This is a genomic window from Halomonas sp. BMC6, assembly GCF_964204995.1.
In the GTDB taxonomy this organism is placed as follows: Bacteria; Pseudomonadota; Gammaproteobacteria; order Pseudomonadales; family Halomonadaceae; genus Vreelandella.
The window spans coordinates 2,506,349-3,415,078 of the sequence record NZ_CAXNSH010000001.1 but is presented as its reverse complement, the minus strand read 5'-3'; the positions used below and the strand labels follow the sequence as shown (position 1 = coordinate 3,415,078).

Sequence of the window (908,730 nt, the reverse complement as noted above, 5' to 3'; positions counted from 1 at the left end):
GGCCCAGGCCGCCGAGCAGGTCGACGCCGACATCTACATCAACGTCCAGGGCGATGAGCCGCTGGCCGACCCGGCGGATATCCTCAAGGTGCGCGACGCAAAGCTGGCGCATATGGACGCCATCATCAACGGCGTCAGCTGGGTAGGCGACAACGAAGACCCCCACAGCGTTAATATCCCCAAGGTGATCACCAACGAGCGCGACGAGCTGGTCTACATGTCGCGGGTCGCCCTGCCGGGCTTCAAGGACGCCAAGTGTGCCCCCAAGCGCTACAAGAAGCAGGTCTGCATCTACGCTTTTACCCGCGAGGAGCTCGCCGCCTTTCGCGCTTTCGGCCGCAAGAGCGAACTGGAGCACGCCGAGGATATCGAGATCCTGCGCTTCCTGGAGCTGGGCAAGACCATCTGTATGGTGGAAACCCAGCCCGGCAGCCTGGCAGTGGATGTGCCCGAGGATGTGGCCAAAGTGGAAGCCGCGCTTCGCCAAGCCGGTCAGGTGCCGGCATGAAGCATCCGGTCACTGATTACATTACCCTGGTTTTCGACTGCGATGGTGTCGTCCTCGACTCCAACAAGGTCAAGACAGAGGCTTTCTACCAAGCGACCTTGCCCTACGGGGAAGCCGCCGCCCAAGCCATGGTTGACTACCACGTCGCTAATGGTGGGGTGTCGCGCTACAAGAAGTTTGCTTATTTCCTGGAAAAGATCGCACCTGACATCGTACCTAATGAAGCCGAGCAGCAGGGCCCCGGCCTGGAGGCACTGCTGCAGGCTTATGCCAGTTATGTGCGTGAAGGGCTCTTGAGTTGTGAGGTGGCCCCGGGGCTGGAGGCGCTGCGCGAGCAGACCCCCAGCGCCCGCTGGTTGATCGTTTCCGGCGGCGACCAGGCCGAGTTACGCGATGTGTTTGCCCAACGCGGCATTGCAGAGTGGTTCGACGGCGGCATTTTCGGCAGCCCTGATCCCAAGGACGAGATCCTGGCCCGGGAGTTGGCCGCTGGCAACATTCAGCAGTCGGCGCTGTTCTTGGGGGACAGCAAGTACGACTACCAAGCCGCCAGTGCCGCCGGGCTGGACTTCGTGTTTCTGAGCGGTTGGAGCGAGGTGGCGGATTGGGAGGCTTGGGTCTCAGCGAATGGGTTGATTCATGTGAGCAGCGTACAGGCACTGGTGGATAACTGTTCCCTAGATGGTCGAGGGCTGCATTGAAAGAACTGTTTGCCAAACGCCTTTACCAACACCTCAACGCCAAGCAGCTGGGCTTCACCTGCTACCGCATTCGCCGGCGCTGGTCGCTTTCCTTACCGATAACGTCACTTCCTGAGCTGGACACGCAGGTCAGGGGCTTTGCTCAACCCTATCCTTGGCAAATCTGGTGCTTGTGGGCGCTCGAAGAGCGCCTTTATGCCCTGAGTGGGGCAGCCACCTTCCTGGAAGATCAAGCGGCTCGTGATCGCTGCATCGAGGATCTCGAAGCGCTGGCCCAGTGGTCGCGCTATACGGTAGCCAACAAGCTGGATCTTCCCTATGGCCATGCGGTGCAGCTGATGGCCATGGCACTGCGCGATTGGACCTGGCTGCCGGAGGCGACCCAGCAGGCGCTGCGGCGTGCCCTTCAGCTTGCCGTAGAGGAGGGCATGCCCTTGGTCCCACCTGCGGTACAGGCGCTGGCCAGGGCAGAGGAACTGCTGGCCAAGCCGTCACCCCACCAGCACCTGCACAACATCCCCCTGATTGCGCAGGCGGCCCTAGCCACTGCCGCCGAGATGACTGATCATCCTGAGCGTGAGCGGCTCTCTTCACGCTTCCTGCATCTCTTTCAGGCGCGTTTAGCGCTCTACCACCAAGGGCTGACTGAGGGGATCTCCTACGACGGCTACCTCTACAATTTTGCCTTGGGCTGGCTGAGCACCCAGTCCAGCGCTGTGATCGAGAGCATCGTCCATCATCCGGCGATGATAGACCTGGAGGACCAGGCCCGCGGGCTGGCGTGCCCGGGCCAGATTGCCCAGTCGGCCGAGATCGGTGACGTAGAGCCGCTGGAGATGCCGTTTGTGTGGTCGGCTCTGGCGCGGCTGCAGCATTGGGCATTCAGTGACTCCCGTGAAAACCTGCTGGACGCGGTGCCCGCAGAATGGCTGCGGGCCGATGCGCTCTGGGTTCGCGCTCAGCAAACTAATCAGCAGGCGGCTCGGGAAGATACCACACCACCGGAAATGCCTCGCGATAGCCTGCCAGGCAGCGCCCTTGAGGTGCCGGTTGTCCAGCAAAGTACCGCGGCGGTCACGCTGGCCACCGGGCTGGGTGCAGACGATCTGAGCGTGGTGATGTCGCTGTGCCGCTCGCCGATGAACCATATCCAGGCGGATAGCGGCACCCTTTTGATTGGGCAGGCTGGCCATTGGTGGATCACCGACCCCGGCTATCAGCAGTATCTCAAGACCTCAGAGCGGGACTTTACCCTGGGGCCTGAGGCACACAACACGCCAGTGATCAACGGCCATGGCCAGGCCCATAAGGCCGGTAAGCTGCTCTATTCAGGTGCGTGTCAACTTACGTCAAAGGCTGAGGGTGCCTATGCGGTGGTTGATCTAACCGCCTGCTACCCCATGGACGCTCAGGCGGAAACCATCACCCGCACGCTGTGGCGGCTGGGACGTGACCATGTCGTGGTCTGCGATACGGTAGTGTCTGCGCCGGATTCAACCGTGGCCTACCACTGGCACGGCGATGCGGACGCCTATTGGGGCGAGCAAGCAGGTGTGGTGTCGCTCTACCTGCCATCGAGTCAACGCACCCTGTGGGTTCAATCGGGCCTGCAGCCCCTGAGCCTGGCCCAGCAGGTTCGTCTGCGGGGCTCCCGTGGGCAGTGTACCTTGCAGGTTTCACAGCCTGCTTCTGTCACCCACCACTGGTGGAGCTTCAGCTTTGCTGATACCCCGCCCGCGCTTCAGGCATCCGGGAGAGAAGCGACGCTCGGCGACATACGCCTGAGCCTGGCAGATCTGCTGCCCAAGAAGCTGCCACCATCAGGACTTGTAGTCTCCGTTCATCGCGACTATCTGCAGGTGGCACTGTGCCGAGGAGATGAGTTCCTCTCACCGCCTTTGGAAAATAGCTGGGACTTGAGCCTGAGTATTAATGGCAAGGTAGCCCACACACTAAGCTCTTTAGGCCGCCAGTGGCAGTTGCCTATCCCTGCAATCACGGCGGAAGACATCGTTATAGTGACGGCAAGGCCGCTGCACTCTGAGACAGCCGCAGCAGACATCATTGAGCACTCTCTGACCGCGAGTGAGAAGACCGCTATCTGCAGTGTGCCGCTGAGGGTGTACGGCGAGGTGGACGCCGACCAGGTCACCGGGCGCTGTGCTTTGATGCCAGGTGTGATGGAAGGGGCGGTAGAGTACGCCTTCTACCTGCTGGTTGAGGGCCAGAAGACCCAGGTGCGCTGGTACGAGGGCTCTCCTACTCACACCTTTACCCTGACCCCGGAAGAGGCGGGTAGGCCTGTACAGATACGCGGCTTCGTGCGTGCAGCCGAAGCGCCCAAGCAGAAGCACTCTGCCACCAGTCTTTCCTTGAATACCGACCCATTGCCGGAGCCCACGCCTGCTATGCCCGAAACCAATAATGAGAACACCGTGGAAACCCTTTCGAATGAGCTGAAAGCGCTGGAGAAGACGCTGCTACAAGCGAGCAAGGATAGTGCGGGGAAGGTCACCAAGGACCTGATTCTTGTCCAGAACCGCCTCTACGCCCAGCTGGAAAGCCTCTCCTGGCTGCAGCGCCGGCTGATGATCAAGGGCCAGCTGCCTCCGCTGCGGGGATGGGCGACCTCACCTGACGTCCTATTGCGCCTACATGCGCACATCATGGCTACCCGTCCTCGGGTGATCGTGGAGTTCGGTAGCGGGGCCTCCACGCTGGTGATTGCTGATGCACTGCGCCAGAACGGCGTAGGCAAGCTGATCTCCATCGAGCATAGTGACCACTACGGTGCCCAGACCTTGGGTACGTTGCAGGCCGAAGCCTTGGAAGGCTGGGTTGATCTGAGGATCGGAGACCTGGAAACCTGGGAAGGCGATCACCTGAATCCCGAGGATGCCGAGAAGCCGCCGCGTTGGTACCCGGTCTCGCTGCTGGAAGGCGTCGAGAACGTTGATTTGCTGTGGGTGGATGGCCCGCCCGGAGCCACTTGCCTGTTTAGCCGTTATCCCGCGTTGCCTCTACTGGCCGAAAAGCTCTCACCGAATCCCGAGGTGTGGATGGATGACACCATCCGCCAGGAAGAGAAGGATATCTGCGAGCGCTGGGCCAAAGACCATGGCTTTGAGCTGGAATACTACCCGCTGGAGAAGGGCCTGGGCCGCTTGACCCGGCCTGGTGCGCCGAAAGTGGCGCCGATGCCGAAAACGGTGGTGTCGGAGAGAGCTGAAGATGCTCATCCCGAACGCGCCCTGGGCTTGGACTTTTCCCTGCCCGACGAGTCGGGCATGTCGCCTTCTGGTTGAGTAGCTTATATTCCGTTTCCCACTGATCAAGCTGAGGGGTGAAGACTCAGCGTTGCTTGAGGGCATCCACCAGGAAGGTGGGCGTGGCACTCTCGAACCAGTAGGGCCCGAACTCGCAGGGAAAACGTATGAAAAACCGCTCTACGACGGGCTTCGTAGCGCTTTACCAGTAGGAGCTAATGTGATCATCTAACGGCTTTTGCTCATGGATGACCTCATGCTGACACCATCGCTTATGCACCATTTATCGATCGTTCCCGACTTCCGCCAGGCTTGGAAAGTGCAGCATCAGCTGTCGGATATCCTGTTCCTGACGGTCTGTGCGGTGATCTGTGGTGCCGAGGGTTGGGACGAAATCGAGGACTTTGGCCACGCGAAGCTCGATTTTCTCCGTCAGTACGGCGATTTTGAGGCTGGTGTGCCCAGCCATGACACCTTGGCTAGGGTCATGGCCTTGGTGAATGCCGAGCAGCTGCAAAGTGCATTCGCCGAGTGGATGAAGGCCTGTCACGATGTGACGGAGGGCGCGGTAGTGGCCATCGATGGCAAGACGCTGCGTGGGTCGTACTGCCGGGGGAGGGGCAAAGGTGCGATACACATGGTCAGTGCCTTCAGTGCGGCGAATGGCGTGGTGCTGGGCCAGGTCAAGACGGCGGAGAAGTCCAACGAGATCACGGCGATTCCCGAGCTACTCAAGCTGCTGAATCTGCAAGGTTGCCTGGTAACAATCGATGCCATGGGCTGCCAGAAGAAGATCGCCACGCAGGTCCTGCAGAAGGGCGCCGATTACCTACTCTCGGTGAAGGGCAACCAGCCGGCCTTGGCTGACGCCTTCGAGGCTGCGTTTCCCATGGCCAAGGTGGTCAACTTTGAAGGGGATGCGTACGTCACGGACGAGAAGAGCCGTGGCCGGCAAGAGACCCGATACCATATTGTCAGCGAGGTTACTGAAGAATTTCAGGAGCTTAGCTATGAATGGGCAGGCCTGAAAACGGTGGGCGTGGTAATGAGTTTCCGCCAGGAAGGTGACGAGGTGCCAGAAGCCCCGATGATCCGCTACTACATCAGCTCTGCCGATCTGAGCGCCAAGAAGCTCGCCGAAGCGGCTCGCCAGCATTGGTTCGTGGAGAATAAACTCCACTGGTCTCTGGACGTGGCGCTCCGCGAGGACGTCTGCAAAATTCACCGTGGTCAGGCTGCTGAAAACCTCGCCAGGGTTCGGCATATCGCCTTGAATTATTTGAAAGGGGAGACCCGTTTCAAAGGCGGAATCCGGCGGAAACAGAAGAAAGCCGCGCTGGATGAGACCTACCTGGCGGACATTCTCGCGGTATGAAATTTTTCATGCGTTTTCCCTGGGGTGAAGAGTCGGTCGCCATGGGTCTGTGACCAGTGCGGTGCGTCAGGTTCTGCCCAGAGCGCGTTCTGGAAGCTCGGCGACCCCTACCTACCACGGAGCGTACCAGCGAGAAGGGGTAGGCTTGCCAGAGCAACGGAGTATGGTCTGCCAGCGACGATGATTGAAGGTAAGCTTGAGTAGCTGGAAAAAGTACTTCTGCAGGCAGCAAAAGATAATTCAGCTAAAAGCACCAAAGATTTATTAATTGTGCAGAATCGTCTTTATGCTCAATTAGAAAGTCTCTCTTGGTTACAGCAGCGTTTGTCAATCAAAGGCCAGCTGCCACCTTTGCGCGGCTGGGCTACCTCTCCCGATGTCCTGCTTCGTTTGCACACCCATATTATGCAGACGAAGCCCAGTGTAATCGTAGAGTTCGGTAGTGGCGCTTCTACATTGGTAATAGCCGATGCCCTGTCTCAAAACGGCAGTGGTAAGCTGTATTCAATAGAGCATAGCGATTATTACGGAGCTCAAACCATGGCGACGTTAGAGGCGGAGCAGCTTCAGCGCTTTGTAGATATGCGTATCGCTGCGATAGAACCTTGGGAAAAAGAGCATCTTAACTCAATAGATGCGGAAAAACCTTCTCAATGGTATCCGCTGGCGTTGTTGGATAATATTTCTGATATTGATTTGCTCTGGGTGGATGGCCCGCCGGGGGCAACCTGTTTATATAGTCGTTACCCTGCCTTGCCTGCTTTAGCAGATAAGCTGCTGCCTCATGCGGAAGTGTGGATGGATGATACTACTCGCCAAGAAGAGAAAGATATTTGCGAGCGTTGGGCCAAAGACCATCACTTTGAACTTGAGTATCATCCATTAGAAAAAGGGTTAGGACGCTTAACGCGCCCTGGAGTTGAGAGGCCAGTAACGGCTACTGTTAAGAATGCATTTGTAAGAACTGATGACCACCCTGAGCGAGCTATCGGCCTAGATTTCTCCCTCCCCGAAATTCGCAACAAAGGATGAATTAATTCCGCTTAATGATTTATAGTCATGAACTGGGTAGTGGCATGGCTTGTGCAAAGGCATGCTGTTTTCTTTTGCTTGTGTAGGAACTGTTTAAATGTGCGGGATTGTAGGCGCAGTAAGCGCAAAGGATAGCATCGCTTTTCTATTACAAGGGCTCTCGACGCTGGAGTATCGCGGTTACGATTCCGCTGGTTTGGCAGTCATCAATCATGGCTTACAGCGGGCGCGTGCCAAAGGGCGCGTGGCGGAATTGGCTGCCCGTGTGGAACAGCAGGCACTCAGCGGTACTATCGGCATTGCCCACACCCGTTGGGCAACCCATGGGGTGCCCGCAGAGCGTAATGCCCACCCGCATATCTCGGCAGGCTTGGCCGTGGTGCACAACGGCATTATCGAAAACTACGAAGCCTTACGTGATCAGCTGCAGGCCTTGGGTTATGTGTTTACGTCAGATACTGACACCGAAACCATTGCCCACCTTATTCAGGCATGCTTTAAAGGTGAAATTGGCGAACCCGCTGAAAGCCTCTTTTCTGCTGTGCAGTGCGCGGTTAAGCATTTAAAAGGCGCGTTTGCGCTAGCGGTCGTCAGCGAAGAAGAGCCTGATGGTCTAGTCGTCGCCCGTGAAGGTTCGCCCCTTATGTTGGGTATTGCCGAAGATGGCCATTACGCCGCATCGGATGCCTCTGCGCTGCTGTCGGTCACGCAGCAAATGATGTATTTGGAAAATGGCGATGTTGCCCGCTTAACCCGTGATGCGGTAGTGGTGGTCGATGCCGTTGGCCAACCCGTTAAGCGCGATGTCGTCACCTCTCACCTTTCTGCCAATGCGGTCGAGCTGGGTGAGTTCAACCACTACATGCAAAAAGAGATGTTTGAGCAGCCCCAAGCGCTAGGCAATACGCTGGAAATGCTCAGCTGGGCAGGGCAGCTGCACCCCGGTATTTTTGGAGCCGATGCCCAGGGAGTGTTTGAGCAAGTTGATTCTGTCTTGATCCTGGCGTGCGGCACCTCCAGCTATGCGGGCATGACGGCTAAATACTGGATAGAACAAGTGGCGGGTATTCCCTGCAATGTAGAAATTGCCAGCGAATACCGCTACCGCGTGAGTGTGCCCAACCCGAACCAGCTGGTGGTGGTTATATCTCAATCTGGTGAAACCGCAGATACCCTAGCGGCGTTACAGCACGCCAAAGCCCTGGGCCACCCCCATACGCTGGCGATTTGTAACGTGCCGGAATCTGCCATTGTGCGTGAAACCGCGCTGCGCTTTATTACCCGAGCAGGGCCAGAAATTGGCGTAGCCTCTACTAAGGCGTTTACCACGCAGCTGGCGGCGCTATTTTTGCTTACCCTGCTGCTGGCAAAAGGCAAGCAGCGGTTATTGGAGGCAGATGAAAAGGCTTACCTAGAAGAACTGCGCCACCTGCCCATTGCGGTCGAAAAGGTATTGGCGCTAGAACCTAGTATTAAGGCGTGGTCGCAGCAGTTTGCGAATAAGCACCATGCGCTGTTTTTAGGCCGTGGCCGACACTTCCCAGTTGCCTTGGAAGGTGCGTTGAAGCTGAAAGAGATCTCCTATATTCATGCAGAAGCCTACCCAGCAGGCGAGCTGAAACACGGCCCGCTAGCGCTAGTCGATGCCGAAATGCCGGTAGTGGTGGTGGCCCCCAACGATGAAATGCTGGAAAAGCTAAAAGCCAACATGCAGGAAGTGAGCGCCCGCGGTGGTCAGCTGTATGTGTTTGCGGATGGTGATAGCACAGTGAAGCCATCCGAAGGAGTGAATGTACTGGCAATGCCGGAGCATTACGGTTTGCTTTCGCCCGTGCTGCACGTGGTAGCGCTACAGCTACTCTCTTATCACGTGGCGCTGGTAAAAGGCACCGATGTGGATAAACCGCGCAATTTGGCCAAGAGCGTCACGGTGGAGTAAGTGGTGTAGCGTTATCGGGGGCGGCCCATCGCCGCCCTCCCAACGCTTCACTATTTCCCACTCACCACTCACCACTCACCACTCACCACTCACCACTCACCACTCACCATCCACCTTCCTCTATTCAGGTTTTGACATCATGCGACACTATTTTGGTACTGACGGCGTTCGCGGCCGCGTGGGTGAATTCCCGATGACACCGGCTTTTGCCATGAAGCTTGGCTGGGCGGCCGGTAAGGTATTGGGTGCTGAGGGCGTCAAAGAAGTTCTTATCGGGAAAGATACCCGTGCCAGCGGTTATATGTTGGAGTCTGCTCTAGAAGCGGGTTTTTCAGCAGCGGGTGTGAATATTGCGTTGGTAGGCCCGCTGCCTACGCCTGCGGTGGCGTACCTCACCTCTACGTTTCGGGCCGATGCGGGCGTGGTGATCAGTGCGTCTCATAACCCGTTTTACGATAACGGCATTAAAATTTTCGGCCAGGGCGGCTTTAAGCTGACCGATGTTCAAGAGCAAGAAATTGAGGCCATGCTGCATGTTGCCTTGGAAGGCGGTATGGAGTGCGTGGAATCGGAAGCGTTAGGCAAAGCCCGCCGTATTGATGATGCCGCAGGCCGCTATATCGAGTACTGCAAAGCCGTGTTGCCCAGCGCGTTAAGCTTGAAAGGCCTTAAGATCGTGGTCGATTGCGCGAACGGTGCAGGCTACAAAGTGGCTCCCGCCGTGTACAAAGAGTTAGGCGCAGAGGTGATCAGTATTCACGACCAGCCTAACGGTGTGAACATCAACGCAGAGTGTGGCGCAACCTCGATGCGTAACCTGTGTGGGGCGGTGCTGGCTCATGAAGCGGATTTAGGCATTGCACTGGATGGCGATGCCGACCGCCTGATGATGGTTGACCATACCGGCACCGTGGTAGATGGTGATGAGCTGTTATTCCTGTTAGCCAAAGATGCCAAACAGGCGGGTTACACGGGCGGCGTAGTGGGCACACAAATGAGTAATTTAGGGCTAGAGCAGGCCCTAAACGCCTTAGATATCCCGTTTGTACGTGCCAAAGTAGGCGACCGCTACGTGATGGAGCAGCTAAAAGCCACCGGTTGGCGCTTAGGGGGAGAAGGCTCTGGACACCTGCTCAGCCTGGACCATGCTTCCACTGGCGATGCCGTTATTGCTTCGCTGCGCGTGCTTACCTCGTTACTCAATCAAAGTAATACGCTGTTTATGGCGAAGCAGGGCATGCATAAGCTGCCACAGGTATTGGTTAACGTACGCTTTAAGGCTAGTAAACACGACCCGCTGGAAAGCCCTGTTGTACAGCAGGCCGTAAAAGAAGCTGAGGAAACGCTGGGAGCGAAAGGGCGTGTGTTGCTGCGCAAGTCAGGCACCGAGCCGTTAATTCGCGTGATGGTAGAAGCGAGTGATGCTTCCTTGGCCGATGAATGTGCACGGCATATTGCGAATGCGTTGCCACAGGCATAACGCCTTCAACAAAAGCATACGCATAAAACACAAGGGTAAAACAATAAACGCCTCGGCTCGTTCTGAGGCGCTCGATTTATTATATTGCTATTTTAGACGTTAGTCGTACCCTATGTGTGAGCGCGTGCTGTTTTGAACCTTGTCTATGAGCATGATGACCACAGAGAGCCTGATCGACCCTATGAATTTTCAAAAAGGAAATGAGTTATATCGGCAGGGAGCCTTTGAGCAGGCGGCTTCCTTTTACGTGAAAGCGCTGAATCGTTACAGCGGCTTCAAGCCTATTTACGTGAATTTAGCTCTTTCTCTTCGCAAGATCGACAATAAGAAGGTGCTTGATCAATTACTGCGCGATGCCCTGGAAATCGTTCGCCCTGGGGAAGTGGATAACGACATTGCGCTGGTCAAGAAATCCCGCTTAGTGAACGGTAAGTGGTATTTGGTAGAGCATGAGGTGTGGGTGCCGAAAAAGGTAGACCCGATTCTGCACTACCTAGCAGTAGGCTGGCGGTTAGGTTTGAACCCCTGCAAGCGCTTTGATAACGACTTCTATCTCGAAAGCCACAGCACCCAAATGCAGCCGAATGAAGTACCGCTGCTGCACTACCTTTACAAGGGCAAGGAAAACGGAAACGAGATAAAAAGCAGTGAAGCAAATACCACTTCTCACTTTGGTATTCAGGTTTGGAATGGGCATTCTGTAACTGCTATACGTGAACTTGAAAATATATATAACGATACAAGTGCAAGCAGCAAAACACGTTGGTTAGCAATGTGGCACTGTGCCCGTTGGCACTATTTTTGTGGTGAGTTCAGCCAAGCGTTAGAGCTAGCTGAGTCAATGCAAAGAGTCGTGAACACGCCAAATTTAGATAAAGAGACGGTCTACCTGACCTATTTTTGCTTATTAACCCTGGGCCGCCCGGAAGAGGCCTATGCGGCGTTAAAGCCTTTTGTAGAACGCCACCCGAACGATGCCGATGCCCATTTTGCTCTTGCTAACGCCTTAAATGATGATGCCCGGCGCATTGAGCTGATTAATCAGGCCTTCGCCATTCATGGGTTTAGCGGCATTCGCCGTAAAGATAAAACCCAGCCGCTTTCCATTGGTAATGTGGTGGGCTTGCCTGCGCCCAAAGTGAAGGGTGCGAAAAAAGTGTCGATCATCATGCCGATTTATAGCGCGGGTGAGCAGGTGCGTATCGCCATTGAGTCTTTGCTAGCGCAAACCTACGATAACATCGAAATTATCGCGGTGGATGACTGCTCTCCCGACCACACCTTCGATGTGCTGAAAGCCCTCGCAAAAGAAGACCCCCGCGTAAAAGCTGTGCAGCCGCCGCACAATGGCGGGGCGTATGCCGCGCGTAATTACGGCCTCACATTTGCCACGGGAGAGCTGTTCACCACCCATGACAGCGATGACTGGTCGCATCCGCAAAAAATTGCGACTCAGGTAGCGTATCTAGAGAAGCACCCCAAGGTCATGGGCTGCTCCGCCCATTGGATTCGTGCGCAGGATAACCTGGCGTTTACGCAAAACTGGCGCCCCAATAACTGCCTAACACACTGGAGCCAGTCCTCCTTCATGTTCCGTAAGGAAGTGTTAGACATCGTAGGCGAGTGGGACCACGTGCGTATTGGCGGCGACACTGAATACATCTGGCGTATGCAAGCGCAGTTCGGTAAAAAATCATTCGCTAAAATTTACTCGGATACGCCGCTGGCATTTGCGTTGGATGAAGAGTCGTCACTCACGCGTACGAAGGCAACGCATGTACGTACAGTCTACTTTGGCTTGCGCCATATCTACCGTGAAATTTGTGCTTGGTGGCATGCCTCGCAAAAGCATCTGAACGTACAGGATGCGAAAACCAAGCGGGCCTTCCCCGCACCACGCAGCATGTTCGAGCGCTCCGATGAGCCTCTCACGTTTAATACCGTGATTGCAGGCGATTTCTCTCGTTTAGAGGATTGCCAGAAAGCGGCTGAATTTATCGGCAAGCACCCCAAGCAGAAGGTGGCGCTGTTCCATTGGCCTAGCTTCCACAAGGCACCGGAAGCCCTATGCAACCTCTACTTCGAGCTGCTGAAACAGGGTAAAGTAGAGCCCGTTGTGATGGGCCAAACGGTTGATGCCAACCACTATAAAACTGCCGATAAAGCCCTAACCGAGTACCCGCTAGACGGTTACCCTGACTTTATGGGCTTGAAAAATTGGGGAGCTCTGTGAGTAAACGCCAGCAGGATGTGAGCGCTTTGTTAGAAGCGCTTACCCAAGCAGAAGAAAAGGTACAGCGAGAAAAGGCACAAAAACGCGCCATTGCCAATCAGGTTGTGGCCGCCACCCAGAAATTACCTGCTGATGAGCGCCAAGCTGTACTGGAGCAAGTATCGGCACTGTTAAGTGCCGATGAATTAACGGAAAAATTTACCCGCTTGCTGAGTCAGCATAAGGTGCCCCTCACCAATGTGGCCTCTTTTCAACAGCTGTTGGTGCAGGCCACACGGCGTCGCCAGTTGTTTAATTTTCAACCCGAATGGAAGCTGAACAACAAACGCTACGCTTACCAGTTTATTGATGAGCTAGGCGTAAAGCGGCCCGAAACGTTTGCCTTCAACCAGCCGCTGGCCAGCATTGAGCCTAAACCAGCCACGGTGCTTAAGCCTGAAAATGGCTCATCTAGCCACGGCGTCTTTATTTTTGATGAGCAGGGTGGGGCGTTTGAAGTACGCACCGGAGAAACACTGCCCACCGTCAGTGATGCCATGGCCAAGGCAAACAGCATGGTAGAGCAGGGCACCATCAAAAAAGATTCTTGGCTGCTTGAAGAATTTATTGGTGATTTTGAAGGTGGCAAGCCACTGCCCCCGGTAGACCTCAAGTTTTACTGCTTCTTCGGAGAAGTAGGGTTTGTATTAGAAGTTGAACGCGCCAATGAAACCCGTTACTGCGAATGGTTACCCGATGGCCGCTTGGCAGAAACAGGGCGCTATGAAGGCAGAAGTTTTGTCGGTAGTGGATTCACCAATGAGCAGTTGGAAATTGCTAAGCGAGTCAGCCAAGCGATCCCCACGCCGTTTATGCGTATCGACTTTATCAAAAGTAAAAACGCTTTTTCCTTTGGTGAGTTTACTCCCCGCCCTGGCCAGTTTTCCTCTTTTAATCAAGAGTTTGATCGGTACCTTGGGGAGTGCTACCTGAGTGCAGAGGCGAAAGTTCTTGCACATTTAAGTTCAAAATAACGCCTTTGGGTGCGCTAATGAATCGTGAATGCTTTGATGTTGTAGAAGAAGAAATTGCCAATATTCGTGAGTCGTTCAAGAAAATTGACACCCAAATTAAGAAAGTTGTGCGTACCGGGGATTCTTCTGCATTGCGAGATCTTAGGGCTAAGGCATCAGAGTACTCTTTAGTACCTCCTGTATCCCACTCGTTTTCGACTGTTTTTGTTAACTCTTTCTCGAAGTCATTTAAATTTCAGAGAATGATAAACAGTAGCCTAATGGCTTCTACGGTGAGTAGCCGAAATGCGATCAATAGTAAATCAGGTGGCAAAGCTTTCTGTACGTCGTTAGGTGTAAGCGTTCCTGATACATATTTAACGAATATTCCAACGCAAGAGTTGGCACATGTGAATTACTCTTGTTTTGGCGACAGCTTTGTCGTTAAGCCTGTCTTTGGAGCGCAGTCTAAGAATGTCTTCGGTATTGCGCTACAAAATGACGGTAGTGTGCTGGAAGTGTTTAAACAAAAAAAATATAAAAATTTTAACGATGCTATCAGGGCTGTCGCTGAAACGGCGAGCCGTGGCATGAAATGGGAAGTAGAGCAGCTGGTGCTGAATCGCCAGGGGCAGTGCTCTCATGATGTCAAATTCTACACATTTTATGGTAAAGTGGTGATTGTGCTTCAAATCGCTCGTTGGGGGAAAAAGAGGGAAGACGTCTTTTTCGATAGAGCGGGCAATATTATCGAGGCGAGAATAGAAAATAGCTATGAGCAGGGGAGTGAGGTGGCGTCTCCTTTGTTTTCGCAACATGATATTGAGCAGGTTGAGGCGTTGAGCCTTCAGATACCTTTCCCATTTAGTAGGATTGATTTTTTAGCAGGCAAAGATAAATTATATTTTGGTGAGTTTACATTTAATGCAGGCGGTGCGGCCGGTTTCGTTGATGAGTGGGATCGGGTATTGGGTGAAGAGTTTCAGTCCGCGCAAAACAGGCTCATGAAAGATTTGCTGGATGGCAAAAAATTCGATGCCTACAAACAAATCGCAATGTAACGAGTATTGGAGCAGTAAGTGAATATACTGTTTGTGGGTGGAAGTAATTTAGTAATTCGTGATGGCCTATCAACGCTAATTCCTCAGTGCCTGAGTGCTTCAGGCGTTGAAGTGCAAAACGTTTTTAATATTGCAGTAGGTGCAACAGGTAGCTTATTCGGTTTGGAAAACTTGTCTATGTTTGGTAAAAAAAACATCGACCTTGTTTTTGTAGAGTATGGCATTAACGACCTTCCTTTGCATTCAAATGATAAGCGCCTATGGGAATATTCTTTTTCAGCATTACTGAATAAAGTTAGTGAGAAGTACCCAAACGCGATGCTTGTCACTATTTTACTGGGCCGCCGCAGGGAAAGGTTCTGGGAAAAACAAGCTAAAATGCATGAAAGAATGTCAGCTATTACTCAACGGTATGGTGGGTTAGTAGTCGATATTGATAGCTTGCTTAAGCGTAAGTCACAGAGCATCGCTGCATTAGATGATTTTTATTTAGATGACAGTCATTATCAGTCCCCTTATGTGACAAGATATATCTCAGAAACGGTTGTTTCTGAGTTTCTGGTTGCTAAAGAGCTTGGTTTTTTCAACGATAAAAAAGTATTGCTAGATAATGACTTGCCGCGCTTGGGGCTGTCATCAGTTTCTGGCGAGATAAAGTGTTACGAGAATTCTCGCTTTATGCAAAAAACAACCGTGCTGAAAAAAAATGAGCCTGTTGTGTTGAGCGTGCCTGGAGTGCCAGTAGGTATATCGTTTATTTCAGAGTTCGACTCCTGCTCACTTCTGATTGAAGCCGGTGGAAAAAAGAAAATCATCAACACTAAGCGTAAAAAAGCATCGCTAGGCCGTTTTAGCTTTATTTTAAAACAAACGCCGCTTTACAGTTTTTTTGAAAGTGAGCTTGGTTTTAGCGATATGACTGAAGTGAAACTTACTGCAGTGGATACAAATAGTGCGGGATGGGATGCTTCTATTATGCAAAATACTTATGGTATGGAGCCTGCAGAACCCGAAAGTAACAGTAAAATATTCATCTCGCATATTTCATCTTGCTTTGTTAAGAAGGCATCGTAATGAGTTGGGCTATTAAACGTATTGGTGAGGAGCGTTCATTTGACCGCTGGGGGAAACCTGTAGAGTTTACCTCATTAGCGAGCTTTGAAGACTCAAACGTATCAGCATCAGGTATCTATTCAATTTTTGAACAAGGTGCCCTGATTGATTTGAATGTTGAAGTTTGTGTTGGCAAGCCCCTAGTAGTCTTCTTTAATGGTGCGCAAAAAAGAGACACAGGCATAAAACTACCTATTTTTTCAGGGTTAAGCGTCGCTCCGAAAGGTAAGGTAAGCCGTCTTTCTATTAATGACCCCTGTTTGTATATGGCAGACGACATTAATATGGCTTGGTATGTGGGAAGTAAGTATTTCTCTTTACAGAATTCTATTGTGCCAAGAATTATTGATAAAGTGATTGCTTTGACACAAGCGTCTAGCGTTATTTTTATCGGTGGCTCTGCGGGTGGAATGGCTAGCTTGTATTACGCCAGAAAGTTTCCTGGTGCATTTTGTATTACCTCTAATCCTCAAACCAACATTCTTGATTACTACAAGCCTCATGTGAATCGCTTTTTATCTAATTGTCTGGGGGTCGAGAGTGCCGCGTTAGTGAAGGAGAATCCGCGTTTGGTTGGTGAGGCGGTGATGAATATCCGTACTTACTATGGCGGTAGAGTTAAAAATCCCACTATCTACCTTCAGAATATTCAAGACGAGCACCATGTGGTAAGGCATTTCACGCCTTTCATTAAATCATTAAAAATGAAAGTGCCAGAAGAAGTTGGCTCTAAGCAGATGAATAATAGACTGCTGGTTCATTTAGGAGATTGGGGCAAAGGCCATAAAAGCGCTCCGCGCGAATTTTGGGCCAATATGCTCAATAACGTAGTGGAAAATGAGGGCCACTGGGACACGCTCTTCAAAGAGAAGCGTGCCAGTGAGCTATTGCAATAAACTTGTTTGCATTGGTATCTGGGCAAACAGTCGATGAATAAGCTTTGGATAACCCTAGCGACCTTGCTTTGTTTGTTATTACTGGCATGGCAGCCTTGGGAGTCAACACCAAGCCCCGATGCTACTGAGCGCTTCGAGAGCAATACTCTTTCTCCCGTGGGCCAGGCAATCGTGGATCACTCCCTGACTCATTTAGTGCCGGGTGGGGGTATAGAAGGAAGTACTGCCTTGCAGGTCGATTATCAAGGATACGAGCGAGGTAGCCGCCGTGTGGTGGTGTCGCCACGTATTGAACCGGCTTTGCAGTACGAACTCTCTTTCTGGGTAGAATTCTGCGACGGTTTTGATTTTGCTCGTGGCGGTAAGCTCCACGGGCTAGGGCCAGCTAACCCAGTGGCGGGGGGCAATACCATTACTCCGGAAGGGTGGAGCGCGCGTTTGATGTTCCGTGGTGATGGTGGCTTGCAAACGTATATTTATCATCAAGATATGGCAGGCCGCTATGGCGACACCCAGCGCGCTGAAGGTTTTGTATTTGAGCCAGGGCGTTACTATCAAGTGCGTATGCAGGTGGTTCTAAATACGCCAGCCTCTGCCAGTAATGGAAGCGTAACGGTTTGGGTAGATGACCATCGTTTGATCGAGCATGCTGGGTTACGTTTTCGCGACCGTGAAAGTGATGCCAGTCACATACAGCGACTCTTATTCAGTACGTTCCATGGCGGTAGTAGCCCTGAATGGGCCCCACGCCGTAGCAATGGTAGCTACAAAACGGATTGCGCGTTATTTGACGATATAAGCGTCGTTGCTCACCCGCCTGATGTACCTCAGCCATAGGTTTGCTAGATATTTTCTGTGCTGTGGGTTGAGCGGCTCCCCCAAGGTGTGCTACAACTTAGGTCTAGGTAGAAATTATAATTAACCGGCTAATAGTTGCTTAAACAATATAGTTGTTCTAATAAAGCCGGTTTAATAAAAAAGAAAACCACGCCACTCTGTCTAAGCTGTTTAAAGACGGTTGGCGTGGTGCTGTATGAATGGTTTGTCATCACCCTCCATCATCGTGCTTTAAATGGTTTTTCCAGAGTGGCGTGCCCTAGATGTACTCAGCAGGCACGTTGACAAGGAGAGAACCAATGAAAAAGCATGCATTTGTAATGATTCGTTATAGCGTGTTGTCTGAGAATAATGCCGCCTGGGTCATTGGGCGCGATAACGAATTTGAAAAATATAAACAAGAGCTTTTTTCAGATGCGCGTATGTCGTTGCATGAAGAGCTCTTTTTTAATGTCACGCTGCCGTCTTTACAGAAAATGTCTGCTGATAAGACCACGGTGCTGGTGTTTACATCAGAGGCGCTTCCCGAAAAAAATATGCAGCGGTTGCTGCTAGCCCAGCAGAAATGCCCCAATATGGATGTTGTTCCTCTTTCCAGCCAGGGGGGAGTGATCCATAAAATGCAGCAGCACTTGCTGGAAAAATTACATACCTTTGGTGAGGAGGTATGCTACGCGACGGTACGTCTGGATGACGATGACGCGTTAGCCGATGACTTTGAAACCGAGCTGTATAAGTACATTGAGCCCCAGTTTGCTGGGCATGCTATTTCATTTGCACGTGGTTACGAGGGTGTTTACGAACAAGGGGCGTATTCAACATTTACAGAGCGGCACAGCCCTAAAATAGCCATGGGGTTGTCGTTGATACAGGTCTACCGCCCAGTCCAGCCGCCTAGCATTTTGTCTGTTTACAGCCTGGGTAATCATACGAAGGTAGATGAAAAGCACCCGCTCATTGTGAACCCTTTAGCGCCGATGTATGTGCGAACGGTGCATCCAGGTAGCGATGTGTTTGCCAAGCGCTTTGAAAAAAAATTGAAGAAATCGCGTTTGGATACTCCCTCCAGTCACGATGAAGTGGCCTCCCGTTTTTGCTTCTTGCGCGATAACGTCCCGCTGGCGCTTGAAACATTACCTCATCTGAATTTTCTTGGGGATGGTTTTTCTGCTTCATGCCTTGTGACTCACCATAAGAGTGTTCTGCTCTATTCTCACAGCAGTGAGCAAATTCATCATTGTGATCCTGATAAAGTCCTCTTAGATGCCGATGATGAGCTGGTCTGCTTTGATAAAGAGCAGCAGGTGCTGATGCTAAGTGAGACCGGAAAGCAGCTTTTTTTAAATAGTCGTAATACGTTTTCAACCAATGACTCTTATGGCTGCAAGGCGCTCTCTTTTAAGCGTAATGGAAGAGGTCTTGCGATTGCACTCAACGGCGGTGGCCGTTACCTCTCGGCGGAACGAAATGGGGAGGTTAGTTTTAAGCGGCAATGTAAAGCGTGGGAAGTGTTTTATTTAAATTAGTGGCCGCTGATGATGAGTGCTTTTTTGAAGTACTTCTTTTAACAGTGCTGGGCAGGCCTGATGCTCTTGGTGCCATGCTTGGGCATGGCAGTGGTTAATCGAGTGCTAAATAACACAAAGTCGGTTGATGTAGAGGGTCGCCATTAAATTGTGCCGTGGTAATGAATTCAAGGGCGCGTATTTTGATAGAATCGCGCCACCCCGTCGCCATAGGCGATGAACGATGCAACGATAAACGATGCAACAGAGCTTGGTGGAGAACGTTAAGGATGAAAATTGCAGTTGCTGGTACGGGCTATGTTGGCCTTTCTAACGCGATGCTGTTGGCCCAGCACCATGAGGTCGTCGCGGTCGATATCGTGCCTGAGAAGGTGAACATGCTGAATAACCGCGTAGCTCCGATTGAGGATGCGGAGATTTCAGCGTTTTTAGCCCGTGAAGACCTGCATTTTACGGCAACCCTGGATGCTGAAACGGCGTATCAAGACGCTGCGTTTGTGATTATTGCCACGCCGACAGATTACGATCCGGAAACCAACTACTTCAATACCAACAGCGTTGAGGCTGTTATTCAGCAGGTAATGCAGGTCAACCCTGACGCGGTGATGGTGATTAAGTCGACGGTTCCCGTGGGTTACACCACGGAAGCCGCTGAGCGATTTAATACGCAAAATTTACTGTTTTCACCTGAATTTTTGCGTGAAGGCAAGGCATTGCACGATAACCTCTACCCCTCGCGTATTATTGTAGGTGAGCGCTCTGAGCGTGCCGCCACGTTTGCCGAGCTATTGAAGCAGGGCGCAATTAAGCAAGACGTTGAGGTGCTGCTGACCAACAGTACCGAAGCAGAAGCCATTAAGCTGTTTGCGAATACCTACCTGGCGATGCGTGTGGCGTACTTTAATGAGCTGGATACCTATGCGGAAAGCCATGGGTTGGATGCCAAGCAGATTATTGAAGGGGTTGGCTTAGACCCACGTATTGGCAAACATTACAACAACCCTAGCTTTGGCTATGGCGGCTACTGCTTGCCGAAAGACACCAAGCAGCTTCTCGCGAACTATCAAGATGTGCCTAACAATATGATTCAGGCCATCGTGGACGCTAACCGCACTCGCAAAGATTTCATTGCGGAGTCGGTGTTGCGCCGAAACCCGGAAGTGGTCGGTGTCTATCGCCTGATTATGAAAACGGGTTCCGATAACTTCCGCGCCAGTGCTATGCAGGGGGTAATGAAGCGCTTGAAGGCGAAAGGCATCGAGGTGGTGGTGTATGAGCCTGCGCTGGATAAAGAGAAGTTCTTTGGATCAGTCGTCATGGTAGATTTTGATGCCTTCAAGCAAAAAGCGGATGTGATCCTCGCCAACCGCATGGTGGAAGAGCTGCATGATGTTGCTGAAAAAGTCTATACCCGTGATTTATTCGGTAGCGATTGAAGTAGGCAGATGGTTTAACGAATAGAAGCCGTGTTGGGCGCAGAACGGATTGTGATATAGTGCGCTTAGGTTCCGGTTTTTACTCATGAAAGCTGCTGCCCTGTTTCGTTTTGGTTGGGCCGTCAAGCCTTGGTTTGGCGGCCTTTTCTATGGGGTAAGCGGTCGTTCTTTTGGTAATAGTAGGTGGCTATGCACTCTTTTCTGGCGAAGTGGTGGAGCAAGTTGGGGCGTCGTCAGACGACTTCAGACGCTACGTTGGCCAAAAGGCACGATACGCATGAAAATGGCGCGGCTGATTTTGATACGGCGTGGTATCTCTCGGCATACCCGGATGTCGCGGCCGCGGGCATCGACCCCTGGGAGCATTATCAGCACCATGGTAAAGCCGAAGGGCGGCTGCCTTATCGTAACCGTGCGCTCGCCTGGGATCATGCGCTTTGGCGAGGTGCCAGCAGTGTAGTACTCCCCCGTTTGGTCAGTGTGTTAAGCGCTGATAATGTGAATATACCAGAGCAGCACACGGCGCGTTGGGCGCTGGCCCGCTGGTATGCGTGGCAAGGCCATTGGGACGCTGTGGTTGATAGCCTGATGCCGGCTGGGCAGTTGATCGAACTGAACCAGCCCGGCCCCGCGCTCTTGGTGATTGATGCATGCTGCCGCGAACCTAACACTCAGCGGTTATCGCAGATGGCCCCACAAGCATTGGCTTTTTTAGAGGCCAATTTTCCTCACGCGGCAGATACCGCCCTGGCACGTAGCAATGTGCTTCGTTTGACGCCTGGCCCGCAGTCGCAGCCTTTAGCGGTGTTGAATGCGCTGTTTCACACTCATGATCTTGCGCCGCTTGCGTTACGAATGCCTGAACAGCCATTGGGGCTCGATAACTTAGCGGCTCCCCTGCCAGCTGCGGCAGCGGCTTCAGGGCCGCTTATTAGTGTTGTGGTGCCGCTGTATAATGCGGAGCTGACCATTGCGACGGCGCTGCGTAGCCTATTTGCCCAGCAAGAGGTGCGCCTAGAAATCATTGTGGTGGATGATGCCAGCCAAGACGGCAGTGTGGGTGTGGTAGAGGCGTTACAGCAGGAAGCGCCTGAGCATGTGCAGCTATTGGTGGTTAGGCATTTCCATAATCAGGGTGCTTACGCGGCGCGTAATACCGGCATGGCTGCCGCAAGCGGCGAGTTCTTGACCACTCACGATAGTGATGATTGGTCCCATCCGCAGAAATTGCAGCATCAAGTTCATGCATTGATAGCCCAACCAGAGGCTGCAGCCTGCCTATCTCACTGGGTGCGCGTAACGCCTGCGTTGCATTTCCATCGCTGGCGATTGGATGAGTATGGGTGGGTCTATCCCAATATGTCGTCGCTCATGCTGCGCCGAACAACGTTCGATGCGCTAGGTTATTGGGATTTGGTCAGCGTTAATGCGGATACCGAGTGGCGTTTACGAGTGGAAGCGAGGTTTGGGGCAGGAAGTGTCCTGGAAGTGTTGCCTGGTGTACCGCTGGCCTTTGGATTGGCGGATGAGGGGTCGTTAAGCCAGCACGCCAACTCTCATTTGGCCAGCCAGTTTTCAGGAGCCCGGTTTCGGTATGTCCAGATGGCGCGCGCTTGGCATTCGGCGGCCTCAGAAGCCACTGAGCTGTACATGCCTCGTGTCCCGGAGCATCGCCTTTTTTGCGCTCCTTTAGCCATGTTGCGTGAGGATGCCCCGCGTAATGAGCGCCCTACCGATTTTGAGCGTGTGTGCGAGTCAACGCTGTTCGACCCGGGTTGGTACTTAACGCGGTATATCGATCTACAACAAACGCCTGTTGAGCCACTGCTTCATTACTGGGAAAGCGGCGCGGTGGAAGGGCGCGACCCAGGGCCTAATTTTTCTAGTTCTGGCTACCGAAGGCGTTACTCTGAGGTAGTTGCCTCAACAGAAAATCCTTTGGCACATTTTCTGCGCGAGGGGCATATAAAGGGATATGCACCACTACCGATATGGGAAGGCAAAAGGGTATTTGTCCAGCGCCCTACGGTCATGCTGTGCGCGCATCAGGCAGGTGTCACCCACTATGGCGCTGAACGCAGCTTGTTAGATGTATTAGAAGCTTTCAGCAAGTTGCGCTGGAATGTTGTGGTGACACTGCCTGAAGCTAATAATGAGGCCTACGAGCAGGCTATTATGCAGCATTGCTGTGCGCTGGCTGTTCTCCCCTACGGTTGGTGGCAAGTGGGTAAGCCGCCGGTAGAGACGACTGTTAGCCATTTTGAGGCGTTGATTCATCGCTACTCTGTGAAAGCGGTGCATGGTAATACCAGTGTGCTGCATGAACCTTATGTGGCCGCCAAAAGAGCGGGTATTCCTGCTTTGGTGCACGTACGTGAGTTGCCAAAGCACGATGAGGCACTGTGCGAATTATTAGGGGCTACCCCCGAAGAAGTGGTGTCCCATGTGCATGCTCAGGCAGAGGTCATCTTGGCGAACTCTCAGTGTGTAGCCAAAGCGTTTGCGCTTCCCTCTACGGTGCCTGTGTGCGTGGTGCCTAATACGATTCATATGCCGCCTTTATTGGCGTTGCCTCCCGTTCAGTTTGCGCCGGGTGAGCGGGTCGGTAATGTGCGTGTCGGTATGCTCAGTAGTAACGTGGCTAAAAAGGGAATAGACGATTTGGAGGCCATGGCGGGGCACCTTCAGTCGTTGGCTCCGTTTGCTATTGTGGTGCTCTACGGTGCTCGTTCTCCTGAAGTAGAAGCGCTCCTTCGTCGGCAGGCGCAGGGGCGTGCTCCGGCGAATATTCATTTCGCAGGTTATGTTGAGCGGCCGGAGCAGGCGCTCGCTGAGCTGGATATTGTGGTGAACCTCTCGCGCTTTCAAGAGTCTTTTGGGCGTACTGTATTGGAAGCGATGGCGGCGGGTAGACCTGTCGTCGCCTACCGTTGGGGGGCGCTTGAGGAGTTGATTGTCGAGGGGGAAACCGGCCATTTAGTGGCTTATGGAGAGCCATTTGCGGCCGCTCAACAGGTGGCGAAATTAGCCATGGCACCTGCCCAATGTCGGCGTTTTGGCAAAGCCGCCCAGCGACGCGCAGAAACGTATTTTAGCTCAGTGGAGCTGATGGCCGCGCTGGCAAGGGCTTATCGACTAACGGGCGTATCCGCTTTAACGGCGGACACATAACATCGATATCACGCCAGATAGAGGTCTATTTGAAGCTTGCAATTGCGGCCATCGTCAAAAATGAGCGAGATAGCCTACCTGAGTGGATCGCCTTCCACTTGGCGATAGGGGCTAGCCATTTCTTGATCGCCGATAATACCAGTGATGATGGCTCTTATGCGTGGCTTGAGGCGTTAGAAAAAGCAGGCATTGTGACGCTGATCTCGGTGCCTACTGAAGATAAGCCACCTCAGTTATCGGCTTACCAGCAGTTGCTCGCTAAGTGTCCCCAGTTGATTGATCTTATTGCATTTATTGATGCAGATGAGTTTCTATTACCTACAGATGGTGGGCTGGTAGAGTGGTTGGGTGAGTGTTTCGCTGACCCTGAGGTAGGGGGGATGGGGTTAAATTGGGCATGCTTTGGTTCTAATGGTGCGAAATTTCGTGAAGATGGTTTAGTGATCGAGCGTTTCACACAGCGTGCTGAGCGTGGCTTTGGCCCAAACCATCATATTAAGAGCATCGTGCGTCCTGATTACGTCGATCGTTTTCTTAATCCTCATATTGCTCGTTTGCAGCAAGGCCATTATATCAACAGTCAGGGGCAGCCCTTGGTGGAGCGTCGTGCTCCTGGTGGGGCTGTACGCGTTGGCCTAAGCGAGCAGGTTTGTTGGGAAGGCGCACGTATTAATCATTACCTGGTGAAGTCGGTAGAAGAATTTGTTTTAGGCAAAGCGCGGCGCGGTAGTGCCGCCACGCCTAACTATCAGAAGCAGCGCGACTACTTTATGCGCCATGACCGCAACGATACTGCGTGTCATATGGCCGCTGAACTCGCGCCTAAGGTTAAACAGAAAATGAAATGGTTGCAGGAGCTAACCGACAAGCAGCCGGCCGTGCCTGAACGGGCGGCCGAGCGATCTGCGGGGCACGATTTAACACGCTGGTTAAAGCGCCGGGTGAAGGAGTGGGCTTCCACTACATCAAACAGCGATCAAGCACCTATCGAACGTTGGTCGTTAGATTACCCTTCTGAACAGCGTGGTTCGCGGTTTCTGCCCTCTGGAAGGGTCGTGCAGGGCTGGTTGCTATTGCCGGAAAGCCTCGCTGAAATGCAGTCTCAAGTGCGTATTATTGCCCAGTGGCTGCCTACCTATGAACTATGTTACCCGCTAGATATTGATCGTCCGGATGTCATTAAGAATGTGTTGTCGGTATCGCCGGAGCAGCACCCTCAGCGCACCTGTGGTTTCCGTTTTACTGTGCCTCCTAAGCTGGGTGCCTTTCGTTTATGGTTAGCGTTAGATGATCAACGCTGGCTCCTGCAAGATGTGAATGTCGATACTCAGGACGTAGAGGGCTCACAGCCGCTCAAGGTGTTGGAAGGTAAGCAAGGCTGGCTGTTTCTAGATAATGATACCAATGGTAGCGTGGATCAGTTCACTGGCCGAATGCACCTGACACCTGAAGGTGTTGAAGGGTGGCGTCAGTACTTAAGCCAGCTTGTCGTGACGGCAGAAAGCCAGCCGTGGGCGCTGTTAGTGGCTCCTTCCAAAGAGAGTGTGATGGGGGCGCTGTACCATCCGTTTCAGGAGGGCGCTTCTGGGCCGATGCATCAGGTGTTGGCTTTAGAAGCCGCTAAGGAAGTGGTGTACCCCGTTTCAGAGCTTAAAGCACTAGGCGACGGCGCTTTTATTCCCACAGATACCCATTGGACGCATAAAGGTGCTTTATTCGCATCGCTTGCGCTAGCCGAACGTTTGGGGATGGACAAGACAGCATGCGAAGCGGTATTCGCCAAAGATCGCTATAAAGTGAGGGCCATGGGGGGCGACCTGGGCAATAAGCTGACGCCCAAACAGGTATCTGAAGTAGAGGTGCTGAGTTCGTTCACCCATACCCGTTATAAAACCTATGACAACGGACTACCTAATTTTGGAAGGTTGCTGGTTATGGAGTACCCGGATGCATTGAACCCAGGAACGTGCCTCTTGTTTGGCTCTTCTTCCAGCTACTCCATGTTCAACTATCTCACCAGAATCTTTCGTCGCGTGGTGTTTGCTCACAGTGCTGGCAATGTTGACCCTGCACTGGTGACTGCGGTTTCCCCTGACTATTTAGCCGCACAAACGAATGCTCGTTTTGTGGTGCAAGTGCCCACGGTAGCTTATAGCTTGGACGAAATGATACGCCACAAGGGCTCGCAGTTGGATGAGAAGGCGTTTGAAGGCGTGCTTGAAAAGCGTATCATCGCCACTGATGAGTATCTTCAGGCAGTTGGCGTGCTTCAGTGGGACCACACTGCACGTGCGCTATTTTCATAAATGTTGCCTTGTCAATGAATTAGCTTGAGGTGGTAATGAGGCAGCATATTGTTCGTTTAAAAGAGTGTATGGCGGCAGTTGGCCGCTTTATTAACATGCCGCCCATTTGGCGTCGTCGGCCGGTGTTACACGCAATAGCACCACCTGCAGTAAAGGCGGTTAGCAGCGAACATGCCACTGAGGGTCGTGATGCCGCTGAGCAGGAAGTCCAAGCACTGGAGACCCCAGCGCACGAGACCACCCAGTGCCGAGCCGTGGGTAACCGCCCCTGGCCAGGCTGGAATATGATTGAGCTTGATGGGTTAGAAGGTGATGCGCACGGTGCCGCTACTTTAACGCTCTGCACGCGCCGTCGTACCGTTGAGTACTCGGTCTCACTACGGCCTGGTAAAACCACGAAACGTATTATTTGGGTGCCTGTTGGCGTTCGCGATATCACGCTCTCCTTTAGTGCTTCTACTGAAGCGCTGAGCGCCGCGACCGTGCAGTGGGTATGGTTGACGCCTTGGTTTGCACATAACCGCTTGGCGCGTCGTTTGATTAATAATCATCCCGACTACAAGGGGCTGCGTACCCGCAAGGTGATTAGGCAGTTGCATGTGGCGTCGGTGGCAAAAGGCTGCTGGTGGCGTACAGTGGCACTTGCAGATTATGACCAGACGCACGCCAAACAGCATATTAACGACGATTATGCTCGCTGGATTGAAACGACCGAATGTGAAACCAGTTGTGATGCTCAGCAGCTGATTGCTGACTTGCATTATGCGCCTCTATTTTCTTTGGTGATGCCGGTTACGTTTGACGATTTTCAACGTGGGGAGAAGTACTTTGTTGCCACCATTGACTCGTTAAAAGCGCAAAGTTACTTTTTTTGGGAAGTCATTATTGTACTTTCCGCAGATATTTCGGATGAACAGCGACGCACGTTGGAGCGTTATATTCCTTCGTCTAGCCGTGTCAGCATGATTCGTAGTTATCACCGCACGTATGCCAAATTAGATCATCAGGGGTTCATCCAGACGCATGGCGATGGCGTGATGCGTATTAGTGTTGGCGACCAGCTCGCCAAAGAAGCACTTAGCCAGTTAGCCAATGCGTGGAACGACTATCCAGACGCACAGCTTTTTTATGGCGATGAAGATGTTATTAGTAGCGATGGTGTGCGTTCTAAACCGTCGTTCAAGCCTGATTGGAACCCAGACCTGTTATTGTCGACCAACTATATTGGCCGTTTGGCACTGTATAAGCGCCGGTTGCTATGGCAGCTAGAGGCAGAGCAGGCTGATTTACTGTCACATTTAACGAATCGTGCGGCCGTCGATTATGCGCTGGCGCTGACGTTTTTAATGTGGAAGAGCACTCATGGTACTCCTAGCTCTGTCCACCATCTGCCGAAGATGTTGTACCATCGCAACGCGTTGTTTAGCTATGAATTATCTCAGAAAGATGCAGTCTTCTTGGTTGGCAGTGTCTTGAAACAGCACGTAGCAAGTGCGCAAGCGGTGGTGCATCCAGGACTAACCGAGCATTCTGTACGTATTGAGTGGCCGATTCCTAACCCTGCACCGTTGGTGAGTTTGTTAGTACCTACTCGTAACGGTGTGGATATTTTACGCCCTTGCGTGGATGCTATTTTAGAGCGCACCGCATATACCCATTTTGAGCTATTGATATTAGATAACCAAAGTGATTGCCCTGAAACGCTGGCTTATATGCGTGAGGTAGAGCAGCGTGACCTGCGGGTGCGTATACTGCATTGGGATTACCCTTTCAATTATTCAGCGATTAATAACTTTGGTGCAGCTAACGCCCATGGCAGTATTATTGGTTTGGTGAATAATGATATCGAGCCAGTGAATGAGCACTGGTTGACGGAGATGGTTGGCCAAGTGTGCCGTTCGGAGATTGGCTGTGTGGGGGCAAAGCTTTACTATCCTAATGGGATGTTGCAGCATGGCGGTGTCATCCTTGGGTTAGGCGATGTGGCAGGCCATGCGCATCGCTTTTTCCCTCGTGAAAGCGATGGCTACACAGGTCGCTTGAAAGTCGTTCAAAATTTGTCAGCAGTGACGGCCGCTTGTTTGTTACTGCGTAGGCATGTGTTTAATAATGTTGATGGTTTGAATGAGAAAGACCTTACCGTTGCTTATAATGATGTGGATTTATGTTTGAAAGTGCGGGAAGCCGGGTACCGTAATTTATGGACACCCTTCGCGGAGCTTTACCATCATGAGTCTATTTCACGCGGCGCTGATGACACGCCCACTAAGCGCGCACGTTGGTTAAGTGAAGTTGCTTATATGCGCCGTGTTTGGGGCAAACAGTTAGACAGTGATCCTGCTTATAATCCTAATTTAACGCTGGTGCATGAAGATTTTTCACTCCGCTAACGCCTCCCTTGCGCAAGGTGCTATCGACAACGTTAATGAGACAGGCGTGCGAGGGTGGTGCGCGACCTCTTCATGCGTTTGTATCTCTGTTAATGGCAGCGAGTTTTTTAACGCGTTTTGTTGGCGTGAGAGGCCGGATGTTCAGACTTCCTTGGGTATTGATACCACAGTTGGGTTTAACGCCCCTTTACGCCTACTGCCGGGAGATATTGTTGAAGTTACGTCTGGCGGTCAGCCGTTGCCGGGTAGCCCACAGCGTGTAGGTGCGAATGCTTGGTTGGCGGCACCGTCCAATCATCATACTGCCTTTGCGCCTCTAGCCAGCTTGCTGGAACGCACGGGGGCTAGTCACTTTAAACCTTTCTTCAAGCGTAACGCTGAGTTAACCGCCGTTGCCGTGCGCGGCGATGATTTCCCGGATACCTTGGTTAAACTGGCAGCCACCCCGGCACATATTCAAGATGTGTCGGCCTTTTATGAGCAAGTGATTACGCCATTGGGGTTGCCAGCTCCCGAACTATTACCGCCCTCTAGTACATGGGGGCTCGAGCCTTGTTTGTCGTATGAGTATATCGATGGGGTATCGGTTTCTGGTGCGGTGCTATTGAGTGAATCGGTGCGTCGGCAGGTCATTGATGTATTGGGCCAATTGCATAGCCACTCCATTCCCACTCTACGCCGTGTTAATCAACAGCAGGCTTATCTGGTTGACCTGCAGCGTCTAGTGCTACGGCAGGCGTTGTTGACCTACGATGTTCGCCATGTCCTTTTTATGCTTAAGCTGAGAAGGTGCGTAAAACACCTACCTTGTGTGCTTTCGCATGGTGATCTTCACGCTGGTAACGTGATTGTCACCGAAAAAAGCGACACGGTATGCGTTAGCGAGAAACATGGCAGTGCGAAAGTTCGTAAGCACGCTGTGCTCATTGATTGGGATCGCTGGGGTATGCTCCCTATAGGCTATGACGAAGCTTGTTTTTTAAGAGGGCTGCCGTTTGCACAGGCCCTCAGTTACCTGCCTCACCATGTTGACCTCCGCTTGGGCTTTGCCGTGTTTAGTTATTGGCTTGGTTTAGTTGAGCATGTGAAGTTTCGGTTTACAGAAAGAGCGAAAGAAATAGCACGCTATGTTGAAGGTTCCCTGTGAAGCGCCCTGGCAATTGGCTTGTTCTGAGTGATGGTGCGAAGCCCACAGAAGATATTTATTTTTTAGAGTCGGCGGCCTATTCCCTGCGACAGCAGTGCGTATATATCGAACGTGTTATCGCCTCTCGTTTCTTTGCCGCAGCCCGGTGGAAGGGGAGCGATTTATTACATCGTTACGCCGGAGCAAATCTGTTGCTCTGCCGGTCGTTGCCCCCTAGCTGGCTACGCTGGCTGGCGCGCCATCGCCATGTTTTTGGTTATGTGGTGTATTTGATTGATGACGATATTGCGGCCGCCGCTGACGATACCACGCTGCCTGCGGCGTACCGCCAGCGTATGGCGGACATCGCTAAACGGCAGCCCGCCTTGCTAGCTCTGTGCGATGAGGTAGTGGCCTGTAGCGATGTGTTGGCTGCGCGTTTTTCGTCTGTGCATCAGCATGTATCCGTTTTAACGCCGCCGTTAATTGCTCCTTTGCCGGGGCTTGAGCATTTCGATGAGCCGCCTTCGGTGTCATCCCCCTGGCAGGTCGGTTTTCATGGCACCCGCGCGCATTTGCAGGATCTATTGCACATTACCCCGGCGCTCTGGGCGTTGCTTAACGTACGCCAGGATATTCAGTGTGAGGTAATGCTGGGTAAGCATACGCCTTCGGCACTGGCATCATTGCCTAATACATCAACGCCAGACCCATTGCCCTGGCAGGCTTTTCGCAATTATCAGGCGAACCGGCGGGTGCATATTGGTTTGGCACCGTTATTGCAAACTCCCTTTAACGAGGGGAAGTCGTTTATTAAGTTTTTAGACATCGCGGCAATGGGCGGCGTGGGTGTCTACTCGAATCGTTACCCTTACACAAAGGTGGTGCGCCACGGTGAAAATGGCTTGCTGGTGGGGGATACTCCCGGTGAGTGGCGGGCCGCCCTGCAGCAATTGCTTAATAATCCTGAGGCGACTGCTAACATGGCACAACAGGCAGCGGCCGATGCGCTGCGCGTAGGTGCTCTTCATCACGCGGTTGATTTTTGGCAGGCGCGTCAGCGTTAAGCTTCAGACTTTTGATTTTAAGGGAGTAAATAGAATGGATGCCATTATTCAGGCTTTTTTTGATCAAACTCCAGATGCCAATGTGGCAAAAGAGCGGGTTGCGTTTGGCACCTCGGGCCACCGTGGCCGTGCCACCGAGCGCACATTTAACGAAGCGCACATTATTGCCATCACCCAGGCGGTAGTGGATTACCGCCAAGAAGAAGACTACCAAGGCCCGCTGTTTCTAGGCTTGGATACCCATGCGCTTTCACGCCCCGCCTGGGAGTGCGCGCTGCGAGTGCTAGCCGCCAATAAAGTGCCGGTGATGATCGAAATGGGCCATGGCTATACGGCCACGCCTTTGGTTAGCCACGCGATTTTGCAGCACAACGCGCAGCAGCGTCAGGCAATGCCTGCCATGAAAGCGGACGGCTTGATTATTACGCCTAGCCATAACCCGCCAGAAGATGGCGGTATTAAGTACAACCTCCACCACGGCGGCCCCGCCGATACAGAAGCCACCCAATGGATTGAGCTACGCGCCAATGCGTACTTGCTGCGTCAGCTAAGCGATATTGCGTTAGTGCCGTTGGAAGAGGCGCTTGTCCACGCCCAAGAGTATGACTTCACCGCGCACTATGTAGCGCAGTTGGGTAGCGTGGTGGACATGGCGGCGATTCAAAAAGCCAACTTAACGCTGGGCGTAGACCCCATGGGCGGCACGGCGCTGCCCGTGTGGCAGGCGATTGGTGAGCATTTCGGCCTGAACCTGGAAGTCGTGAACACAACCATTGATGCCAGCTTCAACTTTATGCCGCCCGATCACGACGGCAAGATCCGCATGGATTGCTCCAGCGCGGATGCCATGGCGAACCTGCTAAAAATCAAAGACCGCTTCGATATCGCTTTTGGCAACGACCCGGACGCCGACCGCCACGGCATTGTGGATGCTAACGGGTTGATGAACCCGAACCATTTCTTAGCGGTGTGCGTGGACTATTTAATTAGCCACCGCCCGCAGTGGAGCGATTCACTGAAAATCGGTAAAACGCTCGTCTCGTCTTCGATGATCGACCGCGTTGTGGCCTCGCACAACCGTGAGTTGTTTGAAGTGCCGGTTGGTTTCAAGTGGTTCGTGGATGGCCTGCACGAAGGCTGGCTCGCTTTCGGCGGCGAGGAGAGCGCTGGCGCGAGCCTACTCACCCAAGCAGGCGAAGCGTGGTCCACCGATAAAGACGGCATCGCGCTGTGCTTGCTAGCCGCTGAGATGATGGCCGTTACCGGCAAAACGCCCAGTGAGTATTACCAAACCCTCACCGAACGCTTTGGCGAGCCTTTCTACAAACGTGTTGATACCGCCTGCAGCGCGGAAGAGAAAGCCGCGTTCAAAAACCTCACCGCCGATAGCATCACCGACACCACCTTGGCCGGAGACCCCATCACCGCCGTGTTGGTCAAAGCGCCGGGTAACCAAGCCGCCATTGGTGGTTTGAAAGTCACCACTGAAAACGGCTGGTTCGCCGCCCGCCCCAGCGGCACAGAATCGCTCTACAAAGTGTACGCCGAAAGCTTCAAAGGCCCGCAGCATTTGGATGAGTTGATCGAAAGTGCCACCGCTCTTTTATCAGGCGTATTGAAAGGGTAGTGATGACTCACATAGAAATGATTGACTCTGCCTTTATGGCGGTCGTTGTCATATGCTTGTCAGTATTGATGATCAATATTGAAGTTAGGCGAGCTGGCGTAACGTTTGCATAGTAGATTGAGGTTACGTCGCCTGTTGCTATATCAAGGAAGACTCATGGAAATATCTTCATCAGCGTTGCATCAGCGGGTTTACACGCCCATTAACGCCTTAGCGGCACATGCAGAACATTTGCAAGCGCAATCCCTCAGCGATTTGTTGGAGAATAGCGATGCCGCTCAGCAACGGGCGGCGTCGTTGGCGTACACATTTGGCTCACTGCATATCGACTTTAGTAAACAGCGCCTTACACAGGAAACGCTCTCTTTACTGGTCGCGTGGGCCCAGAGCTGTGGCCTTGAAACGAAACGCCAGGCACTCTTTGCAGGTGCGGAAGTGAACGCTTCTGAGCAGCGCCCGGCATTGCATATGGCCGCTCGTTGGCCAACTAACAAAACAGCGCCCGATGGGATGGAAACCGCAGCGGCTTTTTGCCAGCAGCAGCGTACTAAAATGGCGAGCTTGGTGCAGCGGGTTCACCTAGGCGAATGGTTTGGAGCGACTGGGCAAGCCATCACTGATGTTGTGCATATTGGTGTGGGGGGCTCTGATTTAGGCCCCAAGTTGGTGAGTGAGGCACTGGCTGATCGCCCTAGCCGTGTCAAAGTGGGCGTGCACTATGTCTCGACCATGGATGGGTCGCAGTTACTGCCCTTAATGGAAACATTGAACCCTGCCACAACGCTGCTTGTGCTGGCGTCGAAATCTTTCACGACGGCCGATACGCAGTTCAATGTGCGTTCGGCACTGCTGTGGCTCAGCGATGCGCTTGAAGTGGAAGAGGAGACCATCCGCCGTTATCAACTGCTGGGTGTGTCATCTAAACCCGATAAAATGACTGAGTTTGGTATTCCCCTGGCGCATCAGTTGGAGTTCAAAGAGTGGATTGGCGGCCGATTTTCGCTGTGGTCTCCGATTGGCGTGAGTGTTGCCATGCAGCTTGGGATAGAGCATTTTGATGCTCTGTTGGAAGGGGCACATGCGATGGATCAACATTTCATGGCCGCGCCACTGGAAGCAAACTTACCTACGCTAACGGCCCTTGTAGGGGCTTGGAATAGCCAGTTTTTAAATATCCCTACTCACGCCGTGTTGCCTTACGATGGTCGTCTTAAAAGCTTGGCTGCTTACTTACAGCAGTTAGAGATGGAGTCGAACGGGAAAAGTGTTGGTTTAGATGGCCGCTCAATCAATCATGCGACTTGCCCTATTTTATGGGGCGATGTAGGGCCTAACGCGCAGCATGCGTTTTATCAGTTGCTTCATCAGGGCGGGCATACCGTCAGTGCAGATTTTGTGGCGGTGGCAGACCGTGCGGTTAGCGCTTTCGAGCACGTTAATACGGCGTTAAACGACCAAGAGGCGCTGACGCTGGCGAACTGTTTGGCGCAGTCACAGCTATTTGCGTTAGGAGACGATGCGATACCTCCCGCGTTACGTGGTTATATGGCACAGGGGTATCGAGGCAATCAGCCTAACTCCGTTATACTACTCAAATCTTTAGATGCTTGGTCGATAGGCGCGCTATTGGCGCTATATGAGCATAAGGTGTTTGTTCTATCAGTATTATGGAACATCAACCCTTTTGACCAACCTGGCGTGGAACTCGGTAAGCAATTAGCCAATAGCTTATACCTAACCCTGGCGGGCCAGCCGATTGACCATCAGAATGTAGAAGATCCCGGTACTGCTCAGCTGCTGCGTAAAGTGAGTGAGTGGCGTCAGCAATGTAACGAAAAAGGAAGTAGTCAATGACTCAAGTACGCAAAGCGATTATTCCGGTAGCGGGTTTTGGTACGCGCCTGCTGCCTATCAGTAAGGCGATTCCTAAAGAGATGGTGCCGGTGGTGGATCGTCCTTTGATACAGCATGTGGTGGAGGAAGCGCTTGCGGCGGGTATCAACGAAATCATTTTGGTGACTCGCGCGGGCAAATCAGCGATTGAAGACCACTTCGATGCGCATTTTGAACTCGAGCATTCGCTTGCTAGCAAGGGTAAAGATGCATTGCTGGAAACTCTTTCGGCTATTTCCCCTAAAAAGCTGAAAGTTACCAGCGTGCGTCAACCCAACGCTAAAGGGCTGGGTCATGCTATTTTCTGTGCCGCGCACCTGCTAGATCAAGATGAGCCCTTTGCGGTGATCTTGCCAGATGTCTTGGTCAAGCCGCAGGTAGGCAGCAATGCGTGTGATTTGGGCAGCATGGTCGAGCGCTGGAAAGCCTCTGATGCGTCACAAATCATGGTGGAAGCGGTCCCGCAAGAAGACGTTTACCGTTACGGCATTGTGGATTGCGACGAGCCAGCGGCGGGTGAGAGTGCCACCATGCGCGGCGTGGTAGAAAAACCCAAGCCTGAAGACGCGCCGTCGCGCCTTTCGGTGATTGGCCGCTACGTATTGCCATACCGCATCATGGAGCTGCTACGCGACCAGCCGCCGGGCGCGGGCAACGAAATTCAGCTGACTGATGCCATCGACCGCTTGATGCAGGAAGGGCAAACTGTGCAGGCGTTCCGTATGCACGGCCGCACCTTCGATTGCGGGCACATCGAAGGTTGGCTGCAAGCCAACACCACGCTCGCCCGTGAAGCGGGTTACGACGTTTAATTGCTTGTTAAATGCTAAGTATTTAATGTTAAGCGTTTGAAAACCGTCCTATATGGGCGGTTTTTTATTTTATGGAGGGGCTATGCAGGCATTACTTGAACAGGTTTTGGCCATCGCCAAGCAGGCCGATCGTGCCATTATGGCCGTGTATGGCCGTGAGTTTGATATCACGGTAAAAGTGGATAACAGCCCGCTGACAGAAGCTGATCAGGCAGCTCATAAAGTAATACTGCATGGATTGCAGGCACTGCCACTCCATTACCCGATCCTATCCGAAGAAGACGTAGAAGGCTTTTCAGGTGTTGGTCAAGATGGCCGTTATTGGCTGGTGGACCCGTTGGACGGCACCAAAGAGTTCATCAAGCGCAACGATGAATTCACAGTGAATATTGCGCTGATTGAGCACGGAGAGCCCATTCTTGGCGTCGTCACTGCGCCTGCGTTGGGAACGGCTTATATCGCCGCAGAAGACGTTGGCGCTTTCAGCATCGACGCTCAAGATCAACGCCATGCGATTCAAGTGGCGGGTAAACCCTCACCAGGAGCTGTATGGCGTGTGCTGGGTAGCCGATCCCATTCAAACCCTGCTTTATCAGCTTGGCTGGATAAGCTGGGCGCCTACGATATCCAGCCCCTGGGTAGCTCGCTAAAAAGCTGCCTGATTGCCGAAGGCAAAGCCGACGTGTACCCGCGTTTAGGTCCCACCAGCCTCTGGGACACCGCAGCCGCCCATGCGGTAGTGCGTTACGCTGGAGGACGAGTAGAAACGTTAGAAGGGCAGCCGCTTAGCTACGCAAACCCTTTCAGAACTCTGAATCCTCCCTTTGTAGTATGGGGAAATTGTTAGTTATGCCATAGGTCTTAATTTTACTGAGGGCCTTGGCAAGTCGATATAGCTATGTTTAAGCGCTTATATACCTTTACCACGGCGGCGCCAATGCTGAGTAGCCATGCTGGCGTAGGGTAAGGGACAATATGGCATGACATTCCCTCATATGATGGGAGCCTTATTGATCCAAGGAGCAGACGTGTGAGCATTGAGCAGTTTGGCGTTTATGTGTTGACCATGAGAGACGAGACAAGGATTGCCTCTATCGAGCGCCAAATGTCTCAGTTGGGTATGTCGTTTCAGTACATTGATGCCACGGTCCTGGAGAAAAGCGAGCATGCCGATCTGCCCATCGATAGCGATGCGATTCAAGGGCGATACGGCCGGATGCTCACGAAAGGCGAGGTGAGCTGCTTTGTAAGCCATCGAAGAATCTGGCAGCAAGTGGTGGATGCCGGGAAGCCTTGCGTCATTTTTGAGGACGATGCGCTTATCGAACGAGAACTCCCAGCATTTTTAGATCGTTTGTCAGACACGAATGCCCCGTTCGATGTGGTGTTGTTAGGCCACTCTAAAAAAGATCACCGCCGGAAAACGCTGTATCACTTTTTTGAACCCTTAAAGCGTTGGAGTCCAATAGGGGCCTTTAAGCTCGGGCGCGGCTTCAAAACGTGGCCCTCTGGTGCGGTGGGGTACGTTGTGACACCTGCTGGGGCAACTAGATTGTTAGAGGCCTCTACCACGATCCGCTGTGTGTTGGATGACTGGCCGCACTTTGAAAGTAAGGGCGTTAAGGTACAGGAAGTGAGGCCGTTATTGGTGTGGGAAGATTTCATCAATATCGAAAGTTCGTTAGAGGGAGACCGCCAAACACCTTCGCGTCGTAAGATCTTTTTCATGGCGCGCGTACTGCGAGGATGCCTTCGCCACCTTCAATCTAGGAAGGACGATTGATGATGCCCTTTCGTCGTTCATTAGAAAGACTGCTGCCCTTTATGACGGCGGCAACGCCCGGTGGTTTTCGTATTTTTGTACTGGGTGTGGCTGGTTTCTTTTTAGTCCCTGACAGCGTGGTGTTTTTTTCCACTCAGTACACCTTGGCAGCCTTTTTTGTCATGGTGTCGGGGGTGGGGTTTTCCACTATTTTGATGAAGCGTATGGCCGAGGATGAGCGCTTGGCGATACTGCTGCGGTACGCGGCATCGTGTGTGGTGGTAGGCGGGGGAGTGTCGGCCTTTGCGTTACTGGTGGCGTCTCTGGCCGTTCCTGTCCCGCATTGGCTAGACGTATTTACACTGATCCTTATGACGTCGGTATATCAGGTTTTTCGTAATTATTTAGTCTTTAAGCGCCAATTTTGGAGGCTGTTTTTTTACGATGGCGTCATTGGGTGCCTGTTTATCGCCATGATGCTGCTGATGTTCTTTATTGAAGGGCCGCTCCATGCAGATCAGTTGTTGAACGTATTATCGATCTCATACGCGTTGGCCTTCGTCATGTTTGTGGGTGTATTGGTTTTCAAAGAGGGCAACACTCGTGTCTCTGGTGACACGCTGTTCATCGCGCCCAGCGATTTAGTGTCGAGTTTGGTGGTTGGTTTTTCCAACGCGGCGAGTAGTGGCGTCGGTTTCATTTTGCCCTCGCTGTTTATCGCGCTCGGTGGAAACGATGTCGCCATTGTGGCATCGCTGTGTGCGGCGGTCTTCAGTGCCATGTCGGCTTTACCGAGAGGGTTGATCAACAATCGTGCCGCTGCGCTTTCTAGAATGGTCATGGCGCGTGATTATGCGCGTTCGGTCGTGGTGCCGCTTCGTCAAAAAATCCATGCCTTGGTCGCCGCTTTGGTGCCTGCGCTGTCGCTGACGATCATCGCGTATTTTTATCTTTTTGGCGCGGTCAACGATATTGGCTTGGTGCTATTTTTCGTTGCAGCGTTTGCATTTAACGTGGCGACCGGGCAGCTCGGTGTGATCGAGTCAGTACTGATTAATTTTTGCGGCTATGAGCGCTTATCACTGGCATTCAATATGGTGGTTTTTTTACTGGTATTGCTCGTGTTCGGCATCGTGCGATTAATGCCGCAAGCCCAGGAGTGGGTGTTCATTATTTATGCAGTGCCTGTGGTACTCGGCGTGATCAACATCTTACGGCTGTTTTGGTATCGAAAGATGGTGCTCCGCTATTTTGCATCCACCCGTTAGCAATGCCGAAGGTGGCGCTGGGAGTTGATGATTCACGGCGGCTTGGTCAGGCGGCTAGCACTGCCCCCGCGGGAGCCTACGCCGCGCTAAAATGCTGCCCACTCACCACTCACCACTCACCACTCACCACTCACCACTCACCGTTTCTCCAAACTCTCTACGGAAAGCTCAACGTGTTGCGGCCGTTGGAGGACGTTCAGCAACACGATGGCGCGCTCTTCACCCTTACAGCGGGTGAAGATGGCTTCTAGGTCTTTGAAGGGGCCGTCGGTGATGGTGACTTTTTCTCCGGCAGTGAAGTAGCTGTGGCTACCTTCTTGGCGGTGGGGTTGGGCGCGTAAGGTCTCTACAAGCGCGTCGGGCACGGCGATGGGGGTGTTGCCGAAGGTGAGTAGGCGCAGTACGCCCCGGGTAGAGCGAATGGGACGCCAGTTGCTGACGACCTGGTCTAATCGAATAAACAGGTAATAGGGGAACAGCGGCTCGGTGACGGTGGTGAGCTTCCCTTGGCGTTTGCGTTTTACATCCAACACTGGATGAAACACCTCGTAACCTTGGTTCGAAAGATGCTCCGCCGCGCGAAAGGATTCGCTCCCTTTGCACTGAATGACGTACCAGTGGGCAGTGCTGGTCTCGGTTGCTTCTACTACCATTGACTACCTTTCCTATTGCCCGGTGGCTCCCTAGGTTAACGTACCACCTTCCAGGCGGCTATCGCCGCCCTCGCGGGTGCCTCTTTCGCTCGATGCTCTCGCTCTTTCGTTACGCCGCGCTACGGTGTTACCACTCACCACTCACCACTCACCACTCACCCGTCACATCCCTTTCGCCATCAACTTTTCAAGCACGTCCAACGTCTCGTCGATGTGTGCTTGGGTGTGTTCGCAGGAGAGGAAGAAGCGCAGGCGGGCGCTTTTTTCCGGTACGGCGGGGTACAGAATGGGCTGAACGTTGATGTCTTGCTCCAGCAGCGCGTTGGAGAGGTGCGCGGCCAGGGGCGAGCTGCCGACGATGATGGGCACCACGGCGGAGCCGATGCTGTGGCCTGTGTCCATGCCACGGGCTTGGGCTTGCTCTAAGAAGTAGCGGGAGATTTCCTGCAGTTTGGCGACGCGCTCGGGTTCCTGGGGCATGAGCTCCAGCACTTTGAGCGAGGGGGCGGCCACTTGCGCGGGCATGCCGACGCTGTACAGAAAGCCCGGTGCGAAGTAGCGCAGCGTTTCCACTAACGCCGTGTTGCCAGCAATGTAGCCGCCGCAGCCAGAAAGCGTTTTACTCATGGTGCCCATCCAGATATCGACATCGGTGGGGTCAATGGCAAAATGTTCCCGCAGGCCGAGGCCGGTTTCTCCCATCACGCCGAAAGAGTGGGCTTCATCGACCATTAGCCAGGCTTGATGGCGCTGTTTGAGGGCGATAAAACGCGGCAGATCGGGGATGTCGCCGTCCATGCTGTAGAGCCCTTCGATCACTATCAACACACGCTCGAACTGGTGGCGGTGTTGGGTGAGCAGTGCTTCCAGGGCGTCCGGATCGTTATGGCTAAACGACATGCGCTTGGCACCAGAGAGCTGTGCGCCCACCAACGAGCTGTTGTGAATATACTCGTCGTGCAGAATGAGATCTTTTGGGCCGAGCAGATAGCCAAGGGTAGACACATTGGTTGCGTGGCCGCTGACGAACGCGACGGCATCCTCTACGGCGTAGGCCTTGGCAATAGCACGCTCTAGCTCACCATGAATAGGGCGCTCCCCTGAGACCACACGGCTGGCTGAGACAGAGGTGCCATAGTGGGCGGCTGCATCACTGGCGGCTTGAACAACACGCGGGTCTCCGGAGTAGCCCAGGTAGTTGTAGCTGGCGAAGTTAATGCAGGTGCGGCCATCCATCACGCTGGTCGCCCCGGCAAGGCCGTCGTGTACCTTGAAGAAGGGCACTTTCAGGCCAAGCTGTTTAGCGCCTTCGCGCAGCAGCATGAGCTGTTGATAGCCCGGGTGGGCATCAAAGCGTGTAAAGCGCTCAGGAATAGAACGGGCTGCCCCCGCGCCTTGGGCGCTGGGGGCAGAGGGACTGGCGGCTCTGGCGGTGGGGCGCTTGCGCGCTTGCTCCAGAAGTTGGCGTTTTAACTCAGAACGCTTGGCGGTCATGGTGTCTCGGTCGCAGGGGATGATGCTGGCTCACTATTAAGGCCATCCGCACCGTGGCGGGCGGCCAGAGAGGCTAACGCATCTTGTGGCGACTCTTCAACATCCTCATCGTGCTGGTGCAGTTTTTGAATCAACACGCCCGCGAGCTTATCAAGCGTAGACGCTTCGCTGAGCACCATCACCGGTACCTGAACGCCTAGACGGTTCTCGATCGCGGTCATCAGCTCGACCCCCATGAGCGAGTCGAAGCCCATGTCATAAACCGAGCGGTTCACGTCGATCTTCTCTTCGTCGATCAGCAGAATGCTGGCAAGCTCGGCGCGCAGCAGTTCGGTAATCGTGCTGTGCAGTTCTTCTGGCGAGAGATCCGCCAGCAGCGCGCTGATATCGTCATCGCTATCCAGGCTGCCGTCGTCGTCGCTGGCGCGGGCAATCTCATCGAAGCGCGGCGCGCTGGAGGTGGGCAGGAAACGCGCAAGGGCTCCCCACTCCAGTTCCAGTACGCCCAGGCTTGGCCCGGGCGTCAGCAGCATTTGCTCGAGCACATTGAGCGCATCGTCGGAGCGCAGTGCCGATCCGCCCAGGCGCTCTTGCAGTGCGTCACGGGTGCGGGTGTTACGCGCCAAGAAACCAACGTCGTCAATCGCGCCCCAGCGTACGCAGGTAGCTGGTAGGCCTTGCGAACGGCGGCGAGCCGCAAATGCTTCGAGCCAATGGTTAGCGGCCACATAGTTGGCTTGGCCTGGGTTACCAAACAGCGTGGTCGCCGATGAATAGAGCACGAAGAAGTCGAGGGCTTCGTTGGCTGTCAGCGCTTCCAGGTGTTTGGCGCCGTCGATCTTCGGTGAGAGCACTTTTTGAATGCGCTCGGCATCCAGGTTGCGAATCAGACCGTCGTCGATCACCGTGGCGGCATGCACGATGCCACGCAGCGGGTTTAGCTCGCTTTTCGCACGTTCCAGCACCTTGGCCAGCGCATCGCGGTTGGTGATGTCGCAAGCCGCTGCCAGCACTTTCACGCCTTGGGCTTCGAAGGCTGCCACGGCCGCTTGGGCTTCATCGCTGGCCGGGCCGCTGCGGCTGAGTAGAATCAGCTCCCGCGCGCCTTTATCTACCAGCCATTGCGCAGTTTTCAGACCAAACCCGCCCAGGCCGCCGGTCACCAAGTAACTGGCATCGCTGGGTAATGCCATGCGGGCGGTGCCTAGCTGCTCTTGGCGTGGCGGGGCAATGGGCTGTTCGTAAGTCACCACCACCTTGCCGATCTGGCGCGCCTGCTGCATGTAGCGGAAGGCATCGATGACTTGGCTGTGGCTAAAGGCGGTAAACGGTAGCGGGCTGAGCGTGCCGTCGTTGAACAGCGCCATCATTTCGCCGAACAGACGCTGGGTGAGGGCGGGCTGCACCTTCATGAGCTGGTCGGAATCGATCCCGAAGTAGCTCAGGTTGTTGCGGAACGGGCGCAGGCCGATATGGGTGTTTTCATAGAAGTCGCGCTTGCCTAGCTCCAGGAAACGACCGAACGGGCGCAGAGCGCGCAGGTTCTGGTTGATGGCTTCACCGGCCAGGGAGTTAAGGACGATATCAACGCCTTCACCCTGGGTATCTTCGAGGATCTCTTCCGCGAAGGTAAGCGAGCGGGAGTCGTAAAGGCGCTCTTCGCCCATCAGGCGTAGGAAGTCGCGCTTCTCTTCCGACCCCACCGTGGCGTAAATCTCAGCCCCCATCCACTGGGCGATTTGCAGCGCGGCAATACCTACACCGCCTGCTGCGCCGTGAATCAGCACTTTTTCGCCGGGTTCTAGGCGAGCCAGATGCTTCAGCGCGTAGTACACGGTAAAGAACGTGGTCGGAATGGTGGCCGCAGCGGCGTAGCTCACGCTGTCGGGCAGCGGAGCCACGGCGTGCTGGCTAGCCACCAGGCGGTCGCTGAAGCTGGCGGGGCCAAAGCCCACAACGCCTTGGCCGGGTGTCAGGTGGTGCACGTTACTGCCCACGGCAACGACTTCGCCGGAGAACTCAAGACCTAGAGTAGGGCCAGCAAAGCCGTTCTCAATCGCTTCATCTGAGAGCAGGCCCAGGGTGTACATCACATCGCGGAAGTTGAGGCCGGTTGCTTTGACGCGCACTTCGACGTCATCCGCGCCTAGCTCCGGTAGCTGGCGCGGCCGCCACTGTAGCTGGCGCAGTTGGCCGGGCAGGGTAAAGCCCAGCGTCATGGCTTGGCGTGGCGCTTCGCTGTCGGCGGTTTGCGGATGCGGCGCAGGCAGCGTTCGTAGGCGCGTGGCGAAGCGGGTGCCTTCCTGGGTAATCACCAGCTCGTTTTCGCTATCCGGTTCAGCGATAGAGGCTGCCGCGATGGCTAACGCGGCGGCGCTGGGGGTATCCGGCAGGTCAATGAGGGTGACGCTGTGGCCCACGGCTTCGTTGGCCAGCGAACGGCCAAAGCCCCATAGTGCGGCGTCATCGGCACGTTGATAGCCTTGAGTGGCTAGCCATAGCGTCACGGCACTGCCTTGCGCTTCCAGGCCGCTGGCTTCTAGCGCCAATGACCACTGCTGCGCGCCAAAGCAGCGTTGGGTTTGGGCTGTCGTGGCCGTGCTACCCAGTTCACGCAGGTCAAGCACGTTCAATGCCGCAGGTGTTTCGGGCAGGTCGGCAAGCGCTTCGTTGAGTAGCGTTTGCGGCGCTGCATCGCTGATGCGAAGCCATACGCTGTGGCCTGCATGGCTACTCAGCTGTTCGGCCAACGCTGCCGCGAGCGCTTCTTGCTGAGCGTTGGCCACCAGCAGCGTTTGGGTGCTGGATGCCTGAACGTTGGCATCGTTGTGCTCTGTTTGTTGCGCGTGCAGCAGGTAAGCGCCGCTCTCTTCTAACTCGATAGGCGCGGAGACGCTCAGTCCCTGGCTGCTCAACCACTCGATGAGTGTGCTTTGTTCCAGCGCGGCTTGATCAATGCCCGGCGTTGCCAGCAGATCGTCCAGCCAGCGGCTTGGATGAAGACCAATCACCATGATCTGCGCGCCTGAGGCCAGTTGAGCGGGCAGGGCGTCGATCAGCTGGCGTGTGCGCTCAGGCTGGGTGACATCCGCACTTACAAAGGCAAGCTGCGCTTTTTGCGCGGCTGCCAATGCCGGTAGCGCTTCGTCTAACGGCTGAATATCCATTAGCGGGTAGCGCTCTTGCAGCTGTTCCGCTTGGTGGCGCGCCGTGTCGCTGGTGGTGAGCGCGCGGTAGCGATAGCGGTCGCTCACCCCTGGCTCGCCGTGGGCAAGCTGCTCTAGCAGGCGCTGGCCTAGCGCGGGCGCACAGGGGCCTGCTTCCAGCAGATTGAGACGTTGTCCATCCGGTAGGGTGGCCAGCGAGGCGTCCATCAGCGCGCCTAGCTCGCGCGCCAGTACTTGCCAGCCATTTTCACCGATCAGTACCCGGTTGATGCCAGCCAAGTGCTCGGAAGTAATGCCCAGGCTTTCCAGCGTATCGCTGCCGTTGAGCAGCGGTTCACGGTGCAGGCCCAAACGGCCCACAGCGTGAATGGGCGCGAAGTAGTCGGGGTAATCCTGTACCAGTAGCTGCCAAATGGTTTCTGGTGCCAATGACGCTTCGTCATCTTGAACGGGGCTGGTGCCCTGTTGTGCAAAGGCTTCGCTCAGGCTATCCAGCAGCGGCGCGACTTCTTGCGCATAGCGCTGGCCGGTGCTGGCGGTATAGGCATCGCTTAACCCCATCAAGCGCGTTAAGGCGTCCGCAGGCAGCGGCAGCGCGGCGGCTTGCAACGGGGCAGGGGTGAGCTCTACATCCAGGTAGCTGAAGTGCTGGTGGTGCGCTCGGTTCAGGCGAATGGCCTTGAAGCGTGTCTGGCTTAGCACGGCGACGGCGCGGCCTTGGGCATCAAATAACTCAAAATCGGCCGTGAAGGAGTGCGGGGCACGTTTGCCCATCACCGCACGGGCCAGCACTGGCGCGCCTGTCTCGGCATTAACCTGAATACGACCCACGCGCACCGGTACAAAGGCGAGCTGGGCGGCAAATTCACTGTGCTGTGCCAGCAGCGGAATAAACATCTGGAAGGCGCTATCCAGAATGCCGGGATGCACATGCAGCGTATCTAACTGTTCAGCCACCGCCTCGGAGAGTTTGATTTCACCAATGACGCTATCGCCCTCAATCCAGCCGCGTTGAATGGCTTGGAACGCAGGGCCATAGTGCAGGCCGATACGTTCGGCCATGTGCAGGTGCTCATCCAGGGTGTAGTCGGCGTCTCGCTGAGGCAGCGCTGGCGCTTGGCGATTGAGCAGGAAGCCACGGCTTTCGCGCATGCGGCGCGCCACGGCATTGAGCTGCCACTCGCTTCCCGTGGCGGGCTCGCGGGAGAGAATCTCCAGGCAACCATCATCGGGGTCTAGGGTAAGGCGCATGGTGCGGCCGTTAGGGCCGTCCAGCAGCAGCGGGGCGCGAATTTCCAGCTCTTCGATATCCAGAACTGGCGTCTCTTTCTGCTGCAGCGCGGCGGCAAGCGCGAGTTCTACAAACCCGGCGCCGGGGAAGACCGCGCCTTCACCTACCACGTGGTCGGCAAGCCAGGGCTGCCGCTTGGTGTCTAGCTGGCTTTCCCAGGTGTGCTCTTGCTGCGCTAATGGGTAACCCAGCAGTGGGTGCTGGTAATAGCGTGATAGCAGGCCTTGGCCGTCGTTGGTGCCTTGAACCCATAGGTGAGTGCGCTGCCATGAGTAGCGGGGCAGCAGGACGCGCTGGCCCTCTACCGGGAAGAAGCGCTGGCTGTTGACGCTTAATCCGCTGAGTAGCAGCTGGCTGAGCGTGCGGTTCAAGCCGTCTAACCCAGGCTTGTGGCGCTCAATGGTGCCGAACACTAGGCCGCTGCGCTCTTGCTGGCGCAGCGATTCGTTTAGGTAGCGGCGCAAGATCGGGTGCGCGCCGACTTCGACGAAGACGTTGTAGCCTTGCTCAATCAATGCGGTGGCGGCGCTATCGAACAGCACTGGCTCGCGAATATTGAGCCACCAGTAGTGGGCATCCAGTTTCGTGACTTCACTGAGCGCGCCTGTCACCGTAGAGAAATAGGGGATCTGTGTGGCTTGGGGCTTGATGTCCGCAAGAGCATCAACCACGCCTGCCTGGATGCTATCCATGGCGGGGCTATGGAAGGCGTAATCCAGCGGCAGCCGCTTGGCAAAGGTGCCCTCGGCGCTCAGCGCTGCCTCTAGCTCGCTGAGCTGGTCTCGGTCGCCTGCCAGGGTAATGCCTTTGGGGCTATTAATACCTGCTAGGCTTACGCGGTCAAATGCTGGTTTGGCAAGCCAAGGGGCGATCTCTTCAGCGCTCATCGCCACTGCGGTCATCTCACCCAAGCCACGGGTTTTGCCTTGGAAATCGCTGCGGTAATAGATGACTTTGACCGCATCTTCCAGGCTGAGCGCGCCGGAGGCCCAAGCGGCGGCAACTTCGCCCACGCTGTGACCAAATACGGCAGCAGGGGTAATGCCTTGGGCTTTTAACCACTCGGTGAGCGCCACTTGCAGAGCAAACAGCGCAGGCTGGGCGATTTCGGTGCGTACGAAGCGGCTCTCTTCACCTTCTAGCTGGTTACGGCCTGCTAATTCGTCACGCAGTGAAAAGCTGCCGTAGCGCTGGAACAGGGCATCGACGCGGTCAATGGCAGCAGTAAAGTCGGCGTCGGTATCCAACAGGTCGTGGCCCATGGTTTCCCACTGGCAGCCGTTACCGTCATAAACGAACACCGGGCCCCTGGCGTTGGCGAGGCGCTCCAGCGTCATGACCTGGCTGGCTTCGCCTTCAGCAAACTGACGCAGTGCCGTGGCTGCTTCTTCTGCACTGCTGGCGAAGCAGAGTGCGCCGTGGCTGTGCTGCTCACGGTGATGGAACAGCGTATGGGCGATATCGTAAAACCCTTGGCCAGCTTCCTGGAGGTGCTTAGACAGCGCAAGGGCGTTTTCCGTTAGCGCTGCTTCGCTACGGGCGCTTAAACGAATGGGCAGCGGGGTATCCGGTGTTTGGCGAGGCGCTGCGGTTTTTTCCGGTGCGCTTTCCAAAATCACGTGGGCGTTAGCACCACCAAAGCCAAACGAGTTAATGCCAATCACCAAGCGGCCTTCGGGTTTTAGCGGCTGGGCTTTAGTGACCACGCTTAAATTCCACTCATCGAATTTGATGCGTGGGTTCAGCTTACGAATGCCGATGGTCGCGGGGACTTCACGGTGCTGTAGGCTGTACAGTGCTTTCGCAAGCCCGGCGACGCCTGAGGCGGTTTCCAGGTGGCCTACGTTACTCTTCACCGAGCCGATCAGCAGCGGCGTTTGGCGATGTTTGCCAATCGCTTCGCCAATGGCGCGGGTTTCAATCGGGTCGCCTACGGCGGTACCGGTGCCGTGGGCCTCTAAGTAATCGATTTCATCCGGAGAAATGCCCGCTTGTTCATAGGCGCGGCGCATTAGATCCGTTTGGGCGCTGGGGTTCGGCACCGTCAGGCCTGATTTATGGCCATCGGTGTTGACCGCTGAGCCCGCGACCACGGCCAGAATGTTATCGCCATCTGCGACGGCTAGGTCGTAGTCCTTGAGCAGGAATAGGCCAGCCCCTTCAGAGCGCACGTAGCCGTTGCCCGCTTCATCGAACACTTGGCAGCGGCCGGTGGGCGAGAGCATGCTGGCTTTAGAGAAAATGATAAAGCCGTAGGGATGCAAGTGCAGGCTGATACCGCCCGCCAGTGCCATGGTCGTTTCACCGCTGCGAATGGATTGGCAAGCCTGGTGAAACGCCACCATGGAGGACGAGCACGCGGTGTCCAGCGACATGCTGGGGCCATGCAAGTCAAACACATAAGAAAGGCGGTTGGAGGCGATGCTCGAGGTGTTGCCCGTGGCGGTCGAAGCATCAATAGCCGACATGTCATCGGCTAAACGGTAAGAGTAGTCAAGACTGGCGACGCCCAGGAAAACGCCGCACTGGCTGCCACGCAGAGTGCTGGGCACAATGCCGGCGCTTTCCATGGTTTCCCAGGCGAGCTCCAGCAGCATGCGCTGCTGCGGATCCATATTGGCCGCTTCGCGTGGGGAAATACCGAAAAACTCTGCGTCGAACCCGCTGATATCGCCCAGGCTACCCGCAGCAAAGGTAACGCTGGTGCCTGGATGGCGTTTATCAGGGTGCCAAAAGGCATCATGGCTCCAGCGATCTGGGGCCACTTGGGTGACGAGGTCTTTTTCGGCTTGCAGGTCTTGCCAGAACGTTTCAGGGGTGGTGCCGGGGAAACGATGGGCGGCGCCGATGATGGCCACACGTTTAGTCATTCTTGCTCCTGAGGTTCTGGTTCTGCCTTGATCACATCGTTACTTATATCGCGTCCAAACACTTGTTTAAATAGCCGGACGCCAAGTTCGTTGGCTGCTATTCCCTGCGGCGGTTGCTCGGCAGGTATTTGGTCAGGCGGTGTTGGTTGCGTTGACCATATCATGTATGGGGTGCTGCCCGTAGGGGGCATGAAGTACCCATACGCATCGGGCAGTATAGGGATGTGGTCGCCATACCAGCCCAGTATTCCAGGCCTCGTGCTCTCGTTTAGCGCTGTTTTAACGCTTGCCAGCATTTGATCAGCTTCACCTAAATGGTGCAAGTAAACGGCGAGCTCCCGCAGATGGCCTGGAAGCGGCCACGCGGCGTTCGGCAGCGTGTCGGCCAAACGTGCCTGTTGGGGCGCTTCCAGATGCAGCGGGCCGTGGTTTTCCATGGTGATCACAAAAATAAATAGCGGCCTATTATCGTCATCTTTCAGCAGGCGTCCAACCTTTCGTGCCACCGCTCGGTCGCCTATGTACTGCCCGTGCTTATCGCTGCTGCTAAACGCGCTGATATCGATAAAGGTATCAAAGCCTAGCTGCGGAATGACCTTATCGCGCATGTAAAAGGTAGCGGGGTAAGGGTGCACGCAAATAGTGCGGTAATCCTGCGCGCGAAAAGCGCTCGCCACGCTGGGCAGCGGGTGGCGGCTTAGCGTGCGGTAGGGGTTGAATTGTCGTGGGCCCCAATCGTTGGGTGTCAGGCCTGTTAGCACCGCGCACTCGGTGCGTACGGTATTGGCGCCCCAAGCAGGTACGCTCAACTCACCCTTTTCGACGGCCTCGGTAAAGGTGATATCGAAGTGTTGTAGTAGCGAAGGGGCGACCTCTGGGCACCAGGGGCGCGGATCGAAAAATGATTCGCTCTGAACCAAAACCACATTGGGTAGCGTGGCGCTGTCCTGGGGGGCGGCCGCCGCCTGCTGGCTGGCAGCGGTGTAGGGCGATGTCGAGGGATCAGGTGGTGACGAACGCATTAACGCTACACCGTAGGCCCAAAGGCTAGCATGTAGCCCAACACGGTGAAGGTCATCCACGGGTTGGAGGGAAACGGCTGCCAGTGAGCGTAACCCAATCCCCAGCAGCAGTGCGCCCAGCCCAATGAGTAATACGGTGCTTTGCAAAAAGAGCGCAGCGTCCCATTGGCTAATCAGCGATGATTCCAAATAGAGGAAGCTGCCTATGGCGATGGCCCCCACGCTGCTGGCAGCGATGGCGAGGCCAATGCCAAAAAAGGGAACATAAAGGCGTGGGTGCAGAATGGCGTCCCAAAAGTACTCAAAGTCGTGGCAAATAAACGGCTCGTTGAGCGTTTTGGACTTGGTATTGCTCGATTGAATCACTACCAGTTGTAGTGAAAGCACAAAGACCACGGCAAACCAGGGGCGCTGAAGTAGCAGCGTGAACATCCCAAACAGCAGTAACCAGCTGCCTAAGTGGATGGTGTTCGCGGCGATGGAGCGCTTCCAGAGGGGAGTAGGCCTTGGAGATAGCAGCGCTTCAAACGCTAAGCTGCCCAATAGCCCCACCAATAATGGCAGGCTAAGCGACACTAATAGGCTGGAGAGCATCTTACTGGCCCCCTACATGATCAAAACCCAGCCGTTTGATGAGCCACTGCGACACGCCCGCTGGCAAGACGGCCAGCCACCAAGTGCCAAAATTCAACGGAAAGGGAAAGCTAACCCGTGCACGGTTGGCACCGATACCGCGAGCAATCACTTTTGCAGCGCGCTCTGGCGGCCACTCCCAGGGTTTAGGGCCGGGCATGGCATTGCACATGGGGGAGGTAACGTAGCCGGGCATGATCACCGTCACCCCGATACCGCAGGGGGCGAGCAAGCCCCGCAAGGCTTCGCCATACGCCTTAATGCCTGCTTTGCTGGCGCTGTACGTGGGCGTGCTGGGTAGCCCATGCCAACCAGCCAGTGAGCTAATAAAGACCAGCTGTCCACTACCTCGTTCGCGCATGGCAGGCACCAAGTGGTGCGCCATGGCAATGGGGGTGGTGAGGTTGATATCCAGCAGGGCTTGAACGTCTGTCCAGGGCTCGAGCTCACCCAACTGCTCGGGATGTGTGTTCTTGCCCGCGTTAGCGATGACGATATCCGGCAGCTGCTCGGCGCTGAGCGTCGTCAGCCACTGTGCAAGTTCATTCTCATCGGTGAGGTTGATGGAGGAGAGCGTCACTTGCGCACCTTTCTCTTGGCAGGCGCTGGCCACCTGTTCCAGTGCCGCGGTGTTACGGCCATGGAGAATGAGATGCGTCTGTGGGGAGGCATACTCCTTGGCGAGCGCTCCGCCGATGGCCCCCGTCGCGCCGGTGATTAGCACGCAGCGTGAGCGACCTATCTTTGCCTGGGTTGCGTCAAGACTCAAAGCAGCTTCTCCAGCGGTGATGGGCAGGCTTCTAATATATGGGCGGCGTTATTGACCGCGAGATCGATGCTCGGTTGACAGTAAAAACCGCCGTTGACCTGAACCGCGTGCATGACGGTGTTCCGAAAATAGCCAAATAGCGCTGCGCTGGGTGGCGGTGGCTGATGCCAAAACGTTTCGAGCGAGCCTTCGTAAGTGAGGCCTGCCAAGTTGTAGATCGGATCGCTTAGCGCAAAGGTAGGGCACGATGCTTCCAGCGATACGATACCCACGGTGCTGTTGACGGTCACCGTACCGACCGCATGTTTAATGAGTGCATTGAGATCGCCTGACTCCAAATACACGATGCGACCATTTAGGCCATAAACGTCTGAGAGCCGATTGATGATTTGCGGATAATTCACCAGCCCCATATCTAACGGATGATTCTTGATACATAACATGGCATCGCTGGGTGCATGTTCGGCAAACGATCCCATCACGTGCTCCATGACCTCTTCCATATTGGCGTAGGGGGAGTGATCACGAATTTGCGCATCGGTATTGAGCTGAAGGGGCAGCATGAAATAGGGCTTGCCACTTTCGATCAGCGTTTTGATGCGCACTGCATCGCGTTTTTTCCACTGTTTGAGCAGCGTAAAACGCCTGATATAGCCGGCATACTCCACCGGCGCAGTAATGGGAGCATGATTGCGATAGTGAGGCGCCACCAGCGGGTTGGCGAGCCCGGCTAGGTGGTAAGCGACATCATGCAGCGCGCGAATTTTGAAGGATGACCGAAAGCGCACGGGAGGAGGCAGTTCGGGGAGTGCCTTACCCGTTTCGAAAAACCATTGGGGATCGCGAGGCAATAGCGAGTGTCCATTGACGCCTTCGCGCTCCAGCGTTATCCAAAAAGGGCGAAAATAGCCCTCCTCGAACACGTGGGTACGAATGCCAGCAGCAGGCGCTTGATCGACTGCAGGACGATGAATGGGGCGACGGTCGCCAAAAACGATTTGATCGGTAATGCCATAACGTTGCCACAGAGACGTCATGTAAGCAGGCAGTTCGCTCAAGGGGCCGCGAAAAAGATGGTGATGACTATGGGTGCGCTGCCAGTACGCAATGTCTCCCGCGTTGAAGTGAACTTTCACGACGCGGTGGCCGTCGTCGGTCAGGCGACGAGCCAAGCGCTGATAAAAGGGCGAGCAAACGCCTTGTAGGAATAAGAATGCGCGCTTTTGCTTCAACTCAATGGCTTCCAATCAATAAGTTACGATAGCAGCGATAAAGGCGCTGCTTCCATGTAAGGTGAGGTTTTTGTGCACTCGATTGTTGTAACTTTGCCCGCTCCAATAGGCTGACGACGGTCTCGGCATTACAGAGCTGGCCAGAGGCGGGGTCGACGTAACTTGGATACAGCAATAGCGTGCCAGCAACCAAGGCATCCAAGGTGAGTGTACGGTTACGCCTTGGGCAGTGCATGGCATCATGCGTCAATCCCCAGCCCGCATAAAACGGCAAACCGTAGGTAGTGACTCGACGATGTCGAAGCAGCGCCTCGAAGCCGGTCAGAGAACTCATGGTATGCACGGCGTCTACGCGCTCTAACAGCGCGGTGATATCGATGTGACTGGCGTCCAAATCATACAGACGTTTAGCGTCGGTATCGAGTTTGCCAACGCGCGCGCCGCTCATCACATCCGGATGCGCTTTGTAGATGATGAAAGCGTTGGGCTCGGCTTCTCGAACGACTTTGAGTAGCGCGCTATTGGTGCTGATGTCTGGTGAGCCGGTGGCGATAGAGGCATCGCTCTCTACTTGGCCGGGTACCAGAATGATCGTTTGGTTGTCGGGAAGGACGACGTCAGACGCTCCTGGCACATTGTATTTCGAGAGCTTCAAAGCAACGAGGCGTTGGCGCAACTCGGCCGCTCTGGCGAGTAAATCATCGCTGAAGGCGCTCTCGTTGAGCAGCGTTTCGAGTTCGCTTGGCTGGCTGGGATCGTAATAAATGCCGGATTGATCCACGACGAGTGAGAGCGGCTGAGTGAGATCGACACCCAGCCCAACCGAACGGATAAAGCCGTCTTCCATGCGCCATATGTGCGGAAGGAGTTCGCGGTGCCGTGTTTTAAAGGCGTCGTCGATACGGCTTGACCACACCAACAACCGTTGAGAGTTGACGGCGTGCTGGGGAAGTGCCTTTTGATAGCGAACGTGAGCTGCTGGCCCTAGAAAATCGCCGATGAAGCGGCGTTTCCATGAAGAGAAACCGCAGGCCAGCCAGGTGCCTCTAAGTCGCTCTTGCTGGCGTTTTTGGTCAGCAATAAGGTGAATAGTCTCTTCCAGCGTGGATGGCTGGCGCGTATAGGGGTTAACGTAGCGGCAGTAGCGTAAATAGGCGGCTGCAAAGACTTCAGCGAGCGTGCGAGAGCGCTGGCGACGGGGGCAGTGCAGCCGATCCTGGGTGAGGCCCCAACCCGCATAAAACGGTAAACCAAAGCAGTGGACACGCTTGCCCGCCATCAATGCTTCGAAGCCAAGCTGGCTGGTGACCACGTAGACATCGTCTACTTGATCGAAGAGAGCCCACGGGTTGATGTCTTCGCTGAGCACTTGGCAGCGAGGGTGGTGAAGGGCACTCGTGAGATGGCCACGTTTTTTCCCCGCGATCACGTCGGGATGGATTTTGACCAGTATCTTCCCATGGGGGTGGCGGGCCAGCGCTTGGTCCAGCATGTCTGAAAAGCTGGCGGCGCTGGCGTTGCCATACTCGATGGAGGCGTCACCAGCCGTTTGGTCTACGACGAGAACGGTCGCGTCGTTAACGGCCAAAGGGCGATCTGGAGCGTGGTTGTATTTTGATAAGCGGTAGCGCCTTAATAGCGCCATGCAATGCTCGGCCCGTAATACTTCTTCGGCAGAGAACTCGTTGGCGGAAAGCCACTGCTCTAAATCACTGGGCCGGGAGGCATCATAATAAATGCCGCTGTAATCCACGATCATACTGTGAGGTTGATAACCCGCAACGCCGAGCCCCAATGAGCGCAAAAAGCCATCTTCTAGCGCCACATAAGGAAGGTGGTGTCGCTGAGCGTAGCGTCTGGCCCGGCGGCTGGTAGGCTTGAGTCCCCAGCCAATGACGGCACTCGGTGGAGGGCTGAACGGACGAATCCGGGTAACGTCGTCAAACTCTCTCAAAAATTCGGCGAGCGCAGTGATGCTACCAATGCCTTTAGAGATATAACCCGCCGTACGTTTTGCCATGGAGTGTGCCGAAGTGATGTGTCGGGTGGTTTGCTGGATAGGCGGCGAACATACGTGAAATAAGCGTGGTTATCAATTCGCACACTCTTGGCTTATCGTTCGGAAGCTTGCGTTACGTGATGAAACAGTTTAGAAAAAAATTATCTAAGTTGACTTATATCAACGCGCACTTTTCACTTGTTTTTGGTAAGTTATTTTTCGAACCATGATTGAGGCTGAAACTGAGGGCTCAATTTAAGGAAAGTTAACGAAATAGGGAACTCTGGTGCGCCTAGCCCCCCTGATTCATCGACTGATTACATTTCGTTCTATAAAAAGCCGGCTGTTGCTGGGACTTTCTTGTGCTCTAGCCATCTTGGCGGGGGCCGTGCTGGGCATGGCGTGGCAGGTGGGTAAAACCATGGTACACGAGACCAACATCGCCCACCTACGCTATCAAGCCAACCTGCTGTCTGATGAAATCACCCAACAGATCAATCAACGTATCAATGCCCTTGAGCGCCTCAACGGTGCTATTGGGCTGTCAGATGATCCAACGTGGTTGAGTTACGAACTGCAGAAGAACGACTCGCTGCTCGCTTGGTTCGAGGGGTTGGTCATTGGTGACGAAAACGGGGTCATCGTCAGTGACTGGCCGAGTGTTACCGGGCGGGTGGGTTTGGAAACCGGCGAGTTGGAATATTTCAAGATGGTGCGCGGCATTCGTCGCCCCTATGTGAGTGAGCCTTTCGTCGGCCGAGCCAGTGGCATGCCTCTAGTACTCATCAGCATTCCTCGTTTAGATGATAGTGGTCGTTTTGCTGGTTTTATCGGCGGTATTGTCAGTTTAGAAAGCAGTGGGCTCTTTAATCGACTGAGTACTATCCGGTTGGGTGAAAATGGGTATGCTGCCGTTGCCACAGCGTCGGGCAAAATCCTCTATCACCCCGATAAAGATCTGGTAAATGCAGACCTTAGCAGTGAGCAACTCAACCCGCTGTTGGAGCTGGCGCTTGCGGGATGGAAAGGGGAGGGGGTGACGGAGCTGGCGAATGGTAACGTGAGCCTGCAAGCGTATGCCCAGGTATGGCCAGCAGATTGGGTGGTCGGCCTGTTTTTGCCCGCTGACCAAGCACAATTACCGCTCTCCGGGTTCATTTATAAGCTGCTGGGTATATGGTTTGCTCTAGCACTCATCATGATGCCGCTATTGTGGTGGCTGTTGGCGCGGATTCTCAAGCCATTGGATCATCTTGAGGCGCAAATCGGTGAGGTGGGAATGGGGCAGCGTACCAGTCTTGACCTAGCCACCAGCATGCATGAATTGCAGCAAGTGGCGGTGACGTTCAACCGAGTCGAGCACGAGCGTCAGCAGTTAGTTGGCCATTTGCAAGAGCGTCAGGCGTTTTTGGATTCCGTATTGAATGCCACGCCCCAAGGGATGTTTGTTGCCAATTTTGGCGGCAAGATCACTTACATGAATCCGTCGCTCTTAGAGATGTTGGACATTCCCCCCGATACGCCCATGGAAACATGGATGGAGCAGGTTCACCCTGATGATAGACAGGGTGCCAGGGATATGTGGGTGCACAGCTTGAAAACCGGCAGCGATTTCGTTCGCCAGCTGCGGTTCATACGCAGCGATCAGGAAACGCTATGGCTAGACATTCACGCCCGTGTGGTCATGCTCTCGAAAGGCGGTCATTCGTTGGGCTTGGTGGGGGTCGTTAAAGATATCACTGAGCGCCGCCAACAGGAGGCGTTGCAGCGCTGGGAGGCGGAGCACGACCCGCTGACGGGGCTGCTCAACCGACGTGGGTTCGATCGCCGTTTGGAGGAGGCGTTTGCCGACTTCCAGAAGACCAGCACCCCCTCTGCGCTGCTGCTGTTCGACTTGGATCACTTCAAACCCATCAACGATGAGGGTGGTCATGCCTTGGGGGATGAAATGCTTCGCCGGATCGCCCAAATCGTGGCGTGGGAGGTGCGCCGAAGTGACCACGTGGCACGCCAGGGGGGAGACGAGTTTGGGGTGCTGCTGCCTAGCTGCACGTTGAGTCAAGCCGAGCGTATTGCGGAGTCTCTGCGTCAGGCGGTAAGCGAGGTGTCCGTTACCCATGAGGGTAAAGAGTACACCGTGACCCTGAGTATCGGCGTGACGACCTTCGACGAGAACGACGAGACGGTCGAAATGGCGCTTTCCCGTGCGGATGCCGCCAGTTATGAAGCCAAAGGGCAGGGGCGCGATGGGGTCATCGTGAAGCTACCGGATCAGTTCGATCCCATGGCGCTCTTCGATTAAGGCGCGCTTCGATCAAAAGGTATCGAGAAAGCCGTCGCGTTGCCACTCGGTCAGCCACTGAGGCAGCTTGTCGGCGGGCATGGGGCGTGCAATACCGTATCCTTGAGCCAAATAACACCCCAATGACAGCAGCGCTTTGGCGTGCTCCAACGTCTCGACACCCTCTGCTAGCACGGGGCGTGAAAACTTCTTCGCCAAGAAGACGATGCTCTCCACGATCGCACGGTCATCCTCGCTATCCAGCATGTCGCGAACGAAGTCACGGTCGACCTTGATCAACTGCACCGGTAGGCGGCGGAAGTAAGCCAGCGACGAGTAACCGGTACCGAAATCATCCAGCGCGACATCGATGCCCAGTCGTTGGCAGTTTTCGAGTACGTGCAGCGCCGCTTGCATATCATCCAGCGTGGCAGATTCTAGAATCTCGATGGCCAATCGTTGGGTGGGAACATCGGCATATCGTGCCAAGAGCTGTTCCAACTGCGGTAAGAAGCCCTGATGCAGCAAGTGCTGTGGGCTGATATTCACACTGACTTGAAGCGTGATACCGGCACGCTCCCACTGTTGAAGCTGCTTTAGGACAGCTTCGATGACCCATTCGCCTAACCGAAACTCAAGTTCGCTACCTTCGATGAGGGGGAGAAACTCCCCTGGCGCACAAAGTCCTCGCTTGGGGTGCTGCCAGCGGATTAGCGCTTCGGCCCCCACGACCTCCTTCGTCTGCAAATCGACCTGAGGCTGGTAGAAAAGTTGGAACTCCTCGTTGCTCAGCCCGTGTTGAATGGCAGTACGCTCTTGCTGACGTAGCCGAGTTAGGTGCTCTTCATCGGTACTGTAGCGCACACACTGCGATACACCGTGGGTTTTGGCTTGATACAGCGCTTGGCATGCATGGCGAAAAAGCGTGTCCGAGTCTACTTCGTCTTCTGGGTAGCATGTCATGCCAATACACGTGGTGAGCTTCAACGTATGGCCGTGTATTTGCATGGGCTCCTGAATGGCGTGGTGCAGCGCTGAAGGGCTAAGCTGCTGGGTGGGGGCCGCCACCACGAACTCGTCGCCGCTAAGCCGCGCGGCAATGCCCTGTTGATGTAGCGGAGCGACCAAGGCCGCCAAACGTTCGGCGATACGCTTCAAAATACGATTGCCGACGGCGTAGCCAAACAAATCATTGAGGCGTTTGAAATCATCGATATTCAGCACATAAACCGTCAGAGGCTCGCGTTGCCGAGTCAGCGCCTCTAATTGCGTGCGCGCCAGACGCTGATTAGGAAGGCCTGTCAACTCATCGATGTTGGCGGCTTTATACAGCGCCTCTTCATGACGCTTGGTGTCAGTAATGTCGGACTGAATGGCGATGAAACCGCCACCGGACTGTTCGCCTGCGGGTAACGGGTTGCAGCTGATATGCACCCAGTAGGGCGTGCCGTCTTTGCGGTAGTTCAGCAGCTCCTCTTCAAAACGTTGGCGATATCGCAACGCATGAGCAATGCGGCGCACGGTAGCGCTATCGGTGGCGCTTCCCTGAACGAGTTTTCCCGGTTTTTTGCCAATGGCTTCGTCGAACGTGTAGCCGCTGAGCCGCGTAAAGCCGTCGTTGATCCACTCGATGTTGCCCTGTGCGTCGGTGATCACCACTCCATTACTGGTGTTTTTCGCCACCATCGACAGCCGAGCAATGGCCTGCTGGTCTTGGCGCTGCTGGCGGTGGTTGCGAAGGTTATTGATAAACTGCCCGATACTTCCCAGCAGTGGTGCCAAGAACTCCACCAAGGTGTCATCATAACCGTTAGGGCGATTGGCGAGGCCGATCATCCCAATGCAGTGGCCGTTAAAGTGAATCGGCACGCCCAAAAACGCGTTGAGTGGCGGATGCCCGGCCGGCAGACCGCCACGGCGAGAATCCATAGCGGGGGCATTAGAAATGACGACCGTCTCATGGCGCATTATATGACCAAACAGGGTGTCGAGATTGCTGAATACCATGCCGTTAGGGGCATTTTGATCATAAAACTGTTTGGAAGCTTGATCCCAAGTGATGTCGGTGATCGCATGCGCGACGAGATAGGGTGCTTGCGTGTCGTCGTAGAGAACTTCGCCAATGAAGCCATACTCGCTGCTGGTGAGGGCCAGCAGGTCTTCCAGCAGTGGGTTGAGCGCCTTGGCATCGCCCTGGCCGTCGATGAAGCTCGCTTGCGCGCGCATGATGGCTTGCTCTAACGCCTGCTGGCGCAACAGCTGGGTTTCGATCTGCTTGCGTGGCGTGACGTCCAGCATCGTACCGATGAGCTGCACCACACGGTCACTCACCACCAGCGGGTTGCCGGTAATTCTGACCCAGCGCGGTTCACCGCTGACGGTCGTCAGTTGAAACGTATCGTTAAACGCCACGCGGTGCTCGATGGCCGTGTCGATGGCGGTCATGAGCCGCTGGCGGTCTTCAGGCGTGTAAGCCTCCATGCGTTGCTCGAACGTGCGAGCATCGCGTTTGCCTACGTCGTAAAGCTCATTGACGACATCGTTCCAGTGGGTGGCACGGCTGGGTACGTCCATCTCCCATAGGCCAATCGCCGCATTACTGATGGCGTGGTAGGCCCGCTGAGACAGGTAGTGTTCGAATTGCAGCACCGTGCTACTGGCCAGCTGCTGAAGCAGCTCTTTCTGGCTATTCGAGAGCTGGCGCGGCTGTTTGTCCATCACGCACAGCGTACCGATCACGCTGCCATTATCGGCCACCAGAGGCACGCCAGCATAAAACACGATATGCGGCGGCAAGGCCACCAGCGGAAGCTCTCTCAGGGACGCGTGTTCACGGGCATCTGGCACTTCATAGAGGGTCCGCTCTTCGATCGCGGTACCGCAGAAGGAGCGCTCTCTGAGCATGCTCTCGGCGGGTTTGCCTACGCCGCTCTTGATCCAGACATGGGTGTCATCGACCAGCGTGATTAGTGCGATGGGCATATCGCAGTAGGCCGCCGCCAGTTGAGTAATACGGTCGAAGTGGTCATCCGCCGAAAGGTCGCCCAAGGTATAGCGCTTGAGCGTGAGAAGGCGCTGCTCTTCTTTTTCATGGCTGACTGGCGGAACCATAAGTGACCTATAAGTGACGGTGCGCGTTTTTGCTTACTTTCCCTTATGGTTGCGTGGCTGTCTAGCGAGTCGACAAATCTTAGTCAACGGTAGAGTATAAGAGGATGCTTATTCGACTGAGAGCGCTTTCGTGGACCTACTCGAACTCTTTACTCGCACCCTAGATGTCACCCTACCTGTCTTTGCCATGGTGTTCATAGGGATCGCTCTGAAACGCCTGGGTTGGATCGATAGCGCGTTCATTTCGACGGCGTCGTCTCTGGTGTTCAAAGCCACGCTACCAACGCTGATCTTTCTCAGTCTCGTCAACGCTGACTTGAGCGTTGCCCTGGATGTGCCGTTACTGCTCTTTTTTGCCTTCGCCACGCTGGGCCAGTTTTTGCTGAGCTGGGGCTGGGCGCATCTGCGTGTGCCTCGAGAGGATCGGGGCGTGTACGTACAAGGGGCGTTTCGCGGGAACTGCGGGATCGTGGGGTTGGCGTTGGCGGCGGGCATGTACGGCAACTATGGGTTGTCCGCTGGCAGCTTGCTGTTGGGCGTGGTGATCGTGATGTACAACGCCCTGTCCGTCATCGCCCTAGCGGCGTACCAACCTGGCCAAGCGACCGACTGGCGCAGCCTGCTGGGCCACATCATCAAAAACCCATTGATTCTATCAGTGGTGGCTGCATTACCGTTCACCGCGTTGTCCATCCCGCTACCCAGTTGGGTGATGACGTCGGGCAACTACTTCGCCTCGCTGACGTTACCGCTCGCCCTCATTTGCATCGGCGCGACGCTCTCGGTGTCGAGTATGCGACAGGGTAGCCACGTGGCATTGAGTGCCAGCAGTCTCAAAATGGTGATACTTCCAGCGCTTTCCACGGCGGCCGCTTGGCTGATGGGATTCTCAGGCAGCCAGTTGGGGTTGCTGTTTCTTTTCTTCGCCAGCCCTACAGCGGCCGCCAGTTTCGTGATGGTCAAAGCGATCAATGGCAACGTCGCGTTGGCTGCCAACATCATCGCCATGACCACGCTCATGGCCAGCGTCACCGTGACCCTAGGCATCTTCGCTCTGCGTTTGCTGGGTTGGATATAGCCCACCATGGCTTTTCCAAGCCCCTGGTTGGCCGAGGCGAATCAAAACGCTATACTATGCGCCCCGTCAGTCCCTGTAGCTCAGTAGGATAGAGCAGCCGCCTCCTAAGCGGCAGGTCGCAGGTTCGACTCCTGCCAGGGACGCCAAACACCCTAGTTGTCGCTCTGAATTTTTCTCTCCGGTCTTTTCCCTAGCGCGGCGCGCCCAGCGTCTGCACCCAATAATGCGTAAACCGCGCGTCGGCATTGTCCGCGTGGGCCATACCCATCTCTGTAAAATCATCGTTCATTAAATTACGGCAGTGGCCGGGGCTGTTGATCCAGCTTTCGATAGCCGCGTCGGCGGTGGTGTGGCCAGCGGCGATATTTTCGCCGACGGTGCGCCAGGCGTAGCTTTGTTGGGTGGCGCGTTCGCCTACGCTGTTGCCGTCTTGGCCGGTGTGGCTGAAGTAGTCTTTAGCAGCCATATCGTCGGCGTGGGCTTGCGCGGCGGCGGTGAGCGGGCAGCTCCAGGTGAGGGGGCTGGCGGCGTTGAAAGATTGTTCGCCGCATTGGCGAGCTTGGTTTCTGGCCTCGTTAACACGTGCCAGCATCTGTTGCTGCTGTTCGGTAGGGGCGCAGGCGGTGGAAGTGGCGTCTGTGTCGCTTGCTGCCCATGTAAACGGGGTGTCTATCCCAACCATCACCGTAAGCGCGGTAGATAAAAGCGCCCGCAACAGCGGGCGCTTTGTGAGTGGCTTATCCACCGAATTTCTCATTTTCGCCCAAGTCGGGCGTGGCGTCTTTTTTGAGATTGGCTTTGGCAATCTCGTAAAGCTGGAACGTTTTGCTCTCTTTGGCTTTCCAGTGTTCGCCCATTTCTACTTTCACTTCCAGCAGGGCGACATCCGGGTCGTCTTTGCCTTCCGTGAACCAAGCAGCCACAAAGGGGTTCCAGTATTTGTCGATCAGCTCGCGGTTGTCGATCACGTTGGCTTTGCCGGATAACGAGACATACACCCCGTCTTCTTGATCCGAAAAGCTCAGGCACACATCGTGGTCGCTTTGGGTCTCTAGCACTTTCTCAGCACTGCGACGAGTAAAGAACCAGAGCGTGCCGTCGTATTCGTCTTGTACCAGATGCATTGGGCGGGCGCGGGGCGTGTCGCGGTCCAGCGTGACCAGCATGCCGACTTTGATATCCTTGATCATCTTCCAGATTTTTTGCTTATGCTCTGGGCTAGACATGGTGTCACTCTCCTTATGAATGGCTAGCGGTCTTTTGCCAAGCGTCAATGCTTATGCAAAAGCTAACAGGATTTGGGGGATGCTGTACAAATCCTATCATCAGCCTAGCTGCCATCAGGAAAATCAGCAAATCGGTTCTCCCGGTAGCTCGATATAGAACTCGCCACCGCCGCCTTGCGCATCTCGATAGTTCACTTCGCCGCCCAGCTGATGGGCAATCTCTCGGGTAATGGCAAGGCCCAAGCCGGTGCCGGGCAGTTTTCGCGTATCGCTGCCGTCGGCTTGAGAGAAGCGCTTGAAGAGGTGAGGTTGAAACGCAGGGTCGACGCCTGGGCCGTAATCGCGAACGGAAATGACCGCTTTGCCACTCTGGAAAGCCACCGAGATGTCGACGGACTCGCCCTTCGGCGTGAATTTCACGGCGTTGGACATCAAGTTGGTCAGCGCTTGAATCAACCGTGGGCCATCGACGTTAACCATCACGTCTGGCCACGGTGCCGTGGCGTGAATACGGACACCATGCTGCTCTCCATAGCCTGCCATGGACTCGACCGCCTCTGCCACCAGCGGCGTGAGCGGCTGCGCTGACAAGTTCATCGGCATTTTGCCCGCCACCAATTTTTCCATGTCCAGCAGATCGTTGATCAGTGTGGCAAGCCGCTGTACGTTTCGTTGGGCGGTTTCCAAAAGCGCATTGGCGGGGGCGGGAAGCACGCCTACGGCACCGCCTGCCATCAGGCCCAGTGACCCATTGATCGATGTGAGTGGCGTACGTAGTTCATGGCTCACGGTGGCGATGAATTGGTTTTTCATTTTATCCAACCGGCGACGCTCGGTAATGTCTTCGATGAGTGACCAGATCACTGGGCGTCCGTCGGGGTCGTGGCTCAGCATGCCCTGCAAGCGCACCGGGTAGCGGGTGCCATCCTTGCGGATGTACTCTTTTTCGAAGGGCCCATAACGGCCGTTGGTTTTGAGGCTCACCAAGGCCTCTTCTTCAACGGCTTGATACTCCTGTGGGGTTAGGTCCCAGTAACTGAGGTTGACGAACTCCTCTCGGGTGTAGCCGGAGGGCAGGGTCAGAGCGTCGTTGAGGTCGATGAACTGTCCGGTCTCGAAATCGTTGAGGGCAATGCCGATAGGGGCAAACTCAAAGAGGCCTCTTAGGCGGCTCTCGTTGCGCTCCATGGCTTTGCGGGCTTGCTCCTGTTCATGGATGTCGTGCAGGTAGCCATGCCATAACACGCTGCCATCCGCGAGCCGTTCTGGGCGGGCCTGACCGGTCGTCCAGCGGTAGCTCCCTTGCGCATTTCTGACGCGATAGGTCGCGTGCCAGTCGTCGAGCGTGCTGGCCGAGTGCTGAATGGTGGCGGCTACGGGAGCGAGGTCGTCGGGATGAAGGCGGTCGAACGCCGGGGTCGCGTCTTGGGCGGCTTGCTTGGGCGTTAGTCCATAGAGCGTTTGAATTTGCGGCGAGCTGAACGGGAACGTGGCTCGGCCGTCTGGAAACTGCCGGTATTGATAAATCACCCCAGGTAGCTGGGCCATCAGCTTGGTGATACGTTCGTTGCTCAAACTGTTGGTCAGCGTATCGGCCAGCCAGCGTGCCAGCAGGCGCAAGAAGAGCCTTTCGCTCTCGTCGAAGTCGGTGGCTCTTGGGGAGGCCGAGGAGAAGTTGAGCGTTCCAAAAACCTGCCCCTCCACGTCGATCACCAGTGAGGCATAGGCACCCAGCGGGAACGCCTGGTAGCAGGGATGGGCGTGGAAGTCGCTCTTGGGTACGTTGGCAACGAAGAGCTCTTTTCCGTGCCCGGTAAAGAGCAGGTGGCACCAGGTGCTTCCTAAATCGAAGCGCTCTCCGGCATCGAGGGGAAAAGAGGAGGTGGCGTCTACCCAACGGGCGGTGTAAACGTCGCCCTCGATCTGGCTGAGAATGGCCAGATCCAGGCCGAGGTAGTGGCGCGTCTTGTACAGCGCGTACTGAATTTTATCATCGAGCGTGTCGAGGGCGTTGAAGGCGATATCGTTGAGCAGCAGCAGCGCATCGTGGTGTTTGCGAAGCTGGGCGCGCGCATCGTGTTCGCGGGTAATGTCGACGATGAAGCCTTCCATGATGACAGGGTGCAGAGGGTCTCCTGTCACCCAGTTGCCGCGCTCTTCGACCCAGCGCCATTGGCCATCACGGTGGCGTATGCGGTACTCGACGTGCCAGCCTTCGTTGGCAACGCGTGCTGCTTCGATGGCGTCACCGACGCTCGTGGCATCGTCGGGGTGAATGATGTCGGCGTAGCTAAGGCTCGCGTTATTGATCAGCGCTTCTGCCGAGTGGCCGCTGACGCGGTCGATTTGGCCACTGATGTAGAGCATCGTCCAGTTGTCATCCGGCAAGCAGCGGTAGGTCACACCGGGCATGTTGCTCAACAGCGAAGCAAATTCGTCTCGGCTGGCTTGAAGGGCCTGCTGCGCCTCGACTTCGTGGGTAATGTCGGTGTGCGTGCCGTACATCAGCAGCGGCTGACCATCTGGGGTCCAGTCGAAAACTTGGCCACGGTCATGCACCCATACCCAGTGCCCCTGTTTGTGGCGCATTCGCGCTTTGCAGCTATAGCTCTCTGTCTCTCCACGGAAGTGGGCGTTGAGCAGCGCCCCGGAGTGGGCAAGGTCGTCGGGGTGCGCTAGGTCTAGCCATGTATCGATCGTGGTTGGGCGCAGCTCATCGAGGGTGTAGCCCACGATCTGCGCCCAGCGCTCGTTGAAGAGGGTCTCCCCGGTCTGTACGTTCCACTGCCAGGTGCCGACGCGAGTACCTTCGATCACAAGCCGTGCGCGGCGTTCGCTCTCTTGCAGCGCTTGGGCCAGCGCCGCGCGTGAGGCGTGGTTGCCAATGTCGCTTTTGAGCAGCTCTTCTACCATGGCGCCCATGTCACGCAGCAGGGCGATTTGATCTTGGTCCAGTGAGCGTGGAGTGTCGTCGATCAGGCATAGCGTGCCTACCCGTTGGCCCGAGGGCGTGTGCAGAGGCATCCCGGCATAAAAGCGAATGAACGGTTCGGCCGTGACCATGGGATGGTCGATGAAGCGGGCATCTTTTAGGGCATCTTCGACGATGAGATAGTCGCTCTCCAGAATGGCGTGGCTGCAAAAGGAGCGCTCAAGCGGCGCCTCGTTAGCGTCTAACAGGCCCTGGCACGATTTGAACAGTAGGCGATCTTGATGGATCAATGAAACGAGCGCGGTAGAGACGCTAAACACCCGTTGTGCGAGGCGTGTAATACGATCGAAGCGGGGGTCGTTCTCGTAGTTGAGCAAGTGGCGCTCATTCCACTCAGAGGAATGGGCAACACGGTTGTCTGAGCCCTGGGGTGTTGTCATGGCGTGACCATCGTCAGGTGACCTACTGAAAGTGTGCAAGGCGCACGTAGCACTCGCCGTTATCGCTAAACTTATAACGAGCCGTTAGGCGTTTACCACAGCATAATGGCTTATTGCGAAGGGGTGTAGAGAGAGACGTCGTGCAGGCTTCGTTTCATCTGTGAAAAATTGTGGAGCGCCGCCGGTCGCGACGTATTTGTCACAAAGCTGGCTGAGGAGCATAACGAATGAAATATATCGTCGTGATAATCGCATTGGGGTTAGGCGGCTGTGCTGGTGCGTCGGGGGTCAATATACAAACGGCGGCCGCCGAGTATTGCGAAAGCGTCGGGGGCGAGCGAATGACACGCGAAAGCGCTTTGGGAACGGGACGTTACTGTCGACTGCCGGATGGCCGTGTCGAAAACGAGTGGCATTTATATCGAACAGAGCATTTAGAGAACGATTGATGCCATAACTAGATGAGCGTTTCAAACGCATTAAACGTGCCATCAACGCACATTTGAGCGTATAAGATGAATGAATAAAAAGTAGGGTAGGCTGGCATAGCGTCAATAGGGGATCTGATGGGCATTTTCAACGTCATGTGGCGCGTTTGCGGCGTAGGGGTAATGGCCGCCTTTTTGCTGTTGCTGACTCTACCGTTGGCGCACGCCAGCGCGCCTGCGCCGTTAACCGATTGGGAGTACCGCTGGGGTGATGCGCCCCTGGACGCCGAGGCGCCATGGCAGCCCATTGCCTTTCCCTCTAACCCGCCAGGGCGAAACGGGCAACAGGCCGTATGGTTCAAGACGGTCGTGCCCACCGGGGAGTGGCGTGATCCCGTTCTGCACATTACCAGTATCAATTTGGTGGGGCAGGTTTACCTGGATGGCACGCTGATTTATGAGCACGGCGATATGGCGAATCCTCGCTTCATCGGCTGGCCGTGGCATCTGGTGGCATTGCCTGAGGGGGCGGCGGGTAAAACCCTGGCGCTGCGCATTCACTCGGATTACACCAGCATCGGTCTTTGGGGCGATGTGGAGGTCACGGACCGTATCGATGCGCTACAGGGAATGCTCCAGGCGTCGGTGCAGGATCTTGCGGTCAGCGCCTTTAGCCTGCTGTTAGCGACCCTGGCGGCGATTTTTGCCATGATCGGCCCCGAGCGCCGGGGATTTTTCGCCATCGCGCTGTTTGCCTTCTCGTCAGGGTTGATGCTGCTGGCAGAGACGCCTGTTCGGCAACTATTGGCCGATGCCCCGCTTATCTGGGACATCCTCAGAGCTGCCAGCTACTTTACTCTGCCCATTGCGATGGGATTGCTGCTGAGCCATTGGTTGGATGGCGCGCCTAAACGCTGGATGGCACGTTTATGGCAGCTCCATTTGGCCTACCTTGTGGTGTCGATTGGGCTAGTCGCGCTCGGGGCTATCAGCTTGGCGCTCACGTTCCCTGTGTTCGATGTGCTGTTGCTGGTAACGCTACCCACCATGCTGTTGCTGGCGCTGTTGCGAGTGAGGCGACTGAACTTAGAGCAGCGGCTGTTTGTGGTGAGTTTTTTGCTATTTGCGCCGCTGTTACTGGCCGATATGCTGGTGGCACATGAGCTGATTCCTCGGCGTGATGTTCCTTTAAGCTACGGTGCGCTAGGCTTTTCGCTTGCTATTGTGGCTATTTCACTCTGGCACTATCGCCATACCCAGCGGCAGTTAGCGGCCGCCAATCTCACCTTAGAAGCCCAGGTAATGGCGCGCACCGCAGAGCTGGATAACCTGGTGCATCAACTCAAAGGGTTGTCGCTTCAGGATGCGCTGACGGGGCTGAATAATCGCCGTCATTTTGACACGCTACTGAATCAGGAAATGGCGCTTGCACAGCGAAAGGGCAGCCCGCTCTCTTTGTTGATGATCGATATTGACCATTTTAAACGCGTGAACGACAGCTTTGGTCATGATGCGGGAGATGCGGTGTTAATCGATGTAGCGACGTTGTTAACGCAGCATTTTCGAGGAACGGATGTGGTGTGCCGTTTAGGTGGCGAAGAGTTTGTGGTGCTGCTGCCGGGCATTGGTCATTTGGAGGCAAAAGCGCGTGCTGAAAAGCTGCTGGCAGCGCTTCGTGGTAAAGCACTCACATACCATCAGCAATCGCTTGGGTATATTACGCTGTCCTGCGGTATTGCGACGTACCCCTCCCATACGATGGATCCTAAAAGACTCCTGCGCTTGGCCGATACGGCGTTGTACAAAGCCAAGAACAACGGACGCGACCGCTGTGAAGTATGGGAAGGGGCAACGTCTGCCAGCGAGCGGTAGTCGGCTTTGCTACAGGGGCTCATTCCATATCGTTTGCCACGCCCAACCATCTTTCTGCACATAGGCGGCGAGCAATCGCTGCTGTCGTTCCGCTAGCTGCTGGCGTATCGCGTGTGGGGAAGTCGCGATACCGGGCAGGCGGTGGTAAGCCTCTAAGGAGGGAAGCTCGGGGGGCGTGGGTACGGCATCGATGAAGGCGCTATCCAGCGTGGCAAGAAAATTCTCTAACGTGACGATGCCCATATTGAGCTGCTGTCGCGTCGCGTGGCCGATAGTAGGACAGGCGATCTGGGCGATGGATAGCGCTTGGTACAGGCGTGCAAGCGCTACGGGCAGCGATTTTTGGCTTCTGGGGTCGTGGTAATAGTGCAAGATAGGGTAGGCCAGATGCTGCTGCCCTAAGCGGCTGATGGCCTGCTGGAGAGGCTGAAGCTGTTGCCCCAAACTCGTATACGTCCCGTTATCGTGGGTGGCGCTGAGGATGTCTAAAGGGCTTTCTCCCAGCGCATGGATGGTGAGCGCGACATGGCGTTTCTCCGTCACGTTGGCAATGATGCTCAGCATGTAGGTAATGGTGAGCGTAAAGAGAAAGAAGCCGTTGGCCGCTGCGAGCGGCGGGGTCATTCGCCAGCCATCACTTCCAGGCACGAAGTCGCCGTAGCCGAGGGTGGTCAGCGTATAGCCCGCGTAGTACAGGCGCTCGATTCCATTGGCGGAGGCTTTCGTCGTTGCGTTCACCACGGCGTCTTCGGCACTGCAAAACAGCAGCCACCAGCCAGCCAGGGCAAGCAGTAGCCAAATGGTGATCAACCCTACGGTTAGCCAGGGGCCTGCGGCTGACAGTAGCCGGTGGCAGCGATGACGCTGATGGATCGCCAGTAGCACGGCCCATACGCTGCTGATGGAGCGGTTGGTCATCGGCCCAGAGTGGGAGGCAGACAGGGTAGTTTTGATGGCATCGTAATTGGCGAGGGCAATGAGCAGGATGCCGATCACGCCGAGCCATGGATTGCCGATCATTGTTGCTCCTTAGGTCGATGAGTCGTAGGGAGTCACACTAACCACTACCTCATAGATACGCCAATCATAGTGGTTCAGCATGGCCTCTGCCGAGGCGATGCGCTCGATTAATCGATGCGAATCGCGGGGAGTAATGAAGGCTTCGCCGCTAAATACGTGGCCCTCTTCCCGGAGACGAACGGCGGCATCGGCGACCCAGTCGACCTGTTTGAGCTCGGCTTCGAGTATCTCGGCTAACGCTTCAGGTTGGGCTTTCGAGGTAAACCGTGGGCGACGATCCAATAAATCACCCACGGCCTCTTTCAGGTTCACCACGCCGTCCTTGGTCACGTCGATAGCGATGAGCGCTGCCGCCAGCGCATCTGCCCACCAGATACCGGCACCAATCCCAATGATGCCAATGATCGCCGCCAAGCCGGTCATCCAGTCCGCTTTGCTCATTTTTCCGTCGACGTAGACGGTTTTCTCATGGACTTTTACGGCGGCTTTGGTCTGGAGGTGGCCAATCACCATCGGAGGAATCACGCTGTAGACGAGTGCGCCGATCATGAGCCAGCCCATCCAAAACGTTTGGCCGAATAGCGTGGTGGCACCGACCGATGGATGCTCCTGGCTGATCAGCTTCATGATCGAATCCAGCAGTAGCAGGCTACCCATCAAGCTCAGCGCCGTGGCGGCGCATAAAAACGCAATCACCGTCGCGCGCTGGTAGCCGTAAGGAAACGTGTCGTTAGGCGGGCGGTTGCGAAAGTGCATAGCCACTAAAAAAGCCACGGGTGGAATGAGCGAGAGAATGTCTTCGATCCAGGCCGCTTTCATGGCCTGGCTGCTGCCTAACACCAGCCCTAGTACTAGCACGATGGATGCGCGAAACCCTAAATTCCACCACTCAAGCGTGATGAGATAATCGAGCTGACGCTGCTTCTCTGGGGGCATGCGGTAGGGCTTGCGGATTTTCATTCAGCGGCCTCGAAGCGTTGTAGCTGCGCATGCAGGGAGTGGCTATCGTTCAGATGGCGTTGTAGGGCCAGCATGAGCGCGTTTTCCCCTTTGGGCAGTGCCATGACATGGTGCTCGCTTGCGAGCCGGTGAGTGGTGGGGCGAAAGCCGTGGGCGTCCAGCCACCAATGAGGGGCAGCCACCCAGCCGGGGGCGTCATGTAAACGCGAGGTGATGACCGGCGTCGCGTCCAGTGCGCGAATGGGCTGCATGACGCGATTGAGGCGCGGCACGGCGACCTTTTGCCCCGCCACGGACGTCTTTTCGAGCGTGTTGGCTTGCGTGCCGCGTGTGGCCATGCCGATGACATGGTGCGTGGTGTAATACGGGCGCGTCGTGGCCGCTAACTGACCGAGGCGGGTATTGCTGGTGAGGCCCCCGGCGACGATATCGAGCTGGTGATGTTGGAGTGCCTGCAACAGCTCGTTCTCACTGCCCCAATGCCACTCGATGGTAGCGTCGAGGCTTTCTGCAAAACGGTCGAGAAGATCAATGTCGACCCCTTGAGGGCCTGCCGCAGTAGCGATTACCCAAGGAGGGTTTTCCGTAATACCGATAAATAGCGTCCCCTCCTCGATATCGCTCATGCTGCGTTCTACGTTTTGAGGATAACGGCAGCCCATTAACGTTAAAGAGAGGACGATACACACATATAGCGGGTAAGAGAACGTGCTTTTAAATATAGAAAGGCGTCTTTTCACGACGATTTAAATCTCACTGTTTAAATGGTGATTAAGCACGTTGCCATGATTATCTAACATTAAGGGGCGTCCATGGGAAAACGATAGAGAGCGTTAACGCCGTGCTACGAGAGCACGGCTTGGTACGGTTATCGAGATGACTGCCGTTAAGCGGCAATGTTGGCACACGCATTGGCACACTGCTGGCAAGCATTGGCGCACTCTTGGCAGTGTTCGACGTCGTGCTTGGCGCATTCGTCGGCGCATTTTTGGCAAATATCAGCGCAAAGTTGACAGACATCGTTGGCGTATTCGCTATTTTGTGCCATGTAAGACGCGGCCAAGCGGCAGATTTGTGCACACTGAATGTCCATACGAATGCACTCGGCCATGGCTTGTACCTCCTTCTCTTGCAGGCACAGCGTGGCGCATTTGTCGCAATAAGCGGCGCAAATGTGGCAGGCTTCGATTTTTTCCTTGAAGGCTCCAAAATTCATCGTCAGCTCCTTAGTCAACGAGTGAGAACACCCTTCCCGGGCGTTGAGGTGTAAGGCTAGCCGACGGTGAGTTTACGTGCCTTGCTAGTCAGCGATGTTTAATGTTGTTTAAAGGCCCACGCTGCTTTTTAAAGCGTTGTATAGCCGGTGCTGAGCCACGTGTGGAATGTCAATAAATGTCACAGTATGGGGAGCCGCCGTTACTTTTGTTAATGCCTGAGCCATAGTACGCCCATGGGGCTGGCTGGCGTATAAAGGTATTCTTATAAAGGGGTGGGCTATGCGTAACAACGGCTACGTATCACAAACGAATTACCCGATCGAACCCGACGACTTTCTGATCTCACGCACGGATATCAATGGCTATATTACCTATGCCAACCCGCGCTTTATTGAGGTGAGCGGTTTCTCCATCGAAGAGTTGATGAACGAGCCCCATAACGTGGTGCGTCATCCGGATATGCCGCCCGAGGTTTATCGTGATATGTGGGCAACGCTGCGCGAAGGACTCTCCTGGCAAGGGTACGTTAAAAACCGTCGTAAAAATGGCGACCACTATTGGGTGCATGCCAATGTGGTGCCGGTGGTGGATAGAGGAGAGCTACAGGGCTATGCCTCACTGCGCTCTTATGCCGGTGAAGAGAAGGCACGCTACTTTGACCACCTATACCGCCAAATGCGTGAAAATAGCTGCCCTTACTACTTAAAACGTGGAAAGTTAAAGCGCAAAGGGCTGCGCGGCAAGTTGCCATCCTTCCAGTGGGAGGGCGTAAAAGCGCGTGTGATTGGCTCTTCAATAGCGAGCGCTGCGCTGCTTGGCGCAGGGCTGTGGGTCGCTCAACGATTTGGCTTAACCGGATGGTCATTAGGCGTATTAGCCCTGGTTCTGGCAAGTTCTATTTGGTCAGTGAATGCGCTATTGCTTGGCTCGCTTAACCGCTCGGTCGCATCGCTTAAGGATATTGCGCTGCAGCTGGCAGCGGGCAACTTGAATACGGTGATTCCTTCCACCCGCCGTCAGTCGCTGCGCCAAACCTTGGAGGCGCTGCAACTGATGCGACGCTCTCTGCTCTCCACTGCTAGCGATATCCAGCGCAATATGGAAGCCATTGGTCCTGTGGTGAATCAAATCCTGAATAACAATACCAATATGGCTGATCGCTTGGAGCAGCAAGCTTCTGCCGTACAGGAAACCGCGGCCAGCATGGAGGAGATCTCCAGCACCGTGCGCCAGAGTGCCTCGAATGCGCAGCTGGCGAGCAAAGCCGCAGATACCAACCTAGCGGAAGTCGGCACCGCCACCCGCTTAACCGATGAATTGGCGCACGCCATGGAAGCGTTGACCAAACAGTCCGAACGGATGAAGCACATGGTGCAAACCATCGATGCCATCGCGTTTCAAACCAATATTTTAGCGCTAAACGCGTCGGTGGAAGCGGCGCGCGCGGGCGAGCACGGACGCGGCTTTGCCGTGGTCGCTCAGGAGGTACGCAAGCTCTCCAATCAAACCGCCGACGCGGCGAAAGAAGTCCAGCGCATGATCGTGGATACCAACCAAAGCGTGCTGGAAAGTGCTGCTCACACGCGTGAAACCCAGGCCGCCACGCAGCGCATTCGCCAAGCGAGCCAGCGGGTGAACGACCTGATGGAAGAGATCAGTCGGGCCGCGAGTGAACAGAGCGATGGCGTGGCCCAGATCGGCCTCGCCATTGCCGAGATCGATAGTACCACCCAGGCAAGCGCGACTGACATGGAGAGCTACCGCCGCGTGGCAGACACACTGAGCGGGGAAGCCGCCGCCCTGACTAACAGCGTCAATGCCTTCAGAACCTCCCAAGGTGGCGTGCAACCCTTGCCAGCACTACGCCGCCCACAGCCGCTTGGGCTCAATAAGCCCGCCGCCAAAGTGCTGCCGTCCAAGCAGTCGTCGGCCGATGAGTGGGAGCAGTTCTGAATTCTGAAGAGAGGAGCATAGAGCTAAATAAGTAGTTTTTTATGTGAGAGTTTGTGTCGTCGACTAAAGGCTAATTCATTTAGCCTTTTTTTATTTCATCCATACTACCATACTAGTTGTATCAGCTGGCGTGTATAGGCACTTTCTGGGGTGACATGAAGACAAATTTGCAAGCGATGTGGCAGAGGGAGGGTAGTGATGTTTCGGTGCGCCAACGTCTCTATAACGTATTGCGGCAAGCGATTATTCGCATGGTGCTGGCACCGGGGCAGGCGCTTTCTGAAAAGGAGATTGCGGATTTATTCGCTGTCAGTCGCCAGCCCGTGAGAGAGGCGTTTATCCGCCTCTCAGAGGCAGGGTTGGTTGAAGTGCGCCCTCAGCGAGGCACGTATGTGGTGGGTATTTCCCGACAGGCGGTTCTGGAAGCACGCTTCATCCGTGAGTCATTGGAGGTCGCCATTACGCTGGAAGCCGCCAAGGGGGCACTTCCTGAGAGTGTGCTAATGGAGCTTAAGGAACTGATTGAGCGCCAGCGCAGCTGTATTGAGCGCCAGGACCATGACCGCTTCTTTTTTCTTGATGAGATGTTTCATCGCACATTGGCCTTTTCCACGGGACAGGTCATGGCATGGAACGTCATCGAAGATGTGAAGGCGCAATTGGACCGGGTACGTTATTTGAGTATCCCTGACTCTACACCGATCCCTAAGTTAGCCGATCAGCATCAGGCAATCGTCGATGCAATTGTGGCTTCAGATAGTGACGCCGCCGAGAAGGCGATGAGTGTTCATCAGCGTGAAATCCTGAATTCGTTGCCTGAGCTTGAGCGTCGTTTCCCCGATTTATTTGCAGGAGCGGGATTGGCTGCTCCAGCACGTTCCACATAAACACAGCCACATCAACACAGCCACATCAACACAGCCATATCAACCAGATGAATGATTGTCCTGCATGACGTAGTTCCAGCCGTAATGCTGGCGAACAAATGACCAACAATAATTATCTTGAGGAGTTGAAGATGAAACTCGCACGGTTACTCCCAGCGATTGCGCTGGTTGTCGCAAGTCAAACTGCACACGCTGCTTACCAGCTCAATGTCTCTATCGCATTGAGCCCCCAAGATCCTATCGCACAGGCTTTGCAGAGCGCTCAGCAAAGTATTGAAGAGCGTTCTGATGGTGAGCTGACGATCCAGATTTTCCCGAATAGCCAGTTGGGCTCCGATGAAGATGTCGTGGAGCAAATCCGCAGTGGTGCCAATATCGCTATTCTCATTGATGCTGGCCGTTTATCGGAATATCAACCAGAGCTTGGCATCTTAAGTGCCCCTTACTTGGTTGAGGACCCGCGTGATTACGCTCAAATAACCGCGTCGCCGCTGTATCAGGAGTGGGTGGAAGGGTTGGCAGGCGTGAGTGGCCTGCGTCTACTTAATTACAACTGGTTTCAGGGGTCGCGGCAGATGCTGACTCAGAATGAAGTCAAGGCACCTGACGACTTGAATGGCGTACGTGTACGAACAATCAACTCCCCAGTATGGGTAAAAACGATTGAAGCTATGGGGGCAACCGCCACTCCCTTGCCCTGGTCGGAAGTTTACTCTGCGCTTCAATTAGGCTCGATTGATGGCGCAGAAGCACAATTAACTGCTGCCGAAGGCCAAAACCTCCATGAAGTGATTACGAATGTGGCGTTAACGAACCATATTCATTTAATGACGGGTATCGCCACTTCTGATCAGTGGTATCAAACCTTGCCTGAAGAGCTACGCACTATTCTCGATGAAGAGCTCTTAAAGGCGGGTGACGCGGCGAGTCAAGCCACCATGGAAGCACAGGCCGCTGTGCAGGAGAGGATGGAAGCTGAAGGCGTCACATTTACCGATGTGGATATCGATCTATTCCGTGAGCGCGTTGGCAGCGTCTATGAAGAGTTAGGCTACGACCAATATCGCGAGCAACTGCTCTCTGGAGAGTGAGTCTCCGCTCCTGCCCGTATTGGTTCTCTGGGCAGGAGCTTTCCCCTTTTCTCTTTGCTATTAACCCACCATCCATATGCCCTACGGGGCGAGGAATGCTGTATGTGGCATTGGTACGATAAAGGTGAGGAGTGGTTAGCCATCTTGCTGCTCGGCGGTACCTCTCTCACCATGTTTATTAGCTCAACCGCTAGAGCCGTAGGAAGCCCCTTCGCCGGTGGTGCTGAATTGGCGCAATTCCTGTTTATCTGGACTGCCGTGTTAGGTGCCGACATCACGCTACGTCACGGTGGTCAGGTGCGCATTGACGCGCTGGTTATTCGGTTACCCGCTAAGTTGCAATTCATGATTACCAGTTTGTGTATTGCGATGATGCTGCTCTTTTTAGTTCTTCTTGCTTGGTATGGCTTCGGTTTAGCTACCTCAAACTGGCAGCGCCCAATGGGAGTGGCGGGGCTAAGTTATGGCTATATCACTTTGGCGCTTCCGATTGGTGCTTTGCTGATGATGGTTTCATTGGTACGTCGCATATCCGCTAATGGTGTTATTGGTAGCTTGATGGCTGACGATGACGACATGGTGGAGGAGTCGCTATGACAGCCGCGCTATTACTGGTTTTTGGCCTGTTTCTTATGGCCATTGGCATGCCTGTCGCATTTGCTATTGGAATTGCGGGCTTTTCTTACTTTTTGCTACCTGAAACATTCTTGCCAACGAGTATCGCTGTGCAGCGAGTCGTCTCTTCGACACAGTCCTTTCCGCTCTTAGCCGTTCCGTTGTTTATTTTTATCGGCCACTTAATGAATGCCAGTGGCATTACCCCTCGCTTAGTTCATCTCTCTACCCTATTGGCGGGGTGGATGAGTGGCGGTTTGGCACAGGCAAGCATTGTATTGAGCACGTTGATGGGTGGGGTGTCAGGCTCCGCAGTGGCCGATGCCGCTATGCAGTCCCGTGTGCTGGGGAAAAGCATGATCAAGGGTGGCTACTCTTCTGGATTTGCAGGGGCGGTGCTGTCTATCGGTGGCTTAATTACTGCGACGATTCCACCCAGCATCGGTTTGATTCTGTATGGCTACCTTGGGGAAGTCTCGATAGGGCGACTATTCATCGCCGGGTTGGTCCCCGGTTTTTTATTGATGGTTGCGTTAATGGTGACGACTTACATTATGGCCAAACGACGCGGCTATCAGCCCGTCACAGAGCACTTGCCTACTGGCTCAGAAGTCTTGAAGGCACTGCGAAGTAGTATCTGGGCCATACTCTTCCCCGTGTGGCTGTTGGTAGGTATCCGTTATGGGTTGTTTACGCCTTCCGAAGCAGGTGCGTTTGCCGTTGCTTATGCGCTGTTAGTGGGGTGTGTTATCCACCGGGTGATGGGGGTGAAAGAAATCCTGAATGCCATGCGTGCCAGCGTGCGAGATATTGGCATGATTATGCTCATTATTATGTTCTCGGGCATTATCGGTTATGTCGTCTCTTTTGAAAGAGTCCCGCAAACAATCGCTGAATTAACCCTTGGCGTGTTCTCCAGCCATATCACCTTACTGCTTACCGTGTCGTTGCTGCTGGTCTTTTTAGGCATGTTACTTGAGGCTACTGTCGTGGTGATGTTGCTGACCCCCATTTTAGTACCGGTTATTAAAGCGGCTGGTATTGATCCTGTTCATTTCGGGCTGCTTATGATGACACTGGTCACTTTCGGCGGCATGACACCCCCGGTCGGTATTTCGATGTATACCGTATGCGGCATTTTACGCTGCTCGTTTTATGAGTATAGCCGTGAACTACTGCCTTTCGCTTTTGCGGTCTTCGTAGTGGTTCTGGGTATTCTTTTCTTCCCGGATATTGTTCTGTTTTTGCCCAACTTGTTACTTGGGTAGAAGTTCCTATGAATGTCTCAATGACCAAGGAGTAACGATGAAGTTTAACGACCATATTGAGTTCATAGGTGCAGACTTTTTATTGGAAAATGAAGCTGCCCGACGGCTCTATCATGATCATGCTGCTGTCATGCCGATTTGCGACTATCACTCGCACCTGGACCCACTTGAAATAGTTAACGACGTTCAATTTGATAACTTGACCCAACTTTGGCTCAAGGGGGATCACTATAAGTGGCGAGCCATGCGTTGCGCGGGTGTCGCAGAGCAGCGTATTACCGGGAACGTTAGTGATCGGGAGCGCTTTCAAGCATGGGCAGAAACCGTGCCGGATTGCTTGGGCAATCCTCTCTATCATTGGACCCACCTTGAATTGCGCGAGCCACTGGGGATCAACGATGTGCTTCTTTCGGCAGAAACGGCGGAGGAAGTGTGGCAGACCTCGCAGCAGCGGTTGGCAACGCCTCAGCTCAGTGCTCAAGGGATCTTAAAGCGCTTCAACGTGCGTACCATTTGTACCACGGATGACCCCACCGACAGCTTGGCCGACCACCAACGGCATGCAACCAGTGGCGCTGGCCCAACCATGCTGCCTACTTTCCGTGCCGACTTGGTACTCAAGATTGAGCAACCGGGTTTTATCGATTATCTGGCAAAGCTCGAAGCGGCCAGCGGCCTGAATATTCAGCGCTTCGATGATTTATTGGCAGCTCTTTACCAACGATTGGAACATTTTGAGGGGGCAGGGTGCTGCCTTTCCGATCACAGTTTAGAAAAGCCAGTGTTTGTCGTACCACCTGCCGTCCATGAGCTTGATCGTATTCTGGAGCGAATAAAGGGTAATCCCCCCATTTTTAGCGGGGTTCAAAAGTAGACCTCAGGCCATCATAGCCAACTTCTGTTGAGGGGTAATCCCTCCGAGTCCCATATTGGGTCGTTCGTGATTGTAGTGCCAGAGCCAACGAGTGGCATAATCCTGGACTTCTTCGGTGCTGTCGAATAGATATTGTGCCAGCCAATCGTAACGCACCGTTCGGTTGTAGCGTTCGATATAGGCATTTTGCTGGGGTTTGCCGGGCTGGATAAACGCCAAAGCAATGCCTTGGTTCTCCGCCCAGGTCGCCAGCTTGCCACTGATGTACTCTGGGCCGTTGTCACAGCGAATAGAACGAGGCTTGCCCCGCCATTCGATGATCTGCTCCAGTGATCGGATAACACGCTCTGCCGGAAGCGAGAAGTCCACTTCAATGCCAAGGCCTTCGCGGTTAAAGTCATCGATCACATTCAGCAGCCGGTAACTGCGTCCGTCGTTGAGCTGGTCGTGCATGAAGTCCATCGACCAGCTGTCGTTGATCGTGTCCGGCACAGCCAAAGGCTCCGGCTTTTCACGAACCAGGCGCTTCTTGGGCTTGATGCGCAGATTCAGTTCCAGCTCCCGGTAAATCCGGTACACCCGCTTGTGATTCCAGGCAAAGCCTTTCACATTGCGCAAATGCAGGAAACACAGACCAAAGCCCCAGTTCCGCTGATTATGGGTCAATCGAATCAGCCAGTCGGCAATCTCGGCATTCTCGCTGCTGAGCTTGGCCTGGTAGCGATAGCAGGTCTCGCTGATGCTGAACATCCAACACGCCAGGCGAATGCTGACACGCTTCTCAGTGACGGCCTTCTGCGCCATCTCACGGCGACGAGACGGCTTCACCACTTTTTTTCGATGGCTTCCTTGAGGATGTCAGCCTTCAGCCGTTCTTCGGCATACATCTTCTTGAGCCGGCGGTTTTCATCCTCCAGCTCTTTCAAACGGGCCATCATCGATGCGTCCATTCCGCCGAACTTCGCGCGCCATTTGTAAAAGCTGGCGCTGCTCATGCCGTGCTCACGGCACAGCTCCGGAACCGGGGCGCCGTTCTCGGCTTGCTTCAGGATCGACAGAATCTGGCTGTCGGAAAAACGTGACTTCTTCATGCAGAATCTCCCTGCGTGTAGCTTACGGAAAATTCTACTTTCGATCACCGCTGTTTTTCGGGGGGATTACCAAAGGGCGGGGAGGCGCTGAGCAGTGATGACGCCCACGGTTTTACCACGGCGGTTCTGTTATGGCTGGGCAAGGAGTATGCCCGTCGGGGCTGGGTCATGCAGCTCCACATTGGTGCCTTGCGTGACTTAAGCCAGCGGGGGCGACGTGAGATAGGCGCGAACAGCGGCTTCGATGCCATTGGTGATACTACCTATGCCGAACCCTTGGCGGCGCTGTTGGACGCGCTCGACCGGGAACATCAGCTTCCACGCACCGTACTTTATAACCTCAACCCACGGGACAACGAGATGTTGGCGGGTCTTGCCGGTTCTTTTCAGGGGGATGGCATTCCCGGCAAGGTTCAATTTGGCGCTGCCTGGTGGTTTAACGACCAACGTGATGGCATGGAGCGGCAGTTAACGACCCAGATGCAGTTTGGTTTGTTGCGTCACTTCGTTGGCATGCTGACAGACTCACGCAGCCTTTTGTCCTTTTCCAGGCACGACTATTTCCGGCGTATTTTTTGCCAGATGCTGGGGGCTCAAATGATGCGTGGTGAGCTACCTCGCGACGTGGATCGAGTCGGGGAAATGGTGCGCGCCGTTTGTTATGACAATGTGCAGCGCTACCTCTTTGAGCGTTGATTACCTTTTACTCTTCGTAATGGAATAATGATGATTATAAGTGACGCTTATTTAATTGTTACGTCGCCAGGACGTAACTTTGTAACACTCAAAATTATTACTGAATCCGGTGTTTACGGTATTGGTGACGCGACGCTAAATGGGCGTGAGCTGGCAGTGGTGGCTTACCTGGAAGAGCATGTTCTACCGGCACTGATTGGCCGTGATGCAAGCCGAATTGAAGATATATGGCACTTTCTTTATCGCGGTGCTTACTGGCGGCGTGGGCCTGTCACTATGTCGGCTATCGCGGCGGTGGACTTGGCCCTTTGGGATATCAAGGCCAAGGTGGCAGGGTTGCCGCTCTATCAGTTACTGGGTGGGAAAAGCCGTGAGCGAGTGATGACCTATGCTCACTGTACTGGCAAGGATATTGATGCTTGTCTCAGTGAGGTAGAGAAACATGTGAAGCTGGGCTATCGCGCGGTCAGAGTGCAAGCAGGTGTCCCGGGTATTCCTACCACGTATGGCGTGACCAAGAAGGACGGAGAGCGCTATGAGCCCGCCGATGCAGAATTGCCCAGTGAGAATGTCTGGAGTACCGAAAAGTATTTGAACCACGTGCCCAAGCTATTCGAGGCCGTGCGGGAGCAGTTCGGTGCCGACATCCATGTCCTGCACGATGTTCACCACCGTTTGACGCCCATTGAAGCCGCGCGCCTAGCGAAAGAAGTAGAACCCTACCACCTGTTTTGGCTGGAAGATTGTGTGCCCGCAGAGAATCAGGAAAGCTTTAGGCTCATTCGCCAGCACTCAACCACGCCGTTAGCAGTGGGGGAAGTGTTCAATTCAATTCATGACTATCGCGAGCTGTTGGAAGCACAGCTGATTGACTATATTCGTACGCCGCTGAGTCATGGCGGTGGCATTACTCACATGCGCAGAATCGCTGATCTTGCGTCGCTTTACCATGTCCGTACGGGCTTTCATGGGGCCACGGATCTATCACCGGTATGCCTGGGTGCCGCTATTCATTTCGATACGTGGGTGCCTAATTTCGGTATTCAGGAACATATGCCCCACGAGGCAGTGGTAGATACCGTTTTCTCGCATGACTACCAGTTTGTCGATGGGCACTTCATTGTCGGTGAAACACCGGGGCACGGGGTGGATATTGATGAAACGCTGGCCAAACAATACCCCTATAAACGTGCCAGCCTTCCGGTGAATCGCCTGGAAGATGGTACGTTGTGGCACTGGTAGGAGCTAACGATGCCAAAAGTTGAGTCTATATCTGCAGCTCCACCATCGAGCCAGCTGGCCATTGTTCATCTCGGACTTGGTGCATTTCATCGTGCCCATCAGGCGGTGTACCTAGAGCGTTACCGTCAGCGCAGCGGTGATGTTGGGTGGGGCGTGTGTAGCGCTAATTTGCGTTCCAGTATTGGGCTGGTTGATGATCTTGCTGCGGCAGGGTATCGCTATCATGTCGCGGAGTACGCCAACAGCCAACACCTGACGCTGCGTGAAATTGGGGTGATCGAAGAGACCCTCTTTTCTGGCTGTGATCACGCAGGCGACTGGGGCCGTGATAGGGAAGCGTTACTGGCACGGTTGGCCTCTGCAGACATTCGTATCGTTACTTTGACGGTTACCGAAAAGGGCTACTTTCTCAACCCAGCGAGCGGTGAGTTAAGAAGTGATGATTCGATGATCATCGACGATATCGCCTCTCCACAACAGCCCCGAACCGCGCCTGGATTGTTGGTGGAAGCGTTAGCGCGGCGGCGTGAGGCGGGGATTCCTCCCTTTACAGTGCTCTCTTGCGACAACATGCCCGACAACGGAACGCGTACACGGCAGGCGGTAGTGCAATTGGCCGAGTACTGCGATCCGACGCTGGCCCGCTGGATTGCCGATGAGGTGGCCTTTCCCTGCAGTATGGTAGATCGCATTGTGCCAGCCATGACGGATGCAGACTTTGAGCGTTTGGCGGCGCTGGGAATACCCGATGCCAATGCCGTAGTGTGTGAAGCCTTCTCCCAGTGGGTGGTTGAAGACCACTTTCCCCAGGGGCGGCCAGGCTGGGAAGCAGAAGGGGTGGAAATGGTGGCCGATGTGGCCCCTTTTGAAACCATGAAGCTGCGCATGTTGAACGGCAGTCATTCACTGCTTGCCTATCTTGGTGCACTGGCAGGCATTGAGACGGTTGTTGACGGTATTCATCAAGCCGAACTGCGCACACTGTTGCGTCGTTACATGCTTGAGGAAGCCGCACCGACACTCGATATGCCCGAGGGTATCGACTTAGTGGCTTATGCCGACTCGCTATTGGCGCGCTTTGCCAATGACAGTTTGCGTCACCGTCTGCAGCAAATTGCCATGGATGGCAGCCAGAAGCTTCCGCAGCGATGGTTGTCGGGTACGCTGGAGCGTGCTGGTACTGGCCAACCCTCGCCTTGTGTGGCACTCGGCATGGCGGCCTGGATTCGTTATACCGCAGGTGAAGATCTCCAGGGTAATCGCTACACGGTCGATGACCCGTTGGCCAAGCGCTTTGCGCAATTGCATCAGAGGCATGATGCCAGCAACCGTTCAGCCGCGGGGGCGCTGGTAACCGCTTTCTTAGCCATGGACGATGTCGTGCCCAGCGAACTGGCTAAAAACGACGAGTTCGCACAGGCGGTGACGTCGGCCTATCACGCTCTGACCCAGAAGGGCCTTAGCGAGGCGTTAGCGGCGCTATAAGTTCTTTAGTACCAAGCAAAGCCCCACGATTGAGGTGTCAGTTCACAATCGTGGGGCTTTTTTTACAGCTTTTTGGCGGTTAGCGAGTCGTTGAGGTCGCTTCAGCGCCGGTGAGCGTTGGCTCTGGCACTTGCTCCATGCGCTGGCGTTCTTGGTCAAGAATTGCCAGTGCCTGGTCAGGGGATACCTGCGAGGCCGGTGTCAGAAGGCTCACAACGATCCCGGCCACCAGCGCAGCGAGAACGGCAGGGATGCTGGGATTGCCCCAGAAAGCTGTCCAATCGCTGTTGGCGATAATGATCAAGGAAGTGGCGGAGGCACATAGCAGTGTGGCAATGGCACCCTGCCAGTTGTAGCGTGGCCAGAAGCGCCCCAGCATGGCGCTCACAAACAGTCCTGACAGAATCGTCGAGATCATGCGGGTGATGTAGGTAATTACGTTGTCCGAGGCAAGCGCGAACAGCAGTGCTAAACCAATGGTGGCTACCAGGGCGATCCGTGAGAAGCGCACCACGTTGCGGGCGGACGGGGTGCGGCCCGTGGCGAGTACATAGAGGTCTCGGATCAGCGTGGACACACCGGCGATGGCGTCGGAGCTTGCGCTCGACATGGTCGCAGAGAGGCCTGCTACCAACAGCAGTAGCCCCAATCCTAATGGCATGATTTCCGTCGCCAGGAAGGGAAAGGCGTAGTTGCTATTCTCAAGCCCTGGATTGAGAGCGTGGGTGGCCATACCGATAATGGCAGGAATGATTGAGAACCCGAGATAAAGAACACCCGTGATCAAGAACGAACGACGTACCGAACCGACGGATTCGCCGGAATAGATCCGCTGCCGAAACGAAGGCGTGGCCAGCACGCCAATCGCAATGACAGCGGCTAGAGACAATGCCGGCAGTGCACCAATCTGACCAATGCCTAGAAAACTGATGGCACCTGCGTCCATACCTGCAGTAAGCCCTGAGAAACCGCCCACTTCCACCAGTGCCAGCGCGGCCATCAAAATAAAGCCTGCAAAGAGCACGATGGCTTGAATGGTGTCGGTCCAGATGACAGCAAAGTAGCCGCCCACCACGCAGTAAATACCAAAGCCCAGTGCCACCAGAATACGCGCCGTGGTCAGGTCGATACCCGCCATCCAGGAGAGGTACAGGCCACCGCCAAGAATATGGGCACCGAGCCAGCCAATGCAGGCGATATAGATGAGAAGCGCAACAATGTTACGCACTAACCGATTCGCGCCAACGTAATAGGCCAGCTCTTCACTCATCGTCATGAAGCGAAGTTTACGCACAGGGGCAAAGCAGACGGCGAGTAGAAGCACCCCAATGGCACCACCGATACCGTAGAGCGCCCCCGCCCAGCCATTTGCATAACCAAAGCCAACGGCTCCCATGCTGGAACCGGTACCCACCATTGTGGCGACCGTGGTGCCGACGGTGAGAAATAGGGGAACACTTCGCCCGCCAAGCAAAAAGTCGTCACCGCTGCCACGTTTATGTCGTGACACCCACCATCCAAAGACGATCATAGCGACAATATAGAGCACAAAGGCGGCAAGGAATATTTGACTGTTCATGGTAACCTCTTATCGTTGTTTATCCGGCCGTTGCCGCGGCCGATAGGTAGGCAATGGAAGCGATTGCCGCGGGACTTTTATCGTGATCAAGCGGCAATCTGGCGCCGCACCCTTGCCGGGGTGCGGCGCTTTTTTGAGGTGCTGCTGTTGCGGTGCCTAGACGCGATCAGCTCGGTAACACTTCACATCGACTTCTACTTTGCAATCCACGACTAAGTCTTGAACGCTGCAAATGCGAGCCGGTGGGTTGTCGCCGAATATCTCTTTGAAGACCTTGTTGAAAGACGTGAAATAGCGAGCATCGGTCAACACCGTAGTGACATGCACAACGTCTTCGACGCCATATCCTGCCTCTTGCATGATGGCCAAGCAGTTATCGAAGGCGAGGCGGGTCTGCTCAACAATGCCGCCCTCCACGACTTCACCATCGGTCATGGGGGTTTGTCCTGATACGTATAGCCAACCACCGGCCTCGACAGCGCGGGCAAACGGCAGTTTTTGACCGCCAGTACCTACACCGCCTTCAGTTCCATAACGTGTGATGCTCATGATATTGACTCCTGATTGGATGGTATTACTTGGGAAATACGCTCAGTGCGGCGCAGCATGCGCCCTGAACGCTGATCGGTGATAGACCCCTGGTAATAGGCGAGCTGGCCGTTTACCACGACCAACTCGATGCCTTTTGCAGCCGCAATGGGGGTTTCGTAGTTCGCTGTATCTTCCAGGACTGCAAGGTCGAAAAGGGTAAGGTCGGCATAGGCACCGACCTGGACGATACCTCGATCCGTCAGTCCAAAATTGGCGGCTGAAAGGCTGGTCATCTTGCGTACCGCTTCTGCCAGCGGTATCAAATTTAAATCGCGGCTGTAATGGGCAAGCACCCGAGGGAAGGCTCCCCAGAGCCTAGGGTGGGGGTGCGGGTCGTTCGGTAGGCCATCCGATCCCACCATGGAAAGCGGATGTGCCAACACCTGCTGCATATCCGCTTCGCTCATGTTGTGGTAAACCGCCCCTGCTGGCTGTAACCGTCTGGCTGCTTCCAGCAGCGACACTTCCCACTCAGCGGCGATTTCCTTTAAAGGACGCCGTGCCTGCTCCGGGTGCGGTTTCGACCAAGTAATGGTGATCTCTATCTCATCCGTCACTTGCCCGAGGTCTAGGGTCGAAGAGCCAGCCGTATAAGGGTAACAATCACAGTGAGCATGCTGGTGCTGGGCGGCCATTTCCAACTTGCTCAGTGCCTTTCCTGCTCCTCCCCAGTTACCTGCGCCTGCACATTTCAAATGCGAGATCACGAGTGGTACCTGGCCTGCGCGAGCGGTGGCAAATGCTTCGTCCATCGCGTCCAGCAAGCCTGCAAATTCATCGCGAAGATGGGTGGTATAGACGCCTCCCGAATACCCAACGGCAGCCACCAAGGGGGCCATCTCCGAAGTTGGCGCGTGTATCGCGTTACGATAGGCAAGCCCGGAGCTCAGACCCAAAGCACCTTCATCAAGTGCCTGACGAAGCAGCACTTCCATGGCAGCGATTTCGTCGTTGCTGGCAGGGCGGTCAAAGCTATCCATGACCTGGCTGCGCAGGCTGGTATGCCCAACCAGGGCAGCAACATTGATACTGGGCCGGGCGATATCGACGGCCGAGGCGTAGTCAGCGAAGCTTGGATAGCGGAAGTCTTCGGCGCTACCCAGTAAGTTCATAGGGTCGGGAACGTCAGCAGTGAGAGTGACCGGGCTGGCGCTTATTCCGCAATTACCGACGACCACGGTGGTGACGCCTTGGGTCAGCTTTGGCAGCATCTCTGGAGTGCGAATGACGTTGGTATCGTCATGGGTGTGGACATCGATAAAACCGGGTGCCAGATAGCGCTCGTCAGCTTCAATGGTGGTCGTAGCGGTGGCATAAGGCATCCTGCCAATGGCGCAGATACGCTCACCTTGGATAGCGACATCGGCCAGGAAAGGTGGGGCACCGGAGCCATCAAGCACGTTGGTGTTACGGATCAGCAGATCGTAAACCATATTAATCTCCTAAGGGCTGGCGGTTATCACCACCACGATGGTCGTCCAGGCTGAGCTTGAGCCGACGCAGCTTAGTCCGCGAGCGCTCGCGATGGCGCATGGCAAGCTCCAGGGCTAGCACGTCAATGACGGCGAGCATGGCGTAGCGTGATGCAGAGGGATGGTAGATGAAGTCAGTTTCCCGGGAGGTGATGGGCAGCACGATGTCGGAAGTGTTGGCGAGTGGTGAGTTCAATGCTGTGATGGCAATCACCTTGGCTCCGTACTGCTTGGCAATCTGTGCCGACTCCACCATCTCCGGGGTGTAGCCGGTGACTGAGAGCACAACGACGACATCATCTGGATCAAGGGTAGAAGCCACCATGCGGGGCAACAGCGCTTGAGGATAGGCGCTGATCGCATAGCCCAGGCGGACAAGGCGAAACTGTAGCTCTTGAGAGAGTGTGCTTGAACCACCTCCAGAGCCGAAAACTAGTATCTGGCGTGCGTTATCCAGCTGTTCAACTGCCCCCGCTACATCGGCCTGAGCCAGCAGGTCACGGTTGAGTGCAAGGGTCTGTGTGGCGATGTCGTAAACCACGCTGGAACTGTCTTCGGGTGTTGCTTCCTGGATGAAACGCCTTCCGGCTGCCAGCGCCCGGGTTAGGCGCGTTTTCAAATCACGCACATTGGCGCAACCGATGGCACGTGCAAAACGCGTCACGCTGGCATCGCTGACCCCGGCACGTTGGGCAATCTCGCCGATACTCGCCTCGGTAACAAAGTCGATGTCGGCGAAGATCAATTCGGCGACTTTTTTTTCTGCATCGCGAAGAGCGGCAAAGTCAGTGGTAATACGGGACAAAATATCTATTTCTTGGCTCACCGTGGACTCCTGAAGGTTGCCTTGCCTAAAAAGTATGTTAGTTTCTATCTTGATGTCAATAAGTGCGAAAGTATCTAACATTTCGGCCCGTGAGCCGGATGTTTCATTACGCGCAGTGAATGAGGAAATGGGGTCATGCAGCAAGAAGCGTTAACGATAGATAAGGGTGGGGTGGAGATCAGTTCCAATCTGTTGGCTGGTGTTAGCCTGCCTGCAGCGGTGGTGCATGAGACTCCCCTTACACATAACCTGGCGTGGATGCAGCGATTTGCTGAATCCCATGGAGCTCAGTTGGCCCCCCACGGTAAAACCACCATGACCCCAGCGCTTTTCCACCGCCAGCTTCAGGCCGGAGCGTGGGGAATCACTCTGGCAACCGCTGCCCAATGTCGTGCCGCTTTCAGCAATGGCATTACTCGACTGCTGATGGCTAACCAGTTAGTTGGTCAGGCCAATATGGCCATCATTGCCAGCCTAATCGAGCAAGGGGCGACTTTTTACTGTGTGGTCGATAGCCAAGAGAACGTGCGCCAGTTAGGTCGTTTTTTTGCCGAGCGTGGTTTGACGTTGCCAGTGCTGATTGAAGTAGGCGTGGCTGGCGGGCGGTGTGGGTGCCGTACTCAGGAGCAGATTCTTTCGCTTGCCGAGACGATTACTAATGAGCCAGCGCTGGTGTTGGCAGGGCTGGAGGGCTACGAAGGTGTCGTGCACGGGGATAATCCTGAGGAGGGTATCCGCGCTTACGCTAACTATCTTGTGGAAGTGGCGGTAGCGCTTGAAGCTGCTCAACGCTTTGCAGCACCTGCCCCGATTGTCACTGCTTCAGGATCCGCTTGGTATGATATTATTGCCGAAGCCTTTGAGGGTGCGCCGCTACAGGAGCGTTTCACGCCTGTATTGCGGCCGGGGTGCTATGTGGTGCATGACCATGGATTGTATCGCGAGGCGCAGTCCGCCGTATTAAGTCGTCGGCCCGATTTGCAGCAGGGGCTCGAGCCCGCCCTTGAAGTCTTTGCCCAGGTGCAGTCGCTTCCCGAGCCTGGTCTTGCCATTATTGCGCTAGGCAAGCGTGATATTGGCCATGATCAGTTGCCGATTGCCCTGCGTCGATATCGGGAGGCCGGTACCCCCGTGCAACTGCTATCGGTCGTTGGCTGGGAGGTGACTAAAATCATGGATCAGCACACATTCGTACGTCTGCCTAACGATGCTCAGGACGTTGAGGTGGGTGACATCGTGGCGTTTGGTGCCTCCCACCCCTGTCTGACGTTCGATAAATGGCGGCAACTGTTATTAGTTGATGATGCTTTGAACGTGAAAGAACGCCTGGCGACCTGCTTTTAAACGCGATTCGGGTCGCCATGTATGCGCTAGGTGTTGATGGTTGTCATTAGCTCCGCAATGACCGCTGGCAGCTCGTGGGCGTGTTGGATACCTACCGCGCCCACGGGTGTGCTCTCCTCATTGGGAAAGTGGTTGAGGTGGATAACCTGCATACCCGCCGCCAAGCCTGCTTCCACGCCCACCGCCGCATCATCAATGACAATGCAGTGCTGTGGGGCGAAGCCCATGGCAGCCGCTGCCTTACGGTACAACTCTGGGTCTGGCTTCCAGACATTCAGGGTGTAAGCGCTGAATAGCTGGCCTTGAAAGTGCTCTTCCAACCGGGTGCTTTCCAAGGCACAGCGGATTTTGCGCTCAGGGCCGTTGGACACCACCGCTTTGGGGTAGCTCTTTAACTGCGTGAGCGTATCCGGTATGCCTGGAATGGCCACCAGCTCGTCGCGCATGCGTGCTTCCATACGTGCCCGCATTCCTGCTTCAAGCTGGTTAAGCGTTTCCTCTGTCAGCTTGTCGAAGCGATGCTCCAGAGTGTGAACGATGGTATGGAAACGCACGCCGCGAAACTCCTCCATATACTGCTGCGCCGAGAAGGGCAGGCCGAATTCGGGAAAGATCTCACCCATTACGTCAGCAAGAAGTATTTCGCTATCCACTAGGGTGCCGTCGCAGTCGAATAGAAGGCAGAAGTGCGAGGGTGTGCTGTGGCCTGAACTCATTGATTCACCTCTTCGTTCACAAGGCTGATCGGCGGCTCACCCTGTAGTGCCAAACGGATGTTATCGACCGCACGCTGGGCCATGGCCTCGCGGGTTTCATGGGTGGCAGAGCCGATGTGAGGGAGGGCGACCACATTAGGCATGTGAGGCAGTGGCGATGAAGCAGAGAGCGGCTCCTGCTCAAAGACATCCAGGCCCGCTGCTTTGATCACCCCGTTTTCTAAGGCGTTGATCAAGGCGCTTTCATCGACCACCTTGCCACGGGCAATATTGATAAAGATAGCGGAGCGCTTCATCAGCGCGAACTGTTGGGCACCGATCAGCCGTTCAGTGTCGGCGGTCAGCGGGACGGTAACGCAGACAAAATCAGACTCGGCCAGTAATTCATCCAGTTCACGGCGCGTAGCTCCGAGTTGTTGTTCTATTGCGGGCTTGGGTGAAGCGTTGGAGTAGAGTACCTTCATGCCAAAACCTAGAGCGCCGCGCTTGGCAACGGCCTGCCCTATGCGACCAAATCCCACCATGCCCAGCGTTTTGCCATGTACATCGCTGCCGTATAGCGCAGGGCCAACACTGGCCTGCCACTGATCGGCCTTGACCCACTCTGCTAACTCAACGACCCGCCTTGCGGTGGCCATAATCAGTGTAAAGCCAGTATCAGCGGTGGTTTCGGTGAGTACATCGGGTGTGTTGCACAGCATGATGCCGCGACGGGTCAGTTCATCGACAGGGATGTTGTCGTAACCCACCGATATAGTCGAGATGACTTCAAGCTTGGGCGCTGCATCCAGTAATTCGGGGGTAATCGCAAGGCCAGAACCGATAATGCCATGGGCTTCTGCTAGGTAGTGGCGATTGTCGGGAGCGTCCAGCGACATCGCTTTAGATAGCTGGGTGACTTCGAATAGATGCTCTAGGGTGGCTAACTGAGCGTCACTGAGTTGGCCTTGCACGATCAGGCGTTTTTTCATTGTTATCTCCTTGGGTGTTGTAAGCCGCTGGTATTAAAAGGTCTGTTCTGCCTCTAGCGCTTGAAGTTGCGGGCGGTGGGGGAGGCCTTCCATATCGCCAATCACTTGAATGGCTTGCGCTCCAATCAGATTGCCCCGTTGGGCGGCTTGGCGGGCCGAGCAGCCGTCGAGCAGCGCACTAATAACACCCACCGCGAAGCCATCGCCTGCGCCTACGGTATCCACCACTTCCGCTACATGGCAGCCCTCAACGGTAAAGCTTTCCTCGTGGCCGGCTAGGGTGCCGCGGTAGTAGCTGCCTTCCGGCCCCAGCTTGATGATGACCGCTGAAGCGCCTTGATCCAGATAGTAGCCTGCTATGTCGTAGGGCGTTTTCTGACCAGTGAGTAACTGGCCTTCCGATAACCCGGGAAGTACCCAGTCCGCTAATGAGGCAAGTTCATTAAGCGTGTCGCGCATCTTCGTTTCACTGGGCCATAGGGAAGGGCGAAGATTCGGGTCAAAGGAGATCGTGGCACCCCGAAGGCGAGCCTGCTCCATGATATGACGGGTTAGCTGGCAGGCGCTGTCTGAAAGGGCGGGTGTGATGCCGGTGGCATGGACATGCCGTAGTGCATCGAAATCTACGCCGTCGGCATCGTTAGGAGAAAGATGGCTGGCGGCGCTGCCGCGTCTGAAATAGGTGACTTTAGGGTCGGCTCCTCCGCTGGCGCGCTCTTTGAATAGCAGGCCGGTAAGGTGCTGGGAGTCGGTATGGATATGTCGGCCATCAATACCTTCGGCTTCCAGTGCTTGGCGAATAAACTGACCGAAACCGTCGTTGCCGACCCGGCTTAACCAACTAACATGAAAACCCAGCCGAGCAAGGCCAATCGCGACGTTATTATCCGCACCCGCCAAACGGCGCTGAAAATGCTCAATATCCGCCAGGGTTCCTGTGGTGTCTGCCACAAACATTGCCATGGCTTCGCCAAAAGTAAGTACGCTGGGTGAAGAAACAGAGTGTGTCATTAGTAGCCTCAAAACTTATTTGATAGTGGCGGTATCGTTATTAGGGTGACAAGTGAGCAGAGGGGCCTATCAACTGAGTGCTGCCCCGTGGAATAAGTACTGGCGGGTGATGGTGCTGCACTTCCTTCGCGGCCTTGGAAGGGAGGGTTTGATGGAGTAGGTAAGTGACTGCCGCGCTGCCGATTGCATCGGTTGGCTGGGCGAGAGTAGTGATGCCTGGGGGTACCAGTTCGCACCAGTCGAGCTCATCTATGCCTATCAAACCTACCTCTCCCATGGCGACCTCTAAATGTTGAAAGCAGCGCGTCATGGCAAGTGTGGCATTGCCATTGGCACACAGCACGGCACAGGAGAACTCCCGGTTTTTTTGGATAAAGTCGCGGAGTGCCGGGATCGCCTCTTGCTCGTCAAGGCTGGTTAATATGGCGCTACCCAGCCCTAACGAGGCGCTTTGCTGCTGGAAGCGTTGCAGGCGTTCTTGACGGGCGCTGGCTTGCTCTGGGGCCTCACTAACGTAAAGCACGCAGCGATAGCCCTGATGGGATAGGTGGTTGAGTGCCATATCAATGGCAAGCGCATTATCAAGGCCAATCACCGGGGCGCTGATTTCGCCTACTTCACGGTCGATCAATACCAGCGGTAAACCACTGTGCATAATGGTTTGCAGTAGTTGTTGAGGTTGTCCCGCTGCGTTTACAACCAGCCCCTCTACCTGGTAGGCCGCTAGAGAAGCCAAATGGCGTTGCTCTAGGTTGGGGTCGTTATCCGTATTGCAGACAATCAGTGCATAGCCGTGTTTACGTGCCGCCACCTCGACACCGTGGACGATGGCCACGGAAAACGGGTTGCGTATATCGGCTACTAGCATACCCAAAAGACGGGACCCGCCACCTTTAAGGCCGCGTGCCATTAAATTGGGCTGATAGTGAAGAGCATCAGCAGCCTGCTTGATGCGTGCTTGAAGGGCAGGCGAGAGCTTGTGGCGTTCCGGCCCAAAGTAGCGGGAAACGCTCGTTTTTGAGGTATTCGCTACATTGGCGACTTCGATTAGCGTAGCGCGAGTAGTAGGCGGCATAGGTGATTTGATGGCTCTTTTTACAATGGTAACGTTCCCATTTTGATTTTTACACTAATCACTCCTGGCAAGAAAGGCAATAGACCGAGTGAAGGATCCGCCACCTCGCTGCCAGATGGGTATGGCTTGGCGAGCGTTAACGATACAAGCAGGGTAAACTACGCGGCTTTGATATTGCGCTCGTTGTGATCATTCAGGCCTACATGCATGCACCCGACCTACGAATTAACCGACGCTGGCGACCGCTACTTTGATGGCTTGGCAGATAAGTTCTCTCGCTCTCTCTACCAAGCCCCCCGAGGCGAGCTGCGCCTCGCGATGTTGGATTATTTGCTGCCGCGAATGCTGCACTTAAAGGCCCAGCCCGTGCTGGATGTCGGCGGTGGGTTGGGGCAGCTCTCCGGTTGGTTCGCGGCTCGCGGTCACACTGTCAGCATGGCAGAGCCTTCCCACGATATGCTGGCCCATGCCAAGGCGTGGCACGCAGAGCAGGAAGCCGCTGCGGTATGGTCACCGGGGCAGCTTCGCTATGTGGAAGCTCCTCTACAGGCATTGCCGAGCCAAGCCCCCGGCCCCTGGCCGCTGATCACCTGCCACGCAGTATTGGAGTGGTTGGGCCATCCTGAGCAAGCGCTGCACACCCTGGCAACGCTGCTGGCGCCGGGGGGGCAACTCAGCCTGATGGTGTTTAACCGCGACGCGCTGCGCTTTTCTAACGTGGTGAAGGGCAACTATCAAAAAGCCTTGAGTGACCAGTTAGAAGGCAAGGGCAAGCGCCAGCGCTTAACGCCGATCTCCCCAGTTACCCATGATGAGATTTGCCAGTGGGTGGGGCAGAACGGCTTACATATCGAGAGCGTCGCGGGCATCCGTATTTTTCAGGATTACGTGCGCCAGGCCCCAGAGAAGGCAAGCGATCAAGCAACACTGTTGGCGCTAGAGAAGCAGTACTGCCAGCAAGACCCCCATTGGCGCTTAGGCCGCTATTTACTTTATACCGTTACCAAACCTGAGGCGAATGTATGAGTGCCCAACTGCCTGCCTGCCAACTGCTTGAACGTTATTACGGACAGGCCGCCCGGTTATGCCCTATCGCGCCCGCGGAAGATACATGGCTACTGACCCACTCCACCGCGATGGTGAGCGACAATGTCGCACTTCGGCAGCAGTGGCAGGCCAACGAGCGCCTAGCCATTAGCCCTTTCGAGCCTTTCGACTACCTACCCGAGGGGCAGGTGGTGCTGTTCTGGCCCAAAGCCCACCAGCTAGGCAAGTGGTGGCTTGAGTGGCTTTGCCACGTGCTGCCTGACAATACACCGCTCGATATCGTCGGTGAGCACCAAGGGGGCATCAAACGTGTTCCCAAGATGCTGGACGAGCTGGGCATGAGCTGTGACAAGCTCGATAACGCTCGCCGCTGCTCGCTGTTTGCCACCCATACGGTGAAAAGCGAAGCGCCCGATAGCGCCTGGCAAACCTTTGATGCCTTGGATATGCGCTTGGTGAGTCATCCTGGCGTGTTTGGCCATGGCAAAGTCGACGAGGGAACGCAGCTACTGCTACAAGCCTTGGAGGACACGCTGCCGAAAAAACCGCTGACAGTGCTGGATATGGGCTGCGGCGACGGCATTATCAGCGCCTGGCTGGCGAAACGCGGCCATGCGGTCACGGCTGTCGATGTCAGCGCCTTCGCCGCCGAAGCCTGCCGCCGTACTCTCCATGACAATGCGCTGGACGGCACGGTACTGGAGAGCGACGTGTACTCGGCGCTGGAGGGTAAACGATTCGACGTGATCGTCAGTAACCCGCCATTTCACCAAGAGCGGGATATCAGCTATGGCCCAAGCACGAAGCTAATCGACGAGGCGCCAGAGCATCTCAACGCCAAAGGGCAACTCATGGTGGTGGCCAATGCGTTTTTGCCGTATCCAGAGCGCCTGCAACGGGCATTGGGCGGGTTCGAAACACTGTCGGACAATCGTCGTTTTCGAGTGTATCGCGCCACCAAATAGCCGTTAGAGATGGTCGTAGCGAATCGCCGTCACGGTGTAAAACGTCTCGCCATTGGGCGTGAGCACCGTGACGTCGTCATCGACCTCTTTGCCCAGCAGCGCCTTCGCCATAGGGGCGTCGATGCTAATCCAGCGTTTTTGAGTATCCAATTCGTCGTGGCCTACGATGCGAATGTGCAACTCTTCGCCCTCTTCGTCCTCCAGCGTCACGTAGGCGCCAAAAAAGATTTTGTCGGTATTGGCGGGCAGACGATCCACCACCTGCAGCTCATCGAGCCGTTTGGTTAAATAGCGGATGCGGGCAATGACTCGGTTGAGTTCTTTCTTGTTGTAGGTGTAATCCGCATTCTCACTGCGGTCGCCAAGGGCGGCGGCTTCGCCCACCTTCGCGGATAGCTCAGGGCGTTTGACCCGCGAAAGATGATCCAGAATGCCGCGCAGCCGGGCGGCCCCCTCGGCGGTAATCAAATTGCTTTTAGGGGCTTGGCGAGGATCCTTCGCCGGGTCCCGCCAGCGGGTCATGTTACGACCTTTCATGAGCCAATCTTCTCCTCCAATGCCTGGTAGGGCGCTCCTACCCGGGCGGTTAGCTTACGCTACGCGGACGTTTTATAACAAAGTCGTGAATGTCTGGCGAATCATTCAAACGTTCGTTACATTATCTGAGTAAGCCGCTACAACAACAAACCTGGAGGTTTCCATGCACGCTATTCCTTTTTCCCGCTTGTTGATCGCCGCCGCCCTGGGCAGCACGCTGGCGCTGGCCCCCTTGAGTGCGTCGGCGTTCGAGGGTGAGATCTTTTCACTCAAAAACCGCTGGGAGCATACGGTAACGCAAATGCCCGCGAACCAGCGGGAAGAGACGCTAAAGGCGCTCGCCAGTGAAGCCGAACAGCTCGCCAGCCAGCATCCTAACGAAGCCGACGTGTTGATTTGGCAGGGGATCGTGCTGGCCTCCTATGCCCGCGAACGCGGTGGGTTGGGAGCGTTGGGAACGGCCGGAGACGCCCGCGACGTGCTGGAGCGTGCCATCGAGATCGACCCCACAGGAGGCAATGGCTCGGCCTACGTGACGCTGGGGGCTCTCTACGACCGCGCGCCGGGCCGTCCATTAGGCTTTGGCAATAGCGATACTGCCGAGCGCATGTTCCAGCGCGCGTTGGAGCTTCGCCCCGACGGCATCGACGTGAACTACTATTACGCGGCGTTCTTGAAAGAGGAGGGCAACACCCAGGCGGCGCGGGAGCATGCCCAGCGTGCGGTGAACGGCAAGGCCCGTGAGAACCGTCAAGTATCCGATGAGGCGCTGCGCCGTGACGCCGAGGCGCTACTCAGCCAGTTGTAACGTACCCGTCATCTTTTCGACACTGATGACACGCGGTTAATCACCGCATTGGCATTCCCGGTGGGCAGCATTGATAATAGGACGATTGTGATCACCGGGAGTGCCGTATGGGTCCTACGCTTGGTCGTGATGATGTCGAACTCATCCAACGCGACACCCTCTATCAAGGATTCTTTCGCCTAGAAGCGCTGGAGCTGCGCCACCGCCTGTTCGAAGGTGGCTGGAGCGATGCCATGCGCCGCGAAGTCCATCACCGCTTCGATGCGGTGGGTGTGCTCCTCTACGACCCCCATCGTGATGCGCTGGTACTGATCGAGCAGTTTCGCGCCGGGGCGATCGATGACCCCACCTCCCCGTGGAAATTAGAATTCGTCGCGGGTCTCGTGGACAAAGACGAGTCGTTGGAAGACGTTGCCCGCCGCGAAGCGCTGGAAGAGGCCGGTTGCCAAGTAGGGCAACTGACCAAATTGCACACCTACTATCCCAGCCCCGGTGCTTGCAACGAGCGCGTGACGCTGTTTTGCGGTCTGGTGGATACCCAAGGGCTTGGCGGTGTGTATGGAGTCGACGATGAGCACGAAGACATTCGGGTGCATATCGTCACGTTTACGCATGCTTGGGAACTCCTAGAGAAGGGAAGACTCGACAACGCCATGTCGTTGATTGGGCTGCATTGGCTGGCGGGGCAGCGGGCATCGCTGCGCGCCGCGTCTCAACGCGCCGCCCTTTCGACGACTGACGCCAAGCGAACCCAGTAAGGAGTCATCATGGCAAGAGCCGCCTACGTTACCGATTTGAAAACCCTACAGGGCGAATGCAGCGCGAACTATCTGCGTCTACTGCGCCTAGTGGGGGACATGGAGAGCGGTCAGCGCCGTGATATCGCCCTGCGCAGCGATCACCAGCACTTTGGTGACTTGCACTTGGTGATTCTGCAGGAAGCCCCCTATACCACGCTGGTAGAGGTCTCCCAGAGCGGGCCGCTGGATGCTGTGATCGAAGGGCCGCGCATGCGCGTACACCTCTACCATGATGTGCGCATGGCAGAGGTGATCGATTTTCAGCGCGAGCGCCACTTCAGCGGCCGCTACCGCTACCCCAATGCCCGCATGCATCAACCGGATGAAAAGCTACAGCTCAACTGCTTCCTGGGCGAGTGGTTGGCCCACGGGCTGGCCCATGGTCATGCGGTGGACATGCCCGAGCTACGTTAATTCACGTCGTACACGATTCAGGTCAAGGGAGCTAGGTGAATGCGGCTTGTCCAAATTACCGATTCACACTTACATGCAGATAAACAGGCGCGCTCCCGAGCAGGGATTCCGTGGCAGCAGTTTCAACGCGTGCTAGAAGCGGTCGCCGCAGAGCGGCCCGATGTCGTCGTGTTCACCGGCGACGTCAGTCAGGATGAAACTGCTGCCTCCTATGCCCATGCACGGGAAGCGCTTTGTGCGTTGCCCTGCCCGTGGTTCTGGATACCGGGTAACCATGATCAGCTAGAGCTGATGAGTGCCGAGCAGCCGCTGCTCGACGAAGTGGATTTGGAGCAGTGGCGCTTGCTACTGCTCAATACTCAGGTCGTTGGCAAGCCCCACGGCGAATTAGGAAGCGACGCCTTGGGCGCGCTGGCGGCGCGCCTCGAACACGATGACCGTCCCACACTGATTGCCATGCACCACCCGCCGGTGGACGTGGGAGCCGCCTGGATGGATGCGATCGGACTACAGGACCGCGATGCTTTTTGGCAGCTCCTGAGCGCGTATCCGCAGGTAAAAGTGATCCTGTTTGGCCACGCGCATCAGGCCTATGCCCAACATCATCAGGCAGCAGGCACCAATATCGGCGTTTATGGTTGCCCCGCCTTGTCGGATCAATTTCTGCCAGGGGCTGGGGCATTTGCCATCGACGAAGCTTCACGCCCTGGTTACCGCATCGTCGACTTTCACGGTCAGGCGTGGGAGACCTGGGTGGAGCGCGTGATCGTGTGATGTTTTTTTAGGCGTTATAGATCTAAAAAGATAGTTATTAATTCTTTTGGGTTATTATTGACCTGGCGTTACCCTACCCACAAATGCCCGTCTTGCGATCTCTGTGCGCTGGACGGCCGTTCATGTTTGCAAAGGCTTCCTTGAAAAGCCGTCTCGATACAAGCAAGCACCGTTTTGTGAGGGAGTAGGTAATGAACCAGTTTTCTGCGCCGTCGGCGGCAACGCAAGAGGTGCCAAGCGCACCGGATGCTGCCCGGCTGACCCACCTGAAGCAGCTCGAAGCCGAGTCGATCCACATCATCCGAGAAGTGGCGGCAGAGTTCAGTAACCCGGTGATGATGTACTCCATCGGTAAAGACTCCTCGGTCATGCTGCACTTGGCGCGCAAAGCCTTCTACCCTGGCACGCCGCCATTCCCGCTGATGCACATCGATACCACCTGGAAGTTCCGCGAAATGATCGCGTTCCGCAACCGCATGGCGGAAGAGGCGGGTATGGAGCTGATCGTACACACCAACGAAGAGGGCCGGGCTGCCAACATCAACCCTTTCGATCACGGTAGCGCGAAGTACACCGATATCATGAAGACCCAGGCGCTCAAGCAGGCGCTGGATAAATACGGGTTCGATGCGGCCTTTGGCGGTGCGCGCCGCGACGAAGAGGCGTCCCGTGCCAAAGAGCGGGTGTACTCCTTCCGCGACAAGTACCACCGCTGGGACCCCAAAAACCAGCGCCCCGAGCTTTGGAACGTGTATAACGCCAAGGTCAATAAAGGCGAATCGATTCGCGTGTTCCCGCTTTCCAACTGGACCGAGCTGGATATCTGGCAGTACATCTACCTTGAGTCGATTCCCATCGTGCCGCTCTATTACTCCGCCAAACGCCCGGTGGTCGAGCGCGACGGCATGCAGATCATGGTGGACGATGACCGCCTGCCCCTGGCCCCTGGTGAGGTGCCGGAAGAGAAGTGGGTGCGTTTCAGAACGTTGGGCTGCTACCCGCTCACTGGCGCGGTGGAGTCCAAAGCCGCCACGCTGCCGGAAATCATCCAAGAGATGCTGCTGACCAAGACCAGCGAGCGCAGCGGCCGTGCCATCGACCACGATCAGGCCGGTTCCATGGAGAAGAAAAAGCGTGAGGGGTACTTCTAATGGCACACCAATCAACGTTAATTGCCGATAACATCGAGCAATACCTGCACGAGCACGAAAACAAAGACCTGCTGCGCTTCATTACCTGCGGCAGTGTCGATGACGGTAAATCGACGCTCATCGGCCGGATGCTCCACGACTCCAAGATGATCTTCGAAGATCAGTTGGCAGCCATTACCAAGGCCTCGAAAACCAGCGGCACGACCGGCGATACGGTGGATCTGGCGCTCCTGGTGGACGGCCTACAGTCCGAGCGAGAACAGGGCATCACCATCGATGTAGCCTACCGCTTCTTCTCTACCGAAAAGCGCAAGTTCATCATTGCCGATACCCCAGGGCATGAGCAGTACACCCGCAATATGGCCACCGGTGCCTCCACGGCAAGCCTAGCGATCATTCTGATCGACGCACGTTACGGCGTGCAGACCCAGACGCGCCGCCACAGCTTCATTGCCGACCTGCTGGGCATCCAGCATCTGGTCATTGCAGTGAATAAGATGGATTTGGTGGGCTTTTCGGAAGCACGCTTCAACGAGATCGTCGACGAGTACCGCGCGTTCGCTACCAACCTGCAGGCCCCGGACATCCGTTTCGTGCCGATGTCGGCGCTCAACGGCGACAACGTGGTCAACCGCAGCGAGCAAACGCCTTGGTACTTCGAGGACGGCGAGCGCTACGAGGGCAAAACGCTGATCGAGCTGCTGGAGAACGTCGAAGTCACCCGTGATCAGAACCTCACCGATTTGCGTCTGCCGGTGCAGTACGTCAATCGCCCGAACCTGGACTTCCGCGGCTACTGCGGCACGCTCTCGGCGGGGGTGCTGCGTCCCGGCCAGGCGGTCAAAGCGCTGCCTTCAGGTAAGACGTCGCGCGTGGCACGCGTGGTCACTTTCGACGGTGATTTGGACGCGGCGTACCCCGGCCAAGCGATTACCGTTACTCTGGAAGACGAGATCGACATTTCCCGCGGTGATTGGATCGTCAGCGCCGATGCCGAGATTCCGCTGTCGAACGTCTTTAGCGCCGACATCGTGTGGATGCATGAGGAGGCCCTCACGCCCGGCAAGCTCTACGATATCAAGCTGGCGACCCGCGATTTAGCGGGGCAGGTCAGCGCCATCGAGTATCAGGTCGACGTCAACACGCTGGAAAAGCACGCCACCGATTCGCTAGGGCTCAATGCCATTGCCCGCTGCGAGGTAGAGTTGACTGCCGCTATTCCCGTCGACGATTATCGCACTAGCCCAGGCACCGGTAGCTTTATCGTGATCGATCGGTTGACCAATGTGACGGTGGGAGCGGGCATGATTCGTGGCGTGGCGAATGCGCGCCAGCAGGCCGCCACTACCGATTGGGCCGCCTTCGAACGCGATCTGAACGCGCTGGTGCGCAAGCATTTCCCGCACTGGGAAGCAAAAGATATCGGGTCGCTGCTGGGACGCTAACGCCGCCCCTTATCGAACCCCTGTTGACGCCGCTCTGCGGCGTCAATTTTTAGGTAATGCTGAATCGAGACACCAAGGAGCGAGAGTCGATGTTAACCCTGTTAGACGGTGGCTTAGGACGTGAGTTGAAACGCTTAGGTGCTCCGTTTCGCCAGCCGGAGTGGTCGGCGCTTGCGCTAATGGAAGCCCCCGAGTGCGTGACCCAAGCGCACCGCGCGTTCATTCAGGCAGGCGCCGAGGTGATTACCACCAATGCCTATGCCATCGTGCCCTTTCACATTGGCGAGGCGTGCTTTGCCGAGCGCGGCTTGGCACTGGCGACGCTGGCGGGAAAGCTAGCGCGTGACAGCGTGGCGGGAGACGCGGTGACCGTCGCAGGATCGCTGCCGCCGCTGTTCGGTTCTTATCAGCCGGCGCTCTTTGATGCCCAGCGCGCCCCGGAACTGTTGGCCACGCTGATCGAGGGTCAAGCTCCCTACGTGGACGTGTGGCTGGCAGAGACGCTGAGCGCCACGGAGGAGGCCCGGGCCGTGGCCGTTGCGCTGGGTGACGATACCCGCCCACGCTGGTTCTCGTTCACCCTGCAAGACGCCGATGAAAACGGCGAACTGCCCTGCGTACTGCGCTCTGGTGAGGGGATCGACGCAGCGGTGAACGCCGTGCTGGAAGCCGGTGGGGAAGCGCTGCTGTTCAACTGCAGCCAAGCGGAGGTGATGGAAGAGGCGCTTCGCCAAGCGCACGCCGTGGTGCTGGAGAAAGGGGCCACGCTGCGTTTGGGCGTGTACGCCAATAGTTTCGTCCCCCAGAGTAACCGCATCGCCGCCAACGCCGGTGTGAGTGACATGCGCAATGACTTAGGGCCCGATGCCTATGCCGACTTCGCCCAGCGCTGGCAGGCCGCCGGCGCCACCATGATCGGCGGCTGCTGTGGTATTGGCCCTGAGCACATTGCCAAGCTGGCCGACGCGGTACGTAGCTAACGGCGTGTTGTTATTGATTGCATAGGATGAATCTCCCCATGAAGAAAGGAACGAACTTGCCCAATGCGGGGCGCATGGCTGGCGTCACCCGTCGCCAGTTTCTGCAACACTCCGCTGCACTATCGGTATCTGCCAGCGCCTTGGGCGGACTACTGTTGCCACGCTGGGCGAGCGCACAAACGGATGCTACCCCACAACGCGGTGGGCATCTCATTTTGGCGATCGATAACGCCTCTAGCAGTGATCGTTTGGACCCGGCCTACTACTTCGAGCAGTACATGTACCATGTGGGGCGTCAGCTATTTAATACCCTGACCGAACTCCACGATGATGGCACGTTGGCGCCAGGGTTGGCCGAATCGTGGGAGACGACCGATGCGACGCAGTGGGTCTTTACCCTGCGACAAGGCGTGACCTTCCATAACGGCAAAACCCTCACCGCCGACGATGTGGTGTACTCGCTCAACCATCACCGTGCTGACGATTCGCCTTCGGCCGTGAAGGGTTACATGGAGCAGATCACCGAGCTGACCGCCCGTGGCCAACATCAAGTGGTCATGACGTTGTCGGCACCCAACATGGACTTGCCGTATTTGCTGGGAGAGGTGAACTTTGCCATCACTCCTGCCGGTGCGAATTTCGATGACGGGATTGGCACCGGGCCGTTCGTGCTGGAGAGCTTTGAGCCGGGAGTACGTACCCTGGTCAAGCGCAACGAGAACTACTGGAAGTCGGATCGTGCCTTCGTCGACAGCGTCGAAACCCGCGCCTTCAACGATGCCACCGCACGGGTGGCGGCACTGATGAGCGGCTCGGTTCACTTCGTCAATCGGGTGACACCCACTATCGTCAGCCGTTTGGAGAGCACGTCATCGCTCGCCATCAACCGTAACGTGGGCAGTTTCCAGGTAACGTTCCCCGGCTTGGCCGACCGCGCGCCTTTCAATAACAAAGACGTCCGTTTGGCCATGAAGTACGCCCTCGACCGAGAGCAACTATTGAATCTGCTGGTGCAAGGCTATGGTCAGGTGGGCAACGACTCACCGCTATTTCCCAGCAATCCTTACTTCACCACCGATCTCCCCAGCCATGCCTTCGATCCGGACAAAGCGCTCCATCACTGGCGTCAATCCGGCATGGATAGGCCCATTCGGCTAAGCACCGCAGACGGTGCGACCTTTGAAGGCGCGGTCTCGGCGGCGGAGCTGTATCAGCAGTCGGCCCAGCGTGCCGGAATACCGCTGGAGGTCAATCGCGTCCCCGCCGATGGCTACTGGTCGGAAGTGTGGCGTCAACACGAGTTTTGCGCCTCTGGCTGGTCGAGCCGCCCAACGGCGGATGCCTACCTTTCCATGGTCAATTTATCGAATGCGCCGTGGAACGAAGCGCGCTGGGCCAACGAGCAGCTCGATCAGTTGATCATTGCGGCACGTGGTGAGCAGGACGAGACCAAGCGGCGTCAGATGTACCACGATATCCAGGTGCTGTATCAGCAGGAGGGCAGCACCGTGGCACCGCTCTATATGGATTCGATCTCTGCCAATCGTGCTGACGTACGCGGCTATATCGACGTGCCGGGTGAGGTAGCGACTCGCTCGGTCGAGAAGATGTGGATCGCCAGTTGAGCTAAGGGTGACCCGAGCCGAGCGCCAGCCCGTCAAATGTGGGCTGGCGCTTTGGCGATCGGCTTACTCAGCGTTAGGGAAAAACAGCTGTTGGCCGCCTACCTCGAAGTCAGCAATCGCCTGCTGGCCTTCCTCAGAGACGAGCCACTGGTGCCACTGGGCGGCTAAATCGTGCTTCAAGTGCGGATGACGCTCTTCCGAGAGCAGCAGGCTGCCGTACTGGTTAAACAGCGCTTCGTCACCTTCGAACAGCAGCGTGAGGTTTTGCGGATTATCGAACGCGACCCAGGTGGCGCGGTCGGTAAAGGTGTAGGCGTCCATACCCGCAGCGGTGTTTAGGGTCGGGCCCATGCCACTGCCCAGCTCGCGGTACCACTCGCCTTGAGGCGTCACGCCCGCATCTTCCCACAAACGCAGTTCGGCGCGGTTCGTGCCGCTGTCATCGCCTCGTGAGGCAAACGGTGATCCGCTCTCGGCGATACGCGCAAAGGCGTCGGCGACGGTCTCGCTGTCGCTAATGCCTGCCGGGTCGTCACTGGGGCCTACGATCACGAAGTCGTTATACATGACGTCCAAACGCTCCGTGGCGTAACCGTCCGCCACGAACTGCTCCTCGCCTGCCGTATCGTGTACCAGCAGGCTGTCAGCATCACCACGGCGGCCGATCTCAAATGCTTGCCCGGTGCCGACGGCTACCACGCGCACGTCGATGCCGGTGGCCTCGGTGAACGTGGGGATAATGGCATCGAACATCCCTGAGTTCTCGGTGGACGTCGTGGAGGCGAGTGTAATGAAGTCGTCATCCGCGAGTAGGGAAGCACTCCAGGCCAAGGCGGTCGTGCATACGCTGGCGGTGATAAGCGTGGTCGTTGTCTTCACGGTCTGCTCCTTTGGGTATTGTTCAACGCTGAGTGGGGGTCACCAAACCAGTTCGCCCCGGATAAACGCCCTGGCCTGCGAGGAGGCCGGGGTGTCGAAAAATCGCTCGGCGCTGGTGTGCTCCAGCACCTGACCGCCGTACATAAACAGCACGTCGTCGGCGAGCCGCTTCGCCTGATGCAGGTCGTGGGTCGTCATGACGATACGCGTGCCGCTCTGGTGAAACTCGTTCACTGCATCTTCCACCGCCTTAATGGCGGCGGGATCAAGGGCGGAGGTGGGTTCATCCAAAAACAGCACGGAAGGGGTTAACAGCCAAGCGCGGGCCAGGGTGAGCCGCTGCTGCTCGCCGCCAGACAGCACCCGCGCGGGGCGCTTGGCCAGAGCTGCTAAGCCGAACTTCTCCAGTGCCTGCCAGGCGAGCGCTGTGCGCTCCCGGCGAGGTACGCGTTTGACGGCCAGGGCGTAGATCAGATTATCGATGACCGAGCGACGCAGCAGCACCGGCCGCTGAAACACCATGGCCTGAACAGGAGGTGCGCCTTCCCAGCTAACGTGGCCGCTGCTAGGGCGGAGTAGACCGTGAGCCAAACGCATGAACAGACTTTTACCCGCCCCGTTAGGCCCCATGATCAACGTGCGCTGACAGCCAGACAGCGTGAGGGTGGTGGGCACCAACAAGGCGTGACCACGATGGGTAAAGCTCGCCTGCTGAAAGTGCAGGGCTGGCACATTGGCCATTGAGGTGAAAGAGGAGGTGAGCGGTGCATTCATCCTAACCGCCTCTTGGCCGCTTCACTGACCGCATGGGCCAGCGCATTGATGAGGGTGACCAGCGTCAGCAGTACGATGCCCAACCCGAGCGCCAGGGGAAGGTCCCCCTTGCTGGTCTCCAGCACGATGCTGGTGGTCATCACCCGAGTCACGCCGTCGATATTGCCGCCGACGATCATCACCGCGCCCACTTCGGCGCTGGCCCGGCCAAAGCCCGCTAGAATCACCGTCAGCAGGCCAAAGCGCGCATCCCACAGTAGGGTGGGCATCATGCGTCGCTGGGTCAGCCCCAGCGAACGTAGCTGCTCGGCGTACTCATGGTGCAGGGCTTCCACCTGCTGGCGCGTCAGCGCGGCGATAATGGGAAATACCAGGATGACTTGAGCAATCACCATGGCGCTGGGCGTGAACAGCAGCCCAAACGAGCCTAATGGTCCTGCCCGGGAGAGCAGCAAATAGACACATAGCCCAGCCACGACCGGCGGTAGCCCCATCAGTGCATTGAGTACGACGATCAGTCCGTTACGTCCAGGGAAACGCCATAGGGCGAGCGCCGCTCCCACCGGCAACGCCAAGGCGCTGGCGATCAGCACGGCGACCAGCGACACCTGCAAAGAGAGCACCACGATGTCGATCAAATCGGAGTCCATGCCCAGAATCAGCGCGAGCGCCGTATAAAAAGGGTTATCACTTGCTGACATAAGTACCTGATGTAGAAGCGTCGGGTCGCGCACACGCCAGTGCGGTGGCCACGGGAGAATCGTGAGAGCTCAGCGTTTTCGTTAGGCTGCATAGTGTACGTTTACTTGATGTTATGCATTGGTTACTGAAATATATGCAGCCATACGCAGCTAAATGCAGGGTGAGCGATGCCAAACGACTATTTGACCACCGCTGAGGTGGCGGACTATCTGCGTTTGAAAGAGCGCAAGGTGTACGACCTGGTGCGTCAGGGCCATATCCCCTGCAGCCGTGCGACGGGAAAGCTGCTGTTTCCTCGACAGCATATTGATATGTGGGTGCTTAGCCACTTGGAAGGCGACCAGGCGCAGCGGCAGCCGCCTCCGCCGGTATTGGCGGGCAGCCAAGACCCGCTGCTGGAGTGGGCGGTGCGCGAGAGCGGGAGTGACTTGGCCTCGCTGTGTCAGGGCAGTGGCGACGGCGTACGCCGCTTGCTGGAAGGCAGGGCGATGCTAGCGGGGATCCATCTGCTCGACGCGGCTTCCGGGCGCTATAACGAACCTGCTGCGTTGGGCCTGGGTGGAGTGCGCGATCTGATCGTGCTGCACTGGGCCACGCGCCGCCAGGGGCTGCTCTTGGCGCCGGGGAATCCATTGGACATTCGGTCGGTGGGCGACATTGCCAAGCGCAAAGCCATGCTTGCCCACCGCCAGCCAGGCGCAGGGGCCGCGCAGCTCTTGAACTGCATGCTACAGCAGGCGGGCGTTGTGCCCGAAGCGCTGAGATGGGCGGCACATCCTGCGCTCAGCGAAGACGATTTGGCACTGGCCATTGTCCAGGGTGACGCCGATGTCGGGCTTGGCATGCAGGCTGCTGCCCAGCGCCAGCAGTTGGAATTCCTTCCGCTGGTGGAAGAGTCCTTCGATATGGTCATGCATCGACGCAGCTATTTCGAGCCCGCCGTTCAGGCGCTTTTTGCCTTTGCGCGCACGCCCCGTTTTGCCCAGCGAGCCAGCACCCTTAGCGGTTACGATGTGGGCCAGCTAGGGCGTGTGTTGTACAACGCTTAAGCGCGTAGCGACTAGTCTGATTCGGTCTCTACGCTTGACGATTGTATAAGATGCGCCACACTGGAGAGGCGTTGTAGACGTAACCTCATCACGAAAAGATCATCACGAAAAGGAGAGCACGATGAATCAAGCACTCAACGGTAAGCGTGTTGCTATTTTAGCCACCGACGGTTTTGAAGAGTCCGAGCTGAGCGTACCTCGCGCGGCGCTCCAAAAAGAGGGAGTCGAAGTGCATATCGTGTCGCCGGAAGGCAAGGGCATTCGCGCTTGGGCAGAAACCGACTGGGGCGATACCTACGAGGCCGACAAGGCACTGGCAGACGTTAGCGAGTCCGACTACCACGCCCTGGTACTCCCCGGCGGCCTGTTCAACCCTGACGAACTACGCTTGAACGAAGACGCCCTGAGCTTTGTAAAAGCGTTCTTCCAGGCGGGCAAGCCCGTCGCCGCCATTTGCCACGCGCCGTGGATTTTGATTAACGCTGGCGTGGTCGAAGGGCGCAAGATGACCTCCGTGCCAAGTGTCGCCCAAGACCTGCGAAATGCCGGTGTGAACTGGGTGGATGAGCTGGTAGTGGTCGATAGCGGCCTCGTTACCAGCCGCACCCCCAAAGACTTGGACGCCTTTAACTCCAAACTGCTGGAAGAGCTGCAGGAAGGGCGCCACTCAGGCCAGCACGCTTAATGGCGTGGTACCACCAGTGGGCAAGCTTTGCCAAAAGGCTTGCCCACGTTGTTGCAAAACCGATGAAGCGGGACAGTGGCCGCAGCGGGATGATGGTGCACCCCTACCGCGGTTACGGTTCCCAGCGGGAAATCTTTGTGATGGGCCGGGTGTTCCGCCAAGCGGCACTCGGCCGTGCCATTCCTAGACGCGGTATGCTGCGCGATACCGCCGACGTCGCGCGGCGAGTGTTCCGGCGTGGCCTCGCCAATGCCAAAGTCGATATTCGGGTGGGGGGCAATGAGCTCTGTTTAACCACCGACCGAGACGGCTACTTTGATGCCCACCTGCCGATTAGTACGCCTTTGCCGGTCGATGTTTCCTGGCATCGTGCCGATATCCTGGTACACGCCCAGGGGCATCCGCCCATCCGCACGAATGTCGAGGTGTACGTCCCGCCTCCCGAAGCGGATCTGCTGGTGATCAGCGATATCGACGATACGGTGATGTTCACCGGCGTGGCGGAAAAGCTTAAGATGCTCTATCGACTGTTCGTCCGCAAGCCACACCGGCGGACGGCCTTCCCTGGCGTCGCGTCGCTCTATCAAGCGCTTTACCGTGGACAGACCGAAAAGGGCGAACGACCGATTCTCTACGTTTCCCGTGGCCCCTGGGCCATTTATGAAATGTTGGAAGCCTTTTTCCAAATGAACCGGATCCCGATTGGGCCGATTCTGTTTTTGCGGGAGTGGGGCATCTCATGGCGTAAGCCGTGGCCGCGCCGGGCAGAAGCGCACAAGCGTGAGCTCATCGACCGTATGCTGGCGCTGTATGACGACATGCCCTGCATTTTGATTGGCGATAGCGGTCAGCATGATCCCGAGGTCTACACGGAGGTCGTCAAAGCCTACCCGGATCGGATCAAAGCAATCTACATTCGTCGTGTGGATAGCGACCCACAGCGGGAAGCCGCCATCCAGCGCTTGCGCGATGAATTGGCTCACACCGAGTGTGAGCTGGTCTTGGCGGCAGACAGCATTTTGATTGCCGAGCATGCTCACGCCCAAGGGGATATTTCAGCGCGCGGCTTGCAGTCTGTACAGCGCGACGTTGAAGCCCATCGTCACGAGCCCGCCTAAGCTGTGTTCCCCTGCCATTCGTGGTAAAACTAAGCGTTGATGTCTCTCTTACTTGGCGGGTTCCTGTGTCGTGATGCTCATCCTCTTAATCGTGCTGGCGCTGGCCATTTTCGTGCTGCCCAACCTATGGGCAAAATGGGTATTAAAGCGCCATACCCGAGGCCGCGACGACTACCCGGGCACCGGAGCGGAGTTGGCCGAACACCTGATACGCCGTATGGGTATGGAGGGCGTACGGGTAGAGCGCACCGAGCAGGGCGACCATTACGACCCCGAGGCACGCTGTGTACGCTTAACGCCCGATCACTACGATGGCCGTTCGCTGACGGCGGTAACCGTTGCCGCCCATGAGGTGGGCCATGCCATTCAGCACCATGAGGGTTATGCGCCGCTGCTGGCCCGCAGCCGTTTGGTACGAGTGGCTCAAAAGGCCGAAAAGCTGGGCGCTATTTTGATGATGGCTGCGCCGTTTCTGTTCGTACTCACGCGGCTACCCGGTGGCTTGGCAGTGGTTATTGCCATGGCGGTGATTAGCTTCGGCACCGCCGCACTGGTACATCTCGTCACGCTGCCGGTGGAGTTCGATGCCAGTTTCAATCGTGCGTTACCGTTGTTGAAAGAGTACGTGCCGCCTGCCGATATGGCCGGTGCCCGCCACGTACTCACCGCCTGCGCCTTTACCTATGTGGCCGCGTCACTGGCCAGCGTGATGAACCTGGGTCGCTGGCTGGTGATTTTAAGGCGCTGATTTAAAAGTGCTGATTTAAAAGTACTGGTTTAAAAATGCTGGGCGGCCATCACTCACTACTCCGGCTTGTTCGCCAGAATCACCGCACGGCGTGGGGCGGGGTAGCCTTCTATGGTGCGGCTGCGGTCATCCGGGTCGAGGAAGTCCGCCAATGACTGGTAGGTCATCCACTCGGTGGAGCGCTGCTCATCGAGTGTCGTCACCGCTTCATCCACCACTCGCACGTTGGTAAATCCGCAGCGCTCTAGCCAGTGGCACAGCGCTTTGGAGGAGGGCAAAAAGTAGACGTTGGGCATGGCGGCGTAGCGCTCGCCGGGTACGAAGACGGTCTGCTCGTCGCCTTCCACTACCAGGGTTTCCAGCACCAGCTCACCGCCAGGGGCCAGCGCGCCTTTTAGCTGCTGCAAGTGCTCGAGCGGCGAAGGGCGGTGGTACAGCACGCCCATGGAGAACACCGTGTCGAAGAAACCTAGGTTCTCGGGCACGTCCTCGATGCCCACCGGCAGAAACTGTGTACGGCCGTCATCGGCGTTGCCGACGAAGTGGCGCACCGCTTGGAACTGCCAATAAAAGCGCGGGGAAGGGTCAATCACCAACACGAAAGCCGCGCCTGCACCCGCCATCCGCCAGGCGTGATAGCCGCTGCCGCCGCCCACATCCAGCACTTTGCGGTATTTCAACGGCGCGAGATGCGGTGCGACACGCTGCCATTTCCAGTCGGAGCGCCACTCGGTGTCGATCTCGATACCACCCAGATTGAATGGCCCTTTACGCCACGGGGCCAGCTTACGCAGCAGGTTAAAGCACTGGCGCTGCTGGCTGTCGGTGAGATCGATATCTACCGTCAGCGTGTCGCTGTTTAGATCCACACGGCGCTCTTCCGGCAGCGGCGGCAGTTTGGCCACGGCTTTTTCCCAGGCGGAGAGGTCGCCGTGGCGCTGGCGGTCCAGCCCGCTGGCGAGCTGTTTCGGAAGCTTGGCAAGCCAGGGCGTCAGCGAGGCGTCCTGGGCGGCTTGGTCCAGAAACGCTTGATACAGCACGCGATGATCGTCGGGGAGTAGCGCCACGTTAACCCTCCTTGAAGGCGATCAGCGAAGTGAAGTTCAGGTACTGGAACCAGGTCATGGAGCGGGGAAAACCCGCCAGCGACAAACGCTCGTGCAGGGCATCCAGCGTGTCAGGAATCAGCACGTTCTCAAGGGCAGTGCGCTTTTGACTGATCTCCATATCGCTGTAGCCGTTAGCACGCTTGAAGTCGTGATAGCGTTCGACCCGCCAAGCGTTATCACGCTCGTCGGCATCGACGGTCTTTTCCGACAAGATCAGTACGCCGCCGGGCTCGAGCGTGTCGTAAAGCCGCTTGAGCAGCGCATCACGATCGGCCGGTGGCAAAAACTGCAGCGTAAAGTTGAGAATGATCATCCCCGAAGGCGCATACTCGTAGGTACGAATATCGGCTTCTTCCACCTGCATGGCGTGCTCGGGGCACTCATCGAGAAAGGTCTGCTTCGCCCGGGCCGCCATGGCCGGGGAAAGGTCGATACCGGTATAGCGGAACGCATCGGCGGGCAGCGCGCCTGCCAGGGCGAGTCCGGATGCGCCTAGCGAGCAGCCCAGATCATAAACATGGGCACCGTGGCGCAGATGGCGTTTGGCAATCAGGCTCAGCATACCCAGGATTTGGCCGTAGCCGGGCACCGAGCGGCGGATCATATCGGGGAAGCACGCGACGACCTGTTCATCGAAGGAGAACCTAGCCACCTTGTCTAGGGGTGTTGAAAAGATAGCGTCGCGGTAAGATGCATCACTCATGGGCAAGCCAGGATGGTTAATGAGGTTGCGTAGTTTACGCGCCCTTGTTAGCGCAGAACAGGCCTGATCCATTCAGATTCCTGCCTCACGGAACGACGCCACAGGAGAGGGCAAATGGCTTCAGCAACAGCAACTCCCGATACGCTTCCCGCTTGGCAAACGTTACAGCAGCATGCGCAAGCGCTTAAACATGTCCACTTGAAGAACCTGTTTGGGGAAGACCCCAGCCGTTGGCAGCACTTTACGCGTCAGGTGGCGGGGCTCACTCTCGATCTTTCCAAGCAGCGGTGGGACGACGATACGCTGGAGCACCTGCTGGCGCTGGCCCAAGAGGCGGGCGTGCCAGGGGCCATCGAGGCGCTGCTGAGCGGTAAACGGGTGAACGTCAGTGAGAACCGCCCGGCGCTGCATACTGCCTTGCGCCTACCTGCGGATGCGAGCCTGGACGTGGAAGGCGAAGATATCGTCGGGGCCGTGCATGACAGCTTGGCGCAAATGGAGCGCCTGGTGCAGCGGCTACATGCGGGCCAGTGGCGTGGGGCCACCGGCAAGCCTATTCGTCACGTGGTGAATTTAGGCGTGGGCGGCTCGGATTTAGGGCCGCTGATGGTTACTCATGCGCTGGCAGACTACCGCCCCAGCGATATTCACCCGGTGGAAGTGCATTTTGCCTCCACGATGGATGGTTCCCAACTGGCGGATTATCTCAGCCGGTTCAACCCCGAAACCACGCTATTCGTGCTGTCGTCGAAGTCGTTCACCACCATCGATACCCTCTCCAACGCGAACACCGCTCGCGACTGGCTAATCGGGCGGCTTACACAGCACGCCGACCTGCCAGAAGTCAGCCCCCATGCCAAACCGATCAGCGCAGAGCTGATTGTGCGCCAGCACTTTATTGGTGTATCCGCCAGCCCTGACAAGATGAGCGAGTGGGGGATTACCCCAGACCACCAACTGATGTTTTGGGAGTGGGTCGGCGGGCGCTACTCGCTGTGGGGCACCATTGGGCTGCCGATTGCGCTGGTCATTGGCATGGAGAACTTCCGCGAACTGTTGGCGGGCGCCCATGCCATGGATCGCCATTTTCGCGAGGCGCCGCTGGAGGACAATCTGCCGGTGTTACTGGGCTTGGCAGGTATCTGGAACGTTAACTTTTTGGATATTCGCGCTCACTCGATTCTGCCTTATGACGGGCGGCTTGAGTACTTTGCTGCTTATCTTGAACAGCTTGAAATGGAGTCCAACGGTAAGTCGGTGACCCGCCAGGGCCAGGCGGTGAACTACTCCACCTGCCCAGTGCTGTGGGGCCAGTTAGGGCCCAACGCCCAGCACGCCTTTTACCAGCTGTTGCACCAAGGCACCCAGCCGGTGGTATGCGATTTTATCGCGCCTTTGAAGCGCTACGATGAGGTGGACGACCCAGACACCCGCCGCCACTTGAAGGCTCAGCATCGTCTGGCGCTGGCCAACTGCTTTGCCCAATCCCGCGTGCTGATGCTGGGGGACGATGCTTTGGAGGAGGATGGCCCGCGCCCCGAACACAAGCGCTATCGTGGCAACCAGCCCTCGACCACCGTGCTGCTGGACAAGCTCACGCCTGCGACCCTCGGTGCGCTGATTGCGCTCTACGAGCACAAGGTGTTCGTACAGGCAGTGATATGGGACATCAACCCCTTTGATCAGTGGGGCGTCGAGCTGGGCAAGCAGATTGCCACCGATACCCAGGCCATCATTGATGGAGAGGGCGACATTGGCCGAATAGACGCCTCTAGCCGCGGTCTCATCGAGGCGTTCTGGGCCGCAGAGCAGGCGTAGGCAGCTTGATCTATATGGCTGGATATACAGCTTTTTGCTTTTCCGCTATCCTGTGTACCTTTATGCGCGGTCTCTTCCGGTGTGCCTTTCGCGTTAAGAGGGCTAGTGACTGCCTTTGTACGGCACCCAACCAGGCCGCCTGTACGCTTTTGTTCAGTACGTTTTTTCAGGAACCGACGTTACATGACCCAGTTTGATGCCTCCCAGTACGGCGCGAGTTCGATCGAGGTTCTCTCAGGCCTCGAGCCGGTGCGAAAGCGTCCCGGTATGTATACCGATACCTCACGTCCCAATCACCTCGCCCAAGAGGTCATCGACAACAGTGTCGACGAGGCGCTGGCGGGTCATGCTTCGAGCATCAGCGTGGTGCTTCACAGCGACGGAGCCATCGAAGTCCAGGATAACGGCCGCGGCATGCCGATCGACCTGCACCCGGAACACGGCGTCTCCGGGGTCGAACTCATCCTGACCAAGCTTCACGCGGGCGGTAAGTTCTCCTCGTCGAGCTACCGGTTCTCGGGTGGCCTTCACGGCGTGGGCGTCTCGGTGGTCAATGCGCTGTCTCGACGGTTGGAAGTCGAAGTGACCCGCGACGGTGCCCGCCACGCCATTGCCTTCGAGCACGGCGAAAAGGTCGAAGAGCTGCATGAAATCGGCAAAGCCGCCAAACGTGCCACCGGTACCCTGGTACGCTTCTGGCCCGACGAAAGCTACTTCGACAGCCCGAAGCTCGCGCTATCCAAACTGAAGCACCTGCTGCGCGCCAAAGCGGTGCTTTGCCCAGGGCTCTCGGTCACCCTGGTCGAGCCGGATGGCACCAAAACCGAGTGGGCCTACGCCGATGGCCTGCGCGACTATCTGGCCGAAGCCACCGATGGCTATGAGGTGCTGCCCAAGGAGCCGTTTGTAGGCCACTTCAGTGACGACGAGCACGGCGTGGACTGGGCCATTCAGTGGCTGCCGGAAGGTGGCGAGGCGCTCCTCGAAAGTTACGTCAACCTCATTCCCACGCCCCAGGGTGGCACCCACGTCAATGGTTTTCGGTCCGGCCTGCTAGACGCTCTGCGGGAGTTCTGTGAATACCGCAGCCTGCTGCCCCGCGGCATCAAGCTCACTGCCGACGATTTGTGGGAGCGCGCCTCTTTCGTGCTCTCGGTGAAAATGCTCGATCCACAGTTTGCGGGACAGACCAAGGAGCGCCTCTCGTCGCGCACCATTGCCGGGTTTGTATCAGGCGTGGTCAAAGACGCCTTTTCGCTGTGGCTGAACCATCACGTCGAGCAGGCCGAACAGCTTGCCGAACTGGTGATCAGTGCGGCCCAGCAGCGCCAAAAGAAGTCGAAGAAGGTCGCGCGTAAGAAAGTGACCTCCGGTCCGGCGCTGCCCGGCAAGCTGGCGGACTGTTCGGGGCAAGACCCGGCGCTGAGCGAGCTGTTTCTGGTGGAGGGCGACTCGGCCGGCGGGAGCGCCAAGCAGGCGCGTAACCGCGACACCCAGGCCATCCTGCCGCTGCGGGGTAAGATCCTCAATACCTGGGAAGTGGACTCCCACGATATTTACGGCTCCCAGGAAGTTCACGATATTGCCGTGGCGATTGGTGCCGACCCGGGCAGCGCCGACCTCGAAAAGCTGCGCTATCACAAGATCTGCATCCTCGCGGATGCCGACTCCGACGGTCTGCATATCGCTACGCTGCTCTGCGCGCTGTTTGTCAAACACTTCCCCGCCCTTGTCGATGCAGGGCATGTCTTCGTTGCCATGCCGCCGCTTTACCGGATTGATCTGGGGAAAGAGGTGCATTACGCCCTGGATGAGAGCGAGAAAGCCGCCATTTTGAAACAGTTAGCGAAAAAGCGGGGCACGCCCAACGTCCAGCGCTTCAAGGGCTTGGGTGAAATGAGCCCGCTACAGCTGCGCGAAACCACCATGGCCGTGGAAACCCGCCGTCTCGTTCAGCTCACGCTGGACGAAGGCGATGGCACTCTGGAAATGATGGACATGCTGCTGGCCAAGAAGCGCGCCAGCGACCGTAAAAAGTGGTTAGAAGATTACGGTAACTTGGCCGATATCGAGGTGTAATTCGCAAGCAAGCAAACGTTAACGGTGCGTTGTTGGAGTCTACCGCCAACTGGCCGATAGTCTAACCATAGGCATTTAGTCGAAAACGCGTGTCAAGCGCTCACGTATGGGGGACGGGCTTTGTTTAACTCAATTTCACGGCAATTGACGTTATCGGCGGTGGTGCTCACGCTACTGATGGGGGCGGGTATTTACGGGGTGATGGCGTGGCGGGGACAGCCGCTGGTCATTGAAGCCAGCGAGTCGCTGATTGACCGAACCGGAGGCGCCATCGTCAATGCCCTCAATGGCCAGTTAGCGCGAGTAGAAGGCACTACTTCGAGCCTTGCCGCACTGGCCGAATCGCTACCGCTGGATGACGCCCTCTACCGACAAGCGCTGCCCAATGTGGTGGACGACAATGGCAATAGCACTATCGCCGGTGGCGGTATTTGGCCAGAGCCAAGCGCGTTTGCACCCGGCGTCGATAAATTTAGTTTTTTCTGGGCGCGTAACGGCCAGGGCGAGCTGGACTTTCTGGACGATTACAATGCACCCAGCGCGGCCCCTTATCACGAGGAAGCGTGGTACAGCAGCGCTCGCGATGCCACGCCAGGGCAGTGCGTTTGGTCGGCGGCTTACCGTGACCCAGCGACCGGGGTCGCCATGGTCACCTGTAGCGTACCGTACTACAGCAATGAGGCCTTTGCCGGTGTCGCTACCATCGACATGCAGCTAGGCGGTGTCGCGGCGTTCTTGGCAGAGAACGGCGGAGGCACGGGAGGCTACGCCTTCGTGCTCGATAGCGAGCGTAACATCATCGATCTGCCCGGCGTGGAGCAGTCGTCGGATGAGATGCAAAGCCTTGCAGGCGTTGCTAGCAACCAACCTTGGTTAACGCCGGTAGTGGAAGCGTTGGAGGCAGGGCAAGCGCAAACCAGCGTCGAGAGTGCGGGAGTGCTGGCAAGCCCGGCTGAAGTGCGTTTGTTCGATATGCCCACCACGGGCTGGACACTCGGGCTCGTGACACCCAGTGACCAGGTGACCGCACTAGCGCAAACGCTGACCCGTGATTTGCTGCTGTTCATTTTGCCGCTGTTGGCGCTGCTATTAGGGCTTGGCTGGTGGGGTGGTCGCATTCTACTGGCGCAAATTCGCAGTACCACGCATCAAATTGATCAGCTGGGTCAGAACGATGGCGGGCGTGAGTTGACCATTTACCGCGACGATGAGATTGGTGAACTGCGCCGTGCAGTGAACCGCTACTCCGAGAAGCTCCAGCGCCTATTCGGTGACGTGCGCGGGGTGGCGGATGCCATTGCCAGCGAATCGTCTGAGATCGCCGCTGGCAATAACGAACTGTCGAGCCGCACGGAGCAGCAGGCCGCGTCGCTGCAAGAGACCTCCTCGACCATGGAGCAGATGGCGGCGACGGTGAAGCGGAATGCGGATAACGCCCAAGAGGCGGACCAGCGCGTGAAGGAGTCAGCGGCGAAAGTGAAGCGCGGCGGTGAGCAGGTATCGCGGTTGGCGCAATCGATGGAAAGCATCAATGAAAGCTCGGTCGAGGTGGCTTCTATCGTTCAAGTGATCGAAAACATTGCGTTCCAGACCAACATTTTGGCGCTGAATGCCTCGGTCGAGGCGGCTCGCGCCGGCGAACACGGGCGTGGGTTTGCCGTGGTCGCCAGTGAGGTACGCGAACTGGCCTCCCGAAGTGCCGCCTCTGCGCGTAATATCAACGGTTTGATCAAGACCACGTCCGAGCAAATCGCTACTGGCAGTGGCTATGCCGACGAGGCCGAAGCGGCGATGAAAGAGATCGTCTCGTCGATCGAGGAGGTGTCCGCGCGGATCAGCGAGATCAGCCAAGCCTCCAGCGAACAAACCAACGGCATTGATGAGATTAACCGGGCCGTGACACAGATGGATACCGTGACCCAGCAAAATGCCGGGCTGGTTAGCCAAGCGGCGGGAGCGGCCAATGAGCTTTCGTTGCAAGCGCAGCGTCTAAAAGGGCTATTGGATGAGTTTCATGGCAGTGCGCAGGGCGAGAGTCACTCCCGTGCATTGCCGCACAGTGAGCAGGCAAGCAGGCATCTTACTTAGCGCGCCCTCTTGAGTGGCCGCAAGTCCGCTTATTTAGCCGCCCCGCCAGGGGCGGTTTTGTTGTCAAGGTAGAGTATGATCGACATGGATATTCAAGTAGCGGAGGGCGACGTCGAGCGTCTGTCCCTACGCGATTACACCGAAAAAGCGTACCTCGACTACTCGATGTACGTCATTCTAGACCGCGCCTTACCCAACATTGGCGATGGCATGAAGCCCGTTCAGCGGCGGATCATCTACGCCATGCGCGAGCTGGCGCTGCATGCCAATGCCAAGTACAAAAAGTCGGCGCGTACCGTCGGTGACGTACTGGGTAAGTTTCACCCCCACGGAGACAGCGCCTGTTACGAAGCCATGGTGCTGATGGCGCAGTCGTTCAGCTACCGCTACCCGCTGGTGGATGGCCAGGGTAACTGGGGAAGCCCCGACGACCCGAAATCTTTCGCGGCCATGCGCTACACCGAGGCCAAGCTCTCCAAATTTGCCGAAGTGCTGCTCAGCGAGCTGGGCCAGGGCACCGTGGAGTGGGCGCCGAACTTCGATGGCACCATGCAAGAGCCTGTAGTACTGCCAGCGCGGTTGCCTCACGTGCTGCTCAACGGCGGCACGGGCATTGCGGTGGGCATGGCGACCGATATTCCGCCCCATAACGTCTCGGAAGTGGTGGAAGCCACTTGCCACCTGCTGCGTCATCCCGAGGCCACCACGGCGGATTTGATGGCGTTTGTGCCTGCACCGGATTTCCCGACGGATGCAGAAATCATCACGCCGAAAGCGGATCTGCGTAAGCTCTATGAGACTGGCCGAGGCTCGGTCAAATTACGCGCCCGCTACGTACGTGAAGACGCCAACATCGTCATTACCGCCCTGCCCTATCAGGTCAGCGGCGCCAAAGTGTTGGAGCAGATTGCCGCGCAAATGCAGGCGAAAAAGCTGCCTATGGTGGCCGATCTGCGCGATGAATCGACCCATGAAGAGCCGACCCGCTTGGTGATCGAGCCACGTTCGAGCCGTGTGGATGTCGAAGCGCTGATGGCGCACCTGTTCGCCACCACGGATCTGGAAAAGAACGTGCGGGTGAACATGAACGTGATCGGCCTAGATGGCCGCCCACGGGTGATGCCGCTGACCGATATGTTGGGTGAGTGGCTGCGGTTTCGCCGTGCCACCGTGCGTCGCCGCCTTGAGCACCGTTTAGGCAAAGTGGAAGATCGCCTGCATATTCTAGAAGGCCTACTGACCGCTTACCTGAATATTGATGAGGTGATCCGCATCATCCGCGAAGAGGATGAGCCCAAGCCTGCCCTGATGAGCGCGTTTGACCTGACCGAGCGCCAGGCCGAAGCGATCCTTGAACTGCGTCTGCGCCATCTTGCCAAGCTGGAAGAGATGAAGATTCGCGGCGAGCAGGATGAGCTGGAAAAAGAGCGTAAAACCCTGCAAGGCCTGCTGGGTAGCGAAGCCAAGCTCACCACGCTGATCGAGAAAGAGATCCGCGCAGCGGGTAAAGAGCACGGCGACGACCGCCGTTCGCCGCTGGTGGAGCGCAGCGAAGCCAAAGCGCTCTCTGAAGTGGAACTGCTGGGGGCCGACCCGATTACCGTAGTGCTATCCGATAAAGGCTGGATTCGTGCTGCCAAAGGCCACGATATCGACCCCGAAGGGCTCTCCTACAAAGCGGGGGATAGTTTCCGCTTAGCAGCCCGAGGTAAAACCAATCAGCCGCTGGTGCTGCTGGACGATACTGGCCGCGCCTACACCTTGGCAGCACACAACTTGCCCAGTGCCCGTGGCCAGGGCGAGCCGGTGACCGGTCGTGTGAACGTGGCAGCGGGGGCGCAGATGGCGGGTTTGATGCTCGCGCCACCCACCAAACGCTTCCTGCTTGCCAGCGACGGGGGCTACGGGTTCGTGGCTCAGCTCGAAGCCCTTACCGGCAAGAACAAAGCGGGTAAAGCCGTGCTCAGCGTGCCCAAAGGCTGTCGCGTCATGCCTCCCATCGAGGTGCCGGAAGGCGAAGAGCTCTGGGTAGCCTCGGTGTCCAATGAAGGTCGTTTGCTGCTGTTTCCTCTGGATCAGTTGCCCGAGATGGCCAAAGGTAAAGGCAACAAAATGCTTGATATCCCCGGCCCCCGCGCCGCACGGCGGGAAGAGTTCGTGCGGGATATTGCCGTGGTGGCCGAAGGCAGCGAGCTGATCATTCATGCGGGCAAGCGCAAACTGACCCTCAAAGCGGATGACCTAGCGTATTATCGCGGGGAGCGTGGCAGAAGGGGCAGCAAGCTGCCGCGTGGTTTCCAAAAAGTAGATCGTTTAGAAGCAGGGGAGTAACGGATGGCACGCGGAAATGTGGTGGTCACGCTGTTGGCGCCGCGCCTGACGGCGACGGTAGAGCTTGCCGTGGCGTCGCTCATGGAGCAGTTCGGTTTACAGGAGGAGCGTCGCCAGACGCTGGCGGACACGGCACAGGGTAGCGCGATGGATTGCCTAGAGCTTCACGCGAGTGGCGCGCCCGAATCGCTGACGGCACTGCGCCAAGCAGCGCTGGCGCTGGGTGACACCCACGGTGTGGATCTCGTCGTGCAACCACCCCGACCAACGGATGCGCCGCGCCTGGTCTGTTTCGACATGGACTCCACGTTGATCCAAGCGGAAGTGATCGACGAGTTGGCCCGTCGCCATGGCGTAGGTCAAGAAGTGGCAGACGTGACCGAGCGGGCCATGCGCGGCGAGCTGGATTTCAAGGCCAGCTTTCGAGAGCGTATGAGCAAGCTGGAAGGCTTGGAGGAGTCGGTGCTGGCCAGTATTGCTGCAGAGCTGCCGCTGATGGAAGGTGTCGAACGCTTGATGGCGAATTTGAAACGCTTGGGTTACCGGACGGTGATTCTGTCCGGCGGCTTCACCTACTTTGCCCGCTACCTTCAAGAGCGGCTTGGGTTTGACGAAATTCATGCCAACGAGCTGGTCATTGAGCAAGGCAAAGTGACCGGCGCAGTTCAGGAACCCATCGTCGATGCCGAGCGTAAAGCGGCGCTATTGACGCAGATTGCCGAGCGCGAAGGCGTGCCGCTGGCGCAAACCGTTGCCGTCGGCGATGGTGCGAACGATCTGAAAATGCTCGCAACGGCGGGGTTGGGCGTGGCGTTCCGTGCTAAACCGTTGGTGCGTGCTGAAGCACGCCAAGCGATCTCCGTCGCGGGGTTGGATGGCGTGCTGTACCTGCTTGGCTATGGTGACTCTGAGCTAACCTAGCCTAAGCCAGACGACGCGGGTCAACGTAAAACGGCGGTGCTGGTCAGCACCGCCGTTTTTGTAGATCACCTGCGCGTCGCTTAGCTGTCAGCGGCTTGGTCGTCTGTGGCTTGGGGGCGTATGCCGCCGTACTCGGTTCGCAGCGACTCAAGCCGCGCGGTCTCACTCTCGGTTAGCGGGGGCGCATTCCACAACGGCTCACCGTCGGCATCGTTGACGCCTAACAGCGTGAGCGACAGTTCGGCATTGCGGGGAATCTGATCGTTGCCCCAAGGCCCAAAGCGATTGGGCGCCAGGCTCCAGGTGTCGCTCTCACCAGGAGCAAGGCCACCGGCAATCACGTAGTAGAAGGTTTCATCCACCCAGGCGACTTCCCGGTCGGGGCTTTCCAGTAGCCCGCGCAACATGAGTTCTGAAATGGGTTGGTCCCCGCCGTTCGTGACCGTCAGCTCGATCACCGGCTCTAGTGCGCCGTAGGGGCTGGTACTGAGATAGTAGCGAGCGCTATCGATACGAATTTGCGCTAAACGCTCCTGGTCACGCTCGGCTCTGGCCTGTTTGGCTTCTAGCCGGTTCAGCGTGCGCAGTGCCTGCTCGCGCTCACGTGCGCGCCGTTCGCGAAGCATGTTATCGGCACGCTCGATGATTTCATCCCCCGTCAACCCATGCATGTAGGCATTGGCCGACTCGGCAATTTCCGCCGCGTTCATGCGTTGTGGGTTAAAAAGATCGATACCGCTAAACGATGACATGGCAATGATTTTGAGCGCGGTATCGAACTCGTCGCGCTTATAGGTGGGCAGCGACTCACGCACTTCTTCGATCGAGACCACCGCAGCGGGCATAGAGCTGGTGTCGACGGTTGGATCGGAGCAGCCTGCCAGCACCAGAGCAGATAATGACAGTGCAGATAGCCTGAGTAGGCGCCACATGATGTACCTCACCTCGTAAAATCAATCGGCAAGAGCTTACCGGAAAGTGGCATTCGCCACTACTTTCTGTTGAGCGCGCTTCATACCGCTCGCCCGCGCGTTCGCTGTATGGTCAGCGGTTTAGGTGGGTCGCTCATAAAAAAGCGCTGGCGGTTGCCAGCGCTTGAGGCGTGATTGACGGTGTTTAACCGTGCCCTTTGTCAGGGTGAGGCACCGGTTTGTCGCCGACCTCTTCAGAGCGTAACTCGATTGGTTTGCCCTGGGTCTTTTGAGTGTGCTTCAACTGCAGGTGCAAGCCGGTTTTGGCCAGCAGGTGGGCGCTGACGGGCGCGGTGATAAACAGGAACAGCGTAATCAGCAGCTCCTGGATATCCGGCTTGCCATCGACGCTCCAGAAGTAGCCCATGGAGGCAATCAACATGCAGCCAATGCCCAGCGTGGTGGCTTTTGTAGGGCCGTGCAGGCGCATGTAGAAGTCACGCAGGTGCGCCATGCCAAGCGAGCCGATGAATACGAAGACCCCGCCTGCCAGTAGCAATAAAGAGATTAGCGCTTCAACTAGAAAGGGCATAACGCCACCTCATCGATCATGTTCATTCGATAATATCTCCGCGCAGGATGTATTTGCATACGGCCACCGTACTGATGAAGCCAAGCATGGCGATCAACAGGGCCGACTCGAAATAGGTCTTGCTGTTGAGCCACAAGCCGAGCAGTACGATCAGCGCGATGGAGTTGACGTACATGGTGTCCAGCGCCAGAACCCGATCAGGAAGATCAGGGCCAATCGTCAGGCGGTAAAGGTTCATCAGCAGGGCCATCACCACTAGCGCTAAGGTGATGTAGAGCGCAATACTCAGCATTCGTAGATCTCCTTGAGCGGCCGTTCGTAGCGTTCGCGTATTTGCTCAATGAGCGCTTCTTCATCATCCACGTTCAACGCATGAATCAGCAGGGATTTGCCGTCCATCCGCAGGTTGGCCGAAACGGTGCCGGGGGTCAGGCTGATCGTGCTGGCCAGCAGCGTGATGGTAAACCGCTCCTCTAGCATCAGCGGATACTCGATGAAGTGTGGCTTAAGCTTGCGCCATGGATTGGCGATCAGATACGCCACCTCGAAGTTGGCGGTGACGATATCGCCCAACACCCGCAGGCCAAAACGCAGCAGCATCATGGGCTTACTGATGCGTGGCCGGGCATCCCAAAAGCGGTGGGTCAGCAAAGGAATCAGGATAGCCAGCGCGCCGCCCAGCACGAACTGGCCAAAGGCGTAGCTGCGGACCAGCAGCAGCCATACCAATAGCAGCAGTATCGACAGCACCGGGGTGGGCAGCCATTTGCGAGGGGTAATCATGGCGTCTCTCCTGCATCGGGCAGCAGCGTTTCGATCAGTTGTTGCGGGTTAGCGAGCTGCTCGCCGGTGGCTTGGGTATAGCTACTGACCGGCCCGGCGAACGCCACCAGTAAAGGCGCAGCGCTGAGTAGCCAGAGCATGCCGAACCACTGGTAACGGGATAGCGGGCTACCGCTTGGGCTACCCCGGTGGCTGCGCCAAAACAGCGTAGAGCCCGCGCGGGAGAGTGCGATGAGCGAGGCTAGGCTGGCGAGCAGCAGCAGTGGCCATAACCACACGCGCTGAGTGCTTTCTGCCGCCACCAATACCATCGCTTTACCCAGCGCGCCTGACAGTGGCGGCATACCCACCACGGCAATCGCACCGATAAAAAAGGTGATCGCCAGGGCATTACCCTGAACCAGCGGGCGCCCTTTGACGATGCGTGTACCTGGCTTGCCGCGCTGCAGACCAATCATCTCAGCCAGCAGGAACAGGCCACCGGTGACTAGCGTGGTATGGATGAGATAGTAAAGCAGAGCGGAGGTGGCCTCTACGGAGCGCATGCCGACGCCCGCCAGTAGTGTGCCCACCGAAATCAGCACCAAGTAGGCCACCAGCAGGCGCAGGTCGCGAGCGGCCATCACGCCCACGCCAGCAGCGGCCAAGGTGGCTAGCGCTAGCCACCACACCCAAGGCTGCTCAAGCGCCACAAGGCCCCCTGCCTGCTCGCCAAAAATCAGCGAATAGACCCGCAGAATGGCGTAGATGCCCACCTTGGTCATGATCGCAAACAGCGCCGCCACCGGGGCAGGGGCTGCGGCATAAGCGCGGGGGAGCCAGAAATAGAGCGGTAAAATGGCAGCTTTGAGGCCAAAGACGACCAGCAGCATCAGCGCACCTGCGGTCACTAAGCCCTCACGCTCGGCGGGCAGGCTAGCGAGCTTATCGCCCATATCCGCCATATTGAGCGTGCCGGTGGCCCCATACAGAATGCCTACGGCAATCAAAAATAGCGACGAACCTGCCAGGTTAAGCACCACATAGTGAACGCTTGCCTGAATGCGCGCCTTGCCGCCACCGTGCAACAGCAGCGCGTAGGAGGCCAACAACAGCACTTCGAAAAAGACGAACAGGTTGAACAAGTCGCCGGTCAAAAACGCACCGTTGATACCCAGTAGCTGCCACTGAAACAGGCCGTGGAAGTTGCTGCCTTTTTCGTCGTCTCCACCGCAGGCAAACACCACGGCGCCCACGGCTAGAAGGGACGTGAGCAGCACCATCAGCGCGGAGAGGCGGTCGAGCACCAGCACGACGCCAAACGGTGGCTGCCAGTCGCCTAGGGCGTAATAGGTGATCTCACCGCTGGCGGCTTGGCGCACCAGGGCAATCGACACCAGCAACAGAAGCAGGGTGGCAATAACGCTCACAGCTCGCTTGTAGTGCACCAGCCCCTGGCGCTGGTAGAGCAATAAAATACCCGCGACCAGCGGTAGTACCACGGGCAACACAATTAGATGTTGAATCATTCGCGGTCTTCCTTTTTACCATCCACGTGGTCGTTACCCACTTCGCTGCGCGCCCGCATGGCAAGAATGACGACGAACGCCGTCATGGCAAAGCCGATGACGATAGCGGTGAGAACCAGCGCCTGGGGCAGCGGGTCGGCGAACTGTGAGTCTTCGTTCACCAGCGCGGCACCATCCGTCGTCAGCCCGCCCATGGAGAACAGGAACAGGTTGACCGCATACGAGAGCAGTGTCAGGCCCACGACGACCGGGAACGTTCGTCCCCGTAGCGTCAGGTAAAGGCCGCAAGAGGTTAAGATACCCGTGGTAATGGCATAGAGCATTTCCATTAGTGGGATTCCTTTTCATTCGGCGTGTCGTGGGTGTCTGACGTCTTCGGGTCGGTCACCGGGCGGTGCGGTGTCGTCACCTTACCCAGGTTGGCCAGAATCATCAGCGTGGCTCCCACCACCGCGAGGTACACACCCAAGTCAAACAGCAGGGCCGTGGCAAGCTCGAAGGTGCCAATCAGCGGCAGGCTGAAATACCCAAACGACGAGGTCAGGAAGGGGTAGCCCAACAGCCAGCTGCCTAGGCCGGTGAGCGTGGCAATCGCTACACCCACCACGGCGACCGGCTGGAAGGGGAAGTTCAGGCGCTCTTGTGCCCACTCAACGCCCCGCGCCATGTACAGCAGAATCAAAGCAACAGCGGTAATCAAACCGGCAATGAAGCCACCGCCGGGCTGGTTATGACCGCGTAGGAAGATGAAGGCCGACACCAGCAGCGCCAGTGGCAGCAGCGTCATCGAGATGGAGGTCAGAATGGCCGGGTAGCGATCCGGTGACCAAACACGGCCTTCGCCGTCGCTGTGGGGCATGAACAGACGCAAGCGGTTGAGCAGCTTGAATATCGCGAGACCCGCAATGGCCAGGACGGTAATTTCGCCCAGGGTATCGAAGCCACGGAAGTCGACCAGAATTACGTTGACCACGTTGTAGCCGCCGCCACCGGGTTTGCTGTTCTCGACGAAGAAGTTGGAGATCGAGAGCGTTTCGCGGGTCATCACCGCGTAGTTCAAGCTAGCGACCACCAGCCCCAGCGCACCGGCCAGCAGAATATCGCGCACGTTACGCATCGGGCTCGATTCGGTAGGGGTTTTTTGCGGCAAGAAGAACAATGCCAGCATCAGCAGAATCATCGTGACGACTTCCACCGAAAGCTGGGTCAAGGCGAGATCCGGGGCCGAAAAACGCGCAAAAGTGAGCGCTACGAACAGACCGACCACCGACAGCATCAACAGTGAAATCAAGCGGTAGCGGTGAGTCGCTGCGGTGGCAACCCCACCAAAAATGAGCATGCCTGCGCCTAGCAGCACCACGCCGTCGATGGGCTGATTGCCTTTGCTACCGGTCAATTCTTGAATACCGGCAAGGCCGATCAGTCCCATCAGCAGGGCGGCGCCCAGTAACCATCCCATATAGCGCTGTAAGGAGTTACCTTCCAGCTTGGTAATGATCTGCTCGGCGCGGTAACCCACGGTGATGATTAGCCGTTCGAACACGCGGCGCGCATCCACACTGGCGAAGGGCTGCACGAAACGGCGCAGATCGGCATGACGCCAGTACATGGCAATGCCTGCGGCAAAGGCCAGCAAGCTCATCATCAGCGGCAAATTCACGCCGTGCCAGATGGCGAGGTGGAACGACAACGGTTCGCCCAAAACGGCTTGGGTGGCTAGCTCTAGAATGCCTGTCGCGAAAAAGGCGGGGAATAGCCCCACCAGCACACAGAGCGTCACCAGCAGTTCCACGGGCAAGCGCATCAGGTGGGGCGGCTCGTGGGGGGATTTAGGCGTTTGCTCGCGGGCCGGCTTATAGAACACCGCATGAACCAGCCGCAGCGAGTACGCGACGGAGAGAATGCCGCCCAGCGTTGCCAGTGCGGGTAGCACCCAGCTCAGACCGCCGAGTACCGGAGTGGCGAGCGTTTCGGTAAAGAACATCTCTTTCGAGAGGAAACCGTTAAACAGCGGTACCCCCGCCATGGCGGCGGCGGCCAAGGTGGTGAGCAGCGCGGTGACCGGCATCGCTTTTCTGAGCCCGCCAAGCTGCTTCAGCTCTCGGGTGCCGGTTTCATGGTCGATGATGCCCGCGCTCATGAACAGCGCCGCTTTAAAGGTAGCGTGGTTCAGAATGTGGAACAGCGCCGCCAACACGGCCATGGGGCTGCCAATGCCCAGCAGGACGGTGATCAACCCCAAATGGCTGACGGTCGAAAACGCCAGAATGCCTTTCAAGTCGGTTTTGAACAGCGCAAACCACGCGCCGTAAAGCAGCGTGATGGTACCTACCAGCGGCACGACCACGCTCCACAATGCGCTATCCGCAATGGCGGGGTGCAACCGCGCCATTAAGAAAATACCCGCTTTCACCATGGTGGCTGAGTGCAGGTAGGCAGAGACGGGCGTAGGGGCTGCCATGGCGTGGGGGAGCCAGAACTGGAAGGGGAACTGCGCTGATTTGGTGAAGGCGCCCAGCAGCACAAGCCCCAGCATCAGTGGGTAGCGCGGATCCGTCACGATGGTCGCGCCGCTGGCCAGCACGTCATCCATGCGATAGCTACCGGCCATGTCGCCCAGCAGCAGCAAGCCTGCAAGAAGCGCTAGCCCCCCTGCGCCGGTCACGGTCAGCGCCATGCGCGCGCCTTTACGGGCATCGCTGCGATAGGACCAAAAGCCAATCAGCAGGAAGGAGGAGAGACTGGTCAGCTCCCAAAACAGCCAGAGCAGGATGAGGTTGTCGGACATGGAAATGCCTACCATCGATGCCATGAACAGCATCAGGAAAGCGTAAAAACGTCCGAAAGGCTCATCGCTTGCCAAGTAAAAATGGGCATACAATAGGATCAATAGCCCAATGCCCAGAATGAGCAGGTTGAAGAGCAGTGACAGGCCATCGAGACGAAACGCAAGCTCCAGGCCGAGGGTGGGCATCCAGTCGGCCGCAAAACGCAGCGCCTCGCCCTCCAGCAAAGCAGGAATTTGCAGTAGCGTGAGTAGCAGTGCCGTTGCTGGCAATATGCCCGTGGCGAGCGAGCACCAAGTGCGGCCGCGTTGGGCAGTCAGTGCCGGCACCAGTACGCCCAGTAACGGCAGTAAGGCGATCCACAGCAGTGTCATGAGGTCATCCAGCGCAAAAAATCAAAAAAGTCGCCAGAGCAACGAGGGTTGCCCTGGAGGCGAAGATACATCAAGTGAAACAACAGGATATCACTTGTATGGAAGGTGTGTGATTTTAGTATAAAGTGTTGACGTTAACCGTTGAGAGACTCCTTGTTCCATGAGTGAACCCTTCAATACCTGGCAGGCCCGTTTTGAAAAGCTGCGTAGCAACAAGCTGTTCGAAGGGCTGGTCATTTCCATCATCGTGATCTCGGCGCTGGTCATTGGCGCGAAAACCTACGAAGAAACCACTCGTATCGAGCAGTGGTTGCTCTACCTCGATGTGGCCGTCACGGTGTTCTTCCTGGTCGAGATTTTGATCAGAATGGCAGCAGAGCGCAACTTAGTCAGCTTTTTTAAGAAGGGCTGGAACGTTTTTGACTTCTTGATCGTCACCGCCAGCCTGATTCCCATGGATGACTCGGAGATGGTGCTGTTAGCGCGGCTGCTGCGAATTTTCCGTGTGCTGCGCTTGGTGTCGATGATTCCCGAACTACAGATGCTGCTGGGCGCGTTGGTCAAATCGATTCCCCGCATGGGCTACGTGGTGCTGCTCATGTTTATCATCTTTTATATCTACGCGGCGTTGGGCAGCTTTCTCTTCCACAACGTGGATGAGTTTTTGTGGGGCAACATCTCCATTGCCATGTTGACGCTGTTTCGTATCGCGACGTTCGAGGACTGGACGGACGTGATGTACGCCACGCAAGAGGAGTATGCCTGGAGCTGGGTGTACTACCTGACGTTCATTTTTCTCACGGCATTCATTTTTCTTAACATGATGATTGGCATCGTGTTGGACGTAATGCAAAAAGAGAGCGCACAGCTCGATACCGATGACGAGGAGGGCGATCCGGCGCAGCTGCAGGCGCTGCGTGGCGATGTCCACGCGTTGAAAGCACAGCTCGATCGCATGGAAGCCGCCCTGGCGGAGCGACAAGGGTCTTCTATTTCCTCTCATCGCCCTTCCGATTCTTCTACAACCGATTAACGATAGGAGCGCCGCTATGATGCTGTCCGACCCCTCCAAGAAGTATCGCCCCTTCGTGGCCGTGGATCTGCCTGATCGACAGTGGCCAAGCCAACGTATCGACACGCCGCCCATCTGGTGCAGCGTGGATCTGCGCGACGGCAACCAGTCGCTGATTGACCCGATGGATCAAGAGCGCAAACAGCGCCTGTTCGACATGCTGTTGAAGATCGGATTCAAAGAGATCGAGGTGGGCTTTCCCTCTGCATCGCAGACCGATTTTGATTTCGTTCGCTCGCTGATCGAGCAAAACAAGATTCCCGAAGACGTGACCATTCAAGTGCTGACCCAAGCGCGTCCGCACCTGATTGAGCGCACCTTCGAAGCGCTGAAAGGCGTCAAGAACGCCATCGTGCACGTTTATAACGCCACCGACCCGATGTTCCGCCGGGTGGTGTTCAACGTGGATAAAACCGAGTGTATCCAAATTGCCGTGGATGCCACCGCGCAGATTCGCGATTTGATGGCGGCCAACCCGGAAACGAACTGGACCTTCCAGTACTCACCCGAGCTATTCACCACCACGGAGATGGAGTTCGCGGTCGAGATCGTCGAAGCGGTGATGGACACTTTTGGCCCCAGCGTCGACAACAAAATGATCGTCAACCTGCCAGCCACGGTCGAAGTCGCTACGCCCAACAACTACGCTGATCAGATTGAGTGGTTCTGTCGCCATGTCAAAAAGCGCGATACCTTGATCGTCAGCGTTCATCCGCACAACGACCGCGGCACCGGCGTTGCGGCTGCCGAACTGACGCTAATGGCGGGGGCAGATCGCGTCGAGGGCACGCTATTTGGCAACGGCGAGCGTACTGGCAACGTAGATATCGTCACGCTGGCGATGAACATGTATACCCAAGGGGTGAACCCCCAGCTCGATTTCTCCAATATCACCCCGATCATGCGCGAAGCCGAGTACTGCAATCAGCTGCCCGTCCACCCGCGCCATCCATATGTGGGCGACTTGGTCTTTACTGCGTTCTCAGGCTCGCATCAGGATGCCATCAAAAAAGGCATGGCAGACCGTCGCGCCCATCCAGAAGCGCCGTGGGACGTTCCCTACTTACCCATCGACCCTTTGGACGTAGGCCGCAGCTACGAAGCGGTTATCCGCGTGAACAGCCAGTCAGGCAAAGGCGGTATCTCTTACCTGTTAGAGCAGGAGCAAGGTATCGAGCTGCCCCGCCGGCTCTCCATTGAGTTCAGCCAAGTGGTGCAGGAAGTGGCGGACCGCACCGGTAAAGAGATCACCTCACAAATGATCTACCAAGCCTTTGCCGATGAGTATTTAGAGCAGCGGTCACCGCTGGCACTGGTGAATCACCGTCTTTCCTCCGAGCCAGATAGCCCAAAAGTTGCGCTAGAGGCCATTGTCGAAAACGGCGGCCAGCGGCAAACCCTGACCGGTGAAGGCAACGGCCCGCTGGCCGCGTTCATCAAAGCGCTGGTGGCGAGCGGCCAAGAGGTCGAAATCATTGACTATCACGAACACTCCCGCGGCCAAGGGGCGGATGCCGAAGCGATCGCGTACGTGGAAGTACGCATTGATGGCAAAGCCGTATTTGGCGTAGGTACCGATGAAAGCATCACTAGCGCCTCCATGAAAGGCGTGCTAAGCGCCATTAATCGCCACTACTCGACGCAGCCTGCGGCGGCCAATGTGACGGCGGAGTCGTTAGGGTAAATGCTCAAACGGCCTTGGCTGTTCATCGTATTAGTCGCCATGGTCCTGGCGGGGCTGCTCTCGCTGACGGCCTCCGATGATCCGTTTGAAGAGACGTTGGTACGCTTGGAAGTAGAGCGGGCACTGCCCGCTCTTGAGCCCACGCTGCAAGAAGAGTCTGCTGAGATCAACGCACTGTTTCTTCACTATGCGTCGGATCAAGCGCTATGGATGAGCGCCGCGTTGGCGATATTGCGTCACGGTGATATCGCTCGAACCACGCTTCTCGATTATGGGTTATCGCCCCAATTCCAACAGGTGCTGGTGCGCTTCGGAGCGGATGCCGTGCTGCCTATCAGCTACTTCCGCGATCACGACGTGACGACGCTGCGCGCTCAGCACTGGATAGGAGAGCGCTATCAGCAAGTCAGCCGCTGGTGGGGCGATGAGCCATCGGATACCAATGAGCTAGGTGACGCAGACGTAGAGGCGGCTATGGCCGAGCTAACCCCTTTGAGGCGTGGCCAGATGGGTATCGCGTTACTCGACAGCAACGGCCACGGGCTGCTTAACCAGTTTGTCGTGGATGACGAAGGCAACGTGGCGTGGCTGCAAGGGGAGCGTCTGGTATCCGGAGTAGGTGATTTCTTTACCAGCGGTCTACGTGACTTAGAAAGCCAGTGGCGGCGTGGCGAGGCAATAGGCGCAAGCGATTTGGGCTGGGCGGGTGTTGATCTGCTGGTAATGGCCAGTGCCGTGAAAGTGCTACGCGCTGGAAGAGTCGCTCGTACGGCTCGTGTGGGTGGCGTCGAGGCACAGGCCGTTCGCACGGGTGTGCGTCAAGGGGTCGTAGCCATGAGTGGGCGCTTCGCAACGCTGCCGCGCATGGCCAAAGTTGCAGCGGTAGTCGGCACGGCTTATGTGGTCATTCGCCACCCCAGCCTGGTCAGTGCACTGGGCGCCCATCTATCTCACTGGCTAGGCTGGCCAACGTGGCTCGGGCAGTTTCTTGTCTGGTTGATTGTACTGTTGCCAGTCTTGTTTATTGCCCGATTCGTTTACCGCTGGTTACTGACGCCGCTGCTTTGGTTATTGGTACCTTTGACGCGACTGTGTTTAAAGGCTGCTCACCATGCTCCTGTGAAGTGGCCACATAGAGCAGTGGAGTAGCTGGGTTCAATGGGCCTATGTGCAGCATAGGCCCATTGCGTTAGCGTTAAGATTGACGTGTTAACCACTCTCGCCAGCCGCCAAACTCAGTAATATCCTCTGCGTTACCGCTTTCATTGAGCGCACCTGCGGTGCAAATAAACCCACACTTCCAGCTACCGTCGGCAAGCTCTACCTGACCTAAGCCTAGTGGGGCGGGGATGCCAGCCAAAAAACTACCCAGCGTCTCGCTCGGTAATCGCCAGACCTCGACTTCGATTGACTGGCCGTGGGTGTCCCGCACCATTGCTGGACGCTTGGGTGGCCCGCCTGCTAAGGCAAATAGCTTATAGCGCGGTGCGCTGTGGGTAGTGCTAACCAGTACGCCGCCGCGTTCGGTGAGCTGGTGGTTAAGCGGTAAGCCTTGCAGATGCGCACCGCATACAACCAGCTCCATTGTGCCATTTTGGGCCATGGTGAAGGGCTCGGATAATGCCGGGTGGGCAACACCGGTGGCACCCAGCGGTAGCATGAGGCGTGTTTCTAACGCGCGGGCGAGGGACAGCAGCGTTAAGTCGTCGAATGCCCGCCCAAATAGCGTGACGCCCACGGGCAGTTCTTGCTCGGTAAAGCCTATCGGCACCGCCAGAGCACTGTAGTCGAGCAGGTTCATAAAATTGGTCCAGGTGCCTAAACGCGAGTTCACGCCAATAGGATCTGCTGCCACTTCTGCCTTGCTGGGGTGCATGACTGTCGTGGGCGAGAGCATCACATCCACCTGGCCGATGAGTGCATCGGCTTGGCGCTTGAACTCCGCAAGCTTATAGCGCGCATCGAAGGCATCCACGGCCAGTGGCGTAGACCCTCCTTGGGTAATTTTAAACGTGACTGGATGTACAGCCTCCGGGTGGCTCTCCATCAACTCATGAATCACATGGTAGCGCTCGGCGACCCAGGGCCCTTCGTAAAGTAGTCGTGCCGCAGATAGCAGAGGCGAACAGTCCAGCTCGACTTTTATTCCGCCAATAGCTTCCAGCTCGGCAATCGCTTGGTGCATCCCCTTGGTGTACGCCGCGTCGGTTTGCCATTGAGATGCGAGTGGTACCCCAAAACGAAACATCTTGGGCGCTGTGCCGTAGCGCTTACCGTGCACGGAGAAGCGGTGTTCCCGAGACCAAGCGCACTGATCATCATAAGTAGCGGTAATACTGAGCACTTTCTCGGCATCGTCAGCGATGAAGGTAAACAGGCTAATGGTGTCGAGCGTTGCGCAGGCAGGAACTACACCGCGAGTACTCAGCAGGCCAAGGCTAGGCTTGACGCCGTATATATTATGAAAACAGGCAGGCACACGCCCAGAGCCTGCCGTATCGGTACCCAACGCAAAACTCACCATACCTGCTGCGGTGACCACCGCCGAGCCGCTGCTGGAACCCCCGGGAATATAGTCGGGGTTAAAAGCATTGGTAGGAACACCGTAGTCACTCAAAGCGCGCTCACCGACCAACCCGGTCGCAAACTGATCCAGGTTGGTTTTTCCCATGGGGATGGCACCCGCATCGATCAGTTGCTGCACTACAAAGGCACTTTCAGTCGGTGTGTACGCATAGGCTGGACTGCCTGCCGTGGTAGGGATGCCCGCCAAGTCGATGTTGTCCTTTATGGCAAAAGGAATACCGTAAAGCGGTAGCGTCTCAGGCGATTCTCCTTCTAGGCGCTGTAAATAGGGTGCCAGCTGTTTACGGTCCAGGCGTGTTATCCAGGCAGGGTCTTTGTCGTAGCTATCGGCCCGTGCGAGTAGCTCGTCAATTAATGCAGTGGGCGTTAGGTCACCTTGCTGGTAGGCGGCGTGGAGGCTTGCAATATCCAGTGATATCGAGAGCGCCATGGTTGGCTCCTTTAAAGTGGTATCGTCGCAGAGTTGGCTGATGAGTGTCGTGTTTCGTTTATAAAGCGCCCCTGTCGCCAGGGCTGTGTCGAAAGCTCAATTCGCCAGCCTTCATGGTGGCGTTGGCAGTAGTCGAAACAGAGGCTGGCGCGCCAGCGAAGGTCGTCGGTGTTGGCATGGCTGGGCAGGGTGAACGGGTGCTGGGGAGTGGCTGCCGATTGACGAGGGGTAATCGCAATGGCGTGATCACCCAGCGCTAGCCAGCGCAGGCGACCCAGCGCATCGATGCGAATCGTCTCTTTTGCATGTGGGGCAGTGAACCGCTGCCAGTGCTCGACGTAATGCCCAACCGGGTGCTGCTCTTCAATCGTGTGATCATTTAGCCAGCGCAGCAGGCCAACATCTTTTTCCAGACTGGGGCGGAGATCCTGAAAACGGTGCCAAGTGCATACCCCGTCCTCAATCTGGGTTAGGCCCGCAAAGGCCGTCAGGCTTGCCAGCCACTCAAGCTGCGATCGGCTGCACTCTTCAAGGCTTTGGATGCCGCTGAAGTTGGGTGCGTCAGTGGGGATACGTAGGTCGGCATGCCACTGGTGGCCCTGCAGCCATACCACTTGAGTGGTGGTATCAGTGACGCGGTAGGGCGGTGTATGGGGCTCTGCATAGAGCATACGCTGCCAGCCCCCTGGGTACTGCTCGGGTACGATGGGAAGCGGCATCGTCATCGATTCGTCTCCTCGTTGCCCGGCGCCTTATGCTTACCATGTTGTCCCAGACTACCCACTTCCCGGGCCCCTTCGGGGAGCGCAATTTCACCCTTCGCCAAGCGCTCGCGCAGGTAGCGGAAGGTTTGGATGGTTTGGGCGAAGAGGTGGTCGCCTGCTTTTAGTGCTGAGTACCGGGCTTTTCCGTGGCGAGCGACCAGCTCGGGGAGCGGTTCGACCACGGTGTGGTAGTCACAGGCGAAAAACAGCGGGAACGAGTAGCGCTCCTCTTTTACTTTGCGTACTCGATGAGACGTGGCGACAAATTCGCCGTTGCTCCAGATCTCTAGCATATCGCCAATATTGACGATCAACGCGCCCTCCTTGAAAGGTACATCGATCCACTCGCCTTTCCCATTCATCACCTCAAGCCCTGGCGCGGTAGGCAGTAGCAGGGTAAAGCACTCGTAGTCAGTGTGGGCGCCAATGCCTTGGGCATCCTCAGCATTAGGGTTATAAGGGTAATGGATCATGCGCAGCTGACTGGGCGGCTTATTGACGTGCTGAAGCAGTTGCTGGGGAGCCAGCCCCAGCGCCATAGCAAAGCCGCCCATCAGTGCGCGCCCGACGTGGTACGCCGCGTCGTAATAAGCGGCCACTGGATCCTTGAAACCATCAAGGTCAGGCCAGGGATTAGGGCCGAGCAGCGGCGTTCCGGCCATCACGTCCGGGTCATCGCTAGGTAGCTCGAAAGCGAGGTCGAAAGCCTCTTTCATGTCGGGCTTGGCTGGGTCTGGCGATTCTTCGCCGGGCGGCACATAGCCGCGATGGTGGTGGTAGAGGCCGATGTAGCGCTCCATTTTGATCGCTTCAGACTGAGCGAAGAAACGCTTGGCCTGATGAATCAGGCCTTCGCGCAGTGAACCATCAATACCATGGCCCACCATTTGGAAAAAGCCCACGTCTCTGGCGGCGCGGCCCAGCTCAGCGGCGACCTCGCGGCGTGCCTGTTCATCCCCGTGCAGCAGGGGATGAATGTCGATAATGGGGATCTCCTGAAAGGCTGCTAAGCGTTGGTCTGCGGCAGGCGTATTCATGCGTCAGCCTCCTCTTCTTGGGTGAGCACCACCAGAGGTTGGCCGGGTCCAATGGCTGCACCTTCGGCAAGCGGCAGCCTAGCAACACGCCCAGCGCAGTGGGCCGTGACCTCTACCTCCATTTTCATCGACTCCACCAGCGCCACCGGCTGACCGGCGTCTACCTGCTCCCCCTCCCTGACCAGCAGTTTCCACAGGCTACCGGTCACTGGGCTTTCGATACCCAGTTCATTTTCGTCCAGGATGTCGACTTCTGCGCTAGCTGGTGCTTGGTCTTCAAAGGTGAACTGGCCGTTGGCGCGCCAGGCTGCCATTTCTGCCTGGAAGGCGGCCTCGCGCTTAGTGCGAAATGCCTCGATGGCGTCGGCGTTTTTATCGATATCGGCTTGGTAGTCGGCCAGTTTGAAGCGGGCCGTTTCAATAGGCAGCTCGAAGCGCCCGTGGGGAAAGTCACGGCGAATTTGCTGTAGCTCTTCGTGGCTGACTTCATAAAAGCGAAGTTGATCAAAAAAGCGCAGCAGCCAAGGGTTATTGAAGTGCTGTGTGGTGCGGTAACGGTTCCACATTTGCAGCGTGCGGCCAACGAACTGGTAGCCGCCGGGGCCTTCCATGCCATAAACGCATAAGTAGGCGCCGCCAATACCCACCGAGTTTTCCGCCGTCCAGGTACGGGCGGGGTTGTATTTGGTGGTGACCAAGCGTTGGCGCGGGTCGAGGGGTGTCGCGACGGGCGCTCCCAAATACACATCCCCTAAGCCCATCACCAGATAACGGGCGTTGAAGACGATATCGCGCACTTGCTGTTCGCTTTCAAGGGCGTTGATGCGACGAATAAAATCTAAATTACTGGGGCACCAGGGAGCATCTGGGCGTACGCTGCGCCGATACTTGTCGATAGCTTCCTGGCAGGCGGGGTCATCCCAGGAGAGCGGTAGATGCACGACCCGGGACTCCACTTCCAGTGATTCAACATCTACCAGCGCCTGCTCGGCTTTTTGTAGGTGGGCAAGCAGCTCGTCAAGGTTCAGCTCCAGCGGTTCGAAATGCACTTGCAGCGAACGTATACCGGGCGTTAGCTCTCGAAGCCCTGCAAGCGGATGTTCACGCAGCCATAGCATCCAGGCGTGTACGCGAAAGCGTAGCGCGATATCCAGCTCCATCGCACCGAACTCAATGAGCAGGAAATCATCCCCGGCGCGGCGGTATACGATTCGCTCCCCGGCCTGCTCGGCTGGGATGTCGCGCAGGATCGGGGTGTCTCGTTCTGGCTGAATATCTTCAACAGGGTTCGCTGTGAGGGTTTCCAGCTGGGCGAGCTGGCGCTCTTCTAGTGTGCGGGCGGTGGCGAGACTCACCGGGACAAAGCGGACCTTGTCACCAGCGGTGAGTTGTCCCAGCTTCCAGCGTTCAGCGCGCACCACGGTGGCCGGGCAGACAAAGCCACCCAGTGACGGGCCGTCCGGGCCAAGAATGACCGGCATGTCGCCGGTAAAGTCGATAGTGCCAAAGGCGTAGGCGTTATCGTGAATGTTGGAAGGGTGGAGTCCTGCTTCACCGCCATCCGCCCGTGCCCACTCTGGGCGTGGGCCAATCAGCCGTACACCGGTGCGGCTGGAGTTGTAGTGCACTTCCCACTCGTGGTCGAAGAGGCGTTCGATATCGCTATCGGTGAAAAAGTCTGGCGCGCCGTGGGGGCCATAAAGCACGGCAATTTCCGTCACGCTTTCGGAATCGTTGCCAATGGTGGGGGCTAGCGCGCTATCCAGCGTGTGTGAGGGCGCAGGCATCAGCGTGGGCAGCTCCAGCATATCGCCGCTGCGCAGTGCCCGCCCGCCATGGCCACCAAACTGGCCTAACGTAAAGGTGCTGCGAGAGCTCAGATAGCGAGGGCATTGAATGCCGCCGCGTACTAGAAGATAAGCGCGTGCCCCAGCGGTGGCCTTGCCTAACGTAAGCGTGGCACCGGCCGGCACATCAATGACTTCCCAGTGATTAATGGGGTTGCCATCCAGCGAGGCGGGCAACTTGGCGCCTGCTAGCACGACCTGTGTGGCCCGGTGAAAGCGCAGCGTGGGGCCCTGGAGGGTAATTTCTAGGCCAGCGGCATCCGTGGGATTGTCGAGTAGGCGATTGCCAAGGCGAAACGACCAGTCATCAAACGGGCCGGAAGGCGGCACACCCACATCCCAGTGACCCTGGCGACCGGGAAAGTCCTGAATCGTGGTGAGCGTGCCAGGAGCGATCACTTCCATGGCGGGAGGTGCCCACGCCAGGGTGGTAAGCCAGTGGGTGTCGATATCCGCCTGCTGAAAGCGCTCGGCACGCAGCACGTGGGCAAGCCAGCTGCGGTTGGTGGCGATGCCATACACACTGGCGTTGTCCAGGGTATCCGCCAGCTGTGCCGTCGACTGCTCGCGGCTTTCGGCATGGACCATCACTTTGGCTAGCATGGGGTCAAATAGCGGTGACACTTCCAGGCCTGCCTCAATGGCGTGGTCGATGCGCAGGCCGCTGGCTTCAGGAAAGATGACTTCTGTCAGTAGCCCGGCGCTGGGGCGAAAATCGTGAGCGGGGTCTTCGGCGTACAGACGTGCCTGTACGGCGTGACCAGTGGGAGAGAGCGTCTGGGCAAGTGTTTCCAGGCGAGGGAGCTCTCCGGCGCCGAGCTTTACCATCCATTCGACGATATCGACGCCGTAGACCAGCTCGGTGACGCCGTGCTCCACCTGTAGGCGAGTATTAACCTCCAGAAAATAGAAAGCTTCACGCTCGGCGTCGTAAATGAACTCGACGGTTCCCGCGCTGCGGTAGTTGACCGCTTTGCCTAGTTGCACCGCCGTGGCGTGCAGTGATTGGCGCACGGCTTCGGGGAGATTCGGGGCCGGGCACTCTTCCAGTACTTTTTGATGGCGGCGCTGGGTAGAGCAGTCGCGTTCACCGAGGGCGATAACATTGCCCTGGCCATCGCCAAACAGCTGTACTTCCAGATGGCGGGCACGTGCGATATAGGCTTCCAGGAAGACACCGCCATCGCCAAAGTTGCGCTCGCCAAGGCCTTTCACTGACTCAAAGGCGCGTGCCAGCTCCGTCTGAGAGTGGCAGACCTGCATGCCGATGCCACCGCCACCCGCAGTGGATTTCAGCATGACCGGGTAGCCGATTCGTTCGGCGGCCTGTTGGGCCTCTTCGAGGGTCTCCAGCAACTTTGAACCTGGCACCAGCGGTACGCCTGCCTTTTCGGCGAGTGCGCGAGCTTCGTGCTTGAGGCCAAACTGCTGTATCTGCTCGGCAGTGGGGCCTAGAAAGACGAGTCCGGCGGCATCGCAGGCGGTAATAAAGCGCGTATTTTCCGAAAGAAAACCGTAGCCGGGATGGATGGCCTGGGCGCCGCTTTGTTGGGCGATAGCGATCAGCTTGCCGATGTTCAGGTAGGTATCGCTGGCCGCCCCCTCACCGAGTGAGTAGGCCTCATCGGCTTGATGCACATAAGGGGCGTCGCGGTCGGCATCGGCGTACACCACCACGCTTCCCACGCCTAAAGCTTTAAGCGTGCGTAGAATACGGGCGGCAATCGCGCCGCGATTGGCAATCAGGACTTTGCTAAACGTTTTATGGATGGACATGGCACTGCCTGCAAACAAAGGCGGGTCGTCCCGCAGGTTGTTTGGCCTTCTAGGGTCGTCCCTAGGGCGAATTACTTAACCCCAAATCAGTAGCTCGATGGGCGTGGGGTTGTAGCCGTTGCAGGGGTTGTTGAGCTGAGGGCAGTTGGAGATCAGCACGATGACATCTATTTCAGCGACCATTTCCACATACTTGCCCGGCGCGGAAATACCGTCTTCAAACGTCAGCCCGCCGTCAGCGGTCACCGGTACGTTCATGAAGAAGTTGATGTTGTGGGTGATATCCCGCTTGCTCAGGCCATACTCTGGGTGGTTGGCGATGGCCTGCATCCAGTTATCCCGGCAGGAGTGCATGTGGCGCTTTTCCAGGTCGTAGCGCACGGTGTTGCTTTCGCTGGCGCAGGCACCGCCTAGGGTATCGTGGCGGCCGCAGGTGTCGGCGGTGAGGGTAAGCATCGTGCGGCCTTCGCTGGAGATCAGCTTTGAGCCCGCCGTGAGATAGACCGCTCCCTGTTCGCGAACGGTATCCATGGCGCTGTAGCGCTCGGCGGTGTCGTCGGCGCTGAAGAACAGCGTGTCAGCCGCTTGGTTGCCTTCCAGGTCTAAAATCCGCAAGGTTTGGCCCTGCTTCAAGGTGCCAATATAGTGATCGCCCGCATTAACGGTAGTGCGGCTAAGCGCGTTTTCGGGGCGTAAGGTACTCTCGATAATCATGGTTTTCCCCTTAAAGGCCGAGGTGGTATAGGCGGTTATTGGCAAAGCCACGGGCGTTTTCTGGCCGTGAGCAGTAGCAAGGATCGTCCTCTGTTGGTGGCTCAGCCGTACCTAACGCGATATCGACGCCACGGCGCGGGTAGTCAGTGGCAGGGTCCAGCGGGTGAGGGCAGGTATGCAACAACACGAGGGTATCCATCTCGAAGCGCAGCGTGACGCTGTTGCCCGGCTGGCAGTGGTTGCTGACATAGTGCAGCTTGCCTTCGTCATCGCTCTCGACGCGAGAGAACAGGTTGAGATTGGCAGCCATGTCTCGGCGGCCAAGCCCATACTTGGCGAGTTCGACCAGGAAGGCGTCGAAGCCGGTGCGCGTCCAGTCATTGTGGGCCTGCTGGTAGCTCACTGGCTGCCAGCCTTTGGCCAGCAGGTGTTGGGGCAGCAGGTTGCCGCCAACGCTGTCGTGCCAGCCAAGATCATCATGCGTGATCGAGGCAAAGATGCGGCCCATGTCCGAGTAAAGGCAGTGGCCTTGGGTCAGTTTGAACGTGTGCTGGCACTTCAAGGTGTCCGGCAGGTTTAAGCGCTCCAGCAGGTTTTCTGGGTTGTAGCAGAGTAGCCCTACGTTGGTGTCAGCTTGCTCGGCGGTCAGGGTTAGCGTCGCGCCGCGACGTAGGCGAAGGGACCAGTGGTGCCCGCCGGGTAAATGGGTGGTGTAGTACGGTTCGCTATTCATGGCAGCGCTCGTCATAGCAGCGTCTCCTGAGTGTGGGTTTTCAAACCGCCCTGATGAAGTGCTTCCGTCAAGGCTGTCGCTGGACGGTCTCTCGAAATGGGCAGATCGTAGGTAATGGTGGCGCCATAGGCTTCTGGGGCTTGAGGGTCTTGGCGGGTTTTGTCGAATACCCATAGACGTGTGCCCAGCTCAAAGGCCTCTTTTAGGTCGTGGGTGATCATGAAGATGGTGAGCTTCTGCTCTTGCCAAAGTCGCGTGATCAATTCGTGCATGTCCTGGCGAATGCCGGGGTCCAGGGCACCAAATGGCTCATCCAGCAACAGCATGCGTGGCCGCATCATGAGCGCCTGGGCGATGGCTAGACGTTGCTGCATGCCGCCGGACAGCTCATGGGGATACTTATTAAGCGCGTGACTTAGGCCCACTTCTTCAATACGTGCTTTGGCTTTTTCAATGGCGCTACGTTTGGCAGTGCCAAAACTTTTTCCAAGCAGCTTGGCACTATGCAGCTCATCGGCAATCATCACGTTGCCCAGCACGGTCAGGTGTGGGAAGACGGAATACTTCTGAAACACCACGCCACGGTCTGGGCCGGGTTCGTTAGGAATGGGCTTGCCATCTAATAGAAGGTTGCCTTTTGAAATGGCTTCGGTGCCTAGCAGCATCTTTAAAAACGTGGTTTTACCGCAGCCAGAGGCGCCTACCAGCGTGACAAATTCTCCTTGCTCGACGCTGAAATTAAGATTTTCAAGTACGACGTGATGGCCGTAGTGCTTTTCTAGGCGTTTGGCGGACAGTAGGCTCATGATTTGTCTCCTTCGCCCGAGTGGTACCAGGGAAAGGCAAGGCGCGATGTCCAGGCGAGAATCTGGTCAAGAAGGAACGCCAGCAGCGTAATCCACGCCACGTAGGGCAGAATCACGTCCATCGACAGGTAGCGGCGAACCAGAAAAATGCGGTAACCAAGCCCCTCTTGGGCGGCAATTGCTTCAGCAGCTATTAAAAACAGCCAGGCGCTGCCGAGTGCCAAGCGAGTGGCATTCAGTAGCCGCGGCGTGAGTTGAGGCAGTAACACCCGCAGCAGTACCTGCCAGGAGCTGGCCCCCAGGGTTTGTGCTTTGATCAGCTGTTCATCGGGAAGCCGCAGCGCGTGGCCTTGCAGGTCGCGAATCAGAAACGGCGTCACCCCGATCACGATCAACGCGATCTTGGCGGCCTCACCGGTGCCAAAGGCGATGAAGAGAATCGGAAGTATCGCCATCGGAGGGATAAGCGACGCGACGGTGACCAGCGGTGAGAGTTTGGCGCGGATGAGCGGAATGCCGCCGTTTAAAATACCCACTACGAGGCCGATGAAAGCGCTGATCGCCACGCCAATGAGAATTCGCTCCAAGCTGGCGAAAGTGTCTGTCCATAGAACGATTTGGCCTGTGCGTACGTTTTCTGCGGTGGCCAAATGATAAAACGAGCTTGCCATGGTGGCCGGAGTGGGCAGTAGCCGATCATTAGGGTTCTCGGCCAGTCGGGCATTGGAAAGGCTCAGGTAAACCATGACCAATAACAGGAAAGGCAACAGTCCCAGCAGCCATCTGCTCCCTCGGGATGGGGCTAGATTAATGAGTCGCTTCATGGCGGATGTCCATCGAAGATAAAAGCAGAGGGAGCAGCCGTGGCTACTCCCATGGCGCTAGTTACTGAGCGTCGAGGTAAGCTTGGGTAAAGCTGGGGTCGAAGCGCAGTTGCACGTTGCTCTCGTCTCCGAAGACGCCACTGGGTGTCTCAATGCCGACGACTTCTGCGTTTGGTGCCATGTCGCCTAGTAGGCCGTGCTGGAAGCTGAATTCAGCCACTCGCTGCATGGTGTCGAGTAGCTCCGGGCTTTCCATGAGCGCGATGGCTTCGGCGGGGTCGGTGTAGAGGTAGGTGGCGGCAAGTTGCTGACGATAGCCGTCAATATCAGTGCCAGCGGCATCTGCCATGATGCCAAGCGCATTTTCATCATCTGCCTCGATGAGTCCCATCACTTCATACCAAGCGCCTACCAGGGCATGACCCAGTGCCGGGTTATCCGCCAAGGTTTGCGTATTCACGACCATCATGTCGAGTATCTCGCCGGGGATCTCAGCCGAGGTGTACACCACGTTGCTATCCGCCATATCCTTGATGGCACCTAACTGGGGGTTCCAGGCAGCGACGGCTTCTGTGGTGTCGCTCGCGAACAGGCCGACGATATCCGCATCGGACGTATTCACCGTTTCGATATCGCGTTCAGTCAAGCCAACACTTTCGAGAGCACGGGCCAGAAAGTAGTGAGAGACGCTGAATTGAACGAGATTGACCTGACGGCCCGCAATATCGGCTAGGTTATCGCTGCCTTTCAGCACGATGCCATCATTGCCGTTGGAGTAATCGTTGATAATCAGTGCGGTGGAGTCGACGCCGCTGGCCGCTGGAATCGTTAGAGCATCCATGTTGGTCATGGCACACCCATCGACGTTGCCAGAAGTGAACTGATTGATGGATTCCACATAATCATTCACCTGCACGACATCGATACTAATGCCGTATTCGTCGGCCCACTTATCGACCACGCCTTCTACATCGGCATAGGCCCAGGGCATCCAGCCAGCATAAATCGACCAGCAGACGCTGAAGTCGCTGCGTTCTTGCGCTTGGGTAGGTGTGATCGTCAAGGATGATGCTAGTAGCGCCGCGGTCAGCGGAGCGAGGGACAGGCTTTTGAGGGCAGAGCGGTTGGAACGGGTCATGAGAGCCTCCAGCGGCTAAGAAAAAACTCAGGGGCATCGGCGCATCACTGTGCCTTATCCTCCCGGGCTTTTATCCCGCCGTGTAACCTTGCGCTTGCAAGGTCGATCGCTCTCGGTCCAGCCACGTCCATCGGGGGCATATCGTTAATGGCGTCGGAACCCTAGCGATCTATTGGAAACTCGATTGTGTGGCAGCGAAGGCAGCCAATACCCCATGTGTAACACTTAACTACACAGCAAAATATTGGCCGCCATCGAAAAAGGTTTTTTATTTTAAAGGGTTATCAAGTTTTTAATGCTTCTCTATACGTTGAGTGCTCGCACGATGCTTTATCGTGGTGCGCAGATTTACCGCGACGCACCACAATCACACAAACCCATAGCGTAACGCTACAAAGGCGTTTTGCTCATCTTGCCTGGCACTTCGCGTACCAGCCTCGGCATGAGAAAGCCGGGCAGGTGTTCCAGCAGCGCTTGTATGAGCGCTTGCGCCTCACTGTCCGGCACGTCAAAGTGCGCGGCGCCCTGGACCGGGTCGAGCACGTGCAGGTAGTAGGGCAGCACGCCTGCTTCAAACAGCCGTTCCGAGAGGACCGCGAGGGTGGGGACGCTGTCGTTGATGCCCCGTAATAGAACGCTCTGGTTTAGCAGCGTGACGCCTGCCTGTTTCAAGCGCGTGCAGGCATCCAACACGGCTTGGTCGATCTCGTTGGCGTGGTTGATATGCAGAACGACGACTTTTTGTAAGCGGGTGCTACCCAGCCAGCCAAGCAAACTTTCATCCACGCGGTCGGGAATGACCACGGGCAAGCGAGTATGAATACGCAACCGTTTCAGGTGAGGAATGCTTTCTAACTGTTTGACCAGCCACGCCAACTGCCGGTCGCTGGCGGCAAGGGGGTCGCCTCCGGATAGGATCGCCTCGTGAATCGTGGTGTCGGCACGCAGGTAGTCCAGCGCTTCCTGCCACTGAGCGCGTGAAGGGGAGTTCTCGTGATAAGGAAAGTGGCGGCGAAAACAGTAGCGGCAGTTGATCGCGCAGGCTGGGCTGGCAATCAGGAGTACACGATTCGCATACTTATGGATCAGTCCTTTGACAGGGCGATGGTCGGCCTCTTCTAGCGGGTCGGTCACGTAGCCAGGCGGCGCGGCGGCTTCGTCACCCGTTGGTAAGATTTGGCGTAGCAGTGGATCATTGGGGTCGTTTGGTACAATGCGCGCCAGATAAGCGTCAGGGACGCAAATCTCGAAGAGCCCATGCCCGGCCTGCGCGCCCGCCAGCCACGCTTGGCTCAACCCCAGGCGTTGGCAGAGTACGGCGGGGTCGCGAACGGCTTGGGAAAGCTGGCGCTGCCAGGCGCTCTGAGTCTGGGCAGCGGCCTGCTGAGCAGCGATAATGATGTTCTCCTGCAAAAAGCCCTCCTTCGGGTTATCATGCGCGCACTTAGCGACGACGCTGCGATTGGCAGCGTGATGGGCGAGTAGGGTGTCTCACGGCCCATACTGAAATAGACGATTGAAACAGACCATTGAGAGGCATTATGGCGAACTATTCTACCAACGAATTCAAAGCAGGTTTAAAAGTAATGCTCGACGGCGATCCTTGTTCGATCGTCGAGAACGAGCTGGTGAAGCCGGGCAAGGGCCAGGCGTTCAACCGCGTCAAGCTGCGTAACCTGATGACTGGTCGTGTGGGTGAGCGCACGTTCAAGTCGGGTGACTCTTTGGAAGGCGCTGACGTCATGGACCTCGAGATGGAGTACCTCTACACCGACGGTGATATGTGGCACTTCATGAAGACCGACGGCTCTTTCGAGCAGTATGCGGTAGAGAAAAAGGCTCTCGGTGACACCGAAAAATGGCTCAAAGAACAGGTGCCGTATACGCTGACGCTTTGGAACGACAAGGCGATCTCGGTCACGCCGCCCAACTTCATCGAGTTGGAAGTGGTCGAAACCGACCCCGGTTTGAAGGGCGACACGGCGCAGGGCGGCTCCAAGCCTGCCACGCTCTCTTCGGGTGCCGTGGTTCGCGTACCGCTGTTCATCAACCAGGGTGAAGTGCTGAAAATCGACACCCGTTCTGGTGAGTACGTATCACGCGCTTAATCGCGCGATGATAAAAGCGACCGATCCAGTCGCTTAAGCATTTCATTCATAAAGCCACGCGATACTGTTGCGTGGCTTTATGTCGTTAGGGAGAAGGGAATGACACTGAACTGGCAGCCAACGGCAACGGTGGGCACCCTGCGCGAGCGCGCCCGCTTGATCGCCACGGTGCGCGCTTTTTTTGCCGCGCGGGACATATGGGAAGTGGAGACGCCAGTGCTCGGCCAAGGAGGCAGTACCGACGTGCATTTGGTGTCGTTAGCGACGCTTGCCCGCACCGATAAAGGTCAGCGCAAACTATGGCTGCAAACCTCGCCTGAGTTTCATATGAAGCGACTGCTGGCGGCGGACAGCGGTCCCATTTTTCAGCTGGCAAAAAGCTTTCGTGATGGCGAAGTGGGCGCGCGGCACAATATCGAGTTCACCATGCTGGAGTGGTACCGCCCTGGTTTCACGCTGGCGCAGTTGATAGAGGAGACAACGGCGCTGGTGGCGCACGTATTGCCGCAGCCACCGGGCCCGGTAGTGCACTACCGCTATCGGGAGCTCTTTCATCGCCACTTGGAAGTGGACCCGTTCACCACGTCGCTGGACACGTTGAGAACGCTAGCGGCGCAGCGAGGCAATATGTCGGCCCACGCGCTGGCCGAGGAAAGGCGAGATACCTGTTTGGATCTGCTGATGGGCATGGTCATCGAGCCCACGCTAGGGCAGCAGGAGCTTAGCGTGGTCGTCGACTACCCAGCGAGCCAAGCGGCGCTGGCGCGACGCCATCAGGATGCCGACGGCGAATGGGTGGCGTCACGCTTTGAGCTATATCTGAACGGCATCGAGCTCGCCAACGGCTACAACGAGCTGACCGATGCCGAGGAGCAGCGCCAGCGTTTCGACGCCGATAATGCCGAGCGTCGCCGGTTGGGGCTCCCTGAGGTGGATGTCGATGTTCATCTGCTGGCAGCGCTCGAGCAGGGGCTGCCAGCCTCTTCCGGCGTGGCGCTAGGGCTGGATCGTTTGATCCAATTAGCGCTGGGTAAAGCGCGCCTGGAAGAGGTCTTGGCGTTTTCGACGGCTAACTGCTAACGAACGCGGCCAGCTTGCCTTAGGGCGTTGGGGTAGCGAGGCTCTGCCCCATTTGCACTGTCGCCCCGAGCGCATGATGGCCAAACGCCACGGGGTTAGCGAAGCACATCACGACGGTGGAGCCGAGTTTGAAACGGCCCATCTCTGCACCTTTCTCCAGCACGATCGGCTGCCCGAAGCGCATACGCTGAGGGTGGCCCGATAGCGGTGTTACCTGCCCAGACCAGACGGTTTCGATGGCGGCTACAATCATGGCGCCGACCAGTACCATCGCCATGGGGCCGTGTTCGGTGTCGAAGATACAGACCAAGCGCTCGTTGCGCGCGAACAAACCGGGCACATAGTTGGCGGTGGCTTGGTTGACCGAAAAGAGCCGCCCTGGCACGTAGATCATCTCTCTCAGCGTACCGGTCACCGGCATATGCACACGGTGGTAATCTCTTGGCGAGAGATAAACCGTCGCGAAACTACCGTTCAAAAACTCCTCAGCCAACGCTTTGTCGCCGCCTAACAGCGTTTGAGCGGAAAACGTATGTCCCTTGGCCTGTACCAGTGTGCCCGCCGTAGTGAGGCGGCCAAACTGTGAGAGCGTGCCATCGGCAGGGCTCAACACTCCTTCGCCCAGTGGGCGCGCATCGGCTTTTAGCGCCCGAGTAAAGAAGTCGTTGAACGTGGGATAGACCGTCGGGTCTGGCTCTAGCGCCTGGCTCATGTCCACGTTGAAGCGCTTGATGAATGCCTTGATGAGGGTGTTTTTCACCCAGGGATTATCGCACTGGGCGAACTTACCCGTTAGGCGCGACAGCGCGTGCTGAGGCAGCGGGTATTGGAGCAGCGAAAAGGCTTTTTGGGAAAGGGTCACGGTAATATCTTCATTTCTCGATGGGTGTATCGTCGCGGTTGCCCCACTCACCCCAGGAACCCGCGTAGCCGCGCATAGTGAAGCCTAGCGCTTTGCCTACCAACCAGGTAAAGCTGCTGCGGTGGTGGCTTTGGCAGTGGGTGGCAATTTCCATGTCGGGGGTGAGCCCTAGGGCATTAAGTTCGGTCATGAGCTCGGCGTAGTCGCGGATTCTCAGCGCGCGGCTGCGATCCATGGCGTCTAGCCAATCCATGTTCACCGCACCGGGGATGTGTCCCAGGTGTTTATTGTTGCCGCGTTCGCCGTCGTACTCCGCTTTGGAGCGAGCGTCCCAGATGGCAAACTGTTTGTTGCCGAGCTTATCTTTGATCTCATCACAAGTGATGGCGGCACTGGGGTTAAGAATCTCGGCGTGGTATTCGCTGGGGGTTGGCGCGGTGAGTTCGGTGCTCTCTTCCAGACCGGCGTCGCGCCAAGCGTGAATGCCGCCATTCAGATAGGAGTAGCGGGTGTGGCCGATCAGCTCCAGCGTCCAGAGCAGGCGAGCTGCCCAGCCGCCGCCTTCGTCGTCGTAGGCCACCACGTGTGTGTCGCGGGTCAAGCCCAGCGCGCTGAATAATCGAGACAGAAACTCTACCGACGGTACGTCATTAGGCACCGGGCCTTCGCCGCGCATCAAGTAGCGAAAATCCAGATAAATGGCGCCAGGAACGTGACCCTGACGGTAGCTGTCGCCATTGGCGGGCACATCGATAATCAGCAGTTCAGGTGCCTGCAAGTGCTCTTGCAGCTGTTCAGGCTCGACGATGAGTGGCAATAGATTGTGTTCTGATGAGTGGCTGGCGGTGCTCATATCCGGCTCCCTGTCCTTGATAATAAGACAACCGCAACGAGGTAACGGCGATGTCACGCCGATCATTGCGGGTTTGTCACTGGGGATTCAAGCTATCGAGAATACGTCGATAGCTGGCAAAACGCTCTGGATGAATCTTGCCTGCCTCGACGGCGTCCAGTAAAGCGCAGCCCGGCTCATTGCGGTGGCGGCAGTCACGGAACCGGCAAAGGCCCAAATAGGGGTGGAACTCGATGAAGCCGTCGGTCACTTCCTGCTCGTCCAGATGGATCAGGCCAAACTCACGGATGCCAGGCGAGTCGATCAGTTCGCCATTGCTGACTTCGTCGCTGCGCATGGCATAGAGACGTGCGGTGGTCGTCGTGTGCGTGCCTTTACGCGAATCTTCCGATAGCGCGCCAATACGCAGGGTTTCGTCGGGCAGCAGCAGGTCTATGAGCGATGATTTTCCCACGCCACTCTGGCCGACGAAGACGGACGTGCGCCCCTCGAGCTGCAGGCGCAGGGTGTCCAACCCCTCGGGGTTGGCGGTGGTGGTGCGCACCACCGGGTAACCCAGAGCGCGATAGCGCTCTAGTAACTGCCCTAGCTCGCCTCCATCGTCAGGTAGCAGATCCGTCTTGTTGAGCACCAGTACCGGCGTGATGCCGGTGGCTTCAGCGGCGACGAGGTAGCGGTCGATCAGGTTGGGATGAGGCGCAGGCTCGACGGCGAATACAATCAGCAGCTGGTCGATATTGGCGGCTACCGGCTTAAGCTGGCCGCGTGGGTCAGGGCGCTTCAAAATACTGTCGCGCTCTTCACGGGCAACCACCACGCCAGAGCCATCCTGGCCTGCCCGCCAGATCACTCGGTCGCCGGTTACCAAGCCATCTAGGTTGGCGCGCAGGTGGCAGCGTATAGGTGTGCCGTCGGCGTCACGCACTTCCAGCGTACGGCCAAAGTGGGCCATCACTCGCCCTGGCTGTTCGGGGCCGTATTCGCCTGCAGAGAGCTTTTCGGCATCTTTGGCATCGCGTTTTTCGGCACGCTGGGCGCGTTCGGCTTGTATCTTCTCGACTCGCCACTGCTGCTGACGGCTTAATTTACGTTTGCTCATGACCACCTGATGATCGTTACAATAGAGGGCATTGTACCCACCTGGACGGCCCACTGTCCTGTGTGGGGTGCGGGTTAGCGCAATATAAGCGACACTTTTGTTTGATGCGCCGATACAAGGGCGACCCTGACCAAGGAATGAATGCAATGAGCGAGCAAAACGGCGCACCGCGTAGCGACCTATTGGTGTGGATTGATTTGGAAATGACCGGTCTTGAACCGGACAAAGAGCGCATTATCGAGGTGGCGACACTCATCACCGATGCTCAGTTGAATGTCGTGGCAGAAGGCCCCGTGATTGCCGTCAAACAGCCCGACAGCCTCTTGGCCGGAATGGACGATTGGAACCAGAAAACCCACGGTGAATCTGGTCTAGTGGCGCGGGTGAAGGCAAGCACCATCGAGACGCAAGAAGCCGAGCGCCAAACTCTCGATTTTTTACGCCAGTACGTGGTGGCGGGCTCCTCGCCGATGTGCGGCAACAGTATTCATCAAGACCGCCGCTTCTTGGAGCGGGAAATGCCCGACTTGTGGGCGTTCTTTCACTATCGCAACTTGGATGTCTCGACCGTCAAAGAGTTGGCGAAGCGCTGGAACCCCGGTGCGCTGGTGGGCTTCAAAAAGCAGAATGCCCACTTGGCGATGGATGATATCAAGGAGTCGATTGCGGAGCTTGCCCACTACCGCCACACGTTTTTGCGTATCGAAGAAGGGAGCGACGAAGAAGAGTAGCCCTTAGATGCGCGTCGCGATACGCGCATCTCGCTTGTGGCGCTGCTCGTCGAGCGCCCAGGCAACGTGCTCTCGCACCAGGGCGCTAGGGTAAGCTCGGCGTGCCCATAGCGCGGCCTCGACGTCATCACTCCACGGGGCATTGCCCAGCCCAACGGCAAGGTTACGCAGCCAGCGCTCATAGCCAATGCGGCGAATGGGGCTGCCTGCGGTTTTGTTCAAAAACTCCTCTTCGCCCCAGCTAAACAGCGCAATGAGCGATGCGCGGTCAAGGTCGTGGCGCGGGGAGAAGTCCTCTTCTTGGGTGATTTTTGTGAAGCGTGTGAACGGGCAAACGAGCTGACAATCGTCGCAGCCATACACGCGATTGCCCATGGCGCGACGGTACTCTACGGGAATCGCGCCGTGCAGCTCGATGGTGAGATAGGAGATGCACTTGCGCGAATCGACGACCTTATCGTCTACGATAGCGCCCGTGGGGCAAGCGGTGCGACAGGCGCTACAGCTACCGCAATGCTCCTGTTCGAAAGGTGCATCGACGGGCAGCGGGAGGTCGGTATACAGCTCTCCCAGAAAGAACAGCGAGCCCGCTTTGGGGTTCAACAGCATGGCGTTTTTACCGAACCATCCTAAGCCTGCCTTTTGGGCAAGTGCCCGCTCCATCACCGGCGCAGAGTCGACAAAGGCGCGGAAACCAAATTTTCCTACTGCTTGCTCGATGTGCTTTGCCAACTGTGCCAAGCGTTTGCGCATCAGCTTATGATAGTCCCGGCCCAGCGCGTAGCGGGAGACGTAGGCACGGCTGGGTTGGCCCAGCACCTTGGCACTCTCTACTTCGGCGGGCAGATAATCCATGCGCACGCTGATGACCCGGCGAGTGCCGGGTTCCAGTTCGTCAGGTCGCGTGCGTTTGGTGCCGTGCTTCGCCATAAAGCCCATCTCGCCGTGGTAGCCTTTATCCAGCCAGCGGTTCAGATGGGCCTCATGAGCCGCTAAGTCCGTGTCGGTGATGCCGACCTGCTGAAAGCCCAGCTCGCGACCCCACTGCTTGATCTGCTCGGCAAGCTGATGCAGAGACTCGCGGGAGATGGGTTCGTGAGACGGTGAAAAAGTGGTGGAACTTGGCATGGTCAGTCAACGGTGAGGCGTTAAGCGCGCTATGCTAACGCATTAGCCGCTGGCACGACATGCCGAGCACGCCGTTGCGTGATCGGGCGGCACCTGAGCGTTGATTTAGCACCCTATCAAGGAGACACCGTGTCTACGTTGAGTACCTCTTCGCTACGTCCTCTCTATAAGGCATCGCAAGTGCGCGAGCTGGATCGGCGCACCATTGCCGGTGGTATCGAAAGCTTTGCCTTGATGCAGCGGGCGGCCTCCAGCGCCTGGCACAGCTTTCGTTCCCGCTGGCCTCAAGCGCGCAGCGTGACCGTCGTGTGCGGCAGCGGCAACAATGGCGGCGACGGTCATGTGCTGGCGGCGCTGGCCATGCAGTCGGGGCTCAAAGTGCAGCGACTTTCCCTGACACCACTAGACGCGCTGACCGGCGACGTTGCCCGGGCTGCCGAACTGGCAACGGCAGCGGGGGTCGGGTTTGAGGAGTGGCAGCCCAGTACGACGCTCGCCGGTGAGGTCATCGTCGATGCCCTGCTAGGCATCGGGCTGGCAGGCGACGTCGAGGGTCGCGCTAAGCAGGCCATCCACGCCATGAATGCGGCGTCTCAGCCCGTGCTGGCGCTGGATATTCCGTCGGGGATTTCGGCAGATACCGGGGCGAGGCTAGGCACGGCGGTCGAAGCCGCCTGCACGGTCACGTTCATTGGTGACAAAATTGGCCTGCACACTGGGGAAGCACCGGCCTACACCGGTGAGATCGATTTTCGCCCGTTGGGCGTCAAGGCGCAGGCGTTCTTCGATATTCCACCCACTGCATGGCGCCTGGATGAGACGCTGCTGGGAGAGGCCTTTCCGCCCCGTTCGCGTACTAGCCACAAGGGAAGCTTGGGGCACGTCTTGGTGATGGGAGGCGCGCCGGGCTTTGGTGGGGCGGCGCTGTTGGCCTCGCAAGCGGCTGCGCGACTAGGAGCGGGCAAGGTCACCCTCGCCACTGCTCAAGAACACGTTACCGCAAGCCTCGTGCGTTGCCCGGAAGTCATGGCGCGCGCGGTGCGTAGCGGAGCCGACGCGGCCGAACTGCCTTCTACCGCAGACGTGCTCGTGGTGGGGCCAGGACTTGGGCAAGAAGCGTGGGGGCAGGCGGTGCTACAAAGTGCACTACAGGCAGACACGCCGCTAGTGGTGGACGCCGATGCGCTCAATCTGCTGGCCAGCCGCTGGCCTACGCTGCGTCGCGACGACTGGGTATTGACCCCCCATCCTGGCGAGGCGGCCAGATTGCTAGGCTGTTCCGTGGCCGATGTTCAGTCGGATCGTCCGTCGGCCGCCCGCGCACTACAGCGTGCCCGGGGAGGCGTCGTGATATTAAAAGGTGCAGGCAGCTTGGTGGCGGGACCCAGTGGGCTGGTCGTGTGCCCCTATGGTAATCCGGGCATGGCCAGTGGCGGCATGGGCGACGTACTAAGCGGTATGCTGGGCGCTTTGGTGGCTCAAACTGGCAGTCTCGAGCAGAGCGCTTGGTTGGGCGTCATGCTACATGCGCTGGCAGGTGATGAGGCGGCTAAAGCCGGTGGAGAGCGTGGCCTGTTAGCAAGTGATCTGGCATCCTATGCACGAGTGCTCATTAACCCGTGAAGGCGGCCAACATGCAGGTGCAATTGAATGATGAAGAGGCCCACGTTGCCTTCGGCGAGGCGCTGGGCAAAGCGCTAACCGGTCGCGGGCGCGTATATTTAGAGGGCGATTTGGGGGCGGGCAAGACCACCCTGACGCGCGGCATTTTGAGGGCGTACGGTTATCAAGGCGCCGTGAAAAGTCCGACCTATACCCTGGTGGAGCCTTATGAACTGGGTGATCAGCGCCTCTATCATCTGGATTTATACCGTTTGGCAGACCCGGAAGAGCTGGAATTCATGGGCGGGCGCGATGTACTAGCCGACGATGCTCTTTGCCTCATCGAGTGGCCCAGTAGAGGCGACGGCTGGCTGCCTGCGCCGGATGTGCGTATCCAGCTCCGCGTTGCGGATCCAGGGCGAATGGCGCTGTTGACGGCCGAGAGTGCGCTCGGTCAGCACGTTTTGGGGCAACTGAACGCGCAAACCACCGGTCACCCGCAGGAGGGTGGTGTCATTCAATGGAAATGAAACAACCCCTCCGTCGTCTCCTTGGCCAGTGCGCGTTTGGTTGCGCCATGCTGTTGACCGGTGTCTCTGGCGTGCAGGCCGCCAACGTCGACAGTATGCGGCTCTGGGCTGCTCCGGATCACGCGCGTTTGGTCTTCGACTTGACAGCGGCTACTCAGGCCAATGTGTTCTCGTTGGAGAATCCGTCGCGCCTGGTGATCGATCTGGACGACAGCCAGCTCAATACCGACGTCTCGACCCTACCGCTGGAGGGAAGTGCGATTGCTGCCGTGCGCACGGGCGTGCGTGACGGCAACGGACTGCGCGTGGTGCTGGAGCTGAACCGCGAGATCGAGCCGCGCCACTTTACGCTGCCGCCCAACGATCAGTATGGCCATCGTCTGGTGGTCGATCTGGAGTACCCCGGCGAAAGCGCGGTGGAAAATCCCATCGACCCCATCGAAGCGATGATTCGTGATCAGGAGATGGTGGCGCAGCGCTCGGCTCAGGCTCAGCTGCCTGGAGCCGACGCTGCGGTGCCCCCCGCCGCGCCAGACCAGCCGCCCACCGAAGTGCAGCCTGCCCAGCCGCATCCGCAGCGGGATATCATCATCGCCATCGATGCCGGTCACGGTGGCGAAGACCCAGGCGCCATTGGCCCTGCAGGCACCCGCGAAAAGGACGTCGTGTTGGAGATCGCCAGACGGCTTGCCTCCGATGTCAATCGTACCCGGGGGTTTAAAGCCGTGCTGATCCGCGATGGCGACTACTACTTGGGTCTGCGTCAGCGCACACAGCTGGCCCGAGAGCAGAAGGCCGACTTCTTTGTCTCGATTCACGCCGATGCCTTCACCAGCCCACGCCCGCAGGGCAGCTCCGTGTATGCCCTTTCCCAGCGTGGGGCGACGTCAGAAACGGCGCAGTGGCTCGCAGATAGTGAGAATCGCTCGGATTTGATCGGTGGGGTCGATGGCAGTCTATCGCTGCGGGATAAAGACCAAGTGCTGCGCGGCGTGCTGTTGGACCTCACCATGACCGCCACGCTCAACGACTCGCTGTCGATCGGCGGGCAGGTGCTCGAGCAGCTTGGTCGAGTGAATCGGCTGCATAAGTCGCGGGTCGAGCAGGCGGGCTTCATGGTTCTGAAATCGCCTGATATTCCATCGCTGCTGATTGAGGTGGGGTTTATCTCCAATCCGGACGAAGAGCGCCGCCTGCGTGACCCGGTGCATCAGCAGGGGCTATCGACGGCCATTTTCAGCGGGTTGCGCGATCATTTTCAGCGTAACCCCCCGCCCGCGAGCCTATTGGCGTGGCAGCGTGATCACCAGCGTAGCCCCACTGGCGACGAATATCGCATCCAATCGGGGGATACGCTCTCGTCGATTGCCGTTCGCCACGGTGTTCCAGTGAATCAGTTGAAGCAGGCCAACGATTTGAATGGTGACGTGATCCGGGTGGGCCAAGTGCTGCGTATTCCTAGTTCCTAGTTTTTGACGCGCGTTTTTTAATAGACCGCTTAGATGATGAGCTTCTGAGGTGTTGGTTGACTGAATTGAACTCGCTGTCTGGCCGTATCCATGTGCTCGACCCCCGCCTAGCTAACCAGATTGCGGCGGGTGAGGTGGTCGAGCGCCCCTCGTCAGTCACGAAAGAGCTGATCGAGAACGCCATCGATGCGGGCAGTCAGCGTATCGAAGTGGAGATCGAGCAGGGCGGTGCTCGGCTGATCAAAGTACGTGATGACGGTATTGGCATCGGCGAGGAGGATCTCCCGTTGGCGCTGGCACGTCATGCCACTAGTAAGATCAGCAGTCTCGAGGACCTGGAGGGGGTCAGTTCGCTGGGCTTTCGCGGCGAAGCGTTGGCCTCGATCAGCTCCGTATCGCGTTTGGAGCTGGTGTCCAACGCGGAGGAAGACCCCCGTCAGGGATGGCGCGTCGTGGCCGAGGGGCGAGGTATGGAAGCGCGGGTAACGCCCGCGCCGCACCCACGGGGCACTAGTGTCTCGGTGCGCGACCTGTTCTTCAATACGCCCGCGCGGCGTAAGTTCTTACGCACCGAAAAGACCGAATTTGCTCATGTAGAAGAGGCTTTTCGTCGTCAGGCGCTGTCGCGTTATGACATTGCCTGGGTATTGAAGCACAACCAGAAGGTGGTGCATCAGCTGCCTCAGGGCAATTCGCCCGCCTCCCGTGAGCGACGAATTGCGTCGCTGTTGGGCAAGAATTTTATCGAACACGCCCGCTATATCGAACGTGAGGCAGGCGGCTTGCGTCTGAGCGGCTGGGTAGGGCTGCCGACCCACTCCCGCTCTCAAGCAGACCAGCAGTATTTCTTCGTCAATGGCCGCGTGGTGCGTGATCGCCTCGTTGCGCATGCGGTACGTCAGGCGTATCGCGACGTGCTCTACAACGGTCGCCATCCGGTGTTCGTGCTTTATCTGGAGCTCGATCCAGACGTGGTGGATGTCAACGTTCACCCCACTAAACATGAAGTGCGCTTCCGCGATGGGCGCATGGTGCATGACTTCCTGTACTCCAGTTTGCACCACTGCTTGGCGGCCTCCAGGCCTGCCGAGGAGGGCGAGCCCAACGAGGAGGCTGCTCCGACGGGCGAGGGCGAATCCGTTTCCAGCGTGGCAACTGCGCCAGAGGCTTCCCGCTGGCAGCAGCAGGGTATGGCCTTGTCGGAAGCGCCCGAGCGACATCCCGGCGCTGAGCGGGTGCGCCGCTTCATGCAGGGGTATCAGGCGCTGCATCCCGATCACGAAGAGACGCTGCTAACGCCGCAACCAAGCCCGCCAAGCTCACGTCCAGTCGCCTCGGAAGTACGCGAAGCCCCCCTGGCCATGCCGGATCATGACGCCACGTCAGCACCGCCGCTGGGGTTTGCGCTAGGCCAGCTCCATGGCGTGTACATTTTGGCGCAGAATGCCCAGGGGCTCGTGCTGGTGGATATGCACGCCGCCCATGAGCGGATCGTTTATGAGCGTATGAAAAACCAGCTGGCGGCAGCAAAAGGGATCGATACGCAACCCTTGCTAGTGCCCGTCTCGCTGGCAGCCAGTCGTAGCGAAGTCGCCACGGCAGAGAGCGAGCGTGACGCCATTGCCCAGCTGGGGGTCGAATTGGATGTGGCGGGCCCCGAGACGCTGCTGGTTCGCCAGCTGCCTGCGCTGCTGGCCCAAGCCGACCCCGAAGCGCTGGTGCGTGAAATGCTCGAAGAGTTGTCCCGCTACGGCCGCACGCATCAAGTCGAGGCGCGCATTCATGAGCTGCTGTCTACCATGGCATGCCATGGTAGCGTGCGGGCCAATCGACGCTTAACGCTGGATGAGATGAATGCACTGCTGCGAGACATGGAGCGCACCGAGCGTAGCGACCAGTGTAATCATGGCCGTCCCACCTGGACGCAAATGAGCATGAAAGCGCTCGACCGTCTATTTCTGCGCGGCCAGTGACGATGAAGACAACCAACGGAGTGCGGCTAGCAGATGGCTGATACACGCCCCTGGGCGATATTTTTGATGGGGCCTACGGCCGCTGGGAAAACCGATGCCGCGATAGCGCTTCACGAACGGCTAGGCCATGAGCTGATCAGCGTGGATTCCGCGATGGTGTATCAAGGCATGGACGTGGGCAGCGCCAAGCCCAGTGCGGCCGAGCTGGCGCGGGCACCCCACCGTTTGATCGATATTCGCGATCCCGCCGACCCCTACTCAGCGGCCGACTTTCGCGAAGATGCCCTGCGGGAGATGCGTCAAATCAGCGCGGCGGGGCAAGTGCCGCTGCTGGTGGGCGGCACGATGCTTTACTACAAGCGCTTGGTGGAAGGAGTGGCCAATTTGCCTGCAGCGGACGCCGCCATCCGTGAGCATCTGGAGAACCAGCGGCAGCAGGAGGGCTTGATTGGGCTGCATCGCACCCTTGCAGAGGTCGATCCGCCCTCTGCGGCGCGTATCCATCCGAATGACCCTCAGCGGCTGATGCGTGCGCTGGAAGTGTTCTACGCCAGCGGTCGCCCCATGAGTGAGCTGTGGGCGGAGCAGCGGCCGGAAACCTTTCCATGGCGGGTGCTGTCAGTAGCGCTAGCACCGCAGGATCGCAAGGTGCTGCACCAGCGCATTGCCCTGCGTTTTGAATCCATGCTGGCAGAGGGCTTGATAGATGAGGTCGCCGCCCTCAAAAAGCGTGATGATCTACATATTGACTTGCCATCCATGAAGAGCGTTGGCTACCGTCAAGTATGGGAGTATCTGAACGGCGCTTATGATCGAGACGAACTCGTGTCGCGAGGTGTCATTGCCACCCGTCAGCTTGCCAAGCGTCAGCTGACCTGGCTGAGAAGTTGGCCGTCGTTGACATGGATCGACTCGCAGCAGCCTGACGCACTGGATAAGCTTCTGAAATTCGTGCGTGAAAGCGGTGCTTAGCGTAAGATAGTGATTTCGTAAGCAAGTGTTTTCGAGTGGCCGGCTAGCGCGTTTGACACACTAGGCCTTTCGGGCAACAAGATTGCGGCGTAGCACCAGTAGGGCACGCCATTTGATAACCAACCCCAACGACAGTTTTAGGGAGAGCAACATGTCCAAAGGGCAGTCCCTTCAAGACCCGTACCTGAACATTTTGCGCAAGGAGCGCATTCCGGTCTCTATTTTCCTGGTAAACGGCATTAAGCTGCAGGGCCAGATTGAATCGTTTGACCAGTTTGTCATCTTGTTGCGCAATACCGTCAGTCAGATGGTTTATAAACACGCTATTTCCACGGTGGTGCCTTCGCGCAACGTGCGTTTGCCGGCACAAGACCCTTCAGCACCCGATGCTGAAATCTAACACCGCTGGATAGCAAGAGAGTCCATGAGGTATTGATTGTTTTTTGAACGCCCAGACGCCGGTGAAACGGCAGTACTTGTTCACGTAGATTTCTATGATGAGCAGGCACGTGAAGACCCGGGTGAGTTCTTGGAGCTCGTGCGCTCTGCTGGCGCAGAGCCCGCGACATTGCTCACAGCCAGCCGACAGCGCCCTGATTCCCGCACCTTCATCGGGTCAGGAAAGCTGGAGGAGCTGCGGGCAATGCTCGCAGCTCATCACGCTGAACTGGTCATCTTCAACCACAGTTTGAGTCCCTCCCAGCAGCGCAACCTTGAGCAAGAACTCAAGTGCCGCGTATTGGACCGTACGGGTCTGATACTCGATATTTTTGCGCAGCGGGCACGAACGCACGAAGGTAAGCTGCAAGTAGAGCTTGCCCAGCTTGAGTATATGTCTACGCGCCTCATTCGCGGTTGGACACACCTTGAGCGACAAAAAGGCGGGATCGGCTTACGCGGTCCCGGTGAAACACAGCTAGAAACCGACCGTCGTTTACTACGCGGTCGTATTAAGTCGATTCATAAGCGCTTAGATAAAGTGCGCAGCCAGCGGGAGCAGAACCGGCGCGCCCGCGCCCGTGCAGAAATCCACAGCGTATCGCTGGTGGGCTATACCAACGCGGGCAAGTCGACCCTGTTCAATGCGCTGACCAGTGCCGAAGTTTATGCAGCGGACCAGCTCTTTGCTACCCTGGACCCGACGCTGCGACGTTTGGAAATCGAAGACGTAGGGCCGGTCGTCATGGCCGATACCGTCGGCTTCATTCGTCACTTGCCGCACAAGCTGGTCGAGGCTTTCCAGGCAACGCTGCAAGAGGCGGCAGAAGCCACGCTGCTCGTGCATGTGATCGACGCTGCCGACCCTGATCGCGAACTCAACGTCGAGCAGGTCGATAACGTGCTGAAAGAGATCGGGGCGGATAACGTGCCGGTGCTCAAAGTAATGAACAAGATCGACAAGCTGGACAGCGCACCGCGTATCGAGCGTGACGGCCACGGTGTTCCCGACGTGGTTTGGCTGTCTGCTCAGCAGGGCCAGGGGCTAGAACTGCTCCATGAAGCCCTCACCGAGCGACTCGCCAACGACGTGATTGGTTTTTCGCTTACTCTTTCCCCAGAGCAGGGAAAGCTGCGTGCCGGTCTGCACGAGCTCAATGCCGTGCGCGAAGAGAGCTTCGACGAGCAGGGGCGCTCCGTATTGGATGTGCGCTTGCCAAGGCGCGACTTCAATCAGCTGATGGCTCAGCTGGGTGAGCGTGCCAATACCTATTTACCAGAAGCATTACGCGAATCTGACGAATGGTAGCCCATCGAGTACCTACCCGTAGTCATTGGCTGTAAAGGTATGGTACAAGATTGATATAGCAACAATATCAAAAGCACCCGGCCTTGCATTCAGTATCAAGGCAAAGTGCAGGTGAACACCTTAGTGGAGACGAAGTATGGCCTGGAATGAGCCCGGTGGTGGCAACCAGCACGACCCCTGGAGCGGTGGCGGCCGACGTGGTAACGGCGGTGATCGCGGTGGGAACAATGGTGGTGGAAACAACGGCGGCAATAATGGTGGCAACAACCAGGGGCCACCTGACTTGGATGAGGCGCTGAAAAAGTTCCAAGACAAGCTCAACGGCATGCTGGGTGGTAGCGGCAAGAAGAGCGGCGGCGGTGGCAGCGGCAAGAGTGGCGGCGGCAAGCCGCGTAACTCTTTTGCACTGCCCGGTCTTCTGCTCATCGTGGCGCTGGCCATCTGGGGAGCCTCGGGCTTCTACCTCGTGGACCAGTCGGAGCGTGGCGTCGTGCTGCGTTTTGGCGAGTACCAGGGCATCGTCGAGCCGGGCCTTCAGTGGAATCCGCCGCTCATCGATGACGTGCGCATGGTCAACGTGACGCGCGTACGCTCTGTTTCTCAGACTCAGTCCATGCTGACGCGTGACGAAAACATCGTCGAAGTGGAAATTTCTGCCCAGTACCAGGTCGCCAATCCGCGTGATTTCGTGCTGAACGTTCGTGATCCAGCGCTCTCCATCGAGAACGCCCTGGACTCGGCGCTGCGTCACGTGGTTGGTGGTACGGACATGATCGATATCTTGACCTCTGGTCGTGAGATACTCGGTAGCTCCGTCGCGAGCCGTCTGCAAACGTATCTGGATGCCTACGGCGCCGGTATTCGTCTACAAACCATCAACATCGAATCCACGTCGGCGCCTGCGCCGGTCATCGATGCTTTCGATGACGTTATTCGTGCCCGCGAAGATCGTCAGCGGACGATCAACGAAGGTATGGCGTATGCCAACGCGATCATCCCGGCCGCACAGGGTCAGGCGCAGCGTATCGTCGAGCAGGGTCAGGGGTATCGTGAGTCGGTCGTGGCAGAAGCGCAGGGTCAAGCCAACCGCTTCAACGCGCTACTGACCGAGTATCGCAACGCACCTGAGATCATGCGTGAGCGTATGTACCTGGATGCCATCGAAGAAGTCTTCGGTGGAACGCCAAAAGTCCTTTTGGACGTGAGTGAAAATGCGCCGTTGATGTATTTGCCGCTCGATCAGATGCGCGGTAACAGCGGTAATGACAGCCGCTCAACGAGCGATGACGGTAGCGATAGCAACAGCGATGCGATCGACCCGCGCGTGCTGGAGTCGCTGCGCGGTAGCCAAAGCAACGCTTCCTCATCGTCGTCATCGAGCAATAACCCCATTCGCAGGGAGGGCCGCTAAATGATTAATAATCGATCCCTGCTTATCGTAGGTGGTTTGGCCGCCGTGGCGTGGCTGGCGAGTAACAGTCTGTATGTCGTGGATGAAACCGAGCGCGCGGTGAAACTGCGCTTTGGTGAGGTCATCGAAGAGAATATTCAGCCCGGCCTGCATGCGAAAATTCCGATTGCGCAGACCATTCGCAAATTCGACGTTCGCCTTCTGACGCTGGATACGGATACCAGCCGTTATTTGACCCTTGAGCAAAAGGCGGTCATCGTCGACTCTTACGTCAAGTGGCAGGTCGTCAACCCGACTCGCTACTATGAGGCCACCGCTGGCGATGAAATGATGGCGATTCGCCTGATTCAGCCGCGAGTGGATGAGAGTCTGCGTAACGAATTCGGTCGTCTGAACCTTCAGGAAATCATCGCCGAGCGCCGTGATGACCTAATGACCGGACCCACCGAAGAGCTGGACCAGCTGATGCGTGAAGAGCTGGGCGTGGCGATTCGCGATATTCGTATCAAGCGTATCGACCTGCCCGAAGACGTATCGGCAGCAGTCTTCGAGCGTATGCGCTCAGAGCGTGAGCGTGAAGCCCGTGAGTGGCGTGCTCAGGGTCAGGAAGAGGCCGAGCGGATTCGGGCGAATGCCGATCGCCGCCGTCAGGTACTGCTGGCCCAAGCGAACGAGCGTGCCGAAACCCTGCGCGGTGAAGGCGATGCCGAAGCGGCTGCGATCTTCTCGGAAGCTTATAGCCAGGATCAGGAGTTCTTCGCCTTCTGGCGCAGCCTGAACGCCTACCGCGAAAGCTTCGCTGGCGACGGTAACCTGCTGGTGCTCGAGCCGGATAGCGACTTCTTCCGCTATCTACGCAGCGCCGTTCCCGACAGCGCCGAGTAATGCGCCAACCCCGTCAAGCACTGCGCTTGGCGGGGTTCACCTCGCGCATAAACGTGATAGACTTTATCTACCGGGCGTCGCCCGGTTTTTTTGTGGCCCTCGTTTCGTGAACGTTCCACACAGCGCCCGGTAAGGCGGTGGGTGTGTCGTTAGAAAGGGCCTTCATCGTCTCGCAGGATTGTTCACATGACCATCGCTGACCGCTGGCTATTGCCCGACGGCATGGATGAGGTGCTGCCGCCTCAGGCAAGCCGCATGGAAGAGCTGCGCCGTGCGCTGCTCGATCTTTACCATTGCTGGGGCTACGACCAGGTAATGCCGCCGCCGGTGGAGTTTCTGGACTCCTTGCTGACAGGTACCGGCACGGACCTCGACCTTCAAACGTTCAAGCTGACCGACCAACTGACGGGCCGCATGATGGGCGCATCTGCCGATGTGACGCCCCAAGTCGCACGTATGGACGCTCACTCCCTCAAACGCCAAGGCCCCGTGCGTCTGTGTTACTGCACCAACGTGCTGCGTGCAAAAGCCGATCAGCATCAGGGTGGCCGAAGCCCCGTGCAGGTTGGGGTAGAGCTGTTTGGTCATGCTGGGCTCGAAGCTGACAGTGAAATCATCCATTTGGCGCTGGCCAGTCTCCACGCAGCAGGTGCCAACGAGATCCACTTGGCGCTGGGTCATATCGGTATTTACCGCAGTCTCGTGGAAGCGGCGGCTCTCAACGCCGAGCAAGAGCGCGCGCTGTTCGAAGCGCTGGCGCTTAAATCACCGGGGCAGCTGGCCGAGCAGGTAAACGCCAGTGTCAGCGATCCCGTGCTGGCGGATATGCTGATGGCACTGGGCGAGTTGCACGGTGATGCTAGCGTGCTGAGTGAAGCGCGCGAACGTTTTGCCGGGGCGCCTGCACCTGTCACGGCTGCGCTAGATCAGCTCGAATCGCTTTATAAGGGCGTCCTGGCACGCTTCGACGTCTCGCTCTATTTTGATCTAGCGGAGCTGCGTGGTTATCAGTATCACACGGGCATGATGTTCGCGGCCTACGTGCCGGGTTACGGCCATGCGCTGGCCAAGGGCGGGCGCTATGATGATACCGGTCGTGCGTTTGGCCGTGCGCGGCCAGCCACCGGCTTCTCGATGGATCTGAAACAACTGGCATCGCTGGCGCTGGCGTCACCCAGCCGGGGTGCAATTTGGGCGCCTGCCCAAGAAGAAGAGTCGCTTAACGCTGCCATTGTGGCGCTGCGTGAGCAGGGTGAACGCGTAATTCAAGCGCTGCCTGGGCAGCGTACTGGGCCGGCGGAGCACAGCTGTGACCGCCGTCTTGAGTTTATCGATGGTCGTTGGCAGACAACGGCCCTGACACAAGAGACGAGTGCATAATGGGTAAGAATGTCGTAGTCCTGGGTACCCAATGGGGCGATGAAGGCAAAGGCAAGATCGTTGACCTGCTCACCGAATCCGCGTCTGCCGTCGTGCGCTTCCAAGGCGGTCACAATGCGGGTCACACGCTGGTCATCGACGGTGAGAAAACCGTTCTTCACCTGATCCCCTCGGGTGTATTGCGCCCGGGAAAAACCTGCGTGATTGGTAACGGTGTGGTGCTGTCACCGGAAGCGCTGATCAAAGAGATCCGCGAGCTGGAAGCGAAGGGCGTTCCCGTACGTGAGCGTCTGCGTCTCTCGCCAGCGTGTCCGCTGATCTTGCCTTATCACGTGCGTCTCGACCAAGCCCGTGAGAAGGCGCGTGGCGTGGCCAAGATCGGCACCACTGGTCGCGGCATTGGCCCGGCGTACGAGGACAAGGTCGCACGTCGTGGTCTGCGGTTGGGGGATATGCTCCACCGTGAGCGTTTCGCGTCCAAACTGGGCGAAGTGCTCGATTACCACAACTTCGTGCTGGTGAATTACCACGGCGAGCAGGCGGTCGATTTCCAGGAAGTGCTGGACAGCGCCATACAGATGGCCGAAGAGCTGCGCCCCATGGTCAGCGATACGGTGAGCATGGTGCACGATCTGCGTAAAGCGGGCGAGAACATTCTGTTCGAAGGTGCCCAAGGCTCGCTGCTGGATATCGATCACGGTACCTACCCCTATGTGACCAGTTCGAATACCACCGCGGGTGGTACGGCGACTGGTTCTGGTGTCGGTCCGCTCTACCTGGACTACGTGCTGGGTATTACCAAAGCCTATACCACCCGTGTTGGCTCTGGCCCGTTCCCCACCGAGCTGTTTGACGACCACGGACGTCATTTGGCCGAGCGTGGGCACGAGTTTGGCGCGACCACCGGGCGTCCGCGTCGCTGTGGCTGGTTCGATGCAGTCGCACTACGTCATGCGGTACAAATCAACTCTGTCTCCGGTATCTGCCTGACCAAACTGGACGTGCTGGACGGTTTGGAAAACATCCGTGTCTGCGTTGGCTACCGCAGCAAAGATGGCGACGTGCTGGACAATCCGGTGGATTCAGAAGGCTACGAAGCCGTAGAACCTCTCTATCACGACCTGCCGGGCTGGAAAGAGTCCACGCTGGGGGCGAAGAAGGTGGAAGACCTGCCCGCCAATGCCCGTGCGTACATCAGCTTCCTCGAAGAGCAGGTGGGTACCAGCATCGACATCATTTCGACCGGCCCAGACCGCGTCGAAACGATCGTACTGCGCAACCCGTTCGAAGGGTAAGTCATCCCTTCATGCGATACCCAAAGGGCGGCTTGGCCGCCCTTTTTCGTGGCTAGAAATCGATGCCGCGTCGAGCTTGAAGCCCGTTGTTGAAGGCGTGGCGGACCTCCTGCATATCGGTCACCGTGTCTGCCATGGCGACCAGTTCGCGGTGGGCATTGCGTCCAGTGATGATGACTGTTTGTTCCCGAGGTCGATCCAGCAACGCCTGTTTGACGGTGGCGATGTCGAGATAGCCAAATTTCAGCATGTAGGTAATCTCGTCTAGCACCACCAAATAGGTTTCTGGATCTGCCAACATTCGTTGCGCCTCTTGCCAAACCTCCTGGCAGGCTGCGGTATCGGCTTCGCGGTTTTGGGTATCCCAGGTAAAGCCGGTTGCCATGATGGCGACGCTCAAATGGGGATCGTCTTCTAGCCGATTGCGCTCACCACACTCCCACAGCCCTTTGATGAACTGCACCACGCCCACTTTGTATCCATAGCCCAGCGCGCGGGTGACAGTGCCCCACGCGGCGGTGGTTTTGCCTTTGCCGTTCCCCGTGTTGATCAGCAGCAGACCGCGCTGTTCGGTGGCGTTGGCGACTTTTTCGTCCACTCTTGCTTTGAGCTTTTCCATGGACGCTTTATGGCGGGCATCGCGATCACTCATTGTCTCTCCTCGTTGAAAGGCGTCAGGGGTAAGTCAGCAGGTTACGCCAGAGATGCACAATTTAACATCGCCCTAAAACGTATTTGTATAACTTTTTAGGCGCTCTGCAGCGGCCTTGCAGAGTTTATGTGCAGCTTTTGCCAAGAGAATTGGCCGGTTGGGTGCTTGCTGCTCTAGAATGGTGGGTCATGTCTTGTCAGGAACATTGTCATGCCCTCATTTGATATTGTGTCAGAGTTCGACCAGCACGAAGCCGCCAATGCGGTGGACCAAGCCAATCGTGAAGTGCAGTCACGCTTCGACTTCAAAGGCGTCGATGCCAGCTTCACGTTGGAAGGCGATAAAGTACAGCTCGAGGCCGAGGTGGATTTTCAGCTCAAGCAAATGCTGGACGTATTGCGTAACCGCCTGATTGCTCGCGGTATCGATGCGCGTTGCATGGATGTCAAAGAGGCTGTGCTGTCGGGCGTCAAGGCGCGTCAAGAGGTGGTGTTGAAGCAGGGGCTCGACCAAGCTGAAGCCAAAGACGTGGTCAAGCGCATCAAAGCCAGCAAGTTGAAGGTGCAGGCTCAGACTCAGGGTGAGAAAGTGCGCGTAACGGGCAAAAAGCGCGATGACCTGCAGAGCGTCATGGCGCTGCTGCGCGGTGAAGAGGGGCCCGACTTGCCGCTGCAGTTCGACAACTTCCGCGATTGACGATCATAAGAAATGTTCACTGAGTAGCGCAGCGTTTGCGCTACTCGATTACTGAAAAGCTTACAGGAGTTTCGCACTATGTCTGATCCGCAGCCGGTTTATTTAAGCGACTACCAGCCGCCCGCCTACCACGTGACCCATACCGAGCTGACGTTTGATCTTGACCCCACCGAGACCCGTGTGAAAGCACGCCTGACCATGCAGCGCCACCCAAGCGCCGACGCCGCTGCACCGCTGGAGCTCAATGGCGAGCACCTATCGCTGCGCGCGCTTGCCATCGATGGGCAGGCATTGAGCGACACCGATTACCAGCTCACCGATGAAACGCTAACGATTGCCCACGTACCGGCGACCTTTACGCTAGAAAGCGACGTTGCGATATCGCCCAGCAGCAATACGGCCCTGGAAGGGCTTTACCAGTCGAACGGCATGTACTGCACCCAGTGTGAAGCGGAGGGTTTTCGCCGCATCACCTATTACCCGGATCGCCCCGATGTCATGGCCACGTTCAAGGTCACGGTCATCGGTGATGCACACAAAGAGCCGGTACTGCTTGCCAACGGCAACCCCATCGCGCAGGGCCAGCTAGAGGGCGGTCGACACTTCGTGACCTGGGAAGATCCGCATCCCAAGCCCTGCTACCTGTTTGCGCTAGTGGCAGGCGATTTGAAGAAAGTCGAAGACCACTTCACGACCATGAGTGGCCGCGATGTGACGCTGCAGCTCTGGGTAGAAGAAGAGAATCTCGACAAAACCGACCATGCCATGGCCTCACTCAAGCGAGCCATGCGCTGGGATGAAGAGACGTATGGCCGTGAGTACGATCTAGACCTGTTCATGATCGTGGCGGTAAATGATTTCAACATGGGCGCGATGGAGAACAAAGGGTTAAATATCTTCAACTCTGCCGCTGTGCTAACGCATCCCAAGACTGCCACCGATGCGGCGTTTCAAAACGTCGAGGGGATCGTTGCCCACGAGTATTTCCACAATTGGTCGGGGAATCGCGTTACCTGCCGCGACTGGTTCCAGCTCTCGCTAAAAGAGGGCTTCACGGTGTTCCGCGATCAGTGCTTCTCTGCAGATACCAATTCAGCGCCCGTCAAACGTATCCAAGACGTGTCGTTTTTCCGCACCGCCCAGTTTGCCGAAGACGCAGGGCCTACGGCACATCCGATTCGTCCGGATCACTACATCGAAATCACCAACTTCTACACCCTGACCATCTATGAAAAAGGGGCAGAAGTGGTGCGCATGCTCCGCAATCTGCTGGGGTGGGAGGCCTTCCGCCGTGGCTCGGATCTCTATTTCGAGCGCTTTGACGGGCAGGCCGTGACGATCGAAGACTTCGTGGGCTGCATGGCCGAGGTATCGGACATCGATTTAAGCCAGTTCATGCGCTGGTACTCCCAGGCAGGCACGCCGGAAATCGATGCCCACGGTGAGTACGACTATGCCAATGCCGAGTACCATTTGACGCTACGTCAGCGCACGCCAGCCACGCCCGGACAGTCGGACAAACAGCCGCTGCACATTCCGGTACGCATGGGCTTGGTGGGCACCAAATCCGGTCAGGACTTAACGCTCACGCTCGACGGCAATAAGATCGGGAAAGACGCGGTCATTCACCTGACCGACGATGAGCAGACCTTCATCTTCACGGAAGTGGCCGAGGCGCCCGTGCCGTCGCTACTGCGCGATTTTTCCGCACCGGTGAAGCTGCACTACCCGTACTCTCGGGAAGACTTGGCATTTCTGTTGACCCACGATAGCGATGGTTTTAACCGTTGGGATGCGGGTCAGCGATTAGCGATGCTGGCATTGGATGATCTGATTGCGGCCCATCGTAACGGCGTCGAAAAAGTGATGGATGGCCGGGTAGTCGACGCGTTCCGTACGCTTTTGACCTCTTCCATGGACGATAAAGCGGTACTGGCCGAAATGCTGACACTGCCTTCGGAAGCCTATATCGCCGAACAGCAGCCAATCGTAGACGTAGATGCCATTCACGCTGCCCGCGAGTTCGTGCGCCAATCCCTGGCGCTGGCGCTGCGCGATGAGTTTCTTGCCGTCTATAAAGCGAACGGTAGTGAAGCCCCCTACGCCCCGACGCCTGAACAAATTGCGCAGCGCAGTCTCAAAAACGTGGCGCTCTCGTATCTGATGTCCATCGAAGACGAAGAGAGCGTGGCGCTGTGTGAAGCGCAGTTTGCCGCTGACCACAACATGACCGATGTGCGCCACGCGCTGACGCTGCTCGTTCACAGTGATCGTGACGACGTGTCGACGCCTGCTTTGAAAGCTTTCGGGGAAACCTGGGCCCACGATCCGCTGGTGATGGATCAGTGGTTCACGATTCAGGTATCGCGCCCGCAGCCCGACGTATTGGAGCGCGTGGAGTACTTGATGCAACACCCCGCGTTCTCTATGAAGAACCCCAACAAGGTGCGTGCTTTGATTGGCGCCTTTGCGCAAAACCGGGTCAACTTCCACCGTCTGGATGGCAAAGGGTATGCGCTACTGGCGAATGCGGTGATCGAACTCAACCGACTCAACCCTGAAATTGCGGCGCGGTTGATTACCCCCTTGACCCGTTGGCAACGGTTCGATGAAACACGCCAGCAGCTCATGCGGGCCGAACTCGAACGGATCAAACGAGAGCCGCTATCGTCCAATGTGTTCGAGGTCGTCGAAAAAGCGCTGGCATAAGGTGTAGCCAGTGAATTAACCATGGAGAGGGACGTCGCCGGTGACAGATTCACAGCAGTGTTATTTACTGATTATCAACGGTAAGTCTGCCGGAAATCCGGCGCTACGCGACGCCGTCGAGGCGCAGCGCAAAGCAGGGACGCCCATTATCGTGCGGGCGACGTGGGAGGGCGGTGATGCCGCCGAGTTTGCGGCGCAAGCCCCGGATTTGGGGGCAACGCGCGTCATCGCCTGCGGTGGCGATGGTACAGTCAACGAAGTGGTCAACGGCCTCATGCGCCTGCCCCACGACCATCGTCCTGCCCTGGGTGTCGTGCCGCTGGGCAGCGCTAATGACTTTGCCACATCGGTGGGCCTGCCTTTGGAGCCGGATCAAGCGCTAACGGCTGCCCTGGAGTTATCACCGGCGCCAATCGATGTCATCCGCATGACGGCAGAGGCTGGTGGTGAACAGTCGGTGTGCTATTACGTCAACATGACCACCGGCGGTTTCGGCGCGGAAATCACGTCGTCCACGCCCAAGACGTTGAAGCGCATGTTGGGAGGCGGAGCCTACTCGTTGATGGGCGCGCTCAAGGCGTGGCGACATCGCAGTTATCGCGGCACGCTGCACTGGAGCGACCATGAGCAGGCAGCGTCGCTGTTGCTGCTGGCGCTGGGCAACGGGCGGCAGTCTGGGGGTGGGCAGGTCCTGGCCCCCCGTGCCAAGCTCGATGATGGCCGGTTGGACGTGCTGCTGGTGAAGGATTTTCACTCGGTGACGGAACTACCAGCGCTGCTCGGCGAGCTTCAGCAGTTTCCGGCAGAAGGGCGCTATGTGCGCTACTTTACCGCTAGCCAACTGACCGTCACGACTCAGCCCGATGATGAACCCTGGCCGCTGACGCTGGATGGTGAAGCCAAGCGCTACGAGCGATTTAGCGCGGAAGTCGTTCCTCTGGCGTTGAAAGTGCTGCTGCCAGAAGACTGCACGCTGCTCTCCGCCCACGACCGCCACTAATGAATTTGACTCGTTAAGGAGCATCACTCGATGACGTACCGTGTATGGATGCCGCTATTGGCCAGTTTGGCGCTTTTATTGAGCGCCTGTGGCGATAGCCAAGAGGAGGCTAACGTCCTGCCTGAGGAGAACGCTGCCGAGCAGACCAGCGAGCCATCGGCCAGCGAGCCTGATGAGAGTGGCGATAGCGTAACGCCTTCCCCCACGCAGGTGGACGACGAAAGCGAAGCGCAACCAGCGTCTGACGCACCAGAACAAGCCGATGACGGAGACGACGCGCCGTCCGACGCCAATGCATCGACATCGGAGGCTTTACAGGCAGACGAAGAGACCCTCGCCGCCGATCCTGATGAAGCTCTGGACGAAGCCAGCGCGATGCCCGGTGAAACGACCCGTTCAGACGTAGACGACGTGATCGCTGAGACCGAACGTCGTTTCGAAGAGGCGCAGCGCCAGTTGGAGCAGCAGTTCCAAGAAATCGAACAGCAGTCTCCTGAGCTGACCCCCATGGAGAGCGATCCAATCGAGCCAAGCTGGGAGCGCGATAGTAACCTGCCCGAGAGCTCCTCACTAGAAGGTGAATTGGAAGCTCGGGATGTGGATGCACTCATCGAAGATACCGAGCGTCAGTTCGAAGAAGCCCAGCAGCGTTTAGAGGAACAGTTCCAGGCACTGGAGAACGAGGAACCCCTGAATGGCGCGACGCTGGAAACGGACGAGCGACAACATCGCGATCTCGGCGACGATCAGCGCCTGGAAGAGCGTTCTGACGAGGGCGATAGCGACGAACAAGAGGCCGAAAGTCCTACGGACGGCACGAGAGATACATCGTCTTAAGAACTAACATCTCAACAATAAAAAAGGCCCGCATCGGCGGGCCTTTATCCATTCGGTGCGAGTTACGCAACGCGAATGTTGGAAGCCTGAAGGCCTTTTTTACCCTGAGTCACCTCGAAGCTGACTTTCTGACCATCTTGCAGGGTCTTAAAACCTTCAGCTTGAATTTCGGAGAAGTGGGCAAAGAGATCGTCACCGCCGTCATCGGGAGAGATGAAGCCGTAACCTTTGGTGTCGTTGAACCACTTGACAGTGCCAGTTGCCATCGTTCATATCCTTAACGTGCTTAATGATTGAGCAGGCGACTCAGTGCCGACCTGCCAAATCCACTTTAGAAGCAAATAATCAGCACGTCCAGTGACGTGGTTAAGATTCTTTATCACTCAGCGAGCCAAGTTCATGATGGAACTCAACCTGATCGACGCGCAGTTCATTCCCTTCTTGGTGGCGATCACGCTGCTCTCGATAAGTCCCGGCGTCGATACGCTTTTAGTGATTCGTAATACCGCACGGGGCGGCATTCGCGACGGTATTGCGACGAGCGTGGCCATTTGCTGTGGTTTGTTCGTTCATGCCACCGTCTCGGCATTGGGTATCTCCTTCATTTTGTTGCAGTCGGCCTGGGCGTTCAACATGCTGAAGTTGGCAGGGGCGGCGTATTTGATTTGGCTAGGGGTCACGAGCCTATTGGCAGCCCGCCGAGGAACGCCGCTTCCGGTGAAGGGCGTAATGAATGAGGCGGTGTCGGTACCGCTCTGGCAACCGATCAAAGAGGGGCTGCTGTCGAATGTGCTGAACCCCAAAACCGTGGTGTTCTACATGGCGTTTTTGCCACAGTTCATCGCGCCCAGTGACCCTGCGCTGATCAAGTCGCTTTGGTTGGCAGGCGTGCACTTCGTGATTGCCAATATTTGGCAAATCAGCGTCGTGCTCATGGTCGGTGGGGCGAGTAAATGGCTGGCCAGCGCACGCTTTGCGCAAACCTTGAATGCGGCCACCGGCGCGGTGTTGGTGGTTTTTGGCGTGCGACTCGCCCTAGAACAACGCCCGGTATAACCGGGCGTTGTGGGGGGTAGCAAAACGGGTAGGTAAGGGTTAGCGCTGTACGAGGGCCCGGTCGTAGCGCACGGCCTGCTCAGTTTCGTTGAGTAGCGACACTCCTTCGCTGCTGCCGCCATTGGCTAAGCTCTCAAAAATGACGCGATAGCTCAGCACCGCCTGGACGTAATCGCGTGTTTCGCGAAACGGAATGCTCTCCACGAAAAGGTCGAACGACTCCATGCTGTGGGTGCCCAGCCACTGGTCGACTCGGCCAGGGCCTGCGTTATAAGCGGCCGTGGCGGCGAGACGGTTGCCCCGGTAGCGGTTGAGCTTGTCGCGCAAATAGGTGCTTCCTAGGCGAATGTTGAGTTCTGGTTCCAGCACGCCGTATGGGCCTGGGTCGTTCAGCCCTAATTGGCGGCTCACCTGTGTGGCCGTGCCAGGCATCAATTGCATCAAGCCACGTGCTCCGGCAGGCGATAGCGCCACCGGGTTATAAGCGCTTTCACGACGCGTAATGGCCATGAGTAGGTAGGGGTCCACGCCGGTCTGCTGGCCCCACTGCATGAAGCTCTCCCGATAGGCGGGGGGGAAGCGCCACTCCAGTGTGTCCCACATCTCGCCTGCAATGGTGGTTTGCACCAAGCGGGCGTACCACTGCTGATGGGCGGCGTAGTCGGCCAGGGCGCGGGCTTGCTGGGGCGTGCCCTGTTGAACGGCATAGAGCCACTCGCTATTGGCCAGTCCCTCTTCACCGATTCGCAGCAATGCCTCGGTCCGCTGCACGACCGGTAGCCGTGCCGTCTGCTCCCGGGTAGTGTCATCGAAGTGATGGCGCTCGTGGTTGAGCCGATACGGTTGACCGATTTTATCGGCGGCGGCGAAGCCATAGAAACTGCGATCAGTGGCCGCTTGCTGATAACGCGCCGCGGCTGCGTCGCGATTGCCGAGCTGCTCGTTGGCACGGCCCAGCCAATACTGCCAGCGGCTGCTCGTTTGCTGGCTCTCGGGCATTTCAGCAATCCAGTGCATGACGTCGGTCCATTGACGGTCCGCCAGGGCGCGCCGCACCCGTAGCTCCAACACACGCTCGCTGTCGAGCGAGGGCAAGACGCTATCCACCCACGCCAGCGTGCCAGGTACCTCGCGCACGAGGGCGTAAAACGCGAGCTCTTCATCGATGACTTGGCGCTCTGACGGCGTCAGGTTCAAGCGAGGCGAGAGCTGTTGCCAGGCGGCGAAAGCGGCAGGCGTGTCGTCCCGGGTCAGGCGCTGCATGGCGGCCTGGTAAAACGCTGCCGTGGCTCTGCACTCTGGGCCTAGGCAGGTGGGGGCGCTCGTGATGGCGCTGGGAGTGTTGCTCACCGTCTCCACCGTGTCGAGGGCCGTTTGCCACTGGTTGCTAAGCAGTCCACCCAAATAGTTGCTCAGCCGTGTTTCGCCCGCTTGCCAGGCCAGCATCTTACGCTCCCAGATGGCCGTCGCATCGATCGTGCCATCGGCCCGTAAACGGTCGAACAGTGGATCACAGGCGTCCGGTTGCGAACTGCCCACCCGCCACAGGGCCAAGCCCGCCTGGCGTGAGCGCTCTGGCTCGCGGTCGAGTAGCGCGGTGTAGTAGTAACACTGGCGCGCGGTTCCGGCGGGCTCCCCATCGGCGACGGTGAGTAGATCGCCGTAGCGTCCCGCATGACCATAATTGGCAATTGCCTGGCCGCGCATCCACTCCGATAGGGGGGAGTCCGCATACTGATCGATGAATTGCAGTACTTGGCTGGCGGCCACGTTGGGCAACTGGTTACGTAACCGGTGATACGCCACGTAGCCGCTAAGAACGTGCCCTTCGATGGCGCGCTCATCGATGTGTTGCCACTGCTGCTGGCGAGCGGCGCTCAGCGCATCGCGCATGGCCTCATCGGACGCCGCCCAGGCACCGGTGGGCAAGCCGATGATGACCGCTGCGCACAGAGTGCGAAGGGTAGAACGAAATGGCGTAGCCGGCATGGCACTCCCTCTTGCTCGCTGTTGGGGTAAAAGGCGCAATTGTGAACTATACGGACAAGTGAACTATACGGACAGATGGTGTTCTGACAATCGTGACACTTGGAGGATTCGATACGATGGCACGATTATTCGCTTGGGGACTGTTTCGTCGACTAAAAACGCGTGTTTGGGCGGTGAAGCGTATTGCCCGCGCGCTAACACTCTTTTTGCCGATGACTCGCGATGTGCTGAAGGGCGACTTCAGGCCGATTCCTTGGTCTGCGTTTGGCACCATGGCATTGGCGCTGGCGTATTTGGTCATGCCGTTCGATTTGATTCCCGACTTCTTGGTGCTGCTGGGCGTGGTCGACGATGTCTTGATCGTGGGCTGGTTACTGAACCGCGTCGATATGCACTTGGCCGACTACCGCGCCTGGAAGTCTGAAACCGCAGCCGCCGGCGCTTCTTCGCATACACCTTCTTGAAATCCCTTCGCTTATCCCCATATTGATCTCACCATCTTCTCTGCTCCTGCCGATAGGCAGGGGCGTTAAGCAACATGTGATCAATGAGGGCTAAGCGCATGACCACGGCGACCCACGAAGAAACTCTTGGCTTTCAAACGGAAGTTAAGCAGCTCCTAAACCTGATGATCCACTCCCTGTACTCCAACCGGGAGATTTTCCTGCGTGAGTTGATTTCCAACGCCGCAGACGCCTGCGACAAGCTACGCTACGCCGCGCTCGACAACGACGCGCTCTACGAGGGCGACAGCGAGCTGCGTATCGAGATAGAGCACGACCGCGACGCCAACACCATTACGCTGCGTGATAATGGCATTGGCATGAACCGCGAAGACGTCATTGCCAACTTGGGCACCATTGCGCGTTCAGGCACGGCAGAATTCCTGAAGCAGCTCTCCGGCGAGCAGCAAAAAGACGCCAAGCTGATCGGTCAGTTCGGGGTTGGTTTCTATTCCGGTTTCATCGTGGCCGACGAAGTGGCCGTACGTACCCGTAAAGCGGGCACGGCCGCATCGGAAGGCGTCGAGTGGCGCTCCAAAGGCGAAGGCGAGTTTACCGTTGCCGATATCGAGCGTGACGTTCATGGCACGGAAATCACCCTGCATTTGAAAGACGATGCAAAAGAGTTCGCCGACGACTACCGCCTGCAAAGCTTGGTTCGCAAGTACTCTGACCACATCGAAGTGCCGGTGCGCATGCCCAAGGTCGAAACCGCCAAGGATGACGACGGTAACGAGATCGAAGGTAGCGAAGTGACGACGTGGGAAACCGTCAACGAGGCCACCGCGCTGTGGGCTCGCCCCAAGAGCGAGGTCACCGACGACGAATACAAGGCGTTCTACAAGCACGTTGCCCACGACTTCAGCGACCCGCTCACCTGGAGTCACAATAAGGTCGAGGGCAAGCTCGAGTACACCAGCCTGCTTTACGTGCCGGGCCGTGCGCCGTTCGATATGTTCGACCGTGACGGCTCTCGTGGCGTCAAGCTCTACGTGCAGCGCGTCTTCATCATGGACGATGCCGAGCAGTTCCTGCCGCTCTACCTGCGCTTCATCAAAGGGGTGCTGGATACGCGTGATTTGTCGTTGAACGTCTCCCGGGAGCTGCTGCAGCAAGATCCCAAGGTCGACAAGATCAAAGGGGCGCTCACCAAGCGCGCGCTGGACATGCTCAAGAAGCTGTCCAAGGATAGCGAGCAGTATCAAACGTTCTGGAACACCTTTGGCAGCGTGCTGAAAGAGGGGCCGGGTGAAGACTTCGCTAACCGCGAGAAAGTCGCTGGCCTTCTGCGTTTTGCCTCTACCCATACCGATACCGCCACGCAAGAGCACTCGCTGGCCGATTACGTCGAGCGTATGAAAGAGGGGCAGAAGAAGATCTACTACGTGGTGGCGGATAGCTTCAACGCTGCGAAGAACAGCCCGCATCTGGAGATCTTCCGCAAGAAAGGCATTGAGGTGCTGCTGCTCTCTGACCGCATCGACGAGTGGCTGATGAGCCATTTGACGGAATTTGACGGTAAGTCGTTTGCCGATGTGGCGAAAGGTGAGCTGGATCTCGGGGATGTCGAAGACGAAGCCGAGAAAAAAGCGCAGGAAGAGACGGCCAAGGCGAAGGAAGATCTCGTGAAGCGCGTCAAAGAAGCGCTAAGCGACGGTGTTCAAGAGGTGAAAATCACTCATCGTCTCACCGATTCCCCCGCTTGTGTGGTGCTGCCCGAGCACGAAATGGGCTATCAGATGCGTCGTATCATGGAAGCGGCCGGTCAGAAATTGCCGGACGTGAAGCCCATTCTTGAGCTCAACCCTAACCATGCCCTGGTGGCGCGTTTGGAAAATGCGCAAGGCGACCTGTTCGGCCAGCTAGCCCATATTTTGCTGGATCAGGCGATCATCGCCGAGGGCGGCCATCTGGACGACCCGGCGGCCTACGTGAAGCGCCTCAATAGCGTGTTGACGGCCTAATGCCTTAAGCTCGTCAATGGCGGCCCGCTTGGTTTACCAAGCGGGCCGCTTGTTTTGTTAAGGTCGTGCTTATCAAAATGGGTGGTGAGCAGGCCCACCATTACGTAGAAGAACTTCAGGACATGGCTATGGCAGAGCAGCAAAGTAACGTCGCGGTGCTGGGGGGCGGGAGTTTTGGCACCGCGCTGGCCAGTATCGCTGCCGACAACGGCGCTAACGTGCGTCAATGGATGCGCGATGACGCGCTGGTCGCGCAGATCAATCAGGAGCATCGCAACGGGCGCTACCTGCCCGACTATGCGATCAATCCAGCCGTAACGGCATCGACCGATTTGAAAACGGTGCTGACGGGCGCTGAACTAGTGCTGATTGCCATCCCGTCGAAAGCGTTTCGCGCCGTGGTGCAAGCGGCCAAACCCTGGCTGACGCCCGAGCAAATTCTGGTCAGTACCACCAAAGGGATCGAGCAGGATAGCTTTTTACTGATGAGCCAGGTGCTGGAGCAAGAGACAGGCTTTCCTCACATCGGCGTCATCGCCGGCCCTAATCTGGCCTCAGAGATCGCCGACAAGCAGCTGACCGCCACGGTGATTGCCAGTGCTGATGCGCTGACGCGCACGCGGGTGCAGCAAGCGTTGGGTTGCCGCTACTTCCGGGTCTACGCCAGCAATGATCGCCATGGGGTCGAGCTGGGCGGTGCGCTAAAGAATATTTATGCCATTGCGGCAGGCATGGCGGCGGCGTTGGGGATGGGGGAAAACACCCGTAGTATGCTGATGACCCGTGCCCTGGCCGAGATGAGCCGCTTCGCCGTTGCCCAGGGGGCCAATCCCATGACCTTTTTGGGGTTGGCGGGCGTTGGCGATCTGATCGTGACCTGTTCGTCTAACCTATCGCGCAACTACCGCGTCGGCCATGCGCTGGGCACGGGGCTTGCGCTAGAGCAGGCGGTAGCCGCGTTGGGGCAGGTGGCCGAGGGGGTCAATACCGTCAAGCTGGTCTGCGCCAAAGCCCGGGAACTGGGTGTTTATATGCCGTTGGCGGAAGGTTTAAATCGCGTGCTTTTCGATGGCGTGCCTGCGCAGGAGATGGCGGGTACGCTCATGCTGGGAGAGCAGAGCAGCGACGTGGAGTTTATCCTGCCCCGAGAAGCGGTTCAGCAGGCGCATCGTGAGCAGGCTCATCAGGATCAGCAAGACAGCGGAGGTCGCCATGAATAGCGGCATGCAGGATTCTTTCAATAGCGTACTGATCATGCGGCATGGTGAAGCCGCCCCCGGCTTCCCTGATCACGCCCGCCCACTCACGCCGCGCGGCGAACGCGAGGCGGAGACGATGGCACGCTGGCTGGCATCGCGTATCGAGCAGGGCGAGCTGGCGCGGCCGACACTCTACGCCAGCCCCTATGTGCGAGCACAGCAAACCGCCCAGCGCATCAGCGATGCTCTGGGGGCGCCGCTCAATACGCTGTCCTTCATTACTCCGGAAGACCCGCCCGGCGATGTGAGCGAGTGGCTGCTCAACCATCCTTTCGACACGCCGATCATGCTGGTCAGCCACATGCCGTTAGTAGGTGACTTGGCTGGGCTATTGGTCGAAGGAGCGCCGAGCCAAGGCGTCGGTTTTCCCACCGCAGCCATCGCCGAGTTGGAGGCGGACGTTTGGGCGGCAGGTTGCGCTCAGCTCAAGCGTTTTACGCAGCCCAGTCAGCTCACCTAGTGTGAGCCAAAAAAAAGCGGCTGCCGAAGCAGCCGCTGTTGGACGATGGCCGTGTCATTTAGAGCAGCGCATCCAATTTCTCTTTCAGCAAGCCGTTGACCTGCTGGGGGTTGGCGGTGCCGCGTGAGGCTTTCATCACTTGGCCCACGAAGTAGCCAATCATCTTGCCGCGTTTCTCCGGCTCGGAGTCACGGTACTGCGCGACCTGTGCCGGGCTTTCGGCAATGACCTGATCGATCATCGCTTCAATCGCGCCGGTGTCGGTCACCTGTTTTAGGCCTTTGGCCTCGATGACGGCATCTGCGCTCTCGCCCTGGCCGTTCCACAGCGCTTGGAAGACCTGCTTGGCGGCTTTGCCGTTGATGGTGTCGTCCAGCACACGGCCAATCAGCTCACCCAGCTGCTGGGCAGATACCGGACTGTTTTGAATGCTCAGATTTTCCCGGTTCAGCGCGCCGGAAAGCTCACCCTGAACCCAGTTGGCCGCCTGCTTGGCGTCGCCGCAGACGCGATGTACTTCTTCAAAAAATTCCGCCATTTCGCGGCTGGCCGAGAGTACGTTGGCGTCGTACGCCGATAGGCCCAGTTCGTTCTGGAAGCGGGCGCGTTTATCGGCGGGCAGTTCCGGCAGTTGGCTACGCAGGTGATCCAGGTAGGCTTGATCCAACACCACCGGCAGCAGGTCGGGGCAGGGGAAGTAGCGGTAGTCGTTGGCTTCTTCCTTGGTGCGCATGCTGCGGGTTTCGTCGCGCTCGGGGTCGAACAGACGAGTCTCTTGCACTACGTGGCCGCCATCTTCGATCAGCTCGATCTGGCGTTCGACTTCGAACGCAATGGCGCGCTCCACAAAACGGAACGAGTTAACGTTTTTAATTTCTGCGCGAGTCCCGAACGCCTCTTGCCCTTTGGGCCGCACCGACACGTTGACGTCACATCGCATCGAGCCTTCGGCCATGTTCCCGTCGGAAATGCCCAGGTAGGTCACGATGGAGTGGATCGCTTTGAGGTAGGCGGCGGCTTCTTTGGCGCTGCGCATGTCCGGCTCGGAGACGATCTCCAGCAGCGGCGTGCCGGCCCGGTTCAGGTCGATGCCCGTCATGCCGTGGAAGTCTTCGTGCAGCGACTTGCCGGCGTCCTCTTCCAGGTGGGCGTGGTGGATGCGAATCCGCTTGGTGGTGTCGTCATCCAGAGTGATCTCTACTTCACCCGCGCCGACGATGGGGTGGTACATCTGGCTAGTTTGATAGCCCTTGGGCAAATCCGGGTAGAAGTAGTTTTTGCGATCGAATACCGAGACCTCGGGGATCTCGGCGTGCACGGCGAGACCAAACTGTACGGCCATGGCCACGGCCTGCTCATTGAGCACCGGCAAAACCCCCGGCAGGCCCAAGTCGACGGCGCAGGCCTGGGTGTTCGGCTCGGCGCCAAATGCGGTGGAGGCGCCGGAAAAAATCTTAGAGCGCGTTGCGAGCTGAACGTGGACTTCCAGCCCGATCACGGTTTCCCATTGCATTAGGCGTTCTCCTCGGCAAAGGCGGGCAGTTGAAGGTGCCAGTCGGTCGCTTGTTGGAACTGGTGGGCTACGTTGAGCAGCTGCGCTTCGGCAAAGTGGGTGCCCAGAATCTGCAGGCCTACCGGGCGGCCACCGGCAAAGCCAGCGGGAACGCTGATGCCAGGGATGCCTGCCAGGTTGACGGCGATGGTGTAGATGTCTTGCAAATACATGGAGACCGGGTCTTTTTTCGCGCCGAGGTCAAAGGCCGGCGTGGGAGAGGCGGGGCCCATCAGTACATCGACATCCTCAAAGGCGTCGAGGAAATCTTGACGAATCAGGCGGCGCACTTTCTGCGCTTTGGTGTAATAAGCGTCGAAGAAGCCTTCCGATAGCGTGTGGGTGCCGATCAGAATGCGGCGTTTCACCTCTTCACCAAACCCTTCTGCCCGCGAACGGGTGTAGAGATCGACCAAGTCCGCAGGCGCATCGCAACGATGACCAAAACGTACGCCGTCGAAGCGCGACAGGTTCGAGGACGCTTCGGCAGGGGCGATGACGTAGTAAGCCGGAATCGCGTAGTGCGTATGCGGCAGGCTGACTTCGCGCACCGTGGCACCCAGCGACTCATACACTTTCACCGCGTCACGAACGGCTTTCTCGACCTCGGGATCCAAACCGTCGCCAAAGTACTCTGTCGGCAGGCCGATTTTAAGGCCAGACAGCGGCGCGTTCAGAGACTCGGTGTAGTCCGGCACGCCACGGGCGACGCTGGTGGAGTCACGGACATCGTGACCGGCAATCACGTTCATCAGGTGCGCGCAGTCTTCAGCGGTGCGCGCCATGGGGCCTGCTTGGTCGAGACTGGAGGCATAGGCGATCATGCCGTAACGGGACACGCGCCCGTAGGTGGGCTTCAGGCCGGTAATGCCGCAGAACGCCGCCGGTTGGCGGATGGAGCCGCCGGTGTCGGTGCCCATGGCTGCCGGTGCAAGGCCCGCGGCCACGGCTGCTGCGCTGCCGCCGGAGCTGCCGCCAGGCACTGCAGACAGGTCCCAGGGGTTTTTGACCGCACCGTAGTGGCTGTTTTCATTGGAAGAGCCCATGGCGAACTCATCCATATTGGTTTTGCCCAGGCTGATGGTGCCCGCAGCGCTCAGTTTCTCTACCACGGTGGCATCGTAAGGCGCGATGAAATTATCGAGCATCTTGGAGCCACAGCTGGTTTTCACGCCTTGGGTGCAGAAAATGTCCTTGAGTGCCAGGGGGATGCCGGTCAGTTTGCCCGCTGTGCCACTAGCGCGCGCTTTGTCGGCGGCGTCGGCGTGGCGGAGTGCCTGCTCGGCAGTGACGGTGATGAAGCTATTGAGCTGGCCGTCGGCTCGCTCAATACGCTGTAAAAAGTGCGAAGTCAGCTCGCGGCTGGAGAGTTCGCCGCTGGCGAGGGCGGCGGCAAGCTGCGTTACGGTTTTGTCATGCATGACCCGGAAGCTCCGTTCAGGGGCGAATAGAATAAGCGGAAACGAGCGACGTGGGTGGGTTACTCGACCACACGCGGGACCAAATAGAGGCCGTTTTCCACTGCCGGGGCGCAGCGCTGGAACGTGTCGCGCTGGTTGGTTTCCGTGACTTCGTCGGCGCGCAGGCGCTGCGTCGCATCCAAGGGGTGAGACAGCGGCGCGACGCCCTCGGTGTCCAGGCTCTGGAGCTGGTCGACCATGTCCAGAATGCGGCTGAGATCGTCGACAAAGCCACTGGCTTGGTCATCGCTAACGGCGAGTCGGGCCAAGTGTGCGGCCCGGCGCACATGAGATTCTTCAAGCGCCATGATCGAGGTTTCCTCGCAATCGTGATGGAACATATTTCGCTTTAAGCGGTATACATACGGTCATCTTAAATTCGTCTGACGGAGCAGACGTGGAAAATAGCCGCAAAAGGTACCACATAATGGCCCTGACGGGCAGTGTTCGGCACGACTCGTGCTTGCTGCCAAGGGGTTGCGGTGATACCGTTTGCATCCGCACAGGGTTCCCGGTCTGCACTAGGTAACAACATCCATGTTCAAACGTTTGAGGGGGCTGTTTTCCAGCGATCTATCGATCGACTTGGGTACGGCCAACACACTGATTTATGTACGCGGTCGTGGCATCGTGCTTGATGAACCGTCCGTAGTCGCCATCCGCCAGTCTGGCAACATGCGTAGCGTCGCGTCGGTCGGTGCCGATGCGAAACGTATGCTTGGCCGCACGCCTGGCAACATTACGGCTATTCGCCCGATGAAAGACGGCGTCATTGCCGACTTCACCGTTACCGAGCAGATGCTGCAGCACTTCATCCGTAAGGTGCACCAGAGCACGTTCCTCACGCCCAGCCCTCGCGTTTTGGTGTGTGTGCCGTGCATGTCGACCCAGGTCGAGCGTCGTGCTATCCGTGAATCGGCAGAGGGGGCAGGTGCTCGCGAAGTCTTCCTGATCGAGGAGCCGATGGCGGCCGCGATCGGTGCCGGGCTGCCGGTGGAAGAGGCACAGGGCTCGATGGTCGTAGACATCGGTGGTGGTACTACGGAAATCGCGATCATTTCGCTCAATGGCGTCGTGTACTCAGAATCGATCCGCGTAGGCGGTGACCGTTTTGATGAGGCGATCACCGCGTACGTGCGCCGTCACTACGGCAGCCTGATTGGTGAAGCCACCGCCGAGCGTATCAAAGAAGAGATTGGCTGCGCCTACCCAGGTGGCGAGCTGCGCGAGATTGACGTGCGTGGTCGTAACCTCGCCGAAGGCATTCCGCGCAGCTTCACGCTGAACTCCCATGAAATTCTCGAAGCACTGCAAGAGACGCTTGGCTCCATCGTGGCCGCCGTGAAGAGTGCTCTCGAACAGTCACCGCCTGAACTGGCATCGGATATCGCCGAGCGTGGCTTGGTACTGACCGGCGGCGGCGCGCTGCTGCGTGACCTGGACAAGCTGATCGCTGAAGAGACCGGCCTGCCGGTGATCGTGGCAGAAGATCCGCTGACCTGTGTTGCGCGTGGGGGCGGTAAGGCGCTGGAAATGATCGATCAGCACACCTTTGAGTTGCTGTCGAGCGACTGATCGCAGCGGTTTATCGCGGGGGATTGCCTATTAAACCGCTGTTTTCACACGGGCCGCTACCCGGTTACCGGCTATTCTTCTGTGTGCTGGCGGCAAGCGCGTTGATGTTTGTCGACCACCGCTTTACACGTATGGAAGATGTGCGTGCCCAAATGACCACGATCGTTGCGCCCATTCAGTGGGTGGTTAGCGTGCCCAGCGACCTGCTGAACTGGGGGGCGCTAGCCCTCTCGGATCAGCAGGCGCTAGTGGATGAAAACCGTCGCTTGCGCGAGCAACTATTGACGCTCTCTCATCGTGGTCAGCGCTTGGCGAACTTGACCGCCGAAAATGCGGAGCTGCGCCAGTTGCTTGGCGCTGCCGAGCGTCGCGACATCCCCTATATCACGGCGGAGCTCTTGTCGCTGGATAATGACCCCTTTAGCCATCAAATGGTGGTCGATCGTGGACACCGCAACGGTGTCTATGTGGGGCAGCCCGTGATCGATGCATCGGGCCTCGTGGGGCAAGTGACGGCCGTGTCAGCATACTCTAGCCGTATCCTGCTGCTTGCCGATGCCAGCCATGCCTTACCGGTTCAGGTCAATCGCAATGGGCTGCGTTTCATCGTACAAGGGACCGGGCGCTACGGCAGTGTGAACGTCCTTCACGTGCCGGATACGGCCGATATCCGCGTCGGCGACCTGCTGACGACATCTGGCCTGGCGGGGCGTTTTCCGCCGGGCTATCCGGTGGCGCGTGTGACCGAGGTGTACCACGACCCCGGTCAGCCGTTTGCCCGCGTGGTGGCCGAACCTTCGGCCCAGCTCCAGCGGTCACGCCACTTTTTGCTGCTTTTTCCGCCCCCCCGTGAAGAACTGGATGCGTCTATTTGGGATGAGTCCATGGATATTTCAGCCGATGCCCTCCATGCTGCTCAGCGGCTTGGCCAGCCAGCGACCCCACTCGTAGAGGAGGAGCGCTGATGGCGCGTGCGCCGATAGTACCGCTGGTGGTGGTATGGATGAGTTTGGTGTTGGCCTTGTGTTTGCAGGTCATGCCGTTAGCCGATGGATGGCAGGTGTTCCGTCCCGAGTGGATTGGGCTGATGCTCATCTACTGGTGCATGCGTGCCCCGGATAGAGTCGGGGTCTTTCATGGCTTCGTGTTGGGGCTGTTGATGGATCTCATCGAAGGCACCGCGCTTGGCCAACACGCGCTCATTTTGTCGTTGCTGGCCTTTTTGGCAGCACTGGTCTATCCCCGATTTCGTGCGTACTCGCTCGTTCAGCAGTCGGTGTTGGTGCTGGTGCTGTTAGGGTTGGTGCAGCTCATCGAGCAGTGGCTGCGTACATTGACCGGCGACTTTTCGATTCATCTCTCGTTCTTGATCCCATCATTGGTGAGTGCGCTGCTCTGGCCGTGGCTCTCTACGATGTTCAAAGCCATCGAACGGCGAATCGCCAATGCGTGACGTGGCCTCGCCTCCCGTCCTCTGTTTGGCCTCTGCCTCTCCGCGGCGCCAATCGCTGTTGGCATCGATTGGCGTATCTGTCAGCGTCATGCCCAGTAATATCGACGAAACGCCCTGGGAAGGGGAGACGCCGGCAGCGTACGTAGAGCGGTTGGCGGTGGCCAAAGCCCAGGCTGCAATGGGGAAAACCACGCTACCCGTGCTAGGGTCGGACACGGCCGTCGTCGTCGACGGGGCAATTTTAGGCAAGCCGGTCGATCAGCAGCACGCAGCCAACATGCTGTCCCAACTGTCAGGTCGCACCCATCACGTGCTGACGGCAGTAGCGGTCAGCGGGCCTCGGGGTATACTCTCCTGCTGTGTGACCACCGAGGTCACCATGCGCGCGTTAACGGCAGAGGAGATCGCGTGCTACTGGCAGACCGGGGAGCCGGCCGACAAAGCCGGCGGGTATGCCATTCAGGGGCTGGCGGCTATCTTTATCGAACGCATACAGGGCAGTCATTCCGCCGTCGTGGGGCTGCCACTCTTTGAAACCACGCGCTTGCTTCGCCAGCAAGGGGTTCCTGTTTGGGCGGGCCGTTATCCCTCGTAACCACCGACTCATCGCCCGCTGCGCTGGCAAGGAATAGGACATCCAATAAGGAATTTTGCATGAGCGGTGAAGTCCTCATCAATTTAACGCCCATGGAGACCCGCGTTGCGCTGGTAGAAAACGGCGTATTGCAAGAGGCGCTGATCGAGCGCTCTCGCAGGCGCGGTATCGTAGGCAATATCTACAAAGGCAAAGTGGTGCGCGTACTGCCTGGCATGCAGGCTGCCTTTGTTGATATTGGCTTGGAGCGCGCAGCCTTTATCCATGCCCACGAGGTCATGCCGCCGGGCACGCCCAACGACGAACAGCAAACCATCGGGCAACTGCTCCATGAAGGCCAGGCGCTGGTCGTACAGGTCACCAAAGACCCCATCGGCACCAAAGGGGCGCGGTTGACCACGCACCTATCGATCCCTTCACGCTACCTCGTCTACATGCCCGACTCGCCTCATCACGGGGTGTCGCAGCGCATCGAGGATGAACGCGAGCGCGAGCGTTTGAAGACGCTGTTGGATAAGAGCATCGACGAACAAACCCTCGAGGTGACGGGCGGTTTCATCGTGCGCACGGCCGCAGAGGGCGTGGGCGATGAAGAGTTGGCCAGCGACATGTACTTCTTGCTGCGCATCTGGCGCAAGGTCAGCGAGCGCAAGATCACCGCCGCGCCGCCCAGTGTCATCTACGATGACTTGCCGCTGTTCATGCGCACCCTGCGAGACGTGATGCGCGATGACATTGAGAAAGTCCGCATCGACTCCCGGGAAAACTTCGTCAAGCTCGTTGAGTTTGCCGAAGAGTTCATGCCCGATGCGGTGGATCGTATCGAGTATTACCCGGGCGAGCGGCCGATTTTCGATCTCTATAGTGTCGAAGACGAGATCCAGAAAGCGCTAGGTCGCAAGGTGCAGCTGAAATCGGGAGGGTACTTGGTCATCGACCCCACCGAGGCCATGACCACCATCGATGTGAACACCGGTGGCTATGTGGGGCATCGCAACCTCGAAGAGACCATCTTCAAGACGAATTTGGAAGCGGCCACTGCCATTGCGCGCCAGCTTCGGCTGCGTAATTTGGGCGGTATCATCATTATCGACTTCATCGATATGGTGGACGTAGAGCACCAGCGCCAGGTGCTGCGGGTATTGGAAAAGGCGCTGGAGCGTGATCATGCGAAGACCAAATGTACCGGCGTCACCGAGCTTGGCTTGGTGCAGTTGACGCGCAAGCGTACCCGGGAAAGTCTAGAGCAGACGCTCTGCGAAGCGTGTCCTACCTGTAGCGGTCGCGGTACGCTCAAAACCCCAGAAACCATCTGTTATGAAATCTTCCGGGAGATTCTTCGCGAGGAGCGAGCTTACAGCGCAGAGACCTATATGGTGCTGGCGTCTCAGCCGGTGGTGGATCGTCTGCTGGATGAAGAGTCTGCGGCCGTTGCGGACCTGGAGACCTTCATCAATAAAACGATTCGCTTCCAGGTAGAGCAGCACTACTCTCAAGAGCAGTACGACATCGTACTGATGTAATGATGTCACCTCGCTCTCTCGTTCGCGTCGGTCTGGTCAGCGTTGCGGCTGTATTGGCGACGCTGGCCGTACTGCTGCTGGCGCTGCGTATTTTGGCTAGCCAGGCGGATGCCTTGACCCCACGCCTCGAAGCCTTGCTCGAAGCGCGTATTGGGGTGTCGGTGCATATCGATCGGCTTGCGCTCTCGTTAGAGCGCAACGACCTGCATGTAGAACTCGAGGGGCTTCGGTCGCAAACGCCCGCAGACGAAGCCTTGGTGGAAGTTGACCGCCTCTCGCTGCGCCTTGATGTGTGGGAAAGTCTGCGTCGGTTCGCGCCCATTTTCAGCGATGCGCGTATGTTTGGGCTTGGCTTTCATCTTTACCAGCAGCCGGATCGTGAGTGGAGCTGGCCCTCCCCAGCCAAGTTGCCTCTCGGCGTTACCCCCGAGCCCGACGTCGATCTTGCCTCCTTGGATGCCTGGGCGGAGCTTCTTTTACGGCAACGCGTTTGGGTCGACAATAGTCGCGTCACTCTGCACGGTCAGGAGCAGACCGTGATGCTTCACGCCCCTTCGCTTTTGCTCAACGGCGACCGACACCGCACTCGGCTAGAAGGAGCGCTGACGATCGTCGATGCCCCCGATGCCAGGGACGCCGAACTTCCGGCCATGACCATGCGCGCAGAGATGCAGCCGGGGCAGCGGGGGTTGCGTGATTTTTCGGCGACGCTGCAGCTCGATATGCAGCTCGACCATCTGGTGGTGCTAGCGGCGCTGTTCCGACCAGATCGCATGCCTTTTCTCGAGCAGGTAGGCGGCCAAGTGCAGCTGTGGGGGCACTGGCAGGAAGGCTCGCTGGCAGATGCGCGGCTGGCGCTGGATATTCCCGAGCTGACGTTGCGCAAAGACGTCGAATACGCCGTGCTGCGTAACATCCAGGCGACGGGGCAGTGGCTGCGGGATGGTGACGGTGGCGAAGCATGGCTTAGCGGCAATGCCGAGACCGTCGAGTGGGCACAACCCGAGGGCATCAGCGATGGCCCAGCCCTGCCGCGCCACTGGTATGTATCCCACCAGCCAGGGCAGTGGGAGTTGCGAACCAGTGCGTTCGAACTCTCCTCTCTGGCGGCGTGGCGTGAGTATGCACTGCTGCCGGAATCCCTGACGCGGGTGCTGCAAACGCTCTCACCCCGGGGGCAGGTGCAGGGGTTGCGTCTGGGACAGCGAGACGGGCGCTGGGGCGTCGATGCGGCGCTCACCAACGTTGCCGTGCTGCCCTGGCAACAGGCGCCGGGCGGAGGGCCGTTGGATGCCTGGGTGCAAGCCCGCGACCTTCGTGGTCGCGTGACATTCAACAGCGCAGGCGACAGTACGCTCTACTTCCCCAAACTGTTTGACGTGCCGATGCAGCTTCGCCATGCGGAGGGCATCGTCGAGTGGGTGTACGACGGTCCTAATACCATGATCAGCGGCCGCGAACTGAACGTTGACTGGGATGGTGCCAAGGTCAGCGGTGGATTTGGCCTGATCACCGGGCAGCAGAACGGTCAGTTTGGCCTCGATATCGCTTTTGCCGACGTAGATGCGCGCACTCGTCCGCTCTCGCAATGGCTGCCGATGAAAGCGTTCGACCCTGCCCTGCGTGATTGGTTAGCAAATGATATCGGTGGTCGCGTGCCGCAAGGCTCGCTGAAGCTGAGCCAGCCTCTGGGGCCCAATGCGTCATCCGAGCAGCTTTCGGCGACGCTGGCGCTAGCGGTCGAACAGGGGCGTTTGCCAATGGCCCCCGGTTGGCCCGCGCTAGAAGAGATCGAAGGGCGCCTGCTCTGGCAAGGCGGGGTGCTACAAGCTGACGTGGCGCGTGCCCAGAGTCAGGGAGTCGACGTCACGAACGGCCTGGTACGTATGGAAGAGAAGCAGCCGCTTGCGCTGTCGGCAGATCTGAACAGTGACGGCGATGCCTTGTTGAGATTCCTCCAAGCCATGCCCGATACGGGCCCGCTACCGCTGGGCGATTTGGTGGCAGAGGGACAGCTCGATGGCGACATCGCGCTGGTACTTCCACTAGAAGCTCCTGAGACACTTCAGTTAGAGCTCAATGTGCGGCCGGCACTCGCGGTGATAGATGTCGTCTCCCTACCCATCACACTGCGGGATATCGATGGTGAGCTTCACTGGCAGCAAGTGGGGCCCGAGCACGCGTTGACCGGCGCGCTGAGCAGTCGGTGGCAGGGGGGGGATCTGCAAGCGACGTTCACGGCCGATGAGCGTGTAACGCTAGACGGGCGCGTGGCTTCCTCGGCGCTGTGGGCGCTGGCCGGGGTGCCCGCCGAACAGGCTCGTCAAGTCGTCGATGGTAGCGCCCAGTGGCAAGCAGAGATTGCGCTGTCGCCCAGCCCCGTAGTGACGTTGCAGAGCCGTTTGATCGGTATGACCAGCGCGCTGCCGGCGCCTTTTGCCAAACGCAGTGAGGAGCCTTGGCCGCTGCGACTGCGCGCGGAGCTGGCGTCTGGGCAAGTCGCCATGCAGCTAGCCGATAAGGCTGCGGTCAGGGCGCAAACACTGGCAAGTGGAGAGCTGGCGGCTGATGTGTCCCTGGGTAGCGCGGTTCAGCGCCCCGGCTGGCCCCAAGACCCCGGCTGGCGTTTTGACGCGGGTTTTGACGTGCTGGATCCCATGGCATGGCAGGCGGCACTTGCACCGCTGATGTCGGCCGACAGCGCATCCGCCCAGGGCGATCACCCACCGTTCGACGTGCGGTTGCACACCGACTGTCTGATGTTTCGAGACACCTGCCTGGGTACGATCGATGCCTCCGGCACGCTCAGTGCAGAGCGAACGGCGCTGACGCTCAGCGGTGATATGTTGACAGGCCGAATTGATTACCAGCCAGCCAGTGCGCGCCCGCTGGATATCGCCATTTCCTCCCTAGTGCTGGATCCGCTTTTCGAGTTACCCTCCAAGCCGCACGATGCCAGTGCAGCCGCGCCTGACTCTTGGGTCGAGGCGGTCGACACCCAGCACGTCGATCCGGTGGCCATTCCCGACGGGCTGGCGGACCTACCCAACGGCAGGTTGCGGCTAGCGGAGCTCAGCGTGGGCAATCGTCGCTTTGGGCCGCTCACGGCCTTCTGGCAAACCGATGATCGCCGTTTTTCGCTATCGCCGGTGGGGGTGACCCTTGGGCAGCTCTCTGCCCGGGGGGAGTTGGTATGGGAAGGCAATGCGGTGAATAGCCGAACACGCGCCGATATCTCTATTCAAGGCGGGGACGTGGGCACGGCGCTGGAGCGCCTGGAACAGCCGGTGGCTATGCGCAGCCGAACGACGGATTTGTCTGCCAACCTCACTTGGCCCGGTGCACCCTGGCAAGTAGATTTGAGCCGCGCTGGTGGCGAGATGAGCGCAGATATTCGCGACGGCCGCTTCGTGACGCTCGAATCGACGCCAGCGCGCTTAGTGGGCCTGCTCAATTTTGATAATATTTTGCGCCGCCTGCGGTTCGACTTCTCTGATTTGACCGGCCAAGGCACGGCCTTTGATCGTGTTCACGGCACTGCCGACGTTGCCCAAGGGCAGTTACTGTTGCGTGGCCCCCTACAAATTGATGCACCCGCCACCACGCTGTCACTGACGGGAAGTGTTAACCTCTTACAGCGTGAACTTGATCAGCGTCTCGGCGTCACACTGCCCGTCAGCCAAAGTTTACCCATTGCCGCCATTGCGGTCGGTGCGCCCATCGTCGGCGGCGCGCTCTTCATTGCCGATCAGCTGTTCGGTGATGCGCTGGATCAAGCAACCACTATCTATTACCGCGTGCAAGGTCCCTGGACCTCGCCGCAAGTGACTTTAGAAGGCCCCCAATGACCGCACACAAAAGCGATATAGAGTCTGCTGTTTCCATTTTGCTTACCCCAGGTGGCCTCGATCTGAACGCTCTGGATACGGGCCTGGGCTATGCCATGGGATCAGGCATCGATTATGCCGATCTCTATTTTCAGCGAACCTGGCAAGAGGGTTGGGTTCTGGAAGATGGTGAAGTCAAAGAGGCCAGCTATAACATCGACGGCGGTGTGGGCGTACGTTCACTGGCGGGCGAAAAAACGGGGTTTGCCTACTCCAACCAAATCACTGCCGATGCATTGATGGATACCGGACGCACGGCGGCGGGCATCGTTCGCAGTGGTAAGCAGTTGCCCGGCCAGAAAGTAACGCCGGTCAGTGCCGCCGCGCGCTATGCGGGCATCGACCCACTTGCCGGGCTGTCGGCCGAAGAGAAGGTCGCGATGTTGAAAGAGGCCGACCGAGTAGCCAGAGCCGCCGACCCGAGTATCAGTCAGGTGAGCGCATCCCTGTCGGGGACTTACGAAGTCGTGCTGGTGCGTGCCAGCGACGGCACTCTCGCCGCGGACATTCGTCCCCTGGTGCGCTTTAACGTTAGTGTGATCGCGGCCAAGAACGGCCGCCGCGAGCGCGGTGGCGCGGGGGGCGGTGGTCGCTACTCCATGGCGCGCCTGCGCGACGAAGGCGTGGCCGAGCGCTACGCCAAAGAGGCCGTGCGTCAAGCGCTGGTCAACCTCGAAGCCATCGATGCACCGGCCGGGCAGATGCCGGTCGTGTTAGGCGCAGGCTGGCCGGGCATTCTGCTACACGAAGCCGTTGGCCATGGCTTGGAAGGCGATTTCAACCGCAAAGGCAGCTCGGCCTTTGCTGGCCGGATGGGACAACAGGTCGCCGCCAAGGGTGTCACGGTGGTCGACGATGCGACGGTACCGGATAGCCGTGGTGCGCTCAGTGTGGACGACGAGGGCACGCCCGGTCAGTACACGCCGTTGATCGAAGACGGTATTTTGACGGGTTACATGCAGGATAAGCTGAACGCACGCCTGATGAAGATGGCGCCGACCGGCAACGCTCGTCGCGAGTCGTTTGCACACCTGCCGATGCCGCGTATGACTAACACGGTGATGCTGGCCGGACAGGATGACCCCGCCGATATCATCAAAAGCGTCAAGCGGGGCATCTACGCGGTGAGCTTCGGTGGCGGCCAGGTGGATATCACGTCGGGCAAGTTCGTCTTTTCGGCCAGCGAAGCTTACATGATCGAAGATGGCAAGATCACCGCACCGGTGAAGGGCGCGACGCTGATCGGCAACGGGCCTGAGGCCATGGGGCGGGTGTCGATGATCGGCCATGACATGGCGATGGACACCGGGATTGGCGTGTGTGGTAAAGAGGGGCAGGGCGTGCCGGTCGGTGTGGGTCAGCCCACCCTGAAACTGGATGAACTGACTGTCGGCGGCACGCAGTCTTCTTGAGCGGCCTGTTAAAGCGCTAATGTCTCGCGCAGGTGCTTGAACAGCTTGCGCGAGCTGGTGGGTGGCTTGCCCTGCTCGCGCTCTTTGCGTGCGTTGCGCACGAGTTGGCGCAGCGCTTGTCGGTCCGCATTGGGGTAATCGGCCATGAACAGATCGACGGCGTCATCGCCCTCGTCGACCATGCGATCCCGCCACTTCTCGAGGCGATGAAACGCATGGTCGCGCTGCTCTTTTTCCTGCTCGATGGCATCGAACACGCCCTGGATGGCCGTTAGATCCTCTTTGCGGATGAGCTTGCCAACGTATTGCATATGACGGCGGCGGCCCTCATGCGAGCGGATGCGGGCGGTTTCATCGATGGCACGCAACATGTCGTCCGACAGGGGGAAGCGGGCGCGTTCGGCAGGGTTCATGGCAATCAGCGTTTCGCCAAGCGCCTGCAAAGCATGCATCTCACGCTTTAGCTGCGATTTACTGGGACGCTCTTCCTGTTCGTCGATGTCGATTGGCTCGGGGCGTTGCTTGGGCATATAAGAACTCACTGATTAGATTCGTTTGCAGCATTATATCAGGCTGCGACCACAACATTGATTCGCCAACGCGATTCAGGCGAAAAGGAGGCCAAATGGCACAGGCATTTGATGCATCGGCGCAGCAGGCACTGCTGACACAGCGCGCTGAGGAAGCGCTTGCCCTGGCAAAGCAGCTAGGAGCAGATGCCGCCGAAGTGGGCGCCAGCGTTGACCAGGGCATGGGTGTCAGCGTTCGTTTGGGCGAGGTGGAAACCGTTGAACTATCCCGGGATCAAGGCATTGCGGTGACGCTTTACGTGGGCAAACGGAAGGGAAGTGCGTCTTCTACCGATGCCAGCAGCGCCTCGATTCGTGCCACGGTAGAAAAGGCACTGGCGATTGCCCGCTATACGGGCGAAGACCCCGCCGCCGGTCTGGCAGAGGCAGCGTTAATGGCCACCGAGCTGCCCGATTTGAAAGTGCATCACCCTTGGGCGCTCTCGACGGAGGAGGCCATCGATTTGGCGCTGCGCTGTGAGCAGGCAGGTCGCCGCGTCGAGGGGATCCATCAGTCGGAAGGGGCATCGCTTTCAAGTGGTGAGGGCGTGCGCGTTTATGCCAATAGCCACGGCTTTCTGGGGACTCAGAAAGGCAGCAATCACTCGCTCTCCTGCATGCTGATCGCTCAGGATGACCAAGGCATGCAGCGTGATTATGACTACACGGCGGCACGGAATCCGCTCCATTTACGCCAGCCAGAAGACGTGGGGCAAGAGGCCGCAGCGCGTACGCTACGGCGACTGGGCGCGCGTCGACCGCCGACCGGTACCTTTCCGGTGCTGTTCGACCCGACGCTGGCCAGCGGCCTGATCGGTCATCTTATGGGTGCTTTGGCAGGCGGAGCGCTTTACCGCGAAGCCTCCTTTCTATGCGACCGCCTGGGGACACCGCTTTTTCCCGAGTGGTTTGGATTGGAAGAGCGACCCATGGAAGTGGGGGCGACGGCGAGTTCGCCATTCGATGCCGAGGGGGTACAAACCCGCAATAATCGTTTCATCGATCAGGGGCAGGTCGCCAGCTACATGCTCTCTGCCTACAGCGCACGGCGTTTAGGCATGCACTCGACAGGCAATGCAGGCGGCGCACGTAACCTACGCTTGCTGGCTCCTTTGACACCGCGTGCCGAGCTCTTGAAACAGATGGGGCGCGGTATCTGGGTCACCGAACTCATGGGCCAGGGGGTGAATGGGGTGACCGGTGATTACTCGCGAGGCGCGGCGGGTTTTTGGATCGAAAACGGTGAGGTTCAGTACCCGATTGAGGAGTTCACGATCGCCGGTAACCTGAACAAGATGTTTGCAGGACTGAGCGCTGTGGGCGATGACACGGATACCCGTGGCAGCATTCACACGGGTAGTTGGCTTGTGGATGCGATGACCGTCGCTGGCAGCTAATCGTTGACGCGGAGTCGGTTACTGGTCTTCGTCAAACCGCGCGTCGAACAGCGCTTCGATGGCATCGAGCGCTTGTTCGGCGTCTTCCCCTTCCGCAGCTACAGTGAGTTCGGTGCCGCAGGGCGCCGCGAGCATCAGCAGCGACATGATATTAGCGGCATCGGCTTTTTGCTGCTGCTTGTATACGTGGATGCTGGCAGAAAACTGCTGGCCACACTGAACCAATTTGGTGGCCGCGCGGGCATGGAGGCCGCGCTGGTTGGTAAGGGTTAACGTTCTTTCGGGCACTCTGGTTCCTTTTTGCCGAGTGGGTCTTTGAATAAAAAGGCTTAGGGCGTACGGGTGGTCGCGGTGGTGGGGCTTGGCGCCACGGGCTCTTCGCTCAGCGTGTACTGCAGCCCCAGTTCGCGATGCCTCAACTGCACTTCTCCGGTCTGCTTAACGAGCCGCTGGGCGAGCTGCTCCACCATGTAAACGGAGCGGTGCTGACCGCCCGTGCAGCCGATAGCTACGGTCATGTAGCTACGTTGGCTGTTTTGGTAGGCCGGTAACCACTTCTCCAACCAAGCCTGAATATCGCTGGCCATGGCTTCCACTACCGGGTAACCGCTCAAGAAAGCGACGATATTGGCATCGCGGCCAGTATATTGCCGAAGGGTAGGGTCCCAGTATGGGTTGGGCAGACAGCGTACGTCGAAGACCAAATCCGCATCCAGCGGAACGCCGCGTTTATAGCCGAAGGACTCAAAGGTGAGCGTGAGCTGATGCTGGCGCTGGTGGGCCACTTGATCGGTAATGCGGCGGCGCAAATCGTGGACGGAGAGCCGAGACGTATCGATCAATAAATCGGCGAGATCGCGTATTTCATGTAGCGTCTCCTCCTCTTTGTTGATCGCCTCTTCCAGCGTCATTTCGCTGTCGCGAGTGAGGGGGTGGCGACGACGAGTGGCGGAGTAGCGCTCCAGCAGAATGCGTGCGTCCGTGGTTAGATAGATCACCTGAAAACGAATGTCTCGCTGGCGTAGCTCTTCCAACAGCGCTGGCAGACGCTCCAGCGCGATGGGGAGGTTGCGCGCATCGATGCTAACGGCAATACGGGTGCGTTCGCCTTGAGCGCGCAGCTCATCGATCAGCGAGCCCAGCAGCATGGCAGGTAAGTTATCGATCGCATAATAGCCAAGATCCTCCAGCGCTTGTAAGGCGATAGATTTACCGGACCCCGAACGGCCGCTAATGATCACCAGTTGCATAGCGTCTCTCTTGGCGTATGAGCGTAGGAAATAAACAGTGATGGACGTGTGAGTATCTTACGCGGCCTGTTCGCGTATCTTGGCCGTCATTAGGGTCAATAACTCTTTTTGACTGCTGGCTTTGCGTAACTGTTGACGGGTATTCGCATCGTTCATGATCGTCGCGACTTGCCCAAGCAGAGCGAGATGCGTGTCGTCCGCCTCTTCGGGTACGAGCAACACGAACACTAGATCGACGGGGTCGCCATCGATGGCATCGAAATCGACCGGCTCGGCAAGTTTCAAAAAGCCGGCGATGGGCGAGCTACAGTGCGGGCTACGTGCGTGGGGGATGGCAACGCCGTTGCCAATTCCCGTGCTGCCGAGACGCTCGCGTCCAATCAGGCGGCTAAACACTTCTTGGCTATCGAGGCTGGGTGTGTTTTGGGCGATGAAGGTGCTGAAAAACTCCAGCACCCGTTTTTTGCTGCCCCCGGGCACGTCGTAGAGCACGCGCTCCGGGGGGAGGATGGTTTCCAACGTCATTGAGTTAACGCACGCCTGCGCCCTGGGCGCGAGCTTGTGCTTTTTCCTTGTGTTTAACGAGTTGACGATCGATTTTGTCTGCGAGCGCATCGATAGCGGCATACATGTCGTTATCGAGGGCTTCGGCATGAAGGTCGGCACCGGCGGCATGCAGCGTACAGGCTGCCTGCTGGCGTTCCTTCTCGACAGATAAGGTCACTTGCACCGTGGTGATGTTGTCGTAGTGGCGTTCGACGCGTTCCAGCTTTTCGTTAACGTAGTCACGCAAGGCGTCAGTCAGTTCAACGTGATGACCAGTGATGTTTACTTGCATTGACGTGCTCCTTATCCATCGGGCTGTACTTCGATTGTAACCCTTTTTGCGCTATTGCAAAGCCCCTGCGTCGAGTTTGTCATGCCCTACCGTTTAACTAACGTAAACGGCGGCGCTCACTGGACGAGGGAATACCCATTGACTCGCGATATTTCGCTACCGTACGCCGGGCAACGCTGATGCCTCCCTCCTCAAGGAGGGTCACCAGGCGACTATCGGAGAGCGGTTTACCCGACGGCTCCTCTTGTATCAGTTTTTTGATCCGTGCACGAATGGCGGTGCTGGAGTGGCTATCGCCGCCATCGTGGCTGCTGACTTGGCTCGAGAAGAAGTACTTCAACTCGAACACGCCTCGTGGCGTATGTATGAATTTCTGCGTCGTCACACGGGAGATCGTGGACTCGTGCATCTCCACGGCCTCGGCGATGTCGGCCAGGATCAGCGGTTTCATGGCCTCTTCGCCGTGCTCTAGAAAGCCGATCTGGCGGGCGATGATTTCACGACCTACTCGCAGAAGCGTGTCATTACGGCTGGAAAGGCTTTTGATCAGCCAGCGAGCTTCTTGGAGGTGCTCTTTCAAGAACTGGTTGTCTTGGCTCTTGTCGGCGCGTTTGATCAAACTGGCGTAATCGGGCTGGATACGCAGGCGCGGCAGCGCCTCCGGGTTGAGCTCTAAGTGCCAGCCCTCGTTGTCATGGCGCACGACCAAATCGGGCGTAATATAGCTGTCGTCGGTCACGCCGTAGGCGCTGCCTGGGCGTGGGTCAAGGCTGCGAATTAAACGGATGACGTCGTCCAACTGCTCGTCATCCAGGCTCAGGCGGCGCTTGAGTAGCCGTAAATCGTCTTTGCCCAAGGCTTCGAGAAACTGACGCACCAAGCGTTTTGCGGGCATCAATAGCGGGGTGTCTTCAGGCAGCGCGGCCAGCTGAAGCATCAGGCACTCGCGCAGGTCGCGGGCAAACACGCCGGTGGGCTCGAACTGTTGTAAGCGCAACAGGGTGTTTTCTACTTCACGCTGGCTCAGGCTGTCGTGGCCTTGCGCCTTGAGGCCTTCGCGGATGTCGTTGAGCGGTTGAGTGAGATAGCCGTTGGCATCCAGTGCATCGATCAGGCTTTCGGCAATGGCATAGTCGCGGGGAGAGAAGTCAGTCATGGCCAATTGCCATAACAGATGGCCATGAAGGCTTTGGCCTGCGGCTTGGCGCTCGAAGTCGGGTCCTTCGCTGCTACCGCCCAAGCTGCCCATGTCTTGGTAGGTGTCCGACCAGTCGCTGTCTACGGAGAGTTCGTTGGGAATGCTGTCCGACCACTCGGCCTCTTGAGGCTCGCTAACAGCCTGTTCGCCAAACTCATCCTCTTGTTCGAGCATGGGGTTAGCGTCCAGCGCTTGCTGAATTTCTTGACGGAGGTCCAGCGTTGAGAGCTGTAGCAGGGCAATGGCCTGCTGCAGCTGAGGTGTCATGGTCAGCTGTGTGCCGATACGCAATTGGAGAGAAGCTTTCATGACCATCTGAGAACCACTCGTTAATCAGAAAGCTCCACCCTAGAGCGAGTTATGACTCTGTGCAAGTGCAATAAGCATGCCACTAAAAGAAAAGTTTGGTCAGGCCAGAGTTTAGAGGCGGAAGTCTGCGCCTAGATAGACATCACGAACCTTCTGGTTATTGAGGATCTCCTGGGCGTTTCCACTGGCGATGATATGGCCGTCGCCAACGATGTAGGCAATGTCACAAATATCCAGGGTTTCGCGCACGTTATGGTCAGTGATCAAGACGCCGATGTGGCGTTTTTTCAGTGCGCGAATGATGGTTTTGATTTCACCCACTGAAATAGGGTCGACCCCGGCAAACGGCTCGTCGAGCAGAATGAATGCGGGCTCGGTAGCGAGTGAGCGAGCGATCTCCACTCGGCGGCGCTCGCCCCCTGAGAGGCTCATGCCCAGGTTGTCGCGAATGTGGGTAATATGGAAATCTTCGAGCAGTGACTCGAGGCGTGCTTCCCGAGCGCTGCGGTCCAGCGCTTTGCGCGTCTCGAGAATCGCCATGATGTTATCGGCCACCGAGAGCTTGCGGAAAATGGAGGCTTCCTGGGGAAGGTAGCCAATCCCGGCCATGGCGCGCTCGTGCATGGGCGCATGGGTCAGGTCGACGTCGTCGATACCGACGCTACCGGCATCGGATTTGACCAGTCCAACGATCATGTAAAACGACGTGGTTTTACCCGCCCCGTTGGGCCCCAGCAGGCCGACGACGCTACCCTGAGCGATTTCCAGGTTGATATCTTTCACGACCCGACGGCGTTTGTAGCTCTTCGCTAGGTGATGGGCGTAGAGCGTTTTGACAGGTGCGGAATCTGCAGAGGTTGATGCTGCCACGTGGCCGCTCCCTATTGTTCGGGCTGAAGAGTCATGCGAATGCGCTGGTTGTCGCTACCGCTCACGTCGGAGCGTGCTTGCACCACTTCCTGGTCGATGAAGTACTCCAAACGCCCCCCTTGGAAACGGTCGCCTTGCTGTGTCAGTTCGGCTTGGTCGATCAGTTCGACACGGCGTTCGGCGACATGGTAAACGATACGACGCGCCCAGCCCTCCATGGGGGTTTCTTGATCTTCGAGCTGATTGCGCAGGTAGGCGCGCTCACCCGTGGCAATGGCGCGTGACAGCTCGCCTGAGTCGTTGCGCTGAATTTCGACGCGTTCGCCGCGCAGTTGCATCTCGCCCTGGCGAATGTCCACGTTGCCTGAGTAAACAGCGGTGCCAGCGCGCTGGTCGAGGTCCAGGCGGTCGGCTTCGACCTCGATGGGGGCTTGGCTTTGTGCCATGGCCGCCGTGGCGAGGGGTAGGGTTAACGCAAAGAGTGCAGTGCGGAGAGAGGCGTTCATCGCGACTCCTCAGGGTTACGAGTGGCAGGCGGGTGGACGCCGCGCACGTTATTGGTCAGGCGGACTTGGCTGTCATCGAGCCAAACGTCCATGCGGGAGGCTTCCATGCGCTGCGGCGGCTGCTGCAACAGCACGGGCGTATCGCTCCAGGCATGGCGCGTCACGCCATCGTAGTTTAATTGCTGCGTGTCGAGCTGCCAGCCCTCTTCGGGAGCCAGTAGCCGGGCAGACCCTCTTAGCGTCAGGGCCTGGGAATCGGTATTCAAGGTGCCGGTGTCTGCCGTGGCCAGCCACTCCCGCTGTTCGCTGTCGAACAGCGTCGCGCGCGGCGACATGACATCGGTCATGGCCGTTTGAGGCGTATGGACCAGTCGAGGCGTGACCAGCGACTGCTGGATAGCGCCTGTCTCGCCAAACAGGGTAATTTCGGCGTTCTCCAACACATGCCCAGGCTCCTGGGCACGGGCCTCCTGATCGATCTCACCCTCTTGCGGGCCGCGCGGGTCCAGCCAGACCAGCAGTCCGCCCAGGGCCACGACCATCGCCGTGATCCACACCCGTTTTCTGACTCTGAGACCCATCACGAGTGCCTGTGAAGATACGTGTCGAGCACGGCATCCCAGTGCCCTTGCGAAGTGAGCAGCGTATCGCAAATTTCACGTACCGCGCCGTGGCCGCCTAGCCGTTCCGTGATCCAATCGGCATGGGTGTGCATGTAATCAGGCGCATTGGGGACCGTGATGCCGACGCCGCAGCGCTTGATGGGAGCGAGGTCAGGCAGGTCATCACCGCAGTAGGCCACCTGCTCGAGGGTGATATCCAGTCGTTGGCAAAGCGCGCGAAGCGTCGTGAGCTTATCTTCGCAGCCTTGGTGAACGTGGCTAATGCCGAGCGCCGCCGCGCGCTGGCTGACCATGGGCGAATCGCGTCCGGTAATCAGTGCCACGTGAATGCCGACCCGCTTGAGCAGTTTCAAACCATGCCCGTCTTGGGTGTGAAACGCTTTGATTTCGATGCCGTCCGCCTGAAAGTAGAGGCGGCCATCCGTCAAGACGCCATCTACGTCTAGCGCGAGGAGTTTTACACGGCGAAGTCGGTCGAGTAGTGCATCGGGTAGGGCCATATAGCCTCCTTAACATCCATGGCGAAAAGCGTTATCACGCAGTTAAATCACACCGCTGGCTAGCAGATCGTGCATATGTAGCGCGCCGATGGGGCGCTGCTGCTCGTCGACGACAGCGAGCGCGGTTATCCGGCTATCTTCCATAATACGAACGGCCTCGGCAGCCAGTACGTCAGGGCCGATACGTTTGCCTGGGCGCGTCATGACATCGTCGACGCGCACGTCGCGCAGGTCATGAAATTGATCTAATGTGCGCCGAAGGTCGCCATCGGTATAGACGCCCGCCAAACGGCCTTCGCTGTCGATGACGCAAGTGAACCCCAGCCCTTGGCGCGTGATCTCCAATAGTGCATCGCGTAGCGGGCTTCCCAAAGCGACCTGGGGAAGCCTTGAGCCATCGTGCATTAGGTCACGCACCCGCAACAGCAGGCGCTTACCCAGACTGCCACCCGGATGGGACAGCGCAAAATCCTCGGCGGTAAAGCCGCGTGCTTCGAGTAGGGCAACGGCCAGAGCGTCGCCAAGAGCCAGTGCCGCCGTGGTTGAGCTAGTAGGCGCGAGGTCCAGTGGGCACGCCTCGCGTTCCACGCCGCTGTCTAAATGGGCATCGGCGTGGCGGGCAAGGGTAGAGCCTGGGCGCCCGGTCATGCTGACCAGCGGGGTGCCAAGCCTTTTAAGAAGTGGTAGGAGCGCCGTCACTTCGGCGGTTTCGCCGGAGTTGGAGAGCGCGAGTACTACATCGGTACGGGTAATCATGCCCAAGTCGCCGTGACTGGCTTCACCTGGGTGTACGAAAAAGGCGGGCGTGCCGGTACTCGCCAGCGTCGCAGCAAGTTTGCCCGCGATGTGTCCTGACTTGCCCATGCCGGTGACGACCACCCGGCCTTGACAGGCGAGGATGAGCTGGCAGGCGTGATCGAACTGTTCGTCCAGTTTGGCCTGAAGGCCGCCGATGGCCGCTTGCTCAATTTGCAGCGTTCGCAGCGCACTTTCACGCAGTTGGCTGGGTGTAGAGAGTGGCTGGCCCATGGCATGTCTCGTTTTCATAAAGTGAATAGGTAGCAAGTAAGAATAACATCTTGCGGCGCTATTTAGCTAAAGCGTGGCAAACTCACCAGCCCCGTGGCGATGCATACGCCGTAAAAAAGGTTGGCGTAGTAATCATTTGCGCCGCTGTTACTGAGAGTAGCGTTAAGATACGATGTTCGATAATATTTCGAAAACACTGTTTTTTAAACTGCCCCGTGACTTGTCGGTTTATACTGACGCGTTCTGGCATCAACGATGAAGGTCAATCAGCACATGACGGATGTTCCCTTCATACAGGTCGAAGACGTCTACTTTTCTCGCGGTGAAAGCGAGATCTTTCGCGGTGTGAGTATGACCATCCCTCGCGGTCAAGTAACGGCCATCATGGGGCCAAGCGGTACGGGTAAAACGACACTCTTGAAGCTCATCGGTGGCCAGCTGACGCCCGATCGTGGTCGGATCTTGATCGATGGGCAGGATGTACACCGGCTGTCACGTAAAGCGCTGTTCGCACTGCGCAAGCGCATGGGCATGCTGTTTCAAAGCGGGGCCCTGTTTTCGGATCTGGACGTTTTCGAAAACGTGGCCTTTCCGCTACGTGTTCATACGGATTTGCCAGACGCGATGATTCGCGACCTGGTGCTACTAAAACTCCAAGCGGTAGGACTGCGGGGCGCGAGGCACTTAACGCCTGCCGAACTGTCTGGAGGGATGGCGCGTCGGGTAGCGCTAGCGCGTGCCGTAGCGCTGGACCCCGAACTGATTCTTTACGACGAGCCGTTCGTCGGCCAGGACCCCATTTCCATGGGCGTGCTGGTGCAGTTGATCAAGCGGCTCAATCAGGCGCTGTCGCTGACATCGGTAGTGGTCTCTCACGATATCAAAGAGACGTTGAGTATCGCGGATTACCTCTACTTGATCGCCGATGGGCAGGTGGTGGCTCACGGCTCCCCAAGCACGCTGGAGACGAATCAGGACCCTCGGGTCAGCCAGTTCATGCACGGCGAACCAGATGGCCCGGTACCGTTTCACTATCCTGCAGAGACGCTCTATCGGGATATCCTCGGCCACGATTTAGCAATAAAGGCAGGGTAGATGCAGTCCAAATTTTCTCACTACGCGGCGCGAGTGACCCGCCTGGGGCGCAAAGGGTGCGACGTGGTCGAAGCGCTAGGACGCGCCACGGTGTTTCTAGTGCAGTCGGCCGTAGGGGTGCCGTCGCGGGAGGGATGGTCGCTTTGGCTACGCCAAATGCACTTCGTGGGCGTCTTGTCGCTGGCCATCGTGTTGGTGTCGGGGCTTTTCATTGGCATGGTGCTGGCGCTGCAGGGGTATACCATTTTGGTGGATTTCGGTGCTGAGGAGGCATTGGGCCAAATGGTCGCCCTCTCACTGCTGCGTGAACTTGCTCCAGTGGTTGCGGCGCTGCTCTTTGCTGGACGGGCAGGGTCTGCCTTGACCGCCGAAATTGGCTTGATGAAAGCCACCGAGCAGCTCACCAGTATGGAAATGATTGGTGTCGACCCGCTGCGGCGTGTTGTGGCTCCCAGGCTTTGGGCGGGCTTCGTCGCGCTGCCCATTCTGACCGTCGGTTTTAGCGTTGTGGGTATTTGGGGCGGCTACTTGGTGGGCGTCGAGTGGCTGGGCGTTTTCGAAGGCTCGTACTGGAGCAACATGCAAGCCAGCGTGTCGTTTTTCGATGACATCGGTAACGGCATGATCAAAAGCGTGGTCTTTGCCCTCGTCGTGACCTGGATTGCCGTGTTTCAAGGATATGACCTAGTGCCGACCTCGGAGGGGGTTTCCCGCGCCACCACACGCACGGTGGTGTACTCCTCGCTGGCCGTGCTCGGGCTGGATTTCGTTTTAACCGCCGTCATGTTCGGCGGCCTTTAAGGGTGGAGTAGTCTCATGAAACGCAGCAAAACCGTAGAGTTTGGCGTTGGTCTCTTTATGTTGGCCGGCATCGTTGGGCTAGTGTTTCTTGGCCTGCGTGTCAGCGGTTTGACGCTATCGGCGCCCTCCGACACGTTTCGCCTGGAGGCCAATTTTGCCAACATCGGCGGTTTGAAGCCGCGCGCACGGGTCACCATGGCAGGCGTTACGGTAGGCCGGGTAGAGGCCATCGAGCTGGATACGGAGTGGTACGACGCGCGCGTCATCCTCAGCCTGGATAGTGAGCTGGAGGGTCAGCTTTCCCAAGATACCACCGCCGCCATTTTGACGGCCGGCCTGCTGGGAGAGCAGTACATAGGGCTCAGCGTTGGCGGTGCGCCAGAGGTGCTGGAGGAGGGTGACGTCATCCGCGATACCCAGTCCGCACTGGTGTTGGAAGAACTTATTCAGCAATTCGTATCCAATATGGTCAGCAACTAGCTGCCATCCGTTATCTTCATTCAAGAGGTCGAGATGATGTTCAACGTTTATTTTGCTTTCGTTCAGCGCGTTGCGTTGGCCGCTCTGCTCATGCTGGCACCGCTGCTGGCTCAGGCGCAAACCCAATCTCCCGAAGAGATGATTCGTGACAACATCGAATCCTTCATGAGTCAAATCGATGGCAAGAAGGAGTATTACGCCAACAACCTGGATGAACTGAAGGCGCTGGTGAACGAGAGTCTCGATGACGTAGCAGATTTTCGCTATATCGGTGCCAGTGTGATGGGGAGCTATTTCCGCAACGCAACGCCGGAACAGCGGAGTCAGTTTGCCACCGTGTTTCGTCAAACGCTCATCGACACGTACACCCGTGGTTTGGTGACGTTTGATTATGATGAGCTGCGCGTATTGAGCGAGCAGCGCGGACAACGCTATGACGATCAAGCCAGTGTGGATATGGAAATCGTGGCGAGCAATGGTCAAGTGTATCCGGTGAGCTACAGCCTGCGTCTGTCTGATGGCCAGTGGCGCGTGGTGAACGTGATCGTCAACGGCATCAATCTGGGGCTGACCTTCCGCAACCAGTTCGATCAGGCCATGCGTGACAATAACCGTGACTACGATGCGGTCATCCGCGGTTGGGCACCCGAAATCGGCGTCGATGAGCTGGAGCAGGGAGGCGACGCGTGACATCGCTCCTCTCTCGCTCAGAGGTGACGCTGTCCGTGCAGGACGATACGCTGCTGGTCGCGGGCGATTTGGTCATGAGTGCCGCCGCCGACGTGGCCGCTCGGGGCGTTCAGTGGCTGCGTGAATTCGAGCGTTCATCAGTGCGTTTGGATTTTGCGCAAATCAGCAAAGCAAGCAGCGTGGCGCTTAGCGTTCTGTTCGAGTGGCTGCGTGCTTGCCAAGCGCTTCAGATCACGGTGCGGTCCATCGTATTGTCGCCGCCACTGCAGCGGTTGGCGTCTCTGGCAGAGCTGGACGCACTGACCGCTCGAGACGTCTCTGCCTGATATGCGCAACCCCAAGAGCAGCCTACGGCTGCTCTCTTCATTGGCGGCGTGGCTCAGCATCGCCAAGTGAGCTGCTTTTCTTTATCATGTCTCCCTATTGCTTACCATTTCAACGACCCCAAAGGAGTTTCCTGTCTCATGCAACCCAACGAGGTAAAAGCACTGCTTGAATCCCGCATCGATGGGTGTGAGTTCCACATCCAGGGTGAAGGCTGCAATTTTCAGGTGATTGCGGTTGGTGAAGCCTTTGAAGGTCTTTCTCCAGTGAAGCGTCAGCAGCTCGTTTACGCCGCGCTCAGCGAAGAGATCGCGTCGGGCGCACTGCACGCTATCAGTATCAAAACGTTTACTCCGACGCAGTGGCAAACTGCGGCGGAAAACGCTCAGTAACGGCCGCTCCATGGATAAACTCATTATTACGGGCAATGGCTCGGTCGATGGCGAAGTGTGGGCAAGCGGCGCAAAAAATGCGGCGCTTCCCATTTTGTGTGCGAGCCTATTGGCAGATGGTCCGGTGGTCATCGGTAATTTGCCGCATTTGCAGGATATTACCACCACGCTAGAGCTGCTCGGGCGGATGGGCGTCGAGCCGGTGATGGGCGAGAAGATGAGCATCCAGTTGGATGGTTCTCAGGTGACCCAGTGTCATGCACCCTACGAGCTCGTGAAGAAAATGCGCGCTTCCATTCTGGTGCTCGGCCCGCTGTTGGCTCACTTTGGCAAGGCGGATGTCTCGCTGCCAGGCGGCTGCGCCATCGGCTCTCGCCCCGTGGACCTTCACCTGCGTGGTCTGGAGGCCATGGGCGCGGAGATTCATGTCGAGTCGGGCTACATTCGTGCCCGTGTCGACGGTCGCTTGAAAGGTGCGACGATCTTTTTCGACACTGTGACCGTGACCGGTACGGAAAACCTGCTGATGGCTGCAACGTTGGCAGAGGGGCGTACCATTCTCGAAAACGCCGCCCGTGAGCCTGAGGTCGTCGATCTGGCCGAGTGCCTGATCAAGATGGGCGCGAAGATCCGTGGTCACGGAACAGACACCATCGTCATCGATGGCGTCGCCTCACTGCACGGCTGTGAGCACGATGTCATGCCCGACCGTATCGAGACGGGCACCTTCTTGGTGGCCGCCGCTATGACAGGTGGGCGAGTGAAAGTAAAGCGCACGCGGGCCGATATTTTGGAAGCGGTGCTCGCCAAGCTGGAAGAGGCGGGCGCCGATATCGACAGCGGTGACGATTGGATTTCGCTGGACATGCACGGCAAACGCCCTAAAGCGGTCAATATCCGCACGGCGCCTTACCCCGCGTTCCCCACTGACATGCAGGCGCAGTTCGTCGCCATGAACGCTGTTGCCGAAGGACACTCACGAGTCGTTGAGACGATCTTCGAAAACCGCTTCATGCACGTGCAAGAGCTGAACCGTATGGGCGCGAACATCGTACTAGAGGGTAATGCTGCGTTGATCAAGGGCGTTGATAAGCTTTCTGGCGCTCCGGTCATGGCCACGGACCTTCGTGCTTCCGCATCGCTGGTCATTGCGGCCATGATGGCCGAAGGGGAGACGCTGGTCGATCGTATCTACCATATTGATCGTGGCTACGAGTGTATCGAGGAAAAATTACAGCTGCTGGGGGCGAAGATTCGCCGTATTCCCGGCTAAGCCACGCGGACAACACTGGCCTTAGACCATGAGTAAGCAACTGATTTTGGCCCTTTCCAAAGGGCGTATTTTGGATGAAACGCTGCCCTTGCTGGCAGATGCGGGCATTACGCCCGCCGAAGACTTGAGCAAAAGCCGCAAGTTGCTGTTCGATACCAACTTGCCCGATGTCAAGCTGGTGATCATTCGCGCCACCGACGTGCCCACCTACGTACAGTTAGGCGCGGCAGATGTGGGTATCGCCGGTAAAGACGTGCTGTTGGAGCACGGCGCGGAAGGTCTTTACGAGCCGCTCGATCTGGACATTGCTCGATGCAAGCTGATGACGGCAGGCGTGACCGGGCAGCCGCCTGCCAAAGCGCGCCGCCGTGTGGCCACTAAGTTCGTCAACGTCGCGCGTCGCTACTACGCCGAGCAGGGGATTCAGGCAGAGGTCATCAAGCTCTACGGAGCGATGGAGCTGGCTCCGCTCATGAACTTGGCCGATGAGATCGTCGATATCGTCGACACTGGCAATACGCTTCGCGCTAACGGCATGGAGCCCCGAGAACTCATCGCCCATATCAGCACGCGTTTGGTGGTCAATAAAGCGGCCATGACCATGAAGCACGACCGCATCAAGCCGCTGCTAGCGCGCCTGGAAAGTGCCGTGAAAAAGCGTCAGACGCAGCCTATCGAATGACACGAGGTTCATCATGAGCGATACAACCACAGCCACTATTGCCCGCCTCTCGACCCGTGACGCGGCCTTCCACCAGCGCCTCAATGCGCTGCTGGATTGGGAGGGCGTGTCTGATAAAGCGGTCCAGGCTCGTGTTGAAGAGATCTTGGCAGACGTCAAGCAGCGCGGTGATCAGGCCGTCATCGACGCCACGAACCGCTTTGACCGTCTGTCGGTCGCGTCCATGGATCAACTGTGTCTCTCCCCCGAGCAGTTGAAAAAAGCGTACGACGGTTTGCCAGAGGCCCAGCGAGAGGCGTTGGCCACGGCCGCCGAGCGCATCAAGCGCTACCATGAGCGGCAGAAACCGACCTCTTGGCAGTACGAAGAGGCTGACGGGACGGTACTCGGCCAGAAAGTCACCCCGCTCGATCGGGCCGGTATTTATGTGCCGGGTGGCAAAGCGGCCTATCCGTCCTCGGTGTTGATGAATGCGATTCCTGCCCACGTAGCGGGCGTGCGTGAAATCGTCATGGTGGTGCCCACGCCGGATGGTGTGCTGAATGATCTGGTGCTGGCGGCAGCGCATCTGGCGGGCGTGGACTACGTGTTCACCATTGGTGGCGCTCAAGCCGTCGCTGCGCTGGCCTACGGCACGCAAAGTGTTCCTCGCGTCGATAAAATCGTGGGCCCAGGCAATATCTACGTCGCCACGGCCAAGCGAGCCGTGTTCGGTCAGGTGGGTATCGATATGATTGCCGGGCCTTCCGAAATCATGGTGGTGTCGGATGGGCAAACCGATCCGGATTGGATCGCTATGGACCTCTTCTCCCAAGCCGAGCATGACGAAGACGCGCAAGCGATTTTAGTGAGCTGGGACGCCGCGCATTTGGACGCTGTGGCGGCTTCCATCGAGCGGTTGCTGCCAACGCTAGAGCGCGAAGAGATTGCCCGCGCCTCGCTGAACCGCCGCGGCGCGCTGATTCTGTGTCACGATCAGGCTGAAGCGATCGAGATGATCAATCGCATTGCGCCAGAGCATCTTGAATTATCGGTCGCAGAGCCTGAGGCATGGCTAGACGATATCCGCCATGCGGGCGCGATCTTCATGGGTCGCCACACGTCGGAAGCGCTGGGAGATTACTGTGCAGGCCCGAACCATGTCCTGCCGACGTCCGGCACGGCGCGCTTCTCCTCGCCGCTAGGTGTGTACGATTTTCAAAAACGCTCTTCCATCATCCATTGCTCTCCAGAGGGCGCCTCCGAGCTGGGTAAAGTGGCTTCCGTGCTGGCGCGCGGGGAGTATCTTACTGCCCATGCGCGCTCGGCGGAGTATCGTATCCGCGACTGATAGGCAGTAAGAACGCCCCGGCAGGGCGGCTCAAGAGCCGCTCTGCCGATCGGCTGACGTAGCGTTGGTCGGTACGGGGCGCTCGCCTACCTCCAGCGTCATTTCCATGCGTTCGCCGCCGCGGACAATCGTCAGCGGTAGCGACGTACCGGGCGGGATCGAAGCGATATCGCTCATGGTCGCTCGGGCATCCAAGATGACTTGTCCGTCGATGGAGAGCAGTACGTCACCTGGCTGCAAGCCTGCCTGGGCGGCAGGGCCGCCGCTCACGACGCCTGCGACGATGACTCCCTGCGGCGTCCGTAATCCAAACGATGCGGCCAGCTCCCTTGAAAGAGCCTGGGCTTCGATGCCCAGCCACCCTCGAATGACCCGTCCGCGGGTGACCAGCTCGTCCAAAATGCTGTGCGCGAGATTGGCAGGAATCGCGAAACCAATCCCCTGGGAGCCGCCGGAGCGAGAGAAGATCGCCGTATTGATTCCCACCAATGCGCCGTCTGGGTTGACCAGCGCGCCGCCTGAGTTACCGGGGTTAATGGCGGCGTCGGTCTGAATGAAGTCTTCGTAAGCATTCAATCCCAGGTGGCTGCGCCCGGTGGCGCTGATAATACCCATGGTAACGGTTTGGCCAACGCCAAAGGGGTTGCCAATGGCCAGCGCCACATCGCCCACCGCGACCTCTTCTGAGTCGGCAAGCTCAATGACCGGTAAGTCGTCTAGGTCAATCCGGAGCACTGCCAGATCGCTTTCTGGATCGGTGCCGATGACTTCCGCGAGGGTTTCACGCCCGTCGCGAAGCGCGACCTGTATTTGGTCGGCGCCGTTGATCACATGATGGTTGGTCAATACGTAGCCGTCGTTGCTGACGATGACGCCAGACCCCAGGCTCGACAGCATGCGCTGGTGGGTCGTGGCATCGTCACCGCTGAAAAATTGGTTGAAGAAGGGATCGGACATCAGCGGGTGCTGGTCGCGCTCGACGATTCGAGATGAGTAGATGTTCACCACCGCAGGGGCGGCTTGATTGACGGCGTTGGAGTAGCTAGCAGGGCCTTGCTGCCGGGAAAGCGGAGCTGCTTGTTTGATATCCGGCGCCGGACGATTTGCACTGGGTTCGCTGCTGGTCGTTGGGACCAGTGCAGGGGGGGATTCGAAGGCGGTGGGAGCCTCCTCCGTTACCGGGGGCGTTTGACGGAATGGGTTGGGCAGCTGCTCGGGAAAGGCGAGCAGCACCACGGCCGCAAGCAGAAGCCCGGTCAAAATGGGCCATAAATAAGGCAGCACGAAGCGGTGCATGCGAAAGTTCCTCAGCGTGTGGCAGTCTAAACGGTCGCGAGGTTCGCGATAACGTAAAGCGAGTCTTACAATGGCGCTATGGTAACACCGAATGCCGCTGTGCCTCACGGGGGCTGGTTTAATTGCAAGAAGGAGAGAGCGTGAATCACCGTGATCAGTTAGTCGCTGCCTGCGACCACCAGTTACGCGCCACTCAATTCAAAGATTTTACGGTCAACGGCCTTCAGGTCGAGGGGCGTGAGCAGGTGCGTCGGGTCATGACAGGAGTGACGGCTTGCCAAGCGTTACTGGAAGAAGCCGTGGCATGGCAGGCCGACATGGTGCTCGTGCACCATGGCTATTTCTGGAAGAACGAGCCTGTCCCCATCACGGGCATGAAGCAGCGTCGAATCAAAACGTTGTTGGCCAATGATATCAGCTTGTTGGCTTACCATTTGCCGCTAGATGCCCATGCGGAGATGGGGAATAATGCGCAGTTGGCCAAGCGCTTGGGTTGGAAAGTCGAGGGATGTCTAGACGGAGAGTTGGGTGAAGGGCTGCTCTGGTCGGGACGGCTGGTGACGCCACAGAGTGTGTCAGCGTTGGCGCAGCAAGTTGGCGTTATCCTCGAACGCGAGCCGCTCGTCGTCGAGGCGCCAAGCCGTGAGCCCATCGAGCGGATTGCCTGGTGCACCGGTGGGGCACAAGACATGATTACGGCGGCCTACGAGGCCGGTGCCCAGGTGTTTATATCGGGCGAGATCTCTGAGCGAACGACCCACTTGGCCCGTGAAATGGGCATTCACTATCTAGCAGCGGGACACCACGCGACCGAGCGTTACGGTGTTCAGGCCATGGGCGAATGGCTGGCCAGCGAGTTTGGCGTTGAACACCGTTTCGTCGATATCGATAATCCGGCCTAGCCGAGGGTGGGGAGCAGGTTGCTGACCAGGGCCACAACAGGGTGGGCCCTGGCACGCGGTGATAGCGTCACGCGTTTAGTAGCGTGGCGGCTGGGCAGCGGTATTATCTGTGGCTCTGTTCTCTTTGAGGCCAAAGTCTTCCGATAGCGTCCCGTTTTTGCCAGCGGCGTAGTCCCGAGGCATGGCAACGCTTTGGTCGCCGTCAGGGGTGGCGGTCGGCTGAGAGGACGGTTTGATGCTCGTGAGTTTCCATTGGGCGGCTTCGCTCTCTACTTGCTGCTCTAGCTGGTCCGCCTCATGGCGAATATTCTCCAGGCGCTGCTGAATGCCGGTGAGGTGATGGTTCATCCCTTTCTTTAAATCGGCAATTTGGTGTTCACGCTCAAGCAGCGTCTGCTTGAGCGAAGCGACGTCTCGCGCACCTTTGCTGAAAAGCCGATAGCACCCAAGGCCAATGATGAATCCCACGGCCAAGCCAATGATTGCAAAAGTGAATGGCGAGCTTGCTTCCACAGTCCTTCTCCCTAAGTAATGCGCGCCGCTGTGTACAGGGCGTGACTTTAAAAACCGCCCCATTATAGGCGCGTCTCAGTCGGTTGGGTCAATCCGCTCATGCGCTTAGCGTTCAAGCGGCGTATAATTGCCCTCATTTTTGTTGAGCTCGTGTTGTCTGGCGCTTTAAGGCGGCGGGCACGCACTCAGGCTCAAGTGTTGCGGGAGCACCATCTTCATGCCATCAGTGTCTGAGCGTCAGGCGTCCGATTCCACTCGTCGCCCCACGCCGCTTGAGCGCTATCAAGCCGATCTCAAGCGCAGCGATTTTCAGTATGACCCGGCCCAAGAGCAGGCGGTCAAGCATCTCCAGCGGCTCTATGATGAGCTGTTGGCGACGCCAACGACGGTGCCCAAGGCCGTGGTGGCCAGCAAAGGAATCAAAGCCAAAATGGCAGGTTTGCTGGGTAAGAAGCATGCGCCTGCCAAACCGCCGTTGCCCCAAGTAAAAGGGCTCTACTTCTGGGGAGGCGTGGGGCGTGGTAAGACCTACTTGGTCGATACCTTTTATGAGGCGCTGCCGTTTCCCGAAAAAATGCGCACCCATTTTCACCGGTTCATGCAGCGGGTTCATAATGAGCTAACTCATTATAAAGGCGAGAAAAACCCGCTCACTCTCATCGCGGGTAAATTTGCCGCCGAGGCACGCGTTATCTGCTTCGATGAGTTTTTCGTCAAAGATATTACCGACGCCATGATTCTCGCTAACTTACTGGAAGCGCTCTTCCAGCGCGGCGTGGTATTGGTGGCGACATCGAATATCGTCCCGGACGATCTTTACAAGGATGGGCTGCAGCGTGCGCGGTTCGTGCCTGCCATTGAATTGGTAAATCGACATTGCGAGGTGGTCAACGTCGATTCGGGTATCGACTATCGTCTGCGGGCACTGGAGCGTGCTGAAATTTTCCATGCGCCTCTCGACGCTGCGGCCGAGAAAGAGCTAGCGCGCAGCTTCCGAGAAATTGCCGGTCAGCCTGGGGAGGAGGGTGCACCGCTGGAAGTTAATCACCGGGTGCTCAAAACGCGTCGCCTGCATGAAGATGTGGTGTGGTTCGAGTTTGCCGAACTGTGTGACGGCCCGCGCAGCCAAAACGACTATATCGAGCTGGCCCGCGAATTTCATACCGTTCTGGTGGCCAATGTGCCGCGGATGGATGGCAAGATGGACGATCAAGCGCGGCGTTTCATCAACATGGTGGACGAATTCTATGATCGCGGCGTGAAGCTGCTGATGTCTGCGGAAGTGCCGGTGGAGTCGCTTTACAGCGACGGTAAGCTGACGTTCGAGTTTCAGCGGACCTTGTCGCGATTGCAAGAGATGCAGTCTCGCGAGTATCTGGCGCTGGCGCACAAGCCTTAGGGTGGTGGCACGCAAAAAAAGTCATAGAGCCCTTAACTTGAGCGGATGCTTACTGTAGAATGCCGCCTCGCTACACGTTGCTGGCATTTGCCCGCAACCAAAAAAAATAGGGATGGTGCTTCACCGCCTAGCGGTGTGAGACACCCAACACACTTAATCTGGTGATTTCATCCATGAAGACGTTCAGTGCTAAGCCGCAGTCCGTCCAGCGCGACTGGTACATTGTCGACGCTACGGACAAAACGCTCGGTCGTCTGGCAACCGAGATTGCTCGCCGCCTGCGTGGCAAGCATAAGCCCGAATTTACCCCTCACGTTGATACCGGTGACTACATCGTCGTCATCAACGCCGAGAAAGTCCAAGTAACCGGTAACAAGGCGAAGGCAAAGACCTATTATCGCCACACAGGTTACCCGGGCGGTCTGCGCTCCATGACATTCGACAAAATGATCGATCACGCTCCTGAGCGTATCATCGAGTCTGCCGTCAAAGGCATGCTGCCGAAAGGTCCGTTGGGTCGCGCCATGTATACCAAGTTGAAAGTGTACGCCGGTGCCGAGCATCCGCATGCTGCCCAGCAGCCGCTTGAACTGAACATCTGAGGAAATCTTCGCCATGACACAGCAGTATTACGGTACCGGGCGCCGCAAGACTTCCACCGCTCGTGTGTTCCTGAAGCCGGGTTCCGGCAAAATTACCGTCAACAATCGTGAACTTGACCAGTACTTCGGTCGTGTTACCGGTCGCATGGTTGTTCGTCAGCCGCTAGAGCTGACCGAGACGCTGAACCAGTTCGACGTGTACGTGACCGTTGAAGGCGGCGGCGGCTCTTCACAGGCTGGCGCCATTCGTCACGGCATCACGCGTGCCCTGATGAACTACAACGAAGATCTGCGTCCTACGCTGCGCGCTGCGGGTTACGTTACTCGTGATGCTCGTCAAGTTGAGCGTAAGAAAGTCGGTCTGCGTAAAGCACGTCGTCGTCCGCAGTTCTCCAAGCGTTAATTCTACGCTATGCGGCAAAAACGCCCAGGTCAAAGACCTGGGCGTTTTTTATTGGAATATCAAAAAATTATAACGCTTGTACCACCATCGTCCGGGGCGGTTGTTCTTGTGCAGAGCGCTTTGTTTTTTTAACATAGACTGTATTTGATATTCGTCGTCGCAAGACGCCTTTGCGACGGAACGGGTAAGCTGATGGGAGAAACCAGAAATGGCAGATAACGGCGTAAACAAAGGCCGGCGCCGTTTCCTCGTAGGCGCCACCTCCGTTGTGGGGGCGGTGGGCGCTGTCGGGGTTGCGGTCCCCTTTGTGGCATCTTGGCAGCCTAGTGCCAAGGCAAGGGCGGCAGGCGCCCCGGTACAAGCGGATATTTCCAAGCTTGAGCCGGGTCAGCGCATGACCGTCGAATGGCGTGGTCGCCCGATTTGGATCATTAACCGTACGCCCGAGATGATCGAGCGTACGGAAGCGCTTGGCGCGGATAGCCTGGCGGATCCGGATTCCGAAGTGCCACAGCAGCCTGCCTACATCCAGGGTGAACTGCGCTCGATCAGGCCTGAAATCGGTGTGCTGATCGGTATCTGTACTCACCTGGGCTGTTCTCCTCTGTTTCGGCCTGAGCCGGATGCGGAAGGGGTGGGCGTCGATAACTGGCCGGGTGGTTTCTTCTGCCCATGCCACGGCTCTCGCTTTGACTTAGCCGGTCGCGTTTTTAGCAACGTTCCTGCGCCGACTAACCTTGAAGTGCCGCCCTACCGCTTTGAAAACGATGACATCATCGTGGTCGGCGAAGATGAGGAGAGTGCCTAATGGCTAATCCAAATAAGGCAAAGGCCGAAAGCGGCATCATGCGTTGGGTGGACGACCGTTTCCCCGCCACGCAAATGATGCAAGACCACCTGACCAAGTACTACGCGCCGAAGAACTTCAACTTCTTCTATATTTTTGGTGTATTGGCACTGCTAGTGCTAGTCAACCAAATCTTGACCGGCGTATGGTTGACCATGAGCTTCAACCCGTCAGCTGAAGGTGCGTTTGCCTCAGTTGAATACATCATGCGTGATGTGGAGTGGGGTTGGCTGATCCGTTACATGCATACCACGGGGGCGTCAGCCTTCTTCGTGGTGATCTACATGCACATGTTCCGCGGCTTGATGTACGGCTCTTACAAAGCGCCCCGCGAGCTGGTGTGGATCTTTGGTATGACGATCTACCTCGCGCTGATGGCGGAGGCCTTCATGGGCTATCTGCTGCCATGGGGGCAGATGTCTTACTGGGGTGCTCAGGTCATCATCTCGCTCTTCTCTGCCATTCCGGGCATCGGCCCTGACCTGGCTCAGTGGGTGCGTGGTGACTTCCTGATCTCGGGTATTACGTTGAATCGCTTCTTCGCGCTCCACGTCGTCGCACTGCCAATCGTGATTTTGGCGCTGGTCGTGCTGCACATCATCGCGCTGCACGAAGTAGGGTCTAACAACCCTGACGGTATCGACATCAAGCAGAAGAAAGATGAGACCGGTAAGCCCCTCGATGGCATTGCGTTCCATCCGTACTACACCGTGAAGGATCTGGTGGGTATCGCGGTCTTCCTGTTCGTGTTCTGCGTGGTGGTGTTCTACTTCCCGGAAGGGGGTGGGTACTTCATCGAGAAGCCGAACTTCGAGCCGGCCAACCCGTTGAAAACGCCTGACCATATCGCACCTGTCTGGTACTTCACGCCGTTCTACGCCATCCTGCGCGCGATTACTTTCTCGCTGTTCGGGCTGGATGCGAAGTTCCTCGGCGTGGTGTGTATGGGAGCCGCCATCGCTGTGCTGTTCGTGCTGCCGTGGCTTGACCGCAGCCCCGTGCGCTCCATGCGCTACAAAGGCTGGATGTCGAAGGTCATGCTGCTGCTGTTCTCGATTAGCTTCATCATTCTGGGCGTATTGGGCGTGCTGCCGTCTACGGAAGGTCGCACCATCCTTGCGCAGGTGTGTACAGCCATTTACTTCGCCTTCTTCCTGCTGATGCCGATTTACACCAAGCTGGAGAAGACTAAACCCGTTCCGGAAAGGGTGACTGGCTAATGAAAAAGCAACTATTAGCACTGCTCTTCGCAATCGTGCCGGTCACCGCGATGGCCGCTGGTGGCGCGAGCGTGCCCCACAGTATGGAGCCTGATCTGCACGACCAAGCGTCGCTGCAAAACGGCATGAAGCTCTACGTCAACTACTGCATGGGCTGTCACTCGCTGGAGCACCAGCGTTTTGCGCGTGCTGCTGACGACCTGGGGATTCCGCAGGACTTGGTGGAAGAGAACCTGATCTTCTCCTCCGACCTGGCGTTCAACGACCAGATGCACATCGCCATGGACAGTGGTGATGCTGAGTCTTGGTTCGGCGCTGCGCCGCCCGATCTGACGCTGGAAGCGCGTCTGCGTGGTACTGACTGGGTTTACTCTTACCTGCTGGGCTTTTACAAAGACCCGAGCCGACCCACCGGTGTGAACAACACGGTTTACGAGCTGGTGGCGATGCCTAACGTGCTGGAGCCTCTCCAGGGCGTTCAGGAAATGGTCTGTGCCGAAACCGATCAGCCGGTGGCAGGTCACGAACCGGATCCTTTGTCGGGCAAGTATCAGTCGTGTGACGTGCTGCAAGTCACTCAGCCGGGGGCCATGGAGCCTGCCGAGTTCGAGGAAGCGGTGTACGATTTGACCAACTTCCTGGCCTATGTCGGTGAGCCTTCCAAGCTGCAGGCGCAAGCTCTTGCACCCAAAGTGCTGATCTTCATCTTTATCTTTGGTGTGATTGCCTACCTGCTCAAGCGTGAGTACTGGCGAGACGTCCACTAAGTAGTCAAATTTGATGGGACGTACAGGCGCACGGCGAAAGTCGTGCGCCTTTTGCTTGTCTGCATGTTGCTATGTATCGCTGGCTACCTTCCCATAAGAGGGTGCTGGCATGTTATTATCGAAAATTGTTTTGATGCGAGGATGCTTTCATGGGTGTTGTGGCCAAGCGGTCGTCAATGATCTTTTACTCAGGTAGTGATGATCATTTCAGTCATCGAGTGCGCATTGTTCTGGCTGAAAAAGGAGTGGCGGTCGACATCGTCGATGTCGCCGAGGAGCAGCCGCCTGAAGAGCTAGCAGACCTCAACCCGTACAACAGCGTTCCGACGCTGCTGGATCGTGACTTGGTGCTTTACGAGTCCAAGGTCATGATGGAGTACTTGGACGAGCGTTTTCCTCATCCACCGTTGCTGCCGGTTTATCCGGTAGCGCGTGCGCAAAGCCGTCTCTGGATGCACCGTATCGAGCGCGAATGGTGCCCGATGCTTGAGCAGATTCGTACAGGCGGTAAGAAAGAGGCCGATAAGGCGCGTAAGGAGCTACGCGAAAGCCTGATTGGTATCTCGCCCATCTTCGAAGATATGCCTTATTTCATGAGCGAAGAGTTTACGCTGGTGGACTGCTGTCTCGCCCCCATCCTTTGGCGTTTACCCGAGCTGAACATCGAGTTGCCCGAAAAGCAGGTCAAGCCGCTGCTCGGTTACATGGCGCGGGTATTTGAGCGTGAAGCGTTTAAAGCATCTTTGAACGAGCGTGAAAAAGAGATGCGCGCTTGAATTCATTCGGCCTCTTAGCGCTTGAGCAAGGGGCCATACACGTTAGGAGGAGGGAGCCTTATGAAATCGAGCCGTCCCTATCTCGCCCGAGCCCTTTATGAGTGGCTGTTAGACAACGAGCTGACCCCCTATTTGGTGGTGGATGCGACCCAGCCTGGGGTCGAAGTGCCACGGCAATTCGTGCAGAACGGACAGATCGTGCTCAACGTGGCCCCGACGGCCGTGCGTGACCTGTTTATGGAGAATCAGGCGATCGGCTTTAACGCTCGTTTTGGCGGTCAGCCCATGCAAGTGATGATTCCAACGCCCGCGCTGATTGCCATTTATGCCCGTGAGAATGGGGCGGGTATGGTGTTTGGTCATGAGCCTGAGCTGGATGCGGCAGGCTTCGACGAGCATGATGAGACGTCGGATGATGTGGAAGATGCGGCGTCGGAGGCTTCGAAGCCGGAGTTGACTCTGACGGAGCCAACGTCGGATACGGCGTCCAACGGTTCTTCCGAAGCCGGTGCCAGCGATGACAAGCCCAAGAAGAAGCCTACGTTGCGTGTCGTGAAGTAATTCGCTGAGTGGCTCGCCTGTATACAAAACCTCGCCAGATATCTGGCGAGGTTTTGTCGTTCATGGAGGCTAGTCGAGGTAATCGAACACCTTCACGATTCGCTGAACGCCTCCTACCGATGAAGCGGCGTTGACGATGCGGTCAGCCTCTTCACGCGTCACCATGCCCATCAGGTAGACGCTGGCATTTTCCGTGGTGACCTTCAGCTTGGAGGAGTCGATGCGGTCATTGGTGGCCAAGTGGCTGATCACATTGGTAGTGAGCCACGTATCCGTCAGTCGCTGAGTCGCGGGTAGATTGGCTGCCACGGTCAGTTCGTTATGGACTTTTTCCACGCCACGCAGGTTGGAAGCCACGCTACCGGCCATGTTCTTTAGCTCTTCGCTAGGCACTTGTCCGACGAGTAGCAGGGCACCATTATAGCTGTGGGCGCGGATGCGGGCATCGCCAAGGCGGGCGTCTGCGCGGGCCAGGGCGCGCTCTACTTCGCGCTCGATGGTGGCATCGACCGCTTCTACGTCGTTGCTGCGCTGGCCGTAGTTGGACGGATTCGAGGCGCTATTGTTGGCGCAGCCGCTGAGGGCGATCGCGCCACAAAGCGTTGCAGCCAGTAGGGTTTTGGAGGAGAAGCGCAGGGCCATGGGGATGACTCCTTGATCAGTAGGGATTCACAAAACGCGCGTTATTAGTCAGCGCCGCCAAACAGTTGTTCGTCAATTAAATCACAAAGACAGTGAATGACGAGCAAATGCACCTCTTGGATGCGCGCGGTGGAAGTGGCAGGTACGCGAATTTCGCAGTCATCTTGGCCCAGCAGCGAGGCCATATTGCCACCGTCACGTCCGGTGAGGGCTACCACGGTCATGTCACGGTCGTGGGCAGCCTGGATGGCTTGAACGACGTTGGCCGAGTTGCCGCTGGTGGAGATTGCCAGCAAGACATCGCCAGGCTGGCCCAGTGCGCGGATCTGCTTGGAAAAGACTTCGTTGTAGCTGTAATCGTTCGCAATGGAGGTGAGTGTCGATGTATCGGTCGTCAGAGCCAAGGCAGGGAGACTGGGGCGCTCGCGCTCGAAACGATTCAGTAGCTCAGACGAAAAGTGCTGGCTGTCACCGGCACTACCACCGTTGCCACACGCGAGAATTTTTCCTTCGTTGACCAAGCACTGCACCATCATTTGACTGGCGACCTCGATGAACGGAGGTAGCACTTCACTGGCGTAGGTTTTGGTATCGATGCTGGCATTAAAATGGCTGAGTATACGAGATTGAAAGTCCATCAGGGCTTCCTAGTTAAGAGTATTAATACGCGTCGAAAGCCGCTTGCTCCCAATGGAACTCGAGAGCGGGCGGTCTGCCTGTAATGGCTAGGATATCAAAGCGACAGGGGCATGAGAGGTCATGTCGCGCAAGATAGAGCGACGCGGCGCGAATCAAGCGGCGACGCTTTTGTGCGTTGACCATTTCGAGTGGGTGCCCGTGGCGCGTCGTGGCGCGGTGTTTGACCTCGACGAAGACCAGCGTATCCCGGTCGTACATGACGAGATCTAGTTCGCCGCCTTTAACATGGTGGTTGCTGGCCACCCACCGAAGACCACGCTGCTGCAGCCATTGAGCGGCTAATTGCTCAATGGCTACGCCTCGTGAGCGAGCTGTCTGTGGTCTACTGCTCGTCATCCAGTAAGCCAGGAATCAAGATGGGCGACGGCGTGCCGTTCTGGAATTTGGCCCAAGGCAGTTCGCGATGAATGCGCCCGTCGTTGGAGAGCGATAGGGTGCCGGTACTGCCGCTCAGGCCATTCAGTCCAGAAAGGTCCGACATGCGTTTAGCGAGTTCGTAGGCGTCCACGCCCATGGCCATTAGACGGAACATGGAGGCATCCGCTTCATCGCGCAGCGCTTGATACGTGGGGTAGAAGGGCAGCACTTCTTCGCCGCCTACTGCGGCGTCCGGGATTTGCCAGGGGATGTCCATGAACATCACGTCATTGAGATCCTGATCCAAGCGCGTTTGTAGGCGCCCTTCGTGCAGGTGAGACGTGGCGTAAATGGGCAGATCCGGCGCGTAGTAGTAATCCAGCGTAGGCGGCACTTGGCGTGCGTAATCCGGGAGTGCCAGCAGGAAGAGGGCATCGATGTTGCCAAGACGCGCCCGTTCGCCGCTGACGTTGAGCGCCGTTTGCACCGCATTCGATACCGGGCTGCTCGGGTTGTAGCGCACGGCATTCGTCACCTCGCCACCCAGGCGCTGAAACTCGTTCCAGAAGGCTTCACCAACTCGGCGGCCCCAATCGTTATCGGGCACCATCAACGACATTTGGCGCTGACCGTCTTGATAAGCACGTCGCGCGGCTTGGCGGGCTTCGTCTTCCGCAGACAGGCCATACTGCAGCAGGCGCTGTGCTTGATTGTTGGCGCTGCTGCCGTAGTTGAGGGCTAGCGTAGGCAGCGGAACGCTATCGCGCTGTTCGAGCTGGGTCACTTGATCTTTGTCCAGCGGTCCAATCATGAGCTGCGCGTTCATCTGCTGCGCGCGGCTATAGAGTTCGTCTAGCGAGTACTGTGCGGCGTCGATGAAGCTTAACTGAACGCCGTCATCGCTGATGTCGTTATGACGGCGCATGGCGCTGGCAATGGTGTTGGCCACGCTGCTCAGAGGGCCAGACTCCGGCAGCGCAACGACGATGCGGCGCACGTCGGTGCCATCCAGCTCGGGAAGCGTGACTTGCACCTGATCCGGCTGCTGATTCATGGCCTGCTGAGCCCACTGACGCCGTTCGGCTAAGGTCTGCTGCTGATTGGCTTGCATGGGCAGTTCGTCGTCCAAGACCTGGGTGGCGCGGAGTACCGCGCGTGGGTCGTTCAAGCCACGGGCAAGTTCGGAAAACAGCATGGCCCAGCGAACGCGGTCGGTGTCGTTGAGCTGCGCCTCGTCGATGCTGTTGGCGGCATCGAAGGCGTTTTCACGCTGACCTTGGCGGGCCAAAATGTTGGCCGCTTCCAAGCGCGTGCGTGCCGCTTGCTCCGGGGCTTGCTGTTCGGCTTGATCGAGCAAGCGCCCTGCGTCCTGGTCAGGCACGCGATCAACCACGCTGGGAGGCTGCATGGCGCACCCGGTGATGAGCAGTGCCATGAAGGCAGTGGCCAATAGGCCACGAAGTGACTGTTTCATGTATCCTTCCTTAGTTTCCATTTGCGCTGTCGCGGTCTATCAGCTGGTAAGCGTGGCTTTCCACAAGCATAGCGCACCGTCAGGGCAAGCCATTAACAAATCGGGAGTCACGATGACACACCAACATCCGGGCACATTGTACGTGGTTGCTACGCCAATTGGGAATTTGGACGACTTAACGCCGCGTGCCGCTCGGGTTTTAGCCGATGTGTCGCGCATTGCGGCGGAAGATACCCGTCACAGCGCGCGCCTACTCGCTCATTTAGGCGTCAACACGCCCATGATGTCGCTACATGAACACAACGAAGCCCAGCGGGTCGATACGCTGGATCGCTACTTGCTGGCGGGCGAGAGCATCGCGCTGATCAGCGATGCGGGTACGCCGCTGATATGCGATCCGGGGTTTGTCTTGGTGCGGGAGTTGCGCGCCAGAGGGCGGCATATCGTGCCGCTACCCGGCCCCTGTGCGCTAGTCACCGCGTTGTCCGGCGCGGGCCTGCCCACTGACCGCTTTACGTTCGGCGGCTTCTTGCCTTCCAAGCCTAGTGCCCGCCGACAAGCGCTGGAGAAGTGGCAGAGTCGTGAAGAAACGCTGGTGTTTTACGAATCGCCCCATCGTATTGTCCATACGCTGGAAGCGCTTTGCGAACAGATGCCCGAGCGAACGGTGGTGCTGGCACGGGAGCTGACCAAAACCTTCGAAACGTTTTTGCAGGGCGCTCCGGCCGCGCTGCGGGATCAGCTCGCGGAGGACCCCAACCAGAGTCGCGGGGAGTTCGTTGTCATGATTTCTGGGGCGCCCCCGGCGGTACGAGAGGACGAGCAGTCCATCGCCGCTGAGGAGTTGCTGGCTGCTTTGCTGGCCGAGGGTGTTGGCGTCAAGCAGGGGGCCTCGGTTGCGGCGCGAATGTTGGGCGGGCGCAAGCAGGAGTGGTACGCCCGGTTGCAGGCAATGAAAGGTCAGCATTGAGGCGAACGCAGGGCGCTGGTATGCTTGCCGCCGGAGTTGGCCAGACAGTCGTCGCTGGCGCGTTCGCAAGAGCCGCCAGGGGAGGAAAGTCCGGGCTCCATAGGGCAGAGTGCCAGGTAACGCCTGGGCGGCGTAAGCCGACGGAAAGTGCAGCAGAGAGTAGACCGCCTAAGCCTTTCGGGGCCGGTAAGGGTGAAAGGGTGCGGTAAGAGCGCACCGCGCGCCTGGCAACAGTGCGTGGCATGGTAAACCCCACTCGGAGCAAGACCAAATAGGGACCCAACGGCGTGGCCCGCGCTGGGTCCGGGTAGGTTGCTTGAGCGCTGTGGTGACGCAGCGCCTAGAGGAATGACTGTCCACGACAGAACCCGGCTTATCGGCCGACTCCCCATTTCCATGAAAGGCGCGCCCGGCGCGCCTTCCCAAATTTTGTGTGAGAGTAACATGCCTTCTGCTGACGCTGATCAGGTCGCCCGCTTTCGTCATACCAGCGTTTTATTGGAAGGAGCGGTAGATGCCCTGGTCCATGACCCTGAAGGAGTCTATCTGGACGGTACCTTTGGTCGTGGCGGTCACTCCCGATTGATTCTTTCGCGCTTGAGCGACCAGGGCCGATTGTTGGCCATGGACCGCGACCCGCAGGCCATTGCTGCCGCGGCTGAAATAGATGACGCCCGTTTCCACATTACTCAGCGTGAGTTCGCCCATTTGGCGGAATTTGCCAAGGAGCAAGGGCTCTACGGCAAGCTCTCTGGCGTGCTGCTAGACGTCGGCGTCTCTTCCCCACAGCTCGACGACCCGGAGCGCGGTTTCAGCTTCATGCGTAACGGCCCGCTGGACATGCGCATGGACCCTACCCAGGGGGAGAGCGCCGCCGAGTTTTTAGCCCGCGCCAGCGAAGCCGATATCGCCAACGTCTTCAAAACCTATGGTGAAGAGCGCTACGCCAAGCGATTGGCGAATGCCGTCGTGAAGCGTCGTGTGGAGCAGCCTTTCACCCATACGGTGGATCTGGCCGAGGTGCTGAAGGCTGCCCATCCGGCGTGGGAAAAGGGGCGCCATCCGGCGACCAAAGCGTTCCAGGGGCTACGAATTTACCTCAACGGGGAACTCGAGCAATTAGACGCCGCCTTAGAGGCAGCGTTAGAGGCGCTGGCACCGGGTGGGCACCTCGTGGTGATCAGCTTCCACTCTTTGGAAGACCGTCGCGTGAAGCGGTTCATTCGTCATCACGTGCGGGGAGATACTCACTTACCCCGCGGGGTACCCATTCGGGACGATCAGTTGAATCGCCGTCTGGAGGCGTTGGGCAAGGGGAGTCGTCCGAGCGACGAGGAAGTCGATGCTAACCCCCGCGCGCGTAGTGCCGTCATGCGGGCGGCTCGTAAGCGAGGCTAATCATGAACATGGAGCGGTTAGGGCACTGGGCGTCCACATTGAGGGCAGAGTGGCCGTTTAAACTGCGCCTACGTTGGTGGCCCATCACGATGATCGTGCTTTTCATGGCTTGTTTGCTGACCGGTTTGGCCGTAGTGACGACAACGCACATGACGCGGATGCAGTATGCCGAGCTGCAGCGGTTGGAGCAGGAGAAAAACCAGCTGCAGACCGAGTGGGGCCAGCTGTTGTTGGAGGAGGGGGCGTGGTCTACACCCGCCCGCATTGAGCAAATTGCCACGGAACGGCTAGAAATGCGTATTCCTGACGTAAATGATGTCGAGGTGATTCGGCCATGAGGCGTGACGGTCGGGGAGGGAAGTCCCGCCAATACCCCATTGCGCCGCCGCTTGCCGGTGGGCGTTTTTTCTTTATCTTATTGGCCGTTGGCTTGGCATCGGCGATTTTGATTGGGCGAATTACGCTGCTCCAGGTCATCGATCGCCCCTTCTTGCAGAGCCAGGGCGATGCCCGCACGCTGCGCCATGAAACCATTCCCGCCCACCGTGGCATGATCACCGACCGAAACGGTGAGCCGTTAGCCATTTCTACCCCGGTCGTGACGCTGTGGGCGAATCCGCAAGAGTTGCCGACGGACGCCATCCAGCGCGTCATGCTTGCCCAGGCGTTAGGCATGACGCTGGAGGATTTCGAATCTCGCGTGGCTCGCTACAGCAGCCGTGAGTTCATGTACCTGCGGCGGCAGATGACGCCCGAGGCGGCACAACGCATCCTCGATTTGCGCACGCCAGGTGTTTACCCCCAGCGTGAGTACAAACGCTACTACCCTGCTGGTGAAGTCGCGGCTCAAATACTCGGGGTCACCAATGTGGACGACGTTGGCCAGGAAGGCTTGGAGTTGGCGTATCAGCCTTATCTAGCAGGCCACCCCGGTCAGCGGCGCGTCATCAAGGACCGACGCGGCCGGCTGGTACGAGAGCTGGGAGTCATTCGCGAGGCGCAGCCCGGCGGAGAGCTAACATTGGCGATCGACCAGCGTATTCAGTACATGGCCTATCGTGAGTTACGCGCCGCCGTGGCCGAGCATCAAGCCGATGGGGGCGTGCTCGTGATGATGGATGCACGCACCGGTGAAGTGCTGGCAATGGCCAATTTTCCCTCCTACAACCCCAATAATCGGGCCGGGTTGGATCCTCGCGGGTTGCGTAACCAGGCGCTGGTCGATGTATTCGAGCCGGGGTCGGTGATGAAACCGCTCGCGATGGCGGCCGTTCTTGAAAGTGGCATCGTTGGTCGTGATGCGGTCGTCGACACCTCGCCGGGGTGGATGCGTCTGGATGAGTTCACGATCCGCGATTTTCGTAATTATGGTGAGTTGGACCTCGCGGGGATTCTCGAAAAGTCGTCCAACATCGGTATGTCCCGTTTGGCATTGCAGTTGAGCGATACGGCGATTTGGGAAAAGTACAACCAACTGGGCCTTGGGCAGAGTCCAGGCACTGGATTTCCGGGCGAATCGACGGGTAATTTACCCGCCCGTGTGCAATGGTCTCGAAGTGAACGCGCGGCGCTTTCCTATGGCTATGGCCTATCTGTCACCGCTGTCCAATTGGCCAGCGCGTACACAGCGTTAGCCAATGACGGTGAGCGCCTCCCTCCTTCGCTGCTAAGGTTGTCAGAACCCCCGCAGGGCATTCCCGCCATTGAGCCTAGCGTTGCGAACGACTTGCTCGACATCTTGGAGACATCGGTAGGGGCTTACACCGGGGGGCGACGGGCACGGGTAGAAGGGTATCGCGTAGGCGGTAAAACCGGCACTGTGCGCAAAACCGGCCAGCAGGGATACGCCACCGATGCTTACCGCAGCGTGTTTGCCGGTATCGCCCCGATTTCGGACCCGCGTATCGTGACGGTAGTAATGATTGACCACCCCAAAGCAGGTGAGTTTTATGGGGGAGCCGTGGCAGCTCCGGTGTTTTCGAGCGTCACCGGTAACGCTCTGCGCTTGCTGGATGTGCCGCCAGACTACGAGGTCGAATAGTGTTTAAGGAGATGGCATGACCATATGCCCAGATCAGTTACGGAAAGCGTTGCACCACGTATGGCCGAGCGCCGAACTGCCGGCCCTGCCTGACCTACCTCGGCAGCTTCATCTGATCACCGATTCTCGCAAGCTCCAGGCAGGCGATGTGTTCGTTGCCGTGCCCGGCAGTCAGAGTGATGGCCGAGCGTATATCGAGCAGGCGTTGGCCAGTGGGGCTACCCTGGTGCTGGCGCATACCAAAGAGAGCGACGTGAGCCTGGACGGGCGCGTGCTGTTTTTGCCGCATTTGTCGCTACGCCTGGGGGAGCTGGGGCGTACGTTATTTGACGTGCCGAGCGGGCTTGAGATCATTGCGGTCACGGGAACCAACGGTAAGAGCTCGGTGACCCACTACGTTGCTGAGCTCAGCGAACGCTTGGGAACGCCCGCCGGTGTGATCGGCACCTTAGGCGTGGGACGTCCAGGGAAGCTGTCGGAGAGCGGGTTGACGACACCAGGACCGCTGGCGCTGCAATCGACGCTAGGTGAACTGGCACGCCAGGGCGTCAAACGGGTTGCGCTGGAGGCCTCTTCCCACGCGTTGGATCAGCAGCGCTTGGATGCGGTGGACGTGAACGTTGGCGTGTTTACCAACCTGACTCGGGATCACTTGGATTACCACGGCAGCATGGCCGCTTATGCGGCGGCGAAGGCCAAGCTCTTTCGTCGGACAGAGTTGACCCTGGCCGTTGTGAACGGTGACGACCCCCTGGCCCGCTTGATGCTGGCCGGGTGCGATCAGCGCGTGCGCGTGTTGGCGACCGGCAGTGATGAAGCCGTCACGCTACGGGTGTTGGATTGGCAGCCGCATGCTCTCGGGCAGCAGGCGTTGATTGCGACTCCAGACGGTGAGAAAGCGCTGCAGCTAGGACTCATGGGCCGCTTCAATCTGGACAATGTGCTGCTGGCCATCGCCGTGCTGTACGGGTTGGGGGAGTCGTTGGACGCTCTGTTCGAGGCTGCGACAACGCTTTCGCCGGTGCCGGGGCGTATGGCGTGCTTCGGTGGTGAACACGCGCCCAGTGTGGTGGTGGATTATGCCCATACCCCAGATGCACTACAAAGTGCATTGGGTGCGTTGCGTGCCCATTTGGGCAGTCAAGGTAAGCTATGGTGCTTGTTTGGCTGTGGAGGCGAGCGCGATACCGGCAAGCGCGCCGAAATGGCCAGCGTGGCAGAGCAGCTGGCAGACCGGGTCGTGGTGACCGATGACAATCCGCGCGGTGAGTCGGCGGCGCACATTCGCCAACAGATTCTCACCGGCTTTACCGGGCGTGCCACGGTCGATGAAGTCGGTGACCGCCGCCAAGCCATCCGCCACGCGGTACATCAGGCCGCGCCAGAGGATGTCATTCTCGTGGCCGGCAAAGGGCACGAAGCATATCAAGAGATCGATGGCGTACGTCATGCCTTCCAAGACGACGAGCAGGTGCGCGACGCGCTTGCTACGCGAGGAGCCGCGTGATGTGGACGTTGGCAGAAATGGCTACCGCGCTGGCGAGCCCTGTGCCGCCAGAACTTGCAGAGCAGCGGGTGTCAGCCATCGTGACCGATACGCGCAACATCGTTCCGGGTTGCTTGTTCATCGCCTTGAAAGGGCCGCGCTTCGATGGTCATGCGTTCGTGGAACAGGCAAGAGCGCAAGGAGCCGCCGCCGCGCTCGTAGAGAGGCGTGTGGATAGCGCCATGCCGCAACTGGTGTGCTCGGATACCCGCTTGGGGCTAGGGCTATTGGCCAAAGCATGGCGCAGACGGTTTAGCCTGCCGCTCGTGGCGGTCACCGGTAACAGCGGCAAGACCACGGTGAAAGAGATGACCGCTGCCCTGCTGGCACCGTTAGGGAAGGTGCTGGCGACAACGGGTAATTTCAACAACGATATCGGCGCTCCGCTAACGCTGCTGCGTCTCTCCGAAGAGCATCAGGCGGGCGTGATCGAGTTGGGAGCGAATCATCTTGGCGAAATTGCCTGGACGAGCCAGCTCACCGCCCCGCAAGTAACCATCCTGACGAATGTGACCGGTGCACACGTAGGGGAATTTGGTGGCATGGGGCAGATTGCACAGGCCAAAAGCGAGATTTTATCGGGCCTCGACGCCCATGGCACGGCCATCATCAACCGAGACGATCATTACTACGCTTTTTGGTCGGCCTGCGCCGCTCCGCGGCGCTGTGTAAGTTACGGCTTACACGAGGATGCGGACGTTCACGCTCGGGCACTTTCCTGCGACTCTCAGGGGCGGTATGCTTTCACGCTTATTGCCCATGGTCAGCCTCTCGGCGACGTTCAACTGCCGCTCATTGGCAGGCATAACGTCAGCAATGCCCTGGCTGCCTCTGCAGCGGCACTGGCGCTGGGCGTGTCACCGCAGAACGTGGTAACCGGGTTGAGCGGTTTGACCTCGCTGTCCGGGCGTCTGAGCGTGGTCGCCGGGTTACGGCATACCACGCTGTTGGATGACACGTACAATGCCAATCCTGGCGCGGTGAAAGCCGCACTGGATGCGCTGGCCAGCTTTCCAGCGCCGCGCTGGTGCGCGTTAGGAGCGATGGGGGAGTTGGGGGACGAATCGCAAGCCCTCCATGCCGAGATTGGCCGCTACGCGGTGTCGCTGGGCATCGATGCGCTATTGACATACGGCGAGGCAGCCCGGGCGGCCTCGGATGCCTTTGGTCGCGGGCAGCATTTTGACGATCACGAGACGCTGGTGCGTCATGTTATTAATACTCTTCCACCCCACACCACACTGCTGGTGAAAGGGTCGCGTAGTGCTGGCATGGAAACGGTCATCGCTGCACTGCGCGCGGATGACACAAGGTAAACGCCGTTCATGTTACTTCATTTGGCGAATTTCTTAGCCCAATACCAGTCAACGTTTCAAGTTTTTAACTATTTGACACTGCGCGTTATTTTGGCCGCGCTCACCGCACTCATGCTCTGCCTCTGGTTGGGCCCGTGGGTAATTCGCCGGTTGGTGGAAGGCCAAATTGGGCAAGCAGTGCGGGATGACGGCCCCCAGTCGCATCTCTCCAAAGCGGGTACCCCGACGATGGGCGGGGCCATGATTCTGTTGGCAATTGCCATTAGTACACTGGTCTGGGGCGACTTGACCAACCACTACGTGTGGGTCGTGCTGCTGGTGACGCTCGGATTTGGTGCGATTGGCTGGGTCGATGATTACCGTAAAGTGGTCGAGAAGAATCCCCGTGGCCTGCCGGCACGTTGGAAATACTTCTGGCAGTCGGTCGTGGGGATTGGAGCGGCCGTGGTGCTCTACGTAACGGCCGCCACGCCTGCAGAAACCAGCCTGCTCATTCCCATGTTCAAGGACGTCGCGCTTCCGCTGGGCGTGTTTTATATCGTGCTGAGCTACTTCGTGATCGTAGGCAGCTCGAATGCCGTCAATCTCACCGATGGCTTGGATGGCTTGGCGATCATGCCGACCGTGCTCGTGGCCATGGGGCTGTCGGTCTTTGCCTACGCTAGCGGCAACGCGGTGTTTGCGAACTATCTGCATATTCCTTTCATTCACGGCACCGGTGAGCTGGCGGTCTTTTGCGCCACCATCGCTGGCGCCGGTCTTGGCTTTCTGTGGTTCAACACCTATCCCGCCCAAGTGTTCATGGGGGATGTCGGTGCCCTGGCGCTGGGCGCGGCGCTTGGCGTGGTGGCAGTCATCGTTCGTCAAGAGATCGTACTGTTCATCATGGGCGGTATTTTCGTGCTGGAAACTGTCTCCGTGATCCTGCAGGTGGGCTCCTATAAGCTCACCGGACGCCGTATCTTCCGTATGGCCCCACTGCACCACCACTACGAGCTAAAGGGGTGGCCAGAACCTCGGGTCATCGTACGCTTCTGGATCATCACGGTGGTGCTAGTCCTACTTGGCCTCGCCACTTTGAAATTGCGATAAGTCGAGACCCGATAGGCGGTAAGCCCGCCTTTAGCACAAGGCAGAAGGAGCCACATGGTGCAGGTACCCAACGGATTTACGGTGGTCGTCGGACTAGGAGTTTCTGGTCAGGCCATTTGCCGTCATCTTACCCAGTTGGGTAGGCCGTTCATGGTGGCGGATACCCGCGAGACCCCGCCGGGACTCGAAGTCTTTCAGCAAGCGCACCCTGGTGTCCACGTACATTGTGGTGCCTTGACGCTGCTGGATATGCGCGAGGCTTACGAGGTCGTCATCAGTCCGGGGGTCGACCCTCGGACGGCAGGTTTGGAGGGGTTGCTGGATCGTCACAATCCGGCCACCGGTGACCCGATGCTCGTGGGTGAAATTGCCCTGTTCAAGCGTGCCGTCAAGGCACCCATTGCCGCGATTACCGGGTCGAATGCCAAATCCACCGTCACCACGCTGCTCGGCGAGATGGCCGCTGCATCGGGAATCAAGGCCGCGGTGGGGGGCAATTTAGGGACACCTGCGCTCGATCTGTTGGCGCAGCAGCCTGACGCTGACCTCTACATTCTGGAGCTATCCAGTTTTCAGCTAGAAACGACCCCGTGGCTAGGCGCTGCATCGGTGGCGTTTTTGAATCTTTGCGACGACCATCTGGATCGGCACGGCGACTTGGCGGGTTACCGTCAGGCCAAACAGCGCATCTTCCTGGGCGCCGCGCACGCCGTGGTGAACGCAGACGATGCCCAGACGTGGCCAGAGCCGATGCTCGACCGCGTCGACTACTTCCGCAGTGAACCACCCACCGGCCAGTCCTGGGGGCTCGACGAGCGCCAGGGACGCTGGTGGTTGATGCAGGGGCAGACGCCTTGGTTGGCGGCTGACGAGCTTCAGATGGCGGGTCGGCATAATTATGCCAATGCGTTGGCTGCACTGGCGATGGGAAACGCGTTAGGCTTCGGTCGCGAGGACATGTGTCGTGCCCTGCGAGCATTCGCGGGTTTGCCCCATCGAAGCGAATGGATCGCCGATATTAACGGGGTCCGTTGGGTCAATGATTCCAAAGGAACCAACGTTGGGGCCACGCTGGCGGCCATCAACGGTATTGGTCCCACTCTCGATGGAAAGCTCATCCTGCTGGCGGGGGGCGTGGGCAAGGGCGCTGACTTTACGCCCCTAACGGCTCCACTTGCTGAGTGTGCCCGTGCGGCGATCGTATTTGGCACCGATGCGCCTCGTTTGATGGAAACGCTGGCAGGGGCACTGCCCGTGGAGCGGGTCGAGCACTTGACGCAGGCCATGGAAGTTGCCTTTGCCATGGCCGAGCCCGGTGATTGTGTGCTGCTGTCTCCCGCTTGTGCCAGCCTGGATCAATTCGCGAATTACCAAGCCCGTGGCGATGTCTTTCGTCAGTGGGTGGCGCGCAAACGTAATGAGTTGACGATATGAGCGATGCGTCCGTTAGCCGTATTCAGCGCTTGCGCGCTGCCTTGACGACTCAGCATCTGCCCTGTGATATCTGGCTGGTCTTGGCCGTCGTGGCGCTGGCGGGGTTGGGCTGGGTCATGGTCAGCTCTGCCTCGATAGGACTTCTGGAGAATAGCTACCACTACTCCCGGCAGCACGGCATTTTTTTGGTCTTGGCGATGGCGGCTTGCCTGTTCATGCTGTGCGTGCCTCTGGAGCTTTGGCGCCAGAATGCGGCGCTCATTCTGCTCGTCAGTATTTTCATGCTGGTAGTGGTGCTGATCATCGGTCAGGAAGTGAACGGCAGTAAGCGCTGGATTTCACTGCCGGGACCGCTACCGAGTTTGCAGGTCTCGGAGTTGGCGAAAATCGGTTTGATCTTCTACATGGCGGCATTTATGTCGCGTTTTACCTACGAGTTGCGTCAGCGGGCGTTTACCATGTGGCGGCCCCTGGCCGTTCTGGCGGTGCCTGCGAGTCTGCTATTTCTTGCTCCAGACTTCGGCGGCATGGTGGTCTACACCGTTTGTGTCATTGGCATGCTGATGATGAGCGGTGCGTCGCTGACGCTGCTGGTTGGCAGCGGTGGCGTGTTAGGGTTTGGCGCGGTCATGATGGTCGTGATGGAGCCTTACCGCTTGGCGCGCTGGACCAGCTTCCTCGACCCTTGGGCGGATCAGTTTGCCACTGGCTATCAGTTGACCCAGGCGCTGATTGCGTTTGGCCGTGGCCACGTCACCGGCACGGGGTTGGGCAACAGCGTCCAAAAACTTCACTATTTACCGGAAGCGCATACGGATTTCATTTTTGCCGTGGTGGCCGAAGAGCTGGGCATGATTGGCGCCATTGCCATGGTGCTGCTGTTTACCCTGTTCATCGTACGCGCGATGTGGGTAGGCCGTCGGGCAGAGCTGGCAGGTCATCTGTTCGGTGCCTACGTCAGCTATGGGATTGGTTTTATCGTCGCTGCTCAAGCGTTCATCAATATGGCGGTGAGCTCTGGTCTGTTGCCGACCAAAGGCCTCACATTGCCACTCATCAGTTACGGCGGTTCTAGCCTCTTGGTGACCGGTATGATGATCGGGCTGCTGCTACGGGTCGATGCGGAAACTCGCCACCGCCCGCGACGTACGCCGACCCCTTATCGTGCGCGTCGAGAACCACGTTTATCGTAATCACTCAAGGAGCCGTTTGTGGCGACCAACTCACGTCGACGGATATTGATCATGGCCGGGGGGACCGGTGGGCACGTCATTCCTGCGCTTTCGTTAGCGCATGCGTTACAAGCCAAGGGTGTCGACGTGGAATGGCTCGGGAGCCCGCGCGGTATCGAAAATCAGTTGGTGCCCAAAGCCGGTATTCCGCTGCACACCATCGCCATTCAAGGGCTAAGAGGTAAAGGGCTCGTTGGCTGGTGCAAAGCGCCCATGAATCTTTCCAAGGCGGTATTGCAGGCGCGGCGTATCATTCAGCGTTTCAAGCCGGACGTCGTCGTGGGGCTTGGCGGTTTCGCCAGCGGCCCTGGCGGGCTAGCGGCGTGGCTGTCGCGGGTGCCGCTCGTGATTCACGAACAGAACGCCGTGGCGGGTCTGACCAACAAAGTGCTGTCGCGCCTGGCGACGCGTACCTACGCCGCCTTCGACGATGCGTTCGGCCAGCGGGCTGTCGTCATTGGTAACCCCGTGCGTGATGAGATCACGGCGCTAGGGGAGCATCCCAAGCAGGTGTCGGATCTGGTGGGGCGGCCGCTCAGGCTGCTGGTAGTGGGTGGCTCCTTGGGAGCGGTTGCTCTCAACGAGCGGTTGCCCCCGGCACTGGCCGCGCTACCGCCAGAGCGGCGTCCTGACGTTCGCCACCAAGCCGGTAAAGAGCGCGATGTCGCGACGGCGCAAGCTTACACGGAACATGGCATCGTCGCCGATGTCAGCCCGTTCATTGATGATATGGCAGCGGCCTATGCCTGGGCGGATTTGGTGGTATGCCGTGCGGGGGCATTAACGGTGGCAGAGTTGGCGGCTGCCGCCAAACCGGCGCTGTTGGTGCCTTTTCCCTTTGCCGTCGATGACCATCAGCGAGTCAATGCCGATGTGTTGGTCAAGGCGGGAGCGGCGCAGTGTGTGGTTCAGTCCGCGCTGACGCCTGAGCGTTTAACCCAATTACTAGATGAATTATTGGACCCTGACAGGCTCGCGACCATGGCGTCGAAGGCGCGCCAGGCTGCTCATTTAGATGCCACCGAGCGTCTTGCCGACGGCTGTTTGGGTTTGGTAAAGCAAGGAGAAACTGCGTGACCGATTCAGTGACTAACCTGTCGCCGCGGGGCGCACGCCCTGCCGGCCCCGGCATGCGTCGTATTCAGCGGCTGCATTTCGTGGGTATCGGTGGTGCAGGCATGTGCGGTATCGCCGAGGTATTGGCGAACCAGGGTTACCAAGTCAGCGGTAGCGATATGAAAGCGTCCGCCGTGGTAGAGCGTCTGCGCCAGTGCGGTGTCAACGTGGCGATCGGTCATGCGGAAGCGCATGTCCAGGGAGCCGACGTGGTCGTGGTGTCCAGTGCGATTGACGATGCCAACCCTGAAATACGCTGGGCCCATGAGCACCGCGTGCCGGTGGTGCGTCGTGCTGAAATGCTGGCAGAGCTGATGCGCTTTCGCCATGGCATTGCCGTGGCGGGCACCCATGGCAAAACCACCACCACCAGCTTGACGGCCACGCTGCTAGCGGAAGGGGGGTTGGATCCGACGTTCGTGATTGGGGGTAAGCTCACTAGTGCCGGTGCCAACGCCCGCTTGGGTGAGGGCGACTACCTGGTGGCCGAGGCCGATGAATCCGACGCGTCGTTCCTGCACCTGCAGCCCATGGTTTCGATCGTGACGAACATCGATGCCGACCACATGGCGACCTATGGCGGTGACTTCGAGCGGCTAAAAAGCACGTTCATCGAATTCTTGCACAATCTGCCGTTCTACGGGCTGGCGGTGCTGTGTATCGACGACCCCCACGTGCGTGGCCTGTGTGAGCAGGTGAAGCGACAGTTCGTCACCTATGGCTTCGACGAAGATGCCGACTATCGCATCGTCGACTTTTCGCAGCAGGGGGGAGAGGTCTCGTTCACCGCGCTGCGCCCCGGCGATGCCGCGCCGCTGGCTATTCGCTTGGCCATGCCAGGACGACACAATGCGCTCAACGCCATGGCGGCGATCGTGGTGGCGACGGACGCAGGCGTCAGCGATGAGGCGATTCAACGGGGACTGACCGGATTTGCAGGCGTGGGGCGCCGTTTTCAGGTACACGGCCACTTTCCAGCACCGTCGGGGAGCGGCGAGATCATGCTGGTGGACGACTATGGCCACCATCCCCGTGAAGTCGACATGGTGATTCAGGCAGTGCGAGCCGGCTGGCCCGACCGCCGTCTGGTAATGCTCTACCAGCCTCACCGCTATAGCCGCACTCGGGATCTATACGAGGATTTCGTACGCGTGCTCTCTCAGGTGGATACGCTGGTGCTGCTGGATGTGTACAGCGCGGGCGAGGCCGTACTGCCTGGGGCAGAAGGGCGCACGTTGGCAGGCTCCATCCGACAGCGCGGGGAAGTCGACCCGCTCTTTGTCGAGCACAAGCATGAACTGCCCGCCTTGCTGACTAACGTGCTGCGGCCGGGTGATATCTTGATTACTCAGGGCGCTGGGGATGTGGGCGGTATTTCGCTACGTTTGGCTCAGGCCAAGCTGGCGCTAGACGAGGTGGCGCTATGAACAGGGGGCAAGTCGGTTCCTTGGACCGTGTCGTCGTCGTGTATGGCGGCACCTCTGCCGAGCGAGAGGTGTCTCTCAAAAGCGGCGCAGCGATTTTGGCTGCCCTAAAGCGTCAGGGTGTGGATGCGATCGGCTACGACCCTAAAGAGGGTGGCCTCGCTGGACTCGAGCGTTTGGCACCCAGCGCAGTGTTCGTTGCGCTACACGGTCGCGGCGGCGAAGACGGAACCTTGCAAGGGGCACTCGAGCTGCTAGGCCTGCCCTATACCGGCAGCGGCGTACTGGCCTCCGCGTTGGGGATGGACAAGCAGCGTACCAAGCAAGTGTGGCAGGCCGTGGGCTTGCCCACGCCGGAATGCATCATGCTCAGCGAGCACGCCGACTGGGCCGCCGTGGTTGAGCAGCTCGGCCTGCCAATGATGGTCAAACCGGTGCATGAAGGCTCTACCTTGGGCATCAGTATCGTCAAAAGCCAAGAGGAGCTGCGATCGGCGTATACGGCAGCGGCCAAGTTCGATGCGCGTGTCATGGCAGAGCGATTCGTCGTCGGTGATGAGTACACCGTGGCGCTGCTGGGAGATGACGTCTTGCCTGCCATTCGCGTCGAGGTGCCGGGCGGTTTCTATGACTATGAAGCCAAATACATCGCCAATACCACCCAATACCACTTGCCCTGCGGCTTGTCCGATGAGGAGGAGCAGTCTTTGGCAGCGCTCTGTAAAGAAGCGTTTGTCGCGGTAGGCGGTCGGGGCTGGGGACGCATCGACGTCATGCGGGACAAAGCAGGGCAGTTTTGGCTCATCGAAGTGAATACGGTGCCGGGCATGACCGATCATAGCCTCGTTCCGCAAGCGGCTGCCCATGCGGGTATCGACTTCGACACCCTGGTCATGCGGATTTTGCAGACGGCGATCGCGCCGAGCGTTGCGTCATGATGGACTGGGTAAAAGGCGTGTTATGAAAAAACGCAACGCATGGCTAGGCGTTGTGCTGTTGGCGCTACTGCTGGGTGCCGGGGGGCGAGCGCTGTGGTTATGGCTGGACCGCCCCATCGAGCGAGTGTCGATCCGCGGTGAGTGGGAGTACGTCAGCGCCGACTATTTACGTACCCAGTTAGCGCCGCTGGTGCAGGAAGCGACCTGGTTATCGGCTGATTTGGGCGAACTTCGCCGTCGCGCACTCACCATTGGGTGGCTAAACGAGGTGCGCATCTCCCGTGAGTGGCCCAACGCGCTGGTCTTCGAACTCGTCGAGCAAACGCCGGTGGCACGCTGGAACGACGAGTTTCTCTTGAACCCCGAAGGGGAGCCGTTTGCTTTTGCTCCCCTTGCCGTTCCTGAAGGCTTGCCCGACTTGGCAGGCCCTGGGGGGAGCAGTGAAGAAGTGTTGGCCTACTATCAGCGTTTGCTGCCGCACTTCGCTGGGTTATCCCTGTCGCTCGCTCAGCTACGATTGGAGCCGCGTGGCGCCTGGCGTTTACAGCTATCCAGCGGTGCTTGGGTAATGTTGGGCCGTCGTCAGCACGGCGAGCGATTGGCGAGACTGTCAGCTTCTTGGCAACGCGAACTTGCCAATGTCAGCGATCATATTCGCTACATCGATTTGCGCTACCCTAATGGTGTCGCGGTCGCTTGGCACGGAGAAACAGAGTTTCAAGAGAGTGAACCATCGACAAATGCAGAGTAACCGTCGATGACAATGTGCAAAAAGTAGGTAAAGGTGAGTGGTTGCCAACGCCGAAAAACCCGTCAATGGGGTTTAAATTGCCGTTCAAGCCAATTATCGTGGGCGTGGGCTAGTCGTATTGCGACTATTGTTTCTATACTATGTCCCTAGCGGTGCTGTGGGTGGGTTTTTATTATCCTATCAGCGGTTAGCACGGTTCATCGCGTATTAAGTTTAACGTTACTAATTTCAATTTGGCAGCTGCTCTTTTTGCTAAGGCAATTAAAGTATCTTCCGTATTATTTAAAATGACGGCAAGGAGATTCCCCGACTCATGGCAGGCTCACCCAACGCATCCAATATGGTTGTCGGGCTGGACATTGGAACGTCCAAGGTCGTCGCGATAGTCGGTCAACCCACCGATGATGGTGGGATTGAAATTGCCGGTATCGGTTCACATCCGTCGCGCGGCATGAAGCGCGGCGTCGTCATCAATATCGAATCGACGGTTCAGTCGATTCAGCGCGCCGTAGAAGAAGCGGAGTTGATGGCAGGGTGCGATATTCACTCGGTGTACGTGGGTGTGGCCGGCAGTCATATTAGCTCGATGAACTCAGACGGTGTCGTGGCAATTAAAGAGCGTGAAGTCACGCCTTACGATATCGACCGAGTGATCGACTCTGCGCGCGCTCGTGCGATTTCCGAAGGCCAGCGTGTGCTGCACGTGCTGCCGCAGGAGTTCTCGATCGATGCCCAAGGCGGCATTCGCGAGCCGTTGGGGATGTCCGGCGTGCGGCTGGAAGCCCAAGTGCATCTGGTGACGGCGGCCCTCAATGCCGTTCAGAATATCGAGAAGTGCGTGCGCCGCTGTGGGTTGGATGTCGACGCGATCATTCTCGAACAGCTTGCGTCGAGCATGGCCGTGCTGACTGAGGACGAGCGTGAGCTGGGTGTTTGTATGGTCGATATCGGCGGTGGCACCACCGATATGGCGATCTTTACCGAGGGAGCGATTCGCCACACGGCGGTCATTCCCATTGCTGGCGATCAGGTTACCAACGATATCGCCATGGCGCTGCGCACGCCGACTCAGCACGCCGAAGAGATTAAAGTGAAATACGCTTGCGCGTTAACACAATTGGCAGCAAGCGATGAGATGATCAAGGTTCCCAGTGTCGGTGACCGTCCAGCCAGAGACCTATCGCGCCAAGCGCTGGCAGAAGTGGTCGAGCCACGTTACGAAGAGCTGTTTACCTTGGTAAGAGACGAATTACGTCGCAGCGGCTATGAAGATATGGTCGCTGCGGGGGTGGTGCTCACCGGCGGCACCTCGCGCATGGAAGGTGTAAGCGAATTGGCAGAAGAGATTTTTCACATGCCGGTTCGTATTGCCTGCCCGCAAAATGTCAGAGGCTTGGCAGATGTGGTTCGCAATCCTATCTATGCGACGGGCGTTGGTTTACTGCATTATGCACTGCAGGAAACGCGTCATGGGCAAGGCCTAGAAAGCCACGGGGGAGTCGTTGCGGCCCACAAAGGACGTAACGAATTAGCCCGGCGTGATATCAAGGATGGCCATTCGGCGCTGGCAAGAATCAAAGGCTGGTTCAAAGGAAATTTCTGATAGGGCCGCAAGCGCGGTTCAGGAGACGGGGCTTATGTTCGAATTGGTAGATAACGCACCCTCGAGCAGTGCGGTCATCAAAGTAGTGGGCGTTGGCGGCGGTGGCGGTAACGCGGTCAACCACATGGTCGAGAGCAACATCGAAGGCGTCGAATTCATTTGCGCCAATACCGATGCTCAGGCCCTCAAGCGCGTATCGGCAAAGACGGTGCTGCAGCTAGGTAGCGAGATCACCAAAGGCCTTGGTGCTGGCGCGAATCCCGAAGTGGGCCGTCAGGCTGCCATGGAGGATCGTGAGCGCATTGCCGAACTGCTCAGCGGTGCCGACATGGTCTTCATTACCGCTGGCATGGGGGGGGGCACCGGTACCGGCGGTGCGCCCGTGGTAGCGCAGGTAGCCAAAGAGCTGGGTATTTTGACGGTAGCGGTCGTGACACGCCCCTTCCCCTTCGAAGGGCCTAAGCGGATGCGCGCTGCTGAAGAGGGCATGAAAGAGCTCTCCGAGCACGTCGATTCATTGATCACCATTCCTAATGAAAAGCTGCTGTCGGTGCTTGGCAAGAATGCCACGCTGCTGACGGCCTTCAGTGCTGCCAACGATGTACTACTGGGCGCGGTCCAGGGTATCGCGGAGCTGATCACCAGCCCTGGCATCATCAACGTCGACTTTGCCGATGTGCGCACCGTTATGTCGGAAATGGGCATGGCGATGATGGGCACTGGCGGAGCCACGGGTGAAAACCGTGCCCGCGAAGCGGCTGAAAAAGCCATTCGCAGCCCGCTACTGGAAGATATCGATCTACACGGCGCGCGCGGCATTTTGGTCAACATCACTGCAGGTCCCGACCTCTCGATTGGCGAATTCAACGATGTCGGTGCCACGGTTCAGGAGTTTGCGTCCCAAGAGGCGACGATCGTGGTCGGTACGTCCATCGACATGGAAATGTCCGATGAGCTGCGTGTGACGGTCGTTGCGGCGGGTCTCGATGGCAGTAAAGCCAAAGCTTCGGCAGCGCGCGAGCCCGCTCGTCGTTCAGCGGCAGAGGCCGGTGGCTCTGACTACCGAAAACTTCAGCAACCCACCGTGATGCGTCAGCAGGCCACGGCACGCGCGGAAGCCCCCGATGCAGCGCCAAAACCGCGCGCTGAGAAACGTCGCGCAGCGGATGCTGACGACTACCTGGATATCCCCGCGTTTCTACGCCGTCAGGCGGATTAACGCTCGCTATCAGGTTCATTGCAGCAGCAAACGAGAGTTTTATTGGTTAAAACGCTCGTTTGCTGTTAAAGTGAACACTGTTTGATAACTTTCTTCCCCTGCGGATCCTGTGGCAATTCGCCGCAAGCCGCCGTCATTAGAGCTTGACCACTACCCATGATCAGACAACGCACATTACAAAACGTCATTCGCGCCACTGGAGTGGGTCTGCACTCTGGCAAAAAAGTCCATATGGCTTTGCGTCCGGCGCCGGCCAACACCGGCATTGTGTTTGTCAGAACCGATCTGGACCCCGTGGTACATGTACCTGCCCGTGCCGAGCTAGTCGAAGACACCACGTTGTGTACGGCACTCTCTCATGAAGGCGTCAAAGTGGCGACCGTCGAGCACCTCATGTCCGCCTTTGCGGGTTTGGGCATCGACAATGCCTACGTCGATATCAGCGCCCCCGAAGTGCCTATCATGGATGGTAGCGCTAGTCCGTTCGTTTTTCTGATTCAATCGGCCGGTATCCTGGAGCAGGACGCGGCGAAAAAATTCATTCGCATCAAGCGCCGTATTGGCGTGACCGATGGCGATAAAGAAGCCACCTTTTTGCCCCATCAAGGTTTCAAGGTTTCGTTTGCCATCGATTTCGACCATCCGGTTTTCGAACAGCAGAAACAAACTGCGCTGATCGATTTTTCGACCACGTCGTTTGTCAAAGAAGTCTCCCGGGCGCGCACCTTTGGGTTCATGCGCGATCTAGAGTACCTGCGCTCCAACAATTTAGCCTTGGGGGGCAGCCTGGAAAACGCGATCGTGGTCGACGATTACCGTATCGTCAACGAGGGTGGTCTGCGCTACGAAGACGAGTTCGTCAAACACAAGGTACTAGATGCCATTGGCGATTTGTACCAGCTGGGATACAGCTTGATTGGCGAATTCCGTGGCGTGAAGTCGGGTCATGCCCTGAATAATCAGCTGTGCCGTGAGCTGATGGCTCAGCCGGATGCTTACGAGATCGTGACGTTTGAAGAAGAGAAGGCCGTGGCCCCTATCTCCTATGCGGCACCGGCGATGGCGTAATTTGCCGAAAAACAAAATGTTGGGGACGAGTTGAAATCGTGAAAGGGTCCCCCATCTACAAAGCACTGCTTCGGCGGTGCTTTGTTTGTTTTGGGTAAGCGCTTCTAGCGTGACGTTTTGGTATCTTCCGAACGCGCGTGAGAGGCTAAGCGCTCTAAGGCATGTCTCAGGCTAGGGCTGTCGGTGTCTTTGGCGCATTCGGCCAAGGTTTTGCCTGCGTCGTCGGAAAGCGTTCGCGTGAAGCGTTTAGGCGATTCGATGGGGCGTACGGGACGCACTTTGAGGGTAAATCCTGTTACTCCTTCAAAGCCAGGGAGCTGATGAAGTAGCGATAATAGTCGCGATTGCTCGTAGCGTAGCCACGTCAGCCAGCTTGCTTGTCCGCTGATGAGAGTCAGGCGCCCGCTGCTGAAGCCGCCCACGAAAATGTGTTCGCGCATTTCGTCGGGTAAATGAGCGCGAAGATGGCGCTGCGCTTGATCAATCAAGCGTGATTGCCGCATGAGCTGGCCAACGCCGCCTGACTTGGTCAGCAGTTGGGCAATGGGCTGTGCGCGAGAACGCTTAACCTTTATACTCATCAACTTGATTCCTAGGGTGTTGCGAGTGGCGTCGTACTGGCAACTACGAGCAGCACCTGTGTTTGACCGCCAATAGACAGAGCCTAACACGCTCGGGAGCCAGTCCACAGCATGTCATCAACGTTACAGATCGAATCTGCTTCGCCAAGGCGTCCTCGACGCTATGGCCTAGCGCGTTGGTGGTTGGCTGGCTTACTGGTGAGCTGTTTATTACCCGCTAGTCTACACCCATCCGACGCACTGAGAAGTAGCGACCGTGGCGTCTGCATCTGCTTTTGGATGCCTGCTATGCTTCGCGCCCAATCTCACTGGATCGCGAAGAAACGGCGCGCGCTTCGCCGCTGGTTTCACCGTCAAACGCGGCGAGCGCCCCAGGCCCCCCGTCGCCCTTTGTCTTTTCTGCCGTTCGCGCTCCCGCTCGTCGCTGCCCGCGATGTCGTGACGCCCCGTGGCCCGCCTGCTCGATAACGCATCGCTTCATATCACCCTCTTTGCTTGATACCTGAGCGTACCTGGATGGGGCGCTCACGATGATTTGGAAATTTCATGATTAACAACTTGTTACGTAAAGTAGTCGGTTCCAAGAACGACCGTGAAGTCAAGCGCATGCAGAAAAGCGTGCAGAGCATCAATGCGCTGGAAGAGACCCTGGCGGGCCTGAGCGATGCCGAGCTTCAAGCGAAAACTCCAGAACTGCGCCAGCGCCTAGACGACGGGGCAGCGCTGGATAGCCTACTGCCCGATGCGTTTGCCGTGGTGCGTGAAGCCAGCAAGCGAGTCATGGGAATGCGACACTTTGACGTGCAAATGGTCGGTGGTATGACCTTGCATCGTGGTCGAATCGCGGAAATGAAAACCGGGGAAGGTAAAACGCTGGTTGCCACGCTCGCGGTCTATTTGAACGCGCTGACCCGTAAAGGCGTGCATGTCGTGACCGTGAACGACTACCTTGCCCGTCGCGATGCGGAGTGGATGCGCCCCCTGTATGAATTCCTGGGGCTCACGGTGGGCGTTATTTTCGCCGGACAGACGGGGGAAGAGAAACGTCACGCGTACCAGTGTGACATTACCTACGGCACCAACAACGAGTTTGGCTTCGACTACCTGCGCGACAACATGGCGTTCTCGCTGGAAGACAAAGTTCAGCGCGGTTTGCACTACGCGATTGTCGACGAAGTGGACTCCATCCTGATCGATGAAGCGCGCACGCCGCTGATCATCTCCGGCGCGGTAGATGAAAATACCGACCTCTATGGCATCGTCAACCGCCTTGCCCAGCAGCTCGAGCAGGGAGAAGTCTCCGAAGATGAGGACGCGCCGGTAAGCGGCGATTTCGTGCTCGACGAGAAGCAGAAGCAGGTAGAGTTGACCGAACAGGGGCACAACAAAGTCGAAGAGCTCATGCGAGCCGAAGGGCTGTTGGGCGAAGGCGAGTCGCTCTACGCCGCGCAAAACCTCAACCTGTTACAGCACATGCACTCCGCGCTGCGCGCACGCCATCTCTATCACCTGGATGTGGATTACATCGTCGCCGAAGGTCAGGTAGTGATCGTCGACGAGCACACTGGCCGTACGATGCCTGGCCGTCGTTGGTCCGAGGGGTTGCACCAAGCCGTCGAAGCCAAAGAGGGAGTAACGGTTCAGCGAGAAAGTCAGACGTTGGCGTCTACCACGTTCCAGAACTACTTCCGTCTGTATGAAAAGTTGTCGGGCATGACGGGCACGGCAGATACCGAAGCGTTCGAATTCCGTCAGATTTACGGCCTGGATGTCATCGTCATTCCCACCAACCGCCCGCTGGCGCGTAAGGATCTCAACGATCTGGTGTACCTCAGTGCGGAAGAGAAGTACGAAGCCATCATCAAAGACGTGAAGGCAGAAACCGACGCCGGCCGCCCGGTGTTGGTGGGTACCGCCTCCATTGAAACGTCTGAGTATTTGGCGCGCCTAATGCGTGAGGCTGGGCTGAAATTTAACGTTTTGAACGCCAAGCAGCACCAAAGCGAAGCGGAAATTATTGCCCAGGCTGGCCGTCCCGGCGCGATCACTATCGCTACCAACATGGCGGGTCGCGGTACCGATATCATGCTAGGCGGTAACTGGGAAGCTGAGGCCGCTAAGTTGCACAACCCCTCGCAAGCTCAAATCGATGCGCTCAAAGCCGAGTGGCAAAAGCGCCATGATGCGGTACTGGAAGCCGGTGGCTTGCACGTGGTGGGCTCTGAGCGCCATGAATCTCGCCGTATCGATAACCAGCTCCGTGGTCGTGCCGGTCGTCAGGGCGATCCAGGCTCTACACGCTTCTTCCTCTCGCTGGAAGACAGCCTCATGCGCCTATTTGGCTCCGACCGGGTGAAGCGCTTGATGCAGGCGCTGGGGCTTGAGCGTGGCGAAGCCATCGAGCACAAGATGGTTTCCAATGCGGTCGAGCGCGCGCAGAAGAAAGTAGAAGGGCGTAACTTCGATATTCGTAAGCAGCTGCTGGAGTACGATGACGTTGCCAACGATCAGCGCCGCGTGATTTACGAGCAGCGTAATGAAATCCTCGCCTCTGATGACGTCTCCGCTGCGGTGGTGGGTATTCGAGAGGAGGTGATGGAAGACGCGATTAGCGATTACGTGCCCCCTCAAAGTCTGGCCGAGCAGTGGGATCTGCCTGGTCTGGAAGCGCATCTGAAAACGGAGTTCAATCTCGATGCTCCGGTCGTTAAGTGGGCGGACGAGGACGAGCGCTTCAGTGAAGAGAAGTTGCGCGAGCGTCTGCAAACCATGCATCGAGACGCCTACCAAGCGAAGATCGAGTCCGCTGGTGAAGCGCTGATTCGTCGCTTCGAGAAACAGGTGATGCTGCAAGTGCTGGATACCCGCTGGAAAGAGCACCTGCAGTCCATGGATCATTTGCGTCGCGGTATCCACCTGCGTGGCTATGCACAGAAAAACCCCAAACAGGAGTACAAGCGCGAGTCCTTCGAGCTGTTCCAGCATCTGTTGACCAACATCAAAGCCGATGTCACGCGTATTCTCAGCCACGTTCAGGTGCGTCAGCCAGAAGAGGTCGATGCTCTGGAGCAGAAGCGCCGTGAAGAACTGGCCCGTGAGAAGGCGACGGCTGCTAGCCGTCATGAGGCACCCGATACCGAGCCGAGCGAAGCCGCTCCCGGCGCCGATGGTCGTCCGCTGCGTCGTGAAAACCCGAAAGTGGGCCGCAACGACCCCTGCGTATGTGGCTCCGGTAAGAAGTACAAGCAGTGCTGCGGCAAATTGAGCTAATCACGCGCATACGTCAGTGTGCGTAAAGGAGAGAAACATGGCGGTGGGACATCTTCCCTTTCCGGAATTGCCACCCCTTGACGGGGTGCGTCTAGGGACTGCAAAGGCGGGCATCAAGAAGCCGGACCGCCGCGACATGGTCGTGATCGAACTGCCCGAGACGGCCACCGTGGCGGGCGTGTTCACGCGCAATGCGTTCTGTGCCGCTCCCGTGGTGGTGGCCAAGTCACACCTTGAGGCGTGCGCAGAGAGCGGCCTTGCGCCCCGGTACTGGCTCATCAATACCGGCAACGCCAATGCGGGAACGGGTGAGGCAGGACTGCAGGATGCCTATGCCAGCTGTGCCGCGGTGGCCGAGCAAGCCGGGGTGGACACCACCCAGGTACTGCCGTTCTCCACCGGCGTGATTGGCGAGCCGCTGCCCATGGCTCGTCTGCTGGCAGGCTTGCCTGACGCGTTGGCAACGCTGGCCGACTCGAGCCAGGCGTGGCAGCAGGCAGGAGAAGGCATTCTCACCACCGACACCCGCGCGAAAGGGGCCACGGTCACCGTGATGATTGGCGACCAGCAGGTCACGATCAACGGCATTACCAAAGGCTCGGGTATGATCAAGCCCAACATGGCCACCATGCTGGGGTTCGTGATGACCGATGCGGCCATCGCGCAGCCGTTACTCGCCACGCTGCTGCGAGAAACGGTGGATCGTTCGTTCAACTGCATCACGGTGGATAGCGATACCTCGACCAACGATGCCTGCATGCTGGCGGCAACGGGCACTGGAGCGCGTATCGAAAGCGACGAACACGTCGCCGTTTTCCGTAATGCCCTGCAGCGGGTGATGACCGAGCTGGCCCAATCGATCATCCGCGATGGCGAGGGGGCGACCAAGTTCATCACGCTGCAGGTGAACGAGGCCTGTACGCGCCAAGAGGCATTGGACGTCGCCTTCACCGTGGCTCACTCGCCGCTGGTCAAAACCGCACTGTACGCTTCCGACGCCAACTGGGGACGTATCTTGGCGGCGGTGGGGCGCGCGCCGGTGGCGTCGTTCGATGTCAGCCGTGTCGTCATCGATTTGGGCGATGTGCGTTTGGTGGAAAACGGTGGCCGTGCGAACAGCTATACCGAGGCGGCGGGCAGTGCCGTCATGGCTGAGGAAGAGATCACAATTCGCATTAATTTGGGACGTGGTGACGAGGCGGCCACTGTGTGGACCTCGGATCTCTCCCATGACTATGTGTCCATCAACGCGGATTACCGCAGCTAAGGCTGCGGCAACGTGCTAACGCAGCGAGATAGCGCCGTGCAAGCAAGGCGGCGCGCACAAAGTGGATAAGACGTAATGAGTGTAATGGTAAAACGACGGGTTCATGTTGCGGCGGCTGCGATGATCAGCGCCGATCAAAAGCACGTGCTGATCGCGCGCCGGCCTTCCAACGTCGATCACGGCGGCCTTTGGGAGTTTCCTGGTGGCAAACTGGCCCCTTACGAAACGGGACTAGAGGGCCTCAAACGTGAGCTGCATGAAGAGTTGGGGGTAGAGATCGTTCGTGCCCAGCCGCTCATTCGTGTTCACCATGAATACCCTGACAAACATATCCTGCTTGATGTATGGCAGGTACACGAGTTTGCGGGTGAGCCATTTGGTCGTGAAGGTCAGGCGGTGCGCTGGGTGCCGATGAACGAGCTGGTGAACTATCCGTTCCCGGCGGCAAACCTGCCGATCCTCCGAGCCGTCATGCTACCCACCGAGTACCTGATCACCGGTGAAGAGCCTGATGACGAGCGTTTCGCAGCGCTGCTGGAGCGCGCACTGCGCGAAGACAACGTCCGTCTTGTTCAATTGCGTGCGAAAAGCTTGGATGATGCGGCGTACGTCGCGCGTGCCGAACGCGCCCTCACGCTGTGTCGCGAATACGGCGCGAAACTGCTGCTCAACGGTGAGCCAACCCTGCTGGACCAGGTCGACGCCGATGGCATTCACCTGACCAGCGCCCGGTTGATGCAGCTAGATCGCCGCCCGATTGCCGAAAACAAGTGGCTGTCAGCTTCTACCCACGACCAGAAACAGCTCTCCCAGGCGGCCGTGTTAGGGTGTGATTTCGTCACCCTATCGCCGCTGCGTACGACGCCGTCGCACCCGGAAGTGGCCCCCATGGGCTGGCATGACTTCCAGCAGCTGGTGGAGCGTGCCGGTATGCCAGTGTTCGCGCTAGGTGGAATGACCCGCTTCGATGCCAACCACGCGCGCGCAGTGGGCGCTCAAGGGATTGCCTCGATTCGCGATTTCTGGAAGTAAGCGCTTTTACCTGATCGCCGATAGCAAAACGCCTGCTCTGGTAACAGGGCAGGCGTTTTGAGTTTTCAGGGCGAGTGTCTAGGCTTAGTCGCGATAGCGGCGGGTCAGGTCGCCATACGCGTCGACCCGACGGTCGCGCAGGTAGGGCCAAATGCGGCGGGTGTTTTCGCTACGCGCCATATCCAGGCTTACGACTAACTGCTCGGTCTCTTCACCCGCATGTGCTAACAGCTCGCCTTGTGGGCCGCAAATAAAGCTACCGCCCCAAAACGCGATACCGTCGCCCACGCCGGAGTGGTCCGCTTCAAAGCCGACGCGGTTAGCCACCAGAACAGGCAGTCCGTTGGCAACGCCATGGGCACGCTGAATCAGCGTCCAGGCATCTTTTTGCCGCGTCTTTTCGGCGTCGTCGTCGTTAGGATCCCAGCCAATGGCGGTGGGGTAGAGCAGCAGCTCGGCACCCGCCAGCGCCATCAGGCGCGCAGCTTCTGGATACCACTGGTCCCAGCACACCAAAATCCCTAACCGCCCCACGGACGTATCGATTGGGGTAAAGCCCTCTTTGCGAGTGTCGTCGGCGTCGCCAGGGGTGAAGTAAAACTTCTCGTAGAACCCAGGGTCGTCGGGAATGTGCATCTTACGGTACTGACCCACCCGCCCCTGAGCGCGGTCGTAGACCACGGCCGTGTTGTGGTAAAGCCCCGCCGCGCGTTTCTCGAACAGCGAGCCTACCAGCACGATATCCAACTCTTTTGCCAGTGCTGCTAGCCGCTGGCCGGTGGGGCCATCCAGGGATTCAGCAAGATCGAACAGCGCCGGGTCTTCGTATTGGCAGAAGTAGTGGGTGGCATGCAGCTCTTGCAATAGCACGAGCTGTGCCCCTTGGCTCGCTGCCGTGCGAATGCCTGCTTCGCTTTCGGCTAAGCTGCGTGCTTTGTCTGGCCATGCGGCTTGTTGAACAACCGCCACGTTGAGTGTCTGGGACATGCTGCCCTCCTTAAGAGTGAGTGGTCGCAGGCACAAGCGTACCTTTGGGTAGCTGCATGGTTAAGCAGTGCAGGCTACCGTGCTGTCGAATCACGCTGACGCACTCGATGGGAATCAGCGTATGCTCGGGAAAGGCCGTAGCCAGCGCCTGGAGGGCCGTGACATCCGCAGGATCCCCGTAGGTAGGGACCAGCACGGCATCGTTAATGATCAAAAAGTTGGCGTAGGTGGCCGGTAGGCGATGCCCATCTTCAGGATCAAAGCAGGCCTGGGGCCAGGGAAGCGGAACGAGCCGGTAGGGATCGCCATTACGCTGACGAAACGCTTTCAGTTCCTGCTCCATGGCCTGAAGGGCCGCATAGTGGGGATCGGTGGGGTCATCGCAGCGCACGTAGGCAATGGTGGTGGGACTACAAAAACGTGCCAGCGTATCCACGTGGCTGTCGGTGTCGTCACCTTCTAAGTTCCCATGCGTAAGCCACAGTACTCGGTCGACACCAAAGTCGTCTGCCAATCTCGCTTCGACATCGGCACGGGAGAGTGACGGGTTGCGGTTGGGATTCAGCAAGCAAGCGTCGGTGGTGAGCAGTGTGCCTTCGCCGTCGGTTTCGATGGCGCCGCCTTCCAGTACCATGTCACGAGAAGCCACCGGGCAGGCCCATACGCCTGCATCTGCCAGCCACTGCGTTAGCTGGTTATCCCGTTCGGCAGGAAACTTGCCGCCCCAGCCAGTGAAGGTGTAATCCAGCAGCAACGGCTGGTCATCTTCGTCCAACACCGTGATCGGCCCGTGATCCCGCGCCCAGGTATCATCGGTGGGTGCGACAATGAGCAGCAGCTGCTGTTTGGGGATGCCGTACGCTTCGAAGCTGGCGGTTAGGCGCTGGTAAGTCGCCTCGTCGGGCACGCTAATGATGACGCGTTGGTAGCGCGCGGCGGCCAGTACGATGCGCTCGAGCGTGGCCTCGATACGCGCCAGCATCGGTGCCCAGTCGCCGTCAGGGCGGGGCCAGGTGAGCTGCAGGCCATCTTGAGGGTGCCACTCGGGCAGTAGGCGGTGGGTCTTGGTAGCCAACGTCAACGGTGCTCTCTCTAGTCAGAATAAGCTTACCCAGCGGGCAAGAGGAACGGGCGCAATTTAGGGGGTTGCCTCACAAGTTGCAAGCGATACCGTCATCAAGGGAACGGTGTTCGCAGCCGCGACTCTAAGGCTGCGTTTGCACATGCAGCCATGCTAAAAAAACCGTACCATGGACGCCCATTATTAAGGAATGTCGCCATGCTTGATCGTTTGCCTTTTCTGGTGGGGCTGCGCTATGTGCGCGCTAAACGCCGGAACCACTTTATTTCGTTCATTTCCCTGACGTCGATGTTGGGCTTGATGTTGGGCGTCGCGGTACTGATTCTGGTGCTGTCGGTGATGAATGGGTTCGATCACGAGCTGCGCACACGCATTTTGGGCATGGTGCCCCACACCAAAATCGAATCCCAGGAAGGGTTGGTGGAGTGGGAGTCGCTGGCAGAGCAGTTGATGCAGCGCGAGCGAGTGATCGGCGCCGCACCTTACGTGGAGCAGCAGGGCATGTTCTCTGCCGGTGGCCGAAACCAAGGGGCGATGGTCAACGGCATTCACCCGGATTGGGAAGATCGCGTTTCCATCATTGGTGAGCACATGCGCGAGGGTGAACTATCCGATCTGGTGCCGGGAGAGTGGAACGTCGTGCTGGGGTCGATGCTTGCGCGTCGATTAGGCGTCGGGGTGGGTGACCGCGTAACTCTGCTCGTGCCTGAGGCATCCATTACGCCAGCGGGCGTGTTCCCCAGGCTCAAGCGATTTACTGTGAGCGGTATTTTCAGCGTCGGTGCCGATCTCGATGCAAGTCTTGCGTATGCCAATATTGAGGATATGCAAACGCTGGCTCGCTTGGGCGATGCGGTGGGCGGGCTGCGACTGGAACTCGATGACTTGTTCATTGCTGGGAGTGAAACCCAATCCATCGTGAACGAGCTGGGCCCGGGCTATCGCGGCACGGATTGGACCTTTTCCCACGGTAATCTTTTCCAGGCGATTCAAATGGAAAAGCGTATGATCGCGCTGCTGCTCACGGTGATCATCGCCGTTGCCGCCTTTAATATCGTCTCCACGCTGGTCATGGTCGTCACGGACAAGCGTGCCGATATCGCCATTCTTCGCACGATTGGCGCCACGCCGCGCTCGATCATGGGCATTTTCATCGTACAGGGCCTAGCCATCGGGCTGATCGGGATTGCCGTTGGGGTCGCCGTGGGCATTTTGTTGGCGCTCACCATTTCCGACCTCATTAGCTGGTTCGAGAGCGCCTTTGGTATTCAGTTCCTGGATGCCGGGGTTTACTTCATCAGCGACCTGCCGTCACGGCTGGAGTGGAGCGATGTGCGTGACATCGTGTTGGCTGCCTTCGGCCTGACCTTCCTCTCGACGCTTTACCCTGCATGGCGAGCCGCTCGGGTTCAGCCTGCCGATGTACTTCGCTATGAATAAGGATGCTCCGATGACGTCAACCAACGCAAACGCCGTCATGCTGGAATGCCGTGAGCTGACTCGCATTTACAGCGAAGGCCCGCAGGATCTGACCGTACTGGACCAGCTCGAACTCACCGTGCATGCCGGTGAGCGCGTCGCGATCGTGGGTAGCTCTGGATCGGGAAAAACGACCCTGCTGAACCTGTTGGGTGGGTTGGATCGACCCAGTGCGGGCAGCGTGGTGATCGGCGGTGAGCCGCTGTCAGGGCTGAACGAAGCGGCGCTAGGCCGCTTTCGTAATCAATATATTGGCTTTGTCTATCAATTCCACCATCTGCTAGCGGAGTTCACCGCCGTTGAGAACGCGGCGCTACCGCTGATCATTCGTGGTCAGTCGAAAAAAGCCGCCGAACAGCGGGCCATGCAGTTACTGGAGCGGGTGGGCATGAAAGCCCGTGCCGACCACAAGCCGGGTGAGCTGTCAGGGGGCGAGCGCCAGCGCGTCGCGATTGCCCGCGCGCTCGTCACGGATCCTAGTCTCGTTTTAATGGATGAACCAACGGGCAACCTGGACCAGACGACTGCCGCTACCATTCTGGGCCTGATGGATGAGCTGGCCAAAGAGAGCGCCTGCGCCTTCGTCATCGTTACGCACGATGTGGGTCTTGCGGCCCATCAGGATCGCGTGATGAAGCTGGATGGAGGACGCCTGGTAGCACAGGCGGGGTGACTTAGTCGTCAAACTCTGATTCGATGCGAGCCCTGCGCCGCCGCCTCTTCAGGCGGCGGCGCTTCCAGTTATGAGAGACGTGCCAGCGCCAGATAAGACGAATGCCGACGTTTGCAACGGCGGCAAGGACGATGGCCGTGATCAACGACCCGAGCAGTAAGGGCGGCAGAATGTCGTGCATCTGTTCGGCAACCCAGCGTGTCGAGATACGTGAAGGCGCCTCCCGTGCAGGGGCGTCCAACAAAAACGTACCGATGCGATAATTAGCATAAAAAATCAGCGGCATGGTGAGCGGGTTAGTGACCCACACCAACCCCACCGACAGTGCCAAATTACAGCGACTCAGCCGCGCGCCCAACGCTGCCACCACCATCTGAAAGGGGATGGGCAGCATCGCGCAGAACAGCCCAACGCTAAACGCGTTGGCCACGCTGCGTCGAGTCAGTAGCCATAAACCCGGGTCCGCAATCAGCGGTGCCATGAAGCGCAGGGAGCGCTGGCGCTTTAGCGTGTCGGGTTTTGGCATGTAGCGCTGCAGGAAACGGCGCGGCATGTCAGGTACTCTTGCGATAAGTGGTTTCTATTATCCATATAGCGCAGGGCTTCGGCTATGGCGTGCACAGGAATGGTGAAGCACCAGGGAGGGGCGCATGGGACGGGGGGTGGCAATCCCTGCCGCCTTGGCGGCGTTGGTGGGCGGGCTTGTCGTAGGATTCACCGGTGCCCAGAGCGGCACGTGGCTACTGCCGTTGGCGCTGAGCGTGGGCGGCCTGCTGAGCCTGGCATCGCGGCCGAGCGCACTGCCGTGGCTGCTCATCGCGGGAGTCGTGGCGCTAAGCGTTCAGCAGGAGTGGTCACGCAGGTTGCCCGTTGGGTTGAGCGGGCAAGATCTCGAGGTTGACGCCAAAGTCGTCGATGTACAAGCACAGCCCGGGGCACAGCGGCTGCGCTTGCACATCGAGCGCTGTATGGCGCCTGCACACGTACCCAACTGCGAGCGCTTAGGCAGCGTTCGGGTAAGTGCCTACGGTCATACGTTCCAAGCAGGCGAGCGCTGGCGGATGATCTTGCGACTGCGGCCGCCTTCTGGCTTTCTCAATCCTCATGCGTTCGACTACGAGCAGTGGCTTTGGCGCGAAGGGATACACGCTACCGGCTACGTGCGTACGGACCCTGCGCCGCAAAAGCTGGCCGCTGCCGCTCCTAGGTTACGCCCGTGGGCCTCAGCGTGGTTGGCACAGCGTCCTCTTGCACCCCGTACTCAACGCTGGTTAGCGGCGCTCACGCTAGGAGATAGCGAGCAGCTTACCCAGGAGGACTGGGCGCTGCTGAATGCCACCGGGACGACGCACCTAGTGGTGATCTCCGGATTGCACGTGGGGTTGGTGGCCTCTTTCGTGCTGTTGCTAGGGCGCTATAGCGCTCGCTTGAGCTCTCCCACCCATTGGCGGTTGCGGACGTGGCCCTGGTGGCTAGCCGGTGCGGCGGCCGTCGCCTATGCCGGACTGGCAGGATTAGCGCCCCCGGCCATGCGTGCGATGATTATGACGCTACTAGGCCTTTGGGTGTTGAGCGGTCGTCATGCTCCCGGACCCTGGCAGGCGTGGTGGCTCGCGCTTGCGCTGGTACTGATCGTCGACCCCCTTGCCTTGTGGCGACCAGGGCTGTGGCTATCGTTCTTGGCAGTGGGGTGGTTGATCATCATTTGGCAGGGGCGCGCTCGGCCTCGCGGTATCAAGGGCTGGTGCTGGGCATTGTTGCGCTCCCAACTGTTACTTGCCCCATTGATGGCGGCAGCCGTGCTGTTGACGTTTGGGCGTGTGGCCCCCGTTGCACCTTTGATCAATTTGCTAGCCGTGCCTTGGGTCAGCTCCATCATGGTGCCGAGCGCGCTGCTTGGCTGGCTGTTCTCGCCGCTGCCCGGCCTTGAAATGCTGCCTTGGTGGGTCTTCGAGCAGGCGTTGGCGGCTTTTCACTGGCTGTTGCGTGTCGCGGTCGACGCGGCTCCTCTCTGGCAGCCGCCTGCCCCGTTGGTCTATCCACTCGCTGGAAGCCTGGTGCTGGTGTCACTGTGCTGGGGATTGCCTGCCATGCCGCGCTGGCTTGGGATCGCGTCGCTGGCGCTCGTCGCGACGCTACCCGGGTGGCCCCGAGAGACGGCGCTGGCCGATGGGCAGCTTCGTGTGACCGTACATGACGTGGGGCAAGGCCAACTGGTCGAGCTGCGCAGCGCCAACCGTCGTTTTCTCTATGACACGGGGCCGCGTTTTCGCAGTGGCTTCATGCCGCTGCAAAGTCTGTGGCCTCCCGGTCAAGTCATCGATCAAGTGATCGTCAGCCATGCGGATACTGACCATGCTGGAGGCGTCGACGCGCTATTAGCCGATCATCAGGTGGGTCAGTGGTGGGCACCCGAGGGTGAGGCGTTACCGGTCGCGGGTCGGCCCTGTCGTCAAGGGCAGCACTGGCAAATGGATGGCATTCGCTATCGCGTTCTGTGGCCACCGAGGGGTGAGAACGCGCTTTCCTCGAACGATCGCTCCTGCGTCTTGGCAGTGAAGGTCGGTGAGCACCAGCTGCTGTTGACGGGGGACGTAGGCCGGCAAGTGGAGCGCCAGCTTCTCACGCAGCTCGATGGTTCAGTCAGCGTTTTAGTGGCAGGGCACCACGGCAGCGCAACGAGTTCGGGCGTTCAATTCGTCCGTCATACCACGCCACAGCACGTAGTGTTCAGTGCAGGGAGAGACAATGCGTTCGGGCATCCTGCCGACGACGTGGTGCGGCGTTTTCGGCAGCAGCAGAGCTGTTTGTGGAGTACCGCCCATGACGGAGCGCTGCGTTTTTTGCTCACGCCTGGGCAACCCATCTCGGTGCGGCCCATGCGCGCCCTAGCAGGAGGGCATCAGCGGTGTTGAAGCGGGCCACCATCAGGTAGAATCGCCCCACTGCACACTACTGCCGGGAGCGCGTGTGACTGATTCAGGTTGGATGTTATATAAGCGGTTATTGGGTTACGTGAAGCCACACTGGCGCGCGTTTGCGCTAGCGGTGGTAGGTTTCGTGATTTACGCAGCGTCGAGCACCGCGCTGGCGGAGATGATGAAGCGGCTGATCGATGGGATTCAAAACCCCGATGCCGCTTTCCGTTTTTTTCTGCCGCTGTTCGTGGTGCTCATGTTTGCTTCCCGCGGTCTGGGAACGTTTTTGAGCACTTATTTTATGGCATACGTTGGGCGCTATGTAATCCACACCCTGCGCTGTGACGTGTTCGCGCACTTGTTGCACCTACCGGGGCGCTTCTTCGACCATCACTCCAGCGGCCATTTGGTGTCTCGAGTGACCTATCATGTCGAACAGGTGGCGGGAGCCGCGACCAATGCCGTTACGATCATCCTGAGAGAAGGGCTGTTCGTGATTGGTCTGATTGGCTATCTGTTTTGGACCAATTGGATGCTGACGCTGCTGTTTTTGGGGGTTACCCCGATCATTGCCGGTGTGGTGAGCTACGTGAGCAAGCGGTTTCGGCGTATTTCCAAGCGCATTCAGCACTCCATGGGCGATGTGACGCACGTGGCGTCGGAGGCACTGTCGGGGTATCGCGTGGTGCGGACCCATGGCGCAGAGGCTTACGAGAAGCAGCGCTTCGAGCGGGTCAGTGAAGAGAATCGTCGGCAAAGCATGAAAGAGGCCATGACGCGCGCGGTCAGCTCGCCTGTCGTGCTGATGCTGGTAGCGATATCCATGGCGCTACTGGTGTGGCTGGCCATGGCGCCTTCGCTCATGGAAAACATGACGCCGGGCGAGTTCGTTGCCTTCATTACGGCCGCTGCGCTGATGATCAAACCGGTACGTCAGCTCACCGAAATCAACGGTGAGATTCAAAAAGGGATTGCAGCGGCGTCTGAGCTGTTTGGCCTACTGGACCTTGCGCCGGAACGAGACGAAGGCACCCGACTCCCCAGCAAGCTGACCGGCCATGTGATGATCAAGGATGTCAGCTTCCGCTATGGGGACGACCAGCCAAATGTGTTGCATCACGTGAATCTGGACGTTGCCCCAGGCGAGCTGGTTGCCATTGTGGGCCGCTCGGGAAGCGGTAAGTCCACCCTGGTGAGCCTGCTGCCGCGTTTCTACCGTCCCAGCGAGGGGCGTATCTTGATCGATGGCGTAAATGCCGATGAGTACGCCCTAGGTCCGCTGCGTCAGAACATTGCGCTGGTCTCCCAACAGGTCACACTGTTCAATGCGTCGATTGCCGACAATATTGCCTATGGGGTGACAAACCCCGATCCGGCAGCCATCGAGGCAGCGGCCGAAGCTGCCTATGCCAGCGAGTTCATCGAAAAGCTGCCTGAAGGGTATGCGACGGTAGTCGGGGAGAACGGCGTCATGCTCTCAGGCGGGCAGCGTCAGCGGCTTGCCATTGCACGAGCAATTTTCAAAGACGCCCCGATTTTGATTTTGGACGAAGCGACCTCCGCCCTCGACACGGAATCCGAGCGCTATATTCAAAAAGCGCTGGAGCATGTATGCCAAGGGCGCACCACGCTCGTGATTGCCCATCGCCTCTCTACCATTGAGCGCGCCGATCGCATTTTGGTGATGGATCAAGGGCGAATCGTGGAGCAGGGCACCCATCAGGTGCTGCTGGAAAAGGGTGGGGCGTACGCTGCGCTCCATCAACTGCAGTTCCAGGAGAACGAATGAGCTTGGCCGAGCGTTGGTTGAAAGCTGCCTATGACGGTAGCGCTTGGCTGACCCCGCTCTACCCCCTGGGTAATTTATACCGTTATCTTATGAAGCGGCGTGCAACGCGCTATGCGCTTGGTCAACAAATGGTACGGCGAGTGCCGGTGCCCGTGATCGTGGTCGGCAACATCACGCTAGGCGGCACCGGCAAATCTCCGCTGGTGGCATGGCTCAGCCGCTGGCTGCAGGCCCAAGAGTTTTCGCCGGGTATCGTCACCCGGGGCTATGGAGGCAAAGCGCCGCTCTATCCCTTGCTGGTAACCTCGGCAACGGACCCGCAGCACAGTGGTGACGAGCCGCTCATGCTGGCGCAGCAGACCGGCGTGCCGGTCGTGGCTGATCCACAGCGCGCCCGGGGGGCCGCTATGCTAGTGCAGCAGGGCTGCGACATAGTGATCAGCGACGATGGCTTGCAGCATTTGGCCCTGGGGCGCGATATTGAATTAGTGGTGATCGATGGCACCCGGGGGCTGGGTAATCAGCGCTGTCTTCCGGCGGGGCCGTTGAGAGAATCGGCGGCTAGGCTAGCGAGCGTGGATGCGGTGATCGTCAATGGAGCTTTGCAGCGCCCGTTGAAGATCGACAGCGTGCCCATGACGCTGGTACCCACGCGCTGGCGCCACCTGAGCTCCGGAGAGCAGCGCCCTCTGGCACCGTTGCCTTTCTCGTTACCGGTTCACGGATTGGCGGGCATTGGTCATCCACAGCGCTTTTTCGATACGCTGCGGACGTTAGGTGTCAGCGGAGAGATGCATCCGTTGGCCGATCACCAGCCTTTCGATGTCAATACGTTTCGGTTTGCATCGAAGCGCCCCATCATCATGACGGCGAAAGACGCCGTGAAGTGTCAGGCGTTCGCACCGCCTGATAGCTGGGTACTGGAGGTGGAAGCCCAGCTTCCACGTGCATTTGAGGACTGGCTGCGCGACAGGCTGTCCGACTTGACTCAAAGGGGAAGCACCGATGGATAAGGAACTGCTGGCAATGCTGGTTTGCCCACTGTGTAACGGCAAGCTGAAGTACGACCGCGAAGCTCAGGAGCTTTGCTGCCATTACGACGGGTTGGCTTACCCGATCAAGGACGGCATTCCTGTCATGCTGCCCGAAGAGGCGCGGCAGATGGATGCCGACGAGAAGCTGTCCACGTCACCTGGCCGTACCGGGGAGGCGTGATGGCAGATACGTCGACGCCGTTTATCGCCGTAGTGCCCGCCCGGTTTGGCTCCTCGCGGCTGCCGGGTAAACCGCTGCTGGACATTGCGGGAGAGCCGATGGTGGCGCATGTGTGGCGGCGGGCCAGCCAAAGCCAGGCAAGCCGCGTAGTCATTGCCACCGACGACGAGCGTGTTCGTGAGGCCATGTTGCCCTACGGGGCAGACGTCATCATGACGCGCGACGACCACCCGTCAGGCACAGACCGGTTGGCCGAAGTCGCCGAGACGCTCGGCCTTAGCGACGAGACGCTGGTAGTCAATGTCCAGGGAGATGAGCCGCTTATCCCTCCCATGCTCATCGATCAGGTGGCGCTCCGTTTGGCCGACGATCCCGATGCCGCGATGGCCACTTTGGCGGAACCGATCACGGATGTGGACACGCTCTTCAATCCTAACGTGGTGAAAGTCGTGCGTTCGCTTCAAGGGCGGGCGCTGTACTTCTCGCGTGCGCCGATCCCGTGGGATCGGGAGCATTTCAAACATCCCCCCAACTTATTGAACACCGACGCATGGCTACGCCATATCGGTATCTACGCTTATCGGGCAAGCTTTTTGGCAGCCTATCAGGATCTGCCGACCTCCACGCTGGAGCAGTTGGAGCAGTTAGAGCAGCTGCGCGCCCTCCAGCATGGCTACGCGATTCAGGTAGCGTTGGCCAGCGCGGTGAACCCCGCCGGTGTGGATACGGAAGAGGATCTAGCTCGCGTCAGAGCGCTATTGGCGGTAGAAGGTGGGCAGTTATGACGCGCGTATTGTTTGTTTGCTTGGGCAACATCTGCCGTTCACCCACGGCGGAAGGCGTTTTTCAGCAGGCGTTGGCGCGGGCAGGGCTCACTCAACGTATCGACATCGACTCCTGCGGCGTGGGTGATTGGCACGTGGGTAAAGCCCCTGACCCGCGCGCCCAGGCGGCCGCACGTCGGCGTGGCGTCGACATCAGCCACTTGCGTGCTCGACAGCTAACGGTGAACGACTTCCATGCGTTCGATTACGTGCTGGGCATGGATCGCGATAACTTGGCGGCCATTCGGGCGTTACAGCCCGCCGATAGTCAGGCCAAAACAGGGTTGCTGTTGGAGTATGCCGGGTTGCCTAATACCGATGTGCCCGACCCCTACTATGGCGGCGAGGAGGGATTCGAGCAGGTGTTGGACATGATCGAGCAGGCCAGTGCTGGATTGATCGACGAGCTAACCCGTGGTCGTTGACGCTGTGAACCAATCAGCCGCCTGGGTGGATTTGTCTGCTGCCAATACGCTGCGCCTACCCTGTCGGGTAGAGCACTATGCCGCGCCCACCACGCTATCGAACCTACAGGCGGCGCTTCACCATGCCCATGCCCAGCAGTGGCCCATCACTCTGCTCGGCGGTGGCAGCAACGTACTGTTGCCGCCTACTCTCATGGGCATGGCGCTGCGACCGGCGCTTGACCACTGGTGGTTGGAGCGCCGGGAAGAGAGCGTTGTGGCGTTCGTCGGCGCTGGCGTCAACTGGCACTCGCTGGTCATGGCCTTGGCGGCCAGAGGGCTTTGGGGAACGGAGAATCTGGCGCTCATCCCAGGTGATTGCGGTGCGGCGCCGGTACAGAACATCGGGGCCTACGGCGTCGAGCTGAGCGATGTGCTGGAAGGTGTCCAAGTGGTCGAGCTGGCTACGGGGGAGGCGCGCTGGTTGAGCGTCAAGGCCTGTCAGTTCGGCTATCGCGACAGTATCTTCAAACGGGCACTGGCGGGTCGAGTGGTGATTACTCAATTGGCTCTTCGGCTTTCCGAGCACCCACGTCCCGTGCTGGGCTATGGCGATTTGGCGTCCCGCATATCGGCTTCGCCCACGCCACTGGCGGTCGCTCAGGCGGTCTGCGCCATTCGTCAAGAGAAGTTGCCGGATCCGGCCGTGCTCGCCAATGCGGGTAGTTTCTTCAAGAATCCAGTGGTGAGTGATGCGCACGCGCAGCGACTTCTGCAAGCATATCCGCAGATGCCGCACTTTCCTCAAGCCCATCAGCACACCAAGCTGGCGGCAGGATGGCTGATCGATCAGTGTGGGTTGAAGGGTCATCGTGACGGCGCATTTGGCGTGCATGAGCGACAAGCGCTAGTGCTCGTGCACTTTGGGGGAGGCGACCGTCCTGGGCTGCTGCGTTTTGCAGAGAGCGTGGCAAACGCCGTACACGAGCGGTTTGCCGTGACGCTAGAGCCGGAGCCTCGTGTGGTTTAAACCGCGCCTCTTGCTGCCATAAAAAACCCCGCCGGAGCGGGGTTTTTCGTGTCTGCCCGTTACTCTTGCGAGTTTTGGCCTTGAGCGTTCTGCTGCTTGCGCAGCTCACGCGGATCGTTATGGGCACGACGGCGACGACGGCGCGGTTTAGGCGCTTCCTCGTCGGTGGCAACGCTAGCAGGCGTTGGCGCAGACACCTCGTCGGTCATAGCAGTAGCCGCAGGCTCCTGCTCGGTCGTAGGGGGCGTCGCGGATGTCGCTTCGTCGGCGACGGCATCGCTGGGCGTCTTCTCGGCAGTTCGTTCGCTTGCTGGAGAGGTAGTCTCGGAGGTCGGTGCGTCTTCAGGCTTTGCAGAGGGCGCTGTGTCAACGTTATCCTGCTCCGCCGTTTCCGCCGTTTCCGCCGTTTCCGCCGTTTCCGCCGTTTCCGCCGTTTCCGCCGTTTCCGCCGTTTCCGCTTTGGACTGGGTGTCGACGTCTGCTACCGGCGCTGCCTGTGCGTTGTTTTCCGCTGCTTCGGCGTGTGCTTGGTCAGGCGCAGTGCTGCTTGCCTCGGCCTCTGCCGGGGTGGTCTCGGGCGTTTGAGACGCATCCGTGGACTGCGGCGCCGTGGTATGATCGGCTGGCTGGGCCTGGTCATCGCTTGCTTCGGCAACGCGTGTATCGGGCGCGTCGGCTTTGGGTGCCTCTGTTGCTGACGCCTCTACACGCGGTTCCTGCCTATCAGCGGTGGGCGTGCGCGCTGCAGTAACGTCGTCAGGCTCCGCAGGGCTAGCCGCTTCCGTGGAGGCGGGCTCGGGCTGCGGCGTGACCGGTGCCGCTGCGTCTTTAGCGTCGGCTTCCGGCTTGGATTGACGGCGCTGGCGCGTCGATTTACGAGCTTTGTCGCCACTGTTGGCTGCACGCTCTGCGGTAGTGCTCTCTTTAGTGCTCTCTTCAGTGCTTTCTCCACTGCTTTCTCCAGAGCTCACTTCAGGACTCGCTTCCACAGGTTGGGCGGCCTGTTCGCGTTGCATCGTCTCGGCGTCAGTCGGCGCCTCGGTGGCCGTGGCCTGAGGGGCTTCGGCTGCCTGGGAGGAGGCATCAGCGCTAGGAGCCGCATCTGCGGGGGCTGTGCTGGCGGAGTCATCAGTGGCTTGGGGCGCCTTTGCAGCGTCCGCTTGCAGCTTCAACTGCTCGGCTTCGGCCTGCGGGTTGAGCGCCTGTTTACGCGAGCGGTTGCGCGGGTTGTTGCGGGTGCGCTTCGGCTTGCCGTCATCCTGCTGGCTGTCGTCGGCCTGCGCTGCAGGTGCGCGCTCCTCCTGCTTGTCCTGCTTGGGCTTGTTCTCCCGTGGCTTGTCGCGACGAGGCTCCTGAGGTTTACCAGACGCCTCCTTGGAGGTCTCTTTCGGGCTCTCTTTTACGCTCTCTTTAGGGCTCTGTTGACGCGTGTTTTTCGCGTTCTCTTGGCCTTTGCTATCGTCTTGTTGGGGGTGGCGGCGGCGATTACGCGTACGGCTTGGGCCGCTGCGCTTGTCGCTGGCATCTTCGTTACGTGATCCGGTGTTCCCCGCCGCGTTGCCGCGCTGATCGCTCTTGGCGTTATCGCTGCGCTGTTCCTGCTTGGGCGTGCTGTCGTTACGCTCCTGAGCCGGTTTGCTGCGTCGCTCGTTGCGGGGCGGGCGGCTTGGCTGCTCAGATGCCTTACGTGGCGCTTCCGCCTCGTTGGCCGTCTGGTGAGCGCTGTCATCACCGCCCAATAGCTTGGCAAAGCCACGGATGAAGCGGCCGAGCACGCTAGGCTGGTCGGCGGCGGGCGCTGGGGCAGCGGCTTTAGCAGGCGCTTCTTCGGTTTGCAGTGATGCAGGCGCCGGGGCGTTATGCACGACGCTCTTCACGGCAGCTTCGGCACGCTGCGCCGGCGGCGCAAAGCTTGGGTCTGGCTCTTTGCCGACGTCGGTGTCGGTCGACAGCTCGAAGCTGGAGAGCGAGTGGCTGTCATCTTCGTCTAAATGATCATCCCGCAGGCGCTGGACATCGTAATGGGGCGTGTCCATGTCAGGGCTGGGAAGCAGGACGACCCGAACGCCTTGACGCGACTCGATATCCGCCAGCACGCTGCGCTTTTCGTTCAACAGATACGTGGCCACCGGGACCGGCAGGATGGCGCGAATCTGGGCGCTGCGCTCTTTCATGGCCTCTTCTTCGATCAGGCGCATGATGGAGAGCGATAGCGAGCGCACGTCACGAATGGTGCCCTGACCGTTACAGCGCGGGCACACAACGCCGCTGGTTTCGCCCAAGGAGGGACGCAGGCGCTGCCGCGACATTTCCATCAGGCCGAAGCGTGAAATGCGTCCGATTTGAACGCGTGCGCGGTCTAGCTTCAGCGCGTCGCGCATGCGGTTTTCGACTTCACGCTGATTGCGTGCAGGCCCCATGTCGATGAAGTCGATCACGACCAAGCCGCCAATATCCCGAAGGCGCAGCTGACGGGCGATCTCGTCGGCGGCCTCAGAGTTGGTTTGCAGCGCGGTTTCCTCGATATCACTGCCCCGCGTGGCGCGTGCAGAGTTGATGTCGATGGAGACCAGGGCTTCGGTGTGGTCGATCACGATCGAACCACCCGACGGCAGCTTCACTTCCCGCTGGTAGGCGGTTTCGATTTGTGACTCGATCTGGAAGCGGGAGAAGAGGGGGACTTCATCCGCGTACAGCTTGATCTTCTGTTGGTACGAGGGCATGACCTGGCGAATGAACGCCAGCGCTTCGGCGTGAATCTCGGGACTATCGATCAATACCTCGCCGATATCCTGGCGCAAGTAGTCGCGCATGGCGCGAATGATGACGTTGGATTCGCGATAGATCAGGAACGGAGCGGAGCGTTTGCCTGCTTCCGTCGTGATGGATTCCCACACCTGCACGAGGTAATCCAGGTCCCACTGCAGCTCTTCGGAACTGCGGCCGATGCCGGCAGTACGAACGATCAGCCCCATTTTGTCAGGAACGGTTAGCTGACCCATCGCGTCTTTGAGCTGGCTGCGATCATCGCCTTCGATACGGCGTGAAATACCGCCTGCACGCGGGTTATTAGGCATCAATACCAAAAAGCGACCCGCAAGGCTGATGAAGGTGGTCAGCGCTGCGCCTTTATTGCCGCGCTCTTCTTTATCGACCTGAACGATGACTTCCTGGCCCTCTTTGAGCACCTCTTTGATGCTAGGGCGACCAGACACGTCCTTGATGAAGTATTCGCGGGAAATTTCTTTCAAAGGAAGGAAGCCATGGCGTTCAGCGCCAAAGTCCACGAACGCAGCTTCGAGAGAGGGCTCTACGCGGGTGATCTTACCCCGATAAATATTGGCTTTTTTCTGTTCCCTAGCGCCGGACTCGATATCCAAATCGTACAGGCGCTGTCCATCTACCAGGGCGACCCGCAGCTCTTCAGGCTGGGTCGCGTTAATTAGCATCCGTTTCATGTTGTCTCACGTAGCATGGCGTGCCGACGTGCTTTGAAAGCGAGCGTCGGCGAATCGCTGGGTGCTGCGTGCTTGTGCTCGGCGCATGGTTATGCTGACGCATTAAGCCGGGAAGGCAGTCGTGCCAACCCGGCCGAAAGGGCGTTGAGTACGTGGCGGCGGCAGAACGTGTTTCGGTGGCTGTCACGTCCATCCGGCTCTGCTGACACCGCCCACACCTGGCATTCATCGATTCGCCAACGCCGGTATCGGCACAGCGTTGATCTTAGCGCCCCAGCGTCGCAGCGCCTTGTGACGAACAGGGGCTGTTGGCAGGGGCGTAACGTTTATTTAATGACGGGCCCGCCGTTGCTGGTAGGGCCTGACGTTCTCTGTCGTCGAACGGTGGTTGAACGACAGAGTTACTACATTTCAATACGTTATCAGTAGGCAGTGCGTACACTTCGCTACTTGGTTCGCTCTGACCTGCGTGTTTGTCGGGCAGGTGCGAAGGCAAAACGTGGGCCATCTTTCGCTATACATAAGTGATAAAGGCGGGCCACGTTCGGCCCGGCCACGTTGGCCGATGAGCGCTTTGGAATATAACAGTAAAGACAACCACCAGCAATTGACGCAATGCCGCTAGGTCTACGTTAGAATGCCGTTTTTAGCCTGACGTTAAAGAATGTCACCAGGAGTACGCGGCAATGTCCGAAGGGCGTGAAGTACAGTGGGTGGAAATCGCCCCGGAACAAGCAGGTCAGCGAATCGATAATTTTTTGATGACGCGATTGAAAGGCGCTCCCCGCGCACTGATTTATCGCATCGTTCGTAAAGGGGAAGTTCGCGTCAATAAAAAACGGGTCAAGGTCGATTATCGCCTTCAGTCTGGCGACTTGGTACGAGTGCCGCCGCTGCGCCTAGCGCCTAAGGAGGCGGTAAAAGAGGTCAGCGACAACCTGCGCGACCTACTGGTGGGTAGCGTGATCATGGAAGGCCCCGATTGGATGGTGCTGAACAAGCCGTCCGGGCTGGCCGTCCATGGAGGAAGCGGTGTCAAGATTGGTTTGATCGAGGCGTTGCGCCAAGTGCGTGACGATCTGACGTTCCTGGAGCTAGTGCATCGTCTCGATCGTGATACCTCTGGCTGTTTGCTACTCGCCAAGTCCCGCGATGCGCTGGTTACCCTCAACGACGCGTTGAAAAAGCACGGCATGGACAAGCGCTATTTGGCGCTGGTCGCCGGGCGCTGGCCTGCCCGCAAAACGTACGAAAGCGCCCGGTTAGACCGTTTCGACGCGGGCAACGGTGAGCGACGCGTACGGGTAGACCCCAATGGCAAGGTGTCGCGTACTCACTTCTCGGTGGTGGAGACGTTTGAGAAAGTCACGCTGATCGAAGCGGAGCCCGTGACCGGGCGCACCCATCAGATTCGTGTGCACGCCGCGCATGCCGGGCACGCGCTGTTAGGCGACGATAAATACGCGACCCGTGACAGCGGTTTGTTGACCAAGCAGTTAGGGTTGGGTCGTCTATTCCTCCACGCACGTTCGCTGACGTTTCCAGAGCCCGGTAACGGCAGGCCGGTGACGGTAAAAGCGCCGCTTCCAGAAGCGCTAGAAGAGACGCTCAATCGCGCACGTCAATAAGGGGAAGGGTATGCGTTACGAGCTGATTATCTTCGATTGGGACGGCACGCTGATGAATTCCGTGCCCAAAATCGTCGCCTGCATGCAGGCCGCAGCGGCAGATGCCGAGTGGGGCGAGTTGGACGTGAAGGCCATCGAAGACATTATTGGGCTGGGGCTACCCGAAGCGATCGCTAAACTGTGTCCGGGCATTTCTCCGGAGCAGGCCGAGCGGCTGCGCCAGCGTTACTCTCACCACTTCGTGGAGGGGAACACGACGCCGATGCCCTTTTTCGACGGAGTGGAGGCGCACTTGGCTAAATTGCGAGAACGCCCTCAGCAACGGCTTGCGGTCGCGACGGGTAAAAGCCGTCGCGGGCTCGATCGCATCTTTCGCGAGACGGGGAGCGGCCAGTTTTTTCACGCGAGCCGCACTGCCGATGAAACTCGCTCGAAGCCGCACCCACAAATGCTGCAGGAGATATTAGCCGAGCTGCAGGTGCCGGTAGAACGGGCGGTCATGGTGGGGGATACGGAGTACGATTTGGAGATGGCTCGCGCCTTGGGAATGGATCGAGTGGGCGTGACATACGGGGTGCACACGCCCGCCCGTTTAGCGGCCAGTCAGCCCATATGGGTGGCTGACGACATACTGTCGCTATTCCAGTGGCTTTACGGCGAGTCTCAGGATGGGCAGGTCAAGACTTCAAGAAACGCAACGTAGGAATCGACGATGAGTGATGATCAGCGGCGCGATGAGCGTCATGGGCAGGCGCCTGGAGACCGTGCGTCGCCGAGTGACCATGATCGCTGGACGCAAGGGCCCGAAGTACCTGCTCAAGAGGGGGCGTCAGCACCGGTAGGTGCGCAAGGGGACGACGCCGAGACGCTGCGAGAGCGACAGCGGCTGGCTCAGCTCGAGATGATGGATCGTTGGATCGGTGGTGTGCTGACCGAACAGCGTCGAAGTCGCCGCTGGAAACTGTTCTTCCGGCTCATGCTGCTCGCGCTGGTATTAATCTCGCTGACGACGACGCTCTATCGCGTGTTCTTGGCGGAGCCGACCGCCGCCGTGCCCGCCCAGCAGCATTTGGCGCTGGTGGAAGTCCATGGGGTCATCGCCAGCGATGCCCCAGCCAATGCGGAGCGCATCATTCAAGGTTTGAACCGAGCGTGGGAAAATCCCGGTGCCGCCGCTGTCGTGCTGCACATCGACAGCCCGGGGGGGAGCCCTGTTCAGTCGCAACGTATCTACACCGAAATCATGCGCCTGCGTGAGCAGGGTGATAAGCCGATCATTGCGGTGATCGAAGACATTGGTGCCAGCGGTGCGTATTACATCGCGGCAGCGGCTGATGAGATCGTGGCGTCTCCCGCCAGCTTGGTAGGGTCGATTGGAGTCATTTATGCCGGATTCGGTTTTCAAGAGGCCATTGCCGAGTTGGGAGTGGAGCGTCGCGTCATGACGGCGGGCGAGAACAAAGCGTTTCTGGACCCGTTTCAGCCGTTGGATGAGGACGTGGCGCGCTTCTGGCAAAGCGTGCTCACCCAAACCCATGAGCAGTTCATCGACGATGTGCAAGCAGGGCGAGGGGCGCGTTTGAGTGACAGCCCGGATATTTTTTCCGGGCTGATCTGGAGCGGCGAGCAGGCGTTGGGCTTAGGGTTGGTCGACGAGTTGGCGAGCCTGGAGCAGGTTGCTCGTACTCAGGTGGGCGAGGCGTCCTGGGAGAACTACACGCCGCGCTTGGATCCCTTCGAGCGTCTAACGCGTCGCTTTACTCAGGCGGCGGCCGAGGTGCTGGGTGTCCACACCCGTCATGCGCCGATAAAGTTTCAAGTTCAGTAGCGTCAGGCATCGCCAAGGGGGTTCATGCCCACTTGGCGAAGCATGTCGCAGAGTGCAATGAGCGGTAGCCCGATCAGCGCGTTGGGGTCGCGCCCCTCAAGGCGCTCGAAGAGCGCGATGCCTAGCCCTTCCATGCGAAAGCTGCCAGCGCTATCGAGGGGTTTTTCCAATGTGACGTAACGCTCGATTTCCTGTTCGCTCAAGGTGCGGAATACGACCTCGAACGGTTCGATGTGCACGTGGTGGCGCTGATGGCGCGTGTCGACCAAAGCGAGGCCCGTCAAAAACGTTACCTTGTGTCCTGAAAAGCGCGCCAGGTTGGCGCGAGCGCGCTCTGCCGTGTGCGGTTTGCCGAGAATGTCACCCTCGAACAGCGCAATTTGGTCGGAGCCTATGATGCAGTGCTGTGGAAAACGTTCCGCCACCGCGTTGGCTTTGCTCAATGCGAGACGATGCACTAATGCCTGGGGAGACTCGCCATCGAGGGGCGTTTCATCGATGTCGGGTGAATGGCACTGGTAGGGCAAGTGCAGTCGGTCTAGTAGTGCTTGGCGAAAGCGGGAGCTAGAAGCGAGCACGAGGGGGGCGTTTTGCGTTTGCGGCACTGTCGTCTCCTTGTGGCCTGAAGGGTGCAATAAGCACCGGTAGTGAGTGTAGCGAAAGCGTAGTGACATGCCTAATGGTGCTATTGTCATCGATAAACCGAGAAGAATTATGCCATGAGCTTTGACACCAGGGGGGCGAGTGCCTATCATTGCGCGCCTATGTTGACCTCACAACTCCCCAGCCGGGTTGAGCCTTATAAGCTTGCAGCCCGCCGCGAACGACTCGAAGGCTCAGTGGCGCTGAATAAGCTGCCCCGCCTTGCTGAAGAAGCAGGTGACCAAACCGGCGACTGTCATGTCGTGCTCGAGTTTGGTGTGGATGCCCAAGGCCGTCGCGAAATTCGTGGCCATTTGCAAGCGACCCTGGCGCTGCCTTGTCGCCGCTGTATGGTGCCGCTTAGCCAAGACGTTGCTAGTGACTTCCTGCTTGGAATGATTACCGACGAAGCCTTGGCCGCCGAGCTGCCTGCCAGTCATGAGCCGGTGCTGGTGGAAAATGAACAGCTGGACTTGCTGACGGTGGTTGAGGATGAGCTCATTCTCAGCTTACCTCAAGTGGTCTATCACGATGAGACCGAATGCCATGTCTCGGCGGAGCAGCTGGTCAGCAAGACCGAAGGCGCGGCGGACGAGTCCGCTTCAGCCAAGAACCCTTTCGCGGTGCTCAATGCTTTGAAAAGCAGTGGCGCTTTGAAAGGCAAAAAGTAAGCATCACTTACCCTACATACCTTGGAGTAAACACCCATGGCAGTTCAACAGAACCGTAAAACTCGTTCCAAGCGCGGTATGCGTCGTAGCCACGATGCGCTGAGCGCACCGACTCTGTCTCAGGACAAAGAAACCGGTACGACTCACCTGCGTCACCACGTCTCTCCGGACGGTTTCTACCGTGGTCGTAAGGTCGTTGAGGTTTAATCCTTAACATCCTAACGAGTGGCGGAACAGCGTGGGTGCAATGCGCCTAGCGATTGATGTCATGGGGGGTGACCAAGGCCCTCGTGCCATTATCGAAGGCTCTGCAAAGGCAGTGATCGAACGTCCTGACCTTGAGCTCGCTCTGTTCGGCCCCCGCCAGCGGATTACCGCTGAGCTTTTGCGCTTGCCGCAGCCTTTGGCTGCGGCAGCGTCACGTTTAGTCGCCTACGATGCGCCTAGCGTGGTATCGCAACACGCCTCGGCGGCCTGGGCGCTCCGCCATGGTCACGATACGAGCATGGCGCACATGCTGCGAGACGTCTCGGACGGCCGTGCCATGGCGGGGGTTAGCGCTGGTAATACAGCGGCGCTAGTCGCACTGGCTCGACGCGAGTTAGGCATGATTGCAGGGTTTTCCCGGCCCGCTATCAGCACTGCGATTCCAACGCGAGGCGGTCGACGCTGTTACTTGTTGGACTTAGGGGCCAATGTGGATTCGCCTGCTTCTCGGCTCGTCGATTTTGCCGTGCTGGGAGCCGCTATGGCGCACTGTGTGGATGGTGTCGTGCATCCACGGGTGGCGCTGTTGAACGTTGGTGCCGAGGCGACAAAAGGCAGTGTCGTGGTGCGTGAAGCGAATCGCCTGCTTCAGGAGAGGGCATCATCACTGCCCTTTGCCTATCAAGGCTATGCGGAAGGCGGCGACATCTTTCAGGGCGAGATTGATGTCATGGTGTGCGATGGCTTTGTCGGTAACGTGACGTTGAAGGCGAGCGAAGGTTTGACCCGTATGTTGGTAGAGCGTGTGCAGATGGCGTTCGAGTCACGCCTATGCGGGCGCTTGGCAAGTGTACTGGCCAAACCTGTGCTGAAACGGCTCAAGCAAGAGCTTGATCCCGTTCGATATAACGGCGCAAGCCTACTTGGGCTAAAACGGATTGTGGTGAAGAGTCATGGTGGTACCCGGGCAGATGGGTTCTACTATGCTATTCAGCGAGCCTTGCAAGAGGTCGAGCACGACCTGCCGATGCAGCTTGCCAAGCGTTGGGCGTAAGCCCGCGGCAAGTGAGAAGGTGCCACATGACGTTGTATGACTTTTGCGGGTGATCGGCGGCAGTAGGAGATGCCTTGCGCTGCTCGTCAGCGTTGCCGATGACCACGCCTATCGCTCAACTGAGCAAATGCCTACAAGAGCAAAGGTGAACGACATGTCTCAACCCCTTGCCCTCATTTTCCCCGGGCAAGGCTCTCAGCAGCTTGGAATGCTGCGAGAGCTGGCCGAGCGCTACAGTGTGGTGGGAACGACATTTGAGGAAGCGTCCGACGCGCTGGGCTATGACCTGTGGAAGGTCGTCCAGGAAGGTCCCGAAGACGCGCTGAATGCCACGGCTTGCACCCAGCCTGCGCTACTCACGTCCAGTGTGGCTATCTGGCGTGTGTGGCAAGAGCTGGAAGGCCCCCGTCCCAGCGTGATGGCAGGTCATAGCCTTGGCGAGTACAGTGCGATGGTCTGTGCCGGCGTGATGGGGTTTGCCGAAGGTGTGCAACTCGTTCGCCTGCGCGGCGAAGCGATGCAGGAAGCCGTGCCCGCCGGACAAGGCGGTATGGCCGCCATCCTCGGCTTGGACGATGTCGCCGTAGAGGCCGCCTGTGCCAGCGCTGCGCAAGGTGATGTCGTGTCCGCCGTGAACTATAACTCCCCTGGGCAGGTCGTGATTGCAGGCAGCAAGGCCGCCGTCGAGCGCGCGATAACGGCTTGCCAAGAGGCAGGCGCTAAGCGTGCTCTGGCCTTGCCCGTCTCGGTGCCTTCTCACTGCGCGTTAATGCGCCCGGCAGCCGAGCGTCTTGCCGAGGCGATGCAGTCGATCGAACTGCGTGCCCCCCGTTACACGGTGATTCAAAACGTCGACGCCCAAGCCCATGCGGATGTCGACACGCTTCGTACTCGTTTGATCGAGCAGCTCTACCAACCCGTGCGGTGGTCCTCCTGCGTTGAAGCCATGGCGGAGCAAGGTGCTAATGTCTTCATTGAGTGTGGTCCGGGCAAAGTGCTAACTGGCCTCAATAAGCGTATCGTTCGCGGTGCCAAGGGGTTAGCGGTCAACGACCCCGACAGTTTGGATGCAGCACTCGAGCTTGCGCGCGAAACATTAGCGGGTAATGCGTGATAAACGGCGAATATCAGCTACCCTTGCTTAGTTCAGTGGAAGGAAACGTGTTATGACGCAAGAAAAACGTGTCGCCCTAGTGACGGGAGCGAGCCGCGGTATTGGTCGCGCCATTGCTCATGAGCTTGGTCGCCAGGGACGCATCGTCATTGGAACGGCCACCAGCCCCGCTGGCGCCGAGAACATCGATGCCGATTTGAAAGCCAACGGCATCGAAGGCGCGGGCATGTGCCTGAACGTCACCGACCAGGCGAGCATCGATGAGGTGCTCAAGACGATTGGCGAGCGCTTTGGTGCGCCAACGATTTTGGTTAACAACGCGGGGATTACCCGTGATAACCTCCTGATGCGGATGAAAGAGGAAGAGTGGGATTCCGTCATGGATACCAACCTCAAATCCGTCTATCGTGTCAGCAAGGCCTGTTTACGGGGAATGACCAAGGCGCGTTTTGGGCGGATCGTGTCGATCAGCTCTGTCGTGGCGACCATGGGGAACCTGGGGCAGGCGAACTACGCGGCGGCCAAGGCCGGTATGGAAGGCTTTAGTCGCGCACTGGCGCGTGAAGTGGCGTCTCGTGCCATCACGGTCAACGCCGTTGCGCCCGGTTTTATCGCTACCGATATGACCGAGGCACTGCCTGAAGCGCAGCATGAAATGTTGCTCAAACAGATTCCTCTGGCACGCTTGGGTGGGCCAGAAGAAATCGCCGCCGCCGTGGGCTTTTTGACGAGTGATGCCGCAGGGTATATCACCGGTGAAACGCTGCATGTGAATGGCGGTATGAATATGCGTTGATGGCCTTGGGTTTGGCGGTTGCGTCAACCTAAGGGCGTCTATAAACTACCCCGCAGCTTTTGGCTTGCGGTTTCCAAATAGCTGGTTATCTATAACGGCTAATGTGAACGACTGGAGTACGTTGATGAGTACTATTGAAGAGCGCGTAAAGAAAGTAGTGGCAGAGCGCCTGAACGTTAAAGAAGAAGACATCCAGAACAGCTCTTCTTTCACTGAAGACCTGGGTGCCGATTCTCTGGACACCGTTGAATTGGTGATGGCGTTGGAAGAGGAATTCGACACCGAAATTCCTGATGAAGAAGCTGAAAAAATCACTACGGTTCAAGAAGCGATCGACTACGTCAACGCCCACCAGTAAGGGCGCGGTTATCGCAAAGAACCAGGGTGGGGTGTTACCCGCCCGTATTAAAAAAGCCGTCCTGATAGGGGACGGCTTTTTTGCTTTACGCTCACAATGAATATAACGTTCAAACTCCGTTATACTAGTCACCAAATTTCTGCAGCAAATGACCCAGATGGGTCGTGTCACCATGGATGCCTGGAGGAAAGCTGATGGCGCGAAGAAGGGTAGTGGTAACTGGGTTAGGCCTGGTGACCCCAGTGGGTAATAGTGTCAATGAGTCGTGGGCGAACATCGTCGCAGGTAAAAGCGGCATTGCGCCGATTGAGCACTTCGATACCAGTGGCTTCAATACGCGGTTTGGCGGTTCGGTAAAGAATTTTGATATTAGTCCCTACCTGAACCCCAAAGATGCACGCAAGATGGATCTGTTCATTCAGTACGGCATGGCCGCTGGTGCGCAGGCTATTCAGGATTCAGGCATCGAGTGCACCGATGAGAACGCCGAGCGCATCGGTGTGGCTATCGGTTCAGGCATTGGTGGTTTGCCAATGATTGAACATAACCACAATGCGCTCAACAAAGGCGGTGCACGTCGAGTGTCGCCGTTCTTCGTACCGGGCTCCATTATCAACATGATCTCGGGCAACATGGCGATCCAGCACGGCTTCAAAGGGCCGAACATCGCCATTACTACTGCTTGTACCACCGGCACTCACAACATTGGTTATAGCGCTCGCACCATTGCGTACGGCGATGCGGACGTGATGATTTGTGGCGGCGCGGAGATGGCTACCACACCGCTTGGCCTGGGCGGTTTCTCGGCGGCGCGAGCGCTATCGACGCGTAATGACGATCCGCAGGCGGCCAGCCGTCCTTGGGATGCGGACCGAGATGGCTTTGTGCTCTCTGATGGTGCGGGGGTGCTAGTGCTGGAAGAGTATGAGCATGCGAAAGCACGCGGTGCGCATATCTATGCAGAGCTGGCTGGCTTCGGTATGAGCGATGACGCCTATCACATGACGGCACCGCCTGAGGATGGTCGTGGCGCTGCCCTCTCTATGAGCAATGCCATCAAAGATGCCGCCATCGATCCGTCGGCCGTGCATTATATCAATGCTCACGGCACGTCGACGGCAGCGGGGGATTTGGCGGAGAGTCGTGCGATCGAGAAAGTGCTGGGCAGTGCGGCGCAGCACGTGGCCGTAAGCTCCACCAAGTCGATGATCGGTCACCTGCTGGGAGCGGCTGGCGCTGTCGAAGCCGTCTTTAGCATTCTTGCCATTCGCGATCAGGTGGCGCCGCCCACCATCAACCTGGACAACCCCCAAGAGGGCTGCAATCTCGATTACGTCCCCCATACTGCTCGTGACATGCGTATCGATGTAACGCTGTCGAACTCGTTTGGTTTTGGTGGCACGAACGGCTCGCTGTTGTTCAAGAAGGTATAAGCCTTGATGCCGATGCCCCAGGTGCCCTTCGATGACCGCGGGCTGGCGTATGGCGATGGTCTATTCGAAACCGTCTTACTACGCGATGGGCAGCCCGTGCTGTGGGAGTACCATCACGCCCGATTGGCAAAGGGCTGCCAACGTTTGAATATTCCATTGCCGTCTGCTTGGCAGCTGTCTCAGGCTTGGCAATCGCCACCTGAGGCAGCGCTGGAAGTTCTTAAACTGATCTTGACCCGTGGAAGCGGCGGTCGAGGGTATGCGTTACCTGATCAGGTAGCACCACGACTGTTAGCTCGACGTACGCCCTTTACGGCCAATCAATCGCGTTGGCAGCATGGTGTGTGCGTGCGTCTATGCCACCTTCGGTTGGGGCACCAGCCGCTACTCGCAGGCATCAAGCATCTCAATCGTCTGGAGAACGTGCTGGCGCGTCAAGAGTGGCACGAGCCCCATGTCGCCGAAGGGCTTCTCGTCGACCAAGCAGGTAACGTCGTGGAAGCCACCAGCATGAATCTCTTTTGGTCGTCACGGGGACATCTGTATACCCCGCGCGTCGACCAGTGCGGTGTTGCGGGGACCTTGCGCGCGGCTCTGCTTGACGCTGGCATGATCCATGAGGCGCCGCTGGCCGTCGACGACCTACCCAGCGTCGAGCGACTCTGGGTAGGCAATTCAGTGCAAGGGGTTTGGCCCGTGCGTGAATTGAGAGAGGCGCACGGTTGCGAGCTGGCAACCTGGCCGCGTTTTGCAGTGGACCCGTTACAAACCGAAGCGCATCGGCTGCTGGGCTACCCAAGCGTGTTTCCATAACATGATCGAGGTATCAACGTGAAACGGTTATTTGCCGTCTTAGGGGTATTGGTGGTGCTGGCCATGGCCGCCGTGCTGGGTGGCTATGCCTATTGGCAGCAGCGCCTTGCGGCACCCATTGCCCTTGAGGAGCCCACCCTTTACCAAGTACCTGCAGGTGCTGGATTTCATCAGGTCGTACGTGATTTGGCTTCGCAAGGCGTGCTAGAGGATGCCTGGGCGTATCGGCTGCTGGCTCGCATCGACCCAGAGCAAGTGCCGCAGCTGCGCGTGGGTGAGTATCGTCTCATGCCTGGGATGAGCGGATTGGAGGTCATTGCTCTACTTGGCAGTAACAATGTCGTGACCTACTCGCTGACTGTGCCTGAGGGCTGGACGTTTCGCCAAATGCGCGCCCTGCTCGATACGGCTCCCAAGCTTGAGCACCGCACGGCCGACATGAGCGATGAAGAGATCATGTCGCTCTTGGGCCGTGATGGTACATATCCAGAAGGCTGGTTCTTTCCCGACACCTATCGCTATCACTTGGGCATGAGCGATGTGGACATCTTGCGTCAGTCGCTGGAGCGGATGGAGCGTATTCTGGAGGAGGTGTGGGCAGAACGGGACGAGGATCTCACGATCGATTCCCCTTACGAAGCGCTCATCATGGCCTCGTTGATCGAGCGGGAAACCGGTGCGCCGGAAGAGCGTCGGGAAATTGCCGGCGTTTTCAAGCGGCGTATGGAGCGTGGCATGCGTCTACAGACGGACCCAACGGTCATTTATGGGATGGGGGAGCGGTATGATGGCCGAATCACCCGTGCAGACCTGCGGGAAGCGACGCCTTACAACACGTACGTGATCGACGGTATGCCGCCCACCCCGATCGCCATGCCGGGGCGTGCTGCGCTGGAGGCCGCGGTGAACCCTCTGCCTGGCGACACGCTCTATTTCGTCTCCCGAGGCGATGGCACGCACCACTTTTCGCGCACCTTGCGCGAGCATAATAATGCCGTCAATCGCTATATTCGTAATCGTTAAATCGCCGCCATCGACCATAGATGGTGTCTCAATTGAGTAAGGGGCAGCAATGAGCAAGCGTGGGCGCTTCATCACTCTGGAAGGCGGTGAGGGAGTCGGTAAGTCGACCAACGTAGCGTTTGTCGAAGCGTGGCTAAAGGAGCGGGGCATCGAGGTGGTGCGCACACGGGAGCCCGGTGGTACGGCACGTGCAGAGGCCATCCGCGAGCTGCTGCTCGACCCGTCGCCCAATGAGCCACTGAGCGTGGACGCTGAACTGCTACTCGTCTTTGCCGCCCGTGCACAGCACCTAGCGGAGAAAATTCTGCCCGCGCTGGCGCGGGGCGCGTGGGTGGTGTGTGATCGCTTCACCGACGCGACCTTTGCCTACCAGGGCGGTGGACGTGGTATCGATGCACAGCGTATCGCACAGTTGGAGCAGTTCGTGCAGCGGGGGCTTGCCCCGGATGTGACGCTACTGCTCGATATGTCCCCAGAGGCTGCCAAGGAGCGCCTTGAGGGCCGTTTGCGCGATCTCAATACGCAGCGTGATCGGTTCGAGCAAGAACGTGTGGAGTTCTTCATGGCCGTGCGCCGCGCTTATCTAGAAAGAGCCGCGTCTGCGCCGGAGCGTTTTGCACTCATTGACGCGGCCCAGCCGCTGCAAGACGTTCAAGTAGCGCTGAGTCGTGTGCTGGAAGAGCGGGTTGCGCAATGGCGGTAACCGGCGTTTTGCCCTGGCACCATTCGACCTGGCAGCAGTTGGTGCGTCTGGCCGATAGCGGACGACTCCCCCACGCGCTGCTGATCAGCGGTGCCCATGGCGTCGGCAAGCAGCAGTTGGCGGAGGCGCTGATTGCTAGAACGCTGTGTGCAGCGCCTGGCGATCAGGCCTGTGGACAGTGCCATAGCTGCGCCATGCTGGCCTCGGGCTATCACCCTGACTTGTTGCGGGTGTCGCCGGAGGAGGGGAAGCGTCAAATTCGTATCGACCCGATCCGCGATGTGAACCGGTTCGTGTCGCAAACGGCCCAGCAGGGCGGTTATCGCGTTATTGTCATTTCCCCGGCGGAAGCGATGAACGTTGCCGCTGCCAATGCGCTGTTGAAAAGCTTGGAAGAGCCTGGCGACAAAACGCTCTTTATCCTGCTATCGGACGTGCCGTCTCGCACGCTGCCGACCATTCGCTCACGCTGTCAGCAGTGGCCACTGGCCAGCGTACCGTTCGAGGCATGTAAAGGCTGGCTGACGCAGCACCTGGGAGATGATGAGGCACACTTTTGGTGGCGCGTCTCCGGCGGGTTACCGCTCTTGGCAGTGGAACTTGCTGCCCCCGATGAGCGTGCCCTACGGCATCAAATTCACGACTGTTTCGAGCAGTTGGTACGCGGTGCAGAGCCGGTATCGGAAGCCGCGAGGCTGGATCGCCAAGCCATCGATGCCATCTTGTGGTACGGTATCGCATGGCTTGAGGACTTGATTCGTCTGGGGCTTTCCGGCGAGCAGAGCGTGTTGCACAATCCCGATTTGGTGCCGCTCTATCGACAGGCGGTCAAAAATGGCCGCGTTCAAGACTGGTTCCGGCTGCTGGATTACGCCCGAGAGCAGCGCCGCCTGTTCGCCGTAGGTGCCAACCCAAATCCCCAGCTCGTTTTGGAAGCGTGGCTAGTTCGCTGGTCTGCGCTGCTGCGCTCCTAACCACTTGTTGTAACGAGGTCGTGATGGCTGCCCAAAAAGCGCTCTCTTTGACGATACCGGATGTGCCGACGCTGCTTTCCGCCTATATGCCCTTTTTGGACCGTGGAGGTATTTTCGTACCGACGAAAACACTCTACGGCCTTGGGCAGTCGGTCATGCTGCTGCTGACCCTGCCAGGGGAGAGTGAGCGTCTTTCGGTGACAGGGCAGGTGATTTGGATATCTCCCGAAGGCGTGAGCGGTCGGCGTATGCCGGGCATTGGCGTGCACTTTAGCCAGCAGGATTACTCCGTTCGCGATCGTATCGAGACGCTGCTGGCGGGCCAGCTCGATAAAGCGCCTCCTTCATTTACGCTCTAATTCAGCACTTTTTTCTTTACACTCAAAGAGCCCTGCATGTTTGTCGACTCTCACTGTCATCTCGACCGTTTATCGGAACATACCCACGGTGGCGATGTGGCGGCCACCCTGGACGCTGCGCGTCAAGCGAACGTTAGCCAGTTTCTCGCGATTTCGACGACGCTGGAGGAGCTGCCTGGGCTGGCCGCCATTGCCAGAGAGCACCATGACGTTGCGATCTCCGCCGGTCTGCATCCGCTGTATCAGGCGGCGCACGAACCCAGCGTCGACGAGATCGTCGACGCTGCCGAGCAGTATGGCGCGGTGGCCATTGGCGAAACCGGGCTGGATTATCACTACCAGGAGAGCGTACCGCTAAGCGTCCAGCATGAGCGCTTCAAACGGCACCTGATGGCCGCGAGCGAACTAGAGCTACCGGTGATCATCCATACCCGTGAGGCGAAAGAAGATACGTTGGCGTTACTGCGGGAGTATAGCAATCCGCAGGTGGGAGGTGTGATCCACTGCTTCACCGAAGACCTGGAGATGGCCCGAGAAGCCGTTCGGCTGGGGTTTTACATTTCGCTCTCCGGTATTATCACCTTTCGCAACGCCGCGTCGTTACGCACGCTGGCACGCCAGCTTCCATTGGATCGGCTGCTCATCGAAACCGACAGCCCTTACTTGGCACCCGTTCCCCACCGCGGTAAGCCCAACGAACCCGCGTGGGTCGTCGAGGTGGCTGAGTGCATTGCCCGTGAACGAGGCATCAGCGTCGACGAGGTCGCCATGCAGACGACGGTGAACTTCTACCATCTTTTCCGTGCTGCCGCGCCCGATGCGCCTGCCCATGTAAAAGAGGCGCTGGCACAATCTGGGCTGGTAGTGTAACGCGCGGTCTTTTGGGGAGTATGGCAATGAACATTGATCGGCTACTTCAGCAATCCGGCGGCTCGGCGACCATTCCCCCTGTCGACACTTGGCAGCCCGCGCTATCGGGCGATATAGACATTCGTATCCAGGCGGATGGCACTTGGCTGCATGAAGGCAGGCCCTTCGCGCGCCCGGCGATTGCTAAACTGCTTGCCAGCCTTTTACGGCGGGATGCGGACGGGTATTGCCTGGTGACTCCTGCGGAGCGCTGGCGAGTGATCGTTGACGATCGCCCTTTAATGATCGTCGAGGCCGATTTTCGCGACGATGCCTGGTGGCTGACGACCCAGTTCGAGGATATGGTGCGTCTGGACGGTGATCACCCCCTATCGCTGTCGATGACACCCGACGGCGAGTTAGCACCCGAGTGTGCCATTCGCTTTGGCTTGGCGGCTCGGCTGCATCGTAACGTGTTCTATCGCTTGGTGGAGCAAGCCCGCGTCGACGAAACCGCCGAAGGGCACACGGCTTGCCTGCTCTACAGTGCAGGACACTGGCACCCGCTTGGCCAATGGAGCGATAGCATGCCAAGTGAGGCGCCGTGAAGCTAACGGCCGAACAGCAAGCGGTGGTTCACCATGGCGAAGGGCATGCTCGTGTTGCCGCCGTGGCAGGGGCGGGTAAGACCACGACCATGGCCGCGCGAGTACTGCATCTGCTGTCGAGCGGCGTTGCTCCCAAGCGGATGCTGGTGCTGATGTTCAACCGCTCCGCAAAAGAGGATTTTCAGCGACGCTTGGCCAGTATGGCGCCTGCGGGGCAGCCGCTGCCTGATGTGCGCACGTTTCACTCTTTAGGACATCGTCTCACTCAGAGCTTGTGTCGTTGGGGGGCGCTGGCGCCTCGACGGTTACTCTCCGCCGAGTGGCAGATGGAGCGCTTGCTGCGTCAGGCCAGTTTGAACGTGCTGGCCGACCAAGTGGAGCGCCGCGACGCTGCGCTAGAGGGCGACCGGTTGGAAGCGCTGGCGCATTTTTGCGGGTTGGTAAAGGCGGAAATGTTGCCCGCTGAGACGCTCTACGAGCGGCTTCAGTTCGAGCCAGACACGGACTACTTTCCTGCCGCCTTCGTCGAGGCCGAACGCCTTCTGGAGGCGGAGGGAGTGATGAGCTATGCGGATCTGCTCTACCGCCCCTTGCAGGCCCTGGAAGCCGATGCCTCACTTCGCCAGCGTGTCGAAGGGTTTTTGGATCATGTGATCGTCGATGAGTATCAAGACATCAATACGGTTCAGCAGCGGCTGCTTGCCGTGTTGGCTGGCCCCACGGCGAACGTCATGGCGGTTGGCGATGCCAATCAGTGCATTTATGAGTGGCGGGGGGCGCGTCCCGATACGATGCTGGAGAACTTTACCGCTACCTTCGGCGACGCCACCGACTATCCCCTGTCGATGACCTTTCGTCATGGTCACGCGCTGGCGCTCACGGCCAATCACGCCATCATGGCCAATCAGCGTCGGCCGGATCAGCTCTGTTTGGCGGACGCCCAAAATCCCAATACCCGTGTCTTTGTGGGCCAAGGCAGCCGCTTGCTGTTGGATGCACTCGTGGATTGGCAGGCCCAGGGGCGGGCATTGAGCGATGCCAGCCTGCTCGTGCGTAGTTGGGCACTGTCGGTACCGTTCCAGCTCGCGCTGCTTCAGGCGGGCATTCCCTTTCGGCTATTGCGGGAAGACCGCTTCGTATTTCGCTTGCCTTTGGTGCAAGCGCTGGCTGGCTATTTGAAGCTCTCCAGGCGTCCTGAACTGCTACACGATCCCGAACAACTGCTGCTGCTATTAGCCCAGCCGACCCCGTTCGTTGCCAGAGAGCGTTTGCAGCGCTTGGCCCACCAGCTAGCGAGCACTCAGCAGTGGCCGGAGCGCCATGAACCCGTGCTGGCTTCATTGAAACCGCTCCAGCGGCGCACTCTCAAAAAACGCTGGGAATTGCTGTGTGAGTTGCCAACGCTGAGTGCTTGGCCACCGGCAAAACTGCTTAGCCACGTGGTCGAAGCTATCGATGCGGAAAAGACGTTGAAGCGCGCCGCGGCGAGACGCGATAAGGGGGAGGAGGACGTGCGCCTGCTGGACGTGCTGATCGAGCAGGCCCAGAGCGTGCAAGATCCCGATGCGTTTATCGAATTGCTCGAGCGTCCCGTAGAGAATCAGGCAGGTGGCGTGCTGATCAGCACGGTGCACGGTGCCAAAGGATTGGAGTGGCCCTTGGTCGCGGTGGCGGGCGTCAATGAAGAAGACTTTCCTCACTACAGCCGCGACAATCCCCTCAGCGATGAGCGGCTAGAAGAGGAGCGGCGGCTATTCTATGTCGCCATCACTCGTGCCAAGGAGCAACTGCTCGTGCTGCACGATGGCGGAGCTCATAAGCCGAGTCGCTTCATCGCGGAAAGCGCCTGGCAGGACGGTATGCGCATCGCCGAGTGCCTCGCGCACTCGCGGCCGCCTAGCGAGCCCATTGAGGTGAACTCTCCCAGTCTGGTGGGGCGCTATCTGACAAAAGTGGGGCGTGAGGACATTCCCTTGGCGGCACCCCAGGTGAAAGAACCCGCTGCCGGCTACCAAGCCAATAGTCACTTCTACCCTGGCCAGCGACTGCTGCATGCGGTCTTTGGCGAGGGCGAAGTCGCGGCCGTCGAAGGAAACCCCTCGGACCCGGTCATCGACGTACGTTTTGCCCAGGCGGGGCGGCGACGTTTGATCGCGCGCCGCGCGCCTATCGAAATCATGGAGCCTGCGAACAGCGCCGTGAGCTGACGTTGACGCTCCGCGCGCACATGGTGTTTGACTTCACCTAATCTGGCCGATTAAATGCTTTGCAGTTAACTATTTACCCAACAGGTAATCGGCATGCGAAGGCAGTTCGTCTGGTCTTGCGCCATCTCTCTCGCGGTATACAGCGGCGCTACCATGGCCGACACCTCACTGCCTAGCGTTACCCTGAATGGGTTTGGCACGCTGGGCGTGGTGCATTCCGATGTGACCAATGCCGATTTCGTCGCCGACCCACTGGCGTCCTCCGGCGCTGGCTACAGCGGGGAGTGGAGTGCTGAAGTCGATAGCCGGTTGGGACTTCAAACGACGCTAGCCGCCACCTCTTCACTCTCCGCGACCGTCCAGGTCGTCAGCGAAAAGCGCTTCGATGGTTCTTTCTCCCCAGACATCGAGTGGGCGTATCTGCAGTATGACGCCACGCCGACGCTCAGCCTCCGTGCTGGGCGAATGGTGCAAGGCAGCTTTATGAACTCCGAATACCGCAAAGTGAGTTTTGCGACGCCTTGGGTCAGACCGCCTGCGGAAGTTTACCGTCTGGTTCCCGTCGCCAACTTCGATGGCGTCGATCTACGCTATCGCTACTATCTGGGAGAGTCGATTAACGATCTGCGTCTTAGCTACGGTGGCGGTAGCCTTGAATATGAAACGGGGGATATCGAGTCTTCTGACTCGTGGGGAGTCTCTCAGCACACCCGCTGGGGCGATACGACGCTCTTTGCCAGCTATGGCGAGGTCAATGTCAGAGCGCAGGAGTTGACCCAGTTTTTTGATGTGTATCGACTGTTTGGACCGCCTGGAGAGGCGCTGGCCGACCGCTACGAAGTGGATGGTAAACCGGTGCGTATTTTGAGCGTCGGCGTAAACTACGACCCGGGTTCATGGTTCGTAGAGGGGGAGTGGGCGCGGCTCTCATCGTCAACGTTGTTGGGTACTATCGAAAGCGCCCACATGACGGCTGGATACCGCATTGGGCAATGGACCCCCTATGCAGGGGTGGGCAGAGCCCGCGTGCTCAGCAATCGGTCCGAGCCCGGCCTGCCCTCGGCGCTTTATCCTCCTCCGTTGTCCGATGCGGCCGTATTGCTCAATGGCACGCTCAATGCGCTCTTGTCGTCCAGTCTGTCTCAGGACAGCAGCACTCTTGGTTTGCGATGGGATTTTCGACCCGGAATGGCGTTGACGGTACAGTATGACCATATCGATTTTCGTTCTGGATCGCCTGGTGGGCTGATCAATCAGCAGCCCAGCTTTCAGCCAGGTGGCGACATGAATTTGTTCAGCCTTGCGCTCGACTTTGTGTTTTAGGGAGAGTGACGATGGCTAAGCGATTACCCCGATGGTGCTGCTGTTTACTGTTCGCTCTACTTCCTTGTACAGGCGTTGCGGATCTGCTCGTGGTGGTATCCGCCGAGGCAGAATTGACCCGGATTCAGCGGCAAGAGCTCAAGGACCTCTATTTGGAGAGCCGAACGCTGCGACAGGGGCGAACGGTGGTCACGCCTATCGACCAATCCGAGCGGTCACGGGAGCGCGGCGAGTTTTATCGTCGCTACATTGGAAAAACACAGGCCCAGTTGCGCGCTCACTGGGCAAGGCTGATTTTTACGGGACGCGGTCAACCGCCACAAACCTTTGCGGATAGTCAGGCGGTGGTAGAGCGGCTCGTTCGCGATCCCAACGCGCTCGGCTACATTGACTCTCGGTTTTTGGACGAGCGGTTGAAGGTGGTCACCGTTGAATAACATCCGAGGTCCAGTACTGCGCCTGGACGCGCAACATGCCGCGCGCTCATGGCGACATCGGCTAGCTGAGCCGCTGACGCTCTTTGGCGCGGCCGGGGTGTTGATCGTGCTGGTCATTCTGAGTAGCACCCACTATCTGGTCAGCCGTGAGCAGGCCGCGATCAAGCGCCAAATCGAACTCTCGATTGGTGACATGGCGGACACCTACGAAGCCAGGGTGTTGAGATCGCTGCGGGAGATCGATGCGACGTTGAAGCTCGTCGACTTCGTCGCCAGTCAGCAGCGCTCAGACATTTTAGCAACGCTGGCGGAGCGTAACCTGTTGCCCCCTGAGGTGATTTTTTCGGTCAGCATCGTAGACGGACAGGGACGGGTCAAAGAGCGTACGGGCGCTTGGGAGCCGGCCACGCAGCGTGACAGTGTGCCTGCGCTGCCAGAGGCCCCCGGGCTGCTGGTCGAGGCGTTTTCGTCGGCGGGGCGACAGCAGCTGCTGTTTGCCAGAATGCTGAGCCATGGTCGTGATGCGCCCGAGTGGGTGACGCTAACCGTCGGCGCTGACTACTTCGTTAGCGGTTATAACGAGAATGCCTTGGGAGAGCAGGGGCTACTTGCGCTAGTGGATGCGAGTAACGTCACCCGCATTGGTCGAAGCGGTACTCGGCTGTACTCCAGCATCGCCATGGCGCTACCGACGTATGATGAAATCATGAGTAGTGACGACACGCCCTTCATTACCCGTTGGCAGGATGTCGAGCGGCTAACGCTGGTACGCCCACTGTTCCATTTCCCTTTGTCCATCGTGGTCGGTATCTCCGTGGAGGAGCAGTTGACGCGCGCTTACCCGATGGAACGTCGCTACTGGCTGCGCGCGCTCTTCGTGAGTCTTGCGGCACTGATGATCCTCGGGCTTCTGGCGCGGCTTAGCCACCAGCTTCACCGCGAGCGTCAGCGGGTGACGGATGAGCGGCTGCGTCACGCGCACTATATCGAACATCTTGCGTTTCACGATACGCTGACCCAGTTGCCGAACCGGGCATATCTTAGCTATTTGGTGGATCACGCGATAGGGCGGTACCGGGAGGCGGAGGGAGGCTTCGCGCTTCTATTCTTGGACTTGGATCGCTTCAAGAGCGTCAATGATACGTTGGGCCATGAGGCGGGGGATAAGCTGCTCAAGCTGGTGGCTAAACGGCTGCTATCTTCCGTGCGTGAACACGACGTTGTCGCCCGGCTCGGAGGCGATGAATTCGTCATTCTGCTAAGACACATCACCCATCGGGAGCCCGTGACGCGTGTCACCGAGCAGTTGGTGGCTGCGATTCAAGAGCCTTTCTCGTTGCAGGGACAGACGTGTTTGATTTCGGTCAGTATTGGAGTGGCGCTGTTTCCAGACGATGGAGCCGATGAGCAAACGCTGATGAAGCGTGCCGATTCCGCCATGTATCGCGCCAAGCAGGCGGGAAAGAATACCGCGTATTTTCATGAAGAGCCGTCGCGCTAAAGGCGCGAATACAGAAGGGAGCACCGTTGGCTGCCCTCGTTTGGGCAGCCAACGGCGAGACGCAGTTACATGTTGGGGTAGTTGGGACCACCGCCCCCTTCAGGAGCTACCCAGGTAATGTTCTGGGCTGGATCTTTGATATCGCAGGTCTTGCAGTGCACGCAGTTCTGGAAGTTGATCTGAAAGCGCGGCTGGCCTTGATCATCTTCGACGACTTCATACACCCCGGCCGGGCAGTAGCGCTGTGCGGGCTCGGCGTATTTGGGCAAGTTCTCACGAATCGGTAGATCGGGGTCTGCAAGGCGCAGGTGGCAAGGCTGATCCTCTTCGTGGTTCGTATTCGATAAAAACACCGAGGTGGATTTATCGAACGATAGCTTGCCGTCCGGCTTCGGATAGTCGATTTTCTCGAATTCGGCGGCTGGCTTTAGTGCCCCATGGTCAGTGGTGGTGTCATGAACGTTAGGGAGTTTATTGCCCAGCAGTTGGTTCACGAAGTTGTAGGCGCCGCCGCCGACCGTGCCGTATTTATGTATGGCCGGGCCGAAGCTCGCACTCTCTTTGAGCTCCTGATAGGCCCAGCTGGCTTCCCATTTGCGGGTGAAGCTGGCGAGCTCTTGCCCACCTTCATCACCCCCTTGGATGGCCTCGAAGACGCTCTCGGCTGCGACCATGCCTGATTTCATGGCGGTATGTAGGCCTTTGATCTTGGCAAAGTTGAGCGTACCCGCATCACAGCCAATGAGCAGACCGCCAGGGAACGTCATTTTCGGCAGGCAGTTGTACCCGCCTTTGGCAATGGCCCGCGCGCCATAGGCCACGCGTTTACCACCTTCCAGATATTGGCTTAACACCGGGTGGTGCTTCATGCGCTGAAATTCATCGAACGGTGATAGCCACGGGTTCTGGTAGCCAAGATCCATGATCAGCCCAACGACGACCTGCTGATTCTCTGCATGGTAAAGGAACCAGCCGCCGTGGGTATTGCTATCCAGCGGCCAACCAGAGCCGTGGACGACCAAGCCGGGCTCGTGCTTGTCGGCGGGCACATCCCATAGTTCTTTCAAGCCGATGCCGTAGTGCTGTGGGTCACGGCCTGCATTCAGAGAGAAGTCATTGATCAGCCGCTTGCCCAAGTGGCCGCGCGCACCCTCGGCAAATAGCGTGTACTTGGCGCGCAGCTCCATACCGGGCATGTGGCCATCTTTAGGAGTGCCATCGGCACCGACGCCCATGTCGCCAATCAAAATACCGCGAACGACACCCTCTTCGACGATCACTTCCTGAGCGGCGAACCCTGGAAAAATCTCGACGCCCAACGATTCTGCCTGCTCCGCAAGCCAGCGGCACAGGTTGCCCGCACTGATCACGTAGCGCGTCAAATCGCCGCCGGTGTTGTGCATGCTTTTCGGCACGAGCGCATTGGGAATCTTCTGCGCTTTGTCGGCATCTTTGAGCAGGTATACATCGTCGCGAACGGCAGGGGTCGTGAGAGGCGCACCACGCTCTTCCCAGTCGGGAAACAGCTCCGCCAGTGCGCGAGGTTCAAAGACGGCCCCAGAGAGAATGTGGGCGCCGACCTCTGAGCCTTTTTCCACGACACAGACGGTGAGTTCTTGCTCGGCCTCGTTGGCTTGCTGCATCAAGCGGCAAGCGGCGGCAAGCCCTGATGGGCCTGCGCCGACGATGACAACGTCAAAGTCCATTACATCGCGTTCAACGTTTTTCACCCGGTTTCTCCTTATTCTCATAAGCGCCATCTGTATCGGGCTAGCGAATGGGCACTAGCTTATGAAAAGATGGCCTTAATTTAAAACGGTCGTTTGCTTCTGGTTATCTCCCATGATAGGCATAATACCCGTGTCAGGTCACCCCTACGATGGCAAAAGCACACTTTATAAGTGTCGGTACGAGCAGCGATACCAGCGGGCTACGACCAAGGCCGCACGAAGAGAAAGTTGTTGCTGGTGGGTAGGCTGTGGCAAATTGATAGGGTTTTTCATTTACTAGCCTATCAAACGCTTGCATGAATTTTGAGCGCGGCCACTAGGTGGCGGCGCCTAGTCAGGTTAACGGCTTCTATCACGAGCCAAGCGAGGAACCTATGAAAGTACTCGTCGCGGTGAAACGCGTCATCGACTACAACGTCAAAATCCGCGTCAAAGCGGATCATTCTGATGTGGACCTTACCAACGTCAAAATGGCCATGAACCCCTTCTGCGAAATTGCCGTGGAAGAGGCGGTGCGCCTGAAAGAGAAGGGCGTGGCCACCGAGGTCGTGGCCGTGACCGTGGGCCCCAAGGCTGCCCAAGAGCAGCTGCGCACCGCGCTGGCGCTGGGGGCCGACCGCGCTATCCACATTGAAACCGACGAGCGCGCCGAATCGCTGGCGGTGGCCAAACTGCTGGCCAAAGTGGTGGACGAAGAGCAGCCCGGCCTCGTCATCCTCGGCAAGCAGGCCATCGACACCGACAACAACCAGACCGGCCAGATGCTCGCCGCGCTGACCAATCTGCCGCAAGGCACCTTCGCCTCAGAAGTGGCGGTAGACGGCGACAAAGTTAATGTCACCCGTGAAATCGACGGCGGCCTGCAAACCGTCGCGCTGACACTCCCGGCCATCGTCACCACTGACCTGCGCCTCAACGAGCCGCGCTACGCCAAGCTACCGGACATCATGAAGGCCAAGAAAAAGCCGCTGGATGTCAAAACCCCCGCTGACTACGGCGTGGAAGTGGCCTCCAAGGTCACGCTGCTCAAAGTGGAATCCCCCGCCGAGCGCAAAGGCGGTATCAAAGTCGCCTCGGTCGACGAGCTGATCGACAAACTGAAAAACGAAGCCAAAGTGATCTAAGGTCGGCGTGACGTTGATCGACATGCTTTGAAAGGAGTGAATTCTATGAGCATTCTGGTACTTGCCGACCTTCATGAAGGTCAGTTGGCCAGCGCCACCGCCCACGTCGTGGCAGCGGCCCAAGCCATTGGTGGCGATATCGATGTGCTGGTCGCCGGTGAAGGCGTCCAGGCGGCGGCAGACGCCGCTGCAAAACTCGACGGCGTGAGCAAAGTACGCGTGGCGGACAACGCCGTGTACGCCCACCAGCTGGCCGAGCCCACGGGCGCGCTGCTGGTGGAGCTGGCGGGTGATTACACCCACGTACTGGCCAGCGCTTCCACTACCGGTAAAAACGTCCTGCCACGCTTGGCGGCCCTGAAAGATGTCAGCCAGCTGTCGGATGTGATCGGCGTCGAAAGCGCCGATACCTTCCTGCGCCCGATCTATGCCGGTAACGCCATCGCTACGGTCAAAAGTGACGACGCGCTGAAAGTTATCACCGTGCGCACCACCGCGTTCGATGCGGTGGGCCAGGGCGGCAGCGCAGCCGTGGAAGCGGTAGCGTTCGCCGCTGACAACAGCCAATCCAGCTTTGTCAAAGAAGAGCTGGCCCAGAGCGACCGCCCAGAACTCGGCGGTGCCAAGGTCGTCATCTCCGGTGGCCGTGGCATGGGTAACGGCGAGAACTTCAAGCTGCTGGACGGCATTGCAGACAAGCTGGGCGCGGCCATTGGCGCTTCCCGCGCGGCGGTAGACGCGGGCTTCGTACCCAACGACATGCAGGTGGGCCAGACCGGTAAGATCGTTGCGCCCGAGCTGTACATTGCCGTGGGTATCAGCGGCGCGATTCAGCACTTGGCGGGCATGAAAGACTCCAAGGTGATCGTCGCGATCAACAAAGACGACGAAGCGCCGATCTTCCAGGTGGCCGACTACGGCCTAGTCGGGGATCTGTTCGAAATCCTGCCGGAGCTGGAAAGCAAGCTGTAAGTCATTGAACTTGCTGCCTGTCAAAAGCCGACTTCGCCAGAAGTCGGCTTTTTTATTGCGGGCGGGTTCGATAAACTGACAATAGTTGACTAAGGTACTGGGACAAAGATTTGCCGCCGATGGTAAAAAATTGCCGGGGCGGTGGTTGAAAAGGGTGGAGTAAGACCACACCTAATGTAGTGAACGCAACAGAAGCCACTCAAGGAGAAGATAGCATGGCACATACCCTTCCTGAACTGCCGTACGCTTACGATGCTCTCGAGCCGAACATCGACGCGATGACGATGGAAATTCACCACTCTCGCCACCACAACACCTACGTCACCAACCTGAACGGTGCGCTGGAAGGCACCGGTCTAGAAGACGTGCCGGTGGAAGAGCTGGTGGCGAACCTGGATCGCGTACCTGAAGAGAAGCGCCAAGCCGTTATCAACAACGGTGGCGGCCACGCTAACCACTCCATGTTTTGGCAAATGATGTCACCCAGCGGTGGCGGCCAGCCGCATGGCGACGTGGCTAAAGCCATCGACGCAGAGCTGGGCGGCCTTGATGCGTTCAAAGACGCCTTCAAAAAAGCCGCGCTGGGCCGTTTCGGCAGCGGCTGGGCATGGTTGTCCGTCACGCCTGAGAAAAAGCTGGTCGTCGAAAATACCCTCAACCAAGATAGCCCGTTGATGCACGGCAACACGCCCGTACTCGGTCTGGACGTTTGGGAGCACGCGTACTACCTGAAGTTCCAGAACAAGCGTCCAGACTACGTGGATGCTTTCTTCAACGTGGTGAACTGGGAAGATGTCGAGCGTCGTTACCAAGCCGCCATCGCCTAATACTCACGCCCTGTGAGGGCGGTGTCAGTTACTGACACCGCTGGAAAGCCGCTCCCTATCAGGGAGCGGTTTTTTTTTGTGTCTGGGTATAGCGCTGGGCATGAGCTGTCAATAACCTGTGGATGAAAAAATACCATATATGCTTGAATTGATTTTCTCTTGGTCTATATATAGTATGCGTGGTGACTTTTAGAGGGGTAGAGCAAGCGCTGCGCACTACCTGAAAATTGCCGCTATGAAAAGGGAAAATAGCCATGGAAATCCAAATTTATAGCAAGCCTGCCTGTGTACAGTGTACTGCCACCTATCGCGCGCTGGATAAGCAAGGCCTTGATTACACCGTCATCGACATTACCGCCGAAACGGGTGCTCAAGCAGAAGTCGAAGCGCTGGGTTACCGCCAGCTGCCTGTCGTGGTCGTCGGTGAAGAGCACTGGTCGGGCTTCCGTCCGGACCGCATCCAAGCGTTGGCGTAATCGTCACCCATGCACGCTGCTGACGTGGAAGCCGAGCAGGCAGGTACGCTGGTCTATTTTTCCACCAAGTCAGGCAACACCCATCGTTTTATTGAAAAGCTTGGTTTAAGTGCACAGCGGCTGCCGTTACATCGTGAAGACCCGACGCTACGCATTGAGCAGCCCTACATATTGGTTACCCCCACCTACGGAGGTGGCTCGGCCAATGGGGCTGTGCCAAAGCAGGTTATTCGGTTTTTAAATGACGAGCACAACCGACACCTCTTACGAGGTGTCATTGCTGCTGGTAATACTAATTTTGGTGACGCATACGGTTTGGCGGGGCGAATCATTGCCCAAAAGTGCCAAGTGCCGCTGCTTTATCGTTTTGAATTGTTTGGTACCGATGACGATGTCGCCAAGGTCCGCAAAGGAGTAGAAGAGTTTTGGAAACGTCAAGCTCAGTCTCTAAGAACGTAGCTGCAAAAAACTCGGCAGATCAACGCCCTGCTGCGGGAGCCACCGAGGCGCGCACGCTGGATTACCATGCGCTGAATGCGATGTTGAACCTGTACGGTGCCAACGGCGAACTGCAGTTGGATAAAGACCGCGAAGCGGCGCGCCAGTACTTCTTGCAGCACGTCAATCAGAACACCGTGTTCTTCCACTCCTTGGAAGAGAAGTTGGACTACCTAGTGGAAGAGCAGTACTACGAAGCCGACGTGCTGGCGCAGTACAGCTTTACGTTTGTCAAAGCGCTGTTCGAGCAGGCGTATGCGTACAAATTCCGCTTCCCGAGCTTCTTGGGTGCGTTCAAGTACTACACCAGTTACACGCTCAAAACCTTTGACGGCAAACGTTATCTCGAGCGGTATGAAGACCGGGTTTGCATGGTGGCGCTCACGCTAGCGCGTGGCGATGAAGCGCTGGCCAAGTCGCTGGTCGACGAGATCATCAGCGGCCGCTTCCAGCCTGCGACGCCCACCTTCCTGAACTGTGGTAAGCGCCAGCGGGGCGAGCTGGTCTCTTGCTTCTTGCTGCGTATCGAAGACAACATGGAGTCCATCGGGCGTTCCATCAACTCCGCGCTGCAGCTCTCCAAGCGTGGCGGCGGCGTGGCCTTCCTGCTCAGCAACATTCGCGAATCCGGCGCGCCGATCAAGCGTATCGAGAACCAGTCGTCGGGCATCATTCCGATCATGAAACTGCTGGAAGACGCGTTCTCCTACGCCAACCAGCTAGGTGCGCGTCAAGGTGCCGGAGCGGTCTATCTCAACGCCCACCACCCGGACATTCTGCGCTTTTTGGACACCAAGCGTGAAAACGCGGACGAGAAAATCCGCATCAAAACGCTGTCGCTGGGCGTGACCATTCCCGATATCACGTTCGAGCTGGCCAAGCGCAACGACGACATGTACCTCTTCTCGCCCTACGATGTCGAGCGCGTCTACGGCGTGCCGTTTGGCGACATCAGCGTGACCGAGAAGTACCATGAAATGGTGGCCGACGCGCGCATTCGCAAGCACAAGATCAATGCTCGCGCCTTCTTCCAAACCCTGGCCGAGCTGCAGTTCGAGTCTGGCTACCCGTACATCATGTTCGAAGATACGGTCAACCGCGCCAACCCGATTGCGGGCCGTATCAACATGAGTAACCTGTGCTCCGAGATTCTGCAGGTCAATACGCCGACCGAGTACGACGACGACTTGGGCTACCGTCAGGTAGGGCAAGATATCTCGTGTAACCTCGGCTCGATGAACATCGCCAAGGTGATGGATTCCGGTGATATCGGCACCAGCGTCGAGATCGCCATTCGCGGCCTGACCGCCGTGTCTGAAATGAGTAATCTGCGCAGCGTTCCCTCCATCGCCGAGGGTAATGCCAAATCGCGCGCCATCGGTCTTGGCCAGATGAACCTGCACGGCTTCCTGGCTCGCGAGCATATTTATTACGGCTCAGAAGAAGGGTTGGACTTCACGAACCTGTACTTCTACTGCGTTGCGTTCCATGCCATTCGTGCGTCGAACCAGTTGGCCATCGAACACGGTGAGACCTTTGCCGGGTTCGCAGACTCCACCTATGCATCGGGTACGTTCTTCGATAAGTACACCGACCAGGCGTGGTTGCCGCGTACCGAGAAAGTCCGTCACCTTTTCGAGCGCAGCGGTATTGCACTGCCCACACAAGACGATTGGCAAACGCTGAAAGCCTCTGTGATGGCGCATGGCCTGTACAACCGTAACCTGCAAGCGGTACCGCCAACGGGGTCTATCTCGTACATCAACCACTCCACGTCGAGCATTCACCCGGTGGCAGCGAAAATCGAAATTCGCAAAGAGGGCAAGCTGGGTCGCGTTTATTATCCGGCCCCGTTCTTGAACGAGGTGAACTTCGATTACTTCCAGGATGCCTACGAGATCGGCCCTGAAAAAATCATCGATACCTATGCAGAAGCGTCCAAGCACGTGGACCAAGGCCTCTCGTTGACGCTGTTCTTCCCGGATACGGCCACCACGCGGGATATCAACAAAGCGCAAATTTACGCTTGGCGTAAAGGTATCAAAACGCTTTATTACATCCGCCTACGCCAAAGTGCCCTGGAAGGCACCGAGGTGGAAGGCTGCGTCTCCTGCACGCTGTGATCGGGTAACGCTTTTAAGATGATGTTTGTGAGAGAACGCTGATGACCATAATGCAACGTTTGTCGCGAGTGAATGCGATCAACTGGAACCGCCTTCAGGACGATAAAGACCTCGAGGTGTGGAACCGTCTGACCAGCAACTTCTGGTTGCCAGAAAAAGTACCGCTCTCCAACGACATCCAGTCGTGGAACACGCTGACACAGCAGGAAAAACAGCTCACCATTCGCGTGTTTACCGGTTTGACGCTGTTGGACACCATTCAAAGCAGCGTGGGCGCCCCCGTGCTGATGGATGACGCTCGCACTCCCCATGAAGAAGCGGTATACACCAATATCGCTTTCATGGAATCGGTGCATGCGCGCTCTTACAGCTCGATTTTCTCGACGCTGTGTGCCACGCGGGATGTAGACGATGCCTTCCGCTGGAGCGAAGAGAATCCGACGCTGCAGATGAAGTCAGAGCTAATTTTGAATCGCTATCGCTCTGACGATCCGCTAATGCGTAAGGTAGCGAGCGTCTTCTTGGAGTCGTTCCTGTTCTACTCGGGCTTCTACTTGCCCATGTACTGGTCCAGTCACGCCAAACTGACCAACACCGCCGACCTGATTCGTTTGATCATTCGTGATGAAGCGGTACACGGCTACTATGTGGGCTACAAGTTCCAGCAGGCACTGGCAGAAGAGACGCCCGAGCGTCAGCAGGAAGTCAAAGATTACGCCTATGAGCTGCTGCTGGAGCTGTACGACAACGAAGTTCGCTACACCGAGTCGCTGTATGATGAAGTGGGGCTCTCGGAAGACGTGAAGAAATTCCTTCACTACAACGCCAACAAAGCCCTGATGAACTTGGGCTTTGAGCCGCTGTTCCCCAGCAGCGTGACGGACGTCGACCCAACGATCATGGCCGCGCTCTCTCCCAGCGCGGATGAGAACCACGACTTCTTCTCCGGGTCGGGCTCCTCCTATGTCATTGGTAAAGCCGTCGCCACCGAAGACGACGACTGGGCGTTTTGAGGGTCGTGCTGTGATGCCCGCTACGGGAGCCGAAGGCTCCCGTTTTTTATGCCTGCCGTTCGAGTTACTGTCAGTGAATGTTAATGATAAATATTGTCATTAATTCTATTAGTGGTACGCTATGCGCTGCACGCGTTAAACGCAAATCGTTCTTATACCTAATGAGTTTTAGCGCGCCGAGGTTGATGGCGCGCTGAGCAGTGACGGAGACATAACGTGCTGAACAGGCCTTTCTTTGCCTTGCGTGGATGTTGCCTAGCGGGCGTGCTAGTCAGCGGTACGCTCATGGCAAGTGATGAGACGATGGATCAAGCGGCCCAAAGTGTCGAGGCCCAGCAAGCCCAGTCTGAGTTGCAACAGCAAATCGATAGTGCGGATGAAGCCACACGGTCCGCCATTGAAGAGCTGCGTCGCCTGGAGCGGGAAACCCGTCAGATGGAAGCTGCTAACGCCACGCTCAGTAGCCGCTTGGCCAGTGAGGCCGAACGCCAGCAACGCTTGAATCAAGCGCTGGATACGTTGAGCGATACCCGCGCAGCGCTGCCCATGATCGAACAGGACATGACCGAACAGCTTACCCGTTGGATCGAGTCAGACCTGCCTTTTTTGACCGATGAGCGCCTCGCCCGAGTGGCGTCAGCGGGTAGTCCCGAAGCGGGTAGCGCCGAACGTATTGCAAGCCTAATCGAAGCCTGGCGGGCGGAGCTCGCCTATGGGCGCGAGGTCGATAGCTGGCGTGGCCGTTTGGAGATAGCGGATGCTTCCCCCAGGGAAGTGGAGTACCTGAGGATTGGCCGTATTGGCTTTTACTACGTGACGCCCGATGGCCGCGAAGGAGGGGTCTGGGATAAAGAAGAGGGGACGTGGCTCGCGCTCGACGAGGCTGCTCGCCGCCAAGTGCGTAACGGACTGCGGATTGCGGCCGACCAGCGCACCCCAGAACTTCTACAGCTCCCACTCTCGATCACGGCTAACGACCAAGGAGCGCAGCCATGAGTCTGTTTTCTCGCCCCAAGGCCTGGTTCTGCCTCACGCTGCTGGTCAGCGCGTTGAGCAGCAACGTTGGCATGGCCCAAAGCGACGATGTCGGCTCGTTAAGAGAGGCTCGCGAGGCTGCCCAAGCGCGTGACCAAGCGCGTCTTCAATCTTTCTTGGACGATCAAGACGCGTTAGAGGCCGCTTTGCAAGAGGCGCGTGATGCCCACTCGGCTGCCGAAGCGCAGCAGGCTTCGCTCGAAGCGCAGCAGGACGAGCAGAACGAGCAGGCGCAGGCACTTGCTCAGCGCCAAGAGGAGCAGGGCGAGGCATTGACGGCGCTATTGGCAGATCTAACGCGTCACAGTGAAGAACTTCGCAACGAGCTGGGAGGGGATAGCTGGCTCACGCTTGAAGCCGATGCGTTGCCACCGCGTTTAAACGATGTCGACGTGTTGGAGCGTCCGCACATTGAGGCTGTCGTCGATCGTTTGGCGGCTCTCACCATGGACACGGGCCGTGCCGAGCGCTTGGAATTGCCTGTCGCGGATGCCAGCGGCGACATAGCGCCGCGCAGCGTCGTTCGACTGGGTGATTTTGCCGCTTTCACCGAGTCTGCGCTGCTGCGGCAAGGGCAAGATGAGGAGGGCGCCCTCGCCGAAATGCCGCGTACCCCGTCAGCGGTCAGCGAGCTTCTGGCGGCGTATCATCAGGGAGAGAGCCGTGCGTTTGCCATCGACCCCACCCAAGGCAGCGTGCTGGAGGCACTGGCTCAACAGCCTTCGCTGTGGGAGCGTTTTCAGCAGGGTGGCTATGTCGGTTACGTGGTCGTCCTGCTAGGTGGCATCGGCCTGCTGGTCGCTTTGGCGCAGTACCTGTATCTGTTGTTGATTAGCGCACGCGTACGTCGTCAGCGACAAGCCCTGGATCAGCCCAGTGCCGATAATCCTCTGGGGCGTGTTCTACAGCGCTTTAAGGAGATGGACAAACATCAAACCCCGGAGGCGCTGGAAGCGCGGTTGGATGAAGCGGTACTCGCCGAGCTGCCTAAAATCGAGCGTGGTCAGCCCATCGTCAAGCTGCTAGCCGCCATTGCACCGCTGCTGGGCCTATTGGGCACCGTGACGGGCATGATCGTAACGTTCCAAGCCATCACGGTATTTGGCACGGGCGACCCGCAGTTAATGGCGGGGGGGATCAGTCAGGCGCTGGTCACGACGGTACTGGGTTTGGTGACGGCGGTACCGCTGCTGTTTGCCCAAACGGCGCTGTCTAGCCGTAGTCGTTTCATTACTCAGGTGATCGAAGGTGAGTCAAGCGCCACGCTGGCAGATCACTTGGAAGCGCAGTCGACGGCCCATGCTCGCACGGTGACCTAGTATGCCTACGTTACCCCTTTGGCTGGCGCCCGTTGAGCGGCTGCTCGATGCAGGTGGTGCCGTACTCGTAGTGCTGGCGCTGGTGGCCGTGGTGGTGTTCGCCATGGCGATCGAGCGGTGGTGGTATTACCGCTTTAGCTGGCGGCGATCACGCCATGAGTTGGTGCGCCGCTGGGCGGCGCGCAGCGACCACCGCAGTTGGAGCGCGCGCACGCTACGCCATGTATGGAGTGCTGCGCTGGTGGCCAAGCTGCGCCAGCCGCTGCCGTGGATCAAGCTGCTCGTGGCGCTTTGCCCACTACTCGGGTTGTTGGGGACGGTCACGGGCATGATTGCCGTTTTCGATAGCCTTTCGATGAGCGATACCCATCAAGCTCGAGCCATGGCCGATGGCGTTGCCCGGGCAACGCTGCCCACGCTGACGGGCATGGCCATTGCGGTGGTGGGTATGCTGTTTATTAGCCGTTTAGAGCACGTTATTCGCCGCGAAGACCAGCGTCTGCATGACCGCTTAGCGCGTGCCTTGGAGGAGAGTGATGCGTAGACGCCGTTCCATAGAGGCTGCTGACGATAGCAACGAGGTGAACCTGACGCCGATGTTGGACGTGGTGTTCATCATGCTGATCTTCTTTATCGTCACGACCAGCTTTATCAAAGAGAGCGGAGTGGAGATCGATCGCCCTGAGGCGTCGGCCGCCACCCCGCGCCCCGATGCCCAAGTGTTGGTTGCCGTCACGCCGGAAGGAGCGGTTTGGGTGGATGGCCAGCCCGTGGACGTTCACCGCGTTGGGCAGCAGGTGGCTGGAATGCTGAGCGGTGAGGGCTCGGTGGTCATTCAGGCCGACCGAGAGTCCACGACCGGCGTGTTGATCGAGGTCATGGACCGTCTTCAGCAGGCGGGTGTCGAGCAGGTCGCCGTGGCAGCGAGTCGGAGTGGGCCATGATGCGGCATGTGTTATCGATGCTAGGCGGTATTGCCCTGGCCATCGGGCTCTTCTGGATGCTAGCGCTACTGGTAGCTCCTCCAGAGCAGCAGGTGGACGAGCCCATCATGTCGATGTCCATGACGATGGTGGAAGCGCCGGAGGTGGCGCCCGAACAGGAGACACCCCCCCCGGCGCCTGCACAAGCCGCTCCCCCGCCACCGCCCATGCCGACGCCAGCCCCTGCGCCGGTCGCCACTAGCGCGATTACGCTGCCAGACGTGGAGCTACCCGACGCGCCGGTAGAGCCCGTCGAGTTGGAAAGCGAGCTGCCGGAGCTGACCGAGGTGCGCCCTGAGCCTACACCGCAGCCCCAGCCAGCACCTGAGCCTGCGCCGGAACCCGCCCCCGAACCTACGGAAACGGCGGCCCCGTCTCCTGAGCCTGCCACTGCGCAGCGGGAAGCGGCCCCGGCGGCAGAGCCTGCGCCCTCGAACGAGCCGGTGAGTGTGGGGCAAGTAGCTCCGACGAGTCGCGTCAATCCGTCTTATCCGCCTCGTGCACAGCGCCGCGGTATGGAGGGATTCGTGGAGGTGGAATTCGTCATCCAGCGTAATGGAAGTGTCGATGGAAGCTCCATTCGAGTGACCAATGCCCAGCCTCGCCGGGTGTTCGAAGACGCCGCACGAGAAGCGATTGCGCGCTGGCAGTTCGAGCCAAGTCAGCAGTTACGTCGCGCCACCCAGCGTATTGAGTTCCAGTTAAGGTAGCGGTGACATGTCGCGAAGAAAAAATCCGTCAACCAGCCCTATCGTTGTCGCTCACCGTCAACGTACGATGCCGCAATGGATGGGCGTCATACTACTGAGCGCGCTGAGTCTCACCGCGACGGCCAATGAGCCGCTGCCGGGTGACATGATTCAAGACCTGAATCGGCTCCAGAGCCAGTTGGCCAGCCAGCCAAGCGGTTCTGCTGACCCTGATGTGCTAAGCCGTATCATCACCCATGCGCGGGCTCAGTCAGAGCGGCTTTCGGGCGGTAATCGCGCGGATCAATGGGCGAGCGCGCTTTATCATCAGCTAGCCGCCAGTGCGTTGGTGCGCCAGGGCGATCCTCTTGCTGCTGCCGATGAGCTGGCCAGCGCCCGCCAACGGCCTAGCGTTCCCGATAGCCAGCTGCGTCGCTGGCTGCGGGACGAAGCGTCGCTACGCCGCGCTGCAGGCGAACGAGATCGGGCCATTACCCTGTATGAACAGTGGCTATCCGAGTCGTCGGGCAGTGATCGCTACGCGGACACGGCTTGGCAGCTCGTGCGTCTGTTGGCAGAAGAGGAGCGCTGGGAGCAGGCCATGGAGTGGCTGGCGCCGCTGCTTAAACAAGGGGAGTTGACGGCTGACCAGCAAACGCTCACCAATGTCGTGCTCCGAAACACAGGGGATAACGCACAGGCGCTGAGCTGGCTATTGGACGGGTTGAATGCCGACAGCGACCCCGATGCATGGCGCCAAGCAGCCGGACTTGCCCAGCAGGCAGGCCAGATAGGTGTGTCCGCCGCCGTTTGGGAAGCAGCCTGGCAGTTGGGTAAGTTTTCTACGCCAGAGGAACGCCGCACCCTGATCGAGCTGCATATGGCCGGAGGGACGCCTGCACGCGCTGCCGAGCATTTAGAGGCGGCTCTAGGGGCGGGCACGCTTCCCCGCGATGAAGCCACGCTTCGCTTGCGCGCCACGGCTTGGCAACAGGCCAAGGATGTCGACAAGGCGCTCGAGGCGTGGCGAGAGTTGGCAACGTTGACTGATTCAGCAAGCGATTGGCGGCAGTACGGCCAGCTAGCCTATGGGTGGGGAGAGGATCGCCAAGCCGAAGCTGCGCTGACCCAAGCGGCCAATTTAGGGGATGCTCAAGCAGAGCAGTGGCTCTCGTACTTCGAATGATGTCTGCCTAAGCCGTCGCTCTAAGTGGCTCGACTGCCTTGCTCTCAAGACATTGCTAGGTTTGAACAGCCATCGTCGTATCTTAAAGCGGGCGCCGGTGGTGAGCCTCCGGCGCTTGCAGCTTCATGGGCGGAGTGTGACTGAAAAGTCGCTCCAGGTGGGGGCGTGGTCCGATGGGCGCTCCATGGCCCGCAGCGGATAGTCGATACCCGCATCGGTCACGCAGTCGGCCAAGGGCTTTGAAACTAGGATGTAGTCGATGCGAAGACCGCGCTTCGGCTCTCGGTCAAAGCCTTTTGAGCGATAGTCGAACCAGCTAAACCACTCGTCATTTTGCGGGTGGCACAGACGGTAGCTGTCGCTCAGCCCCCACGCTTTGATGCCTTCCAGCCATTCGCGCTCGATGGGCTGGAAGCTGGTTTTGCCCTCCCGCAGCCAGCGCTTCCGGTTGGCCTCGCCTATGCCGATATCCTGATCTTCAGGTGAGATATTGAAATCACCCATGACCGCCAGTCGCTCTTCGGGAGCGTGCTGAGTATTGAGCAGGTTGGCGAGCTGTTGATAAAAGCGCGCTTTGTGCGGAAACTTAGTGGGGTGATCGACGCTTTCGCCTTGAGGGAAGTAGCCGTTCCATACCGTGACCGGCTCGCCGTCTTCCGCGAGCAATTTGACGCCAATCATGCGCCGCTGGGCATCGTCGTCGTCATCGGGAAAGCCGTAAAACACTGCTTGCGGCTGTTGACGGCACAGCAGTGCAACGCCGTAATGGCCTTTTTGGCCATAGTAAAAAACGTGATAGCCCATGGCTTCTACGTCGGCCACGGGGAATTCGCTGTCCTGTACTTTGGTTTCTTGAAGGCCGATGACATCGGGCTGTTGGGTATCGATCAGCGCTTGAAGCTGGTGCAGCCGTGCCCGAATCCCATTGATATTGAACGAAACCAAACGCATCAAGACGGCTCTCCTGGTGAGTGATCGCCCCCTTTGTCAGGATGGATGGTGATCGTTTGGCCGCTTTGCTGGCGCGCCAATTTGCGCACGGCCTGAAGCTTACGCTGCTGCTGCTTTTTGGCAACGAAGCGGCGCGACGAGGTCACTTGATCAGGATTCTCATGGCGCCACTTTTTATAATCTTTGCGGCGACCAGTGCGGATCGTCACTTTATCCGCCAATGAACGAGTCTTTTTCTTACGCGTCATGTCGCGCTCCTTAGGTTAATGTATGCCTCATTCTAACAGGCTAGCGTGCTCCTTCGACACCAGGGCGCGCTCTTATCGCCAACCCCTGGTACAATGCGCACTTCGTGATGCCTAACATCCACAGCAATGGACAGATACACAGCCTATGAGCGAGTCGGAACAGACCACAGCATCGGCCCAGAACCGCAAGCCTAAACGTCGCCGTCGGAAACCGCGTCGTCGTCAGTCGAACTGGGATCTTCGTCAGTTTCAGGTGCCCGCCGTCGCCGGCAAGTGGCGCTTCCATGACTTTGATCTGCCGCTGCCTTTGATGCGCGCGATACATGCTCAGGGGTTCGAGTACTGCACGCCCATTCAAGCGGAAGCGCTGCGCCACACCCTGTTAGGTGGCGACATCGTCGGTAAAGCGCAGACGGGCACCGGTAAAACCGCCGCCTTTTTGATCTCTGTCATGGCTTACTTCCTCGAAGAGCCGACGCCGGATGGTCAAAAGCCGGGGGCTCCCCGTGCGCTGATCATTGCGCCGACCCGTGAGCTGGCGCTGCAAATCGAGAAAGACGCCAAGGCACTTGCGCGTTTCACTCAGCTCAACGTCGCCAGCGTCGTGGGCGGTATGGATTACCAAAAACAGCGCGAAAGCCTGGGTAAGAAGATCGATATCCTGGTCGCGACGCCAGGGCGTCTGCTGGACTTCCACCAGAAACGCGATATCGACCTCTCCGAAACCGAAGTGCTGGTGCTCGACGAAGCGGATCGAATGCTTTCCATGGGGTTCATTCCCGATGTGAAGCGCATCATTCGTTACACGCCAAAGAAAGAGGAGCGTCAAACGTTCCTATTCTCGGCCACCTTCACGGACGATATTCTCAATCTGGCGAGTCAGTGGACGCTCAATCCGGCGCATGTCGAGATCGAGGTGACCGTCGAGAATCAGGCGGATATCGATCAGCGTGTTTACCTCGTTTCCGACGACGACAAACAGCGGCTGCTGGTGAAGCTACTGGAGCAGGAGAGCTTCGAGCGTGTCATGGTGTTCGGTAACCGCCGGGATCTCGTGCGCAAACTCGACGACCTGCTGAAAAAAGCCGGGGTCAGTGCGGCCATGCTGTCTGGTGATGTACCGCAGAATCAGCGCATCAAGACGTTGGAAAGCTTCCGCGAAGGGGAGGTGCAGGTGCTGGTAGCCACCGACGTGGCCGGCCGTGGCATTCATATCGAAGATGTGAGTCACGTCATCAACTACACGCTGCCCGAAGATCCGGAAGATTATGTTCACCGCATCGGTCGTACCGGCCGTGCAGGGGCCAAAGGCGTGTCGATCAGCTTCGTGGGCGAAGAGGACGCGTTCTCCTTGCCAGAGATTGAGCGCTATATCAACGGTAAGCTGCCCTGCGAACACCCGCCGGAAGGTATGCTGTAATTCGAATGCTGAATGACGCGCTAAAAAACGATATTCAGCAGGCTTACCGTAACGTGGTGGAGAAGCTCGAGCTCACACCCCGTTACGGGCAGCGCTTGATGATCGCCGAAATCGCCCGAACGCTGGGGGACATCGAGTGCGACAGCGAAGGAAAGCGCGTTAGCGATAGTCATGTGTGCGTGCTGGAGGCCGGTACCGGCACGGGCAAAACACTGGCGTATCTCATTGCGGGGCTGCCCATCGCCAAGGCACAGGGCAAACGGCTCATCGTGTCGACGGCCACCGTGGCCCTTCAAGAGCAGGTGCTCAACCAAGATTTACCTTCACTGGCGAGCCATAGCGGCGTGGCCTTTCGCTACGCGCTAGCCAAAGGACGCGGACGTTACGTTTGCGTGGCTAGGCTGGATCAAGCTTTGGAGGGCAGTGAGCCCAACCCAACGCTGTCGCTGTTCGAGCAGTCGTTGCAAGCCGATAGCAGCGACTTCAACGTCCTGGCGACCGATATGGCCGACGCCTACGGGAAGGGCGATTGGGAAGGCGACCGCGATACCTGGCCGGTGTCGATCGAGGACGCGCACTGGCGACAGCTGACGGTCGACCACCGCCAGTGCACCGGTCGCCGCTGCGGCCACTTCGGTGCCTGCGCCTTTTTCCGCTCGCGTCGAGAGCTGGAGAATGCTGACGTTATCGTCGCCAATCACGATCTCGTGTTGGCGGACTTGGCGCTTGGTGGCGGTGCCATTTTGCCGGACCCCGCTGACTGCATCTTTATCTTCGACGAAGGCCACCACCTGCCGGACAAAGCGCTATCGCACTTTGCCCACCGCTTTGCCGTGCACGGCTGTCTGCGCTGGTTGAAAACTCTGAAAAGTAGTTTGACGGATTTGCACCAGGGGCTGGCGGTTCAACCCACCATTGCCCGACTGCTGGCCGGGTTGCCCGAACTGCTGCATGGATTGGAGCCCGCGCTGGGCGACGTGTTTAGCATGGGGCATCAGCTTGCTGGACGGGAAAACGGCCTTGCCGATGAAGAGGCTAGCCACCAGCAGCGTTTTGAGAAAGGCCAAGTGCCTGAGGCGTTGCGGGAACAGGCGCAACAGCTGCTTGTCATGTTTGCCACTCTCTCAAGAAGTTTGGAGAGTATCAGCGATATCTTGCGTGAAAGCCTCGACCCGGATAAGCAAACCGGTTTGGACCGTGATCAAGCCGAGGCCTGGCTGCCGCTGATGGCACTCCTTCACGGCCGCGCACTGGATGCCCACGCCTTATGGCAAGCGTTCAGCGAGCAGGATGCTCCCAATGCCCCACCGAGCGCGCGCTGGATAACCCTTAGCCGTGTGGCGGGGGAGCCGGAGATCGAGTTTTCGGCCAGCCCCGTGTCGGCCGCGCACACGCTTGCCAAGCATTTGTGGGGCCGCTGCCACGGGGCCGTGGTGACCTCCGCCACGTTAACGGCGCTGGGCCGCTTCGAGCGGTTGCAAGAGCGCGCCGGATTGGCAAACCGATACCGCTATCAGGCGCTGCCCAGCCCGTTTGACTATGCCAACGCCGTCTTACGAGTGCCCGCCGAGGCGACGGACCCTAGCGACCGGGAAGCGCATGAGCGTGCGATCGTGAGCTTTGTGTCACAGCTCGGCGAGGAGGAGGCGGCGCTGGTGCTGTTTTCCTCTCGTGCCCAGCTGCGCGCGGTCGAAAAAGCGCTGCCTGCCGCGGCAAAAGAGCGCATCTTGGCCCAAGACGCACTGCCCAAACGAGAGCTCATCGAGCGACACAGAGCAGCGGTGGATGGTGGCAAGGGGAGCGTGATTTTTGGCTTGGCAAGTTTCGCCGAAGGGATCGATTTGCCGGGGGATTACCTCACCCATGTGGTGATTACCCGGCTACCGTTTGCCGTGCCCGATGATCCGGTGGGGGCGACGCTGGCAGAATGGATCGAGAGTCAGGGCGGCAATCCCTTCATGCGTATCAGCGTGCCGGATGCGTCGATCAAGCTCGTGCAAGCATGTGGCCGTTTGATCCGAAAAGAGAGTGATCGCGGGGTAATTACCTTGCTGGATCGCCGTGTGATCACGCGGCGCTATGGTCAGGCATTGTTGGATGCACTGCCGCCTTTCAAGCGGGATATACAGGCGTAGTCGATAGATCGCGTTAGGGGATGGGAAACGAACACGTCCCGGCGAGCGGCAGCCCGGCGGGACGTTTTGATGGCAGGTGCGCGTTATTGAGCGGTGCGCTTGGCCAAAACGGACGCGAGCTTTTCGTTCATGCGAGTGAACGTCTCGACGGTAGTATCCCAATCAATGCAGGCGTCGGTGATCGATACGCCGTACTGCAGCTGGCTCAAATCGGCCGGTACTTTTTGATTGCCCCAACCAATGTTGGATTCCACCATCAAGCCGATGATGGAGGTATTGCCTTCCAAAATCTGGTTGGTGACGTTTTCCAGTACCAGCGGCTGCAGGGCGGCGTCTTTATTCGAGTTGGCGTGTGAGCAGTCGATCATGATGTTGGCCGAGAGGTTGGCTTTTTTCAGCTCTTTCTCTGCCAGTGCGACACTCACGCTGTCGTAGTTAGGCTTGCCGTTACCGCCGCGCAGTACCACATGACCGTAGGCATTGCCTCGGGTGCGGATGATGGCGACCTGACCGGCCTGGTTGATGCCCAAGAAGTTATGCGGGTTCGCCACGGACTGCAGCGCGTTGATCGCTACGTCCAGGCTACCGTCGGTGCCGTTTTTGAAACCGACGGGGCAGGAGAGGCCGGAGGCCATTTCGCGGTGCGTTTGGGACTCGGTGGTGCGAGCGCCAATGGCCGACCAGCTAATGCAGTCTTGCAGGTACTGAGGCGAGATTGGGTCAAGCGCCTCGGTGGCCAACGGTAGCCCCATTTCCGCCAGGTCGACCAGCAGTTTACGGGCAATGTGCAGCCCTTCGTCAATTTCGAAAGAGTCGTTCAGGTGCGGGTCGTTGATCAACCCTTTCCAGCCCACGGTCGTCCGCGGCTTTTCGAAATAGACGCGCATCACGATATACAAACTGTCGCTGACCTGGTCCGCTAGCGTACGCAGGCGGCGCGCATAATCCAGCGCTGCTTCGACGTCGTGAATGGAGCAGGGGCCAACGACCACCAGCAAACGCGGATCCTTGCCATCCAGAATGTTTTGGATGGTTTGGCGACCCTCGATTACCGAGCGCTCGGCGCTTTCCGTGAGGGGGATAGCACTCTTCAGTGCGTCGGGCGTGGTAAGAACATCCTGGGCCAGGACGTTAAGGTTACTAACCTGTTGATCTGACATCTTGCTACCTGTGCGTGCGCGATGGGCGAAAAGTGGCCACTACTATGGCGCGTCACGGTGGTAAAAATCAATTGTTACGGAACTTTGCATTAAGGAAAAATGTCAGCCTCAGGGTTTTTAAGAAAGGGGGTAAGCGCTTGATGCGCTGCTAAGAACGCGTAACACTAGATGACATTGGCGCAAGCTCATTTGCGCACCACCACCGAGGGGTAGGCCAAGGTCGCCTGCCGATGTCCTCCATGAAAATTAACAGATGCCCAAGGGACGCTATGCTGCTCGCTGTGAAGGCCCGAACACTAGGGCGACAAAGAAACAATGCTCGGCGCGATGCGTACGAGCAGAAGGAGCGTGTGAATGGGCACTCGTGAAACGGACCAACAGCTGGTTGAGCGTGCTCAGAAAGGTGACACACGTGCTTTTGATCTGCTGGTGAAGAAGTACCAGCACAAAATCATCGGTTTGATTGGGCGTTACGTGCACGACCATGCGGAAGTGCAGGACGTTGCGCAGGAAGCCTTCATTAAAGCCTATCGGGCACTGGGTAAGTTTCGAGCGGAGAGCGCGTTCTATACCTGGATGTACCGCATCGCTATCAATACGGCCAAGAACCACTTGGTGTCTCGCGGTCGTCGGCCGCCCGGCAGTGACTTGGATATCGTTGATGCGGAAATCGTCGATCAAAGCGGTCGCTTGGCGGATGCCGAGTCACCCGAGGCGTCTATTGCCCGCGACCAGCTGGAAGCGGCTGTCTTCGAAGCGATCGAAAAGCTACCTGACGATTTGCGGACGGCCATTACGCTACGCGAGTTGGACGGGTTGGCTTACGAAGATATTGCGCAAGTCATGCAGTGCCCGGTAGGGACCGTTCGCTCGCGCATTTTTCGCGCGCGGGAGGCCGTCGATGAGCATATTCGCCCGCTGGTCACCACGGCTCGCAACAGTCGAGACGAATGAGCCGCGTCCAATGAATCGGGCGCAGGCGTCACAAATATTTACGTTTTTGCGTTTTTAGTGAACTGTCTGGCAAGTGAAGCGTCATAGAGGCTGTCTAGCATGATCGCGTTAAACCATCGCATTGCCATGCGCTGGCGATGGTTGAGTAACAGGGTCTTGGCCTGCGAGGTTTTGCGGCTAAAACACGCATGAGCCGTGTGGTCGCTGAGCTTCTTCTAACACAGTGTGAGGGTGTGAAGTATGAGTCAAAACACACGGGAATCACTTTCAGCATTAATGGACAACGAAAGTGATGAGCTTGAATTGCGCCGAGTGTTGAAATCACTACCTGACGATGCCGATGCGGCAGAGACATGGCGTCGCTACCATTTGGCACGCAGCATGATGCAGCGCGAGCGCAGCGTCGATGTCAGTGTCGATCTATCGGCAGGCATCCTGGCGCGCCTCAACGAAGAGCCTGCCCCGGTGATGGAGAGTGAAACGGTCGCTGCCCCTGCCCGCGCCGGTGGCATCTCCTTTGCCCGTGGTGCTGGTGTCGCGGCTGCCGTTTCGCTGATGGTCATTACCGGCGTTCAGTTCTTTAGCGGTAACGGCTCGACCGGCACTGCTCAGCCAGGTAGCAACACGGTCGCCTCGCAGTCCAGCGTGGGGGCTCAAGTGCAGCCGGTCAATTTGGGCGCCTCGCAGCCTGCATCAATGATGTCGTCTGAAATGCCCATGTTCGAGCCGACGCCTTTTCGTATCAACGGCCAGTCGGGCAATGGCGGCTTGATGAATATCAGCGAATCGGGCTTCTCAACGCCGATGGCACCGCAAGGCACGATGGCCCAGCAAGCCACAGCGATCGATGTAGATCAACTGCGCATGTTGCAATCGTACCTAGAGCAGCATGCTCAGGGAGCAGCCAACGGCAGTGGCGACAGCTGGATGCCACTGATGCGTTCATCGGTGACCGAGCCATTGGGTCAGCGGTAGTTCGCTAACGCGTTTTGAACCTCATCGTGACGTAAGAGGCTGTTTGATCGGTATGGCGACTGCTAGAAAAAGCTTTTGTGGAGTCCCGCTGGCGTTGGCGTGGGGTCTGGTCGTTGTAAGCCTGGCTCCCTCCTCGGTCAACGCGGATGCGCAGCCCGCCATTGCCTGTTCGGCCGTTGCCGACGAGTCGGTGCCCGACTCTGCCCAGGCATGGTTAGCGCGTAGCATGGTGGCAGGGCACTGCTATGATTTTCAGGCACGTGCGGTCACCATCGATGCGCTGGGTGTCAGAACGCTGGCGCTATCCCATCGCATTCGAGAGGGCGTGCGTCAGCAGGTCGTACAGCATTTGGATGGGCCTTCCGTCAGTATCGAGCGCCGCTCCATTGCAGGCTATATGGCGAGTTTTACTCCCGAAGAGGGTGGCGAGCTCAGCGCCTCGCAAGCCTGGGCGGAACACGTCGCCTCTCATTATGATATTTCCCTCCAAGACGATGCGCGTGTCGCTGGACGTGACGCGGTGGAGCTGCGTTTTTCCCCTCGCGATCAGCAGCGTTATCTGCACGCATGGTGGGTCGATAAATCGACAGGGCTGCTGCTCAAGCATGTCATGAGCGACCACCAAGAGCGTGTACTAGAAACCTTTCAAATTACCCAGCTTCAGTCGCCTTCGCTTTATGAGGGCAATGTCGCTGGCGATGTGAGCACCGAGCGTCCGTCTCACTCATGGCAAGTCGATTGGCTGCCCGAGGGCTTCATTGCCCAACCACAGGAGCCAGGGCAAGCGGTCACGAATCAACGGGTCTATAGCGATGGTCTGGCAGCGGTGAGCCTCTTCGTCAGCCCTGTCGAGCAACCCATGCTCGAAGAGGGCGTACACCGATTGGGCGTCTCCACGGCAGCGATTTCGTTGGTGTCCGAGGGTGAGCAGCGCTGGCAGCTGGTCGGCGTTGGTGAGCTGCCGCCAGATATGCTGCAGCGTATCGTGCAATCCGTCCGTATAGCGCCCTAGCCATGGCACACTCTGACACTGGAGGCGAGCCGCTATTCAGAACGGGCAGTGTAGTAGGGCATACCGAGACCGGGGTGATCGTCGATGTCTCCCTAGCTAACGCTTGTCAGCAGTGCGCCGAGGGACGTGGTTGCGGTATGGGATTACTAGCCCGCCGCCAACAGCAGCGCATCACTGTACTTCCTTCCCCCTCGCCCCTTTCACACCACGCAGCGTATCCCTTAGGTAGCACCGTCACGATTGCGCTGCCCAAGCATCAAGTCAGCCACCTAACGCTGTTGATCTATGCCGTGCCGCTGTTCCTGGCGATGCTGGCGGCAGGGTTGGCCTCGCTGCTTGGAGGGCGTGAATGGCTATGTGTGATGCTGTTCTTTGGTACCTTGATGTGCAGCGTATTGACCCTTAAATACCTAATGCGCGGGCGGATGGAACGCTTCCGGCCGCGCTTGGTCAGTTAGTTGTTCCGTAGCTCGCTAAGAGTTGCACTCCCTTCGTTTCGTATCTGCTTGACTAGGAGCTGTTGCATGAAGCGCTTGGTTCTCCCCTCGACACTATGGATATGCTTGGTCGCGATGTTCTTGATCGGCCAACATGCCCATGCGCAAACGCTGCCCGATTTCACTGAGCTGGTAGAAGACGCCGCCCCGGGCGTCGTCAATATTTCCACGAGTCGAACGGTCCAGCGAAGCCCGGCCCTACAGGGGTTTGGCAATCAGGAAATCCCCGAAATATTCCGTCACTTCTTTGGCGATAGCTTTCCCACGCCTCCCGGCAGTGGTAGCGGCGGTGGTCGTAGTCAAGAGCGCCAATCGCTCGGCTCGGGGTTCATCATCAGTGCCGATGGCTATGTGATGACCAATGCGCACGTGGTGCAGGATGCCGATGAAATTCTAGTGCGCCTCAACGACCGTCGTGAATTGCCCGCCGAACTGATTGGTAGCGATGCGCAAACCGATGTGGCGCTGCTGAAAATCGACGCCAATAACTTGCCGGTGCTGAATTTGGGCGATTCCGACGAGTTGAAAGTGGGGGCGTGGGTCGCGGCCATTGGCTCTCCGTTTGGGTTCGATCACTCGGTGACGGCAGGGATCGTGAGCGCGATCAACCGCACCTTGCCGCGTGATGCTTACGTGCCGTTCATTCAAACCGATGTCGCCATTAACCCCGGCAACTCCGGTGGCCCGCTGTTTAATCTGGAAGGCGAAGTCATCGGTATCAATTCGCAAATCTTTACCCGTAGTGGCGGCTTCATGGGGCTCTCGTTCGCCATTCCCATCAACGTCGCCATGGATGTGGCTGACCAACTTCGTGAAGACGGTCGCGTGAATCGCGGTTGGTTGGGCGTGATGATCCAACCCGTCTCGCAGGACTTGGCCGAGTCGTTCGGTATGAGTGAAGCGATTGGAGCACTGATTGCCGATTTAGACCCAGAAGGACCGGCGGCTCAAGGTGGTTTGCAAGCAGGTGACGTGATCCTCGAAGTCAACGGCGAAGAAGTGGATCGCTCCAGCACGCTGCCCCGTCTGATTGGTCGCGTGGCACCGGGAGACGATGTCGAACTCACGCTGATGCGTGATGGCGAGCAGGTATCGGAAACCGTCGAGCTGGGTAACTGGCCAGATATGCAAGCGTCCGCTTCGGCATCGGGCAGCGACAATCAAGTGCGCTTGGGCGTGGCCGTTGCAGAAATCGACCAAGCCACCCGTGAGCGTTTGGGGATCAATGGCGGCGTTGAGGTGCGTCAGGTCGAGCCGGACAGCGTTGCGGCGCAGGCAGGGCTTCGCGCTGGCGATATCCTGGTGAGTATCGACCATCGCAGTGTCGCATCGGCGGACGAGCTAATGCGTATCGTCGAAGCGCTGCCTAACGATCGGGCGATTCCAGTGCGTTTGTATCGCGATGGTCGCTCTCTATTCGTCGCGCTTCGCCTCGAATAATCTGTACGCCACTCCCTCCAGTCCGGCGGTTCTCGCCGGACTGCTGTTCCTATCCCGCGCATATCGCTACAATGGCGCTTATCTTTTGATGAACTTTGGCAATGCAGTGGTGCGGTTTCCGTTTTTCGCCCTTCGGCCCAGCGCCGCAACACCTACGCTTGCGTACCAATAAGGCAGAACACACTCGATGTCTCATGACGTTTCCAGCGGAAAGCTCAAGCATATTCGCAATTTCTCCATCATTGCCCACATCGACAACTAGCTTCGCCGCACTGCCTTACACTGCCCAGCACTACACCCCGCCTGATAGCCGTAAAACCTCACTCTTTCGCAAGTCTGCGCCGCACTGAGCAGCGCAGAGAATTGCAGCAATGCACTAGAAATATGTACTTGCCCGTGTACATACTGTGACCCTTCATCGAAATATGCTGGGGAGCATGTACACATGGCGTTAACTGACGCTTGGCTGAAATCCGTCTACAGGAAGGCGCGGCCGCGCGCTATCGAAAAAGCCGACCGCGATGGCATGGGCGCCCGGGTTACTCCGGCTGGCAAAGTGGTGTTTCAGCTCCGATTCCGCTACCAGGGCAAAGCCGCCCGCATGGACCTTGGCTCTTACCCGGCGATGAGCCTGAAAGAGGCTCGGGACGAAGCCATCAAGCGACGAGGCCAGCTAGAGCAAGGCCACGACCCGAGGACGCAAAAGCGCGTCGAGCAGGCGGCGATCGCCACGGCGCACACGAACGAAACCCTGGTGCGCGAATGGCACGAGCGATACTGCAAGCCCAACAAAGTGGGCGCTGACGAAATACTGCGCTCGTTTGAGCTTCACGTATTCCCAAAGCTGGGGGCGCTGCCTGCTGATAGCACCAGCCTGATGCAGTGGATGGACTTGCTAGAGCCGCTAGCCGACCTAAAGCCGCGTATCGCAGAGCGAGTGCTGGCCAATATGAAGCAGGCGCATAAATGGGGCGCTCGCAGAGGGCTGATAGACAACCAGCCCCTTGCCGCTATTAGCGCGACAGATGATCTTATGGTGAACCGTAAGCGGACGGCTGGCAGAGCGCTAAGCAACGAGGAAATAGCGGTGCTGTGGCATGCCATGGAGCGATCGCGCATGGCGACCCGCTCTAAGCTGTTGGTGAAGTTGGTGCTGCTGTTTGGCTGTCGGCCTGGGGAAATAGCGCAGGCAAGGCGAGGGGAGTTTGATTTTCAGCAGGGCGTCTGGACGATACCGCCAGAGCGGCACAAGACCGGCAAGGCGACTGGACGGCCGCTCAAGCGCCCAATCATTGATGAAATGGCGCCGCTGATTAAAGAGGCGATGACGCTATCTCACAATCCCGAGCTACTGTTCAGCGGCGAAACCTCGGCGAAGCCGCTCGGGCACAGTTCGATTCTCAGCTACCCGTACAACATCATGGGTGTGGCCGAGAAACAGCTAAAGCAGCCTATGGCGCACTGGTCGACGTACGACCTGCGCAAGACGGCGCGGACAAACTGGTCAACCTTGGCCGAGCCGCATGTGTGTGAACTCATGCTGGGTCACGTACTGCCAGGAGTGTGGCAGGTATACGACCGGCACGACTATCTTGAAGAGCAGGCCGACGCTTACCGCAAGTGGTATGCTCGAGTAATGGGGATTGTGAGAAATAATTTAGAGGATTGAACCAATGCGATACGAGATCGGAGACGTGCTTCATGTCCCTTCCAAGCAACTTTTTCACCTTGGTGAGCAGTTGAAGCCAGGATCCAAGTTTCAAGCAACTGACCTTGAGGACATTAAGGACAATGACGGTAACACTATCATATTCCAGTCCTATCGCTTGCGGGTTGATGAAGTGCTAGAGGACGAATGCATCTGCACTGTCGTTGCCTAATCAGGTTGCTAGCCGTATCAGCCGTCCTGTTCTCGTTTCCAGTCTTAGCCGACTACGGCAGCGTTCGCGTTGACGAGGTAGCCGCGGTATACGATGGCGATACCTTCACGGCCACGATCAACGACTGGCCACCTGTAATTGGTGAGCGGATCAAAGTTCGGATCAGCGGCATCAATGCTCCGGAGCGCCGCAGCCGCTGCGACACCGAAGCCGAGAAAGAGCGGGAGAGAGAGCTGGCTGCGAAGGCGCGCATCTATCTAGTCGAGTGGCTGCGTGGCGCTGAGACGATAGAGCTTCGCCGCATCGAGCGCGGCTCGTTCTTTCGCATCATTGCCGAGGTATGGGCAGACGGCGAGAGCGTGGGGCAGGGGATGCTAGAGGCGGGGCACGCGCTGCCCTATGTTACTGGTCAGTCAGGGCAGGCGTGGTGTGGACTATAAAGCGACGCTATGGCGAAAAGCGCTCGAGCGCCGAGGTTGGAAGCGGCTGGACAAATACAAGCTGCCGAACGACCTCATCGATTTTCACGTCATTCACCGCGGCCAATTGTACTCAGGCCGGTGCATCGGCGCTTACCCGGTCGGGGATTTCACCCAGCCGGGTAGCATCGCCTATGTGATCGGCCGCCGTGATTTGATGACAGAGGGTGTTTGGCGGCTGTCGAACGGCGGGCAGATCGGGATGAATGCCCGCGATCTGCCTTATAGCTGAGCCAGAGACAATATTCAGGCACAAAAAAACCGCTCAAAGCGGCCCGTGTGCGTTTGCGCGTTAACGCCCTACCACTCGATAGCGTTCGCCGCTTCCTCCGTTTCAGCCGCCCGCACCGCTTTAACCAGCCGATGCCGCTTCCCCGTCAACTGCTGGAACAATGTGAACTGATTAGCTTTGATCACCACCGCTTCGCACAACTCAGCCAGCGTCTCAGTGCCATCGTCGCCATTACGCCCTAGCAGAATGTTATCCAGCACTGGAGTTGCCGGGGCATCGCCTTGCGGGGCTGCGTGCCACTCAAGGTAGGCCCGTGCCTCGCGGTTCTGCTCTGTCCACGACTGCTGCTCGACCTCGGGATATTCGCGGATCAACGGCTCCGCTTCGGCAGTGTAGGCGTCGTTGATCTCGCGGATTTTGGCCGCCTGGGCCTCTGCTAAAAGCTCGGCGTCGGTTTTGGGCAGCGTGACTTCGGCGTCTTGTAACCAGCTCATTCTGTCGGCTCCTGCTCAATTTCGGGCACTACGTCATATAGCGGTAGCTCAATCGGTCCGTAGTGGTTTTCCAGCACGATGGGCGCGGGGAATCGCGTTTCGTACGGCGCGTTACCCCCGTGGCCCAAGCGGATTGTACATTCGTACTCGTTGTCGTTGCGCTTTATAGTGCCCAGAACGGGGTGTTGTGCGGTTGCGCCATCAGGCAGCTCAGACAAATCGTAGTCTACGCCGTTGACGGTTAGTACCGTACTTGAGAGCGAGGCGGCGGTTTCTTCGTCACTACGGACTGGTGATAAATTTAGTGTTAGTTTCATATTGTTCTCCTTAATACCAGCGTCCGATGTGAGTTACGATAATACCGGAAGTACTTGCGGTAGAGATGTGATTTCTAAGCCGCACTGTTGCGGTTAGGTTAGATTCGCACCGTGCTCGCCCTTCACTGGTAATTACCGATGACCCTGATGCGTTTTGGGCGTAAGTAAAGCCGCTTTCGTATGTCGATAAGGTGACGGTGGGTAGGTCTAACGTAGGGCTGCTGGTGCTATTTGCGTCCAGAGTAACTTCATTAGCTATAGTGGACATGATTACCGTACCATCCGCAAACTTCGTGTACTCCCCGTTAGCATTACTTCCCCGCTCAATAACCGCCCCAGTAGGTGCGCCGCCAGACTGAGAGACAGCCCCCACCATATTACCTGTTGTTATAAATTCTGTCGCAGGACTCCACTCACTGGAATTTCTGTGAGACATAAAGAGGCGCGGGCTGTTTGGGAAAAGTAAGGCAAGCGGCCTCGTGCCACGATTAACTAAAACACCCCCATAGCTGTTATCGGAAAGGCCGATTTCTGAAAAATCAGAATTAGCGAAATTAAAAAACTGACTGGGTGATGATGTCGAAAAAGCTTCCCCAAATGATGTATTTTCATGGGTTTGGTTTGCCAAACCTAACCCAAACGCACCCTGTGCCATCAAAGCCCCAGAGCCGCCCACCACCCCGCGCCCACCCAATGTATCAACCAAACTCTGCACCTGGGCACGATCAGGAAACTCAGCAATCAGTTCAGCGCTACTGCCCTGGCGACGGTACAGGCGCATATAAGCGCCGCCACCAGGCACACTAAAATATTTGCCGTCAGCAACGGCCTGCCGCCCTTCGGTGATCGTCGAGTAAATGGCATTGAGGCCCATCGCTGCGTCGCGGAACCGCGTTACCTCGCTAATGAGGTTGGCGATCTGCACGTTGGCGTTGGCTAAATCCTGCTCTGCGCTCATAGCGCCTCCTTAAATTCGTGGTAGATGCGGTGCATGGCGGCGGCGGTCGCCGCGTTGCGCACCGCCGCTTTGGCGGTGATGCGGGCTAGCTCGATGCGGTTGATGTGCTGCTGCCAGCGGTGGTGGTTGCGCAGTACGGCGTTGCGTACGGTGTCGGCATCAGTCCCTAGTGCCTTGGCTTCGGCTTTGAGTAAAGGCCCGCCACCTGCCTTGGCCTCTGTCAGCTTTTCCCGGTACACCTCTGCCAAGGTCGGGTCGATGTGACGCGCCGCCGCCGCAGCGTTGTCGATCAACGCCAGGTAGTGCGCTTCGGCATCGTCGCGGCTAGCGAACGTGTGCGCGTTAAGCGTCGTCAACGGTCACCTCCTCGACGCGGTCCAGGTACTCGATGTGGCCGCTTAACCGGATCTCATACGTGCCGGGTAGGTCGTACGTGATCACTAGGGGGGTGCCGTCGGTCACGGTATCCATGCCGTTGGTGGCCACGGTAAGGCCAGCGGGCAGGCCCGCCAGCGTGACTTTCAGCGCCTCAATACCCTGGTGCATTTCAAGCGGGCGTTTGGGCTGAATCTCACCTGTGGCCACGTCGACGTAGTGGGTGTCGTCGCGCACGGTGTCATCGCACGCGACGTAGAGATATGGGCCTTTAGAGACCCATGCGATACGCCCGCTGGGTTCAGCGACGGCATAGCGATGCTCTATGATGTCATCCATATATCACCTGAAAGAGGTATCGAGGCCGAGGGTCCGACCTGTGATGGTTGCATTACCGCCTACGGCATAGACGTAGACGCTGTACGTGGACTGGCCGGAGCTCTCGCTGCCGACGTGAGCCGTGATAGAGAGGGTTTTCGTGCCACCGGGGCGGGACACGACCACCTGCCCATTCCGGCGAATTTCTATCCCCCCTAATTCGCCCGATGTCACACCAAGCGACAGATCGACGATGACGTTGGCCCCTCTGGCATTGATCGAATCTGCGAGAATCGGCGCCCATGAGCCCGTGATTGTCAGCAGGCTGCTAGCGGCGGTTGACGTGCGCAACGTGACCGCGTTACCCGCAAGCTGCAGCGTGTCGACCGACGCAATGCCCAGCTTGGCGTTCGTGATCGCGCCACTCTCTATATCTGCTCCGCGAATGGTGACGTTCTGAATCTGTGCCCAATTCACGCTGAGCTGATCGGCGGCGATGTACGTCGCTTGCAGCTTGCCGTTTTGGAACACCAGCGATCCGTCGCTGCTGCGTAGCTTGGTGAATAGCAGCTGCTTGATCAGCGCGTCGTTCATCACCACCGAGCCGCCGTCCAAAATCATAGGGTAAGCGGCGTCGTTGCTATCGGGATGTGCGAAGTAAATGCGATCGGCACGGAAACCCAGCAGGCTTTCTTCGCCGTCATCGGCTAACCCAAAGCCCGACACCCGACCGCCATTGTCGATGCGCAGCGTCCACATCGCTTCGAGCCGTTGGGTGGTCTGGTTGTACTGCGATTGGGTAGCCTGCTGAACACTCGACAGCTCGTCATTAAACTCCGCTTGAACGGTGTTGATCTGCTGCGCTAGCGATGAAACAGCGTTCGCCCGTGTTGTGGCCTCGCTTTGAATAGCCGCGCTGTTGCTGTCCGCTTTACTCTGAGCGGTGTTGATCTGGGAAGTCAGCGAGCTGACTGCATTAGCGCGGGTCGTGGCTTCGCTTTGGATAGCGGCGGTGTTGTTTCCTGCCGTGACCACCAGTTCGTCAATCCGCTTGGCCATCGCGTCGTCAATGCGATAGCCGCGAATGTTGGTCACGTAGAGGTCACCGTTGCCGCCGGCTTCCCGGCGAATCAACACCCGCGCCTGCGTCGCGCCTTGCGGTGCAACCACGGTAAACGGCTCGCTCTTGGCCCACGATGTACTCGTCGTAGAGATCGTGACGTAGTCCCACTGCTCGCTCAGCCCCTCCCCGCTCCAGCCTACATAAAACCGGAATGTCGCATTGCTGGACGCCCCGGCCGTGGCGTAGTCGATCATCAGCGTGTACACGTCGCCCGCCACCACCGGCATGTACTCGCTGCGCAACCGCTGCAAGTCGGTGTGCCCGGTATTCGGGAATCGAGCGGAATAACGGGCGGGCATCGTTTTCACAGCGTTGGAACCGCTGTTGAGATTCCGCTCGGTAATCTGCATTTCCGACCAGACAAGCTCCCAGCCCGCGAACGTGCCGGTGCTGAACAGCCCGTTTTTAACCACCGATTCCCCGGCAATAGCGGTTTCGATCAGCGTGTTCACGGCGGCGATGTCGCTGCCTAATGAACTGTTAACGGACTGAATCAGGTTGCTCAGCGCGCTATCCGCGTTAGCGCGGGTCATGGCCTCGCTCTGAATCGCCGCCGTGTTGCCGTTCGCCGTGGCCACCACGTTATCAACGCGGTTAGAGAGCGCGCTATCCGCGTTAGCGCGGGTGGTTGCCTCCTCTTGAATCGCGGCCGTGTTGCCGTTGGCGGTAGCGGTAACCGCGTTAATCCGCTGGCTGAGCGAGCTGTCGGCACTTGCCCGGGTCGTCGCTTCGTCTTGAATCGCGGCGGTGTTGTCGTCCGCTTTGCTAATCGCAGTGCTGACCTGCTGAGTCAATGCTTGGTCAGCACTGGCACGGGTATTTGCCTCGTTTTGAATCAGCGCGGCGTTGCTGTTGGCTTTGCTTTGCGCCGTGTTGATCTGCGACGTGAGCGCATCCACCGCGTTAGCCCGGGCGATGGCCTCGTTTTGAATCGACGCGGTATTACTGTTGCTAGCCGCCACGACGCTATCAATCCGCTGCCCAAGGGCCTCGTCGGCGTCCGCCCGTGCCGTCGCTTCGCTTTGAAGTGCAGCGGTGTTATCCGTGAAGTTCGCGGCCTGCTCTTCAATGAGCTGTGCTAACGCTTCGTTTTCGTTGGCACGCACCAGGGCTTCCCGCTCAATTGCGGCGTTGGCATCCCCGATCTGAGCCAGTAGCTGCTCATTCACCACCGTCTGAGCTTCCCACTGGGTCACGCGGGTTTGTACGGTGTACTGATACGACGCCGCGTTAACGCCCTCAGCCGCCATCATCACGCGCTGCAGCGATGCCAGGTATTCATCCTCACTAGCAGAGACCTGCTGCAGTTCTTCGAGCGTGGCTTCACCTCCTTCAATCCGGGCGGTTTGCTGTACCAGCTCTTGGGCGAGGGCCTCGGTTTCCGTTGTCCACGCCTCACGCTCGGCCACAATGGCTGCAGCGTTCTGCTGAGTGCTGGCCTGTAGGGTTTGCACATCCTCTGCCAGCGCATCCGTGGCGGTGGTACGGGCGGTAGTTTCCTGCTGGATGGCAGCGGCGTTACTGTTCAGCTGCGCTTCAAACCCGACTAGCTCTTGCGCCACGGCCTGCTGCTGATCGACCAGCGCTTGCTGTATCTGCTCGATAGCGGCCGTGACTTCGGGAATGTCCGTCTCCGCGAACGTCACTAACAGGCGGTCCACTTCCACGCCCGCGCCGCCCCCAGCGGTGCTACCCCAAATCGCCACGGCGTGCTGAGCGCCGCCGGTGCCCTCGGGCACGTCGATAACTACATCGTAGAACGCCCACTCAGCGGACGGCGTAAACCGCTGCCACTGCACCGACTGCCCAGCGACCTGATACGCCAGCGCGAACTCCGCCGCCGCGCCGGTGGCGGGCTGCTTGGCGTAAATCGCTAAGCGGATCTCGTGACCTGCAAACTCGGCAGCGGTTTCCGGGGCGATGATGCGACGCACGCCGCCGGTGTTAGGGTTCGCGCTGCTGGTGGTCGAGGTGACCAACGCGGATTGCAGCCCGCTGTATACACCGCTGGTGACGGCGCTAATGGCGTTGCCGCTAGTCGCGCTCCACGCATCAAAATCCGCCCCCGGTTCAAAGCCGCTGTTCAGCGACGGGCGGGCGTCTAGCCGCGCTGAGAGGATGCCTACTTGGGTGGCTAGGCTGCTGTACTGATCGGTGCGGATCTGCCGTTCGTCCAGTATCAGCGATTCGTTGTCGTCTACTCGCCCACTTAGCTGATTTATCTGAGTGGCCACCACTTCCGCGTCGTTGATGCGGATCTGCGTCATCGTGTAGATCGATGCCGCCGTGGCGTCGTACGCCGCCGCAATCGCGTTGAGCTCCAGGCCTAACAGGTCGAACTCGGTTTCTACCGTGTCGCTGAGCTGGGTAATAGCGACCGTGCGGTTCTGCGTCTCTGCCGCGATAGCGTCCGCCCGGGCTTGGGCTTCGGCAGCGAATGAATCAATCCGCTCGCTACGCTCTTGGTCTAACGCATCAATCCGCGCCTGCTGCTCGGCGGTAATTGCCGCTGCGCGGGCGGCGGCTTCGTCCGCAATCTCTTGCGTACGCGCCTGCGCTTCGGCGGCAATCGCGTCGGCACGGTCGGATGCCTCCGCGTCCAATGCATTAGCCCGCGCCTGGGCTTCAGCGGCTAACCCCTCGGCCCGTGCCTGGGCCTCGGCGTTGAGGCCTTGGGCGCGGATAGCGGCTTCTTGGGCCACCTGCTGGGCAACGCTGCCCTCTAGCGATGCAGGGCCGTCGATCTTGTCGATACGCTGTTGGAGGGCTTGGTCTAATGCACTTTCGCGGATCTCGCCTGTTAGCCCTTGCAGGATCTGCTCAATGTCAGCGGTGGTAGAGGCGGGCACGTAGAGCCAGGGGCTCGCCCCGTAGGCGTTTACGCTGCGCACGTAGTAGTGGTAATCGGTGCCCCAGGTGAGCCCGGTGTGCGTGTAGCTGGCACCGATGCTCAGATACTCAGCGCTCGCGGCCACCTGGCTGAGCGGTAGCTGTGTAGCGCTCCAGCGGAACTCGAACTCTACCCGGCCATAGCTGCCGCTGAGGCGTGGCGTTAGGGTGATGCTATCGTTCGCGGCAGAGATACCGACGCTTTCCGGCATCGGCGGTACGTTGATGGCAAACGACACCACCGTCGGGCCGGACTGCCCCAACCGCCCACGCGCGCGCACTTCGGCGGTGTAGCTTCCCGCTTCCAGCCCGCCTACATCGCAGCGCTCCACGCCTGCGGGCACCTGGGCAGACTGCACCGCTGAACCGTCGCGCTTGATCACCACGTTGTAGTGCAGCGCGGCGTCTACGGGGTTCCAGATCAGCCTCCCTTGAATCACTTCGCCAACGGTCTGAATGATGTACTGCAGGCCAGTGGGGGAGCCTATGCCGCCCGTGGGTAGCTGGATAAATCCAAACGGGTTGTAGGGCTGACCTACGGCGTCGTCGTAAATTGCCGGGTCTTCCTGTTCCAGCGTAACAATGCAGCCCTCTGTGCCACTAAACTCCCAATTTACGACACGGAACTCGCCATCGATATTGAGCGAGGGAAGGTTGACACGAACAACACGCCCCGGGCGACAAGCATAGCCCCGAAAGTTGAGCGGAATACTGAGCGTGCCGCCAGCACGCTTACGCCGGAGTGCGATATTTGCCAATCTCTGCGCTTGATAGGCAGAGGTAACAAAGCGTAGGTCGAGACTATCCTCGATCGGCCCGCCATCTTCGATCACCCAGTCTTGGACAGCGACACTGGGGTAGTCGGTCTCTGCCCAGCGCTGCTCGGGGTCAACGAATTTCCCGCGCATTGTGTTAACGGCATCGGCACGACTCACTTCGGTTTGGCCGGAAACAGGGCCAATCACCATATCCTCATCAATGGCGAAGTCGAAGGGGCCGTAATAAGCCCCCACGAGAAGACCAAACTTACCGCCAATGCGCAGCAGGGTGCCCGAGCAGGCCATCTCCAAGTCTGCTAAAACCCGATCCTTGCGCTCATCGGCTTTGAAGCCGCCTGCCATGGTGTAGCGCCGCTCGGTGCTGCCGTCTGGGTTTGTAATGACCTCATCGCAAATGTTCGCCGCTTCGATGAACGACTCCCATAGAATCTCATCATCGGGCACGTCTAGCCGATTACGGATATACCAAAGCGTAACCAATGCCACGTTATCGCTATAGCCACTTGTTTCGGTGCGAGGATCGTAAATATCATTTCGTCCATGCACCTCAAAAAGGGGAGTGGGCAGCCCAGAGCTAAAATAGTCAGGGTCGTAGCGTAGGGTCAGGCGCGCAGCCGAAAGCCCGCGCCCAATCATGCTGCTCTGCCAGCCGGGGGAATTCGCCAGCAGATAAGGGTCGGCTATTGTCGGCGACTTTAGTAGTGCATAGCTTGCCCGGTCGCCTGCTTCGCCAATCGGTGATTGGTCAAGGTATACGTTATCGAGGCTTTGCAATTCGCCCTCGCTAATCGCAAATACCTGATAAAGCTCCTCACCTTCAGTTTGATCGCCATCTTCCTCTTGCGCCCACAGCTGCAGCCCGCCAACCCCAATGTGACCAAAAACATAGCGAGCCGGCTCTTTAGAACTGCGAATAATCTGCTTTAGCTCGCTAGCCGAATTACCAGCGCCGCCACTTGGCAGATCAGGCACGCCAAATAGCTTGCCGATGACCTTCTGAACAGGCTTTAAAACGGCATCAAAAACACCGGTTACTGCTCTCGTGACTGACTTAACCGCCTTTGACATTATCGACTCTCCAGCAAACCTCGGGATCCGCCGTCACGCGGCTAACACCATCATTCGTAGCCGCCCATATCGAGCCCGCCCACACTACGCCGACGCAGCGTCCGAACTCGGACGTAAACAACACCACATCGCCTCGCTGACGCATCGCAACCGGCACGCGCTTAAAACAGGCATCCCATGCACTCTCAAGACTGCCATGCGTGCTACGAAGCACGCGCTTAGCGCCGGTTTCGGTGGTGTAACGGCCGCGATAGTCAGCAGCAGGGTCGATGCCGCAAACCGCCACACAGCAATCCGCGGCGAATAGGCAGCAATCAAATTCACCCCACAAAAAAGGCCGCTCGGAAGCGGCCTGAATTTCTTGGTGTAGTCGTGTTGCCCAATCGCGGTATCGCATAAATCAATCCGAATATTTGAAGGGAGGGGCGTTTTTGGCGCCACCCCAATAGATAGGCCACTCTGCAAGCTGAGCCACCACCGAGAAGAATCGATCACCTTGGCGCCGGGCCCGATGGTTCTCGTCCGTCCAGCGCTCAGTGCCGCCGCGCCGCCAGTCCACCATACGATCCGTCAGCTCCACGCTAATCGCGTTTTCGCCTTGATTCCCGCCGTAGCTCATACTTGCCGCATCCATGGTCCCGCTGAAAAGAATATCAGCCGCATAACTGCCGTCCTCGTCATAAGCCACCAGCATCAGGCGTCCAGGCCGACCACGGCATCGGTCTTGCAGGGTATCGCGCATAACCTGGGCATCAATCCCTGACAGCGTCAACGTTACCGACATGGGTGATGAGCTATTGAGCTGCTCCGGGACGCTCTCAACATCGCCAAATTGGCCCACGCCCTCGTATGTTTGTCCGTTGATCACTAGCGGCCCGGTCCCTGTGTGAAAACGAGCGACACCCTCCTTGAAGTCGAGCTCGCCCGCATAGGTGATGCGGACGGTGGGTCGTGACATGAGGTCAATAACGGAATCCGAAAAAGGGAAGTTGATCATTAGAACGCCTCCCGACATGAAAGCGATGCGCTGCCAATTATGCCTTGATAGGAGCTTTCGGCACCTTCCTCGGTAAGTCGCATCACGGCATAGGGCGCTTGGTAGTTGATCGGCGTGCCGTTAGCGGGCGGTACGCGAAGCCAAGGGGCTATGGTTATTACTGCTTGCCCCTCGGCGTTGCTCGTCACATCTTCTAGCACCTCCAGTAGTTGCCCACTGACCGTGATGTAATCACCTCGGCGCAAGACGGTTTTGCTCGGCGTCCAGTCGCGTGTTACTAGCTGTCCGCCTGCTTGACCTCCACCATCAACGACACCAATCCCGGCTGCAGGGGCAGGGCGCCGATTCCATGGATACAGCCGGAACGTTCCCATCATGCCGTGAAGCGAGTGGATGAAGGAGGACATGAGCCTAGCTTGCTGTTGATCAAGCAGGGGCAAGTCGATGCTGCACTCCCAATATCCACCAGGGTGCCCAGCAATCTGCTGGGAGTTGGTGAAGGGGGACGTGAACGCGAAATTGTTAGAGACGATATTCCAGCTCATAGAGCTTGGGATAATCTCACCGGGCCACTCTTGCATGCTAATATTCCTTAACCGCACGGCGAATTAACGCCATGCAGATTAGATAACGTGAATAAGGAGCGCCTGATGCTGGAAATTGAACAGTCTTATGAGGATGGCATGCTGCTAGCCAAGATCATCTTTGGGCAACGCCCAGAGCAAGTAAGCGTGACGGTCGAATTACCCAACGACATTGATTCCAGGGAAGAGCTTCGTCGCCTAGCTATTGATAAGGCGAAAGAGAAATTCAAGGCCATCCTCGAAGGCAATGTCTTGCCATTTGATAGCGAGCTGAAAGCAATCTGGGCTGAGAAGGGGTAGCTGGCCTTAGACGCCTAGCGTTTGTCTAATGTCCAGATTTCTCCGAGCATCCCTGAGAACTCGTTGATATGCCCGCTCCTCGGCCTGCTCGATCAGCTTGATCGTCTGCTTGTCTGGCTTGCCTTGGAATGAGTAGTGGTTGCCGGCCTTTTCGATCACAAGAGCAGGCTGGCTTCCCTCTCTCATTGAGCCAGAGCGATAATTGTCAAGCCTATCACTCGCCGCGGGCGAAGAACCAACATACCCGCCATTGGCATAGCCTCGGTTCAACCCTTCAAGCATCGCCAGCACGCCAGGGCGCTCGACCATTTCTTTGCGCACGACAAACTCGCCCGCGTGGACAATGCCCGCCGGGTCGTATTTGCCACCAGGGCCGGTATAGCCGCCGTCCGAAAAGCCCGTTAAGGCTAGCGTGCTGCTCAATCCGTATGTGGCAGACATTCCCGCCATCGCAGGCGCTGAGTTTGCGCCAAATGACGCAAGGGAGGCGGCCGCCGCCGCCGGTGCATAAGCAGCTGCAATGGATGAGCCCGTGGCTACGGCTGAGCCTATCGCCGCCGCCTCCGAGGATTTGCCCATGGCAAGCTGCACGGTCTGATAAGCCAGCCATTGCGCAGCCATTTGGCCTAGGGTGTTGACCAAGGTTCGGGCAATGCCTTGGAACATGTTACGAACCGCATCACCTGTGCTCTCCGAGTCAAACACCATCGACTCGAACGCATTGCCGAACCCGCGCTGGAAATTCTCGGCGGTATTCGCGGCGAGTTGGTCGAAGTCGGTAAGAGCAGTTTCGGCGCTGTCGAGCCACTTCTGCCAGTAGTCTTGATCTTGGTTGCCGCCAATACCCGCCAGCGGGTCAGTCGGCGCGCCCACGCCGCCACGGCTGCCGATCTCGGAGCCAAAGCCCTGGCCGCTACCGTAAGCACCGGCTGCCGTTTGCGTGCTGAGCTGGGCACGCTCCAGGCGCAGCATGGCCTCGGTGTAGCGATCGGCGGTAATGGTCCCTTCGTTCCATGCGCGGGTGAGGGCGGCTTGCTCTTCCCGATAGGTGCGCTGTGCAGCCTCTACGGGGAATAAGCGGTCGGTGAGGGATTGGAGGGTGCGCTCAAATTGCTCGGCTTCCCGCTGCGCTTCTCGTTGCGCCTTGGTGAGCTTGTCTGTCGCTTCGCCAGTGTTATTAAGCCTATCCATCAGCTCATCTAACTCTGCCTGCAGAGTTTGCGCCGAGCCTTGACCTTCATCAAAACCCTCGGCAACAACGCCAAAACCATTTCTGGACATGCTCGCGATGAAAGCGGCTTCTGAGATACGTTCACCAAGGGCAGAGAAGTCGTCGGCTAGGAACTGGGCGCCACTACCGATAGCATCGAATGTCTCGCCAAGATAATCGCGACTCATGTTGTCGCGGAATGCGACGCCAATTTCATCGGCAGCGCCCGCCATAGTGTCAACAAAGCCGCTTTTAAGGTTTTCAACCGCGGCATTGAAGGCGCTAAAAGTTAGGTCTCCGCTAAATACCGCCTGAACTGACTGCCAAAAGCCGCTTGCAACACTCAGGATGTTATCGAACGCATTGCTGAACAGCGTCTGCATGGTGCGCGTGACAATGCCGACCACATCAACGATGGTGCTGAAGTAGCCGACCACAGCATTGATTGTGGTCTGCGTAATGGTGCCGAGGTTTCCCATCAGCGCCTTGAAGGTTTCCCAGGTGTAAGACGCAACAGCTGACACCGGGTCAGAGATAGAGCTAAACGCGGCGATGACATAATCAACAGCGGACCCAGTGGTGCTTTGAATCACCTCGGCATTCACTTGCCAAGTCGCTTGAAGCCAGTCGCTTACACTTGCCTGGGTATCACCAAACTCTACCGTTGCATTTCTGGCCGTGTATAAAGCGCCACTCAGGGCCGTTACTGCGCTTGCAGCCAGGATAATTGGATTGGCTCGCATAACACGCATTAGCGCTACTTGTGCTGCGTTAGCCGCCCATGTTGCAGCGGTTAGACCTACATAGGCACCAGTCAGCGCGCCGACGGCTCCGGCTGTAGCCGCTAGCGTTCCGGCAATGCGCTCAAGGTTGCGCGCTTGATCATCTGTGAGGTCGTTTGCTTCTTGGAATAACGGCAGCATTCCGTTGTAAACACTGATAACGCCGGTCGCTGTGTTGATGACATCTTGGAGCGCTGCGCTCATTCCGCTATCACGGCCAAGCTGTAGCGTAGATTCTCCGACAGCAGAGCCGAACGATTTCATGGCACCCTCAAGCCCAGAGCCAAGGACTAGGGCGGCTCGGCGCGCCGTTCCCTCAGCTAGCTCAAGCTCGCCAGTGAACTCATTAACTCGAATCGCACCCGCCGCTAGGATGTTGGCAGCAACTCCAGCTTCAGATCCGAACACCTCAAAGGAGTCTTTAGTATTGATATTGGCTTCTTGAAGCTTAAGCAATACGTCCAAAAGCCCGTTTTGCTCGATGTTAACGTCCTTGGCGGTTAGACCGTAGCTTGCCAAAGCTTCAGTGGCTTGAGGCGTTATGTTTGACAGCTGACGCACCAATCCCAACAGCCCAGTACCAGCGCGAGATGCTTGCAAGCCAGCGTCAGAGAGAACGCCAATAGCTGCGGCTGTTTCCTCAATAGAAATCCCAGCAGTGGCAGCAATAGGCGCGGCATAAGACATAGCCTCACCAAGCTGCCTAATATTGGTATTTGAGCCAGCGGCCGCCGCAGCAAGTACGTCATTGACTCGGCCTAGCTCCGAAACCTGCAGTTGCATTCCGCCCAGCACGTTCGAGGCTAGGTCAGCTGCGCTTGCTAAATCCATGCTGCCAGCCGCTGCAAGCTCCAAAAGACCCGGGGTAGCCTCGAGCACTTCATTGACACTAAAGCCAGCCATGGCCAGGAAGTTTTGAGCATCTGAGGCCTGTTTAGCCGAAAAAATGCTGGTGGCTCCTAGTGAGCGAGATTGCTCTTCAAGCTGTTTCAACTGCGAGGCCGTCGCCCCCGACACAACTTGCAGACCCAGAAGGCTTTGCTCAAATGCAGCGGTTTCACTTACAAGCCTACCGACGCTAAAACCACCCGCAACTGCACCTACTGCGCCTAGCGCAATCTTCATTGCGCCCAATCCATCAGTTAGCCGATCGCCTGCGCCTTCAGCCCTGTTAAGCTCACGCTCAAATGATCGAAGGTTTCGCTCCCCAGAGCGGCTATCAACTACCAATTCCAGTCGACTCTGGTACGCCATGGCTAAACTCCGGGCACAAAAAAGCCCCAGCGGTTGCCGAGGCTTAGATAAAAGAAAACCCGCCGGAGCGGGTTATGGTTATTTGGTGTTTAGTTGCAGAGCTTCAGAGCTCTTTGAATCACCGGTCCCAGGCTTATCTTGGTGCCAGGTATTGCGGGATTGTCTCGCCATATTGGGTCAATTGGCGCATGCCCCATCTGCTTCGCCACGCCATTTAATTGATAAACGGTTCCATCGGCAACGAAAACTGCAGCAGGCCCACGCCAGCACTCCAATCGACCTCTGTCGACTGTGAATGGCCAGTTCTCGCCATATTCGTCACGAGAAATCTCTCCAGTGTCCGCGCTTACTGATTGGCTTTCCATATCTGTTTCAAGCTCCGAAGCAGTTCCTATCACCCTGACGCTGAGGTCTGGTGTGTAGTTGGTCGTGGCCCAGTAACCATAATCACTGTCGCCATCTATCTGGTACCCAATGAATGTGCTGCCTTCTCTATCCTGGTAAAGAAAGGCGGCGATCTCGGCCAATTGCTGCTCAGTCAAGCGCTCAGGTAGCGAAACCTCAATGCTGCGCTTGTAGGGATCCGACTCGTCCTTGGTGACCTCAAACGGAATATTGGGTCTAGGCTTATCGGTCGCATCGGCATTCTCGCTGGCAGCCATTTGCCCGAGGAAGTAAAGCGATACTAGAGAGAGGGCGGCGATAGCCGCTATGGGTTTAAGCAAGCTCATTCTAATCCCCTTGGTTCCCCTAATCGTAGCGCGAACCGCAGGTTAAGGGTAGGACATCATTACCCTGTACGTTTCTCCAGCCTGCCCATTGCTCAGACATGCTGATACGCTCCAGGCTCACCACAAGCGAAGGAGGTAGTATCAATGTCTGACAATCAATACAATGTTGAGTCGATTCAGATACACAATATTGGGGCAGAGCCGCCGTTCAAACTCACGCTGCACGGCAAGGTGACTATCTCAAGCGGCACATCGCTATCAGTCAGGGTAGAGCCTACGGAGTCCATTGATGGTCTTACTGTAGATCAACTAAAGGACGTGCTTATCGCGCAAGTGAAATCTGATCTGGGCTTAGCCTGACACATTCCGCCTTGCTATTGAAGGGCGTTTATTATCAATGTGACTACGCCCACGACCGCAGCGGTTATGGCGCATGCCGCCATTATGCTGCGGTTTATTTTCCCCGATAGCCGATCTTCGAACTGTCGAATTGATGTTTCAAGGTCATGCTTAGTCGCATAATGGGTCAGGTTGTGAGATTGGTGGTCAAGGCTGTTTGATAAAGCATCAATCTTACCGTCAAGTCTGGTCAACTCGACTTCAATTCTCCCAACCCGGTCATGCAGCCTACTGACTTGTTCGCGCATTTCCCGCAAAGCCTCTTCTGGATAGGAAGATGGATCTTGCATTGTTTCACCTTTTGTAAATTACGACCCTCTTCAGAATCGCAGGAACAGCGGTGGATGCAAGCCCCGGCGGGTTTTATTTCGAATTTTCCAGTTTATCGATGCGCCTTTCTAGCTGGCCGATCATCTTTTCCAGCAAAGCCATCTGAACATCGCGTTCAGCATCGGCTGTGGATAGGCGCTGGGCAAGAGCTTCAATCTGCTGCTGTAGTTCGTTCATGGTAGCTCTCCGGTTAGGCTTGCTTATCAAGGTGGGGTAGCGACATTTGCACTTCCTGGAATCGGCGCTCCACTTCCTGTGCAATCTTCGGCTTTACATGCTTATGCCGGTTAAGTTCTCGTCCTGCATGGCTGCCGCGTTCATCTTGTGCTTTAAGCGCCTCGACAGCTTCCTGCAAGCGCTCTAATGGCGAGGCGAAATAGCTGTCTTCTAGCGCCTCAAAAACATCCCATGCCTTATTGGTTTCCAGCATCTTGGCGTGACGAGCTGCGCCGCGCTGCGTCCAAAGAATAACGCTCCGGGCCTTGGCGGGAATCTGTGACCCTCTTAAAGAGGGTCGCAAATCAGACAGCTCCTTACCTTCTATCTTGAAGAAGTGCTTTCCCTGCACAAAACGGCATCGATTCCGCAGATAATTATTCTGAATCTGCTTTTCTGCTGCACCGTAAAGACGTGCGAGCATGGCAGAGGTTACGACCGGCTTACCTTCATATTTGAAAGCAGGGACGCTATCAGGAGTTAATGCCGCTACATTACTCATTGGGTGATACCTCAATAGAAAGAGCCCGTCGCACAGAGACAGCGGCCCCAGAGCTAACCGCGCTCACCGGGCCCTTTCTGTTGTGGACTCTGGATGGTTGCGCCGTGCGAGGCGCATAAAAAAAAACCGCCTCAGTGGGCGGCTTTGGTTTTGCTAGGCTTCTTTTGCTGACTGTCTTTCCAGCGAATCCAGGCGTCGTCCATGGCGCATATCACGGCCACGGCCTCGTCGCTTTCGGCGGGCAGCTCGAGCTTTTCAATCAGATCGATGATATCTAGCGGCGGCAAGGGCAGCGGGATGCCGTGCGTGTGCGGACGACCTCTTGCCGCCAGCCAGTACGTGTCGAGCCAGAACAGGGTCCGCTCATCGGCGTCTGGCCTCTCGGCTTGTTTTGACATGCCAAGCTTGGCGGCAATGGCGGCCATTTTGGTTTCTTTCCCGGACGCCCGTAGGTCGTACTCCAGCACGGCTACCGCTTTTTTTTCTGAGTCGCGACGTCATCTCGGTAGAAGTTTTCGTTGCGACGCGCCTCAACCAGCAAACCGTCAGCCAGTTCAGGGTCGTCAATCAGCAGCTCGATAGCCGCTTCCCGAGAATAAGGCAGAGGATTACCCTCGATATCCATTACGTCGTCGCCCCAGCCGCGCAGGATGCCGTCAGCAATGATCTCGGCATTAGCGCGAATACGCTCCTCGCCTGTTTTCAGCGATGCTTTGCGCACTTCTTCAACTACGTCGAGAGCCTGAGCATTGCCAGCGCGCGCGATGATCCACTTGGCGCCACAAACTTCGACGGGCACGCCTTCATTCACTTTTTTACGGTCTACTCGACCAGCTTTATAGCCCATGGGTATCTCCTTCCGCTCCGCAATAAAAAAGGCAGCCAGGGCGCGGTATTCCCTGACTACCTAAAGGGTTAAGGTGCGAGTACGCGCGTCACTTTTACGGGCGTGAGCTTCGCGGTGAAGTTGAGCTGAACCTGAATGATTGACTCGTTGCCCCCGTCAGGAAGATCGCCATCAAGCTCCGCCTGGGGAATTTCAAACGTGTAGCTATTGCCCGCCGCGTCTTCCAGCGGGAACACGATGCCCACAGCCTCGCGGGTCAGCATCTTTTTCCAGATTTGGTAAGAGGCGGCCGACCATGCCAGCGTGACCTGACCGGTGATATTGGCTCGCGTGGCAATCAGCGCGCCAGGACCGGCTCGACCAAGGCAGCGCTGTACCTGCATGGTGTTGTCGATCGTCATCGACAGGGCAGATACGCAGGCTTCGCCCGCGAGCGTTTGCCCGTTAATTAGGACGTCGCCGACTGAGGTGGCCGAACCCATTGGGACGGTCTCTGTGGGCGGGTTGATGGTATCGCCGGTCGTGGGGTTGGTCGTGCCGTTCTCGCTCTCAAGCGCCATGCCCGTGAAGGTGCAGGTGATCTTGCCTTCTTCGGGGATTTCCAACGCCAGAGTGCCGATATGCAGGCCTCGAAACGTAGCCCACACACCAATGTCCTGATAGCCCTTGACGTGGGTGAAGGTGTGGCGAGAGCTCCCCACTTCGAGAACGTCAGCGGTCCAGTCGCCGTAAAAAGCGGCTTCGAGTAATTGGTCAAACGACACCGCCGAGAATTCAGCGCTCAAATCCCCTTGATAGTCGAGGGAGGTGATAATCGAGCCGCCCGCCATCCGATCAGCGCGGATTTCCTCGCTCGTCTCGGTACTGACATTCGGCGTCATGCTGTTTCCGGTCAGGCGCAATGTATCCCAAGCGGGGTTAGTGGGCGTCACGCCGGGCGTGGTTTCTGCGACTAAATAGCTGACAATCTGAGAGCCGCTAGACATGGGTATCTCCTATGGCCGTTTCACAGGCATAAAAAAGCCCGCGCAAGCGGGCCATTGAGGTGAAGTGTTTCTATCCAGCTCGAAAGGGGATAGTGCAGTTATATTGGTACCACCCATCCGATGGCCCGACCCGCTGCACGCTAGCCGTTAGCAGCTCAAGCCCGGCGTCTCGGTAAAATTGGAAGTGCTCGGCAAGTGAGTCAGCCAGCAGTGCAGCAGGCCGAGACCCCTGTCGTTCCGGCGTAAAGACTTGGAACTGGGTCAAGCCTGTCCGGCGAACGCCTGGTGAAGCGCCCTTGTAGGGAGCGAAGCTATCACCATGCTGAATCGTGCAGCGCACCCAGCTTTGCTTGGCCTCAATGGCTGCTTTCAACGCTGGCGATTGCTGCGCGCCGTCATACTCGACCGGCACGCCGTCCCAGATCGCCAGTCGCCGCTCGATGGCTAGGCGGATGCTTTCAAACGTTGGATTCATCGTCCGTAGCGCTCCCGCGTGTTGTTGTATGCGATGGAGTAAACGCCATACGGCGCTTGGCCGGACCAACCATCCTCGATGCGCTCGCCGTAGGGGATATTGGTCTGGATGGTGACCAGCTTGAACGGCGACGGATTGGCCGCCAGGATCCGCTCGGCTTCGCGCATTGATTCATCGGGCCCGTAATGAGGCACCTTGTTATGGTCGACGTCATCAATCGTTAAAAAATGCGAGCCACGGTAGGCACCTTCATCGACGGGGGAATGAATGATCAGTTGTTGCAGGGCGTAGAGCACCATTTCAGCGCCTTGCTTGCTGAGCTGGCCTTCCACCTCCTGAATAAAACCGCCAAGCGGCATGGACCAGCCACCTCTAGCCATTACGTCCTCCGAGCCTGAATGATCCAGGCGGCATCTACCGGGTCTTTGCGAACGTCAACCACTGTGAGGCCGTTGATCACATCATCAACCTGCGGCGCGTCCGGCGTATTCGTGACCTCGCCGTTCTCGACCCGCCAGATTTCGTTCTGCAGGGCCGTGATCTTGGTATCGGTGGCCAGAATGCGGCTGCCATCGATCTCGAACTGGCGGAAGCCACCGAACACGCCGCGCCCCTGGTAGCCGATGGTGGTTTGGGGCGTGGTGCCGGTCTCCGGGTCATAGCCACCGGTGACCACCTCCCGAGTGCAGATGAACGCGGTCACGGCGTCGGCTAAGCCGTCGACGTCCTCGAATGCCTCGGCAATGTCGGCCTGTAGGTCGTCACGTAGGCTCATAGTCACAGCCTCTTGAGCATGCGCACGGATGCGCCGAATGGATTCAGCCACGGCTTAAGCAAGTCGGTCACGTAGACCATATCGCCCAGCACGGCACGGGAGCCATCGGCGTACTCAGTTTCGGACTCTACGCTATCGGCTTTCACCCGCTTACGCTTCACGTCACCCCGGGTATCGGCGTACAAAGTGCCAGCCGCTGCCATCTTGGCAAGGTAGGCTCCGGCACGGGTAATGCGATCATCGTCGACGCCGACCGGAACGCCTTTCGCCGTGAGCCAATCGTTTGCCTGTTGAACGGCCAGCGGCTTGGCGGCCGGGTCGGCCCACTCACTGCCGAGCAGCGAATCGACCTGATCGACAGTGATATAGGCCATGACTTACTCCGAGTCTTTGGTCAGCTCGGCGTACTGCTTTTCGAGCGTTTCGTCTTTGGTGTTGGCACCGGGGCGCTTGCCGGTAGCCGCTTCGATGGCGTCCATCAGCTCTTGGCGGCGGGCAATCTCGCTGCCCGAGGGCTCAGACTCTTGAGCGCCGCCATTCTTTTGTCGCAGCGAAGCAAAATAGAGCCGGTTGGCATCAGCCAGAGATGCTTGGTTCATGTGAGCCTCCTAAAAGTTAAGGCGACCTATTGGCCGCCTTTTCCTCTTAACATCAATCGATTATCCGTTGACCTGCAAGAACGCGATTGGCACAGACTTGCGCTCGTAAACACGGTTCCAGTTACCAGCAGTAGCCAGCTCGGAAAGCGTAGGGCTCTCACCAGCCACAGATGAGCCGGTAAATGCAAAGCCGACCGGATGAATGATGTCTTGGCGGCGGCTATAGATGATCTCTTGGCCGCCACCGTTACCAGTCTCTGGCTTACGATCAATCTCAGAAGCCTGATCAGGCTCCGCGTAACCCCATAGCATCGCGCCAGTGCCGAACAGCGCAGCCGTGTAGGTAATGCGGTTAGTACCAGCTACGGCGGGCATTCCGTCATCAACAATGACGTTGTAGCCCAGGTAGGTCGGGTATAGCAGGCCCGTCTCAGGGTCGCGCTCGTACTGGATGAGGTTTTGAGACTGAAGCGAGGTGTACAGCACAGAATGCAGCGCAATGCCGGTCAGCTCGCCAGCCGCATCCCCCATGGTCTGCTTGGCTGCAAGAACAGCTTCGCCGCTGATCTTCTCGTCGGCAGTGGGCGCGCCTGCGGCGTCGGTCGCCACGCTATACACCATGTCTTCGCCGTCATTGGCGACGTTATCGGCCAGCACGCCCATCAGCGATTGAATGGTCCGCTTCTGAATCTGCGTGGCCCAGTAGACGCCGATTTTCTGCGTAATACCGTCCAGCGGGTCTTTTAGGGCTAGCTCACGCGCCAAGTCCATGGCGGACCATGACTGGTTCATGAAGGCTTTGCGCCCCATTTGCAGGCCACCCGACATTTTCTGAGGGGTAGAGCTGGTAGTGGGGTCGTCGCTCGAGTAGTTGGGCTCAACATCAGCCAGCGGCTTGTAGAACGGCAGCTCGATAGCTCGGCCCGGTCCTGCGGCAAAACCATCAAGCTGGCCATCGCGCTGCATGACGCCAGATTGATAGAAGCGGTTTGCAATGGTTGACGCTTCATCAACACCCTGGTTGAAGATCGTCGGTTCGTAAATATCGCTAATGCGAGTAGTGGCCATGAGTAAATCCTCGTAGGTCGATGGCTAAGGGTTTTGGGATCGGCGCAGCCGTGATTTGGGACGGCGGCGCAGCCACCGACCCCGGTTTGGTTACTCTTGAATGCCAGCCTCGACCATGAGGCGCTTGGCTAGCTCTGGTTCGTGGCGCTTGATGCGCGCCTGTTCGGTCAAGTTCCGCTGGTCTGATTTCCAGGGATTGACCTTGGTAGATGCGTTGCCGTTATTGCCCGGGGCGTTGCCGCCTTTCGGCTGAGGGAAGATGTACGGATGGGATTCTCGCAGCTGCTCGGCCGCCCACTCCTCGAACGTGAGCGCGCCTTGTTTGCCGGTGACGATATTGCCGTCTTTGTCGCGCAGTACCGGCTCGCCGTCCTCAAGCTGCCATTGGCTTTTAGCCAACATCTTGACCACATCCAGCGCTTCGGGGATAACTCCCGCCTTCGACGCTGCTGCCATGGCGCGGTTGTCCACCAGCTCTTGGGTCAGCTTCTGCTCAAGCGTACTGGCTCGATTAGTAGCCTCCTCAAGCTGCTGCTGCCAGGACTGCTCGGCGCTCTTGCGCTCGGCGTCCCACTTCTCCTTGTGCTTCTTGATGATCTCGTCAGTCTTGCCCTCGGCAGCAAGGCGCGCCATCTCGTCGTTTTCGAGGCGGTCCATCATAGCCTTCACATCGTCAGGCGTGCGGTCACCAAAAGCCGACTGTAGACTCTGTAGCGTGCCTTCCATCTTTGTAGCGCGCTCTTGCTGCTTCTTGAGGTCGTCCAGCACCTTTTGCTTGTTGGCTTCCAGACCTGCACGGTCTTGCTTGATCGCGTCCAGTACTTCCTGGCGTTTCTCGTCATCCTCAATGGATTGTGCGAGCAGTTCTTCGAGAGTCATACATCCTCCGGGGCGCAGCCCCTATTGATTCACCCGGCGCAACCGGGCATGAAAAAGGCTGCCCGAAGGCAGCCTGTTAGTAAAAATTGGGGTTATACCGTCGCCACGGTCTTGCCGTTGGCGTTCATGATCCATGCACGGTCGTCGTCGTAGATGAACGAGCGGTGATAGGTCGAGCCATAGCTGTCGCGTGTGCGGTATTGAAGGATTGCACGAGGCGGTTCCTCTTGCTGCTTATCTAACTTTGCGCACTCTGCGGCATAGTCGCCGTCGCCTTTACGCACTATGCTGACATCGCCATCGACTTCAAAGACGCGCTCACACTCGCCTGCGGCTACCAGTTTAATGGTCTGCATTTCATTCTCCTGCTGCGGCTACGAAAAAGCCCCGGCGAATGCCAGGGCTGATATGAAAATGCCCGCTCAATGGCGGGCAGTGCATGATGCAAGGATTTCGAAGGTTAGAAACGAAAACGCCCCGGCAAGACGCCAGGGCGCTGAATGGTGTCGGTGATTTGGTCGGGCACCAAAACCACATCTAGCAGAAACCGTACTCTAAACTATCACCCTTATCAAGCCCCTAGTCATCCAGCGCGCCGAGCTTGCGCTGTATGGCCATGCTCAGCTCCCAATTCATCTTCATGATGATCAGGTCGTGAACGGTGCCAATACCGGCCTGTTGTCGCTGCCAGCATTGCCACCACGTGAGGAATTGAGCGTCGCAGGGTGTCATGGGGTTAGCGAAGCGTATCAACCTTTCCGTGGCGCTCGGTAAATCCTTCTAACGAGGCTTGCCATAGGTTTCGCGCTTCAATAGCCTCATCCATAGTTTTGAACACGCCCAGTCTGTAGCGCTTGCCCTCATAATTCCCCTGGGCCCTCCACTTATTCCAAGTAGAGCAATAATATACGCCCGCTACGCCGCTCTTATTAGAGGAGCTTAGAGCAGCGTTTATGCAGTTTTTGTGACGATTAACCACGCGCAGGTTTTGGAGCCGATTATCGAGAGAATCACCATTTATATGGTCAACCTCTTGGTCAGGCCTTACAGAGCCTTGAGTTATGGCTACAGCGATCCTATGTGCATAGTAAAGAGAGCCTGCGATATTCACTTGAATATAGCCGCGCTGTGCCGTTTTAGCTTTGTTGACGGTCCCAGCAACCTTTCCACCCCACCGAGTTATAGAAGCCCTGTAAACATTAAGAGGCTCTGCTTCGCCGCGAGGTCTGTCTTTTCGCCATACCAGAAATCCGGTCTCGGGGTCGTAGTTCAGATACTTCGAGAAAAAGCTACCGTCATACTCTTTGATTTGGATCATCGAATGTCTCCTATTCGATTGTCTCTTGGGGAGCACGGCAGGCGCGAGACTCACGCTTTTCGACTGGCCGGTCTAGCCGTGCAGCATAAATTATAGCATTAGGCGTCTCCGAATACTTCCCGGAAATCCTTAGCATGCCTTTGGCGCAATTCAGAAATGCTATACCTCGTTCCGTCCGCTCTGATCATCTGGCTAATAGATATTTTCCCACTTTTAAAAAGTTGATATCTAGTATCGCCAAAATACTCGCGAGCGAAAGACGAATTGTCAGACCTCTTTAAAAAATCACTCATGCTTGTAGAGGCCCTTACTTGACCCACCATATCATCGGATCGCTTGTCGTTAGGGATATTCTTTATCGGCTTGAAAGCTTTCACATATGGTCGATTGCCTGCTATTCGTCCGCCAAAATAAGGCGCTATTACGCTTCGGCAACCGAAGTGCAGAGGAGGCCTTGGGTAATTGCTTCCCACCTCATAAGTGCTCGAATCTAAAGATGAACACCTAAGGGTGGTTCGTCCGTCGATAGTTGCAACAAATACTACTTTTTCAACGCCTAGAGACTTATAGGTTTCGTCGTACGCCGTGTTGGCCAGGTGCGTGCGCCCGGTGCGAACCAGCGACTGCAGGTTATTCCGCGTCGTTTTCAGCACGCCGTCGCTATAGTTCATCGACTTGGTGCCGCGCAGCGCCCGGACTATCTGGTCGTTGGTTTCCCCCTGGCTAACGCCGTCGCGGATCCGGCTAATCACTCGGGCCTTGGTGTCGGCGCCAACTTCTTTCAGTGCATCTTCGATAAAGATGCCCATCGTCGGCGTATCCATCGCCAGCCGGTAGATGGCCTTGGCGCTGACCGTGGCGGTGGGCGCATCCTGCAGCGCTTCTTTCAACAGGTCGATGATGAAGTCGGACTCGGCCTCAGCGAACTCCTCGGCACCTTCCTGCCATGTGGCGGTTATCGATTCTCCGAGCGCTGCCGCCCATTCATCCAGGAATTTGACGACGCCTTGAACGCGGGTCGGCAGGCGGTCCATGCGCTGGCCAGCACGATATCGGCTCAACGCGCGAAGATCGCCCGCCGTCAAGTTATCGAGGCGATCCAACAGTTCCATGCCTAGCTTGCGGCCCGCCTCGCCGACGACGCTGTTCATGTCCGCCACTAAGCCGCGGTTGTTTCGCTCGACGGCCAGCGCGTTGCGCAGGATGGCATCGAATACCTTTTGCTGGGCTCTCTCGATCTCGTCCATCAATCAACCCCTTCGGGCAATGGCAGGCCTCCTGTTGTCATCAGCGAGGTGAGCTCCTGGTCCGACATATCCGTCAGCCCTGCTTTACGCAGTGATTCGAATAGCACTTCGTTCGGAGCGCGATCTGACTGAACGATGTTGTAGACGACCTGGAGCATGGCGGCATCGACTTCTTCTTTGCTGAATTTCGGGATTACCTTAAAGATGACCTGCTTGGTCACCTCGGCGTCCTTCATGCCCATCCAGTAAGCGATGTAGCGCAGCATCTGCTCGACGGCTTCGGCAGCGGTGACGCACACGCTGTAGAGCGCGGAATACTGGTCATTCTGGCGAGCCTTGCGCGCTTCGCCCGACTCTTGGCCGCCAATATCGATCACCTTGGCGCCGGACTCTGCGGCGGCGTTTTGCTGATCCTGCATCGCCTTGCGCAGCGCCTCGATGCCTGCGCCCTGGAACTCCAGATAACCGGCCTGGGCATCCTTGGGCAGCATCCAGGCCGCCATCGGGCCGGTGACGCGGATATCGTCGTCTGTACCCATGCCGCTAATCCACGGCTGTGGGTGCGCCGTATAGTGGAGTGCGGCGTAGTAGTCGGCGCTGAGCTGGTAATACTTCAGCGCAGCCTTGGCCATGGTTTGCAGGGGAATCTCGTCAACATCAGCGTTGTTGTCGGTACTGCCCGCAAACACGGCGGGGATGAACGACAACGGCGTGCTTTGACTGCCGCCGACGAGACCCGGATATTCAGGGGGATCGATCTCGTTCCCGGCATCATTCAGGATGCGAACGCGGTAACGCCTGCCTTCCTCGAGGTCGAGCACCCGGTAAACTGTCTCGTATTCCGGCTTAAACTCGTCGGCACCGTCTTTCAGGCGCTGCTCGCTGAACACCACAAGCGTCAGGTCTTGGCGGCCACCTGCGTCAGCCGTGAGCCAGTTTGGCGCAGTCTCGGCGGTGTAGGTGGCGATATACGGCCGCCCGTTATCGTCGAACTCGGCCAACATGGGCTTGCGGCCCTTGGTCAGCAGGGCGGATACGATGCGCAAATAGAGCTGCTTGAGCCCGAATCCGTCGCTGGTCGCTTCATCGATCAAGTCGGCCATGCGCTCCGGCAACTGAATCTCAGGCTCCTGACGCGATACCAGTCCGACCATGGTGCGCAGGCTGTCCTTGACCCAAAGCGGATACTCGGCGCGGCGCTTGTAGGCGAGGTAGAGCTGCTTGGCCTGTTCTGGCGATAGCGGGCTGTTGTCCGTTGCTGCCAGCGACTCGGCTTCAATCATTCCCGAGGTCTTGGGCAAATAGGTGGTGCCGCCAGCGGAAATGGCGCGCGGCCCGATCAGGGCGTCCTCCATTTCCTGCCACTCCTCGAGCATGGCGGCATATTGATCGTTTTGCGATGTGACCGCCATAGTTAGCCGAGGCCTCCGATTCGTTTCATGCCGACTTTCGGCTTGTGGATGGGGAACATGCGGTGAATGAAATAGCCCGCAGCGTCCGGCGCGTGATCAAGGCCTTGGGTTTTATCGGGAGCGCCATGCTTGTCGTATGCCTGCTGCTCCAGGCACGACGTGTACTCGGGGCAGCGCTTAACGTTGACGCGATAGCGGCGCTCACCCTTGGCATTGCTGAACGCCGAGCACATGGCAAGCACGCGATCACGCACGCTCGGGTTGGCATTGTCGACCTGTACCGAGAAGCCAGCTTGCCGGAGTAGCGCCAGGTCGTTGGTCGAGGCATCTACCGTCTTGCGCCCCTTGCCGGAAGCGTCCGGGTAGATCGTCAACTTGTGATCGGGATAGCGGGCCTTGAGCAGGTCGATCATGGCGGGCGTGTCCAGCACGCCAGTCAGCTCTCCCACGGCAATCGGGTCGCCGTCGCGTATAACGTGGATCACAGCACTCATGGCCTGGACGTTGAAGTCCATGCCCACGTGAAGATGCTCGCCGCGCTGCTCTACAGCATCGCTGTTGTTCAGCTGGCGGCTAAACGTGTGGTAGACGGTCCCGCTGGTCAGGTTGACGAACTCGCCCATGAGATAGGCTTGCAGCAATGCCTCGGGGTAAATCGCCCGTAGCGAGTCAATGTAACCCTCCGGCAGGTGACGGTTCGATTCCGTCGGCGCCTGGATTATGCGGTAGCCGGGGCGCGGGCTTTGCTTCCACGTCTGGTAGACGAAGCGGAATCCCTCGGGCGTTGTCGTGGTGCCAATCGTGTTCGGTTTGCCGTCAGGTTTCTTTTGGCGATTACGCGACAAGATGCGGCGCCAGACTTCGGCGGCGTCCTTGGCTTTCAGCGTGTCCAGCTCGTCAACGTCGGCATCGCCATGCTCGTAACCGATGATTCGCTGCGGAGCGTCCATCGACCGGAAGAAAATGTTGCTGTAACCCTCGATGCTGATGTAGTTCAGCGGCGACTTGTAGAGCTTGTACGGTATATCCAGCCGCGTCAGCACTTCCTCGAAGCGCGGGAAGGCGATCATGCGCACCAGGTCGTAAGTGGGTTCGTAGAAGCCACGGTTCAGCGTAGGGTAAGCCAGCTTTCCAATGATCGACCGAAGCACTGCCGCTTCGGTTTTGCCTGCACCAAACCCTGCCACCATTGCCGGAAACGGCTCCTCCGCCGTGATGTAATCAAACTGCGGACAAGAGGGCTCAATTTGAGGCATGCGGGTTCACTATCTCGACATGAATGGGTCGGCTCTTATCGCCGACGCCGGTGTCGGCAAACATGCCTAGGTGTCGCGCTACATTCTCGAGCGCCTTGCCCTGGTCGTGCATCTTGACCTCAAGGCCGTCTTTGGTCTGCTTGACCCCGGCGAACAGAAGCTTCGCGCTGCCTGTTAGTTTTCGCGTGTCTTCGGCGTAAACGCGTGGCACGCCTTCGCCGCCGCACTTAGGGCAATCCGGATGAGGGAGGTGAAAGTCTCGATAGCCATACCCACCATCATCGCTGAGCTCTTTCCCTAACTCGGCGCTTGCCACCGCGCGTCCAAACTCTGCCTCATCGACCCATTGGAATAGATGGTCTTCACCATGGCAGTACCGGCAACACCCTCGACGCACCTGGGTTAACTCTGCGGCGTCAGCGGTGGCGATCTCCCACCAGCGCTGCAGCACCTTGTCGGCAGTGATATCGGTGCGCTCAGACCGCGCGCCCATGCGCTCCTGAATGGCGGCTGCGACCTTAGCATTACTTAACAGCCTACTAGCCGTCACCTCGGCGCTTCGCTCGGCGTAGCCTGCACGAATAGCGGCCTGCTTGGCATTCAGGTCAATCAAATACTCATCAACAAAGCGAGACTGCCGAGCCGTCAGCGCGACAGCCTCTTTGGCAGCCTTCTTGGTCATGTCGTTACCTTTGTAGAGGATTCGTACTATTTGCCCCGTGATTTAGCGCACCTATTCAAGAGCTCGTCTAATTATTCGACGCTCTTGTACAGCTTTCACTTGCGATGCCAGTACGCCGACAGGAGGAAAGCGCCCACAATCCAGCGAACGCGCACCCAGGCCGACAGACGTCTACTCGCACAACGAATCCAGCATCGCACCCTGCTCATCTGAAAACGCCCATACACCATTGATATAGCGCTCCAGTTGGCGGTAACGGTCGTCACCCAGCGCGTCCCACATAGTGCCACGGTCGATGGCGGGTAGAGTTGGCTCTGGGGGCGGCGTGCACTGCGGGTGGATCTCGATATATTCCGTTCGGGCGCAGCCACTAACGGCGAAACTCACCATCAGGCCGATTATCAGCAGGGCGTTGATCGGCTTCACGTTGCACCTCTTGGGATTCTCTGCGGGCCTCAGCCCTGGCCCTATCAATAGCCCGCTCGGCCTCGAGCACGGCGCTTTTGCTCTTGGCCTCTGCTTTGGCGCGACTGGCTGCCTCTTTGGCTCGATCACGCTGGCCGCTGGTGTACAGCAGGGCGGCACCGAGCAGACCAATAATCATCAGCAGAAAGCCGGTTACCTTTGCCCATATATTGCTAAACATTGGGCTTCCTCCGCTGTCGCTCTTGCTCGACAGGCTGCTGGGGAATCAGGCGGGCCACGACTCCAGCGATGGCTACCACGGACGCCAACACGGCATAAGCCCACTCCGGTAACACGCCTTGCCAGTGGGGCAACACGGGCTGCAGGCCATAGAGTAGGGCAGCCGCGATGCCGAGGCGCACTGACCACATGCGATGACCGGCCCGCCATTCGGGGATCACTTTCATGGGCTGACTCCTAGCTCGCTGGTCCAGTTGTTCCGTAATCGCTCGACGTCTCCGCGCAGCGAGTTGACCTGTCGCTGTAGAGGCCCGAGCCGACCGTTGGCGACGTGCATGTCATGCTCGTTCTCGTCGGCGCGCTGTTTCTCGTATTGCCAGCTGCCGATGATGATCGCGTTCGCCGCCATCAGGCCGACGCTTACGCGCTGCGCCTCCTCGATGGTTTGCTGCTGCTGCGCTATTCGCTCCAGGTAGAAGTCTCGGTGCTCGAGCCGCCGCTGGTGAGCCGCTGCCCAGCCGGTCGCCATGATCGTCGTGGCCATTAGCATCAGCGCCACGACCCAAAGCGGCACGGGGTAGCTACGGAAAAGTCGTTTCATCGCTTGCCCCGTATTGCGTCGGCGATACTTGACGCTATCGATTTGAAATTGACTTGCTGAACTCGGTCCTGCATGCCGTGAACGCCCATCAGTGCCATTCCGGCCCCAACGCCCGCCGCAGCCTCAACCGGAAGCTGATAAGCGCCGCTCGCCGGGATAGCGGAAAGCCAGATGATGAGGTTGATCGTGCAGAACGCGATCACAGAACAGACCAGCGCCGTATTGCGGTTGCCAATCAGCCATGACACGACAAACGCGGGCACGGCGGCGGCAACGCGCGGATCGTGAAACGGGGCAGTCACCAGCGCCCATAACTGAGCCAATAGTTCGGCCATTGGGCGCCCCTTATTTTTGGTGTCCGGGGTGATCCCTCAGCGCTACGTAGGCTATGAGTACGACAAGTTGGTACAGCGTCTGGACGGCCATACCGCCAGCCGCTCGGTAATCAGGCGCTACCACATCGGAAATGGTGCCCAGCCGCCACGCCACCATGCCGCAACTGACGGCAGCGATGGCCAGCCATACCTGGGAGCGCAGCCATTCCCGGCGGCGATACCGAACACATGGCACGGGGCCATGCAGCCGGTATTGGCGCCCGTAGAGAATGGCGGTTAAGCCTGCGAGCGGGAGCTGAATCAGTGCGAAGATTGCGTCAGGTGACATAGAAAACCTCTCGGGCGTTGCCGGGGGCGAATCCCTCCAGGTAGACGGCTCGAACCTTGGCGGCGGCCTCAGCTTTGGTGATGCGGCCATCCTGATCAGCGTCGAGTCCGCGGTTCTGCGCGTACGCCCGTGTGCCATCGTTGAATAGCACGGTGCCGAGCGGGGAGCTTATGTACTTGGGCATCAGGATGGCCATGTACATGTCTTCCAGCGTCTTCACGCGGCGATGCCAGCCGTACTTGGTGAAGTAGGCGTAAACGTATTCGAGCTGATCTACGGCAGTCATGCGGGCTAGGTCGCCAGTGGTGGTGCCGAGATCGCGGGCCGTGGCGGGCATGAACTGGATCAGCCCGGTGGCGCCGCTACCAGCCGCATTGCGAATGTCAGGCTGGAACGTGCGGCCTGACTCAAAGGCGATACAGCCCATCAAGTCATCGGCCAGATCGGGACCCCAGCCCATGCGCTCGCAGATTTCAAACAGCTTGTCGACGAACGCGTCATCGACTTTGGCGCCCCACGGCAGCATGAACGGCTGCGGGGTATACGTAGCCGTACCCTCCTGGGGTACTTCTCGCAGGAAGGTGAAAGCCATGGTATGCCTCAGAAATAAAAAGCCGCCAAGGGGAGGGCGGCAAAATCGAAATAATGGGTGAATTATTTATCAAAAACGCTTGCTTGATAGCTCGAATCGAGCTATATTAAACACATCAGGACGGCACACCGTCAGCCCTGAACCTCTAAGGAGACGACCATGAACAAGCAAGCCCTCTTTAACAACGCCCACCGCATCGCTCGCCGCATCGCCGCTGCCGTTGGCAACTACATGGTGGCCTTCAAGCTAGCCCTGAAACAAGCATGGAGCGACCTAAAAATGACCGTGACCTTTGGCATCGCACAGAACAACACCCGCTACGTTGAAGCCGAAGCAGGCACCGTCAACATCGGCGATACCTTCACCGAAACATTCAGCGTTGAAGCGTTCGAGCCGAACAAGCGGCAGCTGCGCATCGGCATGAAAGCCACCCCCGCCGCCACCGTGACCCGCACCTACACCGTTACCGGCGCGGGCAAAGTGTTCCCATACGGCGACCCGTCCAACGGCTTCAAATACCTACAGCGCTTCTACTGCGAGACGCAAGAGCAACGCACCGAGAAGGGAGCATAATCAACATGCTAAAACAAGACTTCACCATCGGCCCGTTCACTATCGCCCCCATGGGGGCGGTAGGCCCACACCGCCAGCGTTTCAGCGTGAGCTATAACCACCGCTATAGCGCCGAGATCGTCACCGAGGCCCGCACCCAGCGCGATGTCGCCGAGGCCGCCGAAGAGGCCATGTCAACACTGCGCCGCCAGCTGAAAGAAGACCACGAACGCGTCACGCTGATTCGGCTGACCGACGGCCACGGCCAAACACTCAGCAAATTCTATGCAGCGGGCGTACTGCCCGACATGACGCCGGGGCTCGTCGATGACCGCTTCGACTACTGGCTAAAAGACGAAAGCGGCAAGTATTCGCAGATCGTCACCCTGGGTGAATTTGCCGCCCTGGTCGAAAAGCACGAATTATTGAAACACAGCTGGATAGCCGACCTACTGCCCGCCGACGTGCTCACCACCAACGTGGACGAATGGCGCGCCCCCACGGCCTGGGAGATCCGGCACGTCGTCGGCGTAGGCAGCTTCATCGGCATTAGCGGAGCCAAAGCCGCCGAGCTGATCGGCGTCACGGCCAGCAACTTCCGCAAATACACCGCGCAGGAAGGGGCCAAATCACGGCAGAACATGAGCTTTGCCATGTGGCATTTGCTGCTGCACCGGCTGGCCGTTCAAAAAATGGGGGTAGAGGTATGAACCTGTCGACAATGAACGATGCCGAGCTGATCGAGCTGATTCAAAAAGCCAGCGCCGAACTCGCCGACCGGGCCGCAAGGCCCGAGGTAAAGCGCATCGCCGCGCCGAAACAGATGATCATCATGCGCGAGCCGCCCGAGCATCAAAAAGAGTTTTGCCTGCGCATCAAAACGATGCTCAGGCACGGAGCGTACATTAAAGCAAGTGAACGCCAGCAGGTCGCGGAAATAGCAGAAACCTACGGCGAGTGGGTCAACCGCCAGGGGCTACCCACGGAAAAAGGCACGAAGGCATGGCGAGAGGCCAAGCAATACGCCACGATTTTCAAAGCCGCGACGGAACGCTAAGCACGAAAAAGCCCGCGCTTGGCGGGCTTTTTGCTGCCTGTTCGGCAGATAATGCTAAGGCGTGCGTTAGTATTTCTAAGCTGCCTGTTCGGCAGCAAGCACAGCTTTAGCCATACAGTTTTCTGAGTCGCCTGTTCGGCACCCTTGGTCAGATTAGATAACTAAGCCACCCAAGTCAAGCCAGCAAAAAGCCCCGCACAATAGCGAGGCCTTGAAAAGGTGCTGGTGAAGCGCAACTTGTCCAGCGTAGTGAATTGAAGCGTAAACGATCATTATTTGGTGGTCAAGGACTATTTAAGCCGCCTCGCGGTATAATCGGTTGGTTTGCCTAATAACTTTGCAAATTGGCTTCATAGCTTCGTTCTCCAGGCCTGCGATAATGTCGCCAATGATGGACCATGTTTTATCCCAGCCGTCTTGCTTCCAGTTAGTGGAAACGATCTTCACACCCATAAACTCCCGGCAGTAAAAACACACTTCCTTTGGCTGCCAGAGTGGGCGACTACCATCCATATCGTTTCGATCCTGCATCATGCGGGCCTGAATTAGCGCCTCTACACGCTCTTTTCGAGCGCTGCGGTAGCTATACCATTCTGGAGTCTTGGCGATGTAGCTCACCAAAATAGCCTCGGCCACGTCGTCCAGGTACTGGTTGGCAGCGCCAGTGTCGGCGAGTGATAGCCAATGCCCTACGGCAGCCAGCAGGGGAGAATCATGCTCCATGCGCTTGATGGCTGAGTAAACAGCTATGTATTCGATGCCATGCGCTGCGCCTGCGCCGCCCTTGTTGACCCGCGTTTCTTGCGCCGGGGCAACGGGGCCTTTCGCTTTTCGCCCTCGCTTGGGCTGCGCTTGCTGCATCTCAGCCAAATCAACCATTGCCTGGGTGCGAATGCCGGATTCGAAGGCCATTGCCCATGCCTCGCGTGGATTATTCGCTAGATACTTCATGCCTTCACCTCACTACGCAGCCATTCATGAAGCCCTGGGCTAGCGGAAACCACTTTCAGCGCAGACTCTTTGCTTTTGCCAATTGCGGGGCCCAATATGCCGAATAACAAACCATGATCCTCAGTAGCAACGATCAGCTTTTGGCCTTTGCGCTCCAGCTCCTGCAGGCCATTCCAGCTCGACACTTCCCGCCAGCCTTCCTTCATCACGCCGCCGATCTCGATGTCGTAGTAACGCTCTGTTCTGACTGTCGCTTTCATGCCACCCCCTTAGCTTTGTGTTGCTCTGCAATGCGCCGCGCCTCGTTGCCATCCCGCGCCTCACCAATCTCGTGGCCGCCGTGATAGATCAAAAACAGATCAACGCCGCCGCAGGTGAACTTGCTTATCTGGTACTGGCCGCAATCGGAGACGATGCAGCGGTCGTTGTTGACGGTTTTCTGTTTCCACTTCATCGCGTCACCATCCTCATGCAGTACAACGCGCTATGCCCGGCATCGCGGCACTCGACCCAGATGATGACGCCGGACGCAGCGCCCAACGCCAGCAGGGCCACGGTGACAACGCCGAAGACGATCAGGGCTGATTTTTGCCTCATGCCGCTACCTCGCTTACCGGAATGATCTCGACCCAAACGCCGGTATCACCCTTGCGATCAATCAGCGCGGGCGTATTGGTGACGTTGCGCACGTATTCGTCGGTGTCGTCATGCAGCACGTTGGCCTTCACTAGCGCATCCTCGACCAGCTTGGCCGTCATGCTGTTGTTGCTGGTGTCGCGCCTGCGGACGCCCTTGCCGAGCTGTGGCGTGAATACAAGGTCAACGCGGGTCGATATCGGTATGTCGATATCGAGCTGACGAACCACGGCCTTAACCGCTTTAAGCGCACCATCCTTGGCGCGCTTGCGAACCGACCAGTGAACGCCGGAGTAAATCTCGTTGGTGCTTGGGCCGTAGAAGGGGATGAATATCCTCACTGCTCGTCCTCCAGTGGCTCACCCTGGTCATCCAGGCCTTTGAAAATGAACGCCGTGAACGCGATCAGTACCACGGCGCCAATCGAGAGTAGGGCGGGGATGGTCCATAGAGAGGTCATAGCTTCACTCCTTTGATAGTTACCACGCCCAGCTCGATCAGGCGGCGAAGCGTCCGCGTCTGAGCGCGACGCATATACCAGTCGCGCGGTCCGGCGTCGCCGTGCGGCCATTTGGCTCGGCCATCAATGCAGTCATGACAGGCATGGCAAGCGAACACTGCGGAAATATCGTCGCTCTTACGGCTCATGCCATGCGATTCATCCGGCAGGTGGGCCAATACGGTCGTCTCAGGATTGCCGTTGCAGACGCCGATGATGCCGAGCGTGCACTGCTCACCCCGGGCAGCGTTGCGGATATGCTTGGATTCGATGCGGGTTGCTTTGAGCATCAAGCCACCTCCCTGTATTCCTGCGGATTAATGCCCTTTAGGCCGGGATCAGTCAGGCGCATACCCAGGCCGGTGAAGTGCTGGTAAATCGCATCGAGGTAGCGCGACTTTTGCTCTTTAGTCATAAGGCGCGTGCAAGGGAAGTCCAACGGCTCCTGCATCAACTCCAGCTTGGCCTCATACGGCAGCGGCTTAACGATGCGGTCGTACTTCTCTTTGAATTCGGGAAGCTCCCAGCGCAGTATCGGCACGGCGAAGTGCAGCTTGCAGAAACCGCGATACTCCTCGGCGGTCTGGTCGCCTTGGGCCTCTGCCTCTAGCAGCCACTTGCGTTGGAGCTTGTTCTGATCAACGCTCCGCTTTACCTGACGCTTTTGAACGATGATCTCAACGTCGCCCCATAGTTGGATGGCGTCGGTCAGTACGCGGGGTAGCTTGGAAATAGCCGCCATTGCTTCCTGTAGGCTGGCAGCGCGACTGACGAACGGCTTGTTCGCTGGCTTACCCATGCTCCTCCTCCCGCGCTTGCTCTTCTTGAAACGACTCAACACCACCGCCGTCAATGCGGATTAAATAGCGTTCAGCGCAAATATCAGGCAGCCACTTGCCCTCAAAGTCGGCTGGATAATCAGCCAGTCGCCAGCAGGGCTCTTCAAGCTCAAATCCGAACGGCTCCATGCTTCCGGTGGGGAAGTATTCAACGGCTGTCGTGGTGAATCCTGCGTAAGCGTTACCGACAACCATCACCAAACACCCCGGCTCAATCGGCTTCATAGCTCACCCCGCTTGCGTAGAATCGAGCGGTGCTGCCAGACCGTGTTAATTGCCACGCCCCATTTAGCAGCCACTATCTTGCCCCTGGTTTTCTCTTTCAGGTCGGCAACGTAATCTGCGTTGTTGAGTATCGACGGGCGGCTTCTGCTTCCAGGCAAGGGCTCTGGCTGAGATAGCGCTGCCGTCATTGGTTTGTCGTATTTAGTTAGCCGCATGACGCACCCCCATGAATGCGGTGAGGCGATCCCAGCGGATAGATGTGTTCATGCGACCTCCCCGAAAAGATCAAGCTGATCCTCGCTTATGTACTTGCGCACCATCTCCCCGATGCTCCAGTTATCGCGATAGGCAGTGATTTGCTCGCCGCGTGCTTTGGGGTCGGCAGGCGCCACGAATCCCGGCACGCCGCCACCGCTATACGAATGCTCTCGCAGCACGTTATTCACGCCATCAACGAATGCTACCCAGTCGGTGACCTTCGCCATGTTCTTGGCTAACACAAGTGCCACTCTTGCCTGCTTAATCTCTGCTTCGTGATATGAGGCATCGACTACAGCGCCCGCACTGAACTCAGCGATCAGCTTGCCGTTGCACACCAACTCAACGTTTTCGCTGCTGTTGATTTCAATCCTCATGACGCCACCCCCTGATTCATCCATGCGGTGCAAGGTATCTTCACGCCAGCTAATTCAATATGGTGTTTATGCTGCTTAAAGCTAAGCAGGGAATTAAGCGTTTTATCTTTTAAGTCATTGGCATGCTCTTTTGCTACATTAAGCACGTACTCTTCACGGGCAGATTTATATTCCAAGAACGCCTCTTCTGCCGTCTTGAATGCGCCGAGATATTCATAATTTCCGTATCGTGCAATAACTGCTTTATAGCCTTTCCTATTCTGATATACGCCTGCAGGCAAGCCAGCTCCAGAAACGCGACGGCTACAGCCAACGAATAGGGAATTTATTTCATACGGGATAAAGCTAGCCGTATTAGGGTTGTATTGTCGCTCGCCCGGGCTAGTTATATCTTTATCAAGCTCAAAACCTGCTCTCCCTGCGTTATCTGCATTTTCGTACCACTCTACAAAGCAGCTAAAATCTTTCCATTCATCGCAAACTGTAACGCCCCTGTATGTAGGTCTGCTCCTGAGATATGCTGGGCTATAGCCGCGCTGAATCATGCTTTTCCATGTTACATACGCCGCCTTGTCGGTTAACTTCCCGCGCCCACTAAGCCCGAGATATCCCACCCCAAATACTGAAGGAGCTAGGGGGTTTTTAACGCTACCGCTTTTTAATTTATCTGCACCTACAAAAGCCTCTGCTCCACCATTTTCACCTATAAAAGTTATTAAAACCTTTCTAGTACTTTCACGCCCAAGTACTTTGCAATAGCTGCCGTCGCTAGTCTTAAATATTTCACCTACATTTCGGGCGCTTTTTCCTGAATTATAGTCCTTGGCGGATAGAGATGATTCGAAGGGTTCTTTTTTTAATGAATCTAAGCTCATGCTACACCTCTCATCCATGCCATTACCTTATCGAAAAACCCAGTCTTCGCGATTTGTGCTAAATCACCGGCAGCAAAGTACCGCTCACCCTGGGGCGTTGAGCACTTGACGCTGCCGTTGCCGTACTCAATGCGAACGACGATCCCTTTGGCGCGGAGCTGGGCGCGTTGTTTGATGGATAAAGACATACATCACCCCCTATACGGCGAACTTGTCGGCTTGCGTGGGCGCGGAGTTTTGACGCGGAAACTCGCGGTGATAGTCGGCGATGTTCTCGGCAGTCGCTGGCTTCAACTGGGATCGGCTCAAGTCGCACACAACGCGAACAGTGCCGACCTCGCCATCACGCTGCTTGGCCACGATCAGCTCAGCAACGCCGGGGTATTCGCAATCCGGGTTGTGCTTCGCTTCGCGGTAGATGAACAGGATCATGTCGGCGTTGTGCTCGAGAGATGCCGATTCCCGCAGGTCGGACATGACCGGACGCTTATCGCTGCGCTTGGTGTTCTCACGGTTGATTTGCGCCAGGAGAATGACCGGGCAGCCAAGCTCTTTGGCAAGAATCTTGGCCGCCTTGGATACTTCGGCCATCTGCTGTTCACGCGGGATGGACTTGTCGTCCGGCTGCACAATGCCCGCATGATCAATAATCACGCAGCCCAATTCACCGTAATGCTCTTTCCAGCGCTTCGCGGCGGCGCGCATTTGGGAAGGCGTGAGCCCAGGGCGGTCATCAATAACTAGGCCCGCGTCTTTGGCCGCTGCTACGCCCGCAGTGACCTTGTTCCAACCCTCGTCATTCATGAAGCGCCGAGGGTTTTTTAAGGCATCCAGCTTTACGCCGGTGTATGAGCCCATGACACGGTTGAATACCTGCTCTTTGCGCATTTCTAGCTGAAACATGAGAGCCGGTTTCTTTTGCCGTAGACAAACGCTGTCAAGAATGTGAGCGGCCACCACGGTCTTGCCCATACCGGATTCGCCGCCCAGCACAATGAGGTCTTCGGGGTGCATGCCGCTGGTTTTTGCATCGAGCTCGGGTATGTTGAACAACAGCCCCATGGGGTCGACCTGCCCGTTGAATCGGGCATCCAGCTCATCAACCCAGCTCGAAAGCCAGCTCTGCACAGGCTGCACGGTGCCTGCGCGCTGACCAATAACGCTCGCAAGCTTGGCCTGCGCCTTATCGATCAGGTCAGTCAAGCTGGTGTGGTGACTGCCAACCTGCTCGGTAATCTCAGCTAAGTGAATGCTCAGGCGGCGCCGCAAAGCCTTGTCGCGAACAGCGGCTGCGTACGCTTTGGCGTTTTCAATGCTCGGCGTTGATCGGGCCATTTCGCACAAGCCTTGAAGCCCGCCATATTGCTCTGAATAGTCACTGACCAGCTCGTGCAGCGATACCGGGTCAACCTCGTTGTTCAGTGCCAACTGCTGCAACCCTGACCACATCGCTCGGTGGTGCTCCACGTAGAAGTCTTCTAGCGTTACAAAGTCAGACACGATGTCGATTTGCGCAGGATCGAGAATGCAAGCTCCGATGACGCTCGCTTCTGCCTCATAGCTGTAAATCATGCGACCTCTCCCTTGAAAATCTTGATCGTCTCCTGCTGCTTGACTGCCCAGGAAAGGCGGCACCAACGCGCTGATTCTTCACGGTGAATGCGGTCTACAGCCGCTAGGCGACGGAAGACTTCGCGGTAGAACTCAATGCCTTCAGGTTCTTGGGTGAACACGGGCTTGCCAGTGCTGGAGCGCGGCTTGGTTTTGAAGTTGTGCCAAGCGTTAGCCAGCGCCTGGAATCCATGGCTGTCGGGCGTCCAATCTTCAGGGCTAACCTTCTCGATGTGCGCGGGCATCTCGGCATTCCATGCCTCGATGATGGCAGCGTGCGGGCAGCGCTCAGGGAGTTCGTCTTCCCAGCGCTGTTGGCTCAGGTAGGTCTTGGGGTGAAGTTTTGCGAAGCCAGGAACGGCAGCATCCAGGCGAGTGCGGATGTCGTCGATAAGGCGAGCAGTGAACGCTGCCGGGTCGCTCTGTTTTTTCAGCAACGCAATGAATTTCTGCTTGGCTGGTTTCTTGCCGTCCTTCGGCAGGCCTGCTTGCCAAAACTCATCGAATAGAGATTCAAGCTCGTTCGACACCTGCTCGTCGGACGAGTCCGACAAGGGGTTAATATCTTTCCTATCTTTCCTATCTTTATTAGATTCACGGTTTTGGTGAATGGTTTGTTCGCCATTATCGTGAACAAGTTGTTCGGCATTATGGTGAATCATTCCCGATTCTTGATTGGCTCGCTTAACCCTTTTAGATGCGCTTGATTTGCTCTGCCATTGGTCATAATTTTTATTGAAACCAATAGGGCCCTGGCTATCGCCAACACGGTAAAGAACACGGCGGCGAAGAAGCTCCGCAACCGCTTCAGAGACGCTTGTTGCAGGTATTCCAAGACCATTAGAGATGTAGCTAGTGCGAAGCACCTTATGCTTTACGTGCCACCCCCATGTTTCATCAATGATGAATAGGACGATGGGGTATTCGGAGCCACGCAGCCTAGCGCGGCCAAGCGCGCGCATTACCTCATGACTGATGCGTACATAGCCGTTTTCCAATTGAGGGCCCCTTGGCGGCTCTGCGGGCACCTGTTCAGGCTCATGGCCCGGAAGGTAGGCGAGGTTACTCATAGGTCACCTCGCCATCCAGGATCGCGCGAAAATGAGCTATGTAATGCTTTGCTCGAATTTGGCGAAGCTTCATCTCTTGCTCTGATATTTCCTTCACCGGCTCAGGCTTCGCATATAGCGCATCACCAGCACGGTTATCAGTGACGGGCTGATAGAACCCAGACTGGCCAGCAGCTACCAGAACAGACGCCGCCGCCTCTGTGTCGCTGGTAAATTGAAAGAACTCGCGGCGGGCATTGCTCCTAGCGTCACGAAGGATCAGATGAACATCACGCTCCACAGCGGCAGGATTGTAGGTAGTGATATCCAGCACCTTATAGAAGGCTGCTGGCACTGAGGTGCCGCGCGAAAGGTCGGAGATGCGCACTTGCACCGATTGAGTCGTAAAGCCGATCTTGTAGAGCCCTGGCATAGCAGGGTTGGCAAGAACGTAGACAAATCCATATTCAGTAGCCATAATGTCTTCACCATCTTTAGTTAGTTGATTAGGCCCGCCACGCTCCCCAGCGAATTGGTGGGCTTTTTCATTACTTGACCGCCGCCAGGGCGGCCTTCCCGTTTTTGTGCATCGACTCGATGCGGCTCATGACCGTGTTGCCGAACACCGCCAGTTCATGGCGTTGACGCTTGATCTCCTCCAATTCATCGCTGCTGATAACGCCATCGCGCTTCGCCTCACGAACGGCGGCGACAAAGCGGGCGGCTTGCTCGTGCTGATCGAGTAGCAGTTCGCGAATCTCGCCCTCGAATGCGTCCGCGTCCTGGCTGATCGGCGTGGCCACCATGCCGAGGTCTTCCAGCGCGCGATCAATGCAGCGCGTGTCTTTCAGAATCCGGTTGATGCGGAAGAAGTCGGCCAGGGTCAGCGATACCGGGCCGTCGGGGTTCAGCTTCTTGTAGAGCCGGTCTTCGCTCATATCGAGCTCATGGGCTAGACGCTTGATGCCATATTCAAAAGCGGCTTCGCGTAAACCTTCTGTGTATTTATCCATGTACCAAACTCGCTTGGTTTTTGGTCTAACCCGTATCGCTAGAGCGGGTTACCATTGTTTCAGTGGTTAGGCGGCAACAGCGCCGAACACGTCAGGACGCAATTGGCTAGCCTTGATCTTTCCTTTGGTGGCTTTCACAACAGCCATAACCCGAGCTGCCGGAACGACCTTCCATTGGGAGATGGCCTGGGAGCTGATCCCGATGGATCGGGAGAGAGCAACCGGGCCGCCAGCTAGGCGAAGCGCCTCTTGCATTGCTTGTTCCGGGGTCATAGGGAAATCCATGCTTAACGTAATTGGTCAAAGTGTAAGCCATACTTACCCAATCGGGCAAGGCATTCTTCCGTTGCCAGATGTAAGCGATGCTTTCAGACTGAGAGGCAATTACACGCCTATTGGTGAAGGCATGACCGAAGACGAGAAGGTAGGGCAGCGAATAACGCGAGCCAGAAAAGAGGCGGGTCTTACACAACAGCAACTGGCCGCTGTGCTGGGCGTTTCCCGTCCGGCTGTAGCCCAGTGGGAAAAAGGGCGAACCAGTCCCTCAGCGGAGAATCTGCGCAACGTAGCAACCGCGACGAGCAAGCCGCTGATCTATTTCTTTACTGGCTCAGGCGTCAAGACGGACGAATTTGACGAGGCCCCCAAGATGCGAGGCCAAGTGCCGTTGATCAGCTGGGTGCAGGCCGGAGCATGGACGGAGCCATTTTGCCCAGTGGGTGATGATCTCGAATACTATCCGGCGCCGCCGACCTGTGGCCCAAGAGCGTTTGGGCTACGTGTGCGCGGTGAATCAATGATCGAAGTGTACCCGCCGGGCACGCTGATCTTTGTCGATCCTGACGTTGAGCCTGTCTCAGGTGATGACGTGGTCGTTCAGTGTGAGCAGCACGGCGGGGCAGAGGCAACGTTCAAACGCTACATAATCGAGCCAGGTGTAGGCCCGATGCTCAAGGTGCTCAACAAGGATTGGCGAGAGCAATACATGGACTTCACCGAGGATTGCCGAATCATTGGTGTGGTCATGGCGCAAATGACCCTCCGAAGGCAGTAAAACCCCCTCAAAATAAGCACAGCTAACCAAGCCCGCCATTGAGCGGGTTTTTTTGTGCGTATTGAAACAATGACTTACCTTTAAATTGAAAGCTATGCTTACTTTTGTGTTGACGACTTAGGTAAGTATGGCTTACATTTGAGTCATGGCAGCGGCACTGACGCACAGCGAAACAGACAGCCCGGCCATGGCTCTTTACACAATTTGCGATCCCCCGGTGCTTGGGCCAATGCATCCACCTACAGGCTAGGTGATTCCAGCGATACCCAAGCGGGGCGGCCCCTAACAGACGTGGGGCAGCGGTTGGCACCAGGGCGTAGCGAGCCCACGTTGGATAAAGACCACGCCGGGGTCAGTACCGGCAAGAGCAAGTTGAGGCGGTGCGTGCCGTGACCTTCGGGTGTGCGGGCTGACCATCCATCGCCATCCTCGCTAGATGTGCCACTAACCAGCCAGGGCACAGAGCTGTACGTCTAGCGTTGTATATACCGAGTGAAAGCCTGCAAAGCGATTAAGCAAGGCTGGACGGAAGCTCAAGCCCAAACGACGAAACCACCGGATTGACTGCCATCGCAAGCGGTTGAGAAGGCGCGGGAACTGCGAGAGTGCCACCAGCCCATTCTCTGAGTGGGCATTCGGAAGGGTGCAAGCGCCCGCTATCTAAGCGGGAATGCTGGGAGTAACGGACGGCAATGCTATCCGCCGCTGGTGTGCACACCGGCCACCCTTCACGAATTACACAGGAGAGCGTTATGAGCGAACGAAACTTGCAGATAGCGATGGGCGCTTTGTCGCCACCGCTGAAAGAGCAGGTCAAAGACCAGGGCGGCGTTATTGACGATAAAGACGCCGAGCGACTGCAGCGCCACTGCGACGCGGTGACGGGCCTTTACATTGCCAGCTACATACCCGCAAGCGTCGCTGAGAAAGCGCGGCGGAAGATCATGAAGGATATCGCCAAGGTGGTTTCCAAAGAGCAAGACTCGCCACCTGCGTAGTGGGGCCCAGAGCGCCGCCCTTGGCGCCGAGAATACCAAGGGCCATCGGAATACTGCTTGCCCGCTGCCACGGATAGCGACGGGAAGGCCCAGGCAGTATTTCGATGCAGTGAACGCCCATAGCTGCTGGGCTAAGCGGGTGAAGAGAGCCGATTAATACCGATTGGGACGCCTTTCGGGTTACCCGTTAACAGGCTCGTTCGGAGATCAGCGCCGACCACTGCATCACCCCATTTCGGCAACTCACAAGAAATCCTTACCAGTTGGCATGGCCTCTTGCTGAGTCGCCATGCCCGCGCTGCTTCCCCTTTGCCGACCCACTGCACTGGCACTGCGAGAGCCGATGAGGCAGCGCGCCCAATTCTATGAGAGGTGTTTATGGCTAAACCAAAGCACACAGTCCCCCTTTCACTAAACCGCGTCAGCGCCGCCACGTCCCGCCAGCGCACCAAAGACGGCGAAGAGTACCGGTTGCGCAGGCAAATAGACCAGCGACTAGCCGACCTGCGCTTAGAGCGCGAGCTAAGGGAGATCTGGGAATGAGTGAGCTTGTGAAGGTAGCGGTCAGCGAGCTAGAGGGTGTTGCGCTGGATTGGGCGGTGGCTGGTCTGGTTCACGCTGAAAAGTGGCGCCATGAGAAATACTGCGGAGGCCCGCTTGCATCAATAAACGGGTGGAATCCTTCAATCGACTGGGCGCAGGGCGGGCCACTGATTGTTGAAAAGGTAACCGTAATCGTTGATAGCGAGGAAGAGTGCTTTGCCGATTGTGGTTATCAAGCCTATGCCATCAAGAACCAAAGGCCGCTAGACGACTACGACGGCAGCGGGCCGACCATGCTTATCGCGTGCATGCGAGCGATTGTTTCTAGCGAGCTAGGGCCAGAAGTAGAGGTGCCCAAGGAGCTGGTTACATGAGGTCGGCCTTCATCCTCCGCAAACAGCGCGGACACATCATTACCCCACTGCCCCACTTGGGGCTTTTTTGTAGCCGAAGCCAAGCCAAGAAAGCGGCACGGCGTTTCGAGCTTCCCTTCCATCTCATCTACAAGGTAACGCGAAATGCCAACACGAACCCTTAGCCTCATCGCGCTGGCCGCCATCATCGGCAGCATGATTGTGGCCAGCAATCTGGACGCATCCGATGACGAGCGGATGCACCGCAAATACTGCCAGGAAGTGGCGGTATGGAAAGCAGAGGAAGCGCGGGGCATTGACCCGCACCACCGTACCGGACACCCCGATTTTAGAGGCAACGCTGCCGAGATTTGCCCTGGCATGCGGCCAGCTGATTAAGGAGAACCCCATGAACATGGCTTATGCAGTACCCGATCAGAACGCCGTCCGCTTCCCGCAATTCGACCCCGACCAAGCGCCCACGCCAGAGCAAGCGCTGGACGATGGCGAAGCGTGGGCCGCTGACGAGTTTGTTGCGTGGATGCGCGCAGACGAACAGGAGCAAGAGCTTTACGACTACCTGCTGCAAGAGGCTGACAGCATCGTCGTTCGCAGCCTGATTAAAGCGTGGAGCGAGAAACGCCAGCGGGGTGAGGTATGAGCAACTGGAAAATCACCGGCCCGCCGCGCTTCTTCGATGGCGTCGGCATGGTTTACCTGGTGGGTAAAGGCGGCAGCCGATTCAATGCTGCCGAGGAAGACGAGCTGAAGGCGCTGCTGGCGGGGTGGCAGCCGATTGAGACGGCGCCCAAGGACGAGCTGGTATTCCTGTATTCGCCGCCGCAATCAGGCGACTACCCCGACGACATTCGAATCGACGTGGACTTCTTCGATTCGGAAAACGATTGCTGGTACAACCACCACGAAAACCGCGAGCATTTTGAGTGCGTAGCGCCTCCCGGCAGCCAGGGCCCTAGCGTCGAAGCCCCTTACACGCACTGGCGACCTTATTTCACATCGCCCACCAACTAAAAAGCCCGCTCCTGGGCGAACAGGTAGCGGGCCAGATCAACGTCGAGAAGATCAACCAGGAGTCTATATGAGCAATGCCATTGCAACAATAGCGCAGGACATCTACAACCAGCGCGACGCGTTTGCCGCCGTGCTGTGCGAGCCAAACATCAACTTCGACCGCGAGGCGGGTTTCGCCATTCAGGCAATGGAGAACAACGACTTCCTCGCAAAAATTGCGATGGGCAATCGTCAGTCGGTCGTCAATGCGGTGAACAACATCGCATCTATTGGCATAAGCCTGAACCCAGCCAAAAAACAGGCGTATCTAGTGCCGCGCGACGGCCGCGTTTGTCTGGACATCAGCTACATGGGACTGGTGGATTTAGCCACCAGTACGGGCTCTATTCGTTGGGCGCAGGCCGAGCTAGTGCACGCAGCCGATCACTTCGAGCTAAGCGGCATCGATCGTGCACCACTTCACAAGTTCAACCCCTTTCACCCTGAGCGCGGCGACATAGTGGGCGCTTACGTGGTGGTCAAGACGGCCGACGGCGACTACCTAACCACCACCATGAGCCGTGCTGATATCGATTCGATCATGCAGCGCTCGCAGTCGTACCGCTCCGGCAAATCATCGCCCTGGAAAACCGACTATGGGGAGATGGCTAAAAAGACGGTGGTTAAACGGGCCTATAAGTACTGGCCCAAAACTGAACGGCTTGATCAAGCCATTCACTACCTGAATACCGACAGCGGCGAAGGGTTGGCCCAAGAGCAAAGCCCGCAAGCAGTTCAGGGCGACTCCGCTCTTCTCACTGAGCTGTTAGCAAGCGTCGAAAATGCAGGTAGTGAAGAGGCGCTTGCAGAAGTTTGGAAGGAAGGCATCAGGCGAATCAATGAAGCGAAAGACAAAGCCGCTCACCCGGTATTCAAGGATGCGGTGCAAGCTCGCGGCGATGCCATTAAATCCAGTCAGGCGAACGTTTACGAGGGAGAGGTTCAGTGAAGATCATCAACTGCAACCAAGGCAGCGAGGAATGGCACCGCGCCCGCGCTGGCTGCATCACGGCCAGCATGTTCGAAATAGCGCGCAGCCGAACCGGTGGCTTAGACCCCAAGCAGCAAGCGTACGTCGACGCGGTACGCGCTGGCCATAGCGAAGCAGTGGCTATGCAAAAGGCAGGTTACAAAGCGGCGCCCAAAGCTGACGCGGTGCGTCGCGCCCTGCTGGGCGAGAAGGTAGGCGACTTTTCAGAAGCTGCACGCAACTACGCTTTTCGCCTAGCCATTGAGCGTATTAGCGGCGAGCCGCTGGACGAAGGCTTTCAGACGTGGCAGATGAAGCGCGGCAACGACCTAGAGCCAGAAGCTCGCATGGAGCATGAGATGCAGTCCGGTCTGTTTGTGCAAAAAGCCGGGTTCGTGACCAGCGACGACGGCTGGTTTGGTGCTTCGGCTGACGGCCTTGTCGATCCTGACGGCGGCTGTGAGTACAAGTGCTTTATCGCGCCGGAGAAGCTGCGCGCGTTTCATATCGATGGCGACATCACCACGGTCGTTGATCAGGTGCAAGGCGGCATGTGGTTGACGAAACGCAGCTGGTGGCACATCGGTTTGTACTGCCCAGCACTTGAGCCTGCTGGCAAGCAGCTTTGGTGGCGTCACTTCGACCGCCAGGACAATTACATCTCTGAGCTTGAAGCAGACCTTCTGGAATTTAAGTCCCTGGTTATCCATTACGAATCCACCCTGCGTGCCGAAGCCGCCTAGGAGAACAGCATGACCGAAGTAGCCGAAAAAGAATCGACTGATCTGATCACGGTGCCGTCCAAAGAGACGGCACTTGACGTTTTCAAGGGTGATAAAGGGCTCGATCCCTACCTGCAAACCATCCGGCAGGAGCTTGATGCGTTCCTGGCTGAGCCGCCGCCGCTGGATACCGCGACCGGCCGCAAGGCCTACGCCTCGATGGCCCACAAGATTGCCCGTAGCAAGACGGCTATCGACAACATCGGCAAGGAGCTAGTGGCCGAGCTAAAGCAGCTGCCCAAGACCATCGACGCAGAGCGCAAGCGTTGGCGTGATCAGCTGGATGCGTGGCGTGATGAGGCTCGCGGGCCGCTGAATGAATGGGAGGCGGCAGAGGAGGCGCGGATTGCTAAGCATAAGACCGGCATCGAGGTAATGCAGCGATTCGCAGAGGAGTTGGATGACGAAGATGCCAGCACCCTGTCGGCGACCATCGCACACGTTGAAGCTATCGAGATTGGCATCGAATGGGAGGAGTTCGAAGCCGAAGCACACCGCGTTAAAGCAGCGAGCCTTGCCACCTTAAAAGCAGCTCTTGAGCGTCGCCAGAAATACGAAGCTGAACAAGCCGAGCTTGAGCGCCTTCGTCAGGAGGCGGCGGCACGCGAGCAGAAAGAGCGCGAGGAGCGCATTGCCCGCGAAGCCGAAGAGCGTGCACGGCGTGAAGCAGAAGAGAAAGCCCAGGCCGAGCGTGAAGCGGCAGCACGGCGCGAGCAGGAGGCAAAAGCCGAAGCTGAGCGGAAAGAGCGCGAGCATCAAGAAGCTATCGCCATGGCCAAGCGTGACGCAGAGCTTGCCGAACAGCGAGCTAAAGAGGAGTACGACCGCAAGGAGCGCGAGCGTATCGCTGAACAGCAGCGCCAGGAGCAGGCACGGCTAGACGCCGAGCGCCGCCAGCGCGAAGAGGCCGAGCGTCGCCAAGCCGACGTTGAGCATCGCCGCCGCATTAACCAAGCAGCCATGCAGGCCATGATTAACGGAGGTATGCAAGAGCATTGCGCCAAGGATGCCATCACGCTGATAGCCCAAGGTAAGGTGCCCGGCGTCACGATCAACTACTAAGCCCCTCACGCAGGGGCTTTTTAATGCAGGAGGCTATATGGCTCGCGGATTAAACGAATGCAGATTCATCGGAAATGTTGGTCAGGATCCCGAGGTGCGCTTTACGCCCGGAGGTACGCCGGTTGCCAACCTTAGCTTGGCTGTTAGCGAGAAGTGGCGCGACAAGCAGAGCGGGCAGGTGCAGGAAAAGACCGAGTGGGTGCGACTGGTGGCGTTCAACAAGACCGCCGAAATTATCCAGCAGTACGTCACTAAAGGCTCAAAGCTGCACGTCTCTGGAAAGTTACAGACGCGCAAGTGGCAGGATCAAAACGGTCAAGATCGCTACAGCACCGAGATTGTGGTTAGCGACATGATCATGCTGGACAGCAAGTCTCAAAACGGCCAGCAGAACCAAGCGCCACAAGGCGGCTACAGCAACCAGCCTCAAGGCGGCTACTCGAACGGCCAGCAAGGCGGCTACCCACCTCAAAACCAGAGGCCACCGCAGAACCGGCCGCCTCAGAACCAAGCGCCGCAAGGTCAGCAACACGCACCGCAGAGCAACTACGGCGCGCCTGATCCGGGCAATTTTGATGATTTTGATTCGGAAATACCGTTCTAAATCAATTTTTTATGCGAATTAACGGCCGCCATTTAGCGGCCTTTTCTGTTTCTGCATGGAGTGTATTGCTATGAAGCATTGCAAGAAGTGTGGCGAAGAGAAGCCGCTTGATGGTTTTTATAAACATCCTCAAACGGCAGACGGGTTTGATTCCGCCTGCAAAGAGTGTCGCAAAGTCAGAGTGCGTGAGAACTACCGCAAGAATATCGACCATTACCGCGAATACGAAAAGAAGCGCGGAATGCTTCCCCATCGTGTGGCCATGCGGGAGCGCTACCAGTCAACGCCAGAGGGCAAAGCGGCCATCCAGCGCGGCACTAAAAAGTACCGCGATCAAAACAAGATCAAGATGCAGGGCCATAACCGAGTCAGTAAAGCACTTATTGATGGAAGACTCGAACGCCAAACAGCCTGTCAAGAATGCGGGGCAACTGACTTACGACTTCACGCCCATCACGACGACTATCTCAAACAGCTAGACGTTAGGTGGTTGTGCCCACCCTGTCACAAGTCATGGCATGACGAGAACGGCGAGGCAGCCAATTCAGACCATGAGCCACTACCTCAGTTTCATATGAGGTTTTCGCTAGCCAATGAAACCAAACGGAATTCACCATGAGCCTTCTCACAGCAATCGCCAGCGCCTTCGGTATGCCGTGGCAACCCATTCACTCCCCGCCACCCATCATCCAAGGCTCCGGCCTCACAAAGCCCCACCAGCGGCAGGCCAAGTGCAAACGCGCGCAGCGCCGAGCCAAGCGACTGAAACACTTCTAGCCCTGCCTGTGCGGGGCTTCTTTTTTGGGAGAGCGGCATTGACCACCTACGAAGAGATCAGCACGAGTCGAAGGCTCAACCGAGCCTTCTGGAACCAGGATTGCCGCTTTGTCATCGCTCAGATTAGGGAGGCGCGGCGGGTAAGCGATGCAAAGCTGGAAGCCAATCATCGACGATGCCTGAAAAGCGCCCTAACGCACCGGGCAGAGCATACCTACCTGAAAGCTGGATTATGAAACCAACCACCAAACACTGCCCGCGCTGCGGCTGCACGCGCCTACGCCTCTACCGATCAATCAACGAGAAGCAGTGTGACCGCTGCCTGCACCGGTTCGACTGGCACTTGGAGCCAGGTCAAAAGCCGCTGGTAGGGCCGAGCCGCGACCGATACATCATTACCGGAGATACCCATGGAACGAAAAATTGAGAATTTAGAGGCTGTCATTGAGCAGCTTAGCCAGCGCAATGACGATTTAGTTAGCGAAAAGATGGTGCTGTTAGCCGAAAACGACGCGCTGGCAGCGGACAATGCAGAGTTACGGCGGCAGCTAGCATCAATGAGGTGCGCTTAAAATGAACATCAACGACATTAAGCACCGGGCTGTAGAGCGCATATTCCTAATTCCCGATGCCAGCGAAGGTCAGCTTGGCTATGTCTGGTGCGACGATCCAGCGCCGGGCGAAGGCATGGACGCCAGCGAAGCCGTGGAGTATGTGCGCAAAGATGTGCATGACGCCATCATCAAGCGCCAGGCTAAAGAAGCCCAACAGGGCATGGATGCGGCTAAAGCCGCTGCATACACGATGGAGCAAAACGCCAGCCGGATGTATGCGCAGTGCAGCCCCGAAGCCCTGGAAAGCGAGCGCGAAGCAAACGCCAAGCTGACGGCGCTGGTGGCCGAGCTAGAGCGCGAGCGGGATATGCACAAAGCCGCAGAGGAGGCGCAGATAGCGCTGCGGGCGAAGATGGAGGCAGACCAGGAGCTAAACGAAAGGCTTGCCCAGGTAGAGGCTATGCGCCACGTCGCCAATTGGCTATCTGGTGCAATAGAAGAAGGCTGCATAGGGCTTGACCTCGGCGGAGAGATATCGGGCCCCACCGGCTGCAGTGATGCCGACAAATGCCGAGTCGCAGGAGAGCGGATATTCCGCGAGGCTGCGCGCATCTGGGAATGCAAATTCGTGGCTGAGGTCAAGCAATGACCCATCAACCGAAGCGCGCTATGTGCATGGCCTGTCGCCACGCTGTTGTCGACTGTAGCCACCTCCCTTTTTCCACCATGCCCGCCATGAGCAAAAGCAAAGGCCGCGTCATCGTGCGCTGCACGGAGTTTGAGCATGCTCGATCAATAGGAGGTCACGATGGACGACATAACAGCGTCACCGCTTAGCTGGCCAGCGGCAAAGCCGCGAACGCCAGCCAATGACCGGAAACAAGGTCGATTCGGCAAGCGCAACAGCAGCGGGTGGGGGCTCAAAGAGCTCACCGTGGCGGAGGCGCGAAGCCGTGTCACAGAAGCGCTTGATAAATTCACGCGAAGCGGCCAAACGTACCGCGTTCCGCCTGACTCGATCATCATCAGCACCGACCTTGCATTGCGTAATGACGGACTGCCTCGCAGTGGCCAGCGAGAGCCCAGCGACCCGGGCGTCGCCGTTTATTTTCAGCTTGATGGCCAAGCTCAGTGCATCCCTTGTGACGTGTACCAGCGCATCGCCGACAATTTGGCCGCCGTGGCCGACTGCATCGAAGCCCTGCGAACGCTGGAGCGACACGACGCTTCATTGATGCGTGCAGCGTTTACCGGCTTTGCTCAGCTCGCTTCGCCGGAAGCGATGGGTAGGTCGCACTGGCGAACGGTGCTCAACACCGACAGCAACGATATTGAAGCGGTTCGAAAGGCTTATCGATCGGCAATTCGTGACGCTCACCCCGATAAGGGCGGGAGCAGCGAAGCATTTCACAGGGTGCAAGAGGCATGGAGTCAAGCGCAGGTCGAATTGAGCTAACGGCGCTGCCCAACGCCCGCCGCATCGTCGCGCTGGCAGTGCGTAGGCGCATACCCGATACGCCGCCGTGGCGGTTATCGACACGACTGTTTAGAGACTATGGCCGCCGGTGAGCGGCTTCTTTTTGCCTGGAGGTTTTTATGGGACACGTAAGAGGCCCTTTTCTGGAATACGAGTGCACCAAGTGCGGAGCAACTATCAAAGAGAATGCGCCGCGAAACCAGGAGCAGTTGGTTGATCGTATTGCCGACGCTAACGCCAACGATGATGAGCGGGTTTGCGCGCGATGCTGGGACCCGGGAGACAATAATGCATAGCCAAACACAGCGCGAGCGGTTCGAAAAGATCAGCGTTATGGTTGATCAGGCGATGGAGGGATAAGCCATGCCGCTATACATCATCCCCATGCAGGAAGGCGGCTCCATGTTTCTGCATGGGGACTTTGGCAAGCATTGCGCCGAGTGTTCACGCCCTAGCGACAACCTCTGTGATTACCCGATAGGCGGTGGCAAGACGTGCGACCGCGCTATTTGTGATCATCACGGCCACGTAATGGGCGATGACATGCACTACTGCGATACGCATTACCGAGAGTGGCGAGCCAACAACCCAGATAAGCCGGACTATCAGCTAACGCACTATCGCCTGCTTACGTTGCCGCCATTTGCAGCGGTAGCGATGGAATGGCTAAAGCAGAGGGTAGATAAGTTATCCCAGCAATTCCCCGAAGTGCCACAGGGCAGGCTAAGACACAGCGCGGCCAAGCCCATGGGCTGCAACGAAGACCCGACCAAAAAGCACCCAAGCCCTGACCCGCGAATCAACCTGGAGCAAGGACTGGCATGGCTCATACACGCTGGCTTGGTCACTGGTCAGCGCCGGAAGAAGCACAGCGACAAGATGCCTCGTTGGGTATTCATGCTCACAGAGGATGGGTTGCGGGTAGCTAATGGCGAAACAGTGGAGGCAAAACGTGAAGGCTAACGAACGAAAACACCTCGGCCAAATGATGCTGGCCAACTGCCCGGTATGCGGCGGCAACGTGGCGTCGGCGTGGATCAATGACGGCGAGACGCTGGACGAGCGCAAGCACATGGTGGGCGACTGGCACCTGCGCGGCTTGTCGATCTACACCGTCGATCGATACGAAGGCGACCCGCTGCCGCCGCCGTGTACTGAGCGAGAAACCCATCGAAAGCAGGAAGGATCATGAGCACACTACACCAGATATCACAGGCGCATATCGCAGAACTAAAGGCCAAGGCGGCCAAGCGCTCTGATTACGGCACGCGGTTGGAGAAGATCAACATGCTGCAGAAAGTGATCGTCGAGAACCGCTTCAATCGACGTCTTGGCACCCGCGTAGAGCGACGACTGAACAAGCTGCCTTTTGATCGAATACGGGCGATGGCCCGAGCAATGAACGAACGATAACAGCCGCCCACGAGGCGGCTTTCTTTTGCCTGGAGGATAGCATGACCAAAACGCTCAGAGAGCTAGCCGAAGAAGAGGAGCAGTTGCCAGACGGTCACCCTGAATGGCAGCACGTAGCGCTAGGCTGGCAGGCACTGGCTATCGCACAAAGCGAGAAAATCATTGAGCTTGAGCAGAAGCTAAAGAGCATGACCACAAGCAAGGACGGCTTTCAGTCCGCCTTGGTGAGAGCCAAAGCTGAAAATGATCGATTAAAAGGTGATTTATGCAAGACCAATACGTAAGCACAAGCCAGCTATGCGAACGCTACGGCCGCAGCCGGGACACGCTGCTGCGCTGGCAGAAAAGTAAAGGCTTTCCTAAACCGGTTATCCAAGGAGGCCACGGCGCCGAATCCCGCTGGCGGGAAAGCGATGTTCAGGCGTGGGAGGAGCGGCAGCTTGCGGCATGACGCGCTGTCGCCGCACTCCATAGCACGCCAACCATTTGAACGGTACAATGGAGGAAATCGACACTGAACGCAGCCATGCAAAATCATTTATCGTACATGGCTGCGTACACACCCCGGATTAAATCGGCACATGACCACAGATAACGCTAGTAAGATCAAGCACATAAGAAACTTCTCCATCATCGCCCACATCGACCACGGTAAATCGACGCTCTCTGACCGTTTGATTCAGACCTGTGGCGGTTTGACAGAACGTGAGCTGAAGGAGCAAGTGCTCGACTCCATGGATATCGAGCGTGAGCGGGGTATTACCATCAAAGCGCAGTCGGTGACGCTGGACTACACCGCTGCCGATGGCCAGGTCTACCAGCTCAACTTCATCGACACGCCAGGGCACGTCGACTTCTCCTACGAAGTGTCGCGCTCACTCTACGCCTGTGAAGGGGCGCTGCTTGTCGTCGATGCGGCACAAGGGGTAGAAGCGCAGTCGGTGGCCAACTGTTACACCGCCATCGAACAGGGCCTAGAAGTGCTGCCCGTTCTGAACAAGATCGACCTGCCCCAGGCCGACCCGGACCGGGTTGCTCAGGAGGTAGAGGAGATCATCGGCCTGGATGCCACGGATGCCTGCCAAGTGTCGGCAAAAAGCGGTATCGGCATCAACGAGCTGCTCGAACGGCTGGTGCGTGACATTCCGCCGCCCAAGGGGGACCCCGAAGCACCGCTGCAAGCGCTGATCATCGACTCCTGGTTCGATAACTACCTGGGTGTCGTGTCGCTGGTGCGCCTGTTCGACGGCACGCTGCGCAAAGGCGACAAGATCCGTATCAAGTCGACGGGTCGCGACTGGAACGCCACCGAAGTCGGTATCTTCACACCGCTGCGCAAAGAGACCAATATTCTTCGCGCCGGTGAGGTTGGCTTTATCGTCGCCGGGATCAAAGAGATTCACGGCGCGCCGGTGGGGGATACCATTACCCATACCAAGACGCCAGACGTACCGCGTCTCCCCGGTTTTCAGAAAGTGAAGCCTCAGGTTTATGCCGGTATGTTCCCGGTCAGCGCAGACGATTACGAAGACTTCCGCGATGCCCTGGAAAAACTGGCTCTCAACGACGCGTCGCTGGAGTATGAGCCGGAAAACTCCGATGCGCTGGGCTTCGGCTTCCGCGTGGGTTTCCTCGGTACACTGCACATGGAGATCATCCAAGAGCGTCTGGAGCGTGAGTACGATCTGGACCTGCTCACCACGGCGCCGACGGTTGTGTACGAGCTGGCCATGAAGAATGGCGACATTCAGTATGTCTCCAACCCCTCCAAACTGCCCGACATGGCCGATGTGGAGCAGATGCGTGAGCCCATCGTGCGGGCCAGCATTCTGGTGCCGCAGGAATTCGTCGGCAACGTCATCGCCGAGTGCGAGCAGCGCCGCGGTACTCAGCTCGACATGCAGTTCCTGGGCAATCAGATCCAGCTTACTTACGAGCTGCCCATGTCCGAAGTGGTCATGGACTTCTTTGACCGTTTAAAATCCATCTCTCGTGGCTACGCCTCGCTGGAGTACAACTTCGAACGTTTCGAAGCCGCGAAGCTGGTACGTCTGGATGTCTTGATCAACGGCGACAAAGTCGATGCGTTGGCGGTCATCATTCACCGTGACCATGCCCACTCGCGTGGTCGCTTGCTGGTGGAAAAGATGAAAGAGCTGATCCCACGGCAAATGTTCGACGTCGCGATCCAGGCGGCGATTGGTGGCCAAGTCGTGGCCCGCTCCACGGTGAAGGCGCTGCGTAAAAACGTCACGGCGAAGTGTTACGGCGGCGACGTTAGCCGTAAGAAAAAGCTGCTAGAGAAACAGAAGGCCGGTAAGAAACGGATGAAACAGGTGGGGCGTGTCGAAATTCCCCAGGATGCCTTCCTTGCTGTGCTCAAGGTTAACGACTAGGGATACGAACCCCACATGGATTTTTCACTACTACTGGTACTCGCCGTTGCGCTCTCCGGGGCCATTTACCTGTTGGATGTGCTGGTGCTTCGGCCAAAGCGCCGTGAGCGTGTGGCCAAGGCGGAAAAAGCCACCATGGAAGGCTTGGATGCGCCGACGCGGGAGAAGCTCTTAAAAGAGCCGTGGCCCGTTGACTACTCCCGTTCGTTCTTTCCTGTCTTGCTGGTCGTGCTGGTGGTACGCAGCTTCATCATCGAGCCGTTTCAGATTCCTTCCGGCTCCATGAAGCCCACGTTAGAAGTGGGTGATTTTATTCTCGTGAATAAATTCGCTTACGGACTGCGTCTGCCGGTCGTTCATCAGCGCTTCTTGGAAGTGGACGATCCAGAGCGAGGCGATGTCATGGTGTTCCGCTTTCCCGAAGAGCCATCGGTGAATTTCATCAAACGCGTCGTGGGTCTGCCCGGCGACCGTATTCGCTACGAGGGCAAGCAGCTTTACGTCAATGGTGAGCCCATTGCCAAAGCGCTGATCGAAGAAGGGCCCGCGCTGTCGCCTCAGCAGCTGCTGCTTGAGGAGCAGTTGGGGGAAGTCAGCCATTTCATCTACAACAATCCCCGTGACCCAGGCCCGCAAATGCGCGAGGTGGTCGTGCCCGAAGGCCATTACTTCATGATGGGGGATAACCGCGACCACTCCAACGACAGTCGCTACTGGGGCTTCGTGCCCGAAGAGAACATCGTAGGGCGCGCCTTTGCGGTCTGGATGCACTGGGATGGTGGTCTTCCCAGTTTCACCAGCGTACGGCGTATCGAATGAACCAGCATAATGTACAAACCGTTAGTGTGGTTATCTTAGTTAACGTCAATGACGTAGGAGCACTGTGAGTAATTCCTTAACCGCTTTTTGCCGACGAATCGGCCATACCTTTGGCGACCCAACGCTTTTGGAACTGGCCATGACCCATCGCAGCTACGGTGGTCGCAACAATGAGCGCCTGGAATTTCTAGGTGACTCCATCGTCAATTTCGTCATCGCCGAAGCGCTGTTTCAGCGGTTTCCCCAGGCGCGGGAAGGGCAACTTTCCCGCCTGCGCGCTCGGTTAGTCAAAGGCCAGACCCTGGCCGAGCTGGCCCGCGAAATGGCCTTTGGCGAGTGCCTACGGCTTGGGTCCGGGGAAATGAAAAGCGGCGGACATCGCCGCGAGTCGATTCTGGCGGACGCCGTAGAAGCCGTGATCGGCGCGATTTATCTGGATGCCGGTATGGATGCCGTCCGCGAGCGTGTGCTGGCGTGGTACGCCGAGCGTCTGGAAAACATCTCGCTGCAAGATACCCAGAAAGATCCCAAAACCCGCTTACAAGAATTTTTGCAGTCGCGCCAAGCGGCGCTGCCGCGCTATGAAGTGGTCTCTGTGAAGGGAGAGGCGCATGCCCAGACCTTTACCGTGGAGTGCTACATCGAGCTGCTAAGCGAGCATACCACTGGTAAAGGCCCCAGCCGCCGCCACGCTGAACAGCAGGCCGCGGAAGAAGCATTGTCCTACCTCGAACAACCCCCTGGAGACAAATCATGAGCCAAACCTGCGGATTCGTGGCCATCGTTGGCCGACCCAACGTAGGCAAATCAACCCTCATGAACCGGATTCTGGGGCAGAAAATCTCGATCACGTCACGGCGGCCGCAAACCACGCGCCACCAGGTGATGGGGATCAAAACCGTCGATGAAACGCAGTTCATCTACGTCGATACGCCGGGCATGCACATCATGTCCAAGGATCGCAACAAAGCCATCAACCGCTTCATGAACCAAGCGGCGACGCAAGCGCTTCGCGATGTCGACTGCGTCGTGTTCATCATCGACCGCACCCGCTGGACGGACGAAGATCAAGCCGTCCTGAAACGCTTGGAGCATGTGAAGGCGCCGGTCATCTTGGCCGTCAACAAGGTCGACCGCCTTCAGGATAAAGGCGACCTGCTGCCCTGGCTTGCAGATGTGGGAGCGCGCCGCGAATTTGCCGCCGTGGTGCCCATCTCCGCCAAGCACGGCACCCAAGTCGAGACGCTGGAAGAAGAGGTCGCCAAGCACCTGCCGGAGAGCATTCACTTCTTCCCGGAAGACCAAATCACCGATAAGAGCCTGCGCTTCATGGCGGCTGAGCTGGTACGTGAAAAAGTCATGCGCCAGTTAGGCGACGAGCTGCCTTATCAGATGACGGTCGAGATCGAAGAGTTTCGCGAAACCGAGCGCGTCACCCATATCAGCGCGCTGATTTTGGTGGAGCGCCAGGGGCAGAAGGTGATCCTGATCGGTGAGAACGGCGATCGGATCAAGAGCATTGGCCGTGAAGCGCGTCTAGATATGGAACGTGCGCTGGGCACCAAAGTCATGCTCAACCTGTGGGTGAAGGTGAAGCGTGGCTGGTCGGATGACGAGCGAGCGCTGAAGAGCCTGGGTTACGATCTCGATTGAGTGCGACCATGACCGCCGAGCCTGCGTTTCTGCTGCACCGTCGGGCATACCGTGAAACCAGCGCGCTGGTCGATTTATTGACGCTCAATCATGGCCGCATCCGGGCGGTGGCCCACGGTGGCCAGCGCCCCGGATCGAAATCTCGCCAGCGGCTGCAGCCGTTTACCCCGCTGTTCGTGTCCTGGCGGGGAGATCGAGAACTGAAGCGCCTCACGTTGATGGAGTCCCGTGGGCACACCGCGCTGCTGGCAGGCGAAGGTCTGCTTTGCGGCCTATACGCCAACGAAATTGCTACCCGTTTACTGCCCCTCGAACTGAACGCCACCGATGTCTTCGCCTTCTATAGCGCGCTGCTCGACGCACTACCGGTGCCTGCTGAGCGGGGACTGGCGCTGAGGCGCTACGAATGGGCGCTTTTGGACGTGCTCGACGCTACGCCTCGGTTTTGCACCCCCGACGGCGGGGCGCTGGACCCACATCAGCGCTACCGTTTTGATGCGAATAGCCGCGCGTTCATGGCCGCAGAGCAAGGTATCGAAGGGCGCACCTTACGCTACATCGAGCAGGGTGATTGGCAGCCGACAGGCTTAGCGAGTGCGCTCAAAGCGGTCATGCGGGCCGCATTGGCCCCTCATTTGGGGCCTACCGCGCTACGTTCTCGTGAACTGATGCTGGATTTGGCCCGCCGTCGCCAGCGCCCGTAAGCTACCGTTACCACTGATCGCAATCGTCTTCTACTGCCATTCACAGATTGGAGTTCTTCATGCACCCCCCACGGATTTTACTCGGCGTTAACATCGACCATATTGCCACGCTGCGCCAAGCCCGCGGCACGCGCTACCCCGACCCGGTCCAGGCAGCCCTGCTGGCTGAAGAGGCGGGCGCTGATGGCATTACCGTCCATCTGCGCGAAGACCGTCGCCATATTCAGCCCCGTGACGTTCGACTGCTGGCGGAAGTGCTCAACACGCGCATGAACCTGGAAATGGCCGTTACCGAAGAGATGCTGGCGCTGGCGGAAGAGGTGCGCCCAGCGCACGTGTGTTTAGTGCCCGAAAAGCGCGAAGAGTTGACCACCGAAGGCGGGTTGGATGTGGTCGGGGGCTTCGAACAGATCGCCAGCGCCTGCCAGCGTCTTACGGCTGCGGGCTGCGATGTGTCGCTGTTCATCGACCCGGACGAGGCGCAAATCGACGCCGCCAAACGTGCCGGAGCACCCACCATCGAGTTGCATACCGGGGCTTATGCCGAAGCAAAACCTGGGAGCGCCGAGGCCAACGCTGAGTATGACCGCCTGAGTGCGGCGGCGGTGCATGCCGTGTCGTTAGGCCTGGTGGTCAATGCCGGACACGGTCTGCATTATCACAACGTGGAAGCCATTGCCGCGCTACCCGGCGTCAACGAGCTCAACATTGGCCACGCCATCATCGCTCGCGCGCTATTCGTCGGATTGAAGGACGCCGTTCAGGAGATGAAGCGTTTGATCATTGCGGGGCAGGAAGCGGGTTTGATGGCCGCCCTGGATGCTCACGAGCACGACCATGACCACGATCACGGTGATGGTCACTCTTGCTGCGGTCACTAACATGATCGTCGGGATTGGCTCGGACATCGCCCGGGTCGAGCGTTTTCGTCAGGCCGTGACCCGTCACGGCCCCCGCTTTGCACAACGTATCTTAGGGCCAGACGAGCAGCGTGCTTGGCAGTTGAAAGGCCAGGCGACGGCTTATCTGGCGAAACGCTTTGCGGCCAAAGAGGCTTTCGTGAAAGCGTTAGGGTTGGGGCTTCGTCAGGGCATGCAGTGGGGCGAGATACAGGTACTCAACGATGCGCTGGGTAAGCCTAGTCTCAAGCTCAGTGGCGAAGCGCAGCGTCTATTTGACGCCAGCGGTGCCACGGCGGCTCATATTACCCTCAGCGACGAAGCCGATTACGCCGTCGCCTTTGTAGTGCTGGAGCGCTAGCGTCGCATCACTCTGCCACCAACGTGGCGCGCTCCTCGCTGAGCCGCGCCATGGCGGTATATAACTCGTCTAGCAGTGTCTCCACATGACGCAGTCCACTGGTGCGCAGACGTGTTTCCAAAGTTTCCACCAGCAGCGCAAGCTCGGGGGCGCCACAGTAGCGGCTGGCACCGTTCAAGCCGTGCACCCAATCCAGTAACGTCGTCAAGTCGCCTTCTGCGAAAGCGCTGCGAATGTGCTGTTCGCTTTCGGGTAGGCTGTCGATGAGCCGCACCAGTTGCTGTTTGGCCAGCGTTTCCTTGCCACCTGCCAGGCGAGCCCCCAGCGTCAAATCGACGGCAGGTAGCGAGCTGGGAGGCTCGCTAGGGACGTGCAAGGGGCGAGCGGAGGCCGTTTCCTCTTGGGAAGAGGATGGAGGCACCACCCCTAAAAAGCGGTGGAGTAACTGCTGAAGCTGGACATCGTCGATGGGTTTGACCATGACGTCGTCCAGTCCCTCGGACAACCACTGCTGGCGTTCGTTGCTTAAGACGTGAGCCGTGACGGCAATGATGGGACAGCGTGCCCAGCTATTGTTGATACGCCGCAGTGCCTGAGTCGTTTGAATGCCATCCATACCGGGCATACGAATATCCATGAGCACCATGTCAGCGGTGGCGCGCTTGGCGAACTCCAGCGCTTCATGGCCGCTATCGGCCAGCACGATACGTATCGTTTCGCTCTCTAACATGGCTTTGAGCAGTTCGCGGTTGGGCGCGTTGTCGTCGACGATCAGAATCGTCAAACGCGGCGCAGGCAACGCTTTCGCCACGGAGCTATGGGTAGGAGCGCTGAGCGTCTGGGGCTGCAGCAGGTGTCGCAGGGTCGTGGCAAGCTGTGCTCGGGTAAACGGCTTGCACAGCATTTCGCCGCCGTGAGGCAGTGGCCAGCTGGGCAGATCGAAACTGGTGGTATTGGCCAGAACCAGCACCGGGCAGGGCGTCTGTTCGATGACCGACTGCCAATATCCTCGTCGCTCTTCGCTAAAGTCCTCTGTTGCCAGGCACAAAATCAGCAGTGATTCATTGCCCGCATCGATGAACGAGACCGGCCGCGCCCCCCAGCGCTCCAGCAGGTGTTCGAGCACGTTGCGGGTAGGCAGGTGCGGTTCGTGAAGACGGATGATCGGACCGTCGAGCGTCAGCTCGGGGGGGCGTTCATCGGCAAGGTGAGCTAACAGCGGCAGAGTGAAGGAGAACGTCGAGCCTTTGCCGAGTTCGCTGTCGACGGTGATCTCGCCACCCATACGTTGAATGAGCTGACGACAAATGGTGAGTCCCAGGCCACTGCCACCAAACTGCCGCGAATGGCTGGGCTCTGCCTGGGAAAAAGCGCTAAAGAGCTGTTGCTGATGCTCTTCGCTTAGCCCGATGCCCGTATCGCTGACGCTGATGTGCAGGACGACGTGCTGCCCCTCCTGGTTTTCCAGCATAACACGCACGATCACGTCACCTTCGGTGGTGAACTTGATCGCATTGCCCAACAAATTGTTCAGCACCTGATGAATGCGCAGCGGATCGCCACATAACGGCGTGGGCACGTCGTCGTATACCATGGCCACCAAATGGAGCTGCTTGCGCTGCGCTTCGGGGGCATGTAAGCCAATGATCTCATCCACCAAGGCGACGATATCGACGTCCACTTCTTCCAGCGTGAGCCGGTCGGCTTCCAGCTTGGAGAAATCCAAGACATCGTTGACCAGCATCAGCAGGTTGTCGCAGGCGCGCCGCACGTGCTCTAACCACTCTTTTTGGCGGCTATCCAGCGAGGAGCGCCCCAACAGGCGGCAAAAGCCGACGATGCCATTGAGCGGCGTGCGTATTTCATGGCTCATGTTGGCCAAGAACTCGGATTTGACGGCGTTGGCGCGAAGCGCGCTGCGGTGGGCCAGATCCAGCTTGATGTTTTGCTCTTCGATGGTCTCCATCGACTCCTGCAGTTCGCTGGTAGCCTGCTCGATTTGGCTCTGCATATCCCGCTGGGCTTGCTGGAAATGCTCGGCCAACCGGTTGATATGATTGGCCAACTGCTTGAACTCGGTAGGCTTGGCGTTGGACATGACCAAACTGTAATCGCCCCGAGACAAGCGGTAGAGGGCCTGATTGGCCTCTTCGATAGGGCGGCTGGCGTAGCGGCTGATCGCAAAGGCCACCAGGAACAGCACCAACCCGAGAAGCATGCCACCGAGGCTCAAGCTGGCGATCAATCGGTAGCGCTCCAGGGTCAGCGCGCGGATGTCCATCTCTGCTTCCAGCCAGCCGTTGGTGACGCGGCTGGTGCCGCCCACTGTTTCACTGGTGAGCGGCACCTGAAGACGCCAGACATCCTCCTCTTTGGCGAGAGTGGTCGCCTCGGGGGCGTGCAGGCGCGGCGGAGGCGGCATCGAACGGCCCAGTACCAGTAGCCGGTTGCCCTGTTCGTCGAACAGCGTCACCGCCCGCAGGCCACGATGTTCCAAAAGCTGGCGGGCCAGTGTCTCCAAACGCGGCAAGTCGCCATCGGTCATGGCGCTCCCCAGACTGGGGGCCAGCAGTTCGCCAGCGCTGGTCAGTCGGTCTTCGAGCACGTTGCGGCCAGTGTGCTCACTCTGAAGCACCAACAGCACCGCCATGACGGCATACACGAGTAAGGGAAAACCAAGCAGAGCGAACAGCAGGCGCGTGTTTAATGACATGAAAGAAGCTCGTCGAATCTGGAAGGTTGCCTGTCCACTCACAGGCAGCACCGATATAATGCAGCATAACGGTTACGATAAGGAATGTTCGATGAATTATCCCACGCTCGAAGATGTGGTCGGCAATACGCCCTTGGTTCGCCTGAAGCGAATCAGCGCTGGCAAGAACAATACGCTGCTGGCCAAACTGGAAGGTAACAACCCGGCCGGTTCGGTCAAAGACCGCCCGGCACTGTCGATGCTGAGCGAAGCCGAAGCCCGCGGTGAGATCGCCCCGGGGGATACGCTCATCGAAGCAACCTCGGGCAATACCGGAATTGCCCTGGCCATGGCGGCGGCCATTAAAGGGTACAAGATGACGTTGATCATGCCAGAAAACGCCTCTGCTGAGCGCAAGCAAGCCATGGCGGCCTACGGCGCCACGCTGATTTCCGCTAGCAAAGAGGGTGGAATGGAAGAGGCGCGCGACATCGCAGACGCGATGATTGCCCGAGGAGAAGGCAAGCCGCTGAACCAGTTTGCCAACCCGGATAACCCGCTGGCGCACTACCGTACCACCGGGCCGGAAGTGTGGCGGCAAACGGGCGGAGAGGTGACCCACTTCGTGAGTTCTATGGGGACGACCGGGACGATCATGGGCGTATCGCGCTACTTGAAAGAGCAAAACAGCGCGATTCAAATCGTCGGGTTACAGCCCGCCGATGGTGCCAGTATTCCCGGAATTCGTCGCTGGCCACAGGAGTATCTGCCGGCCATTTTCGAAGCGCCGCGGGTGGATGTCACGCTCGATATCAGCCAGCAAGAAGCCGAAACGCACATGCGCCGATTGGCCCGTGAGGAGGGCATTTTGGCGGGTGTTTCGTCGGGAGGCAGCTTGGCAGGTGCGCTGCGCATCGCAGAGCAAACCGAAAATGCGGTCATCGTGTTCATTGTATGTGACCGTGGTGATCGCTATCTCTCCACGGGTTTGTTTGCCCCGGAGGTATAAATGGCTATGTTGGGTAAGCGGCGGCCGCCACGGCCGGCCTCGGGCCATTCTGGGTTGGCGCGCCAACCCAGCGGCAACGGTGCGCCTGCCAAGCCGTCTGTCGCCACCGATGCCGACGCGCCGCTGGTGATCGAGCGTCTCGCTCACGATGGGCGCGGTGTGGCACATCATCCGGGGGGTAAAACCGTCTTTGTCGATCGCGCGCTGCCAGGAGAGCAGGTCGACGTGGCCGTACACGTCACTCGCAAGCGCTTCGATGAGGCGCATGTCAAAACGTTAGTGACTCGCTCACCTCAGCGCGTAGAGCCGCCGTGTGCGCATTTCGGCCACTGTGGCGGCTGCGATTTACAACATTTGGCGCTCGATGCGCAGCGTGCCCACAAGCGTGAAGTCGTCAGCGAGCTAATGGCGCGTCAAGGCCTGAGACTAGAGACAGTAGAGACCATCAGCGGACAGTCCGAACACTATCGCCGCCGGGCCCGCTTGGGTGTCAAGGTCGATGGCCAGGGGACCGTGCGGCTTGGGTTTCGCGCGGCGAACAGCCATCGCTTGGTGGACATCGACCAATGCCACGTGTTGGTTCCGTCGCTCCAGTCGCTGATAGCCCCTTTGAAACAACTGCTGACCGAGCTGGAAGCACCGCGTTCCGTCGGCCATATTGAACTGCTCGCCACTGCCCAGGCTACGGTGGTGCTGGTTCGCCAGCTCAAAGAGCAGCCTCAGGATGGGCTGCGCTGGCAAGCCTTTGCAGACCAACAAGGAGTGCGTTTAGGCACCTGGTTGGGGCGGGAGTCTCCCTCATTGCACTGGTATGGTGCAGCGCCTGCACTGGAAGAGCGCTTTTCGTTGAGCGCGTTGGGCGTGAGCGCGGCGCAGGCCGCTGACGAATTGGTGCTGCAGTTTGCTCCCGGTGATTTTTTGCAGGTAAATGCCGAGGTCAATCAAAAGATGGTGGCGCAGGTGGTAGCATGGTTATCACCGGCACCAGGAATGCAGCTGCTCGATCTGTTTGCCGGAATGGGGAACTTCAGCGTGCCGCTAGCCGCTGCCGGTGCCCGCGTGCATGCCGTGGAAGGCAGCGCCACCATGGTCGAGCGCCTCGCAGCCAACGCAACGCGGAATCGGCTGAGCGTGGGCGCACAGCAGGCGGATCTCAATGACGCGGCGACAGTGAAAGCACTGCTTCGCGAGCACTCTGCCGAGGCGATAGTGCTCGACCCGCCGCGCAGTGGCGCCGAGGCTGTCTGCCAAGCGCTTGGGCGCCAAAAAGTGGCGAAGATCGCTTACGTGTCTTGCGATCCAGCCACGCTGGCCCGGGATGCGGCACACCTTGTGCATGCGGGATATCGCGTCAAGCACGTCGCAGTGGCAGATATGTTTCTGCACACTGCCCACATGGAAACGTTGATGCTGTTTGAATACGCGGGCTAGTTTGCCCTTTGCAGCAAGTTTTGGTGGCGGCGGAGTGGAGGCCACCACCCAGAAAGGATGAGTCATAGTCATGGTGAAAGTGCGTGAAGACCAGCCGCTGACAGAAAGCGGGAAGGTGGACATACAACAATGGTTAACGCGCCTTCAGGACGATGTGCGCCTACGCGACCCCGAGCGCTTGATGCAGGCCTGCGAGTTGGCCGAGCAGTTAGAGCGAGAAGCGCCCCGCACCCATCGGGTGTGGCTGTCGCCGGGGTCTAGCTTCCGCATGGGCCTCGAGATGGCGGATATTCTCGCCGATCTCAAGCTCGACCAGTCGACGCTGGAGGCCGCCGTGCTCTACCGCGCCGTGCGGGAAGGGCTGTTGAGCTTGGAAGGCGTCAGCAAGCGCTTTGGAGATGAAGTCGCCAAGCTCATTGATGGTGTGCTGCAAATGGCCGCCATCAGCTACCCATTGGCACCTAACCATGGCATGAGCCAGCATAACCAGCAGGAGAACCTGCGCAAAATGCTGGTGAACATGGTCGGCGACGTGCGTGTCGCGCTGATCAAAATCGCCGAGCGCACCTGCGCGCTGCGCCAAGTCAAAGACGCTCCTCGTGAGAAATGCCTGCAGGTGGCCAGAGAAGTAGCCGATATCTACGCGCCGCTGGCGCACCGCCTCGGCATCGGCCAAATCAAATGGGAGCTGGAAGACCTTTCTTTCCGTTACTTGCACGAAGAAGATTACAAAGCCATCGCCAAACTGTTGGCCGAGAAGCGCTTGGATCGCGACCGCTACATTCACGACGTGGTCGAAACGCTCAAAGGCTTGATGGAAGCTCAGCATATTCACCGCTACGACGTGAGTGGGCGAGCCAAGCATATCTACTCCATCTGGCGCAAAATGAAGCGCAAGCGAATCGATTTTTCCCAGGTTCACGATGTGCGCGCCGTGCGTATTCTGGTGCCGGAAGTGACCGACTGCTACACCGTATTGGGGATCGTTCACTCCCGCTGGCACCACGTGCCCAACGAGTTTGATGACTACATCGCCAATCCCAAAAAGAACGGCTATCAATCGCTGCACACCGCCGTGATGGGACCGGAGAACAAGGTGCTGGAAATTCAGATTCGCACCTTCTCCATGCACGATGAAGCCGAGCTTGGGGTATGCGCCCACTGGCGCTACAAAGGCCACGACACCAACGCCAAAAGCCGCAGCTATGAAGAAAAAATCGCCTGGCTGCGCCAAGTGTTGGAGTGGCAGGACGAAGTGGGCGGCTTTGGCGATTTACGCGAAGGCCTCTCCAGCGATGTCGCCCCCGACCGTATCTACGTCTTTACGCCCGATGGGCATGTCATCGACCTGCCGCGTATCGCCACGCCCATCGATTTTGCTTACCGGGTGCACACCGAAATTGGCCATCGCTGCCGAGGGGCCAAGGTCAATGGTCGCATCGTACCACTGACCTACAAGCTGAAAACCGGCCAGCAGATCGAGATTCTCACCGCTACCAAAGGCGGCCCCAGCCGCGACTGGCTCAACCCCAGTTTGGGTTACGTGCGCACCTCCCGGGCGCGGGCCAAGATTCAAGCGTGGTTCAAACATCAGGCCCGCGACCAGAACCTGGACGAAGGCCGAGCGCTTTTCGAGCGTGAAATGCGCCGCCTGGATGTGGAAGGGCTGGACCTGCCCAAGCTCGCCAAAGCCGTCAACTACCAAAACGCCGACGATATGTACGCGGCGCTGGGTGCCGGGGACCTGCGCATTGGTCAAGTGCTGCATCAAGCCCAGCAACTGTTTGGGGAAACCGACGACCAGGAGCAGCTGGACCGCCTGCTGGCCAAGCCTCGGCGCCAGCCCAGCAAGGCCACCCAAAGCGACATTACCGTGCTTGGGGTGGGCAACCTGAAAACCAGCATGGCGAACTGCTGCCGCCCGGTGCCCGGCGAGCCGATTGTCGGCTTTATTACCCAAGGGCGCGGCGTGACCGTGCACCGCCAGGACTGCACCAACATTCTCCAATTGCGCATGGAAGAGCCCCAGCGCATTATCGAAGTGGAGTGGGGCGAGCGGGCGCACACCCGCTACCCGGTGACCATCGAGATTCAAGCCTGGGACCGCTCGGGCCTGCTACGCGATGTCACGGGCCTGCTGGGCAACGAAAAGGTCAACGTGTTGGCGGTCAACACGCTCACGGATACCGATGAAGGCATCGCCCGACTGCGGATTACCCTGGAGGTGGACGGCCTGGAATCCCTCGGCAGGCTGTTCTCACGTATTCAGCAGCTACCTAACGTGACCGAAGTGCGCCGCCTGCGTAACGCCGACCCTGAAAAAAGTGCCCGCAAAGGAGGGGCCTGATGCGCCATACCCTGGATGATTTGCTCAGCCTGATGTCCGTATTGCGCGACCGAGAGCAGGGCTGCCCGTGGGATATCCAACAGGATTGGGACAGCATCGTGCCCCATACCCTGGAAGAGGCGTACGAAGTGGCTGACGCTATCGAGCGTCGCGCTTTTGAGGAGCTGCCCGGCGAGCTGGGCGACCTGCTGTTTCAAGTGGTCTATTACGCCCAGTTTGGCGCAGAAGAGCAGCGCTTCGACTTTCACGATGTCGTCGATACGCTGACCGCCAAAATGCTGCGACGTCATCCCCATGTGTTCCCAGACGGCACACTGGCTTCCCGCCGCCCGCCCGGCGTGAGTGCCGACGAGGTCAAAACCCAGCAGGTGAATAGCCGCTGGGAAGCGCTAAAGGCCGACGAGCGCGCCGAACGAGCCACCCAAGCGCCGTCGGTACTGGACGACGTGCCCCGCACGCTGCCTGCGTTAAGCCGCGCCGCGAAGCTCTCCAAACGCGCCGCCCGGGTTGGCTTTGATTGGCCCGATGACGAAGGCGTGCTGGCCAAAATTCGCGAGGAGCTGGAGGAGGTCGAAGAGGCGCTGACGGCGGGGGATCGTCAGCACGCCCAGGAAGAGGTAGGCGACCTGCTGTTTGCCGTCACTAATTTAGCCCGCACGCTAGGCGCCGACCCCGAGCAGTGCCTACGCAGCACCAACGCAAAATTCGAGCGCCGCTTTCGCTATGTCGAACGCGCGCTTGCCGATGCCGAGCGCCCGTTAAACGAGGCCTCGCTGAATGAGATGGAAGGCCACTGGCAAGCCGCGAAAGCCCAAGAACAACGCTAATTTCAAAACCATCAACGCGACCCCGCAAGGAGGCCACGCCAATGAGTCATGATCTACACGAATCACTGCGCGATAACGTGCGTATTCTGGGCGACAGTCTAGGGCGAACCATCGCCGATGATTTAGGCCAGTCGTTTGTCGATAAGATTGAAACCATTCGTGCCCACGCCAAGCGCGGTCGCCAAGGTGACTCCCTGCAGCAGCGCCAGCTCATCGAATACCTGCGTCAGCTGCCGGAACGCGATCTGTTGCCCGTTACCCGAGCTTTTAACCAGTTTTTAAATTTGGCTAACATCGCCGAGCAGCACTACCGGGCGCGGTTTCGTCGGGTAGAGGACTACAAACCCGGCTCGCAGCCCGCACTTGGAGAGCTGCTGGGGCGCGCCCAGCAAGCGGGTAATTCACCGCGCAAACTGGTGGAAACCCTTGCCAATATGCGCGTCGAGCTGGTGCTGACCGCGCATCCCACCGAAGTCATCCGCCGCACGCTGATTCAGAAGTACGACGCCATCGATGAGTGCTTGACCGCCATCGAAAGCTCGGAAGATTACCCCGAGCGCGGCGCCCGTGCCCAAGGCCGCTTGGAAGAGCTGATCAGCCAAGCGTGGCACACCGACGAGATTCGCCACGAACGTCCAACGCCGGTAGACGAAGCCAAGTGGGGCTTTGCCGTGATCGAAAACTCGCTGTGGCAGGCGGTGCCGGATTTCCACCGCGACTTGGATAACCTGCTGCTGGACACCGCAGGCGAACGCCTGCCGCTGGACGCCGCGCCGATTCGCTACGCCTCCTGGATGGGCGGCGACCGCGATGGCAACCCGAATGTCACCGCCAAAGTCACCCAGGAAGTGCTGCTGCTGGGCCGCTGGATGGCAGCGGATCTCTACCTGCGCGATTTAGAGCAGCTCAAAACCGAGCTCTCCATGTGGAAAGCCAACAGCGCCCTCAAAGCCGAAGTGGGCGATGTGGCGGAGCCCTACCGGGAGCTGCTCAAGCGGCTGCTGACCAAAATGGAAGCCACCCGCGACTGGGCGAAAGCGCAGTTGGATGGCCGCAACTACGACGGCGGGCCGATCATCGAAACCCGCGACCAGCTCTACGCGCCGCTGCTGGCCTGCTACCGCTCGCTGTGCGATGTGGGGCTGGATACTATCGCCAACGGTGCGCTGCTGGACACGCTGCGCCGAGTGGCCGTGTTCGGCGTCACGCTGACCAAGCTCGACCTTCGCCAGGAAGCCAGCCGCCACGCCCAAGTAATGGAAGAACTCACCAGCTCCCTGGGGCTAGGTCATTACCAAGAGTGGAGCGAAACCCAGCGTCAGGAGTTTTTGCTCGCAGAGCTGGAGTCCCGTCGCCCGCTGATTCCCCGCCGCTGGGAGTGTTCGGCGGAGTCCAGGGAAGTCATTGATACCTTCAAGGTGATCGCCCAGGAGCATGCGGAAGCGCTGGGTACTTACATTATCTCCATGGCCGCCGAGCCTTCGGATGTGCTCACCGTGGCGCTGCTGATGAAAGAAGTGGGTGGACAGGTCACGCTGCCCATCGCGCCGCTGTTCGAAACCCTCAACGACCTGGATCACGCGGGCGATGTGATCGATCAGCTGCTGGCGCTGCCGGGCTATCGTGCTCTGGCGAAAGACCGTCAAGAAGTGATGATCGGCTACTCCGATTCCGCCAAAGATGCCGGTCAGCTCGCCGCCGCTTGGGCACAGTACCGCGCCCAGGAAGCGCTGGTGAATGTGTGCGAAAAGCATGGTGTTGACCTAACGCTATTCCACGGTCGCGGCGGTACCGTGGGCCGTGGTGGCGGCCCGGCTCACGCGGCGATTCTGTCTCAGCCGCCGGGCTCCGTGAACGGCAGCCTGCGGGTGACCGAGCAGGGCGAGATGATTCGCTTCAAGTTCGGCCAGCCGGATATCGCGCTACGCTCCATGGAGATCTACGCCTGTGCGGTGTTGGAGGCCACGCTATTGCCACCGCCCGCGCCGGAACCCCACTGGCGCGAAGAGATGGATCAACTGGCCAAAGTCGCCCACGGTGCTTATGTAGGCGTGGTACGGGAAGATCCCGACTTCGTACCTTACTTCCGTGCGGTGACGCCGGAAGGGGCGCTGGGCCGATTGCCGCTTGGCTCGCGGCCCACCAAGCGCCGTCAGGATGGCGGCGTGGAAACCCTGCGGGCGATCCCCTGGATTTTCGCCTGGACACAGATCCGCCTGATGCTGCCCGCTTGGCTTGGCAGTGGCGAAGCCTTCTCCCGCCGCTTGGAGCAGCCCGGCGGCCGCGAAGTGCTGCAAGAGATGCGCACCCAGTGGCCGTTTTTTGGCACCTACCTGGATATGTTAGAGATGCTGCTGGCCAAAGCAGACGTGGCGATTGCCGCCTACTATGAGCACCGCTTGGTGGACGAGCCATCGCTGAAAGCGCTGGGCAAAAAGCTCCGCGAACGCTTCGAGCGGTTGGAAGACGTGGTGTTAGATATTCTTCAGCAGGAGAAACTGCTGGAGAACACGCCATTGATTCGTCAGGCGATTGACGTGCGCAACCCTTACATCGACCCACTGCACGGCCTGCAAGCCGAGCTGTTGCAGCGTAACCGGGATGCTGATGGGGCGATTAGCCCAGATCTTTCCCGCGCACTGATGGTCACCATGGCAGGGATTGCGGCCGGTCTGCGTAACACCGGCTAAGCTGAAGACAGCCCACCAGCGCCGCTACCGATGGGTGGCGGCGCTTTTCTTTACGTCCAGTGTTGGAGTCAAAACATGACGGCAGATGCCCAGGCCGTGTTGGCCTTCTGGTTTCAGGAGCTGATGCCCGCACAGTGGTTCAAAAAAGACGCTGAGATGGATCGGCAGATTGCCGAGCGATTCAGTGATGTGCTGATGAGTGCCGCAGCGTGCGAGTGTTTCGAGTGGCGTCGTTCGGCTCGCGGGCGGCTGGCGGAAGTGATCGTGCTGGATCAGTTTTCGCGTAATATTTACCGCGACGATGCCCGTGCGTTTGCCAACGACACGCTGGCGTTAGCGCTGGCCCAGGAAGCGGTGGCCAGCGGAGCCGACCAGTCGCTGTCGGCGGTAGAACGCAGCTTTCTCTATATGCCCTATATGCACAGCGAGTCGGCGGCTATTCATACCGTTGCGATGCGGCTCTTCGATCAGCCGGGTCTGGAGAGCAATCTTGAATTCGAGAAACGCCACAAGGCGATTATTGACCGCTTCGGGCGCTACCCGCACCGCAATGCGGTGTTGGGAAGACCCTCGACTCCGGAAGAGGTCGAATTCCTCAAGCAGCCCGGCTCCTCTTTTTAACGTTTATTTAGGCTACATGGCGTTTTATGTCGTTACGAAAATCTACCCGTATCAATAAATACATCAGCGAAAGCGGCCTCTGCTCCCGCCGGGAGGCGGACCGCTTCGTCGAGCAGGGCAATGTGTGGATCAACGGCCGCCGGGCAACCACCGGCGATCAGGTGGTCGCGGGAGATCGAGTAAAGGTCAACGGCCAGGAGATCGAGCCGCAGGAAGAGGAGGATCTCGTTCTCATCGCGCTGAATAAGCCGGTAGGCATCGTGAGCACCACGGAGTCGGCGGAAAAAGACAATATCGTTGAGTTTGTGAAGCACGGCACGCGTATTTTCCCCATTGGCCGCTTGGATAAAGACTCCCAGGGGCTGATCTTTCTCACTAACAACGGCGACTTGGTCAACAAGATATTACGCGCCAACAACAACCACGAGAAAGAGTACGTGGTAACGGTGAATAAGCCGATCACCGACGAATTCATTGCCGGTATGCAGGGCGGCGTGCCGATTTTAGGGCAGATGACCAAGAAGTGTCAGGTGGTCAAAGAGTCCACCTTTGTGTTCAATATCACGCTAGTGCAGGGGCTCAACCGCCAAATTCGCCGTATGTGCGAATACTTTGGCTATGAAGTCACCCAGCTAGTGCGCACCCGCATCATGAACGTCTCGCTGAAAGGGCTGGCGCTGGGGGATTGGCGCGATCTTACCCCTAAAGAGATCGATACGATCATCGCGCTCACCAAAACCTCGGACGCCTCGCCCGCGCCGGAGAAGAAAAAGCCCGCCAGGCCCAACTACAGCGGCGGTAGGAGTAGCGCGAAGGAGCAAAAAACGGTGTCCAAGCGCGCTTCCCCCGGCACCAAAGCGGGTAACAAAACACGTAAAGACGCCAAGGCCAAAGGGGCCGTGCCCGGTAAACCGAGTGCCAAAGGAAAGCCCACTGGCAAACCGGCTGCGAAAGGTAAGGGCAGGCCCGGCGGTAAACCCAGCGGCAATCCGGTGGCGAAGGGGGCGGGTAAGGGCTCAGGGAAGGGGGGCCGCCCAAGCGGTAAGCCTATCGGTGGCAAGCCACCCCGCGCACGGGGAAAGCGTTAATCGCCCCGCGTTGGCTTGCTAAAAGCTAAAGTTGTTCGCTCGGCTTGCCGTCGTTCCCATCGAGCCACTACGTTGAAGAGGGTTCAGGAATGCGAAGAGGACGCTAGGATGGCAGACGATACCTTGAAAGACGCTAAAATCGTTGATCACCACGGCTTGCTCGTTGGGCAGGTAGTCAGCATCAGCGAGCGACAACATGTCGAAATACGCACCCCCACCGGACAACACTTTTGGATAAAGCCGGAATCGTTGGCCAAAAGTCAGGGGCAGTGGTGTCTATTAAAGGATTTTATAGCGTATACGGCGGATAACACCGAAACGGTGTGGTCAGAAAGCGACCTGGACGAGGCCGCCGACGACACTTTTCCCGCCAGCGACCCGCCCTCGTTTACGCTGGGCGATGAGGGCAAAGGGCGGTAAAACAAGGACGGGCACCGGTGGGTGCCCGTCCAGTGGGTGCGTTAGTAACGGTTGGAAAACAGGAAGTTGGCAATCAACTCTTTGCCGCCCTCCGTGGCAAACGACTCCGGGTGAAACTGAATGCCGTGAATCGGGTAGTCACGGTGCTTCACGCCCATCAGCTCAAACTCACCCGCTGCCTGCCAGCGGCTGCGCTCGGCAAAGCTGTCGGCGGTGAGTGCACCCACCGTGGCAGTCACTTCCAGGCACTCTGGCAGCGTCGCCGCATCGGCAATCAGCGAGTGGTAGCGCATCACCTCCAGCTGGTCGGGTACGCCATTGAAGACCGATTGGTTATTGTGATGAATGGGGCTGATTTTACCGTGCATCGGCAGCGGCGCTTTGACCACCTTGCCCCCAAACACGTGCACGATGCCCTGCATACCTAGGCAAACGCCCAGCAGCGGCGTGGTTTTGCCCAGCTTCTCGATCACTTCGGCGCATACGCCAAAGTAGCGTGGGTCATCCGGCGAACCGGGGCCAGGCGAGATAATAATGCGATCCGGCACCATGGCTTCGATGGCTTTAAAGTCGATCTGATTGTTGCGCTTCACCACAATTTCGAAATGGGGCAGCTCGCCGCGATTCTTCTCCGTGGTCAGAATCTCACCAATAAACTGGTAGAGGTTATAGGTGAAGGAGTCGTAGTTATCGATGATCAGCACCTTCATGCGGGGCTCTCCGTTTCCGTATCCATAAAGGGGGCCAAGGCCTTGCGGGTGCCGGCAAACTTGCGGCGAATCTCTTCGTACTCATCTTCGGCGTTGCTGTCGTAAACGTTGCCGCCACAGGTTTGTACGTAGGCGCGCTCGCCGTTCACAAACACCGTACGGATGGGGATCGCAAAGGTGCAGTCGCCGTTGAAGGAGAACTGGCCCACCGCGCCGCCGTAGGGGCCGCGCCCGTCGGTTTCCAGATCATCGATGATTTTCATCGCTTCAATCTTGGGTGCGCCGGTTAGTGTGCCCGCGGGGAAGTTGCTGGCCAGCGCGGTGAACATGTCTTCGCCTTCGGCAATGATGCCGACAATCTCACTAGAGATATGCTGAACGTGACTGAAGCGCTTGATATCCATCAGGCTGCGTACTTTGACCGTACCAAACTGGGCCACTCGGCCAATATCGTTGCGGTGCAGGTCCACGATCATATTGTGCTCAGCGATCTCTTTGGGGTCGTTGAGCAGCGCGCGGGCAAGCTGGGTATCCTCCTGGGGCGTTTGGCCGCGCAGGGTGGTGCCCGCTAGCGGGAACGTCTCCATCTCGCCCTGGCGCAGGCGGAACAGCAGCTCGGGGCTAGCACCAATCAACTTCTGTTCGCCGAACTTCACGTAGTACATCTGCGGCGAGGGGTTGATGGTACGCAGCTGGTCGTAAAGCGCCAGCGTGTCGCCCTGAATGCGAAAGCGCTTTTTAAAGCCCACTTCGCACTGAAAAACTTTGCCGTCGATGATGTCCTGCTTCACCTTGGCGACCGCTTCGGCGTGCTCGGCTTTGCTCATCGTGTCGCCCAGCGCGGTAATGTGCAGCGCGCCTGCGGGCTCGTCGTCGGCGTCGATCAGCGTCTGTAGAAACGCGTAACGGCTATTGTCGTAGTAGAAGTAGGTGACTTCCCCGGTCATCTTGTCGAGGATCAAGCCATCTTTGTACAACCCAAAGCGGAACGTATCGAAGTCGTCGCTGGCTTTCAGCGTCAGCGACGGCTCGAAGTACTGCATGGCGTCGTAGCCCAGGTAGCCGCTTAACCCACCCGCGTACTTGCGTGAGATAATGTTCTGCGGAATCAGGCTGCGTAGCAGCTCGTAGGGGTTATCGCTGGGGTAGTGGTTGGCCTCGCCGTCGCGGCTTTCGATGGTTAGCGTGTTGCCATTGGCATAGAGCGTGTACTCAGGGTCGAAACCAATGATCGAGTGGCGCGCCATGTGGCTATCTTCGCCCAGCGACTCCAGCATGTAGCAGGTATCGAAGCGCCGCTCGATTTTTTGAAACAGGGCAAAGAAGTCGCAGTCTGCCGCCAGGGTAACGTAATGGGGCTTGCGGGGCAGGGTGAACGGCTGGGGGCCTGCCGCAGCGGCCGTATCGGTGGTGCTCATAAGTGCTCATTCCGTGAAGAGGCTAACATCGTCAGCGCGCGTGATCCGCGTGACACGGTCGCAATACCCACGCCTAGGGTTTCGGCAATTTTGCGGTGGGGGACGCCCTCGCGCAGCAGCTTAAAAATCTGTAGGCGTTTGCTGATTTCTTGGTACTCTGCTGGCGTAAGCAGGCTGGCCAGCGCTTCATCCATTGCGTCGGGCGTATCAATCGCAAGCAGGTGGCGTACTAAGTCAGCTTGAAACGTATCGTGTAAGGACATCGTGCCACCGAGTGATTTAGTCATGTACTAGCGTACTAGTACGTTAACGGATTGCTCAGGGAAGTCAAGTCGCAGTGAGGTTAAGGAGTCGCCATGACCGGCTATTTTATTCAAGCATTCATCTATTTAGTGGCGGCGGTGATAGCCGTGCCGCTGGCCAAGCGCTTTGGGTTGGGGTCGGTGTTGGGCTACTTAGTTGCCGGGGTGGTGATTGGCCCCGTGCTGGGGCTGGTCGGCCAGGAGACCACCACCATCCAGCACTTTGCTGAATTTGGCGTGGTGATGATGCTGTTTTTGGTGGGCATGGAGCTAGACCCCAAAGGCTTATGGGCCATGCGGGTGCGGCTGCTGGGCCTAGGTGGTTTGCAGGTGGTGCTGACCGCAGCGGCAGGCGCTGCCATTGCCTGGTGGCTGGGGCTCGTTTGGCAAACCGCCCTGGCGGTGGGGCTGATTTTCGCGCTCTCATCCACCGCCATCGTGCTGCAAACCCTGAGTGAGAAGGGGCTTTCCAAAACCGAAGGCGGACGCAGCGCCTTTTCGGTGCTGCTGTTTCAAGATATCGCCGTCATTCCTATGCTGGCGCTCATCCCGCTACTGGCAATGCCGGAATTAATGGGCGCTGCCAGTGACGACCATGGTCACGCGGCGCTAAGCCTAGTGGCGCATCTGCCTGCCTGGGCACACGCGCTGGTAGTGGTGGCCGCCATCGGCAGCGTAATTGTGGGCGGCTACTATTTAGGGCCGCTGCTGTTCCGTTACGTGATTGGCTCCGGCCTACGGGAAGTGTTTACCGCCTCGGCGCTGATGCTGGTCATCGGCATTGCCGCCTTGATGAGCTTGGTGAACCTATCGCCCGCCTTGGGGGCGTTTTTGGCCGGTATCGTATTGGCCAACAGCGAGTTCAAGCACGAGATCGAGGCCAATATCGAGCCATTCAAGGGGCTGCTGCTGGGGTTGTTCTTCATCACCGTGGGCGCAGGCATCAACTTTGACGTGCTAGCGGCGGAGTGGGCCACGGTGCTAGGCCTAGGCTTGGCCGTCATCGTTGTGAAAGCGGCCATTTTGCTGGTGCTGGCGCTGCTGTTCAAGGTACACGGCAGCAATGGCTGGCTGTTCACCCTAAGTCTTGCCCAAGCGGGTGAGTTTGGCTTCGTCCTGCTGACCTATAGCGTGCAGAACAGCGTGATTCCGGTGGAACTCTCCCAGGTGCTCTCGCTGGTGGTGGCGCTGTCGATGTTCCTTACACCGCTGCTGTTCATTGCTTACGACAAGCTGGTGCTGCCGCGCTACCAAACTGCCAAGAATGACGACCGTGAAGCCGATACCATCGAAGAGCAGGCGCCGGTCATCGTGGCGGGGGTCGGCCGTTTTGGGCAGATTATTTGCCGCCTGCTGCGGGCCAATAACATTCCCATCGTGGCGCTGGATCACGAGATCGAGCAGATCGAAAACCTGCGTAACATTCGCATTAAAAGCTACTTTGGCGACGCTAGCCGCTCCGATTTGCTGGAAACTGCCGGTATCGAGCACGCTCGTCTGCTGGTGGTCGCCATCGACGACCGTGAGCGTGCGGTGGGTATCGTCAAGCACGTTAAACAGTTCTACCCCAATGTGTGGGTGCTGGCCCGCGCCTTTGACAGGGGCCACGGCTACCAGCTTCGCGAGGCAGGAGCCGACGACGTGATCAGCGAAACCTACCATTCGGCGCTAGAACTCGGTGGCCATGCACTCACCGCCATGGGCGTTCATCCTATGCGCGCTAAACAGATGACCTGGGCGTTCGTACAAAACGAAGAAGCCCATGCCGACGAGCTGTTCGAGGCTTGGAAGGAAATCGACGAAGGCATCAACTTCAGCCCGCGTTACGGCGAACTATTCATGAAGCTGGAAGAAGCGCTGAATACCGCGATGCATCAAGACTGGCAGGCACCGCAACAAGAGGAAGTGCCGGTATGGACGGCTCCCGCTCCAGAGAGCGAGCCGCAGACACTTAACAGAGGCCCCGCAGAGCAGCGTTCGTAGCTTAAAACGGCAAATGTAGCGAGGCGCTGAGCATATTGAGGTGGCTGAGCGACGGCGCATCAATACGTTCGTACTCTAATCGGCTGATCAATCGATTGACGGTCATGGTGGCACCAAACCCTTGCAGTAGGGCGGTGCCGCTATCCTCGGCAATCGGCTGGTCGGTGTCGCCGCGCCATTCGGTCAGGCCCGATTTGGCGTAGATGCTAAACGCGCCCATGCGAATACCCGCCACAATGGCACCGCCAAGGCTCAAGGTGTCCATAATCATCGGGTTGACGCTGGAAGCGATGGGCACTTCTTCGCTTTCGCGGTAGGCAATTTCAGCGCCAATATCTAACTGCGGTAGCTGCCAAGGGCTGAAGCCAGCGGTGAGACGAAAGCCGGAGGTGTAGCTATCTAGGCTGCTGAGGTCGCTGCCTTCCAGCACCACGCCGTTATCAAGGCGCATCCATTCGCTATCGGGAGCGGCATAGGAGAGAATGGGAGCGCCGTCATCGGCAAAGGTTGCACTCAAAGGAAGGGCAGTGCCGAACAGGCTCAACAGCAGGGTGCTTGCCAAGCGGTTCATTGGCGTTCCTCTTGTCCTTTCTCGTTGACGTTATCTTCATCAGCCTAGCAACGAGCGCTGATTTCCACCACGTGAATTGCGCCATTCGCCAAATTTTCCAGCAAATTTTTTCCCATCTGCATAAAACGCTCACCGAATACCCACTGAGGTGAGAGGACGGCGGTACGCGGTGCCTGCTCTTTTTGCCGCTGGCGCGTACGCCATTCAAGCGCGGTGTGGCTCCAGTCTTTGCAGTGCTGAAGGTTAAAACCGCTCGCTTCAAGGCGTTGGGTCAGCTGGGATAACGAGAGCAAGTGCGAGTGCGTTGGTCCTTCGGCCCAGGGCACCGGAAATCGCAGCGCCTCGCTGTGAGGGCCGCTAACGACTTCGTGCATCACCAGCTGGCCGGCAGGTCGCAGTACGCGGCGGCACTCGGCCAGTACACGTGCAGGGTCGGGCATATTCATCAGGCTGTGTTGGAACAGCACCGCGTCAAAGCTTGTCTGTGCAAACGGTAGCGCGCAGGCGTCGCCCGTGACCCAGCGCAGCTTGCCATGGTGGGCTTTAGCAGTGTGATGGCTTAGCGCCAATCGGCTAATGGCTTGATTAAGCGCGCTAAAGCGGTGGGTAATATCCAGCCCGGTTATATGAAAACCTTGCGCGGCACCTTGGCGCATCAGCCCGCCCAGCCCAGCGCCTATATCCAGCGCGTGCTGGGATTTGGGGTCGAGCAAGCCCAACAGCCTTGCGGATGCGGCAATGCCACCGATATGCAGCTGGTCGAGCGGTGCTAATTGATGCAGCGTGGGGCCATCGGGGTAGTGGGTGCGCAGTTGGTGGAGAATATCCTGGTCGCGCAGCGCTTGATGGTAGTGGTGGGCGAGGGAAGTGGGCATGGGGAGCCTCGGTTGGGGCTAACGTCTCAGGATCAGAACAACCCTGGCGAAAGCCTCCGCTACGGGTTGTTCTGAGCGACAGTTGATCGTTGTATCAGCTTCGATCCCTTTTACTTTTGGTCTTCCAGCCCCAGCTCTTTAATCGAGATTTCGCGCATTTTGAATTTCTGGATTTTGCCGGTCACCGTCATTGGAAACTCATCCACGAACTTGAAGTAGCGCGGGATCTTGAAGTGGGTGATTTTGCCTTTGCAGTAGTCGCGCAGGTCTTCCCCGGTAATCTCGCCCGCTGTGCTGTTGAGCTTCACCCAGGCGATCAGCTCTTCGCCGTACTTTTTGTCCGGCACGCCGGTGACCTGTACTTCGGAGATCGCTGGGTGAGCGTACAAGAACTCTTCGATCTCTTTCGGGTAGACGTTCTCGCCGCCGCGAATCACCATGTCTTTGATGCGACCGACGATCTGGATGTAGCCCTCGTCATCCATGGTGGCCAAGTCGCCGGTGTGCATCCAGCCCGCTTCGTCGATGGCCTCAGCAGTGGCTTTGTCGTTATTCCAATACTTCAGCATCACGCTGTAGCCACGGGTACACAGCTCGCCGATTTCGCCACGGGGTAGAATGCCGCCGTTGCCAGGGTCGACGATCTTGCTCTCCAGGTGGGGCTGGGTGCGGCCCACGGTGGAAACGCGCTTTTCAATGGTGTCGTTCGCGCCGGTTTGCGTGGAGACCGGGCTGGTTTCGGTCATGCCGTAGGCGATTTGCACGCCCTTCATGTTCATCTTGTTGATGACCTGCTTCATGATCTCTGCTGGGCAAATGGAGCCCGCCATAATGCCGGTGCGCAGCGACGAAAAGTCGGTGCTGGCGAAGTCAGGGTGCTCAAGCTCGGCGATGAACATGGTAGGAACACCATACAACGCAGTGGCTTTCTGCTCATGAACGGCTTTCAGCACTTTGCCGGGGTCGAAGCCTTCATCTGGGTAGATCATCGCCGCGCCGTGGGTCACGCAGCCCAGGTTACCCATCACCATGCCAAAGCAGTGGTAGAGCGGTACGGGAATCACCAAGCGGTCTTCGCTGGTAAAGCCCATGCTTTCGGCCACGAAAAAGCCGTTATTGAGAATGTTGTGGTGAGAGAGCGTGGCCCCCTTGGGAAAGCCGGTGGTGCCAGAGGTGTACTGGATATTGATCGGGTCGTCGAACTGCAGTGTGGCCTGTAGGTCGTCCACGTCGGTTTGGCTAACCTTGTCGGCTTCGGCGATGAAGTCTGCCCAGCGCCACATGCCGCTGTGCTTGTCGTCGCTTAGGTTAATGATGCACTCAAGGTTCGGCAGTTTCTGTGATTGTAGTTGGCCTTCCGCACAGCTGTTGAGCTCTGGCGCCAGCTCGAACAGCATCGCCGTGTAGTCGGAGCTTTTGAATTGGTTGGCGGTGACTAAAAAGCGCGCGCCGGACTGGTTCAGCGCGTACTCCAGCTCGTGGGTTCGGTAAGAGGGGTTGATGTTCACGAGGATCGCGCCAATTTTGGCGGTGGCAAACTGGGTCAACGTCCATTCGCTGCAGTTGGGAGCCCAAATACCCACGCGGTCGCCTTTTCGTACACCAATGGCGAGCAGGGCGCGGGCGCAGCGGTTCACTTCCTGATGAAGCTCGCGGTAGCTCCAGTGAATATTCTGGTGAAGCGCTATCAGCGCGTCGTTATCCGGGTACTGAGCGGCAATTTGGTCGAATTTATCGCCAATGGTCATGCCCAGCAGCGGCTTCTCGGCGGTGCTGCTGGTGTAGCTGGGCAAGGTTGCAGGTGATGCCATGGTGAGTCTCCGATGTCTTTTTTTTATCTGAACGGGAAGTGACGCATTTTTAATTATTAGGATGTTCGGGTGGCGTTACGCTGTGCTGCTTTTGGCACACCCTTTGGCGAGGGCCACCTTGGAGCTAGGCTTTCGGCCAAGCTGTTTAGTGATCCAGTCGCCGGTATCGATCACTGCCTGCAGGTCGATGCCGGTATCAATGCCCAGCCCTTCCAGTAAATAGAGCACGTCTTCGGTAGCCACATTGCCCGATGCGCCCTTGGCATAGGGGCAGCCACCCAGGCCTGCCGTGGCGGCATCAATCACGCTCACGCCTTCTTCCAACACGGCGTACAGGTTGGCAATCGCCATGCCGTACGTGTCGTGGAAGTGAGCGGCCAGTTTCTCAATCGGCACCTGCTGGCGAGTGGCTTCGATCATCCGCTTAGCGGCCAGCGGCGTACCCACGCCAATGGTGTCGCCCAAGGAGACTTCATAGCAGCCCATCTCATACAGCGCCTTGGCGACATCCGCTACTTTATGGGGAGCGATATCCCCCTCGTAAGGGCAGCCCAGCACGCAGGAGACATAGCCCCGCACCCGCACGCCTGCCTCCTTGGCGCGGGCAAGCACCGGCTCAAAGCGCGCTAACGACTCGGCAATCGAGCAGTTGATGTTCTTTTGCGAGAACGCCTCCGATGCCGCACCGAATACCGCGACTTCCTCAACGCCTGCCTCCAGAGCGCCCTCTAAACCTTTGAGATTAGGTGTCAGCGCGGAATACACCACGCCGTGCTGGCGCTGAATGCCGCGCATCACCTCGGCGGCGTCGCCCATTTGCGGCACCCACTTGGGCGAGACAAAGCTGGCCGATTCGATATGGCGAATGCCCGCATTCGCCAGCCGCTCGATCAGCTCGATTTTGGTGGCGGTGGGCACCAGAGTGCCCGGCTCGTTTTGCAGCCCGTCGCGGGGGGCCATTTCAAATAGCTTGATGGACGTAGGCAGTGCCATAGTGGTGCTCCTATTCGCTGGGGGCAAAGTCGAGCAGCACAGCGCCCTGGCTGACCGTATCGCCTGCCTGGAAGTGAAAGGTCTCTACGCTACCATCGGCGGGGGCGGTCATGGTGTGCTCCATCTTCATGGCTTCCATCACCATCAGCGGCATGCCTTTTTCAACCTGAGCACCCGGTTCCACTAGCAGCGCCACTACCGTGCCGTTCATCGGCGCGGTGAGAGTAGATTCCGCTTCGTGGTGGCCGTGGTCGATGGCGTCGATACGCCGCCAGAAAAGGCGGGTTTCACCGCTGGGTTCGGCCATCACCACTACATGACAATCTCTATACGCCTGTAGGCGGCGGCGGTGGCCATTCAGCGTGACGGCAACGGCGTCGCCTTCCAGCGGCTGTAGGCTAGCGCTCAGCGTGCTGCCGTCGATGGTGAGTTGCCACTGAGCATCCAGGGGCTCGCGTTTGCCTTCGACCACCACGACCGCGCGGTCGCTATCCGGGGCTTGAGCGCTGGCCGGGTCGCACAGCGCAATGCGGATGGTGTGCGGGGCGTTGAGCCGGAAACCGTCGTGGCGGTCCCAGGGGGAGTCGCTTTCGCACTCTTGTGCTAGCTGGTGTAGGCCAATTAGCGCGGCGCTAGCGTACTCCTCGGTGGTGTAGTGGCGCGGAGCAAAAAGCGTGGCTTCGTTGCGCTCGATAAAGCGAGTATCCAGCTCGACGTTCTTAAAGCCTGGGTGATTGGCTAAGCGCTGCAAGAAGGCGCGGTTGGTGACTACGCCCTGCACATCCAGCGCCGCCAGCGCCCGGTTGAGGGTGGCTAGCGCCGCGTCGCGGTCAACGCCATGCACAATCAGCTTGGCAAGCATCGGGTCGTAGTGCATCGACACCGTATCGCCGCTCTCTACGCCGCTATCCAATCGTACTTGGTTCGCGCCCAGCCCTGCGCCTTCCAAGTCCAGCGCAAAGCGGGTGAGTAAGCCGGTGGCGGGAAGGAAGTCCTGCTCCGGGTCTTCGGCGTAAATGCGCGCTTCGAAACTGTGGCCGGTAATGGTCAGCTCGTCCTGGCGGCAGGGCAGCGGCTCGCCCATGGCGACTCTTAGCTGCCATTCCACCAGATCTTTGCCGGTAATCATCTCGGTCACGGGATGCTCCACCTGCAGGCGGGTGTTCATCTCCATGAAGTAGAACGATCCGTCGGCGTCTAGCAAAAATTCCACCGTGCCCGCGCCCACGTAGCCGATCTCTTTGGCGGCGCGAACGGCGGCATCGCCCATGGCGGCGCGCAGTTCAGGCGTCATGCCCGGGGCAGGGGCTTCTTCGATGACTTTCTGATGGCGGCGCTGCACGCTGCAGTCCCGCTCGAACAGGTACACGCCGTTGCCGTAGCGGTCGCAGAACACCTGTACTTCCACATGGCGGGGCTGTACCAGATACTTCTCGATCAGCATGCGGTCATCGCCAAACGCGGCTTTAGACTCCCGGCGGCAGCCGTCCAGTGCGGCTTTGAAACCGTCGCCGTTCTCGACGACGCGCATGCCTTTACCACCGCCACCGGCGCTGGCTTTCAGCATGACGGGGTAGCCGATCTTATCGGCTTCGGAACGCAGCAGGGCATCGTCTTGGTCGTCGCCGTGGTAGCCGGGCACCAGCGGCACACCCGCATTCGCCATGCGCGCTTTGGCGGCGGATTTGTCGCCCATGGCGGCAATGGCGGAAGCGGGCGGGCCAACGAAGGTAATGCCCGCTTGCTCTAGCGCTTTGACGAAGGTGCCGTTCTCGGACAAGAAGCCGTAGCCGGGGTGAATCGCGCCGGTGCCGGTGCGTTGGGCGGCCTCAATCACCGCGTCAATGTTCAAGTAGCTTTCCCGAGCGGCGGCGGGGCCGAGGCGCACGGCCTCGTCGGCGTCACGCACGTGGCGGGCAGTAGCGTCGGCGTCGGAGTAAACCGCCACGGTTTTTAAGCCCATGCGGCGGGCGGTGCGCATCACGCGGCAGGCGATTTCGCCGCGGTTGGCCACCAGGAGCGTATCGAATTTGGTCGGGGTAAACGTCATGAGCGTGGCTCCGCAGCGTTATTGTGTTCTTCAGGAGAGGTCCAGGCGGGGCGACGCTTGTCAAAAAAGCTGGCTAAACCCTCTTGGCCCTCTTCGCTTACCCGCAGCTTGGCAATTACCTGGCAGGTGTGCTCGCGGGTGTCGTCGCTATCCGGGGCTTGGGCCACGTCGGCAAGCAAGGCTTTCGTTGCTCGCTGTGCTTGGGGGGAGCCTTTCATCAGTGTGTCGATCATCGTATCCACTGCGCTATCCAGGGCTTCGGGTTCCACCACGTGGTGGGCCAATCCCAGGGCGAGAGCGGTAGGCGCGTCCATGACCTCGGCGCTCAGCGCGTAGCGGCGCATCTGGCGCTGGCCAAGGGCGCGCTGAACGTAGGGGCTAATCACCGCAGGCGACAGACCAATATTGACTTCCGACAGGCAAAACTTGGCCTTTTCGGAGGCGATGACGATATCGCAGCAGGCGGCCAAACCCACCGCGCCGCCAAACGCCGCCCCCTGTACGCGGCAGATGGTCGGGCAGGGCAGCGTGTCCAGGCCGTGCATGAGAGCGGACAGCTTGCGGGAATCGGCGAGGTTGTCTTCCAGGTCGTATTCGACCATGCGCTTCATCCAGTTCAAGTCAGCACCTGCGGAGAAGCTTTTGCCTTCGGAGCCGAGCACCACCACCCGAACGTCGCCTGCACTTGCCAAGTCGTGCAGCTTTTCCAGGTGCGCGTTGAGTTCGGCAATCAGGCTGTCGTCAAAGGCGTTATGCACCTCTGGGCGGTTTAAGGTGAGCCGCGCCACGCCTGCTTCGATCACCAGTGTTGAGTAAGCCATGAGGTTCGCCCCTTACATCCGGAACACGCCGAAGCGTGTCTCTTTGACTTCTGCATTCATCGCAGCGGCCAGTGAAAGCCCCAGCACGTCGCGAGTTTGTAGCGGGTCGATCACGCCGTCGTCCCACAGGCGGGCGCTGGCGTAGTAGGGGTGGCCCTGATGCTCGTACTGGTCGCGGGTGGGCTTTTTGAAGGCTTCTTCGTCCTCTTTGCTCCATTCTCGGCCTTCGCGCTCGTACTGCTCGCGTTTTACTTGGGAAAGGACGCCCGCCGCCTGTTCGCCGCCCATCACCGAAATACGCGCGTTTGGCCACATGAACAGCAGGTTGGGGTCGTAAGCGCGGCCACACATGCCGTAGTTACCTGCGCCGAAGCTGCCGCCAATCAGCACGGTGTATTTCGGCACGTTGGCGCAGGCCACGGCGGTGACGAGCTTGGCACCGTGCTTGGCGATGCCTTCGTGCTCGTACTTGGAGCCGACCATGAAGCCGGTGATGTTCTGCAGGAACACCAGCGGGATTTTGCGCTGGGCGCATAGCTCGATGAAGTGCGCGCCTTTTACCGCGCTCTCCGAAAACAGCACGCCGTTGTTGGCCACGATCCCCACCGGGTAGCCGTGGATGTGAGCAAAGCCGGTCACCAGCGTGTCGCCGTAGTAGCGTTTGAACTCGTCAAAGTCGGAGCCATCGACGATGCGGCCAATCACTTCGCGCACGTCGTAGGGCTTTTTCAGGTCGGTGCCGACGATGCCGTAAAGCTCAGACGGGTCGAGTTTGGGCGGCCTAGGCGGCTGCATGGCCAGCTGGCCATGCTTTTGCCAGTTCAGCCGCGACACGCAGGCGCGGGCAAGCTGCAGCGCATGAGCGTCGTTTTCGGCGTAGTGGTCGGCTACGCCGCTCTTTTTGGCGTGAACGTCCGCACCGCCCAGGTCTTCCGCGCTGATGCTCTCCCCCGTGGCGGCTTTCACCAGCGGCGGCCCGCCCAGGAAAATCGTGCCTTGTTCTTTGACGATGATCGACTCGTCCGCCATGGCAGGCACGTACGCACCGCCTGCGGTACAGGAGCCCATCACCACGGCGATTTGCGGGATGCCTTCAGCGGACATCGTGGCCTGGTTGTAGAAAATACGCCCGAAGTGGTCGCGGTCGGGGAAGACTTCGTCCTGGCGGGGCAGAAAGGCACCGCCAGAATCGACCAGATAGATACACGGCAAGCGGTGCTTGCGGGCGATCTCTTGCGCGCGCAGGTGTTTTTTGACCGTCAGGGGAAAGTAGGTGCCGCCTTTGACGGTGGCGTCGTTGGCCACGATGACGCACTCGACGCCCGAGACGCGGCCAATGCCGGTCACCACGCCAGCGGCGGGTACGTCGCTGTCGTAAACGTGGTGAGCGGCCAGCGCAGAAAATTCCAAAAACGGCGAGCCTTCGTCGATCAGGTGGTCGATTCGGTCACGCACGAACAGCTTGCCACGGCTCTCATGGCGAGCGCGGGCTTTCTCGCCGCCTCCCTGAGCGATGGCGGCGGTCAGCTCACGCAGTTGTCGGACTTCGCCGCGCATGGCGGCGTCGTTGGCTTGAAACGCATCGCTGCGCGGGTTGATCTGTGTCGAGAGTGTGCTCATAGCCCGGCCCCGGTCATTATTGTTAAAGACTTTCGGTAAATAGTTCGCGGCCAATCAGCATCCGACGAATTTCGCTCGTGCCGGCACCAATCTCATACAGTTTGGCGTCGCGCAGCAGGCGGCCGGTGGGGTACTCATTGATATACCCGTTACCGCCCAATAGCTGAATCGCATCCAGAGCGACTTGGGTGGCTTTTTCAGCGCAGTAAAGAATGACGCCAGCGGCATCCTTCCGGGAGGTTTGGCCCCGGTCGCAGGCGCCGGCCACCGCGTAGAGGTAGGCGCGGCAGGCATTCAGGGTGGTGTACATATCCGCCACTTTGCCCTGCACCAGCTGGAACTCACCGATGGATTGATTGAACTGCTTACGCTCATGGATGTAAGGAATGACGATGTCCATGGCGGCTTGCATGATGCCGATAGGGCCTGCGGCCAGGACGGCGCGCTCGTAATCCAAGCCGCTCATCAAGACGCGAACGCCTTTGCCTACTTCGCCCAGCACGTTCTCGGCGGGCACGCGGCAATCCTGAAAAACCAGCTCGCAGGTGTTGGAGCCCCGCATGCCCAGTTTGTCGAGCTTCTGGGCGGTAGAGAAGCCGGGCATGCCTTTTTCGATGATGAAGGCGGTGATGCCTTTGGAGCCGGCATCCGGGTCGGTTTTGGCGTACACCACCAGCACATCGGCATCCGGACCGTTGGTGATCCACATCTTATTGCCGTTGAGCACGTAGTGGTCGCCATCCTCTTTCGCGCGTAGCTGCATGGAGACCACGTCGGAACCGGCACCTGGCTCTGACATCGCCAGCGCGCCCACGTGGTCACCGCTGATCAGCTTGGGCAAGTACTTGGCCTTCTGCTCGGCAGAGGCGTTGATCTTGAGCTGGTTGACGCACAGGTTCGAGTGCGCACCGTAAGAGAGGCCCACCGATGCGCTGGCACGGGAGATCTCTTCCATGGCGATGCAGTGAGCCAGGTAACCCATGCCGCTACCGCCATCTTCGTCAGGCACAGTGATGCCTAGCAGACCCATGTCACCAAATTTCTTCCACAGATCGCTGGGGAATTCATTGTTATGGTCGATCTCGGCGGCGCGGGGGGCGATTTCACTGGCGGCAAAAGCGTTGACCTGCTCGCGCAGCATGTTGAGCTCATCGTCGAGGCCGAAATTGAGTTCTGAATAGTGGGAAAACATGGTCACTCACCTTGTCGTTATTCATGGTCTGTGGTTTAGAAAAGTGGCGAAAGCGGCTATTTCGAGGTGGCCGGGTGCTTCTCGTTCAACTCTTCTAGCGCTTGGCGGCAGCGAATCTCTGCGCTTTCAAGCTCTAGTTGCACCATCGTGATGTCTTTCATCTGCTGCTCTAACGCCGCTTTACGCTCGCTGATCTTGCTCAACATGAGATGAAGCTGCTTTTCACTGCCGCTGCGGGTTTCGTCCCACAGTTCGAACAGCTCGCGAATTTCTGCCAGCGAAAACCCCAGGCGTTTACCGCGGAGCGTTAGCTTCAGCCGTACGCGATCTTTACTGCTGTAGATGCGTGTCTGACCCCGCCGGGTAGGGTGTAGGAGCTCTTGGTCTTCGTAAAAACGGATGCTACGCGTGGTGACATCGAACTCACTGGCCAGCTCACTGATCGAGTAGGTTTTGCTCATGTTCGTTATTCTCGTCGATAGGGGAATGTCCCTATGGAACACTGACCATGAGGCTAAAACAAGTTTACGTTAACGTAAAGCAGCGATTGCAAAGGAGTAGTCAGCGTTGAATGTGGTTAACGTATTGAAAAATAATGAATTTTGGTGTACTTTTTGATGCGCCAGCATGGTGCGTAGACCAAAGTTGTAATTGTAATACCCACTGGGAGGTTGCTAGTTTGCACCTACACCTTACGTTCAGGTAAGGATGCGTTGCTGGCTAACGAGTTTCGCTTCCCACCGTACAAGAACAACAAGAGGCGTCCTACCTCATGCGTGCAGACGAAGTGACTAAAGGGCCAGTGCTCGAAACCCGAGGGCTGACCAAAGAGTTTCGCGGCTTCACCGCCGTAGACAACGTAAACCTCCAAGTGCAGGAAGGGCACATCCATGCGCTGATTGGCCCGAACGGCGCGGGCAAAACCACCGTTTTCAATCTGTTGACCAAATTTTTGCCCCCTACTCGGGGCGACATTCTTTATCGCGGCCAATCCATCACCAGCAGAAAATCCAACGAGATTGCCCAGCTAGGGTTGGTGCGCTCGTTTCAGATTTCAGCGGTGTTTGCCCATATGACCGCGTTGGAAAACGTGCGCGTGGCCCTTCAGCGACAGTTGGGCACGTCGTTCCATTTCTGGAAATCGGAAAAGTCGCTGGATCACCTCAACGACCGCGCCCTGGCGCTGCTCGATGAAGTGGGCCTGCGCGAATACGCCGATACGCTCACCGTAGAAATGCCCTATGGCCGCAAGCGCGCGTTGGAAGTCGCCACCACGCTAGCGCTAGACCCCAGCATGATGCTGTTGGACGAACCCACCCAAGGCATGGGCGCGGAAGACGTGGACCGCATCGTGGCGCTGATCAAACGGGTTTCCCAAGGCCGCACGGTTTTGATGGTCGAGCACAACTTGAGCGTTGTGAGCCGCCTATGTGATCGCATTACCGTATTGGCGCGGGGCGCGGTGCTGGCAGAGGGGGATTACGATACGGTTTCCCGCAACCCCCTAGTACGTGAAGCCTATATGGGTAGTGAAGCCGCCGAGGAGGCCACTGCATGAACACCGCTGAAGCCCTCGACCCACAAGAAGCCCCGGAAAACCAAAGCTTAGAGATGCTGCGCGTGCAGGATTTGCACGCCTTCTACGGCGAGTCGCACATTCTCCACGGCGTGAATTTCGACGTGAAGCGAGGTGAGCTGGTCACTTTGCTGGGCCGCAACGGCGCAGGTCGCAGCACCACGCTTAAAGCCATCATGAACATGGTGGGGCGGCGTACGGGGTCGATCGTCATCAATGGCAATGAAACGCTGCGCATGAAGCCGCACCATATTCCCCGGTTGGGCATTGGCTACTGCCCGGAGGAGCGCGGCATTTTTGCAAGCCTGGACGTCCACGAAAACCTGCTGCTGCCGCCTACCGTACGCTCCGGCGGTATGAGTCTGGACGAAATCTACGCCATGTTCCCGAACCTCTACGAGCGTCGCCGAAGCCAGGGGACGCGCCTTTCCGGTGGCGAGCAGCAGATGCTGGCCATGGCGCGCATTTTGCGCACCGGCGCGCGCTTGCTGCTGCTGGATGAGATTACCGAAGGTCTGGCACCGGTCATCGTGCAGAAACTGGGCGAGGTGCTGGTCCAACTCAAAGAGCGGGGCATGACCATCGTGCTGGTAGAGCAGAACTTCCGCTTTGCCGCGCCGCTGGCCGACCGCCATTTCGTGATGGACCACGGCCAAATCGTCGAAGAGATCACTGCCGCGCAGCTTCCCTCGCGGCGTGAACACTTGAACAGCATGCTGGGGGTATAAATCACGCACAACCACATCAACTGCAAGTCTCGAACAATAACAAACGCACTGCCTTGCACCACTCGCAAACGCAATAACCGAACGTCCGACCCGACACCGCTCGGATCATCACTGTCTGAATCATAAGAACAAAGGCCCCCAGGGCCAGGAGACGAACATGACCTTCATGAAAAAAACGCTGGCTGCCAGCATCGCCGTTGCCGCCGCCTCTAGCATGGCGATCTCGACCGCCCACGCCGAGATCAGCGATGGCGAAGTGCGTATTGGCTATTTAGCCGATATGTCCGGTACCTACCGCGACCTGGCTGGCCCCGGCGGTCAAACCGCCATGGAAATGGCGGTGGCCGATTTTGGTAGCAGCGTCAACGGCTCACCCATCGTGGTGTTCAGCGCCGATGACCGCAATAGCGCTGACGTAGGCGCCAACACCGTGCGCGAGTGGATCGACCAGCGCAATGTCGATATGGTCGGCGGCTTGGTAGCATCGTCCGTCTCTATCGCCGTGACCAAAGTGCTGCAAGAAAACGACGGCCTGGGCATCGTCTCCGGCTCCGCAGCGTCCAGCATCACCAACGAGCACTGCACTCCGAACCACATTCACTGGGTGTACGACACCTATCCGCTCGCCAACGGCACCGCGAAGGCCGTCGTTGAGCAGGGCGGCGATAGCTGGTTCCTACTCACTGCGGATTACGCCTTCGGCCATGCGCTGGAAGCGGACGTGACCAGCGTGGTCGAGGCCAACGGCGGTGAAATCGTCGGTGGCGTGCGTCACCCGTTCCCCACCAGCGACTTCTCCTCCTATATCCTGCAGGCGCAAGGGTCCGGCGCGAAAATCGTGGGCCTTGCCAACGCCGGTGCCGACACGGTCAACGCGATTACCACCGCCAGCCAGTTTGGCTTGACCCAAAGCGGCCAGCAGCTCGCGGGCCTGCTGATCTTCCTCAACGACGTACACGCGCTGGGCCTGGAAGCCACCCAAGGGCTGCTGCTGACGACCGGCTGGTACTGGGATATGGACGAAGAGTCGCGCGCGTGGTCCGAGCGTTACTTCGAACAGACCGGCCGTATGCCCACCATGGTGCAAGCCGGTATCTACTCCAGCACCATGCACTACCTGAAAGCCGTGGAAGCCGCAGGCACCGATGATCCTGAAACCGTGCGCGCCAAAATGGCCGAAGAGCCGATCAATGATTTCTTTGCTCGTAACGGCAGCATTCGTGAAGATGGCCGCATGATTCACGACATGTACCTAGCCCAGGTAAAAACCCCGGAAGAGTCTACTGGTGAGTGGGACCTCTACGAGATCCTCAGCACCATCCCCGCCGCAGAAGCCTATCGTCCGCTCTCTGAAAGCCAGTGCTCGCTGGTTCAGAACTGAGCGGTCAAACGCCGCGAGCCAGGGCGTTGGCCGCCTTGGCTCGCCGCCAAGCAAGCCGTAACGGCGTGATGAAAAGGCGTTATTCACTATAAACGCGCTGGGGCAGCCCGCTGGGCTGCCCGCTTAGCGGCGAGGAGAGTCATACCATGACGATGATATTCGGCGTGCCAATGGCCGTGTTCATGGGCCAGCTAACGCTTGGGCTCGTGAACGGTGCCTTTTACGCACTGCTTAGTTTGGGCCTGGCGGTCATCTTCGGCCTACTGAAGATCGTCAACTTTGCCCACGGGGCGCAGTACATGCTGGGAGCCTTCGCCGCGCTGCTGGGCTTTCGCTACCTGGGCATCAACTATTGGCTAGCACTGATTTTAGTCCCGCTGGTGGTGGGCGGTTTTGGCATGCTGATGGAGCGCTTTCTGCTGCGTCGCATTGCCCATTTGGACCATCTCTACGGACTGCTGCTGACCTTCGGGTTAGCGCTGATTTTCGAAGGCACGCTGATCAACTTCTTCGGCGTTTCCGGGGCGCGCTATGCCACGCCTGAGATTCTACAGGGCGGCCTGAACCTGGGCTTCATGTTCCTGCCTACCTACCGTGCTTGGGTGCTGGTGGCGGCGCTCGCCATGTGTCTGTTCACCTGGTTCATGATCGAGCGCACGCGGTTGGGCGCTTACCTGCGCGCCGGTACGGAAAACTCTCAGCTCATGCAGGCATTCGGCGTGAACGTACCGCTGCTGATTACGCTCACCTACGGGTTCGGGGTCGGGCTTGCCGCCTTTGCGGGCGTGTTGGCGGCACCGCTGTACCCGGTATCGCCCACCATGGGCTCCAGCCTGCTGATCGTGGTGTTTGCGGTCGTGGTGATTGGCGGTATGGGCTCGATTCTCGGCGCGATCGTCACGGGCTTGGGAATGGGCATTATCGAAGGGTTGACCAAGGTGTACTACCCGGAAGCCTCTAACACCGTGATCTTTTTGGTCATGATTTTGGTACTCATGTTACGCCCCGCTGGGCTGTTCGGTAAGGAGGCATAACCATGACAACCACGCCTACAACATCGGCCGCGCCGCTCCCTTCAGCGGTGCAAGAGCGCCAGCGGAGCGCCAAGCTGCGGCGTAATATGTTCTATCTCGCGCTGTTGGCCATGGGATTGGTCGCGCCCTTCGTGGCGTACCCGGTCTTTTTGATGAAGATTCTCTGTTTTGCGCTGTTTGCCTGCGCATTCAACCTGCTGCTGGGGTACGCCGGTCTGCTCTCATTCGGCCACGCGGCGTTTCTCGCTACCGGCGGTTATGTCACCGGGTACCTGCTGGCCAGCTACCCAGGCTTGACGCCTGAGCTGGGTATTCTCGCCGGTACGTTCATGGCCACGCTGCTGGGGGCGCTGTTTGGCGTGCTCTCCATTCGCCGCCAGGGTATCTACTTCGCCATGGTGACGCTGGCGCTGGCGCAGCTCATGTTCTTCGTGTTCGTGCAGTCGTCGTTCACCGGTGGGGAGGATGGCCTGCACGGTGTGCCGAGAGGGCACCTGTTCGGCATGATCGATCTGAGCAGTAACCTCGCCATGTACTACTTCGTCTTCGCCGTGTTCGTGTTTGGCTTTGCAGTGATTCAGCGCGCCGTCCACTCTCCCTTTGGGCAAGTGCTGAAGGCCATTCGCGAAAACGAACCGCGCGCCGTGTCGCTGGGCTACAACGTGGATGCCTACAAGCTGTTGGCGTTCGTGCTTTCGGCGGCACTCGCGGGCTTGGCGGGTTCCACCAAGACCGTGGTGTTTCAATTGGCCTCGCTCACCGATGCCCACTGGCACATGTCGGGTGAGGTGATTTTGATGACGCTGCTGGGCGGCGTCGGCACGCTGCTCGGCCCGCTGATGGGGGCAGGGCTAGTGGTCAGCCTGCAGCACCTGCTGGCGCAGTCGCCGTTGGGGAACTGGGTGAGCGTGATTCTGGGCATCATCTTTGTGGTGTGCGTGCTGAGCTTCCGTAGCGGCATCATCGGCGAGCTGGCCAAAATGTACCGTAAAAACTTTAAGTGATGGATTCCCGTTAACCGCGTCTGTCCGTGGATTGGGTGCCTTCGGGCACCCTTTTTTCTGCTTGTGAAATAAGGCCGTAAGCCCATTTCTACGCCAAAGGTCGTGGGGGATTTGGTTGCGCAAGGTAGGGTAAGAATATAAGTTAACGTAAACGTCAACATTGCTAATAATGACAACAGCTAATGCGTGACTTGCCTGCCGCCTGCCTAGGCGCGGTGCATCCACGCACTGTGGAGATACGCCATGAATTTTGAGCTAAGTGAAGACCAAGTCGCTTTTTCCGATATGGCCCGGGCGTTCGCCCAGAACGAGCTGGAGCCCCGCGCCGCCGAGTGGGACGCAGAATCTCTTTTCCCCGTCGATGTGATTCGTAAAGCAGGGGAGTTGGGCTTCTGTTCGCTCTACGCCCCGGAAAGTGTCGGCGGACTGGGCCTTTCCCGGCTCGATGCCAGCATTATTTTTGAACAGCTCTCGATGGGCTGCACCTCCACCACCGCGTACCTCACCATCCACAACATGGTGACCTGGATGCTGGCGGACTTCGGCACACCGGACGCCGTGGCGCAGTGGGGCGAAAAGCTGGCGACCGGCGAGCTATTGGGCTCTTACTGCTTAACCGAACCCAACGCAGGCTCCGATGCGGCCTCGCTGAAAACCACCGCCAAGCGCGATGGCGAGCACTACGTGCTGAACGGCAGCAAGATGTTTATTTCCGGCGCGGGTAGCACCGATTTCCTGGTGGTGATGGCGCGCACCGGCGGCGAAGGCCCCAGCGGCGTTTCCGCCTTCGCGGTGGATGCCAAGAGCGAGGGCATCAGTTACGGCCGCAAAGAGGAAAAAATGGGTTGGAACAGCCAGCCCACCCGCATGATCACCTTTGAAGACGTGCGCGTACCCGCTAACCACCTGCTGGGCAACGAGGGCGACGGTTTCAAAATCGCCATGAAGGGCCTGGACGGCGGGCGCATCAATATTGCGACGTGTTCGATCGGCACCGCTCAGCAGGCGCTCAATAAAGCCCGCGAGTATATGCTAGAGCGCAAGCAGTTCGGCAAGCGCCTGGCCGAGTTCCAAGCGCTGCAGTTCCGCCTAGCCGATATGGTGACCGAGCTGGTGGCCGCCCGCCAATTGGTACGCATGGCCGCCACCAAGCTGGATGCGGGCCACCCGGATGCCACCACCTACTGTGCGATGGCCAAGCGGTTCGCTACCGATGTGGGTTTCAAGGTGTGCGATGAAGCGCTGCAGCTTTACGGTGGCAATGGCTACATTAAGGAGTACCCGATGGAGCGCTACGTGCGCGATACCCGCGTGCACCGTATTCTGGAAGGCACCAACGAGATCATGCGGCTAATTATTTCCCGCCGCGTACTGGCCGACGGTGCCGCTGAGCTATAGCCGCCAGGGCATATATCACCAAGCCCCGAGCATATAAGGACAAACCATGAGTTGCGTACTATTTGAAGAGCACACTACCCAAGATGGCCACGTGATTGGCGAGATTACCCTGAACGCCGAGCGCTCGCTCAACGCGCTCACGCTGGAGATGATCGAAGAGATCCTGCCGCGCCTAAACCAGTGGCAAAGCGACGAGCGGGTCGTAGCCGTGCTGCTGGATAGCGCAGGCGAAAAAGCCTTCTGCGCCGGTGGCGATGTGGTCAACCTCTACAAAGCCATTCAAGGTGAAGGTGCCGCGGACTTCCCCGAGCGCTTCTTCGAGAACGAGTACCGCCTGGATTACCAGCTGCACACCTTCCCCAAACCGGTGATCTGCTGGGGCAACGGCATCGTGATGGGCGGCGGCATGGGCCTGTTAAGCGGCAGTAGCCACCGCATCGTCACGGAAACCTCCCGTCTTGCCATGCCGGAAGTGACTATTGGGCTTTATCCGGATGTGGGCGCGAGCTGGTTCCTTAACCGCCTACCGGGCGGCGCCGGGCGGTTTCTGGCCATGACCGGTGGGCAAATTAACGCCCCGGATGCGGTTCACCTGGGCCTTGCCGACCGCGCCATTGCCAGCCACTACCGCGACGAGCTGGCCGAAAAGCTGCTAGCAGCCAGCTGGGGCGAAGGCGAACACACCGACGCCCACGGCGTGGTGAATCACGTACTGCGCGAGCTGGAACAGGCCTCCCAAGAGGTGTTCGCGGAGATGGAAGCGCCGGTTTACAAGTCGTCTTCTTTAATTCGTGAGCTGATGGACCACGACACCGTCGAGCAGATGGTCGAGGCCGTGCTGGCAGTCGAGACCGACGACAAGTGGTTCAGCAAAGCGCAAAAAACCTTGGCCCACGGCAGCCCCGTCTCGGTCAAGTTGATTCACGAGCAGCTCGCCCGCGCCAAGCATATGTCGCTGGCGGAAGTGTTTCAGTTTGAGCTTTCGCTCTCTGTGCAGTGCTGCCGCCACCGGGAGTTCCCCGAAGGCGTACGTGCTCTGCTGGTGGATAAAGACGGCCAGCCAAGCTGGACCTACCCAGACGTGGCCTCGGTCGAGCCCTCCTTTATAGACGAGCTGCTGGCCCCCGCATGGGACACCAACCCGCTGGCAGATCTTAAATAACGCACACCACACTCTCTACAGCACGCTAATAAGGATAAAAAGATGACTACCGTTGCGTTTATTGGTTTAGGCAATATGGGAGGCCCCATGGCCGCCAATTTGGCGAAAGCAGGTTTTACCGTGCGCGCTTTCGACCTTTCCGCCCAAGCGCTGGAAACCGCTAAATCTCAAGGCTGCGAGATTGCCGCCACCGCTACGGAAGCGGCCACCGATGCCGACTTCATTATCTCCATGCTGCCCGCAGGCAAGCACGTGCGCGGGCTGTACGTTGATGGCGATGCGCCGTTGTTTGAAGTGATCAAGCCAAGCGCGCTGGTGATTGACTGCTCGACCATCGATGCCGACACCGCCCGTCAAGTAGCCGCCGCTGGGGCAGAGAAGGGCATTGGCTTTGTGGATGCGCCGGTCTCCGGTGGGGTAGGCGGTGCCCAAGCGGGCACGCTGACCTTTATCGTCGGCGGTTCGGAGGCTCAGTTCGCCCAGGCGCAGCCAGTGCTGCAAGCCATGGGTAAAAACATCTTCCACGCAGGCGACCACGGCGCGGGGCAGGTAGCCAAAGTGTGCAACAACATGCTGCTCTCGATTCTGATGGCGGGCACCTGCGAAGCGATCAATATGGGCGTCAAAAACGGCCTAGATCCCGCCGTGCTGTCGGAAATCATGAAGCAAAGCTCCGGCGGCAACTGGGCGCTGAACGTCTACAACCCCTACCCCGGGGTGATGGAGAACGCCCCCGCCTCGAAAGGCTACCAGGGCGGCTTCCAGGTGGATTTGATGATCAAAGACCTCGGTCTTGCCATGGATGTCAGCCAGCAAAGCGCATCCCCCGTGCCCATGGGCTCCGCCGCCCGCTCGCTGTTCACCCTGCACAAAGCAGGCGGCAACGGCAAACTCGACTTCTCCAGCCTGCTCAAGCTGTATCAGGATAAGAGTGAGTAGTGAGTGGTAAGTGGTAAATCGTGAGGGGGTGGCGTAGCGCGTGGTAACGAGCAGCGCGAGGCACCCGCGAAGGGCGGCAACGCCGCCCTGGTCGCGCCACAAAACTAACCAACAACAAGGATTGCCATGATTACGCTTTGGGGCCGCAACAACTCAACTAACGTCAAAAAAGTGCTCTGGGTACTGGAAGAACTGGAACTACCGTTCGAGCAGGTCATGGCAGGCCTGCAACACGGCGTAAACGACACGCCAGAATACCTCGCCATGAACCCCAACGGCTTGGTGCCGCTGCTTAAAGATGACGCCACCCAAAGCGTGCTGTGGGAGTCCAACACCATCATCCGCTACCTAGCGGCGCAGTACGGCCCCAACCATTTATGGATTGAAAGCCCTGCCAAACGGGCGCAAATGGAAAAGTGGATGGACTGGTCCACCAGCCTGCTAACCCCCGCCCACCGCACCATTTTGATGGGCTATGTACGCACCCCACCGGAACAGCGCGATAGCACACTGCTAGACCCCGCCATCGCCACCTGCGAAAAACTCTTTGCCCAGCTAGACGCCGCGTTAAGCCAGCAGTCCTGGTTCTCTGGTGATGAATTCGGCCTTGCCGATATCGCCATCGCCCCGTTCACCTACAATCTCTTAAACAGCGGCCTTACTTGGCAGCCCCGCCCGCATCTACAGCGCTGGGTAGAGCAGCTCGCCGAACGCCCCGCTTACCGCAAGGCCGTGATGATTCCGGTGACTTAAGCTCATTGCTTAACGACGTTCATCTTTGGAAGAGTTCATCACGATATGTGTCGAGATAGAGCGAAGGTTTGCCTGCGTGCCGAGTACGTCCGTATGAAAGCGTTTGTAGCTGGCGAGATCTTTGGTTTCGACCCTCAGCAAATATTCGAAGGGGCCTGCAATGTTGTGGCACTCCGTCACCTCTTTGGCTACCAGCATGGCGCGCTCAAACCCTTCTTGAGCAGCTTTGGTATGGGACGATAAGCCTACCGTTACATACGCGACAAAACTGATGCCTAAAGGCTCAGGGGCGAGGATCACCCGATAACCCTCGATGACGCCGTTCTTCTCGAGTTCTTGCACCCTCCTTAAACAAGCAGAGGCTGACAGGCCAACGTGCTGAGCAAGCTGCACATTGCTGATTCGCCCATCTTTTTTGAGCTCTTGCAATATTCGTCGGTCTATTGAATCGATCATTGTGATTTGTTGCAAAAGTAAAGTATTGGATGGTTGATTAGATCAAATATTGTGCTCTCTAGCTTATAAAATTTCTCATCTATAGGGAAAAAAGAGAGGGTATGTCATGACACCATCGGTATTAGCAGCACTGGCAGCGTTTGCCTTAGTGACCACGGTAACCCCTGGGCCAAATAACCTGATGCTGCTTGCTTCAGGTGCTAATTTTGGTTTTAAAAGAACGTTGCCACATATGTTTGGCATTGTAGCGGGGCTTAGCGCGCTAACGCTGGTAGTGGGAGGCGGGCTGATGAAGCTCTTCCAAACCTACCCAGTACTTAACGTGTGGCTAAGCATCGTGTCTGCTGCCTACCTGCTCTGGTTAGCATGGAAAATTGGGTCAGCAGAGCCGCTGAAAGAGAGCAATAGCAGTGACAAGCCAATGACGCTACTACAAGCCGCCGCGTTTCAATGGGTTAATCCAAAGGCATGGGCGATGGGGCTTTCGGCGATCACACTTTATGCACCTAATCAGTCGTTAGTGTCCGCTATGATGGTGGCTAGTGTGTTTGCAGTGGTCAGTTTCCCCGCGATATCTGTATGGGCTTGGTTTGGTGTTGTGGTTCGGAAATGGCTAACTAGCCATCGCCGATATCGTATTTTCAATGTCAGCATGGCCCTGCTGCTTGTCGCATCACTTTACCCAGTACTTAACCTCTGATTCGCAAGTGAGCCTCACTTCGTAGCGTGGCGTAACGAACGGAGTGAGGCACCCGCGAAGCACCGCCAAGCGGTGCCGATGCCGCCATTGAGCCAGTTTATAGGTTAGGAGGGCGATTCAGCGCGAATGAACCAGCCACCTAAGCCCACCTAAAACCTCGCCTCTAACAACGTCAGCTCCTGATCTAGTCCCTTCAATACTTCACACCCCAACCCATGCCGCTCAGCGCTCTCAATCAACGGCCCTAAAATTGCCCCGCGCTCGGTAAACCGTTTCGCCTCCACATCCTGCAACATCGAAGCTTTATTATTCGCGGTGTTCTCCACCACCTGCCACACCAACGCCAGCCAGGCGGTGTCACCCTCACCACCATTCGGCGGCGCAACCCCTTCCTTCGCTAAAATCGCCGTCACTTCCTTCACCACGGCCACTACACGGCTTGAATAGGCCTCTCCACGAAGCTCTCCGTTACGCAAGCCATGCAGCGCCACCAGTGGGTTAATCGCCGCGTTAACCGCTAACTTCTGCCATAAGCGACTACGAATATCGCCCACCGCTGCAGCGGTAAACCCAGTCTCACTCAACAGCGCCGCTAAGGCTTCCGACAACCCTGTGTGCTGGTTATCCAAATCCCCCATAAACGTTGGCCCGCGCCCGGCGTGTACCACACCATCATCCCCGGTTAAGTACGCCCCCTGAGTCGTGGTGGCGCACAGCACAGGCCCAGGCCAAGTTTCGGTAATACGCGGTTGCGCATAAAAACCGTTCTGCCACAGCACCAACGGGGTGGAAGGGGGTAGCGCGCTGGCGATACTCGACAGCGCAGCCTCGGCGGCCATGGCTTTGGTAGTGATATGCACAAACGCAGGCGACTCAGGCGTATCCGCTACCAACTGAACAGCGGTAAGTGAGGTTAAGTGCTGAATATGCACGTTGCCTTCCGGCGTGGTTAGCACCTGCCGCGATGGCAATGCACGGCGGCCAATTACCGCTACCTCAACAAATGGAGAGAGGGAGTGCGCCAGCAAACGGCCAATGGCTCCAGGGCCAAGAATCCAGTGGGTAGTCATGGGTAAAGCATCTTCAGCAGCGTGAGTGCCGCCAAGCTTACCGCGTTCGGTGTGGAGAGGCTAAGGAGTGAAAAGAGACGGTGTGGGGCTATTTTCTAGTGACGAGGGTAAGGATAGTTTGGTAGGTTTGAAGCTAAGCTTATTGTATTAGTTGGTAGTAGATGGAAGGCTGCGATGGTTATTACCAAGCAGGAAGTCATGGAGTGTCAGCTTTCGACCCTGAGCGGACATTCCGGTAAATGCAGCAGGCGTGCAAATTATAGCTATATGGCCTAATGGAAATTAATAGCCCAAAGCATCATAGGTTTGTGAGAATCTGGCAGGCTGCATTTGCCGGACAAAATTGCCAGCACGTTCATTCAATCATAGAACACGCCGTCCAATACGCTTTTATGCAGATGAAATTTGACCCTAGAAGGAAAAGTCGTGACTTTTAAACAGCTTCTTTCCGAGCATTTCAATAAGTTTTCCGCATCTCCCTTCCTGTTTGTAGGATCTGGCATGTCACGCCGCTATATGGGTGCGGAAAACTGGGAAGATCTTTTAAAACGGTTTTGCGAGTTAATTGGTGAAAATTACACCAAAATAAGATCACAAGCTGATGGAGATTTGACAAAAATAGCAGGTGTTCTAGCTAGGTCATACAGTGAAAAGTGGTGGGATAGCGAAATCAAAGGGAACAAAGAGATCCACTACGCTGAACACCTTTTGAAATCAGACTCCCCGTTAAAAGTAGAAATATCAGATTATCTAAAAATAATTCATGAGAACGTGAACGAAGATTATCGAGAAGAAATCGAACTCTTAAAGTCAAGTAAAATTGATGGTGTTATCACTACCAACTGGGACCTTTTTTTGGAGTCTATTTTTAATGAGTTTTCTGTATTTATTGGTCAGGAAGGATTGTTTGCGAGTAGAAACTATGGAATTGCCGAGATATACAAGATCCATGGTAGCTGTAAGGATCCGAACAGTCTAATACTTACTCATGAGGATTATGAAAAGTTTAGAAAAAAGAATCCATATTTATCATCTAAGCTTTTAACAATTTTTGTTGAGCATCCCATTATATTTCTCGGGTATTCTCTGACAGATCCGCATATATTAGAAATTCTAGAAGAGATAGTTGAGTGCATACCGGAAAACAAAATGGATGCTCTCAAAAAGAATATCATTTTTGTTGAATGGGCTCCTGAATTGGATAAGCCAACTCTAACTGAGTCAGTGTTGCTAAAAACTCTGCCAGTAAACCTTATTAGAGCTGCGTCTTATCGAGATATATTCGAGGTTTTATCCGAGGTTAAACGCAGGATACCTGCTCACATCTTTCGGCAGATTAAAGACGAACTATATGATCTAATATTAACCAACGATCCCAAAGGAAAGTTGTATGTTAAAGAGGCCGATGACGTAGGGGCTTTAGAGGGACAGCAAGAGTTCGTGGTCGGATATGGTGCAATCAGTAAGATCAAAAAGTCCGAGGAAATGGCAAAGCAAGGGCTTATTGGCTTGTCAAGAGAAGACATTGTACGAGATGTGGTTTTCGATAATGGTGGTTACGATTCGGCTTCAATCGTCTTTGATGTATTCCCGAATCTTATTAAAGGCCAGATAAATATTCCTGTCTTTAAATATCTTAATGCTTCTGGTTTGATTGGCGAGGATGGTAGGGTAAATGAAAATAGTCTCTGTGATTCTTTGGTGGCAAGGATAAGAAAGAACGTCGAACACTATCGGCCCAGTGGCGGCGAAGAGAGGCGGGCGACTACGGTTCCCCAAGTCAATGAAGGCATCGAACAGCTATACAATACTGTGGACTTTAACCTTTTTTTGCGCATGGCTGTGTTCGTGCCGCCAGAAGTTTTAAACTTGGAAGCTCTCGAGAAGATTCTTAAAAAGCATGCAGATGATGATTTTTCATCGGGCGAAAAAAGCCAATTTATCAAGATCGTATGTGTCTATGACTTAGTAAAATATTCACGCAGGTATGGGCCTGCATAACCAATGAATTAAGCCGACCCATTTTCCGCTGCCGCTCTAAATCGGCGGTTTATTCAAGGCGTTAACAGTAGGGAGTAAATTTGGGCATCAGTCACCATGACATCCATGTTTTGGACAAGTTTATTAGGCCATTCGGTAGCTCGGTTTTTGTCCTGATCCTGGCCACCACCTCAGCATTGATAGGTATTTACCTGTCACAGCGTTATTGTGACTGGACTTGGTTCTCCCGGTTTGGTTCAGTGATTACTGTTGCTGGGCTACTCCTTGTAAGCTCACCCATATTCGATCAAGGGGTGTACTTATCTCATGCATCAGCGTTCGGCTTTGGCAGTAAAGATGAACATGGAGATTCTCGAATAACTGATGAGACATAAAGAAAAACGGGCAACAAGGTCCTAATCGGCATTTTCGTATCCATTTGCGGTACATTGGTTTGGGGATTCGGTGATCTAATTGAGAAACTCAGCGCCTGTTAACAAGTCGCTGTAGTATGCGGCTGATGGTAGCCTGACGCCCTTTTCATTGCGGCTTCACGAAGCGAAACCATATCTGTCCAGAGAAGAAATATGCAATACTAACACCACACGTGACTCCTTCGACAATGCACTGGCCGAGGCCATAATCGGCTTATTCAAAACTGAGGTGATCCATTATCGTGGCCCATTGGAGAGGGTGTGATGCCATTGAGTATGCCAAGCTGTGATGAGTTGACTGGTTCTACAATCGCCAACTGCTGTAACCCATCGGAAATGTCCTACCAGCATAACGCGAAAGGACGTATTATTGTCGACGGGAGAGGTAGGGTGGGGAGCTGTTTGGCTCAAAAAAGTTTCACCAGAATAAACGGCGAGGCTCAAAGGCAATAAAATAAAGGGTTTAAAATGTTTTTTAGGACAATGCTTTCGGTATTTTTTATTTCGGCTTTTTCTTCTATTCCTGCTGTTTCTTTTACTGGAAATGAATTCTACGAATCAGTATCACATTACCAATTCGAAAGAGAAAACCCAGATCTAGAACCAAGCTTCAGATCTGGCATGTACATGGGATACGTTAAAGGCGTTGCTGATATATTTGGCATGCAAGAAAAGGTATGCACTAATTACGACACAAGCTCATTCGGTGAGGTAGCTGATGCGGTAGCCTCCCATATAATAGATAATGAATGGCTTAAAGACCTGCCACCTATAATTGGCGTAAGTAATGCCTTCATGGAACTGTATCCATGTGACAATTAACGTTATCCTTTAAAAAATTTCTATTTATAATCTTCTGCATTAGAAATAAATTCGGCTTTTGCATTGCGCTTTGATCTCCGCGGTCACTCTAGCTATTAGGACTATCTTGCGAAAATAGCTAAAGCTAAACACCGTCAGTCCCGACCCGCAATGTAAAATCAAGATTTTTGCACTTAACGTATGTTTTCGCCCTAGGTTTTTCTATGTAAGGGCTTTTTCCAGCCTTAAGCATGGACGCCATGGTGCAGTTGGTCATCTGACTTTGGCGCGACTCCCAGCTTGACGCATTATTAAAAAATCAATGATTTGATGACGAAGTGCCTCATCAACTCCACGCAGGAAACGATGCCGGTGAAAAGGTACGCTTTTGTCCGACAACAGCCCTCCAGCCAAGGCCCAAGGTTCAACCCCACCAATCAATAGAGGTCGCCCACAAGCTCCTCAAAATACGGCAACTAGTAGAGATGCACGCCAAACCAAAACACCCCTCAGCCCGACACCCCCTCATGACCAGCCACAAACCCACTCAACAGCCGTTCGATTTCCTGGGCAGGCATCGGGCGGAAGAAGAATCCTTGGACGAGGTCGCAGTGCATATCGCGCAGCAGGGATAACTGTTCGGCGTTCTCGACGCCCTCGGCCACCACCTCCAACCCCAACCGATGACCGATGAGGATGGCTCCCTCCATGATGGCCCTGTCCTTCGGCTGCATGGGCGCGTCGTGGATGAAGGAGCGGTCGATCTTCAAGGCGGTGACGGGAAAGTGCTTGAGGTAGCTCAGGGAGGAGTAGCCGGTCCCGAAGTCATCGAGGGCTATGCGAATACCGCGATGATAGAGACGTCGCAGGTCCTCCAGGACGGTCTCGTCGGCTTCGATCAGGATATTCTCGGTCAGTTCGATGCCGATATCTCGCGGCCCTAAGCCGTGGCGCTGCAGTGAATCTTCGAAGCGCTTGAGTGCATCGAGGCGCACCAATTGGCGACCCGAGATATTGATGTCGATGCGGTGGTGAAGAAATCCCTTGGCGCGCCATTCCGCTTGCTGGCGGCATGCCTCTTCGATGACCCAGTCGCCCAGGCGATGAATCAAGCCAGAACGCTCGGCCAGTGGAATAAACTCGGCAGGGGAGATCGCCGGGCCTTCGCTCGTCTCCCAGCGGATCAAGGCTTCGAGGTTCTCTATTCGTCCACTGGCCGCCGAGACCTGTGGCTGGTAGTGGAGGGAAAATTCGCCGTTATCCAAGGCTTCTTCGAGTCGCGCCGAGAGGTGGTGCTGACGCACCAGCTCATCATGAAGCTTCTGCTGAAAGAAGCGCAGCGTCCCCCGGCCCGCCAGTTTGGCGCGGTTCTTGGCCACATCGGCATTACGGATCAATTCGCGGGACGAGTCGCCATTTTCGGGAAAGAGCGCCACGCCCAGGCAGGCGGTGACCTGACGCTCCCGACCATCTAGAACGAAAGGTTGCCGGAACACATTCTGGACACGACGAACGACTCGCCTTACATCGGTGGCTAGCTGGGCGCAGGGAAAAGCCAGCACGAATTCGTCGCTAGAGACGCGAGACACGAGGTCCGTGGCGCGTTGGCACTCGCGTAGCCGCCGGGTCAACTCAACGAGCAGGCGATCACCCTGATCGTAACCCAGGGCATCATTGATCTCGACGAAGTGATCGATGTCCACGTAGATAGTGGCTAGGCCATGGCCCAAGCGCCGACAGGAATCCAATAAACCGTCTAGGTCGACCTCGAAAGTCTGGCGATTGGGAAGATGGGTGAGCCTGTCAAACCGGGTGGCGAATTCTAGTTCACGATGGGCACGCTTTTGGCCGGAAAGGTCGACATCCACGCAAAACAGCAAGGGGGAATCGGTGTGCTCATTGAGCATCAGGTGCTGGGAATAGACCGATACCGGCTCACCGGTTTTGTGCTTGAGTTCCAGCTCACCGGCAGAGATGGCGACACCTTTTTCAATCCAGGCACGATGCGCTTGGATCACGCCGTCACGCATGAAGGCAGGGATGATCAGGTCTTCCAGTAACTGCCCTTGGGCTTCTTCGGCGGTGTAGCCGTAGAGGCGAGTGCTTCCTTCATTCCAGTAAATCACTCGGCGATCACGATCATATCCCTGAACCGCCACCTTCGGCAGGCTCTCTAGCAGGGAGCGAAATCGCTGCTCGCTTTCTAGGTATTGGCGGCGTACTAACGCGACGGCGTCTTGCGGAGCGCTGCCATCCGTTGAAGAGGGCTTTGTTGCCTCTGTCACCAGCGCACTAGACAACGCCCTGCGATGTTTCTTCAGGTGCTTCGAATCTCTATGTTGTCGAGAGTCGCTGGCCGTCATGGTATTCACTTAGAGAGGTAATACGTTTAAGCGCCATCGTGATGGCAACAGTAGGCACTTTATATGAAGCATCCTACACCCATTCGTAGGGGATAACCTACACATAAAACGGTATCCTTGGCCTGATTCTTTTTTCAACGAAATCACTCTCTTTAACTACATTTCTTTGACATATTCCTGCCGTTCTTTTCATTTTCATCCTGTTGGCCTTGGTGTTCACACCGGCCACGCCGGGCAATGTCGCCCAGTTAACAGGAGAATACTTACATGAAACTCGATACTTTCAATCACGGTGTCGATATCACCGCCATGCCTGCGGATTCACTCGCCGATTATTGGAAGCCGGACGTGGCCGAAGCGCTGCAACATCACGATTGGGCGACAACCGATATTCGGGATCGCATCGATCTGGCTGCTTGGCAGGGGTTCGTGGCGGACCTGCCACGTGACCCCTACGTCAACCTTCGCTGGAAGCGGATGTCGTGGCTGGCTTTGAATGATCAGGGAGACGTGGAGGAGATGGGGCAGTGCCCCATGGCACAGGGCGGTGCTTTTAACGATGCGGAGAGCATGGCGGACCGCCTGCGGTATTACGATCCGCTGACTGAGGAGTTTTTGGCACGCCCCGATGTGAACGACTTCGTTCGCGCCTGGGCAAAACTTTGGAATATTGGCGCCCACGAACCCATGTTGATGCAGATCACCGGCGTTCGCGGAGAAGGCCGCGTCGACCCCCTTCAGGGGCAGGGCATTCATGCCGATGGCTGCAAGGCCCTCAGCATTCTGGTCCTCAATCGGGAAAACGTGGCGGGGGCCGAAAACCATCTTTACGCAGACAAGGCTGGCACGCAGCCCCTTGTGGATATCACGCTCAATCCCGGTGATATCCTTCATCTGCGCGATGATCGGCTCTTTCACAGCGTGGACGGAATCGCGCAGCTCGACAGCGAGGCACCTTTCGAGCGGTTCATTATCATCATCAACAGCCGTTTCGTGGATGATTTTCAGAACCGGATGCTGCGTCGCTACTTCCCGAAAGCGGTCCTCAACGAGAGTTAATAAACCCCTCACTACATTTAGCCTTTAGTAACACAAACGCCCCCGGAATCCGGGGGCGTCTTGGTTGTGCCTCTCGCTTGCGCTGCTGAACACCCTTGCGCGCCGAGCTGCTCGGACGTTGCCTTAGGGCGCAATGCGCGTGCTGGCGTCGGTGAAGCCGATCAGCGAAATGTCCAGGTCCATGCGATCACCGCGTGGGCCAATCATGCTGAGGGTGGCCGTATTGCCACTGCGCAGCTGCTGCAACATCGACGGCTCGATGGGGGCGTCGGCACGGCAGCCTTGCTGTTGGCAAACCTGATAGGGGAACTGGATGGGCTCGCCGTCATCCACCACCAGTTGCAAGCCAGCGGCTAGGCGTACGCCCAGCGGGACGAAGAAGCTCATCACCGGGCCGTCGATTTGCGGCGGGTAATCGAGAACTACCTGCATCAAGGGCTGATCGCTGCCGGGTTGGGTAACCATTTGTACCATCGCACAGCGTGTCGGGCCCTGGCCCTCCTGGCAGCGCACTTCCCAGTCTTGAAACGACTCGGTGGTGACATTCTCGCCGGACGCGGCGCCCGGCTGTTGGCCGAAGGCGCTGGTTGAGAACGCCAAGATCGATAGCAGGCCCATCATGCGCAGGGTTTGAGTAAAGCGGTGTGGCATTGCGTCATCTCCTGTTGGTTCGTTAATGGTAAGCAATACCACCACCATGCCTGCTTGTGCGCTTGATATCCAGCATAGAGACGGAATGTAAACACAGCGCAACGCGCGACAGGCCTGCAAAGCGCCGTATACTCTGGCGTACGTTTCTTGATGTAGGCGACCCTTGTTTATGCAAAAGCGATATGTACGACCCCTTTTCTGGCTCGCGCTGCTGGCGTTACTGGCGGGCTGTGGTGAAACGCCCACCGGGCGCTCCCAACTGGCTCTGGTCCCCGGCCCGCTGATGGCGGACATGGGCGCAGATACCTTCAATCAGCTACGCAACACTCAGCCCATCAGCCGCGATGCGCAAGCAAACCAACTAGTGCAGTGCGTGGCGCAAAAAGTAGTGGCGGGTGCGCAAGCGAGCTACCCAGGTCTCGATTTCCCCGAGCGTTGGGAGGTGGTGGTGTTCGAGGACCCATCTCCCAACGCCTTCGCGCTGCCGGGTGGCCGCATTGGGGTGCATAGCGGCCTGCTACGGGTGGCTGAAACCCCGGCCCAGCTTGCCGCAGTGATGGGGCATGAAGTCGCCCACGTGTTGGCCGACCACGGCAACGAGCGCTTGACCCAGCAGCTTGGCATTAAAGCCGTGCTACTGGTGGTGGGGCTTCTGGGGGAGGGCGAGTTTGGCAGCCAGCAGTTGATGCAGGCGCTGGGCGTAGGGGCCCAGTTGGGCATCAGCCTGCCGTTCAGCCGTACCCACGAAGAAGAAGCCGACTTGATGGGCCTGGAGATCATGGCCCGCGCGGGCTTCGACCCCCAGCAGAGCGTGGCGCTGTGGCAGAACATGGCGGCGGCTAGTGATGGCCAGCCTCCGGAGTTTTTATCGACACACCCGGCACACGAATCGCGCATTCGGTCACTGCGAGGGGCGCTGGAAGAGGCCACGGAGATTTTTCGCAGCGTGGCGCCGGCGCAGTGCTGAGCGAGCAACGCGCCGTTGCCCTGCAAAGCGATGGCTGGTCTAAACTTGGCTCATGACCTTTAGCTTGGGAGGCCTCCCATGCGGCACCTCACGTTAATGCGGCACGCCAAAGCCCAACAGCCCAGCGGCGAGATGACCGACCATCAACGCCCGTTGAGCAAGCGTGGCGTGCGCTAAGCACACGCCATGGCGTATGTACTAAAGCGCTGGCAGTCGTTGGCGGGTAAGGTTTGTGTTAGCACAGCGTTACGTACCCGACAAACCTTCGATGCCATCGAATCGCTGCATCTTCAGCGTCAATTAGATCGCCACGTGCTGCTGGATGACGCGCTTTACACCTTCGACGGCGATGCGCTGCTCGCGTGGCTCAAAGCCTTGCCCAATGACACCGAGCGGGTATTGGTGATTGGCCATAATCCCGCCTTGATCGAGCTGGCGCAGTGGCTCGACGACGACGCGCCTTCCTCGCTACCCACTGGCAGCGTGCTGCATTTCACCTTGCCTGATGCCCCCTGGAACGCGCTAGAGCCGGGCAGTGCCACGCTCACCGGTGGCTTAACGCCTGATACCGCCAGCTACGCGCTGTTCCAGCGTCGTGCCGACGAGCCGCCCCAAGCCAATGGCGATGTTGCAAACCGCTTGCATGAGGCGTTGATGTATCAACATCAGTGGGTGAAGGTGCTGAAACCCGGCGTGATGGCGGGTGTCGACCCTGAGTTTCTTCATCAATACCGGGTGAGCCTGCGCCGCAGCCGGGCGATACTGGAATCGGTGCGCGCCATCACGAAGGCGTCTGGGTGGAAGCCGTGGCTAACGCAGCTCAAGCGGCACGCCCGCGCCACCAGCGACCTGCGCGATCTCGATGTGGTGCTGGCTGATCTCGATGACATCGAGGTACCCCTCTCGACCTCGACCCAGCAGCACCTGCGCCAGTGGTTACAGAGCTGCCAACGGACGGAGCACGTGGCGCTGTGCCAGCAGCTGAATGCGCCGGGCTACCCCGAAGCCCTTGAGGAGTGGCAGCGCTGGCTAGCGTCAAAGGCGTGTAGGCAGGCGCTGGCCAAACTGTCGCCCAAACGCATTCAAGCGGTGCTCGATGAGCGGGTGAAGCAGCATCAAAAGGCGCTGGCGGCGCTCTCGATCGACGACCCTGACGCATCGTTTCATGACCTGCGCAAGGGCGTGAAGCGTCTTCGTTATTTGGCCGACCTGCACCCGACGACCTCTACATCGTTCTTGAAGGAGTTGAAACGCCGTCAGCGAGTATTGGGTCGCTATCAGGATCTTTGCGTACGCCAAGCTTGGCTGGAAGCGTTTGGTGCACGCGCCGAAACCACCGGACCAGAGCGCCAGGAGTGCGCCGAGTGGCAAGCCGCACTGGCATCCCAAAAGCAGACGCTGCGCCAAAAAGTGCTGGCGTGGGCACCGCTCCCGCGCCATTAGCCCCTGCTTCGCGGCGGCTTGCCGCTTATGCCAAGGGTATATATGATTCGTATACATTTCGTATTCGAAACATATATCGAGGTTGCCATGGGGATCGTCAAAATCAACGACCAGCTGCATGAAGAGCTGCGTAAAGCGAGCGGTGTGATGGTGCGCTCCATCAATGCCCAGGCGGAGTACTGGATCAAAATCGGCATGCTGGCGGAGGCGAACCCCGGCCTGACCTTTTCTGACATCATGCGGGAGCAAATGAAGCAAGCCGACGTGGATATCAGGATGGTGATGGGTGAGTAGGGTGACGCTGAAAACACCCGAAGAGCTTCAGTTACTGCGTGAAGCGGGTCGGCTGCTGGCGCAGGTGTTTGGCTATTTAGACGCACGCATTGAGCCGGGTATTTCCACGATGGATATCAACCGCTGGGCCGAACGCTACATCGTCGATGTAGTAAAGGCGCGCCCGGCAAGTAAAGGCCAGTACGGTTACCCCTACGTGCTCAATGCCTCGATGAACCATGTGGTGTGCCACGGCATTCCTTCTGAAACCCAGCGGTTGGCCTCAGGCGATATCGTCAACGTCGACATCACGCTTGAGAAAAACGGCTTTATCGCCGATGCCAGCAAAACCTATTTGGTGGGTACGGTCACTCCCAATGCCCAACGGCTGGTCGATACGACCTACGAAGCCATGTGGCGAGGCATTCATGCCGTGAAACCCGGTGCCACGCTGGGAGACGTGGGGCATGCCATTCAACACCATGCCGAACGCCACGGTTACTCCATCGTCCGCGAATACTGCGGCCATGGCATCGGGCGCGACATGCATGAAGCGCCTCAGGTGCTGCACTACGGTAAGCCAGGCAAAGGCCTCACGTTGAAAGAGGGTATGGTGTTCACCATCGAGCCGATGGTGAATATGGGCAACGCCAAGATCAAAACCAAACGCGACGGCTGGACCGTGGTGACCAGCGATAAGAAGCTCTCGGCGCAGTGGGAGCATACCGTGGCCGTCACGGCAAGCGGCGTTGAGGTGCTCACGCTGCGCGATGACGAGCGCATGCCTACCTTCGACGATTGAGTTAACGTCTCGCTTCCTGGCGAAGCGCCTCAGGTACGTTAAGCTGAAACGGCGGACACTGTTTCGTAGTCCGCCGTTTTTTGTTGATGCGCAAAGAAAAGGATGTCGATGATGGCGAAAAAACCGATAGGTAGCGGCACGACGCCCACAACGCCGCCACGTGCCACGGTCTCGTGTGGCACCGAAAAGCTACTGCTGGACGCCTTGGAACGTGGGGGAAGCTGTCTAGAGACCGGGCGCTTTTTGATTAGCTACCGCGATGGCCAAGTGGAAGCGGGCATCCAGGCACTCAAAGCCCAGCATTTCCGCGTGGCGGATGCCCGCGACTTCACCGACCAAGCGGTGAGCCTGGAAGACGCCGGCGACGCAGAAGCCATGGTGTTTCCCGAAATTGGCGTGGCGCTAATTGGCGGTGATGCCATAGAGCAGCACGGGATGAGCGTGTTGGATACGCTTGCGGCGGATAGCCCCGTCGACATCATCGAACCGGAGTACTTTGCGTTTTCAGAGAATTCCGAGTATTTGCGCGGCTTTTTACGCGCTGCCACGACTATTGCACGGGATTTAGGCGTTGAACTGGATGCCCAAGAGGGGACGTCAGAGCTTGAAGCGGCGCTTCGGCCCACGTGGGGATTGAGCCGTTGTAAAGTGCCGCAAAGCCGCTGGAGCGGGGCGGGCATTAAAGTCGCCGTGTTGGATACCGGTATGGATCTGGGGCACCCGGATTTTGCCGACAGAGAACTCGCGACCCGCTCGTTTGTAGGAGAGGCCGTGCAGGATATGAACGGGCACGGCACCCACTGTATTGGCACAGCCTGTGGCCCCCAAAGCCCAGGTGATACCACGCCGCGCTACGGCATTGCTTATGAAGCGCAAATTCTGGTGGGTAAGGTGCTCACCAACTCAGGCAGCAGTACCGGAGCCGGAGTGCTGGCGGGTCTGAACTGGGCGATTACCAACCGCTGTGAAATAATTTCGATGTCGTTAGGGAGCCAAAGCCCGGTGCAAGCCGCCTACACCCATGCCGGGGCAGCGGCGTTGCGTAACGGCTGCCTGGTGATTGCCGCAGCGGGGAATGCCGCCATGCAAACGGGCGCGCCCGCCAACTCGCCTACGGTGATGTCGGTGGCTTCCTTAGATCCCAACTTATCGCCTTCCAACTTTTCCAATCATGGCAAAATCGACATTGCCGCCCCTGGCCGAGATGTTTTTTCGTCGTGGCCCCGGCCCACGCGGCATAAATCGATCAGCGGCACCAGCATGGCCGCGCCGCACGTGGCGGGCTGTGCTGCCCTCTGGGCGCAGTCGGATGCCTCCCTACGTGGGCGAAAGCTTTGGGAGCAGTTAATAGCGTCGGCCAAACCTTTGCCCCTACCTGACACGCAAGTGGGCGTAGGGCTGGTACAAGCCCCTTAACCATCACGCCGCGCTGGGCGGTTCTTTCCAAACGCCCAGCGCACACTGTGGAGAGACGTACCATGGCAACGGTCACGCTATGGTTGATCACGATTTCCAGCGATCAGCCCATCCATGACATCGCCACCCGCCTCAGCGCGGAAGGCCTGACGGTTCGAGAAGTGCTAGAGGAAATCGGCTGCATTACCGGTGCCGCCGACGAAGCCACGGCGCAGCGTCTAAAGCAGATTCAAGGCGTGTTAGATATTTCACCGGATATGCCAATGGATATCGGCCCGCCAGGGGCGAGTGAGACGTGGTGAGGAGTAGCATTATCATTACAGCAAACAACCGAACTTCCGATGGTCATGCACCAAAGCGGCTTGTGTACTGAGGCGAGGTCAGTATAGGGACAGCGTCCATCTCGCCAAGTACAGAAGGGCTAAGCCATGCCTCCCCTTTCGATCGATTTGCAATACGCTGAGCTAATGAATCAGCTCCGACACTTAGGTGCTATTCGATTTGCGATGATGGGCGTCTGTGCCGCGTTTACTATTGGGCTCCTGACGGCGCATTATTCACTGTTAGATCAATGCCGTGTGCAGGCAATAGAGCTGGCGTTTCAAGCGCAGATGATCGGCACCATCATCGTAATACTGTTCGCGATCTTCGAATTATCTGCAAGTTGGCAATACAAGCAATTTGCTGGTCGCGCAGTGGCCTTAGAAGGCGAAGATGGCGCTGTCTTTAAAGGCAAAAAAGTACGCTTACTTGGGCCTGTCACACTTATGTCACTGATCGTTTACGCGCTGCTTTTGGTAGTTTGGTGGTTTCTATAACGATTTGGCTCTCTGACCAACGTAATGCAAATGGATATTTTTTTACTGCGTCACGCGGAAACGCTATCTAACCAGGAGGGGCGGCTTTCTAGCGGGATGGATGACACGCTAACGGCTCTGGGATGCGAGCAAGCTCACGCTATTGTTAGCGGGCTGCTTTCCTTGAGGCTTGATGCAATTCTTTGCTCGCCTCTTTCACGAGCTGTGAAGACAGTGCAGCCTTTTTTAGACGCCAGTTCTCTACCGTTTGAGATACATCCGTGTCTAGCAGAAGGCCAACTGGTACTCACCAGTGAGGTGCCGCTGATGCCTGTTGGCTACCAGAAGTTGTCCAGTGGTGTTCCAGTGCCTTGTAGCGATGAGTCGCCGGGGGCTTTCTTGCAACGCGTTGAACACGCAAAAGATCTGTTGTTATCTCAGCAATATCCACGAATTTTGGTGGTGACTCACGGGCATATGATTCGTGAGCTATTGAATAGCTTTTTAGCGCTACCGAGCAAAACGCGCTTCCCCCATCATAATTGTGGTTTGACGCATCTTTCGATTGGCGAACAGGTGACCGTTGGCTTCGTCAATCGACCGTTAATACCCTAGACCGTTGTTTTCTTAGTTCGCCGCTTCCCCGCCGTGCTGCTGCGGCTCCCCGTGGTTGTCTTACCGCTCGTACTTTTACGCCGCGTATAGCTTTTCTTAGAGGCGCCGCTGCGTTTGGCGGGGGCACCAGCTTCGCCTTGGGCGGTTTGTAGGCTGTGGCGCAATTTAGCTGCGTCGCTTTGGCCTAGCAGGGCGCGTAAGTCTTCCAGCAGTGCGTGCTGGAAGGCGTTGGGGTCGTCTTGCTGCTCGGAGATCGCTCGCAGGCGTTGCTCCCAAAGGGCGGTGCGTTCCGGTGTGCTGACGGCGCTGGGCAGGGCGGCGATCAGCGCGCAGCCGAGTTTGGTGGCGCGTAGCGCTTTTTGCTGGCGCACCAGGTAGCCGCGCTGCACCAGGGTTTCAATGATGCCTGCGCGGGTGGCTTCGGTGCCCAGGCCGTCGGTGTCGCGCAGCGTGCGGCGCACCTCTGGGTCCTCCACGTAGCGGCCAATGTTCATCATTGCTTTGATTAAGCTGGCATCGGTGAACGATTCTGGTGGCCGGGTCTCTTTTTCCTCCACGCCTGCGGCGAGTGCTTGGCAGGCTTCGCCTTGGGTGAGCGGTGGCAGCGGCGGGGTGTCTTCGCGGGTGGTGAACAGTGGCTTCCAGCCGGGGTCGAGAATGCTTTGGCCGCGAGCGCGGAAGGCTTCGTTCAGCAGGGTGAACTCGGCTTTCACTTCAAAAGTGCGCAGCGGGCGGTAGAACTGCGCCATGACGTTGCGCACTATTAGCCGAAACACATGGCCTTCGGTGGCAGAAAGCTGGCTGAAATCGGCGGGCTTGCCGGTCGGTGCTAAGGCGTGGTGCGCGCCCACCTGCTTGTCGTTCCAGGCTTTCGAGCGCAGGGTGAAGTCGGCCCCGTGGAGCCATCCTCGTAGCGTGTCGTCATTCTGGCAGGCACCGGAGAGGCTGCGTTGGGCAAGCGCCAGGTGCTCTTCGGGCAGGTAGCGGCAGTCGGAGCGAGGGTAGGTAATCAGCTTGTGCTGTTCGTATAGCCGCTGGCAAATATCCAGCACCATCTGCGCAGAAAGCCCAAAGCGGCGGGCGGCGTCTACCTGCAGGGCTGAGAGTGAGTAGGGCAGCGGTGGCGCTTGTCGCTTTTCTTGTTGTTCTAGTTGGGTGAGCGTGCCGTGCACGCCGGGGAGTTGAGCGGCCAGGGCATCGGCGGGCGTGCGGTCCGTCAGTCGCCCTTGCTCATCCAGCGGTTGATGGGCTTTCGGTGCCCACCACGCGCGCAGTTGCCCCTGCGCTACCTGTAGGTCTACCCAAAGCGGGTAGAACGGGTAGGGTTTGAAATCACGGATACTGTTGTCTCGCCGTACGATTAGCCCCAGCACCGGGGTTTGTACCCGACCCACCGAGAGCACGCCATCGTGCCCGGCCTGGCGGCCGGTGAGCGTCCAAGCGCGCGTCAGGTTGATACCGTATAGCCAATCGGCCCGGGAGCGCGCCTGGGCGGCCTGAAACAGCGGCTGAAACTCAGCATTCGACCGCAGGCTAGCCAGCGCGCGGCTGACCGCTGGCCGGTTGAGGTCGCTGATCAAGAGCCGCTGCACTGGGCCACGGTATTTCAAATGCTCGATCACTTCTTGCACCAGTAGCTGGCCTTCTCGGTCGGGGTCGCCAGCGTGCACCACGCTGGTCGCCTGTTTGATCAATTTGCGAATCACCGCGAGCTGGCCACGGGCTTTAGGGCGCGGGGCGAGTTGCCATGTGCCGGGCACGATGGGCAGCCGGTCGAGGCGCCACTGTTTATCGGCGGGGTCGTAGGCTTCCGGTGGAGCTTGCTCCAGCAGGTGGCCCAGGCACCAAGTCACCGTGGTATCGCCGCACACAATCGCGCCTTCCTGGCGTTTGCCGCCACCGGGCAGGGCGTCGGCAATGGCACGGGCGAGGCTGGGTTTCTCGGCGATAATCAAGCGCATACGGTAGGCCCTGGCAGCGGTCTTTGAAAGAGTGTCATGGTAGCAGAAGCCGCTCAGTGGGTTGAACGTCGAGGCGTGAAAATTTATACAGGTACTTGAAAGGTGTCGTGCGTCATTTGTTCGTATAGTTTTTGTATAAAATTAGCGGATTGAGTAAGCTGACACTAAACACTGAGAGGTGATGTTCATGCGCGAACGCGGTAGAACACGACGTTTATTCGGGTTGGGTGCCCGCACGGGGGGTGCCCTGCTAAAAACGCGGCTAGGCGGCCAAACGGATTGGCGGGCGTTGGGCGAGGCGCTTTTCGAGGGCTTGTCGGAGTTGAAAGGTCCGGCCATGAAGCTGGCGCAGATCATGTCCCAGTGGGATGACTTGCTGCCCCCCGACCTGGCCAACGAGCTGGCGCGTTTACAGCGTCAGGCCGAGCCCATGCCCTGGCCAAAGATTCGCGAAGCGCTGGTGATGCAGTACGGTGATATCGACCAGCACTTCTGTGAGATCGAAGAGCGGCCCTTTGCCAGCGCCTCCATGGGCCAAGTTCACAAAGCGGTAACGCTAGACGGCGAGACGGTGGTGCTCAAAGTGCAGTATCCCGGCCTTGCCGACGTGCTGGAGAGCGATCTCAAGCAAGTCAGGCGCATCATGGGGCTGGGGCGCTGGTTCAAGGTGCCCCAAGCACGGCTGGATGCGCTGTTCGAGGAGCTGGCAGCCGGGCTGCGCGATGAGCTGGATTACCACGCCGAAGCCAAAGCGCTAGCCCGCTACCGCGAGCGTTATCACGGTCACCCAGAGTTAGTGATTCCCGAGCCCTTGTTCGAACTCTCTGGCCAGCACGTCTTGGCCATGCGCTTTGTCGACGGCACCCCGCTGCGGGATTTAGAAAGCGCTGACGACGCTACCCGGCAAAAGGTGGCGGTGGCGCTGGCGGACTGGATTACCGAAGAGCTGTTTACCTACCGTGAACTGCACGCCGACCCTCACGCGGGCAATTTCGCCTGTGACGAGCAGGGCCGTTTGGTGATTTACGATCTAGGCGCGGTGATTCCCGTCCCCGAAGCGCGGCTCAAAGCCATGATGCAGCTACTGGATGCCACCCTGGACCAGGACCCGATGGCCATGGATGACGCGCTGATGAAGATGGGCGGCCGCCAGGGCCAAGGGGCGCCGTTGGCGCTGTATCGGGAATCCGCCGAGTGCATTACGCCGCTGTTTGCCCCCGGCGAGCAGGATTTTAGCGACGTGCGCGTTCACCGCCGCTTGCGGGAACTCACCCCCAAAGTATGGGCGGCCATGGACCGCTTGCAGCCCCCGGCTGATACGCTGCTGCTCTCTCGAGCGCTCAACGGTCACTACTGGAATTTGGTACGTCTAAAAGCCCGGTTGGACATGCATGGCCGTACCCAGCCGTTGCTGGCGTGGGCGCGTGCCGATTGAGCCTATCGGTGCAAACCGCTACCGGCCGATTGCCGCTGCGGTAGCACCGCCAGCCGTGCTAGACTATTGCGCTTTTTAATTGGATTCACCGATCAATAGTCTTGAAGACAGTGGAGACGGCAATGCTGGCGGTATGGGTCGATCAACTGCTGGGATTTGCCTCTGGGGCACTCTCGGCAATCAGGCAGCAGGAGCACTACCCCGATTTCATGACGTGGGTACGTGCCGAGGGCGCTGAAGCATTCAACGGCGATCTGGCGACTGCACAAGCGCTGGCGCCCATTCTGTGGTCGCAAACGCCGTTGGAGCGGCTGGCGTTCGCTAGCGAGCCGTTGGCGACGCCCGGCCGCAACGAGCCGTGCTGGTGCGATTCTGGACGCAAGTACAAGCAGTGCTGCTACCGCGTGAGTTTTCCCACGGAAATCCCCGAACAGATGATGTGGATGCTCTCGCTGCGCGAATGGAAAGGCGCGACCCTGAAAGCGGCCCTGGAGAGCCAGCAGGCCCCGGCGCAAGCATTGCTGGAAGCCGGGCTGATCGCCGCTGAAAGCGGCCAGACGGGCCGCTCAATGCAGATTTTGGAGTCGCTGTTCGATGGCAGCGACTGGTCGCGCCTGCCGGAGCAGGCCGAACCCGCTTTCGAGATCCTGTTGGATATCTATCAAGAGCGTGGCTTTACTCGCAAGCGTGCCGACTTGCTGGACGACGTGATGGAGCGAGGGCCGCTCTTTTTGCGGGGCGTCGCCCTAGAGCGGCTATGTTTGATGCACCTGGATAACGACGATCTGGATAGCGCTCGCGCGGCGTTCGTCAAAGCCCAGCAGGCGCTGCCCGACTCTCCGACGCTGGCCTACATCGAAGCCATGCTGCTGCTCCACGAAGGCCACGAAGCAGAGGCCAAAGAGCGGGCTAACTTCTGGTACCGCCGATTGGTGCGCCAGGGAGACCTGGACGAAGATCAGCTCGAATTCCTGGCCGCGTTGGCGGATAACCCCGGTGCCACGCTGGCCGATCAGCTGCTGAGTGCCGAAGAAGACATGGCGACGCCGCTGGTGTCGCTACAAGCGCTGCTGGCAGCGCTGCCCGTGGCTCCCAAACTCGCCATCGAGCAGGATGCCGAGTCCGGCCGCCTGCACTACACCACCACCGCCCGCGAAGAGACGCTGTTTGCCGCTTGGCACGAGCAGTTTCAGGTCATGGTGGACGAAGACGTGGCGCTAGGCTTCCGTGATGATCCCTGGGGTAATGCGGTGGAGTGGATGTCGGCTCTGTGTGCGCATCCTGAATGGCTAGACGCGCCCCAGGTCGTGCAGGATCTGACGCTGGCGCTGACCAGCCGCTTCGGCAGCTTGCCGTGGATGGCTCCCACGCTGCTAGAGCCACTGGCGTTGCGCTTGTCTCGCTGGTTGGAGCAGGCCCGCGCCGCCGGAGACGGCAGCCTATGCTGGGACGACGCCGATAACGCCATGCTGCTGCGCACCGGATTGGCGCTGGTCGTCGGGATGGAGCGCGGTGCCCGCCAGCACTCACGGGAGCTGGCCGAGGAGCTGCTGGCGATCGATCAGGAAGACAGCCTAGGCCTGAGGGAACTGGTGCTGGACCAGTTGCTGCGTGACCACCGTAACGAAGAGGCACTGGCACTGACTGAAGAGCCCCAGAAAGACGATGGTTCATTGGTGCTAGGGCTTCTGATGGGGCGCACGCTGGCGCTCTATCGGTTAGGCCAGCAGGCAGCGGCGGAAATCGCTATTCAAGACGTCATGGCACACAACCGCCATGCACTGGAGCTGATCTGCGCCGAGAACCCCAGACCTTCCATGCCCCACGCCGATGGGCAGGTCGACCCTGGCTCCCGGGCCGAAGCATGGCAGTACCGCACGCTGATGCGTGACCAGTGGCGCACGACTCCTGGGGCGCTGGAGTGGCTAGCCAACCACCGCTGAGCCTCCCTGACGGTCTTATTGGCCTGCCCCGTTCACCGGGGCAGGTACGAGCTGCTTGTCGCGGCTGATCCAGATCGCCAGCACAATGGCGGGTAGGCCGAGCAGCGTGGCCACAACGAAGAACGTGGCATAGCCCTGAGCACTCACGACGATCCCACCAAACCCGCTGAGGAATTTCCCTGGCAGCGTCATCAGTGACGAAAACAGCGCGTACTGCGTGGCGGTATACGCGCGCGAGGTCAAGCTCGACAAAAACGCGATGAATACCGCGCTGGCGAGGCCGTTAGCGAGGTTATCACCGATGATCGTCACCACCAGCATCGGCACCTGATTGCCAATCAGCGCAAGCACCGCAAACAGCAGGTTGGTGACCATCACCAGCCCTGCGCCAAAAATCAGCAGTGGGCCAATGCCATAACGGGCCACCAGTAGACCGCCAAGAATCCCCCCGGCAATGCTCATGGCAATCCCAAATATATTGGTGACGTTGGCAATGGTCGCCAGTGAAAAGCCCAAGTCGATATACAGCGGGTTGGCCATGGAGGCCATGGCCAAGTCGCTGATGCGAAACACGGCAATGAATAGCAAAATGCCCATCGCCTTCACGCCAAAGCGACGAAAGAAGTCGGTAAACGGGCACACGATGGCGCCAATCACCCAGGCGCCCATGCGCCGCAGCGGTTTCGGCTGGCCCCGGCTGGCGCGGATGAAGGCGCGCACTTTGGGCTCGTGGATGAGCTGCACGGTCAGCGAAGCGCGTTTGGGCTCCGGTCGAATCAAGACGGTGAGCACGCCAATGCCGACCAGAGCCGCCATGGTGAGGTAGGCGGCGTGCCACGACACCGCCGAAGCCACATACAGCGCACCGGCACCCGCCGCCAGCAGGCCGCCGCGATAGCCGATGATATAGGTGGAGGCCATGGCCGCTTGGACATCGTCATTGGCGGATTCGATACGGTAAGCGTCTATCGCAATATCCTGCGTCGCGGAGCCAAACGCCACCAGCAGGGCAAAGGCGGCCACCCAGCCCAAATTACCCACGGGGTCGACGCCCGCTAAGCCAATGAGGCCAGCGGCAATCATGCCTTGGGCCAGCAGCATCCAGCCTCGTCGTTGCCCAAACGCCCGCGTCAGTAGCGGTAGAGCAAGCCGGTCCACGACAGGTGCCCAGAAGAATTTGATCGAGTAGAGCATCCCGATCCAGGCAAAAAAGCCGATAGCGGCAACGTCGACGCCATCGCTACGCAGCCAGGCAGAGAGCGTGGAAAACACCAGTAAAAAGGGCAGGCCAGCGGAAAAGCCTAAAAACAGCATGGTGATCACTGGCGCTTTGCAGTAAATACCAAGCGCCGCCAGCCAACTGCGCTGGGGAGTCGGGGTGGGCATGTAAGGACGTACTCCCAAAAGAAAACATCGGTGACGTGGCCCGCTGAAAAACTCGACGATGTTAGACTGTGTCTAGGGTTCATGGTCAGCGTTCCATGACAAAGCCGACAGCTTACCGGAGAGGAGTTTTCCATGTCGATTACCGCCCATCAGGTAGTGACCTTGCACTACGTGCTTAGCGATGTGCTCAGCGATGGCAGCACCCGCGTGTTGGATGACTCCCAGGCGCGTCAACAACCTTTGGAGTATCTGCACGGCCACGACAACATTCTGCCGGGCCTGGAGCGTGATTTAGCCGGTAAAACGGCAGGCGACGAGCTGCGCGTTACGCTGGCACCCGCCGACGCGTATGGCGTGCGTAACGAAGACCTGGTGCAAGAGGTGAGCCGCGCCTCGTTTGGCGGTGCGGCGATCGAACCCGGCAGCCGGTTTCAGACCGAGGGTGAGGCTGGCCCGCAGATCGTCACGGTGCTCGCCATCGACGGCGATAACGTCACCGTGGACACCAACCATCCGTTGGCAGGCCACACGCTGCGCTATCAGGTGACGATTTTGGACGTTCGTGAAGCGACCCGTGCCGAGCTTGCCAAAGGCCACCCGCTGCCCCCAGGCACCGAGCACCGTAGCGTAGAAGACCGCAAAGTTCTTTAAGCCCCCAAAAAACTGACCTGCATCAAGTTCGCGATCGCCGCCATGGTGGTCATTGGTAAAGCTTGATCCAGGTCAGTTTCCTCTTTTCTGGACGCAGTACGATGGCCCCATACATCACGGCGAGAGGGGAACATCATGTACTGGGACGAGGCTGTTATTTTCGGCTTGGCCACTGTCGCTTTAGTGATCGCTTTTATGGTGGGTTGGGTAGGTTTCGTGATTCGCGATCATTTGCGCAAAGGCGAACGTAAAAGGTCGTGACGCCGACGATGCTTTAGCGCGAGCGCGACACGGCTGTAGCCAATCGGCTGTGACAGTCGTCAGGGGAGGGGGCTTACGCCAAGGTGTAAGCTTCCTGTTGCCGGCCCAATGGGCCGGCTTTTTTATGCCTCGTGTTTATACCGCGTCATGCTATGGAGGAGGAGAAGTAAGAGGCGGTTGAGGAGAAATAAGACGGAAGCGTGAGTGTTAATTGGCGTTGAAAAGCATTGGCGGTCATGCTCTGGTAAAGTGCCTCGACCACTATCGTGCACTAAACCAAACTAGGAAGCTGACCGCGATGAAGGCTGTTCTGTCTCGTTTGTCCTTACGTTGCAGTGGGGCGCTCTCAAAAGCAGCTAGGGGGCTCGTCGTTTTACTGCTTGTCGGCGTGCCACTCAGCGCCAGTTCCCAGGCGCTTAGCCTGATCAATGGTGATTCCACACAAAAAGTCGCGCTGGGAGATCTGCGCGATCGCGCCGATACGAGCTTTACCGTTTTCGACCCCTTTCAAGGCCGCGACGTGGAGATGCGCGGGGTCTCCTTTCGTGACTTTTTGATCGAGCATTTTGGCGAGGTGCCGTCCACGCTGCACTTCACCGCCTGGGACGATTACGAGGTAAGCCTGGGGGGCTGGGATGACCCGACCTGGTATTTGGTGACCATCGAGGAGGGTCAGCCGTTGACCCTGCGCTCGCGGGGGCCGATTCGATTGGTCGAGCGTGAATATACGGGGCGCGATGTCGAGAACTTGCGCGACTTCAACGACTGGATTTGGATGATTCGTAGCATCGAGGCGCAGTGGTGATGTCTACCGAGCCTGAGAAGCCGCCCGAGCCGCCGGTTCGCTGGGGATCGGGCAGGCTGTTTACCTGGCTCTCCCTGAGCTTGATGAGCTTCGTGGGGCTGATGGTGCTGATCGTCTACGAAGCACGCTGGGTCTATCCGGAAATCCAGGCGTACTTTAGCCAGACCGGCAGCCTGACGGGCCAGCAGTTGGCCACCCGGGCTCGGGGGTACGTGCAGCGTGCCCAAGAGGAGCTGCTCGTCGCGACGTCGCCGTTGGAGGTTGGCAATGCCCGCCACTCGTTGGAATTAGCCTATGGGCTCTTCGACGTAGATATCTATCGGCAGAAGTACGCCTGCACCGCCCCCAGTCTAGCGCTCATGGATGACATCGCCGACCTGCTCGACACCGAGCAAATCGACCCCTTCGACGCCGCCCACGCGCTGTTCGTACCGGTGCAGTGCTTGACCAGTATCGAAATGAATCAGCTCGACCGTCGTGGTATGGCCATCAACGACTTTTCATCCAGCACTCGCCGTCATAACCAAGTATTGACCTACTCCAGTGTGCTGATTTTTGCCCTTGGCCTGCTGTTCTGGGTCATGCACCAACGTCAGCTCAAACGCACCGAGCGAGCGAACGCAGAAAAATTTGCCTGGATGGCCAGGGCCATGCGCGACCCGCTGACCGGCATCGGTAATCGGAGCGCGCTCTATCAGGACGTGGCGAGGTATTCGGGGCGCTCCATGGGGCTGATTCTGGTCGATATCGATTTTTTCAAGCAGTACAACGATGCCCTCGGTCACCCTGAGGGAGATCGCCTGCTCCGCCGACTGGCGACGCTGCTGGAGGATGCCCTGGGCGAAGAGGCCCGGCTCTACCGGCTGGGAGGCGATGAGTTCGCGGCGCTGCTGCCATGCCCCAGCGACCAAGCGCTAACCCAATTTTGTGAGGCGCTGCAGGTGGGGTTAGAGGCCGCCCAATGTCCTCATCCTGCGCATCCTGATAATAAAGATGTGACTTTGAGCATTGGGGGCGCGCGCTTTGTGGCCGATGCCACCTCCTTTGCTGGGGCCTATGCAGCGGCCGACAAAGCGCTGTATCAAGTGAAAACCGCTGGGCGAGATGGCTGGCAAATCACTGCAAGCGCATGACGTCGTCGTACATCGGTGCTAGACGGCCCAGCATATCGTTACGCGCGGCGAGGGGGACGTTCTCTTCGATCATGGCGGCGTCCAGGTACTCCACCACGCGGTTAAAGTGCGCATCGGTGATGCCCATGGTTTGGTGAGCGCGGTCCATGGGCGGGCCATCGTACTGACAGGGGCCGTCGGCCACATCGCAGAGCTGCGTTGCTAGCGAAGCAGCGAACAGGTCGATATTGCTGTTGGCAAAGTAGCTGACGATCTCCTCGTCATCGGCAATGCGGTAAAGCAAGTTCTCGACCACCGCATCGATAGTGGGCTGGCCGCCCATACGTTCATACAGCGTGGCCTGCTGTGCGTGCTGGGCACACCCGGCCAGCGCCAACACGCCGACCAGCGCCCCGGCCACTAGCGTGCCCCGCGAAATGCTTTGCAAAGAGTGATGCAGTCTCATGGCGGTTCCTTTTTCGTCGTCTTTTTCGTGGCGCGTGAAGCGCGAGAGCGGTTTAGAAGGCCGCCTGTAAGGAGAGGTAGCCGCCACGCTGAGAGGGCAGCCCCGCAATATCGCCCAAATCCAGCCAGGCGCCGGTCAGCGACACGTGTTTGTTGAAGAAGTATGCGCTGTAGACGCTCTGCCAATCCTCTTCGTCGGCAACGCTCAGATTATCCGGCTTTTGACGATATTCGGTACCCACGACCCAACTCGGCGTCACGAAGACCCCGACACTGCCCTCTGCCATCCAGGCGTGGCCGCCCTGGTCGCCGCCAAAGCCCAGCAGGCCGCCTTGGTTGGCCGAGGTATTGCGCAACGTGCCGTTGAGCAGCACGTTCCGACCCAGGAAGGCGTTGAAGAGTAGTTTGCTGGCACTGAGATAGGCGTCGGTACCGTTCACGTCATCGGCACCGAGCGCCGTAGGTACGGTGCCATCCACCAAGCGCTTGTGCATCACGCCAGCGCTCCACACGCCGAGCGGGTGGTAGAGCACATCGCCAAAGAGGCGGACTTTAGCGCCATAAATGTCCTGCTCCAGCTCTCCGCCCAGCGTCGATAGCTCGAAGGTCTGACGGGCGATGGAAAACTCCATACGGTCATGGAGATTGACGTTGGCGCCCGTCACGGTGAGCTGGTAGTCATCGACCCACGCCCGCGTTGCCGCTGCGGTGACGCCTATTTCGTCGTCGCTGGCGGTGCTGGACAGCACGGCCCAAGGAGAAAGGCCGCCCCCCGCGGCTCCCTCGATGGCACTGACCGCACCAGTGCCTAGGATACGGCTGCCCGCCATGCTAGCGGTGGCAGCCATTAGCGCGCCAAGTGCGGTCGCCGCGACGATCGCGCGCCGTTTTGATGAGCCGGTGTTGCGCATAGTGTCCCCTTTTTTAATTAGTGAGTGACCGCGGCTGAGAGTGATAGCGTCTTGAATTGGTCCAGCCAGTCGGTAACGGCCTCCGCTGGCATGGGTTTGGAGATCCAGTACCCCTGAAGATAATCGCAGTGCAGTTGGCTCAATAGCGCCGCACTGGTGCTGTTCTCGACGCCTTCGGCGACGATCTTGAGCCCAAGGTGGTGGCCCATTTCGATGGTCGAGCGAACGATGGTGAGATCCTCTTGCTGAGTATCCAGCTTCAAGACGAACGATTTGTCGATTTTCAGCTCATCCACCGGCAGCCGTCTGATTTGTGCCAGCGACGAGTAGCCGGTGCCGTAGTCATCGACGGCAATTTTCAGTCCCATTTGGCTGAGCGCCATTAGCGTTTCGGTGGCGGCATTCACATCCTGCATGACGGCACTTTCGGTGACTTCCAGCGCGAGCTGGTCGGGCGTCAAGCCGTAACTCTCGAACAACTCATGGATGTGCATTGGCAGGCCAGGATCGATGACATCGCTTGCGGAGAGGTTGATCGCCACCGAAAGATGCCGCCCCTGGCGTTTCCAGTGGTAAAGCTGCTCACATACGTGGGCCAGCATCCAGTCGGAGAGCAGTCCAATATTGCCCGAGCGCTCGGCCAAACCGATGAATTCGTCGGGAGGCACGAAGCCGAGCGTCGGATGGCGCCAGCGCATCAGCGCTTCGAATTGGCAAACGTTGCCCGTGATGGTATCGACTTTGGGCTGGTAGGCCATCCATAGTTCGCCGTTGTCGACGGCTTCCTGAAGATCGCGAATCAGCATCAGCTGGCGCAGGTGCTGCTCGTCTTGACCCTCGACGTAGCGCTCGTGAGGGCGACGATGGCGGCGCGCTTGGTCGAGGGCGATATCCGAGCGGCGCAGCAGTAGCTGCGCGTTATCGCCATGGACGGGGTAGTTGACCTCACCGGCAGAGAGCGCTGGGACGAGCAGCGATTTTTCCAGACTCACCGGCTCGCTGATCTCTGCGATGATCTCTTCGCGCATGTGCTCGCGTAACTCGGGCGCGTCGATCATCAGCATGAGCTCATCACCATCCAGGCGGTACGCTTTTTCCACGGGAGCGCCCAAGCGCTGTAAACGGTCGGCCAAGGTCACTAACAGGTGGTCGCCGAGTTCGTAACCGAAGGTGTCGTTGATGTCGCGAAAGTCATTGATGGACAAACGCAGCAGTGTAAAAGGCTTCCCCAATACGATAAAACGCTGGAGATCTTCGAAGGCACTGACCCGGTTGGGTAGGTTGGTCAGCAGGTCGTGACGCGACTGGTGGAGCAGCGAGGCCTCCCGCTCGGCAATGTCCTCCTGCATGGAGAGCAGCGTCGTCGCCAGTTGATTGGTCTCGGTCACCGTGCTGCCGCTCGAAATGTCATCGATGCGCTCGCCCTGACCGATACGCTTCGCGGCCTGCGCTAACGCAATCAGCGGCCTGCTGATACTGCGTGCACTCCATAGCGCCACGGCCAGGGTGAGCAGTACCATCAGCGCAACGATGCTCAGTAGCTGCCACTGTAGCTGGCTGTATGCACCCAACAGCTCATTCCGGGAGAGCTGAATGAGGGCAAAGGATTGATACCGCTGGTTTGCCATGAGCGTCGTTGCGTAAGAGAGGTAGTCATCGTCCAGCGATAGCTGGTTGCTGGTGGTGTAGGCACCCTCCATCAGCTGAGAGCCACTATCGCTCATTAAACTCATGGCGAGCTGCTCTTGGTGGGAGCTGGCGAGATAGCTGATATCGCCGCTGGCGTTATAGGTGACAATGCTGATTTCCAGCCCGGTGAGCGCATTGATCTCTTCGGTCACGTTTTCGTTGATCAGAAACCCCATGCCGACCCATCCAATCAGGTTGGGTGCGCGCACCGGTAACAGCACGAACTCATAAGGTTCGCCATTATCGATCACCACGCCGACACCGCTACCGGTTTGCTGAGCACGCTGGAACAGGCCTGGGAAGGGCATGGCGCTGTTCTGTTCATGGTGGCTGCTGGCCAGAATGTTACCGCTCAAATCGCTGAGCATCACCATATCGGCCTGGGCGCGGTCACCGTGGTTGGCCAGCACCGAATAAAGGGTTGCCGTATCCTGGGTGGCGACGGCACTTTTGAAGCCAAAGTCGTCGGCGAGGATGGCCACGTTACCCAACAGCTGCTCGCCACGAATGCTCAACAGCTGTTGAAACACGCGGGCGCCCACCTCCAAACGCTGGTTGCCTTTCGCCAGTGCATCGTTTTGCGTCGCGCGCAAAAACGCGACGCCCGTTGCCAGTTGCGAAATGATCACAACCGTCAACAGAACTATCGTGAGTCGCGTGCGAAAGCGCATGGTCATCTCGTTTAGTGACTATGCGTCGCGTTTTGGAAACGCTGTTGAAGCGGCGACAGCGTGGGCGGCTGGGGAGGAATGGCGTTTAGCTCCAACGCCACGGTGAGGTTGTCGGTATCGCTAATCTCGCCTTCCCACCAGACGGCTTGGCTGTCATCCATCCGGCTATGCCACACTCGCATTCGGTGGCTGCCTTCGGGAAGCGCTGGCAGAGATAGGTTGCCTGCGCTGTCGGTCAGGGCGGCATAAGGCGCATCGCTGACCACGATGAACGCCTGCATTTGATCATGGATGTTACAACCCAGCACCACGACGCCAGCTTTCTCGAAGTGAACCGGCGGTGGGGTTTCGCTCAAAAAGAGTTCGAGGTCGAATGTCTTGGCGGGCGAAAACGAAAACACATGATGGCGTGTGGTGTCCTCGTTGGGGAACGCCACGTGGCTGCCGGTGGGAATCGTCGTGACCTGAGGGTTGAAGGCCGCATTGCGCTGAACGATGTTTTTCGTCTGGGCATCCGTCGGCGTTGCAGCGTCGTAATACACTTCGATGACCGCGTTTTCCAGCGGTGTACCTGCCGTATCGGTGACGCTTACATTGGCGGCTTGGGCAGATAGGCTCGTCATAGCTATCAAGCAACCAAGTGTCTTTAGTGGGTGGGTTAAACGCACGCCTTTACGCAATGTAAGCATGGAAAGTTACCTTAGTAAGTACAGGGGTGGCTTATCATGTAACTATTATGTGGCAAAGTCATGTTTTCGCACTAACGATATACTCACAGAAAGTGAAAAAGAGTAAACAATGGGGAAGTCAAGTAGATAGCATGGTGTCACCCGGTCGGCGGGGCTAGAGTAGCTTTAGAAACAGTGTTCGTTAATCTGGGCGGATGCAGACTCTGAGCGCAACACACTCATTGGAGGGTTGATGGGCTTTCATGGTACTTGGCCATCAGTTCACTCATCACCTCTATCGGACATTTAAAATCAAAGCGTTTTCGAGGTCGCATATTCAATTCCAGGGCAATAGCATCCAGCTCTTCCTGGCTATGCACCGATAGGTCCGTTCCTTTCGGTAAATATTGACGGATCAGGCCATTGATATTCTCGTTGGCGCCCCGTTGCCAGGGGCTGTGGGGATCGCAAAAATAAATCGCTACGCCGGTATTCTGAGTGATCTCCGTATGCTTTGCCATTTCGCGCCCCTGGTCATAGGTCATGCTTTTTCGAGCAGTGGTCGGCATCCGGTTCAAGGCGGCGCTGAAGCCTGCTACCGCTGAGGTAGCGGTAGCGTCGGCCATTTTGGCCAGGATCAGATAGCCACTACTGAGCTCTACCAGCGTGCCAACAGCAGACGCATTATTCTTGCCCTTGATCAGATCACCCTCCCAGTGGCCGGGCATTTCACGCTTACTGACCTCGGGTGGGCGTAAGTGAATGCTGACCATGTCAGGAATCTGGCCACGCCGATCCACTTCGCCACGGCGAGGCTTGCGTGTCGTTTTACCTTGCCGCAAGCAGTGAATCAGCTCCTTGCGAAGGTGACCAACAGGCAGAGCATAAATGGCTGTGTAGATCGTCTCTCGACAGACGTAGGCATCGCGCAAATCAGGTAGTTTCATCACCTTGAGCTTGCCGCTAATTTGTTCGGGAGACAAGCGTCGCCGCAACATATGCACGATGAGATCAAACCGTTCGGTGCCTGGCAAAAGCTTACGCGTAGGACGACAGGACACTCGACGCTGTTCTCGCTGACGTTGGGCATGCCGGGCACAGTAACCGTTCTGGTCCATTTGGTTACGGCGTATTTCACGCGAGATGGTTGAAGGCGCTCGCCCCAGAAGCTGGGCAATATGCCGAAGGCTCATCCCTTGGGCGCGACCCACCTGGATGCTGGCGCGTTCTTCAATGCTGAGTTCGAGGTAAGACATGGGGCAACACCTTAGCGAAATACTCAGGTGTTGCACTCAGTTTCTGCGGCCAAGCTGTTTGCCATACCGATCAGGAGAGCCGTGATGAGTAAAAAGATCGATGATTCCCGAAAGCTGTTAAATAAGCGCCGTTCTCGTCGCCAAGTGTTGGCAAGTTTAGTTTTGGGGGCTGCCGCCCTTTACGTTGCACCGACGTTGTTCTCTATAGGCCAAGCCGAAGCGCGTGATCATCACCATCGCTCGCGCCCAAGTCGCTCACGACCCAGCTATTCGCGTCCCAGCTATTCACGTCCCCATTATTCCCGGCCGCACTATTCGCGCCCCCGTTACTCCCGGCCTGATTATTCCAGAGCGCGCCATTCTCATCAGCATCATTCACGCCATGGCCATGGCTATCCGGAGCGTTATTACTCTCGGCCCCAGCGCTCACGTTGGGAGCGCGACGGCGTCATTGAAATTCGCCTAAGCCGTGTGCTGCCGCGCTGGTAAGGGAGCGGCCATGCCGAGCCACCATCAAGATTATACGCTAGAAGGCGTTGGGCCTTGCCTTCGGTTAGTGAATGCCGACGAGTTGCTGCCCGTCTTAACAGCCGCCATGCCAGGCTGGCCCTTGACGCCCTGCGCCGCGCAAACCCAATCGCCGGAGATCTGCGTATGGCGGCATCCGCAGGGGTATTGGCAACAAGCACCTGCACTGCCTGAAGGAGCGCTGCTGGACAGCGCGGTAGGCACCGCCTGTAGCGTTATCGCGGATGCGGCCGGCGCGTATTTTTACCGTCACCCGGAGTTAGTGGGTTTGCACTGCGGATCAGTGGAAATCAATGGCCAGCTAGTGATCTTTCCCGATACATACCGGGCGGGCAAAAGCACCTTAACCGCCGCCTTTGCAGCGGCTGGACAGCGTGTGTTTGGCGATGATGTGCTGGCGCTCAACAAGCAAGGGGAAGGGATTGCGCTGGGCGTGGCACCACGCTTGCGGCTACCGCTTCCTGACGCGATGTCTCTTGAGTTTCGTCAGTTTGTACAAACGCACCTTGGCCCTAAGGACGCCCGCTATGGTTACCTTCGTTTGGACAATACCCAGTTAGCTGGCCACGGCCAGCGCTGCCCGCTGGGGGCGATACTACTGATTGACCGCGATGAATCGCTAAACGAGCCCCAGCTAACCCGCCTGCAACCAGGCGATGGGCTGTGGCAGCTTCTGCAGCAAAATTTCGCCGAGCATGAGTCCGATCAGGCCCTCATCGAGCGCTTCTTGCCACTGCTACAGGGGTTGCCCTGTTTTCTGCTGCGCTATCGCGATGCCTTTGATGCAGCCCAGTGGCTTACGGAACGCTGGGATAGTGACACCTTAGCGGGCCTGACATTAGCCAGTCAGCCCCGTTGTGATACTCCTGACGTGATACCTGCCCTCGAGCCAACGGATGCGCGCCAGTGGCAGGCCAGTGAGGCAGCGTTTGAGTTTCCACTAGGCGACGAGCTATTTGTGATTGCCGAGGAGGGCGGCGCGATTCATCGGCTGAATACCACCAGCCGGGCCGTGTGGGCGCTGTTGAATAACGAACCGCTTGATATTGACTGCGTGAGTGACACGCTCACAGGCTTTTTTGTAGGCGCAGAATTTGAACAGGTACGCCAAGACGTGGCGCAGCTACTCGCGCAGTTCTATCACGCTGGGTTGATTGAAGACGTTAACGCTTAGCGCCAGTGATTTTGCCACGCCTTGAGCACTCGCTCCGGGTACCACGTCTTCCCCAGACTGCCGTTGTAGCGAGCGAGCGCGCGGGTAAAGTCTCCCCGTTCGACGGCGAGGTAGTGGGCTAGAATCGTGCAGCCATAGCGCAAGTTGCGGTTGGGTTCCGTAAGGTCGTCCATGGGCAGGCCAAGCTCCTCTGCCCAAAACGGCATGATCTGCATCAAGCCAACGGCACCGGCAGACGACACCGCATCAGCATTAAAGGCGCTCTCGACCTGAATTAATGCCAGCACCAGCTCGGGCGGTAGCCCGGCGAGCCGGGCCTCTTGGTAGAGGCGCGTCAGTAAAGTGTGGCGCCGTTCAGGCGAGGCGATAAAGCGGGAAAGTGGCGCATCCATACGGCTGCGCCACTGCTGTAATTGCCACTGAACGTAGGGCGTTTGCGGGTCGGCTGCTTCCAGCGTGGGGCGTAGGGCAGGCGCCGCTACGCTTGGCGCGGGGTGGGCAGCCACCATTATGCTGCCCACCAGCGCCCACTTCACGTACCGAGGCGACAAACGCCACCAAGGAGTGTTCAGTGACATACCTGCCGATTACTCTGCGCTAACAAGGCCCGCTTGTTCACGCAGGAAGTCGACGATCTTGTCGGCAGGAATCATGGTGGCTTCACTATCGCGACGGCCTTTGTACTCCAGCTCGCCGTTGTCCAGGCCACGGTCGCCAATCACCAAACGGTGAGGGACGCCCATCAGTTCCAGGTCGGCAAACTTCACGCCGGGGCGCGTATCACGGTCGTCCAGCAGTACGTCTAAACCAGCGGCGGTTAGTGTTTGGTAAAGGCGCTCGGACTCTTCACGCACGCGCTGTGATTTATGCGCGTTCATCGGTACTAGCGCGACCTGGAACGGCGCAATCGCATTGGGCCAGATAATGCCAGACTCATCGTGGTTCTGTTCAATGGCTGCCGCGACCACGCGTGTCACGCCAATGCCGTAGCAGCCCATCCACGGGTGGCTGGTTTTGCCGTTGTCGCCCAGGACGGTGGCATTCATCGCTTCGGAGTATTTTTTGCCAAGCTGGAACACGTGGCCGACTTCGATACCGCGCTTGATCGAGAGCGTGCCTTGGCCATCGGGAGACGGGTCGCCCTCTACGACGTTACGCAGATCAGCCACCTGCGGCAGAGCCGCATCGCGCTCCCAGTTGATGCCGAAGTAGTGCTTGCCATCGATGTTGGCGCCCGCGCCGAAGTCGCTCATTAAGGCCACGCTGCGGTCGATGATGATCGGCATCGCTAAACCGACCGGGCCCAGCGAGCCCGGGCCAGCACCGACGACGGCACGAATTTCTTCTTCGCTGGCCATGGTCAGCGGAGCTTTTACCTGAGGCAGGTTTTCCGCTTTGACTTCGTTGAGTTCGTGGTCGCCGCGAACCAGCAGCGCAATGAGGCCGCCTTCTGCCGCGTGAACCATCAGCGTTTTGACGGTTTTCTCGATGGGCAGCTTGAACTGCTCTACCAGCGTGGCGATGGTTTTGGCATTCGGAGTATCGACCAGACGCATCTCTTCGCTGGGGGCCGCGCGCTCGACGTTGCTGCCCAGCGGCGCGGGCAGCGCTTCGGCTTTTTCGATATTGGCCGCGTAATCAGACGCGTTGGAGAACACGATATCGTCTTCGCCGGAGTCGGCCAGCACGTGGAATTCGTGAGAGCCCGTGCCGCCAATGGAGCCGTTATCAGCAATCACCGGGCGGAAGTCGAGGCCCAAACGCGTGAAAATACGCGAATAGGCGTCGTACATGCTTTGGTACGTCTCTTTGAGCGAGGCTTCGTCCAGGTGGAAGGAGTAGGCATCTTTCATGATGAATTCACGCGAGCGCATCACGCCAAAGCGCGGACGAATCTCATCACGGAATTTGGTTTGAATCTGGTAGAAATTCACCGGCAGCTGCTTGTAGCTCGCGATCTCTTTGCGCACCAGGTCCGTGATGACTTCTTCATGGGTCGGACCCACGCAGTAATCGCGCTCGTGACGGTCCTTCAAACGCAGCAATTCCGGGCCGTACTGTTCCCAGCGGCCAGACTCCTGCCACAGGTCAGCAGGTTGAACGGCAGGCATCAGGACTTCTTGGGCACCGGCGCGGTTCATCTCTTCACGCACGATGGCTTCGACTTTGCGCAGGGTGCGCAGCCCCAGGGGCAGCCAGGTGTACAGGCCCGAGGTAAGACGGCGGATCATACCGGCGCGCAGCATTAACTGGTGGCTGATGACTTCAGCGTCGGCCGGGGTTTCTTTTAATGTCGCAATCAATAATTGGCTGGCGCGCATGGGCGTGAGCATTCCTTGGTTGGTAGCGGTGATGCGGAATCGTTATATCGAACGTAGCGCTTAATCGAGCGTTGAATTCGGCATTGTACGGCCAAGCGGGTAAGGCGGCAAAATCCTAACGAACCTGTCGAGGGTGTGCCGCATGGGAAGTGTGCTAGAATCGAGCGGCTTTTGAGTCGGTAGCCGCTGATTCGACCACAACAACGCACATCGCTTCGGCTATCGGTACGTCAAGATTTTGAGGGAACCTCCATGCAGCAAGCAGTTCGCCGTTGGTTAACGGGGGCCGTTGTAGGTGTCTCCATTGTGGCATTGAGCGGTTGCGGTACCATGTTTTATCCCGAGCGGAAGGGGCAAATGAGCGGTGATGTTGACCCGGTGGTGGCGATTGCCAACGGTGTGGGTCTGCTGTTTTTCATCGTACCCGGGGTGATTGCCTACGCCGTGGATTTCTCTAATGGCACTATCTACCTGCCTAGCGCGAGTAGCGCATCGGTCGATATTCACCACTTAGACGACGCTATGGACGTGGCCTCCCTGGAGAAGCTGCTGTCGGATAAAGCAGGTCAACCGGTGAGCTTGGAGAACGAGTTGCTGGTGATCGAGGAGATGGGCAGCTTGGATGAAGCGCTGGCCATGGTGCGGATGTCCGGCGTGTTGGATGAAGAGCGGCTGGCCACGATGTAGTGGGTTGGCGTCTTTATCTGAACGGATGTCTTAAACGCCCCTGGTAGGTTAACCTGCCAGGGGCCTTTATGTATTGCTGCACAGCTTTTTAGGATGCTGCTTTCGCTGTGATGATTTTCAATACCGCTAAGCCAGCCACCAAGCCCCAAAAGGCTCCTCCTATTCCAAGCAGCGTAATGCCCGAACCGGTCAGCAAAAACGTCACGATGGCCGCATCGCGCTGTTCGCTTTTTTCAAATGCGCCTGATAAACCGCCGCTTAGAGTACCCAGCAGCGCAATACCTGCCAGTGCCAAGACGAGAGCGCTGGGCAGGGCGTTAAAAATGCCTGTCACCGTGGCACCAAAAACGCCCATCGTCATATAAAAAACGCCTGCGGCAACACCTGCGGTATAGCGCCGTTTGGGGTTGGGATGAGCATCCGGCCCCATGCACACGGCGGCGCTAATAGCGGCCATATTGAGCGCGTAACCACCAAACGGTGCGAGCAGCAGCGTAGCGCCGCCTGTCCAGGCGATCAGCGGCGAGCTGTTGGGATGGTAGCCTGCTGCCCGCAGTACCGCCACGCCGGGCAGATTTTGAGTCGCCATGGTAATCACGAACAGCGGTACGCCAATACTCAGCAGTGTCATTGGGTTGAACGCGGGGGCGGTAAAAACCGGTAGCGTGGGCGTGAGGGGTATCCCTTGCGTGCTGATTTGGCCTTGTAACAGGGCAACAGCCACGCCGGTGAGTAGCACCCCCGGCACTGCCAGCGTGGGCCATAAACGCCTGCCTGCGACCCAGGCGGCCAGCATGGCTAGCGGCAGCAGCCACTGACGCTCCATCACGTTAAAAAGGTCAAGTCCAAAGCGCAGCAGAATACCGGCCAGCATAGCGGAAGCAATGGCGCTGGGGATGTGGCGCATCAAGCGCTCAAACAGCCCCGTGACCCCGCATAAGGTGATCAGTAGCGCTGAGAACAGAAACGCACCAATGGCTTCTTCGATAGGAATGCCAGGTAGGCTCGTCGCCAGAAACGCCGCTCCCGGTGTCGACCACGCCGTTAATAGCGGCATCTGGTAGCGCAGCGACAGCCCCAGCGAGGTCAAGCCCATCCCAATGCCTAGCGCCCACAGCCATGAGCTGATTTGCGCCGTGCTGGCCCCTGCGGCGGCCGCCGCTTGGAAAATAATCGCCGCCGAGCTGGTATAGCCAATCACCACGGCGACGAAGCCCGCAATGACCGTAGACAAACTAATATCGCGCCAAAGACTGGGCGCAGCGGAGTCGTGACAGGTGGATGGCGCTTCCATGGGTGGCCTCTCCCAAGCGGTAATGGCAAGATGTGCGTTATAGCGCACGTCTTTCACGTTACCACTGTGCGTTATAGCGCACAATAGGGGCAGCAGGCTGTGTCACAATTTTCAAAGCGGTAGTCAGGAGAAGCCCATGGCCAGTGAGCCACACACCATTGCGGAACATATTGCGGGGACGGTGCGGCAACTGCGCAAAGAGCGTGGCTGGAGCCTGGATCGTGCCGCCGGTGAAACCGGGGTGAGCAAAGCGATGCTCGGCCAGATCGAGCGGGGCGAGTCCAGCCCGACGGTCTCGACGCTCTGGAAGATTGCCAGCGGCTTTCGGGTGTCGTTTTCGACGCTGTTTGACAGTGACAAGCCCGCATTAGGGGAACTGCACCGGGATGGCTGGGAGTCGGTATGGGGCGACGACAGCGCCGGTATGCAGGCGCGGCTGCTGTTTCCTTACGACCCGCTGCTGGGTTTCGAGATGTTCATGATCGAACTCGCACCAGGGGCGCTCAGTGAATCGTCGGCCCACGCTAGCGGGGTGGTGGAGCACATCGTGGTGGTGGAAGGAGAGATGGAACTGCGTATTGACGAGCGCTGGCAGACGCTTCGGGCAGGCGAGGGGCTGCGCTTTTTTGCTGACCGGCCCCACGCCATGCGCAATAACACTGCGACGCGATTACGTTTTCACGATGTGATTCACTACTTGCCCGGCGCGGCCTCTGGCACTTGAGCGCGCAGCCAGTTGAGTTCGTCGGCCCATATCTCGGGTTCGATGGTCTCTAAAATCATCGGAATGCCGTGGATGCGCTCGTCTTGCATAATGGTGCTAAAGGCATCTAGCCCGATATTGCCCTTACCTAGGCTGTGGTGGCGGTCAACGCGGCTGGCAAAGGCGCTTTTGGCATCGTTCAAGTGCATGCCGCGCAAGTACTCAAAACCTACGACCTTGCCAAGCTCGTCCAGGGTGGCCTGTGTCGCATCGCGGGTGCGGAGGTCGTACCCGGCAGCGAAAGCGTGGCAGGTATCGATACACACGCCCACCCGGGATTTTTCCTCCACCTGATCGATAATCTCGGCCAAGTGCTCAAAACGCCAGCCGAGGTTGGTGCCTTGACCCGCGGTGTTTTCGATCACGGCGGTCACGCCCCGGGTGTCAGCCAGCGCTTCATTGATGGAGTCGGCAATGCGCGCCAGGCACTCGACTTCGCTGATTTTGTTCAGGTGGCTGCCGGGATGAAAGTTGAGCAGCGTCAGCCCTAGTTGCTCGCAGCGCTGCATCTCATCCAAAAACGCCGCGCGGGACTTGGCCAGCCCCTCGGCTTCTGGGTGGCCCAGGTTAATCAAGTAACTGTCGTGGGGCAGAATCTGCTCAGGGCCAAAGCCGTGGGTTTTGCAGGCCTGCTTGAAGGCCGAAATGGCCTCGTCAGTTAGCGGTTTCCCCTTCCACTGACGCTGGTTTTTGGTGAACAGCGCAAACGCCGTTGCACCGATATCAACAGCACGAAGGACGGCCTGATCCGCGCCGCCCGCCGCGCTAACGTGCGCACCAAGATAGTTCATCGTTCTCCTTATCATGTTGTCTCAGCGACGTTGCCCCAGTGTCATTGCTTAAGTTTAAGCAGGTTAAACAGGTTAAGCAGGCTGGCCTGCGCGCTGGCGGTTGTCTAGGTAGCGTTTAAAGGCAGCAGGTTCATCGGTAATGGCGCTGGCAATGCCCCAGGCCCAGCGGCTATCAAACGCGCTGGGATCGTTGGCGGTGTAGCAAAGAATTTGGTAACCGTCGCGGCACATGGCGGCGGCCTGGGTCTGTTTAAGCCGCGGCCAATGCGGGTGAATACTAAACGCCTCGACCGCTTCGCACTGTTCGCGCCAGTTTTTGGGCACACTGCCAAACAGCGCGCCTAACGCCAGGGCCTCTTTAGGGGCATGTTGGCGGCAGTGGGCTAAGGCTACGGGGTCAAACGACGAGATCAATAGCCGCTCAGGGGGTAGGGCGGCTAGAACAGCAGGCAGTACCACGTCCACCAAGCGGATGGGGTCACGCCCTTTGTTGACCTTGATTTCTAGGTTAACGCCCATCTCCAGCTCGTTGAGCAGGGCGAGCATAGCCTCCAGGCTGGCCATCTTTTCCCCCGCAAAGCGGTCACCAAACCAACTGCCCACATCTAACTGCTGTGCCTGCTGCCATGTCAGGTTGGCGAGCTCGCCACGGCCATCCGAGCAGCGGCGAACGTCGCCATCGTGCCAGATGACCGGTGTATCATCCTTCAGCAGCTGTACATCCAATTCCACCCAGGTTGCGCCTGCTTGGTGGGCGGCGCGTACGGCTGCGAGGGTATTTTCGGGCGCGGCAGCGGAGTAGCCGCGGTGGGCGATGAGCGTGGGGACAGAAATTGCGGGATGGGTCATAGCCACTCCGTGTAGTGATCGCCAATTGAGCGTCATGAAGCACAATGTTGCCAAGTTTAGCATGGGTGCATGACGACGACGTGTCGGCCTAGTGAGCTAATGGCTTGATTAATGACGCCCAACGCGGTTGGATAGCGCGCAGGGTATGTCCAATAATTAACAACAGGAGTGTCATTGATGTCTAAGCGTATCCAGCTTGCTAACACCGGTGGGTCAGAGGTATTGGAGTGGGTCGATGTCGAACCTGCCGCCCCCGCTGCCGGTGAAGTGCGCATCGCTAACAAAGCGGTGGGGCTAAACTTTATCGATATCTACTTCCGCACGGGACTTTACCCCGCGCCCGCCATGCCAACAGGGTTAGGCACCGAAGGCGCGGGCATTGTGGATGCGGTCGGTGAGGGCGTCACGCATCTCAAAGTGGGTGACCGGGTGGCTTACGCCCAAGGCCCGCTGGGCGCATACGCCGAACTGCACACGCTGCCTGCGTCCAAAGTCGTCAAACTGCCGGATTATATCGATTTCGACACCGCTGCCGCCAGCCTGCTGAAAGGCTTAACGGTGCAGTATCTGCTGCGTCAAACCTATGAGCTTAAAGGCGGTGAGACCATTCTGTTCCACGCGGCGGCCGGGGGCGTTGGCTCCATTGCCTGCCAGTGGGCTAAAGCGCTGGGCGTGAAGCTGATTGGTACGGTGAGCTCTCAGGAAAAAGCCGACCTAGCCATGGCCAACGGTGCATGGGCGACCATCAACTACACCGAAGAGAACGTGGTGGAGCGGGTGCGCGAGCTGACCAACGGCGAGATGTGTGACGTGGTGTATGACTCGGTGGGTAAAGACACCTGGGAAATGTCGCTGGACTGCTTGAAGCCCCGTTCGCTGATGGTGAGTTTCGGCAACTCTTCTGGCCCTGTGGATGGCGTGAATATCGGTATTTTGAACCAAAAAGGCGCGCTGTTTGTGACTCGCCCAAGCCTGAACGGCTACGCCGACACCCGTGAGCGCCTGGAAATGATGTGCGAAGAGTTTTTCGCCATGATCGAGAGCGGCAAAATCCACATCGACGTGGCCAACCGCTACCCGCTGCAAGACGCCGGTAAGGCTCAGGATGCGCTGCAGAGCCGTAAAACTACCGGCTCCACGATTCTGCTGCCGTAACGCTTACTCAATATCGACACTTACTCGATATCGATATAAGCACCCAACTGACGCATTCGGCTCTCAAAGCGGGTCACGTTATCGACCAGCTGGTCGGGGCCGAATGCCACGCACTCCGCCAAAATCGCTTCGCTGAGCGTAATTGCCGCTAATATCGACGGGAAAAAGTGCGGCGTAGCGTTGGCAACGGTAAACGTTACGCTGGCCCCCGGCACCAGCGGCGAGCGCAGCGTGTCGGTAATCACAATTGCCTGCACGCCGTTGGCGCGAGTAATCTCCAGCGCCTTCACCGTCTCGGCGCAGTAGGGTTCAAAACCAAACGCCACCACCACATCCTGCTCGTTGAACGGGGCCAACTCGGTGAGCAAGCCTCCCTCCTGTCCGCGAATGAGCGTCACTTCCGGCATCGCAATGCGCCCCACGTAGGCAAAGTGGTACGCGCAGGCGAAGGTGTCGCGAAACCCGACCACGGCGACTCGCCGCGCGGCCAAGATTCGCTCGGCGGCCTCTTTGACTCGCGTTTGGTTATCCGCCGTAAACAGCCTGCCAATATTATCGAAGGCAGCGTCCCCTACCTCCGCAAACAGCGCCGCTTCTGGGTTTCGGTGCTGCTGCTTCAGCTGGCTGGCGCGGCCGGATAGCTCCACCGGCGCTGCCTGTACCGCCGATTGAAACACTTCCCGAAACGGCTCGTAGCTCTCGAACCCAAGCCGCTTGGCTAGTCTGACCAGGGTGGAAGGAGTGACGGATGCCGCCTGAGCCGTTTTGCGGATCGACTGAAACGCCATCTCTGCAGGATGTTCCAGCACGTAGCTGGCGGCGCGCTTGAGCTGTGGGCTAAGCGCTGCATAGCTCTCGGCTAGCTGCTGGTGAATGCTGTCCAGGCTGGTGGCGTGAGTGGCGTTGTCTGGCATGGCACCCTCTCTATGAAAATAAAACATTTGTGCCAATGATAAATGTTTTTGCTACAGATGTATTGACGTCGTCCCAGCGACTACTCTATCGTTCAAAAAAACACATTCGTTTCTTTTTATTTGAAATAAAGAAACAAACGTTTCGTTAAGTTTTGACGACTGATCCAAGGAGGTTAGAAAAAGCACCATGCCTGCTGACGCTACTGCGCTGCCCAATTATGAAACGCTGCTGGTGAGCTTGAATGCCCGCGTGATGACCGTACGACTGAATCGCCCGCAGCGCCTCAACGCCGTTGTTGAGGCGCTCTACCAAGAGCTGCTGGATGTACTGCGAATAGCGCAGCAGTCGCCTCAGGTCAGGGCGGTGGTGCTGACCGGTGAAGGGCGCGCGTTTTGTGTCGGTGCCGATATGAAGGCCCACGGCAGCGCTAAGCGCACGCTGTTTCAGCGCCGGGCCTATTTGCAGCTGGGCAACGACGTATGCGAAGCCATCGCCAAACTCAGTAAGCCGGTGGTAGCAGCCGTGAACGGCTATGCGCTGGGAGCTGGCGCGGAGATGGCGGTCTCCTGCGATTTTATCGTGATGGCTGACGAGGCGCAGATTGGTTTTCCAGAAACCAGTATTGGCACTTGCGTGGGCGGCGGTGTTTCAAAACTGCTGCCTCAACTGGTGGGGCTTACCCAAGCCCGGCGCTTACTCTATTTAGGCGACAAAATTGATGGGCTAGAAGCCGCCAGGATCGGCTTGGCGCTGGCCAGCTACCCCCAAGCGCAGCTGATGGCCGAAGCGCAAACACTCGCCGAGCGGCTTGCCAAGCAGGCGCCAGTCTCCATGGCGATGCTCAAGCCGCTGATCAATCGCAGCGCCCATACCAGCATGGAGAGCCAGCTGCAGCAGGAGCTGGATGCGGTGTTTACCTGCTCCACCACCGACGACTGGCAAGAGGGGGTCGATGCTTTTGCCGAGCGGCGCACGCCGAATTTTCAGGGCCAATGAGTGTGGTCTTAACCCTTAGTAACGAGTTCTGAATCAAGCCGTCGCGCACTTCTTTGTCAAACAGGTTACGCCATGAACACTATCGAAGGTCATCTTCCAATTCGCAGCCCGCTGCACGACATCTTAGCCCCCACCGGCATTGCCATCGTCGGAGCCTCTGCGGACCCGACCAAGCGGGGCTATAAAGCCATGGTCGGGCTGATCAACGGCGGCTACAGGGGGAGCATCTACCCGATCAACCCAAAAGCCGATCATATTCTAGGTGTGAAGGCATGGCCCTCTATTGCCGAGATGCCGGGCAACCCCGAGCTTGCGCTGCTGTGTACGCCTGCCGCCACCGTGCCTGCGCTGATTGCCGAGTGTGGCCGCCGGGGTGTGAAAGGGGCGGTGATTCTGGCCAGCGGGTTTGGCGAAACCGGTGAAGCGGGTGCGGCATTGGAGGCACAAACGATGGAGGCCGCCCGTGCCCACGGTGTGCGTATTATCGGCCCGAATACTTCCGGCATGTTTAACCTGCACCATCAGATCAACTTGCTGGCGCTGGAGAACGTCAAACCGGGCGATATCGGTATTGTTTCCCAATCCGGCAATATGCTGCTCTCCCTGGCGCTGGAGGCCCAGCACAATGGGCAGGTGGGGTTTAGCACCTACGTTGGCCCGGGCAATCAGAGTGATATCGGCTTTAACGATTACCTGCGCTACCTAGGCGAAGACGAGCATACCCGTGTGGCGACGCTCTACGTGGAAGGCTTCCGTGATGGGCAGCAGTTTCTGAAAGTGGCCCGTGACGTGACCGCCATGAAGCCGGTAGTGGTGTATAAATCCGGTGCCACCGAGCAGGGCCAAAAAGCCGCCAGCTCCCATACCGGTGCGTTGGCCGGTAGCTACCAAATGACTGTAGACCTGCTGCGCCAGGCAGGCGTTAGCGTGGTGCAGTACTCCGATGAAATCCTTCCCGTGGCGGAAGGGCTAGGGCGGCTGCAAAAAGCCCCCGGTAAGCGCGTGGCGGTGATTTCTGACGGCGGCGGCCAAGCCACGATTGCCGCCGATCGTTTATCTGAAGCGGGCCTGACGCTGGCCGAGCTTTCTGACGCTACCCGCTCTGCACTGCGCGAAGTGTTACTGCCTCAGGCATCTACCCTTAACCCAGTGGACGTGGCGGGCTCCTCAGATGCGAACCCCTCGCTGCTGGCCCGCTGCATTGAGCTGGTGATGGCGGATGAAGGCGTCGATAGCGTCTTCCTGGTCGGCATGTTCGGCGGGTATAGCCTGCGTTTTGCGGAGTCGCTGATGGGCGACGAGATGCGTGGCGCGGAGCGCATGGTAGAGCTTGCTCAAGCCTCTGAGAAACCGCTGGTAATTTACAGCCTCTACGCACCCATCAAACCGCCTGCGCTGCGCCGTTTACACGAAGCCGGTTTGCCGGTGTATTCCTCGATTGAGCATGCGGTGCGCGTGCTTGCTGCCTCAGGTGAGCGAGGGGAGTACCTAGCCAGCCAACAAGTGCAGGAGACGATAACGCCCGCCGCGCCATCGGAAACAGGCAAGGCCATGCTAAAAGCGGCCAAGGCGGAAGGGCGCGACTTACTGGAATTTGAAGCGAAATCACTGCTGGCGGAGCACGGCATCGCAGTGCCCGAGGAGTGGCTGGTGCGTCGTGAGGGCGAACTCGCCGAGATCGCCCAGCGCACGCAGGGCAGACCGCTGGCGATGAAGGTGGTCTCGAAAGATATTCTGCATAAATCCGACGCGGGCGGCGTCAAGCTCAACCTGGTGGGTGACGCCCCACTGCGCGATGCCTTTCAGGCCATTCACTCAAACGCCCAGGCTTACGACCCGAACGCCCAGATAGAGGGCGTGCTGGTCACGCCAATGGCGGAGAAGGGCGTTGAGGTGATTATCGGCATGCTCCGCGACCCGATTTTCGGCCCGGTGCTGATGTTTGGCTTGGGTGGCATCTTCGTGGAGGTGCTCGAAGACGTGGCCTTCCGCTCGCTGCCGCTGACCCTGCGCGACGCGCAGTCCATGGTCGATCAAATTAAAGCGCAAAAAGTGCTGGCGGGGGTGCGCGGGGCGGCGGGTGTCGATAAGCAGGCGCTGGTGTCACTGCTGATGCAGGTATCCCAATTGGTGGAGTCCTACCCGGAGATTAGCGAGCTAGACTTGAACCCGGTGATTGCCTATCCGGAAGGCTATTCTGCCGCTAACTATGCCATCGTCGATGCACGAATCATCGTGGAGCGCCAATCATGAGCCAAACGCTACCTGAATTAACCGACGCTACCCTAACGCTGGAAAACCGTGTGGCAACGCTCACGCTTAACCGCCACGACGTGCGCAATGCGCTCACCGGCACGGCGCTGGTGGATGATATCGTCGCTACCGCCGCATGGGTGAACCGTTGCCAGAACGTCTCGGTTTTGGTGATCACCGGTGCGGGGAGCGCTTTCTGTGCCGGGGGTAATGTAAAAGACATGGCCGAACGCAGCGGCGACTTTGCGGGGGACGTAGCCGAAGTCGCTGAGCGCTATCGGCAAGGGATTCAGCGAATGCCCCTGGCACTTCATCAGGTAGAAGTGCCCATCATCGCCGCTGTGAACGGGGCAGCGATTGGTGCCGGGTTTGATTTGGCCAATATGGCGGATCTGCGTATTGCGTCCCGCAAGGCGAGCTTTGGGGAGACGTTTCTTAATTTAGGCATCATCCCCGGCGATGGCGGGGCGTGGTTTATGCAGCGCCAAATTGGCTACCAGCGTGCCTTTGAGCTAACCCTGTCAGGCCGGGTGATCAGCGCTGATGAAGCGCTTGCCTACGGTGTAGTGCTGGAAGTCGTGGAGCCGGAGCAACTGATGGAAGCCGCACTGGCCCATGCCAACCGCATCGCGGCCCAGCCGCCGAAAGCGACACGCCTCACCAAGCGGCTCATGAAAATGGCCCCGGATATGGAGCTAAAGCCGTTTCTGGATGTGTGCGCCGTGTTCCAAGGCATGTGCCATAACGAACCGGAACATCTAGAAGCCGTCGAGCGGTTACTGGCACGAATGAAACGCTAACCCGCGCGCTATTTTTTCCTATTTTTCAGTGCTTGTACGGCTGTATAGTCATCGCCTAATGTGATGCTGAACACTCCATACTTTCCGTGTCAGGGAAGAGGAGCGAGAACATAGGGAGATGGCACGCGAATGACTCTGGAAAGTTTAGGACTGACCCCCAGCACGCTGGTGTTTATCGTGCTGGGGCTTACGCTGGTGGCCTTTATCTGGGGTCGGTTTCGCTACGATTTGGTCGCCTTGGCGGCCCTGCTAGGTTCGGTAATGCTTGGGCTGGTGCCTGCGGATGACGCCTTTGCAGGCTTTGGCCATCCTGCGGTGATTACCGTGGCAGCGGTGCTGGTGTTAAGCCGTGGTTTTGAGCGCTCCGGCGTGGTGGATGTCATCGCCAATCAGGTGCTCAAAGTGGGTGAGCGCTTAATGCTGCAACTGCTCGTACTGGTGGGTACGGTCGTTGTGCTGTCTGGCGTGATGAATAACGTAGGGGCGCTGGCGCTGCTGCTGCCGGTGGCCATGCGGCTTGCCCGTGAACACAATACCTCTCCTTCGCTGCTGTTGATGCCGCTAGCGTTTGGGTCGCTCCTGGGTGGCTTGACCACGCTGATCGGGACGCCGCCTAACATCATTATTTCCACTTACCGGGGCAATATTACCGGCGACAACTTTGGCATGTTTAGTTTCTCACCAGTGGGCATAGTGGTGGCACTCGTTGGCTTGGCATTTATCGTGCTGGTGGGCTGGCGATTGACGCCCAAGCGCAGTAGCCAAGCGGCAGCGGATGACATGTTCGATACGGCTAACTATCTGGTTGAGTTAAAAGTGACCGAGGACTCCAAGGCCAACGGGCTGACCCTGCAGCAGTTGCGCGATGAGCTCGAGGAAACCATTCCCGTTTTGGCGGTGGTTCGTGAAGACAACCGTCGAGCGGGCTACCAGTTTCATGGCGTGCTTCGTGAGGGCGACATCCTGCTGCTGGAAGCCGGCCCCGACGAGCTGAAGCTGCTGGAGGACAAAGTGGGTCTTAGCGCCATTGCCGAACCCGAAGAGCCAGAGGACGGACAGGAGCAGCGCGAGGATGCGGAGAAGGGCGATGAGCGTCAGCCGGTCGATACCGAAGGGTTACAGCTCATCGAAGCCGTCGTGCGTAACGATTCGATGATGATCAATCGTAGCGTGCGGCAGCTGCGCCTCAACCATCAGTTTGGCTTGCATTTAGTGGCCGTGGCCCGTGACGGTGGCCGCTTGAAGCAGCGACTGCGAGACATTCGTTTTCAAACCGGTGACGTGTTGCTGCTTCAGGGCAGTGAGAACGAAATCGCCGATAGCCTATCGACCCTCGGCTGCCTGCCGCTGGCCAACCGTGAGCTGCATCTGGGTCAGCCGCGAAAATTGGCCATGTCGGTGGGTATTTTCGCCTTGGCGATCGTCGCGATGCTGTTCGATCTGCTGCCCGCTGCCGTCGCCATGAGCACCGCCGCGCTGGTGTCGCTGCTGATTGGCGTACTGCCGTTGAGGGATGGCTATCAAGCCATCGATGGCCCGGTGATCGTCTTGCTTGCCGCCATGCTGCCCGTGGGCGAAGCGCTGGAAACCAGCGGCGGTGCGGATATCATAGCCGAGGCGCTGCTGCGCTTTGGCGTGGAGTGGCCGATTATCGTCTCCTTGGTGGGACTGTTTCTGCTCTCCATGCTGCTCTCCAACGTGGTCAACAACGCAGCCGCCGCTTTGCTGATGGCGCCCATTGCGGCCAGCCTCGCCAACGGCTTCGATGCCTCGTTGGACCCGTTCTTGATGGTGGTGGCTGTCAGCGCTTCCTGTGCGTTTTTAACCCCGATTGGGCATCAGTCGAATACCCTGATGTTAGGCCCCGGTGGCTACCGGTTTGGTGATTATTGGAAGCTGGGGTTGCCGCTATCGCTGGTGGTCATGGCGGCGGCCATTCCCGCCATTCTGTGGGTGTGGCCGCTATAACCTAGCTGTAAGGCCACGCCAAACATCGGCCTGTTCGAATGTTCGCGCTATTAGATTCCGAAAATTTTGCTAATCTATAACGCACATAGACCAACAAATATCGAACAGGCCGGGCTTATGAACCAACAGTACCGCCAGGATGCCATCGTCGAACTGGTTCGCCAGCACGGCTATATGAGCATCGAACAGCTCACCGAACACTTCGCGGTCACGCCCCAAACCATTCGTCGGGACTTGAACACGTTGGCCAACGACGGCCGCGTGCGTCGGGTTCACGGCGGCGTTGGGGTAGAGTCCAGCACGGTGAATACTGCTTATAGCACCCGTAAAACCCTGCATCTCGAAGAGAAAGAGCGCATTGCCCGGTGCTTAGCGCAACACATTCCTCACCACGCGTCTCTGTTCATCAATATCGGGACCAGTAACGAGATGATCGCCCAGGCGCTTTTAGAGCATCAAGGGCTGGAGATCATTACCAATAACTTGAACGTGGCGGCGATTCTGCAGCATAAAGAGGACTTCACCGTGATCATTGCGGGCGGGCAGGTACGCTCTCGGGATGGCGGAATCATTGGTGAGGCCACCATCGACTTCATCAATCAGTTCAAAGTGGATTACGGCATCATCGGGATCAGCGGCATCGACGAGGATGGCTCGCTGCTGGAGTTCGATTATCAAGAGGTGCGCGTTGCCCAGGCGATCATTGCTAACTCCCGGCGGGTGTATCTAGCCGCCGACTACTCGAAGTTCCACCGTAACCCGGTGGTGCGTCAGGGCAATATCTCCCAGTTGGATGCGCTGTTTACCGACCGCAAGCCCCCCGAGGCGATTCAGCGACTGCTCACCCAACACGATGTTGCACTGCACATTGCTTAGCGCCTGCTACAACACCGCTCAGGAGCGCTATGGCTAAGATGGAAGAGTTTCATACTTGAGCATTCCAGACGCCTGGAGTAGCCTTGAATGATAATAAAACGAAACAAAACAGACAAAATCGAAAGATCCTACAACAAAGTGAACGCGATATGTCCTCCTTTATTCTCGCCATCGATCAAGGCACGACCAGCTCCCGCGCGATTCTGTTTGATCGCCAAGGCCAAATAGCGGCAGTTGCCCAGCAAGAGTTTCCTCAACACTTTCCGCAAGATGGGTGGATCGAACACGATCCTGGAGACATTTGGGATTCAGTGATTGCCACCTGCCGCGAGGTGTTAAGCAAAGCCAAGATAACGCCAGAACAAGTGGATGGCGTAGGCATTACCAACCAGCGTGAGACCACCGTGGTGTGGGACCGCACCACCGGTAAGCCGCTTTACAACGCCATTGTGTGGCAAGACCGGCGCACCTCCGAGCGCTGTCAGGCGCTACGTGACGAGGGGCACACCGAGGCCGTGCAGGCAAAAACCGGCCTGTTGATCGACCCTTATTTTTCTGCCACCAAACTCGCCTGGATTCTCGATAATGTCGAGGGTGCCCGCGAGCGCGCTGCCCGCGGTGAACTGGCTTTCGGTACCGTCGATAGCTTTCTGATGTGGCGTTTAACGGACGGTAAAAGACATGTGACTGATGCCACCAACGCTTCGCGCACGGCGTTGTTTAATATTCATCACCAAACTTGGGATGACGAGCTGCTGGCACTGTTTAACGTGCCCGCCAATATGCTCCCCGAGGTGAAAGATTCAAGCGACGATTTTGGCATCGTAGAAGCCCACTGGCTGGGCGTGCCACTGCCGATTGCAGGTGTTGCAGGCGACCAGCAGGCAGCGCTTGTTGGGCAGGCGTGCTTCAAACCCGGCATGGGTAAAAGCACTTACGGTACCGGCTGTTTTATGATTGTGAATACCGGGGAAACGGCCTCGGTATCGCGTAATCGCCTGTTAACGACCATTGGTTACCGCATTAACGGCAAGCCCACCTATGCCATGGAGGGCAGCATCTTTGTCGCAGGGGCAACAGTGCAATGGCTCCGGGATGGGTTGAACCTGTTTGCCGATGCCTCGGAAACCGAAGCGCTGGCCCAGAAAACCCGCAGCGGCCACAGCGTTTATCTAGTGCCAGCCTTTACCGGGCTAGGTGCGCCCCACTGGGACCCTAAGGCCCGTGGCGCAATTTTTGGTTTAACCCGCGATACCGGCATTGCCGAAATCGTCGCGGCGGGGCTTCAGGCGGTGTGTTATCAAACTCGCGACCTGCAGCACTGTATGAACGATGACATGGAAGCTGCACCGGGCAACCTGCGTGTCGATGGCGGTATGGTGAAGAATAGCTGGGTCATGCAGTTCTTGGCCGATATGCTCAACGTGCAGGTGGATCGGCCGACGATTCTGGAGACCACCGCGCTAGGGGCTGCCTATTTGGCCGGGTTGCGGCTCGGTTGGTACGACACGCTGGAGGAGATCGAGCAACTCTGGCGCTGCGAGCGCAGTTTTACGCCCTCCATGGAAGAGGCAACGCGTGAAAAGCTCTACCAGGGCTGGTTGGATGCAGTATCCCGGGTGCGCTCTACTTAACAGGGCCACCGTAAAGCGCAAACATGAACGCCGTTGACACACAGCGGCGTTTTTTTATGGCGGTTTTATAACGAAGCTATCGCCCTTGGTCGTATAGAGGAATCGTTATTTAAGAGTAAACTGCATTCGTTTTTAATCAACGGGTGTTTTTTATCGTTGGCAAGTTCGTTAGTTCCTACGGTCGTTTTTTTCCGGCCTTGTTAAAACAGTCGTTTAACTCCCTTCTTGAAAGTCTGCGTCAGCGATAACGCTTTCGTGGTCGTTATGTAGTCAAGCTACAACCCGACCTGCTGCCAATGATGCATTGTGGGCATGACAGCTGTGAACCATAGTGAAGTCATGGATCAGGGCGGTGTTTTGTTATCCCGATACGTCGCTCTCATCCTTGCTACACACCGAGGCGCTGCCGCATTACCAGAGCGCTTAAGGCGAAGGTCTTGTAACGCTTGTGACCGTTTCGCAGTTACCGAACTGGGCACTTACCCGGCCCAGCATGAGTAGCAACGTCACCATTCGTCGTTAATTAAGATGGCTGCTTGTTTATTCACTAATGAAATATCTAACAATAACGAGCAGCGGCTGACCATACCATGAGGGACTAACCATGAACTGCATCGAATTGAGCCAACAAGCCGACCGTATCGCTAGCTCTTTCAGCAAGCAAGATTTAGCCAAGCTGGTGCTGGCGCTGAAGAGTAACCGTGAGTCGCTACAGCATGCCGTTGAAGTCATCGATACCATCGATAGTCGACTGGGTTACACCCTGGAAGAGGCCTGGGATGAAGTGCTGGCAGGCGATTCACAACTACTCGTAGAACACGAAGAGTAACCCGTTCGTTCCCAAGAATACGAATACCCCGGCGTAATATCTCGCCGGGGTATTTGTTTGCTGCGTGGTGGCAGGTGACGTGTAGGGCAACGGCGTCAACGATCAGGAAAGGGTGCCTAACGCCTCTTCCGGCGGCCGCGAGGTGTCACGGTTCTCTTCGAAGTAGGTGGTGAACCGTGCCTCTGCCTCATCGCCAAAAAGCACACGACATGCCTCTTTCAGCCCGGGAGAGTGGCGTAACTGCTCGTGGTGAACCACCAGTGACACTTTTGCTCGCCGACGCAAGAAGTCTTCCAGCTGTGTGATCATCTCATGATCCCGCGCATGCTCCAGCTCGCAGCGAATGTACTCGGTGCCTTCGATCAAAATGTCGGCTTCCGATGGGTCCTGGCGGATCTTCTCCAGCATGGGGATGGCCTGTTCAGCGTAGCGCCGCCACAGACGTGAGGAGAGGGGCTCCGAGGAGGTTGGCGCCGTCATCGCATCCAGGTTCATGCGCTTGGCTTGATCCATGAACTGCTGCTTCACCGCTTCGGGCGGCTCGCCGTACCAGTGGAAGTTAGGATCGCTGAGCGACACGCCAAGCTGCTTCACCTCGTCGGCGATTTCGTCGCCGACGTTCAAACAGTCGGTGAGCTTGCCGCCGAAAATACTGATGTGGGCACTCTCGGCGTTGGTATCGATGACGTGTTTACGGGATAGTTGAAGGAAGTCTCGGTCGCTGCCCTGGTCGGCTTTGATTGCCAGAGGACGCACGCCGCAGCGCGTCGAGATGATGTCCTCCTGGGTGAGCGGTTTGTCGAGCGTCAGACGCTTGTTGATGTTCTCCAAAACGAACGCGATGTCGTCGGCGGTGACATCCACCTCAGGATGCTCCATATGGGTGTCGGTGGTGCCGATGCAGGTGCGGTTTCCCATTGGAATCACGAAGAAAAGCCGCCCGTCGTCAGCAAAAAACGCCAATACGCGCTTGGTATTGGTTAATTGCGGCACGATCAAATGGATGCCCTTCGAATAAAGATGCTGATGCGTCGTTTTTTGTCCCGTGAGCGCATTGTGCTGATCGACCCAGGGGCCGGCTGCATTGATCAATATTTTGGAGCGAATAGTGAACGTACTGCCATCCATCACGTTGCGGGCTTTGGTCACCCAGGTATCGCCTTCGCGTTCGGCCCCCAACGATTCGACGTAGTTGGCCGCCACGGCACCGTAGTTGAGGGCATGGCGCACGAAGTTAAATACGAAACGGGCGTCGTTATCGTGCAGGTAAGCATCCGAGTACTCGAACCCGCCAACGGCGCCGTCGATATCGATAATAGGCTCTTCTTGCTTGATCTTTTTGGGCGAGAGCAAGCGCGGTAACTTGGTGAAGCCGTTGCCCATTAGCCAATAAAGCCAGGTGCCCGCCCACAAATAGCGCGGAGAGTGGCGGAAACCTTTGGTAATCGTGGTAAGGAAACGAATTTCTTGAACGGTAGACGGGTAGCTTTTGATTAAATGGTTGCGGCTTTTGCAGAGCTTACGTACCAACGCAAAGTCTTTGCTTTCCATATATTTGATGCCGCCCCAAACCAGGTTCGAGGAGTGCATGCTGGTACTGCCAGCAAAGTCGCCACGGTCGATCAGGGCCACTTTGGCACCTTTGCCCGCCAGGGCGGCGGCGGTTGCTGCACCATTGATGCCGCCACCGATAATCAGTGCGTCAAAGTCATCAGTGTGCAATTTCTCGACATTACGGTTACGCAGTTTCATAGCGGTTCCAATTAATTAAGAAAAAGCCCCGTGTTGGTGGCGGTCTCAACCAGTGGAGAGGGCATGGCTGCCTCCGCTGATGACACCACGGTGAGTGGGCGGGCTTGCGCCCGCCCAGCAGGTCTTAGCGGGTACCGGCCGCCATCCATGCTTCCATCATTTCATCGTAAGGAACGGTCGTGCCTTGCGGCATTTCGTTCTCCAGCTTCGGCTTGGGTGCGCCTTCCTGGTCAAGCCAGTACTGCGGGTCACGCTCTTCGTTCAGCATCGGGGCGTAGCTGTCGAAGACGTTGGCGCGGGCCAAACGGTTCATGGTGCTGTCCATATCGGCCGCCAGCTTATCCAGACCTTCTTGCGGGGTGACTTCGCCACTCATGACCGGTGCCAGGTTCTGCCACCACAGCGGTGCCATGCGCGGGTAGTCCGGTACGTTGGTACCGGTGGGGGTCCAGTTGGATTCGTTCGGACTGCGATAGAACTCCACCAAACCGCCCAGTTTGGGTGCCATTTCGGTCATCTGCTCAGAGAAGATGTCAGACTCACGAATCGGCGTTAGGCCAGCCATCAGTTTTTCCAGCGAGGTGGTTTTCGCCACGGTGAACTGGGCAAACAGCCAGGCAGCGGTGCGGCGGTCTTCAGGCGTAGAGTCGAAGAAGGTCCAGGCACCTACGTCCTGATAACCTACTTTCATGCCTTCTTCCCAGTAGGGGCCGGTGGGAGAAGGCGCCATGCGCCACAGCGGATTGCCTTCATCGTCGGTCACGGCAACTGACGGGTCGGTCATGTCGGCGGTAAAGGCGGTATACCAGAAGATTTGCTGAGCGATATGGCCTTGGGCGGGCACGGGGCCAGCTTCACCAAAGGTCATGCCCTGTGCTTCTGGCGGTGCGAAATCACGCAGCCAATCCACGGCTTTCTGCATCGCAAACACCGAGGCGGGGGAGTTGGTGGCGCCCCCGCGACTTACGCTTGCGCCGACCGGCTGGCTATCTTCGTTGACACGAATACCCCAGTCATCCACCGGGTTACCGGAAGGTACGCCGGGGCTGCCCATACCTGCCATGGAGAGCCAGGAGTCATGGAAGCGCCAACCCAGCGACGGGTCGCGACGGCCGTAGTCCATGTGTCCGTAAACTTTGGTACCGTCGATTTCACCGACATGCTCGGTAAAGAACTCAGCGATATCTTCATAGGCAGTCCAGTTGGTGGGCACGCCTAGGTCGTAGCCGTAGATGTCACGGAACTGGGCTTGCAGGTCTTCACGCTGGAACCAGTCATAACGGAACCAGTAGAGGTTGGCGAATTGCTGGGTGGGTAGCTGGTAAAGGCTGCCATCCGGGCCGGTGCCATACTGCAGGCCGATGAAGTCGTCCAGATCCAGCGTGGGCAGGGTGTAGTCCGCCCACTCGTTTTCCATCGCTTGGCTGAGGTTGATGGTAGTGCCGTAGCGAATATGGGTGCCGATGGAGTCGGTGTCGTTTACAAAACCGTCGTAGATGCTGTTGCCCGACTGCATCTGGTTCTGCATGGTGTCGACCACGTCACCTTCGCCAATGATGTTATGAGTCAGGTTGATGCCGGTCAGCTCGCTAAACGCGGGCGCGAGCACTTCGCTTTCGTACACGTGCGTGGTCAGGCCCTCGGCCACGGTCTGTATATCCATACCGCGGAAGGGTTCGGCAGCCTTGGCGAACCACAGTAGCTCTTCGATCTGCTCTTCACGGCTGAGCGTCGAGTCCTGGAAATGCTCGTCCACCAAACGCTCTGCAATTGCCCGTGCGTCGTGGTCGTCTGCCATTAGGCTCCCCGAGGCGAGCATTAGGCTAGCGGCGAGGGTAGTGAGTTTGAACTTGTTATTACGCATGTTGACCTCGTTTTGTTGTGCTCTTCCTTGATAACGTGAGCGTCCTTGATACCGCCGTACATCCGCTGAGCGTGCCGTTGGCCTAGCCCCAGCGCATCAACACCAGCAGCCATACCGCTGATAGTGCCAGTGCTATCCAGATGGATAGCGTAGTGAAGCCAATCACCCCCAGGTGAATAAACGCGGCGGAGAGTAAGCCGATGAACAGCCGGTCGCCGCGGGTGGTGCTAATGGGTAGAAACCCCTTGCGTTCGATGGTGGGGGATAAGATCTCCCACAGCGTCATCCCTGCTAGCATCGCTGCAATGGATGAAAAGAAAATGGCAGTCGGCGTCGTCCATACCATCCACGTCATGGCGCTGCTCCTCAGGTGCGGCCCAGGGCAAAGCCCTTGGCGATATGATTACGAACGAAGTACACCACCAGGATGCCTGGGACGATGGTCAGCACACCGGCGGCCGCCAGTGTTCCCCAGTCGATGCCCGAGGCAGTGGAGGTGCGGGTCATGATCATGCCGATGGGTTGGGCATCGGTGGCGGTCAGGGTACGTGCCAGCAGCAGCTCTACCCACGAGAACATGAACAGGAAGAACAGCGTGACGCCGATACCGGAGCGAATCATGGGAATGAAAATCTTGATAAAAAAGCGCGGAAAGCTGTAGCCGTCGATATACGCTGTCTCATCGATCTCTTTGGGCACGCTGCTCATGAAACCTTCGAGAATCCAGATCGCCAGCGGAATATTGAACAGACAGTGGGCCAGGGCCACGGCGATATGGGTGTCGAACAAACCTACCGAGTAGTAGAGCTGGAAGTAGGGCAGCAGAAATACCGCAGGCGGTGCCATCAAGTTGGTGAGCAGCCAGAAGAACAGGTGCTTATCGCCAATGAAACGGTAGCGGCTGAACGCATAGGCGGCAGGCAGCGCCACGCAAATCGTGATTAGCATGTTCAGCGCCACATACAGCATTGAATTCACATAGCCCATGTACCAGCTGGAGTTAGTGAAAATGCCGATGTAGTTATCAAACGTCAGATTTTTGGGCCATAGCGTCATGGAACCCAGAATCTCGCTGTTGGTCTGCAGCGACATGTTGAACAGCCAATAAATGGGCAGAATCATCAAAAACAGGTAGAGCCCCAGCAGAAACCGTGAACGGAGCCGGCTGCGCGCGTTACGTTTGCGGCGCTGTGCCGGGGTGGTTCTGCTAAATATGGTGTTGTACTTCTCGCCCTGCTGGGCATTATCTAAGCGGTACATATCATGCTCCCCCGTGCGGGTTCTTATCTTTTTGCATGTGCATGATGGTGGTGTAGAACACCCAGCTCACGAGCAAAATAACCAGGAAGTAGATGATCGAGAACGCGGCAGAGGGCCCCAGATCCTGCTGGCCAATCGCCATGGTAGCGAGTGACTGGCTCAGGAAGGTGGTGGAGCTACCCGGGCCGCCGCCAGTTAGTACGAAGGGCTCGGCGTAGATCATGAACGAGTGCATAAAGCGCAGCAGCACCGCAATAACGAGTACGTTAGTGAGCTTAGGCAATTGGATATAGCGGAAGATCGCCCACTTGGAGGCGCGGTCGATACGCGCGGCTTGGTAGTAAGCCTCGGGAATCGAACGCAGGCCGCTGTAGCACAGCATGGCCACTAGCGGTGTCCAGTGCCAAACGTCCATCAAAATAATCGTTGCCCAGGCATCGCCCGCATTACGGGTGATGTTGTAGTTGATCCCTAGCTCGCGCAGACCGTAGCCCATGAGGCCGATATCGCCACGGGTGAAGATTTGCCAAATACTGCCCACCACGTTCCATGGGATCAGAAGCGGTAGAGTAATCAGAATCAGCACGGCGGACGCCTGCCAACCGCGTTTGGGCATGATCAGCGCAATGCCAATGCCCAAAGGCACTTGGATGGCGAGAATGGTCAGGGAAAACAGAATCTGGCGCACGAACGCGTCGCGCAGCGCAGAGTCGTTCAGAATGCTGTGGAACCATTCGGTACCGGTGAAGAAGCGGGCATTAGGGCCCAGCACGTCCTGAACCGAGTAGTTGACCACGGTCATCAAGGGGATGATGGCCGAAAAAGCCACCAGTACCAGCATGGGAAGTACCAGCGGCCATGCGCGGTTATTGAGTACTTTATTATTCATGGCCGATCTCCACTAGGTATTCATCGACGTAGAGCGCGATGTGCTGATCGGAAAACACTGCATGGGCAGCGTCACCTACCGGCGCGTGACCTTCAGGCAGGCGCGCTTTGAACAACTGGCCGTTCAAGGTAAAGCTCAGCAGCGAGTAGGTCCCCAAGTCCTGCAGGTTGACCACTTCAATCGGTACGCTGTTTGGCTCCGGCGAGTTGCTGACCGTAATAAACTCCGGGCGAATGCCAAGCTTGATATTGCTGGAGCCTGCGGCCGCCACGCTGCGGCTAACGGCCTCATTCACGGGTAGCGGCAGCTTGCCAAACATCACTTTGCCCGCCTGATGGGTGACGCTCATGAAGTTCATCCCCGGGCTGCCAATGAAGTACCCCACGAAGGTATGCGCCGGTTTTTCGAACAGTTCACGAGGCGTGCCGAACTGCACCACCTGACCGTCGTACATCACCGCAATTTTGTCAGCAAAGGTAGAGGCTTCGAGCTGGTCGTGGGTAACGTAGATCATGGTGATATTGAAGCGCTCATGGATCTCTTTGAGCTTACGGCGCAGCTTCCACTTGAGCTGCGGGTCGATCACCGTGAGGGGTTCGTCAAATAGGATGGCAGAGACGTCGTCACGCACTAGCCCGCGGCCCATGGAGACTTTCTGCTTCTCATCGGCGGTGAGGTTTTTGGCTTTCCGGGAGAGGAGCGGCGTGAGGTCGAGGATATCGGCAATTTCCCGAACTTTCGGGTCGACCTTGTACTCGGGGGTGTTCATGTTGCGCAGCGGGAAAGCCAGGTTGTCGTACACCGTCATGGTGTCGTAGATCACCGGGAACTGGAACACCTGGGCGATGTTGCGCTCCTCCGGCGGCAGCTCGTTCACACGGTGACCATCGAACAGTACGTCACCTTCGGAGGGTTCCAGCAGGCCAGAAATAATGTTTAGCAGGGTTGATTTACCGCAGCCCGACGGGCCCAGCAGTGCATAAGCACCGCCCTGGTGCCACACGTGATCCATCTGGCGAATCGCGTAGTCGCTATGGCTGCTAGGGCTTTTGCTATAGCTGTGCGCCAAGCCTTTTAAAGTAATCTCAGCCATGAGCAACGCTCCCTTGAGCAGAGGAGGGGATGTGCACGGTGCTGCCCTGTTTATCGAAGGCGTACAGTTGATGCGACGGGAAATAGACGTTAATCGCATCGTTCACGTGGAACTCGTGAATGCCTGCCAAGTGCAGCACCAGCGGGAAACGTTCATGGCGCACGTGCAAAAACGTTTCCGAACCGCTGATTTCCGCAACGTCGACCAGAACCGGCAGCTCTACATCATCGGCAGACTGCGGTTTGAGGGTAATGTGCGAGGCGCGCACGCCGAAGTCGTAATCGCCGGGGGCAAGCTGCTGGAGGCCAGGATCGCAAGGAAAGTGCAGCGACTGGTCAAAGGTGATGTCCGTCTCGGTCAGCTTGCCGGGCACGATGTTGATCGGCGGTTCGGAGAACATCTCGGCGCTGTGACGGCCGTTGGGTTCGCGATATACCTGTTCGGTGGGGCCGTACTGCAGTAGCTTGCCTTCATGCAGTACCGCCGTATTGCCGCCTAATGCCAGCGCTTCGTTGGGCTCTGTAGTGGCGTAAACGGCAATACAGTTGCGCGCTTTGAAGAGTTCGCGCAGCTCGTCACGCAGCTCTTCGCGCAGTTTGTAATCCAGGTTCACCAGCGGCTCGTCGAACAGAATCAGGTCGGCATCTTTGACCAGCGCCCGGCCCATAGCGGTACGCTGCTGTTGCCCGCCGGAGAGCTCTTGGGGGTAGCGGTCGAGGAGATGTTCGATATGCAGCATTTCGGCAATGCTGCCCACGCGGCGATCGATTTCCTGCTGCGGCGTTTTGGCCAGCTTCAGCGGCGAAGCAATGTTGTCGCGCACCGTCAGGCTGGGGTAGTTGATGAACTGCTGGTACACCATCGACACGTTGCGTTTACGCACCGATACGCCGGTGACGTCTTTGCCATCCATGAAAATGCGCCCGCGGGTGGGTTGCTCCAAGCCTGCCATTAGACGCATGAGCGTGGTTTTGCCCGCTAAGGTTCGTCCCAGCAATACGTTAAAGGAACCGGGTTCCAGTTCGAGATCCACCCCACTGATATGGGACTGACCCCCGACGACGTGGTCGATATTTTGCAAATGTAAGGACATGCCGATCTCGCTAGCGTCGTTGTTATTGATAGGTGGTATCGATAATTGTGTAGTGCGCTGATCGCGAGGGAGGGTGGTTGGCCGTACTTGTTTGCCGTTTATTGTGAGGCAACCGACCCATGCGATATTTTCATTAACGAAAGGCTAGTTGATCATTTGCGAACTTGCAACGCTTTTGATGGCCGTTTGTATTCGCTTTTAGGCGTAGAAAAGCGCAAAAAAGCGATTTTTCAAACGGCTGGCAAAACGGTCTGGTGCGCCATGATCGGCTCTGGGTGGTGCGCATGTTCGTTTGCTTCGTTTTAGAACATGGCAAGAGGGCAAAAAAAACCGGCCCAGAAAGGGCCGGTAGGTTGGGAGATGGCGGAAGAAGGCTACTTGACGCTGGTTTCCGTTGGCGAAGAGGCCTTGGCCGGTGCTGCGTTGTGGTCGATCAGCGTCGACTTATCATTGGCAAAGGCATCGTAAGCGAAGTCATCGACGGTCAGCATCTCCAGTACTTCGGCTTCAAAGGTGCGCATGAAGGCGGCCTCGTCGTCATTGATCAAGCCTTTTTCAAGCGCTGCTTCTACCCGTGCTTCAGGGTGGAGAGCCGTTTGCGGTAGTTCGCCTTTGGCATAGGCTTTGTTCACCGTACGGTAGATGTTCTCAGCGCGGTCGTAATCACCGAGCAACGCGTTGTAGCGTGCTAGCGGGTTGCTCACCGCGCCGTCATCTTTGTCCCAGGTGTTCGAAAGCAGCTTGCTACGCAGCGCGCTATGAGTGGATACCCGCTGGGCAATATCACGGGCCAAGTCGTCCTGCGGCTTGCGCCAGCGGCGACCCGTGGGCATGACGACGACTTTCAATACGTTACCCAGCGCACGGTTGGGCAAGTTATCGAAGATCTCGACGAACGCTTGCTCCGCGCGATGAAGGAGGAACTGCAGGCTGTAATGAAGCAGCGCCTCTTCGCCTTCTACTTTATTGCCGTTATGCCACTGCTTGAGCACCATGGAGGCGAGGTAGAGATTAGAGAGTACGTCGCCTAGGCGCGCCGAGAGCATTTCGCGTTTTTTCAGTGCAGAGCCTAGGCTGGCCATGGCGGCATCCGCACACAGGCCGAACCCCGCCGAAAGGCGCGCGATATCCTGGGCGTAGCCAGCGGCGGGGCCGCTGAACGGGACGCTCGGCTTGCCAAGGCCAAGCCCCAGGGTGAAGGCGCGCGCCGCGTTGCCGAAGATCAAGCCCGCATGGCCGAAGAAGGCTTTATCGAAGGCGTTTACATCGTTGGCGTCTTTGGCGGCTAGCTCTTCCAGCACATAAGGGTGGCAGCGAATTGCGCCCTGACCAAAGATCATCAGGTTGCGGGTCATGATGTTCGCGCCTTCCACGGTGATGGCTACCGGGTTGGCACTATAGCCAATGCCCAGGTAGTTGCGCGGGCCAAGCGTCACTGCTTTACCGCCGTGAACGTCCATCGCATCGCTCAGCAGCACGCGCTGGAACTCGGTCAGCTGGCTTTTCAGGATGGCAGAGGGGACCGCTGGCTTTTCGCCGTGGTCGATCAGGTTAGCGGTTTGGTACACCGTGGCCGCCGAAATGTAGGCCAGCGACGCCATGCGAGCCAAAGGCTCTTGCACGCCTTCCATCTCGGCCACCGGCACGTTGAACTGACGACGCACGCGAGTGAAGCCGCCGCTCCAGCCCAGCGCGTAGCGCGCGGTGCCGGTGGCACCGGAGGGCAGCGTAATGCAGCGGCCAATGGAGAGACACTCGACCAGCATACGCCAGCCTTGGCCGATCATATCCGGACCACCGATGATGGTCTCCAGCGGGACGAACACGTCCTTACCTTTGATTGGGCCGTTCATGAACGGGCTGCCAATTGGGTGGTGACGACGGCCAATCTCCATGCCTTGGGTATCGCGGGGAATCAGCGCCAGGGTAATGCCACGGTCTTCTTCTTCGCCCAGCAGGTTTTCCGGGTCGAAGAGACGAAATGCTAGGCCAACCACGGTGGCGATGGGCGCCAGGGTGATCCAGCGCTTCTCGAAGTTCAGGCGCACGCCCACGACTTCTTCGCCATTAATGACCTGCTTACAGACCACACCGGTATCCGGTAGCGAGGTCGCATCGGAGCCTGCACGGGGGCCGGTGAGGCCAAAGCAGGGAATCTCGCGGCCATCGGCCAGGCGCGGCAGATAGTGGTCTTTCTGGGCTTGGGTGCCGTACTTCAGCAGCAGTTCGCCCGGGCCGAGGGAGTTGGGCACGCCCACGGTGACCATCAGCGTCTCGTTGGCGGAGAGCTTTTGCAGCACCATGGATTGCGCCTTGGCCGAGAAGCCCAAGCCGCCGTACTCCTTCGGAATGATCATCCCGAAGAAGCCCTCTTTTTTCAGGTAATCCCACAGCTCTTGGGGCAGGTCGGCGCGTTCACGGGCGATATCCCAAGCGTTGCACATGCCAGCGGCTTTGGCGCACTGGTTGTCTAAAAACGCCTGCTCTTCGTCACTCAAACCGTCATCTTTAAAGTCGAGCAGCGATTGCCATTGGGGCTTGCCTGAAAAGAGTTCGCCGTCCCAAGACACGCTGCCGGCTTCCAGCGCGGTGCGTTCGGTCGCCGATACTTTGGGGGCCACTTTTTTGAAGATGGCAAAGATGCGCGGAGTGAGCCATTTACGGCGCAGCGCAGGCAGACCTGCGACGGCCACTGCAACTGCACCGATCAATAACAGCGTGCCGATGACTGGGGCACCTAGCACTAGGCCGACTAAGCCCAATACGCCTAGTAGGGCCAGGGCGGGTGTGGCACCTGCCTCGCGACGCATCACCACGAGCAAACCGGCAACGGCGAGCACGATGAGGAGTAAGGTGAGCATGGGGGAATCTCCGTGGGTGGTTATCAAAGAACGTATTTAAACGTATGTTTGAATATTCGCAGAGTCATTGCGCCTTGTGCAAGCATTTCACCGTTATACGTTCGCTTTATATCTTCAATGTAGCGCAGTTAGGGCATAAAAAAACGCCATGGTGAGGCACCATGGCGTTTTGACGCAGCGGGTTGGCGTACCCGTGTCGATATCGGCTTACGATACCTGCTTGGCAGGCGCGCCGTTGGCGACGTAGTAGTCGACGTTGGCACGCGGCAGGGGCTCACGACCTCGAATGCGGTCGGCAATTTTCTCCGCCAACATGATGGTGGGCGCGTTCAGGTTGCCGGTAGGAATGACCGGGAACAGCGAGGCATCCACCACGCGCAGCCCTTCAAGCCCGTGTACCCGGCCTTGGGCATCGGTGACGGCCATCTCGCCTTCGCCCATGCGGCAGCTGCCGCAGGGGTGGTAGGCGGTTTCGGCGTGTTGTTTGACGAAGTTGTCGAGCTCTTCGTCGCTCTGCACGTCTGGCCCAGGGGCGATTTCCCGGCCTCGGTATTGATCAAACGCGGGTTGAGCGATGATCTCGCGAGTCAAGCGAATCGCATCGCGGAACTCTTCCCAATCTTTCTCTTTGGCCATGTAGTTGAACAGAATGCTCGGTGCCGCGTGGGGGTCTTTGGACGTGAGACGAATACGGCCGCGGCTTTCTGAACGCATGGAACCTACGTGGGCCTGGAAGCCATGCGCTTGAACGGCACTCTTGCCGTTGTAGCTAATGGCGATAGGTAGGAAGTGGTACTGCAGGTTCGGCCACTCCTCGTCATCGCGGCTGCGAATAAAGCCACAGGATTCGAACTGATTGCTCGCGCCCACGCCCGTGCCGTTAAACAGCCACTCGGCCCCAATCTTCGGCTGGTTGTACCATTTCAGCGCCGGGTAGAGCGAAATCGGCTCCTTGCACTCGTACTGAATGTACATTTCCAGGTGGTCTTGCAGGTTTTCGCCGACGCCCGGCAGCTCATGCACTACGGGAATGCCTAGCTCTTTCAGCCACTCTGGGTTACCCACGCCGGAGCGCTGGAGAATTTGTGGAGAGGCAATCGCGCCACCGCACAGCAGCACTTCACGGCTTGCGCGAGCCTGTTTGGGCTGGCCTTTTTGCTCGTAGCGCACGCCGACGGCGCGCTTACCATCGAATTCGATCACGTCGGTGACGGCGTGGGTTTCGATGGTCAGGTTGCTGCGCTGTTTGGCCGTGTCCAGGTAGCCGCGAGCAGTCGAGGCACGGCGGCCTTTCGGCGTCACGAAGCGGTCCATCGGGCCGAAGCCCTCTTGCTGGTAACCGTTGACGTCGTCGGTTTCCGGATAGCCCGCTTGCTTGCCCGCCTCAATAAAGGTGCGATAAAGCGGGTTGTTGCCCGCTTTGGGCGTGGTCACGCTAACGGGGCCATCACCACCGTGGTAGTCGTTCGGGCCAATATCGCGGGTTTCGCACTTTTTGAAGTAGGGCAGGCAGCTTAAGTAGTCCCAGTCCGCCAAGCCGGGCTGTTTGGCCCAGTTGTCATAATCCAACGCGTTGCCACGGATGTAACACATGCCGTTGATCAGCGAGGAGCCGCCGAGGCCCTTGCCTCGGCCACACTCCATGCGGCGGTTGTCCATGTGCGGTTCGGGATCGGTTTCGAACGCCCAGTTATAACGCTTGCCCTGCAGCGGGTAGGCCAGGGCTGCTGGCATTTGGGTACGAAAATCGAAACGGTAGTCAGGTCCACCGGCTTCCAACAGCAGCACGCTGACATCGCTATCTTCGGTCAGGCGCGTGGCCAGCACGTTACCTGCTGAACCAGCACCAATGACGATGTAATCAAACTCGGTTGCTTGAGACATAGGGGTTCTCTCATCAAGAAAGGGGAGTGGCGTGTTCGAAAAGCTGTGCTCCGCCTTTAAAACACGGACTCGAACGGCCCCATCTCGATCTGCACTGACTTGGTCTGGGTGTAGTGATTCAGCGTTTCCACGCCGTTTTCACGGCCAATACCGGACTCTTTATAGCCACCGACCGGCATTTCAGACGGGGATTCGCCCCAGGTGTTGACCCAGCAAATACCGGCTTCCAACTTATGAATGACGCGGTGCGCGCGGTTCAGGCTTTCGCTGAAGACGCCAGCAGCCAGGCCGTACTTGGTGTCGTTGGCGCGGCGGATCACTTCCTCTTCGTCATCAAAGGCGAGTACTGACATCACCGGGCCAAAGATCTCTTCTTTGACGACACGCATCTCATCAGTGCAGTCGGTGAATACGGTGGGGGCTGCCCAGGCGCCTTTGGCCCATTCGCCGCTGTTCCACGCGTCGCCGCCGGCCAGCACGCGTGCGCCTTGCTCTTTTCCGAGCGCGATGTAGGAGAGCACTTTTTCCTGATGCTCGAAGCTGACGAGCGGACCGAAATTGACGCTCGGATCCATCGGGTCGCCCGCTTTGATACGCGCCACACGCTCTACCAGCTTGGCTTCGAACGCGTCTTTGACGCTGCGCTCGACGAACACGCGGGTGCCGTTGGTGCAGATTTGGCCGCTGGAGTAGAAGTTCGCCATCATGGCGGCATCGGCCGCGCGGTCAAGGTCCGCATCTGCAAACACGATCAGCGGAGATTTACCGCCGAGTTCCATCGTCACGTCTTTCAGCGTGGAACCACCGGCAGCGGCCATGACTTTTTTACCAGTGCCCACTTCACCGGTGAACGAGACTTTGGCAATCCCTTCGTGCTCGGTCAGCATGGCACCGACGCGGCCATCGCCCTGCACCACGTTGAACACGCCGTTCGGTAGGCCTGCTTCGGTGAAAATTTCGGCAAGCTTCATCGCCGTTAGCGGCGTCACTTCGCTGGGCTTGAACACGATAGCGTTCCCCGCTGCCAGCGCCGGAGCCGCTTTCCAGCAGGCGATTTGAATCGGGTAGTTCCAGGCGCCAATGGCGCCAATCACGCCCAGCGGTTCGCGGCGGGTATAAACGAACGAGCTGTCACGCAAGGGAATTTGGTGGCCCTCGATGGCGGGGGCGAGACCTGCGTAGTACTCCAGTGCATCGGCACCGGTCACGATATCGACGCTGGCGGTTTCGCTGATGGGCTTGCCAGTATTGCGGGTTTCCAGCTCGGCAAGCTCGTCGTTGCGTTCACGAAGAAGCGCCACGGCACGTAGCAGGATGCGCGAGCGCTCCATGCCAGTCATCGCGGCCCACTCACGCTGGCCACGCTGTGCGGCCTGAACGGCGCTGTCGACATCGGCTTGGCTCGCTTGGCCAATTGTGGCCAGCAGGCTGCCATCATAAGGGTTGGTGACGGTAAACGTTTCGCCGGAGGTGGCATCAACCGGGCGACCATCGATGTAGAGGGGCTGTACGTCTTGAGCGGCCATGCTGATCTCCTTAATAAAGTTCGGCAGTGGATGCATCTTGAAAGCATCCGTAATGTGTCAGTAACTGGTCGAGATAGGTGTGCGCAAGATGGCGCGCTTCTGCGGCATCTAGGCCTTCCGGGGCCAGCGCGCCGCGAAGCCACAGGCCATCGATCATGGCAGCCAAACCACGAGCCGCGTTGCGAGCGTCGGCGCGCGGCATGACCCGATGGAACTGGTGGCAGAGATTGGCGTACAAGCGGCGATCGTTAACGTATTGAAGACGTTGCAACACCGGCTTGTGCATGCTGCTGGCCCAGAAGGCAAGCCAGGTCTTCGCGGCGGGCCCGGTCACCTGGGTGCGGTCGAAGTTGCCCTCAATAATCGCACCGATATGGGCACGGGGAGAGTCGTCTTCCAACGCATGGCGTCGTGCCGCGACGGCATCGCTTAGATCCGTCAATATTTGACGCATGGTGGCTTCGAGCAGGCCATCCTTGCCGCCAAAATAGTGGCTAATGATGCCGGCAGAGACACCCGCATGGCGGGCGATGCGCATGACCGTTGCCTCGGCCAGTCCCACTTCGTCAATGGCCGCCATCGTAGCCTTGATCAACTGTTGGCGGCGTATTGGTTCCATTCCCACCTTAGGCACAGCTATCTCCTAATGACGTTGAATGCCCATTGGCTCCTCGCCTTGAAAAGCAGGAGTAGGCATGGTTACCTGAATATGATGGCATTTTTTTATTGAACGTTCAATCAATAAAAGTGTGTCGAGCAGTTTCTCGCCTCTGCATTGCTCGCCGTAGAGCGCGTTTCAATAAAACAGATAACGAGGAAAGACGACGAATGAAACAGCTAACCAAACGCCATATGAGTGCTCTGTTCGTGACCGCTTGTCTGCCGATGACGGCCGCTGCCGATGAGTGTAGTCGCGTGCGCTTCGCCGAGGTGGGCTGGACCGATATCACGGCTACGACCGCCTTGGCCAGCGAAGTATTGGAGGCGCTAGGCTACGAGCCCCGTGTCGATACGGTCTCGGTCCCCATTGCCTACGCGGGCATGCGCAATGACGATTTCGACGTCTTCTTGGGTAACTGGATGCCCTCCATGGCGTCCATTAGCGATCCCTACATCGAGCGTGGCGACGTCGAACGCTTAACGGCCAACCTCGAAGGTGCCAAGTACACGCTGGCAGTGCCGCAATACGTGTACGACTCTGGGGTGACCTCGGTGAACGATTTGGCCGAACATGCCGATCGGTTCGAGCAGCGCATTCATGGCATCGAAGCGGGCAATGATGGCAACGAACTCATTCAGCAAATGATCGACGATGATGCATACGGGCTAGGCGATTGGCAGGTGATCGACTCCAGCGAGGCAGGTATGCTGGCCGAGTTGAGCGCACGGGTTCCCAATGAAAAGTGGATGGTTTTCTTGGGTTGGGAGCCGCACCCCATGAACACCAATTTCGAGATGGCGTACCTGTCTGATGCAGACGACTACTTTGGCCCGAATCTCGGAGGTGCGACGGTCTACACCAATACTCGTGCTGGTTTCGTTGAGTCCTGCCCGAACGTCGGTGAATTGCTGAGCAACATGACGTTCACGCTGGAGATGGAAAACCAGCTGATGAGCGCCATCATGGACGAGGGTGTCGAACCTCGCGAAGCGGCGCGTACGTATCTCAATGATCACCCGGAAGTACTCGAGGCTTGGTTAGAAGGCGTGACCACGCGTGAAGGTGAAGAGGCACTGCCTGTTGTCAAAGCAGCGCTGTAAGCCCGTTTGCGCTTAGTGAATCGCACGATGAAAAAAGGCAGGCCGTTTCGGCTTGCCTTTTGACGCTAATATAGGCATACTCTGCACCCGCTGATGTCGAAAAGGCTACGTAGCTCAGCTGGTTAGAGCACATCACTCATAATGATGGGGTCCCCTGTTCAAATCAGGGCGTAGCCACCAATCAGCGCCAGTATGCGGTTCAAAAGCATACGATTATGGTGGCCCCTTAGGTCCTCCCGCAACGCTAAACTGCGAACCCCGCCAGGCCCGGAAGGGAGCAACGGTAGTGGTGGCTGCGTGTGCCGGGATGTGGCTTTTGGGGCCGCCTCCATTTATGTCGTTTCTCCTTCAAAGTGGCACAAATTGTCCCGCTGCTGTCATTTTTTGCCTTTTCTCGTGGCATAACCTACTTTTGTAGTAATAAAACAAAAATAGGTGTACTGCCATGTATACCCGTACCTTGCGTCCTTCTCCCGTCAAGCACATCTATAAATTTGCCAGTCACAAGAATGGCAACGTCCAGACTGTTGAGTCCTCCCTCGAATTTAATGCCTGCTTTCATTTTGAATATGCCAACGAGGTAAGGTCCTTCGTTGCGCAGCCAGAAGGCTTTTATTATCAATTTGAAGACAGGACTTGCTCTTACACACCCGACTTTGAGCTTTTCTGTCACTCAGGCAAGAAGGTGTTTGTTGAAATAAAGCCACCTCCAGAAGCTTTGAAACATGATTTTATCCAGCGTTTTACCGCTAAAAAAAAGGCGGTTGAAATGCTTGGCAAAGAGCTAATTCTAGTCACTGATCATCAAATCAGTTCAATGCCAAAACTGAAAAATCTGAAACTGATTAACCGATATGCAGGGCTTTATACTGAGGTGGTATCTCGTAAAAAAATTTACGAATTGATAAAAAAATCTCATGGTTTAAGTATTGCTGATATTTCTGAACTGTGTGGTGCTGACTCAGCTGAAGTCTTAGTTGATGTTATGTGGTTAGTTGCTTCGGGAAAAGTTCTCATAAATATTGACGAAACGTTTGGATGTGAATCTCTAATTTGGGTTGGAGGTGGGCAATGAGCATCGAATTTTTTAGTGATGAATTCCCAGGCTTTCAAAGTGGGGAGGCATCCGCAGTTGTAGATGGGCAATATATAAATGTGCCTGAGCGCCTTTCTTATATTTCATTTGATTCCTTAAGCAAAAGCGTACAAGAGGAAGCATATTATAAGTATAAAGTTATCGTTCTAGTTAAGGAGCATCTCCAGGGTGGATGGACGAAAAAGAATATTGATCCAATTTTAGACTCGTTATTTGAGCAAGGCCATATTGAAAAAAAGCCATCATGGAGAAGTGTTGCAAGATGGCATAAAAACTACGATCAAGTCATTGGGCCAAAATCATTGGTTTCTGCGAAAGGGTTAGTGAAAAACCCTGGAAATTCCAAAAGAGATGATGCAGATTTTTATAAAAGAGCTGTGGAAGAAAAGTTTCTCAAAAGAGAGAGGCCGCATGTATCTACCGCTTATTATCACTATTTTAACAATATACTATTATATAATAGGGCGCACCCTGATAATGCCATTGAGCCTATAACAAAATCTGCATTTTACAAACGCGTAAAGAAAATTTCTCCCTACGAAGTAGAGGTGGGACGTTTTGGTAAAGCTGAGGCCGATAAAGATTACCGTGTTGTGAATAAGTTTTCTGCGGCAGAACGTGTTATGGAGCGCGTTGAGATTGATCATACACCCCTCGACTTGATTTTATTAGACGATACATTGCTAATTCCTATTGGAAGGCCGTATTTAACAATTTTAATAGATTGCCATAGTAGGTGTATAATTGGTTTTTATCTTAGCTTTCAGGAGCCAAGTTATAACTCAGTAAGAAGCGCAATAATGAACGCGTGTTTAAGTAAAGAAGATGTTACTAAAAATTATCCAATGATTAAAAAAGATTGGCCGTGTCAAGGTAAAATTGAAACGCTAGTTGTCGATAATGGAGCTGAGTTCTGGTCAAAAAATTTAGAATTCTTCTGCGCTTCAGTCGGTATAAACATTGAGTTTAATCCTGTGGGTAAACCTTGGAAAAAACCTTTAGTTGAAAGGTTGTTTTCAATTTATAATTCTAGGTTTGTGAAAGAAATACCTGGCACTACTTTTTCTAATGCCCAACAGTTAGCTGGTTATAAACCTGAGAAAGATGCAATCCTTCCTTTTTCCTATTTTATTGAGCTAATGCATATTTGGATAATTGATATTTATAACCAGTCGCCAGATAGCAGGATGACAAGAATACCTGCATTATCTTGGGAAATTGGTTGTAAAAAGTATCCTCCTCCTTTGTATAGTGGTTTTGAAGAAAAAATTTTTAAAATTGAAGCCTTCCCTACTGAGTTGTGTACTCTGCGAAGAGGAGGAATAAGCATTGATAGGATCGATTATACTAATGAGGAATTGGTGGAGTATCGTAAGATTACCCCACCACCACCTGGTAGCAAAGTAGTGAAGGTTGTTGTTAAGAGAGATCCAGAGGATGTCTCTTACATATATGTTTATTTGGTAGAAAGAAAAGAATATATCAGGGTTCCTGCTGTTGATCCAGATCGCTTATATGATGGGCTGAGTGTTTTTCAGCTAAAAGTAAGACGTAAATTACGTCGTAATTTTATAAACTCGAAAACTGATTATGTAGGTATTGCGGAAGCTGAAAAATTGATTGACGATAGAGTTAGTGAAATTGCAGAGGAAGTGTCCGCTTCAAAGAAAAAAATTAAAGGAACTAAAAAGGCGGCGGCTTATTTTGGAATATCAAGTGAAAACCCTAGCTCTATCGTAGATGGCTTTACTAGTAGGGAAATAAGTGATATCGAGAAAGAAAATAAATCACACAGTGGTGTAAATCCAAATGACGAAGAATGGAAAAGAATTTCTGATGATTTGGAGCCCTACTCATGAATATGTTAATGAGTAACGAAAAATTAGAGCAGCAAATTTATTTCAAGAATTGCTATGTCAAGCATTCGTCTGTTGCAAGAGCCATAAGTTCTTTAGAAATTCTGAAAGCTAATCATGCTTTAGGGGGTGAGCAACAGTGTATGTTAATAATAGGGGACCCTGGTTCAGGAAAGAGTAGGCTGGTTCAAGAGTTCCAATCTCAATATCCAGAGTATGTTGAAAATGACACCGTTATTAAGCCTGTGCTTGTTTCAAGAATTCCAAGTAAACCAGATGTTGAAAGCATGTTGATACAGCTCATGATGGATTTAGGGCAATTCGGGGCTGATACTAGGCGAGAGAGGAGGCGTGAGGCGGGTCTTGCTGAAGCGTTAGTTAAGATGTTGAAAAAATGCAAATCTGGTAATCCCCCCGAAAAACAGCGGTGATCGAAAGTAGAATTTTCCGTAAGCTACACGCAGGGAGATTCTGCATGAAGAAGTCACGTTTTTCCGACAGCCAGATTCTGTCGATCCTGAAGCAAGCCGAGAACGGCGCCCCGGTTCCGGAGCTGTGCCGTGAGCACGGCATGAGCAGCGCCAGCTTTTACAAATGGCGCGCGAAGTTCGGCGGAATGGACGCATCGATGATGGCCCGTTTGAAAGAGCTGGAGGATGAAAACCGCCGGCTCAAGAAGATGTATGCCGAAGAACGGCTGAAGGCTGACATCCTCAAGGAAGCCATCGAAAAAAAGTGGTGAAGCCGTCTCGTCGCCGTGAGATGGCGCAGAAGGCCGTCACTGAGAAGCGTGTCAGCATTCGCCTGGCGTGTTGGATGTTCAGCATCAGCGAGACCTGCTATCGCTACCAGGCCAAGCTCAGCAGCGAGAATGCCGAGATTGCCGACTGGCTGATTCGATTGACCCATAATCAGCGGAACTGGGGCTTTGGTCTGTGTTTCCTGCATTTGCGCAATGTGAAAGGCTTTGCCTGGAATCACAAGCGGGTGTACCGGATTTACCGGGAGCTGGAACTGAATCTGCGCATCAAGCCCAAGAAGCGCCTGGTTCGTGAAAAGCCGGAGCCTTTGGCTGTGCCGGACACGATCAACGACAGCTGGTCGATGGACTTCATGCACGACCAGCTCAACGACGGACGCAGTTACCGGCTGCTGAATGTGATCGATGACTTTAACCGCGAAGGCCTTGGCATTGAAGTGGACTTCTCGCTTCCGGCAGAGCGTGTTATCCGATCACTGGAGCAGATCATCGAATGGCGGGGCAAGCCTCGTTCTATTCGCTGTGACAACGGCCCAGAGTACATCAGTGGCAAGCTGGCGACCTGGGCGGAGAACCAAGGCATTGCTTTGGCGTTTATCCAGCCCGGCAAACCCCAGCAAAATGCCTATATCGAACGCTACAACCGAACGGTGCGTTACGATTGGCTGGCACAATATCTATTCGACAGCACCGAAGAAGTCCAGGATTATGCCACTCGTTGGCTCTGGCACTACAATCACGAACGACCCAATATGGGACTCGGAGGGATTACCCCTCAACAGAAGTTGGCTATGATGGCCTGAGGTCTACTTTTGAACCCCGCTAAAAATGGGGGGATTACCATCTGAGATGATAATAATCAATGAATTTCAGGAGTTAATAGAGTTCAAGTCCGTTGAAGAAAAACAAAGAATAGCTAATATATTAAAGTTGGTAAATGAAAAAGCAGGTATTCCTATAGTCCTTGTCGGTATGCCTTGGGCTGCTGAAATATTAAATGAGCCTCAGTGGGCTTCACGCTTGATGTGCACAATAGAATTGCCTTATTTTAAGTTTTTCAATTTAGAAGACAGAATTGAGTTTACACGTTTTATTAAAGGCTTAGCGTCTAAAATGGGTTTTAAAAAAGCCCCTAGTATTCATGTTGATGAAATTTTGTTCCCTTTGTTTTCTGTTACACGAGGCGAAACAAGGCAAGTGAAAAGAGTGTTAGAGGCCGCGCTTTGTGTGGCATTGTCAAAAAATGATAGCACTGTTCGTAGGCAACACTTTTTAGAGGCATGCGATAAATTTTTTTTAGGCGCGGATAACCCTTTTGAGCTTGAGTTAGAAGATGTTCCGATTAGTGAAGTTTCGAAATACTCTTCATATAACCGTTATTCAACTGTGGAATCTGAAACATTTGTTGCAACACAGTTCACTCGTAAAATCTCAACGCGTGAATTATTTTCAAAAAATTAAACAATTATTCAGATGTCTCATTTCGGCAAATAACAATATGGGCGCTTCTAAAACAACATTATTGCATTTCTGCTAAGAATCTCTTAGCATATTTTTGTGGCATCTTGCGCTAGCCTAGCGGCTTTCCAAGTAGCGATGGTGTTTTCATGGACAGTCCGCTTCCAGATCGCTTGAGAGCCGCCAGGCAAGCAGCGGGTATGACACAAAGGCAGTTGGGTGAATACCTCGGCATGGAGCCGAATTTGGCGAGTGCGCGTATGACGCAGTATGAAAAGGGGCAGCATGCGCCCAATTTCCAGTTGCTGAAGAGGCTTTCAGAGGCACTAGAGGTGCCCATTCCCTATTTTTTCTGCGAAGACGATACCGTGGCAGAATTGATCCTTGAGTTAGATAAACTCGACCCTGCAGAACGCCAACGCTTGTTGGAACAGCTTAAAAAGGGCAGTGCGCCTAGCGAAAGCTGATCTCGTTACTGATCAGCCGCCTGCAACTTCAACGTAATTGATCTTTATGAGCGCCTTTTGACTTCTTTCAGCTACAACTCTGATCTGATCGGCGGTGGACTGATGGTGCGCGAGAGCCGTGCCGTTGCTGATTTGCTGCTCTCTAATGCGGATGAAGGGCAGTGGCACCAGGCAATCATCATTGATAACCGCCTCCAGAAGAACCGTCCCGCTACTGCTAAACGTGCTGGGCAAGCTATTCGTAAGCGCTTAGAGAAGCTGGAGCCACCGTTTTGGCAAGCGCTGCGTGATGGCGACGACCAGCTCGCCACGCAGGTGTCTTTTTGCGCGGCCATGGCGCGTAATCTGCTATTGGTGGAGTTTCTTGAAAGTGTCGTTGCCGATGCGTTCTTAACCCACGCAGAGTCGCTTCAGGCCTACCAGTGGGATGAGTTTTTAGCCGAGCGTGCACACCGCGATGAAGCAATAGCAGGGTGGGCTGATAGCTCGAAGCGTAAAATGGGGCAGGTGGTGTATCGTATGTTGGCGGAAGTCAGCATATTGGCGTCCAGTCGCTCGCGCAAGTTACAGCCCTTGCTGCTGCGGCCAGAAGTAAAAAGCTTGCTTGAAACCTACCAGCACGAACGACTACAAACATGTTGTCGTCGGCTGCGGTAATATTCATGTTGCCTTCTTAACCTCGTTCTTTTCTTTAAAACCGTGCTCACGTCAAAACACGACTAAGTAGACCTTGCAACGCAGGTGTCTAGCGGCATAGTCTTACCCAATCAGCTTTCTGTATTAGAAAAAGCTTTGCATCAAACATGCTAGACACAGGGACGCATCCGCATGTCACAGAGTGATCAGTACCCACCCCCCAGCGGTTTTAGCCATCACGAGGATGACCAGCTTCGAGCACGGTTAAACCAAGTCGCTGAGAAAATCACTCGGCCTGATTTTTTAGCGGGGCAAGGGTTGGGTAATGAGCTTGGCTTCTGGATTTTCGATTACGCTCCTGAACATGAACTACAGGTGCGTGCCTACCTGAACTTTCTCCCCTCATTAATGGCACGCCAGCACCCTGACATCAAAATGGCGCAGGTCAATCTGCTTGAAGTGCTTAAGGATTACCTGACCGAGCGCGGTTTTCTTGATAAAGCCATTGCCATGCAAAAAAGCAAAGGCGATGCGGCCCTGCTCAAGGCGCTGCGTGGGCCGCTGCACATGGACAAATTCGCCCCGTACCTCATCCGACACTCTTTGTCGCATGAGCCTGATATCGTATTGCTCACCGGTGTTGGCAGCCTGTGGCCCATGGTACGTGCGCACAGCTTGTTAAATGCCCTTCACGGGCCACTCGGTCATAAGCCGCTGGTGTTGTTCTACCCAGGCCGTTACGACGGGCAGACGATGTCGCTGTTTAAGCAGATCAAAAGCAACAACTACTACCGTGCGTTCGCGCTCGTGCCTTAGTGCGGCGTGTTGCCTTATGGTGTGTTACGTTCGTCCCGGTTGTGAGCCGTGACTGTTAACGTTATCGCAGAGCCTTCTACAGTGATGAAGCCCCATAGATGAGGCCGGACGACAGTGTGGGCCGCTGTCAAAAGTCGGTTGTTGTTAAGCAGTGCTTTCAAAACTCAGGGTTTAAACATTTACAGGACAGATATGCACATTCAAGAGCTCTTCCTCAAACCGCTTAGCCGGTCAATCAACGGCGTGGTCAAGGCCGACCAGCGTGACCAGGAAACCATCTACCAGGAGCTGGATGAGTATGTCGTCACCAATGAGTTAGAAAAGCACTTTCGCGCTTTTTTTGAATCCTACACCACCCCCTTGGATGACCCCTCCATCGCCAACCGCGTGGGCGTTTGGGTGAGTGGCTTCTTTGGGTCGGGTAAATCGCACTTTTTGAAAACGCTCTCTTACCTACTCGCCAATACGGAAGCCTTTGATGCCAACGGCCAGGCCAAGCGAGCCGCTGATTTTTTTGATGAGCAGAAGCTGGTAGACGGCTCTATTCGGGCAGACATTAACAAGGCCGTCCGTGAACCGGCTCACGTGGTGCTGTTCAACATCGACAGCAAGGCCAGCTCCAATGACGATGGCAACCCCATCCTCAACGTCTTCCTGCGCGTGTTTAACGAGTACCAAGGCTTTAGCTCTGATTACCCGCACATTGCTCATATGGAGCGCCACCTAGAAAAACGCGGTGTGTATGAGCGTTTCAAGCAGGCCTTTAACGAGGCCAGTGGCGTGGTGTGGGAAGATGAGCGAGACGGCTATCAGTTCTACCAGGACGATATCGAGCAAGCGATTGGCGCAGCGCTCGATCTCTCTCCTGAAGCGGCGCATAAATGGTTTGAGGAGTCTGAAACCAACTTCAGCGTCTCGGTAGAGAACTTCTGCCATTGGGTGAAAGAGTTTTTGGAGTCGCAGTCAGCCACCCAGCGCATGGTGTTCATGGTGGATGAAGTGGGTCAGTTCATTGGCAGCGACACACGCTTAATGTTGACTCTGCAAACGCTCACCGAAAACCTGGGCACGATCTGCGGTGGTCGCGCCTGGATTGTGGTGACGTCTCAGGCCGATATGGACGCCGTGCTAGGCGAAATGACCGCCTCAAAAGCCAACGATTTTTCCAAAATCGCCGGACGTTTCAAAACCCGCTTATCGCTCTCAAGCTCCAACTCCGACGAAGTGATCCGCAAGCGCCTGCTGGTGAAAACCGACCCGGCATGTGCGGAGCTGGAAGGTGTGTTTGAGGCCAAAGGCTCCATTCTGCGTAACCAGCTGACCTTTGACCGCTCCGGCCCCACGCTGAAAAATATCGAAGGCGTCGAGAGCTTTATCGCCAACTACCCCTTTGTGCCGTACCACTTCCAGTTGGTGCAAAAAGTCTTTGAAGAGATCCGCAAGGTAGGAGCCACGGGTGCCCACCTGGCCTATGGCGAGCGCTCCATGCTCGATGCGTTTCACATGGCTGCCAAAGCCGTGCAAGAGAAGACGATTGGCGCGCTGGTACCGATGCACTGCTTCTACACGGCGATAGAAGGGTTCCTCGATACGGCGGTGAAGCGCACCATCGATCAGGCCAGCGAGAACCCCGTATTAGAAGCGTTTGATGTCGAAACCCTACGCACGCTGTTTATGATCCGCTATGTGGACTTGGTGAAGGGCACGGTCAATAACCTGGTAACGCTCTCACTGACTCAAATCGACGATGACCGCATAGCCATTCGTGAGCAGCTGGAAGCGACCCTGGCACGGCTGGAAAAAGAGAGCCTGATTACCCGCAACGGCGATGAGTACCAGTTCCTCACCAATGAAGAGCGCGACATCACCCGCAAGATCAAAGCTACCGAAGTCACCAGCAGCGACGAGAACAAAGAGCTCTCCAGCCTGATCTTCAAAGACCTGCTGCGTGATCGCACCAAATACCGCTATCCGGTCAACAAAACCGACTACAGCATTGGCCGCTACCTGGATGGCCACACCCTGGATGGCCGCTACCAGAGCCAGCTAAGGGTAGAGGTGGTCTCACCGCTCGACGTGGAGTACGTGCAGCTAAGCGAAGCAGGCTGCATTCACAAAAGCGGCGATAACGGTGGGCAAGTGCTGATCAAGCTGCCCGACGATAAGCGCTTTACCGATGAACTGCGCACCCTGCTGAAAACCGATAAGTTTATCCGCCTAAACCTATCGGCTAACGACCACAGCGTGGAGCGCATTCTGGCGGACCGTGGCCGTGAAAACCAAGAGCGCAAAAAACGCCTGCGGGTGCGCCTGGAAGAGATGCTGCTGGATGCCGATGTGTACGCGCTCGGGCAAAAGCTTGATCTCAACCGCAACCAGTTGAATACCCGCTTGGATGAGGCCTGCCGCTACCTGCTAGAAAACACCTACAACAAGCTGAGCCAGCTCACGGCGCTTAGCCCCGAGTCGATGCGCGAGCTGCAGGCCGTATTAACCGCCGATGACCTGGGCACCCAGAACCTCAACCTAGACGGTGAAGAGGGCAACGCTCAAGCGGTGAAAGAGGTAGAGCAGTATATCTCGCTACATAGCGGCGAGCCGGTGCCCTTGAACCCGCTGATTGAGCGTTTTAGCAACCGACCCTTCGGCTGGCCAGAAGGTGAAACGCTGCTGATTCTGGGCCGCCTGCATGCCGCTGGGCGCTTAACCTTCCACACCGCTGGCCCCGCGCTCAGCGGTAAAGAAGCCTTTGATCTACTCAATAACGCCCGCCGCCGCAGTGAAGTGCGCCTTCAGAAAAAGCGCCAAACCGAAGATGCAGTGCTCAACAAAGCTCGTAACCTCACCAAAGAGCTATTTGGCCAGCTAGGCCCCACCAGCGAAAAAGAGCTGTTTACCTATTACGTAGACCGCTTATCCCACTGGCGACGTGAGCTAGAGGCGTACAAAAGCAAAACTGACGTGGGCAACTTCCCCGGTCGCAACGCCATTGACAACTCACTGCGCGAAGTGGAGCGCCTGCTGCGCCTGGACGACAGCTTCGACTTCTTCAAAACCGTCGCCAGCCAGCAAGACACGCTGCTCGATGTCGAAGAGGACTACCGCGATCTCAACGACTTCTTTACTAAGCAGCTCACCACGTGGCAACAGCTGGAGCAAGCGCTCAACCGGTTTGCGGTGAACCGCCTAGAACTTGAGAAAAACACCCAGGCCCAGCAAGCGCTGGCCGAGTGTGAGCGCATTTACCGCGCCGAAGCGCCTTACGCCATGCTGAACCAGGTGGATGGCTTAGTACGTACGCTGGATGAGATTAACAGCGGCCTCGTGGATGAAAAACGCCAGCACGCCATTGCCCGTATCGACACGCGCATCGCCAAAGTAAGCGCTGAAATAGCCAAAAGCGGCATTGGCACCGCCGAGCTTAGCAACCGCTTACTTCACCCGCTGCAGCAGCTCAAAGCCTCGGTCAATCAATCGGTCAGCGTCGCGCAGATCTACCAGCTACAAACCGAAACTGCCGTTGAATTAGAAGAAGAAAGTTTGGATGCGCTTCACAACGCCCAGGCCGACGCTGCTAAGCGGCAGCCGCCCGCGCCTGCGGGAAACACCACAACACCGGCTCCCACATCAGAAAATCCCAAGCCAGCCCCACAAACGGCACCAGGTGATAAAAAGTACGACCCGCATACCGAAACAGTACCGGCGGCGGTGAATGCCCCCAAACCCGTGGCAAGAGTGCGTGTAAGCGACATACTTAGCCGCGTGCATAGTGGGGTGTACCTGGAAAGCCAAGCGGAAGTCGATGCGTTTATGGACGAGCTGAGAAAAGAGCTGGAACGGTCACTTTCAGCGGGCAAACGGGTACAGGTGCGTTAGTGTTCAAACGATTTTTGTTGACACGACCAGTGTGCCTGTTCACTGCTGTCCCATGTCCTAGGACGCGGGACAGCGAAGCGGAAAGAAACATGAAAAGTCAACGAGACACCTATGACCACCGCGACCATTGAACAGCGCCTAAGCGAGCCAGAAGGCAAGCAGCTTGAGTTCAAGCGCGACCTATCATCGCCTAAGCCACTGATGAAAACACTGGTCGCCTTTGCCAATACGGCTGGTGGCCAGTTGATCATTGGTGTTGACGATGATGGCACTGTGCTAGGCGTGGATGATCCGCTGGATATGGAAGAGCGCCTTACCAGCATGATCGCGGATGCCATTCACCCTCGGCTATTACCCAATATTGAACTGGTGAGCGTGGGCAAACATACCCTGGTGTGTATTGAGGTGTTTTTGAGTAGCGCACGCCCACACTTTTTCAAAGCGCTTGGCGAAGAAAACGGTGTGCTGGTGCGGCTTGGTTCCAGCAATCGGCAGGCGGGGTTGGCGCTCATCCAGGAAATGCAGCGCCAAGCGAGCGGAACCACCTTTGACGTTCAGCCCATGCCTGAGCTGAGCCGTGACGACCTTGATCAAAACGCCATGCAGCATGCCTTCAGCAGCGAACAACTGCTTGATGACAATAAGCTCCGCACGTTACGGCTACTTGTCTCGTATCAAGGTCGCCTAGTACCCAGCGTGGGCGGAATTTTGCTGTTTGGCCGCGAGCGCCAATGGCACTTTGAAGATGCTTGGATTCAGTGCGGGCGTTTTCGCGGCACCGATAAGGTCGAGATTTTCGACCAGACAGATATTCACGCGCCGTTACCCCAAGCGGTTGATGACATCGAGCTGTTTCTCAAAAAACATGCCTTCAAGCAGGCAGAGTTTGGCGCCATGCGTCGCCGCGATGTGTGGAGTATCCCGCTGACCATCCTGCGTGAAGCGATTATTAACGCCTTGGTACACAGCGACTACTCCCAACGCGGCAGCCCCATACGCATTGCGTTTTATGACGACCGTATCGAGATTGAAAGCCCAGGGCTATTGATGCCCGGCATGACGATTGAAGACATGAAACGCGGCGTTTCGATGATTCGCAACCCAGTGATTGCCCGCGTATTTCGTGAGCTTGGCCTGATTGAGCAGTGGGGCAGCGGCGTAAAGCGTATTTTTGCCGAGGCCGCCGCCCAGGGGCTGCCAGAGCCGCGCATTGAGGAGGTGGCCAACCGGCTTCGCTTTATTGTGCCGCTTGAACAACGGCATGCTGGCCAAGGAGTGACCCAGTCACGGCCCGAGTCACGGCCCGAGTCACGGCCCGAGTCACGGCCCGAGTCACGGCCCGAGTCAGGTCTGGCCGATAGGATACTCCAATGCCTTGCCGACCGGCCCCTAGGTAAAGCCGAGATTGCCAAGTCCCTTGGTCACAAGGGCGTTTCAGGGCAGCTGAAGAGGCAAATGACGTGGTTGCAGAATCAGCAGCTTATCGAAATGACGCTGCCCGAAAAGCCCAATAGCCGCCTTCAACAATACCGCTTAACCCCTCAAGGCCAGCGCTTTTTGCAAGACACTTTCAAGGATCTAACATGAACACCGCCAACATCAAAAAATACGCCCCCAAAGCCCGCGTCCGCTTTATCGACACCATGACGCGCCAGGCGGCCCGGGTGGGCATTAGCCCGGATGGCAAAGGTGGCGCTGTGATTGCCCCCCTGGAGCTAAAGGGCGATGTGTTGGTGATGACCGCCCAGGATGGCCAAACCCACACCGTGCCCGCCCACCTAAAGCGCGCACGGGAAGCGCTGGCCGCGTGGGTGCAGCGCGATGGCTTTACCCAAGCGATAGAGCAGGCCGCCTACAGCTGGTTCAACCGCCTGTGCGCCATTCGCTATATGGAGATTCACGGCTATCTAGACCACGGCCGCCACGTGCTGAGTGGGGCAGGGGGCGAAGCCGGGCAGTTCCAGATTCTGGAGGAATGCTTAGAGGTAGATTTACCAGGGCTAGACACCGCCCGCGTGCGCGAACTTAAGCTCGACGGCACCCAGGATGAAACCCTCTACCGCGAGTTGCTGCTGGCCCAGTGCCACGCCCTGCATGAGGCCATGCCGTTCCTGTTCGAACCGCTGGACGACGCCAGCGAGCTGCTGCTGCCCAACAACCTGACCAAAACCGATTCGCTGATCCGCGAGCTGGTCGAGGCCATTCCCGAAGAGGACTGGAAAGATGTAGAAGTGATTGGCTGGCTCTACCAGTTCTACATCAGCGAGAAAAAAGACCAGGTGATCGGTAAGGTGGTGAAAAGCGAAGACATCCCCGCCGCCACCCAGCTGTTCACCCCCAACTGGATCGTTCAATACCTGGTGCAGAACTCGGTAGGCCGCCAGTGGCTGCAAACCTACCCCACATCAAAGCTCAAGGCCGAGATGCCGTACTACATCGAGCCCGCCGTGCAGGAGCCTGAGGTGCAGGCTCAGCTGGACGCCATTACCCCGGCCAGCCTCGACCCTGAAACCATCAAGGTGCTCGATCCCGCCTGCGGCTCCGGCCATATTCTGGTGGAAGCCTACAACGTGCTGAAGGCGATCTACGAAGAGCGCGGCTACCGCACCCGCGATATCCCCAAGCTGATTCTGGAAAACAACCTGTTCGGCCTGGATATCGACGACCGCGCCGCCCAGCTGGCGGGGTTTGCGCTGTTGATGAAAGCCCGCGAAGACGACCGCCGCATTTTAACCCGCAGCGTGCGCCTGAACGTGCTGGCCATGCAGAGCAGCCAACACCTGGATGCCAATACCCTATGGCGCGACCTGAACCTCACCGGCGACTGGCACCAGGGCCAATCCCAAAGCCTGTTTGATAGCGAACAGAAAGACCTTTCCAGCAACGACGCCACTTACAAGCTAATAGCCGACTTGATTGCGCGTTTCCAGGATGCCAAAACCTTCGGCTCGCTGATTGAAGTGCCTAATGAATGGGAAGCACCGTTGAAAGCACTGTTGGAAGAGCTAAGCGAACTCACCAACAGCGGCGATATGATGCAAAAAGCTGTCGCCCAGCGGTTAGTGCCGATGGTGCAGCAAGCTTGGGTATTGGCTCAGCGCTATAACGCCGTAGTCGCGAACCCGCCCTATATGGGCAGTAAAGGCATGAATAAGGCGCTGAAGGATTACGCCAAAAACGCCTACCCCAACAGCAAGTCGGATCTGTTCGCGATTTTTATGGAGCATGGATTTAGCCTGCTGAATGAAAACGCCTTCAATGCCATGGTCACCATGCAAAGCTGGATGTTCCTTTCCAGCTACGAAAAGATGCGTGAAGCGCTACTTGGAAATAGCACTATTGAAACTATGGTGCATATGGGCAACGGTGTGATGAAGATCGCCTTTGGTACCAACGCCACTGTGTTCCGAAATCGCCATATCGCTGGAATGAAAGGCTCATTCTCGTATACAGAAGCTGGCGATATTAGCGCAAACGGAGAGCCATTCGAATTCCCCGTCAGAAACGAGCGGCTGAAAGTGGTGGCGCCAGATGATTTTAAGAAAATTCCGGGGAGTCCGGTGGCGTATTGGGCGAGTAGTGCAGTTATAAATTTGTTCCAGCATGGTGTGCTTTCCGATTTAGTTGATACTCGTTTAGGTATGGCTACTGCTGATAATAATCGCTTTTTAAGGCTATGGCATGAAGTAAGCTCTTCGGATGCTTTTCTTTATGCGGAAAGCAGGGGGAAAGCACAGCAAGTAATGAAGCGCTGGTTTCCCTATCAAAAAGGTGGCGACTTTCGGAAATGGTTTGGAAATAACGATTATTTTGTTAACTGGCTGGACGATGGCTATGAAATTCAAAATTTCAAAGATGAAGCATCAGGAAAGGTTAGGTCTCATAACTACAATCTTGATTATATTTTCAAGCGTGGAGTGACCTGGAATGCTCTTACATCCGGCAAAACATCGGCGCGAATTAGTGAAAACTCAATATTTGATAATGCTGGGTCTTCATTGTTTGTAAGGCATGGTATATCAGAAGAGGCTGTAATGGCCTTGATTAATTCAAACGTTATGCTTGAAGTTTTTCCACTTATATCCCCAACGTTAAATTATCAACCTGGAGATCTGTCAAAGCTTCCTGCTTTTTTTCCTGGGAGTCTTCAGGCGGAGTTGAATTCTGTTGTTTTAAGTGCAATAACGGTTGAAAAAAATGATTGGGATTCTTATGAAATATCATGGGGGTTTACCAAGTTTCCTCTTTTAGATAAGCATTTTTCACAGTGCAAGTTGGCTGTCGACTATTCCACACTTCGCTCTCAATGGTTAGCAAGCGCTAAAAAAATGCAGGGTCTTGAAGAGGAGAATAACCGCCTCTTTATAGATGCCTACGGTTTACAGGATGAGTTGACACCAGATATACCACTGGAAGAAATCACTCTAACCTGCAACCCACACTATCGCTACGGCGTAAGCGTTCATTCCACGACGTTCTGCCACCCTGCTGAAAATCGCCCTACAGTAACCTCACACTTTCCAACACGAGGTTACCCCCATGAGAAAGCACCGCACACCCGAACAGTGGCAGGCTCTGGTCAATCAGCAGCGTGACAGTGGTCTGTCAGCTTCGAAGTTCTGCAAACAAGAGAACATCGGCTACGCCAGTTTCTGTAACTGGCGCAAGCGCCTGTCCGATCAGGCGGCCGGTGACTCAGCGGATTCCGGCGAAGCCGGTTTTCTGGACCTGTCCTCTCTGATGGGTGCGGCGCAGTCCGGCCCAGGCTGGAACATTGTGCTGAGCCTGGGCAACGGCGTCGAACTGCGGCTGAGCCAGAACGGATGATCGGGCTCGATAGCCAGGCGCGCATCTGGCTGTGCACCGAGCCCACCGACATGCGCAAATCGTTCCGGGGCCTGAGCGCCCTGGTTCGGAATCAATTGAAGCACGACCCCCTCAGCGGTCAGTATTTTGTCTTCGTCAATCGCCGTAAGACCCAGATGAAGATGCTCTACTTTACCGCCACCGGTTACTGTCTGTGGGCCAAGCGCCTGGAGCAGGGCCAGTTCCGGGTGCCGTTATCCGCCTCCGGTCAGCGAACCCTGACCCTGACGGATTTGCAGCTGCTGATTGACGGCATTGAGGTGCAGAAATACCGCCAGTTCAAGCGTTTTCGAGGGGTATAGAAGACAGAGTTCCGGTATAATATCGGCCATGAATTCAACGGCTTCAGCTTCTTCTCCCGGTACACTTTCCTCCTCGGCTCTGGCCGAGGAGAATGCACTGTTGCGGGAGCAGTTGGAGGCCCAGGCGGAATCCATTCGGCAGTTGAAACACCAGTTAGACTGGTTCAAGAAGCAGCTGTTCGGCCCCAAATCCGAGAAGCAGGTGGTCGATCTGCCCGGGCAGGACAGCTTGTTCCAGCCAGAGGAGGCACCGCGACCGGAACAGCCTGCCGATGAAGAAAAACGCACTATTAAGGCTTACCAGCGCGGCACCGGCAAGAAGCAGCGGGACGACGATTGTCTGAACGACACTGGCCTGCGCTTTACTGCCGGGGTGCCGGTGGAAGTCATTGAACACCTGCCACCGGAGCTGACCGGTCCGGACGCCGACCAGTACGACATCATTGGCACTAAAACGACTTATCGCCTGGCCCAGCGCGCCTCCAGCTATGTGGTGCTCAAATGCGAACGCCCGGTGTTCCGTCGTAAGGGCACTGACTCAAAACCTGTGACGACGCCAGCCCCGTTCAACGTGCTGGACAACAGCCTGGCCGATGTCAGCCTGCTGGCCGGGTTGCTGGTGGACAAGTTCCAGTTCCACCTGCCGCTGTATCGCCAGCACCAGCGCATTCAACAAGCGGGTATTACCCTCAGCCGCAGCACCCTGACGAACCTGGTGAAGCGGGCCATCGACCTGCTTCGGCCCATTGTGGACGCCCAGACCGACAACGTGCTGCGCAGCCGGGTGCTGGCCATGGACGAAACACCCATCAAAGCGGGCCACCAGGGCCGGGCAGGCCCGCAGAAAGGCAAGATGAAAACAGGCTGGTTCTGGCCCCTATACGGTGATGACGACGAAGTGGTGTTTACCTACTCGAACAGTCGGGGCCGACTGCACATCGAGCAGGTTCTGAACGACCAATTCAGTGGCACTCTGATCAGCGATGGTTATGCCGCATATGCCCGCTATGCCGCGGCCCAGAAAGGTATTACTCATGCTCAATGCTGGGTGCATAGTCGCCGTTGCTTCGTTGAGGCCCAAAAGGATCATCCTGAGAAGGCCACCGAAGCCCTGCAACAGATCGCGAAGCTGTACCAGATTGAAGATACCATTAAGGAAAAGGAGCTCACCGGCGAGAAGAAGCGCCAATACCGGCTGGACCATGCGAAGCCGGTCGTCAGCGGCTTCTTCCAGTGGTGCCGGGATCAGTTGGCACAAGGCGGCCTCGTGCCCAGCGACCCGCTGACCAAGGCCCTGAACTACGTGCTCGGTCGCGAAGCGAGCCTGACCGTGTTCCTGGAAAACCCGGACGTGCAGCCAGACACCAACCACCTGGAACGGGCGCTACGCCCCATTCCAATGGGCAAGAAAAACTGGATGTTCTGCTGGACCGAACTGGGCGCGGAACACCTGGGCATCATCCAGAGCCTGATCAGCACCTGCAAGCTGCACGATATTAACCCCTACACTTACCTGGTGGACGTGCTGCAACGCGTCAGTCAGCATCCCGCCAGTGAAGTGGCGAACCTGACTCCGCGGCGCTGGAAAATCCGGTTCGCCGAGAATCCGCTACGGGCTCTGATCGATCCCCGTCATCCGGACCGACAAGCCACGCAACTCACACCGGTGGAGGTCGTCCATGCGCATTGAGGACATGAGCATCGACGAGTTGCTGGAACTGAACCAGTACATCTGCCAGCGCATTGATGAACTGCAAGAACAGGAAACCCTGCAAGCCTTGAGTCGGTTGCGGGTTGGTCTGAAAGTGACCTTCGAAGGCCGAGAAGGACCGGTGTTGGGGATCGTCACCAAGATCAACCGCAAGAGTGTGATCGTGCTGGGCGAGGAAGGCAGGAAACAGTACAAGGTCTCGCCGGAGTTACTTAGGCCTCTGCGTGACGTGAAGTAGGTCAACTACGTCGTAGGATGAACGCTTACGCTACGGCGGCAATCGCTCCGAAGAAGAGCTGGAGACTCTGCTGCGGTGCGACACCATTAAGGAATTAGTCAGCTACGCCATCGGCTGCATGATGGGCCGCTACTCGCTGGACAAACCCGGCTTGATACTTGCCAGCCAGGGCGAAACCATCCGCGACTACCTCGCCCAGATCCACGAACCCAGCTTTGCAACGGATAAAAACGCCATCATCCCGCTCACCGACCAGGAATGGTTCCCCGACGACGCCACCAACCGCTTCCGCGATTTTGTGCGTACCGTCTGGGGCGAGGAACACCTGCAGGAAAACCTCGACTTCGTCGCCGAAAGCCTCTGCCTCCACGCCATCAAACCCAAGAAGGGCGAGGCCGCTCTGGACACCATTCGCCGCTACCTCAGCACCCAGTTCTTCAAAGACCACCTGCGCACCTACAAAAAACGCCCCATCTACTGGCTGTTTTCCTCCGGCAAGCAGAAAGCCTTCGAGTGCTTGGTTTACCTGCACCGCTACAACGAAAGCACACTTGCCGAGATGCGCACCGACTACGTCATCCCGCTCACCACCAAGCTCGCCAGCTACGTGGAAAAGCTAGAGCAAGACAAAGACGCCAGCACCTCCGCCGCCGAAGCGAAAGCTATCGAGAAAGAGCTGGGCAAGCTCTACAAACAGCAAGCCGAACTCAACACCTTCGACGAAAAACTGCGCCACTACGCCGACCAGCGTATCTCGCTGGATCTGGATGATGGGGTGAAGGTGAATTATGGGAAGTTTGGGGATTTGTTGGCTGAGGTGAAGCAAGTGGTGGGGAAGTGATTTATGGAGCTTAAAAATATCGAAGAGCTGATTGATAACGAGGGTGAAATCACCATCGGTAGAATTGGGCCGGTGCGCTGCGGTGCTTCTGCAAGCGATGAAGCTAATTGCCTTGCGATGTTAGCTAGGCGGCCTGGCGAGTCGTTTGAGGCGTTGCTTATACGCCTGGATTCCGCGATTGAGGATGCTATTGAGCATGATATCTTCGCAGATGAAATCAATCCATAAAGTGCAATGTATGGAGCTTTGATGACAACTCCTATTGGCCGCTGGCGTATCACCTGGATGGAAACGTGGGATCAGGACTTTGTCGATTTGATTGAGCCGGGCCATTTCCGGTTTGATGATAATGGACTCGGCTATTTTATCTTCGGTGCTGTTGAAGGCCAGCTTGACTACCGCCTTTCAGAAGGCGGCAAGCGTATCGATTTCAGTTGGTCGGGCAATGATGAGGGCGATGAGAAATCTGGCCGTGGCTGGTTTAAGCTATCATCCTCGCGTACCGCCAAAGGGTGCTTTTTCATTCACTGTGGGGATGAGTCAGCGGTGGAAATGGAGCTTCAAACCTAATGGATGACAGCAGCGCAAATTGTATAGGGGTGACATCCACATGATTCATCAAATACGCATCGATAATTTCAAATCGTTGGTTGATTTTGAAATAGGCTTGTCGCGTTTTAGCTGCTTGGTGGGGCTTAACGGTGCGGGTAAATCAACCGTGCTTCAGGCGTTGGACTTCATTTCGCAGCAGATGCGCGGTGATATTGATAGCTGGTTAGAACAGCGCCAATGGGAGCCGCGAGACTTGGGTTCTAAACTCACTGCGAAGAAAAATATCAGCCTCTATGTGCAAGTTGATGATATTCAATGGGAAGGTAGCTTTAATCGCCAATTGTTGCGCTGTACCTCTGAAGAGGTTTTCCAGAACGGCACTCGGTTGATGAAAGTGGAAGATGGTGAGCTTTTTATCAATCGAAGCACTGAGTCTGAAGGGCCTCATTTGGTCAAAAATGACATTATGTTTGAATATCAAGGTTCAATTTTATCGCAGCTAAAAGAAAGTCAAATTAGTCAGCCACTTCAAGCCTTGAAAGATGCGCTGGTTAATATTCGCTCGCTGGATCTTCTTTCGCCGGAATATCTTCGTCAGCGTACACGGGATTCCGCAGGTCATTTGGGGCTTGGGGGCCAAAAGTTATCTGCGTATCTGCATGAGCTTGGCAAAGAGGAACTAAAACGGCTCACCGAGAAGCTTCACGATATTTATCCTAGTCTCGCAAGTATAGAGACACGTTCACTACGTTCTGGTTGGAAACAGTTAGATATTGTAGAAATTTTCAGCGGTAATTTTGTGGGTACGCCTGCGCGCCATGTTAATGATGGTTTGCTACGCTTGCTGGCGGTGCTCTCACAGCTGGCGTCCGATGAACATTTTTTACTATTCGATGAAATTGAAAACGGCATTAACCCAGAGCTTGTCGAGTTTTTGGTAGATGCACTGGTCGAGAGCGAGCACCAGGTGATGGTGACGACTCATAGCCCTGTTATTCTCAATTATTTGGAAGACGAGGTTGCCAAGCAAGGCGTTATTTATTTGTATAAAAATGCCAAAGGGGCCACCCAGTCAATACGTCTGTTTGAAATACCTTCACTGGCAGAGAAACTGCAGTTTATGGGGCCGGGTGAGGCGTTTATTGATACTCAGCTAACGGAGTTAGCCACTGAAATTCAATCGCTTAGCGCTAAGGGGGGCAAGGATGTATCTGCTGCTAAGCGGTGAAGGCCCCAGTGATATAGGCGTGTGCTACCCAGCGGCAGAAGCCTGTCGCGTGGAAGCTTTTAAGCCGGGGCCAATGGCATGGCTGGTGGATCAGTGGGTAGAACAGGTGCAGGGCTATGAGTTCTCTCACCTTCAAGCCGGACTTGTGCACTTTGTGAGTAAGCAGTACCTGGTTGCGACAAGGCCATCCGCCGTGAAGAAGCCTAGTCGTTTGCCGGGTAAAAAACGCGCAAAAGAAACAGGCTATTACTTTAATAATGCGCGTGCATTAGCGCAGTGTGCAAAAGAACTAGCAGCTGAGATTGGTGACGACGTGATTGCGGTGCTGTTTCGCGATAGTGACGGTACGGCATCTGCTGGGCGTGGCGATTGGCAAACGAAATATAACTCCGTGCTGCAAGGCTTTGAGGCGGAAGGTTTTCCACATGGCGTAGCGATGATTCCTATGCCTAAATCCGAAGCTTGGTTGTTATGTGCATTGAAGCCAGAGTCTCCTTACCAACATTGCGCTGCGCTGGAGGAAGCCTCGGGCAATGATGATAGCCCCCATGCGCTCAAAAATCAGCTTGATGCGGCGCTCCAAGGGCAAACCTCGGCAGAGGAGTTAGCCGAAACCGCCAAGGCCGGAAATATACATTGGGAGAATATCGATATGCCTTCTCTAAATGCTTTTAAACACCGGTTGGAAGCAGTTGTGAACTTGATTATTCGGCAGGGAAGTTAGATGCAGCTCGACCAACTCCAGCAGGGCTTACAACACGCCTTCTTCACCGACCGCCATCGGATTGTGTTCTGGTACGACGCCCCTGGCCATTTTGCGGATTCGCTCCGCGAGCTTGCGTTAGAAGGCGTTCAGGTGATCAATATGGCGGGGGAGTCTACTCTGGGTGTCAAGCTACGCCTGGAGCTGGAAGAGCCGGAAGCGGCCACGTTGCTTTATTTCCCCTCCGCTGAGCCAGCCCCAGAAGAGGACTGGCTGTTGGATATCAAGCTGTACTCTGGCCGCTTCTACGCCGACCGCGTTTCAATGATTTTCAATGAGCTGGGCCTAACGCGCCACGTACTGCGTGAACACTTGGCGCAGCGGCAGGCGTTTTTAGCCAGCCGTAAGCGTATTGATGCCCTGAAGCGTTTGGTCACGCCTTCCCTCAGTGAAGATGAGCTGGATCTGGCGATGCTGGCCGTGGTGGTGGGGGCAACGTCCCTCGACGTCGCCACGCTGCTGTTCCATCTGGCTGAAGAGGCGGTAACCCACGAGTTGGGGCTAGAGGCCAACCCCGCGTCCTTGGTCGAGGCCGAGAAGTACGCCTTGGTGCCTGCGCTGGTGCGCGCCCTGCAGGTCGAGGTGGGTTACCCCGCTAGCCAAGCAGAACTCAACGGTGAAGCGCCGCTTAACTTCGGCCAGCTGATGCTGCGGTTATTGATTACCGGCTACTGCGAGAGCATTTCTGATATTCCTGACTGGGCGCGTCAGGTGGCCATTCCCTCTGTTAATGCGCGTGCATCCTCCCGGGCGCTACTCACCCGCTGGCGAGATAGCTCACGCTTTTACCCCGCGTTTGATGTGATCTCCGGGTGGGTGGCGGATGCCCAGCGCATTGATGACAAGTTGCAGGATGTGCCGTTAGAGCAGCTAAGCCATGTGGCGACGTTTGAGGTGGTGGAGAAGCAGATCATCGTCGATCTCTGCCAGGCGATTCCCACGGCGGATGCCCGCGACCTGAAGCTATTCGACAGCATCATTGTGGCGCGCCTGGACGGTTATTGGGCGTCTCGGCATAAAAACGATGCCCGCCGCGAGCGCTACCGGCAGCTGTACGCCGCGCTTACCGCGTCGATTGCGCTGTTTAGCCTGCGTCATCAGCATGCCAAAGGCTTTCATTACGAGAGTGTTGAGGCGCTCTACCACGCTTACCAAACTAATCTCTACCGTTTTGATACCGCCTATCGTCATTACGCGGTGGCATCGGATGCCACTGGCGTTGAGCTGCTAAAAAATCTGGATGCCGCCGTTGAGCGCTGTTATGACGAGTGGTTCCTGGGCCAGCTCACCCGTAACTGGAGCGAGCGCGTGGAAGCCGAGCAGCGGCTCACTCACTGGAAGTTGCCCAATATCCCCAGCCAGCAACACTTCTACCGCGATTGGGTGCAGCCCCAGCTAGCGGCTAGCCGCCAAAAGCGTGTGGTGGTGGTGATCAGCGATGCCTTCCGCTATGAAGCGGCGGAAGAGCTGCGTGAACGCATTAATGCCAAGCGCTACAGTGAAGCGACGTTAAAAAGCCAGTTAGGTGTGGTGCCTAGCTACACCACGCTGGGAATGGCCTCGCTGTTACCGCACCGAGAGCTCAGCTATCAGCCGGGCAGCGATACGGTGCTGGTGAATGGCCAATCTACCCAAGGCACGGCGAACCGCAGCAAGTTACTCAAAGCAGCCCTTGGCGGCGAGGCGTTAGCCGTCACCGCCGAGGACGTAAAAGGCTGGAGCCGTGAAGAGGGGCGCGAAAAGATCAAAGGCGTGCAGCTGATGTACGTCTACCACAACGTGGTGGATGCCCGTGGGGATGCCGCTAACACTGAAAGCGAGACGTTTGCAGCGGTGGAGGATGCCATTGATGAACTGGATCAGCTGACCCGTAAAATTCTCATGCACCTGAATACCAGCACGGTGCTGGTCACCGCCGACCACGGTTTCCTGTTCCAGCGCAGCGCGTTGGATGCTACCGACCGCACGGCGCTGTCAGACAAGCCAACGTCGGCCTTCAAAAGCAAAAAGCGTTATGTGCTGGGCGAGTCGCTGCCCGATAACCCCAGTGTGTGGCACGGCCACACCCGCGATACGGCAGGCACCACCTGCGATACCCAGTTCTGGATACCCAAAGGCGCACACCGTTTTCACTTTGTCGGCGGGGCGCGCTTTGTACACGGGGGCATTATGCCCCAGGAAATCGTGGTGCCCGTGCTCACCGTTCAGCAGCTACGGGGCGAGAAGGTGGAAAAGCGCACCAGTCGCAAGGTGGAGGTGATTTCACCCAAGGCATCGCTGAAAATGGTCAATAACATTCAGCGCTTCGACCTGCTGCAAACCGAAGCGGTGAGCGAGCGCCTCCGCCCGGTCACGCTGTCGGTGGCGATTTACGCGGGTAGCGAGGTGGTTTCCAGTGAAGAGGTCGTGACCTTCGATAGCGCAAGCGACAATATGAACGAGCGCATGAAGTCGGTGCGCCTCTCGCTATCGGGCACGTCATTCGACCGTAAAAACGACTACTTCCTAGTGCTGCGCGATAAAGACCTGGGCACCGAGCGAGAGCGCTACCGGGTGGTGATCGACTTGGCGTTTACGGATGATTTTTTCTAATAGGAGCGTGTATGCAGCTAGTTAAGGAAAACCTGGGCGTTAAGGTTAACGGGATACACGTGAACTGTAATGAGAGCGGTTTTTATAATGCACACGCTTTGCACAAGTCTTCATCTGGAGAAAAATCCAAAGGGCCAGAAGAGTTTTTAAAGCATTTTCCGGAATATGAGACAGAAGCTAGTCACGTTGAAAGAAAATTTGGCAGTAAGCCAGGACTATTTTTTTCGCCATGGTTGTCAGTTGTATATGCCTCTTGGATATCGATTGAATTCTTCAATCTAGTGGTAAATAAAATTGAAAAAAACATGGTGACGCAAGCATATACATTAGGTGTGCAGAGTAATGAGAGCGAAGACATTAGGAACCAAATTTTTAATGAAGGATTACTCAGAGGACAAGAAGTTGAAAAAGAGAAGCTGAATCAAAAATTTTCAAATATGCCTGATCATCCTGTGCAGGAAAAGTCAATCAATACGCTTGAGCTTTGGAGAGAGGCTACATCACAAGAAGAAAACACTCCCTCTGACTTTGTGAACTATATACTTTTAGCCGCACAAGTGTATAGAGATTTAGGGCGTGATGATGTTCTCTCAAACTACGACTGGAATGCTGAAAGCTATTGGGTAACGCCGGAGTTCGCTTTCTATATATTATCTTACTTTCCTTTTGGCTCGTTACAGAGAGCTAATGGATTAAGTTACTTGAACAAAATGTCCAACGGACGTGTGTGGGCCAGCTCCGCTGGTGAGTAGCGTGTACTGCCAAAATAATGGAATTTTTCTTATGGACAACGATTCGCAATACGACCTCGACACGCTGCTCAACATGCACTTTGCTGGCCGCGTGGTGCGTAAGGACCTCACCCAGCGCGTGAAAGAGGGCGCAAATGTGCCTGTTTACGTGCTGGAGTACCTGTTGGGCATGTACTGCGCCTCTGATGATGCCGAGGTGATCGCTAAGGGGTTGGAAAACGTCAAAGCGATTCTGACGGATAACTACGTGCGGCCCGATGAAGCGGAGAAAGTGAAATCCATCGTGCGTGAGCGCGGCAGTTTCAAGGTAATTGATCGTGTCACGGTGCGTCTGAATGAGAAGAAAGATCGCTATGAAGCGGCGTTCAGTAACCTGGGCATCAAAGATGCCGAAATATCTGCAGGCATTGTTAAAGAGCACGAGAAGCTGTTGGTAGGCGGTATTTGGGTGATCGCCACGCTCAGCTACTTCCATGAAGAGGGGCAAACAAGTTCGCCGTTTGGCGTCAGCCTGCTCAAGCCGATTCAGATGCCCCACATGAATATGGATGAACTGTTTGAAGGGCGGCGTGGGTTCACCAATGCTCAATGGCGTGAAGTGCTGATTCGCTCGATTGGTATGGAACCTGCCGAGCTGGATGAGGGCGTGCAATGGCACCTGCTGGCCAGGATGATTCCATTTGTCGAGAACAACTATAACGTCTGCGAGCTAGGGCCACGGGGCACCGGCAAAAGCCATATCTACAAAGAGTGCTCACCCAACAGCATTTTGGTTTCTGGCGGGCAAACCACGGTGGCTAACCTGTTCTACAACATGAGCTCGCGGCGCATTGGCCTGGTGGGCATGTGGGACTTAGTCGCTTTTGACGAAGTAGCGGGGATCTCGTTCAAGGATAAGGACGGGGTGCAGATCATGAAAGATTACATGGCCTCTGGTTCTTTTGCCCGGGGGCGCGAGCAGATGGAAGCCTCTGCCTCGATGGTGTTTGTCGGCAACATCAATCAGAGCGTTGAGTCGATGGTAAAAACCAGCCACCTATTGACGCCATTCCCTGATGCCATGATTGATGCCGCCTTCTTTGATCGCTTCCATGCCTATATTCCTGGCTGGGAAATCCCCAAGATGCGGCCCTCGTTCTTTACTCAGCGCTATGGGTTTATCGTCGATTACCTAGCCGAATTCTTCCGTGAAATGCGCAAGCGCAGCTTCGCCGATGCCATTGATCGCTACTTCTCGTTGGGTGACAACCTCAACCAGCGTGACGTGATCGCGGTGCGTAAAACCGTGTCGGGCCTGCTGAAGCTGATGTTTCCCCATGGGGAGTACATGAAAGATGATGTGCGGGACTGCCTGGAATACGCCATGCAGGTACGCCGTCGCGTGAAAGAACAGCTGAAAAAGATTGGTGGCATGGAGTTTTACGATGTCCATTTCAGCTACATCGACAAAGAGACCCTGGAAGAGCACTTTGTGTCGGTGAAAGAGCAGGGCGGTGGTGGCCTGATTCCAGAAGGCCAGGGAAAGCCAGGCGTGGTGCATACTATTGGTCTCAGCGATAAAGGCATGCCGGGGGTTTATCGCATCGAAATGCAGGTAACCGCAGGCAGCGGCAAGCTGGCCATGTCAGGGCTCTGGAACTCCACCGCCGCCAAAGAGCAGGTCAAAATGGCGTTTGATTACTTCAAGGCCAACGCCAGCCGCATCAGCGGAGCCCGCAAGGTGCTAGAGCACGACTTCCATCTGCATGTGGTCGATCTGCAAAATAGCGGCGTTTTGCGTGACCTTTCGCTCGCCAGCTTGGTCGCGTTCTCTTCTGGCTTGGTAGGTAAACCTACCCAAAGCCAAATGGTCGTGCTGGGCGATATGAGCCTGGGAGGAAGCCTAAAACCCGTCGAAAGCTTAGCGGAATGCCTGCAGGTTGCCTTCGACGCCGGTGGCAAGCGCGTCACCCTGCCCATGAGCAGCGCCATGGATATTCCTACCATCCCCGGAGAGCTGTTCACCAAGTTCCAGACCAGCTTCTATGCCGAACCGATTGATGCAGTGGTCAAAGCGCTTGGGGTGGATTAAGGTTAATGAGTCTACCGTGATACTGCATTCATGGTTTCGCACGCACTGCAGAAGGCACTTAAATGCAAAAATCTAATGAGTCCAGTGATATAAAAGCAGACGGCGGCCCTCTGCAGCGGCTTAAGGGCTCGGTTGGCAAATATGAGCTGCCATTTGAGCCTGTAGGCATTGAGGACTGGGAGGCTATGCAGGTGGAAGAGCTTCCAACCACCCGCACAGGTGATGAGCATCCGCCGAGATAGGCACGCATTGCACATGCCATGTTAGTGAGCACATGGCCGGTAGGCGAGGAGCATAGCAATGAAAGTGACTGAAAAAGTAGAAGTCGAGGCCGTCACCGATGTGGTGTGTGATGTATGCCTAACCACAACGCGTGTAGCAGATGAAAATCTTGAGTACGCCACCCTCAAGGCACATTGGGGCTATGGCTCTCAACACGACGGCGAGCGCTATGAAGTCCACCTGTGCGAAAGCTGTTTTTTCAGCACGCTGGCTTACTTCAAACAAGAACGCCGCGTGCAAAATTTGTTCAGCGAAGATAGCGACAGAGATCAAGCCTTCAGTACAGATGACCGATTGGGGCTCGTGGCGACGGATGACTATTTTGGTGATAGAGACGCCTAAGCGTGCTATGCAGTTTCGCCACGCTTTTGGACTGGCTATAGAAGGCTGCTGAGTAATATTAGCGATAACGAATAATTGCTGATTATTCAGAAAATCGATAATAGCTTTATAGCTCAGCACTAAGTGAAAAGGTCTTTTGGTATTTAAGATACAATCTAATCGACTGGTTTTAAAAGCAATGAGAGAGTTCCTATGACGCTACCGAATGAGCGCACACGTGCAATTATCCAGGCTGAAACTTTTCTCATTGAGCTGAGCAAGGATAAATCTATTTGTGACGAGAAGCGGCAAGAAGCGCGACGCTTACTGCGCCATTATCCAAGTCGTAAAGAGATACTTTTAGCTGGTCAAATAGAGGAAAAGCTTACTGCAGGCACTATTTTTACCCCTTTTCTGTCAAGCACCACAGAAACAATGATCCCAGGCTCTTTTGAGCGCGAGGCAGAAGATTCAGCGTGATTTGAATGGCCGTGTAGATTTGCTTTCCACTGCTCGGTTAGTGAGTTAATGGCTTGGTATAAAGATGCTTGTCAGCATGAGGTCCCCGTAATGCACAAAGCATTGATCCTAGCCAGCCTATTAATGCAGGCAATGCGAAAAAACCGATTGTCCAACGTTGCTGGGTAAGATCACTCCCCAAAAGCTAACCGTCAACTGACACTGATGGAAACACCACAAACAGAAGAAGCAAAGCTCGGCAAAAGGCTGATGGCCACCGTTGACAAGCTCAATCGAGAACTAGGGCGAGGAACGATACAGCTGGGACTACCCCTAGCAGGCAACGCCTGGAAATTACGCGCTGAACATCCCACGCCGCGCTACACCACCCGCTAAGAAGAGTTGCCCGCTGTGCGGTAAACATGCATCGCAAAGAAAAGAAAAAAGCGATCACTCAGCGGCTACAAAAGTGATCGTCGTTTCGTATGTCTCCGAGGGGAAGCGTTCGCTAACAAGTCTCAGAACTCACCTAGTCACTATACGGGTGCAAAGGGGGCTAAGCTAGCCTAAGAAGTGCTATTTCGACAATGATCATAACAGTGCATTAAGTCACTAATTACTATTGAAATCCCGAGGATCTCATTGTGTGCCTGTGCTGTCTCAATACCGTTAATATACTGTTGTCAAATAGCAATGTCAGACCGTCTACCCTCAAGAAGCCGTGAATGGAACATGTGGGTAGTTTGTCGGGATGAGGAAGCCTATATGCCGCAAGATAACGATTCGCAAAGTCCTAACACCAAAGGCGATACTAGAAGACCAATAGAACGATTAAAAGGGTCTGTTCAGCATTACGATAAGCCGTTTGAGCCGGTGGGCATTGATAACTGGGAAGCCGATATCCTGGAGCCTAAGAATGCGGTAAGGCCAGGAGAAGTTCCTGCACACATCGCCCCGACGGGCACTCGCTATGTCAGGATTCGTGAGGTTCCACAAAAGCTCCAAGACAGTTTTGTGCGTTATCTCAAGGGTGCCGGCTGCCCAGTGGTTGATAACGAGGATGGCCCACTCGCTTTTGAGACCGACTGGATTGAGTGGCGTCAGCACCGTCGACCTGATCGTATGGCGGCGCATAATAGTGCGGAAACAAGTGCCGCAGTGATGCGCACATTCCCCAATATCGCTCATGAATGGGAGCTTTCAGATACAGGCATGGCTACGCTTTTAGGTCTTAGTAGTAATGTGTATCGTGAGTGGGCAGCGACGCCTTTACAGGCACATTTAACGGCTGAGCAGCTTGAACGTGCCTCCAACCTCCTAGGGATCTACCGGTCGTTAACGCTGCTATTTCCACAAGTAGAACACCAGCAGCGGTGGCTTCATCATTTGAATGATAACGCCCCTTTTGATGGTCTCTCTCCCATGCAGCTAATGCATCGCGGTGGTTTAGGGGCACTGCGCGCTCTTCGAGCCTATCTTGACGCTCAGCGGCAAGGAGGTTTTGCATGAAAAAAGCGCCAATTATTTAGTAGCCCTGGGGTTCGCGGGCTCTTCCAGCCCTTGTGCTCAAAGTGCCCAGGGGGCTTGGATCACCCACATAGCGCTGGAAATTCAAAAAAATGACCCTAAACGACTGCGAAGAGTGAAGCTATCGGGTTATCACCCCATTTTTAGAGGGCTTCAAAAGCCGAGCTTACGCCAAAGCGGCCAGTTTCTGTTGAGGAGCTTACCCGATGACTCGTATAGATGAACTGTTGCATGTTGGTAATTAAGAAATCTTGGTCAGTCTTTGCGAGCAATTTAGTGTACACCTAGACTATGAACACATGGTTTAGGTGTACACTTATGGATCAGATGACAGCTCGGCAGCGACTGGACGGCTGGGACAAGTTAGGACGAAGCGTATTCACGCTAAATGATTTGGCAAAGATCTTCCATGAAGACAAACCAAAAACCCTTCAGGAAGGGATCAACCGACTGCGTAAGCATGGCATTCTTGAAGGCGTTGCCCGGGGCATCTATTGCTATGCCCTTACGCGCACTCCCGACCCATATCGGCTGGAACGAATCGCCCGTGCCATGCGTCGAGGAGAGTACAGCTACGTCTCACTAGAATCAGCCCTATCAGAGTATGGGGCCATCTCACAAATTCCTGTCGATCGATTAACCATTATGACAACGGGACGCAAAGGGACGCACCACACCCCTTATGGCACCATTGAGTTCACTCATACGAGCAGGCCCATCATCGAGCTGCTGCCACGCATGCGTGATATTGGCCGGCCGCTCAAGATGGCGACACCTGATGCTGCCTGGGCGGATCTAAAACGTGTGGGACGAAATACGTATTTAGTCGATGTGGAGGTGATCCATGGCCAGGATTGAGCCCGAGGATTTTGCCAAGCTATGATTACGCCAGGAGTTGTTTTTGATCTTATCCATAGCAACGAAGAAGAAGCAAAGACAAATCCTATACCACCGAGACTCATCAAATTTACAGCTTCAAAAGAACTTGCAAGGGTGATGAAAATATGCCGGGCGCTGATGACCCAAAGCAGTAAATTACTACCGTCATCTGGAGTGCGGCTGTCGAGCTGTTTGGTGGGGATCAAACAGCAGCGAACCAGTTGGTTTCACAATGAAGCAATAGGCCTAGATTGGCAGCGTCCCATTGATGTCATGGAGGAGGATGCGCAGCAGGTGCTGGATCTGATTACGAGAATGGACAGAGGCGTTTACAAATAACCTCGCTATTCTTTGGTTGTAACCTAGCAGGCACGCTCTTTGCCGAATGCTGAAGCATCCTGCGCAGTTCCATAGTCTTCTGGCTATTCGGTTTCGTTTTCTAAAACTGATAAGCGCGTTTCCAGTATTTCACGAACTACCTTTCCTATCGCATGACGTTCTTCTAGAGTCAGAGTGAGTGTTTCATTAGAGGCGGTGGATACAACCAGTTGTGACGGCTGCCACTGCTGTTTGAGTGAGTCACGGGTGCACTGTATCGCTTCGTTTAGCTCCATACCGCCTAAGGCTGCAAGAATGTTTTCGTGTCGCATCATGACCGTTCTCCTGTTTATCATCTTTTTGTTCGATAAGTGTAAATGATCTAAGTTACCGTGTACGTTAGTTAAGTTGTCATTTTCAACAATTGTTGCGACTAAACAATAATTGCTGCGACAATCTCTATGTTGAGTTTACATAGAGCACGCCCTTGTGACCGTTTCTCTCAAACAATCCAGAACCTTTAGCTTTCAAGATGGCACCCTTAAAGACGAAACTGAGCGCTTGGTCGTTTGGTGGTACGGGCCTATCTTCAAAAATATCCGCTCACAAAGCGTCCCTAAAATTTATGTATTTTTAAGACCTATTGATCAGGAGAACAAATTAGGAGACGTGATTAAGCGAACGACGGTCTTAACGCATGTCGGACTATTGAGAATCGGCTCCGTCTGGGAAAAGGGCGTGAGCAACTCCCGCATCGCATTTGAGGAGAAAACATTCCCTGTTTCGTTCTCTCCGGGCGGCTGGCGGATTGTCTCCTTAGACGACTTGCACAAAGCAGGGCGCAGCCTCTATACCTCCTTTCATGAGGCAAGCTATTTACCGCTGGACAGAAAACACAAATCGTACCTGATTGAATTTGACCTCCCAGATGGCAAACATCTGCTCATCCCTTGCACCGAATTTTTTGCACGCGTTTACGGTCGATCATCTGAAATCAAGCGTGTGCTCGCCACTTACTGTTGGGAGGAGGTCAAAGAACGGCTTTATCGACCGCTTAATGCGCCCCCATCGCCAGGTACCTGGCCTGTCAGATTTACATATCGTGTTCATAGGCACGATGCGATTTTGCTCGCGCACATGCTGTACGACCCCTATGCCGAACAAGCTGCCAGAGATATTTATGCGCAGACTGAAGCCAGCTTCCCCCAAGATAAGATGCTTTTAAAAGTCACTCCATGGTTTCAAGGCAGCGGGGAAATCTCTGTTTCTGGCGTTCCAATTGATGGTGGCAACACATTCCTAGGCTTGCAGATATTAGGCTGTACGCAGCCCGATGGTGCCACGATCCACCGTGAAAGAGAGAAATCAACGACAGTACCAGCCACCGATGGCGACGATGCCCCCTCTCAGTTCCCCTATCATCAGCTTCAAGACATCCCCGATGTCATTGACCTGACGGATGATGACGAGCCCGACCATGGTTCTTCCTGGCTAGACCTTACTGAGGACGAATTCGTTATTTTAGGTAAGCCTCGCGCCGTCTTGGATAAACGATATACCCGAAAAAACGTGCCCGATACACGAGGCGTCCCCGTTCCGGGTGACGAAACCATTTTCTCCACTGGGGAGCCACATGGGTCAGGGAAGGGAGTGGGACAAGCGTCTATTCATGCTCCTATTACACTGGAATCACAGGGCTTTCTACGTGATATGTGGAATGCGCTTCTCTATTTACAATCGGCCTATCCCGCAACGATTCGTGGCGTTAGCTGGTTTACCTTTGAAGACGGATTCAGCACTTCTCCTGACCCTCGGTTAATCAGCCTCGAACCTTTCGAAATAGACGAGGAGGTGGAAACGTCAGTCGCTAATTGGGTTTACATTGATACTCAGACCAAGGTACCTCGCGGGGTGCTCGTCGTTCGGGTGCATGTGTTAGATCAAACGCTCTATCTCATGGAGATCCAACGACGCCCTCCAAAACCCAGAGCTGGCGGTAGCGAGGAGGCATCCAAGCCTCCTTCCTATAAAGGTTTAGTCTTCACGCTGAGCCACCAAGGCAGCTTCGAGCAGTGGTTACGCCAAGTGCTGTCTAACGTGCGGCACGTAGAAGGTGTTGTCCAAAAACTAGTTGGTCACTGCCCAGGATTCGCCGATACGTTCAAGCACCCTAAATCCAAAAAGGAACAGATACCCTGCGAAGCCTCTGTGTTAAATGCTTTTAGCAAGGTCAGTATTGGTCGCAGTGACTTAGCATAGGTACTATTTGCCACCTTTATGAGTAGCGGTGTCTGTTTTGTCGGTAAGAGCAACCTGTACACCCCGTGTGCAGGTTGCTCTTCTGACGAAGAGCCGATACGGCCATCCCTTCAGTGGCGGGCGAGGATCTTCGCTGCGATGGGCGAAGTGATCATTTGAATCACGGCAAAAAAAGCGGCTGGAATTGCGATCTCTGATGGCAAGCCAGAAGCAGCGACAAACGCTGCAGCGATGCTGAATTCCTTTTTACTGACCGTGAAAAGATAGGTAATCACCTCTTTGCGATCAGAGGTGAGTAACCGTGAGGACATACCTACCAGGTACCCAATCAAATTGAGGCACAGGGCCGCGCCCGCAATCACAAACGCATACCAGCCATAGCCAATGATCGTGGTGGCATTCGGCCCGACCACGGCGAGTAGGATCAGCAGATACAGAATCGACCCTATCCCTGCATACGCTGAATCATGCCGTGCAAAGAAAGCCGAGAACCTTGTACGCAAGCTGACCCCAATCACGGTAGGAAGAAGCACGATTAGTGTTAATTCAAGAATAATTGATCCAAGCGGCACGTCTAACTGAAGGCCGGTGAGCCATAAAAACAGGAAGGGAACAATAAACGGACATAACGCGGTGTTGACTGCGTTGAAAACAGCGGCAAGCGCCACATTGCCTTTCGCCATCAGTACCAAAAGAGGAGAAGACACATCTGTCGGCAGCGTGCCGAGCAAGGTTTGGCCAGCAGCCAGCGGGCCGCTTCCAAAAAATAGACGGCCCGTTAGCCACCCGGCAATCGACATAGGCCCATAGACCAGCCCCAATGCCAACAACTGCCGTGACGGCTTTCGGAACACGATGCGCACTGCATGCGCATCGAATGTGAGGCTGATAATCAACATCAGTAATGCCAGTAATGGCCCAATCGCGAACTTAAGCATTATTCCGGTGGCCGGAAAGAGTAAGCCTCCCCCCGCGACGACGATTACAAACCAGACAAGGTGCGCCTCGACAAAATAAATGAATCTACCCATGGTGGATTGGACGTTACCGGTTGAAGTGGATTGAGCCCCGCACCTAAAACATGATCACCTTCGGCCCAGCACACAAAGGCTCCTTGGTAGCTAGGGACGTGCTTCCCAATCCAGCGATGCAAATAGATAATGCTCAAGGGTTGAAGCTTTAGTTGCTAGAGGTTTTATAGTACCAAGAACAGATAATTCGAGAGAAGGTAACAGATGGGACATCATCATGATCATCCCCACATTGATCCTGCCTCTGGCGACCGGCGCGTCAGCATCTCCATTTGGGCCAATGGGCTCTTAACCATCGCTCAAATCGTCGGTGGCATTATGGCGGGGAGCCTATCGCTGATCGCTGATGCGTTACATAACTTTTCTGACATGGCAGCATTAGTCATTGCCTTTGCTGCTCGTAAAATCGCCAGACGGCCTGCCGATGCGCATATGACCTTTGGCTATGGCCGCATCGAGATAGTGGCAGCACTCATCAATTACACCACCCTCATTATTGTCGGTGTCTACCTGATTTACGAAGGCGCTATGCGGATGGTCGATCCCCCTGAGATAGAGGGATGGACGATCGTGATTATTGGTGGCGTCGCGCTCGTCGTCGATGCCCTTACCGCCATGCTCACGTGGTCAATGCAAAAAGAGAGTGTCAATATCCGCGCCCTTTTTCTGCATAACTTATCGGATGCGTTTGCCTCCATCGCCGTGATTATCGGTGGTTCGCTTATTTTACTGTACGACATGCGCTGGGCGGACCCCGCGATCACGATAGGGATTGCGCTATATATTCTTTACCTAGCCTTCTCTGAAATTGGCGGCCCTATCCGTACGCTAATGCTGGGATCTCCCCCGGACATTGACGGGCAGGCAGTCGTTGAGACCGTACGAGATATCGAGGGAGTCCAGGATATTCACCATGTGCATCTATGGCAGATGCAGGAAAACATGGCAGCCCTTGACTGCCACGTGGTTCTGACAGAAACCGGCTGGCAGCAGCTTGAATCCGTCAAAGCAGAGATCAAGGAGCAGCTTAAAATGCGCTTCAGTATTGCTCATTCCAGCCTAGAGTTTGAGCATAGTGACCACGCGCATCAAAATGCCAATCTATATGGGCACGAGTGATAGACCGAGGCCGACTCCCGGCTCAGGTAGTTAGCGAGCGGCTTACTCCCATAGCGATTGGCTTATTTTTCAACCCTACTTTTCCACCCCATCGTTGAGAAAGAGAGAGAAACATGTTCAAAAAAGCGTCTTTTATATTGGCCGGTACGTTAATGCTGACCGCTGCGATCGTCGCCGTATCGAAACCTGCCCTCTTAGATATGCAAGCTCAGGCAGCAAAGGAGAGCAGTGTCCAGGCAGAGGACTCCTTGGTGCGCTCACACTCCCCCATCTTGGGACGAGAAGACGCGCCGGTGACGATTGTGGAATTCTTCGATCCGGCTTGCGAAGCCTGCCGTGCTTTCTATCCCCTGACAAAAAGTATTCTGGAAACCTACCCAGAAAAAGTGCGGCTCATCGTGCGCTACACTCCTTTCCACGGCGACGTATCTGATAAGGCCATTCGGGTATTAGAAGTTGCTCGTCGTCAGGGCGTCTTTGAACCGGTACTGGAGAGGCTGCTGGCTCGCCAGGATCAATGGGCTTCACATGGCAGTTTTGATGAATCCGCTATCCTCGATATCGCGAGCCAAGGAGGCCTTGATTTAGCGGCTGCCGAAGAGCAACTGACTTCTGCTGAGGTGCAGGCGGTGATTGACCAAGACATGGCGGATGTCAGAGCCAATCAGATTCGCCAAACACCTACCTTTTTTGTCAATGGCGAGCCTTTAGACCCCTTTGGTATGCAAGAGCTGATTGATGCCGTTGAGAGTGAAGTAGCGGAGATCTCTGGGGAAGAGGATGGCCAGTGATGCAGCGCTGGTGGTTACTAGGCTTTGTGGGCTTTTACCCCTTGCTAGCCGAAGCCAATTGGCAAACGCATCTGTCATTGCCTCCGTCTGAACTTAGCCCTGTCAAGTTACAGGCGGCTAGCGAGCAAGAAGGCACATTACCGCTCGATAGCGTTGATACCCTAACCTTTGGGCGTGATGTCGTCATTGATACCACCCTCTACGAGGCCTTGGCAGCAGAAGGTGTCCCAACGCGTTTCGCCACTAAACTGGAAACACTGCTCAGCGAGTTTATCGCAGCGCCGCTGGAGTTTTCTGGCAGTGAACGTATTCAATTAGTGTGGGAGGAAGATCGACGCCAGGACGGCGCCCGTGTTGGGCCACCACGCCTCAGTTATGCCGCTCTGCCTGATCAGGCAGAGCCCTTGGAGGTCATATGGCCGGTCACCCAAAAGGGGGACGTAGCTCTTTTCAAAAGCGACACCCTGCTAGGCACGTTGCGGTTGCCCGTGCTTAGTGCCCGCTTAACGTCTCGCTTTGGGAATCGGCGACATCCTGTGTATGGAGGGATGCGTCCTCATAATGGAATTGACTTGGCTGCGCCGACAGGAACGCCGGTCATTGCCACCGCACCTGGGCGCGTATTCTTTATGGGTCGCCAAGGGGGATATGGGCAGGTGATCGAGGTGGAGCACGACACAGGGGCCATTAGTCGCTACACACACCTTAGCCGATTCTCCCCACAGCTAGTGGTTGGGGATTTAGTCAATGCGGGAGAGTCGCTCGGAGAGGTAGGTTCCTCCGGGGTCGCCACGGGCCCCAACCTGCATTACGAAGTGAGAGTCAATAACCAGCCTGTTGATCCCCTTGGTCAAGGTCAACGCATCATGTTGGGTGAGCAGCCGACTCAAGGTGAATATCAAGCGTCACTTTACGAGGCAAGAGATCGCTTGGAACAAGCTATCGGCACGGCGTCCATTTATGACTTGATCTCGTTTAACGAGCCGTAACCACCCGTGCTTAGCAACGTTGCATGGATTGTTAGTAACGTGAACGTGTGCTTGCCTCGTTATGGAACCCTAGCGCTGTGATCACTCATCTACCACAAGACAGGTAATCGGTATGGAAGAGGTTTCTCTCGTCACAATGGGGGTATTGGGAAGCCTTGCCGCGGGCTTGATGACGGCTGTCGGGGCGCTTCCTATCTTGTTTACCAAAAGACCGAATCGTGGTGTTCGCGATTTAGCGTTGGGGTTCGCCGCTGGCGTCATGCTAGCGGCCTCTTTCTTCTCACTGATCATACCCTCCTTAGAAGCCTCGGAGCTGCGTTACGGAGGTAGCGTGGTACCTGCTGCCATTGCCTGTGCGGCCATCTTGCTAGGGATTGGAATGGTCGCACTACTGAACGAACTCTTACCTCATGAGCACTTCGAACAGGGGCGAGAAGGGCCAGAGGCTGCCTCACTACGTCGTATCTGGTTGTTTATTATTGCCATTACGATACACAACCTGCCAGAAGGGCTAGCCGTTGGCGTGGCCTTCGGCGCAGGGGGAAGCGAAGGAGGCATTCCACTAGCGATTGGCATTGGACTTCAGAATGCCCCAGAAGGACTGGCCGTAGCAGTATCACTGCTAGGCGTGGGCTATTCACGTTGGCGGTCATGGACGATTGCCGCCCTTACGGGGCTTGTTGAGCCGTTGGGTGGCTTATTAGGCGCTGGAGTCATCAGCATGTCACAAGCGCTACTGCCCTGGGGGTTGGCCTTTGCAGCGGGGGCGATGTTGTATGTGATCAGTCATGAGATTATTCCCGAAACTCATCGAAGCGGGCACCAAAAAAAGGCCACGCTGGGCCTCTCCATCGGATTGGTACTCATGCTGTTTTTGGATGTTTCGCTGGGCTGACCATTGGGCGTGGGGCGTAGCGTTAGTGCTAACCCAAGTCGAGAGCCCCTCCGTGCGATTTTTCAGTGATACAGAGTTGATGATCACTGATGACCTCAATGATTCGGCAGCTTTCCACTTTACCACCGGCACACTGCGTGATCATCCGTTGAAGCTCCTCACGCAGTATGGACAGTCGTTGAAGGCGGGACTCCACTTTCTTTAGGTGATGCGTGGCGATGGCATCGACTTCTTGGCAAGGCATATCAGGTTGATCTGACATGGCCAAAAGCTCTCGCACTGACTCCACCGAAAAGCCAAAGTCACGGGCATGACGAATAAAGGTCAAGCGCCGCACAGCGTCGTCTCCATAGCGGCGCTGCCCCCCACCGGTTCGTGTCGCATCGCGCAACAGCCCAATACGCTCGTAATAGCGAACCGTTTCAGGTTTGCAATCGGCTCGTCGTGCTAACTCACCAATGCTGATACTTTGGCCGATCATCGACATGGTAAAACTCCTTAGGCAGGGCTTGAAGCTGTAGTTGCTACAAGGTTTACACTTAAAAACCATAGCCCATTGGCAGGAGAGGCACCATGAAAACATCAACGCCGACAACAGCGCCTACCACCTTGACGCTGCGTGTTGAAGGCATGGACTGCGGCGGTTGTGAGCGCAAGGTTGTATCGGCGCTAGAGCGACTGGAAGGCATTGAGGAAGTCACGGCAAGCTCGGTCACGGGATCAGTGAAGATTCACCACCACGATCACGGGGCCCCCTCGCGAAAGACCATTGAGGGCATCCTGAACGAACTAGGCTATCAAGTGGCTTCCCATGATGGCCAAACACGCGCACCTGGTGCTTCATCCTCTTGGTGGCAAACCGCTAAAGGGCGCTTGGTCATTATCACAGGCAATTTGCTGATCGTAGCCTTCGCGCTTCGTTTAGCATGGCCTGCGCTGGGTAATATGCCTTTCATTTTGGCCACGCTAGTCGGCTTAATACCCATTGCGCAGAGTGCCTGGGGCGCCCTCAAAATGCGCAATCCCTTTACCATAGAGATGCTGATGTGCATCGCTGCGCTTGGCGCATTGGCCATCAATGCTGCCGCTGAAGCTGCGATGGTCGTGTTCTTGTTCGCCGTAGGTGAGCTACTCGAAGGGGTAGCTGCTTCACGAGCGCGCCGCAGTATCTCAGCCTTGGCAAATTTAACACCCTCAACGGCGAGGCTGATGGACAATGGCCATCTGCGTGACGTCTCGGCGGAGTCACTTAAACCCGGGCAGCGTGTGCTGGTGCGGCCCGGTGATCGCGTACCCTGCGATGGACGCATCCTGGTGGGCACCTCCGACATTGACGAGTCGCCGGTAAACGGCGAGTCCATACCCCGTTCGCGAGCGCCTGGTGATGACATTTTTGCTGGCACAGTGAATCTTGATGCCGCCCTGGAGGTGGAGGTAACACGAGGCGCTGATGACAATACGATCGCACGCGTTATTCGTCTGGTTGAAGAAGCACAGGCCGCCAAGGCACCGATAGCACGCTTTATTGATCGTTTTGCGTATTACTATATGCCCGCCGTCGTCTTACTCGCCCTACTGATGGCGATAGTGCCACCGCTGGTATCGACCATGGCATGGTCGGAGTCGATTTACCGTGCGTTAGCATTGCTGTTAATCGCATGCCCCTGCGCGTTAGTCATTTCCACCCCAGCCGCCATCGCCGCCGGTCTCTCGGCGGGAGCTCGGCGCGGACTACTGATCAAAGGGGGAGCCGTTCTTGAACAGTTAGGTAAGCTTCGCTTGGTGGCATTAGATAAAACGGGCACCCTCACTGCGGGTACCCCAAGAGTCACAGATGTGGAGTCTTGGATTGCTGAGGAAGACGATAACAGCGTATTGCGGCTCGCCGCCGCAATAGAGCGGGATTCCAGTCACCCTATCGCCACGGCTATCGTTGAGCATGCCCGACAGTCGGGCATCAACCTCCCCACCGTCACCGGCGGCCGCGCTCTGGCGGGGCGCGGTGTTTCCGGCCAGGTGGAGGGTCGCGAGCTGAGCTTAATGACGCCTCGTCACCTTCACGAGAAAGTCATCCTTGAGGAAAGTCTCAGTGCTCGGATTGTCGCGTTAGAAGAAGCCGGTAAGAGCCTCGCTCTCCTCGTCGAAGGCGAGCGTTTACTGGGCTTGATCGCGGTTCGCGATGAGCCACGCGAAGATGCCATTGAAGGCCTAGCGGCGCTATCCCGTTTGGGCGTACAGGCGGTCATGCTCAGCGGTGATAATGCCCGCACCGTCGCTGCCACGGGGGGTCGCTTAGGCATTGAAGCGTACGGCGAACTAATGCCTGAAGACAAGGCAGCGTATGTTCGAGACTGGCAAGCGGCTGGCCGTGGCCCCATCGGTAAAGTAGGCGATGGCATCAACGATGCACCGGCACTCGCGGCAGCCGATGTGGGTATCGCGATGGGGGGCGGCACGGATGTGGCGTTGGAAACCGCCGATGCAGCCTTGCTCAAGAACCGCGTTACCGGCATCGCTGAGCTGATAGACCTCTCTCGTGCCACACTGCGCAATGTGAAAACCAACGTTGTTCTCGCCCTTGGCTTAAAAGCCATTTTCCTAGTTACAACGGCGCTGGGTATTACCGGCATGTGGATTGCGGTGATGGCCGATACCGGTGCTACCGTCCTGGTGACGTTGAACGCCATGCGACTGCTGGGTTACCGCTTTTCGCCCAGTACCGCAATGACAGGCCTGTCACAAGGAAAAACAACGTCATGAGAACAGCGCCAAACGATAGCCCTTCACGACGTTGGCCATGGTTCACATTTGCTTGCGTATTGGCTCTAGCCGATCAACTGGTCAAAGAAATCGTGCACGCCCAGATGTCGTTTGGCCAAGTCATTCCGCTAACGCCGTTTTTTAACTGGGTTTATACCGGGAACACAGGAGCCGCTTTCAGCTTTCTCGCAGAAGCAGGGGGTTGGCAGCGCTACCTCTTTCTTGGTTTAGCGTTGGTGGTGGTCGTCGTATTGGTTGTGCAGCTATGCAAACCCCTGTCGCGCTTGGAGGCCTGTGCGTACAGCCTGATTCTTGGCGGCGCGCTCGGTAATACTGTTGATCGCTTAGCGCGAGGGTACGTCGTCGACTATCTGGACATTTACTGGGGCGAATGGCATTGGCCCGCCTTTAACATGGCCGATATCGCTCTGTTTGCAGGTGTATTGATGTTCGCAGTGGCGTTATGGCGTGAAAGTCCTGCTTTTAAGCGCTCTGAGTAACGCTATGGATGTGGTCGATAAAGATAAAGAATATACGCTTTTTGCTGGGCGCTCCTCACCAATAGTCGATTGCGTTGTAGCGCTCGCCGCTGGGGTAATGACCACCTTGAGTGCCGCCCCCTTTTCCCTATGGTGGCTTGGCCCAGTGGCCGTGGCACTGGTCTATTGGAAGATACAGTCGCTAACGCCCGCCATGGCCACCCTGCGTGGGTGGTGCTATGGGGTAGGCCTGTTCGGTTCTGGCACATCATGGGTCTTCGTTGCTATTCACGATTTCAGTGGCACCGGGGCCTTGGTGGCGATGCTCCTCACCACTCTTTTTGTCAGCGCCCTGGCGCTCTTCTTTGCAATCCCCTTTGGGCTCTATCGGCGCATCACGGGGCCACGGTTAGCCTGTCTTAGCTTTGCCGGTATGTGGGTGGTGAGCGAATGGCTACGCACCTGGTTGCTCACCGGCTTTCCCTGGTTATTGCTGGGCACCTCTCAGGTAGATTCTCCACTAGCCCCATGGGCGCCCGTTGGTGGTGTGTACTTGCTGTCACTCATGACCGCGCTGACAGGTACGTTAGGGGTAGAGGTACTGCGTCGCCGCTGGGGTTTCCTTGTCCCAATGGCCGCCTTGTGGATCGTTCCATTCCTATTGCCCGCCCAATGGACAACCCCGGCTGGCAAGCCCATCCGGGTGGCATTGCTGCAAGGGAATCTTGACCAGCGCATTAAGTGGACTGCCCAAGGGCAGCGCGAGGCGATCAGTATCTACACGGCGATGACACGGGAGCAAGCAAGGGATATCGATCTCATCGTTTGGCCCGAGGCAGCCCTTCCCATGCTTGAGCAGGAAGCACAGCAAATACTTGAGCAAGTAGCGTCCGACCTGGGGCCTGACACCGCCTTGTTGACCGGCATTTTGCAACGCGACAGTGAAGGGCGCTCTTATAACAGCGTCATAGGGCTAAATGATGTGCAGGGCGAATACCAGAAGGCGCACTTGGTGCCCTTTGGCGAGTATTTGCCATTCCAAAGTCTCCTCGCTGGCACCCTTGCTTTTTTCGACTTGCCAGTACCTCGCCTGACCCCAGGGACAGGCGAACAGGCTCCGTTACACGTGGCTGGAGCCACCATTGGCAATGCCATTTGTTACGAAATCATTTTTGCCGACCATGTCGCCCAACAGGCGCGTAATGCCGAGCTGCTATTAACGGTTTCCAACGATACGTGGTTTGGGCGCTCCATTGGCCCACACCAACATCTTCAAATGGCGCGTCTACGTGCCTTAGAAAATGGTCGTCACCTACTTCGAGCTACCAGTAATGGCGTGACGGCCATCATCGATTCACAAGGCCACGTCACAGCCCGTGCCCCACAGTTTGAACCGGCCAGTTTAACTGGCGAGGTGACCCCGATGCAGGGCCTAACTCCTTTCACACGCACCGGTAGTGGCCCCGCTTGGATACTCGCTGCGGTGCTGACACTGCTCGGGTTACAACTGAACTTATCTCGATCAAAAAACGACGCATTAGATGAAAAAGGAACCTAGCGATGCTCTTGGCAAAGAACGCAGCAATACTTAAGAGATTCCTCCCATGGCCAATGCAGATCGGCTTCATCGTGAGTGTGATGGTTTCGTTTCTGGCATGGCTCCCTGTCGCCATGGCGGCACAACCTTCCACTGCCCAGGAGACGGAATGGCCCAAAGGGCATTACCCGCTACCAGAGGAAGGTAATATTATCGGAGAGGCTGACACCTTTATCGTAAAGGATTACGACGATACCTTGATAGATATTGCCAGGCGTCACAACCTTGGCTATTTGGAGATGATCCGTGCAAACCCAGAGGTTAGCATCTGGGTTCCAGGGGTGGGCACGGAAGTGACTATTCCGGGACGTTTTATTCTGCCGAATGTGGAGCGTACTGGGATCGTCATCAATATCGCCGAGCTGCGGCTTTACTACTACCCAGATGTCAAAAACGGTGAGACACCGCGTGTTGAGACCTATCCTATTGGCATTGGTCGCGAAGGGTTTGATACTCCTCTAGGCGTGACCGAGACCACCATGAACATTAAAAACCCCGCGTGGTACCCGCCTGAGTCGGTAAAACGCGAAGCGGAAGCACGCGGTGAAACCGCGCCCAGCGTTGTGCCACCCGGCCCCGATAACCCGCTAGGAGACCATGCCATCATCCTAGGCTTCGATGGCTATTTGATTCACGGCACCAACCAGCCCGATGGCATTGGCATGCGCGCAAGCCGAGGTTGTATCCGCATGTTACCCAAAGACATCGAATCTATATTTGACCGCATTCCACCCGGCACCCAAGTCAACATCATCAATCAGCCGATCAAGATAGGTTGGGAAGGCGGTCAGCCGCTGATTCAAGCCTTTCCGCCGCTTGGAGAAGAAGAGCACAGTATGACCGCACTCACAGAGACCATGACACGCCTTAACCAATACAATGTCGATAACGTAAACCTCGATTACGAGCAGCTCAGCGATGTCCTGTCACTCTCTAACGGGCTTATAACCCCACTACATCCAAAGCAGGAACAGGAGCCACAGCGCCACAGCCCAGAAGAGAAGGCTATCAAGGGCATTTATGAAGACCTGGTTTTGACGTCATCTCAACGGTCATGACACGCCTTTTGGCACCCCGTTGAGCCCTGGCATATAGGTAGAGAGCCATAGCCCCGTCCAAACGGCGGGGCGACATTCGCCTACAGAGTCGCGGGGCCCTCCAAGTGACTGCGCGCTATCAGTGTCTTAGCACTCAATATCCAGAGGCAGCCAGTAGGTAACGCCACCCACTACCACCTGTATCCCGTCTGTCGTCCGCTCTACGGTCTGTTGTCGAAGCATTTTCTGCGTTAATTTTGTGTCATGGAAATACTCCATGGCAGCAACGATCCATGCCTCCCTCCAGGCCTCTCCTTGATCAGCACACCGGGCCATCGTCATCAGGGTGCGGGCTAGTGTTTCTTTTCGCCGCTTTCTTGCCCGTTTTACATCCACCCGAGGAGCCAACGTGGTGGCATGTTGGCGATTTAAGAAATTAGTAAACCCCGTGACCGAGGCTGCTTGTCCGGGCACCGCCTGCAAATAGTTGTCCACATCGCCCTGTTGAGGCAGTCGCTGCCCCTCCCGGTCAGTAGCGAGTAGCAATGCGGCTGCCGCTCTTAGTGCAAGTCGTGCGGAGGTGTGGGACGTTTTGCCCGCCTCTATACGGGTTTCCAATTGCTGCCAATAAGCATGCAGCGCTTTTTCTGATAAAGAAGCGGACGGCATAGACCTGAGACACGCTTTGATACGTCGTTTCTCTGAGTCGATCTTCTTTGCTTGGTGATCCGGCTCTACCCCTTGCTCTTCATGCAGCCATCGCATAGGAAGTCTTACACGCCGCAACCCCTCCGCACCGAAGTGATGAAGCAGCTCCGAATAGCTCGGTATCCGTGACCATGCCTGGTCGATCTCAAGGAAGAACGAGAAGAAATGATTGATCTTGAGGGCAGCCTTATGCGGCCCTGTGGTACGAATCAGCCATTCACCAAATTCCCCAAAGGCCTCACGTAACGCTTTGGTGGTGATACCGGCTTGGCCAATGATGATCCGCTTACGACATGTGCGCGTCCAATAGCAGGGCTCACAGGCATCGCCTCGACCCGCTGGCATGGGATTACCACACAATGGACAGGCAATTTCCCCCTTGCTCATTACAGGCTTTGCACAATGCGTCACCGCTGGATGTCATGACCAATAAGCGATGTCGACGACATGCAGAACAGGTACCGTGGTCTGCTGTCGAACAGCGTGGACATAAGCGATGATCATGCCCCATACGCGCCACTCGGGTAAGACGTTGAGATGCTTTCCCACACGCCTCGCAGGGCTCTGGTTCTTTGAAATAGGGAGCGCAGGCGATACAGACAGGGCCGTAGGGAGTGACCTTGCCGATGTTGTAGTCTGAACGGGCTTTTCCACATCGTGCACACGGTTTGTCGACGTTGCACTGACGACAGACGGCGTCTGGGTCATTCTTAGGCAGACGGGCTAACTCACCACATCGTGGGCACATTCGCCGCTTAAACACACGAGCATAGCAAGTTGAACAGTAACCATGCCCTTTATGGCGTCGCCACAATTTGGAGACTTCTCGACCACACTCATCGCAGTCGACCGTTTTGTGTTGCTTCAAGAGGTTGGCTCCGCTTTCATTCTCCGTTTTAAGCGCGCCCATGAGGCTCTCACTGCGCGTTCCGACATGGGGCGATGAGCCGGTAGAGCACGGCGGCGATGCGGCCCATGGGGGTGATGAGATAACCGCGATAACAACGGCAACAACATAACGGGGGGTGACTTTCGGGGATCATGAAGCGCGCTCGTTTTGACATTACAAGCGACCAGAGCGCTAAACGTTTCTTCAACGCCTATACTGAGCAAACGCTCCACCGCCGCTAATAAAGCACAACGCTCGTTGACAGGCAGCAGCTCAAACGCCAACCCAGACACAGGCATTTGGCTATCCGTCATCGAAATGCCCAATGTTAGAAGCGCATCTGCGAGGGGTGACGCAGGCCGCCGACTTGCACGCCGAACAACGCCAACAAAGAAGGTCACCATAGAAAACCAATCGGCGGGTGCGATAGGGGCCTCCCTAAACGTCACGTTGCTTCTTGTTAAAGCACGATCAGCCATCACTTGGAAACTGAACGCTTCTGGTAAAGGCGACGTGCATACCGCCTTTCTAAAATCGTTATAACACCGGCTGCACTGAGCTAAATGTTGATCTTCTGCTGACAGGCGATGAGGCTCTATAGGGGCCTTGCATACCGGGCACTCATCTATCAGTTGCACCCCATGAAAGCGGCACCCAGTGTGCCAAGCGAATCGCCAGTGTCGGCGCAAGTAGGGGGCTGAGTCCTCTGCCAAACACAATGCACAAATCTGTTGTCCTCCATGGCGAGTTCGATTTCGGCTGCCGAGTGCCAACAACCAGGGCCAAGTCCGCGTTTCCAGTAATGAGTAACCGGCCACTTTCTCACAATCGTCCCGCATCCCAGCTTTCTGAAACTCAGCGGACGATATCCCCGATGCATTGACTAATGGGCGCATTCTTACGAGGGGAATTTCCCTATCAATATCCCTTGTCCATATACGCCATGTTGGCCAGATAGCCCCAGTGAGCGACAAGGGATCACACCCCTGTCTCAACGCCGCCCGTACCAGCCATGAAGAAAGCGACTCTTCAGGCAACAGAGGCACACTCAGCGCCCAGGGCATTACAGCATCACTTCCCTAATGCCACGGGTAGGTCGCACCCATGATTTACTCTGAATAATTTTCTCATCGATGCGCTCAGCCCCGGACAAAATAGCGGCATTGGCACACTCAATCAGCAGCCGGTGCAGGTCGCCAAAATTGCCGCCAGAGATCGCGTGGAGCTGGGTCGCCAATTGGGGCTCATGCAGTTGGGAAGGATGTTTGAGCGGTAATATCTTCTCAAAGCCAGCGAGCAGCTTCTGAAACTCCTGATTGAGCTCCCACTTTGGTAACGCGACCACATCAAAGCGACTCGCATGCTGTGGGTCTGAATGCAGCACACGCACAGCGTCTTGCGTCCCCACACCAACGATGGGAATCATTAGCTCATTGCATAAAAGCTTAATGGCATTCATCGTTTCGCGCTGCTTAACAGCACCACCGGTTAACAGAGAGTGAAACTCATCAATGATCAGCAGGCGCGTATGGCAAGCACGCAGTTGATGAATCACCTGGTAGCGCAGCTTGGGAACCGGATCAGTAGGTCGATAGGGAGCCCAGAAACTCTCTAGTACCGCGATATACAGACTTTTCTCATCGGCACTCGGTGGGGCCTGAGTGACGACAACCGGCTTCACCGGCTCTACGTCTTCATTAACGTAGCCTTCACCATACTGCTTATGAAAACGCTGAACGATGGTGGTCTTCCCGTTATTAGAGTCACCCACGATCAAAAGATTGGGCATACGAGGACGACTGGGCTTCTCCATCAACCCGCGCATAACCTCAATAACACGGTTGGCCAATGGATAGCCCAACCATCGCGGTTGATCCATAAACTCCATCCGCTCTTTAGCGGACAGCCCCAAGACGTGACGGAGGTCAGGATGAAGGTGTGTGCTCATGCTATGTCCCAGTTCACATCGATATCACCCGTTAAAAGACCGTTTCCTTGAGCGGGTGACTCTTGAGGGGCCGCGGTTGAGGGCGCATTTAACAGAGGATCTGCAGGCGTCACCTTCTTCTCATGCTCTTTGCGACGTTGCGCCTGGCGGCGGCTTCGCTTGGTGCGCGCCTGCGACTCCTCCACATGGGTTCGCAGCTCACTAATAGCGCGTAGAATTTCAGACTCATTCACCGAGTTCCTGCCTTCCTGGCGAAGGCGTGCCTTAGCTTGGGCATACTCCCAAACACTCATCGAGGGGAGGGCAAGATTGGCAAAGGGAATGCGAAAATAGTGCCCGAGGCCCGGGTCTTTGAACCAAATAACGCTAATGTCGCGAGGATCGCGCCGGAATGCAAAGGTTCGTTTCTTGTCTGGCGTGTCTGGATCTTTGGCATTGATCCACGGCCTTAGCGCCTCATCGTAATAGTTCATGCCATCGATGGTCACACCAAAGGTCTGGATCGTGCGCTGAAAGCCGGGCAAAAAGTCGAGCAATACCGAGAGCCTATCAGCAGGCCTGGGGGCTAATCCAACCCCCTGCACGTCAGCATTGCCAAACACACCGATTTCCCACTTCTTCATCGGGGACATGCCAATTCCAGAATGAAGGCGCTGGTGGTAAACCTTGCAAATCAACGTCACCAGCCACTCTTCAAACTCACTTTTCGTCATGGCCGCGTGTTTCTCTGGATCGTACCCCTCTTTCTCTTTAATGGAGGAGAAAGTCGTCCCAGGCAGGTTATGGATTTCTTTGAGAAGAGAGCCCAGCACCCGCTCAATATGGCCACCATAACGAGGCTGCTTAACAGGCCGAAACTCAAGGTTGATCCCATAGGCTAGGCATGAGCGCCTAAACGTTTCAGAGCGAAAATCTGGGCCGTTATCGACATGAATCGTGGCGGGTGTGCCCCATACCGGCCACTCAGCCTCCACGTTATGCAGCAGCAACCACTCATCTTTCGGAAGCATGGATTGCGCCACACACATGCCTACGGATGTTTCAGAGGGTGGATCAAACGATAAGTAGTACCCCGTGACCATGCGAGTACACACGTCCATGGCCAACGTAATCCATGGACGGCCAATCGGTTTGCGATACACGTCATCGACCAAAATAATATCGGCAGGCGTGTGGTCAATCTGCATAACGGCTAACGGATAGTCCGCATTGGGAAACTTCCCGGCAGCCGGCTGAAACTTATTAATCGCTTTTTCTCTAAAGCCATGGCCACGCAACCGATCACGCTCTGGGATGTCACGCAGACGAGCACGAACGGTACCAGGGCTCGGCGGATCAATGCGCCGCTCATGGCAACGCCGCATGACCTCCTGTACCGCCTTTTGTGCTGAGGGACGCTGCAGCGTCAAATAAACCTCTTTGATAACTTCCTGAATCACCGCCTCTGCATGCGCGGGTATACGCGACTTCCCCTTCTTCCACCCTGGCTTTTGAGGAATCAATGCGAGCACCGAGCCCGTCGCTTTATACCGCTTCAACCAACGGTAGATCGTAGCCGTATCAACCCCCGTTTGTTTCGCACGCTCCTCCGCTGCATCTCGCCCAACCGTATGGCGATCCACCAAGGGCTTAATGATGGAAAAGCGATGCTCGGCCTCCCGCCAATCGGCATCCCCAATCTCGGACATATCCTGCTCAGGGGATACGGACCCGCTATTGAGAGGCGCTAGTTCTTTGATGCGAAGCGGGCAACTACGCCCGGACTCAACGGCAATGCCAATGACCGTCTCAAAATCGAGCACCTGGGAAATTCGGTAAACGGTGCCATCTTTCTGAACCTGCTCACCCACCATAATCTGCAAGTGTTTGAACCGTACCGGTTTTCTCGGAGACCCGTTAGTTTGAGTCAAGCAGCCTTATTTGCCTGACTCTGTTGCTCATAATACATGGCTTCTCGCTCTGCTGGTGGGATGTGGCCAATCGGCTCCAGTAACCGCCGGTGATTGAACCAGTCGACCCACTCCAACGTTGCAAACTCAACCGCTTCTAGTTGCCGCCATGGTCCGCGTCGGCGAATCACTTCGGTCTTGAAAAGCCCTATCACGGTTTCAGCCATTGCGTTGTCGTACGAATCGCCCACGCTTCCGACAGAGGGCTCAATGCCGGCATCTGCTAAACGTTCCGTGTAGCGAATTGAGACGTATTGAACGCCTCGGTCGCTGTGGTGAATAAGATCACCTTTAGGTCGCTGAGGGCGCTCATGAAGCGCCTGTTCAAGCGCATCCAACACCATATCGGTTCGAGGTGTACTGGAAACTCGCCAGCCGATGATTCGGCGAGCAAACGCATCAATGACGAAGGCGACATAAACAAAGCCCTTCCATGTGGCAACGTAGGTAAAATCTGATACCCACAGTGCGTTCGGCTGAGCTGGCTGAAACTGCCGCTTGACCAAATCCGCCGGACAGGCCTTGTTAGGGTCAGATACAGTCGTACGCACCGGCTTACCACGTATCACACCGCGCAGCCCCATTTGGCGCATCAGGCGAGCGTAAGCGTTCATCCTACGACGTAGTTGACCTACTTCACGTCACGCAGAGGCCTAAGTAACTCCGGCGAGACCTTGTACTGTTTCCTGCCTTCCTCGCCCAGCACGATCACACTCTTGCGGTTGATCTTGGTGACGATCCCCAACACCGGTCCTTCTCGGCCTTCGAAGGTCACTTTCAGACCAACCCGCAACCGACTCAAGGCTTGCAGGGTTTCCTGTTCTTGCAGTTCATCAATGCGCTGGCAGATGTACTGGTTCAGTTCCAGCAACTCGTCGATGCTCATGTCCTCAATGCGCATGGACGACCTCCACCGGTGTGAGTTGCGTGGCTTGTCGGTCCGGATGACGGGGATCGATCAGAGCCCGTAGCGGATTCTCGGCGAACCGGATTTTCCAGCGCCGCGGAGTCAGGTTCGCCACTTCACTGGCGGGATGCTGACTGACGCGTTGCAGCACGTCCACCAGGTAAGTGTAGGGGTTAATATCGTGCAGCTTGCAGGTGCTGATCAGGCTCTGGATGATGCCCAGGTGTTCCGCGCCCAGTTCGGTCCAGCAGAACATCCAGTTTTTCTTGCCCATTGGAATGGGGCGTAGCGCCCGTTCCAGGTGGTTGGTGTCTGGCTGCACGTCCGGGTTTTCCAGGAACACGGTCAGGCTCGCTTCGCGACCGAGCACGTAGTTCAGGGCCTTGGTCAGCGGGTCGCTGGGCACGAGGCCGCCTTGTGCCAACTGATCCCGGCACCACTGGAAGAAGCCGCTGACGACCGGCTTCGCATGGTCCAGCCGGTATTGGCGCTTCTTCTCGCCGGTGAGCTCCTTTTCCTTAATGGTATCTTCAATCTGGTACAGCTTCGCGATCTGTTGCAGGGCTTCGGTGGCCTTCTCAGGATGATCCTTTTGGGCCTCAACGAAGCAACGGCGACTATGCACCCAGCATTGAGCATGAGTAATACCTTTCTGGGCCGCGGCATAGCGGGCATATGCGGCATAACCATCGCTGATCAGAGTGCCACTGAATTGGTCGTTCAGAACCTGCTCGATGTGCAGTCGGCCCCGACTGTTCGAGTAGGTAAACACCACTTCGTCGTCATCACCGTATAGGGGCCAGAACCAGCCTGTTTTCATCTTGCCTTTCTGCGGGCCTGCCCGGCCCTGGTGGCCCGCTTTGATGGGTGTTTCGTCCATGGCCAGCACCCGGCTGCGCAGCACGTTGTCGGTCTGGGCGTCCACAATGGGCCGAAGCAGGTCGATGGCCCGCTTCACCAGGTTCGTCAGGGTGCTGCGGCTGAGGGTAATACCCGCTTGTTGAATGCGCTGGTGCTGGCGATACAGCGGCAGGTGGAACTGGAACTTGTCCACCAGCAACCCGGCCAGCAGGCTGACATCGGCCAGGCTGTTGTCCAGCACGTTGAACGGGGCTGGCGTCGTCACAGGTTTTGAGTCAGTGCCCTTACGACGGAACACCGGGCGTTCGCATTTGAGCACCACATAGCTGGAGGCGCGCTGGGCCAGGCGATAAGTCGTTTTAGTGCCAATGATGTCGTACTGGTCGGCGTCCGGACCGGTCAGCTCCGGTGGCAGGTGTTCAATGACTTCCACCGGCACCCCGGCAGTAAAGCGCAGGCCAGTGTCGTTCAGACAATCGTCGTCCCGCTGCTTCTTGCCGGTGCCGCGCTGGTAAGCCTTAATAGTGCGTTTTTCTTCATCGGCAGGCTGTTCCGGTCGCGGTGCCTCCTCTGGCTGGAACAAGCTGTCCTGCCCGGGCAGATCGACCACCTGCTTCTCGGATTTGGGGCCGAACAGCTGCTTCTTGAACCAGTCTAACTGGTGTTTCAACTGCCGAATGGATTCCGCCTGGGCCTCCAACTGCTCCCGCAACAGTGCATTCTCCTCGGCCAGAGCCGAGGAGGAAAGTGTACCGGGAGAAGAAGCTGAAGCCGTTGAATTCATGGCCGATATTATACCGGAACTCTGTCTTCTATACCCCTCGAAAACGCTTGAACTGGCGGTATTTCTGCACCTCAATGCCGTCAATCAGCAGCTGCAAATCCGTCAGGGTCAGGGTTCGCTGACCGGAGGCGGATAACGGCACCCGGAACTGGCCCTGCTCCAGGCGCTTGGCCCACAGACAGTAACCGGTGGCGGTAAAGTAGAGCATCTTCATCTGGGTCTTACGGCGATTGACGAAGACAAAATACTGACCGCTGAGGGGGTCGTGCTTCAATTGATTCCGAACCAGGGCGCTCAGGCCCCGGAACGATTTGCGCATGTCGGTGGGCTCGGTGCACAGCCAGATGCGCGCCTGGCTATCGAGCCCGATCATCCGTTCTGGCTCAGCCGCAGTTCGACGCCGTTGCCCAGGCTCAGCACAATGTTCCAGCCTGGGCCGGACTGCGCCGCACCCATCAGAGAGGACAGGTCCAGAAAACCGGCTTCGCCGGAATCCGCTGAGTCACCGGCCGCCTGATCGGACAGGCGCTTGCGCCAGTTACAGAAACTGGCGTAGCCGATGTTCTCTTGTTTGCAGAACTTCGAAGCTGACAGACCACTGTCACGCTGCTGATTGACCAGAGCCTGCCACTGTTCGGGTGTGCGGTGCTTTCTCATGGGGGTAACCTCGTGTTGGAAAGTGTGAGGTTACTGTAGGGCGATTTTCAGCAGGGTGGCAGAACGTCGTGGAATGAACGCTTACAGGCGAGCGACGGTGCAGCGAGCCACCGGAGTGCCTTCTCGGTGTAGTTGACGCCAGACTTTGCGGATGCCGTAGACACCGAAGTTCTCTTCCCAGACGCGCTGAATTTCGGCCCTCAGCCAGCGCTCACGTTTATTGCGGGGAGGCGCTCGGTTGGGCTCGCGTGCGCGGGCACGATGCTCATAGTACGTCGACGGGGCGATCGGCAGGACACGGCAGATCGGCTCGACCCCGTATAACGCTCGGTAATCTTCGATAAAGTTGATCATCACTTCCCGCGGCGGTCGAGCTCCGCCTGGGCAAAATATGCAGAGGCCTTTCGTAGGATCTCGTTGGCTTGCTTCAACTCTCGGTTTTCACGCTCTAGCGCTTTGATCTGTTCACGCTCGGAGGTCGTAGCGCCTTCCCGACGCCCTGTGTCACGCTCGGCCTGTCGGACCCAACTGCGCAGTGTTTCAGGCGTACAGCCGATTTTTGGGGCGATGGCACCGAGGGCTGCCCACTGGGAGGAATAATCGGCCTCGTGGTCGAAGACCATACGTACCGCCCGCTGGCGAACTTCAGGGGAATATCGATTTGATTTGCTCATGGCTCCATCCTCTCAAGGTTTGGAGCCTCCGGGAATCCCGGTACGGTTCAGTTGGCGTGTTTGGGCGACGCCGTTATTGGGTTCAGTTGCGCTGCCACGATGATTATTCATGATCGGGTACCCATACCTCCGATAGAGGACTGAAGGATTGGGCCATATCGCAATCTAACTGCCGAGTCGCCAGTAGATGCCATAAATGCGCAATCCCCTCTGCCCGGTAAATATCGCCCATAAAGTGCCGAGAAAGCAGGTAATCCAAGGTCGCCACCCCCATTTCCCTCACCGTGTTGAGGACTGCCTGGCTTTCGACAGAGGGAAACACCATCCGCTTGTAGCGCGCTAGGAAGGTAATGTTGTCCAAGGTCTTATCACGAATGCGGCTTTCATCATGAATGCGAAACGCCCAGCCCTCATTGTTGGCATGCCGTATCGCCGCCTTCCATTTAGGCGACCATTCACGCCAATGTGCTTGCCACTTTTCCCGTGGTTTGACCTCCACCAGGAGAGGTTTTGGGTAATCCCTGTAATGACGGTTACCGAGACGGTAATAAACCAAATAGTCAGGTGTGTAGGTGTAGCGCCTACCGGTCACGGGATGATGAAACGGGATCTCGCACGGCTGGGAAATCACACCAAGGACGCTCACATCAAAGTCAGCCTTGATGAGGAAATCACGTTCGAGCGTCGACTCGAACGCAATAGACTCCTCCCCGCGAAAGGCATAGTAGCCAGACACACTTCGTCGGGTAGGGCCGATTTTACGAACGGATGTAGGCAGTGGCATGGGTAGTCGCACCAAATGTTGAATAAAACAAGGCCTGTCGCATCAATTGCTATTAATTCTGTCGCACTCAATCCTGTACAGACTACCATAATAGCCCGATATTACGCCCTGAGGGTCGCATCAATTGCTGAAAATGACATAAGTGCTTAGGCACTTACTTTCCTAGTCTGTTTGAACATGCCGTTTTCGGCTTTTGCTTTTCATTCTGCTTTGGCTGCAGTGTCATTAACCAGACCGATCCAGTAACGAGAAGCAATAAGTAAGATATAGCGCTGGTATGCTCAGGGCCGGTGATGAGCATGTGGCTGAACGTAAGTTAAGCATCTCAATGGGAAGCGGCATTATATTATCTGGGGCTATGAAAGGGCCGTAGGTGCGAACAGATAACGCTAGCGAGCTGAATGGCAGATCAGATAAATGCGTGTATTGAGATGCGTTATGAATCAACACTAAGTAACGAGTATCAATGAGAGCACCGTTATCATTACCCCAGCTATGGGAGAGCACTAAATACGTGTCGTGGCCCAAAAGTCACAGTAACCCTATGGTGCGTGTGCCACGTCCGTCGGGAAAGCCCGAAACTAAGTCGATCCCGCGCTTAGCTAATGAATACGATACCTTTGAGCGATGCCTTGCGTATCGAGACCAGCGCGGCAGAGAGATTTGGGGGACACGCCGCTGGAAGGAGCTGTTGCGAGTAGAGGCACGCTCCGTCGCGCGTCATCGTGAACGGCCCGTTGGCCCGATAACGGGCGTTTACCATTACGAGCGTCCCACTGGGACAACTCTCTGGGTAGCGGCTTGGTATGAGTTGATGCCCGACGGTTCACGCAAAAAACGCAGTGCGCAGTTCAGTTACGGTACGTCACGCACCCGCTATGCGACCTCAGAAGAATCCATGCAGGCGGCGATTAAACGGCGGCAAGAGGAAGAGGCGCGCTGGTACTGTGTCGTGGGTAAGCGCGATCAACGGCGCGTGAACTAATGACGTAAGGTTCCCGCTTCAAGGAGTGTCGATGGCTTTTCGCTTTCAACGTCGTATTTCACTTGCGCCCGGCGTGCGCCTGAATATCAGCAAGCGTGGTGTGGGTCTTTCAGTCGGCCCGCGTGGTGCCAGTGTCAGCATGGGGCCACGAGGTATCCATGCGCATGCCGGACTTCCTGGAACAGGACTGGCCTATCGCACCCAGCTGTCATCATCTCGTCGAGCTTCTTCAAAGGGGCAAGCAAGTGCCCCTTCAGCTCTAGAAGCGCGCATTGGGCAAGGCGAGTCGCTGGGGCTTCAGCTGTCGGTTAAGAAAGACGGCAACGTTCGCTACCGATTTGAAGATGGCACTCCACTCAGCGACCAGGACGTACGTTGGCTGCGCCGTCATGCACGTGATGCTATTCGTGCACAGCTCAAGACACTCTGCGATGAATTAAACGCGGACATCGTGCGCTTAGGGCAGCTGCACCACGATACCCCATCTCCTCACTGCCGTGGCTACACCCCACGCCACTTTGCTGAGCCGGCACCCACTCCGCCCACGCCGGTGCCTCTTCCATGGTGGAAAGTGCTATGGTCACCGGCACGCCGTCAACATGAGTCCGATAACACACGTCGCCAGAAGCGATTTAATGACGACTACCGTCATTGGGAACACCGCAAAGCCGATTTTGATGCCGCCGAGTTTGCCCGACAACAGCGAGAAGAGCAGGGCGTGCTAAGAGAACGTGATGACATGACACTCACGCTTCAAGAGCGCCTGGAAGAGATCGACTGGCCTCGCGAGACCGTGATCGATTTTGATTTGGGAAGCGACGACACCACGATAGCGCTGGATATTGACCTGCCCTCTGACGATGAGATGCCGGATCGAGAATGGGTAATGCCCGCCAAAGCGCTCAAGCTCACCCCCAAGTCCCTGAGTGCCACCCGACAGCGCAAACTGTACCGTGACCATGTCCACGGCATTGCCTTTCGTGTGCTTGGCGCCGTGTTTGTGCGTTTGCCCTCTGTTCAAGAAGCGCGGGTATCTGGGTATCGCCAGGTGGTCGATCCCACTACGGGCGGTACCCGCGATCAGTACCTTTACAGTATCAAGGTCACCCGAGCACAGTGGAACCGTATCCACTTTGATCAGCTGGTGCAGGTTGATCCTGTCGCGGCGGTAGAAGCGTTTACGCTGCGCCGTGACATGACCAAAACAGGCATTTTTCGGGACATTGATCCGTTTAAGCTCGTCTAAACCCTGGCCGAGGCATAAGCCCAAGGCTTTTATGTTGTCTGGCTAGGGATTCCCATTCAATGGTAGTGACTACGTGCAAGTGTGAGCGGCGCTGACATGACAGCTTAACCTTTGATAATGGGAGAGGAGATGAGCTCCATAAGCCAATATTTTTTAGAAATATTTATGCTTTATAGTGGATAGCTGCTATACGTTTGATAAGGATATCTTAGCAGGTGGTTGCCATGAAATTGCTTGTCCGCCCAAGACCGTTCATTAACGAGTCACTTGAGAGCTACATGCTCCGTCTATCGCAAGAGAATTTCTTCGAATACTATCAGCAGCTTAGTCGAGCGATAAAAGACTGGCTGCAGCTGCATGATCATGAAGCGGCAGGGGCGTTCCCAGAAGAGCTAAGCCGTTTAAATGTCTATCACGCGGCTCAGAGTAGTAGTCGGCGCATCAGAGCGCTCAAGCTAGTGGAGTCGCTGACAGATAATGAAAAACTTCCGCTACTACACTTGGCAGTAGTGCATTCCAGCGAGAAATTTTGTTCGCGCTACGCTAGCGTTTTTTATGCAGGTAGCCACGTACCCCGAGCGTTAGTTCGCCAAAAGGGGATACCTGTTTGCCCGGATTGCCTCACTGAAGCCAATTACATTCGGCAGGAATGGCATTGGATGCCCTATGAAGCCTGCATTAATCATGGCAAACAGATGCTGCATGATTGCCCAAAATGCGAAGAGAAATTAAATTATACCCATTCTGAATGCTTGCATACTTGTCGCTGTGGATTCGATCTTCGTAACGCTGACTCGGAGCCAGCAGACGAATGGCAGCTTATCGCCAGCCGCCTAGTAGTGGGTGAGCATTCGCCTACAAAGCATTCTCTGCTAGACATCCGCTCAGTCAGTTTGCGCCTAGCTTGTCTGCTGTGGTATCAGCTATATACACATAAAATGCTAGACGCCTGCGATCAGGTTTCCACTCGTACGATTGAGCGGGCTATCGAGTATTTCACGCATTGGCCTGAAGTGTTTACACAGGAATTAGAGCAGCAAGCGGCGCTCTCAGGCGATAAATTGGTATGTGATTATAATAAAACCTCATTTCGCGATGTTTTTGGCAACATTGTCGGCATTTCGCGTCTACTGTTGAAGGCTTATCCAGAAAGTGATTTCGTCTTGACGCCATTGGAAAATTTTTTAGCAAGATTGGTTGATCAGAATCCGCAAACACGTGTGCCAAACGTCGCAGATCTGCTTATCAGTATGCCGGAAGCCGCGATTTTGCTTGGTACGTCGTATGAGCAAGCGTACCGTCTATATGAAGAAGGGTATCTCAGATGCGCAGTCAAATTTAAATCACATGAAAAGCTAGTGAACGGTATAGGAGTATTTTATTTAAGAGAAATCATGGAGTTGCGTCAGTCAAGAATGCCGGTTGAGACAAGCAGCTATAATAATTATTTACCAGCGTGGTAACGTCATGTCGTTAAGTACGTTGTTGGAATTGGATGAGCCAAGCCGCTCAGAAACAATTCGTAAAGCTTTTGCTCCCTACACGCCTCTGCTAGAGGTTTCTGAAGATGTTAACGCTGCTGTTCTGGTGCTGCTTAACTTATCGCATAAGCGTCAGTACGCTCCTGATTTGTTGAATAAAAAAAGAGCAATTGAAACACTCAAAGATTGGCAGCATATCGAAAGTTGTGCGCAGGAAGTACAGTGGCTGCACTCACATAATCTAAAGCATCCTGATACACGTGTAGCATATCAGAGATTGTTAGTAAAAGCTGAGAAGCCCTCGGACAGTGTTGTTTCTTCATATAATAGCGTGAGTCGTTTGGGTTGGTCACACAACTCAGCAGCTGTGAATAAAGCAAAGCTTTTTGGAGCTAATTTTATATTTAAGGGTGTAGTTTGCTGTTTGGCCGCTATTGTTTTAGATAATGACAAGCAATGGCGGAAAGAATTCATGAGTCTTGGTATGTCTGATGGTCAATGGACTTACCTTCAGTCGCTTTTCGATAATTATTTAACTAAAAATTTATCACCTTCTTATGTGGATAGGCATTCAGTACAAGTTACCTTTCTTTATCAAGGAAAGGATGTCAGTATTACACCTGTCACATCACATTCGTTACTGGCCGACATTCAAATTGCTCGACGTAATAAATGTGAAGATTTTGCAACAATAAAACATTGGCACTCTTCAAGTGTTGGAGATTTAGCATCCTCGCTTGGAGGTAATGTCTCTGCTCTTAGTTATTCCCCTCGATTAGCCTGTAGCCAAAATAAAGAAAATGAAAATTCTTCTGGAATCTTTTTTGTAGACTTTCATCACAGTTCTTTAAGAAGTAAGTCGTTTATCCTGGCATGTAATAAAATTGTTGAAAGTAAAAGCTTGTTGACCGGAAAAAATAGGCGAGATCATAGGCGTTCTGCTATTAAGTTGCTGAGGCAGTCTTTATCTGAATGGCTATCCCCGGTTAGCTATTGGAGAAATATAGGAGGAGAAGTATTTTCAGGTCGTGTGAGCAATACAGCATGCCTTTTGATTTCTGCTCTTGACGAGGATGTACTTGGAATTCTACCTGAGGTTAATAAAGAATTGCACAGTATTTTGGTGAGGTATCCCCAAACGCAAAGCTTTGCTTATCATCCAGAGCTATTAATTCCTTTCAAGGCTCAACTTAAGTCTTTGTTGATTGGGATGAAAATCAAAGAAGATGAACACATGGCTGAAGAGCCATATCATTACCTTCACTTAAAAAACCTACATGTATTCGATGCGCAGGCGCTATCTTGTCCCTATCTAGTGGGCCTGCCTTCACTGCTAGCCGTATGGGGAACAGTCTATAACTACCAGCTACGTTTACGAAACATCCTTAAGCGGAACATTGTCTTTGAAGGAGTTGCCTGGTTTTTGCGGCAGTATGAGTCCTCCTCGGGTGCCAAGATACCTGCCCCTTATCTACCACCAGCGAAGCCAGGTGAGACTCCCAAGCGGCCAGGTCTTATTGATATGCGCTTTTGCGATTTGCGCATGGATTTAGTTATTCGCTATCGACTAGAGGATGGAGGCGATACCCCTCTGGGAAATGACGAATTGACTATGCTGCAGTCTGCGTTCCCTGGGAGGTTCGCTGGGGGAACTATGCAGCCCCCGCCACTTTATGAAGAGTTGCAGTGGTGCCAACTATATGGAGATGCAAACAGTTTATTGGCAGCCATATCGCTTCTGCCGGACGAAGGTCGTTGGGTTGTCGACTCAGAAAAACAGGTGCAAAGCATCGACAGCTTGGTGACATGGTTGTCCAAGCATCCCAATCATTTACCTGCTATGAGTGGCTACCAGCTGCTTGAAGAACCTTGCTATCGGTCTGGTTCACATAGGCAGCTCCATGCTTATGCTGAGCCTTTAGTCGGTCTAACAGAGACGTTGTCACCGGCAAGCGTCAGGCTCAATGGTAAAGCTGACTTTCTTAAAAACGCTTTTTGGAGGTTGAAAAGCCAGAACCTGACTATGCTGATGAAAAAAGCATAGGCAGGTCGGCATGATGAACTCTTTCAGACATCTTAGCTATGAGCGCTCTCTCAATCCGGGCAAGGCGGTTTTTTATTACCGGACAGATTCGAGCGAATTTGAGCCGTTGCAAGCGGAAGTGACGCGGTTTCGTGGCCCTAAGGCAACGTTTAGCGATGGCTATATGGCATCCGGGACTGCGCGTGCTAAAGAAACGAGCGATTTGGGCTTTTCTAATCCTATAATGCTCGAAACGTGTTATGTACCACCGCTAGTCGATACGTTGTATTGTCGTTTTTCTTTACGCATCATTGCAAACAGCTTAGAACCAAACATCTGTGATAATGCAGGAGCGACAAAAGCATTGAAAGAGTTCTCTGGTACTTATAGAAACTTGGGTGGATACCAAGAGCTAGCAACTCGATATGTCAAAAATATCCTTTCAGCTGAATGGCTTTGGAGAAATAAAGTTGCAAGAGGGATAGCAGTTGAGGTTTCTACGTCTAATTTAAAAAAATATTATGTTAAAGACGCACAGTATAAGGAATGGGGATCTTCTTGGGAAGGAGATGATTTTAAATCATTAGAAGGGCTTGCGGCTGAGCTTGAAGAGTCACTTTCTTACCCACAAAAATTTCTTTTTGCTGATGTGACTGCCGAAATAAAAACAGAATTTTGCCAAGAAATTTTCCCCAGTCAATTATTTATTGAGAAGGGTGATAGAGGCAACGAAAGTGCGGCTAGGCAGTTTATGAAAAGCACAATGCACGACGGTCGTCAAGCAGTTGGCTTTGGTGCTTATAAAGTCGGAGCAGCAATTCAAAAAATTGATGACTGGTGGCTAGATGAAGGTGCTGAATACCCTTTGAGGGTGAGTGAATACGGTGCAGATCGTAGTCGGGTTTTAGCTATGCGTGAACCAGTTACGAAGAAAGATTTTTACTCGCTGTTAAACGAAATTACAAGTATTACAGAGGAAATGATTGAAACCAGGCAGGTCAGCCCTAATGCACACTACGTGATGTCTATGCTAGTGAAGGGGGGGATGTTCCAAAAAGGAATTAAGAAGGGTGAAAAATGAGATACTTTTTTTACATAAGATATTTAATGCCTTCAGCCAATCACGCATTTTTAGCAGGGAGGTGCATTGCTTGCTTACATGGTCTTATGAGCGGCTCTAAGATAGCAAGTTCGGGCATTGGTGTTTCGTTTCCATCATGGGCTACGGACTCAGTAGGGGACTCAATCGCTTTTGTAAGTAAAGATATTAATGCTTTGTTTTATTTGTCATCAGTGCGGTATTTTAAAAATATGGCGGACGAAGGGTTTATTGAAATTAGTGATATTAAAATGGTTCCAGTGACATTAGAGGAAGTGAGATTTATTAGAAATCAGCATGTTGCTAAATCTTTTCCAGGAGAAATTAAGAGAAGGCTGATCCGCAGCAAAAATCGAGCTGAAAAACGTGGCGAGACGTTCATGCCTGGCAGTGTTGTATCAGATCGCTTCGTTGATCACTGCCACGTAATTCCTATTGATAGTCGATCGTCAGGCCAACGATTCCCGCTGTATGTGCAGTATGAGGCGCTTGGTGAAGAAAGCCAGTGTGATAGCTACAATAGCTACGGGTTGGCTACAAAACAGACACACTCTGGCTCTGTGCCAAATTTTAAGCAGATTACCTAAATATTTTCAGAATATATATTGTCATATTTTTCAATAGCTTACTTAAGATACGCCAAAAAGGGTATTTTTAACGTTTTGTACTTATCTTGTTGATGCCTATATTTATACTGCTAGCTAGGTCTAGTGAACCGCCGAATAGGCAGCTGAAAAAACTTGAATCAGCGCTTGCTCAACGGCTTGCTCGTGAACCGCCGAATAGGCAGCTGATATTAGGACTGGAAGCCAGCAACGGTAATGATACACACCGCCGCAAGGCAGCAATAGTTCTAAACCCTCCAAGATTTCTTGGAGGGTTTTTTGTGGTGCTAGATGAAGGCTATTTCTGAAGATGAGTTGGTTTGCTCTTAGAGCACCAGCCGGGGTAATAATGAATACCCACCTTCACGCCACACCGCCACACTCCATAGCGAGGAGTAGACGCCGAACCTGTTTTGCTTCGGTATCAGTGCCGCATAGCATGACAGGTGCCTGTCCTCCCAGCGCTTCGTTCGAATTAGATATCCAGTCAATCGCGGCCCGCTTGTCCTCAAACACCTCCATTGCGAGGTGACTTACGGTCGCAACCCTATCAAGACGTTCTGATGTCACTGAGTCCAGATTTTTCCCTTCACGTCTGCGGCGGTGAACAGCCGAGACAGGCACATTGAACAATGCCTTAACCTGCTTATTCTGCAGCTGAAAGGTCTCTTGTACTGTTAGCAATAACGTTGGTGAGAGGCCTTCCTGGATACTTTGTAAACGCTCAGACTCTCTACGCATCTCTTGGGCTGTGATGAACCTCCAGAACTCTGCTGTCCGTATTTCACGCTTATTATTCCTAGCTTTATGAGGAGAGATTGGTGGTTCTGGCATAAGTCGCCTCGTCAAGTGCTGGTTATGAAACTTCACATGAAGCGGAGATGGATAATAGCACGGCGCGACTGTTTCTGGTTGAAGTGTAGTCTGTATCCCATGGTTGGTTATGCACGTGAACTATGTTTTTTGGCATCGGCACTGGATGGGGGCTATGTCGAAATTTGAAGAGAGTATAGACATGGCATCGTGGCCAGATCAGCCATATAACCAGTTCTTCTTTTGAGCGTTTATAGCTGAATTCAACGTAAGCCGTAAGGTGTCCATTTTAGCGGAATGCTCAGCAGTTTTGATCATGTGCTGCGGCCAAAAGCTGTTTATCAGAATGTTTTTTTATGACGTTATTTTATTACCAGAGCAAACGATCGTTTTACTTTATGTCATTTAAAAGTGGAAAACTTATGTCATTTTGCGGTGGAATTCTTGGTGTAAGTGACTGTTTTTTCGTTTTGGTTATGTCAAATTGAAGTGGAAACGACAATTTAGCTGTACCTTTTCCCTCCTTTCCAGATGTCGACTTCTTCGATTTGCGTCGGCGTTGTTGGTCGCTACCCACACTATTTCTTGTCGCTAAAGCTCCTTTTGGTTCTGCTAGCCAGCTTGGCAGGGCGCGTGTTTCTTCGTCTTGCGCGCACGAAAAAAGCCACTGCCGGGCGCTGCCTCTTCTTGCAGATGGCTGAGAAGAGATCGACCGGACAGTGGCGTAGTGCTGGGGTATGGGAGAACAGTCGTGCGGGAGGCTCATGACGTCTTCAACGGGCCTTAGCGTGCAGTAACATCGCTTTCTCTTTGGCGATCCCAGTGGCCGGAAAGCTGTGTGAGCGCCAGGGCAAGCGCAACGATACCCGCCCCCATCCAGGCCGTGTCGGTGAGCTGCATTCCATCGACGACGTAGCCACCGATGACAGAGCCCAGCGCAATCCCAATGTTGAACGCAGCGATGTTCAACCCTGACGCGATATCGACAGCTTCAGGGACGAAGCGCTCGGCTTGCTGTACCACATACACTTGCAGCCCCGGTACGTTACCAAACGCAAAGGCTCCCCAGATCAGCACCGTCAGCACGGCGGCGATGGGATGGGCTGCTGATAGAGTCAGCATCAGTAAAATGGCGATGAGGCCCGAAAAGATTACTGTCAGCGCACGTATGGGCCCCATGCGGTCCGCCATTTTACCGCCGTAGATGTTGCCGAAGGCGACCGATACGCCATAGACCAGCATGATCAAGCTCACGGCATTATTTCCAAAGCCGCTCACCTCTTGCAGGATGGGTGCCAAGTACGTGAACGCCGTAAAGGTGCCGCCATAGCCCAGAATAGTGATCAGGTACACGAGCAGAAGGCGAGGGTGCGTAAGCACCTTGAACTGTTGGCCGAGGGTCGCCGGCGCGGACTTTTTCAAGTTGTTGGGGACGAGGAGGGCGCTGCCGATCAAGGCGATTAGGCCTAGAGACGACACCACCAAGAAGGTGGCGCGCCAACCGAAGTTTTGTCCAATCCACGTGCCTAACGGTACGCCGGTCACGAGCGCCACGGTAAGACCTGTGAACATGATGGCAATCGCGCTCGCTTCTTTATCTTTGCTGACCAAGCTGGTGGCAATGGTCGAGCCGATAGAGAAAAAGACGCCGTGGGCAAGCCCCGTCAAAATACGTGCGGTAATCAACGAGCCGTAGCCCGGCGCTTGACATGCCAGCAAGTTACCGACGATGAACAGCGCCATCAGGCCGAGCAGCACCAGCTTGCGATTCATACGACCAGTGAGGGCGGTCAGCACCGGTGCGCCAACGGCAACACCAGCGGCGTAGAGGCTTACTAACAGTCCTGCCGAAGGCAGCGAAACGCCCAAGTCTTGGGCGATGGTAGGCACCAATCCGACAATGACGAATTCGGTGGTGCCAATAGCAAAGGCACTGAGGGTCAGTGCGAACAGTGCAATAGGCATGGCAAATCTCCTGAAAAGAGAGGGACGACGTAACGCTGCGGAGTTTGCGCCGGATGCCTTATGCGATAAACAGTACTAAAATAGAAACACTTTTACGTTATCGACAATAATGTGTGCGCTAGGAGTTCATCATGTTGAGCCGCACCGAAGATCTGCAGCTCCTGGTTGCCGTCGTGGATAGCGGTGGTTTCAGCGCCGCAGCTCGGCAGATGGATGTGCCCGTCGCCAAGGTCTCCCGTGCTGTGCAGCGTTTGGAGCAGCGGCTGGGTATTCCATTACTGAACCGCACGACCCGCAGTGTGACCCTCACCAGTGAAGGGCGCGCCTATATCGAGCGGGTCAGGGTGGGTTTGAGCGCGCTTGAAGAAGCCGAAGAGGCGATGCGATTAAGCCAGGTGCGCCCGAGTGGGCGGCTTAGAGTCGATGCGGCGACGCCTTTCGTACTGCATCAACTGGTGCCTTTGATTGGCGCATTTCGCGATCATTATCCGGGTATCGAGCTCGAGCTATCCGCCTCTGATAGCATCATCAATCTGTTGGAGCAGCGTACGGATGTCGCGATCCGCATTGGTGGGCTAGAGGACTCCACGCTTCACGCTCGCCTGCTGGGGCGCTCGCCGCTGCACCTAGTGGCAAGCCCTCATTACTTGGAACGTCACGGTGTGCCGGTTAGCCCGGCAGCATTGCGAGACCACCAGCTACTTGGATTTCTGAACGCAGACAGTCTGGATCGCTGGCCGGTCGAAGGGCTACCGCAGGAAGGCCCCAATATTCAAGCGCACCTGCGAACCTCGAGCGGCGAGGTCATGCGGCAGCTGTGCTTGGCAGGCGAGGGTATCGCTTGTATGTCGCGGTTTATGATTCGTCACGACTTAGAGAAAGGCGCGCTGGTGGGGTTGATGATGGATCGTATGATCAGCCCGAACTCCCGTGAAATGGTTCAAGCGGTCTATTACCGTAATACGGCGCTTTCGGGCAGAATTGGTGCGTTTCTAGATTTCGTGGCACCTCGGCTAAGGCTTTGATGATCAATCCTTTAATGCGCGTCGTTCCTCGTATGCTCTTGATGTGGATACCCCGATGAAAACCGTATTGCGTTGGCTGGCTGCCGTAATGGCACTGTTGGTCTTATTGCTGGCTGGGCCGGTGTGGATATTGGCCAGTAACCAGGTCATTACCGATGGCCACTGGTCGAATCTCGACCGTTCGTCTGCGGGATTGGCGCCCCATCCTGATCGCGTCCAAGACGCCGTCGTACAGGTATACGCGGCCCGTGCCTATAGCTGGCGCGGAGCCTTTGGTGTGCATATCTGGATTGCGACAAAAGCAGAGGGGGCGCGAGAGTATCAGCTGCATCAGGTGTTGAGCTGGCGCCGCCCCACGGTGGTTTCTTCCATCGACACGCCTGATCGCGCTTGGTTTGGGCATCCGCCTGAGCTTCTCGCCGATTATCGAGGTGCCGAAGCCGCTGAATTAATACCTCGTATCCAAGACGCCGTGGCGCGCTATCCGCAAGCGGATTTGTACCGAGTTTGGCCTGGCCCCAATAGCAACAGCTTCATTGCCTGGGTGATACGTGAAGTCGAGGGCTTTGAGGTTGCGCTGCCGACCACGGCGGTGGGTAAAGACTACCTCTTCAATGGTGTCGTTGCTCCCACCCCCAGCGGAACTGGATATCAACTGTCGCTGGGAGGTGTGGTGGGGATCATGCTGGCGCTGGAGGAGGGCATTGAGCTCAACCTGCTGGGTATGAGTGTCGGCATCGATATCCTGCGCCCCGCCCTCAAATTACCTGGCATCGGCCGGTTGGGTATGCCTGCCAAGGTGGCGGGTGGCGGTCACACATCCTCGGTGGCACTGTGATCTAGCCATGCAAGCCCCATTGCGTGTGGAAATGTATTCTCAGACACTTTTATCCTATAATAGTGTTTGTAGATACTGAGTCAGGAAGTGCAATGCAAACAGCGCAAAAGTTTGCCCAGAATAAGGCAGCCGCCGCGGTGGGCCTCAAAGCAGCGGTACGCATTCTAGAGAAGTGGCGAGCCTCGGGAGAGCAGGGGGAAGCGATTCTGCGCGTCTCTCACAGTACCTACGCTCGAGCTCGGCGCGGCGATCTGGCAGCGATCAAGCTGGATAGTGACCAGCTAGCGCGCATCAGCTACGTGCTGAACATCCATGCGGCGCTGCGTGTGGTATTCGATAACCCCGACAACCTGTACGGGTTTGTGAACATGGTCAATCACAACCCCTATTTCAATGGTCGCACGCCCATGGCCATAATGGGGACTGGAGATTTTGCCGCGCTTTACGAAACGTATAAGCGCATCGATAGCCTGCGGGGTGGTCAGTGGTAAAGGCGGCTGATTTGCCCGTACTGCCAGCCCGTGATGTGATCGGCTATCGATTGGTCAACAGTAAGTTTCCGCCGATCGATCTGTTCGATGATGTAGCTGACCCTGACGAGTTCGCCGCTCTCCATGCACTTCAATCACTCACCAATCCGCGTTTGCAGAATGAGGTAGGTGACCTGGCGCTGCTGCCGCTCGAGCAGATTCCTTTCGGTATTCGTGGCTGTTCGTATGCCGTGGCCCCCTTTACGCATATCAATCCAGAAGGATCACGTTTTAGCGACGGCAGTTTTGGCGTGCTGTACCTTGCCGATACGTTGAAAACCGCGATTGCGGAAGTCAAGCACCATCAGCAAGCGTACTGGCAGCGTGTGCCCGAGCTACGCTATGAGCGGTTCGTTTTTCGGGGGTTGAGAGGCACCTTCAGGGAGGTGTCAATAGGCGATGCGCTGACGCTGCCCAGCGATCATCTCGTCTACGCACCCGATCACTATACGGCGTCGCAGCCGTTCGGTGCAGACGTTCGGCGTACGTTGAACGGCCTTCGTTATCATTCGGTGCGCCGACCCGGGGCGCACTGCTGGGCGCTCATGACGCCGCGCCATGTGACGGACATCATCCAGACCACCCACCTAGAGATGATCTGGAACGGCACCATCACCCAGGTGAATCATCTACGTGTCACCCAGCCATAGAGGCGTGCGGAAAAGAGGCTCAGTTATTTTGCTGCTGGTCGGTATAGCGCTGCATGATCGTGAGCGTCTCATCGCTAACATGGTGTTCCATCCCTTCTGCATCGATGCGGGCAGTGCTGTCGTCCACCCCCAGCGCTCGCAAAAAATGCAGCACGATATCGTGACGCGCACGGGACGTCTCCGCCATTTTTTGACCCTCATCGGTCAAAAACAGCGAGCGATACGGCTTGCTGGTCACCAAACCTAACTCGTTCAAGCGACGAATCATTTTCGACACCGTCGCTTGGCTGACGGCCATTCGGTTAGCAATATCGGCCGCGCGGGCCTCGCCGCGATGACGAATCAGGTCGCCAATCAATTCGACGTAATCTTCGATTAGCTCCGTTTCGTGGGCGTTGCGCACGGCCTCGTACTGCTGGGCGTGCTGTTCCACTGGCGGCAGCGCATCACCGCTGTGTCCGGAGGGAGGTGGGGTGCGCCGCTGTTGGTGATCACTCATTGGCAAAGGTTATCAAAGTTAGTGGAAACGTTAATTGGCGATGGTAGCGCATTTTTCACGATAATTGTTAGCCAAGGCTAAACTGTTTGCACAATGCTTTTTTGTTGAGCTAAAGTTATCAGTAACGCGAGCCTAGCACAGAGGAGAGATCCAGTGGCTAAACCATACTTGCTAGCAGCCTTGGGCGTGTCGTTCGCCTGGTGTGGCGTTGTGACCAGTGCTCAGGCCGATGAGTTGCAAAACCCGCCCATAGAGATTGCCGTGACGTTTTCGGTTCTTGGCGACTTGGTGAAGAAAGTGGCCGGTGATGATGCGAACGTCACGGTGCTGACACCGGTTAACGCCGAAGTGCACGAGTGGGAACTTACCCCTGATAATTTTGCTGCGCTCGAAGATGCCGATGTGGTTTTTTATAACGGCTATCAGCTAGAGCAGTGGATGCGCCAAGTATCGGCGACGGTCAATGACGACGTACCCATGATCGCTGTGGCAGAGGCGTCGGGTTACCCGACGCAAACGATCGTCACCGGTGAGATGGAAGGCGACGTGGACCCGCACATGTGGATGGATCCTCGGGCTGCCAGTAGCTACGTGCAAGCCATCGCCAACACGTTGGAGGATCGCTTGCCCCATCAAGCCGATGCGATTCAGCAGCGCGCAGCGGCACTGGAAGCACAGTTGCATGATCTGCATGTCGAACTTCAAGAAACGCTCGAAGCCATTCCCGAAGAGCGCCGCGTACTGCTTTCCAGTGAAGCGGCCTTTCTCTATTTTGCCGATGCGTATCAGTTCGAGCACGATGGTATTTGGGGTACCAATGCCGAAACAGAGGGCTCCCCACGGCAGTTGATGCGGGTCATCGACCGAATCAACGAACGCCAACCGGCGGCCCTCTTCTGGGAAAGTACGATTTCTGACCGCCATGTGACCAGTATCGCACGTGACACCGGACTGCCCGTTGCCGGACCGCTGTATGTCGACTCTTTGAGTGAGCCTGACGGGGAGGCTGCCGATTACTTTGCCATGCAGCGTCATAACGTTGCGTTGCTGCGTCGCTACTTGGCTACCGAGTAAATCACGATGTCCTCATTACCGTCTCAACCAGCCAGCGCCATCGAAGTGAGCGGTGTTTATGCGGCTTATCAGCGTCAGCCCGTGTTAGAGGACATTCACCTCTCGTTGCCTCGCGGGCGTTGGACGGCCATCGTGGGGCCGAACGGCGCAGGAAAATCGACGCTGTTTCACGTGTTGACCGGCAGCATGAAGCCTCTGCGCGGCCGCGTGACGGCATTTGGTCAAGCCATCGAGCACCATCGAAAAGCTGGGCGCATTGCTTACATGGCCCAGCGAGAGGCCATCGAATGGGATTTCCCTATTTCGGTATGGGAAACCGTAATGAGCGCCCGCTATGGCCACATGCGCCAAGACGCGTGGTGGCGGAGACTGCTACCTGCGCGCTGGCATGCGCCACGTCACCGTGTTGCGGTGGAAAAAGCGTTATACGACGTCAACATGCTGGCGTTTGCCGACCGGCCCATCGGCGCCCTCTCGGGCGGTCAAAAAAAGCGTGTGCTGCTGGCGCGTGCGCTGGCGCAAGAGGCGAGTATCCTGCTGCTCGATGAGCCACTCGCGGGGGTCGACCCACCCAGCGAACAGCTCATTCTCGACGTGCTCAAACGCGAGCGCGAAGCTGGACGAACCATCGTGATGGTGACGCACGATATGCCGGGCGCGCGTCGCTACGTGGACCACGTGGTGCTGATCAATCGATTCATTCGCGGTGAAGGTGCGCCCGACGAGATGCTGAGCGATAGCAAGCTGGCTGAACTCGCCGTGAGTGCCATCGAGCCATCTGCTCAGGGTGTTGGGCGTGCCAGCGTGCCTGCGTTCGCTGGCAAAGAATAGGCAATTTGCATGTTACAAACGTTGGACTCTTTGAGTAGTGCCCTGGTGGCTGGGCTCATCTCGGCGGTGATGGTGCCCGTGAATCTGATGCCCGATAGCGTTTCAGAGGCGTTTCAGTACGCGTTCATGCAGCGCGCGCTGCTCACGTCGATGATGGTGGGGGCCATCTGCGGCATGCTGTCTTGTTATGTCGTCCTCAAGCGCTGGTCGCTACTGGGGGATGCGATCTCGCACGCCGTGTTGCCTGGCGTGGCAATCGCCTACCTGCTGGGCCTGCCCTTTTTTATCGGAGCCTTCGTCACGGGGGCGCTGACGTCGCTTGGCATTGGGGCGATCGAGCGGCACACGCGGATCAAGTCCGATGCCGCCATGGGCATCATGTTTACCGGGGCGTTTGCGCTGGGCGTCGTGCTGATCAGTAAAATCGCTTCCAGCACCCACTTGATGCATATTCTATTTGGTAACGTCTTGGGGGTTCAGCAGTCTGCACTGATGCTGACGCTCGCTGCCAGCGTGATCGCATTGCTGGTGGTATGGCTGGCTTATCGCCCGCTCATGCTCTATGCCTTCGATCCGACTCAGGCACAGGCACTCGGCTTCAACACCGGCGTGATTCATTACGGCTTGATTCTGCTGCTCACGCTCACCATTGTCGCTAGTCTGGAAACCGTCGGTATCATCCTGGTCGTGGCCATGCTGATTACGCCGGGCGCCACGGCCCACTTGCTGACCGACCGCTTCAAAACGATGCTGTTTATCTCCATCGGGGTCGGGGTAGGGTCTGCGGTATTGGGGTTATGGCTGTCGTTTTCGTTTGACGTGGCTTCCGGCGGCACCATCGTCCTGGTGGCGACGGGGTGTTTCTTCCTGGCGCTGCTGTTTTCACCGAAGCACGGTGTGCTGATGCGCCTATGGCGGCATCGCCACGTGGGGGCTTCTTAGCCCCCGCTGGCGTTATCGGCTTGCATCGCCGTGAAGCTTCTCCCAGGTTTTTTCAGCAATACCAATACCCGCGCCGGTCATTAATAAGTAGGTTTGATCGACGCCGGCATCGCGAAGCGGCTCGGCTTCATCTTGATAGTGAATGCCCGCAATCAGTTGGCCGGTAAAACCGGCCTTGCGCAGTTCTCGGCTGGCAATCAGCTTGCTTTCCATTTCTGGGGTGGCCAGCGTCACCGCAGTCAGGCCATCAAGATCGAGATGGTGCCAAAAACCGACATCCTCGATATCACCATAAAACACGCGGCGTTGGCTGTCGGTTTTATTGGGGTCGGAATCGATACCGGCGACCTCCAAACCCTTATCGTGAAAGAAGTCGTAGGCAGCGCTGCCCGTGCGTCCCATCCCCAGCACGAGAACGGTGGCCGCGCCTAAATTGACGGGCTGTTCGTCCGGGTGTCTCGAGCCGCGCTCGAAGCGCGTCAGATGTCGCTCCCAGCGATCGAACAGGCTGTGTGCCAAACGGTTGAGCGGCGCGGCCATCACGAAAGAGAGCGCGACGGCAATGGCCAGTGGTACCAACCACGCCTCAAGGATGCTCGACGCGACGATCAGGCCAAACTCACTGTAAGCGGTCAGGCTAAGGCTGCCCAGGAACGCATTTCTCGCACGCAACCGAAAGGCAATCAACAGGGCAAAAAAGAGTAGCCCCTTCAGTGGCAGCGCCACGGCCAGGGCGAGCGCAAAAAGGAGTGCTTGGGTGTCGGGGAGGCCAGCCATCCCAATTTGTAGAAAGAAACTGATCAACAGCACTTCCTTGAGCCCCCACAGCGCTTTCGAGAGCTCTTGGGCCCGAGGGTGATGAGCAAGCAGCAGCCCCATCACCAAAGCCCCTACCTCAGAACTCAGCCCTACCATTTCAAAGCCCATTCCCCCCACGGCAATGGCCAGCACGGCACCTGTCAGTACCAGCATTTCATCGTGTTGCGCAACGCTCATCAGCCAGTACAGCACGGGCCGCAGCAGTGGAAGGAGAAACACCAGCAAGGCCCAGGGACTAGGCGACTGACCGCTGTAGATGCTCAACACCGCCAGGGCGGCCAAGTCCTGAATGATCAAAATGCCAATCGCAATGCGGCCGTGTAGCGCCCGCAGTTCACGTTTGCTCTCCAGGACTTTAGCGGCCAATACCGTGCTCGAAAACGATAGCGCGATGGCGAGCAGTAACGCAGTCTCCAGCGGTAGCGATAGCAGAACCAAGAAGCCTACGGTGAAAATCAGCGCGGTCAAGGCGAGATGCAGCAGGGCGCTACCCAATACCACGGGTTCGGCTAGGCTCCTGATATTCAGCTTCAAGCCAATCGTGAAGAGCAGTAGTAAGACACCCAAATGAGCGAGGTGCTCGAGCAGCGGGCCGGCCTCATCGGGTAAACCAACGCTAGGGCCAAAGGCGTTCAAGGCAAAGCCAGCGGCTAGAAAACCTACAAGCGGAGGAAGATTGAGATGACGGGCGGCAATGCCGAATACGAACGCAAACGACAAAATCAGCACTTCGAACATGCGGTGTCCTTAACCAGCGAAGGGAGTGAGCTACTTATGTATACGCCAATGTTTTTGCATTTCGATAAACGTAAAGGACGCCGACCAGGTGATCAGCACGAAACCGGTCAGCGCCAGCGTACCGTAGAGAAAACGCACCGGGCCGACGGCATAGATATCGCCGTAGCCGACGGTAGTGTACGTCACGGCGGAAAAGAAAATGTAATCCAAAAGCTGAAAGCTCTCGTACCCTTTCAACGCGCCGATACCATGGATGGCTGACAGCCACCAGCCCGTTATCCCAAAGAGCCAAATTTCGGCGATGTGGGTGGTCAGCACGCCGAATGCCATGATCAAAATGCGCTGGCGATGAGGGCGGTGGGAGCGTTCGATTTGGCGAGAGATGAGCCACAGCGCCTCGTAATGCAGTAACACGGCGAGCACGACGGCAATGAAGGTCGTCAAGACGACGGCTATATGGCCTGGATAGGGAATCGCCATGGGCTATCAATTGCCGGCGCGTTGAGGTGACACGTGATTTAGCACAGTCGGCTCCCCAGCAGCAAAAGGGCGGGGTCGAGCGTATGCCACCCCCACCAAGCCAACAGTGCCAAGCCACCCAACGCCAGTAGGCCGATCACGGCCCAGCCTGCTGCTGACACTGTCATGGTGTCACCTGTGGCGCAGAGGGGCGTGCCAGCGGCTTCTCGCTGATGAACCAGTGGAGCGCGGCGGCGACCACGGACAGTACGATGGCAATCTGCCACACCGTATCGTAGTGGCCGGTGAGATCGTACAAAAAACCACCCAGCCACACGCCCATGAACGAGCCCAGCTGATGAAAGAGAAACACGATGCCGCCCAGCATGGAGAGATGGCGAACGCCAAACACCGATGCGACGATACCGTTCGTGAGCGGAACGGTGGAGAGCCATAACAGCCCCATGGCAATCCCGAAGAGATAAGCGCTGGTCGTCGTCAGGGGAAGGACGATAAAGGCCGTGATGATCACGCCCCGGATGAGGTAAAGCCAGCTCAATAGACGCGGTTTCGACCAGATCCCCCCCATCCAGCCAGCGGTGTAGGTGCCCACGATATTGAACAGACCCACCAGCGCGAGCACCGTGGTGCCGACTTGGACGGCCAAGCCGTTATCGAACAGGTAGCCTGGCAAGTGGACCGCAATGAACACCACTTGGAAGCCGCAGACGAAAAAGCCCAGGCAAAGTAGCCAAAATCCTTTTTGCCCCGCCGCTTGGTTAAGCGCATCGCGCAGGCTCAAGTCGCCCAGTGCCTTGGGGCTGGGCCGGTCTTTGAGCATCGCGCCCAGCGGTATCATGAGTGCGGCAATCGCCCCCATGGCCAGGAGCGCAGAGGACCAGCCTAGCCACTCGATCAATCCCAGCGTGCCGGGCAGCATGGCAAATTGACCAAACGAGCCCGCCGCACTGACGATCCCCATGGCCATGCTGCGCTTCTCAGCGGGAACGGCCCGGCCGACGGCGCCCAGAATCACCGAAAACGTCGTTCCCGATAGGCCGAAGCCAACCAGCAGGCCAGCGCTGACGGTCATGCCGAGCGCGCTGGTCGAGAGGCTCATGAAGCAAAGCCCCAGGACATAGAGGATGCCACCCACCACGATGATTTTAGCCGCGCCAAACCGATCTGCCAGCGCCCCGGTAAACGGTTGAGACAGCCCCCAAATGAGGTTTTGGACGGCCAGTGCAAACGCAAAGACGCCGCGTCCCCAGCCGAAATCGCTGCTCATGGGTTCGAGAAACAGCCCGAACCCATGACGTAGTCCCATGGCCGTGGAAATAACCAAGCTGGCGAGCACGATCAACAGCAGCGTGTGGTGTTTCTGGAGGGCCATGGCACGTCTCTAATGGTGGATTGGTTAACGCGTTAATCAACTATCGCATGGCATTGGCGACTTTAGAAGCTTCCAAACAGCGTGCCGAGCGTAATCACACTGATCAGCGCGGCGATGGGCAGCACGATGGTGACCATGGCCACATTGCCATACGACTGGCGGTGGGTCAGCCCGCAAATAGCCAGTAGTGTGATCACGGCACCCGAGTGGGGAAGCGTGTCCATGCCGCCCGCGGCCAACGTAGCCACGCGGTGCATGAGCTCAGGATCGATGCCTGCTTGCTGTGCCATGGCCAAATACTCACTGCCCAACGTTTGGAGCGCAATGGAGAGGCCGCCTGAGGAGGAGCCGGTGATGCCTGCCAGCACGCTCATTGCCATGGCTTCGGAGATGAGCGGATTGCCCGGAGACACATTGAGCACGGCATCACGAATGATGGCAAAGCCTGCCAAGCTGGCGATGACCGCGCCGTAACCTACTTCCGAGGCCGTGTTGAAAATCGGTAGCAGTGAACCAAAGCAGCCTTGATTGATGGTGGTTTTCAAGTCTTGCCAGTGACGCCAGCGCGTGATGATAAGCCAAGCCGAGGCGCTGAGCAGGGCAATCAGAATGGCCCAAAGCCCTGTTTGGCGGCTGGGCGTGACGTTGTCGAACGCATCGCTGATGAAGCTCAGGTCCAAGGCCGGGAATATCCCGTAGGTGAAGAGAGCGTTGAGGCCAATCACCATGACCAGCGGAACCAGCGCGACTGCCAGTGGCATGCTGGGCGTGGTGCCGGTGTCACTCTGGGCGTCTGTTTCCCGCTCGGTATGCGTGCCATAGCCTTCGCCGTGAAGCGCCGCTTTATTGACCCGCGACTGCAGATACAGGGTGCCCAACCCCAGCATGATCAACCCAGCGACGATGCCAAGCCCCGGTGCCGCGAAACTGTTGGTACCAAAGTAAGGAATGGGAATGGCGTTTTGGATGGCCGGCGTGCCGGGGAGCGCCGTCATGGTAAAGGTGAAGGAGCCTAGAGCGATGGAGGCGGGGATAAGGCGCTTGGGCACATTGGCCTGGCGGAACAGTTCACGGCTGATCGGGTAAATGGCAAAGGCCACGACGAACAGCGAGACACCGCCGTAAGTCAGTACCGCGCAGGCCATGACCACCGTCAGTACCACGTGATGGGTACCCAACCGCTTTACGATGCCATTGGAGATCGACTGGGCGGCGCCTGAGTCTGCCATCAACTGGCCGAAGAGCGCGCCCAGCAAGAAGAGAGGGAAGAACTGCATGACATAGTTGCCCAGGGCGCCCATGAAGGTATCGGTGTAAATGGGCAGTAAAAAAGCACCGTCGCCTGATAGTAAAACCGCTAACGCGGCCATCAACGGCGCAAGGAGGAGGACCGAAATGCCGCGATAGGCAAGCAGCATCAATAGCGACAACGAAAGAATAATGGCGAGCATGCCCATACAGGCTCCTAAGCATTTGTTAATTTAGTAAGCGGTGCGTTTAAACAAAGGCCGGGATACTAGGCATAATGTTGCATAGCAGCAATAGCGTTGTGACTAAAGTCGTAACCAAAAGAGAGCGTCACTTTCGCCTGATTAAGCGCGCCCCATCTGTTAAAATCCGCCACCTTTGGCGTTGATGACCTTCCAATAACCCTGGGTATTTCCATGAATGCAGTAATTCTTGCAGTGCTCGTCATGGTGGCACTGTCACTTCTTCGCGTGTCCGTCGTTTTCGCACTGGTGGTTGGTGCGTTGGTAGGGGGGCTGGTCGGAGGCCTTTCCCTAGACGACACGCTCAGCGCGTTCAACGAGGGCGTCGGTGGGGGCGCTCAGGTGGCGCTGGCGTACGCAACGTTAGGCGCTTTTGCCGTGGCCATCTCTCGTTCTGGGTTGCCGGACATGCTGGCGAACCGATTGATCACTCTGTTGGGTAAAGAAGCGACCGCCGCCCACCAAGCACGGGTGAAGATGCTGCTGCTGGTGGCCGTACTGCTGGTCGCGATCTCCTCACAAAATGCCATTCCGGTCCATATCGCGTTCATTCCCGTGCTGATTCCACCGCTGCTGGCGGTGATGAATCGTCTGCAACTCGACCGCCGCGCCGTGGCCTGCGCTTTGACCTTTGGTCTTACTGCGCCCTATATGCTGCTGCCGGTAGGATTCGGGGCGATCTTCTTGAACGATATTCTGTTAGCCAATCTCAACAGTGCCGGAGAGCCGCTAGGACTGGAGATCTCTCGTGGCATGGTGCCCCTGGCCATGGCCATTCCGGTGGGCGGCATGGCCATTGGCCTTTTGGTCGCCCTGCTGTTTAGCTACCGCGGCCAGCGCAGCTACGCAACTAAGGACGTGGCCGCGCCCAATGGCCAGGCGCACACACCTGTCGAACCGCACCTCTTAGGGTTGGTCATGTCAGGCTTGGCGATCGTGGCCGCGCTGGGCCTTCAACTCTACACCGGCTCGATGATCGTTGGCGGTTTGGTGGGTATCGGCTTGCTGTCGCTGGGTGGCATTTTCAAATGGCGCGAGGCCGATGATTTGTTCACCAGCGGCATGCGTATGATGGCCTTGATTGGCTTTATCATGATTTCGGCGGCAGGCTTTGCGGAAGTCATGAAAGCCACCGGTGATATCGAATCGCTGGTCGCAGGTGCTTTCGATCTGTTTGGCGATAATCGTGGCTTGGCCGCTTTGGTGATGCTGTTGGTTGGCCTGTTCATTACCCTGGGCATTGGCTCTTCGTTCTCCACCATTCCCATTATTGCGGCGATTTTCGTACCGCTTGCCGTGCAGTTTGGGTTCTCTCCCATGGCGACCGTGGTACTGGTGGGCACCGCTGCCGCATTGGGGGATGCTGGCTCGCCGGCGTCGGATTCCACCTTGGGGCCAACGTCAGGTTTGAACGTAGACGGTCAGCACGACCATATGTGGGATAGCGTGGTGCCCACGTTCCTACACTATAACCTTCCGTTGATTGCATTTGGCTGGCTGGCGGCCATGTCGCTTTAAGCACACGCAATATTTACCAAAAGGGCAGCGCTAAGCTGCCCTTTTTAATGGAAATGCGTTGAGCGGGTAAGGAATTACTGCTTGGGCAAGTGCGCTTCAAAGGCGCTTAGTAGACCGCGGAGTAGGGACAGCTCTTTGCGACTCGGCTGTGCACGGGCAAACAGCGCTTGAAGCTGCTCTTCGGTACGGGCGTGAGGCTGGGTTAAAAAGCCGCTTTGCTGCATCAAGCGGCCAAGATGCTCCTGGAAGTAACCAAACTGTTCGCGGCTAGGCGGCGTGGCTTCCAGCGTGCGCTGATACGCAAAGCCGCTGACGTCGCGCTTGCGCCAGGCGCGATGCACTTCGTAGGCAAGAATCTGAACCGCTTGCGATAAATTGAGAATGCCATACTCGGGGTTGGCGGGAATGCTGACTTGGTGGCTGCAGCAGCGAATCTCATCGTTGGTCAGCCCCGAGCGTTCGCGGCCAAACACCAGTGCCACCGGTGCTTGGTGGGCGTTGTCGATGACTTGCTGGGCCATCTCGTCAGGCTCGTCGAAATGGGGCAGCGGCATGCTGCGTAACCGAGCGCTGGCGCCGATTACCTGCACGCAGTCGCGTACGGCCTCTTCTAGCGTGCTCACACAGAGAGCATTCTCCAGTACGTCCGTGGCACCGGCGGCTAGGCGAGTGGCGTCTTCATCGGGAAATGTACGGGGATTGACCAGCACAAGCTCTGTCAGTCCCATGGTTTTCATGGCGCGGGCTGTAGCGCCAATGTTGCCCGGGTGGAATGTTTGCACCAGCACGATACGAATATTGGAAAGCACGGGAAGTCGAACCTAAAAGCTGCCAAATAAAGTCGGTGATGGTAGCACGCTTTATGACGCCATGAAGGCGGCAGCAACGAAAGAACCCCGCCGAAGCGGGGTTCTTAATGACGTTAAACGTCAGAGCGTTCGGCTCATGGGTGCATTACATCATGCCGCCCATGCCACCCATTCCGCCCATGCCACCCATATCCGGGGCAGCTTCTTTTTCTTCAGGGTCGTCGGCGATCATGCACTCGGTGGTGATCATCAGACCAGCGACGGAACCAGCAGACTGCAGTGCAGTGCGGGTCACTTTCGCCGGGTCCAGAACGCCCATTTCGAACAGGTCGCCGTATTCGCTGGTTTGTGCGTTGTAGCCGAAGTTACCTTCGCCATCTTTCACGCGGTTGATGACCACAGCAGCTTCTTCACCAGCGTTGGTGACGATCTGACGCAGCGGTGCCTGCATGGCACGAAGCGCCATGTTGATACCGTGGTTCTGATCTTCGTTGTCACCGGTCAGGCCTTGTACTTTGGCCATCACGCGTACCAGGGCAGTACCGCCACCAGGTACGACGCCTTCTTCTACGGCAGCGCGAGTTGAGTGCAGAGCATCTTCAACACGGGCTTTCTTCTCTTTCATTTCGACTTCTGTTGCTGCACCGACGCGAATGACGGCAACGCCGCCTGCCAGTTTGGCAACGCGCTCTTGCAGCTTCTCTTTGTCGTAGTCAGAAGAGGTTTCTTCGATTTGCGCGCGGATTTGATTAACGCGCGCTTCGATGTCGTCTTCAGCACCTGCGCCATCGATGATGGTGGTGTTCTCTTTGGACATGGTCATGCGCTTGGCAGTACCCAGGTGATCCAGGTTTGCCTGCTCAAGGGTCAGACCTACTTCTTCGGAGATCACGGTGCCGTTGGTCAGGATAGCGATATCCTGCAGCATCGCTTTGCGACGGTCGCCGAAGCCAGGTGCTTTGGCAGCCGCAACTTTCACGATACCGCGCATGTTGTTCACGACCAGCGTCGCCAGCGCTTCGCCTTCGATATCTTCAGCGATGATGGCCAGCGGCTTGCCTTGCTTGGCAACGGCTTCCAGCACCGGCAGTAGTTCGCGAATGTTGGAGATCTTCTTGTCGACGAGCAGGATGTACGGATCTTCCAACTCGACGGTCATGGTGTCTTGGTTGGTGACGAAGTAGGGCGAGAGGTAGCCGCGGTCGAATTGCATGCCTTCAACCACTTCAAGCTCGTCTTCAAAGCCGCGACCTTCATCGACGGTGATGACGCCTTCTTTACCGACTTTTTCCATCGCTTCGGCGATGATTTCGCCAATGCGCTTGTCGCCGTTGGCAGAGATAGTACCTACCTGGGCAATGGATTTGGTGTCGGTGCAGGGTACGGACATCGCCTGGATCTCTTTTACCGCCGCGGCGACCGCTTGGTCGATACCGCGTTTCAGATCCATCGGGTTCATACCGGCCGTAACGCCTTTCAGGCCTTCCGCGACAATCGCTTGAGCCAGAACGGTCGCCGTGGTGGTACCGTCACCTGCGGCGTCAGACGTTTTAGACGCCACTTCTTTGACCATCTGGGCGCCCATGTTCTCGAACTTGTCTTTTAGTTCGATCTCTTTCGCAACCGAGACACCGTCTTTAGTCACGGTCGGCGCGCCGAAGGATTTGTCCAATACCACGTTGCGGCCTTTCGGGCCCAGCGTGACTTTAACGGCGTTGGCCAGGATATCGACACCACGCGCCATGCGTTTGCGAGCGTCATCAGAGAACTTAACTTGCTTAGCTGCCATGTTCGTTACTTCCTAACAATTGAAATAAAATGGGAAAGTAATTAGCCGAGGCGGATTAGCCTTCAACGACGGCCAGGATATCGGCTTCGCTCATGATCAGAACTTCTTCGCCGTTGATTTTTTGCTTCTCAACGCCGTAGCCGTCTTTGAAAATCACCGTATCGCCAACTTTCACGTCCAGCGGGCGTACGTCGCCGTTATCGAGAATGCGGCCATTACCAACGGCCAGGATTTCGCCACGCGTGGGTTTTTCCTGTGCATTACCCGGTAGCACGATGCCGCCAGCGGTTTTCTGCTCTTCTTCCACGCGACGGATCACGACGCGATCGTGCAAAGGACGGATATTCATGCTCACGTTCTCCTGAGTATCGTCAAAGCCCTAAAAGGGCAGTTAGCTTAAAGTGATTTCCGCGGGCCAAGCCCTCGGAAAGCGAAGGCATCATGCCTTCATGTCAATGGCGAAAGCGAAGCCTTCGCCGAACCTGTGTGCTGACTCAAAAGTGGGGGCTAGCCAACACCTTTCAAGGGGTGGATAAGAAAAAAATTACCAGCCACCCTAGAGATGAAAGGGAGGGTCTAGCGGCAGCGCGGATCGTCATCACCACTAATAAACTCGCCCTCGATAGGGCCGTCTTGGCCGTTTGACGAAGGCTTCTCACCGGATGCGTCCCAGCCCGAGGCGCCACGTTGATAGGTGTGCTGCTTGGTAGCAGCGCCTTTTAACCCCACCCAAGTGAGCGCTTTCATGAGCAGTTGGCGAGCATTGGGAATCAAGCATGCGATACCCAGCGCATCGGACAGAAACCCTGGGGCAAGCAAAAGAGCGCCACCAAAGATGAGGGCAGCGCCAGTCAGTAGCTCCTGAGAGGGTATTTCACCCATTTGCATCCGCTGTCGGGCGCGGGCAAAGGTGGAAACACCTTCTTTTCGAATCAGATGAAGGCCGATGAAACCGGTGCCTAACACCAAGATCAGGGTGCTCAATAAGCCTATCTGGCTGCCGATTGAGAAAAGCAGCACAAAGTCCAGTAGCGTAAAGAGCGATATAAAGAGAAGAATGGGCATAGCCAACTCCAAAACAGGCGTAATTGCTCAATATGGTGACAGAAATATAAAAAACAAGCCGTTCTGAGAGGTCACTGCCGGCCTTAAACGCTCGATATTCATAGCGGGCTCTTCTATGCTGCAATGCAAAAAGCGTTTTGGGCGAGCTGGTGGACAGCAATGTTGCGGATAAACCTGCATAAGGAGAGAGAAAAATGCGAGTGGATAACAGAGTCATTGCCATTACGGGTGGAGCACGAGGGCTAGGATTTGCCATCGCGCAACGACTGGGCAGGCAGGGTGCCCACGTGGCGTTACTGGATAGGAGTGCTGAGGCTCTGGATGATGCGGTGTCCGCCTTGGGCGCCGAGGGCGTGACGGCTCAGGCGTTCGTGGTTAACGTGGCCGATGAGGCCTCTGTCGAGCGTGGGTTTGCGGATATCGCCGAGCGCATGGGTCCCATTAGCGGCTGCGTGAACAATGCTGGTATTACCGATGATGGCCTACTGATCAAAGCCAAAGAGGGGCGCGTGGAAAAGCGCATGACGCTCTCCTCGTGGCAAAGAGTGCTAGACGTCAACTTAACGGGCGTATTCTTATGCGGCCGTGAGGCGGCCACGCAGATGATCGAGGCGGGGCATGAGGGCGTTATCGTCAATATTTCCAGCATTTCCCGCGCGGGCAATATGGGGCAAAGCAACTACGCCGCAGCAAAGGCCGGAGTGCACGCTCTGACCGTAACGTGGGGCAAAGAGTTGGCACGCTACGGGATTCGTACTGGCACGGTGGCACCGGGCTTTATCGATACTGATATGACCGCTTCTATGCGGCCCGACATGTTGGAAAAAATCGCGTCGAGCGTCCCGTTGCAACAGTTGGGCGAGCCGGACCACATTGCGCAAAGCGTTGGTTTCATTTTAGAGAACGACTATTTCACTGCGCGCATCATCGAGTGTGACGGGGGGTTGCGGCTATAGAGCTGCTTATCATCGCTGATGATGGCGCTTAGAAGTGGAAGTAGTCACGTTGGATGTCACGCTGGAAGTACATTTCCAAACGCAGTGTCATTGCCCAGCGAGGATCGTAGCTATCCTCGCGTTGAAAATGCAGCTCTGGAATCACATCGCCAAAGAGAATGCCTTTATGGATATCCCGGCGATAGCGAGTTTGTAAGTAGTAGTTGGTCATGCGGGGATTAGAAGCACTTTCGCCAATGGCGATGGCCGAGTAGCGCAGCGCGCTGCGGTCGTTGAGGCGCTGGTTGAGCTGAGCGACTTCGCTATACTCCAGCTTGTCTTCTTCCTCTCGCCATTGCACGGTGGTGATGAAGCGCAGGTGTCGGTTGGCGGACAGCGGCCGACCGACATCCCAGGTCGTGCGCGCAGAGTAGCCCTCATTGTTGAACCAGGAAACGCGGTTGAACGATTCGAGTTGCCAGGGCCCGTCGCCAAGGTCCCATAACCGTTCACTGGTAAAGCGCACATAGGGGTCGAGCGGCATGCGCAGACGAATTCCCGCGCCTATCCGGTTGCTCCAGTTTTCTCGTTTGTCCCGGCTTTCAAGCCAATCCAGACCAAACGTCGAAGTGCTGCGGTCTTGTTGATCGTTGTAGAGTCGCCCAGAGCCTTGCTCCGCTAGTGTGCCCTGTGACTCTTCTGGATCGCTCTCTACCACAAGCCTAAGGCGCTCTTCGGTAGTGGGGAGGTCGATTCGATAGCGAACGCTGATGTCACCGCTGGTCCCGGCGCCCTCCATCCAATCGATTTCCTGGCCTAATCGAAGGTAGGATTTATTTTCGACCGTGGCCGACTGGTCGCCGCCAAAAAAAGCATCAATATTGCGAGAAGTGTTGTCGACCCAGTTGCCAACGCGGGTGCGGAAAGGTTCTACCCGCTCTTCGGCCCAGTCCGGTAAATCGCTATCTTCCTCGGCGGCATAGATATCAAGCGACAGGGAGGCAAGTGCGCCAAGGCAGATAAACGCAATGACTGGTTTCATAAGGTCGTCCCCAACGTTTTAATTATGTGCACGCATTATTGTGCTTTATGCATTTCGATGGCTTTTGCCCACTTCAGCACTCGCTTGCGGTCCTTTCGGCTGTTCATGCGTTCGGTATCGACTTTTAACGGAGTGAGCTGATGGAGCGGGCTGGCGTTCAAGTCCAAGGCAAAACGCCGCGAGGCGCCTACTGGCATATCCTCCGAGCCATAAATGGCGATCACTCGTATCTCAAGCTCGGGCGTTTGGCGAGTAAGCGTTCATCCTACGACGTAGTTGACCTACTTCACGTCACGCAGAGGCCTAAGTAACTCCGGCGAGACCTTGTACTGTTTCCTGCCTTCCTCGCCCAGCACGATCACACTCTTGCGGTTGATCTTGGTGACGATCCCCAACACCGGTCCTTCTCGGCCTTCGAAGGTCACTTTCAGACCAACCCGCAACCGACTCAAGGCTTGCAGGGTTTCCTGTTCTTGCAGTTCATCAATGCGCTGGCAGATGTACTGGTTCAGTTCCAGCAACTCGTCGATGCTCATGTCCTCAATGCGCATGGACGACCTCCACCGGTGTGAGTTGCGTGGCTTGTCGGTCCGGATGACGGGGATCGATCAGAGCCCGTAGCGGATTCTCGGCGAACCGGATTTTCCAGCGCCGCGGAGTCAGGTTCGCCACTTCACTGGCGGGATGCTGACTGACGCGTTGCAGCACGTCCACCAGGTAAGTGTAGGGGTTAATATCGTGCAGCTTGCAGGTGCTGATCAGGCTCTGGATGATGCCCAGGTGTTCCGCGCCCAGTTCGGTCCAGCAGAACATCCAGTTTTTCTTGCCCATTGGAATGGGGCGTAGCGCCCGTTCCAGGTGGTTGGTGTCTGGCTGCACGTCCGGGTTTTCCAGGAACACGGTCAGGCTCGCTTCGCGACCGAGCACGTAGTTCAGGGCCTTGGTCAGCGGGTCGCTGGGCACGAGGCCGCCTTGTGCCAACTGATCCCGGCACCACTGGAAGAAGCCGCTGACGACCGGCTTCGCATGGTCCAGCCGGTATTGGCGCTTCTTCTCGCCGGTGAGCTCCTTTTCCTTAATGGTATCTTCAATCTGGTACAGCTTCGCGATCTGTTGCAGGGCTTCGGTGGCCTTCTCAGGATGATCCTTTTGGGCCTCAACGAAGCAACGGCGACTATGCACCCAGCATTGAGCATGAGTAATACCTTTCTGGGCCGCGGCATAGCGGGCATATGCGGCATAACCATCGCTGATCAGAGTGCCACTGAATTGGTCGTTCAGAACCTGCTCGATGTGCAGTCGGCCCCGACTGTTCGAGTAGGTAAACACCACTTCGTCGTCATCACCGTATAGGGGCCAGAACCAGCCTGTTTTCATCTTGCCTTTCTGCGGGCCTGCCCGGCCCTGGTGGCCCGCTTTGATGGGTGTTTCGTCCATGGCCAGCACCCGGCTGCGCAGCACGTTGTCGGTCTGGGCGTCCACAATGGGCCGAAGCAGGTCGATGGCCCGCTTCACCAGGTTCGTCAGGGTGCTGCGGCTGAGGGTAATACCCGCTTGTTGAATGCGCTGGTGCTGGCGATACAGCGGCAGGTGGAACTGGAACTTGTCCACCAGCAACCCGGCCAGCAGGCTGACATCGGCCAGGCTGTTGTCCAGCACGTTGAACGGGGCTGGCGTCGTCACAGGTTTTGAGTCAGTGCCCTTACGACGGAACACCGGGCGTTCGCATTTGAGCACCACATAGCTGGAGGCGCGCTGGGCCAGGCGATAAGTCGTTTTAGTGCCAATGATGTCGTACTGGTCGGCGTCCGGACCGGTCAGCTCCGGTGGCAGGTGTTCAATGACTTCCACCGGCACCCCGGCAGTAAAGCGCAGGCCAGTGTCGTTCAGACAATCGTCGTCCCGCTGCTTCTTGCCGGTGCCGCGCTGGTAAGCCTTAATAGTGCGTTTTTCTTCATCGGCAGGCTGTTCCGGTCGCGGTGCCTCCTCTGGCTGGAACAAGCTGTCCTGCCCGGGCAGATCGACCACCTGCTTCTCGGATTTGGGGCCGAACAGCTGCTTCTTGAACCAGTCTAACTGGTGTTTCAACTGCCGAATGGATTCCGCCTGGGCCTCCAACTGCTCCCGCAACAGTGCATTCTCCTCGGCCAGAGCCGAGGAGGAAAGTGTACCGGGAGAAGAAGCTGAAGCCGTTGAATTCATGGCCGATATTATACCGGAACTCTGTCTTCTATACCCCTCGAAAACGCTTGAACTGGCGGTATTTCTGCACCTCAATGCCGTCAATCAGCAGCTGCAAATCCGTCAGGGTCAGGGTTCGCTGACCGGAGGCGGATAACGGCACCCGGAACTGGCCCTGCTCCAGGCGCTTGGCCCACAGACAGTAACCGGTGGCGGTAAAGTAGAGCATCTTCATCTGGGTCTTACGGCGATTGACGAAGACAAAATACTGACCGCTGAGGGGGTCGTGCTTCAATTGATTCCGAACCAGGGCGCTCAGGCCCCGGAACGATTTGCGCATGTCGGTGGGCTCGGTGCACAGCCAGATGCGCGCCTGGCTATCGAGCCCGATCATCCGTTCTGGCTCAGCCGCAGTTCGACGCCGTTGCCCAGGCTCAGCACAATGTTCCAGCCTGGGCCGGACTGCGCCGCACCCATCAGAGAGGACAGGTCCAGAAAACCGGCTTCGCCGGAATCCGCTGAGTCACCGGCCGCCTGATCGGACAGGCGCTTGCGCCAGTTACAGAAACTGGCGTAGCCGATGTTCTCTTGTTTGCAGAACTTCGAAGCTGACAGACCACTGTCACGCTGCTGATTGACCAGAGCCTGCCACTGTTCGGGTGTGCGGTGCTTTCTCATGGGGGTAACCTCGTGTTGGAAAGTGTGAGGTTACTGTAGGGCGATTTTCAGCAGGGTGGCAGAACGTCGTGGAATGAACGCTTACTTTGGCGATGCAGTGCGTCTTGATCTAGCTGCCAATGCTGAGCGATCTGATCGACGATCGAACCGAAGGATTGAATGTGCAAATAGTCGCCCGATGCCAAAGGGCCTTGGTGAGTGCGGTAGCATGCCTCATCGTCGTCGCCACTTTGCTGCTGGTACTCGACGACGTCCAGCTCGTACACCCCTTCATGAGTATGCAGTACGGCAACCAAATGCTGAATATAGATGGCCTCGCTGCTCATGTTACTAATCAAGCACAGCGCGTTAGTGCCCACGCCTTTACCTCGGTTGACGATAATACGAGGTCGACGCTGACGAACGTAACCGTTATAAAGCAGCTGCGCGTAAAATACCCACACCAACAGCGTGCAGATGCTTGTCACTGCAGAAATTGCCTGAGCGTTGTCGTTCAGCCATTCCATCATTGAGATCCTTCTCAAATTAAGCGGCGTATAAAGATCGATAACGTAGCGTAAAAAGAGGGCCGAGTCAGCTAGTTAGATCAAAATGGGGAAGTTAAAAACAAAAAAATTCGGTCAGCTAAAAGCTGCCGAATTGATTGAGGTGTTACGCTTTAAATAAATTGGTGCGGATGGGGAGACTCGAACTCCCACACCTTACGGCACTAGAACCTAAATCTAGCGTGTCTACCAATTCCACCACATCCGCAGAAGACGAGGCGTATATTATCAACTTGTGCGTTAATGTCAATCTTATGCGGCGTTATTTTTAGCATTAGCAAGTAAGGTGGACATATCATGCTGAGATGGACCTCATTGGCGAATCAGTGGTTTAAACGAGGATTGCCGGGTTACTGCGCGTTTTGTTTCTACTCGCAAGCGGGTGAAGAGGGGTGGTGTTCGGAGTGTTATTCCATGCTGCCTTGGAATCGTATGAGCTGTAAGCGGTGTGCCGAGCCGCTGACAGCCGCGCATCAAACATACTGTGGCCACTGTTTGGCCGAACCGCCCAACTTTACGGCCACCACAGCGCCGCTTTGCTACCAAGAGGCTATTACACAGCTAGTGCATGATTTTAAATTTCATGCATCGCCCCGGGCGGGCAGGCTGCTTGTGAATTTAATGCTGTCAAGGCGACCACATGCGTTGGGCTGTGCGTTGCTGCCTGTGCCCATGTATCCAGGCCGCGCTCGAGAGCGCGGGTTCAATCAAGCGCAGTGGCTAGCTGAACGGCTTGGTGAAGGCGTGGGGATGCCTCTGATTCACGCCCGTTGTATCAAGCATTTGCCCTCTCAGCGCTCGTTGAACCGCAAAGAGCGGCGGCAAAATTTAAACGGGGCTTTTGTCGTGGCAGGCGACATGCCGGAGCACGTGACGATTATTGATGATGTGGTAACGACCGGCGCTACTGGGCATGCGCTCGCTGCCGAGGTGCTGGCGCAGGGTGCCAAACGTGTCGATGTGTGGGCAGCTGCCCGCACACCGCTTCAGAAGAGTTGATAAACTAGGCCGCTCATTCAAGGAGTCATCTATGTCGCATCCGTTTAGTACGCTGTCACCTGATGTCGTTATGTCGGCCATCGAGTCGGTGGGCATTTGGCCGGTGGGTGAGCCCTTTGCACTAAATAGCTATGAAAATCGTGTGCTGATGTTTCGAGATGAAGATGGCGGTCGTTGGGTGGTGAAGTTTTATCGACCAGAACGCTGGTCAAACGAGGCGATTCAGGAAGAGCATGACTTTTTGACCGAATTGGCGCAGGCCGGCGTGCCCGTCGTGGCTCCGTGGCGAGATGACCAGCACGCCTCCTTGCACACCTTCGAAACGTTTCGCTTTACGCTGTTTCCGCAATGTTCTGGCCAAGCGCCAGAGCTGGATGACCCAGCGCAGCTATTTGCACTAGGCGAGGTGCTGGGGCAGCTTCACGAAGTGGCGGCGCGAAGGCCGTTTCATCATCGCGAAACGCTGCGGCTTGGACCAGACGTGAGCGATGCCGAACGACGCGTGGTGGCGAGCCCTTGGCTCAATGATCACCAAGTACGCGCCTACCAACGTGTGGTAGGGAAGATACGTGAACGCCTGGACGACGTAGCGGTGGACGCGGACAGTATGATTCGCACTCATGGCGACTGCCACTTGGGGAACGTGCTTGGCCGCGAGGGCGCTTTTAAGCTGGTCGACTTCGACGACTGTTTGACGGCCCCTGCCATTCAGGACGTATGGATGCTGCTTCCTATGGAACAGCCGCAGCAGTGGCGAGCGCAGCTCAGTGAAATGGTAGAGGGGTACGAAGAAACCCGGCCATTTCCGCACCAGCAAATGTCCCTCATCGAGCCGTTGAGAGCGTATCGTCTGATACGTCATGCGGCTTGGCTGGTCGACAGATGGGAAGACCCGGCTTTCCCCAGAGCGTTTCCATGGCTGGCCGAAGCGGGATACTGGGATCAGCACATTCGTCAGCTCGAACAGCAGCTACTTCACTTGGAATCACCGCTATGGCTGGCGTAGCAGGCTAGCGATGGCTGGGGGTAACCCAACACGGCCTTTCATGATGACGCGCGAAAGGCCGTTATACGACGCGATGGACGTTTACTCGGGTTGTTCCGTGGGGGCGGGGTTTTCGACGCTTTGATCAGGGTCTGGACGCTCACCGGGGATGGGGTTCGCCACGCCGTCGCCGTTGGCCTGGCGTCGGGTTGCGTTGATCTCGGCAGACGGATTGTCTTGCGCCGCAATATGGATGCTTTCGTCGAGGGTGAGGACAAAAGACTGCCCCGGCGCGAGGGTGCAGTCGCCGTTGTTGCACGCCAAACCATATTGACCATCTTCTGCGTAGGCGCTGGCAGAGAATTCGCCGGAGTAAATGGCGCTCTCTGCATCATGCGTTTCAATGCAGGTGGCGTCTTGGGTCGTAATGCGAATACGATCACCGTTGAGCTGGGCGTTCGCCACCAGTAAGCAGTATTCGGGTAGCGAGTGCGTCGTGCCGCTGGCCTGCTTGGGATGCAACAGAAGGTCGGTATAACGTGATTGGCTGCTATTGAACGTCAACGCCTCGACCACTTCAACGCCCACCTTTGCGCCGCTAGGCAGATCCAGCGTCGACTCCTCTGCATGCAAAGGTGATACAAATAGCGTACCCAGCAGGGCAGTTAGCCAAAAGGGCGATGATTTAAAAGACATAGCGTACTCTCAACAGTGGCCCCTGCAATGTCAGCAGGAAAATAGTGCCCATAGCATAGCACAGCTCCTATAGTGCCGAAGGGGGGTGCGTGTCACTCTGCCACAGCCTGCTTAGGTGCGTTAAAATAGATTAATGTACCGTTCTTGTTGTACATAAATTGTTTAAGGTATATTTTTTGTACAGGATGGTTTGTCCAAGATAGGCGTTCAGCTAGCACTCGTAGGGTAAGGCAGCTAAACGGATGACACCGCAAGCTAGAAGTAGCTTGCCAATAATGGAAGCTCGCTGGCGCGTTAACATTGCTGCAAGGCGATTAAGTGATAGCGAATAAGCACAGTTTTGATGAGGCCTACCATGACCGACGATATCGCCCAACACTACCGTCAGATTATTACCGCGCTGGGTGAAAACCCCGATCGCGAAGGGCTAAGAGACACGCCAAAGCGTGCTGCGAAAGCCATGCAATTCTTGAATGCCGGTTATCAACAGTCGCTCGAAGAGATCGTCAACGGTGCCGTGTTCGAGTCACAGACCGATGAAATGGTCCTGGTGAAAGATATCGAGCTTTACTCGATGTGCGAGCACCACCTTCTCCCATTCATCGGCAAGTGCCATATTGCCTATTTGCCTAGCGGCAAGGTGCTGGGACTTTCCAAGTTTGCCCGCATCGTCGATATGTACGCGCGCCGCATGCAGATCCAAGAGAACCTGACCCGCGAAATTGCGGAAGCTGTGCAACAGGTTACTCAGGCGAGGGGAGTGGCGGTCGTCATTGAAGCCCGCCATCTTTGCATGATGATGCGTGGGGTCGAGAAGCAGAATTCGAGCATGACGTCTTCTGTCATGTTAGGAGGCTTCCGCAGCAATCAAGCCACCCGCCAAGAGTTCTTAACGTTGATTAGCTAAGCAAGATGGCTCCGTCGTTTTGGGCCAAAGGTTTGGTGAAATAGATCGTTTCGTCTTAGCATGAACGAGTCAATGAGCCTATCAGGCCGTCATTTGGTCAGGAGTCTGTCATGGAAGCGCTGAGAGAAACACAGCTATATTGCCCGTTTGCCTATATCGATGGCAGCTGGGTGGCCGCTGACAGCGGTGAGCAAATCAACGTCACGAACCCCGCTACCGGTGAGCCCGTCGGCGATATCCCACGCTTGGGACGAGCGGAAACCGAACGCGCCATTGATGCGGCGGACGCAGCACTTCCTGCCTGGCGGGCACTCACCGCGCAAGAACGTGCGGACTTACTGCTCAAATGGCATGACTTGATGCTCGAGCATAAGCAAGACCTTGCCCTGCTCATGACGCATGAGCAGGGCAAGCCGGTCAAAGAAGCTGAAGGTGAGATCGTCTATGCCGCCAGCTTTTTACGCTGGTTTGCCGAAGAGGCCCGCCGCGTTTACGGCGAAACCATCCCCGCGGCCAATGCCAACCAGCGCATAGTCGTCACCAAGCAGCCCGTAGGGGTCGTGGGGGCCATCACTCCTTGGAACTTCCCAGCGGCGATGATCACTCGTAAGGCGGGCGCGGCTTTGGCGGCTGGTTGCACTATCGTAGTAAAGCCTGCAAGCCAAACGCCATTTTCGGCGACGGCACTAGCACTGCTGGCCGAACGTGCTGGCATACCCCGGGGCGTCTTCAATGTAGTGCCGGGTAGTGCGTCCGACATCGCCAAAGCGCTGACCGAGTCCGCTAAGGTTCGTAAAATCACGTTTACGGGCTCGACGGAGGTAGGGCGTACGCTGATGGCCCAAGCCGCAGAACATATCCAGAAGATTTCACTGGAGCTGGGCGGCAACGCACCCTTCATCGTCTTTGAAGACGCCGATTTGGACGCCGCCGTAGAAGGTGCGATGGCGGCCAAATTCCGCAATGCCGGGCAAACCTGCGTGTGCACCAATCGCTTTTTGGTCCAATCCAGCGTCATCAATGCGTTTTGCGAAAAGCTGGCGGTCGCTATGAATAGCGAACTCAAAGTGGGGGATGGCACCAAGCCAGGCGTGAACATCGGGCCTTTGATCGATGAGGACGCGGTGAAGAAGGTGAGCGAACACGTCCAAGATGCCGTTGACCACGGTGCCGAACTGCTGCTGGGCGGTCATCCGCATCCTCTGGGGGGCAACTACTTTACGCCCACGCTGATCAGCTTTGCCACTGACTCCATGAAAGTGGCCCATGAAGAGACGTTTGGCCCGCTGGCCGCCGTGTTCCCCTTTGATGACGAAGAGACCGCCATCGAGATGGCCAACGACACCCAGTATGGGTTGGCGTCTTATTTCTACTCTCGTGATTTGGCTCGTGTATGGCGTGTCGCAGAGGCGCTGGAGTACGGTATGGTCGGCATCAACACCGGGCTCATCTCCAATGCCGCGGCACCCTTTGGCGGGGTAAAAGCGTCAGGACTGGGCCGTGAAGGGGGTCATCAAGGCCTGGAGGAGTACCTGGAAACGAAATACCTGTGTATTGATCTTGGCAAGTAAAACGCCCTAGACCGAAAAAGCCCCCACTTGTTTCAAGTGAGGGCTTTTTTTATGCGAGAGTGATGCGCTGTTTAGTGGCGGAAGTGGCGCATGCCGGTAAACACCATGGCAATGCCTGCTTCGTTAGCGGCATCGATCACTTCCTGGTCGCGCATGGAGCCGCCGGGCTGGATGACGGCAGTAATGCCTGCCGCCGCAGCGGCATCGATGCCGTCACGGAAGGGGAAGAAGGCATCGGAGGCCATCACGGAGCCCGGCACGGAGAGACCTTCATCGGCGGCTTTGATGCCAGCGATTTTCGCAGAGTACACGCGGCTCATCTGGCCTGCACCGACGCCAATGGTTTGGCCCGCTTTGGCATAGACGATGGCATTGGACTTGACGAATTTGGCCACACGCCATGCAAAGGCCAGATCGCGCAGCTCCTCTTGCGAAGGCGCACGCTCGCTGACGACGGTCAAGGCGTCTTGAGTGACCATGCCTTGGTCGCGATCCTGTACCAGCAGGCCGCCGTTGACACGTTTGAAATCCAACGCTGGCTGCGCCGAACCAGGCCAATGCGCGCTCACGTCGAGCAGTCGCACGTTTTGCTTTTCGGCCACAATGGCGGCTGCGTCCTCGCTGACCCCTGGTGCGATGATGACTTCGACGAACTGGCGATCAATGATGGCGCGTGCGGTGTCGGCATCCAGCGGTACATTGAAGGCGATGATGCCACCAAAAGCGCTGGTCGGATCGGTAGCGAAAGCTTTTTCATAGGCTTCCAACGCCGTTGCACCCATGGCCACGCCACAGGGGTTCGCGTGTTTGACGATGACGCAAGCGGTATCATCAAAGGCTTTGACGCATTCGAACGCTGCGTCGGTATCCGCCACGTTATTGAAAGAGAGCGGTTTGCCTTGCAGCGTTTTGGCCGTGGCAACGCTGGGCTCGCTGGCGGTGGGGTCGACATAGAACGCTGCTTTCTGGTGCGGGTTCTCGCCGTAGCGCATGTCCTGCTTTTTGTGCAGCTGAAGATTGAAGGTGCGAGCGAACGTGGCGTCTTCTCTGGCGACCTGACGGCCGAGGTAGTCAGCGATGGCGCCATCGTAGCCAGCGGTGTGCTCGAACGCCTTGACGGCGAGATCAAAGCGGGTCGCGGCGCTCACTTGGCCCGCGTGCTCCTTAAGTTCATCGAGTACGCGGCCATAGTCGCTCGCATTGACCACGATGGTGGTATAGGCGTGGTTTTTAGCGCAAGCCCGCACCATGGTCGGGCCACCGATGTCGATATTTTCGATGGCATCTTCGAGCGTGCAGCCTGGCTTGGCGACCGTCTCAGCAAACGGATAAAGATTGACCACCACCATGTCGATCGGAGTGATGTCATTCTCCGCCATGACGGCATCATCCTGACCACGGCGGGCGAGAATGCCGCCGTGAATCTTGGGATGCAGCGTTTTAACACGACCGTCCATGATTTCCGGAAAGCCAGTGTGCTCGGACACTTCTTTTACCGCAATGCCATGCTCTTGCAGCAAGCGGAAGGTGCCACCAGTAGAGAGCAGCTCGACGCCGTGTGCGGCGAGGCCTTGGGCAAACTCTACGATGCCTGTTTTATCGGATACGCTCAGAAGGGCGCGGCGGACGGGGGTAGCGGTACTATCGGCCATAAGGGTGCTCGTCGTGTGCGGGTCTAAGGTTAAAACAGCAACGCCCCATCAAGGGGCGTCACTTTCAATCAATCCATACTGCTTCAACTTTTTGCGCAGCGTGCCACGGTTCAGTCCGAGCACGTCGGCGGCGCGCGTTTGATTGCCGTCCGTGTGCTCCATTACGCAGGCCAGCAGAGGCGCTTCTACCTCGGCCATTACCATCGCGTAAAGGTCGGAGGTTTGGCTGCCATCGAGATGCTCGAAGTAACGACGCATGGCGGTCTCGACGGCTTCGCGCAGGGGCTGGGGCTGCGCGCTGGCGGAAGGGTCTGCTAGCGTGCCAGAGAGTCGTGAGGAGCGTTCGCTGGAGAGCAGGTCGCGTTCAGTCATGCTGCATGGCTTCCTTTGGCTAACAGACGCTGAGGGGCGTCGTGGGTCATGGCGTTATGAATCCAGTCAAACTGCGCGTCAGGCGAGGACAGGGCGTTGAACTGCTGCTTGAGCGTGCGCTGTTCGGTGTCACTAAAACGCGGATCGTCATTGAGATACCAGCCGACGTGCTTACGCGCGATGCGCACCCCCATGGTATCGCCATAGAAGTCATGCAGTGCCTGCAGGTGCTCTAGCAGTACGCGGCAGCGCTCTGCCAAACTGGGTGCCGGGAGCCGTTCACCATGCGTCAAGTAATGCGTGATTTGCTGAAAAATCCACGGATTCCCTTGCGCCCCACGGCCCACCATCACCGCATCAGCGCCGGTGTAGCGCAGTACGTAGGCGGCTTTTTCAGGAGAGGTGATGTCGCCGTTGGCGATGACAGGGATCGTGAGCTGCGATTTGATGTCGGCAATCGTGTCGTACTCGGCTTCACCAGTATAGCGCTGTTCACGATGACGGCCATGAACGGCCAGCGCTTGAATGCCTGCGGACTCCGCCAGTTTGGCAATGTGCAGCGCATTGTTGGACGCGGCACACCAGCCAGTGCGTATCTTGAGCGTGACGGGAATGTCGACGGCACGTACCACGGCATCCAAAATGTCGGCAACGAGAGCCTCATCGCGCATTAGAGCAGACCCTGCGGCCTTATTGCAGACCTTTTTAGCGGGACACCCCATATTGATGTCGATGATCTGGGCACCTAACTCGGCATTGAGTTTCGCGGCTTGGGCCAACATCTCGGCATCGCCCCCGGCGATCTGCACGACACGTGGGCCGGGTTCGCCCTGGTGGTCCATGCGTAGCTGCGATTTGCGTGTGTGCCAAAGTGAAGGGTCCGACGTGACCATTTCGCCCACGACCCAGCCAGCGCCCAAGCGGCGGCAAAGCTGGCGAAATGGGCGGTCGGTGACACCCGCCATCGGGGCCAGCATGACCGGGTTAGGCAGTTGGTAGGGCCCAATCGCAGGTGGCGACGTAGTCATCAGAGTCATTGCGGTGCACTTTGGTAGGCATGAAAGCGACGAGTAGGACGTTTCAAGGGGGCGTATGATACGCCTACTCGACGAGGGATTGAAGGCCAATTCCGATTTTATGCGGGGCGTCGACCTGTCAAGCGTACCCACCCCTCCCGCAGGGTCGGCTCATCCATGTAGAGTCCTTGCGCTTCATAGGCGTTCAGAACGTCCGTGGCTTGGTTGGCCAGTATGCCGGAGAGCGCGATACGCCCACCGGGAGCGACATGCCCGGCAATCATGCCCGCTAGCTCGACTAACGGGCCTGCCAAAATGTTGGCCGTGACGATAGGATAGGGGCCGCCTGACAACTGCTCAGGATAGTAGAGCGCGAACTGCTCCTCACCGATGGCATTGCGCTCGGCGTTATCTCGGCTGGCTTGCAGCGCCTGAGGGTCGATGTCCGTGCCGTCGGCATGGGTGGCGCCCAATTTCAGCGCAGCAATGGCGAGAATGCCAGATCCGCAGCCTACATCCAGCACGGCTTTGCCCTCTAGCTCGTTGCTCACGGCTAATCCGTCCAGCCACTCCAGGCACAGCGCGGTAGTCGGATGAGTGCCGGTACCAAACGCAAGGCCGGGATCAAGGATCAGATTGACGGCACCTGCCTCGGGCGGCTCATGCCAACTCGGCACGATCCATAGCCGTTCGCCCATGCGAAGTGGCGTGAAGTCATCCATCCACTCCCGCTCCCAGTCTCGATCCGCCAGCAGCTCGTATTCGATGGTAGGGCATGGCTCTCCGGGCACTTGCTCCGACCAAGCGGCTTCAATGCGACTCAGCATGCCATCGATACCGTCTAGATCATCATAAAGGCCCGTCAGTATGGTGTCTTGCCACAGCGGTGTGGTGCCGCGCTCGGGCTCGAAGACGGGGTCGTCGTGGGCATCCTGCAGGCCAATGGCCGTCGCGCCTTCTTCGAGAAGTAGCTCTTCGAGAAGATCGGCCTGCTCAGGGGCGACGTGTGCTTTTAATTGCAGCCAGGGCATGGGGGTCTCCACGGCGAGTAGGGAATAAGGAAACTAGCGCGAACTTTTATACGAAAAACGCGGTGGATAGGCGTTGGCCATTCCACGAAAATGCCCGCCGAAAGGCGGGCATCATGGCTACCCAGCGGTTAGCTGCTGAGCTTCTTTTCCAGGTAGTGAATATTGACACCGCCCTGGCGGAAATAGCTATCGCGTACCAAGTCTTTCTGAAGATCGATATTGGTCTTGATGCCTTCGACCAGCAGTTCGTCCAGCGCGTTGCGCATGCGTGTCAAAGCGATGTCGCGATCGGCGCCCCAGGTAATCAGCTTTCCAATCAGGGAGTCGTAGTGCGGCGGCACGGTGTAGCCGGTGTATAGGTGAGAGTCCATACGAACGCCCAAGCCGCCGGGGGCATGGAACAGCGTGACTTTACCGGGAGAAGGCATGAAGGTGCGTGCATCTTCTGCATTGATACGGCACTCGAACGCGTGGCCATTTAGCTTCACGTCTTCCTGGCGAATCGACAGCGGTAAGCCGGACGCAATACGCAGCTGTTCCTTGACGATATCGACGCCGGTGACCATCTCCGTGACCGGATGCTCGACCTGAACACGAGTGTTCATCTCGATGAAGAAGAATTCACCGTCTTCATACAAGAATTCGAAGGTACCCGCGCCCCGGTAGTTGATCTCGATACACGCCTGACGGCAGGCTTCGAGCACTTTGGCGCGGGCGTCGGGGTCGATGCCCGGAGCGGGCGCTTCTTCCAATACTTTCTGGTGGCGGCGCTGCAACGAACAGTCGCGGTCATAAAGGTGAATGGCGTTGCCCTGGCCGTCAGCCAGCACCTGTACTTCGACATGGCGCGGCTTTTCGAGGAACTTCTCCATATACACGGTGCCATCGCCGAAGGCCGCATGGGCTTCGGTGCGCGTCACGGTAATGGCAGAAAGCAAGTGGCCCTCGGTATGAACGACACGCATACCTCGGCCGCCGCCACCCGCTGCCGCTTTAATGATCACTGGGTAACCAATACGACGTGCAGTGGCCAGATTCGTCGCATCATCGTCGCCCAGAGGACCGTCGGAGCCAGGTACCGTGGGAACGCCAGCAACTTTCATGGCTTCGATGGCGCTGACTTTATCGCCCATCAGGCGAATGGTCTCGGCGCGCGGGCCAATGAAGGTGAAGCCTGAGCGCTCTACCTGTTCGGCGAAATTAGCGTTCTCCGAGAGAAAACCATAGCCGGGATGAATGGCGCTCGAGTCCGTCACTTCTGCGGCACTGATCAGCGCAGGAATGTTCAAGTACGACTGCGCCGACGAGGCAGGGCCGATACAAACGGCTTCATCGGCAAGGCGAACGTGCATCAATTCGCGGTCTGCCTTGGAGTGAACCGCTACGGTTTTGATCCCTAGCTCTTTGCAGGCGCGTAAGATACGAAGGGCAATCTCGCCGCGGTTTGCGATAAGTACCTTGTCCAGCATGGGAGAATCCACCCGTGTTGATATGAAAGATTAAGCGAGGACGATCATGGGCTGATCGAATTCCACCGGCTCGCCATCTTCCACTAGGATGGCCTCGACCACGCCGTCGCGGTCGGCTTCAATCTGGTTCATCATTTTCATGGCTTCGACGATACAAACGGTATCGCCTTGCTTCACGGTGTCGCCCACTTCAACGAAGGCTTTGGCACCCGGCGCCGGACTGCGATAGAAAGTGCCTACCATAGGAGAGTTGACCGCTTCACCACGGTAACTAGCGCCCTGAGGTTCTGCATCGGCGGGAGCCGTGGCGACCGGCGCTTGAGGAGCTGCCGGTGCCGGCTGTGCGTACTGTGGCATCGGCTGCGGCTGCCAAGCACCGCCGTTGGGGTGACGGCTAATACGAACCGACTCTTCACCTTCCTGAATTTCGATTTCGCTGATGTTGGACTCTTCCAGCAGCTCGATCAGTTTCTTAACTTTGCGAATATCCATTCGTAGGGCCCCAAACGTTGATCAAAGTAGCACGCCGCAAGCGAAATAAGCCCGCGTGACGTGGCGCTCTCAAGCGCAGTAAACCAAATTTAAAAATTGAGAGAACGAGGCACGATGTCGAACGTTACCCCAAACTCAACGCTAAAAGATGAGTTTTTTAGCAAATATGGCTGCGGAGTTTGCCGAAAAACTCAGTCACTGTCCAGTGGCAGCCATTGAGGGTGCGAATTTTGCGACTTAAACAACCGTTTGACGACGATCGCGACACGGTGTCACAAAAAGTGTTCGAAAGCATTAGGTCTGCGTGAGCGACGGCTAATCGGACGACTTAGCTCTGCTGCCAACGCTTGAAAGCCTCTAAATGCTCGACCAGTGCTGTCGCGGTGATCTCACCCTGAATGCGCGCGTCGCGAACTTCATTACCCCCGTCAAAGAGTAGCAGGCTGGGAGGGCCAAAGAGCTGGAAGTGCTCAAGCAACTCGCGGCTCTGTGCATCGGTCTTTGTCACATCGACCGCAATGAGTTGGAAATCGTTCAATGCCTCTGACACGTGTGGGTCTGGATAGACGTCTCTCTCCATGAGTTTGCAAGAGATGCACCAGTCTGCCGTAAAGTGGGCAAACACGGGCTTCCCTGCTTGAGAGGCTTGCTCCAACTCAGACTGAAGTGCGCTGAGACTGTCGACTTCTTCAAAGACCGGAGTGGTAGCGGTTTCACCTGTACCAGAAGTGGTCACCGATAGCGGTCGCAAAGGGTTACTGCTTCCTTGAGCGGCGCCCAACACTAGTGCTACCCCCCAGGCCAACAGCATTAATCCCGCCGTTTGCCGGGCTTTTGCCCAACCGTGAGAGGGCGATGTATTCAGTGCGCCAAGGGTGAGGGCACTACCGATTGCTAGGGCCGCCCACAGCAGAAGAGAGATTGATGGCGCAATTAAGCGCTCAATCATCCAAATCGCTACGCCCAGTAACAGCAAACCGAAAGCAATTTTGACGCCATTCATCCAGCCGCCTGAGCGGGGGAGCAGAGTGGCCCCAAAGGTGCCCACGAGCAATAAAGGAAGCCCCATGCCGAGCCCCAGCGCAAACAATACCGCGCCCCCCATGACGGCATCCCCAGTAGAGGAGATAAATACCAAGGCGCCTGCTAGCGGAGCTGTTACACAAGGAGATACCACTAGCACTGACAGCGCACCCGCCACTGCCAAGCCCAGCGGGCCGCTGCGCTGAGCACGGGCTTGCCACGCATCGACTTTGCTAGCGATTCGCGGGGACATGCGCAGGTCAAAAGCGCCAAACATCGCCAAAGCGAACAGAGTAAACAGTAGGGCGAACGCAATTAAAACAGGAGCGGACTGTAAATGTGCCTGGAGGTTTAGCCCCGCACCAAATAGCCCCATTAGCACCCCCACCAAGGCATAGGTAATGGCCATGCCGAGTACATAGCTGGCTGACAGTATAAAAGCACGGGGCTTGGTGGGATTTTGGCCAACCACTATGGACGACAGAATAGGAATCATCGGTAGCACGCAGGGTGTAAAGGTGAGCCCAATGCCCGCGAGCAAAAAGAGTCCTAGGGTGAGCGGTAGACTGGCATCGCTAATCAGCGCGCTGAATTTGCTATCTTCACTTTGCGGTGCGGAGAAGCCAGTGTTCTCTCCCGATTGAGTGGCTGCGCTGCTTGAGGCAGGTCCACCCATGCTTGTTTGATTTGGTGCGCTCTGAGCACTTTCATTTTGCCAATTGGCAAAGGCGCTGGGCGGTGATGCTTCTGCGGCTTCAAGTGTGATGCGCTCAGGTGGATAGCACAATCCTGCATCGGCGCACCCTTGAAAGGTCAGTTCGATCTCGATGGGTCCACTAGATGGCTCACTGAGCGGAACGTCGAAAACCACGCGATCGCGGAAAACGTACACGTCCCCCATGAACTCATCCGTGGTGAAGGTGCCCTGCGGAATCTCTGGGGTACCCAGCTCAATCTCGGGTTGCTGGCTGGTCACCGACAGCTGGTGACGATAGAGATAGTACGCATCGGCGATGTCGACGCCGATGCTCAAGGTTTCCCCGTCGTGCCATGCGCTCGGCTGAAAGGCCTCCATGACCGGCAAGAAATCACTGTCGTTGCTGGAGGAAAACCACTGCCCATGGGCAATAACGGGCAGCCAGCACAGTAAAAAAAACAGAGCATAACGTCGCATGAGTAACACGGAGTATCCTTACGCAGTCGTATCAAAAGGGTGCCACTGGGCAGGATAGCGCAGTTGCCACAGGGAGCGTACTGTCTGCGGTGACGTGACGCGGTGCTTCCTGCACCGTTAATCAAAACGCAAAAGGCCGCCTCATAAGGCGGCCTTTAACATCGGCGTTACGGCAAGGTTTACGCTTTTTTGTAAGCAGCCGCCGACTTTTCGATGGCCTTACGGGCGGCTTCGACGCCTTCCCACGACTCGACTTTCACCCACTTGCCTTTTTCGAGGTCTTTGTAGTTCTCGAAAAAGTGAGCAATCTGCTGGCGAAGCAGTTCAGGAAGGTCAGTGACTTCCTGAACGTCGTCATACAGCGTCGAGAGTTTGGGGTGCGGTACGCAGACCAGCTTGGCATCTTCACCGGCTTCGTCGGTCATGTTCAGAATGCCAACGGGACGAGCGCGAATGATACTGCCGGGCGCGACCGGGTGAGGGGTAACCACCAGCGCGTCTAGGGGGTCACCGTCGTCTGCCAGTGTGTGAGGGATAAAGCCGTAGTTGGCCGGATAGAACATGGGCGTGGCCATGAAACGGTCAACGAGGAGGGCACCCATGTCTTTGTCGATTTCATACTTAATCGGCGCGTGGTTTGCAGGAATTTCAATCGCCACGTAGATATCGTTGGGCAGATCCTTTCCAGCGGGGATGTTATCAAAGTTCATCGTTGGTTCCTTGGCTTGGCTTTTCTTACCGACTGTAGAGCACAGTCACTAAGCAGTTGATGCATTGCATTAATGGTGGAGAATTATACGAACATGGTCGATAGATTACCAATGCGACATAGGTGTTTGGCACTTAAGGGGTGGACGCGGTAGAAAATCATCGTTACGCGCTTGGCCGGTTAAAGCGGCAAGGAGAATCGCCCTTCATGCGCTGGCGCCATGAGAGGCGGACAGGGGATTTTGCACCGTTCGCGACGTTTGGTGGGCATCGCTTCGCGTTGCCAGCGTGTATGATAGCCCCCGTGGTAGCCAGGGCCGTCAGAGGTTCCTAAGATGTCGTTGCGATGGTGAGCCGTAAGCCTAGGAGGATGAGTTGGCGCACGCCCAGTTACTAATTAGTTATGGTCAAGCGTTCGTTGCCCCGGAGCGGCGGCAGCACCGCAGCTCGATGTCGGTGCGTCTGCCGGAAGCGCCACTGTTGAAAGTGAAGGGCGGCTGTGCGGTGATTAGTGACTCGATCTCTCGCAATACCATGGCGAAACAGGCGGGGGACTTGAGCGTGCGTGGGTTTCTTGCGGATTACTACTCGACGCCAGATCATTGGGACACCAAAACATCGGCCACTCGCGTGCTGCGTGCCTTGAATAGCTGGTGCTACAGCCAAAGCCAGCATGTCAAAGAGGGGAGTTTTGTCTCGTCGCTCTCTGCCATGGTGTTTTTAGGCCGCGAGGGTCATCTCTTCCACATGGGCGATACGCTGGTGTTTCGCTTGCGAGGGGCTGAGTTCGAACAGTTGACCCGTGACCACGTGACCGATGTGGGCGGGTATCGCTACCCCTCACGCGCGCTGGGGATGGATGGCAGTGTCGACATCGACTACACCCATCTGGCGCTGAAGCAGGGCGATCTTTTCGTGTTCACCACCCAAGCGGTGCGCGGGACGCTAATGCCTTCGGACTACGTGCGTCTCATTCGTCAAGATGCCAGCGATCTGGATGCCGCCTGCGAGCGTTTGGCGAGCGAGGCGAAGCAGCGTGCTCAAGAGCGGGGCTACGGGGGCGATCAATTTTGCTTTCAGCTGCTTCGTATCGACGAGTTGCCGGAGGAGGCCTCCGACCATCCCAACTTGCTGTACGGTGATTTGCCGATTCCTCCGGAACTGACACCCGGCGAGCGTTTGGATGGTTTGGAAGTGCAGGCGGTGCTATCCCGCAATGCGCAGTCGAGGGTGTACCGCGTACGCGACGTGCACAGCGATCGGGTGATGGTGATGAAAGCGCCGAGTCCGGAGCTATCGCTGCGCAATGCCTACCTGGAGCACTTTCTTCTGCAGCAGTGGGTGGTCGAACGGGTGAACTCTCCCTTCGTGGTCAAAGTCATGGAGCCTTCTCGTCCGCGTCGCTACCTCTACTACCTCATGCAGAACGTGGAAGGCGAGACGCTGCGCCATTGGGCCGAGCGACATCCCCAGGCGAGCCTCATTCAGCGTTTGGATATCGCCAATCAGCTAGGTAAGGCCGTCCAAGCCCTGCATCATCGCGATATCATCCATCAGCAAATCGCCCCAGACAACGTGCTGATCGATCAGCATGGCAAAGTGGTGCTGGCCGACTTCAGCGCCTGTCACATGCGCGAGGTCGATGGTCACCGTCATTCGGGTGAGCTGCTTCGTCAAATCGGTTTTAACGAGCATACTGCCCCCGAATACGCCTTAGGCGACAGCGTGGGCCGACGCAGTGATCAGTACTCGCTGGCATCCACGGTCTATTGGCTGCTGACCGGTGCGTTACCCTACACGCTGACGCCAAACAAACTGCGTTGTCATACCGATTTAGAAGAGCTCAGTTACCGTAGCGCCCGTACGACCAATCCGGAAATAACGCCTGCGCTGGATGACGCGTTGCGACGAGCGCTGGATCCCCAGCGGCCGCTGCGTTTTAGGCGTATGTCAGAATTTCTCCATGCACTACGGATTCCGCTAGGACGGCTTCCTCAGCGCGAGGAGCCGCGCACGGAGTCTCGACGCTTTTGGCAAGGTGTGGCGGGTATTTTGCTATTACTACTGGTGCTGTCTTGGCTACTGCGTTAGGGCACCTGCCGAGCGCATATCCACCAGTCATCAGGCTTGCCATTAAAAAGGGGCGATGACGGCATCATCGCCCCTTGAGCGTCGGCCGCCAGCAGGCGTTACAGTGTGAATTTAGGCAATTTTTGCTCTACTTTCGTCAGTTTGAGCTTAGCGACTTTGGGTAGGCCATTCTCGAAGGGCGGGAAGTCTTCACCCTGAATGAGCGGCGAAAGGTAGTCACGGCACGCTTGGGTAATATCGAAGCCGCTCTCGCTGATGAAGTCGCGGGGCATGAACTTCTCTTGGTTCGCGATTTGCGACAGCGGCGCAGAGATCACGTCCCACTGGTAAGGGCTTTGTGAAATGCGGCGGATCGCAGGCATCATGGAGTTTTTGCCTGCCAGTGCCAGCGTTACCGCTTCACGACCCACCGCATAGGCTTGCTCAACGTCGGTTTTGGACGCTAAGTGGCGCGCTGCACGCTGCAGATAATCGGCCACTGCCCAGTGGTATTTATAACCTAAATCTTGCTTGATCATGCCGGCCAAGGTAGGCGCAACGCCGCCCAGCTGGCGGTGGCCGAAGGCGTCGGTATTACCTGCATCTGCCAGGAAGGTGCCATCTTCATAACGCGCGCCTTCGGACACGACGATTACGCAGTAACCGTATTTCTTGACGCTTTCATCCACCCGCGCCATGACCGCTTTACGGTTGAAAGAGACTTCCGGGAAAATGATCAAGTGCGGAGGCTCGCCTTCCCCGTCACCTGCCAAACCGCCGGCGGCAGCGATCCAGCCCGCATGGCGACCCATGACTTCCAGCACAAACACCTTAGTGGAGGTGGCGCACATGGAGGCGATATCCAGCGATGCTTCACGTGTCGACGTGGCAATGTATTTCGCGACGCTGCCGAAACCAGGGCTGTTGTCGGTAATAGGTAGATCATTATCGACGGTTTTGGGAACGTGAATGGCCGTCAGCGGATACCCCAGTTTTTCGGAGAGCTGAGAAACTTTTAGGCAGGTATCGGCACTGTCGCCGCCGCCGTTATAGAAGAAATAGCGGATATCGTGTGCTTTGAAGACCTCGATCAGGCGCTCGTACTGGGCGCGGTGAGTGTCGATGTCCTTCAGCTTGTAGCGGCAGGAACCAAAGGCGCCACCCGGCGTATGACGAAGCGCAGCGATGGCCTCATCACTCTCTTGGGTGACGTCGATCAGATCTTCCGTCAGCGCACCAATAATGCCGTTATGGCCGGCATACACCTTGCCGATTTGGTCGGGGGCTTGCCGGCAAGCTTCGATAACGCCGCAGGCGCTGGCATTGATGACGGCGGTAACGCCACCGGACTGGGCGTAAAAGGCATTATGCTGGGCCATGGAAACGTCTCATCTCCTGAAAACGGTTGGTTTCATCGTTGTTGACGGCAAGCGGTCACTCCTTTGCTTGCCGGTACGTCGCAAGCGCACCTTTACGTCGCGCTGCGAGCCAAGCGCTCGTAAGCGACGCAAAGTTTAGCGTAAAGCCATTTCTGCTGCATTACATGCTGTTTCAAGGGGGCGATGGTAAGGATTACTCATCGCCCCCATCCAATGCCTGCTCACGCTGCGCTAGTCGCCAGCCGCCGAGATCTTTGTAACGGTTGACCATGGCGCAAAACAGCTCGGCCGTGCGTTCGGTGTCGTAGCGCGCCGAGTGGGCCGCTTTATTGTCGAACTCGATCCCCGCGGCGCGGCAAGCTCTAGCGAGCACGGTTTGCCCATACACGAAACCGGCCAGCGTTGCCGTATCGAAACTGGAGAAAGGGTGGAACGGGTTGCGCTTGACGTTGCAGCGGTTGGCCGCCGCGTTTAAAAAACCGTGGTCGAAAGCGGCATTGTGGCCGACGAGAATCGCCCGCGAACAGCCGTGTGCCTTCAACGACTTACGAATGGGCCGAAAAATTTCACCCAGTGCTTCAGCTTCGCTCAACGCCACCTGGCGCCGAAGCGGGTCATCCAAATTGATGCCTGTAAAGTCTAGCGCCGACTGTTCGACGTTAGCGCCCTCGAAGGGGTGGATATGATACGCATAGGTGGCATCAGGCAGTAAATTGCCATCGGGGTCCATGGTGAGTGTGACCGCTGCAATCTCTAATACGGCATCCGTCTGGGCATTGAACCCACCCGTCTCCAAATCGATGACAACCGGTAAATAACTGCGAAAACGCTGGGCCATCAATTCGCGGGCAATTGCCTCGCTCATGCAGCTCTCCTTAGTAAAGCGAGTAGTCGGTCAGGGTTAGCGGTGTCAGTTGCCGCTACGGTTGGGGTGATTCTAGCAGCTTTACCCCTAAGGCGTCGTTGATGGTATTCGCTGAGCATTGAGAACGCTATACTCTCAGTTTGAATAACCGGTAGCGCTGACGGGCGCTGCCCCTTTTGGTGAACTGCTTTTTACAAGGAGCAAAGAATGTCCGATGTCAAAAAGGTTGTGCTGGCGTACTCAGGCGGCCTGGACACGTCCGTTATCGTTAAGTGGTTGCAAGAGACCTACAACTGCGAGGTAGTGACCTTTACTGCCGACATCGGTCAAGGTGAAGAAGTCGAGCCCGCCCGTGCTAAAGCCCAGGCTCTCGGCGTGAAAGAGATTTACATCGAAGACCTGCGCGAAGAGTTCGTGCGTGACTACGTTTTCCCGATGTTCCGTGCCAACACCATCTATGAAGGTGAGTACCTGCTGGGCACCTCCATTGCTCGCCCGCTGATCGCCAAGCGCCTGATCGAAATCGCTAACGAAACCGGCGCCGATGCCATCTCCCACGGCGCAACGGGTAAAGGTAACGATCAGGTGCGTTTCGAGCTGGGTGGCTACGCGCTCAAGCCTGGCGTCAAGGTCATCGCGCCATGGCGCGAGTGGGACCTAACGTCCCGCGAGAAGCTGATGGCTTACTGCGAAGAGCACAACATCCCGGTGGATTTCTCCAACAAGAAGAAGAAATCTCCCTACTCCATGGATGCCAACCTGCTGCACATCTCCTACGAAGGCGGCATTTTGGAAGATCCGTGGGCCGAAGCCGAAGAGGACATGTGGCGCTGGAGCGTTTCACCGGAAGCCGCGCCAGAGCAGCCCACCTACGTTGAGCTGACGTTCGAGAAAGGCGACATCGTGGCCATCGACGGCGAAGCGCTCAAGCCGCACGAAGTGCTTGAAAAGCTCAATAAGTTGGGTGGTGACAACGGTATCGGTCGTCTGGATATCGTCGAAAATCGCTATGTAGGTATGAAGTCGCGCGGCTGTTATGAAACGCCGGGGGGAACGATCATGCTGCGTGCCCACCGCGCTATCGAATCACTGACGCTGGATCGCGAAGAGGCCCACCTCAAAGACCAGCTCATGCCCAAATACGCTGAAGTGATCTATAACGGTTACTGGTGGAGCCCGGAGCGCCGTATGCTGCAAGCGGCCATTGACGAGACGCAGAAGAGTGTCTCCGGTGTGGTGCGCATGAAGCTGTACAAAGGTAACGCGACCGTGGTGGGGCGCAAGTCCGAGCAGTCCCTGTTCGATGAGTCTATCGCAACATTCGAAGACGACGCGGGCGCTTACAACCAAAAAGACGCCGAAGGCTTCATCAAACTGAATGCACTGCGGCTGCGTATCGCCGCAGGTAAAGGCCGTCAGCAGAGCTAACGTTCGACGGTGGCCAGTGCTAAGCTGGCCACCGCGTGACGGACAGGAGTCGGTATGTTTAAAAAATTGCTGTCAGGGCTGTTTGGCGCGCAAGGCAGTGGTGAGGCGAGCACAGGCACCAAGGCCGCTGAGCCGGTGGAGTATAAAGAGTATCTCATCGTCTCACAGCCTGATCACCAAAGTGGCCAGTACCGTGTTAGCGGCTGGATACGCAAACCCGATAGCCAAGGGGGCGCTCAGGAGCACCGCTTCGAGCGTTCCGATATGCTGCCTGGGCGTGACGCGTGCGACGCCTTGATGGTGTCGAAGGCGCAACGCTATATCGATGAAGTAGGCGATGCGATGTTCGACCCCGACCCTCGCCGCGAGAGCCAATCCTCTAGCTAATGTGCGTGTCCATCAAGGCCCGTGCTTCAGCTGCCGCCTGCAGCATCAACTCTGCAGGCACATCGGAGCTCGTGCTGCCTTGTTCGCTTGCTTCGATATCGGTGAGCAGTCGGCCGAGTCGGCCCTGACGCAAAGTGAGGGCTTGATGGATCGTTTGGCTCAGCGGCAGTTCTTGCAGCATTGCATCGAGGTCGATACCCAAAATGACCGGCATATGCGAAAAGAGTCCGGCAATGAAGCCTTCTTCCTCGTCTAATCCACGCTGTTCTGCGAGCGCTTCGCACGCGAATGCACGCGTTAATCCGCTGGTGAGGTTGATTTTACTAGCAGGATTATTCCCCGCGAGCATCACGATCGATACCAATGTACGTAGCTCTTTCAAGCCAATGATGTGAATGCAGTCCATCAGCTTGTAGGCAGGACGCTGAGAGGCCTTTCCTGCCGAGTTGGCGCGCTTGAAGACGGCGTTCAATAAATATGGGTCGCGAGCAATGAGCGTGCTCAGCGCCGGCAGGCGCACTTTATCACTGTAGAGCTGAGCAAGTAGCTGCATTTGATTGGCACGTGACGTGCTGTGTCGCTGGGTTTTTGTCGTTTGTACCTGTGGGCGCTGATAAAAATAACCTTGAAATAAGCTAAATCCCAGTGCTTTACACTGTTCAAACTCTTCGTAGGTTTCTACGCGTTCGGCCAACAGCGTATAACCATCTTGATAAAGACGTTGAATGAGTGCCTTCGGAAGCCCAGTCGAAATATCGAACTTAATAATATCTGCCAAGGCCAATAATGATCGATTGGCGTCGGTAAGTTCAAAATCATCCAGGGCCAATGTATAGCCTTGGGTTTTTAACTGACGTAACGCTGTTAAAAGTGCATCACTCACGGCCGTGTCTTCAAGCACTTCGATCACGATTTGCTCTTTTGGCAAACCGTCAAGATCCGGGCTTAGTAACCACTCCCCGGAGGCATTAATAAAGAGTTTTCGCTGACCGCACAGTTTATCCAATCCAATTTCATAGATGGCAACAGCGCAGGCGCGTGCGGTGGCTTGCACATCATCAAAGACGGCGGCAGTGCCAGCCGAAAAATCGCCACGATAGAGCAGCTCATCAGCCACATGGTGTAGCTGGGCGTTGACGATAGGCTGGATAGCGATGGTGTAATGGCCGGTACTGGTCTCTTCTTGCGCTGACCCTTGCATAGTGCCGCTGCTCCGACTGTCAGGGGGAAAACGTGCGAGGCCGCGAAGAATAGCGTAAAAGCGCTGATAGGCGCTAGTTACATTGAGTCACAATGCGTTGAATGGCACAATTATTCACTTAAACGGTATGGCGAGGAAGCGATAGCTTAATGGCAGCGCCACCTAACGCTGAAGTGTCAACCCAAAGTTTACCACCCAAGTGATGAATAATGGCGCGGCTAATGGGTAAGCCTAAACCGCTCCCTTTAGGTCGTTGGTCTGCCTGTTTACGCTTGGCCAATTTCAACTGATAAAACTTTTCAAAGACGTTGTCACGTTCGTCGACAGGAATGCCGGGCCCATTATCTTCAACGCTCAAGCAAACAGCGTGATCTGTCGCATAAATGTGTAACCGTACGATCGGATGGTCGGGGTCGGCAAACTTGCGTGCGTTTTCCAACAGATTGATGATGACTTGTTCGAGCCTGTCTGGGTCGGCCATGACCATGGCGATGGATACGTCAGTCACCCACTCGACATCGATACCCTGATCGGCGTGAAGCCGTGCCAGTGCTTGGCTGCTCTGCTTGGCGATATGCATTAAATCGACGGGGATGGGTTTGAGGGAAAGGCGTCCACTCTCAAGTCGTGCCAAATCCAGAATTTCATCGATCAGGCGAGATAGACGCTCACTCTCCAGCACCATGATGCGCAGAAACTGCTGCCGTTTGTCTGCTTCGATGTCGGGAGTATCGCGTAATATTTCGGCAAACGAGCGGATGGACGTCAGTGGGGTACGCAACTCGTGACTCACCATTGCAACGAACTCATCCTTCATGCGATCTACTTCTTGCAACCGCTCGTTGGCGCTGCGTAGTTCCTCACCGACCCGAGCTAGCTCTTGAGACTTCTGCTCCAGTCGACGGTTGTACTCCAATGCCTGGGAGGTCGTGTCGAGAATCGTTAGCACCGACGCCATGTCCAACGCTTCACCGCGCAACACGGAATGGATCAATACGCTGGCAGACGCACTGCCGAGTGACCCGGCCAACGCCTGTTCCGCACGGGTGATCAGGGCTCCTGACGCGGGGCGCTGGTGGGCATCTGACCTTTCCAAGGAGGCATACGGGGCGGTAAATACGCGGTGCGTTGCTCCATGGCCCAAAAAGCGCACCAAGAGTGCGTAAAGAGCGCCTTCGGTGGTTTGACCCTGCCAGCGTGACGCCGTCGGTAGAGGCGCATGCATGGCTTCGATGAACAGCGCTGCTTGAGTCTGCTCCATGGGAGTGGGGCGAGTGAAGAGAGAAAGAGTGATGAGCAAGCCAACGTTCAACACCATGCTCCAAAACAGCGAGTGTGTATAGATATCCCATCCGCTTAGCCCCAGCAGGGCGTACGGGGATAACCAGCCAATGCCCCAGGGCCCCTGTGTGACGAAAGAGGCTTCTAGCCAGCCGGACTGTGCAAAGCCCGGCAGCAGCAGCGTGTAACACCACACCATAAAGCCTGCCAACATCCCCATCGTAGCCCCTCGGCGAGTGGCTCCACGCCAATACAGCCCAATCAAAAGGGCCGGGGCGAACTGCGCCACACCTGCAAACGAGACCAGTCCGATGGTTACGAGGCTATAGCTGTCGCCAATCCATGCATGGTAGAGATAGCCCATGAGCAGAATGACCACGATCGCCAGGCGGCGCACGTTGAGCAGCCAGTCGGCTAAACGACCCTCACGCCCCGTGTACCACCCTTTGAACCTTAGCAGCAGCGGCATCACGAGCTGATTACTGACCATCGTCGAGAGCGCGATGGTCTCGACGATGACCATGCCGGTGGCGGCGGAGAGACCGCCGATGAACACCAAGAGCGGCAGTCCCTCCAGACCTGCGGATAGCGGAAGGGTGAGCACGAAACTATCCGGGTCGCCTTTGCCCAACAACAGACCCGCGAAGGCAATGGGAATCACGAACAGGTTGATCAATAGCAAATAGAGTGGAAACAGCCAACTCGCGCGTTCCAAATGCTGTTCGTCCACGTTCTCGACGACCAGCACTTGAAATTGCCGGGGTAGAGTAAAGAACGCCAGAAAAGCGAGCAGCAGCATGCCTACCCAACCGGTGGCACCTCCCGGCACCGTCTCCAGGCGCATGCTATCGATAAGGTCAGGCGTTGCGGCGACGTCTGCCAGAAGGGCGGCAGGCCCGTCGAACAGCAGGAAGGTGACGAACATACCCACCGATAGGAAGGCCACTAGCTTGACGACGGACTCGACGGCGATGGCTGCCACCATGCCCTCATGGCGTTCGCTGGCATCCAGGTGGCGGGTGCCAAACAGAATGATGAACAGCGCCAATACCATCGCAATCCAAAAAGAGCGATCCATCCAGAACCGTTCGTTGTCCAGTGTGCTGTCGGCACTCAGCGGGTAGTTCATGAGTACCGCATGACTCACCGTGATGGCTTTGAGCTGAAGCGCGATGTAAGGGGTAATGGTGATCAAGGCCAGAAGGGCGACCAACGCCCCGAGTTGAGCGCTTTTGCCGTAGCGGGCGCTAATGAAATCGGCAATGGATGTAATGCGCTGATGGGCGGCAATGCGCACCATTTTACGTAGCGTAAACGGGGCCAGCAGCATGGCCAGCGTAGGCCCCAGATAAATTAGCAGAAAGCTAGGGCCATACTGTGCGGCGCGGCCAACACTGCCGTAAAACGTCCAGGCCGTACAGTAGACGGCAATCGACAAGGCGTAAACGGTCGGCGAATTGATGAGCGAACGACCCTGTTCGGCGCGACGGTCTCCCCATGCGGCCACCAGAAATAGCAGCGCCAAATAGCCAAAGGCGATAGCAATGACGACCCCATCGCTGCGCATGGTTCACGACCTCTTGGGGCGTTCGGCCAGCCAAGCCGCTAGACCGATGAGGGCCCCCCAGGTCAACAAGAGGTAGATCGGCAGCCAGCCTACCGCGCTGGGCAATCGATCAATCAAAAGCAGGACAGGGGGGCAGAACAGGAAGAGGGCAAGTAGCACGAGCGCAAGGCGTCTCTCCCGCTGCCGAGGATCAGAGTGGGGAGGCGTCATGGCGCGCTAGCGTCCTCTTTATCGAAGGCATTGGCCTGAAGTGCCAATAGCGCGTCTAGCGTATCGATGCCACGGGCTTCCAGGCGGGGTAAGAGTGCCAGCCAAAGCTCCGCCGTTACACGGGCATCTCCTAATGCTGTGTGCCGGGTATTGGGAGGAAAGCGTAAATCGTAACGTTTGGCCAGCGTATCCAAATCGTGACCATCCAGCGCCTCATCGAGGGCTTTTGACAGCAGGAGCGTGTCTAGCACCGGCATATCGAAATGAACGCCGTGCCCGCTAATGGCTAGCATATCGAAATCGGCGTTATGGGCGAGCATGACGGCATCGCCCACGTAATCTCGAAAGAGGCCCAACACGATATTTAGCGGCTGCGCACCGGCAACGTCCGCATCGGTAATCCCGTGAATCACGGTGCTGGCAGCAGGAATGGTGCGTTTGGGGTCGACGAAATGATCGAACGCATCGTTGGCCAGCAAGCGGCCATTGACGATCCGGCAGGCGCCCAAGCTAATCACCGTATCGCCTCGGCGGAGCTCAAGGCCAGTGGTTTCCGTATCGAATGCTACGATCTCCAAGCTGCGCAGCGCGCGATTGGCTAAGGTGTCATCCGGCGCTGGTAACTGCGCGATGCCAAAATCATGGAACTCCGGGCGTGGCGGTGCCATTTCTCTTGGCGCTTGCGTCTGAGCGATAACAGGGAGCGGCAGCCGCAGCCTGGCATGGCGTTTATCCTTGTCGGTGACACTCCAAATATCGGTGGCGTGCTGGCGCAGTATATCGGCCACGGTGGGGCTGAGTGGCAGCGTGGTCAATGGTGATTCGCGCCAGACGCTGAGCTCGCTTTCAGGCACGGCCGCCCCTCGCCAAATGAGATCGACGTAGGCGCGTTTCGAGTAAAGCGTCATTTCACCTTCGAAGCCGCTGGCGGGCAGGTGGCAGCGCAAATGTTCCACTAATGACGCGAACAGCTCGATGAGGGCGGGGGCGTCGCCCTTGAACCAGGCGGGGACACCGATAGGTGTAATCAAGCGCTGGGCGGGGTCGAGACGTTCATCCAGCGATTGCCAAAAATCGTTGGACCAGATGGGCCGCAAGCGTTCGCCGTGATACTGAAGGTCATCCAACAGGTTTCCGATCTCGGCAACGCGCTGGTTGAGCGCTTGGCTTTCGTCGTGCAGTACGTGCTCGAAACGTGTTCGCAGCGCGGGTGACGTTTGAGAACAAGGGAGTTGGCGCAATGCGTCGGCGGCACTGCTCAGATTGGCCGCGTGTTGGCGTAATGGAGGAAGCATGCGGTTTAGGGCGGCGCGCACGCCCATTTCATTGTTCCAGGTGGTGGTTGTATCGCTACAGGTCACCAGTGTTTCATGCTCACTACCGGGTACCCGGCGAATGACCACCTTTAGCCAGCGCTGGCCGCAGGGGGCGAGCATTTCACGGGGCGAGCCATCGTCGGGTAGTTGTGTCATGGCATGGGCCAGCGTCGCGGTCGGCAACAGAGCGTCCAGGCGTTTACCCAACCCTAGCCCGGTATTGTCCGCAAAAAATGTTTCGGCCGCCTGATTGAACAGCATCACACGCCGATGCCGGTCGCAGAGAAGTAGCGGTGTTTCCAGTACCTGGAGCAGCGTCTCCAGTTCTTGACGGATACGCGAGGCACTGCGCGCGCCTTCTGCATGCGCGGTGGTAAGCCGTGCGCGGTCGGCTCGCCAGCGGTGGCTGACCCGGCGAAGGTCTGGGCCGAGCCCTGTTAACCAGCCCTCGGCGGTGTGGTCGTCTGGGGCATCGGGATTGGCGACCCAGCGCGCCAACTGCGCTTGAAGGTGACGTAGGGGCGTGAAGAGCATGCGCTCTAGCAGCAGGCCTATTGAAAAGAGCGTAATACCGCCTGATAAACTGCCTAGCCATAGAATCCAACGCGCCATGCCCGAAAGCGCCAACTGGCTATCTAACCAAGCGGCAAAAAGGACGCCCCCGAAAAGGCTAACGCCGCTGAGCAGTAGCCATACACCGACCAGGCGCTGGCGTTTAGGGAGTCCTTTGGGGGTCATGTGGCACGCTCGACGAGTAATGCTTTGACTTTTGCGACCAACTGTTGGGTCGAGAAAGGTTTGGTGACGTAGTCATCGGCACCCAGCGCAAAGCCCTTTTCTCGCTCTACTTCACGGCCATGAGCCGTTAACATGATGACCGGTAAATGCCGCTCGGATTCAGCGCGACGAAGCTGTTCGAGCACTTCAAAGCCGCTGATGCCAGGCAGGCTGATATCCAGGAGCAGAAGGTCAGGGGCGGCCTCGGCGATTTTTCGCAGTGCCGTTTCGCCGTCGGCGGCCGTGGTCACCGTCAGCCCCGCCTGGGACATGAGGAACTCAAGCGACAGTAGAATATTGGGCTCATCATCGACCACTAATACGTTGGCCATTATGGTCTCTCCCAGCGACGTTAGATGATCAATCAGACGGCAAATGTTGAGTTAAGTGTATGTAGCATGAGGCATTCGGCCAAGACGACCTTGGCCGAATGCGGGGTATGCAGAGAACCTCTCACGGTAGACAGAATAATGCGCGTTTTATTGTTATCGGCTTATGAAGCGGTTAGCCACCGTTACTGGGCAAACAGCCTGATGGCCGAAGTCACCGACGTGGACTGGACGCTGCTCAGTCTGCCGCCACGCCACTTCTCTTGGCGCATTCGCGGTAACCCGTTGAGCTGGTGGTTAAAAGAGTATGAGCGATTAAGTCAGCCTTACGATGTAGTGCTGGCAACATCCATGGTAGATATTGCCACCTTGCTGGGCCTGTTTCCCCACCTGGGGCGGGCTAGAAAGATCGTCTATTTTCACGAAAATCAGTTCGCCTACCCAGAATCCAGCGATCAGATGCCCCAGGTAGAAGCTAAAATGGTCAACCTGTATGCGGCACTGGCGGCGGATGTGCTGGTGTTCAACACGGCCTATAACCGGGACTCTTTTTTTGACGGTGCGCGGCGTTTTTTAAAGAAAATGCCGGAAAATCTACCGGCGGCTAAACCGCTAGAACGGTTACGTCAAAGCGCTCGCGTGGTGCCTGTGCCCATGGCGCCTGCTACCTTTAGCGCTGCTGGCAACGCAAACCCACGGCGGCTGATTTGGAACCACCGCTGGGAGTATGACAAAAACCCGGAGGACTTCTTCGCGGTATTGTTCAAACTCAGCGAGCAGCAGGTGCCGTTCGAGTTGGCGGTGCTTGGCCAGCAGTTTCGCGACGTGCCGCCGATCTTTGCCGAGGCGGAGGCACGTTTGGCTGAACATATCATCTGCTGGGGGCCGCAGCCGGAGGCGGAGTACCGCGCGCTGCTCAACGGTGGCGGCATCGCGGTGTCCACTACTTGGCACGAGTTTCAGGGGCTGGCGATCATGGAGGCCGCCCAACGCGGAGCCACGCCGCTAGTGCCAGATAGGCTCTGCTTTCCTGAACTTTACCCCGTCCAATACCGCTACGATGGCACACCAGAGGGGCTCTACCTGCGCTTGAGCGCGTGGCTGTTGGAACCCAATCGTCAACCAGCGCCGTTGGATACGCAGCCCTGGCAGTGGCCGAGCTGGCGTGAAACGTACCGTCAGTTGCTGGTGGAAGGTGGGTCTAATGAATCCATTCGCCGGGTGGGCCAGTGAACCACCGCCGTATGGCGACGCATTTTCTCGGCAAGCCGTGGGTGATGGTGACGAATTACCTGCTCGGCAAAATCCGATAAAAAGCGTGATTTCAGCGCGGCCCGCGCCCGATCCACGCCACTGTGTTGGTAGGGCGTGGAGGCCAGCAGCATAAAGCCATCATCGGGAATCCGCCCGGCGCGCATGTTGGCGTCGATGATGCTTGCGGCGGTTGCAATGGGCGCGGCCAAGTCCGGGCCGTAGGGGCCGATAATCAGCGCGGTGTTGGGAAGGTGCAAGAAATCGAACCCACGGCCAATGCAAATAACCCATTCGCGGTGTTCAATCTCAAGCGCCCGGGCGACACCGCTTAGCTCGCTCACATGGGCCATGTTGCCCACCAGCAGCGGCAGTAGATCCCGTTGAATATCATCGGGCATGTCGGGGCAAACGCTGGCTAACGTGGCGGGTAAATCACTCGCTTGGCGGTCGATCCAGTCGCGTATGTCGAGCATCTCGCCACCTTGGCCGTGAAGGATCATGGCGTCGCTATCGGTTTCAAAGCCGCACACCAGTGGGTACACCTGCTGATGGTCGTGACCAAACAGCTCTCCCGCTTGCTGAGCTATGGCGTACGCGTGGGCTTTGGCAGCCTCGGTATCGCAGTTGAACCCGGCGCAGCCGCGTGCGTGATGACCGCTAGAGAAGTGGTAGGTAATCAGCAGCAGTGTGGCGCGGCCACTGTCAGCCGCTTGCAGTACCGACTCGGTGATGAGCTCGCCTAGATACGGCCAGCCCAGATCAAAAATACCCCCCAAATTACGAAACGGCGTAATGATCCCAAGCGGCGTGCGGGTAGCATGGGGAATGTGAATCCGCCCATCCATACACTTCATCACCACGATCGACGTAGGGTGCTGTGCCAGGTAGCGCTGACGAGCAAGCCAAGCGTCGGGGCTACAGAAGCGCTCGGCGTGCTGTTTGGCAAGGTCGAGTAGCGCGTCGATGCGTTGGGCAATCGGCTGGCGGTGAAGCAGGGCGGCGGGGCTAGGCATGGGGCGGTCCTGGCATTGGCATGCCGTTAGGCAAGCTCGGTCTTTTCTTTATAGTCGCACAGATCTTCGATGATGCAGCTGCCGCAACGAGGTTTTCGCGCAATGCAGGTGTATCGCCCGTGTAAAATCAGCCAGTGGTGGGCATCTTGTTTGAACACGCTGGGCACGTGGCGCAACAGCTTCTGCTCGACCTCGACGACGTCTTTACCCTTGGCGATACCGGTGCGGTTCGACACGCGAAAAATATGCGTATCTACCGCAATGGTGGGTTGGCCAAAGGCGGTATTCAGAATCACGTTAGCCGTTTTACGCCCGACGCCGGGCAGCGCTTCCAGCGCTTTGCGAGTGTTGGGCACTTCGCCACCATGTTGGTTGACCAGCAGGTGGCAGGTTTTCATCAGATTCTCTGCCTTGGTGTTGAAGAGCCCAATGGTTTTGATGTGCTGCTTCAGTCCATCGATGCCCAGCGCAATGATGGCCTCGGGCGTATTGGCGACCGGAAAGAGGGTGGCCGTTGCTTTATTGACGCCTACATCCGTGGCTTGAGCGGAGAGCAAGACCGCGGCCAACAGCTCGAATGGCGTGCTCCAGTTGAGTTCGGTAGTCGGGTGCGGGTTTTCCGCCTGAAGGCGCGCAAATATCTCATGACGCTTTTGAGCATTCATGGCGTGTTCTCTTGGTTATTGAATGGTGCTTATTTAATAGTGCCGGTGACCCGCACACGGCGCTCGGCTCGCGGTGCGACGTCGACGGGCCGAGCGCGGGCAGCACGACGCTGATCCAGCACGTTTTTTAGCGCGATCAGAAGCCCTGCCACGAAGAACGCGCCGGGGGGCAGGATGAAAAAGAGAAACTGGTAATCCGCCACCAGGGTGATCTGCCAGTGAGCGGCAACCGGCCCAAACAGCATCGCCATGTCGCTAAACAGCGTTCCTTGGCCCACCAGCTCGCGGATCGCGCCCATCAGCACTAATACCGCACCAAAGCCCAGCCCCATCATCAGCCCATCGACGGCGGCAGGCAGCACGGGTTGGCGAGAGGCAAACGCATCCGCACGGCCCAAAATGGCGCAGTTCGTTACGATGAGCGGGATGAAAATCCCCAAAATTTGGTAAAGCGAGTAAGCAAACGCGGCCATTAACAGCTCGGCGCAGGTCACAAAGGCGGCAATTACCATCACAAACGCGGGGAGCCGCACGGCGCTAGGCACCTGATGGCGAATGAGTGAGATTGTTGTGCTGGCCCCTACCAAGACCAGCAGTGTGGCCAGCGCCAAGCCCAGCGCATTCACCACCGTGGCGCTGACGGCCAGCAGCGGGCAAAGTCCCAGTAGCTGCACCAGCACTGGGTTATTCGACCAAAGCCCTTCTCGGGCAAGCTGTGTCCACTGGCTCATGGCGTGGGCTCCTGTTGAGCGAGTTCGCGCTGATAGTAGCGCAGCGCCTCATAAACGGCGTTAATGACGGCCCTTGGCGTAATCGTTGCGCCGGTAAAGCTATCGAATTCGCCACCCTCTTTGCTCACGGCCCAGCCGCTTGGGGGCAGGCTCTCGAGGCTTAGGCCGTCGAATGACGTGATCCAGTCGCTGCGTGACCGCTCGATATCATCGCCAAGCCCTGGCGTCTCTTGGTGGTGAGTCACCCGCACCCCGGTGAGTTGCCCGCTTTGGTTGATAGCCACTAGCAAGCGAATTTCACCGTTGTACCCTTGGCGTGTCACGACCGGCAGAATGGTGGCGGTGTTGCTGCCTTGCTGCACCCGCCAACCCTCTTGAGGCGTGCCGTGCCCCAATGGCGTTGGGTCGGGTAGCGAAAATGCGCTTTCTAATACGGCCTGAACCGGCACCGAGGCCAGTGAGGCGGGCAACACTTCCTGCAGCTGACGATGCTGATAAGCAAGCTGGTGCGCGGCAATGCGCTCGGCGGTCACGGCGCGGGTGAGGGCGACGCTGCCGGCAGTAACCAGGGCAAACAGGCCAAGGGCCAGCGCACCGCGCAGCATAGCGTGTTGAGTGGTCATGGCGCGCTTTTCCTCTCATCAGGCCGAGCGGTAGCTTGACCGACCGGGCGTGGCACGCTGACCATGTCCAGCAGCGGCACGCAGAGGTTCATCAGCAGCACGGCAAAGGCGACGGCATCCGGGTAGCCCCCTAAATTGCGAATCAGGATGACCAGCACGCCAATGCCCGCACCGTACAGCAGCTTCCCCCGGCGGCTGGTGGCCGCTGAGACCGGGTCGGTGGCAATAAAGAAGGCACCAAACAGCGTCGCCCCGGTGAGCAGATGAAACAGCGGTGAGGCAAAGTGGCTGGTGTCGCTGGCATAAAACAGCGCGGAGAGCAGCGTCATGCTGCCCAGCATAGCGACTGGAATATGCCAACTTATTAGCCGCTTGACGATCAACACAACGCCCCCTGCCAGCCATGCCAGCGCGATATTGCGCCAAGCATTCAGCGTGCCGTCAGGGAGCGGCGACGATGCCCAGAACTCGCTGGCCATGACCGCTTCACCTTTGTGTTTGAAAGCATCTAAAGGAGTGGCTCCGCTCAGGCCGTCGAGCGCTGACGTGGGTAGTGTTCCCATTATTTGTGGCCAGAGGGAGTCGGGCCATAGCGCTTGAGGCGGTGCCCAGAGCGTCATATGGGTGGGAAACGACACCAGCAGCAGTGCATAGCCCACCATCGCAGGGTTGAACGGATTGTGGCCCAAGCCGCCATAGAGCTGCTTCGCGACGACGACGGCGGCGATCACCCCAACGCCAATTAGCCACCAGGGGCTCGCAGGTGGCAACGAGGCGCCTAGCAACACGCCAGTGAGCAGGGCGCTGGAGTCGTTGAGCGTCGGCCAAATGGGGCGGTGGCGCAGGCGTAGAACGAGCGCCTCAGCGGCGACGGCCCAAAGCGCCGCGATCAGTACGTTGCTGAGTATCCCTAGCCCAAAATAGAGCGTCATCACCGCAAGGCCCGGAAGCGTGGCGGCGATGACCCAGCGCATCACATGGGCTGTTGATGGTGCTTTACCCAGCTGGGGGGCGTGCATCATGCTCATGGCGCTTCCTTCTGTTCACTGGCGGCACGGGCTTCGGCCAATCGTGCCTCTGCCGCTTTGAAATTCTCTTGGGCAGTGGCGAGCTGAGTCTCCAAATCGTCGTGGTGCTGCTGCGGGTCTTGAGCGGCGGCCCGTGCCAGTACTTTCTCCGCTTTTCGCACGGCGGCTTTGGCGGCCGTTTGAGCGATGCGCAGGCTGCGAAGGTCTGCCGCGGGATCAGCTTGAGTGCCCGTAGCGTCGCTGGAAGCGGACTGCTGCTGGGCGAGCCGTGCCTGACGGCGCGCCTTCTTCTCCGCTTCTTCCCTGACCAGCCGCGCTTGGCGGAACTCAAAGCGGTGCTTGGCGTGTTCCGCTTTGGCGGTTTCGATGCGTTTATGCCGAATACGCTGTTTGGAGGAGCGGTAGTCCTGCACCAAAGGGATCGCGCTGGGGCAAACGTAGCTGCAGGCACCGCACTCAATACAGTCGAACAGATGGTGAGCCTCAAGGGCGGTATCATTTTCGGCGCGGGCGTACCAGTGCAGCTGCTGGGGAAGCAGTTGAGCAGGGCACACACTTTCACAAGCGCCGCAGCGAATGCAGGGGGCTTCTACGGGTGCTGGCGGCAGCTCCTCTTTTGTCGCGGCAATCAGGCAGTTGGTCGTTTTGGTGACGGGGGCCTCTAATGACGTAAGCGGCGTGCCCATCATCGGCCCCCCGACCACCACTTGATGAAGCCGCTCGCGGGCCACGCCAACATGTTCGAGCAGCGCGTCTACCGAGGTACCTACACGAACCCAGTAGTTGCCGGGCTGGGTAATGGCATCACCGGTTAGGGTAACGACCCTTGCGACCAGCGGTTGTCCATCACGAACGGCGTGTAGCGCCGCGAGCAGCGTGCCGGGGTTATGGCAGAGCACGCCGATATCCGTCGGTAGCCCACCGCTAGGCACTTCGCGGTTCAGCAGCTTTTTAATCAGCTGGCGCTCTCCGCCGCTGGGGTAGCGGGTTTCGATTATCTTCAGCGTCACGTCCGCCAGTGGTTCGCTGTCAGCACTGATCGTAAGAAGGGCTTGTAGGGCCTGAACAGCCTCAGGCTTGTTATCTTCAATGCCGACGATGATGTGCGCGGCTCCGCATAGGCGAGCCAGCAATTGAGCCCCCTCAAGCACATCCGACGCATAGTGGCGAAGCGTGAGGTCATCGGCGGTAATATAAGGCTCGCACTCGGCGGCATTGACCACCAGCGTATCAATGGCGTGGTGCTCGTTGACTTGAGCTTTGATATAGGTCGGAAAGCCCGCACCACCCAGCCCAATAAGCCCGCTGTCATCAAGCCGTTCCAGCAGCGCGTCGCGCTCTGCGGTTCGCCAATCCAGCGGTGGCAGCGTGGTCCAGCGATCTTCGCCATCGCCTTGAATGATGATCGCGCGGTCGGTGATCTCGATCACGGTGCCGCTGATACTGGCGTGCACATTAGCTGAGACCATGCCATCTCGGCGGGCGACTAGTGTGCCTGTTTTGACCGCATCGCCCACGTTGACGCAGGTAAGCGCCGCTTTACCGGTATGTTGCGACAGCGGTAGCGTTACCTCACTGGGCAACGGCGCGGTGCGCAGCGGCGCTTGATTGGAGCGCTCTTTACGTTCAGGCGGGTAGATGCCGCCGGGAAACTCATAGGCTGGCATGCGCGCTCCTCAATGGCTGGCGGTCGCTCACGATGGGCTCCCACTGTGTCAGCGGTTTGAGTCTGGGCAGCATGTCGATGCAGTCCACCGGGCAGGGGTCTACGCAGAGGTCGCAGCCGGTGCACTCGTCTTCGATTACGGTATGCATCTGTTTGGCTGCGCCAATAATGGCATCTACCGGGCACGCCTGAATGCACTTGGTGCAGCCGATACACTCGGCTTCACGGATATACGCCACGGTATCTTCACTGGCTGCTTCCCCATCGAGCGGGGCAGGGTCGCGGCCGAGCATATCCGCTAGGGCGAGAATGGTAGCCTCACCGCCGGGAGGGCATTTATTGATGGCGTCGCCCTGATTGATCGCTTCAGCGTAGGGGCGACAGCCGGGATAGCCGCACTGGCCACATTGGGTTTGTGGCAGCAGCGCATCGATTTTTTCGACCAGCGGGTTCTCTTCACCTTTAAAGCGCGCGCTCGCCATGCCGAGTAGCGCGCCAAACACGATGCCCAGACCGGTGAGCACGCCGACGGCGCTAAGCACGCCCCACCATGAAAATGAATCGCTCATGGCCGTTACCCCTGTACGAGTCCGGAAAATCCAAGGAACGCCAGTGACATGAGACTGGCGGTAATCATAGCAATCGCGGCGCCGCGAAAGGGCTTGGGCACATCTGCGCTGGCCAAGCGCTCACGCAGGGCGGCAAACAGTACGAGCACCAGCGAAAAGCCTAACGCAGCTCCCAGGCCATAGAGCGTGGTATGAAAAAAGCTCAGCTCTCGGTTCAGCGACAGCAGCGCCACGCCGAGGACGGCGCAGTTGGTGGTAATCAGTGGTAGAAAAATACCCAGCACCTGATGCAGTAACGGACTGAGCTGGCGCACCATAATTTCCGTGAACTGCACCACGGCGGCAATCACGACGATAAAACTAATGGTGCGCAGATAGGTAATATCAAAGGGCACCAGCAAGCCGTGATAAACCACGTAGCTGGCGGCAGAGGCTAGCGTTAAGACAAACGTGGTCGCCAGTGACATTCCCAGTGCGGATTCAAGCTTGTTAGAGACACCCATGAACGGGCATAGCCCAAGAAATTGGACCAATACAAAGTTGTTGACCAGCGCGGTGCTGACCAAAATAACGAAGAGTTCATTCATGACGGTGTATTTTGCTTAGAAACAGGGCAGCTGGCTAGAGGAGGCTCGAAGAGCACGACACGGTGTCGTCCTTGCGCTTTGGCTAGGTAGAGCGCTTGGTCAGCGGTGGCCATGACCGCGCTGGGCAGCAGTGTCTCGCTATCGCTGAGCATGCCAATACCAACGCTAATCGTCACGTAGTGGCTCACCGGTGAGGTCCCATGGGGTAAGCGGAGCTGGTCGACAGCATGTATCAGCGCGTGGGCAAATGCTTTCGCCTGTTGGGGCGTGGCTCCCGGGAGCAGGGCGCTAAACTCCTCGCCGCCGGTGCGGGCAATGAGTACGTCGTGGCGAATGGCCTCGTTTTGCAATGCCGTGGCGACTTTCTTCAAGCACTCGTCGCCTTGCTGGTGACCGTAGTCGTCGTTGTAGAGCTTGAAGTGGTCGATATCCAGCATCATGACGGCCAGCGGTACGTTGTGTTCGTTGGCGTGGCTTACGCCATCGATCAAGCGCTGATCGAACAGCCGCCGGTTGGGAAGCTCCGTCAAAGAGTCGTGGGTCGACATGCGCAGCAGTTCCGCATTGAGCTGTTGCTGACAGGTGAGCTGCTCCAGGTATGCCCTGGCAAGCAGGCCGATTTCATCCCGACGCAGGGTCAAGTGATCACTGTCAGGGGAGGGGCATGAAGGTTGTGTCAACGCCGTGAGCTGGCGCAGAGGCTTGAGCACCATACGCTCTAACAGTAATAGTACCATGCCAATGACGAGCAGCATCAAACCGGCTGTCCAGGCCAGGATGTAGCGAAAAGTAGTGAGACTTGCCAAGTACTGCACACGATTTAATTCGATCCCTAGCGAGACGGCCTCGTTCGTGCCGAAGGCAGGAAATTGCTGGGAGGCACGTACCTGGTCGCCAGAGAAGGTAAGTTCGGTCGGTTGGTCGGCGTCATAGGGCGTGACATCGAGTGAAAGAGGAAGTCCGGTGTAATCGACCATCCGTTCGAGCCAAGCGTCATCCATCGCACGCACTTTGAACAGCCAGCCGTTGGGCGGACCGCTTTCATCGGTGTGTAAGATCTGGCTGGCAGCCACGATGGCAGGCCACTGTTCGATATACAGCGCCGTTGGGTCGACGTGCTCGGCCATTGCCGATTGCATGGTCTCGACCCAGGGAGCCATCCACGCACAGCGGTCAACGGCGGCGGTGCAAGTTTGATAACGCCCAGTGGTTGGCTCCAACCCTGCCAAGAAATGGACGTCGCCTTGCAGCGTAAAAAACGCCATCAGGTGGTAGTTCATGTCCTCGAACATCTGTTGGCTAAAGTTGACGTCGCGGTAGCGGGGGTTAGTGCCTTCGATGAACCGGTAGGTATCGTCCCAGTGTGACCAGTCCCTTGCTTGTGCCAGCAGGTTCTCTTGGTTGAGCATCAGGCTGCGTGTCGCACGGTCCAGTTCGCGCTGAACGGCGGTGCGCTCTTCGGCCTGTAGCGCCGGAAATATCAGCCATTTGCTGATGACCGCGAGGGCTATCATTGCGACGATTAATAACCCGCCAAGCACGGCAAAGAAACGAAAACGCAATGACACGGAGAGGCGCTGGCCCATAAAACACACTCATGTTGAAGTGAATGACGACCACTAACGATAAGAATGGACGTCGCTTAAACACAAAAGGGGCAGGCTGCGCGCCTTGCCCCTTTCGTCCGTGAACGGCGGCGTTACGTTACACGCTGACCCGGTTCAGCGCCAGCATCGGGCGAAAGCAAATAAATGCCATCGTTGTTGGCAGAGGCCAGCACCATGCCTTCGGAAACGCCAAAGCGCATTTTGCGGGGTGCCAAGTTAGCCACCATCACCGTCAAACGACCTTCCAGCGCCTCTGGCGAATAAGCCGAGCGGATCCCCGAGAAAACGTTGCGGGTTTCGCCGCCCAAATCTAGAGTGAGCTGAAGCAGTTTGTCGGCCCCCTCGACGTATTGCGCTTTGGCAATTCGGGCAATCCGCAGGTCGACTTTGGCAAACTCGTCAAAGCTAATGCCTGCCGCGATGGGCTCGTCGGCCAGTGGGCCTTTCGGGGCGTTCTTTAGCTTCTGCTCTTCTACCAAATCTTCCTTCGAGGACTCGATCATGGCGTCGATCTTGTCCCGCTCTACCCGTGTCATCAGCGGTTTGAACTTGTTGATCGGGTGGTTGACCAGTACGTTACCACGGCTTTCCCAATTCAGAGTGTCAACATTTATGAATTCGCGGGCTTGCTCGGCCATGGCTGGGACAACCGGTGCCAAGTAGACCATCAGCTGACGGAACAGGTTGATGCCCACCGAGCAGATCTCCAGCACTTCCTGATCGCGGCCCTCTTGCTTAGCGAGTGCCCAGGGCTCTTTCTCGGCAATGTAGGTATTGGCTTCATCGGCCAGTTCCATGATTTTGCGCATGGCGCGGCTGAATTCACGCGCTTCGAAATCGGCGGCGATCTCGTCACCAGCAGCGATGAAACGGGCAACCATCTGCGGCTCGGCACAGTGCGCTGAGAGCGTGCCGTTCCCGAGTTTTTTGACAAAGCCGGCACAGCGGCTGGCGATGTTCACGACCTTGCCGACGAGATCCGAATTCACTCGGGCCGCGAAGTCGTCAAGATTGAGGTCAAGATCGTCTACTTTCGACGTGAGCTTGGCAGCAAAGTAATAACGCAGATACTCAGGGTTGAGGTGTTCGGCGTAAGTGGCGGCTTTGATGAAGGTGCCGCGCGATTTCGACATCTTTGCACCATCGACGGTCAAGAAACCGTGACAGTTGACTGCCGTCGGCGTGCGCAGCTCGGCACCGTGAAGCATGGCGGGCCAGAACAGCGCGTGGAAATAGACGATGTCCTTACCAATGAAGTGATAAACCTCGGCGTCCGACTCTTTTTTCCAGAAACTATCGAAATCGATCCCATCGCGTTCGCACAGATGCTTGAAGCTGGCGAGGTAGCCGATGGGCGCGTCTAGCCATACGTAGAAGTACTTGCCCGGCGCATCGGGAATTTCAAAACCGAAGTAGGGCGCGTCGCGGGAAATGTCCCACTCGTTGAAGCCCGACTCGAACCACTCCATCAGCTTGTTGCGGATTTGTGGCTGTACGTGACCATCGTTGATCCACTGCTGTAAAAAGTCAGCGAAGTCCGGCAGTTTGAAGAAGTAGTGCGTCGAACTGCGCACCTCGGGCGTCGCACCCGAAATGGCGGACACCGGGTTGATCAGATCCGCCGGTGTGTAGGTCGCGCCGCACTTTTCGCAGTTATCGCCGTACTGGTCGTCTGCGTGGCACTTTGGGCAGGTGCCTTTGATGAACCGGTCGGCAAGAAACAGCCCTTTCTGCGGATCGAACATTTGCTCGATATCGCGGGTCGCGATATGACCTTTGTCCCGCAGGCGAGTGTAGATCAGCTCGCTGAAGTAGCGGTTTTCATCCGAGTGAGTGGAGTGGTAGTTATCGAACCCCACACCAAAGCGGGCGAAATCTTCCTGGTGGTCTTGAGAAACCCGTTCAATCAAGGCTTCTGGGGAAATCCCTTCCTGCTCGGCGCGTAGCATGATCGCGGTGCCGTGAGCATCGTCGGCACAGACGTAGTAACACTGCTGGCCACGGCTTTTTTGAAAGCGTACCCAGATGTCCGTTTGAATGTATTCCAGCAGGTGGCCGAGGTGAATGGCGCCGTTGGCATAGGGAAGGGCGCTCGTCACCAGAATGTTGCGCGGGGCAGTATTGGACATGGTGAATGAAAATTCCGGTTAGACAATACAAATAAAGACGGCGAAGGGGAGGTGCTTCGCCGGTAACGTCATGTTGAGTGCGTGCTCGTACCCAGGAGTGTGGCCGAGGCTTAGTACAGCGCCTGCTCTTCTTGCACCACTTCGCGTAACAGCTCTAGAAACAGTTTGTCTGCCTCGGAGTGTTCGGCCGGGTCTTCAGGAATATGCACGCTGGTGGTGTCTGAAATTTCATTGGCAATACGCGCCATGATGGCGGGGCTGCTGCCTTCGGTGAGCTGGGTGCGGGCAATGGCCAGTGACTGCTCGAGAATTTTCGGGTCCTGCAGTAACTTGCGAATGAAGCCGCGTAGCTCGTTGATGATACGTGTTTTTTGAATTTCTGATGCGGACATAGGGAGTCTCCTTAAGACCGCGCTTGGTGAAGCTACCAAGCGAGACCAATGAATGCCTTGACCATAGCACTTTTTCTAACCGTGAGCATGCGCAGATTGGTCGCTACAGGCTCAGACGCCCAGCCTTGTGCTTCACCGGGTTGGCGTACTGTGCGAGCCAGTAAGGCCGCAGCGCTTCAGGCACGCTGGCTAGGCGCGCTTTGAAGCGCTCCCGGTCCTGGCGAGTAATCGCTTTACGGGCGACCAGCTCCGGCGACTCGCCCAATGTTTCCAGTGCAAGATAGTGACTGGGGAAGAGGCGATAGCCACCAATGACTTGGCGGTCGATCTCAGCGGCGACTTCATCGGGCGTGGCCATATCGGCACCGACGGGCGTACCAAATTTGAGCTGTACGCGACCTTTGGAGCCCGTGATGCCCGCGACGATCGAGCGAATGTCTTCGAACTCCCCCTTGGCGTAGCTGCCTTGTTTCGCAATGTCGTGAAGCTCTTGGGCTTTTTGCACATCGCAAGGGTCGTATTCGTAGCTGATGGATACCGGCACGAGTTTTAATTCGGCAATGGCATCGCCAAACACCATGTCGCGCTCGGCGTGACGCTTGGCCATGGTGAGCATTTTGATAATGGCGGGGTCGGTGCGGTCAATGCCGTTCTTGGCACGGCCTTCGCGCTGAGCCATCCAAATGGAGTGATTGTCGTCGGTAATCGAGTGACGGATGTACGACGAGAGCTGCTGGTAAGCAGCCAGCATGGCTCGTTTGCCGCGAGCGCTGCGGGGTACGATGAAGCTTTTGTTGAGCCGCATGAGGTCGGTGACATAAGGTTTCTTTAACAAATTGTCACCGATCGCGATGCGCACGGTATCCCGACCTGCTTCGTAGAGCGCGTAATTCACGAAGGCAGGGTCCAGTGAGATATCGCGATGGTTGCCAATGAAGAGGTAGGCACTATGGTCGTCGAGCTTGTCGAGCCCCGAGACGTCGAATGCATCGGTCGTCGTGCGGATCATGCGCACCATATAGCTGGCGATACGCATTTGGAATTCGCGAACGCTGGTGACCCCCTTTACCTCGCGCCGAACGGCATGGCTTGCCAATGCGCGCGCCACTGGCGGCGCCCACTTGGCCATGCGTGGCAGCCGGAAGCGGGTCAGCGCATCGAGCAGCTCGCTATCGCGGGAAAGCCGTTCAAGAACATCGGCCACCTCGTGATCCATATAAGGGCGAATATCCGCCCAAGGGTCATTCGGTGAGTCAGCGTTGGGTGCGTTATTGTGATGAGTCATGCGATCCGTTGGATATCAGCAAAATAATCGGGTTACGGCGGCTATCTGTCTCGTGGCTTAGGCGTCTGGCTGGGCCGTCGGTTCCCGCTGAGTTTCGCCACCTAACCATTCGAGCAGGCGGGTAATATCGTCAGACAGCGCTTGGGCCATTAGGATGAAGTCGGTTTCCAAGCGGGCGAGCGCATCGTCGCCGTCGTCGGCATGGTCCGCTTCTTCGATGAGCGCGTCGCCAAAACGTAGCGATTTGAGCGCTAGATCGTCGTGCAGCACGAAGCTTAGGCGGCCTTCGAGACTCATGGCGAGTTTGCTGGCTTGGCGCCCGCTTTCGAGCAGCTGCTGGATTTCATCGCTATCGAGATCGACCTGGCGTGCACGCAGTACGCCGTCGTCGCCTTTAGCCTTTAACTCCACCTGGTCGCCAAGCTGGAGGTCGGCAGGACGGCTGGCCGGGTCGCCAAGCCAGGTGGTCATGGCGCGAATGGGCAGCGTCTGGCTACTAAGCGGCGTGGCTTTCAAGCTGCCTAAGGTTTCGCGCAGCAGGTCCAAGACGTCTTCGGCGCGGGTGCGCGAGCTGGCATTCACACCGATGAGCTGGCGTTTGGTGTCCCACCAGAGGTCGATTTTTTGGCTGCGGACAAAGGCGCGGGGCAGGAGTGCTTCGGTGACCTGCTCTTTAAGCGCCGTTTTTTCCTTACGGGTTACTTTGCGCCCTTCGCTGGCCTCGATCTCAGCGACTTTTTCATCGACTTCCTCTTTGACGACCGATGCAGGAAGTAGGCGTTCCTGGCGCAGGGCCGAGAGTAGGCGGTGCCCCTGAATTTCATGGACACGCTGGTCGCCGCCTAGCCGCCCGGCAGGAGCCGTCCAGCCTAAACGGCGTGCATCCGCATTACCCAGCGGCTTGGCCGCATGCTCATCCAGTGCGTTGGCCAACGTTTGGCTATCTAGCTCGGGAGCGCCGTGCAGGCGATATAAATGCAGGTGCTTAAACCACATGTCACCGATCCTATGAAAAAGGTGGCACATTATGTCGAAACCAAGCCTTTCCTACCAGCACCTTGGCGCGGCGACTTGTTGTTGCACTGGTTTTAAACTTGTGTTTGATTTGCAAGGTGTTAATGATTCCTTGCCTATTTTTATAAGCAGTGAACAAGAGGATGCTATGTCTGAGTCAATCTCACAGGTTGGTATGCGGGTTCGTGGTTACCATTTGGATGGCTATGGTCATGTCAACAATGCGCGCTATCTGGAGTTCATGGAGGAGGGGCGCTGGGCATTTTTCGACGAGCACCCACGGCTCATCCAGCAGCTTCATAGTGCGGGGCGAGCCTTCGTCGTGGTCAATTTGAACATCGACTATCGCGCCGCGGCCGTCCAGGGGGACGATTTGCAGGTATTGACGGGCATCGTCGACGTGGGTGAGCGCAGTGCGCTGTGCCACCACCGCATCGTGCGGGCCGACGGTACCCTGGTCGCTCAGGCCGACCTCACCTTCGTCCTGTTGGATGTCAAGGCCAACAAAGCTGCCGCCATTGAGGGGGAAGTACGCGAGGTGCTGCAGGGGATGGTCGTGGCCAAGGAGGCGTTTACGGGCTAAATGGCAATGGCAGTGTCACCGACTGCCCTTGATGCGCATGCAGTGGTATGATGACACGGTATCTGCGCGCCGCCTTCTTGTACTCGGTCTCGTACGACGAAAGGCGGCATTTTCAAGCGCTTTCAACTCTCGCAGTGCCAATGCAGTGCAAAGGATCTGACTTTCATGGGTGACATCGCCAGAGAAATCTTGCCCGTCAATATTGAAGACGAGCTAAAACAGTCGTATCTCGACTATGCGATGAGTGTCATTATCGGCCGCGCGCTACCTGATGTGCGCGACGGCTTGAAGCCCGTTCACCGGCGTGTGCTGTTTGCCATGCACGAACTGGGCAATGACTGGAATAAACCGTACAAGAAGTCGGCGCGTGTCGTCGGCGATGTCATCGGTAAATACCATCCGCACGGTGACAGTGCGGTGTATGACACCATCGTACGGATGGCTCAGCACTTCTCCATGCGTCACGTGCTGGTGGATGGTCAAGGCAACTTTGGTTCCATCGATGGTGATAACGCGGCCGCCATGCGTTACACCGAAGTGCGCATGGCGCGACTGGCGCACGAGCTGCTGGCGGATCTTGAAAAAGACACGGTCGACTGGGTCGATAACTACGACGGCACCGAGCGCATTCCAGAAGTGCTGCCGACCAAAGTGCCCAACCTGCTGATCAACGGATCGTCGGGAATCGCGGTCGGTATGGCGACGAACATTCCGCCCCATAACATGCGGGAAGTGATCGACGGCTGCTTGGCCCTTATCGACGACTACACGCTGTCAGTGGATGATCTGATGCAGTACATCCCCGGGCCGGATTTCCCTACCGGGGGCATCATCAATGGCCGCGCGGGCATTCTCGATGCGTACCGTACCGGGCGTGGGCGTATCTACGTACGCGCCTGCCACACCATCGAGCACGACGATAAAACCGGCCGCGATCACATCATCATCACCGAGCTGCCATATCAGGTGAACAAGGCGCGGTTGATCGAGAAGATTGCCGAGCTAGTCAAAGAGAAAAAGATCGAGGGTATCGCCGAGCTTCGCGACGAGTCGGATAAAGACGGCCTGCGCGTGGTGATCGAGATCAAACGGGGTGAGTCGGGCGATGTAGTCGTCAATAACCTGTTTGCCCAAACCCAGCTGCAGAACGTGTTCGGTATCAACATGGTGGCGCTGGAGAACGGCCAGCCGCGGACGCTCAATCTCAAAGAGATGCTCGAGGCGTTCATTCGTCACCGTCGTGAAGTCGTTACTCGCCGTACGCTGTTCGAACTCAAGAAAGCCCGTGAGCGTGGCCATCTGTTGGAAGGTTTGGCAGTGGCCATTTCCAACATCGATGAAGTCATCGAGCTGATCAAGGCATCCCCCAACGCAGCGGAAGCCCGTGAAAAACTGCTGGCGAAGGTGTGGAAGCCGGGCCAAGTCACCGCCATGCTCGAGCGCGCCGGTGCGACCTCTTGCAAGCCGGAAGATCTGGAAGAGGGCTTTGGCCTCAATCCCTCTGCTACCGAGTACCGACTCTCTCCCGCGCAGGCGCAGGCCATTCTAGAGCTGCGGTTGCACCGTTTGACCGGGCTCGAAACCGAAAAGCTGCTCGATGAGTATCTGTCGATTCTGGAAAAGATCGCCGAATTCACGGAGATTCTGGCGTCTGCCGATCGCCTGATGGACGTGATCCGCGAAGAGCTGCACGCGGTGCGTGATCAGTTCGGTGATGATCGCCGCACGGAGATTCAGGCCAGCCATCTGGACCTCTCCATTGAAGATCTCATTGCAGAAGAGGACATGGTGGTGACCGTGTCCCGCTCTGGCTATGCGAAGACACAGCCGCTATCGGATTATCAAGCGCAGCGTCGCGGTGGCCGTGGTAAGTCGGCGACGTCCATGAAAGACGAGGACGTCATTGAGCACCTGCTGGTGGCCTCGACCCACGACACTGTGCTGCTCTTCTCCAACCGTGGCAAGGTCTACTGGCTGAAAGTGTACGAGATGCCGAACGCCAGCCGCGGCTCTCGTGGCAAGCCGTTGGTGAACATGTTGCCGCTGGAAGAGGGCGAGTCGGTCAACGCCATTCTCCCGGTTCGGGATTATGATCCCCAGCATTACATCTTCTTCGCCACCGCGAAGGGCACGGTGAAACGTACCAGCCTCGAGCAGTTCTCGCGCCCGCGTAGCGTTGGCCTGATTGCGATTGACCTGGAAGAGGGTGACCGCTTGGTAGGTGCTGCGATTACCTCGGGTTCCGATCACGCGATGCTGCTCTCTTCCAATGGTAAAGCGATCCGTTTCGAAGAGGGCAATGTGCGCGCCATGGGCCGTACTGCTCGCGGCGTGCGCGGCATGCGCTTGGCAGGCGATGCGGAAGTGATCAGCTTGATCATTCCCAAGAGCCAGCAGATCGATGCTGAGGCCGACACCGATGCCGAGATAGATGCTCAAGCAGACGCTGCGACCCCCGCTCAGGGCGAAGGACAAATTTATATCCTGACGGCCAGTGAGAATGGCTACGGCAAGCGCACCCGACTCGAAGAGTTCCCGCTGCGTGGCCGGGGTGGCCAGGGTGTCATCGCTATGCAGACCAGTGAGCGGAACGGTTCGCTGGTGGCTGCGATGCAGGTGTACGACAGCGACGAAATGATGCTGATCACCGATCGCGGCACGTTGGTGCGCACCCGCGTGGAGGAGGTCTCGACCACTTCGCGCAATACGCAAGGGGTCATGTTGATTCGCTTGGGTAAAGAAGAAAAATTGGTGAAAACCGTTCGCGTGGATGAGCCTGAAGAGACGGATGACGTAGACACGGGCGAGCCAGCAGACGCAGACAATGGCGCACAGGAACCGGGAACCGATGACACGTCATTATAATTTTTGCGCAGGGCCTGCGGCCCTGCCCAGCGCCGTACTCGAGCGCGCCCGTGACGAGCTGCTTGACTATCAAGGGCGCGGCTTGTCGGTCATGGAGATGAGCCACCGCAGCGATGAATTCGTGGTGATTGCAGAGCGCGCCGAAGCAGATTTGCGCGAGCTGTTGGCGATCCCGAGCGATTATCGGGTGCTCTTCTTACAGGGCGGCGCAAGCATGCAGTTTTCGATGCTGCCGATGAACTTGCTGGGGCAAGGGGGGAGCGCAAACTTCATCCAAACCGGTATTTGGGGGAAGAAGGCGCTGAGCGAAGCCAAACGCCTTGGCTTTAAGTGCCATCTAGCGGCCAGCAGTGAGGCAAATGGGCAAACGGCCGTCCCTAATCAAGCCTCGCTGGCTATCAGCGATGACGCTGCCTATTTGCACTACACCTCCAACGAAACCATTGGCGGTTTGGAGTTCGACTATATCCCGCAGGCGATTCGGGCAGATGGCAAAGCCGTGCCGCTGGTGTGCGATATGTCGTCGAACATTCTCTCTGGCCCCATTGATGTCAGTGAGTATGGCGTCATTTATGCTGGCGCTCAGAAGAACATTGGTCCGGCAGGCTTGACCATCGTTGTGGTGCGCGATGACCTGCTGGGACGCGCGCCAAGCACCATTCCGTCACTATTCGATTATCAGCTGCTGGCGGAAGCGGGTTCCATGGTGAACACGCCACCTACGTACGCGTGGTACTTATCGGGCCTCGTTTTTCAATGGCTGAAAAACGACGTGGGTGGCCTGGAAGCGATGGAGGCGATGAATCAGCGCAAAGCGCAAAAGCTGTATGCGGCTATCGATGCCAGCCATTTTTACCGCAACCCCATCGCCATACCGAACCGTTCGCGGATGAACGTACCGTTCGTACTGGCCGACGAGCGTTTGGATAACGCGTTCTTACAAGAAGCCGATGAGGCGGGGCTGCTCAATTTGAAAGGTCATCGCAGCGTCGGTGGCATGCGCGCTAGCTTGTACAACGCCGTTCCCGAAGAGGCGGTCGATGCTTTGATTGCCTTCATGGCGGATTTCGAACAACGAAGAGGCTAACCATCATGTCCGATACGCCGATCCATTTAGACGACTTGCGTCAACGTATCGACCAGTTGGATGGCGATATTCTGCGCTTGATCAGTGAGCGAGCCACCTGCGCTCAGCAGGTGGCTCACGTTAAGCTCGCTCAAGATAAAGATGCCGTGTTCTACCGCCCTGAGCGAGAAGCGCAGGTGTTGCGGCGCATCATGGCGCTGAACAACGGGCCACTGGACTCCGAAGAGATGGCCCGTCTGTTTCGCGAAATCATGTCTGCTTGTCTCGCGCTGGAGCAGCCGGTCAAAGTGGCGTATTTAGGCCCAGAGGGCACGTTTACCCAGCAAGCCGCGCTGAAGCACTTTGGGGAAAGCGCGGTCAGCTTGCCCATGGCCGCCATCGACGAGGTGTTCCGCGAAGTAGAAGCGGGCGCGGTGAATTACGGCGTCGTGCCGGTGGAGAATTCCACCGAAGGCGTTGTCAATCACACGCTCGATACCTTCATGGACTCCTCCATCAAGATTTGCGGCGAAGTGGTACTACGCATCCATCATCATCTGTTGATCAGCGAAACCACGCGTAAAGACAAAGTATCGCGCATTTATTCGCATCCGCAGTCGTTTGGCCAATGCCGTAAGTGGTTGGACGCACACTATCCTCACGCAGAGCGTGTACCGGTGTCGTCTAACGCAGAAGCTGCGAAGCTGGTAAAGACCGAATGGCATAGCGCCGCCATAGCGGGTGACATGGCGGCGAAGCTGTATGGTCTGGAGCGGATTGCCGACAAGATCGAGGATCGCCCGGATAACTCCACGCGCTTTTTGATCATTGGCAACCAAGACGTGCCCATGTCAGGCGAGGATAAGACGTCCATCGTCGTGGCGATGCGTAACCAGCCGGGGGCGCTGCACGATCTGCTTGAGCCGTTCCATCGCCACAAAATCGATTTGACTCGTATTGAAACGCGGCCGTCACGCACCGGCGTTTGGAATTATGTATTTTTCATCGATTTCAAAGGTCATCGCGACGAGCCTCAGGTGGCGGCGGTCTTGGAAGAGGTGCGTTTGCGGGCCTCCGAGCTGCGCGTGTTGGGCTCTTACCCCCAGGGCGTGCTGTGACGGTGTCAGGGCATACGAACAAACGTGCGTCGTGTCATGAATCGCGGATCTTGATCGTTGGGTTGGGGTTGATTGGCGGCTCGCTGGCTGCTGGGTTACGCGCCGCTGGCTATGACGGCCACATCGTCGCTTGCGACCCTAATCATGACGAAGTGGCTCTGGGCATTGAGCTTGGTCTCGTCGATTCGGGCGGTACTAGGCTCGGCGAGCTGTTGAAGGATGTCTCCATGGTCGTGCTGGCGGTGCCCGTGCTGGCCATGGAGCGCGTCATGACCCAGTTGGCCGAGTCGCTTTCCGACGCAGCCAGCGATGTGGTCATCACCGACGTGGGCAGTACCAAGGCAACGATTCGAGAGTGTGCCGAGCGCGTCTTTGGCTGCGTGCCGCCGAACATGGTGCTGGGTCATCCCATTGCGGGTTCCGAAAAGAGTGGCGTAGCTGCGGCCAACCCCTTGCTCTATGAGAACCACAAGGTGATTTTGACGCCTGAGGCCAACGTCAATGCACTAGCGCTGAAACGCGTAGAGGCATTGTGGCAGGCTTGTGGTGCACAGGTGCTCCACATGAGTGTCGAACGCCACGATCAAGTACTCGCGCGAACCAGTCATTTGCCGCACCTGTTGGCCTTTTCCCTGGTGGACACCCTAGCGCGTCAAGATGAGCGGCTGGATATTTTTCGTTATGCGGCAGGCGGGTTCCGAGACTTCACGCGAATTGCGGGCAGCGATCCGGTCATGTGGCGGGATATCTTCATTGCCAACCGAGAGGCAGTGCTATCGTCGCTGGATGATTTTGAGGCCGGTCTAACGCGTCTGCGTCAAGCCGTAGAGGAGGGGGATAGCGATGCACTCATCGCCACCTTTGATCGGGCCAGTCATGCGCGTCACTATTTCGATACGTTATTGAACAAAACCAGTTATCAGGCGGAATATCATATGCAACCACACGGTAAAGTGACTTATCGGGTGCAGCCGGGCGGCCAGGCGCAGGGGCGTCTGCGTGTGCCGGGCGATAAATCCATGTCCCACCGCTCGATCATGCTGGGAGCGTTGGCAGAAGGGGTGACGGAGGTCAAAGGCTTCCTCGAAGGTGAAGATAGCCTGGCAACGCTGCAGGCGTTCCGCGAGATGGGAGTGGCGATTGAGGGGCCGCATCAAGGCCGCGTGACAATCCATGGCGTCGGCATGCACGGTTTGAAAGCGCCAGCAGGGCCTCTTTATGTGGGTAACTCCGGGACGGCAATGCGTCTCTTTGCTGGCCTGCTGGCCGGTCAATCCTTCGACAGCGAATTGACCGGCGATGAGTCGCTGACTAAGCGCCCGATGGGTCGCGTCGCGGATCCTTTGCGCCTTATGGGGGCGACGATCGATACGGCCGAAGGCGGTCGTCCGCCGCTGAAAATCCAGGGTGGCGCAGCGCTAAAGGGTATTCACTACGACATGCCCATGGCCAGTGCCCAGGTGAAATCCTGTCTGCTACTCGCCGGGCTGTATGCCGAAGGCGAAACCCGTGTGCGCGAGCCTGCGCCTACCCGTGACCATACCGAACGCATGCTCAATGGTTTTGGTTACGAAGTATTCCGTGAAGGGGATACCTGCTGGCTACAAGGCGGTGGTCGGTTAACCGCTGGACCCATCGATGTTCCGTCCGATATCTCCTCGGCGACGTTCTTTCTCGTTGCTGCTGCGATTACGCCGGGTTCCGATATCACACTGGAACATGTGGGCATCAACCCGACGCGGATTGGTGTGATCAATATTTTGAACCTGATGGGCGCTGATTTAACCCTGGAGAACGAGCGCGAAGTGGGGGGCGAGCCGGTTGCCGATATCCGTATTCGTTACGCGCCCTTGAAAGGTATCGATATTCCCGTCGATCAAGTGCCGCTGGCTATCGATGAATTCCCAGCGCTCTTCATTGCGGCATCCAATGCGCACGGCACGACTCGCCTGCGCGGTGCAGAAGAACTCCGCGTGAAAGAGTCCGACCGTATTCAGGCGATGGCCGATGGCCTTGCGGTGCTGGGTGTCGAGCATACGGTGGTAGAGGACGGCATCGACATTGTGGGTAACGGCAACGATAGCGAACCGAGCTATGGCGGTGGTCGTATCGATAGCCTGGGCGATCACCGTATTGCCATGGCGTTTGCCATTGCGTCGCTGCGTGCCGGTGCCGAAATCATCATTGATGACTGCGCCAACGTGGCGACCTCCTTCCCCGATTTCGTCGCACTGGCTCAACGAATTGGGATGAGCGTCGAGGTGGAGGGTGCCAATGACCGCTAAGGTACCTGTGCTGACGATCGATGGCCCCGGCGGTGCCGGCAAAGGTACGATTAGCAGCCTCGTGGCCGAACGGTTGGGTTGGCACCTGCTGGATAGTGGGGCGCTTTACCGTTTGACGGCGCAAGCCGCCGTCAAGCATGGCGTTTCGCTGGATGATGAAGCGGCACTCGCCAGTATTGCGGCATCGCTCGATGTCGCGTTTCCGGTGGCGGATGGCTTACCCTGCACGCTCTTAGAGGGTGAGGACGTTGGTCGCGCCATCCGTACCGAACAAGCCGGTGAACGCGCTTCCAAGGTGGCCGCTTTGCCACAAGTGCGTTCGGCGCTTCTCCAGAGGCAGCGCGATTTTTGTCAAGCGCCGGGGCTCGTGGCAGACGGTCGCGACATGGGCACGGTCGTGTTCCCCGATGCTCCCTTGAAGATCTTTTTGACGGCCAGTGCCGAAGAGCGGGCGCGCAGACGGCATCTACAGTTGCAGGAAGCTGGGGTGGATGCTAGTCTGTCGAGTCTTTTAAAGGAGATTCAGGCACGCGATGCACGCGACACGCAACGCAGTGTGGCTCCCCTCAAGCCGGCAGACGATGCCATCACGCTTGATACCACACGCCTGAGCATACCGGAAGTGGTTGATCGGCTGACCGAACTGCTTGCCCAACGCGGCATGTCTAACGGCATTTGATTCTCCCTTGCGGCGTTTTTGGAAAGGTGTCACGACGTGGCAGGGCGACAGCATCATCTCAGTGAGCCCGGTCAGGTCTAACCAGCGCTAACGCCTCCAAAAGCTGAGTGACATTAGGCCCGTACTCGCTGGTGGTACGGAGAAGGCAGTTATGCCTCAACAACGTTGATCACGTAGGAAAACCATGAGCGAAAGCTTTGCTGAACTGTTTGAACAGTCTCTTAACGACATCAACATGGAGCCAGGCGCCATCGTCGCGGCTCAGGTTGTCGACATTGACGGTGACTGGGTTACCGTTAACGCTGGTCTGAAGTCCGAAGGTCAAATCCCTGCGGCACAATTCCGCGATGAAAACGGTGAACTGACCATCGCCATCGGTGATGACGTTCACGTTGCACTGGAAGCCGTCGAAGATGGTTTCGGTGAAACACGTCTGTCCCGTGAAAAAGCCAAGCGCGCAGAAGCTTGGAAGATTCTGGAAGCAGCCTTCGAGAAAGACGAAATCGTCAAGGGCGTGATCAACGGTAAAGTCAAAGGCGGCTTCACTGTCGACGTCGACTCTATCCGTGCTTTCTTGCCGGGATCTCTGGTGGACGTTCGTCCGGTTCGCGACACTGCGCACCTGGAAAACAAAGAGCTGGATTTCAAAGTCATCAAGCTCGACCCGAAGCGCAACAACGTCGTCGTATCACGTCGTGCCGTGCTGGAAGCAGAGAACAGCGCCGAGCGTGAAGCGCTCCTGGCCACTCTGCAAGAAGGCCAGCAGATCAAAGGTATCGTCAAGAACCTGACCGATTACGGTGCTTTCGTTGATTTGGGCGGCGTCGATGGCCTGCTGCACATCACCGACATGGCGTGGAAGCGCATCAAGCATCCGTCTGAAATCGTTGCCGTTGGCGACGAGATCAACGTCAAAGTGCTGAAGTTCGATCGTGAGCGCAACCGCGTTTCACTGGGTCTGAAGCAGCTGGGCGAAGATCCGTGGGTCAACATCAAAGACCGTTATCCGGAAGGCACCAAAGTACACGCTGTCGTCACGAACCTGACGGACTACGGTTGCTTTGCTGAGCTGGAAGAGGGTGTCGAAGGTCTGGTTCACGTGTCTGAAATGGACTGGACCAACAAGAACATTCATCCGTCTAAAGTCGTTCAAGTGGGCGATGACGTTGACGTGATGGTTCTCGATATCGACGAAGAGCGTCGTCGTATTTCTCTGGGTATCAAGCAGTGCACTGCTAACCCGTGGGAAACCTTCAACGCCGAATACAACAAGGGCGACCGTGTTTCCGGTACCATCAAGTCCATTACGGACTTCGGTATCTTCATCGGCCTTGAAGGCGGTATCGACGGTCTGGTTCACCTGTCCGACATCTCTTGGACTGAAACAGGCGAAGAAGCCGTTCGTAACTTCAAGAAGGGTGACGAAGCAGAAGCAGTTATTCTGTCTATCGACCCGGAGCGCGAGCGTATCTCCCTGGGTATCAAGCAAATGGATTCCGATCCGGTTGCTGAATACCTGTCTGTGAACGACAAGGGCAGCATCGTGACTGGCCGTGTTGTAGAAGTTGACGCCAAAGAAGCACACGTTGAGCTGGCGACAGACGTTATCGCTATCCTCAAAGCCTCTGAAATCAGCGCTGACCGTGTTGAAGATGCACGCAACGTTCTGAACGAAGGCGACAGCGTTGAAGCGCGTATCGTGAGCGTCGATCGCAAGAGCCGTCAGATCAATCTGTCGGTAAAAGCGAAAGAGCAAGACGATACTCGTCAAAACCTGAAGAAACTGCGTGAGCAAGAGCCAGAAGCCGCCGGTGGCCCGACCACTATCGGTGATCTGATCAAGCAGCAGATGGGTCAAGACTAAGTTATTAGTCTGACGCCTACAAAAACGCCGCCCTCTAGGGCGGCGTTTTTTTTGCAAAAATTTACATCGCTTCGATTTACTTTCTTAATCTGTATTAGCAGTACTTGTGTTGTTTGAAGAGTGGCTTTAATCGTAGTGGGCTTTGGCAAGTTGGCGTTTAAAAAAATGTTTAGTAAATGGATCAAAATCAACTAGACTGTTGTCAATTAGCATAATTAAGGCAATAATGTCACCGCATCCTGAACTGATCGGTATTGAGTGGTCCAGCTGAATACCATTGCCGTTACATCTAAAGCAAAAAAGGGACTCCCTATGTCTTTGTTAAACGATTACATCCAGAAAGAACAGCAGCTTAAGCAGCTACAAGAAGAACTGCAGCGTTTAGAAGGCGATCAGCGCCTTAAAAGCGAGCTAGAGTTTAAAGCCAAACTGGAAGCGTTGATGAACGAGTTTGGTAAGCGCCCGGCAGACGTGGTCGCATTGCTTGACCCTGCTGCCGATCAGCGTGTCAGCACTAAAGCGCCTGCTGCCTCTACGCGCCGCAAGCGTCGTCTGAAGATCTACAAGAACCCGCACACTGGTGAGGTCATCGAAACCCGTGGCGGCAATCACAAAGGCCTGCGTAGCTGGAAAGACGAGCACGGCGATGACACTGTCGAATCTTGGCTCGTGCGGATGGAAGACTAAACAAATCATTCCGGCACTTCTGCAAAGAAGTGCCGGAATTCTTTTTAAACAGCGATAGAGAAGAGTTTCCAGTCAACATTGCTCAATATTGAAGCGGGACGCGTAATTCCAAGTGATTTGGATGCCACAGTACTCGCGGAGAATCTCCACTAATCTGAAACGTATCTTCTTGGTGAATGATGCGCAAGAGCGTGGAGGCTAGCGCATCCGCTAGCTCATCGAACTGATCGAAACGTGTCGTGGCAAAGTGTTGAGCGGGAGAGTCTACCCTGCGATAAGCCACTGGCAGTGCTAAATTCTCCGTGGTAGCCGTAGGCTCTAAGTAAAGTCCAATATCGGTTCTCAACTTGTTTTGCGGTTGAGAAGTGTCTAAAGCGGCAACGGTATTGGCTAATAAGTCAGGCAAGGCAACGGTCGGTGTGGCTCGCCCTAATTGTGCTTCAAAGCAGCTAAGATGGTTAGCATGATGTTTTTTGCTGCCCAGCCCATCAATAGCGTCAGGTGCTTCATAAATACGCATAAAAACAGCCTGTCGCGGGCGGCTCTTCTCGATGGTCGTCGTAAACTGTCTTTGAGGTGCGGCTAAATGGCGCATACCACTTAGCGCTTGGCGATAATGCCGCGGAGTTAGCTGGTAGCGCCTTTGAAAGGCTCGTGAGAAAGAGGAGTGATTGACGTACCCACAGCGTAAGGCGATATGCGCTATATTTTGTGATGTCAGTGATAAGAGAACGGCAGCACGCTCTAGGCGACGCTGCTCTCGGTAAGCGCTTGGGGATGTATGAAAGCATTGGCGAAACTGTCTGCGCACCTGCGAGGCAGAATACCCCAAGTGGTTCGCTAGGTCTTCGATACTCAATGACTGATCAAGCGTGTCCTGTAGCCAGATCTCAGCTCGCGACATTGCATTGAACATTATCTGGCCTCCTATGCGTGAGTCATACAGGTCGATATCTTGCCTGTAGAGCACCCTCCCGGTGCGTATGGTACAAGTGCTGGCAGCCCATAGCTCTGCTCACTGCCTATCAATAGGGAGTATCGTCGAGTGAGCTAACATCCTTGGCGTGTGATGGCGTAGTGTCACTGTCCATACGATAGCGGTAAACCATTGTTACCGATTCGTGTTGCCATCACGATGTTGTCTTTATGCTGCTAAGCTCAAGCAAAGGCAAGTTTGCTCTGTATGTTTACGCGTTTGTGCACAGTTTTTCGTTAAAAAGGCCTGTTTGGCAGGCGTATCGACCATTTTTTGTAAGGTGTAAATGAAACATCAATGAAATATCAAAAGGTTCAAAAACAACTGGATGAGCGTGAAAAGCTACGTAAATTTCGTGAGCTGGATGACGCCTTTGCGCAAGCATTGCGTCAGTTGGACGATCCTGAGAGTGATTTTGATATTCCCACCGGGCCGCCTGTACGCTCTTTAGCATCCTTAGAAGCTGACGACCAAGAGGCGCATGAAAAAGCACAGGAGGCGCATTTTGCAGAGCGTCTGAGGGCTCTCATGAATGAATACGATCAGTCCGAGCAGGAAGTGAGGGCGCTCATTGAAACGCTGCTGGCTTACGGCTTATGGACAAAGGACCGGTTACCGGTGGTTGCCAACGATCCGCTAGCGGTAGCGATAAACGCGTAAGCTGGGCAAAAAAGCGTCACTTTCTAGCTTTTCATCCCGCCGCTTGGCGCGTGTTCGTTGTGCGGGTGGCTCCATAGGGGGCACTTTGATATGCGGCAAGCGGCCTTCATGCGCGGGTACCACTAGCGGCATGGCAATATTTAACGCTCGCCGTGTCTGGCCATCCATCAGCGGTTCCGTGAAGAAAAGGTTGGCGCGCATGAGCGGTGCTTGGTTTTGTACCTGCGCCAACGGTTCGCTGCTGGGTATGCCAGCGAGTTTTCGCAGCTGTATGCGGACATGGGGAGCATCGCTATCCAGCTGTAATAGCTTTTGCTCTGCCTCTTGGACGGTGATGCGTTTGATGGAGCGGCCGCTGCTGTACCACGCGAGCCGCACTCGTGCGACCGGTGCTTCGACGATAGGCAATTGACGCCAGCACTGTTTCAAATGCAGTCGCGCCATTCCCCCGGTGCGGAGCACTTTCTCGACATCAGGATGACGCTGGGGGAGGCGCTGCTTGGCGTTACTGAGTCCGCCCGGCTCGCTCTGCTTGATGCGTTGCAAAAGTGTGCTGATGGCACTTTTGGCAGCGTTGACCTCTTGAAAGGCCTCAATCAGCGGCTCGTCGGCGGCGATGACGGCAATGTAATTACGCGTTTCTCGGCCGTCTTGATGCTGCTGATGCCACATGTCTAGAAGCGCATCCCTCAGCCAAGTGGCATCGCCTGACCCTGACAAACGCCACGTGGCGGGAGGCGCTGATTCATAAAGCGTTGCTGCACGGTGGATGGCTGCAGTCAGTTGGTCGAAGCGTTCATCCAGCTCATGCAATAACCGATAGTGGGGTCGTAAGGCGTCAGACATCAGTGAGGCATCGTCTCAAGAGAGTGGAGCGTCTTTATCCGCTTGAGCTAGAAGCGTCTCGATATCGGCCTCATCCATGGCGGACTCTCCCGAGATACGGTGAGACTCTTCTGCCCAAGCGCCGAGATCCAGTAACTGGCAACGTTTGCTACAAAAGGGGCGAAAAGGGCTGCTAGGCCCCCAAGTCACGCGTGTTCCACACTGTGGGCAATCCACTTCGAGCGGGGCATCGTTAGCGGGAATCGTCATCGGTGAAAGCTCCTTCACGTTATGCTATTACGGTACTGTTGGTCGAGTGCGGCCACTTGCCGTTGGGTATGATTTCGCCCTCGGCTATTGTCGATGACATCGTCGGCACGTGAGAGTCGCACATCGCGTGGTAATTGGGCCGCGAGGATAGCACGCACCTGCTGCTCGCTCACGTGATCACGGGCCAACGTTCGCGCGAGCTGCTCTGCTTCGGGAACGTCCACCACCAACGTACGTTTTACCAGCGCATCCTGTCCCGATTCGAAAAGCAGTGGGGAAACCAGCAGTACATAGGGTGATTGGGTGCAAAGCTGTCGCAGATGTTCGAGTAGCCGCTCGCGGATACGCGGGTGGGTAACGGACTCCAGCCAAGCACGCTGACTGGGGTCGGTAAATACAATCTCGCGCAGGGTGGCTCGGTTTAGGCTGCCGTTATTATTCAGCACCTGCATGCCAAACCGCTCAGTGATGGCATCGAGTACTGGTTCGCCAGGGGCGACAATCTCTCTTGCCACGTCATCGGCATCCACCCAGCCGATACCCAACTCCCCAAATAGACGAGCAACGGTGGATTTTCCTGAGCCAATACCGCCGGTAACACCAATGATCATGTTAACCCTTAAATGACAGAACCGATAAATGATTCAGTATACCAGTGACAGGTAGAGTGCCATGAGGTCATCGCCCATGAGTAACCCCACCCAGCCTGATAATGCCAAAAAGGGGCCAAACGGCATGGCTTGGCCTCGCAGACGAGGTTGTGTCGCTTGTACCATCAGGCCAATGAGTGCGCCCAACCCGGCAGACACGATCAGCAGTAGCGGAAGCATGCTCCAGCCTAACCAAGCACCTAGCGCTGCCAGTAGTTTGAAATCGCCATAGCCCATGCCCTCCTTTCCCGTGACGAGCTTGAAGAGCCAGTAAAAGCCCCACAAGACGAGATACCCCGCCATGGCACCTAACACGGCGCCAGATAGCATGACGGGCTGAAACAGAAGCTGGTAGGCCAAACCCGCCCACAGCAGCGGTAGGGTCAGTATGTCCGGTAGAAGGTATGTGCGCAGGTCGATGACGGCTAACACGAGTAGCGTCATGCAGGCGGCATATATCCACAAACTCGAAAGTTGCCAGCCATGCAGCGCCATGACGGCAATCGCCAGTACGCCCCCCATGATTTCCACCACCGGGTACTGAGGGCTGATACGAGTTTGACAATGGGCGCAGCGCCCGCGACGCTTCAACCACCCGAGGACAGGGAGGTTGTCGTGCCAGGCAATGGCGTGCTCGCAGCGAGGGCACATGGACGGTGGATAGGCAAGATTGAAGCGAGGGGTAGGCTCTGTGGGCTGCTCCAACGAAGCGAGAGCTTCGTTACGCCACTGGCGCATCAGCATGACCGGTAGCCGCGTGATCACGACATTGAGAAAGCTGCCCAAACACAGCCCCATGACCCCTGCGAAGACTGACAATAATAGTGGCGGTAAGCCCATGATACTCCTAATGGATTGAGTGGCCTGCTCTATAGCGCCGTGCCAATTTCGAAGATCGGGAGATACATCGACACTACCACGCCTCCCACCAGGGCACCGAGCACGACGATAATGATGGGCTCCATGAGTGATGTCAGCGCATCGACTTTATTGTCGACTTCCTCTTCGTAATAATCCGCCACCCGATTGAGCATGGCATCGAGGGATCCAGCCTCTTCGCCGATGCTTACCATCTGAACGGCCAGCGCAGGAAAGCGATTCGTCATCCGCATCGCAAAATGAAGCTGCTGCCCAGTGGTGACATCCTGGCGCACTTCATTGATTGCTTTGATGTAGACGCGATTGTCGGCGGCGCCGGCAGCGGTTTCTAGGCCTTCTATCAATGGTACCCCGGAGGCAAAGGTCGTCGCGAGGGTTCGAGTGAAGCGGGACACTGCCGATTTATGCATGATGTCGCCAATTACCGGTAACCTGAGCAATAAGCCATCGAGCCGATAGGCGACCTTGGGTGAACGGCGCGCAGCCGTTTTCAGCAGCATCACACTACCGACTAAGAAGCCCAGTGCATGCAGCCAATATTGCTGGGCCATGTCAGAGAGATTGACGGTGAACTGTGTCAATGCGGGCAGCTCGGCGCCAAAGCCTTGAAACATGCTCTCGAACTCAGGTACCACTTTGATGAGCAAAAGCATGGTTACCCCCACACCAATCGCCATGACCGAGGTCGGATACCAAAGCGCTTTTTTGACGCGGTTTTTGAGTGACTCGACTTTTTCTTTGTAACTGGCAATACGTTCGAGCATTTGATCGAGCGCGCCGGCTTGTTCTCCTGCATCCACCAAGTTGACGAATAAACGATCGAACTGACGAGGATGTTTTGCCATGGCACTGGAAAGGCTATCGCCGGACGACACGTCTTCCATGATTTGCTGGGTCAGCGCGACCATGGCGGGTTTCTTCAAGCTTTCCGACACGGCTTGAAGTGCCTGCAAAATAGGGATGCCTGCACGCACCATGGTCGCCATCTGGCGTGCGAACACCATGATATCGACATTGGTCACTTTACCGCGGCCGCTGAAACTGCTGCGTTTTTGAATCTTACTGGCAACGATGCGCTGCTTCGCAAGCTGCTCGACGATATCGGCTTTGGTGCGGCCAATCAGCTCGCCTCGCATGGGGCGATCCTGAGGACCTTTGCCCGCCCATTTCCAGCGGTGCAGCGGGGCGGGCTTGGCGCGGCGAGCCTTGGCTTTGGCCATGGGCGGCGTTACTCCTTACTGATTCGGTTGACTTCTTCCAGGCTGGTGCTGCCATCCAAGACCCGGCTGAGGCAGCTTTGGTAAAGGCTAGGGTAGCCCTCGCGACGCGCTTGCTGGTCGATCTCGATGGCGTTGCCGTCGCGCATGATCAGTTGACGCATGTCATCGGTAATCGGCACTACCTCGTACACGCCTAACCGCCCTTTATACCCCTGGGTGCACTGCTTACACCCCACAGCTTTATAGATCGTCGCGTTGCGAATATCCTGCTGGTTGAAACCGGCTTTACGCAGCGCCTCAGCCGGAATGTCGGCCGGTGTTTTACACTGATTGCATAATTTGCGTGCTAATCGCTGTGCAATGATCAGGCTCACCGAACTGGCAATGTTATAAGTCGCCACCCCCATGTTCGCGAGACGGGTGAGCGTTTCTGCCGCCGAATTGGTATGGACGGTGGAGAGCACCAAGTGACCCGTTTGTGCCGCTTTGACCGCAATTTCCGCCGTCTCCAAATCACGAATTTCCCCCACCATGACCACATCGGGGTCTTGGCGAAGAAACGCCCGTAACGCACTAGCAAAGTTAAGCCCAATTTTAGGCAGCACGTTGACTTGGTTGATACCCGATACCTTGATCTCGACCGGATCTTCAGCGGTGCAGATATTGCGCTGCACTTGGTTCAGGATGTTGATGCCGGTGTAAAGTGTCACCGTCTTACCGCTGCCCGTTGGCCCGGTCACCAAAATCATTCCTTGGGGTTTTTTCAACGCGTACTCGTAAGCGGCCTGCTGTTCAGGGCTAAAGCCGAGCTGATCGATTCCAAGCTGGGCGGACGTGGGGTCCAATATCCGCAGTACCACTTTCTCCCCCCATACCGTGGGGAGGGAATTGACCCGGAAATCGATGGAGCGGGTACGTGAAAGCTGCAGCTTCAGAGCGCCATCTTGTGGCAAACGACGCTCTGAAATATCCAGCCGGGACATGATCTTCAAGCGCGCTGCAATGCGGTGACGCAGCGCAAAGGGTGGCCGCGCGATTTCGACCAGCATTCCATCGATACGGAAACGTACCCGGTACTGGGTTTCATAGGGCTCGAAGTGAATGTCCGATGCGCCTCGGCTGATGGCATCGAGCAGAATCTTGTTGACGAATTTAACGACGGGAGCATCGTCACTATTCTGGGAGGCTTTGTCGAGCTCGACCTCATCTCCATCAGCGTGTTGGACGATGTTGAGCGCACTGACGGCATCGTCGATATTGTCTAGCTCATCGAGCATGCTGCGCTCGTTTTGAGCTAAGTACTGGACTAGCGTATTACGCAACTGGTCAGCCGGTGCCAGTACACCATCGACACTAAGCCCGGTCGCGAACTGCAGTTCATCGAGCTGAGTCAGCGTGGCCGGGTAGGGCACGGCCACGGTCAAACGATGGCCATGGCGAGCCAGGGGTAAGATATCCAGCCGCTCGAGTATTTTGACGGGATAGTCGCTGGCAGGCGGTAGGGCGCTGACGCGAATGGCCTCGAGATCCACCACCGGCAGGCCGTACTCCCACGCAGCCGCCACGGCCGCAGCATCCGCTTCGACAAGCCCGCTATCGATAACATGCTGTAGGAGAGATATCTCGAGTTCGGCCGCCGTACTCTCTGCCACAGTCGCTTGCGCATCGGTTAACAGGCCATGCTTGACCAGTCGTTTAGCAATGCCGCGTAACCCTCCGTTGAGGGCCGCATGGCTTAGCGTAGACTCCGGGGCGGTTTGGCTCATGGCGTTCTCGAAAGCTGAGTAATTGTGCTGGGAGTTGTACCATATTTGCCTGATGCGAGGTACTGATACAGCGCTTCCAAAGCACCGAAATAGGCTGAAAAAACGTCGTTGAACGGTTGAGAAACCTAGTTGCCAACCCTAGGGCGGTAAGCTACTGTAAGCCGTATGTTGGGCCTTGGTTTACTTACCTTTGGCTTGCTCATGACTCTAACACCGCAAGGGAACCCCGCAATGCAAACAACCCAATCTAACCAGCCCCGTCGCTTCAAGCAGCAGGGCTTCACTCTTATCGAGCTGCTGATCGTTGTGGCAATTATTGGTGTGCTAGCTGCTGTAGGTGTGCCGCAGTATGGTAATTATTTGGATCGTGCTTCAGCATCTGCTTGTGAAGGAGAACTAAGCTCTTTCCGCAGCGGTTATACCGCTGCAAATACTATAAATGATGCAGATAACTTTTCTTATACTTTCCAGGCGTGTTTAACTGCTGACGATACTCCGTTAACAGATGATAATACTACTCTTCTATCTATAATTAATGGTACGGCTGAGGATGATGCTACACTTGCTTTGTCCACAGAGCGTACTGGTGTCACAGTTACTCTTAATGCCGATGGGAGCATTACTAGTACTATTTAATTTAGTAATGTTTTGATAGTCCATGTGTTTGTGAAAATTGTGACATTCTTAATGGTCTCGCAAATTGCGAGACCTTTTTGCGTATACAGCCGGAGATTTTAAACTTTATTCTTTGCTAGGGTCGTACATTTTCTTTGCAATTTTGCCTTTTACACTCAAAGCTCCTAGCTAGAATTATTGTCTTCAGGAGCTTGCGATGAAACCTATCACTTTAGGCCTTGTGATCACTGCGCTACTTTGGCAAACATCTGCAATGGCGCAACCAGCCCATGCACCTGCTCACGGTGCTCGCAATAACCATCAAGATCAACATGCGCAACCTGAGCGCCAGCTCCGCCATGAGGAACCGCGACGCTATCAGGAGCGCGACCAGCATTATGTTGATTTACCGCGTATTAACGAGCGCGAGTTGCTGCGCTTGTTGAGTCAGTATGACGCACCTCGTGCAGAGCCGCTGCCGCCAGGCATCCAGCGTCAATTAGAACGCGGAAAGCCGCTGCCACCTGGGATTGCCAAGCGCTTTGATGGCCCGATTGCTAACCAATTGCCCCGTTATCCCGGTTACGAATGGGAGCGCGTGGGCGCAGACGTGGTCTTGATCGAAGCTGCGACCCGAGTGGTGGTCGATGTGCTGGTAGATGCTCTGCGCTAGCGCCTTATTTGGGCAGCGTTTATGCTGGGTGAACGATGACGTTAACTCAACAAAACGGAGCACCTATGGCGAATGTCACTCTGGAAGAGCGCTTGGCGATAGCCACCTCCATAGCGGAAGAAGCGGGGAAGATGATTCGTGATGCCCGCGAACAGCAAACGTTCAGCCAGCGTTTAAAAGCGGGCATTGAACTCGTGACCGATGTAGATGTTGCCGTTGATAAGCTGATTAGCCAGCGCTTGGAAGAGCACTTCCCCGGTGAGGCGCGTTTAAGCGAAGAGCTAAGCCCAGAAGAAGCGCTACATAACCCCGCCGAGCAGCTATGGGTGGTGGATCCCATCGATGGCACGGTAAATTTTGCCCAAGGACTTCGCCACGTTGCCGTATCGATTGGTTGGATCGAGCAGGGAATCGGTAAGGTGGGGGTAGTGCACGCACCGTTTCTGAGCGAAACGTTCAGTGCCGCCCAGGGGCTCGGTGCCTTTTGCAATCAACAGCCTATCTCGCCGAGCCATGCAGCGTCTCTCGACAGTACGCTGGTGGGTACTGGCTTCCCTTACGATAAAACCGCCCGTAAAGCGCTGTTACCCCGTTTGGAGGCAGCGTTGACCCACTGCCAGGATGTGCGCCGCAATGGCTCAGCAGCCCTGGACATTTGCGATGTCGCCTGTGGGCGACTCGATGCGTACTATGAAACTGTCTCGCCCTGGGATTTCGTTGCTGGATGGGTCATCGCCCGGGAAGCGGGCGCGCGCGTCGGGCATTTGGTGGCCGTGCCGGAAAATGTCCCGGCGGACCTGTTCCCTGAACAGCTATTGATCACTACGCCTAACGTGTACGAGGCGATGGCCTCGCTGTTGAAACAGGCGGATCGTTAACGGTTCCCAGCGGGTATCAGCAAGCATTTGAAAAGAAAGCGCAAAAAGGGCTTTTCATTTGGCTAATAAAGCGATAGTATACGCACCGTCTTGAGGCAAAAGCCAAATAGATATCGGAGTGTGGCGCAGCTTGGTAGCGCGTTGCAATGGGGTTGCAAAGGTCGCAGGTTCGAATCCTGTCACTCCGACCAAAGAATCAAAGGGTTACGAGCGTTAAAGGTAGGATGATCCCCTTGTCCTCCTGTTCGTGGATCCACAGTGGATCCAGAATCACAGCATAACCACCATGCTGATTCTGAAAATCCACGGAGAAAACCAGGCCAATCGGTCTGGTTTTTTTTGTGCGCCTCATTTGTTTTGAGTCATCATTCCTCTATGGCACATCTAGAGGAATAGCCGATGGCCGAACTGACCGTCACCAAGAAACTCACCAAAACCTCTCTTCTTCATGGCAAACGCAACGGCGTTAGTCGCATCTATGATACTGAGCAGAAAGGCTTCTTTGCTCGCTTCAATACCGACGGCACTGCCACTCTCAATTATCGCTACCGCTCTAAACTCGACCCAAGCAAGCGGCCGGTGATCAAATTGGGCATCTGGCCAACGCTCGATGTAGAAGAGGCGAGGGTGATTGCCAAAAACTACGCCGCTGACATCGCGAGAAACATTGAGCCTCAAATTGCGCTGATGCGAGAGCGTGAAGAGAAGGCAGAGGCCAAACGTCTGAAGGCTAAAGCCAAAGCCAGTATCCTCGCCAATTTCATTGACGCTCACTACGAAGCCCACATGAAGCGCAACAAACGTGGTCATCAGGACGTGGCTCGTTTGAAGCGACGCTTTGGCCACTTGCTCACGCTGGACATGAACCTGATCACCAAATCCAACGTTTATGAGACCCAACAGGAAGCCGAGAAAGCAGTCGGCTTTCAAACGCTCAAGCGAGACTATGCGGTTTTGCAAGGTGCGCTCAACTACGCAGTCGAAGTGGGGGTGATCGAGAAGAATCCTATCAAGGGGGTTTCCCTGAAGCGGCCAAAGTCTGACGCTCTTGACCTTTCCGCCGACACCCCCAGCCTCGGAGAAAGGCGCGTTTTGACAGCCAGTGAGCGGGAGGGCCTGTTTAAGGGGCTGGAGGAATACACCCGCCAAATGAAGGACATGCGCCGTCGCTCGCGCCTCAAGAAATCCAACCGACATCTACCTGATTGGGATCAGGTCACTTATGTTGATCATGTGGTGCCGGTCGTTTTGGTGATGTATTACACCGGATTCCGCAATGGCGACGTGCTTGGCCTTCGCTGGGAGCATTTTCTGGACGACTTCAAAGTCATTGGCAAGGTGATTGAGAAAATAGCTCACCACGGAAAGGGTAAGATGTATTTCCCGGTCACCGAACCCTGTCAAAGAGTCATCAAAGCATGGTGGGAGCAGGAGGGCAGGCCAGATACAGGTTGGGTGTTTTACTCCCCCAGGCATCGAGAGGAGCGTCGCCGATTATCAGAGAGTGCGATGCGCAAACCTTGGGAGAAAATCAAGAAGTGGGGTGGGTTAGATGCGTCACTTGACCTTTACACGTTGCGACACAACTTTGCCTCGCTTTACATCATGGCAAAGGCTGACTTGCTGACCGTCCGCAATCTGATGGGGCACTCAGACATCAAGACCACTACGGACCACTATACCCACCTTGACAGAGAGCATCTGGAAAGGATGGTGAGAAGCGTAGAAGGGAAATTCTAGCCAAAAAAATAGAGGCGCAATCCTGCGCCTCTTCTCCCATAACAACCAACGCTACTTTGCGCCTGCTGTTGCTTTAGTCATGATAAATCTAGGCATAAAAGTAAGCAAGCACTTACTTACTGTTCCTGTTGATTTTGCTTGTGGGTTTTACTCAGCTAGAGCAAAATCACCGACGTCTTGTAGCCAATCAACAGCTATTAAAAGACAAGTCATTTGAATGGAAGTCGTAAAATAATTGAAGGGGGTAGTGGTGGATAAGGCGGATTTGGCTCTATTGAGCAACCCTGAAGTCCAGGGTGATCGGAAGGTGACAAATGAAAAAGAACACAGCCCCCAAAATCGGTTTTGGAAGTTGGCTGCCGTCAATTCTACTGTGTCGATCATTTGTTTTTTTCCCATAAACAAAGCTATGGTCTACATAGGGTTGGCATCATTTGGGGCAGCAATTCTAATCTATCTTGCTGCAACAGGTTACGCGATATATCGGTTTTTTAAAGGGGGTGTGGCTAAGAGTCGGCTGATACTTACCGTCATTTCTATGTTGATGCTGTGGGCAGTTTCAATTGCAGGCTTTATAAAAGATACGATGGGTGATTTTCAGTTAAGCTACCTGTCGCTGTTTTGGGAGAGAGGTCTCATGGGAGCTGCATTCTCACACGAGCGTTTTTTTAGCATGTTCATGTTAGCCTCGCTTTTGATGGGTTATATTTTGGCATTTAAGTCGAAGAGAAACGCCAAATCTATAGTCAATGTTACGCTGTATACCGCTGTGTTTTTTATCTGTGTTTATGGTTTTGAGCTGATCAGCAAATAATAAATAGAGCCGCTAGCGATAGCGGCTCTTCTGTTTTAAATCTTGATGCCAGGATGATCAGCGAGGTCTCGGAAACACTTGAAGCGAGGGTGTCGCAGAGAGCCGTCGGGCGTCACCTCCATGTAGGCCACTTCTATGATACGACCAAGGAACCGCTCACCCATCAACGAAGCTCTCAGGTCGTCAGTAAGTCCCGACCCTACGCTCACCTCTACTCCGTTAAAATCGACGATTAGAGCGCCTATTTGACCCTCGTATTTACCTGTTCCCTCTTCGTAGCCGACGATCATCAAATCCGCGCTTTCCTCCGGCTTCATCTTCATCCAATCGTAGCTGCGGCGGAAGGAATAAAGCGAGTAGGGCTTCTTGAGAACCGCGCCCTCGAAACCCTGACCAATCAACTGGTCGTATTTGGCAATCGCCTCGCTTTCGCTAGCCACTTTGTAGGTGGGCACGACCCTGATGTTGTCCAGCTCTGGGTCGATGACGTTAAAGGCATTTCTAAGCAGCATCAGCCGCTTGTGCTGTTTACGGTCGCATGAGGTCTCGAAAAACTCGTCGGCGAACATCCAGTCATACAGGTGGTATTTTGTGTTGGTGGCCGCCTTGTCTTTTTTGCGCACCGCGCTGATGGACTCCTTGAAATTATCCCCAAAGACTTCGCCATCCAACACCACGTCTCGATATTTACCTTCGCCCATGTCGACGGCAGAAACGCTCTGGAACGCCATTGCCATCTTCAGGCAGTCCGCCGTCAGGTGCTCCATTGAGCTGAAAGTAAGCCCCTTACGGCTATAGTAAGTAACCGTTGACTTACTAATTTGGACATGCGCAAGCACACGAACGCCGTCTAGCTTGGGCTGTATCAGCATTGGCCATAAGCAGCGTTCATACTCGACCGGCTCGGCCAGCGCACACTTAAACTGAGGCACATATCCCTTGATCGCTTCGTTGATCGTATTGGCGGTCATTCCGGCGTCAGGGCGCTTCTCTAAGCAGCGCTTGAATAAATCCGCTGCCCAGGTAGGCAGCTCCGCACACATCGCTTGAGCGGCTTGTTTGGCGGCATTACCGGTGATTTCTCGTCGCTCCAGCTTCAATAGCAAAGCGTGCGCTTCTGACCACTCTTTTGTCGGGCTATCTGATCCAACCACCCACTCTTTCTTGGGCTTAACGTTAAATACGCGCAAGGGTGAAAAGAGAAAGTGAATCAGCTCTTGTTGGTAGGCTTTTGTTTCTTCAGACGAGGACTCATTGGCCAAAAAATCTTTAATAAGATCGATTCGTTTTTTCTTATTAGCCTTTTTGGCCAGCTTCAACAGACAGTAAATAATGTTGCCTTCATCGTTGGCATTAACAATAGCAGTCAGAGCGGTCATGGTGTTTTCCTAAAGAGCTACATACATCACGGTTAAAATGGCAAAGGCTGCGCGAACAGCATCGTTTAAACCTGCTGCTAATATGATTCCGAACAGAAACCAAGTGTTGATTTGGTAGCGGATAATTCTTCCGTTGTTATTCTTTAAAGACCAACTCCTGAAGACGCTGTAGAAGAAGTAAACCAAACTCATCATCGTCCACGTATAGAAGATGACAATTAGGGATAAATTCTCATTTATATTACCCATGCCAAACGAAAAGACCCATAAGCTCGGAAAGAAGCCGAGCATAAATGGCGTTTTCATGCGAATACACCCGCTGCTAAAGGTTGAAACTTTTTCTTGGTGAAAAGGGCGTTAAGCTCCTGCCTGTTACGCTCTTGGCGCTCGGCTTGCTTTACGACGCACCGGTGAGTCAGCTCGTGATACCGACGCTCATACACATGAGCCAAGTCATCAACGACAGCGACAAACCGGTTCGAGGGGATCTTGAGCATCAGCGACAAGCGAACAGCAACCTCGTAGTGCTTTTTCACTTCGCCGTTTTCAAGCCAGTCGGCCAGAACGCACTTTCCATAAGCGCCTCGTTCCCAGAGCAACTTCTCCTCCCGCTCCTCGATTTGACGACGATCAGTCAGATACTCGCGCTCCTGCATGGTATCGACGATGCGAATGATCAGGTCCAGGTCTTTCATCATCTTGATCATCAGCGCGGTAGATGCGCGCAGGTCATTCACTTTTGAAATAGGCTTCATCGTCTTCATCCCAATCCATGCTTATGTGCGCCAATATCTGCTCGAACCATTCATCTTCAGGTAGCAAAGCGGGCCACTCTTCAGGGTTCGCTTCGCTCTGTGTCTTCCAATCGGCAGCCATTTTGTCGAGGTGCTGTTTGAAGTCCTCAATGGCCTCATCCACGTTCATAAGGCGCTGCTCAGCCATTATTTCTGACCTCCTGACGAATCTCGCTAATGGAAGCCTGGACAACCGTATGGTTGGCAAAGCGCTTCTTCACCGACTCCTCATCGCCCCACCAACACTCACACCCGAAAACTTCAACGCCGTTATCAAGACGTAAGCAGGGGTTGGGCGCCCCGGCTTCATGCAGCAAAGAACCAAAACCCCCTGCATTGGCTGGAGGCACTTTGTCTTCGATACGCACTCCGTATCCGAAGAGGTGAACAACGCCTTCTTTAGCCTTCATCACTGCACCGATACGTTCGCCAACTTTCGCCATGATCAATCTCCTTTGTTGCGTGATAGGCCGCCTTGTGACGGCCTAGTTAGTCAGTTGTTACTTACTATTTTCCGCGAATTCGATTGGTGTTCATCATGACTGCTGTCGCCACCGCTTCTATGGCTACATCCTCCATGTCGCCACGCGCTACAACTAAAACGTCGGTGCAGGGGACTCGAACTTCGGTGTCCGACAGGAAGCCCTCTGCAATCGTTACGTCGCGCAGGGTGTAAACCGCTTCGCCATTGGGCAGCTCACCCCGTAGTTTTCGGCTATCCACATCGATCATCACCAAGCCGCTATCTGGCTGCATTACAGCCTCAAAGAAGCGATGGTTGCGGTTGTCAGGGGACGTCACCCACATGAAGGCGTCCATCTGGCCGGTCTTGACTTGAGCCAGCGTGCGGATGCCGCCCTGGTAGTAAACGCTGGCTTCCTGATAGTCAGGCTCTAGGGTGCGCATGAAGCCCCAGGATTCCGCCGAGCCTGTTCCTCGCTCACCGATTGCGACGCGAACGCCTTCTTCGCCTAGATCGTCGTCATCCTCAACCTTCCCATCTTTTTGGGCGGCCATGTAAACGCACTCCTGACCGAGCGCACCGACGATTTCCAGATGCGCAGTCGGATTGCTCCGCAGAAAAGCGGCCAGGGCGTCTGCTTGGGTAAAACCCACATCAGCATCCCCCGCGTTGATTCGCTCAAGATTCTCTACTGAGCCACGAGAAGCCTGGACTTCCGCCGAAATGCGCTGCTCACGCAGGATGTTGGTTAAATTGACGCCGTAAACGTCATGGTAGGTTCCACCCTGAACTCCAGCGGTAATCACCACGTCTTTCGCGTAAGCGGCAGCAGAGCAGGACAGGGCAGCAGCAACGGCCATAGCAATGGTCAGCTTTTTCATCAGAACTTCCTCTTCAGGTTTTCGAACTTATCGGTCACAACGGAATAAACGGCATAGAGGCCAATGGCGGCCAACAGCCACAACAGCAACTTCAGCGTCTTGGCGACGTAGAACAGCAGTAGCAGCGACACCAAGACAGCCACACAGATAACAACAAAGCGCTTGTTCATTAGGCAGCCAATGACGCCAGCTTGTTGTTTAGATCGCTGATCGAAATGGGCAGGTTGGTTACCTGCTTCGATGAAGCGGTTAAGTCTTCAGGGATGTATTGCTCCACTTCTGGCCATAGCTGAATCAGCTTCTCCAGAGTGGGGGCTTTGCGAAGTAGAGCGGCAATGGTGGGAATCACCGTCGATGCGGTCTCTTCTAATGACCGAATTAGCTCTACGTTTTTCATCACCCGCGATTTGAGGGCTTCGTCTTTCACGACGACGCGAGTGCGGTGATAAATGCCTTCCGAGATCTTATAAGTGTCGTTAGCTCGATAGTTGAGCTTGGTGTCTTTCAGCTCATGAATGAGTAGTCGATAAGATTCCGCGAAGGGGAGGTCAATGTGCATCCCGTCGATGTTTGCGGTCAGCGAAGAACCTCGCAGATAGGTGTGGCTGACAGAAACCAACTGACCAGTTAAGGCGGACAGCTCCTCCGCTTGATCCTGGGCTTTACTGAGCTTCTCTTCCACTTCGGCGATTTTGCCACCAAAGCTCAATTGGCGAACTTCTTCTGCCAGCGAAGATTGCTCCATCAAAGCCTCATTGAGCTTGACCCAAAGAGTCATCTTGATGGCGTTGTTCAGAATCGCTTTGCGAATATCGGCGTTGAGACGAGTAGTGGTGCTCATGGGATTTCCCTTCTTTATGAAAGTAAGTTGTTACTTAGTGTTGCAGTTAAAAAATAACGCGCTTTGTGCTGGTGTCAAAGTATTTCGACAGACTTCAAAACGATCATCATCAGCGTAATGCCAAGCGTAACAAGGCCCAAGCTGGCGATAGACCCCAGCAAAATGAGTGCGTAAACAAAGACTGAAAAGCCTTTCATTTGACGCTCACGCTTGGTGAACTCTTCTTGCAATCGACTCATTTAGAAAAGCTCTCCAACAGAGGCGTCACCCGCATCATGCTGGCTGAGCTATCCAGGCGCTCGACCTCATCCATCAACTTGTCCGCCTTGCGTGCCATACGCCACAGGCGAGGTTTAAGCTCAAGCGTTAATCGATGACCACAGCTAGAGCCTTCCAGCTCGGCATAGATGGTCGTGACCAGGGCAGTAGCCCGTCGCCGCAGGTAGACCAATTTCAATAACGTTATCGTGGATGTCAGCACTTAGCCCTCCTTGAACATGACCAAATAAACGACGAACCCAATTACCCAGATGGGCATCATCAGCAAGCCTTTAAGTATCAACATGGCCAATTTGCCAATGATCATGTTGATCAGCTCGCAGGCCCTCAAAAACATTACAAAGTGGCTCATAGTGCGCTTCCTATCCTGTTTCCTTCGCTAAGTATCGCTGCGAACTGTCAGGGCTGGAAGCGCTCTCTGATTACTCCGAGGTCATCGAATTGACGATCTCGGCGAACATATTGCCGGTATCCATACCTGGCTCGGGAAGCTCTGTGCGTCGCGCTGCCTTTGGCGATAATGCCTCGCCCCGCTCAGCGTCGAGCTTGGCCTTAATCTCCATGTCTCGGCGTTTCAATTCCTCTTTGTCCAGGGCGCTCTTGCTCGAAGCGATCATTCGCTCTTTGCGCCACTGATTGCGCTCGGCTGCGGCACTTTCGGCCATCATCCGCTCCCGCTCTTTGACCCGCGCCTCGTATGAGCAGAAATAGAGTGACTTACCCGCTTTTCGCTCTTCCAACATCATTTTGATGGCCGGACAGGTGCGCTTTTCAATCGCTTCGCGACAATCTTCAAAGCCTCGCAATCGACCTTCTTTAAACGCCCAAACCGTGTGCTGACAGACGGTGTAATTGCACGTCCTTTCAGTTGTCTCACAGTCAAAGGAATACATATTGTCGCCAGTCATCGAAAGAGGCAGCCTTCTCTTTTTCACGACTTACCCCTTCCGTGCAGACGACAGAAAGCCAAGCGCTCCCCAATGCTCATTCATGCCTTGCATTTCACGGTCTCGTGCCTGTCGGAGCGTGTTTTCAATCACCGGCAGCAGTTGAGGGAACAAGTTGCCTTTCGTGTTTTTGGTGAGGTATTGAGCGCCCAGCCATCGGACATCCCGACAAATGGAGTAGGGCATATCAAAGTTTTTGCACTGCCACGCAGGCATCATTGTGCAGCTCAATACGGCTTCCAGTAGGTGACCGTTCTCAACAAACTCATCTGCCGGATAGACACGACGATAAGTGGCAAGGTCAGCCTCCGCATCGCCACTCAGAATTTCGTAGCTGATCGTTTTGATAGCGGCTGAAGGCTGTTTGCGAGAAAGATCTTCGTTTTTGTCGACCAGCAAGTTGACCTGGAAGGATCGATTGATGGGGGTATCGGCCCCCATTGAGGTAACGATGGCTTTCATCGTTCCATCGATGACCCGCTGACTGCCAGAGGCCGAGTTAGTGCAGGCCAACCCGAACCACTCGGGCTTCACAGAATCGACTGATCCCGGCGCTGCCTGTCCCAACGCTGCCGCTAGCAAGCTCGCTTCGCCTTCAGGACGATATAGCGGCAACAGCACGGATTTATTACTGCCAAGCTCGTTGTGGATCGACACTGCGCCAAACAGCGCCACACTAGGATGCTCGTCAAATTCACCGACCAGCCGACCGGACGCGATGGGAACGACCAGCTTATCTTCATTCGTAAAGTCAGAGCTGACTTGTGAGGCGATCATAATTTCTCCTGTTATGGGAAGTAAGTCATTACTTACTGTTTCAGTTTAAAAAAAAGACTACTGGGGCGACAGCAGCTTTAAGCGCATTTTCATTTGCAGCGCCTTCGAGTAGGGCTGCGCTTGAGCAATAGCCTTACCAAGCTCAGCAGGGGTGGCGTCGTTGGGATCAATGCCAGGTGGTAGCGTCGCCATTCGACAAGCAATGCCATACTGACTAAGCAAGTCGCACGCTTTCAGGGCGTCGCGTATCGCCGCTAACTCTGAATCCCACATGAACGTCACCGACCTAAGACCGGCATCTCGCAGCATCAGAAATGCCGAGAGCTGATCTTCACCTTCGTCGCTTGTTTGAGAGAGGTGCTTGCCGAAAGTGCCGATGGCCTCGACATCATCCATCCCTTGCGACCAGAGAAATTGCTGTATCGACCACACGTCAAAAGCACCCTCGCCAACGATCACATGCGCTTTGCCCAGAGCATTGTGCCCGTTGTAGAGATATGCCCCGGAGGCGGGCATTCCGACAGCAAATCGATACTTGTCCGGCTGTTTTCCCGTGACGTCTCGACCCTGAAAGGTCTTCAGTTTGCCGGTAATGTCGAATACCGGAATCACAACGCGATGGTAAAAATCCTGCGTCCGGTCATAGCCATCCATCTTGTAGCGAAATATGCCTTCGCTGGAGTAGTGGAGCTTAAAGTAGCCACATGCCTTCGCCGACACATTCCTGTCGAACAGGTAAGTGGGTATACCCCCGTCTTTGGCTGGCAAGGGAATAAGTGGCTCAGGCAGCCCAGATAGCGCCTTGAAGGTCGTTTCAGTGCGAACACGCTCCACCATGAACCCTTGCGCGTCCATGTAGCCTTCGATGTGATCGATGGTTTGTTTATTCGTCGCTGACCCCGACGCCGCCTTGATGAACGACCACTTATTGAAGTTCTCTCCAGGGGGATGGTCACCTGCAAAACAATTTCCCAGGCCCGTTTGTTCGTTGAGATACACCTTCCAGCTATCACTGCCGCAGACAGGGCAGTCTCTAACGATAAGCTGTGTGCCTTTACGAGAGCGTGATGTCTTGTAGGTGATACCTTGCGTATCGAGATAGTCCCGAAGGTCGAGATCATCCAGTAGTTTTTTAAAGTTCGCCATGATAGTTAGTCACCTGTTACTTACTGAACAAGTTAAATGTTATCAGCGTTTTTTCGGCATAGAATATAAAGCGCTGTGGTCTTATCGAAGCCACTCGTCCATTTTGTGAGCAAAATGGCTCTTGCCGAACCGTCTAGCCAACTCCAAATACACCTTTGATGAATCTCCCAGCTCCCGAAACTTCGGCAAATGCAGGTCTGTCTTCATCGAGTTGTAATTCGACAGGTAATCTTCAATCGAAATGCCTTTGAGGGTATCTCTCCAATTTGCATTGGATAAAGGCGGCCAAAGATTCTCGTCTTTGGTGTTCTTGACTGAATTTCGCGCCTGAATGACGCTGTTGAGCGCTTGTAGAGAGGAAGTCACAGAACATCCTCCGGTGAAATGATGCGGTCAAAAAGCGCCTCGTAATCCTCCACTTTCGCTTCGCCAGTCATGAAGGCAAATCTAGCAACGATGGGGATTCGGCCATGCTTGATCTGGAAAGCCAAAGCGCCTGCACAGACGGCATCTTTTTCGCCAGGGTAATAGCCTTCCTCTTCATACTCATCGTCACGCTCGCCGCTGAGCGTTTTGTGGCAGAAGAATGCTTTGCCGTCGCCACTGGTGATTTCACTGGCGATGTCTTCCAGACGCCCTGGGGCCAATTCAATCGCCTGATCATCATTGCGGAAAGGGCAATTGGCACACGGCTTCTTGAGCTTAAAAAGTTGGCGATCTTTCATTGCTAACTCCGATAGTTCTGGTGATGAGACCAGTTTTGGCAAATATGCCTCAGACAAAACAATAAGTCACGAATTACTTATACTGGGGTGGGGTTGAGGGGCACATAGCCCCTCATACCTCTACTGTATGTCTTGCTTGTCTAGCTCAGCATGACCCAGCGCAAGCGCCTCCATGAACTCGCGGATGCTCTTGTAGCCGTATTTTTCAGCCATTGACTTCAGAGACTCTTTAATCTCAGGCGTCGTGGTGAAGGACAGAGTGGTCTTGCCTTCACGATAGCGGCCAGATCGCGCTCTGGACTGCGCTCTCTCTTTATCGCTAAGTGCCATTGAAAACTCCGTATTTAATGACATAAATTCATGATACATCGAGGATTTTGGTAAGGAACTTCATCTTTTCCAAATCCTGTTTGATGCGAATGGTTATATCGCCACGCTGGTTACGAGAGGCGGCAAAATACAACCTCGCCTCTTGTGCTGCTTTCTCTTCTTCGGTCTTGTTGATTGAGATCACCAAGTCAGCGATCCGAATCTTGTTAAAGTCCTCGGCGACGTCGGTCATCGTGGCTACAGAGCTACGAGCACCGTCACGGTTCGTTTGGGTCGCTGTCAACAAAGCAGCGTCATATTGCATGGCTATAGCACGCAGTCCGGCGTATATAGACTTGCTGTTTTCGATGGGGTCGGGAGTGCGGAAATCGGGTGCCATAATATCACCGTAATCCACGATAATCATATCGAACACCACGCCCCGAGCCTTGTAATACTCGATCAAACGAGCGAGCTGCTTAGGCGTAAATGTCATCGTAGGATACTGATGCAGCATGAATTTCCCGCACGATCCCGACAGCTTCTCGATTTCATCCCTTACAAAAGTAGACTTGTCGGTCAATTCCGCCATAGCGACGCTGGATAACGATGCGTCAATGCGGTCAGCCAAGACCAGATCGCTTACTTCCAAGGAGACATAGAGAACGTCGAAACCGGCACGACAGGCATTGATACCAAACTGACCTAGTGCTGTTGACTTGCCCGACTTAGGTGGCCCCATAAAGACCACCATTTCTTTTCTCGCCCAGCCCTTGTGGTAGAGCAGCGAATCGATAGCAGGGTAGCCGGTGGTGATGCTGTATTCGCTGGGGTCAATCTTACCTGACGCTCTATCCTCACGAGCCTCTGTCCGGTCGCTTAGCCGCTCAAAATAATCGTAGCCGTTGTTGGCATCATTTGAGCCGGTCATCAGCGCTGACTGAAATTCGCGCTCAACGACACCGTAGTCCAGGTCGACGCCCAGCTTTTCAGCTCGCTCCATATCCTCGACCACTTTAAACAGAGCGGCTTGTAGCGCCCTGTGACGGGCAAACGTCGTAACCCGTTCAATCAAGTAGTTCAGGTCAGATAGAGGCTCGTCATAAGCCTCCTTGAGAGTTTGCTTGATGTCTGGGATCAGCTCTTTCTTCACCTTGCCCGACTTCACAGCACTTTGAACGTAGGACGTCAGCGTTCGGATGCTGGGGGCGCTTTCGTATTTCTTGTAGTGGTTTTTGGCGACTGTGACTAAAAAGCGCGAAGACGCATCAGAGAAAAAGTCGCGATCCACCAAGTCTTCACACTGCTGCAAGAACGAAGTGTCGCGCAGCGTGTGGCTGACTATTTTAAGCTCAAATTCTGGCGTGAAAGGCGAGGGAACGCCTGTGCCAGAAGGAGCCGCTGTGGCGGCTCCAATAGTCTCAATGACCGAATGAGCGACACTCATCTGACATCAAACCTCTGCTGGGGTAATGATGCGTGCAATGGCGGATTTAAAGACGGTCTCGCGGAAGCCGTCATATTCGATGGCGATGGAGTAGCGATCAAAGCCAATCACGCAGACCTCATCCAGACGCTCCCCGCCGATCATGACGATGTTGATTGGCGTCTTGCTACGAATCAGAGGAACCAGCGAGGCTTCATGCTGCTCAAGTTGCCGACGGTTGCCCTGCTTAGCAGGCTTTTTGGTCTCGTGACTGGAGACCTTGCCGAGATCAACACGACGAGTATTAAAGCTCGCAGATAAAACAGGGCGGTTTTCGCTTTTCATGGGCTTTCCTTCATGTGATGCGTGATTGATGCGCTATCTATTATAAGTAAGCGCTTACTGGTCTAATTGCGTAAATTTTTCCGCGTAAAGGTCGCGGGCCGCTCGAAGCGCTGAGCGGGTTACAGCTTCTCCAAAGAGCTGTTTGGCCTGCTCTTCAGAAAGATGTTCGTGCTGAAAAATCAGCGAGGCAACGCCATACTCGGGTGCCGAACGACGCTTGATTTGCTCCTGCAAAAAGCGTCGATAGTCGGTCTGATGCGGCTCATCGCCTGCGTCATGGCGATAGCAAGGCTCGGTAGCTACAAACAGTCTTGTCCTGGCTCTGTCTTCAAAGGCTTCTTTGACGACCGCTATGTGGTCTTCCAGATACAGTTGATTCACTCGCGGCAGATGCGTCCAATTGCGCTTTTCCGCCCAATCCAGAAGCACGTTGCAGTAAAAGTCGTAAGGCACCCCGATGGAGTCCGCAGCTTGGCGGGCCTTCCAAATTGCCGTCATTTGAGTGGGCGACGTTTTGCAGAGCGAAGTGGCCTTGATGCCCTTGTGAAACCAGTGAGAGTTGATGTCCTCCCGCTTACGCATAATCCAGGCGTGTTCTGAGCGGTATGCTTCAAGAAACAGCGCGGTGGCCTGCCAGGGGTGAAGGATCCGGTAGTCGAACCACTTCGTTGTCATCAGCTCCGATTCACGAAGGAGAAGAGGGCGCTGAATGACTTCCATGACAACCTCATCCATGTCCGATGTCTTCAGGTCTTCATACAGAAATATCCCTTTGCGTCCACGGTATCGATCCCGTAGGTTCTCAGGAAGGTCGGCAAGCGGAACATGCTTGACCGGCTTGCTGGCCATATCGTGAACGGCATAGTCTCTTCGTGCTTTGGCTGCCATGTCTCTACCCTTTATAAGTAAGCTGTGACTTACTATCCGAAGATCTTACACTAGCAGCGAAAAACACGGTAGTAAAAGTGAATCGAGAGAGTGAACGCGAGCCGGAGGCGAGACGTCCGTTCCGAGGATGAGCTAGGCAGAGTTTTTGTATTGAATGCCTCAGTCCATCTATATAAATACCCTTTCCGAAGATATTCTTAATTATTACTTACAGAGAGGAGGTGGTATGAGTCAGAAAAAAGGAAGCGGCGGGCATTACGTCAGGGCGGTCATTGCGTGCTTTCTAGCCCTAATAATCGTCTTCTTAGGCTACCGCCTGCTGATTTTTGGCTATTTGTCGGGCGGATCCTTCGTCAGTCTATTTGCTCTCGCTCTCGTGACCGGATTCATTCTGGCTCAATGGTCGCGCCTGTCAGAGCTGAGTCTGCTCGGTAGCAGCGTGAAGTTGCGTGAGTTGACGAACAGTGCAGAGATGGCGATTGAAAATGCTGAGACCGCTATCAAAAAGCTCGAAACTGGAAGAGTGAATATCTACCGAACTGCCTTGGCTCTTGCGATGCGACACCCTGGCGGCTTTGCTTCTGAGTATGGTGACGGTCGGACAAGAGAGTTTGTGCTAGTGGCGGATATGATCAAAAGCGAGGGGCTAGAAAGAGAGTTATCAGACGACCTACTCAAGAAAGGGGCTGTTCTCCTGGCAAGGCAATACGATGGGCTGTCACGATTTCAGCACCCAGCTACCGGCTTAGAATTGACCGGAATCGAACCGGAAGTCATGGTGCAAAAGTTTCGTCTTTGGCTAAAAGAGGATGGTCGGGATTACGCGGAAGACAGGATGGTTCCCTACATCACCGAACAAATCGAACTGCTTAGTCGTCTTATCGAAATCAAACAATCGGCGGAGGCCGCTCGCGAAAGATAAGCCCCGGACGTATTGCCGGGGCTTAGTGGGTTGATCGCTCAGAATTCGCGTATAAGCTCCGTTCCGTCTCCTCTATATCATCGCACTGTGTCGGATACGAACGCGCTCAGGGACGCTTCTCTGCTCGATCTAGCGCTATCCTTGGATGCGCTTTTACATCTACACTGCAATCGGGTCTGGGGTCAGCTCGTAGCTTTCCACAATGCGCTGAACCAGGGCGGAGCGGCGAACGTCGCTGGCCTCAAATTCAACTAACCCAAAGCCAGGGGTGCGGCTAAAGCGACGCTTGGCGTCATCCAGACCGTTGACCGAAGCGCGAATGTCCTGCTGAGTGCTGTCGCCGTTGATGACGACTCGCACGTTCTCACCCAAGCGGGTCAAAAACAGCTTCATTTGCTTGGGTGTGGTGTTCTGTGCCTCGTCCAAAATCACGAAGGCGTTCTTAAAGGTGCGGCCCCGCATGTAGGCCAGCGGTGCAATCTCGATCTTTCCGGTGCCGATTAGGTATTCCACAAAGCCTTTGCCAAGCCGCTCTTCGAGCGCTTCACGAACCGGCGCAAAGTAGGGTGCGAATTTTTCTGCTACATCCCCAGGCAGAAAGCCAAGATTTTCTTCCGCTTCACATACTGGACGGGTGATGATGATTTTCTCGACTTCTTTGGCGATGAGCGCTTCGCAGGCTTCAGCGGCAGACAGGAATGTTTTACCTGTTCCAGCAGGCCCAATGCCAAATGTGATGTCGTTTTGGCTCATGGAGATCAGGTAGTGGCCCTGAGCCTCTGAGCGCGCCTCGACGGGTTCTTTGGCCTGTTTGGTCTTGGCGTCGGCCAGGAAACGAACGACGTCGGCGATGGCATCTGATCCAGCCTTAACGCGGTGATTGTCGTTCGCCGGTTGAGCCTGGTATTCCGGTTGACGCCGATTTCGCCGTTCTGCACGGCGCTCGTTTCGCTTCTGCTGCTTCTGGTGGTTTGATCGAGGCATTCGCAAATTTCCTATGAAAAAGGCGGCACTAGGCCGCCTGGATCACTTCAGACCTGCTGCGTCCTTAATGGAGGCAAGCAGTTTGTTGTCGAACTTGTTTTCGGTCTTATCGACCAGCCATTCCGCCAGCACCACAACCACTTTGACGGCGATACGCTGCATAACTGGCATTGCGACGACTGCATGTAGTGGATTCATCTTTGCGCCCTCATTAGTAAGTAAGCGTTTACTTACTATATCAGGCGCACGTAATGTTGACCAGTAGGGCAATTACAATTTTACAAGCTCTATTCTTGCGTCTTGACCGCTCGCTTCGCTGTCAAAAATAAGCGTTTTTAAAAGCGAAAGTGCTTGAGATCTAAACGTTCCGACGGTTACTGATCTGTCCATAATGTCGTAACTGCCATCCAAATAGAGACGCCCTGCATACGAGACAACAGCAAGGTTAATGCTACCTGCTGGAGTCCCCAATCTGACCGTATTGCCCGCTACCAATGTCCCGCCCGTTTTAAAGTTGATGCAATACATTGTGTATTTGGAAGGGTCGTTTTTGGCAGCTTCCCTTATAGAGCCGCTGCTATTGCCTGGAAGAGAAGGGGTTCCGATTTTTAGATGCGCAATTTCAGCTCCCGCCAGTGTTGTAGGTGAAATAGAGTGAAAGGTGCTTTTTCCATTGTCCCAGTAAAAATTATAGGGGCTAACGGTAGAGTAAGAGCCTGACTGAGTGACCTGGACGGTGTGCGTCGCTGCGGCAAAGTGCGACTTACCCCTTAGATGCGAAAGTGAAACGTCGCTATCTGGCCTTGCCGCCAACGTTCTCACCTGTGACTGCCCGAGGCTTATCGCCCCGGACAAACCCAACTCGGCCCTCACCTGACTCATTGATATGGATCCAGTGCTAGGCAGCGGCATTTAGTTGCTCCTGTAAAGTTTCAACTTTGGCGTTTAGCTCTTTGATGGCTTCAATAAGTAGACCCACCATATTTCCGTAGGCTACTGCCAGCTTTCCATCTTCCTGCTCGACAACGGCCTCTGGAAGCACCTGAAGAACCTCTTGAGCAATTACGCCTGTCTGTCTGAGTCCTGGCTTATCAGTCCGGTCGAACGTGTAACCACCTAGCATCTCCAGCTTAACCAGCGCTTTTTTGATAGGCTGAATGTTGGTCTTCAATCGCGCATCTGAGTAAGCCGTAATGTTGTCGGTGGAGAAAATAGAGCCGTTGTTGTTGATATAACACTGAACCGCTCCATCGCCTGAGCCGGAACGAAACTCTGCGATACGTCCGGTGGATTGGTTGGTGATGTATAGCGCTGAGCTAGTCGAGTTTCGATGAATCCACAAGTAGCCACTGTTCGATTTCGAGTCAGTGTTGACAACGCTAGACGGAAGGCTGGCAGAGGGAACACTACCCACAAAGCTGGTCGCTTTGACAGTCCCGACCACCTCCAATTCGGCAGTAGGCGAAGAGGTTTTAATACCGACATTACCAGAGAAGTAGTTTTTGTCTTCCCCTGTAACATAAAGACCGAAGCTATGACCTGTGATGGTTCCTGCTACACGGAAATACCCAGCGTAAGCATTGGTAATCGTTCCAAGGCTATGCTGAACGTAGTTGTAGGAGCCGTAGGCGTTTGTGATGGTGGATCCCGCTCGGCTCGTCAAAACGTAGTTGTAGCAGCCAATTGCGCTCGAAATCGTGCCATTTGCGCGGTTCAACACGTAGTTACGTGAACCTTCGGCCGTGTTGATAGTGGCCACTTCGTCGTTTGCGGGTCCGTTGACCACTTCGTTAAAAGCTGCTCGCTGAGTGAGCGTGTAACTTTCGGTGGAAAGATAGTCGTTACGCAGTGAGTTGTAGATGCCGTAATGCGTTCGGTTTCCGGTCAATGTGCCATCAGCGATATTGGCAACTGAATAAATAGCCGCTCGTGTGCCGTTGGCACTGAACGTATCGTTCATGTTGATGTTATAGGCCGTGCTGGGTGTGGCCGTTCCAAGCGCAATACCCGTTCCTGGCGTGATCTGAAGAGATGGCACTGTCACCATGCCATCAAAAGATACCCCTCCTTTCGCATTGAACGTTAATGAGCCGTTACCAGAAGAGGTGCTTCCTCCGTTAGCTATGACTCGGCTGTCGTAGTCGATGTTATTTCCGCTTGAGTGGAAGTCGATGAAAGGCGTTGAAGCAACCCCATCCACTCGGCCATGCTCAATCACGGCATTGCCAGCGGGGCGAATTAACAACGCGCCTGTTATCGTGTCACCTGTTTTGTTCACATAACGACCGTCATGATCGCCACTTGCAACGTGATCACTCATTGCTTTTGCGTGTAGCAGAGTAGCTTCACTGGTGCTGTTACGGGCGCTGGTAGAGCTGATGCGAGCAATTGGAACTGTGCCAGTGGTTAAGTTTGAAGCGTTGAGTGAAGTAAGCCCTGTTCCTACGCCACTGATACCTGCGCTACTGAATCTAGCTCGCTCCACGCCTGCTACAGATACACCAATGGTGTCGGCAGTGGGCCGGTATAGACCAGTATTGGTGTCGCCGGTCCAGCTAAAGGAGGGTGCTGTGACAGTATCAGAGGCGTTACCCAGGAAGCGGGCGAAGTCGACGTTACCCGAGCCTGTCAGGTTTGACATACCAGTGTAAGAGCCGGAAATACGTGCATCAGGAATCGTGCCGGAGGCAAGGTTGTTGGCATTTAACGAAGTTAGAGCCGCTCCACTTCCAATAAAGCCGCTTTGGCTCTCTACGGTGCCATAAAAATAGTGTTTGCCCGTTGAGCTTCCGTAATGAGTAAAGCTGGCATTTCGGTTGCCGATTTCAAGGAAGCCGTTTGCTCCATTTGTGACTTTTAGACCATTGATCGTCCCTTCAAGAGACGTGTTGGTCAGTAAGTTCAAAGGTTTGTTTAACGAAAACGCATCTCGGGTAATGTTTGCTACCGCTTGGGCGTTAGCGTGTATCTCAAAAACACCGTCACTTACCCACTTGAGACCTGTATCTGCATCACCAAGCGCCAAAGCTATACTGGCGTTCTGACCTAAATGATGGCCATCACCTGCAAGCATTAGTTTGCCTGTAATTACATCACCTGCTTTATTCACGTAGCGGCTATCGTGATCACCACTCAAAACATGATCATTCATAGCTTTTGCATGAAGCAGGGTGGTTTCACTAGCGCTATTACGAACACTGGTGGAGCTAATACGAGCAATTGGAACCGTGCCAGTGGTTAAGTTTGAAGCGTTGAGTGAAGTTAGTCCTGTGCCGACACCGCTTATACCTGCACTACTGAAACGTGCCCGTTCTACTCCTGCAATCGCAACACCAATAGTATCTGTCGTTGGGCGGTATAGACCGGTGTTGGTGTCGCCCGTCCAGCTAAAGGAGGGTGCCGTGACAGTATCCGCAGCATTTCCCAAGAACCGAGCAAAATCGACGCTGCCTGAACCTGTCAGGTTTGCCATGCCTGTGTAAGAGCCGGAGATCCGAGCGTCGGGAATAGTGCCGGAGGAAAGGCTGCTTGCATTCAGGGCAGAAAGGCCGGATCCATTGCCTGAAACGGTGCCCAGAAATTCAACGTTCGGGCTAGTGTAGAACATGCGCATTGCCGCGTTGGCAGGAATGCTGGTCAGAGGGTCAACTGTCCCCATCCCGATATAACCGCGACCATCGCCAGTGTAGGTGAGGTGCATCGCGGCATTGCCTTTGTAGCCAGACTCGCCGATAGAGAGGCCCGCAGCCTGCTCGACACCATTCGCGCCAGAAGTGGCACTGTTTAGAGTCAACCAGGGGTTGTTCTTTGAAATAGAAAGATCACCACCCATAGAGTCGCCAGCTTTGTTCACGTAGCGACTATCGTGATCGCCAGAGGCAATATGATCGTTCATTGCTTTGGCGTGCAGTAGGGTAGTTTCGCTACTGCTATTGCGAGCGCTGGTCGAGCTGATGCGAGCAATCGGCACCGTTCCACTTGCGAGATTGCTGGCGTTTAGTGACGTCAGACCTGAGCCGTTACCTGACGCAACACCTGTCCAGCTTACGCCGCCGCTATTCGAAACAGTGAACGTTTCAGCAATGCCAGTTCCAGTGGTGCCCACTCGCGTTCTAATGCGCAGTCCGTAGGTATCGCCGTGCTCAATAAAGCCAATTTGAGCGGTATCTTCAAAGCTCAGCGGTATTGAGGGGTTTTTGAGCGTCAAGCGCGTTGAGATGGCCGCATAATCCAGACCAGCCCAGCCTCCCATAAAGCTGGTTGCCTCCAGACTGGTATCAAATACTGTTTTGGCGATATTAGTCGTAGCGAATCGCAACTCGCCACCGGTAACAGTGCTTGGTGAAATATCGACGCTCAGGTCGCCACGAACAAGTTGGAGGTGAGATTGATAGTTGGCGTTGTTAATGACCAACTTGTTGGTCATGGTATCGCCACTTTTGCTGACACGACTATTGGCGTTGAAATTGGCGTCATTCGCAGCATCATGAGCGATCTTGGCCGCGTTCGCTGTCGCTGCCTGAGTGATCGATGTGCTGGTGACGGTGTTATTAAGCTGAACCGCACCCTGAACTGACGTGGTGGCAGCAGGTAGGCGTGCAGCGTTGACGGTGCCTGTTGCTAGATTAGAAGCATTTAGAGCGGTCAGACCGGATCCGTCACCTGAATGACCAGAGAACAAGACCTCCGCCCATTCGCCCCATGCTGTCGCGCTGCTACCTCTCAGGCGATACGCAACCTTCGGGACGCCTGGAGAGGCCACGTTTTCGTAATTGATGCCGAACTGATAAGCGGCTGTGTTCGAGTAGGTTCGCTGTGTCTTGATCCAAGCAAAGCCTGGGAAATTCGGAGTGCCGGGTCGTGTTGTCGCCCACAATCCAGTATCTCCAGGGTTAGAGGTGTTGTTGTCCCCCGTGCTGGCGAAATAATCACCGAATCGATCTAAGAACGCACCTTGAACTTGGCTGGGTTGCGTATAGCGGGCATCGCTTTGTGACTTTGTATGGTAGCGAGCGTCAGACAGGCTTTTTTCGTAGTAGCGAGCATCATGAGTGTGGCTGTCATTCGCCACGGTCACTGTGAGCGTGGCATTCGCGCTACCATCCATACTTACGGTGCCAGATGCGTGGCCAGCGAGGCTTAGAGAGTAGGGCGCTGCCAGCTTTGAGGCTGTCGCCGCATTTCCTGAAATGCCAATGCCATAGATGCCGGACAAACGTGCCACCGGCACTGTGCCTGCATTTAGGTTGGATGCGCTTAGGTAGTAGCTTGCTTGCTGACCATCGAGCAAATCGGCATCTAAACCGGACGACGCGCCATCAACCGTTTTCAACTTCTCTAGGACATCGGCAGCGGTGTAACTGGAGGCGTTCAGCTTGGTCGCCAGCGTTGCGTTAATAGAGGCGATAGCGCTATCACTACTGTTTAGCGCCGTTTCAAGCTCTTTTAGGGTGTCGTAGGCGGAACCAGCACCACCAATCAGCGCGTCGATAGCCGCACTGATATTCCCATCCACCTGAGCCTTCGTGTAGTAATCACCGCCTTGAGCCTGTAGCTTGAGATAGCGATCATCGTGAAGGTGAGTAGCGGGCGAGAAATAACTAGAAGCTCGACCGCCAAGTGTTGCTGCGTCTGCGTTGTTTAGCGCCACAACCAGCTCGCGTGTGCCGCTTAATGCTGTGATCCTAATGCCACTTCCACCCTTTACAGAAAACGTCTGAGAAGGGCCGGTTGCGCTCATAGAGCCGACGTCTGCTGAGATCGTTCCGAAGCTCTTCAGGTCTACCGACTGAGCTAGAGGCTCAACGACACCATCGGGGCGCTTGGCATACATGCGGCCATCGGCAATGTTAAGAGCGATTTCACCGAATGCCAGGTCAGCAGCCGTAGGTATTTTCCCTGGAACGGTGGAATGTTTGATGATGACTTTGTTCATTGGCAAGCCTTATTCAAAAAGGGGCCGAAGCCCCTATATCTCCGGTTCTGTTTAGAAAGTGCCGCCGTCAATGGTGAAACCTTCGATTGCGCTGGCAGAGGTTCCTGCGCCGACCAAGTTCTCCCCCAACTGCACTCGACCCGTCAGGGTGGATGCCGCGCCCACAGTCAGAGCGGCACCGACGCTAAGGTTTTGGCCAAGCACGGAGTCTTTTGTGACGCTCAGAGCATCACTCAGCGTCAGAGCGCCGGTTACTGAGAGGGCATTGCTGATACTGGTCAGCGTGTTGCTGATCGTGAGTCGCTTGGAGGTGGCGTTGTCGGTAATACCGCGAGTGCTGAAGATGTCAGTTGCGGTAATCCGTGTGCCGGTGATGTTCGCAGGGGCGGCCGCACCGATAACGGTTCCGTCGATGTTGCCACCGTTTGCATCCAGACGGTCGATGACGACGTTTCCGGTGCCATCGGTCAGAATCTCGATGTTGCCGTTAGTGTTGATAGAACGAAGCGTATTGCCGTCAAGACGCAGGTTCATCACGTCGACGAACGAAGCAAATGTGGCGACGCCAGCAACACTACCGCCTGCCAAGAAAGTGAATGTGTCGGTTACCTTTAGGGTGCTTTGCAGCTCCACGGCATTTAGGATCGACGTTTTTAGGTTGTCGATTTCCAGCTTCCGCGTTGTGGCTGCATCAGAAAGACCGCGTGTAGAGAAGTTGCCGCCTGTCTGAGTAAAGGTGCCGTTGAAGCTGGCGGATCCGGTGTTGGTGATACCGGCTGCCGTGGTGAGTCGTCCGTTGTATCGACCGGTGCCAGACACGACGGAGCTTCCGCCCACTGTTAGGTCAGTGCCGACATTTAGCGTGGTATCTAGCGCCGCATCGAAGGCCGACAGAGTGCCGGACAGCGCGATGTCTTTCATACCAGCAATAGAGGCCGGTGCCGCGCCTACTTTGCCGGTAAAGACGTCGTTGGCCTCATCCCACAACCAAGCGACCGGAGCTTCGGCACCACGATTTACCTGGAAGCCGGAGTTCTCAGAGGCGATGCCGTCAACGGGCATATCCTGGTTCAGTTCAAGAATGGCGTCACCGATGGCGACGGTGTTCGACTCGATAGTTGATTGTGAACCGCGAACAATCAGGTTTCCTTGAATTACCAAGTCGCCCGTGATGGTGTCACCACCTTTACGGATAAAGGCACCTTCGCCGCCGATAGCGCGGACACTATCGCCATCCCCGATATACAGCACTCGGGACAAATGCGAATGAGCCAGCTCGCCATCAGCGAGATTGGCCGGTGCATTGGTCGTATGCGACCGTTTGATCTGAATGATGTTGCTCATGCGTTAAAAGCTCCCGCAGTTGATCTTGATGTTTCGTAATTCGTTGGTGGATTCCCACTTTTGAGAAGATTCGCTGAACGCCATCACCGACCCCTCCTGACGAGAGTCGAGGTTGGTGTCTACTGCGCCAGAAATGATGTGTGGGCCTGGAACGCCCTGAGTGCCTACCGATGCCACCTTCACTCGACTGGCGTCGACCTGAACGACCTTGTTGTCGCTCTGCACCGTGACTTTGATCTTTACGTCGCTCATAGCTGAGTTACCCCGCTGCGAATGACGAAGTTGCCCTCAACCACCCGAACCACCTCTCGGTTGACGCTAAAGTCGGGCTGGATGATGTCTTGCCAAATCAGCAGGTCGTAGAAGAACTCCCCTTCAGGAAGATCCAAGGTTTCGCTGCTGGGCATGGCCAGGATGATTTCGCCCGTCTCAGGGGAGGGCATCTGAATGTGGCCGTTATCCGTCTCTAGGCGAGTGATAAGTCGACTGTCGGTGGTTCGTGATCGCCGAACATCCATGCGAGCCTTAAACCCGCCCAGATGAACAGGCGTCCCGTCGTTGTTGGTGTATGTGATGTCCATGCGAAAGCTGGAACCCCTTTCACAAACAATGGTGTAAACGCCCGCTGACATTGATCCTCCTAAGTAAGTGATTACTTACTATTTTGTTTCAAAGGGGAGTAGCTGGTTTTTCCGCCAGACTTCCGAGCCACGAGGACTTCGCCACGAGGACTGTCTGCAACCACACTGACATGCACCCAGCGACCGAACTCTTCGATCATCTGATCGTAGCCAGGGTGATGTTTAACGATAAAGTCGACCAACTCACGAGGCGTCATGCCAGGAACGCCGAAGTCGACTGCCTGAGCCTTCATGTGCTGAGAGCTGGTGGAGCCACCAATGGCCTTATTTAAATCAGGACAGCGATAGCCGGATGTTACGATGATAGGTAATTCACGCGCCTTGCTGTCGGTGCGATAAATGCGGTTAATCTTGTTGCGTAGCTCTTGAAGCCACCAGGACAGCCGAATGGCGTTCGGTAGTAGCTCCTGGGGGATGGTATTGTCGATGTCACGGCGGACGGCTGTCTGTGACGCCTCAAACTCTCGACGGGGGAAGTTAGGTGCAAAATGCTCCATTTGTGCCTCCTGTTATTTGATCTGCTTGACGGTTTTGTAGATTTTCGCGACCCATTCAAGAGCGCGAATGCCACCCAAGCTGGCAAAAACACCCACCAGCACGATCTCAATCTCAGATAGACCCTGGAGAAGCCCCATCGAGTAGATGGCCACTGCGCCAAGCCCAGACAGGATCATTTCGCCCAAGAACTTCTTCATATTGAAGGGTTCATCAGCGACCAGATTGCGAGCTAAATGCCCCAGCAGGACGAAGCCCACCACAATCCAGAGCAGCCGATCCTCCCAATTGATCGACGTCGCCGAAGCGGCAATGTCATTGATTTCGTCATTCACGAAAAAGCCCTCGTAGGGTAGTTGTCTACGAGGGCAATCATAGCATGTAAGTAAGCGATTACTTACTATTTTGGCCAAGTCAATCTATATCGAAAGAAAGATTCGCGCTGGCAATAATAGAGTGCATTTCCGCCGCACTAGAAGCCTCTCTGATCAGGCGCTTAGTTTTGATTCTTTTCCCCTCTAAGAGACATAACTTTTGATCTACAGAACGCCTAGCTGCGATGACGGTATCGATGACAGTTTGAAGAGGGACGCCAAGAGCCTCTGCTTCCGCCTCAATATAAGGGCCGCTGCCCAGTAATGCCTCTTGATATTTAATCTCGTAGACCATCGACTGACCGGTTCCTGGGGTCATTAGCTTCATGCGCATGGCCTCGCAAATATCATCGACCTTTTGCAGATAGCTCACTTCAGCATCCGCTCTGGTCTTGTGCTTATTGATCGCCAACTTAGCCAACTTTCACCTCCAATATCACGCGTTTGAACTCAGGGGGAGGGTTAATCTCGACCGAGTATTCTCCTGGCTCATCAAAGTCGATTTGGGTTGGTTCGCTATCTGTTTGCAAGCTGTATCCGCCGACCTCAATGACCGTGCCAATAGGAAGAGGATCGATACTTAAACTCAAACCGCTCACCTGATAGGTGATCTCCAAGATCCCCTTTTCTACGATTATGGGGCCGGAATCCTCAAAGCGAACGAAGAACAGCTCTTCGGGCACCGGACCCTCAACCTCCAATACTTGCTCAAACATATAGCGAGCAATTTCCGGTGCGCTGGCGGTGACCGTGCCGAGAATTTCACCGTTGTTTGTGTATCCAATGAACCATTTCATAAATTACCTCTGCGATACCATTGTTGAGACGCGAAGGGGCGAGGCGTATACCTCGTTGGCGCTGTAGTTCCAGCTCGCACTTTCGTATTTCCAGGCATAAGTGATGTGATACTGGACATCAAGCCAAACCCCACCCGCAGGGACGCTGGTATTGCGCATGATCGTTCCTTGGGTGGTGTGTCTGATTAGTGAGTCTGTTCTGGTATCTGCCTCACCCGACCATATAACACCTCCGTTATCTCGCCGAATGATCCGAAACTCAGCGTTATCCACATTGATAAGCTCACTTGAATTGGTTCTGTCATATCTACGGATGGCCAGAGAAAACTCCATAAATATGTTGGCTGGTCCACCTGTAGCCCCAGCCTCGACGAAGAAAGAGGTAAACGTGTGCCAATCAGACCTGTTTTCGCTGTTATCAAGCCGCATGTTGGTGCTTGAATATCCAGCCGACATATAGAAGGGAATAGTGACAGCTCGACCTTTGATCTGAAGCGTATCTACATAGGCATCCCCAGTGAAAATAGAGTTGCCATTGATCAGGGTAGAGCCTGGACGAGTCCAGTCATCAACTCTCGCTTTTGACAGTGAGCCTGCGTAGGCACGCTGACGAATCAGGCCAAGCGAATCAACCCCGGCAATCGTGACGTTATCGCTTAGATCGCCCACGAGCAGGGCGGCGTTGAAAACGCCCTGATTAAACTCGGCAGTGCCGTTCTGGCGAATGCGCCACCCTGCGGATCCGGCTGAGTAGTTGGTGCTTTGAACATCTCCCGTGAATCGTGCTGATGAGCGAACATCGAGGTTGGCTGCGTCGATGTAATCCGCCTTGATACGATTGTTTTCAACCACAACACCGCCCGTCGACGTGCGCAGTTTGCCAATCGTCAACGTCTGAATCATGGCTTCGTTCATGTAGACCGAATTGCCTGACACCAGGAAGGGCATTGCGCCATAGGTGCTGCCAGGGGCGGCCACAAAGAACCGATTGGCGATGACGCCGAAGTCTGACGTCGTGCCGTCGTTGTAGGCACCGAAACCACTGACAAAGCCATTTACGTCGAGCTTCAGGGTGTATTGCGCCCCCAAAACAGCATCCACACGATTGGCCACAACGTTAGTGACAAACCCGACACCCGCGTTACCGCTTAATCTCTGAACGCCAAAACGAGCCTCAGTGGCATTAGCCGGAGCCGTAAAAACGTGAGGGCCATACCGAACCCAGGCGTAAGTTGCGTTTTGTGTGATGCCATAGTGCGTCGCGACAGTCGAGCCATTAGCGCCAATCCACTGCACGAACGCCCGCATTCTGTTGGCAGCGCCATTGTTACCGTGGGCCATATCAAAAGAGACTGAAAATTTCTCGTCTGCTCGCACGGGAACGCTAGTTGATCGAGGCGAGTAGCTGCCTTGATCGTCGGGGAACTGCATGACGAACTTGGCCGCAATTGAGCCGCCCCGATCAATGCCTGGAATAATGGATGTTGCAGAGCTGACGCTGGTCCACCCATTTGTATCGCCGGTATAGAACGATCCGTTGGTAATGAGGTTGGTTGTATCCGCCATACCATCGACACGCTTATCGACGTTGGCAATAGAGGTCGATAAGGTTTGCTGAACGCTTGAAATCTGGCCGTTCAGAGTCGATTGAGCGGTGGTGATCTGAGCCGACAAAGCGTTGTCGGCAGAGATTCGAGCGCTCGTTTCAGTAGAAATGGCAGAAGCGTTGCTATTGGCTTTAGCCGACACCGTGTTGATCGTGGATGATAGAGCGTTGTCGGCATTTGCACGGGCGGTCGCTTCGCTGGTGATGGCGGCAGCATTTGCATTCGCCTTAGCCAATACGCTATTCACTTGGGTAGTCAGCGCGGAATCGCCATCTGCCCGCGCCTTTGACTCGTTGACTATCGACGCGGCATTAGTATTGGCTTTGGCCAACACTGCATCCACGCGAGTAGACAAGGCGCTATCTGCATTGGTGCGAGCGCTGCTTTCGCTAAGAATATCGGCGCTGTTTTTGTTTACCTTTGTGGTCAGAGTGGCGACGCTGGAAGAGACCGCGTCGACTCGGCCATCCACACGCGACACTTGGGTATTGAGGTTCGTTTGAACGCTCGCCACATCCCCCTGAAGAGACGATTGAACGGTGTCGATCTTGGCTGACATCGCATCGTCCATTCGGTAATTGACGATATTGGTCAGATACAAAGCACCGGCATAACCGTTACGACGACGAACGTAAACACGCGCCTGAGTTGCCTGAGCAGGGACTTTGAACGTTCTCGGCGCGGTTCGCTTCCAAGTTGTAGAAGCGTCGCTTACTGAGAAAGAGCTGGTGGTCGTTGTTCCGTCAGCTTTTCGCCACTGAGTGTAAACGTCAAAAACGACCGTTGCACCGGCGCTCGCGGCGTAATCCAGGCGAATCGTGTATTCATCACCCTCCGTCACAGGGAAGTAGGTGCCATACAAATAGCGATAAGAGGCATGGTCTCGATCAGCAAAAACCGCCATGTGGCTGGTAGGTGCTGCTGAAGCTACCGAGTCGCCTTCTTCTGTCTTGGCGACTACAGACACATACCCCCAGGTTCCTGGCCAACCCGCCAGATTTCCGGTCGAGAACATGCCGTTTTTAACGATGGATGCACCGTTGACGACCGTTTCAACCTCAGAGATAGCCGTTGCCAAGCTATCGCCCATCTGGCTTTGAACGGTATTGATTTGATTGGCGAGAGCTGAGTCACCGCTTGCGCGTGTGCTTGACTCGCTGGAAATCAAACCTTTGAGTTCACTATCAAGCGAAGATATTGCGCTATTGAAGCTATTGGTCAGAGCAGTGTCAGCATTGGCTCTGGTGGTGGCTTCACTGGCGATATTGGCATTGGCGGTATTTACCCTGGCATTTACGTTGTTAATGCTCGTGGCAAGAGCGCTATCTGCGCTAGCTCGCGTAGAAGATTCGCTCGAAATAGCCGCCATAACATCGCTATTGAGAGACGACAATGCGCTGTTAAACGCGTTGGTCAGTGCGGTGTCGGCGTTGGCTCGCGCTGTAGCTTCATTTGAAATGGCAGCATTCGCCGAGTTGACCCGCGAATTCACTGAGTCAATGCGAGTTGATAATGCTTCTTCGGCGCTTACCCGAACTGAACGCTCATCAAGTATCGCTGCCTCGATGACCTTCATATCTACATCGGAAGGTTGGATAACACACTGATCAACAAACGCCTGTAAGTTTGAGCCGGAGGTGTCACCCCAGATCAGCAGGTAATGCGTGTGGCCAGTTGATGCCATCGGAACCGTATAGTGGAAGCTGAGCGTTTCCCAATTGCTTGTCAGTGCGAACCGCTGCCAGCCACTTGAAATGATCGCTGTGCCGTCTGTAGTGACGTAAGAAATGGCTATTTCACGGGAAGACAGGCCAGATGTTCTATTCCAGCGAGCAGCAACGCTAACCTTCACCTTTTGGCCGACGAGGGCATCGCCTGTCGCCTTTGGAAGAGCAACCTTGACCCCTTCAAAGCTACCAGCGGCGCTCGTCGACGAAGAAACTCGACCCGAACGTGCACCTGCAAATGCACCAGAGGTTACAGTTGAAAGGGTGTGCCCAGAATCCGCCACCCATGCGTCATAATCGATCCCTTCAAAGCCGTTGACCCAGCTTGGCATAGCGTCGATTTTGGCAAAAAGAGAGGAGATGTCTGATGCAAGAGCGCTGTCAGCAGTGGCTCGCGCTGTCTTCTCGGTCGAAATGTCAGCAACATTCTTGTTTACAACCGACGTTAGCGTGTCGATGGTATTGGAGAGGGCGGTATCGCCTGAAATGCGCTGAGATCGCTCAGAGTTGACTGCGGCTGCACGGTCGCCTTGCTCTTTAGTGATCGCCGCTGCACGAGCTGAAGCCTCTGCTGCAATAGCGTTCTGACGTGCCACTCGCTCGGAGTTAATCTCGGTTGCTCTGGCCGTGGCTTCGGCGGAAATAGCGTTTGCTCTGGCCGTGGCTTCGGCGGTAACGGCTACAATACGAGCATTGCGTTCGGTGTTGATCGCCGCCACGCGCTGAGATGCCTCGTTTGCCAATCGCTGAGCGACAGAATTTGCCAGTGTTTCAGGGCCGTCGATGAGGTCGATGCGCTTGTTCAGCTCGCCCCAAAGATGCGACTCACGCACTTGACCCGCCAGAGCATCCAGAATCTCAGGGATGTCCGTTTTGGTGGTGGCCTGGACGGGATACCAGTCGCCCACGGCAAAGGCATTTACGCCGCGAATGTAGTAGTAATACTTGGTGCCGTGCTTTAAGCCAGTGTCTACCAATACCGTGCTTTGCCCCACTTTGACGGCGTTAGATTCAATCATGTTGGTGGCAAGCGCCACGTTAGATCGGCGGAACTCCCACAAAGCGCCAGGGGATAGCCCATTGGGCATCAGCTTGATGGCAAAGCTGGTTGCCTCGATGTCGACGCTGGTGGGCATTGCAGGCTTTAGAAGGTCAACGACGGTGGCCATTGACGCTGCTGACGACTGCTTGCCCGTAACATCGGTGGCTTTAATCCAGTAGATGTAAGAGTGGTTTTTGTCGGTGGAGAAGAAGCGGTTGCTGGCGACCTTTTTTACTAGCACCTTACCCGCTGCCCAACTCGCCCCCTCACGGATCTCGTAACTCACGACGTCTGGGTCGTCGATCAAGTCCCACATCAGCTCAACGCCATCCATGCCGAGCGTTGCACGGAAGTTTTGAACGACAGGGGGAAGGTCGCTCGACTTCACCACGCTGTATTCAAAGATCGGCGCGGTATCAAAGTCTGCTACACGACCAGCACCATCATAGGCCACTACCTTGAAGACCATCGTCTCGCCGAACACGCCTGTCGTGTGATAGACCGTTGCTCCTGCTGCTGCTGTGCCATGACGGAGTAATGGCCCTCCGTTACGCGACATATAAACCTGGGCGCCCGCGTAGTTGCCATCCGAAGGCTTCGACCAAGACACCACCAGATCAGAGGTGAGTGAGCCAGTGCGCATGGTCACTTCTTCTAAAACACGAAGGTCGCGAACGTGCTGAACGGCAGTGATGGGGCGGCTGTAAATCGGGGTAGGTTGCGCATTTTCAGGATCAAATACAGTGGCGTTGTATTCGATGAATTTGATCATCCGCTTGTATTCGCCATTGCCGGAGATTCCTGTGATAGAAACCGGCTTGGCGGCCGTGTTGGACTTGCCAACCATATAGTTAGCGAAGTCTTGCGGGTCGACGGATAACGGGCCTGAGAGTCGAACCTGCTGCTTAGCGGCATCGTAGGCTTGGATAGCACGCGTCTCGATGACGTCGGTATCCCAAAGCTCCACCGAATTACCCACTGACAGCCCAGAAACGTTCTCCAAGACCACTTCGAGATAACCACCCGATGCAGACATCGATAAAACGAGCAGGTCTTTAGAGCCGACTCTGATGCGCTTGCCCCGAATTGAGGTGGAAAGCCCAGTGAGGTAAATAATCTTGTTGGTGGTGTTGATGTTACTGATGACACCCGTGCCTCGAATCACCGCAGGGTGCAAAATCAGAAACGACATATTGACCGGCGCTGCTGCCAGTGACAGTGGGCGATCAACGTTAATCAGACTGCGAGTCGATCCTGGTTTTACGCGACCGGATTCGCCCCAATCAGGCATGTCATGCTGAAGAAGCACCACGTCACCCACACCGCAAGCCATCGACTCGACCGTTGCCTCAAACTGACCGGTCATGATCAGGTGTTCGTTGAGTGCCTTTTGGAAGTGAGCTTCTTTGAGCGCCTGAGCCTGATTGTCGATGCCGACCATGCGCAGTGTGGAAATGCGCTGCGGCTCTCCTCGATCTAACGCCTTCTCATTTACCACTCGAACGATGGCGGGCTTGTTGTCGTTTTCTCGGTCGAAATACTCAACCTCAAACTCGTTGGCTCGATCTTCGAGACTCTGCCAGCTAAGTTGCAGGCTACCTTCGATAATGTTTCCTGAGCCAAACATCATGACCGGCTCGGAAGCTCGATAGATGGCGAGGCTGTAAACGTTACCCACAGAAACGAAGCGTGCGCGACCAACACGAAGAACGACCTGACAGGCGTCCCAAATGTTACTCATAGAGTCAAAGACGCCGTTGAAGGTGAGTTGCTGCTGAGCGCAGAACTCCGCCCATTCAACGAACATGCGAATATCGATACGGGATAGGGGCAGGCCAGCGCCATAACGGCGGTTGGTCAGCATATCGAGCGCGATCCAGGCGGGGTTGTTCGACCACGCGGCTTTGGTTACTCGGCCGGAATAATCGTAGTGCTTGACCTTAATGCCTTTGACCAAAGCGGTAATGCGTGGCATCCCGTTGAGCTGGTCAGAAAGGCGGATGCGGACGCCGTAGAAAGCCGTGTGGTTATATCGAACGCGCTCATTGATGATTTCCGCAACATCGGTGAGCGTCACGCGATCTGTGATCAGGTCGCTTGTAGATTCATCATTCAGACGGCGAATCCGAATGTTATAGATGCCCTGAGCGAGAACAGGGGAGTCGAAAGACCGGCGAAGCGGCTGACCCGTTTTGGCCGTCACCGTCGGCTCAATGGCGTAGCGAGAGGAAGCGGTGATGGCGGGTGATGCGCCAGTCCATTCGACCTTGTAGCTTTTAGCGCCGCTACCCATGTCGTTAAGATCGACGTTGAATGCACCCGACAAGAAGCCGCTACCACTCGAAAGGGAGACGGTGTGTGTCTTGGTTTGCTTTAGAACCCAGGCACCAGAACCCACACGAACGAATAGATTGCCGGTGACTGACCGACTACCTGTTCCTGTGAGGCGCTGCTGATACTCAACGCGGAGTTTGTCGGCACTCGCGAGAATGGATGCGTCATTGAGCGGCCGATATTGCTTTGGCGAAATGCTGGTCCAGGTCGAGGTTCCCTGGCGGTTGTATTCAATCGCAAAGCTCACCGTGCGATTTAGCCGCTTGCCATCGCTCTTGTTGATTTCACTAAGGCCGCTAGGGAAAAGAAGATCGACCCGAAAACCGTCAACCACATCGGTTGTTAAATGAGTGGTATGACTGGTGGTCAGAGTGACAGACTTATTGACCATCCGAGTGGAGGCTGCGAACCAGCTAGAAATAGCCTGATTGTCCACACCAAGGCGCGTAATGGTTTCGACGTCTTCGTAGTTGGCAATCGGCTGATCCTGAACCTGGAAATCACCAATGCTCTCGATAGGGCCCTCAGAGACCACCATCTGAGAAGTGATAATCTGGGTATCGTCGACGTTTTCGGTCTTTACGTTGACCATGTTTCCGGCGTAGCGGTATTCGCCGTAGATCAGCGGAACGGAGGTTTGCTCCGTGCTGGTATTTTTGGCCCCATCAACACCGTAAGTAGAGGATTCGCTGGTATCACCATAGCCAGGGGTAGAAGGGGTAGGCATCGGCAGAAGGGCGTTGACCACCATCGCACCTGCCATGTTGATACCGGCAATGGCTGCGGAAGTAGCGACGGCTCCCCAGGTGGCTGGCACCATGTAAGGAGCCGCGACGGCTATTGCCACCATTGCGGCGATTCGTAGGACGCTTTTGCCCTTGTTGCCACCATGAGGGATCGGTATGACGGTGATGAAGTCGTCTTTTACGGGATACACAGCAGCCCATTCACCGACATCAAACAGCTCACCGTTGACCGACACCGACCATTTCTCAGGCTCGGGCAGCCCTGTCATGTAGTCGGCTAGGGATTTGCGAGGGTCGTGAATGAGCTTGGATAGCTCCCGATCCTGCATGTTGAAGCAGTTATAAACGACGACCAGATTGACGAAATCTTCGCCCACCTGATCAACGGCTATCAGTTCTGTGTTCATAGAGTCCTACCAAACGAGGTTTCCATGCTGAAAGCCGCTCAGTGCAGACGCCCCCAGCCTTCTCCCATGCGTGAATGAAGCGATCTGGGGCGATTACGATGCCAACGTGAGCCAGGACACCATCGACACGGAAGTAGGCGATAGCGCCCCTTTTGACGCCGTAGAGGAGGGTGTTTCCAAGTCGATCAGAGCCTTCAATAGCGCCCCATTCGCCTTCTTCTGGGGCGACAGGACGCCATCTAATGCCCGACTCGGTTTCACGAATAAGCAGCTTGTCCATGCCAACGTGCTTGTCTGGCGTGTGAATCTCTGGAAGCTCTTTGCCAAGACGCCTAGAGACCTCCATGCAGAGTCCGTAGCAGTCATAGGTGCCGTCTTCGCCTCTACCGTTAATGCGAAACTTGGCCGCCAACAGATCGCGGTAAGTAACCATTTACTTCCTCTTTTGCTCAAAAAAGACCTCGCAATGAGCGCAAGGCATAGTAAGTAATCACTTACTTATCATATCACCCAGCGTTAATACCTGGGAAGCCGCCATAATTCTCTTCGTTGTTGTGAGCAGAGCATCCATTGGGGCCTTGAAGACTGTAATCGCAGCTCTTTAAACCACCGGTGTATTTGCACTCAGGCCCCTTGTATTGCCACTGGCAACGGTCTCTGCGCTGCATTCTGCGCGGTAGGCGAAGAGAGAGCGGGTTTTCCATTCCAAGGACAAACGACAGGGTGTAATCCTGACTGTTGGCAGATGCCTTTTTGACGGCATACGTCTCTTTGAACTCTGGCGGCTGACTCATGTTGCCGGTATTCAAAAAGAACATCTCGACCTTAAAGCCCACGCCGCCCCGATAATTCTCCATATAGCGAACCACGACACCGGTTCGGTCGAAAAACGACAGTGACACCTCAGAGGGTGAGTCGATCTCGGCAGAATGATTAAGATCAAACTCGGTGGAGGCGTAAACGTTACCCTGATATTCGATGTCGGTATTTCCGTTGCGACACAAACGGATTTTCTCGACCAAATTGCCGGTCGCGTGATCGATCACATCGATGACCAACATGGGAATGAACGCCTCCGAAGAGGCGATCCGGTTTTTATCAATTACAGTGGCGACAGAGTGATGACGTGGCATATCAGACTTCTCTCAACTTAATGTCTTGGACGTTCCAGCGCTTGTTGTTGCCGGATCCCGAATAGGTGAACGTGAGTGGCCCTTGAAGCTGAACCAAGATCAGCTCTTTCGTTTGCGGGTTCCGCCAATAGAAAGGCTCAATGGTGCCGTTTACGGACACCTCGAAATTCTCAAGCTGCTTCTTCTCGCTATCTTTCAGATTGGTGAAGCCGGTCTCGAACAGCCGCTTTCGCGGCTGCTTGTATCTGGCTCGATTGATGCTGTAGCCGCCTTCGGTGACATCACGAACGGCGTTGTCCAGGGAGGTCTGTTTGAATCGAGACGAATCCTCTTTGGTTTTATCCGCCGTCGCACCGAAATTAGGCATGATTGGATAGCTGCTCATGACCGCATTGCCCCCTTCATAGAATCGCGGAAGTTGCCGGGTCGACTGATCGCCTTCAGCACAACATCCAGAACATAGGTATCACCGTCGAACCGTCCGCCCATTTTCTCGGCCTCAACTTCTTGACCCGACTGGTTAATGAGATTGAATTGAACGTTGGGGCTTGCGCCGCCTTTCATCGTGACCGGAATCGTGCGGCCATCAGGAAGAGGGACGTAGGCTTCTCGGTGGGCACCTTCTCCAAAGATCGACACTTGGGGTTTGTGCGCGATGCCGCCGTTGGCATAACGCTGAAGTGGCAGAGGCCCCATGTCAGTCATGATGTTGCCGTTAGCGCTCGCCGTAATGCCCCCAATTTGCCCCATGAAGCCGCCAGCGATAGCAGGGGAGGTGTTGACCTGGGTAGCAAAGCCGCCAGCGATAGCAGACCCCGTAGCGCCTTTTAGAAGGCCACCGACAATGCCATCCAGCGCATTCGTCATCGGAGTGATCATCGATTTTTGCAACTGAACCCGAAGCATCTGCTCAAGCACATGGTCGATAAGGCCCGAGAAGCTGAACTTGCCCTCCTTCACAAAACGAACCATCTCATCGATAGCCAGGTCAGCGGTCTCTTTCCAAAGATTCGCCCAGTCCATCTTGAAGTCGTTCATTTCGCGGAGCATTTTTTCCCAGCTAGACTCGGCGTTCTTCTCGATGTCGCGGAGAGCTTCGGCTTGATACTGGCGGAGGGCGTCTGAGAATTGAGCGATTTGTGAGGTGTCCACGCCAGCCTCACGCATTTTCTCCAGCAGCTCTTCGTATTCCTTCACCTGCTCGTTTAGCTCAAGGGTCTGCAAGCGCAAACGCATCAGACGACCTTCTTCGGTGTCTTCCATGAAGCCAGCGGTTTTACCGAGCAACTGCATGTAGGCTTTTTGGCCATCGGTTTCGGCTTTCTTTAGCCGCTCGATGTTGTAAAGCTCTTCTGCGAAGTCACGCGCTTGGGCCGACAACTGATCGAACATGGTTCGGTCTTTGTCGGTGATCGACTCGGCAAGCTGACTGATGCGCTCGTTTAACCCCTCCAGGTGGGGGTTGATCTCTTCGGCAGTGCCTCTTACCTGTGCAAGCCGGATAGCAAAGCCATTAGCCAACGTGCCCATACTGGCCAGCGCACGCTCGGAGTCTTTGATGAACTGAGGGGTTTTCGGCTTTGCAGTTGAAGGCTTCTCGACGTATTGGTTGGCCTGCTCATACGACTCAACAAAGTTGCGGTGCTGCTCACGGAAGGCAATTTCGTTCTCGCGCAAAGCGGCGATGGCTGCTTCTGCGCGAGCAACTTCAGCTTTGGCAGTTTCACTTAGCTCACCTGAAGAGTCTTTGTAGCGGTCAATCACCGCCTGCTCGGCTGCCAAGTTACTTGAGATCACCTGCAACTGACCGTCCAGCAGGTCTTGTGCCGACTGAATGGCAAGGCGATTAACTTCGTCGACTCGCTCTTGATTGCCACGAGCCTCCGTCAACATGCGCGAATGCTCTTCACGCTGCTCTCGGAAGGCGGCACGAAGAGGGTCGATTTGATGCTGTAGCATCCGCTCGACAGAGGCTTTGGAGCGCTCTACGTTTAGATAGTGAAGACCTTGCTCGCCCACCTCTAAGGCTCTCTGAGCCTCATCAGCTTCGGCCCGCAGACGCTCAATCTGAACCGTTGTGGCGTCGACAAGTGACTGGGCTTGGCCACGCTCATATTGGCTCAGTCGCGGATTGACAGCTCGGCTCTGGTATTGCGCAAGCCACGCCTCCTCGCGTTCTAGTTCGGCTGTTTTTTCCTGAAAACGCTCTCTAATTTGATCGACGTTTTCGGTTGTGGCCAATAGTCCGCGACTTTCCAGAATGGTTCGTGTCGCCTCGTCAACGCCGCCGGTTAGCTCTTTGATGGCTTGGTAAGCGGTGTAAAGAATGGAGACTGCTGCAAACGCTGGCCCTGCCATAGAGGCGAGTGCCATTCCCACGCGACCTACAGATCCGGCGAGGCCACCAAAAGCAATACTTGCTCGCTGAGAAGAGGAGCTAGCGGCATCCACGGCGTTTGCAGTGGTTAGCGCTGTCGCTCTGGCCGCATCCATGTGACGACGATAGTTTTGGAGAGATGTGCCTAACATGCCGGTCTGAGTGTTGAGACTCATCATGGCAGTAATAAGCGAGTGCGTGATTTGAGTGGCGCGACTTACCACATACCAAGTGGCAAACACCTTTAGCAGCGATTGAATGGCGTCACGGTTCTCGTAAATGAAAACCAGTCCCTTCTCCATCCAAAACGCCAACTCTTTCATGGCCTCAGACAGCTCTTGAGCGAACAGTTTTGCCTCAGAAGAGGTCAGCCATTGGGACATTCGGTCAGCCATGTCCTTGACGGTCGAGAAGTAGCTGTCGGAATCTTCAGCAGAACCGGCGACATCCTTCAAGAACAGCTTCCAGCGAGTGTTCATGGATTGAAGAACGCCTTGCCAAGTGGTCATCATCCGAACACCGGCACCATCAAAGGTCAGTGCCATCTCAGATAGCATCTTGTTCAATGCAGTGCGCGATTCAACCGTGCCGCTTTCGATCTTCACGACCAGCTCTGACATAGAGAGGCCCATCGAGCGAGCCATGATAGCCATCGCGCTGGGAACCGCCTCACCGAGCTGTTGACGAAGCTCTTCCATCGAGATAACGCCTTTACCGACCATCTGCTGAATGGCGATGGAGGCGCGGTGGAGAATGTCACCGTTACCGCCAAACGTCGCCACCGCATCGGTCAGGGCCTTCATGCTGCCATCGGTAGGCTCCAGGCCAACAGTGCGGAATTTGATGAACGCATCGGTGATCGACTCCATCGTAAACGGTGCGTTTTGCGCGAAGTCAGTCACGAACTTGGTATCGGCTAAAGCGTCCATGTTGCGTTTGGCCATGTCCGATTCTGACGACATGCCGCGCATCATGACGGTAAGTTTCTCGATCTCACCGGCAGCATTCATGATGGCCATCTGCCATCCGAACGTTGCACGGAAGATCGTGCCAAGCGCCTGCTCGGCAGTAGCTAAAATGATGGTTAAATCGCGAGTTTTAGCCGCTAGACCCTCAACAGAGGTGTCGAGCTTTTTGACTTGGGCGGCGCTGCTGACGGCTCTATTTTCAAATTGACTGAGCAGTCGACCAGCGCCACGAATGCCAACCTCGAAGTCGTTCCCGTCAAGTGACAGAACGACAACCAAGTCATCGCCTTGCTTGTTCATTCAATTACTCCCAAATGTGCCTTTAGGCGATCAATGGCACCCTTTTCCATGCGAGCCTCTTGGCGGATGGGCTTATCGATTTCAGCCTCAAGCTCACGGAAATAGCCGTTGATCGTTTCTTGATCACCGGACTGGGTGACGAGCAGCAGACGGGCGTGGCGCTGTTCTTCGTCAGCGCGAATTCGGGAGATATTTCGGTCGAGCATCCAAAACGATGTCAGGGGCAGTTTCAGAACGTCTCGATGGCTAATTGAGTAAAACCGCATGACGCGGGATATAAAAAAGCCGAGGTCGATGGCCTCAATCCTCGGCGCTTCATCGTCCTGTTCTGCCCGCGTTACTTTTTTGCGTGTTCCTCTACAACCTGCTGATCAATCGCGGCAGTGTTGATGAAGTCGAGCAGCGTTTTGAGCTGACGAACGGTCATCAGATCGAGGGTTTCGTCGGTCATGGTGGGGATCACGCGCAAGATATTTTTGCGGTAATTGAGAACCAGCTCTTCTTGAGTGATGCCGCCTTTTTCCAACTTCTTCTCCATAGCCTTCTGTTCAGAAGTCATGGTGATAAAGTCGCCAAGCGAAATTTCGCAAATGTCGTGAATTTGTCCCTTGAACTGAAACTGCTTCACCACATTGCTCAGCTCATCCAGGTTTAAAATCTCAGCCACAGTCGTTACCTCGGTTAGTTGTCAAAAAGGGGCTATGTAAGCCCCTTATAATAAGTAAGTAGTGACTTACTTTCTAGCGTTAAATTAAGGTGTGGCTTTGCCAAATTTGGCCAGAACACCCGCGTCGTCGGGGTAGGCCGTAAATTCGATGTTGTAGATTCGCTCTTGGTTGTGACGGTAAGCGAAGCTGAAGTTACCGGCAGTGTTAGCTTTCACGAACTCCACCGGCTCGTCGGCGTTTCCGCCTGATACCGGAACAAGTTTCAGCAGACCAGCACCATCGATCAGAGAAACGCCAACGGCATTATTGACGACAAGCTGACCGGCGGTCACTTGGGATCCAGGCAGCACCAAACCAAGTAGTGCCAGAGTGGTTTCGGCCATAGGCACGGTGATCTTGAACTGACGCTTGGTGATGAACTCATCTACCGCCGTCTCGCCGTGCTGATCGACGGTGATAGGGTAGGTGGTGGTCTCGACAGAAACCTCAACGCCACCTTTGGTCAAGCCAAGCTCGGTGCCTTTGAAGTTGACGTTGCACGCACCCAATTTGATGTTTTCGCGACTCATATAAGTCTCCTATTGCTCTAGTCGGTAACAGCTAAACTCAAGGCGAAAAGCGAACTCAAACAGACCTCCATTGGAGATGGGGTAAGTGGTGGGTTCACTGATTGGCCTGACGTGATTGAAGTGATAATCACCAAACCGCTGATTCGTCACATTCAAAACCTTCATTGCCTTCTGGCACAACGCGAAACCCGCTTCTGGGTCGCTATGCCGGACGACAATTTCAATGATGTCGTTGTAATAACCAGGAAGCTCAGGGTCGATCTCAAAGCCAGGAATGGGGGTGTCAACCATGATGGCGAAGTTGACTGTTTCCGGCATGAAATTGAAAAAAACGGGGGTTTTTTCAAAGCCTACGCGGCTATCTTTCAACCCCTGAACAATCGCCCTTTCAATCATAAGAGCCTCCGTTAGCCCCGATTCGTTATCTGACTGACCGCCCGTTCAATCCGGCGTCGGTATACCGCCTCTACGTAGTTCATTGAGCGGGCCATAAATCCACTTCCCACTGAAAGATTAGGGTCGGTATTTCTAACCCTTTGATCCTTCTCCCTGGATTTGCGGGCCAACCCTTTAAATTCGCCGGACTCCAGCCTTTTCGCGTAGGTGATAACACGCTGCCTACGTATGCCGTTGCGAGTGCGCTGATTGCGACGAGCATTGGGGTCTATGAACACCTCAAATACCGTTCTGCCACCTGCACCCGCCCGAGACAGCCGCCTAATGCGAAAGGCTTTTTCTAAAGCACCCGTATCTAAGTGTGCTTGAAGCTCCGCCCTCCGCTTAGCTTCTTTTGCCGCCTGCTCAAGCAAGGAGTAAACGGCTCGGTTTGTCTTCTGGACGACGTTGTTCAGGCGAAATTGGGTGCTTTTTACACCGACGATTTTGAGACCCATACCTTCAAGCCCACCTCGTTATGATCATGGCGACCCATGATGTCCAAACGCGGTGTCAATGAAGACACCTCAAGCTGAAAGCCCAGTATTTCCAGGCGATCACCGATCTGAATGTTTAGTCTTGGTGGAAGCAAGACGATGGATTCAGAACTGACTTCCTGGCCGCGACCTCGTGATGCTGAGCTGTCAGCGCGCACCGACGTCGACTCTTTGGTCATCTTCAGCCGCACAAGAGAGCAGGGAACTCGAAGGCTTGGCCCATACGTCTCTCGACCCCAGTCATCAAAGCCTTTGCGCTGACTCACAAAGCAAAATGTGTTCGGTCGGAACATGATTTATTCTACCTTTGTTGCGAATAAAAGTAAGCACTTACTTATTAAGCGGGCGTAAGTAACGCCGACATTGAGGGTGAAAGAGTGAATCTCGCACCGACTCATACTCTCCGCGCTCAATGGTCGTTAGAACCTCACCCTCAAAACTCACCACTTCAAAGCTGTCCGTTGGCGACATTGCCATGACAGCATCCGCAAGACACAAGACCCCAAGTCCACGCATCAGGAGCTTCGTAAAACGCTCTGTAAGCTGCGATTTTCCGTTTGCATCCGTCGATAGCTGTTTTCTCTTTTCGACGCTCTCGCGTGAGCGTAGAAGCGATGCTGATGTATCCCAATCGTTATCGTCACGCATTGAGCGAGCGATGATAGCGATACGCTTCATATCGAGCTGAAGCTGGGCAACTTTTCGCCCTCCATCACTAACAAGACGCTCATAAACGAACGACCGGTGGTGAAGGGCGATGTCGTTAGCTTCCATCGTGACGTCTTGATTGGATATTTTGGAGGCTTGCGAAAGGGACTGAGAGATCATGCTGTCGCAGATACCAAGAAGCTCATCATTTCTAAGCCTCAACGCCGTTAAAAAGCCGGTATCAGAGACGCCGGTCATTTGGCCAATGGCAATCCGAGAAGACCTGGCTTGTGATATGGCTCCGTCCTTGGAGCCAATCAGCGCGTTCGTGAAGTTACGCTCAACCTCAATGGCGCTGTTTGCTAGCTGATCGAGGTAGGAGAACTCATCCACGACCAATACTCCAGCGGCTTGTTGTCCAGCGAGTGAGGTATCGGAAAGCCCGCATACACACACCTGTATGAATGGGCTTGCCGGTTCGGAACATCTGCGAGGTTTCGCCAACGGTATCTGAGAGAACGCCAGAGTGACGTTTGCTTTCGGCAGTGGCACCGTAACCAAGAATTTCATCGGCCTCGATGATTTGCGCAATCAGAAGGTCATCGATAAATGGCTTTGGTAGGGTGTCAAAGGTCTCGCGACTCATTACCTCAAAAGCGAATCCTGCCTGGATACCTTCAAAGGTCACATGATCTTCGCCTAGCGAGTCTGTGATGTCGAAGCGAAGGGTCTTGATGCGGTGAGCCGCTTCAATCAGCGCTTTACGACGATCTTCATCCGACGATGAAAGCCAGTTGTCGATGCGATACACATCCATCGCCAACATATTGGCTTGATTCACCGTCTGGAATGACTCACGCGGAATGTCCAGCTTGCCCAGATCTTGAACCAGCAGCGACTCGCTGAATTTGATGAACTGGTCGTCTTTCCCATTCACTTTCAGCGTGACGACCAATACCCGTCGACGTTCCGACTCGTCGAGCGTAGTCAGCTCAGAGGTGATGGGGATGTCTAGCCGCTCATCATCCCCATAGACCACCAATTCTGTTTCTGAAAGCCTGACGACACCGGTCTGGTCGGCGATTTCATACGTTGCACTGGTCGGGTGTGCGACCGCAGAGATGTCGATAGAGATGGAGAACGACTCGCCAGCGTCAACGATCTTCATCGCTTACTCTCCCTGAGCCACCAGAATTTCGCGGATCAGCTCATTGATTGAGCGGCCCTTAACGCCCAGCTTTGAACCGATAGCACGAAGGCCTGAAATGCCGCCGTCTTCTCCAGGCTTATCGGCCACTGCTTCAAGCTCTTCGCGGGTATAGCGCTTCGTTGGGGTCGACTCTGCAACCGCCACCAGGGCATCGCGAAGCTCAACGGCCACGTCGGCCACCTTGCTGATCGACTCTTTGGCGTGCTGCTGATTGATTTGATCGGTTTTGTCGCTGTTGATCTTGTCAGCCGACGCGACCGTCATGCCTTTCGCGGCCAACTGCTCTACACCCGCACCCACTTGCTGACCTTCCAGTGATTGAATCCGCATAGCTGCCCCTACCATCGACACTTCCTGGGGGTTTAGCTCGCGATCACTCACGCCATTTGTAAAGGTGATTTGATAGAGGGTGCCGGTATAGCCGCTCAATACGGGTTCTACGATTCGGACTTTCATATCTGCCTCCTAAGACAAAAGGGGAGCGAGTTGCCCCGTCTCCCCTGTAAGTAAGCTGTTACTTACTGTTTAAGCCGAAATTAACCGACTTTTACCTTATCCAGTGTTGCCAGGGACTGGGTGGACTTCAGAGCCAGACCGACATACCACTTCACGCGGTAGCGGATAGCGTCTTTGTTCTGAATAGTGCCAATCTGCTCCATACGGATACCAGCAGATGCACCGCCGAAAATACCGTGCAGACCATCGGTCTCGTTAAGACGAGCAGCCACGATGCTGGAAGATTTCACACCGGCATTATCAACAATCGGCATGAAGTCGTTGACCAGAACCGGAACGCCGTTGTGAGTCAGCATCGGACGACCGAAGTTCGGCATCATGACATGAGCAGGCTCCAGACCACCGGTTGCACGCAGAAGGGCGCGCAGCGCACGAATATGCGCAGAGGTCATGAAGATGGCATCAGCGCCGTTAGGCACCGCATCCAGCAGCTCATCGAGCATGGTGAAGGACAGTGCTGTCTCAAGGCCGTCGATTTTCTGAGTCGGTGATACCAGACGCAGAACACCGTCAAACTCTTTCGGGTTCACGCTGGAGTCGCCTTGGGCCAGAGAGCGGCGGAACTTGCGAGTGATAGCCTTCGCCTTACCTTGCACTTGAATAGCAATCTGGTCGTTAAGATCAGATTGTGTTTCTGCGGTGAATTTGTCGATGTCCACGTCGCCCGCCAGGATGCGCAGCTTGGTGTTGACCTCTTCAAACGTCGCAGCACCTTCAGGCACGGGGTCGTAAGGACTCAAAAACTCCGCTTCACTCAGAGTCTTTTCGCGGTTGTAGTCGTAAGACTTGCCTTCAGAGCGCACGAACGGCAGCACCGCAAGCAGGTCTTCTTTGTCGATAATTTCTTCAATGATACCGCGCTGCAAGTCCGTATTGGACAGTTTGGCAGCTTCTTCGACCAGCAAAGGCATATCAATTACCTCGTTTCAGTTAATCACTACTTAGAGAGGCGAGGCCCACAGAGATACGTCCTACGCCTGCGGCGACAGGTTTCTCGGGTGCCCCAGCTTCGGGTTGTGCAGAACCGGCTCCAGGCTTAGCCTTTGCTCGGATCAGCGAATCTCGGTCAGGGTCGGCCGCTACGATTTTGCGCAGAGCGTCGTCGAAGCTAAGAGGCTTACCGTCGCCACCTACTAAAACGGTGCGATCTTTAGCGCCTGCTGGCTTGTCGTAACCCACGACCTTTCCGTCTTTCACGTCGAAGTGCTGGCCATATACCACTCGCGCTTTGGAGGGTGTCAGCAGCAGCTCATCGGCGATAAATTTGGAGTTGCCGAAGTCAGCACCTACGGTCATTTCTTCAAGATTTTTGACCAGAGAGGCGTTAATCTCACGCAACTCATTTAGCTCTTGATCCTTGGCGCTGAGCGCTAATTGATGCTCGTTGGCCATCATCTCTTTGAGTCGATCAAATTCGCCGCGAGCCTCAAGATCCGCCTTCTCGCGGTTGGCCTCTTCAGCCTTACGAGCAGCTTCGGCTTCAAGCAGCGATTTGATCTGATCAGGCGTCACATCACCGAACGCCTGAACTTGTGCTTCTAACTCGCGAATGCGCTCTTTGCGCTGCATGGTTTCTTTCAGCAGCTTCGCTTCACGATCAGATAGCTTCTCACCGCCTTCATTGGCAGGAGCTTCACCGCCTTCATTGGCAGGAGCTTCACCGCCAGGAGCACCTTCACCAGAGACAGCACCGCCGCCTGCTTCACCGCCTTCATCACCAGCGGCGTCCATGATTCGTGCATCAGCTAATAACTTCAGATACCAGGGCATTACTTTCTCCTTTACGACCTATCTCTTGGTCTATCGGGGCGTGGTTCGCCGATCACTGGGCTACCCACTTTGGGTTGTTTGTTTCCACGGATGGAAACGATGCGGTGGGCAGTCGAGGCTCTTCTGTCTCACCGTAGGTTTTCAGTTCACTTTCAATCGCTTCACGAAGGTCTTTCTTCAAATGAGGGAAGAGCTTGTCGACCAGAGTTCGCATTTGCTGACGCATTACCGTCTTCGGTGCATCGATCAGAGCAAGTCGCTCACACACCGAAAACTCATCCATCAGGCCACGAACGTCATAGCTTTCGGCGTAAGTGACGTATTTGAAGTCATCGCTTACTTCTTTTTCTTCGCCTGCGTAAAGCAAGACCAGACGTGCAATCTCGTTCTCGGCTTGCTCAAGAGAACGTGATTTGGCAGACAGCAAGGAGTTGACGCGCTCAAAGTCGTAGGCTTTTGCCACGCCTGAGCTGTTATCGATCCCTTTGCTGTTGTCTTCTTTGGTTCGTTCGCCAGCGACACCTACCGAGTGATAGATCTCATTGATGATCTTGCCGATCACTTGGAGGATAAGGTTGGCTTGCTTGACGTCCGGTGACAGATAGAAAGGCCCATTGCCACCTTCACCGTCGTAAACGAACACTCGCTTGGTGCCCATTTCCAGCATCTTTTTGTAGTCGTCATCCCCAGGCATCAGGTTTTGAGCGGGAATGGCGAGCTGCGAAAAAGTCTGGTCTTGGATAATGGCGTCAAGGTTCGAGAGATAGTTGGCTACCGCACGATCCAGATACGCTACGTCGTTGATAAGAGCAGGGGAGGTGTATTGCGACTCGTGGTTGCCCAGAGCATCTAAAGCCACAATCGGAACAACACCCAGGCTATTAGTGCCTTCTTTTTCAACCTCACAGACCATCGACGTGCCGGATCCTTTCTCGCAGATCAGATACCACTTGTCGCGAGTCCAAATACGCCAGCGTTTCTTGATGCAACCCGAGGAGGTGAAAGGGTCGTCGTCGTCACGAACAGGCTCGTAAATCAACGCCCAAAGCAGCTCTCCATCTTCACCAAAGCCCATGTCGAGCATGTGGGTGGGTGGAACGATGTAGGCGTAAATTTGTGAGCCGCCGGTCTTCTGGTCAGCGACCGAAATCGCCTCTCCATCTTCCAGGCTGCTATCAACTACTATCCAAATGCGACCAAACGTCGAGGCTTTCACATCGGCTTGACGCATAAACTGCTGAATCGTCCGCCCGTCACGCGTGGCCCGCTTCCAGAACTCACCGAGTGCTGGAGTGGGGTCATCCTGGCGTTTCACTTCGCCACGGAAGACATACTTGTTGACGAGGTTGACGATCTCGCGAGTGTGGTTAAACCGATAAGCACGGGAAAGGCGGTCTTTGAATTCCTTCTTGCCTTCTTTGTGATAGGCGAAGATGTTTTTCGCAAACCATTTACGGCCACCGTTATAGGTCGCCTCTAAGAATTCCCAGTGTGCAAGGGTGTCTTCATATTCAGGATGACGCCGCTTGATAACGCCTGTTAAATCCATACCTTTCACCTTTAAGCCCTAGTTGGCAATTCAAGCATAAGCCCAATAATAAGTAAACACTTACTTACTTTTTAGGTCAAATAGAAGCGCCCATGATGCTGCGTTTGCGCAGGGGTCGTTCGATTTCAAGACAGTAACCTAACGCATCAGCAGGGTGCTCAACTCCTGCCGCCTTATCGATGTCTCTACCACCTGGCTTGTAAAGCGTTTGCTCAAAGGCCGCGATGGTTTCTCGACACGTTTCGTTGACGTAGAGCCGAATTTGGCCAGAGGCCGACATTAGCATCGAGTTCACCGCATTCACCCTGTCTGAAATGGGCGGGTGTTTGCGCTTAAACTTGATCCGCTTGAAGCCGCGATCTCTAAAGATGTCGATGTCCGTTTCGCCCCTAGCGTGCTGTCGCTGACCACCGGCAGGGTCGGGATATACCGTTACCTTCTCTTGCCAACGCCAAAACTTCCGCTCGATGGCGTCGCAAACCTCAGAGGTGTTAGAGGAGGGCAGGATAATCTCGTCGACAATCCAAACGTCGCCGTTGAGCTGCGGCTGCATGACGACCGATGACATAGGGTCGATGTTGAAGTCCTGGCCTACCCAAATGGGCAATGCTGGATTGAACGGATACCGACCGACGTGGAGGTTGCGATCAAACGGATAGTAGACGCGGCCGCTCATGGTCGAGAATGAGGCGAGGTATTCCTGCTCAAACGACTTTGGATCCATATCGGCCCGCGCTGCTTCAATCTCTTCGGTGGGTATAAACGGCGAGGTAGCTGTTTCATACTGCCAAGACTTCCATTGGCCCTGAAGCTGCATTTCGGGTCGCTGGCCGATCTTCCAGAGTTCGTAGAGGTAGTTGAAGCTCTTGGGGGTGCCGATGATCATGGCACCGCCACCCGTTGACGATAGCGTTGGGCGAATAACCTTCACCCATACATCCGCCTTCATATCCTGAAACTCGTCAAGCACAACGAAGTTCAGCGCCACGCCTCGAAGTGTGTCAGGACGGTCGGCACCTTTCAGAGCGATCTCGGTTTTGTTGCGAAGCGTAATGGTCAGCGAGGAGTGGTTGATCTTCTTGATCCAGCGCTTAGGCACCATCTCAAGCATCTCGTCCCACATGATCTGCTTGGCCATGCGGAAGGTGGGCGCGATATACCAAATACGAGCCTTCGGATATTTGGCTGCCCGCATAATCATCGCTTTGGAAAGTGCCGTCTTACCCCAGCGCCGACCGGCCACTACAACCTTGAATCGGTGTCGAGACGCATAAACCTCCATCTGCTTTTCATGCAGAGAGACATCGACAATGGCGGCCATTAGTCGTCATCCCCCTCAATCACGAGGTCATTTTCCAGCTCTTCGAGCAGATCACCCTCCAAATAGGGCATTGCATCGCCAATCTCGATGTCGTCTTCCGGCAATTGGCCCTGCATGGATCGAATACGCTGCACTTCGTCAGGCGTGAGGCTGCGAACGAGCAGTTCAGGGATGTCGTCTTCCTCGCCGAGTTCTTTATCCAGACCAATAACTGCCCACTGATGCTGGCGAATCAGCCCCAACGTGGTTGCGCCCATTTGTAGCGCTTTGAGATCAGGCTGCGCGGTAAATAGCCCTTTGCCTCGCTGAGCATCGACGAGGGTCTTGACGGTCATTTTGTGAAGCATGTCGAGGGCTTTGAAATGGCTTTCGCGGGCTTGCTCGCCACGCTCTGTCCACTTGTCGACGTTCTTGACGGCCTTATCGATGATTTCGGCTTCGATCTTCTTGTCGATGGCCGCCTCGCCCTTTTTCACGCCGTCTTTGTTGAAACGGCGTGATAGCGTTTCGCGGGTAACACCGTATTTCTCCGAGATTTGGTCGAGATTAAATTCGCCAGAGGCCCACATAGCACGCGCTTCTGCCCACTGTGCAGGACTCATTCTTTTTTTTGCTTCGCTCATTCGTTAGAAGCGCTCCAGATCGCTCAATTTTGCGTTCTCAGCGCTTTTAAGCGTTTGGACATATCAGCGGATACGTCGCACGCGAAAGCGCTCAGACAGCGTTATTAGTCCGAGCAGAGCAGCGAAGAATGTTGATTGTGGGGGATCGATGGCGTGGCCGCGTCGCGCAGAGGTAGGCTCACTCCTTTGAGCTATTGCAACGCGGCTTTCTCTGTCTGTTTTTACTTACAAGTAATACAAGTCCTTCGGAATAGGGTTTTTATATAGATGGAGTGAGGCATTCAATACAAAAACTCTGCCTCACAGTCGGAGCATGGTTTTTCCGAATTCCGTCAGATCATACGTGCGGCGGGCGCGCCCGCGACGCACGGCCCATTGATCGTTTTTCTTGATAAACCCCTTCTTGATGAGCGCTCGCAGACTGAATTGCATCGACTCTTTCGAGGTCGTGTAGGGCAGTTCGGCAAGAAGTTGGTCCATATCAACAGCCTCATCCTGATCCATTCGGTGTTGGTGGATCACGGACAGGATTTGAATTTGCTTCTCGGTTAATCGATAGAGGCTCATTTTGAATAACTGACTCCGGTTATCTGCGCCAATCGGTCAAGGTTTAGTGGTTCAGAAGGTGTCTGAAGATCAAAGGCGATCAGTGGCAGTCGTTGAGGTAAATCGCGGCCATAGTCGGGGTTTTTGTAGGCACCATAGAGAGGGCTGGTGAAGATCAACCCCTGTATCTTTGCGATCAGCTCGCGTGGGCCGTAATTCAGGTCGTCCAGGCTTCGCCCAAGGTTGCGGCCGGTCTTCTCAAGCGATGAGCAGGCGTAGTAAAACGCGGTCAGTTCGCGCATAGCTTTGTGGCGAAAAGCCGGCGACATTGCCTCTATCTCTGCGATCAGCCCTTCGGTGTCATAAGGGTGCGAGTCCAGGTAGCGACTCATTACTTGAACGCCTTTGCCGTAGTTCTTGTTCTGCACGGGCTTGGCGAACTGAAACCCTGCTTTCATGGCGAACGGGCTGAACTTGGACATGGCCGACTGAATTTCCATGACCTGACGCGGATGAAGTCGAGCCGCCAGATTGATCATCCGGTAGCTAACACCGACGCCACGGTAGAGCGTGTCCACCACCGAGCGATTCACGATGGCGAACAGGTCATTGACGAACTTGCCACGCGCCGTATTCGTCAGCTTCGTTCCGCCTGTGGGTTTGATTTTCGGGAACATGCGGTGACGCGGCTCAAGCAACAGCTTTGGGTAGGCCGTCACAACCACGCCAATCAACTTCCCGTCCATCGTGCACCGATAGTATTTCTGGCCAAACGAGTCGGATTCGGTCTTGTAGTGAAGATCATGAAGCGAGAGCCAGTCTTCTCGATCCCCAGGCTCCACCATCATTCGCTCCAGAAGGGAGAAATGAGCCGGATACTCGCCTTTGGCGGGGCGGTAGACGTGCGTGTCAGTCGTCATACCCAAACTCCGGCAGACCATAGACCTTGCTGCGAATCTGACTGACCAAATAGCCTTGCGTGTAGGCAAAAGGCTCATGATTGTCAGGGGTAAACAACACCCCATGAGCGTTCAGGACGTCGACCGTAGTGTGCAGAGCCTCATGCCAAATGGTCTCCTCGCGATACTTGTCGGCATTAAAGGCAATGCACGACAACTGCCCTTGCTCTGTGGTGGCGAAAAACGACATCCCATAAATGCTGTCGCCGATCTCGCTTTGCCCAATGCCAGGGCCATTGGGGAAGACGAAACTCAGGTCGTTAGGAAGGTTGGTCAGGCTAGTGAAAATCACCACCTCAGAACCATACGGTTCAATACGAGCGATATGGGCACCCACGCGCTGAATGCGTCGGCGCTCACTGGCGGTCAATAGCTTTTTCATGCCTCAGACCTCTCAACGGACACCTTGGCCTTGTAGTGCTTCTCGATGATCAGGCTGGGCTTTAAGTCGCTTACAAGATCTGTGTGAGTGGTGGCCACGATGACCGTAGCACCTACTTTCCGAGCGGTGCGCTGGACGTTGAACGACACCACCTTGGCAGTTTCACGATCAAGGACGGCGCAAAACTCATCGGCCACCCAAACGTCGGCGTTGGACTCAATGACCTTCGCCAATTTGAAGCGATACTTTTGACCGTCGGACAACTGATCAGGGGTTCGCACCAATAGATAGGCATCGTTCAGACCGGCCAGTGAGAGCAAACGAATGGCGTCATTGGTGGTTTCTCCAATCTGATCCACCAGCGGCTTATCCAGCAGCTCAATCTCGTCGATGTTGGCAACACGATGACCGCGATTCCGCAGCTCGGCGGCCAGCTCACGAAGCACCAGTGACTTGCCGGAACCTGACTGACCGTTGATATACACCACATCGCCCATTTCGACAGTGATCGGGAGGTTGTCGTAAATAACGAAGTCGCGCTCTTCTAAGCCCAAGCCAAAAGCCTCTGCCACCTCCAGAACGCGCTCGGTCTGCATGACGCGAGAGCTAAACCGCTTATCGACGTTTATTACCTCACAAAGAATACTCATCGCTTACTTCCTCTTTCGGGCATAGCTAAATCCAGGTCGCAGCGATCAATCAGCTCCAAAAAGGCATCGAGACCAGATTTTTTGGCACGGAACTCCACTTCTGCCATGAAGTTGGCAAACTTGCGCTGCTGATCGGCAGGGACACGTTTGAACCCAAGTAAGTCGGTGACAGCGACATCGGTGGTCTTTGCTTCACGAATGGTTTCGTCGTGTTGACGCTGAGAAGCGGCCATTTCCTCTTCGAGATCGCTAATGATGGTTTCCGTATCAAAACCAGCGGTAAGATCCTCGGTCAGAACCGACCACTCCTTGTCGTCAAAGCCAAGAAGAGGGTCATCGTTGCCTTCAAGAAGCTCGGCAATTTCCTCTTTCATCATCACCACGTCGTAGTCGAGGCCAACAGACTTGTTTTCCTCGATACGCCAGCGCTTCACCTCATCATCCGTGAGGTCGCCACGCACAATCACCGGAACTCGCTCAAGCCCGAGTTGCATGGCAGCCTCGCGTCGACCATGACCCGCGATGATCACCAAGTTGCGATCTACTTGAATGGCGTTGCCGGTAGAGAATCCATACTTGGTCATGAGCGCTTTGAGCACGTTGATGTGGCTCTGCGGATGCTTTTTGACGTTCTTATCGTAGGGAATCAGGTCTTTCGGATTCATGAAGACCATTTTCTGCTCGACACGCTCACTCATCGTCAAACTCTCCCGCCAGGAATACCAAGGCGTCACCGGCACTGGTCAGGGAGTCAGCATCTTCCAGACCTTGCTCGGCTTTGATGCGATTGATGACTCGCTGCACGCGCTCAACATCATCCATCGCCACTTTGAAGCGAAGGATCTGATGGGTCTGGATGGGCGTTTCGCGCTTTTCCTTGGTGACCTCGATGTCATCCAGGTCGTCGTTCAACTCATCCTCCAGGGCATCCAGGTCGATGTTGGCGGTAGTCAGCAGCTTATCCATGTCCTCGCTAGAGTAGGGCATGAACGAGGCGAGATCGGCGTCCTGAGACAGCTCGTCTAACAGGGCTGCCAATTCAAAAGCGTCGTCTTGGCCGTAGCGGCCGTTATCGAGCAGCATTAGCTCTTTGGCTCGCTCATCACTGATGTAACCAACGTTCTGAACGGCTACCTCATGAAGACCTTCTTCAATGGCAATTTGAGCGCGATGCTCGCCACCGATGATCTCCAAGGAGCCATCGTCAAGCTCGCGAGCTACGATGACGCCAATCAACCCATTACGGCGAATGCTGGTTCGCAGCTTCTCCTCGTTCTCGGCAGACACCTTGTTGGTATTCCAGGGGTTTCGCCGTAACAAACGCGGATCAACTTTCGTTAGTTTTGACATTTTGTGCTAATATCCATCGTTAGTAATCGTGACTTGTCACGACTCTTTAGGCCTGATAGGTAAGTAAGCGGTTACTTACCTAAAATATAAGGCAAAACACCGCAGGAGACCAGCGGAATGACTTCAGTCGTAAGGATTGCCAGAAACGCTCGGGTGGCTCAGATAGTAGATGCCGACGCCACCATCAAAGGCATTGTGCAATCACTTCTGTCGTATCAGGTGGCGGGCGCAGAGTTCAGCGATTCCGCCAAGAGTGGCGCATGGGATGGAACGAGCACGTTTTTTGAATGGGCCACAGGAAAATTCCCTGCTGGATTTACGAAGCCGGTAACGACAGAGCTTTCCAAGAAGGGCTACAACGTTCAGTTAATTCAGAAGCCATTACCAGAACCTCTAGGGCCGGTAATGCCAGCAATCGACCCTTTTGGTTACACGCCTGAATATGACTACCAGCTCAAGTGCGTCAATGCGCTTATTCGTGAAGGTCAGGGCATTTTTCAGGTCGCGACAGGTGGCGGAAAAAGCAGAATTTGTAACATTGCTGTGAGTAGAATCCGCCGACCCACGCTTTTTCTGACCACTCGTGGCGTTCTGATGTATCAGATGAAGCGCGCCTTTGAAGCGGCGATGAAGTATCAAGCCGACAACGGCGATCACTACTGGAAAGGTCGTCAAGTGGGTGTGATTGGTGATGGCGAGTGGAACCCTCGCAAGTCAGTCACAGTAGGCATGGTTCAAACGCTAGCCATGCGTTTGAAAGAGCCGGATCGTTCAAAGCCTAGGGCCGAACAGGCTAAGCAAGCTCGCATCCGCGAACAAACGCTGAAATACCTGGCATTGGTCGAATTTGTGGTGCTGGAGGAGGCCCACGAAGTCGGCGGTGATAGCTATTACCGAATCCTCGATGTTTGCAAAAACGCTCGTTATCGTATGGCGTTGACAGCTACCCCCTTTATGCGAGACGACCAAGAGTCCAATATGCGCTTGTTGGCCTGCACGGGGCCGGTGCTGATCAAGGTATCTGAAAAGATGCTCATTGATCGAGGGGTGTTGGCAAGGCCGTATTTTCGATACCACCACGTTGGGTATTCTCCCGACCGAGCCGGTATCGATGATCTGAAAGAGCTAACCATCGGAAGCACTCGACTTGGAAGGGGGACAGGTTGGCAGCGAGCGTATAAGCTCGGGGTCATTTACAATGAACAGCGCAACCGTGTGATTGTCGATGAAGCGGTGCGCGCTGCTAGCATGGGATTGCCTGTCATGATCCTGGTGCTGCAAAAGAATCACGGGCGTTTGCTGGAGAAGCGTCTGCAAAAAGCTGGGGTTCGATCTAGCTTTGTATTTGGCGAATCAAAGCGCGATACTCGACAGCAGGCGTTAAATAATCTTCGGGATGGGAAGATTCAAGCGCTGATTGGTTCTACCATAATGGATGTAGGTGTCGATGTTCCTGCTGTGGGTTGTGTGATACTTGCAGGGGGAGGAAAAGCAGAGGTTGCATTAAGACAGAGAATTGGACGAGGGTTAAGAGCGAAGAAAAATGGGCCAAACGTAGCGTTCGTCGTGGACTTTATCGATACGGCCAATAATCACCTCCGCAAACACTCAATTGAAAGATTGGCAATAGTTCAAAACACGCCTGGATTTTCTGAGAATATCATTTATAGTCCAGCCGACTTTGAGTTCTATAAGCTGGGTGTTGCTGCGGCATGAGAGCAAATTTAATGAGTAAAAAAGATACTGTAACCGCAAACATTGCCCTTAATTCGGAAGCTCATAGGCATTTGCGATTTATAGCAGCCAAAACCGGACTCACTAACAGTGAAATACTTGAGGGTTTTCTTTTGGCTTTGAATTACGAGCAAGCAGTCAGTCTACTGAAACCCTATATTGACAATAAACAAAACAAACCTTCAAAAGAAGAGTCGGTTACTCAACCGCTCAGCCCAGAACGGGTTAAGGAAATCCTTGCTCTTTTAAAAAAATAAATCGCGCCTAAATAAAAGGGCGCTTTTTATAGCGCCCTTTTAGTCATGCTCGATAAGCGGTGCTGGTGATTGGTATTACTTCAATATCTATCATTGGCTCTGCGAATTGTTGCGTCTGAATTTTGCTGCCACCAACTATAAAGGATGCTATAGCAATAGCTAGTATAGAGACTTTCATGGCGACAACTCGCGACTCAAATAAACCAGCACGTAGCCTATAATCGCCAATGCAAAAGCGGCGAACACGACGACTACCGGCCCTGCAAATACCCAGAACCAACTTACCACCTCTAAACCGAAACTCCGGGCAGTAACAAACGCTAATCCCCAAAGCATCGAGGTCATTGAAGCAATGATGCCAGAGATGCCAGCGAGAAAGATGACAACTCGCAATGGCAAAACGAACCACTTACACATGATCTAACACCTCTTTAAGCGCAACCAAGATTTCACTCTTCTCACGCGTAATAGCAGAAACGCCCTTTAAATGACCTTCGACGAAACCAAGAACGGTTGGCAGAGCGACGACCTGATGCTTTGACACAAAGTCTTGGCAGCCCTCGACGTCTAAATAGCCAAAAGCCACGCTGGGGTTCTCAGAGCCGATCTCCTGAAGGACGGGAACCAGTGATTCACACGGGCGACCACACCAGGGAGCGCGCAACAGAACCACGCAGCGCGGGTTCTGTGCGATGAACAGCTCTGGGTCGCGACCAATCAGGTTACGCATTGGTCAAAAGTTCGTTAGGGTCGACAGGGTGCAGCGCCTCCGACATCGCATCGATCACAGACTCAATACGTTCGTTACGCTTCAAGATCATGGCTTTGCGTGCCATTAGAGAGTCGATTTGAGCGTCGATTTGGTCGACGACGCTCTCTGACTTTGCCAGGGCATCGATTAAGCCGTGCAGGGCGCGCTCTGACTGAATAAGAGCATTGTCAGCGATGTGGTCGCAGGATTCGGGTTTGGCAGAGAAGATCAACATTGTGAAAGCCCTGTAAGTAAGCGATGACTTACTATCTTAGCCAGTATAAGGGGGAATGGCAACTGGTCTGGGATGGCAATCGGAGCTTCAAAAGGGCGGGCCAGTATAAGGGGGAGGGTGGTGTTTGTCCTGGGGCCAGTATAAGGGGGCTTTTCCGAACGCTCGGCGAATAGGCGGCTATGCCCAGAGCACTCGCTCAAATTTCTAAGACTTTTCTTATTTGAGGGAAGCTATCATCTACGCTCGCTGTGCGCTGCGATCCTCAAAACAGCGCGTTTAAGACGTTCTGAGCGCTTAGCTATGCGATGATACTAGCTAAGCGCTATCGTTGCTTAGAACGCTATTCTAACGCGTTCTAGCTTGCTTGCTGTGCGATGCTTTCAACGTGTGATACATGACGCGCTAATAAATCGTTTACGTCTTGTTGCGCTTTATTCTCGCTTAGCGTTAGCAAGTCTAACGCACGATATAACGACGACAAGCGATTTATATAAAGCGATTCGGTAAATCGATTATCGTTTGTTATATAAGCTATCGTATTATTGCTTTCGTTTATTTCTACTGTTAAAGCGTTATTGCTTAATATCAATACGCTTTTAACAATCTTAAACTTTAACATGCTAAGCGCTCCAATGATAAAAGCGCTACTCCGAAGAGTAGCGCGTTTTTAGTTATAGAGAAACGAAGTCTTTATAAACATCGTTGTCTTTATTAACTATCATAGGAACAGCGTTTGAACGCGATGCTGTTACAACTCCTAATTCGTGTGCAAACTTTTTGAAATAGTTCGCTTGCGTCGCAGTGCTGTGCGACATAATGCGTTGAATTTGATCAACGCTTAATTCGCTATGCTCCTTTGCTTTAAGCGCTTGTTGCAGTGCTAGCAGCGCTTTATCTAGCTTGCTTGCGTCACGATGCGCGCACGCAGTAAGCATGGATTTAAGACGCTTTTTGTATTCGCGAGACTGATTAACAGCGCTAGCTAAATCGATGTTTCGCTTTAACGTGTATTGCATCGTTTTAGTGTCTAGTTCAAGCAAGCTAGCGTTATATTTAGCGTGCGTTACTTCTACTGTTAAATCAGTGTATTCTATCTCCTGCTTTTCTTTCTTAAAGTTGTAATTATCCAAACGCTGGGTGGCAGCGTTAAAGATTGTTTCTTTTAATTGCTTAATCTCTGGATTTTTGCTTTCAACTTTCAGCGTTGAAAATTTTTCCGCTAATTGTTTAGCGTTACCATCTAACGCTTCTTTTTTAGGATTGGCAGAAGCGATAACAGTTTTTGCGATTGCGATTAAGTCTTTCATTTTTTGATACTCCGATAATATAGGTAGAGTTGTTTCGTTATAAAGCGCAGTAAGCGCTTACTTATTCATTTGTTAAAGAGCAACTAGCTTTTTCCGCTAGTATCGACGTTTCCGCTGTCGATGTGAGGATATTAAGACAGCGTGACGCGTCACGCAAGCGCTTTTTTCACTTTTTTTTAAAAAAATTTCTAGCGCTGCGCAATAAGGAAAAGCGCGTGCGATTATCACAAAGACAAAAGGCGTCAACTATTTTTAGCGTTAAAAAATAAAAAAGTTTTTTCAACGATTATTTTTGTTGACTACCTCTTAAAGCAGTGAGTCACGTTAATGAGGTTTAACCGCAAACAAGGGTGAGGTAAGTTCTTAAACAAGGGTGAGGTAAGTTCTTAAACAAGGGTGAGGGCCATCCGCAAATGCAAATGAGGTTGCCCGCACCCGAGGCTACGTCTTAACCGCAACCGCCATAGACCCGCAACCGCTATGCCTTGGCACGGTAGGCAAAAATGTAGGTAGAGCCTTTCCCAAAAACCCTTGGCTCGGCGTATTCAAATGTAGGTAGAGCCTTTCCCAAACCGCCATGGCTTCAAGCACACCAACAAAAGCGCTCGCGGGGAGCGCTCCTGTTTTTCCTCTGGCTCTCAGAGCGTCAGCGGCAGTGTCTTGGCGTCTCCGGTCGTCTCACAGGTAAACACGTCGTGAATCAGCTCATGGTCAGCGGTGAAATTTGTCATCAGCGCGGTCGTCACAGAAGCGGTCAGGTGAATCATTCCGTTACAGTGAGGCACACGGCTGGCGTCTTTGATGTCTTGCATCGCGACGGTCAGCGACGCTTTTCCAACGACAACGGTAACGCCACTGATCAGCTCGTTCTCGGCGTTGCGCAAATCCAGTTGCATGATTTCCGGCAGCCTCAGTGGATTGCCGACGGTGGATTCGATCAGAGAGAGGGTGAAGGCGGTCATGTGAGGCTCCTTACAAGTCATAGGTAGGTGTGATGCGTTGCTTCAATAAGTATGCGATGACTTGCTAAGGCGATCACAAAGCCTGGAAGAAAAAGACTGTCTGTTTTGGGAGCCTGGAAGCCTGAAGACCATGAGAACGTGCCTTGGCTGGTGATTATCAAGCCTGGATGTAAAGCAACCCGAAAGAACCGAAGCTGCTGATCATTTTTTTTCGCTCTATTTTGCGTTTTAAGCCACGATAGCAGTCGACCAATACCGACGTAGCGCTCAAGGTAAGAAAACGCCTTGGTGAGCAGATTTAGCCCCTTGGTGAGCATGTTTGGTGACGCCTGACTGCCTTGGCGGTCTATATACATCCAGGCAGAGCCTTTCCCAACTTTTCTGGTTACTCAGATACCAAAAACGGGGCTGTCTTGAACCCCGTTTTGGACATAGTGCTAAAACGCTCTATTTTCGCTTCTGAGACGTTTTCCGGTGAGGACTAGGATTTATCCTCGTAGACTAGCCGAATCGCTTCATCGAGCGTTTTGACGTCTTTCATACCACGTTTGAGTCCGAAGATCGCGTAGACATCGTGCCAGTCGTTGTAGAAGACCTGTTTGCCGTTGTGAGAGAAGACCTCTTCGTAGCGGTGAAAGGCCTTTGAGGTTTCCCAGTTCGGATCGTCTTTGCGCTTCCAGGCGATCTCGCTGAGTCGAGCGCGCTCGGCTTCTTTGGCTCTGAGAGCTTCAAGGTCGACACCCATCAGCCATGCCATCTGCTCAATGGATTCTTGATCGAGGGTGGTTGGGTCGAAATCGGTAGAAAATTGTGACATAAGCATTTACGAGGCTCCTTGCTCCGTGTTTCTCCTTCACATTGTTACTCTGACACGACAGGGGATCATGCAGAATATGAGCAATCTGTAATTAACGATAATTCACAAAGAGCGACCATGCCAAACGACCTCGCCGAGATCGAAATTTACATGACCAAGCACCCGGAGCGAGGGCCACGGCTGTATGTGAAAGCCAAAGGTAATCGGTTACGGGTGAGCCGGAGTTTGTCAGTGGCAGAGGCCGTGGCCATCTGGAGAGGCGAATTCCCTGAGAGCCTTGGTGACATGATGACCGAGGCCCAATACCGAGGGTTTCGAGAAGAGCTGTGGTTCTACGCCGACATGTATCTTCAGCACCTTGGCGCTGAGATCGACCTGAGCCAGTAGGTGAGGGCGGCGCGGCCCGATTTTCTCTTCTCTCTCCGGTCGTGTGTCTGGCTCTCTGTCTGAGGCGATTTCTCCGCCAATTATTTCTACTGTTACAAGAACTAAATACCTTCGGAATAGGGGTTTTATATAGAGGGAATGAGGCATTCAATACAAAAACTCCGCCTACCCCGAGACCCCTCGGTTTTCGCCGCTTAACAAGTGCCGTAGTCACTGCCTTGGCTGAGCCTCGGTAACAGGAAACCGTGCGGCTTTCTCGGTGCCTTGGTTGATGGATCTTGGCGACTCCGGTGATGCCGCTGCCTTGGCAGATACCTTGGCGGCCACCGCTTCATGTAGGCAAAGCCTTTCCCAATCCCTCGGTCATTAGGCAGGCATCTAGGCAGATCCCACGGCATCTCCAGGTAAATCTAGGCAAAGCCTTTCCCGATCCCACGGTGATTAGGCAGCGGTAGGTCGGCAGGGCCGCAGTGCCTTGGCTCTCTCGAAAAATGTAGGCAGAGCCTTTCCCGAAGTCCCTTGGCTTGGTAGACGGATGTAGGCAGAGCCTTTCCCGAGGTGAGGGCAGCCAAGGTTCGGTATGAGGGTGTGGCGATGGCAGAGGTGGCATTCCCGCCAAATTTCCATCCCTCCGCTTTTCCCACCACTCTCAGTCTTTCCCACACGGTCTCTACCTACTGGCAATTCTCACAAGGCTCTACCTCCTACACGGTCAGATTTCTTCTCTCCGGTGAGTGACCTGGCTTTCCTGATCAAGCTGTCTCTTACAAGGCTATCTCATAGGCTGGTCTCTCCGAGGCTTGTTTCTTTCTCTCTGGCATCAGGTATCTCTCTCCGAGGCTAATTCTTTGGTTTTGGTCGTGTTGGTTTGCTCTCCGGGGATTCTCTTTCTCTCCGGGGAGGTTGAGCCTGAGTCGCTGAGCCTTGGAAAAAGTGGTCTTGTTTTTGTGGTGTTCGGGGAAAGTTAGCCGGAGTGCCTGAGCCTTGTGAAAATCAGGCCTTGTGTTTGTGGTGTTCGGCGGAATTCTGAGGGTCAGCGGAACAGCCTGGGACACGAGATAGCCTGAGCCGGAAGAGACCGTGCCTTGACTGGTCTGCTTTCCCTGAGCCTGCGAAGGGGGAAACCCTCTGTTCCGAGGATTTCAGTGAGGCAGAGTTTTTGTATTGAATGCCTCATTCCCTCTGTATATATATTCTCTCCGAAGGTCTTGTATTACTTGTAGGCAAAAATTTGGTTGGAAAGTTGGAGCTGCGGCGTCTGCCTGACCTCCGAGATCTCTGAGGCAGAGTTTTTGTATTGAATGCCTCATTCCCTCTATATAAATACCTATTCCGAAGATCTTGTAGTAATACAAGTAAGGGAAAAGGTCGGAGTGGACGGGCGCCCGCCGAGCCTTCTGTTTGTCTGATCGTCACTCTGAGCGCTCCTGAGCATGATCGGGGTGTGTGCGATTTCCTGATGCTCACGCTGGATGCTTGAGTGCGTCGGGAAGCTGTCAAATTTCGTCTGTGAGACGTTTCCCAGCTCGATGCTAGTCAGCGTATGTCTCGGATCGGGAAACGTCTCAGAACGCATTTTTCGCGCTTGGTATAAGTCTGAAAAAATCGCTCAAAAAGTTGACGTTACGTTGACGTGGTTTTTGGCTGTTTGACGGTCGGTCGAGCAAAAGAAAACCCCCGTGTCATGGGGGTTTCAGCGCGATTGATGGTGCCAAAATGAAATGTCAAATTCGTTCTTATACTTGGCCTCGAAACGTCACATTTTTCAGCCTTAGTATAAGAGGCAAAATGCCTCGTTTTATCGACGTCATGGGTAGAGCGAATCGTTTACGTCCTGCTGATAGGCTTCGTCACTGGTCGGGTCGAAATCATCGCCATCTGAGTCGAAGTTGGCAATGGCATCGAAATCGAAGTCTTCAGGCACGACAATCTCTGAGAACACTGGATCACAGTAAGGGCAACGGCAGGGTCTCGGGTTCGGGCCTGGGCCATTGACGCAGCCCTCATAAAGAACCTCACCTCTGTCAACACGAGCCTGCTGATTAGCCTCATTCTCTCGACGAAGGCGATCAAGAACGTGTTGCGGGTAATGGTCGAAGAAATCGGTCATGACCGGATCGACTTTTCTGGCCGCACGCATTTCATTCCGAGGTGATCGAGCAAATCACACATGGTTTGCTGAGAGTGAAATCGACCTTTGGCCTTTGCAAACTTCTCCGCCAATTCTGCGGTCTTTTTCATGTGACTGATGGCTTCGATCATGGTTGGGAAATCTCCGGTGTGGCCTGCTGCTTGTCGGGCTTGCTGTAGATACTGCATGGCTTGTCGTTCGTCAGAACGAGCGTCAAACAGTTGTTGCTGGGTGATAGCTAGTTGAGAAGCCAGGTCAGATTCACTTTGCGTCATGCAAGGCGCTTGACCGCTATGGCGAAGACAGTCTTCGTGACGTTCGTCATGGAAGACGCAGAGGGCAATGTCATTGGCTTCAATCATGGATCACATCTTCGGCTTTCATCTTGGCCTGGAACTCCGTGAATCCCCCGATATGAATGCCCTCGACGAATATCTGAGGAACCGTCTCAACCGACTTACCAACGGTCTTTTGCAGATCCGCCTTTGTCATTCCGTGCTTTGCGAGATCGATATAAATGGTCTCTGCCGTCTCGATGGATTCGGCCAGCTCTTTTGCTTTGGTGCAGAAAGGGCAGTTTTCTTTGCCGTAGATGATGATCAGCATGTTGGCTTCTCCATTTTAAGCTGATGCACTAGCTTCGCTGATCCTCAATAGGCAGTCAGCGCTTACTTATTCTGATAGCTCCTGTCATCCGCCACAAGCTCTGTTGCTTGGTTTTTGTTGCGCATCATGCTTATACTTAGGGAAGAGGCCAGTTGTGGTAGTAGAGAGGCCGAAACTCTCGAACGGCAGCAGTCTCGTTTCAGTGAAGTCTTTGCCTGGAGCATAGCATCGGAGGTTAAGGAGCGACCTCAGATCACTACCTCCGGGCTTATTTTAGGCAAAGACAGTAAGTAAGCGTTGACTTACTATGAGGCTTGTTGGTATTTTGACCTTGCGGTAGGGTTTCGCCATGACCCTATACCCAGTCTCTAAACCAACAAGCCTCCAACCCTCGGAGGCTTATTTTTTGTGAAGCAGACGGTCTAATTTTCCCAGCGAGCGTAGCACTGGCGAGCGTAGCAAAAAGCCAGATGCTTTAAGAAGTGATGCACATCACCGCCTTGAAAGTCGATCTGGCTGAGGGTGTTCATGATGGTTACTTTTTCATGCTCTTGAGCCTTTTGGATCAACCCAATCACGGTCTCGGTATCTATCAAGTGAATGTTCCCATTCACCTCTGCCTCATAAATCTGGTTTTCCAGATCCTTTTCCTCAAAAAACGTCTTCAACCATTTTCCAGGGTTGGTCGCTTGAAGAGTCATGCGGCTTCCTCCGCTTGATGCTGGCGTTCAGCGCTGGCCATCTGTCCCATCACCCAAATGATCGACTGCATCCGGTTCACACTAAGGCCATTCAGATGTTCGTATTCACTGACAAACCGGTCATATAGCCCGCACTCTACGCTGAATTCACCGTAAGAGCGCGACTCGTTCGGAACAAAGGTCATGATTTTGATGCAGCGCTCTCTAGGCGAATGAGCAAAAGCGTGCAGGATGCCGCTGCGCTCGTCTTCAAAGACCTCGATATGATCGAAGGTGTGGCGAAAGTGCACCGAGCCGACGCGAGGAATGTGAACCGTGTTGTTACCGCCTGAAGAGGGATGGATAGACAGATCGAGAGTTATGCGGTTGATATTCATCGTTTTATCCTGCGTTTGTGTGTGTAAGTGAATGATGAATCACACAGGACAGGCGCTCACTGCACCCATAAAAAAAACCCCTCGCCTGGAGGGGTTCTTGTTGACGAAGATTAAACTTCTTCGGCGACTTCTTCGGCGACTTCTTCGGCCGTCTCTTGCGCGTCTTCAGTAGCCTCGACGCCTTCCGGCTCCTGAACCTTCAGGATGCCCATTTTAAACAGCAGACCCATGTCCACGACGTTCTGTTGACCTTCGCCATCGACCACCTGGAATTTGTCGAAGCCAGGTTGGCCGACGGATTGAGCGAACAGATGCGCGGCTTCAATCGGGTTGGATGCTTGCACGACGCCGGTCATGGTCACGCGGAAGACTTGGTTTTCTTGGTTCATTGAGAATGTCTCTGTGAGTTGGAAAGGCACGGCTTATCTTATAGTAAGTAAATGGTTACTTACCAGATCACAGAGCAAAAAAAGCGGCTCATTTGAGCCGCATCGGAGTTATCAAACGAAAGACGTTCGATAGAGTGAATAATAAGTGAAGATGTCAGGGGTAGCAATGACTTAGCATGGGGATCAACAGGCGTTTCAGACGCATTCTTCATGCTCGGCGTGAATGGAGCCTCTTGTGTCTTTTTCCGAAAGCGCATTGGCCAGAGCGAGTATGGCGGCCACGGGATCGTTGCCATGAGCAATCTCACGAAGCTGCTCGGCAAGTTGGCTTTTTAGCTCGACCACAAAGGCGCTGTCGTAAGCCAGGAGACTCACGTATTCGCGCTGAAGAACCTTAGCATCCATCGGATGCCGGTAGCTGTCAGATTTCTCGGCGATGAGCATATCTTCGCTTATGTGTCGGCGACCCTCTCGGGTGTAGATGAAGTAGATCGGCTTTCGCCCGTCACTCTGCATCACGTAATCGGCTTTTTCAGCGGTGAAGGGTGAAACACGAATAGCTCTTGGTCGTCTAACAAACAACTGATCAATGTCGGTCACAATGTATGCCTTTAATGCTAGTAAGCACTTACTTACTATCGTTTGCTGAAATGTCCATTTTTGCGTTCTAAGCGCTTTTAATTGAGAGCAATATCAGCGCTAGTCTTAATCTGGGAAACGTCTCTGAGAGCAAATCTGAGCGTTTCCCAGCATCAAAAACTGTTCTGCTTCACTCGCAGGATATGACAGACGTCAATTCCCTGCTTTCCTCGCGCAAGACGGTATTCGGTCAGCTCTTTCTCCAGCTCGGTAATCTCAAAAAAGCTGTCCGAGGCGGTGCCAGACAGCCGACCAGGGTTTGTCGAGTATGGCTCGCCGATAAATACGATCTTAAACTGCCGACCGCAACGGATGGCCTCAATGACGGCACGGGTAGCTTCCTCTCCGGCCGGTGGCCACCCCATGATCAAAACCTCAAAGTCAAAGTTCTGAACTGCCTGAATAGCGCTCATATCGATGACATCGGCAACAAGCCCAGCATTACTTCCGTCATGAGAGCTGAAACGGCTAGTGGCGGTCACATCAACGCCGTGATCTCGCAGCGCTTGAGTCAACCAGCCTCGCCCTGCAAATACCTCAAGGCACTTCTTTCCGGTCAGCTCGCTAGCCAGCGCCTTGGTCCATGCCTTATCAACCAACGTCCACATGCCCGCTTCATATCGAAAAGAGTCTCTTTGCTCGGTAGTGTGATCGAAGCGAAAGGGCACTTTGCCACTGCCAATGTCCACTCGGTTTGGATAACTTATACCGCTCATACGCACCTCATAGCCGTAAAAATGGGGCATCATGTAGATGCCCCGCACACACACAGCCCACTCGCTGTTGTCATCAGGCTTTCGCCTTTCGGAATGACCCCTCAAGATCATTTCGAAAGGCGGGGCGGTCAGCCCCAGCCTCAGAGTTAAGCTGCCTTCTTGAGATCAATAAAGCGCTCGATCATGGGGTGATCCGACACAACCTCACCATCGGAGTCGATCATCCCAAAGACCGTGAGCAGCTTCATCACTTGGCCGGTTTGCGCGTTAGCAGTTCCCATCGTGTAGCTCTTGCCTGGATTGCTGAGATAGCGGTTACGAAGAGACGCGGAGGAAATAACGCCTTCTTCAACCAGCAGGCTAAACGCAATAGACGTGTAAACGGAAAGCGAGTGGCCGCGCACCCACCAATCCATCAAGTTGACCACTTTCTCTCGGGTCTTTTTGGGAATCGTGTCGCAAGCAGAAAGGATTCTGGCTTTGGTCGCCTCTGCTTCTTCGCCAGCAATAAAGCCCCAATGAGCGTCACTGGCCGCTACTTTGGCATCCAGCACGTCAGCCACGTTGATGGCCTCTTTTGAAGCGTTGGCGGCCACTGAGGGGCGCTTTGTCAGCTTTTTAGTAGCCTCTTTGCCGATGCTCATCTTAGTGGCTTCGGCTTCCTCTTCTGAAAGAGTGGCCTGCTCAAGACGCGCTTCCCGCTCTGCGGTCTTGAGTTCTTTTTCCACCTCATCAATAGAAACCTCAACTTCGCTTTCGGCTTCTTCGGTGACTTCCTCAGCCTCAGCAATCTCCTCGGCGGTCAGCTCTTCTTGTGCGGCCTCCAAAATCTCCTCTTCCTCGACAACAGGCGCGCTCTCTTCGGTTTCAAAATCCAGCTCATCCAAGGCATCCAAGGCATCCACTTCGCTGAAGATGGCATCGATTTCGCTGATCTGGGCAGTTGCGTTTGCCATGATAAAAACTCCTAGTGGTTGTTCACTGCGTGTGTTTGTTTGCTTACATTTATGATTTTACGCAACAGATAGCGGCATGTTTGACGATTTTTGCATCTTTTTTAAGGCTCAAACTCTTCGATCCCGGCACACATGAGTCGACCTTTTACAGCCTCCTTCAGAGCATCCCAAGCAATTCCGAGCAACATGAAAGGCCCAAAAGTCACGATGGAGAGGCGCATTGCAAACGCCTCCATTTCGGTAAGGTCGGGATCTCTCTCTATCTCATTCTTGAGAGCCGACAGACCGTTTTTGATTGCAAAAATGCCACCTAACGGCAGCCAAAAAATGAGAGCTAAATAGCTCTTCGCAGACACCGCGAAATTGCTTGGCACATCGTCAGGAAAGATACGATAGCTTAGGCATTTCGATTTTTTCATAAGTCACCGGTTACTTATCGAATGGGGTAATAAGAAAGCCTGGATAGTCTCTGCGAGCCTTGAAGAAGCAATTCATCATCAGTGCCACGTCGTAGAGGGCTGAGTGTGCGCGATCAAGGTCATATTCAAAGCCCAAGGAGTTCGCTAGCTCTTTAAGACTAGGGGCTTTGCCATCAGGCGTTGCCCACTTGCAACTAAGCATGGTGTCGCAGATTTGAACGTCCGGCAGCTCCAGTCCGACCCGATCCATTTCTACCAAAAGGAAGGGTAAGTCAAACCCGATGCCGTTATGGGCGACCACCAAGTCGACACGGCCAAAGAGCTTAACGATTTTGGGGGCAATGTCGGCCCATACTGGCTTGCCTCGCAAGTCTTCAAGCGTGATTTTATGAACAGCCTGAGCCTTCGGGTCGATGCTGCGCTTCGGGTCGATACGCTGTTCATACTTGCCCAGCGCTTTGCCCGTATGAAGGTCATGGACAATACCCGCAAACTCGATAATTCGATGACCGTTCTCAGCGGAAAGACCTGTGGTCTCAAGGTCAAATCCGAGCACTGTCGGCATGGTCAATTGCTCCTGTTTCATAGAGGCTGAGTAGAGGCTTAAAGCCTCCGTTGGTTATTTCTTTGATGGTCGCTTTCATACGATCACGCGCCAACTTAGCCGCAAGCACCTTGTCGGACAGATCAATTCGCCGCACTCGTTTAATGTCGCCGGTTGATGTGCGCATAATCACAGATAGGCTTTCGTCGCTGCGATGCAGTGAAATTAAGGTATAGGGGTGCTTACGAAGTGCGTGATATTCAAAAGGCACTCGGTCATCCTCCAGGCGACGTGCCTCTTGAATGAATTCGCGCCACTCTTCGCTGGTCAGCCCAGCCATGCACTCCCAAAGGGTGTCGAGCATGAGGTTCATTTCTCGGTGAGTGATTCGGCCGATGTCATAGAGGTTTAGTATTCGACTCAGCTCGTCCATCGCCTTTCTTTCTAGCTCTTCTTCTTTGGTTGGGAGGTCTTCAATCATTACCGCTCTCCTGTGAGTCTCTGAGAGCATTTTCAAAGAGTTTGAAGCGGGGTTCTTCACCCCGCAGATACATCACCTGACACCGTGGAGACATTTCCACCAACGCCGCCGCAGTCCACATCGCCAGAGATCGTCGAGACATTTCCGGTAACGTCGCCGCAGTCCACATCGCCGCTTTGAGTCGATAGGTTTCTAACTGACCCAAAGACTTCTACATCGCCGCTCATCGACTCGATATGATCAACATCGCCATGAACCGTGACGCTAACCGGCCCTACGAGCTTTCCATTTACCTCGACACCATCGACATACACGGATCCATCATCAGTGATGCCTATAGAGCTTCCGGTGAACTCTCGGCCATCGATAACAACGCGATTCCTACGTTTGCCAAAGTGCGTTTGGAAAATTTTCATGGAGACCTCAGTGAATTAGCCGTTCCAACGCGGCATCGCGCTGAGCTTCGGCAATGATGGTGTCGATTTTGTCGTTGCGAGCTGCTAACCCGCTGATTTGATCGCCGATGAAGCTCACCGGGCATTTCATATTTCCGTTCAACACCAAGCCCTTGATGATCGCTTGGAGCTGAAAATTCCAGGCCCATGAGTAAGCTGCTTTTTCGTGAGCGTCTGGAGCTTTCGGCGGCTCGAAGCCGTTGCCCACCACGATCAGCTTGTCAAAAAAGGCATACTGCGCCTGATAACACTGGTTGATGATCAACTTCACCGTTTCGCTCTCGATGTCGGATACGGCGTGAGGCATGTAGCTCAGGGTGTAGGCCGCCACATCGATGAACGTCCGGTCAGTGATGTAGTTGGTATCAGCCTCATCGAGCAAGTTGATGCAGTGCTTGACCATGTTTTGCTGAATGTTTAGACGATCTGCAAAAGGAATGATTTCGTTAGGGCTTGCCCCAAAGGCACGAAGCACCTCAGACAAGCGCATATCCACGTATTTCATGCGCCACTTAGAAGCAACATGCTTGGCCAGGGTCGTCTTGCCGGATTTGTGTGCACCGGAGATACCAAATCGATTCATGATTTACTCTCAGAAAAGGTCGTTGCGAAGGTAGGTGTGAACGTTGGCAGAGTCGGTCAGTCGCTCTACGGACACTTCGGAATAAGACGACTGGCGATCCATGTTCGGAAAGAAGGTGTCGGCCTCATCGGCCGACTCGCTGACACGCGTCAAGATGACCTTGTGGGCCAACCCACCCTCGATCACCTGACGGTAGACGTCGCCACCTCCAATCACGCAGAGTTGGCCTACGTCACCACCGACACACTCCTTAATCACGGCACCCAGGCTCTCGCGAACCTCAACTGCTTGATCAAAGAAGGTGTCAGGGTTGCGCGTTAGCACGAAATGTCTCCGGTTGGGCAACAAGCCAGGAAGCGATTGAAAGGTTCGACGACCCATTACAATCGGATTGCCCTCAGTGACCTTGCGAAACAGCTTCATATCCTCAGAGATACGCCAAATAAGGTCGTTATGCTGACCAATCTCCCAGTTCAAACCTGCCAGAGCGATAGCGATAATTTTCATATTACCCTCAGTAACTTGTTACTTACTAATTAGGCCAAAATCAATTCAGTAAGCCGCGACGGTCGAGAAGGGCCTCGATACGCTTTTCTCGCTCCTCAACCATCTCTTTGAACGAAGAGGGCATGTCTGCAAAGCGCTTCATGCTCAGCGCGGTCACTTTGATTTCTTTGCGCAGCTTCGGGGCAGAGGAGGGCGTTGGACGTCCGAGATCCGCCTTGCGATTGCCCATGAAAAAGTCACCGGAGTAGAGACGTATACCCAAATTCTCAGGCTTGATCGTGTTCATTCGCTCAGTTCCACCACGCTGCCGGTTTCTGCATCAAATCCCTTGATGTGCTTGCACAGCTCGTTATGAAGCATTTTGAAGGCTTGCTTCATGTGCGGGTCAATCGGCATGGAGGGGACGCCGGATGTTGTCGCTTCTGACCAGCGCTTAATATCCGCGTTTAACTTGGAGACGGTTAGGAAGGCCATGACCATAGTGGGTGCGATGTCTTCCGATACCGCTCGCTCGATACCCTTCAGGCGAGAAAGCTGCTGTTTAAGCTGGTCGTTTTCAGCTTTGGTAGCGCGCATCACCGCAGCGTCATCCAAATAGTCACTGACCAACCGATCATGAACCCCTTCAAGCTCATTCAGCTTTGCAGAGAGTGTGGCGTTCAGCGCTTTAGCTTTCATCAGCTCAAAGCGAACCTTCTGATCTGCTGCGCCAGTGGCGCGATGAATCATAAATACGTCAACCATTTCAGTGCTCCATTGCGTTTGTGTGTAGGAGGATTATCGTCAGTTTTGCTCAGGTAGTCAGTAAGCTATTACTTACTGTTTTGGTCAATCAAAAGCGCGGCATGACGCTAGCTGCCTAAGCGCCTCTTTCTCATTGGCTTGAGCGCGGGCGGCCTCTTGGCGCAGCTTCTCGATGTCGATCCAGAAGCTCTTGCAAAGGTAGTCAAAAAAGACAGAAGCCGATTCGTGAAGGTCGCCCTCAAAGTGGAGCTTGCCATCTTTCTCGAATAACCGACCAATAGGGCCATTGAGGCTGATCACAAGCTCACTCGGAGCCTCCACTTTGAACGCTGCCGTATGACAAAGAGCTGCCGGGATCCCAGCAGCTTTAATGTCCAGTGCCAATGTTTTATCCAGATCAGTCATTTCCGGTCATTTCTCCCAGTTGTTCTACTTGCGCCTCAAGCTGCTCAATCGTGGCTTCAAGCGCTTTGATGTGCCGAATGTAGACGTCAGAGGGCTTACCATCCTCCTTACGTGCCTCTTCGTAGTCGATGTCCAGTGCGTCGCCGATCTTGAGCAGCGTCTCCCAGAGGGCTTCTTTCTCTGCGGCAAGTCGTTCGCATTCGCAGCCAGGGCATTGGCTATAGCCCACGTAAGGGGATTGGGTGTGTTTTTCACAGGCAGCCATGACAGTCCCCAGATCATCGTAATCAGCGCAGTATTGCAGCTATCAAAAAGGGGCGAGAGGCCCCTTTGCTTTTCAAGTATAAGTAATCGGTTACTTAATCTACAAGCCATAAATCAACTTTATCACGTTGCCGGACGCATCATACCGTTGCAGCTCTCTGTCGCCTGTTATCAACGTGAAGCCTTCTACGGTGGCCTGAGCAATCAAGAGGCGGTCGAATGGGTCTGCGTGATGCTTGGGCATTTGTTGGACTGGCAGGGTGTGTTGGGGTAGCACCGCCAGGGGTTTAACAAAGGTGCCTTCCAAGCGCCCCATCACAGTAGAGGCTTTGAGGTTCAGTTTTCCATTGCCTGCCTTGATAGCGATTTCCCATAGAGAAATGGCGCTGTAGCGAACCTCATCGGCTTGATCGAGAAGTGTTCGCACGCCAGCGTTGATTCGCTCATCGCCTGCCAGGAGCCAGATAATGATGTTGGTGTCGAGCAGCAGCTTCATCCCAAGTTATCCTCGTAAAATGCCGCTAGAGCTTCGTCATCTAGCGGGGCATCCCACCCCTCGATGTAAGCAATTTCGTCTCTCATACAGCCGAATAGATCGGATACCGTGGACTTTTGCTCCACCGGAACCAGCCTTACCATCGGCTTACCGCGTCGAGCGATGACGACATCTTCACCGGCCAGCGCTCGCTCTATCAGCTTGGACAGTTGGGACTTGGCATCATGAACATTGACGTCCATGCCTGACTCCTTGTTAGCTAAGTTGTTAGCTAAGTCTAGCGCTGAAGGGTTGGCGCGTCCATTACGCCCCTGCACCCAATTCCATCGGCTACTTGGAAGTCAGCGACGAAATAGAACCCGCATAAACCTCGTCGGCATCTGCTCTGGCAATAGTCTCTGACTCAGGATTGGAAATGAACGAAGCCACCTCCTCGGGTTCGGAGTATTCGGCGGCAATGCTCGCCCTCAAAGTCTCAATTCGCTCAAGCTCTGCGGGATCGGTCACTAGGTCAAACTGCACAGACCAATCCTCAACATGACCCGTCTCCCAATCTCGACTTAGGTTGGTCATCGTCGCTCGATAAACGCCACCCTCTACAAGCGCGTCAGGGATAATAAATGAGGCTTCAGCGCCTAAATTTGAAACGTCTTCGTCGACGAAATCAAACTCGGTCGACACGTAATGGACGAGGGCTAGGCCGGAAATAATCACCCCGTCGTCGCTAATTCCAAAGTTGGCCCCTGAAGGTCGCTCGCAACGGTAAAAAACCTCGTTTTTTGGCTTCTTGGTTTCCGTTGATAGGCTATAAAGCTCTTCTTTCATGACGGTCTTCCTATTAGTGATAGCAGCGTGTCGGATAGTCAGTATCGCAAGTCAAAAAGCGGGGCTTGATAGCCCCGCAGAGGTTAGTAGGTCAAAAATTCACGCCTGATTTTGTCATCGGCATCACGCACTTCGTATCCAACACCCATTGGATGCTTGTCGATAACTCCCCAGGCTTCTTGTTCGCTATAGACCGTCTCTTTTCTGTTGCCATTGATGTAGACGCGATACGTTCTTTCCCGACGCAATTCCTTCTCAACCTTCACCTTTTCCATGCCCGAATGGCAAAGCCGATTAGCTTCTGCCCAGAGATCAGCATGACCACCTTTCAGAGCCTTGAGTAAGTGCGTCTTTTCTTGCAGGTAAATCGTCGCAAAATCCAGGTCGTGGTCGACAATCGTTTTTGTGTTGTCGATGAGGTCGGCCAACTTGATGGTCTTGGCCTCGTAAGGAGCGTGGCTCAGCCGCTCGCACTCTATTTGCTTTCGAGTCGCACGATTGCCATCGGCCGGCGTTTGCATATCACTCAGCCAATCAACCAGAGTCGCAACTTCAAGGCCGAATTCTTTCTGAATAGCCGATAGACCGATGCTCGTGTCTTCGACGACATCGTGGAGGTATGCAGCAGCGATCATTGTGTCGGTTCCGCCATGCTCTCGAACCATGTCGGCGACGCGATAGGGGTGAGTGTGATAAGGCTCAAAGGTATATTTACGCTTCTGATCGATGGCCATGTGTGCGGCTTTTGCAAATAGAGCTGCGCGTTCTACCAAGTTCATGATTTTCATCCATTTAGTGAGAGACAAGGTGAAGAGTAAGGCGTTTAATAAATCAAAAAAGGGCAGTTTTGTTACATCGTGAAACTGCCCAATAGGCATTGAGGGTTGTTTTTACGTGAACGTGTCCAGGTGGCCGCGTATAAATGCAAGTTCCAGAGCTGTCAGTTGACGCCGCTTTTCTCCCCCAACCAATTGACCAAAGGCGTCATTGCGATGCCGAAGTCGCTGATAGAGCTTTACCCGCAACTCCTCGGTGGCCGGTCGACTTTTTCCGATGGGGTGTATCGAGTGATACTCAAAGTAGTCATGCACCTTTACATCTTTGCTCGACTGCCACGCTTCGGGCCAAACCAGCGCAATCCGTAGGGACGTCTTCAGCCTTTCGAGGGTTTCGATGGTTTTTAGTTGATGGGCAATCATTTGTTCTACGTTGACCAACGTGTTCGATATGTTCTCAGGTGAGCGATCCTTCATGACGCCACCTCAGAAGGCCCATAGATGGTTGAGCAGCTATTCGACTGGCGAATAATCCTGTCTCGCGTGAGGCGCATGTGTCGTTTGGCCTCTTTATCACACCAAGTGTTGACCGATGACCTTGCGCACTTGACCCCCTGGTGACCTTTTACCCACTTGAGCTTCACATGCTTAGCTCCCCGCATCTTCAACGCCTCTGCGCGCTTCTCGATGGACTTCATCGCCCCCTGGCAATCCGACTCGATCACCACGATCTGATTGGTAACGTCCAGGCTGGTCTCGATGTAGTCCAGCGCTTTCTCCAGCGCGACAATCTCGGCAAAATGGCTGTCCTTGACGCTAAACAGCGCCCCAGAGAGGCGCTGAGTGATGGCGGGAACTCCGTGCTTCATCCAAACTGCCCAGCCCCCAGCGAGCGTTTTGGGGCAGTGTGAGGCGTCGCAGAAGACAGTGATAAATTGCGGCCGACGATCTTCTAGGTGTTGGTAGTTGTTCATGCGGCCACCTCAACAACCAAACGACACTTAATGTCGGTGATCTCAATGAAGATGCCAGGGTGTCTTTCTACCCAGCTAATAACGTCACTAATGTCTTTGCCAATGGCCCACTTCATTGACCAAGTGGATTCGACAACCACACCGTCACAAGTGGCAATGTGAGCGCTTCGGTTATGAGAGAGAGTAAGTTTGTAAATCATGCAGCCAACTCCTTGGCATCAAACACCTTGCGAAGCTCAACCAGCACAATAGGCCATAGGTTTTCCCAGAAGTAGAGCGTATTGCCCTTCGGTGAGGTGAGTATTGGCATCTGAGAAATATCGTCGTCGTAAAGCGCACTCGTAAGGCTCACAAAGTCGCCACGCCCTCCATACCAAGAGATGTCATTAAGGGAGTCGAAGAACTCTCTCTCAGTGGTGGCGTCGATATTTGCCAGCTCATCCCAGTATTCACGCGCCTGCTCAGCAGTCAGCTCATTCTCACGGCGGCGCTCAAGCACCGTTTTGCGAATGCCATTTATTGTCTGCTCTGCATCAAATACGTAAAGGTCATCGCAACCCAATAGCTTATTCATGGCGTAATCGAAATTGAGCTTGCCGAGAAAGTCGATGAACGATCCGTCGCCAACATGCGTCCAAGTGTGTGACCAGGGGCCAAAGTCTCCGCTAATCTGAATCGTGCCGCCATTCACACGACTTTCACTGTTGCCTTTGAAAGTGTCGACAGTCACATACGTTGTGCCGCCGTGACGAGAAATGGCAAGCTGGGTGACCTTCTTGACGCGGCAGGTGTAATTTGCCTCGCTCATTTGCTTTCTCCGCGCTCTTTGCTGGCCTTTTCAATCTCCTTCTCAAGCAGCAGCATCCAATGAAGAGCCGCGTCATCGTTCTTCTTGATCACCGAATGGCGATTCTCTGAGAGCATCTTGAGAGTGTTGACCATGTAAGCAACGTCCATTTTCTCAAGCGGCATGACGCCACTTTTCTTTGAGCTGGACAGCCAGACCCGAAGGTCTGCGGCTTTTCGATAACCCTCAGAAGTTTTTGGAAGCTCTTTGGCCTTTGATAAGCGATCTTGAAGACTCAAACCTCTGGCCGGTTCACTTTTGGTCGAGGCTTCTTTTTTGGGTGAGGTTAAAAAGCCAAGCGCACCCCATGAAGTATTTGTGTTCATGATTTAACCCTTAGAAATCAGGTTTAAGGCGTTTAGCCATTGGAATTTGAGATCTGGGTTCAACTTCAATGCCTCAACTTCGTCACGGTGGATGGCGTGGATCGCTGACTTAGCCGACAAGCTATCCATGTATTCCAACAGGGTGTAATGGTCGCCATTAACCCCAGGCCAGTAGCCGCTTTTTAACGCCTCTGAGTAGTGTTCCCGCAGGTCTTTTGCTTTGGCTTGAAGTAGAAGATCGCTGGGATTGAGCTTTATTTGTGGTTGCATGTGCTGCACTCCATGTGTGTGAAGTGTCATTATCTGGATTGAAAAGGAGGGGAAATAGCGCGAAGTTGCACGCTTCGCGCTTGTAATTTTCTAGCGATAGTGGCTAAACGTATGCTCTATCGCTTCGTTTAATATCTCGGGCGTAAAGACATTGATTTTTGATTTAATAACGCCCGCTTCTCTGTGAAAATTCACGACTTTCTTATCAATAGTCTCCCCTTTAGAGAGAGAGATTTTCTTTGAAAGGGCGGCAATTCGGTTCTTTATAGGATCTGTTACGAAAATGTCGTTGATCGCCAGCCACTTAGAGACCGTGTAGCGCTCTTCTCGCTCGGGCATTTTCTCTTTTAACGCCCTGTTCTCCTCTCGAAGCGACTTGATGGTCTTGGATACAACGCCAAGCGCTTCCGCCAACGCACGGTCTTCGTCAGATAGAACAGTTTTTTTGCCTGACAGTTTGCAGCCTTCGCTAGAGCTGATGATTGGCTTAACATGCTCTTCAAAAACAGGCTTAAAGCTACGATATTCCCTTAAATAAACGGAACGTCTTACAGCTCTCTCAAGGGCATCAATTCCCTTGATGGTAATAAGATAGGATCTCTTTACGCCGCTCATCGGCAAAAGGCTAGTGGTAAGAGCAATGGTTTTCTTTGGCAGTCGAGACTTGAATGCCGAAAGGTAATACCCATCGCATTTTTTACCTATGTTCATAATTCGGCAAACATCGGTAGACCAAAACCAGTAACTTTCGCCAATTATCGCGTAGCGGAGCTTTCCGTAAGCGCCGCACTCAATAACATCCAGTTTATATTCCGCCATGACCTTACCTCCTTAAACAGCCACAGGTGCTTTAATGACGGCCTCTGATTCATAACCGTAGATATTGATGTCGTAGTAGTTGAATTCAGCCGGATCGTTGTATTCGCCAAGCAGTGTCACGATGGGGGTGCAATCCACGCCCTCGCGTGACATCTGCTCATTGATCTGGTCGAGGTGATTGGAGTAAAGATGAGCGTCGCCAATGGTATGAACGAACTCTAAAGGCTCCATACCCACACACTTGGCCAGCATGTGCGTTAGTAGCGAGTAGCTGGCGATGTTGAAGGGCACACCCAGGAAGAAGTCGCCTGAGCGTTGATACAGGTGACAGCTAATTCCTCGGGTAGCCGGAACGACGCCCTCTAGTAGCTCTTCTGGAATGGTGTCGTCGATATTTTCAAGGTGGCCGGACTTCGCCAAGACATACTCAGAGTCATCAAGCTCGGCGTTATTCTCAACTTTCAACAGCACCCGCTCACGGGCAATGTCAGATCGCTCCTTGAAGCTCAGCTCGCGGGTGTAAAACTGCACAAACGAATGGCAGGGCGGCAATGCCTGCTCTTCGACAACAGAGGGGTTCCAGGCTGTCAGAATCAACCGGCGAGAGTCGGGATTCGTGCGAAGCTGATGGAGTAGGTCGGCAATCTGGTCGATCTTACGGCTCACTGCCACCATGCCTGCATACCAATCACCAAAGATCACTTCAAAGCCGCGTTCTTTGTATTTAGCCAATTCGCTATCTTGAATGACGCGGGTGTCGTCCCACTTACGCCACTGAACGCCGTATACCGGGCCAAGGTCGCCATTTTCATCAGCCCATTCATCCCAAATACGCACGCCGTGCTCTTTGAGGTAAGCGATGTTGCTCTCGCCGCGAAGAAACCAGATCAACTCATGAATGATTGATGTCAGGTGAAGTTTCTTAGTCGTTAGGAGAGGCAGCTTGCCACCGGTCAAATCAAAGGCCATCTGCTGCGCAAACAGACTGATCGTGCCGGTTTTTGTCCGGTCGTCTTTCATAACGCCTAGATCGACAATCTGCTCAGCGGTGAGCAAATAGATGTCATCAACTACATTTTTGGTCATCTTCCAATCCAATTGTTGAGTGAGTCGTTGACTCAGAAACCTAGCGTTGCAAAAAGCGGGGTTAGGTCAGCGGTGGCAAAAGCAATCAAGAACATAGCCAGTAGCCCTTTGATTAAATCGACGAGCCATATCATCAGTGCGCTCCTAATAAGTAACTTATTACTTACTATATAGAGCGCACTGAAGGCGCTCTATGCGTGAATTTAAGCCACCAGTGAGGCCAGATCCGCCTCGCTGTAGAGCGGGTTTTTTACGACCTTGTTGTTGCTGATATTCTTGGCAATCCAGCGGCCATCATCCAGACGCTCAAACTTCAGCTCAGTAGCGGAAAGCGGGCAACCGTTGGCCGCCATAAAGAAGCGGCAGGCGTCTTCGTTAGGTAGCTCAGCCGGAAGTAGCTTGCTCATATTGGAGCGGTGAACTTCCTGCATGACCGCCAACGGATCGGCTTTAAAGACAGCGTTGATCATCGCCAAATAAGCGAAGGGGAGATCGAGACTTAACGGCACCACTTTAATACCGTCTGTGACTTTTTCATCTTCATCTTCATCTTCATCGCCATAAGTGAGACCTTCAGCATAAGCCTCTGACACTTCAGCCAATGAGTTGACAAACACATTGCGCATGAAACGCGCCCAGCCACATTCGTTAGCATGATCAGAAAGAGATTGAGTGGCTGATTTAAAATCTTCTTCGTCACCACACAGACGGTCCAGGTGATCCATCGCTCTTTGGTCGGTCACGCCACATTCAACCAAATTTCCGCAAGCAAAATAAATAGCATCAGCCAGGGCGTCGGTAACTTTCACAGCATCTTTGCCGATGGCCGCAACCAATCCCTCTTGAAGCTCTTCAAATAGGTAGGACGCCCGCTCAATAGCGCGATCTTCCGGTAAATTCTCGGACTCTGTTGTGCCAATTGGATGACCATATACCCGATGAAACTCTGAAACCATACCGAGTGACTGCCGGAAGGCTTCGATAAGATTAGCTTTGGTGTATGACATTGTTGCAACCTCGTTTCAGTGTGGTGTCAGTCAGCGCTGACTTCTCTATTTTCATACGCTAGCAGGAGGGGCTAAAGCGCATTAAAAAGGGGCGAAGCTAGCGGCCTCGCCCTCTGGTAGTAAGTATGCAGTTACTTATACTTGGATGTCGAGCCTCACGGCTGACAATTCTTCCAAATTAAGCTCAGGCAGAACGCGGCCGATCAGATAGGAGGTGATTTCAGACTCCTGCGGGGCCACCTGGACGTTTCCACTGTAGAGATACTTGTTCACCCAGGGGGCAGGGTGAGGGTTGGGCATCTCACAAACAGGGGCAATACCGGCTCCGGCCATCGTTTGGAAGGTAAAGACCTTCAGACAGTCCTCCAGAATAGAGGCGTTCAAGCCAGGGATGCTGCGGCCTTCATCGAAAAGATGCTGCGCCCAGGCCACTTCCTGCTCAAAGCACTCGGTGAAAATTTGCTGAAGGTCTGGCAGAACAGCCTCAAAATCCGCTTTCCACTCGTCACCCTCTTTGCCAGAGGCAATGGCTTTCAGAGTGTCACCAATGGCCTTGCGGTGAAGCGCTTCGTCTCGGGCAATCAGCCGGATGATCTTGGAGTTACCCGCCATGACGTTCAGCTTCTCGGTGAAAGCAAATGAGCAGAGGAAAGACACGTAGAACCGAACGCCCTCCAGTGCATTCACGGCTGCCAGTGCCTTGATAATCGCTCGACGCATCAGGCTGGGTGTGATCATCACGCGCTCATTGCGTGACGGGACCACATGATACCCATAGCCATACACCGAGTAGATCATGCCAAGCTCGATCAGCTCGTCATAAGCGCGGGTCAAAGCCTGAGCGCGGTTGATGATGTTCTCGTCTAGCACGATAGAGTCGAAGATTGCGCCAGGGTCAGGGAACACGTTGCGGATGATATGGGTGTAGCTCTTTGAGTGAATCACCTCAAAGGCGGGCCAAACCACCGTGAACGTCTCAAGCTCAGGAATGGAAATCAGCGGGCCAAAGGCAAGCATAGGGGCGCGGGACTGCACCGAGTCCAGCAGCGATTGATACTTCAGGTTAGCCAGGAAGATGTAGCGCTGGTCTTCTGTCAATTTGCCCCAAAACTCTACTTTGTCACGACTCAGGTCAATCTCTTCCGGTCGCCAGAATTGTGCGAACTGCTGGTCAGTGGCTTTGTCGAGAAAGCGGTATTTTGTCTTATCGTATCGTGCCAGATTGACCTCTTGACCCAGGAACATCGGCTCTGTGGTGGCATCGACTTGATTGGCATTGAACGTGGTATAACTCATTGGTTACTTACTCCCTGTGTTAAATTAAAGTGCGCACGCGCCGCTATCGCAGCCCATCGATTCGCTGACAGATGCCTCGGCGATCTCTACCGATTCGGTCTTAGCGCCTTTCTCAGTTTCCTCGACGCCCTGCCCATCATTCACGTTGTTGTAATACAAAGTTTTAATACCCCATCGATAGGCCAACATAAGCTCGCGAGCGATCACCTGTAGCGGGACCATGCCGCCATTGAACCGGTCGGGGTAGTAGTTGGTGTTGGTGCTGATCGACTGATCAACAAACTTTTGCATGATGGCCACCAGGGCCAAATAGCCCTCGTTATGAGGCATCTCCCATAGCGTTTCATAGGCGTCTTGCAGCGTTTCATAGTCCGGCACGATCTGAGCAATGGTCATATCCGCATTGCCCTTCACAGAGACCAGCTCACGAGGCGGCTCGATGCCATTAGTGCTGTTGGATACCTGGCTTGAAGATTCACAAGGCATCAGCGCAGAAAGGGTGCAGTTGCGCATACCGTGACGCAGGACGTCGGCCCGAAGTGAGTCCCAATCCATGTGCAAAGGCTCACTGTGAAGCTCGTCGACCGCTTTCTTGTAGTGATCGATAGGCATCAGGCCACGCGAATACTTCGTGGCATGGAAGCCAGGGGCCGCACCAAATTTCTTAGCCAAATCCACCGAGGCTTCGATGAGGTAATACTGAAACGACTCCATGTAGGCATGAGTGAAGTTGTTGCCAGAGCCGTCGCTATAACGCGCACCGCTTTTCGCCAGCCAGTTGGCATAGTTGGTGATGCCGATGCCCAGCGGCCGATATTTCATCGTGGCGTTGCGTGCAGCAGGGACGACGTAATCCTGATAATCTAAAAGAGCATCAAGGAAGTTCACCAGAACGCGCACCACGCGGCGCAGATCCGCTCTGGAGGTCACTTTGCCCATATTTACACCGGCCAATGTGCAGAGAGACACCTCGCCATTGGGATCATCGACGTTTTGAAGAGGCTTAGTGGGTAGCGTGATCTCCATACAAAGGTTGGATTGTCGAATCGGCGCAATTTCCTGAATGAATGAGCTGTGCGTGTTGCAGTGGTCAACATTCATGATGTAGATGCGCGAGGTTTCAAAACGCTCAAGAAGAAGGTGAGTAAAGAGATCGACCGCGCTCTTCACCTCCTTGCGGTAGGCGGGGTTCTTCTCAGCAGCCTCGTAAATCTCGATCCACTTAGCGGTATCAGCGAAGAACGCATCGTAAAGACCAGGGACTTCATGCGGGCTAAACAGAGTAATGTTTTCGCCTTTCTGCAAGCGTTCTAACAGATAGCCATTGAGCTGGAAGCAGTGGTCCATCCGGCGAGCGCGGTTCAGCTCAAGCCCTTTGTTATTCTTTAGGACGACGAGGTTTTCAAATTCAAGATGCCAAATGGGGTAGAAGAGCGTTGCCGATGCTCCACGAATACCCCCCTGAGAGCAGGCTTTAACAGACGCTTCAATCTTCTTAATGAAAGGCACGATTCCGGTGTGATACGCCAAACCACCGCGCACCGGAGACCCTTCAGCGCGAATCATGCCAGGATTGATACCAAGCCCAGCGCGAGCAGCGCCGTAAAGACTAGCCACGTCAGACGCCGCATTGATCTCTGGCAGTGAGTCACCGGCCTCAACCACCACGCAACTTGAGAACTGACGCAGGGGAGTCCGCACACCACCCCAAATAGGTGTAGGCAATGAGCCTTCAAAGGTCGTTACCACGTCGTAGAAGTCTTTGATCTGCTGGATTAGCTCGTCGCCATGATAGCGAGTAGGGAGCACCGCCATTCCGATCAGCATTGCAGCGTGTTGAGGGGCATCGTAAATCTGACCCGTTACACGGTTTTTGATCAGATACTTGGTGGTCATCTGCATCGCACCAGCATAGTGAAACTGCATGTCCCGCTCTGGCCGAATGTAGCTGTTCAAGTCGTTGAGTTGATCAATGGTGAAATGCCAGAGCAGCGACTTGTCGTAGATGCCTTCGTCAATCAGCTTTTGCGTCCATACTGCTAGGTGAGGGTAGCTGTATTGCCCATAGGCCTCTTTTCGCGCACGAAACATTTCAAGACGACCGGCAACAATGGCGTAGTTGGGATGAAATCCAGGTTCGGTGCCAATGAGCTGAGCGGCGGCCTGCGTGATGATGTGGTGAAGCTCTTTGGTGCTCATGCCATCGCGAACGCTGGCTTCAGCAATCTTGGCAATGGCGGCAACGCTGACGTTTTTCAGTTCGCCAACGGCCCAAAACATAACGCGTTCAATTTTTTCTCGGTTAAATGGCTGACGGGTGCCGTCACGTTTAATTACGTGCATGTTTCTTTCCTACAAGATGGGTGATACGGCAATGATAAGTAAGCGATGACTTACTTACTAGGCTTGACAGCGACAAATTTCACCGTCAAGCACTAGATTTTGTAGCGAGGAGGTCTATTGGTTACATCATGCAGCTTTTAGAAAGGCCAACGTGCGTTGGAATTCAGCGGTCGCCATACCGGCGTAAATAGCAGCGATGGCATCCGCCATGTGCTCGGCAGACCCGGCCACAACAGAGGTAACGCCTTTATTGGTTTGCATAGGCCAGGGGGCCTCTGGATGCTTGCTCATTGCCCAAGCGATCATTTCCTCCTTGGAGGCAGTTTTCTTGCCGACCGAGATCTTCTTGACCTGATCTGGCGTCACTTCAAAGAAGGGAATGCCCGACCCTCGGATTGCCCCTAAAACGCCCACACAGACCCCATACGAGGCCATCGCCCGAGCGCTCTTGCTACCTACTGGCACCTCAACAAAGACCGCCTGAGCGCCCCCAGCGGCTAGCTTGCTGCGCGTAAAAAGCTGATAGGCCACCTCGACATCTTTGGAGTTTTGACGAACCTGTTTTCCTTGTGGCTGATCAGGGCGAATAACGTCCAGGGTGTCGATGGTGAGCTTCAAAGTGCTTGGGTTGAGTCGTCCAACAGCAACCCCCCAATTTCGCAGGCTTGGGTCAAATCCGACCACATTCAGTTCATTCATCTTGGTAATCCTCTTCCGTGCCATGATCTGACTCATGGCAGTAATCTACAGGTGGATCTATGTCGCTTGGATGATGCCAAGCGTCTTGACCGCAAAAAGGGCACGAATAGGGCGCTTTGACCACATCAGTCTCCTAAAACGATAGTGCACCAAAGTTGGGGTTTATCTTCTTGGCCTCTTCATACGCCGACGACCGGTCTAACTCAGGAACGTCAGGAACCTCGACGCTCTTCGGTTTTGGTTCAATGACTTTCCCCCCTAGCAGGAAGGGAAGTCTGTTGTGCCGCATGATTCGCTCGCCAATCTCGATAGCGTGATATTGCGTCAATCGATGAGGGGTCTCTGCCATCGATAAAAATTTCCACACTCCGCTAGGCAGATCGACAGGCCATTTATCCTCTCGTCGGTATTCATGAAATGACCTGGAGGCGAGATCGTTGATCAGTTTGGAAAAAGACAGTGGTTCAGAGTTGGGGTCGCTCTGTTGAATGTTACTGAAGATCCTGATGCAGTCCGACTCCGACAGCAAAGCCAGACTTTGATCGCGCATTCGGATGCCGAACGCCAGCTCCGGCAAGTGCGCTTCGCTCTCCATTTCCAATGTTATAAATTCAAACCTCTCGATGTCGTGAGGGATGAAGGTGCTGGTTGAGAGGTTGATAAAAGCAGGTTCTTCAGTTGTCGCAATTTCAAATTCCCGATAGGAGGGCGATTCGTAAATTAGCTCATCCCTGTGGATCAGCGACCGAACGGCATCTGTGAAGATCTGCGGGAGTCTGGCACCCGCTAGTAACAAAACCTTTCGATATTCAAAATTGCTCGCTTCACCATCGTTAGTCGGCGAAAAACTGTGGAGCGATGGGATGTAAACGTGTGTCATTACTGCCTCTATGGTAAGTCACTAATTACTTACAATATGCAGCGCACATCGACGGGATGCACGCTGCTCAGAAGTTAAAGTGAGGTATCAGGATGCAGTGGGTCGGCTCCGATAAATACCTCTTCAGGAGCTTCTGGCCACTCATCCCGAATGGCATCAAAATCACCCTCGTTCCAACAGCGCAGAAACGCCAAACCCTCGTCGGTCTCTAGGGCGAACTGGATGGCTGCAATGGCAGAGTCGCAGCGCTGCTCAAGGGTGGTTTGGGATGGGCTTTCGAGTGTCGACATTTATGCCTCCAGGCGGCTAACGCCATGCTCTTTAACGACCCTGACGGAATCACTGATGTAATGGTTAAGATCGTTATGTGAAATCACCAACACGGTGCCGGACTTGGTAGCCTTTTCCTTCATGATCGACATCAGGCGCTCAAGACCATCCGAATCTAGGGCGTGATCAATCTCGTCGAAGATGAACAGCGGGATCGATTTGGCTGAGCGCGTGGCTACTAAATCCTGAAGCGCCATTGCCGTTGCAATGCGCACCTTTCGCTTCTCACCTCCCGATAGTCCCCCGAAGGACTTCGCGCCTTTGGTGTTCACTACGTTGATGGCGAACTTATCCCGCAGCTCTCCACCTTTAGTTGCACTGATGGTCTGCCACGTAGCGCTTATTTCGCCCTCTGATAATTGACCCAGGTAGTGGGACGTTCGCTCATTCAAGATTGGGGTAACGTGGTCAAGAATGTGCGCACGAACCCCAGAAGTCCCCAGCACCTCAACGGCAGCCTGGGCCACGTTCCAGCGATGAGAGATGGCTTTGAGCTTGTCGACAGCCGTATCGATCTCGGTAATTAGGCCGGTAATTCGGACATTGGAGTCACGGATCATGTCGGCGTAAGGACTGGTTTCAGCCATCGCTTTTTTGACGTTTTCGACTTCTGACTCAATTTGCATTTTCAGTCGACCAGCTTTTGTCAGCTCAACGTCGATATTGCCGATTAAACTGCGAGTTTCGCTTTCTGAGCGCGTTTCTTCGCTGATGCTAGTCATCGCAGCTTCAAAGCTGGTAAGCGTCTCCTGAGCGCTTGTAGAGCGATCCCGTGCTACATCTAATTCCAACTTCAGACGCTTGAATTCCTCAACGGCATCCGTGAGTGCTTTCTTACGATGCGAGCGAGCATCATCCAGGTCGTGTTCCGCGTAAGGCTTGCCGCATTCACCGCAGGGCTTTCCAACCAGACCATCGACGCCATCTAGCGCCGTCTTGAGCGTTTTTACCTTTTCACCTGCTGTCTTCAAGTAGGTTTCTGCCAGCCGTAGCTTGGTGTCGGCGTCATTAGCCTCCCACTGAAGTTTCGCCTGCTTCTTGCGCTCTTCATCGGTCGACTCAATCCGCTTACGCACCTGAGCCAATTTCTCTTCAAGTGCGGTCTTTTTGGCCTGCAAATCCGCGACATTCATGGCGAGATAGCTATCGCGGTAGGATTTCGCATTCTCTTTGCAGCGATCCGCCTTGAGCTTTTGATCAATGCGCCACTGGTTCTCGGTATCCTCGAAGCGAGCAAGTTGATTTTTCTCGTCACGTAGCCGAGTTTGCAGCTTCTCTACCTCTGACTGCTGCTGCTCGACTTCACGCTTCACAAGGTTGGCTTTATCGCGCTGTAGCTTATGAGCCTCGTTGAGTCGGTCGATGCCCGCAGCCTCCTCAACCAATGCCTTCAGCTCTTTGTCAGTTCGCATAGGCAAGTCGGGCATGGCCTCCTGACCGGCATACACTGAGCTGGCAAATACGGACTCTGAAGAGCCAACGATTTTGTTGACCAGCTCTTGCGTCTGTTTATCGGTGCCCATCGTAATGTCCTTCCCGTTCTGAATGACGGTCAGGCGATTTTTGTTTTTCGAGTGCTTGCGGTGCCGAGCGATAACGTATTCGTCGCTGCCATCTTTGACGACCAGCAGCACGCGACACTCTTTGCCCGCAGCGTCGTTGATCACATCGTCAGCGCTTATGCCGCGTGCGGTTTTGCCAAATAAACACCAAAAGATAGCGTCAACCAGGGAGGACTTGCCGGAGCCGTTACTAGACGCCCCTCCGTTTTCCAGGTTGACGCCCTGAATGAGCAACAACCCACGACCGGCGAGCTGGAAGTCGGCTTGTGCAAAGCTCAAGAAATTGGTGACGGATAGCTGCTCAAACTGCATGGTCAATCTCCGCTAACGTGCGTAGGACTTCGGCATTTACGTCGTCCTTGATGGGGTCTGGGATAGTGGTGCTAGCCTTAACAAAATGAGTGATTGAGTCTTCTAGGCGATCCAGGCTGGTTTTAGCGGCACCTTTGCGCGTAATGACCTTCTCTTTTCGAATGGGCAGGATGAGGGCGGCCGCAGCACCTAGCTCGTCGACCAGCAGCTCACGAAAAGCCACTACCTCCTTTTCCTCTTCGATCTCGATGCGGGCGCGCACGTAGTTGCCAGCCACCACCTCCAGAGAGTCCTCGTCGATCTCCTCGATATTGACGAACTTGGGCGCGTCGGTCTCGAAGTGCTGCACATCGCTAGCAGTGCCTCTTTCAGAGACAATCAGGTAACCGGCCTTACTGTTCACATCACCCCAGTTTTGGTGCGTTAGAGCGCCCACTGAGAAGACGCCAGGACGAACGCGCTTAAAATTGTGGTAATGGCCAGAAAAGACATTTTTGAAACCAAAATCCGCCAGCACATCGGGATCGATGCCGTGATCTGGTAGGCCAGGAATGATCTCGTTGATCGGGGCGTGAATCATGAGCGTGACATCGTGCGGATCGATACCACCCAAAAGCTCATTGGCGATGACGCTCAGCAGCTCTTTTTGTTTGGCGTGCCAGGGGATCATCAACACGCGATGATCACGGTCGAAGTAGGGCGCCTCTGACACCACACGAACGCCAGTGTGACGAAGAGACTCGCCACTATTGCCGATACGGTTGGAGTCCTCGAATTCAAGGTCGTGATTGCCCGCCAGCAGAAAGACTGGAAGGCCGATGTCGTTGACGATTTCGTTGTAGAGGTCGACGACGGGGTTTAACACTGACGGGGAAACGCGACCCCGAACATGAAACAGGTCGCCCGTGTGGAAGAGGGCAGAACAGCCAGCCTCCTTCATGTGGATGGCGGCCTTACGCGTCTCTGTGATGAGAATGCCGAGACGACTGTTGATATGGCCCTCTTGCTTAGCGAACGCTGACCAAGAGTGGTAATGGGTGTCTGACATAATGCCGTAGCGCATAAGGGAGTCCTTTAGTTGTCTTTCAGTAAGTAATCTATTACTTATCGTGCTGGCAATAAAGAACCCCGCATAGGCGGGGTTCTAGGTGGTTTGGCATTGGCTTAGCGTCGGATCATTTCTCTGGCGTCGATCATATCTGAGGTGTCGATCTGCTCTCCGTTAATGGCAACGCCAAAAATCCTCTCATGAGTGGGGATGTCATCAAGAGGTAGGTGGAAATTGCAGCTAACCTCGCTAGTGACCCATTTATCGTTACCGTCCTTATGGAAAATTCGCAGATTGCGATCAGTAAAGCCCTCCTGATATACCCGAACTGGAATCATGTTTCGGGCATCTTTCATGTGGTAGTAAGCCATCTTGTAACAAAAGCCGACGTCATCATCGGTCAACACCTTATAGCGACCCTCTGAAAACGCCAGGGTGCTGATCACGGTGGCCACTGCTGCAAAACCTAGGATAAGTGCCTTTCTTTTCATTTTTCTCACTCAATAACTCGCCAAAGGCGAACCGATATAAGCGATTGATTGGTTTGTGCTTCTGGCTACAGCTTCTTCATGGCAGGCTTGCGGCACGCGAAGTATTGTAAGGGCAAGTATCGCTGCAAGGCACCTCCGCGTGAGGCATAGTTGAGAATCTTGATTTTGGTTTTGTCGAAGTAGTTGTCGATGCCGGTAACGTAACGCTCGCCGGTATCGCGAACAAAAACGCCCACGACTTTGATGCCGTGAGCGCGCATGATCTGAAGAGTTTCGTCATCCATTGCCCAGGCTGCCACACCCTTCTTGATGGCATCGCCAAGACGCATTTCGCCAGAGCGATAAATCTCGTTGTGTTTACGGTAAGCCATGTAAACCTTCTCTCCAGAATCCAGCGAGACGATAGCCCCGTAGAGACGCTTACCTTTCCTTACCAGCTCCAGCTTCTTCTTTGGACCTAATTCGTAAGCCATTTTCCAATCTCCGCAAGTAAATCGCGGTGAGTGTAGAGTTCTCGCTGAGAAAATGACCGTGCGCCTTCCGCAGCACTTCACCGACATAGCTTTGAGCGGACTGTCCAGGCGCTCGTTTGCAAGCTACGTGGTTGTAGACTGCATGACGCTCCAGCATGTCGTTGTAATTGCCGTGATATACATGCGTTACCTCCGCATAACCCTCGATCTCTTCAGTCTTTGTGTTCACCAACGCTATCTTGTCGCTAGGGCGCAGACGCTCAAACCAACCCTTACCGACACGCAGCGTGTTGAACTGACGCTCCAGACCAATCATCGGCGGCATGAAGCCAATAGAGGGGATGTATTTTTCGCAATTACGAACAGAGAGGGTGACAAAGGATTCTGCCTTTTCCATCATCAACCTTACTGGACACTGGTCATTGATTCCGCAGGTATCGCACAACAGCACTTCGCGTTTCTTTTCCGCAACGGTTTCGATGGTGAACCGCCCGGCATCTGTCCGCTTTACCCAGCGAGCGCGTTTCAATTTCACAGTCATGGCCGCCAATCTCCTTTGATCACGGCCATGACTATAGGACGACTACCAATAAGGCAGCCAGCAGAAAAATTAGGCTTCTTCTGTGGCCTCCACCGGATCCTTCAGATCGTCAGGATCCGCCTTCGTCAGAAGCGCCTTAACCTTTTCAGCGACGGTTGCGTCGGTGCGGATAAGATTGGCCAGCTTCTTCTTGGTGATCTTCTCGCCCTCCCAATAGCAGTAAGCGGACGTCTTGCCTCCTGGCTCGACAATTTCATGCTCACACAGATATTCAACCAGTGATCCTTCGATGTCGAAGCTGCCGGTGCCGTCGTCGTTAAACATGAAATTCCACTTGCACTTGCGGAAGGGCACCGAGACTTTGTTCTTGATGCACTCAGCACCAATCTGCTGACCAATCTTAGTGCTGTCACTGGCCGACTTCTTGATCATCGTCTTACCCAGGCGGATTCGCACTGAGCAGTAGAACTTCACCGCGTCACCGCCAGGAGTCGTTGTCGGGTCACCAAACATCACTCCGATCTTCGTGCGTGTTTGGTTCAGCACGACCAGAATGGCGTTGTGATCGTCGCACGCCTGAGCAATCAGCTTGAACGAAGCGGACGTTGCCCGTGCCAAAGCAGTGTTGTCGTTCATATTGAGCGCGTCGGCTGACTTCTCGGCGATCTGCTGTGGCACCATCGACGCCAGCGAGTCCCAAACAATCGCAATAGGGGCTTCTTTAGGGATCAGCTTCTTCTCACGCACCACACGCAGCAGCTTGATCGTCTCGACGACGGTCTGTTCGTAGGTCTTACCGCGTTTGAAGACGAAGCGACCTGGCGTTACATCAAGACCTCCTCGTTCAGCCAGATCGGTATCAAAGCTACGCTCATGATCAAAAAAGGCGGCGATACCTTCCATGCGCTGAGCCGACTTCATGATCTCGTTGGCAATGGCCGTCTTGCCCGATGATTCTGGCCCTGACAGCTCGATCACTCGCCCAGAGGGCATACCGCCACCGTAGTAACGGCCACTGACAATGCGGTTCAGAGGCGGGAAGCCGGTATCCAACCAGATTTTTACGGTGGACACTTCGTCGTTTGCACCGATGGCGCTCATGATTTCTTTGGCTAAATCGCTTGGCTTGCTCATGCTGTTTCTCTCTTGGTATTAGTGGTTACACAGTGGTCAATAAAGGGTTCTACGAAGGCATCGAAGTCGTTGAGAATTGAGTTGAAGGCGAATTCACGACAAAAGTCGCGAAAGCCATCCAAATCCATAGCGTCTCGATAAAGCACCTGAACGCCGGTTGGTTTGGGGCCAGACAGCAAATTCATCAGCTTGACGTTTCGCTTGAACACCTGGATGCGAGTCATCGCAGGCTCTTTCGGTGATTTTTCGCCCATTGCAAAGTCGCGATAGGCTTTAGGGACTTTCCGTCCTGCCGCCACGTCATCGCGAATGCGCTGGATAAAGGTCTTCACGTCGCCATACTGAGCAAGAATTTCCGGGGCAGACTTCTCGCCGATTCGCCCTACGCCTGGAATTTCGTCGGAGTTATCGCCGAACAGCGCTTTGCCCTGAACGAAAGCGGTGGGGGTCAGATAGCCGGTGTTCTCTGCAAACGTGACGGCATGAACCATCCGTCCGTCCTTGTGATTTACCCAGGTGGCCTTGTCACTAATGAGCTGCTTCCAGTCGTGGTCACCCGTGATCATGAAGACGTGCTTGCCTTGAGCGGTGTAGGTTTTAACCAGATGGCCAGCCAAATCATCCGCTTCAAAATCTTCTGCGAGGAGTGATGGGACACCCAGCAGACCCAGACCACGCTTGATGTCTTCGCGCTGGTCACGAAAACAGGCTCGCATGTGTTGAACACGAGGATCCGGCTCTTTGCCTCGTTTGGATTTGTAGTCGGCGAACAGCTCGTATCGCCACTTGGCCTTGCCATCCCACAGCATGATGGGGCGGGCTTTTAGTTCATTCACGTAACGACGAACGCTTTTGATCGAACCGAAGATGGCCTGCACCTCTCGGTCATTGACGGTGAGCTTCATGCCGTCCTGAGCTGCGTAGCCGATAGCGTGACTGTCAAAAAAGGCGTATCGCATAGCGGCTCCTAATTTATTTTGCCGCCCGCTGAAAGGATGGCATCTCGCACAAGCTGCTCTTTGTCTTTTGCGACAGCTACAGACAGATAGGTGGTGTTTCGAGCTTTTCTCCATCGACGGAAGAACGTAGCGAGGTAAACAGGCTCATCGCTCTTGTTAGAAAAGACATACCCGCTCAGCAATTTGATTTGAGCCTCTGGTTTAAGGCCACTTTCATCGAGTTCAGTGGTCAAGCTGCCGTCCACTTCAAATTCAGTATCTTCCAACCAAGCGTCACCTTGCTGAGACCAGAAGTCGTCGTCATGAAGAAAGGCTTCGTATTCGGCCCCTGTGGTTTTTAGGCTCATGGTCATACCCTCAAATTGAGAAGGGAGCCTTGCGGCTCCCTGTTTGCGATTGCTTAGAGGTCGTCCAGTCCGTCCAGAATGGAGTCGAGGTCATCGTCAGAGGCGTTAATCTCTTCAGCAAGATCAACAGAGGGTGCAGCGCTTGCTGCCGGAGCGGGTGTAGGCTCGACAGCCACCTCATCAGCTTCCCAGGGCGCTTCCTCCATCAGCTCACCTTCCAGCGCGGCCAGCTCTTTTTCAGCTTCATCCGCAGCAGAAGCGGCAGCACTTAGAACAGCGGCAGCACCTACCGCAGCGGCGGGGGCACTCGCAGCGACCGCAGCGGCGGCTGGCGGGGTGATGAATGCGCCTGCTTCGCTACCACCGTGAGTGCCAGTTCGAGCCGGAGCAGCCAACGCCATCGACTTAGGAGCGGGTAAGCCTGTGACCGCAGTGGTGGCGTTCACTGCCTTCAGCAAGCCTTGCTCAGACTCTTGAGAGCAATAAGCTGCCAAGTCGACCACCAAAGAGGCGTCGTATGTCACAGCGGTCGGCTTGGGTGCCAGAGAAACGGAGTATTCCGTATCCAGACCGGAGCCAGACTTGGTGACGATAAAGTCGTGACCTTCTGTGACGGACAGCACATCAACGCCGTCTTCAGCGAACGTCATCATCTGGTCAACCATCTGATCAAAAACACCAGAAGGCAGCTCAAGGATGACCGGCTTATTAGGCTCATCGCTCTCGCGAATCAGTGCATTAACCAGGACACGAGGGGTGGCGCGAGCTTGACTGATCAACTTCTCCATCGAAGTGTTGCCGGTATCTTTCGCTAAGCGGATACCCTCATAAACAGCGGAGCAGACCGGGCAATCCTTACCGTAGGTCTTTTCGGTGCAAACATAGACCGCCGCTGTCTTGTTCTCGCGATCTTTCACGTAGTGCATACCGTAGTCGTGATAGAAGACGTCGGGCGATGCAGCGTTCCAGCCTGGAAGAATGCGAACGCGGTTTTTGCCTGGGGCGAACTTGTGAGGGCGAATGTATTGCGCTTTCTTCGCAGCCGCTTCAGCTTTGCGGTTGTTCAGACGGGATTTAAGAGCAGCTAATGATCCTGACATGGTAAAGCCTCGTTTCAGTGTGGTTTTTTAGTTTTTCGTCTATCCGCTCAAGCGGAGTAGATATTCTATCGATTACGTTAAAGGGAAGTAAGCGATTAGTTACTATTTAGTGCGAAAGACGCTCTTCACGGTTGCGAATGGACTCGGCCAGTTGAGCGCGAGCCTCGTCCCGAGCTGAAGAGCCGCCCTTGAAGCTATCTTTCATCACCATTTGCTCCAGATGATGCTTGGAGGCTTGAACGATCATATCTCGTCGCTGGCGTAGCGCTTCCAGCGCTGTTTTCGCTAGGTTCGAGATTAGAGTCGCCTTGTTGAAGTCGTCGTGAGCCTTCAGCATCCGTGGATGACTGGCCACGAACTCCTTCACTGTCCCTTCCGTCACCTTAACTCCGGTTTTCGGAAGCTCTTCACGGGCCGCCTTTCCAAGTTCAGCCTCAATGATGCTGAGACGATTCTTGAACGCTGCCGCTTGGTGGTCGGCTCGCGCAGAGATAACACCGTAGCGGACGTATAACCCCGCTTGAGTTGACCACATCGCGTCAAGGTCGGTGGCGTTGAACGACACATCCTCCTTGAGCTGCTTGGGGTCAATAAGGTTCTGAACCTCTTTGGTCATGGTGATTTCCTTGTTAAAGAGCGGGTCTGACCGAGATCAGACACCGCAATCTTATACTTGCGCTTTTAGTAAGTCACCAGTTACTTACATATCAGAGAAGAAAAAATACCCCGCAGCGCTGCCGTAGGCTTGCCCCATCAAAAAGGCGCATCGAGCTGTCAAAAGATCAGGATTTTCGAGGTGGATCGATAGATCGCGAATCTCTGCAATCTCGCTGGATAACACCGGCAATTCACCGATGGCTTCGTAGCTGTTGGCGATGGAAGAAAGCCCGTTCCATTCTGCGGGCATTGCGCTCATAACCGCCTGAGAAGCGCGTGCGCATTCGGGGGCTTGTAATACGGTCTTGGTGATCGACACGTTGAAGTCGGCGTAATCCTTCGGGGTTGAGAAGGGCGTGTCGGCCGCGTGAGCCTCGATAACGGCCATGCCCGCTGCGGTAATTACCATGTATTTCAAGACGTCTAGCATGATAGGTCTCTCTGTGTGTGTTGTGCTACGTGTTAATGATATGTCAGCTTTGAGCGGTGCGCTGTAGCTCTGCTAATAGCTTTTTCATTGCTTTCAGTTGGTTAGCGTGAGAGTGCCGCTCGCTCGCGCTGCTCACTTCGATGCCCGTTGGGATATGAGTAATTTGAATACCAACGTTGTGTGATCCGAATCCAACGCTGGAGGTGACCGCTGAAATTACTAGGTCATTCGGATCTATTTCATCAAACTCTTGAGCCTTGGGCGACTCCTCAATCGCCTCATATTTTCTCACCATGTAGGTGTGCTGTGTGCCGTGTTGCTTCGTGCCGATACCATCAGAGTGCATTTCCCACCCAGAAGGGTGGTAGTGCGTGTTGAAGTGTTGCTCGACGATGGTCAACTGATCTTTGCGGTCGAGATTCGCGGCTCGGTCACATTTAACCATTTCCACAACTCGACGCTTTCCTACATGCAACAGATCGCCGTGAGAGATAAGACTTTTGATTCGAGCATCGACAAAAGAAAGTCCCATGAGACATTCGGTAAAGTTTTCAGGCGTCATTTCCACTTCAATAATGGATAGCCGAGAAGAGCAGTCTCCAACCCGAATAAAGATGCTGCCTTTGCTGCTTCGACCAATAGTGACGCTCGCTTTAGTCGTCTTCATGCGGCCGCCTCTGTTTCGTCGACACTTTCCATCAGCCAATGGTGCAGGGTGCCAATGGAAGGATCGTAAACCTTAATTATCTCGTTGCCATTCTCATCTTCTTCACAGCAATACCAGGGCGTGTCGCCATTGACGCTAGTTTGCTGCCAGCCAATCGCCACCACATCTTTACCCTCATCAGACTCCATGACCGAGCGTATGATTGCCGCTTGCTCTACAAAGCTGCTGTTGGGGTGTTGTTGGCCAAAAAGCTCGAACGCCTCCACCAAGCGAAGCCATTGAGAAGGCTCAAGTAACACATTGTCCATTGTGCTTTGCATGGCAATAGCATCGTGAATCTTCATTTTTCCAGGGTTTCGTGAGTGGTAGTTCCAGACGGCCATCATTGGCTCAAGGTCATCGCCAAAAAACGACATAGGAAAACGCTCAAGACCGCAGTAATGCTTGGCGGTGTGCTGCCACACATACATGGCCGAAAGGAAGGCGTTCTTCACGCTGGACTTGATAAAGGTGTCTTTTTTGAGAAAGAAAATATCAGTGTGGCTCATGGGAGTTCTCCAAATAAGCGCCGCATCATGCAGTGCTGTTGATTTATAGTAAGCTGTTACTTACTGGTTTGCGCAAATAAGTAGCTATTTCGACGTATCAATAAGAGCCAGCCGAGCCAAGTCTTGAAGCCAATGGGCATCATTAGCCAAGATTCTCGCCTGATGACCATCCAACTTACAATCTGACTCCGAAGCCTCACGCTGGAGCTTGGTAATCGGATTGGCTATGTCGGCAAGATGAGCGCGTAACTGATCAATCTTGGCGTCACGCCATGCCAATTCAGCGGCAATGTCGGACTTGTCATGAAGCTGCTCGCCGGTCATCGCGCTCAAGTGGCGACTGTAGTAGTTACCCTGACGATCCAGAGCCATGATGTCGCGTTGGGAGTATTCGGCCATTAGTCGAGCATCCAATAAGTGGTCTGCATGAAGTGCTTTCCTAGATACACGTTTCGGGTGAAAAGGCGCGGGTTTGTTAATGCTCCTAAAGAGCAGAAGCCTAGATATGAAATTTGTGTTGCCATGAGTTCCCCTAGAAGGTTAATGCTCGGTCGGCTGAATAAATGCCCTGCTAATAGAAAAGCCAATTGTTCGATCCGGGGTTTTGACCTCAATCGACTCCGATCCGGGGTTTTCCATCAGCGTCACACTTCTTAGAAACGAACCTTTAAAATCGGCCCCGAAGTAGGGGTCGCGGACAGAGGCTTCTATTTCTGAAATTTTGCCAAAGAGCAATTCTCGACTTACTGGGTCTTTCCAGTTGAAGTAGCTGGTTTCTTCTTTATTGAAGATGATGACTTGCATGAAAGTCCGCCCTTTAAAGCGCTGCACAATTGCACAGCGCTGATAGTAAGCTGTTACTTACTGGTTTGTCCGCTTAAATTCCAGCAGCTTCGATGGCCTTGCTTAGACACTTCACAAGCTCGGCCGCCAGGGAGTTGTCGAAGTAAATTCTGCCTTGACTGAAGCCATAGACGACCGTCCGGTCAGCAGCGGCGTTGTAGCTGCTCTTGCCGATCATTTCACCTGGCTTCTTCTTCTGATCATCGCTGAAATGGCGTGTCGCGAGAGACCCCATTGTCAAAATCACCGGAGGGTCTAGCTCTGCGACCTCACGATCCAAGAACTCACCGCAGATGCTAATCTCCTCGTTGCTGAAGCCGTCAACACCGCCTTCCTCGTCAGATTTAGGCTTCACAAACTTCATCAGGGTGGTGTAGTAGAAGTTTTCGTGGGTCAGGCCAGCCGCCTTGATAGTCTCGTTCCAAGACGTGTAGGGCTTGCCAGACACCAGTCGACCTTCGTTCTCGTCTGACCAAGAGGGTGCATCGAACACCACCATGATTTTCGACTTTTTGCCGATGCGAGGCACCGACACCCAGCGGTCATCAAAGACGGCGGAGTAGTCGTTCACGATAGACAGCAGCCGCGCATGAGTGCCCTTGTCTACGATCATATCGCGATCAATGGTGGCCACCTTCTGAATCACCCCAGGCATGAGAGTAAGTTGGTCTTTTAAGCGCGATTTATCCGTTGCAGGGGGAGTGCCAGGGGTAATCGACGCAAACGCCCCTACGCGCTCTAAATGGTCGATAACGCGCTTGTTGACGACTCTTCTATTCACCGACAACTCAAACTGGGTGCGGTCTGTGAAGAAACCACCTGCTTTTTCACGACCTTCGACGATGGAAGCTGCACCCTTATCGCTGATGTTGGCCACGCAGTTGAACGGCGCTACCAGCATATCGTGACCGGTGATGGGATCCCGTTTGATTTCGTAGCGAGCGGTGGAGGCGTTGATGTCGGGCGGCCCAATCTTGATGTTGTGCTTGGCTGCATCACCCACTAAGGCAGGGATGCGGTCGCTGTCCATGATCGACATACACGAAGCAAAGAACTCGGCGGGATAGCGCACCTTGAGCAGCATCGTCCAGTAGGAAAGAAGGGTGTAGGCAACGGAGTGTGACTTATTGAAGCCGTAACCAGCGAATTTCTCGATCTTGTCGAACAAGCTCTCTGCAACTGGTGCATCCATGCCGGAGTGCGAACCGCAACCCAAGACCCACTCATCGCGCACTTTAGCCATCATGTCGGCGTCTTTCTTACCCATCGCTTTACGTAACCCGTCTGCTTGGGCCATTGTGAAGCCCGCAAGCACCTGGGCGGCCTTCATAACCTGCTCTTGGTAAACAAAAACGCCTTTGGTCTCCTCCAGCACTGGTATCAAGCTGGGGTGAGGGTAGTCCGGCGACTCAAACCCCTTTGTAATCGCCACGTAGGACTCCAACATGCCTGATTCCATCGGGCCTGGACGATATAACGCGGTTGCCGCGACAAGCTGTTCAAAGGTCAGCGTTCCGGCATAGGCCAAGCTGGTAAGCAGCCCCTTCATGCCAGATGATTCGAACTGGAAAATAGCGGTGGTTTTGCCAAGGGTGAATGCCTCCAGAACATCAGGTTGATCAAGAGGCTCTTTGAGCAGATCCACCTCAATACCGTGACGTGTTTTGATGCGTTCGACGGTTTGCTGAATGATGTCCAGGTTCGACAAGCCCAGTATATCCAGCTTGACCATTCCCATGTCTTCACAGACGCGTTTGTCCCAGTTGACGACCGGCTCATCACCTCTCGACTCTACCACCGCCATCTGACGCAAAGGTCGGCCGCCCACGATGATGCCCGCCGCGTGCTTACCGAAAGAGCGCATTTTTCCTTGAAGCCGAAGGCTGTGATTGAAAAGTTCTGGGTGTGTTTTAGAGAACGCATCGATCTCGGCAACGGTTTCCTGTGCGACTTCCAGAGTGGTGTCTGCCGGTATACGCTTTGAGACCGCAATATCCACGCTTGATAGGCCGTGAACGCGACCAACGTCACGAAGCGCAGATGCGGCACCAAGCTGACCGTAGTTGCTGATGCCCGCCACACGATCCTCGCCAAACGTTTCGCGTAGGTAGCTAATCACTTCTTCACGGCGAGAGGACATAAAGTCCAAGTCGGCGTCGGGCAAATCCAAACGTTCGGGGTTGATGAAGCGCTCAAAAATTAGGCCGAAGCGAATCGGGTCAACGTCAGTGATGCCGATCAGGTAGGCAACCAAAGATCCGCCGACTGATCCGCGTCCAGGCCCAACTCCAATGCCGTTTTGCTTAGACCAACGAGTTATCTGGCTGACTAGCAAGAAATAGCCAGCAAATCCCATGCTTTTGAGCGTTGAGAGTTCAAATTTCAATCGGTCTCGGTAGACCGCCACTTCAGCGCCAGTGGGCTGATGACCCATTACAGGAGCCGAGAATCGCTCCCGCCAGCCGACCTTGCACAAGTTGACCAACTCAGCGTTCTCGTCCTCGGCAAGCTCAGGCAGCGAAATAGGCAGCTTGTGCCACTCGTAGGTGATCTGATCGCAGAGCCAGTCGTGGTCGCGAATCATCGCGCTACTGACTTTGCAGCCGGTGCGTTTTGCAAAGCCCTTGAGTGCTTCAACCAGAGAGGGGGCTGATTGAGGGTGCTGGTCTCGTGTGTAGGGTATGCGGGTAAACGGACTGTCGACCTGGCTGTTTTCCGTGATGACACGGTAAACGTCTTTGGTGTCAGCCTCACCTTCTTCGTAATAGCAGGGTAGATAAGCGATGACCCGCTGCCCCGTTTTCTCTGCTAACGCCAGGACGCGCTTATTGTGCTGATCGTAGTAAGGAGTGTGGATTGGTTGTATCGCTAGAACGCTCAAATTTGCGTTCTGAGCGCTGGGAATCTTCTGGATAGCGTCTGCATAGTCTGTCGAGTGGCAAACGCTGTAAGCGTCGCTATTGAGCGCTATGAGGTTACCCTTCGCGATCATATCGTTCAGATCAGCGAACCCCACGCGAGCGCGATAGTAAAAGTAGTCACGACTGTAGGCTCTGGATAGCAGCTCAAACACATCTTGCAAGCCATCGTCATTTTTGATGATCAGGTCGTGATAACTTTCAGGGTTTGGCTTGTCGGCATGAGTGTCGCCCTTTTTAGGCTTACGATGCAGCGGGTCAGGCACTATACGCACTCTGACTCCGATGATGGGCTTAATGCCCGCCTCTTTGGCTGCCTTAGAGAAGGCAATCATTCCGCTGATGTTCATCGTGTCCATGAGGCACGCGGCGGTGTGGCCCATAGCTTTTGCTTTTGCTGCGATAGCTTTTGGCGTGAGTGTTGATTCGCCAATGCTGAAGTGACTTCTGGCAAACAAAATAGTCATTGGTCGTCCTTAATGCTGATTTCAGCGGTAAATCGAGTGGTCGTCACGGCCTTCATCAACTCGCCTAGTCCGAGGACGTCGGACACTAGGCTGGATGCAGTGGAGGCGCTGCACTGATGAACGGCAATAACGTGCTTAACGAGATCACTTTTTCTGACTTTCCCCTCGCTAAGCAGGTGGTCGAAAATCGTGATGAACGCGCGCTGTGTGCGGAAGCCATTGAAAGGGTTCTTTCCGGCTTTGATCAGCGCTCTGGCTTTTGAAAAAGAGAAGCCCTTGCGATTGAGCAAAAGGGCTTGGTTTTTAACGCGCTCGCTGGCGGAAGACAGACGAATATCGAGGGCGTCTTCCGTATCTGAGGCGTTGGTGGAGTAGTTGATTGATAGGAAAGCCGCACTGGCACTTGGATACTTCTGTTGTGTCAAAGCCAGTGCGTTTTTATGACAGCCCTCAAAGTAAGGGCAGTCACGACAAGCGCTCGATTCAGGCGAGAAAACCACAGCACTGTTGATGCAACCGAGCATTTGTAAGTCACCTATTACTTATGATTTAAGCGAAAATTCGGTCGCAGACTTCACGAACTGCCAACGCCGACGAGGAGGGCATCTTGTTGATAAAGGCGCGATTAAGGCCCGCTTTGAAATCGCCACCGAACAGTGCACCTAACTTGGCAGCGAAAAGCAGCTCACGCGGGCCAATGGTGTTGGTGATCTCTCCACGGTCGTAGGACTCACGGACACGGGTGGCAAACTTGACCAGCTCTTTCGCTTTGTCAGCATGAATCTTCGCCTTTGCCTCGATCATTTGAGCCTCATCTTCCTGGTCCATATACTCCACCTTCGTGACGATACCGAAGCGAGAGTAGTTGGCCGCGTTCTGAAGATTGGTGCCCTGATACAGACCGGTTTCGTCGCCGGATCCGTTCGTGTTGCCAGTGCCTACAAAGCGGAATTGCGGGTGAGGGTCGACGCGACGCCACTCTTGAGGGGCTTCTTTGATAATCAGCGCTTTGCCTTCTAGCACGGGCTGGTAGACGCCCAGCACTTGAGGGAATGCGAAGTCGTATTCGTCAGCCAGATACACCCAGCCGTAGCGCATAGCGAGCGCAAGTGGCCCAGGTTCAAAGTAGGTGCCGTTCTCGTTAGCAAGCATTTGACCAACGATATGAGACTCTTCGGTGTTGGCCGTGTGCTGGATACGGATGAAGGGGCGGTTGGTGTAAGCCGCGTATTGCTCCCAGGTGGTCGACTTGCCGGTGCCTGCGTGACCCCAGAAATAAGCAGGAATGTTGTAATCCATTGCGGCGATACAGTCGCGAAGCACTTCAGGGTTCCAGATATAATCACCGTCTGTCTCTGGCACCATTTCCTGATGTTCGTGAGTCTCAAAAACAGAAACCGGAATGGAGGTGGAGGCCGGAACACCTTTTACATTAGGAATCAGCTTTAATACGTCAGCGGTGCGGATGCCATAATCAGGGGCTTTCTTACGAAGCGAGACCACCTTAGTTTCTGCGACGGCGCTTACGCCAGCCATGTGAGTCTTGACGGACTCAGCCTCTTCACGCTTTTTCTTCAGGGCCTTCTTGGCAGCCTCGGATAAAAGCGGCGCGTCAGGAAAGCGATCACGATAGGCATCCAGGCTCACAGACGGGTGATTTTTGGTCAAGTAGGTCTGAATGACGTGAACGGCTTGGCCATCAAGCTGACAAATGATTTTGCCGTCTTCTGCGTGAGTAGCGTAGGGAAGAGCGGTGGCGGTAGCGGTGCTAGTGGTCATGGGTAACTCCAAAGTTAGGTAAGTAAGCTGTGACTTACTGTCACAAGCGAATAATACGTCATGCAGTGTTGGTATTGGAACGCTGCATGACGGATTTTTTAGCGAAGTAGCATGGCGGAAAGCTCAGAGACGATTTTGCTTGGTAGCTCTTTGACATCATCGAGGACGATATTTTTGGGATAGAAGGCTTCAACTTGATGGGTTTCAATTCCGATCCCTAGCACTTCGATACCGTCTTTTTCGGTGCTTTGCACTACATGCACCAAGTGTTCCTCGGCGCGTTTACTTCCGTAGCCGCCTCTTGTCGAGACACTCTGCATCGCAGGCTCGCCATCTGACAGAACCACCAAAATCTTGCGCTCTTCGGTTCTCGCTCTGAGCATGTTGGCGGCAATCTCAACGCACTCACCATCGGCATTATTCCGAAGCTCAAGGAGGGGGATGGCTGCGATACGCTGTTCACAGGCAGGCGTCAGCCGCTCATCGAAGGTTTTATAGATAGGCATCATCAAAGGCTCGATGCGATCAAACCCACCCTTAAAGCCAGGATGCTTCTCGACAATGCTGCTTAACTCTTTGCGAGCCTCGGATGGCAGGTCGTCATCTTGAGTTGTAAAGCCAACTACCTGCGTTTTTACATTCACGCGATCCAGAGCCGAGCAAAGTGCATAGGCGGCCTCAGAAGCTATTCCGATGCGGTCTCGGTGGTTCATGGAGCCTGAGCAATCCACTAACAGTAAGACCGCCGTGTTCTTAGTGCGCACCTCTTCCTTGCGGCGGAAGACGCGAGTGTCGCCGGTATTCAGTTTATAAAGGCTGGAGCTGTGAAGGCGTCCGCTTCTGAAGCCAGGAACAAACATGGAGCGGTTACGAGCCATCAACAGACGCTCCAAAGCCTTTGACATCACACCGATCTGCTCGCCAGTTTTGCTTCGTAATTTTGCTTGACGATCCTTTGAGCGGCTATCAATCATCGATCCAGGCTTGATGGTGTAGGGGCCAATGAAGTCTTTTTCGTTGGAGTAAGGCATATACGAATTGTCTTTTAGGCTCTCAATAGCCCCCTCTGCAATGGCCGTTTCAAGCGCAGCATCATAGGTGGTCATCTTCTCCAGAGCTTCTGCCAGTTCAGGGTGATCAGCGATGTTACCGTCGTTGAGCGCCCCCTTTGATCCGCCCTCTGAATCAATATCCCGATCTCGCTCATCACCTGTCGATTTGTCGGAGTGGGCATCGCCTGACTTGTCTGCCGATGTGCCAGCCTTTTCCGCAGCCTCTTTGCCACGCTCATCGATCATTTCGCCCTTGCGATCAGACCCTTCGCCTTCGTCCGATTCGCCTTCGCCCGATTCGCCTTCGTCTTCGCCTTCGTCCGATTCGCCTTCGCCTTCGCCTTCGTCTTTTCCATCGCTGGATCCGGGGCTAGGCTCACCTTCGCCGTTACCATCTGAAGCGGCGCATGAATCGCCATCCGATTCTTCAGGTGTAGATTCGGCTGTATCAAAAATTTCATCGCCAGGACGATCTAGCGAGCCGCTGCTGCTTTTGCTAGAAGAAGCGTCGCCACCTTCACCTTCACCTTCACCTTCACCTTCACCTTCACCTTCACCTTCACCTTCACCTTCTTCATCGCTTTCTTCCGGCTCAGGCTCTTTGCTCTTCTCCTGCTGCTCGCGCTCCACATCGGCGAGTATGTCGCGGATGGAGTTGGCCATCTTTAGTGCCTCAAAAGACGACTCGATGGTCTGGAGCTTTTTGGAAAGCGGCAGAAGGGCGTCGTAAACGTCAGGTATCAGCTCCCATTTATCAGCCATGTAATTCTGAGCGGCTTCCTGTCCGGCTAAAGCACGGATGCCAGGTGTGGCCAGGGCCTTTACGAAGAACATCGCCTGAGAGGCATTTTCATCTCGCTGAAACTCACCAATGAATTTGTCAAACGTCTTCTGAAAGAAGTGCTTTACGGCAAACTCGACCGTTTTATCAATGTTTCTTGTTGAGCCAGCGAAGGCCTTTTTCATCTTCGCTTCGATGAAGGTGTCTTCGACGATGTTGTGGAGATTGGCGATCTTCTCTTTGTGCGCCCTGGCAACAATCTTCGAGTCGGTAAACAGGATGTGGGCTACCTCATGATCAACGAAGCCCTTAATGGCGGTGACCAGCTCGGGTGAAGATTTCTCGCTGAGAGAGGGGATGTTGACGCGAGTTGCCTCAAGCGTTTTTTCATCGTATTCGACATACGCTTGAATGCCCGACTGGGTGACCTTAATGCCCTTGTTTGCGAGCATTTTCACCACCACTTCGATGGCGCTTCGCATCTCACCAATGTTCGTGTAGCTCTTCTTACCGCTAGTGTCTTTCGTTTTAAATGCCATGTTGTCGCCTCCGGTTTAAGTAATTACTTACTTATTAAGATGATAAAAAAAATAGGACTGGCGTAGTAGCGCAGTCCTATTTCATATCTGATTGCAGAACTTACAGGGTGAACACACTACCTGTGCCGGATATGGGGCTAAAGTGAGCCACTTTTCCCGAGGGCATTTTGAGCAATTGACCGCCATCCAAGAGGTCGACGACCTCGACAGCCTCCTCTAGCATTTCGCAAAACCGATCCTGATCAATTGTCTCGTGTGCGCTCGACATAGGTTTGAATCTCCATGCAACCTATTAGGTAGATAAGTAAGCGGTGGCTTACGAACGCGCTTATACTAAGCGGTCAAAGCGAGCATGGCAAGCAAAATATGTTTGTTAGGTAAGTAACTGTTAATAAAGGGTAAACGGGGCTAAATTGCACACCTTCTCTTCTCGCTCACCTAATAAAAAAACATGAATTTTAAAAAAGTAAGTAACCACTGCTTGACTCAGTAACAGCTTACTATAAGAATAGAGTCATCAGAGGGTTAAAAAAATTTTTTTGTCAATCCAAGGAGAGACATCATGGCTGAAATCAAAAAAGTCACCGACCTGATCATCGAGCGTCAACTTGACCTGGATCTCACCAATCAAGACATCGCTGGTCGCGTTGGGTATGCCAATGCAAACGTCATCAGCATGATCAAGAAGGGCAGAACCAAGCTGCCTCTCGATAAAGTGAAAAAGATGGCCGATGCACTGAATGTCGACCGCGCTCGTTTGATGCGTATGGCTCTGAGCGAATACATGGGTGACGCCTACCTCGACATCGTAGAGGTTCTGGGGGAGCCAACCACTCAGAATGAGCGTGTTCTTCTACAAGTATGGCGCTCTTCGACCAATCATGAAGACCCTGCGTTGACTGAGGCGGAAATCAAAGGTCTTCATCAAGGCTTTCAGACCATCATGAATCAATCCGCCGCCTCTATGTAGAAGTCACGCTCTCCATACATAAGGGCGGCGGAGGCCGCCTTTTTCTATGGAAGTAATTAGCCCCTTGCAACAGTCATTTTGGGATAAAAATGGCTGTTTTTCTCTGAAATCAGGCAGTCTCTAATCTTTATCCAAAAATCAAAGGCTTACGTGTGGATCCATGAATCCACTATGGATCCAAACCAACACATTTTTGAGACAATTGAGGCCGTGGATCCACAATGGATCCAGTTTTTTGGCAATTATAATTTGGTGGCGTGTTGAGCCTTCCGGTGCTGAAATTCATATAAGTGGTTGTTTTTATTGACGCACCGTCTTGAGGCAAATGCCAAGAAGACATCGGAGTGTGGCGCAGCTTGGTAGCGCGTTGCAATGGGGTTGCAAAGGTCGCAGGTTCGAATCCTGTCACTCCGACCAATACTGAAAAGCCGCTTCGTTCATCGAAGCGGCTTTTTTGTGTCGTGTCACGGATAAAAACTGGCCTTTCTCAAGGCCAGACTTATATTAGTTACCGGCGGTGGTCGCGGGAAGAATGGGGGTGTCGTGAAGCATTGCGGCTTGAAGACGGCGACGACGCACCCGAAGGGCGCTTTTGTTGACCGCGTAAGTCGTTCCAGGCAGCTTTGGCCTTTTGACGATTAGCTGGCTTGCGAAGCCAGTTGAAGAGGGCCATCACTATCCATTTTCTCATGTGAACCTCCTAGTTCCATTGTAAGCGTTCATCCTACGACGTAGTTGACCTACTTCACGTCACGCAGAGGCCTAAGTAACTCCGGCGAGACCTTGTACTGTTTCCTGCCTTCCTCGCCCAGCACGATCACACTCTTGCGGTTGATCTTGGTGACGATCCCCAACACCGGTCCTTCTCGGCCTTCGAAGGTCACTTTCAGACCAACCCGCAACCGACTCAAGGCTTGCAGGGTTTCCTGTTCTTGCAGTTCATCAATGCGCTGGCAGATGTACTGGTTCAGTTCCAGCAACTCGTCGATGCTCATGTCCTCAATGCGCATGGACGACCTCCACCGGTGTGAGTTGCGTGGCTTGTCGGTCCGGATGACGGGGATCGATCAGAGCCCGTAGCGGATTCTCGGCGAACCGGATTTTCCAGCGCCGCGGAGTCAGGTTCGCCACTTCACTGGCGGGATGCTGACTGACGCGTTGCAGCACGTCCACCAGGTAAGTGTAGGGGTTAATATCGTGCAGCTTGCAGGTGCTGATCAGGCTCTGGATGATGCCCAGGTGTTCCGCGCCCAGTTCGGTCCAGCAGAACATCCAGTTTTTCTTGCCCATTGGAATGGGGCGTAGCGCCCGTTCCAGGTGGTTGGTGTCTGGCTGCACGTCCGGGTTTTCCAGGAACACGGTCAGGCTCGCTTCGCGACCGAGCACGTAGTTCAGGGCCTTGGTCAGCGGGTCGCTGGGCACGAGGCCGCCTTGTGCCAACTGATCCCGGCACCACTGGAAGAAGCCGCTGACGACCGGCTTCGCATGGTCCAGCCGGTATTGGCGCTTCTTCTCGCCGGTGAGCTCCTTTTCCTTAATGGTATCTTCAATCTGGTACAGCTTCGCGATCTGTTGCAGGGCTTCGGTGGCCTTCTCAGGATGATCCTTTTGGGCCTCAACGAAGCAACGGCGACTATGCACCCAGCATTGAGCATGAGTAATACCTTTCTGGGCCGCGGCATAGCGGGCATATGCGGCATAACCATCGCTGATCAGAGTGCCACTGAATTGGTCGTTCAGAACCTGCTCGATGTGCAGTCGGCCCCGACTGTTCGAGTAGGTAAACACCACTTCGTCGTCATCACCGTATAGGGGCCAGAACCAGCCTGTTTTCATCTTGCCTTTCTGCGGGCCTGCCCGGCCCTGGTGGCCCGCTTTGATGGGTGTTTCGTCCATGGCCAGCACCCGGCTGCGCAGCACGTTGTCGGTCTGGGCGTCCACAATGGGCCGAAGCAGGTCGATGGCCCGCTTCACCAGGTTCGTCAGGGTGCTGCGGCTGAGGGTAATACCCGCTTGTTGAATGCGCTGGTGCTGGCGATACAGCGGCAGGTGGAACTGGAACTTGTCCACCAGCAACCCGGCCAGCAGGCTGACATCGGCCAGGCTGTTGTCCAGCACGTTGAACGGGGCTGGCGTCGTCACAGGTTTTGAGTCAGTGCCCTTACGACGGAACACCGGGCGTTCGCATTTGAGCACCACATAGCTGGAGGCGCGCTGGGCCAGGCGATAAGTCGTTTTAGTGCCAATGATGTCGTACTGGTCGGCGTCCGGACCGGTCAGCTCCGGTGGCAGGTGTTCAATGACTTCCACCGGCACCCCGGCAGTAAAGCGCAGGCCAGTGTCGTTCAGACAATCGTCGTCCCGCTGCTTCTTGCCGGTGCCGCGCTGGTAAGCCTTAATAGTGCGTTTTTCTTCATCGGCAGGCTGTTCCGGTCGCGGTGCCTCCTCTGGCTGGAACAAGCTGTCCTGCCCGGGCAGATCGACCACCTGCTTCTCGGATTTGGGGCCGAACAGCTGCTTCTTGAACCAGTCTAACTGGTGTTTCAACTGCCGAATGGATTCCGCCTGGGCCTCCAACTGCTCCCGCAACAGTGCATTCTCCTCGGCCAGAGCCGAGGAGGAAAGTGTACCGGGAGAAGAAGCTGAAGCCGTTGAATTCATGGCCGATATTATACCGGAACTCTGTCTTCTATACCCCTCGAAAACGCTTGAACTGGCGGTATTTCTGCACCTCAATGCCGTCAATCAGCAGCTGCAAATCCGTCAGGGTCAGGGTTCGCTGACCGGAGGCGGATAACGGCACCCGGAACTGGCCCTGCTCCAGGCGCTTGGCCCACAGACAGTAACCGGTGGCGGTAAAGTAGAGCATCTTCATCTGGGTCTTACGGCGATTGACGAAGACAAAATACTGACCGCTGAGGGGGTCGTGCTTCAATTGATTCCGAACCAGGGCGCTCAGGCCCCGGAACGATTTGCGCATGTCGGTGGGCTCGGTGCACAGCCAGATGCGCGCCTGGCTATCGAGCCCGATCATCCGTTCTGGCTCAGCCGCAGTTCGACGCCGTTGCCCAGGCTCAGCACAATGTTCCAGCCTGGGCCGGACTGCGCCGCACCCATCAGAGAGGACAGGTCCAGAAAACCGGCTTCGCCGGAATCCGCTGAGTCACCGGCCGCCTGATCGGACAGGCGCTTGCGCCAGTTACAGAAACTGGCGTAGCCGATGTTCTCTTGTTTGCAGAACTTCGAAGCTGACAGACCACTGTCACGCTGCTGATTGACCAGAGCCTGCCACTGTTCGGGTGTGCGGTGCTTTCTCATGGGGGTAACCTCGTGTTGGAAAGTGTGAGGTTACTGTAGGGCGATTTTCAGCAGGGTGGCAGAACGTCGTGGAATGAACGCTTACGTTCCATTGCGCCGAATCTGTATTTTTGACTGACCCGCCTGCTTGATGTTCCTTCATCAGCCAAGCGTAACCGCATGCGATGTTACCCTTGCGCTTTGTGATCGGCGAGCGCTGCTGCAACGGCTTCTTCCCACTGTCCGGCAGTGATGCCCCAGTGCTCCATTTCCGCTTGATCTGGCGCGCCTTCTGCCGCGCTGTTGAGTTCCTCGGGAGAGTAGCGCTCGAAACAGTGCTTGGCGAAAGCTTTGGTTTTGCCATCTTGCAGTTGGTCGATCATTTCCATGTCGTGCTCCTTTCCTTGTCAATACGTGATACGCATCGTCTGCACGCCAATGTCTGCGGCGCGATGTGTCGGTTCAGTGTAGCGGTTAATGAGCCATCGTGCAGAGGCCCGGTCGTTGATCATGCCAGCCATGCGTCGACGATGATTTTCACGGCAATGCTGGCTAACAAGCACATGATCATATTGTCGAACCAGCGGTGCGGCAGGCGCTGTCCTAAGCGAGCGCCTAAAGGCATACCGACAAGAATCACCATTAGCGCCCCCAGGCTGTAGACGAAGCGCTCAGCTGTGAGGATGCCTGCGCTGAGAAGAGCGGGAATTTGTACCAGCGTTATCGCGACGAAAAACACCGAAATGGAGCCGATGAAGACGCGGCGCTCCAGCTGCATGGCGTTCAAGAACGTGACCGATGCCGGGGCCGACATGCCGGCAGCGCCCTGTAACACGCCAGCTAACACCCCGACGGGTAGGACGATGCGCTCGGCCATGGATAAAGGCAATGCGGTCGCTCGTCGCGAGAGCTTGACGGCTAGGTACAGCACAATGGCGCCTGCGACCCCCAGCGACAGGTACTCCGGTGCCAGGACGACAAGGCCCCAGGTGCCCAAAACGATACCAGCGCCACCGGCCATGGCAAATGCCATCAAGAAACGCCAAGGCAACAGATGGGTGCGGTATTGCCATACCTGAAGGGCATTGCTGAACAGATTAGGGGCGACCAAGACTGCAATGGCCAGTTTGACGTCGTAAAGCATGGTCAACACTGGCACGACCACCACCGGCACGCCGGAACCAATCGCGCCTTTGATGATGCCCGCAATGACAAGCGTAAGCAGTGCAATGATCACGGCATGGACTCTCAGGCAGGCACTGAAGTGCCTGCCAGGTGGTTAAGGCTATTTCAGAACGTAGCAGGGCGTATAGGGCTGGCCATCCAGCTTCATGCGGCCTTGGGCAACAAACGAACTCAGCAGAGCATCCAGCCGCTGCATGAGCTCCGGTTCGGCAGTGAGCTCAAAGGGGCCATGCGCTTCGATGGCGCGGATGCCGGGTTCCTTGACGTTACCCGCCACGATGCCCGAGAAGGCGCGGCGCAAATTGGCCGCTAGTTCATGCGTGGGTTGCTGACGGTGCAGCGCTAGACCGCGCATTGCTTCGTGGGTAGGCTCGAAGGGGGCCTGAAATTCGCGGGCAATGGTCAAGCGCCAGTTGTAGTAAAAGGCATCCTGATGCTGGCGGCGGAAATCGGCGATCTGGTCGATACCGTCGCGCATTTTGCGGGCCACGGCCACTGGGTCGCCGGTAATGATGGTGTAGTAGCGGCGAATCTCTTCGCCCAGGGTGTACACCAGAAATTCATCGATTTTTTGGAAGTAGGCGGATGCGCTCGCTGGACCGGTGAAGATGAGAGGGAAGGGAATCTCTTGGTTGCTGGGGTGCAACAGAATACCTAGTAGGTAGAGGATCTCTTCGGCGGTACCCACGCCGCCAGGGAAGACGATGATGCCGTGGCCCAGGCGGACGAACGCTTCCAGACGCTTCTCGATATCTGGCATGACTACGAGTTCGTTGACGATAGGGTTGGGCGCTTCGGCGGCGATGATGCCAGGCTCTGAAATGCCCAAGTAGCGGCCATCTTTACGCCGCTGTTTGGCATGCGCCACGTTGGCGCCCTTCATGGGTCCTTTCATGGCTCCAGGGCCGCAGCCAGTGCAAATGTCCAGATCGCGCAGGCCCAGGTGGTAACCCACATCCTTGGTATATTCGTACTCTTCGCGGGAAATGGAGTGACCGCCCCAGCACACTACGAGGCTTGGGTCGCGGCCCGGTTTGAGGGTGCCTGCCTTGCGTAAAATGTGAAACACCGCGTTGGTCGTGCCTTCGCCCGTAGTCAGGTCGAAACGGTTGTGGTGTTGAATTTCGTTATAGACATACACGATATCGCGAATGATCGACGAGAGATGTTCACGAATGCCGCGAATCATGCGTCCGTCTACGAAGGCCTCTGCGGGCGCATTGGTGAGTTTCAGCCGAATGCCGTGATCTTGTTGCAGTACCTCGATGTCAAAATCTTTGTAGGCTTCCAGGATGGCCAAGCTGTCATCGGTAGGGCTGCCGCAATTGAGGACGGCAAGCGCGCATCGGCGCAATAAATCGTGCAAACCACTTTTGGACGTGCTCTTGAGCCGGTTGACCTCATGCTGTGAAAGAACTTCGAGGCTGCCTTCAGGAGAAATAATGCTGGAAATCGTGGCACGAGGCGCTGGGGTCTGCGTCATTAGTCTGGCTATCCCTAAGAGTGTTCGTAACGAAACTGCATACTAGCACGCTGCTGGGTGCGGTTCAGCAATGGGGCTAAGCGACCGTCTTGGTAGCGTTTGTGCTACTCTAGGGGCCTGCAAGTGCGCACGGTAGGCGGGTCGGGATGGTGACGTTAGCGACCCATATCAGCGTCTTACGATGATGGATAATGAGGATGTTGCTCAAACCCTATGTTTAATGCCCAATATTTTCGGACGTTTATAACGTTAGTGGAAACCGGCAGTTTCACACGGACGGCGCGTCGTCTAGAGATGACGCAGCCTGGGGTTAGCCAGCATATTCGTAAGTTGGAAAGCTATCTTGGCAAAACGCTGTTAGAGCGCCGTGGCAGAAGTTTTACGCTAACCGAATCGGGGCGCCGTGCTTACGATTACGCGTTGAAGCTATTCGCCGAACATGAGCAGTTTCGCCATGGCTTAGATGACGATTCCCTGGACAGCGGCGAGTGCCGAATCGCCTCTCCCGGTAGCGTCGGGCTGATGTTCTACCCCTACATTTTGGGGCAGCAGCAAATGCACCCTAATCTCACGGTCAACTATAGCTTTGCGTTCAACCATGAGATCGTCAACGACCTGCTTGAAGGCCGCTACGATATCGGTATCGTGACCGAGCAGGTCAATCACCCGGAACTCACCTGTACGGTGTGGCATAAAGAGCCACTCTGCTTGGTCGTGCCTGCCGATTTTGCAGGCAGCACGCTGTCGGAGCTGATGGGCATTGGCTTCATCAATTACTACGATGGCATCAATCACGCCAATGCGCTGTTGCGAGCCAACTATCCCGATGAGTTTCGCTCCATGACGCACTTTCGCCACCAGGGGTTCACCAACGAAGTCAGCATGGTGTTGGATGCCGTGGCGAGGGGGCTGGGCTTTACGGTGGTCTCGCGCTTAGTGCTCGAAACGTCACCCTGGCAGCGGCAGGTAAAGGCGTTGGCGCTTCCGCAAGCGATCAACGAAGTGCTCTATCTTCTTCGCCGCCAAGACTCCGTCTTGCCCAAGCGCTATGAGAAGCTGCTCAACGGTTTTCATGATCAGCGCTTGCAAGAAAAAACGCCCCTGGTCCCTGAATGAGAGAGACCATAGGCGTTATTTACAGCGCTAACGTCATCGATTAATGGCGATACTCATCGATACTGGGGCAGGAGCAGATCAACTGGCGATCACCAAAGACGTTATCGACCCGGTTGACCGAAGGCCAGTATTTAGAGGCCATCACCGCTTCAGTGGGGAAAGCGCCTAGCTGACGATCATAAGGACGCTCCCAGGCGCTATCCATCAGATCGGCTTGGGTGTGGGGCGCATTGACCAGCGGGTTATTATCCAGCGGCCATTCACCGCTCTCTACCCGCGCAATCTCTTCCCGAATAGCAATCATGGCATCGCAGAAACGATCGATTTCGTAAAGCGATTCAGACTCCGTCGGCTCGATCATCAGCGTACCCGGCACCGGGAACGACATGGTCGGCGCGTGGAAGCCGTAATCCATCAAGCGTTTAGCGATATCCTCTTCGCTGATGCCAGATGCGCTCTTCAGCGGGCGGATATCGATGATGCACTCATGGGCAACCGTACCGTTCTGGCCGCGATAGAGAATCGGATAGGACGCTTCTAAACGCTTAGCAATATAGTTGGCGTTCAGAATGGCCAGCTCGGTGGCTTCGCGCAGGCCACGGGCTCCCATCATTTTGATGTACGCCCACGAGATCGGCAGGATGGAGGCGCTGCCAAAGGCTGCTGCCGACACGGCACCGCTCTCAGGGTTGACGCCGTTGATGGGGGTCACCACATGATTGGAAACGAACGGAGCCAAGTGGGCCTTTACGCCGATCGGGCCCATGCCGGGGCCGCCGCCGCCGTGGGGAATGCAGAACGTTTTATGCAGGTTTAGGTGAGACACGTCGCCGCCGAAGTCGCCAGGGCGAGTGAGGCCAACCTGAGCATTCATGTTCGCGCCATCGACGTACACTTGACCACCGTGTTGGTGAACCACTTCACACACTTTCCGAACGTGCGACTCGAATACGCCATGGGTCGACGGGTAGGTAATCATTACCGCTGACAGCCGCTCGCTGTGCTGCTCGGCTTTGCGGGTCAAGTCGTCCAAGTCGATGTTACCGTTCGCGTCACACTCGACGACGACCACGTCCATGCTCAGCATGGCGGCGGAGGCTGGGTTCGTGCCGTGAGCGGAGCTAGGAATCAAGCACACGTCGCGATGAGCTTCACCTTGCGCAGCCTGATAGCGGCGAATCGCCAGCAGACCCGCGTATTCCCCTTGGGCACCCGAGTTGGGCTGCATAGAGATATGGTCATAACCGGTCACTTCGACCAGGAAAGCTGCCAGCTCATCAATCATCTGATGGTAGCCCGCTACTTGGTCGCGAGGCGCAAACGGGTGCAGGTTGGCCAACGCAGGCCAGGAGACAGGAATCATCTCGCTAGTCGCGTTGAGCTTCATGGTGCACGAACCCAGCGGGATCATGGCATGGGCCAGCGACAAATCTTTATTTTCAAGGCGCTTCAAGTAGCGCAGCATCTCCGTTTCACTACGGTAGCGCTTGAACGTGGGATGAGTGAGGAAGTCACTGTTCCGCTGGTAAGCCGCTGGAATGCCGCTGAGCTGGTCGGCAATGACCTGCTCGTCCAGCGCGGCCACTGCCAAGCCATGCTCATCGCCCAGCAGCACATCGAATAGCGCGGCGACATCGTGGGCAGTGGTTGTTTCATCCAGGCTAATACCCACATCACCATTGGCAAAGTAGTGCAGGTTGATGTCGTGGGTCATGGCGCGGCCATGAATTTTGCCGGCGTCTACCTGGGTGAGGCGTAGCGTATCGAACCAAGTCTCGTTGGCGAGTTGAATGCCGGCCTGCTGCAGGCCGGTAGCCAGCACGGTGGTCAGGCGGTGAACGCGACCCGCGATTTTGCGTAGCCCTTCAGCGCCATGATACGTGGCGTAGAAGCCGGCGATATTGGCCAGCAGCGCTTGCGCGGTACAAATGTTCGAGGTCGCTTTCTCACGGCGAATGTGCTGCTCGCGGGTCTGCATAGCCATGCGCAGTGCCGTTTTGCCTCGGCTGTCTTTAGAGACGCCGATGATTCGCCCGGGAATCGACCGCTTGAGTTTGTCGGAGGTGGCAAAGAAAGCGGCATGGGGCCCACCAAAGCCCATGGGCACGCCAAAACGCTGGGAGTTACCTACGACGATATCGGCTCCCATCGCGCCGGGCTCTTTCAGCAACACCAGGCTGAGCAGATCTGTCGCTACACACGTCATGATGCCGCGCTCTTGGGCCGCCTTGAGCATCGGCGAGAGGTCGCTAATGCGGCCGCTGGCAGACGTGTACTGCACTAAGGCACCAAACACATCATGCTCGGCAAGACGCTCGGCGGGGCCGGTAATCAGCTCAAAGCCAAAGAACTCGGCACGGGTTTTGACGACGTCCAGCGTTTGCGGAAAGAGGTCGTCTGCTACGAAGAAAGCGTTTGACTTGCTCTTTTTATTGCCACGCTTACATAGCGCCATGGCTTCTGCGGCGGCGGTGGCTTCATCCAACAGAGAAGCATTGGCAAGCTCCATGCCGGTCAGGTCCATGATGACCTGTTGAAAATTCAAAAGGCCTTCCAAGCGACCCTGAGAGATTTCGGGTTGATAAGGTGTATAAGCGGTATACCAGCCGGGGTTTTCTAGCACGTTGCGCTGAATCACCGCAGGCATATGGGTATCGTAGTAGCCCTGACCAATATAATTTTTAGTGACACGATTTTGACGGGCGAGTTGGCTCAGGTACTCCAACGCTTCCGCTTCACTGCGTGGGTCGTCGAGGTCAAGTTCACGGCCAAGGCGAATGTCGCTTGGCACGGTTTGCTCAATCAGGTCTTCCATGCGCTGCATGTTGAGCGCTTTTAACATGGTGGCGACATCGTCGGGGCTAGGCCCGTTATGACGTTTGATAAAAGCATCGTGGTCGGCCAGTTCGGCCAAACGGCGTGATTCAAAAGGCATGGGGAGATTCCGGACGTGATGAAAAAACCGTGCAGAGGCGATCAAGAAGCGCCTGCTAACAGGGCAGGCGCTTCAACGACGTCGTTTAGTCGTCGGCGCTCAGCGTCGCTTGATACGCATCGGCGTCTAATAAACCTTCGAAGGCTTGGTCGTTAACGCGAACCTTCATGATCCAGCCGCCTTCATAAGGGGCTTCGTTGACCGTTTCAGGAGCGTCTTCGAGAGCTTCGTTGACTTCCACCACTTCACCGTCGACGGGGGCATAAAGGTCAGAAGCGGCTTTCACGGACTCGATGACACCGAACTCTTTACCTTTCGTCAGAGCTTGACCCACTTCGGGCAGCTCGACGAACACCACGTCGCCCAGCGCTTCTTGCGCGTGGTCGGTGATTCCAACGGTCACGGTGCCGTCTTGGTTGTCCAGCACCCACTCGTGGCTGGCGGCGTAACGAAGATTGGCAGGAAGATTGCTCATGGTGATTCCTTTTCAAGTCAGTGGACAGAACAACGGCATACTAGCGTTTGTCGTTCGCCTTGGCGACTGCGGCCCGCGCAACAGCGCGCGTGAATGCGCCTATGGTACCGTGTTTCTTATTGGAAACAAGTTTCTTCATTGTCGCCCAAAGGCGAAGAAGGGCGCTTCTTTTTCCTGGGTTTCAGGCGTCTGGTGAGTTTCATAAAGGGGAGCTTTCTCTGCCATCAAGCGACATTGGCGTGGAAGCGCTCTTATAAAATGGTGTAAAACATACCCATCATGCGTTTTTCCAGCGTGAATTAAGCGCTATGGTAGAGACGCTTGGTGATTTCATCTGCCGGTGAGTGGATGAACAACCTAACCTTCATAACAAATGCATGAATCAATTGGGTAAGGAGAGTCGCGTGGAAACATTAACCAGCCTATTAGGGGCCATTAACGGGATCGTGTGGGGCCCGTTAATGCTGATCCTACTATTGGGGGTCGGTATTTACCTGCAAATTGGCTTGAAACTGATGCCGATCCGCAAACTCGGCATGGGTTTCAAGCTAATGTGGCAAGGCCGAGATGCCAAGCCGTCCGATAAAACCCCGGCTCAGCCAAGCGATGAGGGGGAAATCTCTCCCTTTAACGCGCTGATGACGGCGCTGTCTGCGACGATTGGTACCGGTAATATCGCCGGTGTGGCGACCGCCATCGCGCTCGGTGGTCCTGGAGCCGTGTTCTGGATGTGGATCACCGCGCTGGTGGGTATGGCGACCAAGTTCGCTGAAGCCGTGCTGGCGGTACGCTATCGGGAAACCGACAGTACCGGCTATCACGTGGGCGGGCCGATGTTCTATATCAAGAATGGCTTGGGCCGTAAGTGGCTGTGGCTAGGCGGGCTGTTCTCGTTCTTTGGCGCAGTGGCGGCCTTCGGGATTGGTAATACCGTACAGTCCAACTCCGTGGCGGACGCCATGGATGCCACCTTCGGTGTTCCGCACTGGTTGACCGGTGTCATCATCATGGTGCTCGCTGGGGCGGTAATTCTGGGCGGTATCAAACGTATTGCCAAGGTGGCCGGTAAACTGGTGCCGGTAATGGGCATCGCGTACGTCATTGCTGGCCTGCTGGTGCTGATCGTCAATGCGGGCCAAATTGGCGATGCCTTTGGACTGATCTTCTACTACGCCTTCAATCCCATGGCCGCAGCCGGTGGTTTTGCAGGTGCCGCTGTGATGGCCGCCATTCGCTTCGGTGTAGCGCGCGGTATCTTCTCCAACGAAGCTGGTCTGGGGAGTGCGCCTATTGCTCACGCGGCGGCTCAGACGAAGAATCCGGTCCGCCAGGGTTTGATTGCCATGCTGGGGACGTTCATCGACACTATCATCGTCTGCACCATCACCGCGCTGGTCATTTTGACCTCGACGGTCTGGATGGAAGGCGAAGCGGGCGCTTCGCTCACTGCGCTCTCCTTTGATGCGGCACTGCCTGGTTTTGGTAATCAAATCGTGGCCATTGCGCTGGCGATCTTTGCATTCACCACGATTCTTGGCTGGTCGTTCTACGGTGAGAAGTGTTGCCAGTTCCTGTTTGGCACTCGCTCCATCATGCTTTACCGCGTGTTGTTCGTGCTGGCCATTCCGCTGGGTGCTATTGCACAGCTGGGCTTTATCTGGCTGATGGCGGACACCTTCAATGCCATGATGGCGATTCCCAACCTCATTGCCTTGGCACTGCTGTCCCCCGTTGTCTTTAAGCTGACTCGGGATTATTTTGCAGGTAAGGACGTGCTGCCGGGCGAAGCCCTGGATCATGATAAATAAGGTCTGCTCCTTAGCAGGCGATGCACGATGTACTAGAGCCGGGAAGCCTTGTCAGGCTTCCCGTTTCTCTTTCTTGATAGAGGACATGCCATGACTGATCTGAACCGAACGCCACTTCATGCGCTGCACATTCAGCTCGGTGCCAAGATGGTGCCGTTCGCTGGATACGAGATGCCGGTGCAGTATCCGTTAGGTGTGAAAAAAGAGCACGAGCACACCCGTCAGCGCTGCGGACTCTTTGATGTGTCGCACATGGGGCAGATTTTGGTGTCCGGTGAGCAGGTCGCCGAAGCGCTGGAAAGCCTGATTCCCGCAGATTTGGTGGGATTGGAAAAAGGGCAGCAGCGATATGGTCTCTTTACCAGTACTGACGGCGGTATTCTCGACGATCTGATGGCCGTCAACGCAGGGGATCACTTCTACTTGGTAGTGAACGCGGCGTGTAAAGAGCAGGATATCGCCCATTTACGCGCCAATTTGGGTAGCACCCATCAGATCGACGTACTGGACCGGGGGTTGCTGGCGCTTCAAGGACCCCAAGCGCGTGACGTGATGCAGCGCCTCTGCCCGCAAGCCTGCGAATTGACGTTCATGCAACATGGCCGTTACACGCTGGCGGGTTGTGAGGTGTGGATCAGCCGCAGTGGATACACCGGCGAAGATGGCTTCGAGGTGTCGGTCGCGGCGGAGGAGAGTCAGGTGTTAGCAGAGGCACTATTGGCTGAGCCAGAAGTGGAGGCCATTGGTTTGGGCGCTCGAGATTCACTGCGCCTGGAGGCAGGCCTATGTTTGTATGGTCACGATATGGACCCGCACACCACGCCCGTCGAAGCCAGTTTGATCTGGGCCATTGGTAAACCCCGTCGGCGAGGTGGAGAGCGCTCAGCGGGCTTCCCTGGCGCCGATGTGATTTTGCACCAAGTGGAAGCCAAGGATCACTCACGCAAGCGGGTTGGCTTGCTAGGGGAAGGGCGAGCGCCGGTACGTGAAGGGAGCTTGCTGGTCGACGAAGCTGGGACAGAGATCGGCGTGGTAACGTCCGGTGGTTTCGGGCCTAGCGTCGGCAAGCCCGTGGCCATGGGGTACGTGTCTCGGGAGTGGGAAGCTCCGGGCACGACCGTCTATGCACTGGTGCGTGGCAAGCAACTCCCCATGAGTGTCGCGCCCATGCCGTTTGTGACGCCTGGCTACTATCGAGGTTAAGTCATATTGGAAAGAAGCCCTTGCCACGCAAGGGCTTTTTTTATGTTCATACCATCACAGGTCTTACAGCTGCCGAAACCAGCCTAAATGGGCTCTCTGTATGTCGGCTTCCTCTTCGAAAGGCAGCGTCTTCGCTGACAGGCATAGTTCACGCACTTGGCGAGGGGGCAAGCCGAACGCTTGCACGAACAGCCGACTAAAGCTCGCGGCCTCCAGGCCACACTGATCGGCGACCTGGGAGATCCGTAAATGGCGATAGCGCGGTTCCAATAGATAGCGACGTGCTCTGATGAGGCGTCGCTTGCGAATGTAGCCAGCCACCCCACCCATTGGCTCGAATAACCGATATAGAGAGGCGCGCGCCAGCCCAAAGCGTTGTGACAAGGCAAGTGGTGAGAGGGAGCGATCGTGCAGATGACGCTCGATATAGAGACACAGCCGGCCCAGTAGCGGGTGTTCCTTTTCATGCTGTGTCCCGCTGCCAAGGGTTTGGGAGAGGGCGCGTACTAAGAGATGCGTACTCTCCTCGCCGTAGAACGCCACATCGTTGGCATGTAACGTGTCACTGCACGCGATGAGTTCCTTGAGATGAACGCCGAGTAATCGAGCAGCGGGCTGGCGATGATTGATGACTTGGCCGTGCAGGGCCGAAGGCTCTTCGAGCCAGGCTGCACGGGGCAAAATCCAGGAGAGAATCGAGGCGGGCCGCTCGATGCACACAGCGCTCTCTTGCAGTAGGTCGAGTAACAGAATGTCGCCAGAGCGGGCGGTGACTTCGCCGAACGGCGTGACGCAGAGTAGCTCTCCGTTCAGCACTAGATCGACCATTAGATAGTCCATATCCCCCTGACTCAAGCTCGCTGCCTGACGAAGAATACGCTGGGGCGACAAGTGCATGACGACCCCGATCAAACCAGCAAAATGGTGCGTCGTCACGTCCCAAGCTAAGCGCGCGACCTGCTCTTTGGAGAAGCAGGTCGCGAAGTTGAGGGTGGCTTGCATGCGAAGTTGCCACTCATCCAAACAAGTCATGCCCGGCAATAATTGTTGGGAGGTGGTGCGCACGATACGTTCAGAGATGGTCACTAAGATTCCCCTATCGCTCTCAGATGGCGATGTCGTGGATTGATTATCAGCGAATCCCAGCGTTTTGTGCAAAACGTCTCAATTTGTAAGCAGTGTGTCTCAATGGTAACGAAAGCGGTTGCGAGCAGTGGAGAGATGAACCAACAATTCGCTTACGCGCTAGACACTTAACGACTATTCACCATCAGTTGCCTGCCCTAGCGTCACATGAAGTTTCTTGTTCATCTCCACTAACGAATGGTTAACGGTCTCATGGCTCACGAAGACACTTCTTATATCGATACGGTGTTTGCTGCAGATGAACACCCAAGTCGACTTTCCCCACTATTCAGAAACGTCAGTCAGTCCGGGTTAGGGTGGATGGCGGCGCTCGTGCTGGGCGGCATCGTGTATACACTTTCGGCGCAAGCGCAAAGTGCCACAGATAGCGGTGACCTGTACCGCATTGTGCAGGAGGAGGTCTCGTTGACGGTTTTGTCGCTGGATGCCTCTCCTCAGGCCTTCCTTCAAGGCGGAGACCTCCAAACCGTCTTTCAGCGCATCGAAATCGAAGGAGCGAGTCTCATTTCACCCGGAGAGCTGACCCATCATCTGGCGTCTTGGTTAAACCAGCCGTTGGGGCTCGAACAGATACATGCCGCCGCTAAAACACTGGATGGGGTATATCGTAGCCGTGGCTGGCGCGCACGGACCCGTTTGGTCAAACAGGACTTGTATAGCGGCACACTACGGCTACGTATCATCGAAGGGGGCCGTGGCCGACAGCAACTGGCCGTCCTCGATAGTGACGATTCTTCGTATCCGAATACGCCCCTCAAATAGTGAGACTTTCCCAGCGGCTCGCTTAGAAGTAGCCGCTAGGAAAGTCATAAATAGGTATCGCTGACGCGCCTGGCAGCGCAATACTGAGTTAGCGCAATACTTGGCGTGGATCGATGGGTTTGCCTCCCTGGCGCAAATCGAACAGAAGGTCATAACGCTGTGTCGCGTTACTTTGCCCCACCTCGCAGAGTTCGTCACCCGTACTCACTTGGTCGCCAACACGCACCAGAATTTGCTCGCAAAGCGCGTAGACGGTCTGCAAATTATCCGCGTGATGCACGATGACGACATCGCCCAACTGGCGCATGCTGTCTGCGAAACGCACTTCGCCTGGAGCCACGGCTTTCGCACGTGCGCCTGCCTGTGTGGCGAGTAGCATCGGTTGTAGAGTGCCTCGGCTATCAGCGCCAAAGCGACGCACGACGCGATAATCCTCTAGCGGCCAAGGCCAGCGGCGCGCAGAGGCCGGCAGACTAGCGCTGGGGGTTGGCGCAGAAGTCGACTTGGAAGCGCTCGAAGAACGAGTGTTCCGTGTGGGGCTACTGGAGCTGCTAGACGGGGGCCTAACCGTGCTGCTGAGCGGGACGCTGATGATTTGACCCACTCGCAGCGCCGTCGGCGAGGTGCCCTGATTGGCACTTTGGATGCGCCCGGAGGTGGTGCCAAAATGGCGAGCGACGCCTGAAAAAGTGTCGCCAGGGCGAATTTGATAGCGGTAAGGGCCACCGGAGGGCGCGCGCTCTTGTTGGGTAGGAATCAGCAGACGCTGGCCCACGGCCAAACGCCGTGGGTCGACGCCAGGGTTGAAGCGCTCGAGCCTTTCGAGTGGCACGTTGGCTCGTGCCGCTAGCTGACCTAACGTATCGCCTCGCCTAACGGCGACCCAGTTGCCGCCTATGGCACTCGCCGTGCTGGCCGCGGGCACGCGTTGGCTAGACGTGGGTGTGGAGCTGGCGCAGCCAGCCAACATGCTTGCCAGTACGCACATCGTCAGCCAGTGGCTTAGTCGTGGTCGCTGAGTCGGTCTAGCAAGGTATCTTTTTCCTGCCAGAGTGAATTGATCCATGCGTGGAAGCGTTCCTTGTGCTGCGGTTCGTCATGGTAGTTAGCAGTCTGCATCCACTCAGGAATGGCGAGCTGCCGAGCTTCAAGCGTAATGGGGGCTTCTTTACCGCATAAAAAGCCCATGAAAGTGGGCGAAGGGTGGGTATAGCTGATGGTGACATCCAAAATACCATCCAATTGATCCCCCAACAGGCTCAGCACTTGGGCAATGCCACCGGCTTTAGGGCGCAGCAAGTGCTGAAAAGGGCTCTGTTGGGCTTCGCGTTTGGCAACGGTGAAGCGGGTGCCCTCGACAAAATTGAAGATCGCAATGGGTGCATGTCGCGCCTGACGACACATCCGTTCGGTGGAGGCGCGGTCGACGGTGGCGAGCTTGGGGTTTCGCGCGATCTGTTCTCGGCTAAACCGACGCATGAAAGGAAACTCGAGCGCCCAAAAGGCGAGCCCCACGATAGGAATCCAAATGAGCTGATGCTTGAGGAAGAAGCGGGGCATGGGGATCCGACGGTGCAATGCCATGAACAGAATGAAAATGTCCGTCCAGCTTCGGTGGTTGGAGATCACTAACCACCACTGCTCTGGGCTCAAGGTGTCCGGTACCTTGATCGACACGTTAGGTTTCAGCCAGCGTCGCATCCACCACAAGTTAACGCCGATCCAATTGAGCGCCACGGCGCAGAGGCCTTTCAGGAGCCACTCCTTTTGCCGCCGCCCAGGGACGATGACCTTCAGCAGCGTCAACAGAATCAGGGGAACACCCCAAAACAGCGTGTTCAACGTTAGCAGCACGATGCTAACGCCCCCTTTAATGATTGGCATACCACGATCCTCACAGCTATCTGACAGCGTGTTTAGCGTCGCTACGCACGCGCTTGACGACAAATGCTAATAGATCCGCGTCACGCTGCCCAGCATAACCGTATCAATACGTTAGAAGGGCGCAAAGAGCGAGGGTGCTTTGACGTTATCCAGCAAAACGCTGCGCAACGCATGGGCGGCGACGGAGAGTTCTTCCTGAGTGAGGATTCCCACGCGACACGCGATACTGGGCGCCACCAGCGGCACGCAGCGAGCGCCCAGCTCCTGCATTTGTCGAATACACATCGACGGTACCGCGCTGACGCCTAATCCCTCGGCGACCATGCGGCCGACGGTGGAGAGCTGGTGGCTCTCGAAGGCGACTGGAAGCGCCATCTGGCGTTTGCCGAGTGCTTGTTCTAAAAGCCGTCTGACCATGGAGGGTCGTTGCAGCGTCATGAAATCGTACGCTAGCAGCTGCTCCCAAGAGAGCGTGTCGCACTCGGCCAACGGCGAGTGACGAGGTACAACGGCCACGAAGCGATCTTCAAAAAGAGGGGTGAAGTTCAAACTGCCGACCCCCTCCGGCGAGAAAGCGATACCAATTTCCACCTGGCGAGAGCGCACCATCTCCATGACGTCTTCATTGATGACATCATGGACGGTGACATTGATTTTGGGGTACTGCTGACGAAATTTGACGAGCGCGCTAGGAAGCAAATTACTGGCGAAGGAGGGCATGGCCGCTACACTGAGCCGCCCAAGCTGGAGCGTAAAGCGTTGGCGCAGGCGCTCTTCGGTATTGTCCCATTGCGCCAGCAAGTGCTTGGCCAGTGGTAGAAGCGACTCACCCTCCGGGGTCAATCGTACGCTCCGTGTGCTGCGGATGAGCAACTTGCCGCCTAGGGAGTCCTCCAAGCCTTTGATGGCAAGGCTCAGCGCGGGTTGTGAAAGATGCAGGCGCTCGCAGGCCTGGGTAAAACTCAGCGTTTGTGCCACGGCCAAAAAAGCGCGAAGCTGTTTGACGGTCATGGTATCTCTTTATAAGTTATTAAAATGAATTGATAAGAAAAACAAACTTAACAAATATATCATCTAGGACAACACTGGCGATAGCGCGACACGCCAGCAAACGCTGCTTACACTACTTTAACGAGCGTCCAACACCGATACGTTCTCAACAACAACGTGAGGCATAACAATGGCAGGATTCGATAAGCGTGTGGCTTCTTACGAGGAAGCAATGGAAGGCATCGAAAGCGGTATGACCGTGATTGCCGGTGGCTTTGGTCTGTGTGGGATTCCTGAAAACCTGATCGCGGAGATCAAGCGTCGCGGAGTCAAGGACCTTACGGTGGTTTCCAATAACTGTGGTGTAGATGGGTTTGGTTTGGGTGTACTGCTGGAAGATCGCCAAATCAGCAAGATCATCGCCTCTTACGTGGGCGAAAACGCGATGTTTGAACAGCAGATGTTAAACAACGAAATCGAAGTGGTATTGACGCCTCAAGGAACGCTCGCAGAGAAAATGCGCGCAGGCGGTGCAGGTATTCCCGCGTTTTATACCGCGACCGGTTACGGCACGCCCATTGGTGAAGGCAAGGAAGTGCGCGTATTCGATGGTCGTCACTACATTTTGGAAGAGGCCATCAAAGGCGATTTCGCGATCGTCAAAGGTTGGAAGGCCGACCGCTATGGCAACGTCATGTATCGTCATACTGCGCAGAACTTTAATCCCATGGCGGCGACGGCAGGCAAAATTACCGTTGTCGAAGTAGAGGAGATTGTGGAACCCGGAGAGCTGGAGCCAAGCCAGATTCATACGCCGGGTATCTATGTCGATCGCATCATTCAAGGCACGTTCGAAAAGCGTATCGAGAAGCGCACCGTCCGTAGCTGAGCGTATCAACGTCCACAATCAACTCCTTACTAAGACAAGAGGTGGCACCATGGCTTTAACTCGTGAACAAATGGCCCAGCGCGTCGCGCGTGAACTGCAGGACGGCTTCTACGTCAACTTGGGTATCGGTATTCCCACTCTGGTTGCCAACTACATTCCTGATGGCATGGATGTGATGTTGCAGTCTGAAAATGGGCTGCTGGGTATGGGGCGGTTTCCTACCGAGGAGGAAGTCGACCCGGATATGATCAATGCCGGTAAACAGACCGTTACCGCTCGCCCTGGCGCGGCGATTTTCTCCTCCGCTGAGTCGTTTGCCATGATTCGCGGTGGTCATGTGGATTTGACCGTGCTGGGTGCGTTCGAAGTCGACCAAGAAGGTAACATTGCCTCTTGGATGATCCCTGGCAAATTGATCAAAGGCATGGGGGGCGCGATGGATCTCGTCGCCGGGGCCGACAACATCATTTGCACCATGACCCACGCTTCCAAACATGGCGAATCCAAGCTGCTCGAAAAGTGCAACCTGCCGCTGACAGGAGCGGGTTGTATCAATCGGGTCTTGACCGATCTGGCTTACCTGGAGATCAAGGATGGCGCGTTCATCCTTAAAGAGCGTGCGCCAGGGGTGAGCGTCGAAGAGATTGTCGAGAAAACCGCAGGCAAACTCATCGTGCCGGACCACGTCCCCGAAATGACTTTCGAGGAATAAGCACGACCGTTAGGCGGAGGGCGTGGGCTGGTGGCTCACGCCATTTCGCAGCGAGTGTGAAAAGGCAGCAAGATCTCCGCCACCCGCTCATGGGCATCGTTGACCTGTTTTTGGGTCAGGGCTAATCCACCCAGGCACAAGCGGTGTTCGTCTCCATCGCAGAAGACCATTTTCTGTGGCGTTGCCGGGTAAAAACGGTGCTCGAGTAAATTGGACACAGAGAAAACGCCATTTTGCTGACCGCTGAGCGGCGGCATGCCGGCGTTTTCCAACTGCTCGCTCAGCGTGTCGATCGACGCGTGCATCCGGTAACAATCGAACCCTGCATGATGCAAGCGAGGGCCCATGACGGCAAGCCAGGCGGCCAGTGGGTGCGCGTTTTGTAACTGCTGATAGAGCTCCCAAGAAGGCATCGGCCAAGGGCGGCCACGGCAAAGCAGGTTGTGACCTTTGCAGTCGGCGGGGTGGCTTTGATGCACGAGCGAGGTTAACGCTTCGCGAGGCACTTTTGACAGGGTACCGATTTGTAGCTCGGCGAGCACCAGCCAGCTGCTGTCGTCACTTGGTGCCATCAAGTGGATCAGCAAGCCTTTGTCTGCCATGGCATAGTGCCCGACCGAACGATACCCCATGCGTGATAGCGGCAGGCTCAAGGCATGCATTGCGAACGGGCCGTAATTTAGGGTGACCAGCGTCAGATATTCCGCCGCGGTGTGGAGTGGCCATAGCCGCAGGCCGCCGATGTCGGGGTGGGTATGGACATAGTCCAGCCATAGCTGTTGTACAAACTCCTCGCGTTGCATGGGGGTTCCTCGCCGCCTAAAGACGTCCGTGAGTCAACGGTTAACTGAGTGGTCAGTATAGGCAAGCAAGGAGTTCGTAGGTTCAACGGGCTTTAACGGCGAATTTAACGCCCGCTAAGAGGCCAACAACTGTTTGTCGCGGACAAATTGATCGAATTCGGTAAAGCCGCCCACGTGCTGCTGGTCGACGAAGATTTGTGGCACGGTTTGAATTGGTTTACCCGCCGTTTTAGCGATATCTTCTTTGGTAACGCCCTCGGAGGGCATGTCGATATAGCGGTAACCCTCGATCTTTCCACTGTTTTCTAAGTGTTCGGCGAGATGCTTGGCACGAACGCAAAAAGGGCACGACATGCGCCCAAAAATGACCACGAACATAAGGTGGCTCCTTTACGATAGGGGCGAATTGGTAGTTGAGTGAGCAATCAGCGCCCATTGTGGCGTAGGGCGCAGGCTTTCGCCAATAGCACCACGCTACGCGTGCTATAAAGCGTCACAATGAGCCATCCATCAAGGAGAATCCATGCAGACGTTGGCGCCGCATGAGTACGGTTATTTAGCCGAGCTGGCCCAGTGCTATCGTGACGAACACTGGACAGCACTAAGACAGCAGTCCCATTTCAACCCGAGGTTGGGGGTGGATGCGCTCTGCTTCCAGCATTTGGAGACGCGCATCAGCGGCGCCAGTGTCATGGCGGGAGCTCTGATCACCCCCTGCGAGCTGTGGTTGGTCGCATTGCCTGAACAGGCCACGCTGCAGGCGCCGCTGCCCTCAGAAGGCGTGTTGGTGCTGCCATCCGGCCGCTATGCCTTGGAACTAGAACGCTTGACGTCCGGGATCGAGCTTTACAAGCGAAAGATATTGGATGACTTGAGCGACCTGGACTCCTTGCAGGAATCGGCGCGACTTGCGCAGCGTATGATGCAGCAGTTGTTGGCGGAGCCGGACGCGACCTCATTGGCCGAGTAGGCAGAAGCGGTTGGCGGCTCCTATACTCATGAACGTTTATTTCTTCATTCCCATGTACGTCAAAAAAGGAAGCCTGAATGTCATCTTCAACAGCTTCAACACCGCGGGTTGCCGTGGTGACAGGGACGAGCAGCGGTATTGGTGAGGCCGTCGTTCGACATTTTTGTGAGCAGGGGCATCAAGTACTGGCCGTCGACTTCAACCCCGCTGGTAAAGAGATTGCAGAAGCAGCTGGCGCCGCATTTTATCAAGCGGATCTCACCGATCCTGACGCGTGTCGAGGCGCGATTGCCGATGCGGTCAAGCGGTTTGGCGGCGTGGACATTCTCGTCAATAACGCCGGTATTCAGCATGTCGCGTCCATCGAGACCTTCCCTGAAGAGAAGTGGCGTCAAATCATCGATTTGATGCTGACGGCCCCTTTCCTGCTCACCCAAGCGGCGTGGCCCTACATGCGCGAGAAAGGCTGGGGGCGCGTGGTCAACATTGCCTCGATCCATGCCCAAGTGGCGTCACCGGGCAAGGCGGCGTACATCAGCGCGAAGCACGGCATGATCGGCTTGACCAAGACAGCCGCACTGGAGGGGGGTGAGCAGGGTATTACGGCCAATGCCATTTGTCCCGCTTACGTGAAAACACCCTTGGTCGACAACCAAATTGCCGATCAGGCCAAGCTGCATGGAATGGACGAGCAAGAAGTCATCGAGAAGATCATGCTCAAGAATGCGGCGGTCAAGCGGCTAATCGAACCTTCCGAAGTGGCTCAACTAGTGGCTTACCTCACGTCCGATGCGGCGGGCGCGGTCACCGGTGCGAGCTGGAACATCGATCTTGGTTGGACCGCTCACTGAGCCAGCCGACTCGCCTGCCACCTAAAGTGGCAGGCGATGTTGCTTAGCGACGTACCGGTCGTTTTTGTAGCTTTCTCTGAAGGGTGCGTCGGTGCATGCCCAGCGCGCGGGCGGTGGCCGAGATATTGCCATCGTGTTCCTGCAGCACTTTTTGAATATGCTCCCAGGTGATTCGGTTGATGGAGGGTGGATTATCTGCCAGCTCGACGTTGGGGTCGGCGTCGGGGTGTTCGAAGGCCGCCATCACATCATCCGCATCCGCTGGTTTGCACAGATAATTGATGGCGCCCAGCTTGATGGCTTCGACCGCCGTGGCAATGCTTGAGTAGCCGGTCAGCACCACGATACGACAGCCAGGCACAGTGGAGAGGAGGTCGGGTAACAGCTTGAGTCCAGAGCTATGTTCCAGCTTCAAATCCAGTGTGGCCATGGTGGGCATGAAGTGCGACGCGATGCTCAGCGCTTGATCGGCATCGTGTGCCACCTTGACGTCAAAGCCTCGCCGGGCCAGGGCACGGCTCAATACGTGACAAAACATTTCATCGTCATCGACGATTAGCAGACGCTGCTCTTGGTTCTGCATACTACCCTCGTTAGTCTGAATCGCTGCTGTCTCAGCTTAACTGGGTGCTGAGCAGCGCGGCAGGGTGACCTCGGTCAACGTTCCACCCTCGGGATGGTTATAGAGGCTCACGCCTCCGCCGAAGCGGTTGATCGTGGCGTGCGTGAGGAACAGGCCGATGCCCATTCCTTTACTTTTGGTCGAGACGAACGTGTCGCCTAGCTGGTCCGCAATCGACATGGCCACCCCTGGGCCGTGGTCACGGATATCGATAATGACGCTCTCATCTTGCCAATCCAAGCGTATGGCGATGTGTTCTGGATTGGCGTCTGCAGCATTGTTCAATAAATTGGTTAGCGCTTGGTCGAGCGTCGCATCCACGGCGAGCCAGGGGCGGCCGCGCCGTTCGGCCACATCGAAGCGATGGCTCACGTCGGGTCGAATCACCAGCCAACGCTGCACCACCCCAGCAAGCCACACTTCGGCATCCAGCACTTCTGGTTCGGCCATGCGGCGACGATCGGCATTGGTGACAAGGTGCTGCAAACGCGATTTGCAGATATCGACCTGCTGTCGCAAGAGCGCGATATCCTCCTCCAGCGCGCTGCCTTTTGCTGCGTCGGCCTGCATCTCTTTGAGCAGCACCGCCATCGTCGACAGCGGGGTGCCAAGTTCGTGGGCCGTGCCCGCCGCTTGTGTGGCAACGGCCAGCACTTGTTCGTTACGCAGAGCGGCTTCCCGCGTGCGGGAGAGGGCTTTATCGCGGCTGCGCAGCGCGTGAGCCATTTTATAGATAAAAAACGTGACAAGCCCAGCCGACAGCCCGAAGTTGAGCCACATGCCCAGGATGTGAAGGCTGAGCGGACCTTCGCTACTGATATGACCCAGCTGTGGAATGGGGTGGTAGTCAAACATCAAGAAGCTGTAACCACCCATGGCGCAGGCCGCAATGATCCAGGCGTGGCGCCAGGGCAGCGTTGCGGCTGCAATGGTCACGGGCACCAAGTAGTACGTAATGAACGGATTCGTAGAACCGCCCGAAAAGTAAAACAGCAGGGTGAGCCCGGCAATATCGGCCAGCAAGTGAGACAAGTACTCACCGTGGCCAACGGCTTTGGGGCGCCCCAAACGCCACCAAGTGGCAATGTTCAGCAGCCCCATTGCGATCACGACGCTCACGACGGCGGTGACGGGAAGGTCGAAAGCGAGTAGCTCGATGCCGACAATGATCGCCATCAAAAAACCCGTCCAGGTAATTCCCCTAACGATGGTGAGCCGAACCAGGTTTCGATTGGGTGTAGAGAGCGGTAAGGGTAGGGCAGTGGGCATGGGTTGGCTTATTTGCTCGATGTTTTGACGCTATGAATGACGAATTTAATGAAGAGGGTCATGACAAAGGTCATCCAGCCGGCAGACGCTAACAGATTGAACAGTAGCATTTTGGGAGGCAGCCAAGCCGAACCTAGTAGCGCCTCCAGCATGATATGAAAAAACATGGCCAGCAAAAGCGGCAGAGCGAGCGTGTGGATCCACATATCGGTTCGGCGCTTTCGAATGTGATAGCGTCGCAGCAAGTAGCGCATCGGGCGATGTGCCCAGCTAAAGAGTACCAGCGTAGCCACGATGAACAGCACCGCAAGCGTTGGCTCGGTGCTTTGTCGATGCATCGAAAAGGAGATGGACCATGCGAGTCCCAGCCACGCCAAACCTTCCAAGCTGGCGATGAAATCCGCATAGCGACGTACGTTCTGCATAAACAACCGAATCCTTGATCTTACAGCGTGCCGCCATGATACGACACTTGCGCGGACCTGTGGGGGTCACGCACGGATTTATCCGATCGGCGTATTGGGTATACTGTGGCAGCTCGCAGCCCCCTTCACCCAAGACCAATAGGATTTGCCGTGGACGCTATTACCCTGACCCGCCCTGATGACTGGCACCTGCATTTACGTGATGACGAGGCGCTCAATGCCGTGGTGGGACATACTGCTGCGCAAATGGGTCGTGCGATCATCATGCCGAACCTAAAGCCACCGGTGACCACGACAGAGCAGGCAGTAGCTTACCGCGAACGCATCTTGGCCGCGCTACCCGAAGGCAGTACTTTTGAGCCGCTGATGGTTCTCTACCTCACGGATACGACACCGCCCGAGGAGATAGAGCGTGCCGTCGAGAGTGGCATCGTCAAAGCCGTGAAGCTTTATCCGGCAGGGGCCACGACCAACTCTGCCTCGGGAGTGACGGACATTGCCCACTGCGATGCCACCATTGCCATGATGGCAAAGCTGGGCATGCCGCTGCTGGTACATGGCGAGGTCACCGACCACGAGATCGATATCTTCGATCGGGAAGCGGTGTTCATCGAGCGTGTTATGAAGCCGTTGCTGGCGCGACACCCTGAACTAAAAGTGGTGTTCGAGCACATCACCACGCAGCAGGCTGCGGAGTTCGTCGCCAGCGCGTCTGACAACGTAGCCGCCACGATTACTGCCCACCACCTGCTCTTCAATCGCAATAAAATGCTGGCAGGCGGTATTCGCCCTCACTATTACTGCCTTCCCATCCTCAAGCGCGAACAGCATCGACAGGCTTTGTTGAAAGCCGCCACCAGCGGTAGCCCCAAATTCTTCCTGGGCACTGATAGTGCTCCCCATGCAAAGGGTGACAAAGAGTCGAGCTGTGGCTGTGCCGGTGCTTATACGGCGCCTGCCGCCATCGAGCTTTATGCGACGGCCTTCGAGGAGATGCAGGCGCTGGATAAGCTGGAGGCTTTTGCGAGTCTTAACGGCCCGCGGTTTTATGGCCTGTCGCCGAACGCAGACGCCATTACGCTTGAGCGGCGCGAGTGGACGCTGCCGGCGAGCTATCCCTATGCGTCTGGTCAAACCATCGTGCCGTTACTGGCAGGTGAAACACTTGCCTGGGCGATGAAAAAGTAACCATAAGCGTGTGAGTGCGTCATAAAAAAACGGAGCCAATGAGGCTCCGTTTTTTTGATCGTGGCGGTGACTCCACGAGCGCATAGGATTTACTGACCGCCTAATGCCAGCAACATGTGATCTACCATGCGGGAAGAGTGGTCGGCGGCCATATCGAGGAACTGCTCGAAAGAGAGGTGGTTATCGCCGCTTCCGGGAATGTCGGAAAGGGCGCGAATGACCACGAACGGGCAGTCGTAGAGATAGCACGTCTGGGCAATGGCGGCGCCCTCCATTTCGACGGCGAGCATGGTAGGGAACTGCGCGCGCGTGGCGGCTACCCGCTCAGGGTCGGACATAAACGCATCGCCCGTCGCAATCATGCCCTCGCGCACGTTGACTTCTCCCAGGGCGGCAATGGCACCACGAGCGATGTCACGCAGGCGCTTGTCGGCATGGTACGCCGGTGGCATGCCCGGCACCTGGCCAATTTCGTAGCCAAAGACCACTGCATCCACATCGTGATGGCGGACTTCATCGGAAATGATGACATCGCCAATGGCTAGGTCGGTGGCAAAACCGCCTGCCGAGCCGGTGTTGATGATGGCGTCCGGTTGATGACGCTCCAACAGAATCGCCGTGCCGACGGCGGCGTTCACTTTGCCGATACCCGACTGCAGAATGACGATGTCGAGGCCATGTCGCGTGCCGGTATGAAAGACGAACCCGGCATGTTCGTAGCGTTCTGCGTTCTCGAGCTGTCCCGCTAGAAGCTTCACTTCTTGCGCCATAGCGCCAATAATTCCAATGCGTTGCACGGGCTTCTCCATCATGGTGCGAATGAGTATTCGGTGAGGGGCGTTCTTCAAGACGCCTGATCGTGATGCTCGGCGGCTTCCAGCGTATTCTCAAGCAGGGTGGCGACCGTCATCGGGCCAACGCCTCCCGGCACCGGCGTAATGTGGCTGGCGCGCTCGGCCGCCGCCGTAAAATCGACATCACCCACCAGTGTGCCATCTTCCTGACGATTGATACCTACATCGATGACTACGGCGCCGGGTTTGATCCATTCACCCTTGACGATCCCCGGTTTGCCCACCGCCACCACGACCAAGTCGGCGCGACTGACATGGCTGGCCAAGTCTTGGGTAAAGCGGTGGCATACTGTCGTAGTGCAGCCCGCTAGCATCAGTTCCAACGCCATTGGCCGCCCGACGATGTTTGAAGCGCCTACGATGGTGGCATCCATGCCGCGCACGGCGATGCCACTTTGCGCCAGCATGGTCATGATGCCCTTGGGCGTGCAGGGGCGCAGAGAAGGAAGGCGCTGCGCCAGCCTGCCCAAGTTATAGGGATGAAAACCATCGACGTCTTTATCCGGACGGATACGCTCGAGAATGGGGCGAGCATCCAAATGGTCTGGCAAGGGGAGCTGTACCAGAATGCCATCTACCGTGGCGTCTGCATTGAGCTGATCAACCAGCGCTTCTAATGCCTCTTGCGTCGTATCGGCAGGAAGAGCGTGTTGAAAAGAGAGGATACCCGCCTGTTCGCAAGCACGATGCTTGTTGTTGACATACACATGTGAGGCGGGGTCTTCACCGACCACAACAACGGCTAGTCCGGGGGCGCGAGCGCCGGTTTGCTGGCGTGCCGCAATTTTCTCGGCCACGCGTTGACGGACATTAGCGGCGATGGCTTTACCATCGATGAGTTGGGCGGTCATGTAGTGAAATCCCTATGAGGTTGGAAAGCGAAGCAAACGACACGCGCAGTCACAGGACGCGCTTTAAAGTGGGAGTAATTTTCGCATGGTAGGGCGACAAGGCAAAGCGCCTATCGAATCAATCACTTTAAGTGTTGACTTTAAAATTAGAAATAGTAATATATGCCTCGCTTGAGACGGGACACGCAGCAACGTCTAAGGTAAGTAATCGGGATGTAGCGCAGTCTGGTAGCGCGCCTGCTTTGGGAGCAGGATGTCGGGGGTTCGAATCCCTCCATCCCGACCATGTACCTAGCACGGAAGGTGTTAATCTGCTTCTCCAAACTTTGGTTGTGGTCAAGTGCTCATCCGTATTCTCTGGATACATCATGTGCGCCCATAGCTCAACCGGATAGAGCAACGGCCTTCTAAGCCGTAGGTTGCGGGTTCGAGTCCTGCTGGGCGTGCCAATCAAATACTTCTCTGTGTTTGTTTCCAGTTGGATATTTTCAAGCTTGCTTTTGTCAGTGGTGGATGTAGCTCAGTGGTAGAGCCCCGGATTGTGGCTCCGGTGGTCGTGGGTTCGATCCCCATCATCCACCCCATTGGCAATTAGCGAACGGTTTACAGGTTGTGGTGGATGTAGCTCAGTGGTAGAGCCCCGGATTGTGGCTCCGGTGGTCGTGGGTTCGATCCCCATCATCCACCCCATTAACCTGACTTTTCTTTTATTCTTTTTTTGTTTAATCCCTCCCTAAGTTGTTTTATTTTCTTATTATCTCTTACCCCGTTTTCTTATCGCGGCATGACTTTAATACGTCCATTGGCGGCAGCGGTGATGGGCTCTGGTTTTCCCAATAAGTATCCCTGCGCATAATCGATCCCCAGCGAATGCAACATGTCTAACGTCGATGGATTCTCGACGTATTCGGCGACCGTATCGATATGCAGGGCTTTGCCGACGGCATGAATCGCTTCTACCATCGCGCGGTCGATGGGATCATGGTGAATGTTACGAATGAAGTTGCCATCGATTTTGAGATAGTCGACGGAAAGCTGCTTCAAGTAGCTAAACGATGATAGCCCGGTGCCGAAGTCATCGAGGGCAAAACGGCAGCCCAACGATTTCAGTGACTGAATTAATTCGCTTACTTTCGAGAGCTGCGCAATCGCAGCGCTTTCGGTGATCTCAAAACACAGCGTGCCTTCAGGAAGATTGGCCCGGCGCACTTGCTGAATCAGCTCTTGGCAAAAATCGCTGTCCGATAGAGAGTCTCCCGATACGTTGATTCCCCAGTGGCCCACGCTTTGGCCATCTGCGCAGCGATGACGATCGCCGAGCCAGGCAAGCGTATTGCGAATCACCCAGCGATCGATACGCGGCATGAAATGGTAGCGCTCTGCCGCCGGCAGGAAACTGCCGGGAGCAATGAGAGTACCGCTTTCCTCCAGGCGTAGCAGAATCTCTCGATAACCTGGGCCTTGGCCGCATACCGCGCTGATGGGTTGTGCGAATAGCCGAAACGTGTCGTTATCCAGGGCATTTTGCAGACGTTGAACCCACTGCAGTTCGCCATGGCGCTCTAATAGTGCATGGTCGTCGGGTTGATAGCAGTGAAGGCGGTTTCGGCCCGCCTCTTTGGCGGTATAGCAGGCGGCGTCTGCTGCGTGCAGCGTGTCCGACAAGCGCATGGGATTTTCCGAGGTGATCGTGACCAAGCCGATGCTCACGCCAATACCGAAGGTATGTCCTTGCCATGCAAAGCGAAAGTGCTCGATATCTCGGCGAACCGCCTCACCAATGATCTTGGCTTTGTCCAGTGGGCAGTGGGGCAACACCAGGGCAAATTCATCCCCGCCCAATCGAGCCACGGTATCACTGTGGCGCACGTGGGCTTTCAGCTTCATGGAGACCTGACGAAGTAGTTCATCGCCTGCCAAATGGCCGCAGGTGTCGTTGACGATCTTGAATTGGTCCAGGTCCAAGTAGCAGAGCACATGATGGTACTCCTCTTCCTGGGCGAGCAATTTGGTCAGCAGTGCCTCAAAGGCTCGCCGGTTCATTAGCCCCGTGAGGTTGTCGTGGGTTGCTTGATAATTGAGCTGCTCCGAGAGTTGCCGTGTCACACTGACGTCTTGAAACACCACTACTGCGCCCAGCGTGATGCCGCCTCGAGAACGAATGGGCGCGGCGCTATGCTGTATGGGAAAACGTTTGCCGTTGCGGTGCAGCAGCTGGCAGTGTTCACTGAAGTGCACGGCCCGATGCTGGGTGAGTACCTGCCGCGCCGGATTGCTGATGGGCTCGTCGCTTAGCTCATCACGAAGTGAGTAGATTGTCTGAATCGGTTTGTTGGTGGCGTCAGCAAGTGTCCACCCCGTGAGCCGTTCTGCCTCGGCATTAAGAAAAGTCACACTGCCGCTGGCATCGCACGTGATGACACCATCGCCTATAGACGCTAGCGTGGTGCGTGCCAAATCTCGCTCCCGGTTCAACTGTTCTTGAAGCTGTTTACGCTCGGTGATGTCCCGGACCATGCCCGAGCACTCAGAAACAGAGCCCGCAGCGCCTTCACTTACTTGGATCTCTAAATAGCGGACTTGCTGGTCATGCAGACGCAGTTTGATTTCATGCTTTGCGCCAGGCGTGAGCAGCTTATTGGGCAGTAGCGTGTTGACAGGACGCCCGACCCACTGCTTCGCCTCCACGCCAAACAGTGCTTCTGCGCCTGGGTTCAGTCCCGTCAGCGTGCCGTCGGCTTGCCAGGTAACGACGCCATCACGAAGGTTACGCAGCATGACCTGGGTGTGTCCGACTGCACGTTCCAGCGCTGCCGAGACGCGATTATAACTAGCGGCGATTTCACCTACCTCGGTGAACGGGTCTGCCTCGATGCGCTGGTGCATGTCCCCCTGCCGTTCATGTTGACGCATGTGCTCGAGCAGCTGATGCAGCTCGTTTTTGGCGCCATGCTCTGCAAGGTTGAGCCCCATTTTTTCCGCGTTTTTCGAGACACGCAAAGGCAGGAAGCGGCGAGTGATGCTAAACAGCAGCCATGCAATCCCAAAACTCCACACACCGCAGGCCGCCACACCCAATAGCTGAATACCGAACTGATCGGCGCGACCGAGGGGGTGATCGAGGAGAGAGAGGTCAGCCAGCCATGGTAGGGCAAGCGTGCCCCAGATGCCGCTGACCAAATGCGCAGGAATCGCGCCCACCGCGTCATCGATCTGCTTCTTCAACAGCCATTCGTTGGCCAGCACCATGAGCACACCGCTCACGCCGCCCATGAGAAATGCCGTGGTCAATGAGAGCACATGGGCACCTGCCGTGACTGCCACCAAGCCAGCAATGGCGCCATTGATAGCGTACATCACATCGGCATAGCGCCGAACCCGCCAGCCCACTAGCATGGCCGATAAAATGCCCCCCACGGCGCCCAGCACGGTATTGGCAATAATTCCAGGCACCGAGCCATCCAGAGCGAGCGTAAGCGTTCATTCCACGACGTTCTGCCACCCTGCTGAAAATCGCCCTACAGTAACCTCACACTTTCCAACACGAGGTTACCCCCATGAGAAAGCACCGCACACCCGAACAGTGGCAGGCTCTGGTCAATCAGCAGCGTGACAGTGGTCTGTCAGCTTCGAAGTTCTGCAAACAAGAGAACATCGGCTACGCCAGTTTCTGTAACTGGCGCAAGCGCCTGTCCGATCAGGCGGCCGGTGACTCAGCGGATTCCGGCGAAGCCGGTTTTCTGGACCTGTCCTCTCTGATGGGTGCGGCGCAGTCCGGCCCAGGCTGGAACATTGTGCTGAGCCTGGGCAACGGCGTCGAACTGCGGCTGAGCCAGAACGGATGATCGGGCTCGATAGCCAGGCGCGCATCTGGCTGTGCACCGAGCCCACCGACATGCGCAAATCGTTCCGGGGCCTGAGCGCCCTGGTTCGGAATCAATTGAAGCACGACCCCCTCAGCGGTCAGTATTTTGTCTTCGTCAATCGCCGTAAGACCCAGATGAAGATGCTCTACTTTACCGCCACCGGTTACTGTCTGTGGGCCAAGCGCCTGGAGCAGGGCCAGTTCCGGGTGCCGTTATCCGCCTCCGGTCAGCGAACCCTGACCCTGACGGATTTGCAGCTGCTGATTGACGGCATTGAGGTGCAGAAATACCGCCAGTTCAAGCGTTTTCGAGGGGTATAGAAGACAGAGTTCCGGTATAATATCGGCCATGAATTCAACGGCTTCAGCTTCTTCTCCCGGTACACTTTCCTCCTCGGCTCTGGCCGAGGAGAATGCACTGTTGCGGGAGCAGTTGGAGGCCCAGGCGGAATCCATTCGGCAGTTGAAACACCAGTTAGACTGGTTCAAGAAGCAGCTGTTCGGCCCCAAATCCGAGAAGCAGGTGGTCGATCTGCCCGGGCAGGACAGCTTGTTCCAGCCAGAGGAGGCACCGCGACCGGAACAGCCTGCCGATGAAGAAAAACGCACTATTAAGGCTTACCAGCGCGGCACCGGCAAGAAGCAGCGGGACGACGATTGTCTGAACGACACTGGCCTGCGCTTTACTGCCGGGGTGCCGGTGGAAGTCATTGAACACCTGCCACCGGAGCTGACCGGTCCGGACGCCGACCAGTACGACATCATTGGCACTAAAACGACTTATCGCCTGGCCCAGCGCGCCTCCAGCTATGTGGTGCTCAAATGCGAACGCCCGGTGTTCCGTCGTAAGGGCACTGACTCAAAACCTGTGACGACGCCAGCCCCGTTCAACGTGCTGGACAACAGCCTGGCCGATGTCAGCCTGCTGGCCGGGTTGCTGGTGGACAAGTTCCAGTTCCACCTGCCGCTGTATCGCCAGCACCAGCGCATTCAACAAGCGGGTATTACCCTCAGCCGCAGCACCCTGACGAACCTGGTGAAGCGGGCCATCGACCTGCTTCGGCCCATTGTGGACGCCCAGACCGACAACGTGCTGCGCAGCCGGGTGCTGGCCATGGACGAAACACCCATCAAAGCGGGCCACCAGGGCCGGGCAGGCCCGCAGAAAGGCAAGATGAAAACAGGCTGGTTCTGGCCCCTATACGGTGATGACGACGAAGTGGTGTTTACCTACTCGAACAGTCGGGGCCGACTGCACATCGAGCAGGTTCTGAACGACCAATTCAGTGGCACTCTGATCAGCGATGGTTATGCCGCATATGCCCGCTATGCCGCGGCCCAGAAAGGTATTACTCATGCTCAATGCTGGGTGCATAGTCGCCGTTGCTTCGTTGAGGCCCAAAAGGATCATCCTGAGAAGGCCACCGAAGCCCTGCAACAGATCGCGAAGCTGTACCAGATTGAAGATACCATTAAGGAAAAGGAGCTCACCGGCGAGAAGAAGCGCCAATACCGGCTGGACCATGCGAAGCCGGTCGTCAGCGGCTTCTTCCAGTGGTGCCGGGATCAGTTGGCACAAGGCGGCCTCGTGCCCAGCGACCCGCTGACCAAGGCCCTGAACTACGTGCTCGGTCGCGAAGCGAGCCTGACCGTGTTCCTGGAAAACCCGGACGTGCAGCCAGACACCAACCACCTGGAACGGGCGCTACGCCCCATTCCAATGGGCAAGAAAAACTGGATGTTCTGCTGGACCGAACTGGGCGCGGAACACCTGGGCATCATCCAGAGCCTGATCAGCACCTGCAAGCTGCACGATATTAACCCCTACACTTACCTGGTGGACGTGCTGCAACGCGTCAGTCAGCATCCCGCCAGTGAAGTGGCGAACCTGACTCCGCGGCGCTGGAAAATCCGGTTCGCCGAGAATCCGCTACGGGCTCTGATCGATCCCCGTCATCCGGACCGACAAGCCACGCAACTCACACCGGTGGAGGTCGTCCATGCGCATTGAGGACATGAGCATCGACGAGTTGCTGGAACTGAACCAGTACATCTGCCAGCGCATTGATGAACTGCAAGAACAGGAAACCCTGCAAGCCTTGAGTCGGTTGCGGGTTGGTCTGAAAGTGACCTTCGAAGGCCGAGAAGGACCGGTGTTGGGGATCGTCACCAAGATCAACCGCAAGAGTGTGATCGTGCTGGGCGAGGAAGGCAGGAAACAGTACAAGGTCTCGCCGGAGTTACTTAGGCCTCTGCGTGACGTGAAGTAGGTCAACTACGTCGTAGGATGAACGCTTACGAGCGAGCGTGCTTCCACCATTGAAGCCAAACCAGCCAAGTACCATGAACAGCGCCCCAAGCATTGCCAGTGGCAAATTACCTGCTGGAAATGCAGTGGGTGGCTTATCGACTTGAAAACGTCCCCGGCGGGGGCCGATGACCAGTACCGCCGCGAGTGCCACCCAGCCGCCAACGCTGTGAACCACGGTCGCACCGGCAAAATCGATGAATCCAAGCGACGCCAGCCATCCCGGCGCGCCTCCTAACAAGCCGCCCCAGGCCCAGTGGCCAAAAACGGGGTAAATCAAGAGCGCAATCCAAAACGCGGTCCATAAATAGCCGAGGAACGGCATTCGTTCAGCGACGGCGCCGGCCACGATGGTCGCGGCGGTGGCACAAAACATCGCTTGGAAGATGAAAACGGTCATTAGCCAGGTGTCGGTCGATTCGAGCTGCCAACCAAACAGCGAGCTGCCCAACCATCCCGCTTGAGAGGCGCCAAACATCATGCCAAAGCCGGCTAGCCAGAAAACGCTGACGGCAATGGCAAAATCCGCTAGGTTTTTCATAGCGACGTTGATGGCGTTTTTCGTTCGTGTGGTGCCTGCCTCCAGGCAGAGAAACCCGGCTTGCATCACGAATACCAACGCGGCCGCCCAAAGCACCCAAAGCGTGTCGATCAGAGTGGTGTCAAAGCTATCGATCATGGGTGTGTTCCTTGTGTTGATTGGGTGCAATGCAGGCACTTAATTGGTGCAGGGAATCGCGAGATGCTGCCTGTAAATGCAGCGTTCGGCCTGCTGCGCAGCGAAACGTTGGATCTAACAAAACGGGCCTAATGATCATTAAGCAAATGTTATGCCGTGGCTAGCAAAGTCATCCTTTATTACGCTTTATGCGAGATAAAAAACTAAAAAAATGAGTTAAAACAGTGTTTGTGACTATGCAAAAGCGCTTTGATTGGTGATATTTTTCAATACGTTATCCGTGCTGCTGGCGGCATGAGGCGAATTGATTTTTAGAGCGATAGGAGTGCATCAAAATGGCGCGTCAAACGGTGGTGTTGGGGGCAGGTATGGTGGGTGTCAGTGTTGCTTGGCAGCTACAAAAACGTGGCTATCAAGTAACGCTGGTGGACCGCCGTCAGCCTGGACGAGAAACCTCGTTTGGCAACGCCGGTATCATTCAGCGTGAAGCGGTGAGGCCTTACCCCTTTCCTCGTGATATGAAGACTATCTTGAGCGTACTGCCAAACCGCCGTGTCGATATCCGTTATCGTCCCGCTGGAATGGTCAATGCGGCGTCACCGCTATTGAGCTATTGGCACCACTCCTCATCACGGCTGTATAAAAAAATCGTGCCTGAGTACGCCTCGTTGATTCAGCTCTGTTTAGAGGCGCATGGACCCATGATCGAAGCATCGGGGGCAGAGCATTTGGTGCGCAAAGAGGGTTGGCTGGAGATCTATCGTACCCAGGATAAGCTTGCCAAACGCGTCAAGGAGGCCGAGGAAGCGCGCGAGCTTTATGGCGTCGAATTCAGCGTGCTCGATCGCGCTGCGTTGAGTGAAAAGGAGCCCCAACTGGGCGATAAGATCATTGGTGCTATTCATTGGCTCGACCCATGGACGGTCGCCGATCCGGGTGGATTGGTGGCCGCCTATGCCGCCTCTTTTGAGGCCATGGGCGGAAACTTAGTGCAGGCGGATATTACGGGCGTCACTCAAATCGATGAGCGCTGGCGCGTGACGACCCAGGAATCGACGTTCGAAGCCGATGAAGTGGTCATGGCGCTCGGGCCTTGGGCGGGGCAATGGATGAAGCCGCTGGGTTATCACTTCCCGACGTTTGTGAAGCGCGGCTATCACATGCACTACGCGACCCAGCCAGGGGCGACATTGAATTATTGGCTGATGGATGCCGAGATTGGCTATTTGCTGGCACCCATGAATGCAGGCGTACGGCTGACCACCGGGGCTGAATTGGATCGCTTAGAATCGCCGGCCGATGAAGAGCAGCTGGGTGCCGCTGAAAACGTTGCGCGGACGATTTTTCCATTAGGTGAGCGCAAGGACAGTGCCGCCTGGAAAGGCGCACGCCCGTGTTTGCCAGACATGAAGCCGGTGATTGGCCCAGCGCCGCGTCATCCCGGCCTCTGGCTCGCGTTCGGCCACGGTCACCAGGGCTTTACACTAGGCCCTGCGACCGGTCAGCTGCTTGCCGACATGATGGAACAGAAGCCAACCGCCATCGACATGACGCCGTTCCGTGCAGATCGATTTTAAACGGCTTGTCTCATTTCGTAACACAATGACAAGCGACAAACGTGGCCCCAGTGGTGTGGGTTTGCTACGCTAAGAGTGTCATTCAATAGACTGAGGTGCAGTATGGATGTAGCTGCAAGCAATGCAGTCAGTACGGCGCTGTATATGAATCAGGCGCAAACCGCTGAGCAAGCGCAGATGCAAATGTTCCGCGAAGCGCTGGACGTTCAAGCCGAGCAAATCACCGAAGTATTGGCATCTGCTGACACCGGCGCTCAGCCAAGCCTGGCACAAGAGGGCAGCGTCGGCACGCAGGTCAACACCTACGCCTGAGGCTCGTTCTTGGCTTGTATTGAGTCGCCCTCAAACGCCGACACTGTCGGCGTTTTTTTATGCGCGGAATAAGCCAATGGATGATTGCGTAGCACTGGCCTGACAACGCAGCGGCATGCACGCGGTGGTATGCCGTCGCAGCCGAGTTGCGTTACCATAGGCATACGACGCCGAGGGTTTGGCGCTACGTTTTAAGTCACCACGTTGTACCATCTTAGAGAACTCCATGTCTGACGCCCAAATAGCGCGCGAAGCCGAGCTGCGCCGTACTTTTGCGATTATTTCGCACCCTGACGCCGGTAAGACCACGATCACGGAAAAGATGCTGTTGTTCGGAAATGCCATCCAGTTGGCGGGGTCGGTGAAAAGCAAACGTAATGATCGCCATGCTACGTCTGACTGGATGAAGATGGAGCAGGAGCGGGGCATCTCGGTCACAACCTCCGTCATGCAGTTCCCCTACGGCGGTCGGATCGTCAACCTGCTGGATACGCCAGGTCACGAGGACTTCTCCGAGGATACGTATCGCACCCTGACGGCCGTGGATTCTGCGCTGATGGTCATCGATGGCGCAAAAGGCGTCGAAGATCGCACCATCAAGCTAATGGAAGTGTGTCGTTTACGTACCACGCCCATTCTGACGTTCATCAACAAGATGGATCGCGACATCCGCGATCCGATCGAAGTCATGGATGAAGTCGAGACGGTGCTCAATATCCAGTGCGCACCGATGACCTGGCCAATCGGGATGGGGCGCCACTTCAAAGGGGTGTATCACCTCTACAACGACGTGATCCATCTATATACCCAAGGTCAAGGCAGCCGGATACCGGATGACAAGCGCATCGAGGGGCTGGATAACCCGGAAGTGGATGCCATCCTGGGCGAGGAGCAGGCGGAAGAGCTTCGTATGGAGGTCGACCTGGTGCGCGGCGCGTCTCATGAATTCGACCTAGAGGCCTATCGCCGTGGCGAGCTGACGCCAGTCTATTTTGGGACTGCGATGGGTAACTTCGGCGTGCGTGAAATGCTGGATGGCTTCGTCGAGCATGCGCCCGCCCCGCAGCCTCGTGAGACCGATACCCGTGAAGTCACTGCGAAGGATGAGCGCTTTACCGGTTTCGTTTTCAAGATCCAGGCGAACATGGATCCGAATCACCGGGACCGAATCGCTTTTCTACGTGTCTGTTCGGGCAAGTACGAAAAGAACATGAAAATGCGCCACGTACGCATCGGCAAAGACGTCAAGATTGCCGATGCCCTGACGTTCATGGCCTCGGACCGCTCACAAGTGGAGGAGGCTTGGCCGGGTGATATCATCGGCCTGCATAACCATGGCACGATTCAGATTGGCGATACGTTTACCGTGGGTGAAGATATGCGCTTTACCGGCATTCCTCACTTTGCCCCTGAACTCTTCAAACGAGTGCGCTTGAAAGATCCGCTCAAAATGAAAGCGCTGCAAAAAGGCCTGCAGCAGCTTTCGGAGGAGGGTGCCACGCAGGTCTTCATGCCGATGGATAACAACGACCTGATTTTGGGGGCCGTAGGTACACTGCAGTTTGACGTAGTCGCTCACCGTTTGAAGGAAGAGTATAAAGTCGACTGCCTCTATGAAGGCGTCAACGTGCAAACTGCCCGCTGGGTGTACTGCGACGATGCAAAAATGCTCGAAGAGTTCAAGCGGAAGGCAAGTGCCAACCTGGCTATCGATGGTGGTGGCTACTTGACCTACATCGCGCCGACGCGGGTCAACCTGCAAATGACCCAAGAGCGTTGGCCAGACATTCGCTTCCAGCCAACGCGCGAGCATTAATACCCGCAAGGGGGATTAGATGCTGATAGACGCCCACTGCCATCTAGACGCCGTGGCATTCGAAACGGATCGTGACGCCGTCATCGATGCAGCCAAGGCGGTGGGCGTCTCCCGTTTCATCGTGCCAGCGACGGTACGCAAGCGTTGGCCGCATGTGCTGGCGCTTGGCGAGCGCGACGAGGTCCGTATCTGTCTAGGGCTTCACCCCTATTTCACTGAGCAGCATCACTTGGATGACTTGACGGCTCTCGAAACGCTGGTCAATCAGCGGCTCTATGACGCACCTCAGACCCGCCCGGTGGCGATTGGTGAATGCGGTATCGATGGTCGTTTCACGGACAGTCTTGACGCTCAGTGGCACTATTTCGATGCCCAGCTCTCCATCGCCAAGCGCTGTCGTTTGCCCGTTGTGGTTCACTGCGTCAAAGCCAACGACAAAGTCAGCCAGCGGTTACGCCAGCAAGCGTTACCTCGAGCGGGACTCGTTCATGCCTTTGCTGGCTCTTACGCACAGGCCGCCAAGTTTTTGGATGCGGGCTATATATTGGGACTAGGTGGTGCGGTGACCTATGAGCGCGCTCAGAAGTTGCGCCGTGTAGTAGCAGCCTTGCCTGATGATGGGTTCGTGCTGGAAACCGACAGCCCCGATATGCCGCTATGTGGCTATCAAGGACAGCGCAACGAACCTTCACGCGTGGCGCAAGTGGCCAAGGTAGTGGCCGAACTGAGAGGGCAGTGCTTATCGACCGTGGCGGCATCGAGCCGTGACAACGCCGCCCGGGTATTTGGGCTAAACGATCACTCCTGAGCAAGCTGAGCGGCTAACTGCTCTGGGTCCAAGCGCTCGATAGGATAAGGAAGCGTCTGCAGGGTAAGAGGCGTTTCCTGCCAATATACGTTCAGTGCTTCTTCCATCACCTTGGTGTTCATCACGGCCAGAAGCTCGATGTGCTGATCGTCGCTGGATGCGCTGCTGACGACTTCGCCTAACGATTTACCGCTCTCGTCCACCAGTGAGGCACCCAGCTCAGGCAATGAGGCGGTGTTGGCGCGGGCATGGACGAGGCGCTTCTTGACTTGCCCGCGGAAATGGGCGCGAGCTACGACCTCTTGGCCGGTGTAGCACCCTTTTTTGAAACTAATTCCGCCCAGGGCTTCCCAATTCAGCATTTGGGGCAGGAACTGATCCTGCTGGGCGGCCGTGAGCCAAGCTAGTCCGCTACGAATATCTGCCAGCTTCCAGGCGTTGAGCAATGCCTCGCTGTCTATCACCACGTCTTGAGGCTCGTCTTCGAACATGAATAGCCAACGGGGAGACCCAGGGAGGCGTAAGGCCGTGCCTGACGCGCTAGTGGCGTGGGTGTATGGCTGCTCGGGCAGCGTCACGTTCAGATGATGGGCCAGGTCGTCGGATGGCTCGTTGGCGCCTGCGAAAACGACGTGTTCAGCGACTGTTAATTCTGCTTTGTAGAAAGCGGCGAATTTTTTCAGATGTTGAACCAGATCGTTGGCCAGCGAGGCATCAAGAACCAGTCGAAAATGATCCGTCGCGAGCCGATATAGCTGTCCATTGGCCAACATGCGGCCTTTGGGAGTACAAAAACAGGTGAGTGGCGCAAACGTACCGTTCGCCAATCCCACTTGCGCACTGGTTTGACCTTGCAAGAATGTCTCCGCATCGGCCCCTTTGATATCCAGCGCAGCATACTGATTCAAACGTACGGCGCTGGAGGGCGGCGTCTTCTCCATGGTCATGGTCGCTCCTGAGCATTGTGGGTAAGCATCGTAGATAAGAGTCGTCGATGAGAGTGGCCAGTAAAACAGCTCATTCATTCGTTCAGTAAAAGTGCGGGCAGACTCGTTGGATTGCAAGGGCTTGACAGCATGCTAGACTCTTCATTTTGTATCAGGTTTGCATAGGTAATGGTCGTTGTCGGTTGCCGCGACGCTATGTAGGCAAACCCTTTTCTTCGTAAGGATGGTCCATGGCAGTTCAATCATTGAGTTTTCAGGGTGTTACCACCGCCGAACAAGTCAACAAAATCACTACCGCCCTAATGATGCTGGATGGCGTCGATAGTGCTGAAGTAGGTCGCTACGGCGCGGAAGTGGAGGGGCGCGCGAAACGTGACGTCCTGATCAAGGCCATTGAAAAACTTAACCTGCGCATCAAGGTATCGTAAATGCATCCGCCTATCGTGGTGATCAGTGAACGAAATAGCGCCTTTCGTCAGCGCGTCGAGGTCAACGGCATGGATGACCTCTTCGCGGATGTACCCACGGTGGTAGGAGGAGACGAAAGCGCTCCAGACCCCCATGACTATTTTGATATTGCGCTGGGAACCTGCAAGGCGATCACGGTCCAAATGTACGCCAAGCGCAAGCAGTGGCCGTTGGAAGGAATCACCGTCAAAGTGCAGCGCGATGACAGCGGCGAACGCCAAGGCCTCTACAAGCTGGACGTGACGTTAGAGCTTCATGGCATCAGCGATCCAGAGCAGCGCGCTAAGCTGGAAGAGATCAGCCATCGCTGCCCGATCCAACGCCTGATGACTCAGGCTACGATCGAGATAGCCACCCATACCGTGTAGGCCCACCTGCCAATAGGAGCAACGATGAGCAAGGAATTTCGTCTGCAGTCAAAATTTCAGCCTGCGGGCGACCAGCCTGCAGCCATTCGCGGGTTGATCAGCGGTTTGGAATCAGGTCTTGCCCATCAGACGCTGCTTGGGGTCACTGGTTCGGGTAAAACCTTCACCATGGCCAACGTGGTACAGCAACTGCAACGGCCTACCATCGTCATGGCGCCCAACAAAACCCTGGCGGCGCAGCTGTATGGTGAATTCAAATCGTTCTTTCCGGATAACGCGGTCGAGTACTTCGTTTCCTATTACGACTACTACCAGCCTGAGGCCTACGTTCCCTCGTCGGATACGTTCATCGAGAAAGATGCCTCGATCAATGACCATATCGAGCAGATGCGTCTTTCCGCCACCAAAGCGCTCTTGGAACGCCGTGATGCGCTGATCGTCGTCTCTGTATCGGCGATCTATGGTTTGGGTGACCCTGACCAATACCTCAAGATGCGTCTTCACTTCACACGTGGAGAAATGATCGACCAGCGCGCGTTTCTGCGCCGGTTGGCCGAGCTTCAGTATACCCGTAATGATATGGACTTCCGTCGCGGGACTTATCGCGTGCGGGGCGACGTCATTGATATTTTTCCTGCGGATTCGGATGAAGAGGCGGTGCGCGTCGAGCTGTTCGACGACGAAATCGACTCCATTCGCTTGTTCGACCCGCTGACCGGCGACGTACGTGGGCAAGTACCGCGCATGACGATTTACCCGAAGTCTCACTACGTGACCCCCCGTGACACCATTTTAGAAGCCATCGATGCCATCAAAGCAGAGCTCAAAGAGCGCTTGGAGTGGCTGCGTAAGCACGAGCGGTTGGTAGAGGCTCAGCGGCTCGAGCAGCGGACGCTTTACGATATCGAAATGATGCTCGAGTTGGGGTACTGCAACGGTATCGAAAACTACTCGCGCTATCTCTCTGGCCGTGCTCCTGGCGAGCCGCCGCCCACGTTTTTCGACTACCTGCCGGATGATGCGCTGCTGTTCATCGACGAGTCACACGTGAGCGTGCCCCAAGTAGGTGGGATGTACAAAGGCGACCGTTCGCGCAAAGAGACGCTAGTAGAGTATGGGTTTCGTTTGCCGTCCGCATTGGATAACCGCCCGATGAAGTTCGAGGAGTGGGAAGCGATCTCACCTCAAACGATTTTCGTGTCTGCGACGCCAGGACCTTACGAGGCCGAGCACGCTGGCCAAATCGTCGAGCAGGTGGTGCGGCCAACGGGGCTCTTGGATCCGCAGATCGAAGTACGACCGGCCAGTTCGCAGGTAGACGATCTATTGTCAGAGATTGGGTTGCGCACGGCGGTGGGTGAACGGGTGCTGGTGACGACCCTGACCAAGCGGATGGCAGAAGATCTGACCGACTACCTCGATGAGCATGATATCCGAGTGCGCTACCTGCACTCCGATATCGATACGGTCGAGCGCGTCGAGATCATCCGAGACCTGCGGCTGGGTAAGTTCGATGTGCTGGTGGGAATCAACCTGTTGCGGGAAGGATTGGATATTCCCGAGGTGTCGCTGGTTGCCATTTTGGATGCAGACAAAGAAGGGTTCCTGCGCGCCGAACGCTCGCTGATCCAAACCATTGGCCGTGCCGCGCGTAATGCCAACGGTAAGGCGATTCTATACGGTGATCGAATCACCGATTCCATGCGCAAAGCAATCGACGAGACCGAGCGCCGTCGTGCCAAACAGATGGCGCATAACGAAAAGCATGGTATTACGCCCACGACGGTCACACGCTCCGTGGCGGACATTCTCGAAGCGGCCCAAACGCCGGGTAAGAAAGGCAATCGCCGTAAGGGAAGTGAGCGAAAAGTGGCCGAGCCAGAGGGCGGATACGATGTGGCGTCCATGGGCCAGCAGGATCTTCTGGCTGCCATCAGCAAACTCGAAGATGCCATGTTCGAAGCGGCGCAAAACCTGGAATTTGAAGAAGCCGCACGGTTACGTGACCAGCTTCATCAAATGAAAGAAAAACAGCTGGCGCTAGGATAACCGATGCCTGAAGGTCCTGAGATCCGCCGAGCGGCGGATCGCATTGAAAAGCAGATTGGTGGAAAAATTCTCGAGGATGTCTGGTTTGCCTTTCCCGAGCTTGCTAGCCAAGCCAGCTCGCTGATCGGTGTCAACGTCTCGGCGGTGGATACGTGGGGCAAGGCCATGCTGATTCGTTTTGCGGATCATCGGGTGCTTTATTCCCATAACCAGCTTTACGGCGTGTGGAAGCTGCACGCCGCCGACAAGCCTCCTAACACGTCGCGCTCCTTACGGGTTCGTTTGGTAGCAGATGGGCGTGCCGCCAGTCTGTACAGCGCGTCTGATGTGTCGCTGTGGGAAGAGGAGAGGCTGGCGCATCATCCGTTTTTATCCCGTTTAGGACCTGACTTGCTGAGCCAGCAGGTCAGTGCTGCCGACGTACAGCAACGTCTTTTATTACCGGCGTTTAGGCGCAGGAGTCTAGGGGCACTGCTGCTCGACCAAGGGCTGGTTGCCGGCCTAGGTAACTATTTGCGTTCTGAAATTCTGTTCTTTTCCCAGTTGCATCCCAAGCAGCGTCCGAGTGACCTCACGAGTGAGCAGCTATCGGTGTTGTCCTCCCATATCATCGATATTACCCGTAAGGCTTACCGGACAGCAGGCGTCACCAATCAGGACGCGTGGATCGAACAAGCCATTGCCTCTGGTGAGCCTCGCCGCCAATGGCGGTTCAGCGTGTTCGAGCGCGCTGGATTATCGTGCCATCGCTGTGGCAGTGTGATCGAGCGCATGACGGTAGGGTCCCGCCGACTCTATTGGTGCCCTCGGTGTCAGCAATCTCCTTCGTTATAAAGTTTATACCGTTATCTTGTCTGTTTTACGCGATGTTCCAACCAAAGAGTTAAACGAACCAAGCGGGTAGGCCACTGGATTGGCTGCCGCCTTGGGCCTCGATACGGTATACTTCCCGCACACTTAGACGGCCGTTAAGGCTGCAGCCTAGACGTTAACCGAGGAGCTGTTAATCCATGACCGTGATTCGCCAGGACGACGTGATTCAAAGCGTTGCCGATGCTCTGCAGTACATCTCTTACTACCATCCCAAAGATTTCATTGACGCCATGGCTGCGGCCTACGAGCGGGAAGAGAACCCGGCAGCCAAAGACGCCATTGCGCAGATTTTGATCAATTCGCGCATGTGCGCTACGGGGCACCGCCCGATTTGCCAAGACACCGGCATCGTGACGGTCTTCGTGCATGTGGGTATGAACGTCACGTGGGACGCCGAAATGAGCCTCGACGACATGGTCAACGAAGGCGTGCGTCGTGCGTATCAGTTGCCGGATAACGTATTGCGGGCCTCGGTTCTGGCCGATCCTGACGGCAAACGTCAGAACACCAAAGACAACACACCCGCCATCATCCACCATAAAATCGTGCCGGGCGATAAAGTCGATATCCATGTGGCAGCGAAGGGAGGCGGTAGCGAAGCAAAATCGAAGTTCGCCATGCTCAACCCCTCCGATAGCGTGGTCGATTGGGTGATGGAACAGCTCCCCAAAATGGGCGCGGGCTGGTGCCCACCGGGCATGCTGGGGATTGGTATTGGCGGTACCGCTGAAAAGGCAATGGAGATTGCCAAAGAAGCACTGCTCGATCCCATCGATATTCAGGAACTGCAAGCCCGTGGTGCCAGTAACCGTGCCGAAGAGCTGCGTCTCGAGCTGTTCGACAAGGTCAACAAAAGCGGCATTGGCGCACAGGGGCTGGGCGGCTTGACCACCGTGCTGGATATCAAAGTCAAAGATTATCCGACGCATGCAGCGAACAAACCCGTTGCGATCATTCCTAACTGTGCTGCTACCCGCCACGCGCATTTTACGCTGGATGGGTCGGGCCCTGTGGCCCTGCCAGCGCCGAAGCTGGAAGATTGGCCAGAAATCACCCGGGAAACGGGTGATAACGTCAAGCGTGTCCACTTGGATACCGTCACGCCGGAAGAGGTGAAAACCTGGCAGCCAGGCGATACCCTGTTGCTAAACGGCAAACTGCTGACCGGACGCGATGCTGCCCACAAACGCATGGTGGATATGATCGCCAAAGGGGAGCCGTTGCCGGTCGACATGAAAGGGCGATTCATTTATTACGTGGGTCCGGTCGATCCGGTTGGCAACGAAGTGGTAGGTCCGGCGGGGCCCACGACAGCGACCCGCATGGACAAGTTCACCCGTACGATGTTGGAAGAGACGGGACTATTGGGTATGGTCGGTAAAGCTGAGCGTGGCCAAGCCGCCATCGAAGCGATTCGTGATAATCAAGCCGTGTATCTCATGGCGGTAGGTGGCTCGGCTTACCTGGTTGCTCAGGCCATCAAGAAGTCGCGAGTCGTAGGGTTCGAGGATCTCGGGATGGAAGCCATCTACGAATTCGAAGTGGAAGACATGCCCGTCACCGTTGCAGTCGATAGCCAAGGCACGTCGGTTCACCAAACCGGCCCGGCCAAGTGGAAAGAAATCATTGCCGAAAAAGCGTGATACGCTGGTGAAATAGGCGTGGTATGACGACAGGAGCCCCGTTCTAGCGGGGCTCCTGTGTATGAGACATAAGAAGTCACTCCGAAGGGTGGGCGAGGAATAGCGAATGACCTCTTGGTTGTTAGGGACAGGGATTATGTTGATTCACGTGCTGGGATTGATCTCGGCCGTGATGGCATTGATGTCGAGTCGAACGTCGCAAGGAGCGGTAGCCTGGATCATTTCCCTGCTGACCTTTCCTTATGCAGCAGTGCCTGCGTACTGGCTCTTCGGTCGGCCGCGTTTTTATGGCTACGTCACCGCTAGAGGCGCTAGAGACTCAGTGCTGCGTCGGGTGCTCGTCCGCTATCGCCATAACGTGAAACCTCACGTGGCCTATTCGGAGAACACCGATATTCAAGCCGTCGAGCAGTTAGCCATGATGCCGCTGACGAAAGGCAATAGCTCCGAGCTGCTGGTCGATGGCCAGGCGACTTTCGACAGTTTGTTCGCCGGTATCGAGCAAGCGCAGGATTATCTGCTCATTCAGTTTTTCATCGTACGTGACGACGAGCTAGGTAGGCAGCTTCATCGATATTTGATCGCGGCCGTCGAGCGTGGCGTGCGCGTCTACTTTCTTTATGACGAAATTGGTAGTCGCAAACTCAATGACGGCTATTTGAACGAGCTGAGTGAGCGTGGTGTCGAAGTAACCCCGTTCCGCTCGTCACGCGGACTCAAACACCGCTTCCAGCTCAATTTCCGGAATCATCGCAAAATTGCGGTGGTGGACGGTAAGCAGGGGTGGGTTGGCGGCCTTAACGTCGGTAATGAGTACCTTGGCAAAAGTGCCAAGCATGGTCCTTGGCGAGATACCCATCTATACGTTCAAGGCCCCTGCGTCTTAGGGCTGCAAGAAGCCTTTTGGGAGGATTGGCACTGGGCTACGGGGGACGTAATCACGCTGAACTGGCATGCTGAAAGCCATCCGCAGCAAAATCAGCAGGTGGTCATTGTTCCCTCCGGACCTGCCGATAAGCAGGACACCGCAGGTTTGCTCGTCCAGCAATTGATCCATAGTGCCAACCAGCGCTTTTGGGTCACCAGCCCTTATTTCGTACCTGATCAGGGAGTGCAGGACTCTCTGCGGTTAGCCGCCATGCGCGGTGTCGATGTACGCGTCATGATTCCTGAGCGGCCTGATCATTTGCTGGTGTTTCTCTCGGCGTTCTCCTTTTTGCCGGACATGCTCAAAGCAGGCGTTAAAATATACCGTTATCAACCTGGCTTTTTACACCAAAAAGTCATGCTCATCGATAACTCGTCTGCCACGGTGGGCACAGTTAACCTGGATAACCGATCGTTTCGACTGAACTTTGAAATCACGGCCTTCATTCCCAGCGCAGACTTTGCCCGCGACGTAGCCACCATGCTGGAAAACGATTTTGCGCAATGTCGGCGAGTGACCCTCGATGAAGTCAGCCAGCGCCCTATGTGGAAAAAGGTCGTGTCCCGTGCTGCTTATTTAATGGCACCCGTACAGTAAACGTCTCTCCCAGCCAAATAACCTAACCCCAGGCGTTCAAACAATAGGAGTCATGGGTGAATCTAGAAACAAAATGGCTTGAAGACTTCGTTGCTCTTGCTAACACACGAAGTTTTTCTGCCTCTGCTCGCCAGCGCCATGTCACCCAGCCCGCTTTCAGTCGGCGTATTCGGGCCTTGGAGCAGGCCGTTGGCGTCACCCTGGTCGACCGATCCACTACCCCTATTGGGTTGACCTCAGAAGGGCAGCTTTTTTTAGTGACTGCCCGCAACTTAGTCGAGCAACTGAACGAGTCACTCAGCCACTTGCGCGGTTTGTCGATTGCCAATGAAGCGCTGGATATCGTCGCGGCGCACTCGCTCGCGCTGAGTTTCTATCCCCCGTGGATCTCTAGACTGCAAAAAGGTCTGGGGGAGTTGCCGACGCGCTTGGTCGCCATGAACGTCGGCGAGGCCATTCATGTACTCCGCGAGGGTAACTGCGATCTGATGCTGGCGTACTACGATCCCTTCGCCACCATGCAGTTGGATGCAGAAGTGTTTCCTTCGTTTTCTATCGGCAAAGTCAAAATGTTGCCGGTCTCGCTACCCGACGAGCATGGCCAACCACAGTTCTCTCTACAGCGTGATAGCTCGATACCTTATCTCGCCTACACCCAAGGCGCCTTCCTAGGCCGCAGTGTAAGGATGCTGCTAAAAAACGATCCGCTCCGTATGAAGCTGAGAACCGTCTATGAAACGGCGATGGCCGAAGGTTTGAAAGGCATGGTGCTGCAGGGCGTGGGCGTTGCGTGGATTCCGGACTTCTGCATTCGCGAGGAGCTAAAGACGGGCAGACTCGTGCGGGCAGGCGATGAGAGTTGGGACATTCCACTGGAAATTCGCCTCTATCGCTGTTCGCTGGTTCATAAACCAGGGGTAGAGAGGCTGTGGAGGCAGATGATGAAACTGCCGCGAGACTTTTTGCAAGCCTGAGCGCAGCCCTAAAGAGAGCCGAAATCGGCCGGTAGTCCGAGAAAGTTTTGAATAATGAAGAAGTGATCTTCGAACAAACTTTCTGGTTCTAGGTCGGCCAGCGCAACCCAGCGCGCATGGTCGCCGCCCTTGACGGGTTTCAGGCGAGGCAACTGTTGATCGGGCCGCAGGGCAAAATAGAACGCTTCGGCCAGTGTACGGCCTCGCCAGCTTCGGTGCGGTTCATCGAACAAGCGCTGGCCCTTCAGGGAGCCTTTCAATACCGGCTCTGGAACTTTCAGACGCAGTCGTTCCCGCAGCTCTCTTAGGCAAGCGTCTAGCAGGCGCTCATGGGGATTGATGAACCCACCTGGGAGAGCAAACAACCCCTTGCCGGGCGCTGCTGTGCGCTTGACCAGTAGTACATGACCCGACTGGACGACCACGGCGTTCACCGTGACAAAGATGGGCGGATAGGGGGCTTGTGCCCAGGCTTGTCGATACTGATCTAAGAGCTGCTGCTCTTCTAAAAGCCGATGGTAGGCAGTGCCTTTACAAAAATCGCCAACGCTCTTTACGACGCCGGGGGGCAGGTCGTGGTAGGCACCGGTGCTCAAGTAGTCATCGGTAGCGCCAGGGGAGCGAAACAATCGCTCTCGGATTTGGCTGGCTGAAATCCCCTCGACCAAGGGCACGCTGACCGATTCCCACTGGGGGAAAAGCGATAAATAGTAGCTAGATTGTCCACGGCTTGCGCCAATCAGCCCAATACGCGGTAGCCGTGCATTGGTCGGGGCGGCTAAGTCGCGTACTTTTCGCTGTACGTCTCTCACCCAGACATCGTCGTTATACAGCGCATCCAACAGGGGCGTAATTTCAAGCCGCTGATTGTCTGCATCGTCAAACCCTGATCGAATCATCGCCTGACGCTCATCGAAATGCCAGGGGTTGCGCAATGAGCGTGCTTGCCAGGAGGAGCCGACCATGACGATGACTTGTCGCGCTTGTTTGAGAGCCTCACGAATAATGGCCAAATGTCCCAGGTGGGGTGGCTGAAAACGACCAATGAACACCAAGCAATCGAAGTCGTACGACGTCATAGCTCGAGCGGCATCTGAGTTCATTGAGTGTCCTTGAAAGCTGAAGCAAGTGGGCGAAGCGTCGCCATTATGGTGGGCGTCATACATCCCTGCAATGCTATCGTGCCTGCGCTCAACGCTTTGATTGGGTATGCTTATTCATGAGTCATCATATAAGCGTTGCAAAAGGACGCTGTGCACTGCGTGAAAGGGAAACATCATGATGAAAAAAACGCTCACGTTTTGGTGGAACGTGGTTCAAGATGCAACGTCACTATGGCTCGAACGCAATGCGTTCAGCTACGCCGGTTCGCTGGCCTTCTACACGCTGTTTTCATTGGCGCCGACCGTCATCATTGCGGTCACCGTCATTGGTGTCGTGTTGGGAGAAGAGGCCGCCCAGGGGCAGATCGTTGCGCAGCTGCAGGGTACCTTGGGAGCGGATGCGGCGCTTGCCATCGAAGAGGCGGTCGCACAGTCGCGTATCGAAGAGTCGGGGGTGTTACCTACGCTGCTTGGCTTTATCGCATTGCTTGTCGGGGCCACGACCGTGTTTGCTCAAATGCAGTTTTCACTCAATACGATTTGGGGAGTAACCGCTAAACCTAACAGCAATAGCGCACTCATTTTCGTTAAAAATCGCCTGCTCTCTTTGACCGTGGTTCTTTCGATTGGCTTTATTCTGCTCGTGTCATTAGTGCTTGGTGTCATGTTGAGAGGGATGCTGCATGCCGCCAACGATCTACTCCCTTTTGCGAGTCTGCTGACGACAACGGCCGAGTCGCTGATCTCTTTAGCCATGGTGGCTCTGCTATTTGCCACGATCTTCAAAGTACTGCCGGATGTCGTGCTACGCTGGCAGGATGTCTTGATTGGCGCCGTAGTCACGGCGGTGCTGTTTACGATTGGGCGGAGCGTGATCGCGATCTATCTGGCCTATACCGCAACGGCTTCGACGTATGGGGCTGCGGGGTCCGTGGTCATGATTCTGCTCTGGGTTTACTACAGTTCTCTCATCCTGCTGTTTGGTGCAGCGTTCACGCGCTCGTTATTACTACGACGAGGTCGCCCGTTGGTGCCACGCAATAGCGCTGTGCTGGTCAAGCGAGAGCTGCTTTGAAGATAGAGGAGTCAGCCATGTCACAATGCTGCGTACGCGCTTTCGTCACTGGGAAAGTGCAGGGTGTGTGGTATCGGCGCGCCACGCAGGAGCAAGCGCTGTTGAGGGAGATTACCGGATACGCTAAGAACTTGCCCGATGGCAGAGTCGAAGTGCTCATGTGCGGACAGTCAGCGATGGTATCTGAGCTTGCTCAATGGCTATGGCAAGGTCCTGAAGGGGCGCAGGCTACGCACGTTACGCTTGAAACGCTGGCTGACCATCACGCCCCTGACCATTTTTCGACGTACTAGGCACACGCCGGGTGTGCCTAGACATCGAATCAATGGTTTTCCGTTTGCCATGCACGAATGTTGTCAGCGGTTAAAGCGACGATATTTTGACGTGCTTCGGGGGTTATCCATGCGTTGTGCGGCGTCACGATGAGATTGAGGGGTTCTGCGTTCGCCAGGGCATCCAGTAGCGGGTGTCCATCGCTTGGTGGCTCGGCAGGCAGTACATCGACTGCGAGCCCGCCAATGTCTCCGTTGCGCAGAGCTTCCAACGCCGCCACTTCGTCGATGATCCCGCCACGGGCACAGTTGACGATCAAGAGCGACGATTTGGCCTTTGCGAGACGCGCTTTGTCGAGAAGGTGTTTCGTTGCTTCGTTCAGCGGACAGTGAAGGCTGATGACGTCGGCGGTAGGTAGCAGTTCGTCCAAGGATGGGCGCTGATCGTTCTGCTCGTTGCCTGGGCGGGCGGCAAACGTGACCTGCATGCCAAAGGCTTCGGCTAGACGCGCCACTTCAGACCCCAGCTCCCCTTGGCCCACCATCACCAGTTGCTTGCCGGACAGCTGCAGCGTGGGATGATCCTGCAAGCAGAAAAAGTCGCTGTTCTGCCATTTTTCATCGGCAATGTCCGCTTGGTAGCGGGGTAGGCGGTTGGCCAGTGACAGCATGAGCATGAGCGTATGTTGCGAGACGCTGGCCGTGCCGTAAGCCGAGACGTTCTTGACGACGATGCCATGCGCTTTGGCGGCCTCTAAATCGATGTTGTTCAGCCCAGTAGCCAGCACACAGATGAGTCGCAACGAGGGTAGCTGGGCGAGCGTTTCGGCGTCGAGCTTTACCTTATTGACGATGGCGATATCGGCCTTGGCCAAACGTTCACAGGCCTGCGCCGTGGTGCTTTGTTGATGGATCTCTAAGTGCGTGACGGCATTGCGAATCGCCGTCAAATCGATATCGGGGCCAAGGCTTTGGGCATCCAGTATGACCGCTTGGGACATATTATTCTCTCCATTAACTGCCGAAAGCCGCTTGGCCTTGCTCGGCAGGGGGCACAAAAGGGTATAATGAGCGCTCTATCGACCGCAGTCTTGGAATTTATCCTGACAGGCCACATATTGTCAGCCTGGTAACGTTGGGTTAACCACGATACTGACAAGACGAAACCTGTTGGAGTTGAGCTTTTTCAGGAGCCATCAACATGCCCATCTATGAGTACGAGTGCAAGGCCTGCGGCCATCGCATGGAAAAACTTCAGAAAATTAGCGCAGATCCGTTAAAAAGCTGCCCTGCATGTCAGCAAGATGATCTGGAGCGCTTGGTCTCTGCAGCCGGGTTCCGCTTAGCGGGTGGCGGTTGGTACGAAACTGATTTCAAAACAGGCAGCAAAAAGAACCTTGCTGCCGATGGACAAGCTGCCGGTAGTGCGAAAAGCGATACCAGCAGTACGTCAACGAACAAAGGCGCCGCGGCGTAGCCGCGGCTGTCAGGGCCATGGCCCAAGACAACTTAATTGCCACGAAACAGAACAGGATGTGACATGCGCAGCCATTATTGCGGCCAGCTTAACGAAACATTGGTGGATCAAACGGTCACCGTTTGCGGCTGGGTTCACCGCCGCCGTGACCACGGTGGGGTTATCTTTCTCGACATGCGCGACCGTGATGGTATCGCCCAGTTCGTCGTAGACCCCGATACCGCCGAGGCGTTTGCTAATGCCGACCGTGCACGCAGCGAGTATGTTCTGCGTATTACTGGCCGTGTTCGGCTGCGCCCCGAAGGCACGCAAAACCCCAACATGCCTACCGGCATGATCGAAGTGCTGGCAAAAGAAGTCGAGGTGCTCAATACCGCCGCAACGCCGCCTTTCCAACTGGATGAGCATGGCAAAGTCGGTGAAGAAGTGCGTTTGAAGCATCGCTATATCGATTTGCGTCGGCCCGACATGATCGAGAAACTGCGTCTGCGCTCACGCATTTCGCACAGCGTTCGTGCCTACCTGGAAAACCAGGGTTTCCTGGACATCGAAACGCCGGTACTGACTCGCGCCACACCCGAAGGCGCACGGGACTACTTGGTACCTAGCCGCACCCATGCGGGCAGTTTCTTTGCACTGCCGCAGTCTCCCCAGCTGTTCAAGCAGCTGTTGATGGTGGCGGGTTTTGACCGCTACTACCAAATCGCCAAGTGCTTCCGTGACGAGGACCTGCGCGCTGACCGTCAGCCTGAGTTCACACAGATCGATATCGAAGCCTCTTTCGTGGAAGAGAATGACATCATGGGCATTACCGAAGCCATGATTCGTCAGTTGTTCCAAGAAGTGTTGAGCGTCGAACTTCCTGAGTTCCCCCGCATGACCTGGCAAGAAGCCATGGATCGCTTCGGCTCCGACAAGCCCGACCTGCGTATTCCGCTGGAGCTGACGGATGTCGATGACCTCATGCAGCAGGTGGATTTCAAGGTCTTCTCCGGTCCTGCCAGCGCAGACGACGGTCGTGTGGCGGCGCTCAAAGTGCCGGGCGGTGCCAAGCTCTCCCGTAAAGAGATCGACGAATACACCAAGTTCGTAGGCATCTACGGCGCGAAAGGCCTGGCTTGGATCAAAGTCAACGAGCGTGCCAAAGGGTTGGATGGTCTACAGTCGCCGATCGTCAAGTTCATGGAGAACGTTGTCGAAGAGCTGTTGGACCGTGTGGGTGCCGAGGATGGCGACATCATCTTCTTTGGTGCCGACAAAGCGCGTATCGTCAACGAAGCCATTGGCGCATTACGCGTCAAGCTGGGGGCCGATCTCGACCTCTACACCCAAGCCTGGGCGCCATTGTGGGTCGTTGACTTCCCCATGTTCGAAGCCGATGACAATGGGCGCCTAAGCCCGCTCCACCACCCGTTCACGGCACCGTCTTGTTCGCCGGAAGAGTTGAAGGCCGACCCGGCCAAAGCACTCTCCCGCGCTTACGACATGGTGCTCAACGGCACGGAGCTTGGCGGCGGTTCTATTCGTATTCACGATCAAACCATGCAAAGCACCGTGTTCGAAATTTTGGGCATCGGCCAAGAAGAAGCGCAAGAGAAGTTCGGCTTCTTGCTGGATGCGCTGCAGTACGGCGCGCCGCCCCACGGTGGCCTTGCCTTTGGTTTGGACCGCTTGGTCATGCTCATGGCGGGTGCAAAAACCATTCGTGAAGTCATTGCATTCCCGAAAACGCAAAGTGCGGCTTGCTTGATGACCGATGCACCGGGTGAGGTCAGTGCCGATCAGCTAAAAGAGCTGAACATCCGTTTACGTCAAAAAGCCAAGGCAGATACGGCGGGCGAATAAGACCGCTGTGACGCTTTGACGAGTCAAACACCGACGCCTAGCGTCGGTGTTTTTGTTTGAGGCATTACCAAGAGAAGCGTCTATGGATGAGAGACAGCCGCCCACTACGATCAGGATTTTGGGGATCGACCCGGGATCACGTATCACAGGGTATGGGGTGATTGACTTGGTGGGAATAAAGCCACGCTACGTGGCCAGTGGCTGTATTCGCACGGCGGAGGGTGCGTTGGAGCAGCGTCTTGCACAAATTTACGCAGGCATTAGCGAGGTGGTCGGACTGCACCGGCCGGATGCCGTTGCCGTCGAGCGCGTGTTCATGGCGAAGAATGCAGATTCTGCGCTAAAACTCGGTCAAGCGCGCGGGGCGGCGTTGGTCTGTCTGGCGAACCATGGGCTGAGTATTGCCGAATACGCGGCACGACAGATCAAACAAGCGGTGACCGGGCAGGGAGGTGCCGATAAAAGCCAGGTACAGCACATGGTCACGACGCTGCTTGGCCTGTCGGCAACGCCCCAGGCGGATGCCGCTGATGCATTGGCCATTGCGCTCACACACGCCTTCGCAGGGAGCGCGCTTGTCGCGGCAACCCCATCACGCAGCAAACGGCGTTCCACGGGACGCTGGCGGCTCTAGGCCTTACTGGTCATCTGTACAGAGTGGCTTTATAGTGGCGGCTGTTTTGATTGGCTGGGAGGCATCACATGATTGGACGGTTAACGGGCCTATTGCTGGAAAAACAGCCGCCGTGGATGGTGGTGGACGTTCACGGAGTGGGCTACGAACTCGAAGCGTCGATGAACACGTTCGTGGCGCTACCTGCCCCTGGCGAGCAAGTAACGCTTTATACCCATCTCACCATCCGGGACGATGCACACCTGCTCTATGGCTTTGGGCGAGACCATGAGCGGGCGCTGTTTCGCGCGTTGATCAAAGTCAACGGTGTTGGTCCGAAGCTCGCCTTGGCGATTCTGTCCGGCATGGATGAAGACGCCTTCATGCGCTGTGTGCGAGACGATGACAGCAAAGCGCTGACCAAGCTTCCGGGGGTGGGCAAAAAAACGGCGGAACGCTTGATTATCGAAATGCGTGATCGTTTCCCCGAATGGGAGCAGGGCGGCGACGCGCCGTTGGCGATGGAAGCCACGAGTGGGCACGCCCCGCCCAGAGACCAGTTGGCAGACGCAGAGGCCGCCCTCGTCAGCCTGGGGTATAAGCTGACCGAAGCGGCCAAAATGCTCGCTGATGTTGATCCGAATCAGAGCACCGAAGCGCTCATCAAAGCCGCATTGACCAAGCGAATGTCCGGTTGATCTGTGGGGACATCATGAGTCTGCATTGGCAAGCACTTTAAAAGAGCCACTATGTTAGAACACGACCGATTAATTGCCGCTGAGCCAGAACAGGGCGAAGTACGCATCGACCATGCGATTCGTCCCAAACACCTCAAAGACTATATTGGGCAACCGCGGGTTCGCGAGCAGCTAGAGATTTTCATTGGCGCGGCGCGGCTCCGCGAAGAGAGCCTGGACCACACGCTAGTGTTCGGCCCGCCAGGTTTAGGTAAAACGACGCTGGCGAATATCATCGCCACCGAAATGGGCGTCGGGTTGAAATCGACATCCGGCCCGGTGCTGGAGCGCGCGGGTGACCTTGCTGCGATGCTCACGAACCTTGAACCCGGCGATGTGCTGTTCATCGATGAAATCCACCGCCTCTCTCCAGTGGTGGAAGAAGTGCTGTATCCAGCGATGGAGGATTTTCAGCTCGATATCATGATCGGTGAGGGGCCAGCGGCACGCTCCATCAAGCTGGATCTTCCTCGTTTTACTCTGGTAGGGGCCACGACAAGGGCGGGGTTGCTTACGTCGCCGCTGCGTGATCGCTTTGGCATCGTGCAGCGCCTCGAATTTTACAACCTCGAAGAGCTGACGGAAATCGTCGCGCGTTCCGCCCGCTTGCTTGGCGTGGAAACCAGCCGTGAAGGAGCCATCGAAGTCGCCCGGCGCTCTCGTGGAACGCCTCGTATTGCCAATCGTCTGCTGCGCAGGGTGCGTGACTACGCCGAGATCAAAGGGAACGGCGTGGTCGATGTCTCGTTGGCCGATGCCGCGCTCAACATGCTGAATGTCGATCATCACGGACTGGATCACATGGACCGCCGCTTACTGCTGGCCATGATCGATAAATTCGATGGCGGGCCGGTAGGGGTCGACTCTCTCTCCGCTGCCATTGGCGAAGAGCGCGATACCATCGAAGACGTCATCGAACCTTACTTGATTCAGCAAGGCCTAATGATGCGTACCCCTAGGGGGCGCGTGGTCACCCGTCAAGCTTGGCTACACTTCGACCGGACGCCCCACGAACAATCGATCGATGTCGAAGGAGAGCGTCGGCCATGAACGACGAGTTTCGCCTCCCCGTCCGGGTTTATATGGAAGATACTGACGCGGGAGGAATTGTCTACTACGTTAACTACCTGAAGTTTATGGAACGGGCGCGCAGCGAATGGTTACGTGATTTAGGGCTTGATCAGCAAACGCTGCTAGACGAAGGTACACAGCTAGTGGTATACCGCATGGCCTGTCACTACGCCAAACCCGCTCGGCTGGATGAGGCGCTCACGGTGACGGCAAAAATTACGCAACAAGGGCGCTGTCGCATGACGTTCGAGCAGCAAGTGCGCCGTGACGAGGAACTCTTGTGTTCCGCAACAGTCGAGATAGCCTGCCTAAACGCAGCCACTCTGCGTCCGAAAGCGTGGCCATCATCGCTTAACACCACACCTTCGTCGATAACGACATCAATTGATTGAAGAGGGCAACTGTGAACGATAACACCATGTCCATTCCCCACTTAATAATGAGTGCCAGCACGGTCGTCCAGCTGGTCATGTTGCTGCTAGTGGTGGGGTCGATCCTCTCATGGGTGGTGATCTTTCAGCGCAGCATTGCGCTTCGCCGAGCCAAGCAAGAGTACAACCAGTTCGAAGAGTCGTTTTGGTCGGGCGTCGATCTGAACGAGCTATATCGCGAAATTCCGGCGGACGATCCACGGCACGGCGCAGAGCATATTTTTCAGGCAGGTTTTCGTGAATTCAATCGGCTCATGCCCAAGACCCGCAGCGCAGATACGGTGCTGGAAGGCGTTCAACGCAGCATGCGCGTGGCATGGTCGCGCGAAGAGGATCGTTTGACCCAGCATCTCGTATTTTTGGCAACGGTCGCCTCAGCCAGCCCCTACATCGGCTTATTTGGCACGGTTTGGGGCATCATGGGATCGTTCCAGTCACTTTCTATGACGCAGCAGGCGACGCTGGCCACGGTAGCCCCCTGGATTGCCGAGGCACTGATTGCCACCGCCATGGGGCTCTTCGCTGCGATTCCCGCCGTTATTTTTTATAACCGCTTATCCAATAACGCATCCCGCCTGTTGGGCAAATACGAAGACTTTGCTGAAGAGTTTCACGCGATTTTGCATCGTAATCTGCAAGGGCGTGACGGCAAACCTAGCGCCGGTTAAGGGAGTCTGCCATGCAAGGTCCGTTCAATCGTAGCGGCAAGAGCAAGCCGATGGGGGAGATCAACGTCGTTCCCTTCATCGATGTCATGCTGGTTCTGCTGGTCATCTTCATGATCACCGCCCCCATGCTGACGCAAGGGGTACAGGTCGACCTGCCTCAAGTCACCTCTGAGCCTATCGAAACACCGGAAGACAATGACCCCATCATTATTTCGGTAGACCGCGAAGGCGGCTACTTCATTACTTTGGGTGAGGACTCGACCTCCGTGACGCTCGAAGAGATGTCGGAACGGGTCATGGCCATCCTACAACGCCGACCGGGAACACCGGTCATGGTGCGGGGAGACCGCAACGTCCCCTATGGGCAGATCGTCCTGCTCATGAGCACGCTACAGCGCTCGGGTGTCGCCAATGTGGGGCTGCTCTCCGAGCCGCCGCAAGATGGTTAAGGGCGAGTCGCACATGGCTGTGAAACCACCGCGTGACCCTCAAGATGTTGGTTATACGTGGCCAACGGTGTTGGCCGTTGCCGTGCACCTGCTGGTCATTGTGTTTAGCTTGGTCAAGCTACCCAGCATGACGGCCGAGCCTGACTCCTCCTCGATCGTGCAGGCCACGTTTGTGAGCACGGAAACGTTCACTGATCAGGCCCAGCAAGTCACCGAGCAGCAGGCGGCCATGAACAATGCCCCTGAGCCAGAAACGCCCGACCCAGAACCGCCCAGCGACGAGCCTTCCGCAGAGGAGCAAGCAGCCGCCGCAGCGGCGCAACGCGAAGCGGAGGCCGAAGCGGCTGAACAAGCCCGTGCACTCGAGCAGGCGCAAGCAGAGGCGGAAGCTGAGGCTCAGCGCCGCGCTGAAGAAGCGGAGCGGTTAGCCGAACAGCAGGCAGCCGAAGCCCAAGCCCGTGAAGCCGAGGAGCAGCGCGCTCGCGAAGAGGCTGAGGCTCAGCGCCAGCGTGAAGCCGAAGCAGAGCGTGCCCGAGCAGAAGCGGAAGCCCAGCGCCAGCGTGAAGCTGAGGAGCAGCGCCAACGCGAGGAAGAAGCTCAACGTCAGCGCGAAGCGGAAGAGCAGCGTGCTCGCGAAGAGGAGGCTAGACGTCAGCGCGAAGCCGAAGAGCAGCGAGCACGTGAAGAAGCCGAAGCGCAACGTGCGCGGGAGGCCGAGGCGGAGCGTCAGCGCGAAGAGGAGGCTCGTCGCCAACGAGAAGCAGAGGAGCAGCGCGCTCGTGAAGCGGAAGCCCAGCGTCAAAGGGAAGCCGAAGAGCGTCGCGCAGCAGAAGCGGCGGAAGCCGCCATGCAACGCCAGCTCGCGGGAGAAGCAGAAGCGGCCGCCAATGCTCAACAGGCACAGCAAGCAGCCAATAGCTTCATCAATATCGTGCGCCGTGCCGTTGAGCAGGCCTGGCTGATCCCGCCAGCAGCGAGTGACTCGATGAGTGCTACGATACAGGTACGGCTTGGACCATCGGGTGAGCTATTAGCGACGTCCGTGGCCTCTTCAAGCGGCGACAGTGCTTTTGATCGTTCAGCCATGCAAGCGGTTGAACATGCGGCTCCGTTCAGCGAGTTACGTGACTTGCCAGCGGAACAGCAGCGTACTTTACGTCAATTTAATCTGCGATTTACCCCGGGGGATGTTCGCTGATGCAAACGTTAAGCAAAGTGTGGCTTTTTTGCGTACTGCTACTGATCAGCAGCGTAGCAAGCGCTAATCTAACCATTGAAATTACCCGTGGCAGCGATCAGGCGCTGCCCATCGGTGTCGTTCCGTTCGCAGGTAACGAGGGCCTGCCTGAGGACGTTGCGCAAATCGTGGAGGATGACCTCGAACGCAGCGGATTTTTCGCGCCGTTAGAGCGCAGCGCCATGTTCGACCGTCCAAGCCAAGCGGCGGATGTCGAGTTCGGCACCTGGCGTTCGTTGGATGTGCGCTATCTAGTGGTAGGGCGTGCCCAGCAGACGGGCAGCGGATATGAGCTGCAGTTCGATTTGGTCGACATCAGCGGTCAGCGTCCCATGATCAGTGAAACGGTAACGGCCAGCAGCAACGATCTGCGAGGCGCGGCACACTACATCAGTGATCAAATCTTCGAAGCCATCACCGATATTCGCGGTGCCTTCTCGACGCGCATCGCGTACGTAACGGCACAGGGGTTGGGTGACAACATGCAGTTTGGCCTGTACGTAGCCGATGCCGATGGACGTCGCAGCCAACAGGTACTGACGTCCGATCAGCCGATCATGTCGCCCGCCTGGTCGCCGGATGGCCGTAAATTGGCCTACGTCTCTTTCGAGACGGGCAAAGCGTCCATTTACATCCAAGACGTCAATACGGGACAGCGCGTTCAAGCTACGTCGTTCGATGGCATCAATGGTGCCCCGACGTGGTCACCCGATGGCCGCCGCATCGCCATGTCACTCTCCAAGGACGGTCAGCCGGAAATTTACGTGCTGGACGTAGCCAACCGTTCGCTGGACCGTATTACTAACAGCAACAGTATCGATACCGAACCCGCGTGGTCTCCGGATGGTCGCAGCTTGATTTTTACGTCGGATCGCAGCGGCGGCCCGCAGATTTATCAAACTTCGTTAGGCGGTGGAGAGGCCAACCGACTGACCTTTACAGGCAACTACAACGCCCGTGCACGTTTCTCGCCAGACGGTGAAGAGATCTTTTTGATTCACCGTTCGAGCCGCGGTTTCCAAGTGGCGAAGCAGGATCTTGATGGCGGACGCTTAGTCGTGTTGAGCGAATCCACCAGAGATGAATCTCCTAGTGTTGCACCGAACGGGACCATGGTAATCTTCGCTACCCAACAGGGTAATAGCGGAGTACTAAGTGCCGTTTCAGCCGATGGCCGCTCGTCATTTAGGTTGCCCGCAGCACAAGGTGATGTACGTGACCCCGCGTGGTCACCTTTCTTAAATTAATAGATGAACAGCACTAATTTCTGTTTTCAGGCAAGGAGTCTGATTATGCAACTTAAGCCGTTGGCTCGCTCATTGGCAGTCGCGTTATCTATCGTAGTTATCGCTGGCTGTTCCAGCACCGGCGGAACCCAAGACGGTGACTCGTACGGAAGCCAGGATGGCAGCAGTATGGGTGCTAACACGTCGGGTGTGGGCACTAGTGGCCAGTATGGTTCAACGTCCGGTTCGGGCGCTGGCCAGCAGGCTGACTCACGTATTCCCGAAGTGCGTACGATCTACTTCGATTATGATCGTGACACCATCAAGAGCGACTATGAGTCGGTCGTCATGGCTCATGCGCGCTACCTGCGTGCCAACCCGAATGCCCGTGTGGTTTTGCACGGCCATACCGATGAGCGCGGCACCCGCGAATACAACATGGCGCTGGGTGAGCGTCGTGCCGGAGCCGTACAGCGTTTTCTGAACATTCAGGGCGTTTCTCCGTCACAAATGAGCGTGGTTAGCTACGGTGAAGAGCGTCCGGCAGCGAGTGGCCAAAACGAAAATGCCTACTCGCAAAACCGTCGCGTCGTCTTTAACTACTGATAGCATTGGCGTGCGCAAGCACGCCATTCGCATCATTCGGAGCTATCATGAATCACAGTCTCAAACGCTATTTTGAGAGGCTGTGCGGTGCGGGAGCCTTAGTGCTCCCGCTGTCCGTATTGCCCTTATCACTTTTGTCCAGTGCCGCCTTGGCGCAGCAACCCCTGGTACAAGATCTCTCTTCCAGTTCATCCAGCGGCTTTTACCAGCAGACTCAGCGGCAAGAGTCGTCAGGTGGCAACTTGGTGCTGTTCAACCAAGTGCAAGAGCATCAGCAGGAAATTCAGCAGTTGCGTGGTCAAATCGAAGAGCTGCGTCATCAGTTGGAGCAGCTGCGCAACCAAACACAGCAGCAGTATCTAGACATCGAAGATCGCTTGATGAGCAGCGCGCCTAGCCAAATCGAGCAGGCAACTCCGGCGGTAGAGCCTGAAGCGGCAGAGCAGGTCGTTAAAGCCCCCTCCACGCGTAACGTCAGTGAGGATGCTCAGGCAGATTACCAAGCGGCCTTTGCCCATGTGCAGGCCCGGCAATTTGGTGATGCGATTGCCGCGTTCGAAGCTTTCGTGGCCGACCATCCTGATAGCAGCCTGACGGCAAACGGCCACTATTGGCTAGGCGAACTTTACGCCGCCGAAGGTGAGCTGGACGCCGCAGATCAAGCCTTTACTCGCGTCATCGAAGAGTACAGCGGTAGTTCGAAAGTTCCCGATGCGCTCTACAAGCTGGGCTTGGTGAAAGCGCGCAAAGGAGAAGCTGAGCGTAGCCGTGAGCTTCTAGAGCAGGTACGCGACGACTATCCGCAGAGCAGTGCCGCAGGGTTGGCGAATGACTTTTTGCGCCAGTCGGCAGGTTAAATAGATTGACTAGAAACGCCTCAAGGAAACCTCATGAGCTGTAAAATCGACTATCAACCAACGCCCAATCTGTTGGAAAACCGCGTCGTGTTGGTAACCGGTGCGGGAGATGGGATTGGTCGCGCGGCGGCATTAACCTATGCCCGCCATGGGGCTACCGTAGTGCTATTAGGGCGCACGATTGCCAAGCTTGAACGCGTTTACGATGAGATTGAGGCAGCGGGCGGCCCACAGCCCGCCATTTTTCCGCTCAATTTCGAAGGGGCGACGCTCAAAGATTTTCACGACATGGCAGAAACGCTGGACAAAGAGTTCGGTCGTTTGGACGGCTTGTTGCATAACGCAGGACTATTAGGCCGAATCACGCCTTTCGATCAGTACAATCCGGAGCTGTGGGAGCAGGTGATGCAGGTCAATATCAATGGCCCCATCTGGATGACCCAGGCACTGCTGCCGCTCCTGCAAGCCTCCGACGATGCTTCGGTGGTATTCACGTCATCCAGCGTAGGGCGTAAAGGGCGCGCTTACTGGGGAGCCTATTCGGTGTCGAAGTTTGCAACGGAAGGCTTTGTGGAAGTGCTGGCCGACGAATTGGACAATCAGCCCAACGTGCGGGTCAATACGCTGAACCCAGGGGCAACGCGGACACAAATGCGCCGTACCGCTTACCCTGGGGAAGACCCCTTCACGCTGCGAACACCCGAAGAGATCATGCCGACATACCTATGGCTCATGGGGCCCGATAGCAAAGGCGTCAGCGGCCAGAAGTTTGATGCCCAGCCGCCTCGCGCTTGATCGTTTCTCTCTTTTATCTCTTTTATCTCTTTTAAGCCGTTCGGTGGTCGTGCAAAGCGGCCACCAGCTCAGCGCAGGTCGCAAACCATAGGTCGGCTGGCCACTGCTGATAGTCGTCTTCTTCGCTGATATAGCCATAGCCCACCGCCACGGCCGTCATTCCTGCGGCTTTGGCTGCCTCCATGTCTCTTACATGATCGCCGATGTACCAACACGCTTCGGGCGAAACGCCGAGGCGTTTTGCCGCTTCCCAAAGCGGTTCAGGGGCTGGCTTCTTGACACTCAAATCGTCAGCACACAGTAGGGCGCCCGGGGTCAGCGCCAACGCTTCGATCAGCGGTTCCGTATAGCGCCGTGGTTTATTGGTGACGATGCCCCACAATCGCGCTTCCCCCTGCCATGCGAGCAACCACTCATCCAGCGGTGCGAACAGTTGGCTATGGACGGCCACGGCCTGCTCATAAGCATCCAGCAAAAACTGCCGGGCTTTATCGTGCGCGTCGCTACCCGATTCCAACCCTAATGCCAGTGTAACGAGGGCGCTGCCGCCATTCGAGACTTGCCCGCGTATCTTTTGAAAGGGCAGCGGGGCCAACCCGTGGTGCGCTCGTAGCGCGTTCGTGGCTGCCGCCAGGTCAGGTGCGGTGTCGACCAGCGTGCCATCTAGATCAAATAGAATCGCTTGGGGAGAGGGCATCCGCATCACTCGCTCTCTCTACGGCAGTACATCATGTAATTGACGGATACATCATGAGCCACTAGACGATAATGGCGTGTCACGGGGTTGTACGTTAAGCCGGTCTGCTCACGTACCTCAAGCGCCGATGAGCGAGCCCAGTGAGCCATTTCTGAAGGGCGAATGAATTTTGCGTAGTCGTGGGTGCCGCGAGGGAGAAGCTTGAGCACGTACTCTGCGCCCAATATGGCAAATGCATAGGATTTCGGCGTACGGTTCAGCGTAGAAAAAAATACATAGCCGCCAGGGCGCACCAAGGCGCTGCAGGCACGAATGACCGAGGCAGGGTCGGGTACGTGTTCCAGCATCTCCATGCAAGTCACTACATCGTAATGGCCCGGCTGCTCGGCTGCTAAGCCTTCGACGCTGATATGGCGGTAATCGATCTCGACACCGCTCTCGTCGGCGTGCAAGCGAGCAACCCCAAGCGGTGCTTCCCCCAAGTCGATGCCTGTCACATGGGCGCCGCGATGGGCCATCGATTCACTCAGAATGCCACCACCGCAGCCAACGTCCAGGACCTTTTTCCCGGCCAGCCCCGCCCGTGCGTCGATGAAGTCAAGGCGCAGCGGGTTGATGTCGTGCAGCGGCTTGAACTCACTGTTCGGATCCCACCAGCGGCTGGCAAGTGCTTCAAATTTCGCAACTTCTGCCGCATCGACGTTGTCTTGGTAGCGCTCAGAAGTGCTATCCTGAAGTGTCTCTGGCATGGTGTAGCCCCCATTAGCAGTGGGTGATGAGTGGTCCGTGCGCCCGACAGCGGTGTGCGTGGCAAGGTGGCATCCACTCTAACGTTGAGTATTATGGTTATTCTAACCACTCCTGACGCCAAACGCATGGAAAGGAACGCTTCATGACGCCTAACACTTTATTTTATCGGCGCTTATCGGATAGGGAGAGCCACTGATGCGTGTGCTGCTGCATGGAAGTGAACTTAGCGCCGCGACGGCAGCGGCGGCGTTGGCATGGGTGGGGCATCGAGTGGACTGGCTGCTCCACGATAGCGTTCCATGGCCCACGCTGGTCAATGCGGACTGGCTGCGACGCGAACCCTCACTCATGGCGCACATCGAGCAGGCCATGGCCACTGGCAACTTACGGGTGATCGATAGCCCCGAGGCGTGCGAAACACCCGATATCGTGTGGCTAGGGCTCTCCCCAAGCCAGCGGCAAGCGGCCAGTTCCCTGCTACAGCACCCTATGTTCGATGCTTACAGTGGTGCGGTATTGGTCAATAACTCGACATTCCCAGTCGGAGAGACGGAGCGTTTGCACTCTCTCATGGGGCATCAGCACAGCCGCGTGGCGCTGCCAGACACATTGGAAGAAGGGCGGGCGTGGCTATCGTTTACACGGCCTGTCCGCTGGTTGTTGGGCTGCGACGATGCCAAAGGCGAACAGATGACCCGAGAGCTGCTCCGCGCCTTCAATCGGCGAAGCGAAGTATTTCAATGCATGCCTAGCCGAGCGGCCGAACTGACCAAGCTGGCGATCAATGGTATGTTGGCGACTCGCATTAGTTACATGAATGAGATTGCCGGGTTGGCCGATACGCTGGGCGTGGATGTCGAGCATGTCCGCCAAGGAATGGGGGCCGATACGCGAATCGGTTTTGAATATCTCTATCCCGGTTGTGGTTTTGGCGGTCCCAATTTTTCAAGGGATCTAATGCGGTTAGCCGACGTGCAGTCGGCTAGCGGGCGCTACTCTGCGCTGCTCGAGCAAGTCATGGACATCAATGAGCAGAAAAAAGAGACGCTATTCAGGAAACTCTGGGCATTTTTCGAGGGCGATTTAGCCGGTAAAACCGTGGCGGTATGGGGGGCTGCGTTCAAGCCGGGGACTGCTCGTATCGATCATGCGCCAGTCTTGACGCTGCTTGAAGCGTTATGGGCCCAGGGCGTGACGGTCAAGCTCCACGATCCTGCTGCCATTCCGGCGCTGCATGCGGCGGTTGGGCAGCGAAAGGACCTGCTGACCTTCGAAGAAGACCCTTACTTGGCATGCCAAGATGCGGATGCGTTGATGTTGGTAACCGAATGGAAAGCCTACTGGAACCCCGACTGGCACCGTCTGGCCACCCTGATCAACGCACGACTGGTCTTGGATGGCCGAAACATTTACGACCCTGCTTTCGTGGCGAGCTGTGGCTTGCATTACCGAGGGATTGGGCGACGCGCCGATCCAACGACGCTTTAAGGAAACATCATGTCTGACGCGACTTCATCCCAGCGCATCGTTCCCGACGTGGATCAGAGCCTAACGGCGCATCATCTACGCCATCGCCGTGGCCCAACGCTTTGGCCCATTTGGTTCGTTTTAGTGTTGATCCTCCTTCTCCTGGGGGCTGCGACGGCTGGCTTATGGTATGAAAGAGAGCGTTTGCTTGGCGAAGTGCATCGTGTCAGCGGCGAAGTCTCCAACCTACATGCCAGGCTGGACTCGGGTGACACTGACACGCAGGATGCGATAACCTTTGTACAAGCTCAGATGACAACGCTGTTTCAAGAGCAGGAACAGCTCTCCGTTGCACTCACCAATACCCGTGAAGAGCTCTATGGGCTGTTGACCGACAACGAGGAGCTCATCTCCGATGAAGCGCTGGAGCCACTCGCTCAACAGTTGGCGCAAGTGCAAGAGCAAGCCGAGCTGCGCGACCGCCAGCTAGCGTCGATCCGCACATCCTTGGATGCGTTGGAGCAGGCAGGTACGTCAGGGCGGCAAAATCTGGTCGAAGAGGTCACGCACCTGGAGAACGTTTTGGGGCAGCGTCTTTCCACCATGGAGCGCCAAGTATCCAGTGACCGAGAATCGCTGGAAGCACAGTTTCAAAATTGGCAGGCAGAGGTCGAGCAACAGCTCACACAGCTATCTGCCGACGTGTCGGCCGTTGCGACCGCCGAGGAGCCCGCCACTCAGGCGGAACTTTCTGCACTGGAAACGCAGTGGTCTCAACGTTTGAGCACACTGGAAAGCGACATCAGACAGGTTCGTCAAGCGCAGCTTGCCTTTAGCGCGCAGATGGAGATGCTGAGAAATTAAGCATCCATTTATGCGGTCAAGTGTCGTAGCCACTAAGCCGGTCATGGGGTTAGGGATATCACGGTATGGGAAGACAACGGCGATGGCCGACGGCCAAACAAGTGGCCTGTGTATTGGCATTACCACTTGTATCAGCAGCCAGTACCTACGCCTGGGCGCTCGAAGCGGCCATTAGCGGCGTCAGCGAGCAAGTTGCAGCGAATATCGATGCCTACTTGGAAAACATCGACGCGGATCAATATACCGAGTCGCGTTTAGAGGGCGAAGTTCGTCAGCGCACTCAAGAAGCCATGCGTGTGTATGGCTACTATGAGCCTGATGTGACGGTGGAGTTGAACACATCGCCGATCAACGTGCAGATTGAGCCGGGCCCTCAAGTGACGATCGAAGTCCTCGACATCGCTCTCAATGGAGATGCCAGTAACGATCCCCCGTTTCAAGACGCGTTAGACGACTTTCCGCTAAAAGAAGGCGACCCTTTACGTCACGCTCCTTGGGACAGCCTGCGCTCGCAATTTGCCGGTCTTGCTATTGAACGCGGCTATTTTGACTGGGGGTTTTCCGACCGCCGGATGGAAGTGCGCCCGTATCTTGAAAGCGCCCGCCTGTACATGACCTTCGATAGCGGACCGCGCTATCGATTCGGTGACACCCTCATCACCGGCAGCCATATCGAACCCGAGCGGCTGCGCGAAATGCAAACCTTCGAAGCGGGTGACCCCTATCTAGCCGAGTCGCTGGCTCGCTATAACCAGCGGCTGGCAGAAACCGGCTGGTTCAGTTCTGTCTCGGTGCGGCCACGCTTGGAGACGGCGCAAGAGCTGACCATTGCGCCTCCCCGTAGTGGCGATCCTTGGTGGAATGAAGCGACGGCCTCACAGCCGGAGCGTCCGCGGTTGAGCAGTGCGGCGTTGGCCAGTGCGCTCAGTATTCATAGCCGAGACGACACTCGGCTTCCCATCGATATTAACGTCGAGCCCGCCGATCGGCACCAGTTTGAAGTGGGCGTAGGTTTTGCCACCGATGTCGGCCCGCGCCTTCGCTTTGGGTGGCAGCAACCGTGGATTAATCGCTTTGGTCACAGTCTAGATCATGACCTTTATCTCTCGGCCCCCGAGCAGCGCTTTACCGGCGTATATAACATTCCGCTCGAAGACCCGCTTCGGGACAACTACCGTCTGCAATACGGTGTCCGCAACATCGACGATAGCGACACACAGTCGCTAGAGGGCACGGTGGAAATCGCGCGGCGCTGGGAATTCGACAATCGCTGGGTGCAAACACTCTATTTCAGAACGACTTACGAAGACTTTACCCAGGGTGGGCAGTCTGACGAAGTGTGGTTGTTCTACCCCGGTATTCAGTGGTCGAGAACCCGCACGCGACCTCAGCGCTTCCCTTTATGGGGAGATCGGCAGCAGCTCTCGATCGAGTACTCCGACCGGGCGTGGGGATCCGATGCTCGGTTTACGCGACTCACGGGAGACACCGAGTGGATTCGTACGGTTGGTAACGATAATCGCTTCTCAGCGCGACTGAGCATTGGCGCGATCGAAACCGATGACTTCGATCAATTACCACCTTCGCTACGTTTTTTTGCGGGGGGCGATCGCAGCGTGCGAGGCTACTCCTACGAAAGCTTGTCCCCCCGCAATCAAGAAGGCCTTTTACGTGGCGGCCAGCAAATGCTGACATCCACGCTGGAGTATCAACGCCGCGTAACCGGCGATTGGTGGGGAGCGACGTTCATCGATACCGGTGATGCCTTCGATAACTGGGGCCCCAATGGGCTAAAAACCGGTGCCGGCGTGGGGGTGCGTTGGATATCCCCGGTGGGCCCCATTCGTTTCGATATTGCCCATCCCTTCGATATTGACGACGCTTTCCGCGTGCACTTCTCTATCGGTCCGGAATTCTAGGAGAGCGCTTTGGCTCAGGTTGATAAAAAAGCATCCAAACATCGTCAGCAGCTCTCCGCCAAACGCCGTCTCTGGTTAGCGCTATGGAGTCTGCTACGACTCGTCGTCGTGTTGCCGCTCTGGCTGTTCGGCGTGGTGGCTGTCGTATTAGGCGTGGCCTTGTCGCCATGGGGAACGGAACAGCTATTTTCTCAGGGTGAGCAGCGCGGTTTTTTTACCTATGAGCACCAGGAGGGCGCGCTGCTGGACCGCTTTCGCCTTCAAGGGTTTCAAATGGCCATCGCGGGCACGCGCGTCAATATTGATGATGTAGCGCTTGCGTGGTCAGACGATTGCGTGCTCTCCGGTAAGCTTTGTCTGGCCGAGCTGCGCATAGAGGAGGCCGACATTCGTCTCTCCAGCGGGTCGAAAACAGAAGAACCGCCTCAAGAAGAGCAGGGCCCTTTTAGCCTCACACTGCCGTTTCCCATTGAACTGCGCGACATCGCACTGAATGACGTGCGGCTCACCCTGGGTGACGGTACTCGTATTGAATGGGCCGCATTTGCCACCTCGATAGCCGCTGAACAGCAGCAAGTCACCATTGCGCCCACGACGCTCGAATCACCGTCGATCTACTTGCCACCATCCCCAGGCGTACGGCTGACGCAAGAGACGAGTACGCCGTTGAGCGCTACTGCCATTGACGCTGCTATCCAGACCACTCAACCCGTCGAGCCGGACGATGAAGCGTCCACGCTTGCACTGAGCGAACGGGAGCGACTGTCGCTACCCGAGATCGAGATGCCCATCGACGTTGCCCTGGAATCATTACTGGTGACGGACGTAAACGTGAGCGGTGCCTTTGAGTACAGCGTGGAACGGCTGCTGCTGGAAGCGACGGCATCGGGCAGCGACGTCACGCTCAGCACGTTGGAGCTTGACACCCCAGACGCAGACGCCAGTTTAACCGCCAACGTCAGCCTAAACGGCGACTATCCCCTCAACGCGGCGCTTCGCGCAGAGCTATGGCTGCCTGAGATACTGCCTGCCCTGAGTGGAGAACGGATCGCTTTGGATCTCTCAGGCAGTCTGGCGGATTTGACGGCGAGCCTGAACACGTCAGGGCCGGTGGAGGTTTCACTCACCGCCCAGGCCGATGTGCTCGCGCCCACCTTGCCATTCGAGGCTCGGCTTGAGAGCGAGCGTCTGCAGTGGCCGTTGGAGCAGCGTGACGGCCCTGAGCGCCCAACGGCCTCCAACGACACCACGACTGCCGCTGAGAGCGATGCCTCAGACCGTTCAGCCGTCGAGCCCCAGGTACAAGACGTTAATGAAGCCGAAGAAACGTCCACGGCGCCCTACGTGCTCGACGATCTCGCGCTGACCATTAACGGCGGTTTGGAAGCGTATCAGGTCAACTTGGCCACTCGTGCCCAAGGCCCGCAGGTGCCAGCAACCGCCATTCGGTTAGAGGGCGACGGTGATTTGTCTTCTTTCCGCTGGTCCCCTCTTTCACTCACTATCGACGAGAGCGTTGTGAGCAGCGAGGGAGAAGTGAACTGGTCTGAGGCCATCGCCGTTGACGCGCAAGTACGCTTAGATGCGCTGGACCCGTCCCTATTTGTACCTCAACTGGAGGGCAACCTCAGCGGAGATATCGTCGCGAGCGTGCGCCAGCGAGGCGAACGGTGGGACATTCGTTTGCCGGAACTCGATATCCAGGGCCAGCTGCAGGAGTATCCATTAACGCTTCAAGCCGCGATCGATGCGAACAGCGATCTAGAAATCGATATTCAAGAGCTGCTCTTTACGCAAGGCAACAACCGCTTGACCGCAGCAGGCCAGGTGAGCCAAGAAGCGATATCGTTGAACGCCAATATCGCTCTCACCCAACTGCAAAGCCTCCATCCTGATCTAGCCGGAGAGCTGACCGGTACCTTTGAGGCCCAAGGCAGCTTCTCGCAACCTGAGATCGTGACGAATCTCAATGGGCGCAGCTTGCGTTTTGCCGAGAATCGGCTGGCATCGCTTTCGCTATCGGGCAGCGTGGAAGGCCTGGAGGATCCTGACCTTCGCATCGATCTGGATGCCGAGGGAGTGAACGCGGGCGGGCAGTCGCTGGCCTCGGTGGCGTTGGATCTGACCGGACGACTCTCCGACCATGCCTTGCAGCTCAGCGTCACTGGCGACGCCGGCAATGTGCTCAGCCGTGCGAACTTAGCCCTCAGCGGACGCTTGAATCAGCAGGCTCAGCGGTATCAGGCCCGATTGACGCCGCTGGAAGTCGACTCCGAGGCGGGAGATATTCGTTTAGAAGAGCCACTGGATATTACCTACAACCTTGCCAACGGACAGGCGAATCTGACCCCGTTCTGTCTACGCCGCCTGCAAGGCGGACTGGTCTGCTCGGAAGAGTCCATAACGGCCTCGGCCGATCAAGGTCGCGCCGTACTCAGCGTGCGCGAGGTTCCAATGGAGATGCTGGAGCCATTTCTACCCGAAGAGTGGAGCTTTGAAGGGGATACCACGGCTGATTTAGTCGCTAGCTGGCGTCAAGGCGGCGCTCAGTGGCAGGCCAATCTTCAATTGTTGAGTGAACTGGCTATTACGGCGGTGAATGATTACGGTCAACCGGTCGAGCTTCCCAGAATCAACTTGGATGCTCAAATCGACGCTAATCAAGCGCAAGCGGAGGCCAACGTGTCGCTGTCCCTGTCCGAAGCAGGTGAGCTGACGCTCGATCTAGCGGTCAATGATCCTCTTGGACAGGGCTCTTTGGAGGGCCAATTACGCGCCAATAACATCACTCTGGCGCCATATCGCCCCATGGTGGTGGGTATGGAGGAGCTAGAAGGGGGATTGAACGGCACCGTCACCATTGGCGGCTCGACTAGTCAGCCTGACCTGCAGGGTGAGCTGGCATTGCGTCGCTTACGGGTGAGTGGTCCCGATATCCCAATAACGATCGTGGATGGTGAGCTGGCCGTCGCCTTCGATGGTGAAGAGGGTGACATCGAGGGGTTCGTCGCTGCCGAACGCGGACGGCTGAACATCAGCGGTAATGCCTACTGGCCCACCGGTGACGCTTGGCGCATTGGCGTGGATATCGACGCCACCCAAGAACCTTTGCTGGTCGTTTTACCGCAGTTCGGTCGCTTGGAAGCCGCGCCGGACATTCGTATTCGTGTTACGCCCGAGCGCCTACAGGTGCGGGGTGACGTTGACCTTCCTTGGGCGCGATTGGAAGTGGGCGATCTGCCCGCGTCAGCAACGTCACCTAGCCCGGATGAGATCATCATCACCGAGCGCGATGACCGAGAGGCCGAGCGTCAAGCGCGCCTTGCCGCAGAGGCGGGCGATGACCCGAGTGCCGCTGACGAGCTGGCATCCACTGGCATGGCGCTCGATGTGTTGATCACCCTCAATCTTGGGCGAGATATGCAAATTTCTGCCTATGGGTTGGAATCTGGGTTAGGGGGCAGCCTTGAAATTCGACAGGACAGCGGGGCGCTGCAGCTCTTTGGCGACGTCAATCTCGTCAATGGGCGTTTTCAAGCCTTTGGGCAAGATCTGTTGATTCGTCGTGGGCAACTCATTTTCAGCGGCCCTCCCGGCTTGCCGGTCTTGGATTTTGAGGCCATTCGTAACCCAGAAGTGACCGAAGATGACGTGATTGCCGGCCTGCGTGTCACCGGCAACGCCGAGCAGCCCAATGTGATGATCTTCTCGGAGCCTGCGATGGACGAAACCCGTTCGCTGTCGTACTTGCTGCGAGGCCGTGCGCCAGATGCGTCAGGAGGCGGTGTCGACAGTGCGCTGACGACGGCGCTCATCGGTATGTCGCTGGGCCGAACCGGCGGTGCCGTGGGCTCTATCGGCGAAGCATTTGGGATCGATGATCTCACGTTGGATACCACCGGTGCCGGTGACGACAGTCAGGTTGCGGTGAGTGGTCAGCTCACCGACGATCTGCGAATCAGTTACGGTGTGGGTATTTTTTCGCCCATTGCAGAACTCACGCTACGCTACACGCTTTGGCGGAACCTGTATGTTCAGGCAGTGTCTGGTGCTAACCAGGCAGTGGATTTAATTTATCGATTCACTCGCTCAGGCGATCCTTACATTTACCCCCAGCAATAGAGAGGGTGTTATGACGCTATTTACGAAAACGACAGCACCAGAAGGGCGCGATACACCCATCGAGACCAGCGACCTTCACACCATCACCGGGCACTCCATTCACCCCCCATTTCCAGAGGGGTATGAAGAAATCGTGCTGGGTATGGGATGTTTTTGGGGAGTAGAGCGCCTTTTCTGGCAACAGCCCGGTGTGTATGTCACTGCGGCTGGCTATGCGGGTGGCACAACGCCCAACCCAACATACAAAGAGACCTGCACTGGCCTGACGGGGCACACCGAAGTGGTGCGCGTTGTCTTCGACCCGAACCAGGTCACATTAGAGACGCTGCTGCAAATTTTCTGGGAGCAGCATGATCCCACGCAGGGAAATCGCCAGGGCAACGATATCGGCAGCCAGTACCGCTCGGCGATTTTCACCACAACGGACGCACAGCTTGCCGCTGCTCAGAAAAGTGCCGAGGCCTTTCAGCAGGCGCTCACCCGGGCGGGCAAAGGACGCATCACGACCGAAATCAAACCGCTGGACGTTTTCTACTATGCCGAGGCGTACCACCAGCAGTATCTCGATAAGAACCCGGGCGGATACTGCGGATTGAAAGGTACCGGCGTGACCTGCGCCATTGGCTGAAGGACGAACAGGATGCAACAACCATCTTCAAAGGGGCGTCGAGCCCCTCATTGGGCTCTCTCAGTGGCGCTGTTGGGGCTCTTCAGCACTGGCGTGAATGCAGAGCAACCAACGACACCGGCCATGCCGCAAAGCGCGGCCGACACACCGTTTGCGAGTGACCGTGAGGCCGTCATTTGGCGTCAGGACGAGCTGAAAGATCTAGAGCGGCTGCTACGCCAACTACGTTTCGACCTGGTCAACAACCAGGATGCGCGAGGCGCCGCACCGCGTTTGGCGGAGTTACAAGAGAAGGCGACCCAGGCCCACTTTCTTCCTGCCTTCATTGCAGGTACGCATGGACCTGGCTCCGATGCCAAGCCCGACATTTGGGAAGAGTGGGATGAGTTTGCAGCGGGGTTCACCGACTTGGAGGAGAAGGTGAGCATCCTGGTCGAAGCGGCGGAGCAAGAGGATTATCGGGCAGCCACGCGCGCATTTTCTGACGTGGGGCTCAGCTGCCGCAGTTGTCATCGTGCCTACCGCTACGATTAATGGGCAGCGATAGGCGGTTAAAAGATCAATCGCTAGGCTGCACGCGGTCGATGCGATAAAGCGTTTCTACCTGATCAAGGCCGCGGATGGTACAGTTCAAATCTTTCACGCGGCCATCGCTTAACCCATAGACCCAGCCATGCACCGAGATCGATTGGCCACGCTGCCAAGCACGCTGCAGAATCTTCGTGCGGCAAAGACTATTGACCTGGGCTTTGACGTTCAGCTCACACATTCGGTCAATTTGATCTGCCAGTGGCAGGTGTTCCAAGGTGTCGCGATGGCGGTTGTACTGCTCGCGTACCGAGTGGAGCCAATAGTCCACCACGCCACACTCACCACCGGTCACGGCTGCTTTGATGCCACCACAGCCGTAGTGTCCCACGATCATGATATGACTCACGTTGAGCACATCCACCGCGTACTGCACCACCGAGAGCGCGTTCATATCGGTATGGTGGAGCAGGTTGGCGACGTTACGGTGAACGAACACTTCGCCTGGGGGAAGAGCAATGATTTGGTTAGCCGGGACGCGACTGTCTGAGCAACCGATCCATAAATAGTCTGGAGATTGTTGGTTCGCCAAGCGCTTGAAAAAGTCCGGATCCTCTTCACACATACGTTCTGCCCATGCGCGATTGTTATCTAGCAGCGTTGCAATTTGGTCAGACATCGAGTCTCCAGAGAGTACATTGAGGTGGGGCTTGCTCAAGGGCGCGCAATAGCGTTTTAAACACAAGGTAGGCGTTTTTAACCTCCCTTGCTTAGAAGGTCAATCTTAGCGCTTACCCAGCCGAGGTAAGTACGGCACTGGATAGGAGATAACCATGTCAGCAGAAGCTGCATATGACTTCGATTTATTCGTCATTGGCGCCGGTTCCGGTGGCGTGCGCGCTGCACGTATGGCCGCCGCCGCCGGTGCTCGGGTAGCGATCGCAGAAGATCGCTACCTGGGCGGCACCTGCGTCAACGTGGGCTGTGTGCCCAAAAAACTCTATTCGTATGCGGCACATTTTCATGACAGCTTCGATGATGCGGCTGGTTTTGGCTGGCAATTGGCGTCGCCAGCACTTTTTGATTGGCCGACGTTGAGGGATAACAAAACCAGCGAGATCAAACGGCTCAACGGCATCTACCAGCGCATGCTAGAAGGCGCAGGCGTCACGCTTTTCAATGCACGCGCCCGCGTGACTAATCCACACACCGTCGCCCTGACCAATGCCGAAGGCGAGGTGAGCGTGAGTGCCGATAAAATCCTGCTGGCCACGGGCGGTTGGCCCTGGGTGCCTGAATTCCCCGGTAGCGACCTTGCCTTGACCTCGAACCAAGTATTTGACTTGGAAACGTTCCCCAAACGCTTCCTAGTGTTGGGCGGTGGCTATATAGCGGTCGAGTTTGCCAGCATCTTCAACGGTTTAGGCAGTGAGACCCATCTCATCTACCGTGGGGATCTATTTTTGAAAGGCTTCGATCAGGAGGTGCGTGAGTTCACTCGAGATGAGATGGCTAAAAAAGGTGTCCATTTACATTTCTCTGCCAACATCGCCCGCATCGAACAGGTGGGCGACGCGCTCGAGGTAGAGCTCACCACAGGCGAGACACTCGACGTCGATGCCGTCTTGGCGGCCACCGGCCGTCGAGCCAACGTCAGCGGGCTTGGCGTAGACTCCTTAGGCATCACGTTGAACAGCGACGGCAAAGTGCCGATTAATGACCGTTATGAAACCGCTGTGCCGTCGATTTTAGCCTTGGGAGATCTGATCGAAGGGCCTGAGTTAACCCCGGTGGCTCTGGCAGAAGCCATGCAGCTGGTGGACATTCACTTCCACCAAAAAACGCCAAGACCGCTAGATTACGACACCATTCCTACGGCTGTTTTTTGCCACCCTAACATTGGCACGGTCGGGCTGTCGGAAGAGGCTGCGAGAGAGAAATTCGATCGCATACGGGTCTACCGGACCGACTTCAGGGCCATGAAACATACGCTTTCTGGAAGCCAAGAGCGCATGTTGATGAAACTCATCGTCGATGATGCCTGCGATGTGGTGGTGGGCGCTCATATGGTGGGCGAAGAGGCTGGTGAACTGATTCAGGGCATCGCTATCGCGGTGCGCGCGGGGCTGACGAAAGAAGATTTCGATCGCACCGTGGGCATTCACCCAACCGGAGCGGAAGAGTTCGTGACCATGAGAACCCCATCACGCTACTAAGAAATTCTATCAATATTCAAGGCGAGCTTCGGCTCGCCTTTTTTGTCTCGCGCAGCGGGCAGCCTGATCTAAACTCAGTGAGTGACGTCATGAAACGCCAGCCCAGCGGGGGCCTCAGCTCGTTGATGATCCGATTTTATAACTAGAATTTATGGAAAACAGGGAGATGAATAATATGGCTTTTGAATTGCTCATAATCAGCTGTTATAATGAAACTCAAATTCGCTACAGCGAAGCATAACCATGAGTACGCCGATCACGCCGTTTACCCCCTCTGCCGAGCTGGCACGTCCTACCGTCGCCGATGCCGTAGTAGGCCACGCCGAAACGCCACTGTTCATCCGTAAGCCCAACGCCGACGATGGCTGGGGCATCTACGAGCTGATCAAAGCATGCCCGCCGCTAGACGTAAATTCCGCTTACGCCTATTTATTATTGGCGACCCAGTTCCGCGATACCTGCGCCGTCGCCACTAATGAAGAAGGAGAGGTCGTTGGATTCGTCTCGGGTTATGTCAAAGACAACGCACCGGATACCTATTTTTTATGGCAGGTCGCCGTGGGTGAAAAAGCCCGGGGAACGGGCCTTGCGCGCCGCTTGGTAGAGGCGATCATGTCGCGTCCCGAACTGGACGACGTCCACCACCTCGAAACCACCATCACACCCGATAACCAGGCTTCCTGGGGATTGTTCCGCCGCTTGGCTGCACGCTGGCAGGCACCCCTCAATAGCCGGGAATACTTCTCTACCGAGCAGTTAGGGGGAGAGCACGACCCGGAAAACCTCGTCCGCATCGGGCCGTTTCAGACGAACCATCTCTAACGGGGCGTCTTGAGCGAGCGTTTTCCCGCTCGTGTTGACCTAGCTGCTTTTCTTGCTTGGCTCATAACACTGATAAGGAGGTCGCAAATGCAGACCCAGACACTCGAACGCATGGAATCCAATGTTCGTACCTATTCACGTTCGTTCCCTGTTGTCTTTACGAAGGCACAGAACGCACGTTTGACCGATGAGAATGGTCGCGAGTACATCGATTTTCTCGCCGGTGCCGGCACGTTGAACTACGGTCACAACAATCCGCACTTGAAGGACGCCATGATTGACTACCTGTCTAGCGACGGTGTCGTTCACGGCCTGGATATGTGGACCAGTGCCAAACGTGACTATCTAGAAACACTGGAAAATGTCATCCTCAAGCCCCGTGGGCTCGATTACAAAGTGCATCTGCCGGGTCCGACGGGAACGAACGCCGTCGAGGCAGCCATCCGTTTGGCGCGTGTTGCTAAAGGTCGCCATAATATTGTGACCTTCACCAACGGCTTCCACGGAGTGACCATGGGCGCACTGGCTACCACGGGCAACCGCAAGTTCCGTGAAGCCACCGGGGGCATTCCCACGCAAGGTGCCAGCTTCCTGCCGTTCGACGGTTACATGGGTGAGCACGCAGACACGCTGGACTACTTTGAAAAACTGCTGAATGACAAGTCAGGCGGTTTGGACATTCCCGCAGGCGTGATCGTCGAAACCGTGCAAGGCGAGGGCGGTATCAACGTCGCAGGACTGGAGTGGCTCAAGCGCTTAGAAAGCATTTGCCGCGCCCATGACATCCTGCTGATCGTCGATGATATCCAGGCAGGCTGTGGCCGTACGGGGAAATTCTTTAGCTTTGAGCATGCGGGCATCACACCGGACATCGTCACAAACTCGAAATCGCTGTCAGGCTTTGGGCTGCCATTTGCTCATGTATTGATGCGCCCGGAGTTGGATAAGTGGAAGCCCGGTCAGTACAACGGCACGTTCCGCGGCTTTAACTTAGCCATGGTCACAGCGACGGCAGCCCTGAAAAAGTATTGGTCGAACGACACCTTTGCTCGCGACGTGCAGCGCAAGGCGCGAATCGTCGAAGAGCGTTTTCAGAAGTTGGCGGCACTGCTCACCGAACATGGCATGCCAGCAACGGAGCGCGGTCGCGGTTTGATGCGCGGTATCGACGTCGTATCTGGTGATATTGCCGATAAAATCACCAGCACGGCCTTCGAGCATGGCCTTATCATCGAAACCAGCGGTCAGGACGGGGAAGTGGTGAAATGTTTGTGCCCTCTGACCATTCCGGATGGGGATCTGCTGGAAGCGCTGGATATTCTGGAAGCGTCAGTTAAGTCTGTTATAAACGAGTAGTTTAGCGTTAGTCTAAGTGGCCTAGCGCCATTACGTCCCTCACAGGAACAGGCAGCCAGTGTGTGGCTGCCATGCAACGGAGCACGTTATATGATCGTTCGTAATATTGAAGAAGCTCGTCAAACTGACCGTCTCGTTACCGCTGAAAATGGCAATTGGGACAGCACTCGCTTGGTGTTGGCCAACGATGGTGGCAACTTCTCGTTCCACATTACGCGCATCTTTGAAGGCACCGAGACGCATATCCACTACAAGCACCACTATGAGTCCGTTTACTGCATCGAAGGGGAAGGTGAGGTTGAAACCCTGGCAGATGGCAAAATTTGGCCCATCAAACCAGGCGACATCTATATCCTAGACCAGCACGATGAGCATCTGCTGCGCGCTCATAAAACGATGCACCTTGCATGTGTCTTCACGCCGCCGATCACTGGCAACGAAGTTCACCGTGAAGATGGTTCTTACGCACCGGCCGATGAATAAGCGCTTGCGCTAACTGAGTGCGGATAAAAGCAGCCTAGCATCGTCGCTAGGCTGCTTTTTTTGATAGCGAGACGGGCTGCCTAGCGGCCAACTTGTTCGAATACCAGCGTTATTTCACCCAGCGTCAGGCCAAATTTCCGCATGGCGGTGCGGTTAATGAGCCGACCGTCCGGCTGAAGGTACATCCAGTCGTCCATAGTAAAGCTTAACGTGCGTTCGCCCACATCGATGTCGAGGGGATAGCGCATGTGAAACGCGTGGCCATATTGCCGAGCATCGACTTGGCCGTCGACGTCATTGGCTGTGCCAATCCAGTGGTGTTCGTCGACACGCTCGAACTCCCAAACGCGCTGGTCGGTTTCACCATCGGCAAACACGAACGACTCATCCAGCGTCAACGTATCGCCCTCGAATGTGCCTGTAATATCTACCGTAAAACGTCGCTGTACTTCACCCGAGTAGTCCTGCACCATTCCCCAGGCGCGAGTTTGGCCAGTGAAATACTCTGCAATATCCAAGCGGGGCGTGGTATTGGCATACTCCTCGACCTTGACGCTGGCACAGCCAGCGAGCAAGAAAAAGCTCGAAACGAGCGATAGGGCCAAGAGACGCTTGCGAAGGGTATTCATTGAGTCATTCCTTTATCATTCAGATAAGCCGTATAGCTATTGTAGGAGAAGCGTGACTGTTTCAGTAGTCATGGCTCAAAAATAACCAGCCCTTTAGTTCGCATAATATATATTATGTTAAATCAGATAAACGGGGCCGATGAAAAACCGCTACCATGTTGGACAAGCGGTCTCCCTTCTCCTTATCATTCGTGCTCTTATTGTCCAAGGATATCCCTCGTTATGCGCTCAGGTGTTTTATGGCTAATGGCCGGTTTGTCGATGTCGTTTGCAGGCTGCGCGGTGACACAGCCAGAGTCAAATGAGCCGCCGCCGCTAAGCGAGGCTTCATTCAATACCCGTATCCTTGAACTAGAGTCCTCCCTTGCCCAACGATGCGAGGCTTCTACTAGCATGAACGAGCAGCAGCTCAACCAGCAGCAAGTGCTGACCGCAGATGTTCGTGAAGTCGGCAGTCTGCTGCGCCAACTGCGTCAAGACATGGCTAGCCTGGAAGCGCGTGGCGAAGAGCCGGTCATCATTCGTGAAGAGTGCCGTGTCGAGGAGCCGGAAGATAACAAGACGTTGCTGGGCCGTAGCGAATGGGTGGGATTACCCAGCATTGGCACCTATTTAAAGGCGCGGGTGGACTCTGGCGCCAACACCTCGTCTCTCTCTGCTGCCGAGATCACTCGTTTCGAGCGTGATGGTGAGGACTGGGTGCGCTTCAAATTGGCGCTCAATGACGACGATATCGTCGTCGAGCAAGTGCGCGACGAGTGGATCGAAGCCCCTATCGAGCGCCGTGTCAAAATCGTCCAGGCCTCTGGCGAAGAGTCACGTCCGGTCATTTCATTACTGATGACGCTGGGCCCCATTCGTGAAAACGTCGAATTCACCCTAAACGATCGCACGCACTTGGATTATCCCGTGCTGCTAGGACGTCGCTTCATGATGGACATTGCCACCATCGATGTGGCTGAGACGTACCTGCATGACCGCCCTGAATTCCCGGGTGGCGCGCCCTCTGAAGACGCGGCTGACGATGAAGCGGCCGATCAAGACGATACCGAAGAGTAATATCACTCCCCTGCCGCTTTACGCTGAAAGGAATCACCATGTCACGGTTGCCATTTTATTTTATCGTTGGGTTGCTGCTGCTGGTCGGCATCGTTGCCAGCGTGCATCGCCATTTGCAGTTTGAGATCCCCTGGTTTCCAGGCGAGCAGCGCCAAGTATGGGAAATCGAAGCCGTCATTAACTTCAACGCCCAAAATGGCCCGGTGCAAGTCGATTTAGCCTTGCCCTCTCACCAGGCAGGGTTCCGTGTGTTAACCGAAAATACGGCGTCCTCTGGCTACGGGCTGGCTTATCAAGCCGATGAACTTGGCCGCCAAGCCCAGTGGACCATTCGTGACGCTGCGGGCAGCCAGCAGCTTTACTACTCGGTCCAAATGCTGGTATCACCTGATTCTCGTTCGCCAGTGCAAACACCGCCGGGTATTCCGTCGGTGACTCCTTGGGAAAGCCCCTATGATACGGCGGCAACCCAGTTGATCGACCGCGCCTGGGATCGCAGCGCTAATAACGCTACCTTCGCTCGAGAGCTGATCCTCGATATCAACGGCGAGCGGCAAGGTGAAAACGCACGCTTGTTACTGACGCAAATGCAGCCTTCCGCATTGATCGTTCGCCTATTGAACCAGGCAGGCGTGCAAGCTAGAGAAGTCAGCGGCCTGCTGCTCGAGGACGGTCGCCGTCGTCAAACGTTGAGCAGCTGGATCCAAGTATTCGACCAAGACGCTGAAGAATGGACGCTGTTCAACCCCGCCACGGGCGAGCAGGGTCAGCCCGATAACCTGCTGCTATGGGAAACCGGCGGCCGCGCGGTACTCGAAGTGCAAGGCGGCACCAACTCTCGCGTCTCGTTCTCGATGCTGACCCATTACCAGCCGGCGTCAGCGGCGGTCCGTAACCACTACTCGGACGACACGCTGCTGAACTTCTCGATTCACAGCCTGCCACTAGAAGAGCAAGCACTGTTCCAAACGATTCTCTTGATTCCGATTGGCGCGCTGGTCGTGGTGTTCCTACGTGTGCTAGTGGGTGTGAAGACATCAGGGACGTTCATGCCGGTACTGATTGCACTGGCCTTCATCCAAACCACCCTGTTGACCGGTTTGATTGGCTTCCTGCTGATCGTTGCCGTCGGCTTGATCATTCGTAACTACCTCTCTTATTTGAATTTGCTGTTGGTGGCGAGGGTGTCGGCGGTCATCATTACGGTCATCGCCATCATCTCCATCTTTACCGTGCTGGCCTACCGTATGGGCTTGAGCGCCGGATTGACGGTCACGTTCTTCCCAATGATCATCTTGGCGTGGACCATCGAACGGATGTCGATCCTGTGGGAAGAGGAAGGCCCGAAACAGGTACTTATCCAAGGGGGCGGCAGCCTGTTGACCGCCGTACTGGCGTTCCTGGCGATGAATAACCCGTGGGTACGCCATATCACGTTCAACTTCTTGGGTGTGCAGCTCATTTTGATGGCGTTCATCCTGCTGCTGGGGAACTACACGGGCTACCGCTTGCTGGAGCTGCGTCGTTTCAAACCCATCACCGAAGATGAGAAGCCGTCATGAGTTGGCTGAAAAATTGGACGTGGCCTACCCGTCTTCGGGATAAAGGCATCGTGGGTATGAACCGGCGCAACATTCGCTACATCGGGCGGTATAACGCGCGTCGGCTCTATCCGCTCGTGGACGACAAACTAAAGACGAAGCTACTGGCTCAGCAGTACGGCATCACCACCCCTGAACTGATTGGCACGGTTACGACACAGTTTGGCGTTCAACATATCAGCGACATGCTGGAAGGCCATGCGGGATTCGTGATCAAACCCGCCAAAGGCAGCGGGGGTAAAGGGATTTTGGTCATTGAAAAGGTAGAGAATGGCCTTTTCTACAAGCCCAGCGGTGCTAGCCTGACGATCAGCGATATAGAACGCCACGTTTCCAACCTCCTCTCGGGGCTATACTCCCTCGGTGGCTCCCCCGACGTGGCCGTTATCGAAACGCTGATCAATTTTGATGAGAGCCTGCTTGAGTACACCTACGAAGGCGTGCCCGATATTCGCGTCATCGTCTTCAAAGGGTATCCGGTCATGGCGATGATGCGCCTCTCTACGGCGGCCTCCGATGGCAAGGCGAACCTTCACCAAGGAGCCGTTGGAGTGGGGTTGAACATTGCCACCGGTGCAGCGCTGCGTGGCGTGCAGTTTGACCGCCCCTGCTACAGTCACCCCGATACGGGGCACGACTTGGCTAGTCTGGTCGTACCCCAGTGGGAAACGCTGCTGCACCTGGCAGCGGGCTGCTACGAGATGACCGGACTTGGCTACCTGGGCACCGACATGGTGCTGGACCGTAAACACGGGCCAATGCTACTGGAGCTCAACGCCCGCCCCGGTTTGGCGATTCAGATGACCAACGGCGAAGGCTTACGGCGTCGGTTGGACTTGATTGAGCGTCAGCCTGATAACGTACCAGTGGCGAAGCGTGTTGCTTTTGCTCAACACCACTTTGCGCGCAAGAGTGAGCTGGTCGAGACCCCTGACACACCTTCGGCAACGGCGTAGACTACACCCGTGACGTTCAACGAGTTATCTAATGACTGAAGCCAATACGCTATTGCAGCAAGCAGAATCTCAGTGCCACACGCGCGGCGTTCGGTTTACTCCGATACGCCGCCGGGTACTCGAGCTTATCGCAGAAAATGGCGGGGGGCTCAAAGCATACGACTTGCTGGATCAGCTCTCTACCGAGCACGCCGCTGCTCGTCCGCCCACCGTTTACCGTGCGCTGGAGTTTCTCATCGAGCAGGGGCTGGTGCACCGTATCGAGTCGCAGAATGCCTACGTGGCCTGCGCGTGCCCGGAGCACACCCATGGTTTCCAACTGCTCATCTGTCGCCAGTGTGGCTACGTCGAAGAATTGCACTTGGATGAAATTAGCGATCAGCTGGCCGCGCTTGCGAAACGTCAAGGTTTCAATGTCGAGCGCCAAACCATCGAGCTTCAGGGCTTATGCCAAGCGTGCCGACCCACGAGTAATGCCTAATGTCTCACTTTGACCAACTGGCGCCTCAGCAGCTTTTCAAAGCGCTGGAGTCTGCTTCCCCCCAAGACACCCTGCCCTCAATGGACGTGCTCTTGAATGCCGTACGTTTCAATGACGACGGCCTGATTCCCGCCATCGCCCAACAGCACGATACCGGTGAGGTATTGATGATGGCGTGGATGAATCGAGAAGCCCTGGAAGAGACGTTATCCACCCAGCGAGTGTGCTACTTCTCCCGCTCTCGCCAAACGCTCTGGCGTAAAGGGGAAACGTCCGGTCAGCAGCAGCACCTAGTGAGCGCCGCCCTGGATTGTGATGGCGATACTCTGCTCGTGCAGGTCGATCAAACAGGGCCTGCCTGCCACACCGGCCGCCGCAGCTGTTTCTATGTCGCACTAGGGGTAGAAAGCGCAGAAATCACCAGTGAGCCGATGATCGACCCGGCAACGCTATATGGTCCAAAAACGTCGTGAAAAACGGATGGCAGGCCCTGCAGCGAGGCGGTCGCAGGCTGCTGACCGCACTGATGGTGGGCTGCATTCGCGTCTATCAATATACCATTAGTCCCTTGTTGGGTCCGCGCTGTCGTTTCTGGCCAAGCTGCTCTTCCTATACCATCGAGGCCATCCAAGTGCATGGCCCTCTCAAAGGCGGCTGGATGGCCGCCAAGCGCATCGTGAAATGCCACCCCGGCCATCCGGGAGGCATGGACCCGGTGCCTGGCGGGCGCAGCGAAACGCTATGCCAAGATGATGACGACTGCCCTGCGAACCGCTGCGGTTCGTCCTCCTGCCGCCACTAATGCTTACCCCTGCTTAGCCACCTGATAAATACGCTCTAACATCGCATGCAGGCCATTACTGCGCGTAGGCGATAGGTGTTTGTCCAGCCCGAGATCTTTCAAGAAGTGCGGTTCGGTCTGATTGATCTCTTCGGCTGTGCGCTCACTGTAGATACGCAGCAGCACGGCAATCAGCCCTGATACGATAGCCGCATCCGACGTAGCCTTGAACACCAGCTTGTCGCCTGCCTGTTCATGGCACATCCACACGTTGGATTGGCAGCCTTGGATTTTAAACTCGTTGGTACGACGCTCTTCCGGAAAGTCAGGCAGCTGCTTGCCCATATCAATAATGTATTGATAACGATCCATCCAGTTATCAAACATCTCAAACTCTTCGACTAGCTCCTGTTGGGCTAGCTCTGCGCCTGAAGTTGCCATGACGTATCCTTTGGGTTAATGAATCACAGTCGGGGCTATTATAACGTTTCAGCCCCTGTTTTTGGCGGCGTTTTCAAGCGGTGGCGCTGCTGCTCTCGATGCCACTCATCGGCTTCGGTATGTAAGTAGCGGCTGGTGGTATCTAGCTTGGCATGGCGAGCACTTTCCGCTAAGTAGCGTAGGCTAACGCCGGACTGAGCCTGATGAGTGATCGCTGTATGTCTCAGCCAGTGAGGCGTTGCCCGTCGAAGTGCTTCGATATAGGCAGGCTGGCCATCCTGCATTTCGAGCGCATCCGCGGCGTTGGCAAAGGTGTCTTTCATCAACCGATAAAGCTGGTTATCGCTAATGCCTCTGCGCTTATCCAGCGCACGAATCACCGGGGTTGGCTCGTCGTAGCCTGGCTCTGCCTTGAGCCCTAGCGCCACTCGCCATGCTTGCAGGCTCTCCAGCATGTCCGCAGGCACGGGTATGCGAGCCTGCTTACTGCCCTTGCCGACTACCCTCCACCACCAGCGCCCTTCTATCCGATGAAAGTCATCCATGCGGGCGTTGGCCATCTCGCTAATGCGTGGTGCCAAAAGATAGGCAAAGCTAAAGATGAAGCGTCTTCGTGAGCTCTCGTAAACGAGCCGCGCGTCATCGCTCTGCGGCGGCTGGTTCAGCCACTGCCAAAACCAGGCCCACAGCGGTTGCTCCAGGTAGCGCTCTATGCCCTGCAACTGATTGTTCATGCGCCGCGCTTTGTCACGCATCAGCACGAAAGGGTTGTGCCCTACCCAGCCAGCCTCCACCAGCCAGCTAAACAAGCCCTGCAGAATGATCAGGCTTTGCCGACGACTCGCGGGCGACAGACCGTTTCTGAAGGGGCGCCATTCAGGATGCTCACGAGGTTTTGACGGCCCTACCCACGCTGCCCGTGGCTGAGGGTCTTCTAGAAAAGCTTCGAACTGGCGCAGCGCCTCACGGTTCATATCACGCAACCCTTTACCTTGGCTGGCTAGCCAAAGCAGCAGTCGCTCGGCCTCTCGCCGATAGCTTTTGAGCGTTTGCGGGCTGTCACGATACTCCGTAAGCCAAAGCAACACGGCCTGATGGTCGTTTTCTGCCTCGATACGTGGGGGCTGGGTAGGCGCTGAGACAGATTGGCTTGTCAGCCAGTGCCCCTCCTCCCTCACCGGCATTGCAGAGGAGAGATCGAGGCTGTGCCCATTCTTTGTCGTTTCTAATGGCATCTCAGCGCCCTTTTAGTCGTTATCCATTCAATGGTTAAGTGTGACGCTACAACTCTATAAATTCAAGATAATGATCGTAATCTTGAATTTTACTGCCGTTAAATAAATAATATTACGTTTTATGTAATATGTAATAATTGTGTTTTGCTCGTAAAGTCAGGACAATGCCGTTCAAGCAATGTCACTCAACGCATAAGGATCACGCCATGGCGCGCAGCGGAATTCAGTACAGTGATGTTCAACAAGCTATCGATACGCTACTGGCCCGTGGGGATACCCCCAGCGTGCAGCGTATCCGAGAGGTGCTCGGCACCGGCAGCTTTACCACCATCAGCGAACACTTCCGGCTATGGCGAACTGAGCGCGAGCAGAATCGCGACGTACCGCCACCCAAAGGCGTCCCGGAAGTCGTGGTCAATGTAGCCAGCGAGCTATGGCGCGAAGCGCAAGAAGTAGCCAACCAAGCACTCGCGCACTACCGAGAAGATGCCAATCGTCAGGTGGAGAGCGCACAGCAAGAAGCCGCCGAAGCGCTTCAACAGGCCGCCAATGCCGAACAGCGTGAAAGCGCCCTGGCCGAGCACCTTCGCCACACCGAACAGCGCCTAGAGGCGCTGCACCGCGAGCTTGGCGAGAGCCAGACCCATGAGCGTCATTGGCAGCAGCAGGCAGAAAAAGTGGCTCAGGAAGTCATCCACTACCGCGAGCAGCTCGATCAAGCACAGCGCGCGCTCAAAACGGATCAACAACGCTTTAGTGAGCAACAGGCCGCGCAGCAAACGGCTTGGGAGCAGCGTCTGGCCCAAGAGGAGCAGCGCAACGAAGCGTCGGAAGGTAAATTGATGGCGCTGTTGGACACGCTGCGACAAGAGCGTGCTCAAGAAGAGAAAGCGCTACAAAAGCGCTTACAGCAATGGGAGCAGCGTGCAGAGGCACTCACCAAGGAGTTGCAGCAAAAAAACGATGCGATTCATCACTACCAGCAAGAAAACAGCGCTCATCAGCAGCGCCTGACAGAGCTGGAACGCCACAATGCAGAGCTACTAACACAGCGCAACGAGCTGCAGGCGAGCCTGGACAAAGCTACGCAGGCGCTGGAAACACATCAACAACAGGCGCGAGACAGTGACCATTGGCAAGAGCAGTTATGGCAGCGCATGGCGTCACTGCAAGCACAGCTAGCGGATCTGCCTAACACGCTGATCAGTAGCAGCGATGATACGTCAGACACAAAAAAGCCATCCCGATAAGCGGGATGGCCAAGCATGACTCGAGGATGGGAGCGACGAGGGTCCGTAGCCGTGTTAAGACTGGCTCGGCTCGCCGCTCTGTTCCTCAGGTAGTTCCCACGTACCCTTCTCCGTCCAGGGGTCGTTTTCTGGAAACTCTTCGATGTTGATCTCAGGATCATCGTAATCGGGCTGATAACGCAGATCGTAATGCGCTGCGCGCACCATGGAGATCATCAACAGCACGGCAATCAACAGTAGCGGTACACCGCTAACGATACTGGCGGTCTGCAGTGTTTGCAGTCCGCCCAAGAACAGCAGTGACATCGGCAGTAGCGATAGCGTAAAGGCCCAAAACAGACGATGCCAGCGCGCAGGCTCTTTATCGAGTTTCTTCTCGGCCGCGGACGAAAGAATGTAGGCAATGGAATCGAATGTGGTGGCGGTAAAAATCGACAGCAGTATCACTACCGCGAGCGTGACGAGCCAAGACAGCGGCAACTGGCTAAGCACGGCATAGAAGGCTGCATTCGCCGACTGTTCGTTCATCACTTGAATGACGTCCAGCGTGCCGGATAGCTGCAGATAAAGGCCGTAGTTGCCGAGGATGATGAAAAATAGCGCACAACCCAGCGAGCCAAAGAAAATCGATCCCGCCACCATGGTCTTGATACGGCGCCCTTTCGAAATGCGCGCAATGAATAGCCCCACGGTCGGCGCGAACACCAGCCACCACGCCCAGTAGAAAATCGTCCATGACTGATGGAAACCAGTGTCCTCGAATCCACCCAACGCGCCAAACGGCTCGGTCCATGTCGCCATTTCGATCAGGTTGCTGAGCATTAAGCCGATAGAATTCAGGCCCGTATCCAGGATGAACACCGTTGGTCCCATTACCAGTACGAACAGCAGTACGGCGAGGCCCAGCCACATATTGATGTCCGACAGCATTTCGATGCCGCCCTTCAGGCCACGCCAGGCACTTACGGCAAAGATGGCCGTCGTGCCCACTAGCACGGCAATTTGGCTGCTGGCATTGGGCGTGAAAGCGAATAGATTGCCAAGCCCTTCATTGATGAGAGGCACCAAAATACCCAGCGACGTCGCGCCGCCACCCAGCATGCCGAAAATAAACAGAATATCGATAATGTTACCCAACCAGCTTCGAGCCAGCTTTTCACCCAGCACGGGGCGAATGGCTTCACTGATACGCAGCACTTTGTGTTTACGCACGTGAAGAAAGTACGCCATGGGCAATGCCGGCACGAGATAGATCGACCATGCAATCGGCCCCCAGTGGAACATGCCATACGTAGCCGCCCAGGCGGTTGCCTCTTCGGAGAAAGGCGCGACATGGAAAGGCGGATTTTGCAGGTAATACATCCACTCCACCATGCCCCAGAAGACGACCGCCCCACCAATGCCTGCAGCAAACAGCATCGCGCCCCACGATAGCAGCGAAAACTCTGGTTCGGCATCGACATCGCCTAACTTGATCTGTCCTATGTCGCTAAACACGATGTAGAACATGAAGCCCAGCGATGCGACGCCCATGGCGAGATAGAGCACGCCGAAGTTGGTGGTCACGAAGCTTTGCGCCGCCATCACCCACACCCGCCCCATCTCTGGAAACAGAATGAGCGGCAGCGTCACCGCCAGCAGCAGGCCTAGCGATCCGAAAAAGATAGGTTTATGAATATTAGAAAACACAGATGAGCGTTTAATGGCCGTCTCTCCATGGCACTTTGTAGGAACCCGCTAGGCATCATCGCCCAGGGAATAGCTTTACAATAGTTTTACATGGAATCATCGTTGATCGCTAGACGGCGCTTTAGTGGCTCGAATGATGAAACGCTAACGATAAAAAAGCCCAGCAGTGCTCTGCTGGGCTTACTACCGACGCTCTGCTGCCTTTAGCTCAGTGTCTACCAAGCCAATGGGCAGCCATAGGCTTAGCGATAATAGGCGTTCGTAGTATCCGTGTGGTCGGTCACGTCGCGGATACCGGCAAGCTCGGGAATACGGTCCATCAACGTTTTCTCGACACCGTCTTTGAGCGTGAGGTCCACCGCGGCGCACCCTTGGCAACCACCGCCAAAGGCCAGGATCGCGACTTTGTCTTCGGTCAGCTCGACGAGCTTGATCTCACCACCGTGGGCCGCCAGACCAGGGTTGATTTCGCTATAGAGCGTGTAATTGATGCGATCTTCGAGCGGACTATCGGCATTGACCTTCGGCATCTTAGCGTTGGGCGCCTTGATGGTCAGCTGGCCACCCATGCGGTCAGCATTGAAGTCGACCACCGCTTCTTCCAAGAATGCGAGGCTGTTCTTGTCGAGAAAGACATTGATCTTCTCGAGTTCTAGTTTGACGTCCGTCGGCTCTTCTTCCCCAGGGCGGCAATAGGCCAGACAGGTTTCTGCATAAGGTGTGCCGGGCTGAGTGATGAAAATGCGTACGGCAATCCCCTCGACGTTCTGCTTTTCCAGCAGCTCGGCAAGGTAGGTTTGTGCACTGTCGGTAATATCAATACCAGGCGCTTCGATAGTCGTGGTCATAAGGGATGTTATCCTCCCGTGGTAGTGGCACGGCCACTTCACATGTCATTTGTGCCTATGGTAAGCAAAACCTCGAGCCGACACAATCCCGAGTGTTTTAGTCGGCTATTGCCCACGCTTTATGAGCACGTCTAATAAAGATGCTGCAATAACTTCACGACCAGGCTTGCTGCCCTATGGTGTGCCCTTTGGTATGATAGCCGCCGCTCAATGACTGACGACGACGATAAAAATACCCTTTCCGACTGAGACGCTGGAGATTTTCCCCTGCCATGGCTGCTAGCGATTTGACTGCTTCCCTTACCCAACGCCTTGCCCAACGCATTCTGATTCTGGATGGCGGCATGGGCACCATGCTGCAGAATGCTCAACTCAGCGAGGATGATTTCCGCGGTGAGCGCTTCCGCGACTGGCCGTCGGATTTGAAAGGCAACAATGATCTACTGGCGCTAACCTGTCCGGACGTCGTCGCCCGTATCCACCGCGATTATCTGGAAGCTGGCGCGGACATATTGGAAACCAACACGTTCAACAGCACCCGGTTGTCCCAGGCCGACTACGGCATGGAAGATCTGGTGCCTGAGCTCAACCGCGAATCGGCACGCTTGGCGCGTGAGGTGTGCGACGCCGTCGCTGCGGAAACCGATGTGCCGCGTTATGTGGCTGGGGTTCTCGGGCCAACGTCACGCACGGCATCTCTCTCACCCGACGTGAACGATCCCGCCAAACGCAACGTCACTTTCGACGAACTGCGAGAAAACTATTACGAAGCGGCCAGTGCCCTGATCGACGGCGGCGCAGACCTGATCATGATCGAGACGATCTTCGATACGCTCAACGCCAAAGCCGCTATTTATGCGTTGGAAGAGCTGTTCGATGATCTCGGCCGTCGTTTGCCGGTCATGATTTCCGGCACGATTACCGATGCCTCAGGACGTACGTTATCCGGGCAAACCACAGAAGCTTTTTGGAACTCCATCCGTCATGCTAACCCGCTTTCGGTAGGCTTGAACTGTGCCTTGGGAGCCGAAGAGCTTCGCCCCTATCTGGAAGAGCTCTCCGTTAAAGCCGATACGTTCGTTTCTGCCCACCCCAACGCGGGTTTGCCGAATGAATTTGGTGAATACGACCAAACTCCAGAAGAGATGGCCGCGATCGTCGGCGAGTTTGCCCAAAGCGGCTTGGTCAACATCATTGGCGGCTGCTGCGGCTCGACGCCAGAGCACATCCGCGCCATTGCCGAGGCCGTGCGCCCCATGGCGCCTCGACAAGTGCCCGAGCGCGGCAGAGCGTGCCGTCTGTCAGGCCTCGAACCCTACAACATCGAAGCCGACTCTTTATTCGTCAACGTGGGTGAGCGTACCAATGTCACCGGCTCGGCCCGCTTCAAGCGCCTGATCGTAGAAGAAGATTACACCACGGCGCTGGAAGTGGCTTTAGAGCAGGTCGAAAACGGCGCGCAGATCATCGATATCAACATGGACGAAGGCATGTTGGAATCGAAGGAAGCCATGGTGCGCTTTCTGAACCTAATTGCTGGCGAGCCGGACATTGCCCGTGTGCCCATCATGATCGACTCCTCGAAGTGGGACATCATCGAAGCGGGCCTGAAGTGCGTACAGGGCAAGGCGGTGGTCAACTCGATCTCGCTGAAAGAGGGTGAAGCCGCCTTCCGCGAACAGGCCACCAAGTGCCGTCGCTTTGGTGCCGCCATTGTCGTCATGGCGTTCGACGAAGAGGGCCAGGCCGATACCTTTGCGCGCAAAACCGAAATCTGCGAGCGCGCTTACCGGCTGCTCGTGGATGAGATCGGCTTCCCGCCCGAAGACATCATTTTCGACCCGAACATCTTCGCCATCGCTACAGGTATCGAAGAGCACAATAACTACGCCGTGGATTTCATCGAAGCCACCCAATGGATTCGTGAACACTTGCCCCACGCCATGATCTCCGGCGGCGTGTCTAACGTGTCGTTCTCGTTCCGAGGCAACAACCCGGTACGTGAAGCAATCCACTCGGTATTTCTTTACCACGCCATTCGTGCGGGCCTCACCATGGGTATCGTCAACGCCGGGCAGCTGGCTGTCTACGATGACCTGCCCGCCGAGCTGCGTGAAGCCGTAGAAGACGTCGTGCTCAACCGTCGCAGCGACGGCACCGAACGTCTCTTGGACATCGCCGATCAGTACAAGGGTGACGGCAGCGGTGCCGCGAAGAAAGAGGATCTCGAGTGGCGCAGCTGGCCGGTCAACAAGCGTATCGAGCATGCGCTGGTGAAAGGCGTTACAGCGTATATCGAAGACGATACGGAAGAAGCCCGTGCACAAGCTGCCCGCCCCATCGAGGTGATCGAAGGCCCGCTGATGGATGGCATGAACGTGGTCGGTGACCTGTTTGGGGCGGGTAAGATGTTTTTGCCCCAGGTGGTCAAGTCCGCCCGCGTCATGAAGCAGGCGGTTGCGTACCTGATTCCCTTCATCGAAGCGGAAAAAAGTGAGGATACCCAGGCCAAGGGCAAAATCGTGATGGCCACGGTCAAGGGGGATGTCCACGACATCGGCAAAAATATCGTGGGGGTCGTGCTGCAGTGTAATAACTACGAAGTGATCGATCTTGGCGTCATGGTGCCCACCGAGAAAATTCTCCAGGCCGCTATTGACCACAACGCCGATATCATCGGCCTCTCTGGCCTGATTACCCCGTCGCTGGACGAGATGGTACACGTGGCCAAAGAGATGCAGCGCCGCGGCATGGACCTGCCGCTGCTGATTGGCGGTGCCACCACCTCGAAAGCGCACACGGCGGTCAAAATCGAACCGCAGTACGATCATCCGGTGATTTACGTCACCGATGCGTCTCGGGCGGTGGGGGTTGCCGGTAAGCTGCTGGCCCCCAACTTGAAACCGGCTTACGTCGCCGACATCCGTGAAGAGTACGAGAAAGTGCGCGAGCGTAATGCCAAGCGCCGCCCCAAAGCCGCCGACCTGGATTACACCCAGGCGCGTAAGCGGCGCTTTCGCACCGATTGGGCGACTCATACCCCTGCCAAACCAAACACGCTGGGATTGATGACCTTCGACGATTACGACTTGGAAGAACTCGTCGAGCGGATCGACTGGACCCCCTTCTTTATGAGCTGGCAGCTCGCTGGCAAGTACCCGAAGATTCTCAACGACGAGGTCGTGGGTGAAGCCGCCCAGAGCCTGTTTGCTGACGCGCAAGTGATGCTGCGCAAGTTGATCGATGAAAAGCACGTGACAGCGCGCGGCGTGATTGGCCTGTGGCCTGCGAATAGCGTGGATGATGACGTGATCGAAGTCTATGCCGACGAGAGCCGCACCGAGGTGGTCGAGCGTCTACACCATATTCGCCAGCAAACCACCAAAGGCCGTGACGGTATCTGCTACAGCCTCGCTGACTTCATCGCCCCCAAAGAAAGCGGCAAACCCGACTGGATCGGCGGCTTTGCGGTGACCACGGGGCACGGTGTGGACGAGCTCTCCAAAGCCTACGAAGCTGCCGGTGACGACTATAACGCCATCATGGTGCAGGCGCTGACCGACCGCTTGGCCGAAGCGTTTGCCGAGCGCATGCATGAGCGGGTGCGCAAAGAGTTTTGGGGCTACGTGCCTGAAGAAACGCTAGACAACGACGCGCTGATTGCCGAAAAGTATCAGGGCATTCGCCCTGCCCCAGGCTATCCGGCCTGCCCGGATCACACTGAAAAAGCCACGCTGTTCCGTTTGCTGAACGCCCCAGAGAATACCGGCCTGACGCTGACGGAGAACTTCGCCATGTGGCCAGCGGCAGCCGTGTCGGGCTGGTACTTTGCCCACCCGCAGTCGAAGTACTTCTCCACGGGCAAAATCACTCGTGATCAGGTCGAGGTACTGGCCGAGCGAAAGCAGATGTCGCTTGCCGAGATGGAGCGTTGGCTCTCGCCGGTGCTCTCTTACGACCCTAGCTGATTCGTCCGAACGAATGTCGCCAGTGGTTCGCCGCCAAGGAAAGGTCATGCGTTTGGCCTTTCCTATCATGCTGGGCATGCTCTCGCAGAGCGTGCTCAATTTGATCGACGCTGCCTTGATAGGCCATTTAGGCCAGGAAGCACTGGCCGCCGTGGGTATGGGTGGGTATGCCATGTTCATGATGACGGCGCTGGTGTTTGGCCTATCCTCTAGCGTGCAGTCGCAAACGGCCCACGCAACGGGCGCTAACCACATGTGCCCTACCCAGCCCCTGCGCGCAGGCATGGTCATTGGTTTGGCCGTAGGGTTGCCGCTCTCTTGTATGGCATGGTGGCAAGCCCCGGCGCTGATTCATCTGATATCCCCCGCAGACGACGTTACGCAGCTTGCTATCGATTACTTCCGCTGGCGCGTCATCGCGCTAACCGCCATCGCGCTGACCCTTTGCTTACGTGGCTACTGGAACGGGCGGCAGAAAACGCATCTCTATCTACGTATCATCGTCGTGGTCCATGCAGCTAACGTGGCGCTCAGTGCGGCACTCATCTACGGGGTCGCGGGGTTGCCTGCGTTGGGAGTAAACGGCGCTGCGATCGGCACCACGCTGTCACTTCTGCTGGGGCTGGGGATCTGGGGAAGTATCACTTGGCGGCAGTGTCATCCCAGCACTTCCTCAATGCCTTCCTGGGAAGACGTCAGATCGACGCTGACGCTTGCGTGTCCGCATTCGCTGCAACAGCTTTGGTTTGCCGCCGGTTACGTGGTGCTTTTTTGGCTGCTGGGTCAACTCGGCACGTCGAGCGTGGCGGTCGGTCACGTCTTGGTGAATCTTTCCTTGCTACTGATTTTGCCGGGCGTCGGTGTGGGAGTCGCTGCCATGAGCCTTGTCGGCGAAGCCTTGGGCCGCGACGACCAACAGGCCGCCCACCGCTGGGGCATTGACGCCTTGACCGTTGCCGGTATGCTGCTGACTGTTCTAGCGTTACCCATGCTCGTCATCCCCGAGCCGATTTTGGGCATTTTCTTTACCGATGAGGCGCTGGTGCAGTTAGGGAGACTGCCCCTGCAAATTACCGGCCTGATGATCGTGCTCGACGCCGCTGCGCTGGTATTGGCACAGGCCCTGATGGGCGCTGGTGCGCAGCGCACCGTCATGCTGCTCACCTTAGGGATGCAGTGGCTACTCTTTTTACCACTGGCTTGGTGGGTGGGTATTTGGCTGGGTTACGGGTTGGTCGGGGTCTGGTTGACACAGCTCTTTTACCGACTGCTCAACTCTACTGGTTTTTTGTGGGTATGGCAGCGGCGACGCTGGCTCGCCCACGGGTTTTGATAGTCGTTTGAAATAGCATTTAACGATAAAAAGATAATTATATATTCTTTTGTAGAATATGACGCCCGCGTTAAGGTGACGGCACATTACCGTCCGTCTCGACGTGACCATTTCGCTTTTAGCAGGATCGTGCCACATGTACCGTTATGATATTCACGACCAAACGCTGGTTGACGAGCGCGTAGCTCAGTTCCGCGATCAGATGGAGCGCTACCAAGCCGGACGCTTGGGAGAAGAAGAGTTCCGCCCCCTGCGGCTGCAAAACGGCCTGTATATCCAGAAACACGCGCCTATGCTGCGCATCGCCATTCCTTACGGCATGCTGGCAGGCCAGCAATTGCGTGCCCTGGCCGAGATTACGCGCCGCTACGACCGCGGCTATGGCCACTTCACGACGCGCCAAAACCTGCAGCTCAACTGGCCTGCACTCGAAGACGTGCCGGATATCTTGGCCGAGTTGGCCAAGGTACAGATGCACGCAATCCAAACCAGCGGTAACTGCATCCGTAACACCACTAGTGACCAGTTTGCTGGCATTGCCAATGACGAAGTCGAAGACCCGCGCCCTTGGTGCGAGCTCATTCGTCAGTGGTCTACCTTGCACCCGGAGTTTGCTTACCTGCCGCGCAAATTCAAAATTGCGGTAAGCGGGGCCGCCCAAGACCGCGCTGCGATTCAGGTTCACGACATTGGCCTGCGCCTGTGGCGCAATGCTGACGGTGAGCTGCGCGTCAAGGTGTTAGCAGGTGGCGGTTTGGGCCGCACGCCGATGATTGGCGACGTAGTACGCGAAGACCTGCCCTGGCAGCACCTGCTGACCTATCTCGAAGCGTGTGTGCGGGTGTATAACCAGTTCGGTCGCCGTGATAACAAGTTCAAGGCGCGCATCAAGATTTTGGTGAAGGCGCTAGGTATCGATGAGTTCCGCCGCCGAGTCGACGAAGAGTGGGCGCATCTGAAGGATGGACCTCAGACGTTGAATCAAGCTGCCGTCGACGCCGCCAAAGCGCACTTCCCCGAGCCGGAGCGCCGCCCGGTGGCCGACAACGCGGTGGCAGCGTTCGACCAACTGCGTAGCGAAAACCGCAGCTTCGCGCGTTTCGTCACCAATAACGTGACCGACCACAAAGTGCCGGGTTACAAAGCGGTCACGCTGTCATTGAAGCGCCGCGAGCATGCTCCGGGAGACGTCACTGCCGACCAAATGGAAGCCGTGGCCGATCTGGCGGATCGCTACAGCTTTGGCGAAGTGCGGGTGACTCACGAGCAGAACTTGGTGCTGTCAGATGTGCCGGTCGACGAGCTCGAAGCGCTTTGGAAAGAACTGGATGCGCTGGGAATGGCCAACCCCACCGTTGGCACACTGAACGATATCATCTGCTGCCCCGGTGGCGATTACTGCAGCCTTGCCAATGCGGTCTCCATTCCCATTGCCCAGGCGTTGCAAGAGCGCTTCGAAGACCTGGATTTCCTATACGATTTGGGTCCGCTCGACCTGAACATTTCAGGCTGCATGAATGCCTGCGGCCACCACCATGTCGGCCATATCGGCATCCTTGGCGTCGATAAAAAAGGCGAAGAGTATTACCAAGTCTCGATTGGCGGTAATTCAACGGACGACGCCTCGCTGGGTAAAATTCTAGGCCCCTCTTTCTTCCGCGAAGACGTGCCGGGCGTGGTCGAGAAGGTGCTCGAAGTGTATGTGGCTGAACGTCACGAAGATGAGCGCTTCCTGGATACGTATCGCCGTATTGGCCTAAAACCCTTTAAGGAGCGTGTTTATGCCCAGCAATGATACCCAAACCGAGGCCGTAGAACAGACGCCGGTTCATGTCGATCACTTGATCGACAACGGTGAGCTGGCTGCTGAAAATGCTTGGTGCGTCTCCTACGATGCGCAAACACTGCCCGAGCAGCGCCCTGCGTTCGTGCCACTCGCACTGTGGCAAAGCCATCAGGATGATGCAGAGCTGGCACCGCTGCTGGCGAGCGACACCGAACTCAACGCCGAGCTGGCCAGCGAACTCAAGATGGCCCCTGCCGTCGCCGTAGATTTCCCGGCCTTTACCGACGGGCGTGGTTACACCATTGCGCGTTTGCTGAGAGAGCGTTACGGGTTTACGGGAGAGATTCGTGCGGTCGGCGACGTACTGGTCGATCAGTTGGATTACATGCGTCGCTGCGGCTTCTCGACCATGGCGTTACGAGACGATCAGCACCCTGAGGATGCACTGCGCGCCCTCAATGCGTTCAGCGTCCGTTATCAGACCGACGTGGAAGAGCGCCAAGCTCTGTTCGAAAAGCGCCTAGCTGCTAGTCAGTAACCCCGCTAGCATATCGACAACGCCGACAAGGATTTGCCCTTGTCGGCGTTTTTGCGTTTAACCGCGCCGTTTCTGCTGACGCTCGCGGTTATTGGCTTTGGCGCGGTCGCTTTTGCGCAACATCACCCAGGTCGCACCCAGACCGCCCTCTGAAGGTTGTGCGGAGACGTAGGCCTGCACCTCGTCGAACTGGGTGAGCCACTTGGCGATATAAGAGCGCAACACGTTGGCCGGGCTATCCAGCTCCCGCCCACGTCCATGAACGATCAGCACTGAGCGTAAATCATGGGCATAGGCTTCTTGGATGAAGGGGAACAGCATACGCCGACATTCCACCAACGGGCGCCGTAACAAATGGAGCTGTGCTTGCACGCTGTATCCGCCATGCTTCAACTTATCGACCACGCCTTGTTGAATGCCTTCACGGCGGAACTCGATAGGGTCGAAGGGGGGCAGTAAATCGACGAAATCGTCCGAGAGAAAGTTACGCTCATCCAAACGCTCTTCTGCGCTCTCACGCCGGGCCAATTGGGCTTCTGATGGCCGTTGACGGTGGGGACCTGTATCTGCGCGGTTGCGCTTGGGCAATGGCTTCACATCGCCCACTAACGCGCGGAAGTCCATATCATCACGAAGTGACTGGCTCATAACAGGCTCCTCCGATAGGGTCTAAGGCCTAAACAACGCTACGTATCGTAGCAAAATCACCGACACTGCTTAAGACTTGTCTTGTGGCATGACGTTCTTCACTCTACACAGCCACACGTTACCTAGGAATGACGCATGATTTGGGCAAAGCGATTGGTATGGTCACTGTTGGCTGGATTGATGGGCATTGCCGCTTGGCTCTGGCTGACCATGCTCAGCCCTTGGTTCTATGAGCGCCCCGAAGAACTACCCGACATCGAACAGCGCACCCACCAAGTGTTCGTGTACGGCACGCTGCGCTACTGGCCTATCCGCTGGATCGTCATGGGGACGTCAGGTTCCCCTGAGCCTGCGCGACTAGAAGGATTCGAGCGTCAGGGGTTGGATCTTGTGGCCCGTGCGGATAGCCACGTCGATGGGCTCCTGCTAACCGTTTCGCCCCGTGCGCTGGCGCGCCTCGATCGTTATGAACGGCTTGGCGTTCGCTATGAGCGCGTGACGCAGACGCTGGCCGATGGCAGCACTGCCTGGGTCTACGTTCGGCTTCCAGAGGTCAGCCTGCTCGATAGCGCTCCTGCCCAGGGGATAGCTCTGGTACCATATGACACGTTGCCAGTGACCGCTCAACGCTTGGTCGCCCTGCCCACCACTTAGGATACGCCATGAGTGAAGCCACGCCCTTTGTCTTGATACTGTACTACTCCCGCTCAGGAGCCACGGCAGACATGGCCCGCCAATTAGCAGCGGGTGTCGAGAGCCTTCCCGGTATCGAAGCGCGACTGCGCACGGTGCCTGCGGTCTCCCCCACCTGTGAAGCCGTCGACCCCGAGATTCCCGCCGAAGGAGCGGTGTACGCCGATCTGGACGATTTGCGTCACTGCAGCGGACTGGCGTTGGGTAGCCCAACGCGCTTTGGCAATATGGCTGCGCCGCTCAAGTATTTTCTCGACACGACCAGCAGCCTTTGGATGAATGGCGCGCTCATCGATAAGCCCGCTTGCGCGTTCACCTCGACCTCTAGCTTGCATGGCGGCCAAGAGAGCACCTTATTGACCATGCTAGTGCCCTTGCTGCATCACGGTATGGTCTATGCGGGCATCCCCTACAGCGAGCCCGCGTTATTGAGCACGCAGCATGGCGGCACGCCTTACGGGGCCAGCCACGTGGCTGGCGCGCGCAGCGACCGCCCGGTGGACGAGCACGAACGAGCGTTATGCAAAGCACAAGGCAGGCGGCTCGCCAAACTCGCGCTGGCATTACATAAAATGCGCCAGGAGGTGTCTTCATGAGACAGTGGTTAGAGACGCTGGAAGAGAAACACGGGCTCGATACGTTGACGCGACAAGCACGCCTGCTGGTGCTCGTTAGCTTTGGCGTGCTGCTGCTGTTGGTAATTTATCGTGGATTCTTCGTGCAAGGCGAGACGTTCAATTGGCGCCCCGTCGTCGCGTTCGTCCTACCCCTGGTGCTGTTCTTGCCATCGATCATTGGCCAACGTGCCCGTGGGCACGCATGGCTTGCCTTCGTCAGCTTGCTCTACTTCACACAAGGCGTCATGCTGGCGACGCTGCCCGGCCAGGGCATGCGCGGAGTGTTGGAAGCGCTGGTATCGCTGGCGTTATTTACAGGCTGCATGGGGTATGCCCGTTTTCGCAGCCGCCAACAGCGCCTCAAAGGCTGAGTGTATCAGTAGAACCACAACCAGCCACTCACACCTGCCGCGATCAGCAGTGCACCTATGGCATAGCGGGTTTGCGCACGAGACGCGGCAGGAGTGGTATCCGCGGGGGGGCGGTCAAATTTTTTGACGCCCGTAAGCATGGCAGTGACTAACCGCTCTCCTTGAAGCGCATGCCACATCAGCCCCAGAACGTGCACACCGATCAATATCAACAGTAGGTCGCTATTCAGCGCATGCAGTTGGCCCAATAAATCGCCTACCCCTGCCCCTAACAGCCCATACAGCGGCGCTTGAAAGAAAATATCATCGCTCAAGAACAAGCCACTGAGCGCTTGAAACCCCAACGACGCCAGTAGCAATACGACCATCCAGCCGCCAAGCGGATTATGGCTAGCATAGTGTGGTGCGCGTCGTGTCATCAGCGCTTTGGTATAACGTGCGGTGACAGTTGGCCCGTACAAGAACGTGCCAAAGCGGGCATACGTCGTGCCCACCAGGCCCCAGATCACGCGAAACACCAATAACCCAATGATCAAATAGCCCGACTGGGCATGCACTTCCAGCGGAAATAGAAACGGCTGGCCCGACGTTTTGGTGGTGTAGAACGAAATCACCACGGCTGCCAACAGGGACCAGTGAAACAAACGAATGAACGTATCCCATACGGCTATGCGTGTCGTGCGGCTCTGCATCTGACGATCCTCAATCCTCGTACTGGTAGAGTTTCTCATTTATTGACGGGTTCTCCTAGGAGGATTCCACCCACTCACCAACGCTGTGTCACTGCACCAACCGTTTTGGGTCATCCACCGAACAACACTTGAGCTTTATCGGTAGACCAGCGAACATGACACTAATGCAACTTATCACCGCAAGGGAGCTTCACCGATGACACGTAATATTGCCGACGTCAGGCGTGACTACGAGGGTGGGCGTTTGGATGAAACGCACACTCCTGACGATCCGTTCGTGATGTTCGATGAGTGGTTCAGCCTGGCGCTCGAAAGCGAAGGTAAAGATGGCAATGCCATGACACTTGCCACCGTGGATAGCCAAGGCCGTCCCCATGCCCGCGTGGTGCTGCTCAAAGGGTTCGATGAGCGCGGCATGGTGTTTTTCACCAACTACCACAGCCATAAAGGCAGCGAACTGAACAACGTCCCCTTCGCCGCCCTCACGTTCTGGTGGCCCTCCCTATCCCGCCAAGTACGTATCGAAGGCGCGGTGGAGCAAGTATCTGCCGAGGAGTCGGACGAGTACTTTGCCAGCCGCCCGCGTGGTAGCCAACTGGGGGCTTGGATTGCGACCCAGAGCGTGGTGATTCCTGATCGCAACTGGATCGAAGAGCGTCAAAAACGTTTTGAACAAGCCTATGAGGGGCAGGATATTCCGCGCCCCATCCATTGGGGCGGCTACCGTGTCCATCCAGAAATGATCGAGTTTTGGCAAGGGCAACCCAGCCGCTTGCACGACCGCTTGCGCTATGAGCGACGTGATGGCGGTGAGTGGAGCCGCTTCCGTTTAGCGCCTTAATCATCCCGCGCAAGACGGCATCCAGCAAGTGGCCTGCCGGTGTTGACCAGCAGGCCATTTTATTGGACATGGTGTTGAACAGGGTTAATCCGGCTGACTCTCCAAGCGGTGCCGCTGCCACTCGCTGTCGGGTTCGTTTAGCCGTAGCACGGCATCAATCACCTGCTCTTCCATGTTGTAACGGCATCGGAAGCCAAGATGCTTCATCAGTGCCCGCATCGGGTGGTTATCCACCATGATTTTGCCGATCATTTCGAGCGTGCCGATGCTGGTGCAGTAATCGATCATCTTCTTCATCAGCAGGCTACCGATCCCCAGGCCCTGCAAATCATCGCGAATGATGATCGAGAACTCGGTACGAATATTGTCTGGATCGTTCCAAACCCTCACCACTCCCAGCATCTCCTTACTGCCATCATCGTGCTGATGCTCGGCAATAAAGGCCATCTGACGGTCATAGTTGATGTGCGACAGAATCGATAGGTCGCGCTGGGTAAGGTTCGACTTGTTATGGAAGTAGCGAAACCGAATGCTCTCCTCTGAGAGCTGCCGGTGAAAGGTCGTGATCAGTGGCGCATCCTCTGCGCGAATGGGCCGCACTTCTACCTGCCAGCCATTTTTCAACGTCACCCACTGTCGAAGCTCTTCTGGGTACGGCATGATCGCAAAACGCGCGGGGTGCCCTAAGTCCATGGCAAAATCCACGGCCAACATGCCATCGCGATTTAGCAGCAAGGGATTGAGCTCCAGGCCGCGCAGGTCGGTCAAATCCGAGGCCATCTGTGAAAGTTTGACCAATAATTGGCACAGATGCTGGATATCACGTTCGGGGTCGGCCGAGTGCTCGCGGATCAACGACGCCGCGTGGGTGCGCCCTACCACATCCGAGGCGAGGCTCATGTTGAGTGGCGGCAGCGCCACCTGGCGGTCTGCCAGTACGTTGACCTTGTAGCCCCCAATACCGAACACGATCAGCGGCCCAAACACGGGGTCCCGTGTGATGCCTGCACAAATTTGCATCGAGTGTTTGCCACGCTGCATGGGCTGGAGGCAGTACTCACGAATGGCATGTTCGGGAAACTTCTCCTGCACTTTATCGCCCAACCGCCGAACGCCCTCAGCGACTTGCTCCGGCGTTTCCAAGTCTTGCAGCAGCCCAGCGGAAATCTTATGCGGATGCTTGCGGTAGCGATACGGCCGGCAGTTTCCCTCGTGGACGACTTTCAGCGCCTTTGGCCCAGGAAAGCGTTCGGCGACCACCAAGGCTTCTTCGGGCGAGTGCACGTAGGCGCTGGTGGCAGTGGGAATACCGTAGGCCTCCAGCACTCGGGCCGTTTCAGAGTGTGTCAGCGTCTGCCTGCCCTGCTCTTTTGCCTGTTTGATCAGCGCGCGACACTCAGCGCGAATGTCCGGGCTGGTAGAAAACGGCAGGCTGGGCGGAATTTCGTGCAGCAGCGCCTGAACGCGCTGGTAATCCACCATGTGCATAAACGCCTTCACTGCTTTTTCGGGCGAGGTGTAGGTGGGAATCCCGGCCAAGTTGCAGACATGGCGGGCATTGAGCGCCTCTTTCAACCCCATCCAGCTGGTGAGTAAATTGCGTTTGAAGGTTTTGCGGTGATCGATGAGTGCCTGAGCCGTGACTTGGGAAGGCGCCAGTCGTGTGGGGGCGTGCACGACCAATACGGCATCGACGTTAGGGTCGGCGGTGACGATTTGCAGCGCCTCTACAAAGCGCTCTGGCGTTGCGTTTCCGCCTAAGTCCACAGGGTTCTCACCCGGCTTACTCATATCCACCTGGCTTTTATGCAGCGCCGCCTGGGTCTCCGGGCTAAATTCCGCTAGTTTGCCTCCTGCGCTCACCAACTTATCGATAGCCAGCATGGCAGGCCCAAGGCCGTTGGAAACGATCGCCAAGCGGTCGCCGCGCAGCGGCTTCATGCGGGATAGCGTTTCCAGCGCATCGAGCATTTCATCTGAATCGTTGACCCGCACGACACCCGCCCGGGCGAAGGCCGCATCGAAAACGACATCGCGGTTAGCGATGCCTGGCGTTGGGGGCATGCCGGAGATATCCGACTGCGGCGTGCGGCCGCTTTTGATCGCTACGACCAAGCGATTGCGGGAGGCATCCCGTACGGACGTCATGAAGTGCTGGGCGTCCGTGACTCGCTCTAAGTGCAACAAGATGGCTTGGGCAGGGGAAAACTGATTCACGTAGTCGATCAAATCAGGGAGCAGCACATCCACACTGTCCCCGACGGTAATCAAATGGGAGAAGCCCACATCTCGGCCTGCAGCCCAGTCGATCATCGCGTTGGCCAGCATCCCCGACTGGCCTAAATACGCGACGCGACCCGCCTTGACCGGCTGACTCGCATACGAGGCATTGAGCTTTTTACCCGGCACGATCAGCCCCATACACTCCGGCCCAAGCACGCGAATCCCCGATTCACGAGCGGCCTGGAGCATACGCTGACGAATCGACCCTTTGTTACCCTCCTCTCGGTCCAGGTAGGCACCTCCGGAGAGCACCAAGGCGGCCTTCACACCATACCTACCGAGCTTTTTGATGAGCTTGGGGACGCCTTCGATGGGTGAACACACCACCGCGAGATCGGGTATGTCGGGTAATTCGTCTACGGTGCGCACGCAGTCCACACCGAATACCGATGCGTATCCCTTCAAGTTCACGGCCCAGAGTTTGCCTCGAAAGCCGCCCTCTTGGAGATTGCTCAAGACCAAGCCACCTAGAGACGCCGGTTTTTCAGAGGCACCGAACACTGCAACCGAGCGAGGTTCGAAAAAATGATGCAAAAAGCGTGTGCTCACGGATGCGTCTCCCCTGACATGAATGACTACTGTGTACGACTTATTGACACTGTCGCGCAAGCCCCCGGGGCGATTAAGGTGGCTCTAACGTTACCGGAGCGCTTGAATGATCACTGCCTACCTTACCCACCCCGACTGCGCATTGCACCACATGGGGCCAGAGCACCCCGAAAGCCCTCTGCGCTTGGAGGCCATTCGCGCGCGGCTGTCACTGTCTGGGCTGTTGCAACAAACCATGCAGGGGGATGCCAAAGAGGCGTGTGATGAAGCGCTGGCAAGAGTCCATCCGCTGCGCCATCTCCACGCATTGGAAAAGTGCTTACCTAGCGAAGGGATCGTAACGCTAGACAGCGACACCATGATGAACCCCGACAGCTTAAAGGCTGCCCGCGTGGCTGCCGGTGCCGTCGTTCGCGGTGTGGACCAGGTATTCAAACGTCAGGCAGACAACGTTTTCTGTGCAGTGCGCCCCCCTGGCCATCATGCCGAAGCATCCGATGCCATGGGCTTCTGCTTTTACAACAACATTGCCGTGGGAGCCGCCCACGCCAGAGCCACATATGGCGCTAAGCGCATCGCCATTCTCGATTTCGACGTTCATCAGTGCAATGGCACCATCGACATTTTCAAAAACGATCCAGACGTGCTGATTTGCACCAGTTTTCAATACCCGTTTTACCCCTGGCGGTACTTACGCAGCGAGTGGCAAAACGTAGTGAATACACCGCTGGAGGCGGGTACCGGCAGTGAAGAGTATCGACGCGTCATCGAGCGCCACTGGCTGCCAGCGCTACACGCCTTCAAGCCTGATCTCGTGATGCTGTCAGCAGGCTTTGACGCCCACAAAGACGACCCAATGGGTGATATTTGCCTGGAAGACGAAGACTTCTACTGGGTGACTCATCTTGCCATGGAAATTGCGGCACTCTACGCCGATAACCGCGTCGTGTCGGTGTTAGAAGGCGGTTACAACCCAACGTCACTGGCTAGCAGTGCCGAGGCCCATCTGAAAGCCCTCTTGGGGCTGCCCTTCACCAATGCGCCTTAGCGGCCCTGGCAGGGAGGGAGCTGTGGTACTATTCAGCCACCATGTTGCCCTCCATTTTACGTGACCGTTATGACCGCTACTTCTGAAGAGCACGCAGCGCTGCGCATCGCGTCAGGGCGTAAACCCTTTGTCGAACCGTTACGCTTGGGCGAGCGGCTCAAACAAATTCGCTTGGCTAACCAATGGACGCTGGAAGATGTCAGCCAGCGTACTGGCATTGCTCGCTCAACGCTTTCCAAAATCGAGAACGACCAGGTGTCGCCGACGTTTAGCGTGGTGCAAAAACTGATCAGCGGGCTCAACATCGACCTCCCCCAGCTCTTTACACCCCCCAAACGTGAACGCTACACCATGGGTCGCCGCGATCTCACGCGTAAAGGAAAAGGCCAGCTACACCCGACCCCTACCTACGAACACGAGCTGCTGGGCCATCAGCTCGCCCAAAAACGCATGATCCCGTTCAAAACCATCGTCCGGGCACGCAGTTTTGAAGAGTATCATCAGTGGGTGCGTCACGATGGCGAAGAGTTTTTAATGGTGCTGTACGGCGATATCATGCTCTATACAGAGTTCTATGCGCCGCTGGTACTGGCCGAAGGCGACAGCATCTACTTCGATAGTGACATGGGGCACGCCCTAGTCTCTACCAGCCAAGACGATGCTGTCGTACTTTCGGTGTGTACCCGAGGGGATTTGGTTTAACGCGCCGGAGGCAGACAGACTATAAACAGTTCGTCGGTTTCGGTAACCCGGCAATCCTCGCCAAACGCTTCGGCGGGCTGCCGGGAAAAAGGCGCATCAAGTAGACCGAGCGTCCTTTTTCCTCGCCTAATGCCTGTTTGGTGGCTTTGACGAGCGGCCGCATCGCGGGTGCCATTTCATAACGCGCATAAAAATCACGCACCACGCGAATGAGTTCCCAATGCTCCTCTGTCAGTGTTAGCTCCTCATCCTTGGCTAACAAATCGGCTACGTGCTCGTTCCAGTCCTCCTGCTTTACTAGATAGCCTTCGGGATCGAGTTTAATTTTTTCATCATAATCAAGATAACGGTATAAACTTTCATCACTCATTGATCAGTACCACGACAAGATCTTAGTATGCTGCTCGGTCAGTTCGACAAAGCCTTTCATATCCACCAGCGTTGCGTGATGACGGAAGACCACCTCGCTTAGGCCGCGCGCCACGGCATCCTCTTTTAGCACACATACGTTCACATCAGCCTTAGCATTCCAGCCTGGCCAATCGACGTACAATAACGCCTGAACGCCATCTTCAATCAGCAGAATGCTATCGCCCTCCGTTACCGTAGAGAGCATTTGCGCAGCCGCTTCGCTGTGTGGGGGCTTGTTCAGAATATGTAACATGTCGCTGCCCGTTTAAAAATTCATGACATAAGAGTGGCGTTGGATCAGTTCGGGCAATCGTTCGTCGGCCATCATCGTTACCCCGTCCACTAGCTGGTCTAACTGCAAATGCAACGCCTCCAGCGCACTTTGCGGCACTAGCAACTGGTCGATGTCATACATGTCCAGCATATCGATAGTCGGTAGCGTTGCTTTCTGCCCTGGCGCTCCAATGGCTTGCTCTTTGACCAGCGCCAGCACGCCCTGACCAAGAAACAGTAGATTGACCGCTTGGCCAAACGCGGCAGCCACCAGGGCAACGTCTAGCCCTTCTCGCAGTGCATTGGAGCTATACGGCGCATGACGAATGATCACCAGCCTCTCGTGTTCATGACTCATCTGCATTGCTCCCTAAGCAAACGTGATCAAGCGGTCGCACCGCTGCTGAAGTGTCAGCAGTTGCCCCAAGCCGGTCAATTCGAAGGGCGCTTGCAGGTTGAAGTGCGTTTGACCATGGCGCTTGGCCTCGGTCTCGCTCATCACGCCACGGCGCAGCGCCGCGGCAATACACACATCCAGCGCCACACCATGCTCTTGGTGCAGAGCGACCCAGGCCTCTCGCATGTTGAGCTCGTCTTGCGGAGGCGCCATTAACTGAGAGGCATTATGGATGCCCTCTCGATAAAAGAAGACTCCCGCCACTTGGTGGCCGCTGCTAATGACCGCTTTGGCAAAGCGAAGCGCAGAGTGTGGGGCCGCACTTGCATAAGGTGCGCCCATCACCAATAAGCCGTACTCCATAGCGTCGTCTCGTGCTGAATCCGCGAAAAAAAACAGACCCTACCAAGTAGGGTCTGTCATGGATGTCACGTCAAGTGACCACCTGCTTTATGTCGATCAGTCGTTGCTCATGATGCCCAGGATAGACAGCAGGCTGACGAACAGGTTGTAGATGGAAACGTACAGCGTCACCGTTGCAAGAATATAGTTGGTCTCGCCAGCACGGTGCACGATTTCGCTCGTTTGATAGAGAATCGCAGCAGACGCAAACAGCACGAAGCCTGCCGACACCATCAGCGACAGCGCGGGAATATTGAAGAAGATGCCCGCCACCATAGCCAGAATCAGTACGATGGCACCGGCCATCAAGAAGTTGCTCAAGAAGCTGAAATCTTTCTTGGTGGTCAACGCGACTGCGGACAGACCGATGAACGTCAGACCCGTCATGGCCAGCGCGTTCATGATCAGCGCCCCGCCGTTAGGCAGCGTCAGGTAAGCCGAGATGATCGGGCCTAAGGTGAACCCCATGAAGCCCGTGAAGGCAAACGTGGCCAATAGGCCCGCAGCAGAGTTAGCGGTTTTGTGGACTAGGAACATCAAGCCGTAGGCCCCAATGAAGAACACGAAAATGTTCATCTGTTGGATACCCATGGCTACGGACGCACCAGCCGTGACAGCAGAAAATAGCAGCGTCATAGCCAGGAGTGCGTAAGTATTACGTAACACTTTGTTGGCACTGACGCCGCTCACCGTACTGTGAGCTTGCGTTCTAGCCGTATTCGAATCGTTAAAAGCCATGTATCTATGCTCCCTAGTGGTCATACTATCAACGGACAAGCATGCCGTTACCTAGTTCCAGACGCAAGTGTTAGTCTTCCACGTTCCCCAGATGCGTTTGTGCCCCTCCTACAGACAAGTTGACTATGCTTTAACTTCCACAACGACTTGGACAGAGCCATGCATCATAAGATCCCTACCTTACTCTCTCGTGTGAGTATTTTTACCTTCTCTACACTAGCCCTTTCAACGGCGGCTTACGGTTTCACACCCAGCGGTGACGATATTTCCTACGAAGTGAACGGCGAGCGCTTCGAGGGTTACTTCGTCTCCGGGGGCGACAATGCCAAAGGCAGCGTCATCATCGTCCACGATTGGGACGGCGTGGATGACTACGAGCGCCAGCGCGCCGATATGCTGGCAGAGCAAGGGTACGATGCGTTTGCTGTCGACCTGTTTGGTGCAGGCAATCGCCCACAAGCCGTCGAAGACAAGCAAGCCGCTACGCAAGCGCTTTACCAGGACCGCGACCGCATGCGCACGCTCACGCTGGCTGGGCTGGAGCAAGCCCGAGCATCGGGAGCCGCTACCGAAACGGTCATCATGGGCTACTGTTTTGGCGGGACGGTCGCGTTAGAGATCGCACGTTCTGGGGAAGCCAGCGACGTTGCCGCCTATACGAGCTTCCATGGCGGGCTGGACACACCCGAAGGCCAGTCCTACTCCAGCGATACACCTCCCATCTTCATTGCCCACGGCGGTGCCGATGAGGCCGTCAGCCTAGACGCTGTGGCGACGTTGGCAGAAGAGCTGGAAGCGGCGGGAGTGACTTATGAAGTCGGCATCTATTCGGGTGCGCCGCACGCGTTCAGTGTCTTTGGCAGCGACCGTTACCACCAGCGTGCCGATGAGCAATCCTGGGCCACTTTCAATCAGTGGCTCGAAGAGATGTTGTAACCACACGGCAGACGGAGCCTGTATCAAAAAGGGTAGCCGACGCTACCCTTTATCGTTGCCCACAGGCACATCCTGTATGACACGTAGCGCTTACAGTGGCGGGGCTTCGGTGTCGTCCTCATCCTCATCTTTGTGCGGGGTGGCGACCGTCGAGGTGACTTGGCGAGCATCCTGAGCATTGTAGAGCCGGGCATCGATGATGTTCAGCACGGTCAACTGAGCAAACAGCACCGCAAAACAGATGATTAAACCTTTTAACATGATCACGTTCCTTTGCCAGGCGAAACGCTCGCCTGAATGTCTCGAATAGTAGCGCAGGGCTACCAGAAAGCAACGCAGCGCACAAAATAAACGGCCTGTCCTGCTAGACGAACTCCTCAGTGTCGATATCCGCCTGCTGGGCCTCATTGTAGCGGGCACCGGCCACCTCATGGGGACGCATCATATCGTTCAGCAGGGCTACGTCCGGCGCGCTCAGTACGACCTGCTCGGCCTGGAGATTTTCACGCATATGCGCGGCGGAGCGTGTCCCGGGAATCGGAATCACATGGCTGCCCTGCGCCTTTACCCAAGCCAGCGCCAGTTGGGCTGGCGTGATCTCCAAACGCTGCGCCACCGACCGGAACTGCGCCAGCAGCGTCAGGTTATGGCGAAGGTTTTCACCCTGGAAGCGCGGCATTCCCGCTCGCATGTCCCCCTCTGCAAGCGCAGTAGCGGCATGAATCGCACCGGACAGAAAGCCGCGCCCGAGCGGGCTAAACGCGACCAGTGCCGTTCCTAACGCTTGGCATGCTTGACTAAGGGCAATTTCGGGATTGCGCGTCCATAGCGAGTATTCCGACTGCACAGCCGCAATCGGGTACTCGGCATGCGCCTGACGCAGGGTATCGGCCGAAATTTCTGATAGGCCCACGGCACGCACCTTGCCCTCCTCTACCAGCCGCCCAAGTGCTCCCACGCTCTCCTGGATAGGAACTTGACGGTCCATGCGGTGCAGGTAGTAAAGATCCAGATGATCGGTCTTCAGGCGCGTAAGACTCTCTTCGCACTGGCGCTTGAGGGTCTCAGGGCGCCCGTCGATCACGCGTTTGCCGCTCTCTGGGTCCATGGCCATGCCGCACTTACTGGCCAGTAAAAATGCCTGGCGCTTGGAAGTGAGCGCCTTGCCCAGCAAGCGTTCATTCGCCGTCCCTCCGTACAGCGTGGCCGTATCGAAATGGCGATAGCCCATCTCGAAGGCATCGTTTAGCGCGCGTATACCCGCATCTTCGGGCACGACGTGTCCGTAGCCATGGGATAAATTCATACAGCCGAGACCGATACGCGGCGAGTCGACTTCCTTCAAACGTTCATAGAACCCTGACATACAACACCTCTCAACCATGATTACGACGCTATCGCCTGCGCGGGGTGCGCCAACGCCGTCGGGGTCACCTGCTCGCCCAGCCAAGCGGGCAAACGATGCTCGAGATAATAGCGGGGCCGCCAGGGAGCGCCTTCGATAAACCCAACATGCCCGCCGCTTTCCCAAAGCTCCAGCGTCACGCAGTCCGGTAACGCATCGGCTGTTGGCACGCTGTGGGGGTAAATAAAAGGGTCGTCCTTGGCATGGACGATGAGCGTTGGCACCTGAATGGCGGGCACGAAGAAAGCACTACTGCTGCGCTGGTAATACTCATCGGCATTGGCAAAGCCGTGCAAAGGGGCCGTGACACGCCCATCGAAATCCCAGAACGACTTCATGCCGTCCAGTGTTTCCAGCGACGTCAGCCGCGCAAGCTCGTCAGCACGGCCCTGTGCTTGAAAGGCGCGCTGTTTGGATTCGACATAGCGGCGCAAGTCACGCAGAAAACGCGCCTGATACACCCTCGAAAACCCCTGACTAATACGGTCGGCGCAGTGATCCAGACGAAACGGCACCGACACCGCGACCGCTGCCTGCAGCGGGCTGTGTTGCCCCGTCTCCCCGAGATATTTCAGCAGTACGTTACCGCCCAAGGAGTAACCCACGGCCACCAGGAGCTTGTGCGGGTAGCGCGAGGCAAGCTGATTGAGAATATCTGCAAGGTCTTCACTGGCGCCGGAATGATAGCCCCGCGCCCGATGATTGGGTTCGCCGGAACACCCCCGCCAGTTGACCGCCACGCTCTGCCACCCCTGCGCCGCCAGCGCCCGCTGTTGGCCAAGGATGTAGAGTGAATTAGAACTGCCCGTCAGGCCATGCAGTAAAACGGCGCAACGCGTCGTGTCCCCCTTGGGGCCGTACCAATCCACATCGATGAAGTCGCCATCGTCTAGCGTCAGCCGCTCACGTTGACGCTCAAGGGAGGGCTTCGCACGAAACAGTGGGCTAAAGAGCGTTTGCAAGTGCCCACCGGGCAACCAACGCGTCGGTCGAAAAGGGACGTCTGAAAAGCGCATGCCAAGAGTACCCGCCAAGAAAATCGCAGGCTAGCTTAGCAAACTTTTAACAAAACGCAGTGCCTGAGGCGCTTGCACCTCTCACTCCTCTTTCACATCGACCTTGCGCAAATCGTCGATGGCTACGCCCTCAGGTAACTCGTCGGGCGATGCCGGCAACCAGACCGGTGAGAGATCACTATCTTCTAGACCATCCTTGTGAGTATGCCCAGGAATGCGATACACCACCTGCTCGTGTCGATGATCCCACGCGTAAATCCTTTCCATGTGCTTTCCTCGTTGGCCCGCTTGGTGGAGGTTGTTAACACATCTGTCATCGCCCCCGTCAGGCGTGGGGATGCCTCTCTGCTGGTTGGTTTTGCTATAGTGAGGCCTAGCCACGCTCAGGAGACGCCAATGCTTGCTCTGCACCAGCTTAGCAAAGCCTTTCACACGCCACAGGGCAAACTTCAGGTACTCGATGGCGTTAGCGTCACTCTCACTCCTGGCAGCAGCCTGGCATTGATGGGCGAATCCGGTAGCGGCAAATCGACCTTGCTGCATTTAGCCGCCGGATTGGATACCCCGGATACCGGTCAAGTCATCATCAACGACCAACCTCTCTCCCAGCTCAACGAAGCCGAGCGCGCCCGGGTGCGGCGACAGCAGTTAGGATTAGTCTTTCAGCAGTTTCATCTGGTGCCTAGCCTGAATGTGGCCGATAACCTACGCCTGCAAGCACGGCTGGCGGGCAGGGAGGACCCCGCGTGGAGCCACCATCTGATCGATCGATTAGGGCTAACCGGTAGGGAAGCGCACCTCCCCGAACAGCTCTCCGGCGGCCAGCAGCAGCGGCTGTCGATCGGACGGGCCCTCGCCGTTCGCCCAGCGTTACTGCTGGCGGATGAACCGACCGGAAATTTAGACGAGCAAACCGCCGATGGCGTCCTGACGTTGCTGCTCTCTCTGGTCAAAGAAACTCGCTGTGCGCTGCTCGTGGTGACGCACAGCGCCCGCGTTGCTGCTCCGCTGGACCGTACCTTACGCCTGCACCGAGGGCAGTTACAGGATCCCCATTCATGATCGGGCGCGCCCTCCTCACGCTACTCAGCCACTACACGCGCCACCCTGCGCAACTGGCGATGCTGCTGGTGGGGCTGTGGGTCGCCAGCGCCCTATGGAGCAGCGTTCAAGCGATTAACGCCACGGCAAAGGAGAGTTATGCCCGCGCTAACGCTCTCTTCAGCGCCGATACCGACCAGCTCGACCGCTTGGATGGTCAGCCGCTACGCATGGATGACTACCTGGCTCTGCGCCGGGCTGGGCTACCCGTCTCCCCACTGTTGGAAGCCACGATATCCCATGAAGGAGTATCGCTGACGCTGTTGGGTATCGACCCCCTCACGCTGCCCACGGGTGAAGGCAGCGGCTCGCTCATCGACTTCATCACACCCCCTTGGCGAACACAGCTCGCCCCGGATACGTTGCCCTCCCTCGGGCTGAATCGTGGTGATGGCCCTGGTACGAGGCCCACCCTTGGCGATTACACCCTGCCGCCGATTCAACTGCGCAGTGACTTGCCGCCCGATACGCTTGTGATGGATATTGGCGCCCTCTCTGCGCTCATGGGGGAACAGACGACGCTACGCTTGGTGACCGAACCCGATGCCATCGAGCGGCCGCCCAACGGCTATCGGATGACCGGGGCCGCCAGTGTGTCATCCCCCGAGCAGTTGACCGACAGTTTCCACCTCAATCTCACTGCACTGGCGTTTCTCTCGCTGGTCGTAGGCTTGTTCATCGTGCAGGCCGCCCTGGGCTTGGCCATGGAGCAGCGATTGTCGACCATGCGCACGCTTCGTGCCCTGGGCGTACCGGCCGCCAGCCTCACCCTGGCCATGTCGATAGAGCTATTGATATTGGGTGGCTTAGGGGCTGCCGCCGGCGTGGTCAGTGGGCTGTGGCTGGCGAGCAACCTCCTACCAGACGTTGCCAGCACGCTCAATTCGCTCTATCGCGCCGAGGTACAACACGCGCTGAGCTTACCGTGGCACTACTGGCTGGGGAGCGTTGCCATAACGTTAGGAGGGTTATTGCTGGCCGCGAGTGGCACGCTATGGCGCGCCGCAACTCTCGATGTCCTCGCGTTAGGGCATGCCCATGCCTGGCGCAGTGCCTATCAGCGCCAGCTACGTCGCATGCGAATCGCGGGCGGGGTAGCGGTGCTATCGACGCTTGGGTTGGCACTGTGGCTTAGCAGGCTCCCCACCGGCAGTGGTTTGATGCTGAGTTTCACGCTCGTCGCTGCGCTGCTGCTCACCTGTGCGCTCTGTTTACCCCCGTTGCTCGATGCCATCTTACGCGGTTTGCAGGCCGTCTTTCGCCGCGTGGCGCTGCTACAGTGGGCGGTGGCGGATATACAGCTACAGCTTCCTCGCCTATCGCTGGCGATGATGGCGCTGCTGATTGCCCTCGCAACGAATCTTGGCGTGAGCAGTATGGTCGGTGGCTTTCGGCTGACCTTCCTGGAGTGGCTGGACCAGCGGCTGAGTGCGCCACTCTACATCAACGCGGCCCCGGCTACTCTGGGGCCTCTCAACGACTGGCTACGCGACCAAGAGAGCGTGCTGGCGCTGTTACCCACCGCGAGAGGCAGTACCGAAGTAGTGAATGTTCGCAGAGCATCGGGTAGCCAGGACGTACCACCGGGCAGCATCCCGCTTTTCGGCATTCAGCCTGTACCGCGCCTGACCGAGCACTGGCCTCTCTCAGAGACCCAAAGCGGCAACACCACCGCGTGGCAGGCGCTCACACGCGACGGCGTGTTCATCAACGAGCAGATGGCGTTCGCACACGATCTCACCCCCGGCGACACCCTGACGCTCATTCGTCCACAGGGCAGCCAAGAAGCCACTATCGCCGCAATTTATCCCGACTACGGAAATCCCCAACCGCAGATCGTCATGACCGTCGACACGCTGACCCAACGCTATGGAGGCGAGTTGGCCACCGTGGGCGTCGCTTTGCGAGAAGGCGCCGACGTCGCCCTGTTTCGTCGTATGCTCATGGAGAGGTTCAACCTCTCCAGTGACGCGCTGGTCGATCAGCAAGAGGTCAAACAGGTAGCGACGACCATCTTCGAGCGCACGTTTAGCATCACGCGCGCCCTGAACGGTCTCACTCTGGGCGTGGCTGCCTTGGCTCTGCTGAGCACGCTGTTGGCCCAAGCCCAGCAGCGCCAACGCCACCTCGCCACGCTCTGGGCGCTGGGGGTGCCACGCAAAACGCTGGTCGCTCTTCCGCTGATCCAGCTCGGCGGACTCGCCTTGTTAACCGGGCTGCTTGCCCTGCCGCTAGGCATCGCGATTACCTGGCTGCTGGTCGCCGTCATCAACGTGGCAGCGTTTGGTTGGCGGTTACCGCTTCAGCTGTTTCCCAGCGAGATCGCCACCCTAATGATCACCGCCGTCGGTGTCGCCCTGTTGGCAGCCGCTCTGCCTTGCTGGCGGCTGTGGCGCAGCAGGCCAAGCGCCTTGCTGAGTGAGGGAAACACATGAAGCGATACGCGAAACGCGCCATGCTCGTCGGGTGGCTAGTCGGCATCTTAACGGGATGCAGCGACGAGCCCCGCACTACGCCATCGCAAGAGGGCTTCGCTGGGCTCGGGGCACAGGCGGAGGGCTACGCCCAGGCCAGCGCCGACGGCCCGCTAACCTTTCCAACCGATCACGGCCCCCATCCCGATTACCGCATCGAGTGGTGGTACCTCACTGCCAACCTGGAAGACAGTGCTGGCCAGCCGCTGGGGCTTCAATGGACGCTGTTTCGTCAAGCGCTCATGCCACCGGATGAACGCCCAGCACCCGCTCACTGGGCCAGCGACCAGGTATGGATGGCGCACTTAGGGCTCTCGCAAGGGGAAACTCACCTTGCGGCCGAGCGGTTTGCCCGTAGCCACAGCCAGCAGCCACCAGGGCAAGCGGGGGTCACGGCCTTCCCCTTTCATGCGTGGATCGACGATTGGGACCTTCAAAGCCCCGGTAGCGACAATTTCGAACGGTTCACCCTTCGCGCCTACAGTGGTGACGGCGAGGAGCGCTTTGGCTACAAGCTTTCTCTGACCGCAGACGGGCCACTGGTGTGGCACGGCGACAATGGTTTCAACGCAAAAACCGTTCAAGGCCAGGGATCGCGCTACTACTCACAGCCCTATTTACGTATCGAAGGAAGCGTCACGCTCCACGGCGAGCAAAAAGCCGTGACGGGAAGGGGCTGGCTAGACCGAGAGTGGAGCAGCCAACTGCTGACCGCCGAGCAGACCGGCTGGGACTGGTTTTCACTGCATTTGAACGACGGACGCAAGCTGATGGCGTATCGGCTGCGTGGCGGCGGTGAGAACGGCGGGGACTACCTGTTCACCCACCTCATGGACGCACGGGGCACGACCCAGCAACGAGGGACCAACGGCGTTGTCCTGACACCCCTTGAGACTCAACGCGTGGCACGGCGAGATATTCCAACCACGTGGCAGCTAACGCTGCCTGACGCGGGCTTGGACCTTACCATCGAGGCCCGCCACCCTAATCGCTGGATGCCCACCACCGTGCCCTACTGGGAAGGCGACGTGACGGTGCGAGACACCGCCACACAAGAGGCTCTGGGGGTGGGCTATCTCGAAATGACCGGCTACGAGGTAAACGACTGATCGTACTCCTCTAGGATGGGCTGCCACCCTTCGGGTGAATAGCGCTCCAAACCACTGTCCCCCAGCCGCGTCAGCCACAGCCAACGATGGTGAATCAAATCCGCTACCACTGGCTGACGCTCGATGATCGCCTCGATGCGCTCTCTGGGTGCGTCGATCACCACGGTCAAACGCAGCGGCTCGTGATGAAGCTTGTCGCCATCGCGAAGCGACTGCTCCGGTAACCCAATGCGGAGTTGAGGAGAGTTACCTTCAATGACACCCACATGGCCTCCCACGACCGAGTGCAGCAGCTTGTTGCCCGCGCCGTAAAGTCCTGGCACCACGGTGGATGCGTAATACTGCAGATTGATCCAGCTGGCGACCAGCATCGGCGCCATCATCAACCCTTCCAGCACGCTGCCTTCCGGATCTTGGTCAGGGTGGTACTCATGCAGGAAGACCCGGCCATCCAGCGCTTTGCCTTGCGTGCGCGACCTAGGGGCTAACACCAGCGCAGCGTTATTGACCAATCCCCATTCTGGCCGCGGCTGAGACCAGTCTGCACCGCGCATGGCCAAGGCCTTCAAACGATCGATCGCGCTCTCACTTTTGACGCCCAAATCAGATGCGCGCTCTAACCGAGTCGCCTCCCCAGCGCGCTGCGCGCCGTTCTCGAAAGCGGTCAACGCGCTTTCCAGCGCCTTGGGCATTTGATCATCCCGGTAAACATGCACCCGATCGGTCAGCGTGCAATGCGTTGCCGCCAGCGCAAAGAACGGGGTGGGTAGCGCGACGCCCGCCTGCTGCAACGATTGCTGAACGTCTCGGTCGTTCAATAGCGCAGCCGCGACCCGGGCGTTCATACCACCGCCCTGCCCGCCGCAGGCACCGCAGGTGAGCCCGGCATGGTGCGGATTATTGTCACTTTGTGAATCGTGACCCACCAGCACCAATAGCGACGCGCTCGGGTTGCCCAACAGCGTGAGCAGGTTCTTGGCCAACGCCACCTTTTCATGGCGGGCAATCGGCTCACCGTCGTAGGTGTGGAACAATCCGGCAGGCGCCTCGCATTGCGGCACCGATGCCGACTTACGCAGGCTGTCTTTGATCAACTTCCAGCCCCAGGCAATGCCAGTGGTCTCGACCAGTGTAAAGGTGGAGAGCGGCGCGTACTTGGCGTGGCGTACGCTTTGCCGCTGGCTCTCTTTTTGATAGCGCTGCACGCCCCGGGTTGTCGGATCTGGTGAGCCCACGCGATAGGTCGGTTTCAACAAACCGGGCACGCGGGGCTGAGCACGCTCTGGCCCCGTGGCCGCATCGGCTACCGGCATGGCGAAAAAGCCCGCCACACCCAGGGTGGCGACCGTAGGAGCAGCATGTTCTAAATGACGACGGAAGCGCTCGGAGCGAACGTCGATACAAAACGCAGCTTGAACGTCGGGTGTGGTGCTGTGCGTAGCACTTGGAGCTGCCAACGAAGCCGCCAATACCCGCTGATAGCCTAGCTCGTACGCGTGCTGCCAGCACCACAGCGCTTCATGCTGGGTAGGCGTGGACGCCTCATCGGCTTGCCATTGGGCAAGCCATTCACTCTGCTGAATACTGGTGAGTTGATTGACACCAAGCCACTCCCAGGCCAGCGCCATCGCTGTCAGTTGGTGAATACCGGCCGCCTCCTGCTGATGGGCGCTGTGCCAACCCATGCCCTGACACCAGGATGCCCAGCCATTCACCCTCAGCAAGAGCGTATGGGTCAACACTTCGAAGGCTTCCGGCGTAAGCGCCCAGTCCACCGCCACCTGCTCGATTACAGCCTTCGGCTCATCGGGCAGCGTTTGCATCGCTTGGCGCAGGGCCTTAGGCCAGCGTAGATCGTGCTGCGCCATACTTTTCCAGTAGTGATACAGCGACTCTCCAGCAGGCGCCGACCAGCGCTGCTGATGCTGATCGAAGTAGCTGGCGCAGCTCTCCGCGAGCGGATCGAACCCGGTATGGCCCTCCAGACGATCCCAGGCGCTATGCAGCGAAGCGGTCATTTTTGGGGGCGCTGTCAAATAACCGATCACGCTCTGCTCACTGTAGGCGTATCCACCCTGACGTAGCGCCTGATGCACATCTTGCCGCGTGATTCGCCCCGTTTCCCAGGCATGACGATAGAACTCGGCAGGCATGGTCATCGGCTGCCCGGCGCGACGGGTCAGTGCGTGGCTTACCCGCTCGATAGGCCGATGCTTCACTCCCCACCACGGGTTGACCGCAATCCACTGATCCAACGGCCATACCGGGGCGATGGCATCGGTCGCTCGTGTCACCGCATCATGGTAAGGCGCCGTTTGCCGGGCGGAAGACATCGCGGTTTCTGACACCGGTGACTGATTCATGACCACTCTCCTTTCAAACCAGGCGCCAAGGAGGCTGGGCGCGACCAGGGGCGAATGGGGGCCACCGCATCCACCGCGCGTTGGAACGGCAGCGCCAGATACAGGCCTTGGCTAAAGTGAACGCGCCAGCGCGCCACACAGCTTGCCTGAGGGAAGAGCGTTACGGCACCGGCAGCGAGCACGAGGCTTGCCAACATCAAGGTACCCAGCAAGGCCGCCGTGAGTGTCAGAGGCGCGTACGCACTCGGCAACGCAGGCGCCAACACGCTGTGCAGCAAGGCATACAGCGGTACCAGTGCCAGCGCCATGGCGAACAGCGCCACACGCTTGGGTTTAGCCGTGCCCACCGGCATTCCCAGCAGCGTACTGCCAACCGCCAAGCTCAATAGCGCGCCTAACAGTGGATTGTGGCTCACCAGTACCGGGAAGATGGCCAGCAGCACCGCGGCCAACGCTGCTGCGGGTAGCGCAAGGGAGAGGCGCTGACGCAGCGGGGCCAGTGGCAAGCGTTCGCAGCGTGCCGCGCGAACGGTACGGCCAGATGCCAGGAACGAGTGCGCTTTGTAGAGCGAGTGCGCCAACAAATGCGCCAGCGCCAGCGTATAAGCGCCTACGCCGATTTCAAACAGCATGAAGCCCATTTGCGCACAGGTAGACCACGCCAGAGCGTGTTTGACGGACGTTTGCGTGAGCATCGTCATCACCGCTACAAGTGCTGTAAAGCCGCCGACGGCAATCAACAGGTAGTGCCCCAACGTCAAGCCATCGAAGACCGGAAACAGGCGCAGCCACACGAAACCACCCAGGTTGATCACGCCAGCATGCAGCAGCGCAGACACCGGTGTGGGCGCTTCCATCACTTTAATCAGCCAGCCATGCATCGGCACCTGGGCACACTTGCACAGCGCCGCCACTGCCAGCGCCACCGAGGCGGCTTCCAATTGCCAGCCACCGCTTGCCACCGCCGCCGCTGCGAACAGTTCGGGGAGTTCGAACGTGCCAAAACGGGCATACAGCAGCGCCACTGCTGCGATCAAGGCGGCATCGCCAATGCGGCTTACGACGAATTTCTGCCACGCCGCCCGCTGGGCTTCGACACGCTCGGGGTAGAGCGTCAAAAGATGATGGAGTGCCACGCTCACGCCCACCCATGCAATCAGCATAACGACCAAGTGGTGGGTGAACACCAGCAGCATGACACTGGCGAGTACGACCAAGCACCAGGGTAAAAAGCGACGTTCACCACGGTCACCTTGCAAGTACCCTTCGGCAAAGCGCAGCAAGACGGTGCCTAATAAACTGATGAGCAGTGCCATCCACACGGCCAAACCATCGGGGTATAGCCCCAGCGGCTGAGCCGCTTCAGGCAGGCCAGTGGGCAAACCCAGCGCATCCAGCACCAGCAGGCCGCCTACGGCCAGGCTGGCCGTTAGCGCACTGACGGTGAGTACGCGGCCGACTTTCCACGCGCGCTGAAGCGATGCGGGCGAGCTGGCGCGAGCGCTGGCACCCGCCATTACCAGCAGCGATACCGGAATCAATAACCAGAGCGCCAGCAGTGACAGCACTGCGATCTCGATGACATGTGGCATAACCGTTCTCCCTTGGTCGTATGCCAAGGACTATGCCGTTCTCGCCACCATATAAAAAATAGTTTATATCTGATAAAACGTTCACTAAAACAGAACGAAGAGCCCAACCGCTACCGAGACGACGCTGCCATGAAGCTTAACTACCACCATCTTTACTACTTTTGGCAGGTGGCAAAATCGGGCCACCTGACCCGCACGGCCGAGGCGCTGCACGTGTCGCAGTCGTCGCTTTCGCAACAAATTCGTCAGTTGGAGGAGCGCCTGGGCCAGGCACTGTTCATCCGTGAGGGGCGTCAGCTGCATCTTTCTGAAGCGGGCAGGCTCGCGTTCGACTACGCAGAAGCCATTTTCACCCAAGGCGAGGAGCTTAGCGCACTGTTTGCCGAAGGTGGCCACGCCCACCGCGAGGTGGTGCGCGTAGGTGCCGTCGCCACGCTGTCGCGTAACTTTCAGGAGGGGTTCGTGCGGCCGCTGCTAGGCCGAGACGATCTAGATTTGATATTACAAAGCGGTGGGCTGGACGACCTGCTAAGACGCCTGTCAGCCCATAAGCTTGATGTCGTGCTCTCGAACCAGCCCGTTCGCGGAGACAGTGAGCATCCTTGGCGCTCACAGCGTTTGGCGCGCCAGCCGGTGAGCTTGATCGCAACACCGCACCTCACGCCACCGCCGGTATTTCCCAGCGCATTGAACGGGCACGCCTTCATTCTGCCCGGAGTGGAAAACGCCACGCGTCACGCTTTCGATCAGCTATGCGGCCACTACCGCCTCACGCCCAAGATCGCTGCCGAAGTGGACGACATGGCCATGATGCGTCTGCTGGCGCGGGATACCCAGCACATCGCCGTCATGCCGCCGGTCGTCGTGCGCGACGAGCTGCATAACGGTACGCTGAAAGATTACGGCGCACTGCCCGGCGTGTGGGAGGAGTTCTACGCCATTACCATTCAGCGTCGGTTCGAGTCGCCTAGCCTGAAAGCTCTGCTTACCCGCACGGGCGAGTCGTTGTTGGATTAGCAGCGATTATCGCTTTTAAACGAAGCCCTTGGGGCCCATCGTATACGTCGACTCTTGCTACCACGGGAATAAATGGAAATGAAAGTCTATCTCCGTCAGCGTGCGGCCCATTTCCTCGAGCTGCTGCGCTGTTTGGCAGTAGTCGAAGACATACCTTCGGCGGTCGATTCCAGTGTGATCTGATTGCCGATGCCTACAGCTTCAAAGGCACCGGTGACGATCTCTTTGGCCTTGTGCGGGAACTGGCGGCAGATTTTGCCGAACTCCGACACATGAAGCCGTTGCAGCGTGCCGCCACGGTAGGAGGTGCTGACGCGAATACTGGAGCCGTTATCAAAGAAATAGGCACCCGAGCCTGACTTATCACTAATCGCCTTGGGTATCTTGCTACCCAGCATTTTCAGCAGCGCGTGCCAGGCGTCGTCGATGTTCTCGTAGGCGAAGGTGATCTTGTTCCTGAATATGTCCTGCGCATCTTCGAGCTTGTGGCAGATACACCCCGCTGAGAACTTGTCTCGGAACAGGCAGTCATCCAGCGCGTCGATCATCTCGAACCTGGTAAAGCCCAACTGGCGAGCCTTCAGTATCAGGTCAAGACAGTGGCCGCTAAGGTATCGCTCCCGTTGGGCGGCGTTGGGCTTAAAGCGAACCTTCCTTCCCGACTTATCCTTGATCTTGTAGAGCGAGTTGAGCCGAAACCACTTGAGCGATAGCGCGGCCAGCAGATCGGCTTTATCGGTTAGCCTGCCCTTTGCATGGGCTCGCAGGTAGGCTTCTGCGCGCTTGACCTGACGTGCTCGCTCACTCGGCCCCAGATCACTTGGCGCGACCTCTGCCATTAGCTCTTCAAACGTAAGCGTTCATTCCACGACGTTCTGCCACCCTGCTGAAAATCGCCCTACAGTAACCTCACACTTTCCAACACGAGGTTACCCCCATGAGAAAGCACCGCACACCCGAACAGTGGCAGGCTCTGGTCAATCAGCAGCGTGACAGTGGTCTGTCAGCTTCGAAGTTCTGCAAACAAGAGAACATCGGCTACGCCAGTTTCTGTAACTGGCGCAAGCGCCTGTCCGATCAGGCGGCCGGTGACTCAGCGGATTCCGGCGAAGCCGGTTTTCTGGACCTGTCCTCTCTGATGGGTGCGGCGCAGTCCGGCCCAGGCTGGAACATTGTGCTGAGCCTGGGCAACGGCGTCGAACTGCGGCTGAGCCAGAACGGATGATCGGGCTCGATAGCCAGGCGCGCATCTGGCTGTGCACCGAGCCCACCGACATGCGCAAATCGTTCCGGGGCCTGAGCGCCCTGGTTCGGAATCAATTGAAGCACGACCCCCTCAGCGGTCAGTATTTTGTCTTCGTCAATCGCCGTAAGACCCAGATGAAGATGCTCTACTTTACCGCCACCGGTTACTGTCTGTGGGCCAAGCGCCTGGAGCAGGGCCAGTTCCGGGTGCCGTTATCCGCCTCCGGTCAGCGAACCCTGACCCTGACGGATTTGCAGCTGCTGATTGACGGCATTGAGGTGCAGAAATACCGCCAGTTCAAGCGTTTTCGAGGGGTATAGAAGACAGAGTTCCGGTATAATATCGGCCATGAATTCAACGGCTTCAGCTTCTTCTCCCGGTACACTTTCCTCCTCGGCTCTGGCCGAGGAGAATGCACTGTTGCGGGAGCAGTTGGAGGCCCAGGCGGAATCCATTCGGCAGTTGAAACACCAGTTAGACTGGTTCAAGAAGCAGCTGTTCGGCCCCAAATCCGAGAAGCAGGTGGTCGATCTGCCCGGGCAGGACAGCTTGTTCCAGCCAGAGGAGGCACCGCGACCGGAACAGCCTGCCGATGAAGAAAAACGCACTATTAAGGCTTACCAGCGCGGCACCGGCAAGAAGCAGCGGGACGACGATTGTCTGAACGACACTGGCCTGCGCTTTACTGCCGGGGTGCCGGTGGAAGTCATTGAACACCTGCCACCGGAGCTGACCGGTCCGGACGCCGACCAGTACGACATCATTGGCACTAAAACGACTTATCGCCTGGCCCAGCGCGCCTCCAGCTATGTGGTGCTCAAATGCGAACGCCCGGTGTTCCGTCGTAAGGGCACTGACTCAAAACCTGTGACGACGCCAGCCCCGTTCAACGTGCTGGACAACAGCCTGGCCGATGTCAGCCTGCTGGCCGGGTTGCTGGTGGACAAGTTCCAGTTCCACCTGCCGCTGTATCGCCAGCACCAGCGCATTCAACAAGCGGGTATTACCCTCAGCCGCAGCACCCTGACGAACCTGGTGAAGCGGGCCATCGACCTGCTTCGGCCCATTGTGGACGCCCAGACCGACAACGTGCTGCGCAGCCGGGTGCTGGCCATGGACGAAACACCCATCAAAGCGGGCCACCAGGGCCGGGCAGGCCCGCAGAAAGGCAAGATGAAAACAGGCTGGTTCTGGCCCCTATACGGTGATGACGACGAAGTGGTGTTTACCTACTCGAACAGTCGGGGCCGACTGCACATCGAGCAGGTTCTGAACGACCAATTCAGTGGCACTCTGATCAGCGATGGTTATGCCGCATATGCCCGCTATGCCGCGGCCCAGAAAGGTATTACTCATGCTCAATGCTGGGTGCATAGTCGCCGTTGCTTCGTTGAGGCCCAAAAGGATCATCCTGAGAAGGCCACCGAAGCCCTGCAACAGATCGCGAAGCTGTACCAGATTGAAGATACCATTAAGGAAAAGGAGCTCACCGGCGAGAAGAAGCGCCAATACCGGCTGGACCATGCGAAGCCGGTCGTCAGCGGCTTCTTCCAGTGGTGCCGGGATCAGTTGGCACAAGGCGGCCTCGTGCCCAGCGACCCGCTGACCAAGGCCCTGAACTACGTGCTCGGTCGCGAAGCGAGCCTGACCGTGTTCCTGGAAAACCCGGACGTGCAGCCAGACACCAACCACCTGGAACGGGCGCTACGCCCCATTCCAATGGGCAAGAAAAACTGGATGTTCTGCTGGACCGAACTGGGCGCGGAACACCTGGGCATCATCCAGAGCCTGATCAGCACCTGCAAGCTGCACGATATTAACCCCTACACTTACCTGGTGGACGTGCTGCAACGCGTCAGTCAGCATCCCGCCAGTGAAGTGGCGAACCTGACTCCGCGGCGCTGGAAAATCCGGTTCGCCGAGAATCCGCTACGGGCTCTGATCGATCCCCGTCATCCGGACCGACAAGCCACGCAACTCACACCGGTGGAGGTCGTCCATGCGCATTGAGGACATGAGCATCGACGAGTTGCTGGAACTGAACCAGTACATCTGCCAGCGCATTGATGAACTGCAAGAACAGGAAACCCTGCAAGCCTTGAGTCGGTTGCGGGTTGGTCTGAAAGTGACCTTCGAAGGCCGAGAAGGACCGGTGTTGGGGATCGTCACCAAGATCAACCGCAAGAGTGTGATCGTGCTGGGCGAGGAAGGCAGGAAACAGTACAAGGTCTCGCCGGAGTTACTTAGGCCTCTGCGTGACGTGAAGTAGGTCAACTACGTCGTAGGATGAACGCTTACCTTCAAACGACTTAACGCCTTCGTCCTTGTCGCTGGCGTCCAGACCATAGTTCTGGCGCTCAAGCTTGATAACGCGGTCGAGGGCTTGGGTACCATGTCCCAGGCATTTACCGACGTATTCCAACGGCACGTCGATTTCAGCAGTCCCGCCCTGGGTAGCTCGACAGCGATCTTGCCTTCGGCTAGCTGGCTCTCCAGCAGCACGGCAAAACGCTCGGTAATGCCCCGCCAGCGCTCAAGGGTTTTGCGGTGACCCTTCACGACTGCGGCATTCTCATTCGCGGCCTGCTCGACTACCTCGTCATCAAGTGTTGCTTGCGCTTCTGGGGGCAGCGATGCACGGGCAATTTTCTGCTGTGTGCGCTCACGGACGCGATCAGTTAGGTCTTTCTCCCAACCGTACTTCCGAGCACGTCGGGAAATGTTGGAGCGGTTCACGCCGTGCCGTGCTTCGAGCTGAGCCAGTGAGAAACGGCCGGTTCTGTATTCTCGCTCGATCAGCTCCCAGTCGTTTCTTTTAGCCATAGAAAAACGCCGCCATTGCTGGCAGCGCTCCTTTGTTATTTAATTAACATTTAAAATCAAATATTGACAGGGATTGAGATGGAAAGTATTACCCCCACTGATTTTGTCACAGCCTTAGCTGCCGTAGCTGCAACCATATTTACTGCATCTGGCGTAATCTTTAATCACAACCTGAATAAAAAGAAACTTCATATAGAAAAAAAATCTAGGCTCCTCGATTTCGCTAGAAGCATGAATAATCAATACCCTCAAAACAAAGCCGATGAAAGCCTGTTACAAAACATGATCTATGATTTCTGTAATGGCAGAATCACTTGTATGAAAGTTTTTATTTTATGCCTAAATAGACCAGATGCTGATATTGCATTAGAGAGCTTTCACACTTCAGGGCATCTCTTTTTCTTTTGCACCCAAACTAAATGCGTCGTTAGAAAATCCGGACGAAAAGCTTACGACATAATTAAAGCGTTTTTCATATTTCTATATTACGCATTAATGACTGCAACTATAATACTCATTATTCAATATTTTTTGAATAGCGTAAAATCAAACACTGCCACAGTGAACTACTTGTATTTGATAACAATCAGTTTTTTATCAGTAATTTTTGCCCATTCTTTTTATACGCTTGGTATAGGTGGTAAACGATTCCGTGCAATTAGAAAGCTATCAAATATATTAGTAATTAAAGATTCGGATTTACCTCGTTAAACGTAGAAATAAGAGAAGGCTCAATTCCTACACTCCTAGTGTACGGATCGAAAATATCAAAGGGGGCCGGACGCTTCACAGCGTGCGGCGTGAGTGGCGGTGCCTCACGGCATGGCCTAGTGGCGGCGCTTCACAGCGCGACCGGTGCAACGCTTCACAGCGTGGCGTGTCGCCTCACGGCGAGATAGAATCAGCGCCTTTTGCGATGCCAGTACGCTGACAGTAAAAACGTGATGATAATCCAGCGCAGCCGGAGCCACGCCTCAATGCGCCTACTTGGTGTCAGCTTCACTGTAGAGGCCTGGCTGCGCCTTGCCTTGGTGCCATGAGCTAATGCCTTTCTCGACCGTGCGGCCTGTGACGTAGCCGCCCACGCCGATGGTCATCAAGTCCCACAGCCGCTCGGGCAGGTCTAGTTGCAGCCCTACGCCAAAGATGGCCCCAAGGTAAGGTGCAAGCAGGTAGTTGTTCGCAATCACAGCGACAATCACGATCATAAACAGCGGGCGCCAGTTACGCTGCAGCCAGCTCTCGCCCTGCGCCTCGGCCAAGATGATTTGCATCTGAGCCTTGAGCAGTGAGTCTTGCGACTCAATGAGCTGCGACTGAATCTCAGACTTGAGCCGGTTGGCTTCGTCTTTATCGGTGACCGCCTTGTCGATCACGCCAAACAGCGGGCCAGTGATAGGGTAATCCCCCCATTTTTAGCGGGGTTCAAAAGTAGACCTCAGGCCATCATAGCCAACTTCTGTTGAGGGGTAATCCCTCCGAGTCCCATATTGGGTCGTTCGTGATTGTAGTGCCAGAGCCAACGAGTGGCATAATCCTGGACTTCTTCGGTGCTGTCGAATAGATATTGTGCCAGCCAATCGTAACGCACCGTTCGGTTGTAGCGTTCGATATAGGCATTTTGCTGGGGTTTGCCGGGCTGGATAAACGCCAAAGCAATGCCTTGGTTCTCCGCCCAGGTCGCCAGCTTGCCACTGATGTACTCTGGGCCGTTGTCACAGCGAATAGAACGAGGCTTGCCCCGCCATTCGATGATCTGCTCCAGTGATCGGATAACACGCTCTGCCGGAAGCGAGAAGTCCACTTCAATGCCAAGGCCTTCGCGGTTAAAGTCATCGATCACATTCAGCAGCCGGTAACTGCGTCCGTCGTTGAGCTGGTCGTGCATGAAGTCCATCGACCAGCTGTCGTTGATCGTGTCCGGCACAGCCAAAGGCTCCGGCTTTTCACGAACCAGGCGCTTCTTGGGCTTGATGCGCAGATTCAGTTCCAGCTCCCGGTAAATCCGGTACACCCGCTTGTGATTCCAGGCAAAGCCTTTCACATTGCGCAAATGCAGGAAACACAGACCAAAGCCCCAGTTCCGCTGATTATGGGTCAATCGAATCAGCCAGTCGGCAATCTCGGCATTCTCGCTGCTGAGCTTGGCCTGGTAGCGATAGCAGGTCTCGCTGATGCTGAACATCCAACACGCCAGGCGAATGCTGACACGCTTCTCAGTGACGGCCTTCTGCGCCATCTCACGGCGACGAGACGGCTTCACCACTTTTTTTCGATGGCTTCCTTGAGGATGTCAGCCTTCAGCCGTTCTTCGGCATACATCTTCTTGAGCCGGCGGTTTTCATCCTCCAGCTCTTTCAAACGGGCCATCATCGATGCGTCCATTCCGCCGAACTTCGCGCGCCATTTGTAAAAGCTGGCGCTGCTCATGCCGTGCTCACGGCACAGCTCCGGAACCGGGGCGCCGTTCTCGGCTTGCTTCAGGATCGACAGAATCTGGCTGTCGGAAAAACGTGACTTCTTCATGCAGAATCTCCCTGCGTGTAGCTTACGGAAAATTCTACTTTCGATCACCGCTGTTTTTCGGGGGGATTACCATAGCACCTAATGCTTTGTTGATGAGGTTCACAGCCCACCCTCCAGCGCCGATACACGGCTGTTAAGGTTGTCGATGCGGGTTTCGATCTGGTCTAGCTCGCGGCGGGCGTCGGTGGCTCGGTAGTAGGTGTCGCCCCACTCCCGTAGCTCTTGGCGCAGCTCATTGAGCATTAGCCCCTGAGTCGTTAGCCGCTCTTCGAGCACTACCGACTGCTGGCCCAGCTTCACCAGCTCGGTACCGGCCCAAATAATCAGTGCCACCAGCAGCACTTGGATTCCTGTCTGCATATGCCGCTCGAATACGGAAGGTTTCACGTCGCGCTCCTCGGTCATCAGGCCACCTCCGCCGCGATCTCGCTGTATAGCGTCGCGACCAAGCGGTCTGCCTGGTCGCTTTCGACTTCACTGCGAAGATTGACGATGCGCTTGAACCAACCATAAGCGAAGTCCTCTTGCCGCTCGTCCCGCTCGGCGAGGCCACGGCAGAAGGCAATACGGACGCCATTGATAGACTCAGCCAGCACATAAAGTCCTGAACCGCCCCGCGCCTTGCGAAAAGCGTCGAGCGCATCCAGCGTGGCGGGACCAACGGCACCGTCCTCTTTGAGGTCGGAAAACAGCTTGCCGCGATTGTTCAGCACATTGAGCGTGCGCTGCAGCTCTTTGGCTGATCGGCCGGGGCCGGAGTGAACACCAAAATCGAAAAGATACTCGGCCAGCGTGGCGCTGATCGGCGCGATGCGGTCCAGGCGAATGCTCGTCCAGTAACGGGCTTCGTAAATCTTCACGGCCAACGACTTGGGCAGCTTTCGCATATCGCCCTGGTAGCCGTTCTCACGCGCTACTGCGACGGTGATGCCGTAATTGGTAGGGCCGCCACGATCAGACGAGTGATTGACGTAGCCGCCCTCTCGATTCATGACCGAGGCGACCAGTCGTTGCTTGAGGGAGGTTGTCATAGTGGGTACCTGCTGTCTCACGACAGTAGAAAGTGAAAAGCCCCACCGGATGGCAGGGCTCTAATGAATAATATTTGCTCAATATGTTTTTGCTTTGTTTTCTAAGTGCTTTTTGATTTCACTGCAAAGCTCCGCTATAGCAATGGCAAGCTCGGATGATATGCCCCGCCAGCCTTCGCCAGCATCTTCGCTGCCTTCCCCTCGCCTATCGTTTAAATAGTTGAATAGATCACGAGAAATCATGGCTCTAGCTAAAAGCATTTGTGCTTTACTTTTCATTTGGGGAGAATGCAACTTTATAAGTGTATGCACTTTGGCTGCCGTCTTTACAACTCCCTCTGGATCAGATGTCCCGACCACTGCCTGAGCCTCCACAAGGCCATGATTCTTGGGAATTCTCCTAATCTGATCGAGTTTTTCCCAATATACGCTCTCTATTTCATAAATTAGAGTCAAGCACTCCTCAAGCTTACCTTGGTTCACGATACTAAGGTTTGCTTTTACAGCACTTTTGTAAGCCACCCTGCCACCGATTAAAGCGCCACCGAAGCTTCCCAAAAGCGTGGCACCAGCTGCTACCCATACAGGCCATCATTCAGTGGGCGGCATAGACTGTACCACCACTTGAACAGGCTGGCTTAGATACTCTGGCAGCAACTTCGGCACTCGCAGGGCCTCATAACAAAACGCCCCGGCTCAAAGTCAGGGCGCAAAATCGGATAGTGGTAATATTATGGTGGGTTCGTGCCCACTGGTCAACCCACTAGCTTTGCTATTCAAGTTCTCGTGTTTCAACCCTACCTTGCTTTGTTTTCTTTTTTGCTGCTTTCGCTTCCTCAGCTTGTCTCTTAACTTTCCAGTTCTCACTCAGCGCCAGAAATTGCTCGAATGCTTTGGGCTGATTCCCTGAATTCAAACATTAAGCGCAGCACCCGCGGTTTCCAGCGCTCCTGAATACTCTCCCAGGAACACTTGTGCCGGTGTCCGATACCCCAAGCGTTTTCTGGGGCGATTATTCAGCTTGGCAACGACTCGCCTCAGTGCTGAGTCGCTCACCTTTCGGAAGTCCGTCCCTTTCGGGAAATATTGGCGAATCAGTCCGTTGGTGTTTTCATTGGTGCCACGCTGGCATGAGCGGTACGGGTCGCAAAAATAGGTCTTGGCCGAGACGGCCTTGGCAACCTGTCGGTGCTCGGCGAATTCCGAACCGTTATCCAAGGTGATGGTCTGCACTGCACCTCGGCGTGGTTTTAATAACCGGGTCATCGCTTTGGCCGTTCCTGTGGCCGTGATTGTCGGCAGGCGCGCTGCCAAGAGGTATCCGCTGCGTCTCTCGACCAGGGTCACCAGGCCGGATTCTTTGTGGCCCTTGAGCACCGTATCGCCTTCCCAATGGCCGATATGGCGCCTTTCTTCCACTTCGGCGGGACGTTGTTCAATACCTACCCGGTGTGGAATTTTGCCCAATCCCGCATGCTTGGCCAATCGGCGCTGATAGCGCCGCTGGTGTGGTAAGCGGAGTCGCTTCCATAATTCGCCGCCGTGTTTCTTGTCGTCCCAGATTAACGCATAGATCCACTGATGGCTTACGCAAACGCCGTTGGCATTCGCCATGAAGCCACTAATTTGCTGGGGGCTCCATTCGTCCATCAGTTGATCAGTGACCCATCGAATTAGGCTGGGCAGTCGCTTCGTCACTTTCCAGGCGCTGCGTCGACGCTGATCACTTCTCAATTGAGCCTGCTCAGGCGCATAGCCAGCAGTAAGCCCATTGCGCTTTATCTCCCGGCTAATGGTGCTGCTGTGAACCCCAATAGCCTTGGCTATCTGTCGCTGGCTGATGCCAGTCTCGAGGTAAGCGAAAATTTGGTATCGTTGGGCCTGGGTCAGTTGTCGGTATCCCATTCTCTGCTTCACTTTGGTCGGTAAAGTCGAGAGGGTACCGGCGCTGGCCCTCCTTCCTCTACTGTGTGATCCAAAGTGCTGCGGTTATTCTATGAATCCAGGTTCTCCTGGCGGACTTTTCTTATGAAAGGCAGCAAAAACTTATGCAAATTTAAAACATGTGTTCCATAAATATCATACAGAAAATCGCTATCATAGACGTCTTTTCTGACGCCGTTGCTGGCCCTTTCCCAATAATTCAAAACTGTTTTAATTGCTTTAGTATCATCAGAATTGGCTTCATCATCTTCTGCCCAGCCAGCGATTGGGTACTTATCCCTTTTAGCTACAATTTTTTTAACTCGTTCAAATGAATCATTATAAGAATCGCTATCTTCTAAAGCTGCTTCGAAGTCAATCGTATTTTTGCTTCGTGCCGATTGCCTTTGTTTAACAATCCCTGATATAGCTATCGCCCCGCCTAATAGTGCACTTCCAGCAATCGCAAAAAAGCTAGCATTTCCAGCTCCACCAGAAGAAGATAAACCCAAAATAGTACTTATCAAACGGGAATTGCCTACATTTTCACTTCCTGTAAGGCTGAACCCATAGATAAGTAGGCCCAGTCCTAATATTGCAATAAAAGCAGTGAAAACAAAGCCGCAACTCTTTTTATAAAGCTTGGCCGCAGAAACTGAGTGCAACACCTGAGCATTTCGCTAAGGTGTTGTCCCATGTCTTACCTCGAACTCAGTATTGAAGAACGTGCCAGCATCCAAGTGGGTCAAGCCCAAGGGATGAGCCTTCGGCATATTGCCCAGCTCCTGGGGCGAGCTCCTTCAACCATCTCTCGTGAAATACGCCGTAACCAAATGGCCCAGAACGGTTACTGCGCCCGGTACGCCCAACGTCAGCGAGAAAAGCGTCGAGAGGTCTGTCGTCCTGCGCGTAAGCTTTTGCCAGGCACCGAGCGGTTTGATCTCATCGTGCATATGTTGCGGCGATGCTTGTCTCCCGAACAAATTAGCGGCAAGCTCAAGACGATGAAACTCCCTGATTTGCGCGATGCCTACGTCTGCCGAGAGACCATCTACACGGCCATTTATGCCTTGCCTGTTGGCCACCTTCGCAAGGAACTGATTCACTGCTTGCGACAAGGTAAAACCACACGCAAGCCTCGCCGTGGCGAAGTGGATCGACGTGGACAGATCCCTGACATGGTCAGCATTCACTTACGTCCGCCCGAGGTCAGTAAGCGTGAAATGCCCGGCCACTGGGAAGGCGATCTGATCAAAGGTAAGAATAACGCGTCCGCGGTAGGCACCTTGGTAGAGCTTAGCAGTGGCTATCTGATCCTCGCAAAAATGGACGACGCCACCGCCACATCCGCCGTAGCAGGGTTTAGTGCCGCCCTGAACCGAATGCCGGCCACCGCTCGAAAAAGCATGACCTATGATCAGGGGCGTGAAATGGCACAGCATGCAAAAATCACTCAAGAAACGGGCGTTGCGATTTATTTTTGCGATCCCCACAGCCCCTGGCAACGTGGGGCCAATGAGAATATCAATGGTCTTATCCGTCAATATTTACCGAAAGGAACGGACCTTTCAGCACATAGCCAGGAAGAGCTGGACGCCATTGCCTTTGAGCTGAATATGCGACCTCGAAAACGCTTTGGATTTAAATGTCCGATAGAAGTGATGAGCGAGCTGATGGCCAAGTACCATGAAAGCCCATCAACCATCCAATGAGTGTGTTGCACTCAGAGTCTGCATCCGCCAAGAATTGATGCCTTTATTTGCCTAGTTCTCATTTTTGACATAGCGCCTCCCCTTATATATAAAAAAGCCCCTAGCAAAGCTAGGGGCCGTTGCGACAATCTAGAGCTTATTTAAGTAAGCCCCGATCTTCTTCTTGATAAATTTTATGCATCATTTTCCCCTTCCTCGTTGGCAATATTTATTACTAACAAGCAGAAGACCTCAGCATCTGCTAGAGGTATTAAAGCGTACCCTATCTGAGATTGCAAGGCTGGACCCGAAGAGAGAACGTATACACACACATAGAAAATTACTTATTTAAGTAATTGAAATTTAACAAAAAAATAGAAAAAGCCAAGCTATCACGCTGCTAAGTCAAGCAAATGAGCAACCTGCGAAAGCGACTGCCCTTCCCAAAGGTCTAGGGTATCTAATAACCGCTCCCAAACGCCACACCAGCAGGCTCGACCTGGCCGTGACCAACGACCTACGTCGACTACTACCCCATGCTCGTCCTTGATCCAAGCAGCAATGCGCCGAGGATTGTGCAGCCCTGGCCTGTTATATGGGTAGGTCGTCTCTGCATGATGGTGAATCGCCGCCGACACGATCCAGCGCAGTTGACGGGCTGCCTCTGCCGGTGGCCGTTCACTCTGGCCCTGTCCTGGCAACCGCATCTGCATGCCGACGTGCATCAATGCGGTGTATATCCACTCCCGATCCTCGGCAAGCTCATCGCGGGTGAACGGGCCAAAACAGTAACGTGCCAGCGAAGCTAAATGAGCGGGCTGATTCTCCACGGCACTGATCACCGCCCCCGCCTCAAGCCCATTCACAATGCGCCAATCATTGTTGTTACGCTGAGTTGTCTGAACCTGAGCGCCCATACGCGCTATCTCCTGCGCATACGCCATGACACTGCCGCGCTGCTCGTGATACGCGTCAAAGATCATCTGTCGTGCTGAGATATATCGCATCACTTCCCCCTACCGTTGCGTTTTCGTTGCGATATTGCGCAACTGTTGCGTTTTGTTGCCTGCTGCGTTGCGTTTATCTCTGCAACCACTTCATCCCAAACGCTTTTCAGGCGTTGCGTTGTTGCGTGTGGGAATTTCTTTAACCACTTGTCATGCACAGCTTTACGACTCTCTTTGGGCACGCTTAGCATTTGCCTCAAGACGAACTTCAGCTCGCACTCTCTGGCCCACTCATGCCATTCGGGCGGGTAGCCATTCTCCCCACCCAGCTTGCGGCCATCGGGCCATTGCTTAGGGCGATCAATCACGCAGCCACCTCGCTGACAGGGATGATCTCTACCCACGTCCCGCTTTCGGCTTTTCGGTCTACCTCGGGCGGGTCCAATATCACGCGGCGCACGTACTGCCCTCTGTCGTCCGGCAGCAGTCCGGCAGCCACCAGCCCATCCTCAATGTGCTTCATGCTGATTGAGTAGTTGCTGGTGTCGCGCATCCGGTCGCCCTTGCCCAACCGTGGGCGAAACACCAGGTCTACCCTGCAGGTGACAGGTGCGACACCTTGGCAGACGGCCTTGCACGCCCACGCGGCCGCTTTCACCTCACGGTTCCCCTCTTACCCTTCGCCGTTACTGGTTCAGTTCTGAGGTGCTTTATGAATCGCAACAAACAAATCCATCTACGCGCCGAATCTCTAAGCGAGTCGATCCATGACGGTGACGCAGAAGGCGTTGCGCGTTTTGGCACATATCTGGATGAGGTTGGCGACCTAGCCAGCGCCGTCGAAGAGCTCACCGCCACCACCAGCGTTGCGGATATGGTCGATGTCTATATCCAGTCACACTCTGGCGAAGCGGTGCTATTTGCTTAGGCTAAGGATGTAGCCGAAGACGAGTTGCAAGGCGAGGAAGAGATCAGGCCGAAATGGCAGCCAACTGGAGAGCGGCATGAGCGAATGGCGACTCACAGGCAAAGCAGGCTGGGATGAAGAGACTGGCGTGGTGGTTGACAGCACCAGCTTGAAGGTCAATGACCACGTTGAGCTAGGCAAACTGCTTGCAGAAGCACAAAACCAAGAGCCAAGCCGCGAAAACTAAAAAGCCCCTTTCGTGCGGCAACACGTCAGGGGCCAGGATCAACGGTAAGAAGATCAATGGGGAGTATAACCCATGAATTCAACGAGCGAAAAAACACGGCTGCGCGTGCCCGCCGTGGGGCGCTATCGCGTTGTCGATAGCACCGACCACTTGGAGCTATGGCGCTAAGTCGATAAGACGCCGACCACAGCAGTTCGCGAAGCCAGCGTGGACGGCCAGCAGATCACCACGCTGGATGCGATGCACGTCATCGAGCTGGCCACTAAGGTTTTTGGCCCTATGGGCATTGGCTGGGGTTACCGCATTGAAAATGAACGCTTTGACTTGGGCGCTCCAGTGCTAGGTAACAAGGTGAACTGATCGCCCATGAGCAAACCCACACGATCCGCTTGGTGCTCTGGTACCGCTGGCAAGGCGACCGCGGCGAAGTCACGCAGTTCGGCCACACCCGCGCCGTTTATCGCACCAGCGGCGGTAAGTGGAAAACCGATGGCGAGGCGCCCAAGAAGTCGATCACTGACGCTATCAAGAAGTGCTTGAGCCTCTTGGGCTTCGCCGCTGACGTGTACTACGGCAAGTTCGACAACAAGGACTACACCCAGGCGCAGCAAGCGGCTACCCGAATCGCAGTCGCTGAGAACCAGGATGCCGAGATAGAGAAGCTCAGGCAGGAATATACGGACTGGCTCAAGCGGGAATGCGAAAGCCTACGAAGCAAAATCCCCCACCCTAAAAGCATCGCATTGGCAGCTGATTCGATTCTGAAACGCGTGCCCGATAAAGCAAGCATGGCCCGAGTTGATCCTGCAAAGGGCCAACAAATGATTGGCGAAGCTCGTGATGCGGGTCTTCACCGTCTTTATGCAGAGCAAGAAGCAAAAAAACAGCTAGCTAACCAGGAGGTAAAGATCAATGACTAACGCAGCCCCCAAAACAGACTACAAAGGCGAACTGGTCAAGCTGGATGCCGTTGAGCAGGCCCTGGCAGGGCTGCGTGAAAAATACGGCACCGTGCCCGACATGCAAACCAAAGAGGGCTACGACCTTTGCAAGAAAGGCATTAAAGAGCTCACCACCTACCGGACCAGCACCGATAAGCTCCGGAAGGAAATCACGAAGCAGCACCGCGACTTCATCGACCGTGTGAATCAATACGGCAAGGACCTGATTGAAAAGCTAGAAGCCATTGAGAAGCCGCTTAAAGACGCTAAGCAGCACGAAGACGAGCGCGCTGAGCGGGAAAAGCAGCAACGCATCGCCAAGCTGCGTGAGCGCATTCAAGTTGAAATACTCAGCTACAAGGATACTGCCGTTGGGCTCGACTCAAATGCTCTGGCTGAGCTGCATGATGACGCCGTGAACATCAACACGGACGGCTTTTTTGACGTGGCAAAAGAGGCCGAAGACGCCAAAGCGGACGTACTGCAGCACATCAGCGACATGCACGCCCACGCTCTTGAGAAAGAGCGCCTAGCTACCGAGCAAGCCGAAGTGGAAGCCGAGCGCCGCCGCTTGCGTGAAGAAAATGAGAAGCGCGAAGCCGAGCAAAAGGAGCTGGAAGAACTGCGCCGCTTCAAGGCAGAACAGGAAGCGAAGGTAAGCGTTCATTCCACGACGTTCTGCCACCCTGCTGAAAATCGCCCTACAGTAACCTCACACTTTCCAACACGAGGTTACCCCCATGAGAAAGCACCGCACACCCGAACAGTGGCAGGCTCTGGTCAATCAGCAGCGTGACAGTGGTCTGTCAGCTTCGAAGTTCTGCAAACAAGAGAACATCGGCTACGCCAGTTTCTGTAACTGGCGCAAGCGCCTGTCCGATCAGGCGGCCGGTGACTCAGCGGATTCCGGCGAAGCCGGTTTTCTGGACCTGTCCTCTCTGATGGGTGCGGCGCAGTCCGGCCCAGGCTGGAACATTGTGCTGAGCCTGGGCAACGGCGTCGAACTGCGGCTGAGCCAGAACGGATGATCGGGCTCGATAGCCAGGCGCGCATCTGGCTGTGCACCGAGCCCACCGACATGCGCAAATCGTTCCGGGGCCTGAGCGCCCTGGTTCGGAATCAATTGAAGCACGACCCCCTCAGCGGTCAGTATTTTGTCTTCGTCAATCGCCGTAAGACCCAGATGAAGATGCTCTACTTTACCGCCACCGGTTACTGTCTGTGGGCCAAGCGCCTGGAGCAGGGCCAGTTCCGGGTGCCGTTATCCGCCTCCGGTCAGCGAACCCTGACCCTGACGGATTTGCAGCTGCTGATTGACGGCATTGAGGTGCAGAAATACCGCCAGTTCAAGCGTTTTCGAGGGGTATAGAAGACAGAGTTCCGGTATAATATCGGCCATGAATTCAACGGCTTCAGCTTCTTCTCCCGGTACACTTTCCTCCTCGGCTCTGGCCGAGGAGAATGCACTGTTGCGGGAGCAGTTGGAGGCCCAGGCGGAATCCATTCGGCAGTTGAAACACCAGTTAGACTGGTTCAAGAAGCAGCTGTTCGGCCCCAAATCCGAGAAGCAGGTGGTCGATCTGCCCGGGCAGGACAGCTTGTTCCAGCCAGAGGAGGCACCGCGACCGGAACAGCCTGCCGATGAAGAAAAACGCACTATTAAGGCTTACCAGCGCGGCACCGGCAAGAAGCAGCGGGACGACGATTGTCTGAACGACACTGGCCTGCGCTTTACTGCCGGGGTGCCGGTGGAAGTCATTGAACACCTGCCACCGGAGCTGACCGGTCCGGACGCCGACCAGTACGACATCATTGGCACTAAAACGACTTATCGCCTGGCCCAGCGCGCCTCCAGCTATGTGGTGCTCAAATGCGAACGCCCGGTGTTCCGTCGTAAGGGCACTGACTCAAAACCTGTGACGACGCCAGCCCCGTTCAACGTGCTGGACAACAGCCTGGCCGATGTCAGCCTGCTGGCCGGGTTGCTGGTGGACAAGTTCCAGTTCCACCTGCCGCTGTATCGCCAGCACCAGCGCATTCAACAAGCGGGTATTACCCTCAGCCGCAGCACCCTGACGAACCTGGTGAAGCGGGCCATCGACCTGCTTCGGCCCATTGTGGACGCCCAGACCGACAACGTGCTGCGCAGCCGGGTGCTGGCCATGGACGAAACACCCATCAAAGCGGGCCACCAGGGCCGGGCAGGCCCGCAGAAAGGCAAGATGAAAACAGGCTGGTTCTGGCCCCTATACGGTGATGACGACGAAGTGGTGTTTACCTACTCGAACAGTCGGGGCCGACTGCACATCGAGCAGGTTCTGAACGACCAATTCAGTGGCACTCTGATCAGCGATGGTTATGCCGCATATGCCCGCTATGCCGCGGCCCAGAAAGGTATTACTCATGCTCAATGCTGGGTGCATAGTCGCCGTTGCTTCGTTGAGGCCCAAAAGGATCATCCTGAGAAGGCCACCGAAGCCCTGCAACAGATCGCGAAGCTGTACCAGATTGAAGATACCATTAAGGAAAAGGAGCTCACCGGCGAGAAGAAGCGCCAATACCGGCTGGACCATGCGAAGCCGGTCGTCAGCGGCTTCTTCCAGTGGTGCCGGGATCAGTTGGCACAAGGCGGCCTCGTGCCCAGCGACCCGCTGACCAAGGCCCTGAACTACGTGCTCGGTCGCGAAGCGAGCCTGACCGTGTTCCTGGAAAACCCGGACGTGCAGCCAGACACCAACCACCTGGAACGGGCGCTACGCCCCATTCCAATGGGCAAGAAAAACTGGATGTTCTGCTGGACCGAACTGGGCGCGGAACACCTGGGCATCATCCAGAGCCTGATCAGCACCTGCAAGCTGCACGATATTAACCCCTACACTTACCTGGTGGACGTGCTGCAACGCGTCAGTCAGCATCCCGCCAGTGAAGTGGCGAACCTGACTCCGCGGCGCTGGAAAATCCGGTTCGCCGAGAATCCGCTACGGGCTCTGATCGATCCCCGTCATCCGGACCGACAAGCCACGCAACTCACACCGGTGGAGGTCGTCCATGCGCATTGAGGACATGAGCATCGACGAGTTGCTGGAACTGAACCAGTACATCTGCCAGCGCATTGATGAACTGCAAGAACAGGAAACCCTGCAAGCCTTGAGTCGGTTGCGGGTTGGTCTGAAAGTGACCTTCGAAGGCCGAGAAGGACCGGTGTTGGGGATCGTCACCAAGATCAACCGCAAGAGTGTGATCGTGCTGGGCGAGGAAGGCAGGAAACAGTACAAGGTCTCGCCGGAGTTACTTAGGCCTCTGCGTGACGTGAAGTAGGTCAACTACGTCGTAGGATGAACGCTTACGCACAGCGACCGGAGAACGACTGAGGTCTATCTACGTGCTAAGCGAGTGTTGACGGTAAGCACGTTGGGGGCGGGAGAGTTCCTAGAAGATTAGACATTAGTCTATTATGCACTGGTCTGGCTGGAGCAGTATAACGGCAGGTGTTCCCCTCGTTATACTTTCACCTTTTTTCGTGCCTAGTAACGAGAAAAGGGAACCAGCTAAGTAGCTGATTCCCTTCTAATAGTGGCGGAGGGACAGGGATTCGAACCCTGGATAGGCTATTAACCTATGCCGGTTTTCAAGACCGGTGCATTCAACCGCTCTGCCATCCCTCCGGCTTATGGGTGCGTATAATAACAGCTTCTCCTTGTAAGTCAACGCCTTTTGAATAAATTAGTAGAGCCTTAAGCCAACACGGGTAATCACGCCCCCCTCCATTTCACTCACGACCCAATGAATGCCGTGCCAGTCCACGTCGTCACCGACGACGGGGTGCCCTCCCACTCTGAGCGAGACGAACTCCGCCAACGTCATCTCCTGCTCGCCGGGGCTCAGGGTCAAGCCGTAGGCTTGGGCGATGTCCTGCATTTGCGCATTGCCATCCAAGGTAAAGGTACCGAAGAAGGCGCGCTCCTGTTTAAGCTTGGCATCACCGTTGAACAGCCGGTTGAGCGCAACGAGGTCTTCCGTGCGACCGATCACGCAGATCACATCGCCCAGCTTCAGCCGGGTGCTGCCTTTGGGATGTAGCATGACGTGATTGCGGAATAGCGCAGAAATCAGTGCGCCCGAGGGGAACCGCAGCAGGCGAATGGGAACGTCTTCCAGGTCTTCGTTTTCGACCACGTACACGAACATCTCGAAGTCGTTATCCGGCAAAATACCCAGCGGGCCTCGACGGTTAGGCGTAGTGCCCGCTGGCACTTCGACTTTCAACCAGCGGGCCATCAGAGTGAGCGAGCCGCCTTGAATCAGTAACGACATCAATACAACCGCGAAGGCCACGTTGAAATAGAGCGAGGCGTTTTCGACACCGCCAATCACCGGGAAGATCGCCAACACGATAGGCACGGCGCCGCGTAGGCCAACCCAAGCAATGAAGAAGGTTTCGCGCCAACGGAATTTAAAGAAGGGTTTGATGGTGATCAGTACGGCCAGCGGGCGGGCAATGAAGATCAACGCCAACGCGACGAACCCCGCAGGTAGCGCAACTTCCCAAAGCTGGCTAGGGGTTACCAGCAGGCCCAACACCAAGAACAGGCCGATTTGGCTCAGCCATGCCAAGCCGTCGTGCACGGGGAGAATAAAGTTGAGGTGCCGCCCGGGCTGGTTACCAATCATCAAGCCCGCCAGGTAAATCGCCAAGAAGCCGCTCCCCCCCAGCACGCTGGTTAGCCCGAATACGCTAAAGCCAAGCGCCAGCGCCAGCATGGCATAAAGGCCCGGCGCCAAATCCAGCCAGCGGAGCAGCTTGGCGCTCAGCCAGCCGCCACCAATCCCCACCGCCAACCCGATACCAAACTGAGAAACGAAGAACAGCAGCGTTTCGGTCACACCGCCAATGTCACCGACCAACAGCTCCACCAGCATGAGAGTCAAGAAAATCGCCATCGGGTCGTTGGTACCCGATTCGATTTCCAGCGTGGCCCCTACCCGTTCGTTCAGGTTCACCCCACGGCCACTCAGCATGGAAAAGACCGCTGCGGCATCGGTGGACCCGACAATGGCCCCCACGAGCAATCCCTGCACCAGGGAGAGATCGAACACCCACATGGCAATGACGCCGACGATAGCGCTCGTAATGAAAACACCCAGGGTGGCGAGAGACAGCGCAGGACGGAAGCCCACCCGGAACGTTTTGAGGCGGGTGCGCAGGCCGCCGTCAAGCAGGATCATGGCGAGCGCTAGGTGACCAATGGTGAAGGCCATGGAGTAATCGTCGAACTCGACTCCTAGCAGGCCCTCTTCACCGGCCAACATGCCCAGGCCCAAGAAAATCAGCAGCAGCGGTACGCCCACCATGGATGAGAGGCGGCTCGCCAAGATACTGAGCGTCATCAGGGAACCACCTACAAGGAAGAACGTATAAATTGCGTCCATGTCTCTCCGTCTCTACATCAATGCCGTTCTATTATTGCATGCCACTGCTTAATTTACTGAGCGTGTTCTCTGGGTTTATGCAAGGGGCTAGCCAGGTGCTTTGCCTGACAGCTAAACTCCGCCGTCCTACCATCGGGAGTTGAGGTTATGTTGAACGCTTTTTTGCGTGGACGTTCATTGATAGCACTGTCATTGGCCTTAATTTTATTATTTTCAGTTTCAGCGACTTACGCAAACGAAGAGCGTGAAGCCGATACTCCAGAAGCGCCGCTCAGTCTGGATAGCGACGTGATGCTGCCCGAGGGGCTATGGCCGAGCGATGACGGCCGTGAGGCGGTTGTTCCCGAAGAGGCCCCGAGCATGGCGGTGATGCCACCACCGCCACTCGACCCGCCACCGCTCAAACAGCTCACACTGATGCTGGATTGGTATTTAAGCCCCCAGCATGCGGCACTCATTGTGGCGAAAGAGCGTGGGCTTTTTGCTGCTCAGGGCTTGGATATCGAGCTTTCGACGCCTGCCGACCCGTCCATTGCCATCAAGCTTTTGTCAGCGGGAGAAGTTGATTTAGCGCTGACGCGCCAGCCGCTGCTGCACTTGCATGCCCACGAGGGCGCGCCCATCGTGCGCATCGCCACGCTGATCGAGACTCCGCTTAACGCCATCATCGTTGCCGGTGAAGCGCCGCCTCCTGCAGAAACCGAGGACGCCCTCGCCGATCTGCATTACGGTTTTTCTACCCGTGAAGGGCGCGATGTGCTGGTGGAGCGGCTGGTGCCCCGTTCAGTCCGTCAAGTGGACGATTTCGTTGCGCCTGAGAGCGTGCATTTCGATGCCGCCGATGCCCTGCGTTCGAGCAGAGTCGACGCCGTAGCGGATGGTTTTTTCCATACGCTGCCCCAACAGTTAGCGTCCGATGGCATCGTCACGCACACCGTGCGCTATAGCGAGCTCGACATCCCCCGCCATGACGGGCTGATTCTACTGGCCAACAGCGATGCCGTATCTCGCCGAGCCACCACATGGTCGCGAGTACTATTGGCATTGGAAGAAGCCAGCAACTGGATGATCGAGCATCCCAACGAAGCCTGGTCGCTGCTGGTCACGACGCACCCCGTGCTGGACAATCCCATCCATCAAGCAGCCTGGGAAGATTTGCTTCGCCGCGTCACGTTGAGCCCGGCCGCACTCGATGAACGGCGCTATGCGGCGTTTGAGCGCTATTTGCGCAGCGTCGGCGTGACGACCACCGAGCTTCCCGTCTCACGGTTGGCGGTGAATCCGCATCTGCTGATGGAACGGTGATCTGCCACGGCAAGACTAGCCTCATCTTCAACACGCTGGAGCAGCATGCACGATACCCCACTAGTGTTTATCGATGTAGAAACCACCGGCACCCGCGCCACCCGTGATCGCATCACTGAAATTGCTGCGCTTAAAGTTGTGGATGGCAATGTCGTCGAGCGGTTCGTTAGCTTGATTCATCCCGGCACCAGCGTGCCGGCTCATATCAGCCAGCTCACTGGGATTGACGACGACATGCTGGCGGATGCGCCAGCTTTTTCCACCATCGCCGCATCGCTGTTGGAGTGGCTCGGCAGCGCCACGCTGGTCGCTCACAACGCCCGCTTTGATGCCAGCTTTTTACGCAATGAGTTCAAACGCGCGGGCTACACCTACCGGCCAACGCTGATATGCACGCTGCGTCTTTCCCGACGCTTGCACCCCACGCTGTCAGCGCACAACTTGGAGGCGCTGCTGGCGCAGTTTGACATTACCCGGGCACGCCAACACCGCGCCGAAGATGACGCCACCGCGCTCTGGGCGCTATGGCAAACTTGGCAGCGCCAGTGTGAGCCTGAACGTTGGCAGGGCGCCCTTGCCGATGAGCAGCGTCACCGTAGCTTGCCTGCCCATCTCGCCAGCGAGCAGCTCGCCGATTTACCCAGCGCTCCCGGCGTGTATCTGTTTTATGGCCATAACCGACTGCCGCTTTACGTGGGCAAAAGCGTCAACCTGCGTAGCCGCGTTTTGGGGCATTTTCAGCGCGACCACCAAGACGATAAAGAGATGCGCCTTGCTCAACAAATCCAGCATATCGAATGGGAGGAGACCGCGGGGGATTTGAGTGCGCAACTGAGGGAGGCCAAGCTCGTCAAAACGTTGATGCCGATCATGAATCGGCAGCTACGCCGCCAAGGGCAGCTGAAAACCTGGTACTGGCCGAGCGATGCCCCCTGCCCCACGCTGGTCAGCGGCAAAGCCCTCAGCCAACCCCAGCCCGGCAAGCTGTTCGGATTATTCAGAAGCGCCAAAGAAGCCAAAGAGGCGCTGCGTAGCGTCGCCGAAGAGCATCAGCTTTGCCCACGGGTGCTGGGCTTGGAAAAAGGCAACGGCCGCTGCTTTGCGCAACAGCTCAGTAAATGCCGGGGCGCATGCTGCGGGCAAGAGTCGTTGGACGCGCACACCCAGCGCGCGCAGCAGGCCCTGGCCAAACTGCAGGTGAGCGCATGGCCGTGGCCTGGCCGGATCGTGATTCGCGAGCAGAGTCGTCGCGGCGGCCCCATTGCGCATCATGTGGTCGACCATTGGTGCTACTTGGGTAGCGCCACGACCCGCAGACGCGCCCAGGCGCTAACGGGGGAAGCGCCACAGTTCGATGTGGATACCTATCGTATCCTGACGCGTTTTTTGAACGCGCCAGAACAGCACAAGCTCAGGATTTCGCCGCTATGATTGCGCCGCTATGAAAGCGTCGATGGCTTGCTGAAACGCCTCTGGCTGGTCGGCGTGCAGCCAGTGACCGGCGTTTTTCAGAGTCACCAACCGCGCTCGCGGTAGCACTTCACGCAGGGCGGGCAGCATATCGTCGCTCACGTACTGAGACTCTGCCCCGCGCAGCACCAGCGTTGCCCCCTCGAACGGGCCATCGCCATCGGGCTCGCCGATGATGGCCTCGTAGCCGCGCTGAATTTCGTCCAAACCAACCCGCACTCCCATCACTCCTTGCTCATCCCGCACGAGGTTGGTCGCCAGGAACAGCCTGGTTGGCCGCGAGTCCACGTGTTGGGCCAACAAGGCATCTGCGTCACGGCGGTTGGTCGGCTTGCCTTCCCGTACCTGCGCGAGCGCAGCAAAGACATCGTCATGGCCGTGCTGGTACGCCACCGGGGCAATATCGGCCACCATCAGCGACAGGCAGCGCTGCGGCGCTTGGCGGGCCAGCGTCATGGCAACCTTGCCCCCCATGGAGTGGCCCAAAATATGGGCCTGGTCGATGCCCAGCTTATCCAGTGCCGACAACACGTCCTGGCTCATGGCGTGATAGCTCATGCCTTCGGCGTGTGGAGAGCGGCCGTGGTTGCGCAGGTCGACCGCGATGACTCGGCGCTTTCGTTGCCACACTTTCAGATGCGAGCGCCAGTTGTCGGCACTGCCGAGCAAGCCATGAATCACTACCAGCGGCTGGCTTTCTGCGTCGCCGTCAGCGGGCAGGTCCATCACATAAAGATCCACGGGGGCATGGTCGGTCATGCTACTTCCTTATCGGTTAAGCGGTTCGCGGGGCGGCGTCGGCCTGCCCAGTCCAGACCACCAAGCGGCGAGTCAGCCAAGCTAGCAGTAGACCGTACAGCGGCAGGAAGAACAGTAGGCTAATACCCAGCTTGATGGCGTAATCGACGGCCGCAATTTCTACCCAGTGTTGAGCCATGAACGGGTCAGGACTGTTATAGAAGGCGGTGGCAAAGAAGGCAAACGTATCCGCAAGATTGCCGAGAATCGTCGAGCACACTGGAGCAACCCACCAGGCCCACTGGCGCAGCCGGTCGAACACCTGCACGTCCAACAGCTGGCCAAGCACGTACGCCAGAAAACTGGCAACGGCAATGCGAGCAACGAAGAGATTCCACTCGCCTAGCGCTTCGATACCGGCGAAGCTGCCACGTGGGAATATCACCGAGACCACGTAAGACACTAGCAACGCGGGAAACATTACACGCAAGATAATGCTACGGGCTGGCCCCTTACCGAACAGTCGCACCGTCAAGTCGGTGGCGAGAAAGATAAACGGGAAGCTGAATGCGCCCCAAGTGGTGTGGAAACCAAACAGCGTAAAGGGTAGCTGCACCAAGTAGTTACTGGCAGCGATGATGGCAATATGGAAAGCGACCATCACCATGAGACAGCGGCGATGTTGGGCGTCGGTTAAAGCGAACATGTGGATTGGCCTTTTTTTACTAGAGAGAGGGGTTAGGGAACCCTCGGACAAGCGCGGTTAGCGCTACTGGGGCGCGCATTATACGCGTTCCTCACGCTAATGAAAGACGGCGCAGCTTGGGTGCTGCTCCCCGTCACCCAGGCATTGAGTGACGGGGTGGGCATCACGACATCAGCTATCGGTGGGGGTTGCTCGGTCGGCCGCCCCAACGTTGCGCTCGCGCATCGCCGCATGCACATCGTCTAGGCTGGTGGGATCATCGATGGTGGAGGGAATGCCAAAGGACTTGCCATCGGCGATATTACGTAGCAGCTTGCGCAGTATCTTGCCCGACCGAGTTTTAGGCAGCCGGTTCACGATCAGCACCTGCTTGAAGCAGGCAATAGGGCCGATGTGTTCACGTACGCGCTCGATGAGTTCGGACTCCAGCGTTGCTTCATCGCCGTCGAAGCCATCTTTGGGAATCACCAGCCCTACTGGCAGCTGCCCTTTCAGCTCGTCGTGAATGCCGATCACCGCGCACTCCGCCACGGCAGGATGGGCGCCTACGACTTCCTCCATTTCTCCCGTGGAGAGGCGGTGCCCCGCCACGTTGATCACATCGTCGGTGCGCCCCATGATGAATAGGTAGCCCTCTTCATCGAAGTAGCCGCCGTCGCCGGTCAAGTAATAGCCAGGGTAAGCAGCCATATAAGCACTGTGAAAGCGCTGCGGATCTCGCCAGATGCCGACCAAACACCCTGGCGGCAGCGGCTGCTGAATCACGACGCTGCCCTGCTGCATAGCGGGCGACCGTTCGCCGTCGCGATCCATTATTTGCACGTTGAACCCGGGCACCGGGTATGTGGCAGACCCTGCCTTAGTGGGCGCCGCTTCGATACCCGGCAGATTGGCGGCAATCGGCCAGCCGGTTTCAGTTTGCCACCAGTGGTCGATGACCGGCACATCGAGCAGATCGTCCAGCCAGTGAAAGGTGGGTGGGTCCAGACGCTCCCCCGCCACGTAAAGATGCCGCAGACTGCTAATGTCGTATTTCTCTAACTGTTTGGCGTCCGGATCCTCTTTTTTGATGGCCCGAAACGCCGTGGGCGCCGTGAAGAAACTCTTCACTTTGTACTCCTCGATCAAACGCCAAAACGCGCCAGCATCCGGCGTTTTCACTGGCTTTCCTTCATACACCACGGTGGTGCAGCCACGCAGTAGCGGTGCATAGACGATGTAGGAGTGCCCTACCACCCACCCCACATCCGAGGCGGTGAACATCACATCACCTGGGGCCAAGTCGTAGACGGCTTCCATGGAGTACGCCAGGGCGACCGCATAGCCGCCGGTATCACGCACGACGCCTTTCGGCTTACCGGTCGTGCCTGAGGTATACAGCACGTAAAGTGGATCGGTCGCTTTGACGGGGACACACTCCACGTAAGGGGCATTCGCCACTAGGGTTTGCCAGTCCACATCGCCGGGCTGAAGCTCTGCACGATGCGCCTCGCGTTGATACACCACGCAGGCGTCTGGCTTGAAGCTGCTCAGCGCGATGGCTTTATCGACGATCGGTTTGTAAGGCAACACCTTATCGACCTCAACCCCACAAGATGCGGCGATGACCACCTTGGGCTCGGCATCTTCGATGCGCACCGCCAGCTCATGGGGTGCAAACCCGCCAAACACCACGGAATGCACCGCGCCTAGCCGGGCACAGGCGTACATGGCAATCAGCGCCTCGGGCACCATGGGCATGTAAATGATCACGCGGTCGCCTTTGCTCACCCCCAGCTTGGCAAGCCCACCTGCAAAATGCGCCACCCGATCACGCAGCTCTCGGTAACTGAGTGTTTGCTTGGCATCTGTGACGGGAGAGTCCCAATAGAGCGCAGGCTGATCACCGCGGCCCTGCTCCACATGATAATCGAGGGCGGCGTAGCAGATATTGAGTTCGCCATCGTCAAACCATCGAGCGTGGCGCTGCTCATCGTAAGTAAGAATGGTGCTGGGCGGCGTGTACCAAGGGAGCCGCTTGGCCTGGTCGGCCCAGAACGTGTCGGGATGTTCGATAGAGTGCTGGTACGTACGCTGATAGAGGCTCATGGTGACCTTGTGATTATTGTGTCAGTGATGAAGCATCTTCAAAGCAAAGATGGATTGTTGACACTTTATAAAGTAACCATCCATCTCACCCTCATACTATGGGCGTAAACTCGACCAAAGCCGTATCTAAGCGCCAGCATTGTCAACAACGCCAGCAGCATTACCATTGATAGAGCGTTAAACCGGTATTTGGACAAAAACCCCTAAATTACTGATCATTAAACAACCCAATCCTCGCGACGCGACGATGGCTACATAATCTATAACAACGCTGTCATAACAGTGTAGGCAAGGAGAACTTCATGTCTGCTTCTACTAGCGCCGCTGCACGTCTTCTGGAACATAACGGTCACGCCATCGAGGCAGGCACGCATTTGCTCAAAGCGCTGGCCAACGAAAAACGGTTACAAATTCTATGCTTGTTGGCGGAAAAAGAGTTGTCGGTGACGCAGATCAACCAGCAACTTTCATTGAGCCAATCAGCACTGTCGCAACATCTCGCGATTTTACGTCGCGACCAGCTGGTCAATACCCGGCGGGAGTCACAAACCATTTATTACTCCCTAAGTAGCGACAGCGCCAAGGCGATCATTGCCACCCTGGCGCAACACTACGCGGCATAACGCATCATCATCGTTCGCTTATCGCACTGTTAACGACGCTGCCACCCCGCCGCATCGATCACACCCAGGGCTTTTACCATGGCATGCTCTACGCCCGCCGAGATCGCCAACCCTACCTTACGGCTGATGGTTTTCGGCGGCTCTAACCGCACACGATACACCTGCGCCTCGGCAATGCGCTCTACCAGGTAAGCCTCACTGGTACCGACGCTATCCACCAGCTTCTGCGCCAAGGCTTCGCTGCCATACCAAATCTCGCCTGTGGCGAGCTTTTCGATGTCCATCTCTGGGCGGTGTTGGGAGACGTAGTTTTTGAACAAGCGGTGGGTGTTTTCCAAGTCATCGATGAATTTCTCCCGCCCCTCTTGGGTGTTTTCCCCCAACACCGTCAGCGTGCGCTTGTATTTACCCGCGGTCAGCAGTTCTACGTCGATGTCGTTTCGCTTGAGCAAGCGATGGATATTGGGGACTTGCGCCACGACACCAATCGAGCCGATGACCGCAAACGGCGCGGCTTTGATGTGGTTGGCGGTACAGGCCATCATATAACCGCCGCTGGCCGCGACTTTATCGATACATACGGTCGTGCTCAGACCTGCCTGACGCAACCGGTCGAGCTGAGCAGCAGCCAGACCATAGGCATGTACCAAGCCGCCTGCCGATTCGAGCCTGACGATGACTTCGTCGTCGGCGCTGGCGATCTCGATGACCGCAGAGACCTCCTGGGCAAACTGCTCCGCTTGCGAGGCTTTGATATCTCCATGGAAATCCAACACCCATACTTTTTGGCGCGTCTGGTCATCACTCTTGCCCTGCTTGGCCGCCTTTTGTCGCGCTTTCTCTTCCTGGCGAAACGCCTTCAACAGCTTTTTGCGTGCGCCCTGGGCGGTGGTCGTGACGCGAAGCCGGCGATGGCGAGTCCGACGCTGGTCGTTGAGCGACTCGACGTGTAGCTTCAGGCCTTGTTCGTTACTCTCTTTGCTGCGCAAAACGATGAGCAATATCAGCCCGGCGGCTGACATGATCAGCGTCGTTTGCAGTAGGAATGTGCCCATTTCTGCGAGCCATTCAGCCATCGTCACTCTCCTTTTGCTGTGTTTAAACGTTTAAAACGGTTACTTTTTTGCCACGTCGTCAGTCTAAGCCGCACACTTGGTATATCAGGCTTGATTAAAACAAATGTTTGAAATAGTCTCACGTCAGGCATGACCTTTTTGTGACCCACTTAACGCTTAGGAATTATCCCTATGTCATCCACTACGCTCGAAAAGTTGCAGGCCCGCTTTAATCCCGATGCGGCCAAAGGCATGAACGAAGTCTTCCAGTTTCACTTCTCGGATGCGGGCAGTCACTACCTAGACATTCAAGACGGTACGCTGGGCGTGCATGAAGGCGAGCACGACGACCCTTCGGTGAGCCTGAGCATGAGTACGGATACGCTGAAGGGCATCATGAATGGCGACATCAACGGCATGACAGCGTTCATGACCGGTAAACTGAAAGCCACCGGCAACGTCATGCTGGCCACCAAACTGACCAGCCTGTTCCCTAGCGAGTAAGCTATTGTTAATCGCGCCATTTCGCTAGGTGCGTTTCAATCAAGTCCCGAGAAATCGAGAAAGGCGGCGGCAGCGCCGGCAGCTGCCGCGGCGAGAACCATGCCGCATCGCTAATTTCCACGCCGTCGATCTTGATCCGCTTGGTGGTGGCTTCGGCAAAAAAGCCAAACATCAATGAATGCGGGAAGGGCCACGCCTGGCTATGGTGGTACCGCAGCTGGTCCACATGGACTCCCACCTCTTCGAAAATTTCCCGATGCACGGCCTCCTCGGCCGACTCTCCAGGCTCGATGAAGCCCGCCAGCGTAGAGTAGCGCCCTGGCGGGAAGCGCGGGCTACGCGCCAGCAGCATCGCTTCTCCACTAGTGACTAGCGTAATGATGCACGGGGAAATACGCGGATAGTTGCGATGTCCGCAGGCATGGCAATGCATCGCAAATTCGGCCTCGAGCTTGGTGGCTTTCTCGCCACAGCGGCCGCAAAAGCGATGATTTTCCAGCCATGCCCCCACTTGCAGAGCCGTCGATAGCAAACTAAACCACGACGCGGGCAGCTCCCCCAGCCACTGTCGCCCATCGATCCAGTCATCCCCAGGCTGACTTTCCACTGACAGTGCGACGGGTTCATCGTGCCAGTAGCACAAAGGCTGCATCTGCTCGGTCCACGGCTGAAACGGCTGCAGCGGTGTCAGCTCGCCCGTCAAAGGAGCAGGCGCAATGTGGCTACGAGACACGCGTATCACGCGTCCTTCTTTGGCATGGTGCGGAATCAGGCGCTTAAGCATCGGCAGCGGTACCGTCTAACGACTCTTGAAACCAGCGCAACTGATGCGCTTCACATTTGGCTTGGTGGGCCGCACGCTCTTCTGAGGTTGGACGAACCACTCTCAACTGCCCAGGCGACAGCGACAGGCGGCTTACCGAGAGGCCCTCGTTCGCCTCGTTTTGCTGGCGCTTGTCACTACCGCTATCGGCATCCAGCGTCAGCGCGGTTTGACCGCCAGTCATCGCCAGATACACGTCGGCCAGTATCTCGGCATCGAGCAGTGCGCCGTGAAGCACCCGATGTCCGTTATCGATATCGTAGCGCTTACACAGCGCATCCAGGTTGTTACGTTGGCCGGGATGCATCTCGCGAGCCATGACCAGCGTATCGAGAATGCGGCAGTGATCGCGCACCGGGCCTAAAGCGGGGGCCTGGCGGCGTTTGTTGAGCATGCCTAGCTCATGGTCGATGAATCCGACATCGAAGGGCGCGTTGTGAATGACCAGTTCGGCGCCTTCGATGAACGCCCAAAACGCATCAGCGATCTCCGCAAAGACCGGCTCGTTGGCGACTTTGGCGTCATCGATACCGTGGACTGCCACCACTTCTGCATCGATATGGCGCTCAGGGTTGATGTACTGATGATAGGTACGCCCTGTGAACCGGCGGTTGATCATCTCGACGGCACCAATCTCGACCAAACGGTGGCCGTCTTTGGGGTCAATGCCGGTGGTTTCCGTATCTAAGATGACTTGGCGCATGCCGCACTCCTCTCATGTTCGTCGATGGCTTCGTTGGCCAATTCATCGGCACGCTCGTTGCCTGGGTGGCCGCTATGCCCTTTCACCCAATGCCAATCTACCTGGTGTCGCTGGGTCTCTTCGTGGAGGGTCTTCCACAGCTCGGCATTCTTGACGGGCTGCTTGGCTGCCGTTTTCCAGCCGCGCTTGATCCAGTTATGAATCCACTGGGTAATGCCCTGGCGCACGTACAGCGAGTCGGTCCACAGTGCAACGCTGCATGGCTTGTTCAAGGTGCGCAGGGCCATGATGGCTGCCATCAACTCCATACGATTGTTCGTCGTCTCGGCTTCATAGCCTTTCAAGGTCTTTTGGTGGGGGCCGCTTTCCAGCACCACCCCCCAGCCACCCGGGCCCGGATTTCCTCGACAGGCCCCGTCGGTATACACCGTTACCTGGGGCAGCCCCTCGGCTGCTTGCTTACTCACGTTCACTTTCCTTTTGTAGACGACGTTGGCTCTGCGGGTAACGCCAGGGGGCGTCCGTGCGGGTGACACCCAGTGATGAGGGCGCCACAGGTGCACGCAGGCCAAATTTGACACGCTGAATCGGGGCATGGCGCTGGCGTCGCTTGGCTTGAATCATATAGCTTTCGCCCAAGGGTACGTTATGCCGCCTGCCCAGCGCCTCCCAACGTTCACCACAGGCGGCGCTCATTGGGCCACGAAAACAGCAGTAGTCTACGCGCTCCACCTCAAAATCGACAAACGCCAGCCAATCCTTGAGACGGTTCGCCGAGCGCCATTGACCGCTCCAAGGAAAGTTCGCCTGCTGCTTGCGCCAGCGCTGTGTAAGCCCGTTCAAGCCAAGGGGGTTGAAGCCAAACAGGACCAGCACCCCATTATCGGCCGTGACACGGGCGGCTTCTTGCAGCGTGTAATGGGCCTCTGGAAGATGTTCCAGCCAATGATGAAGGACCACGGTATCCAAGCAGCGGTCGGGCAGCGCCAATTGATCCGGCGGACAGACCAAGGTGGCACTGCTTTCCACCAAGGATAGGCTGGGCGCCCAACGGATCGGGTGGGCGATGGCCGACATATCCATCATCGCTGGCCCCATGCCCATTTCTAAACTGTGACCGCCTTTACGGCCTTCGACCACGGGGCCTAAACAGGCGCGTTGTGTTTCCCAAAGCGCGCGCCCGGCGTCGGTTTGCCAGTAAGCCTGCGCGTTGGTCATGCGCTGGGCCAGGCTGATGGCCTTTGGCGAATTTGACATAAACGGCGCTTCCCTCCACAGTAACGGCTTTTTAACGTCTTTATGCGTCCGTTTTGGCGCACGACCGTGCATCATAGAACGTTACGCATTTTTAGCATTTAAAGGATCTCGCCCATGATGAGCGTGACACCGATACCCGCCCTAAGCGACAACTATATTTGGCTAATAAGACAGGATACCAGTCAAAGCGTTTGCGTGGTGGACCCCGGTGAGGCAGCGCCTGTCATCGAGTTTCTAGAGCGTGAGTCGCTCACCCTCGACACCATCCTGATCACCCATCATCATCAAGATCACACTGGTGGCTTGGCCACGCTGATCCAACGCTACTCTCCCCGCGTGATCGGACCCGACAACCCCACGATCCAGGGGATCGATGAGCGTGTCGGCGACGGCGATCAGGTACGTATCATGGGTCGCCTGTTCGAGGTCATGGCCACACCGGGCCACACGCTGGATCACATCAGCTATTTTACAGCGGGTATACCCGCCCTACTGTTCTGCGGCGACACGCTCTTTTGCGCTGGCTGCGGACGCCTTTTTGAAGGCACGCCCGAGCAAATGTTCAGCTCATTGAATCGCTTGGCGGAACTCCCTGAGGATACGCTGGTCTTTGCAGCGCATGAATATACGCAGGCGAATCTCGCGTTTGCACGTGCTGCCGACCCGGAGAATGACGCTGTAACGCACGCGCTGCCGGAGTGTGAGAAAGCGCGGGCACTGGACAGGCCAACGTTACCCAGCACGATAGGACGCGAGCTGACCATCAACCCCTACCTGCGTGTGGGCACCGATAGCGTGCGCCAAGCAGCAGGCACCCAGGGGGATAACCATGATGAACTCGCTACGTTCACCACTCTTCGGGAGTGGAAGAACCGTTTTTAAGAACGCTATCGATTAGACACGAACCCAATTATGACCTATCGAACGATTCGCCAGCGCTTATTGCTAAGCGCTGGGAGCACCGTAGTAATGGGCCTTTTTTTGGCCGCGGCAGCAAGCTCGCAAGCCTCTGCTACCGATCCAAACTTGACGTACACCACCGTCAACGACGCCACCACGGATGGCGGCCAACGCAGCGCAACGCGTTTTCAGCCTACGGCGCTGCATCACCACTTCTGGGAATCGCTGGTACTGGAGCCCCAGGATGCTTGGAGCTCGCTGCGCGCCAGCTTCCAATGGCAAGAGAAAGACCTGCCTGCCGATGCACAGGCAAGAGTCGATGAGTGGATCGAGTATTATCGCTCCAGCCCAGAGAACATCGCGGCCATCACCGAACGGGCCACACCTTGGCTTGCCTGGATTGCCCAACAGGTAAGCGGCCGAGGTCTACCGGGTGAGATCGCCTTGATTCCCTTCGTCGAAAGCTCCTTCGACCCCAGCGCGCGCAGCCATCTCGGCGCGGCGGGTCTGTGGCAGTTCATGCCCGGCACCGGCGATGCATTGGGTCTGGTGCGCAACGGTCATTACGATGGCCGCCTCGATGTCGTGACCTCGACGGAAGCAGCGCTGGACTATCTCGAAATGCAGGCCGACGAGTGGTACGAGGGAGATCTCATGCTCTCGCTAGCCGCTTACAATGCGGGCGCAGGGACGGTCAATCGCGCTCAGCGCCTGGCGCAGAGCCAAGGGCTGGCAGGCAAGTATTGGGATCTATCCCTGCCGCATGAAACGATGCAGTACGTGCCCAAGCTCAAAGCGATTGCCACCATCATCAACGAGCCTGAGAAGTACGGCGTCAAACTGCCGGATATCCATCCTGACCCCGCCTTCGCCAAAGTGCAGTTGGAGCAGCCGGTCAGCTTGGCACAAGCATCACAACTGTTGGATGTCAGCCGATCCGCGCTGGCCGAGCTAAACCCTGGACTGCTCAATGGCAGCCTCGACCCACGCAGCGCACAAACGCTTCTGGTGCCTGAGGAAGTGGATACACAGGTGTTAGCTCAGCTTTCGCAATCCAATGACACGGCGCTGGCCTCGACCAGCACCCCGGACGTGCACCGTGTCGAGCGGGGCGATAACCTGTCAACGATTGCCGCACAGTATAATCTCGATCAGCAAGACCTCATCCGTTGGAATGCCATCGAGCGCCCGGAAGCACTTCAGCCGGGACAGCTGCTGTCTCTGTCGGGCCAATAGCAGAAACGGCAACAATCCGTATTAGGGTGGTATCACGACGAGTCAGGGTTACAACAGGAAGTTTACCGATGGCACGCAGCGTCATGCTTAAGAATACGGTGTTACTGATCAGCGCTCTGCTGCTGAGCTGCTCGCTATGGGCCTCGGACGAGAGGGCCGCTCCCGCCACCGAGGCGCCGGTCGAGACCGTGCATGGGCTATCGCTCTACGATAGCCCGGCGCTGCCTGACGATTTCGCTTACTTCCCCCACGTCAACCCGCAGGCGCCCAAAGGCGGTTCCATCACGCATACTGCCGTGGGCGGCAGCTTCGATTCGACCAACCCCTTCATTATCCGTGGCACACCGGCCACTGGCATTTCGCAAATCTACGACACGCTGATGGCCAGCAACCCCAACGAGCCGTTCAGCCTTTACGGGCTGGTCGCGGAAGGCGTGCGCCTGGACCCCGAGCGTCGCTGGATGGAGTTCGACCTGCGCGAACAGGCACGCTTTCAGGATGGAGAGCCCCTCACAGCGTACGATGTGGTGTTTACGTTCGATCTCCTTCGCGAACAGGGCAATCCGTTCTACGCCAGTTACTATGCAGGCGTCGAAAAAGCCATCGCGCTAAACGAGCATCAGGTGCGCTTCGAGTTTAACGACACCGAGTCTCGCGAACTGCCACTAATCGTCGCACAGCTACCCATCCTGCCCCGCCATTATTGGGAACCGCGTGATTTTAGCACCCCGACGCTGGCCGCCCATCCCGGCTCTGGCCCTTACCGTATTAGCGAGGTCGACCCGGGACGCCGGATCGTCTATCAGCGTGACGACGACTACTGGGGCAAAGACCTGCCCGTTAACGTCGGGCGCTACAACATCGACCGCGTGGTATATGAATACTACCGGGATCGAGATATCGCCTGGGAGGCCTTCAAAGCGGGGTTAACCGACTTCCGTATCGATGCGCGTGCCGCGACGTGGGCGATTGGTTACGACTTTCCTGCTTACCGAGACGGGCTGATAAAACGCATCACCGTGCCAGACGTCAACCCGTCGATGATGCAAGCGTTCGTGTTCAACCTGCGTAAAGAAAAATTCCAGGATCCCCGCGTGCGGGAAGCCCTAAGCCTGACCTTCGACTTTCCCTGGCTCAATACCAACATTTTCTATGATACCTACGCTCGCACCGAGAGCTTCTTTCAAAACTCCGAAATGGAGGCGGTCGGCAAGCCCTCCGAGGAGGAGCTGGCACTGCTGGAACCCTACCGTGACGAGCTATTGGCGTCGCACCAATCGGATCGACTGTTTACCGCCCCCCTGCCTATCGAACACCCTACCGAGTTGCGTGAGCGCCTTCGACTGGCGTTGGAGCTGCTGCGCGAAGCGGGCTATCGGGTCGAGGATGGCGTGCTGGTGAGCGATGCGGGGCGTCCACTCTCGCTCGAGGTGCTGCTGTATGACGCCGGGCTGGAGCGCGTGGTCCAGCCGATGTTACGCAACATGGCGCGCCTGGGCATTCAGACCTCCATGCGGATCGTCGATATCAACCAGTACCTCAACCGGGTGCGGGATTACGACTACGACATGGTCATCAGCCATTTCCCGCAATCCAACAACCCTGGTAACGAGCAGCGTGATTATTGGACCAGCGCCGCTGCCGAAGCGCCCCAGAGCCGTAACCGTATGGCTCTTTCCCACCCTGCCGTGGATGCGCTGGTGGAAGACCTTATCCGCGCGGATGACCGGGAGTCGCTGGATACTGCAACGCGCGCCCTTGACCGCGTGCTGCGCTGGGGCTTTTATGTCATTCCACACTACCACTCTGGCGAGACACGTATCGCCGTGTGGGATAAATTTGGCTATCCCGAGCCTTTTCCTGACTACGCCATGGACCTCGATGCGTGGTGGGTAGATACCGAACGCGAAGCAGCACTGCAGCAACGTCTCCGCCGTCGTTAGGGAATCGCGCGGTTGGACGCTTGGCATGAACGCTGATATCGATCGCTGACAACCATTACTGACAACCACTGCTCGTTGTCATCCTTTCGTGGAGTGCGCTGTGGCACGTTACACCTTACGCCGACTGCTACTGATGATTCCGACGCTGCTCGGCATCATGCTGCTCAACTTCATGATTGTCCAAGCCGCCCCAGGCGGGCCGATCGATCAAATGCTGGCGCGCTTCGAAGGTGCCAACGCCATGGCCAGCACGCGGCTGGACATGGGCGGTGCGGATGTCCAGGTCAATGATGACTCGCGAGGCGCACGGGGCATCGATCCACGCTTCATCGAGCAGCTAGAGCAGCAGTTTGGTTTCGATAAACCCGCCCACGAACGCTTCATCGGTATGATGGCTGACTACCTAACCTTCGATTTTGGCACCAGCTTCTTTCGTGATAGACCGGTGATCGAGCTCATGATCGAGCGTCTGCCCGTCTCGGTTTCTCTCGGCCTGTGGACCACCTTACTGGTCTATCTGATTTCCATTCCTTTGGGCATCCGCAAAGCCCTGCGCCACGGCTCACGGTTCGACGTCTGGACATCTGGACTGGTGATCGTGGGCTACGCCATCCCCGGCTTCCTATTCGCCATTCTACTGATCGTCCTATTTGCCGGAGGCACCTACTTGGACTGGTTCCCGCTGCGCGGGCTGACCTCGCCCGACTTTGCCGAGCTCTCTACCTGGGGAAAGGTAAAGGACTACTTTTGGCATATCACCCTTCCCGTCATCGCGGCCTCGATTGGCAGCTTTGCCACGCTGACGATGCTAACCAAAAACAGCTTTCTTGACGAAATACACAAACAGTATGTGCTGACCGCCCGCGCCAAGGGCGCCGATGAGCAGCGCGTGTTATACGGCCACGTGTTCCGCAACGCCATGCTGATCATCATCGCGGGGCTGCCTTCTGCCATGATTGGTATTTTCTTCACCGGCGCGCTGCTGATCGAGGTGATTTTCTCACTGGATGGCCTGGGCCTGCTGGGCTTTGAAGCAGTCATGCAACGCGACTATCCGGTCATTTTCGGCACGCTCTTCCTCTACACCGTGATCGGCCTTTTGCTCAAGCTGGTATCGGATTTGACCTACGTCTGGGTCGACCCACGTATCGATTTTGCGTCGAGGGAGTCTTGATATGCACGCGATCACTTCACGCCTTTCGCCCATCACGCGGCGCCGCCTCGCCGCGTTTCGAGACAATCGCCGCGCTCGCGTCTCTTTGTGGCTGTTCGGCGTTTTGTTTCTCGTTAGCCTCTTTGCCGAGCTGATCGCCAACGATAAACCTATCGTCATGCAGTATGACGGCCAGTGGTATGTGCCGCTGTTGGTGGAGTATCCAGAAACGGAGTTTGGCGGCTTTCTACCGACCCGCACCGATTACCTGGACCCCTTCATTCAGCAGCAAATTAGCGAACACGGCTGGGCACTGTGGCCCATCATTCCGTTCTCTTATCAAACCTTGGACATGCAGATGACGCGGCCTTCACCAGCGCCGCCTGACCATCGCCACTGGCTGGGTACCGATGATCAAGGCCGCGACGTGCTAGCCCGAGTGATCTATGGTTTCAGACTTTCCGTCGCGTTTGCATTGGTATTGACGGCAGGATCGTTGGTGATTGGTGTCTTCGCGGGCGGTGTGCAGGGCTATTTTGGCGGCAAAGTTGACTTGATCGGCCAGCGGATCACCGAAGTATGGTCTGGCCTGCCGGTACTGTTTTTGTTGATTATTCTGGCGAGCTTCGTGCAGCCGGGCTTTTGGTGGCTGTTAGGCATCATGCTGCTCTTTTCCTGGCTGGGGCTCGTGGATATCGTGCGCGCCGAATTTCTGCGCGCCCGTAACTTGGAGTACGTTCGCGCCGCCAAAGCCATGGGCCTGCCCTCTCGATTGATCATGTGGCGACACGTGTTACCCAACGCCATGGTGGCCACATTGACGTTCATTCCGTTCATTTTTACCGGCGCGATTGGCACCCTGACGGCGCTGGACTTTCTAGGCTTCGGCCTGCCACCTGGGTCACCGTCGCTAGGCGAGCTAGCGGCTCAAGGCAAGAATAACCTACATGCTCCTTGGTTGGGGATTACCGCTTTCATGACCTTGGCCATCATGCTGTCTCTGCTGGTATTCATCGGCGAAGGATTACGCGACGCCTTTGACCCGCGCCACGTCAAGCAGCGCTCTACCACTGCCCAGGAAGCCACCCATGTCTGACTCCACTGCCAAACCGCTCCTCCAGCTCGATGAGCTAACGGTGGCCTTCGACGGCAAAACCGTCGTAGACCGCCTATCGCTCTCAGTGAGGGCGGGTGAAACGCTGGCCATCGTAGGAGAATCTGGCTCGGGCAAATCGGTTTCTGCGCTGGGGGCCATCGATCTATTGCCCAGCAATGCACAGGTGCGCGGCCAACGCTGGCTGGAAGGTCGCGACCTCTCCACGCTGAGCAAACGTGATTGGAACGGCATTCGCGGCAACCGGGTGGGCTTCATTTTTCAAGAGCCCATGACATCGCTCAACCCGCTGCATCGCATCGGCAAACAAATTGGCGAAACTCTTCGATTGCATCAAGGCTTGACCGGGCAAGCGGCGCGGCAGAGAGCCAAAACGCTTTTGGAACAAGTCAAACTCCCTCGCTCCGAGGAGTTGCTGGATGCATGGCCCCATCAACTGTCTGGCGGTCAGCGCCAGCGAGTGATGATCGCCATGGCCATTGCCAACAACCCCGCCCTATTGATTGCCGATGAGCCTACCACGGCACTCGATGTCACCGTGCAGCAAGACATTCTTGCGCTCTTGAAAGAGCTGCGCGACCACCATGGCATGGGGGTACTGCTGATCAGCCACGACCTGAACCTCGTCCGCCGCCATGCCGACCGTGTCTGCGTGATGTACCAAGGCAAGGTGCAAGAAACCGGCAGCGTTGCTCAGGTCTTCAGCCAACCACAAAGTGACTACACGAAAGCGCTGATTGCCGCCGAGCCCGAAGGCCGACCCGCAGAACCTGCGAATACGATGCCCTTGTTGACCACACGGCAGCTTCGCGTGAGCTTCCCACGGCCCAAAACGCGACTGTTTCAACGTCAACCGCCTGCCTTTGACGCGTTGAAGGCCACTGATCTGACCATTGCACCGGGTGAAACGCTAGGCATCGTCGGAGAGTCCGGGTCCGGCAAAACGACCCTCGCTTCCGCCATCATGCGTTTGGTGGCAAGCCAGGGCGACGCGCAGCTGGGCGATACGCCATTGAGTCAGCTCTCTGGCGATGCGCTTCGACGTCAGCGCCACCGTTTTCAAATGGTGTTTCAGGACCCTTATGGCGCTCTCTCGCCGCGTATGCCGGTGTTCGATATCGTCAGTGAGGGGCTACGCTTTCACTTCCCCGCTTTAGACGAGACAAACATCGCTGAACGCGTACATCGCACCCTGCGTGAAGTCGGTTTACCGGAGAGCTGCGCGGCTCGTTACCCTCACGAGTTTTCTGGCGGACAGCGCCAGCGCATTGCCGTGGCGCGGGCAATTATTTTGGAGCCAGAGCTTCTGGTACTTGATGAGCCCACCTCTGCCCTTGACCGCACCGTGCAAAAGCAGTTGGTGATCTTGCTGCGAGAGCTACAGGCACGCCGCCAGCTTAGCTATCTGTTTATCAGCCACGATCTTGCCGTTGTGCGCGCCATGGCTCACCGCATCATGGTGCTCAAAGATGGCGACGTGGTGGAGCAAGGCAACTGTCTAGAAGTGCTCGCCGCTCCTCAGCATGCCTACACCAAAGCGCTGATCGAAGCCGCACATCTGCACTAGGTTTCTGCCTCACTTATTTTCGGTTGGGTCAATATGACTCGGGTGGGCAAATCGAAAGTGATGGATACAAGATAACGGTATAAATATGAGGACCTACTTCGCTACAAAAACGCCGCTATGGATATAGCGTCCAAGGCGGCGTATTGAGGATCATCAGCGCTTAAAAGCTGGCAATCTCTTCTGCCGTCAGCTCCCGCCACTCACCTGGGGCCAAATCATCAGGCAGTACCACATCGCCAATCGAGCGGCGGTGCAACGCATTCACGTGGTTGCCTAAAGCAGCGAACATGCGTTTCACCTGATGGTAACGCCCTTCCGTAATGGTCAGCTCTGCCTGCTGTGGGGTCACAAATCGCAGCGTGGCAGGCTGTGTCGGCGTTTCTTCACCGTCCAAGAGTATGCCTTGCGCGACTTGATCTACCGCCCACTGTGCGGCCTCACCTTCCATCGGCTCGGCCAACTCCGCTATGTAGACTTTGGCACAGCGGTGGCGTGGCGAGGTCACTCGGTGAGACCACTGGCCGTCATCGGTCAGTAGTAACAGGCCGGTAGTATCCACATCTAAACGCCCTACGGGCTGCAGCCGCTCCACTTTCGGTAAGTCGATAATGTCGATGACTCGTGGGTAGAGCCCCCGACGAGCAGTACACTCCACGTCTACCGGTTTATGCATCATCACGTAGCGAAGTCCCACTAAGGCGAGCCGTTCGCCATTGAGTTTCACTTCGTCATTCCCGGTATCTACCTGGGTGGCCGCCTGTTTGATAGGCTCACCGTTGAGCGTCACTTCTCCGTTTTTAAGCGCACGTTTTGCTAGGCTGCGGGTTAACAGCGTGGTTTCACTTAGAAAACGATCAAGGCGCATTATTGCCCCACTCCTGGCAGCAACGAAAAGCGGTCGGCATCTTGCCAGGCAGGAAATTTGTCACGAAAGGCATCGAGTTCCGTTTTATCTAACGTCCCCGTTTCAATAAACGGAGTATGGGCGGGATGGTCGATCAGCGGTTCCCCTTTGAAATCGACCAGCATGGAGTCGCCGCTATAGGCCAGCCCCTTGGCATCTTCACCCACGCGGTTAACGCCCACCACGTAAGCGAGGTTTTCCACCGCGCGCGCCTGTAGCAACGTACGCCACGGATGCCGCCGAGGAGCGGGCCAATTAGCCACGCACAAGATGGCATCATACTCGAAATGCTCTCCTTCTGCTGGCTGCTGGCGCATCCAAACGGGAAAACGCAGGTCATAACACACACTTAACTGAAGCTTGAATCCGTTGAGTTCGACGATGTGACGCTGCTTGCCCATGCCATAGCGTTCGTGCTCACCAGCCATGCGGAACAGATGGCGCTTGTCGTAGTAGCTTACATTCCCAGTGGGAGTTGCCCACACCATACGGTTGAAATATTGGCCATCATCCACAACGGCGACGCTGCCAGTCATGACGCATCCTCTTGCCTTCGCTTGAGCCTGCAGCCAAGCCACGCTCTGGCTGTCCGCCATGGGCTGCGCCATTTCTCTGGAGTTCATCGTAAAGCCAGTGGCGAACATCTCGGGCAGCACGATCACGTCCGTATCACGGCTATCCAGTTCACCGAGCAGCGCCTCTAAATGTGTGTGGTTGGCTTGCGGATCCTCCCAGCGTAAATCGCACTGCACTAGGCTGGTTTTCAATTGGCTCATGCCGCGTCTCCTTTGCATCGGTGTGTTTGTAAATTGTGTGCTAGATTAGCATTTTTACTTAATGAGGCTGCTATGCTTCCATCCGCTCCACGAGACCCTGAAGCGGTCAAAGGCGTTATGTTCGGCTTGACGGCCTACACCATGTGGGGGTGTTTTCCGCTCTTTTTTGCTCTCTTCGATGGGATTCCTGCGCTCGAAATCTTGATTCATCGGATTTTATGGTCATGCCTATTTCTGGTCGGATTGATCAGTGTTCTGCGCCGCTGGCCGCCGGTGGTAGCGGCATTGATCGAACCCAAGCGCCTGGGACGGGTGCTGGCCTGTGCGTTGTTGATCGCCTTCAACTGGGGTATCTATATTTACGCAGTGGAGAGTAAGCAGGTACTGCAAGCCAGTTTAGGCTACTTTCTCACGCCGTTGGTGAATGTCGCACTCGGCATGTTAGTACTGCGAGAGGTGATGGCTAAATTGCAGTTGGTGGCCCTGGGCCTTGCCAGCCTAGCGATTGCCATTCAGTTCGTCATGCTGGGGGAATTACCATGGATAAGTCTGCTGCTCGCGTTGAGCTTTGGTAGCTACGGCTTGTTTCGCAAGCAGGTTCCGTTGGATGGCTTATCCGGCCTCTTTGTGGAAACGCTGCTGCTTTTTCCTCTGGCCTTGGTCGCGTTAACGTGGATGAGTTGGCAGGGAACATCGCACTTCTTGCACGATGTCCCTATGTCTGCGCTTCTCGTCGTGAGTGGCGTTTTGACCGCCCTGCCCCTCATGGCCTTTGCAGGCGCGGCCCGCCGTCTACGTTTAGCAACGCTGGGATTCTTGATGTACATCAACCCCAGCATTCAATTTTTGATTGCACTGACGATCTTTGGTGAGCCGCTGGGCCTGATTCAACTCGCCACTTTTGTAATGATTTGGACAGGACTGGCACTCTACTCTTGGTCATCCTGGCAGTCACGCCCTCGCCAAGCGGCCGTTTGACGCTGGCAGTGCTGGCTCCTCGCTCACCGGCTTGGCGGTCTCTTTGTCGGGCTGATACCCCACTCGAAAGCCGCCCCAGTGTTTGCCGTTGACATAGATGGGCACAGAGAGGTCATGCATGATCTCTCCGGTATCGCGTTTGTACGTTTGTAGTAACAGCGGCTTCTCATGCGCACCGCAGCGACTGCCAGTCGGGTCGTCGAAAATTCGTTTGCTACGACAATACTTAAGGTCGTGGTCGTAGTCGCCGGTGGGTTCGCGGCTCACTGCAGCGTTGTGAGTCGGCACGTATCCGTTGCGGTCGCAGGCAATCGCATAGCTCAAACCATGCTCGCTAAGCAGCGGCTCTTGTAGCGTGGGCAGCTGTTGGTCGGTGAAACGGTCGAAGCCGGTATGGTACAGCGGCGGACGGGTGCCACTGATGGCAGCGTAGTCGGGTTGAAACAGCGCCGCTTCTGATAATGTGCCTTGCGCAATGGCCGTTTCGAACAGCTTGCCAATGCGGTCGGCCGTACGGCGGGCGGCCATGAATACCGTTTGGTGCCGCCCCAGCAATCGCTGCTGTGCCAATTCGCCATCGACGCCTTCGGCAGCATCCATCAGCGCCCGCGCTTGCAGGGCCAGCTCGTGCATATTGCGATTACCTTCGTCCACGTCCTCTTCCAACTGCCGTAGGCTGTCGGCGACGGTCTGGCTGTGCGCCTTCGTGCTGCTCATGGCCTCCGCCACGCTGGTAATCTCTTGCTCGACTTGATCGAACTCTTCCGTGATCGTCGCTAGGCTGCTGCCGACACGCTGCATACCTTGAGAGCGCTCTCGCACGCGGGTCATCAGATCGTTCATCGTGACCACCACGCTTTGCCCGCTTTGATGCATGTCTTTCACTAGATCATCGACGCTCTGAGTAGCGGTAGAGGTTTTCATCGCTAAGTTACGAACCTCCCCCGCCACCACGGCAAACCCACGCCCGTGTTCGCCAGCGCGCGCCGCTTCAATGGAGGCGTTCAAGGAGAGCAGGTGGGTTTGCTCTGCGATGTCTTCGATCATCGAGGTGACACTCCGCACCCGCTCGATTTTATCGTTGAGCGCCGTCAGCATCTCCAATGCTTGGCTGGAGCGTTCGGCCACGTCGGTCATGTCCTGAATGATATCCGTCAGCTCGTCATGATTGTGGTGGCTAGCTTGACGAGCGCTTTCAGCCAGTGCAGCCACTTGAGAGGCGCTGGCGCTGACCTGCACGATGGCGGTGTTGATCGCGCTCATACTTGAGGACGCCTCGCTCGCCATGCTCTCCTGCTTGCCCAATCGCTGAGCCATCAGGTCGGCGTAGTGAGACACTTCTGCCGAGGCAATGGCGGTACTGCTGGCACGCTTCATCAGTCGGTACGCCATGGCCCGAAGGGATCCATAATCACGCAGGGGTTTGAATAGCGCAGTGCGTTCCAACTGTTGCTGACCCGCGTTATAAATGCCATAGAGGGCACTTACGACAGCCGTCATTCCTGCCAACAAAGCGCATACCATCGCCGCATAAGGCCATGGTCCAGGAAGCGATACCAGCCAAGTCGCCGTAATGATCAAGAGCAGTGGCACTAGCCAACGAAGTAGTCGCATGTGGTGCACTCTTTTGTAATTGACGTTGTTGAGTCGTAAGACGATGCGATAGGGGAGATTCCCACTTTCTCAGTCAGCTTAACGGTTTATGCTAATGAAATAAGTAGCACTTTGGGGGAAGAGCGCAGTACGGGGAAATAACCCAACCATGCCGTTATTGAGGACATAACGCGCTAAACTATCTGCCTTCGTTTTTGCTGTTGCTTTCATACTGACGTGGCGAACGCCTAGGAGCTTATGTTCAAACGCTATTTGCCCATCTTCAATTGGCTACCTCATTACCACAAGCGTTTGCTGGGAGCCGATCTTCTGGCGGGGCTGATCGTGACCGTCATGGTCATACCGCAGTCATTGGCTTACGCCCTACTGGCAGGCCTTCCAGCGGTAGTGGGGCTGTATGCCAGCATTTTGCCGCAATTGCTCTACACCTTGATGGGCACCAGCAGAACCTTGGCCGTGGGGCCCGTCGCCATCATCGCACTGATGACTGGGGCAGCCCTCTCTTCGGTGGCCACTCCGGGCTCGCCCGAATATCTCCAGGCGGCCCTTGTGCTTTCATTGCTCTCCGGTGCCCTGTTGGTTGCCATGGGCGCGATGAAGATGGGCTTTTTTAGCAACTTTTTGAGTCATCCGGTCATATCCGGTTTTTTGACCGCGTCAGGCATATTGATTGCCGTCAGCCAGCTGGGCAGCCTGTTAGGCGTCGCCAGCAGCGGTTTTACGTTGGTCGAACGCTTGATGACGCTGCTACCCAACCTATCTACCTACAATCCTTACACCATGACCATCGGTGGAGGAACGTTGCTCTTTCTGGTGCTGATGCGCCGCTTCGGCAAGAAGAGCCTCATCAAACTTGGCCTGCCTGCCACACTCGCTGATTTAATCACCAAAGCAGGCCCGGTGTTTGCCGTGATCATCACCACCCTGGCCACGTGGTATTGGCAGCTCGCCTACAACGAGGGTGTAGCCGTCGTTGGCACCATTCCCAGTGGCCTGCCCGCCTTGAGCTTTCCTTGGAGCGACGTATCACTTTGGCGGGCACTCCTTATCCCCGCCATGCTGATCAGTTTGGTAGGCTTCGTGGAATCGGTCTCTATGGGGCAGATGCTGGCGGCAAAACGGCGCCAGCGTATCTCTCCCAACCAGGAGCTAATTGGCTTAGGAGCCGCCAACTTAGCGGCAGGATTGACCAGCGGCATGCCTGTTACAGGCGGCTTATCCCGCACCGTCATCAACTACGATGCGGGCGCTCAAACGCCTGCTGCTGGGGCCTTTGCCGCGCTCGGCATTGCGCTGGTGACGATGGCGTTTACCGGATGGCTTTACTATCTGCCCATCGCAACGCTTGCCGCCACCATCACGGTGTCTATTTTAACGCTGGTGGATATCCCCATGCTGCGCCAGACCTGGCGCTACTCCCGCAGCGACTTTGCCGCCATGGCGGTCACCATTTTGTTGACGCTAGTGGAAGGGATCGAAGCAGGCATTATCGGCGGGGTGACGCTCTCCATCGCGCTCTTTTTGTACCGCACCAGCCGCCCCCACAGCGCGTTAGTTGGCCGGGTGCCGGATACCGAGCACTTTCGCAACATAGAGCGGCACGATGTGGAGACGGTAAGCAACGCAGCCCTGCTGCGCATCGATGAAAGCCTTTACTTCGCCAATGCCCGTTATCTTGAAGACACCGTCTACAACTTGGTGGCCAGCCGCCCGGAGCTTGAGCATGTCGTGCTGATCTGTTCAGCGGTCAACCTGATTGATGCCTCTGCTTTAGAGAGCCTGGATGCCATCAATGCTCGCTTGAAGGATTCCGATGTCAAACTACACCTGTCAGAGGTGAAAGGACCGGTGATGGATCAGTTGAAAAAAAGTGACTTTTTGGATGCTTTAACCGGGCGAGTATTTTTAAGCACCTACGCGGCATGGCGCGAATTTTCTTAGCTTTAAGAATCATAACTTATTGAAAAGCCAGGCAACCGCCTGGCTTTTTACGTTGTGCTAAGGACTATTTGTAGCCGCCTATGAGAACAGCGTTGACAGCCTCTCTGGCCTTACCTACTATCACTCGACCACTTAGCAAAACCAAATACCGCATAGCAAAACATAAAGTAACTGAACGTAACGAGTCCAAAAGCAACAATCACAATAGAAGCAACCACAATAAAGGAGCATTTCAATGCGTCCGTTTGCTCACCGCCTGTTAATCGCTGCCCTCCCGCTCTCGCTGTTAGGAGTGGCGGTCAGCCACGCCAACGAAGTAGAACTCCCCAGCACCATGGCCTGGACCGCCTACGGCACCAACTCCAGCGGCTACGCCCAGGCCGTTGCCATTGGCAATATGCTGCAGAATAAGTACGACTCTTCTGTGCGCATTCTGCCTGGCGATAACGATGTCTCCCGTATGACGCCCCTCAAACAGGGTCGCGTTGACCTGTGCGCTTGCGGTATCGCCAGCTACTACGGCGCCGAAGGGGTCATGATGTTTGCCGACCGCGACTGGGGCCCGCAGCCGCTGCGCGTGATTACCACCTCAACCGCGTCGTTTGGTCTGTCACTGGCCGTGGCGGGTGATTTGGACGTTGAAACCCCCGCCGATTTAGCAGGCAAACGCATTGCTTATATTCGCGGTGATGATGCCCTGAACAAAGGCACTGAGGCGTACCTTGCCTTCGGCGGCCTAACCTGGGATGACGTTGAACGGGTTGACTACCCCGGCTATGCCCGCTCTTTCGACGGCATTATTGCTGGCGATGTGGACGCCTCTTTCACTACCACCGTTACACCGCCCGCTCAGCAGCTCGCGAGCAGCCCACGGGGCGTTAGCTGGCCGGTGCTTGACCCTAACGATGAAGCTGGCTGGGAACGCATGGCGGCGGTGGCACCCTACTTCCGCCCCCATGAAGTCACCGCCGGTGCAGGCGGCATTAGCGCCGACAACCCGGTACCCAGCGCCAGCTATCCCTACCCCATTGTGGTGGCGAATCAAGACCTTGATGACAATGTCGCTTACGGTTTAATCAAAGCGATGCAGGAAAACTACGACGACTACAAAGATAACGCGCCGGGTGCAGTGGGCTACGCGCTGGAGTACCAGGATCTACAGTGGGTAATCCCATTCCACGACGCAGTGGTGGAGTACTACAAAGAGATCGACGTGTGGACCGATGAGATGCAGGCCCACCAAGACCAACTCGTTGAGCGTCAAAACGTATTAATGCAGGCCTGGGAGCAGTTTATGCAAGACGCATCCAGCGATGCCGATACGTTTACTACTGACTGGATGGCCGCCCGCGCCACGGCGCTCACCGATGCTGGGTTCGAGCCGATCTTCGAGTAACTCGCCACGGGGCGGCGCTCGCCGCCCCTGCTGATTGATGGAACGCCCTATGACCACCGATACCGCACCTGCCAGCACGCCGCAGGTTAAAGAAAAAATCAGCCAAATCCGCGAGCTGCCACTGGCACTTCGTTGGGTGCCTGCCACCGTCACCGTATTACTGATGATGATGACGCTGGATTACCTGTTTAACTGGGGCTTGCTCACGTTCGTGACCGGGCTGGAAACTCAGTTTTACTATGCAGTGGTGGCACTGCTTCTGCCGCTCGTGTTTCTGCTATGGCCCATGCGAAGCAGCCAGCAGGAGCAATCGATTCCCTGGTATGACTACCTGCTTAGCGCTGTCACGCTGATCGTGGGTGGCTACTTTGTGTATAACGCTGTTCCCATTCTGGAGCGCGGCTGGGCGTTTGCAGCTCCGGATATCGCCATTTATTTCAGCTATGCCTACTGGTTATTGATTATCGAAGCCGCACGCCGAGCCGGCGGTTTGCCGATTGCCATCATTGCCGGGGTGTTCTCGCTTTACCCCTTGGTAGCCGACATCGTTCCTGGCCCCATCCAAGCATTCCCTTCTAGCCTGCCTGAAACGGCGATGTACCACACCATGAGCACCGAAAGCATCATGGGGGTTCCGCTACAGGCTTTTGCGGGCTTGGTGATTGGCTTTCTGGTGTTTGGCGTGGTGCTTCAAAAAAGTGGCGGCGGCAAATTCTTCATTAATTTAGCCTTTGCACTTTTAGGCCATGTACGCGGCGGCCCGGCTAAGGTGTCGATTTTTTCCAGCGGCCTGATGGGATCCATGAGCGGCAGCGTGATTAGTAACGTGCTGACCACTGGGGTGCTCTCGATTCCGGCCATGCGCCGCATTGGCATGAGCCGCTCGTTTGCAGGCGGTGTGGAAGCCTGCGCCTCAACCGGTGGCGTATTGATGCCCCCAGTGATGGGTGCTACCGCCTTCGTGATGGCCATGTTCTTGGATATTCCCTACTCAGCGGTGGCGCTGGCAGCGGTCATCCCCTCAATTCTCTATTTCCTTGGCCTGTTCATTCAAATTGATGCCTATGCCGCGCGCAATGACATCAAAGGCCTGCCCGCCATAGAGCTACCGTCGATTAAGCAAACGCTGAAAGAGGGCTGGTACTTTATCTTCGTCTTTGGCCTGCTGGTATGGATGCTGCTGATCATGCAGCGCGAAGCGGTTGCCCCATTCTATGCAACCGCACTGCTGTTAGTGCTCAACCAGCTCTCTAAGCAGAACCGCTGGGGCTGGAAGGATGTCACCGAAACGCTCTCGTCAGCGGCCAAGCTATTTGCTGAGCTTATCGCCATTCTGGCGGGCGTGGGTATGTTGGTAGGCGCACTCTCCATGACCGGCCTATCGGGCACCATTGCCAACGACTTTATCAATATCGCCGGCGGCAGCGTACCGCTACTGCTGATTATGGGCGCGGTCACTAGCTTTGTATTGGGCATTGGTATGACGGTCACTGCGGCCTATATCTTCCTGGCGGTGGCGCTCGCCCCTGCGCTGATTCAAGGCGGCGGTCTAGACCCCATGGCGGTGCACATGTTCATCCTCTACTGGGGCATGCTCAGCTTTATCACGCCACCCGTGGCATTGGGTGCCTTTGCCGCTGCCACCGTGGCCGGTGCCCGCCCGATGGAAACTGGCCTGCAGGCCATGCGCCTAGGCAGCGTGATTTACTTTATCCCCTTTCTATTCGTGCTGAACCCCGCGCTGATCATGCAGGGCGAACCATTGATGATCATTGCCGTGTTTATCCAAGCAGTCATCGGCATCATTCTGTTTGCCTCTGCCATGCAAGGGTATCTGATGGGCGTTGGGCGATTGGGCTACGGCGCACTGCAGGAAATCGTCATTCGCGCGCTAGTGCTCATCGCGGGCCTGCTGTTGGCGTTGCCCGGTGGCGGCATGGTGCCTTTCAGCCAGTGGGAATTAATTGGCTTGGCCGCAGCGGCGCTGCTACCAGGCGTTGCGCTTGCGCGGCTTAGCCAGCGCCATCACCAGCGTTCGCTCACTGCCAACGCTTAATACCACCTTCGAGGATATTTATGAGCACAAAAACAAACCTCACCCTCGTACTCGGTAGTTTAACGGCAGGCCTGCTGGCGGCTGGAAGCGCCAGCGCCATGCCTAGCACGCTGAATTGGACCGCGTATGGCACCGGCACCAGTGGCCATGCGCAGATTATGGCCATCAGCCAGCTGCTACAGGAGGAGCACGGCACTCAGTCCCGCGTTATTCCGGGTGAAAACGACACCATGCGCATGACGCCGCTGAAAACGGGACGCGTGGATCTGTGCGCCTGCGGCATTGCCAGCTACTACGGCTCTGAAGGCGTCATGATGTTCGCCGGGCCGGACTGGGGCCCGCAGCCTATTCGGGTGATTTCCACCTCCATGGCGAGTTTTGGCATAGGCATGGCGGTGGCAGGCGACGTAGAGATGGGTTCCATCGCTGATCTGGAAGGTAAACGGCTAGCCTACCTGCGCGGCGACGATGCGCTGAATAAAGCTGCTGAAGCCTACCTAGCATTCGCAGGTTTGACCTGGGATGACGTTGAACGCGTCGACTTTCCCGGCTACAACGCCGCCTTCGACGGCATTATCAGCGGCCGTGCCGATGCCGCTATTACCACCACCGTCACACCCGCCGCCCAACGCTTAGCGGCGAGCCCCCGTGGCTTGCAGTGGCCAGAACTGCCCACTGACGATGGAGCAGGCTGGGCACAGATGCTGGAACTGGCGCCCTACTTCCAGCCCCACGATGTGACGTCAGGCGCGGGTATTAACGCTGAACAGCCGCTGGCCAGCGCCAGCTACCCTTACCCCATTCTAGTGAGCAACGCCGATTTAGCCCCTGAAACAGTCACCGGCTTGATCACCACGCTAGTGGAGTCGTTTGACGACTATAAAGATAACGCCCCAGGGGCTAGCGGCTATGCCCTTGAGAATCAAAACATGACCTGGGTAGTACCTTTCCACGATGCTGTGGTGGCGTACTACCAAGAAAGCGGTGTATGGACCAATGAAATGGACGCCCACCAAAACGCCCTGGTGGAGCGGCAACAGCTGCTAATGGACACCTGGGAAGCCTATCAAGCCGATGCCCCCGAAGACGAAGCGGCGTTTATCGACGGCTGGATGGAAACTCGGCGCGTCGCCTTACAAGAAGCTGGGTTAAACCCCGTTTTCTGATGTTGCTTCAATCACGACGGAAATCATTACCTAAGGCCGCCTCTGTGCGGCCTTTTGTTTAGCCATCTATATTCCGCAATGCAAAACGTTGTTTTGCATTATTGACTCCAACGGTGTCTTTCGCCATGATCACTTCATTCCGAATAACAACTTTAAATTTCATATAGCGAAATATGGGAGCCACTATGAGTGTTCACTACCAGCGACATGGCGAGGTCGGCGTCATTAGTATCGCTAACCCGCCCGTCAACGCATTGAGCCAAGCAGTGCGTAGCGGTTTGCTCAGCGCCCTTGAAGAGGGGTTGGCCGACCAGCAGGCTAAAGCACTGGTGGTGATGGCAGAGGGGCGCACCTTTATTGCGGGTGCCGATATACGTGAATTTGGCAAGCCACCCCAAGCGCCACTGCTACCGGATGTCATTACCCAGCTAGAAGCCTGCCCTAAACCGCTCATCGCATCGCTACACGGCACCGCGCTAGGTGGCGGCTTGGAAGTTGCGCTGGGTTGCCACTATCGAATTGCGCTGGCAGGCACCCGCGTTGGTTTACCGGAAGTGAAGCTTGGCTTACTGCCCGGCGCAGGCGGTACTCAGCGGCTGCCCCGTTTGGTAGGTGTGGAAAGATCCCTAGACATCATCACCAGCGGGCGCTTTGTAGACGCCGCTGAAGCGCAGGATATCGGCATTATCGATGCCATCAGCGATGCCCAAACACCGCTGGAAGCGGGTTTGGCAGCGGCAAAAGAGGTATTAGCGGGACAACAGCAGGCGCGCATCACCGGTCAGCTACCCGCTCCAGAGGCCAACCCCAAGGCCCTTGCTGCCATGCGAGAGCAGCTTGAATCCAGCGCACCGGCACTGTTTTCTCCGTTTCGCATTGTGGACGCCGTTGACGCGTGCACCAAAGCCGCATCTCTGGAAGAGGGCTTGCGTCGCGAGCGTGAGCTATTTCTTGACTGTATGGACTCCCCGCAGCGCGCAGGGCTGATTCACCTCTTTTTTGCCGCTAGAAATCCCCATGTCGTCCCTGGCGTAGACAATGCTGAGCCCTTTGCGCAGATCGCCCTCATCGGTGAGCACCCGCTGTTTGAGACGCTTCACACCGCCGCCCAGCGCGCCAACATAACGCTTACCGATACCCCAAACGATTGTACTGAGCTATGCCTGCTCGCCCCTGGCGAAGATGCCAGCGCCTGCTCTTCTCAAGCGGTCACCGTAGCGCTGCAGTTACTTACCGGGAATGCCTCAACATCGCCTCTCAGCCTAGTGCTTGCCGAGCGCGGCCCGTTCTATGAATTGGTCAATCACAGTGCCAGCGGGACCGACCAGCAGCGGGTGGCTTTAACACTCAAAGCGCTGCGGGCCAACGTGGTGGTGAGCAAGTCGCCTAGCGTACTGAGCACGCTTTATAACGCCGCAAAGCAAGCGCCCGACCACGACGCTCAGTCAGTCATGGAGCAGGCGAGCCTGACGCTAGCGCAGCAAGGTACCTGCTACCGCGAGAGCGATATTGATCTGCTAGCGGTGGAAGCGCTGAGCTACCCACGCCATTTGGGCGGGCCGCACCGCCAAGCCTCTCTGCCATCCCATTTATCGATTCACAAAAAGACGCCTTCCGAGGATGCACACTCATGAACCTGACGTTTAGCCCCGAAGAGCAGGCATTCCGCGAGGAAGTCCGCCGATTTTTAGCCGATGCACTGCCGAGCGACATCCGTGAGCGCGTGCGCCTTGGGCGTCATCTGCGCGCCGATGACCACATTCGCTGGCAGAATATTCTCAGCGATCAAGGGTGGCTTGCCGCCAACTGGCCTGTTGAGCACGGCGGTCCAGGCTGGGGTCCGGTGCAGCGGCATATCTTCGATGAAGAGTGTGCCGCCGCCTACGCCCCAACGGTGGTGCCCTTTGGCGTCAATATGGTCGCGCCAGTGATCATGAAATTCGGCAGTGTGGAGCAGCAACAGCACTACCTGCCGCGGATTCTTAATAACCAGGACTGGTGGTGCCAAGGTTATTCTGAGCCGGGTGCTGGCTCGGATTTGGCGGGCTTATCCACCCGCGCCGTGCTCGATGGCGACCACTACATCGTCAACGGGCAGAAAACCTGGACCACCCTAGGCCAGCACGCCAACATGATGTTCTGCTTGGTGCGCACCGACCCCCATGCAAAAAAGCAGGCGGGCATCAGCTTTTTACTGATTGATATGCAGACCCCTGGCATTACCGTACGGCCGATTATCACCCTCGACGGCGCTCATGAAGTCAACGAAGTGTTTCTCGATAATGTGCGCGTGCCGGTAGAAAACCGTGTGGGTGAAGAGGGCCAAGGCTGGACCTGCGCCAAATTCTTGCTTACCCACGAGCGTACCGGTATTGCTGGGCTTGGCCACGCCAAACAGGCGCTGCGCCATTTGAAGTCCCTCGCCTCCCGTATGCAGCATCGCGGCAAGCCGCTTTTATCGCTCCCCAGCTTTCGCCAGCGGGTAGTTAAAGCCGAGCTTGAACTGATGGCGCTGGAAGTGACCAACCTACGCGTGATTGCCGCAGCGCGGGATGGCGGCGTGCCGGGTGCAGAGAGCTCGCTGCTAAAAGTGCGTGGCTCTGAGCTGCGCCAAGAGATTAGTGAGCTTACCCGCCGTGCGCTTGGGCCTGCTGCCCTGCCGTTTTTCCCCGAATTTCTCCATGGTGATGAATCGCTGGCTGATGAATACGCCCAAGGCGCTGCCGCCAGCGCCCAGTATTTTAATCGTCGCAAGCTGTCGATTTATGGCGGTGCCAACGAGATTCAAAAAAGCATCGTCGCTAAAACCATTTTAGGAATGTAAGGGGGTCACCATGGATTTTGCACTCACCGACGAGCAGCGCATGCTCGAAGAGACACTGACACGCTTAGTGGCCGACCAGGTAACACCCGAGCAGCGCCGCGCTATGCTTGAAGCGCCAGCCCAAGGGGCCAGCCCGCTATGGCGCACGTTCGCAGAATTAGGCCTGCTGCATATGCCGTTTAGCGAAGACGTCGGCGGGCTAGGCGGCGACGGCACCGATGTAATGATTATTATGCAAGCGTTGGGGCGCGGCTTAGCGCCAGAAGCGTACCTGTTTGGGTTAGTCATGCCCGGGCAGCTGCTTGCGCTATGCGCCAACTCAGCACAGCAGGAGCGCTGGCTGACCCCGTTGTTGGAAGGTGAACACCAGCTCGCCTTGGCTTGGCATGAACACACCGCCCGCTATGACGCTTTCGATATTTCTACCCAAGCGAGCCAACACGATGGCCAGTGGCAGCTTAACGGCCGCAAAGATGTCGTAATGAACCTCGGCAATGCCGCCGCCACGCTGGTGACCGCCCAACTGCCTAACGGCAAGCTAGGCGTGTTTATCGTCCCTGCCAATACGCAAGGCGTCACCTTGCAGACCTATCGCACAATGGATGACCAGCCCGCCGGTGACCTAACGTTGAACAGCGTGGCACTGCCGCTAGAGAACTGTCTAAGCGAAGACGCAGGTGACGCATTGGCAGAGGTGCTGGCCCTGGGCCGCGCCGCACTTTGCGCCGAAGCCATTGGTGCGATGGAAACTGCCTGCGACCAAACCCTCGCCTATTTAAAAGAGCGCAAGCAGTTTGGCCTGCCGCTGGCCACGTTCCAGTCACTGCAGCACCGCATGGTGGATATGCACCTCCACCTGGAGCAGTCGCGCTCCATGGCGATTCTCGCTGCCACCAGCCTCTCGCTGCCTGCTGACGAGCGGGACTATAAAATCGCCGCGGCCAAGGCCTACTGCGGCGAGTCTGCGCGCTTTATTGCGGAACAGGCCATTCAGCTTCATGGCGGCATGGGTATGACCGAAGAGTGCTACGTGGCCCACTACGCCAAACATTTGGTGATGTTTGACCACTACCTGGGCGACAGCGACTATCACCTTGAGACGGTGAGCGAACAGCTCGACGCCGCCTAAGGAGAAGCTTATGCACAGTGAAGAAACGTCACTTGTACGCCTTGAGACTACCGAGGGCGGTATCGCCGAAGTGACCATTGCGCGCCCTGCGGTGCGCAATGCCCTCAACGAGCCCACGGCCCTGGCGCTCAATGACGCATTAGCCACCGTGGCAGCTGACCCGCAGGTGCGCTGCGTGATCCTCAGCGGTGAAGGTAGCGCCTTTTGTGCCGGTGCCGATTTAGCAGAATTCGAAAAGGCCTCCACCCAGCCTGCCAGCGAGCGGCTGGCAACGCTTTTTTTGCCTGCGCTACGCAGCATGATGACGATGGAAAAGCCCGTAATCGCCGCGGTGAGCGGCGCTGCTGCGGGGATTGGTGTGTCCTACGTGCTAGCCAGCGATATGGTGGTGATGGGCCGCTCGGCTTACCTAAAACTGGCCTTTATCAATATTGGCTTGATTCCCGACGGCGGCGCTTGCTGGCATTTGGTACGCAAGCTTGGCCACGCCCAGGCCTTTGAGATGGCGGCACTGGCTACACCCATCGACGCCGAGCGCTGCGTAGCGCTGGGCCTAGCCAACCGAGCAGTGGAAGATGATCAGGTGTTAGCGGAAGCACGAGCGCTGGCACAGGCCCTGGTGGCTCAGTCACCCCAAGCGCTGGGAGCAACAAAACGGGCCATGCGACAGGCGGCGAACTTGTCGCTTGACGACACGCTAACGCTTGAAGGCGCACTGCAAGATGAGTGTAAAGCCACCGAGGATTTTCATGCTCGCGTGGCTGCTTTTCGTCAACGCCGTCGTAACTGATCCAGTGCTTGCTGATAATCCGCACGCAGCGTGGCTACTTCATCGGCCACGCTGTTCAGTGTGGTAATACCGCCCACTCCCTGCCCGGCACCCCAAATATCCCGCCACGCTTTTGCCTTACTGCTGCCGCCTGACCCATAACGCATGGCATTTTTGTCGCCCTCTGGCAGTGCCTCTGGGTCCAGCCCAGCCAGCTCGATGCTTTGGCGCAGGTAGTTACCGTGCACACCCGTGAACAGGTTGGTATAGACGATATCCCCCGCAGCGGCTTCCAGTACCATCTGCTTGTATGCGGGCTGAGCATTGGCTTCCTGGGTGGCAATAAAGCGCGTGCCCATATACACCATGTCCACGCCCAGCGCCTGAGCGGCAGCGATCTGCTCGCCTTTGGTTATCGCCCCTGCCAGCACCAGCGGGCCATCGTAAAACTGCCTGACCTCCGCCACAAAAGCGAAGGGGTTAAGCCGCCCCGCATGGCCGCCTGCCCCATGGCAGACCAAAATCAGCCCATCCACCCCGGCATCGATAGCTTTTTTAGCGTGCCTCAGCGTGGTCACAACGTGAAATACCATGCCGCCATAGGCGTGTACCTGCTCGACCACCCGATTGGGCGCATGCAGGCTGGTAATGATCAGCGGCACCTTAAACTCAGCGCATAGCGCCACATCATGCTCCAGGCGGTCATTGGTGGGGTGCACGATCTGATTCACCGCAAACGGTGCGGCGGGCTGCTGCGGATTCTGAGCGTTATAGTCGTCTAAGGTATCGGTAATCTGCTGCAGCCACTCCCGAAGCACTTCCGCAGGCCTGGCGTTCAGCGCCGGAAACGCGCCAATAATCCCCGCCTTACACTGGGCAATCACCAGCTCAGGGCCAGAAACGATAAACATGGGAGAGCCGATAACCGGCAGCGTCATGGAGGCAGTCAGTTGGGTTAGCATACGTGGCTCATTATCATTGTTTGTAAGCCCATCAGCGTAAAAACCCCAAAAAAGGGGTTTTAAGGCATGGCCAAAATAGTTAGCATGGCCGGAACAGCCCGTAGCGGGGGTCTTTCGCCATGGCAGGTAACACGTTCCTGACGTTACCAGCATTCCCGCCATCCATGGCGGTCAGAAGCGAAAGTAGCGCCCAAGGACGGGTTTACAGCGCCTCCACCTAGGGCTATTCCGGACAGCCTCCTAAACTTACAGCTTGCTTTCCAGCTCCGGCAGGATTTCGAAAAGATCCCCGACCAGGCCGTAGTCGGCCACCTGGAAGATCGGTGCTTCGTCGTCTTTGTTAATCGCGACGATCACCTTGGAGTCTTTCATGCCTGCCAAGTGCTGGATCGCACCTGAAATACCCACCGCAATGTAGAGTTCGGGCGCGACGATCTTACCGGTCTGGCCCACCTGCATGTCGTTGGGTACGAAGCCAGCGTCTACCGCCGCGCGAGAAGCGCCAATGGCCGCGCCCAGCTTGTCAGCAATGCCGTCCAGCAGCTTGAAGTTCTCGCCGTTGCCCATGCCACGGCCGCCGGAGATGACGACCTTAGCGCCACCGAGTTCCGGGCGGTCGCTCTGCGCCAGCTCTTGTTTGACGAAGCTGGACTGGGCGTTGTCGGCGACGAAATCCACCGCTTCCGTTGTGGCGCTGCCACTGGTGCCGACTCCATCAAAGCCGGTGGTACGGATGGTGATGACTTTTAGCGCGTCGTCGCTTTTGACCGTGGCGATGGCGTTACCGGCATAGATCGGGCGCAGGAAGGTATCGGCGCTTTCGACGCCAATCACATCCGACAGCTGGCTGACATCTTTCAGGGCCGCCAGGCGCGGCAGCACGTTTTTGCCAGTGGTGGAGGCGCTGGCCAGCACGTGGGTGTAATCGCCAGCGAGTTCGACCAGCAGCGCGCCCATGGGCTCGGCAAGCTGATGGGCGTAGGCGGCGTTATCTGCTACGCGTACTTTGCTCACGCCGTCGAGTTTAGCGGCCGCCTCGGCAGCCGCTTGGACGCCTTCACCGGCGACCAGCACATCAATATCGCCACCGATGGCCTGGGCCGCCGCCACGACGTGAGCGGTCGCGCCCGCTAACTGACCTTCATGCAGGTCGGCAAGTACCAGAATGCTCATGAGATCAGCTCCTTTTAAAGCACTTTGGCTTCGTTTTTCAGTTTGTCGATCAGCTCGTCCACCGAGGCGATTTTGATACCGCCTTTGCGCTCGGCGGGGGATTCCACTTTGAGCAGCGTAACCTTGGAGGCCACTTCCACGCCGTAGTCAGCGGGGGTTTTGACATCCAGCGGCTTCTTCTTGGCCTTCATGATGTCCGGCAGCTTGGCGTAGCGCGGTTCATTCAGGCGCAGGTCGGTGGTGACGATGGCTGGGAGTGTCAGCGCGACGGTTTGCAGGCCGCCGTCGATTTCACGGGTGACGTTGACCTTGTCGCCGTCTACCGCCACTTCCGAAGCGAACGTGCCTTGCGGCAGGTTAGTCAGCGCGGCGAGCATCTGGCCGGTCTGGTTGTTGTCGGTGTCGATGGCCTGCTTGCCGAGGATGACGAGGCCGGGCTGCTCTTCGTCCACCACTTTGGCTAGCAGTTTGGCCACCGCCAGCGATTCGGCGCGCTCGTCGGTTTCAATGTGGATAGCGCGGTCGGCACCCAGCGCCAGCGCGGTGCGCAGCTGCTCTTGGGCGGCCTTGGGGCCCACGGTCACGGCCACGACTTCGGTGGCCACGCCCTTCTCTTTCAGGCGCACTGCTTCTTCCACGGCAATTTCGCAGAAGGGGTTCATGGCCATTTTGACGTTGGTAAGGTCCACATCAGAATGGTCCGCTTTGACGCGGATTTTGACGTTGTAGTCGATGACGCGTTTCACCGCGACGAGGATTTTCATAAGGCATGCTCCAGCGATTGAACCATCGGCTTTTTATTCCGCATAGCAAAATAATATTTCACTTTATAAAAATAACAATAAAAAAACGCCTGCCAAAGGTCAAGCGTTTCCTTGTACAGCCCACCTCAGAAAGGCGACCAACCAAACCATAACGCCAGCAGCGGTATCGCCGCGATCAGAAAGCGCCCGTTCCAGCGGTAACCGATGCGGGTGGCGGGTACGCCGGTAAAGCGCGAGAGAATCAGCATGGAAGCGGTCATGGGTGATGACATCAGCGCCAGCGCCCAGCCTACCATTAACGATGCCCCAATCAGCTCAGGCGTTAACCCCTCAATGCCCAGCGTGGGGAGCAAGCCCACCAACAGCGTCACCGTAACAATCGGGTTGACGCCTATTTGCGCTAGCCCCACCACCATCAGCATGGCCAACACCGCATTCAAAGTGCCCAGCGGGTCTAGCACCGCCAATAGCGGTGCTAGCTGCTGAGTATCCACTAAGCCCACGCATACATGCCCCAAATAGCCTGCCGCCCCCAGCACCACGATTTCATTAGCGCTGGGAGACAGCAACCAAGGTAGCTGACGATGCACCGCCGTTATGGCAGCAGGCAATCCACCATAGCCTAGCCTACGACGCTGCCAAGCCAGCCATAACAGCGCCCCGGTAGGCGCGCCCAGCAGCGCGGCAATGGGTAGTCGTAAATTCAGCAGCCACGCAATGGAAAACACCAGCGCCACAATGCCGATTAGCAAAACGCTAAACTGAGCCAATGGTCGTAGTGAAGGGGTGACATAGGTTTTATTGGCGGGTGGGTGCGGGCCGGTGAAATAGTCCACCGCCCAGCCCGCCATAAAAATCAGCGCGGCGGCCCCTAGAATATAGGGTGCCAGCTGTGACCAGGTGACTTGAGGAAGGCTTGAAAGCACCACGGCCACCCCAATACCCATGGGCGAAATCAGCGGTGCCAGCGAAAATCCGCGCAGCAGCGCCAGCATCATGCGCCGCTGACGGGCCTCGCGCACCCAGGCGCGCCCTTGGGCGGCACTCAGGGTATTGCTCTTTTCGATCATCGCGGCGAACAGATTCAGCACGCCAATGTTCAGAATGATGCCAAACAGCGCCGAGCCCAGGGATAAGATCGGGTAGCGGCGGCTAGGGGGTTGAAGCAGCATACTTTGCCCGCAGCGGCGCACTAAACGGGATCGATAGGCAGGTAGGCGCAGCATACTCAGCGCCACCACAAAGGTGGCAAAAAACGCAAAACGCCCACTCGCCTCAAACAGCAGCTGCCCAGGCGTTGGCGAGTGCCACAGTGCGAGCAGCGTGAGTACGCCAGCGGCACACAGCAGCCCCTTGGCCATGCGGGTGAGTTGACCTTTCAGGGTCATCAAATAGAGCAGCAGCGCAACAATGCCTGCGGCTTGCCACGCCACGCTGCCACCCACCAAATGAATCAGCGTGGCAAGCGTCACCAGTAGCAAACAGGAAACCCGCAGGCGGGCTAGGCTCACTCGCTAGGCTCCCTCAACTGCGGGTCGGGAGTACCTTGTGACGATTCGCTGCCGCTGCGGCGACGAAATGAGCCTTCGCCCATAGCCACCAGATTGCCCTGCTCATCGACAATTTCCCCGCTGGTCATGAAGGTTTTTTGCCCGCCGCCACGCAGCGTGCCCGTGGCCCGCAGCACGCCTTGCCGAGCAGGCCCCACAAAGGTGGTGGTAAGTGACAACGTCATCCCGCGACGAATATTCCCCGGCACATCGCAGTGCAGGCCCGCTAGGCTTAAGGCACTGTCCAGCATGGAAGCCAGTACGCCGCCATGCACATTGCCGCTGCGGTTAAGGTGCTTGGGTTCAATGGTGAGTTCCACCACCGCGCGCCCCGCTTCCCACTCCACCACGTGCATGCCCAGCAATTCGTGATAGCCCATCAGCGCCTGGGGCGTGGTGGAAGCGATCGCGCTGTCTGTGTCGCTCATAAAGCGCTCTCCTGCTGGGCCAAGTCGCGTAGCCGCCCTTTTAAAATCTTACCGCTGGCGGTAGAAGGCAGCGCATCCATCAGCACGATTTGGGTCGGCCGCTTATAGGGCGCAAGCCGCTCGGCAATAAAGGCTTTGAGTTCTGCCATATCAACCTCAACGCCCGGCTCGCACTGCACAAATGCCACGACCTCTTCATTGCCTGCCACCTGCCGCCCAACCACTGCGGTTAAGGTCACCGCAGGATGCTCATTAATCACTGCTTCTACATCCGGCGGGTAGATGTTGAAGCCCGAGCGAATAATCAGCTCTTTACTGCGGCCCACGATATAGAGCTGATCGTCGTGATCCAGTTTGGCGATATCACCGGTATTGAGCCAGCCATCTTCCGTTAAGGTGGCGCGGGTGGCGTCCGGCTGGCGGAAGTAACCTTTCATGATATTAGGGCCACGCACCCACAGCTCGCCGATCTCATCGCCTGCCTTTTCTGACGTGCCGCTGCTGCCTAGGGGCTCTAACCGATACTCCAACAGCGGCAGCACGCGGCCCACGGTGCTGCTCTGGTGGCGGTCTTCAATGCGGGTTTGACTAATCGTCGGGCTAGCTTCGGTGAGACCGTAGCCATTGTGCAGCGTTAGGCCAAACGCAGCTTCCACGCGTTTTTTGGTATCGCTATCCAGCGGCGAGCCGCCTGCGGAGATATAGATAAGCGCAGGCGCTTCTAACGCGCGCTGCTCACGCTTCAAGTACTCCAGGGCGCGAGCATACATGGCAGGCACACCTTGGAGCACCGTAATACGCTCCTCTTTCAACGTTGCCAACAGTTGAGCAGCCTCGAAACGCGGCACGGTGTACAGGCACGCGCCGTTATACAGCGAACCCATACACACTGATGAGAGGCCAAACACATGAGACATCGGCAGCACGCCATACACCCGCTGCCCTTCACTCAGATGACGCATGCCGCCGGAAATAGAGGCGATATACAGAATACCGCGATGGGTCAGCATGACGCCTTTCGGCGTACCGGTGGTGCCTGAGGTGTAGATCATCGCGGCTACCTGCTCGGCACCGCTGGCGTGAACAGGCTCTGGCTCGCTATCAAATAGCGGTGAAATCGCTAGGCCGCCGAGCTGCGGATGCTGATAGCGGTCAGCCGCGTGGCGCTCGGCGTGCTGGCTCGCCTCTGGGGAGGCTTCGCAGGTGTAAAACACTCGGCGCGGCAGGCAATTGCCTTGGATTAAATCCACTTCCTGAGCGGAGAGGCGCGAATTGACAATCGCGACCCAAACATCCATTTCACTGGCGGCCAACAGCAGTACCACCAGGGCACGGCAGTTTTCACTGACCGTCATAATACGGTCGCCGGGCCGTATGCCTAAATTAGCTAACCACTCGCAGGCGGCATGAATCTCTTGCCCCAGCTCGGCGTAGCTCCAGCGAACGTTGCCATCCACAAGAGCGGGGTGATCCGCTAGGCGTTTCGCATTTTCCAGCACGCGGGTACTCAAGCGCTCGGGGAGTTCTGCTAACAGCTCGCTTGCCAGACGGCCAAAGATCTTCTCATCTGGCGCTTGGTAAGGGACCGACAGAGCCATTAGGACGCCTCCCGCACCATGTTCCGGGCAATCACAAGCTGCTGAATTTGCGTCGTCCCTTCGTAAATGCGGAACAAGCGCACATCGCGGTAGAAGCGCTCAACGGCGTATTCCGACATATAGCCCGCACCGCCGTGCACCTGCACGGCGCGATCCGCGACGCGACCCACCATCTCGGCACAGAACAGCTTGCAGCAGGAGGCTAGGGTTGAGACGTTTTCGCCATCATCCTTGCGGCGTGCGGCGTCCATGACCATGGTTTTACCTGCGTAGGCTTCGGTTTTGCTATCTGCCAGCATAGCCTGCACCAGTTGATGCTCCGCCAGCGGCGCACCAAACTGCTTACGCTCCATGGTATAGCGCAGCGACTCTTCGACCAAACGCTCGGCCACGCCCACACACACCGCAGAAATATGCAGTCGCCCACGGTCGAGCACTTTCATGGCGGTTTTAAAGCCTTGCCCCTCTTTGCCGCCAATGATGTTTTCAGCCGGTACGCGGCAGTTATCAAAAATGATGTCGCAGGTATGCGCGCCCTTCTGGCCCATCTTGTTATCTGCCGGACCGCGAATCAGACCGGGCGTATTGCCTTCAACAATAAAGGCAGAGATACCGCCAGCGCCTTTGTTGTCTGGGTCGGTACGCGCCATCACGGTGAACAGGTCCGCTTCCGGGCCGTTGGTGATATAGCGCTTGGTACCGTTTAACACGTAGTGGTCGCCATCGCGCACGGCGGTGGTGCGCAGGCTGGCGGCATCGGAGCCAGAGTCCGGCTCGGTCAGGCAGAACGAACTAAGAATTTCCCCGGTGGCCAAGCGCGGCACGTATTTGGCTTTCTGCTCTTCAGTGCCGTCAATCAGAATGCCTTGGGCACCGATACCATTATTCGTACCGAATACCGAGCGGAACGCGGGAGACGTTTTGCCGATTTCCATGGCTACCAGAGCTTCTTCTTCCATGGTGAGCCCTAAGCCGCCGTACTCTTCAGGAATGGATAGCCCGAACAGCCCCATCTCCTTCATTTCCGCCAGGATCTCGGCGGGCACTGCATCCTCTTCGGCAAGCCGTGCCTCATTGGGAATCAAACGCTCCCGGACAAAGCGGGCAATGGTATCAACCAACTGATTCAGCAGTTCGGGATCACGGATCATAACGGCTCCTGGTAGCAACGATATTTTTATGGTTGGCGTTCGCGCGGGCAGTGAGGCCTGCAATAATTCTGCATGGCGAAACTAGCGTTCACTCTCTTGTCAGGCACTTTTGCATAGCCTAGGATGGCAGTCAATAAACGAAATGCTATTTTGCAATGCAGAACAACAAACATTTGCAGCGAGGATTTTGACCTATGTCCAACGACGCAGTCGCCCATTCGTTCAACACTCTTGGCATTGTCGGCACGGGGGCCATGGGTAGAGGGATTGCTCAGCTCGCCGCGCAGGCAGGCCTGAACGTCATGCTATTTGATGTTAAAGAAGGCGCGGTGGCGGAAGCGACTGCCTTTATTAATGGGTTATGGCAGCGCAGCGCCGACAAGCAGCGGATTACCCAAGCCCAAGCCGAGCAGTACGGCGAGCGATTGATTGAGGCCCGCGACCTCGCCGCCCTCGCCCCCTGCGATATCGTCGTTGAAGCGATTATCGAGAAGCTGGAAGCCAAGCAGGGGCTGTTTAGCGATTTAGAGGGCATTGTTCGCCAGGATGCCGTGCTCGCCACCAACACCTCTTCGCTGTCTGTTACCGCAATTGCTGCCGCCTGCCAGCACCCAGAGCGCGTGATTGGCTTTCACTTTTTCAATCCCGTCCCGCTGATGAAAATTGTGGAAGTGATTCCGGGGTTACGTACCGCTAGCGACGTCACCCAACGGGTCAATGCCTTGGGCACCGCCATGGGCCACTTTACGGCCCAGGCCACCGACACCCCTGGCTTTCTGGTCAATCACGCCGGGCGCGCCTTTGGTACCGAAGCGCTGCGCGTTCTGAGTGAGAGTGTGACCGACCCCGCCACCATTGACCGGATCATGGTGGATCAAGGTGGTTTTCGGATGGGGCCGTTTACCCTGCTGGACCTGACGGGTCTGGATGTTTCCCATGCGGTGATGGAGTCGGTGTACCACCAGTACTATGAAGAGCCGCGCTTTCGCCCTTCACCGCTCACCCGCCAGCGGCTCTCAGCAGGCTTGCTAGGGCGCAAAACCGGTGAGGGCTTTTATCGCTACGTGGATGGCCAGCAGCAGATGCCGGAAGAGCCCGCCATTGCGTCAGCCTCGCCTTGCCCCGTGTGGATCAGCCAAGACGACCCTGGCAGCGCCGCCCAGCTTGCCGAACTGGTCGCCACGGCGGGCTGGCCACTAGAAAGTGCGGATCAGCCCTCCTCAGCAGCGCTGTGCCTGCTGACACCGCTGGGCGAAGACACCACGCAGTGCGCTCTGCGCCAAGGCTTGAATGCCGAGCAGTGCGTCGCGGTGGATATGCTGGCGGGGCTGGATAAGCGCCGCAGCCTGATGGTCTCCCCCATTACCCGCCCCGAACTAGTCAATGCTGCCGCCAGCCTGTTGAATGCTGACGGCACGCCGGTCAGCACCCTACAAGACAGCACCGGCTTTGTACTGCAGCGCGTGGTGGCCTGCATCGTCAACGTTGGGGCAGATATCGCACAGCAAGGCGTCGCTGCACCCGCCACTATTGATCGTGCGGTGGAACTTGGCCTGGGCTACCCATTTGGCCCGCTGCGCATGGGCGACCATTACGGCGCTTCGCGTATCCTAACCATTTTGAACAACCTATTAGCCGCCACCGGTGACCCCCGCTATCGCCCTAGCCCGTGGCTGCGCCGCCGCGCCGCGCTGGGCATGCCCCTCACTGACGGGCCAACGGGCTGACACACCTCAGTTTCAACTACGGCTCAAGTAAGGCTTACACAAACAAGGAAAATAACCATGCAAGACGCCTATATTTACGACGGATTACGCACCCCTTTCGGTCGCCATGGCGGCAGCCTAGCGGCCATTCGCCCGGATGAGCTGCTGGGCTTAACGCTCAAAGCACTGGTGGCGCGTAATCCGTTTGCCCCGGAAAGCTACGAAGAAGTGTTGGCGGGCTGTACTAACCAAGCGGGGGAAGATTCCCGTAACGTGGCCCGCCACGGTGCGCTGCTGGCGGGCCTGCCGATTGAGGTGGCAGGCCAAACCGTTAATCGCCTGTGCGGCAGTGGCTTAGCCGCCATGATGGATGCCGCCCGTGCCGCTCGCTTAGGCGAGGGTGAGCTATTTTTGGCTGGCGGCGTGGAGTCTATGTCCCGCGCGCCTTACGTGCTGGGCAAAGCCGACTCCCCCTACGCTCGCAATCAGCCGATGTTTGATACCGTGATTGGCTCTCGCTTCCCCAACCCGTGGATTGCCAACGAGTACGGCAGCCACAGCATGCCGGAAACTGCCGATAACATTGCCCACGACCTGAACATTGGCCGCGAGGCCAGCGACGCCTTTGCCGCCCGCTCGCAAGCGCGCTATGCCAAGGCGCTGGCAAACGGCTTTTACGAAGGAGAAATGTTTGGGGTAGAAGTGCCTCAAGGGCGCAAACAGCCGCCGCTGTTGGTAGATAAAGATGAGCATCCCCGGGCTGAAAGCACCGAGGAGAAACTGGCCAAACTCGGCGCGCTGTTTGAAGGCGGTGTCGTGACCGCCGGCAACGCGTCTGGATTAAACGACGGGGCTGCCGCGCTGATTGTCGGCACGCGGACATCAGGCGAGCGAGCTGGGCTTGCTCCGCGAGCGCGTATCGTTGCAAGCGCCGTGGCGGGCGTTGCCCCCCGCGTCATGGGCCTTGGGCCGGTACCCGCCTCGCAAAAAGCGCTGGCTCGGGCTGGCCTTTCGCTGGAGCAGATGGACGTCATTGAAATCAACGAAGCCTTTGCGGTGCAGGTGTTAGGCTGCGTTCAACAGTTAGGGCTTTCCGCCGACGACCCGCGCCTTAATGCCAACGGTGGCGCCATTGCCATTGGCCACCCGCTGGGTGCCTCGGGCGCGCGTTTGGCGCTCACTGCGCTGCGCCAGCTAGAAGCCACCGGCGGGCGCTATGCGCTGGTCACCATGTGTATTGGCGTTGGCCAGGGCATTGCGACCATCATTGAACGCCTAGACAGCTAACCGCCCACCTACGGCGCTAGCACAGTATCTAAGGCAGGCGCCGCAGGCCAAGCGTTGACTAAGCTCTCTTATCGCGCTTTGCAACGCCCCAGCGCAGGTATGCGATACTTGCCACTCAATGATTGATTAGCCGAGACGCTTGATGGAACCAACCGACGCCGCTGCTGATGAGCCGCAATCACCCGAAAAAGATCGCAACTTTGTCACCGCGCTTGCGCGGGGGTTAGAACTGCTCCGCGCTTTTGGAACAGGGGAAGAGTACCTGGGCAATGCAGAGCTCTCGAATCGCACCCATATCCCGCGCCCCACGGTGTCCCGGTTAACCTATACGCTGACCCAGTTAGGCTACCTGCAGCACAACCGCCACTTAGAGAAGTACCGCCTCGGGCCGGGTGTGCTGGCGCTGGGTTACCGCTTTCTGGCCAATATGGGCATTCGCGAAATTGCTCGCCCCCATTTACAGCACTTTGCCGACGCCACCGACTGCAACGTGAGCCTGGGCGGTGCCGACCGCAGCGACATGGTGTATCTGGAAACCTGCCACGGCCACGGGCCGCTGATTATTCGCTTAGATGTTGGCTCTCGTCTACCGATTGCCACCTCGGCGATTGGTCGTGCCTGGCTGTGCGGATTATCTGACGAGCGCCGCCAACAGGTAATGCAAGAGCTAGCCGCGTTTCACGGCAGCGATTGGCCGCGCCTTCATGCCGGTATTGAGCAGAGCCTGCGCGACTATGCCGAGTACGGCTTTTGCCTCTCTGAGCAGGATTGGCAGCGGGATATCAGCGCCGTGGCCATGCCGCTCATTTTAGAAGATGGTGCCGAAGTGATGGCGATTAACTGCGGTGGCTCTAGCCTGCGCTTGGATCATGATCGATTGGTCAACAACCTTGGCCCCAGACTCAAGGAAGTAGCAGCGAAAATTAAGCAGGAGCTGGCCCCCAAGTATCGCGCGTCACGTTAAGAAACGACGGCTTACCTTTCACTAACGCTCGTTTGATTGTATCATAGGCCTTCACTGCATGTGAAGGCACTGAGGAGCAGGGATGCCAAACGAGTGGATCACTCAACAGGGCGAGCGTGTCTCGCTGCACGGCGAATGGACACTACGCCACTACGCTGAGCTGAAGCGCGCCCTACAACAGCAGGGTCAGCTAAGCTCGGCATCGCTGTCGCTACCCGGTTTTGAGGGGCTGGATACCGCCGGTGCGGCGCTGATCGTTGAGCTGATTGGTGTTGAAAAAATCAAGCAGATTGGCGACTGGGCCAGCGATCTTCCCCAGGTGCAGCAGGCTTTGCTGATACGCATTGCCGAGGCTATGGACGCTCCGCTTGAGAGCCCCCCACCCCGACCCAACCGGATTAGCGAAGCCTTAGCAACAGTGGGCCAGCAAATGGTGGCGCTGGGGTCTCAGCAGCGCCAGCTACTGGCTTTCATTGGCTTGGTGCTGGCCACGTTTACCTCACTTCTGTTTCGACCCCGCCACTGGCGTATTACCGCCACCGTCGCGCATATTCAGCAAAGTGGCTTGAATGCGGTGCCTATCGTTGCGCTCTTAACCTTTATGGTGGGCGCAGTGGTGGCGTTTTTGGGGGCCACGGTGCTCCAAGATTTCGGTGCAACGGTTTACACCATTGATCTCGTAGCTTTTTCATTTTTACGGGAATTTGGCGTGCTCTTGGCCGCGATACTTTTGGCGGGCCGCACTGCCAGCGCCTTTACCGCCCAGCTTGGCGCGATGAAATCCAACGAAGAGATTGATGCCCTCAAAACATTGGGACTCGACCCGATTGAGCTGCTAGTGCTTCCCCGGGTGATGGCGATGTTGATCAGCCTACCGCTGCTGGCGTTTGTGGGCATGCTGAGCGGCCTCGTCGGCGGCGCGGTGGTAGCCACCCTATCGTTGGATATTTCTGTGAGTCAGTTCATCACCACACTGCAAAAAGACGTGTCGGTCACTCATTTTCTGGTCGGCTTGAGCAAAGCGCCGGTATTTGCCTTTGTGATTGCCGTCATTGGCTGCCTAGAAGGGTTTAAAGTTAGCGGCAGTGCCCAATCGGTGGGTGCCCACACGACATCCAGTGTGGTGCAAGCCATCTTCATGGTGATTCTCATCGATGCATTAGCGGCGTTATTTTTCATGGAGATGGGCTGGTGACCGAGCGATATTCAGAGATGCCTCAACAGCCCGAGCGCGAGGAAGCGGTTATTCGCGTGCAGGGGCTGGTGAATCGATTTGGCGACAACGTCGTTCACGAAGGGCTGGACTTGACCCTCTACCGAGGCGAAATTCTCGGCGTTGTCGGCGGCTCAGGTACCGGTAAATCAGTTCTACTGCGCAGTATTGTGGGCTTAAAGCGGCCAAATGACGGCACAGTAGAAGTGCTGAACCAGCGGTTAAATGAGTTAAGTGAGTCCCAACGCAGCCAAGTCGAGCGGCGCTTTGGGGTGCTCTTTCAGCGTGGGGCGCTATTTAGTTCGCTCAACCTGCAAGAAAACGTTGCGCTGCCGCTTATCGAGCACGCCAAACTCTCTCGGCAAGAGGCCGAGTATCTGGCGCGTATCAAGCTCTCGCTGGTAGGCCTGCCCCCTCATGCCGCCCGACAATTTCCAGAATCGCTCTCTGGGGGCATGGTGAAACGTGCCGCGCTTGCCAGGGCACTGGCCCTGGACCCGGATATTTTGTTTCTCGATGAGCCTACCGCAGGACTCGACCCCATTGGGGCCGCCGCGTTTGACCAACTGCTGGTCACGCTGCGCGATGCAATGGGCTTTAGCGTTTTTTTGGTCACCCACGACCTCGATACCCTCTATGCGGCCTGTGACCGGGTCGCGGTGCTGTCGCAAAAGCGCGTTCTGGTGGTGGATACCCTGGAAAACGTCGCAAAAACGGACGACGAGTGGGTACAGGATTACTTTAATGGACCGCGTGGACGCGCTGCACAGCGCTCTGCTGGCCCAACCTCTTCTCAGGAGTGACGCACATGGAAACCCGAGCGCACCATATTTTGATTGGCCTGTTTACCGTGCTGACGGCCGCTGCCGCCTTGCTGTTTGCGCTCTGGATGAGCTATGCGGCTGGCCAACGCGACTATCAACCCTACCGCATTTTGTTCGAGCGCAGCGTCAGCGGCCTCTCAGTGGGCAGCAAGGTGCAGTACAACGGCATTGAAGTGGGCGATGTTACCGAGCTTTCCCTCAATCCTGACGACCCACGCCAAGTGATCACACTTATTCGCGTGTATGAAGACACTCCGATTAAAGTGGATACCCGCGCAAAGCTAGCCTTTGCCAGCATTACCGGCAGTATGTCCGTGCAGCTCTATGGCGGCACCCCAGAAAGCCAACGCTTGCTAGCGCAGAGCAGCGACGATACGCCTTTTATTAAAGCCGACCCGTCGCCTATTGCTACGCTGTTTGACGAAGGCGAAGAGATGGTCGAAAACCTCAACGCGATTTTGCAGAGTGTGAACGAACTCTTCAATGACAATAATCGTGAGCAAGCAGGCAATATCCTGACCAATATTGCCCAAATCACCGAGATGATTGCCTCTCAGCAGTCTGCCCTGGATGAAAACATGGCGCTCTTTGGCGATGTGTCACGCCAAGCCTCCACCACGCTTGAAAGTATCGAATCGCTTAGCCTAGAGGCGAACCGCTTGCTGAGCCAGGAGGGTCAGCAGGTGATGCGCAGCGCAGAGAGCGCCAGCCGCAATGTTGCCAGCGCTGCCCAGCGGATAGAACAGTTGGTGAACGATAACGCGGGTGCTGTCGAAAGCACTCTACAAAGCACTCGCGACATTGCCCCGGCCCTAGCGGCGTTACGCTCGACACTCGCCACCCTCGACCGCATTACACGGGAGCTTGAGGAGAGCCCCACGGACTTTTTCCTAGGCCGCGACCAAGTAGAGGAGTTCCGCCCATGAACATGCATGCTTTACGTAACGGCTTTTTTCTAAGTGCCTTACTTACCCTTTCGGGCTGCTCTATTTTACCGGAGAAAGCGCCATCGACGCTGTATCGCTTGCCTGCTACCACGATGCAGAGCGACCCTGCCACCATCACGCAGCCAGAGCGACTGGGTATCGCTACACCAGAAGCGGGCCACCTGCTCAGCAGCAATCGTATCGTGGTGTTTCCTGAAGGCAATGTGGTCAATGTGTATGAGGGTGCTCGCTGGCATGAAGATGCGCCGGACATGCTGCAGGCCCAGCTGATTGCAGGCCTTCAGCAGCAAGAGCTTTTCGCCAATGTGAGCAGCGACCGGCTACCTCACGACTTGCTGCTATTAAGCGAGCTGCGCCACTTCCAGAGCGAGTATGACACCTCTCCGCCAAGCGTTAACCTGCAGTTGGACGTCCAATTACTCGGCGCGGACCAACAGCCCGTGGCCTCCACCAGCTTCGCGATTCGGGAGCGTGCGGCAAGCACGGAGATACCCGATGTGGTGAACGCCTTTGGTAGCGCCACCGACCGATTGACCGAACAGTTGGCGAGCTGGCTAATCACAAACGCGCCGGATTAACAGTGCCGCTTAGCGCGGCGGCGCGGGCAAGGCGCTTTTTCTAACATACTCTTTTGGATCTTTGGGGTAGAAGTGCTCTGGCTGTCGTTCTAAGTGGGTAAAAAAGCGCGTGTCTTTGTAGGGCATCTTCATAAACCCCGACACGCCCAGCCCCTCGATTTGACTGACAGCGGCCAACATTCGGCTCAGTAGGCTCCGAAACTCCTGCTCGCGTTGAGGGTCGAGCAGCCGATAGTAGCTATGGATTTTGAGATGTTTGGGCAGCGCTTCAAAGATGATCATGCCAGTATGGTGGATCTCATTGAGCCGCTGCAGCAGCTGCATAATGGTATCCGGCAGCACCAATAGCTCTTCTGGGTCCGGGCCATCTTCAAAGTAGCTATGCTGCCGGGTGCGATCCTCCATTTCCGGCACCGCGCTTACTTCGTAATTAATCGCCATCTCTGGCTGGCATTGAAACGCCTCCTCAGGGCTAGCACGCTCTAAGTGCAGCGTTTGGCGGGCATTGAACAGGCAGCTTTTAAATACCCCCTGGCGATGAATGGCCCGTGCTAAGTGCACCATGTTATTCACCGCTTCGATAAACGCGGGCTTTAGCGCTGGGTCATGCAGGTTGAGCGACGAATCGATATAAACACCCTCCCGCTCCCAGCGCACCGCTAAACCGCCGACGACCGGGTATTTGCCCAACCGGCTCACCGAGGCCAAAAAGGCTTTTTCGGTTTCTCCCATGCCCTGCATAAACTGTTTGTAGTAGCGATCAAGCTGCACATCGTTAACGTCGTTTAACGTCTCTTCAGCGCTTGCCTCGCGTAAAAACGCCTTTCGTGAGCTGTACACCACGGTATCAATCTCTTGGCTAGCCGGGCGACGCAGACCTTTTCCCCATACGGGCACTAGCGGCGTTTGGAGGGCGCTTGGAAGGTCAACCATGACCAGCTTCGCCATGCGCGGCATTTCACGAATAAAGTAATCCCCCGCTTTACGCCGCACCTGTGGGTCGGGGTCGAGCATGCCATCCAGCGTGCGCGCGAACTCGATGGGCAACCCCAATGAGCTGGCCGGAATTGCTCGATGGCCAAAACGGCAGGACTGCGCCGAGGCCAGCGCATAGAGCGTACCTGCCGCCCCCTGCTCATCGAACCGTGGCGACGAGAGCGCCCCATTAAGCTGCTCTTCGCCAATAAAGTAGACATCGCCCAGCCGAGCATTGGTTT

898 protein-coding genes, 10 tRNA genes, 2 other RNA genes, 5 pseudogenes, 1 riboswitch and 1 other annotated feature (2 of these 917 only partly in view) are annotated in these 908,730 nt (G+C 56.5%); of the genes and pseudogenes, 469 read left to right on the top strand and 446 right to left on the bottom strand.

The genetic code is table 11. The features are described 5' to 3' along the window. The 26 genes from AB6K10_RS16560 to AB6K10_RS16435 form a co-directional block, all read left to right on the top strand. Positions 1-508, top strand: the 3' portion of a protein-coding gene (locus AB6K10_RS16560) for a 3-deoxy-manno-octulosonate cytidylyltransferase (protein WP_339119356.1). Its footprint begins 239 nt before the window's first position; only the last 508 of its 747 coding nucleotides appear in the window; its start codon lies beyond the left edge, outside the window; its stop codon occupies positions 506-508. Next, positions 505-1,209, top strand: a complete 705-nt coding sequence (locus AB6K10_RS16555) for an HAD family hydrolase (protein WP_339119355.1) — start codon at positions 505-507, stop codon at positions 1,207-1,209. Before AB6K10_RS16560 ends, AB6K10_RS16555 begins: the two co-directional genes overlap by 4 nt. Further along, positions 1,206-4,514 (top strand): heparinase II/III family protein, encoded by a 3,309-nt coding sequence (locus AB6K10_RS16550; protein ID WP_339119354.1) that lies wholly within the window; start codon positions 1,206-1,208, stop codon positions 4,512-4,514. The genes AB6K10_RS16555 and AB6K10_RS16550 overlap by 4 nt, the downstream gene beginning before the upstream one ends. Positions 4,515-4,731: 217 nt before the next feature. Then, on the top strand, positions 4,732-5,850 hold the full coding sequence (locus AB6K10_RS16545) for an ISAs1 family transposase (RefSeq protein WP_339119579.1): 1,119 nt from the start codon (positions 4,732-4,734) through the stop codon (positions 5,848-5,850). Between the two features lie 270 nt (positions 5,851-6,120). Further along, positions 6,121-6,882: a class I SAM-dependent methyltransferase gene (locus AB6K10_RS16540; RefSeq protein ID WP_339119353.1), complete on the top strand. Its 762-nt coding sequence runs from the start codon at positions 6,121-6,123 to the stop codon at positions 6,880-6,882. Positions 6,883-6,979: 97 nt separating this feature from the next. Beyond that, positions 6,980-8,821 carry a glutamine--fructose-6-phosphate transaminase (isomerizing) gene (gene glmS / locus AB6K10_RS16535; protein ID WP_339119352.1) on the top strand — a complete coding sequence of 614 codons (1,842 nt, stop codon included), beginning with the start codon at positions 6,980-6,982 and terminating at the stop codon, positions 8,819-8,821. Between the two features lie 139 nt (positions 8,822-8,960). Then, positions 8,961-10,301 carry a phosphoglucosamine mutase gene (gene glmM / locus AB6K10_RS16530; protein WP_339119351.1) on the top strand — a complete coding sequence of 447 codons (1,341 nt, stop codon included), beginning with the start codon at positions 8,961-8,963 and terminating at the stop codon, positions 10,299-10,301. 145 nt (positions 10,302-10,446) lie between these two features. Beyond that, positions 10,447-12,534, top strand: a complete 2,088-nt coding sequence (locus tag AB6K10_RS16525) for a glycosyltransferase (protein WP_339119350.1) — start codon at positions 10,447-10,449, stop codon at positions 12,532-12,534. Continuing rightward, positions 12,531-13,547, top strand: coding sequence for an ATP-grasp fold amidoligase family protein (locus tag AB6K10_RS16520; RefSeq protein ID WP_339119349.1), 1,017 nt, complete (start codon positions 12,531-12,533; stop codon positions 13,545-13,547). The genes AB6K10_RS16525 and AB6K10_RS16520 overlap by 4 nt, the downstream gene beginning before the upstream one ends. A gap of 17 nt (positions 13,548-13,564) precedes the next feature. Continuing rightward, entirely contained in the window at positions 13,565-14,587 is a 1,023-nt protein-coding gene (locus tag AB6K10_RS16515) for an ATP-grasp fold amidoligase family protein (protein ID WP_339119348.1), read from the top strand. 18 nt (positions 14,588-14,605) lie between these two features. Beyond that, positions 14,606-15,661, top strand: a complete 1,056-nt coding sequence (locus tag AB6K10_RS16510) for an SGNH/GDSL hydrolase family protein (RefSeq protein WP_339119347.1) — start codon at positions 14,606-14,608, stop codon at positions 15,659-15,661. Further along, positions 15,661-16,596 carry a hypothetical protein gene (locus AB6K10_RS16505; RefSeq protein ID WP_339119346.1) on the top strand — a complete coding sequence of 312 codons (936 nt, stop codon included), beginning with the start codon at positions 15,661-15,663 and terminating at the stop codon, positions 16,594-16,596. Before AB6K10_RS16510 ends, AB6K10_RS16505 begins: the two co-directional genes overlap by 1 nt. A 6-nt stretch (positions 16,597-16,602) precedes the next feature. After that, the gene (locus tag AB6K10_RS16500; RefSeq protein WP_339119345.1) at positions 16,603-17,433 is read left to right on the top strand and encodes a polysaccharide lyase; all 831 of its coding nucleotides are present in this window, start codon (positions 16,603-16,605) and stop codon (positions 17,431-17,433) included. 299 nt (positions 17,434-17,732) lie between these two features. After that, positions 17,733-18,959, top strand: a complete 1,227-nt coding sequence (locus AB6K10_RS16495; RefSeq protein ID WP_339119344.1) for a glycosyltransferase — start codon at positions 17,733-17,735, stop codon at positions 18,957-18,959. Between the two features lie 269 nt (positions 18,960-19,228). Continuing rightward, positions 19,229-20,395 (top strand): nucleotide sugar dehydrogenase, encoded by a 1,167-nt coding sequence (locus AB6K10_RS16490; RefSeq protein ID WP_339119343.1) that lies wholly within the window; start codon positions 19,229-19,231, stop codon positions 20,393-20,395. 189 nt (positions 20,396-20,584) lie between these two features. After that, entirely contained in the window at positions 20,585-23,566 is a 2,982-nt protein-coding gene (locus tag AB6K10_RS16485; protein WP_339119342.1) for a glycosyltransferase, read from the top strand. A gap of 29 nt (positions 23,567-23,595) precedes the next feature. After that, on the top strand, positions 23,596-25,872 hold the full coding sequence (locus AB6K10_RS16480) for a glycosyltransferase family 2 protein (RefSeq protein WP_339119341.1): 2,277 nt from the start codon (positions 23,596-23,598) through the stop codon (positions 25,870-25,872). Positions 25,873-25,907: 35 nt separating this feature from the next. Then, a complete protein-coding gene (locus AB6K10_RS16475; protein ID WP_339119340.1) occupies positions 25,908-28,262 on the top strand; it encodes a glycosyltransferase in 2,355 nt (784 codons plus the stop codon). Then, positions 28,240-29,409 carry an aminoglycoside phosphotransferase family protein gene (locus tag AB6K10_RS16470; RefSeq protein ID WP_339119339.1) on the top strand — a complete coding sequence of 390 codons (1,170 nt, stop codon included), beginning with the start codon at positions 28,240-28,242 and terminating at the stop codon, positions 29,407-29,409. The genes AB6K10_RS16475 and AB6K10_RS16470 overlap by 23 nt, the downstream gene beginning before the upstream one ends. Beyond that, complete coding sequence (locus AB6K10_RS16465) at positions 29,406-30,455, top strand: glycosyltransferase (protein WP_339119338.1); 1,050 nt, start codon at positions 29,406-29,408, stop codon at positions 30,453-30,455. The genes AB6K10_RS16470 and AB6K10_RS16465 overlap by 4 nt, the downstream gene beginning before the upstream one ends. 34 nt (positions 30,456-30,489) lie before the next feature. Further along, complete coding sequence (gene pgm, locus AB6K10_RS16460) at positions 30,490-32,082, top strand: phosphoglucomutase (alpha-D-glucose-1,6-bisphosphate-dependent) (RefSeq protein WP_339119337.1); 1,593 nt, start codon at positions 30,490-30,492, stop codon at positions 32,080-32,082. 156 nt (positions 32,083-32,238) lie between these two features. Continuing rightward, positions 32,239-33,936 (top strand): glucose-6-phosphate isomerase, encoded by a 1,698-nt coding sequence (gene pgi / locus AB6K10_RS16455; RefSeq protein ID WP_339119336.1) that lies wholly within the window; start codon positions 32,239-32,241, stop codon positions 33,934-33,936. Beyond that, positions 33,933-34,787 carry a UTP--glucose-1-phosphate uridylyltransferase gene (locus AB6K10_RS16450; RefSeq protein WP_339119335.1) on the top strand — a complete coding sequence of 285 codons (855 nt, stop codon included), beginning with the start codon at positions 33,933-33,935 and terminating at the stop codon, positions 34,785-34,787. The genes pgi (AB6K10_RS16455) and AB6K10_RS16450 overlap by 4 nt, the downstream gene beginning before the upstream one ends. A gap of 82 nt (positions 34,788-34,869) precedes the next feature. Beyond that, positions 34,870-35,634: a 3'(2'),5'-bisphosphate nucleotidase CysQ gene (gene cysQ / locus AB6K10_RS16445; protein ID WP_339119626.1), complete on the top strand. Its 765-nt coding sequence runs from the start codon at positions 34,870-34,872 to the stop codon at positions 35,632-35,634. Positions 35,635-35,817: 183 nt separating this feature from the next. After that, positions 35,818-36,570 carry a glycosyltransferase family 25 protein gene (locus AB6K10_RS16440; protein WP_339119334.1) on the top strand — a complete coding sequence of 251 codons (753 nt, stop codon included), beginning with the start codon at positions 35,818-35,820 and terminating at the stop codon, positions 36,568-36,570. Between the two features lie 203 nt (positions 36,571-36,773). Further along, positions 36,774-37,817, top strand: a complete 1,044-nt coding sequence (locus tag AB6K10_RS16435) for a hypothetical protein (protein WP_339119333.1) — start codon at positions 36,774-36,776, stop codon at positions 37,815-37,817. A 137-nt stretch (positions 37,818-37,954) separates the two neighbouring features. On the opposite strand, the gene rfaH is transcribed toward AB6K10_RS16435, so the two are convergent. The 7 genes from rfaH to AB6K10_RS16400 all read right to left on the bottom strand — a co-directional run bounded on the left by rfaH (position 37,955) and on the right by AB6K10_RS16400 (position 52,968). Then, positions 37,955-38,470, bottom strand: a complete 516-nt coding sequence (gene rfaH, locus AB6K10_RS16430) for a transcription/translation regulatory transformer protein RfaH (RefSeq protein WP_339119332.1) — start codon at positions 38,468-38,470, stop codon at positions 37,955-37,957. A gap of 162 nt (positions 38,471-38,632) precedes the next feature. Further along, positions 38,633-39,964 (bottom strand): aminotransferase class I/II-fold pyridoxal phosphate-dependent enzyme, encoded by a 1,332-nt coding sequence (locus AB6K10_RS16425; protein ID WP_253015788.1) that lies wholly within the window; start codon positions 39,962-39,964, stop codon positions 38,633-38,635. Beyond that, entirely contained in the window at positions 39,961-47,292 is a 7,332-nt protein-coding gene (locus AB6K10_RS16420) for an SDR family NAD(P)-dependent oxidoreductase (RefSeq protein WP_339119331.1), read from the bottom strand. The genes AB6K10_RS16425 and AB6K10_RS16420 overlap by 4 nt, the downstream gene beginning before the upstream one ends. Beyond that, a complete protein-coding gene (locus AB6K10_RS16415) occupies positions 47,289-48,908 on the bottom strand; it encodes an LTA synthase family protein (protein WP_339119330.1) in 1,620 nt (539 codons plus the stop codon). The genes AB6K10_RS16420 and AB6K10_RS16415 overlap by 4 nt, the downstream gene beginning before the upstream one ends. Position 48,909: 1 nt before the next feature. Then, positions 48,910-49,716 carry an SDR family oxidoreductase gene (locus AB6K10_RS16410; protein WP_305946590.1) on the bottom strand — a complete coding sequence of 269 codons (807 nt, stop codon included), beginning with the start codon at positions 49,714-49,716 and terminating at the stop codon, positions 48,910-48,912. Next, a complete protein-coding gene (locus AB6K10_RS16405) occupies positions 49,713-50,948 on the bottom strand; it encodes a capsule biosynthesis protein (protein WP_253015796.1) in 1,236 nt (411 codons plus the stop codon). The genes AB6K10_RS16410 and AB6K10_RS16405 overlap by 4 nt, the downstream gene beginning before the upstream one ends. Position 50,949: 1 nt before the next feature. After that, complete coding sequence (locus AB6K10_RS16400; protein WP_339119329.1) at positions 50,950-52,968, bottom strand: capsular polysaccharide biosynthesis protein; 2,019 nt, start codon at positions 52,966-52,968, stop codon at positions 50,950-50,952. Between the two features lie 325 nt (positions 52,969-53,293). On the opposite strand from AB6K10_RS16400, the gene AB6K10_RS16395 reads away from it, so the two are divergent. After that, entirely contained in the window at positions 53,294-55,249 is a 1,956-nt protein-coding gene (locus AB6K10_RS16395; RefSeq protein WP_339119328.1) for a diguanylate cyclase, read from the top strand. 12 nt (positions 55,250-55,261) lie between these two features. Here AB6K10_RS16395 and AB6K10_RS16390 read toward each other — a convergent pair whose 3' ends face one another. Then, positions 55,262-58,339 (bottom strand): EAL domain-containing protein, encoded by a 3,078-nt coding sequence (locus AB6K10_RS16390; protein WP_339119327.1) that lies wholly within the window; start codon positions 58,337-58,339, stop codon positions 55,262-55,264. 130 nt (positions 58,340-58,469) lie between these two features. Here AB6K10_RS16390 and AB6K10_RS16385 point away from each other — a divergent pair, with 130 nt between their 5' ends. Both AB6K10_RS16385 and AB6K10_RS16380 read left to right on the top strand, forming a co-directional pair. Next, positions 58,470-59,417 carry an AEC family transporter gene (locus tag AB6K10_RS16385; RefSeq protein WP_285263469.1) on the top strand — a complete coding sequence of 316 codons (948 nt, stop codon included), beginning with the start codon at positions 58,470-58,472 and terminating at the stop codon, positions 59,415-59,417. 69 nt (positions 59,418-59,486) lie between these two features. Continuing rightward, a tRNA-Arg gene (locus AB6K10_RS16380) sits at positions 59,487-59,563 on the top strand. 44 nt (positions 59,564-59,607) lie between these two features. Here AB6K10_RS16380 and AB6K10_RS16375 read toward each other — a convergent pair. The 3 genes from AB6K10_RS16375 to AB6K10_RS16365 all read right to left on the bottom strand — a co-directional run bounded on the left by AB6K10_RS16375 (position 59,608) and on the right by AB6K10_RS16365 (position 64,015). Continuing rightward, positions 59,608-60,162 carry a CAP domain-containing protein gene (locus tag AB6K10_RS16375; protein ID WP_339119326.1) on the bottom strand — a complete coding sequence of 185 codons (555 nt, stop codon included), beginning with the start codon at positions 60,160-60,162 and terminating at the stop codon, positions 59,608-59,610. Beyond that, positions 60,155-60,643, bottom strand: a complete 489-nt coding sequence (locus AB6K10_RS16370) for a pyridoxamine 5'-phosphate oxidase family protein (RefSeq protein ID WP_339119325.1) — start codon at positions 60,641-60,643, stop codon at positions 60,155-60,157. Before AB6K10_RS16370 ends, AB6K10_RS16375 begins: the two co-directional genes overlap by 8 nt. Before the next feature lie 123 nt (positions 60,644-60,766). Then, the gene (locus AB6K10_RS16365) at positions 60,767-64,015 is read right to left on the bottom strand and encodes a PAS domain-containing protein (protein WP_339119324.1); all 3,249 of its coding nucleotides are present in this window, start codon (positions 64,013-64,015) and stop codon (positions 60,767-60,769) included. Between the two features lie 227 nt (positions 64,016-64,242). On the opposite strand from AB6K10_RS16365, the gene AB6K10_RS16360 reads away from it, so the two are divergent. Next, positions 64,243-64,464 (top strand): DUF333 domain-containing protein, encoded by a 222-nt coding sequence (locus AB6K10_RS16360; RefSeq protein WP_339119323.1) that lies wholly within the window; start codon positions 64,243-64,245, stop codon positions 64,462-64,464. 117 nt (positions 64,465-64,581) lie between these two features. Further along, positions 64,582-66,315 carry a GGDEF domain-containing protein gene (locus AB6K10_RS16355; protein ID WP_339119322.1) on the top strand — a complete coding sequence of 578 codons (1,734 nt, stop codon included), beginning with the start codon at positions 64,582-64,584 and terminating at the stop codon, positions 66,313-66,315. A gap of 9 nt (positions 66,316-66,324) precedes the next feature. On the opposite strand, the gene AB6K10_RS16350 is transcribed toward AB6K10_RS16355, so the two are convergent. The 4 genes from AB6K10_RS16350 to AB6K10_RS16335 form a co-directional block, all read right to left on the bottom strand. Beyond that, positions 66,325-67,335 carry a potassium channel family protein gene (locus AB6K10_RS16350; protein ID WP_339119321.1) on the bottom strand — a complete coding sequence of 337 codons (1,011 nt, stop codon included), beginning with the start codon at positions 67,333-67,335 and terminating at the stop codon, positions 66,325-66,327. A gap of 9 nt (positions 67,336-67,344) precedes the next feature. After that, on the bottom strand, positions 67,345-68,295 hold the full coding sequence (locus AB6K10_RS16345; RefSeq protein ID WP_305946609.1) for a cation transporter: 951 nt from the start codon (positions 68,293-68,295) through the stop codon (positions 67,345-67,347). Beyond that, complete coding sequence (locus AB6K10_RS16340; protein ID WP_339119320.1) at positions 68,292-68,921, bottom strand: transporter substrate-binding domain-containing protein; 630 nt, start codon at positions 68,919-68,921, stop codon at positions 68,292-68,294. Before AB6K10_RS16340 ends, AB6K10_RS16345 begins: the two co-directional genes overlap by 4 nt. A gap of 260 nt (positions 68,922-69,181) precedes the next feature. After that, positions 69,182-69,511, bottom strand: coding sequence for a four-helix bundle copper-binding protein (locus tag AB6K10_RS16335; RefSeq protein WP_339119319.1), 330 nt, complete (start codon positions 69,509-69,511; stop codon positions 69,182-69,184). A gap of 280 nt (positions 69,512-69,791) precedes the next feature. Here AB6K10_RS16335 and AB6K10_RS16330 point away from each other — a divergent pair, with 280 nt between their 5' ends. The 6 genes from AB6K10_RS16330 (at position 69,792) to AB6K10_RS16305 (ending at position 76,200) form a co-directional block, all read left to right on the top strand. Beyond that, complete coding sequence (locus AB6K10_RS16330) at positions 69,792-71,465, top strand: methyl-accepting chemotaxis protein (RefSeq protein ID WP_339119318.1); 1,674 nt, start codon at positions 69,792-69,794, stop codon at positions 71,463-71,465. 155 nt (positions 71,466-71,620) lie between these two features. After that, positions 71,621-72,352: a GntR family transcriptional regulator gene (locus AB6K10_RS16325; protein ID WP_339119317.1), complete on the top strand. Its 732-nt coding sequence runs from the start codon at positions 71,621-71,623 to the stop codon at positions 72,350-72,352. Between the two features lie 98 nt (positions 72,353-72,450). Further along, entirely contained in the window at positions 72,451-73,443 is a 993-nt protein-coding gene (locus AB6K10_RS16320) for a C4-dicarboxylate TRAP transporter substrate-binding protein (RefSeq protein ID WP_339119316.1), read from the top strand. 102 nt (positions 73,444-73,545) lie between these two features. Next, the gene (locus tag AB6K10_RS16315) at positions 73,546-74,040 is read left to right on the top strand and encodes a TRAP transporter small permease (protein WP_285263459.1); all 495 of its coding nucleotides are present in this window, start codon (positions 73,546-73,548) and stop codon (positions 74,038-74,040) included. Further along, positions 74,037-75,326, top strand: a complete 1,290-nt coding sequence (locus AB6K10_RS16310) for a TRAP transporter large permease (RefSeq protein ID WP_339119315.1) — start codon at positions 74,037-74,039, stop codon at positions 75,324-75,326. The genes AB6K10_RS16315 and AB6K10_RS16310 overlap by 4 nt, the downstream gene beginning before the upstream one ends. Positions 75,327-75,363: 37 nt before the next feature. Beyond that, positions 75,364-76,200: a glucuronate isomerase gene (locus AB6K10_RS16305; protein ID WP_339119314.1), complete on the top strand. Its 837-nt coding sequence runs from the start codon at positions 75,364-75,366 to the stop codon at positions 76,198-76,200. Positions 76,201-76,203: 3 nt separating this feature from the next. On the opposite strand, the gene AB6K10_RS16300 is transcribed toward AB6K10_RS16305, so the two are convergent. Next, positions 76,204-77,291, bottom strand: a protein-coding gene (locus AB6K10_RS16300; RefSeq protein ID WP_305948193.1) for an IS3 family transposase whose coding sequence is annotated in 2 segments (ribosomal slippage) — positions 76,204-77,039 and positions 77,039-77,291 — 1,089 coding nt in all. Because the reading frame shifts where the segments join, the coding sequence is not laid out codon by codon here. Positions 77,292-77,378: 87 nt separating this feature from the next. Here AB6K10_RS16300 and AB6K10_RS16295 point away from each other — a divergent pair. From AB6K10_RS16295 to AB6K10_RS16285, 3 genes are read left to right on the top strand one after another with little or no spacing between them, the layout of a single operon-like run. After that, positions 77,379-77,987 (top strand): glucuronate isomerase, encoded by a 609-nt coding sequence (locus AB6K10_RS16295; protein WP_339119625.1) that lies wholly within the window; start codon positions 77,379-77,381, stop codon positions 77,985-77,987. Positions 77,988-78,017: 30 nt separating this feature from the next. Next, complete coding sequence (gene manD / locus AB6K10_RS16290; protein WP_139527061.1) at positions 78,018-79,229, top strand: D-mannonate dehydratase ManD; 1,212 nt, start codon at positions 78,018-78,020, stop codon at positions 79,227-79,229. A 9-nt stretch (positions 79,230-79,238) separates the two neighbouring features. Next, positions 79,239-80,714: a mannitol dehydrogenase family protein gene (locus AB6K10_RS16285; protein ID WP_339119313.1), complete on the top strand. Its 1,476-nt coding sequence runs from the start codon at positions 79,239-79,241 to the stop codon at positions 80,712-80,714. Positions 80,715-80,793: 79 nt separating this feature from the next. Here the strand turns inward: AB6K10_RS16285 and AB6K10_RS16280 are convergent, their stop codons facing one another. From AB6K10_RS16280 to AB6K10_RS16265, 4 genes are all read right to left on the bottom strand, one after another. Continuing rightward, positions 80,794-82,293 carry a sodium:solute symporter family protein gene (locus AB6K10_RS16280; protein ID WP_339119312.1) on the bottom strand — a complete coding sequence of 500 codons (1,500 nt, stop codon included), beginning with the start codon at positions 82,291-82,293 and terminating at the stop codon, positions 80,794-80,796. Between the two features lie 156 nt (positions 82,294-82,449). Continuing rightward, entirely contained in the window at positions 82,450-82,842 is a 393-nt protein-coding gene (locus tag AB6K10_RS16275) for a RidA family protein (RefSeq protein ID WP_139527064.1), read from the bottom strand. Then, complete coding sequence (locus tag AB6K10_RS16270; protein WP_339119311.1) at positions 82,839-84,317, bottom strand: D-aminoacylase; 1,479 nt, start codon at positions 84,315-84,317, stop codon at positions 82,839-82,841. Before AB6K10_RS16270 ends, AB6K10_RS16275 begins: the two co-directional genes overlap by 4 nt. 1 nt (position 84,318) lies before the next feature. Further along, a complete protein-coding gene (locus AB6K10_RS16265) occupies positions 84,319-85,182 on the bottom strand; it encodes a MurR/RpiR family transcriptional regulator (RefSeq protein ID WP_139527254.1) in 864 nt (287 codons plus the stop codon). Positions 85,183-85,317: 135 nt separating this feature from the next. Between AB6K10_RS16265 and AB6K10_RS16260 the strand changes: the two genes are divergently transcribed. Then, entirely contained in the window at positions 85,318-86,526 is a 1,209-nt protein-coding gene (locus AB6K10_RS16260) for an amino acid deaminase (RefSeq protein WP_339119310.1), read from the top strand. Positions 86,527-86,552: 26 nt separating this feature from the next. Here AB6K10_RS16260 and AB6K10_RS16255 read toward each other — a convergent pair whose 3' ends face one another. From AB6K10_RS16255 to AB6K10_RS16240, 4 genes are read right to left on the bottom strand one after another with little or no spacing between them, the layout of a single operon-like run. Further along, positions 86,553-87,242 carry an HAD-IA family hydrolase gene (locus tag AB6K10_RS16255; RefSeq protein WP_339119309.1) on the bottom strand — a complete coding sequence of 230 codons (690 nt, stop codon included), beginning with the start codon at positions 87,240-87,242 and terminating at the stop codon, positions 86,553-86,555. Beyond that, entirely contained in the window at positions 87,239-88,213 is a 975-nt protein-coding gene (locus tag AB6K10_RS16250; protein WP_339119308.1) for a D-glycerate dehydrogenase, read from the bottom strand. The genes AB6K10_RS16255 and AB6K10_RS16250 overlap by 4 nt, the downstream gene beginning before the upstream one ends. Positions 88,214-88,246: 33 nt before the next feature. Continuing rightward, positions 88,247-89,224, bottom strand: coding sequence for a sugar kinase (locus AB6K10_RS16245; RefSeq protein ID WP_339119307.1), 978 nt, complete (start codon positions 89,222-89,224; stop codon positions 88,247-88,249). 40 nt (positions 89,225-89,264) lie between these two features. Beyond that, positions 89,265-90,299 (bottom strand): substrate-binding domain-containing protein, encoded by a 1,035-nt coding sequence (locus AB6K10_RS16240; RefSeq protein ID WP_339119306.1) that lies wholly within the window; start codon positions 90,297-90,299, stop codon positions 89,265-89,267. 207 nt (positions 90,300-90,506) lie between these two features. Here AB6K10_RS16240 and AB6K10_RS16235 point away from each other — a divergent pair, with 207 nt between their 5' ends. Together AB6K10_RS16235 and AB6K10_RS16230 are read left to right on the top strand one after the other, a co-directional pair. Further along, complete coding sequence (locus tag AB6K10_RS16235) at positions 90,507-91,325, top strand: methyltransferase domain-containing protein (RefSeq protein WP_339119305.1); 819 nt, start codon at positions 90,507-90,509, stop codon at positions 91,323-91,325. Then, positions 91,322-92,311, top strand: a complete 990-nt coding sequence (locus tag AB6K10_RS16230) for a class I SAM-dependent methyltransferase (RefSeq protein ID WP_339119304.1) — start codon at positions 91,322-91,324, stop codon at positions 92,309-92,311. The genes AB6K10_RS16235 and AB6K10_RS16230 overlap by 4 nt, the downstream gene beginning before the upstream one ends. A gap of 3 nt (positions 92,312-92,314) precedes the next feature. Here AB6K10_RS16230 and greB read toward each other — a convergent pair whose 3' ends face one another. After that, the gene (greB, locus tag AB6K10_RS16225) at positions 92,315-92,848 is read right to left on the bottom strand and encodes a transcription elongation factor GreB (protein WP_159342633.1); all 534 of its coding nucleotides are present in this window, start codon (positions 92,846-92,848) and stop codon (positions 92,315-92,317) included. A gap of 163 nt (positions 92,849-93,011) precedes the next feature. Here greB and AB6K10_RS16220 point away from each other — a divergent pair, with 163 nt between their 5' ends. From AB6K10_RS16220 to AB6K10_RS16185, 8 genes are all read left to right on the top strand, one after another. Beyond that, positions 93,012-93,656: a TRAP transporter TatT component family protein gene (locus AB6K10_RS16220; protein ID WP_339119303.1), complete on the top strand. Its 645-nt coding sequence runs from the start codon at positions 93,012-93,014 to the stop codon at positions 93,654-93,656. A gap of 107 nt (positions 93,657-93,763) precedes the next feature. After that, the gene (locus AB6K10_RS16215; RefSeq protein ID WP_339119302.1) at positions 93,764-94,414 is read left to right on the top strand and encodes an NUDIX domain-containing protein; all 651 of its coding nucleotides are present in this window, start codon (positions 93,764-93,766) and stop codon (positions 94,412-94,414) included. A gap of 9 nt (positions 94,415-94,423) precedes the next feature. Further along, positions 94,424-94,870 (top strand): DUF1249 domain-containing protein, encoded by a 447-nt coding sequence (locus tag AB6K10_RS16210; RefSeq protein ID WP_159342630.1) that lies wholly within the window; start codon positions 94,424-94,426, stop codon positions 94,868-94,870. Between the two features lie 39 nt (positions 94,871-94,909). After that, positions 94,910-95,644, top strand: a complete 735-nt coding sequence (locus AB6K10_RS16205; RefSeq protein ID WP_339119301.1) for a phosphodiesterase — start codon at positions 94,910-94,912, stop codon at positions 95,642-95,644. Between the two features lie 191 nt (positions 95,645-95,835). Beyond that, positions 95,836-96,795, top strand: a complete 960-nt coding sequence (cysD, locus tag AB6K10_RS16200) for a sulfate adenylyltransferase subunit CysD (RefSeq protein ID WP_159342628.1) — start codon at positions 95,836-95,838, stop codon at positions 96,793-96,795. After that, positions 96,795-98,240, top strand: a complete 1,446-nt coding sequence (gene cysN, locus AB6K10_RS16195) for a sulfate adenylyltransferase subunit CysN (protein ID WP_285263444.1) — start codon at positions 96,795-96,797, stop codon at positions 98,238-98,240. The genes cysD and cysN overlap by 1 nt, the downstream gene beginning before the upstream one ends. Positions 98,241-98,329: 89 nt before the next feature. After that, positions 98,330-99,220 (top strand): homocysteine S-methyltransferase family protein, encoded by an 891-nt coding sequence (locus AB6K10_RS16190; protein WP_339119300.1) that lies wholly within the window; start codon positions 98,330-98,332, stop codon positions 99,218-99,220. A 38-nt stretch (positions 99,221-99,258) separates the two neighbouring features. After that, complete coding sequence (locus AB6K10_RS16185; RefSeq protein WP_339119299.1) at positions 99,259-100,845, top strand: ABC transporter substrate-binding protein; 1,587 nt, start codon at positions 99,259-99,261, stop codon at positions 100,843-100,845. Positions 100,846-100,908: 63 nt separating this feature from the next. Here the strand turns inward: AB6K10_RS16185 and AB6K10_RS16180 are convergent, their stop codons facing one another. Genes AB6K10_RS16180 through AB6K10_RS16170 form a run of 3 tightly spaced genes read right to left on the bottom strand, consistent with a single transcriptional unit; the run spans position 100,909 to position 103,199 of the window. Continuing rightward, the gene (locus tag AB6K10_RS16180; RefSeq protein ID WP_339119298.1) at positions 100,909-101,724 is read right to left on the bottom strand and encodes a substrate-binding domain-containing protein; all 816 of its coding nucleotides are present in this window, start codon (positions 101,722-101,724) and stop codon (positions 100,909-100,911) included. 39 nt (positions 101,725-101,763) lie between these two features. Continuing rightward, complete coding sequence (locus AB6K10_RS16175; RefSeq protein WP_339119297.1) at positions 101,764-102,498, bottom strand: ATP-binding cassette domain-containing protein; 735 nt, start codon at positions 102,496-102,498, stop codon at positions 101,764-101,766. Then, positions 102,495-103,199, bottom strand: coding sequence for an ABC transporter permease (locus AB6K10_RS16170; protein WP_253015878.1), 705 nt, complete (start codon positions 103,197-103,199; stop codon positions 102,495-102,497). Before AB6K10_RS16170 ends, AB6K10_RS16175 begins: the two co-directional genes overlap by 4 nt. A gap of 168 nt (positions 103,200-103,367) precedes the next feature. Here AB6K10_RS16170 and AB6K10_RS16165 point away from each other — a divergent pair, with 168 nt between their 5' ends. From AB6K10_RS16165 to AB6K10_RS16150, 4 genes are all read left to right on the top strand, one after another. Next, positions 103,368-104,249 (top strand): helix-turn-helix transcriptional regulator, encoded by an 882-nt coding sequence (locus AB6K10_RS16165; protein ID WP_339119296.1) that lies wholly within the window; start codon positions 103,368-103,370, stop codon positions 104,247-104,249. A gap of 121 nt (positions 104,250-104,370) precedes the next feature. Next, positions 104,371-104,934: a type 1 glutamine amidotransferase domain-containing protein gene (locus AB6K10_RS16160; RefSeq protein ID WP_339119295.1), complete on the top strand. Its 564-nt coding sequence runs from the start codon at positions 104,371-104,373 to the stop codon at positions 104,932-104,934. Continuing rightward, positions 104,934-106,052 carry a phosphatase domain-containing protein gene (locus tag AB6K10_RS16155; protein ID WP_339119294.1) on the top strand — a complete coding sequence of 373 codons (1,119 nt, stop codon included), beginning with the start codon at positions 104,934-104,936 and terminating at the stop codon, positions 106,050-106,052. The genes AB6K10_RS16160 and AB6K10_RS16155 overlap by 1 nt, the downstream gene beginning before the upstream one ends. A gap of 73 nt (positions 106,053-106,125) precedes the next feature. Then, positions 106,126-106,800 carry a zinc metallopeptidase gene (locus tag AB6K10_RS16150; protein WP_339119293.1) on the top strand — a complete coding sequence of 225 codons (675 nt, stop codon included), beginning with the start codon at positions 106,126-106,128 and terminating at the stop codon, positions 106,798-106,800. A gap of 56 nt (positions 106,801-106,856) precedes the next feature. Here AB6K10_RS16150 and cmoB read toward each other — a convergent pair whose 3' ends face one another. Together cmoB and cmoA are read right to left on the bottom strand one after the other, a co-directional pair. Then, positions 106,857-107,867 (bottom strand): tRNA 5-methoxyuridine(34)/uridine 5-oxyacetic acid(34) synthase CmoB, encoded by a 1,011-nt coding sequence (gene cmoB / locus AB6K10_RS16145; RefSeq protein WP_339119292.1) that lies wholly within the window; start codon positions 107,865-107,867, stop codon positions 106,857-106,859. 1 nt (position 107,868) lies between these two features. After that, positions 107,869-108,612, bottom strand: a complete 744-nt coding sequence (cmoA, locus tag AB6K10_RS16140; protein ID WP_339119291.1) for a carboxy-S-adenosyl-L-methionine synthase CmoA — start codon at positions 108,610-108,612, stop codon at positions 107,869-107,871. 114 nt (positions 108,613-108,726) lie between these two features. Between cmoA and pgi (AB6K10_RS16135) the strand changes: the two genes are divergently transcribed. The 5 genes from pgi (AB6K10_RS16135) (at position 108,727) to serB (ending at position 117,849) form a co-directional block, all read left to right on the top strand. Continuing rightward, on the top strand, positions 108,727-110,430 hold the full coding sequence (pgi, locus tag AB6K10_RS16135) for a glucose-6-phosphate isomerase (RefSeq protein WP_339119290.1): 1,704 nt from the start codon (positions 108,727-108,729) through the stop codon (positions 110,428-110,430). 183 nt (positions 110,431-110,613) lie between these two features. Next, positions 110,614-112,509, top strand: coding sequence for a DNA topoisomerase IV subunit B (gene parE / locus AB6K10_RS16130; protein WP_253015892.1), 1,896 nt, complete (start codon positions 110,614-110,616; stop codon positions 112,507-112,509). Positions 112,510-112,629: 120 nt separating this feature from the next. Beyond that, positions 112,630-114,597, top strand: coding sequence for a methyl-accepting chemotaxis protein (locus AB6K10_RS16125; RefSeq protein WP_339119289.1), 1,968 nt, complete (start codon positions 112,630-112,632; stop codon positions 114,595-114,597). A gap of 75 nt (positions 114,598-114,672) precedes the next feature. Next, entirely contained in the window at positions 114,673-116,928 is a 2,256-nt protein-coding gene (parC, locus tag AB6K10_RS16120) for a DNA topoisomerase IV subunit A (RefSeq protein WP_339119288.1), read from the top strand. A 3-nt stretch (positions 116,929-116,931) separates the two neighbouring features. Then, entirely contained in the window at positions 116,932-117,849 is a 918-nt protein-coding gene (gene serB, locus AB6K10_RS16115; RefSeq protein ID WP_339119287.1) for a phosphoserine phosphatase SerB, read from the top strand. Positions 117,850-117,929: 80 nt separating this feature from the next. On the opposite strand, the gene AB6K10_RS16110 is transcribed toward serB, so the two are convergent. The 7 genes from AB6K10_RS16110 to AB6K10_RS16080 form a co-directional block, all read right to left on the bottom strand. Beyond that, complete coding sequence (locus AB6K10_RS16110) at positions 117,930-118,781, bottom strand: DUF6694 family lipoprotein (protein WP_339119286.1); 852 nt, start codon at positions 118,779-118,781, stop codon at positions 117,930-117,932. 184 nt (positions 118,782-118,965) lie between these two features. Next, positions 118,966-119,352 carry a Na+/H+ antiporter subunit G gene (locus tag AB6K10_RS16105; protein ID WP_159342615.1) on the bottom strand — a complete coding sequence of 129 codons (387 nt, stop codon included), beginning with the start codon at positions 119,350-119,352 and terminating at the stop codon, positions 118,966-118,968. A 22-nt stretch (positions 119,353-119,374) separates the two neighbouring features. Next, entirely contained in the window at positions 119,375-119,644 is a 270-nt protein-coding gene (locus tag AB6K10_RS16100) for a K+/H+ antiporter subunit F (protein WP_066317677.1), read from the bottom strand. Next, positions 119,638-120,135 (bottom strand): Na+/H+ antiporter subunit E, encoded by a 498-nt coding sequence (locus tag AB6K10_RS16095; protein ID WP_159342614.1) that lies wholly within the window; start codon positions 120,133-120,135, stop codon positions 119,638-119,640. Before AB6K10_RS16095 ends, AB6K10_RS16100 begins: the two co-directional genes overlap by 7 nt. After that, positions 120,132-121,643: a monovalent cation/H+ antiporter subunit D gene (locus AB6K10_RS16090; RefSeq protein WP_339119285.1), complete on the bottom strand. Its 1,512-nt coding sequence runs from the start codon at positions 121,641-121,643 to the stop codon at positions 120,132-120,134. The genes AB6K10_RS16095 and AB6K10_RS16090 overlap by 4 nt, the downstream gene beginning before the upstream one ends. Continuing rightward, positions 121,640-121,972, bottom strand: a complete 333-nt coding sequence (locus AB6K10_RS16085) for a Na+/H+ antiporter subunit C (protein WP_253015902.1) — start codon at positions 121,970-121,972, stop codon at positions 121,640-121,642. Before AB6K10_RS16085 ends, AB6K10_RS16090 begins: the two co-directional genes overlap by 4 nt. Then, positions 121,972-124,803: a monovalent cation/H+ antiporter subunit A gene (locus tag AB6K10_RS16080; protein WP_285263429.1), complete on the bottom strand. Its 2,832-nt coding sequence runs from the start codon at positions 124,801-124,803 to the stop codon at positions 121,972-121,974. The genes AB6K10_RS16085 and AB6K10_RS16080 overlap by 1 nt, the downstream gene beginning before the upstream one ends. 160 nt (positions 124,804-124,963) lie before the next feature. Here AB6K10_RS16080 and AB6K10_RS16075 point away from each other — a divergent pair, with 160 nt between their 5' ends. The 3 genes from AB6K10_RS16075 to AB6K10_RS16065 are packed head-to-tail and all read left to right on the top strand — an operon-like array spanning position 124,964 to position 128,708. Further along, positions 124,964-125,836 (top strand): ion transporter, encoded by an 873-nt coding sequence (locus AB6K10_RS16075; RefSeq protein ID WP_339119284.1) that lies wholly within the window; start codon positions 124,964-124,966, stop codon positions 125,834-125,836. 16 nt (positions 125,837-125,852) lie between these two features. Next, complete coding sequence (gene leuA / locus AB6K10_RS16070; RefSeq protein ID WP_339119283.1) at positions 125,853-127,559, top strand: 2-isopropylmalate synthase; 1,707 nt, start codon at positions 125,853-125,855, stop codon at positions 127,557-127,559. Beyond that, entirely contained in the window at positions 127,560-128,708 is a 1,149-nt protein-coding gene (locus tag AB6K10_RS16065) for a hypothetical protein (protein ID WP_339119282.1), read from the top strand. A gap of 46 nt (positions 128,709-128,754) precedes the next feature. Here AB6K10_RS16065 and atzF read toward each other — a convergent pair whose 3' ends face one another. From atzF to epmB, 10 genes are all read right to left on the bottom strand, one after another. Then, positions 128,755-130,575 (bottom strand): allophanate hydrolase, encoded by a 1,821-nt coding sequence (gene atzF / locus AB6K10_RS16060; RefSeq protein WP_339119281.1) that lies wholly within the window; start codon positions 130,573-130,575, stop codon positions 128,755-128,757. Positions 130,576-130,586: 11 nt separating this feature from the next. Continuing rightward, positions 130,587-131,300: a hypothetical protein gene (locus tag AB6K10_RS16055; RefSeq protein WP_339119280.1), complete on the bottom strand. Its 714-nt coding sequence runs from the start codon at positions 131,298-131,300 to the stop codon at positions 130,587-130,589. Then, positions 131,297-132,376 carry a 2-oxoglutarate and iron-dependent oxygenase domain-containing protein gene (locus AB6K10_RS16050; RefSeq protein WP_339119279.1) on the bottom strand — a complete coding sequence of 360 codons (1,080 nt, stop codon included), beginning with the start codon at positions 132,374-132,376 and terminating at the stop codon, positions 131,297-131,299. Before AB6K10_RS16050 ends, AB6K10_RS16055 begins: the two co-directional genes overlap by 4 nt. Then, positions 132,373-135,999, bottom strand: a complete 3,627-nt coding sequence (uca, locus tag AB6K10_RS16045; RefSeq protein WP_339119278.1) for an urea carboxylase — start codon at positions 135,997-135,999, stop codon at positions 132,373-132,375. The genes AB6K10_RS16050 and uca overlap by 4 nt, the downstream gene beginning before the upstream one ends. Before the next feature lie 75 nt (positions 136,000-136,074). Next, positions 136,075-136,713, bottom strand: a complete 639-nt coding sequence (locus AB6K10_RS16040; protein WP_339119277.1) for an urea amidolyase associated protein UAAP2 — start codon at positions 136,711-136,713, stop codon at positions 136,075-136,077. Positions 136,714-136,723: 10 nt separating this feature from the next. After that, the gene (locus AB6K10_RS16035) at positions 136,724-137,461 is read right to left on the bottom strand and encodes an urea amidolyase associated protein UAAP1 (RefSeq protein ID WP_339119276.1); all 738 of its coding nucleotides are present in this window, start codon (positions 137,459-137,461) and stop codon (positions 136,724-136,726) included. Beyond that, positions 137,458-138,252 carry an ABC transporter ATP-binding protein gene (locus tag AB6K10_RS16030; protein ID WP_305946636.1) on the bottom strand — a complete coding sequence of 265 codons (795 nt, stop codon included), beginning with the start codon at positions 138,250-138,252 and terminating at the stop codon, positions 137,458-137,460. The genes AB6K10_RS16035 and AB6K10_RS16030 overlap by 4 nt, the downstream gene beginning before the upstream one ends. Next, the gene (locus AB6K10_RS16025; RefSeq protein ID WP_253015925.1) at positions 138,249-139,076 is read right to left on the bottom strand and encodes an ABC transporter permease; all 828 of its coding nucleotides are present in this window, start codon (positions 139,074-139,076) and stop codon (positions 138,249-138,251) included. Before AB6K10_RS16025 ends, AB6K10_RS16030 begins: the two co-directional genes overlap by 4 nt. Positions 139,077-139,137: 61 nt before the next feature. Then, a complete protein-coding gene (locus AB6K10_RS16020; protein ID WP_339119275.1) occupies positions 139,138-140,214 on the bottom strand; it encodes a putative urea ABC transporter substrate-binding protein in 1,077 nt (358 codons plus the stop codon). A gap of 57 nt (positions 140,215-140,271) precedes the next feature. Next, positions 140,272-140,390, bottom strand: a riboswitch (guanidine-I (ykkC/yxkD leader). A 214-nt stretch (positions 140,391-140,604) separates the two neighbouring features. Beyond that, positions 140,605-141,627, bottom strand: a complete 1,023-nt coding sequence (gene epmB, locus AB6K10_RS16015; protein WP_159342608.1) for an EF-P beta-lysylation protein EpmB — start codon at positions 141,625-141,627, stop codon at positions 140,605-140,607. 128 nt (positions 141,628-141,755) lie between these two features. On the opposite strand from epmB, the gene efp reads away from it, so the two are divergent. Both efp and epmA read left to right on the top strand, forming a co-directional pair. Continuing rightward, entirely contained in the window at positions 141,756-142,322 is a 567-nt protein-coding gene (efp, locus tag AB6K10_RS16010) for an elongation factor P (RefSeq protein ID WP_139527117.1), read from the top strand. 99 nt (positions 142,323-142,421) lie between these two features. Next, the gene (gene epmA, locus AB6K10_RS16005; RefSeq protein WP_339119274.1) at positions 142,422-143,402 is read left to right on the top strand and encodes an EF-P lysine aminoacylase EpmA; all 981 of its coding nucleotides are present in this window, start codon (positions 142,422-142,424) and stop codon (positions 143,400-143,402) included. A 19-nt stretch (positions 143,403-143,421) separates the two neighbouring features. On the opposite strand, the gene asd is transcribed toward epmA, so the two are convergent. The 3 genes from asd to rsgA all read right to left on the bottom strand — a co-directional run bounded on the left by asd (position 143,422) and on the right by rsgA (position 146,216). Continuing rightward, a complete protein-coding gene (gene asd / locus AB6K10_RS16000; protein WP_339119273.1) occupies positions 143,422-144,264 on the bottom strand; it encodes an archaetidylserine decarboxylase in 843 nt (280 codons plus the stop codon). 10 nt (positions 144,265-144,274) lie between these two features. Continuing rightward, on the bottom strand, positions 144,275-145,117 hold the full coding sequence (locus AB6K10_RS15995) for a sulfurtransferase (protein WP_339119272.1): 843 nt from the start codon (positions 145,115-145,117) through the stop codon (positions 144,275-144,277). Between the two features lie 76 nt (positions 145,118-145,193). Continuing rightward, the gene (rsgA, locus tag AB6K10_RS15990; RefSeq protein WP_339119271.1) at positions 145,194-146,216 is read right to left on the bottom strand and encodes a small ribosomal subunit biogenesis GTPase RsgA; all 1,023 of its coding nucleotides are present in this window, start codon (positions 146,214-146,216) and stop codon (positions 145,194-145,196) included. Between the two features lie 146 nt (positions 146,217-146,362). Between rsgA and orn the strand changes: the two genes are divergently transcribed. Then, a complete protein-coding gene (orn, locus tag AB6K10_RS15985; RefSeq protein WP_339119270.1) occupies positions 146,363-146,947 on the top strand; it encodes an oligoribonuclease in 585 nt (194 codons plus the stop codon). A 3-nt stretch (positions 146,948-146,950) separates the two neighbouring features. Here the strand turns inward: orn and queG are convergent, their stop codons facing one another. Continuing rightward, a complete protein-coding gene (queG, locus tag AB6K10_RS15980; protein ID WP_339119269.1) occupies positions 146,951-148,075 on the bottom strand; it encodes a tRNA epoxyqueuosine(34) reductase QueG in 1,125 nt (374 codons plus the stop codon). A gap of 129 nt (positions 148,076-148,204) precedes the next feature. On the opposite strand from queG, the gene AB6K10_RS15975 reads away from it, so the two are divergent. From AB6K10_RS15975 to AB6K10_RS15925, 11 genes are all read left to right on the top strand, one after another. Then, entirely contained in the window at positions 148,205-149,698 is a 1,494-nt protein-coding gene (locus AB6K10_RS15975) for an NAD(P)H-hydrate dehydratase (RefSeq protein ID WP_339119268.1), read from the top strand. 11 nt (positions 149,699-149,709) lie between these two features. Beyond that, positions 149,710-150,207, top strand: coding sequence for a tRNA (adenosine(37)-N6)-threonylcarbamoyltransferase complex ATPase subunit type 1 TsaE (tsaE, locus tag AB6K10_RS15970; protein ID WP_339119267.1), 498 nt, complete (start codon positions 149,710-149,712; stop codon positions 150,205-150,207). Between the two features lie 47 nt (positions 150,208-150,254). Further along, on the top strand, positions 150,255-151,676 hold the full coding sequence (locus tag AB6K10_RS15965) for an N-acetylmuramoyl-L-alanine amidase (protein ID WP_254436492.1): 1,422 nt from the start codon (positions 150,255-150,257) through the stop codon (positions 151,674-151,676). Positions 151,677-151,732: 56 nt separating this feature from the next. After that, entirely contained in the window at positions 151,733-153,649 is a 1,917-nt protein-coding gene (mutL, locus tag AB6K10_RS15960) for a DNA mismatch repair endonuclease MutL (RefSeq protein WP_339119266.1), read from the top strand. A 33-nt stretch (positions 153,650-153,682) separates the two neighbouring features. Beyond that, a complete protein-coding gene (miaA, locus tag AB6K10_RS15955; protein ID WP_159342599.1) occupies positions 153,683-154,621 on the top strand; it encodes a tRNA (adenosine(37)-N6)-dimethylallyltransferase MiaA in 939 nt (312 codons plus the stop codon). Positions 154,622-154,772: 151 nt separating this feature from the next. After that, positions 154,773-155,021, top strand: coding sequence for an RNA chaperone Hfq (hfq, locus tag AB6K10_RS15950; RefSeq protein ID WP_159342598.1), 249 nt, complete (start codon positions 154,773-154,775; stop codon positions 155,019-155,021). A 36-nt stretch (positions 155,022-155,057) separates the two neighbouring features. Then, on the top strand, positions 155,058-156,368 hold the full coding sequence (gene hflX, locus AB6K10_RS15945; protein WP_253015942.1) for a ribosome rescue GTPase HflX: 1,311 nt from the start codon (positions 155,058-155,060) through the stop codon (positions 156,366-156,368). 136 nt (positions 156,369-156,504) lie between these two features. Further along, a complete protein-coding gene (gene hflK, locus AB6K10_RS15940) occupies positions 156,505-157,779 on the top strand; it encodes an FtsH protease activity modulator HflK (protein WP_159342596.1) in 1,275 nt (424 codons plus the stop codon). Beyond that, entirely contained in the window at positions 157,780-158,664 is an 885-nt protein-coding gene (hflC, locus tag AB6K10_RS15935; protein ID WP_159342595.1) for a protease modulator HflC, read from the top strand. Positions 158,665-158,850: 186 nt separating this feature from the next. After that, positions 158,851-160,044, top strand: coding sequence for an ATP phosphoribosyltransferase regulatory subunit (locus tag AB6K10_RS15930; protein WP_159342594.1), 1,194 nt, complete (start codon positions 158,851-158,853; stop codon positions 160,042-160,044). Continuing rightward, on the top strand, positions 160,044-161,339 hold the full coding sequence (locus AB6K10_RS15925; RefSeq protein WP_339119265.1) for an adenylosuccinate synthase: 1,296 nt from the start codon (positions 160,044-160,046) through the stop codon (positions 161,337-161,339). Before AB6K10_RS15930 ends, AB6K10_RS15925 begins: the two co-directional genes overlap by 1 nt. 52 nt (positions 161,340-161,391) lie before the next feature. On the opposite strand, the gene cobO is transcribed toward AB6K10_RS15925, so the two are convergent. Next, positions 161,392-161,991 carry a cob(I)yrinic acid a,c-diamide adenosyltransferase gene (cobO, locus tag AB6K10_RS15920; RefSeq protein WP_159342592.1) on the bottom strand — a complete coding sequence of 200 codons (600 nt, stop codon included), beginning with the start codon at positions 161,989-161,991 and terminating at the stop codon, positions 161,392-161,394. 210 nt (positions 161,992-162,201) lie between these two features. Here cobO and AB6K10_RS15915 point away from each other — a divergent pair, with 210 nt between their 5' ends. The 4 genes from AB6K10_RS15915 (at position 162,202) to AB6K10_RS15900 (ending at position 167,233) form a co-directional block, all read left to right on the top strand. Next, the gene (locus AB6K10_RS15915) at positions 162,202-162,687 is read left to right on the top strand and encodes a YajQ family cyclic di-GMP-binding protein (protein WP_339119264.1); all 486 of its coding nucleotides are present in this window, start codon (positions 162,202-162,204) and stop codon (positions 162,685-162,687) included. A 78-nt stretch (positions 162,688-162,765) separates the two neighbouring features. Then, positions 162,766-165,396 carry an aminopeptidase N gene (pepN, locus tag AB6K10_RS15910; RefSeq protein WP_339119263.1) on the top strand — a complete coding sequence of 877 codons (2,631 nt, stop codon included), beginning with the start codon at positions 162,766-162,768 and terminating at the stop codon, positions 165,394-165,396. Positions 165,397-165,436: 40 nt separating this feature from the next. Then, positions 165,437-166,396: a lipid kinase YegS gene (yegS, locus tag AB6K10_RS15905; protein WP_253015945.1), complete on the top strand. Its 960-nt coding sequence runs from the start codon at positions 165,437-165,439 to the stop codon at positions 166,394-166,396. 30 nt (positions 166,397-166,426) lie between these two features. Further along, positions 166,427-167,233: a hypothetical protein gene (locus AB6K10_RS15900; protein WP_339119262.1), complete on the top strand. Its 807-nt coding sequence runs from the start codon at positions 166,427-166,429 to the stop codon at positions 167,231-167,233. Positions 167,234-167,295: 62 nt separating this feature from the next. Here the strand turns inward: AB6K10_RS15900 and AB6K10_RS15895 are convergent, their stop codons facing one another. Next, positions 167,296-167,499 carry a cold-shock protein gene (locus AB6K10_RS15895; protein ID WP_044630763.1) on the bottom strand — a complete coding sequence of 68 codons (204 nt, stop codon included), beginning with the start codon at positions 167,497-167,499 and terminating at the stop codon, positions 167,296-167,298. 133 nt (positions 167,500-167,632) lie between these two features. Here AB6K10_RS15895 and AB6K10_RS15890 point away from each other — a divergent pair, with 133 nt between their 5' ends. Then, positions 167,633-168,289, top strand: coding sequence for a LysE family translocator (locus AB6K10_RS15890; protein ID WP_339119261.1), 657 nt, complete (start codon positions 167,633-167,635; stop codon positions 168,287-168,289). 39 nt (positions 168,290-168,328) lie between these two features. Here AB6K10_RS15890 and AB6K10_RS15885 read toward each other — a convergent pair whose 3' ends face one another. Beyond that, positions 168,329-170,278, bottom strand: coding sequence for a transglycosylase SLT domain-containing protein (locus tag AB6K10_RS15885; protein ID WP_339119260.1), 1,950 nt, complete (start codon positions 170,276-170,278; stop codon positions 168,329-168,331). Between the two features lie 116 nt (positions 170,279-170,394). Between AB6K10_RS15885 and AB6K10_RS15880 the strand changes: the two genes are divergently transcribed. The 4 genes from AB6K10_RS15880 to sixA all read left to right on the top strand — a co-directional run bounded on the left by AB6K10_RS15880 (position 170,395) and on the right by sixA (position 174,464). Then, positions 170,395-170,742 (top strand): DUF1232 domain-containing protein, encoded by a 348-nt coding sequence (locus AB6K10_RS15880; protein ID WP_339119259.1) that lies wholly within the window; start codon positions 170,395-170,397, stop codon positions 170,740-170,742. Between the two features lie 98 nt (positions 170,743-170,840). Then, a complete protein-coding gene (htpG, locus tag AB6K10_RS15875; protein WP_159342587.1) occupies positions 170,841-172,745 on the top strand; it encodes a molecular chaperone HtpG in 1,905 nt (634 codons plus the stop codon). A 128-nt stretch (positions 172,746-172,873) separates the two neighbouring features. Continuing rightward, positions 172,874-173,965: an NAD(P)H-dependent glycerol-3-phosphate dehydrogenase gene (locus tag AB6K10_RS15870; RefSeq protein ID WP_339119258.1), complete on the top strand. Its 1,092-nt coding sequence runs from the start codon at positions 172,874-172,876 to the stop codon at positions 173,963-173,965. Next, positions 173,958-174,464, top strand: a complete 507-nt coding sequence (gene sixA, locus AB6K10_RS15865) for a phosphohistidine phosphatase SixA (RefSeq protein WP_339119257.1) — start codon at positions 173,958-173,960, stop codon at positions 174,462-174,464. The genes AB6K10_RS15870 and sixA overlap by 8 nt, the downstream gene beginning before the upstream one ends. A gap of 58 nt (positions 174,465-174,522) precedes the next feature. Here sixA and gatB read toward each other — a convergent pair whose 3' ends face one another. The 3 genes from gatB to gatC are packed head-to-tail and all read right to left on the bottom strand — an operon-like array spanning position 174,523 to position 177,784. Next, entirely contained in the window at positions 174,523-175,977 is a 1,455-nt protein-coding gene (gatB, locus tag AB6K10_RS15860; protein WP_159342585.1) for an Asp-tRNA(Asn)/Glu-tRNA(Gln) amidotransferase subunit GatB, read from the bottom strand. Continuing rightward, positions 175,977-177,437 carry an Asp-tRNA(Asn)/Glu-tRNA(Gln) amidotransferase subunit GatA gene (gene gatA / locus AB6K10_RS15855; RefSeq protein WP_305946655.1) on the bottom strand — a complete coding sequence of 487 codons (1,461 nt, stop codon included), beginning with the start codon at positions 177,435-177,437 and terminating at the stop codon, positions 175,977-175,979. Before gatA ends, gatB begins: the two co-directional genes overlap by 1 nt. A 59-nt stretch (positions 177,438-177,496) precedes the next feature. Further along, the gene (gatC, locus tag AB6K10_RS15850) at positions 177,497-177,784 is read right to left on the bottom strand and encodes an Asp-tRNA(Asn)/Glu-tRNA(Gln) amidotransferase subunit GatC (RefSeq protein ID WP_054641298.1); all 288 of its coding nucleotides are present in this window, start codon (positions 177,782-177,784) and stop codon (positions 177,497-177,499) included. Positions 177,785-178,013: 229 nt separating this feature from the next. Between gatC and AB6K10_RS15845 the strand changes: the two genes are divergently transcribed. Genes AB6K10_RS15845 through tldD form a run of 7 tightly spaced genes read left to right on the top strand, consistent with a single transcriptional unit; the run spans position 178,014 to position 187,921 of the window. After that, complete coding sequence (locus AB6K10_RS15845; RefSeq protein WP_018915723.1) at positions 178,014-179,051, top strand: rod shape-determining protein; 1,038 nt, start codon at positions 178,014-178,016, stop codon at positions 179,049-179,051. Between the two features lie 23 nt (positions 179,052-179,074). Further along, positions 179,075-180,016, top strand: a complete 942-nt coding sequence (gene mreC / locus AB6K10_RS15840) for a rod shape-determining protein MreC (protein ID WP_305946656.1) — start codon at positions 179,075-179,077, stop codon at positions 180,014-180,016. Beyond that, positions 180,016-180,504 (top strand): rod shape-determining protein MreD, encoded by a 489-nt coding sequence (gene mreD / locus AB6K10_RS15835; RefSeq protein ID WP_159342582.1) that lies wholly within the window; start codon positions 180,016-180,018, stop codon positions 180,502-180,504. Before mreC ends, mreD begins: the two co-directional genes overlap by 1 nt. Next, complete coding sequence (locus AB6K10_RS15830) at positions 180,497-181,099, top strand: nucleoside triphosphate pyrophosphatase (protein ID WP_253015956.1); 603 nt, start codon at positions 180,497-180,499, stop codon at positions 181,097-181,099. The genes mreD and AB6K10_RS15830 overlap by 8 nt, the downstream gene beginning before the upstream one ends. Positions 181,100-181,158: 59 nt before the next feature. Continuing rightward, positions 181,159-182,622 carry a ribonuclease G gene (gene rng, locus AB6K10_RS15825; protein ID WP_159342580.1) on the top strand — a complete coding sequence of 488 codons (1,464 nt, stop codon included), beginning with the start codon at positions 181,159-181,161 and terminating at the stop codon, positions 182,620-182,622. Positions 182,623-182,624: 2 nt separating this feature from the next. Further along, a complete protein-coding gene (locus tag AB6K10_RS15820) occupies positions 182,625-186,470 on the top strand; it encodes a YhdP family protein (protein ID WP_368473624.1) in 3,846 nt (1,281 codons plus the stop codon). Further along, entirely contained in the window at positions 186,467-187,921 is a 1,455-nt protein-coding gene (gene tldD / locus AB6K10_RS15815) for a metalloprotease TldD (RefSeq protein ID WP_339119255.1), read from the top strand. Before AB6K10_RS15820 ends, tldD begins: the two co-directional genes overlap by 4 nt. Positions 187,922-187,929: 8 nt before the next feature. Here the strand turns inward: tldD and yjgA are convergent, their stop codons facing one another. Further along, positions 187,930-188,451, bottom strand: coding sequence for a ribosome biogenesis factor YjgA (gene yjgA, locus AB6K10_RS15810; protein WP_159342578.1), 522 nt, complete (start codon positions 188,449-188,451; stop codon positions 187,930-187,932). A 95-nt stretch (positions 188,452-188,546) separates the two neighbouring features. On the opposite strand from yjgA, the gene pmbA reads away from it, so the two are divergent. Then, positions 188,547-189,887, top strand: a complete 1,341-nt coding sequence (gene pmbA / locus AB6K10_RS15805) for a metalloprotease PmbA (protein ID WP_339119254.1) — start codon at positions 188,547-188,549, stop codon at positions 189,885-189,887. 18 nt (positions 189,888-189,905) lie between these two features. Here pmbA and AB6K10_RS15800 read toward each other — a convergent pair whose 3' ends face one another. The 10 genes from AB6K10_RS15800 to AB6K10_RS15755 all read right to left on the bottom strand — a co-directional run bounded on the left by AB6K10_RS15800 (position 189,906) and on the right by AB6K10_RS15755 (position 197,010). Then, positions 189,906-190,175, bottom strand: a complete 270-nt coding sequence (locus AB6K10_RS15800; RefSeq protein WP_159342576.1) for an HPr family phosphocarrier protein — start codon at positions 190,173-190,175, stop codon at positions 189,906-189,908. Positions 190,176-190,216: 41 nt separating this feature from the next. Beyond that, positions 190,217-191,137: an RNase adapter RapZ gene (gene rapZ, locus AB6K10_RS15795; protein ID WP_159342575.1), complete on the bottom strand. Its 921-nt coding sequence runs from the start codon at positions 191,135-191,137 to the stop codon at positions 190,217-190,219. A gap of 57 nt (positions 191,138-191,194) precedes the next feature. Continuing rightward, positions 191,195-191,662, bottom strand: a complete 468-nt coding sequence (gene ptsN, locus AB6K10_RS15790; protein WP_253015958.1) for a PTS IIA-like nitrogen regulatory protein PtsN — start codon at positions 191,660-191,662, stop codon at positions 191,195-191,197. A 4-nt stretch (positions 191,663-191,666) separates the two neighbouring features. After that, a complete protein-coding gene (gene raiA / locus AB6K10_RS15785) occupies positions 191,667-191,975 on the bottom strand; it encodes a ribosome-associated translation inhibitor RaiA (protein ID WP_027335376.1) in 309 nt (102 codons plus the stop codon). Between the two features lie 97 nt (positions 191,976-192,072). After that, complete coding sequence (locus AB6K10_RS15780) at positions 192,073-193,488, bottom strand: RNA polymerase factor sigma-54 (protein WP_253015960.1); 1,416 nt, start codon at positions 193,486-193,488, stop codon at positions 192,073-192,075. Positions 193,489-193,593: 105 nt separating this feature from the next. After that, positions 193,594-194,352: an LPS export ABC transporter ATP-binding protein gene (gene lptB / locus AB6K10_RS15775; protein WP_159342573.1), complete on the bottom strand. Its 759-nt coding sequence runs from the start codon at positions 194,350-194,352 to the stop codon at positions 193,594-193,596. Positions 194,353-194,363: 11 nt separating this feature from the next. Continuing rightward, on the bottom strand, positions 194,364-194,858 hold the full coding sequence (gene lptA, locus AB6K10_RS15770; RefSeq protein ID WP_285263408.1) for a lipopolysaccharide transport periplasmic protein LptA: 495 nt from the start codon (positions 194,856-194,858) through the stop codon (positions 194,364-194,366). After that, entirely contained in the window at positions 194,855-195,439 is a 585-nt protein-coding gene (gene lptC, locus AB6K10_RS15765; RefSeq protein WP_159342571.1) for an LPS export ABC transporter periplasmic protein LptC, read from the bottom strand. Before lptC ends, lptA begins: the two co-directional genes overlap by 4 nt. Then, entirely contained in the window at positions 195,439-195,981 is a 543-nt protein-coding gene (locus tag AB6K10_RS15760; RefSeq protein WP_159342570.1) for an HAD family hydrolase, read from the bottom strand. Before AB6K10_RS15760 ends, lptC begins: the two co-directional genes overlap by 1 nt. Positions 195,982-196,023: 42 nt before the next feature. Next, positions 196,024-197,010 carry a KpsF/GutQ family sugar-phosphate isomerase gene (locus AB6K10_RS15755; protein ID WP_159342569.1) on the bottom strand — a complete coding sequence of 329 codons (987 nt, stop codon included), beginning with the start codon at positions 197,008-197,010 and terminating at the stop codon, positions 196,024-196,026. 273 nt (positions 197,011-197,283) lie between these two features. Between AB6K10_RS15755 and AB6K10_RS15750 the strand changes: the two genes are divergently transcribed. The 9 genes from AB6K10_RS15750 (at position 197,284) to hisD (ending at position 204,077) form a co-directional block, all read left to right on the top strand. Then, positions 197,284-198,105: an ATP-binding cassette domain-containing protein gene (locus tag AB6K10_RS15750; protein ID WP_159342568.1), complete on the top strand. Its 822-nt coding sequence runs from the start codon at positions 197,284-197,286 to the stop codon at positions 198,103-198,105. Next, the gene (gene mlaE / locus AB6K10_RS15745) at positions 198,106-198,906 is read left to right on the top strand and encodes a lipid asymmetry maintenance ABC transporter permease subunit MlaE (RefSeq protein WP_285263407.1); all 801 of its coding nucleotides are present in this window, start codon (positions 198,106-198,108) and stop codon (positions 198,904-198,906) included. It begins immediately after the preceding gene. 15 nt (positions 198,907-198,921) lie between these two features. Next, positions 198,922-199,386, top strand: a complete 465-nt coding sequence (gene mlaD, locus AB6K10_RS15740; protein WP_159342566.1) for an outer membrane lipid asymmetry maintenance protein MlaD — start codon at positions 198,922-198,924, stop codon at positions 199,384-199,386. A gap of 90 nt (positions 199,387-199,476) precedes the next feature. Beyond that, on the top strand, positions 199,477-200,076 hold the full coding sequence (locus AB6K10_RS15735; protein WP_285263550.1) for a phospholipid-binding protein MlaC: 600 nt from the start codon (positions 199,477-199,479) through the stop codon (positions 200,074-200,076). Continuing rightward, a complete protein-coding gene (locus tag AB6K10_RS15730; protein WP_159342565.1) occupies positions 200,073-200,402 on the top strand; it encodes a lipid asymmetry maintenance protein MlaB in 330 nt (109 codons plus the stop codon). The genes AB6K10_RS15735 and AB6K10_RS15730 overlap by 4 nt, the downstream gene beginning before the upstream one ends. Before the next feature lie 138 nt (positions 200,403-200,540). Continuing rightward, positions 200,541-200,792, top strand: a complete 252-nt coding sequence (locus AB6K10_RS15725; RefSeq protein ID WP_044629957.1) for a BolA family protein — start codon at positions 200,541-200,543, stop codon at positions 200,790-200,792. Positions 200,793-200,802: 10 nt separating this feature from the next. After that, positions 200,803-202,065 carry a UDP-N-acetylglucosamine 1-carboxyvinyltransferase gene (gene murA / locus AB6K10_RS15720; RefSeq protein ID WP_159342564.1) on the top strand — a complete coding sequence of 421 codons (1,263 nt, stop codon included), beginning with the start codon at positions 200,803-200,805 and terminating at the stop codon, positions 202,063-202,065. Between the two features lie 28 nt (positions 202,066-202,093). Continuing rightward, entirely contained in the window at positions 202,094-202,747 is a 654-nt protein-coding gene (gene hisG, locus AB6K10_RS15715; protein WP_159342563.1) for an ATP phosphoribosyltransferase, read from the top strand. 13 nt (positions 202,748-202,760) lie between these two features. After that, a complete protein-coding gene (gene hisD, locus AB6K10_RS15710) occupies positions 202,761-204,077 on the top strand; it encodes a histidinol dehydrogenase (protein WP_285263406.1) in 1,317 nt (438 codons plus the stop codon). Positions 204,078-204,107: 30 nt separating this feature from the next. On the opposite strand, the gene AB6K10_RS15705 is transcribed toward hisD, so the two are convergent. Next, entirely contained in the window at positions 204,108-205,373 is a 1,266-nt protein-coding gene (locus AB6K10_RS15705; RefSeq protein WP_253015972.1) for a S1C family serine protease, read from the bottom strand. 140 nt (positions 205,374-205,513) lie between these two features. Here AB6K10_RS15705 and AB6K10_RS15700 point away from each other — a divergent pair, with 140 nt between their 5' ends. Next, positions 205,514-206,275 (top strand): Nif3-like dinuclear metal center hexameric protein, encoded by a 762-nt coding sequence (locus tag AB6K10_RS15700; protein ID WP_285263405.1) that lies wholly within the window; start codon positions 205,514-205,516, stop codon positions 206,273-206,275. Positions 206,276-206,350: 75 nt separating this feature from the next. On the opposite strand, the gene AB6K10_RS15695 is transcribed toward AB6K10_RS15700, so the two are convergent. Next, positions 206,351-206,788 carry a DUF1043 family protein gene (locus AB6K10_RS15695; protein ID WP_285263404.1) on the bottom strand — a complete coding sequence of 146 codons (438 nt, stop codon included), beginning with the start codon at positions 206,786-206,788 and terminating at the stop codon, positions 206,351-206,353. A 217-nt stretch (positions 206,789-207,005) separates the two neighbouring features. Between AB6K10_RS15695 and zapE the strand changes: the two genes are divergently transcribed. The 8 genes from zapE to AB6K10_RS15655 all read left to right on the top strand — a co-directional run bounded on the left by zapE (position 207,006) and on the right by AB6K10_RS15655 (position 213,363). Beyond that, complete coding sequence (zapE, locus tag AB6K10_RS15690; protein ID WP_253015976.1) at positions 207,006-208,187, top strand: cell division protein ZapE; 1,182 nt, start codon at positions 207,006-207,008, stop codon at positions 208,185-208,187. A gap of 173 nt (positions 208,188-208,360) precedes the next feature. After that, a complete protein-coding gene (rplM, locus tag AB6K10_RS15685) occupies positions 208,361-208,789 on the top strand; it encodes a 50S ribosomal protein L13 (protein ID WP_159342557.1) in 429 nt (142 codons plus the stop codon). Positions 208,790-208,802: 13 nt separating this feature from the next. Beyond that, positions 208,803-209,192 (top strand): 30S ribosomal protein S9, encoded by a 390-nt coding sequence (gene rpsI, locus AB6K10_RS15680; protein WP_044629966.1) that lies wholly within the window; start codon positions 208,803-208,805, stop codon positions 209,190-209,192. A 208-nt stretch (positions 209,193-209,400) separates the two neighbouring features. Further along, positions 209,401-210,000: a ubiquinol-cytochrome c reductase iron-sulfur subunit gene (gene petA / locus AB6K10_RS15675; RefSeq protein ID WP_159342556.1), complete on the top strand. Its 600-nt coding sequence runs from the start codon at positions 209,401-209,403 to the stop codon at positions 209,998-210,000. Then, entirely contained in the window at positions 210,000-211,259 is a 1,260-nt protein-coding gene (locus AB6K10_RS15670; RefSeq protein ID WP_159342555.1) for a cytochrome bc complex cytochrome b subunit, read from the top strand. Before petA ends, AB6K10_RS15670 begins: the two co-directional genes overlap by 1 nt. Further along, positions 211,259-212,026: a cytochrome c1 gene (locus AB6K10_RS15665; RefSeq protein WP_159342554.1), complete on the top strand. Its 768-nt coding sequence runs from the start codon at positions 211,259-211,261 to the stop codon at positions 212,024-212,026. Before AB6K10_RS15670 ends, AB6K10_RS15665 begins: the two co-directional genes overlap by 1 nt. Before the next feature lie 149 nt (positions 212,027-212,175). Next, complete coding sequence (sspA, locus tag AB6K10_RS15660) at positions 212,176-212,802, top strand: stringent starvation protein SspA (protein ID WP_159342553.1); 627 nt, start codon at positions 212,176-212,178, stop codon at positions 212,800-212,802. A 60-nt stretch (positions 212,803-212,862) separates the two neighbouring features. Beyond that, a complete protein-coding gene (locus tag AB6K10_RS15655; RefSeq protein ID WP_253015978.1) occupies positions 212,863-213,363 on the top strand; it encodes a ClpXP protease specificity-enhancing factor in 501 nt (166 codons plus the stop codon). Between the two features lie 69 nt (positions 213,364-213,432). Here AB6K10_RS15655 and AB6K10_RS15650 read toward each other — a convergent pair whose 3' ends face one another. The 4 genes from AB6K10_RS15650 to AB6K10_RS15635 are packed head-to-tail and all read right to left on the bottom strand — an operon-like array spanning position 213,433 to position 216,535. Continuing rightward, entirely contained in the window at positions 213,433-214,005 is a 573-nt protein-coding gene (locus AB6K10_RS15650; protein ID WP_253015980.1) for a BON domain-containing protein, read from the bottom strand. 44 nt (positions 214,006-214,049) lie between these two features. Continuing rightward, entirely contained in the window at positions 214,050-214,643 is a 594-nt protein-coding gene (locus AB6K10_RS15645; protein WP_139527185.1) for a phosphoheptose isomerase, read from the bottom strand. 22 nt (positions 214,644-214,665) lie between these two features. Next, positions 214,666-215,040, bottom strand: a complete 375-nt coding sequence (locus AB6K10_RS15640) for a YraN family protein (RefSeq protein WP_285263402.1) — start codon at positions 215,038-215,040, stop codon at positions 214,666-214,668. Next, positions 215,027-216,535 (bottom strand): penicillin-binding protein activator, encoded by a 1,509-nt coding sequence (locus AB6K10_RS15635; protein ID WP_159342549.1) that lies wholly within the window; start codon positions 216,533-216,535, stop codon positions 215,027-215,029. Before AB6K10_RS15635 ends, AB6K10_RS15640 begins: the two co-directional genes overlap by 14 nt. A 112-nt stretch (positions 216,536-216,647) precedes the next feature. On the opposite strand from AB6K10_RS15635, the gene rsmI reads away from it, so the two are divergent. The 17 genes from rsmI to lpxC all read left to right on the top strand — a co-directional run bounded on the left by rsmI (position 216,648) and on the right by lpxC (position 235,683). Beyond that, positions 216,648-217,505 (top strand): 16S rRNA (cytidine(1402)-2'-O)-methyltransferase, encoded by an 858-nt coding sequence (gene rsmI, locus AB6K10_RS15630; RefSeq protein WP_159342548.1) that lies wholly within the window; start codon positions 216,648-216,650, stop codon positions 217,503-217,505. A 32-nt stretch (positions 217,506-217,537) separates the two neighbouring features. Next, an RNA gene (rnpB, locus tag AB6K10_RS15625) (RNase P RNA component class A) lies at positions 217,538-217,897 on the top strand. 52 nt (positions 217,898-217,949) lie between these two features. Next, positions 217,950-218,903: a 16S rRNA (cytosine(1402)-N(4))-methyltransferase RsmH gene (gene rsmH, locus AB6K10_RS15620; protein WP_253015984.1), complete on the top strand. Its 954-nt coding sequence runs from the start codon at positions 217,950-217,952 to the stop codon at positions 218,901-218,903. A gap of 2 nt (positions 218,904-218,905) precedes the next feature. Further along, positions 218,906-219,241: a cell division protein FtsL gene (gene ftsL, locus AB6K10_RS15615; RefSeq protein WP_159342546.1), complete on the top strand. Its 336-nt coding sequence runs from the start codon at positions 218,906-218,908 to the stop codon at positions 219,239-219,241. Then, complete coding sequence (locus tag AB6K10_RS15610; protein ID WP_253015988.1) at positions 219,238-220,944, top strand: penicillin-binding protein 2; 1,707 nt, start codon at positions 219,238-219,240, stop codon at positions 220,942-220,944. The genes ftsL and AB6K10_RS15610 overlap by 4 nt, the downstream gene beginning before the upstream one ends. A gap of 16 nt (positions 220,945-220,960) precedes the next feature. Then, a complete protein-coding gene (locus AB6K10_RS15605; protein WP_253015989.1) occupies positions 220,961-222,451 on the top strand; it encodes a UDP-N-acetylmuramoyl-L-alanyl-D-glutamate--2,6-diaminopimelate ligase in 1,491 nt (496 codons plus the stop codon). Continuing rightward, positions 222,448-223,806, top strand: a complete 1,359-nt coding sequence (gene murF / locus AB6K10_RS15600) for a UDP-N-acetylmuramoyl-tripeptide--D-alanyl-D-alanine ligase (RefSeq protein ID WP_285263401.1) — start codon at positions 222,448-222,450, stop codon at positions 223,804-223,806. Before AB6K10_RS15605 ends, murF begins: the two co-directional genes overlap by 4 nt. A gap of 9 nt (positions 223,807-223,815) precedes the next feature. Further along, on the top strand, positions 223,816-224,898 hold the full coding sequence (mraY, locus tag AB6K10_RS15595; RefSeq protein ID WP_159342542.1) for a phospho-N-acetylmuramoyl-pentapeptide-transferase: 1,083 nt from the start codon (positions 223,816-223,818) through the stop codon (positions 224,896-224,898). A gap of 54 nt (positions 224,899-224,952) precedes the next feature. After that, positions 224,953-226,332, top strand: a complete 1,380-nt coding sequence (murD, locus tag AB6K10_RS15590) for a UDP-N-acetylmuramoyl-L-alanine--D-glutamate ligase (RefSeq protein ID WP_339119253.1) — start codon at positions 224,953-224,955, stop codon at positions 226,330-226,332. Then, positions 226,329-227,525, top strand: coding sequence for a putative lipid II flippase FtsW (gene ftsW / locus AB6K10_RS15585; protein ID WP_159342540.1), 1,197 nt, complete (start codon positions 226,329-226,331; stop codon positions 227,523-227,525). Before murD ends, ftsW begins: the two co-directional genes overlap by 4 nt. A gap of 18 nt (positions 227,526-227,543) precedes the next feature. Then, positions 227,544-228,641, top strand: coding sequence for an undecaprenyldiphospho-muramoylpentapeptide beta-N-acetylglucosaminyltransferase (gene murG / locus AB6K10_RS15580; RefSeq protein WP_285263399.1), 1,098 nt, complete (start codon positions 227,544-227,546; stop codon positions 228,639-228,641). 53 nt (positions 228,642-228,694) lie between these two features. Beyond that, positions 228,695-230,107 carry a UDP-N-acetylmuramate--L-alanine ligase gene (gene murC / locus AB6K10_RS15575; RefSeq protein WP_159343771.1) on the top strand — a complete coding sequence of 471 codons (1,413 nt, stop codon included), beginning with the start codon at positions 228,695-228,697 and terminating at the stop codon, positions 230,105-230,107. Then, positions 230,104-231,042: a D-alanine--D-alanine ligase gene (locus AB6K10_RS15570; RefSeq protein ID WP_285263398.1), complete on the top strand. Its 939-nt coding sequence runs from the start codon at positions 230,104-230,106 to the stop codon at positions 231,040-231,042. The genes murC and AB6K10_RS15570 overlap by 4 nt, the downstream gene beginning before the upstream one ends. A 22-nt stretch (positions 231,043-231,064) precedes the next feature. Beyond that, positions 231,065-231,793 (top strand): cell division protein FtsQ/DivIB, encoded by a 729-nt coding sequence (locus tag AB6K10_RS15565; protein ID WP_285263397.1) that lies wholly within the window; start codon positions 231,065-231,067, stop codon positions 231,791-231,793. Between the two features lie 313 nt (positions 231,794-232,106). Beyond that, positions 232,107-233,396 (top strand): cell division protein FtsA, encoded by a 1,290-nt coding sequence (gene ftsA / locus AB6K10_RS15560; protein WP_339119252.1) that lies wholly within the window; start codon positions 232,107-232,109, stop codon positions 233,394-233,396. Between the two features lie 34 nt (positions 233,397-233,430). Continuing rightward, positions 233,431-234,615: a cell division protein FtsZ gene (gene ftsZ / locus AB6K10_RS15555; protein WP_285263396.1), complete on the top strand. Its 1,185-nt coding sequence runs from the start codon at positions 233,431-233,433 to the stop codon at positions 234,613-234,615. 156 nt (positions 234,616-234,771) lie between these two features. Beyond that, positions 234,772-235,683 (top strand): UDP-3-O-acyl-N-acetylglucosamine deacetylase, encoded by a 912-nt coding sequence (gene lpxC, locus AB6K10_RS15550; protein ID WP_159342535.1) that lies wholly within the window; start codon positions 234,772-234,774, stop codon positions 235,681-235,683. 104 nt (positions 235,684-235,787) lie between these two features. On the opposite strand, the gene AB6K10_RS15545 is transcribed toward lpxC, so the two are convergent. Beyond that, the gene (locus AB6K10_RS15545; RefSeq protein WP_285263395.1) at positions 235,788-236,264 is read right to left on the bottom strand and encodes a DUF721 domain-containing protein; all 477 of its coding nucleotides are present in this window, start codon (positions 236,262-236,264) and stop codon (positions 235,788-235,790) included. 546 nt (positions 236,265-236,810) lie between these two features. Here AB6K10_RS15545 and secA point away from each other — a divergent pair. The 3 genes from secA (at position 236,811) to AB6K10_RS15530 (ending at position 241,833) form a co-directional block, all read left to right on the top strand. Further along, complete coding sequence (gene secA / locus AB6K10_RS15540) at positions 236,811-239,534, top strand: preprotein translocase subunit SecA (protein WP_285263394.1); 2,724 nt, start codon at positions 236,811-236,813, stop codon at positions 239,532-239,534. A 37-nt stretch (positions 239,535-239,571) separates the two neighbouring features. Then, positions 239,572-240,801: a bifunctional glutamate N-acetyltransferase/amino-acid acetyltransferase ArgJ gene (gene argJ, locus AB6K10_RS15535; protein WP_285263393.1), complete on the top strand. Its 1,230-nt coding sequence runs from the start codon at positions 239,572-239,574 to the stop codon at positions 240,799-240,801. Between the two features lie 75 nt (positions 240,802-240,876). Continuing rightward, positions 240,877-241,833, top strand: coding sequence for a Nudix family hydrolase (locus AB6K10_RS15530; RefSeq protein WP_285263392.1), 957 nt, complete (start codon positions 240,877-240,879; stop codon positions 241,831-241,833). 84 nt (positions 241,834-241,917) lie between these two features. On the opposite strand, the gene AB6K10_RS15525 is transcribed toward AB6K10_RS15530, so the two are convergent. Both AB6K10_RS15525 and AB6K10_RS15520 read right to left on the bottom strand, forming a co-directional pair. Beyond that, entirely contained in the window at positions 241,918-242,820 is a 903-nt protein-coding gene (locus AB6K10_RS15525) for a carbon-nitrogen hydrolase (protein ID WP_285263391.1), read from the bottom strand. Positions 242,821-242,830: 10 nt separating this feature from the next. Next, positions 242,831-243,901, bottom strand: coding sequence for an agmatine/peptidylarginine deiminase (locus tag AB6K10_RS15520; RefSeq protein WP_285263390.1), 1,071 nt, complete (start codon positions 243,899-243,901; stop codon positions 242,831-242,833). Between the two features lie 198 nt (positions 243,902-244,099). Between AB6K10_RS15520 and AB6K10_RS15515 the strand changes: the two genes are divergently transcribed. After that, positions 244,100-245,341, top strand: a complete 1,242-nt coding sequence (locus AB6K10_RS15515) for a lipoprotein-releasing ABC transporter permease subunit (protein ID WP_305946672.1) — start codon at positions 244,100-244,102, stop codon at positions 245,339-245,341. A gap of 10 nt (positions 245,342-245,351) precedes the next feature. Further along, complete coding sequence (locus tag AB6K10_RS15510) at positions 245,352-246,053, top strand: ABC transporter ATP-binding protein (protein ID WP_253016002.1); 702 nt, start codon at positions 245,352-245,354, stop codon at positions 246,051-246,053. A 1-nt stretch (position 246,054) separates the two neighbouring features. Here the strand turns inward: AB6K10_RS15510 and AB6K10_RS15505 are convergent, their stop codons facing one another. Beyond that, entirely contained in the window at positions 246,055-246,606 is a 552-nt protein-coding gene (locus tag AB6K10_RS15505; RefSeq protein ID WP_159342527.1) for a DUF2062 domain-containing protein, read from the bottom strand. 97 nt (positions 246,607-246,703) lie between these two features. On the opposite strand from AB6K10_RS15505, the gene AB6K10_RS15500 reads away from it, so the two are divergent. From AB6K10_RS15500 to murB, 7 genes are read left to right on the top strand one after another with little or no spacing between them, the layout of a single operon-like run. Then, the gene (locus AB6K10_RS15500) at positions 246,704-248,968 is read left to right on the top strand and encodes a DNA internalization-related competence protein ComEC/Rec2 (RefSeq protein ID WP_339119251.1); all 2,265 of its coding nucleotides are present in this window, start codon (positions 246,704-246,706) and stop codon (positions 248,966-248,968) included. A 55-nt stretch (positions 248,969-249,023) separates the two neighbouring features. Next, positions 249,024-250,760: a lipid A export permease/ATP-binding protein MsbA gene (msbA, locus tag AB6K10_RS15495; protein WP_339119250.1), complete on the top strand. Its 1,737-nt coding sequence runs from the start codon at positions 249,024-249,026 to the stop codon at positions 250,758-250,760. Then, positions 250,757-251,773, top strand: a complete 1,017-nt coding sequence (gene lpxK / locus AB6K10_RS15490) for a tetraacyldisaccharide 4'-kinase (protein ID WP_339119249.1) — start codon at positions 250,757-250,759, stop codon at positions 251,771-251,773. Before msbA ends, lpxK begins: the two co-directional genes overlap by 4 nt. Next, entirely contained in the window at positions 251,766-251,975 is a 210-nt protein-coding gene (locus AB6K10_RS15485; RefSeq protein ID WP_159342523.1) for a Trm112 family protein, read from the top strand. Before lpxK ends, AB6K10_RS15485 begins: the two co-directional genes overlap by 8 nt. Next, positions 251,975-252,760 (top strand): 3-deoxy-manno-octulosonate cytidylyltransferase, encoded by a 786-nt coding sequence (gene kdsB / locus AB6K10_RS15480; protein WP_339119248.1) that lies wholly within the window; start codon positions 251,975-251,977, stop codon positions 252,758-252,760. Before AB6K10_RS15485 ends, kdsB begins: the two co-directional genes overlap by 1 nt. Beyond that, positions 252,757-253,224 (top strand): low molecular weight protein-tyrosine-phosphatase, encoded by a 468-nt coding sequence (locus AB6K10_RS15475; protein WP_159342521.1) that lies wholly within the window; start codon positions 252,757-252,759, stop codon positions 253,222-253,224. Before kdsB ends, AB6K10_RS15475 begins: the two co-directional genes overlap by 4 nt. Next, positions 253,214-254,233 carry a UDP-N-acetylmuramate dehydrogenase gene (gene murB, locus AB6K10_RS15470; protein WP_339119247.1) on the top strand — a complete coding sequence of 340 codons (1,020 nt, stop codon included), beginning with the start codon at positions 253,214-253,216 and terminating at the stop codon, positions 254,231-254,233. The genes AB6K10_RS15475 and murB overlap by 11 nt, the downstream gene beginning before the upstream one ends. A gap of 59 nt (positions 254,234-254,292) precedes the next feature. On the opposite strand, the gene rne is transcribed toward murB, so the two are convergent. After that, positions 254,293-257,691, bottom strand: coding sequence for a ribonuclease E (gene rne / locus AB6K10_RS15465; RefSeq protein ID WP_339119246.1), 3,399 nt, complete (start codon positions 257,689-257,691; stop codon positions 254,293-254,295). A 686-nt stretch (positions 257,692-258,377) separates the two neighbouring features. On the opposite strand from rne, the gene AB6K10_RS15460 reads away from it, so the two are divergent. From AB6K10_RS15460 to sppA, 3 genes are read left to right on the top strand one after another with little or no spacing between them, the layout of a single operon-like run. Beyond that, the gene (locus tag AB6K10_RS15460) at positions 258,378-259,319 is read left to right on the top strand and encodes an RluA family pseudouridine synthase (protein WP_159342519.1); all 942 of its coding nucleotides are present in this window, start codon (positions 258,378-258,380) and stop codon (positions 259,317-259,319) included. 10 nt (positions 259,320-259,329) lie between these two features. Then, positions 259,330-260,022, top strand: coding sequence for an HAD-IA family hydrolase (locus tag AB6K10_RS15455; RefSeq protein ID WP_339119245.1), 693 nt, complete (start codon positions 259,330-259,332; stop codon positions 260,020-260,022). A 9-nt stretch (positions 260,023-260,031) separates the two neighbouring features. After that, a complete protein-coding gene (sppA, locus tag AB6K10_RS15450) occupies positions 260,032-261,147 on the top strand; it encodes a signal peptide peptidase SppA (protein WP_339119244.1) in 1,116 nt (371 codons plus the stop codon). A gap of 2 nt (positions 261,148-261,149) precedes the next feature. On the opposite strand, the gene AB6K10_RS15445 is transcribed toward sppA, so the two are convergent. Then, positions 261,150-261,752: a nucleoside triphosphate pyrophosphatase gene (locus AB6K10_RS15445; RefSeq protein ID WP_254436369.1), complete on the bottom strand. Its 603-nt coding sequence runs from the start codon at positions 261,750-261,752 to the stop codon at positions 261,150-261,152. A 159-nt stretch (positions 261,753-261,911) separates the two neighbouring features. Here AB6K10_RS15445 and AB6K10_RS15440 point away from each other — a divergent pair, with 159 nt between their 5' ends. The 18 genes from AB6K10_RS15440 to AB6K10_RS15355 all read left to right on the top strand — a co-directional run bounded on the left by AB6K10_RS15440 (position 261,912) and on the right by AB6K10_RS15355 (position 278,219). Then, complete coding sequence (locus AB6K10_RS15440) at positions 261,912-262,460, top strand: YceD family protein (RefSeq protein WP_159342516.1); 549 nt, start codon at positions 261,912-261,914, stop codon at positions 262,458-262,460. A 36-nt stretch (positions 262,461-262,496) separates the two neighbouring features. Then, positions 262,497-262,667 carry a 50S ribosomal protein L32 gene (gene rpmF, locus AB6K10_RS15435; protein WP_009099300.1) on the top strand — a complete coding sequence of 57 codons (171 nt, stop codon included), beginning with the start codon at positions 262,497-262,499 and terminating at the stop codon, positions 262,665-262,667. Between the two features lie 40 nt (positions 262,668-262,707). After that, on the top strand, positions 262,708-263,721 hold the full coding sequence (plsX, locus tag AB6K10_RS15430) for a phosphate acyltransferase PlsX (RefSeq protein WP_159342515.1): 1,014 nt from the start codon (positions 262,708-262,710) through the stop codon (positions 263,719-263,721). 154 nt (positions 263,722-263,875) lie between these two features. Then, complete coding sequence (fabD, locus tag AB6K10_RS15425) at positions 263,876-264,835, top strand: ACP S-malonyltransferase (protein WP_339119243.1); 960 nt, start codon at positions 263,876-263,878, stop codon at positions 264,833-264,835. Between the two features lie 52 nt (positions 264,836-264,887). Then, positions 264,888-265,631: a 3-oxoacyl-ACP reductase FabG gene (fabG, locus tag AB6K10_RS15420; protein WP_159342513.1), complete on the top strand. Its 744-nt coding sequence runs from the start codon at positions 264,888-264,890 to the stop codon at positions 265,629-265,631. A 124-nt stretch (positions 265,632-265,755) separates the two neighbouring features. Then, positions 265,756-265,989 (top strand): acyl carrier protein, encoded by a 234-nt coding sequence (acpP, locus tag AB6K10_RS15415; RefSeq protein WP_008956801.1) that lies wholly within the window; start codon positions 265,756-265,758, stop codon positions 265,987-265,989. Between the two features lie 194 nt (positions 265,990-266,183). Next, entirely contained in the window at positions 266,184-267,422 is a 1,239-nt protein-coding gene (gene fabF, locus AB6K10_RS15410; protein WP_159342512.1) for a beta-ketoacyl-ACP synthase II, read from the top strand. Between the two features lie 6 nt (positions 267,423-267,428). Further along, complete coding sequence (pabC, locus tag AB6K10_RS15405; RefSeq protein WP_339119242.1) at positions 267,429-268,235, top strand: aminodeoxychorismate lyase; 807 nt, start codon at positions 267,429-267,431, stop codon at positions 268,233-268,235. An 18-nt stretch (positions 268,236-268,253) separates the two neighbouring features. Continuing rightward, the gene (gene mltG / locus AB6K10_RS15400; RefSeq protein WP_285263379.1) at positions 268,254-269,258 is read left to right on the top strand and encodes an endolytic transglycosylase MltG; all 1,005 of its coding nucleotides are present in this window, start codon (positions 268,254-268,256) and stop codon (positions 269,256-269,258) included. 49 nt (positions 269,259-269,307) lie between these two features. After that, entirely contained in the window at positions 269,308-269,961 is a 654-nt protein-coding gene (gene tmk, locus AB6K10_RS15395; protein WP_339119241.1) for a dTMP kinase, read from the top strand. Further along, positions 269,952-270,935 (top strand): DNA polymerase III subunit delta', encoded by a 984-nt coding sequence (locus tag AB6K10_RS15390; protein ID WP_339119240.1) that lies wholly within the window; start codon positions 269,952-269,954, stop codon positions 270,933-270,935. The genes tmk and AB6K10_RS15390 overlap by 10 nt, the downstream gene beginning before the upstream one ends. Positions 270,936-270,958: 23 nt before the next feature. Beyond that, the gene (locus tag AB6K10_RS15385) at positions 270,959-271,294 is read left to right on the top strand and encodes a PilZ domain-containing protein (protein ID WP_159342507.1); all 336 of its coding nucleotides are present in this window, start codon (positions 270,959-270,961) and stop codon (positions 271,292-271,294) included. 36 nt (positions 271,295-271,330) lie between these two features. Continuing rightward, positions 271,331-272,164, top strand: coding sequence for a TatD family hydrolase (locus AB6K10_RS15380; RefSeq protein ID WP_339119239.1), 834 nt, complete (start codon positions 271,331-271,333; stop codon positions 272,162-272,164). Positions 272,165-272,190: 26 nt separating this feature from the next. Further along, positions 272,191-272,751: a DUF1285 domain-containing protein gene (locus AB6K10_RS15375; protein WP_339119238.1), complete on the top strand. Its 561-nt coding sequence runs from the start codon at positions 272,191-272,193 to the stop codon at positions 272,749-272,751. Then, positions 272,748-274,958, top strand: coding sequence for an ATP-dependent helicase (locus tag AB6K10_RS15370; RefSeq protein WP_339119237.1), 2,211 nt, complete (start codon positions 272,748-272,750; stop codon positions 274,956-274,958). Before AB6K10_RS15375 ends, AB6K10_RS15370 begins: the two co-directional genes overlap by 4 nt. A gap of 153 nt (positions 274,959-275,111) precedes the next feature. Continuing rightward, a complete protein-coding gene (locus AB6K10_RS15365; RefSeq protein ID WP_339119236.1) occupies positions 275,112-276,281 on the top strand; it encodes a porin in 1,170 nt (389 codons plus the stop codon). 11 nt (positions 276,282-276,292) lie between these two features. Further along, positions 276,293-276,718, top strand: a complete 426-nt coding sequence (locus AB6K10_RS15360) for a phosphate ABC transporter substrate-binding protein (RefSeq protein WP_339119235.1) — start codon at positions 276,293-276,295, stop codon at positions 276,716-276,718. Continuing rightward, positions 276,711-278,219, top strand: coding sequence for a diguanylate cyclase (locus AB6K10_RS15355; protein ID WP_339119234.1), 1,509 nt, complete (start codon positions 276,711-276,713; stop codon positions 278,217-278,219). Before AB6K10_RS15360 ends, AB6K10_RS15355 begins: the two co-directional genes overlap by 8 nt. 65 nt (positions 278,220-278,284) lie before the next feature. Here the strand turns inward: AB6K10_RS15355 and AB6K10_RS15350 are convergent, their stop codons facing one another. Continuing rightward, positions 278,285-279,949 (bottom strand): electron transfer flavoprotein-ubiquinone oxidoreductase, encoded by a 1,665-nt coding sequence (locus tag AB6K10_RS15350; protein WP_339119233.1) that lies wholly within the window; start codon positions 279,947-279,949, stop codon positions 278,285-278,287. Positions 279,950-280,323: 374 nt separating this feature from the next. On the opposite strand from AB6K10_RS15350, the gene AB6K10_RS15345 reads away from it, so the two are divergent. The 13 genes from AB6K10_RS15345 to AB6K10_RS15285 all read left to right on the top strand — a co-directional run bounded on the left by AB6K10_RS15345 (position 280,324) and on the right by AB6K10_RS15285 (position 292,194). Continuing rightward, positions 280,324-281,073 (top strand): electron transfer flavoprotein subunit beta/FixA family protein, encoded by a 750-nt coding sequence (locus AB6K10_RS15345; protein WP_062373473.1) that lies wholly within the window; start codon positions 280,324-280,326, stop codon positions 281,071-281,073. A gap of 45 nt (positions 281,074-281,118) precedes the next feature. Further along, positions 281,119-282,045: an FAD-binding protein gene (locus AB6K10_RS15340; RefSeq protein WP_339119232.1), complete on the top strand. Its 927-nt coding sequence runs from the start codon at positions 281,119-281,121 to the stop codon at positions 282,043-282,045. 215 nt (positions 282,046-282,260) lie between these two features. Next, a complete protein-coding gene (locus tag AB6K10_RS15335; RefSeq protein ID WP_339119231.1) occupies positions 282,261-282,872 on the top strand; it encodes a superoxide dismutase in 612 nt (203 codons plus the stop codon). A gap of 254 nt (positions 282,873-283,126) precedes the next feature. After that, entirely contained in the window at positions 283,127-283,348 is a 222-nt protein-coding gene (nrdH, locus tag AB6K10_RS15330; protein ID WP_058577666.1) for a glutaredoxin-like protein NrdH, read from the top strand. Positions 283,349-283,357: 9 nt separating this feature from the next. Next, positions 283,358-283,807 carry a class Ib ribonucleoside-diphosphate reductase assembly flavoprotein NrdI gene (gene nrdI, locus AB6K10_RS15325; protein WP_339119230.1) on the top strand — a complete coding sequence of 150 codons (450 nt, stop codon included), beginning with the start codon at positions 283,358-283,360 and terminating at the stop codon, positions 283,805-283,807. 56 nt (positions 283,808-283,863) lie between these two features. Beyond that, complete coding sequence (gene nrdE, locus AB6K10_RS15320; RefSeq protein ID WP_368473629.1) at positions 283,864-285,969, top strand: class 1b ribonucleoside-diphosphate reductase subunit alpha; 2,106 nt, start codon at positions 283,864-283,866, stop codon at positions 285,967-285,969. 41 nt (positions 285,970-286,010) lie between these two features. Continuing rightward, positions 286,011-286,982: a class 1b ribonucleoside-diphosphate reductase subunit beta gene (gene nrdF / locus AB6K10_RS15315; RefSeq protein ID WP_159342496.1), complete on the top strand. Its 972-nt coding sequence runs from the start codon at positions 286,011-286,013 to the stop codon at positions 286,980-286,982. Positions 286,983-287,198: 216 nt separating this feature from the next. After that, entirely contained in the window at positions 287,199-287,978 is a 780-nt protein-coding gene (locus tag AB6K10_RS15310; RefSeq protein WP_339119228.1) for a DUF3450 domain-containing protein, read from the top strand. Further along, positions 287,975-289,336, top strand: coding sequence for a MotA/TolQ/ExbB proton channel family protein (locus AB6K10_RS15305; protein ID WP_339119227.1), 1,362 nt, complete (start codon positions 287,975-287,977; stop codon positions 289,334-289,336). The genes AB6K10_RS15310 and AB6K10_RS15305 overlap by 4 nt, the downstream gene beginning before the upstream one ends. A 1-nt stretch (position 289,337) precedes the next feature. Then, positions 289,338-289,880, top strand: a complete 543-nt coding sequence (locus AB6K10_RS15300) for a MotA/TolQ/ExbB proton channel family protein (RefSeq protein WP_159342494.1) — start codon at positions 289,338-289,340, stop codon at positions 289,878-289,880. Beyond that, entirely contained in the window at positions 289,873-290,280 is a 408-nt protein-coding gene (locus tag AB6K10_RS15295) for a biopolymer transporter ExbD (protein ID WP_285263166.1), read from the top strand. The genes AB6K10_RS15300 and AB6K10_RS15295 overlap by 8 nt, the downstream gene beginning before the upstream one ends. After that, on the top strand, positions 290,277-291,029 hold the full coding sequence (locus tag AB6K10_RS15290; RefSeq protein ID WP_305946694.1) for an energy transducer TonB: 753 nt from the start codon (positions 290,277-290,279) through the stop codon (positions 291,027-291,029). The genes AB6K10_RS15295 and AB6K10_RS15290 overlap by 4 nt, the downstream gene beginning before the upstream one ends. A 7-nt stretch (positions 291,030-291,036) precedes the next feature. Further along, positions 291,037-292,194, top strand: a complete 1,158-nt coding sequence (locus AB6K10_RS15285; protein ID WP_339119226.1) for a hypothetical protein — start codon at positions 291,037-291,039, stop codon at positions 292,192-292,194. A 123-nt stretch (positions 292,195-292,317) separates the two neighbouring features. On the opposite strand, the gene xthA is transcribed toward AB6K10_RS15285, so the two are convergent. After that, positions 292,318-293,145, bottom strand: a complete 828-nt coding sequence (gene xthA / locus AB6K10_RS15280; protein WP_285263365.1) for an exodeoxyribonuclease III — start codon at positions 293,143-293,145, stop codon at positions 292,318-292,320. Then, entirely contained in the window at positions 293,145-293,393 is a 249-nt protein-coding gene (locus AB6K10_RS15275) for a hypothetical protein (RefSeq protein WP_339119225.1), read from the bottom strand. The genes xthA and AB6K10_RS15275 overlap by 1 nt, the downstream gene beginning before the upstream one ends. A 145-nt stretch (positions 293,394-293,538) precedes the next feature. Between AB6K10_RS15275 and rhlB the strand changes: the two genes are divergently transcribed. Both rhlB and dinG read left to right on the top strand, forming a co-directional pair. Further along, entirely contained in the window at positions 293,539-294,813 is a 1,275-nt protein-coding gene (rhlB, locus tag AB6K10_RS15270; RefSeq protein ID WP_159342490.1) for an ATP-dependent RNA helicase RhlB, read from the top strand. Positions 294,814-294,818: 5 nt separating this feature from the next. Beyond that, the gene (gene dinG, locus AB6K10_RS15265; RefSeq protein ID WP_159342489.1) at positions 294,819-296,948 is read left to right on the top strand and encodes an ATP-dependent DNA helicase DinG; all 2,130 of its coding nucleotides are present in this window, start codon (positions 294,819-294,821) and stop codon (positions 296,946-296,948) included. An 83-nt stretch (positions 296,949-297,031) separates the two neighbouring features. Here dinG and AB6K10_RS15260 read toward each other — a convergent pair whose 3' ends face one another. Beyond that, complete coding sequence (locus AB6K10_RS15260) at positions 297,032-298,108, bottom strand: 3-deoxy-7-phosphoheptulonate synthase (protein WP_253016057.1); 1,077 nt, start codon at positions 298,106-298,108, stop codon at positions 297,032-297,034. Positions 298,109-298,462: 354 nt separating this feature from the next. Here AB6K10_RS15260 and rpoE point away from each other — a divergent pair, with 354 nt between their 5' ends. From rpoE to AB6K10_RS15220, 8 genes are all read left to right on the top strand, one after another. Further along, positions 298,463-299,062: an RNA polymerase sigma factor RpoE gene (gene rpoE, locus AB6K10_RS15255; RefSeq protein ID WP_159342487.1), complete on the top strand. Its 600-nt coding sequence runs from the start codon at positions 298,463-298,465 to the stop codon at positions 299,060-299,062. Positions 299,063-299,302: 240 nt separating this feature from the next. Then, positions 299,303-300,037, top strand: coding sequence for a sigma-E factor negative regulatory protein (locus AB6K10_RS15250; RefSeq protein ID WP_339119224.1), 735 nt, complete (start codon positions 299,303-299,305; stop codon positions 300,035-300,037). Between the two features lie 94 nt (positions 300,038-300,131). Continuing rightward, positions 300,132-301,049 carry a MucB/RseB C-terminal domain-containing protein gene (locus AB6K10_RS15245; RefSeq protein WP_339119223.1) on the top strand — a complete coding sequence of 306 codons (918 nt, stop codon included), beginning with the start codon at positions 300,132-300,134 and terminating at the stop codon, positions 301,047-301,049. A 2-nt stretch (positions 301,050-301,051) separates the two neighbouring features. Next, positions 301,052-301,507 carry a SoxR reducing system RseC family protein gene (locus AB6K10_RS15240; RefSeq protein WP_339119222.1) on the top strand — a complete coding sequence of 152 codons (456 nt, stop codon included), beginning with the start codon at positions 301,052-301,054 and terminating at the stop codon, positions 301,505-301,507. Between the two features lie 66 nt (positions 301,508-301,573). Further along, the gene (locus AB6K10_RS15235) at positions 301,574-302,986 is read left to right on the top strand and encodes a DegQ family serine endoprotease (protein ID WP_339119221.1); all 1,413 of its coding nucleotides are present in this window, start codon (positions 301,574-301,576) and stop codon (positions 302,984-302,986) included. 445 nt (positions 302,987-303,431) lie between these two features. Continuing rightward, positions 303,432-304,655: a site-specific integrase gene (locus AB6K10_RS15230; RefSeq protein ID WP_339119220.1), complete on the top strand. Its 1,224-nt coding sequence runs from the start codon at positions 303,432-303,434 to the stop codon at positions 304,653-304,655. A 186-nt stretch (positions 304,656-304,841) separates the two neighbouring features. Continuing rightward, on the top strand, positions 304,842-305,306 hold the full coding sequence (locus tag AB6K10_RS15225; protein WP_339119219.1) for a thermonuclease family protein: 465 nt from the start codon (positions 304,842-304,844) through the stop codon (positions 305,304-305,306). Continuing rightward, complete coding sequence (locus tag AB6K10_RS15220) at positions 305,296-305,577, top strand: hypothetical protein (protein WP_339119218.1); 282 nt, start codon at positions 305,296-305,298, stop codon at positions 305,575-305,577. The genes AB6K10_RS15225 and AB6K10_RS15220 overlap by 11 nt, the downstream gene beginning before the upstream one ends. A 68-nt stretch (positions 305,578-305,645) precedes the next feature. Here the strand turns inward: AB6K10_RS15220 and AB6K10_RS15215 are convergent, their stop codons facing one another. The 9 genes from AB6K10_RS15215 to AB6K10_RS15175 are packed head-to-tail and all read right to left on the bottom strand — an operon-like array spanning position 305,646 to position 315,476. Further along, positions 305,646-306,071, bottom strand: a complete 426-nt coding sequence (locus AB6K10_RS15215; protein WP_339119217.1) for a hypothetical protein — start codon at positions 306,069-306,071, stop codon at positions 305,646-305,648. Next, complete coding sequence (locus AB6K10_RS15210; RefSeq protein WP_339119216.1) at positions 306,068-306,388, bottom strand: hypothetical protein; 321 nt, start codon at positions 306,386-306,388, stop codon at positions 306,068-306,070. The genes AB6K10_RS15215 and AB6K10_RS15210 overlap by 4 nt, the downstream gene beginning before the upstream one ends. 10 nt (positions 306,389-306,398) lie before the next feature. Continuing rightward, entirely contained in the window at positions 306,399-307,346 is a 948-nt protein-coding gene (locus tag AB6K10_RS15205) for a hypothetical protein (RefSeq protein WP_339119215.1), read from the bottom strand. Next, on the bottom strand, positions 307,343-307,702 hold the full coding sequence (locus AB6K10_RS15200; RefSeq protein WP_339119214.1) for a hypothetical protein: 360 nt from the start codon (positions 307,700-307,702) through the stop codon (positions 307,343-307,345). The genes AB6K10_RS15205 and AB6K10_RS15200 overlap by 4 nt, the downstream gene beginning before the upstream one ends. Continuing rightward, positions 307,689-308,060: a hypothetical protein gene (locus AB6K10_RS15195; RefSeq protein WP_339119213.1), complete on the bottom strand. Its 372-nt coding sequence runs from the start codon at positions 308,058-308,060 to the stop codon at positions 307,689-307,691. Before AB6K10_RS15195 ends, AB6K10_RS15200 begins: the two co-directional genes overlap by 14 nt. 3 nt (positions 308,061-308,063) lie before the next feature. Continuing rightward, entirely contained in the window at positions 308,064-313,898 is a 5,835-nt protein-coding gene (locus AB6K10_RS15190) for a DUF1983 domain-containing protein (RefSeq protein WP_339119212.1), read from the bottom strand. Continuing rightward, a complete protein-coding gene (locus tag AB6K10_RS15185) occupies positions 313,882-314,295 on the bottom strand; it encodes a hypothetical protein (protein WP_339119211.1) in 414 nt (137 codons plus the stop codon). The genes AB6K10_RS15190 and AB6K10_RS15185 overlap by 17 nt, the downstream gene beginning before the upstream one ends. A 3-nt stretch (positions 314,296-314,298) precedes the next feature. Continuing rightward, entirely contained in the window at positions 314,299-314,895 is a 597-nt protein-coding gene (locus AB6K10_RS15180; RefSeq protein ID WP_339119210.1) for a hypothetical protein, read from the bottom strand. Further along, the gene (locus AB6K10_RS15175) at positions 314,895-315,476 is read right to left on the bottom strand and encodes a hypothetical protein (RefSeq protein WP_339119209.1); all 582 of its coding nucleotides are present in this window, start codon (positions 315,474-315,476) and stop codon (positions 314,895-314,897) included. Before AB6K10_RS15175 ends, AB6K10_RS15180 begins: the two co-directional genes overlap by 1 nt. A 69-nt stretch (positions 315,477-315,545) precedes the next feature. On the opposite strand from AB6K10_RS15175, the gene AB6K10_RS15170 reads away from it, so the two are divergent. Then, a complete protein-coding gene (locus AB6K10_RS15170) occupies positions 315,546-315,779 on the top strand; it encodes a hypothetical protein (RefSeq protein ID WP_159342372.1) in 234 nt (77 codons plus the stop codon). Positions 315,780-315,785: 6 nt separating this feature from the next. Here the strand turns inward: AB6K10_RS15170 and AB6K10_RS15165 are convergent, their stop codons facing one another. Together AB6K10_RS15165 and AB6K10_RS15160 are read right to left on the bottom strand one after the other, a co-directional pair. Then, positions 315,786-318,896 (bottom strand): phage tail tape measure protein, encoded by a 3,111-nt coding sequence (locus AB6K10_RS15165; protein WP_339119208.1) that lies wholly within the window; start codon positions 318,894-318,896, stop codon positions 315,786-315,788. Positions 318,897-319,114: 218 nt separating this feature from the next. Beyond that, entirely contained in the window at positions 319,115-319,756 is a 642-nt protein-coding gene (locus AB6K10_RS15160; protein WP_339119207.1) for a DUF2511 domain-containing protein, read from the bottom strand. Positions 319,757-319,900: 144 nt separating this feature from the next. Between AB6K10_RS15160 and AB6K10_RS15155 the strand changes: the two genes are divergently transcribed. After that, positions 319,901-320,116 (top strand): hypothetical protein, encoded by a 216-nt coding sequence (locus AB6K10_RS15155; protein WP_339119206.1) that lies wholly within the window; start codon positions 319,901-319,903, stop codon positions 320,114-320,116. A gap of 14 nt (positions 320,117-320,130) precedes the next feature. Here AB6K10_RS15155 and AB6K10_RS15150 read toward each other — a convergent pair whose 3' ends face one another. The 26 genes from AB6K10_RS15150 to AB6K10_RS15025 form a co-directional block, all read right to left on the bottom strand. Further along, the gene (locus AB6K10_RS15150; RefSeq protein WP_339119205.1) at positions 320,131-320,445 is read right to left on the bottom strand and encodes a hypothetical protein; all 315 of its coding nucleotides are present in this window, start codon (positions 320,443-320,445) and stop codon (positions 320,131-320,133) included. 73 nt (positions 320,446-320,518) lie between these two features. After that, on the bottom strand, positions 320,519-320,662 hold the full coding sequence (locus AB6K10_RS15145; protein WP_339119204.1) for a hypothetical protein: 144 nt from the start codon (positions 320,660-320,662) through the stop codon (positions 320,519-320,521). Between the two features lie 13 nt (positions 320,663-320,675). Continuing rightward, positions 320,676-321,203 carry an ORF6N domain-containing protein gene (locus AB6K10_RS15140; protein WP_339119203.1) on the bottom strand — a complete coding sequence of 176 codons (528 nt, stop codon included), beginning with the start codon at positions 321,201-321,203 and terminating at the stop codon, positions 320,676-320,678. Between the two features lie 131 nt (positions 321,204-321,334). Beyond that, positions 321,335-321,628 (bottom strand): hypothetical protein, encoded by a 294-nt coding sequence (locus tag AB6K10_RS15135; RefSeq protein ID WP_159342367.1) that lies wholly within the window; start codon positions 321,626-321,628, stop codon positions 321,335-321,337. 44 nt (positions 321,629-321,672) lie between these two features. Beyond that, complete coding sequence (locus AB6K10_RS15130; RefSeq protein WP_339119202.1) at positions 321,673-322,050, bottom strand: hypothetical protein; 378 nt, start codon at positions 322,048-322,050, stop codon at positions 321,673-321,675. 68 nt (positions 322,051-322,118) lie between these two features. Further along, complete coding sequence (locus tag AB6K10_RS15125) at positions 322,119-323,036, bottom strand: phage tail tube protein (protein WP_339119201.1); 918 nt, start codon at positions 323,034-323,036, stop codon at positions 322,119-322,121. Positions 323,037-323,106: 70 nt separating this feature from the next. Continuing rightward, complete coding sequence (locus AB6K10_RS15120; RefSeq protein ID WP_339119200.1) at positions 323,107-323,511, bottom strand: phage tail terminator-like protein; 405 nt, start codon at positions 323,509-323,511, stop codon at positions 323,107-323,109. Beyond that, the gene (locus AB6K10_RS15115) at positions 323,508-323,891 is read right to left on the bottom strand and encodes a hypothetical protein (protein WP_339119199.1); all 384 of its coding nucleotides are present in this window, start codon (positions 323,889-323,891) and stop codon (positions 323,508-323,510) included. Before AB6K10_RS15115 ends, AB6K10_RS15120 begins: the two co-directional genes overlap by 4 nt. Continuing rightward, entirely contained in the window at positions 323,891-324,286 is a 396-nt protein-coding gene (locus AB6K10_RS15110; RefSeq protein WP_339119198.1) for a glutamate 5-kinase, read from the bottom strand. Before AB6K10_RS15110 ends, AB6K10_RS15115 begins: the two co-directional genes overlap by 1 nt. Positions 324,287-324,288: 2 nt before the next feature. Beyond that, on the bottom strand, positions 324,289-324,660 hold the full coding sequence (locus AB6K10_RS15105; protein ID WP_339119197.1) for a hypothetical protein: 372 nt from the start codon (positions 324,658-324,660) through the stop codon (positions 324,289-324,291). Between the two features lie 3 nt (positions 324,661-324,663). Beyond that, positions 324,664-324,885: a hypothetical protein gene (locus tag AB6K10_RS15100; protein ID WP_339119196.1), complete on the bottom strand. Its 222-nt coding sequence runs from the start codon at positions 324,883-324,885 to the stop codon at positions 324,664-324,666. A gap of 60 nt (positions 324,886-324,945) precedes the next feature. Then, on the bottom strand, positions 324,946-325,953 hold the full coding sequence (locus AB6K10_RS15095; protein ID WP_339119195.1) for a major capsid protein: 1,008 nt from the start codon (positions 325,951-325,953) through the stop codon (positions 324,946-324,948). Positions 325,954-326,043: 90 nt separating this feature from the next. Continuing rightward, complete coding sequence (locus tag AB6K10_RS15090; RefSeq protein ID WP_339119194.1) at positions 326,044-326,832, bottom strand: hypothetical protein; 789 nt, start codon at positions 326,830-326,832, stop codon at positions 326,044-326,046. 92 nt (positions 326,833-326,924) lie between these two features. Continuing rightward, entirely contained in the window at positions 326,925-327,188 is a 264-nt protein-coding gene (locus AB6K10_RS15085) for a hypothetical protein (protein WP_339119193.1), read from the bottom strand. A gap of 223 nt (positions 327,189-327,411) precedes the next feature. Then, complete coding sequence (locus AB6K10_RS15080; protein ID WP_339119192.1) at positions 327,412-327,564, bottom strand: hypothetical protein; 153 nt, start codon at positions 327,562-327,564, stop codon at positions 327,412-327,414. Between the two features lie 4 nt (positions 327,565-327,568). Then, entirely contained in the window at positions 327,569-328,150 is a 582-nt protein-coding gene (locus tag AB6K10_RS15075) for an HNH endonuclease (protein ID WP_339119191.1), read from the bottom strand. A gap of 98 nt (positions 328,151-328,248) precedes the next feature. Further along, positions 328,249-329,397 carry a minor capsid protein gene (locus tag AB6K10_RS15070; RefSeq protein ID WP_339119190.1) on the bottom strand — a complete coding sequence of 383 codons (1,149 nt, stop codon included), beginning with the start codon at positions 329,395-329,397 and terminating at the stop codon, positions 328,249-328,251. Further along, the gene (locus AB6K10_RS15065; RefSeq protein WP_339119189.1) at positions 329,397-330,809 is read right to left on the bottom strand and encodes a DUF4055 domain-containing protein; all 1,413 of its coding nucleotides are present in this window, start codon (positions 330,807-330,809) and stop codon (positions 329,397-329,399) included. The genes AB6K10_RS15070 and AB6K10_RS15065 overlap by 1 nt, the downstream gene beginning before the upstream one ends. 2 nt (positions 330,810-330,811) lie before the next feature. Then, positions 330,812-332,065, bottom strand: a complete 1,254-nt coding sequence (locus AB6K10_RS15060) for a terminase family protein (RefSeq protein WP_339119188.1) — start codon at positions 332,063-332,065, stop codon at positions 330,812-330,814. Continuing rightward, positions 332,052-332,747: a terminase small subunit gene (locus AB6K10_RS15055; protein WP_339119187.1), complete on the bottom strand. Its 696-nt coding sequence runs from the start codon at positions 332,745-332,747 to the stop codon at positions 332,052-332,054. The genes AB6K10_RS15060 and AB6K10_RS15055 overlap by 14 nt, the downstream gene beginning before the upstream one ends. Positions 332,748-332,918: 171 nt before the next feature. Beyond that, positions 332,919-333,173, bottom strand: a complete 255-nt coding sequence (locus AB6K10_RS15050; protein ID WP_339119186.1) for a hypothetical protein — start codon at positions 333,171-333,173, stop codon at positions 332,919-332,921. A gap of 212 nt (positions 333,174-333,385) precedes the next feature. Continuing rightward, positions 333,386-333,619: a hypothetical protein gene (locus AB6K10_RS15045; RefSeq protein ID WP_339119185.1), complete on the bottom strand. Its 234-nt coding sequence runs from the start codon at positions 333,617-333,619 to the stop codon at positions 333,386-333,388. Further along, the gene (locus AB6K10_RS15040; RefSeq protein ID WP_339119184.1) at positions 333,616-333,993 is read right to left on the bottom strand and encodes a hypothetical protein; all 378 of its coding nucleotides are present in this window, start codon (positions 333,991-333,993) and stop codon (positions 333,616-333,618) included. Before AB6K10_RS15040 ends, AB6K10_RS15045 begins: the two co-directional genes overlap by 4 nt. Further along, positions 333,990-334,328, bottom strand: coding sequence for a hypothetical protein (locus AB6K10_RS15035; protein ID WP_339119183.1), 339 nt, complete (start codon positions 334,326-334,328; stop codon positions 333,990-333,992). Before AB6K10_RS15035 ends, AB6K10_RS15040 begins: the two co-directional genes overlap by 4 nt. Positions 334,329-334,338: 10 nt before the next feature. After that, the gene (locus AB6K10_RS15030; RefSeq protein ID WP_339119182.1) at positions 334,339-334,656 is read right to left on the bottom strand and encodes a hypothetical protein; all 318 of its coding nucleotides are present in this window, start codon (positions 334,654-334,656) and stop codon (positions 334,339-334,341) included. Continuing rightward, positions 334,646-335,248 carry a hypothetical protein gene (locus AB6K10_RS15025; RefSeq protein WP_339119181.1) on the bottom strand — a complete coding sequence of 201 codons (603 nt, stop codon included), beginning with the start codon at positions 335,246-335,248 and terminating at the stop codon, positions 334,646-334,648. Before AB6K10_RS15025 ends, AB6K10_RS15030 begins: the two co-directional genes overlap by 11 nt. Before the next feature lie 159 nt (positions 335,249-335,407). Here AB6K10_RS15025 and AB6K10_RS15020 point away from each other — a divergent pair, with 159 nt between their 5' ends. From AB6K10_RS15020 to AB6K10_RS15010, 3 genes are read left to right on the top strand one after another with little or no spacing between them, the layout of a single operon-like run. Beyond that, positions 335,408-335,821 carry a hypothetical protein gene (locus AB6K10_RS15020; protein WP_339119180.1) on the top strand — a complete coding sequence of 138 codons (414 nt, stop codon included), beginning with the start codon at positions 335,408-335,410 and terminating at the stop codon, positions 335,819-335,821. Positions 335,822-335,826: 5 nt separating this feature from the next. Continuing rightward, positions 335,827-336,510, top strand: coding sequence for a hypothetical protein (locus AB6K10_RS15015; protein WP_339119179.1), 684 nt, complete (start codon positions 335,827-335,829; stop codon positions 336,508-336,510). After that, entirely contained in the window at positions 336,507-336,857 is a 351-nt protein-coding gene (locus AB6K10_RS15010; protein ID WP_339119178.1) for a hypothetical protein, read from the top strand. The genes AB6K10_RS15015 and AB6K10_RS15010 overlap by 4 nt, the downstream gene beginning before the upstream one ends. A gap of 294 nt (positions 336,858-337,151) precedes the next feature. Here the strand turns inward: AB6K10_RS15010 and AB6K10_RS15005 are convergent, their stop codons facing one another. The 16 genes from AB6K10_RS15005 to AB6K10_RS14930 all read right to left on the bottom strand — a co-directional run bounded on the left by AB6K10_RS15005 (position 337,152) and on the right by AB6K10_RS14930 (position 345,463). Next, positions 337,152-337,808, bottom strand: a complete 657-nt coding sequence (locus AB6K10_RS15005) for a hypothetical protein (RefSeq protein WP_339119177.1) — start codon at positions 337,806-337,808, stop codon at positions 337,152-337,154. After that, positions 337,805-338,068: a hypothetical protein gene (locus AB6K10_RS15000; protein WP_339119176.1), complete on the bottom strand. Its 264-nt coding sequence runs from the start codon at positions 338,066-338,068 to the stop codon at positions 337,805-337,807. The genes AB6K10_RS15005 and AB6K10_RS15000 overlap by 4 nt, the downstream gene beginning before the upstream one ends. After that, on the bottom strand, positions 338,065-338,262 hold the full coding sequence (locus AB6K10_RS14995; RefSeq protein WP_339119175.1) for a hypothetical protein: 198 nt from the start codon (positions 338,260-338,262) through the stop codon (positions 338,065-338,067). Before AB6K10_RS14995 ends, AB6K10_RS15000 begins: the two co-directional genes overlap by 4 nt. Positions 338,263-338,401: 139 nt before the next feature. Continuing rightward, positions 338,402-338,785 (bottom strand): hypothetical protein, encoded by a 384-nt coding sequence (locus AB6K10_RS14990; RefSeq protein ID WP_339119174.1) that lies wholly within the window; start codon positions 338,783-338,785, stop codon positions 338,402-338,404. Next, positions 338,782-338,904: a hypothetical protein gene (locus AB6K10_RS14985; protein ID WP_339119173.1), complete on the bottom strand. Its 123-nt coding sequence runs from the start codon at positions 338,902-338,904 to the stop codon at positions 338,782-338,784. Before AB6K10_RS14985 ends, AB6K10_RS14990 begins: the two co-directional genes overlap by 4 nt. Next, positions 338,901-339,233 (bottom strand): nuclease domain-containing protein, encoded by a 333-nt coding sequence (locus tag AB6K10_RS14980; RefSeq protein ID WP_339119172.1) that lies wholly within the window; start codon positions 339,231-339,233, stop codon positions 338,901-338,903. Before AB6K10_RS14980 ends, AB6K10_RS14985 begins: the two co-directional genes overlap by 4 nt. Beyond that, positions 339,233-339,742, bottom strand: coding sequence for a hypothetical protein (locus AB6K10_RS14975; RefSeq protein ID WP_339119171.1), 510 nt, complete (start codon positions 339,740-339,742; stop codon positions 339,233-339,235). Before AB6K10_RS14975 ends, AB6K10_RS14980 begins: the two co-directional genes overlap by 1 nt. Beyond that, on the bottom strand, positions 339,735-340,007 hold the full coding sequence (locus AB6K10_RS14970) for a hypothetical protein (RefSeq protein WP_339119170.1): 273 nt from the start codon (positions 340,005-340,007) through the stop codon (positions 339,735-339,737). Before AB6K10_RS14970 ends, AB6K10_RS14975 begins: the two co-directional genes overlap by 8 nt. 263 nt (positions 340,008-340,270) lie before the next feature. After that, positions 340,271-340,642: a hypothetical protein gene (locus AB6K10_RS14965; RefSeq protein ID WP_339119169.1), complete on the bottom strand. Its 372-nt coding sequence runs from the start codon at positions 340,640-340,642 to the stop codon at positions 340,271-340,273. Beyond that, positions 340,639-341,517 carry a hypothetical protein gene (locus tag AB6K10_RS14960; protein ID WP_339119168.1) on the bottom strand — a complete coding sequence of 293 codons (879 nt, stop codon included), beginning with the start codon at positions 341,515-341,517 and terminating at the stop codon, positions 340,639-340,641. The genes AB6K10_RS14965 and AB6K10_RS14960 overlap by 4 nt, the downstream gene beginning before the upstream one ends. Continuing rightward, positions 341,514-341,705 carry a hypothetical protein gene (locus AB6K10_RS14955; protein WP_339119167.1) on the bottom strand — a complete coding sequence of 64 codons (192 nt, stop codon included), beginning with the start codon at positions 341,703-341,705 and terminating at the stop codon, positions 341,514-341,516. The genes AB6K10_RS14960 and AB6K10_RS14955 overlap by 4 nt, the downstream gene beginning before the upstream one ends. Positions 341,706-341,715: 10 nt before the next feature. Then, on the bottom strand, positions 341,716-343,089 hold the full coding sequence (locus AB6K10_RS14950) for a replicative DNA helicase (protein WP_339119166.1): 1,374 nt from the start codon (positions 343,087-343,089) through the stop codon (positions 341,716-341,718). Next, positions 343,086-344,198, bottom strand: a complete 1,113-nt coding sequence (locus AB6K10_RS14945; protein ID WP_339119165.1) for a replication protein — start codon at positions 344,196-344,198, stop codon at positions 343,086-343,088. Before AB6K10_RS14945 ends, AB6K10_RS14950 begins: the two co-directional genes overlap by 4 nt. After that, the gene (locus tag AB6K10_RS14940) at positions 344,191-344,655 is read right to left on the bottom strand and encodes a GIY-YIG nuclease family protein (protein ID WP_339119164.1); all 465 of its coding nucleotides are present in this window, start codon (positions 344,653-344,655) and stop codon (positions 344,191-344,193) included. The genes AB6K10_RS14945 and AB6K10_RS14940 overlap by 8 nt, the downstream gene beginning before the upstream one ends. 70 nt (positions 344,656-344,725) lie before the next feature. Next, entirely contained in the window at positions 344,726-345,190 is a 465-nt protein-coding gene (locus tag AB6K10_RS14935) for a phage regulatory CII family protein (protein ID WP_339119163.1), read from the bottom strand. Between the two features lie 66 nt (positions 345,191-345,256). Next, entirely contained in the window at positions 345,257-345,463 is a 207-nt protein-coding gene (locus AB6K10_RS14930; protein WP_174788524.1) for a Cro/CI family transcriptional regulator, read from the bottom strand. 10 nt (positions 345,464-345,473) lie between these two features. On the opposite strand from AB6K10_RS14930, the gene AB6K10_RS14925 reads away from it, so the two are divergent. The 28 genes from AB6K10_RS14925 (at position 345,474) to acpS (ending at position 363,680) form a co-directional block, all read left to right on the top strand. Next, positions 345,474-346,244, top strand: a complete 771-nt coding sequence (locus tag AB6K10_RS14925) for an XRE family transcriptional regulator (protein WP_339119162.1) — start codon at positions 345,474-345,476, stop codon at positions 346,242-346,244. Between the two features lie 752 nt (positions 346,245-346,996). After that, on the top strand, positions 346,997-347,242 hold the full coding sequence (locus AB6K10_RS14920) for a hypothetical protein (RefSeq protein WP_339119161.1): 246 nt from the start codon (positions 346,997-346,999) through the stop codon (positions 347,240-347,242). Between the two features lie 539 nt (positions 347,243-347,781). Next, positions 347,782-348,159 (top strand): phage protein NinX family protein, encoded by a 378-nt coding sequence (locus AB6K10_RS14915; RefSeq protein ID WP_339119160.1) that lies wholly within the window; start codon positions 347,782-347,784, stop codon positions 348,157-348,159. 144 nt (positions 348,160-348,303) lie between these two features. Continuing rightward, entirely contained in the window at positions 348,304-348,537 is a 234-nt protein-coding gene (locus tag AB6K10_RS14910; RefSeq protein WP_339119159.1) for a hypothetical protein, read from the top strand. A 10-nt stretch (positions 348,538-348,547) separates the two neighbouring features. After that, complete coding sequence (locus AB6K10_RS14905; protein WP_339119158.1) at positions 348,548-348,799, top strand: hypothetical protein; 252 nt, start codon at positions 348,548-348,550, stop codon at positions 348,797-348,799. Continuing rightward, the gene (locus AB6K10_RS14900) at positions 348,796-349,170 is read left to right on the top strand and encodes a hypothetical protein (protein ID WP_339119157.1); all 375 of its coding nucleotides are present in this window, start codon (positions 348,796-348,798) and stop codon (positions 349,168-349,170) included. The genes AB6K10_RS14905 and AB6K10_RS14900 overlap by 4 nt, the downstream gene beginning before the upstream one ends. A gap of 67 nt (positions 349,171-349,237) precedes the next feature. Continuing rightward, positions 349,238-350,158: a recombinase RecT gene (locus AB6K10_RS14895; RefSeq protein ID WP_339119156.1), complete on the top strand. Its 921-nt coding sequence runs from the start codon at positions 349,238-349,240 to the stop codon at positions 350,156-350,158. Next, a complete protein-coding gene (locus AB6K10_RS14890; protein WP_339119155.1) occupies positions 350,155-350,922 on the top strand; it encodes a lambda exonuclease family protein in 768 nt (255 codons plus the stop codon). Before AB6K10_RS14895 ends, AB6K10_RS14890 begins: the two co-directional genes overlap by 4 nt. 9 nt (positions 350,923-350,931) lie before the next feature. Then, a complete protein-coding gene (locus AB6K10_RS14885) occupies positions 350,932-352,023 on the top strand; it encodes a hypothetical protein (protein ID WP_339119154.1) in 1,092 nt (363 codons plus the stop codon). Between the two features lie 37 nt (positions 352,024-352,060). Continuing rightward, on the top strand, positions 352,061-352,627 hold the full coding sequence (gene ssb, locus AB6K10_RS14880) for a single-stranded DNA-binding protein (RefSeq protein WP_339119153.1): 567 nt from the start codon (positions 352,061-352,063) through the stop codon (positions 352,625-352,627). A 70-nt stretch (positions 352,628-352,697) separates the two neighbouring features. Continuing rightward, positions 352,698-353,246, top strand: coding sequence for a hypothetical protein (locus AB6K10_RS14875; RefSeq protein ID WP_339119152.1), 549 nt, complete (start codon positions 352,698-352,700; stop codon positions 353,244-353,246). After that, on the top strand, positions 353,243-353,404 hold the full coding sequence (locus AB6K10_RS14870; protein ID WP_339119151.1) for a hypothetical protein: 162 nt from the start codon (positions 353,243-353,245) through the stop codon (positions 353,402-353,404). Before AB6K10_RS14875 ends, AB6K10_RS14870 begins: the two co-directional genes overlap by 4 nt. A 232-nt stretch (positions 353,405-353,636) precedes the next feature. Then, a complete protein-coding gene (locus AB6K10_RS14865) occupies positions 353,637-353,831 on the top strand; it encodes a hypothetical protein (protein ID WP_339119150.1) in 195 nt (64 codons plus the stop codon). Further along, positions 353,815-353,976: a hypothetical protein gene (locus AB6K10_RS14860; RefSeq protein ID WP_339119149.1), complete on the top strand. Its 162-nt coding sequence runs from the start codon at positions 353,815-353,817 to the stop codon at positions 353,974-353,976. Before AB6K10_RS14865 ends, AB6K10_RS14860 begins: the two co-directional genes overlap by 17 nt. A 1-nt stretch (position 353,977) precedes the next feature. After that, positions 353,978-354,607, top strand: coding sequence for a hypothetical protein (locus AB6K10_RS14855; RefSeq protein ID WP_339119148.1), 630 nt, complete (start codon positions 353,978-353,980; stop codon positions 354,605-354,607). Positions 354,608-354,766: 159 nt separating this feature from the next. Continuing rightward, a complete protein-coding gene (locus tag AB6K10_RS14850; protein ID WP_339119147.1) occupies positions 354,767-355,414 on the top strand; it encodes a hypothetical protein in 648 nt (215 codons plus the stop codon). A gap of 384 nt (positions 355,415-355,798) precedes the next feature. Then, positions 355,799-356,398, top strand: a complete 600-nt coding sequence (locus AB6K10_RS14845) for a hypothetical protein (protein WP_339119146.1) — start codon at positions 355,799-355,801, stop codon at positions 356,396-356,398. Next, positions 356,388-356,627, top strand: a complete 240-nt coding sequence (locus tag AB6K10_RS14840) for a hypothetical protein (RefSeq protein WP_339119145.1) — start codon at positions 356,388-356,390, stop codon at positions 356,625-356,627. Before AB6K10_RS14845 ends, AB6K10_RS14840 begins: the two co-directional genes overlap by 11 nt. Continuing rightward, on the top strand, positions 356,624-356,848 hold the full coding sequence (locus AB6K10_RS14835; protein ID WP_339119144.1) for a hypothetical protein: 225 nt from the start codon (positions 356,624-356,626) through the stop codon (positions 356,846-356,848). Before AB6K10_RS14840 ends, AB6K10_RS14835 begins: the two co-directional genes overlap by 4 nt. Before the next feature lie 41 nt (positions 356,849-356,889). Continuing rightward, positions 356,890-357,132 (top strand): hypothetical protein, encoded by a 243-nt coding sequence (locus tag AB6K10_RS14830; protein WP_339119143.1) that lies wholly within the window; start codon positions 356,890-356,892, stop codon positions 357,130-357,132. Beyond that, on the top strand, positions 357,114-357,299 hold the full coding sequence (locus tag AB6K10_RS14825) for a helix-turn-helix domain-containing protein (protein WP_339119142.1): 186 nt from the start codon (positions 357,114-357,116) through the stop codon (positions 357,297-357,299). Before AB6K10_RS14830 ends, AB6K10_RS14825 begins: the two co-directional genes overlap by 19 nt. A gap of 130 nt (positions 357,300-357,429) precedes the next feature. Further along, positions 357,430-359,244 carry a translation elongation factor 4 gene (gene lepA / locus AB6K10_RS14820; protein ID WP_339119141.1) on the top strand — a complete coding sequence of 605 codons (1,815 nt, stop codon included), beginning with the start codon at positions 357,430-357,432 and terminating at the stop codon, positions 359,242-359,244. 15 nt (positions 359,245-359,259) lie between these two features. After that, entirely contained in the window at positions 359,260-360,063 is an 804-nt protein-coding gene (gene lepB, locus AB6K10_RS14815; protein ID WP_339119140.1) for a signal peptidase I, read from the top strand. A 64-nt stretch (positions 360,064-360,127) separates the two neighbouring features. Continuing rightward, complete coding sequence (rnc, locus tag AB6K10_RS14810) at positions 360,128-360,820, top strand: ribonuclease III (protein WP_044628375.1); 693 nt, start codon at positions 360,128-360,130, stop codon at positions 360,818-360,820. Next, complete coding sequence (gene era, locus AB6K10_RS14805) at positions 360,817-361,716, top strand: GTPase Era (protein WP_159342481.1); 900 nt, start codon at positions 360,817-360,819, stop codon at positions 361,714-361,716. The genes rnc and era overlap by 4 nt, the downstream gene beginning before the upstream one ends. A gap of 8 nt (positions 361,717-361,724) precedes the next feature. After that, the gene (gene recO, locus AB6K10_RS14800; protein ID WP_159342480.1) at positions 361,725-362,420 is read left to right on the top strand and encodes a DNA repair protein RecO; all 696 of its coding nucleotides are present in this window, start codon (positions 361,725-361,727) and stop codon (positions 362,418-362,420) included. A 59-nt stretch (positions 362,421-362,479) separates the two neighbouring features. Then, entirely contained in the window at positions 362,480-363,301 is an 822-nt protein-coding gene (gene pdxJ / locus AB6K10_RS14795) for a pyridoxine 5'-phosphate synthase (RefSeq protein WP_253016069.1), read from the top strand. A 1-nt stretch (position 363,302) separates the two neighbouring features. Beyond that, positions 363,303-363,680 carry a holo-ACP synthase gene (acpS, locus tag AB6K10_RS14790; protein ID WP_339119624.1) on the top strand — a complete coding sequence of 126 codons (378 nt, stop codon included), beginning with the start codon at positions 363,303-363,305 and terminating at the stop codon, positions 363,678-363,680. Positions 363,681-363,687: 7 nt separating this feature from the next. Here the strand turns inward: acpS and AB6K10_RS14785 are convergent, their stop codons facing one another. Beyond that, on the bottom strand, positions 363,688-366,393 hold the full coding sequence (locus AB6K10_RS14785; RefSeq protein ID WP_339119139.1) for an ATP-binding protein: 2,706 nt from the start codon (positions 366,391-366,393) through the stop codon (positions 363,688-363,690). A gap of 91 nt (positions 366,394-366,484) precedes the next feature. Between AB6K10_RS14785 and cysM the strand changes: the two genes are divergently transcribed. From cysM to AB6K10_RS14745, 8 genes are all read left to right on the top strand, one after another. Further along, positions 366,485-367,381: a cysteine synthase CysM gene (cysM, locus tag AB6K10_RS14780; protein WP_253016073.1), complete on the top strand. Its 897-nt coding sequence runs from the start codon at positions 366,485-366,487 to the stop codon at positions 367,379-367,381. Continuing rightward, positions 367,382-368,812 (top strand): 23S rRNA (uracil(1939)-C(5))-methyltransferase RlmD, encoded by a 1,431-nt coding sequence (gene rlmD / locus AB6K10_RS14775; protein WP_339119138.1) that lies wholly within the window; start codon positions 367,382-367,384, stop codon positions 368,810-368,812. It abuts the gene before it with no gap. Between the two features lie 70 nt (positions 368,813-368,882). Further along, positions 368,883-371,159 (top strand): GTP diphosphokinase, encoded by a 2,277-nt coding sequence (gene relA, locus AB6K10_RS14770; protein ID WP_253016077.1) that lies wholly within the window; start codon positions 368,883-368,885, stop codon positions 371,157-371,159. Next, on the top strand, positions 371,159-371,986 hold the full coding sequence (gene mazG / locus AB6K10_RS14765; protein WP_339119137.1) for a nucleoside triphosphate pyrophosphohydrolase: 828 nt from the start codon (positions 371,159-371,161) through the stop codon (positions 371,984-371,986). The genes relA and mazG overlap by 1 nt, the downstream gene beginning before the upstream one ends. A 41-nt stretch (positions 371,987-372,027) precedes the next feature. Next, complete coding sequence (gene ppc, locus AB6K10_RS14760; protein WP_305946704.1) at positions 372,028-374,676, top strand: phosphoenolpyruvate carboxylase; 2,649 nt, start codon at positions 372,028-372,030, stop codon at positions 374,674-374,676. A gap of 75 nt (positions 374,677-374,751) precedes the next feature. Then, entirely contained in the window at positions 374,752-375,297 is a 546-nt protein-coding gene (locus AB6K10_RS14755) for a DUF924 family protein (protein WP_339119136.1), read from the top strand. A gap of 26 nt (positions 375,298-375,323) precedes the next feature. Further along, positions 375,324-376,385, top strand: coding sequence for a 23S rRNA pseudouridine(2604) synthase RluF (gene rluF / locus AB6K10_RS14750; protein WP_339119135.1), 1,062 nt, complete (start codon positions 375,324-375,326; stop codon positions 376,383-376,385). A 108-nt stretch (positions 376,386-376,493) separates the two neighbouring features. After that, complete coding sequence (locus tag AB6K10_RS14745) at positions 376,494-376,805, top strand: hypothetical protein (RefSeq protein WP_253016086.1); 312 nt, start codon at positions 376,494-376,496, stop codon at positions 376,803-376,805. Positions 376,806-376,846: 41 nt separating this feature from the next. Here AB6K10_RS14745 and AB6K10_RS14740 read toward each other — a convergent pair whose 3' ends face one another. The 3 genes from AB6K10_RS14740 to AB6K10_RS14730 are packed head-to-tail and all read right to left on the bottom strand — an operon-like array spanning position 376,847 to position 379,196. Next, a complete protein-coding gene (locus AB6K10_RS14740) occupies positions 376,847-377,515 on the bottom strand; it encodes an aminodeoxychorismate/anthranilate synthase component II (RefSeq protein WP_339119134.1) in 669 nt (222 codons plus the stop codon). Then, entirely contained in the window at positions 377,512-378,933 is a 1,422-nt protein-coding gene (locus tag AB6K10_RS14735) for an anthranilate synthase component I family protein (protein ID WP_253016090.1), read from the bottom strand. Before AB6K10_RS14735 ends, AB6K10_RS14740 begins: the two co-directional genes overlap by 4 nt. Next, the gene (locus AB6K10_RS14730; protein ID WP_139527300.1) at positions 378,930-379,196 is read right to left on the bottom strand and encodes a Trp family transcriptional regulator; all 267 of its coding nucleotides are present in this window, start codon (positions 379,194-379,196) and stop codon (positions 378,930-378,932) included. The genes AB6K10_RS14735 and AB6K10_RS14730 overlap by 4 nt, the downstream gene beginning before the upstream one ends. Before the next feature lie 93 nt (positions 379,197-379,289). On the opposite strand from AB6K10_RS14730, the gene AB6K10_RS14725 reads away from it, so the two are divergent. Next, positions 379,290-381,218 (top strand): monovalent cation:proton antiporter-2 (CPA2) family protein, encoded by a 1,929-nt coding sequence (locus AB6K10_RS14725; protein ID WP_339119133.1) that lies wholly within the window; start codon positions 379,290-379,292, stop codon positions 381,216-381,218. A gap of 1 nt (position 381,219) precedes the next feature. On the opposite strand, the gene AB6K10_RS14720 is transcribed toward AB6K10_RS14725, so the two are convergent. The 9 genes from AB6K10_RS14720 to AB6K10_RS14680 form a co-directional block, all read right to left on the bottom strand. Then, the gene (locus tag AB6K10_RS14720; RefSeq protein ID WP_285263182.1) at positions 381,220-381,789 is read right to left on the bottom strand and encodes a hypothetical protein; all 570 of its coding nucleotides are present in this window, start codon (positions 381,787-381,789) and stop codon (positions 381,220-381,222) included. A gap of 44 nt (positions 381,790-381,833) precedes the next feature. After that, on the bottom strand, positions 381,834-382,664 hold the full coding sequence (locus AB6K10_RS14715) for a methyltransferase domain-containing protein (RefSeq protein WP_339119132.1): 831 nt from the start codon (positions 382,662-382,664) through the stop codon (positions 381,834-381,836). Between the two features lie 110 nt (positions 382,665-382,774). Further along, a complete protein-coding gene (locus AB6K10_RS14710; protein WP_339119131.1) occupies positions 382,775-384,475 on the bottom strand; it encodes an AMP-binding protein in 1,701 nt (566 codons plus the stop codon). 75 nt (positions 384,476-384,550) lie between these two features. Continuing rightward, positions 384,551-385,468, bottom strand: a complete 918-nt coding sequence (locus AB6K10_RS14705) for a hydroxymethylglutaryl-CoA lyase (RefSeq protein ID WP_339119130.1) — start codon at positions 385,466-385,468, stop codon at positions 384,551-384,553. A gap of 10 nt (positions 385,469-385,478) precedes the next feature. Further along, positions 385,479-387,518: an acetyl/propionyl/methylcrotonyl-CoA carboxylase subunit alpha gene (locus tag AB6K10_RS14700; protein ID WP_339119129.1), complete on the bottom strand. Its 2,040-nt coding sequence runs from the start codon at positions 387,516-387,518 to the stop codon at positions 385,479-385,481. Next, positions 387,515-388,339, bottom strand: a complete 825-nt coding sequence (locus AB6K10_RS14695) for an enoyl-CoA hydratase/isomerase family protein (protein WP_305946713.1) — start codon at positions 388,337-388,339, stop codon at positions 387,515-387,517. Before AB6K10_RS14695 ends, AB6K10_RS14700 begins: the two co-directional genes overlap by 4 nt. A 12-nt stretch (positions 388,340-388,351) precedes the next feature. Continuing rightward, positions 388,352-389,959 carry a carboxyl transferase domain-containing protein gene (locus AB6K10_RS14690; RefSeq protein ID WP_339119128.1) on the bottom strand — a complete coding sequence of 536 codons (1,608 nt, stop codon included), beginning with the start codon at positions 389,957-389,959 and terminating at the stop codon, positions 388,352-388,354. 22 nt (positions 389,960-389,981) lie between these two features. Next, positions 389,982-391,151: an isovaleryl-CoA dehydrogenase gene (locus AB6K10_RS14685; protein WP_253016104.1), complete on the bottom strand. Its 1,170-nt coding sequence runs from the start codon at positions 391,149-391,151 to the stop codon at positions 389,982-389,984. Between the two features lie 56 nt (positions 391,152-391,207). Next, positions 391,208-391,612 carry a MerR family DNA-binding transcriptional regulator gene (locus tag AB6K10_RS14680; protein WP_139527310.1) on the bottom strand — a complete coding sequence of 135 codons (405 nt, stop codon included), beginning with the start codon at positions 391,610-391,612 and terminating at the stop codon, positions 391,208-391,210. A 311-nt stretch (positions 391,613-391,923) separates the two neighbouring features. Here AB6K10_RS14680 and AB6K10_RS14675 point away from each other — a divergent pair, with 311 nt between their 5' ends. The 9 genes from AB6K10_RS14675 (at position 391,924) to AB6K10_RS14635 (ending at position 401,126) form a co-directional block, all read left to right on the top strand. Further along, complete coding sequence (locus tag AB6K10_RS14675) at positions 391,924-392,709, top strand: ABC transporter ATP-binding protein (protein WP_253016106.1); 786 nt, start codon at positions 391,924-391,926, stop codon at positions 392,707-392,709. Next, a complete protein-coding gene (locus AB6K10_RS14670; RefSeq protein ID WP_253016108.1) occupies positions 392,706-393,455 on the top strand; it encodes an ABC transporter ATP-binding protein in 750 nt (249 codons plus the stop codon). The genes AB6K10_RS14675 and AB6K10_RS14670 overlap by 4 nt, the downstream gene beginning before the upstream one ends. Positions 393,456-393,612: 157 nt before the next feature. Continuing rightward, a complete protein-coding gene (locus tag AB6K10_RS14665; protein WP_339119127.1) occupies positions 393,613-394,836 on the top strand; it encodes an ABC transporter substrate-binding protein in 1,224 nt (407 codons plus the stop codon). Between the two features lie 146 nt (positions 394,837-394,982). Then, positions 394,983-395,870 (top strand): branched-chain amino acid ABC transporter permease, encoded by an 888-nt coding sequence (locus AB6K10_RS14660; RefSeq protein WP_159342457.1) that lies wholly within the window; start codon positions 394,983-394,985, stop codon positions 395,868-395,870. A 2-nt stretch (positions 395,871-395,872) separates the two neighbouring features. Further along, the gene (locus AB6K10_RS14655) at positions 395,873-396,874 is read left to right on the top strand and encodes a branched-chain amino acid ABC transporter permease (protein WP_339119126.1); all 1,002 of its coding nucleotides are present in this window, start codon (positions 395,873-395,875) and stop codon (positions 396,872-396,874) included. 243 nt (positions 396,875-397,117) lie between these two features. Continuing rightward, positions 397,118-398,272 carry an acyl-CoA dehydrogenase family protein gene (locus AB6K10_RS14650; RefSeq protein ID WP_339119125.1) on the top strand — a complete coding sequence of 385 codons (1,155 nt, stop codon included), beginning with the start codon at positions 397,118-397,120 and terminating at the stop codon, positions 398,270-398,272. 46 nt (positions 398,273-398,318) lie between these two features. Next, a complete protein-coding gene (locus AB6K10_RS14645; protein WP_213261937.1) occupies positions 398,319-399,434 on the top strand; it encodes an enoyl-CoA hydratase/isomerase family protein in 1,116 nt (371 codons plus the stop codon). A 42-nt stretch (positions 399,435-399,476) separates the two neighbouring features. Next, positions 399,477-400,373, top strand: coding sequence for a 3-hydroxyisobutyrate dehydrogenase (mmsB, locus tag AB6K10_RS14640; protein WP_213261938.1), 897 nt, complete (start codon positions 399,477-399,479; stop codon positions 400,371-400,373). Positions 400,374-400,499: 126 nt separating this feature from the next. After that, positions 400,500-401,126, top strand: a complete 627-nt coding sequence (locus AB6K10_RS14635) for a glutathione S-transferase family protein (RefSeq protein WP_339119124.1) — start codon at positions 400,500-400,502, stop codon at positions 401,124-401,126. Between the two features lie 9 nt (positions 401,127-401,135). Here AB6K10_RS14635 and AB6K10_RS14630 read toward each other — a convergent pair whose 3' ends face one another. Continuing rightward, positions 401,136-401,582, bottom strand: a complete 447-nt coding sequence (locus AB6K10_RS14630; RefSeq protein WP_339119123.1) for an Lrp/AsnC family transcriptional regulator — start codon at positions 401,580-401,582, stop codon at positions 401,136-401,138. 106 nt (positions 401,583-401,688) lie between these two features. Here AB6K10_RS14630 and AB6K10_RS14625 point away from each other — a divergent pair, with 106 nt between their 5' ends. Then, on the top strand, positions 401,689-402,282 hold the full coding sequence (locus AB6K10_RS14625; protein ID WP_339119122.1) for a LysE family translocator: 594 nt from the start codon (positions 401,689-401,691) through the stop codon (positions 402,280-402,282). Positions 402,283-402,431: 149 nt separating this feature from the next. Here AB6K10_RS14625 and AB6K10_RS14620 read toward each other — a convergent pair whose 3' ends face one another. Then, the gene (locus AB6K10_RS14620; RefSeq protein ID WP_339119121.1) at positions 402,432-403,352 is read right to left on the bottom strand and encodes a 2-dehydropantoate 2-reductase; all 921 of its coding nucleotides are present in this window, start codon (positions 403,350-403,352) and stop codon (positions 402,432-402,434) included. A 426-nt stretch (positions 403,353-403,778) separates the two neighbouring features. Here AB6K10_RS14620 and AB6K10_RS14615 point away from each other — a divergent pair, with 426 nt between their 5' ends. Further along, on the top strand, positions 403,779-405,353 hold the full coding sequence (locus tag AB6K10_RS14615) for an SIR2 family protein (RefSeq protein WP_339119120.1): 1,575 nt from the start codon (positions 403,779-403,781) through the stop codon (positions 405,351-405,353). Positions 405,354-406,234: 881 nt separating this feature from the next. Beyond that, on the top strand, positions 406,235-406,588 hold the full coding sequence (locus tag AB6K10_RS14610; protein ID WP_339119119.1) for a Rap1a/Tai family immunity protein: 354 nt from the start codon (positions 406,235-406,237) through the stop codon (positions 406,586-406,588). Positions 406,589-407,076: 488 nt separating this feature from the next. Here AB6K10_RS14610 and AB6K10_RS14605 read toward each other — a convergent pair whose 3' ends face one another. Then, on the bottom strand, positions 407,077-408,852 hold the full coding sequence (locus tag AB6K10_RS14605) for an EAL domain-containing protein (RefSeq protein ID WP_339119118.1): 1,776 nt from the start codon (positions 408,850-408,852) through the stop codon (positions 407,077-407,079). Between the two features lie 345 nt (positions 408,853-409,197). Here AB6K10_RS14605 and AB6K10_RS14600 point away from each other — a divergent pair, with 345 nt between their 5' ends. Beyond that, the gene (locus tag AB6K10_RS14600) at positions 409,198-409,989 is read left to right on the top strand and encodes a 2OG-Fe dioxygenase family protein (RefSeq protein ID WP_339119117.1); all 792 of its coding nucleotides are present in this window, start codon (positions 409,198-409,200) and stop codon (positions 409,987-409,989) included. A gap of 123 nt (positions 409,990-410,112) precedes the next feature. Here AB6K10_RS14600 and AB6K10_RS14595 read toward each other — a convergent pair whose 3' ends face one another. Further along, on the bottom strand, positions 410,113-410,640 hold the full coding sequence (locus AB6K10_RS14595) for an invasion associated locus B family protein (RefSeq protein WP_253016131.1): 528 nt from the start codon (positions 410,638-410,640) through the stop codon (positions 410,113-410,115). Positions 410,641-410,809: 169 nt separating this feature from the next. On the opposite strand from AB6K10_RS14595, the gene AB6K10_RS14590 reads away from it, so the two are divergent. The 8 genes from AB6K10_RS14590 (at position 410,810) to AB6K10_RS14555 (ending at position 416,953) form a co-directional block, all read left to right on the top strand. After that, positions 410,810-411,607 carry a M48 family metallopeptidase gene (locus AB6K10_RS14590; RefSeq protein ID WP_339119116.1) on the top strand — a complete coding sequence of 266 codons (798 nt, stop codon included), beginning with the start codon at positions 410,810-410,812 and terminating at the stop codon, positions 411,605-411,607. A gap of 186 nt (positions 411,608-411,793) precedes the next feature. Next, positions 411,794-413,050, top strand: coding sequence for a CHAD domain-containing protein (locus AB6K10_RS14585; protein ID WP_339119115.1), 1,257 nt, complete (start codon positions 411,794-411,796; stop codon positions 413,048-413,050). A gap of 87 nt (positions 413,051-413,137) precedes the next feature. Then, entirely contained in the window at positions 413,138-413,344 is a 207-nt protein-coding gene (locus tag AB6K10_RS14580) for a ParD-like family protein (protein WP_159342440.1), read from the top strand. Beyond that, positions 413,337-414,125 carry a type I methionyl aminopeptidase gene (gene map, locus AB6K10_RS14575; RefSeq protein ID WP_339119114.1) on the top strand — a complete coding sequence of 263 codons (789 nt, stop codon included), beginning with the start codon at positions 413,337-413,339 and terminating at the stop codon, positions 414,123-414,125. The genes AB6K10_RS14580 and map overlap by 8 nt, the downstream gene beginning before the upstream one ends. Positions 414,126-414,236: 111 nt before the next feature. Further along, positions 414,237-415,541: a S8 family serine peptidase gene (locus tag AB6K10_RS14570; protein WP_368473623.1), complete on the top strand. Its 1,305-nt coding sequence runs from the start codon at positions 414,237-414,239 to the stop codon at positions 415,539-415,541. A 62-nt stretch (positions 415,542-415,603) separates the two neighbouring features. After that, entirely contained in the window at positions 415,604-415,843 is a 240-nt protein-coding gene (locus AB6K10_RS14565) for a hypothetical protein (RefSeq protein WP_285263202.1), read from the top strand. Between the two features lie 126 nt (positions 415,844-415,969). Beyond that, positions 415,970-416,359 (top strand): hypothetical protein, encoded by a 390-nt coding sequence (locus AB6K10_RS14560; protein ID WP_159342437.1) that lies wholly within the window; start codon positions 415,970-415,972, stop codon positions 416,357-416,359. 30 nt (positions 416,360-416,389) lie between these two features. Next, on the top strand, positions 416,390-416,953 hold the full coding sequence (locus tag AB6K10_RS14555) for a histidine phosphatase family protein (protein WP_339119112.1): 564 nt from the start codon (positions 416,390-416,392) through the stop codon (positions 416,951-416,953). Here AB6K10_RS14555 and AB6K10_RS14550 read toward each other — a convergent pair. Continuing rightward, a complete protein-coding gene (locus AB6K10_RS14550) occupies positions 416,950-418,914 on the bottom strand; it encodes a DNA topoisomerase III (RefSeq protein WP_339119111.1) in 1,965 nt (654 codons plus the stop codon). The genes AB6K10_RS14555 and AB6K10_RS14550 overlap by 4 nt on opposite strands. 187 nt (positions 418,915-419,101) lie before the next feature. Between AB6K10_RS14550 and AB6K10_RS14545 the strand changes: the two genes are divergently transcribed. Both AB6K10_RS14545 and AB6K10_RS14540 read left to right on the top strand, forming a co-directional pair. Beyond that, positions 419,102-420,349 carry an AarF/ABC1/UbiB kinase family protein gene (locus AB6K10_RS14545; RefSeq protein ID WP_339119110.1) on the top strand — a complete coding sequence of 416 codons (1,248 nt, stop codon included), beginning with the start codon at positions 419,102-419,104 and terminating at the stop codon, positions 420,347-420,349. Between the two features lie 122 nt (positions 420,350-420,471). Beyond that, positions 420,472-422,292 carry an SEC-C domain-containing protein gene (locus AB6K10_RS14540; protein ID WP_339119109.1) on the top strand — a complete coding sequence of 607 codons (1,821 nt, stop codon included), beginning with the start codon at positions 420,472-420,474 and terminating at the stop codon, positions 422,290-422,292. A gap of 15 nt (positions 422,293-422,307) precedes the next feature. On the opposite strand, the gene AB6K10_RS14535 is transcribed toward AB6K10_RS14540, so the two are convergent. Then, on the bottom strand, positions 422,308-423,678 hold the full coding sequence (locus tag AB6K10_RS14535) for an MFS transporter (protein WP_339119108.1): 1,371 nt from the start codon (positions 423,676-423,678) through the stop codon (positions 422,308-422,310). A gap of 132 nt (positions 423,679-423,810) precedes the next feature. Here AB6K10_RS14535 and AB6K10_RS14530 point away from each other — a divergent pair, with 132 nt between their 5' ends. From AB6K10_RS14530 to AB6K10_RS14515, 4 genes are all read left to right on the top strand, one after another. Further along, positions 423,811-424,329, top strand: coding sequence for a peptidylprolyl isomerase (locus AB6K10_RS14530; RefSeq protein ID WP_159342432.1), 519 nt, complete (start codon positions 423,811-423,813; stop codon positions 424,327-424,329). 135 nt (positions 424,330-424,464) lie between these two features. After that, positions 424,465-424,590: a cytochrome c oxidase subunit CcoM gene (gene ccoM, locus AB6K10_RS14525; RefSeq protein ID WP_368473622.1), complete on the top strand. Its 126-nt coding sequence runs from the start codon at positions 424,465-424,467 to the stop codon at positions 424,588-424,590. Positions 424,591-424,888: 298 nt separating this feature from the next. After that, positions 424,889-425,395 carry a hypothetical protein gene (locus AB6K10_RS14520; protein WP_339119107.1) on the top strand — a complete coding sequence of 169 codons (507 nt, stop codon included), beginning with the start codon at positions 424,889-424,891 and terminating at the stop codon, positions 425,393-425,395. Continuing rightward, a complete protein-coding gene (locus tag AB6K10_RS14515; protein WP_339119106.1) occupies positions 425,395-426,528 on the top strand; it encodes a GGDEF domain-containing protein in 1,134 nt (377 codons plus the stop codon). The genes AB6K10_RS14520 and AB6K10_RS14515 overlap by 1 nt, the downstream gene beginning before the upstream one ends. Here the strand turns inward: AB6K10_RS14515 and AB6K10_RS14510 are convergent. The 5 genes from AB6K10_RS14510 to AB6K10_RS14490 form a co-directional block, all read right to left on the bottom strand. Further along, entirely contained in the window at positions 426,512-426,973 is a 462-nt protein-coding gene (locus AB6K10_RS14510) for a group 1 truncated hemoglobin (protein WP_159342431.1), read from the bottom strand. The genes AB6K10_RS14515 and AB6K10_RS14510 overlap by 17 nt on opposite strands. 52 nt (positions 426,974-427,025) lie before the next feature. Next, on the bottom strand, positions 427,026-427,883 hold the full coding sequence (locus AB6K10_RS14505) for a DUF3034 family protein (RefSeq protein ID WP_339119105.1): 858 nt from the start codon (positions 427,881-427,883) through the stop codon (positions 427,026-427,028). Between the two features lie 17 nt (positions 427,884-427,900). Then, on the bottom strand, positions 427,901-430,243 hold the full coding sequence (locus AB6K10_RS14500; protein ID WP_339119104.1) for an EAL domain-containing protein: 2,343 nt from the start codon (positions 430,241-430,243) through the stop codon (positions 427,901-427,903). 11 nt (positions 430,244-430,254) lie between these two features. Continuing rightward, complete coding sequence (locus tag AB6K10_RS14495; RefSeq protein WP_253016158.1) at positions 430,255-430,866, bottom strand: Cupredoxin; 612 nt, start codon at positions 430,864-430,866, stop codon at positions 430,255-430,257. Between the two features lie 284 nt (positions 430,867-431,150). Further along, positions 431,151-432,167 carry an IS30 family transposase gene (locus AB6K10_RS14490; RefSeq protein WP_339117990.1) on the bottom strand — a complete coding sequence of 339 codons (1,017 nt, stop codon included), beginning with the start codon at positions 432,165-432,167 and terminating at the stop codon, positions 431,151-431,153. A 223-nt stretch (positions 432,168-432,390) separates the two neighbouring features. On the opposite strand from AB6K10_RS14490, the gene AB6K10_RS14485 reads away from it, so the two are divergent. Further along, positions 432,391-432,633: a hypothetical protein gene (locus AB6K10_RS14485; RefSeq protein ID WP_339119103.1), complete on the top strand. Its 243-nt coding sequence runs from the start codon at positions 432,391-432,393 to the stop codon at positions 432,631-432,633. A 33-nt stretch (positions 432,634-432,666) separates the two neighbouring features. Then, positions 432,667-433,869, top strand: a complete 1,203-nt coding sequence (locus tag AB6K10_RS14480) for a PqqD family protein (RefSeq protein WP_339119102.1) — start codon at positions 432,667-432,669, stop codon at positions 433,867-433,869. Here the strand turns inward: AB6K10_RS14480 and AB6K10_RS14475 are convergent. Together AB6K10_RS14475 and AB6K10_RS14470 are read right to left on the bottom strand one after the other, a co-directional pair. Continuing rightward, on the bottom strand, positions 433,866-434,447 hold the full coding sequence (locus AB6K10_RS14475; RefSeq protein WP_339119101.1) for a lytic transglycosylase domain-containing protein: 582 nt from the start codon (positions 434,445-434,447) through the stop codon (positions 433,866-433,868). The genes AB6K10_RS14480 and AB6K10_RS14475 overlap by 4 nt on opposite strands. Positions 434,448-434,456: 9 nt before the next feature. Next, the gene (locus AB6K10_RS14470; protein WP_339119100.1) at positions 434,457-436,190 is read right to left on the bottom strand and encodes a proline--tRNA ligase; all 1,734 of its coding nucleotides are present in this window, start codon (positions 436,188-436,190) and stop codon (positions 434,457-434,459) included. A gap of 252 nt (positions 436,191-436,442) precedes the next feature. Here AB6K10_RS14470 and AB6K10_RS14465 point away from each other — a divergent pair, with 252 nt between their 5' ends. Continuing rightward, positions 436,443-436,877, top strand: coding sequence for a hypothetical protein (locus AB6K10_RS14465; protein ID WP_159342424.1), 435 nt, complete (start codon positions 436,443-436,445; stop codon positions 436,875-436,877). 88 nt (positions 436,878-436,965) lie between these two features. On the opposite strand, the gene AB6K10_RS14460 is transcribed toward AB6K10_RS14465, so the two are convergent. Continuing rightward, positions 436,966-438,171 carry a benzoate/H(+) symporter BenE family transporter gene (locus tag AB6K10_RS14460; RefSeq protein WP_339119623.1) on the bottom strand — a complete coding sequence of 402 codons (1,206 nt, stop codon included), beginning with the start codon at positions 438,169-438,171 and terminating at the stop codon, positions 436,966-436,968. Positions 438,172-438,307: 136 nt separating this feature from the next. Between AB6K10_RS14460 and AB6K10_RS14455 the strand changes: the two genes are divergently transcribed. After that, positions 438,308-438,895 (top strand): helix-turn-helix domain-containing protein, encoded by a 588-nt coding sequence (locus AB6K10_RS14455; RefSeq protein WP_159342422.1) that lies wholly within the window; start codon positions 438,308-438,310, stop codon positions 438,893-438,895. Here the strand turns inward: AB6K10_RS14455 and nfo are convergent. Both nfo and AB6K10_RS14445 read right to left on the bottom strand, forming a co-directional pair. Next, positions 438,865-439,725: a deoxyribonuclease IV gene (gene nfo / locus AB6K10_RS14450; protein ID WP_339119099.1), complete on the bottom strand. Its 861-nt coding sequence runs from the start codon at positions 439,723-439,725 to the stop codon at positions 438,865-438,867. The genes AB6K10_RS14455 and nfo overlap by 31 nt on opposite strands. A gap of 72 nt (positions 439,726-439,797) precedes the next feature. Continuing rightward, complete coding sequence (locus tag AB6K10_RS14445) at positions 439,798-440,574, bottom strand: glycerophosphodiester phosphodiesterase family protein (RefSeq protein WP_339119098.1); 777 nt, start codon at positions 440,572-440,574, stop codon at positions 439,798-439,800. A gap of 177 nt (positions 440,575-440,751) precedes the next feature. Between AB6K10_RS14445 and AB6K10_RS14440 the strand changes: the two genes are divergently transcribed. Continuing rightward, positions 440,752-441,729 carry an NADPH:quinone reductase gene (locus AB6K10_RS14440; protein WP_339119097.1) on the top strand — a complete coding sequence of 326 codons (978 nt, stop codon included), beginning with the start codon at positions 440,752-440,754 and terminating at the stop codon, positions 441,727-441,729. 20 nt (positions 441,730-441,749) lie between these two features. Here AB6K10_RS14440 and AB6K10_RS14435 read toward each other — a convergent pair whose 3' ends face one another. Beyond that, a complete protein-coding gene (locus AB6K10_RS14435; RefSeq protein WP_339119096.1) occupies positions 441,750-442,643 on the bottom strand; it encodes a MurR/RpiR family transcriptional regulator in 894 nt (297 codons plus the stop codon). Between the two features lie 187 nt (positions 442,644-442,830). On the opposite strand from AB6K10_RS14435, the gene AB6K10_RS14430 reads away from it, so the two are divergent. The 7 genes from AB6K10_RS14430 (at position 442,831) to AB6K10_RS14400 (ending at position 452,000) form a co-directional block, all read left to right on the top strand. Next, complete coding sequence (locus AB6K10_RS14430) at positions 442,831-443,640, top strand: enoyl-CoA hydratase-related protein (RefSeq protein WP_339119095.1); 810 nt, start codon at positions 442,831-442,833, stop codon at positions 443,638-443,640. A gap of 72 nt (positions 443,641-443,712) precedes the next feature. Next, on the top strand, positions 443,713-445,893 hold the full coding sequence (locus AB6K10_RS14425; protein WP_339119094.1) for an acetate--CoA ligase family protein: 2,181 nt from the start codon (positions 443,713-443,715) through the stop codon (positions 445,891-445,893). Next, entirely contained in the window at positions 445,890-446,693 is an 804-nt protein-coding gene (locus AB6K10_RS14420) for an enoyl-CoA hydratase-related protein (RefSeq protein WP_339119093.1), read from the top strand. The genes AB6K10_RS14425 and AB6K10_RS14420 overlap by 4 nt, the downstream gene beginning before the upstream one ends. A 129-nt stretch (positions 446,694-446,822) precedes the next feature. Beyond that, positions 446,823-448,661 carry an SLC13 family permease gene (locus tag AB6K10_RS14415; RefSeq protein WP_339119092.1) on the top strand — a complete coding sequence of 613 codons (1,839 nt, stop codon included), beginning with the start codon at positions 446,823-446,825 and terminating at the stop codon, positions 448,659-448,661. A 117-nt stretch (positions 448,662-448,778) separates the two neighbouring features. Then, complete coding sequence (locus tag AB6K10_RS14410; RefSeq protein WP_159342413.1) at positions 448,779-449,537, top strand: DeoR/GlpR family transcriptional regulator; 759 nt, start codon at positions 448,779-448,781, stop codon at positions 449,535-449,537. A 149-nt stretch (positions 449,538-449,686) separates the two neighbouring features. After that, the gene (gene glpK / locus AB6K10_RS14405; RefSeq protein WP_339119091.1) at positions 449,687-451,171 is read left to right on the top strand and encodes a glycerol kinase GlpK; all 1,485 of its coding nucleotides are present in this window, start codon (positions 449,687-449,689) and stop codon (positions 451,169-451,171) included. Between the two features lie 604 nt (positions 451,172-451,775). Continuing rightward, complete coding sequence (locus AB6K10_RS14400) at positions 451,776-452,000, top strand: hypothetical protein (protein WP_159342411.1); 225 nt, start codon at positions 451,776-451,778, stop codon at positions 451,998-452,000. Positions 452,001-452,102: 102 nt separating this feature from the next. Here the strand turns inward: AB6K10_RS14400 and AB6K10_RS14395 are convergent, their stop codons facing one another. From AB6K10_RS14395 to betI, 11 genes are all read right to left on the bottom strand, one after another. Next, the gene (locus AB6K10_RS14395; RefSeq protein WP_339119090.1) at positions 452,103-453,752 is read right to left on the bottom strand and encodes an FAD-dependent oxidoreductase; all 1,650 of its coding nucleotides are present in this window, start codon (positions 453,750-453,752) and stop codon (positions 452,103-452,105) included. 124 nt (positions 453,753-453,876) lie between these two features. Continuing rightward, positions 453,877-455,616: an ABC transporter substrate-binding protein gene (locus AB6K10_RS14390; protein ID WP_339119089.1), complete on the bottom strand. Its 1,740-nt coding sequence runs from the start codon at positions 455,614-455,616 to the stop codon at positions 453,877-453,879. A gap of 82 nt (positions 455,617-455,698) precedes the next feature. Continuing rightward, complete coding sequence (locus AB6K10_RS14385) at positions 455,699-455,971, bottom strand: DUF2160 domain-containing protein (RefSeq protein WP_083023748.1); 273 nt, start codon at positions 455,969-455,971, stop codon at positions 455,699-455,701. Between the two features lie 11 nt (positions 455,972-455,982). Then, positions 455,983-456,876, bottom strand: a complete 894-nt coding sequence (locus AB6K10_RS14380; RefSeq protein ID WP_305946746.1) for a carbohydrate ABC transporter permease — start codon at positions 456,874-456,876, stop codon at positions 455,983-455,985. A gap of 1 nt (position 456,877) precedes the next feature. Beyond that, on the bottom strand, positions 456,878-457,765 hold the full coding sequence (locus AB6K10_RS14375; protein ID WP_339119088.1) for a sugar ABC transporter permease: 888 nt from the start codon (positions 457,763-457,765) through the stop codon (positions 456,878-456,880). After that, positions 457,758-458,858, bottom strand: a complete 1,101-nt coding sequence (locus AB6K10_RS14370; protein WP_253016199.1) for an ABC transporter ATP-binding protein — start codon at positions 458,856-458,858, stop codon at positions 457,758-457,760. Before AB6K10_RS14370 ends, AB6K10_RS14375 begins: the two co-directional genes overlap by 8 nt. Continuing rightward, a complete protein-coding gene (locus AB6K10_RS14365; RefSeq protein ID WP_253016201.1) occupies positions 458,851-459,951 on the bottom strand; it encodes an ABC transporter ATP-binding protein in 1,101 nt (366 codons plus the stop codon). The genes AB6K10_RS14370 and AB6K10_RS14365 overlap by 8 nt, the downstream gene beginning before the upstream one ends. Before the next feature lie 374 nt (positions 459,952-460,325). After that, positions 460,326-462,812, bottom strand: coding sequence for an acyl-CoA dehydrogenase (locus AB6K10_RS14360; RefSeq protein ID WP_339119087.1), 2,487 nt, complete (start codon positions 462,810-462,812; stop codon positions 460,326-460,328). 207 nt (positions 462,813-463,019) lie between these two features. Continuing rightward, positions 463,020-464,696, bottom strand: coding sequence for a choline dehydrogenase (betA, locus tag AB6K10_RS14355; RefSeq protein ID WP_339119086.1), 1,677 nt, complete (start codon positions 464,694-464,696; stop codon positions 463,020-463,022). A gap of 56 nt (positions 464,697-464,752) precedes the next feature. After that, positions 464,753-466,222, bottom strand: coding sequence for a betaine-aldehyde dehydrogenase (betB, locus tag AB6K10_RS14350; protein ID WP_339119085.1), 1,470 nt, complete (start codon positions 466,220-466,222; stop codon positions 464,753-464,755). A gap of 10 nt (positions 466,223-466,232) precedes the next feature. Then, positions 466,233-466,856, bottom strand: a complete 624-nt coding sequence (betI, locus tag AB6K10_RS14345; protein WP_217352957.1) for a transcriptional regulator BetI — start codon at positions 466,854-466,856, stop codon at positions 466,233-466,235. 194 nt (positions 466,857-467,050) lie between these two features. Here betI and AB6K10_RS14340 point away from each other — a divergent pair, with 194 nt between their 5' ends. From AB6K10_RS14340 to AB6K10_RS14185, 32 genes are all read left to right on the top strand, one after another. After that, positions 467,051-467,983: a choline ABC transporter substrate-binding protein gene (locus AB6K10_RS14340; protein ID WP_339119084.1), complete on the top strand. Its 933-nt coding sequence runs from the start codon at positions 467,051-467,053 to the stop codon at positions 467,981-467,983. Positions 467,984-468,086: 103 nt separating this feature from the next. Further along, a tRNA-Met gene (locus tag AB6K10_RS14335) sits at positions 468,087-468,163 on the top strand. 45 nt (positions 468,164-468,208) lie between these two features. Then, an RNA gene (gene ffs / locus AB6K10_RS14330) (signal recognition particle sRNA small type) lies at positions 468,209-468,305 on the top strand. A gap of 123 nt (positions 468,306-468,428) precedes the next feature. Continuing rightward, the gene (locus AB6K10_RS14325; protein ID WP_041158388.1) at positions 468,429-469,058 is read left to right on the top strand and encodes a TnsA endonuclease N-terminal domain-containing protein; all 630 of its coding nucleotides are present in this window, start codon (positions 468,429-468,431) and stop codon (positions 469,056-469,058) included. Next, positions 469,055-470,938 (top strand): Mu transposase C-terminal domain-containing protein, encoded by a 1,884-nt coding sequence (locus tag AB6K10_RS14320; protein ID WP_339119083.1) that lies wholly within the window; start codon positions 469,055-469,057, stop codon positions 470,936-470,938. The genes AB6K10_RS14325 and AB6K10_RS14320 overlap by 4 nt, the downstream gene beginning before the upstream one ends. Further along, positions 470,935-471,366 carry a TniB family NTP-binding protein gene (locus AB6K10_RS14315; protein WP_339119082.1) on the top strand — a complete coding sequence of 144 codons (432 nt, stop codon included), beginning with the start codon at positions 470,935-470,937 and terminating at the stop codon, positions 471,364-471,366. The genes AB6K10_RS14320 and AB6K10_RS14315 overlap by 4 nt, the downstream gene beginning before the upstream one ends. 44 nt (positions 471,367-471,410) lie before the next feature. Beyond that, positions 471,411-472,498, top strand: a protein-coding gene (locus AB6K10_RS14310) for an IS3 family transposase (RefSeq protein WP_305948193.1) whose coding sequence is annotated in 2 segments (ribosomal slippage) — positions 471,411-471,663 and positions 471,663-472,498 — 1,089 coding nt in all. Because the reading frame shifts where the segments join, the coding sequence is not laid out codon by codon here. Between the two features lie 46 nt (positions 472,499-472,544). Then, positions 472,545-473,156 carry a TniB family NTP-binding protein gene (locus AB6K10_RS14305; RefSeq protein ID WP_339119081.1) on the top strand — a complete coding sequence of 204 codons (612 nt, stop codon included), beginning with the start codon at positions 472,545-472,547 and terminating at the stop codon, positions 473,154-473,156. Positions 473,157-473,302: 146 nt separating this feature from the next. Then, positions 473,303-473,620 (top strand): helix-turn-helix domain-containing protein, encoded by a 318-nt coding sequence (locus AB6K10_RS14300; RefSeq protein ID WP_009095642.1) that lies wholly within the window; start codon positions 473,303-473,305, stop codon positions 473,618-473,620. A gap of 57 nt (positions 473,621-473,677) precedes the next feature. Beyond that, entirely contained in the window at positions 473,678-474,277 is a 600-nt protein-coding gene (locus tag AB6K10_RS14295; protein WP_339119080.1) for a DUF1819 family protein, read from the top strand. Between the two features lie 171 nt (positions 474,278-474,448). Further along, complete coding sequence (locus AB6K10_RS14290) at positions 474,449-475,072, top strand: DUF1788 domain-containing protein (RefSeq protein WP_197915459.1); 624 nt, start codon at positions 474,449-474,451, stop codon at positions 475,070-475,072. 192 nt (positions 475,073-475,264) lie between these two features. After that, positions 475,265-478,948, top strand: a complete 3,684-nt coding sequence (brxC, locus tag AB6K10_RS14285; protein WP_339119079.1) for a BREX system P-loop protein BrxC — start codon at positions 475,265-475,267, stop codon at positions 478,946-478,948. A gap of 111 nt (positions 478,949-479,059) precedes the next feature. Beyond that, a complete protein-coding gene (locus tag AB6K10_RS14280; RefSeq protein WP_339119078.1) occupies positions 479,060-480,535 on the top strand; it encodes a helix-turn-helix domain-containing protein in 1,476 nt (491 codons plus the stop codon). Next, positions 480,532-483,543 carry a BREX-1 system adenine-specific DNA-methyltransferase PglX gene (gene pglX, locus AB6K10_RS14275; RefSeq protein ID WP_339119077.1) on the top strand — a complete coding sequence of 1,004 codons (3,012 nt, stop codon included), beginning with the start codon at positions 480,532-480,534 and terminating at the stop codon, positions 483,541-483,543. The genes AB6K10_RS14280 and pglX overlap by 4 nt, the downstream gene beginning before the upstream one ends. Continuing rightward, positions 483,488-483,775, top strand: a complete 288-nt coding sequence (locus AB6K10_RS14270; RefSeq protein ID WP_016915086.1) for a hypothetical protein — start codon at positions 483,488-483,490, stop codon at positions 483,773-483,775. Before pglX ends, AB6K10_RS14270 begins: the two co-directional genes overlap by 56 nt. Further along, on the top strand, positions 483,772-484,116 hold the full coding sequence (gene tnpB, locus AB6K10_RS14265) for an IS66 family insertion sequence element accessory protein TnpB (RefSeq protein ID WP_044630870.1): 345 nt from the start codon (positions 483,772-483,774) through the stop codon (positions 484,114-484,116). Before AB6K10_RS14270 ends, tnpB (AB6K10_RS14265) begins: the two co-directional genes overlap by 4 nt. 28 nt (positions 484,117-484,144) lie before the next feature. Then, entirely contained in the window at positions 484,145-485,806 is a 1,662-nt protein-coding gene (locus tag AB6K10_RS14260) for an IS66 family transposase (RefSeq protein WP_339118472.1), read from the top strand. After that, entirely contained in the window at positions 485,796-486,065 is a 270-nt protein-coding gene (locus AB6K10_RS14255) for a hypothetical protein (protein ID WP_062375866.1), read from the top strand. The genes AB6K10_RS14260 and AB6K10_RS14255 overlap by 11 nt, the downstream gene beginning before the upstream one ends. 118 nt (positions 486,066-486,183) lie before the next feature. Further along, positions 486,184-486,906: a hypothetical protein gene (locus AB6K10_RS14250; RefSeq protein WP_339119076.1), complete on the top strand. Its 723-nt coding sequence runs from the start codon at positions 486,184-486,186 to the stop codon at positions 486,904-486,906. 3 nt (positions 486,907-486,909) lie between these two features. Further along, a complete protein-coding gene (locus AB6K10_RS14245) occupies positions 486,910-487,134 on the top strand; it encodes a hypothetical protein (RefSeq protein ID WP_074210654.1) in 225 nt (74 codons plus the stop codon). 21 nt (positions 487,135-487,155) lie between these two features. After that, entirely contained in the window at positions 487,156-487,476 is a 321-nt protein-coding gene (locus AB6K10_RS14240) for a hypothetical protein (RefSeq protein WP_081191891.1), read from the top strand. A gap of 40 nt (positions 487,477-487,516) precedes the next feature. Continuing rightward, a complete protein-coding gene (locus tag AB6K10_RS14235) occupies positions 487,517-488,686 on the top strand; it encodes an AAA family ATPase (protein WP_339119075.1) in 1,170 nt (389 codons plus the stop codon). Then, positions 488,664-489,410: a hypothetical protein gene (locus AB6K10_RS14230; RefSeq protein ID WP_339119074.1), complete on the top strand. Its 747-nt coding sequence runs from the start codon at positions 488,664-488,666 to the stop codon at positions 489,408-489,410. The genes AB6K10_RS14235 and AB6K10_RS14230 overlap by 23 nt, the downstream gene beginning before the upstream one ends. After that, positions 489,411-492,041, top strand: coding sequence for a BREX-1 system phosphatase PglZ type A (gene pglZ / locus AB6K10_RS14225; protein WP_339119073.1), 2,631 nt, complete (start codon positions 489,411-489,413; stop codon positions 492,039-492,041). It begins immediately after the preceding gene. 11 nt (positions 492,042-492,052) lie between these two features. Beyond that, positions 492,053-492,793 carry a hypothetical protein gene (locus tag AB6K10_RS14220; RefSeq protein WP_339119072.1) on the top strand — a complete coding sequence of 247 codons (741 nt, stop codon included), beginning with the start codon at positions 492,053-492,055 and terminating at the stop codon, positions 492,791-492,793. A 31-nt stretch (positions 492,794-492,824) separates the two neighbouring features. Next, the gene (brxL, locus tag AB6K10_RS14215; RefSeq protein ID WP_339119071.1) at positions 492,825-494,864 is read left to right on the top strand and encodes a protease Lon-related BREX system protein BrxL; all 2,040 of its coding nucleotides are present in this window, start codon (positions 492,825-492,827) and stop codon (positions 494,862-494,864) included. A gap of 300 nt (positions 494,865-495,164) precedes the next feature. Next, positions 495,165-495,488 carry a hypothetical protein gene (locus AB6K10_RS14210; RefSeq protein ID WP_339119070.1) on the top strand — a complete coding sequence of 108 codons (324 nt, stop codon included), beginning with the start codon at positions 495,165-495,167 and terminating at the stop codon, positions 495,486-495,488. Positions 495,489-495,680: 192 nt separating this feature from the next. Next, complete coding sequence (locus AB6K10_RS14205; RefSeq protein WP_339119069.1) at positions 495,681-495,947, top strand: BPSL0761 family protein; 267 nt, start codon at positions 495,681-495,683, stop codon at positions 495,945-495,947. Positions 495,948-496,151: 204 nt separating this feature from the next. Beyond that, positions 496,152-496,322 carry a DUF4113 domain-containing protein gene (locus tag AB6K10_RS14200; RefSeq protein WP_339119068.1) on the top strand — a complete coding sequence of 57 codons (171 nt, stop codon included), beginning with the start codon at positions 496,152-496,154 and terminating at the stop codon, positions 496,320-496,322. 369 nt (positions 496,323-496,691) lie between these two features. Beyond that, a complete protein-coding gene (locus AB6K10_RS14195; protein WP_339119067.1) occupies positions 496,692-497,435 on the top strand; it encodes an antitoxin Xre-like helix-turn-helix domain-containing protein in 744 nt (247 codons plus the stop codon). 336 nt (positions 497,436-497,771) lie between these two features. Further along, positions 497,772-498,311, top strand: coding sequence for a type IV toxin-antitoxin system AbiEi family antitoxin (locus AB6K10_RS14190; RefSeq protein ID WP_339119066.1), 540 nt, complete (start codon positions 497,772-497,774; stop codon positions 498,309-498,311). 21 nt (positions 498,312-498,332) lie between these two features. Next, a complete protein-coding gene (locus AB6K10_RS14185) occupies positions 498,333-498,671 on the top strand; it encodes a hypothetical protein (RefSeq protein WP_339119065.1) in 339 nt (112 codons plus the stop codon). Positions 498,672-498,754: 83 nt separating this feature from the next. Here AB6K10_RS14185 and AB6K10_RS14180 read toward each other — a convergent pair whose 3' ends face one another. Beyond that, positions 498,755-498,985: a hypothetical protein gene (locus AB6K10_RS14180; protein ID WP_339119064.1), complete on the bottom strand. Its 231-nt coding sequence runs from the start codon at positions 498,983-498,985 to the stop codon at positions 498,755-498,757. Between the two features lie 154 nt (positions 498,986-499,139). Between AB6K10_RS14180 and AB6K10_RS14175 the strand changes: the two genes are divergently transcribed. Further along, complete coding sequence (locus tag AB6K10_RS14175; protein WP_027957951.1) at positions 499,140-500,909, top strand: hypothetical protein; 1,770 nt, start codon at positions 499,140-499,142, stop codon at positions 500,907-500,909. Positions 500,910-501,019: 110 nt separating this feature from the next. On the opposite strand, the gene AB6K10_RS14170 is transcribed toward AB6K10_RS14175, so the two are convergent. Beyond that, on the bottom strand, positions 501,020-501,940 hold the full coding sequence (locus AB6K10_RS14170) for a bile acid:sodium symporter family protein (RefSeq protein ID WP_027957952.1): 921 nt from the start codon (positions 501,938-501,940) through the stop codon (positions 501,020-501,022). Positions 501,941-502,144: 204 nt separating this feature from the next. Between AB6K10_RS14170 and AB6K10_RS14165 the strand changes: the two genes are divergently transcribed. The 4 genes from AB6K10_RS14165 to AB6K10_RS14150 all read left to right on the top strand — a co-directional run bounded on the left by AB6K10_RS14165 (position 502,145) and on the right by AB6K10_RS14150 (position 505,734). Further along, positions 502,145-503,059, top strand: a complete 915-nt coding sequence (locus AB6K10_RS14165) for a cation diffusion facilitator family transporter (protein ID WP_339119063.1) — start codon at positions 502,145-502,147, stop codon at positions 503,057-503,059. Between the two features lie 113 nt (positions 503,060-503,172). Continuing rightward, positions 503,173-503,850: a thioredoxin domain-containing protein gene (locus AB6K10_RS14160; protein WP_016916431.1), complete on the top strand. Its 678-nt coding sequence runs from the start codon at positions 503,173-503,175 to the stop codon at positions 503,848-503,850. Continuing rightward, positions 503,850-504,839, top strand: a complete 990-nt coding sequence (locus AB6K10_RS14155) for a M23 family metallopeptidase (protein ID WP_016916430.1) — start codon at positions 503,850-503,852, stop codon at positions 504,837-504,839. Before AB6K10_RS14160 ends, AB6K10_RS14155 begins: the two co-directional genes overlap by 1 nt. Before the next feature lie 112 nt (positions 504,840-504,951). After that, positions 504,952-505,734 (top strand): ZIP family metal transporter, encoded by a 783-nt coding sequence (locus AB6K10_RS14150; protein ID WP_016916429.1) that lies wholly within the window; start codon positions 504,952-504,954, stop codon positions 505,732-505,734. A gap of 28 nt (positions 505,735-505,762) precedes the next feature. Here AB6K10_RS14150 and AB6K10_RS14145 read toward each other — a convergent pair whose 3' ends face one another. Next, on the bottom strand, positions 505,763-506,221 hold the full coding sequence (locus AB6K10_RS14145; RefSeq protein WP_144979945.1) for a helix-turn-helix domain-containing protein: 459 nt from the start codon (positions 506,219-506,221) through the stop codon (positions 505,763-505,765). Between the two features lie 86 nt (positions 506,222-506,307). Here AB6K10_RS14145 and AB6K10_RS14140 point away from each other — a divergent pair, with 86 nt between their 5' ends. From AB6K10_RS14140 to AB6K10_RS14125, 4 genes are read left to right on the top strand one after another with little or no spacing between them, the layout of a single operon-like run. Continuing rightward, complete coding sequence (locus tag AB6K10_RS14140) at positions 506,308-508,494, top strand: heavy metal translocating P-type ATPase (protein WP_027957955.1); 2,187 nt, start codon at positions 506,308-506,310, stop codon at positions 508,492-508,494. Continuing rightward, positions 508,491-508,994, top strand: a complete 504-nt coding sequence (gene lspA / locus AB6K10_RS14135; protein ID WP_027957956.1) for a signal peptidase II — start codon at positions 508,491-508,493, stop codon at positions 508,992-508,994. Before AB6K10_RS14140 ends, lspA begins: the two co-directional genes overlap by 4 nt. Before the next feature lie 4 nt (positions 508,995-508,998). Beyond that, positions 508,999-510,531 carry an apolipoprotein N-acyltransferase gene (lnt, locus tag AB6K10_RS14130; protein WP_027957957.1) on the top strand — a complete coding sequence of 511 codons (1,533 nt, stop codon included), beginning with the start codon at positions 508,999-509,001 and terminating at the stop codon, positions 510,529-510,531. 53 nt (positions 510,532-510,584) lie between these two features. Next, entirely contained in the window at positions 510,585-511,628 is a 1,044-nt protein-coding gene (locus tag AB6K10_RS14125) for a L,D-transpeptidase family protein (RefSeq protein ID WP_035539261.1), read from the top strand. Positions 511,629-511,754: 126 nt separating this feature from the next. Here the strand turns inward: AB6K10_RS14125 and AB6K10_RS14120 are convergent, their stop codons facing one another. The 11 genes and pseudogenes from AB6K10_RS14120 to AB6K10_RS14070 all read right to left on the bottom strand — a co-directional run bounded on the left by AB6K10_RS14120 (position 511,755) and on the right by AB6K10_RS14070 (position 521,768). Further along, positions 511,755-512,702 carry a hypothetical protein gene (locus AB6K10_RS14120; protein WP_339119062.1) on the bottom strand — a complete coding sequence of 316 codons (948 nt, stop codon included), beginning with the start codon at positions 512,700-512,702 and terminating at the stop codon, positions 511,755-511,757. A gap of 477 nt (positions 512,703-513,179) precedes the next feature. Continuing rightward, positions 513,180-514,268 (bottom strand): TniQ family protein, encoded by a 1,089-nt coding sequence (locus AB6K10_RS14115; RefSeq protein ID WP_120386063.1) that lies wholly within the window; start codon positions 514,266-514,268, stop codon positions 513,180-513,182. Next, entirely contained in the window at positions 514,268-515,152 is an 885-nt protein-coding gene (locus AB6K10_RS14110; protein WP_083007654.1) for a TniB family NTP-binding protein, read from the bottom strand. The genes AB6K10_RS14115 and AB6K10_RS14110 overlap by 1 nt, the downstream gene beginning before the upstream one ends. Beyond that, positions 515,149-517,005: a Mu transposase C-terminal domain-containing protein gene (locus tag AB6K10_RS14105; RefSeq protein ID WP_339119622.1), complete on the bottom strand. Its 1,857-nt coding sequence runs from the start codon at positions 517,003-517,005 to the stop codon at positions 515,149-515,151. The genes AB6K10_RS14110 and AB6K10_RS14105 overlap by 4 nt, the downstream gene beginning before the upstream one ends. A 53-nt stretch (positions 517,006-517,058) precedes the next feature. Further along, a pseudogene (locus tag AB6K10_RS14100) lies at positions 517,059-517,700 on the bottom strand (IS3 family transposase); the annotation flags it as partial. A 32-nt stretch (positions 517,701-517,732) separates the two neighbouring features. Beyond that, positions 517,733-518,002, bottom strand: a complete 270-nt coding sequence (locus tag AB6K10_RS14095; RefSeq protein ID WP_062375866.1) for a hypothetical protein — start codon at positions 518,000-518,002, stop codon at positions 517,733-517,735. Beyond that, positions 517,992-519,653: an IS66 family transposase gene (locus AB6K10_RS14090; RefSeq protein WP_339118472.1), complete on the bottom strand. Its 1,662-nt coding sequence runs from the start codon at positions 519,651-519,653 to the stop codon at positions 517,992-517,994. The genes AB6K10_RS14095 and AB6K10_RS14090 overlap by 11 nt, the downstream gene beginning before the upstream one ends. A gap of 28 nt (positions 519,654-519,681) precedes the next feature. Continuing rightward, positions 519,682-520,026 carry an IS66 family insertion sequence element accessory protein TnpB gene (gene tnpB, locus AB6K10_RS14085; protein WP_044630870.1) on the bottom strand — a complete coding sequence of 115 codons (345 nt, stop codon included), beginning with the start codon at positions 520,024-520,026 and terminating at the stop codon, positions 519,682-519,684. Further along, entirely contained in the window at positions 520,023-520,310 is a 288-nt protein-coding gene (locus AB6K10_RS14080; protein ID WP_016915086.1) for a hypothetical protein, read from the bottom strand. The genes tnpB (AB6K10_RS14085) and AB6K10_RS14080 overlap by 4 nt, the downstream gene beginning before the upstream one ends. Before the next feature lie 84 nt (positions 520,311-520,394). Beyond that, positions 520,395-520,984 (bottom strand): annotated as a pseudogene (locus tag AB6K10_RS14075) (transposase); the annotation flags it as partial. After that, positions 520,590-520,706 (bottom strand) — a sequence feature (AL1L pseudoknot). (Overlaps the previous pseudogene by 117 nt.) A gap of 103 nt (positions 520,985-521,087) precedes the next feature. Beyond that, on the bottom strand, positions 521,088-521,768 hold the full coding sequence (locus AB6K10_RS14070; protein ID WP_027957962.1) for a heteromeric transposase endonuclease subunit TnsA: 681 nt from the start codon (positions 521,766-521,768) through the stop codon (positions 521,088-521,090). A gap of 814 nt (positions 521,769-522,582) precedes the next feature. Here AB6K10_RS14070 and AB6K10_RS14065 point away from each other — a divergent pair. From AB6K10_RS14065 to cas6f, 6 genes are all read left to right on the top strand, one after another. After that, the gene (locus tag AB6K10_RS14065; protein WP_339119061.1) at positions 522,583-522,753 is read left to right on the top strand and encodes a hypothetical protein; all 171 of its coding nucleotides are present in this window, start codon (positions 522,583-522,585) and stop codon (positions 522,751-522,753) included. Positions 522,754-522,784: 31 nt separating this feature from the next. Further along, on the top strand, positions 522,785-523,999 hold the full coding sequence (locus tag AB6K10_RS14060; RefSeq protein WP_339119060.1) for a DUF4236 domain-containing protein: 1,215 nt from the start codon (positions 522,785-522,787) through the stop codon (positions 523,997-523,999). A gap of 224 nt (positions 524,000-524,223) precedes the next feature. Then, a complete protein-coding gene (locus AB6K10_RS14055; RefSeq protein WP_339119059.1) occupies positions 524,224-525,462 on the top strand; it encodes a TniQ family protein in 1,239 nt (412 codons plus the stop codon). Positions 525,463-525,466: 4 nt separating this feature from the next. Further along, positions 525,467-527,524 carry a hypothetical protein gene (locus AB6K10_RS14050; RefSeq protein WP_339119058.1) on the top strand — a complete coding sequence of 686 codons (2,058 nt, stop codon included), beginning with the start codon at positions 525,467-525,469 and terminating at the stop codon, positions 527,522-527,524. Between the two features lie 10 nt (positions 527,525-527,534). Beyond that, positions 527,535-528,584, top strand: a complete 1,050-nt coding sequence (csy3, locus tag AB6K10_RS14045; RefSeq protein WP_339119057.1) for a type I-F CRISPR-associated protein Csy3 — start codon at positions 527,535-527,537, stop codon at positions 528,582-528,584. After that, positions 528,581-529,189 (top strand): type I-F CRISPR-associated endoribonuclease Cas6/Csy4, encoded by a 609-nt coding sequence (gene cas6f / locus AB6K10_RS14040; RefSeq protein ID WP_339119056.1) that lies wholly within the window; start codon positions 528,581-528,583, stop codon positions 529,187-529,189. Before csy3 ends, cas6f begins: the two co-directional genes overlap by 4 nt. 381 nt (positions 529,190-529,570) lie before the next feature. On the opposite strand, the gene AB6K10_RS14035 is transcribed toward cas6f, so the two are convergent. Both AB6K10_RS14035 and AB6K10_RS14030 read right to left on the bottom strand, forming a co-directional pair. Then, a complete protein-coding gene (locus AB6K10_RS14035; RefSeq protein ID WP_339119055.1) occupies positions 529,571-530,041 on the bottom strand; it encodes an antitoxin Xre/MbcA/ParS toxin-binding domain-containing protein in 471 nt (156 codons plus the stop codon). 762 nt (positions 530,042-530,803) lie between these two features. Then, positions 530,804-531,985, bottom strand: coding sequence for an MFS transporter (locus tag AB6K10_RS14030; protein WP_339119054.1), 1,182 nt, complete (start codon positions 531,983-531,985; stop codon positions 530,804-530,806). Between the two features lie 131 nt (positions 531,986-532,116). Here AB6K10_RS14030 and AB6K10_RS14025 point away from each other — a divergent pair, with 131 nt between their 5' ends. The 4 genes from AB6K10_RS14025 to AB6K10_RS14010 all read left to right on the top strand — a co-directional run bounded on the left by AB6K10_RS14025 (position 532,117) and on the right by AB6K10_RS14010 (position 535,028). Further along, positions 532,117-533,010, top strand: a complete 894-nt coding sequence (locus tag AB6K10_RS14025) for a LysR family transcriptional regulator (RefSeq protein ID WP_339119053.1) — start codon at positions 532,117-532,119, stop codon at positions 533,008-533,010. A gap of 55 nt (positions 533,011-533,065) precedes the next feature. Next, entirely contained in the window at positions 533,066-533,848 is a 783-nt protein-coding gene (locus AB6K10_RS14020; protein ID WP_339119052.1) for a DUF3750 domain-containing protein, read from the top strand. 92 nt (positions 533,849-533,940) lie between these two features. Next, the gene (locus AB6K10_RS14015; protein ID WP_253016222.1) at positions 533,941-534,339 is read left to right on the top strand and encodes an MbcA/ParS/Xre antitoxin family protein; all 399 of its coding nucleotides are present in this window, start codon (positions 533,941-533,943) and stop codon (positions 534,337-534,339) included. Positions 534,340-534,350: 11 nt separating this feature from the next. Further along, entirely contained in the window at positions 534,351-535,028 is a 678-nt protein-coding gene (locus AB6K10_RS14010) for an RES family NAD+ phosphorylase (RefSeq protein WP_339119051.1), read from the top strand. Between the two features lie 19 nt (positions 535,029-535,047). On the opposite strand, the gene mntR is transcribed toward AB6K10_RS14010, so the two are convergent. Further along, complete coding sequence (mntR, locus tag AB6K10_RS14005; RefSeq protein WP_159342394.1) at positions 535,048-535,527, bottom strand: manganese-binding transcriptional regulator MntR; 480 nt, start codon at positions 535,525-535,527, stop codon at positions 535,048-535,050. Positions 535,528-535,680: 153 nt separating this feature from the next. On the opposite strand from mntR, the gene AB6K10_RS14000 reads away from it, so the two are divergent. Genes AB6K10_RS14000 through AB6K10_RS13990 form a run of 3 tightly spaced genes read left to right on the top strand, consistent with a single transcriptional unit; the run spans position 535,681 to position 538,374 of the window. After that, entirely contained in the window at positions 535,681-536,601 is a 921-nt protein-coding gene (locus tag AB6K10_RS14000; protein WP_305946754.1) for a metal ABC transporter substrate-binding protein, read from the top strand. Positions 536,602-536,607: 6 nt separating this feature from the next. Beyond that, positions 536,608-537,432, top strand: a complete 825-nt coding sequence (locus AB6K10_RS13995; protein ID WP_159342392.1) for a metal ABC transporter ATP-binding protein — start codon at positions 536,608-536,610, stop codon at positions 537,430-537,432. A 9-nt stretch (positions 537,433-537,441) separates the two neighbouring features. Further along, positions 537,442-538,374 carry a metal ABC transporter permease gene (locus AB6K10_RS13990; protein ID WP_339119050.1) on the top strand — a complete coding sequence of 311 codons (933 nt, stop codon included), beginning with the start codon at positions 537,442-537,444 and terminating at the stop codon, positions 538,372-538,374. Between the two features lie 12 nt (positions 538,375-538,386). Here AB6K10_RS13990 and AB6K10_RS13985 read toward each other — a convergent pair whose 3' ends face one another. The 5 genes from AB6K10_RS13985 to AB6K10_RS13965 form a co-directional block, all read right to left on the bottom strand. Next, entirely contained in the window at positions 538,387-539,931 is a 1,545-nt protein-coding gene (locus tag AB6K10_RS13985; RefSeq protein ID WP_159342390.1) for a cation:proton antiporter, read from the bottom strand. A 30-nt stretch (positions 539,932-539,961) separates the two neighbouring features. Continuing rightward, positions 539,962-540,411: an ion channel gene (locus AB6K10_RS13980; RefSeq protein ID WP_159342389.1), complete on the bottom strand. Its 450-nt coding sequence runs from the start codon at positions 540,409-540,411 to the stop codon at positions 539,962-539,964. A 38-nt stretch (positions 540,412-540,449) separates the two neighbouring features. Continuing rightward, on the bottom strand, positions 540,450-540,578 hold the full coding sequence (locus AB6K10_RS13975; protein ID WP_285263245.1) for a hypothetical protein: 129 nt from the start codon (positions 540,576-540,578) through the stop codon (positions 540,450-540,452). Continuing rightward, positions 540,575-541,783 carry an MFS transporter gene (locus AB6K10_RS13970; RefSeq protein ID WP_339119049.1) on the bottom strand — a complete coding sequence of 403 codons (1,209 nt, stop codon included), beginning with the start codon at positions 541,781-541,783 and terminating at the stop codon, positions 540,575-540,577. Before AB6K10_RS13970 ends, AB6K10_RS13975 begins: the two co-directional genes overlap by 4 nt. Before the next feature lie 62 nt (positions 541,784-541,845). Continuing rightward, the gene (locus AB6K10_RS13965; RefSeq protein WP_339119048.1) at positions 541,846-543,240 is read right to left on the bottom strand and encodes a GntP family permease; all 1,395 of its coding nucleotides are present in this window, start codon (positions 543,238-543,240) and stop codon (positions 541,846-541,848) included. 207 nt (positions 543,241-543,447) lie between these two features. Between AB6K10_RS13965 and AB6K10_RS13960 the strand changes: the two genes are divergently transcribed. After that, positions 543,448-544,791: a Na+/H+ antiporter NhaC family protein gene (locus AB6K10_RS13960; RefSeq protein WP_339119047.1), complete on the top strand. Its 1,344-nt coding sequence runs from the start codon at positions 543,448-543,450 to the stop codon at positions 544,789-544,791. Between the two features lie 74 nt (positions 544,792-544,865). On the opposite strand, the gene AB6K10_RS13955 is transcribed toward AB6K10_RS13960, so the two are convergent. The 4 genes from AB6K10_RS13955 to AB6K10_RS13940 all read right to left on the bottom strand — a co-directional run bounded on the left by AB6K10_RS13955 (position 544,866) and on the right by AB6K10_RS13940 (position 548,454). Beyond that, entirely contained in the window at positions 544,866-545,600 is a 735-nt protein-coding gene (locus tag AB6K10_RS13955; RefSeq protein ID WP_339119046.1) for an RNA methyltransferase, read from the bottom strand. Positions 545,601-545,745: 145 nt separating this feature from the next. Continuing rightward, positions 545,746-547,389: a chaperonin GroEL gene (gene groL / locus AB6K10_RS13950; RefSeq protein ID WP_137092879.1), complete on the bottom strand. Its 1,644-nt coding sequence runs from the start codon at positions 547,387-547,389 to the stop codon at positions 545,746-545,748. A 55-nt stretch (positions 547,390-547,444) separates the two neighbouring features. Further along, positions 547,445-547,738, bottom strand: coding sequence for a co-chaperone GroES (locus AB6K10_RS13945; RefSeq protein WP_044628009.1), 294 nt, complete (start codon positions 547,736-547,738; stop codon positions 547,445-547,447). Between the two features lie 227 nt (positions 547,739-547,965). After that, a complete protein-coding gene (locus AB6K10_RS13940; protein ID WP_339119045.1) occupies positions 547,966-548,454 on the bottom strand; it encodes an FxsA family protein in 489 nt (162 codons plus the stop codon). 194 nt (positions 548,455-548,648) lie between these two features. On the opposite strand from AB6K10_RS13940, the gene AB6K10_RS13935 reads away from it, so the two are divergent. Continuing rightward, positions 548,649-549,410 carry an SDR family oxidoreductase gene (locus AB6K10_RS13935; RefSeq protein ID WP_339119044.1) on the top strand — a complete coding sequence of 254 codons (762 nt, stop codon included), beginning with the start codon at positions 548,649-548,651 and terminating at the stop codon, positions 549,408-549,410. Positions 549,411-549,438: 28 nt separating this feature from the next. Here AB6K10_RS13935 and AB6K10_RS13930 read toward each other — a convergent pair whose 3' ends face one another. The 8 genes from AB6K10_RS13930 to AB6K10_RS13895 all read right to left on the bottom strand — a co-directional run bounded on the left by AB6K10_RS13930 (position 549,439) and on the right by AB6K10_RS13895 (position 554,043). Beyond that, on the bottom strand, positions 549,439-550,431 hold the full coding sequence (locus AB6K10_RS13930; RefSeq protein ID WP_339119043.1) for a hypothetical protein: 993 nt from the start codon (positions 550,429-550,431) through the stop codon (positions 549,439-549,441). 35 nt (positions 550,432-550,466) lie between these two features. Further along, entirely contained in the window at positions 550,467-550,655 is a 189-nt protein-coding gene (locus AB6K10_RS13925; protein WP_339119042.1) for a hypothetical protein, read from the bottom strand. A 57-nt stretch (positions 550,656-550,712) separates the two neighbouring features. Further along, on the bottom strand, positions 550,713-550,982 hold the full coding sequence (locus AB6K10_RS13920) for a hypothetical protein (RefSeq protein WP_062375866.1): 270 nt from the start codon (positions 550,980-550,982) through the stop codon (positions 550,713-550,715). Then, complete coding sequence (locus AB6K10_RS13915; protein WP_339118472.1) at positions 550,972-552,633, bottom strand: IS66 family transposase; 1,662 nt, start codon at positions 552,631-552,633, stop codon at positions 550,972-550,974. The genes AB6K10_RS13920 and AB6K10_RS13915 overlap by 11 nt, the downstream gene beginning before the upstream one ends. A 28-nt stretch (positions 552,634-552,661) precedes the next feature. Beyond that, the gene (gene tnpB / locus AB6K10_RS13910) at positions 552,662-553,006 is read right to left on the bottom strand and encodes an IS66 family insertion sequence element accessory protein TnpB (RefSeq protein WP_044630870.1); all 345 of its coding nucleotides are present in this window, start codon (positions 553,004-553,006) and stop codon (positions 552,662-552,664) included. Beyond that, a complete protein-coding gene (locus tag AB6K10_RS13905; protein ID WP_016915086.1) occupies positions 553,003-553,290 on the bottom strand; it encodes a hypothetical protein in 288 nt (95 codons plus the stop codon). Before AB6K10_RS13905 ends, tnpB (AB6K10_RS13910) begins: the two co-directional genes overlap by 4 nt. 47 nt (positions 553,291-553,337) lie before the next feature. Then, the gene (locus AB6K10_RS13900; protein WP_368473621.1) at positions 553,338-553,796 is read right to left on the bottom strand and encodes a hypothetical protein; all 459 of its coding nucleotides are present in this window, start codon (positions 553,794-553,796) and stop codon (positions 553,338-553,340) included. 162 nt (positions 553,797-553,958) lie between these two features. Next, positions 553,959-554,043, bottom strand: a tRNA-Leu gene (locus tag AB6K10_RS13895). A gap of 89 nt (positions 554,044-554,132) precedes the next feature. Between AB6K10_RS13895 and AB6K10_RS13890 the strand changes: the two are divergent. From AB6K10_RS13890 to AB6K10_RS13880, 3 genes and pseudogenes are all read left to right on the top strand, one after another. Further along, positions 554,133-554,321, top strand: a pseudogene (locus AB6K10_RS13890) (double zinc ribbon domain-containing protein); the annotation flags it as partial. 264 nt (positions 554,322-554,585) lie between these two features. Then, positions 554,586-554,834, top strand: a complete 249-nt coding sequence (locus tag AB6K10_RS13885; protein WP_254436501.1) for a ComF family protein — start codon at positions 554,586-554,588, stop codon at positions 554,832-554,834. Positions 554,835-554,865: 31 nt separating this feature from the next. Next, a complete protein-coding gene (locus tag AB6K10_RS13880) occupies positions 554,866-555,840 on the top strand; it encodes a serine/threonine protein kinase (RefSeq protein WP_339119039.1) in 975 nt (324 codons plus the stop codon). Between the two features lie 81 nt (positions 555,841-555,921). Here AB6K10_RS13880 and AB6K10_RS13875 read toward each other — a convergent pair whose 3' ends face one another. Further along, positions 555,922-556,515 carry a hypothetical protein gene (locus AB6K10_RS13875; protein ID WP_159342312.1) on the bottom strand — a complete coding sequence of 198 codons (594 nt, stop codon included), beginning with the start codon at positions 556,513-556,515 and terminating at the stop codon, positions 555,922-555,924. Positions 556,516-556,870: 355 nt separating this feature from the next. Between AB6K10_RS13875 and folE the strand changes: the two genes are divergently transcribed. Both folE and AB6K10_RS13865 read left to right on the top strand, forming a co-directional pair. Then, positions 556,871-557,422, top strand: a complete 552-nt coding sequence (gene folE, locus AB6K10_RS13870) for a GTP cyclohydrolase I FolE (protein WP_159342311.1) — start codon at positions 556,871-556,873, stop codon at positions 557,420-557,422. Positions 557,423-557,532: 110 nt separating this feature from the next. Then, on the top strand, positions 557,533-558,993 hold the full coding sequence (locus AB6K10_RS13865) for an NAD-dependent succinate-semialdehyde dehydrogenase (protein WP_339119038.1): 1,461 nt from the start codon (positions 557,533-557,535) through the stop codon (positions 558,991-558,993). A 71-nt stretch (positions 558,994-559,064) separates the two neighbouring features. Here the strand turns inward: AB6K10_RS13865 and purH are convergent, their stop codons facing one another. The 8 genes from purH to ppa form a co-directional block, all read right to left on the bottom strand. Next, the gene (purH, locus tag AB6K10_RS13860; protein ID WP_339119037.1) at positions 559,065-560,645 is read right to left on the bottom strand and encodes a bifunctional phosphoribosylaminoimidazolecarboxamide formyltransferase/IMP cyclohydrolase; all 1,581 of its coding nucleotides are present in this window, start codon (positions 560,643-560,645) and stop codon (positions 559,065-559,067) included. A gap of 48 nt (positions 560,646-560,693) precedes the next feature. Next, positions 560,694-561,017, bottom strand: a complete 324-nt coding sequence (fis, locus tag AB6K10_RS13855) for a DNA-binding transcriptional regulator Fis (protein ID WP_159342308.1) — start codon at positions 561,015-561,017, stop codon at positions 560,694-560,696. After that, a complete protein-coding gene (gene dusB, locus AB6K10_RS13850; protein ID WP_159342307.1) occupies positions 561,014-562,054 on the bottom strand; it encodes a tRNA dihydrouridine synthase DusB in 1,041 nt (346 codons plus the stop codon). The genes fis and dusB overlap by 4 nt, the downstream gene beginning before the upstream one ends. Positions 562,055-562,152: 98 nt before the next feature. Continuing rightward, positions 562,153-563,064: a 50S ribosomal protein L11 methyltransferase gene (gene prmA / locus AB6K10_RS13845; protein WP_339119036.1), complete on the bottom strand. Its 912-nt coding sequence runs from the start codon at positions 563,062-563,064 to the stop codon at positions 562,153-562,155. A gap of 128 nt (positions 563,065-563,192) precedes the next feature. After that, a complete protein-coding gene (accC, locus tag AB6K10_RS13840; protein ID WP_159342305.1) occupies positions 563,193-564,533 on the bottom strand; it encodes an acetyl-CoA carboxylase biotin carboxylase subunit in 1,341 nt (446 codons plus the stop codon). Between the two features lie 30 nt (positions 564,534-564,563). Next, positions 564,564-565,025, bottom strand: a complete 462-nt coding sequence (accB, locus tag AB6K10_RS13835; RefSeq protein ID WP_159342304.1) for an acetyl-CoA carboxylase biotin carboxyl carrier protein — start codon at positions 565,023-565,025, stop codon at positions 564,564-564,566. A 328-nt stretch (positions 565,026-565,353) separates the two neighbouring features. Beyond that, a complete protein-coding gene (gene dsbD / locus AB6K10_RS13830; protein WP_167520878.1) occupies positions 565,354-567,222 on the bottom strand; it encodes a protein-disulfide reductase DsbD in 1,869 nt (622 codons plus the stop codon). 179 nt (positions 567,223-567,401) lie between these two features. Beyond that, positions 567,402-567,932, bottom strand: a complete 531-nt coding sequence (gene ppa / locus AB6K10_RS13825) for an inorganic diphosphatase (protein WP_044627994.1) — start codon at positions 567,930-567,932, stop codon at positions 567,402-567,404. A 373-nt stretch (positions 567,933-568,305) separates the two neighbouring features. Here ppa and AB6K10_RS13820 point away from each other — a divergent pair, with 373 nt between their 5' ends. Then, positions 568,306-570,021 (top strand): bifunctional protein-serine/threonine kinase/phosphatase, encoded by a 1,716-nt coding sequence (locus AB6K10_RS13820; RefSeq protein WP_159342302.1) that lies wholly within the window; start codon positions 568,306-568,308, stop codon positions 570,019-570,021. Between the two features lie 98 nt (positions 570,022-570,119). Here the strand turns inward: AB6K10_RS13820 and AB6K10_RS13815 are convergent, their stop codons facing one another. Then, positions 570,120-571,379, bottom strand: coding sequence for a 6-phosphofructokinase (locus AB6K10_RS13815; protein WP_339119035.1), 1,260 nt, complete (start codon positions 571,377-571,379; stop codon positions 570,120-570,122). 193 nt (positions 571,380-571,572) lie between these two features. Next, positions 571,573-572,244 carry a ribonuclease T gene (gene rnt, locus AB6K10_RS13810; RefSeq protein WP_159342300.1) on the bottom strand — a complete coding sequence of 224 codons (672 nt, stop codon included), beginning with the start codon at positions 572,242-572,244 and terminating at the stop codon, positions 571,573-571,575. Between the two features lie 207 nt (positions 572,245-572,451). Here rnt and AB6K10_RS13805 point away from each other — a divergent pair, with 207 nt between their 5' ends. Both AB6K10_RS13805 and AB6K10_RS13800 read left to right on the top strand, forming a co-directional pair. Further along, positions 572,452-573,672, top strand: a complete 1,221-nt coding sequence (locus tag AB6K10_RS13805; protein WP_159342299.1) for an argininosuccinate synthase — start codon at positions 572,452-572,454, stop codon at positions 573,670-573,672. 54 nt (positions 573,673-573,726) lie between these two features. Then, complete coding sequence (locus AB6K10_RS13800; protein ID WP_159342298.1) at positions 573,727-574,059, top strand: HlyU family transcriptional regulator; 333 nt, start codon at positions 573,727-573,729, stop codon at positions 574,057-574,059. On the opposite strand, the gene AB6K10_RS13795 is transcribed toward AB6K10_RS13800, so the two are convergent. The 4 genes from AB6K10_RS13795 to AB6K10_RS13780 form a co-directional block, all read right to left on the bottom strand. Continuing rightward, complete coding sequence (locus AB6K10_RS13795; RefSeq protein WP_339119034.1) at positions 574,052-575,260, bottom strand: EAL domain-containing protein; 1,209 nt, start codon at positions 575,258-575,260, stop codon at positions 574,052-574,054. The genes AB6K10_RS13800 and AB6K10_RS13795 overlap by 8 nt on opposite strands. A gap of 118 nt (positions 575,261-575,378) precedes the next feature. Further along, the gene (locus tag AB6K10_RS13790) at positions 575,379-578,108 is read right to left on the bottom strand and encodes a sensor histidine kinase (protein ID WP_339119033.1); all 2,730 of its coding nucleotides are present in this window, start codon (positions 578,106-578,108) and stop codon (positions 575,379-575,381) included. A gap of 206 nt (positions 578,109-578,314) precedes the next feature. Continuing rightward, on the bottom strand, positions 578,315-580,372 hold the full coding sequence (locus tag AB6K10_RS13785; protein ID WP_339119032.1) for a 3'-5' exonuclease: 2,058 nt from the start codon (positions 580,370-580,372) through the stop codon (positions 578,315-578,317). Next, on the bottom strand, positions 580,369-580,743 hold the full coding sequence (locus AB6K10_RS13780; RefSeq protein ID WP_253016272.1) for a response regulator transcription factor: 375 nt from the start codon (positions 580,741-580,743) through the stop codon (positions 580,369-580,371). Before AB6K10_RS13780 ends, AB6K10_RS13785 begins: the two co-directional genes overlap by 4 nt. Before the next feature lie 138 nt (positions 580,744-580,881). On the opposite strand from AB6K10_RS13780, the gene AB6K10_RS13775 reads away from it, so the two are divergent. Next, positions 580,882-581,973, top strand: coding sequence for a DUF3524 domain-containing protein (locus AB6K10_RS13775; RefSeq protein WP_339119031.1), 1,092 nt, complete (start codon positions 580,882-580,884; stop codon positions 581,971-581,973). Here the strand turns inward: AB6K10_RS13775 and AB6K10_RS13770 are convergent. From AB6K10_RS13770 to AB6K10_RS13710, 13 genes are all read right to left on the bottom strand, one after another. After that, a complete protein-coding gene (locus tag AB6K10_RS13770) occupies positions 581,919-583,007 on the bottom strand; it encodes a hypothetical protein (RefSeq protein ID WP_339119030.1) in 1,089 nt (362 codons plus the stop codon). The two genes, AB6K10_RS13775 and AB6K10_RS13770, sit on opposite strands and share 55 nt — an antisense overlap. A 26-nt stretch (positions 583,008-583,033) precedes the next feature. Continuing rightward, the gene (nth, locus tag AB6K10_RS13765; protein WP_339119029.1) at positions 583,034-583,672 is read right to left on the bottom strand and encodes an endonuclease III; all 639 of its coding nucleotides are present in this window, start codon (positions 583,670-583,672) and stop codon (positions 583,034-583,036) included. A gap of 29 nt (positions 583,673-583,701) precedes the next feature. Beyond that, positions 583,702-584,403, bottom strand: a complete 702-nt coding sequence (locus AB6K10_RS13760; protein ID WP_339119028.1) for an electron transport complex subunit E — start codon at positions 584,401-584,403, stop codon at positions 583,702-583,704. Continuing rightward, entirely contained in the window at positions 584,400-585,026 is a 627-nt protein-coding gene (locus tag AB6K10_RS13755) for an RnfABCDGE type electron transport complex subunit G (RefSeq protein ID WP_339119027.1), read from the bottom strand. Before AB6K10_RS13755 ends, AB6K10_RS13760 begins: the two co-directional genes overlap by 4 nt. Next, the gene (locus AB6K10_RS13750) at positions 585,023-586,054 is read right to left on the bottom strand and encodes an RnfABCDGE type electron transport complex subunit D (RefSeq protein WP_339119026.1); all 1,032 of its coding nucleotides are present in this window, start codon (positions 586,052-586,054) and stop codon (positions 585,023-585,025) included. Before AB6K10_RS13750 ends, AB6K10_RS13755 begins: the two co-directional genes overlap by 4 nt. Then, a complete protein-coding gene (gene rsxC / locus AB6K10_RS13745) occupies positions 586,051-587,721 on the bottom strand; it encodes an electron transport complex subunit RsxC (protein WP_339119025.1) in 1,671 nt (556 codons plus the stop codon). Before rsxC ends, AB6K10_RS13750 begins: the two co-directional genes overlap by 4 nt. Next, positions 587,708-588,289 carry an electron transport complex subunit RsxB gene (gene rsxB, locus AB6K10_RS13740; protein ID WP_339119024.1) on the bottom strand — a complete coding sequence of 194 codons (582 nt, stop codon included), beginning with the start codon at positions 588,287-588,289 and terminating at the stop codon, positions 587,708-587,710. The genes rsxC and rsxB overlap by 14 nt, the downstream gene beginning before the upstream one ends. 5 nt (positions 588,290-588,294) lie before the next feature. Further along, on the bottom strand, positions 588,295-588,876 hold the full coding sequence (gene rsxA / locus AB6K10_RS13735) for an electron transport complex subunit RsxA (RefSeq protein ID WP_253016289.1): 582 nt from the start codon (positions 588,874-588,876) through the stop codon (positions 588,295-588,297). After that, positions 588,873-590,462 (bottom strand): diguanylate cyclase, encoded by a 1,590-nt coding sequence (locus AB6K10_RS13730; RefSeq protein ID WP_159342284.1) that lies wholly within the window; start codon positions 590,460-590,462, stop codon positions 588,873-588,875. The genes rsxA and AB6K10_RS13730 overlap by 4 nt, the downstream gene beginning before the upstream one ends. A 113-nt stretch (positions 590,463-590,575) precedes the next feature. Then, entirely contained in the window at positions 590,576-592,612 is a 2,037-nt protein-coding gene (gene metG, locus AB6K10_RS13725) for a methionine--tRNA ligase (RefSeq protein WP_339119023.1), read from the bottom strand. 110 nt (positions 592,613-592,722) lie between these two features. Continuing rightward, the gene (locus tag AB6K10_RS13720; protein WP_159342282.1) at positions 592,723-593,004 is read right to left on the bottom strand and encodes a hypothetical protein; all 282 of its coding nucleotides are present in this window, start codon (positions 593,002-593,004) and stop codon (positions 592,723-592,725) included. A 103-nt stretch (positions 593,005-593,107) separates the two neighbouring features. Beyond that, the gene (locus AB6K10_RS13715; protein ID WP_159342281.1) at positions 593,108-594,289 is read right to left on the bottom strand and encodes a 1-acyl-sn-glycerol-3-phosphate acyltransferase; all 1,182 of its coding nucleotides are present in this window, start codon (positions 594,287-594,289) and stop codon (positions 593,108-593,110) included. 57 nt (positions 594,290-594,346) lie between these two features. Beyond that, positions 594,347-595,285, bottom strand: a complete 939-nt coding sequence (locus tag AB6K10_RS13710; RefSeq protein ID WP_159342280.1) for a recombination-associated protein RdgC — start codon at positions 595,283-595,285, stop codon at positions 594,347-594,349. A gap of 166 nt (positions 595,286-595,451) precedes the next feature. On the opposite strand from AB6K10_RS13710, the gene AB6K10_RS13705 reads away from it, so the two are divergent. From AB6K10_RS13705 to AB6K10_RS13670, 8 genes are all read left to right on the top strand, one after another. Further along, positions 595,452-595,886 carry a thioesterase family protein gene (locus tag AB6K10_RS13705; protein WP_339119022.1) on the top strand — a complete coding sequence of 145 codons (435 nt, stop codon included), beginning with the start codon at positions 595,452-595,454 and terminating at the stop codon, positions 595,884-595,886. 165 nt (positions 595,887-596,051) lie between these two features. After that, on the top strand, positions 596,052-598,751 hold the full coding sequence (gyrA, locus tag AB6K10_RS13700) for a DNA gyrase subunit A (RefSeq protein ID WP_339119021.1): 2,700 nt from the start codon (positions 596,052-596,054) through the stop codon (positions 598,749-598,751). Next, positions 598,735-599,838: a 3-phosphoserine/phosphohydroxythreonine transaminase gene (gene serC, locus AB6K10_RS13695; RefSeq protein ID WP_339119020.1), complete on the top strand. Its 1,104-nt coding sequence runs from the start codon at positions 598,735-598,737 to the stop codon at positions 599,836-599,838. Before gyrA ends, serC begins: the two co-directional genes overlap by 17 nt. 5 nt (positions 599,839-599,843) lie before the next feature. Beyond that, positions 599,844-600,935, top strand: coding sequence for a prephenate dehydratase (gene pheA / locus AB6K10_RS13690; protein ID WP_159342276.1), 1,092 nt, complete (start codon positions 599,844-599,846; stop codon positions 600,933-600,935). A gap of 50 nt (positions 600,936-600,985) precedes the next feature. Next, entirely contained in the window at positions 600,986-603,220 is a 2,235-nt protein-coding gene (locus AB6K10_RS13685; RefSeq protein ID WP_339119019.1) for a bifunctional prephenate dehydrogenase/3-phosphoshikimate 1-carboxyvinyltransferase, read from the top strand. Continuing rightward, a complete protein-coding gene (gene cmk, locus AB6K10_RS13680) occupies positions 603,210-603,899 on the top strand; it encodes a (d)CMP kinase (protein WP_285263272.1) in 690 nt (229 codons plus the stop codon). The genes AB6K10_RS13685 and cmk overlap by 11 nt, the downstream gene beginning before the upstream one ends. Positions 603,900-604,083: 184 nt before the next feature. Beyond that, positions 604,084-605,763 (top strand): 30S ribosomal protein S1, encoded by a 1,680-nt coding sequence (rpsA, locus tag AB6K10_RS13675; protein WP_139527448.1) that lies wholly within the window; start codon positions 604,084-604,086, stop codon positions 605,761-605,763. A 312-nt stretch (positions 605,764-606,075) separates the two neighbouring features. Continuing rightward, positions 606,076-606,450, top strand: coding sequence for a histone-like nucleoid-structuring protein, MvaT/MvaU family (locus AB6K10_RS13670; RefSeq protein ID WP_253016301.1), 375 nt, complete (start codon positions 606,076-606,078; stop codon positions 606,448-606,450). 82 nt (positions 606,451-606,532) lie between these two features. On the opposite strand, the gene AB6K10_RS13665 is transcribed toward AB6K10_RS13670, so the two are convergent. Both AB6K10_RS13665 and AB6K10_RS13660 read right to left on the bottom strand, forming a co-directional pair. Next, positions 606,533-607,045: a hypothetical protein gene (locus AB6K10_RS13665; protein ID WP_285263368.1), complete on the bottom strand. Its 513-nt coding sequence runs from the start codon at positions 607,043-607,045 to the stop codon at positions 606,533-606,535. Between the two features lie 24 nt (positions 607,046-607,069). After that, a pseudogene (locus tag AB6K10_RS13660) lies at positions 607,070-607,354 on the bottom strand (helix-turn-helix transcriptional regulator); the annotation flags it as partial. A gap of 369 nt (positions 607,355-607,723) precedes the next feature. Between AB6K10_RS13660 and AB6K10_RS13655 the strand changes: the two are divergent. Continuing rightward, positions 607,724-608,086, top strand: a complete 363-nt coding sequence (locus tag AB6K10_RS13655) for a hypothetical protein (protein WP_159342271.1) — start codon at positions 607,724-607,726, stop codon at positions 608,084-608,086. On the opposite strand, the gene AB6K10_RS13650 is transcribed toward AB6K10_RS13655, so the two are convergent. Genes AB6K10_RS13650 through pilB form a run of 6 tightly spaced genes read right to left on the bottom strand, consistent with a single transcriptional unit; the run spans position 608,063 to position 613,696 of the window. After that, positions 608,063-608,932, bottom strand: coding sequence for a DNA replication terminus site-binding protein (locus tag AB6K10_RS13650; RefSeq protein ID WP_285263274.1), 870 nt, complete (start codon positions 608,930-608,932; stop codon positions 608,063-608,065). The two genes, AB6K10_RS13655 and AB6K10_RS13650, sit on opposite strands and share 24 nt — an antisense overlap. Before the next feature lie 15 nt (positions 608,933-608,947). Beyond that, positions 608,948-609,181, bottom strand: coding sequence for a DNA gyrase inhibitor YacG (yacG, locus tag AB6K10_RS13645; protein ID WP_159342269.1), 234 nt, complete (start codon positions 609,179-609,181; stop codon positions 608,948-608,950). A gap of 14 nt (positions 609,182-609,195) precedes the next feature. Next, positions 609,196-609,792, bottom strand: coding sequence for a dephospho-CoA kinase (gene coaE / locus AB6K10_RS13640; protein ID WP_285263275.1), 597 nt, complete (start codon positions 609,790-609,792; stop codon positions 609,196-609,198). A 33-nt stretch (positions 609,793-609,825) separates the two neighbouring features. After that, a complete protein-coding gene (locus AB6K10_RS13635) occupies positions 609,826-610,671 on the bottom strand; it encodes an A24 family peptidase (protein ID WP_285263276.1) in 846 nt (281 codons plus the stop codon). Between the two features lie 29 nt (positions 610,672-610,700). Continuing rightward, positions 610,701-611,930, bottom strand: a complete 1,230-nt coding sequence (locus AB6K10_RS13630) for a type II secretion system F family protein (RefSeq protein ID WP_253016309.1) — start codon at positions 611,928-611,930, stop codon at positions 610,701-610,703. An 8-nt stretch (positions 611,931-611,938) separates the two neighbouring features. Then, on the bottom strand, positions 611,939-613,696 hold the full coding sequence (pilB, locus tag AB6K10_RS13625) for a type IV-A pilus assembly ATPase PilB (RefSeq protein WP_253016310.1): 1,758 nt from the start codon (positions 613,694-613,696) through the stop codon (positions 611,939-611,941). Between the two features lie 231 nt (positions 613,697-613,927). Here pilB and AB6K10_RS13620 point away from each other — a divergent pair, with 231 nt between their 5' ends. The 6 genes from AB6K10_RS13620 (at position 613,928) to AB6K10_RS13595 (ending at position 618,416) form a co-directional block, all read left to right on the top strand. After that, a complete protein-coding gene (locus AB6K10_RS13620) occupies positions 613,928-614,332 on the top strand; it encodes a prepilin-type N-terminal cleavage/methylation domain-containing protein (RefSeq protein ID WP_339119018.1) in 405 nt (134 codons plus the stop codon). Positions 614,333-614,528: 196 nt separating this feature from the next. Continuing rightward, positions 614,529-614,984: an anti-virulence regulator CigR family protein gene (locus tag AB6K10_RS13615; RefSeq protein WP_339119017.1), complete on the top strand. Its 456-nt coding sequence runs from the start codon at positions 614,529-614,531 to the stop codon at positions 614,982-614,984. Positions 614,985-615,049: 65 nt separating this feature from the next. Then, a complete protein-coding gene (locus AB6K10_RS13610) occupies positions 615,050-615,862 on the top strand; it encodes an inositol monophosphatase family protein (protein ID WP_339119016.1) in 813 nt (270 codons plus the stop codon). A gap of 114 nt (positions 615,863-615,976) precedes the next feature. After that, positions 615,977-616,053: transfer RNA gene (locus tag AB6K10_RS13605), tRNA-Pro, on the top strand. A gap of 208 nt (positions 616,054-616,261) precedes the next feature. Then, positions 616,262-617,602 carry a tyrosine-type recombinase/integrase gene (locus AB6K10_RS13600; RefSeq protein WP_339119015.1) on the top strand — a complete coding sequence of 447 codons (1,341 nt, stop codon included), beginning with the start codon at positions 616,262-616,264 and terminating at the stop codon, positions 617,600-617,602. A 250-nt stretch (positions 617,603-617,852) separates the two neighbouring features. Beyond that, positions 617,853-618,416 (top strand): hypothetical protein, encoded by a 564-nt coding sequence (locus AB6K10_RS13595; protein ID WP_339119014.1) that lies wholly within the window; start codon positions 617,853-617,855, stop codon positions 618,414-618,416. 35 nt (positions 618,417-618,451) lie between these two features. Here AB6K10_RS13595 and AB6K10_RS13590 read toward each other — a convergent pair whose 3' ends face one another. From AB6K10_RS13590 to AB6K10_RS13495, 20 genes are all read right to left on the bottom strand, one after another. Next, positions 618,452-619,795 (bottom strand): hypothetical protein, encoded by a 1,344-nt coding sequence (locus AB6K10_RS13590; RefSeq protein WP_339119013.1) that lies wholly within the window; start codon positions 619,793-619,795, stop codon positions 618,452-618,454. A 9-nt stretch (positions 619,796-619,804) separates the two neighbouring features. Then, entirely contained in the window at positions 619,805-620,101 is a 297-nt protein-coding gene (locus AB6K10_RS13585; RefSeq protein ID WP_339119012.1) for a hypothetical protein, read from the bottom strand. Beyond that, positions 620,098-620,550 carry a hypothetical protein gene (locus AB6K10_RS13580; RefSeq protein ID WP_339119011.1) on the bottom strand — a complete coding sequence of 151 codons (453 nt, stop codon included), beginning with the start codon at positions 620,548-620,550 and terminating at the stop codon, positions 620,098-620,100. Before AB6K10_RS13580 ends, AB6K10_RS13585 begins: the two co-directional genes overlap by 4 nt. After that, a complete protein-coding gene (locus tag AB6K10_RS13575) occupies positions 620,525-620,737 on the bottom strand; it encodes a hypothetical protein (RefSeq protein WP_339119010.1) in 213 nt (70 codons plus the stop codon). Before AB6K10_RS13575 ends, AB6K10_RS13580 begins: the two co-directional genes overlap by 26 nt. After that, a complete protein-coding gene (locus AB6K10_RS13570) occupies positions 620,730-621,032 on the bottom strand; it encodes a hypothetical protein (RefSeq protein ID WP_339119009.1) in 303 nt (100 codons plus the stop codon). The genes AB6K10_RS13575 and AB6K10_RS13570 overlap by 8 nt, the downstream gene beginning before the upstream one ends. Before the next feature lie 64 nt (positions 621,033-621,096). Further along, positions 621,097-621,933 (bottom strand): TAXI family TRAP transporter solute-binding subunit, encoded by an 837-nt coding sequence (locus tag AB6K10_RS13565; RefSeq protein WP_339119008.1) that lies wholly within the window; start codon positions 621,931-621,933, stop codon positions 621,097-621,099. Next, complete coding sequence (locus tag AB6K10_RS13560; protein ID WP_339119007.1) at positions 621,933-622,103, bottom strand: hypothetical protein; 171 nt, start codon at positions 622,101-622,103, stop codon at positions 621,933-621,935. Before AB6K10_RS13560 ends, AB6K10_RS13565 begins: the two co-directional genes overlap by 1 nt. After that, on the bottom strand, positions 622,103-622,774 hold the full coding sequence (locus AB6K10_RS13555) for an Nmad5 family putative nucleotide modification protein (protein WP_339119006.1): 672 nt from the start codon (positions 622,772-622,774) through the stop codon (positions 622,103-622,105). Before AB6K10_RS13555 ends, AB6K10_RS13560 begins: the two co-directional genes overlap by 1 nt. A gap of 74 nt (positions 622,775-622,848) precedes the next feature. Further along, positions 622,849-623,013, bottom strand: coding sequence for a hypothetical protein (locus AB6K10_RS13550; protein WP_339119005.1), 165 nt, complete (start codon positions 623,011-623,013; stop codon positions 622,849-622,851). Further along, on the bottom strand, positions 623,010-623,255 hold the full coding sequence (locus AB6K10_RS13545) for a hypothetical protein (RefSeq protein WP_339119004.1): 246 nt from the start codon (positions 623,253-623,255) through the stop codon (positions 623,010-623,012). Before AB6K10_RS13545 ends, AB6K10_RS13550 begins: the two co-directional genes overlap by 4 nt. Next, positions 623,256-623,405: a hypothetical protein gene (locus tag AB6K10_RS13540; RefSeq protein ID WP_339119003.1), complete on the bottom strand. Its 150-nt coding sequence runs from the start codon at positions 623,403-623,405 to the stop codon at positions 623,256-623,258. It abuts the gene before it with no gap. 70 nt (positions 623,406-623,475) lie between these two features. Further along, complete coding sequence (locus AB6K10_RS13535) at positions 623,476-623,859, bottom strand: hypothetical protein (protein WP_339119002.1); 384 nt, start codon at positions 623,857-623,859, stop codon at positions 623,476-623,478. A 132-nt stretch (positions 623,860-623,991) separates the two neighbouring features. Continuing rightward, the gene (locus AB6K10_RS13530; protein WP_339119001.1) at positions 623,992-624,777 is read right to left on the bottom strand and encodes a hypothetical protein; all 786 of its coding nucleotides are present in this window, start codon (positions 624,775-624,777) and stop codon (positions 623,992-623,994) included. A gap of 57 nt (positions 624,778-624,834) precedes the next feature. Further along, positions 624,835-625,923 carry a hypothetical protein gene (locus AB6K10_RS13525; RefSeq protein WP_339119000.1) on the bottom strand — a complete coding sequence of 363 codons (1,089 nt, stop codon included), beginning with the start codon at positions 625,921-625,923 and terminating at the stop codon, positions 624,835-624,837. Between the two features lie 81 nt (positions 625,924-626,004). Further along, positions 626,005-626,289, bottom strand: coding sequence for a hypothetical protein (locus AB6K10_RS13520; RefSeq protein ID WP_339118999.1), 285 nt, complete (start codon positions 626,287-626,289; stop codon positions 626,005-626,007). Further along, complete coding sequence (locus AB6K10_RS13515) at positions 626,286-626,690, bottom strand: hypothetical protein (RefSeq protein ID WP_339118998.1); 405 nt, start codon at positions 626,688-626,690, stop codon at positions 626,286-626,288. Before AB6K10_RS13515 ends, AB6K10_RS13520 begins: the two co-directional genes overlap by 4 nt. A gap of 78 nt (positions 626,691-626,768) precedes the next feature. After that, a complete protein-coding gene (locus tag AB6K10_RS13510; protein ID WP_339118997.1) occupies positions 626,769-626,978 on the bottom strand; it encodes a hypothetical protein in 210 nt (69 codons plus the stop codon). A gap of 28 nt (positions 626,979-627,006) precedes the next feature. Then, entirely contained in the window at positions 627,007-628,404 is a 1,398-nt protein-coding gene (locus AB6K10_RS13505; protein ID WP_339118996.1) for a DnaB-like helicase C-terminal domain-containing protein, read from the bottom strand. Positions 628,405-628,410: 6 nt separating this feature from the next. Continuing rightward, positions 628,411-628,728, bottom strand: coding sequence for an RNA chaperone Hfq (locus AB6K10_RS13500; protein ID WP_339118995.1), 318 nt, complete (start codon positions 628,726-628,728; stop codon positions 628,411-628,413). A 54-nt stretch (positions 628,729-628,782) separates the two neighbouring features. Continuing rightward, complete coding sequence (locus AB6K10_RS13495) at positions 628,783-629,616, bottom strand: hypothetical protein (RefSeq protein ID WP_339118994.1); 834 nt, start codon at positions 629,614-629,616, stop codon at positions 628,783-628,785. Between the two features lie 226 nt (positions 629,617-629,842). Here AB6K10_RS13495 and AB6K10_RS13490 point away from each other — a divergent pair, with 226 nt between their 5' ends. Further along, positions 629,843-630,538 (top strand): hypothetical protein, encoded by a 696-nt coding sequence (locus AB6K10_RS13490; RefSeq protein ID WP_339118993.1) that lies wholly within the window; start codon positions 629,843-629,845, stop codon positions 630,536-630,538. 159 nt (positions 630,539-630,697) lie between these two features. Here AB6K10_RS13490 and AB6K10_RS13485 read toward each other — a convergent pair whose 3' ends face one another. The 35 genes from AB6K10_RS13485 to AB6K10_RS13315 all read right to left on the bottom strand — a co-directional run bounded on the left by AB6K10_RS13485 (position 630,698) and on the right by AB6K10_RS13315 (position 667,442). Continuing rightward, positions 630,698-631,522: a PhoH family protein gene (locus tag AB6K10_RS13485; RefSeq protein ID WP_339118992.1), complete on the bottom strand. Its 825-nt coding sequence runs from the start codon at positions 631,520-631,522 to the stop codon at positions 630,698-630,700. Positions 631,523-631,564: 42 nt separating this feature from the next. Continuing rightward, on the bottom strand, positions 631,565-631,720 hold the full coding sequence (locus AB6K10_RS13480) for a hypothetical protein (RefSeq protein WP_339118991.1): 156 nt from the start codon (positions 631,718-631,720) through the stop codon (positions 631,565-631,567). A 72-nt stretch (positions 631,721-631,792) separates the two neighbouring features. After that, positions 631,793-632,434, bottom strand: a complete 642-nt coding sequence (locus AB6K10_RS13475; protein ID WP_339118990.1) for a hypothetical protein — start codon at positions 632,432-632,434, stop codon at positions 631,793-631,795. Further along, positions 632,421-637,457, bottom strand: coding sequence for a tail fiber domain-containing protein (locus AB6K10_RS13470; RefSeq protein ID WP_339118989.1), 5,037 nt, complete (start codon positions 637,455-637,457; stop codon positions 632,421-632,423). The genes AB6K10_RS13475 and AB6K10_RS13470 overlap by 14 nt, the downstream gene beginning before the upstream one ends. A 51-nt stretch (positions 637,458-637,508) precedes the next feature. After that, positions 637,509-638,801 carry a hypothetical protein gene (locus AB6K10_RS13465; RefSeq protein WP_339118988.1) on the bottom strand — a complete coding sequence of 431 codons (1,293 nt, stop codon included), beginning with the start codon at positions 638,799-638,801 and terminating at the stop codon, positions 637,509-637,511. Between the two features lie 3 nt (positions 638,802-638,804). Next, positions 638,805-639,053 (bottom strand): hypothetical protein, encoded by a 249-nt coding sequence (locus AB6K10_RS13460; RefSeq protein ID WP_339118987.1) that lies wholly within the window; start codon positions 639,051-639,053, stop codon positions 638,805-638,807. Continuing rightward, on the bottom strand, positions 639,050-639,382 hold the full coding sequence (locus AB6K10_RS13455) for a hypothetical protein (protein ID WP_339118986.1): 333 nt from the start codon (positions 639,380-639,382) through the stop codon (positions 639,050-639,052). The genes AB6K10_RS13460 and AB6K10_RS13455 overlap by 4 nt, the downstream gene beginning before the upstream one ends. A 71-nt stretch (positions 639,383-639,453) precedes the next feature. Next, on the bottom strand, positions 639,454-639,939 hold the full coding sequence (locus AB6K10_RS13450; protein WP_339118985.1) for a D-Ala-D-Ala carboxypeptidase family metallohydrolase: 486 nt from the start codon (positions 639,937-639,939) through the stop codon (positions 639,454-639,456). A gap of 12 nt (positions 639,940-639,951) precedes the next feature. Then, a complete protein-coding gene (locus tag AB6K10_RS13445) occupies positions 639,952-640,272 on the bottom strand; it encodes a hypothetical protein (RefSeq protein WP_339118984.1) in 321 nt (106 codons plus the stop codon). A 79-nt stretch (positions 640,273-640,351) separates the two neighbouring features. Next, positions 640,352-640,732 (bottom strand): hypothetical protein, encoded by a 381-nt coding sequence (locus AB6K10_RS13440; RefSeq protein WP_339118983.1) that lies wholly within the window; start codon positions 640,730-640,732, stop codon positions 640,352-640,354. Further along, entirely contained in the window at positions 640,725-641,108 is a 384-nt protein-coding gene (locus AB6K10_RS13435) for a hypothetical protein (protein WP_339118982.1), read from the bottom strand. The genes AB6K10_RS13440 and AB6K10_RS13435 overlap by 8 nt, the downstream gene beginning before the upstream one ends. Positions 641,109-641,111: 3 nt before the next feature. Beyond that, a complete protein-coding gene (locus AB6K10_RS13430) occupies positions 641,112-648,971 on the bottom strand; it encodes a host specificity factor TipJ family phage tail protein (RefSeq protein WP_339118981.1) in 7,860 nt (2,619 codons plus the stop codon). Beyond that, the gene (locus AB6K10_RS13425; protein ID WP_339118980.1) at positions 648,946-649,404 is read right to left on the bottom strand and encodes an NlpC/P60 family protein; all 459 of its coding nucleotides are present in this window, start codon (positions 649,402-649,404) and stop codon (positions 648,946-648,948) included. The genes AB6K10_RS13430 and AB6K10_RS13425 overlap by 26 nt, the downstream gene beginning before the upstream one ends. Positions 649,405-649,477: 73 nt before the next feature. After that, positions 649,478-650,104 carry a hypothetical protein gene (locus AB6K10_RS13420; protein WP_339118979.1) on the bottom strand — a complete coding sequence of 209 codons (627 nt, stop codon included), beginning with the start codon at positions 650,102-650,104 and terminating at the stop codon, positions 649,478-649,480. A gap of 1 nt (position 650,105) precedes the next feature. Continuing rightward, complete coding sequence (locus tag AB6K10_RS13415) at positions 650,106-650,489, bottom strand: hypothetical protein (RefSeq protein WP_339118978.1); 384 nt, start codon at positions 650,487-650,489, stop codon at positions 650,106-650,108. Then, positions 650,486-653,749 carry a tape measure protein gene (locus tag AB6K10_RS13410; RefSeq protein WP_339118977.1) on the bottom strand — a complete coding sequence of 1,088 codons (3,264 nt, stop codon included), beginning with the start codon at positions 653,747-653,749 and terminating at the stop codon, positions 650,486-650,488. The genes AB6K10_RS13415 and AB6K10_RS13410 overlap by 4 nt, the downstream gene beginning before the upstream one ends. After that, positions 653,746-653,955 (bottom strand): hypothetical protein, encoded by a 210-nt coding sequence (locus AB6K10_RS13405; protein ID WP_339118976.1) that lies wholly within the window; start codon positions 653,953-653,955, stop codon positions 653,746-653,748. Before AB6K10_RS13405 ends, AB6K10_RS13410 begins: the two co-directional genes overlap by 4 nt. A 131-nt stretch (positions 653,956-654,086) precedes the next feature. Further along, positions 654,087-654,416, bottom strand: a complete 330-nt coding sequence (locus AB6K10_RS13400; RefSeq protein WP_339118975.1) for a hypothetical protein — start codon at positions 654,414-654,416, stop codon at positions 654,087-654,089. Between the two features lie 84 nt (positions 654,417-654,500). Then, positions 654,501-654,986: a hypothetical protein gene (locus AB6K10_RS13395; RefSeq protein ID WP_339118974.1), complete on the bottom strand. Its 486-nt coding sequence runs from the start codon at positions 654,984-654,986 to the stop codon at positions 654,501-654,503. Positions 654,987-654,995: 9 nt separating this feature from the next. Next, entirely contained in the window at positions 654,996-655,382 is a 387-nt protein-coding gene (locus AB6K10_RS13390) for a minor capsid protein (RefSeq protein ID WP_339118973.1), read from the bottom strand. An 11-nt stretch (positions 655,383-655,393) separates the two neighbouring features. Then, positions 655,394-655,879: a hypothetical protein gene (locus tag AB6K10_RS13385; protein WP_339118972.1), complete on the bottom strand. Its 486-nt coding sequence runs from the start codon at positions 655,877-655,879 to the stop codon at positions 655,394-655,396. Between the two features lie 369 nt (positions 655,880-656,248). Then, the gene (locus tag AB6K10_RS13380) at positions 656,249-656,959 is read right to left on the bottom strand and encodes a hypothetical protein (RefSeq protein ID WP_339118971.1); all 711 of its coding nucleotides are present in this window, start codon (positions 656,957-656,959) and stop codon (positions 656,249-656,251) included. Next, positions 656,952-657,734 (bottom strand): hypothetical protein, encoded by a 783-nt coding sequence (locus AB6K10_RS13375; RefSeq protein WP_339118970.1) that lies wholly within the window; start codon positions 657,732-657,734, stop codon positions 656,952-656,954. The genes AB6K10_RS13380 and AB6K10_RS13375 overlap by 8 nt, the downstream gene beginning before the upstream one ends. Before the next feature lie 3 nt (positions 657,735-657,737). Next, entirely contained in the window at positions 657,738-658,232 is a 495-nt protein-coding gene (locus AB6K10_RS13370; RefSeq protein WP_339118969.1) for a hypothetical protein, read from the bottom strand. A gap of 80 nt (positions 658,233-658,312) precedes the next feature. Then, entirely contained in the window at positions 658,313-659,203 is an 891-nt protein-coding gene (locus AB6K10_RS13365; protein WP_339118968.1) for a major capsid protein, read from the bottom strand. Positions 659,204-659,222: 19 nt separating this feature from the next. Continuing rightward, positions 659,223-660,062, bottom strand: a complete 840-nt coding sequence (locus AB6K10_RS13360; protein ID WP_339118967.1) for a DUF6651 domain-containing protein — start codon at positions 660,060-660,062, stop codon at positions 659,223-659,225. 52 nt (positions 660,063-660,114) lie between these two features. Then, the gene (locus AB6K10_RS13355; protein WP_339118966.1) at positions 660,115-661,611 is read right to left on the bottom strand and encodes a phage portal protein; all 1,497 of its coding nucleotides are present in this window, start codon (positions 661,609-661,611) and stop codon (positions 660,115-660,117) included. Between the two features lie 76 nt (positions 661,612-661,687). Next, positions 661,688-662,932 (bottom strand): terminase family protein, encoded by a 1,245-nt coding sequence (locus tag AB6K10_RS13350; RefSeq protein WP_339118965.1) that lies wholly within the window; start codon positions 662,930-662,932, stop codon positions 661,688-661,690. Further along, a complete protein-coding gene (locus tag AB6K10_RS13345) occupies positions 662,932-663,534 on the bottom strand; it encodes a hypothetical protein (protein ID WP_339118964.1) in 603 nt (200 codons plus the stop codon). Before AB6K10_RS13345 ends, AB6K10_RS13350 begins: the two co-directional genes overlap by 1 nt. A 321-nt stretch (positions 663,535-663,855) precedes the next feature. Continuing rightward, on the bottom strand, positions 663,856-664,122 hold the full coding sequence (locus tag AB6K10_RS13340; protein ID WP_339118963.1) for a hypothetical protein: 267 nt from the start codon (positions 664,120-664,122) through the stop codon (positions 663,856-663,858). After that, on the bottom strand, positions 664,119-665,021 hold the full coding sequence (locus tag AB6K10_RS13335; RefSeq protein WP_339118962.1) for a hypothetical protein: 903 nt from the start codon (positions 665,019-665,021) through the stop codon (positions 664,119-664,121). Before AB6K10_RS13335 ends, AB6K10_RS13340 begins: the two co-directional genes overlap by 4 nt. Then, complete coding sequence (locus tag AB6K10_RS13330; RefSeq protein ID WP_339118961.1) at positions 665,011-665,442, bottom strand: hypothetical protein; 432 nt, start codon at positions 665,440-665,442, stop codon at positions 665,011-665,013. Before AB6K10_RS13330 ends, AB6K10_RS13335 begins: the two co-directional genes overlap by 11 nt. Then, positions 665,439-666,092 (bottom strand): ABC transporter, encoded by a 654-nt coding sequence (locus AB6K10_RS13325; RefSeq protein ID WP_339118960.1) that lies wholly within the window; start codon positions 666,090-666,092, stop codon positions 665,439-665,441. The genes AB6K10_RS13330 and AB6K10_RS13325 overlap by 4 nt, the downstream gene beginning before the upstream one ends. Continuing rightward, positions 666,089-666,790 (bottom strand): ParB N-terminal domain-containing protein, encoded by a 702-nt coding sequence (locus AB6K10_RS13320; protein WP_339118959.1) that lies wholly within the window; start codon positions 666,788-666,790, stop codon positions 666,089-666,091. Before AB6K10_RS13320 ends, AB6K10_RS13325 begins: the two co-directional genes overlap by 4 nt. Further along, positions 666,783-667,442, bottom strand: coding sequence for a ParB/RepB/Spo0J family partition protein (locus AB6K10_RS13315; RefSeq protein WP_339118958.1), 660 nt, complete (start codon positions 667,440-667,442; stop codon positions 666,783-666,785). The genes AB6K10_RS13320 and AB6K10_RS13315 overlap by 8 nt, the downstream gene beginning before the upstream one ends. Positions 667,443-667,559: 117 nt before the next feature. On the opposite strand from AB6K10_RS13315, the gene AB6K10_RS13310 reads away from it, so the two are divergent. Both AB6K10_RS13310 and AB6K10_RS13305 read left to right on the top strand, forming a co-directional pair. Then, entirely contained in the window at positions 667,560-669,158 is a 1,599-nt protein-coding gene (locus AB6K10_RS13310) for a DEAD/DEAH box helicase (RefSeq protein ID WP_339118957.1), read from the top strand. 11 nt (positions 669,159-669,169) lie between these two features. Then, positions 669,170-669,433, top strand: coding sequence for a hypothetical protein (locus AB6K10_RS13305; protein WP_339118956.1), 264 nt, complete (start codon positions 669,170-669,172; stop codon positions 669,431-669,433). Positions 669,434-669,607: 174 nt separating this feature from the next. Here the strand turns inward: AB6K10_RS13305 and AB6K10_RS13300 are convergent, their stop codons facing one another. The 8 genes from AB6K10_RS13300 to AB6K10_RS13265 form a co-directional block, all read right to left on the bottom strand. Continuing rightward, complete coding sequence (locus AB6K10_RS13300; RefSeq protein ID WP_339118955.1) at positions 669,608-669,850, bottom strand: hypothetical protein; 243 nt, start codon at positions 669,848-669,850, stop codon at positions 669,608-669,610. Continuing rightward, positions 669,843-670,163, bottom strand: a complete 321-nt coding sequence (locus AB6K10_RS13295; RefSeq protein ID WP_339118954.1) for a thioredoxin family protein — start codon at positions 670,161-670,163, stop codon at positions 669,843-669,845. Before AB6K10_RS13295 ends, AB6K10_RS13300 begins: the two co-directional genes overlap by 8 nt. Next, positions 670,156-670,419: a hypothetical protein gene (locus AB6K10_RS13290; protein WP_339118953.1), complete on the bottom strand. Its 264-nt coding sequence runs from the start codon at positions 670,417-670,419 to the stop codon at positions 670,156-670,158. Before AB6K10_RS13290 ends, AB6K10_RS13295 begins: the two co-directional genes overlap by 8 nt. Positions 670,420-670,774: 355 nt before the next feature. Next, positions 670,775-671,038 (bottom strand): hypothetical protein, encoded by a 264-nt coding sequence (locus AB6K10_RS13285; protein ID WP_339118952.1) that lies wholly within the window; start codon positions 671,036-671,038, stop codon positions 670,775-670,777. 52 nt (positions 671,039-671,090) lie between these two features. Next, entirely contained in the window at positions 671,091-671,726 is a 636-nt protein-coding gene (locus AB6K10_RS13280; protein WP_339118951.1) for a hypothetical protein, read from the bottom strand. A 638-nt stretch (positions 671,727-672,364) separates the two neighbouring features. Continuing rightward, positions 672,365-672,688 (bottom strand): hypothetical protein, encoded by a 324-nt coding sequence (locus AB6K10_RS13275; RefSeq protein WP_339118950.1) that lies wholly within the window; start codon positions 672,686-672,688, stop codon positions 672,365-672,367. Positions 672,689-672,705: 17 nt separating this feature from the next. Next, positions 672,706-673,044, bottom strand: a complete 339-nt coding sequence (locus tag AB6K10_RS13270; protein WP_368473620.1) for a hypothetical protein — start codon at positions 673,042-673,044, stop codon at positions 672,706-672,708. 125 nt (positions 673,045-673,169) lie between these two features. Continuing rightward, positions 673,170-673,511, bottom strand: coding sequence for a hypothetical protein (locus tag AB6K10_RS13265; RefSeq protein WP_339118948.1), 342 nt, complete (start codon positions 673,509-673,511; stop codon positions 673,170-673,172). A 111-nt stretch (positions 673,512-673,622) separates the two neighbouring features. Between AB6K10_RS13265 and AB6K10_RS13260 the strand changes: the two genes are divergently transcribed. Then, a complete protein-coding gene (locus AB6K10_RS13260) occupies positions 673,623-673,892 on the top strand; it encodes a hypothetical protein (RefSeq protein WP_339118947.1) in 270 nt (89 codons plus the stop codon). Between the two features lie 1,807 nt (positions 673,893-675,699). Here AB6K10_RS13260 and AB6K10_RS13255 read toward each other — a convergent pair. The 55 genes from AB6K10_RS13255 to AB6K10_RS12985 form a co-directional block, all read right to left on the bottom strand. Next, entirely contained in the window at positions 675,700-675,834 is a 135-nt protein-coding gene (locus AB6K10_RS13255) for a hypothetical protein (RefSeq protein ID WP_368473619.1), read from the bottom strand. Positions 675,835-675,998: 164 nt separating this feature from the next. Next, positions 675,999-676,385 (bottom strand): hypothetical protein, encoded by a 387-nt coding sequence (locus AB6K10_RS13250; RefSeq protein WP_339118946.1) that lies wholly within the window; start codon positions 676,383-676,385, stop codon positions 675,999-676,001. Then, positions 676,378-676,629 carry a GrxA family glutaredoxin gene (locus AB6K10_RS13245; protein WP_339118945.1) on the bottom strand — a complete coding sequence of 84 codons (252 nt, stop codon included), beginning with the start codon at positions 676,627-676,629 and terminating at the stop codon, positions 676,378-676,380. Before AB6K10_RS13245 ends, AB6K10_RS13250 begins: the two co-directional genes overlap by 8 nt. A 422-nt stretch (positions 676,630-677,051) precedes the next feature. Beyond that, positions 677,052-677,330, bottom strand: a complete 279-nt coding sequence (locus AB6K10_RS13240; protein ID WP_339118944.1) for a hypothetical protein — start codon at positions 677,328-677,330, stop codon at positions 677,052-677,054. Beyond that, positions 677,327-677,707: a hypothetical protein gene (locus AB6K10_RS13235; RefSeq protein ID WP_339118943.1), complete on the bottom strand. Its 381-nt coding sequence runs from the start codon at positions 677,705-677,707 to the stop codon at positions 677,327-677,329. The genes AB6K10_RS13240 and AB6K10_RS13235 overlap by 4 nt, the downstream gene beginning before the upstream one ends. 110 nt (positions 677,708-677,817) lie before the next feature. Continuing rightward, on the bottom strand, positions 677,818-678,096 hold the full coding sequence (locus AB6K10_RS13230; RefSeq protein WP_339118942.1) for a hypothetical protein: 279 nt from the start codon (positions 678,094-678,096) through the stop codon (positions 677,818-677,820). Between the two features lie 195 nt (positions 678,097-678,291). Further along, positions 678,292-678,696 carry a hypothetical protein gene (locus tag AB6K10_RS13225; protein ID WP_339118941.1) on the bottom strand — a complete coding sequence of 135 codons (405 nt, stop codon included), beginning with the start codon at positions 678,694-678,696 and terminating at the stop codon, positions 678,292-678,294. Positions 678,697-678,848: 152 nt separating this feature from the next. Next, complete coding sequence (locus tag AB6K10_RS13220) at positions 678,849-679,484, bottom strand: hypothetical protein (RefSeq protein ID WP_339118940.1); 636 nt, start codon at positions 679,482-679,484, stop codon at positions 678,849-678,851. A 113-nt stretch (positions 679,485-679,597) separates the two neighbouring features. After that, on the bottom strand, positions 679,598-680,407 hold the full coding sequence (locus AB6K10_RS13215; protein WP_339118939.1) for a hypothetical protein: 810 nt from the start codon (positions 680,405-680,407) through the stop codon (positions 679,598-679,600). 101 nt (positions 680,408-680,508) lie between these two features. Beyond that, complete coding sequence (locus tag AB6K10_RS13210) at positions 680,509-680,826, bottom strand: hypothetical protein (protein WP_339118938.1); 318 nt, start codon at positions 680,824-680,826, stop codon at positions 680,509-680,511. Between the two features lie 10 nt (positions 680,827-680,836). Then, positions 680,837-681,391 (bottom strand): 3'-5' exonuclease, encoded by a 555-nt coding sequence (locus AB6K10_RS13205; RefSeq protein WP_339118937.1) that lies wholly within the window; start codon positions 681,389-681,391, stop codon positions 680,837-680,839. Then, entirely contained in the window at positions 681,369-681,851 is a 483-nt protein-coding gene (locus AB6K10_RS13200; RefSeq protein ID WP_339118936.1) for a hypothetical protein, read from the bottom strand. Before AB6K10_RS13200 ends, AB6K10_RS13205 begins: the two co-directional genes overlap by 23 nt. Positions 681,852-681,907: 56 nt before the next feature. Then, complete coding sequence (locus tag AB6K10_RS13195) at positions 681,908-682,267, bottom strand: hypothetical protein (RefSeq protein WP_339118935.1); 360 nt, start codon at positions 682,265-682,267, stop codon at positions 681,908-681,910. A 7-nt stretch (positions 682,268-682,274) separates the two neighbouring features. Continuing rightward, complete coding sequence (locus tag AB6K10_RS13190) at positions 682,275-682,889, bottom strand: AAA family ATPase (RefSeq protein ID WP_339118934.1); 615 nt, start codon at positions 682,887-682,889, stop codon at positions 682,275-682,277. 9 nt (positions 682,890-682,898) lie between these two features. Then, positions 682,899-683,396, bottom strand: a complete 498-nt coding sequence (locus AB6K10_RS13185) for a dihydrofolate reductase (RefSeq protein ID WP_339118933.1) — start codon at positions 683,394-683,396, stop codon at positions 682,899-682,901. Between the two features lie 40 nt (positions 683,397-683,436). Then, entirely contained in the window at positions 683,437-683,682 is a 246-nt protein-coding gene (locus tag AB6K10_RS13180; protein WP_339118932.1) for a hypothetical protein, read from the bottom strand. Continuing rightward, positions 683,679-684,140 carry a hypothetical protein gene (locus AB6K10_RS13175; protein ID WP_339118931.1) on the bottom strand — a complete coding sequence of 154 codons (462 nt, stop codon included), beginning with the start codon at positions 684,138-684,140 and terminating at the stop codon, positions 683,679-683,681. Before AB6K10_RS13175 ends, AB6K10_RS13180 begins: the two co-directional genes overlap by 4 nt. A gap of 84 nt (positions 684,141-684,224) precedes the next feature. Further along, positions 684,225-684,545 (bottom strand): hypothetical protein, encoded by a 321-nt coding sequence (locus AB6K10_RS13170; RefSeq protein ID WP_339118930.1) that lies wholly within the window; start codon positions 684,543-684,545, stop codon positions 684,225-684,227. Then, complete coding sequence (locus tag AB6K10_RS13165; protein WP_339118929.1) at positions 684,538-684,810, bottom strand: hypothetical protein; 273 nt, start codon at positions 684,808-684,810, stop codon at positions 684,538-684,540. Before AB6K10_RS13165 ends, AB6K10_RS13170 begins: the two co-directional genes overlap by 8 nt. Before the next feature lie 99 nt (positions 684,811-684,909). Continuing rightward, positions 684,910-685,305, bottom strand: a complete 396-nt coding sequence (locus AB6K10_RS13160) for a type II toxin-antitoxin system VapC family toxin (RefSeq protein ID WP_339118928.1) — start codon at positions 685,303-685,305, stop codon at positions 684,910-684,912. Next, positions 685,302-685,547: a type II toxin-antitoxin system prevent-host-death family antitoxin gene (locus AB6K10_RS13155; RefSeq protein ID WP_339118927.1), complete on the bottom strand. Its 246-nt coding sequence runs from the start codon at positions 685,545-685,547 to the stop codon at positions 685,302-685,304. The genes AB6K10_RS13160 and AB6K10_RS13155 overlap by 4 nt, the downstream gene beginning before the upstream one ends. An 88-nt stretch (positions 685,548-685,635) precedes the next feature. Continuing rightward, complete coding sequence (locus AB6K10_RS13150) at positions 685,636-686,130, bottom strand: hypothetical protein (RefSeq protein WP_339118926.1); 495 nt, start codon at positions 686,128-686,130, stop codon at positions 685,636-685,638. Positions 686,131-686,213: 83 nt separating this feature from the next. Then, positions 686,214-686,909: an HD domain-containing protein gene (locus tag AB6K10_RS13145; RefSeq protein ID WP_339118925.1), complete on the bottom strand. Its 696-nt coding sequence runs from the start codon at positions 686,907-686,909 to the stop codon at positions 686,214-686,216. A gap of 111 nt (positions 686,910-687,020) precedes the next feature. Continuing rightward, a complete protein-coding gene (locus tag AB6K10_RS13140) occupies positions 687,021-687,383 on the bottom strand; it encodes a hypothetical protein (RefSeq protein ID WP_339118924.1) in 363 nt (120 codons plus the stop codon). Further along, a complete protein-coding gene (locus tag AB6K10_RS13135) occupies positions 687,380-687,880 on the bottom strand; it encodes an RNase H family protein (protein WP_339118923.1) in 501 nt (166 codons plus the stop codon). Before AB6K10_RS13135 ends, AB6K10_RS13140 begins: the two co-directional genes overlap by 4 nt. A 196-nt stretch (positions 687,881-688,076) precedes the next feature. Next, the gene (locus AB6K10_RS13130; RefSeq protein WP_339118922.1) at positions 688,077-688,688 is read right to left on the bottom strand and encodes a hypothetical protein; all 612 of its coding nucleotides are present in this window, start codon (positions 688,686-688,688) and stop codon (positions 688,077-688,079) included. Further along, positions 688,685-689,053, bottom strand: coding sequence for a hypothetical protein (locus AB6K10_RS13125; RefSeq protein WP_339118921.1), 369 nt, complete (start codon positions 689,051-689,053; stop codon positions 688,685-688,687). Before AB6K10_RS13125 ends, AB6K10_RS13130 begins: the two co-directional genes overlap by 4 nt. Positions 689,054-689,056: 3 nt before the next feature. Next, positions 689,057-689,323: a hypothetical protein gene (locus AB6K10_RS13120; RefSeq protein ID WP_339118920.1), complete on the bottom strand. Its 267-nt coding sequence runs from the start codon at positions 689,321-689,323 to the stop codon at positions 689,057-689,059. Between the two features lie 90 nt (positions 689,324-689,413). Further along, the gene (locus AB6K10_RS13115; protein WP_339118919.1) at positions 689,414-690,142 is read right to left on the bottom strand and encodes a hypothetical protein; all 729 of its coding nucleotides are present in this window, start codon (positions 690,140-690,142) and stop codon (positions 689,414-689,416) included. Between the two features lie 12 nt (positions 690,143-690,154). Beyond that, positions 690,155-691,228 (bottom strand): thymidylate synthase, encoded by a 1,074-nt coding sequence (thyA, locus tag AB6K10_RS13110; protein ID WP_339118918.1) that lies wholly within the window; start codon positions 691,226-691,228, stop codon positions 690,155-690,157. 203 nt (positions 691,229-691,431) lie between these two features. Continuing rightward, a complete protein-coding gene (locus tag AB6K10_RS13105; protein ID WP_339118917.1) occupies positions 691,432-692,235 on the bottom strand; it encodes a hypothetical protein in 804 nt (267 codons plus the stop codon). Positions 692,236-692,370: 135 nt separating this feature from the next. After that, a complete protein-coding gene (gene nrdB, locus AB6K10_RS13100; protein ID WP_339118916.1) occupies positions 692,371-693,531 on the bottom strand; it encodes a class Ia ribonucleoside-diphosphate reductase subunit beta in 1,161 nt (386 codons plus the stop codon). Between the two features lie 24 nt (positions 693,532-693,555). Further along, the gene (gene nrdA / locus AB6K10_RS13095; RefSeq protein WP_339118915.1) at positions 693,556-695,874 is read right to left on the bottom strand and encodes a class 1a ribonucleoside-diphosphate reductase subunit alpha; all 2,319 of its coding nucleotides are present in this window, start codon (positions 695,872-695,874) and stop codon (positions 693,556-693,558) included. A gap of 126 nt (positions 695,875-696,000) precedes the next feature. Beyond that, positions 696,001-696,573 (bottom strand): crossover junction endodeoxyribonuclease RuvC, encoded by a 573-nt coding sequence (locus tag AB6K10_RS13090; protein ID WP_339118914.1) that lies wholly within the window; start codon positions 696,571-696,573, stop codon positions 696,001-696,003. 133 nt (positions 696,574-696,706) lie between these two features. Then, on the bottom strand, positions 696,707-697,453 hold the full coding sequence (locus AB6K10_RS13085) for a hypothetical protein (RefSeq protein WP_339118913.1): 747 nt from the start codon (positions 697,451-697,453) through the stop codon (positions 696,707-696,709). A gap of 74 nt (positions 697,454-697,527) precedes the next feature. Further along, a complete protein-coding gene (locus AB6K10_RS13080; protein WP_339118912.1) occupies positions 697,528-697,743 on the bottom strand; it encodes a hypothetical protein in 216 nt (71 codons plus the stop codon). Then, positions 697,744-699,657 (bottom strand): AAA family ATPase, encoded by a 1,914-nt coding sequence (locus AB6K10_RS13075; protein WP_339118911.1) that lies wholly within the window; start codon positions 699,655-699,657, stop codon positions 697,744-697,746. It lies immediately after the preceding gene. After that, positions 699,647-700,720, bottom strand: a complete 1,074-nt coding sequence (locus AB6K10_RS13070; RefSeq protein ID WP_339118910.1) for a metallophosphoesterase — start codon at positions 700,718-700,720, stop codon at positions 699,647-699,649. The genes AB6K10_RS13075 and AB6K10_RS13070 overlap by 11 nt, the downstream gene beginning before the upstream one ends. A 101-nt stretch (positions 700,721-700,821) precedes the next feature. Further along, positions 700,822-701,196 (bottom strand): hypothetical protein, encoded by a 375-nt coding sequence (locus AB6K10_RS13065; protein ID WP_339118909.1) that lies wholly within the window; start codon positions 701,194-701,196, stop codon positions 700,822-700,824. A gap of 65 nt (positions 701,197-701,261) precedes the next feature. Continuing rightward, complete coding sequence (locus AB6K10_RS13060; RefSeq protein WP_339118908.1) at positions 701,262-701,669, bottom strand: hypothetical protein; 408 nt, start codon at positions 701,667-701,669, stop codon at positions 701,262-701,264. Then, on the bottom strand, positions 701,617-702,210 hold the full coding sequence (locus AB6K10_RS13055) for a hypothetical protein (RefSeq protein WP_339118907.1): 594 nt from the start codon (positions 702,208-702,210) through the stop codon (positions 701,617-701,619). Before AB6K10_RS13055 ends, AB6K10_RS13060 begins: the two co-directional genes overlap by 53 nt. Positions 702,211-702,279: 69 nt before the next feature. Continuing rightward, the gene (locus AB6K10_RS13050) at positions 702,280-703,344 is read right to left on the bottom strand and encodes a hypothetical protein (RefSeq protein ID WP_339118906.1); all 1,065 of its coding nucleotides are present in this window, start codon (positions 703,342-703,344) and stop codon (positions 702,280-702,282) included. Next, the gene (locus tag AB6K10_RS13045) at positions 703,341-704,303 is read right to left on the bottom strand and encodes a 5'-3' exonuclease H3TH domain-containing protein (protein ID WP_339118905.1); all 963 of its coding nucleotides are present in this window, start codon (positions 704,301-704,303) and stop codon (positions 703,341-703,343) included. The genes AB6K10_RS13050 and AB6K10_RS13045 overlap by 4 nt, the downstream gene beginning before the upstream one ends. An 8-nt stretch (positions 704,304-704,311) precedes the next feature. Further along, positions 704,312-704,650 carry a hypothetical protein gene (locus AB6K10_RS13040; protein WP_339118904.1) on the bottom strand — a complete coding sequence of 113 codons (339 nt, stop codon included), beginning with the start codon at positions 704,648-704,650 and terminating at the stop codon, positions 704,312-704,314. Between the two features lie 53 nt (positions 704,651-704,703). Next, positions 704,704-705,750, bottom strand: a complete 1,047-nt coding sequence (locus tag AB6K10_RS13035) for a hypothetical protein (RefSeq protein ID WP_339118903.1) — start codon at positions 705,748-705,750, stop codon at positions 704,704-704,706. 106 nt (positions 705,751-705,856) lie between these two features. Beyond that, positions 705,857-706,366: a hypothetical protein gene (locus AB6K10_RS13030; protein ID WP_339118902.1), complete on the bottom strand. Its 510-nt coding sequence runs from the start codon at positions 706,364-706,366 to the stop codon at positions 705,857-705,859. A gap of 84 nt (positions 706,367-706,450) precedes the next feature. Beyond that, positions 706,451-706,837 carry a hypothetical protein gene (locus AB6K10_RS13025; RefSeq protein ID WP_339118901.1) on the bottom strand — a complete coding sequence of 129 codons (387 nt, stop codon included), beginning with the start codon at positions 706,835-706,837 and terminating at the stop codon, positions 706,451-706,453. Positions 706,838-706,880: 43 nt separating this feature from the next. Then, on the bottom strand, positions 706,881-707,504 hold the full coding sequence (locus tag AB6K10_RS13020) for a hypothetical protein (RefSeq protein WP_339119634.1): 624 nt from the start codon (positions 707,502-707,504) through the stop codon (positions 706,881-706,883). Continuing rightward, positions 707,501-708,052, bottom strand: coding sequence for a hypothetical protein (locus AB6K10_RS13015; protein ID WP_339118900.1), 552 nt, complete (start codon positions 708,050-708,052; stop codon positions 707,501-707,503). The genes AB6K10_RS13020 and AB6K10_RS13015 overlap by 4 nt, the downstream gene beginning before the upstream one ends. A gap of 84 nt (positions 708,053-708,136) precedes the next feature. Continuing rightward, positions 708,137-708,451, bottom strand: a complete 315-nt coding sequence (locus tag AB6K10_RS13010) for a hypothetical protein (protein WP_339118899.1) — start codon at positions 708,449-708,451, stop codon at positions 708,137-708,139. A 141-nt stretch (positions 708,452-708,592) separates the two neighbouring features. After that, positions 708,593-708,856: a hypothetical protein gene (locus AB6K10_RS13005; RefSeq protein WP_339118898.1), complete on the bottom strand. Its 264-nt coding sequence runs from the start codon at positions 708,854-708,856 to the stop codon at positions 708,593-708,595. 73 nt (positions 708,857-708,929) lie between these two features. Beyond that, entirely contained in the window at positions 708,930-712,280 is a 3,351-nt protein-coding gene (gene dnaE, locus AB6K10_RS13000; RefSeq protein WP_339118897.1) for a DNA polymerase III subunit alpha, read from the bottom strand. After that, positions 712,277-712,804 carry a hypothetical protein gene (locus AB6K10_RS12995; protein WP_339118896.1) on the bottom strand — a complete coding sequence of 176 codons (528 nt, stop codon included), beginning with the start codon at positions 712,802-712,804 and terminating at the stop codon, positions 712,277-712,279. Before AB6K10_RS12995 ends, dnaE begins: the two co-directional genes overlap by 4 nt. A gap of 25 nt (positions 712,805-712,829) precedes the next feature. Then, entirely contained in the window at positions 712,830-714,059 is a 1,230-nt protein-coding gene (locus tag AB6K10_RS12990; protein ID WP_339118895.1) for a MoxR family ATPase, read from the bottom strand. Positions 714,060-714,157: 98 nt separating this feature from the next. Beyond that, positions 714,158-716,431, bottom strand: a complete 2,274-nt coding sequence (locus AB6K10_RS12985; RefSeq protein ID WP_339118894.1) for a hypothetical protein — start codon at positions 716,429-716,431, stop codon at positions 714,158-714,160. A gap of 562 nt (positions 716,432-716,993) precedes the next feature. Between AB6K10_RS12985 and AB6K10_RS12980 the strand changes: the two genes are divergently transcribed. Continuing rightward, positions 716,994-717,401, top strand: a complete 408-nt coding sequence (locus tag AB6K10_RS12980) for a helix-turn-helix transcriptional regulator (RefSeq protein ID WP_339118893.1) — start codon at positions 716,994-716,996, stop codon at positions 717,399-717,401. 340 nt (positions 717,402-717,741) lie between these two features. Next, positions 717,742-717,818, top strand: a tRNA-Pro gene (locus tag AB6K10_RS12975). A gap of 323 nt (positions 717,819-718,141) precedes the next feature. Here the strand turns inward: AB6K10_RS12975 and AB6K10_RS12970 are convergent. The 7 genes from AB6K10_RS12970 to ppnN form a co-directional block, all read right to left on the bottom strand. Next, on the bottom strand, positions 718,142-718,411 hold the full coding sequence (locus tag AB6K10_RS12970) for a hypothetical protein (protein WP_062375866.1): 270 nt from the start codon (positions 718,409-718,411) through the stop codon (positions 718,142-718,144). Beyond that, complete coding sequence (locus tag AB6K10_RS12965) at positions 718,401-720,062, bottom strand: IS66 family transposase (protein WP_339118472.1); 1,662 nt, start codon at positions 720,060-720,062, stop codon at positions 718,401-718,403. Before AB6K10_RS12965 ends, AB6K10_RS12970 begins: the two co-directional genes overlap by 11 nt. 28 nt (positions 720,063-720,090) lie before the next feature. After that, a complete protein-coding gene (tnpB, locus tag AB6K10_RS12960) occupies positions 720,091-720,435 on the bottom strand; it encodes an IS66 family insertion sequence element accessory protein TnpB (protein ID WP_044630870.1) in 345 nt (114 codons plus the stop codon). After that, positions 720,432-720,719: a hypothetical protein gene (locus AB6K10_RS12955; protein ID WP_016915086.1), complete on the bottom strand. Its 288-nt coding sequence runs from the start codon at positions 720,717-720,719 to the stop codon at positions 720,432-720,434. The genes tnpB (AB6K10_RS12960) and AB6K10_RS12955 overlap by 4 nt, the downstream gene beginning before the upstream one ends. 167 nt (positions 720,720-720,886) lie before the next feature. Beyond that, entirely contained in the window at positions 720,887-721,087 is a 201-nt protein-coding gene (locus tag AB6K10_RS12950; protein WP_159342261.1) for a hypothetical protein, read from the bottom strand. Between the two features lie 119 nt (positions 721,088-721,206). Beyond that, on the bottom strand, positions 721,207-721,935 hold the full coding sequence (locus AB6K10_RS12945; RefSeq protein WP_159342260.1) for a sulfite exporter TauE/SafE family protein: 729 nt from the start codon (positions 721,933-721,935) through the stop codon (positions 721,207-721,209). A gap of 48 nt (positions 721,936-721,983) precedes the next feature. Continuing rightward, entirely contained in the window at positions 721,984-723,366 is a 1,383-nt protein-coding gene (gene ppnN, locus AB6K10_RS12940) for a nucleotide 5'-monophosphate nucleosidase PpnN (RefSeq protein ID WP_339118892.1), read from the bottom strand. A gap of 213 nt (positions 723,367-723,579) precedes the next feature. On the opposite strand from ppnN, the gene AB6K10_RS12935 reads away from it, so the two are divergent. Then, a complete protein-coding gene (locus AB6K10_RS12935; protein WP_253016314.1) occupies positions 723,580-724,482 on the top strand; it encodes a LysR family transcriptional regulator in 903 nt (300 codons plus the stop codon). 40 nt (positions 724,483-724,522) lie between these two features. Here the strand turns inward: AB6K10_RS12935 and gcvP are convergent, their stop codons facing one another. Together gcvP and gcvH are read right to left on the bottom strand one after the other, a co-directional pair. After that, positions 724,523-727,417 (bottom strand): aminomethyl-transferring glycine dehydrogenase, encoded by a 2,895-nt coding sequence (gcvP, locus tag AB6K10_RS12930; RefSeq protein ID WP_339118891.1) that lies wholly within the window; start codon positions 727,415-727,417, stop codon positions 724,523-724,525. 85 nt (positions 727,418-727,502) lie between these two features. Next, entirely contained in the window at positions 727,503-727,892 is a 390-nt protein-coding gene (gcvH, locus tag AB6K10_RS12925; RefSeq protein WP_159342256.1) for a glycine cleavage system protein GcvH, read from the bottom strand. A 404-nt stretch (positions 727,893-728,296) separates the two neighbouring features. Here gcvH and AB6K10_RS12920 point away from each other — a divergent pair, with 404 nt between their 5' ends. Continuing rightward, the gene (locus AB6K10_RS12920) at positions 728,297-729,700 is read left to right on the top strand and encodes a sodium:alanine symporter family protein (RefSeq protein ID WP_159342254.1); all 1,404 of its coding nucleotides are present in this window, start codon (positions 728,297-728,299) and stop codon (positions 729,698-729,700) included. A gap of 90 nt (positions 729,701-729,790) precedes the next feature. Continuing rightward, positions 729,791-730,903: a glycine cleavage system aminomethyltransferase GcvT gene (gene gcvT, locus AB6K10_RS12915; RefSeq protein WP_339118890.1), complete on the top strand. Its 1,113-nt coding sequence runs from the start codon at positions 729,791-729,793 to the stop codon at positions 730,901-730,903. Positions 730,904-730,966: 63 nt separating this feature from the next. Here the strand turns inward: gcvT and AB6K10_RS12910 are convergent, their stop codons facing one another. Next, positions 730,967-731,989, bottom strand: a complete 1,023-nt coding sequence (locus tag AB6K10_RS12910) for an AraC family transcriptional regulator (RefSeq protein WP_339118889.1) — start codon at positions 731,987-731,989, stop codon at positions 730,967-730,969. Between the two features lie 252 nt (positions 731,990-732,241). On the opposite strand from AB6K10_RS12910, the gene AB6K10_RS12905 reads away from it, so the two are divergent. After that, complete coding sequence (locus AB6K10_RS12905) at positions 732,242-732,811, top strand: POTRA domain-containing protein (RefSeq protein ID WP_339118888.1); 570 nt, start codon at positions 732,242-732,244, stop codon at positions 732,809-732,811. An 88-nt stretch (positions 732,812-732,899) separates the two neighbouring features. Here AB6K10_RS12905 and AB6K10_RS12900 read toward each other — a convergent pair whose 3' ends face one another. Then, entirely contained in the window at positions 732,900-733,736 is an 837-nt protein-coding gene (locus tag AB6K10_RS12900; protein ID WP_339119621.1) for a LysM peptidoglycan-binding domain-containing protein, read from the bottom strand. Here AB6K10_RS12900 and AB6K10_RS12895 point away from each other — a divergent pair. After that, positions 733,699-733,830 (top strand): hypothetical protein, encoded by a 132-nt coding sequence (locus AB6K10_RS12895; RefSeq protein WP_285263369.1) that lies wholly within the window; start codon positions 733,699-733,701, stop codon positions 733,828-733,830. The genes AB6K10_RS12900 and AB6K10_RS12895 overlap by 38 nt on opposite strands. Here AB6K10_RS12895 and AB6K10_RS12890 read toward each other — a convergent pair. Together AB6K10_RS12890 and AB6K10_RS12885 are read right to left on the bottom strand one after the other, a co-directional pair. Next, complete coding sequence (locus tag AB6K10_RS12890; protein WP_159342249.1) at positions 733,814-734,695, bottom strand: acyltransferase; 882 nt, start codon at positions 734,693-734,695, stop codon at positions 733,814-733,816. The two genes, AB6K10_RS12895 and AB6K10_RS12890, sit on opposite strands and share 17 nt — an antisense overlap. A 111-nt stretch (positions 734,696-734,806) precedes the next feature. Continuing rightward, positions 734,807-735,706 (bottom strand): LysR family transcriptional regulator, encoded by a 900-nt coding sequence (locus tag AB6K10_RS12885; protein ID WP_339118887.1) that lies wholly within the window; start codon positions 735,704-735,706, stop codon positions 734,807-734,809. Between the two features lie 169 nt (positions 735,707-735,875). On the opposite strand from AB6K10_RS12885, the gene AB6K10_RS12880 reads away from it, so the two are divergent. Continuing rightward, positions 735,876-736,574, top strand: a complete 699-nt coding sequence (locus AB6K10_RS12880; protein WP_159342248.1) for a CoA transferase subunit A — start codon at positions 735,876-735,878, stop codon at positions 736,572-736,574. 49 nt (positions 736,575-736,623) lie between these two features. Then, positions 736,624-737,286, top strand: a complete 663-nt coding sequence (locus AB6K10_RS12875) for a CoA transferase subunit B (protein WP_285263292.1) — start codon at positions 736,624-736,626, stop codon at positions 737,284-737,286. A gap of 35 nt (positions 737,287-737,321) precedes the next feature. Here the strand turns inward: AB6K10_RS12875 and AB6K10_RS12870 are convergent, their stop codons facing one another. Beyond that, complete coding sequence (locus tag AB6K10_RS12870; RefSeq protein ID WP_339118886.1) at positions 737,322-738,089, bottom strand: DUF1338 domain-containing protein; 768 nt, start codon at positions 738,087-738,089, stop codon at positions 737,322-737,324. Between the two features lie 114 nt (positions 738,090-738,203). Next, positions 738,204-738,467, bottom strand: a complete 264-nt coding sequence (locus AB6K10_RS12865) for a GrxA family glutaredoxin (protein ID WP_339118885.1) — start codon at positions 738,465-738,467, stop codon at positions 738,204-738,206. Positions 738,468-738,612: 145 nt separating this feature from the next. Here AB6K10_RS12865 and hybE point away from each other — a divergent pair, with 145 nt between their 5' ends. Then, positions 738,613-739,059 (top strand): [NiFe]-hydrogenase assembly chaperone HybE, encoded by a 447-nt coding sequence (hybE, locus tag AB6K10_RS12860; RefSeq protein WP_339118884.1) that lies wholly within the window; start codon positions 738,613-738,615, stop codon positions 739,057-739,059. Positions 739,060-739,136: 77 nt separating this feature from the next. Then, positions 739,137-739,910: a 3-hydroxybutyrate dehydrogenase gene (locus AB6K10_RS12855; protein WP_253016322.1), complete on the top strand. Its 774-nt coding sequence runs from the start codon at positions 739,137-739,139 to the stop codon at positions 739,908-739,910. Positions 739,911-739,953: 43 nt separating this feature from the next. Here the strand turns inward: AB6K10_RS12855 and AB6K10_RS12850 are convergent, their stop codons facing one another. The 3 genes from AB6K10_RS12850 to AB6K10_RS12840 are packed head-to-tail and all read right to left on the bottom strand — an operon-like array spanning position 739,954 to position 742,226. Continuing rightward, entirely contained in the window at positions 739,954-740,493 is a 540-nt protein-coding gene (locus AB6K10_RS12850) for a response regulator transcription factor (protein WP_159342242.1), read from the bottom strand. Between the two features lie 36 nt (positions 740,494-740,529). Next, positions 740,530-741,801, bottom strand: a complete 1,272-nt coding sequence (locus AB6K10_RS12845) for an ATP-binding protein (RefSeq protein WP_159342241.1) — start codon at positions 741,799-741,801, stop codon at positions 740,530-740,532. A gap of 8 nt (positions 741,802-741,809) precedes the next feature. Further along, the gene (locus tag AB6K10_RS12840) at positions 741,810-742,226 is read right to left on the bottom strand and encodes a hypothetical protein (RefSeq protein WP_159342240.1); all 417 of its coding nucleotides are present in this window, start codon (positions 742,224-742,226) and stop codon (positions 741,810-741,812) included. Positions 742,227-742,376: 150 nt separating this feature from the next. On the opposite strand from AB6K10_RS12840, the gene pyrC reads away from it, so the two are divergent. Further along, positions 742,377-743,414 (top strand): dihydroorotase, encoded by a 1,038-nt coding sequence (pyrC, locus tag AB6K10_RS12835; RefSeq protein ID WP_159342239.1) that lies wholly within the window; start codon positions 742,377-742,379, stop codon positions 743,412-743,414. An 89-nt stretch (positions 743,415-743,503) separates the two neighbouring features. On the opposite strand, the gene mtnN is transcribed toward pyrC, so the two are convergent. Both mtnN and folD read right to left on the bottom strand, forming a co-directional pair. Beyond that, entirely contained in the window at positions 743,504-744,211 is a 708-nt protein-coding gene (gene mtnN / locus AB6K10_RS12830) for a 5'-methylthioadenosine/S-adenosylhomocysteine nucleosidase (RefSeq protein ID WP_285263294.1), read from the bottom strand. Between the two features lie 47 nt (positions 744,212-744,258). Further along, on the bottom strand, positions 744,259-745,119 hold the full coding sequence (folD, locus tag AB6K10_RS12825) for a bifunctional methylenetetrahydrofolate dehydrogenase/methenyltetrahydrofolate cyclohydrolase FolD (protein WP_159342237.1): 861 nt from the start codon (positions 745,117-745,119) through the stop codon (positions 744,259-744,261). Between the two features lie 209 nt (positions 745,120-745,328). Here folD and AB6K10_RS12820 point away from each other — a divergent pair. From AB6K10_RS12820 to AB6K10_RS12805, 4 genes are all read left to right on the top strand, one after another. Then, a tRNA-Pro gene (locus tag AB6K10_RS12820) sits at positions 745,329-745,405 on the top strand. Positions 745,406-745,491: 86 nt separating this feature from the next. Then, a tRNA-Arg gene (locus AB6K10_RS12815) sits at positions 745,492-745,568 on the top strand. 60 nt (positions 745,569-745,628) lie between these two features. Continuing rightward, a tRNA-His gene (locus AB6K10_RS12810) sits at positions 745,629-745,703 on the top strand. A gap of 31 nt (positions 745,704-745,734) precedes the next feature. Next, positions 745,735-745,809 (top strand) — tRNA-His (locus tag AB6K10_RS12805). 84 nt (positions 745,810-745,893) lie between these two features. Here AB6K10_RS12805 and AB6K10_RS12800 read toward each other — a convergent pair. Beyond that, positions 745,894-748,572 (bottom strand): EAL domain-containing protein, encoded by a 2,679-nt coding sequence (locus tag AB6K10_RS12800; RefSeq protein ID WP_339118883.1) that lies wholly within the window; start codon positions 748,570-748,572, stop codon positions 745,894-745,896. Positions 748,573-748,676: 104 nt separating this feature from the next. Here AB6K10_RS12800 and AB6K10_RS12795 point away from each other — a divergent pair, with 104 nt between their 5' ends. Genes AB6K10_RS12795 through AB6K10_RS12780 form a run of 4 tightly spaced genes read left to right on the top strand, consistent with a single transcriptional unit; the run spans position 748,677 to position 751,254 of the window. Then, complete coding sequence (locus AB6K10_RS12795; protein ID WP_016915086.1) at positions 748,677-748,964, top strand: hypothetical protein; 288 nt, start codon at positions 748,677-748,679, stop codon at positions 748,962-748,964. Continuing rightward, positions 748,961-749,305: an IS66 family insertion sequence element accessory protein TnpB gene (gene tnpB / locus AB6K10_RS12790; RefSeq protein ID WP_044630870.1), complete on the top strand. Its 345-nt coding sequence runs from the start codon at positions 748,961-748,963 to the stop codon at positions 749,303-749,305. The genes AB6K10_RS12795 and tnpB (AB6K10_RS12790) overlap by 4 nt, the downstream gene beginning before the upstream one ends. A 28-nt stretch (positions 749,306-749,333) precedes the next feature. After that, the gene (locus AB6K10_RS12785) at positions 749,334-750,995 is read left to right on the top strand and encodes an IS66 family transposase (protein WP_339118472.1); all 1,662 of its coding nucleotides are present in this window, start codon (positions 749,334-749,336) and stop codon (positions 750,993-750,995) included. Beyond that, on the top strand, positions 750,985-751,254 hold the full coding sequence (locus AB6K10_RS12780) for a hypothetical protein (RefSeq protein ID WP_062375866.1): 270 nt from the start codon (positions 750,985-750,987) through the stop codon (positions 751,252-751,254). The genes AB6K10_RS12785 and AB6K10_RS12780 overlap by 11 nt, the downstream gene beginning before the upstream one ends. Here the strand turns inward: AB6K10_RS12780 and AB6K10_RS12775 are convergent. Beyond that, positions 751,225-751,971, bottom strand: coding sequence for a hypothetical protein (locus tag AB6K10_RS12775; protein WP_339118882.1), 747 nt, complete (start codon positions 751,969-751,971; stop codon positions 751,225-751,227). The genes AB6K10_RS12780 and AB6K10_RS12775 overlap by 30 nt on opposite strands. A 335-nt stretch (positions 751,972-752,306) precedes the next feature. Here AB6K10_RS12775 and AB6K10_RS12770 point away from each other — a divergent pair, with 335 nt between their 5' ends. The 4 genes from AB6K10_RS12770 (at position 752,307) to AB6K10_RS12755 (ending at position 756,484) form a co-directional block, all read left to right on the top strand. Then, positions 752,307-753,548 (top strand): FAD-binding oxidoreductase, encoded by a 1,242-nt coding sequence (locus tag AB6K10_RS12770; RefSeq protein ID WP_159342235.1) that lies wholly within the window; start codon positions 752,307-752,309, stop codon positions 753,546-753,548. Between the two features lie 102 nt (positions 753,549-753,650). Further along, on the top strand, positions 753,651-753,860 hold the full coding sequence (locus AB6K10_RS12765) for a putative motility protein (RefSeq protein ID WP_159342234.1): 210 nt from the start codon (positions 753,651-753,653) through the stop codon (positions 753,858-753,860). 226 nt (positions 753,861-754,086) lie between these two features. Then, positions 754,087-755,676 carry a peptide chain release factor 3 gene (locus tag AB6K10_RS12760; protein WP_159342233.1) on the top strand — a complete coding sequence of 530 codons (1,590 nt, stop codon included), beginning with the start codon at positions 754,087-754,089 and terminating at the stop codon, positions 755,674-755,676. Between the two features lie 19 nt (positions 755,677-755,695). Then, positions 755,696-756,484: a TatD family hydrolase gene (locus AB6K10_RS12755; RefSeq protein WP_159342232.1), complete on the top strand. Its 789-nt coding sequence runs from the start codon at positions 755,696-755,698 to the stop codon at positions 756,482-756,484. Here the strand turns inward: AB6K10_RS12755 and AB6K10_RS12750 are convergent. Then, positions 756,475-757,431: a folate-binding protein YgfZ gene (locus tag AB6K10_RS12750; protein WP_159342231.1), complete on the bottom strand. Its 957-nt coding sequence runs from the start codon at positions 757,429-757,431 to the stop codon at positions 756,475-756,477. The genes AB6K10_RS12755 and AB6K10_RS12750 overlap by 10 nt on opposite strands. Before the next feature lie 230 nt (positions 757,432-757,661). Here AB6K10_RS12750 and AB6K10_RS12745 point away from each other — a divergent pair, with 230 nt between their 5' ends. The 7 genes from AB6K10_RS12745 to AB6K10_RS12715 all read left to right on the top strand — a co-directional run bounded on the left by AB6K10_RS12745 (position 757,662) and on the right by AB6K10_RS12715 (position 765,331). Beyond that, positions 757,662-757,859, top strand: a complete 198-nt coding sequence (locus tag AB6K10_RS12745) for a hypothetical protein (RefSeq protein WP_159342230.1) — start codon at positions 757,662-757,664, stop codon at positions 757,857-757,859. Continuing rightward, positions 757,860-758,267, top strand: a complete 408-nt coding sequence (locus tag AB6K10_RS12740) for an OsmC family protein (RefSeq protein ID WP_159342229.1) — start codon at positions 757,860-757,862, stop codon at positions 758,265-758,267. It begins immediately after the preceding gene. Between the two features lie 24 nt (positions 758,268-758,291). Next, positions 758,292-760,316: an excinuclease ABC subunit UvrB gene (gene uvrB, locus AB6K10_RS12735; protein ID WP_159342228.1), complete on the top strand. Its 2,025-nt coding sequence runs from the start codon at positions 758,292-758,294 to the stop codon at positions 760,314-760,316. 3 nt (positions 760,317-760,319) lie between these two features. Continuing rightward, entirely contained in the window at positions 760,320-761,150 is an 831-nt protein-coding gene (nei, locus tag AB6K10_RS12730) for an endonuclease VIII (RefSeq protein WP_339118881.1), read from the top strand. Positions 761,151-761,326: 176 nt separating this feature from the next. Continuing rightward, complete coding sequence (locus tag AB6K10_RS12725) at positions 761,327-762,832, top strand: fumarate hydratase (protein ID WP_159342226.1); 1,506 nt, start codon at positions 761,327-761,329, stop codon at positions 762,830-762,832. A 106-nt stretch (positions 762,833-762,938) separates the two neighbouring features. Continuing rightward, positions 762,939-764,357 (top strand): cardiolipin synthase, encoded by a 1,419-nt coding sequence (cls, locus tag AB6K10_RS12720; protein WP_253016344.1) that lies wholly within the window; start codon positions 762,939-762,941, stop codon positions 764,355-764,357. A gap of 56 nt (positions 764,358-764,413) precedes the next feature. Next, on the top strand, positions 764,414-765,331 hold the full coding sequence (locus tag AB6K10_RS12715) for a LysR substrate-binding domain-containing protein (protein WP_159342224.1): 918 nt from the start codon (positions 764,414-764,416) through the stop codon (positions 765,329-765,331). An 8-nt stretch (positions 765,332-765,339) separates the two neighbouring features. Here the strand turns inward: AB6K10_RS12715 and AB6K10_RS12710 are convergent, their stop codons facing one another. Further along, a complete protein-coding gene (locus AB6K10_RS12710; protein WP_159342223.1) occupies positions 765,340-766,434 on the bottom strand; it encodes a bifunctional nicotinamide-nucleotide adenylyltransferase/Nudix hydroxylase in 1,095 nt (364 codons plus the stop codon). A 175-nt stretch (positions 766,435-766,609) separates the two neighbouring features. Between AB6K10_RS12710 and AB6K10_RS12705 the strand changes: the two genes are divergently transcribed. Continuing rightward, positions 766,610-767,509 (top strand): YihY/virulence factor BrkB family protein, encoded by a 900-nt coding sequence (locus AB6K10_RS12705; RefSeq protein WP_159342222.1) that lies wholly within the window; start codon positions 766,610-766,612, stop codon positions 767,507-767,509. Between the two features lie 17 nt (positions 767,510-767,526). Continuing rightward, complete coding sequence (locus AB6K10_RS12700; protein ID WP_339118880.1) at positions 767,527-767,802, top strand: acylphosphatase; 276 nt, start codon at positions 767,527-767,529, stop codon at positions 767,800-767,802. 29 nt (positions 767,803-767,831) lie between these two features. Here the strand turns inward: AB6K10_RS12700 and AB6K10_RS12695 are convergent, their stop codons facing one another. Beyond that, a complete protein-coding gene (locus AB6K10_RS12695) occupies positions 767,832-768,782 on the bottom strand; it encodes a D-2-hydroxyacid dehydrogenase (RefSeq protein ID WP_339118879.1) in 951 nt (316 codons plus the stop codon). Between the two features lie 200 nt (positions 768,783-768,982). On the opposite strand from AB6K10_RS12695, the gene AB6K10_RS12690 reads away from it, so the two are divergent. From AB6K10_RS12690 to AB6K10_RS12630, 13 genes are all read left to right on the top strand, one after another. Beyond that, positions 768,983-769,258, top strand: coding sequence for an FmdB family zinc ribbon protein (locus AB6K10_RS12690; RefSeq protein WP_159342220.1), 276 nt, complete (start codon positions 768,983-768,985; stop codon positions 769,256-769,258). Positions 769,259-769,321: 63 nt separating this feature from the next. Continuing rightward, positions 769,322-771,103, top strand: a complete 1,782-nt coding sequence (gene aspS, locus AB6K10_RS12685; RefSeq protein ID WP_253016352.1) for an aspartate--tRNA ligase — start codon at positions 769,322-769,324, stop codon at positions 771,101-771,103. 82 nt (positions 771,104-771,185) lie between these two features. Further along, positions 771,186-771,737: a crossover junction endodeoxyribonuclease RuvC gene (ruvC, locus tag AB6K10_RS12680; protein ID WP_305947511.1), complete on the top strand. Its 552-nt coding sequence runs from the start codon at positions 771,186-771,188 to the stop codon at positions 771,735-771,737. Positions 771,738-771,805: 68 nt separating this feature from the next. Next, on the top strand, positions 771,806-772,414 hold the full coding sequence (gene ruvA / locus AB6K10_RS12675; RefSeq protein ID WP_159342217.1) for a Holliday junction branch migration protein RuvA: 609 nt from the start codon (positions 771,806-771,808) through the stop codon (positions 772,412-772,414). A gap of 51 nt (positions 772,415-772,465) precedes the next feature. Continuing rightward, complete coding sequence (gene ruvB / locus AB6K10_RS12670; RefSeq protein ID WP_159342216.1) at positions 772,466-773,503, top strand: Holliday junction branch migration DNA helicase RuvB; 1,038 nt, start codon at positions 772,466-772,468, stop codon at positions 773,501-773,503. Then, positions 773,500-773,916 (top strand): tol-pal system-associated acyl-CoA thioesterase, encoded by a 417-nt coding sequence (gene ybgC, locus AB6K10_RS12665; protein ID WP_159342215.1) that lies wholly within the window; start codon positions 773,500-773,502, stop codon positions 773,914-773,916. Before ruvB ends, ybgC begins: the two co-directional genes overlap by 4 nt. A gap of 11 nt (positions 773,917-773,927) precedes the next feature. Beyond that, positions 773,928-774,623, top strand: a complete 696-nt coding sequence (tolQ, locus tag AB6K10_RS12660) for a protein TolQ (RefSeq protein ID WP_159342214.1) — start codon at positions 773,928-773,930, stop codon at positions 774,621-774,623. 11 nt (positions 774,624-774,634) lie between these two features. Next, positions 774,635-775,072: a protein TolR gene (tolR, locus tag AB6K10_RS12655; RefSeq protein WP_159342213.1), complete on the top strand. Its 438-nt coding sequence runs from the start codon at positions 774,635-774,637 to the stop codon at positions 775,070-775,072. A 13-nt stretch (positions 775,073-775,085) separates the two neighbouring features. Continuing rightward, the gene (gene tolA, locus AB6K10_RS12650) at positions 775,086-776,270 is read left to right on the top strand and encodes a cell envelope integrity protein TolA (RefSeq protein WP_339118878.1); all 1,185 of its coding nucleotides are present in this window, start codon (positions 775,086-775,088) and stop codon (positions 776,268-776,270) included. After that, positions 776,270-777,556: a Tol-Pal system beta propeller repeat protein TolB gene (tolB, locus tag AB6K10_RS12645; RefSeq protein ID WP_339118877.1), complete on the top strand. Its 1,287-nt coding sequence runs from the start codon at positions 776,270-776,272 to the stop codon at positions 777,554-777,556. The genes tolA and tolB overlap by 1 nt, the downstream gene beginning before the upstream one ends. A gap of 45 nt (positions 777,557-777,601) precedes the next feature. Beyond that, the gene (gene pal, locus AB6K10_RS12640; protein WP_159342211.1) at positions 777,602-778,141 is read left to right on the top strand and encodes a peptidoglycan-associated lipoprotein Pal; all 540 of its coding nucleotides are present in this window, start codon (positions 777,602-777,604) and stop codon (positions 778,139-778,141) included. Between the two features lie 47 nt (positions 778,142-778,188). Then, the gene (ybgF, locus tag AB6K10_RS12635) at positions 778,189-778,998 is read left to right on the top strand and encodes a tol-pal system protein YbgF (RefSeq protein ID WP_159342210.1); all 810 of its coding nucleotides are present in this window, start codon (positions 778,189-778,191) and stop codon (positions 778,996-778,998) included. Between the two features lie 33 nt (positions 778,999-779,031). Beyond that, positions 779,032-779,793 carry a YciK family oxidoreductase gene (locus tag AB6K10_RS12630; RefSeq protein ID WP_159342209.1) on the top strand — a complete coding sequence of 254 codons (762 nt, stop codon included), beginning with the start codon at positions 779,032-779,034 and terminating at the stop codon, positions 779,791-779,793. A gap of 31 nt (positions 779,794-779,824) precedes the next feature. Here AB6K10_RS12630 and AB6K10_RS12625 read toward each other — a convergent pair whose 3' ends face one another. Then, positions 779,825-780,496 (bottom strand): HAD-IA family hydrolase, encoded by a 672-nt coding sequence (locus tag AB6K10_RS12625; protein ID WP_159342208.1) that lies wholly within the window; start codon positions 780,494-780,496, stop codon positions 779,825-779,827. Next, a complete protein-coding gene (gene ubiG / locus AB6K10_RS12620; protein WP_285263309.1) occupies positions 780,496-781,239 on the bottom strand; it encodes a bifunctional 2-polyprenyl-6-hydroxyphenol methylase/3-demethylubiquinol 3-O-methyltransferase UbiG in 744 nt (247 codons plus the stop codon). Before ubiG ends, AB6K10_RS12625 begins: the two co-directional genes overlap by 1 nt. Positions 781,240-781,435: 196 nt before the next feature. Here ubiG and AB6K10_RS12615 point away from each other — a divergent pair, with 196 nt between their 5' ends. The 6 genes from AB6K10_RS12615 (at position 781,436) to AB6K10_RS12590 (ending at position 790,774) form a co-directional block, all read left to right on the top strand. Continuing rightward, on the top strand, positions 781,436-782,728 hold the full coding sequence (locus AB6K10_RS12615; protein WP_339118876.1) for a nucleotide sugar dehydrogenase: 1,293 nt from the start codon (positions 781,436-781,438) through the stop codon (positions 782,726-782,728). A 9-nt stretch (positions 782,729-782,737) separates the two neighbouring features. Beyond that, complete coding sequence (locus AB6K10_RS12610) at positions 782,738-783,571, top strand: hypothetical protein (RefSeq protein WP_339118875.1); 834 nt, start codon at positions 782,738-782,740, stop codon at positions 783,569-783,571. 65 nt (positions 783,572-783,636) lie between these two features. Continuing rightward, a complete protein-coding gene (locus tag AB6K10_RS12605) occupies positions 783,637-785,490 on the top strand; it encodes an autotransporter assembly complex family protein (RefSeq protein WP_253016363.1) in 1,854 nt (617 codons plus the stop codon). A gap of 9 nt (positions 785,491-785,499) precedes the next feature. Beyond that, a complete protein-coding gene (locus AB6K10_RS12600; protein WP_339118874.1) occupies positions 785,500-789,612 on the top strand; it encodes a translocation/assembly module TamB domain-containing protein in 4,113 nt (1,370 codons plus the stop codon). Between the two features lie 10 nt (positions 789,613-789,622). Continuing rightward, positions 789,623-790,240, top strand: a complete 618-nt coding sequence (msrA, locus tag AB6K10_RS12595) for a peptide-methionine (S)-S-oxide reductase MsrA (protein ID WP_339118873.1) — start codon at positions 789,623-789,625, stop codon at positions 790,238-790,240. A 12-nt stretch (positions 790,241-790,252) separates the two neighbouring features. Beyond that, positions 790,253-790,774 carry a cytochrome c gene (locus AB6K10_RS12590; RefSeq protein WP_285263315.1) on the top strand — a complete coding sequence of 174 codons (522 nt, stop codon included), beginning with the start codon at positions 790,253-790,255 and terminating at the stop codon, positions 790,772-790,774. Between the two features lie 25 nt (positions 790,775-790,799). Here the strand turns inward: AB6K10_RS12590 and can are convergent, their stop codons facing one another. Then, positions 790,800-791,447, bottom strand: a complete 648-nt coding sequence (gene can, locus AB6K10_RS12585; RefSeq protein ID WP_159342200.1) for a carbonate dehydratase — start codon at positions 791,445-791,447, stop codon at positions 790,800-790,802. Positions 791,448-791,601: 154 nt separating this feature from the next. On the opposite strand from can, the gene gorA reads away from it, so the two are divergent. The 4 genes from gorA to AB6K10_RS12565 all read left to right on the top strand — a co-directional run bounded on the left by gorA (position 791,602) and on the right by AB6K10_RS12565 (position 795,645). Continuing rightward, on the top strand, positions 791,602-792,984 hold the full coding sequence (gene gorA, locus AB6K10_RS12580; RefSeq protein ID WP_339118872.1) for a glutathione-disulfide reductase: 1,383 nt from the start codon (positions 791,602-791,604) through the stop codon (positions 792,982-792,984). Between the two features lie 243 nt (positions 792,985-793,227). Beyond that, positions 793,228-793,806 carry a diaminobutyrate acetyltransferase gene (gene ectA, locus AB6K10_RS12575; RefSeq protein ID WP_339118871.1) on the top strand — a complete coding sequence of 193 codons (579 nt, stop codon included), beginning with the start codon at positions 793,228-793,230 and terminating at the stop codon, positions 793,804-793,806. An 87-nt stretch (positions 793,807-793,893) separates the two neighbouring features. After that, positions 793,894-795,162 (top strand): diaminobutyrate--2-oxoglutarate transaminase, encoded by a 1,269-nt coding sequence (gene ectB, locus AB6K10_RS12570; RefSeq protein ID WP_339118870.1) that lies wholly within the window; start codon positions 793,894-793,896, stop codon positions 795,160-795,162. Positions 795,163-795,252: 90 nt separating this feature from the next. Beyond that, a complete protein-coding gene (locus AB6K10_RS12565) occupies positions 795,253-795,645 on the top strand; it encodes an ectoine synthase (protein ID WP_139527592.1) in 393 nt (130 codons plus the stop codon). A gap of 80 nt (positions 795,646-795,725) precedes the next feature. Here AB6K10_RS12565 and AB6K10_RS12560 read toward each other — a convergent pair whose 3' ends face one another. Next, positions 795,726-796,274, bottom strand: a complete 549-nt coding sequence (locus tag AB6K10_RS12560) for a DUF3833 domain-containing protein (RefSeq protein WP_339118869.1) — start codon at positions 796,272-796,274, stop codon at positions 795,726-795,728. Between the two features lie 222 nt (positions 796,275-796,496). Here AB6K10_RS12560 and AB6K10_RS12555 point away from each other — a divergent pair, with 222 nt between their 5' ends. Genes AB6K10_RS12555 through yidD form a run of 6 tightly spaced genes read left to right on the top strand, consistent with a single transcriptional unit; the run spans position 796,497 to position 801,173 of the window. Next, a complete protein-coding gene (locus AB6K10_RS12555; RefSeq protein WP_159342195.1) occupies positions 796,497-797,333 on the top strand; it encodes an ATP-dependent zinc protease in 837 nt (278 codons plus the stop codon). A gap of 38 nt (positions 797,334-797,371) precedes the next feature. Further along, positions 797,372-798,895, top strand: a complete 1,524-nt coding sequence (locus AB6K10_RS12550; protein ID WP_159342194.1) for an inactive transglutaminase family protein — start codon at positions 797,372-797,374, stop codon at positions 798,893-798,895. Beyond that, entirely contained in the window at positions 798,892-799,890 is a 999-nt protein-coding gene (locus tag AB6K10_RS12545; protein WP_253016375.1) for an alpha-L-glutamate ligase-like protein, read from the top strand. The genes AB6K10_RS12550 and AB6K10_RS12545 overlap by 4 nt, the downstream gene beginning before the upstream one ends. Before the next feature lie 31 nt (positions 799,891-799,921). Continuing rightward, on the top strand, positions 799,922-800,371 hold the full coding sequence (locus tag AB6K10_RS12540; RefSeq protein ID WP_159342192.1) for a transcriptional repressor: 450 nt from the start codon (positions 799,922-799,924) through the stop codon (positions 800,369-800,371). Next, the gene (gene hisI / locus AB6K10_RS12535; RefSeq protein WP_159342191.1) at positions 800,371-800,844 is read left to right on the top strand and encodes a phosphoribosyl-AMP cyclohydrolase; all 474 of its coding nucleotides are present in this window, start codon (positions 800,371-800,373) and stop codon (positions 800,842-800,844) included. The genes AB6K10_RS12540 and hisI overlap by 1 nt, the downstream gene beginning before the upstream one ends. Positions 800,845-800,897: 53 nt before the next feature. Beyond that, positions 800,898-801,173 (top strand): membrane protein insertion efficiency factor YidD, encoded by a 276-nt coding sequence (gene yidD, locus AB6K10_RS12530; RefSeq protein ID WP_217353005.1) that lies wholly within the window; start codon positions 800,898-800,900, stop codon positions 801,171-801,173. 3 nt (positions 801,174-801,176) lie between these two features. Here yidD and AB6K10_RS12525 read toward each other — a convergent pair whose 3' ends face one another. Then, complete coding sequence (locus tag AB6K10_RS12525) at positions 801,177-801,593, bottom strand: SufE family protein (protein ID WP_305947499.1); 417 nt, start codon at positions 801,591-801,593, stop codon at positions 801,177-801,179. A gap of 38 nt (positions 801,594-801,631) precedes the next feature. Continuing rightward, a complete protein-coding gene (locus AB6K10_RS12520; RefSeq protein WP_339118868.1) occupies positions 801,632-802,828 on the bottom strand; it encodes a site-specific integrase in 1,197 nt (398 codons plus the stop codon). A 206-nt stretch (positions 802,829-803,034) separates the two neighbouring features. Here AB6K10_RS12520 and AB6K10_RS12515 point away from each other — a divergent pair, with 206 nt between their 5' ends. Continuing rightward, complete coding sequence (locus tag AB6K10_RS12515) at positions 803,035-804,078, top strand: DNA-binding protein (protein ID WP_339118867.1); 1,044 nt, start codon at positions 803,035-803,037, stop codon at positions 804,076-804,078. 54 nt (positions 804,079-804,132) lie between these two features. Here AB6K10_RS12515 and AB6K10_RS12510 read toward each other — a convergent pair whose 3' ends face one another. Then, entirely contained in the window at positions 804,133-805,767 is a 1,635-nt protein-coding gene (locus AB6K10_RS12510) for a BCCT family transporter (RefSeq protein ID WP_253016383.1), read from the bottom strand. Positions 805,768-806,009: 242 nt separating this feature from the next. Further along, entirely contained in the window at positions 806,010-806,615 is a 606-nt protein-coding gene (nfuA, locus tag AB6K10_RS12505) for a Fe-S biogenesis protein NfuA (RefSeq protein WP_159342187.1), read from the bottom strand. Between the two features lie 272 nt (positions 806,616-806,887). Between nfuA and metH the strand changes: the two genes are divergently transcribed. The 4 genes from metH to AB6K10_RS12485 all read left to right on the top strand — a co-directional run bounded on the left by metH (position 806,888) and on the right by AB6K10_RS12485 (position 814,240). Further along, positions 806,888-810,583: a methionine synthase gene (gene metH, locus AB6K10_RS12500; protein ID WP_339118866.1), complete on the top strand. Its 3,696-nt coding sequence runs from the start codon at positions 806,888-806,890 to the stop codon at positions 810,581-810,583. A 13-nt stretch (positions 810,584-810,596) separates the two neighbouring features. Then, positions 810,597-811,916, top strand: coding sequence for an MATE family efflux transporter (locus AB6K10_RS12495; protein WP_339118865.1), 1,320 nt, complete (start codon positions 810,597-810,599; stop codon positions 811,914-811,916). Positions 811,917-812,052: 136 nt separating this feature from the next. Beyond that, positions 812,053-813,711, top strand: a complete 1,659-nt coding sequence (locus AB6K10_RS12490; RefSeq protein WP_159342184.1) for a nitrite/sulfite reductase — start codon at positions 812,053-812,055, stop codon at positions 813,709-813,711. Further along, a complete protein-coding gene (locus AB6K10_RS12485) occupies positions 813,698-814,240 on the top strand; it encodes a DUF934 domain-containing protein (protein ID WP_253016389.1) in 543 nt (180 codons plus the stop codon). Before AB6K10_RS12490 ends, AB6K10_RS12485 begins: the two co-directional genes overlap by 14 nt. A 57-nt stretch (positions 814,241-814,297) precedes the next feature. On the opposite strand, the gene smrA is transcribed toward AB6K10_RS12485, so the two are convergent. Then, complete coding sequence (smrA, locus tag AB6K10_RS12480) at positions 814,298-814,888, bottom strand: DNA endonuclease SmrA (protein ID WP_253016391.1); 591 nt, start codon at positions 814,886-814,888, stop codon at positions 814,298-814,300. Positions 814,889-815,023: 135 nt separating this feature from the next. On the opposite strand from smrA, the gene AB6K10_RS12475 reads away from it, so the two are divergent. From AB6K10_RS12475 to AB6K10_RS12465, 3 genes are read left to right on the top strand one after another with little or no spacing between them, the layout of a single operon-like run. Beyond that, complete coding sequence (locus tag AB6K10_RS12475; RefSeq protein WP_159342181.1) at positions 815,024-815,542, top strand: gamma-glutamylcyclotransferase family protein; 519 nt, start codon at positions 815,024-815,026, stop codon at positions 815,540-815,542. Between the two features lie 8 nt (positions 815,543-815,550). Further along, positions 815,551-816,177, top strand: a complete 627-nt coding sequence (gene wrbA / locus AB6K10_RS12470; protein ID WP_305947494.1) for an NAD(P)H:quinone oxidoreductase — start codon at positions 815,551-815,553, stop codon at positions 816,175-816,177. Continuing rightward, complete coding sequence (locus AB6K10_RS12465; protein WP_159342179.1) at positions 816,174-816,569, top strand: DUF2069 domain-containing protein; 396 nt, start codon at positions 816,174-816,176, stop codon at positions 816,567-816,569. Before wrbA ends, AB6K10_RS12465 begins: the two co-directional genes overlap by 4 nt. Positions 816,570-816,574: 5 nt before the next feature. On the opposite strand, the gene AB6K10_RS12460 is transcribed toward AB6K10_RS12465, so the two are convergent. Next, the gene (locus AB6K10_RS12460; RefSeq protein ID WP_339118864.1) at positions 816,575-817,261 is read right to left on the bottom strand and encodes a cytochrome b/b6 domain-containing protein; all 687 of its coding nucleotides are present in this window, start codon (positions 817,259-817,261) and stop codon (positions 816,575-816,577) included. 196 nt (positions 817,262-817,457) lie between these two features. Here AB6K10_RS12460 and pdxH point away from each other — a divergent pair, with 196 nt between their 5' ends. After that, on the top strand, positions 817,458-818,102 hold the full coding sequence (gene pdxH, locus AB6K10_RS12455) for a pyridoxamine 5'-phosphate oxidase (RefSeq protein ID WP_159342177.1): 645 nt from the start codon (positions 817,458-817,460) through the stop codon (positions 818,100-818,102). A gap of 84 nt (positions 818,103-818,186) precedes the next feature. Here pdxH and AB6K10_RS12450 read toward each other — a convergent pair whose 3' ends face one another. Next, a complete protein-coding gene (locus AB6K10_RS12450) occupies positions 818,187-820,934 on the bottom strand; it encodes a bifunctional acetate--CoA ligase family protein/GNAT family N-acetyltransferase (protein ID WP_339118863.1) in 2,748 nt (915 codons plus the stop codon). Between the two features lie 106 nt (positions 820,935-821,040). Between AB6K10_RS12450 and AB6K10_RS12445 the strand changes: the two genes are divergently transcribed. Together AB6K10_RS12445 and AB6K10_RS12440 are read left to right on the top strand one after the other, a co-directional pair. After that, complete coding sequence (locus AB6K10_RS12445; RefSeq protein ID WP_159342175.1) at positions 821,041-821,982, top strand: histone deacetylase family protein; 942 nt, start codon at positions 821,041-821,043, stop codon at positions 821,980-821,982. 69 nt (positions 821,983-822,051) lie between these two features. Continuing rightward, positions 822,052-822,684, top strand: coding sequence for a helix-turn-helix domain-containing protein (locus tag AB6K10_RS12440; RefSeq protein WP_159342174.1), 633 nt, complete (start codon positions 822,052-822,054; stop codon positions 822,682-822,684). A gap of 19 nt (positions 822,685-822,703) precedes the next feature. On the opposite strand, the gene AB6K10_RS12435 is transcribed toward AB6K10_RS12440, so the two are convergent. From AB6K10_RS12435 to AB6K10_RS12415, 5 genes are all read right to left on the bottom strand, one after another. Further along, on the bottom strand, positions 822,704-823,054 hold the full coding sequence (locus AB6K10_RS12435) for a TusE/DsrC/DsvC family sulfur relay protein (RefSeq protein ID WP_159342173.1): 351 nt from the start codon (positions 823,052-823,054) through the stop codon (positions 822,704-822,706). Positions 823,055-823,057: 3 nt separating this feature from the next. After that, complete coding sequence (gene tusB / locus AB6K10_RS12430) at positions 823,058-823,348, bottom strand: sulfurtransferase complex subunit TusB (protein WP_159342172.1); 291 nt, start codon at positions 823,346-823,348, stop codon at positions 823,058-823,060. A gap of 12 nt (positions 823,349-823,360) precedes the next feature. Next, positions 823,361-823,726 (bottom strand): DsrE family protein, encoded by a 366-nt coding sequence (locus tag AB6K10_RS12425; RefSeq protein WP_339118862.1) that lies wholly within the window; start codon positions 823,724-823,726, stop codon positions 823,361-823,363. Positions 823,727-823,738: 12 nt separating this feature from the next. Beyond that, positions 823,739-824,128: a sulfurtransferase complex subunit TusD gene (gene tusD / locus AB6K10_RS12420; protein WP_339118861.1), complete on the bottom strand. Its 390-nt coding sequence runs from the start codon at positions 824,126-824,128 to the stop codon at positions 823,739-823,741. Between the two features lie 96 nt (positions 824,129-824,224). Beyond that, entirely contained in the window at positions 824,225-824,905 is a 681-nt protein-coding gene (locus AB6K10_RS12415) for a Bax inhibitor-1/YccA family protein (protein ID WP_159342168.1), read from the bottom strand. Between the two features lie 159 nt (positions 824,906-825,064). Between AB6K10_RS12415 and AB6K10_RS12410 the strand changes: the two genes are divergently transcribed. After that, positions 825,065-825,841: a dienelactone hydrolase family protein gene (locus AB6K10_RS12410; protein WP_159342166.1), complete on the top strand. Its 777-nt coding sequence runs from the start codon at positions 825,065-825,067 to the stop codon at positions 825,839-825,841. Between the two features lie 90 nt (positions 825,842-825,931). Here AB6K10_RS12410 and AB6K10_RS12405 read toward each other — a convergent pair whose 3' ends face one another. The 4 genes from AB6K10_RS12405 to AB6K10_RS12390 all read right to left on the bottom strand — a co-directional run bounded on the left by AB6K10_RS12405 (position 825,932) and on the right by AB6K10_RS12390 (position 828,529). Next, complete coding sequence (locus AB6K10_RS12405; protein ID WP_167520877.1) at positions 825,932-826,102, bottom strand: hypothetical protein; 171 nt, start codon at positions 826,100-826,102, stop codon at positions 825,932-825,934. A gap of 103 nt (positions 826,103-826,205) precedes the next feature. Continuing rightward, positions 826,206-827,207, bottom strand: coding sequence for an aldo/keto reductase (locus AB6K10_RS12400; RefSeq protein ID WP_339118860.1), 1,002 nt, complete (start codon positions 827,205-827,207; stop codon positions 826,206-826,208). Positions 827,208-827,227: 20 nt separating this feature from the next. Beyond that, entirely contained in the window at positions 827,228-828,262 is a 1,035-nt protein-coding gene (locus AB6K10_RS12395) for a hydrolase (protein ID WP_339118859.1), read from the bottom strand. An 81-nt stretch (positions 828,263-828,343) separates the two neighbouring features. Then, positions 828,344-828,529, bottom strand: coding sequence for a hypothetical protein (locus tag AB6K10_RS12390; RefSeq protein ID WP_339118858.1), 186 nt, complete (start codon positions 828,527-828,529; stop codon positions 828,344-828,346). Positions 828,530-828,658: 129 nt separating this feature from the next. On the opposite strand from AB6K10_RS12390, the gene AB6K10_RS12385 reads away from it, so the two are divergent. From AB6K10_RS12385 to AB6K10_RS12375, 3 genes are read left to right on the top strand one after another with little or no spacing between them, the layout of a single operon-like run. Next, complete coding sequence (locus tag AB6K10_RS12385) at positions 828,659-829,324, top strand: ABC transporter ATP-binding protein (protein ID WP_339118857.1); 666 nt, start codon at positions 828,659-828,661, stop codon at positions 829,322-829,324. After that, positions 829,321-831,798, top strand: coding sequence for an ABC transporter permease (locus AB6K10_RS12380; protein ID WP_339118856.1), 2,478 nt, complete (start codon positions 829,321-829,323; stop codon positions 831,796-831,798). Before AB6K10_RS12385 ends, AB6K10_RS12380 begins: the two co-directional genes overlap by 4 nt. After that, positions 831,795-832,946, top strand: a complete 1,152-nt coding sequence (locus AB6K10_RS12375; RefSeq protein ID WP_339118855.1) for a lipocalin-like domain-containing protein — start codon at positions 831,795-831,797, stop codon at positions 832,944-832,946. Before AB6K10_RS12380 ends, AB6K10_RS12375 begins: the two co-directional genes overlap by 4 nt. Here AB6K10_RS12375 and AB6K10_RS12370 read toward each other — a convergent pair. Together AB6K10_RS12370 and AB6K10_RS12365 are read right to left on the bottom strand one after the other, a co-directional pair. Next, positions 832,928-835,309, bottom strand: coding sequence for a putative inorganic carbon transporter subunit DabA (locus tag AB6K10_RS12370; protein WP_339118854.1), 2,382 nt, complete (start codon positions 835,307-835,309; stop codon positions 832,928-832,930). The two genes, AB6K10_RS12375 and AB6K10_RS12370, sit on opposite strands and share 19 nt — an antisense overlap. Then, the gene (locus AB6K10_RS12365) at positions 835,306-836,901 is read right to left on the bottom strand and encodes an NADH-quinone oxidoreductase subunit L (RefSeq protein ID WP_339118853.1); all 1,596 of its coding nucleotides are present in this window, start codon (positions 836,899-836,901) and stop codon (positions 835,306-835,308) included. The genes AB6K10_RS12370 and AB6K10_RS12365 overlap by 4 nt, the downstream gene beginning before the upstream one ends. Positions 836,902-837,030: 129 nt before the next feature. Between AB6K10_RS12365 and AB6K10_RS12360 the strand changes: the two genes are divergently transcribed. Then, a complete protein-coding gene (locus AB6K10_RS12360) occupies positions 837,031-837,918 on the top strand; it encodes a LysR family transcriptional regulator (RefSeq protein WP_159342153.1) in 888 nt (295 codons plus the stop codon). Positions 837,919-838,013: 95 nt separating this feature from the next. On the opposite strand, the gene AB6K10_RS12355 is transcribed toward AB6K10_RS12360, so the two are convergent. Then, entirely contained in the window at positions 838,014-838,757 is a 744-nt protein-coding gene (locus AB6K10_RS12355; RefSeq protein ID WP_305947480.1) for a hypothetical protein, read from the bottom strand. Positions 838,758-838,855: 98 nt separating this feature from the next. Here AB6K10_RS12355 and AB6K10_RS12350 point away from each other — a divergent pair, with 98 nt between their 5' ends. From AB6K10_RS12350 to AB6K10_RS12335, 4 genes are read left to right on the top strand one after another with little or no spacing between them, the layout of a single operon-like run. Further along, positions 838,856-839,143, top strand: coding sequence for a hypothetical protein (locus AB6K10_RS12350; protein ID WP_016915086.1), 288 nt, complete (start codon positions 838,856-838,858; stop codon positions 839,141-839,143). Beyond that, positions 839,140-839,484, top strand: coding sequence for an IS66 family insertion sequence element accessory protein TnpB (tnpB, locus tag AB6K10_RS12345; protein WP_044630870.1), 345 nt, complete (start codon positions 839,140-839,142; stop codon positions 839,482-839,484). Before AB6K10_RS12350 ends, tnpB (AB6K10_RS12345) begins: the two co-directional genes overlap by 4 nt. Positions 839,485-839,512: 28 nt before the next feature. After that, positions 839,513-841,174, top strand: coding sequence for an IS66 family transposase (locus AB6K10_RS12340; protein ID WP_339118472.1), 1,662 nt, complete (start codon positions 839,513-839,515; stop codon positions 841,172-841,174). Further along, positions 841,164-841,433 (top strand): hypothetical protein, encoded by a 270-nt coding sequence (locus AB6K10_RS12335; protein WP_062375866.1) that lies wholly within the window; start codon positions 841,164-841,166, stop codon positions 841,431-841,433. Before AB6K10_RS12340 ends, AB6K10_RS12335 begins: the two co-directional genes overlap by 11 nt. A gap of 5 nt (positions 841,434-841,438) precedes the next feature. Here AB6K10_RS12335 and AB6K10_RS12330 read toward each other — a convergent pair whose 3' ends face one another. Beyond that, positions 841,439-841,987 carry a hypothetical protein gene (locus AB6K10_RS12330; RefSeq protein WP_339118852.1) on the bottom strand — a complete coding sequence of 183 codons (549 nt, stop codon included), beginning with the start codon at positions 841,985-841,987 and terminating at the stop codon, positions 841,439-841,441. A 78-nt stretch (positions 841,988-842,065) separates the two neighbouring features. Between AB6K10_RS12330 and AB6K10_RS12325 the strand changes: the two genes are divergently transcribed. Further along, positions 842,066-842,698 (top strand): hypothetical protein, encoded by a 633-nt coding sequence (locus tag AB6K10_RS12325; RefSeq protein ID WP_339118851.1) that lies wholly within the window; start codon positions 842,066-842,068, stop codon positions 842,696-842,698. A gap of 272 nt (positions 842,699-842,970) precedes the next feature. Here the strand turns inward: AB6K10_RS12325 and AB6K10_RS12320 are convergent, their stop codons facing one another. From AB6K10_RS12320 to AB6K10_RS12290, 7 genes are all read right to left on the bottom strand, one after another. Further along, entirely contained in the window at positions 842,971-843,363 is a 393-nt protein-coding gene (locus AB6K10_RS12320; protein WP_339118850.1) for a 3TM-type holin, read from the bottom strand. A 62-nt stretch (positions 843,364-843,425) separates the two neighbouring features. Then, a protein-coding gene (locus AB6K10_RS12315; protein ID WP_305948193.1) for an IS3 family transposase occupies positions 843,426-844,513 on the bottom strand; the annotation gives its coding sequence in 2 pieces (ribosomal slippage) (positions 843,426-844,261 and positions 844,261-844,513; 1,089 coding nt in all). Positions 844,514-844,612: 99 nt separating this feature from the next. Next, entirely contained in the window at positions 844,613-844,900 is a 288-nt protein-coding gene (locus tag AB6K10_RS12310; protein ID WP_305947476.1) for a hypothetical protein, read from the bottom strand. 17 nt (positions 844,901-844,917) lie between these two features. Continuing rightward, the gene (locus tag AB6K10_RS12305; RefSeq protein ID WP_339118849.1) at positions 844,918-845,544 is read right to left on the bottom strand and encodes a glycosyl hydrolase 108 family protein; all 627 of its coding nucleotides are present in this window, start codon (positions 845,542-845,544) and stop codon (positions 844,918-844,920) included. Between the two features lie 78 nt (positions 845,545-845,622). Then, complete coding sequence (locus tag AB6K10_RS12300) at positions 845,623-846,066, bottom strand: hypothetical protein (protein ID WP_339118848.1); 444 nt, start codon at positions 846,064-846,066, stop codon at positions 845,623-845,625. A gap of 390 nt (positions 846,067-846,456) precedes the next feature. Then, entirely contained in the window at positions 846,457-847,449 is a 993-nt protein-coding gene (locus AB6K10_RS12295) for an IS30 family transposase (RefSeq protein WP_339117985.1), read from the bottom strand. Positions 847,450-847,538: 89 nt separating this feature from the next. Continuing rightward, positions 847,539-848,135: a DUF4760 domain-containing protein gene (locus tag AB6K10_RS12290; RefSeq protein ID WP_339118847.1), complete on the bottom strand. Its 597-nt coding sequence runs from the start codon at positions 848,133-848,135 to the stop codon at positions 847,539-847,541. Between the two features lie 27 nt (positions 848,136-848,162). Between AB6K10_RS12290 and AB6K10_RS12285 the strand changes: the two genes are divergently transcribed. Beyond that, a complete protein-coding gene (locus AB6K10_RS12285; RefSeq protein ID WP_339117984.1) occupies positions 848,163-849,179 on the top strand; it encodes an IS30 family transposase in 1,017 nt (338 codons plus the stop codon). Between the two features lie 371 nt (positions 849,180-849,550). On the opposite strand, the gene AB6K10_RS12280 is transcribed toward AB6K10_RS12285, so the two are convergent. From AB6K10_RS12280 to AB6K10_RS12270, 3 genes are read right to left on the bottom strand one after another with little or no spacing between them, the layout of a single operon-like run. Continuing rightward, positions 849,551-850,165: a hypothetical protein gene (locus AB6K10_RS12280; protein ID WP_339118846.1), complete on the bottom strand. Its 615-nt coding sequence runs from the start codon at positions 850,163-850,165 to the stop codon at positions 849,551-849,553. Continuing rightward, on the bottom strand, positions 850,165-850,473 hold the full coding sequence (locus AB6K10_RS12275) for a hypothetical protein (protein WP_339118845.1): 309 nt from the start codon (positions 850,471-850,473) through the stop codon (positions 850,165-850,167). The genes AB6K10_RS12280 and AB6K10_RS12275 overlap by 1 nt, the downstream gene beginning before the upstream one ends. Then, positions 850,470-850,691, bottom strand: a complete 222-nt coding sequence (locus AB6K10_RS12270; RefSeq protein ID WP_339118844.1) for a hypothetical protein — start codon at positions 850,689-850,691, stop codon at positions 850,470-850,472. The genes AB6K10_RS12275 and AB6K10_RS12270 overlap by 4 nt, the downstream gene beginning before the upstream one ends. A gap of 126 nt (positions 850,692-850,817) precedes the next feature. Between AB6K10_RS12270 and AB6K10_RS12265 the strand changes: the two genes are divergently transcribed. From AB6K10_RS12265 to AB6K10_RS12225, 9 genes are all read left to right on the top strand, one after another. Beyond that, positions 850,818-851,033, top strand: a complete 216-nt coding sequence (locus AB6K10_RS12265) for a hypothetical protein (RefSeq protein WP_339118843.1) — start codon at positions 850,818-850,820, stop codon at positions 851,031-851,033. Between the two features lie 76 nt (positions 851,034-851,109). After that, positions 851,110-851,259: a hypothetical protein gene (locus AB6K10_RS12260; RefSeq protein ID WP_339118842.1), complete on the top strand. Its 150-nt coding sequence runs from the start codon at positions 851,110-851,112 to the stop codon at positions 851,257-851,259. Positions 851,260-851,466: 207 nt separating this feature from the next. Further along, positions 851,467-851,619, top strand: coding sequence for a hypothetical protein (locus AB6K10_RS12255; protein WP_339118841.1), 153 nt, complete (start codon positions 851,467-851,469; stop codon positions 851,617-851,619). A 32-nt stretch (positions 851,620-851,651) separates the two neighbouring features. After that, entirely contained in the window at positions 851,652-852,179 is a 528-nt protein-coding gene (locus AB6K10_RS12250) for a hypothetical protein (protein ID WP_339118840.1), read from the top strand. Beyond that, on the top strand, positions 852,172-852,996 hold the full coding sequence (locus AB6K10_RS12245) for a hypothetical protein (protein WP_339118839.1): 825 nt from the start codon (positions 852,172-852,174) through the stop codon (positions 852,994-852,996). The genes AB6K10_RS12250 and AB6K10_RS12245 overlap by 8 nt, the downstream gene beginning before the upstream one ends. Then, the gene (locus tag AB6K10_RS12240; protein WP_016915086.1) at positions 852,941-853,228 is read left to right on the top strand and encodes a hypothetical protein; all 288 of its coding nucleotides are present in this window, start codon (positions 852,941-852,943) and stop codon (positions 853,226-853,228) included. Before AB6K10_RS12245 ends, AB6K10_RS12240 begins: the two co-directional genes overlap by 56 nt. After that, a complete protein-coding gene (gene tnpB / locus AB6K10_RS12235) occupies positions 853,225-853,569 on the top strand; it encodes an IS66 family insertion sequence element accessory protein TnpB (protein WP_044630870.1) in 345 nt (114 codons plus the stop codon). Before AB6K10_RS12240 ends, tnpB (AB6K10_RS12235) begins: the two co-directional genes overlap by 4 nt. A gap of 28 nt (positions 853,570-853,597) precedes the next feature. Beyond that, on the top strand, positions 853,598-855,259 hold the full coding sequence (locus AB6K10_RS12230; protein WP_339118472.1) for an IS66 family transposase: 1,662 nt from the start codon (positions 853,598-853,600) through the stop codon (positions 855,257-855,259). Next, the gene (locus AB6K10_RS12225; RefSeq protein ID WP_062375866.1) at positions 855,249-855,518 is read left to right on the top strand and encodes a hypothetical protein; all 270 of its coding nucleotides are present in this window, start codon (positions 855,249-855,251) and stop codon (positions 855,516-855,518) included. The genes AB6K10_RS12230 and AB6K10_RS12225 overlap by 11 nt, the downstream gene beginning before the upstream one ends. Before the next feature lie 256 nt (positions 855,519-855,774). Here the strand turns inward: AB6K10_RS12225 and AB6K10_RS12220 are convergent. Together AB6K10_RS12220 and AB6K10_RS12215 are read right to left on the bottom strand one after the other, a co-directional pair. Beyond that, positions 855,775-855,865 (bottom strand) — tRNA-Ser (locus tag AB6K10_RS12220). A 58-nt stretch (positions 855,866-855,923) separates the two neighbouring features. After that, positions 855,924-857,630, bottom strand: a complete 1,707-nt coding sequence (locus AB6K10_RS12215; protein ID WP_159342091.1) for a potassium/proton antiporter — start codon at positions 857,628-857,630, stop codon at positions 855,924-855,926. Positions 857,631-857,777: 147 nt separating this feature from the next. Between AB6K10_RS12215 and AB6K10_RS12210 the strand changes: the two genes are divergently transcribed. Then, entirely contained in the window at positions 857,778-858,935 is a 1,158-nt protein-coding gene (locus AB6K10_RS12210) for an ABC transporter substrate-binding protein (RefSeq protein ID WP_253016416.1), read from the top strand. Positions 858,936-858,980: 45 nt separating this feature from the next. Further along, a complete protein-coding gene (locus AB6K10_RS12205; RefSeq protein WP_339118838.1) occupies positions 858,981-860,366 on the top strand; it encodes an exonuclease domain-containing protein in 1,386 nt (461 codons plus the stop codon). On the opposite strand, the gene AB6K10_RS12200 is transcribed toward AB6K10_RS12205, so the two are convergent. The 3 genes and pseudogenes from AB6K10_RS12200 to AB6K10_RS12190 all read right to left on the bottom strand — a co-directional run. Beyond that, positions 860,361-861,164: an alpha/beta fold hydrolase gene (locus AB6K10_RS12200; protein ID WP_159342088.1), complete on the bottom strand. Its 804-nt coding sequence runs from the start codon at positions 861,162-861,164 to the stop codon at positions 860,361-860,363. The genes AB6K10_RS12205 and AB6K10_RS12200 overlap by 6 nt on opposite strands. A gap of 16 nt (positions 861,165-861,180) precedes the next feature. Next, positions 861,181-861,849 (bottom strand): 7-cyano-7-deazaguanine/7-aminomethyl-7-deazaguanine transporter, encoded by a 669-nt coding sequence (locus AB6K10_RS12195; protein ID WP_159342087.1) that lies wholly within the window; start codon positions 861,847-861,849, stop codon positions 861,181-861,183. Positions 861,850-862,020: 171 nt separating this feature from the next. Further along, a pseudogene (locus tag AB6K10_RS12190) lies at positions 862,021-863,943 on the bottom strand (propionyl-CoA synthetase); the annotation flags it as partial. A gap of 296 nt (positions 863,944-864,239) precedes the next feature. Here AB6K10_RS12190 and AB6K10_RS12185 point away from each other — a divergent pair. After that, the gene (locus AB6K10_RS12185; protein WP_159342085.1) at positions 864,240-864,560 is read left to right on the top strand and encodes a metalloregulator ArsR/SmtB family transcription factor; all 321 of its coding nucleotides are present in this window, start codon (positions 864,240-864,242) and stop codon (positions 864,558-864,560) included. Positions 864,561-864,589: 29 nt separating this feature from the next. Here the strand turns inward: AB6K10_RS12185 and sohB are convergent, their stop codons facing one another. Beyond that, positions 864,590-865,636, bottom strand: a complete 1,047-nt coding sequence (gene sohB / locus AB6K10_RS12180; protein ID WP_159342084.1) for a protease SohB — start codon at positions 865,634-865,636, stop codon at positions 864,590-864,592. Between the two features lie 171 nt (positions 865,637-865,807). Between sohB and AB6K10_RS12175 the strand changes: the two genes are divergently transcribed. After that, positions 865,808-866,119, top strand: a complete 312-nt coding sequence (locus tag AB6K10_RS12175) for an SCP2 sterol-binding domain-containing protein (RefSeq protein ID WP_159342083.1) — start codon at positions 865,808-865,810, stop codon at positions 866,117-866,119. 7 nt (positions 866,120-866,126) lie between these two features. On the opposite strand, the gene nudC is transcribed toward AB6K10_RS12175, so the two are convergent. Genes nudC through AB6K10_RS12155 form a run of 4 tightly spaced genes read right to left on the bottom strand, consistent with a single transcriptional unit; the run spans position 866,127 to position 868,902 of the window. Further along, entirely contained in the window at positions 866,127-866,903 is a 777-nt protein-coding gene (gene nudC / locus AB6K10_RS12170) for an NAD(+) diphosphatase (RefSeq protein WP_253016423.1), read from the bottom strand. Continuing rightward, the gene (gene dnaQ / locus AB6K10_RS12165) at positions 866,896-867,645 is read right to left on the bottom strand and encodes a DNA polymerase III subunit epsilon (RefSeq protein WP_159342081.1); all 750 of its coding nucleotides are present in this window, start codon (positions 867,643-867,645) and stop codon (positions 866,896-866,898) included. Before dnaQ ends, nudC begins: the two co-directional genes overlap by 8 nt. Continuing rightward, the gene (rnhA, locus tag AB6K10_RS12160) at positions 867,627-868,112 is read right to left on the bottom strand and encodes a ribonuclease HI (RefSeq protein WP_339118837.1); all 486 of its coding nucleotides are present in this window, start codon (positions 868,110-868,112) and stop codon (positions 867,627-867,629) included. Before rnhA ends, dnaQ begins: the two co-directional genes overlap by 19 nt. Next, complete coding sequence (locus tag AB6K10_RS12155) at positions 868,105-868,902, bottom strand: class I SAM-dependent methyltransferase (protein WP_285263348.1); 798 nt, start codon at positions 868,900-868,902, stop codon at positions 868,105-868,107. Before AB6K10_RS12155 ends, rnhA begins: the two co-directional genes overlap by 8 nt. A 114-nt stretch (positions 868,903-869,016) precedes the next feature. Here AB6K10_RS12155 and gloB point away from each other — a divergent pair, with 114 nt between their 5' ends. From gloB to AB6K10_RS12125, 6 genes are all read left to right on the top strand, one after another. Next, complete coding sequence (gloB, locus tag AB6K10_RS12150) at positions 869,017-869,784, top strand: hydroxyacylglutathione hydrolase (RefSeq protein ID WP_339118836.1); 768 nt, start codon at positions 869,017-869,019, stop codon at positions 869,782-869,784. A 30-nt stretch (positions 869,785-869,814) separates the two neighbouring features. Beyond that, entirely contained in the window at positions 869,815-871,038 is a 1,224-nt protein-coding gene (locus AB6K10_RS12145; protein WP_339118835.1) for a transglycosylase SLT domain-containing protein, read from the top strand. A gap of 68 nt (positions 871,039-871,106) precedes the next feature. Then, on the top strand, positions 871,107-872,981 hold the full coding sequence (locus tag AB6K10_RS12140; protein ID WP_339118834.1) for an extracellular solute-binding protein: 1,875 nt from the start codon (positions 871,107-871,109) through the stop codon (positions 872,979-872,981). A 100-nt stretch (positions 872,982-873,081) separates the two neighbouring features. Continuing rightward, positions 873,082-874,155, top strand: coding sequence for a microcin C ABC transporter permease YejB (locus tag AB6K10_RS12135; protein WP_159342076.1), 1,074 nt, complete (start codon positions 873,082-873,084; stop codon positions 874,153-874,155). Position 874,156: 1 nt separating this feature from the next. Continuing rightward, entirely contained in the window at positions 874,157-875,230 is a 1,074-nt protein-coding gene (locus AB6K10_RS12130; RefSeq protein ID WP_285263352.1) for an ABC transporter permease, read from the top strand. Continuing rightward, on the top strand, positions 875,223-876,815 hold the full coding sequence (locus AB6K10_RS12125; RefSeq protein ID WP_339118833.1) for a dipeptide ABC transporter ATP-binding protein: 1,593 nt from the start codon (positions 875,223-875,225) through the stop codon (positions 876,813-876,815). Before AB6K10_RS12130 ends, AB6K10_RS12125 begins: the two co-directional genes overlap by 8 nt. 160 nt (positions 876,816-876,975) lie before the next feature. Here the strand turns inward: AB6K10_RS12125 and AB6K10_RS12120 are convergent, their stop codons facing one another. Both AB6K10_RS12120 and AB6K10_RS12115 read right to left on the bottom strand, forming a co-directional pair. Further along, positions 876,976-877,680 (bottom strand): pseudouridine synthase, encoded by a 705-nt coding sequence (locus tag AB6K10_RS12120; protein WP_339118832.1) that lies wholly within the window; start codon positions 877,678-877,680, stop codon positions 876,976-876,978. Beyond that, on the bottom strand, positions 877,680-878,495 hold the full coding sequence (locus AB6K10_RS12115; RefSeq protein ID WP_159342072.1) for an amidohydrolase: 816 nt from the start codon (positions 878,493-878,495) through the stop codon (positions 877,680-877,682). Before AB6K10_RS12115 ends, AB6K10_RS12120 begins: the two co-directional genes overlap by 1 nt. Before the next feature lie 72 nt (positions 878,496-878,567). On the opposite strand from AB6K10_RS12115, the gene rarD reads away from it, so the two are divergent. After that, the gene (rarD, locus tag AB6K10_RS12110; RefSeq protein WP_159342071.1) at positions 878,568-879,473 is read left to right on the top strand and encodes an EamA family transporter RarD; all 906 of its coding nucleotides are present in this window, start codon (positions 878,568-878,570) and stop codon (positions 879,471-879,473) included. On the opposite strand, the gene AB6K10_RS12105 is transcribed toward rarD, so the two are convergent. Beyond that, positions 879,447-881,087 carry a methyl-accepting chemotaxis protein gene (locus AB6K10_RS12105; protein WP_253016439.1) on the bottom strand — a complete coding sequence of 547 codons (1,641 nt, stop codon included), beginning with the start codon at positions 881,085-881,087 and terminating at the stop codon, positions 879,447-879,449. The two genes, rarD and AB6K10_RS12105, sit on opposite strands and share 27 nt — an antisense overlap. A 237-nt stretch (positions 881,088-881,324) precedes the next feature. Here AB6K10_RS12105 and AB6K10_RS12100 point away from each other — a divergent pair, with 237 nt between their 5' ends. The 8 genes from AB6K10_RS12100 to AB6K10_RS12065 all read left to right on the top strand — a co-directional run bounded on the left by AB6K10_RS12100 (position 881,325) and on the right by AB6K10_RS12065 (position 892,389). Then, the gene (locus AB6K10_RS12100) at positions 881,325-883,028 is read left to right on the top strand and encodes a sulfate permease (protein WP_339118831.1); all 1,704 of its coding nucleotides are present in this window, start codon (positions 881,325-881,327) and stop codon (positions 883,026-883,028) included. Positions 883,029-883,263: 235 nt separating this feature from the next. Continuing rightward, the gene (locus tag AB6K10_RS12095) at positions 883,264-884,424 is read left to right on the top strand and encodes a TAXI family TRAP transporter solute-binding subunit (protein ID WP_339118830.1); all 1,161 of its coding nucleotides are present in this window, start codon (positions 883,264-883,266) and stop codon (positions 884,422-884,424) included. 49 nt (positions 884,425-884,473) lie between these two features. Next, positions 884,474-886,480 (top strand): TRAP transporter fused permease subunit, encoded by a 2,007-nt coding sequence (locus tag AB6K10_RS12090; protein WP_339118829.1) that lies wholly within the window; start codon positions 884,474-884,476, stop codon positions 886,478-886,480. 20 nt (positions 886,481-886,500) lie between these two features. Next, entirely contained in the window at positions 886,501-887,646 is a 1,146-nt protein-coding gene (locus tag AB6K10_RS12085; RefSeq protein WP_339118828.1) for a TAXI family TRAP transporter solute-binding subunit, read from the top strand. Positions 887,647-887,831: 185 nt separating this feature from the next. Continuing rightward, positions 887,832-889,280, top strand: a complete 1,449-nt coding sequence (locus AB6K10_RS12080; RefSeq protein ID WP_339118827.1) for an enoyl-CoA hydratase/isomerase family protein — start codon at positions 887,832-887,834, stop codon at positions 889,278-889,280. Further along, a complete protein-coding gene (locus tag AB6K10_RS12075; protein WP_339118826.1) occupies positions 889,277-890,470 on the top strand; it encodes an acyl-CoA dehydrogenase family protein in 1,194 nt (397 codons plus the stop codon). Before AB6K10_RS12080 ends, AB6K10_RS12075 begins: the two co-directional genes overlap by 4 nt. Positions 890,471-890,480: 10 nt before the next feature. Next, positions 890,481-891,599: an acyl-CoA dehydrogenase gene (locus tag AB6K10_RS12070; RefSeq protein ID WP_339118825.1), complete on the top strand. Its 1,119-nt coding sequence runs from the start codon at positions 890,481-890,483 to the stop codon at positions 891,597-891,599. Positions 891,600-891,609: 10 nt separating this feature from the next. Then, the gene (locus AB6K10_RS12065) at positions 891,610-892,389 is read left to right on the top strand and encodes an enoyl-CoA hydratase/isomerase family protein (RefSeq protein ID WP_339118824.1); all 780 of its coding nucleotides are present in this window, start codon (positions 891,610-891,612) and stop codon (positions 892,387-892,389) included. On the opposite strand, the gene AB6K10_RS12060 is transcribed toward AB6K10_RS12065, so the two are convergent. The 7 genes from AB6K10_RS12060 to AB6K10_RS12030 all read right to left on the bottom strand — a co-directional run bounded on the left by AB6K10_RS12060 (position 892,371) and on the right by AB6K10_RS12030 (position 899,994). Continuing rightward, positions 892,371-893,330: a nitronate monooxygenase family protein gene (locus tag AB6K10_RS12060; RefSeq protein ID WP_339118823.1), complete on the bottom strand. Its 960-nt coding sequence runs from the start codon at positions 893,328-893,330 to the stop codon at positions 892,371-892,373. The genes AB6K10_RS12065 and AB6K10_RS12060 overlap by 19 nt on opposite strands. Positions 893,331-893,576: 246 nt before the next feature. Beyond that, on the bottom strand, positions 893,577-894,503 hold the full coding sequence (locus AB6K10_RS12055; protein WP_339118822.1) for an FAD-binding protein: 927 nt from the start codon (positions 894,501-894,503) through the stop codon (positions 893,577-893,579). 14 nt (positions 894,504-894,517) lie between these two features. Continuing rightward, positions 894,518-895,267: an electron transfer flavoprotein subunit beta/FixA family protein gene (locus tag AB6K10_RS12050; protein WP_339118821.1), complete on the bottom strand. Its 750-nt coding sequence runs from the start codon at positions 895,265-895,267 to the stop codon at positions 894,518-894,520. 125 nt (positions 895,268-895,392) lie between these two features. Next, complete coding sequence (locus AB6K10_RS12045; RefSeq protein WP_339118820.1) at positions 895,393-896,778, bottom strand: hypothetical protein; 1,386 nt, start codon at positions 896,776-896,778, stop codon at positions 895,393-895,395. After that, positions 896,775-897,245, bottom strand: a complete 471-nt coding sequence (locus AB6K10_RS12040) for a PaaI family thioesterase (protein WP_339118819.1) — start codon at positions 897,243-897,245, stop codon at positions 896,775-896,777. The genes AB6K10_RS12045 and AB6K10_RS12040 overlap by 4 nt, the downstream gene beginning before the upstream one ends. Further along, positions 897,242-898,843 (bottom strand): class I adenylate-forming enzyme family protein, encoded by a 1,602-nt coding sequence (locus AB6K10_RS12035; RefSeq protein WP_339118818.1) that lies wholly within the window; start codon positions 898,841-898,843, stop codon positions 897,242-897,244. The genes AB6K10_RS12040 and AB6K10_RS12035 overlap by 4 nt, the downstream gene beginning before the upstream one ends. Continuing rightward, positions 898,843-899,994 (bottom strand): acyl-CoA dehydrogenase family protein, encoded by a 1,152-nt coding sequence (locus AB6K10_RS12030; RefSeq protein ID WP_083023559.1) that lies wholly within the window; start codon positions 899,992-899,994, stop codon positions 898,843-898,845. The genes AB6K10_RS12035 and AB6K10_RS12030 overlap by 1 nt, the downstream gene beginning before the upstream one ends. A 194-nt stretch (positions 899,995-900,188) precedes the next feature. On the opposite strand from AB6K10_RS12030, the gene AB6K10_RS12025 reads away from it, so the two are divergent. The 7 genes from AB6K10_RS12025 to AB6K10_RS11995 all read left to right on the top strand — a co-directional run bounded on the left by AB6K10_RS12025 (position 900,189) and on the right by AB6K10_RS11995 (position 907,513). Then, entirely contained in the window at positions 900,189-901,721 is a 1,533-nt protein-coding gene (locus AB6K10_RS12025; protein WP_253016468.1) for a 3-hydroxyacyl-CoA dehydrogenase, read from the top strand. Between the two features lie 57 nt (positions 901,722-901,778). Continuing rightward, a complete protein-coding gene (locus AB6K10_RS12020) occupies positions 901,779-902,987 on the top strand; it encodes a 3-oxoadipyl-CoA thiolase (RefSeq protein WP_339118817.1) in 1,209 nt (402 codons plus the stop codon). Positions 902,988-903,129: 142 nt separating this feature from the next. After that, positions 903,130-903,951 (top strand): IclR family transcriptional regulator, encoded by an 822-nt coding sequence (locus tag AB6K10_RS12015; protein WP_253503752.1) that lies wholly within the window; start codon positions 903,130-903,132, stop codon positions 903,949-903,951. An 82-nt stretch (positions 903,952-904,033) separates the two neighbouring features. Further along, entirely contained in the window at positions 904,034-905,146 is a 1,113-nt protein-coding gene (locus AB6K10_RS12010) for an ABC transporter permease (protein ID WP_339118816.1), read from the top strand. 17 nt (positions 905,147-905,163) lie between these two features. After that, a complete protein-coding gene (locus AB6K10_RS12005; RefSeq protein ID WP_089675199.1) occupies positions 905,164-905,967 on the top strand; it encodes an ABC transporter ATP-binding protein in 804 nt (267 codons plus the stop codon). Positions 905,968-905,972: 5 nt separating this feature from the next. After that, entirely contained in the window at positions 905,973-906,914 is a 942-nt protein-coding gene (locus AB6K10_RS12000) for an MlaD family protein (RefSeq protein ID WP_339118815.1), read from the top strand. After that, entirely contained in the window at positions 906,911-907,513 is a 603-nt protein-coding gene (locus AB6K10_RS11995; RefSeq protein ID WP_339118814.1) for an ABC-type transport auxiliary lipoprotein family protein, read from the top strand. The genes AB6K10_RS12000 and AB6K10_RS11995 overlap by 4 nt, the downstream gene beginning before the upstream one ends. A gap of 9 nt (positions 907,514-907,522) precedes the next feature. On the opposite strand, the gene AB6K10_RS11990 is transcribed toward AB6K10_RS11995, so the two are convergent. Then, positions 907,523-908,730 carry the 3' portion of a protein kinase gene (locus tag AB6K10_RS11990; protein WP_339118813.1) on the bottom strand. Its footprint extends 664 nt past the window's final position, so 1,208 of the gene's 1,872 nt are visible here — the last part of the coding sequence; its start codon lies beyond the right edge, outside the window; the stop codon is at positions 907,523-907,525.

Excerpts from the sequence above, each read along its gene's own strand:
- AB6K10_RS16555 (WP_339119355.1), top strand. The coding sequence starts at position 505 with ATGAAGCATCCGGTCACTGATTACATTACCCTGGTTTTCGACTGCGAT.
- AB6K10_RS16545 (WP_339119579.1), top strand. The coding sequence starts at position 4,732 with ATGCTGACACCATCGCTTATGCACCATTTATCGATCGTTCCCGACTTC.
- glmS (WP_339119352.1), top strand. The coding sequence starts at position 6,980 with ATGTGCGGGATTGTAGGCGCAGTAAGCGCAAAGGATAGCATCGCTTTT.
- glmM (WP_339119351.1), top strand. The coding sequence starts at position 8,961 with ATGCGACACTATTTTGGTACTGACGGCGTTCGCGGCCGCGTGGGTGAA.
- AB6K10_RS16525 (WP_339119350.1), top strand. The coding sequence starts at position 10,447 with ATGAGCATGATGACCACAGAGAGCCTGATCGACCCTATGAATTTTCAA.
- AB6K10_RS16515 (WP_339119348.1), top strand. The coding sequence starts at position 13,565 with ATGAATCGTGAATGCTTTGATGTTGTAGAAGAAGAAATTGCCAATATT.
- AB6K10_RS16505 (WP_339119346.1), top strand. The coding sequence starts at position 15,661 with ATGAGTTGGGCTATTAAACGTATTGGTGAGGAGCGTTCATTTGACCGC.
- AB6K10_RS16495 (WP_339119344.1), top strand. The coding sequence starts at position 17,733 with ATGAAAAAGCATGCATTTGTAATGATTCGTTATAGCGTGTTGTCTGAG.
- AB6K10_RS16490 (WP_339119343.1), top strand. The coding sequence starts at position 19,229 with ATGAAAATTGCAGTTGCTGGTACGGGCTATGTTGGCCTTTCTAACGCG.
- AB6K10_RS16485 (WP_339119342.1), top strand. The coding sequence starts at position 20,585 with ATGCACTCTTTTCTGGCGAAGTGGTGGAGCAAGTTGGGGCGTCGTCAG.
- AB6K10_RS16475 (WP_339119340.1), top strand. The coding sequence starts at position 25,908 with ATGAGGCAGCATATTGTTCGTTTAAAAGAGTGTATGGCGGCAGTTGGC.
- AB6K10_RS16470 (WP_339119339.1), top strand. The coding sequence starts at position 28,240 with ATGAAGATTTTTCACTCCGCTAACGCCTCCCTTGCGCAAGGTGCTATC.
- pgm (WP_339119337.1), top strand. The coding sequence starts at position 30,490 with ATGGATGCCATTATTCAGGCTTTTTTTGATCAAACTCCAGATGCCAAT.
- pgi (WP_339119336.1), top strand. The coding sequence starts at position 32,239 with ATGGAAATATCTTCATCAGCGTTGCATCAGCGGGTTTACACGCCCATT.
- AB6K10_RS16450 (WP_339119335.1), top strand. The coding sequence starts at position 33,933 with ATGACTCAAGTACGCAAAGCGATTATTCCGGTAGCGGGTTTTGGTACG.
- cysQ (WP_339119626.1), top strand. The coding sequence starts at position 34,870 with ATGCAGGCATTACTTGAACAGGTTTTGGCCATCGCCAAGCAGGCCGAT.
- AB6K10_RS16435 (WP_339119333.1), top strand. The coding sequence starts at position 36,774 with ATGGCCGAGGATGAGCGCTTGGCGATACTGCTGCGGTACGCGGCATCG.
- rfaH (WP_339119332.1), bottom strand. The coding sequence starts at position 38,470 with ATGGTAGTAGAAGCAACCGAGACCAGCACTGCCCACTGGTACGTCATT.
- AB6K10_RS16425 (WP_253015788.1), bottom strand. The coding sequence starts at position 39,964 with ATGACCGCCAAGCGTTCTGAGTTAAAACGCCAACTTCTGGAGCAAGCG.
- AB6K10_RS16420 (WP_339119331.1), bottom strand. The coding sequence starts at position 47,292 with ATGACTAAACGTGTGGCCATCATCGGCGCCGCCCATCGTTTCCCCGGC.
- AB6K10_RS16415 (WP_339119330.1), bottom strand. The coding sequence starts at position 48,908 with ATGCTCTCCAGCCTATTAGTGTCGCTTAGCCTGCCATTATTGGTGGGG.
- AB6K10_RS16400 (WP_339119329.1), bottom strand. The coding sequence starts at position 52,968 with ATGGCAAAACGTACGGCGGGTTATATCTCTAAAGGCATTGGTAGCATC.
- AB6K10_RS16390 (WP_339119327.1), bottom strand. The coding sequence starts at position 58,339 with ATGGTTCCGCCAGTCAGCCATGAAAAAGAAGAGCAGCGCCTTCTCACG.
- AB6K10_RS16370 (WP_339119325.1), bottom strand. The coding sequence starts at position 60,643 with ATGTCTAGCCCAGAGCATAAGCAAAAAATCTGGAAGATGATCAAGGAT.
- AB6K10_RS16365 (WP_339119324.1), bottom strand. The coding sequence starts at position 64,015 with ATGACAACACCCCAGGGCTCAGACAACCGTGTTGCCCATTCCTCTGAG.
- AB6K10_RS16360 (WP_339119323.1), top strand. The coding sequence starts at position 64,243 with ATGAAATATATCGTCGTGATAATCGCATTGGGGTTAGGCGGCTGTGCT.
- AB6K10_RS16355 (WP_339119322.1), top strand. The coding sequence starts at position 64,582 with ATGGGCATTTTCAACGTCATGTGGCGCGTTTGCGGCGTAGGGGTAATG.
- AB6K10_RS16350 (WP_339119321.1), bottom strand. The coding sequence starts at position 67,335 with ATGATCGGCAATCCATGGCTCGGCGTGATCGGCATCCTGCTCATTGCC.
- AB6K10_RS16345 (WP_305946609.1), bottom strand. The coding sequence starts at position 68,295 with ATGAAAATCCGCAAGCCCTACCGCATGCCCCCAGAGAAGCAGCGTCAG.
- AB6K10_RS16340 (WP_339119320.1), bottom strand. The coding sequence starts at position 68,921 with ATGAGCGATATCGAGGAGGGGACGCTATTTATCGGTATTACGGAAAAC.
- AB6K10_RS16335 (WP_339119319.1), bottom strand. The coding sequence starts at position 69,511 with ATGAATTTTGGAGCCTTCAAGGAAAAAATCGAAGCCTGCCACATTTGC.
- AB6K10_RS16330 (WP_339119318.1), top strand. The coding sequence starts at position 69,792 with ATGCGTAACAACGGCTACGTATCACAAACGAATTACCCGATCGAACCC.
- AB6K10_RS16325 (WP_339119317.1), top strand. The coding sequence starts at position 71,621 with ATGAAGACAAATTTGCAAGCGATGTGGCAGAGGGAGGGTAGTGATGTT.
- AB6K10_RS16320 (WP_339119316.1), top strand. The coding sequence starts at position 72,451 with ATGACCAACAATAATTATCTTGAGGAGTTGAAGATGAAACTCGCACGG.
- AB6K10_RS16315 (WP_285263459.1), top strand. The coding sequence starts at position 73,546 with ATGTGGCATTGGTACGATAAAGGTGAGGAGTGGTTAGCCATCTTGCTG.
- AB6K10_RS16310 (WP_339119315.1), top strand. The coding sequence starts at position 74,037 with ATGACAGCCGCGCTATTACTGGTTTTTGGCCTGTTTCTTATGGCCATT.
- AB6K10_RS16305 (WP_339119314.1), top strand. The coding sequence starts at position 75,364 with ATGAAGTTTAACGACCATATTGAGTTCATAGGTGCAGACTTTTTATTG.
- manD (WP_139527061.1), top strand. The coding sequence starts at position 78,018 with ATGATTATAAGTGACGCTTATTTAATTGTTACGTCGCCAGGACGTAAC.
- AB6K10_RS16285 (WP_339119313.1), top strand. The coding sequence starts at position 79,239 with ATGCCAAAAGTTGAGTCTATATCTGCAGCTCCACCATCGAGCCAGCTG.
- AB6K10_RS16280 (WP_339119312.1), bottom strand. The coding sequence starts at position 82,293 with ATGAACAGTCAAATATTCCTTGCCGCCTTTGTGCTCTATATTGTCGCT.
- AB6K10_RS16275 (WP_139527064.1), bottom strand. The coding sequence starts at position 82,842 with ATGAGCATCACACGTTATGGAACTGAAGGCGGTGTAGGTACTGGCGGT.
- AB6K10_RS16270 (WP_339119311.1), bottom strand. The coding sequence starts at position 84,317 with ATGGTTTACGATCTGCTGATCCGTAACACCAACGTGCTTGATGGCTCC.
- AB6K10_RS16260 (WP_339119310.1), top strand. The coding sequence starts at position 85,318 with ATGCAGCAAGAAGCGTTAACGATAGATAAGGGTGGGGTGGAGATCAGT.
- AB6K10_RS16255 (WP_339119309.1), bottom strand. The coding sequence starts at position 87,242 with ATGAGTTCAGGCCACAGCACACCCTCGCACTTCTGCCTTCTATTCGAC.
- AB6K10_RS16250 (WP_339119308.1), bottom strand. The coding sequence starts at position 88,213 with ATGAAAAAACGCCTGATCGTGCAAGGCCAACTCAGTGACGCTCAGTTA.
- AB6K10_RS16245 (WP_339119307.1), bottom strand. The coding sequence starts at position 89,224 with ATGACACACTCTGTTTCTTCACCCAGCGTACTTACTTTTGGCGAAGCC.
- AB6K10_RS16240 (WP_339119306.1), bottom strand. The coding sequence starts at position 90,299 with ATGCCGCCTACTACTCGCGCTACGCTAATCGAAGTCGCCAATGTAGCG.
- AB6K10_RS16235 (WP_339119305.1), top strand. The coding sequence starts at position 90,507 with ATGCACCCGACCTACGAATTAACCGACGCTGGCGACCGCTACTTTGAT.
- AB6K10_RS16230 (WP_339119304.1), top strand. The coding sequence starts at position 91,322 with ATGAGTGCCCAACTGCCTGCCTGCCAACTGCTTGAACGTTATTACGGA.
- greB (WP_159342633.1), bottom strand. The coding sequence starts at position 92,848 with ATGAAAGGTCGTAACATGACCCGCTGGCGGGACCCGGCGAAGGATCCT.
- AB6K10_RS16220 (WP_339119303.1), top strand. The coding sequence starts at position 93,012 with ATGCACGCTATTCCTTTTTCCCGCTTGTTGATCGCCGCCGCCCTGGGC.
- AB6K10_RS16215 (WP_339119302.1), top strand. The coding sequence starts at position 93,764 with ATGGGTCCTACGCTTGGTCGTGATGATGTCGAACTCATCCAACGCGAC.
- AB6K10_RS16210 (WP_159342630.1), top strand. The coding sequence starts at position 94,424 with ATGGCAAGAGCCGCCTACGTTACCGATTTGAAAACCCTACAGGGCGAA.
- AB6K10_RS16205 (WP_339119301.1), top strand. The coding sequence starts at position 94,910 with ATGCGGCTTGTCCAAATTACCGATTCACACTTACATGCAGATAAACAG.
- cysD (WP_159342628.1), top strand. The coding sequence starts at position 95,836 with ATGAACCAGTTTTCTGCGCCGTCGGCGGCAACGCAAGAGGTGCCAAGC.
- cysN (WP_285263444.1), top strand. The coding sequence starts at position 96,795 with ATGGCACACCAATCAACGTTAATTGCCGATAACATCGAGCAATACCTG.
- AB6K10_RS16190 (WP_339119300.1), top strand. The coding sequence starts at position 98,330 with ATGTTAACCCTGTTAGACGGTGGCTTAGGACGTGAGTTGAAACGCTTA.
- AB6K10_RS16185 (WP_339119299.1), top strand. The coding sequence starts at position 99,259 with ATGAAGAAAGGAACGAACTTGCCCAATGCGGGGCGCATGGCTGGCGTC.
- AB6K10_RS16175 (WP_339119297.1), bottom strand. The coding sequence starts at position 102,498 with ATGAATGCACCGCTCACCTCCTCTTTCACCTCAATGGCCAATGTGCCA.
- AB6K10_RS16170 (WP_253015878.1), bottom strand. The coding sequence starts at position 103,199 with ATGTCAGCAAGTGATAACCCTTTTTATACGGCGCTCGCGCTGATTCTG.
- AB6K10_RS16165 (WP_339119296.1), top strand. The coding sequence starts at position 103,368 with ATGCCAAACGACTATTTGACCACCGCTGAGGTGGCGGACTATCTGCGT.
- AB6K10_RS16160 (WP_339119295.1), top strand. The coding sequence starts at position 104,371 with ATGAATCAAGCACTCAACGGTAAGCGTGTTGCTATTTTAGCCACCGAC.
- AB6K10_RS16155 (WP_339119294.1), top strand. The coding sequence starts at position 104,934 with ATGGCGTGGTACCACCAGTGGGCAAGCTTTGCCAAAAGGCTTGCCCAC.
- AB6K10_RS16150 (WP_339119293.1), top strand. The coding sequence starts at position 106,126 with ATGCTCATCCTCTTAATCGTGCTGGCGCTGGCCATTTTCGTGCTGCCC.
- cmoA (WP_339119291.1), bottom strand. The coding sequence starts at position 108,612 with ATGAGTGATGCATCTTACCGCGACGCTATCTTTTCAACACCCCTAGAC.
- pgi (WP_339119290.1), top strand. The coding sequence starts at position 108,727 with ATGGCTTCAGCAACAGCAACTCCCGATACGCTTCCCGCTTGGCAAACG.
- parE (WP_253015892.1), top strand. The coding sequence starts at position 110,614 with ATGACCCAGTTTGATGCCTCCCAGTACGGCGCGAGTTCGATCGAGGTT.
- parC (WP_339119288.1), top strand. The coding sequence starts at position 114,673 with ATGATCGACATGGATATTCAAGTAGCGGAGGGCGACGTCGAGCGTCTG.
- serB (WP_339119287.1), top strand. The coding sequence starts at position 116,932 with ATGGCACGCGGAAATGTGGTGGTCACGCTGTTGGCGCCGCGCCTGACG.
- AB6K10_RS16110 (WP_339119286.1), bottom strand. The coding sequence starts at position 118,781 with ATGTGGCGCCTACTCAGGCTATCTGCACTGTCATTATCTGCTCTGGTG.
- AB6K10_RS16105 (WP_159342615.1), bottom strand. The coding sequence starts at position 119,352 with ATGCCCTTTCTAGTTGAAGCGCTAATCTCTTTATTGCTACTGGCAGGC.
- AB6K10_RS16100 (WP_066317677.1), bottom strand. The coding sequence starts at position 119,644 with ATGCTGAGTATTGCGCTCTACATCACCTTAGCGCTAGTGGTGATGGCC.
- AB6K10_RS16095 (WP_159342614.1), bottom strand. The coding sequence starts at position 120,135 with ATGATTACCCCTCGCAAATGGCTGCCCACCCCGGTGCTGTCGATACTG.
- AB6K10_RS16090 (WP_339119285.1), bottom strand. The coding sequence starts at position 121,643 with ATGATTCAACATCTAATTGTGTTGCCCGTGGTACTACCGCTGGTCGCG.
- AB6K10_RS16085 (WP_253015902.1), bottom strand. The coding sequence starts at position 121,972 with ATGGAAATGCTCTATGCCATTACCACGGGTATCTTAACCTCTTGCGGC.
- AB6K10_RS16080 (WP_285263429.1), bottom strand. The coding sequence starts at position 124,803 with ATGACACTGCTGTGGATCGCCTTACTGCCGTTACTGGGCGTACTGGTG.
- AB6K10_RS16075 (WP_339119284.1), top strand. The coding sequence starts at position 124,964 with ATGAGTGAACCCTTCAATACCTGGCAGGCCCGTTTTGAAAAGCTGCGT.
- leuA (WP_339119283.1), top strand. The coding sequence starts at position 125,853 with ATGATGCTGTCCGACCCCTCCAAGAAGTATCGCCCCTTCGTGGCCGTG.
- AB6K10_RS16065 (WP_339119282.1), top strand. The coding sequence starts at position 127,560 with ATGCTCAAACGGCCTTGGCTGTTCATCGTATTAGTCGCCATGGTCCTG.
- atzF (WP_339119281.1), bottom strand. The coding sequence starts at position 130,575 with ATGGCGCTCTCGATATCACTGGATATTGCAAGCCTCCACGCCGCCTAC.
- AB6K10_RS16055 (WP_339119280.1), bottom strand. The coding sequence starts at position 131,300 with ATGACGATGCCGCTTCCCATCGTACCCGAGCAGTACCCAGGGGGCTGG.
- AB6K10_RS16050 (WP_339119279.1), bottom strand. The coding sequence starts at position 132,376 with ATGAATACGCCTGCCGCAGACCAACGCTTAGCAGCCTTTCAGGAGATC.
- uca (WP_339119278.1), bottom strand. The coding sequence starts at position 135,999 with ATGTCCATCCATAAAACGTTTAGCAAAGTCCTGATTGCCAATCGCGGC.
- AB6K10_RS16040 (WP_339119277.1), bottom strand. The coding sequence starts at position 136,713 with ATGATTATCGAGAGTACCTTACGCCCCGAAAACGCGCTTAGCCGCACT.
- AB6K10_RS16035 (WP_339119276.1), bottom strand. The coding sequence starts at position 137,461 with ATGACGAGCGCTGCCATGAATAGCGAACCGTACTACACCACCCATTTA.
- AB6K10_RS16030 (WP_305946636.1), bottom strand. The coding sequence starts at position 138,252 with ATGAGCCTACTGTCCGCCAAACGCCTAGAAAAGCACTACGGCCATCAC.
- AB6K10_RS16025 (WP_253015925.1), bottom strand. The coding sequence starts at position 139,076 with ATGAAGCGACTCATTAATCTAGCCCCATCCCGAGGGAGCAGATGGCTG.
- AB6K10_RS16020 (WP_339119275.1), bottom strand. The coding sequence starts at position 140,214 with ATGACCCGTTCCAACCGCTCTGCCCTCAAAAGCCTGTCCCTCGCTCCG.
- efp (WP_139527117.1), top strand. The coding sequence starts at position 141,756 with ATGGCGAACTATTCTACCAACGAATTCAAAGCAGGTTTAAAAGTAATG.
- epmA (WP_339119274.1), top strand. The coding sequence starts at position 142,422 with ATGACACTGAACTGGCAGCCAACGGCAACGGTGGGCACCCTGCGCGAG.
- AB6K10_RS15995 (WP_339119272.1), bottom strand. The coding sequence starts at position 145,117 with ATGAGCACCGCCAGCCACTCATCAGAACACAATCTATTGCCACTCATC.
- rsgA (WP_339119271.1), bottom strand. The coding sequence starts at position 146,216 with ATGAGCAAACGTAAATTAAGCCGTCAGCAGCAGTGGCGAGTCGAGAAG.
- orn (WP_339119270.1), top strand. The coding sequence starts at position 146,363 with ATGAGCGAGCAAAACGGCGCACCGCGTAGCGACCTATTGGTGTGGATT.
- queG (WP_339119269.1), bottom strand. The coding sequence starts at position 148,075 with ATGCCAAGTTCCACCACTTTTTCACCGTCTCACGAACCCATCTCCCGC.
- tsaE (WP_339119267.1), top strand. The coding sequence starts at position 149,710 with ATGCAGGTGCAATTGAATGATGAAGAGGCCCACGTTGCCTTCGGCGAG.
- AB6K10_RS15965 (WP_254436492.1), top strand. The coding sequence starts at position 150,255 with ATGCTGTTGACCGGTGTCTCTGGCGTGCAGGCCGCCAACGTCGACAGT.
- miaA (WP_159342599.1), top strand. The coding sequence starts at position 153,683 with ATGGCTGATACACGCCCCTGGGCGATATTTTTGATGGGGCCTACGGCC.
- hfq (WP_159342598.1), top strand. The coding sequence starts at position 154,773 with ATGTCCAAAGGGCAGTCCCTTCAAGACCCGTACCTGAACATTTTGCGC.
- hflK (WP_159342596.1), top strand. The coding sequence starts at position 156,505 with ATGGCCTGGAATGAGCCCGGTGGTGGCAACCAGCACGACCCCTGGAGC.
- hflC (WP_159342595.1), top strand. The coding sequence starts at position 157,780 with ATGATTAATAATCGATCCCTGCTTATCGTAGGTGGTTTGGCCGCCGTG.
- AB6K10_RS15930 (WP_159342594.1), top strand. The coding sequence starts at position 158,851 with ATGACCATCGCTGACCGCTGGCTATTGCCCGACGGCATGGATGAGGTG.
- AB6K10_RS15925 (WP_339119265.1), top strand. The coding sequence starts at position 160,044 with ATGGGTAAGAATGTCGTAGTCCTGGGTACCCAATGGGGCGATGAAGGC.
- cobO (WP_159342592.1), bottom strand. The coding sequence starts at position 161,991 with ATGAGTGATCGCGATGCCCGCCATAAAGCGTCCATGGAAAAGCTCAAA.
- AB6K10_RS15915 (WP_339119264.1), top strand. The coding sequence starts at position 162,202 with ATGCCCTCATTTGATATTGTGTCAGAGTTCGACCAGCACGAAGCCGCC.
- pepN (WP_339119263.1), top strand. The coding sequence starts at position 162,766 with ATGTCTGATCCGCAGCCGGTTTATTTAAGCGACTACCAGCCGCCCGCC.
- AB6K10_RS15900 (WP_339119262.1), top strand. The coding sequence starts at position 166,427 with ATGACGTACCGTGTATGGATGCCGCTATTGGCCAGTTTGGCGCTTTTA.
- AB6K10_RS15895 (WP_044630763.1), bottom strand. The coding sequence starts at position 167,499 with ATGGCAACTGGCACTGTCAAGTGGTTCAACGACACCAAAGGTTACGGC.
- AB6K10_RS15890 (WP_339119261.1), top strand. The coding sequence starts at position 167,633 with ATGATGGAACTCAACCTGATCGACGCGCAGTTCATTCCCTTCTTGGTG.
- AB6K10_RS15885 (WP_339119260.1), bottom strand. The coding sequence starts at position 170,278 with ATGCCGGCTACGCCATTTCGTTCTACCCTTCGCACTCTGTGCGCAGCG.
- AB6K10_RS15880 (WP_339119259.1), top strand. The coding sequence starts at position 170,395 with ATGGCACGATTATTCGCTTGGGGACTGTTTCGTCGACTAAAAACGCGT.
- htpG (WP_159342587.1), top strand. The coding sequence starts at position 170,841 with ATGACCACGGCGACCCACGAAGAAACTCTTGGCTTTCAAACGGAAGTT.
- AB6K10_RS15870 (WP_339119258.1), top strand. The coding sequence starts at position 172,874 with ATGGCAGAGCAGCAAAGTAACGTCGCGGTGCTGGGGGGCGGGAGTTTT.
- sixA (WP_339119257.1), top strand. The coding sequence starts at position 173,958 with ATGAATAGCGGCATGCAGGATTCTTTCAATAGCGTACTGATCATGCGG.
- gatB (WP_159342585.1), bottom strand. The coding sequence starts at position 175,977 with ATGCAATGGGAAACCGTGATCGGGCTGGAAGTCCACGTTCAGCTCGCA.
- gatA (WP_305946655.1), bottom strand. The coding sequence starts at position 177,437 with ATGCATGACAAAACCGTAACGCAGCTTGCCGCCGCCCTCGCCAGCGGC.
- gatC (WP_054641298.1), bottom strand. The coding sequence starts at position 177,784 with ATGGCGCTTGAAGAATCTCATGTGCGCCGGGCCGCACACTTGGCCCGA.
- AB6K10_RS15845 (WP_018915723.1), top strand. The coding sequence starts at position 178,014 with ATGTTCAAACGTTTGAGGGGGCTGTTTTCCAGCGATCTATCGATCGAC.
- mreD (WP_159342582.1), top strand. The coding sequence starts at position 180,016 with ATGGCGCGTGCGCCGATAGTACCGCTGGTGGTGGTATGGATGAGTTTG.
- AB6K10_RS15830 (WP_253015956.1), top strand. The coding sequence starts at position 180,497 with ATGCGTGACGTGGCCTCGCCTCCCGTCCTCTGTTTGGCCTCTGCCTCT.
- rng (WP_159342580.1), top strand. The coding sequence starts at position 181,159 with ATGAGCGGTGAAGTCCTCATCAATTTAACGCCCATGGAGACCCGCGTT.
- AB6K10_RS15820 (WP_368473624.1), top strand. The coding sequence starts at position 182,625 with ATGTCACCTCGCTCTCTCGTTCGCGTCGGTCTGGTCAGCGTTGCGGCT.
- tldD (WP_339119255.1), top strand. The coding sequence starts at position 186,467 with ATGACCGCACACAAAAGCGATATAGAGTCTGCTGTTTCCATTTTGCTT.
- yjgA (WP_159342578.1), bottom strand. The coding sequence starts at position 188,451 with ATGCCCAAGCAACGCCCCGAGCCAATCGACATCGACGAACAGGAAGAG.
- pmbA (WP_339119254.1), top strand. The coding sequence starts at position 188,547 with ATGGCACAGGCATTTGATGCATCGGCGCAGCAGGCACTGCTGACACAG.
- rapZ (WP_159342575.1), bottom strand. The coding sequence starts at position 191,137 with ATGCAACTGGTGATCATTAGCGGCCGTTCGGGGTCCGGTAAATCTATC.
- ptsN (WP_253015958.1), bottom strand. The coding sequence starts at position 191,662 with ATGACGTTGGAAACCATCCTCCCCCCGGAGCGCGTGCTCTACGACGTG.
- raiA (WP_027335376.1), bottom strand. The coding sequence starts at position 191,975 with ATGCAAGTAAACATCACTGGTCATCACGTTGAACTGACTGACGCCTTG.
- AB6K10_RS15780 (WP_253015960.1), bottom strand. The coding sequence starts at position 193,488 with ATGGTCATGAAAGCTTCTCTCCAATTGCGTATCGGCACACAGCTGACC.
- lptA (WP_285263408.1), bottom strand. The coding sequence starts at position 194,858 with ATGAACGCCTCTCTCCGCACTGCACTCTTTGCGTTAACCCTACCCCTC.
- lptC (WP_159342571.1), bottom strand. The coding sequence starts at position 195,439 with ATGGGTCTCAGAGTCAGAAAACGGGTGTGGATCACGGCGATGGTCGTG.
- AB6K10_RS15760 (WP_159342570.1), bottom strand. The coding sequence starts at position 195,981 with ATGGCCCTACCCGATGCACTACTCGACCGACTTCGCCGTGTAAAACTC.
- AB6K10_RS15755 (WP_159342569.1), bottom strand. The coding sequence starts at position 197,010 with ATGGGCCAGCCACTCTCTACACCCAGCCAACTGCGTGAAAGTGCGCTG.
- AB6K10_RS15750 (WP_159342568.1), top strand. The coding sequence starts at position 197,284 with ATGACGGATGTTCCCTTCATACAGGTCGAAGACGTCTACTTTTCTCGC.
- mlaE (WP_285263407.1), top strand. The coding sequence starts at position 198,106 with ATGCAGTCCAAATTTTCTCACTACGCGGCGCGAGTGACCCGCCTGGGG.
- mlaD (WP_159342566.1), top strand. The coding sequence starts at position 198,922 with ATGAAACGCAGCAAAACCGTAGAGTTTGGCGTTGGTCTCTTTATGTTG.
- AB6K10_RS15735 (WP_285263550.1), top strand. The coding sequence starts at position 199,477 with ATGCTGGCACCGCTGCTGGCTCAGGCGCAAACCCAATCTCCCGAAGAG.
- AB6K10_RS15725 (WP_044629957.1), top strand. The coding sequence starts at position 200,541 with ATGCAACCCAACGAGGTAAAAGCACTGCTTGAATCCCGCATCGATGGG.
- murA (WP_159342564.1), top strand. The coding sequence starts at position 200,803 with ATGGATAAACTCATTATTACGGGCAATGGCTCGGTCGATGGCGAAGTG.
- hisG (WP_159342563.1), top strand. The coding sequence starts at position 202,094 with ATGAGTAAGCAACTGATTTTGGCCCTTTCCAAAGGGCGTATTTTGGAT.
- hisD (WP_285263406.1), top strand. The coding sequence starts at position 202,761 with ATGAGCGATACAACCACAGCCACTATTGCCCGCCTCTCGACCCGTGAC.
- AB6K10_RS15705 (WP_253015972.1), bottom strand. The coding sequence starts at position 205,373 with ATGCACCGCTTCGTGCTGCCTTATTTATGGCCCATTTTGACCGGGCTT.
- zapE (WP_253015976.1), top strand. The coding sequence starts at position 207,006 with ATGCCATCAGTGTCTGAGCGTCAGGCGTCCGATTCCACTCGTCGCCCC.
- rplM (WP_159342557.1), top strand. The coding sequence starts at position 208,361 with ATGAAGACGTTCAGTGCTAAGCCGCAGTCCGTCCAGCGCGACTGGTAC.
- rpsI (WP_044629966.1), top strand. The coding sequence starts at position 208,803 with ATGACACAGCAGTATTACGGTACCGGGCGCCGCAAGACTTCCACCGCT.
- petA (WP_159342556.1), top strand. The coding sequence starts at position 209,401 with ATGGCAGATAACGGCGTAAACAAAGGCCGGCGCCGTTTCCTCGTAGGC.
- AB6K10_RS15670 (WP_159342555.1), top strand. The coding sequence starts at position 210,000 with ATGGCTAATCCAAATAAGGCAAAGGCCGAAAGCGGCATCATGCGTTGG.
- AB6K10_RS15665 (WP_159342554.1), top strand. The coding sequence starts at position 211,259 with ATGAAAAAGCAACTATTAGCACTGCTCTTCGCAATCGTGCCGGTCACC.
- sspA (WP_159342553.1), top strand. The coding sequence starts at position 212,176 with ATGGGTGTTGTGGCCAAGCGGTCGTCAATGATCTTTTACTCAGGTAGT.
- AB6K10_RS15655 (WP_253015978.1), top strand. The coding sequence starts at position 212,863 with ATGAAATCGAGCCGTCCCTATCTCGCCCGAGCCCTTTATGAGTGGCTG.
- AB6K10_RS15650 (WP_253015980.1), bottom strand. The coding sequence starts at position 214,005 with ATGGCCCTGCGCTTCTCCTCCAAAACCCTACTGGCTGCAACGCTTTGT.
- AB6K10_RS15645 (WP_139527185.1), bottom strand. The coding sequence starts at position 214,643 with ATGGACTTTCAATCTCGTATACTCAGCCATTTTAATGCCAGCATCGAT.
- AB6K10_RS15640 (WP_285263402.1), bottom strand. The coding sequence starts at position 215,040 with ATGACGAGCAGTAGACCACAGACAGCTCGCTCACGAGGCGTAGCCATT.
- AB6K10_RS15635 (WP_159342549.1), bottom strand. The coding sequence starts at position 216,535 with ATGAAACAGTCACTTCGTGGCCTATTGGCCACTGCCTTCATGGCACTG.
- rsmI (WP_159342548.1), top strand. The coding sequence starts at position 216,648 with ATGACACACCAACATCCGGGCACATTGTACGTGGTTGCTACGCCAATT.
- rsmH (WP_253015984.1), top strand. The coding sequence starts at position 217,950 with ATGCCTTCTGCTGACGCTGATCAGGTCGCCCGCTTTCGTCATACCAGC.
- ftsL (WP_159342546.1), top strand. The coding sequence starts at position 218,906 with ATGAACATGGAGCGGTTAGGGCACTGGGCGTCCACATTGAGGGCAGAG.
- AB6K10_RS15610 (WP_253015988.1), top strand. The coding sequence starts at position 219,238 with ATGAGGCGTGACGGTCGGGGAGGGAAGTCCCGCCAATACCCCATTGCG.
- AB6K10_RS15605 (WP_253015989.1), top strand. The coding sequence starts at position 220,961 with ATGACCATATGCCCAGATCAGTTACGGAAAGCGTTGCACCACGTATGG.
- mraY (WP_159342542.1), top strand. The coding sequence starts at position 223,816 with ATGTTACTTCATTTGGCGAATTTCTTAGCCCAATACCAGTCAACGTTT.
- murD (WP_339119253.1), top strand. The coding sequence starts at position 224,953 with ATGGTGCAGGTACCCAACGGATTTACGGTGGTCGTCGGACTAGGAGTT.
- ftsW (WP_159342540.1), top strand. The coding sequence starts at position 226,329 with ATGAGCGATGCGTCCGTTAGCCGTATTCAGCGCTTGCGCGCTGCCTTG.
- murC (WP_159343771.1), top strand. The coding sequence starts at position 228,695 with ATGCGTCGTATTCAGCGGCTGCATTTCGTGGGTATCGGTGGTGCAGGC.
- AB6K10_RS15570 (WP_285263398.1), top strand. The coding sequence starts at position 230,104 with ATGAACAGGGGGCAAGTCGGTTCCTTGGACCGTGTCGTCGTCGTGTAT.
- AB6K10_RS15565 (WP_285263397.1), top strand. The coding sequence starts at position 231,065 with ATGAAAAAACGCAACGCATGGCTAGGCGTTGTGCTGTTGGCGCTACTG.
- ftsA (WP_339119252.1), top strand. The coding sequence starts at position 232,107 with ATGGCAGGCTCACCCAACGCATCCAATATGGTTGTCGGGCTGGACATT.
- ftsZ (WP_285263396.1), top strand. The coding sequence starts at position 233,431 with ATGTTCGAATTGGTAGATAACGCACCCTCGAGCAGTGCGGTCATCAAA.
- lpxC (WP_159342535.1), top strand. The coding sequence starts at position 234,772 with ATGATCAGACAACGCACATTACAAAACGTCATTCGCGCCACTGGAGTG.
- AB6K10_RS15545 (WP_285263395.1), bottom strand. The coding sequence starts at position 236,264 with ATGAGTATAAAGGTTAAGCGTTCTCGCGCACAGCCCATTGCCCAACTG.
- secA (WP_285263394.1), top strand. The coding sequence starts at position 236,811 with ATGATTAACAACTTGTTACGTAAAGTAGTCGGTTCCAAGAACGACCGT.
- argJ (WP_285263393.1), top strand. The coding sequence starts at position 239,572 with ATGGCGGTGGGACATCTTCCCTTTCCGGAATTGCCACCCCTTGACGGG.
- AB6K10_RS15530 (WP_285263392.1), top strand. The coding sequence starts at position 240,877 with ATGAGTGTAATGGTAAAACGACGGGTTCATGTTGCGGCGGCTGCGATG.
- AB6K10_RS15525 (WP_285263391.1), bottom strand. The coding sequence starts at position 242,820 with ATGTCCCAGACACTCAACGTGGCGGTTGTTCAACAAGCCGCATGGCCA.
- AB6K10_RS15515 (WP_305946672.1), top strand. The coding sequence starts at position 244,100 with ATGCTTGATCGTTTGCCTTTTCTGGTGGGGCTGCGCTATGTGCGCGCT.
- AB6K10_RS15510 (WP_253016002.1), top strand. The coding sequence starts at position 245,352 with ATGACGTCAACCAACGCAAACGCCGTCATGCTGGAATGCCGTGAGCTG.
- AB6K10_RS15505 (WP_159342527.1), bottom strand. The coding sequence starts at position 246,606 with ATGCCGCGCCGTTTCCTGCAGCGCTACATGCCAAAACCCGACACGCTA.
- AB6K10_RS15500 (WP_339119251.1), top strand. The coding sequence starts at position 246,704 with ATGGGACGGGGGGTGGCAATCCCTGCCGCCTTGGCGGCGTTGGTGGGC.
- lpxK (WP_339119249.1), top strand. The coding sequence starts at position 250,757 with ATGAGCTTGGCCGAGCGTTGGTTGAAAGCTGCCTATGACGGTAGCGCT.
- AB6K10_RS15485 (WP_159342523.1), top strand. The coding sequence starts at position 251,766 with ATGGATAAGGAACTGCTGGCAATGCTGGTTTGCCCACTGTGTAACGGC.
- kdsB (WP_339119248.1), top strand. The coding sequence starts at position 251,975 with ATGGCAGATACGTCGACGCCGTTTATCGCCGTAGTGCCCGCCCGGTTT.
- AB6K10_RS15475 (WP_159342521.1), top strand. The coding sequence starts at position 252,757 with ATGACGCGCGTATTGTTTGTTTGCTTGGGCAACATCTGCCGTTCACCC.
- rne (WP_339119246.1), bottom strand. The coding sequence starts at position 257,691 with ATGAAACGGATGCTAATTAACGCGACCCAGCCTGAAGAGCTGCGGGTC.
- AB6K10_RS15460 (WP_159342519.1), top strand. The coding sequence starts at position 258,378 with ATGTCCGAAGGGCGTGAAGTACAGTGGGTGGAAATCGCCCCGGAACAA.
- AB6K10_RS15455 (WP_339119245.1), top strand. The coding sequence starts at position 259,330 with ATGCGTTACGAGCTGATTATCTTCGATTGGGACGGCACGCTGATGAAT.
- sppA (WP_339119244.1), top strand. The coding sequence starts at position 260,032 with ATGAGTGATGATCAGCGGCGCGATGAGCGTCATGGGCAGGCGCCTGGA.
- AB6K10_RS15440 (WP_159342516.1), top strand. The coding sequence starts at position 261,912 with ATGTTGACCTCACAACTCCCCAGCCGGGTTGAGCCTTATAAGCTTGCA.
- rpmF (WP_009099300.1), top strand. The coding sequence starts at position 262,497 with ATGGCAGTTCAACAGAACCGTAAAACTCGTTCCAAGCGCGGTATGCGT.
- plsX (WP_159342515.1), top strand. The coding sequence starts at position 262,708 with ATGCGCCTAGCGATTGATGTCATGGGGGGTGACCAAGGCCCTCGTGCC.
- fabD (WP_339119243.1), top strand. The coding sequence starts at position 263,876 with ATGTCTCAACCCCTTGCCCTCATTTTCCCCGGGCAAGGCTCTCAGCAG.
- fabG (WP_159342513.1), top strand. The coding sequence starts at position 264,888 with ATGACGCAAGAAAAACGTGTCGCCCTAGTGACGGGAGCGAGCCGCGGT.
- acpP (WP_008956801.1), top strand. The coding sequence starts at position 265,756 with ATGAGTACTATTGAAGAGCGCGTAAAGAAAGTAGTGGCAGAGCGCCTG.
- fabF (WP_159342512.1), top strand. The coding sequence starts at position 266,184 with ATGGCGCGAAGAAGGGTAGTGGTAACTGGGTTAGGCCTGGTGACCCCA.
- pabC (WP_339119242.1), top strand. The coding sequence starts at position 267,429 with ATGCCGATGCCCCAGGTGCCCTTCGATGACCGCGGGCTGGCGTATGGC.
- tmk (WP_339119241.1), top strand. The coding sequence starts at position 269,308 with ATGAGCAAGCGTGGGCGCTTCATCACTCTGGAAGGCGGTGAGGGAGTC.
- AB6K10_RS15390 (WP_339119240.1), top strand. The coding sequence starts at position 269,952 with ATGGCGGTAACCGGCGTTTTGCCCTGGCACCATTCGACCTGGCAGCAG.
- AB6K10_RS15385 (WP_159342507.1), top strand. The coding sequence starts at position 270,959 with ATGGCTGCCCAAAAAGCGCTCTCTTTGACGATACCGGATGTGCCGACG.
- AB6K10_RS15380 (WP_339119239.1), top strand. The coding sequence starts at position 271,331 with ATGTTTGTCGACTCTCACTGTCATCTCGACCGTTTATCGGAACATACC.
- AB6K10_RS15375 (WP_339119238.1), top strand. The coding sequence starts at position 272,191 with ATGAACATTGATCGGCTACTTCAGCAATCCGGCGGCTCGGCGACCATT.
- AB6K10_RS15365 (WP_339119236.1), top strand. The coding sequence starts at position 275,112 with ATGGCCGACACCTCACTGCCTAGCGTTACCCTGAATGGGTTTGGCACG.
- AB6K10_RS15360 (WP_339119235.1), top strand. The coding sequence starts at position 276,293 with ATGGCTAAGCGATTACCCCGATGGTGCTGCTGTTTACTGTTCGCTCTA.
- AB6K10_RS15345 (WP_062373473.1), top strand. The coding sequence starts at position 280,324 with ATGAAAGTACTCGTCGCGGTGAAACGCGTCATCGACTACAACGTCAAA.
- AB6K10_RS15340 (WP_339119232.1), top strand. The coding sequence starts at position 281,119 with ATGAGCATTCTGGTACTTGCCGACCTTCATGAAGGTCAGTTGGCCAGC.
- AB6K10_RS15335 (WP_339119231.1), top strand. The coding sequence starts at position 282,261 with ATGGCACATACCCTTCCTGAACTGCCGTACGCTTACGATGCTCTCGAG.
- nrdH (WP_058577666.1), top strand. The coding sequence starts at position 283,127 with ATGGAAATCCAAATTTATAGCAAGCCTGCCTGTGTACAGTGTACTGCC.
- nrdI (WP_339119230.1), top strand. The coding sequence starts at position 283,358 with ATGCACGCTGCTGACGTGGAAGCCGAGCAGGCAGGTACGCTGGTCTAT.
- nrdF (WP_159342496.1), top strand. The coding sequence starts at position 286,011 with ATGACCATAATGCAACGTTTGTCGCGAGTGAATGCGATCAACTGGAAC.
- AB6K10_RS15305 (WP_339119227.1), top strand. The coding sequence starts at position 287,975 with ATGAGTCTGTTTTCTCGCCCCAAGGCCTGGTTCTGCCTCACGCTGCTG.
- AB6K10_RS15300 (WP_159342494.1), top strand. The coding sequence starts at position 289,338 with ATGCCTACGTTACCCCTTTGGCTGGCGCCCGTTGAGCGGCTGCTCGAT.
- AB6K10_RS15295 (WP_285263166.1), top strand. The coding sequence starts at position 289,873 with ATGCGTAGACGCCGTTCCATAGAGGCTGCTGACGATAGCAACGAGGTG.
- AB6K10_RS15290 (WP_305946694.1), top strand. The coding sequence starts at position 290,277 with ATGATGCGGCATGTGTTATCGATGCTAGGCGGTATTGCCCTGGCCATC.
- AB6K10_RS15285 (WP_339119226.1), top strand. The coding sequence starts at position 291,037 with ATGTCGCGAAGAAAAAATCCGTCAACCAGCCCTATCGTTGTCGCTCAC.
- xthA (WP_285263365.1), bottom strand. The coding sequence starts at position 293,145 with ATGCGTTTGGTTTCGTTCAATATCAATGGGATTCGGGCACGGCTGCAC.
- AB6K10_RS15275 (WP_339119225.1), bottom strand. The coding sequence starts at position 293,393 with ATGACGCGTAAGAAAAAGACTCGTTCATTGGCGGATAAAGTGACGATC.
- rhlB (WP_159342490.1), top strand. The coding sequence starts at position 293,539 with ATGAGCGAGTCGGAACAGACCACAGCATCGGCCCAGAACCGCAAGCCT.
- dinG (WP_159342489.1), top strand. The coding sequence starts at position 294,819 with ATGCTGAATGACGCGCTAAAAAACGATATTCAGCAGGCTTACCGTAAC.
- AB6K10_RS15260 (WP_253016057.1), bottom strand. The coding sequence starts at position 298,108 with ATGTCAGATCAACAGGTTAGTAACCTTAACGTCCTGGCCCAGGATGTT.
- rpoE (WP_159342487.1), top strand. The coding sequence starts at position 298,463 with ATGGGCACTCGTGAAACGGACCAACAGCTGGTTGAGCGTGCTCAGAAA.
- AB6K10_RS15250 (WP_339119224.1), top strand. The coding sequence starts at position 299,303 with ATGAGTCAAAACACACGGGAATCACTTTCAGCATTAATGGACAACGAA.
- AB6K10_RS15240 (WP_339119222.1), top strand. The coding sequence starts at position 301,052 with ATGGCACACTCTGACACTGGAGGCGAGCCGCTATTCAGAACGGGCAGT.
- AB6K10_RS15235 (WP_339119221.1), top strand. The coding sequence starts at position 301,574 with ATGAAGCGCTTGGTTCTCCCCTCGACACTATGGATATGCTTGGTCGCG.
- AB6K10_RS15230 (WP_339119220.1), top strand. The coding sequence starts at position 303,432 with ATGGCGTTAACTGACGCTTGGCTGAAATCCGTCTACAGGAAGGCGCGG.
- AB6K10_RS15225 (WP_339119219.1), top strand. The coding sequence starts at position 304,842 with ATGCATCTGCACTGTCGTTGCCTAATCAGGTTGCTAGCCGTATCAGCC.
- AB6K10_RS15215 (WP_339119217.1), bottom strand. The coding sequence starts at position 306,071 with ATGAGCTGGTTACAAGACGCCGAAGTCACGCTGCCCAAAACCGACGCC.
- AB6K10_RS15210 (WP_339119216.1), bottom strand. The coding sequence starts at position 306,388 with ATGAAACTAACACTAAATTTATCACCAGTCCGTAGTGACGAAGAAACC.
- AB6K10_RS15205 (WP_339119215.1), bottom strand. The coding sequence starts at position 307,346 with ATGAGCGCAGAGCAGGATTTAGCCAACGCCAACGTGCAGATCGCCAAC.
- AB6K10_RS15195 (WP_339119213.1), bottom strand. The coding sequence starts at position 308,060 with ATGGATGACATCATAGAGCATCGCTATGCCGTCGCTGAACCCAGCGGG.
- AB6K10_RS15190 (WP_339119212.1), bottom strand. The coding sequence starts at position 313,898 with ATGTCAAAGGCGGTTAAGTCAGTCACGAGAGCAGTAACCGGTGTTTTT.
- AB6K10_RS15185 (WP_339119211.1), bottom strand. The coding sequence starts at position 314,295 with ATGCGATACCGCGATTGGGCAACACGACTACACCAAGAAATTCAGGCC.
- AB6K10_RS15180 (WP_339119210.1), bottom strand. The coding sequence starts at position 314,895 with ATGATCAACTTCCCTTTTTCGGATTCCGTTATTGACCTCATGTCACGA.
- AB6K10_RS15175 (WP_339119209.1), bottom strand. The coding sequence starts at position 315,476 with ATGCAAGAGTGGCCCGGTGAGATTATCCCAAGCTCTATGAGCTGGAAT.
- AB6K10_RS15170 (WP_159342372.1), top strand. The coding sequence starts at position 315,546 with ATGCTGGAAATTGAACAGTCTTATGAGGATGGCATGCTGCTAGCCAAG.
- AB6K10_RS15165 (WP_339119208.1), bottom strand. The coding sequence starts at position 318,896 with ATGAAGATTGCGCTAGGCGCAGTAGGTGCAGTTGCGGGTGGTTTTAGC.
- AB6K10_RS15160 (WP_339119207.1), bottom strand. The coding sequence starts at position 319,756 with ATGAGCTTGCTTAAACCCATAGCGGCTATCGCCGCCCTCTCTCTAGTA.
- AB6K10_RS15155 (WP_339119206.1), top strand. The coding sequence starts at position 319,901 with ATGTCTGACAATCAATACAATGTTGAGTCGATTCAGATACACAATATT.
- AB6K10_RS15150 (WP_339119205.1), bottom strand. The coding sequence starts at position 320,445 with ATGCAAGATCCATCTTCCTATCCAGAAGAGGCTTTGCGGGAAATGCGC.
- AB6K10_RS15145 (WP_339119204.1), bottom strand. The coding sequence starts at position 320,662 with ATGAACGAACTACAGCAGCAGATTGAAGCTCTTGCCCAGCGCCTATCC.
- AB6K10_RS15140 (WP_339119203.1), bottom strand. The coding sequence starts at position 321,203 with ATGAGTAATGTAGCGGCATTAACTCCTGATAGCGTCCCTGCTTTCAAA.
- AB6K10_RS15135 (WP_159342367.1), bottom strand. The coding sequence starts at position 321,628 with ATGGCCGCCATTGCCGCCAAGCTTGGCATGTCAAAACAAGCCGAGAGG.
- AB6K10_RS15130 (WP_339119202.1), bottom strand. The coding sequence starts at position 322,050 with ATGGGCTATAAAGCTGGTCGAGTAGACCGTAAAAAAGTGAATGAAGGC.
- AB6K10_RS15125 (WP_339119201.1), bottom strand. The coding sequence starts at position 323,036 with ATGTCTAGCGGCTCTCAGATTGTCAGCTATTTAGTCGCAGAAACCACG.
- AB6K10_RS15120 (WP_339119200.1), bottom strand. The coding sequence starts at position 323,511 with ATGAATCCAACGTTTGAAAGCATCCGCCTAGCCATCGAGCGGCGACTG.
- AB6K10_RS15115 (WP_339119199.1), bottom strand. The coding sequence starts at position 323,891 with ATGGCTAGAGGTGGCTGGTCCATGCCGCTTGGCGGTTTTATTCAGGAG.
- AB6K10_RS15110 (WP_339119198.1), bottom strand. The coding sequence starts at position 324,286 with ATGAGCCTACGTGACGACCTACAGGCCGACATTGCCGAGGCATTCGAG.
- AB6K10_RS15105 (WP_339119197.1), bottom strand. The coding sequence starts at position 324,660 with ATGGCCTATATCACTGTCGATCAGGTCGATTCGCTGCTCGGCAGTGAG.
- AB6K10_RS15100 (WP_339119196.1), bottom strand. The coding sequence starts at position 324,885 with ATGAACCAAGCATCTCTGGCTGATGCCAACCGGCTCTATTTTGCTTCG.
- AB6K10_RS15095 (WP_339119195.1), bottom strand. The coding sequence starts at position 325,953 with ATGGCCACTACTCGCATTAGCGATATTTACGAACCGACGATCTTCAAC.
- AB6K10_RS15090 (WP_339119194.1), bottom strand. The coding sequence starts at position 326,832 with ATGACTCTCGAAGAACTGCTCGCACAATCCATTGAGGATGACGAGAAA.
- AB6K10_RS15085 (WP_339119193.1), bottom strand. The coding sequence starts at position 327,188 with ATGCAGACCATTAAACTGGTAGCCGCAGGCGAGTGTGAGCGCGTCTTT.
- AB6K10_RS15080 (WP_339119192.1), bottom strand. The coding sequence starts at position 327,564 with ATGACACCCTGCGACGCTCAATTCCTCACGTGGTGGCAATGCTGGCAG.
- AB6K10_RS15075 (WP_339119191.1), bottom strand. The coding sequence starts at position 328,150 with ATGATCCAAATCAAAGAGTATGACGGTAGCTTTTTCTCGAAGTATCTG.
- AB6K10_RS15070 (WP_339119190.1), bottom strand. The coding sequence starts at position 329,397 with ATGGACGAGATCGAGAGAGCCCAGCAAAAGGTATTCGATGCCATCCTG.
- AB6K10_RS15065 (WP_339119189.1), bottom strand. The coding sequence starts at position 330,809 with ATGGCGGTCACATCGCAAAACGATCAATATGCCGCCATGCTCGAGGAG.
- AB6K10_RS15060 (WP_339119188.1), bottom strand. The coding sequence starts at position 332,065 with ATGCCTCAAATTGAGCCCTCTTGTCCGCAGTTTGATTACATCACGGCG.
- AB6K10_RS15055 (WP_339119187.1), bottom strand. The coding sequence starts at position 332,747 with ATGACCAAGAAGGCTGCCAAAGAGGCTGTCGCGCTGACGGCTCGGCAG.
- AB6K10_RS15045 (WP_339119185.1), bottom strand. The coding sequence starts at position 333,619 with ATGAAAGTGATCCCCGAATGGCGGGCCGGTCATCGCATGTGGTCAGTG.
- AB6K10_RS15040 (WP_339119184.1), bottom strand. The coding sequence starts at position 333,993 with ATGAAACGACTTTTCCGTAGCTACCCCGTGCCGCTTTGGGTCGTGGCG.
- AB6K10_RS15035 (WP_339119183.1), bottom strand. The coding sequence starts at position 334,328 with ATGGCCGAACTATTGGCTCAGTTATGGGCGCTGGTGACTGCCCCGTTT.
- AB6K10_RS15030 (WP_339119182.1), bottom strand. The coding sequence starts at position 334,656 with ATGTCACCTGACGCAATCTTCGCACTGATTCAGCTCCCGCTCGCAGGC.
- AB6K10_RS15025 (WP_339119181.1), bottom strand. The coding sequence starts at position 335,248 with ATGGCTTTCACCTTCCTGCGAGAAGTACCCCAGGAGGGTACGGCTACG.
- AB6K10_RS15020 (WP_339119180.1), top strand. The coding sequence starts at position 335,408 with ATGAACAAGCAAGCCCTCTTTAACAACGCCCACCGCATCGCTCGCCGC.
- AB6K10_RS15015 (WP_339119179.1), top strand. The coding sequence starts at position 335,827 with ATGCTAAAACAAGACTTCACCATCGGCCCGTTCACTATCGCCCCCATG.
- AB6K10_RS15010 (WP_339119178.1), top strand. The coding sequence starts at position 336,507 with ATGAACCTGTCGACAATGAACGATGCCGAGCTGATCGAGCTGATTCAA.
- AB6K10_RS15005 (WP_339119177.1), bottom strand. The coding sequence starts at position 337,808 with ATGAAGTATCTAGCGAATAATCCACGCGAGGCATGGGCAATGGCCTTC.
- AB6K10_RS15000 (WP_339119176.1), bottom strand. The coding sequence starts at position 338,068 with ATGAAAGCGACAGTCAGAACAGAGCGTTACTACGACATCGAGATCGGC.
- AB6K10_RS14995 (WP_339119175.1), bottom strand. The coding sequence starts at position 338,262 with ATGAAGTGGAAACAGAAAACCGTCAACAACGACCGCTGCATCGTCTCC.
- AB6K10_RS14985 (WP_339119173.1), bottom strand. The coding sequence starts at position 338,904 with ATGACCTCTCTATGGACCATCCCCGCCCTACTCTCGATTGGCGCCGTG.
- AB6K10_RS14980 (WP_339119172.1), bottom strand. The coding sequence starts at position 339,233 with ATGCTCAAAGCAACCCGCATCGAATCCAAGCATATCCGCAACGCTGCC.
- AB6K10_RS14975 (WP_339119171.1), bottom strand. The coding sequence starts at position 339,742 with ATGGGTAAGCCAGCGAACAAGCCGTTCGTCAGTCGCGCTGCCAGCCTA.
- AB6K10_RS14970 (WP_339119170.1), bottom strand. The coding sequence starts at position 340,007 with ATGAAGCCGATTGAGCCGGGGTGTTTGGTGATGGTTGTCGGTAACGCT.
- AB6K10_RS14965 (WP_339119169.1), bottom strand. The coding sequence starts at position 340,642 with ATGAGGATTGAAATCAACAGCAGCGAAAACGTTGAGTTGGTGTGCAAC.
- AB6K10_RS14960 (WP_339119168.1), bottom strand. The coding sequence starts at position 341,517 with ATGAGCTTAGATTCATTAAAAAAAGAACCCTTCGAATCATCTCTATCC.
- AB6K10_RS14955 (WP_339119167.1), bottom strand. The coding sequence starts at position 341,705 with ATGTCTTTATCCATCAAACAACGCGCCCAGCTCCGCGCCAAAGGGATC.
- AB6K10_RS14950 (WP_339119166.1), bottom strand. The coding sequence starts at position 343,089 with ATGATTTACAGCTATGAGGCAGAAGCGAGCGTCATCGGAGCTTGCATT.
- AB6K10_RS14945 (WP_339119165.1), bottom strand. The coding sequence starts at position 344,198 with ATGAGTAACCTCGCCTACCTTCCGGGCCATGAGCCTGAACAGGTGCCC.
- AB6K10_RS14940 (WP_339119164.1), bottom strand. The coding sequence starts at position 344,655 with ATGGCTACTGAATATGGATTTGTCTACGTTCTTGCCAACCCTGCTATG.
- AB6K10_RS14935 (WP_339119163.1), bottom strand. The coding sequence starts at position 345,190 with ATGGATAAATACACAGAAGGTTTACGCGAAGCCGCTTTTGAATATGGC.
- AB6K10_RS14930 (WP_174788524.1), bottom strand. The coding sequence starts at position 345,463 with ATGACCCCGGAACAAGCAATGCAAGAGGCGCTTCGCCTAGCTGGCGGC.
- AB6K10_RS14925 (WP_339119162.1), top strand. The coding sequence starts at position 345,474 with ATGCTTAACGTAATTGGTCAAAGTGTAAGCCATACTTACCCAATCGGG.
- AB6K10_RS14920 (WP_339119161.1), top strand. The coding sequence starts at position 346,997 with ATGAGCGAACGAAACTTGCAGATAGCGATGGGCGCTTTGTCGCCACCG.
- AB6K10_RS14915 (WP_339119160.1), top strand. The coding sequence starts at position 347,782 with ATGAGTGAGCTTGTGAAGGTAGCGGTCAGCGAGCTAGAGGGTGTTGCG.
- AB6K10_RS14910 (WP_339119159.1), top strand. The coding sequence starts at position 348,304 with ATGCCAACACGAACCCTTAGCCTCATCGCGCTGGCCGCCATCATCGGC.
- AB6K10_RS14905 (WP_339119158.1), top strand. The coding sequence starts at position 348,548 with ATGAACATGGCTTATGCAGTACCCGATCAGAACGCCGTCCGCTTCCCG.
- AB6K10_RS14900 (WP_339119157.1), top strand. The coding sequence starts at position 348,796 with ATGAGCAACTGGAAAATCACCGGCCCGCCGCGCTTCTTCGATGGCGTC.
- AB6K10_RS14895 (WP_339119156.1), top strand. The coding sequence starts at position 349,238 with ATGAGCAATGCCATTGCAACAATAGCGCAGGACATCTACAACCAGCGC.
- AB6K10_RS14885 (WP_339119154.1), top strand. The coding sequence starts at position 350,932 with ATGACCGAAGTAGCCGAAAAAGAATCGACTGATCTGATCACGGTGCCG.
- ssb (WP_339119153.1), top strand. The coding sequence starts at position 352,061 with ATGGCTCGCGGATTAAACGAATGCAGATTCATCGGAAATGTTGGTCAG.
- AB6K10_RS14875 (WP_339119152.1), top strand. The coding sequence starts at position 352,698 with ATGAAGCATTGCAAGAAGTGTGGCGAAGAGAAGCCGCTTGATGGTTTT.
- AB6K10_RS14870 (WP_339119151.1), top strand. The coding sequence starts at position 353,243 with ATGAGCCTTCTCACAGCAATCGCCAGCGCCTTCGGTATGCCGTGGCAA.
- AB6K10_RS14865 (WP_339119150.1), top strand. The coding sequence starts at position 353,637 with ATGAAACCAACCACCAAACACTGCCCGCGCTGCGGCTGCACGCGCCTA.
- AB6K10_RS14860 (WP_339119149.1), top strand. The coding sequence starts at position 353,815 with ATGGAACGAAAAATTGAGAATTTAGAGGCTGTCATTGAGCAGCTTAGC.
- AB6K10_RS14855 (WP_339119148.1), top strand. The coding sequence starts at position 353,978 with ATGAACATCAACGACATTAAGCACCGGGCTGTAGAGCGCATATTCCTA.
- AB6K10_RS14850 (WP_339119147.1), top strand. The coding sequence starts at position 354,767 with ATGGACGACATAACAGCGTCACCGCTTAGCTGGCCAGCGGCAAAGCCG.
- AB6K10_RS14845 (WP_339119146.1), top strand. The coding sequence starts at position 355,799 with ATGCCGCTATACATCATCCCCATGCAGGAAGGCGGCTCCATGTTTCTG.
- AB6K10_RS14835 (WP_339119144.1), top strand. The coding sequence starts at position 356,624 with ATGAGCACACTACACCAGATATCACAGGCGCATATCGCAGAACTAAAG.
- AB6K10_RS14830 (WP_339119143.1), top strand. The coding sequence starts at position 356,890 with ATGACCAAAACGCTCAGAGAGCTAGCCGAAGAAGAGGAGCAGTTGCCA.
- AB6K10_RS14825 (WP_339119142.1), top strand. The coding sequence starts at position 357,114 with ATGCAAGACCAATACGTAAGCACAAGCCAGCTATGCGAACGCTACGGC.
- lepA (WP_339119141.1), top strand. The coding sequence starts at position 357,430 with ATGACCACAGATAACGCTAGTAAGATCAAGCACATAAGAAACTTCTCC.
- lepB (WP_339119140.1), top strand. The coding sequence starts at position 359,260 with ATGGATTTTTCACTACTACTGGTACTCGCCGTTGCGCTCTCCGGGGCC.
- era (WP_159342481.1), top strand. The coding sequence starts at position 360,817 with ATGAGCCAAACCTGCGGATTCGTGGCCATCGTTGGCCGACCCAACGTA.
- recO (WP_159342480.1), top strand. The coding sequence starts at position 361,725 with ATGACCGCCGAGCCTGCGTTTCTGCTGCACCGTCGGGCATACCGTGAA.
- pdxJ (WP_253016069.1), top strand. The coding sequence starts at position 362,480 with ATGCACCCCCCACGGATTTTACTCGGCGTTAACATCGACCATATTGCC.
- acpS (WP_339119624.1), top strand. The coding sequence starts at position 363,303 with ATGATCGTCGGGATTGGCTCGGACATCGCCCGGGTCGAGCGTTTTCGT.
- AB6K10_RS14785 (WP_339119139.1), bottom strand. The coding sequence starts at position 366,393 with ATGTCATTAAACACGCGCCTGCTGTTCGCTCTGCTTGGTTTTCCCTTA.
- cysM (WP_253016073.1), top strand. The coding sequence starts at position 366,485 with ATGAATTATCCCACGCTCGAAGATGTGGTCGGCAATACGCCCTTGGTT.
- rlmD (WP_339119138.1), top strand. The coding sequence starts at position 367,382 with ATGGCTATGTTGGGTAAGCGGCGGCCGCCACGGCCGGCCTCGGGCCAT.
- relA (WP_253016077.1), top strand. The coding sequence starts at position 368,883 with ATGGTGAAAGTGCGTGAAGACCAGCCGCTGACAGAAAGCGGGAAGGTG.
- mazG (WP_339119137.1), top strand. The coding sequence starts at position 371,159 with ATGCGCCATACCCTGGATGATTTGCTCAGCCTGATGTCCGTATTGCGC.
- ppc (WP_305946704.1), top strand. The coding sequence starts at position 372,028 with ATGAGTCATGATCTACACGAATCACTGCGCGATAACGTGCGTATTCTG.
- AB6K10_RS14755 (WP_339119136.1), top strand. The coding sequence starts at position 374,752 with ATGACGGCAGATGCCCAGGCCGTGTTGGCCTTCTGGTTTCAGGAGCTG.
- rluF (WP_339119135.1), top strand. The coding sequence starts at position 375,324 with ATGTCGTTACGAAAATCTACCCGTATCAATAAATACATCAGCGAAAGC.
- AB6K10_RS14745 (WP_253016086.1), top strand. The coding sequence starts at position 376,494 with ATGGCAGACGATACCTTGAAAGACGCTAAAATCGTTGATCACCACGGC.
- AB6K10_RS14740 (WP_339119134.1), bottom strand. The coding sequence starts at position 377,515 with ATGAAGGTGCTGATCATCGATAACTACGACTCCTTCACCTATAACCTC.
- AB6K10_RS14735 (WP_253016090.1), bottom strand. The coding sequence starts at position 378,933 with ATGAGCACCACCGATACGGCCGCTGCGGCAGGCCCCCAGCCGTTCACC.
- AB6K10_RS14730 (WP_139527300.1), bottom strand. The coding sequence starts at position 379,196 with ATGTCCTTACACGATACGTTTCAAGCTGACTTAGTACGCCACCTGCTT.
- AB6K10_RS14725 (WP_339119133.1), top strand. The coding sequence starts at position 379,290 with ATGACCGGCTATTTTATTCAAGCATTCATCTATTTAGTGGCGGCGGTG.
- AB6K10_RS14720 (WP_285263182.1), bottom strand. The coding sequence starts at position 381,789 with ATGAACCGCTTGGCAAGCACCCTGCTGTTGAGCCTGTTCGGCACTGCC.
- AB6K10_RS14715 (WP_339119132.1), bottom strand. The coding sequence starts at position 382,664 with ATGCCCACTTCCCTCGCCCACCACTACCATCAAGCGCTGCGCGACCAG.
- AB6K10_RS14710 (WP_339119131.1), bottom strand. The coding sequence starts at position 384,475 with ATGGCATCACCTGCAACCTTGCCCAGCTACACCAGCAGCACCGCCGAG.
- AB6K10_RS14705 (WP_339119130.1), bottom strand. The coding sequence starts at position 385,468 with ATGGCACTGCCTACGTCCATCAAGCTATTTGAAATGGCCCCCCGCGAC.
- AB6K10_RS14700 (WP_339119129.1), bottom strand. The coding sequence starts at position 387,518 with ATGACGTTTACCCCGACCAAATTCGATACGCTCCTGGTGGCCAACCGC.
- AB6K10_RS14695 (WP_305946713.1), bottom strand. The coding sequence starts at position 388,339 with ATGGCTTACTCAACACTGGTGATCGAAGCAGGCGTGGCGCGGCTCACC.
- AB6K10_RS14690 (WP_339119128.1), bottom strand. The coding sequence starts at position 389,959 with ATGAGCACACTCTCGACACAGATCAACCCGCGCAGCGATGCGTTTCAA.
- AB6K10_RS14685 (WP_253016104.1), bottom strand. The coding sequence starts at position 391,151 with ATGTTTTCCCACTATTCAGAACTCAATTTCGGCCTCGACGATGAGCTC.
- AB6K10_RS14680 (WP_139527310.1), bottom strand. The coding sequence starts at position 391,612 with ATGAGCAAAACCTACTCGATCAGTGAGCTGGCCAGTGAGTTCGATGTC.
- AB6K10_RS14675 (WP_253016106.1), top strand. The coding sequence starts at position 391,924 with ATGCGTGCAGACGAAGTGACTAAAGGGCCAGTGCTCGAAACCCGAGGG.
- AB6K10_RS14670 (WP_253016108.1), top strand. The coding sequence starts at position 392,706 with ATGAACACCGCTGAAGCCCTCGACCCACAAGAAGCCCCGGAAAACCAA.
- AB6K10_RS14665 (WP_339119127.1), top strand. The coding sequence starts at position 393,613 with ATGACCTTCATGAAAAAAACGCTGGCTGCCAGCATCGCCGTTGCCGCC.
- AB6K10_RS14660 (WP_159342457.1), top strand. The coding sequence starts at position 394,983 with ATGACGATGATATTCGGCGTGCCAATGGCCGTGTTCATGGGCCAGCTA.
- AB6K10_RS14655 (WP_339119126.1), top strand. The coding sequence starts at position 395,873 with ATGACAACCACGCCTACAACATCGGCCGCGCCGCTCCCTTCAGCGGTG.
- AB6K10_RS14650 (WP_339119125.1), top strand. The coding sequence starts at position 397,118 with ATGAATTTTGAGCTAAGTGAAGACCAAGTCGCTTTTTCCGATATGGCC.
- AB6K10_RS14645 (WP_213261937.1), top strand. The coding sequence starts at position 398,319 with ATGAGTTGCGTACTATTTGAAGAGCACACTACCCAAGATGGCCACGTG.
- mmsB (WP_213261938.1), top strand. The coding sequence starts at position 399,477 with ATGACTACCGTTGCGTTTATTGGTTTAGGCAATATGGGAGGCCCCATG.
- AB6K10_RS14635 (WP_339119124.1), top strand. The coding sequence starts at position 400,500 with ATGATTACGCTTTGGGGCCGCAACAACTCAACTAACGTCAAAAAAGTG.
- AB6K10_RS14630 (WP_339119123.1), bottom strand. The coding sequence starts at position 401,582 with ATGATCGATTCAATAGACCGACGAATATTGCAAGAGCTCAAAAAAGAT.
- AB6K10_RS14625 (WP_339119122.1), top strand. The coding sequence starts at position 401,689 with ATGACACCATCGGTATTAGCAGCACTGGCAGCGTTTGCCTTAGTGACC.
- AB6K10_RS14620 (WP_339119121.1), bottom strand. The coding sequence starts at position 403,352 with ATGACTACCCACTGGATTCTTGGCCCTGGAGCCATTGGCCGTTTGCTG.
- AB6K10_RS14610 (WP_339119119.1), top strand. The coding sequence starts at position 406,235 with ATGTTTTTTAGGACAATGCTTTCGGTATTTTTTATTTCGGCTTTTTCT.
- AB6K10_RS14600 (WP_339119117.1), top strand. The coding sequence starts at position 409,198 with ATGAAACTCGATACTTTCAATCACGGTGTCGATATCACCGCCATGCCT.
- AB6K10_RS14595 (WP_253016131.1), bottom strand. The coding sequence starts at position 410,640 with ATGCCACACCGCTTTACTCAAACCCTGCGCATGATGGGCCTGCTATCG.
- AB6K10_RS14590 (WP_339119116.1), top strand. The coding sequence starts at position 410,810 with ATGCAAAAGCGATATGTACGACCCCTTTTCTGGCTCGCGCTGCTGGCG.
- AB6K10_RS14585 (WP_339119115.1), top strand. The coding sequence starts at position 411,794 with ATGGCGTATGTACTAAAGCGCTGGCAGTCGTTGGCGGGTAAGGTTTGT.
- AB6K10_RS14580 (WP_159342440.1), top strand. The coding sequence starts at position 413,138 with ATGGGGATCGTCAAAATCAACGACCAGCTGCATGAAGAGCTGCGTAAA.
- AB6K10_RS14570 (WP_368473623.1), top strand. The coding sequence starts at position 414,237 with ATGGCGAAAAAACCGATAGGTAGCGGCACGACGCCCACAACGCCGCCA.
- AB6K10_RS14565 (WP_285263202.1), top strand. The coding sequence starts at position 415,604 with ATGGCAACGGTCACGCTATGGTTGATCACGATTTCCAGCGATCAGCCC.
- AB6K10_RS14560 (WP_159342437.1), top strand. The coding sequence starts at position 415,970 with ATGCCTCCCCTTTCGATCGATTTGCAATACGCTGAGCTAATGAATCAG.
- AB6K10_RS14555 (WP_339119112.1), top strand. The coding sequence starts at position 416,390 with ATGGATATTTTTTTACTGCGTCACGCGGAAACGCTATCTAACCAGGAG.
- AB6K10_RS14550 (WP_339119111.1), bottom strand. The coding sequence starts at position 418,914 with ATGCGCTTGATTATCGCCGAGAAACCCAGCCTCGCCCGTGCCATTGCC.
- AB6K10_RS14545 (WP_339119110.1), top strand. The coding sequence starts at position 419,102 with ATGCGCGAACGCGGTAGAACACGACGTTTATTCGGGTTGGGTGCCCGC.
- AB6K10_RS14540 (WP_339119109.1), top strand. The coding sequence starts at position 420,472 with ATGCTGGCGGTATGGGTCGATCAACTGCTGGGATTTGCCTCTGGGGCA.
- AB6K10_RS14535 (WP_339119108.1), bottom strand. The coding sequence starts at position 423,678 with ATGCCCACCCCGACTCCCCAGCGCAGTTGGCTGGCGGCGCTTGGTATT.
- AB6K10_RS14530 (WP_159342432.1), top strand. The coding sequence starts at position 423,811 with ATGTCGATTACCGCCCATCAGGTAGTGACCTTGCACTACGTGCTTAGC.
- ccoM (WP_368473622.1), top strand. The coding sequence starts at position 424,465 with ATGTACTGGGACGAGGCTGTTATTTTCGGCTTGGCCACTGTCGCTTTA.
- AB6K10_RS14520 (WP_339119107.1), top strand. The coding sequence starts at position 424,889 with ATGAAGGCTGTTCTGTCTCGTTTGTCCTTACGTTGCAGTGGGGCGCTC.
- AB6K10_RS14515 (WP_339119106.1), top strand. The coding sequence starts at position 425,395 with ATGTCTACCGAGCCTGAGAAGCCGCCCGAGCCGCCGGTTCGCTGGGGA.
- AB6K10_RS14510 (WP_159342431.1), bottom strand. The coding sequence starts at position 426,973 with ATGAGACTGCATCACTCTTTGCAAAGCATTTCGCGGGGCACGCTAGTG.
- AB6K10_RS14505 (WP_339119105.1), bottom strand. The coding sequence starts at position 427,883 with ATGCGCAACACCGGCTCATCAAAACGGCGCGCGATCGTCGCGGCGACC.
- AB6K10_RS14500 (WP_339119104.1), bottom strand. The coding sequence starts at position 430,243 with ATGCGCTTTCGCACGCGACTCACGATAGTTCTGTTGACGGTTGTGATC.
- AB6K10_RS14495 (WP_253016158.1), bottom strand. The coding sequence starts at position 430,866 with ATGACGAGCCTATCTGCCCAAGCCGCCAATGTAAGCGTCACCGATACG.
- AB6K10_RS14490 (WP_339117990.1), bottom strand. The coding sequence starts at position 432,167 with ATGTCTTACCTCGAACTCAGCATTGAAGAACGCGCCAGCATCCAGGTG.
- AB6K10_RS14480 (WP_339119102.1), top strand. The coding sequence starts at position 432,667 with ATGCCGAGCCACCATCAAGATTATACGCTAGAAGGCGTTGGGCCTTGC.
- AB6K10_RS14475 (WP_339119101.1), bottom strand. The coding sequence starts at position 434,447 with ATGTCACTGAACACTCCTTGGTGGCGTTTGTCGCCTCGGTACGTGAAG.
- AB6K10_RS14470 (WP_339119100.1), bottom strand. The coding sequence starts at position 436,190 with ATGCGCGCCAGCCAATTATTGATTGCGACATTAAAAGAAACCCCGGCC.
- AB6K10_RS14465 (WP_159342424.1), top strand. The coding sequence starts at position 436,443 with ATGCAGCAAGCAGTTCGCCGTTGGTTAACGGGGGCCGTTGTAGGTGTC.
- AB6K10_RS14460 (WP_339119623.1), bottom strand. The coding sequence starts at position 438,171 with ATGGAAGCGCCATCCACCTGTCACGACTCCGCTGCGCCCAGTCTTTGG.
- AB6K10_RS14455 (WP_159342422.1), top strand. The coding sequence starts at position 438,308 with ATGGCCAGTGAGCCACACACCATTGCGGAACATATTGCGGGGACGGTG.
- nfo (WP_339119099.1), bottom strand. The coding sequence starts at position 439,725 with ATGAACTATCTTGGTGCGCACGTTAGCGCGGCGGGCGGCGCGGATCAG.
- AB6K10_RS14445 (WP_339119098.1), bottom strand. The coding sequence starts at position 440,574 with ATGACCCATCCCGCAATTTCTGTCCCCACGCTCATCGCCCACCGCGGC.
- AB6K10_RS14440 (WP_339119097.1), top strand. The coding sequence starts at position 440,752 with ATGTCTAAGCGTATCCAGCTTGCTAACACCGGTGGGTCAGAGGTATTG.
- AB6K10_RS14435 (WP_339119096.1), bottom strand. The coding sequence starts at position 442,643 with ATGCCAGACAACGCCACTCACGCCACCAGCCTGGACAGCATTCACCAG.
- AB6K10_RS14430 (WP_339119095.1), top strand. The coding sequence starts at position 442,831 with ATGCCTGCTGACGCTACTGCGCTGCCCAATTATGAAACGCTGCTGGTG.
- AB6K10_RS14425 (WP_339119094.1), top strand. The coding sequence starts at position 443,713 with ATGAACACTATCGAAGGTCATCTTCCAATTCGCAGCCCGCTGCACGAC.
- AB6K10_RS14420 (WP_339119093.1), top strand. The coding sequence starts at position 445,890 with ATGAGCCAAACGCTACCTGAATTAACCGACGCTACCCTAACGCTGGAA.
- AB6K10_RS14415 (WP_339119092.1), top strand. The coding sequence starts at position 446,823 with ATGACTCTGGAAAGTTTAGGACTGACCCCCAGCACGCTGGTGTTTATC.
- AB6K10_RS14410 (WP_159342413.1), top strand. The coding sequence starts at position 448,779 with ATGAACCAACAGTACCGCCAGGATGCCATCGTCGAACTGGTTCGCCAG.
- glpK (WP_339119091.1), top strand. The coding sequence starts at position 449,687 with ATGTCCTCCTTTATTCTCGCCATCGATCAAGGCACGACCAGCTCCCGC.
- AB6K10_RS14400 (WP_159342411.1), top strand. The coding sequence starts at position 451,776 with ATGAACTGCATCGAATTGAGCCAACAAGCCGACCGTATCGCTAGCTCT.
- AB6K10_RS14395 (WP_339119090.1), bottom strand. The coding sequence starts at position 453,752 with ATGAAACTGCGTAACCGTAATGTCGAGAAATTGCACACTGATGACTTT.
- AB6K10_RS14390 (WP_339119089.1), bottom strand. The coding sequence starts at position 455,616 with ATGCGTAATAACAAGTTCAAACTCACTACCCTCGCCGCTAGCCTAATG.
- AB6K10_RS14385 (WP_083023748.1), bottom strand. The coding sequence starts at position 455,971 with ATGACGTGGATGGTATGGACGACGCCGACTGCCATTTTCTTTTCATCC.
- AB6K10_RS14380 (WP_305946746.1), bottom strand. The coding sequence starts at position 456,876 with ATGTACCGCTTAGATAATGCCCAGCAGGGCGAGAAGTACAACACCATA.
- AB6K10_RS14375 (WP_339119088.1), bottom strand. The coding sequence starts at position 457,765 with ATGAATAATAAAGTACTCAATAACCGCGCATGGCCGCTGGTACTTCCC.
- AB6K10_RS14370 (WP_253016199.1), bottom strand. The coding sequence starts at position 458,858 with ATGGCTGAGATTACTTTAAAAGGCTTGGCGCACAGCTATAGCAAAAGC.
- AB6K10_RS14365 (WP_253016201.1), bottom strand. The coding sequence starts at position 459,951 with ATGTCCTTACATTTGCAAAATATCGACCACGTCGTCGGGGGTCAGTCC.
- AB6K10_RS14360 (WP_339119087.1), bottom strand. The coding sequence starts at position 462,812 with ATGCTCACCTTACTCCTCATCGTGCTCGCCGTTGCCGGTTTGCTCGTG.
- betA (WP_339119086.1), bottom strand. The coding sequence starts at position 464,696 with ATGTCTCAAGCAACCGAGTTTGATTACATCGTCATTGGTGCTGGTTCA.
- betB (WP_339119085.1), bottom strand. The coding sequence starts at position 466,222 with ATGGCCGCTCAAGACGTACAGCCCCTCTACATCGATGGTCGCCCGGTT.
- AB6K10_RS14340 (WP_339119084.1), top strand. The coding sequence starts at position 467,051 with ATGAAACAGCTAACCAAACGCCATATGAGTGCTCTGTTCGTGACCGCT.
- AB6K10_RS14325 (WP_041158388.1), top strand. The coding sequence starts at position 468,429 with ATGTATACCCGTACCTTGCGTCCTTCTCCCGTCAAGCACATCTATAAA.
- AB6K10_RS14320 (WP_339119083.1), top strand. The coding sequence starts at position 469,055 with ATGAGCATCGAATTTTTTAGTGATGAATTCCCAGGCTTTCAAAGTGGG.
- AB6K10_RS14315 (WP_339119082.1), top strand. The coding sequence starts at position 470,935 with ATGAATATGTTAATGAGTAACGAAAAATTAGAGCAGCAAATTTATTTC.
- AB6K10_RS14305 (WP_339119081.1), top strand. The coding sequence starts at position 472,545 with ATGATAATAATCAATGAATTTCAGGAGTTAATAGAGTTCAAGTCCGTT.
- AB6K10_RS14300 (WP_009095642.1), top strand. The coding sequence starts at position 473,303 with ATGGACAGTCCGCTTCCAGATCGCTTGAGAGCCGCCAGGCAAGCAGCG.
- AB6K10_RS14290 (WP_197915459.1), top strand. The coding sequence starts at position 474,449 with ATGTCACAGAGTGATCAGTACCCACCCCCCAGCGGTTTTAGCCATCAC.
- brxC (WP_339119079.1), top strand. The coding sequence starts at position 475,265 with ATGCACATTCAAGAGCTCTTCCTCAAACCGCTTAGCCGGTCAATCAAC.
- AB6K10_RS14280 (WP_339119078.1), top strand. The coding sequence starts at position 479,060 with ATGACCACCGCGACCATTGAACAGCGCCTAAGCGAGCCAGAAGGCAAG.
- pglX (WP_339119077.1), top strand. The coding sequence starts at position 480,532 with ATGAACACCGCCAACATCAAAAAATACGCCCCCAAAGCCCGCGTCCGC.
- AB6K10_RS14270 (WP_016915086.1), top strand. The coding sequence starts at position 483,488 with ATGAGAAAGCACCGCACACCCGAACAGTGGCAGGCTCTGGTCAATCAG.
- tnpB (WP_044630870.1), top strand. The coding sequence starts at position 483,772 with ATGATCGGGCTCGATAGCCAGGCGCGCATCTGGCTGTGCACCGAGCCC.
- AB6K10_RS14260 (WP_339118472.1), top strand. The coding sequence starts at position 484,145 with ATGAATTCAACGGCTTCAGCTTCTTCTCCCGGTACACTTTCCTCCTCG.
- AB6K10_RS14255 (WP_062375866.1), top strand. The coding sequence starts at position 485,796 with ATGCGCATTGAGGACATGAGCATCGACGAGTTGCTGGAACTGAACCAG.
- AB6K10_RS14250 (WP_339119076.1), top strand. The coding sequence starts at position 486,184 with ATGATGGGCCGCTACTCGCTGGACAAACCCGGCTTGATACTTGCCAGC.
- AB6K10_RS14245 (WP_074210654.1), top strand. The coding sequence starts at position 486,910 with ATGGAGCTTAAAAATATCGAAGAGCTGATTGATAACGAGGGTGAAATC.
- AB6K10_RS14240 (WP_081191891.1), top strand. The coding sequence starts at position 487,156 with ATGACAACTCCTATTGGCCGCTGGCGTATCACCTGGATGGAAACGTGG.
- AB6K10_RS14235 (WP_339119075.1), top strand. The coding sequence starts at position 487,517 with ATGATTCATCAAATACGCATCGATAATTTCAAATCGTTGGTTGATTTT.
- AB6K10_RS14230 (WP_339119074.1), top strand. The coding sequence starts at position 488,664 with ATGTATCTGCTGCTAAGCGGTGAAGGCCCCAGTGATATAGGCGTGTGC.
- pglZ (WP_339119073.1), top strand. The coding sequence starts at position 489,411 with ATGCAGCTCGACCAACTCCAGCAGGGCTTACAACACGCCTTCTTCACC.
- AB6K10_RS14220 (WP_339119072.1), top strand. The coding sequence starts at position 492,053 with ATGCAGCTAGTTAAGGAAAACCTGGGCGTTAAGGTTAACGGGATACAC.
- brxL (WP_339119071.1), top strand. The coding sequence starts at position 492,825 with ATGGACAACGATTCGCAATACGACCTCGACACGCTGCTCAACATGCAC.
- AB6K10_RS14210 (WP_339119070.1), top strand. The coding sequence starts at position 495,165 with ATGAAAGTGACTGAAAAAGTAGAAGTCGAGGCCGTCACCGATGTGGTG.
- AB6K10_RS14205 (WP_339119069.1), top strand. The coding sequence starts at position 495,681 with ATGACGCTACCGAATGAGCGCACACGTGCAATTATCCAGGCTGAAACT.
- AB6K10_RS14200 (WP_339119068.1), top strand. The coding sequence starts at position 496,152 with ATGGAAACACCACAAACAGAAGAAGCAAAGCTCGGCAAAAGGCTGATG.
- AB6K10_RS14195 (WP_339119067.1), top strand. The coding sequence starts at position 496,692 with ATGCCGCAAGATAACGATTCGCAAAGTCCTAACACCAAAGGCGATACT.
- AB6K10_RS14190 (WP_339119066.1), top strand. The coding sequence starts at position 497,772 with ATGGATCAGATGACAGCTCGGCAGCGACTGGACGGCTGGGACAAGTTA.
- AB6K10_RS14185 (WP_339119065.1), top strand. The coding sequence starts at position 498,333 with ATGATTACGCCAGGAGTTGTTTTTGATCTTATCCATAGCAACGAAGAA.
- AB6K10_RS14180 (WP_339119064.1), bottom strand. The coding sequence starts at position 498,985 with ATGATGCGACACGAAAACATTCTTGCAGCCTTAGGCGGTATGGAGCTA.
- AB6K10_RS14170 (WP_027957952.1), bottom strand. The coding sequence starts at position 501,940 with ATGGGTAGATTCATTTATTTTGTCGAGGCGCACCTTGTCTGGTTTGTA.
- AB6K10_RS14165 (WP_339119063.1), top strand. The coding sequence starts at position 502,145 with ATGGGACATCATCATGATCATCCCCACATTGATCCTGCCTCTGGCGAC.
- AB6K10_RS14160 (WP_016916431.1), top strand. The coding sequence starts at position 503,173 with ATGTTCAAAAAAGCGTCTTTTATATTGGCCGGTACGTTAATGCTGACC.
- AB6K10_RS14155 (WP_016916430.1), top strand. The coding sequence starts at position 503,850 with ATGCAGCGCTGGTGGTTACTAGGCTTTGTGGGCTTTTACCCCTTGCTA.
- AB6K10_RS14150 (WP_016916429.1), top strand. The coding sequence starts at position 504,952 with ATGGAAGAGGTTTCTCTCGTCACAATGGGGGTATTGGGAAGCCTTGCC.
- AB6K10_RS14145 (WP_144979945.1), bottom strand. The coding sequence starts at position 506,221 with ATGTCGATGATCGGCCAAAGTATCAGCATTGGTGAGTTAGCACGACGA.
- AB6K10_RS14140 (WP_027957955.1), top strand. The coding sequence starts at position 506,308 with ATGAAAACATCAACGCCGACAACAGCGCCTACCACCTTGACGCTGCGT.
- lspA (WP_027957956.1), top strand. The coding sequence starts at position 508,491 with ATGAGAACAGCGCCAAACGATAGCCCTTCACGACGTTGGCCATGGTTC.
- lnt (WP_027957957.1), top strand. The coding sequence starts at position 508,999 with ATGGATGTGGTCGATAAAGATAAAGAATATACGCTTTTTGCTGGGCGC.
- AB6K10_RS14125 (WP_035539261.1), top strand. The coding sequence starts at position 510,585 with ATGCAGATCGGCTTCATCGTGAGTGTGATGGTTTCGTTTCTGGCATGG.
- AB6K10_RS14120 (WP_339119062.1), bottom strand. The coding sequence starts at position 512,702 with ATGAGCAAGGGGGAAATTGCCTGTCCATTGTGTGGTAATCCCATGCCA.
- AB6K10_RS14115 (WP_120386063.1), bottom strand. The coding sequence starts at position 514,268 with ATGCCCTGGGCGCTGAGTGTGCCTCTGTTGCCTGAAGAGTCGCTTTCT.
- AB6K10_RS14110 (WP_083007654.1), bottom strand. The coding sequence starts at position 515,152 with ATGAGCACACACCTTCATCCTGACCTCCGTCACGTCTTGGGGCTGTCC.
- AB6K10_RS14105 (WP_339119622.1), bottom strand. The coding sequence starts at position 517,005 with ATGGTGGGTGAGCAGGTTCAGAAAGATGGCACCGTTTACCGAATTTCC.
- AB6K10_RS14095 (WP_062375866.1), bottom strand. The coding sequence starts at position 518,002 with ATGCGCATTGAGGACATGAGCATCGACGAGTTGCTGGAACTGAACCAG.
- AB6K10_RS14090 (WP_339118472.1), bottom strand. The coding sequence starts at position 519,653 with ATGAATTCAACGGCTTCAGCTTCTTCTCCCGGTACACTTTCCTCCTCG.
- tnpB (WP_044630870.1), bottom strand. The coding sequence starts at position 520,026 with ATGATCGGGCTCGATAGCCAGGCGCGCATCTGGCTGTGCACCGAGCCC.
- AB6K10_RS14080 (WP_016915086.1), bottom strand. The coding sequence starts at position 520,310 with ATGAGAAAGCACCGCACACCCGAACAGTGGCAGGCTCTGGTCAATCAG.
- AB6K10_RS14070 (WP_027957962.1), bottom strand. The coding sequence starts at position 521,768 with ATGCCACTGCCTACATCCGTTCGTAAAATCGGCCCTACCCGACGAAGT.
- AB6K10_RS14065 (WP_339119061.1), top strand. The coding sequence starts at position 522,583 with ATGCCCGACGGTTCACGCAAAAAACGCAGTGCGCAGTTCAGTTACGGT.
- AB6K10_RS14060 (WP_339119060.1), top strand. The coding sequence starts at position 522,785 with ATGGCTTTTCGCTTTCAACGTCGTATTTCACTTGCGCCCGGCGTGCGC.
- AB6K10_RS14055 (WP_339119059.1), top strand. The coding sequence starts at position 524,224 with ATGAAATTGCTTGTCCGCCCAAGACCGTTCATTAACGAGTCACTTGAG.
- AB6K10_RS14050 (WP_339119058.1), top strand. The coding sequence starts at position 525,467 with ATGTCGTTAAGTACGTTGTTGGAATTGGATGAGCCAAGCCGCTCAGAA.
- csy3 (WP_339119057.1), top strand. The coding sequence starts at position 527,535 with ATGATGAACTCTTTCAGACATCTTAGCTATGAGCGCTCTCTCAATCCG.
- cas6f (WP_339119056.1), top strand. The coding sequence starts at position 528,581 with ATGAGATACTTTTTTTACATAAGATATTTAATGCCTTCAGCCAATCAC.
- AB6K10_RS14035 (WP_339119055.1), bottom strand. The coding sequence starts at position 530,041 with ATGCCAGAACCACCAATCTCTCCTCATAAAGCTAGGAATAATAAGCGT.
- AB6K10_RS14030 (WP_339119054.1), bottom strand. The coding sequence starts at position 531,985 with ATGCCTATTGCACTGTTCGCACTGACCCTCAGTGCCTTTGCTATTGGC.
- AB6K10_RS14025 (WP_339119053.1), top strand. The coding sequence starts at position 532,117 with ATGTTGAGCCGCACCGAAGATCTGCAGCTCCTGGTTGCCGTCGTGGAT.
- AB6K10_RS14020 (WP_339119052.1), top strand. The coding sequence starts at position 533,066 with ATGAAAACCGTATTGCGTTGGCTGGCTGCCGTAATGGCACTGTTGGTC.
- AB6K10_RS14015 (WP_253016222.1), top strand. The coding sequence starts at position 533,941 with ATGCAAACAGCGCAAAAGTTTGCCCAGAATAAGGCAGCCGCCGCGGTG.
- mntR (WP_159342394.1), bottom strand. The coding sequence starts at position 535,527 with ATGAGTGATCACCAACAGCGGCGCACCCCACCTCCCTCCGGACACAGC.
- AB6K10_RS13995 (WP_159342392.1), top strand. The coding sequence starts at position 536,608 with ATGTCCTCATTACCGTCTCAACCAGCCAGCGCCATCGAAGTGAGCGGT.
- AB6K10_RS13990 (WP_339119050.1), top strand. The coding sequence starts at position 537,442 with ATGTTACAAACGTTGGACTCTTTGAGTAGTGCCCTGGTGGCTGGGCTC.
- AB6K10_RS13985 (WP_159342390.1), bottom strand. The coding sequence starts at position 539,931 with ATGTTCGAAGTGCTGATTTTGTCGTTTGCGTTCGTATTCGGCATTGCC.
- AB6K10_RS13980 (WP_159342389.1), bottom strand. The coding sequence starts at position 540,411 with ATGGCGATTCCCTATCCAGGCCATATAGCCGTCGTCTTGACGACCTTC.
- AB6K10_RS13975 (WP_285263245.1), bottom strand. The coding sequence starts at position 540,578 with ATGACAGTGTCAGCAGCAGGCTGGGCCGTGATCGGCCTACTGGCGTTG.
- AB6K10_RS13970 (WP_339119049.1), bottom strand. The coding sequence starts at position 541,783 with ATGGCCCTCCAGAAACACCACACGCTGCTGTTGATCGTGCTCGCCAGC.
- AB6K10_RS13965 (WP_339119048.1), bottom strand. The coding sequence starts at position 543,240 with ATGGGCATGCTCGCCATTATTCTTTCGTTGTCGCTATTGATGCTGCTT.
- AB6K10_RS13960 (WP_339119047.1), top strand. The coding sequence starts at position 543,448 with ATGAATGCAGTAATTCTTGCAGTGCTCGTCATGGTGGCACTGTCACTT.
- groL (WP_137092879.1), bottom strand. The coding sequence starts at position 547,389 with ATGGCAGCTAAGCAAGTTAAGTTCTCTGATGACGCTCGCAAACGCATG.
- AB6K10_RS13945 (WP_044628009.1), bottom strand. The coding sequence starts at position 547,738 with ATGAATATCCGTCCTTTGCACGATCGCGTCGTGATCCGTCGCGTGGAA.
- AB6K10_RS13940 (WP_339119045.1), bottom strand. The coding sequence starts at position 548,454 with ATGCCCATTCTTCTCTTTATATCGCTCTTTACGCTACTGGACTTTGTG.
- AB6K10_RS13935 (WP_339119044.1), top strand. The coding sequence starts at position 548,649 with ATGCGAGTGGATAACAGAGTCATTGCCATTACGGGTGGAGCACGAGGG.
- AB6K10_RS13930 (WP_339119043.1), bottom strand. The coding sequence starts at position 550,431 with ATGAAACCAGTCATTGCGTTTATCTGCCTTGGCGCACTTGCCTCCCTG.
- AB6K10_RS13920 (WP_062375866.1), bottom strand. The coding sequence starts at position 550,982 with ATGCGCATTGAGGACATGAGCATCGACGAGTTGCTGGAACTGAACCAG.
- AB6K10_RS13915 (WP_339118472.1), bottom strand. The coding sequence starts at position 552,633 with ATGAATTCAACGGCTTCAGCTTCTTCTCCCGGTACACTTTCCTCCTCG.
- tnpB (WP_044630870.1), bottom strand. The coding sequence starts at position 553,006 with ATGATCGGGCTCGATAGCCAGGCGCGCATCTGGCTGTGCACCGAGCCC.
- AB6K10_RS13905 (WP_016915086.1), bottom strand. The coding sequence starts at position 553,290 with ATGAGAAAGCACCGCACACCCGAACAGTGGCAGGCTCTGGTCAATCAG.
- AB6K10_RS13900 (WP_368473621.1), bottom strand. The coding sequence starts at position 553,796 with ATGGAATGGCTGAACGACAACGCTCAGGCAATTTCTGCAGTGACAAGC.
- AB6K10_RS13885 (WP_254436501.1), top strand. The coding sequence starts at position 554,586 with ATGCCTCTGATTCACGCCCGTTGTATCAAGCATTTGCCCTCTCAGCGC.
- AB6K10_RS13880 (WP_339119039.1), top strand. The coding sequence starts at position 554,866 with ATGTCGCATCCGTTTAGTACGCTGTCACCTGATGTCGTTATGTCGGCC.
- AB6K10_RS13875 (WP_159342312.1), bottom strand. The coding sequence starts at position 556,515 with ATGTCTTTTAAATCATCGCCCTTTTGGCTAACTGCCCTGCTGGGTACG.
- folE (WP_159342311.1), top strand. The coding sequence starts at position 556,871 with ATGACCGACGATATCGCCCAACACTACCGTCAGATTATTACCGCGCTG.
- AB6K10_RS13865 (WP_339119038.1), top strand. The coding sequence starts at position 557,533 with ATGGAAGCGCTGAGAGAAACACAGCTATATTGCCCGTTTGCCTATATC.
- purH (WP_339119037.1), bottom strand. The coding sequence starts at position 560,645 with ATGGCCGATAGTACCGCTACCCCCGTCCGCCGCGCCCTTCTGAGCGTA.
- fis (WP_159342308.1), bottom strand. The coding sequence starts at position 561,017 with ATGACTGAACGCGACCTGCTCTCCAGCGAACGCTCCTCACGACTCTCT.
- dusB (WP_159342307.1), bottom strand. The coding sequence starts at position 562,054 with ATGACTCTGATGACTACGTCGCCACCTGCGATTGGGCCCTACCAACTG.
- prmA (WP_339119036.1), bottom strand. The coding sequence starts at position 563,064 with ATGCCCTGGCTGCAATTAAAAGCACACGTCGCCCCTGAGCAGGCCGAT.
- accC (WP_159342305.1), bottom strand. The coding sequence starts at position 564,533 with ATGCTGGACAAGGTACTTATCGCAAACCGCGGCGAGATTGCCCTTCGT.
- accB (WP_159342304.1), bottom strand. The coding sequence starts at position 565,025 with ATGGATATTCGCAAAGTTAAGAAACTGATCGAGCTGCTGGAAGAGTCC.
- dsbD (WP_167520878.1), bottom strand. The coding sequence starts at position 567,222 with ATGCGACGTTATGCTCTGTTTTTTTTACTGTGCTGGCTGCCCGTTATT.
- ppa (WP_044627994.1), bottom strand. The coding sequence starts at position 567,932 with ATGAACTTTGATAACATCCCCGCTGGAAAGGATCTGCCCAACGATATC.
- AB6K10_RS13815 (WP_339119035.1), bottom strand. The coding sequence starts at position 571,379 with ATGGCCCAGCATAATGCCTTTTACGCCCAGTCCGGTGGCGTTACCGCC.
- rnt (WP_159342300.1), bottom strand. The coding sequence starts at position 572,244 with ATGAGCGAGGCAATTGCCCGCGAATTGATGGCCCAGCGTTTTCGCAGT.
- AB6K10_RS13805 (WP_159342299.1), top strand. The coding sequence starts at position 572,452 with ATGTCCGATGTCAAAAAGGTTGTGCTGGCGTACTCAGGCGGCCTGGAC.
- AB6K10_RS13800 (WP_159342298.1), top strand. The coding sequence starts at position 573,727 with ATGTTTAAAAAATTGCTGTCAGGGCTGTTTGGCGCGCAAGGCAGTGGT.
- AB6K10_RS13795 (WP_339119034.1), bottom strand. The coding sequence starts at position 575,260 with ATGCAAGGGTCAGCGCAAGAAGAGACCAGTACCGGCCATTACACCATC.
- AB6K10_RS13790 (WP_339119033.1), bottom strand. The coding sequence starts at position 578,108 with ATGCGCAGCGATGGGGTCGTCATTGCTATCGCCTTTGGCTATTTGGCG.
- AB6K10_RS13785 (WP_339119032.1), bottom strand. The coding sequence starts at position 580,372 with ATGACCCCCAAAGGACTCCCTAAACGCCAGCGCCTGGTCGGTGTATGG.
- AB6K10_RS13780 (WP_253016272.1), bottom strand. The coding sequence starts at position 580,743 with ATGGCCAACGTATTAGTGGTCGATGATGAGCCCAATATTCTACTGTCG.
- AB6K10_RS13775 (WP_339119031.1), top strand. The coding sequence starts at position 580,882 with ATGCGCGTTTTATTGTTATCGGCTTATGAAGCGGTTAGCCACCGTTAC.
- AB6K10_RS13770 (WP_339119030.1), bottom strand. The coding sequence starts at position 583,007 with ATGCCTAGCCCCGCCGCCCTGCTTCACCGCCAGCCGATTGCCCAACGC.
- nth (WP_339119029.1), bottom strand. The coding sequence starts at position 583,672 with ATGAATGCTCAAAAGCGTCATGAGATATTTGCGCGCCTTCAGGCGGAA.
- AB6K10_RS13760 (WP_339119028.1), bottom strand. The coding sequence starts at position 584,403 with ATGAGCCAGTGGACACAGCTTGCCCGAGAAGGGCTTTGGTCGAATAAC.
- AB6K10_RS13755 (WP_339119027.1), bottom strand. The coding sequence starts at position 585,026 with ATGACCACTCAACACGCTATGCTGCGCGGTGCGCTGGCCCTTGGCCTG.
- AB6K10_RS13750 (WP_339119026.1), bottom strand. The coding sequence starts at position 586,054 with ATGAGCATGATGCACGCCCCCCAGCTGGGTAAAGCACCATCAACAGCC.
- rsxC (WP_339119025.1), bottom strand. The coding sequence starts at position 587,721 with ATGCCAGCCTATGAGTTTCCCGGCGGCATCTACCCGCCTGAACGTAAA.
- rsxB (WP_339119024.1), bottom strand. The coding sequence starts at position 588,289 with ATGAGCGATTCATTTTCATGGTGGGGCGTGCTTAGCGCCGTCGGCGTG.
- rsxA (WP_253016289.1), bottom strand. The coding sequence starts at position 588,876 with ATGAATGAACTCTTCGTTATTTTGGTCAGCACCGCGCTGGTCAACAAC.
- AB6K10_RS13730 (WP_159342284.1), bottom strand. The coding sequence starts at position 590,462 with ATGGGCCAGCGCCTCTCCGTGTCATTGCGTTTTCGTTTCTTTGCCGTG.
- metG (WP_339119023.1), bottom strand. The coding sequence starts at position 592,612 with ATGTCCAATACTGCCCCGCGCAACATTCTGGTGACGAGCGCCCTTCCC.
- AB6K10_RS13720 (WP_159342282.1), bottom strand. The coding sequence starts at position 593,004 with ATGTCCGCATCAGAAATTCAAAAAACACGTATCATCAACGAGCTACGC.
- AB6K10_RS13715 (WP_159342281.1), bottom strand. The coding sequence starts at position 594,289 with ATGACTCATCACAATAACGCACCCAACGCTGACTCACCGAATGACCCT.
- AB6K10_RS13710 (WP_159342280.1), bottom strand. The coding sequence starts at position 595,285 with ATGTGGTTTAAGCACCTGCATTTATATCGCCTGCACGGCGCTCCCGAG.
- AB6K10_RS13705 (WP_339119022.1), top strand. The coding sequence starts at position 595,452 with ATGTCTGAGTCAATCTCACAGGTTGGTATGCGGGTTCGTGGTTACCAT.
- gyrA (WP_339119021.1), top strand. The coding sequence starts at position 596,052 with ATGGGTGACATCGCCAGAGAAATCTTGCCCGTCAATATTGAAGACGAG.
- serC (WP_339119020.1), top strand. The coding sequence starts at position 598,735 with ATGACACGTCATTATAATTTTTGCGCAGGGCCTGCGGCCCTGCCCAGC.
- pheA (WP_159342276.1), top strand. The coding sequence starts at position 599,844 with ATGTCCGATACGCCGATCCATTTAGACGACTTGCGTCAACGTATCGAC.
- cmk (WP_285263272.1), top strand. The coding sequence starts at position 603,210 with ATGACCGCTAAGGTACCTGTGCTGACGATCGATGGCCCCGGCGGTGCC.
- rpsA (WP_139527448.1), top strand. The coding sequence starts at position 604,084 with ATGAGCGAAAGCTTTGCTGAACTGTTTGAACAGTCTCTTAACGACATC.
- AB6K10_RS13670 (WP_253016301.1), top strand. The coding sequence starts at position 606,076 with ATGTCTTTGTTAAACGATTACATCCAGAAAGAACAGCAGCTTAAGCAG.
- AB6K10_RS13665 (WP_285263368.1), bottom strand. The coding sequence starts at position 607,045 with ATGCGCCATTTAGCCGCACCTCAAAGACAGTTTACGACGACCATCGAG.
- AB6K10_RS13655 (WP_159342271.1), top strand. The coding sequence starts at position 607,724 with ATGAAATATCAAAAGGTTCAAAAACAACTGGATGAGCGTGAAAAGCTA.
- AB6K10_RS13650 (WP_285263274.1), bottom strand. The coding sequence starts at position 608,932 with ATGTCTGACGCCTTACGACCCCACTATCGGTTATTGCATGAGCTGGAT.
- yacG (WP_159342269.1), bottom strand. The coding sequence starts at position 609,181 with ATGACGATTCCCGCTAACGATGCCCCGCTCGAAGTGGATTGCCCACAG.
- coaE (WP_285263275.1), bottom strand. The coding sequence starts at position 609,792 with ATGATCATTGGTGTTACCGGCGGTATTGGCTCAGGAAAATCCACCGTT.
- AB6K10_RS13635 (WP_285263276.1), bottom strand. The coding sequence starts at position 610,671 with ATGGGCTTACCGCCACTATTATTGTCAGTCTTCGCAGGGGTCATGGGG.
- AB6K10_RS13630 (WP_253016309.1), bottom strand. The coding sequence starts at position 611,930 with ATGGCCAAAGCCAAGGCTCGCCGCGCCAAGCCCGCCCCGCTGCACCGC.
- pilB (WP_253016310.1), bottom strand. The coding sequence starts at position 613,696 with ATGAGCCAAACCGCCCCGGAGTCTACGCTAAGCCATGCGGCCCTCAAC.
- AB6K10_RS13620 (WP_339119018.1), top strand. The coding sequence starts at position 613,928 with ATGCAAACAACCCAATCTAACCAGCCCCGTCGCTTCAAGCAGCAGGGC.
- AB6K10_RS13615 (WP_339119017.1), top strand. The coding sequence starts at position 614,529 with ATGAAACCTATCACTTTAGGCCTTGTGATCACTGCGCTACTTTGGCAA.
- AB6K10_RS13610 (WP_339119016.1), top strand. The coding sequence starts at position 615,050 with ATGGCGAATGTCACTCTGGAAGAGCGCTTGGCGATAGCCACCTCCATA.
- AB6K10_RS13600 (WP_339119015.1), top strand. The coding sequence starts at position 616,262 with ATGGCCGAACTGACCGTCACCAAGAAACTCACCAAAACCTCTCTTCTT.
- AB6K10_RS13590 (WP_339119013.1), bottom strand. The coding sequence starts at position 619,795 with ATGACCGCTCTGACTGCTATTGTTAATGCCAACGATGAAGGCAACATT.
- AB6K10_RS13585 (WP_339119012.1), bottom strand. The coding sequence starts at position 620,101 with ATGAAAACGCCATTTATGCTCGGCTTCTTTCCGAGCTTATGGGTCTTT.
- AB6K10_RS13580 (WP_339119011.1), bottom strand. The coding sequence starts at position 620,550 with ATGAAGCCTATTTCAAAAGTGAATGACCTGCGCGCATCTACCGCGCTG.
- AB6K10_RS13575 (WP_339119010.1), bottom strand. The coding sequence starts at position 620,737 with ATGGCTGAGCAGCGCCTTATGAACGTGGATGAGGCCATTGAGGACTTC.
- AB6K10_RS13570 (WP_339119009.1), bottom strand. The coding sequence starts at position 621,032 with ATGGCGAAAGTTGGCGAACGTATCGGTGCAGTGATGAAGGCTAAAGAA.
- AB6K10_RS13565 (WP_339119008.1), bottom strand. The coding sequence starts at position 621,933 with ATGAAAAAGCTGACCATTGCTATGGCCGTTGCTGCTGCCCTGTCCTGC.
- AB6K10_RS13560 (WP_339119007.1), bottom strand. The coding sequence starts at position 622,103 with ATGAACAAGCGCTTTGTTGTTATCTGTGTGGCTGTCTTGGTGTCGCTG.
- AB6K10_RS13555 (WP_339119006.1), bottom strand. The coding sequence starts at position 622,774 with ATGAGCACCACTACTCGTCTCAACGCCGATATTCGCAAAGCGATTCTG.
- AB6K10_RS13550 (WP_339119005.1), bottom strand. The coding sequence starts at position 623,013 with ATGAGTCGATTGCAAGAAGAGTTCACCAAGCGTGAGCGTCAAATGAAA.
- AB6K10_RS13540 (WP_339119003.1), bottom strand. The coding sequence starts at position 623,405 with ATGAGCCACTTTGTAATGTTTTTGAGGGCCTGCGAGCTGATCAACATG.
- AB6K10_RS13530 (WP_339119001.1), bottom strand. The coding sequence starts at position 624,777 with ATGATCGCCTCACAAGTCAGCTCTGACTTTACGAATGAAGATAAGCTG.
- AB6K10_RS13525 (WP_339119000.1), bottom strand. The coding sequence starts at position 625,923 with ATGGCGAACTTTAAAAAACTACTGGATGATCTCGACCTTCGGGACTAT.
- AB6K10_RS13510 (WP_339118997.1), bottom strand. The coding sequence starts at position 626,978 with ATGGCACTTAGCGATAAAGAGAGAGCGCAGTCCAGAGCGCGATCTGGC.
- AB6K10_RS13505 (WP_339118996.1), bottom strand. The coding sequence starts at position 628,404 with ATGAGTGTCGCTCATTCGGTCATTGAGACTATTGGAGCCGCCACAGCG.
- AB6K10_RS13500 (WP_339118995.1), bottom strand. The coding sequence starts at position 628,728 with ATGAAAAGCGAAAACCGCCCTGTTTTATCTGCGAGCTTTAATACTCGT.
- AB6K10_RS13495 (WP_339118994.1), bottom strand. The coding sequence starts at position 629,616 with ATGGCAGCCAAAGCACGAAGAGACTATGCCGTTCACGATATGGCCAGC.
- AB6K10_RS13490 (WP_339118993.1), top strand. The coding sequence starts at position 629,843 with ATGAGTCAGAAAAAAGGAAGCGGCGGGCATTACGTCAGGGCGGTCATT.
- AB6K10_RS13485 (WP_339118992.1), bottom strand. The coding sequence starts at position 631,522 with ATGCCTCGATCAAACCACCAGAAGCAGCAGAAGCGAAACGAGCGCCGT.
- AB6K10_RS13480 (WP_339118991.1), bottom strand. The coding sequence starts at position 631,720 with ATGAATCCACTACATGCAGTCGTCGCAATGCCAGTTATGCAGCGTATC.
- AB6K10_RS13475 (WP_339118990.1), bottom strand. The coding sequence starts at position 632,434 with ATGCCGCTGCCTAGCACTGGATCCATATCAATGAGTCAGGTGAGGGCC.
- AB6K10_RS13470 (WP_339118989.1), bottom strand. The coding sequence starts at position 637,457 with ATGAACAAAGTCATCATCAAACATTCCACCGTTCCAGGGAAAATACCT.
- AB6K10_RS13465 (WP_339118988.1), bottom strand. The coding sequence starts at position 638,801 with ATGAGCAACATCATTCAGATCAAACGGTCGCATACGACCAATGCACCG.
- AB6K10_RS13460 (WP_339118987.1), bottom strand. The coding sequence starts at position 639,053 with ATGAGCGACGTAAAGATCAAAGTCACGGTGCAGAGCGACAACAAGGTC.
- AB6K10_RS13455 (WP_339118986.1), bottom strand. The coding sequence starts at position 639,382 with ATGGACATCACATACACCAACAACGACGGGACGCCTGTTCATCTGGGC.
- AB6K10_RS13450 (WP_339118985.1), bottom strand. The coding sequence starts at position 639,939 with ATGGAGCATTTTGCACCTAACTTCCCCCGTCGAGAGTTTGAGGCGTCA.
- AB6K10_RS13435 (WP_339118982.1), bottom strand. The coding sequence starts at position 641,108 with ATGAAATGGTTCATTGGATACACAAACAACGGTGAAATTCTCGGCACG.
- AB6K10_RS13430 (WP_339118981.1), bottom strand. The coding sequence starts at position 648,971 with ATGAACACAGAACTGATAGCCGTTGATCAGGTGGGCGAAGATTTCGTC.
- AB6K10_RS13425 (WP_339118980.1), bottom strand. The coding sequence starts at position 649,404 with ATGGTTACTTACCGCGATCTGTTGGCGGCCAAGTTTCGCATTAACGGT.
- AB6K10_RS13420 (WP_339118979.1), bottom strand. The coding sequence starts at position 650,104 with ATGCCACGTCATCACTCTGTCGCCACTGTAATTGATAAAAACCGGATC.
- AB6K10_RS13415 (WP_339118978.1), bottom strand. The coding sequence starts at position 650,489 with ATGAGCAGCTATCCAATCATGCCTAATTTCGGTGCGACGGCGGATAAA.
- AB6K10_RS13410 (WP_339118977.1), bottom strand. The coding sequence starts at position 653,749 with ATGAACAAGCAAGGCGATGACTTGGTTGTCGTTCTGTCACTTGACGGG.
- AB6K10_RS13405 (WP_339118976.1), bottom strand. The coding sequence starts at position 653,955 with ATGCTCGACCGAAATATCTCCCGAATTCGCGCTGACGAAGAACAGCGC.
- AB6K10_RS13395 (WP_339118974.1), bottom strand. The coding sequence starts at position 654,986 with ATGAGTCGCGAAAACATCAAATTGGGTGCGTGCAACGTCAACTTCAAA.
- AB6K10_RS13390 (WP_339118973.1), bottom strand. The coding sequence starts at position 655,382 with ATGATTGAAAGGGCGATTGTTCAGGGGTTGAAAGATAGCCGCGTAGGC.
- AB6K10_RS13385 (WP_339118972.1), bottom strand. The coding sequence starts at position 655,879 with ATGGGTCTCAAAATCGTCGGTGTAAAAAGCACCCAATTTCGCCTGAAC.
- AB6K10_RS13375 (WP_339118970.1), bottom strand. The coding sequence starts at position 657,734 with ATGAAGATCGTTGACGCTGGCGAGTCGTTCTCCATCTCTATCGACATC.
- AB6K10_RS13370 (WP_339118969.1), bottom strand. The coding sequence starts at position 658,232 with ATGAAAGTCCGAATCGTAGAACCCGTATTGAGCGGCTATACCGGCACC.
- AB6K10_RS13365 (WP_339118968.1), bottom strand. The coding sequence starts at position 659,203 with ATGCCTTTGCTGGTCGAAGAAGCTGCCAAACTGTCCAATACGGACTTG.
- AB6K10_RS13360 (WP_339118967.1), bottom strand. The coding sequence starts at position 660,062 with ATGCCCTGGTATCTGAAGTTATTAGCTGATGCACGAATCATGGACGCC.
- AB6K10_RS13355 (WP_339118966.1), bottom strand. The coding sequence starts at position 661,611 with ATGGATTTAACAGGCGTTATCAAGCGGCGTCATCCTGAATATGAAGAC.
- AB6K10_RS13350 (WP_339118965.1), bottom strand. The coding sequence starts at position 662,932 with ATGGCCGCCATTGTCGATGTCTCTCTGCATGAAAAGCAGATGGAGGTT.
- AB6K10_RS13345 (WP_339118964.1), bottom strand. The coding sequence starts at position 663,534 with ATGAGTCCTGCACAGTGGGCAGAAGCGCGTGCTATGTGGGCCTCTGGC.
- AB6K10_RS13340 (WP_339118963.1), bottom strand. The coding sequence starts at position 664,122 with ATGAGCCTCTATCGATTAACCGAGAAGCAAATTCAAATCCTGTCCGTG.
- AB6K10_RS13335 (WP_339118962.1), bottom strand. The coding sequence starts at position 665,021 with ATGACGACTGACACGCACGTCTACCGCCCCGCCAAAGGCGAGTATCCG.
- AB6K10_RS13330 (WP_339118961.1), bottom strand. The coding sequence starts at position 665,442 with ATGAAAAAGCTATTGACCGCCAGTGAGCGCCGACGCATTCAGCGCGTG.
- AB6K10_RS13325 (WP_339118960.1), bottom strand. The coding sequence starts at position 666,092 with ATGAGTATTCTTTGTGAGGTAATAAACGTCGATAAGCGGTTTAGCTCT.
- AB6K10_RS13320 (WP_339118959.1), bottom strand. The coding sequence starts at position 666,790 with ATGAGTGAGCGTGTCGAGCAGAAAATGGTCTTCATGAATCCGAAAGAC.
- AB6K10_RS13315 (WP_339118958.1), bottom strand. The coding sequence starts at position 667,442 with ATGTCAAAACTAACGAAAGTTGATCCGCGTTTGTTACGGCGAAACCCC.
- AB6K10_RS13310 (WP_339118957.1), top strand. The coding sequence starts at position 667,560 with ATGACTTCAGTCGTAAGGATTGCCAGAAACGCTCGGGTGGCTCAGATA.
- AB6K10_RS13305 (WP_339118956.1), top strand. The coding sequence starts at position 669,170 with ATGAGTAAAAAAGATACTGTAACCGCAAACATTGCCCTTAATTCGGAA.
- AB6K10_RS13300 (WP_339118955.1), bottom strand. The coding sequence starts at position 669,850 with ATGTGTAAGTGGTTCGTTTTGCCATTGCGAGTTGTCATCTTTCTCGCT.
- AB6K10_RS13295 (WP_339118954.1), bottom strand. The coding sequence starts at position 670,163 with ATGCGTAACCTGATTGGTCGCGACCCAGAGCTGTTCATCGCACAGAAC.
- AB6K10_RS13290 (WP_339118953.1), bottom strand. The coding sequence starts at position 670,419 with ATGTTGATCTTCTCTGCCAAACCCGAATCCTGCGACCACATCGCTGAC.
- AB6K10_RS13285 (WP_339118952.1), bottom strand. The coding sequence starts at position 671,038 with ATGTTAAAGTTTAAGATTGTTAAAAGCGTATTGATATTAAGCAATAAC.
- AB6K10_RS13280 (WP_339118951.1), bottom strand. The coding sequence starts at position 671,726 with ATGAAAGACTTAATCGCAATCGCAAAAACTGTTATCGCTTCTGCCAAT.
- AB6K10_RS13275 (WP_339118950.1), bottom strand. The coding sequence starts at position 672,688 with ATGACCGCCTTCACCCTCTCTCTGATCGAATCCACCGTCGGCAATCCA.
- AB6K10_RS13270 (WP_368473620.1), bottom strand. The coding sequence starts at position 673,044 with ATGTATATAGACCGCCAAGGCAGTCAGGCGTCACCAAACATGCTCACC.
- AB6K10_RS13265 (WP_339118948.1), bottom strand. The coding sequence starts at position 673,511 with ATGCTTATGTCACAATTTTCTACCGATTTCGACCCAACCACCCTCGAT.
- AB6K10_RS13260 (WP_339118947.1), top strand. The coding sequence starts at position 673,623 with ATGCCAAACGACCTCGCCGAGATCGAAATTTACATGACCAAGCACCCG.
- AB6K10_RS13250 (WP_339118946.1), bottom strand. The coding sequence starts at position 676,385 with ATGATTGAAGCCAATGACATTGCCCTCTGCGTCTTCCATGACGAACGT.
- AB6K10_RS13245 (WP_339118945.1), bottom strand. The coding sequence starts at position 676,629 with ATGCTGATCATCATCTACGGCAAAGAAAACTGCCCTTTCTGCACCAAA.
- AB6K10_RS13240 (WP_339118944.1), bottom strand. The coding sequence starts at position 677,330 with ATGACTCTTCAAGCGACCAACCCTGGAAAATGGTTGAAGACGTTTTTT.
- AB6K10_RS13235 (WP_339118943.1), bottom strand. The coding sequence starts at position 677,707 with ATGAATATCAACCGCATAACTCTCGATCTGTCTATCCATCCCTCTTCA.
- AB6K10_RS13230 (WP_339118942.1), bottom strand. The coding sequence starts at position 678,096 with ATGAACCAAGAAAACCAAGTCTTCCGCGTGACCATGACCGGCGTCGTG.
- AB6K10_RS13220 (WP_339118940.1), bottom strand. The coding sequence starts at position 679,484 with ATGATGCCCCATTTTTACGGCTATGAGGTGCGTATGAGCGGTATAAGT.
- AB6K10_RS13215 (WP_339118939.1), bottom strand. The coding sequence starts at position 680,407 with ATGGCAAACGCAACTGCCCAGATCAGCGAAATCGATGCCATCTTCAGC.
- AB6K10_RS13210 (WP_339118938.1), bottom strand. The coding sequence starts at position 680,826 with ATGAAAAAATCGAAATGCCTAAGCTATCGTATCTTTCCTGACGATGTG.
- AB6K10_RS13205 (WP_339118937.1), bottom strand. The coding sequence starts at position 681,391 with ATGCCGACAGTGCTCGGATTTGACCTTGAGACCACAGGTCTTTCCGCT.
- AB6K10_RS13200 (WP_339118936.1), bottom strand. The coding sequence starts at position 681,851 with ATGATTGAAGACCTCCCAACCAAAGAAGAAGAGCTAGAAAGAAAGGCG.
- AB6K10_RS13195 (WP_339118935.1), bottom strand. The coding sequence starts at position 682,267 with ATGAAAATTTTCCAAACGCACTTTGGCAAACGTAGGAATCGCGTTGTT.
- AB6K10_RS13190 (WP_339118934.1), bottom strand. The coding sequence starts at position 682,889 with ATGAATCGATTTGGTATCTCCGGTGCACACAAATCCGGCAAGACGACC.
- AB6K10_RS13185 (WP_339118933.1), bottom strand. The coding sequence starts at position 683,396 with ATGAAAATTATCGCTATCGCTCTGGCAGGTTTGAACTGGGAGATTGGT.
- AB6K10_RS13180 (WP_339118932.1), bottom strand. The coding sequence starts at position 683,682 with ATGAACACGATCAAGCCTGAGAATTTGGGTATACGTCTCTACTCCGGT.
- AB6K10_RS13175 (WP_339118931.1), bottom strand. The coding sequence starts at position 684,140 with ATGGTTGACGTATTTATGATTCATCGCGCCACTGGCGCAGCAGATCAG.
- AB6K10_RS13170 (WP_339118930.1), bottom strand. The coding sequence starts at position 684,545 with ATGACTGATCTGGATAAAACATTGGCACTGGACATTAAAGCTGCTGGG.
- AB6K10_RS13165 (WP_339118929.1), bottom strand. The coding sequence starts at position 684,810 with ATGGCTGCCTGTGAAAAACACACCCAATCCCCTTACGTGGGCTATAGC.
- AB6K10_RS13160 (WP_339118928.1), bottom strand. The coding sequence starts at position 685,305 with ATGAAGCTGCTGCTCGACACCAACATCATTATCTGGCTCCTGGCAGGC.
- AB6K10_RS13155 (WP_339118927.1), bottom strand. The coding sequence starts at position 685,547 with ATGGACGTCAATGTTCATGATGCCAAGTCCCAACTGTCCAAGCTGATA.
- AB6K10_RS13150 (WP_339118926.1), bottom strand. The coding sequence starts at position 686,130 with ATGAAAGAAGAGCTTTATAGCCTATCAACGGAAACCAAGAAGCCAAAA.
- AB6K10_RS13145 (WP_339118925.1), bottom strand. The coding sequence starts at position 686,909 with ATGAACTTGGTAGAACGCGCAGCTCTATTTGCAAAAGCCGCACACATG.
- AB6K10_RS13140 (WP_339118924.1), bottom strand. The coding sequence starts at position 687,383 with ATGAAGGATCGCTCACCTGAGAACATATCGAACACGTTGGTCAACGTA.
- AB6K10_RS13135 (WP_339118923.1), bottom strand. The coding sequence starts at position 687,880 with ATGAACAACTACCAACACCTAGAAGATCGTCGGCCGCAATTTATCACT.
- AB6K10_RS13130 (WP_339118922.1), bottom strand. The coding sequence starts at position 688,688 with ATGAGCGAGGCAAATTACACCTGCCGCGTCAAGAAGGTCACCCAGCTT.
- AB6K10_RS13125 (WP_339118921.1), bottom strand. The coding sequence starts at position 689,053 with ATGAACACAAATACTTCATGGGGTGCGCTTGGCTTTTTAACCTCACCC.
- AB6K10_RS13120 (WP_339118920.1), bottom strand. The coding sequence starts at position 689,323 with ATGCAACCACAAATAAAGCTCAATCCCAGCGATCTTCTACTTCAAGCC.
- AB6K10_RS13115 (WP_339118919.1), bottom strand. The coding sequence starts at position 690,142 with ATGGCGGAATATAAACTGGATGTTATTGAGTGCGGCGCTTACGGAAAG.
- thyA (WP_339118918.1), bottom strand. The coding sequence starts at position 691,228 with ATGACCAAAAATGTAGTTGATGACATCTATTTGCTCACCGCTGAGCAG.
- AB6K10_RS13105 (WP_339118917.1), bottom strand. The coding sequence starts at position 692,235 with ATGTCATACACCAAAGCTAATCTTATCGAAGCCTTCCGGCAGTCACTC.
- nrdB (WP_339118916.1), bottom strand. The coding sequence starts at position 693,531 with ATGAGTTATACCACGTTCAATGCCAATCAAGTCGATGCCACCACAGAG.
- nrdA (WP_339118915.1), bottom strand. The coding sequence starts at position 695,874 with ATGCACGTAATTAAACGTGACGGCACCCGTCAGCCATTTAACCGAGAA.
- AB6K10_RS13090 (WP_339118914.1), bottom strand. The coding sequence starts at position 696,573 with ATGAATGAACTGAATGTGGTCGGATTTGACCCAAGCCTGCGAAATTGG.
- AB6K10_RS13085 (WP_339118913.1), bottom strand. The coding sequence starts at position 697,453 with ATGACACACGTTTACATCCCATCGCTCCACAGTTTTTCGCCGACTAAC.
- AB6K10_RS13080 (WP_339118912.1), bottom strand. The coding sequence starts at position 697,743 with ATGTCGACACTCGAAAGCCCATCCCAAACCACCCTTGAGCAGCGCTGC.
- AB6K10_RS13075 (WP_339118911.1), bottom strand. The coding sequence starts at position 699,657 with ATGCAGTTTGAGCAGCTATCCGTCACCAATTTCTTGAGCTTTGCACAA.
- AB6K10_RS13070 (WP_339118910.1), bottom strand. The coding sequence starts at position 700,720 with ATGCGCTACGGCATTATGTCAGACACCCATTACCACTCTTGGTCAGCG.
- AB6K10_RS13065 (WP_339118909.1), bottom strand. The coding sequence starts at position 701,196 with ATGAAAAGAAAGGCACTTATCCTAGGTTTTGCAGCAGTGGCCACCGTG.
- AB6K10_RS13060 (WP_339118908.1), bottom strand. The coding sequence starts at position 701,669 with ATGGCTTACGAATTAGGTCCAAAGAAGAAGCTGGAGCTGGTAAGGAAA.
- AB6K10_RS13055 (WP_339118907.1), bottom strand. The coding sequence starts at position 702,210 with ATGACTGTGAAATTGAAACGCGCTCGCTGGGTAAAGCGGACAGATGCC.
- AB6K10_RS13050 (WP_339118906.1), bottom strand. The coding sequence starts at position 703,344 with ATGAGCAAGCCAAGCGATTTAGCCAAAGAAATCATGAGCGCCATCGGT.
- AB6K10_RS13045 (WP_339118905.1), bottom strand. The coding sequence starts at position 704,303 with ATGCGATACGCCTTTTTTGACAGTCACGCTATCGGCTACGCAGCTCAG.
- AB6K10_RS13040 (WP_339118904.1), bottom strand. The coding sequence starts at position 704,650 with ATGAGCCTAAAAACCACAGGGGCCGAATACGAAGCCTTTCTTCATGAC.
- AB6K10_RS13035 (WP_339118903.1), bottom strand. The coding sequence starts at position 705,750 with ATGTCAGGATCATTAGCTGCTCTTAAATCCCGTCTGAACAACCGCAAA.
- AB6K10_RS13030 (WP_339118902.1), bottom strand. The coding sequence starts at position 706,366 with ATGACCAAAGAGGTTCAGAACCTTATTGACCCCAAGCAGCTCAAGGAG.
- AB6K10_RS13025 (WP_339118901.1), bottom strand. The coding sequence starts at position 706,837 with ATGCTAGACGTCTTGAAATACATGGTAATTACCGCAGCGGGCATGGCC.
- AB6K10_RS13020 (WP_339119634.1), bottom strand. The coding sequence starts at position 707,504 with ATGAAGACGACTAAAGCGAGCGTCACTATTGGTCGAAGCAGCAAAGGC.
- AB6K10_RS13015 (WP_339118900.1), bottom strand. The coding sequence starts at position 708,052 with ATGAGCCACACTGATATTTTCTTTCTCAAAAAAGACACCTTTATCAAG.
- AB6K10_RS13010 (WP_339118899.1), bottom strand. The coding sequence starts at position 708,451 with ATGGCCGAATACTCCCAACGCGACATCATGGCTCTGGATCGTCAGGGT.
- AB6K10_RS13005 (WP_339118898.1), bottom strand. The coding sequence starts at position 708,856 with ATGCAAGTCATCATCTTCAATAAAGAAGAAACCAGCTACTTCAACTGG.
- dnaE (WP_339118897.1), bottom strand. The coding sequence starts at position 712,280 with ATGACTATTTTGTTTGCCAGAAGTCACTTCAGCATTGGCGAATCAACA.
- AB6K10_RS12995 (WP_339118896.1), bottom strand. The coding sequence starts at position 712,804 with ATGCTCGGTTGCATCAACAGTGCTGTGGTTTTCTCGCCTGAATCGAGC.
- AB6K10_RS12990 (WP_339118895.1), bottom strand. The coding sequence starts at position 714,059 with ATGACCACTAGCACCGCTACCGCCACCGCTCTTCCCTACGCTACTCAC.
- AB6K10_RS12985 (WP_339118894.1), bottom strand. The coding sequence starts at position 716,431 with ATGGCATTTAAAACGAAAGACACTAGCGGTAAGAAGAGCTACACGAAC.
- AB6K10_RS12980 (WP_339118893.1), top strand. The coding sequence starts at position 716,994 with ATGGCTGAAATCAAAAAAGTCACCGACCTGATCATCGAGCGTCAACTT.
- AB6K10_RS12970 (WP_062375866.1), bottom strand. The coding sequence starts at position 718,411 with ATGCGCATTGAGGACATGAGCATCGACGAGTTGCTGGAACTGAACCAG.
- AB6K10_RS12965 (WP_339118472.1), bottom strand. The coding sequence starts at position 720,062 with ATGAATTCAACGGCTTCAGCTTCTTCTCCCGGTACACTTTCCTCCTCG.
- tnpB (WP_044630870.1), bottom strand. The coding sequence starts at position 720,435 with ATGATCGGGCTCGATAGCCAGGCGCGCATCTGGCTGTGCACCGAGCCC.
- AB6K10_RS12955 (WP_016915086.1), bottom strand. The coding sequence starts at position 720,719 with ATGAGAAAGCACCGCACACCCGAACAGTGGCAGGCTCTGGTCAATCAG.
- AB6K10_RS12950 (WP_159342261.1), bottom strand. The coding sequence starts at position 721,087 with ATGGAAATGATCGACCAACTGCAAGATGGCAAAACCAAAGCTTTCGCC.
- ppnN (WP_339118892.1), bottom strand. The coding sequence starts at position 723,366 with ATGACGCAGACCCCAGCGCCTCGTGCCACGATTTCCAGCATTATTTCT.
- AB6K10_RS12935 (WP_253016314.1), top strand. The coding sequence starts at position 723,580 with ATGTTTAATGCCCAATATTTTCGGACGTTTATAACGTTAGTGGAAACC.
- gcvP (WP_339118891.1), bottom strand. The coding sequence starts at position 727,417 with ATGCCTTTTGAATCACGCCGTTTGGCCGAACTGGCCGACCACGATGCT.
- gcvH (WP_159342256.1), bottom strand. The coding sequence starts at position 727,892 with ATGAGCAATCTTCCTGCCAATCTTCGTTACGCCGCCAGCCACGAGTGG.
- gcvT (WP_339118890.1), top strand. The coding sequence starts at position 729,791 with ATGACTGATCTGAACCGAACGCCACTTCATGCGCTGCACATTCAGCTC.
- AB6K10_RS12905 (WP_339118888.1), top strand. The coding sequence starts at position 732,242 with ATGGCTCACGAAGACACTTCTTATATCGATACGGTGTTTGCTGCAGAT.
- AB6K10_RS12890 (WP_159342249.1), bottom strand. The coding sequence starts at position 734,695 with ATGCCAATCATTAAAGGGGGCGTTAGCATCGTGCTGCTAACGTTGAAC.
- AB6K10_RS12885 (WP_339118887.1), bottom strand. The coding sequence starts at position 735,706 with ATGACCGTCAAACAGCTTCGCGCTTTTTTGGCCGTGGCACAAACGCTG.
- AB6K10_RS12880 (WP_159342248.1), top strand. The coding sequence starts at position 735,876 with ATGGCAGGATTCGATAAGCGTGTGGCTTCTTACGAGGAAGCAATGGAA.
- AB6K10_RS12875 (WP_285263292.1), top strand. The coding sequence starts at position 736,624 with ATGGCTTTAACTCGTGAACAAATGGCCCAGCGCGTCGCGCGTGAACTG.
- AB6K10_RS12870 (WP_339118886.1), bottom strand. The coding sequence starts at position 738,089 with ATGCAACGCGAGGAGTTTGTACAACAGCTATGGCTGGACTATGTCCAT.
- AB6K10_RS12865 (WP_339118885.1), bottom strand. The coding sequence starts at position 738,467 with ATGTTCGTGGTCATTTTTGGGCGCATGTCGTGCCCTTTTTGCGTTCGT.
- hybE (WP_339118884.1), top strand. The coding sequence starts at position 738,613 with ATGCAGACGTTGGCGCCGCATGAGTACGGTTATTTAGCCGAGCTGGCC.
- AB6K10_RS12855 (WP_253016322.1), top strand. The coding sequence starts at position 739,137 with ATGTCATCTTCAACAGCTTCAACACCGCGGGTTGCCGTGGTGACAGGG.
- AB6K10_RS12850 (WP_159342242.1), bottom strand. The coding sequence starts at position 740,493 with ATGCAGAACCAAGAGCAGCGTCTGCTAATCGTCGATGACGATGAAATG.
- AB6K10_RS12845 (WP_159342241.1), bottom strand. The coding sequence starts at position 741,801 with ATGCCCACTGCCCTACCCTTACCGCTCTCTACACCCAATCGAAACCTG.
- AB6K10_RS12840 (WP_159342240.1), bottom strand. The coding sequence starts at position 742,226 with ATGCAGAACGTACGTCGCTATGCGGATTTCATCGCCAGCTTGGAAGGT.
- folD (WP_159342237.1), bottom strand. The coding sequence starts at position 745,119 with ATGACCGCCCAACTCATCGATGGTAAAGCCATCGCCGCTAATGTCCGT.
- AB6K10_RS12795 (WP_016915086.1), top strand. The coding sequence starts at position 748,677 with ATGAGAAAGCACCGCACACCCGAACAGTGGCAGGCTCTGGTCAATCAG.
- tnpB (WP_044630870.1), top strand. The coding sequence starts at position 748,961 with ATGATCGGGCTCGATAGCCAGGCGCGCATCTGGCTGTGCACCGAGCCC.
- AB6K10_RS12785 (WP_339118472.1), top strand. The coding sequence starts at position 749,334 with ATGAATTCAACGGCTTCAGCTTCTTCTCCCGGTACACTTTCCTCCTCG.
- AB6K10_RS12780 (WP_062375866.1), top strand. The coding sequence starts at position 750,985 with ATGCGCATTGAGGACATGAGCATCGACGAGTTGCTGGAACTGAACCAG.
- AB6K10_RS12775 (WP_339118882.1), bottom strand. The coding sequence starts at position 751,971 with ATGATCGATAGCTTTGACACCACTCTGATCGACACGCTTTGGGTGCTT.
- AB6K10_RS12770 (WP_159342235.1), top strand. The coding sequence starts at position 752,307 with ATGGCGCGTCAAACGGTGGTGTTGGGGGCAGGTATGGTGGGTGTCAGT.
- AB6K10_RS12765 (WP_159342234.1), top strand. The coding sequence starts at position 753,651 with ATGGATGTAGCTGCAAGCAATGCAGTCAGTACGGCGCTGTATATGAAT.
- AB6K10_RS12760 (WP_159342233.1), top strand. The coding sequence starts at position 754,087 with ATGTCTGACGCCCAAATAGCGCGCGAAGCCGAGCTGCGCCGTACTTTT.
- AB6K10_RS12755 (WP_159342232.1), top strand. The coding sequence starts at position 755,696 with ATGCTGATAGACGCCCACTGCCATCTAGACGCCGTGGCATTCGAAACG.
- AB6K10_RS12750 (WP_159342231.1), bottom strand. The coding sequence starts at position 757,431 with ATGACCATGGAGAAGACGCCGCCCTCCAGCGCCGTACGTTTGAATCAG.
- AB6K10_RS12745 (WP_159342230.1), top strand. The coding sequence starts at position 757,662 with ATGGCAGTTCAATCATTGAGTTTTCAGGGTGTTACCACCGCCGAACAA.
- AB6K10_RS12740 (WP_159342229.1), top strand. The coding sequence starts at position 757,860 with ATGCATCCGCCTATCGTGGTGATCAGTGAACGAAATAGCGCCTTTCGT.
- uvrB (WP_159342228.1), top strand. The coding sequence starts at position 758,292 with ATGAGCAAGGAATTTCGTCTGCAGTCAAAATTTCAGCCTGCGGGCGAC.
- nei (WP_339118881.1), top strand. The coding sequence starts at position 760,320 with ATGCCTGAAGGTCCTGAGATCCGCCGAGCGGCGGATCGCATTGAAAAG.
- AB6K10_RS12725 (WP_159342226.1), top strand. The coding sequence starts at position 761,327 with ATGACCGTGATTCGCCAGGACGACGTGATTCAAAGCGTTGCCGATGCT.
- cls (WP_253016344.1), top strand. The coding sequence starts at position 762,939 with ATGACCTCTTGGTTGTTAGGGACAGGGATTATGTTGATTCACGTGCTG.
- AB6K10_RS12710 (WP_159342223.1), bottom strand. The coding sequence starts at position 766,434 with ATGAACTCAGATGCCGCTCGAGCTATGACGTCGTACGACTTCGATTGC.
- AB6K10_RS12705 (WP_159342222.1), top strand. The coding sequence starts at position 766,610 with ATGATGAAAAAAACGCTCACGTTTTGGTGGAACGTGGTTCAAGATGCA.
- AB6K10_RS12700 (WP_339118880.1), top strand. The coding sequence starts at position 767,527 with ATGTCACAATGCTGCGTACGCGCTTTCGTCACTGGGAAAGTGCAGGGT.
- AB6K10_RS12695 (WP_339118879.1), bottom strand. The coding sequence starts at position 768,782 with ATGTCCCAAGCGGTCATACTGGATGCCCAAAGCCTTGGCCCCGATATC.
- AB6K10_RS12690 (WP_159342220.1), top strand. The coding sequence starts at position 768,983 with ATGCCCATCTATGAGTACGAGTGCAAGGCCTGCGGCCATCGCATGGAA.
- aspS (WP_253016352.1), top strand. The coding sequence starts at position 769,322 with ATGCGCAGCCATTATTGCGGCCAGCTTAACGAAACATTGGTGGATCAA.
- ruvC (WP_305947511.1), top strand. The coding sequence starts at position 771,186 with ATGGATGAGAGACAGCCGCCCACTACGATCAGGATTTTGGGGATCGAC.
- ruvA (WP_159342217.1), top strand. The coding sequence starts at position 771,806 with ATGATTGGACGGTTAACGGGCCTATTGCTGGAAAAACAGCCGCCGTGG.
- ruvB (WP_159342216.1), top strand. The coding sequence starts at position 772,466 with ATGTTAGAACACGACCGATTAATTGCCGCTGAGCCAGAACAGGGCGAA.
- ybgC (WP_159342215.1), top strand. The coding sequence starts at position 773,500 with ATGAACGACGAGTTTCGCCTCCCCGTCCGGGTTTATATGGAAGATACT.
- tolR (WP_159342213.1), top strand. The coding sequence starts at position 774,635 with ATGCAAGGTCCGTTCAATCGTAGCGGCAAGAGCAAGCCGATGGGGGAG.
- tolA (WP_339118878.1), top strand. The coding sequence starts at position 775,086 with ATGGCTGTGAAACCACCGCGTGACCCTCAAGATGTTGGTTATACGTGG.
- tolB (WP_339118877.1), top strand. The coding sequence starts at position 776,270 with ATGCAAACGTTAAGCAAAGTGTGGCTTTTTTGCGTACTGCTACTGATC.
- pal (WP_159342211.1), top strand. The coding sequence starts at position 777,602 with ATGCAACTTAAGCCGTTGGCTCGCTCATTGGCAGTCGCGTTATCTATC.
- ybgF (WP_159342210.1), top strand. The coding sequence starts at position 778,189 with ATGAATCACAGTCTCAAACGCTATTTTGAGAGGCTGTGCGGTGCGGGA.
- AB6K10_RS12630 (WP_159342209.1), top strand. The coding sequence starts at position 779,032 with ATGAGCTGTAAAATCGACTATCAACCAACGCCCAATCTGTTGGAAAAC.
- AB6K10_RS12625 (WP_159342208.1), bottom strand. The coding sequence starts at position 780,496 with ATGCGGATGCCCTCTCCCCAAGCGATTCTATTTGATCTAGATGGCACG.
- ubiG (WP_285263309.1), bottom strand. The coding sequence starts at position 781,239 with ATGCCAGAGACACTTCAGGATAGCACTTCTGAGCGCTACCAAGACAAC.
- AB6K10_RS12615 (WP_339118876.1), top strand. The coding sequence starts at position 781,436 with ATGCGTGTGCTGCTGCATGGAAGTGAACTTAGCGCCGCGACGGCAGCG.
- AB6K10_RS12610 (WP_339118875.1), top strand. The coding sequence starts at position 782,738 with ATGTCTGACGCGACTTCATCCCAGCGCATCGTTCCCGACGTGGATCAG.
- AB6K10_RS12605 (WP_253016363.1), top strand. The coding sequence starts at position 783,637 with ATGGGAAGACAACGGCGATGGCCGACGGCCAAACAAGTGGCCTGTGTA.
- msrA (WP_339118873.1), top strand. The coding sequence starts at position 789,623 with ATGACGCTATTTACGAAAACGACAGCACCAGAAGGGCGCGATACACCC.
- AB6K10_RS12590 (WP_285263315.1), top strand. The coding sequence starts at position 790,253 with ATGCAACAACCATCTTCAAAGGGGCGTCGAGCCCCTCATTGGGCTCTC.
- can (WP_159342200.1), bottom strand. The coding sequence starts at position 791,447 with ATGTCTGACCAAATTGCAACGCTGCTAGATAACAATCGCGCATGGGCA.
- gorA (WP_339118872.1), top strand. The coding sequence starts at position 791,602 with ATGTCAGCAGAAGCTGCATATGACTTCGATTTATTCGTCATTGGCGCC.
- ectA (WP_339118871.1), top strand. The coding sequence starts at position 793,228 with ATGAGTACGCCGATCACGCCGTTTACCCCCTCTGCCGAGCTGGCACGT.
- ectB (WP_339118870.1), top strand. The coding sequence starts at position 793,894 with ATGCAGACCCAGACACTCGAACGCATGGAATCCAATGTTCGTACCTAT.
- AB6K10_RS12565 (WP_139527592.1), top strand. The coding sequence starts at position 795,253 with ATGATCGTTCGTAATATTGAAGAAGCTCGTCAAACTGACCGTCTCGTT.
- AB6K10_RS12560 (WP_339118869.1), bottom strand. The coding sequence starts at position 796,274 with ATGAATACCCTTCGCAAGCGTCTCTTGGCCCTATCGCTCGTTTCGAGC.
- AB6K10_RS12555 (WP_159342195.1), top strand. The coding sequence starts at position 796,497 with ATGCGCTCAGGTGTTTTATGGCTAATGGCCGGTTTGTCGATGTCGTTT.
- AB6K10_RS12550 (WP_159342194.1), top strand. The coding sequence starts at position 797,372 with ATGTCACGGTTGCCATTTTATTTTATCGTTGGGTTGCTGCTGCTGGTC.
- AB6K10_RS12545 (WP_253016375.1), top strand. The coding sequence starts at position 798,892 with ATGAGTTGGCTGAAAAATTGGACGTGGCCTACCCGTCTTCGGGATAAA.
- AB6K10_RS12540 (WP_159342192.1), top strand. The coding sequence starts at position 799,922 with ATGACTGAAGCCAATACGCTATTGCAGCAAGCAGAATCTCAGTGCCAC.
- hisI (WP_159342191.1), top strand. The coding sequence starts at position 800,371 with ATGTCTCACTTTGACCAACTGGCGCCTCAGCAGCTTTTCAAAGCGCTG.
- yidD (WP_217353005.1), top strand. The coding sequence starts at position 800,898 with ATGGTGGGCTGCATTCGCGTCTATCAATATACCATTAGTCCCTTGTTG.
- AB6K10_RS12525 (WP_305947499.1), bottom strand. The coding sequence starts at position 801,593 with ATGGCAACTTCAGGCGCAGAGCTAGCCCAACAGGAGCTAGTCGAAGAG.
- AB6K10_RS12520 (WP_339118868.1), bottom strand. The coding sequence starts at position 802,828 with ATGCCATTAGAAACGACAAAGAATGGGCACAGCCTCGATCTCTCCTCT.
- AB6K10_RS12515 (WP_339118867.1), top strand. The coding sequence starts at position 803,035 with ATGGCGCGCAGCGGAATTCAGTACAGTGATGTTCAACAAGCTATCGAT.
- nfuA (WP_159342187.1), bottom strand. The coding sequence starts at position 806,615 with ATGACCACGACTATCGAAGCGCCTGGTATTGATATTACCGACAGTGCA.
- metH (WP_339118866.1), top strand. The coding sequence starts at position 806,888 with ATGGCTGCTAGCGATTTGACTGCTTCCCTTACCCAACGCCTTGCCCAA.
- AB6K10_RS12495 (WP_339118865.1), top strand. The coding sequence starts at position 810,597 with ATGTCGCCAGTGGTTCGCCGCCAAGGAAAGGTCATGCGTTTGGCCTTT.
- AB6K10_RS12490 (WP_159342184.1), top strand. The coding sequence starts at position 812,053 with ATGTACCGTTATGATATTCACGACCAAACGCTGGTTGACGAGCGCGTA.
- AB6K10_RS12485 (WP_253016389.1), top strand. The coding sequence starts at position 813,698 with ATGCCCAGCAATGATACCCAAACCGAGGCCGTAGAACAGACGCCGGTT.
- smrA (WP_253016391.1), bottom strand. The coding sequence starts at position 814,888 with ATGAGCCAGTCACTTCGTGATGATATGGACTTCCGCGCGTTAGTGGGC.
- AB6K10_RS12475 (WP_159342181.1), top strand. The coding sequence starts at position 815,024 with ATGATTTGGGCAAAGCGATTGGTATGGTCACTGTTGGCTGGATTGATG.
- wrbA (WP_305947494.1), top strand. The coding sequence starts at position 815,551 with ATGAGTGAAGCCACGCCCTTTGTCTTGATACTGTACTACTCCCGCTCA.
- AB6K10_RS12465 (WP_159342179.1), top strand. The coding sequence starts at position 816,174 with ATGAGACAGTGGTTAGAGACGCTGGAAGAGAAACACGGGCTCGATACG.
- AB6K10_RS12460 (WP_339118864.1), bottom strand. The coding sequence starts at position 817,261 with ATGCAGAGCCGCACGACACGCATAGCCGTATGGGATACGTTCATTCGT.
- pdxH (WP_159342177.1), top strand. The coding sequence starts at position 817,458 with ATGACACGTAATATTGCCGACGTCAGGCGTGACTACGAGGGTGGGCGT.
- AB6K10_RS12445 (WP_159342175.1), top strand. The coding sequence starts at position 821,041 with ATGATCACTGCCTACCTTACCCACCCCGACTGCGCATTGCACCACATG.
- AB6K10_RS12440 (WP_159342174.1), top strand. The coding sequence starts at position 822,052 with ATGACCGCTACTTCTGAAGAGCACGCAGCGCTGCGCATCGCGTCAGGG.
- AB6K10_RS12435 (WP_159342173.1), bottom strand. The coding sequence starts at position 823,054 with ATGAGTGATGAAAGTTTATACCGTTATCTTGATTATGATGAAAAAATT.
- tusB (WP_159342172.1), bottom strand. The coding sequence starts at position 823,348 with ATGTTACATATTCTGAACAAGCCCCCACACAGCGAAGCGGCTGCGCAA.
- AB6K10_RS12425 (WP_339118862.1), bottom strand. The coding sequence starts at position 823,726 with ATGAGTCATGAACACGAGAGGCTGGTGATCATTCGTCATGCGCCGTAT.
- tusD (WP_339118861.1), bottom strand. The coding sequence starts at position 824,128 with ATGGAGTACGGCTTATTGGTGATGGGCGCACCTTATGCAAGTGCGGCC.
- AB6K10_RS12415 (WP_159342168.1), bottom strand. The coding sequence starts at position 824,905 with ATGGCTTTTAACGATTCGAATACGGCTAGAACGCAAGCTCACAGTACG.
- AB6K10_RS12410 (WP_159342166.1), top strand. The coding sequence starts at position 825,065 with ATGCATCATAAGATCCCTACCTTACTCTCTCGTGTGAGTATTTTTACC.
- AB6K10_RS12405 (WP_167520877.1), bottom strand. The coding sequence starts at position 826,102 with ATGTTAAAAGGTTTAATCATCTGTTTTGCGGTGCTGTTTGCTCAGTTG.
- AB6K10_RS12400 (WP_339118860.1), bottom strand. The coding sequence starts at position 827,207 with ATGTCAGGGTTCTATGAACGTTTGAAGGAAGTCGACTCGCCGCGTATC.
- AB6K10_RS12395 (WP_339118859.1), bottom strand. The coding sequence starts at position 828,262 with ATGCGCTTTTCAGACGTCCCTTTTCGACCGACGCGTTGGTTGCCCGGT.
- AB6K10_RS12390 (WP_339118858.1), bottom strand. The coding sequence starts at position 828,529 with ATGGAAAGGATTTACGCGTGGGATCATCGACACGAGCAGGTGGTGTAT.
- AB6K10_RS12385 (WP_339118857.1), top strand. The coding sequence starts at position 828,659 with ATGCTTGCTCTGCACCAGCTTAGCAAAGCCTTTCACACGCCACAGGGC.
- AB6K10_RS12380 (WP_339118856.1), top strand. The coding sequence starts at position 829,321 with ATGATCGGGCGCGCCCTCCTCACGCTACTCAGCCACTACACGCGCCAC.
- AB6K10_RS12375 (WP_339118855.1), top strand. The coding sequence starts at position 831,795 with ATGAAGCGATACGCGAAACGCGCCATGCTCGTCGGGTGGCTAGTCGGC.
- AB6K10_RS12370 (WP_339118854.1), bottom strand. The coding sequence starts at position 835,309 with ATGAATCAGTCACCGGTGTCAGAAACCGCGATGTCTTCCGCCCGGCAA.
- AB6K10_RS12365 (WP_339118853.1), bottom strand. The coding sequence starts at position 836,901 with ATGCCACATGTCATCGAGATCGCAGTGCTGTCACTGCTGGCGCTCTGG.
- AB6K10_RS12360 (WP_159342153.1), top strand. The coding sequence starts at position 837,031 with ATGAAGCTTAACTACCACCATCTTTACTACTTTTGGCAGGTGGCAAAA.
- AB6K10_RS12355 (WP_305947480.1), bottom strand. The coding sequence starts at position 838,757 with ATGGCAGAGGTCGCGCCAAGTGATCTGGGGCCGAGTGAGCGAGCACGT.
- AB6K10_RS12350 (WP_016915086.1), top strand. The coding sequence starts at position 838,856 with ATGAGAAAGCACCGCACACCCGAACAGTGGCAGGCTCTGGTCAATCAG.
- tnpB (WP_044630870.1), top strand. The coding sequence starts at position 839,140 with ATGATCGGGCTCGATAGCCAGGCGCGCATCTGGCTGTGCACCGAGCCC.
- AB6K10_RS12340 (WP_339118472.1), top strand. The coding sequence starts at position 839,513 with ATGAATTCAACGGCTTCAGCTTCTTCTCCCGGTACACTTTCCTCCTCG.
- AB6K10_RS12335 (WP_062375866.1), top strand. The coding sequence starts at position 841,164 with ATGCGCATTGAGGACATGAGCATCGACGAGTTGCTGGAACTGAACCAG.
- AB6K10_RS12330 (WP_339118852.1), bottom strand. The coding sequence starts at position 841,987 with ATGGCTAAAAGAAACGACTGGGAGCTGATCGAGCGAGAATACAGAACC.
- AB6K10_RS12325 (WP_339118851.1), top strand. The coding sequence starts at position 842,066 with ATGGAAAGTATTACCCCCACTGATTTTGTCACAGCCTTAGCTGCCGTA.
- AB6K10_RS12305 (WP_339118849.1), bottom strand. The coding sequence starts at position 845,544 with ATGACAACCTCCCTCAAGCAACGACTGGTCGCCTCGGTCATGAATCGA.
- AB6K10_RS12295 (WP_339117985.1), bottom strand. The coding sequence starts at position 847,449 with ATGGGATACCGACAACTGACCCAGGCCCAACGATACCAAATTTTCGCT.
- AB6K10_RS12285 (WP_339117984.1), top strand. The coding sequence starts at position 848,163 with ATGTCTTACCTCGAACTCAGTATTGAAGAACGTGCCAGCATCCAAGTG.
- AB6K10_RS12280 (WP_339118846.1), bottom strand. The coding sequence starts at position 850,165 with ATGCGATATATCTCAGCACGACAGATGATCTTTGACGCGTATCACGAG.
- AB6K10_RS12265 (WP_339118843.1), top strand. The coding sequence starts at position 850,818 with ATGAATCGCAACAAACAAATCCATCTACGCGCCGAATCTCTAAGCGAG.
- AB6K10_RS12260 (WP_339118842.1), top strand. The coding sequence starts at position 851,110 with ATGAGCGAATGGCGACTCACAGGCAAAGCAGGCTGGGATGAAGAGACT.
- AB6K10_RS12245 (WP_339118839.1), top strand. The coding sequence starts at position 852,172 with ATGACTAACGCAGCCCCCAAAACAGACTACAAAGGCGAACTGGTCAAG.
- AB6K10_RS12240 (WP_016915086.1), top strand. The coding sequence starts at position 852,941 with ATGAGAAAGCACCGCACACCCGAACAGTGGCAGGCTCTGGTCAATCAG.
- tnpB (WP_044630870.1), top strand. The coding sequence starts at position 853,225 with ATGATCGGGCTCGATAGCCAGGCGCGCATCTGGCTGTGCACCGAGCCC.
- AB6K10_RS12230 (WP_339118472.1), top strand. The coding sequence starts at position 853,598 with ATGAATTCAACGGCTTCAGCTTCTTCTCCCGGTACACTTTCCTCCTCG.
- AB6K10_RS12225 (WP_062375866.1), top strand. The coding sequence starts at position 855,249 with ATGCGCATTGAGGACATGAGCATCGACGAGTTGCTGGAACTGAACCAG.
- AB6K10_RS12215 (WP_159342091.1), bottom strand. The coding sequence starts at position 857,630 with ATGGACGCAATTTATACGTTCTTCCTTGTAGGTGGTTCCCTGATGACG.
- AB6K10_RS12210 (WP_253016416.1), top strand. The coding sequence starts at position 857,778 with ATGTTGAACGCTTTTTTGCGTGGACGTTCATTGATAGCACTGTCATTG.
- AB6K10_RS12205 (WP_339118838.1), top strand. The coding sequence starts at position 858,981 with ATGCACGATACCCCACTAGTGTTTATCGATGTAGAAACCACCGGCACC.
- AB6K10_RS12200 (WP_159342088.1), bottom strand. The coding sequence starts at position 861,164 with ATGACCGACCATGCCCCCGTGGATCTTTATGTGATGGACCTGCCCGCT.
- AB6K10_RS12195 (WP_159342087.1), bottom strand. The coding sequence starts at position 861,849 with ATGTTCGCTTTAACCGACGCCCAACATCGCCGCTGTCTCATGGTGATG.
- AB6K10_RS12185 (WP_159342085.1), top strand. The coding sequence starts at position 864,240 with ATGTCTGCTTCTACTAGCGCCGCTGCACGTCTTCTGGAACATAACGGT.
- sohB (WP_159342084.1), bottom strand. The coding sequence starts at position 865,636 with ATGGCTGAATGGCTCGCAGAAATGGGCACATTCCTACTGCAAACGACG.
- AB6K10_RS12175 (WP_159342083.1), top strand. The coding sequence starts at position 865,808 with ATGTCATCCACTACGCTCGAAAAGTTGCAGGCCCGCTTTAATCCCGAT.
- nudC (WP_253016423.1), bottom strand. The coding sequence starts at position 866,903 with ATGCTTAAGCGCCTGATTCCGCACCATGCCAAAGAAGGACGCGTGATA.
- dnaQ (WP_159342081.1), bottom strand. The coding sequence starts at position 867,645 with ATGCGCCAAGTCATCTTAGATACGGAAACCACCGGCATTGACCCCAAA.
- AB6K10_RS12155 (WP_285263348.1), bottom strand. The coding sequence starts at position 868,902 with ATGTCAAATTCGCCAAAGGCCATCAGCCTGGCCCAGCGCATGACCAAC.
- gloB (WP_339118836.1), top strand. The coding sequence starts at position 869,017 with ATGATGAGCGTGACACCGATACCCGCCCTAAGCGACAACTATATTTGG.
- AB6K10_RS12145 (WP_339118835.1), top strand. The coding sequence starts at position 869,815 with ATGACCTATCGAACGATTCGCCAGCGCTTATTGCTAAGCGCTGGGAGC.
- AB6K10_RS12140 (WP_339118834.1), top strand. The coding sequence starts at position 871,107 with ATGGCACGCAGCGTCATGCTTAAGAATACGGTGTTACTGATCAGCGCT.
- AB6K10_RS12130 (WP_285263352.1), top strand. The coding sequence starts at position 874,157 with ATGCACGCGATCACTTCACGCCTTTCGCCCATCACGCGGCGCCGCCTC.
- AB6K10_RS12125 (WP_339118833.1), top strand. The coding sequence starts at position 875,223 with ATGTCTGACTCCACTGCCAAACCGCTCCTCCAGCTCGATGAGCTAACG.
- AB6K10_RS12120 (WP_339118832.1), bottom strand. The coding sequence starts at position 877,680 with ATGCGCCTTGATCGTTTTCTAAGTGAAACCACGCTGTTAACCCGCAGC.
- AB6K10_RS12115 (WP_159342072.1), bottom strand. The coding sequence starts at position 878,495 with ATGAGCCAATTGAAAACCAGCCTAGTGCAGTGCGATTTACGCTGGGAG.
- rarD (WP_159342071.1), top strand. The coding sequence starts at position 878,568 with ATGCTTCCATCCGCTCCACGAGACCCTGAAGCGGTCAAAGGCGTTATG.
- AB6K10_RS12105 (WP_253016439.1), bottom strand. The coding sequence starts at position 881,087 with ATGCGACTACTTCGTTGGCTAGTGCCACTGCTCTTGATCATTACGGCG.
- AB6K10_RS12100 (WP_339118831.1), top strand. The coding sequence starts at position 881,325 with ATGTTCAAACGCTATTTGCCCATCTTCAATTGGCTACCTCATTACCAC.
- AB6K10_RS12095 (WP_339118830.1), top strand. The coding sequence starts at position 883,264 with ATGCGTCCGTTTGCTCACCGCCTGTTAATCGCTGCCCTCCCGCTCTCG.
- AB6K10_RS12090 (WP_339118829.1), top strand. The coding sequence starts at position 884,474 with ATGACCACCGATACCGCACCTGCCAGCACGCCGCAGGTTAAAGAAAAA.
- AB6K10_RS12085 (WP_339118828.1), top strand. The coding sequence starts at position 886,501 with ATGAGCACAAAAACAAACCTCACCCTCGTACTCGGTAGTTTAACGGCA.
- AB6K10_RS12080 (WP_339118827.1), top strand. The coding sequence starts at position 887,832 with ATGAGTGTTCACTACCAGCGACATGGCGAGGTCGGCGTCATTAGTATC.
- AB6K10_RS12075 (WP_339118826.1), top strand. The coding sequence starts at position 889,277 with ATGAACCTGACGTTTAGCCCCGAAGAGCAGGCATTCCGCGAGGAAGTC.
- AB6K10_RS12070 (WP_339118825.1), top strand. The coding sequence starts at position 890,481 with ATGGATTTTGCACTCACCGACGAGCAGCGCATGCTCGAAGAGACACTG.
- AB6K10_RS12065 (WP_339118824.1), top strand. The coding sequence starts at position 891,610 with ATGCACAGTGAAGAAACGTCACTTGTACGCCTTGAGACTACCGAGGGC.
- AB6K10_RS12060 (WP_339118823.1), bottom strand. The coding sequence starts at position 893,330 with ATGCTAACCCAACTGACTGCCTCCATGACGCTGCCGGTTATCGGCTCT.
- AB6K10_RS12055 (WP_339118822.1), bottom strand. The coding sequence starts at position 894,503 with ATGAGCATTCTGGTACTTGCCGACCTGCATGAAGGTCAGTTAGCGGGC.
- AB6K10_RS12050 (WP_339118821.1), bottom strand. The coding sequence starts at position 895,267 with ATGAAAATCCTCGTCGCGGTGAAACGCGTCATCGACTACAACGTCAAA.
- AB6K10_RS12040 (WP_339118819.1), bottom strand. The coding sequence starts at position 897,245 with ATGAGCGACACAGACAGCGCGATCGCTTCCACCACGCCCCAGGCGCTG.
- AB6K10_RS12035 (WP_339118818.1), bottom strand. The coding sequence starts at position 898,843 with ATGGCTCTGTCGGTCCCTTACCAAGCGCCAGATGAGAAGATCTTTGGC.
- AB6K10_RS12030 (WP_083023559.1), bottom strand. The coding sequence starts at position 899,994 with ATGATCCGTGATCCCGAACTGCTGAATCAGTTGGTTGATACCATTGCC.
- AB6K10_RS12025 (WP_253016468.1), top strand. The coding sequence starts at position 900,189 with ATGTCCAACGACGCAGTCGCCCATTCGTTCAACACTCTTGGCATTGTC.
- AB6K10_RS12020 (WP_339118817.1), top strand. The coding sequence starts at position 901,779 with ATGCAAGACGCCTATATTTACGACGGATTACGCACCCCTTTCGGTCGC.
- AB6K10_RS12015 (WP_253503752.1), top strand. The coding sequence starts at position 903,130 with ATGGAACCAACCGACGCCGCTGCTGATGAGCCGCAATCACCCGAAAAA.
- AB6K10_RS12010 (WP_339118816.1), top strand. The coding sequence starts at position 904,034 with ATGCCAAACGAGTGGATCACTCAACAGGGCGAGCGTGTCTCGCTGCAC.
- AB6K10_RS12005 (WP_089675199.1), top strand. The coding sequence starts at position 905,164 with ATGCCTCAACAGCCCGAGCGCGAGGAAGCGGTTATTCGCGTGCAGGGG.
- AB6K10_RS12000 (WP_339118815.1), top strand. The coding sequence starts at position 905,973 with ATGGAAACCCGAGCGCACCATATTTTGATTGGCCTGTTTACCGTGCTG.
- AB6K10_RS11995 (WP_339118814.1), top strand. The coding sequence starts at position 906,911 with ATGAACATGCATGCTTTACGTAACGGCTTTTTTCTAAGTGCCTTACTT.